The organism is Cupriavidus sp. H18C2, from assembly GCF_049393795.1.
In the GTDB taxonomy this organism is placed as follows: Bacteria; Pseudomonadota; Gammaproteobacteria; order Burkholderiales; family Burkholderiaceae; genus Cupriavidus; species Cupriavidus pauculus_C.
The window spans coordinates 1805605-2728350 of sequence record NZ_CP186010.1 but is presented as its reverse complement, the minus strand read 5'-3'; the positions used below and the strand labels follow the sequence as shown (position 1 = coordinate 2728350).

General features: G+C 67.9%; 797 protein-coding genes, 18 tRNA genes, 1 other RNA gene, 14 pseudogenes and 1 riboswitch (2 of these 831 cut by a window edge). Of the genes and pseudogenes, 496 read left to right on the top strand and 334 right to left on the bottom strand.

Annotation, left to right across the window (positions count from 1 at the left end):
- From EPAKOI_RS12340 to EPAKOI_RS12230, 23 genes are all read left to right on the top strand, one after another.
- A protein-coding gene (locus EPAKOI_RS12340) for a DNA topoisomerase III (RefSeq protein WP_004265528.1) crosses the window boundary here: on the top strand, positions 1-297 show its end. It extends 1719 nt beyond the left edge of the window; only the last 297 of its 2016 coding nucleotides appear in the window; its start codon lies beyond the left edge, outside the window; its stop codon occupies positions 295-297.
- An 805-nt stretch (positions 298-1102) separates the two neighbouring features.
- A complete protein-coding gene (locus EPAKOI_RS12335; RefSeq protein WP_003454891.1) occupies positions 1103-1354 on the top strand; it encodes a hypothetical protein in 252 nt (83 codons plus the stop codon).
- A gap of 25 nt (positions 1355-1379) precedes the next feature.
- On the top strand, positions 1380-1772 hold the full coding sequence (locus tag EPAKOI_RS12330) for a hypothetical protein (protein ID WP_423192308.1): 393 nt from the start codon (positions 1380-1382) through the stop codon (positions 1770-1772).
- A 103-nt stretch (positions 1773-1875) separates the two neighbouring features.
- Positions 1876-2340 carry a hypothetical protein gene (locus EPAKOI_RS12325; RefSeq protein WP_004265538.1) on the top strand — a complete coding sequence of 155 codons (465 nt, stop codon included), beginning with the start codon at positions 1876-1878 and terminating at the stop codon, positions 2338-2340.
- An 80-nt stretch (positions 2341-2420) separates the two neighbouring features.
- On the top strand, positions 2421-3137 hold the full coding sequence (locus EPAKOI_RS12320) for a hypothetical protein (protein ID WP_016451644.1): 717 nt from the start codon (positions 2421-2423) through the stop codon (positions 3135-3137).
- Positions 3138-3429: 292 nt separating this feature from the next.
- Positions 3430-4227: a hypothetical protein gene (locus EPAKOI_RS12315; protein WP_003454887.1), complete on the top strand. Its 798-nt coding sequence runs from the start codon at positions 3430-3432 to the stop codon at positions 4225-4227.
- A 75-nt stretch (positions 4228-4302) separates the two neighbouring features.
- Positions 4303-4668: a DUF3085 domain-containing protein gene (locus tag EPAKOI_RS12310; RefSeq protein WP_003454886.1), complete on the top strand. Its 366-nt coding sequence runs from the start codon at positions 4303-4305 to the stop codon at positions 4666-4668.
- Positions 4669-4811: 143 nt separating this feature from the next.
- Entirely contained in the window at positions 4812-5156 is a 345-nt protein-coding gene (locus EPAKOI_RS12305) for a hypothetical protein (protein WP_003454883.1), read from the top strand.
- A 298-nt stretch (positions 5157-5454) separates the two neighbouring features.
- On the top strand, positions 5455-6018 hold the full coding sequence (locus tag EPAKOI_RS12300; protein WP_003454879.1) for an STY4534 family ICE replication protein: 564 nt from the start codon (positions 5455-5457) through the stop codon (positions 6016-6018).
- A 120-nt stretch (positions 6019-6138) separates the two neighbouring features.
- Positions 6139-6768: a DUF3275 family protein gene (locus EPAKOI_RS12295; RefSeq protein ID WP_003454876.1), complete on the top strand. Its 630-nt coding sequence runs from the start codon at positions 6139-6141 to the stop codon at positions 6766-6768.
- Positions 6769-6869: 101 nt separating this feature from the next.
- A complete protein-coding gene (locus EPAKOI_RS12290) occupies positions 6870-7262 on the top strand; it encodes a hypothetical protein (RefSeq protein WP_003454873.1) in 393 nt (130 codons plus the stop codon).
- Between the two features lie 7 nt (positions 7263-7269).
- On the top strand, positions 7270-7539 hold the full coding sequence (locus EPAKOI_RS12285) for a hypothetical protein (protein ID WP_003454871.1): 270 nt from the start codon (positions 7270-7272) through the stop codon (positions 7537-7539).
- 137 nt (positions 7540-7676) lie between these two features.
- Positions 7677-8504 (top strand): DUF932 domain-containing protein, encoded by an 828-nt coding sequence (locus EPAKOI_RS12280; RefSeq protein ID WP_004265548.1) that lies wholly within the window; start codon positions 7677-7679, stop codon positions 8502-8504.
- Between the two features lie 500 nt (positions 8505-9004).
- The gene (locus EPAKOI_RS12275) at positions 9005-9661 is read left to right on the top strand and encodes a hypothetical protein (RefSeq protein WP_004265557.1); all 657 of its coding nucleotides are present in this window, start codon (positions 9005-9007) and stop codon (positions 9659-9661) included.
- 67 nt (positions 9662-9728) lie between these two features.
- Positions 9729-10844 carry a DUF6094 domain-containing protein gene (locus EPAKOI_RS12270; RefSeq protein WP_004265560.1) on the top strand — a complete coding sequence of 372 codons (1116 nt, stop codon included), beginning with the start codon at positions 9729-9731 and terminating at the stop codon, positions 10842-10844.
- Positions 10845-10976: 132 nt separating this feature from the next.
- On the top strand, positions 10977-13259 hold the full coding sequence (locus EPAKOI_RS12265) for a helicase-related protein (RefSeq protein ID WP_016451645.1): 2283 nt from the start codon (positions 10977-10979) through the stop codon (positions 13257-13259).
- A 159-nt stretch (positions 13260-13418) separates the two neighbouring features.
- Positions 13419-14030 carry a PilL N-terminal domain-containing protein gene (locus EPAKOI_RS12260; protein ID WP_016451646.1) on the top strand — a complete coding sequence of 204 codons (612 nt, stop codon included), beginning with the start codon at positions 13419-13421 and terminating at the stop codon, positions 14028-14030.
- Positions 14027-14671 carry a hypothetical protein gene (locus EPAKOI_RS12255; protein WP_004265569.1) on the top strand — a complete coding sequence of 215 codons (645 nt, stop codon included), beginning with the start codon at positions 14027-14029 and terminating at the stop codon, positions 14669-14671. Before EPAKOI_RS12260 ends, EPAKOI_RS12255 begins: the two co-directional genes overlap by 4 nt.
- A gap of 9 nt (positions 14672-14680) precedes the next feature.
- Positions 14681-15412, top strand: a complete 732-nt coding sequence (locus EPAKOI_RS12250) for a TIGR03759 family integrating conjugative element protein (RefSeq protein WP_004265574.1) — start codon at positions 14681-14683, stop codon at positions 15410-15412.
- Positions 15397-15981 (top strand): transglycosylase SLT domain-containing protein, encoded by a 585-nt coding sequence (locus EPAKOI_RS12245; protein WP_016451647.1) that lies wholly within the window; start codon positions 15397-15399, stop codon positions 15979-15981. Before EPAKOI_RS12250 ends, EPAKOI_RS12245 begins: the two co-directional genes overlap by 16 nt.
- Entirely contained in the window at positions 15978-16532 is a 555-nt protein-coding gene (locus EPAKOI_RS12240) for an integrating conjugative element protein (RefSeq protein WP_004265578.1), read from the top strand. Before EPAKOI_RS12245 ends, EPAKOI_RS12240 begins: the two co-directional genes overlap by 4 nt.
- 20 nt (positions 16533-16552) lie before the next feature.
- Positions 16553-18712, top strand: coding sequence for a type IV conjugative transfer system coupling protein TraD (gene traD, locus EPAKOI_RS12235; protein WP_004265579.1), 2160 nt, complete (start codon positions 16553-16555; stop codon positions 18710-18712).
- Positions 18709-19458, top strand: coding sequence for a TIGR03747 family integrating conjugative element membrane protein (locus tag EPAKOI_RS12230; RefSeq protein ID WP_004265580.1), 750 nt, complete (start codon positions 18709-18711; stop codon positions 19456-19458). Before traD ends, EPAKOI_RS12230 begins: the two co-directional genes overlap by 4 nt.
- Positions 19459-19593: 135 nt before the next feature.
- On the opposite strand, the gene EPAKOI_RS12225 is transcribed toward EPAKOI_RS12230, so the two are convergent.
- Together EPAKOI_RS12225 and EPAKOI_RS12220 are read right to left on the bottom strand one after the other, a co-directional pair.
- On the bottom strand, positions 19594-20463 hold the full coding sequence (locus tag EPAKOI_RS12225; protein WP_003454806.1) for an ImmA/IrrE family metallo-endopeptidase: 870 nt from the start codon (positions 20461-20463) through the stop codon (positions 19594-19596).
- Between the two features lie 2 nt (positions 20464-20465).
- Complete coding sequence (locus tag EPAKOI_RS12220; RefSeq protein WP_003454804.1) at positions 20466-20852, bottom strand: helix-turn-helix domain-containing protein; 387 nt, start codon at positions 20850-20852, stop codon at positions 20466-20468.
- Between the two features lie 276 nt (positions 20853-21128).
- On the opposite strand from EPAKOI_RS12220, the gene EPAKOI_RS12215 reads away from it, so the two are divergent.
- From EPAKOI_RS12215 to EPAKOI_RS12115, 21 genes are all read left to right on the top strand, one after another.
- Entirely contained in the window at positions 21129-21353 is a 225-nt protein-coding gene (locus tag EPAKOI_RS12215; RefSeq protein WP_003454802.1) for a DUF2188 domain-containing protein, read from the top strand.
- A gap of 5 nt (positions 21354-21358) precedes the next feature.
- Complete coding sequence (locus EPAKOI_RS12210) at positions 21359-22360, top strand: CBASS cGAMP-activated phospholipase (RefSeq protein ID WP_003454800.1); 1002 nt, start codon at positions 21359-21361, stop codon at positions 22358-22360.
- On the top strand, positions 22354-23496 hold the full coding sequence (locus EPAKOI_RS12205; RefSeq protein WP_003454798.1) for a CBASS cGAMP synthase: 1143 nt from the start codon (positions 22354-22356) through the stop codon (positions 23494-23496). The genes EPAKOI_RS12210 and EPAKOI_RS12205 overlap by 7 nt, the downstream gene beginning before the upstream one ends.
- Positions 23493-25121, top strand: a complete 1629-nt coding sequence (locus EPAKOI_RS12200; RefSeq protein WP_003454796.1) for a ThiF family adenylyltransferase — start codon at positions 23493-23495, stop codon at positions 25119-25121. The genes EPAKOI_RS12205 and EPAKOI_RS12200 overlap by 4 nt, the downstream gene beginning before the upstream one ends.
- Complete coding sequence (locus EPAKOI_RS12195) at positions 25109-25585, top strand: Mov34/MPN/PAD-1 family protein (protein ID WP_003454794.1); 477 nt, start codon at positions 25109-25111, stop codon at positions 25583-25585. Before EPAKOI_RS12200 ends, EPAKOI_RS12195 begins: the two co-directional genes overlap by 13 nt.
- Before the next feature lie 205 nt (positions 25586-25790).
- Entirely contained in the window at positions 25791-26198 is a 408-nt protein-coding gene (locus EPAKOI_RS12190) for an RAQPRD family integrative conjugative element protein (protein WP_004265602.1), read from the top strand.
- Complete coding sequence (locus EPAKOI_RS12185; protein WP_003454790.1) at positions 26195-26434, top strand: TIGR03758 family integrating conjugative element protein; 240 nt, start codon at positions 26195-26197, stop codon at positions 26432-26434. The genes EPAKOI_RS12190 and EPAKOI_RS12185 overlap by 4 nt, the downstream gene beginning before the upstream one ends.
- A gap of 21 nt (positions 26435-26455) precedes the next feature.
- Complete coding sequence (locus EPAKOI_RS12180) at positions 26456-26833, top strand: TIGR03745 family integrating conjugative element membrane protein (RefSeq protein ID WP_003454787.1); 378 nt, start codon at positions 26456-26458, stop codon at positions 26831-26833.
- A gap of 12 nt (positions 26834-26845) precedes the next feature.
- Positions 26846-27274 carry a TIGR03750 family conjugal transfer protein gene (locus tag EPAKOI_RS12175; RefSeq protein WP_423192307.1) on the top strand — a complete coding sequence of 143 codons (429 nt, stop codon included), beginning with the start codon at positions 26846-26848 and terminating at the stop codon, positions 27272-27274.
- Complete coding sequence (locus EPAKOI_RS12170; protein ID WP_003454780.1) at positions 27271-27963, top strand: PFL_4703 family integrating conjugative element protein; 693 nt, start codon at positions 27271-27273, stop codon at positions 27961-27963. Before EPAKOI_RS12175 ends, EPAKOI_RS12170 begins: the two co-directional genes overlap by 4 nt.
- Positions 27960-28880, top strand: a complete 921-nt coding sequence (locus tag EPAKOI_RS12165) for a TIGR03749 family integrating conjugative element protein (protein ID WP_016451648.1) — start codon at positions 27960-27962, stop codon at positions 28878-28880. Before EPAKOI_RS12170 ends, EPAKOI_RS12165 begins: the two co-directional genes overlap by 4 nt.
- Positions 28870-30339: a TIGR03752 family integrating conjugative element protein gene (locus EPAKOI_RS12160; protein ID WP_016451649.1), complete on the top strand. Its 1470-nt coding sequence runs from the start codon at positions 28870-28872 to the stop codon at positions 30337-30339. The genes EPAKOI_RS12165 and EPAKOI_RS12160 overlap by 11 nt, the downstream gene beginning before the upstream one ends.
- Complete coding sequence (locus tag EPAKOI_RS12155; protein WP_004265606.1) at positions 30320-30754, top strand: TIGR03751 family conjugal transfer lipoprotein; 435 nt, start codon at positions 30320-30322, stop codon at positions 30752-30754. The genes EPAKOI_RS12160 and EPAKOI_RS12155 overlap by 20 nt, the downstream gene beginning before the upstream one ends.
- Positions 30754-33636, top strand: coding sequence for a conjugative transfer ATPase (locus EPAKOI_RS12150; protein WP_016451650.1), 2883 nt, complete (start codon positions 30754-30756; stop codon positions 33634-33636). Before EPAKOI_RS12155 ends, EPAKOI_RS12150 begins: the two co-directional genes overlap by 1 nt.
- Before the next feature lie 13 nt (positions 33637-33649).
- Positions 33650-34396, top strand: a complete 747-nt coding sequence (locus EPAKOI_RS12145) for a DsbA family protein (RefSeq protein WP_003454752.1) — start codon at positions 33650-33652, stop codon at positions 34394-34396.
- Between the two features lie 193 nt (positions 34397-34589).
- The gene (locus tag EPAKOI_RS12140; protein ID WP_004265610.1) at positions 34590-35084 is read left to right on the top strand and encodes a JAB domain-containing protein; all 495 of its coding nucleotides are present in this window, start codon (positions 34590-34592) and stop codon (positions 35082-35084) included.
- Positions 35085-35240: 156 nt separating this feature from the next.
- Positions 35241-35687 carry a TIGR03757 family integrating conjugative element protein gene (locus EPAKOI_RS12135; RefSeq protein WP_003454745.1) on the top strand — a complete coding sequence of 149 codons (447 nt, stop codon included), beginning with the start codon at positions 35241-35243 and terminating at the stop codon, positions 35685-35687.
- The gene (locus EPAKOI_RS12130; protein WP_003454742.1) at positions 35684-36634 is read left to right on the top strand and encodes a TIGR03756 family integrating conjugative element protein; all 951 of its coding nucleotides are present in this window, start codon (positions 35684-35686) and stop codon (positions 36632-36634) included. The genes EPAKOI_RS12135 and EPAKOI_RS12130 overlap by 4 nt, the downstream gene beginning before the upstream one ends.
- 9 nt (positions 36635-36643) lie before the next feature.
- The gene (locus EPAKOI_RS12125; protein WP_003454739.1) at positions 36644-38047 is read left to right on the top strand and encodes an integrating conjugative element protein; all 1404 of its coding nucleotides are present in this window, start codon (positions 36644-36646) and stop codon (positions 38045-38047) included.
- Complete coding sequence (locus tag EPAKOI_RS12120; RefSeq protein WP_004265620.1) at positions 38044-38397, top strand: hypothetical protein; 354 nt, start codon at positions 38044-38046, stop codon at positions 38395-38397. Before EPAKOI_RS12125 ends, EPAKOI_RS12120 begins: the two co-directional genes overlap by 4 nt.
- Positions 38398-38412: 15 nt before the next feature.
- Entirely contained in the window at positions 38413-39930 is a 1518-nt protein-coding gene (locus tag EPAKOI_RS12115) for a conjugal transfer protein TraG N-terminal domain-containing protein (RefSeq protein WP_003454733.1), read from the top strand.
- Between the two features lie 5 nt (positions 39931-39935).
- Here the strand turns inward: EPAKOI_RS12115 and EPAKOI_RS12110 are convergent, their stop codons facing one another.
- The 3 genes from EPAKOI_RS12110 to EPAKOI_RS12100 all read right to left on the bottom strand — a co-directional run bounded on the left by EPAKOI_RS12110 (position 39936) and on the right by EPAKOI_RS12100 (position 41175).
- Positions 39936-40307: a DUF3742 family protein gene (locus EPAKOI_RS12110; protein WP_003454730.1), complete on the bottom strand. Its 372-nt coding sequence runs from the start codon at positions 40305-40307 to the stop codon at positions 39936-39938.
- A gap of 86 nt (positions 40308-40393) precedes the next feature.
- Positions 40394-40858, bottom strand: a complete 465-nt coding sequence (locus EPAKOI_RS12105; protein WP_003454727.1) for a type II toxin-antitoxin system YhaV family toxin — start codon at positions 40856-40858, stop codon at positions 40394-40396.
- On the bottom strand, positions 40858-41175 hold the full coding sequence (locus tag EPAKOI_RS12100) for a type II toxin-antitoxin system PrlF family antitoxin (protein WP_003454724.1): 318 nt from the start codon (positions 41173-41175) through the stop codon (positions 40858-40860). Before EPAKOI_RS12100 ends, EPAKOI_RS12105 begins: the two co-directional genes overlap by 1 nt.
- A gap of 313 nt (positions 41176-41488) precedes the next feature.
- Between EPAKOI_RS12100 and mobH the strand changes: the two genes are divergently transcribed.
- Entirely contained in the window at positions 41489-43336 is a 1848-nt protein-coding gene (gene mobH / locus EPAKOI_RS12095) for a MobH family relaxase (protein WP_016451652.1), read from the top strand.
- A gap of 26 nt (positions 43337-43362) precedes the next feature.
- Here the strand turns inward: mobH and EPAKOI_RS12090 are convergent, their stop codons facing one another.
- On the bottom strand, positions 43363-43668 hold the full coding sequence (locus EPAKOI_RS12090; protein WP_003454714.1) for a helix-turn-helix domain-containing protein: 306 nt from the start codon (positions 43666-43668) through the stop codon (positions 43363-43365).
- 104 nt (positions 43669-43772) lie between these two features.
- Here EPAKOI_RS12090 and EPAKOI_RS12085 point away from each other — a divergent pair, with 104 nt between their 5' ends.
- Positions 43773-44399, top strand: coding sequence for a LysR substrate-binding domain-containing protein (locus EPAKOI_RS12085; protein WP_003454711.1), 627 nt, complete (start codon positions 43773-43775; stop codon positions 44397-44399).
- Positions 44400-44431: 32 nt separating this feature from the next.
- Here the strand turns inward: EPAKOI_RS12085 and EPAKOI_RS12080 are convergent, their stop codons facing one another.
- The 4 genes from EPAKOI_RS12080 to EPAKOI_RS12065 all read right to left on the bottom strand — a co-directional run bounded on the left by EPAKOI_RS12080 (position 44432) and on the right by EPAKOI_RS12065 (position 48038).
- The gene (locus tag EPAKOI_RS12080) at positions 44432-46288 is read right to left on the bottom strand and encodes a tyrosine-type recombinase/integrase (RefSeq protein WP_004265627.1); all 1857 of its coding nucleotides are present in this window, start codon (positions 46286-46288) and stop codon (positions 44432-44434) included.
- A gap of 238 nt (positions 46289-46526) precedes the next feature.
- Positions 46527-46601: transfer RNA gene (locus EPAKOI_RS12075), tRNA-Gly, on the bottom strand.
- An 82-nt stretch (positions 46602-46683) separates the two neighbouring features.
- Entirely contained in the window at positions 46684-47001 is a 318-nt protein-coding gene (locus EPAKOI_RS12070; RefSeq protein WP_423192306.1) for a hypothetical protein, read from the bottom strand.
- 143 nt (positions 47002-47144) lie between these two features.
- Complete coding sequence (locus tag EPAKOI_RS12065; protein WP_423192305.1) at positions 47145-48038, bottom strand: aldose epimerase; 894 nt, start codon at positions 48036-48038, stop codon at positions 47145-47147.
- A 257-nt stretch (positions 48039-48295) separates the two neighbouring features.
- On the opposite strand from EPAKOI_RS12065, the gene EPAKOI_RS12060 reads away from it, so the two are divergent.
- The gene (locus EPAKOI_RS12060; RefSeq protein ID WP_423192304.1) at positions 48296-48952 is read left to right on the top strand and encodes a glutathione S-transferase family protein; all 657 of its coding nucleotides are present in this window, start codon (positions 48296-48298) and stop codon (positions 48950-48952) included.
- A gap of 34 nt (positions 48953-48986) precedes the next feature.
- On the opposite strand, the gene EPAKOI_RS12055 is transcribed toward EPAKOI_RS12060, so the two are convergent.
- Both EPAKOI_RS12055 and ubiD read right to left on the bottom strand, forming a co-directional pair.
- Positions 48987-50987 carry an acetoacetate--CoA ligase gene (locus tag EPAKOI_RS12055; protein ID WP_423192303.1) on the bottom strand — a complete coding sequence of 667 codons (2001 nt, stop codon included), beginning with the start codon at positions 50985-50987 and terminating at the stop codon, positions 48987-48989.
- Between the two features lie 87 nt (positions 50988-51074).
- Positions 51075-52592, bottom strand: coding sequence for a 4-hydroxy-3-polyprenylbenzoate decarboxylase (ubiD, locus tag EPAKOI_RS12050; protein WP_423192302.1), 1518 nt, complete (start codon positions 52590-52592; stop codon positions 51075-51077).
- Between the two features lie 645 nt (positions 52593-53237).
- Here ubiD and EPAKOI_RS12045 point away from each other — a divergent pair.
- A pseudogene (locus EPAKOI_RS12045) lies at positions 53238-54336 on the top strand (transglycosylase SLT domain-containing protein).
- Positions 54337-54470: 134 nt separating this feature from the next.
- Here the strand turns inward: EPAKOI_RS12045 and EPAKOI_RS12040 are convergent.
- The 4 genes from EPAKOI_RS12040 to ribBA all read right to left on the bottom strand — a co-directional run bounded on the left by EPAKOI_RS12040 (position 54471) and on the right by ribBA (position 58062).
- The gene (locus EPAKOI_RS12040; protein ID WP_124683507.1) at positions 54471-55652 is read right to left on the bottom strand and encodes a pyridoxal phosphate-dependent aminotransferase; all 1182 of its coding nucleotides are present in this window, start codon (positions 55650-55652) and stop codon (positions 54471-54473) included.
- A gap of 171 nt (positions 55653-55823) precedes the next feature.
- Positions 55824-56339: a transcription antitermination factor NusB gene (gene nusB / locus EPAKOI_RS12035; RefSeq protein WP_124685053.1), complete on the bottom strand. Its 516-nt coding sequence runs from the start codon at positions 56337-56339 to the stop codon at positions 55824-55826.
- A complete protein-coding gene (gene ribH / locus EPAKOI_RS12030) occupies positions 56332-56841 on the bottom strand; it encodes a 6,7-dimethyl-8-ribityllumazine synthase (protein ID WP_124685052.1) in 510 nt (169 codons plus the stop codon). The genes nusB and ribH overlap by 8 nt, the downstream gene beginning before the upstream one ends.
- A gap of 105 nt (positions 56842-56946) precedes the next feature.
- A complete protein-coding gene (gene ribBA / locus EPAKOI_RS12025) occupies positions 56947-58062 on the bottom strand; it encodes a bifunctional 3,4-dihydroxy-2-butanone-4-phosphate synthase/GTP cyclohydrolase II (protein WP_423192301.1) in 1116 nt (371 codons plus the stop codon).
- A gap of 266 nt (positions 58063-58328) precedes the next feature.
- Between ribBA and EPAKOI_RS12020 the strand changes: the two genes are divergently transcribed.
- Positions 58329-59369: a CaiB/BaiF CoA transferase family protein gene (locus EPAKOI_RS12020; protein WP_423192300.1), complete on the top strand. Its 1041-nt coding sequence runs from the start codon at positions 58329-58331 to the stop codon at positions 59367-59369.
- Here the strand turns inward: EPAKOI_RS12020 and EPAKOI_RS12015 are convergent, their stop codons facing one another.
- The 18 genes and pseudogenes from EPAKOI_RS12015 to glyA all read right to left on the bottom strand — a co-directional run bounded on the left by EPAKOI_RS12015 (position 59370) and on the right by glyA (position 75244).
- The gene (locus tag EPAKOI_RS12015) at positions 59370-59996 is read right to left on the bottom strand and encodes a riboflavin synthase (RefSeq protein WP_124683510.1); all 627 of its coding nucleotides are present in this window, start codon (positions 59994-59996) and stop codon (positions 59370-59372) included.
- 66 nt (positions 59997-60062) lie between these two features.
- Positions 60063-61184, bottom strand: a complete 1122-nt coding sequence (gene ribD / locus EPAKOI_RS12010; RefSeq protein ID WP_124683511.1) for a bifunctional diaminohydroxyphosphoribosylaminopyrimidine deaminase/5-amino-6-(5-phosphoribosylamino)uracil reductase RibD — start codon at positions 61182-61184, stop codon at positions 60063-60065.
- Between the two features lie 103 nt (positions 61185-61287).
- Positions 61288-61797: a GspH/FimT family protein gene (locus EPAKOI_RS12005; RefSeq protein WP_423192299.1), complete on the bottom strand. Its 510-nt coding sequence runs from the start codon at positions 61795-61797 to the stop codon at positions 61288-61290.
- A 37-nt stretch (positions 61798-61834) separates the two neighbouring features.
- The gene (locus tag EPAKOI_RS12000; protein ID WP_423192298.1) at positions 61835-62296 is read right to left on the bottom strand and encodes a type IV pilin protein; all 462 of its coding nucleotides are present in this window, start codon (positions 62294-62296) and stop codon (positions 61835-61837) included.
- Entirely contained in the window at positions 62293-64110 is a 1818-nt protein-coding gene (locus tag EPAKOI_RS11995; RefSeq protein ID WP_423192297.1) for a pilus assembly protein PilY, read from the bottom strand. The genes EPAKOI_RS12000 and EPAKOI_RS11995 overlap by 4 nt, the downstream gene beginning before the upstream one ends.
- Positions 64111-64127: 17 nt before the next feature.
- The gene (locus EPAKOI_RS11990) at positions 64128-64238 is read right to left on the bottom strand and encodes a hypothetical protein (protein ID WP_423192296.1); all 111 of its coding nucleotides are present in this window, start codon (positions 64236-64238) and stop codon (positions 64128-64130) included.
- A 216-nt stretch (positions 64239-64454) separates the two neighbouring features.
- Positions 64455-65384 (bottom strand): PilW family protein, encoded by a 930-nt coding sequence (locus EPAKOI_RS11985; protein WP_423192295.1) that lies wholly within the window; start codon positions 65382-65384, stop codon positions 64455-64457.
- Positions 65381-65716: a hypothetical protein gene (locus tag EPAKOI_RS11980; protein WP_423192294.1), complete on the bottom strand. Its 336-nt coding sequence runs from the start codon at positions 65714-65716 to the stop codon at positions 65381-65383. Before EPAKOI_RS11980 ends, EPAKOI_RS11985 begins: the two co-directional genes overlap by 4 nt.
- A gap of 226 nt (positions 65717-65942) precedes the next feature.
- The gene (locus EPAKOI_RS11975; protein ID WP_423192293.1) at positions 65943-66500 is read right to left on the bottom strand and encodes a GspH/FimT family pseudopilin; all 558 of its coding nucleotides are present in this window, start codon (positions 66498-66500) and stop codon (positions 65943-65945) included.
- A gap of 5 nt (positions 66501-66505) precedes the next feature.
- The gene (locus EPAKOI_RS11970) at positions 66506-66970 is read right to left on the bottom strand and encodes a type IV pilin protein (RefSeq protein ID WP_423192292.1); all 465 of its coding nucleotides are present in this window, start codon (positions 66968-66970) and stop codon (positions 66506-66508) included.
- Between the two features lie 11 nt (positions 66971-66981).
- Complete coding sequence (locus EPAKOI_RS11965; protein ID WP_423192291.1) at positions 66982-68526, bottom strand: pilus assembly protein; 1545 nt, start codon at positions 68524-68526, stop codon at positions 66982-66984.
- Entirely contained in the window at positions 68429-70861 is a 2433-nt protein-coding gene (locus tag EPAKOI_RS11960) for a hypothetical protein (protein WP_423192290.1), read from the bottom strand. The genes EPAKOI_RS11965 and EPAKOI_RS11960 overlap by 98 nt, the downstream gene beginning before the upstream one ends.
- Positions 70862-70925: 64 nt before the next feature.
- Positions 70926-71567, bottom strand: a complete 642-nt coding sequence (locus tag EPAKOI_RS11955) for a pilus assembly PilX family protein (RefSeq protein WP_124683520.1) — start codon at positions 71565-71567, stop codon at positions 70926-70928.
- On the bottom strand, positions 71558-72511 hold the full coding sequence (locus EPAKOI_RS11950) for a PilW family protein (protein ID WP_423193516.1): 954 nt from the start codon (positions 72509-72511) through the stop codon (positions 71558-71560). Before EPAKOI_RS11950 ends, EPAKOI_RS11955 begins: the two co-directional genes overlap by 10 nt.
- Complete coding sequence (locus EPAKOI_RS11945; protein WP_423193534.1) at positions 72511-72783, bottom strand: hypothetical protein; 273 nt, start codon at positions 72781-72783, stop codon at positions 72511-72513. The genes EPAKOI_RS11950 and EPAKOI_RS11945 overlap by 1 nt, the downstream gene beginning before the upstream one ends.
- A 100-nt stretch (positions 72784-72883) precedes the next feature.
- A pseudogene (pilV, locus tag EPAKOI_RS11940) lies at positions 72884-73099 on the bottom strand (type IV pilus modification protein PilV); the annotation flags it as partial.
- Positions 73100-73376: 277 nt separating this feature from the next.
- Positions 73377-73844: a transcriptional regulator NrdR gene (nrdR, locus tag EPAKOI_RS11935; RefSeq protein WP_124683523.1), complete on the bottom strand. Its 468-nt coding sequence runs from the start codon at positions 73842-73844 to the stop codon at positions 73377-73379.
- A 152-nt stretch (positions 73845-73996) separates the two neighbouring features.
- Positions 73997-75244, bottom strand: coding sequence for a serine hydroxymethyltransferase (gene glyA, locus EPAKOI_RS11930; protein WP_124683524.1), 1248 nt, complete (start codon positions 75242-75244; stop codon positions 73997-73999).
- Positions 75245-75424: 180 nt separating this feature from the next.
- Positions 75425-75527, bottom strand: a riboswitch (ZMP/ZTP riboswitch).
- Positions 75528-75695: 168 nt separating this feature from the next.
- On the opposite strand from glyA, the gene ybgC reads away from it, so the two are divergent.
- From ybgC to EPAKOI_RS11870, 12 genes are all read left to right on the top strand, one after another.
- Positions 75696-76100 (top strand): tol-pal system-associated acyl-CoA thioesterase, encoded by a 405-nt coding sequence (gene ybgC, locus EPAKOI_RS11925; protein ID WP_124683525.1) that lies wholly within the window; start codon positions 75696-75698, stop codon positions 76098-76100.
- Positions 76097-76780: a protein TolQ gene (gene tolQ / locus EPAKOI_RS11920; RefSeq protein WP_061956800.1), complete on the top strand. Its 684-nt coding sequence runs from the start codon at positions 76097-76099 to the stop codon at positions 76778-76780. Before ybgC ends, tolQ begins: the two co-directional genes overlap by 4 nt.
- 20 nt (positions 76781-76800) lie before the next feature.
- Positions 76801-77238 carry a protein TolR gene (gene tolR / locus EPAKOI_RS11915; protein WP_124683526.1) on the top strand — a complete coding sequence of 146 codons (438 nt, stop codon included), beginning with the start codon at positions 76801-76803 and terminating at the stop codon, positions 77236-77238.
- 18 nt (positions 77239-77256) lie between these two features.
- Positions 77257-78324 (top strand): cell envelope integrity protein TolA, encoded by a 1068-nt coding sequence (tolA, locus tag EPAKOI_RS11910; RefSeq protein ID WP_124685055.1) that lies wholly within the window; start codon positions 77257-77259, stop codon positions 78322-78324.
- Between the two features lie 212 nt (positions 78325-78536).
- Positions 78537-79877: a Tol-Pal system beta propeller repeat protein TolB gene (gene tolB / locus EPAKOI_RS11905; RefSeq protein ID WP_124683527.1), complete on the top strand. Its 1341-nt coding sequence runs from the start codon at positions 78537-78539 to the stop codon at positions 79875-79877.
- A 20-nt stretch (positions 79878-79897) separates the two neighbouring features.
- Positions 79898-80407, top strand: coding sequence for a peptidoglycan-associated lipoprotein Pal (gene pal, locus EPAKOI_RS11900; RefSeq protein ID WP_172966031.1), 510 nt, complete (start codon positions 79898-79900; stop codon positions 80405-80407).
- 18 nt (positions 80408-80425) lie between these two features.
- Positions 80426-81181 carry a tol-pal system protein YbgF gene (gene ybgF, locus EPAKOI_RS11895; RefSeq protein ID WP_124683528.1) on the top strand — a complete coding sequence of 252 codons (756 nt, stop codon included), beginning with the start codon at positions 80426-80428 and terminating at the stop codon, positions 81179-81181.
- Positions 81182-81407: 226 nt separating this feature from the next.
- The gene (gene queC / locus EPAKOI_RS11890) at positions 81408-82091 is read left to right on the top strand and encodes a 7-cyano-7-deazaguanine synthase QueC (protein ID WP_423192289.1); all 684 of its coding nucleotides are present in this window, start codon (positions 81408-81410) and stop codon (positions 82089-82091) included.
- Positions 82092-82188: 97 nt separating this feature from the next.
- Positions 82189-83304: a YeeE/YedE family protein gene (locus tag EPAKOI_RS11885; RefSeq protein WP_423192288.1), complete on the top strand. Its 1116-nt coding sequence runs from the start codon at positions 82189-82191 to the stop codon at positions 83302-83304.
- A 60-nt stretch (positions 83305-83364) separates the two neighbouring features.
- Positions 83365-83440: transfer RNA gene (locus EPAKOI_RS11880), tRNA-Lys, on the top strand.
- Between the two features lie 180 nt (positions 83441-83620).
- Positions 83621-84508: a hypothetical protein gene (locus EPAKOI_RS11875; RefSeq protein WP_423192287.1), complete on the top strand. Its 888-nt coding sequence runs from the start codon at positions 83621-83623 to the stop codon at positions 84506-84508.
- Positions 84509-84629: 121 nt separating this feature from the next.
- Positions 84630-86642 carry a diguanylate cyclase domain-containing protein gene (locus tag EPAKOI_RS11870; protein ID WP_423192286.1) on the top strand — a complete coding sequence of 671 codons (2013 nt, stop codon included), beginning with the start codon at positions 84630-84632 and terminating at the stop codon, positions 86640-86642.
- Here EPAKOI_RS11870 and EPAKOI_RS11865 read toward each other — a convergent pair.
- From EPAKOI_RS11865 to EPAKOI_RS11855, 3 genes are all read right to left on the bottom strand, one after another.
- Positions 86639-87178 (bottom strand): DUF3318 domain-containing protein, encoded by a 540-nt coding sequence (locus tag EPAKOI_RS11865; protein WP_124683533.1) that lies wholly within the window; start codon positions 87176-87178, stop codon positions 86639-86641. The two genes, EPAKOI_RS11870 and EPAKOI_RS11865, sit on opposite strands and share 4 nt — an antisense overlap.
- Positions 87175-87552, bottom strand: coding sequence for a phage holin family protein (locus EPAKOI_RS11860; RefSeq protein WP_313835165.1), 378 nt, complete (start codon positions 87550-87552; stop codon positions 87175-87177). The genes EPAKOI_RS11865 and EPAKOI_RS11860 overlap by 4 nt, the downstream gene beginning before the upstream one ends.
- A 195-nt stretch (positions 87553-87747) precedes the next feature.
- Entirely contained in the window at positions 87748-88095 is a 348-nt protein-coding gene (locus EPAKOI_RS11855) for a DUF883 family protein (protein WP_313835164.1), read from the bottom strand.
- 268 nt (positions 88096-88363) lie between these two features.
- On the opposite strand from EPAKOI_RS11855, the gene EPAKOI_RS11850 reads away from it, so the two are divergent.
- Positions 88364-89002, top strand: a complete 639-nt coding sequence (locus EPAKOI_RS11850) for a peroxiredoxin (protein ID WP_124683535.1) — start codon at positions 88364-88366, stop codon at positions 89000-89002.
- A gap of 159 nt (positions 89003-89161) precedes the next feature.
- On the opposite strand, the gene EPAKOI_RS11845 is transcribed toward EPAKOI_RS11850, so the two are convergent.
- Positions 89162-90355 carry an acyl-CoA dehydrogenase gene (locus EPAKOI_RS11845; protein ID WP_124683536.1) on the bottom strand — a complete coding sequence of 398 codons (1194 nt, stop codon included), beginning with the start codon at positions 90353-90355 and terminating at the stop codon, positions 89162-89164.
- A 154-nt stretch (positions 90356-90509) separates the two neighbouring features.
- Between EPAKOI_RS11845 and EPAKOI_RS11840 the strand changes: the two genes are divergently transcribed.
- Positions 90510-91358 carry an IclR family transcriptional regulator gene (locus tag EPAKOI_RS11840; RefSeq protein ID WP_423192285.1) on the top strand — a complete coding sequence of 283 codons (849 nt, stop codon included), beginning with the start codon at positions 90510-90512 and terminating at the stop codon, positions 91356-91358.
- Between the two features lie 198 nt (positions 91359-91556).
- On the opposite strand, the gene kynA is transcribed toward EPAKOI_RS11840, so the two are convergent.
- From kynA to kynB, 3 genes are read right to left on the bottom strand one after another with little or no spacing between them, the layout of a single operon-like run.
- On the bottom strand, positions 91557-92423 hold the full coding sequence (gene kynA / locus EPAKOI_RS11835) for a tryptophan 2,3-dioxygenase (protein ID WP_124683538.1): 867 nt from the start codon (positions 92421-92423) through the stop codon (positions 91557-91559).
- Between the two features lie 12 nt (positions 92424-92435).
- On the bottom strand, positions 92436-93692 hold the full coding sequence (kynU, locus tag EPAKOI_RS11830) for a kynureninase (protein WP_423192284.1): 1257 nt from the start codon (positions 93690-93692) through the stop codon (positions 92436-92438).
- A 31-nt stretch (positions 93693-93723) separates the two neighbouring features.
- Positions 93724-94371 (bottom strand): arylformamidase, encoded by a 648-nt coding sequence (kynB, locus tag EPAKOI_RS11825; protein ID WP_423192283.1) that lies wholly within the window; start codon positions 94369-94371, stop codon positions 93724-93726.
- A 158-nt stretch (positions 94372-94529) separates the two neighbouring features.
- On the opposite strand from kynB, the gene EPAKOI_RS11820 reads away from it, so the two are divergent.
- Positions 94530-95018, top strand: a complete 489-nt coding sequence (locus EPAKOI_RS11820; RefSeq protein ID WP_313835159.1) for an Lrp/AsnC family transcriptional regulator — start codon at positions 94530-94532, stop codon at positions 95016-95018.
- A 2-nt stretch (positions 95019-95020) separates the two neighbouring features.
- On the opposite strand, the gene EPAKOI_RS11815 is transcribed toward EPAKOI_RS11820, so the two are convergent.
- The 6 genes from EPAKOI_RS11815 to EPAKOI_RS11790 all read right to left on the bottom strand — a co-directional run bounded on the left by EPAKOI_RS11815 (position 95021) and on the right by EPAKOI_RS11790 (position 102992).
- Positions 95021-95584 (bottom strand): flavin reductase family protein, encoded by a 564-nt coding sequence (locus EPAKOI_RS11815; protein ID WP_423192282.1) that lies wholly within the window; start codon positions 95582-95584, stop codon positions 95021-95023.
- Between the two features lie 196 nt (positions 95585-95780).
- Positions 95781-96887: a DUF72 domain-containing protein gene (locus tag EPAKOI_RS11810; protein ID WP_423192281.1), complete on the bottom strand. Its 1107-nt coding sequence runs from the start codon at positions 96885-96887 to the stop codon at positions 95781-95783.
- 10 nt (positions 96888-96897) lie between these two features.
- Positions 96898-98139 carry a class I SAM-dependent methyltransferase gene (locus tag EPAKOI_RS11805; RefSeq protein ID WP_423192280.1) on the bottom strand — a complete coding sequence of 414 codons (1242 nt, stop codon included), beginning with the start codon at positions 98137-98139 and terminating at the stop codon, positions 96898-96900.
- A 247-nt stretch (positions 98140-98386) separates the two neighbouring features.
- Complete coding sequence (pdxH, locus tag EPAKOI_RS11800; protein ID WP_313835157.1) at positions 98387-99025, bottom strand: pyridoxamine 5'-phosphate oxidase; 639 nt, start codon at positions 99023-99025, stop codon at positions 98387-98389.
- Positions 99026-99156: 131 nt separating this feature from the next.
- A complete protein-coding gene (locus tag EPAKOI_RS11795) occupies positions 99157-100359 on the bottom strand; it encodes an MFS transporter (RefSeq protein WP_124683546.1) in 1203 nt (400 codons plus the stop codon).
- A gap of 314 nt (positions 100360-100673) precedes the next feature.
- Positions 100674-102992, bottom strand: coding sequence for an AsmA family protein (locus EPAKOI_RS11790; RefSeq protein WP_423192279.1), 2319 nt, complete (start codon positions 102990-102992; stop codon positions 100674-100676).
- Positions 102993-103185: 193 nt separating this feature from the next.
- On the opposite strand from EPAKOI_RS11790, the gene tcdA reads away from it, so the two are divergent.
- Positions 103186-104037, top strand: coding sequence for a tRNA cyclic N6-threonylcarbamoyladenosine(37) synthase TcdA (gene tcdA / locus EPAKOI_RS11785; RefSeq protein WP_423192278.1), 852 nt, complete (start codon positions 103186-103188; stop codon positions 104035-104037).
- 3 nt (positions 104038-104040) lie between these two features.
- Here the strand turns inward: tcdA and EPAKOI_RS11780 are convergent, their stop codons facing one another.
- On the bottom strand, positions 104041-104619 hold the full coding sequence (locus EPAKOI_RS11780) for an AAA family ATPase (protein ID WP_423192277.1): 579 nt from the start codon (positions 104617-104619) through the stop codon (positions 104041-104043).
- Positions 104620-104748: 129 nt separating this feature from the next.
- Between EPAKOI_RS11780 and EPAKOI_RS11775 the strand changes: the two genes are divergently transcribed.
- A complete protein-coding gene (locus tag EPAKOI_RS11775; RefSeq protein ID WP_124683549.1) occupies positions 104749-105222 on the top strand; it encodes a bacteriohemerythrin in 474 nt (157 codons plus the stop codon).
- Between the two features lie 28 nt (positions 105223-105250).
- On the opposite strand, the gene trxA (EPAKOI_RS11770) is transcribed toward EPAKOI_RS11775, so the two are convergent.
- A complete protein-coding gene (gene trxA / locus EPAKOI_RS11770) occupies positions 105251-106090 on the bottom strand; it encodes a thioredoxin (protein WP_423192276.1) in 840 nt (279 codons plus the stop codon).
- A gap of 236 nt (positions 106091-106326) precedes the next feature.
- Here trxA (EPAKOI_RS11770) and EPAKOI_RS11765 point away from each other — a divergent pair, with 236 nt between their 5' ends.
- Positions 106327-108033 (top strand): long-chain fatty acid--CoA ligase, encoded by a 1707-nt coding sequence (locus EPAKOI_RS11765; RefSeq protein ID WP_423192275.1) that lies wholly within the window; start codon positions 106327-106329, stop codon positions 108031-108033.
- 146 nt (positions 108034-108179) lie between these two features.
- On the opposite strand, the gene EPAKOI_RS11760 is transcribed toward EPAKOI_RS11765, so the two are convergent.
- Positions 108180-108980: an ankyrin repeat domain-containing protein gene (locus EPAKOI_RS11760; RefSeq protein ID WP_216643973.1), complete on the bottom strand. Its 801-nt coding sequence runs from the start codon at positions 108978-108980 to the stop codon at positions 108180-108182.
- Positions 108981-109002: 22 nt separating this feature from the next.
- A complete protein-coding gene (locus EPAKOI_RS11755; RefSeq protein WP_423192274.1) occupies positions 109003-109800 on the bottom strand; it encodes a gamma-glutamylcyclotransferase in 798 nt (265 codons plus the stop codon).
- A gap of 232 nt (positions 109801-110032) precedes the next feature.
- Between EPAKOI_RS11755 and EPAKOI_RS11750 the strand changes: the two genes are divergently transcribed.
- Positions 110033-110353 (top strand): hypothetical protein, encoded by a 321-nt coding sequence (locus EPAKOI_RS11750; RefSeq protein ID WP_124683553.1) that lies wholly within the window; start codon positions 110033-110035, stop codon positions 110351-110353.
- 89 nt (positions 110354-110442) lie between these two features.
- Here EPAKOI_RS11750 and EPAKOI_RS11745 read toward each other — a convergent pair whose 3' ends face one another.
- The 7 genes from EPAKOI_RS11745 to EPAKOI_RS11715 all read right to left on the bottom strand — a co-directional run bounded on the left by EPAKOI_RS11745 (position 110443) and on the right by EPAKOI_RS11715 (position 115059).
- Positions 110443-110790, bottom strand: coding sequence for an FKBP-type peptidyl-prolyl cis-trans isomerase (locus tag EPAKOI_RS11745; protein ID WP_124683554.1), 348 nt, complete (start codon positions 110788-110790; stop codon positions 110443-110445).
- A 46-nt stretch (positions 110791-110836) separates the two neighbouring features.
- Positions 110837-111385: a YaeQ family protein gene (locus EPAKOI_RS11740; protein WP_124683555.1), complete on the bottom strand. Its 549-nt coding sequence runs from the start codon at positions 111383-111385 to the stop codon at positions 110837-110839.
- Positions 111386-111509: 124 nt separating this feature from the next.
- Entirely contained in the window at positions 111510-111830 is a 321-nt protein-coding gene (locus EPAKOI_RS11735; RefSeq protein WP_423192273.1) for a hypothetical protein, read from the bottom strand.
- A gap of 154 nt (positions 111831-111984) precedes the next feature.
- Positions 111985-112584: a YceI family protein gene (locus EPAKOI_RS11730; protein WP_423192272.1), complete on the bottom strand. Its 600-nt coding sequence runs from the start codon at positions 112582-112584 to the stop codon at positions 111985-111987.
- A gap of 11 nt (positions 112585-112595) precedes the next feature.
- Complete coding sequence (locus tag EPAKOI_RS11725) at positions 112596-112982, bottom strand: MAPEG family protein (protein ID WP_313835149.1); 387 nt, start codon at positions 112980-112982, stop codon at positions 112596-112598.
- 98 nt (positions 112983-113080) lie between these two features.
- Positions 113081-113311: an RNA-binding S4 domain-containing protein gene (locus EPAKOI_RS11720; protein ID WP_124683559.1), complete on the bottom strand. Its 231-nt coding sequence runs from the start codon at positions 113309-113311 to the stop codon at positions 113081-113083.
- A complete protein-coding gene (locus EPAKOI_RS11715; protein WP_124683560.1) occupies positions 113311-115059 on the bottom strand; it encodes a glutamine--tRNA ligase/YqeY domain fusion protein in 1749 nt (582 codons plus the stop codon). Before EPAKOI_RS11715 ends, EPAKOI_RS11720 begins: the two co-directional genes overlap by 1 nt.
- A gap of 294 nt (positions 115060-115353) precedes the next feature.
- Between EPAKOI_RS11715 and EPAKOI_RS11710 the strand changes: the two genes are divergently transcribed.
- Positions 115354-116823 carry a CoA transferase gene (locus EPAKOI_RS11710; protein ID WP_124683561.1) on the top strand — a complete coding sequence of 490 codons (1470 nt, stop codon included), beginning with the start codon at positions 115354-115356 and terminating at the stop codon, positions 116821-116823.
- A 31-nt stretch (positions 116824-116854) separates the two neighbouring features.
- On the opposite strand, the gene EPAKOI_RS11705 is transcribed toward EPAKOI_RS11710, so the two are convergent.
- Entirely contained in the window at positions 116855-117496 is a 642-nt protein-coding gene (locus EPAKOI_RS11705; RefSeq protein WP_423192271.1) for a pyridoxamine 5'-phosphate oxidase family protein, read from the bottom strand.
- A gap of 230 nt (positions 117497-117726) precedes the next feature.
- Entirely contained in the window at positions 117727-118587 is an 861-nt protein-coding gene (locus EPAKOI_RS11700; RefSeq protein WP_423192270.1) for a PhzF family phenazine biosynthesis protein, read from the bottom strand.
- 209 nt (positions 118588-118796) lie between these two features.
- Here EPAKOI_RS11700 and gltS point away from each other — a divergent pair, with 209 nt between their 5' ends.
- Positions 118797-119990: a sodium/glutamate symporter gene (gltS, locus tag EPAKOI_RS11695; protein ID WP_124683564.1), complete on the top strand. Its 1194-nt coding sequence runs from the start codon at positions 118797-118799 to the stop codon at positions 119988-119990.
- A gap of 129 nt (positions 119991-120119) precedes the next feature.
- Here the strand turns inward: gltS and ggt are convergent, their stop codons facing one another.
- Entirely contained in the window at positions 120120-121745 is a 1626-nt protein-coding gene (gene ggt / locus EPAKOI_RS11690; protein WP_423192269.1) for a gamma-glutamyltransferase, read from the bottom strand.
- 50 nt (positions 121746-121795) lie between these two features.
- Positions 121796-122773, bottom strand: coding sequence for a Bug family tripartite tricarboxylate transporter substrate binding protein (locus EPAKOI_RS11685; protein ID WP_423192268.1), 978 nt, complete (start codon positions 122771-122773; stop codon positions 121796-121798).
- 162 nt (positions 122774-122935) lie between these two features.
- On the opposite strand from EPAKOI_RS11685, the gene EPAKOI_RS11680 reads away from it, so the two are divergent.
- A complete protein-coding gene (locus tag EPAKOI_RS11680) occupies positions 122936-123820 on the top strand; it encodes a LysR substrate-binding domain-containing protein (RefSeq protein ID WP_124683567.1) in 885 nt (294 codons plus the stop codon).
- Positions 123821-123901: 81 nt separating this feature from the next.
- On the opposite strand, the gene EPAKOI_RS11675 is transcribed toward EPAKOI_RS11680, so the two are convergent.
- On the bottom strand, positions 123902-125404 hold the full coding sequence (locus tag EPAKOI_RS11675) for a tripartite tricarboxylate transporter permease (protein ID WP_124683568.1): 1503 nt from the start codon (positions 125402-125404) through the stop codon (positions 123902-123904).
- A 13-nt stretch (positions 125405-125417) separates the two neighbouring features.
- Positions 125418-125879 (bottom strand): tripartite tricarboxylate transporter TctB family protein, encoded by a 462-nt coding sequence (locus EPAKOI_RS11670; protein ID WP_124683569.1) that lies wholly within the window; start codon positions 125877-125879, stop codon positions 125418-125420.
- Positions 125880-126244: 365 nt separating this feature from the next.
- Here EPAKOI_RS11670 and EPAKOI_RS11665 point away from each other — a divergent pair, with 365 nt between their 5' ends.
- Complete coding sequence (locus tag EPAKOI_RS11665) at positions 126245-128050, top strand: potassium/proton antiporter (RefSeq protein WP_313835142.1); 1806 nt, start codon at positions 126245-126247, stop codon at positions 128048-128050.
- Here EPAKOI_RS11665 and EPAKOI_RS11660 read toward each other — a convergent pair.
- The 3 genes from EPAKOI_RS11660 to EPAKOI_RS11650 all read right to left on the bottom strand — a co-directional run bounded on the left by EPAKOI_RS11660 (position 128022) and on the right by EPAKOI_RS11650 (position 130886).
- Positions 128022-129026, bottom strand: coding sequence for a Bug family tripartite tricarboxylate transporter substrate binding protein (locus tag EPAKOI_RS11660; RefSeq protein ID WP_423192267.1), 1005 nt, complete (start codon positions 129024-129026; stop codon positions 128022-128024). The two genes, EPAKOI_RS11665 and EPAKOI_RS11660, sit on opposite strands and share 29 nt — an antisense overlap.
- 82 nt (positions 129027-129108) lie before the next feature.
- Positions 129109-129564 carry a DUF2214 family protein gene (locus EPAKOI_RS11655; protein ID WP_423192266.1) on the bottom strand — a complete coding sequence of 152 codons (456 nt, stop codon included), beginning with the start codon at positions 129562-129564 and terminating at the stop codon, positions 129109-129111.
- A 101-nt stretch (positions 129565-129665) separates the two neighbouring features.
- Positions 129666-130886, bottom strand: coding sequence for a CaiB/BaiF CoA-transferase family protein (locus tag EPAKOI_RS11650; RefSeq protein WP_313835384.1), 1221 nt, complete (start codon positions 130884-130886; stop codon positions 129666-129668).
- Between the two features lie 239 nt (positions 130887-131125).
- Here EPAKOI_RS11650 and alaS point away from each other — a divergent pair, with 239 nt between their 5' ends.
- Positions 131126-133750 (top strand): alanine--tRNA ligase, encoded by a 2625-nt coding sequence (gene alaS, locus EPAKOI_RS11645; RefSeq protein ID WP_124683574.1) that lies wholly within the window; start codon positions 131126-131128, stop codon positions 133748-133750.
- A gap of 72 nt (positions 133751-133822) precedes the next feature.
- Here alaS and EPAKOI_RS11640 read toward each other — a convergent pair whose 3' ends face one another.
- Together EPAKOI_RS11640 and EPAKOI_RS11635 are read right to left on the bottom strand one after the other, a co-directional pair.
- Complete coding sequence (locus EPAKOI_RS11640; RefSeq protein ID WP_423192265.1) at positions 133823-134575, bottom strand: slipin family protein; 753 nt, start codon at positions 134573-134575, stop codon at positions 133823-133825.
- An 18-nt stretch (positions 134576-134593) separates the two neighbouring features.
- Positions 134594-136021, bottom strand: a complete 1428-nt coding sequence (locus EPAKOI_RS11635) for an NfeD family protein (RefSeq protein WP_423192264.1) — start codon at positions 136019-136021, stop codon at positions 134594-134596.
- Positions 136022-136234: 213 nt separating this feature from the next.
- On the opposite strand from EPAKOI_RS11635, the gene EPAKOI_RS11630 reads away from it, so the two are divergent.
- The 6 genes from EPAKOI_RS11630 to EPAKOI_RS11605 all read left to right on the top strand — a co-directional run bounded on the left by EPAKOI_RS11630 (position 136235) and on the right by EPAKOI_RS11605 (position 140515).
- On the top strand, positions 136235-137464 hold the full coding sequence (locus EPAKOI_RS11630) for a YbfB/YjiJ family MFS transporter (RefSeq protein ID WP_423192263.1): 1230 nt from the start codon (positions 136235-136237) through the stop codon (positions 137462-137464).
- 87 nt (positions 137465-137551) lie between these two features.
- A complete protein-coding gene (locus tag EPAKOI_RS11625) occupies positions 137552-138325 on the top strand; it encodes a class II aldolase/adducin family protein (protein WP_313835138.1) in 774 nt (257 codons plus the stop codon).
- Positions 138326-138384: 59 nt separating this feature from the next.
- The gene (locus tag EPAKOI_RS11620) at positions 138385-138573 is read left to right on the top strand and encodes a 4-oxalocrotonate tautomerase (RefSeq protein ID WP_124683579.1); all 189 of its coding nucleotides are present in this window, start codon (positions 138385-138387) and stop codon (positions 138571-138573) included.
- A 55-nt stretch (positions 138574-138628) separates the two neighbouring features.
- Positions 138629-139657 carry a low specificity L-threonine aldolase gene (locus EPAKOI_RS11615; RefSeq protein ID WP_313835383.1) on the top strand — a complete coding sequence of 343 codons (1029 nt, stop codon included), beginning with the start codon at positions 138629-138631 and terminating at the stop codon, positions 139655-139657.
- Between the two features lie 21 nt (positions 139658-139678).
- Positions 139679-140275, top strand: coding sequence for an NUDIX domain-containing protein (locus tag EPAKOI_RS11610; protein WP_313835137.1), 597 nt, complete (start codon positions 139679-139681; stop codon positions 140273-140275).
- A 12-nt stretch (positions 140276-140287) separates the two neighbouring features.
- Positions 140288-140515: a sulfurtransferase TusA family protein gene (locus tag EPAKOI_RS11605; RefSeq protein WP_092134760.1), complete on the top strand. Its 228-nt coding sequence runs from the start codon at positions 140288-140290 to the stop codon at positions 140513-140515.
- 81 nt (positions 140516-140596) lie between these two features.
- Here EPAKOI_RS11605 and galU read toward each other — a convergent pair whose 3' ends face one another.
- Both galU and EPAKOI_RS11595 read right to left on the bottom strand, forming a co-directional pair.
- Positions 140597-141472: a UTP--glucose-1-phosphate uridylyltransferase GalU gene (gene galU, locus EPAKOI_RS11600; protein WP_124683581.1), complete on the bottom strand. Its 876-nt coding sequence runs from the start codon at positions 141470-141472 to the stop codon at positions 140597-140599.
- Positions 141473-141578: 106 nt separating this feature from the next.
- Positions 141579-144446 (bottom strand): valine--tRNA ligase, encoded by a 2868-nt coding sequence (locus EPAKOI_RS11595; RefSeq protein WP_423192262.1) that lies wholly within the window; start codon positions 144444-144446, stop codon positions 141579-141581.
- A gap of 210 nt (positions 144447-144656) precedes the next feature.
- Between EPAKOI_RS11595 and EPAKOI_RS11590 the strand changes: the two genes are divergently transcribed.
- A complete protein-coding gene (locus EPAKOI_RS11590) occupies positions 144657-147011 on the top strand; it encodes a UvrD-helicase domain-containing protein (protein WP_124683583.1) in 2355 nt (784 codons plus the stop codon).
- A gap of 81 nt (positions 147012-147092) precedes the next feature.
- On the opposite strand, the pseudogene EPAKOI_RS11585 reads toward EPAKOI_RS11590, so the two are convergent.
- From EPAKOI_RS11585 to EPAKOI_RS11570, 4 genes and pseudogenes are all read right to left on the bottom strand, one after another.
- Positions 147093-147875, bottom strand: a pseudogene (locus tag EPAKOI_RS11585) (BPSS1780 family membrane protein); the annotation flags it as partial.
- Between the two features lie 6 nt (positions 147876-147881).
- Complete coding sequence (locus tag EPAKOI_RS11580; protein WP_124683585.1) at positions 147882-148865, bottom strand: homoserine kinase; 984 nt, start codon at positions 148863-148865, stop codon at positions 147882-147884.
- A 172-nt stretch (positions 148866-149037) separates the two neighbouring features.
- Entirely contained in the window at positions 149038-149451 is a 414-nt protein-coding gene (locus EPAKOI_RS11575) for a DUF2782 domain-containing protein (protein WP_423192261.1), read from the bottom strand.
- Positions 149452-149634: 183 nt separating this feature from the next.
- Positions 149635-150582: a TIGR00730 family Rossman fold protein gene (locus EPAKOI_RS11570; RefSeq protein WP_172966032.1), complete on the bottom strand. Its 948-nt coding sequence runs from the start codon at positions 150580-150582 to the stop codon at positions 149635-149637.
- Positions 150583-150586: 4 nt separating this feature from the next.
- On the opposite strand from EPAKOI_RS11570, the gene polA reads away from it, so the two are divergent.
- From polA to EPAKOI_RS11550, 4 genes are all read left to right on the top strand, one after another.
- Positions 150587-153397, top strand: a complete 2811-nt coding sequence (gene polA / locus EPAKOI_RS11565; RefSeq protein WP_423192260.1) for a DNA polymerase I — start codon at positions 150587-150589, stop codon at positions 153395-153397.
- Positions 153398-153678: 281 nt separating this feature from the next.
- Positions 153679-155085: an NAD(P)/FAD-dependent oxidoreductase gene (locus EPAKOI_RS11560; protein WP_423192259.1), complete on the top strand. Its 1407-nt coding sequence runs from the start codon at positions 153679-153681 to the stop codon at positions 155083-155085.
- Positions 155086-155191: 106 nt separating this feature from the next.
- Positions 155192-156067 carry a dienelactone hydrolase family protein gene (locus EPAKOI_RS11555; RefSeq protein ID WP_124683589.1) on the top strand — a complete coding sequence of 292 codons (876 nt, stop codon included), beginning with the start codon at positions 155192-155194 and terminating at the stop codon, positions 156065-156067.
- A gap of 138 nt (positions 156068-156205) precedes the next feature.
- Positions 156206-157066, top strand: coding sequence for a ZIP family metal transporter (locus EPAKOI_RS11550; protein ID WP_124683590.1), 861 nt, complete (start codon positions 156206-156208; stop codon positions 157064-157066).
- A 39-nt stretch (positions 157067-157105) separates the two neighbouring features.
- Here the strand turns inward: EPAKOI_RS11550 and EPAKOI_RS11545 are convergent, their stop codons facing one another.
- From EPAKOI_RS11545 to EPAKOI_RS11535, 3 genes are all read right to left on the bottom strand, one after another.
- Positions 157106-157966: a sulfurtransferase gene (locus tag EPAKOI_RS11545; protein ID WP_423192258.1), complete on the bottom strand. Its 861-nt coding sequence runs from the start codon at positions 157964-157966 to the stop codon at positions 157106-157108.
- Between the two features lie 84 nt (positions 157967-158050).
- Positions 158051-158971: a DMT family transporter gene (locus EPAKOI_RS11540; RefSeq protein ID WP_124683592.1), complete on the bottom strand. Its 921-nt coding sequence runs from the start codon at positions 158969-158971 to the stop codon at positions 158051-158053.
- A gap of 193 nt (positions 158972-159164) precedes the next feature.
- Positions 159165-160271 (bottom strand): aromatic ring-hydroxylating oxygenase subunit alpha, encoded by a 1107-nt coding sequence (locus EPAKOI_RS11535; RefSeq protein ID WP_423192257.1) that lies wholly within the window; start codon positions 160269-160271, stop codon positions 159165-159167.
- A 422-nt stretch (positions 160272-160693) separates the two neighbouring features.
- Between EPAKOI_RS11535 and EPAKOI_RS11530 the strand changes: the two genes are divergently transcribed.
- From EPAKOI_RS11530 to folE2, 4 genes are all read left to right on the top strand, one after another.
- Entirely contained in the window at positions 160694-160993 is a 300-nt protein-coding gene (locus EPAKOI_RS11530; protein ID WP_124683594.1) for an exodeoxyribonuclease VII small subunit, read from the top strand.
- A complete protein-coding gene (locus EPAKOI_RS11525; protein ID WP_124683595.1) occupies positions 160990-161874 on the top strand; it encodes a polyprenyl synthetase family protein in 885 nt (294 codons plus the stop codon). Before EPAKOI_RS11530 ends, EPAKOI_RS11525 begins: the two co-directional genes overlap by 4 nt.
- A gap of 44 nt (positions 161875-161918) precedes the next feature.
- Positions 161919-163835: a 1-deoxy-D-xylulose-5-phosphate synthase gene (gene dxs, locus EPAKOI_RS11520; protein WP_423192256.1), complete on the top strand. Its 1917-nt coding sequence runs from the start codon at positions 161919-161921 to the stop codon at positions 163833-163835.
- Between the two features lie 329 nt (positions 163836-164164).
- A complete protein-coding gene (folE2, locus tag EPAKOI_RS11515) occupies positions 164165-164968 on the top strand; it encodes a GTP cyclohydrolase FolE2 (RefSeq protein WP_313835127.1) in 804 nt (267 codons plus the stop codon).
- 75 nt (positions 164969-165043) lie between these two features.
- Here folE2 and EPAKOI_RS11510 read toward each other — a convergent pair whose 3' ends face one another.
- Positions 165044-167074: an alkaline phosphatase D family protein gene (locus tag EPAKOI_RS11510; protein ID WP_423192255.1), complete on the bottom strand. Its 2031-nt coding sequence runs from the start codon at positions 167072-167074 to the stop codon at positions 165044-165046.
- A 97-nt stretch (positions 167075-167171) separates the two neighbouring features.
- Positions 167172-168221 carry a tRNA (adenosine(37)-N6)-threonylcarbamoyltransferase complex transferase subunit TsaD gene (gene tsaD / locus EPAKOI_RS11505; protein ID WP_423192254.1) on the bottom strand — a complete coding sequence of 350 codons (1050 nt, stop codon included), beginning with the start codon at positions 168219-168221 and terminating at the stop codon, positions 167172-167174.
- Positions 168222-168367: 146 nt separating this feature from the next.
- Here tsaD and EPAKOI_RS11500 point away from each other — a divergent pair, with 146 nt between their 5' ends.
- The 3 genes from EPAKOI_RS11500 to dnaG all read left to right on the top strand — a co-directional run bounded on the left by EPAKOI_RS11500 (position 168368) and on the right by dnaG (position 172336).
- On the top strand, positions 168368-169603 hold the full coding sequence (locus EPAKOI_RS11500; protein ID WP_423192253.1) for an NAD(P)/FAD-dependent oxidoreductase: 1236 nt from the start codon (positions 168368-168370) through the stop codon (positions 169601-169603).
- A gap of 220 nt (positions 169604-169823) precedes the next feature.
- On the top strand, positions 169824-170273 hold the full coding sequence (locus EPAKOI_RS11495; RefSeq protein WP_124683601.1) for a GatB/YqeY domain-containing protein: 450 nt from the start codon (positions 169824-169826) through the stop codon (positions 170271-170273).
- Positions 170274-170491: 218 nt separating this feature from the next.
- Complete coding sequence (gene dnaG, locus EPAKOI_RS11490; RefSeq protein ID WP_124683602.1) at positions 170492-172336, top strand: DNA primase; 1845 nt, start codon at positions 170492-170494, stop codon at positions 172334-172336.
- A gap of 163 nt (positions 172337-172499) precedes the next feature.
- Here the strand turns inward: dnaG and EPAKOI_RS11485 are convergent, their stop codons facing one another.
- The gene (locus EPAKOI_RS11485; RefSeq protein ID WP_409558964.1) at positions 172500-172859 is read right to left on the bottom strand and encodes a hypothetical protein; all 360 of its coding nucleotides are present in this window, start codon (positions 172857-172859) and stop codon (positions 172500-172502) included.
- Between EPAKOI_RS11485 and rpoD the strand changes: the two genes are divergently transcribed.
- Both rpoD and EPAKOI_RS11475 read left to right on the top strand, forming a co-directional pair.
- On the top strand, positions 172849-175131 hold the full coding sequence (gene rpoD / locus EPAKOI_RS11480; protein ID WP_172966033.1) for an RNA polymerase sigma factor RpoD: 2283 nt from the start codon (positions 172849-172851) through the stop codon (positions 175129-175131). The two genes, EPAKOI_RS11485 and rpoD, sit on opposite strands and share 11 nt — an antisense overlap.
- A 15-nt stretch (positions 175132-175146) precedes the next feature.
- Positions 175147-175225, top strand: a tRNA-Ile gene (locus EPAKOI_RS11475).
- Positions 175226-175330: 105 nt separating this feature from the next.
- Here the strand turns inward: EPAKOI_RS11475 and EPAKOI_RS11470 are convergent.
- From EPAKOI_RS11470 to nosZ, 6 genes and pseudogenes are all read right to left on the bottom strand, one after another.
- Positions 175331-175867 carry a nitrous oxide reductase accessory protein NosL gene (locus EPAKOI_RS11470; protein ID WP_423192252.1) on the bottom strand — a complete coding sequence of 179 codons (537 nt, stop codon included), beginning with the start codon at positions 175865-175867 and terminating at the stop codon, positions 175331-175333.
- Entirely contained in the window at positions 175864-176688 is an 825-nt protein-coding gene (locus EPAKOI_RS11465) for an ABC transporter permease (protein WP_423192251.1), read from the bottom strand. Before EPAKOI_RS11465 ends, EPAKOI_RS11470 begins: the two co-directional genes overlap by 4 nt.
- On the bottom strand, positions 176675-177598 hold the full coding sequence (locus tag EPAKOI_RS11460) for an ABC transporter ATP-binding protein (RefSeq protein ID WP_423192250.1): 924 nt from the start codon (positions 177596-177598) through the stop codon (positions 176675-176677). The genes EPAKOI_RS11465 and EPAKOI_RS11460 overlap by 14 nt, the downstream gene beginning before the upstream one ends.
- Positions 177585-178814 carry a nitrous oxide reductase family maturation protein NosD gene (locus EPAKOI_RS11455; protein ID WP_423193515.1) on the bottom strand — a complete coding sequence of 410 codons (1230 nt, stop codon included), beginning with the start codon at positions 178812-178814 and terminating at the stop codon, positions 177585-177587. The genes EPAKOI_RS11460 and EPAKOI_RS11455 overlap by 14 nt, the downstream gene beginning before the upstream one ends.
- 50 nt (positions 178815-178864) lie before the next feature.
- A pseudogene (locus tag EPAKOI_RS11450) lies at positions 178865-181012 on the bottom strand (4Fe-4S binding protein); the annotation flags it as partial.
- On the bottom strand, positions 181012-182934 hold the full coding sequence (nosZ, locus tag EPAKOI_RS11445; protein WP_423192249.1) for a TAT-dependent nitrous-oxide reductase: 1923 nt from the start codon (positions 182932-182934) through the stop codon (positions 181012-181014). The pseudogene EPAKOI_RS11450 and the gene nosZ, both read right to left, overlap by 1 nt.
- Positions 182935-183175: 241 nt before the next feature.
- Here nosZ and EPAKOI_RS11440 point away from each other — a divergent pair, with 241 nt between their 5' ends.
- Positions 183176-184168, top strand: coding sequence for an FAD:protein FMN transferase (locus EPAKOI_RS11440; protein ID WP_423192248.1), 993 nt, complete (start codon positions 183176-183178; stop codon positions 184166-184168).
- Here EPAKOI_RS11440 and EPAKOI_RS11435 read toward each other — a convergent pair.
- The 4 genes from EPAKOI_RS11435 to EPAKOI_RS11420 form a co-directional block, all read right to left on the bottom strand.
- The gene (locus tag EPAKOI_RS11435; protein WP_124683609.1) at positions 184165-184941 is read right to left on the bottom strand and encodes a DeoR/GlpR family DNA-binding transcription regulator; all 777 of its coding nucleotides are present in this window, start codon (positions 184939-184941) and stop codon (positions 184165-184167) included. The two genes, EPAKOI_RS11440 and EPAKOI_RS11435, sit on opposite strands and share 4 nt — an antisense overlap.
- Positions 184942-185031: 90 nt before the next feature.
- On the bottom strand, positions 185032-186033 hold the full coding sequence (gene pdxA, locus EPAKOI_RS11430; protein WP_124683610.1) for a 4-hydroxythreonine-4-phosphate dehydrogenase PdxA: 1002 nt from the start codon (positions 186031-186033) through the stop codon (positions 185032-185034).
- Between the two features lie 27 nt (positions 186034-186060).
- Positions 186061-187284 (bottom strand): four-carbon acid sugar kinase family protein, encoded by a 1224-nt coding sequence (locus tag EPAKOI_RS11425; RefSeq protein WP_423192247.1) that lies wholly within the window; start codon positions 187282-187284, stop codon positions 186061-186063.
- The gene (locus tag EPAKOI_RS11420) at positions 187281-188264 is read right to left on the bottom strand and encodes a 2-keto-3-deoxygluconate permease (protein ID WP_124683612.1); all 984 of its coding nucleotides are present in this window, start codon (positions 188262-188264) and stop codon (positions 187281-187283) included. The genes EPAKOI_RS11425 and EPAKOI_RS11420 overlap by 4 nt, the downstream gene beginning before the upstream one ends.
- Positions 188265-188485: 221 nt before the next feature.
- Here EPAKOI_RS11420 and EPAKOI_RS11415 point away from each other — a divergent pair, with 221 nt between their 5' ends.
- Positions 188486-189094 (top strand): glutathione S-transferase family protein, encoded by a 609-nt coding sequence (locus tag EPAKOI_RS11415; protein WP_423192246.1) that lies wholly within the window; start codon positions 188486-188488, stop codon positions 189092-189094.
- A 394-nt stretch (positions 189095-189488) separates the two neighbouring features.
- On the opposite strand, the gene EPAKOI_RS11410 is transcribed toward EPAKOI_RS11415, so the two are convergent.
- Entirely contained in the window at positions 189489-190307 is an 819-nt protein-coding gene (locus EPAKOI_RS11410; protein ID WP_423192245.1) for an IclR family transcriptional regulator domain-containing protein, read from the bottom strand.
- A gap of 141 nt (positions 190308-190448) precedes the next feature.
- On the opposite strand from EPAKOI_RS11410, the gene EPAKOI_RS11405 reads away from it, so the two are divergent.
- Positions 190449-192092 carry an acyl CoA:acetate/3-ketoacid CoA transferase gene (locus tag EPAKOI_RS11405; RefSeq protein WP_313835113.1) on the top strand — a complete coding sequence of 548 codons (1644 nt, stop codon included), beginning with the start codon at positions 190449-190451 and terminating at the stop codon, positions 192090-192092.
- A gap of 64 nt (positions 192093-192156) precedes the next feature.
- Positions 192157-193155 (top strand): tripartite tricarboxylate transporter substrate binding protein, encoded by a 999-nt coding sequence (locus EPAKOI_RS11400; RefSeq protein ID WP_423192244.1) that lies wholly within the window; start codon positions 192157-192159, stop codon positions 193153-193155.
- Positions 193156-193201: 46 nt separating this feature from the next.
- On the opposite strand, the gene EPAKOI_RS11395 is transcribed toward EPAKOI_RS11400, so the two are convergent.
- On the bottom strand, positions 193202-194797 hold the full coding sequence (locus EPAKOI_RS11395; protein ID WP_423192243.1) for an alkaline phosphatase D family protein: 1596 nt from the start codon (positions 194795-194797) through the stop codon (positions 193202-193204).
- A gap of 280 nt (positions 194798-195077) precedes the next feature.
- Here EPAKOI_RS11395 and EPAKOI_RS11390 point away from each other — a divergent pair, with 280 nt between their 5' ends.
- Positions 195078-196595 (top strand): DEAD/DEAH box helicase, encoded by a 1518-nt coding sequence (locus EPAKOI_RS11390; protein ID WP_124683618.1) that lies wholly within the window; start codon positions 195078-195080, stop codon positions 196593-196595.
- Between the two features lie 36 nt (positions 196596-196631).
- Here EPAKOI_RS11390 and gluQRS read toward each other — a convergent pair whose 3' ends face one another.
- Positions 196632-197513 carry a tRNA glutamyl-Q(34) synthetase GluQRS gene (gluQRS, locus tag EPAKOI_RS11385; protein WP_423192242.1) on the bottom strand — a complete coding sequence of 294 codons (882 nt, stop codon included), beginning with the start codon at positions 197511-197513 and terminating at the stop codon, positions 196632-196634.
- A 12-nt stretch (positions 197514-197525) separates the two neighbouring features.
- A complete protein-coding gene (locus tag EPAKOI_RS11380; protein ID WP_124683620.1) occupies positions 197526-198458 on the bottom strand; it encodes a LysR family transcriptional regulator in 933 nt (310 codons plus the stop codon).
- 145 nt (positions 198459-198603) lie between these two features.
- Between EPAKOI_RS11380 and EPAKOI_RS11375 the strand changes: the two genes are divergently transcribed.
- Together EPAKOI_RS11375 and EPAKOI_RS11370 are read left to right on the top strand one after the other, a co-directional pair.
- Positions 198604-199305, top strand: a complete 702-nt coding sequence (locus EPAKOI_RS11375; protein ID WP_313835108.1) for a pirin family protein — start codon at positions 198604-198606, stop codon at positions 199303-199305.
- Between the two features lie 186 nt (positions 199306-199491).
- A complete protein-coding gene (locus EPAKOI_RS11370; RefSeq protein WP_313835107.1) occupies positions 199492-200469 on the top strand; it encodes a CobD/CbiB family protein in 978 nt (325 codons plus the stop codon).
- 41 nt (positions 200470-200510) lie between these two features.
- Here the strand turns inward: EPAKOI_RS11370 and EPAKOI_RS11365 are convergent, their stop codons facing one another.
- Genes EPAKOI_RS11365 through EPAKOI_RS11355 form a run of 3 tightly spaced genes read right to left on the bottom strand, consistent with a single transcriptional unit; the run spans position 200511 to position 203074 of the window.
- A complete protein-coding gene (locus tag EPAKOI_RS11365; RefSeq protein ID WP_423192241.1) occupies positions 200511-200816 on the bottom strand; it encodes a putative signal transducing protein in 306 nt (101 codons plus the stop codon).
- A 33-nt stretch (positions 200817-200849) separates the two neighbouring features.
- Positions 200850-201827 carry a ribosome small subunit-dependent GTPase A gene (rsgA, locus tag EPAKOI_RS11360; RefSeq protein WP_423192240.1) on the bottom strand — a complete coding sequence of 326 codons (978 nt, stop codon included), beginning with the start codon at positions 201825-201827 and terminating at the stop codon, positions 200850-200852.
- Positions 201824-203074: a M48 family metallopeptidase gene (locus tag EPAKOI_RS11355; protein ID WP_423192239.1), complete on the bottom strand. Its 1251-nt coding sequence runs from the start codon at positions 203072-203074 to the stop codon at positions 201824-201826. Before EPAKOI_RS11355 ends, rsgA begins: the two co-directional genes overlap by 4 nt.
- A gap of 162 nt (positions 203075-203236) precedes the next feature.
- Here EPAKOI_RS11355 and orn point away from each other — a divergent pair, with 162 nt between their 5' ends.
- Both orn and EPAKOI_RS11345 read left to right on the top strand, forming a co-directional pair.
- Entirely contained in the window at positions 203237-203863 is a 627-nt protein-coding gene (orn, locus tag EPAKOI_RS11350) for an oligoribonuclease (RefSeq protein ID WP_124683626.1), read from the top strand.
- A 77-nt stretch (positions 203864-203940) separates the two neighbouring features.
- Positions 203941-204822 carry an AEC family transporter gene (locus EPAKOI_RS11345; protein ID WP_124683627.1) on the top strand — a complete coding sequence of 294 codons (882 nt, stop codon included), beginning with the start codon at positions 203941-203943 and terminating at the stop codon, positions 204820-204822.
- A gap of 31 nt (positions 204823-204853) precedes the next feature.
- Here EPAKOI_RS11345 and mog read toward each other — a convergent pair whose 3' ends face one another.
- Positions 204854-205501 (bottom strand): molybdopterin adenylyltransferase, encoded by a 648-nt coding sequence (gene mog, locus EPAKOI_RS11340; protein ID WP_423192238.1) that lies wholly within the window; start codon positions 205499-205501, stop codon positions 204854-204856.
- Positions 205498-206124, bottom strand: coding sequence for a ribosome biogenesis factor YjgA (yjgA, locus tag EPAKOI_RS11335; protein WP_124683629.1), 627 nt, complete (start codon positions 206122-206124; stop codon positions 205498-205500). The genes mog and yjgA overlap by 4 nt, the downstream gene beginning before the upstream one ends.
- A gap of 48 nt (positions 206125-206172) precedes the next feature.
- Here yjgA and pmbA point away from each other — a divergent pair, with 48 nt between their 5' ends.
- Entirely contained in the window at positions 206173-207540 is a 1368-nt protein-coding gene (pmbA, locus tag EPAKOI_RS11330; protein WP_124683630.1) for a metalloprotease PmbA, read from the top strand.
- 59 nt (positions 207541-207599) lie between these two features.
- Here the strand turns inward: pmbA and EPAKOI_RS11325 are convergent, their stop codons facing one another.
- The 3 genes from EPAKOI_RS11325 to EPAKOI_RS11315 all read right to left on the bottom strand — a co-directional run bounded on the left by EPAKOI_RS11325 (position 207600) and on the right by EPAKOI_RS11315 (position 209718).
- A complete protein-coding gene (locus EPAKOI_RS11325) occupies positions 207600-208100 on the bottom strand; it encodes a dihydrofolate reductase (RefSeq protein ID WP_423192237.1) in 501 nt (166 codons plus the stop codon).
- Positions 208097-208891 carry a thymidylate synthase gene (locus tag EPAKOI_RS11320; RefSeq protein WP_423192236.1) on the bottom strand — a complete coding sequence of 265 codons (795 nt, stop codon included), beginning with the start codon at positions 208889-208891 and terminating at the stop codon, positions 208097-208099. Before EPAKOI_RS11320 ends, EPAKOI_RS11325 begins: the two co-directional genes overlap by 4 nt.
- Positions 208892-209001: 110 nt before the next feature.
- Positions 209002-209718 carry a TerC family protein gene (locus tag EPAKOI_RS11315; RefSeq protein WP_124683657.1) on the bottom strand — a complete coding sequence of 239 codons (717 nt, stop codon included), beginning with the start codon at positions 209716-209718 and terminating at the stop codon, positions 209002-209004.
- Positions 209719-210300: 582 nt separating this feature from the next.
- On the opposite strand from EPAKOI_RS11315, the gene egtD reads away from it, so the two are divergent.
- The gene (gene egtD, locus EPAKOI_RS11310) at positions 210301-211404 is read left to right on the top strand and encodes an L-histidine N(alpha)-methyltransferase (protein ID WP_423192235.1); all 1104 of its coding nucleotides are present in this window, start codon (positions 210301-210303) and stop codon (positions 211402-211404) included.
- A gap of 141 nt (positions 211405-211545) precedes the next feature.
- Positions 211546-212802 (top strand): SUMF1/EgtB/PvdO family nonheme iron enzyme, encoded by a 1257-nt coding sequence (locus EPAKOI_RS11305; protein WP_124683659.1) that lies wholly within the window; start codon positions 211546-211548, stop codon positions 212800-212802.
- Between the two features lie 64 nt (positions 212803-212866).
- Here EPAKOI_RS11305 and EPAKOI_RS11300 read toward each other — a convergent pair whose 3' ends face one another.
- From EPAKOI_RS11300 to EPAKOI_RS11280, 5 genes are all read right to left on the bottom strand, one after another.
- Entirely contained in the window at positions 212867-214777 is a 1911-nt protein-coding gene (locus tag EPAKOI_RS11300; protein ID WP_313835103.1) for a DEAD/DEAH box helicase, read from the bottom strand.
- Between the two features lie 851 nt (positions 214778-215628).
- Complete coding sequence (locus EPAKOI_RS11295; RefSeq protein WP_313835102.1) at positions 215629-215844, bottom strand: hypothetical protein; 216 nt, start codon at positions 215842-215844, stop codon at positions 215629-215631.
- A gap of 148 nt (positions 215845-215992) precedes the next feature.
- Positions 215993-216259 carry a hypothetical protein gene (locus EPAKOI_RS11290; protein WP_124683662.1) on the bottom strand — a complete coding sequence of 89 codons (267 nt, stop codon included), beginning with the start codon at positions 216257-216259 and terminating at the stop codon, positions 215993-215995.
- An 82-nt stretch (positions 216260-216341) separates the two neighbouring features.
- On the bottom strand, positions 216342-216608 hold the full coding sequence (locus tag EPAKOI_RS11285) for a hypothetical protein (protein WP_124683663.1): 267 nt from the start codon (positions 216606-216608) through the stop codon (positions 216342-216344).
- A 69-nt stretch (positions 216609-216677) separates the two neighbouring features.
- Positions 216678-216953, bottom strand: a complete 276-nt coding sequence (locus EPAKOI_RS11280; protein WP_124683664.1) for a hypothetical protein — start codon at positions 216951-216953, stop codon at positions 216678-216680.
- Positions 216954-217358: 405 nt separating this feature from the next.
- Between EPAKOI_RS11280 and EPAKOI_RS11275 the strand changes: the two are divergent.
- Positions 217359-219494, top strand: a pseudogene (locus tag EPAKOI_RS11275) (protein kinase domain-containing protein); the annotation flags it as partial.
- An 18-nt stretch (positions 219495-219512) separates the two neighbouring features.
- On the opposite strand, the gene EPAKOI_RS11270 reads toward EPAKOI_RS11275, so the two are convergent.
- Positions 219513-220163 (bottom strand): formylglycine-generating enzyme family protein, encoded by a 651-nt coding sequence (locus EPAKOI_RS11270; RefSeq protein WP_423193514.1) that lies wholly within the window; start codon positions 220161-220163, stop codon positions 219513-219515.
- An 817-nt stretch (positions 220164-220980) separates the two neighbouring features.
- Between EPAKOI_RS11270 and EPAKOI_RS11265 the strand changes: the two genes are divergently transcribed.
- The 9 genes from EPAKOI_RS11265 (at position 220981) to EPAKOI_RS11225 (ending at position 233779) form a co-directional block, all read left to right on the top strand.
- A complete protein-coding gene (locus tag EPAKOI_RS11265; protein WP_124683667.1) occupies positions 220981-221409 on the top strand; it encodes a DUF4399 domain-containing protein in 429 nt (142 codons plus the stop codon).
- Positions 221410-221436: 27 nt separating this feature from the next.
- Positions 221437-221943, top strand: a complete 507-nt coding sequence (locus tag EPAKOI_RS11260; protein WP_313835098.1) for a DUF4399 domain-containing protein — start codon at positions 221437-221439, stop codon at positions 221941-221943.
- A gap of 467 nt (positions 221944-222410) precedes the next feature.
- On the top strand, positions 222411-222674 hold the full coding sequence (locus EPAKOI_RS11255) for a hypothetical protein (RefSeq protein ID WP_313835097.1): 264 nt from the start codon (positions 222411-222413) through the stop codon (positions 222672-222674).
- 160 nt (positions 222675-222834) lie between these two features.
- The gene (locus EPAKOI_RS11250; protein WP_423192234.1) at positions 222835-224415 is read left to right on the top strand and encodes an efflux transporter outer membrane subunit; all 1581 of its coding nucleotides are present in this window, start codon (positions 222835-222837) and stop codon (positions 224413-224415) included.
- A gap of 210 nt (positions 224416-224625) precedes the next feature.
- Positions 224626-227223, top strand: a complete 2598-nt coding sequence (locus EPAKOI_RS11245) for an FHA domain-containing protein (RefSeq protein WP_423192233.1) — start codon at positions 224626-224628, stop codon at positions 227221-227223.
- Positions 227220-228602: an HlyD family efflux transporter periplasmic adaptor subunit gene (locus EPAKOI_RS11240; protein WP_423192232.1), complete on the top strand. Its 1383-nt coding sequence runs from the start codon at positions 227220-227222 to the stop codon at positions 228600-228602. Before EPAKOI_RS11245 ends, EPAKOI_RS11240 begins: the two co-directional genes overlap by 4 nt.
- 23 nt (positions 228603-228625) lie before the next feature.
- Positions 228626-229378 carry a peptidylprolyl isomerase gene (locus EPAKOI_RS11235; protein WP_423192231.1) on the top strand — a complete coding sequence of 251 codons (753 nt, stop codon included), beginning with the start codon at positions 228626-228628 and terminating at the stop codon, positions 229376-229378.
- A complete protein-coding gene (locus tag EPAKOI_RS11230; protein ID WP_313835094.1) occupies positions 229359-232460 on the top strand; it encodes a peptidase domain-containing ABC transporter in 3102 nt (1033 codons plus the stop codon). Before EPAKOI_RS11235 ends, EPAKOI_RS11230 begins: the two co-directional genes overlap by 20 nt.
- Positions 232457-233779, top strand: a complete 1323-nt coding sequence (locus EPAKOI_RS11225; RefSeq protein WP_423192230.1) for a sigma-54 interaction domain-containing protein — start codon at positions 232457-232459, stop codon at positions 233777-233779. The genes EPAKOI_RS11230 and EPAKOI_RS11225 overlap by 4 nt, the downstream gene beginning before the upstream one ends.
- Before the next feature lie 81 nt (positions 233780-233860).
- On the opposite strand, the gene EPAKOI_RS11220 is transcribed toward EPAKOI_RS11225, so the two are convergent.
- Together EPAKOI_RS11220 and EPAKOI_RS11215 are read right to left on the bottom strand one after the other, a co-directional pair.
- Positions 233861-234637, bottom strand: coding sequence for a PP2C family protein-serine/threonine phosphatase (locus EPAKOI_RS11220; RefSeq protein ID WP_124683674.1), 777 nt, complete (start codon positions 234635-234637; stop codon positions 233861-233863).
- A gap of 104 nt (positions 234638-234741) precedes the next feature.
- Complete coding sequence (locus tag EPAKOI_RS11215) at positions 234742-235032, bottom strand: hypothetical protein (protein WP_423192229.1); 291 nt, start codon at positions 235030-235032, stop codon at positions 234742-234744.
- A 415-nt stretch (positions 235033-235447) separates the two neighbouring features.
- Here EPAKOI_RS11215 and EPAKOI_RS11210 point away from each other — a divergent pair, with 415 nt between their 5' ends.
- The 10 genes from EPAKOI_RS11210 to EPAKOI_RS11165 all read left to right on the top strand — a co-directional run bounded on the left by EPAKOI_RS11210 (position 235448) and on the right by EPAKOI_RS11165 (position 246139).
- Positions 235448-235915, top strand: a complete 468-nt coding sequence (locus tag EPAKOI_RS11210) for a lecithin retinol acyltransferase family protein (RefSeq protein WP_423192228.1) — start codon at positions 235448-235450, stop codon at positions 235913-235915.
- 243 nt (positions 235916-236158) lie between these two features.
- Positions 236159-236233 (top strand) — tRNA-Arg (locus EPAKOI_RS11205).
- A gap of 338 nt (positions 236234-236571) precedes the next feature.
- Complete coding sequence (locus EPAKOI_RS11200; protein ID WP_423192227.1) at positions 236572-239052, top strand: type VI secretion system Vgr family protein; 2481 nt, start codon at positions 236572-236574, stop codon at positions 239050-239052.
- 23 nt (positions 239053-239075) lie between these two features.
- The gene (locus tag EPAKOI_RS11195; RefSeq protein WP_423192226.1) at positions 239076-240854 is read left to right on the top strand and encodes a hypothetical protein; all 1779 of its coding nucleotides are present in this window, start codon (positions 239076-239078) and stop codon (positions 240852-240854) included.
- The gene (locus EPAKOI_RS11190) at positions 240851-241759 is read left to right on the top strand and encodes a T6SS immunity protein Tli4 family protein (protein ID WP_423192225.1); all 909 of its coding nucleotides are present in this window, start codon (positions 240851-240853) and stop codon (positions 241757-241759) included. Before EPAKOI_RS11195 ends, EPAKOI_RS11190 begins: the two co-directional genes overlap by 4 nt.
- Before the next feature lie 80 nt (positions 241760-241839).
- Positions 241840-242739, top strand: coding sequence for a T6SS immunity protein Tli4 family protein (locus EPAKOI_RS11185; RefSeq protein WP_423192224.1), 900 nt, complete (start codon positions 241840-241842; stop codon positions 242737-242739).
- 212 nt (positions 242740-242951) lie between these two features.
- Complete coding sequence (locus EPAKOI_RS11180) at positions 242952-243752, top strand: T6SS immunity protein Tli4 family protein (RefSeq protein ID WP_423192223.1); 801 nt, start codon at positions 242952-242954, stop codon at positions 243750-243752.
- On the top strand, positions 243718-244764 hold the full coding sequence (locus EPAKOI_RS11175) for a T6SS immunity protein Tli4 family protein (RefSeq protein WP_423192222.1): 1047 nt from the start codon (positions 243718-243720) through the stop codon (positions 244762-244764). The genes EPAKOI_RS11180 and EPAKOI_RS11175 overlap by 35 nt, the downstream gene beginning before the upstream one ends.
- Positions 244730-245776 carry a T6SS immunity protein Tli4 family protein gene (locus EPAKOI_RS11170; RefSeq protein WP_423192221.1) on the top strand — a complete coding sequence of 349 codons (1047 nt, stop codon included), beginning with the start codon at positions 244730-244732 and terminating at the stop codon, positions 245774-245776. The genes EPAKOI_RS11175 and EPAKOI_RS11170 overlap by 35 nt, the downstream gene beginning before the upstream one ends.
- Before the next feature lie 72 nt (positions 245777-245848).
- Entirely contained in the window at positions 245849-246139 is a 291-nt protein-coding gene (locus EPAKOI_RS11165) for a PAAR domain-containing protein (RefSeq protein WP_423192220.1), read from the top strand.
- A gap of 58 nt (positions 246140-246197) precedes the next feature.
- Here EPAKOI_RS11165 and EPAKOI_RS11160 read toward each other — a convergent pair whose 3' ends face one another.
- The 5 genes from EPAKOI_RS11160 to EPAKOI_RS11140 all read right to left on the bottom strand — a co-directional run bounded on the left by EPAKOI_RS11160 (position 246198) and on the right by EPAKOI_RS11140 (position 249575).
- The gene (locus EPAKOI_RS11160) at positions 246198-246716 is read right to left on the bottom strand and encodes a hypothetical protein (RefSeq protein ID WP_423192219.1); all 519 of its coding nucleotides are present in this window, start codon (positions 246714-246716) and stop codon (positions 246198-246200) included.
- 10 nt (positions 246717-246726) lie between these two features.
- Complete coding sequence (locus EPAKOI_RS11155; RefSeq protein ID WP_423192218.1) at positions 246727-247539, bottom strand: DUF2092 domain-containing protein; 813 nt, start codon at positions 247537-247539, stop codon at positions 246727-246729.
- 247 nt (positions 247540-247786) lie between these two features.
- On the bottom strand, positions 247787-248230 hold the full coding sequence (locus tag EPAKOI_RS11150; RefSeq protein ID WP_423192217.1) for a DUF1214 domain-containing protein: 444 nt from the start codon (positions 248228-248230) through the stop codon (positions 247787-247789).
- Complete coding sequence (locus EPAKOI_RS11145) at positions 248190-248852, bottom strand: DUF1254 domain-containing protein (RefSeq protein WP_423192216.1); 663 nt, start codon at positions 248850-248852, stop codon at positions 248190-248192. Before EPAKOI_RS11145 ends, EPAKOI_RS11150 begins: the two co-directional genes overlap by 41 nt.
- 45 nt (positions 248853-248897) lie before the next feature.
- On the bottom strand, positions 248898-249575 hold the full coding sequence (locus EPAKOI_RS11140; protein WP_423192215.1) for a transporter: 678 nt from the start codon (positions 249573-249575) through the stop codon (positions 248898-248900).
- A 469-nt stretch (positions 249576-250044) separates the two neighbouring features.
- On the opposite strand from EPAKOI_RS11140, the gene EPAKOI_RS11135 reads away from it, so the two are divergent.
- The 3 genes from EPAKOI_RS11135 (at position 250045) to EPAKOI_RS11125 (ending at position 254045) form a co-directional block, all read left to right on the top strand.
- Positions 250045-251532 carry an MBOAT family O-acyltransferase gene (locus tag EPAKOI_RS11135; protein ID WP_423192214.1) on the top strand — a complete coding sequence of 496 codons (1488 nt, stop codon included), beginning with the start codon at positions 250045-250047 and terminating at the stop codon, positions 251530-251532.
- Between the two features lies 1 nt (position 251533).
- Complete coding sequence (locus EPAKOI_RS11130; protein ID WP_423192213.1) at positions 251534-252589, top strand: hypothetical protein; 1056 nt, start codon at positions 251534-251536, stop codon at positions 252587-252589.
- Between the two features lie 202 nt (positions 252590-252791).
- Positions 252792-254045, top strand: coding sequence for an EpsG family protein (locus EPAKOI_RS11125; RefSeq protein ID WP_423192212.1), 1254 nt, complete (start codon positions 252792-252794; stop codon positions 254043-254045).
- On the opposite strand, the gene EPAKOI_RS11120 is transcribed toward EPAKOI_RS11125, so the two are convergent.
- Positions 254025-254822 (bottom strand): hypothetical protein, encoded by a 798-nt coding sequence (locus EPAKOI_RS11120; RefSeq protein ID WP_124683737.1) that lies wholly within the window; start codon positions 254820-254822, stop codon positions 254025-254027. The two genes, EPAKOI_RS11125 and EPAKOI_RS11120, sit on opposite strands and share 21 nt — an antisense overlap.
- 205 nt (positions 254823-255027) lie before the next feature.
- On the opposite strand from EPAKOI_RS11120, the gene EPAKOI_RS11115 reads away from it, so the two are divergent.
- Entirely contained in the window at positions 255028-255309 is a 282-nt protein-coding gene (locus EPAKOI_RS11115) for a hypothetical protein (RefSeq protein ID WP_253699803.1), read from the top strand.
- Between the two features lie 11 nt (positions 255310-255320).
- Here EPAKOI_RS11115 and EPAKOI_RS11110 read toward each other — a convergent pair whose 3' ends face one another.
- Together EPAKOI_RS11110 and EPAKOI_RS11105 are read right to left on the bottom strand one after the other, a co-directional pair.
- Entirely contained in the window at positions 255321-255650 is a 330-nt protein-coding gene (locus tag EPAKOI_RS11110) for a DMT family transporter (protein WP_124683738.1), read from the bottom strand.
- 161 nt (positions 255651-255811) lie between these two features.
- Positions 255812-256705 carry an amino acid ABC transporter substrate-binding protein gene (locus EPAKOI_RS11105; RefSeq protein ID WP_423192211.1) on the bottom strand — a complete coding sequence of 298 codons (894 nt, stop codon included), beginning with the start codon at positions 256703-256705 and terminating at the stop codon, positions 255812-255814.
- Between the two features lie 519 nt (positions 256706-257224).
- On the opposite strand from EPAKOI_RS11105, the gene EPAKOI_RS11100 reads away from it, so the two are divergent.
- The gene (locus tag EPAKOI_RS11100; protein ID WP_423192210.1) at positions 257225-259141 is read left to right on the top strand and encodes an ATP-binding cassette domain-containing protein; all 1917 of its coding nucleotides are present in this window, start codon (positions 257225-257227) and stop codon (positions 259139-259141) included.
- Positions 259142-259162: 21 nt separating this feature from the next.
- Here the strand turns inward: EPAKOI_RS11100 and EPAKOI_RS11095 are convergent, their stop codons facing one another.
- Both EPAKOI_RS11095 and EPAKOI_RS11090 read right to left on the bottom strand, forming a co-directional pair.
- Positions 259163-259288 carry a hypothetical protein gene (locus tag EPAKOI_RS11095; RefSeq protein WP_258096258.1) on the bottom strand — a complete coding sequence of 42 codons (126 nt, stop codon included), beginning with the start codon at positions 259286-259288 and terminating at the stop codon, positions 259163-259165.
- A 1-nt stretch (position 259289) separates the two neighbouring features.
- Positions 259290-260501: an MFS transporter gene (locus tag EPAKOI_RS11090; protein WP_124683741.1), complete on the bottom strand. Its 1212-nt coding sequence runs from the start codon at positions 260499-260501 to the stop codon at positions 259290-259292.
- Between the two features lie 236 nt (positions 260502-260737).
- Between EPAKOI_RS11090 and EPAKOI_RS11085 the strand changes: the two genes are divergently transcribed.
- The 5 genes from EPAKOI_RS11085 (at position 260738) to EPAKOI_RS11065 (ending at position 267344) form a co-directional block, all read left to right on the top strand.
- Positions 260738-262732 (top strand): DNA topoisomerase IV subunit B, encoded by a 1995-nt coding sequence (locus EPAKOI_RS11085; RefSeq protein ID WP_313835045.1) that lies wholly within the window; start codon positions 260738-260740, stop codon positions 262730-262732.
- A gap of 25 nt (positions 262733-262757) precedes the next feature.
- Positions 262758-263567 (top strand): lytic transglycosylase domain-containing protein, encoded by an 810-nt coding sequence (locus tag EPAKOI_RS11080; RefSeq protein ID WP_423192209.1) that lies wholly within the window; start codon positions 262758-262760, stop codon positions 263565-263567.
- Positions 263568-263698: 131 nt separating this feature from the next.
- The gene (gene parC, locus EPAKOI_RS11075; protein ID WP_423192208.1) at positions 263699-266029 is read left to right on the top strand and encodes a DNA topoisomerase IV subunit A; all 2331 of its coding nucleotides are present in this window, start codon (positions 263699-263701) and stop codon (positions 266027-266029) included.
- Between the two features lie 206 nt (positions 266030-266235).
- Positions 266236-266814, top strand: coding sequence for a chromate transporter (locus tag EPAKOI_RS11070; RefSeq protein ID WP_423193513.1), 579 nt, complete (start codon positions 266236-266238; stop codon positions 266812-266814).
- Entirely contained in the window at positions 266814-267344 is a 531-nt protein-coding gene (locus EPAKOI_RS11065; RefSeq protein WP_124685074.1) for a chromate transporter, read from the top strand. The genes EPAKOI_RS11070 and EPAKOI_RS11065 overlap by 1 nt, the downstream gene beginning before the upstream one ends.
- A 72-nt stretch (positions 267345-267416) precedes the next feature.
- On the opposite strand, the gene EPAKOI_RS11060 is transcribed toward EPAKOI_RS11065, so the two are convergent.
- From EPAKOI_RS11060 to EPAKOI_RS11030, 7 genes are all read right to left on the bottom strand, one after another.
- On the bottom strand, positions 267417-268061 hold the full coding sequence (locus tag EPAKOI_RS11060) for a glutathione S-transferase family protein (protein ID WP_423193512.1): 645 nt from the start codon (positions 268059-268061) through the stop codon (positions 267417-267419).
- Between the two features lie 38 nt (positions 268062-268099).
- Complete coding sequence (locus EPAKOI_RS11055; protein ID WP_423192207.1) at positions 268100-269287, bottom strand: PLP-dependent aminotransferase family protein; 1188 nt, start codon at positions 269285-269287, stop codon at positions 268100-268102.
- A gap of 76 nt (positions 269288-269363) precedes the next feature.
- Positions 269364-269816, bottom strand: a complete 453-nt coding sequence (locus EPAKOI_RS11050) for a RidA family protein (RefSeq protein WP_423192206.1) — start codon at positions 269814-269816, stop codon at positions 269364-269366.
- 13 nt (positions 269817-269829) lie between these two features.
- Complete coding sequence (locus EPAKOI_RS11045) at positions 269830-270798, bottom strand: DMT family transporter (protein ID WP_423192205.1); 969 nt, start codon at positions 270796-270798, stop codon at positions 269830-269832.
- A gap of 15 nt (positions 270799-270813) precedes the next feature.
- The gene (locus EPAKOI_RS11040; protein ID WP_313835043.1) at positions 270814-271446 is read right to left on the bottom strand and encodes a LysE family translocator; all 633 of its coding nucleotides are present in this window, start codon (positions 271444-271446) and stop codon (positions 270814-270816) included.
- Between the two features lie 5 nt (positions 271447-271451).
- On the bottom strand, positions 271452-272168 hold the full coding sequence (locus EPAKOI_RS11035) for an alanyl-tRNA editing protein (protein WP_423192204.1): 717 nt from the start codon (positions 272166-272168) through the stop codon (positions 271452-271454).
- Positions 272169-272198: 30 nt separating this feature from the next.
- Positions 272199-272876 carry a VOC family protein gene (locus EPAKOI_RS11030; RefSeq protein WP_423192203.1) on the bottom strand — a complete coding sequence of 226 codons (678 nt, stop codon included), beginning with the start codon at positions 272874-272876 and terminating at the stop codon, positions 272199-272201.
- A gap of 84 nt (positions 272877-272960) precedes the next feature.
- Between EPAKOI_RS11030 and EPAKOI_RS11025 the strand changes: the two genes are divergently transcribed.
- From EPAKOI_RS11025 to EPAKOI_RS11015, 3 genes are all read left to right on the top strand, one after another.
- Positions 272961-274484: a PLP-dependent aminotransferase family protein gene (locus tag EPAKOI_RS11025; protein ID WP_423192202.1), complete on the top strand. Its 1524-nt coding sequence runs from the start codon at positions 272961-272963 to the stop codon at positions 274482-274484.
- A gap of 128 nt (positions 274485-274612) precedes the next feature.
- Positions 274613-276514, top strand: coding sequence for a molecular chaperone HtpG (gene htpG, locus EPAKOI_RS11020; RefSeq protein ID WP_423192201.1), 1902 nt, complete (start codon positions 274613-274615; stop codon positions 276512-276514).
- A 137-nt stretch (positions 276515-276651) separates the two neighbouring features.
- The gene (locus tag EPAKOI_RS11015; protein WP_423192200.1) at positions 276652-277146 is read left to right on the top strand and encodes a DNA-deoxyinosine glycosylase; all 495 of its coding nucleotides are present in this window, start codon (positions 276652-276654) and stop codon (positions 277144-277146) included.
- A gap of 54 nt (positions 277147-277200) precedes the next feature.
- Here EPAKOI_RS11015 and EPAKOI_RS11010 read toward each other — a convergent pair whose 3' ends face one another.
- Positions 277201-277704, bottom strand: a complete 504-nt coding sequence (locus EPAKOI_RS11010; RefSeq protein WP_423192199.1) for a hypothetical protein — start codon at positions 277702-277704, stop codon at positions 277201-277203.
- Positions 277705-277862: 158 nt separating this feature from the next.
- On the opposite strand from EPAKOI_RS11010, the gene EPAKOI_RS11005 reads away from it, so the two are divergent.
- Entirely contained in the window at positions 277863-278630 is a 768-nt protein-coding gene (locus EPAKOI_RS11005) for a tetratricopeptide repeat protein (protein ID WP_124683755.1), read from the top strand.
- A 29-nt stretch (positions 278631-278659) separates the two neighbouring features.
- A complete protein-coding gene (locus EPAKOI_RS11000) occupies positions 278660-279541 on the top strand; it encodes a spermidine synthase (protein ID WP_313835037.1) in 882 nt (293 codons plus the stop codon).
- Between the two features lie 195 nt (positions 279542-279736).
- Here the strand turns inward: EPAKOI_RS11000 and EPAKOI_RS10995 are convergent, their stop codons facing one another.
- Positions 279737-281323 (bottom strand): ABC transporter substrate-binding protein, encoded by a 1587-nt coding sequence (locus tag EPAKOI_RS10995; RefSeq protein WP_423192198.1) that lies wholly within the window; start codon positions 281321-281323, stop codon positions 279737-279739.
- 123 nt (positions 281324-281446) lie between these two features.
- Here EPAKOI_RS10995 and trmB point away from each other — a divergent pair, with 123 nt between their 5' ends.
- Complete coding sequence (gene trmB, locus EPAKOI_RS10990) at positions 281447-282118, top strand: tRNA (guanine(46)-N(7))-methyltransferase TrmB (RefSeq protein ID WP_423192197.1); 672 nt, start codon at positions 281447-281449, stop codon at positions 282116-282118.
- A gap of 49 nt (positions 282119-282167) precedes the next feature.
- On the opposite strand, the gene EPAKOI_RS10985 is transcribed toward trmB, so the two are convergent.
- The 6 genes from EPAKOI_RS10985 to EPAKOI_RS10960 all read right to left on the bottom strand — a co-directional run bounded on the left by EPAKOI_RS10985 (position 282168) and on the right by EPAKOI_RS10960 (position 289614).
- Entirely contained in the window at positions 282168-283370 is a 1203-nt protein-coding gene (locus tag EPAKOI_RS10985; RefSeq protein WP_124683758.1) for a DUF2863 family protein, read from the bottom strand.
- 102 nt (positions 283371-283472) lie between these two features.
- A complete protein-coding gene (locus tag EPAKOI_RS10980; RefSeq protein ID WP_301337463.1) occupies positions 283473-283607 on the bottom strand; it encodes a hypothetical protein in 135 nt (44 codons plus the stop codon).
- A 182-nt stretch (positions 283608-283789) separates the two neighbouring features.
- Positions 283790-286495, bottom strand: a complete 2706-nt coding sequence (acnA, locus tag EPAKOI_RS10975; protein ID WP_124683759.1) for an aconitate hydratase AcnA — start codon at positions 286493-286495, stop codon at positions 283790-283792.
- A 206-nt stretch (positions 286496-286701) separates the two neighbouring features.
- The gene (locus EPAKOI_RS10970; protein WP_124683760.1) at positions 286702-287256 is read right to left on the bottom strand and encodes a hypothetical protein; all 555 of its coding nucleotides are present in this window, start codon (positions 287254-287256) and stop codon (positions 286702-286704) included.
- Between the two features lie 267 nt (positions 287257-287523).
- Entirely contained in the window at positions 287524-288504 is a 981-nt protein-coding gene (locus EPAKOI_RS10965; RefSeq protein ID WP_423192196.1) for an HpcH/HpaI aldolase/citrate lyase family protein, read from the bottom strand.
- A 126-nt stretch (positions 288505-288630) separates the two neighbouring features.
- Positions 288631-289614, bottom strand: a complete 984-nt coding sequence (locus EPAKOI_RS10960) for a malate dehydrogenase (protein WP_423192195.1) — start codon at positions 289612-289614, stop codon at positions 288631-288633.
- A 414-nt stretch (positions 289615-290028) separates the two neighbouring features.
- On the opposite strand from EPAKOI_RS10960, the gene EPAKOI_RS10955 reads away from it, so the two are divergent.
- From EPAKOI_RS10955 to EPAKOI_RS10815, 29 genes are all read left to right on the top strand, one after another.
- Entirely contained in the window at positions 290029-290868 is an 840-nt protein-coding gene (locus EPAKOI_RS10955; protein WP_124683763.1) for a GntR family transcriptional regulator, read from the top strand.
- A gap of 373 nt (positions 290869-291241) precedes the next feature.
- A complete protein-coding gene (gene sdhC, locus EPAKOI_RS10950) occupies positions 291242-291652 on the top strand; it encodes a succinate dehydrogenase, cytochrome b556 subunit (RefSeq protein WP_124683764.1) in 411 nt (136 codons plus the stop codon).
- Between the two features lie 12 nt (positions 291653-291664).
- Complete coding sequence (gene sdhD / locus EPAKOI_RS10945) at positions 291665-292030, top strand: succinate dehydrogenase, hydrophobic membrane anchor protein (RefSeq protein WP_124683765.1); 366 nt, start codon at positions 291665-291667, stop codon at positions 292028-292030.
- A 3-nt stretch (positions 292031-292033) separates the two neighbouring features.
- Positions 292034-293812: a succinate dehydrogenase flavoprotein subunit gene (gene sdhA / locus EPAKOI_RS10940; protein WP_124683766.1), complete on the top strand. Its 1779-nt coding sequence runs from the start codon at positions 292034-292036 to the stop codon at positions 293810-293812.
- A gap of 30 nt (positions 293813-293842) precedes the next feature.
- A complete protein-coding gene (locus EPAKOI_RS10935) occupies positions 293843-294544 on the top strand; it encodes a succinate dehydrogenase iron-sulfur subunit (RefSeq protein ID WP_019449065.1) in 702 nt (233 codons plus the stop codon).
- 131 nt (positions 294545-294675) lie between these two features.
- Positions 294676-294957: a succinate dehydrogenase assembly factor 2 gene (locus EPAKOI_RS10930; protein WP_124683767.1), complete on the top strand. Its 282-nt coding sequence runs from the start codon at positions 294676-294678 to the stop codon at positions 294955-294957.
- A gap of 42 nt (positions 294958-294999) precedes the next feature.
- The gene (gene gltA / locus EPAKOI_RS10925) at positions 295000-296301 is read left to right on the top strand and encodes a citrate synthase (RefSeq protein WP_124683768.1); all 1302 of its coding nucleotides are present in this window, start codon (positions 295000-295002) and stop codon (positions 296299-296301) included.
- 575 nt (positions 296302-296876) lie between these two features.
- Positions 296877-298004, top strand: coding sequence for a branched-chain amino acid ABC transporter substrate-binding protein (locus EPAKOI_RS10920; protein ID WP_124683769.1), 1128 nt, complete (start codon positions 296877-296879; stop codon positions 298002-298004).
- Positions 298005-298142: 138 nt separating this feature from the next.
- Positions 298143-299069 carry a high-affinity branched-chain amino acid ABC transporter permease LivH gene (livH, locus tag EPAKOI_RS10915; RefSeq protein WP_124683770.1) on the top strand — a complete coding sequence of 309 codons (927 nt, stop codon included), beginning with the start codon at positions 298143-298145 and terminating at the stop codon, positions 299067-299069.
- 15 nt (positions 299070-299084) lie between these two features.
- Entirely contained in the window at positions 299085-300359 is a 1275-nt protein-coding gene (locus tag EPAKOI_RS10910; RefSeq protein WP_313835033.1) for a high-affinity branched-chain amino acid ABC transporter permease LivM, read from the top strand.
- Positions 300356-301123 (top strand): high-affinity branched-chain amino acid ABC transporter ATP-binding protein LivG, encoded by a 768-nt coding sequence (livG, locus tag EPAKOI_RS10905; protein ID WP_313835032.1) that lies wholly within the window; start codon positions 300356-300358, stop codon positions 301121-301123. Before EPAKOI_RS10910 ends, livG begins: the two co-directional genes overlap by 4 nt.
- A complete protein-coding gene (locus EPAKOI_RS10900) occupies positions 301123-301824 on the top strand; it encodes an ABC transporter ATP-binding protein (RefSeq protein WP_124683773.1) in 702 nt (233 codons plus the stop codon). Before livG ends, EPAKOI_RS10900 begins: the two co-directional genes overlap by 1 nt.
- A 358-nt stretch (positions 301825-302182) precedes the next feature.
- Positions 302183-303592 (top strand): 3-isopropylmalate dehydratase large subunit, encoded by a 1410-nt coding sequence (leuC, locus tag EPAKOI_RS10895; RefSeq protein WP_423192194.1) that lies wholly within the window; start codon positions 302183-302185, stop codon positions 303590-303592.
- 49 nt (positions 303593-303641) lie between these two features.
- Positions 303642-303773, top strand: a complete 132-nt coding sequence (locus EPAKOI_RS10890; RefSeq protein WP_066733342.1) for an entericidin A/B family lipoprotein — start codon at positions 303642-303644, stop codon at positions 303771-303773.
- Positions 303774-303783: 10 nt separating this feature from the next.
- Positions 303784-304434 carry a 3-isopropylmalate dehydratase small subunit gene (leuD, locus tag EPAKOI_RS10885; protein ID WP_124683775.1) on the top strand — a complete coding sequence of 217 codons (651 nt, stop codon included), beginning with the start codon at positions 303784-303786 and terminating at the stop codon, positions 304432-304434.
- A gap of 25 nt (positions 304435-304459) precedes the next feature.
- Complete coding sequence (leuB, locus tag EPAKOI_RS10880) at positions 304460-305527, top strand: 3-isopropylmalate dehydrogenase (protein WP_124683776.1); 1068 nt, start codon at positions 304460-304462, stop codon at positions 305525-305527.
- A 417-nt stretch (positions 305528-305944) separates the two neighbouring features.
- Positions 305945-307081 carry an aspartate-semialdehyde dehydrogenase gene (asd, locus tag EPAKOI_RS10875; protein ID WP_124683777.1) on the top strand — a complete coding sequence of 379 codons (1137 nt, stop codon included), beginning with the start codon at positions 305945-305947 and terminating at the stop codon, positions 307079-307081.
- A gap of 303 nt (positions 307082-307384) precedes the next feature.
- Complete coding sequence (locus EPAKOI_RS10870; RefSeq protein ID WP_423192193.1) at positions 307385-310213, top strand: FimV/HubP family polar landmark protein; 2829 nt, start codon at positions 307385-307387, stop codon at positions 310211-310213.
- Between the two features lie 144 nt (positions 310214-310357).
- Positions 310358-311179 (top strand): tRNA pseudouridine(38-40) synthase TruA, encoded by an 822-nt coding sequence (gene truA, locus EPAKOI_RS10865; RefSeq protein ID WP_124683779.1) that lies wholly within the window; start codon positions 310358-310360, stop codon positions 311177-311179.
- On the top strand, positions 311166-311879 hold the full coding sequence (locus EPAKOI_RS10860) for a phosphoribosylanthranilate isomerase (RefSeq protein ID WP_409558960.1): 714 nt from the start codon (positions 311166-311168) through the stop codon (positions 311877-311879). The genes truA and EPAKOI_RS10860 overlap by 14 nt, the downstream gene beginning before the upstream one ends.
- Before the next feature lie 97 nt (positions 311880-311976).
- On the top strand, positions 311977-313170 hold the full coding sequence (gene trpB, locus EPAKOI_RS10855; RefSeq protein WP_313835027.1) for a tryptophan synthase subunit beta: 1194 nt from the start codon (positions 311977-311979) through the stop codon (positions 313168-313170).
- On the top strand, positions 313170-314096 hold the full coding sequence (locus EPAKOI_RS10850; protein WP_423192192.1) for a DNA-methyltransferase: 927 nt from the start codon (positions 313170-313172) through the stop codon (positions 314094-314096). Before trpB ends, EPAKOI_RS10850 begins: the two co-directional genes overlap by 1 nt.
- 20 nt (positions 314097-314116) lie before the next feature.
- Positions 314117-314914 carry a tryptophan synthase subunit alpha gene (trpA, locus tag EPAKOI_RS10845; protein ID WP_124683782.1) on the top strand — a complete coding sequence of 266 codons (798 nt, stop codon included), beginning with the start codon at positions 314117-314119 and terminating at the stop codon, positions 314912-314914.
- 193 nt (positions 314915-315107) lie between these two features.
- On the top strand, positions 315108-315980 hold the full coding sequence (gene accD / locus EPAKOI_RS10840; RefSeq protein ID WP_124683783.1) for an acetyl-CoA carboxylase, carboxyltransferase subunit beta: 873 nt from the start codon (positions 315108-315110) through the stop codon (positions 315978-315980).
- Positions 315981-316069: 89 nt separating this feature from the next.
- A complete protein-coding gene (folC, locus tag EPAKOI_RS10835) occupies positions 316070-317380 on the top strand; it encodes a bifunctional tetrahydrofolate synthase/dihydrofolate synthase (protein ID WP_423192191.1) in 1311 nt (436 codons plus the stop codon).
- Between the two features lie 60 nt (positions 317381-317440).
- Positions 317441-318169, top strand: a complete 729-nt coding sequence (locus EPAKOI_RS10830) for an SPOR domain-containing protein (RefSeq protein ID WP_423192190.1) — start codon at positions 317441-317443, stop codon at positions 318167-318169.
- A gap of 104 nt (positions 318170-318273) precedes the next feature.
- Entirely contained in the window at positions 318274-318771 is a 498-nt protein-coding gene (locus tag EPAKOI_RS10825; RefSeq protein ID WP_124683786.1) for a CvpA family protein, read from the top strand.
- A 138-nt stretch (positions 318772-318909) separates the two neighbouring features.
- Positions 318910-320436 carry an amidophosphoribosyltransferase gene (gene purF / locus EPAKOI_RS10820; protein ID WP_124683787.1) on the top strand — a complete coding sequence of 509 codons (1527 nt, stop codon included), beginning with the start codon at positions 318910-318912 and terminating at the stop codon, positions 320434-320436.
- 29 nt (positions 320437-320465) lie between these two features.
- Positions 320466-321674, top strand: coding sequence for an O-succinylhomoserine sulfhydrylase (locus EPAKOI_RS10815; protein ID WP_124683788.1), 1209 nt, complete (start codon positions 320466-320468; stop codon positions 321672-321674).
- 192 nt (positions 321675-321866) lie between these two features.
- Here EPAKOI_RS10815 and EPAKOI_RS10810 read toward each other — a convergent pair whose 3' ends face one another.
- The 8 genes from EPAKOI_RS10810 to fdxA form a co-directional block, all read right to left on the bottom strand.
- The gene (locus tag EPAKOI_RS10810) at positions 321867-322721 is read right to left on the bottom strand and encodes an ABC transporter permease (protein ID WP_124683789.1); all 855 of its coding nucleotides are present in this window, start codon (positions 322719-322721) and stop codon (positions 321867-321869) included.
- Positions 322722-322730: 9 nt separating this feature from the next.
- On the bottom strand, positions 322731-323624 hold the full coding sequence (gene nodI, locus EPAKOI_RS10805) for a nodulation factor ABC transporter ATP-binding protein NodI (RefSeq protein ID WP_423193511.1): 894 nt from the start codon (positions 323622-323624) through the stop codon (positions 322731-322733).
- A gap of 186 nt (positions 323625-323810) precedes the next feature.
- Entirely contained in the window at positions 323811-324023 is a 213-nt protein-coding gene (gene rpsU, locus EPAKOI_RS10800) for a 30S ribosomal protein S21 (protein ID WP_008648415.1), read from the bottom strand.
- Positions 324024-324373: 350 nt separating this feature from the next.
- Positions 324374-324994: a LysE family translocator gene (locus EPAKOI_RS10795; RefSeq protein WP_423192189.1), complete on the bottom strand. Its 621-nt coding sequence runs from the start codon at positions 324992-324994 to the stop codon at positions 324374-324376.
- A 24-nt stretch (positions 324995-325018) separates the two neighbouring features.
- Positions 325019-325858 (bottom strand): AraC family ligand binding domain-containing protein, encoded by an 840-nt coding sequence (locus tag EPAKOI_RS10790; RefSeq protein ID WP_423192188.1) that lies wholly within the window; start codon positions 325856-325858, stop codon positions 325019-325021.
- A 146-nt stretch (positions 325859-326004) separates the two neighbouring features.
- Positions 326005-326080: transfer RNA gene (locus EPAKOI_RS10785), tRNA-Asn, on the bottom strand.
- A 242-nt stretch (positions 326081-326322) separates the two neighbouring features.
- Complete coding sequence (locus tag EPAKOI_RS10780; RefSeq protein WP_124683793.1) at positions 326323-327426, bottom strand: NAD(P)/FAD-dependent oxidoreductase; 1104 nt, start codon at positions 327424-327426, stop codon at positions 326323-326325.
- A 141-nt stretch (positions 327427-327567) separates the two neighbouring features.
- A complete protein-coding gene (gene fdxA, locus EPAKOI_RS10775) occupies positions 327568-327891 on the bottom strand; it encodes a ferredoxin FdxA (protein WP_061957871.1) in 324 nt (107 codons plus the stop codon).
- A 426-nt stretch (positions 327892-328317) separates the two neighbouring features.
- Between fdxA and EPAKOI_RS10770 the strand changes: the two genes are divergently transcribed.
- The 6 genes from EPAKOI_RS10770 to rmuC all read left to right on the top strand — a co-directional run bounded on the left by EPAKOI_RS10770 (position 328318) and on the right by rmuC (position 334878).
- Positions 328318-328854 (top strand): hypothetical protein, encoded by a 537-nt coding sequence (locus EPAKOI_RS10770; protein WP_423192187.1) that lies wholly within the window; start codon positions 328318-328320, stop codon positions 328852-328854.
- 102 nt (positions 328855-328956) lie between these two features.
- A complete protein-coding gene (gene pncB / locus EPAKOI_RS10765) occupies positions 328957-330132 on the top strand; it encodes a nicotinate phosphoribosyltransferase (protein WP_124683795.1) in 1176 nt (391 codons plus the stop codon).
- A gap of 51 nt (positions 330133-330183) precedes the next feature.
- Positions 330184-330870, top strand: coding sequence for a LutC/YkgG family protein (locus EPAKOI_RS10760; protein WP_423192186.1), 687 nt, complete (start codon positions 330184-330186; stop codon positions 330868-330870).
- Between the two features lie 191 nt (positions 330871-331061).
- Positions 331062-332492, top strand: a complete 1431-nt coding sequence (locus EPAKOI_RS10755; protein WP_124683797.1) for a sodium:proton antiporter — start codon at positions 331062-331064, stop codon at positions 332490-332492.
- Between the two features lie 5 nt (positions 332493-332497).
- Positions 332498-333493 (top strand): 2-hydroxyacid dehydrogenase, encoded by a 996-nt coding sequence (locus EPAKOI_RS10750; RefSeq protein ID WP_423192185.1) that lies wholly within the window; start codon positions 332498-332500, stop codon positions 333491-333493.
- 23 nt (positions 333494-333516) lie between these two features.
- On the top strand, positions 333517-334878 hold the full coding sequence (gene rmuC / locus EPAKOI_RS10745) for a DNA recombination protein RmuC (protein ID WP_423192184.1): 1362 nt from the start codon (positions 333517-333519) through the stop codon (positions 334876-334878).
- Between the two features lie 84 nt (positions 334879-334962).
- On the opposite strand, the gene EPAKOI_RS10740 is transcribed toward rmuC, so the two are convergent.
- The 5 genes from EPAKOI_RS10740 to EPAKOI_RS10720 all read right to left on the bottom strand — a co-directional run bounded on the left by EPAKOI_RS10740 (position 334963) and on the right by EPAKOI_RS10720 (position 341902).
- Positions 334963-335244, bottom strand: a complete 282-nt coding sequence (locus tag EPAKOI_RS10740) for a hypothetical protein (RefSeq protein ID WP_124685079.1) — start codon at positions 335242-335244, stop codon at positions 334963-334965.
- A gap of 264 nt (positions 335245-335508) precedes the next feature.
- Positions 335509-336795 carry a gephyrin-like molybdotransferase Glp gene (gene glp, locus EPAKOI_RS10735; protein WP_423192183.1) on the bottom strand — a complete coding sequence of 429 codons (1287 nt, stop codon included), beginning with the start codon at positions 336793-336795 and terminating at the stop codon, positions 335509-335511.
- A 24-nt stretch (positions 336796-336819) separates the two neighbouring features.
- Complete coding sequence (mobA, locus tag EPAKOI_RS10730) at positions 336820-337419, bottom strand: molybdenum cofactor guanylyltransferase MobA (RefSeq protein ID WP_423192182.1); 600 nt, start codon at positions 337417-337419, stop codon at positions 336820-336822.
- Entirely contained in the window at positions 337419-338543 is a 1125-nt protein-coding gene (gene moaA / locus EPAKOI_RS10725; protein WP_423192181.1) for a GTP 3',8-cyclase MoaA, read from the bottom strand. The genes mobA and moaA overlap by 1 nt, the downstream gene beginning before the upstream one ends.
- A 230-nt stretch (positions 338544-338773) precedes the next feature.
- Positions 338774-341902: an Rne/Rng family ribonuclease gene (locus EPAKOI_RS10720; protein ID WP_423192180.1), complete on the bottom strand. Its 3129-nt coding sequence runs from the start codon at positions 341900-341902 to the stop codon at positions 338774-338776.
- A gap of 1000 nt (positions 341903-342902) precedes the next feature.
- On the opposite strand from EPAKOI_RS10720, the pseudogene EPAKOI_RS10715 reads away from it, so the two are divergent.
- The 4 genes and pseudogenes from EPAKOI_RS10715 to EPAKOI_RS10700 all read left to right on the top strand — a co-directional run bounded on the left by EPAKOI_RS10715 (position 342903) and on the right by EPAKOI_RS10700 (position 346218).
- Positions 342903-343903: pseudogene (locus tag EPAKOI_RS10715) on the top strand (RluA family pseudouridine synthase).
- Positions 343904-343964: 61 nt separating this feature from the next.
- Positions 343965-344624: an HAD-IA family hydrolase gene (locus EPAKOI_RS10710; RefSeq protein WP_124683805.1), complete on the top strand. Its 660-nt coding sequence runs from the start codon at positions 343965-343967 to the stop codon at positions 344622-344624.
- Complete coding sequence (locus EPAKOI_RS10705) at positions 344617-345021, top strand: Rieske (2Fe-2S) protein (RefSeq protein WP_423192179.1); 405 nt, start codon at positions 344617-344619, stop codon at positions 345019-345021. Before EPAKOI_RS10710 ends, EPAKOI_RS10705 begins: the two co-directional genes overlap by 8 nt.
- A 39-nt stretch (positions 345022-345060) precedes the next feature.
- The gene (locus EPAKOI_RS10700) at positions 345061-346218 is read left to right on the top strand and encodes a S49 family peptidase (protein ID WP_124683807.1); all 1158 of its coding nucleotides are present in this window, start codon (positions 345061-345063) and stop codon (positions 346216-346218) included.
- A 48-nt stretch (positions 346219-346266) separates the two neighbouring features.
- On the opposite strand, the gene EPAKOI_RS10695 is transcribed toward EPAKOI_RS10700, so the two are convergent.
- Positions 346267-346998: an SAM-dependent methyltransferase gene (locus EPAKOI_RS10695; protein ID WP_423192178.1), complete on the bottom strand. Its 732-nt coding sequence runs from the start codon at positions 346996-346998 to the stop codon at positions 346267-346269.
- Positions 346999-347000: 2 nt separating this feature from the next.
- Complete coding sequence (locus tag EPAKOI_RS10690) at positions 347001-347600, bottom strand: Maf-like protein (protein WP_124683809.1); 600 nt, start codon at positions 347598-347600, stop codon at positions 347001-347003.
- 177 nt (positions 347601-347777) lie between these two features.
- Between EPAKOI_RS10690 and EPAKOI_RS10685 the strand changes: the two genes are divergently transcribed.
- The 21 genes from EPAKOI_RS10685 to nagZ all read left to right on the top strand — a co-directional run bounded on the left by EPAKOI_RS10685 (position 347778) and on the right by nagZ (position 367345).
- Positions 347778-348395 carry a YceD family protein gene (locus EPAKOI_RS10685; protein WP_423192177.1) on the top strand — a complete coding sequence of 206 codons (618 nt, stop codon included), beginning with the start codon at positions 347778-347780 and terminating at the stop codon, positions 348393-348395.
- Positions 348396-348517: 122 nt separating this feature from the next.
- Positions 348518-348697, top strand: coding sequence for a 50S ribosomal protein L32 (gene rpmF / locus EPAKOI_RS10680; RefSeq protein WP_008644820.1), 180 nt, complete (start codon positions 348518-348520; stop codon positions 348695-348697).
- A gap of 192 nt (positions 348698-348889) precedes the next feature.
- Positions 348890-349969, top strand: a complete 1080-nt coding sequence (plsX, locus tag EPAKOI_RS10675; protein ID WP_124683811.1) for a phosphate acyltransferase PlsX — start codon at positions 348890-348892, stop codon at positions 349967-349969.
- Between the two features lie 87 nt (positions 349970-350056).
- The gene (locus EPAKOI_RS10670) at positions 350057-351037 is read left to right on the top strand and encodes a beta-ketoacyl-ACP synthase III (protein ID WP_124683812.1); all 981 of its coding nucleotides are present in this window, start codon (positions 350057-350059) and stop codon (positions 351035-351037) included.
- Positions 351038-351109: 72 nt separating this feature from the next.
- On the top strand, positions 351110-352045 hold the full coding sequence (fabD, locus tag EPAKOI_RS10665; protein WP_124683813.1) for an ACP S-malonyltransferase: 936 nt from the start codon (positions 351110-351112) through the stop codon (positions 352043-352045).
- A 20-nt stretch (positions 352046-352065) separates the two neighbouring features.
- A complete protein-coding gene (gene fabG, locus EPAKOI_RS10660) occupies positions 352066-352815 on the top strand; it encodes a 3-oxoacyl-ACP reductase FabG (RefSeq protein ID WP_124683814.1) in 750 nt (249 codons plus the stop codon).
- A 169-nt stretch (positions 352816-352984) separates the two neighbouring features.
- The gene (acpP, locus tag EPAKOI_RS10655) at positions 352985-353224 is read left to right on the top strand and encodes an acyl carrier protein (RefSeq protein ID WP_008644813.1); all 240 of its coding nucleotides are present in this window, start codon (positions 352985-352987) and stop codon (positions 353222-353224) included.
- Between the two features lie 203 nt (positions 353225-353427).
- A complete protein-coding gene (fabF, locus tag EPAKOI_RS10650) occupies positions 353428-354660 on the top strand; it encodes a beta-ketoacyl-ACP synthase II (RefSeq protein WP_423192176.1) in 1233 nt (410 codons plus the stop codon).
- Positions 354661-354912: 252 nt separating this feature from the next.
- Positions 354913-355512, top strand: a complete 600-nt coding sequence (gene rpoE, locus EPAKOI_RS10645; RefSeq protein ID WP_092594264.1) for an RNA polymerase sigma factor RpoE — start codon at positions 354913-354915, stop codon at positions 355510-355512.
- A gap of 106 nt (positions 355513-355618) precedes the next feature.
- A complete protein-coding gene (locus EPAKOI_RS10640) occupies positions 355619-356275 on the top strand; it encodes a sigma-E factor negative regulatory protein (protein ID WP_313835375.1) in 657 nt (218 codons plus the stop codon).
- 8 nt (positions 356276-356283) lie between these two features.
- Positions 356284-357363, top strand: a complete 1080-nt coding sequence (locus tag EPAKOI_RS10635) for a MucB/RseB C-terminal domain-containing protein (RefSeq protein ID WP_124683816.1) — start codon at positions 356284-356286, stop codon at positions 357361-357363.
- 130 nt (positions 357364-357493) lie between these two features.
- Positions 357494-358984, top strand: a complete 1491-nt coding sequence (locus EPAKOI_RS10630) for a DegQ family serine endoprotease (protein WP_124683817.1) — start codon at positions 357494-357496, stop codon at positions 358982-358984.
- 271 nt (positions 358985-359255) lie between these two features.
- On the top strand, positions 359256-361049 hold the full coding sequence (gene lepA / locus EPAKOI_RS10625) for a translation elongation factor 4 (protein WP_124683818.1): 1794 nt from the start codon (positions 359256-359258) through the stop codon (positions 361047-361049).
- A gap of 63 nt (positions 361050-361112) precedes the next feature.
- Positions 361113-362012, top strand: a complete 900-nt coding sequence (lepB, locus tag EPAKOI_RS10620; protein WP_124683819.1) for a signal peptidase I — start codon at positions 361113-361115, stop codon at positions 362010-362012.
- Positions 362013-362144: 132 nt separating this feature from the next.
- The gene (locus tag EPAKOI_RS10615; RefSeq protein ID WP_253699806.1) at positions 362145-362456 is read left to right on the top strand and encodes a DUF4845 domain-containing protein; all 312 of its coding nucleotides are present in this window, start codon (positions 362145-362147) and stop codon (positions 362454-362456) included.
- A gap of 4 nt (positions 362457-362460) precedes the next feature.
- The gene (gene rnc / locus EPAKOI_RS10610; protein ID WP_124683821.1) at positions 362461-363231 is read left to right on the top strand and encodes a ribonuclease III; all 771 of its coding nucleotides are present in this window, start codon (positions 362461-362463) and stop codon (positions 363229-363231) included.
- On the top strand, positions 363228-364166 hold the full coding sequence (gene era / locus EPAKOI_RS10605; protein WP_124683822.1) for a GTPase Era: 939 nt from the start codon (positions 363228-363230) through the stop codon (positions 364164-364166). Before rnc ends, era begins: the two co-directional genes overlap by 4 nt.
- Before the next feature lie 5 nt (positions 364167-364171).
- Positions 364172-365056 carry a DNA repair protein RecO gene (gene recO / locus EPAKOI_RS10600; RefSeq protein WP_423192175.1) on the top strand — a complete coding sequence of 295 codons (885 nt, stop codon included), beginning with the start codon at positions 364172-364174 and terminating at the stop codon, positions 365054-365056.
- Positions 365057-365081: 25 nt separating this feature from the next.
- Positions 365082-365864 carry a pyridoxine 5'-phosphate synthase gene (pdxJ, locus tag EPAKOI_RS10595; protein ID WP_124683824.1) on the top strand — a complete coding sequence of 261 codons (783 nt, stop codon included), beginning with the start codon at positions 365082-365084 and terminating at the stop codon, positions 365862-365864.
- Positions 365861-366289: a holo-ACP synthase gene (acpS, locus tag EPAKOI_RS10590; protein WP_124683825.1), complete on the top strand. Its 429-nt coding sequence runs from the start codon at positions 365861-365863 to the stop codon at positions 366287-366289. Before pdxJ ends, acpS begins: the two co-directional genes overlap by 4 nt.
- Positions 366290-366295: 6 nt before the next feature.
- A complete protein-coding gene (gene nagZ / locus EPAKOI_RS10585) occupies positions 366296-367345 on the top strand; it encodes a beta-N-acetylhexosaminidase (RefSeq protein ID WP_423192174.1) in 1050 nt (349 codons plus the stop codon).
- A 95-nt stretch (positions 367346-367440) separates the two neighbouring features.
- Here the strand turns inward: nagZ and efp are convergent, their stop codons facing one another.
- Positions 367441-368001, bottom strand: coding sequence for an elongation factor P (gene efp / locus EPAKOI_RS10580; protein ID WP_124683827.1), 561 nt, complete (start codon positions 367999-368001; stop codon positions 367441-367443).
- 131 nt (positions 368002-368132) lie between these two features.
- Positions 368133-369284 (bottom strand): elongation factor P maturation arginine rhamnosyltransferase EarP, encoded by a 1152-nt coding sequence (gene earP, locus EPAKOI_RS10575; protein ID WP_423192173.1) that lies wholly within the window; start codon positions 369282-369284, stop codon positions 368133-368135.
- 133 nt (positions 369285-369417) lie between these two features.
- Between earP and uvrC the strand changes: the two genes are divergently transcribed.
- The 6 genes from uvrC to ybaL all read left to right on the top strand — a co-directional run bounded on the left by uvrC (position 369418) and on the right by ybaL (position 374533).
- Positions 369418-371538: an excinuclease ABC subunit UvrC gene (uvrC, locus tag EPAKOI_RS10570; protein ID WP_423192172.1), complete on the top strand. Its 2121-nt coding sequence runs from the start codon at positions 369418-369420 to the stop codon at positions 371536-371538.
- Positions 371539-371683: 145 nt separating this feature from the next.
- Positions 371684-372283: a CDP-diacylglycerol--glycerol-3-phosphate 3-phosphatidyltransferase gene (gene pgsA, locus EPAKOI_RS10565; RefSeq protein ID WP_124683830.1), complete on the top strand. Its 600-nt coding sequence runs from the start codon at positions 371684-371686 to the stop codon at positions 372281-372283.
- Between the two features lie 180 nt (positions 372284-372463).
- Positions 372464-372539, top strand: a tRNA-Gly gene (locus tag EPAKOI_RS10560).
- An 83-nt stretch (positions 372540-372622) separates the two neighbouring features.
- Positions 372623-372698 (top strand) — tRNA-Gly (locus tag EPAKOI_RS10555).
- A gap of 133 nt (positions 372699-372831) precedes the next feature.
- Positions 372832-372905, top strand: a tRNA-Cys gene (locus EPAKOI_RS10550).
- Between the two features lie 392 nt (positions 372906-373297).
- Entirely contained in the window at positions 373298-374533 is a 1236-nt protein-coding gene (gene ybaL, locus EPAKOI_RS10545; RefSeq protein ID WP_423192171.1) for a YbaL family putative K(+) efflux transporter, read from the top strand.
- Here ybaL and EPAKOI_RS10540 read toward each other — a convergent pair.
- Positions 374521-375438 (bottom strand): LysR family transcriptional regulator, encoded by a 918-nt coding sequence (locus EPAKOI_RS10540; RefSeq protein ID WP_124683832.1) that lies wholly within the window; start codon positions 375436-375438, stop codon positions 374521-374523. The genes ybaL and EPAKOI_RS10540 overlap by 13 nt on opposite strands.
- A 103-nt stretch (positions 375439-375541) precedes the next feature.
- Here EPAKOI_RS10540 and EPAKOI_RS10535 point away from each other — a divergent pair, with 103 nt between their 5' ends.
- Positions 375542-376633 (top strand): YeiH family protein, encoded by a 1092-nt coding sequence (locus EPAKOI_RS10535; RefSeq protein WP_124683833.1) that lies wholly within the window; start codon positions 375542-375544, stop codon positions 376631-376633.
- Between the two features lie 32 nt (positions 376634-376665).
- Here the strand turns inward: EPAKOI_RS10535 and EPAKOI_RS10530 are convergent.
- A tRNA-Leu gene (locus EPAKOI_RS10530) sits at positions 376666-376752 on the bottom strand.
- Between the two features lie 180 nt (positions 376753-376932).
- On the opposite strand from EPAKOI_RS10530, the gene EPAKOI_RS10525 reads away from it, so the two are divergent.
- The 3 genes from EPAKOI_RS10525 to EPAKOI_RS10515 all read left to right on the top strand — a co-directional run bounded on the left by EPAKOI_RS10525 (position 376933) and on the right by EPAKOI_RS10515 (position 378401).
- A complete protein-coding gene (locus EPAKOI_RS10525; protein WP_124683834.1) occupies positions 376933-377298 on the top strand; it encodes a hypothetical protein in 366 nt (121 codons plus the stop codon).
- 282 nt (positions 377299-377580) lie between these two features.
- The gene (locus EPAKOI_RS10520) at positions 377581-377811 is read left to right on the top strand and encodes a hypothetical protein (protein WP_124683835.1); all 231 of its coding nucleotides are present in this window, start codon (positions 377581-377583) and stop codon (positions 377809-377811) included.
- A gap of 182 nt (positions 377812-377993) precedes the next feature.
- Complete coding sequence (locus tag EPAKOI_RS10515; protein WP_124683836.1) at positions 377994-378401, top strand: heme-binding protein; 408 nt, start codon at positions 377994-377996, stop codon at positions 378399-378401.
- 227 nt (positions 378402-378628) lie between these two features.
- Here the strand turns inward: EPAKOI_RS10515 and EPAKOI_RS10510 are convergent, their stop codons facing one another.
- From EPAKOI_RS10510 to EPAKOI_RS10495, 4 genes are all read right to left on the bottom strand, one after another.
- Positions 378629-378976 (bottom strand): hemin uptake protein HemP, encoded by a 348-nt coding sequence (locus EPAKOI_RS10510; protein ID WP_124683837.1) that lies wholly within the window; start codon positions 378974-378976, stop codon positions 378629-378631.
- A 244-nt stretch (positions 378977-379220) separates the two neighbouring features.
- Positions 379221-379634: an ExbD/TolR family protein gene (locus EPAKOI_RS10505; protein ID WP_124683838.1), complete on the bottom strand. Its 414-nt coding sequence runs from the start codon at positions 379632-379634 to the stop codon at positions 379221-379223.
- Between the two features lie 32 nt (positions 379635-379666).
- Complete coding sequence (locus tag EPAKOI_RS10500) at positions 379667-380398, bottom strand: MotA/TolQ/ExbB proton channel family protein (protein WP_423192170.1); 732 nt, start codon at positions 380396-380398, stop codon at positions 379667-379669.
- Positions 380399-380448: 50 nt separating this feature from the next.
- Positions 380449-381105, bottom strand: coding sequence for an energy transducer TonB (locus EPAKOI_RS10495; protein WP_423192169.1), 657 nt, complete (start codon positions 381103-381105; stop codon positions 380449-380451).
- Positions 381106-381563: 458 nt separating this feature from the next.
- Between EPAKOI_RS10495 and EPAKOI_RS10490 the strand changes: the two genes are divergently transcribed.
- Positions 381564-383879: an AAA family ATPase gene (locus tag EPAKOI_RS10490; RefSeq protein WP_423192168.1), complete on the top strand. Its 2316-nt coding sequence runs from the start codon at positions 381564-381566 to the stop codon at positions 383877-383879.
- A gap of 31 nt (positions 383880-383910) precedes the next feature.
- Here EPAKOI_RS10490 and murI read toward each other — a convergent pair whose 3' ends face one another.
- The 3 genes from murI to EPAKOI_RS10475 form a co-directional block, all read right to left on the bottom strand.
- A complete protein-coding gene (murI, locus tag EPAKOI_RS10485) occupies positions 383911-384726 on the bottom strand; it encodes a glutamate racemase (RefSeq protein ID WP_423192167.1) in 816 nt (271 codons plus the stop codon).
- 73 nt (positions 384727-384799) lie between these two features.
- The gene (locus EPAKOI_RS10480) at positions 384800-386323 is read right to left on the bottom strand and encodes a fumarate hydratase (protein ID WP_423192166.1); all 1524 of its coding nucleotides are present in this window, start codon (positions 386321-386323) and stop codon (positions 384800-384802) included.
- A gap of 153 nt (positions 386324-386476) precedes the next feature.
- Complete coding sequence (locus EPAKOI_RS10475) at positions 386477-387040, bottom strand: TIGR00645 family protein (protein ID WP_124683844.1); 564 nt, start codon at positions 387038-387040, stop codon at positions 386477-386479.
- Positions 387041-387345: 305 nt separating this feature from the next.
- On the opposite strand from EPAKOI_RS10475, the gene acs reads away from it, so the two are divergent.
- Entirely contained in the window at positions 387346-389328 is a 1983-nt protein-coding gene (gene acs / locus EPAKOI_RS10470) for an acetate--CoA ligase (RefSeq protein ID WP_423192165.1), read from the top strand.
- Positions 389329-389436: 108 nt separating this feature from the next.
- Positions 389437-391488 carry a VC_2705 family sodium/solute symporter gene (locus EPAKOI_RS10465; protein WP_423192164.1) on the top strand — a complete coding sequence of 684 codons (2052 nt, stop codon included), beginning with the start codon at positions 389437-389439 and terminating at the stop codon, positions 391486-391488.
- Positions 391489-391631: 143 nt separating this feature from the next.
- Here the strand turns inward: EPAKOI_RS10465 and EPAKOI_RS10460 are convergent, their stop codons facing one another.
- The 6 genes and pseudogenes from EPAKOI_RS10460 to EPAKOI_RS10435 form a co-directional block, all read right to left on the bottom strand.
- The gene (locus EPAKOI_RS10460) at positions 391632-391787 is read right to left on the bottom strand and encodes a hypothetical protein (RefSeq protein ID WP_172966044.1); all 156 of its coding nucleotides are present in this window, start codon (positions 391785-391787) and stop codon (positions 391632-391634) included.
- Positions 391788-391823: 36 nt separating this feature from the next.
- Positions 391824-393017, bottom strand: a complete 1194-nt coding sequence (locus EPAKOI_RS10455) for a DUF4382 domain-containing protein (RefSeq protein WP_313834991.1) — start codon at positions 393015-393017, stop codon at positions 391824-391826.
- 121 nt (positions 393018-393138) lie between these two features.
- Positions 393139-393297, bottom strand: a pseudogene (locus EPAKOI_RS10450) (MFS transporter); the annotation flags it as partial.
- Positions 393298-393502: 205 nt separating this feature from the next.
- A tRNA-Ser gene (locus EPAKOI_RS10445) sits at positions 393503-393593 on the bottom strand.
- A 255-nt stretch (positions 393594-393848) separates the two neighbouring features.
- Positions 393849-394613 (bottom strand): hypothetical protein, encoded by a 765-nt coding sequence (locus EPAKOI_RS10440; RefSeq protein WP_423192163.1) that lies wholly within the window; start codon positions 394611-394613, stop codon positions 393849-393851.
- Positions 394614-395039: 426 nt separating this feature from the next.
- A complete protein-coding gene (locus tag EPAKOI_RS10435) occupies positions 395040-395459 on the bottom strand; it encodes a hypothetical protein (protein ID WP_423192162.1) in 420 nt (139 codons plus the stop codon).
- 256 nt (positions 395460-395715) lie between these two features.
- On the opposite strand from EPAKOI_RS10435, the gene EPAKOI_RS10430 reads away from it, so the two are divergent.
- Positions 395716-395850, top strand: coding sequence for a hypothetical protein (locus EPAKOI_RS10430; RefSeq protein ID WP_301337465.1), 135 nt, complete (start codon positions 395716-395718; stop codon positions 395848-395850).
- Positions 395851-395885: 35 nt separating this feature from the next.
- Here EPAKOI_RS10430 and EPAKOI_RS10425 read toward each other — a convergent pair whose 3' ends face one another.
- The 13 genes and pseudogenes from EPAKOI_RS10425 to bcsB form a co-directional block, all read right to left on the bottom strand.
- Positions 395886-396602: a GGDEF domain-containing protein gene (locus EPAKOI_RS10425; protein ID WP_124685081.1), complete on the bottom strand. Its 717-nt coding sequence runs from the start codon at positions 396600-396602 to the stop codon at positions 395886-395888.
- A gap of 32 nt (positions 396603-396634) precedes the next feature.
- Positions 396635-397024, bottom strand: coding sequence for a DUF1987 domain-containing protein (locus EPAKOI_RS10420; RefSeq protein WP_124683850.1), 390 nt, complete (start codon positions 397022-397024; stop codon positions 396635-396637).
- A 25-nt stretch (positions 397025-397049) separates the two neighbouring features.
- Positions 397050-397622 (bottom strand): SiaB family protein kinase, encoded by a 573-nt coding sequence (locus EPAKOI_RS10415; protein WP_124683851.1) that lies wholly within the window; start codon positions 397620-397622, stop codon positions 397050-397052.
- 30 nt (positions 397623-397652) lie between these two features.
- Entirely contained in the window at positions 397653-398912 is a 1260-nt protein-coding gene (locus EPAKOI_RS10410) for a SpoIIE family protein phosphatase (protein ID WP_313834987.1), read from the bottom strand.
- Between the two features lie 95 nt (positions 398913-399007).
- The gene (gene bcsR / locus EPAKOI_RS10405) at positions 399008-399208 is read right to left on the bottom strand and encodes a BcsR/BcsP family cellulose biosynthesis protein (RefSeq protein ID WP_124683853.1); all 201 of its coding nucleotides are present in this window, start codon (positions 399206-399208) and stop codon (positions 399008-399010) included.
- Positions 399209-399218: 10 nt separating this feature from the next.
- Complete coding sequence (gene bcsG, locus EPAKOI_RS10400; protein WP_423192161.1) at positions 399219-400775, bottom strand: cellulose biosynthesis protein BcsG; 1557 nt, start codon at positions 400773-400775, stop codon at positions 399219-399221.
- 21 nt (positions 400776-400796) lie between these two features.
- Positions 400797-403382, bottom strand: a pseudogene (bcsA, locus tag EPAKOI_RS10395) (UDP-forming cellulose synthase catalytic subunit).
- Positions 403379-404155 carry a cellulose biosynthesis protein BcsQ gene (gene bcsQ, locus EPAKOI_RS10390; protein ID WP_124683856.1) on the bottom strand — a complete coding sequence of 259 codons (777 nt, stop codon included), beginning with the start codon at positions 404153-404155 and terminating at the stop codon, positions 403379-403381. The pseudogene bcsA and the gene bcsQ overlap by 4 nt, the downstream one beginning before the upstream one ends.
- A complete protein-coding gene (locus EPAKOI_RS10385) occupies positions 404152-404352 on the bottom strand; it encodes a hypothetical protein (RefSeq protein WP_313834984.1) in 201 nt (66 codons plus the stop codon). The genes bcsQ and EPAKOI_RS10385 overlap by 4 nt, the downstream gene beginning before the upstream one ends.
- Positions 404353-404354: 2 nt before the next feature.
- The gene (gene bcsE, locus EPAKOI_RS10380; protein ID WP_423192160.1) at positions 404355-406154 is read right to left on the bottom strand and encodes a cellulose biosynthesis protein BcsE; all 1800 of its coding nucleotides are present in this window, start codon (positions 406152-406154) and stop codon (positions 404355-404357) included.
- Between the two features lie 20 nt (positions 406155-406174).
- A complete protein-coding gene (locus EPAKOI_RS10375) occupies positions 406175-409969 on the bottom strand; it encodes a cellulose synthase subunit BcsC-related outer membrane protein (RefSeq protein ID WP_423192159.1) in 3795 nt (1264 codons plus the stop codon).
- A pseudogene (bcsZ, locus tag EPAKOI_RS10370) lies at positions 409951-411137 on the bottom strand (cellulose synthase complex periplasmic endoglucanase BcsZ). Before bcsZ ends, EPAKOI_RS10375 begins: the two are co-directional and overlap by 19 nt.
- A gap of 1 nt (position 411138) precedes the next feature.
- Positions 411139-413400, bottom strand: a complete 2262-nt coding sequence (bcsB, locus tag EPAKOI_RS10365; protein WP_253699808.1) for a cellulose biosynthesis cyclic di-GMP-binding regulatory protein BcsB — start codon at positions 413398-413400, stop codon at positions 411139-411141.
- Positions 413401-413724: 324 nt separating this feature from the next.
- Between bcsB and EPAKOI_RS10360 the strand changes: the two genes are divergently transcribed.
- Positions 413725-414573 carry a D-amino acid aminotransferase gene (locus EPAKOI_RS10360; protein WP_423192158.1) on the top strand — a complete coding sequence of 283 codons (849 nt, stop codon included), beginning with the start codon at positions 413725-413727 and terminating at the stop codon, positions 414571-414573.
- Between the two features lie 68 nt (positions 414574-414641).
- On the top strand, positions 414642-414917 hold the full coding sequence (locus EPAKOI_RS10355; protein ID WP_124683862.1) for a hypothetical protein: 276 nt from the start codon (positions 414642-414644) through the stop codon (positions 414915-414917).
- Positions 414918-414942: 25 nt separating this feature from the next.
- On the opposite strand, the gene EPAKOI_RS10350 is transcribed toward EPAKOI_RS10355, so the two are convergent.
- From EPAKOI_RS10350 to EPAKOI_RS10340, 3 genes are all read right to left on the bottom strand, one after another.
- Positions 414943-416874 carry a putative bifunctional diguanylate cyclase/phosphodiesterase gene (locus tag EPAKOI_RS10350; protein WP_423192157.1) on the bottom strand — a complete coding sequence of 644 codons (1932 nt, stop codon included), beginning with the start codon at positions 416872-416874 and terminating at the stop codon, positions 414943-414945.
- A 286-nt stretch (positions 416875-417160) separates the two neighbouring features.
- Positions 417161-418396 carry a diguanylate cyclase gene (locus tag EPAKOI_RS10345; protein WP_423193510.1) on the bottom strand — a complete coding sequence of 412 codons (1236 nt, stop codon included), beginning with the start codon at positions 418394-418396 and terminating at the stop codon, positions 417161-417163.
- A 34-nt stretch (positions 418397-418430) separates the two neighbouring features.
- The gene (locus EPAKOI_RS10340) at positions 418431-419036 is read right to left on the bottom strand and encodes a YfiR family protein (protein WP_423193509.1); all 606 of its coding nucleotides are present in this window, start codon (positions 419034-419036) and stop codon (positions 418431-418433) included.
- 232 nt (positions 419037-419268) lie between these two features.
- On the opposite strand from EPAKOI_RS10340, the gene EPAKOI_RS10335 reads away from it, so the two are divergent.
- Both EPAKOI_RS10335 and EPAKOI_RS10330 read left to right on the top strand, forming a co-directional pair.
- The gene (locus EPAKOI_RS10335; protein ID WP_124683865.1) at positions 419269-419703 is read left to right on the top strand and encodes a YXWGXW repeat-containing protein; all 435 of its coding nucleotides are present in this window, start codon (positions 419269-419271) and stop codon (positions 419701-419703) included.
- A gap of 110 nt (positions 419704-419813) precedes the next feature.
- Positions 419814-420035, top strand: a complete 222-nt coding sequence (locus EPAKOI_RS10330; RefSeq protein ID WP_124683866.1) for a hypothetical protein — start codon at positions 419814-419816, stop codon at positions 420033-420035.
- An 89-nt stretch (positions 420036-420124) separates the two neighbouring features.
- Here EPAKOI_RS10330 and EPAKOI_RS10325 read toward each other — a convergent pair whose 3' ends face one another.
- From EPAKOI_RS10325 to glpK, 3 genes are all read right to left on the bottom strand, one after another.
- Positions 420125-420508: a hypothetical protein gene (locus tag EPAKOI_RS10325; protein ID WP_124683867.1), complete on the bottom strand. Its 384-nt coding sequence runs from the start codon at positions 420506-420508 to the stop codon at positions 420125-420127.
- 78 nt (positions 420509-420586) lie between these two features.
- Positions 420587-422191, bottom strand: coding sequence for a glycerol-3-phosphate dehydrogenase/oxidase (locus EPAKOI_RS10320; protein ID WP_423192156.1), 1605 nt, complete (start codon positions 422189-422191; stop codon positions 420587-420589).
- Positions 422192-422212: 21 nt separating this feature from the next.
- Positions 422213-423748: a glycerol kinase GlpK gene (gene glpK / locus EPAKOI_RS10315; RefSeq protein WP_423192155.1), complete on the bottom strand. Its 1536-nt coding sequence runs from the start codon at positions 423746-423748 to the stop codon at positions 422213-422215.
- A gap of 33 nt (positions 423749-423781) precedes the next feature.
- Here glpK and EPAKOI_RS10310 point away from each other — a divergent pair, with 33 nt between their 5' ends.
- Both EPAKOI_RS10310 and purU read left to right on the top strand, forming a co-directional pair.
- Positions 423782-424600, top strand: coding sequence for an NUDIX hydrolase (locus EPAKOI_RS10310; protein ID WP_313834976.1), 819 nt, complete (start codon positions 423782-423784; stop codon positions 424598-424600).
- A gap of 47 nt (positions 424601-424647) precedes the next feature.
- Positions 424648-425514, top strand: a complete 867-nt coding sequence (purU, locus tag EPAKOI_RS10305; protein ID WP_124683871.1) for a formyltetrahydrofolate deformylase — start codon at positions 424648-424650, stop codon at positions 425512-425514.
- A gap of 58 nt (positions 425515-425572) precedes the next feature.
- Here purU and EPAKOI_RS10300 read toward each other — a convergent pair whose 3' ends face one another.
- Positions 425573-426343 carry a DeoR/GlpR family DNA-binding transcription regulator gene (locus EPAKOI_RS10300; protein WP_423192154.1) on the bottom strand — a complete coding sequence of 257 codons (771 nt, stop codon included), beginning with the start codon at positions 426341-426343 and terminating at the stop codon, positions 425573-425575.
- A gap of 158 nt (positions 426344-426501) precedes the next feature.
- Between EPAKOI_RS10300 and EPAKOI_RS10295 the strand changes: the two genes are divergently transcribed.
- The 6 genes from EPAKOI_RS10295 (at position 426502) to EPAKOI_RS10270 (ending at position 432598) form a co-directional block, all read left to right on the top strand.
- A complete protein-coding gene (locus EPAKOI_RS10295) occupies positions 426502-427620 on the top strand; it encodes an ABC transporter ATP-binding protein (protein ID WP_124683873.1) in 1119 nt (372 codons plus the stop codon).
- A 1-nt stretch (position 427621) separates the two neighbouring features.
- Entirely contained in the window at positions 427622-428722 is a 1101-nt protein-coding gene (locus tag EPAKOI_RS10290; RefSeq protein WP_423192153.1) for an ABC transporter ATP-binding protein, read from the top strand.
- Complete coding sequence (locus tag EPAKOI_RS10285; protein ID WP_313834973.1) at positions 428719-429603, top strand: sugar ABC transporter permease; 885 nt, start codon at positions 428719-428721, stop codon at positions 429601-429603. Before EPAKOI_RS10290 ends, EPAKOI_RS10285 begins: the two co-directional genes overlap by 4 nt.
- The gene (locus tag EPAKOI_RS10280; RefSeq protein ID WP_423192152.1) at positions 429596-430426 is read left to right on the top strand and encodes a carbohydrate ABC transporter permease; all 831 of its coding nucleotides are present in this window, start codon (positions 429596-429598) and stop codon (positions 430424-430426) included. The genes EPAKOI_RS10285 and EPAKOI_RS10280 overlap by 8 nt, the downstream gene beginning before the upstream one ends.
- A 10-nt stretch (positions 430427-430436) precedes the next feature.
- Positions 430437-430745 carry a DUF2160 domain-containing protein gene (locus tag EPAKOI_RS10275; protein ID WP_124683877.1) on the top strand — a complete coding sequence of 103 codons (309 nt, stop codon included), beginning with the start codon at positions 430437-430439 and terminating at the stop codon, positions 430743-430745.
- A gap of 122 nt (positions 430746-430867) precedes the next feature.
- On the top strand, positions 430868-432598 hold the full coding sequence (locus EPAKOI_RS10270; RefSeq protein ID WP_124685084.1) for an ABC transporter substrate-binding protein: 1731 nt from the start codon (positions 430868-430870) through the stop codon (positions 432596-432598).
- Positions 432599-432701: 103 nt separating this feature from the next.
- Here the strand turns inward: EPAKOI_RS10270 and EPAKOI_RS10265 are convergent, their stop codons facing one another.
- Positions 432702-434690 (bottom strand): diguanylate cyclase domain-containing protein, encoded by a 1989-nt coding sequence (locus EPAKOI_RS10265; protein ID WP_423192151.1) that lies wholly within the window; start codon positions 434688-434690, stop codon positions 432702-432704.
- Positions 434691-434927: 237 nt separating this feature from the next.
- Positions 434928-435788: a LysR family transcriptional regulator gene (locus tag EPAKOI_RS10260; RefSeq protein WP_423192150.1), complete on the bottom strand. Its 861-nt coding sequence runs from the start codon at positions 435786-435788 to the stop codon at positions 434928-434930.
- Positions 435789-435893: 105 nt separating this feature from the next.
- Here EPAKOI_RS10260 and EPAKOI_RS10255 point away from each other — a divergent pair, with 105 nt between their 5' ends.
- Positions 435894-436505: a cysteine hydrolase family protein gene (locus EPAKOI_RS10255; protein WP_423192149.1), complete on the top strand. Its 612-nt coding sequence runs from the start codon at positions 435894-435896 to the stop codon at positions 436503-436505.
- Positions 436506-436653: 148 nt separating this feature from the next.
- The gene (gene waaC, locus EPAKOI_RS10250; protein WP_423192148.1) at positions 436654-437670 is read left to right on the top strand and encodes a lipopolysaccharide heptosyltransferase I; all 1017 of its coding nucleotides are present in this window, start codon (positions 436654-436656) and stop codon (positions 437668-437670) included.
- On the opposite strand, the gene EPAKOI_RS10245 is transcribed toward waaC, so the two are convergent.
- The 6 genes from EPAKOI_RS10245 to EPAKOI_RS10220 all read right to left on the bottom strand — a co-directional run bounded on the left by EPAKOI_RS10245 (position 437643) and on the right by EPAKOI_RS10220 (position 443667).
- Entirely contained in the window at positions 437643-438320 is a 678-nt protein-coding gene (locus EPAKOI_RS10245; protein WP_423192147.1) for a hypothetical protein, read from the bottom strand. The genes waaC and EPAKOI_RS10245 overlap by 28 nt on opposite strands.
- Before the next feature lie 152 nt (positions 438321-438472).
- Entirely contained in the window at positions 438473-439660 is a 1188-nt protein-coding gene (locus tag EPAKOI_RS10240) for a c-type cytochrome (protein WP_423192146.1), read from the bottom strand.
- Between the two features lie 3 nt (positions 439661-439663).
- Complete coding sequence (locus tag EPAKOI_RS10235) at positions 439664-440461, bottom strand: ABC transporter ATP-binding protein (RefSeq protein ID WP_423192145.1); 798 nt, start codon at positions 440459-440461, stop codon at positions 439664-439666.
- The gene (locus tag EPAKOI_RS10230; RefSeq protein WP_313834966.1) at positions 440455-441483 is read right to left on the bottom strand and encodes an ABC transporter permease; all 1029 of its coding nucleotides are present in this window, start codon (positions 441481-441483) and stop codon (positions 440455-440457) included. Before EPAKOI_RS10230 ends, EPAKOI_RS10235 begins: the two co-directional genes overlap by 7 nt.
- Before the next feature lie 15 nt (positions 441484-441498).
- Complete coding sequence (locus EPAKOI_RS10225) at positions 441499-442512, bottom strand: ABC transporter substrate-binding protein (RefSeq protein WP_313834965.1); 1014 nt, start codon at positions 442510-442512, stop codon at positions 441499-441501.
- Between the two features lie 66 nt (positions 442513-442578).
- Complete coding sequence (locus EPAKOI_RS10220) at positions 442579-443667, bottom strand: LLM class flavin-dependent oxidoreductase (RefSeq protein ID WP_313834964.1); 1089 nt, start codon at positions 443665-443667, stop codon at positions 442579-442581.
- A gap of 193 nt (positions 443668-443860) precedes the next feature.
- Between EPAKOI_RS10220 and EPAKOI_RS10215 the strand changes: the two genes are divergently transcribed.
- From EPAKOI_RS10215 to EPAKOI_RS10205, 3 genes are all read left to right on the top strand, one after another.
- Complete coding sequence (locus EPAKOI_RS10215; RefSeq protein ID WP_423192144.1) at positions 443861-445069, top strand: acyl-CoA dehydrogenase family protein; 1209 nt, start codon at positions 443861-443863, stop codon at positions 445067-445069.
- 89 nt (positions 445070-445158) lie between these two features.
- Complete coding sequence (locus tag EPAKOI_RS10210; protein WP_423192143.1) at positions 445159-445770, top strand: cysteine dioxygenase; 612 nt, start codon at positions 445159-445161, stop codon at positions 445768-445770.
- Positions 445771-445775: 5 nt separating this feature from the next.
- Positions 445776-447377, top strand: a complete 1602-nt coding sequence (locus tag EPAKOI_RS10205) for a rhodanese-related sulfurtransferase (RefSeq protein ID WP_423192142.1) — start codon at positions 445776-445778, stop codon at positions 447375-447377.
- Between the two features lie 24 nt (positions 447378-447401).
- On the opposite strand, the gene EPAKOI_RS10200 is transcribed toward EPAKOI_RS10205, so the two are convergent.
- From EPAKOI_RS10200 to EPAKOI_RS10175, 6 genes are all read right to left on the bottom strand, one after another.
- Positions 447402-447866: an MEKHLA domain-containing protein gene (locus EPAKOI_RS10200; protein WP_423192141.1), complete on the bottom strand. Its 465-nt coding sequence runs from the start codon at positions 447864-447866 to the stop codon at positions 447402-447404.
- A gap of 5 nt (positions 447867-447871) precedes the next feature.
- Positions 447872-448093 carry a hypothetical protein gene (locus tag EPAKOI_RS10195; RefSeq protein WP_423192140.1) on the bottom strand — a complete coding sequence of 74 codons (222 nt, stop codon included), beginning with the start codon at positions 448091-448093 and terminating at the stop codon, positions 447872-447874.
- 332 nt (positions 448094-448425) lie between these two features.
- Positions 448426-448791: a response regulator gene (locus EPAKOI_RS10190; RefSeq protein WP_423192139.1), complete on the bottom strand. Its 366-nt coding sequence runs from the start codon at positions 448789-448791 to the stop codon at positions 448426-448428.
- 20 nt (positions 448792-448811) lie between these two features.
- The gene (locus EPAKOI_RS10185) at positions 448812-449351 is read right to left on the bottom strand and encodes a hypothetical protein (protein ID WP_423192138.1); all 540 of its coding nucleotides are present in this window, start codon (positions 449349-449351) and stop codon (positions 448812-448814) included.
- The gene (locus EPAKOI_RS10180) at positions 449348-450064 is read right to left on the bottom strand and encodes a methyl-accepting chemotaxis protein (protein ID WP_423192137.1); all 717 of its coding nucleotides are present in this window, start codon (positions 450062-450064) and stop codon (positions 449348-449350) included. The genes EPAKOI_RS10185 and EPAKOI_RS10180 overlap by 4 nt, the downstream gene beginning before the upstream one ends.
- A gap of 54 nt (positions 450065-450118) precedes the next feature.
- Positions 450119-452494, bottom strand: a complete 2376-nt coding sequence (locus EPAKOI_RS10175; protein WP_423192136.1) for an ATP-binding protein — start codon at positions 452492-452494, stop codon at positions 450119-450121.
- 259 nt (positions 452495-452753) lie between these two features.
- Here EPAKOI_RS10175 and EPAKOI_RS10170 point away from each other — a divergent pair, with 259 nt between their 5' ends.
- A complete protein-coding gene (locus EPAKOI_RS10170; RefSeq protein WP_423193508.1) occupies positions 452754-453548 on the top strand; it encodes an aminoglycoside adenylyltransferase family protein in 795 nt (264 codons plus the stop codon).
- A 68-nt stretch (positions 453549-453616) separates the two neighbouring features.
- Here EPAKOI_RS10170 and EPAKOI_RS10165 read toward each other — a convergent pair.
- The 4 genes from EPAKOI_RS10165 to EPAKOI_RS10150 form a co-directional block, all read right to left on the bottom strand.
- A tRNA-Val gene (locus tag EPAKOI_RS10165) sits at positions 453617-453691 on the bottom strand.
- 127 nt (positions 453692-453818) lie between these two features.
- Positions 453819-454556 (bottom strand): DNA polymerase III subunit epsilon, encoded by a 738-nt coding sequence (gene dnaQ / locus EPAKOI_RS10160; RefSeq protein ID WP_313834958.1) that lies wholly within the window; start codon positions 454554-454556, stop codon positions 453819-453821.
- Positions 454557-454611: 55 nt separating this feature from the next.
- Entirely contained in the window at positions 454612-455049 is a 438-nt protein-coding gene (rnhA, locus tag EPAKOI_RS10155) for a ribonuclease HI (RefSeq protein WP_124683893.1), read from the bottom strand.
- A gap of 25 nt (positions 455050-455074) precedes the next feature.
- Positions 455075-455875 (bottom strand): class I SAM-dependent methyltransferase, encoded by an 801-nt coding sequence (locus EPAKOI_RS10150; protein WP_124683894.1) that lies wholly within the window; start codon positions 455873-455875, stop codon positions 455075-455077.
- Positions 455876-455885: 10 nt separating this feature from the next.
- Here EPAKOI_RS10150 and gloB point away from each other — a divergent pair, with 10 nt between their 5' ends.
- From gloB to EPAKOI_RS10075, 15 genes are all read left to right on the top strand, one after another.
- Positions 455886-456686, top strand: coding sequence for a hydroxyacylglutathione hydrolase (gloB, locus tag EPAKOI_RS10145; protein WP_423192135.1), 801 nt, complete (start codon positions 455886-455888; stop codon positions 456684-456686).
- Positions 456687-456863: 177 nt separating this feature from the next.
- The gene (locus EPAKOI_RS10140) at positions 456864-458567 is read left to right on the top strand and encodes a transglycosylase SLT domain-containing protein (protein WP_423192134.1); all 1704 of its coding nucleotides are present in this window, start codon (positions 456864-456866) and stop codon (positions 458565-458567) included.
- A gap of 186 nt (positions 458568-458753) precedes the next feature.
- Positions 458754-460643: a propionate--CoA ligase gene (locus EPAKOI_RS10135; RefSeq protein WP_423192133.1), complete on the top strand. Its 1890-nt coding sequence runs from the start codon at positions 458754-458756 to the stop codon at positions 460641-460643.
- Positions 460644-460954: 311 nt separating this feature from the next.
- The gene (locus EPAKOI_RS10130) at positions 460955-463330 is read left to right on the top strand and encodes a bifunctional salicylyl-CoA 5-hydroxylase/oxidoreductase (RefSeq protein WP_423192132.1); all 2376 of its coding nucleotides are present in this window, start codon (positions 460955-460957) and stop codon (positions 463328-463330) included.
- A 2-nt stretch (positions 463331-463332) separates the two neighbouring features.
- Positions 463333-464127: an SDR family NAD(P)-dependent oxidoreductase gene (locus EPAKOI_RS10125; protein ID WP_423192131.1), complete on the top strand. Its 795-nt coding sequence runs from the start codon at positions 463333-463335 to the stop codon at positions 464125-464127.
- 54 nt (positions 464128-464181) lie between these two features.
- Positions 464182-465033 (top strand): enoyl-CoA hydratase family protein, encoded by an 852-nt coding sequence (locus EPAKOI_RS10120; protein ID WP_313834953.1) that lies wholly within the window; start codon positions 464182-464184, stop codon positions 465031-465033.
- Positions 465034-465043: 10 nt separating this feature from the next.
- On the top strand, positions 465044-466219 hold the full coding sequence (locus EPAKOI_RS10115) for an acyl-CoA dehydrogenase family protein (RefSeq protein WP_423192130.1): 1176 nt from the start codon (positions 465044-465046) through the stop codon (positions 466217-466219).
- A 20-nt stretch (positions 466220-466239) separates the two neighbouring features.
- Positions 466240-467931 (top strand): AMP-binding protein, encoded by a 1692-nt coding sequence (locus EPAKOI_RS10110; protein WP_423192129.1) that lies wholly within the window; start codon positions 466240-466242, stop codon positions 467929-467931.
- On the top strand, positions 467928-468389 hold the full coding sequence (locus EPAKOI_RS10105; RefSeq protein WP_423192128.1) for an acyl-CoA thioesterase: 462 nt from the start codon (positions 467928-467930) through the stop codon (positions 468387-468389). Before EPAKOI_RS10110 ends, EPAKOI_RS10105 begins: the two co-directional genes overlap by 4 nt.
- Before the next feature lie 12 nt (positions 468390-468401).
- The gene (locus EPAKOI_RS10100) at positions 468402-468815 is read left to right on the top strand and encodes a RidA family protein (protein ID WP_124683904.1); all 414 of its coding nucleotides are present in this window, start codon (positions 468402-468404) and stop codon (positions 468813-468815) included.
- 305 nt (positions 468816-469120) lie between these two features.
- Entirely contained in the window at positions 469121-470269 is a 1149-nt protein-coding gene (carA, locus tag EPAKOI_RS10095; RefSeq protein WP_423192127.1) for a glutamine-hydrolyzing carbamoyl-phosphate synthase small subunit, read from the top strand.
- Positions 470270-470312: 43 nt separating this feature from the next.
- Entirely contained in the window at positions 470313-470987 is a 675-nt protein-coding gene (gene leuE, locus EPAKOI_RS10090; protein ID WP_124683906.1) for a leucine efflux protein LeuE, read from the top strand.
- A gap of 68 nt (positions 470988-471055) precedes the next feature.
- A complete protein-coding gene (gene carB / locus EPAKOI_RS10085) occupies positions 471056-474304 on the top strand; it encodes a carbamoyl-phosphate synthase large subunit (RefSeq protein ID WP_124683907.1) in 3249 nt (1082 codons plus the stop codon).
- A gap of 240 nt (positions 474305-474544) precedes the next feature.
- A complete protein-coding gene (greA, locus tag EPAKOI_RS10080) occupies positions 474545-475021 on the top strand; it encodes a transcription elongation factor GreA (protein WP_092594162.1) in 477 nt (158 codons plus the stop codon).
- A 15-nt stretch (positions 475022-475036) separates the two neighbouring features.
- Positions 475037-475540 carry a DUF4149 domain-containing protein gene (locus EPAKOI_RS10075; protein ID WP_124683908.1) on the top strand — a complete coding sequence of 168 codons (504 nt, stop codon included), beginning with the start codon at positions 475037-475039 and terminating at the stop codon, positions 475538-475540.
- Between the two features lie 92 nt (positions 475541-475632).
- On the opposite strand, the gene EPAKOI_RS10070 is transcribed toward EPAKOI_RS10075, so the two are convergent.
- A complete protein-coding gene (locus EPAKOI_RS10070) occupies positions 475633-476136 on the bottom strand; it encodes a YhbY family RNA-binding protein (RefSeq protein WP_124683909.1) in 504 nt (167 codons plus the stop codon).
- Positions 476137-476261: 125 nt separating this feature from the next.
- Here EPAKOI_RS10070 and EPAKOI_RS10065 point away from each other — a divergent pair, with 125 nt between their 5' ends.
- From EPAKOI_RS10065 to phoR, 11 genes are all read left to right on the top strand, one after another.
- Entirely contained in the window at positions 476262-476933 is a 672-nt protein-coding gene (locus tag EPAKOI_RS10065; RefSeq protein WP_124683910.1) for an RlmE family RNA methyltransferase, read from the top strand.
- A gap of 198 nt (positions 476934-477131) precedes the next feature.
- Entirely contained in the window at positions 477132-479033 is a 1902-nt protein-coding gene (gene ftsH / locus EPAKOI_RS10060) for an ATP-dependent zinc metalloprotease FtsH (protein ID WP_124683911.1), read from the top strand.
- A 127-nt stretch (positions 479034-479160) separates the two neighbouring features.
- A complete protein-coding gene (gene folP / locus EPAKOI_RS10055) occupies positions 479161-480030 on the top strand; it encodes a dihydropteroate synthase (protein WP_423192126.1) in 870 nt (289 codons plus the stop codon).
- A gap of 4 nt (positions 480031-480034) precedes the next feature.
- Complete coding sequence (glmM, locus tag EPAKOI_RS10050) at positions 480035-481381, top strand: phosphoglucosamine mutase (protein ID WP_124683913.1); 1347 nt, start codon at positions 480035-480037, stop codon at positions 481379-481381.
- Positions 481382-481730: 349 nt separating this feature from the next.
- Positions 481731-482762 carry a phosphate ABC transporter substrate-binding protein PstS gene (gene pstS, locus EPAKOI_RS10045; RefSeq protein ID WP_124683914.1) on the top strand — a complete coding sequence of 344 codons (1032 nt, stop codon included), beginning with the start codon at positions 481731-481733 and terminating at the stop codon, positions 482760-482762.
- A 130-nt stretch (positions 482763-482892) separates the two neighbouring features.
- Positions 482893-483858: a phosphate ABC transporter permease PstC gene (gene pstC, locus EPAKOI_RS10040; protein ID WP_124683915.1), complete on the top strand. Its 966-nt coding sequence runs from the start codon at positions 482893-482895 to the stop codon at positions 483856-483858.
- Entirely contained in the window at positions 483855-484757 is a 903-nt protein-coding gene (gene pstA, locus EPAKOI_RS10035; RefSeq protein ID WP_124683916.1) for a phosphate ABC transporter permease PstA, read from the top strand. Before pstC ends, pstA begins: the two co-directional genes overlap by 4 nt.
- Before the next feature lie 43 nt (positions 484758-484800).
- Positions 484801-485589: a phosphate ABC transporter ATP-binding protein PstB gene (gene pstB / locus EPAKOI_RS10030; protein WP_061959259.1), complete on the top strand. Its 789-nt coding sequence runs from the start codon at positions 484801-484803 to the stop codon at positions 485587-485589.
- Positions 485590-485646: 57 nt separating this feature from the next.
- Positions 485647-486351: a phosphate signaling complex protein PhoU gene (gene phoU / locus EPAKOI_RS10025; RefSeq protein WP_124683917.1), complete on the top strand. Its 705-nt coding sequence runs from the start codon at positions 485647-485649 to the stop codon at positions 486349-486351.
- 35 nt (positions 486352-486386) lie between these two features.
- The gene (gene phoB, locus EPAKOI_RS10020; protein WP_124683918.1) at positions 486387-487094 is read left to right on the top strand and encodes a phosphate regulon transcriptional regulator PhoB; all 708 of its coding nucleotides are present in this window, start codon (positions 486387-486389) and stop codon (positions 487092-487094) included.
- Between the two features lie 140 nt (positions 487095-487234).
- Positions 487235-488557: a phosphate regulon sensor histidine kinase PhoR gene (phoR, locus tag EPAKOI_RS10015; RefSeq protein WP_124683919.1), complete on the top strand. Its 1323-nt coding sequence runs from the start codon at positions 487235-487237 to the stop codon at positions 488555-488557.
- Positions 488558-488643: 86 nt separating this feature from the next.
- On the opposite strand, the gene ppk1 is transcribed toward phoR, so the two are convergent.
- On the bottom strand, positions 488644-490764 hold the full coding sequence (gene ppk1, locus EPAKOI_RS10010) for a polyphosphate kinase 1 (protein WP_313834944.1): 2121 nt from the start codon (positions 490762-490764) through the stop codon (positions 488644-488646).
- Positions 490765-490874: 110 nt separating this feature from the next.
- Here ppk1 and ppx point away from each other — a divergent pair, with 110 nt between their 5' ends.
- Entirely contained in the window at positions 490875-492407 is a 1533-nt protein-coding gene (gene ppx, locus EPAKOI_RS10005; protein WP_124683921.1) for an exopolyphosphatase, read from the top strand.
- Positions 492408-492518: 111 nt separating this feature from the next.
- Here the strand turns inward: ppx and EPAKOI_RS10000 are convergent, their stop codons facing one another.
- From EPAKOI_RS10000 to EPAKOI_RS09985, 4 genes are all read right to left on the bottom strand, one after another.
- Positions 492519-493370 carry a GNAT family N-acetyltransferase gene (locus tag EPAKOI_RS10000; protein ID WP_124683922.1) on the bottom strand — a complete coding sequence of 284 codons (852 nt, stop codon included), beginning with the start codon at positions 493368-493370 and terminating at the stop codon, positions 492519-492521.
- 228 nt (positions 493371-493598) lie between these two features.
- Positions 493599-494075 carry a SixA phosphatase family protein gene (locus EPAKOI_RS09995; RefSeq protein WP_423192125.1) on the bottom strand — a complete coding sequence of 159 codons (477 nt, stop codon included), beginning with the start codon at positions 494073-494075 and terminating at the stop codon, positions 493599-493601.
- Positions 494076-494261: 186 nt separating this feature from the next.
- Positions 494262-494483 (bottom strand): translation initiation factor IF-1, encoded by a 222-nt coding sequence (gene infA, locus EPAKOI_RS09990; protein ID WP_008641674.1) that lies wholly within the window; start codon positions 494481-494483, stop codon positions 494262-494264.
- A gap of 539 nt (positions 494484-495022) precedes the next feature.
- Positions 495023-495099 (bottom strand) — tRNA-Pro (locus tag EPAKOI_RS09985).
- A gap of 421 nt (positions 495100-495520) precedes the next feature.
- Here EPAKOI_RS09985 and EPAKOI_RS09980 point away from each other — a divergent pair.
- The 3 genes from EPAKOI_RS09980 (at position 495521) to EPAKOI_RS09970 (ending at position 497742) form a co-directional block, all read left to right on the top strand.
- Positions 495521-496795: a diguanylate cyclase gene (locus EPAKOI_RS09980; protein WP_423192124.1), complete on the top strand. Its 1275-nt coding sequence runs from the start codon at positions 495521-495523 to the stop codon at positions 496793-496795.
- A gap of 123 nt (positions 496796-496918) precedes the next feature.
- Positions 496919-497572, top strand: coding sequence for a class I SAM-dependent methyltransferase (locus tag EPAKOI_RS09975; protein WP_124683925.1), 654 nt, complete (start codon positions 496919-496921; stop codon positions 497570-497572).
- Between the two features lie 93 nt (positions 497573-497665).
- Positions 497666-497742 (top strand) — tRNA-Arg (locus tag EPAKOI_RS09970).
- A 77-nt stretch (positions 497743-497819) separates the two neighbouring features.
- Here EPAKOI_RS09970 and EPAKOI_RS09965 read toward each other — a convergent pair.
- A complete protein-coding gene (locus EPAKOI_RS09965; protein ID WP_423192123.1) occupies positions 497820-499466 on the bottom strand; it encodes a GMC family oxidoreductase in 1647 nt (548 codons plus the stop codon).
- 27 nt (positions 499467-499493) lie between these two features.
- Positions 499494-501467, bottom strand: a complete 1974-nt coding sequence (locus EPAKOI_RS09960) for an alkyl/aryl-sulfatase (protein WP_423192122.1) — start codon at positions 501465-501467, stop codon at positions 499494-499496.
- 101 nt (positions 501468-501568) lie between these two features.
- On the opposite strand from EPAKOI_RS09960, the gene EPAKOI_RS09955 reads away from it, so the two are divergent.
- A complete protein-coding gene (locus EPAKOI_RS09955; RefSeq protein ID WP_124683928.1) occupies positions 501569-502465 on the top strand; it encodes a LysR family transcriptional regulator in 897 nt (298 codons plus the stop codon).
- A 48-nt stretch (positions 502466-502513) separates the two neighbouring features.
- Here EPAKOI_RS09955 and fabI read toward each other — a convergent pair whose 3' ends face one another.
- Positions 502514-503296 (bottom strand): enoyl-ACP reductase FabI, encoded by a 783-nt coding sequence (gene fabI / locus EPAKOI_RS09950; protein WP_124683929.1) that lies wholly within the window; start codon positions 503294-503296, stop codon positions 502514-502516.
- 214 nt (positions 503297-503510) lie between these two features.
- Here fabI and EPAKOI_RS09945 point away from each other — a divergent pair, with 214 nt between their 5' ends.
- The 5 genes from EPAKOI_RS09945 (at position 503511) to EPAKOI_RS09925 (ending at position 510300) form a co-directional block, all read left to right on the top strand.
- Positions 503511-505397, top strand: coding sequence for an extracellular solute-binding protein (locus EPAKOI_RS09945; protein WP_423192121.1), 1887 nt, complete (start codon positions 503511-503513; stop codon positions 505395-505397).
- 31 nt (positions 505398-505428) lie between these two features.
- A complete protein-coding gene (locus EPAKOI_RS09940; RefSeq protein ID WP_124683931.1) occupies positions 505429-506478 on the top strand; it encodes a microcin C ABC transporter permease YejB in 1050 nt (349 codons plus the stop codon).
- Positions 506475-507608 carry an ABC transporter permease gene (locus EPAKOI_RS09935; RefSeq protein ID WP_423192120.1) on the top strand — a complete coding sequence of 378 codons (1134 nt, stop codon included), beginning with the start codon at positions 506475-506477 and terminating at the stop codon, positions 507606-507608. Before EPAKOI_RS09940 ends, EPAKOI_RS09935 begins: the two co-directional genes overlap by 4 nt.
- 77 nt (positions 507609-507685) lie before the next feature.
- Positions 507686-509275, top strand: a complete 1590-nt coding sequence (locus tag EPAKOI_RS09930; protein ID WP_423193507.1) for an ABC transporter ATP-binding protein — start codon at positions 507686-507688, stop codon at positions 509273-509275.
- 347 nt (positions 509276-509622) lie between these two features.
- Complete coding sequence (locus tag EPAKOI_RS09925; RefSeq protein WP_124683934.1) at positions 509623-510300, top strand: C40 family peptidase; 678 nt, start codon at positions 509623-509625, stop codon at positions 510298-510300.
- 157 nt (positions 510301-510457) lie between these two features.
- Here the strand turns inward: EPAKOI_RS09925 and EPAKOI_RS09920 are convergent, their stop codons facing one another.
- Entirely contained in the window at positions 510458-511384 is a 927-nt protein-coding gene (locus EPAKOI_RS09920; RefSeq protein WP_124683935.1) for a patatin-like phospholipase family protein, read from the bottom strand.
- A gap of 208 nt (positions 511385-511592) precedes the next feature.
- Between EPAKOI_RS09920 and gltX the strand changes: the two genes are divergently transcribed.
- The 4 genes from gltX to EPAKOI_RS09900 all read left to right on the top strand — a co-directional run bounded on the left by gltX (position 511593) and on the right by EPAKOI_RS09900 (position 513495).
- Positions 511593-512990, top strand: coding sequence for a glutamate--tRNA ligase (gene gltX, locus EPAKOI_RS09915; protein WP_423192119.1), 1398 nt, complete (start codon positions 511593-511595; stop codon positions 512988-512990).
- 205 nt (positions 512991-513195) lie between these two features.
- Positions 513196-513271 (top strand) — tRNA-Ala (locus EPAKOI_RS09910).
- A gap of 8 nt (positions 513272-513279) precedes the next feature.
- Positions 513280-513355: transfer RNA gene (locus EPAKOI_RS09905), tRNA-Glu, on the top strand.
- 63 nt (positions 513356-513418) lie between these two features.
- A tRNA-Asp gene (locus tag EPAKOI_RS09900) sits at positions 513419-513495 on the top strand.
- 141 nt (positions 513496-513636) lie between these two features.
- Here EPAKOI_RS09900 and EPAKOI_RS09895 read toward each other — a convergent pair.
- From EPAKOI_RS09895 to trxA (EPAKOI_RS09870), 6 genes are all read right to left on the bottom strand, one after another.
- The gene (locus EPAKOI_RS09895; protein ID WP_313840225.1) at positions 513637-514989 is read right to left on the bottom strand and encodes an MATE family efflux transporter; all 1353 of its coding nucleotides are present in this window, start codon (positions 514987-514989) and stop codon (positions 513637-513639) included.
- 89 nt (positions 514990-515078) lie between these two features.
- Complete coding sequence (locus EPAKOI_RS09890) at positions 515079-516863, bottom strand: ArnT family glycosyltransferase (protein ID WP_124683938.1); 1785 nt, start codon at positions 516861-516863, stop codon at positions 515079-515081.
- Positions 516864-517018: 155 nt separating this feature from the next.
- Positions 517019-517276, bottom strand: a complete 258-nt coding sequence (locus EPAKOI_RS09885) for a type B 50S ribosomal protein L31 (protein WP_061959698.1) — start codon at positions 517274-517276, stop codon at positions 517019-517021.
- 175 nt (positions 517277-517451) lie between these two features.
- Complete coding sequence (locus tag EPAKOI_RS09880) at positions 517452-518294, bottom strand: M90 family metallopeptidase (RefSeq protein WP_423192118.1); 843 nt, start codon at positions 518292-518294, stop codon at positions 517452-517454.
- 75 nt (positions 518295-518369) lie between these two features.
- Positions 518370-519632: a transcription termination factor Rho gene (gene rho, locus EPAKOI_RS09875; RefSeq protein WP_061959700.1), complete on the bottom strand. Its 1263-nt coding sequence runs from the start codon at positions 519630-519632 to the stop codon at positions 518370-518372.
- A gap of 181 nt (positions 519633-519813) precedes the next feature.
- Positions 519814-520140, bottom strand: coding sequence for a thioredoxin TrxA (trxA, locus tag EPAKOI_RS09870; protein ID WP_124683940.1), 327 nt, complete (start codon positions 520138-520140; stop codon positions 519814-519816).
- 465 nt (positions 520141-520605) lie between these two features.
- On the opposite strand from trxA (EPAKOI_RS09870), the gene EPAKOI_RS09865 reads away from it, so the two are divergent.
- From EPAKOI_RS09865 to EPAKOI_RS09855, 3 genes and pseudogenes are all read left to right on the top strand, one after another.
- Positions 520606-520869 carry a hypothetical protein gene (locus EPAKOI_RS09865; RefSeq protein ID WP_124683941.1) on the top strand — a complete coding sequence of 88 codons (264 nt, stop codon included), beginning with the start codon at positions 520606-520608 and terminating at the stop codon, positions 520867-520869.
- Positions 520870-520934: 65 nt separating this feature from the next.
- Positions 520935-523845 (top strand): annotated as a pseudogene (locus EPAKOI_RS09860) (PD-(D/E)XK nuclease family protein).
- Positions 523842-527453, top strand: coding sequence for a UvrD-helicase domain-containing protein (locus EPAKOI_RS09855; protein ID WP_423192117.1), 3612 nt, complete (start codon positions 523842-523844; stop codon positions 527451-527453). Before EPAKOI_RS09860 ends, EPAKOI_RS09855 begins: the two are co-directional and overlap by 4 nt.
- A 107-nt stretch (positions 527454-527560) precedes the next feature.
- Here EPAKOI_RS09855 and ffs read toward each other — a convergent pair.
- Positions 527561-527659, bottom strand: an RNA gene (gene ffs / locus EPAKOI_RS09850) — signal recognition particle sRNA small type.
- A gap of 179 nt (positions 527660-527838) precedes the next feature.
- On the opposite strand from ffs, the gene EPAKOI_RS09845 reads away from it, so the two are divergent.
- From EPAKOI_RS09845 to EPAKOI_RS09820, 6 genes are all read left to right on the top strand, one after another.
- Complete coding sequence (locus EPAKOI_RS09845) at positions 527839-530331, top strand: adenosylcobalamin-dependent ribonucleoside-diphosphate reductase (protein WP_423192116.1); 2493 nt, start codon at positions 527839-527841, stop codon at positions 530329-530331.
- 672 nt (positions 530332-531003) lie between these two features.
- The gene (locus tag EPAKOI_RS09840) at positions 531004-532680 is read left to right on the top strand and encodes an L-lactate permease (RefSeq protein WP_124683945.1); all 1677 of its coding nucleotides are present in this window, start codon (positions 531004-531006) and stop codon (positions 532678-532680) included.
- 133 nt (positions 532681-532813) lie between these two features.
- On the top strand, positions 532814-535261 hold the full coding sequence (locus EPAKOI_RS09835; RefSeq protein ID WP_423192115.1) for a DNA polymerase III subunit gamma/tau: 2448 nt from the start codon (positions 532814-532816) through the stop codon (positions 535259-535261).
- An 82-nt stretch (positions 535262-535343) separates the two neighbouring features.
- The gene (locus EPAKOI_RS09830; protein WP_124683947.1) at positions 535344-535670 is read left to right on the top strand and encodes a YbaB/EbfC family nucleoid-associated protein; all 327 of its coding nucleotides are present in this window, start codon (positions 535344-535346) and stop codon (positions 535668-535670) included.
- Between the two features lie 49 nt (positions 535671-535719).
- Entirely contained in the window at positions 535720-536334 is a 615-nt protein-coding gene (gene recR / locus EPAKOI_RS09825) for a recombination mediator RecR (RefSeq protein ID WP_124683948.1), read from the top strand.
- A 2-nt stretch (positions 536335-536336) separates the two neighbouring features.
- A complete protein-coding gene (locus tag EPAKOI_RS09820; protein ID WP_124683949.1) occupies positions 536337-537242 on the top strand; it encodes a LysR family transcriptional regulator in 906 nt (301 codons plus the stop codon).
- Positions 537243-537687: 445 nt separating this feature from the next.
- Here the strand turns inward: EPAKOI_RS09820 and EPAKOI_RS09815 are convergent, their stop codons facing one another.
- On the bottom strand, positions 537688-539022 hold the full coding sequence (locus tag EPAKOI_RS09815) for a GGDEF domain-containing protein (RefSeq protein ID WP_423192114.1): 1335 nt from the start codon (positions 539020-539022) through the stop codon (positions 537688-537690).
- Between the two features lie 34 nt (positions 539023-539056).
- Complete coding sequence (locus EPAKOI_RS09810; RefSeq protein WP_172966047.1) at positions 539057-539815, bottom strand: substrate-binding periplasmic protein; 759 nt, start codon at positions 539813-539815, stop codon at positions 539057-539059.
- 239 nt (positions 539816-540054) lie between these two features.
- Here EPAKOI_RS09810 and EPAKOI_RS09805 point away from each other — a divergent pair, with 239 nt between their 5' ends.
- From EPAKOI_RS09805 to EPAKOI_RS09780, 6 genes and pseudogenes are all read left to right on the top strand, one after another.
- Positions 540055-541251, top strand: coding sequence for a CaiB/BaiF CoA transferase family protein (locus EPAKOI_RS09805; RefSeq protein WP_423192113.1), 1197 nt, complete (start codon positions 540055-540057; stop codon positions 541249-541251).
- Positions 541248-542228 carry a hydroxymethylglutaryl-CoA lyase gene (locus EPAKOI_RS09800; protein WP_423192112.1) on the top strand — a complete coding sequence of 327 codons (981 nt, stop codon included), beginning with the start codon at positions 541248-541250 and terminating at the stop codon, positions 542226-542228. Before EPAKOI_RS09805 ends, EPAKOI_RS09800 begins: the two co-directional genes overlap by 4 nt.
- 57 nt (positions 542229-542285) lie before the next feature.
- Positions 542286-543260 (top strand): tripartite tricarboxylate transporter substrate binding protein, encoded by a 975-nt coding sequence (locus EPAKOI_RS09795; protein WP_313840080.1) that lies wholly within the window; start codon positions 542286-542288, stop codon positions 543258-543260.
- Between the two features lie 193 nt (positions 543261-543453).
- Positions 543454-544497 (top strand): ABC transporter substrate-binding protein, encoded by a 1044-nt coding sequence (locus EPAKOI_RS09790; RefSeq protein ID WP_423192111.1) that lies wholly within the window; start codon positions 543454-543456, stop codon positions 544495-544497.
- An 83-nt stretch (positions 544498-544580) separates the two neighbouring features.
- The gene (locus EPAKOI_RS09785; RefSeq protein WP_124683957.1) at positions 544581-545393 is read left to right on the top strand and encodes an ABC transporter ATP-binding protein; all 813 of its coding nucleotides are present in this window, start codon (positions 544581-544583) and stop codon (positions 545391-545393) included.
- 27 nt (positions 545394-545420) lie between these two features.
- Positions 545421-546213, top strand: a pseudogene (locus tag EPAKOI_RS09780) (ABC transporter permease).
- A gap of 113 nt (positions 546214-546326) precedes the next feature.
- On the opposite strand, the gene EPAKOI_RS09775 reads toward EPAKOI_RS09780, so the two are convergent.
- Positions 546327-547301, bottom strand: coding sequence for an NADPH:quinone oxidoreductase family protein (locus EPAKOI_RS09775; protein WP_423192110.1), 975 nt, complete (start codon positions 547299-547301; stop codon positions 546327-546329).
- A 241-nt stretch (positions 547302-547542) separates the two neighbouring features.
- Between EPAKOI_RS09775 and surE the strand changes: the two genes are divergently transcribed.
- From surE to EPAKOI_RS09750, 5 genes are all read left to right on the top strand, one after another.
- Positions 547543-548295 (top strand): 5'/3'-nucleotidase SurE, encoded by a 753-nt coding sequence (gene surE, locus EPAKOI_RS09770; RefSeq protein ID WP_124683960.1) that lies wholly within the window; start codon positions 547543-547545, stop codon positions 548293-548295.
- A gap of 106 nt (positions 548296-548401) precedes the next feature.
- Positions 548402-549307, top strand: a complete 906-nt coding sequence (locus EPAKOI_RS09765) for a protein-L-isoaspartate(D-aspartate) O-methyltransferase (RefSeq protein WP_423192109.1) — start codon at positions 548402-548404, stop codon at positions 549305-549307.
- A gap of 8 nt (positions 549308-549315) precedes the next feature.
- The gene (locus EPAKOI_RS09760) at positions 549316-550200 is read left to right on the top strand and encodes a peptidoglycan DD-metalloendopeptidase family protein (RefSeq protein WP_313840081.1); all 885 of its coding nucleotides are present in this window, start codon (positions 549316-549318) and stop codon (positions 550198-550200) included.
- Between the two features lie 6 nt (positions 550201-550206).
- Entirely contained in the window at positions 550207-551367 is a 1161-nt protein-coding gene (gene rpoS, locus EPAKOI_RS09755; protein ID WP_124683963.1) for an RNA polymerase sigma factor RpoS, read from the top strand.
- Positions 551364-552200, top strand: coding sequence for a 3'-5' exonuclease (locus tag EPAKOI_RS09750; RefSeq protein ID WP_313840082.1), 837 nt, complete (start codon positions 551364-551366; stop codon positions 552198-552200). Before rpoS ends, EPAKOI_RS09750 begins: the two co-directional genes overlap by 4 nt.
- A 35-nt stretch (positions 552201-552235) precedes the next feature.
- On the opposite strand, the gene EPAKOI_RS09745 is transcribed toward EPAKOI_RS09750, so the two are convergent.
- Positions 552236-553090, bottom strand: a complete 855-nt coding sequence (locus tag EPAKOI_RS09745) for an endonuclease/exonuclease/phosphatase family protein (RefSeq protein WP_423192108.1) — start codon at positions 553088-553090, stop codon at positions 552236-552238.
- A 90-nt stretch (positions 553091-553180) separates the two neighbouring features.
- Here EPAKOI_RS09745 and rlmD point away from each other — a divergent pair, with 90 nt between their 5' ends.
- Complete coding sequence (rlmD, locus tag EPAKOI_RS09740; protein ID WP_423192107.1) at positions 553181-554602, top strand: 23S rRNA (uracil(1939)-C(5))-methyltransferase RlmD; 1422 nt, start codon at positions 553181-553183, stop codon at positions 554600-554602.
- A 71-nt stretch (positions 554603-554673) separates the two neighbouring features.
- On the opposite strand, the gene EPAKOI_RS09735 is transcribed toward rlmD, so the two are convergent.
- Positions 554674-555378 (bottom strand): Bax inhibitor-1/YccA family protein, encoded by a 705-nt coding sequence (locus tag EPAKOI_RS09735; protein ID WP_423193506.1) that lies wholly within the window; start codon positions 555376-555378, stop codon positions 554674-554676.
- Positions 555379-555717: 339 nt separating this feature from the next.
- On the opposite strand from EPAKOI_RS09735, the gene ndk reads away from it, so the two are divergent.
- From ndk to EPAKOI_RS09655, 16 genes are all read left to right on the top strand, one after another.
- On the top strand, positions 555718-556143 hold the full coding sequence (gene ndk / locus EPAKOI_RS09730; RefSeq protein ID WP_124683966.1) for a nucleoside-diphosphate kinase: 426 nt from the start codon (positions 555718-555720) through the stop codon (positions 556141-556143).
- A gap of 50 nt (positions 556144-556193) precedes the next feature.
- Complete coding sequence (gene rlmN, locus EPAKOI_RS09725) at positions 556194-557345, top strand: 23S rRNA (adenine(2503)-C(2))-methyltransferase RlmN (protein WP_124683967.1); 1152 nt, start codon at positions 556194-556196, stop codon at positions 557343-557345.
- Complete coding sequence (gene pilW / locus EPAKOI_RS09720) at positions 557342-558121, top strand: type IV pilus biogenesis/stability protein PilW (RefSeq protein ID WP_124683968.1); 780 nt, start codon at positions 557342-557344, stop codon at positions 558119-558121. The genes rlmN and pilW overlap by 4 nt, the downstream gene beginning before the upstream one ends.
- A complete protein-coding gene (locus EPAKOI_RS09715; RefSeq protein ID WP_313840085.1) occupies positions 558114-559205 on the top strand; it encodes a RodZ domain-containing protein in 1092 nt (363 codons plus the stop codon). The genes pilW and EPAKOI_RS09715 overlap by 8 nt, the downstream gene beginning before the upstream one ends.
- A 48-nt stretch (positions 559206-559253) precedes the next feature.
- The gene (ispG, locus tag EPAKOI_RS09710; RefSeq protein WP_423192106.1) at positions 559254-560549 is read left to right on the top strand and encodes a flavodoxin-dependent (E)-4-hydroxy-3-methylbut-2-enyl-diphosphate synthase; all 1296 of its coding nucleotides are present in this window, start codon (positions 559254-559256) and stop codon (positions 560547-560549) included.
- Between the two features lie 41 nt (positions 560550-560590).
- Positions 560591-561946 carry a histidine--tRNA ligase gene (gene hisS / locus EPAKOI_RS09705; protein ID WP_313840087.1) on the top strand — a complete coding sequence of 452 codons (1356 nt, stop codon included), beginning with the start codon at positions 560591-560593 and terminating at the stop codon, positions 561944-561946.
- A 102-nt stretch (positions 561947-562048) separates the two neighbouring features.
- On the top strand, positions 562049-562678 hold the full coding sequence (locus tag EPAKOI_RS09700) for a YfgM family protein (RefSeq protein WP_124683972.1): 630 nt from the start codon (positions 562049-562051) through the stop codon (positions 562676-562678).
- 41 nt (positions 562679-562719) lie between these two features.
- Positions 562720-563871, top strand: a complete 1152-nt coding sequence (bamB, locus tag EPAKOI_RS09695; protein ID WP_124683973.1) for an outer membrane protein assembly factor BamB — start codon at positions 562720-562722, stop codon at positions 563869-563871.
- A 270-nt stretch (positions 563872-564141) separates the two neighbouring features.
- Positions 564142-565485 (top strand): ribosome biogenesis GTPase Der, encoded by a 1344-nt coding sequence (gene der / locus EPAKOI_RS09690; protein WP_124683974.1) that lies wholly within the window; start codon positions 564142-564144, stop codon positions 565483-565485.
- A 209-nt stretch (positions 565486-565694) separates the two neighbouring features.
- Positions 565695-565934 (top strand): RNA chaperone Hfq, encoded by a 240-nt coding sequence (hfq, locus tag EPAKOI_RS09685; RefSeq protein ID WP_423192105.1) that lies wholly within the window; start codon positions 565695-565697, stop codon positions 565932-565934.
- Between the two features lie 271 nt (positions 565935-566205).
- A complete protein-coding gene (gene hflX / locus EPAKOI_RS09680; protein ID WP_423192104.1) occupies positions 566206-567474 on the top strand; it encodes a GTPase HflX in 1269 nt (422 codons plus the stop codon).
- A gap of 107 nt (positions 567475-567581) precedes the next feature.
- Positions 567582-568919, top strand: a complete 1338-nt coding sequence (gene hflK, locus EPAKOI_RS09675) for an FtsH protease activity modulator HflK (RefSeq protein ID WP_124683976.1) — start codon at positions 567582-567584, stop codon at positions 568917-568919.
- 10 nt (positions 568920-568929) lie between these two features.
- On the top strand, positions 568930-569832 hold the full coding sequence (hflC, locus tag EPAKOI_RS09670) for a protease modulator HflC (RefSeq protein WP_124683977.1): 903 nt from the start codon (positions 568930-568932) through the stop codon (positions 569830-569832).
- A gap of 140 nt (positions 569833-569972) precedes the next feature.
- Positions 569973-571124 carry an ATP phosphoribosyltransferase regulatory subunit gene (locus EPAKOI_RS09665; RefSeq protein WP_124683978.1) on the top strand — a complete coding sequence of 384 codons (1152 nt, stop codon included), beginning with the start codon at positions 569973-569975 and terminating at the stop codon, positions 571122-571124.
- Positions 571125-571311: 187 nt separating this feature from the next.
- The gene (locus EPAKOI_RS09660; protein ID WP_124683979.1) at positions 571312-572655 is read left to right on the top strand and encodes an adenylosuccinate synthase; all 1344 of its coding nucleotides are present in this window, start codon (positions 571312-571314) and stop codon (positions 572653-572655) included.
- A 134-nt stretch (positions 572656-572789) separates the two neighbouring features.
- A complete protein-coding gene (locus tag EPAKOI_RS09655; protein WP_124683980.1) occupies positions 572790-573359 on the top strand; it encodes a phosphoribosyltransferase in 570 nt (189 codons plus the stop codon).
- A gap of 54 nt (positions 573360-573413) precedes the next feature.
- On the opposite strand, the gene EPAKOI_RS09650 is transcribed toward EPAKOI_RS09655, so the two are convergent.
- The 3 genes from EPAKOI_RS09650 to EPAKOI_RS09640 all read right to left on the bottom strand — a co-directional run bounded on the left by EPAKOI_RS09650 (position 573414) and on the right by EPAKOI_RS09640 (position 575033).
- A complete protein-coding gene (locus EPAKOI_RS09650; RefSeq protein ID WP_423192103.1) occupies positions 573414-574025 on the bottom strand; it encodes an NAD(P)-dependent oxidoreductase in 612 nt (203 codons plus the stop codon).
- Between the two features lie 64 nt (positions 574026-574089).
- On the bottom strand, positions 574090-574524 hold the full coding sequence (locus EPAKOI_RS09645; protein ID WP_423192102.1) for an Rrf2 family transcriptional regulator: 435 nt from the start codon (positions 574522-574524) through the stop codon (positions 574090-574092).
- A 422-nt stretch (positions 574525-574946) separates the two neighbouring features.
- A tRNA-Leu gene (locus EPAKOI_RS09640) sits at positions 574947-575033 on the bottom strand.
- Positions 575034-575102: 69 nt separating this feature from the next.
- Between EPAKOI_RS09640 and rnr the strand changes: the two genes are divergently transcribed.
- The 3 genes from rnr to EPAKOI_RS09625 are packed head-to-tail and all read left to right on the top strand — an operon-like array spanning position 575103 to position 579251.
- Positions 575103-577724 carry a ribonuclease R gene (rnr, locus tag EPAKOI_RS09635; RefSeq protein WP_423192101.1) on the top strand — a complete coding sequence of 874 codons (2622 nt, stop codon included), beginning with the start codon at positions 575103-575105 and terminating at the stop codon, positions 577722-577724.
- A 45-nt stretch (positions 577725-577769) separates the two neighbouring features.
- On the top strand, positions 577770-578507 hold the full coding sequence (gene rlmB, locus EPAKOI_RS09630) for a 23S rRNA (guanosine(2251)-2'-O)-methyltransferase RlmB (RefSeq protein ID WP_313840094.1): 738 nt from the start codon (positions 577770-577772) through the stop codon (positions 578505-578507).
- Between the two features lie 3 nt (positions 578508-578510).
- The gene (locus tag EPAKOI_RS09625; RefSeq protein WP_423192100.1) at positions 578511-579251 is read left to right on the top strand and encodes an SIR2 family NAD-dependent protein deacylase; all 741 of its coding nucleotides are present in this window, start codon (positions 578511-578513) and stop codon (positions 579249-579251) included.
- 23 nt (positions 579252-579274) lie between these two features.
- Here the strand turns inward: EPAKOI_RS09625 and tal are convergent, their stop codons facing one another.
- On the bottom strand, positions 579275-580231 hold the full coding sequence (gene tal / locus EPAKOI_RS09620; RefSeq protein WP_423192099.1) for a transaldolase: 957 nt from the start codon (positions 580229-580231) through the stop codon (positions 579275-579277).
- A gap of 180 nt (positions 580232-580411) precedes the next feature.
- Here tal and rpiA point away from each other — a divergent pair, with 180 nt between their 5' ends.
- Positions 580412-581098 (top strand): ribose-5-phosphate isomerase RpiA, encoded by a 687-nt coding sequence (gene rpiA / locus EPAKOI_RS09615; RefSeq protein ID WP_124683987.1) that lies wholly within the window; start codon positions 580412-580414, stop codon positions 581096-581098.
- Positions 581099-581119: 21 nt separating this feature from the next.
- Here rpiA and EPAKOI_RS09610 read toward each other — a convergent pair whose 3' ends face one another.
- Together EPAKOI_RS09610 and EPAKOI_RS09605 are read right to left on the bottom strand one after the other, a co-directional pair.
- The gene (locus EPAKOI_RS09610; protein ID WP_124683988.1) at positions 581120-581773 is read right to left on the bottom strand and encodes a response regulator; all 654 of its coding nucleotides are present in this window, start codon (positions 581771-581773) and stop codon (positions 581120-581122) included.
- On the bottom strand, positions 581770-583773 hold the full coding sequence (locus tag EPAKOI_RS09605) for a type IV pili methyl-accepting chemotaxis transducer N-terminal domain-containing protein (protein WP_423192098.1): 2004 nt from the start codon (positions 583771-583773) through the stop codon (positions 581770-581772). The genes EPAKOI_RS09610 and EPAKOI_RS09605 overlap by 4 nt, the downstream gene beginning before the upstream one ends.
- 306 nt (positions 583774-584079) lie before the next feature.
- On the opposite strand from EPAKOI_RS09605, the gene EPAKOI_RS09600 reads away from it, so the two are divergent.
- The gene (locus EPAKOI_RS09600) at positions 584080-585363 is read left to right on the top strand and encodes a hypothetical protein (protein ID WP_423192097.1); all 1284 of its coding nucleotides are present in this window, start codon (positions 584080-584082) and stop codon (positions 585361-585363) included.
- 595 nt (positions 585364-585958) lie between these two features.
- Here the strand turns inward: EPAKOI_RS09600 and EPAKOI_RS09595 are convergent.
- From EPAKOI_RS09595 to EPAKOI_RS09560, 8 genes are read right to left on the bottom strand one after another with little or no spacing between them, the layout of a single operon-like run.
- Positions 585959-587140, bottom strand: a complete 1182-nt coding sequence (locus tag EPAKOI_RS09595) for an NAD(P)H-dependent flavin oxidoreductase (RefSeq protein ID WP_423192096.1) — start codon at positions 587138-587140, stop codon at positions 585959-585961.
- Positions 587137-587934, bottom strand: a complete 798-nt coding sequence (locus EPAKOI_RS09590; RefSeq protein WP_124683992.1) for a carbonic anhydrase — start codon at positions 587932-587934, stop codon at positions 587137-587139. Before EPAKOI_RS09590 ends, EPAKOI_RS09595 begins: the two co-directional genes overlap by 4 nt.
- A 9-nt stretch (positions 587935-587943) precedes the next feature.
- Complete coding sequence (gene narI, locus EPAKOI_RS09585) at positions 587944-588627, bottom strand: respiratory nitrate reductase subunit gamma (RefSeq protein ID WP_313840031.1); 684 nt, start codon at positions 588625-588627, stop codon at positions 587944-587946.
- An 18-nt stretch (positions 588628-588645) separates the two neighbouring features.
- Positions 588646-589314, bottom strand: coding sequence for a nitrate reductase molybdenum cofactor assembly chaperone (gene narJ / locus EPAKOI_RS09580; RefSeq protein WP_124683994.1), 669 nt, complete (start codon positions 589312-589314; stop codon positions 588646-588648).
- A gap of 19 nt (positions 589315-589333) precedes the next feature.
- Positions 589334-590887 (bottom strand): nitrate reductase subunit beta, encoded by a 1554-nt coding sequence (gene narH / locus EPAKOI_RS09575; protein WP_313840036.1) that lies wholly within the window; start codon positions 590885-590887, stop codon positions 589334-589336.
- The gene (locus EPAKOI_RS09570) at positions 590884-594645 is read right to left on the bottom strand and encodes a nitrate reductase subunit alpha (RefSeq protein WP_423192095.1); all 3762 of its coding nucleotides are present in this window, start codon (positions 594643-594645) and stop codon (positions 590884-590886) included. Before EPAKOI_RS09570 ends, narH begins: the two co-directional genes overlap by 4 nt.
- 43 nt (positions 594646-594688) lie before the next feature.
- Complete coding sequence (locus EPAKOI_RS09565; RefSeq protein WP_124683997.1) at positions 594689-596074, bottom strand: NarK family nitrate/nitrite MFS transporter; 1386 nt, start codon at positions 596072-596074, stop codon at positions 594689-594691.
- 39 nt (positions 596075-596113) lie between these two features.
- Positions 596114-597421: an MFS transporter gene (locus tag EPAKOI_RS09560; protein WP_124683998.1), complete on the bottom strand. Its 1308-nt coding sequence runs from the start codon at positions 597419-597421 to the stop codon at positions 596114-596116.
- Between the two features lie 270 nt (positions 597422-597691).
- On the opposite strand from EPAKOI_RS09560, the gene EPAKOI_RS09555 reads away from it, so the two are divergent.
- Positions 597692-598438 carry a 4'-phosphopantetheinyl transferase family protein gene (locus EPAKOI_RS09555; protein ID WP_423192094.1) on the top strand — a complete coding sequence of 249 codons (747 nt, stop codon included), beginning with the start codon at positions 597692-597694 and terminating at the stop codon, positions 598436-598438.
- On the opposite strand, the gene EPAKOI_RS09550 is transcribed toward EPAKOI_RS09555, so the two are convergent.
- Genes EPAKOI_RS09550 through EPAKOI_RS09515 form a run of 8 tightly spaced genes read right to left on the bottom strand, consistent with a single transcriptional unit; the run spans position 598414 to position 625813 of the window.
- Positions 598414-601419, bottom strand: coding sequence for a salicylate synthase (locus EPAKOI_RS09550; protein ID WP_423192093.1), 3006 nt, complete (start codon positions 601417-601419; stop codon positions 598414-598416). The genes EPAKOI_RS09555 and EPAKOI_RS09550 overlap by 25 nt on opposite strands.
- A 7-nt stretch (positions 601420-601426) precedes the next feature.
- Positions 601427-602197: a thioesterase II family protein gene (locus EPAKOI_RS09545; RefSeq protein WP_423192092.1), complete on the bottom strand. Its 771-nt coding sequence runs from the start codon at positions 602195-602197 to the stop codon at positions 601427-601429.
- Positions 602194-603318 carry a Gfo/Idh/MocA family oxidoreductase gene (locus EPAKOI_RS09540; protein WP_313840024.1) on the bottom strand — a complete coding sequence of 375 codons (1125 nt, stop codon included), beginning with the start codon at positions 603316-603318 and terminating at the stop codon, positions 602194-602196. The genes EPAKOI_RS09545 and EPAKOI_RS09540 overlap by 4 nt, the downstream gene beginning before the upstream one ends.
- Complete coding sequence (locus EPAKOI_RS09535) at positions 603315-612689, bottom strand: beta-ketoacyl synthase N-terminal-like domain-containing protein (protein ID WP_423192091.1); 9375 nt, start codon at positions 612687-612689, stop codon at positions 603315-603317. The genes EPAKOI_RS09540 and EPAKOI_RS09535 overlap by 4 nt, the downstream gene beginning before the upstream one ends.
- Entirely contained in the window at positions 612686-613966 is a 1281-nt protein-coding gene (locus tag EPAKOI_RS09530) for an MFS transporter (protein ID WP_423192090.1), read from the bottom strand. Before EPAKOI_RS09530 ends, EPAKOI_RS09535 begins: the two co-directional genes overlap by 4 nt.
- Complete coding sequence (locus tag EPAKOI_RS09525; protein WP_423192089.1) at positions 613963-620250, bottom strand: amino acid adenylation domain-containing protein; 6288 nt, start codon at positions 620248-620250, stop codon at positions 613963-613965. Before EPAKOI_RS09525 ends, EPAKOI_RS09530 begins: the two co-directional genes overlap by 4 nt.
- A gap of 23 nt (positions 620251-620273) precedes the next feature.
- Entirely contained in the window at positions 620274-622064 is a 1791-nt protein-coding gene (locus EPAKOI_RS09520; protein ID WP_423192088.1) for an ABC transporter ATP-binding protein, read from the bottom strand.
- A complete protein-coding gene (locus tag EPAKOI_RS09515) occupies positions 622061-625813 on the bottom strand; it encodes a TonB-dependent receptor domain-containing protein (RefSeq protein WP_423192087.1) in 3753 nt (1250 codons plus the stop codon). Before EPAKOI_RS09515 ends, EPAKOI_RS09520 begins: the two co-directional genes overlap by 4 nt.
- Positions 625814-626068: 255 nt before the next feature.
- Between EPAKOI_RS09515 and EPAKOI_RS09510 the strand changes: the two genes are divergently transcribed.
- Positions 626069-627007: a helix-turn-helix transcriptional regulator gene (locus EPAKOI_RS09510; protein ID WP_423192086.1), complete on the top strand. Its 939-nt coding sequence runs from the start codon at positions 626069-626071 to the stop codon at positions 627005-627007.
- A gap of 39 nt (positions 627008-627046) precedes the next feature.
- Here the strand turns inward: EPAKOI_RS09510 and EPAKOI_RS09505 are convergent, their stop codons facing one another.
- The 4 genes from EPAKOI_RS09505 to argA form a co-directional block, all read right to left on the bottom strand.
- Complete coding sequence (locus EPAKOI_RS09505) at positions 627047-627889, bottom strand: class I SAM-dependent methyltransferase (protein WP_423192085.1); 843 nt, start codon at positions 627887-627889, stop codon at positions 627047-627049.
- A gap of 187 nt (positions 627890-628076) precedes the next feature.
- Positions 628077-630650, bottom strand: coding sequence for a hypothetical protein (locus EPAKOI_RS09500; protein ID WP_423192084.1), 2574 nt, complete (start codon positions 630648-630650; stop codon positions 628077-628079).
- A 177-nt stretch (positions 630651-630827) separates the two neighbouring features.
- A complete protein-coding gene (locus EPAKOI_RS09495; RefSeq protein ID WP_066733742.1) occupies positions 630828-631103 on the bottom strand; it encodes an oxidative damage protection protein in 276 nt (91 codons plus the stop codon).
- Between the two features lie 102 nt (positions 631104-631205).
- The gene (gene argA / locus EPAKOI_RS09490; RefSeq protein WP_124684009.1) at positions 631206-632678 is read right to left on the bottom strand and encodes an amino-acid N-acetyltransferase; all 1473 of its coding nucleotides are present in this window, start codon (positions 632676-632678) and stop codon (positions 631206-631208) included.
- A gap of 23 nt (positions 632679-632701) precedes the next feature.
- Here argA and hrpA point away from each other — a divergent pair, with 23 nt between their 5' ends.
- The 6 genes from hrpA (at position 632702) to EPAKOI_RS09460 (ending at position 641669) form a co-directional block, all read left to right on the top strand.
- A complete protein-coding gene (gene hrpA, locus EPAKOI_RS09485) occupies positions 632702-636796 on the top strand; it encodes an ATP-dependent RNA helicase HrpA (protein ID WP_423192083.1) in 4095 nt (1364 codons plus the stop codon).
- Between the two features lie 311 nt (positions 636797-637107).
- Complete coding sequence (locus tag EPAKOI_RS09480; RefSeq protein ID WP_423192082.1) at positions 637108-638088, top strand: beta-propeller fold lactonase family protein; 981 nt, start codon at positions 637108-637110, stop codon at positions 638086-638088.
- Between the two features lie 7 nt (positions 638089-638095).
- The gene (locus EPAKOI_RS09475) at positions 638096-638908 is read left to right on the top strand and encodes a polysaccharide deacetylase family protein (RefSeq protein ID WP_423192081.1); all 813 of its coding nucleotides are present in this window, start codon (positions 638096-638098) and stop codon (positions 638906-638908) included.
- Positions 638908-639903, top strand: coding sequence for a sterol desaturase family protein (locus EPAKOI_RS09470; RefSeq protein WP_313840035.1), 996 nt, complete (start codon positions 638908-638910; stop codon positions 639901-639903). The genes EPAKOI_RS09475 and EPAKOI_RS09470 overlap by 1 nt, the downstream gene beginning before the upstream one ends.
- 63 nt (positions 639904-639966) lie before the next feature.
- The gene (locus tag EPAKOI_RS09465) at positions 639967-640842 is read left to right on the top strand and encodes an EI24 domain-containing protein (RefSeq protein WP_124684013.1); all 876 of its coding nucleotides are present in this window, start codon (positions 639967-639969) and stop codon (positions 640840-640842) included.
- 26 nt (positions 640843-640868) lie between these two features.
- Positions 640869-641669, top strand: a complete 801-nt coding sequence (locus tag EPAKOI_RS09460; RefSeq protein ID WP_423192080.1) for a competence/damage-inducible protein A — start codon at positions 640869-640871, stop codon at positions 641667-641669.
- Positions 641670-641706: 37 nt separating this feature from the next.
- On the opposite strand, the gene EPAKOI_RS09455 is transcribed toward EPAKOI_RS09460, so the two are convergent.
- Complete coding sequence (locus tag EPAKOI_RS09455) at positions 641707-642171, bottom strand: rhodanese-like domain-containing protein (protein WP_423192079.1); 465 nt, start codon at positions 642169-642171, stop codon at positions 641707-641709.
- Between the two features lie 508 nt (positions 642172-642679).
- On the opposite strand from EPAKOI_RS09455, the gene EPAKOI_RS09450 reads away from it, so the two are divergent.
- The 4 genes from EPAKOI_RS09450 (at position 642680) to ntrC (ending at position 647621) form a co-directional block, all read left to right on the top strand.
- Complete coding sequence (locus EPAKOI_RS09450; RefSeq protein WP_313840012.1) at positions 642680-644095, top strand: 3-hydroxylaminophenol mutase; 1416 nt, start codon at positions 642680-642682, stop codon at positions 644093-644095.
- Between the two features lie 136 nt (positions 644096-644231).
- Entirely contained in the window at positions 644232-644804 is a 573-nt protein-coding gene (locus EPAKOI_RS09445; protein WP_423192078.1) for a DUF4124 domain-containing protein, read from the top strand.
- A 5-nt stretch (positions 644805-644809) separates the two neighbouring features.
- The gene (gene glnL / locus EPAKOI_RS09440; protein WP_124684018.1) at positions 644810-645964 is read left to right on the top strand and encodes a nitrogen regulation protein NR(II); all 1155 of its coding nucleotides are present in this window, start codon (positions 644810-644812) and stop codon (positions 645962-645964) included.
- 88 nt (positions 645965-646052) lie between these two features.
- On the top strand, positions 646053-647621 hold the full coding sequence (gene ntrC / locus EPAKOI_RS09435; protein WP_313840011.1) for a nitrogen regulation protein NR(I): 1569 nt from the start codon (positions 646053-646055) through the stop codon (positions 647619-647621).
- Between the two features lie 68 nt (positions 647622-647689).
- Here the strand turns inward: ntrC and EPAKOI_RS09430 are convergent, their stop codons facing one another.
- Positions 647690-648514 carry an HAD-IIB family hydrolase gene (locus tag EPAKOI_RS09430; RefSeq protein WP_423192077.1) on the bottom strand — a complete coding sequence of 275 codons (825 nt, stop codon included), beginning with the start codon at positions 648512-648514 and terminating at the stop codon, positions 647690-647692.
- A gap of 205 nt (positions 648515-648719) precedes the next feature.
- On the opposite strand from EPAKOI_RS09430, the gene ugpB reads away from it, so the two are divergent.
- The 18 genes from ugpB to EPAKOI_RS09340 all read left to right on the top strand — a co-directional run bounded on the left by ugpB (position 648720) and on the right by EPAKOI_RS09340 (position 669350).
- On the top strand, positions 648720-650030 hold the full coding sequence (gene ugpB, locus EPAKOI_RS09425; RefSeq protein WP_124684020.1) for a sn-glycerol-3-phosphate ABC transporter substrate-binding protein UgpB: 1311 nt from the start codon (positions 648720-648722) through the stop codon (positions 650028-650030).
- Positions 650031-650132: 102 nt separating this feature from the next.
- A complete protein-coding gene (ugpA, locus tag EPAKOI_RS09420) occupies positions 650133-651014 on the top strand; it encodes a sn-glycerol-3-phosphate ABC transporter permease UgpA (RefSeq protein ID WP_124684021.1) in 882 nt (293 codons plus the stop codon).
- 14 nt (positions 651015-651028) lie between these two features.
- Positions 651029-651877 carry a sn-glycerol-3-phosphate ABC transporter permease UgpE gene (gene ugpE / locus EPAKOI_RS09415; protein WP_124684022.1) on the top strand — a complete coding sequence of 283 codons (849 nt, stop codon included), beginning with the start codon at positions 651029-651031 and terminating at the stop codon, positions 651875-651877.
- 9 nt (positions 651878-651886) lie between these two features.
- Positions 651887-652993 (top strand): sn-glycerol-3-phosphate import ATP-binding protein UgpC, encoded by a 1107-nt coding sequence (locus tag EPAKOI_RS09410; RefSeq protein ID WP_423192076.1) that lies wholly within the window; start codon positions 651887-651889, stop codon positions 652991-652993.
- Complete coding sequence (ugpQ, locus tag EPAKOI_RS09405; RefSeq protein ID WP_423192075.1) at positions 652990-653739, top strand: glycerophosphodiester phosphodiesterase; 750 nt, start codon at positions 652990-652992, stop codon at positions 653737-653739. Before EPAKOI_RS09410 ends, ugpQ begins: the two co-directional genes overlap by 4 nt.
- A gap of 296 nt (positions 653740-654035) precedes the next feature.
- Positions 654036-656888 carry a 2-oxoglutarate dehydrogenase E1 component gene (locus tag EPAKOI_RS09400; RefSeq protein WP_423192074.1) on the top strand — a complete coding sequence of 951 codons (2853 nt, stop codon included), beginning with the start codon at positions 654036-654038 and terminating at the stop codon, positions 656886-656888.
- 96 nt (positions 656889-656984) lie between these two features.
- Complete coding sequence (gene odhB, locus EPAKOI_RS09395) at positions 656985-658250, top strand: 2-oxoglutarate dehydrogenase complex dihydrolipoyllysine-residue succinyltransferase (protein ID WP_313840007.1); 1266 nt, start codon at positions 656985-656987, stop codon at positions 658248-658250.
- A gap of 147 nt (positions 658251-658397) precedes the next feature.
- Entirely contained in the window at positions 658398-659822 is a 1425-nt protein-coding gene (gene lpdA / locus EPAKOI_RS09390) for a dihydrolipoyl dehydrogenase (RefSeq protein ID WP_423192073.1), read from the top strand.
- 96 nt (positions 659823-659918) lie between these two features.
- The gene (gene zapE, locus EPAKOI_RS09385) at positions 659919-661016 is read left to right on the top strand and encodes a cell division protein ZapE (RefSeq protein WP_423192072.1); all 1098 of its coding nucleotides are present in this window, start codon (positions 659919-659921) and stop codon (positions 661014-661016) included.
- 150 nt (positions 661017-661166) lie between these two features.
- Positions 661167-663725, top strand: coding sequence for a heavy metal translocating P-type ATPase (locus EPAKOI_RS09380; protein ID WP_423192071.1), 2559 nt, complete (start codon positions 661167-661169; stop codon positions 663723-663725).
- Positions 663726-663893 (top strand): cbb3-type cytochrome oxidase assembly protein CcoS, encoded by a 168-nt coding sequence (ccoS, locus tag EPAKOI_RS09375; RefSeq protein WP_124684030.1) that lies wholly within the window; start codon positions 663726-663728, stop codon positions 663891-663893.
- A 160-nt stretch (positions 663894-664053) separates the two neighbouring features.
- Positions 664054-665502, top strand: coding sequence for a cytochrome-c oxidase, cbb3-type subunit I (ccoN, locus tag EPAKOI_RS09370; protein WP_423192070.1), 1449 nt, complete (start codon positions 664054-664056; stop codon positions 665500-665502).
- A gap of 19 nt (positions 665503-665521) precedes the next feature.
- Positions 665522-666217: a cytochrome-c oxidase, cbb3-type subunit II gene (gene ccoO, locus EPAKOI_RS09365; protein WP_423192069.1), complete on the top strand. Its 696-nt coding sequence runs from the start codon at positions 665522-665524 to the stop codon at positions 666215-666217.
- Positions 666218-666221: 4 nt separating this feature from the next.
- Complete coding sequence (locus EPAKOI_RS09360) at positions 666222-666380, top strand: cbb3-type cytochrome oxidase subunit 3 (protein ID WP_124684033.1); 159 nt, start codon at positions 666222-666224, stop codon at positions 666378-666380.
- 5 nt (positions 666381-666385) lie between these two features.
- A complete protein-coding gene (ccoP, locus tag EPAKOI_RS09355) occupies positions 666386-667303 on the top strand; it encodes a cytochrome-c oxidase, cbb3-type subunit III (protein WP_124684034.1) in 918 nt (305 codons plus the stop codon).
- 59 nt (positions 667304-667362) lie between these two features.
- Entirely contained in the window at positions 667363-668853 is a 1491-nt protein-coding gene (gene ccoG, locus EPAKOI_RS09350; RefSeq protein WP_423192068.1) for a cytochrome c oxidase accessory protein CcoG, read from the top strand.
- 45 nt (positions 668854-668898) lie between these two features.
- A complete protein-coding gene (locus EPAKOI_RS09345) occupies positions 668899-669108 on the top strand; it encodes a hypothetical protein (RefSeq protein ID WP_124684036.1) in 210 nt (69 codons plus the stop codon).
- Positions 669105-669350, top strand: coding sequence for a hypothetical protein (locus tag EPAKOI_RS09340; protein WP_124684037.1), 246 nt, complete (start codon positions 669105-669107; stop codon positions 669348-669350). The genes EPAKOI_RS09345 and EPAKOI_RS09340 overlap by 4 nt, the downstream gene beginning before the upstream one ends.
- An 84-nt stretch (positions 669351-669434) precedes the next feature.
- On the opposite strand, the gene fnr is transcribed toward EPAKOI_RS09340, so the two are convergent.
- Positions 669435-670160 (bottom strand): fumarate/nitrate reduction transcriptional regulator Fnr, encoded by a 726-nt coding sequence (gene fnr, locus EPAKOI_RS09335; protein WP_124684038.1) that lies wholly within the window; start codon positions 670158-670160, stop codon positions 669435-669437.
- 83 nt (positions 670161-670243) lie between these two features.
- Between fnr and EPAKOI_RS09330 the strand changes: the two genes are divergently transcribed.
- The 8 genes from EPAKOI_RS09330 (at position 670244) to truB (ending at position 681139) form a co-directional block, all read left to right on the top strand.
- Positions 670244-671011 (top strand): sulfite exporter TauE/SafE family protein, encoded by a 768-nt coding sequence (locus tag EPAKOI_RS09330; RefSeq protein ID WP_423192067.1) that lies wholly within the window; start codon positions 670244-670246, stop codon positions 671009-671011.
- Between the two features lie 546 nt (positions 671012-671557).
- Positions 671558-672463 carry an SMC-Scp complex subunit ScpB gene (gene scpB / locus EPAKOI_RS09325; RefSeq protein WP_423192066.1) on the top strand — a complete coding sequence of 302 codons (906 nt, stop codon included), beginning with the start codon at positions 671558-671560 and terminating at the stop codon, positions 672461-672463.
- Positions 672464-672491: 28 nt separating this feature from the next.
- On the top strand, positions 672492-674387 hold the full coding sequence (gene rluB, locus EPAKOI_RS09320) for a 23S rRNA pseudouridine(2605) synthase RluB (RefSeq protein WP_423192065.1): 1896 nt from the start codon (positions 672492-672494) through the stop codon (positions 674385-674387).
- Between the two features lie 327 nt (positions 674388-674714).
- Complete coding sequence (rimP, locus tag EPAKOI_RS09315) at positions 674715-675203, top strand: ribosome maturation factor RimP (protein WP_423192064.1); 489 nt, start codon at positions 674715-674717, stop codon at positions 675201-675203.
- Entirely contained in the window at positions 675200-676675 is a 1476-nt protein-coding gene (nusA, locus tag EPAKOI_RS09310; protein WP_124684043.1) for a transcription termination factor NusA, read from the top strand. The genes rimP and nusA overlap by 4 nt, the downstream gene beginning before the upstream one ends.
- An 86-nt stretch (positions 676676-676761) precedes the next feature.
- Positions 676762-679704: a translation initiation factor IF-2 gene (gene infB / locus EPAKOI_RS09305; protein ID WP_124684044.1), complete on the top strand. Its 2943-nt coding sequence runs from the start codon at positions 676762-676764 to the stop codon at positions 679702-679704.
- Positions 679705-679767: 63 nt separating this feature from the next.
- Complete coding sequence (gene rbfA / locus EPAKOI_RS09300) at positions 679768-680139, top strand: 30S ribosome-binding factor RbfA (RefSeq protein WP_423192063.1); 372 nt, start codon at positions 679768-679770, stop codon at positions 680137-680139.
- A gap of 61 nt (positions 680140-680200) precedes the next feature.
- Complete coding sequence (gene truB / locus EPAKOI_RS09295; RefSeq protein ID WP_423192062.1) at positions 680201-681139, top strand: tRNA pseudouridine(55) synthase TruB; 939 nt, start codon at positions 680201-680203, stop codon at positions 681137-681139.
- A 193-nt stretch (positions 681140-681332) separates the two neighbouring features.
- On the opposite strand, the gene EPAKOI_RS09290 is transcribed toward truB, so the two are convergent.
- The 4 genes from EPAKOI_RS09290 to EPAKOI_RS09275 all read right to left on the bottom strand — a co-directional run bounded on the left by EPAKOI_RS09290 (position 681333) and on the right by EPAKOI_RS09275 (position 686406).
- Positions 681333-682940, bottom strand: a complete 1608-nt coding sequence (locus EPAKOI_RS09290) for a DHA2 family efflux MFS transporter permease subunit (RefSeq protein ID WP_423192061.1) — start codon at positions 682938-682940, stop codon at positions 681333-681335.
- A gap of 26 nt (positions 682941-682966) precedes the next feature.
- Positions 682967-684208, bottom strand: coding sequence for an HlyD family efflux transporter periplasmic adaptor subunit (locus EPAKOI_RS09285; protein ID WP_124684048.1), 1242 nt, complete (start codon positions 684206-684208; stop codon positions 682967-682969).
- 62 nt (positions 684209-684270) lie between these two features.
- Positions 684271-685800 carry an efflux transporter outer membrane subunit gene (locus EPAKOI_RS09280; RefSeq protein ID WP_423192060.1) on the bottom strand — a complete coding sequence of 510 codons (1530 nt, stop codon included), beginning with the start codon at positions 685798-685800 and terminating at the stop codon, positions 684271-684273.
- Between the two features lie 90 nt (positions 685801-685890).
- Complete coding sequence (locus EPAKOI_RS09275; protein WP_313836407.1) at positions 685891-686406, bottom strand: MarR family winged helix-turn-helix transcriptional regulator; 516 nt, start codon at positions 686404-686406, stop codon at positions 685891-685893.
- Positions 686407-686600: 194 nt separating this feature from the next.
- Here EPAKOI_RS09275 and typA point away from each other — a divergent pair, with 194 nt between their 5' ends.
- On the top strand, positions 686601-688421 hold the full coding sequence (typA, locus tag EPAKOI_RS09270) for a translational GTPase TypA (RefSeq protein ID WP_423192059.1): 1821 nt from the start codon (positions 686601-686603) through the stop codon (positions 688419-688421).
- A 54-nt stretch (positions 688422-688475) separates the two neighbouring features.
- On the opposite strand, the gene EPAKOI_RS09265 is transcribed toward typA, so the two are convergent.
- Positions 688476-689384, bottom strand: coding sequence for a sterol desaturase family protein (locus EPAKOI_RS09265; protein WP_423192058.1), 909 nt, complete (start codon positions 689382-689384; stop codon positions 688476-688478).
- Positions 689385-689596: 212 nt separating this feature from the next.
- On the opposite strand from EPAKOI_RS09265, the gene EPAKOI_RS09260 reads away from it, so the two are divergent.
- From EPAKOI_RS09260 to EPAKOI_RS09225, 8 genes are all read left to right on the top strand, one after another.
- Positions 689597-691165, top strand: a complete 1569-nt coding sequence (locus tag EPAKOI_RS09260) for a methyl-accepting chemotaxis protein (protein WP_423192057.1) — start codon at positions 689597-689599, stop codon at positions 691163-691165.
- 124 nt (positions 691166-691289) lie between these two features.
- Positions 691290-692372 (top strand): enoyl-CoA hydratase/isomerase family protein, encoded by a 1083-nt coding sequence (locus tag EPAKOI_RS09255; protein ID WP_423192056.1) that lies wholly within the window; start codon positions 691290-691292, stop codon positions 692370-692372.
- Positions 692373-692515: 143 nt separating this feature from the next.
- On the top strand, positions 692516-693076 hold the full coding sequence (locus EPAKOI_RS09250) for an NAD(P)H-dependent oxidoreductase (protein ID WP_313836421.1): 561 nt from the start codon (positions 692516-692518) through the stop codon (positions 693074-693076).
- Positions 693077-693505: 429 nt separating this feature from the next.
- On the top strand, positions 693506-694510 hold the full coding sequence (gene dusA, locus EPAKOI_RS09245) for a tRNA dihydrouridine(20/20a) synthase DusA (protein ID WP_423192055.1): 1005 nt from the start codon (positions 693506-693508) through the stop codon (positions 694508-694510).
- A 745-nt stretch (positions 694511-695255) separates the two neighbouring features.
- Complete coding sequence (locus EPAKOI_RS09240; RefSeq protein WP_423192054.1) at positions 695256-695516, top strand: hypothetical protein; 261 nt, start codon at positions 695256-695258, stop codon at positions 695514-695516.
- A 121-nt stretch (positions 695517-695637) separates the two neighbouring features.
- Positions 695638-695713, top strand: a tRNA-His gene (locus EPAKOI_RS09235).
- Positions 695714-695835: 122 nt separating this feature from the next.
- The gene (locus tag EPAKOI_RS09230; RefSeq protein WP_423192053.1) at positions 695836-696663 is read left to right on the top strand and encodes an AraC family transcriptional regulator; all 828 of its coding nucleotides are present in this window, start codon (positions 695836-695838) and stop codon (positions 696661-696663) included.
- 79 nt (positions 696664-696742) lie between these two features.
- Positions 696743-697168 carry a cupin domain-containing protein gene (locus EPAKOI_RS09225; RefSeq protein ID WP_423192052.1) on the top strand — a complete coding sequence of 142 codons (426 nt, stop codon included), beginning with the start codon at positions 696743-696745 and terminating at the stop codon, positions 697166-697168.
- Between the two features lie 135 nt (positions 697169-697303).
- On the opposite strand, the gene EPAKOI_RS09220 is transcribed toward EPAKOI_RS09225, so the two are convergent.
- Together EPAKOI_RS09220 and lexA are read right to left on the bottom strand one after the other, a co-directional pair.
- Complete coding sequence (locus tag EPAKOI_RS09220) at positions 697304-697477, bottom strand: hypothetical protein (protein WP_172966054.1); 174 nt, start codon at positions 697475-697477, stop codon at positions 697304-697306.
- Between the two features lie 157 nt (positions 697478-697634).
- On the bottom strand, positions 697635-698291 hold the full coding sequence (gene lexA, locus EPAKOI_RS09215) for a transcriptional repressor LexA (protein ID WP_124684060.1): 657 nt from the start codon (positions 698289-698291) through the stop codon (positions 697635-697637).
- A 221-nt stretch (positions 698292-698512) separates the two neighbouring features.
- Here lexA and EPAKOI_RS09210 point away from each other — a divergent pair, with 221 nt between their 5' ends.
- From EPAKOI_RS09210 to EPAKOI_RS09170, 9 genes are all read left to right on the top strand, one after another.
- Entirely contained in the window at positions 698513-699526 is a 1014-nt protein-coding gene (locus EPAKOI_RS09210; protein ID WP_423192051.1) for an asparaginase, read from the top strand.
- Positions 699527-699640: 114 nt separating this feature from the next.
- Positions 699641-700015, top strand: a complete 375-nt coding sequence (gene rpsF / locus EPAKOI_RS09205; RefSeq protein ID WP_124684062.1) for a 30S ribosomal protein S6 — start codon at positions 699641-699643, stop codon at positions 700013-700015.
- 20 nt (positions 700016-700035) lie between these two features.
- Positions 700036-700335: a primosomal replication protein N gene (priB, locus tag EPAKOI_RS09200; protein ID WP_124684063.1), complete on the top strand. Its 300-nt coding sequence runs from the start codon at positions 700036-700038 to the stop codon at positions 700333-700335.
- A 3-nt stretch (positions 700336-700338) separates the two neighbouring features.
- Positions 700339-700617, top strand: coding sequence for a 30S ribosomal protein S18 (gene rpsR / locus EPAKOI_RS09195; protein WP_006575387.1), 279 nt, complete (start codon positions 700339-700341; stop codon positions 700615-700617).
- A 30-nt stretch (positions 700618-700647) separates the two neighbouring features.
- A complete protein-coding gene (gene rplI, locus EPAKOI_RS09190; protein WP_124684064.1) occupies positions 700648-701100 on the top strand; it encodes a 50S ribosomal protein L9 in 453 nt (150 codons plus the stop codon).
- Between the two features lie 130 nt (positions 701101-701230).
- The gene (locus EPAKOI_RS09185) at positions 701231-702622 is read left to right on the top strand and encodes a replicative DNA helicase (protein ID WP_124684065.1); all 1392 of its coding nucleotides are present in this window, start codon (positions 701231-701233) and stop codon (positions 702620-702622) included.
- Between the two features lie 152 nt (positions 702623-702774).
- Positions 702775-703401: a DUF47 domain-containing protein gene (locus tag EPAKOI_RS09180; RefSeq protein ID WP_029051063.1), complete on the top strand. Its 627-nt coding sequence runs from the start codon at positions 702775-702777 to the stop codon at positions 703399-703401.
- Positions 703402-703414: 13 nt separating this feature from the next.
- On the top strand, positions 703415-704425 hold the full coding sequence (locus tag EPAKOI_RS09175) for an inorganic phosphate transporter (protein ID WP_423192050.1): 1011 nt from the start codon (positions 703415-703417) through the stop codon (positions 704423-704425).
- A gap of 300 nt (positions 704426-704725) precedes the next feature.
- Positions 704726-706540 (top strand): hypothetical protein, encoded by a 1815-nt coding sequence (locus EPAKOI_RS09170; RefSeq protein ID WP_423192049.1) that lies wholly within the window; start codon positions 704726-704728, stop codon positions 706538-706540.
- Between the two features lie 18 nt (positions 706541-706558).
- On the opposite strand, the gene EPAKOI_RS09165 is transcribed toward EPAKOI_RS09170, so the two are convergent.
- The 5 genes from EPAKOI_RS09165 to EPAKOI_RS09145 all read right to left on the bottom strand — a co-directional run bounded on the left by EPAKOI_RS09165 (position 706559) and on the right by EPAKOI_RS09145 (position 711081).
- The gene (locus EPAKOI_RS09165; RefSeq protein WP_423192048.1) at positions 706559-707230 is read right to left on the bottom strand and encodes a C40 family peptidase; all 672 of its coding nucleotides are present in this window, start codon (positions 707228-707230) and stop codon (positions 706559-706561) included.
- A gap of 112 nt (positions 707231-707342) precedes the next feature.
- Positions 707343-707825 (bottom strand): hypothetical protein, encoded by a 483-nt coding sequence (locus EPAKOI_RS09160; protein WP_253699828.1) that lies wholly within the window; start codon positions 707823-707825, stop codon positions 707343-707345.
- 186 nt (positions 707826-708011) lie between these two features.
- Positions 708012-709706: a PhoH family protein gene (locus EPAKOI_RS09155; protein ID WP_124684069.1), complete on the bottom strand. Its 1695-nt coding sequence runs from the start codon at positions 709704-709706 to the stop codon at positions 708012-708014.
- Between the two features lie 368 nt (positions 709707-710074).
- Positions 710075-710536 (bottom strand): peroxiredoxin, encoded by a 462-nt coding sequence (locus tag EPAKOI_RS09150; RefSeq protein WP_124684070.1) that lies wholly within the window; start codon positions 710534-710536, stop codon positions 710075-710077.
- Positions 710537-710694: 158 nt separating this feature from the next.
- Positions 710695-711081 (bottom strand): Mth938-like domain-containing protein, encoded by a 387-nt coding sequence (locus EPAKOI_RS09145; RefSeq protein WP_124684071.1) that lies wholly within the window; start codon positions 711079-711081, stop codon positions 710695-710697.
- A 1361-nt stretch (positions 711082-712442) separates the two neighbouring features.
- Here EPAKOI_RS09145 and ltrA point away from each other — a divergent pair.
- From ltrA to aceA, 25 genes and pseudogenes are all read left to right on the top strand, one after another.
- The gene (gene ltrA / locus EPAKOI_RS09140; RefSeq protein WP_124684072.1) at positions 712443-714167 is read left to right on the top strand and encodes a group II intron reverse transcriptase/maturase; all 1725 of its coding nucleotides are present in this window, start codon (positions 712443-712445) and stop codon (positions 714165-714167) included.
- A 199-nt stretch (positions 714168-714366) separates the two neighbouring features.
- Positions 714367-715596: a pyridoxal phosphate-dependent aminotransferase gene (locus EPAKOI_RS09135; protein ID WP_124684073.1), complete on the top strand. Its 1230-nt coding sequence runs from the start codon at positions 714367-714369 to the stop codon at positions 715594-715596.
- Between the two features lie 52 nt (positions 715597-715648).
- The gene (locus EPAKOI_RS09130) at positions 715649-716959 is read left to right on the top strand and encodes a homoserine dehydrogenase (RefSeq protein WP_124684074.1); all 1311 of its coding nucleotides are present in this window, start codon (positions 715649-715651) and stop codon (positions 716957-716959) included.
- A 10-nt stretch (positions 716960-716969) separates the two neighbouring features.
- Positions 716970-718415, top strand: a complete 1446-nt coding sequence (gene thrC, locus EPAKOI_RS09125) for a threonine synthase (protein WP_423192047.1) — start codon at positions 716970-716972, stop codon at positions 718413-718415.
- A gap of 148 nt (positions 718416-718563) precedes the next feature.
- Positions 718564-719799, top strand: a complete 1236-nt coding sequence (gene glp, locus EPAKOI_RS09120) for a gephyrin-like molybdotransferase Glp (protein WP_423192046.1) — start codon at positions 718564-718566, stop codon at positions 719797-719799.
- 10 nt (positions 719800-719809) lie between these two features.
- Positions 719810-720067 (top strand): molybdopterin converting factor subunit 1, encoded by a 258-nt coding sequence (gene moaD / locus EPAKOI_RS09115; protein ID WP_124684077.1) that lies wholly within the window; start codon positions 719810-719812, stop codon positions 720065-720067.
- A 1-nt stretch (position 720068) separates the two neighbouring features.
- Positions 720069-720593 (top strand): molybdopterin synthase catalytic subunit MoaE, encoded by a 525-nt coding sequence (gene moaE, locus EPAKOI_RS09110; RefSeq protein WP_423192045.1) that lies wholly within the window; start codon positions 720069-720071, stop codon positions 720591-720593.
- Positions 720593-720973: a fluoride efflux transporter CrcB gene (gene crcB, locus EPAKOI_RS09105; protein WP_423192044.1), complete on the top strand. Its 381-nt coding sequence runs from the start codon at positions 720593-720595 to the stop codon at positions 720971-720973. The genes moaE and crcB overlap by 1 nt, the downstream gene beginning before the upstream one ends.
- A gap of 382 nt (positions 720974-721355) precedes the next feature.
- Positions 721356-723440, top strand: coding sequence for a D-(-)-3-hydroxybutyrate oligomer hydrolase (locus EPAKOI_RS09100; RefSeq protein ID WP_423193505.1), 2085 nt, complete (start codon positions 721356-721358; stop codon positions 723438-723440).
- Between the two features lie 195 nt (positions 723441-723635).
- The gene (clpB, locus tag EPAKOI_RS09095; protein ID WP_124684081.1) at positions 723636-726224 is read left to right on the top strand and encodes an ATP-dependent chaperone ClpB; all 2589 of its coding nucleotides are present in this window, start codon (positions 723636-723638) and stop codon (positions 726222-726224) included.
- 97 nt (positions 726225-726321) lie between these two features.
- A pseudogene (locus EPAKOI_RS09090) lies at positions 726322-726450 on the top strand (OsmC family peroxiredoxin); the annotation flags it as partial.
- 354 nt (positions 726451-726804) lie between these two features.
- Positions 726805-727812: a sulfate ABC transporter substrate-binding protein gene (locus tag EPAKOI_RS09085; protein ID WP_124684082.1), complete on the top strand. Its 1008-nt coding sequence runs from the start codon at positions 726805-726807 to the stop codon at positions 727810-727812.
- Positions 727813-728047: 235 nt separating this feature from the next.
- A complete protein-coding gene (locus tag EPAKOI_RS09080) occupies positions 728048-729088 on the top strand; it encodes a sulfonate ABC transporter substrate-binding protein (protein ID WP_423192043.1) in 1041 nt (346 codons plus the stop codon).
- A gap of 29 nt (positions 729089-729117) precedes the next feature.
- Complete coding sequence (gene ssuD / locus EPAKOI_RS09075) at positions 729118-730281, top strand: FMNH2-dependent alkanesulfonate monooxygenase (protein WP_423192042.1); 1164 nt, start codon at positions 729118-729120, stop codon at positions 730279-730281.
- A gap of 12 nt (positions 730282-730293) precedes the next feature.
- Positions 730294-731085: an aliphatic sulfonate ABC transporter permease SsuC gene (gene ssuC, locus EPAKOI_RS09070; protein ID WP_124684085.1), complete on the top strand. Its 792-nt coding sequence runs from the start codon at positions 730294-730296 to the stop codon at positions 731083-731085.
- Positions 731086-731094: 9 nt separating this feature from the next.
- A complete protein-coding gene (locus tag EPAKOI_RS09065) occupies positions 731095-731997 on the top strand; it encodes an ATP-binding cassette domain-containing protein (RefSeq protein WP_423192041.1) in 903 nt (300 codons plus the stop codon).
- 39 nt (positions 731998-732036) lie between these two features.
- Positions 732037-732852 carry an EAL domain-containing protein gene (locus EPAKOI_RS09060; RefSeq protein WP_423192040.1) on the top strand — a complete coding sequence of 272 codons (816 nt, stop codon included), beginning with the start codon at positions 732037-732039 and terminating at the stop codon, positions 732850-732852.
- A 49-nt stretch (positions 732853-732901) separates the two neighbouring features.
- Positions 732902-733567 carry an RBBP9/YdeN family alpha/beta hydrolase gene (locus tag EPAKOI_RS09055; RefSeq protein WP_423192039.1) on the top strand — a complete coding sequence of 222 codons (666 nt, stop codon included), beginning with the start codon at positions 732902-732904 and terminating at the stop codon, positions 733565-733567.
- Between the two features lie 107 nt (positions 733568-733674).
- Positions 733675-734610, top strand: coding sequence for a sulfate ABC transporter permease subunit CysT (cysT, locus tag EPAKOI_RS09050; RefSeq protein ID WP_124684089.1), 936 nt, complete (start codon positions 733675-733677; stop codon positions 734608-734610).
- A gap of 1 nt (position 734611) precedes the next feature.
- On the top strand, positions 734612-735499 hold the full coding sequence (cysW, locus tag EPAKOI_RS09045) for a sulfate ABC transporter permease subunit CysW (protein ID WP_423192038.1): 888 nt from the start codon (positions 734612-734614) through the stop codon (positions 735497-735499).
- Positions 735496-736593, top strand: coding sequence for a sulfate/molybdate ABC transporter ATP-binding protein (locus EPAKOI_RS09040; protein WP_124684091.1), 1098 nt, complete (start codon positions 735496-735498; stop codon positions 736591-736593). Before cysW ends, EPAKOI_RS09040 begins: the two co-directional genes overlap by 4 nt.
- On the top strand, positions 736590-737537 hold the full coding sequence (locus tag EPAKOI_RS09035; RefSeq protein ID WP_124684092.1) for a CysB family HTH-type transcriptional regulator: 948 nt from the start codon (positions 736590-736592) through the stop codon (positions 737535-737537). The genes EPAKOI_RS09040 and EPAKOI_RS09035 overlap by 4 nt, the downstream gene beginning before the upstream one ends.
- A 236-nt stretch (positions 737538-737773) precedes the next feature.
- The gene (locus EPAKOI_RS09030) at positions 737774-738931 is read left to right on the top strand and encodes a sensor histidine kinase (protein WP_124684093.1); all 1158 of its coding nucleotides are present in this window, start codon (positions 737774-737776) and stop codon (positions 738929-738931) included.
- Between the two features lie 7 nt (positions 738932-738938).
- Entirely contained in the window at positions 738939-739778 is an 840-nt protein-coding gene (locus EPAKOI_RS09025) for a LytTR family DNA-binding domain-containing protein (RefSeq protein WP_313836468.1), read from the top strand.
- A 257-nt stretch (positions 739779-740035) separates the two neighbouring features.
- Positions 740036-741331 carry an isocitrate lyase gene (aceA, locus tag EPAKOI_RS09020; protein WP_124684095.1) on the top strand — a complete coding sequence of 432 codons (1296 nt, stop codon included), beginning with the start codon at positions 740036-740038 and terminating at the stop codon, positions 741329-741331.
- 138 nt (positions 741332-741469) lie between these two features.
- Here aceA and EPAKOI_RS09015 read toward each other — a convergent pair whose 3' ends face one another.
- On the bottom strand, positions 741470-741904 hold the full coding sequence (locus EPAKOI_RS09015; RefSeq protein ID WP_124684096.1) for a universal stress protein: 435 nt from the start codon (positions 741902-741904) through the stop codon (positions 741470-741472).
- A gap of 141 nt (positions 741905-742045) precedes the next feature.
- Complete coding sequence (locus tag EPAKOI_RS09010) at positions 742046-743074, bottom strand: LysR family transcriptional regulator (protein ID WP_409558992.1); 1029 nt, start codon at positions 743072-743074, stop codon at positions 742046-742048.
- Positions 743075-743169: 95 nt separating this feature from the next.
- Between EPAKOI_RS09010 and EPAKOI_RS09005 the strand changes: the two genes are divergently transcribed.
- From EPAKOI_RS09005 to EPAKOI_RS08990, 4 genes are all read left to right on the top strand, one after another.
- Entirely contained in the window at positions 743170-743871 is a 702-nt protein-coding gene (locus EPAKOI_RS09005) for a haloacid dehalogenase type II (RefSeq protein ID WP_124684098.1), read from the top strand.
- Positions 743872-743916: 45 nt separating this feature from the next.
- Positions 743917-745500, top strand: coding sequence for a malate synthase A (aceB, locus tag EPAKOI_RS09000; RefSeq protein WP_124684099.1), 1584 nt, complete (start codon positions 743917-743919; stop codon positions 745498-745500).
- A gap of 162 nt (positions 745501-745662) precedes the next feature.
- On the top strand, positions 745663-746133 hold the full coding sequence (locus EPAKOI_RS08995) for an SRPBCC family protein (RefSeq protein ID WP_124684100.1): 471 nt from the start codon (positions 745663-745665) through the stop codon (positions 746131-746133).
- A gap of 148 nt (positions 746134-746281) precedes the next feature.
- A complete protein-coding gene (locus EPAKOI_RS08990) occupies positions 746282-747655 on the top strand; it encodes a DHA2 family efflux MFS transporter permease subunit (RefSeq protein ID WP_423192037.1) in 1374 nt (457 codons plus the stop codon).
- A gap of 16 nt (positions 747656-747671) precedes the next feature.
- Here EPAKOI_RS08990 and EPAKOI_RS08985 read toward each other — a convergent pair whose 3' ends face one another.
- Positions 747672-748064 (bottom strand): hypothetical protein, encoded by a 393-nt coding sequence (locus tag EPAKOI_RS08985; protein WP_124684102.1) that lies wholly within the window; start codon positions 748062-748064, stop codon positions 747672-747674.
- Positions 748065-748199: 135 nt separating this feature from the next.
- Complete coding sequence (locus EPAKOI_RS08980; RefSeq protein WP_124684103.1) at positions 748200-748469, bottom strand: acyl-CoA-binding protein; 270 nt, start codon at positions 748467-748469, stop codon at positions 748200-748202.
- A gap of 167 nt (positions 748470-748636) precedes the next feature.
- Between EPAKOI_RS08980 and tsaB the strand changes: the two genes are divergently transcribed.
- Genes tsaB through EPAKOI_RS08960 form a run of 4 tightly spaced genes read left to right on the top strand, consistent with a single transcriptional unit; the run spans position 748637 to position 751914 of the window.
- A complete protein-coding gene (tsaB, locus tag EPAKOI_RS08975) occupies positions 748637-749395 on the top strand; it encodes a tRNA (adenosine(37)-N6)-threonylcarbamoyltransferase complex dimerization subunit type 1 TsaB (RefSeq protein ID WP_423192036.1) in 759 nt (252 codons plus the stop codon).
- Positions 749392-749937: a ribosomal protein S18-alanine N-acetyltransferase gene (gene rimI / locus EPAKOI_RS08970; RefSeq protein ID WP_124684105.1), complete on the top strand. Its 546-nt coding sequence runs from the start codon at positions 749392-749394 to the stop codon at positions 749935-749937. The genes tsaB and rimI overlap by 4 nt, the downstream gene beginning before the upstream one ends.
- Positions 749934-750848, top strand: coding sequence for a uracil-DNA glycosylase (locus tag EPAKOI_RS08965; RefSeq protein WP_423192035.1), 915 nt, complete (start codon positions 749934-749936; stop codon positions 750846-750848). The genes rimI and EPAKOI_RS08965 overlap by 4 nt, the downstream gene beginning before the upstream one ends.
- Positions 750823-751914: a DUF1853 family protein gene (locus tag EPAKOI_RS08960; protein ID WP_423192034.1), complete on the top strand. Its 1092-nt coding sequence runs from the start codon at positions 750823-750825 to the stop codon at positions 751912-751914. Before EPAKOI_RS08965 ends, EPAKOI_RS08960 begins: the two co-directional genes overlap by 26 nt.
- A 17-nt stretch (positions 751915-751931) precedes the next feature.
- Here the strand turns inward: EPAKOI_RS08960 and lplT are convergent, their stop codons facing one another.
- On the bottom strand, positions 751932-753251 hold the full coding sequence (lplT, locus tag EPAKOI_RS08955) for a lysophospholipid transporter LplT (RefSeq protein WP_124684108.1): 1320 nt from the start codon (positions 753249-753251) through the stop codon (positions 751932-751934).
- A gap of 471 nt (positions 753252-753722) precedes the next feature.
- Between lplT and alr the strand changes: the two genes are divergently transcribed.
- From alr to EPAKOI_RS08940, 3 genes are all read left to right on the top strand, one after another.
- Complete coding sequence (gene alr, locus EPAKOI_RS08950; RefSeq protein WP_124684109.1) at positions 753723-754844, top strand: alanine racemase; 1122 nt, start codon at positions 753723-753725, stop codon at positions 754842-754844.
- A 40-nt stretch (positions 754845-754884) separates the two neighbouring features.
- Positions 754885-756252, top strand: coding sequence for a DNA repair protein RadA (radA, locus tag EPAKOI_RS08945; protein WP_124684110.1), 1368 nt, complete (start codon positions 754885-754887; stop codon positions 756250-756252).
- Between the two features lie 123 nt (positions 756253-756375).
- Complete coding sequence (locus EPAKOI_RS08940) at positions 756376-756861, top strand: disulfide bond formation protein B (protein ID WP_124684111.1); 486 nt, start codon at positions 756376-756378, stop codon at positions 756859-756861.
- Between the two features lie 142 nt (positions 756862-757003).
- Here EPAKOI_RS08940 and EPAKOI_RS08935 read toward each other — a convergent pair whose 3' ends face one another.
- On the bottom strand, positions 757004-758929 hold the full coding sequence (locus EPAKOI_RS08935; protein ID WP_423192033.1) for an ATP-binding cassette domain-containing protein: 1926 nt from the start codon (positions 758927-758929) through the stop codon (positions 757004-757006).
- A gap of 288 nt (positions 758930-759217) precedes the next feature.
- On the opposite strand from EPAKOI_RS08935, the gene EPAKOI_RS08930 reads away from it, so the two are divergent.
- The 9 genes from EPAKOI_RS08930 to EPAKOI_RS08890 all read left to right on the top strand — a co-directional run bounded on the left by EPAKOI_RS08930 (position 759218) and on the right by EPAKOI_RS08890 (position 769600).
- Positions 759218-760120 (top strand): MurR/RpiR family transcriptional regulator, encoded by a 903-nt coding sequence (locus EPAKOI_RS08930; protein WP_124684113.1) that lies wholly within the window; start codon positions 759218-759220, stop codon positions 760118-760120.
- A 26-nt stretch (positions 760121-760146) separates the two neighbouring features.
- On the top strand, positions 760147-761115 hold the full coding sequence (locus tag EPAKOI_RS08925; RefSeq protein ID WP_423192032.1) for an isoaspartyl peptidase/L-asparaginase family protein: 969 nt from the start codon (positions 760147-760149) through the stop codon (positions 761113-761115).
- Between the two features lies 1 nt (position 761116).
- The gene (locus tag EPAKOI_RS08920) at positions 761117-763009 is read left to right on the top strand and encodes a dipeptide ABC transporter ATP-binding protein (protein WP_124684115.1); all 1893 of its coding nucleotides are present in this window, start codon (positions 761117-761119) and stop codon (positions 763007-763009) included.
- 81 nt (positions 763010-763090) lie between these two features.
- Entirely contained in the window at positions 763091-764641 is a 1551-nt protein-coding gene (gsiB, locus tag EPAKOI_RS08915) for a glutathione ABC transporter substrate-binding protein GsiB (RefSeq protein WP_423192031.1), read from the top strand.
- 295 nt (positions 764642-764936) lie between these two features.
- Positions 764937-765857, top strand: coding sequence for a glutathione ABC transporter permease GsiC (gsiC, locus tag EPAKOI_RS08910; protein WP_124684117.1), 921 nt, complete (start codon positions 764937-764939; stop codon positions 765855-765857).
- Between the two features lie 10 nt (positions 765858-765867).
- Positions 765868-766770, top strand: coding sequence for a glutathione ABC transporter permease GsiD (gene gsiD / locus EPAKOI_RS08905; RefSeq protein WP_124684118.1), 903 nt, complete (start codon positions 765868-765870; stop codon positions 766768-766770).
- Positions 766771-766774: 4 nt separating this feature from the next.
- A complete protein-coding gene (locus tag EPAKOI_RS08900; protein ID WP_423192030.1) occupies positions 766775-767806 on the top strand; it encodes a P1 family peptidase in 1032 nt (343 codons plus the stop codon).
- Positions 767803-768630 (top strand): M55 family metallopeptidase, encoded by an 828-nt coding sequence (locus tag EPAKOI_RS08895; RefSeq protein WP_313836488.1) that lies wholly within the window; start codon positions 767803-767805, stop codon positions 768628-768630. The genes EPAKOI_RS08900 and EPAKOI_RS08895 overlap by 4 nt, the downstream gene beginning before the upstream one ends.
- A gap of 223 nt (positions 768631-768853) precedes the next feature.
- Positions 768854-769600, top strand: a complete 747-nt coding sequence (locus EPAKOI_RS08890) for a hypothetical protein (protein ID WP_423192029.1) — start codon at positions 768854-768856, stop codon at positions 769598-769600.
- Positions 769601-769621: 21 nt separating this feature from the next.
- On the opposite strand, the gene EPAKOI_RS08885 is transcribed toward EPAKOI_RS08890, so the two are convergent.
- The 12 genes from EPAKOI_RS08885 to EPAKOI_RS08830 form a co-directional block, all read right to left on the bottom strand.
- The gene (locus EPAKOI_RS08885; RefSeq protein WP_124684122.1) at positions 769622-770518 is read right to left on the bottom strand and encodes a LysR substrate-binding domain-containing protein; all 897 of its coding nucleotides are present in this window, start codon (positions 770516-770518) and stop codon (positions 769622-769624) included.
- Positions 770519-770776: 258 nt separating this feature from the next.
- A complete protein-coding gene (locus tag EPAKOI_RS08880) occupies positions 770777-772006 on the bottom strand; it encodes an amidohydrolase family protein (protein WP_423192028.1) in 1230 nt (409 codons plus the stop codon).
- 13 nt (positions 772007-772019) lie between these two features.
- Positions 772020-773324, bottom strand: a complete 1305-nt coding sequence (locus EPAKOI_RS08875; protein ID WP_124684124.1) for an MFS transporter — start codon at positions 773322-773324, stop codon at positions 772020-772022.
- A 153-nt stretch (positions 773325-773477) separates the two neighbouring features.
- On the bottom strand, positions 773478-775013 hold the full coding sequence (locus tag EPAKOI_RS08870; protein WP_423192027.1) for a mannitol dehydrogenase family protein: 1536 nt from the start codon (positions 775011-775013) through the stop codon (positions 773478-773480).
- 65 nt (positions 775014-775078) lie between these two features.
- Positions 775079-776290: a D-mannonate dehydratase ManD gene (gene manD, locus EPAKOI_RS08865; protein ID WP_124684126.1), complete on the bottom strand. Its 1212-nt coding sequence runs from the start codon at positions 776288-776290 to the stop codon at positions 775079-775081.
- Positions 776291-776318: 28 nt separating this feature from the next.
- Positions 776319-777857, bottom strand: a complete 1539-nt coding sequence (locus EPAKOI_RS08860; RefSeq protein WP_423192026.1) for a UxaA family hydrolase — start codon at positions 777855-777857, stop codon at positions 776319-776321.
- 17 nt (positions 777858-777874) lie between these two features.
- Positions 777875-778630 carry an SDR family oxidoreductase gene (locus EPAKOI_RS08855; RefSeq protein ID WP_423192025.1) on the bottom strand — a complete coding sequence of 252 codons (756 nt, stop codon included), beginning with the start codon at positions 778628-778630 and terminating at the stop codon, positions 777875-777877.
- 64 nt (positions 778631-778694) lie between these two features.
- Positions 778695-780098 carry a TRAP transporter large permease gene (locus tag EPAKOI_RS08850; protein WP_423192024.1) on the bottom strand — a complete coding sequence of 468 codons (1404 nt, stop codon included), beginning with the start codon at positions 780096-780098 and terminating at the stop codon, positions 778695-778697.
- Positions 780099-780108: 10 nt separating this feature from the next.
- Positions 780109-780732: a TRAP transporter small permease gene (locus tag EPAKOI_RS08845; protein WP_124684130.1), complete on the bottom strand. Its 624-nt coding sequence runs from the start codon at positions 780730-780732 to the stop codon at positions 780109-780111.
- Positions 780733-780906: 174 nt separating this feature from the next.
- Positions 780907-781902 carry a sialic acid TRAP transporter substrate-binding protein SiaP gene (locus EPAKOI_RS08840; protein ID WP_124685097.1) on the bottom strand — a complete coding sequence of 332 codons (996 nt, stop codon included), beginning with the start codon at positions 781900-781902 and terminating at the stop codon, positions 780907-780909.
- 74 nt (positions 781903-781976) lie between these two features.
- Positions 781977-783002, bottom strand: a complete 1026-nt coding sequence (locus EPAKOI_RS08835) for an L-idonate 5-dehydrogenase (protein ID WP_423192023.1) — start codon at positions 783000-783002, stop codon at positions 781977-781979.
- Positions 783002-783727 carry a FadR/GntR family transcriptional regulator gene (locus EPAKOI_RS08830; protein ID WP_124684132.1) on the bottom strand — a complete coding sequence of 242 codons (726 nt, stop codon included), beginning with the start codon at positions 783725-783727 and terminating at the stop codon, positions 783002-783004. Before EPAKOI_RS08830 ends, EPAKOI_RS08835 begins: the two co-directional genes overlap by 1 nt.
- Positions 783728-784079: 352 nt before the next feature.
- Here EPAKOI_RS08830 and EPAKOI_RS08825 point away from each other — a divergent pair, with 352 nt between their 5' ends.
- Positions 784080-784661, top strand: coding sequence for an RcnB family protein (locus EPAKOI_RS08825; protein WP_253699830.1), 582 nt, complete (start codon positions 784080-784082; stop codon positions 784659-784661).
- Positions 784662-784718: 57 nt separating this feature from the next.
- Here the strand turns inward: EPAKOI_RS08825 and prmB are convergent, their stop codons facing one another.
- From prmB to EPAKOI_RS08790, 7 genes are all read right to left on the bottom strand, one after another.
- The gene (prmB, locus tag EPAKOI_RS08820; RefSeq protein WP_423192022.1) at positions 784719-785612 is read right to left on the bottom strand and encodes a 50S ribosomal protein L3 N(5)-glutamine methyltransferase; all 894 of its coding nucleotides are present in this window, start codon (positions 785610-785612) and stop codon (positions 784719-784721) included.
- Between the two features lie 16 nt (positions 785613-785628).
- Entirely contained in the window at positions 785629-786780 is a 1152-nt protein-coding gene (gene dapE, locus EPAKOI_RS08815) for a succinyl-diaminopimelate desuccinylase (protein WP_423192021.1), read from the bottom strand.
- A 22-nt stretch (positions 786781-786802) separates the two neighbouring features.
- A complete protein-coding gene (locus EPAKOI_RS08810) occupies positions 786803-787150 on the bottom strand; it encodes an arsenate reductase (protein WP_124684135.1) in 348 nt (115 codons plus the stop codon).
- A gap of 54 nt (positions 787151-787204) precedes the next feature.
- Entirely contained in the window at positions 787205-787564 is a 360-nt protein-coding gene (locus tag EPAKOI_RS08805; protein ID WP_253699832.1) for a hypothetical protein, read from the bottom strand.
- A 73-nt stretch (positions 787565-787637) separates the two neighbouring features.
- Positions 787638-788462: a 2,3,4,5-tetrahydropyridine-2,6-dicarboxylate N-succinyltransferase gene (gene dapD / locus EPAKOI_RS08800; RefSeq protein WP_124684137.1), complete on the bottom strand. Its 825-nt coding sequence runs from the start codon at positions 788460-788462 to the stop codon at positions 787638-787640.
- A 106-nt stretch (positions 788463-788568) separates the two neighbouring features.
- Entirely contained in the window at positions 788569-789768 is a 1200-nt protein-coding gene (gene dapC, locus EPAKOI_RS08795; protein WP_423192020.1) for a succinyldiaminopimelate transaminase, read from the bottom strand.
- A gap of 111 nt (positions 789769-789879) precedes the next feature.
- Positions 789880-790719, bottom strand: coding sequence for a ferritin-like domain-containing protein (locus EPAKOI_RS08790; RefSeq protein ID WP_423192019.1), 840 nt, complete (start codon positions 790717-790719; stop codon positions 789880-789882).
- 395 nt (positions 790720-791114) lie between these two features.
- Here EPAKOI_RS08790 and smc point away from each other — a divergent pair, with 395 nt between their 5' ends.
- From smc to def, 4 genes are read left to right on the top strand one after another with little or no spacing between them, the layout of a single operon-like run.
- Complete coding sequence (gene smc / locus EPAKOI_RS08785) at positions 791115-794630, top strand: chromosome segregation protein SMC (protein ID WP_313836513.1); 3516 nt, start codon at positions 791115-791117, stop codon at positions 794628-794630.
- Position 794631: 1 nt separating this feature from the next.
- Positions 794632-796005, top strand: a complete 1374-nt coding sequence (locus EPAKOI_RS08780; RefSeq protein ID WP_423192018.1) for a cell division protein ZipA C-terminal FtsZ-binding domain-containing protein — start codon at positions 794632-794634, stop codon at positions 796003-796005.
- Positions 796006-796018: 13 nt separating this feature from the next.
- Positions 796019-798160 carry an NAD-dependent DNA ligase LigA gene (gene ligA, locus EPAKOI_RS08775; protein ID WP_423192017.1) on the top strand — a complete coding sequence of 714 codons (2142 nt, stop codon included), beginning with the start codon at positions 796019-796021 and terminating at the stop codon, positions 798158-798160.
- Positions 798157-798690, top strand: coding sequence for a peptide deformylase (def, locus tag EPAKOI_RS08770; protein ID WP_423192016.1), 534 nt, complete (start codon positions 798157-798159; stop codon positions 798688-798690). Before ligA ends, def begins: the two co-directional genes overlap by 4 nt.
- A 209-nt stretch (positions 798691-798899) precedes the next feature.
- On the opposite strand, the gene EPAKOI_RS08765 is transcribed toward def, so the two are convergent.
- The gene (locus tag EPAKOI_RS08765) at positions 798900-799661 is read right to left on the bottom strand and encodes a pseudouridine synthase (RefSeq protein ID WP_409558997.1); all 762 of its coding nucleotides are present in this window, start codon (positions 799659-799661) and stop codon (positions 798900-798902) included.
- Here EPAKOI_RS08765 and EPAKOI_RS08760 point away from each other — a divergent pair.
- Positions 799642-800262, top strand: a complete 621-nt coding sequence (locus EPAKOI_RS08760; protein ID WP_423193504.1) for a hypothetical protein — start codon at positions 799642-799644, stop codon at positions 800260-800262. The two genes, EPAKOI_RS08765 and EPAKOI_RS08760, sit on opposite strands and share 20 nt — an antisense overlap.
- A 524-nt stretch (positions 800263-800786) precedes the next feature.
- Here the strand turns inward: EPAKOI_RS08760 and EPAKOI_RS08755 are convergent.
- A complete protein-coding gene (locus EPAKOI_RS08755; protein WP_124684145.1) occupies positions 800787-803360 on the bottom strand; it encodes a [protein-PII] uridylyltransferase in 2574 nt (857 codons plus the stop codon).
- A gap of 79 nt (positions 803361-803439) precedes the next feature.
- Positions 803440-804258, bottom strand: coding sequence for a type I methionyl aminopeptidase (gene map, locus EPAKOI_RS08750; protein ID WP_313836518.1), 819 nt, complete (start codon positions 804256-804258; stop codon positions 803440-803442).
- Positions 804259-804595: 337 nt separating this feature from the next.
- Between map and rpsB the strand changes: the two genes are divergently transcribed.
- From rpsB to EPAKOI_RS08670, 16 genes are all read left to right on the top strand, one after another.
- A complete protein-coding gene (rpsB, locus tag EPAKOI_RS08745) occupies positions 804596-805339 on the top strand; it encodes a 30S ribosomal protein S2 (protein WP_124684147.1) in 744 nt (247 codons plus the stop codon).
- Positions 805340-805506: 167 nt separating this feature from the next.
- On the top strand, positions 805507-806385 hold the full coding sequence (gene tsf / locus EPAKOI_RS08740) for a translation elongation factor Ts (protein ID WP_423192015.1): 879 nt from the start codon (positions 805507-805509) through the stop codon (positions 806383-806385).
- 306 nt (positions 806386-806691) lie between these two features.
- Positions 806692-807402 carry a UMP kinase gene (gene pyrH, locus EPAKOI_RS08735; protein ID WP_124684149.1) on the top strand — a complete coding sequence of 237 codons (711 nt, stop codon included), beginning with the start codon at positions 806692-806694 and terminating at the stop codon, positions 807400-807402.
- 108 nt (positions 807403-807510) lie between these two features.
- On the top strand, positions 807511-808071 hold the full coding sequence (gene frr / locus EPAKOI_RS08730) for a ribosome recycling factor (RefSeq protein WP_124684150.1): 561 nt from the start codon (positions 807511-807513) through the stop codon (positions 808069-808071).
- 51 nt (positions 808072-808122) lie between these two features.
- Positions 808123-808893 carry an isoprenyl transferase gene (locus EPAKOI_RS08725; RefSeq protein ID WP_124684151.1) on the top strand — a complete coding sequence of 257 codons (771 nt, stop codon included), beginning with the start codon at positions 808123-808125 and terminating at the stop codon, positions 808891-808893.
- Positions 808894-808929: 36 nt separating this feature from the next.
- Positions 808930-809751, top strand: a complete 822-nt coding sequence (locus tag EPAKOI_RS08720) for a phosphatidate cytidylyltransferase (RefSeq protein ID WP_423192014.1) — start codon at positions 808930-808932, stop codon at positions 809749-809751.
- Between the two features lie 21 nt (positions 809752-809772).
- Positions 809773-810951 (top strand): 1-deoxy-D-xylulose-5-phosphate reductoisomerase, encoded by a 1179-nt coding sequence (gene ispC, locus EPAKOI_RS08715; protein WP_124684153.1) that lies wholly within the window; start codon positions 809773-809775, stop codon positions 810949-810951.
- Positions 810952-810994: 43 nt separating this feature from the next.
- Complete coding sequence (gene rseP, locus EPAKOI_RS08710) at positions 810995-812392, top strand: RIP metalloprotease RseP (RefSeq protein WP_423192013.1); 1398 nt, start codon at positions 810995-810997, stop codon at positions 812390-812392.
- 160 nt (positions 812393-812552) lie between these two features.
- Positions 812553-814862 (top strand): outer membrane protein assembly factor BamA, encoded by a 2310-nt coding sequence (gene bamA, locus EPAKOI_RS08705; protein WP_423192012.1) that lies wholly within the window; start codon positions 812553-812555, stop codon positions 814860-814862.
- 22 nt (positions 814863-814884) lie between these two features.
- A complete protein-coding gene (locus EPAKOI_RS08700) occupies positions 814885-815415 on the top strand; it encodes an OmpH family outer membrane protein (protein ID WP_423192011.1) in 531 nt (176 codons plus the stop codon).
- Positions 815416-815464: 49 nt separating this feature from the next.
- A complete protein-coding gene (gene lpxD / locus EPAKOI_RS08695) occupies positions 815465-816574 on the top strand; it encodes a UDP-3-O-(3-hydroxymyristoyl)glucosamine N-acyltransferase (protein WP_423192010.1) in 1110 nt (369 codons plus the stop codon).
- Positions 816571-817023, top strand: coding sequence for a 3-hydroxyacyl-ACP dehydratase FabZ (fabZ, locus tag EPAKOI_RS08690; RefSeq protein ID WP_019447440.1), 453 nt, complete (start codon positions 816571-816573; stop codon positions 817021-817023). Before lpxD ends, fabZ begins: the two co-directional genes overlap by 4 nt.
- A 42-nt stretch (positions 817024-817065) precedes the next feature.
- Positions 817066-817869 (top strand): acyl-ACP--UDP-N-acetylglucosamine O-acyltransferase, encoded by an 804-nt coding sequence (gene lpxA / locus EPAKOI_RS08685; RefSeq protein ID WP_124684158.1) that lies wholly within the window; start codon positions 817066-817068, stop codon positions 817867-817869.
- A 12-nt stretch (positions 817870-817881) separates the two neighbouring features.
- Positions 817882-819090, top strand: coding sequence for a lipid-A-disaccharide synthase (lpxB, locus tag EPAKOI_RS08680; protein ID WP_423192009.1), 1209 nt, complete (start codon positions 817882-817884; stop codon positions 819088-819090).
- Positions 819090-819773, top strand: coding sequence for a ribonuclease HII (gene rnhB / locus EPAKOI_RS08675; protein WP_423192008.1), 684 nt, complete (start codon positions 819090-819092; stop codon positions 819771-819773). Before lpxB ends, rnhB begins: the two co-directional genes overlap by 1 nt.
- A 45-nt stretch (positions 819774-819818) precedes the next feature.
- Positions 819819-820604 carry a TrmH family RNA methyltransferase gene (locus EPAKOI_RS08670; protein WP_423192007.1) on the top strand — a complete coding sequence of 262 codons (786 nt, stop codon included), beginning with the start codon at positions 819819-819821 and terminating at the stop codon, positions 820602-820604.
- Here EPAKOI_RS08670 and ppsR read toward each other — a convergent pair.
- On the bottom strand, positions 820598-821515 hold the full coding sequence (gene ppsR / locus EPAKOI_RS08665) for a posphoenolpyruvate synthetase regulatory kinase/phosphorylase PpsR (protein WP_313836537.1): 918 nt from the start codon (positions 821513-821515) through the stop codon (positions 820598-820600). The genes EPAKOI_RS08670 and ppsR overlap by 7 nt on opposite strands.
- Before the next feature lie 258 nt (positions 821516-821773).
- Here ppsR and ppsA point away from each other — a divergent pair, with 258 nt between their 5' ends.
- The 3 genes from ppsA to EPAKOI_RS08650 all read left to right on the top strand — a co-directional run bounded on the left by ppsA (position 821774) and on the right by EPAKOI_RS08650 (position 825727).
- On the top strand, positions 821774-824158 hold the full coding sequence (ppsA, locus tag EPAKOI_RS08660) for a phosphoenolpyruvate synthase (protein WP_423192006.1): 2385 nt from the start codon (positions 821774-821776) through the stop codon (positions 824156-824158).
- 152 nt (positions 824159-824310) lie between these two features.
- Positions 824311-824736, top strand: a complete 426-nt coding sequence (locus EPAKOI_RS08655) for an NfeD family protein (protein WP_124684164.1) — start codon at positions 824311-824313, stop codon at positions 824734-824736.
- Between the two features lie 52 nt (positions 824737-824788).
- A complete protein-coding gene (locus EPAKOI_RS08650; RefSeq protein ID WP_124684165.1) occupies positions 824789-825727 on the top strand; it encodes an SPFH domain-containing protein in 939 nt (312 codons plus the stop codon).
- 54 nt (positions 825728-825781) lie between these two features.
- Here the strand turns inward: EPAKOI_RS08650 and smpB are convergent, their stop codons facing one another.
- A complete protein-coding gene (gene smpB, locus EPAKOI_RS08645) occupies positions 825782-826234 on the bottom strand; it encodes an SsrA-binding protein SmpB (RefSeq protein WP_124684166.1) in 453 nt (150 codons plus the stop codon).
- A 184-nt stretch (positions 826235-826418) separates the two neighbouring features.
- On the opposite strand from smpB, the gene EPAKOI_RS08640 reads away from it, so the two are divergent.
- Together EPAKOI_RS08640 and EPAKOI_RS08635 are read left to right on the top strand one after the other, a co-directional pair.
- On the top strand, positions 826419-826859 hold the full coding sequence (locus EPAKOI_RS08640; protein ID WP_124684167.1) for a type II toxin-antitoxin system RatA family toxin: 441 nt from the start codon (positions 826419-826421) through the stop codon (positions 826857-826859).
- Positions 826843-827205, top strand: a complete 363-nt coding sequence (locus tag EPAKOI_RS08635; RefSeq protein ID WP_423192005.1) for an RnfH family protein — start codon at positions 826843-826845, stop codon at positions 827203-827205. Before EPAKOI_RS08640 ends, EPAKOI_RS08635 begins: the two co-directional genes overlap by 17 nt.
- Positions 827206-827234: 29 nt before the next feature.
- Here EPAKOI_RS08635 and EPAKOI_RS08630 read toward each other — a convergent pair whose 3' ends face one another.
- Positions 827235-827783: a DUF4124 domain-containing protein gene (locus tag EPAKOI_RS08630; protein WP_423192004.1), complete on the bottom strand. Its 549-nt coding sequence runs from the start codon at positions 827781-827783 to the stop codon at positions 827235-827237.
- A gap of 106 nt (positions 827784-827889) precedes the next feature.
- Positions 827890-828852 (bottom strand): DMT family transporter, encoded by a 963-nt coding sequence (locus EPAKOI_RS08625; protein ID WP_423192003.1) that lies wholly within the window; start codon positions 828850-828852, stop codon positions 827890-827892.
- A 113-nt stretch (positions 828853-828965) separates the two neighbouring features.
- Between EPAKOI_RS08625 and guaB the strand changes: the two genes are divergently transcribed.
- The 19 genes from guaB to EPAKOI_RS08530 all read left to right on the top strand — a co-directional run bounded on the left by guaB (position 828966) and on the right by EPAKOI_RS08530 (position 842316).
- Entirely contained in the window at positions 828966-830429 is a 1464-nt protein-coding gene (guaB, locus tag EPAKOI_RS08620) for an IMP dehydrogenase (protein ID WP_124684171.1), read from the top strand.
- Positions 830430-830510: 81 nt separating this feature from the next.
- Positions 830511-831188 carry a hypothetical protein gene (locus EPAKOI_RS08615; protein ID WP_124684172.1) on the top strand — a complete coding sequence of 226 codons (678 nt, stop codon included), beginning with the start codon at positions 830511-830513 and terminating at the stop codon, positions 831186-831188.
- The gene (gene guaA / locus EPAKOI_RS08610; protein ID WP_124684173.1) at positions 831163-832782 is read left to right on the top strand and encodes a glutamine-hydrolyzing GMP synthase; all 1620 of its coding nucleotides are present in this window, start codon (positions 831163-831165) and stop codon (positions 832780-832782) included. The genes EPAKOI_RS08615 and guaA overlap by 26 nt, the downstream gene beginning before the upstream one ends.
- A gap of 223 nt (positions 832783-833005) precedes the next feature.
- Positions 833006-834349 (top strand): tyrosine-type recombinase/integrase, encoded by a 1344-nt coding sequence (locus tag EPAKOI_RS08605; protein WP_423192002.1) that lies wholly within the window; start codon positions 833006-833008, stop codon positions 834347-834349.
- Between the two features lie 143 nt (positions 834350-834492).
- Positions 834493-834756 carry a helix-turn-helix transcriptional regulator gene (locus EPAKOI_RS08600; protein ID WP_423192001.1) on the top strand — a complete coding sequence of 88 codons (264 nt, stop codon included), beginning with the start codon at positions 834493-834495 and terminating at the stop codon, positions 834754-834756.
- A 14-nt stretch (positions 834757-834770) separates the two neighbouring features.
- Positions 834771-835094 carry a hypothetical protein gene (locus tag EPAKOI_RS08595; RefSeq protein WP_423192000.1) on the top strand — a complete coding sequence of 108 codons (324 nt, stop codon included), beginning with the start codon at positions 834771-834773 and terminating at the stop codon, positions 835092-835094.
- Positions 835091-836653 carry a primase-helicase family protein gene (locus EPAKOI_RS08590; RefSeq protein WP_423191999.1) on the top strand — a complete coding sequence of 521 codons (1563 nt, stop codon included), beginning with the start codon at positions 835091-835093 and terminating at the stop codon, positions 836651-836653. Before EPAKOI_RS08595 ends, EPAKOI_RS08590 begins: the two co-directional genes overlap by 4 nt.
- Before the next feature lie 243 nt (positions 836654-836896).
- On the top strand, positions 836897-837214 hold the full coding sequence (locus tag EPAKOI_RS08585) for a helix-turn-helix domain-containing protein (protein WP_423191998.1): 318 nt from the start codon (positions 836897-836899) through the stop codon (positions 837212-837214).
- Between the two features lie 263 nt (positions 837215-837477).
- Positions 837478-838392, top strand: coding sequence for a hypothetical protein (locus tag EPAKOI_RS08580; protein ID WP_423191997.1), 915 nt, complete (start codon positions 837478-837480; stop codon positions 838390-838392).
- 2 nt (positions 838393-838394) lie between these two features.
- Complete coding sequence (locus EPAKOI_RS08575) at positions 838395-838748, top strand: hypothetical protein (protein ID WP_423191996.1); 354 nt, start codon at positions 838395-838397, stop codon at positions 838746-838748.
- 11 nt (positions 838749-838759) lie between these two features.
- Positions 838760-838942, top strand: a complete 183-nt coding sequence (locus EPAKOI_RS08570) for a hypothetical protein (RefSeq protein ID WP_423191995.1) — start codon at positions 838760-838762, stop codon at positions 838940-838942.
- A gap of 153 nt (positions 838943-839095) precedes the next feature.
- A complete protein-coding gene (locus EPAKOI_RS08565; protein ID WP_423191994.1) occupies positions 839096-839302 on the top strand; it encodes a hypothetical protein in 207 nt (68 codons plus the stop codon).
- Positions 839292-839498: a hypothetical protein gene (locus tag EPAKOI_RS08560; RefSeq protein WP_423191993.1), complete on the top strand. Its 207-nt coding sequence runs from the start codon at positions 839292-839294 to the stop codon at positions 839496-839498. The genes EPAKOI_RS08565 and EPAKOI_RS08560 overlap by 11 nt, the downstream gene beginning before the upstream one ends.
- Positions 839495-839989, top strand: a complete 495-nt coding sequence (locus tag EPAKOI_RS08555) for a hypothetical protein (protein WP_423191992.1) — start codon at positions 839495-839497, stop codon at positions 839987-839989. Before EPAKOI_RS08560 ends, EPAKOI_RS08555 begins: the two co-directional genes overlap by 4 nt.
- The gene (locus tag EPAKOI_RS08550; protein ID WP_423191991.1) at positions 839970-840173 is read left to right on the top strand and encodes a hypothetical protein; all 204 of its coding nucleotides are present in this window, start codon (positions 839970-839972) and stop codon (positions 840171-840173) included. Before EPAKOI_RS08555 ends, EPAKOI_RS08550 begins: the two co-directional genes overlap by 20 nt.
- Positions 840170-840361 (top strand): hypothetical protein, encoded by a 192-nt coding sequence (locus EPAKOI_RS08545; RefSeq protein ID WP_423191990.1) that lies wholly within the window; start codon positions 840170-840172, stop codon positions 840359-840361. The genes EPAKOI_RS08550 and EPAKOI_RS08545 overlap by 4 nt, the downstream gene beginning before the upstream one ends.
- Positions 840362-840400: 39 nt before the next feature.
- On the top strand, positions 840401-840628 hold the full coding sequence (locus tag EPAKOI_RS08540) for a hypothetical protein (protein WP_423191989.1): 228 nt from the start codon (positions 840401-840403) through the stop codon (positions 840626-840628).
- 201 nt (positions 840629-840829) lie between these two features.
- The gene (locus EPAKOI_RS08535; protein WP_423191988.1) at positions 840830-841657 is read left to right on the top strand and encodes a ComEC/Rec2 family competence protein; all 828 of its coding nucleotides are present in this window, start codon (positions 840830-840832) and stop codon (positions 841655-841657) included.
- Positions 841654-842316, top strand: a complete 663-nt coding sequence (locus EPAKOI_RS08530) for a hypothetical protein (RefSeq protein ID WP_423191987.1) — start codon at positions 841654-841656, stop codon at positions 842314-842316. The genes EPAKOI_RS08535 and EPAKOI_RS08530 overlap by 4 nt, the downstream gene beginning before the upstream one ends.
- Before the next feature lie 224 nt (positions 842317-842540).
- On the opposite strand, the gene EPAKOI_RS08525 is transcribed toward EPAKOI_RS08530, so the two are convergent.
- On the bottom strand, positions 842541-843716 hold the full coding sequence (locus tag EPAKOI_RS08525; RefSeq protein ID WP_423191986.1) for a diguanylate cyclase: 1176 nt from the start codon (positions 843714-843716) through the stop codon (positions 842541-842543).
- Positions 843717-843881: 165 nt separating this feature from the next.
- Positions 843882-845405: an MFS transporter gene (locus EPAKOI_RS08520; protein WP_124684175.1), complete on the bottom strand. Its 1524-nt coding sequence runs from the start codon at positions 845403-845405 to the stop codon at positions 843882-843884.
- 209 nt (positions 845406-845614) lie between these two features.
- On the opposite strand from EPAKOI_RS08520, the gene EPAKOI_RS08515 reads away from it, so the two are divergent.
- From EPAKOI_RS08515 to creD, 10 genes and pseudogenes are all read left to right on the top strand, one after another.
- A complete protein-coding gene (locus EPAKOI_RS08515) occupies positions 845615-846658 on the top strand; it encodes an endonuclease/exonuclease/phosphatase family protein (protein WP_313836547.1) in 1044 nt (347 codons plus the stop codon).
- A 114-nt stretch (positions 846659-846772) separates the two neighbouring features.
- Positions 846773-847282, top strand: coding sequence for a DUF1993 domain-containing protein (locus tag EPAKOI_RS08510; RefSeq protein ID WP_423191985.1), 510 nt, complete (start codon positions 846773-846775; stop codon positions 847280-847282).
- A gap of 147 nt (positions 847283-847429) precedes the next feature.
- Positions 847430-848065, top strand: a complete 636-nt coding sequence (queE, locus tag EPAKOI_RS08505; RefSeq protein ID WP_423191984.1) for a 7-carboxy-7-deazaguanine synthase — start codon at positions 847430-847432, stop codon at positions 848063-848065.
- Positions 848066-848068: 3 nt separating this feature from the next.
- The gene (gene queD / locus EPAKOI_RS08500) at positions 848069-848545 is read left to right on the top strand and encodes a 6-carboxytetrahydropterin synthase QueD (protein ID WP_423191983.1); all 477 of its coding nucleotides are present in this window, start codon (positions 848069-848071) and stop codon (positions 848543-848545) included.
- Between the two features lie 6 nt (positions 848546-848551).
- A complete protein-coding gene (gene tadA / locus EPAKOI_RS08495; protein WP_124684180.1) occupies positions 848552-849103 on the top strand; it encodes a tRNA adenosine(34) deaminase TadA in 552 nt (183 codons plus the stop codon).
- A 57-nt stretch (positions 849104-849160) separates the two neighbouring features.
- Positions 849161-850084, top strand: a complete 924-nt coding sequence (gene ldcA / locus EPAKOI_RS08490; protein WP_423191982.1) for a muramoyltetrapeptide carboxypeptidase — start codon at positions 849161-849163, stop codon at positions 850082-850084.
- A 161-nt stretch (positions 850085-850245) separates the two neighbouring features.
- The gene (locus EPAKOI_RS08485) at positions 850246-851868 is read left to right on the top strand and encodes an ABC-F family ATPase (protein ID WP_124684182.1); all 1623 of its coding nucleotides are present in this window, start codon (positions 850246-850248) and stop codon (positions 851866-851868) included.
- Between the two features lie 430 nt (positions 851869-852298).
- Positions 852299-853001 (top strand): annotated as a pseudogene (gene creB / locus EPAKOI_RS08480) (two-component system response regulator CreB).
- 6 nt (positions 853002-853007) lie between these two features.
- Positions 853008-854450 carry a two-component system sensor histidine kinase CreC gene (creC, locus tag EPAKOI_RS08475; RefSeq protein ID WP_423191981.1) on the top strand — a complete coding sequence of 481 codons (1443 nt, stop codon included), beginning with the start codon at positions 853008-853010 and terminating at the stop codon, positions 854448-854450.
- Positions 854451-854538: 88 nt separating this feature from the next.
- Complete coding sequence (creD, locus tag EPAKOI_RS08470) at positions 854539-855963, top strand: cell envelope integrity protein CreD (protein WP_423191980.1); 1425 nt, start codon at positions 854539-854541, stop codon at positions 855961-855963.
- Positions 855964-856111: 148 nt separating this feature from the next.
- On the opposite strand, the gene EPAKOI_RS08465 is transcribed toward creD, so the two are convergent.
- On the bottom strand, positions 856112-856771 hold the full coding sequence (locus EPAKOI_RS08465; protein ID WP_423191979.1) for a hypothetical protein: 660 nt from the start codon (positions 856769-856771) through the stop codon (positions 856112-856114).
- 199 nt (positions 856772-856970) lie between these two features.
- Between EPAKOI_RS08465 and EPAKOI_RS08460 the strand changes: the two genes are divergently transcribed.
- The 4 genes from EPAKOI_RS08460 to EPAKOI_RS08445 all read left to right on the top strand — a co-directional run bounded on the left by EPAKOI_RS08460 (position 856971) and on the right by EPAKOI_RS08445 (position 862476).
- Positions 856971-858401 carry an aldehyde dehydrogenase family protein gene (locus EPAKOI_RS08460; RefSeq protein WP_423191978.1) on the top strand — a complete coding sequence of 477 codons (1431 nt, stop codon included), beginning with the start codon at positions 856971-856973 and terminating at the stop codon, positions 858399-858401.
- A gap of 112 nt (positions 858402-858513) precedes the next feature.
- On the top strand, positions 858514-860979 hold the full coding sequence (locus tag EPAKOI_RS08455; RefSeq protein ID WP_423193503.1) for a penicillin acylase family protein: 2466 nt from the start codon (positions 858514-858516) through the stop codon (positions 860977-860979).
- Between the two features lie 70 nt (positions 860980-861049).
- On the top strand, positions 861050-861769 hold the full coding sequence (locus EPAKOI_RS08450; RefSeq protein WP_423191977.1) for a glutamine amidotransferase: 720 nt from the start codon (positions 861050-861052) through the stop codon (positions 861767-861769).
- Entirely contained in the window at positions 861766-862476 is a 711-nt protein-coding gene (locus EPAKOI_RS08445) for an MOSC domain-containing protein (RefSeq protein ID WP_423191976.1), read from the top strand. Before EPAKOI_RS08450 ends, EPAKOI_RS08445 begins: the two co-directional genes overlap by 4 nt.
- A 30-nt stretch (positions 862477-862506) precedes the next feature.
- On the opposite strand, the gene EPAKOI_RS08440 is transcribed toward EPAKOI_RS08445, so the two are convergent.
- The 6 genes from EPAKOI_RS08440 to prpB all read right to left on the bottom strand — a co-directional run bounded on the left by EPAKOI_RS08440 (position 862507) and on the right by prpB (position 870339).
- A complete protein-coding gene (locus EPAKOI_RS08440) occupies positions 862507-862743 on the bottom strand; it encodes a DUF1289 domain-containing protein (RefSeq protein WP_124684191.1) in 237 nt (78 codons plus the stop codon).
- 120 nt (positions 862744-862863) lie between these two features.
- A complete protein-coding gene (locus EPAKOI_RS08435; RefSeq protein ID WP_124684192.1) occupies positions 862864-863991 on the bottom strand; it encodes an asparaginase in 1128 nt (375 codons plus the stop codon).
- A 272-nt stretch (positions 863992-864263) separates the two neighbouring features.
- Complete coding sequence (gene prpF, locus EPAKOI_RS08430; RefSeq protein ID WP_124684193.1) at positions 864264-865457, bottom strand: 2-methylaconitate cis-trans isomerase PrpF; 1194 nt, start codon at positions 865455-865457, stop codon at positions 864264-864266.
- A gap of 33 nt (positions 865458-865490) precedes the next feature.
- Complete coding sequence (gene acnD / locus EPAKOI_RS08425) at positions 865491-868088, bottom strand: Fe/S-dependent 2-methylisocitrate dehydratase AcnD (RefSeq protein WP_423191975.1); 2598 nt, start codon at positions 868086-868088, stop codon at positions 865491-865493.
- An 87-nt stretch (positions 868089-868175) separates the two neighbouring features.
- Entirely contained in the window at positions 868176-869333 is a 1158-nt protein-coding gene (gene prpC, locus EPAKOI_RS08420; protein WP_124684195.1) for a bifunctional 2-methylcitrate synthase/citrate synthase, read from the bottom strand.
- 97 nt (positions 869334-869430) lie between these two features.
- Complete coding sequence (prpB, locus tag EPAKOI_RS08415) at positions 869431-870339, bottom strand: methylisocitrate lyase (RefSeq protein ID WP_313836572.1); 909 nt, start codon at positions 870337-870339, stop codon at positions 869431-869433.
- A 293-nt stretch (positions 870340-870632) separates the two neighbouring features.
- Here prpB and prpR point away from each other — a divergent pair, with 293 nt between their 5' ends.
- Positions 870633-872606 (top strand): propionate catabolism operon regulatory protein PrpR, encoded by a 1974-nt coding sequence (gene prpR / locus EPAKOI_RS08410; protein ID WP_423191974.1) that lies wholly within the window; start codon positions 870633-870635, stop codon positions 872604-872606.
- A 217-nt stretch (positions 872607-872823) separates the two neighbouring features.
- Here prpR and egtB read toward each other — a convergent pair whose 3' ends face one another.
- Positions 872824-874119, bottom strand: coding sequence for an ergothioneine biosynthesis protein EgtB (gene egtB, locus EPAKOI_RS08405; RefSeq protein WP_124684198.1), 1296 nt, complete (start codon positions 874117-874119; stop codon positions 872824-872826).
- A gap of 179 nt (positions 874120-874298) precedes the next feature.
- Positions 874299-874919, bottom strand: a complete 621-nt coding sequence (locus EPAKOI_RS08400; RefSeq protein ID WP_313836576.1) for an FMN-dependent NADH-azoreductase — start codon at positions 874917-874919, stop codon at positions 874299-874301.
- Between the two features lie 114 nt (positions 874920-875033).
- Here EPAKOI_RS08400 and EPAKOI_RS08395 point away from each other — a divergent pair, with 114 nt between their 5' ends.
- The 8 genes from EPAKOI_RS08395 (at position 875034) to EPAKOI_RS08360 (ending at position 885860) form a co-directional block, all read left to right on the top strand.
- Positions 875034-876032 carry a LysR substrate-binding domain-containing protein gene (locus tag EPAKOI_RS08395; RefSeq protein WP_423191973.1) on the top strand — a complete coding sequence of 333 codons (999 nt, stop codon included), beginning with the start codon at positions 875034-875036 and terminating at the stop codon, positions 876030-876032.
- 112 nt (positions 876033-876144) lie between these two features.
- Positions 876145-876558, top strand: coding sequence for a DoxX family protein (locus EPAKOI_RS08390; RefSeq protein WP_124684201.1), 414 nt, complete (start codon positions 876145-876147; stop codon positions 876556-876558).
- A gap of 10 nt (positions 876559-876568) precedes the next feature.
- Entirely contained in the window at positions 876569-877186 is a 618-nt protein-coding gene (locus EPAKOI_RS08385; RefSeq protein WP_423191972.1) for a DUF4136 domain-containing protein, read from the top strand.
- A 99-nt stretch (positions 877187-877285) separates the two neighbouring features.
- Entirely contained in the window at positions 877286-880369 is a 3084-nt protein-coding gene (locus tag EPAKOI_RS08380; RefSeq protein ID WP_423191971.1) for a DNA translocase FtsK, read from the top strand.
- 22 nt (positions 880370-880391) lie between these two features.
- Positions 880392-880748, top strand: a complete 357-nt coding sequence (locus EPAKOI_RS08375; protein WP_313836582.1) for a cupin domain-containing protein — start codon at positions 880392-880394, stop codon at positions 880746-880748.
- 477 nt (positions 880749-881225) lie between these two features.
- Positions 881226-882713, top strand: coding sequence for a glycine betaine ABC transporter substrate-binding protein (locus EPAKOI_RS08370; RefSeq protein WP_172966114.1), 1488 nt, complete (start codon positions 881226-881228; stop codon positions 882711-882713).
- Positions 882713-884017 carry a c-type cytochrome gene (locus EPAKOI_RS08365; RefSeq protein WP_423191970.1) on the top strand — a complete coding sequence of 435 codons (1305 nt, stop codon included), beginning with the start codon at positions 882713-882715 and terminating at the stop codon, positions 884015-884017. Before EPAKOI_RS08370 ends, EPAKOI_RS08365 begins: the two co-directional genes overlap by 1 nt.
- Before the next feature lie 4 nt (positions 884018-884021).
- Positions 884022-885860, top strand: coding sequence for an FAD-dependent oxidoreductase (locus EPAKOI_RS08360; protein ID WP_423191969.1), 1839 nt, complete (start codon positions 884022-884024; stop codon positions 885858-885860).
- A gap of 80 nt (positions 885861-885940) precedes the next feature.
- Here the strand turns inward: EPAKOI_RS08360 and EPAKOI_RS08355 are convergent, their stop codons facing one another.
- Entirely contained in the window at positions 885941-886381 is a 441-nt protein-coding gene (locus EPAKOI_RS08355) for a MarR family winged helix-turn-helix transcriptional regulator (protein WP_124685099.1), read from the bottom strand.
- A 434-nt stretch (positions 886382-886815) separates the two neighbouring features.
- Here EPAKOI_RS08355 and EPAKOI_RS08350 point away from each other — a divergent pair, with 434 nt between their 5' ends.
- From EPAKOI_RS08350 to EPAKOI_RS08325, 6 genes are all read left to right on the top strand, one after another.
- Positions 886816-887613: a hypothetical protein gene (locus EPAKOI_RS08350; protein WP_423191968.1), complete on the top strand. Its 798-nt coding sequence runs from the start codon at positions 886816-886818 to the stop codon at positions 887611-887613.
- The gene (locus EPAKOI_RS08345) at positions 887610-888794 is read left to right on the top strand and encodes a BamA/TamA family outer membrane protein (RefSeq protein ID WP_423191967.1); all 1185 of its coding nucleotides are present in this window, start codon (positions 887610-887612) and stop codon (positions 888792-888794) included. The genes EPAKOI_RS08350 and EPAKOI_RS08345 overlap by 4 nt, the downstream gene beginning before the upstream one ends.
- A 129-nt stretch (positions 888795-888923) precedes the next feature.
- Complete coding sequence (locus EPAKOI_RS08340) at positions 888924-889883, top strand: AraC family transcriptional regulator (RefSeq protein WP_313836589.1); 960 nt, start codon at positions 888924-888926, stop codon at positions 889881-889883.
- Positions 889884-889987: 104 nt separating this feature from the next.
- Positions 889988-890914 carry a Ku protein gene (locus EPAKOI_RS08335; protein ID WP_423191966.1) on the top strand — a complete coding sequence of 309 codons (927 nt, stop codon included), beginning with the start codon at positions 889988-889990 and terminating at the stop codon, positions 890912-890914.
- 3 nt (positions 890915-890917) lie between these two features.
- On the top strand, positions 890918-891754 hold the full coding sequence (locus EPAKOI_RS08330) for a tetratricopeptide repeat protein (RefSeq protein WP_423191965.1): 837 nt from the start codon (positions 890918-890920) through the stop codon (positions 891752-891754).
- A 125-nt stretch (positions 891755-891879) separates the two neighbouring features.
- Positions 891880-893493 carry an EAL domain-containing protein gene (locus tag EPAKOI_RS08325; RefSeq protein WP_423191964.1) on the top strand — a complete coding sequence of 538 codons (1614 nt, stop codon included), beginning with the start codon at positions 891880-891882 and terminating at the stop codon, positions 893491-893493.
- Positions 893494-893514: 21 nt separating this feature from the next.
- Here EPAKOI_RS08325 and EPAKOI_RS08320 read toward each other — a convergent pair whose 3' ends face one another.
- Together EPAKOI_RS08320 and EPAKOI_RS08315 are read right to left on the bottom strand one after the other, a co-directional pair.
- Positions 893515-894810 (bottom strand): Nramp family divalent metal transporter, encoded by a 1296-nt coding sequence (locus EPAKOI_RS08320; RefSeq protein WP_423193467.1) that lies wholly within the window; start codon positions 894808-894810, stop codon positions 893515-893517.
- Positions 894811-894965: 155 nt separating this feature from the next.
- Complete coding sequence (locus EPAKOI_RS08315; protein WP_124684215.1) at positions 894966-895211, bottom strand: FmdB family zinc ribbon protein; 246 nt, start codon at positions 895209-895211, stop codon at positions 894966-894968.
- Positions 895212-895356: 145 nt separating this feature from the next.
- On the opposite strand from EPAKOI_RS08315, the gene EPAKOI_RS08310 reads away from it, so the two are divergent.
- Positions 895357-895791 carry a MarR family winged helix-turn-helix transcriptional regulator gene (locus tag EPAKOI_RS08310; protein WP_124684216.1) on the top strand — a complete coding sequence of 145 codons (435 nt, stop codon included), beginning with the start codon at positions 895357-895359 and terminating at the stop codon, positions 895789-895791.
- A 225-nt stretch (positions 895792-896016) separates the two neighbouring features.
- On the opposite strand, the gene EPAKOI_RS08305 is transcribed toward EPAKOI_RS08310, so the two are convergent.
- From EPAKOI_RS08305 to EPAKOI_RS08275, 7 genes and pseudogenes are all read right to left on the bottom strand, one after another.
- Positions 896017-897345: a PQQ-dependent sugar dehydrogenase gene (locus EPAKOI_RS08305; protein ID WP_124684217.1), complete on the bottom strand. Its 1329-nt coding sequence runs from the start codon at positions 897343-897345 to the stop codon at positions 896017-896019.
- A 102-nt stretch (positions 897346-897447) separates the two neighbouring features.
- Complete coding sequence (locus EPAKOI_RS08300) at positions 897448-897960, bottom strand: GFA family protein (RefSeq protein WP_124684218.1); 513 nt, start codon at positions 897958-897960, stop codon at positions 897448-897450.
- Positions 897961-897991: 31 nt separating this feature from the next.
- A complete protein-coding gene (locus EPAKOI_RS08295; protein WP_423193466.1) occupies positions 897992-899731 on the bottom strand; it encodes a LysR substrate-binding domain-containing protein in 1740 nt (579 codons plus the stop codon).
- Between the two features lie 7 nt (positions 899732-899738).
- Positions 899739-900632: a 2-hydroxy-3-oxopropionate reductase gene (locus EPAKOI_RS08290; RefSeq protein WP_124684220.1), complete on the bottom strand. Its 894-nt coding sequence runs from the start codon at positions 900630-900632 to the stop codon at positions 899739-899741.
- 26 nt (positions 900633-900658) lie between these two features.
- Positions 900659-901450, bottom strand: a complete 792-nt coding sequence (garL, locus tag EPAKOI_RS08285; protein ID WP_423193465.1) for a 2-dehydro-3-deoxyglucarate aldolase — start codon at positions 901448-901450, stop codon at positions 900659-900661.
- Between the two features lie 15 nt (positions 901451-901465).
- Positions 901466-902560 carry a malate/lactate/ureidoglycolate dehydrogenase gene (locus EPAKOI_RS08280; protein ID WP_313836603.1) on the bottom strand — a complete coding sequence of 365 codons (1095 nt, stop codon included), beginning with the start codon at positions 902558-902560 and terminating at the stop codon, positions 901466-901468.
- 2 nt (positions 902561-902562) lie between these two features.
- Positions 902563-903557: pseudogene (locus tag EPAKOI_RS08275) on the bottom strand (Bug family tripartite tricarboxylate transporter substrate binding protein).
- Positions 903558-903832: 275 nt separating this feature from the next.
- Here EPAKOI_RS08275 and EPAKOI_RS08270 point away from each other — a divergent pair.
- Complete coding sequence (locus tag EPAKOI_RS08270) at positions 903833-905509, top strand: thiamine pyrophosphate-binding protein (protein ID WP_423193464.1); 1677 nt, start codon at positions 903833-903835, stop codon at positions 905507-905509.
- A gap of 604 nt (positions 905510-906113) precedes the next feature.
- Here the strand turns inward: EPAKOI_RS08270 and EPAKOI_RS08265 are convergent.
- On the bottom strand, positions 906114-906431 hold the full coding sequence (locus EPAKOI_RS08265; RefSeq protein WP_423193463.1) for a hypothetical protein: 318 nt from the start codon (positions 906429-906431) through the stop codon (positions 906114-906116).
- A gap of 145 nt (positions 906432-906576) precedes the next feature.
- Here EPAKOI_RS08265 and EPAKOI_RS08260 point away from each other — a divergent pair, with 145 nt between their 5' ends.
- Positions 906577-907470, top strand: a complete 894-nt coding sequence (locus EPAKOI_RS08260; RefSeq protein ID WP_423193462.1) for a LysR substrate-binding domain-containing protein — start codon at positions 906577-906579, stop codon at positions 907468-907470.
- A gap of 103 nt (positions 907471-907573) precedes the next feature.
- Positions 907574-908926, top strand: a complete 1353-nt coding sequence (gene hglS, locus EPAKOI_RS08255) for a 2-oxoadipate dioxygenase/decarboxylase HglS (protein WP_423193461.1) — start codon at positions 907574-907576, stop codon at positions 908924-908926.
- A gap of 954 nt (positions 908927-909880) precedes the next feature.
- Here hglS and EPAKOI_RS08250 read toward each other — a convergent pair.
- From EPAKOI_RS08250 to EPAKOI_RS08225, 6 genes are all read right to left on the bottom strand, one after another.
- On the bottom strand, positions 909881-912016 hold the full coding sequence (locus EPAKOI_RS08250; RefSeq protein ID WP_423193460.1) for an acetate--CoA ligase family protein: 2136 nt from the start codon (positions 912014-912016) through the stop codon (positions 909881-909883).
- A gap of 39 nt (positions 912017-912055) precedes the next feature.
- Complete coding sequence (locus EPAKOI_RS08245; protein WP_423193459.1) at positions 912056-912409, bottom strand: Zn-ribbon domain-containing OB-fold protein; 354 nt, start codon at positions 912407-912409, stop codon at positions 912056-912058.
- Positions 912406-913551 carry a thiolase family protein gene (locus tag EPAKOI_RS08240; protein WP_423193458.1) on the bottom strand — a complete coding sequence of 382 codons (1146 nt, stop codon included), beginning with the start codon at positions 913549-913551 and terminating at the stop codon, positions 912406-912408. The genes EPAKOI_RS08245 and EPAKOI_RS08240 overlap by 4 nt, the downstream gene beginning before the upstream one ends.
- Entirely contained in the window at positions 913548-914768 is a 1221-nt protein-coding gene (locus EPAKOI_RS08235) for an ABC transporter substrate-binding protein (protein WP_423193457.1), read from the bottom strand. Before EPAKOI_RS08235 ends, EPAKOI_RS08240 begins: the two co-directional genes overlap by 4 nt.
- Positions 914769-914986: 218 nt before the next feature.
- Positions 914987-916045 (bottom strand): cyclase family protein, encoded by a 1059-nt coding sequence (locus tag EPAKOI_RS08230; RefSeq protein ID WP_423193456.1) that lies wholly within the window; start codon positions 916043-916045, stop codon positions 914987-914989.
- Positions 916046-916048: 3 nt separating this feature from the next.
- Entirely contained in the window at positions 916049-916822 is a 774-nt protein-coding gene (locus EPAKOI_RS08225) for an IclR family transcriptional regulator (RefSeq protein WP_423193455.1), read from the bottom strand.
- 302 nt (positions 916823-917124) lie between these two features.
- Here EPAKOI_RS08225 and EPAKOI_RS08220 point away from each other — a divergent pair, with 302 nt between their 5' ends.
- Entirely contained in the window at positions 917125-917655 is a 531-nt protein-coding gene (locus EPAKOI_RS08220; protein WP_423193454.1) for a riboflavin biosynthesis protein RibA, read from the top strand.
- Positions 917656-917674: 19 nt separating this feature from the next.
- Here EPAKOI_RS08220 and EPAKOI_RS08215 read toward each other — a convergent pair whose 3' ends face one another.
- The 5 genes from EPAKOI_RS08215 to EPAKOI_RS08195 all read right to left on the bottom strand — a co-directional run.
- On the bottom strand, positions 917675-918904 hold the full coding sequence (locus EPAKOI_RS08215; protein WP_124685101.1) for an AI-2E family transporter: 1230 nt from the start codon (positions 918902-918904) through the stop codon (positions 917675-917677).
- Positions 918905-919267: 363 nt separating this feature from the next.
- Entirely contained in the window at positions 919268-919417 is a 150-nt protein-coding gene (locus EPAKOI_RS08210; RefSeq protein ID WP_172966057.1) for a hypothetical protein, read from the bottom strand.
- A 194-nt stretch (positions 919418-919611) separates the two neighbouring features.
- Complete coding sequence (locus EPAKOI_RS08205) at positions 919612-920058, bottom strand: hypothetical protein (RefSeq protein ID WP_423193453.1); 447 nt, start codon at positions 920056-920058, stop codon at positions 919612-919614.
- Positions 920059-920229: 171 nt separating this feature from the next.
- Entirely contained in the window at positions 920230-921915 is a 1686-nt protein-coding gene (locus EPAKOI_RS08200; protein ID WP_423193452.1) for an MBL fold metallo-hydrolase, read from the bottom strand.
- A 122-nt stretch (positions 921916-922037) separates the two neighbouring features.
- Positions 922038-922746, bottom strand: partial view of a DNA polymerase II gene (locus tag EPAKOI_RS08195; RefSeq protein WP_423193451.1) — the 3' portion only. It continues 1661 nt past the right edge of the window; the window shows 709 of its 2370 coding nt (coding positions 1662-2370); its start codon lies off the right edge, out of view — the gene reads right to left on this strand; it ends in the stop codon at positions 922038-922040.

Sequence of the window (922746 nt, the reverse complement as noted above, 5' to 3'; positions counted from 1 at the left end):
CAGGCGCTGGACATGATCGAGGCCGGCCAGATGACGCTGGACACCTTCATCGCCAAGCAATCGGCCTGGGTCGCCCAGCTCGTGCAGCAGTACCGCGGCGCAACGCTCCCCCTCAAGCTGCCGCCCGCGCCGAGCTGCCCGCAGTGCGGCGCCCCGATGCGCCAGCGCACTGGCAAGAACGGCGCGTTCTGGTCGTGCAGCCGCTACCCGGACTGCAAGGGCACGGAGCCGGTCGAAACCGCGACAGGCAAGCCCGCAGCGCCAAGCCCGCGGCGTCGGTCTCCGAAGGCGAGCTGACGCCCACGTTTCCCTCTGCCACGCCGGCTGCTGCCGACGGCGGGGCAAACCTCCCGCACCCCGCGGGACTCCCCAGCGCGCGTTCCCTTCTGCAACGGTGTGCGCGTCCTGCAGGCCCATCACGGCCTGCTGGGCGAGAAGGTCATTTCTCCCCGGATCGCGTTCGCCGCGGTTCCCCTGATCGAGGTGCTTCCGCCGATACGCGAGCGGTCTCCTGACGCCTTGGTGTGCAAAACTGCGAGGCGCCAGGAGACCGCTTGCGGTCGACGGTATTCGGTGCCGGTGCCCGCCGGCGGAACAACGGGCTCCCTTTGTGTGTGGATGCACGCCAGAGGATTCCGGCCCCCAGCCACGAAACGGGCCGGGTGAGATTGCTGACGCAGCGAATGGCTTTGACGATGGCCTGGCCTGCTTGCAGCCCACAGGTGGATTGATTTCTCTCCAGCCGAAGCCTTGCGAGGCTTCGGCGCCTTTGTCGTGGGCGAACGGAATCGTGCATCGCTGCTCTTGCCAGCGCTCGGCCCAAACTGGACGGCGTTCGGTTCCGTTTGATCAGCGACGGAGTGCCGCCGCGCTTTCATTCTTCCCGCATGTGTCGCTGACGGTCGTCAGCACCATGCCCTGGCAGCCCCGGTCCTCAAGGCTGCAACGCGGTTCGCCGCGTTGACCGATCCAGTCCGCTTCGCACCGACCACCGCGGACGCGCGTCGCCACGACGCGGGTGCTTTTCATGTTCAACCCTTCGGGAGGTATCCGCTCCCGTCAGGGCGTGGTGCTCCCGGTCTTCAACCAACAGGAGAAAACCATGTCCCTTGCGCTCGCATCGGCACCTTTGAGTGCTGAACAGGCCCGAGCCGAATCCATCGGCTACCAGGCCCTGGCCTGCGTCGGCAAGCGCCTGCCCCTGCAAGTGCTGTGCAGCGCAGCCGGCCACTACATCGGCACCGCCGATGCGGACGGCCCGGTCTCGCGGGAGTCGGTCAGCTACTTCCGCTCGCACCACGCCGCCGAGCACGCCCTGCAAACGGGCCGCTGGCAGCAGCGCCTCCACCCGTGATGTCCAACCACCAGGAGCCCATGTCATGAACCGTGCCCTGCCTCAAGAGGTACTTGATCAGATCGAGCTGGAACACCAGCACTTCGCCGCCGCGCCCCAAGCCTTCTTCGAGGCGTGGAAACGCGGCGTCGACATCGCCGGAGCCGAATGGTTCGGCGACGGCACCCGCGAAGGCCTGCAGCGTGCCACCACCAAGTGGGATCTGCGGCCGAAGCTGCTGATGCTCAACGATGCCCTCGGCGTCCTGAGCAGCGACCAGCGGATGTTCCTGTCCGCGATGGTGAGCTTCTACAACGCCCGCGAGGGCGGTGCGATGCTCAAGCGTTGCGGCTTCGAGGGTCTGTCCGACCTGGGCGGCCTCGACCTGGAACGGCGCAAGGTCGTCGCCGACCTGACGCTGAACTACAACGGCTGGTGAGCCGCGCTGCGGCCTGCCGACGTTCTTCTTTTCTTCCCACCCCACGAGGGACATGCGTCCCTGCATGGGGCCATGTCCCTCCTTTTCTTGAAAGGAGTGATTCATGTCCCCTGACTTTTCCATCGGTCTGCTCGTGACCGACGACGACATCGATGCGGTCATCCTTGAAGGCTGGCCGGCCGACGTGCGCAAGCCGCGCATCGTGGTGTTCGACTACGCCGGCAATGATGTGCCCGACGAGTATGTGCTGCATGTCAGCAGCGGAACCCCGAATACCGGATTGACCGGGCGCGAGGTGTTCCCGGTCGAGTACGGACCCGACTGCCGCTACCCATCGCCCGCTGAAGTCCTTTCGGTGCTCGATGCACCTAAGCCGGCCGGAAAACCTTCCGCGCTGAGCATCGCCCGCAACGTGCACCAGAGCATCCTCAACCTGGATGCGCGGCTGGATCGCCTGGAGCAGGCGCCGACCGGCGACGACTACAACCGCCTGTACCAGCTTGCGAATGGCGGCCTGCTCGACCTGTTGAAGGCGCTGGGCGACCCGTCCTCTACCGCTGCCGGCTGACCGGCTGCCACTTCATCCACCCGCTGGGGTTCAATCCCCAGCAGGGGATTGCCTCGGCCATCCCCTGCTGGAGAAATCCCATGTCCTACTCGAACAACAATCCCTTTGTCCGCGGCTACGACGGCCTGTCCGTCCAGCGGCTGCTCGCCATCTCCTACGACGACGACTGCCCGCTGACCTACCTGCCGCTGCATCCTTCGCAGTCGAATCTGCCGGACAGCCAGGTCGAACGGCGGGCCTGCATCTTCTCGGACGACTTCGTGCTGATCACCGAGGACCAGGTGGTCCCCAACGAGTTGCAGGCGCAATGCCGCAGCCACGGGCTCGCCCGCAACGTGGTCTATGCCGTGATGGCCGAGGAAGACGGCAAGCCACTGCACGTGGGCGACACTTACTCCGAAGAAGCGGCGCGGGAAGTCGTGCGGCGCCTGCGCTATGAAACCGGCTACTACAGCCGGTGCTGGGAAATCAGCAGCGCGCACCTCGACGCCGACGCACACCGCTTCCTCGCCGAACTGGCGGACATCGCCACGCCGACGCTGTTCCTGTTCGTCGCCTTCCGCATCCCGTACGGCCCGGCCATCGGGTTGAAGCTGATCGCCACGCCCTGGACCGACGAGAACCTGCGCGCGGTCGAAGGCATCACGGCCAAGCGGCTGATGCAGGAGCATCGCAAGAAGGGCATGCCGGAATCCCTCATGCACGTGCTGCACCTGGCCGCGCTCGCCGACGTGCGCATGCTGGTCTTCGATGCCGATGCGCAGGTGCTGGACGGCCTGCCGATCTACGACGACTGACACCACCTTTCGAGCCCCCACGCGGGGCTCGTATTCTTTCTGGACGAAGCCGGTGGACGCGCAGTGCCGATTCCCCCGCGTCGCTGGCCCACGCCTGACGCACGCTGCTCGCATGTTCGCTGGCGTTGCCGGCAAGCATGCCCAGGCAGTCGAGACCTTCGAGGCTGCGGCACGGTTCGCCGTGCTGGTTGCTATTCCTTCTCCGGGCGCATGTCGCGTCCATCCACCTCACCCCCAAGGGACACACCTCCCTTGCGGGCGGAAGTCCCTTGGTTGCCACAAGGAGTCTTCCATGGATACCCAAGCCATCCGCGCACAGATGCCGACGCTGGTTCGCGGCCACGTGCCTTCCAACGTCCGCAGCTTCAAGTTCAACATCTTCGACGGCCAGCCCAAGGTTTCGACGCTGGGCTTCCACGTTGATCCCAAGCCCTTCGAGGGCAAGGTCATCGCCACCACCGACGAGGCCATCGTCGTCAAGACGGGGCGGGCCGAGTTCGCGGTGCTCGACAAGGCCCTCGTCACCGACGTGCCCGACGAAGGCGCCAAGGTGCAGGTCGAACCGTATGCGCGGCGCCGCTTCGACGGCTTGCGCGCGGATACGCCCGAGGAGAGCACTGAGTTCACCGCCGACGGCCAGCCGTACACGGTGAAGCGGCTCATCCTGGGTTCCGCGCCGGCCAAGCTGCCGATCCCCGAGCCGCAGTGCCCCGAGCTGCAGGAGCTGATCCACCAACTGGAGCAGTTGCCCGCGCCCGATGGATTCCGCCGCATCACGCACCTGCTGGTGGATGCCGGCGCGCGGGACTTCACGGTGGTCGATCCGAGCCCCAGCAACATCATCGCCACGCCGCCGGCCATCGGCTTCACCGTCGCTTCGGCGAAGTTCCAGGGGCGCGTCACCGTGCTCTACGAACGCGGCCTCGACACCTACGCGGTGGAGCTGCATCGCGAAGGCGAGCTGGTCGAGCGGGTCGATGAAGTGTTCTTCGACACCTTGGGCCAGGTGCTGGAGCGGCTGATCGACGACGGGAGCTGGCGCCTCATCCGCGTACAGCGCCTGTCCGGTCGCAAGCCCGTCCAGCACTGATCCCCTCACGTCCCCAAGCGGCTTCCCGTCCTCGCGGCGGGAAACCTTCTTCCTTCACCGTTGGAGACCACTTCCATGACTGTTCGATTCAAAGGCACCGAGCTTCGGCCCGTGCTTGCCGAGGCGGCGGCCAACCAGTGCCGCGTCATCCTGGTCAAGGACCAGGGCGTGTATTTCATGGCCGAGCACGGCGAGAGCCGGCCCGATGGGCGGCGCAAGACCATCGCCTACGCCGTGGGCTGCAACCCCGATGTCGATGCGTTCGACGACTGGTGGGAACTGGCGCGCGCCGAATTCGGCGGCGACGACTTCGGCGAGTTCTTCGCCCTGCAGGAACGGGTCCTCACCCGTATCCTGCACAGCGAGGACGACCTCGAAGTGTCGGCCACGGTCACGCACCTGTCGATGCAGGCGGTATCCGCTGCACCGGCCGGCCACTGACCGTACTGCTTCCCAGCCCCCTTCACGGGGGCTTCTCTTTATCTCGTGCCGCGGCCCATGGCCGCATCGCACGCGCTCGTCTCCAGTCCGGCTCGGGCCGCTCACGCCGGCATCTGCCGGTGCCACCGCCTGGTGACGCCTGCATGCGAGACCCGTTCAAGATCGAGCAACCGACCTGCATCAGCTTCAGCGGCGGCCGCACCAGCGCGTACATGCTCTGGCGCGTGCTGCAAGCCAACGGCGGCCTGCCCGCAGATGCCGTCGTCTGCTTCGCCAACACCGGAAAAGAAGTGGAAGCCACCTTGCGCTTCGTGCGCGACTGCGCCGAGCACTGGCAAGTGCCGATCCACTGGCTGGAGTACCGGCCCATCGAACCGGGCTTCGTGGTGGTGGACTTCGATACCGCCAGCCGCGCGGGCGAGCCCTTCGAGATGCTGGTCCGCAAGCGGCAGTACCTGCCCAACCCGGTGGCGAGAGGGTGCCACTAATGCGGACAGCCGCCGGTGCCGATTGCCGCTCGCGCGGGCGCGCGCCTGGCGCCACGCTGCCGCCATGTTCCGCTGACGCCCGTCAGCAGCATGCCCAGGCAGTCTCGATCTTCAAGACTGCGACGCGGTTCCGACCGCGTTGATCAACCAGTTCGCTCCGGCATCCCAGCGCGAACAGCCATCGGTTCTCCCGATGGTGATGCCACCCAAGCTGTTCCTTCAACCCACGCGGGGGTTCCACACCTTCCCCGCCTTGGGTCGGGTGTGTCTCCGCCTCATTGTTCTCAGGAGATTCACCATGACCACTTCCACCGACAAGTCCTACTTCGACCTGCACATCACCGGACTCGGGTATCTCAATCGCATCCGCGAAGTGAAGCCCAAGAAAGGCGATGCGTTCCTGGCCTGCGACATCGCGGCGCTCAACGGCCCCAGCGATGACGTGGCCTACGTGCGTTTCGACACGCGCGTCTCGGGCTCCGAAGCGCAGCACCTCGTGCGCCGCTGCATCCAAGCGGTCGATGCCGAGAAGAAAGTGATGATCGGCTTCCGTCTGGGCGACCTGTGGGCCGACACCTTCACCTACTCCAAGGGCAAGCGTGCCGGCGAGCAGGGGGTGAGCTTCAAGGCCCGCCTGCTGTTCGTCAGTTGGATCAAGGTCGACGGCAAGCTCGTCTACAAGGCCGAGCCCAAGCCGACCGATGCCGACCAGCGCGACGAACGCGACGTGCGTAACACGGATGTCCCCGCGACGTTCGCTGAGCCGCAAGCCGCTGCGTTCGAGCCCGCCAGGCCCGCCGCCGAAGCTGCCGACGAAGCCACTGCCGATGCGCCTGCATTGGAAGTTGCCGAGTCGTTCTGATCCGCAAGGCCCCGACTCTGAATTGAGTCCGGGGCTTTGTCTTCTCCCACTCGCGTGCGCATGCGACCGTCGCCATGACGGCCGTGTGCGTGATCGCAGCTTCGTCCGCAGGAGTTCTTCATGATCACCATTCCCGGCCAATTGGCCATCAAGACCATCCACGGCCGTAACGGCGACTTCAACGTCGGGCGCCTTGCGACCTCCATCGGCGAGTTCGTCGTGAAGAACGCCGAACTCGACCAGTACGCCGAAGGCAAGTACGAGGGCGATTTCGCCATCGCGGAGATTCGCCCGTCCACGTACACCGCCAACGGCCGCATGGTCATTGAGATCCGCGCCCTCCTGGGTGGGATGACTTTGTCCAACATCGACGCCCTGAGCCGTGACGACGCCCGCCGGCTGAGTCCGCAGGAAGTCGATCCGATCGACGAGGAAGCGCAGACCGCCACGCCGACGCCGACGACCGCCCCCAAGGCGGCCGGCCGGAAGAAGGCGCGCAGCTCGCGCGACCCGCTGGTCGATACCACGCCGTTCGGCAGCGAGCCGGCTGCTGCGTCTGCCGAGGCTACGGCCCATGCGGACGACGACGGCGACGCGGCGCTGTTCGGCACACTCTGGCCGCTGGGCGATGTCGTCAAGCTCGATGCCACCGTGGATCGGCGCGTGCTGCGTCAGCAGCGCGACCGCCTCGGCGACCTGGGCTACGAGTTCGCTCCGCTGTCCCAGGACTGGCACCTCACCAGGGTCTGATCCCATCGCCATTTCACGCCGCATGCCTGCGGCTTTCCACCACCCGCCGGGGCTCCTTCCCCGGCGGGAGGACTCCGGCCCTTTCTCACAGGAGTCATTCCATGGGCTGGACATTCGTTCGATTGACGCGCGATCAGTTGATCCGCGAGCTGACCGCAACCGAGGAAACCGAGCGGTCGCGCAGTGAGGTCATCGACCACACGCTGGTCGGCAACGTGCTGTGGACGGTGGCGCGCGTCACCGCCAAGCAGGCCGGCGTCCTGGGTCTCGCACCCGGCGAGTCGGCCACCTTGATCGGCTGCCATCTGCTGGAAAGCGAGGGCCGCGAATGGGGCTACAAGTTCCTGGTCGAGGCCGAGCACCCGTACTACTACTCGTGCCCGCTGCGCTATCTCGACATGGCGCCGCAGCGCTGCGCCACCTGGCGCGCAAGGGTGCATGCCTTCCACCAGCAGCCGACGCGCAAAGCGGCCGGCGATGCAGCCACCGACTGAGGCGAACATGGACACCCTCATGTCGTCCTTGCCGCCCGAGCTGCTTCGCTTCGTCGAAGACCAGTTGGCCAACAACGAGGTTTCCGACGACGACGAACTGCGCGAGCACTTCATCGCCAACGGCCTGAGCGAAGAACAGGCGTGGCAGGCACTGACCTACCGCGCGCTGTACCTGCGACACGTCTTTCTCGACGGCTTCACGCCGATCCTCAAAGGCCAGGAAGCGCTTTGCTTCAACCCGCACAGCCGCGGCTGGGAGCCGGTTCCGAACCCATAGGCCGGCCTTCACGCGGCGCACTTCTTCATCCCTTTCATCAGGCCCTGTTCAGCAGGGCTTTTCTTCGTCCTACGCAATCGCACGCATCCGGCCTCGGCCGCTGGATGCCGATTGCTCCATTCCGCAAGGAGATCATCATGCAACTCGCATCTCGCTTCGCCCCTCGTTCCCCGGTGCTGCGCGCCGACCATCCGTTGTCGGACGATCAGATTCGCACCGTGGCCCCATCCATCTTCGCGGACACCCCGCACGAAAGCCGCTCCGAACGGTACAGTTACATCCCCACGGCGGCTGTGCTGACCGAACTGCGCAGAGAAGGTTTCCAGCCGTTCATGGTGTGCCAGACCCGCGTGCGACACGAGGATCGCCGCGACTACACCAAGCACATGCTGCGCCTTCGCCACGCCAGCCAGATCAACGGCGCCGAGGCGAACGAGATCATCCTGCTCAACTCGCACGACGGCACCAGCAGCTACCAGATGCTCGCGGGCATGTTCAGATTCGTCTGCCACAACGGCCTGGTGTGCGGCGACACCTTCGCCGACGTGCGCGTGCCCCACAAGGGCAACGTCACCGATCACGTGATCGAAGGCGCCTACGAGGTGCTGCACGGCTTCGAGCGCGTGCAGGACTCGCGCGACGCCATGCGCGTCATCACCCTCGACGACGGCGAGGCCGAAGTCTTCGCCAGGTCGGCGCTGACCTTGAAGTACGACGAGTCGGGCAAGGCCTTGCCCATCACGGAGACGCAGATCCTGCGGCCTCGTCGTTTCGACGACAACCGTGCCGATCTTTGGTCGGTCTTCAACCGGGTTCAGGAGAACCTGGTCAAGGGCGGCCTGACTGGCCGTGCCGCCAACGGGCGCCAGCAGCGCACGCGACCCGTTCAGGGCATCGACCAGAACGTCCGGCTCAACCGGGCGCTTTGGCTGCTCGCGGATGGCCTGCGTCAGCTCAAAGCCTGACCCACAAGCGGATCGTGCCTCGCGGCATGGTCCGCTTTTTCTTTGGCGGCGCTGTGCTGCCAGCGCACCACGTTCAGTTTGGTTCGGTGTAACCCTAATGCGGCAATTCGCTGCCGCCGCGAAAATTGCGGTTCGACTGCATACCTCCCTGGCTTTTCCTCCCTGAGCCAAGCAGTCATCTTTGCCGCCTCGGTGTTCCCGGGGCGGTTTTCTTTTATGGCCGTCCTTCCAGGCCGCGGGCGATGCGCCAGCGCAAACAGGGTTGGACGCTGGGTCGGTTTTCCGCTCCCGCTGTAGGCGCACCTTGGCGCAGGCTATGTCCCATGTCCGTCGGCGTTGCCGACAACATGCCCAGGTAGTCCAGACCTTCAAGGCTACGGTGCGTTGCGACGCACGGTCTGATTCTTCACCACGACGCTCACCGCGTCTTCTTCCATCCCCCTGGGGCAGTGACTGCCCTCGCGGTTGGTGCTGTCTCCGCTCACTTCGAGGACATCACCATGCCTGCACCTTCTTCCCCCAAGACGCTCTATCGCATCGACGAATGCCCCGACCTGATGGCCGATGGCGTCGTCGGTGACGAGAACGGCAACCTGGTCTTCATCTCCCTCTGGGCGCGCGACACCGCCGTCCAGGAATTCCTGGCCCGCCTCACCCTGGGCCGGGACGAACAGGGACTGGATCAGTTCCACGTCATCACCGAGCAGGGCGCCAGCATCCCGGTCTTCGTCGGCAACGTCGAGAACCTGGAGAAACGCAGCGCACGCGCCTACCGGCGCACGCTGTTCGGCTCGCTGACCAACATCTGGCTGTTCGATCGGCGCTGCGTCAAACCCGACAAGGCCAACGCCAGCGCACTGGCGCTCCTGCCTCGCGATTCCACGCACCGGCTCGACCGGCTGTGGACGCTGGTGCGGGACACGTGCCCGCTGCCGCTTCTCGATCCCTGGCGCGACAGCGTACTGGAACTGCTGCAGGCGAAGTCGATGCTGACGCGCCTGCCGTTCGCCCTCGGGCCTCTGGAAGGCCATCGGCTCGCCATCGACGTGCCGACGCTGACCGAGGTGCTGGGCGGCCTGATCCGCAGCGGCGCGCTCGTCGGCGGCGCACCCGCCAGCCGCACCCCCTCGGCGCAACCGCTCGAAGCGGTGGCTTGAGGTTCCTTCACCGGACATGCACGCGCGCATGTCCGCATCCCTTCATCTTCAATGCCAGGAGATTCCCATGGCCCTCATGTTCCCGCGGCTCGCCCGCAACTTCGTCAAGAACGGGTACTTCCCCACGGATGAACCCACGCTCGAAAGAGCACTCACCGCACTGGCGCCCGCCGAGGCCTCGGCCGGGCCGCTGTGCATCCTCGATCCCTGCGCCGGCGAAGGCGTGGCGATCGCCGAAGCCGCGCACGCCCTCGGGCGCGAGCAGGTCCAGGCCTTCGCCGTCGAGTACGAGGCCGAGCGCGCACGCCATGCCCGGCAACTGGTCGATCGCTGCATCCACGGCGACCTGATGGACACACTGATCAGCCGGCAGAGCTTCGGCCTGCTGTGGCTCAACCCGCCGTATGGCGACCTGTCCAAGGACACCAACGGCAACGTCGGCTACCAGGGCCAGGGCCGCGCTCGGCTGGAAAAGCTGTTCTATCAGAAGGCGCTGCCGCTGTTGCAGTACGGCGGCGTGCTGATCTACATCGTCCCGCACTACGTGCTCGACGCCGAGCTGGTCGGATGGCTGACCCGGCACTTCGCCGAGTTGCGCATCTACCGCGCGGTGGACACGCAGTTCAAGCAGGTCGTGATCTTCGGTCGCAAGGTTCGCCAGCGCGACCAGGCATCGGAGTCTGTCAAGGCCACGCGCGCGCTGCTGCTGCAGATAGGTCTTGGCGACGCCGAAGCGGAAGAGCTGCCAGTCGAATGGCCGTTCCTGCCCTACACGGTGCCTGCCACGGCCGAGCCGGAGCACTTCTACCGCGTGACGATGGAGCCCGAGCAGTTCGCCGAGGAAGTCGGCCGACTGCAAGGGCTCTGGCCGACGCTCGACACGCACCTGGGCGCCGCGCAGCAGTCGCTGCGGTCCCCGGCGCGAGGTTTATCGCATTGGCATCTCGCCTTGGCACTCGCCGCAGGTGCGATCTCCGGAGTGGTGAAGTCCAAGACGGGCCGCGTGCTCGTCGTCAAAGGCGACACCCACAAGGAGAAGACCTTGCACACGGAGTACACCGAGCGCGACGACGGTTCCGTGGCCGAGACGCGCATCCTGACCGACAAGTTCGTGCCGGTCATCCGTGCCTGGGACATGACACCAGGCTCGCCGACCTGCGGCGAGGTGTTGACCATCCGCTGATCGCTGTTCCCTGACGGTCGCCGTCGATCTGTTCTTCCACTGCGGCTTCGCGCCGTTCTTCTCTTCCCACCCCGGGGCATGCCATCGCCCCGCAGGGGGAGGTGCATGCCCCATCTTCTTTGGAGCATCACCATGTCCCTCGATACCGAAGTCGTTCCCGCCGCTGATGGCACGCCCGTCCAGAGCGACGTGCTCGAAGCGACTGCTTCTCCCCTGGCGATGAGCCTTCAGGATTTCGTTGCCGAATTCGGCGACGAGCTGCTGGACTCGCTCAACCGCGCCAACCCTCCCGTCTACACCGGCCAGGCCCGGCCGCATCGCCAGCTCGTGCTGGCCAGTCTCAAGCGCAAGCTGTTCGGCGCGCAGGCCGAGGTGGTGCATGCCGTTACCGAGCTGCTGGCCGACCGCGGCGAACGCGCCGCGATCGTCAATGGCGAGATGGGCTGCGGCAAGACCACGGTCGGCATCGCCACGGCGGCCGTGCTGCACGCCGAAGGCTATCGCCGCACGCTGATCCTCTCGCCGCCTCACCTGGTCTACAAATGGCGCCGGGAAATCCAGGAGACGGTGGCCGGCGCCAAGGTCTGGGTGCTCAATGGCCCGGACACGCTGGTCAAGCTCATCAAACTGCGCGAGCAATTGGGCGTGCCGGTACGCGGCCAGGAGTTCTACGTTCTCGGTCGCGTGCGGATGCGCATGGGTTTCCACTGGAAGCCCGTCTTCAACGTGCGGCGCACGCGGCACGGCGAAGTGGGCGCATGCCCGGACTGCGGCCAGGTCATCACCAATCTCGACGGCGAGCCGATCAACCCGGTCGAACTCGAAGCCGAGGACTACCGCCGCCGGTGCAGCCATTGCGCCGCACCGCTGTGGACGCTGATGCGACCGCGGAGCCTGTCCGCCAGCGACCAGTCCACGGCCGTCTTCAAAGCCTTGCAGCGCATCCCGACCATCGGAGAGGTCACGGCGCATAAGCTGATGAAGAAGTTCGGCGACGGCTTCCTGGCCTCAATGCTGGGCGACAACATCCACGAGTTCATCAACCTCATGGATGCCAACGGTGAGCTGGTGTTCTCGGATCGTCAGGCGCACCGCATGGAGCGGGCGATGGCGAACATGGAGTTCGGCTTCGGCGAGGGCGGGTATCAGCCCAGCGAATTCATCAAAAGGTACTTGCCGCAAGGCACGTTCGACCTGCTCATCGCCGACGAGGCGCATGAGTACAAGAACGGCGGTAGCGCCCAAGGCCAGGCCATGGGCGTGCTCGCAGCGAAGGCGCGCAAGGCCTTGCTGCTCACTGGCACGCTGATGGGCGGCTACGGCGACGACCTGTTCCACCTGCTGTTCCGAGCCCTGCCTGGGCGAATGATCGAAGACGGCTACCGCCCGACCAAGAGCGGCAGCATGACCTCGGCCGCGATGGCGTTCATGAGGGATCACGGCATCCTCAAGGACATCTATTCCGAGAGCACGGGCACGGCGCACAAGACGGCCAAGGGCAGCAAGGTCTCGGTGCGCACGGTCAAGGCGCCGGGCTTCGGCCCGAAGGGCGTGCTGCGTTGCGTCCTGCCGTTCACGGTATTCCTCAAGTTGAAGGACATCGGCGGCAACGTGCTGCCGTCCTACGACGAGGAGTTCCGCGAGGTGGCGATGGACACGGCGCAAGCCGCGGCTTATCGCGATCTGTCGTTTCGTCTGACCTCGGCGCTGAAACAGGCGCTGGCCAAGCGCGACACGACGCTGCTCGGTGTGGTCCTCAACGTGCTGCTGGCCTGGCCGGATTGCTGCTTCCGGTCGGAGACGGTGGTGCACCCGCGCACACGCCAGACCTTGGCCTTCGTTCCGGCTCAGTTCAACGAGCTGGAGGTGATGCCCAAGGAGCGCGAGCTGATCGAGATCTGCAAGCAGGAGAAGGCTGCGGGTCGCAAGACGCTGGTCTATTCGGTCTACACCGGCACGCGCGACACCACGTCGCGCTTGAAGGTGCTGCTGGAGCAGGAAGGCTTCAAGGTGGCGGTGCTGCGCGCAAGCGTGGATGCCTCCCGCCGCGAGGACTGGATCGCCGAGCAGTTGGACCGCGGCATCGACGTGCTGATCACGAACCCCGAGCTGGTGAAAACCGGCCTGGACCTGTTGGAGTTTCCGACGATCGTGTTCATGCAGTCGGGCTACAACGTCTACAGCCTGCAGCAGGCGGCCCGGCGCTCATGGCGCATCGGCCAGAAGCTGCCGGTTCGCGTGATCTACCTCGGCTACGCGGCTTCCTCGCAGATGACCTGCCTGGGGCTGATGGCGCGAAAGATCATGGTCTCGCAGAGCACGTCGGGAGACGTGCCCGAGTCGGGATTGGACGTGCTGAACCAGGACGGTGATTCCGTCGAGGTGGCACTGGCCCGGCAACTCGTCGCGGCCTGATCCACCCACCCACGCCGGCTGCCCTTCGGGGCGCCGGCTTCTTTTTTCCGTGCATCGATGGCGCGCGATGAAGTCGGGCGCCTGCCAGTTCCCTTTGTTTGCTGCCCGAACGCTTCGCGGCGGCGATGGTGAGGGCTCCGTGTTCCAGGGAATTGCCCCATGCAACCACTCACCTGCGTCGCTCACCGCTTGGCTGTGCCTGCCTTGCTGGCCGGCTGCGTGCTCATCACCGGCTGCGCCGCCACGGGCACGACGAGCCCTCCCACTGTCCATGACTCGCTCCCCGAGCCTGCGGTGTTGGTCAGAACCATCGCCCCGGAGCCCGAGCCGGGCCTGATCCCGGTGGCCCGCTACGGGCGCTACACGCTGGTCGAGATGGTGCCGGAACCGGCACAGCGCGACCTGCTGCGACAGGTGATCGAGATTTCGATTCCGCCGATCTTGGACGCGAGCGTCGGCGATGCCCTTCGGCACGTGCTGCTGCGCACCGGCTACCGGCTCTGCGACGCGACGGAGGCGACCGCGCTGTACGCGTTGCCGCTGCCGGCGGCGCACCTGCGGCTCGGGCCGCTGCCGCTGCGCGATGCCTTGCTGGCACTCGCCGGCCCGGCCTGGGAGTTGTCCGTCGATGACGCTTCGCGCGCGGTGTGCTTCACGCGCGTGACGACTGCGCGTGCGCCGAGCGCAAGCCCGATTCCCGCGGCTCCGGCACCGAGCGCGCCGGCCGCCGAACCCGCCGATTCCCACGTGCCCCAGGAGGCCCAGCCATGACCATCCCGCAGCTTCCCGACGAGAACGCCGGCCGCGCGCGCTGGTTGAAGATCACAGCGGCCGCATGGCTGCTGCTCGTGAGCATCCTGGCCGTGGTCAACAGCGTGGGCCTGTCGCGCCTGAGCGAGCAAAGCCAGGCCAGCGCCCAGGATGCCCACGTGCAGGCGCTCAACACGCGCGTCGCCGAACTCGAACAGCAGGCGGCGGCCTCGAAGAACCAGCCCAAGCCCGTCACCCAACCCGACTTCGAGGCCGCCCGCAAGTTGCTGGACGAACGCCTGGCACAGGTGGAGCACACCCAGGGCGCAGACGCCCATGCCGGCGACTTGCAGGCGCTGCAGGCGCGCATGGGCGACCTCGAAGCTCGCATGAAGCGAACCGCCGCGCCTGCCGCGGCACCCCGGCGCACCGCCGAGCCGGCCAAGCCCAAGGTGCCCGAACCGCCGTTCAACGTCGTGGGCGTGGAGCTGCGCGGCGGCGAGCGCTTCCTGTCGGTGGCGGCACCCAAGGCGTCGTCGGTGCTGGACGTGTGGCTGCTGCGCGAAGGCGATGCCGTGGGCGCGTGGCATCTGCTGGCGATCGAGGCGCGCGCCGCCGTGTTCCGCGTGGATGGACAGACCCAGCGCCTCGCGCTGCCGTAGGAGCCGGCCATGAAGCACGCCGCGATCTGCTTCGCCGCCATCCTCGCCGCTGTCGCAGGAACGGCAGGCACGGCCTCGGCACAGTCGGCGCCGGTCGCGTCCTCGCGCACGGTGCCCGCCCAGATTCAGAACAGCAGCGACGCCGCGCTGGACGAACGGCTGGCGCGCGATTGGGGCCTGCGCTCCGATGAGTGGGCGCGCTACCGCCAACTGATGCAGGGGCCGCTGGGCATCTATTCCCCGAACCTCGATCCGCTCACGGCGCTGGGCATCGAGGCGCGCAGCGACGAGGAACGCAACCGCTATGCGGAGCTGCAGGTGCAGGCGGAATCGAAGCGCGTGGGCAAGACGCTGGCCTACCAGCGGGCCTACGACGCGGCGTGGAAGCGGCTCTATCCGGGACAGCAGCGCGTGAACATGCCGGGTGCGAAGGCGCCGGGCGCCGGCAACCGGGGCTCGGGCCGGCTGGCGGTTTTCGTGAAGGCCGAGTGCCCGTCGTGCGAGCAGCGCGTGCGCCAGCTGCAGGTGGCCGGCACCGCCTTCGACCTCTACATGGTCGGCAGCCGCCAGGAGGACGCCCGCATCCGCCAGTGGGCGACGCAGGCCGGCATCGACGCCGGCCGCGTGCGCTCCCGCACCATCACGCTCAACCATGACGCCGGGCGCTGGCTGTCGCTCGGCCTGCCCGGCGATCTGCCCGCCGTGGTGCGCGAGGTCAACGGCCAATGGCAGCGGCAGTAACCCGCCGTGCAGGCTGCGCGGCCTTGGTCCTCGGCCTCAGCGCCCATGCCGCCATCGTCTTCGGCCAGGAGGTGCCACCACCCGCCTACCAGCTCGCCGCCCAGCAGGCGGGCGTGCCGTCGCCGGTGCTGTATGCGGTGGCGCTGCAGGAGAGCGGCGCCCGGCTGCGCGGCCGGCTGATCCCGTGGCCGTGGACGCTCAACGTCGCCGGCCGCGCCGAACGCTATGCCACGCGGGCCGAGGCCTGCGCCGGCATCCGCCGGGCGCTCGCCCGCACGCCGGTCAACCGCATCGACGCCGGCCTCGGCCAGGTCAACCTCGGCTACCACGCGCACCGCTACGCGCATCCCTGCGAGCTGCTCGACCCATACCGCAACCTCGCCATCGCCGCGGAAATCCTGCAGGAGCAGCACACGCCGGGCGAGGACTGGCTGGTCGCCATCGGCCGCTACCACCGCCCCGCGGGCGGGGCGCCCGCCGCCCGTTACCGCCGCAGCGTCCACCAGCACCTGACCCGCGTGCTCGGGCCGGGAGCCTCACTTCCCTCTGCCCGGAGTCCCATGCCATGAACCGCATCCTCGTCGCCGCGACTGCGGCGCTGCTGGCCACCACCGCAGACGCGCAGGACCGCGGCCCCGTTACCAAGAACAGTTCCCCGCCGCTGATCGTGGTCGAGGACAAAGGCGGCACCTCGGCGCTGCCGTACTACCGGGCCTTGAATCCGCAGGATGCGCAGCCCGGTCAGCCAGCCACGCCGCAAACCAAGCCGCGCATTGGCGGCCCGGCCGAAGCCGAGGCGGCCATGCTGCCGGTGCGCTCGATGCGGCTGACACCCGGCGACGAGCCGCGCCGCGTGATCCGCGCGCCGGGCCTGACGCCGCTGTTCCTGATCGGCGACGACGACCGCTCACGAGCCTGGCTCCAACGACGGGGCAAGGACTTGCAGGCGCTACGCGCCGTGGGCTTGGTGGTCAACGTGGCGACGCCCGAAGCCCTGGCCGCGTTGCGTCGCCTCGCACCGGGCTTGATGCTGTCGCCGGCCTCGGGCGACGAGCTGGCGCAGCGCTTGGGGCTCAAGCACTACCCGGTGCTGATCACCGCCACCGGCATCGAGCCCTGACGTGACGTGAAGCACCCGCCATGCCCCAGTCCCAAGCCGTCGAAGTCTTGCTGCGGCCAGCGGTGGAGCTATACACCGTCGCGGTCTGTGCGGGCGCCGCGTTTCTGTGCCTGGTGGCCCCGTGGTCGCTCGCGCTGAGTCCCTTGCTGGGCCTGGGCAGCGCGCTCGCTTTCCTCACCTTCGGCGCGCTGCGCTTTCGCGACGCCTGGGCCATCCTGCGCTACCGGCGCAACATCCGGCGCCTGCCGCGCTACGTGATGACCAGCCGCGACGTGCCGGTCAGCCAGCAGCGGCTGTTCGTCGGCCGGGGCTTCCACTGGGACCAGCGTCACACGCACCGACTGATGCAGACGTATCGGTCGGAGTTCCGTCGCTACGTGGAGCCGACGGCAATCTATCGGATGGCACGGCGCATGGAAGAGCGCCTGGAGTTCGCGCCGTACCCGTTGTCCAAGATGGCGAAGGCCCTGGCCTGGGACAGCCCGCTGAACCCGGCGCGGCCGCTGCCGCCGGTGGGCGGCCTGCCGCGGCTGCACGGCATCGAGCCGCACGAGGTCGACGTCACCCTGCCGTTGGCCGAGCGCGTCGGCCACAGCTTGGTGTTAGGCACCACGCGCGTCGGCAAGACCCGCCTGGCCGAGCTGTTCATCACGCAGGACATCCGGCGCAAGGTCAATGGACAGCACGAGGTCGTGATCGTCTTCGATCCCAAGGGCGATGCGGATCTGTTGAAGCGCATGTACGTGGAGGCCAAGCGCGCCGGACGCGAAGGCGAGTTCTACGTTTTCCACCTGGGCTGGCCGGACATCAGCGCCCGCTACAACGCGGTGGGCCGCTTCGGACGCATCTCGGAAGTTGCCACGCGCATCGCCGGCCAGCTTTCCGGTGAAGGCAACAGCGCGGCGTTCCGCGAGTTCGCCTGGCGCTTCGTCAACATCATCGCGCGGGCGTTGGTCGAGCTGGGGCAGCGGCCCGACTACCTGCTGATCCAGCGCCATGTCATCAACATCGATGCGCTGTTCATCGAGTACGCCCAGCACTACTTCGCCCGGAACGAGCCCAAGGCCTGGGAGGTCATCGTCCAGCTCGAAGCCAAGCTGAACGACAAGAACATCCCGCGCAACATGATCGGCCGCGAGAAGCGCGTCGTCGCGCTGGAGCAGTACCTGTCGCAGGTGCGCATCTACGACCCTGTGCTCGACGGCCTGCGCAGCGCGGTGCGCTACGACAGGACGTACTTCGACAAGATCGTCGCATCGCTCCTACCGCTGCTGGAGAAGCTGACCACCGGCAAGATCGCGCAGTTGCTGGCGCCGAACTATTCGGACCTCGCCGACCCACGCCCGATCTTCGACTGGATGCAGATCATCAGGAAGCGGGCCGTGGTCTATGTCGGCCTCGATGCACTGTCGGACGCGGAAGTCGCGGCGGCGGTCGGCAATTCGATGTTCTCCGACCTCGTATCCGTCGCGGGTCACATCTACAAGTTCGGCATCGACGACGGCCTGCCGGGTGCCGCGACGGGCATCAAGGTGCCCATCAACGTCCATGCCGACGAGTTCAACGAACTCATGGGCGACGAGTTCATACCCATGGTCAACAAGGGCGGCGGCGCGGGCGTCCAGGTCACGGCCTACACGCAGACCCTCTCGGACATCGAGGCACGCATCGGCAACCGCGCGAAGGCGGGCCAGGTGGTGGGCAACTTCAACAACCTGTTCATGCTGCGCGTGCGCGAGACCGCCACGGCCGAACTGCTGACGCGGCAACTGCCCAAGGTCGAGGTCTACACGACGACGGTGATGAGCGGCGCCACCGACAGCTCGGACCCGACCGGCAACACCGCCTTCACCTCCAACACGCAGGACCGCATCAGCAGCAACAGCGTGCCGCTGATTGAACCGGCGCACGTGGTCGGGCTGCCCAAGGGCCAGTGCTTTGCACTGATCGAGGGCGGGCACCTCTGGAAGGTGCGCATGCCCTTGCCGGCGCCCGACCCCGACGAGGCCATGCCCAAGGATTTGCAGGAGCTGGCCGGCTACATGCGCCAGCACTACGTCGAGGCCGGCGATTGGTGGGACAACAATGGGCTTCCCGGACTGCAGGACCAAGCACTGCCCGACGACTTGCTCGCCGACTTCAAGCAGATGGCCAGCGCGGATGAAGGGGCCACGGCATGAGCGACCCCGCCGTCGCCGTCCAGCGCCAGCAGGTTCGCCAGCAGGGCCTGATCGCAGGCCTCATCACGCTGCCGTTCCGGCTGTTCGGGGTGTTGGCCGGTTCGCTGGTGCTGTGCATCGCGATCGAGTGCATCGGCATGCACTTCTTCTGGCCCGAGCAGGGCTGGCGCCATGCGCAGGGCATGCTGAACTACGAGCTGTCGCAGGTCTCGGAGCATTTCACGCAAAGCGTGCTGGTGCAGGAGCCGGGGCGCAGCGCCCTCCAGCTCGTCGAGTGGGCCTACCAAGGACTGTTCGTGAAAACGGGCCTGCTGGACTGGATACGCGACGCGGCGGCGCAATCGCGTGCCGGCGCGCGCAGCCAGGCGCAGGACTTCCGCTACTACATCGGTCAGCTCTACGTGCATGTCGAGAGCTACCTGATCGCCTCGGCGTACACAGTGCTGGTGTTCCTCGTGCGGCTGCTGGTGCTGGTCCTGACCTTGCCGCTGTTCCTGATGGCGGCCTTCACCGGCCTGGTGGACGGGCTCGTGCGCCGCGACGTGCGCGGCTTCGGCGCCGGCCGCGAATCGGGCTTCGTCTACCACCGGGCGAGAGCCAGCCTGATGCCGCTGGCGGTGCTGCCCTGGGTCACTTACCTCGCGCTGCCGGTCAGCGTGCATCCGCTGCTGATCCTGCTGCCCAGCGCGGCGCTGCTCGGCGTCGCGGTGTGCATCGCGTCGGCGACGTTCAAGAAGTATCTGTGAAAGCGGTTCAAGATAATCTCCGTCTCACTCTTCATGGCGACTCATCGACACCAAACATCTTTTGACCTTTGACACTGCATCCACCCTACATCTTCGAGGCCATGTGGCCACTCAGACACACGAACGCAAATGGCCTCAGCGGCGCCTGCTGCGTCCCGGCCACGGTAGCTGCCCAGTGAGTTCAGCCAAGCCACCGTCGTCCTCGACGCGTACACCGAAGCGGTTCACTTCGACCTCAGGTAAATCGTCGCTGTCGAACCAGAGCAGCGAGGTCGTGGTGTCAGTACGTGCGTAGTGCCTGGAGAGTTCCCAGAGATCGAGGCCCTTTTCCCAGTTGTCGAACCAGATGTCTTGTGCAACCTCATCTGTGTCGGCAGCACTGCTGCCTGAAGAACGGAGACGGTGAGCCACAGAGCCGACAGGAATGGCAGACCTGGGAGATATCCAAGCCCCAGCCTGTCGCAAACTGGTGGAGCGTGCCGCGTAGCGCACTGCACCGCGCTCCATGGTGACGAAGGCGCAAGGGATGTCGCTGAGGGAGGCGAACCGCGACGCAGCGGCGGGAAATGATGTGCTGAAAAGCGCCGCCATGCCCTGGATCAGCTCCAGCGAAGGTTCTTCCTTGGGCACAAGCGATAGCCATTGCTGATACGGCATCAGCAACTCGGCGGCGAAAGTGTCGCATGCGATTTCGTTCGGATGCCGCTTCGCATAGGACCAGGACGGCACCTCTTCGTGGCTCGATTCCAGCGCAAGGACGATATGCGCAATTTCGTGGCAGATGGTGAAGCGTTGGCGTTCTTCTGTCTCCAGCGAATTCACCGTGATCACGTGCTTGCCATTCGGCTTGGTGATCGTGTAGCCGGACTCCCCCTCACTAAGCTCCTCTTTCTTGACTTTGGCGTTGGCCGCGACCACATAGGGCGTCAGGTCTTCTCGGATGCCGGACACATCAACCTTCGCAACAAAGGCCCGTGCTTTCTGTGTGACATCCGCTTCATCCATATTCAGTCATCCTCGTCCTCGAATGCTCGCTGTATCCGGGCGATCAGTGTCGCGGGATCGGGCCTTGTATTTCCACGATGCCTCACGCCTGCTGCAGCCGAAAAGATGTCGATGCTGATGGAAGGATCGTTCAGCACGAATTCAACAAGGCGGGGATCGGCCTCCGCATGGTCGACAAGCCACATCACCAGCGCAGCATCTCTTTCACCTGGTTTGAGAACCTTCAGCAGCTTCTCGACTAAGTCCACTGACGGATTTGTCTTTTCGCCGGACTCCAGCCGGTGGACATAGGCATGGTCCACCGAAGACAGTTGACCGATTTCGCGCAATGAGAGGGTTCTGCGCTCGCGTAGCGTCTTGAGGGCGACGCCCAGGCCTGTTTGTGACATCCGTTCCGTTCCTTGTGGCTGCGGCGGACAACGGTGTGTGTCCGGTCCGAAGCAGTTGCGTTCTGCGGCACCAATCCCACCATTTGCAGCTTGGCACCAAGTCTGATACATTGTTGTCCAGCCAGACAACAGAAGTGAGTTCTACGACTGCAGCAAGTTGATTTGGCTTGACTCGCCCGTTGTCTGCAAGAGCAACGAATTTTGCTTCAACCGGTGGTCATTGGCAACCCGGCCGGCTGGCCGGGGTCTCGATGGTTCAACTTTAGGAAATTCGCCATGACAGGCAAAAATCAGCATGTAGTTCCTCACCAGGACGGTTGGGCCGTCAAGGGTGCCGGCAATCAACGGGCAACCTCCGTGCACGATACGCAGCAGCAGGCCATTGACGCGGCGCGGGACATCGCACGCAACCAGCAGTCCGAACTGGTCATCCACCGTCCGGACGGTCGCATCCGTGACAAGGACAGCCACGGTAACGACTCCTTCCCGCCGAAGGGCTGAGTGCCATGATGGGCGTGCCCACCTACCATGTGCTCGCCCTGTCTGGGGGCGGCTATCGCGGCTTGTACACAGCGACGGTTCTTGCCGAGCTTGAAGCCGTGCTAGGCCGCCCCATCGCTTCTCACTTCGACCTGATCTGCGGCACCTCTGCAGGCGGGATGCTGGCCTTGGGGCTGGCCGCGGAAATCCCCGCCATTGAACTCAAAGCCTTGTTCGAACGACAGGGCTCCCGCATCTTTGGTTGCCGAAGTCTCGCTCGGCGCCTTCTGGGCTTCTGGTTGACCGCCAAGCACGACTCCGCAGGGTTGCGGGGCGTGCTGACCGAGCGCTTTCAAGACGCCACGATCGGCAACTTGAAGCACCGCGTTCTCGTGCCAGCCGTCAACTACTCGACGGGGCGCGGCCAGTTCTTCAAAACGCCTCACCATCCCTCATTTGAGATGGACCACCGCATGAGGATCGTGGATGTGGCGTTGGCGACCGCCGCTGCGCCCGTTTACTTTCCGCTAGCGCGCAACGATCGTGGCGTCTTTGCGGATGGAGGACTGGTCGGCAATGCGCCAGGACTGTTCGGGCTGCACGAAGTCAATACGTTCCTCGCGCCGAAACAGAATGCACTGGTCCGGGTGCTGTCCATCGGCACGATGACGATCGGTGCAACCGTCCGTGGCGGCGCCAGCCTCGACCGCGGATTCGGCAAGTGGCGCGGAGGGCTGTTCGATCTGGTGATCTCTGCCCAGGAGTCGTCGGTGGACTACATGCTGCGCCAGTCGTTGGGTAGCAACTACTTCCAGATCGACGACAAGGCCACGCCCGATCAAAGCAAGGACGTAAAGGCGCTGGACCGGGTTTCCATCGGCGCCACGAATACGCTGAAGGACCGCGGCAATCATGCAGCGCAGCGCGCGCTTGGCGACCCTCTTTTCCAACCGTTTCGAGCGCACCAGGCCGGCGCACCCACCTTCTATCACGGCCCCAACAAGAATGTGCCGGAGGCCGAATGCTGAACCTGAGCCCGCTTTTCTTTACCACCGTCGATGACGAATCCTGCATGCATGACGAGCTGGATCTGTCGCCCGAGCAACGAGCCTGGATCGCCAGCGCCCGAAATGATGTCAGGAACTGCCTTCGCACCGGAATTCCGCGCGTGCTGCGCGAACGCGGGTACACGGACGACGTGCCGCAGCCACGCTTCTTCACGCAAGGATCGTGGGCGTACAAGACCTTGAACGGCCCGGCACAACGGCCCCAGCAGGCGGATGTCGATGATGGTTGCTATCTGCCGTTGAGTTTTGTCTCGCAGACGAAGCGTCCCAGCAGGGCCACAACGGTGTTCTTTGCAGCTGCTGAAGAAGCCTTGAGGCTGTTGGTCGAGGAGAAGCACTGGAAGCTTGTCACCGACAAGCCGACATGCATCCGGATTGTCATTGCGGCCTATGCCCACATCGACATTCCGTTGTACGCCATCCCCGACGAAGAATTCGTCACGCTCGCGAAAGCCTCGATGGAGCGATACGGCTATGACTCGCTGACGGAGGCGGTGAACATGGCAGAGCGGGATGCCTGGACGGCATTGCCCGCTGATAAAGTGCTCCTGGCTCACCGCGAGTGCAACTGGATGCCCTCCGACCCCAGGCCTGTGAAGGAATGGTTTTTGGGCGAGGTGGAGGCCAAGGGCGAACAGTTCCGTCGCGTGATTCGCTACTTGAAGGCGTTTCGCGATTGGCGGTGGTCGAGCGGTGGACCGGCTTCGATTCTGTTGATGGCCGCTGCGGCTCCGCTATTCGAGAAGCGGGATCGGCGCGACGACCTGGCGTTGCTGGATGTCGTCGCGGCATTGCCGGCCCGGCTGCGCGCGGGGGTGAACAACCCCGTTGATGAGTCGGAGTCGCTTACTGCACGCCTTGGTAAAGAGGGCGTCGAAGAGGCTGCGAAAGCGTTCGAAGCATTCGAAAAAGTGCTGCGCGGAGCCACCAACGCCGGCAGCCCTTCACAGGCCTGCGTCTGGATGCAAGGCGAATTCGGTCCGCGTTTTCCGAACGAGCCGGACCGGGTCAAGGTGGTATCCGTTGTCGCCACCATTGCCGCAGCGCCGGCTACGGCTGGTCCGAGCGAATTGGTCGGGCGCACGAAGGCCGGATGAGCAGCGTCGCCGTGGTCTCCGATGTGGTCGAAGCCTTCAGGCTGCAAGGCTTCGAGTTTGTCGGCAAGACGGACGACGGCTGGTTCAAGCTGAGGGGGCCGTTGATCCCGTGCGGCGCGGACGATGGCATTCCATGTGAGGTTCAGCTCGACCCTACCTTCTTCGACCTGCCTCGCATTCGGCTGCTCGAAATTCCGCCTGAACTGCCCAATGCAGTTCCTCATCTTGGCGCGGAGGGCGGCCTTTGCTATCTGGCCAAGGGAACTGTCGTGCTGGACATCTACGATCCTGTAGGGCAGTCCTTGGCGTGCCTGCAACGGGCGGCAGCGGTGCTCGGGCAGATCTTGAAGGGCGAGATGATCGAAGATCTCGCCGAAGAGTTCTTTGCCTACTGGAACGGCTGGCTTTGTTTTGTGGACATGCAAGGCGAAGATCTGGGGCGACAAAACTGTATCGTTGCGCAAGCCAATGGGAATCCACTCTGGTTCATCACCGACAACGAAGATCGAACAACAAGAAAGTTGCATTCACTCGGCTACCAGGTCACTGATAAAACGGTGCTGACATACCGGGTCAAGACCACCGCGCAACCCCGCCCACTAACCAGCCACTGGCCCCCCGAAACGGTGGGGGACGTCTTGGCTTGGCAAAGCACCCTGGACCCACGGTGTCGGCGCAAGATTCACGAACGAATCAAGGAAGGGCAAAGCAAAAAAGCAAATGGCGTCCTGATCATCATCGAATCGCCACTGATGACCTACGGCTTTGCCGTGCTCTTTGACCACCAAGTGAGTCAAAAGACCAAGCTTGCTGATCGCAGGGATTCGAGTTTTGGGCTGAAGGTAATGCCCGTCTCAGTGATCAGGATCGATGACCGGTATCTGGCCCAGCGCAACATCCCCAAGTCGAAAACGTTGGCGGGGAAACGAATCGCACTTGTGGGTTGCGGCACGATCGGCGGATACCTCTCGGACATGCTGGTCAAGGCCGGGGCAGGATCATGCGGAGGGAAACTCACGCTGGTGGATTTTGATGGCCTCCTTCCACAGAACATCGGACGGCATCGGCTCGGCTTCCCGGACCTGTTGTCGAACAAGGCTGAGGCGATGGCGAAGGAACTCAAGCGCTTGTCGCCAGGCGTCGAGGTTCATGCGCTCCCCGTGGACGTGAGACAGGCCCAACTGGGAAAGCTGGACCTACTCATCGATGCCACCGGCGAAGAATCCCTCGGGCATTGGCTGTGCGGCCGCTACAGGGCTCCCACGCCCATGCTTTCTGTTTGGATCGAAGGGCCGGGAACGGCTGTGCGTGCGCTCCTGAGAACGAACGCATCGGGTGCGTGCTACCGATGCCTATGGCAGAGCCACAGAAGAGGCGAACTTCGCTCGACCATTGATGCTCTGCCTAACATCTTGGCAGGCCACGGGTGCGAGGGCTTGTATGTGCCATTTCCGGCTTCGGTGTCGGTGCAGGCAGCCAGCTTGGGTGCTGAGATGGCCCTTGATTGGGTCAAGGGCGTCCACTCTCCTGCATTGCGGACCCGGCTGATCGACCAGACCCATCATCTGGCCACGCCTGACTGCGATCCTCTGCGAGATCATGATTGCCCTCTATGCAATTCCTAGGGTCCTGGGCAACTGGCGACAAGAGCAGGTTGCTGCATTTTTCGACCCAGACGCTGGAGACATTCAGTCAGCATATCCAGGCTAGTGATGCCGACTGCGAAGCGGGCGGACTCTTGCTTGGTTCTGTACATGGAGCCCATTTGCTCATTGAGCAGGCGACGGTTCCTACCGCGTGGGACAAGCGGTTTCGCTATCTGTTCGAGCGGATGCCGTTTGGTCATGAGGCTATTGCGTTGTCGCGATGGACGGCGAGTCAGGGAACTGTCCGCTATTTAGGCGAATGGCATACCCACCCGGAAGACCATCCCCAGCCTTCTAGCCTTGACAGATCTGAATGGACTTTGTTGGCAGCGCAGCGTCGGGACAAGCGGCCAGTGCTCGCTGTCATCATCGGGCGTAGATCTCTGTATGCAGAGTTGGTGCCGAGATCAGGCGAAGGGTCGATATTCTTCCCCGTGGAGTAGAGCACTAGCGCAACAACCATCATCGTCTTGACTTGCACCTCCACTCAGACGGTAGTGCATTAAAGACGACGTCATCGGGGAAATTCCTTCCTCTGCAGCGGAGTTTGCCGCGGAAAGCGGTGGCTGGCCGGTTCCGATTGATTGCGGCGCCGGAAGACCGGCCGTTTGAGCATCGAGCCATCCGCATCCCTCGGAGAACGGCTCGATGGAAACCACTCGCAATCCCGCGCAGGTTCGGCGCTTCGCCGTCGAGGCACCCTGGGCCGTGCGTGTTGCCGCGCTGCTGCTTGCCGCTGCCGGATTGCAGCCCGCCATCGCCGCTGACGCCTCCGACAACGCTGCGGAGCGCGAGATGCTCGCCGCGGTAACGCGCCAGCTCGAACTGCTGGACCGCCTCGCCGAGCACGCCGCCACCACCGCGCCGCAGGAGCGCGCCCGCTACCACTTCGACTACGCGCGGCTGCGCGCCGACCTGGAGCGCGTGCGCACCGGCGTGCGCGACTACCTCGTTCCGCAACGCGCCCAGCCGCGTGATCCCGTGCCGCTGGCCGGTGACTACACGCGCAGTAACGCGGCGCCTGCGACGTCGCCCAAGGAGGCGCCGTCGTCATGACGCCTTCCGCCGATCAGGTCGCCGCCTTCACGGCCAACGGCGGCTTCGCGCCCGGGGCCGTCTCCACCGTCGTGCTCGGCTTCGTCTTCGCCATCCTGCTGCTGTGGGGCGTGTGGGCGATGCGCACTGCCTATGTCGGCTGGGCCGAGCACCACCTGACCCAACGCCAGTTCCTCGGCGTCATCGTGCGCTTCGTCGCGATGTACCTGGTGCTGGGCTTTTTCCTCCTGTCCTGACCCCATGAAAGGTACTTCGCCATGAACGCTCCCGCTACTTCTCGCCGTCCCACGTCGCGGCCCGCCGCGCGCATCGCCGCGCTGCTGATCCCGCTGGGCATCGCCGCCACGCCGCTGCCGTCGTTCGCCGACCTTCCCACGCTGGAAGACCCGTCGCGCGGCACCGGCAGCGGCATCATGCAGACGCTGCAAAACTACGGCTACGACATCGTGCTGCTGATCGCGCTGCTCGTCGTCGCCTCGATGTTCGTCGGCGTCTGCTACCACGCCTACACGCGCTACGCCGAGATCCACACCGGCCGCGCAACGTGGGGGCAGTTCGGGTTGACCGTCGCGGTGGGCGCGATCCTGCTGGTCGTCGGCATCTGGCTGCTGACCAAGGCTACCGGCGTCCTGTAAGGCCCGGCAACGATGGCCGGCGCCCTGGAGAGTCCGTCGCGCGACGGGCTCGTGACCTTCCTGCCGCACCGCCTCAACCGCCACCCGGTGGTCGTGCGCGGGCTCACGGCCGACGAGCTGTGGGTCTGCGCCGGGCTGTCCGGCGCGGCCGGTCTCGTGGCCGGCGTACCGCTGGCCTGGCTGACGCACAGCATCGCGATGGTGCCCACGCTGATCGTCGCCGGCATCGGTGTCGGTGTCTTCGTGGGCGGCGGCCTGCTGCGGCGGTGGAAGCGCGGCCGGCCCGACACCTGGCTGTACCGCCAGCTCCAGTGGCGCCTCGCGCTGCGCTACCCCGCGCTGGCTGCGCATGCGGGCGGGGGCCGGCTCATCACCCGGTCGGGCTGGTGGTCCACGCGGCGCCTGCGGCCCGATCCGTCCCTGCGTCGAGGTAGACCATGAGCCGATTCAAGAACGAGGTCGCGCACCTGCAGGCGCATGTGAAGACCTTGCGCCTGGCTGGCGCCGCACTGTTCGTCGTGGCGCTGCTGCTCGGCTTCGGCTGGTGGAGCGCACCCAAGAGCCTGACCATCCACGTGCCACCCGACCTGCGCTCGGGCAGCACGCGCAAGTGGTGGGACGTGCCGCCGGAGAGCGTCTACGCCTTCACCTTCTACATTTGGCAGCAGGCCCAGCGCTGGCCGACCAATGGCGAGCAGGACTACCCGCGCAACCTGCATGCACTGTCTGCGTACTTCACGCCGAGCTGCCGTGCCTTCCTGCAGCAGGACTACGAATTCCGGCGCAGCAACGGCGAGCTACGCCAGCGCGTGCGCGGCATCTACGAGATTCCCGGCCGCGGCTACGGCGACGAGCCGGCCATGCGCGTGCGCACCGTGTCGGCCAACAACTGGATCGTCACGCTGGACGTGAGCGCCGACGAGTACCTGGGCGCCGAGCAGGTCAAGCGCGCGCTCGTGCGCTATGCACTCAAGGTTGTGCGCATGGACGTGGACCCCGAGCGCAACCCCTTCGGCCTGGCGCTGGACTGCCATGCACGCGCGCCGGAGCGCATCGAGACCCCGCCGCCTGCGGCGCCGCCCGGCCGGGCCGCAAGCGCCGGCTCCAACTTGCAGGGAGACACCCCATGAAGTCCCTCGGGAAGCGTTCATCTGCGGCGGCCCTGGCTGGCCTGCTGCTGTGCCTGGCCTTCGTGCCTGCGGCCCATGCCGTCGAAATCCTGCGCTGGGAGCGCCTGCCGCTGGCGGTGCCGCTGGTGGTCGGCCAGGAGCGCGTGGTGTTCATCGAGCGCAACGTGCGCATCGGTGTGCCGCCCACGGTTGGCGAGCAGTTGCGCGTGCAGAGCGCTGGTGGCGCGATCTACCTGCGCGCGAGCGCGCCGATCCCGCCCACACGGCTGCAACTGCAGGACGTGGAGTCGGGCGCGCTGATCCTGCTGGACATCGCGGCCGAGCCGGCGAAGGCGGGCCAGCCTGCACTCGAACCCGTGCGCATCGTCGAAGGCGACGTGCCGGCGACGCGCTACGGCGAGCCGGCCAAGCCGGCGGACGACGATGCGGAGCGCACCGTACCCGCAGCGAAGCGCGCCACGCCGGTGGCGGTTGTGCTCACGCGCTATGCGGCGCAGAACCTCTACGCGCCGCTGCGCACCGTGGAGCCCGTTCCCGGCCTCGGCCGCGTCAATCTGCGCCGTGGGCTGGAGCTTTCCACCTTGCTGCCCACACTGCCGGTGCGTGCGCAGGCGCTGGCCGCTTGGCGGCTCGAAGACCAGTGGGTGACGGCGGTGAAGCTCACCAACGCCTCCGGGCGCTGGCTCGACCTCGATCCCCGCGCGCTGCAGGGCGACTTTCTCGCCGCGACCTTCCAGCACCCGAATCTGGCGCCGGCCGGCCGCGCCGCCGACACCACGGTGGTCTACCTCGTGACCCGTGGCCACGGCCTGGCCGAGTCGCTGCTGCCCAAGCTCTCACCGATCGACGCGACGGTGAACCTGCCGCCGGCCGCGGCGGCCGGCCAGGCCGAAGGAGGTGCCCGCCATGAAAAGTAACCCCCTCCTGAAGTGGCTGCTGATCCCGATGGCGCTGGTGCTGCTGTTCGTCGGCATCAAGATGTTCTCCGGGGATCGCGGCGCCAAGCCCGTTCCGGCCGGCAGCGCCAACTCGCTCACGCCCGAAGAGATGAAGGCGCTGGGCATCGAGGGCGACACGCCGCGCGATACCGTTGCCACACTGGTGGCCCAGGTCAAGCAGTTGCGCAACGAGCTGCAGACGGCGCTCAACGACAACAAGAACCAGAAGAGCGAGAACGAGCGTATGCGCGCGCGGGAAAGCGCGATCGACCAGCGCATCCAGTCCGCGCTGGATGGTGAACGCGGCCGCCTGCAGCAGTACCGCGAGCAGTTGGCCGGCGACCGCCAGCAGACCCAGGGCCTGCTGCAAGACCTGCAGCGGCGCCTGGATGGGCTTTCCGGCAAGGGCGGCCAGGCCGATCTGCCGGTCGGGCTCGGCCTGGAGGACGGCGACGGCAAGGGCTTCAGCGGCAGCCAGGGCGGCGCCGCGCGCAGCACCAGCGGCACGCGCTGGGTGGAACCGGACGATGCGAAGCCTTCGGCGAAGAACGGCAGCAGCGGCGGCCTGAACTTTCCGACCAGCTTCGGGCCGGCGCAGAAGACGCTTTCCGACACGGCCGACAACGTGGCCAGCACCGTCGCGGATGCAGGCAGCCGCGCCGTGGGCACGTCGTCCAAGCCGGTCTACACGGTGCCGTCGAACTCGACGCTGATGGGCTCCATCGCGATGACCGCGCTGATCGGCCGCGTGCCGATCGACGGCACGGTCAACGACCCGTACCCCTTCAAGGTGCTGATCGGCCCGGACAACCTCACCGCCAACGGCATCGACATTCCCGACGTGGCGGGCGCGGTGGTCAGCGGCACGGCCTCGGGCGACTGGACGCTTTCCTGCGTGCGCGGCCAGATTCGCTCGGTGACGTTCGTCTTCAACGACGGCACGGTGCGCACGATGCCGGAGGACGGCAACCGCAACCAGAGCGGCGGCGGCCAGGGCAATGGTGCAAACAGCACGACGCAAGGCGGCCTGGGCTGGATCAGCGATCCCTACGGCATCCCCTGCGTCAGCGGCGAACGGCGCAGCAACGCGCAGCAGTACCTGGGTTCGCAAGCCCTCATCACCGCGGCCGGCGCCGGCGCCGCTTCACTGATCAAGTCGGACAACGGCAGCGTGGCCGTGGTCGCTAACAGCAACGGCTCGCTTGGCACGGTAGGCATCAGCGGCAACGAGGCGATGGGCCGCATCCTGGCCGGGGGCGTCCGCGACATGGCCGATTGGGTCAACAAGCTTTACGGCCAAGCCTTCGCCGCCGTCTACGTGCGGCCCGGCGCCAAGGTCGCGGTGCATCTGGAGCAGCCGCTCAACATCGACTACGACGCCAAGGGGCGCCGGGTCAATCAACGCATCGGAGGCAAGCATGCGTCGGATTTGGATTGAATCGGCCGCGATCCTGTGCGCGGTCCTGGTGCTGGGCGGCTGCGCCACCAGCAAGGACAAGTTGCTGCCGCACGGCGATCACACCATGCTCGACGTGTGGAATCAGGAGACGGGCGGCAGCGCCGGTGGTGGGCAGGCAGCGCGGCAACTGCTCGATGCACGCCAGGACTTGCGCCGGCCGCTGACCGAGGCCGACGTGCAGGCGGTGCCCGCCGCCGCTGCCGCCTACACGCGCACCGCGGCCAACGAGATTTACCGCCAGTTCCGACGCCTGCCGAACCCGGACCTAGTGATGTACGTGTTCCCGCACCTGGCCGGCACCGACCCGGTGCCCGTGCCCGGCTACACCACCGTGTTCCCGCTCTACCAGCGCGTGCAGTACGCGATGCCTGGCGAGCGCCTGGAGGACTACTGATGGCTTGGTCGTTGCCCTGGGCACGCAAGGCCGTCACGCCCGCCGGCCCCGACCTGGATGCCGATGACGCCTGGTCGCAGCATGTCTCGACGCTGGCCGCGCACGGCATTCCCGAGCCCGGCAGCGCGATGGGCAGCCAGCCGCGCCCGCCGACCACCGAAGCGGACCTGCAGGCGCTCTACGGCGTGGCACCGTCCTTCGCCGACCTGTTGCCGTGGATGGAGTACCTGCCCGGCTCCAAGAGCATGTTGCTGGAAGACGGCCAGTCGGTTGCGGGCTTCTTCGAACTGGCCCCGGTCGGCACCGAAGGCCGTGAGATGGCCTGGCTGTGGCAGGCACGCGATGCACTGGAGAACGCGCTGCAGGACTCGTTCGACGAACTCGACGAGAACCCGTGGGTCGTGCAGCTCTACGCCCAGGACGAATCGACCTGGGACACCTACCTGCGCGGGCTGGCCGACTATGTGCGGCCGCGCGCCCAGGGCAGCGCCTTCACGGACTTCTACCTGCGTTTCTTTGGGCACCACCTGCGCGCCATTGCCAAGCCCGGCGGGCTGTTCGAGGACACCACGGTGACGCGGCTGCCGTGGCGCGGCCAGGTCCGGCGCGTGCGAATGGTGGTCTACCGGCGCGCGAACGCTACGACCGCATCGCGGCGCGGCCAGTCCCCCGAGCAGGCGTTGACGACGATCTGCGACCGGCTCGTGGGCGGCCTCGCCAACGCGGGCGTGAAATCCCGCCGCATGGAGGCGGCCGACATCCACGACTGGCTGCTGCGCTGGTTCAACCCGCACCCGACGCTGCTCGGCCCCAGCGCCGACGACCGCGAGCGCTTCTATGCGCTCACGCGCTACCCCGAGGCAGTCGAAGACGGCGAGATCGAGCTGGCTAGCGGAGACTTCGCGCAGCGCCTGTTCTTCGGCCAGCCGCGCTCGGACGTGGCGAACGGCACGTGGCTGCTCGACGGCATGCCGCACCGGATCATCGTGATGGACCGGTTGCGCATGCCGCCTGCGACCGGCCACGTCACCGGCGAAACGCGCAAGGGCGGCGATGCCGTCAACGCGCTGTTCGACCAGATGCCCGAGGACACGGTGATGTGCCTGACCGTCGTCGCGACGCCGCAGGACGTGCTCGAAGGGCACCTGAACCACCTGAGCAAGAAGTCGGTCGGCGAGACGCTGGCTTCGGAGCAGACGCGCCGCGACGTGCAGGAAGCGCGCGGGCTGATCGGCAGCGCGCACAAGCTCTACCGCGGTGCGCTTGCCTTCTATCTGCGCGGACGCGACCTCGCGCAGCTCGACGCCCGCGGCCTGCAACTGGTCAACGTCATGCTCAACGCCGGCCTGCAGCCGGTGCGCGAGGAAGACGAGGTGGCGCCGCTCAACAGCTACCTGCGCTGGCTCCCGTGCGTGTTCGATCCGGCCACCGACAAGCGCCAGTGGTACACGCAACTGATGTTCGCGCAGCACGCGGCGAACCTCGCGCCGGTGTGGGGCCGCAGCCAGGGCACCGGCAATCCGGGCATCACGTTCTTCAACCGCGGCGGCGGGCCGATCACCTTCGACCCGCTGAACCGGCTCGACCGGCAGATGAACGCTCACCTGTTCCTGTTCGGTCCCACCGGCTCGGGCAAAAGCGCCACGCTCAACAACATCCTGAACCAGGTGACGGCGATCTACCGGCCGCGGCTGTTCATCGTCGAGGCGGGCAACAGCTTCGGCCTGTTCGGCGACTTCGCGGCGCGGCTAGGCATGAAGGTGCATCGCGTTAAGCTGGCCCCCGGTGCCGGGGTGAGCCTCGCGCCGTTCGCCGACGCCCACCGGCTGGTGGAAACGCCCAGCCAGGTGCAGACGCTGGATGCCGACGCCCTGGACGAGGACCGCGACGAAGCGGCACAGGCAGCGGATGCCGACGAGCAGCGTGACGTGCTGGGGGAACTGGAAATCACCGCGCGGCTGATGATCACCGGCGGCGAGGACAAGGAAGAGGCGCGCATGACGCGCGCCGACCGCAGCCTGATCCGCCAGTGCATCCTCGATGCGGCCCAGCGTTGCGTGGCCAACCAGCGCACCGTCCTGACGCGCGACGTGCGCGATGCGCTGCGCGAGCGCGGCCGCGATACGGCACTACCCGAGGTGCGGCGCGCGCGGCTGCTGGAAATGGCCGACGCGATGGATATGTTCTGCCAGGGCGTGGACGGCGAGATGTTCGACCGGCCCGGCACGCCCTGGCCCGAGGCCGACATCACCATCGTCGATCTGGCGACCTTCGCACGCGAGGGCTACAACGCGCAGCTTTCCATCGCCTACATCAGCCTTATCAACACGGTCAACAACATCGCCGAGCGCGACCAGTTCCTCGGCCGGCCGATCATCAACGTGACGGACGAGGGGCACATCATCACCAAGAACCCGCTGCTTGCGCCCTACGTCGTCAAGATCACGAAGATGTGGCGCAAGCTCGGCGCCTGGTACTGGCTGGCGACGCAGAACATCGACGACCTGCCCAAGGCCGCCGAGCCCATGCTCAACATGATCGAGTGGTGGATCTGCCTCTCGATGCCGCCCGACGAGGTGGAGAAGATCGCGCGCTTTCGCGAGCTGAACGCGGCGCAGAAGGCGCTGATGCTGTCGGCCCGCAAGGAGGCCGGCAAGTTCAGCGAGGGCGTGATCCTTTCCAAGAGCATGGAAGTGCTATTCCGCGCGGTGCCGCCCAGCCTGTACCTGGCGCTGGCTCAGACCGAGCCGGAAGAGAAGGCCGAGCGTTTCCAGTTGATGCAGCAGTACGGCATCGGCGAACTGGACGCCGCTTTCAAGATCGCCGAGAAGATCGACCGCGCCCGCAGCATCGAGCCGCTGGTGCTCGATGCGCTGGCGTGACGGGGAGTCCACGATGCGCATCCCTCGCTTCGCGCCGTCCCGCACCGTCCTTGTCGTCGCGCTGCTGATGGCCGCGGCCCTGACAACGGCCGCATGGCTCGGCCTGCGGCCGCAGTCGCCGCCCGCCGAACCCGATTTTCCTTCGGCAGAAGCAACGCCTGCGCCGGCAACGGCACCAGCCGGCCCGCCCTGGCGCTATGGCCGCGCCGATGCGCGCTTCACGGTGGTCGAGTACGCCGACCTCGAATGCCCGTTCTGCCGCGCCTACTTCGCAGTGCTCAAGCGCTGGATCGACGCGCACCCGGACGTGAGCTGGCAATGGCATCACCTGCCGTTGCCGTTGCACGAGCCGGCCGCGTCTGCCGGTGCGCGCCTGGTGGAGTGCGTCGGCGAGGCCGGCGGCCAGGCCGCGTTCTGGCAGGCCGCCGAGTGGGTCTACACGCACACCCGCGGCGACGGTCAGGGCCTGCCCGAGGGCCTGCGCTATCCCGACCTCACGCCGGCCGCGCAGCAGTGCCTCGACAGCGACCGCCCCGATGCGCTGATCCGCGCACAGTCGGCGAGCGCGGCGCAGGAGGGCATCAAGGTCACGCCCACGCTGCGCCTGCAGGATCGCCAGTCCGGCAAGACGCTGCTGCTGCACGGCCCGGTCGAAGGAGATGCCTTGCTGTCCGCGATCGACCTGCTGGCGGCCAGTGCAGCGGCCGAGCCCGCATCGAAGGAAATGCCTGCCGAGTCTCTCGGAGACATGCCCAGGTAGCCACGATCTTCAAGGCTACGACGCGGCTTGGCCGTGCTGATCGACCCCGTTCGCTGCGCATCCCTGGACGCGAACAGCCACTGTGCATGCGGTGGCGGATGCCCGCTCTTCTGCCGCTTGTTCTTCATCGTCCCCGGAGGGTTTGTCCCTCCCGGGACAGGCGTCCTCCGACTTCATCCCGTGGAGGTTCGCCATGTCCTATGTCGTCGCCGACTCGCGTCCCGAGTCGCTCAGCCTGATCGCCGCCCAGCACGAAGACTGGATCATCCGCCAGGCCATCGCCTTGCTGGAACAACGCATCTTCAAGGCCGGCCCGATGCTGAACAGTCCCGCCGCCGTGCGCGACTACCTGCATCTGAAGCTGGTCGCGGAGCCCAACGAGGTCTTCGCCGTCGTGTTCCTCAACTCTCAGCACCAAGTCCTCGCCTACGAGCCGATGTTCAAGGGCACGGTCGATCAAACCTCGGTGTACCCGCGGGTGCTGGTGCAGCGCGCCCTGGCCCTCAACGCCTCGGCGGTCATCCTGGCCCACCAGCATCCATCTGGCATGACCGTGCCTTCGGCCGCCGATCAGGCGCTGACCGACCGGCTCAAAGCCGCCCTGGCGATAGTCGATGTCCGGGTGGTGGATTACTTCATCGTCGGCAAGGGCACGCCGTACTCCTTCGCCGAATCCGGCCTGCTGTAGCGCCGCTGACCGCCTGGTCCCCGCGGGAGCCTCGGCTGCCGCTTTTCTTTCGCCTGTCTGCCCAAAGCGGAGCGCGCGCGGTGCGCATTCCTTGTCGCGGTTGGACTGCCTTCGGCGTTCGACTAGAGCCTTGCTCTCATTCCCAGGACGCCCGCCATGACGGCTCCCTTCTTGAAACCCATCCCGCGGCTGCGGTGTACGCGCATCGCCTGCGCGGGAGGGCTGCTGCTGTGCCTGCTCGGCCAGGACGCATCCGCAGCCGACGTGCTGGTCGTGACCGACAGCCGCCATCCCGTGCAGTCCGCATCCGGCGCGCGCGTGATCGAGCTGGATCTGCCCGAGCGCATCGAGGCCGAACTGGCCGCGGGCCTGCCTGCCGATCCGGGCCGCGCGGCCGCGCTCGTGCAGCAACGCCTGCGCGATGGCAGCCAGGCACTACAGCGCCGCATCGGCAGCGCCTACCAGGGCGTCGCCGATGCCTGGGGCTTGGGGCTGGCCAAGGTGCCTGCCGTGGTGGTCGATCGCCGCTACGTGGTCTACGGCGAGCCCGATGTCGCGCGCGCCGTGGCACGCATCGAATCACATCGGAGGGCACAGCCATGAACCGCCTGCTGTCGGCGTCGTCGCGCCGGGCCCGCCTTGCCATCGCTTCGGTGCTGCTCGGCGGCGCCGCTTCGAGCTTCGCGCTGAACACGGCTACCATCGTGTCCTCGGCCCTGTCGCCCGACTGCCTGGAATATCGCGTCGTCGGCATCTGCTACTGGCTGTTCTGCACCTGGACGGGCTGCACGGTGCGCACCTCGGTGAAGGTGCGCCACTACATTCCCGACGCGGTGGTGTCGAGCTACAGCAACACCGGCGAGAACCCGTGGATCGAGGTGCGCGCCATGAGCATGCCCAATCCCACGGCGCAGGCCGGCGGCGACGGGACGACGAACCACGACAACGAGAACAACCTGGCGAAGTTCAAGAACGCCGACGTGATCGGGCATCCCGGCGGTTCGGTGTTCAGCCAGTTCGCCAGCGCGTCCGGCTACGCCTGCCAGGGCGCAGGCACGGCCTTCATGCCGTACCTGCTGAGCACCCTCGACACGCTGGCCTGGCGCTACAACGTCCCGGAGATGGTGTACCCCGAGGCGGTGATCCCCGGCATGCGCGAGATCGGCGGCCGCACGACGCTCAACCTGTGGGGCAACGTCTATCCGCGCGGCGGCTTCCTGCATCAGACCGACGACTACAAGAGCGGCGCCGTCGTCGCGCAGCGCGCGGGCGATGTCGTCACGCGGCGCATGCAGCCGCACGTCTACCAGCCGCTGCTCGCGAGTTCGAGCGACGGCTATTGGCCGGCCGGCGCCCTGGTGGAGAGCGATGCCTCCACCGGCAAGTGGCAGGAGCTGACGCCGACCCTCTCCAACTCCTGCGCCGTGTTCCCCCACTCCAACACGCGCGTGCAGGCCCAGCAAGGCGACTACGCCTGGGCGCTGTGGCGGCCCTATGCCTGCTGCCAGCGCCGCGGGCAGGTCTTCCTCGGCAGCGTCGATTTCCTCTGAGGTATTCCGATGAAAGCGTCTCTCTCCCGTTTCGCACAGCGCGCCAGGCCCTACGCGCTCAGCATCGCGCTCGCCTGCGCCGTCACGGCCGCAGCCGGCGTCGCGTGGGCGCAGACCCGCATCAGCCCCACCGGCGTCGGCGTGAGCGGCAGCGTCATCGGCGACGACGTGCTCTACAGCATCGGCGGCGGCCGGGCCGTGTCCATGGGCGGCGCCGGGAACATGCAGAGCATCGGCGTGGGCATCGGCTGGAACAGCAACCTGATCTGCGGAAACATGAGCATCACGACGACGCTGCAGAACCAGTTGAACGGCCTCACCAATGGCTTTCAGCAGATCATGTCCTCGGTGATCCAGAGCGCCACCAGCGCCGTGGCGTCGCTGCCGGCCCTGATCATCCAGCGCGCCGATCCGGGCCTCTACAACCTGCTGACCAACGGCGTGCTGCAGGCTCGGCTCGATTTCGACCGCAGCAAGTTGACGTGCAAGGCGATGGCCAACCGGATGGCGGACATGGCCGGCGGCCAGGCCGGGTGGGATCAGCTCGCCGAAGGTTTCGCGCTGCGCGATGCGGTGAGCAGCACCGATGCGGTGTCCGCCGTCGAGCAGGCCGAATCGAACAAGGGCAACAACGGCGTGCCCTGGGTGGGCGGCGGCAACGCGGGCGGCTCGGGCCAGGGTTCCATCAAGGTGGTCGGCGACGTGACCCGTGCCGGCTACAACCTGCTCAACAGCCGCGGCGTCAGCGACACCTCATCCATCCCGCGCGCGTCCTGCGGCAACCGGCTGACCTGCCAAACTTGGTCCTCGCCGCAGGCCGCAGCGGACTTCGCAACCCGCGTGCTCGGCGAGCGCGAGCAACGCACCTGCGAGACCTGCACCAAGACGCAGACCACGCCTGGCGTCGGCCTGACGCCGGTGATCCAGGAAGAGTACGAGACCAAGCTGCAGGCACTGCAGGGCCTCGTGACGGGCTCGACGCCGATGACGGTGGCAAACCTCGAAGCCGCCGGCAGCAACTCGCTGCCGATCACGCGCGGCGTGATCGAGGCGCTGCGCGACGAGCCCGATCAAGACCTGCTCGGCAAGCGCCTGGCGTCCGAAGCCGCGCTGTCGAGCGTGCTGGAGAAGGCCCTGCTGTTGCAGCGCACGCTGCTGACCGGCAAGAAGGAGCCGAACGTCGCCGCCAACGAGCTGGCCGTGAAGGCGGTCGATCAGGAGAACAACGCGCTGGAGCAGGAGATCAACAACCTCAAGACCGAGCTGGAGCTGCGGCGCACGCTGGCCGGCAATTCGGCGATGGCGATCGTGCAGCGCCACGGCACCCGCGCCGCGGGCTCGCGCGGCATCTTCGAGGGCGACACGACGCGCGACCGGCTCAAGGAAGTGCAGAAGCCGCGGAGCGGGCCATGACCAGCCGGGCCTGGCTGCGGCCGGCACGGCTGCTCGGCCGCCGCGTTGGCATCGTGCTGCTGTGGGTGCTGCTGGTGGCGGGCATCGCGGTCGGCGTGAACGTCGTCGGCCTCCACATCGTCGGCAGCATCGACGGCTGGGAGCAGTGGCTGCGCGAGCACTCGGGCCACTTCCTCGTCTGGCGGCTGCTGCTCTACGCGGCGACGGCCTACGGCTGGTGGTGGATGCGTCGGCGCCTGCGCGAACGCGAGCCATTGGCCGAGACCCATCAGCGCCTGCTGCGCGCCGAGATCGCGGCCGTCGCCACCCTCGTGCTGCTCGAAGGCAGCCAGCTACTGCGCAATGGCTGAGCCCTGGAGAACGCCATGACGCTCAACACAACGGACTACCTGGAGTATTACCTGACCCTGGTCGGGTGGATCGTCAGCAACGGCATCTGGAACATCCTCGTGGCCAGCGGCGTATTCGCGCTGCCCTTCGTGGTCATGGTGGTGCAGGAATGGCTGCGCGCGCGGGCCGAGGGTGCGGACGAGGGCAACAAGGGGGTGCTGTCATCGATGCGCATCGAGAACCGCGTGTGGGTGGCGATCGTCGTCATCCTGTTCGCCGGCATCCCCTTCATTCCGGTCGACCTCAGCACCATCAAGTTCGACACGACGCGCTCCGCGCAATGCCAGGTCAGCGTCCCGCAGCCCACCGACACGGGCTGGTCGAACGCCTACACCACGCTCAACAACCAGAGCGCGCTGGTGCCGGTGTGGTGGTTCTTCATGCACGCCATCTCGAAGGCGGTGACGGGCGGCGCGGTGGCGGCCATCCCCTGCGGAACGGATCTGCGTCAGATGCGCATGGACGTGGATGCCACGCGCATCGATGACCCGGTGCTGGCCCAGGAGGTCGGCGACTTCGTGCATGACTGCTACGGCCCCTCGCGCGCCAAGCTGTTCATGTCTCGGCCCACGCTCTCCGACGAGCAGATGAATGACGTGACCTGGATCGGTTCGAGCTACTTCCTGAACAACGCGGGCTTCTACGACACCTACCACTCGAACACGCCACGCACGGCCTGGCCCTACGACGCGACGCGCGATGCGGGGCTGGCCCAGGTGGATAGCGGCGGGGGCTACCCCACGTGCCGGCAGTGGTGGTCGGACGGCGGCAGCGGCCTGCGCGCGCGCCTGCTGGCCCAGGTCGATCCCGACCTGCTGACGCGCATCGGCCGCTGGGCGGGCTTCCTGTCGCAGAGCGAGGTGAACGACTCGGTGATCCGCGCCGTGGTCTCGCCGCGGCAGCAGAAGATGAACCAGGGCTCGGTCTACACCGACTACGGCGGCCAGATCGAGAAGACGCTGCCCAACGTCGTGACGCGCGGCGCCGGCGACCTGGGGCTGACCATGGGCTCGCTGGGCTTCTTTCCGGCGATGGACGTGGTACGCCAGGCGCTGCCGATGGTGCTGTCGCTGCTCAAGATGGCGCTGGTGATCTGCATCCCGCTGGTGCTGGTCTTCGGCACCTACGAGCTGAAGGCGCTGGTCGCGGTGAGCTGCGTGCAGTTCGCGCTGTTCTTCGTGGACTTCTGGTTCCAGCTCGCGCGCTGGCTGGACAGCACGATCCTCGACGCGCTCTACGGCTGGGGGTTCGGCGCGAACCGGCCGCACAGCAACTTCGATCCGCTGATCGGCCTGAACAACGCCTTCGGCGACATGCTGCTGAACTTCGTCATGGCGACGATGTTCATCGTGCTGCCTACCTTCTGGGTGGCTGCGCTGGGCTGGGTAGGCGTGCGCGCGGGAACGGCAATTCAAGGGCTGGCGGCAGGAACCAGGGATGCCCAAGCTGCTGGCGGCAGGGGTGCGGGTGTCGCTATGAAAGCAGCGAAGTAACGCCTCTAGGCTTGCTCGTCTTCTGGATCGTGGGGGTCGATCCGGTAATCGTCATGGGTGTAGAGGCCGTACCCGGCAGGGCCGTATCGCCATTCCGGCTTGTGTTCCTCGTCGTAGCTCCCATCGTCGTTGCGGACTACCCAGGCGCCGACCAGCGCGAACGCAAGCAGCAGTGCCAGCCAGAACGCGGTGTAGAGCAGGACACCGATCGCAGCGAGCTTGACGGCCAGCAGCGCGGCCTTGGCAATGCCAGGCGCCCATCCCTGCGCGAGCAGCCAGCCCTGCGCCCGCCGATCCAGACGCGCGCAGCCTCTCCACGCCCGGCCCAGTGTCCGGCCGAGGCGTTCTGCGAAGGTGGTCTGTGCGGCGGTCTTCATGGTGGCTACCTCATGTTCATCCTGTCGTGTGGCTGTGATCCCTGTCCGTGTCGCGATTGAAACCTGTGCTGTTCTTCAACCGCGGTCTAGTCCTTGTCTGCTGCGCGCCAGTCGGCCTGGCTTGCGGCCACCAGCGCCGCCCAATCGTCCGGCGGGTTGCCGCGTCCCAACATCTTCTCGAACACCGCATAGGGGTCGGACTTGCTGCCCGACGACCGCAAGGTCTGCTCGTCGTTGACCCAGGCGAACACGATCGCCTTGGCCTTGGAGTCGAAGCGGAAGAACAGCCGGAACCGCCTCCCGATCTTTGCGCGCCGCCAGTGCCGGTAGGCCGGCCCCAAGGTGTTGCCCTGGCGGAATTCGTCGCGCGCAGGATCGCTCGGCACGACATCCATGATCAACTGGCTCAACGCCCGGAACAGCTTGACGTTGGCGTTGCTCTCGAACCCCTGCGGGTCGTTCTGTTCGGCCCGTTCCGCGGCCGCGTGCAGCTTGCGCAACTGCTCGATCACGCCCTCGTGGAACAGGAGCGTCCAACCGTGCCGCTGCATCAGAGCGCCACTTCGCCTTCGATGTCTTCATCGAGGTTCACCGCGTGGTGCGCGTTGGCCAGCATGGCCCGCGCCAGATCGTCCGGCAGGGACTGGACGTGCCGCCCGGCCCGGATGTCCGCTTCCAGCAGCCCCAGGAAGGCGCCGATGGCCGGGTCTTCATGGTCGGCGTCGGCGCGGGTCACGACGACTTCGCCGCCGCGCAGGTCGAACGCCACCTTGCCGCCGGTGTCCACGCCCAGCGCTTGCCGGATGGACTTGGGCAGCGTGATCTGACCCTTGGAGGTCAGCGTCGCGACTTCGTGGATTTCGGGCATGGCGGCACTCCTGATGGCAATGCCTGGATGGTAAGGAAATTTCCTTACCTTGTCAATCTGGGTGTGCATGGTGCTCCGTCCGGTCGATGAAACGGCTCCATCGTAGGGGCGGCACAGCCAGCCTTCCCGCATCAATCCGACTTGGGCCAAACCCGCATTGGTTGTGGTTCGGCAGGCGTCGTTGCCCTATATCCAAAGGTTTCCGTAAAGGCCAAAGGGCTGGGGAAGGGGCAAGGGAATGGGGCCAAGGGGAAAGGCCCTACCCGAAAAGGCCAAAAGGCTCTCCCGACCGGCCCGCCGTCTGGGGTTCGCCATGCTCTCGCTGTTCCAACGCAAACGGGTGCCACCTGCCGCCAGTGCGCCACCGCCCAAACCTCCCGCCGAGCCCGGCAAAGGGCTGATGCGGCCGGAGCCGGCCGCATCGCTGCTGGCGACGCCGCGCCGGCAGAAGCTGCTGGAACACATCTGGCAGCGCACCTCGCTGTCGCGCCGGCAGTTCGCCACGCTGTACCTCGCCCCGCTGGAACGCTACGCCGAGCTGGTCCAGCAATTCCCCGCGTCGGAGGCCCATCACCACGCCTATCCGGGCGGCATGCTGGACCACGGCCTGGAGATCGTCGCCTACGCGCTCAAGCTGCGGCAGTCGCATCTGCTGCCCGCCGGCGCCACGCCGGAGGCGCAAGCCGCCCAGGCCGAGGCCTGGACCGCAGGCACCGCCTATGCTGCGCTGCTGCACGACATCGGCAAGATCGCGGTCGACCTGCACGTCGAGTACGCGGACGGCACGGTCTGGCATCCCTGGCACGGCCCGCTGCGGCGGCCGTACCGCTTCCGCTACCGCAGGGAGCGCGAATACCGGCTGCACAGCGCCGCCACCGGGCTGCTCTACGCCCGGCTGCTCGATCCGGGCATCTTCGACTGGCTCGCCGACTACCCCGACCTGTGGGCCGCGCTGCTGTACGTCCTGGCCGGCCAGTACGAGCACGCCGGCATGCTCGGCGAACTGGTCGTGCAGGCGGACCAGGCATCCGTCGCCCAGGAACTCGGCGGCGATCCGAGCAAGGCCCTGGCAGCGCCCCGGCACGCACTGCAGCGCAAGCTGCTCGATGGCCTGCGCTACCTCCTGAAGGAAGAATTCAAGCTGAACCAGCCCCAGGCCTCGGATGGCTGGCTGACCCAGGACGCGCTCTGGCTGGTGAGCAAGACCGTCTCGGACAAGCTGCGCGCGCATCTGCTGTCGCAGGGCATCGACGGCATCCCGGCCAGCAACACGGCGGTGTTCAACGTGCTGCAGGATCACGGCATCGCCTTGGCCACACCGGACGGCAAGGCGATCTGGAAGGCCACCGTCACCAGCGATGCCGGCTGGTCGCACAGCTTCACCTTCCTGAAACTGTCTCCGGCCATGGTCTGGGATGCGGCCGACCGGCCGGCGCCGTTCGCGGGTCGCGTGCAGGCCGACGAGGAACAAGGGGCGCCGACACCGCAGGCACCGGCATCCGAAGCGCCAGGCTTGGAAAGCGCCGATACGGCGCCACCAAGCATCGCGCCGACCGTCCCTATGCCCAGCGACAACGGCGTGGCTGCGCTGCTCGATCTGCTGAGTGACACGGCCCCACCCGTAGCGCCGGAGGCCCCGAGCGAACCCGAGCCTGCCTCGCCACCGGCGCCTACGGTGCTGCCGCAGATAAGCCTCGCGCCATTTCAGGATCGGCCGGAGCCATCCGGCGAGCATTTCATGGCCTGGCTGCGTCAGGGCATCCAGACGCACAAGCTCATCATCAACGACGCCAAAGCCTTGGTGCACAGCGTCGCCGGAACGGCCTACCTGGTGAGCCCCGGCGTCTTCCAGCGCTATGCGCAGGAACATCTGCAAATCGCCGCACTGGCGAAACCGGAGAACCTGGAGGGATGGCAGTGGGTGCAGAAGCGTTTCGAGAAGCTAGGCCTGCACCGCAAGCAAGCCAGCGGGCTGAATATCTGGACCTGCGAAGTCACGGGGCCGCGCAAATCCAGGCGACTGCACGGCTACCTGCTGAGCGCTCCCGAAGCGCTGTTCCAGGAAATGCCTCCGGACAATCCATACCTGCGCCTCCTCACCGAGGCCGTAAAGCGCGAAAATTCAGCCGCCGGTAATAAGAACGACAACGAACAGGGGTAGACAAGGAGCCACGGCGCGGGCCGGCTTCAGTCCGCTGATTTAGGCGGAGCCGTCTCTGCCAGCTTGGCTTCAGTCAGCGCCATCAAGTGGGCAGAACTGCATTTCAGCGCACGGGCGATTTTGAGAATGAGGGGGAGCGTGGGGACATGCTCGCCACGCTCGATCTTTCCCATGTGCGAACGCTCGATTCCTGACAGATGAGCCAGCGTTTCCTGGGCGATGCCTTGACTGGTTCTTTCTTCGCGCACGGAGGCCCCAAACGCGATGGCTGGTTCCGCTTCGTAGGTTGTTGTCCCGGTGGGCCGGCCTCTTTGAATCGAACGCTTTTGCATTGCCAAAAGCGTCGAGGATTGACACGATATAAACCACGTTAAACTTAACTCAATAGAAGCGACTTCATCGGTCGCCGCGAGTTCACTGCCTGGAGGAACTGGACGTGAAATCGAGCGATGCCTCCACTGAAATCCGGGTGGCTGTGCTCGGCGAGTGGGTGCCTTCACCGCTTGCCGACTTGCTGGCGTTGCAGCGCGCCGAAGAGCCAGAGACCGCCACCGCCTTGATCGGATGCAGTTCCACAGCGCAGGCGCAGGAACTGCCGCACGATAACTTTGACTTGGCCCTGTCCACAGCCGCCTGGGAGTGGCCAGGCTGGGTGTGCGAGCCGTTGTGGCATGACACGCTGGCAGTCGCCGTCGCCAAGCGCTCGCACCTGCTGTCCTACCGTGAAGTGCCTCGCCAAGAGCTGCTCAAGCAGCCGTTGATCTGCGCGCAGTCAACGGCCGACGAGCCGTGGCGCGCGGTGGCGCATGGCCTGGTCGAGGATGCACCGCAGGGCCATGAGCAGACCGTCAGCACCTTCGACATGGCGATGACGCTCGTCTCCGCGGGCTACGGCATTGCCGTCGCACCCGCCGCGAGACTGACCTGCTACCTGCGTCGCGGCATCGCCGCGCGGCCATTGGCTGGCGCACCCATCATCGTGATGGCCTACCTGCTTCGCCCGTCCTCGTCCTTGACCGAGCCCCAGGAAAGATTCGCCCGCCGCGCGCGCTCCGTGTCCTGAGACAGGGGCGCGCACTGCTGGGCGCTGGCGCGCTACGCAAACGCCACCTGCTGCGGGGACCACTCGCTTTCCTTCACCGTCGTGCTCACCGCCATGATGATCTTGTCGAGATTTGTGGCACTGACGCTTTCCAGAGCCGAGCCGCCGCGCAGCTTCGCGCGCGGCTGCAGGAGCGCGTTGTAGATCTGCCAAGGGTCGGCGCCCCTGGTCAGCTTGAGGACCGCCTGGATCAGCGCGTGCTTGACCGGATCGAGATGCCAATCCGGCACGCGCTGACCACGGTTGCCCAGGTTCAGCGCCAGCAGGTTGCCGGCCTTGATCTCGTAGCTGATCCACCGGCGGGACTTGCCCGCCATCTTCGCGTACTCGGCGACTGGCAGGTTGTGTGGTGCCTCGAAGACATCGACCAGTTCCATCCGCTGGCGCTGTATGTCGGACAGCGGTTCCTCCATGACGGAACGCGGCAACGGCACTGCGGGCAGCCGATGCGTCTCGGCTGACACCAGTGGCATCGCGTCTCCCGGCCTGGTCACGATCAGGAGCGGCGCCGACGCGGCCGCTGGTTTGGGTGGCGCACTCGCGGCTTCCTCATCCGAGAGGACGGGCACGCCCTCCAAATGAATGGTGAGCGGCATGCTCGCTGCCTCGACCATGTTCTGCTCGAAGAGATCGAGCCGGTCGGCCCAATCCTGCATCATCCGCCGCCGCTGCTCGACGTACTCGGCGTGGTTGTAGGTGGCACTGACCTTGTTGGGATCGACGTGCGAGAGTTGCGCGTCCACCCACACCTTCGGGTAGCCGATCTCGTTGAGCGCGGTGGACATCGTGCCCCGGATGCCGTGCCCGGTCAGCAGGTCGCGATAGCCCATGCGCTTGAGCGCGCCGTTGAGCGTGTTCTCGCTCATGCGCTTCTTCAACTCGCTGTCGTGGCGGAACAGATAGTGCTGGGCCGGTTTGAGCTGTTCGAGCAGGTGCCGGACGATCTCGATGGCCTGCACCGACAGCGGCACGATGTAGGGTGGAATGTCCTTGGGCAACTGGCGCTTCCTGCGCATGTCCACCTGGAGCTGCTTCACGACCTCGGGCGGGATGATCCAGAGGCCCCGATCGAGGTCGAACTGATCCGGCGTCGCCAGGCGCAGCTCGCCCGTGCGCACGCCGGTGAATAGCAGCAGCCGCAGACCGAGCTGGGTCTGCAGCCGGCCACGATACTTGCGCAGGCGCTGCAACAGCTTCGGCAACTCGGCCATGCGCAGGAACGGGTTGTGGTTCACCGGGGGCAGCGGCAGCGCCACCACGTCGAGGTCGGAAGCCGGGTTCTGCTCCAGGCCCGGCACGACCACCAGCGCGTAGCGGAACATCTGGTTGAACCACGTCCTGACTTTCTCGGCGACGGAGAGCGCCTTGCGCCGCTCGATCCTGGCGATCACTTCCAGCAGGTCAGGGCGTTTGATGTCGTAGATCGAGCGCTTGCCCAGCAAGGGCAGCACATCCTTGGCGAAGACGCGAGGGAGGATCGAGAGGGTGGTCTGCCGGCCCTTCTTGAGGCCGCGTTCGCGGTGGGCAAGCCACTTCTTGTAGATCGCCTCGAAGGTGTTTTCACCGGCGAGTTTGACCGCGGCGCGCTTTTGCTTGCGGTGAAGGCGCGGGTTGATGTCCTTGGCCACCAAGGCGCGCGCCTCGTCACGCAGGGCGCGTGCCTCACGAAGGGACACCTCGGGATAGGTGCCCAGCGACATGCGCTTGGGCTCCTTCATCCAGTAGTAACGGAAGTGCCAGCTCTTGCTGCCCGTGGCCGTCACGGCCAGGGAGAGACCATCGATGTCTGGAAGTGTGTAGGCCTTGCCGGTGGCTTTGGCTTGGCGGACCACCAAGTCTGAGAGTGCCATGCTCTAGCTCCTGAACATGAGTCAGGAACCAGATGCTTAACCCATCGACCTCAGCGCCCTAGCAACAATCCGGAAGCCGTCGTGCCCGCAAAAATGGACACAAAAATGGACATAAACGTCGTGGCTTCAGGTGGATTTCCGTGGAGCCCACTGGAACATCGAGGTGTCGAAAACTCAACCAGAATCAACGACTTACGATGCCTCTTGGACTTCCTCAGAATTCCCTGGAACGATGCAGTGGAGCGGGCGATGGGAATCGAACCCACGTCTTTAGCTTGGGAAGCTAAGGTAATGGCCATTATACGACGCCCGCTATGGCTTACTGGGGGCGGATTGTAGCATGGTTGCCCAGGGGTCTCATGCCAGTTGCGGCAAAGTCGCCGGCACCCATGCCGTCAAGGGAGGGACCGCGCGATATAGAACGTCGCCGCGGTCAGCAGCGCGCCGAAGCCCGAAACGAAGGTCAGCAGCCGCCAGGTCTGCATGTTGATGGCGCGGTAGACGTCGGTCTGGCACTGCAGTACGTCCGCCTTGGTCGCGGTGAAGATCACGCGCTCCTCGATACGTTCGACCCGGTTCTCGACGCTGCGCAGCCGATCGTCCATGACTTCGAGGTTGGCGTCGATCCGGACGAGGCGCTTGTCCAGGGCGTCTAGCGCTCCAAAGACCGCGGCACTCGCGCCCGTCCGCCCACTGGTCGTACCGCCGTCCATCCACTTGCCTTCGCACCGCATGCGACCCTCCATACGCTTCATGCCAGCCACGATTGTGGCGCGGATTGGCCCGATGCGTTGTTAAATTAGGTGTCCGATCACATGCGGCTTTGTGTCGGCGGTGACTCGGCGCACTGGTGCCGCTATCCCACCATCACCCGGCAGCTCGCCGACTCCTCCGCCCCTGGCGCCACCCACCGCAGCCCCTTGCCATGGTGAATCGCATTTGGCAAACCCAGCCATGGCTCCACGCAGTAAAAATCAGAATCGTCTCGTTCCGTCCACGTGGTCACTGCGTACCATGGTGTCGAGCCTTCGATGTCGAGGTCCAGGTTGATGCGGCGGCCTGGGAGTTCGAGCCGTGTGGGTGCCGTCGCGTGCTGCAGCACGTGGAAGGTGTCCTGCAGGCGGGGGTCGTCCAGGGCGTAGCCGGGCTCGCCGCTTGCGGGCGGGGTCAGGCTGCCATCGGCTTGCTGGCGGACGCGCGTCGATGTCGGCAGCGCGAGGCGGCTCTGGCTGCGCGCCTGGTGGGGCAGGGCGAAGTAGAAGTGGTGGCCGGCGTAATAGGGGAGCGGGGTGCTGCCGGTGTTCCGGGTATGCAGCGTCACCGCCAGGCCGTCCGGTATGAGTCGGTAGGTGACCGTGAAGACGAATTTGAAGGGGTAGCCTGGCTGTGTGGCGTCGGACGCGTGTAGCGACAGGCTGACCGCTTCATCGGAGAGGGCCGATACGTCGAAGGGCAGGTCGCGGGCGAAGCCATGCTGGGGTAGGTCGTGGACGGCGCCGGCGCCGTCGCGCCATTTGCCGGCCTCGCCGTCGACAAAATGGCGGCCGATGAACGGGAACAGCAGCGGGTTGCCGCCGCGTACCTTGGCGACGCGCGACCAGTCGGCGTTGTCGGGCCAGTAGAGGATGTCCTCGCCACGGCAGACCCACCTGACCAGGCGGCCGCCGTGGGCCGGGGCCAGCAGCAGAAAGTTGTCGTCGTGGCCGACGCGGAGCAGGTCCTGGCCCTGGAAACGCTGTGTGATGGTCATCGTGGCCCTGCGCGCAAAGGGAAAGCTGGAGCGTAGCGCAATCCGGCAGCGCCCGGCGAGGTGGCATGCGGGTTGCGAACGCAGTACGACCGATGTCTGCGCGGCGCCAAGCCAAGCGCAATGTGTGAGTTTTGCGGCACTTAGGCCGTCGCCAGACCACCCGCCGCGCACAGCCACGGTGCACGCTGGCGAAACGGCGACGGGCCGCCGATACTGCAAGCGAACCATCGCGCCCAGGGCTGGGCGGAGGAGAGAGGATGGCCAAGACGACGCTGACGATCAGCAGCAAGACCTATTCATCGTGGTCGCTGCGGGGCTGGCTGCTGGCCAGGTTCGCGGGGCTGGAGTTCGAGGAGGTGCTGGTGACGCCGGACGATCCCGCGGTGCGTGCCGAGATTCTGCTGCTCTCGCCCTCGTTCCTGGTGCCGTGCCTGCGCCACGAGGGCGTGACGGTCTGGGACACGCTGGCCATCGGCGAATACCTCAACGAGATTCGGCCGGAAGCGCGGCTGCTGCCCGCCGATCTGGCCGCCCGCGCGCACTGCCGCGCCATCTGCGGCGAGATGCATTCGGGGTTTGCCGCCATGCGCGCCGCCTTGCCGATGAACCTGAAAGGGCATTTCCCCGGGCTCAAGGTGTGGTCGCGGGCGCAGGCCGATATCGACCGGATCTCGACGATCTGGACCGAATGCCTCGACCGCTACGGCGGGCCGTATCTGTTTGGCGCGCAGCGCACGATGGCCGATGCGATGTACGCGCCCGTGGTCACCCGGTTTGTCACCTACGGCGTGAAGCTGGAGCCGCCGCTGGTGGCGTTCTGCAAGACGATCCTGGCCATGCCGGAGCTGCAGGACTGGATTCGCGGCGCGCGCGACGAACCCGGCGAGATCAGCGAACTGGACGTGGACCGCTGAGCCCCGAGCCGCCACCCGCACCACCCGCGCGCCCTCATGCCACGCGCGGCTGCCGCGCCAGATAGTCGGCCGCGTAGGCGAAGTACCACGGCAGGCAGTCCGGATTGGCCATCGCGTCGGGATTGGCGATCTTGTCCGGCGCGTGGCCCAGCAGCAGCTTCTTGACCGGCACTTCCATCTTCTTGCCGGACAGTGTGCGCGGCACGCCGGGGACCTGGACGATCTCGTTCGGCACGTGGCGCGACGACAGCGCGGCCCGGATGCGCGCCCGCATCGTTTCGCGCAGCGTGTCGTCGAGAACGCGGCCCTCGCGCAGCACCACGAACAGCGGCATGTACGACTCGCGGCCCAGGTATTCCAGGTCGACCACCATGCTGTCGAGCACCTCGGGTAGTTCCTCCACCACGCGGTACAGCTCGCTGGTGCCCATGCGGATGCCGTGGCGGTTGATCGTGGCGTCGGACCGGCCGTAGATCACCGCGCCGCCGCGCGGCGTGATGCGGATCCAGTCGCCATGCCGCCACGCCTGCGGGTAGACGTCGAAATAGCTGTCGCGATAGCGCTTGCCGTCGGCGTCGCCCCAGAGGAACAGCGGCATCGATGGCATCGGCTCGGTGCAGACCAGTTCGCCGACCTCGTCGATCAGCGCGTGGCCGTGGTCGTCGAACGCTTCCACCTTGGCGCCCAGGCAGCGGCACTGCATCTCGCCCGCGTAGACCGGTAGCATCGGGCAGCCGGCCACGAACGACCCGGCGAAGTCAGTGCCGCCTGACATCGGCGCCAGCCACACGTCGTCGCGGACGTGGCCGTAGATCCAGGCGTAGGCGTCCTCGGACAGCGGCGAGCCCGTGGAGCCGATGCCGCGCAGCCGCGACACATCGGCAATCCGCGCCGGTTCCACGCCGGCCTTCATGCAGTTGGCGAAGAACGCCGCGCCGGCGCCGAACATCGTCACGCGGGCGTCGTCGACGAAGCGCCAGAGCACGCCCGCGTCGGGCCAGGCGGGGTTGCCGTCGTACAGCGCAATCGTCGTGCCGAGCAACAGGCCGGCCACCTGGGCGTTCCACATGATCCAGCCGCTGCTGCTGTACCAGTGGAACACGTCGTCGGGGCCGAGGTTGTTATGGAACGCCATCAGCTTCAACTGCTCGATCACGATGCCACCGTGGCCGTGGACGATCGGCTTCGGCATGCCCGTGGTGCCGGACGAGTAGACGATCCACAGCGGGTGGTCGAACGGTACAGGGTCCACCTGCAGCGGCACGTCGTGGGCGATGGCGTCGGCCCAGGCGTGGCGGCGCAGGCGCGGCGGCACGGCGACGTCGCTGCCGCTGGACGGGACGATCACGATATCGGTCAGCGAGGGCAGGGCGGCCACCAGGTCGGCTATTACCGGCGCGCGGTCATAGTCCTTGCCGCCGTAGCGGTAGCCGTCCACGGCGATCAGCACCTTGGGCTCGATCTGCCGGAACCGGTCGATCACGGCCACCTGGCCCATGTCCGGCGCGCAGCCGGACCAGATCGCCCCGATGCTGGCGGTGGCCAGGAACGCGATGGTCGTGGCGGGGATGTTGGGCAGATAGCCGGCCACGCGGTCGCCGCGCGCCACGCCCATCTGCCGCAGCGCATGCGCCAGCGAGGCGACCTGGCTTTCCAGCGCGGCCCAGCTGATGTCGGCCAGCGGCTGCGCCTCGCCGGCATGGCGGATGGCGGTGCGCTGGCGGTCTGCGCCCGCGCCGGTATGGCGGAACACCTGCTGCACGTAGTTCAGCGTGGCGCCTTCGAACCAGCGCGCGCCGGGCATGGTGCGCGCGGCCAGCACGGCGCGGGGCGGCGTGTCGAAGCGGACGTCGAAATAGTCGACGATGGCCTGCCAGAACGCCTCGATATCGGTCACCGACCACTGCCAGAGGCTGGCGTAGTCGGCAAAGTCCAGCGCGCGCTCGCGGCGCAGCCATGCCATGAAGGCGGCCAGCTGGCTGCCATGGGCGAACGCCGCGGACGGCGTCCACATCAGTGTCCCTGCCTGGGTCATGGGTCTCCTCCGCAGCCCGTCTGACGCGGGCCATGAGAGTGTTGGGCGGTCCGCAGATGATAGCGGACCGCCGCAGTGGCTGCCGGGCTACTTGCCGGCTTCGAACAGCGTGCCCCAGATGGCGTCGACGCGGGTCTTGACGGCCGGGTCCATCTGGATCGGCGTGCCCCATTCGCGGGTGGTCTCGCCGGGCCACTTGTCGGTGGCGTCGATGCCCATCTTCGAGCCCAGCCCGGACACCGGCGAGGCGAAGTCGAGATAGTCGATCGGCGTGTTGTCCACCATCACGGTGTCGCGGGTCGGATCCACGCGCGTGGTGATGGCCCAGATCACCTCCTTCCAGTCGCGGGCGTCGATGTCGTCGTCCACCACGATGATGAACTTGGTGTACATGAACTGCCGCAGGAAGCTCCAGACGCCGAACATCACCCGCTTGGCGTGGCCGGCGTACTGCTTTTTCATCCGCACCACGGCCATGCGATAGCTGCAGCCTTCAGGCGGCAGGTAGAAATCGGTGATTTCCGGGAATTGCTTCTGCAGCAGCGGGACGAACACCTCGTTGAGCGCCACGCCCAGCACGGCCGGCTCGTCGGGCGGCTTGCCGGTGTAGGTCGAGTGGTAGATCGGGTCGCGCCGCATGGTGATGCGGTCGATCGTGAAGACCGGGAACCAGTCCTGCTCGTTGTAGTAGCCGGTGTGGTCGCCGTAGGGACCTTCCAGCGCGTGCTGGTAGCCCGACGGATGGTTCGGATCGGGCTGGATATGGCCTTCGAGCACGAACTCGGCCGAGGCCGGCACCGACAGCTCGCCAAGCGTCGGCGTCAGGCAGCTTGCCAGCGCGGTGCGGCTGCCGCGCAACAGGCCGGCGAACTGGTATTCGGACAGCGTGTCGGGCACGGGCGTCACGGCGCCCAGGATCGTCGCCGGGTCGGCGCCCAGCGCCACGGCGATCGGAAACGGCTGACCGGGGTTGGCCAGCGCGTGCTCGCGGAAATCGAGCGCGCCGCCCCGATGCGCCAGCCAGCGCATGATCACCTGGTTGCGGCTGATCACCTGCTGGCGGTAGATGCCCAGGTTCTGGCGCTTCTTGTGCGGGCCCTTGGTCACGACCAGGCCCCAGGTGATGAGCGGGGCGGCGTCGTCGGGCCAGCAGGTCTGGATCGGCAGACGCGCCAGGTCGACGTCGTTGCCCTCCCAGACGATCTCCTGGCAGGCCGGGCTGCTGACGCGCTTGGGCGCCATGTCCCAGACGGACTTGACCAGTGTGAACAGCTTGCCGGCTTCCTTCAGGCCGCGCGGCGGCTCGGGCTCCTTGAGCGCGGACAGCACGCGGCCGATGTCGCGCAGGTCCTCCAGCGTGGACGCGCCCATGCCCAGTGCCACTCTTTGTGTCGTCCCGAACAGATTTGCCAGAACAGGTACTTTATAGATATCCCCATCGTCACGGCGCGGCGCCTCGAACAAGACCGCCGGGCCGTTGGCGCGCAGCAGGCGGTCGCAGATCTCGGTCATCTCCAGGTTCGGCGATACCGGCGCGGTCACGCGGCGCAGGTCGCCACGCTGTTCGAGCTGGCCGATGAAATCGCGTAAATCTTTGTATTGCATGGTGATTTTGGTTCGGGATGTGGCGCCGCGCCATGGCAGGACGGGCGGATGCGGTGTGTGTGACGATACACACGCGGCCTCAACGGCGCAAAAAAATCGTGTCGAAATGCGCCAGGAAATTGTAAGCAAGTTACGAGTTCGGGCCTTTGTCCAGACATTTGCGAGGCTAGGTCGGGCCTGCGATTCCGGGAAACTGACTTGTCGCGGGGTGCTGTAAAAGTCATTGTTACATATTGCTTGAAGTAGTAATTTTTCGAGTTCTTATGCTTGACGGGTTATAAAAGCGTTCCTACAATCCGGTCTGCTCTGTGGGGTGTTGCGTTGCAACATAGCCGGGCGCCTGCTGTCAAGAGGTGCCAGCGAAAAAAGCAGCGTCGACATGTCCCCATCGACCGCCAGCCAAGCGGCCCCTCCGAGGTGCCCGGCGCGCGGTCCCCCGGCGGGAGGCTGGGGTCGTATTGAGTGATTCGTGGCAGGGTGCGGCTCCCCAAGCTGTACCCTGTTTCTCGTTGGGCGCATGGGGAGCGCCCGCCAACAGATGCTTGGACACCCCTGCTAGGTGGCGCAGCATCCTTACTTGAATACGTTGAGATCGGGCACGCGCAGTTGTCGGGCGCGCGCAGCGGGCGACGGATGGAGGTAAGCATGAGCGGTTGGAAAACCCTTCATCTTCCCGGCATCGGGCGGGCATTGCAGGTCCGCTTCAGACAGCCGGTACCCGGTGTGAGCCGCGCACTGCAAGTGCGTCTGGCCCATCCGGTGGCAGGCCGCGCGTTGCTGCGCGGCGGCCGCACAACCTTGAAGTACACCCTGAACAGCCTCGGGGTGCTGTCGGTGGCCGCAGCGGTCACCCTCACCGTCAGCCAGCAATGGCGCACCTCGCTGGCCGGCGCGCTGGCGGGCAACGAAGCGCCTGCCGTGCTGGTGGACGCCGCCGTGGCTAACGCGCAGGCGGTCAGCACGATCAACGCCGTGGCAAGCACGCCCGTGCCGTCGATGTCTGCCGATGCGGCCGCCGCGCGCCTGCTGGCCACGACCCCGGTCAAGGCCAAGGGCCTGCCGACCGTGTCGGGCGTGGACGAGTGGAGCCAGACGCCGGCCGGCAAGGTACCGTCGGTGGCAGCACCTGGCTGCCCAGATTCCGGTGCAGCGCGTGGCGCTGGACGCCCGCAACACGAGCGCCCTCGGGTCCGCCCGTGAGCAGGCGGCCGTGGCCGACTACATCGCCCGCAAGTATCGCGTGGCGACGCAGGCGACCGCGCAACTGGTCAAGGCGGCCTACATGACCGGCCGCGAGGTTGGCATCGATCCGCTGCTGATCCTGGGCGTGATCGCGATCGAGTCGAGCTTCAACCCGTACGCCGAAAGCGGTGTCGGTGCGCAGGGCCTGATGCAGGTGATGACCAAGGTCCACCAGGACAAGTACGAGGCGGTGGGCGGCGTGACCGCGGCCCTGAACCCGTACGCCAACATCAAGATCGGCGCGCTGGTGCTGAAGGACTGCATCGCCCGCGCCGGTACGATCGAAGGCGGCCTGAAGTACTACGTGGGCGCCACGACCAATACCGACGGCGGCTACGGCGCCAAGGTGCTGGCCGAGCGTGCGCGGCTGCGGGCCCTGCTGGGCCTCTCGAATGCCGACACGGCCACCGCCAAGGCGGCCGGCGACGACAAGACGCAGGCCGAGCACCACCAGAACGGCGAGAAGCTCGAGGCATCGGGCAACACGGCACAGGCGGCCTGATCCCCGCTCGGGCCCGCCACGGCTGGCCCGCTAGTGCGCCAGTGCGCAGGCAAAGGAAAGGCACCCCTCGGGGTGCCTTTTTCATTTGGCGATGACGATGACGACGCCGGTGCCGCAGGGGCCGCCAACCCGCCTCATCGCAGGAAATGATGCATCCGGTCCATCGCTTCCTCGATATTGGCCATCGACGTCGCATACGAGATGCGGATGTAGTCGTTGGCCGTGTGCGGGCCGAAATCGGTGCCGGGCACCATGACCACGCCGGCGTCGTGCAGGATGGCCTGCGTCAGCTTGTCGGCGTTGCCGGCGGCGGGGTGGTTCACGTGGCGGCAGTCGGCGTAGACGTAGAACGCGCCGTCGGGCTTGACCGGCACGCGCAGGCCCAGGGCCTCCAGTGCGGGCAGGATGGCGTCGCGGCGGCGGTGGAACTCGGCCTTGCGCTCGTCGTAGATCGCCAGCGCCTCGGGCGAGAAGCAGGCCACGGCCGCGTGCTGGGCCACGGCCGACGCGCAGATAAACAGGTTCTGCGCCACTTTCTCGAAGGCCGGGACCAGCGCATCGGGCACGACCAGCCAGCCGAGCCGCCAGCCCGTCATGTTGAAGTACTTCGAGAAGCTGTTGACGGTCACCACGTTGTCGTCCAGCGACAGGGCCGAGACCGGCGGGGCGTCGTACGACAGGCCCTGGTAGATCTCGTCCAGGATCGCGAAGCCGCGCCGCTCTCGCACTTCCGCCAGAATTGCCTTCAGTTCGTCCGGCAGGATCGACGTGCCCGTGGGATTCGAGGGCGACGCCAGCAGCACGCCGCGCGTTTTCTCGCCCCAGTTGGCGGCCACCTGGGCGGCGGTGAGCTGGAAGCGTTCGGCGGGGCCGCTCGGGATCATTTTGGCGTGGCCGTCGAAGGCCGCCACGAAGTGCCGGTTGCACGGATAGCTCGGGTCGGGCATCAGCACCTCGGCGCCAATCTCGACCAGCACCGCGCACGCCAGCAGCAGCGCGCCCGACGCCCCGGCCGTCACGATCACGCGCCGCTCGGGAATGTCGATCCCGTACGCGGTCTTGTAGTAGCCGGCGATGGCCTCGCGCAGCGCGTGGATGCCCAGCGCGCCCGTGTACTGCGTGACGCCGCGCCGCATGGCCACCTCGGCCGCGTGGACGACCGGCGCCGCCGCCGTGAAATCGGGCTCGCCGATTCCCATGTGGATGATGTGCCGGCCAGCCCGCTCCAGCTCGGCCGCCTGCTTGGCCAGTTCCATCACATGGAAGGCCTCGATGTTGGCAAGGCGGGAAGCGGTGGCAATGCGGGCGTAGTCCATGACTGAAGGGCGAAAGATCAGCGGTTCAAATGAAAACACCCGCCGGGGCGGGTGTCATGCCGGCCAACGGGCGTCAACAGGCATCATCGGATGCCATCGGCCGGAAGGCAACAACTATCGGGACGGCAACCTGGCGGCCGGGCAATGCCCGGGCAGGCGCCAGGACGACGCTCAGCGCCGCGCCGCCACCTCGGCCGCGCGCACCTGGGCGGCAAGCTTGTCCAGCACGCCGTTCACGTACTTGTAGCCCTCGACGCCGCCAAAGGTCTTGGTCAGCTCCACGGCCTCGTTGATGACGACCTTGTACGGGATGTCCAGGCAGTGCACGAGTTCGTAGCTGCCCACCAGCAGCGCGGCGCGCTCCACCGGCGACAGTTCGTCGACCGTACGGTCCAGGAACGGCTCGAACGCGGCGGTCAGGCGCGATTCCTCGCGTACGGCGCCGCCCAGCAGCGCATCGAAATGCTCGCGGTCGGCCTTGTTGAAGCCTTGCGCGTCATGCAGGTGGGCCTGAATCGCACCAATATCGTTGCGATTCAGCAGCCACTGGTACAGGCCCTGCAGGGCCAGTTCCCGGGACCGGCGGCGCGCGCTCTTGGGCGGGGCCTTCGGTTCGGTGCGGGGCTTCGCGCCGGCCGGCTTGGCGCCAACGTCGTTCGCGTCGCCGTTGTCGGGCGCATTACTCATCATCTTCCTCGTCGTCTTCGTCGTCGCCATCGTTCTCGCGCAGCGAATCCAGGGCCACCACCAGGTTGGCCATTTCCACGGCGGTCCGGGCGCAGTCGCGGCCCTTCTCGCGGGTGCGGGCATGGGCCTGCGCGTCGGTGTCGACGGTCAGGATGCCGTTGGCGATGGGCACGTTGAAATCCAGCCCCACGCGCGTGATGCCGGCGCCCGATTCGTTCGAGACCAGTTCGAAGTGGTAGGTCTCGCCGCGCACCACGGCGCCCAGCGCGATCAGCGCGTCGAACTGGCCGCTCTCGGCCATCTTCTGCAGGGCCAGCGGCACTTCCAGCGCGCCCGGCACGGTCACCAGCAGCGTGTCCTCGCCCTCGACGCCCAGCTTTTCCAGCTCGGCCGTGCAGGCTTCGCGCAGTTCGTCGCAGACGGGCTCGTTGAAGCGCGCCTGCACGATACCGATGCGCAGGCCTTCACCGTCGAGGTTGCTCTCGTAGAAGCCGTGATCCATTGTCATTTCTCCGTTGTTGGGGTCAGGCACCGGCGGGTTGGGGCCGATGCCGCGTCATGCCGTGTGATGCCGTATGGCGGGCGGAGACAGAGGCCGCCCGGCCGATCAGTCGCAGGCCGGCTCGCCTTCCATGGGCTGGCAGCCGACGATTTCCAGGTCGTAACCGGTCATGCTGGGCATCTTGCCCGGCGAGCCCAGCACCCGCATCTTGCCCACGCCCACGTCGCGCAGGATCTGGGCGCCCACGCCGTAGGTGCGCAAGTCCGGCTTGCGGCGCGGACGGTCCTGCGGGGCGTCCAGCGCCGCGAATTGTTCGAACAACTGCTCCGGGGCGTCGCCGCAATTCAGCAGCACCACCACGCCGCGCTCGGCGCCGTGCAGCACTTCCAGCGCGGCCGGCACGCTCCACGAATGGGTGGTGCGGCTGGCTTCGAGCAGGTCCAGCACCGACAGCGGCTCGTGCACGCGCACCAGCGTTTCCTGCTCGGGGTGCGGCTGGCCCTTCACGAAGGCCAGGTGCGCGCGGCCCGACGCCTTGTCGCGGTACATCACGCTGCGGAACTGGCCCCACGGCGTCTGCATGTCGCGCTCGCCCATGCGTTCGATGATGCTCTCGGTGCGGCTGCGGTAGTGGATCAGGTCGGCAATCGTGCCGATCTTGAGATCGTGCTCGCGCGCGAACTCGACCAGGTCGGGCAGGCGCGCCATCGTGCCGTCGTCCTTCATGATCTCGCAGATCACGGCCGCCGGGGTCAGGCCGGCCAGCGCGCCCAGGTCGCAGCCGGCCTCGGTGTGGCCAGCGCGGATCAGCACGCCGCCGGGTTGGGCCGTCAGCGGGAAGATGTGGCCGGGCTGCACCAGGTCCGACGCCCTGGCGTCGCGCGCCACCGCCGCCTGCACCGTACGGGCGCGGTCGGCGGCCGAGATGCCGGTGGTCACGCCTTCGGCGGCCTCGATCGACACCGTGAAGTTCGTGCCATGCACCGTGCCGTTGCGCGACACCATGGGATACAGCTCCAGCTGGCGGCAGCGTTCGGCGGTCAGCGTCAGGCAGATCAGGCCGCGGCCGTACTTGGCCATGAAGTTGATCGCCTCGGGCGTGACGAAATCGGCTGCCAGCACCAGGTCGCCCTCGTTCTCGCGGTCTTCCTCGTCGACGAGGATGACCATGCGGCCGGCGCGGATGTCGGCGATGATGTCTTCAGTACGGGCGATTGTCATGGCTTGGGGCGGCGTTCAGTGGCAGGCGGGGATGCGGAATGCGAGCAATCAGGCGGGCAGGCCGGCGCGGATGCCGCGATACCGGCGAAATCAAGGCCGCTATTGTACGACATGCCGCCCCCCATCGCCCCGTTCGCAAGCCGTGCCGCCGGGCTCCGGGGGGCGGGTTGGCCCGGGTTGCGCCCAAGTGGATTCGGCGGCATATCGATAGGGTCGCGTCGCCGCACGCCAGCCATCGCCGGGACTGACCGGCCGGGAGTTTGCGCATGAAGCCGCCATTGCAGGGCATCCGCATCGTCGAATTCGAGGGCCTCGGGCCCGGACCGCTGGCCGGCCGGATGCTGGCCGACATGGGCGCCGAGGTGACAGTCGTGGCCCGGCCCCAGCGCGGCGCCGTGGCCAACCAGCTCGGCGGCGACAAGCCCAGCCCGCTGCGGCGCGGCAAGACCATCGTGCTGCTGGACCTCAAGCAGCCGGCCGACCACGCCGAGGCGATGTGCCTGGTGGCCGCCGCCGACGGCCTGATCGAAGGCAACCGGCCCGGCGTGATGGAGCGGCTGGGCCTTGGTCCGGCCGATTGCGCCGCCCGGAACCCTCGGCTGGTCTACGGCCGGATGACCGGCTGGGGCCAGGCCGGCCCGCTGGCACAGACCGCCGGGCACGATCTGAACTACGTGGCGCTGACCGGAATGTTGTCCCTGTCGGCCCGGCCCGGCCAGGCGCCAATCACCCCGCCGACGGTCCTGGGCGACGCCGGCGGCGCGCTGGGCCTGGCCTTCGGCATGGTCTGCGCGATGCTCGACGCCCGCGCCACCGGACACGGGCGCGTGGTGGACGCCGCCATCGTCGACATGGTCGGCATGCTCGGCAGCATCGCGCTGTGGGTCCGCAACAATGGCCAGCTCGACGGCCCGGCGCCGAGCCCATTCCACGCATCGCCGTTCTACGATGTCTACGCCTGCGCCGACGGTGGCTTTGTCACCATCGGCGCACTGGAACCCCAGTTCTACGCGCTGCTGCTGCAGAAGCTCGGCTTCGACGACGTCGACCCGGCCAGCCAGTACGACCACGCCGTCTGGCCGACGCTGAAGCAGCGCTTTGCGGCCCGGTTCCTGAGCCAGCCGCGCGCCCACTGGGACAGCCTGCTCGGTGGCACGGACGTCTGCTACGCGCCAGTGCTCAGCATCGCCGAAGCCGCCCGGCATCCGCACAATGTGGCGCGCGGGCTGTTCGTCGAGCAGGCGGACGGTACGCTCGACACCCTCGGGGCGCCGCGGTTCTTGCCGACCGGTCCGTCCGATGCCTGATCAGCGCTTGGCGTCGGCGTCCGCAGCCGACAGCATCCGTTCGACGTAGCGCGCGATCAGGTCGATCTCCAGGTTCACGCGCTTGCCGGCGGCCAGTTCGTTGAGCGTGGTCACTTCCACGGTATGCGGGATCAGGTTGATCGAGAACTCGCAGCCATCGGCCTCGTCGCTGACGCTGTTGACGGTCAGCGACACGCCATTGACCACCACCGACCCCTTGTACGCCAGGTAGCGACCCAGCTCGCGCGGGGCGCGGATGCGCAGTTCGTGCGATTCGCCGACCGGGGCAAAGCGGACCACTTCGCCCAGCCCGTCGACGTGACCGGACACGAGGTGCCCGCCGAGACGGTCTGCCAGGCGTAGCGCTTTCTCCAGATTGACGCGCCCGGGCTGGTCGAGCCCGACGGTCTTGTCCAGCGATTCGCGGGACACGTCCACGTCGAAGTGGCCAACCGCGAGCGTCACGACCGTCATGCAGGCGCCCTGGATGGCGATGCTGTCGCCGATGCCCACGTCGGACAGGTCCAGGTCGCCGGCGGCCACGCGCAGGCGGACGCCCGCATCGGCGTCGCCGAGCGGGGAAACGGATTCGATGCGGCCGACGGCCGCCACAATGCCTGTAAACATGCTTGCCTTTGTCTGAATGCGTTGATGGCTTGGATTCGGGGCGCGATGCGGATCGCGCGGCCGGGGTCAGTCCATGCTGTCCTCGCGGCGGGCGATCAGGCGCAGATCGTCGCCGATTTGCTGGATCTCGTGCCAGCGGAACGGCACCGCGTCGTCCAGCCGGGCCAGCGGCGGCAGGTTGAACATGCCCTGGGCATCGCCGAGCAGCCGCGGTGCCAGGTAGAGCAGCAGTTCGTCCGCACAACGTTCGCGGATTAGCGAACCGTTGAGCTTGAACCCGGCCTCCACGTGCAGTTCGTTGATGCCGCGCTGGCCCAGGACTTCCAGCATGCGGCGCAGTTCGACCTTGCCGTGGCGGTTGGGCAGCACCACGACCTCGGCCCCCCGATCCTCCAGCGCGCGCTGGCGGGCGCGGTCTTCCACGGCGCAGAACACCAGCACGGGTTTGGCGAACTCACCGGTATCGCGGTGCAGGATCTGGGCGTCCAGCGGCACTTCGAGCCGGGAATCGACGAGCACACGCTGCGGCTGGCGCGGCGTGGGAATTGCCCGCACGGTCAGCGCGGGATTGTCGTCGCGGACCGTGCCGATGCCGGTCAGGATGGCGCAGGCGCGCGCGCGCCAGAAGTGCCCGTCGTCGCGCGCGGCCTGGCCCGTGATCCACTGGCTGGTGCCATCGTGCAGCGCCGTGCCGCCGTCCAGCGATGCCGCCAGCTTGACGCGCACCCAGGGCAGGCCGCGCGTCATCCGCGAGACAAAGCCGATATTGAGATCGCGCGCTTCCTTTTCCAGCAAGCCGCAGCGGACGTCGATGCCCGCGTCGCGCAGCCGCTGCAGGCCACGCCCGGACACGCTCGGATTCGGGTCCTCCATGGCCGCCACCACGCGCGCGATGCGGGCACGGACCAGCGCGTCGGCGCACGGCGGCGTGCGCCCGAAGTGGCTGCACGGCTCCAGCGTGACGTAGGCCGTCGCGCCGGCGGGGTCGTGGCCGTGCGCGATGGCGTCCTTCATGGCCTGGATCTCGGCATGGTCCTGGCCGGCCGGCTGGGTGTAGCCCTGGCCGATGACCTGCCCATCCTTCATCAGGACACAGCCGACGCGCGGGTTGGGCGTGGTGGTGAACATGCCCCGCGCCGCGAGTGCGAGGGCCTGCTCCATGGCGGTGTGGTCGGAATCGGAGAACATGGTGTGGCGAGTCGGGCCTGAAAGTGCGTCGGGTGAAACGGCGGGCAGGGGACAGCGTGGATGGTCATGGGTCCGCGGCAATGCCGGTCGCGTCCGCTGGATCTCATTGGCAATCGGCATCGGCGCCGGGCCGGCAGATCCGGATGCGCCCCTGCGCGCCCAGCCGGACCTGGCGCTGCGCGTTGCCGCAGCGCACCTGGAATGTGGCCGCCAGAAAGCCGCCCCGCCCAGACCGTGAGTATCCCACAGGTGTCAAGCGCAGGCTTTGCCTGGCTGCAACGCCGCCGGGCGCCCGCAACGCAATGTGCAGGCATCGCTCGTGCAGCGGCACCACGAGGAATGGCGGGTCCGGCCCGGCCCCTTCGCCGCCCGCCGCGCCGGCCACGGCCAGTTGCCAGCCCCGGTCCAGCGTGTTGGCGCCGGCAATTGGCGCCAGGCTGACCTCCATGCGCCGGGCCGACGCGGTGGTCCGCGCCAGCGCCAGCGACGCCGCCAGCCGGTCCGCCGCATGGGATGCGTGGTGTTCGGCCAGGATCGCGCCGACCGATGGCCACGCCACGACGGCCAGCACCGCGGCCACCGCCAGGCATACGAGCAGTTCGATGACCGTCATGCCGCGAGGCCAAGGTTGCCTGTCAGCGCGCGCCATGTCAGCACCCGTCCGGCATTGGTACTGCCGCATCGCCGGCCGGGGGCAGTGAAAGCCACTCGCCCGTACTGCGAAGCACCAGCGTGCCGCAGCGCGGGTCGGGCTGCGTGGGCGCTGCGCGAACTTCGACGCAGCGCGACAGGTCCATGCCGGCGCAACTGGTCGCCGTCAGCCAGTGTCGCACCCGGGCCGGCGGCGGGGGGACTGGCCTGGGCCAGTCGCCAGCGGCGTGTGCGCCGCCGGGCGTGGCCGCGAAGGACAGCGTCAGCAGCGCGTGGCGTTCGAGCGCCAGCATCGCGGACAGCAGCTCGGCCCGCGCCTGCATCCGCCAGCTCCGTTCGACGTGCCGCTGCCACGCCGGTACGGCCATCACCGTCAGGATGACGACGATGCACAGCACGATCAGCAGTTCGATGACGCTGAACCCGGGCCGGCGCGATGGGTTGGCACGTGGCACGGTCATGGCGAGGTCCGGATCAGTTCGCGCCAGCCCAGCCGTCCCCGGCGCCGATGCCAGCGCGCCTGCTGCAACGGCTCGGCGACATCGCCACGGACGTTCCATTGGTCGAGCGAGAAGGTGTCGCGCACCGACGTCCCCGGCGCGGTGGCCGGGCCCGTGGCCACTGGCGACACCACGCCGATCGGCACGCCATTGCCACCGGACCACGGTAGCCCCGTGACCGCGTGGGCCGGCAAGCCATCGGTGCCGGCCACGACGACCGATTCGCCGGTCCCGGCATCGACGAGATAGCTGCGCGCTTGCCCGTGTTCGTCCAGTGTCGTAAAGCCAAGGTGCACCGGCGTGGCGCTGGATAGCGTCTCGATGCGCTCGCCGGCGTGCGGCAGCGTCAGCGTCCAGCCGTCTCCACGTGAGGCGGCGTCGGACCGTTCCGAGCGCAGCACGACGCCGTCGCCGCTCGGCAGCGCCAGGATACGTGCGGGCGTGCCAGACGCCGCCGGGTTTGCGCCATCGGCCACCGCCGTCAACTCGCTGGACGTGCCATAGACGATGAGCGCGCCCTGGCCGGTCTGCACCACGACTGGCGCTTCCACGGCCTGCCCGGCCACGCCGCGCTGCCGGTGGAGGCACGTCGCCGCCGGCCCCGGCGCAGGGCTGGCCAGATCGTCGAGCGCAAAGCGCCAGAGCCGGCCTTGCCGATCCGTCGCATACGCCGCGCGGGCCACGCCGCTGGCTGCGGATTGCACGGTGACGGCCAGCAGTTCGGCCGCGTCGGTCGGCGCGCCGCAGCCGGATGCTGGCAGCGCCATGCGACGCACGGCATGCGTGCCCGACCAGCGCTGGGGCGGCCGGTCTAGCGGCAGCAGCGCAAGGCCGGCCCGTTGTCCCGCGTCCCGGTCCGAAGCGACGAGCGCCCCCGCCGCCCAGCGTCGTATTCCGTCCTGTTTCCACATCACCGCGCCAACGGGCCCGCTGCCTGACAACGGCAACGCCGGATTGCCGCTGGCTTCCCATAGCAGGCCGATCGGTGTGTCGGCGTCCGGCGTGGTGACGTCGAGCACGAATACGGTGCCCGGGCGCGCGGGCGTCGTCGTCCTGGCTGCGGGGATGGCGCACAGTAGCAGCGTCCGCCACACGCCCGAGATATCGGCATCGATGCTGGACGGTCGCGGGCAGGGCGCGGCAGGCATGGCCCCGTTGGGGGCGGTGAAAGCGGCCGCTTCCGGCAGCATCGCCCGGGGCAGGAAGGCCGCGCGCTCGCGGCCCGTCACGGCGTCGAAGCCATGCAGCAAGCCGTCACGGGTGCCGAGCCAGACCATGGTAGGGCGTCGGTCATGGCGTTGGCGGAATTCCGCATGGCCGGGCTGCATCGGCTGCCAGGACGGCGGCGCCGCCACGTGGACGCGCGACCCCGCGGCGCTGCCCAGCCGCGTGTCGCGCCGCCTCAGGGTGCGGTCGCGCAGGTCGCCACGCAGCCACGCCAGCCGCGCCGCGCCCTGCCCGTCGGGCTCGATGCCATCGAGCACGGCCTGCGTCTCGGTGTCGAGGGCCGTCCAGTACAGCGGCGTCAGCCGGCTGCCGCCGAGATACAGCCGCCTGGCGTGAATGTCCTGTCGGTCGAGCTGGGCGCCGGCTTCCCATTGCGTCAGCACCGCCTGCGAAGACAGGTTCGCCGTGCGGAACGCCAGCGCGTGCAGTTGGCCGGTCCAGGGATAGGTGCCGGCCGCAATCCGATAGCCGAGCGGCAACTGGCCGGGCATGGCGGCGGCGCTGTCGATGGCTCCGGCCGTCAGCGCGAGGCCAACAAGCAGACGCAAGAATCGACGGCAGACGTTCATGGCTGGAACTCCGTCTGCAGCAGCACGCGGACATCCGGGTCACGCCCCAGACCCAGCGCGACGATTCGCATGCGCGGCCACATGCCCGAGGCCGGCGGGTCGTCCATGATCTCGATCAGGTAGCGTGGCGCGACAGTGGCGCCGATGACGCCGTCGGAGGGCCGCCTCGGCGGCCCGGAATGCGATCTCGCGGTCGAGCGGCTGGCTCGTGAGTTGCCGACCGGCCAGCAGGAAGTGCAGGGCGGCGACGCTGACGCCGCCCATCAGGAGCAGCAGCATGGCGACGCATGCCAGCAGCGCGGTGCCCTGACTGTGGTGGCGGGTCAACATAGTGACTCCTGGCAGGGCGACGGATTGCGCAGCCGCACGGTCGTCAGGAAGGCCCGGCGCCGCAGGCGCGGATGGGTCGTCGGGTGGAAGGTGTACGCGTCGGCGGTATCGGTACCGTCCATCGGAAACAGCCGAAGCGTCTGCACCGTACCTGGCGCGAGCGTTGGCCGGTCGCCGCGCACGACCAGCGCGATCTGGACGGCCCGCACCCGGTGCCAGCCAGCCGGGCCCTGGGCGTGCCAGGCGTCGGCCGGCACGAAGCGGTCGAGCGCGCCGTCGCCGTCGATGTCGACGCCATAGCGCAGTTGCATCGTCTCCACGCCGCGCACCAGGGTCCCGGCGGTATGCGCGTCGGACCGCACCCGGTTTCCCTGCCGGCTCGGATAGCGGCAGAGCAGTTGCGGCACGCCATCGCCGCCGGTGCCGATATAGAACAGATTGGTCGATGCGTGGTAGGGCGGCCGGCTACCCTCGGCCGCCACGGCGCGGGCCGGCAGCGGGTAGCCGCCGCAGTCGGTCATCGTGCCGTCGGGAAGGGTGGGATCGGCGGCGAGCCCGCTGCCCGATACGCGCACCAGCAACGCGTCGCTGGCATGCACGCCCGAGCGGCCGCACTGGAGCCCGGACTGGAGCCACGGCTGCGCGCAATCGTCCCGCCCTTCGACGGGCGAGGCCGGCGCGGCGTGAGCGGGCGCCAGCGCGACGTGCGCCGGGATCCATCCGGCCTGCCGGATCGCGTGCGACACGATGGCGAGCGCCCGCTGCCCGCGTTCTTCGATCAGCACGCTGTCGACCACGCTCGCGTAGGCGTCGCGCACGACCTGCAGGCAGGCCAGCACCGCCAGCATCGCCAACATGCCCAGCGCGACGCCGACCATCATCCCGGCCAGCGTGAAGCCCGCCGCGCGACGGCGCCCGATCATGGCCGCACCCACAACGCGACGTGGGTGGCCGGCGCCGCCATGTCGAACGGCGAGCCAGCGCGGGCCGACGGCAGCCGGGCGACAGCGATCCGCTCTCCCGGCGCGCAACCTTCACCGGCCGCCGGGGCCCCGCACAGCGCGACGCCGTCGGCATCGCCGCCGATCAGCGTCCAGCGGTCCGGGCCGGCTTCCGCCTGTTCGGCGACAACCCGCAGCGTGCCGTTCAGCCGTTCGAGATCGCCGCTCCAGCGTAGCCAACTGCTGCCGAGCATCGCAAGCGGCAGCGCGCCCAGGCCCACCAGCGCCAGGCAGACCAGCGATTCAACAAGCACGTCACCGCCCGCGCGAGCGCGAAGCGGCCGTAGGGCAGGGCGGTGCAGCGGGCAGGGAACAGCGGAAGACATGGCGCATCGGTTCGGTCGGAACGGATGGCCAAGATAGCGGCGAAAGCGGGGTCGAAACGTGTCGGGACGTTGCGGGGTTGCGTCAATGTGTGTCCGAGCCGGGCTCGGAACTGGCCGGGGGCGGCCGCTCCCGCCCTCGGCCGCGCCAGCCAGGCTACTGGTTGATCGTCGGCATCACGCAGTACTGCGTGTCGGCGGCGGGATTGCAGACCCGGGCCCGCCCGAGGGGACTGACTTCGACGAGTCGCCGCGCGTCGCCCAGCGTGAACATGATTGCCATCGCCATTTGCGCCTTGTTGGCCGACTGCGAATAGCCGATTGGCGAAAACGAGATGTACTTGTAGCCGTTCGTGGCGTCGTAGGCGTACTCCATGCCGTCCGGCAGCGGGTCGTACTGCGCGATGAGCGTGTCCGTGCCGTTGTACTTGCCGTCAGGCGACGCATGCTCGTTGAAGACCTGCCAGCCCTTCTTCCAGTCTTCGTCGACCGGCGCCACCGTGATGTAGCTGTTGCTGGCCGCTGCCACGGTGCGCGCCTTGGTCAATGCCGCGTTCAGGCTGTCCGCCGTGGTCAGCAGCCGCTGGTTCTTCATGAACGCGGCCATGCTGGGCACGGCGAAGCCGACGATGACCGCGGCTACCGCGATCGTGGTCATCAACTCGATCAGCGTGAAGCCGCGATGGCGCGGCAGCCTTTGCCGGGTAGCGGTCATGGCGGTCACCAGCAGTTGGGGACGGACTTGGGCGCCGTGCTGCCGATGGCGACCAGCTTCTCGTTGGTGCTGCGCAGTACCAGCGCGTCGCACGTGGGATCGTCGAAGCCGGCATTCGGCTTTGCACGCAGCTCCACGCACTGCCCGTCGTTGGGTGTCCCGGCACCGGTGCAGGGAATCGCCGAGATCGTGTACTTCGCGCCGGTGGGGTTGTCGCCCGAGTATTTCTTGTAGCCGTCCCAGGTGACGGTCGTGCCGGCGGCGTAGTAGGTATTCACCTGCGAAAAATGCCGCTCGAAAAGCTGCATGTTTTCCATCAGCGCCGCCTTGGCTTCGGTGCGCCGACCCTTGCGGATGAATTCCTGGTAGGACGGGTAGGCAATCGCGGCCAGGATGCCGATGACGGTGACCGTCACCATCAGTTCCATCAGCGTGAAGCCGGCTTGCCGGCTCCGCAGTCGAGTATGCATCGCGGGCTCCATCAGTCAATCTTGAAGTTGCGGACTTCGCGCCAGCTCTGGCGGCCCGGGCGCTTCTTCTGGCCGGGGTCGGTCGGGCCGCCGCCCGACGTGGAGATGGTGCCGTCGGCGCCAAAGCTCAGGGCCATCGTCTTGGTGGTCTGGATGTAGCCGCCGACTGAGCCGCGCGGGTCCGAACTGCGTGTCACGACGATGATCGTCGGCGCGCCGAGCAGGCCGTTGGACGACTGGATGCCCGATGTGCCGTTCACCGGCAGCCCCGTCAGCGTGTTCAGCGTGTAGCTGCGGCTGCCGCCGGCGGTGTTGCAGGCGTCGACGGCCGTGTAGATCGAGTTGAAGTACACAAGGCCGCCAGACAGCGCCGCCGAGGTGATCTGGCGCTCGGTCTTGTCCAGGAAGTCCATTACCCAGCCGGGCTTGCGCAGACCCACGAAGCCCGGCGCGATCGCCGTGCCGGTGAACTGGATCGTCGAGCCGTCGGCGCTGTACTTCAGCGTCAGCGGGTTCAGGGCGCTGCGGTTGCCGGCATACGACAGCGTGTTGTCGTCGTAGATGCCGTAGAAGGCGTTGCCCGACGTCGGGTTGGGTGCGGTGTCGGCCAGTTCGTAGTACTTGCCGGTACCGAACAACACCATGTAGCCGCCCGGCGCATAGGTCACCGAAGGCTGCATCGTGATGGGCTGGCGCGTGCCCGTGGTCTTGTCGGTGGCAATGAACATCGGCTTGCCGGGGTAGCCGCCATAGGCCGGCAGGGCGCCCTTCTCGCCGGCGTTCCACGTGTCGCTGGTGCCGGAGAGCGCGAACTTCCAGAGGTTGCCCTGCAGGTCACCCGCGTAGGCGGCCAGCGCGGTACCGTTCGCGCCGGCGACCACGGCAGGCGTGCTCAGGCCGTTGGCGGTGGAGTAGGGCGGGACCGCGGCCGGCACGGGCGTCTTGATCTTCCAGTAGTTGACGCCTTCCAGCCAGTTCTCGGAGGGCGCCTTGTCCAGCGACAGGATGAACAGCACCGCGGGGGCGTCGGCGTCGTAGGACTTGTCTTCCAGGTTCGCGTTGATGCCGTTGCCCACGATCACGTACCAGCCATACTGCGGCACGCCCTTGCTGTCCTTGCCCTTCATGAGCTTGGCGATCTGGGGCCGGCCCATGACGTTGCCCATGTCCTTGTCATGCTGGTCGGTGAACTCCCACAGCACATTGGCGGCGCCGAAGCTGTCCGGGGCGGTCACGTCCAGTGCGAACACGCCCTGGGCGCCGCCGCCAAAGCCAGCGGTCAGCACCGACTTCCACTTGTCGCCGATCTGGGCTTCGGTGATTGTCGGCGTGGCATCGACATAGGGCCGGTGGTTGTAGGTGCGTGAGGTCAGCTGGTTCAGGGTGCCGTACAGCGCGTTGGGCACGTAGGCCAGCACTTCGTCGCCGGTCTCGGCATTGAAGCCGTGCAGCATGCCGTCATTGGCGCCGACGTAGACCACCGGTGTGCGCGACTGGTAGGTCGAGTAGAACGTGCTGTAGCCGGTGCCCGGACGCAGGGGGGCGGGGGGCGCCAACGTACACGGGGCCCGAGTTGATGATGTCGCCGAGCCGGGTCTGGCGCTGGCGGAACAAGCCGCCGTTGCCGGCGCCGTCATTCTCCTGGCTGCGGTCGCCGCGCAGGTAGTCCACGCGCCTGCTGCCCAGGCCGTCGGCGCTGCCGGTTTCGGGATTCAGGTTCAGCGCCGTTTGCTGGTCCTTCGACAGGCTGTCCCACAGGAACGGCGCGCCGGTGCCGGTCTGGCTGTTCAGCGTATAGATGACGCGCGAGGCCGGAGTGCGCCCCGCGAGCTTCGCACCGGCTTCCCACTTCTGGGTGCCGGACACGCTCACCGTGCCGTCGGTGCCGCGCACCAGCGGGAAGGCCGTCAGCTTGCCGTTCCACTGGCTGTCGAAGCCCGGGGTGTAGACGGTCTGGTCGGTGAAGACGGTGTTGCTGCTCAGCGCGATGCCGGACAGTGTGCCGCCGGAGTTGGCCACCACGTCGAACACCTTGCGGATCGACCGGATCATGTCGGCCGGCTGGCTGGCCAGGAACCAGTTGGTCGGCAGTTTCGAACCGGGGGCCGTTTCCCATTCGGTATTGGTCTTGGTCAGCTTGCCGTTGACCAGTGTCTGGAACGGGTTGCCATCGTTGTTGCCGCCGTCCTTGAGGGCGTTCAGGAAGCCGCCGTACTTGGCCGCCAGGTAAATCTGGCTGCGGCGCTGCGCGTCGCCTACCGTGCCGTTGCCCGCCTCGTTCACGTCGATGCCGAAAGTGGTGACGCGGGCGTCCGGCATGTCGGGACGGAAGGCGGCCGTGTGCGCCCAGTACGCCACACCCGCCATGTAGTAGGACGAGTTCGACGAGCTCGGGTGCCCCCTCGAGAGCATGTTGGCAATGGTGGTGCTGGTATCCGCGTACGGGTTGCCTACGTCGGGACTGTTCATTTCCATGGCCTGGACGCGCTTGGTCCAGTCGACAACGTCGAAGCCGCTGTAGCTGTCCACGGCCCGCGTCGGATCGCCGCGCCCGGTGTAGGTGTTGCCGGGCACGTAGTTGTCCTGGTGGGTGTTGATGTCGCCGATCGTCAGCACATAGTTGCGCTGGCATTTGTTCAGCATCGGGTCGACGTTCCAGGACGAGTAGACCGCGAAGTTGTCGGTGTTGGCCGTGGTCAGGTTATTGACCGCTTCCGGCGTGGGACCCTTGTTGTGGAACTGCAGGTAGCGGATGGATTCGTAGAACAGTTCGCTCAGCGGGTCGTAGGTCTTGTACGAGCCGGTCGGGTTGTCGGTCGGCTTGCCAAGGCTGGTAATCGTCGTTCGGCCAAATTTGTTCAGGTAATTGACCACGCCGCTGTTGCCCGTGCTGTCGCCGAGCGGGTTGGCCGCGAAGACGCCGTAGGCATCCCATTCCTTGGCGGTGTTCGTGATGGTCTTGAGGTCGGTGTTGACGGCCGAATTGCCCAGGTACTTCATCGGCGCACGCAGCACACCGCCGTAGCGTTCGCTCTGCGCCAGGTTGCCGTTGTTGTAGTTGTCGTTCAGGTAGCCGAACGCCGCAAAGCGCACGCGCTCGGCGTTGCGCTGCATTTCGCCCACCGGCTTGTAGTTGGTGCCGTCGTAGCTGTAGCAGAGATCGGTCCGGGACGTGGCTTCGTTGCTGTCGCAGACCTGCACTTGCACCCGGTACGAGCGGCGTTCCGTCAGGTTCCCCCGTCGGTCGACCTGGTCCGCGTACTGGCCCAGGCTGCTGCAGCTCAATCCGTTGCTATCCGAGTTGGCGAAGAAGATATGGTTGCCACACGACGCCATGTACAGGGTGGAGTACGTGTATGGCGTGACTTCGCTGGGCGATACGCCATTGGCATTCTTCGACAGTGTCTTCAGCGGGAAATAGCTGCCGCTCTTGAAGAAGTCTGCCTGCAGCACGGCGCGCTGGAGCACGGTCTGGGTGCGGGTGTCGACCACGCGGTCGCCGCCGGTCATGGCCAGGCGCAGCATGTCGATGGCCGACGAGGCCGCCCAGTTCATGAAGTTGCCGCTGAACTGGCCAGAGCAGGTGCGGGTTGCCGACGCATTGCCGCTGATCGTGAAGTAGCCGTTCGTGGCATCGTACGTGTAGCACTTGCCGCTGTTGAAGTAGCCGACGTACTCGGTGTTGGCGCTGTATGCGCCGCGGTACGCCACGCCCGTGGTCGGAAACTCCACGGACAGCGCCAGCATCAGGTTCGGATGCAGGTTCTGCACCTTGCCATAGAGCGGCGTCTTGGCGATATCGACCGTCGGGACGGTCGGGGTCGTGGCGGCGCCGGCGAGCGTTGCCCAGCACAGGGCAACCAGCGGCAGCAATCGGTTCAGGATCTTCATGATGTAGGTCCCGTTGCGTGTAGGCAGAAGCGAAGCGGTTGGGAGATCGGGCCGGCGGCCCGCATCACGTGGCGGACGGCTGTAGCTGGCCCCGCCGATAGTAGGTCTGCACCACCGCGCGCGTGGTGTCGTTCGGCCCGAATCCCACGGCGGTGACGCGATAGATGAACGACGGCGGCGACTGCGTGCCGGTGGCATCCTCGCCCAGTTCGGTGTCCTGGAAGATCTCGATCAGGTAGCGGGGCTTGCGGGCCGGGGTCAGGCCCGCGCCGGTAGGGAAGGCCAGGCCGGTGAACGTGCCATATTCCACCGTCCGTTGGCCAACCTTGGTTGTCCAGTCGACCTGGTCCCAGATGTTCGTGGTGGTCCAGGTGTCCGTGGTGTCGCACAGTCCCAGCGTGGGGTCGGCCTTGCTGGTGCCCGTGCCGCAACCGACCATGAAGCCTTTGGGCGCGGTGGGGATGAACGAGTCGGCCCGGCTGCCGGATTCGATATCCTTCTCGGCGTCGCGCAGTGCTGCCTCGGCGGCCTGGAAGGCGATCTCGAAGTCGCGCTGGTTGCGCGAGCTGCGCTTGGTGTCGAGCGCGGCCCGGGCGCCGGCGATGGCGAGCATCGTGATGACCAGCAGCATGATCACGGCCGTGATCAGTGCGATGCCCTGCTCCCGGCGGGGCGCCAGCCTGTTGACGCGGGTCGTCAGAAGCATAGGACGTCTCCCTTGTAGCAGGTGAGGTAGTTGTGCAACTGCACAGTGGCCGTGTAGAGCTTGCGTGCGGCCTTCGTATCGACCTTCGGTACGTACGAGGCGTCCGGCAGGCTCGAACCCAGCGTGCCAAACAGATTGAAGGTGCCGGCGTCGGTGCCGGTGGCGTTGAGGTTGTCGGTCCTGACGACCATTGCCACCTTGGCCGTCAGGACCATGTCCCATTCGTTCGTGCCGATCTGGTCCGCGGTCACGAACTTGTCCGGGACTTCGTCGTCGTTGACAGCAATGCCGTACAGCACCTGGAACGCTTCCACGCCGGGCACCAGTTCCTGAGTGACGTAGCTGTCTGGCACCACCGCGCCGTTCTTGCGCTCGGGGTACTTGCACATCAGCGCCGGCTTGCCGTTGCTGCCCGTGTCGACGTAGAGCAGGGCCAGGCCGCGTTGCTTGGCGGCGGTGTTCTTGTTCTTCTCGTCGAGGGCGCCGACGGCCATGCCCGCGCAGTCCACGACGGAGCCGTCCGGCGTACCGTCGGGATTCGAGATGCCGAAGAAGCGGATCATCACTGCGTCGCTGTTGTTGATCGCCACGCCGCCGCCGCAGGTCACGCGCTGCAGTCCGTTTGCATCGGGCGTGATCTGAGGCGCCGCGCAATGGTCCTTGCCGTCGATCATCGGGTCGTCGACCGTCATCAGGCCCCCGCCGCCGCTGGCAGGCGGGGTGAAGGCGGTTTGCCGCAGCATCCGGGTGACCACCGAAATGGCGAAGTTGCCACGCTCTTGCAGGTTGGCGCTGTCATCGATGGTCGCGTAGCTGTTGCGACTCATCATGTAGAACGCCAGGCCGGCCGACAGCAGCAGCAGCGACAGCACCAGCGTGACCATCAGCTCGACCAGCGTGTAGCCGCCGGAGCGGCGCCGGGTGGTTGGAATCGTGCGGCGCATCACTGCTCCACCCCCGGGAGAATGGTGACCACGATCTGGGGCTTGGCATCGCCCTTGGCGTCGCGGGAATCGGCCAGTTTCGAGCCGGCTGGCACGTCTGTGCCGCCGGTGTCGGCAAAGCGTGAGACCCAGCCGATCTTGACGACCAGCGGCGTAGCCGTGGCGCCGCCGGGTCCCACGGCGCAGCCCCAGTCGTAACCGGTATCGAGGTTGAAAGCCGTGGCGTCGCGGCAGACCACTGCGCGGCCCTTGGGCAGGTTCGCGGCGATCATGCGAGCCCATTCGGCCTGGTCGAACGCCGCAGTCAGGGGGGGCGCAGGTCTTGGCGTCGCCGGTGCACGGCGTGACGTAGGGATTGGCGTTGTCGGCGATGGCGGGCGCGCCATTGCTGGTGTCGAACTTGTCGTAGGCCCCGGCCCGGGTCAGCGCGTCGTTCGCGCGCATGCGATCCGCCATGTCGTTGGCGATCTGCAGCGCCACGATGTCGTAGGAAGATTGCTGGGCGAAGCGGAAAGACTTGACGAGCAGGTTGGCCACGCCGAGCACGCCGAAGGCGAGCACGACGATAGCAACCAAAGCTTCAAGCATGGTGAAGCCGGCTGCCTCCCGGCAGCGGAATTGACCCATTTGTAACTCCCGTCCAAAAAACGACAGTTCTTTTTTGTTCTTTGCGCGGCGCGCTGGAATTCTGTGTGCGTCCGGGCCTCTGTCGGGACCGGTTCCGCTGGCGGCTGTTTGTTGCCGCGCTGCCGTTCGTGCCGGTTCGGTTTGGTCCGATCCGGTCCGACGGGAGCGCGCGCCCGCTCGCCCGCCTCCTTACCCAAAGGAGGCTAGTGCAGATTAGACAGCTTTTTTGGCCAAGTGGCTACCCCTTTCGTGGGGTAGGGGTTGAAAACTCGTCGAGTACGTCGCGGAATTCCGACACATCCTCGAAGCTGCGGTAGACCGAGGCAAAGCGGATGTAGGCAATCTTGTCCAGCTTGCGCAGTTCGCGCATGACCAGCTCGCCCACCTGGCTGCTCGAAATTTCCTTCTCGCCCAACGCCAGCAGTTTTTCCTCGATGCGCAGGATGGCTTCGTCGATGGCCTCGGCCGATACCGGCCGCTTGCGCAGCGCCAGGCGCATGGAATCCTTGAGCTTGGCGCGTGTGTAGTCCACCCGGGAGCCGTTTTTCTTGACGATGGCCGGGAAGAACAGTTCGATGCGTTCGTAGGTGGTGAAGCGGCGATCGCAGGCTTCGCAGCGGCGGCGGCGGCGTACGGTTTCGCCGTCTTCCGAGACGCGGCTATCGAGGACCTGGGTATTGGAATGACCGCAGAAGGGGCATTTCATGCCTGACCACCTGAAGAAATGTGCCAGCCCGCATTTTGCATCTTTGAATTCTGCTGCGGGATTGCGGCGGGTCAACCGGCGCCGCCGCCCGGAGGCGGCGGCGCTGTTGGTGCGTACTGACTATCGGTACGCGGAAGGACCGTCGCGGCCGATCAGCCGTACACCGGGAAGCGGCGCGTCAGCGCCGACACCTGCTCGCGCACGCGGGCGATGTTGGCGGCGTCGTGCGGGTTGTCCAGCACGTCGGCGATCAGGTTGGCCACCTGGCGTGCTTCTTCTTCCTTGAAGCCGCGCGTGGTCATGGCCGGCGAGCCCAGGCGGATGCCCGAGGTCACGAACGGCTTTTCCGGGTCGTTCGGGATGGCGTTCTTGTTGACCGTGATATGCGCGTCGCCCAGGATCTTCTCGGCTTCCTTGCCGGTGATCTGCTTGGCGCGCAGGTCCACCAGCATCACGTGGCTTTCGGTCTTGCCCGACACGATGCGCAGGCCGCGCGAGATCAGCGTCTCGGCCAGCACGGCGGCGTTCTTCACCACCTGCTGCTGGTAGGTCTTGAATTCCGGTTGCAGCGCTTCCTTGAACGCGACGGCCTTGCCGGCGATCACGTGCATCAGCGGGCCGCCCTGGATACCCGGGAAGATGGCCGAGTTGATGGCCTTCTCGTGCTCGGCCTTCATCAGGATCACGCCGCCGCGCGGGCCGCGCAGGCTCTTGTGGGTGGTGGTGGTCACGAAGTCGGCGTGCGGCACCGGGTTCGGGTAGACGCCCGCGGCGATCAGGCCGGCGTAGTGCGCCATGTCGACCATGAAGTAGGCGCCAACTGCCTTGGCAACCTTGGCGATGCGTTCGAAGTCGATGCGCAGGGCAAAGGCCGAGGCGCCGGCGATGATCATCTTCGGCTTGGTCTCGTGGGCCTGCTTTTCCAGCGCGTCGTAGTCGATGTCTTCCTGGGCGTTCAGGCCGTAGCTGACCACGTTGAACCACTTGCCGCTCATGTTCAGGGCCATGCCGTGCGTCAGGTGGCCGCCTTCGGCCAGGCTCATGCCCATGATCGTGTCGCCCGGCTTGAGCATGGCGAAGAACACGCCCTGGTTGGCCTGCGAGCCCGAATTGGGCTGCACGTTGGCGGCTTCGGCGCCGAAGAGCTGCTTCACGCGGTCGATGGCCAGTTGTTCCACCACGTCCACGTACTCGCAGCCGCCGTAGTAGCGCTTGCCCGGATACCCTTCGGCGTACTTGTTGGTCAGTTGCGAACCCTGGGCGGCCATCACGGCCGGCGAGGTGTAGTTCTCGGAAGCAATCAGTTCGATATGGTCTTCCTGGCGCTGGTTTTCTTTCTCGATGGCGGCGAAGACTTCGGGATCGATCTGTTCGATCGTGAAACGGCTGCGTTCAAACATGGCGTGACTCGTCTGTAAAAAGGAAAGCGGACGGCAATGTCGATATGAAGATCGGTTGCGGATCGGCGTTCGGATGGAAGCGGGAAAACTTCGCGGATAGGGCGCGCGGGGAAGGCACTGGCGTCCAGCATCGTGGGCCGCAACGCGCGGCGGGCCGATGCAGGGCGCACCCTGCTTCCCATTCGCTGCCCAGGCGAGCGGCAGGCGCTTGCAACTTCACGCCCAAAGATCTTGCGCTTCCTCGTGGTAGTACCCACTGACTTCGCCAGTCGCGCAAGGTGGAATGGTTGCCGCAGAGTTTATGCGAACGGGCCGCTTGCCGCAACCCGCGAGGTCAAGCCCGGGGCCGCCGTGCGGCCTGCGCGGCCAAGGGCTTGTGGCGCATGGCTCGCAACTTGCTGTTGCAAAGTCGCGTACGGGTTAACCAGTGCGCTCCGTTACAATGCGGGCCATGCCAAATTTCGTGTGGCCGCTGCGCGTGTACTGGGAAGACACCGACGCTGGCGGCGTGGTGTTCTACGCCAACTATCTCAAGTTCTTCGAGCGGGCGCGGACCGAATGGCTGCGCTCGCTCGGCATTGAACAACAGACCCTTGCCGATGCGTCCGGCGTGGTCTTCGTCGTACGCAGTACCGCGGTGGAATACAATGCGCCCGCCCGGCTGGACGACCAGCTGGAGATCCGTACGCTCGTCGAACGGGTCGGGCCGGCATCGGTCCAATTCGCCCAGGAAGCCTGGCGAGGGGACGTGATGCTGGCCAGCGGCAAAATCCGTGTGGGATGTGTCGATAAGGCCACATTCCGTCCGGCCCCGATTCCTGCTCCTGTTCTCGCCACTATTAAAAACGCTCGATGAATCCGGTGACCGTCACACAAGACCTGTCGATCATTTCGCTGGTCCTTCACGCCAGCCTGCTGGCACAGGCCGTCATGGCCCTGCTGCTGGTGATGTCCCTGTTCTCGTGGACCTACATCTTCCGCAAACATCTGGCGCTGCGCGCGGCGCGCACCCAGACCGAGGGCTTCGAACGCGATTTCTGGGCCGGCGGCGACCTGCAGGCGCTCTATAACAGCGCCGTCAACAACCGCCACAACACCGGCGCGCTGGAACGCATTTTCGAATCGGGCATGGGTGAATTCCTGAAGGCCCGCGAGCGCAGCAACGACGCCGGCGCGCTGCTCGACGCCGCCCGCCGCGCCATGCGCGCCGCGTACCAGCGCGAGATGGACGTGCTCGAATCCCACCTGCCGTTCCTGGCGTCGGTGGGCTCGGTCAGCCCGTACATCGGCCTGTTCGGCACGGTCTGGGGGATCATGAACGCGTTCCGTGGCCTGTCGAATGTGCAGCAAGCGACGCTTGCATCGGTGGCCCCCGGCATCGCCGAGGCGCTGGTCGCTACCGCGATCGGCCTGTTCGCCGCCATCCCGGCCGTGATTGCCTATAACCGCTATGCCACCGAGATCGACCGGCTGGCCATCCGGTTCGAAAGCTTCATGGAAGAATTCCTGAACATCCTGCAGCGGCAGACCCGCTGAACCGACTGGGGAGCACAGCCATGGCAGCCATCCAGCGCCGGGGCGGTTCGCGCCGCCGGGCCAGCGCCGACATCAATGTCGTGCCGTATATCGACGTGATGCTCGTGCTGCTCGTCATCTTCATGGTGGCGGCACCGATCGTGAACCCGGCCGTCGTGGACCTGCCGTCGGTGGCCAACGCCACGCCGCAGCAGCAGACGCCGCCGATCATCGTCACCGTGCACGAGGACGGCCAACTCACCGCGCGCGGCAAGGAAAGCTCGGGCGGGTCGTTCGAGCGCAAGCTCGACAAGCGCGGCCTGATTGATTTCGTGCACCAGCGCCAGAACGAGAATCCGGACCAGCCGGTGGTGATCGCCGCCGACAAGGCCGTCAAGTACGAAGCCGTGCTGGACGTCATGTCCGTGCTCAAGGCCGATGGCGTCAAGCGCGTCGGCCTGATGGTCAAGTCCAAGTAAGCGTCATTGCGTCCCAAAGTGGCCAGCATCCCGTCACGTCATCCGCAGCCAGGCCCTTCGCGCGCGAAGGCCGCCGCCTATCCGTATCAGCCGGTCAAGGAACGCGGCACGACGCGGTCGTTCCTGCTTGCGCTGCTGATGCACCTGTTGCTCGGCATCGTGCTGTACTACGGCGTGCACTGGCAGAGCAGCACGCCGGTCGGCGCCGAGGCCGAGCTGTGGGAGGAAATTCCCGACGTCACGCCGGCGCCGCCGCCGCGTCCGGTGGAGCAGCCGGTGCCCGCGCCGCCGCAGCCGGCCGTGCGCAGCAAGGTCGAGGAAGAGGCCGACATCGCGCTGGAACAGAAGAAGCGCAAGCAGGCCGAGGAGGCCGCCGCCCGCGAGGAAGCCGCGCGCCGCGAGCGCGAGCGCAAGGAACAGGAACAGAAGGAAGCGCAGCGCAAGGAAGAACAGCGCCAGCAGCAACTGGAGGCGCAGCGCAAGGAAGACGCGAAGAAGAAGGCTGACAAGGAAAAGGCTGACAAGGCCGCCCTGGCCGCGCGCGAGAAGGAAAAGGCCGAGCAGGAGCGCAAGGACGCCGAGGCCAAGGCGCGCGCCGATGCCGACAAGCAGGCCAAGGCCAAGGCCGACGCCGAGCAGAAAGCCAAGGCCAAGGCCGACGCGGACGCCAAGGCCAAGCGCGAAGCCGCGGCCAATGCGCAGCGCAAGTCGGAACTGGCGCGGCTGCAGGCGCTGGCCGGCGGCGGCAGCGCCGCGTCGAGCGGCGGCGGTGTCGGCAGTGCTACGGGCTCGGGCGCGGGTTCGGGCGGCAAGGCGTCGCCGGGCTATTCGGACCGCGTGCGCCGTCGCGTCAAGCCGAACATCATCTTCAACGGCGACGTGCAGGGCAATCCGGCCGCCGTGGTGGCGGTGCGGCTGGCGCCGGACGGGTCGATCCTGTCCAAGCGGCTGGCCAAGTCCAGCGGCGACGCCGACTGGGACAACGCCGTGCTGCGCGCCGTGGAGCGCTCTGACCCGCTGCCGCGCGACGAGGACGGCAAGGCGCCGTCGTTCGAGTTCACCATCACGTTCCGTCCGAAGGACTGACAGGGCGGAGCGTCGAGTGCCATGATTTGCAACATAATGCAACCTTCATCGTTGGCCGCGAGTCCGATCGCTACCATGAACGGTTGCCTGACGCGGCCGGCAGCGTGCAACACGCGCGCACGACGGACATGCGCCAAGCTGCATGCCGTCCGTGCCGACGTGCTTGCTGTGCCCGCCGTACCGATGAATCCTGAAATCGACTGAGGAGCAGCATGCGAAAGCTTTGGGCCCCTAACTGGCTGTCCCGACGCCAGACCACCACGATCACCCGCGACCAGGGCCGCCACGCGCTGATGGCGTGGCTGGCGGTGGCGCTGATGTCGGCCGGCGCGGCGCACGCGCAACTGAACGTGGAAATCACGGGCGTTGGCTCGAACCAGTTCCCCGTGGCCACGGCCAACTTCCAGGGCGAAGGGCAGGGCGCGCAGAACCTGACCGCCGTCATCCGCGCCGACCTGGTCAACAGCGGCCGTTTCCGCAATATCGATCCCGCCGGTGCCACCGTGCCCGAATCGGCCCAGGTGGACCTGGGTAGCTGGAAGGCCAAGGGCGCCGACGCGTTCGTGGCCGGCAGCGTCACCCCGAGCGGCAATGGCCAGTACGAGGTGCGCTTCCGCCTGTACGACACGGTCAAGGGCCAGAGCCTTGGCGGCCTGGCATTCAACGTGTCGCAGAGCCAGCTTCGCGTGACCGCGCACAAGATTGCCGACTACATCTACGAAAAGCTGCTGGGCGAGCGCGGCGTGTTTGCCACGCGGTTGTCGTACGTGTCGAAGGTGGGCAGCCGCTACCAGCTTCTGATCTCCGATTCGGACGGCCAGAACGCCCAGGTGGCACTGTCCAGCAGCGAGCCGATCATCTCGCCGTCGTGGTCGCCCGATGGCCGCCGCGTGGCCTACGTCTCGTTCGAGGCCAAGAAGCCGGTGGTGTACGTGCATGACCTGGCCACCGGCAAGCGCACGCTGGTATCGAACCAGAAGGGCAACAACAGCGCCCCGTCGTGGTCGCCCGATGGCCAGCGGCTGGCCGTGGCGCTGTCGCGCGACGGCAACACGCAGATCTACCTGGTCAACGCCGACGGCTCCGGCCTGCGCCGCATCACGCGCAGCAGCGCGATCGATACCGAGCCGCAGTTCTCGCCGGACGGCCGCAGCATCTATTTCACCAGCGATCGCGGCGGTGCGCCGCAGATCTACCGGATGCCGGCCTCTGGCGAGGAATCCGGCGCCGCGCAACGCGTGACGTTCAAGGGCAACTACAACGTCAGTCCGCGCGTGTCGCCGGACGGCAAGTACCTGGCCTACATCTCGCGTTCGGGCGGATTCCGCCTGCAACTGCAGGACCTGTCCAACGGTGATGTGACTTCTCTCACGGATACGTCCAACGACGAAGCCCCGAGCTTCGCCGCCAATGGCAAATACATCCTGTATGCCACCCGTGTGGGCGGCCGCTCGGTTCTGGCGGCGGTCTCCACGGACGGCCGAACGAAACAGGTTCTGTCGCTCCAGTCCGGCGAGGTTCGCGAGCCGTCCTGGGGTCCTTTCATGCAGTAGAAAAAGAGGAGTCTCTCGCCATGTCCCAAATGATGACCAAATCGCTCGCCCTGGCTGCCCTGCTGGCCCTGGGCGCCTGCAGCTCCGGCGTGAAGCTGGACGACGCTTCGAAGGCCGGTACCGGCACGGGCGGCGCCCAGACCGATCCGCGCGCCGTGGCGCCGGTGGTGGCCGCCGATCCGCTGAACGACCCGAACAGCCCGCTGGCCAAGCGCAGCGTGTACTTCGACTTCGACAGCTACTCGGTCAAGTCGGAATACCAGGGCGTGCTGCAGTCGCACGCGCAGTACCTGGGCACCAACAAGAGCCGCAAGATCCTGATCCAGGGCAACACCGACGAACGCGGCACCAGCGAGTACAACCTGGCCCTGGGCCAGAAGCGTGCCGAGGCCGTGCGCCGTTCGATGGCGTCGCTGGGCGTGCCCGAGTCGCAGATGGAAGCTGTGAGCCTGGGCAAGGAAAAGCCGAAGGCCACCGGCCACGACGAAGCCTCGTGGGCTGAGAACCGTCGCGCCGACATCGTCTACTGATCCACGGAATAATCCTTCATGAATGCTCGCGTTTCCACCCTGCTGTGGCTGGCCGCTGTATCTGGCGGCCTGCTGGCAGCCAGTTCCGCCCACGCCGGCGTGTTCGACGACGACGAGGCGCGCAAGGCGGTGATCCAGCTCCGGGACCAGTTCAACGGTTTCCAGGCCACGGCATCGCAGCGGATCGACCAGAACAGCCGTCAGCAGCTTGACATGCAGAACCAGCTTGAGGGTCTGCGTCAGGAAGTGGCACGGCTGCGTGGCCAGAACGAGGTGTTGCAGAACACGGTGGACACGCTGCAGAAGCAGCAGAAGGATTACTACGCCGACCTCGACGCGCGCCTCAAGAAGTTCGAGCCGCAGCAGGTGACCGTCGACGGCAAGGAAGGGCTTGCACAGCCGACCGAAAAACCCGAGTACGACGCCGCGCTGAAGCAGTTCCAGTCGGGCGATTTCAAGGGCGCGGGCAACGCCTTCTCGGCGTTTGCGAAGAAGTACCCGCAGAGCCCGTACCTGCCGCTGGCCCAGTTCTGGCTCGGCAATTCGCTCTACGCGCAGCGTGACTACAAGGGTTCGACTTTCGTGCTGCAGAACATGGTGCAGCAGTACCCGACGCATGCGAAGGTACCCGATGCCATGATCGCCATCGCCAACAACCAGCTGGAAACGGGCCAGAAGGCACAGGCCCGCAAGACGCTGGAGACGGTGGTGTCGAAGTATCCCGGCACCGAAGGCGCCCAGGCCGCCAGCAACCGGCTGAAGACGCTGAAGTAACCGGTATCCGCAGCAAGGCAGTCAGGAAAAGCCCGCGACGTTCGCGGGCTTTTTCTTTTGGGGGGGGGTGGTGGGTAGGTGGGAGACCGGCCGGCGGCTGGCTTCCCTCTCCCGCATGCGGGAGAGGGAAGCAAGGCGGCAGTCAGGCCAGGCAACCGCGCTAAAATACGCGATTCGCCCATCGAGGCGTGACTACAGCGCGCTTGTTCCGCGCGCACCGCACATCATGATCCAACGCGCAATCGTCCTGTTATCCGGCGGCCTGGACTCCGCCACCGTGCTCGCCATGGCCAATGCGGCCGGGTTTGAAACCTACGCGCTGTCGATGCGCTACGGCCAGCGCCATTCGTCCGAACTGGACGCCGCCCGCAAGGTGGCGGCCGCGCTGGGCGCGAAGCGGCACGAGATCATCGACCTGGACCTGCGCCGCTTTGGCGGCTCGGCGCTGACCGACGATGCGCTGGACGTGCCCACCGCGGGCGAAACGGGCGGCATCCCGATCACCTACGTGCCGGCCCGCAACACGATCATGCTGTCGCTGGCGCTCGGCTGGGCCGAGGCCATCGGCGGCCGCGACCTGTTCTTCGGCGCCAATGCCGTGGACTACTCAGGCTATCCCGACTGCCGCCCCGAATACGTGTCGGCCTACGAGACGCTGGCGAACCTTGCGACCAAGGCCGGCGTCGAGGGCGACCGGTTCCGCGTCCACGCGCCGATCATCGACATGACCAAGGCGGACATCATCCGCGCCGGCGTGAAGCTGGGCGTCGACTACGGCCTGACCGTGTCGTGCTACAAGGCCGACGACGAAGGCCGCGCCTGCGGCGTGTGCGATTCGTGCCGCATCCGCCGGGCCGGTTTCGAGCAGGCCGGCGTGGCCGACCCCACGCGCTACCAGACCGCCGCCTGACGGGCCGGCTGACCAGACAAGAAGGGGCGCCGCCGAGCGCCCCCCGCACACCGCGGTACCCAGAACACCAAGACGTTCCACGAGCTATCCCCGAGACATGCCCGACATCGACATCCCTGCGCTCACGCACACGGTCCTGCTGAGCACCTTCGTCCTGACCTTCCTGTTCGGCGCCGTCCTGCAGCGCACGCATTTCTGCACGATGGGCGCCATCTCGGACATCGTCAACATTGGCGACTGGAGCCGCATGCGCATGTGGATTCTGGCCATCGGCGTGGCGATGATCGGCACGGGCGTGCTGGCGTGGGCCGGCCTGATCGACCCGACCAAGACGATCTACACGTCGGCGAAGCTGGCGTGGCTGTCGGCAGCCGTGGGCGGGCTGATGTTCGGCTTCGGCATGGTGCTGGCGTCGGGCTGCGGCAGCAAGACGCTGGTGCGCGTTGGCGCCGGCAACCTGAAGTCGCTGGTCGTGTTCGTGTTCCTGGGGCTGTCGGCCTACATGACGCTGCGCGGCCTGTTCGGCGTGGTGCGCGTGAATACCGTTGACGCAGTGGCGGTGGCGCTGCCGTCGACGCAGGACCTGCCGTCGCTGGTGGCGCAGGCCAGCGGCATGGCGCGCGGCACGCTGCAACTGGTGCTGGGCGGGGCCATCGGCGCCGTGCTGGTGGTCTGGGCGCTGCTCGGCAACGGTTTCCGCACGTTCGACAACCTGCTGGGCGGGCTGGCCGTGGGGCTGATCATCGTCGGCATGTGGTACGTGTCGGGCCATCTGGGCTACGTGTCCGAAGACCCGAACACGCTGGAGGAACTGTTCGTCGGCACCAACAGCGGCCGCATGGAAAGCCTGAGCTTCGTGGCGCCGTACGCCTACACGCTGGACTGGCTGATGTTGTTCAGCGACAAGAGCAAGGTGCTGACCATCGGCATCGTCAGCGTGATCGGCGTGATCGCCGGCGCCGCGGCCTACGCGCTGGCGTCGCGCACGTTCCGCTGGGAAGGTTTCGGCAATGCCGAGGACGTGGCCAACCACATGGTCGGCGGCATCCTGATGGGCGCCGGTGGCGTCACGGCGCTGGGCTGCACCATCGGCCAGGGGCTGTCGGGCGTGTCGACGCTGGCGGTCGGCTCGTTCATCGTGTTCGCAACGATCATGGTGGGCGCCGTGCTCGCCTTCAAGTACCAGATGTGGCGCCTGGAGCGTATGGCGTGACGCCGGCGGCGTCTTGACACCCCCAGGGGGCCTCCCTATAATCGCGGATTCAGTTTTTCCGGGTCGTTAGCTCAGTCGGTAGAGCAGCGGACTTTTAATCCGTTGGTCGCGTGTTCGAGTCACGCACGACCCACCAGCATTTCCTCAAAAGGGCCTGTGGCGCAAGTCACGGGCCCTTTTGCTTTTGGCGCGCGAAATGGCGCCTTGGTGGCGTGCCGGGCGTCCATGCGCTACCGCACGTAACAGACCCGGCATCGTGCGGCGCCGCTGCCTAGAATGGATGCTCCCGTTCGAAAAAGGCCGAAGCGTTGATCCCATGAAACGGATGGCAAGCCGCCTGGCTCTCTTCGTTGCCCTGGTTCTGTGGGGCGTCAATGTGGCGTGGGCGTCTGATATCGCCTGCCCGACCACGTTCCGGGGGCGCTGCGACGTCTCGGCGCCGGCCGGCACGGCCTGCCAGGACACCGCGCGGATCCATCCGCACGGGCGGCAACTGATCTGCGAATACGCGATGCTGCACGAGAGCTACGAGGCGATCTACGCCGACCAGCAGCGCGGCCGCCATGCCGGTACGCTGAGCCGCGCCGAACTGGACGCCTGGCGCCGCAAGCGCGACGCGTGCACGACGGTGCGATGCCTGGACCAGTTGTTCGCCAGCTGGCACAGCGGCCGGCGCGGGCCGGCGCTGCGCGACGCGCCGGCCAGGCCGCCGACGCTGGCCGACACCCGCCCGGCGCCCCGGCGTGCGATGCCGGCGCCCCATCCCGCCACGGTCCACGGCGACGCGGTTGTCACGCCCGCTGTCGACACCGATGCCGACCTTGCGATGATCGACCTGGCCGCGTCGGCGTCCGACCCGGCGACGCCGAGTTTCGAGCCGGCCACGCTGTCGCTGCGCGATTCCCTGCCACCGCTGCCGCCGCGCGGGCCACGCCCCGACCGGCCGGGCCCGGCATCGGCCTTTACGTGGATGGCCTGGGTGCTGGTGCTGCTGGCGGGCGGCGGCGCGTTCTACTGGCTGGTCATCCGCAAGCAGGCGTCGCGCTATCTGGACGCCGCGTTCGCGTCGGCGGCCAGCGGCCTGTCGTGGCTCAAGACCCTGCCGATGCTGGCGTTCATCCTGACCGGCCTGGCGCTGCTCAATGGCGCGCTGCTGGTCTTCCTGCTGGGCGGATGGCGCCCTCACGTGCCCGGAATCAATTAACCAGTCTGAGTTAGAGACACCCCGCAACGCCTCATTGACAATGCAACCAGACACGGCCGCCAGCAGGCGACCGGGGTGAAATCTTCGACAGCCGGAAAGCGTCCGGCGCGGGAAGTCTCGGATGCAGCAAGCTGGTGGCGGGCGTCGCCTGCCGGCCAACGAGCACGTACTGCGTGTCGTCTGGCCGTTTGTCCCCGTGGTGGTGGCGTTGGCGCTGTTCTGCATCGCCAGCGTCGACGTGCTATCGGCGGCGCGGGGCTTCGTGGCTGGCGAGAGCCTCTGGACCAAGGGCCAGAAGGCGGCCGTGCTGCACCTGCTGCGCTATGCCGAAACGCGGCGCGAGGCCGACTACCAGGCCTACCTGGCCGCCATCGCGGTGCCGCTGGGCGATCACCGCGCCCGCCTGGAACTCGAAAAACCTGACTATGACCGCGCCGTGGCCGTGCAGGGCCTGCTGACGGGCGGCAACCATCCCGACGACATTCCGGCCATGATCCGCCTCTATCGCTATTTCCGGCAGGTGCCGGAGATCGACGAGGCGATCTCGATCTGGACCACCGCCGACGCCGAAATCGCGCGCCTCGACGCGCTGGCGCGGCGCCTGCGCGCGCGCGTGAACGAGCCCGGCTGCGACGCCGCCTGCGTGGCGCCGCTGCAGCGCGATATCGCCGACATCGACGCGCTGCTCACGCCGATGGAGGAAGCGTTCTCGAACGCGCTGGGCAAGGCGTCGCGGCGGGTGCGGGTGCTGCTGATCTGGTGCGCGGGCGCGCTGCCGGCGCTGCTGCTGGTGTGCGGCTACTGGCTGTCGACGCGGATGATGCGCCGCCAGCGGCTGCTGCAGCAGGCGCTGGCCGTCAGCGAGGAGCGGCTGCAGCTTGCCGTGGCGGGCAGTACCGACGGCCTCTGGGACTGGCATCCCCATCGCGGCGAGCTGTACTTCTCGCCGCGCTGCGCCGAAATGCTCGGCTACGCGCCCGACGAACTGCCGCACGCGCGCGAGACGCTGCTGGCGCTGATGCATCCCGACGACGTGCCGGAATTCGAGCGGCGGCTGGATGGCCATGTCCGCAAGGGCATGCCGTACGACGTGGAGATGCGTCTGCGCCGCAAGCACGGCGGCTACCTGTGGGTGCGGGCGCGGGGCCGCATGGTGCGCGGGGCCGTGGGCAAGGCCCGGCGCATGGCCGGATCGCTGAGCGACATTTCCGAGCGCAAGCGCTTCGAGGCGCAGTTGTTCGCCGAAAAGGAGCGCGCGCAGGTCACGCTGCACGCCATCGCCGACGCGGTCATCACGACCGACGTCTGGGGCCGGATCCAGTCGCTGAACCCCGTGGCCCAGACGATGACGGGCTGGACCGACGCCGAGGCCGCCGGCTGCTTCCTGCAGCAGGTCTGCCAGCTACACGACGAAGCCACGCAGGCGCCGGCCAACGACCTGGTGCCGCGCGCGCTGGCCGGCAACTGGCCCAGCCAGGTCGTCATGCTGCTGCGCCGGCGCGACGCGGCCGAGCAGGACGCGACCACGGCGGTCAAGCTGTCGGTCGCGCTGATCAGGGACAAGGCGGGGCAGGCCATCGGCATCGTCGTGGTGCTGCACGACGTCAGCCTGGAGCGGGCGCAGGCGGCGCAGCTTGCCTACCAGGCCAGCCATGATCCGCTGACCGGGCTGGTCAACCGGCTGGAATTCGAGCGGCGGCTCGATGCGGCGGTGTCGCGGGCGCAGCACGCGGGCAGCGTCCACACGCTGATGTACCTGGATCTGGACCAGTTCAAGGTGGTCAACGACACCTGCGGCCACGCGGCCGGCGACGAGCTGATCTGCCAGCTTGCCGATGTCATGCGCCAGCAACTACGGCGCAGCGACACGCTGGCGCGCCTGGGCGGCGACGAATTCGCGGTACTGCTGGAGTATTGTGGCGCGGCCGACGGCGAGCGCGTGGCCGAGACGCTGCGCGCCGCCATCGCCGACTATCGCTACCGCTGCCGCGACCAGGCGTTCGCGGTGGGCGTAAGCATCGGCCTGGTAACCATCGACGAACGGACGGCCAGCCGCGAGGCGGCGCTGGGCGCGGCCGACACGGCCTGCTACCGCGCCAAGCGGGAAGGGCGCAACCGGGTGCGGGTGGGCTAGGGGGCGACGGGCGGCGGCGTGGCCGGGGCCGGCGGCGAGGGCACCAGCGGGTCGCGGAAGCCGGTGTCGAGGGTCACGGTGGAGCCGGACGTCGTCGGCACGACCACCACGCCGGGCTTGCGCGGCTGCGACGCCTTCCAGGTCTTGTATCCCCAGTAGCCGGCGCCGGCCAGCATGCCGACCTTCGACAGCTTCCAGGCGATGCGGCCGACCGGGGTGCGGCGCAGCAGCGGCAGGGCCAGCGTGATGGCCGTGCTCAGCACCGGGTAGTCGCGCGTGATGCCGAACAGCTTGAGCCAGCCGCCGGGCCGCGTCATGCGCGGCAGCCACGTGCCAAGGTTAGCCATGCGGCGGGCGCCGCCCCGGACCTGCCGCAACGCCTGCACGGCGTCGTAGCGTTCCAGCGCGGCACGGGTGATCAGCAGCTCCTTGCGCACCGCCAGCGGCAGGCGCACCTCGCGCGTGAAGCGGACCGGGCGGGGATGCTCGCTGCGCGGACGGCTGCTGTCGATCGAATCGTCTTCGGGCGTGGTCATTGGCGCAGCATCTCCCGGTCTTTGTCTAGCTCGGCCAGCGTGGATTCAAACAGCGGCGGGGCGGAGCGCACCTTGTGGCGCGCGACGAGCAGGCAGGCGGCGGCGCAGGCGACGTAGAACACCACGATCGCGCCAATGGCCTGCCAGCGGTAGGTTTCCCAGAACAGGATGGCGATCAGCAGCGTGAAGGTCATCAGCGCCATGCCGAAGAATACGAGGCCAAAGCAGGCGAGCAACGCCACCTTCATCAGCCGGGTACGCTCCTCGGCCAGCTCCACACTGGCCAGCTCCAGCCGTGTCTGCAGCATCGACACGATGGAACCACCGAGGTTGCGGAGGGAGTCCAGGAACTTGGGGGAGTGAGATTCGCTCATGCGGCTCCGGCGAAAAAGCGATGCGCCGGCATGGGCGGCATCTGCAAGGGAATGACGGCAGCGGGGAATGGGCCGCTGCCGTCGGTCTTCAACTTCATGCACCCGGCGCAGATGCGCAGCCGGGGCTGGTACAGCCAGTACGACGGGTACTGATACAACTGATCGTGCGACGTTGGCGGGTCGCGCCGCGCTGTCTTACTTGCGGTTCAGCAGCAGGCCAACCAGCAGGCCCACGCCGGCTGCCACGCCGACGGCACGCCACGGGTGGTCGTGCACATAATCGTCGGTAGCGCGCGCGGCCGCCTTGCTCTTGGTCACGACTGCGTCTTGCAAGTCCTGTGCCTTCTCTTTGGCCTGCTTCAGCAGCCCCATGCCGCGCTCGCGCAGTTCGGCGGCTTTCTCGCCGGTGGTCGAGGCCGCTTGCTTAAGCAGTTCTTCGGCGTCGGACAGAACGGTCTTGACATCGCTCATCAGTTTCTCCTGTTTGCGGGCGGTTGATTCAAGTGGGTGACATTTTGCCTTGCCCGCTCGGGCTTGTGGCATTTCTTGTCTTCCCCGTAGCATATGTGGCGGCCGGCCATCGTTTCAAGCTCGCCGGCGCGCCACCACGACGATGTCACGCAACGGGCCATCCAAAATCCGGCGTTGATCCGCCCGGAGAGGGAACCGCGGCCCGTTCACCGAAGTCTTTATGACTTCGAGTGATTTTGTAGTGACTTTATATTCGTTTGGGTTGGATGGCAATCCAAGTAGGCTGGTTCACCGGCTCTTACCTTTCCTTACTTCCGTAAAGTTTTTGGAGACTTCTCTCATGGCACTGCGTCTTGGCGATATCGCACCGGACTTCGAGCAAGAATCGAGCGAGGGTCGCATCCGCTTCCACGAATGGCTTGGCGATAGCTGGGGCGTGCTGTTCTCCCACCCCGCCGACTACACGCCGGTCTGCACCACCGAACTTGGCCTGACCGCCAAGCTGAAGGAAGAGTTCGGCAAGCGCAACGTCAAGGCGATCGCCCTGTCCGTGGACAGCGTGGCGTCGCACCAGGGCTGGATCCGCGACATCAACGAGACCCAGTCCACCACGGTCAATTTCCCGATCCTGGCCGACGGCGACCGCAAAGTGTCGACGCTCTACGACATGATTCATCCGAATGCGAATGAGACGCTGACGGTTCGCTCGCTGTTCGTGATCGACCCGAAGAAGAAGGTCCGGCTGATCATTACCTATCCTGCAAGCACCGGTAGAAATTTCAACGAAATCTTGCGCGTCATCGATTCGCTGCAGCTCACCGACCACCACAGCGTGGCCACCCCTGGCAACTGGCAGGACGGCGACGACGTGGTCATCGTGCCGTCGCTGAAGGACGAGGAGGTGATCCGCCAGAAATTCCCGAAGGGGTACAAGGCGGTGCGTCCGTACCTGCGCCTGACGCCGCAGCCCAACAAGTAAGCGCGCACGAAAAAGCCGGGCGCGGGGTGTGTCGCCCCGGCCCGGCCCAGTACTGCGTGACCGATGTCGTAACACGGCGGGCAGCGCCCGTCGTCTCCTTGGTAGTGTGCTTTCCGCCCGGCCTTCCAGCCGGGCTTTTTCATGCGCCGGCGCGGCCGGTCAGAAGAACGCCTGCAGGCCGGTCTGGGCGCGGCCCAGGATCAGCGCGTGGATGTCGTGCGTGCCTTCGTAGGTGTTGACCACTTCCAGGTTCACCACGTGGCGGATCACGCCGAATTCGTCCGAGATGCCGTTGCCGCCCAGCATGTCGCGCGCCACGCGGGCGATGTCCAGCGACTTGCCGCACGAGTTGCGCTTCATGATCGACGTGATTTCCACCGCGGCCGTGCCTTCGTCCTTCATGCGGCCCAGGCGCAGGCAGCCCTGCAGGCCCAGCGTGATCTCGGTCTGCATGTCGGCCAGCTTCTTCTGCACGAGCTGCGTCTGTGCCAGCGGGCGGCCGAACTGCTTGCGGTCCAGCGTGTACTGGCGGGCGGTATGCCAGCAGAACTCGGCGGCGCCCAGCGCGCCCCAGGCAATGCCGTAGCGGGCCGAATTCAGGCACGTGAACGGGCCCTTCAGGCCGCTCACGCCCGGCATCAGGTTTTCCTCGGGCACGAACACCTGGTCCATCACGATCTCGCCGGTGATCGACGTGCGCAGGCCCACCTTGCCGTGGATGGCCGGCGCGCTCAGGCCCTTCCAGCCCTTTTCCAGGATGAAGCCGCGGATGGCTTCCTTGCCGTCGTCGCCGGTCAGCTTGCCCCAGACGACGAAGACGTCGGCGATGGGCGAGTTCGTGATCCACATCTTGGCGCCGGTCAGCTCGTAGCCGCCATCCACCTTCTTGGCGCGCGTGACCATCGAGCCTGGGTCCGAGCCGTGGTTGGGCTCGGTCAGGCCGAAGCAGCCGATCCATTCGCCGGTGGCCAGCTTGGGCAGGTACTTCTGCTTCTGGGCCTCGCTGCCGAATTCGTGGATGGGCACCATGACCAGCGACGACTGCACGCTCATCATCGAGCGGTAGCCCGAATCCACGCGCTCCACCTCGCGGGCGATCAGGCCGTAGCTCACGTAGTTCAGGCCCGGGCCGCCGTACTGCTCGGGGATGGTGGGGCCCAGCAGGCCCAGTTCGCCCATCTCGCGGAAGATCTCCACGTCGGTCTTCTCGTTGCGGAACGACTGCAGCACGCGCGGCATCAGCTTGTCCTGGCAATAGGCCGCGGCGGCGTCACGGATCATGCGCTCGTCGTCGGTCAGTTGCTGGTCCAGCAGCAGCGGGTCGGCCCAGTGGAATTCGGCGTTGGCAGCCATGGAGGTCTCCTTCTTTGGATGGGGCGTAGAAGGCTGCGCGCCTTCTCGGGTCCGGTGAATCAAAAGTTTTGGTTCCGCATTGCGGAACCTTGTTCCGATGAGCTAGTATAGCCGAACCGGTTTTCGCTGCAACGGGGTGAAACCGGACCGCCGCATGTTTGCGTTCGACAATCGACCATCCCTGGAGACCACCTTGGCCCCAACCGCCGCCGCTCCCGCCGCCGCCGCGCAGAAGGAGCGGGAAAGTGATCCGAACTTCGTCACCGCGCTGGCCCGGGGGCTGGAACTGCTGCGCTGCTTCCGGACCGGCGAGGCGATGCTGGGCAACCAGGACTTCGTACGCCGCACCGGCTTTCCGAAGGCGACGGTGAGCCGGCTGGCCGGCACGCTGGTGCAGCTTGGCTACCTGCGCTACGACGACAGCCTGGGCAAGTACGCGCTGGACGCCGGCGTGCTGGCGCTGGGGTTTTCGTACCTGGCGGCGTCTGACGTGGTGGCGCTGGCCCGGCCGCACATGCTGGCCTTCGCGCAGAGCTACGGCGTGTCGGTGTCGCTGGGCAAGCGCGAGCGGCTGGAAGTCATCTACATGGAATCGATCCGGAACGACGCGGGCGTGATGCTGGGCCTGGGCGTGGGCTCGCGGCTGTCGCTGGTGTCGAGTTCGATGGGGCGCGCCTACCTGGCCGCGCTGCCGGCCGCCCGGCGGGACCGCGTGCTGGCCGAGTTCGCCCAGGCGTATCCCGAGCAATGGAAGCAGCAGGAGGCGCCCACGCGCGCCGCGCTGGCGCAGGCCGAGCGGGACGGCTACGCCGCGTCGTTCCGCGACTGGCATCCGGCCATCCACGCCTGCGCGGTGGCATTCAAGCCGGTGGGGGAGAAGGACCTGCACCTGCTGAGCTGCAGTGCGTCGTACGGCGCCGTCACCGAGGAAACGTTCCGCGAAACGCTGGCGCCGGCGCTGATGGCGCTGGGGGCCAGGCTGTCGGATCCGGCGGGGCGGTAGGGGCGGTAGGGGCGGTAGGGGCGGTAGGGGCGGTAGGGGCGGTAGGGGCGGCTCTTCCGCTCTCCCGTGTGCGGGGGAGCGGCAGGGGTGCGGATTGCCGAGGGCTCGGCAAGCAGGGCCTCGACGCCCTCTCCCCAACCCCTCTCGCGCGGGCGGGACAGGGGAGCAGACAAGCGCTATCTTCGAAACGCTACGAATTCAAAGATCCGTTCGCAGCTTCCACAGCTCCGGGAACAGCACCACGTCCAGCATCCGGCGCAGGTAGCTGACGCCTTCGGTGCCGCCGGTGCCGCGCTTGAAGCCGATGACGCGCTCGACGGTGGTCACATGGCGGAAGCGCCATTGGCGGAACGCGTCCTCCAGGTCGACGAGCTTTTCGCCCAGTTCGTACAGTTCCCAGTGCGCCGACGGATTCCGATAGACCTCCAGCCACGCGGCCTCGACCGACGCGTTGTACTGCGTCGGCTGCGTCCAGTCACGCTCCACCACGTCCGGGTCGATCTGGAACCCGCGCCGCGCCATCAGCCGGATCGCCTCGTCGTACATCGACGGCGTGTGCAGCGCCGCCTCCACCAGCGCCAGGTGCTCGCCGCGATGGGCGTGCGGGCGCAGCATGGCGGCGTTCTTGTTGCCCAGAATGAACTCGATCTCGCGGTACTGGTACGACTGGAAGCCCGACGACGCGCCCAGGTACGGCCGCATCGCCGAATACTCGGGCGGCGTCATCGTCGCCAGCACGTTCCACGCCTGCACAAGCTGGTCCATGATGCGCGACACCCGGGCCAGCATCTTGAACGCGGGGCGTAGCTGGTCGTTCCGCACCCCGTCGCGCGCGGCGCGCAGTTCGTGCAGCATCAGCTTCATCCACAGCTCGGTGGTCTGGTGCTGGACGATGAACAGCATCTCGTTGTGGTCCGGCGACAGCGGATGCTGGGCCGAGAGGATCTGGTCCAGCCCCAGGTAGTCGCCGTAGCTCATGTCGCGCGAGAAATCCATCTGCGCGCCGTGCCAGCGCTCGTCGCCGCCGGCACCGTGCCCCATCGGGCATCCCTTGTTCTCGCTCATGTCGGGCTCCGCTCAGGTCACCGCCGTGCGCACGGTAAAGCGCGCGTCGCGATAGGTGCCGCTGTCCAGCACGTCGCGCAGGATCTCCACGGCGTCCCAGACCTCGGTAAAGCTCGTGTACAGCGGCGTGAAACCGAAGCGGGCGATGCCGGGCTCGCGGTAGTCGCCAATCACGCCGCGCTCGATCAGCGCCGCCACCAGCGCGTAGCCGTCCGGGTGCGAGAAGCTGACCTGGCTGCCGCGCCGGGCGTGCTCGCGCGGCGTCACCAGCGCCAGCGGGTGGGCCCCGCAGCGGGCTTCCACCAGCTCGATGAACAGGTCGGTCAGCTTGAGCGACTTCGCGCGCAGCGCGCGCATGCTGGTCTGCGCGAAGATGTCGAGCCCGCATTCCACCATCGCCAGCGACGCGATCGGCTGCGTGCCGCACAGGAAGCGGCCGATGCCGCGCGCCGGCTGGTACTGCGGCGACATCGCAAACGGGGCGCCATGGCCCCACCAGCCAGACAGCGGCTGCCAGAACTGGTCGCGCAGGGCGGGCGATACCCAGACGAACGCCGGCGAGCCGGGGCCGCCGTTCAGGTACTTGTAGGTGCAGCCGATGGCGTAGTCGGCGCGCGCGGCGGTCAGGTCCACGGGCACGGCGCCGGCCGAATGGGCCAGGTCCCAGACCGTCAGCGCGCCGCGGGCGTGGGCCAGTTCCGTCAGGCCGGCCATGTCGAGCATCTCGCCGGTCTTGTAGTTGACGTGCGTCAGCATCAGCACGGCGGTGTCCGGGCCCACGGCGGCGTCGATGGCGGCCGGGCTGTCCACGAGCCGCACCTCGTAGCCCTGTTGCAGCAGGTCAGCCAAGCCCTGGGCGATATAGAGGTCGGTCGGGAAGTTGCTGGCCTCGGACACGATCACGCGGCGCGACGGGTCGCGCTGCTGCTGCACGCGCAGCGCGGCGGCCAGCACCTTGAACAGGTTGATCGACGTCGTGTCGGTCACCACCACCTCGTCATGCCCGGCCCCGATCAGCGGCGCCAGCCGGTTGCCCAGCCGGCCCGGCAGGTCGAACCAGCCGGCCGTGTTCCAGCTTCGGATCAGGCCATCGCCCCATTCGGCGTTCACCACCTCGGCGGCGCGCGCGGCGGCGGCACGCGGGCGGGCGCCCAGCGAGTTGCCATCCAGATAGATCACGCCCTCGGGCAGGGCAAATTGTTCGCGCAGCGCGCGGAGCGGGTCGTCCCGGTCCAGCGCCTGGCAGCGTTCGCGTGTCAGGTTGGTCATGCGTGGCAAATGTCGGTGAAATCGGAAGGGGTCAGAGTTCGCGCAGGACGGCCCGCACCGGGCTCGCGTCCAGCGTGGCCAGGCGCAGCGGCAGCGCGATCAGTTCGTAGTCGCCGGCCGGCACGTCGTCCAGCACGATGCCTTCGAGGATGGCCAGCCGGTGGTCGCGCACGGCGTGGTGGGCGTCCATGGTCTTGGAGGTCTCGGGGTCCAGCGACGGCGTGTCGATGCCGATCAGCCGCACGCCATGGCGGGCCAGCAGCGCGATGGTCTCGGGCGCCACGGCGCAGAAATCCGCATCCCAGGCGCCCTGAGGCACGGCGCGATAGGTGCGCAGCAGCACGCGCGGCGGCACGCCGGCCAGCGACGCCTCCACGTGGTGCGGCGCCACCAGCGGCGCCGCGCCGATGCAATGGATCACGCGGCACGGGCCCAGGTAGGCGTCCAGCGGCACGTCGCCAATCGGCGCGCCATCGGCGGCGTAGTGGAGCGGTGCATCGGCATGGGCGCCCGTGTGCGGCGACATCGTGATGCGGCCGACGTTGACCGGGCAGTGCTCGTCAAGCTGCCAGGCGGGTTCGTGGCGGAACGGCGTGTCGCCGGGCCAGACCGGCGTGGCGTTCGAAACGGGCGGGCTGATGTCCCAGATCCGGCGGGAAGGCATGGGGGCGGTCGACATGATGGAAGCGGGTCTCCGGAGGCGCGTTTCTGCGGACTCGGTGCGTGCCGGAATCATAGTCAAATCCGCCGGAAAGAGGCTTGCGAAATGGGCCGTCCGTCGGGCTGCCTTTCGCATAAAATGCGAAGGACACAAGCTAAAACCGTGGAATCTGCGACATGACCCTCGATCCGATCGATTTGCGCATTCTCGCCGCGCTGCAGGAGAACGGCCGCATCAGCAACCAGGACCTTGCCGATAAAGTGGCGTTATCGCCATCGGCATGCCTGCGGCGGGTGCGGTTGCTGGAAGAGGGCGGGGTGATCGGCGGCTACCGGGCGTGGTTTGACGCCGAGCAACTGGGGCTGGAGATCGAGGCGATCGTGCAGGTGTCGATGCGGCACGACGTGGAGGGCTGGCACGACACGTTCAATGCCGTGGTGCAGACCTGGCCCGAGGTGCTGACCGCCTACGTGATTACCGGCGACAGCAACTACATCCTGCGGGTGCAGGCGCGCAACCTGAAGCACTACTCCGATTTCATCGTGAACCGGCTGTATCGCACGCCGGGCGTGATGGATATCCGCTCGAACATCGTGCTGCAGCGGATCAAGACGGGCGGATCGCCGCTGGCGATCCTGAAGGAGCCGGGCCAGCCGGCGGCGTGACGCTAGCGGTCGAGCGGGCAGAGCGTGGAAAACTGCGCGCCCTGGAACACCAGCGGCTGCCCGCCGGCGTCGAGGATGCCGCAGCGCTCCACCTCGCCGACGAAGATCACGTGGTCGCCTTCGTCGTACCGGCTGCGGTTGTGGCATTCGAACCAGGCCAGCGCGTTGGCCAGGATCGGCAGCCCGGTTTCGGACAACTGGTAGTCCACACCGGCAAAGCGGTCGCCCTTGAGCGTGGCAAAGCGCTGGCACAGGTCCATTTGTGATGCAGCCAGCACGTTGATGATGTAGTGCGAGCCATCGCGGAACATCGGCAGGCTGTTGGCACGATGGGCCATGCTCCACAGCACCAGCGGCGGGTCCAGCGACACCGAGTTGAACGAACTGGCGGTGATGCCGACGAACGGCGCGCCATTGGCATACGGATGGCCGGCGGCGCGCGTGGTGATAACCGTCACACCTGTGGCGAACTGCGACAGCGCGCGCTTGAAATGCTGGCTGTCAAAATCGGGGGCGGTGGCCTTGCGGCTCCCGGTGTCGGGGTCCTCGGCCTCTGGCATGCCCATCTCTCGGGCTCCACACAAATCCATGATCTTCATATCGGGACGGCCGGCGCGCGTGCAACACGTCCAACCTATTCCTCGCGGTGCGTAATTTCGGTGGCCTGCCCCACACAGGGGCACGGCCGCCGATGGGCCGATTGTAGCGGACTCAGGACATTGGCTCCGAAGTGACGTCCGCGCGACCCTGCCGCCGGTGGTGTCATGCGGGGCGCGCGGCGGCCGCCGGTATTGTGTGTGATGCCGGCGCTTCCAGCCGGTCGACGATGGCCGACGCCAGCCGGGCGATGCTGTGCGGTGCGCAGCCTTCGGCGTTGTTGCTGACGATCACGTAGGCCGGCTGGCCCGTGCACAGCGTGCGGACCACCACGTCGGCGATGGCGTCGCGCGTGGCGTCGTCGGGGTCCACGAGCTTGTCGAACGGCATGTACGCGCGCTCGGCCATCGCATACGAGCGGCCTTCGCGCAGCATCCAGCGCAGCACCAGCGGGCCCGGCGCGCCGTCGTCCATGAGCGCCTGGGCGTGGGCCTGGCGCGGCACGGCCGGCAGGCGGTCGCGCGCGGCCAGGCAGAAGCGCACGCCACGGTCGCGCAGCAGGCGGATGTAGCGCGGCGTCAGCAGCGCCGGGTCGCGCATCTCCACGGCGTAGCAGGCGTGCGGCGTGAGCGTCGGGTCCAGCGGCGGCAGCGCGGCCAGGAAGGCGTCGAGCCGCGCCAGGAACGCCGGGCCGTCGTCGGCCACGCTCTGCAACGGCGAGAACTGGAACAGCAGCGGCCCGCAGCGCTGGCCGAGCCCGCCCGTGGCTGGCACGATGAAATCGCGGATGGCGATCTCGGCGTCCAGGAACGCCGCGTTGACCAGCCGCCCGGCGCCATCGGGCCCGCGCAGCCAGGCATCGCAGACGCTGGCCGGCGCCTTGACCAGGAAGCGGAAGCCCTCGGGCACCTGGGCCGCGTAGTTCATGTAGTCGGTCAGCGGGATCGGCCCGTAGAAGCCGCGGTCGATGCCGGCCATGCGCAGCAGCGGGTGCTGGCCGCACGCGCGCAGCCCCTTGCGCGACAGCAGGCTCTCGGTGTACTGGCCGTCGTAGACCAGCCCGTGCCAGCCCGGATACGACCACGACGACGTGCCGAAGTACAGGTTCGGCGGCAGCCGCCGGGCCAGCGCGGTCAGCGCGGCGTCGGGCGTCCATGGCTGGACGGCCTTGCCGGCGGGGGCCTTCTTGTCGGAAGGGGCCGCGCGCGGCGGCCCGGGAGGCGTGTCCGGCGACGCCGGGGCATCGCCGAACAGGTCGAGGTTGTCAGTCAAGCGTCAGGCGTCAGGCGTCGTTACCGATAGGAGAGGCGTAAATATAGCGCCGCGAGACCGGGAACGTGTCGGCGGCACGGTCCGCCTTCTGGCACACCACCTGGTGCAGCGACATGATGCTGTGGAGGAACGCATGCTCGCAGCCGGCCAGGTAGATACGCCAGATGCGGTACTTCTTCTCGCCCACCATGGCGCGGATCTTGTCGGCGTTGACCTCGAAGTTGTCGGCCCAGTGGCGCAGCGTCTGCGCGTAGTGGCGGCGCATCAGCTCCACGTCGAACGCTTCCAGCCCGGCCTTCGCCATCGTATGCAGCACCATGCTGATGTGCGGCAGCTCGCCCTGCGGGAACACGTAGCGGTCCATGAAGCCCGAGCCGTCCAGCGGCACCGCGCCGCTGTCGGGGTCGGTGGCGGTGATGCCGTGGTTCATCGCCACGCCGTCGTCCTTGAGCAGGTCGCGGATCCGGCCGAAGTAGCCGACCAGGTTGGCCTTGCCCACGTGCTCGAACATGCCGACGCTCGTGATGCGGTCGAACTGGCCCTGGATGTCGCGGTAGTCCTGCAGCCGGATCTCGATGCGGTCCTGCAGCCCGGCGGCCCGTACGCGCTCGGTGGCCAGGTCGAACTGGTTCTGGGACAGCGTGATGCCCACGCACTGCGCGCCGAACTTCTGCGCGGCGCGGATCACCAGCGCGCCCCAGCCGCAGCCGATGTCCAGCAGCGTCTGGCCCGGCTGCAGGCGGATCTTGGTCAGGATGTGGTCGATCTTCTTGAGCTGCGCGGTGGCCAGGTCTTCGTTGCCGTGCTCGAAGTACGCGCACGAGTAGACCATGCGCGGGTCCAGCCAGAGCGCGTAGAACGCGTTCGAGACGTCGTAGTGGTACTGGATCGACGCCTTGTCCTCGGCCTTGCTGTGCGTGAAGTGCTGGGCCACCTTGGCCAGTGCGCCACCGGCGCTGCGCGCGGCGGCCGACGACAGCCCGTATCCCACCTTGATGATGTCCGCCAGCCGGCCGTCGAGGTCGATCTTTCCCTGGACGTAGGCCTCGCCAAGGTTATCGAGGCTCGGCGCAAGCAGCATCGGCAGCGCGGAGGCTTCACGCACCGTCAGCGTGACGTCGGGCTTGTCGAAGTTGCCGAGCTGGTATTCGGTGCCGTTCCAGAGCCGGAGCCTGACCGGCAGGTTGGCGTGCTCGCGGACATCGGAGATCCAGCTATCGAGCTGCTTGTCGATGGCTTGCTTGAAGAACATGCGGCTTTCTCCCGATTGGTTGGTGATCCCTCTCGAAAAAATGCCCCATGGTCGGCTGCGCAAGACTGCGTGGTGAACGCAGCCCGGCCTTGGGGGCGCACCGATGCATGGCCGGTGCGGCGACGCAAGAACTTTACGCCAAAAAACAGGATTGTGCAGTGCAGGCCGCCGCGGCCGCGGTACCTGTCGGCACATGCAGACATTGACCACGCAGCGCCGTCCGGCGCCGCGTCATCGCCTGTTTCAATCAGGGCGACAGCCGCACGATCTGCCAGCCGCCATCGGCCTGTTGCCGGAACGCGATGCGGTCATGCAGGCGCGACGGGCGGCCCTGCCAGAATTCGATCCAGGTCGGCCGCAGCCGGTAGCCGCCCCAGTGCGGGGGGCGCGGCGGGTTGTCGCCGAACTTGTTGCGGAAGTCGGCCTCGCGGGCTTCCAGCACGTCGCGGCCGGCCACCTCGCGGCTCTGTTCGGACGCCCACGCACCCAGGCGCGATCCGAGCGGCCGCGACGCGTAGTAGGCATCGCTCTCGGCATCGGCCACCTTCTCGACCACGCCTTCCACGCGCACCTGGCGCTCCAGCTGGACCCAGTGGAACAGCAGCGCGGCGCGCGGGTTGGCTTCCAGGTCCAGGCCCTTGCGGCTCTCGTAGTTGGTGAAGAACGTGAAGCCGTTGGCGTCCATGCCCTTGAGCAGCACGATGCGGGCGGACGGCTGCCCGTCGGCGCCGACCGTGGCCAGCGTCATCGCGTTGGGTTCGGGCAGCTTGGCCTGCAGCGCCTCGTCGAACCAGTGCTGGAACTGGCGGATGGGGTCATGGGCCACGTCGGTTTCGGAAAGCGCGCTCAGCATGTAGTTGCGGCGCAGGTCGGCGAGCTGGGTCATATCGCATGTCGAAGAGTCGGTCCGCCTGCCGGGGCACGCGGACGAGGATGCTTCGAGTATAGCCAATGCGCCGGACACCGCATTTGCGCCATGGCAAGCGGCATCGCAGTTTTACTAGATTTGCCGGACGGCTACGGCTGGGTCGGGGCCGGCGCCGGCAGCTTGCGGGTCTGGCGGCGCGAGTAGTAGTTGGCCATGCCCATGGCGCCAGCCATCGACAGGAAGATCGGCAGCATGCCCAGCGCGGTGCCGACCACGCCGAACGTGAGCGGCCACACCACCTGGCTCGTGTTGAGCACGGCCGACCGCAGCCCCAGCGCCTCGCCGGCGCGGCCGGACGGCGACGCGGTATGGAGGATGTTCATCACGTTGGGCTGGGCGCTGCCCAGCGCCAGCCCCAGCACGAACGCCAGCGCGCACATCAGCCAGAAATGCGACACGAACGGGTAGACCAGGTAGGCCAGCGCGCCCACCAGCAGGGCCAGCCGGATGATCCGCCATTCGGAGAAGCGGCGCGACACCATCGGCATGGCCACGCGAATGGCCAGCGTGGCAATGGAAAACGCGCCGAGCACCCAGCCGATCATCGACGGCGACAGCCCGATGCGCGTGCCCTGGATGGGGATCAGGAACGCGTGCAGGTCCCACGCGGCCGACAGCACCGCGCTGGCCACGAACACCGCGCGTAGCTCCGGATGCTGGAGCAGGTCCAGCGTGGAATGGCGCGAGCCGTCCTCGATGGCGAGGCGGCCCGCGTTGCCGCCCGTGGCCGGCAGGCGCGGGCGCACGTACTGCAGCCCGGCCTGGCCCAGCAGCGCCACGCCCACCAGGATGCAGAACGCCGTGCGAAAGCCCGCGTGCTCGATCGTGTAACCCATGGCCACCGGCCCCAGCGTGCCCGAGATCGACAGGCCCAGCGCGTGCCACGTGTAGTTGCGCAGCCGCGTCTCGTTGGTCGATACCTGGCCGATCAGCAACTGCATGGCCACCTGCACGAGCATGAAGCCCACGCCGATCAGCGCGCAGGCCGCGTAGAGCGACGCAATGTCGTGCCACACCGCCGGCAGCAGCGTGCCGGCCACCACCATCAGCGACCCCGCCGTCATCGGCAGCCGCGGCCCGATCTCGTCGATGCGCTTGCCCGCGCGGATCGCCAGGAACATCGGCAGCAGCGCGTAGAGCGACATCAGGATGCCCAGCGTGACGGTGGACGCCTTGAGCGAGATGGCAAATAGGGAAACGACGACGCGACTGGCGTTGAACGCCACGTGATTGCACACCGTCAACGCGATCAGCCAGCTGATCGGGGGGACGGCGGCGTGAGGCAACGTCATGGCAGGGGCAGGGCAGGAGGGTGGTTCGCGCCGCCGGCAAGGGTCTCCGATCCAGCGACAAGATGCGCGAAAAAGAAAATTAGTGCGGCCGGGGCCGCACCTGACAAGACACCGGTGGCCGGACTGGAACCCGGCAACGGTGGCGTTGCACGTCGCTGTTCATTAATTACTTGCTTAATCAACGACCCGCCGATTATGCGACTGGCCGCGGCCGCGCACAACACCGGTGAAGCCGGGCGTGCCAAATCCGCAACACCTCGCGGCGGGGGCCGGCGAAGCGTTGCGGATCAACGGGGGAGGGGACGGGCGCGCGGTCAGCCGCCCTGGTAGAGCTGGCGGTCGTTGGCCGGACGGTTCTGCTGCACGTTCGGCGCGGGGATGCGCGGCTTGGTGGGCTCCGGTGCCGGCTCGCCGCGGGCCGCGTCGGACTTGGTCGGCGACTCGGGAATCGCCGGGCCGGCCTGCTGCTGGCCCTTGCCGGCCGACGGACCCGTGTAGGTCTTGCCTGGCGGCGGCGCGGTGGGCCGCTTCTTGAGTTCCGCCAGCAGCTTGCCGCAGTTGGATTCCTCGCCGCCCGAGATGTCGAGCAGCGGCACCACCATCGCCACCGGCGCGGTCAGGGCCAGCGCCAGCGCGCCGCCGGCCCGCAGCGCCAGGATGGCGATGTTCGGGCTGACCGACGGGTCCTTGAACGTGCCGCCCACGTACAGCGGCGAGCGCAGCGAGATGATGCGCAGCCCCTTGGAGTCGGGGTGGATCGTCAGCGCCAGCCGCTCGTCCTTGAAGTCGACGGCGCCCTCGGTGTTGATCACGGCGTCCTGCGTGTCCAGCACGAAGGTCTGGGCCCGCGCGATGCCGTTCTGGAAGCCGAACGCCGCCACGCCGCAGTTGATCTGCACCGGTTTGTCGCCGAACAGCTTCGACACCACCACGCTGCCCACGTTGAGCCCGATGGCTTCGAGAATGAACTTGCTGACCGTGCCGTTTTCCACCAGCAGCCGGGCCTCGCCGTTGGACGACCCGAGGATCTGCGCCACCGAGTTGCCGGTGGCCGACAGCTTGGCGCTGCCGTTGATCTCGCCCACGCTGGCCCGGGCGCTGTCCGCCTTCGGAAACAGCTGCTTGATCTTCAGGTGCCGCGCGGTCATGTCGATCATCGCGCCCATCGGCTCGCGCTTGCCGTCCAGCCGGATCGTCGACACCAGGTTGCCGCCGGCCACGCCGAAGTTCAGCGGATCGAGCAGCAGCACGCCGTCGGTCAGCTTCAGGTGGGTGGTCAGGTCCGTGATCGGCAGGTCTTCGTCGCGCACGATGCGCTTGCCGGTGAACTTCACGTCGGCGTCGATCTCGTCCCAGCGCTCGGTGCGGAACGGCGCCACGGGCAGCGCCTTGTTGGGCGGCTGCTTGACCGGGCTGTCCTTGGCCGCCTCGCCCGGCTTGGCGCCGCCGCCGATCAGCGGCGCCAGGTCGGCGAACAGCAATTGCTTCGATACCAGCTCGCCCGACAGCAGCGGCCGGGGCGAACGCTGCGCGAACGTCAGCGTGCCGCCAATGTCGCTGCCGCCCACCTTGCCGGTGAAGTTGCGATAGGTGTACGTCGACGCGCCCTTGTTCAGCGTGGCCACCAGCCGGCCGCGCGTTTCATACGGCGGCGTGGACGGCAGCACGATGCCGGTCAGCTTGTAGAGCGACGCCATGCTGTCGCCGGACAGCGCCAGGTTTACGTCCAGCGCGCCCAGGTGGGCCGGATTGGTCACGGTGCCCTCGATGGTCGCCCGCGTGGCGCCCACGCGCACGTCGGCCTGGATGGGGTAGGGCGTGTTGGTGTCGCGCAGGCTCAGCACCGTGCCGGCCTTGCCGGTGGCGTTGATGGTCGCCTGGTTGTAATGGCCCACCGCTTTCCAGCGCAGCCCGTAGCGGTCGTCGTTGCCGGTCTTGTTGTCGCGCGCCCGGGCGTCCGGGGCGGATGCGGCGGATGCGGCCGCCGCCTGCGACGCCGCCACGGCCGAGGCGTCGGACGGCATCAGCGCGCCGTCGCGCGCCTTGTCGTAGATGCCCTTGTCGCCGATGGTGTCCAGCGTGGCCTGCAGGTCGATCTTCTCGGCGGCGTCCTTGAGCGCCAGGTTGCCGCGCTGCAGCACCACCTCGCCCACGTCCAGGTGCCACTTCGACTTGCCGGAATCGGTCTCCTTGCGCGTATCGAACGTCCAGTTGTTGCGCTTGTCGGCCAGCCGCTCCAGCCACACGGCCGGGCTGTCGACGACGATGGTCGGCACGTTGATCTCGTGCGCCAGCAGCGGCAGCGGGCGCAGGATGAAGATCAGCTCGCGGATGGTGCCCATGTTGGGCGCCTCTGCCCAGTCCGGGTTGCCGATCGTGATGTCCTTGCCCGACAGCCGCGGCCACGGCACCAGCGTGCGCCAGCCGGTCTCGCCCTGCGGGCGTTTCCAGGTGACGCTGAGGTCGCCGTTGATCGCGAACGGGCGGCCGATGGACTCCGACACCTTGTCGTTGAGCCACGGCTTGAGCCGGTTCCAGTCGAAGGTCAGGATGATGATGACGACGAGCGCGATCAGCGCCAGGGGCGTGAACACACTCCAGAAGACGATTTTCTGTCGACGCGAGGCGGGCATAAGGGGCGGGCTCCTGTGGGCGGCCATGCGGCGGATGAACCACTGCTCGTTTCATTGTAGAAACCGGCCCGGCGTGCGGTTGTCGGCCTCCCGCTGACATTGCGGTCGCCCGGAACCCTATTTTTGGCGCGGCGGGGCCAGGAAGGATGCCGGCCGCTGACATAGAATGCCGGCAGATTTTCAGAGATCGACGATGACCACCGCTTCCACGCCCCCGGCGGAGCAGGACCTGCCCGCGCCCCTGACCCACGAAAGCCCCGCCGACGACGACTACCACCGCCGCTTTGCGGGCGTGGCGCGGCTGTATGGCGCCGACGGGCTGGCCCGGCTGGAGACGGCCAGCGTGTGCGTGATCGGCATCGGCGGCGTGGGCAGCTGGGCCGCCGAGGCGCTGGCCCGCAACGCGGTGGGCCGGCTGACGCTGATCGATCTGGATCACATCGCCCCGTCGAACACGAACCGCCAGATCCACGCGCTGGGCGATGCCTATGGCCGGGCCAAGGTCGACGCCATGGCCGAGCGGATCGTGGCGATCAACCCGCGCTGCCGCGTGACGCCGGTGGACGACTTTGTCACCGAGGACAACGTGGCCGCACTGCTGGGCGGCTTCGACTACGTGATCGACGCCATCGACGCGGTCAAGGTCAAGACGGCCATCCTGGGTTGGGCGCGGCGCGAGGGCGCGCGGGTCATCACGTGCGGCGGGGCGGGCGGCCAGCTCGACCCCACCCGCGTGCGCATCGACGACCTGGCCCGCACGATCCAGGACCCGCTGTTGGCCAAGGTGCGCGGCAACCTGCGCCGCCAGTGGGGCTTTCCGCGCGATCCGAAGAAGAAGTTCGGCATCCAGGCCGTGTATTCCGACGAGCCGCTGCAGTATCCCGAGCCCGCGCAGCAGGCGTGCGAGATCGACGAGGTGCCGCCCGCGCCGGTGCGCGGCCCGCAGGGGCTGGCGTGCGCCGGGTTTGGCTCGTCGGTGGCGGTGACGGCGGTGTTCGGCTTCGTGGCGGCGTCGGCCGTCATCGGCACCCTGGCCGCGGGCTGACGCTCAGGCGGCCAGCGTGCGCAGCAGGCCGTCGATGGCGGCGGCGTCGGGCGCCAGGTTGTCGAAGAAGATCAGCTCGGGATAGTCGGCCGGGTCCGGCGCGAAGCGGCGCTGGCGGTACGCGTCCCAGTGCGCCAGCTTGTAGGCATCGTTGGGATTGCCGCGCGCGATGATCCGCGCGTGGGCGGCGTCCTCGGGCAGGTGGACCCAGACGATCCGTGTCTCGGTGCCGGGCGGCACGTGCAGCCACTGCGGGTCGGTCAGCAGGTGGGCGCGGATCTCGCGCGACAGCGGCCCGATCACGATCACGCTGATGCCGAGCGTCAGGTTCTCGCGCGCGGTATCGAGCAGGCCCTCGTACTCGGGGTCGCGCAGGTTGTCCAGGTAGGCCGGGCTGTCGCGGTCGTTGGCGTCGCCCGTGATGGCCCGCATGGCCGCCGCGCTGTAGCGGCCGTAGAGCGTGTCCTTGTCGAGCAGGCAGAACGGCTCGCCGGTGGCCTGCATCAGCGGCCCGATCAGCCGGTGTGCCAGCGTGGTCTTGCCGGTGCCGGCGTGACCGCAGAAGAAGATCAGTCGGGGCATGTCTGGGGTGGGGCGGGGTTGCATCAGCGGCGTGAACCCCGAGCATAACCGTTGTTTGCGGAAAATCAGATCGGCAGGCCGTGAAATCGGTATCCTTGCCGCTTATCTCAAAGACAAAGTCCCGATTCCATGTCTGCAGAACAGAATCCCTACGCCGGGCTTTCCGCCGAAGGCCTGCCCGAGGCGCTGCGGCTAGGCGAGCCCGTGACCGACGCCACGCACGCGGAATTCCTGCAGTTGCTCGATGCGGTCGCCAAGGCCGACGACGCCGGCTTCCTGGCCGCCTACGACGCCTGGATCGACCACACCCGGCACCATTTCGGCCAGGAAGAACAGTGGATGGAGGCGATGCAGTTCGGGCCGCGCTTCTGCCACACGAACGAGCACAACGGGGTGTTGCAGGTGGTGCAGGCCGTGCGCGACAAGATCGCGCAGGAAATGGAGGACCCGGAAGGGCCGGGCAAGGGCGGGCTGTCGCTGGGGCGCCGCCTGGTGGACGAACTGTCAGGCTGGTTCGACAACCACGTCAAGTCGATGGACGCGATGATGGTCGAGCATATGAAGGCCAACGGCTTCCTGCTGGTGGAGGCGCCGGCGGCCTAGCCGGCGACCCTCCCAACGCCGCGCCGCGTCAGTTCAGCGTCGTGCTGAGCTGGCGGCGCCACTTCGACACCACTTCTGGCGAATCGGCCATCAGGTCGAAGACCGACAGCATCGTCTTGCGGCCGATGTCGTCCTCGAAGCCGCGGTCGCGGCGCACGATTTCCATCAACTGTTCCAACGCCGGCTGATACTCGCGCCGCGCGATCAGCACTTTCGCCAGGTCCAGCCGGGCGGCCAGGTTGGCCGGATCGGCCTGGACCTGCGCCTTCAGTTCGGCGCCGTCCGGCAGGTCGTCGAGTCCCTTCATCGCATCGAGCCGGGTCTTGATCGCCGCGTAGCCATCCTCCTGCGGCGCACGCGCGGTCAGGCGGCCGAATTCGGCGTCGGCGGCGTCGATGGCGTTGTCGTCGAGCAGGAAGCTGATGTAGGCCAGCCGGTTCGCGTCGTTCTCGGGCTCGTGGGCCAGCGACGCCTGCCAGGCGGCCCTGGCGCCCTCGCGGTCGCCCGCTTCGGCCAGCGCCTGGGCGCTCTGCACGGCTAGCTCGCCGTCAGTGGGCTGGAGCGTGTCGATGAACTCGCGCAACTGCGATTCGGGCAGCACGCCGACAAACTGGTTGACCGCCTGCCCCTCGGCAAACGCCACCACATGGGGGATGCTGCGCACGCCAAAGTGCGCGGCAAGCTGCTGGTTCTCGTCGACGTTGACCTTGACGAGCTTCCAGGTGCCGCCGGCCTCGGCTTCCAGCTTTTCCAGCATCGGCCCCAGCGTGCGGCACGGGCCGCACCACGGCGCCCAGAAATCGACCAGCACGGGCAGGGGGCTGTTGATGACTTCGGCTTCGAAGTTCTGCAGGGTGACGTCGCTCATGTTCTGCACCTTGGAATGTGAGAGCCGCACCAGCGGCCGAATGTCCCTATTGTGAGGGCGGAGCCCCAAATTGCAACCGGCGGCTGTCCGGCCCCCCGGCGCGATGGGCGGGAAAACCTCCGGTTGAAAATAGAACGGTCGTTCAGTTATATTGCTTGACCACTACGCGGGGCCCACCCTGCGAACACCCGCCTTCCGAAAAAACTGGTCCTCGAAGACCGTCCGCAGGAGACATCATGACCACCACGCCCGCCCGCCCGCACTTCCAGTTCTGGCCGAAGCGCGTGCCGACCGAGATCGTGCTGCCCGAGACCTCGCTCTGGTACAACCTCGAAGTCTCGGCGCGCCGCTACGCGGACAAGGCCGCGATCCGCTATTTCGGCAACGCCATCACGTTCCGCGCGCTGCAGGACCAGGCCACCGCGCTGGCGGGCTGGCTGCAGCAGTCGGCCGGCGTGAAGAAGGGCGACCGCGTGCTGCTGTACATGCAGAACTGCCCGCAGTTCATCATCAGCTACTACGCCATCCTGCGCGCGGACGCCGTGGTCGTGCCGGTCAATCCGATGAACCGGGCCGAGGAATTCAAGCACTACGTGACCGACGCCCAGGCGCGCGTGGCGATCTGCACGGCAGACCTGGCGGCCGGCGTGATGCAGGCCGACGCCGAGATCCCGGCCGACCAGCGGCTCCAGCACCTGCTGGTCACGCAGTACGCCGACGCGCTGCCCGCCACGTACGAATTCCCCGAGGATGCCCCGCCCGCATGGCTGGCCGCCGAGCATCCGCTGCCGGCCGGCGCCTCGCCGTGGGCGCAGGCGCTGGGCGCCGGCCAGCAGCCGGGCCCGCATACGGCCGGGCCCGACGACATGGCCGTGATGCCGTACACGTCGGGTACCACGGGCTTTCCCAAGGGCTGCATCCACACGCACCGCTCGGTCATGCACAACGTGATCGGCGGCGCCACGTGGTCCGGCAGCGGCGCGGAATCGGTGATCCTGTCGGTGCTGCCGCTGTTCCACGTGACCGGCATGCAGTACGGCATGAACGGCCCGATCTACACCGGCGCCACCGTGGTCATGCTGCCGCGCTGGGACCGCGAGGTGGCCGGCCGGCTGATTTCGCGCTACCAGGTCACGCACTGGACCAACATCCCGACCATGGTGATCGACTTCCTGGGCAGCCCGAACCTGGCCAGCTTCGACGTCAGCAGCCTGCGCTACATCGGCGGCGGCGGCGCGGCCATGCCGCAGGCCGTGGCCGAGCGGCTGAAGACGCAGTTCGGCCTGAGCTACCTGGAAGGCTATGGCCTGTCCGAGACCATGGCGCCGACGCACAGCAACCCGTCGGACCGCGCCAAGCTGCAATGCCTGGGCGTGCCGACGTTCAACACCGACGCCCGCGTGGTGGACCCGGTCACGCTGCAGGAACTGCCGCCGAACGAGGTGGGCGAGATCATCGTGCGCGGCCCGCAGGTGTTCAAGGGCTACTGGGGCAAGCCCGACGCCACGCGCGAGGCGTTCATCGAGTTCGAGGGCCGGACGTACTTCCGCACCGGCGACCTGGGCCGCATGGACGAAGAAGGCTACTACTTCATCACCGACCGCCTGAAGCGGATGATCAACGCGTCGGGCTTCAAGGTCTGGCCGGCCGAGGTGGAAAACCTGCTGTACAAGCACCCGGCCGTGCAGGAAGCGTGCATCATCGGCACCCGCGACCCGTACCGCGGCGAAACGGTCAAGGCCGTGGTGGTGCTGCGCGCCGACGCCAAGGGCAAGACCACGCCCGAGGACATCATCGAATGGGCCAAGGAAAACATGGCCGCCTACAAGTACCCGCGCGTGGTGGAATTCGTCGACGCCCTGCCGAAGTCGGGCACGGGCAAGGTGATGTGGCGACAGTTGCAGGAAACCGAGAACGCGCGGCAGACGCCGGCAGCGGCGTGAGGTAGCGGGCGAGGCGTTCGCTGTTCTTGCTCCCCGCTCCAGCCGTGCGGGAGCGGGGTCGGGGATGAGGGCGTTGAGGTCCCAGATGCGACATGTCGCGGCAGAACCGCCTTGCCCCACCCCCAACAGCCAACACCCTCCCTGAATCAATGCCCCCGGGCCCGCATCAGCGCCTTCACCATCGTCTTGTAGCCGCGCTCGCGGGCGTGGCGTGAGGGGGTGATGCCTTCGCGGTCGGCCAGGTTGGCGTCGGCGCCGGCGTCCAGCAGCAGTTGCACCACTTCCTCGTAGCGCGTGCTGCCGTCGCCCAGGATGATGGCTTCCAGCAGCGCCGTCCAGCCGAGCTGGTTGACGCGGTCCACCGGTACGCCGGCCTTCAGCAGCAGCTTCACCACTTCCACGTTGCCATGCTGGCTGGCCGCGATCAGCGCGGTGCCGTCGTAGCGGTCGGTGCTGCGGACGTCGGCGCCGTGCGACAGCGACAGCCGCACGATGTCGAGCTGGTTGGTGGCCGAAGCCAGCAGAAACGCGCTGTTCGATTCCCCGTCCTTCTGATTCACGTCGGCGCCGGCCATGATCAGCGCGCGCGCCACGTCGCCGCGGCGGTTGTAGACGGCGGCCACCAGCGCCGAGCGGCCGCGTTCGTCCACGGCCGACAGCGACGCGCCGGCCCGCAGCAGCCGGTTCACGAGATCGAGGTCGCCGATGCTGGCCGCTGTCACCAGATTGCGATCCAGCGCGGTCATGCCTTCGCCGCGCGATGGCGGGCTGGCCGGCAGCGGGCGCGGCATCGGCGCGGGCGCCGAGGCATCGCGCATGCCGCCCAGCGATCGCGCCAGCGTCTGGCCGCCCTGGCCCGCCAGCAGCCCGCCCGCCATCAGCAATCCCATCAACCCGAGCATTTCGGCAAGTGCCTGGCGGCGGTGGCGGGTCTGGGAGGGCGTCATGATGATCGGCGTTGGGCTGCGGTCAGACGGTTTCGTGTGGATGGACGGCGGCGGCCACGGCGTCGTCCGGGCGCGTTGCCGCGCTGGCCGAGGTGGCCACCGGCGTGGCAGTGGTGCAGGCCGCCCGGGCCGCCTCGGCTGCGTCGCGCTCCTGGAGCTGGCGCCAGAGCCGGCCCAGGTAAGGATCGTCGACGCCGTGCGTGGCTAGCCCCAGCAGGGTTTGTTGCAGGTATTCGCGGGCGGGGCCGTACAGGCCGCAGGCATGGCGCAGGCAGTCCACCACGCGCGCATCGGGCAGGCGCCCGGCGTAGCCGGCGTGGGACCGGTTCATGACGAAGGCGAGCGCGCGCTGCTCGGGCGCGTCCGGCGCCTGGTCCAGCTTCACGCGCAGCCAGCGCGGGTGGTAGGCGCCCGTCATCATCTCGCGGCGCCACAGCACGCGGAATTCCTGCTCCACCACGTGGCTCGGGATGCGAAACACCATGCCCGTGCAGCTACCGCCCCGGTCCAGGCCCAGCACGAGGCCGGGGTTGTCCCAGGTGCCGCGATTGATCTTCGAATAGAGGTAGAAGCCCCGGTGATAGCCGTGCACCGTGGCCAGCCGGCTTTCGGTGTGGACGACCATGGGGTTCCAGATCAGCGATCCGTAGCCGAACACCCAGACGTCGCCGTTCAGGTCGGCCGTATCGGGCCGGCAGGCCAGCGCGCAGCCCAGCGAGCGCTCCACGTCGGCCTCAGGCAGCAGCGAGGACGCGACCGGCGAGCTGCACAGCTTGGTGCGCAGCCGGTCTGCCTCGAGGTCCTGTCTTGTGATGGCCATGGCTGAAAGAATAATCCAAAGCGCATTGATGCGTCGCAAGCAAACCACGGATTCGTGCCCGGGTGTGTGCAGCAGGCAACGGTCGGGGGCTTGCCCGAGGGGCCGCCGATTGGCCGGATCGGGTGCCGGGTCACTACAATAGGGGCCCTAACGCCCGGGAACTGCCGTGCAACTGACGGCGAACGGGCGTGCAACTGTCGCGCAATGTGCAGCGACCTTCGGAGAACCGGACATGGCGCATACCCTGACCGTGGTGTTTGGCAGCGGCAAGGAATTTGAATTCACGCTCGCGGACAATGATCTGGCGGCGCTGACCGACGACGCCGCCTGGCGCTGGTTCGACCGCGAGTACGCGGAACTGGACTGCCAGGCGTCCAGCCCGGTCGGCAAGGTGCTTGTGATCGACAAGATCCTCAACGTTGCCAAGTTCTCGGGCGAGAACCGGTTTGCCGCCGACGCCGCCTGGGCCCAGGACTTCGCCCGGCATGCCGGCAAGCTGCTGGACCGCGACAAGGTGCGCATCGACGTGGGCAACGCCGCGATCGGCTTCTGAGCGCCGCGCGGGCCCCAGGAATGACAAACGGACGCCGAGGCGTCCGTTTTTGCGGGTGGCGCGCCGGATCAGCCCGGCGCCGGCCGGTCTCAGACCGACAGCAGCTCCACTTCGAACAGCAGCGTGGCGTTCGGCGGGATCACGCCGCCGGCGCCGCGGGCGCCATAGCCCAGGTCCGCCGGGATCACCAGGCGGCGCGTGCCGCCCACCTTCATGCCCTGCACGCCTTCGTCCCAGCCGCGGATCACGTGGCCGGCACCCAGCGGGAAGACGAACGGGTCGTTGCGGTCCTTGCTCGAATCGAACTTGCGGCCAGCCTGGCCGTTTTCGTACAGCCAGCCGGTGTAGTGCACGGTCACGTGCTTGCCGGCCGTGGCTTCGGCGCCCGAGCCGACGACGGTGTCTTCGAACTGCAGGCCGGAGGGAGTGGTTTGCATCGCGGTCTTCCTTGTCTGTGTGGCGATAAAGGGGTGGCCGAGGCGGCTAGTCTTCGGCGCGCTGGAGCACTTCGCGCGTCAACTGCACGTTGTGGTCGTCGTCGCTGACCCAGATGTCGCCATCCTGGATCGTGACGGACAGGCGCATGGCGCGCTGGGCCATCTGCGCCAGCGCGTCGACCGCTTCGGACGGCACATTGTAGACGGTCACGTTGCGCAGCTTGCCGGCCTTGCCGGCCATGCCCTTCCACCACTCGCGCGCGCTGGCGCTCTGATAGGTATAGACCGTGACGCGGTCCGCGCGCGACGCGGCGCGCTTCAGACGCGTCTCATCGGGCTGGCCGAGGTCGATCCAGTGGGCGATGTCGCCGGTCAGCGTCTTGTCCCAGAGGTCGGGCTCGTCGGGGTCGTCCAGGCCGCGCGTGAACGCCAGCGTTTCGCTGGCCTCGCAGGCAAAGGCGAGCAGCCGGACCATCATCCGTGCATCGTTCTCGGACGGATGCTGCGCGATGGTCAGCGTGTGGCTGCCGTAGTACGGCCGGTCCATGTCCGAGACGGACAGTTCGGCCTTGAAGATCGTGGATTTGAGCGCCATGGGATCGGGATTGCGGCGCGTGCCCGGGACCGTGCCCGGCACGCGAAAGGCCGCATCATACGTGATCCGGGCGGCGGCGCGATGGAAAACCGGCGCGAAGAACGTGCGCCGCCGCGCCCAGCGGTCAGGGCTCGCGGCTCGGGTTGCGGTAGTCGCCCAGCCAGAAGCGCAGCACGGCCGACGCCAGCACCAGCGCCAGAAAGGCCGCGGCGGCCACCAGCGCCAGGCCGCCATCGGTATTGATCTGGCCGGCCATGGCCACGCGGGCCAGCAGCACGCCGACCAGGCTGGCCAGCAGCGGCAGCAGCAGGGCGCCACGGCCGTAGGTACGGAAGGCCCAGAGTGGGAACCGGCGCAGGAAATTGGCCGGAATGCTACATACGGCGCAGGCACCGGCAGCAGCCAGCGACGCCGCAACGACGTCGTTCGGGGAAATCAGGCTCATCTTGACTCGCGTCTGGCCGGTACGCATAGGCGAAACGCGGCAGGATGGGAAGAGGGAAGGCGCTGATTTTACTGAATTTTTTTCGCGCAAAGGTGACGCGCGGTCGTCATCGCCCGTCGTGGTTTTCCCTTTTTCCCCGGATGGGGCGCAAGCGTCACGGCGCCGGACCGTCCGGCGCCGCTTCGACGGAAATCCGCAACGTGACGGTATCGCCGACATCGGGCAGGAAACGCGTCATGCCGAACGCGCTACGCGCGAATGTGGCGTGAAAGTCGCCTCCGCAGACGTCGCGACGGATGCCGAACAGCACGGTCTGCCCGCAACTGAACCGGTCGGCCTCCAGCCGCAGCGGCTGCGTCACCCCGTGCAGCGTGAACGTGCCTTCGACGGCGACCAGCCGTCCCGCTTCCACGACAAAGCGGTTGGCCTGCAGCCGGGCGACCGGAAAGTTCTGCGCGTCGAGAAACTGGCCGGACCGGAGCACCCCGTCGAGGCTGCGGTTACCGCTGTCGACTGAGTCGGTGTCGACGGTGAAGTCGATCGCGCCGGCGCCGGTGGCGGGGTCATAGATCACACGGCCGTCGATCTTGCCGAACCGGCCTCGGACCGTGGTGCGGTCGAAATGGCTCGCCTCGAAGTACACGCTCGTATGCGTGGGATCGACGGCGTACTGGGTCGGTGCCGCCCAGGCCGGCGGGGCAAGCAGGGCGACCAGCGCGACCGTAGCCCTGGCGAAACGGTACGGCCCCGGCATGGCGGGACTCCTTAATGGACAAACACCGGCAGCAGGAAGATGCCGACCACCGTCAGGTAGCCGATGGTCCAGCACAGCGTGCGCAGCGTGGCGCGGTCGGTCAGGTAGCAGATCGTGTAGAGGATGCGGACGACGACGAAGAGCATCGCCAGTTCGTCCAGGCGCGCCTGCGGGGCGTCGAGGTGCGTAGCTACCAGCACGGCCGCGGCAAAGAACGGAAACGCTTCGAAGTGGTTGCGGTGGGCCATGTCCGCGCGGCGCGCCCGGCCGCTCTGCTTTTCCAGCCACGCCCGGGGGTCGTGGTTGTCGAAGCCGGTGCGGCCGCCCATCTTGGCGATCGACACCGTCAACACCGGCAGCAGGCCCGCTACCAGCACACACCAGAACGCGATCGGCATGACTCTCCTTGCGTGTTTCGGTGCGGAGGCGGCGGATGCCGCCCCCTTGTCAGTCGCGGCACCGGTCATCTGGCGCTGTGCCGATGCCCGGCGCCGGGTCAGGCCGCGACGACCTTGATGCGGATGCCGTCGGCGCCGCCGACGTTCACCACCTGGCCGGCGCGGATCTTGGCGGTCTTGCGCGATTCGGCCGCGCCATCGACAGCCACCTCGCCGGCGGCGACCAGCGCCTTGCCGGCGCCGCCGCTGTCACAGACGCCCGCCAGCTTCAGCAGGTCATTCAGCGCGATGAACTCGCGGTCGAGCGGGAACGTGATCGTCTGCGCCATCACTTGCCCCAGCTATCCTTAAGCCCGACCGTCCGGTTGAACACCGGCTTGCCCGGCTGCGAATCGATCCGGTCCGCCACAAAGTAGCCATGGCGCTCGAACTGGAAGCGGTCCTCCGGGCGCGCGTCGCGCAGGCCCGGCTCCAGGTAGGCGGTCACGACCTTCTTGGAATCGGGATGCAGCGCGTCCAGGAAGTTCTTGCCGCCCGCGTCCGGGTTCGGGTCGTTGAACAGGCGGTCGTACAGCCGCACCTCGGCCGCGCAGGCGTGGGCCGCGCTGACCCAGTGGATGTTGCCCTTGACCTTGACGCTGTCGGCGCCCGGCGTGCCGCTCTTGGTCTCGGGCAGGTAGTTCGCGTGCACGGCCACCACGTTGCCGTCCGCGTCCTTGTCCACGCCCGTGCACTCGATCACGTAGCCGTAGCGCAGGCGCACCTTGTTGCCCGGGAACAGGCGGAAATAGCCCTTCGGCGGGTTCTCGTTGAAGTCCTCGCGCTCGATCCACAGCTCGCGCGACAGCGGGAACACGCGGCGGCCCATCTCGGGCTGCTTCGGGTGCACCGGCGCCGAGCATTCCTCGCTCTGGCCCTCGGGGTAGTTGTCCAGGATCAGCTTGACCGGGTCCAGCACGGCCACGCTGCGCGGCGCGCGGGCGTCCAGGTCGTCGCGCACGGCGCCTTCCAGCGTGCTCATGTCGATCCAGCTGTCGGCCTTGGACACGCCCACGCGGTCACAGAACAGCTGGATCGATTCCGGCGTATAGCCGCGCCGGCGGATGCCGACGATAGTCGGCATGCGCGGGTCGTCCCAGCCGTCCACGCGCCGCTCGTCCACAAGCTGCTTCAGCTTGCGCTTGCTGGTGATCGCGTAGGTCAGGTTCAGGCGCGCGAACTCGTACTGGTGCGGCAGCGGGCTGGCAAAGACGCCGGCGTCGCGCAGGTGTTCCAGCACCCAGTCGTAGAGCGGGCGGTTGTTCTCGAACTCCAGCGTGCACAGCGAATGCGTGATGTGCTCGATCGCGTCCGAGATGCAGTGGGTGAAGTCGTACATCGGGTAGATGCACCACTTGTCGCCCGTGCGGTGGTGATGGGCGTGGCGGATCCGGTACAGCACCGGGTCGCGCATGACGATGTTCGGCGCGGCCATGTCGATCTTGGCCCGCAGCACGTGCTCGCCGTCGGCGTACTTGCCGGCGCGCATGTCGCGGAACAGCGCCAGGTTTTCCTCGACCGTGCGGTCGCGGAAGGGCGACGGCTTGCCCGGCTCCGAGAAGTTGCCCCGGTTCGCGGCGATCTGCTCGGCGCTCTGGCTGTCCACGTAGGCCACGCCGCGCTCGATCAGCGTCTCGGCAAACTGGTACAGGCGGTCGAAGTAATCGCTCGCGTAATACAGGTGCGGCGCGGCGCCGGGCTGGCTGGCGTCCCACGAGAAGCCCAGCCAGTGCACGGCGTCGATGATCGAGTCCACGTACTCGGTGTCTTCCTTCACCGGATTCGTGTCGTCGAAGCGCAGGTGGCAGCGGCCGCCGTAGTCGCGCGCGAGCCCGAAATTCACGCAGATGCTCTTGGCGTGGCCGATGTGCAGGTAGCCGTTCGGCTCCGGCGGGAAGCGCGTGATGACGGTCGGCAGCGGCGCGCCCTGCGTGTCCGCGCGGCCGGCGTAGGTGCCGGCGGCGAGGTCCTGGTCGATGATGGTCCGCAGGAAGTTGGAGGCGGCGGGCGTGTCGGTAGGCTTGTTGTCGTGGCTCATGTTGGCGCCGCATCACATGCGGCTCGATAGCTGGAAGGCGCGGCCCGGGTCTGGATTGACCCTGCCGCGCGTCCTGATGTTCCTGGGATCTGGTGCGCAGAGGCTGCGACGAATGGGGCGATTTTACCGTGCTTGCGGGGCGACACGGCAGTGGCTCCCCATTTTCAGAATCGTCTCAACCCCGCGGCCGGGCGAGGTGGTGCAGAATCCACGGCACGGTACTGCTGCGCCGTGTCCGTCCGTGCGACGCCATCGTCGCATGCCGCCCCATTTCTTGCCGCAGGAAAACACGCCATGAATGCCGCCAGTTCTGCCGGCCTTGCCGGATCGACCCACCAGGCGCCCGCCGACGCGCTTGCCGCGCTGTGGCGCGACGCCGCCATGCCGCCGGACGCGCTGTCCCACCTGACCCTGACCGGTGCGGACCCGATCCTGCCATCGAGCTTCGCCATCGGCACGGCGGCGCAGGCCAGCCTGGGGGCGTCCGCGCTGGCCGCCGCCGCGCTCTGGGCGCAGCGGACCGGCCGCTGGCAGTCGGTGTCGGTCGACATGCGGCACGCGCTGGCCGAATTCCGCAGCGAACGCTACCTGCGGGTCAACGGCGGCCCTGCCCCGGAGCTGTGGGAAAAGATCGCCGGCCTGTATCCGTGCGGGGATGGCGGCTGGGTGCGCCTGCATACGAACTTCCCGCACCACCGGGACGGCGTGCTGAAGATCCTCAAATGCGCGCACGACCGGGACGCCGTGCGCGCCGCGCTTGCGCACTGGAAGGCCGAGGACTTCGAGACCGTGGCGTCGGACGCCGGCATGGTCGTGGCCGCCCAGCGCTCGCTGGAGACGTGGCTGCGCCATCCGCAGGCCCAGGCGCTGGCCGGCCTGCCGCCCGTGACCATCGAGAAGATCGGCGAGGCGCCGCCCGAGCCGTTGCCGGCCTTTCCGCCGCACGCCGAGATCAATGTCGACGCCCGGCCGCTGTCCGGCGTGCGGGTGCTCGATTTCACGCGGATCATCGCCGGGCCCGTGGCCGGCCGCACGCTGGCCGCCCACGGGGCCGACGTGCTGCTGGTGACGGCGGCGCACCTGCCGTCGATGCCGTCGCTGGTCATCGACACGGGGCGCGGCAAGCGGTCGTGCCAGCTCGACCTGCGCGACCCCGACGACAAGCGCACGCTGCACAAGCTGTTTCACGGCGCAGACGTGGTGGTGCAGGGCTATCGCCCCAACGGGCTGGCGGAACTCGGCGCCGGGCCCGAGGCGGCGGCGCGGGCGCGGCCCGGCATTGTCTATGTCTCGCTGTCGGCCTACGGCCATGTGGGGCCGTGGTCGGGCAAGCGCGGCTTCGATTCGCTGGTGCAGACGGCCACCGGCATCAACGACGACGAGGCGCGGGCGGCCGGCAGCGCCGAACCCCGGCCGCTGCCGGCACAGGTGCTGGACCACGCCACCGGCTACCTGCTGGCGTTTGGCGCTATGGCCGCACTGCACCGGCGCTCGGTGGAGGGCGGCAGCTGGCTGGTGCGCGTGTCGCTGGCGCAGGTGGGGCAGTGGCTGCGCAGTCTGGGCCGTGTGCCCGACGGCGTGACCGTGCCGGACCAGCATATCGACGAGGTGTCGGACCTGCTGGAAGTGGCCGAATCGGGTTTTGGCGAACTGACCGTCGTCCGGCATGCGGCGAAGCTGTCCGAGACGCCCGCGCACTGGACGCTGCCCTCGGTGCCGCTGGGCTCGCACGCGCCGGAGTGGCTGCCGCGCCCGCCCGGCTGAGGCGCTGGTAGCGCCAGTAGCGCTACTGGCGCTAGTAGAGCGTAGTGCGGATGCGCTCGGGCAGTTCGCGGTCGTAGGCGGCGCCGTCAATCGCGTTCTGGCTCAGGTCGGCCACCATCGTGCCGGTGCTGGGCAGCGCGTCGCGCGATATCTGGGCGTCGGCGGCCCACAGGCGCGAGCGCAGCAGGGCCCGGGCGCACTGGAAGAAGGCCGAGTGGATGCGGATCACCAGCACCGTGGTGGGCGCCTTGCCCTGGACGACGCAGCGGGCGATCAGCGCGGGATCGGTGCTGATGGTGGCGGTGCCGCTGATGCGCAGCGTCTCGTTGACGCCGGGCACCAGGAACAGCAGGCCGACGCGCGGGTCCTTGAGGATGTTGCGCAGGCTGTCGATGCGGTTGTTGCCACGGCGGTCGGGCAGCAGCAGGGTGCGGTCGTCGAGCACCTGCACGAAGCCCGGCCCGTCGCCGCGCGGGGAGCAGTCGCCGCCGTGCTCGTTCTGGGTCGAGAGCAGGCAGAACGGTGAGGCGTCGACGAAGGCGCGGTAGTGGGGGTGCAGGTAGTCGACCTCCTTCGCCAGCGACGCGCCGCGCGGTTCGTCGTACAGCGCTTCGAGGTCGGCAAGCTGGGCAATGTCGTGGGAGGGAGCGGGCGAGGGGGTGTGCGGGGGCATGGGATGGCTCAACAGGGCGGACGGGACCACGGAGGCGCCAGTATGGCGCACCGCGATCCCGACATGATGAAACAGCGAAACAGGGGCACAGCGACGACGACACAGCGACAGCTTTAGCGGCACGCCAGGGATGCCGGCATCGATGCCGACTCCGGGGCCGGCATCGGCGCCGACTCCACCACACGGCGAACGCGGCGAAAGCACCCGCCGCACCGACCGCGCTGGCTGCCTCAGACCGTGACGGTGCCCCGGCCCAGTTCGATCACGCGGCCGCCGACGCGGATGGCGCCGTCGGCGGTCACGGACAGGTCCAGCCGGCAGGGCCGGTCGACGAATTCGCCCTGGTCGACCTCGAACCGTGCGGGCAGGGCATGGCCGGTGGCAATCAGCCAGCCGCCCAGGTTGGCGCAGGCGGAGCCGGTGCCGGGGTCCTCGGATACGCCGCCGCCCTGCTTGGTGAAGAAGTAGCGGGACAAGACCTTGCCCGGCTGGGCGGGATCGAACGCGAACACGTAGGCGGTCTTGCGGCCCAGGCTGCTTTGCGGCCAGCGGTCCAGGCGGCTGCTGTCGGGCTGGGCGCGGCGCACGGCGTCGGGCGTCTTGAGCGGGACGAGCAACTGGTCCGCGCCGGTGTCGACCCACATCGGCGTGCCGGCCAGGTCGTCGGGCTGCAGGCCGAGCAGCGATGCCATCTCGGCGTCCGGCAGGCCGGCCGGCGCCGTCCGGGGTGCGCCGGCATGCGGGGCGGTCAGGGTCCAGCGGTCGCCGCTGGCGGTCACGGGCACGATGCCGGCCGGGAAGGACAGCGTCAGCGCGTCGCCGGTGCGGGCGAGGTCCCGCACGACGTGGGCCGTGCCGAGCGTGGGATGGCCGGCAAAGCGCATCTCGTAGCCGGGCGTGAAGATCCGCACGGCGGCGTCGGCCTGGTCGGACGGCAGCACGAACGTCGTTTCGGACAGGTTGAACTGCAGGGCCAGCGCCTGCATGGTGGCGTCGTCCATGCCGCGCGCGTCCTCGAACACGCAGAGGGGGTTGCCGCCGAACGTGGACTCGGCGAAGACATTGACGATGCGGAAAGCGTAGGTGGCCATGGGTCGCGCCGTGGAGGGCAGATGGAGAGAAAGGAAGGGGAGCCGAAGCAGGGAACCGAACGGCCAGTGTACGGAACTGCCCACCGGAAGCCATGCACAGTTTCGTGCATGTGGGGCAGAACAGTTGCGGTGGCACGCTTTTAAGGAGACGGCGATTGGCGGGTGGCGGGCGGGCGCCAAGAATCTAGATTTTCTGCCAATCGATCGCCATGCTGGAATTGAACAACTACGAAACGCTCGTCGCGGCCTCGCTGGTGCTGCTGGTGGGCCGCAAGCTGTTGAAGGTCACCCCGCCGCTGCGGGCCTTCAACATTCCCGAACCGGTGGTGGGCGGCCTCGTCGTCGCTATCTGCCTGCTGCTGGCCCGCGTGACGGCGGACTTCCAGGTCAAGTTCGACACGTCGGCCCAGACGCCGCTGATGCTGGCGTTCTTTGCCTCGCTCGGGCTCAGTGCCAACCTGGCCAGCCTGAAGCAGGGCGGCAAGTCCATTGGCGTGTTCCTGATCGCCGTGGCCGGCCTGCTGGTGATCCAGAACACGATCGGCGTGGGGCTGGCCAGCGCGCTGGGCCTGCCGCCGGCCACGGGCCTGCTGGCCGGATCGATCGCGCTGTCCGGCGGTCACGGCACCAGCGCCGCCTGGGGCTCGACGTTTGCCGAGCAGTTCAGCATGTCCTATGCCACCGAGCTGGGGGTGGCGTGCGCCACGTTCGGGCTGGTGCTGGGCGGGCTGGTGGGCGGCCCCGTGGCGCGCTACCTGTTGCGCAACGTGGCCAAGCCGGGCGTGACGGCGGACGACCAGGTGCTGACGTTCGAGAACCCGCAGGCCGTGCGGCCGATCACCGCGTCGGCGCTGATCGAGACGTTGGCGCTGATCCTGGTCTGCCTGACCGCCGGGCAGGCGCTGGCCGGCGTGTTCAAGGGTAGCTGGCTGGAGCTGCCGACGTTCGTCTGGGTGCTGTTCGTCGGCGTGGTCCTGCGCAACGGGCTGGCGCTGCTGGGCTGGTACACGGTGTTCGATCGCGCGCTGTCGGTGCTGGGCAACGTCAGCCTGTCGATGTTCCTGGCGATGGCGCTGATGAGCCTGCGGCTCTGGGAGCTGGCGTCGCTGGCGCTGCCGATGGTGCTGATCCTGCTGATCCAGACGGCGGCCATGGCGCTCTATGCGGTCTTCGTCACGTTCCGCGTCATGGGCCGCAACTATGACGCGGCCGTGCTGGCGGCCGGTCACTGCGGGTTTGGCCTTGGCGCCACGCCCACGGCCATTGCCAACATGCAGGCGATTACCGACCGCTTCGGGGCCTCGCACCTGGCCTTCCTGATCGTGCCGATGGTGGGCGCGTTCTTCATCGACCTCGTCAACGCCGTGGTGATCAAGCTCTTCCTGAGCCTGCCGATCTACTGATACCCGGCTATTCCCCTCCTGCATCCGCAATAAAAAAGGCGCCACGGCATGACCGTGGCGCCCTGCAGGACTTCGTACTGCGTGCTGCGGTACTGCTTGAGACTCCGGTTCTACAGCGGGCCGGCGGCGTCAGAAGCCCACGGCCTGGCCGTCGCGGCGGCTGTCGCTGGCGGCCACGTAGCCGTGCTCGGCATCTTCCGACAGGCGCCAGATGAACTGGCCCGACCCGAAATCCATGTACGGATCGTCCACCGACTTGAGCTGGTGGCCGCGGTCCTTCAGCCCGGCCACGGTGTTCGGGTCCATGGTGCCTTCAACGTCCAGCGTGAAGTCGCGGTTGACCTTCCAGCGCGGGGCGCAGCACGCGGCCTGGGGCTGCTGCTTGTAGTCCAGCATGCGCACCACGGTCTGCAGGTGTCCCTGGGGCTGCATGTCGCCGCCCATCACGCCAAAGCTCATCTGCGGCTGGCCATTCTTGGTCAGGAAAGCCGGGATGATCGTGTGGAACGGGCGCTTGCCGCCTTCCACCACGTTGGCCGACTTCGGGTCCATCGAGAAGCCCACGCCACGGTTCTGCAGGCTGATGCCGGTACCCGGCACCACCACGCCCGAGCCAAAACCCATGTAGTTCGACTGGATGAACGAGATCATCATGCCGTTCTCGTCGGCGGCGGTCAGGTAGATCGTGCCGCCGGTGCGCGGCATGCCGAAGTCGAAATGCGTGGCGCGCTGCATGTCGATCAGCTTGGCGCGCGACTTCAGGTAGCCGTCGTCCAGCATCTGCTCGGGCGTGACTTCCATGCTGCGCGGGTCGGCCACGTAGCGGTACAGGTCGGCAAAGGCCAGCTTCATCGCCTCGATCTGCAGGTGCTGCGAATCGACCGAATCCACGGGCAGCGCGCCCACGTCGAACTGGTCCAGGATGCCCAGCGCCATCAGCGCGGCGATGCCCTGGCCGTTCGGCGGAATCTCGTGCACTTCGTAGCCACGGTAGGACTTGCTGATCGGCTTGACCCAGTCCGGGCGATAGTTGCGCAGGTCGTCCAGCGTCATCGCGGCGCCGCATTCCTTGCTGAACGCGGCGATCTTCTCGGCGATCTCGCCCTCGTAGTAGGCGCGGCCCCCGGTGGCGCCGATCTTGCGCAGCGTCTCGGCGGCGGCCTTGAACTGGAACTTCTCGCCCACGTGCGGCGCGCGGCCGTTGGGCATGAACGTGTCGGCAAAGCCCGGCTGGTTCCTCAGGTCCGGCACGGCGGCGGCCCACTTGTGCGCCACCACCGGCGGCACGGCGTAGCCGCGCTCGGCGATCTCGATGGCCGGCTCCATCAGGTCCGCGAACGGCAGCTTGCCAAAGCGCTCGTGCAGCGCGGCCCAGCCGGCCACCACGCCCGGCACGGTCACCGAGTCCCAGCCCCGGATCGGCCGGTTGGCCAGCCCGTTGCCGTCGGCGCCGTACTTGTTCTTGAAGTAGTCGGTGTTCCACGCGGCCGGCGCCACGCCCGACGAATTCAGGCCGTGCAGTTCCTTGCCGTCCCAGAGGATCGCGAAGGCGTCGCTGCCCAGGCCGCACGAGACCGGCTCCACGAGCGTGATCGCGGCGGCCGCCGCGATGGCGGCGTCCACGGCGTTGCCGCCCTTGAGCAGCATGCGCAGGCCCGCCTGCGCCGCCAGCGGGTGCGACGTCGAGACCACGTTGCGCGCAAACAGCGGAATGCGCACGGTGGGGTAGGGGTTGGTCCAGTTGAAGGTTTGCATGGTTGTCTCGTAGTAATGCTATGCGTTGTATGGGCTGGCCGGCGTGGGCATCAGTCCACCTGGATCTTGCGGTCCTTGATCAGCTTGCCCCAGCGGGCGCTGTCCTTCCTGACCATCGCGGCGAACTGGGCGGGCGTGCCGCCCACCGGTTCGGCGCCCAGCTTGGCCAGGCGGTCGCGCACGTCCTGGGACTGGATGGCCTTGTTGAACTCGGCGTTCAGGCGGCTGACGATCTCGGGCGGCAGGCCCTTGGGACCGTAGATGCCGAACCACGTGTCCGATTCGAAGCCCGGCAGGCCCGATTCGCTGGCCGTCGGCAGGTCGGGCGCCAGCGGCGACCGCTTCAGGCTCGTCACGGCCAGCGCCTTGAGCTTGCCGTCCTTCACGTGCGGCATGCCCGAGACGATGCTGTCGAACAGCACCTGCACCTTGTTCGAGATCAGGTCGGGCACGGCCAGCGCGGTGCCGCGGTAGGGGATATGGGTGATGAACACGCCAGCCTGGGCCTTGAACGCCTCGGCCGTCAGGTGGACGACCGTGCCGTTGCCGCTGGACGCGTAGTTCAGCTCGCCCGGATGCTTCTTGGCGTAGTCGATCAGTTCCTTGACGTTCTTGACCGGCAGCTGGTTCGGCACCACCAGCACGTTCGTGGCCGTGGCCACCTGGCCGATCGGCGTGAAGTCGGTCTCGGTGTTGTACGGCAGGCGCGTGTTGATGAACGGGCCGATCGAGTGCGTGCTGGTGGTGGCGATCAGGATCGTGTAGCCGTCCGGCGCGGCCTTGGCGGCCATGTCCGAACCGATGGCGCCGCCGGCGCCCGGCCGGTTGTCCACCACGAGTTGCTGGCCCATGTTCTGGCCCACCTTCTGCGCAATGGCGCGCGCCAGCAGGTCGGTGGCGCCGCTGGCCGGGAACGGCACGATCAGGCGGATCGGCTTGCTCGGGTAGGTATCGGCCAGCGCCGGTGCGGCGGCCAGGGTCAGGCTCGTGGCAAGGCCGATGCCAAGATGGCGTAGCCAGTGATTCATTGTGCGTCTCCGGTACGGATGGGTGCGTCGTGGAACTGCGGCAGGAAACCGAAATTATTCCGTGCCCGGCCCCATAATGAAAGTTAATATTCCTTGCTTGATTGACAAGAAAAACTTGTGATTCGCCGGCCGGGCTGCCGTGCCCGCCGCGATGCACCAACCATGAGCACGATCCGCTTCCTCCGAACCTTCGTGGCCGTGGCCGAGCACGGGTCGTTTGCGGCCGCCGCCAGCCAGGTCGCCCTGACCCAGGCTGCGGTCAGCCTGCAGATGCGTTCCCTTGAGCAAGAACTGCGCCGCGCGCTGTTCGACCGCAGCGGCCGGGTGGCCGTGCTCAATGCCGACGGCCGCGCGCTGCTGCCCCAGGCGCGCCGGCTGCTGGCGCTGTACGACGAGATGCGCGTGCCGCTGGCCGATGCCGAGGCCATGGCCGGCGCCGTGGCGGTGGGGGCGGTGGTATCGGTCATGGGCGGGTTGTCGCACGTGGTGGCGGGGCTCAAGCAGACCTACCCGGCGCTGGACGTGCGGCTGATCGGCGCCAAGTCGTTCGAGCTGGCGGCGATGGTGGAAAGCGGCGAGCTTGACGCCGCGTTCGTCGTGGAGGGCTCGGCCCGGCTGGCGGGCACGCTGCACTGGACCCCGCTCTACGACGAGCCGATCGTCGCGATTGCGTCGCGCGGCAGCCACGGCGACGACGCCCGGCAGGCGCTGGCCGCCAACCCGTTCCTGCGCTTCGACCGCAGCCAGCGCACCGGCGCGCTGGTGGAGCGGGCGCTGCGGCGCGCGCACCTGCGCACCAACGAGTACCTGGAGCTGAATTCGATCGAGGCGCTGGTGGAACTGGTGCGCCAGGAGGTGGGGGTGACCGTCGTGCCGCTGCTCAAGCGCGCCCGCTGGCGCGACGACAAGGCGCTGCGGATCCTGCCGCTGCGCGCGGGCGGCGAGCCGGTGGTGCGCACCATCGGCATGCTGGAGCGGCGCGACCACGGCCGCGTGCACGTGACCGAGGCCATCCGGGCCGCCTGCGAGGCGCTGTTCGGCACCTAGGCCATGGCGCGCCGGCAAAAGAAAAAGGGCGCCACCGGGGCGCCCTTTCCTTGCTCGCGGCCGATGGGCCGCGCGGCAGTCTTACTCTTCCTGGAACGCTTCCTCGCGCTTCGCCTTGATCGACGGCATCGCCACGATCGCCACCAGGATCGCCGCGGCGATCAGCAGGCCCAGCGACAGCGGACGCGTCACGAACACGCTGAAGTCACCACGCGACAGCAGCAGCGAACGGCGGAAGTTCTCTTCCATCATCGGCCCGAGCACGAAACCCAGCAGCAGCGGTGCCGGCTCGCACTTGAGCTTGATGAACAGGTAGCCGATCACGCCGAAGGCCGCGGTCTGGAACACGTCGAACGTGGTGTTCTGGACCGAGTACACGCCGATGCAGCAGAACGTCAGGATGGCCGGGTACAGGTAGCGGTACGGTACCTTCAGCAGCTTCACCCAGATGCCGATCATCGGCAGGTTCAGCACGATCAGGATCAGGTTGCCGAGCCACATCGAGGCGATCAGGCCCCAGAACAGCGCCGGGTTGCTGGTCATGACCTGCGGACCGGGCTGGATGTTGTGGATCGTCATCGCACCGACCATCAGCGCCATCACGGCGTTGGGCGGAATGCCCAGCGTCAGCAGCGGGATGAACGACGTCTGGGCGGCCGCGTTGTTGGCCGATTCCGGACCGGCCACGCCTTCGATGGCGCCCTTGCCGAATTCCTGCGGGTACTTCGACGTCTTCTTTTCCAGCGAGTAGGCCGCGAACGACGCCAGCGACGCACCACCGCCCGGCAGGATACCCAGCGCCGAACCCAGGGCGGTGCCGCGCAGCACGGCCGGGATCATGCGCTTGAAGTCTTCCTTGGTCGGGAACAGGTTGGTCACGTGGTCCGTGAACGTCTCACGCGCTTCCTTCTGCTCCAGGTTGGCGATGATTTCGGCAAAGCCGAACACGCCCATGGCCACGGACACGAAGTTCAGGCCGTCGGTCAGCTCCGGCACGTCGAACGAGAAGCGCGCCGCGCCCGAGTTCACGTCGGTACCGACCAAGCCCAGCAGCAGACCCAGCACGATCATCGAGATCGCCTTGACCAGCGAGCCGGACGCCAGCACCACGGCACCGATCAGGCCCAGGATCATCAGCGAGAAGTATTCGGCAGGGCCAAACTTGAACGCCAGTTCCGACAGCGGGGCAGCGAAGGCAGCCAGGATCAGCGTGGCCACGCAGCCGGCGAAGAACGAACCCAGGCCAGCGGTGGCCAGCGCCACCCCCGCCCGGCCGCGCCGCGCCATCTGGTAGCCGTCGATCGTGGTCACCACCGACGACGATTCGCCCGGCAGGTTCACCAGGATGGCCGTGGTGGAGCCGCCGTACTGGGCACCGTAGTAGATACCGGCCAGCATGATCAGCGCCGCCACCGGGGGCAGCGTGTAGGTCACGGGCAGCAGCATCGCGATGGTGGCCAGCGGGCCCAGGCCCGGCAGCACGCCGATCAGCGTCCCGAGCACGCAGCCCAGGAACGCGTAGGCGATGTTCTGGAAGGACAGGGCGGTAGAAAAGCCCAGTCCCAGGTTGGTCAACAGTTCCATGAGGGCCGTCTCCTTAGCTTGCCAGGAAAGCCGGCCACACCGGCATCTGGAGGTTGATGCCGTACACGAACGCGCCCAGGCTGATCAGCACGAGGATGATCGCGTTCAGGACTGCACCCTTCCAGCTGAATTCATGGCTGGCCATCGAGGAGACCAGTACCAGTACCACCACCGACAGCACCATGCCCAGCGGCTTGAGCAGCAGGCCGAACAGCACCACCGAGCCCAGGATCCACAGCAGGATCTTCAGGTCCCAGCGTGCAAGCTGGTCGTCTTCGCCCTTGGACGACAGCGAACCCCACAGGACGAGCGCGCCCAGGATGGCGAGCACGATGCCGAGCCAGAACGGGAAGTATCCCGGTCCCATCTTGGCGGCTGTTCCCATGGAATAGCCACGGGCGACGAAGGAAAAGCCCAGGCCGACCAGAATGAACATCAGGCCGGAGGCAAAGTCCTTTTGGCTACGTATGCGCAAAATGATTCTCCTCGATATGACTGCTAGAAATCGACGCGACGAAAGCTCCCCGGTCGCGGCAGGGTGGAAGGTAAAAGCGCATCCTTTCAGCCACCTTTCATATGTCTGCATTAAGTGGCAACCTCAGGGTATGTCCCTACGCAGACGTCTGAAAGGCAACGGTAAGTCGTTGACGATACAAGAAAAAATGCAGGGAATACGCGCAGGCGGACGTCCCCCGGGCAGGACGGAGCCGGACAGACCGGGCGCCTGCCGCCGCCTATGATCGTAAGGATCGAATCCGCCAACCCACGACAGACAGCGGCGGGCCGGGCCCCCCGCGTGGCCGGGCCGGCTACCCGACAAGACCCCTCACAGGAGCCTGCTTGGAAGCGATCGACCATGCCATCCTGATCGGCGCGCTGGTGATGACGGTGGGCATCCTGCTCGGCGTGTTCTCGGCGCGCTTCGGGGTGCCGTTCCTGCTCGTGTTCCTGGGGGTGGGCATGGCCGCCGGCGTCGATGGCCCGGGCGGCATCCGCTTTTCCAATACCTGGCTCAGCTTCCTGGTGGGCAACGTGGCGCTGGCCGTGATCCTGCTGGACGGCGGGCTGCGCACGCGGCTGGCCACGTTCCGGGTGGCGCTGCGGCCGTCGTTGTCGCTGGCCACGGTCGGGGTGTTCGTGACGGCCGTGATGGTTGGCGTGTTTGCCACATGGATGCTTGGCATCGACTGGAAGCTGGGCCTGCTGCTGGGCGCCATCGTCGGCTCCACCGACGCCGCGGCGGTCTTCTCGCTGCTCAACAGCAGCGGCATCCGGCTCAAGGAGCGCGTGGCCAGCGTGCTGGAGATCGAATCGGGGTTGAACGACCCGATGGCGATCTTCCTGACCCTGACGCTGATCGAATGGATCACGGCGCCGCAGGGGCTGTCGCCCGGGGCGCTGGCCTGGCGGCTGGTGGTCCAGTTCGGCGTGGGCGGCGTGCTGGGCATCGGCCTGGGCTATTGCATGGCCAACGTGATGGAGCGCGTCAATGTCGCCGAAGGGTTGCAGGCCATCCTGATCTGCTCGGCCGGCTGCATGATCTGGGCGATCGTCCAGTCGTTCGGCGGCAGCGGGTTCCTGGCGGTCTACCTGGTGGGCGTGATCGTCGGCAACCGCGACCATGCCGTGGGCGAGGCCGTGCTGCGGGCGATGGACGGCATGGCGTGGCTGGCGCAGTCGGCGATGTTCCTGCTGCTGGGCCTGCTGGTCACGCCGCACCGGATCTGGGACATCGCGCTGCCGGCCGTGGCCCTGGCGCTGTTCCTAATGTGCGTGGCCCGGCCCGTGGCCGTGTTCCTGGCGCTGCTGCCGTTCCGCTTCAACGTGCGCGAGAAAGGCTTCGTGGCCTGGATGGGGCTGCGCGGCGCGGTGCCGATCGTGCTGTCGCTGTTCCCGCTGCTGCAGGGCATGGAGGATTCCGGGCTGCTGTTCCGGCTGGCGTTTGCCGTGGTGCTGGCCAGCCTGCTGTGCCAGGGCACGACCGTGGCGCTGGCCGCCCGGCTGGCGCGGGTGCTGCGCCCGCGCTACGACGAGCCGATCTCGCGCGAGCGCCTGCGCGGCGTGCATCCGCCCGGGCTGGAGCTGATGCAGTTCATGGTGGCGCCCAATGCGTCGATGCAGGACCTGCGCGCGGACCAGGTGGAACTGCCGCCGCGCAGCGCGCTGGTATCGGTGGCGCGCGACGGCGAGCTGGTGCCGCTGGACCAGGTGGTGCTGCGCGCCGGGGACATCGTGTCCGTGCTGGCGCCCACGCCGGCGCTGCCGCGGCTGTCGCGGATGTTCCTGACCGAGACCACGCCGCCCGCCTGGGACCAGGTGGCCCACGACTTCCTGCTCGATGCCGAGGCGCGGCTCGCGGACGTTGCCGCGCTCTACGGCGCCGGCCCGCTGCCGGCCGGCCAGCAGGACAGCACGCTGGCCGAGGCAATGCTGGCCGCCTTCCCGTCGCCGCCCGTGGAGGGCGACACCGTGGAGATTGCCGGCCTGCGGCTGTCGGTCACGCGGATGGAAGGGCCCCGGATCGTCCAGGTGGGGCTGCTGCTGCCGCGCAACGCGGCCGAGGAGGCCCGGGACGACAAGGCGCGGCTGTGGCGCCTGCGGGACCGGGCCCGGCCGCTCAGTCCACCTTCGCGCCGGAAACCTTGACCACCTGACCGTACTTCTTCAGCTCGCGCTGGATCAGCGCGCCGAACTGCTCGGGCGTGGTCGGCGCCGGCTGGGCGCCGATGCGGGCCAGGCGGGCCTTCATGTCGTCGGTCTTCAGGATGGCGACGATGTCGTGGTTCAGGCGGTCGACGATCTCGCGCGGCGTGCCGGCCGGCGCCAGCACCCCGAACCAGGTGGAGATATCGAAGCCTTCCAGCCCCAGGCCCTTGCCGGCCTCGGCAATCGTCGGCAGTTCCGGGAACATGGCGGCGCGGCCGGCCGTGGTCACGGCGAACGCCTTGAGCTTGCCGGCCTTGATGTTGGCCGATGCCGACGCCAGGTTGTCGAAGATCAGGTCGGTCTGGCCCGACAGCACCGACAACTGGGCCGGCGAGGCGCCGTTGTACGGGATATGGACCATGCTGATGCGCGCCATGCTCTTGAACAGCTCGCCGGACAGGTGGCCCGCGCTGCCGTTGCCGCCCGACGCATAGTCGAGCTTGCCCGGATGCTTGCGCGCGTATTCCACCAGGTCGCGCACGTTGTTGATCTGCAGCTCGGCGGCCTTGCCCGGGTGCATCACCAGCACGTTCGGCACGTCGGCCACCAGCGTGATCGGCGCGAAGTCCTTGACCGGGTCGTACGGCATCTTCGTGAACAGCGTGGGGTTGATCGCGTGCGTGGCCACCGCGCCCATCACGATCGTGTAGCCGTCGGCCGGTTGCTTGGCGACGTAGTCGGCGCCCAGGTTGCCGCCCGCGCCGGGCTTGTTTTCCACCACCACCGGCTGGCCCAGGCTGTCGCGCAGCTTCTCGCCGATGGCGCGCGCCACGGTGTCCAGGGGGCCGCCGGCCGGGTAGGGCACGACAAAGCGCAGCGGTTTGGTAGGCCAGTTGCCGGCGGCGGCATGGGCCGGGGCGGTCAGGGACAAGGCGGTCAGGGACAGCGCGGCGGCCGTGAGCAGGGTCTTCAGCATGTCAGCGTGGTACGGATCGGGAATCTTGGAAGGGCCGGCGCGTACGTTGCGCGCCAGCCTCACGGGAGCAAAGTCGGCCGGGTCAGCGGATGCCGATGCCGCGCGCCATCATCACGGCGCACAGCGGCAGCAGGATCACCAGGTGGGCCTCGATCATGACCCAGCGGCGGGCCTTGCGGATCTCGGCCGGCGTCGGCACGAAGTCGGGCAGGTGCCGCGCCTGCTTGCGCCACCGGGCGAACATGAACGTGGGCGGCAGCGAGCACAGCGCGATCACGACGAATACCGTCATCTTGGCGTGGAACCAGGGGTTGTGGACGTAGAAATCCGCGCCCTTGGCGCCGTAGAACAGCCGCAGCAGGCCGGTGGCCAGCGTGGCCAGCGCCGACAGGAAATAGACCAGGTCGTAGATCGACAGGCGGCGGACGGCCGCGGGCGTCATGTCCGGGCGCAGCACCACGGCTTCGGCGGCCATCAGCGTGATCAGCACGAAGATGGCCGTGTAGTGCAGGAACGCGAGCAGGGCGTCGGCCAGCATGCATTCTCCTAGGGATGGAAAAACGTCATGATCACCGGCCCGGCCGCCCGCCAGGGGCGGGCGCGGTCAAGTCCGGGCCGGTCTGGCCGGGCGCGCCGGGCTCAGACCACACCCTTGGCGCGCAGGGCGGCGATGTGTTCGGCACTGTAGCCGAGTGTCTCGTCCAGCACCATATCGGTGTGCTCGCCCAGCAACGGCGGGTGGCGCAGCGCCTCGGGCGGGGTGGCGCTCATCTTCATCGGGCTGCCGACCAGCTTGACCGTGCCGCCGGTGGGGTGGGGCAGGTCCACGCGCAGGCCGCGCGCCAGCACCTGCTCGTTCTCGAAGACTTCGTCCAGCGTGTTGATCGGGCCGCACGGCACGCCGGCGCGTTCCAGGTCCAGGATCCACTGCTCGCGCGTGCGCGGCAGCACCATCTCGGCCAGGATGGGCACCAGCACGTCGCGGTGCGCCACGCGCTGCGGGTTGGTGGCAAAACGCGGGTCGTCGGCCAGTTCCGGCCGGCCGCCGGCGGTCACGAACTTGCGGAACTGCCCGTCGTTGCCCACCGCGACGATGATCCAGCCGTCGGCGGCGTGGAAGGTCTGGTAGGGCACGATGTTCGGGTGGGCGTTGCCCCAGCGCCGGGGCGCCACGCCGCTGGCCAGGTAGTTGGTGTTCATGTTGGCCAGCATCGACACCTGCACGTCGAGCAGCGCCATGTCGATGTACTGGCCGCAGCCGGTGCGGTCGCGGTGCGCCAGCGCGGCCAGCACGGCGATCGTCGCGTACTGGCCGGTCATCAGGTCGGAAATCGCCACGCCGGCCTTCTGCGGCCCGCCGCCGGGCAGGTCGTCGCGCTCGCCGGTCAGGCTCATGAAGCCGCCCATGCCCTGGATGATGAAGTCGTAGCCGGGGCGCTGCGCGTACGGGCCGGTCTGGCCGAAGCCGGTGACCGAGCAGTAGATGATGTCCGGCTTGACCGCCTTCAGCGATTCGTAGTCCAGCCCATACTTCTTAAGTTGCCCGACCTTGTAGTTTTCCAGCACCACGTCGCTGCGGGCGGCCAGGTCGCGCACGATCTGCTGGCCCTCGGGCGTGCTGATGTCGCAGGTCACCGAGCGCTTGTTGCGGTTGGCGGCCAGGTAGTAGGCGGCCTCGGCGGTGTCCTGGCCGTCGGGGGTCTTGAGCCAGGGCGGGCCCCAGATGCGGGTGTCGTCGCCGGCGCCGGGGCGCTCGATCTTGATCACGTCGGCGCCAAAGTCGGCAAGGTTCTGGGCGCACCAGGGGCCCGCGAGCACGCGGGTCAGGTCCAGGACGCGGAGATGGCTTAAGGCTCCCATGGCGGTACGGGCGGGCAGGTCTTGAGGAGCCAGCACTCTATCACCGGCCCCGGCGCCCACGCGCCCGGCCGGGGCGCCGCCGGCGGTTCCGTGGGCGATAACCGGACAGCCGGGCGGCGGGCCGGCTACGCGCCGCCCGGCCAGTGCCTGCGGGCAGGGCTTGCCCGTATAATCAACGGTTTGCAAATCCACCCTGACTGACTGCGCCCTGCCACGACGCGGGAGGCGCCCGATACAACATGAAAGTCTCCGACATCCGCAGCAAGTTCCTGCAGTTCTACGAGTCGAAGGACCATACCGTGGTCCGCTCGTCCAGCCTGGTGCCGGCGAACGACCCGACGCTGCTGTTCACCAATTCGGGCATGGTGCAGTTCAAGGACGTGTTCCTGGGCACCGACAAGCGTCCCTACTCGCGCGCCACGTCGTCCCAGCGTTCGGTGCGGGCCGGCGGCAAGCACAACGATCTCGAAAATGTCGGCTATACGGCACGTCACCACACGTTCTTCGAGATGCTGGGCAATTTCTCGTTCGGCGACTACTTCAAGCGTGACGCCATCCAGTACGCCTGGGAGCTGCTGACCAAGGTCTACCAGCTGCCGGCGGACAAGCTTTGGGTCACGGTCTACGCCGAGGACGACGAAGCCTACGACATCTGGGCCAAGGAAGTGGGCGTGCCGGTCGAGCGCATCGTGCGCATCGGCGACAACAAGGGCGCGCGCTACGCGTCGGACAACTTCTGGCAGATGGCCGATACCGGCCCGTGCGGCCCGTGCTCGGAAATCTTCTACGACCACGGCCCCGAGGTCTGGGGCGGCCCGCCGGGATCGCCCGAGGAAGACGGCGACCGCTACATCGAGATCTGGAACCTCGTGTTCATGCAGTTCAACCGCGACGAGCAGGGCAACATGACGCGCCTGCCCAAGCCGTGCGTGGACACCGGCATGGGCCTGGAGCGCATTGCCGCCGTGCTCCAGCACGTGCACAGCAACTACGAGATCGACCTGTTCCAGGCGCTGATCCGTGCCGCCGGCCGCGAGACCCGCACCGCCGACCTGGGCCACAACTCGCTCAAGGTCATTGCCGACCATATCCGCGCCTGCTCGTTCCTGATCGTCGACGGCGTGATCCCCGGCAACGAAGGCCGTGGCTACGTGCTGCGCCGCATCGTGCGCCGCGCCATCCGCCATGGCTACAAGCTGGGCCAGAAGACCCCGTTCTTCCACAAGCTCGTGGCGGACCTGGTGGCGCAGATGGGCGAGGCCTACCCGGAACTGGCCGACGCCGAGTCGCGCGTGGTCGAGGTGCTCAAGGCCGAGGAAGAGCGCTTCTTCGAGACCATCGAGAACGGCATGTCGATCCTGGACACCGCCGTGGCCGACCTCAAGGCCAAGGGCGGCAACGTGCTGGACGGCGAACTGGCGTTCAAGCTGCACGACACGTTCGGCTTCCCGCTGGACCTGACGCAGGACGTGGCGCGCGAGCAGGAGATCACCGTCGACGAGGCCGCCTTCGACGCGGCCATGACGCGCCAGCGCGAGCAGGCGCGCGCGGCCGGCAAGTTCAAGATGGCCGCCGGCCTGGAGTACACGGGCGACAAGACCGTGTTCCACGGCTACGACGCGCTGAGCAAGGAAGGCGTGCGCGTGACCGCGCTGTACGTGGACGGCGCCTCGGTCGACACGATGCAGCCGGGCCAGACCGGCGTGGTCGTGCTGGACAACACGCCGTTCTACGCCGAATCGGGCGGCCAGGTGGGCGACCAGGGCACGCTCGTGTCCGGCCCCGCCGTCTTCACCGTGGCGGACACCACCAAGATCCAGGCCGACGTGTACGGCCACCAGGGCACGTTGGCCAACGGCCCGCTCAAGGTGGGCGACACGGTGGCGGCCCAGGTCGACGCCGTCCGCCGCGCGCGCACCGTCCGCAACCACTCGGCCACGCACCTGATGCACAAGGCGCTGCGCGAGGTGCTGGGCAGCCACGTGCAGCAGAAGGGCTCGCTGGTCGACCCGGACAAGACGCGCTTCGACTTCTCGCACAACGCCCCGCTGACCGACGCGCAGATCCGCCAGATCGAGGAGATCGTCAACGCCGAGATCCTGGCCAACGCGCCCACCGTGGCCGCCGTCATGCCGTTCGACGACGCCGTCAAGAGCGGCGCGATGGCGCTGTTCGGCGAGAAGTACGGCGACGACGTGCGCGTGCTGTCGATCGGCACCTCCAAGGAACTGTGCGGCGGCACCCACGTGACGCGCACCGGCGACATCGGCCTGTTCAAGATCGTCGTGGAAGCCGGCGTCGCGGCCGGCATCCGCCGCGTGGAGGCCATCACCGGCGACAACGCGCTGCACTACCTGCAGTCGCTCGACGCCCGCCTGAACGAGGCCGCCGCCGCGCTGCGCGCCCAGCCGTCCGAACTGGTGCCGCGTATCGGCCAGGTGCAGGAGCAGGTGCGCGCGCTGGAAAAGGAGCTGGAAAAGCTCAAGAGCAAGCTGGCGTCGTCGCAGGGCGATGAACTCGTGTCGCAGGCCGTCGACGTCAAGGGCCTGAAGGTGCTGGCCGCCCAGCTTGAAGGCGCCGACGTGAAGACGCTGCGCGAGACGATGGACAAGCTCAAGGACAAGCTCCAGAGCGCCGCCATCGTGCTGGCCGCCGTGGCCGACGGCAAGGTCAGCCTGATCGCGGGCGTGACCGCCGACGCCACGTCGAAGGTCAAGGCCGGCGAACTCGTCAACTTCGTCGCCCAGCAGGTTGGCGGCAAGGGCGGCGGCCGCCCCGACATGGCCCAGGCCGGCGGCACCGACCCGGCCGGCCTGCCCAAGGCCCTGGCCGGCGTCACGGAGTGGGTCTCGGCCAAGGTCTGACGCGGCTGATTCCTGCCAGGAAGTCTCGGAAAGCGCCTGCGATGCAGGCGCTTTTTTTGCGCCCGCCGCCCGCTACTTCGCCCCGCCCGTCATCGTCGACACGATGTCGATGGGCAGCGGGAAGACAATGGTCGAGCTCTTGTCGCCGGCGATCTGGGTCAGCGTCTGCAGGTAGCGCAGCTGCATGGCCTGGGGCTGGCGGGCGAGCATCTGGGCGGCCTCCAGCAGCTTCTCGGACGCCTGCAGCTCGCCCTCCGCGTGGATCACCTTGGCCCGGCGTTCGCGCTCGGCCTCAGCCTGGCGGGCAATGGCGCGCACCATCGACTCGTTCAGGTCCACGTGCTTGATCTCGACGTTGGACACCTTGATGCCCCAGGCGTCGGTCTGGGCGTCCAGCACCTTCTGGATGTCGAGGTTGAGCTTCTCGCGCTCGGCCAGCATTTCGTCGAGTTCGTGCTTGCCCAGCACCGAGCGCAGCGTGGTCTGGGCGAGCTGGCTGGTGGCCTCCAGGAAGTTGGCGACCTGGATGATGGCCCGTTCGGGGTCCACCACGCGGAAATAGATCACGGCGTTGACCTTGACCGACACGTTGTCGTGGGAGATCACGTCCTGCGGCGGCACGTCGAGCACCACCGTGCGCAGGTCCACGCGCACCATCTGCTGCACCGCCGGGATGACCAGCACCAGCCCCGGGCCCTTGACGCGCCAGAACCGGCCCAGCATGAACACCACGCCGCGCTCGTACTCGCGCAGCACGCGGAACGCGGCCACCACCAGCAGGACGAGCAGGAAGACCACACCACCGAAGCTGAATCCGAATGCCATGTCGGGCTCCTTGTCGAGTCAGGCGTCGTGAATGGGCGCCACGTCCAGCACCAGCCCGTGGCGGCCGGTCACGCGCACCGCCTGGCCGCGCGCCAGCGGGCCGGGTGCGTGGATGCGCCAGGATTCGCCGCGCACCATCGCCCAGCCGTCGGCCGGCGCGCCGGGCACCTGTCCGGCATCGTCGACCATCACGCCCACGCTGCCGACCAGCGTGTCCGCGCCGCTGACCACGGGCCGCCGCCGCGCGCGCAGCAGCAGCGCCGACATGCCGAACACGAAGATGGCCGACACGCCGCACAGGCCGGCGATCAGCGCCAGCGGCACGCCAAGGCCGGGCACGTCGGTATCGATCAGCATCAGCGCGCCGAATCCGAACGCGATGATGCCGCCGATGCCCACGGCGCCGAACGTCGGCAGGAACAGCTCGGCCACCATGCAGGCCACGCCGAACGCGATCAGCGCCAGCCCGGCGTAGTTGATGGGCAGCATCTGCAGCGCGAACAGGCCCAGCAGCAGGCAGATGGCGCCGGCAATGCCGGGCACCACCATGCCAGGCGTGGAGAATTCGAAGATCAGCCCGTAGATGCCGATCATCATCAGGATCAGCGCCACGCTGGGGTCCGTGATGACGGCCAGCAGGCGGCTGCGCCAGTCGGGTTCCAGCGTGACCACGGGCGCGCCGGCCGTGCGCAGCGTGCGGGTGGCGCCGGCGACCTCGTAGCGCTTGCCATCGACCCTGGCCAGCAAGGCCGGCAAGTCGGGCGCGACGAAATCGGCCACCTTCTGGGTCACGGCCTCGTCGGCGGACAGGCTCACGGCCTCGCGCACGGCCCGCTCGCCCCATTCGGCGTTGCGGTGCCGAAGCTGCGCCAGCCCGCGGATATAGGCGCTGGCGTCGTGCATCTGCTTGCGCGTCATGGTGTCCTCGCCGGCCGGCGCGCTGGCCGGCGCCGAGGCCGGGCCGGGCTGCGCTTCCGGCCGCGGCCCGCCGATGCCGATGGCCACCGGGCTGGCCGCGCCCAGGTTGGTGCCGGGCGCCATGGCCGCGATATGGCTGGCGTAGAGGATGTAGGTGCCGGCGCTGGCGGCGCGGGCGCCACCGGGCGCCACGTAGGTGGCCACCGGCATCGGCGACGCCAGGATGGCCTGGATGATGTCGCGCATCGACTTGTCGAGCCCGCCCGGCGTGTCCATCCGCAGCACGATCAACTGGGCGCCGTCCTGGCGGGCGCGGTCCATGCCCCGCACGGCAAAACTGGCGCTGGCCGGGCCGATGGCGCCCTGCAGCGGGATCACGAAGACCGGCGCCGGGGCGGCCGGGGACGGCGCTGCCTGGGCCAGCGCACGGGGCAGGCACGCCAGCGCCAGGGCCAGGCAGGCCAGCGCCAGCCAGTGCACCCAGGGTGGCGCGCGATGATGCCGATGGGGCGCGAATGCGTGTGTCATGGCGGGGCGCGGCCCGCCAGGGATGCCGTGGCCGCGCCACTTTCAGTGTAGGCGACCGGCCACATCGTGCCGGGTCGAAAGCGGGCCCGGCGGCCAGCCAATGCCCCCGGCGGCACATCGGGTTTCGTACGGGTTTCGTACGCCATTTCGCCAACCGTGCTTGAATCTGCCTGGTCCCCCTCCCATCGCCCCACGGCTCAGAAGACAACCCCCATGCCTCTTGCCAACGCCGACGTTTCCGCCGCCCAGGCCGGCCCGCGTACCGCCCGGCCCATCGCCGTGGCCCTGGCCGGGCTGGTGTCGCTGGCGCTGGCCATGGGCATCGGCCGCTTTGCCTTCACGCCGCTGCTGCCGATGATGCTGCACGACGGCGCCGTGACGCTGGCGCAGGGCGGGGCGCTGGCGACGATGAACTACATCGGCTACCTGGCCGGCGCCGTGCTGTGCCTGTTCATTCGCCCGGACCCGGTGCGGATGGTGCGCGGCGCGCTGGCGCTGACCGTGGTGCTGACGCTGGCGATGGCGCTGCCGGGCGGCATGCCGGCGTGGCTGGCGTGGCGCACGCTGGCCGGCATCGCCAGCGCGCTGGTCATGGTCTACGGCACCGCGTGGTGCATGCAGCGGCTGGCCGAGCTGGGGCACCCCACGCTGGGCGGGCTGATGTTCTGCGGGCCGGGCCTGGGCATCGTCGTGACCGGGCTGTCGGCATTCGGCATGGTGGCGGCGCAATGGCACGCCAGCTGGGGCTGGATCGCATTCGCCGGGCTGGGGCTGGCGATGCTGCTGCCGGTATGGCGCGTGTTCGGCTCGCCGGCCCCGGCGCCGGGCCCGTCCGCCGGGCTGGCGGGCGACGTGGCGCCGGCGCATCCCCGGCTCGACGCCGAGACCTGGGCGCTGACGCTGGCCTACGGGCTGGCCGGCTTCGGCTACATCATCACGGCCACGTTCCTGCCGGTGATCGCCCGTCACGCTATGCCCGGCACCGTCTGGGCCGACCTGTTCTGGCCGATCCTGGGCGCCGGCGTGGCGGTGGGGGCGTGGCTGGTGACGCGCGTAGGGATGCATTACGACAACCGCCGCATGATGACGTGGCTGTACACGCTGCAGGCGGCCGGCGTGGGCGTGGCGGCGCTGTGGCCCACCGTGCCCGGGTTTGCGTTAAGCAGCCTGCTGGTGGGGCTGCCGTTCACCGCGCTGGTGTCGTTCGCGATGCGCGAGGCGCGGCGGCTGTGGGGCGCGCGGGCGTCGAAGCTGATCGGGCTGATGACCGCCGCCTACGCCATCGGCCAGATCGCCGGGCCGCCGCTGGCCACGGCGCTGGTGGCGCGCACGGGCGGCTTTGGTGCGTCGCTGGGCGTGGCGGCGCTGGCGCTGCTGGCCGGCGCGGCGCTCTATGTGTGGATGGAGCGCCGGTGGCCGGCGGGCGGCCACACGTCCCCGTAGCGTCTGCGCTACAGTATCGGCTTCGCCGCTCACTCGACCTGGCCGCCCCCGCGCCGGCGCTGCAGGGCGGCGCGAGAGCCCATCCCCATGTCCTTTGCCTTGCAGCCCGGGCGCGCCGCCGGCCCGGCCTGGCCGACCGGCCCCGAAGAAGCGCGTGTCCGCGTGGACCTGGCCGCCGCCTACCGGCTGGCCGCCCGCGAGCGCTGGGACGACCTGATCTACACCCATATCTCCGCCACCGTGCCGGGAGAACCCGGCCACTTCCTGATCAACCCGTTCGGCTTTGCATTCGACGAGATCCGCGCGTCGGACCTGGTCAAGATCAACGGCCGGGGCGAGGTGGTCGGCGAGACCGTGCACCCGGTCAACGTCACCGGCTTTGCGCTGCACGCGGCCGTGCACGCCGCCCGCCCGGACGCCCATTGCGTGATGCACCTGCACAACACGGCCGGCATCGCGGTCTCGGCCCAGGCCGAGGGGCTGCTGCCGCTGTCGCAGCACGCCATGCGATTCCACGGCCGCCTGGCCTGTCACGACTACGAGGGCCTGGCGTTCACGCCGGAAGAGGGCGCGCGGCTGACCGCGTCGCTGGGCGACCATCCGGCCATGCTGCTGCGCAACCATGGCACGCTGACCGTGGGCCGCACCGTGGCCGAAGCCTACGTGCTGATGGCCACGCTGATCAAGGCGTGCGAGATCCAGCTGGGTGCCCAGCTTGGCAGCGCGACGGTGCAGCCGCCGCCGGCCATCGCCGACCGCACCTCGCTGCAGTTGTACGACGGCGGCGCCGTCGAGGGCGAGCTGGAATGGCCGGCGCTGCTGCGCCGGCTCGACCGCATCGATCCGGGCTACCGGGACTGACCCGCCGAAACCGGAACCCACACCCACCAAGACCCACCAGAACACCAAAGGAGCCAGCCATGCCCACGTTTCACGTAGAGATGTTTGAAGGCCGTACCGTCGAGCAGAAGCGCAAGTTCGTCGAGGAAATCACGCGCGTCACCTGCGAGACGCTGGGCTGCTCGGCCGGCGCCGTCGACATCATCATCACCGACATCAAGCGCGAGAACTGGGCCACGGGCGGCGAGCTCTGGCTCGACAAGCAATAAGCCCCCAACGACAAGACAGGCAAGGTTCGACCCGATGACCTCCGCAGTCCCCGCCATGCAGCAGTTTGCTTCCGACAACTACGCCGGCTTCTGCCCGGAATCGCTGAAATATTTCCTGGAAGCCAATGCCACGGGCCACGAGAAGGCGTACGGCGACGACAGCTGGACCCAGAAGGTCTGCGACCGCATCCGCGACCTGTTCCAGACCGATTGCGAGGTCTTTTTCGTGTTCAACGGCACGGCCGCCAATTCGCTGGCGCTGTCGTCGCTGTGCCAGTCGTACCACTCGGTGATCTGCCACGAACTGGCCCATATCGAGACCGACGAATGCGGCGCGCCGCAGTTTTTCTCGAACGGGTCGAAGCTGCTGACGGCCGCCGGCGAGCACGGCAAGCTGACGCCCGACGCGGTGGAGGCGCTGGTCACGCAGCGGTCGGACATCCACTATCCCAAGCCGCGCGTGGTGTCGCTGACGCAGGCCACGGAGGTCGGCACGGTCTACACCGTGGACGAAGTGCGCGCCATCGCCGCCATCGCCAAGCGCCGGCAGCTACGCGTGCACATGGACGGGGCGCGGTTCGCCAACGCGGTGGCGTCGCTGGGCGTGCATCCGTCCGAAATCACCTGGCGTGCCGGCGTGGACGTGCTCTGCTTCGGCGGCACCAAGAACGGCCTGCCCGTGGGCGAGGCCGTGGTGTTCTTCGACCGCCGGCTGGCCGAGGATTTTGCCTATCGCGTCAAGCAGGCCGGGCATCTGGCGTCGAAGATGCGGTTCATTTCGGCGCCGTGGCTCGGCATGCTCGAACACGACGTGTGGCTCAAGAACGGCCGCCACGCCAATGCCATGGCGACGCTGCTGGCGCAGCGCATCGCCGACGTGCCGGGCGTGCGGATCATGTTCCCGACCCAGGCCAACGCGGTGTTCGCCGAACTGCCGCTGCCGGCCATCGAGAAGCTGCGCGCCCGGGGCTGGCTGTTCTACACGTTCATCGGCGCCGGCGGATGCCGGCTGATGTGCGCGTGGGACCTGCAGCCCGAGACGGTGGAGGCGTTCGCCGCCGATATCCGCGCCGCCTGCGCCTGACCAAAGCCCCTGGAGATGTCGATGGAACCCTACCGCTTCTGCCCCCGATGCGGCGCGGCGCTGGAACACCTGCCCATGTCGGGCCGTCTTCGCCATGCCTGCGCGCAGGACGGCTGCGGCTTCGTGCATTGGGACAACCCGCTGCCGGTGCTGGCGGCCGTCGTCGAGTACGAGGGCAAGCTGCTGCTGGCGCGCAATGCCGCGTGGCCGGAAAAGATGTTCGCGCTGGTCACCGGCTTCATGGAGCGCGACGAGACGCCGGAGCTGGGCGTGGCGCGCGAGCTGAAGGAGGAGACGAATCTCGACACGGTTTCTGCGTCGCTGATCGGCGTCTACGAGTTCATGCGCAAGAACGAGCTGATCATCGCCTATCACGTGCGGGCCGAGGGCGAGATCCGGCTGTCCGAGGAACTGGCCGAATACCGGCTGGTGGCACCCGAGAACATGCGGATCTGGAATGCCGGCACCGGGTTTGCCGTGGCCGATTTCCTGGAGCGGCGCGGCCTGCCGGTGCGATTTTTCGACCGCGCCACGGGCCTGGACATCCCCGATCCGCGCCGGCCGACGGACTTCAGCCTCGTCGCCGCTTCGCTACAATACGGCATCGATCAGAAATAGTAGGGGAGAGGAATGGATTTCCAGAAAGAAGTGGACGCGCGCGGCCTGAACTGCCCGCTGCCGATCCTGCGGACCAAGAAGGCGCTGGCTGACATGGCCAGCGGCGACGTGCTCAAGGTGCTGGCCACCGACCCCGGCGCCACGCGCGATTTCCAGGCATTCGCCAAGCAGACCGGCAACGAACTGCTGTCGCACGCCGAAGTGGACAAGGTGTTCGTGTTCTACATGAAGCGCCGCTGAGCGGGCCCATGGCCGGAGCCGCCGCGCCAAAAGGAAAACCGCCTCGCAAGGAGGCGGTTTTTCATTGGGGCGTCAGCCGTATCAGCCGCGCTGGGCCAGGTAGCTGCTGAATTCGTCGCGCACCTCCGGGTGCTTGAGCGCGAATTCCACGGTGGCCTTCAGGTAGCCGAGCTTGCTGCCGCAGTCGAAGCGCACGCCCTTGTAGCGGTAGGCCAGCACCTGTTCCTGGTCCAGCATCGCCTGGATGGCGTCGGTCAGCTGGAATTCGCCACCGGCGCCGGGCTTGAGCTGGCGGATGTGGTCAAAAATGCGCGGGGTCAGAATGTAGCGGCCCACCACGCCAAGGTTCGACGGGGCATTCTCGGGCGCCGGCTTCTCGACGATGCCCGACATCTTGATCACGCGCTCGTCCCACTCGCGGCCATCCACCACGCCGTAGGACCGGCTCTGCTCGGGCGAAATCTCTTCCACACCCAGCACGGAGCAGTTGAAGTGGTTGTAGACGTCGACCATCTGCTTCATGACCGGCTCGTCGTTGCCACCGTCCAGCAGGTCGTCGGCCAGCATCACCGCGAACGGGGCGTCGCCCACCAGGCGCGCCGCGCACAGCACGGCGTGGCCCAGGCCCAGGGCCTCGGGCTGGCGCACGTAGAAGCATTCCACATTCTTGGGCTTGATCGACCGCACGACGTCCAGCAGGGCCTGCTTGTTCTTGGCTTCAAGCTCCATTTCCAGCTCGTACGCCTTGTCGAAATGGTCCTCGATGGCGCGCTTGGAGCGGCCGGTGACGAAGATCATCTCGTTGATGCCCGCGGCAATGGCTTCTTCCACGGCGTACTGGATCAGCGGCTTGTCCACCACGGGCAGCATTTCCTTGGGGCTCGCCTTGGTGGCGGGCAAGAATCGGGTGCCTAGCCCGGCAACGGGAAAGACGGCCTTGGTGACGCGGTTTTCCATTTCAGCTTCCTTTTCAATCCGGTGTAATACCGTGCCGCAGGAGGAGGGGTGCCGTCTGTCGGTCGCCGTCCGACGCGCAGGCGCCGAACGGACCGAAACCGTCACTTCATGACGGCAGACGCTGTAGTTGATCCCGAAGCTTGGCCAGCGTCTGTTCGAAATCCGACAAACGCTGGTTTTCCTGCGCCACCACGGCCGGCGGCGCCTTCGCGACAAAACTTTCGTTCGAAAGCTTGCCACGGCACTTGCCGATCTCGCCCGCGATTCGCTCAATTTCTTTCGACAGGCGCGCACGTTCCGCCACCACATCGATCTCGATCTTCAGCAGCAGGTGGTTGGCGCCGACGATGGCCACGGGCGCCCCGGCCCCCTCCTGCTGGAGCGCGGTCTCGTCTTCGAACACCTTGACCTCGGAAAGTTTCGCCAGCGCCTGCACGTGAGCGGCCGCTTCGCGCAGGAAGGCGCTGTCGCCATGCGCATACAGCGGGATGCGCTGGGCCGGCGAGATGTTCATTTCGCCGCGCAGGTTGCGGCAGGCGTCCACCAGCGCCTTGAGCTGCGCCACCCAGGCTTCGGCGGCCTCGTCGATCTTGGCCACGGCGGGCAGCGGGTAGGGCTGGGTGGCGATCGATTCGCTGCCGTCGCCCTTGGCGCGGCCGGCCAGCGGGGCCACCTTCTGCCACAGTTCCTCGGTGATGAACGGGATGATCGGGTGCGCCAGGCGCAGCACCGTCTCCAGCACGCGCAGCAGCGTGCGGCGCGTGGCGCGCTGCTGGGCTGCCGAGCCGGTCTGGATCTGCACCTTGGCCAGTTCCAGGTACCAGTCGCAGTATTCGTCCCAGACGAATTTGTAGATGGCGCTGGCGATGTTGTCGAAGCGGTACTCGTCGAAGCCCTTCTGGACCTCGGTCTCCACGCGCTGCAGCAGCGACACGATCCAGCGGTCGGCCTGCGAGAAGTGCAGGTAGCCGTCCGGGCCGCAGTCGTTGTTGCACGGGCCCATGCCGCAGTCATGGCCCTCGGTGTTCATCAGCACGAAGCGCGTGGCGTTCCAGAGCTTGTTGCAGAAGTTGCGGTAGCCCTCGCAGCGGCCCGTGTCGAAGTTGATGTTGCGTCCCAGCGTGGCCAGCGACGCGAACGTGAAGCGCAGCGCATCGGCGCCGAAGGCCGGGATGCCGTCCGGGAATTCCTTCTTCGTCTTGGCCTCGATCTTGGGCGCGTCCTTGGGGCGGCGCAGGCCCGTGGTGCGCTTCCTGAGCAGCGGCGCCAGGTCGATGCCGTCGATCAGGTCCACCGGGTCCAGCGTGTTGCCCTCGGACTTGCTCATCTTCTTGCCTTCGGAGTCGCGCACCAGGCCGTGCACGTACACGGTGTGGAACGGCACCTGGCCGGTGAAGTGCTTGGTCATCATGACCATGCGCGCCACCCAGAAGAAGATGATGTCGTAGCCGGTGACCAGCACCGACGACGGCAGGAAGTGCTTCAGCTCCGGCGTCTGCTCGGGCCAGCCCAGCGACGAGAACGGCACCAGCGCGGACGAGAACCACGTGTCCAGCACGTCTTCCTCGCGGCGCAGCGGGCCCGTGCTGCCGGCCGCCTGGGCCTGGGCGCGGGCGTCTTCCTCGGTGCGGGCCACGAAGACCTTGCCCGATTCGTCGTACCAGGCCGGGATCTGGTGGCCCCACCAGAGCTGGCGGCTGATGCACCAGTCCTGGATGTTGGCCAGCCACTGGTTGTAGGTGCTGTTCCAGTTCTCGGGCACCAGCTTGATCTCGCCGCTCTGCACGGCGTCCAGCGCCACCTCGGCGATCGAGCGGCCCGGATAGTACGTGCCCTCGGGTGCCGGTTTGCTCATGGCGACGAACCACTGGTCGGTCAGCATCGGCTCGATCACGGAACCGGTGCGCTCGCTGCGCGGCACCATCAGCTTGTGCGGCTTGATCTCGCCCAGCAGGCCCTGGTCCTTGAGGTCGGCGACGATCTTCTCGCGGGCCGCGAAGCGGTCCAGGCCGGCGTAGGCCGCCGGCGCGTCGGCCACGACCTTGGCGTCGAGCGTCAGGATCGACAGTTGCGGCAGGTTGTGGCGCTGGCCCACGGCATAGTCGTTGAAGTCGTGGCCCGGGGTCACCTTGACCACGCCGGTGCCGAACTCGCGGTCGACATATTCGTCGGCAATCACCGGGATCTGGCGGCCGGTCAGCGGCAGGTGCACGGACTTGCCGATCAGGTGCGCGTAGCGCTCGTCCTCGGGGTGCACCATCACGGCCGTATCGCCGAGCATGGTCTCGGGGCGCGTGGTGGCGACGGTCAGGTGCGTCAGGCCGCGCACGGTGTCCGGCTCGACCAGCGGGTAGTGGATCTCCCAGAGCGAGCCGTTTTCCTCGACGCTGTCCACCTCCAGGTCGGACACGGCCGTGCCCAGCACCGGATCCCAGTTCACCAGGCGCTTGCCGCGGTAGATCAGGCCCTGCTCGTACAGCCGCACGAAGACCTCGGTCACGGCCTTCGACATCTCGGGCGACATCGTGAAGTATTCGCGCGTCCAGTCGATCGACGCGCCCATGCGGCGCACCTGGCGCGTGATGGTCGATCCCGACTCTTCCTTCCACGCCCAGACCTTCTCGGTGAATGCCTCGCGGCCCAGGTCGTGGCGCGACACCCCCTGCGCCTCCAGCTGGCGCTCCACCACGATCTGCGTGGCGATGCCGGCGTGGTCGGTGCCCGGCACCCACAGCGTGTTGGCGCCGCGCATGCGGGCGTGGCGAGCCAGGCCATCCATGATCGTCTGGTTGAACGCATGGCCCATGTGCAGCGTGCCGGTCACATTGGGTGGCGGCAGCTGGATGGCGAAGTCGGCACGGTTATCGTCGAAAGTGGGCTGGGCAATGCCGCGGCGCTCCCATTCTGGGCCCCATTTCGCCTCGATGGCGGCGGGTTCGAAGCTCTTGGCAAGGGACTGGTCTTCTGCGGTCATGCTCGGATGTCTTGGGATGCTTGGAATGCGGGACGGGGCTCGGGCCCGGCAGGCGGCATGGCGTGCCACGGCATTCGGCCGGGAGAAAACGTCAAATTATAGGGGAGCCGGCGCGCCGATGCCCATTTCCGGGCCGGGCGCGCGGCCTGCCGACAATCGGGGCAGGGGCCCGCCGGTATAATTGCCGCCTACTTTACCGGCCCCGATCCGATGTCCAGCCTGCTCGCCAACCTCAACGCCGAACAACTCGCCGCCGTCACTTTGCCGGACGAACCGGCCCTGATCCTGGCCGGCGCGGGCAGCGGCAAGACCCGCGTGCTGACCACGCGCATTGCCTGGCTGATCCAGAACGGGCGCGTGTCGCCGGCCGGCATCCTGGCCGTGACGTTCACGAACAAGGCCGCCAAGGAGATGCAGACGCGGCTGTCGTCGCTGCTGCCGATCAATACGCGCGGCATGTGGATCGGCACGTTCCACGGGCTGTGCAACCGCATGCTGCGGGCCCACTTCCGCGACGCCGGGCTGCCCCAGACGTTCGCCATCCTGGACACCCAGGACCAGTTGTCCGCGCTCAAGCGGCTGCTCAAGCAGCTGAACGTCGACGACGAGAAGTATCCGGCCAAGAACCTCCAGTACTTCATCAACAACGCCAAGGAACAGGGCCTGCGCCCGGCCGACGTGGAGGCCAACGACGACTTCAACCGCCGCTTCGTCGACCTCTACGCCGCCTACGACGCGCAGTGCCAGCGCGAGGGCGTGGTCGATTTCGCCGAGCTGCTGCTGCGCTGCTACGAACTGCTGCGCTACAACGACGCCATCCGCCAGCACTACCAGCACCGCTTTCGCCACGTGCTGGTGGACGAGTTCCAGGACACCAACGTGCTGCAGTACCAGTGGCTGAAGCTGCTGGCCGGCTATGGCACGGGCCAGGCCGCGGCCGTGTTCGCGGTGGGCGACGACGACCAGAGCATCTACGCGTTCCGCGGCGCCAACGTCGGCAACATGCGCGATTTCGAGCAGGAGTTCCGCGTGCGGCACCTGATCAAGCTGGAGCAGAACTACCGCTCGCACGGGCATATCCTGGACAGCGCCAACCATCTGATCTCGCACAACGCGCGCCGGCTGGGCAAGAACCTGCGGACCGACGCCGGGCACGGCGAGCCGGTGCGGGTGTTCCAGGCGGGCTCGGACGGGCAGGAGGCGTCGTGGATCGTCGAGGAGATCCGCGACCAGATCGCCCAGGGCATGTCGCGCTCGGAAATCGCCATCCTGTACCGCAGCAACGCCCAGTCGCGCGTGATCGAGCATGCGCTGTTCTCGTCGGGCATCCCCTACCGGGTGTACGGCGGCCTGCGCTTCTTCGAGCGGGCCGAGGTCAAGCATGCGCTGGCCTACCTGCAACTGATCGAGAACCCGCGCAACGACGCCGCGTTTGGCCGTGTGGTCAACTTTCCGACGCGCGGCATTGGCGCAAAGACGCTGGAGAACCTGCAGGACGCCGCGCGACAGTACAACTGCTCGCTGGCCGAGGCGGTGGCCTACGTGCCGGGCAAGGGCGGTACGTCGCTGGCGGCGTTCCTGCGGCTGATCGAGCAGATGCGCGCCGAAACCAGCCGCCTGACGCTGGCCCAGACCGTGGAGCACGTGACCAACGCCAGCGGGCTGATCACGCACTACCAGACCGAGAAGGAAGGCCAGGACCGCATCGAGAACCTGCAGGAACTGGTGACGGCCGCCCAGGCGTTCGTGGTGGAAGAGGGCTACGGCCTGGACGCGCTGGCACGGGTGCTGCCGGTCGGCCGTGACGTGCCGCCGGCGCTGGCGCAGGGCGACCAGGACCAGCAGGTGCTGGACCCCGAGCAGCTGCCGGTGGTCATGACGCCGCTGGTGGCGTTCCTGACGCACGCGTCGCTGGAGGCCGGCGACAACCAGGCGCAGGCCGGCCAGGACGCCGTGCAGATGATGACCGTACACGCCGCCAAGGGGCTCGAATTCAACGCCGTGTTCATCACCGGCCTGGAGGAAGGGCTGTTCCCGCACGAGAACAGCGCCATGGAGGCCGACGGGCTGGAGGAAGAGCGCCGGCTGATGTACGTGGCGATCACGCGCGCGCGCCAGCGGCTCTACCTGTCGTTCGCGCAAAGCCGCGTGCTGCACGGCCAGATGCGCTACCACGTGCGCTCGCGCTTTTTCGAGGAGCTACCCGAGCCGGCGCTGAAGTGGATCACCCCGCAGGGCCAGTCGTCGTACGGCAACTACGGCATCAGCCGCCAGGAACGCGACAACGCCTGGGGCCGCGACTGGTTCAAGCGTGCCGAGGACGTGCCCTACACGGGCACCAAGGCCACCGGCGGCATGGACACCGGCAAGAACTACGCCGAGGAAAAGCGCGCCGCCGCCACCGGTTTCCGCGTGGGCCAGAACGTGTTCCACACGAAGTTCGGCGAAGGGAAGATCAAGGCGCTGGAGGGCGAAGGCGCCGACGCGCGTGCCCAGATCGATTTCAAGCGCCACGGCGCCAAGTGGCTGGCCCTGGCGGTGGCGAAGCTGGATCCGATCGATTGATCGATTGATCGATTGTGTTTGCCCCTCTCCCGCGCGCGGGAGAGGGGCGCGGACAAGCTCAGGGTTGTCCGCCGCCGCCCCATTCCCCGTCTCGCCCGGCGGGACGACGTTGAAGCAGCCCCGGTACGTGGCGTAGAACGAGCAGTACAGCACCGCGAGCATCAGCAGCGAATACGGCGTCACCAGGAACGACAGCACCGCCTGCGCGCCCAGCGCCGCGAAGACCGTTTCCAGGAACAGGGGCACGGCCACCAGCAGCACGGCGAACAGCAGCGCATAGGTGAAGAACGCGCCGCGGTTGCGCCAGCAGGCCGTCCAGCTGAAGAACAGCGCCTTGATCGGCGGCACTTGGTGCCAGGCGGCCAGCAGCGGCGCGAACCAGAACATCATCGCCACCGGCGTGTACAGCACCGCGCCGATCAGCAGCGCGAAGTAGAGCTGCCGGATCGCGTCGGCCGTCGGCTCCTCGCCGCGCAGCACGATCGGGGCCACGGCACCAATGTCGACCACGGCCGTCGCGGCCAGGCTCAGCGCGAACACCAGCACCGCGTAGATGCCGCCCAGGATCAGCAGATGCCGGGTGGCCTGCTTGCCGTTGGTGCGGAACCCCGCCAGCAGGATCGTGGGCAGGACGCGCTTGTTCTGGATCACCTCGCGGCAGGCGGTCATCACCCCCACGTACAGCCCTGGCGTGAACACCAGCAGCGCGATGATGCCGAACAGCGGCACGAAGATCGCCAGTTGCGCGGCAATCAGGTAGATGAACAGCAGCATCAGGAACGCAAGCGGGTTCTTGCGGAACAGCCAGATGCCCTGGCGCAGCCAGACGTAGCCTTCCTTGGCGGAAACTTCCAGTAGTTGCATGGCGAATCAGATCCAGGGGAGCGCCGGCCCGTCGTCCAGGCGGCGGCGCAGGATGCGTTCGAAATGGGTCGGATCGTGCGGCTGGAGCATGTCGGCCTCGCGCGGGAGATAGAAGTCCCACAGGCGCGACACCCAGAACCGCAGCGCGCCGGCCCGCAGCATGTCCTGCCAGTGGGCTGCCTCGGTCTTCGTCAGCGGCCGCACCGCGTGGTAGGCCGCCAGCAGCGCCTGGGCGCGCACGGGGTCGAGCGCGCCGGTGGGCAGGTCGATGCACCAGTCGTTGACCGTCACGGCCAGGTCGAACAGCCACTTGTCGTGGCCGGCGAAATAGAAATCGAAGAAACCGCCCAGCTTGTGCTGGCCGTCGACGGTGTCGAACAGCACGTTGTCGCGGAACAGGTCGCAATGGCACGGGCCGGCCTGCAGCGCCGCATAGTCGGCACTGCCGAAGAACGCGGTCTGGTGCGCGATCTCGTCGGCCAGCAACTGGCGCTGGGCGGCGTCCAGGAACGGCGTGATCTCGGGCGCGGTCTGCTGCCACCAGGCCAGGCTGCGCAGGTTGGGCTGCTGGCGCGGGTAGTCCTGGCCGGCCAGGTGCATGCGTGCCAGCATGGCGCCCACTTCGGCGCAGTGGTCGGCGGCCGGCGCAAGCTGCGACGCGCCGGGCAGCCGCGTGACGATCGTCGCCGGCTTGCCCTTCAGTTCGCGCAGGATCTCGCCGTCGCGCGCGGGCATGGGCGCCGGCACGCTGATGCCGTGGCGCGCCAGGTGATCCATCAGGTGCAGGTAGTAAGGCAACTGGTCGAAGCGCAGCCGCTCGAAGATCGTCAGCACGAACTCGCGCGTGACGCCGTCCTGCTCCATGGTCAGAAAGAAGTTGCTGTTCTCGATGCCCGAGGCAATGCCGCGCAGCGCGCGCACTTCGCCTAGGTCGTAATCAAGCAGCCAGCGGGCGATCTCGTCCTGCGAGACCGTGGTAAAGACGGCCATACTCTCAAATTGGTGCGAATCGGGGGACGGCGGGGCGGCAACACGGGGTTGCCCGGCTCCGTCGCCGTGGCATTGCTGCCGGAAGGCCGGCGCGATCCGTGCCCGGTCATCGGCCAGGCGCGGATCGTGGGTCAGAAAGGCGTAAGACTAACAGGTCAGGCGACGGCGCCGGTCAGAACTTGAGGTTGACCGACGGTACGCGGTTCACGTCATGGTCCCGGATCCGGGGCGAGCTGTCCTCGGGCTTGCTCATCTCGTACTTCGTGCCAAAGCCCGATTGCACCTGGATCTCGGTGGCGCGGCCCTTGTCGCGGTATTCGGTCACCTGGGTGCCGTCGCGCTCACGAAGCTGGAAGCTCGGCTCGCGGGGCTGGTTCAACTGGCTCTTGGCCGCCGGGGCGATCGGCTGATTGTTGATCTTGTTGAGTTCCTGCTGGGTCAGCGCGTTGGTGGTTTCCTCGGCCAGCGCCACGTTGGCACCGGACAGGGCCGCCACGGCGGCGACGAGCGCGAGCAGATAGCCGGGGCGGCCGATCCTGGTGGACCGACCGGCCAACCTGGCACCCGGTTGCGAAGGGGAAGTCATCTGAGGCTCCTGTGCGCGCGGGCGGGGGGCCCGCGACGCGGATTTTGCCTGTGCAGCCGGCGGCGCCGGGTGTGGCAGGCGGACAGGCTTCCATTCTAGCAATTCCTGTCGTTTTCGGGCCGCCGTCGTGGCCTTCCGTCCACCCGGCGCGTGACGCCCCGGGTGGCTTGCGCGACGCTTGCCTTACAGATAGAACATTTCTTCCTTCGGCGGGATCGGATGGTCGCCGCCGCGCTTCTCGTAGTACTCGTAGACGGCCTCCAGCACTTCCTGCGGCTCGTCGACGATCTTCATCAGGTCCAGGTCGTGCTCGGCGATCAGGCCCATCGGCAGCAGCGTGAAGCGGAACCAGTCCAGCAGGCCCTTCCAGAACCGGCTGCCGTACATCACCACCGGCACCGACCGGGACTTGCCGGTCTGCACCAGCGTCAGCACCTCGGCCAGCTCGTCCAGCGTGCCAAAACCGCCCGGCATGACGATGAAGGCGTCAGAGTTCTTCACGAACGTGACCTTGCGCGTGAAGAAATGGCGGAAGCGCATGGCGATGTCCTGGTACGGATTGCCCTGCTGTTCGTGCGGCAGCTCGATGTTCAGGCCCACGCTGGCCGACTTGCCGGCGTGCGCGCCCTTGTTGGCCGCTTCCATGATGCCGGGGCCGCCGCCGGAGATCACGGCGAAGCCCGCGTCCGAGAACAGCCGCGCGATTTCGATGGTCTTCTGGTAGTACGGCGAGTCCTCGCGCAGCCGTGCGCTGCCGTAGATCGAGACGGCCGGACGGATCTCCGACAGGTACTCGGTCGCCTCGATGAACTCTGCCATAATCGTGAACATTTGCCACGAGGCGCGCGCCTTCTTGGCCGTGGCCCGGTCCTCATCGGCCAGCGCACGCAGGCTCGGAATCATCTTGCGCGGATTCGCGCGCGCCGCTGCAGCCCGTGCGGCGGCATCCTGCTCTTCAACGCTCTTGCCGGCAGCCGCGGCATCGGCTTTTGCGGCGATGGCGGCGGCATGCGCCGACGCCTTTTCGGGAGGGGGATTCACCGAATTACCGGAAATGTCGGAAACGTCCGTATCGGCGAGGGGAGCGGCATCTGCACCGCCAATGGGGGCACCAGTCAATTTTGAGTCCATGGGAATGTCGGATAGTCCAAAAACACTCTTGCTCGTCGATGGATCGAGCTATCTGTACCGCGCATACCACGCGCTGCCGGACCTGAGGAATGGCGAAGGTCTGCCCACAGGGGCAATCTACGGCATGATCAACATGTTGCGCAAGCTGCGCAACGATTACCCGGCACAGTATATCGCCTGCGTATTCGACGCCAAGGGCAAGACGTTCCGGGATGCGATGTACCCCGCATACAAGGAACACCGGCCGTCGATGCCCGAGGATCTGGCGCGCCAGATCGAGCCGATCCACGAGGCCGTGCGCGCGCTGGGCTGGCCCATCGTGGTGGTCGAGGGCGTGGAGGCCGACGACGTGATCGGCACGCTGGCCTGCCAGGCCACGCAGCAGGGCGTGAAGACCGTGGTATCCACCGGCGACAAGGACCTTGCGCAGCTTGTGAACGACAGCGTCACGCTGGTCAACACGATGAGCGGCGAGGTGCTGGACCCGCCGGGCGTGGTCAACAAGTTCGGCGTGCCGCCCGAGCGCATCGTCGACTACCTGTCCCTGATCGGCGACGCCGTGGACAACGTGCCTGGCGTGCCGAAGGTGGGCCCCAAGACGGCCGTCAAGTGGCTGACCGAATACGGCACGCTCGACGCGATCATGGCCGGCGCCGACGGCATCAAGGGCGTGGTGGGCGAGAACCTGCGCAACACGCTGGACTGGCTGCCGCGCGCCCGCGAACTGGTGACGGTCAAGACCGACTGCGACCTGAGCGGCGCCGTGGCCGACTTCCACGCGCTGCACGACCTGGGCGAGGACAAGGACAAGCTCGTCGACTTCTTCCGCAAGTACGGCTTCAAGACCTGGCTGCGCGAGGCCACCGGCGAATCGCTGCCGAACGCGCGCGCCGCCGCGGCCCGAGGCACGGCCGGGGCGGCCCAGGGCGGGCTGTTCGACGCCGCGCCGGCGTCCGACGACGACGGCCAGCCGGCCGAGGACCTTGCGCCGGCCGAGATCCGCTACGAGACCGTGACCACCGAGGCCGCGCTCGATGCCTGGCTGCAGAAGCTGGTGGACGCGCCGATCGTCGCCATCGACACGGAGACCACGTCGCTGGACCCGATGATGGCGGAACTGGTGGGCGTGTCGGTATCGGTGGAGCCGGGCGAGGCGGCCTACATTCCCGTGGCCCATCGCGGCCCCGACGTGGCCGGCCTGGACAACCACGGCCAGCTCCCGCGCGACTTCGTGCTCGACAAGCTGCGCGCCTGGCTGGAAGACCCGTCGCGGCCCAAGCTCGGCCAGCATCTGAAGTACGACGCGCACGTGTTCATGAACTACGGCATCACGCTGCGCGGCATCGCCCATGACACGATGCTGGAAAGCTACGTGCTGGCGTCGTACCGCAACCACGGCATGGACAGCCTGGCCGAGCGGCTGCTGAGCGTGAAGACGCTGACCTACGAGGAAGTGTGCGGCAAGGGCGCCAGCCAGATCGGCTTCGACCAGATCGACCTGCAGCGCGCCACCGACTACGCGGCCGAGGACGCCGACGTGACGCTGCGCCTGCACCGCAAGATGCTGCCGCAGCTTGAGCGGGCCGACGGGCTGCGGTACGTCTACGAGCAGATCGAGATTCCGGTCTCGGTGGTGCTGCAGAAGATCGAACGCAACGGCGTGCTGATCGATGCCGACAAGCTGGCCGCGCAGAGCGCCGACCTGGGCCAGCGCATGATGGAGGCCGAGCGCGCTGCGCACGAGGCCGCCGGCCAGCCGTTCAACCTGGGCTCGCCGAAGCAGATCGGCGAGATCCTGTTCAACCAGATGCAGCTCCCGGTGGTGAAGAAGACCGCCAGCGGGGCGCCGTCCACCGACGAGGAAGTGCTGCAGAAGCTGGCCGAGGACTATCCGCTGCCCAAGCTGCTGCTGGACTACCGCGGCCTGTCCAAGCTCAAGTCGACCTACACGGACAAGCTGCCGAAGATGGTCAACCCGCGCACCGGCCGCGTGCACACCAGCTACGGCCAGGCCACGGCGGTGACGGGGCGGCTGGCGTCGACCGATCCGAACCTGCAGAACATCCCGGTGCGCACCGAGGAAGGCCGCCGCATCCGCGAGGCGTTCATCGCCGGGCCGGGCAACGTGATCGTGTCGGCCGACTACTCGCAGATCGAGCTGCGGATCATGGCCCACATCTCGGGCGACGACAACCTGCTGCGCGCCTTCGCCAACGGCGAGGACATCCACCGCGCCACGGCCAGCGAGATCTTTGCCGTCGAGCGCGAGGCCGTGACCAGCGAGCAGCGCCGCTACGCCAAGGTGATCAACTTCGGGCTGATCTATGGCATGAGCGCGTTCGGGCTGGCCAGCAACCTCGGCATCGAGCGCGACGCGGCCAAGCACTATATCGACCGCTACTTCATGCGCTACCCGGGCGTGGCCAACTATATGGAAGAGACGCGCCAGAAGGCGCGCGAGCAGGGCTACGTCGAGACCGTGTTCGGCCGCCGCCTGTGGCTGCCGGACATCCGCGGCGGCAACGGCCCGCGCCGCCAGGCCGCCGAGCGCGCCGCCATCAACGCGCCGATGCAGGGCACGGCCGCCGACCTGATCAAGCTGTCGATGATCGCCGTGCAGGACTGGCTGGAAGCGGACGGCCTGGGCGCGCGCCAGATCATGCAGGTGCACGATGAACTGGTGCTGGAAGTGCCGCAGGCCGAGTTCGAGCTGGTCAAGGTGCGGCTGCCCGAGCTGATGTGCGGCGTGGCGCAACTCAACGTGCCGCTGGTGGCCGAGGTGGGCAGCGGCGCGAACTGGGAAGAGGCGCACTAGTCCGCCACACGGCGCGCGGTTGGACGGGGCGGCTGGGGCCGCCGCGCCCCGTTATTCCGCTGTCTCCCGTGCGATGCCGATGTATGCAAAGAAGTACTGTCTGAATCGACGGCTGACCGCTTGCCAGCCAGTGCTGCTCTGCAGCACACTGGTAGCCATCCCGTCGGATTGGCCGCACCCGCCAGCCGCACGCAGAACATCGGCCTCGCGGTGCGAGACCACAACAGAAAGACGCCGCAGGGGCCTGCACCGGTTTTCAAATTGAAAACATCGGGTAGACCATGAGCAACGCAACAGGCAGAGAGGAAAGCGCCCCCACTCCCATCGACCAACCTTCCGGCGGCCCGCAGATCGCGGCGCCGCGTCCTGCGGGGCAAGCGCACCGGATCATCGTGGTGGGCGGCGGCGCCGGCGGACTCGAACTTGTCACGCGGCTTGGCGACAAGCTGGGCAAGTCGCGCCGCGCGCAGGTGACGCTGGTCGACCGCATGCCGACGCACATCTGGAAGCCGCTGCTGCACGAGGTGGCCGCCGGCAGCATGGACCCCAACACCCACCAGCTCGAATACGCGGCGCAGGCACGCTGGCACCATTTCGACTTCCAGCAGGGCGAGCTGACCGGCATCGACCGCGCCGGCAAGCGCATCCACGTGGCCGCCTGCCTGGACCAGGACGGCACCGAACTGCTGCCCGCGCGCGACCTGCCGTACGACACGCTGGTGCTGGCCATCGGCTGCATCACCCATTTCTTCAACGTGCCGGGCGCGGCCGAGCATGCGATCGCGCTCGATACGGTCGACCAGGCCGAGCGCTTCCGGCGCCGGCTGATCGCGGCCTGCGTGCGGGCCCAGAACGGCAAGGGCCGCGTGGGCCAGGACGGCCGGCCGCGCGTGGACGTGGCGATCATCGGCGCGGGTGCGACGGGCGTGGAACTGTCGGCCGAGTTGCGCAACACCGCGCACGTGCTGAACGCCTACGGGCTGCACCAGCTTGACCCACGCCGCGACGTGCGCATCCATGTGATCGAGGCCGGGCCGCGCATCCTGCCCGCGCTGTCCGAGCGCGTGTCGGCCGAGACGACCAAGCTGCTGCGCAAGCTGGATGTGGACGTCTTCACGTCCGAGCGCGTGACCGAGGTGACGCACGACGCGGTGCTGACGGCCAGCGGCAAGCATATCGACGCCGACCTGACGGTCTGGGCGGCCGGCATCACGGCCCCGGGCGTCCTGCGCACGCTGGGCCTGCCCGTCAGCAAGATGGGCCAGCTCGTGGTGGGCCCGACGCTGCAGACCGAGACCGATCCCGACATCTTCGCGTTCGGCGACTGCGCCGCCGCGCCGTGGCCCGAAAAGCAGACCACGGTGCCGCCGCGCGCCCAGGCCGCGCACCAGCAGGCCACGTTCCTGTACGACGCGCTGCGGGCCCGGCTGGACGGCAAGCCGCTGCCGAAGTTCGGCTTCAAGGATTTCGGCTCGCTGGTGTCGCTGGGCCATTTCAGCGCCGTGGGCAGCCTGATGGGTGGCCTGATCGGCGGGTCGATGTTCATCGAGGGGCTGATGGCGCGCTTCATGTACACGTCGCTGTACCGGATGCACGTGCTGGCGCTGCATGGCGCGATCGGCATGGGGCTGGACACCATGACGCACTGGCTGCGCAGCAAGACCAGCCCGCGCGTGAAGCTGCACTGAGCCGCTGGCCGGCGGCGCGTGCGTTGCCGGCCAAGTTTGCTTAGAATCGACGCCGCCGCGCGGACGTCACTTGGGCGCGGCGCCCCCGATGCCCAGGAGACCCCCCATGCTGAAGCCCGAAGTCGAAAGCCTCGTTCCCGGTCAGACGTTCGACCGCCGCAGTTTCGTCAAGACCGCGCTGGGCTCGGCCTTCGCGGCCGCCGCGCTGCCGGTGACCGCCCAGACCATCAAGACCGACTTCCAGGGGCTGACCGCCGGCGAGGTCACCGTGCCGTCGGGCGGCTTCAGCATGCCCGTGTACCGCGCCCAGCCCGAGGGCAAGAAAAACCTGCCCGTGGTGCTGGTCATCAGCGAGATCTTTGGCGTCCACGAACATATTGCCGATGTCTGCCGCCGCTTTGCCAAGCTCGGCTACCTGGCCATCGCGCCGGAGCTGTTCGCGCGGCAGGGCGATCCGACCAGCTACGGGACGATCCAGGAACTGCAGGCCAACATCATCCAGAAGGTGCCAGACGCCCAGGTCATGGGCGACCTGGACGCCTGCGTGACCTGGGCGGCGGCCAACGGCGGCGACGTGAACCGGCTGGGCATCACCGGTTTCTGCTGGGGCGGGCGCATCACGTGGCTCTACTCGGCCCACAGCCGGCGCGTGAAGGCCGGCGTGGCGTGGTACGGCCAGCTTGTCGGCCAGCCCAACGCGCTCAAGCCGAAGAACCCGGTGGACATCGTCGGCGACCTGCACGCGCCGGTGCTGGGCCTCTACGGCGGCAAGGACACCGGCATTACGCAGGAACACGTGGCCCAGATGAAGGCGGCGCTGGCCGAATCGTCGAACCCGAACGCGAAGGCGTCGACGTTCGTGGTCTATCCCGACGCCGGCCACGCGTTCCATGCCGACTACCGGCCCAGCTACGTCGAGGCGGCCGCCAAGGATGGCTGGCAGCGCTGCCTGGCGTGGTTCCGCCAGCATCACGTGGCCTGACCGGGCGGGCCGCATTGGCCCTGCCGGCGCGCGGGTGATTGCAAAGAGGGTGGAGAGGTACGTACAATGCCGACTCTCGCGTTTTTGCAACCATGTTGCGTTAAAGCGCTGGCGTAGTCAGTCGGCGACGACTGCCCGGTGGTCGGGCAGGGGCCGGTCCGGGAGTTCATCATCCATTCCACGCTTTTGTACATCCTGCTGGCGGCGACGATTTCGGGCGTCGGCAGCATCCTCGGGGCCGCGCTGCTGTCGCTGACCGTGGCCTCGCGCGTGGTGGAGCGCATGGTGAGCTTCTCGGTGGGCGTGCTGCTGGCAACGGCGCTGCTGCATTCGCTGCCCGAGGCGTTCGAGTCCGGCGCCGACCCGCGCGCGCTGTTCGGCACGCTGCTGGCCGGGCTGCTGGGGTTCTTCCTGCTGGAAAAGATCTCGCTGCTGCGCCACTCGCACCACCACGAGGGCGACGGGCACCACCACCACCACGGCCACGACCGCGAGGAAGCCGGCCGCAGCGGCCTGACCATCCTGGTGGGCGACACCTTCCACAACTTTGCCGATGGCATCGTGATCGCGGCGGCGTTCCTGGCCGATCCGCATATCGGCATCGTGACCGCGCTGGCCATTGCCGCGCACGAGATTCCGCAGGAGGTGGGCGACTTCATCGTGCTGCTGAACGCCGGTTTCTCGAAGGCGCGGGCGTTTGCGTTCAACCTGCTGTCGAGCCTGGCGGCCATCCTGGGCGGCATCGTCGGCTATTTCCTGCTGGACCAGCTGACGGCCTGGATTCCGTACGTGCTGGTGATTGCGTCCAGCAGCTTCGTCTACATCGCCGTCAGCGACCTGATGCCGCAGATGCAGCGCCGGCCGCGCCTGAAGGAATCGGCCGTGCAGGTGGTGCTGGTGGCGGCCGGCATCGCGGCCATCGTCTTCATCACCAATGGCGTGCACGAGCAGCACGCCCATCGCCACTCGCAGACCGGCACCGAAGCGGCGTCGAACTGACGCCGCCGTGCCGGCTCAGGTGCCGGCTCAGGTGCCGGCTCAGGTGCCGGTACCGGTGGCCACCGGCCGCTGCGGGTCGGCGCACCATTCGCTCCACGACCCCGGGTACAGCGCCGCATCGGTCAGGCCGGCCACTTCCATCGCCAGGAGGTTGTGGCAGGCCGTGACGCCCGAGCCGCACTGCATGACCGTCTGCGCCGGCGCCTTGCCGCCGAAGACCCGGCCGAACTCGGCGCGGAGCTGGTCGGCGGGCTTGAAGCGGCCGTCCGGGCCCAGGTTGTCCTTGAAGAAGCGGTTGGCGGCGCCGGGGATATGGCCGCCGACCGGGTCGAGCGTCTCGTTCTCGCCGCGGAAGCGGTCGGCCGCGCGGGCATCGACGACCAGCAGCGACGGCTGCGCGAGGTTGTCGACCAGCGTGGCGGCATCGACGGTACGCACCAGCGACGTCCGGCGCGTCAGGTTGCCGCCGGCGTCCGGATCGGGCGTCGTGCCCGGTTCCAGTGGCAGTCCGGCGGCCAGCCAGGCAGCCTTGCCGCCATCGAGCACGGCCACGGCGCCGTGGCCCACCCAGCGCATCAGCCACCAGAGCCGGGCCGCGTACATGCTGCCCTGCGCGTCGTAGGCCACGACCAGCGCATCGTCATCGACGCCCAGCGCGCGCATCCGCGCCACGAACATCTCGGCATCGGGCAGCGGGTGCCGGCCGTTGAAGCCCGTCCTGGGGCCCGACAGTTCGTTGTCCAGGTGCAGGTAGAAGGCGCCCGGAAGATGTTCCTGCTGGTACATCTCGCGGCCGGCGGCCGGGTTGGTCAGGTCGAACGAGCAGTCGACGACGACAACCGGCCGGCCCTGTTGCCGCAGGTCATGGAGTTCGGTGGCGGAGATCAGCGGAGATGGCATGGAGAACCCGTGTCGGTAAGGAAAAGTGCGCCGACAATGCTACACCGCAACGGCCCGGACAGCCCGGACGGCCCGCGCAGCCGGTCACACCTCGGGATGCACTTCCGCCTCGGGCGACTTGACCGGCGTGGCCGGGGTGGGGTGCTTGTCGGTGTCGCGGGCGCGCGTGAGCGTGGTGGCGATGCCGCTGGCCACGATCAGCGCCATGCCAAGCCAGGACACCCAGTTCAACTGGTCGTTCCAGACCAGGATGCCCCACAGGCTGGAGAACACGATGCCCGCGTACTGCAGGTTGGCGGTCAGCAGCGTATTGCCGCGTTTGTAGGCGCGCGTCATCGACGTCTGGCCCAGCGTGGCCAGGATGCCGATGGCCAGCAGCAGGCCCACGCCGTGCCAGGTATGGGTGCTCAGGCCCGTGAACAGCATCCAGACCAGCCCGCAGACCAGCCCGACCCCCGAGAAATAGAACACGATGCGGCCTTCGGGCTCGCCGAGCTGCCCCAGTTGCCGGACTTCGACATAGGCCAGCGCCGTGAACACGCCCGACACCAGCCCGATCATGCCGCCGGCCAGCTGGTCCTTGCCCACCGACGGCTGCAGCAGGCAGATGACCCCGGCAAACGACAGCAGGATGGCGCCGATCAGCTTCTTGTCGGCCGCCCCGGCGGTACCGGCCAGCGCGGCGCCGGCGCCCAGGATCAGCGCGATCCAGACCGGCGACATATAGTTCAGCGTCATCGCCGTGGCCAGCGGCAGCAGCGTGATCGACGTGAACCAGAGCAGCAGGGCGGTCACCCCGAAAAGGCTGCGCTTGATGTGCGTGACCATGTGCGGCGTACGCACCGACACACCCTGCGAGCGCAGCAGCACCCACATGATCGTCACGCCAATCAGGCTGCGGTAGAACACGATCTCGCCGGTGGTGTATTGCTCGGACGCCAGCTTGACCCCCACCCCCATCAACGAAAAGGCGAAGGCAGCGAACAACATCCAGAGCGATTGCATGGCGGAAACCGGGGCGAGAAGGGTGTAAAGGGGCGAAGGGAGGGTAGAACCGAAAATCGTTGTATCGGCAACGATTAAGTGGCGATTCTATCAGTGCTTTGCCGGCCGCTCCAATGCAAAACGGACCGTTTTCACGGTCCGTTTCTCGTCGTCCACAGCGGCGGCGGGCGCTGGTGCCCGTCATTTCGGCGGCTCAGCGCTTGTTGTAGTCCATCGCGCGCCGGTACCACTCGTGGAAGTGCTGCATGCCGTCTTCCATCGGCGACTGGTACGGGCCGGTCTCGCTGATGCCGCGCTTCATCAGCGCCAGGCGGCCGGCGTCCATGCGCTCGGCGATCTCGTCGTCCTCGATGCACGTCTCCATATAGGCGGCGCGCTCGGCCTCGACGAACTCGCGCTCGAACAGCACGATTTCCTCGGGGTAGTAGAACTCCACGACGTTGCGCGTCTTGCGCGGGCCCAGCGGGTGCAGCGTGGAGATGCAGAGCGCGTTCGGGTACCACTCCACCATGATGTTGGGGTAGTAAGTCAGCCAGATCGCGCCGTGCTTGGGCAGCTTGCCGTTGTTGAAGCGCAACACTTCGTCGTGCCACTTCTGGTACGTCTGGCTGCCCGGGCGCTGCAGGCCCTTGTGCAGGCCCACGGTCTGCACGCTGTACTGCTCGCCGAACTCCCACTTCAGGTCGTCGCACGACACGAAGCTGCCCAGCCCCGGGTGGAACGGCACGACGTGGTAGTCCTCCAGATAGACCTCGATGAAGGTCTTCCAGTTGTAGTTGCATTCATGGACTTCCACGTGGTCGAGCATGTACCCGTCGAAATTCAGGTCCTCGGCCACGCCCATGCGCGCCAGGTCGGCGCGGACGTCGCGCTGGCCCTCGAACAGCATGCCGTTCCAGTTCTGCAGCGGCGACCGGTTCAGGCGCACGCAGGGCTGCTCGGCAAAATGCGGCGCGCCCAGCAGTTCGCCCTGCAGGTCGTAGGTCCAGCGGTGCAGCGGGCAGACGATGTTCTTGGCGTTGCCGCGGCCGTTCATCATGATGGCCTGGCGGTGGCGGCAGACGTTGGAGAGCAGTTCGATGCCGTCCGGGTTGCGCACCAGCATGCGGCCCTCGTCCTCGGCGGCCAGCGTCTGGAAGTCGCCGGTCTCCGGCACCATCAGCGCGTGGCCGACGTAGCCCGGGCCCTTGCGGAACAGCAGTTCGAGTTCTTGTTGATGCAGCGCCTCATCGAAATAGACGTCGACGGGCAACTGCGAATCAGCCGGCGCGAGCTTGAGCGCGGTGCTGAGATTGGACATTATCCCCACTCCCTATGACAGGCGAAAGCAGTGAACAACCCAACCATCGAAATAGGAATCGATTTGGGAAACCGTGTCAGACGAGCGAAACCGGAGCCGGTTCCCCACCCTGAGGCAGGGAAAAATGCGTCCTGGACGCAACGGATCTGAACTCGCCGACGAGCCGGGGATTGTACCCGAGCCCAAAAATTAAGGGACTGATTTTTTTGACTTTTTAGCGAAAAAGTCGACCCGGGTCGTCACGGAGGTGCCCCTTCGGGCGCATTCGGAAAGACGACCCGGGCGCACACGTCACTTCCCTGTCACGGGCACCGGTTATGTGGCGTGTCCGCACGCCGGCCATCCGCCCTGTGGATAACACTGTTCTGCGGCCCGGCCCTGGTTTGGCGTAAAATCCCGAATTCCCCTGAACAAGGCCCGACATGCCAAGAACGACGACCGCCCCGGTCCAGCCCGACGATACGCCGTCCGCCAGCGTGCCGCCGGCTTCCTACGAGGCCGCGATGGCCGAGCTGGAAACGCTGGTGGCGAGCATGGAAAGCGGCGAGCTGCCGCTGGAGGCGTCGCTGGCCGCTTACCGCCGGGGCGCCGAACTCGTCCGCTTCTGCCAGCAGAGCCTGGAGCGCGTGGCCCAGCAGGTCAAGGTACTGGAAGGCGACGCCCTGAAGCCGCTGGCCGGCGAATCCCGTCCCGACAACAATAACGGCGCAGACTTCGAATGAGTGATTTCGCTACCTGGATGCGGGCGCAGGGCGCCCGGACCGAGGCTGCCCTGGACGCGGCCCTCCCGTCCACGGACACAATTCCCCACACCTTGCATGAAGCCATGCGCTATGCTGTCCTCGGCGGTGGCAAGCGGGTGCGCCCGCTGCTGGTCCACGCCGCGGGCGAGGTGGCGGATGCGCCATCCGAGGCTTGCGACGCGGCCGCCTGCGCCGTCGAGATGATCCACGCCTACTCGCTGGTCCACGACGACATGCCGTGCATGGACGACGACGACCTGCGCCGCGGCCGGCCGACGGTCCACAAGGCCTACGACGAAGCCACGGCACTGCTGGTGGGCGATGCGCTGCAGACGCAGGCGTTCATCGTGCTGGCGCAGACGCCCGCGCTGGGCGCCGAGGCGCGCCTGAAGCTGGTGGCCGAGCTGGCCACGGCGTCCGGGTCGGTGGGCATGTGCGGCGGGCAGGCGATCGACCTGCAGAACGTGGGCCAGTCCATGACCCGCGACGCGCTGGAAGGCATGCACCGCATGAAGACCGGTGCGCTGCTGCGCGCCAGCGTGCGCATGGGCGCCCTGTGCGGCAGCATCGACGCGGCCGGGCTGGCCGCGCTGGACCGGTATGCGGCGGCCGTGGGATTGGCGTTCCAGGTCGTGGACGATATTCTCGACGTGACCGCCGATACGGCGACGCTCGGCAAGACCGCCGGGAAGGATGCCGCCAACGACAAGCCGACCTACGTGTCGCTGCTTGGTCTGGATGCCGCACGCGAGCTGGCCGCCCAGCTTCGCACCGACGCCCACGAGGCGCTGGCGGGATTTGGCGCACGCGCCGGCCGGCTGGCCGAACTGGCCGACCTGATCGTGCTGCGCTCGAACTGAACTGACAAGCCGGACACCGAGAATCCGGCGGCCGAACGGACACCATGACCTACACGCTGCTCAACAACATCGACGACCCCGCGGACCTGCGCAAGCTGGACCGCCGCCAGCTCGGCACGCTTGCCGACGAACTTCGCGCCTACGTGCTCGAATCGGTCTCGCAGACCGGCGGCCACCTGTCGTCCAACCTCGGCACGGTGGAGCTGACCATCGCGCTGCACTACGTGTTCGACACCCCCAGCGACCGCATCGTCTGGGACGTGGGCCACCAGAGCTACCCCCACAAGATCCTGACCGGCCGCCGCGACCGCATGTCGACGCTGCGCCAGTACGGCGGCATCTCGGGCTTCCCGCGCCGCTCGGAAAGCGAGTACGACACGTTCGGCACCGCGCACTCGTCCACGTCGATCTCGGCCGCGCTGGGCATGGCGCTGGGCGCGCGCACGATGGGCCAGAAGCGCGTGGGCATCGCCGTGATCGGCGACGGCGCGATGACGGCCGGCATGGCGTTCGAGGCCATGAACAACGCCGGCGTCTACAAGGACCTGCCGCTGCTGGTGGTGCTCAACGACAACGACATGTCGATCTCGCCGCCGGTGGGCATGCTGAACAAGCACCTGGCGCGCCTGCTGTCGGGCCAGTTCTACGCGGCGACCAAGAAGGGCATCGAGAAGGTGCTGTCCGTGGCGCCGCCGGTGCTGGAGTTCGCCAAGCGCCTGGAAGAACATGCCAAGGGCATGGTCGTGCCGGCCACGCTGTTCGAGGAATTCGGCTTCGACTACATCGGCCCGATCGACGGCCACGACCTGCAATCGCTGGTCCCGACGCTGCAGAACATCCGCCAGCGCGCGCTGGAAGGCCACGGCCCGCAGTTCCTGCATGTGGTGACCAAGAAGGGCCAGGGTTACAAGCTGGCCGAGGCCGACCCGATCCTCTACCACGGCCCGGGCAAGTTCAACCCGGCCGAGGGCATCCGCCCGGCGGCCAAGCCGTCGCGCAAGACGTACACGCAGGTGTTCGGCGACTGGCTGTGCGACATGGCCGCCGCCGACCCGCGCCTGATCGGCGTCACGCCGGCCATGCGCGAGGGCTCGGGCATGGTCGAGTTCGAGAAGCGCTTTCCGGACCGCTACTACGACGTCGGCATCGCCGAGCAGCACGCGGTGACGTTTGCCGGCGGCCTGGCCTGCGAGGGCCTGAAGCCCGTGGTGGCGATCTACTCGACGTTCCTGCAGCGCGGCTATGACCAGCTCATCCACGACGTGGCGCTGCAGAACCTGCCCGTGGTCTTCGCGCTGGACCGTGCCGGCCTGGTCGGCGCCGACGGCGCCACGCACGCCGGCGCCTACGACATCCCGTACCTGCGCTGCATCCCGAACATGATGGTCATGACGCCGTCTGACGAGAACGAGTGCCGCCAGCTGCTGACCACCGCGTTCCAGCAGGATTGCCCGACCGCCGTGCGCTACCCGCGCGGCGCCGGCGTGGGCGTGGCCACCGAGGCCGCGCTGACCGCGCTGCCGGTGGGCAAGGGCGAGATCCGCCGCACCGGCCAGGCGCGTGCCGGCCAGCGCGTGGCGATCCTGGCGTTCGGGCCGATGCTGCACCCGTCGCTGGCCGCGGCCGACGCGCTGGACGCCACGGTGGCCAACATGCGCTTCGTCAAGCCGCTGGACGTGGACCTGGTGCGCCAGCTTGCCGCCGACCACGACTACCTGGTGACCGTGGAAGAGGGCGCGACGATGGGCGGCGCCGGCAGCGCCGTGCTGGAAGCACTGGCAGAGGCCGGCATCGAGATGCCGACGCTGGTGCTGGGCCTGCCCGACCGGTTCATCGACCATGGCGATCCGGCGTTCCTGCTGTCGCAGTGCGGGCTGGACGCGGCGGGCATCGAACGCTCGGTGCGCGAGCGCTTTGGCCTGGCCGACCAGCCGGTGAAGGTGGCCACGCGCGTCGCCTGACGCCCGGCACCCGGCACTGGCACGGCCCCGGCGGCGCGGATCTTCCGCGCCGCTTTGCTTTTGGGCACCGGCACATGGCAGGACGCTGCATTGCCCGCCCATTCGCTGCACGAAATACGCGGAATGGGGCGGCGCATCGGCAGCGGCTTCCAATCTTGCGTAAAATCGCGATTCCCATTTTCGTGTTCGCAACTGCGGGCAGGCGCCGACAGCATGACGCCTGGACCCGCCGTTTCACACTCGTTGCGCGGCGTGGAGAAATCCTGCGAAAACGCCGCGACCGTAAGGATGGCCGCCACCCCCTGGCGGCGTCCTGGAGGAAACCGTAGATGAATGACATCCATCCCGCCTTTGTCATGCCCGACGTGCAGTCGAGCGTCGATACCCGCCAGATCGTGATCCAGCGCGTGGGGGTGAAGGGCGTGCGATATCCGCTGACACTGAAGACGCCCGCCGGCCAGGTCGGCACCGTCGGCACGTTCAACCTGGACGTGCGGCTGCCGGCCGACCAGAAGGGCACCCACATGTCGCGCTTCGTGGCGCTGCTGGAGGACAACCGCGCGCCGCTGGACTTGGCCGGCTTCCGCGCGCTGCTCGACGACATGCTGGTGCGGCTGGAGGCCGATGCCGGCCGCATCGAGGTCACCTTCCCGTACTTCATCAGCAAGATCGCGCCGGTATCGGGCGTGCAGTCGCTGCTGGACTACGAGGTGACGCTGGCCGGCGAGCGCCGCGACGGCCAGACGCGGCTGTTCCTGACCGCGCTGGTGCCGGTGACGAGTCTGTGCCCGTGCTCGAAGAAGATCTCGCAGTACGGCGCGCACAACCAGCGATCGCACATCACGATGCAGGTGGAACTGGCCGGCGACCTGGACGTGGAAACGCTGGTCCGCATGGCCGAGGAAGAAGCGTCGTGCGAGCTGTGGGGCCTGCTCAAGCGCCCCGACGAGAAGTTCGTCACCGAGCGCGCCTACGAGAACCCGAAGTTCGTCGAGGACCTGGTGCGCGACATCGCCATGCGGCTGAACGCCGACGACCGGATCGTGGCCTACACGCTCGAAGCCGAGAACTTCGAGTCGATCCACAACCACAGCGCGTACGCCGTGATCGAACGGGACAAGCGGGTGGGGTGATCGTCACCACCGCCAGTCGGCGCCCCTGTCTCGCGGTGCGGGAGAGGGGCGCCCATCCACAGTCCGACAGCTTCCTCAGACCACCGTCACCGCCGGCACCCCGGCGGCCACTTCCACCACCTTCACGCTTTCCGTCACCGGCTGCGCGGGGGCGGCGCCGTCGACCAGCGGCTTGAGCTTGTGGAAGCTGCAGCTCAGCTTGGTGGCGGTCAGCGTGACCACCGCGTAGCCCTGGGCGTCCGTGTTCACGTACTTGAGCCACGGGTTGAACGTCGTCAGCGTGGTGTTGAACGTGTTGGTGACCGTGCCGGCGCCGTCGGTCGTGTAGATCAGCGGCGCGGCGGCCTGGAAGGCCGGGTCGCTGTCCACCACGCTCCTGAAATAGCTCTGGAACGAATTGCTCGACAGGCCGGCCGTGACCAGGTCCACCATCACCGGCACGGGCGTGGCCGCGTCGTAGTCGTCCATGACCGGGCCGGCGAAGAACGCGTGGATGTCGCCGGTCAGTGCCACCACGTTGGCAATGTTCTGGCTCTTCAGGAATGCCATCAGCGCCTTGCGTTCAGCGTTGTAGCCGTCCCACTGGTCGGCATTGAGGATGTACTTGTCCAGCAGCGCCACGGAAGGCAGCGCCGCGTTGAGCACCGGCTGGATGGCCGCGTCGAAGGTGGCGCCGGGAATGCCGGCGTTGGCCTGCAGCAGCGCCTTGAGCGCGGCATAGGCCGGCGTCGGGTAGGTGCCGTCGCCCTTGGCCGTGGTCAGGTCGGTCACCAGCGCCGCCGTCATGGCCGGCTGCAGCGGCGCCAGCGCGCCGTTCGCCTTGACCAGGCCGGCGGCCAGCAGCGCGGCGATAGCCTGCGTGCCATCGATCTGCATGCGCAGCAGCGACACCTCGTTGCCCCACAGCTTCCACGTCGTGGCCGCGCCAGCCATCTGCTGCTGCCACCAGGCGCGCTGCGTGTCGCCAAGGATCGACACCGGCGTCAGGGCGCCGCCCGCCGCCGTCACCTTGCTGGCCTCCAGCCCGGCCAGCGTGGCCTTGGGCACGAAGTAGCGGCTGCCGATGCTGCTGCCGGCGGCCTGCTCGGGGATCACGTGGTCCGCGCGGTACAGCCGCTCGTCGGTCATCACCAGCGTGGCCAGGTTGCCGAACGTGAACGCGCGGTAGATCTGGATGTTGCGGAACGACGGGTCGGCGCGGTCGAAGCTTACGTCGGCCGGCATGAATTCGAACCACGCCTGGCTGGCGGCGCGGCGGCGCGCGGTGCGCGGGTCCAGGTCGTCGCTGGACGTGTAGGTCTGGTGGTCCTGCCAGCAGTCGTCGGAAAACTCGTGGTCGTCCCAGATGCCGATGACCGGAAAGCGCGCGTGCAGCGCCTGCAGCCGTGGGTCGCTGCGGTATGCCTTGTACAGGTAGCGGTAGTCGTCGATGGTCGTCGCGTAGGTGCCGTCGGCCGACGCCGTGCCGTTCGGCAGCGTCAGCTTGGCGTGGCGGCCCTCGACCTTGCCGGTCTGGAACGCGGCGCCGACCGTCTCGTAGATGTAGTCGCCCATGTGGACCACGAAGTCGAAATCCTGGCCGAGCAGTTCCTCCATGCCGGCCCAGTGGTTCACGCTCCAGTCCTGGCACGTGATGAACGCGAACCTGAGCTGCGACAACGGCGTGCCGGCCGCCGGCGCGGTGCGGGTGCGGCCAACCGGGCTGGTCTGGCTGCCCGCGACGAAGCGGTAGTAGTAGGTGGTGCCGGCGGCAAGGCCGGTCACCTTGTTGCGGATCGTATAGTCCCAGTCCGGCAGCGCCGACAGCGTGCTGTTGACGACCATCGTGCCGAAGTCGGCCTGCGTGGAGACCTGCAACTGCACGTCGACGGGCTGGCTGCCGTTGCCGCCCGTGACGCGCGTCCAGAGCATGACGCTGTCGGGCCGGGGGTCGCCGGAGGCCACGCCCTGCTGGAACGTGAAGGTGTTGCCGGGGTCGGTGGCAGGCGGGGTGGCCGGGGTGGTGGGCGGCGTGGTGGGGTCATCGCCACCGCAGCCGGCCAGGCCCGTGGTGGCCACCGTCACGGTGACGAAACTTCCCCATTTCAGAAACTGGCGGCGATCCATCTGGCGTCCCTCTATCGTTATGTGATGTGGAGAACGCAAATTGTTCGGCGGCCTTGTGACCGCCTTGTGTCGGGATGCCGCCCCGATTAGAGGTTTCCTACGACGCCTGGACGCCCGCGCCGTCGGGCAGGCGGATATCGGACAGGTCCCAGCGCGGCGTCACGCCATAGTCGTAGCCGTGGCGCGCCAGTTGCGGCGCGGCCTGCAGCCGCATGGCGCCGGCAAAGGCGATCATGGCGCCGTTGTCGGTGCAGAAGGCCAGGTCGGGATAGAAGACTTCCACCTTGCGGCGCCGGCCCATCTCGTTGAGCCGCTCGCGCAACTGGCGGTTGGCGCCCACGCCGCCGGCAACCACCAGCCGCTTGTGGCCGGTCTGCTTGAGCGCGTTGAACGACTTGGCGGTCAGCACGTCGACGATGGCATCGACGAACGACCGCGCCAGGTTGGCCCGGTCCTGTTCGCAGGCGTTGCCGAGCTTGCGGGTTTGCGTCAGCACGGCCGTCTTGAGCCCCGCGAACGAGAAATCGAGATTGCCCGAATGGAGCATCGGCCGGGGCAGTTCGAACGCGCCCGGGTTGCCGAATTCGGCCAGCCGCGACACTTCGGGCCCGCCCGGATAGCCAAGCCCGAGCAGTTTGGCGGTCTTGTCGAATGCCTCGCCGGCCGCGTCATCGAGCGTCTCGCCAAGCAGCGTGTAGTCGCCCACGCCCTTGACCTCCATGAGCTGCGTGTGGCCGCCCGACACCAGCAGCGCCACGAACGGGAAGGGCGGCGGGGCGTCGGTCAGCAGCGGCGACAGCAGGTGGCCTTCCAGGTGGTGCACGCCGACCATCGGCACGTCCAGCGCAAAGCCCAGCGCGTTGGCGACCGACGCCCCCACCAGCAGCGCGCCGGCCAGCCCTGGGCCCTGCGTATAGGCGATGGCGTCGATGTCCTGGCGCTGGCGCCCGGCGTCGGCCAGCACCTGCCGCAGCAGCGGCAGCACGCGGCGGATATGGTCGCGCGACGCCAGTTCCGGCACCACGCCGCCATATTCGCGGTGCATGGCGATCTGCGAATGCAGCGCATGCGCCAGCAGGCCGGCCCCGGTGTCATAGAGGGCCAGCCCGGTTTCGTCGCAGGAGGATTCGATACCGAGGACAAGCATGGCTGTGTGGTGCGGCCGGCTGGGTTCGGGCTGCAACTGCAGCGATCGTGCCGGCAAAAACGGAAGGCCAGCAGGGTAGCACACCCGCGCAGCGCGCGCTCGGGCGCCCGCCTTTCGCTACAATCGCGGCTTCTTGAAGGGGCGACATGACACAAGGCAGGAACGACCGGTTCGACGTGGCGGTGCTGGGCGCGGGCGCGGCAGGCATGATGTGCGCCGCCGTGGCGGGTCAGCGCGGCGCGCGCGTGGCGCTGATCGACCATGCCACGCGGCTGGCCGAGAAGATCCGCATCTCGGGCGGCGGCCGCTGCAATTTCACGAACCTGCAGGCCGGGCCGGCCAACTACCTGTCGTCGAACCCGCACTACTGCCGCTCGGCGCTGGCGCGCTATACGCCGCAGGACTTCCTGGGCCTGCTGCGCCGCTACGACGTGGGCTGGCATGAGAAACATCGCGGCCAGCTCTTCTGCAACGACAGCGCCGAGGACATCATTGCGCTGCTGCGGGCCGAATGTGACGCCGGAGGCGTGCACTGGCGCACCGGCTGCACTATCGACGAGATCCGCAAGGAAGGTGACGACTACCTGCTGCTGACCACGCAGGGCACGGTGCGCGCCGGGGCGGTGGTGGTGGCAACGGGCGGCCTGTCGATCCCGAAGATTGGCGCCACCGATTTCGGCTACCGCATCGCGCGCCAGTTCGGACTCAAGGTCGTGGAAACGCGCCCGGCGCTGGTGCCGCTGACGTTCGACGGGCAGGCGTGGCAGCCGTTCGTGCCGCTGGCGGGGGTGTCGATGGAGGTCGATATCGCCACGGGCAGCGGCAAGACGGCCGGCGCCTTTAAGGAAGACCTGCTCTGGACGCACCGCGGCCTGTCGGGTCCGGCCGTGCTGCAGATTTCGAGCTACTGGCATCCCGGCACGCCGATCGAGATCGATCTGTTCGACGGCGAGGATGCCGTCGCGTGGCTGATCGGTCACAAGAAGGGTACGCGCAAGCACCTGAACAACCTGCTGGGAGAGCGTCTGCCCTCGCGGCTGGCTGATGCCTGGTGCGCGGCGGCCGGGCTGTCCGGCGGCCAGCCAGTGGCCGACATGCCGGACAAGCCACTGCGGCAGCTTGGGGAGGCGCTGAACCGGTGGCGGCTGGTGCCGTCCGGGACCGAGGGCTACAAGAAGGCCGAGGTCACGCTGGGCGGGGTGGATACGCGCGGCCTGTCGTCGGCGACGATGATGGCGCGCGACGTGCCCGGGCTCTATTTCATCGGCGAGGTGGTCGACGTGACCGGCTGGCTGGGCGGGTACAACTTCCAGTGGGCCTGGGCGTCGGCCGTCGCGGCCGGCGAGGCGGTTTCCGAGGCCGCGCGCGGCGCCGCGGCCTAGGCGGGACAGCCGCCGGCGTGGCGTGCCATCCATATGCAGTGCGATGGCCCATGCGCTACAATCGGCGCTCTCGCAAAAGGCTGGCGGCGCGCCGGCACGTTCGCTTTTCCTCGTTTTCGGCCAGAGCGCGGCTTCGCCTCTGCACGTACCCGCTGCGGGCCATGGCTCCGGCGGGTTTTTGCGTTATGGTCCCAGTAGCCTCAATTTTTGGAAGATTGCCATGTCCCTCAAAGCCCGCATCAACGACGACATGAAGGCCGCCATGCGCGCCCGCGAAGCCGAGCGCCTCGGCACGATCCGCCTGCTGCTGGCCGCCATCAAGCAGCGCGAGGTGGACGAGCGCGTGGAGCTGGACGATGCCGCCGTCACGGCCGTCATCGACAAGATGATCAAGCAGCGCAAGGACTCGATCTCCCAGTTCGAACAGGCCGGCCGTGACGACCTGGTGGCCAAGGAGAAGGCCGAGCTGGACGTGCTGGCCGCCTACATGCCGGCGCAGCTGTCCGAGGCCGAGGTGGCCGCCGAGGTGCAGAAGGCCGTCGAAGAGGCCGGCGCCACCGGTCCGCAGGACATGGGCAAGGTCATGGGCCTGGTCAAGGCCCGCCTGGCGGGCCGCGCCGACATGACCGCCGTGTCCGGCCTGGTCAAGGCGGCGCTGGCGCCGAAGTAATTGACGGCGGCATCAGAGATAAGCACGATTAGCAGTCGCAATAGACGAAGTTGCTGCCAGGTTGACGGGGCTTGGCGGCCGATGTCGGCAAAGGCCGGCAGGGCGTTGCGGCTGCACTACAATGGTTCGATAGCTGCCGGGCGACGTTCCGGTCACGCATTCCAGAAAAGCGGCCGCCGGCGTGTCCGGCAGGCCATGGCATCAGGACGGTCAGTCGGGTGATTCCGCAATCCTTCATTCAGGACCTGCTCAACCGCGTGGACATTGTCGACGTGGTGGGCAAGTACGTGCAGTTGAAGAAGGGCGGGGCCAATTTCATGGGCCTGTGCCCGTTCCATAACGAGAAATCGCCGTCGTTCACGGTGTCGCCGACCAAGCAGTTCTACCACTGCTTCGGCTGCGGCGCGCATGGCTCGGCCATCGGCTTTCTGATGGAGTATTCCGGCCAGTCCTACCCCGATGCGGTGCGCGAGCTGGCGCAGTCGGTGGGCCTGTCCGTGCCCGAGGAGCGCAACAGCCTGCCGCCGGCCCAGCGCGCGGAGCAGCAGGCGCGGTCCGTGGCGCTAAGCGACGCCATGTCGCGGGCGTCCGATTTCTACAAGAAGCAGCTCCGCGGGGCGCCCCAGGCCATCCAGTACCTGAAGGGCCGCGGCCTGACCGGCGAGATCGCCGCGCATTTCGGGCTCGGCTACGCGCCGGACGACTGGCAGGGCCTGGAGGCCGTGTTCGGCAGTTACCGCGACGACGCGGTGGCCGGGCCGCTGATCGAGAACGGGCTGCTGATCGAATCGCAGGACAAGCGCGACGCCGACGGCAAGCCGCGCCGCTACGACCGGTTCCGCGACCGGATCATGTTCCCGATCCGCAACACCAAGGGCAATGTGATCGGCTTTGGCGGCCGGGTCATGGGCCAGGGCGAGCCGAAGTACCTGAATTCCCCCGAAACCCCGCTGTTCAGCAAGGGCACGGAGCTGTACGGGCTGTTCGAGGCCCGCCACGCCATCCGCGAGAACGGCTACGTGCTGGTGGTGGAAGGCTATATGGACGTGGTGGCGCTGGCCCAGCTTGGCTTTGCCAACGCCGTGGCCACGCTGGGCACGGCCTGCACGGCGGTGCACGTCCAGAAGCTGCTGCGCCAGACCGACGCCGTGGTGTTCTCGTTCGACGGCGACGCCGCGGGCCGGCGCGCCGCCCGGCGGGCGCTGGAAGCCTGCCTGCCCCACGTGGCCGACAACAAGACCATCCGCTTCCTGTTCCTGCCGGCCGAGCACGACCCGGACAGCTACGTGCGCGAGGAAGGGACCGATGCCTTCGCGCGCCAGGTGCAGAACGCGATGCCGCTGTCGCGCTTCCTGCTTCAGATCGTCACCGAAGAACAGGACCTGCGCCAGCCGGAAGGCCGGGCCCGCGCCCAGTTCGAGGCCAAGCCGCTGCTCCAGGCCATGCCGGCCGGCGGGCTGCGGCTACAGATCGTGCGCGAACTTGCCGATGCTACCGGTACGACGCCGGCGGAGATCGAGGCGGTGTGCGGGCTGGGCAGCGATTCGTCGCGCGTCGGCCGGTTCTCGCAGCCGCGCCCGCGCGCCCGGCGCCAGGCGCCGACCGGGCTGGAGCAGCAGGTGATCCAGTTACTGATGAGCTACCCGGCGCTGGCCGCCCGGCTGGACGACGATGCCCGCGCGCTGCTGCTGGACCCCCAGCGGCCCGAAACCGAGGTGCTGGCGCACCTGGTGGCGGCCTGCGACGGCATCCAGGGCACGATGAACTTCGCGGCCTTCAACGAACAGCTGGCGCAGACGCCGTTTGCCGACGTCTATGCCAACGCCCGGGCCGCCGTGCTGCGGGAAGACATGGAAGAGGCGTCGGCGACACTTGAATTCGACGGGGCCATCCACAAGCTGCTGGCAGACCCGCTGCAGCGCGAGCTGGAAACGCTGCTGGCGGCGATATCGGCCGGCACCGCCAGCGAGGACGACAAGGCGCGATACCGCTGGCTGATGCCGGAGGTGCAGCGCCGGCGGCAGATGGGCTGGCGCCCCGTGACGTCGGACGATCCGACGTAGGCGCCACAGGATCAGCACACAAGAAGCACAACAGATACGTTTTTCGGCTTGAGCCGTTGCACAAGTGATCCCAACTGACGGACGAATCCGGGGTCTAATCGCTTAAGCCTTGATTTTTCAGGTGAAAACCTCACCTGACAGGAAGCCGGGGATTGGTGACGTGCTACAATGCCCGGTTTGGATTGCGAAATCTCTCTCCAGTACTGGCGAAAGTGAGCGTGCCAATGGCAAAGGCCAAAGCAACCGAAAGGGCAGCCGAGAAGGCGCCCTCCAAAGCTCCCCAATCAGGGAGCGGCAAGGCGTCCGTGAAAACAACGGCGGCGAAGACTTCGACCGCGTCAGTCAGGACGACATCAGCCCGGTCTGCGCCAGCAAAGTCCGTGCGAAGCGCTCCCGCGCCCGCCGGAACCACTTCCGCCAGGAATCGCACATCCGAAAATACCAGGCCCTCGACTTCGGCACGCGAGAGCGGCAGCAGCGCCAATACAAGCGGCAGCAATGCCGCTGCACCAGTGAAAGGCAAGAGTATCACCGTGGCGAAACAGCAGAATACCGAAGTCGAGAGCAAGCGTGCGGCAACGACGGCCGGCACCCGCAGCAGCAGCGCCCGCGCAGGCGCTACTGCCGCCGCGCCGAAGGCCCGTGCCGCGACTCCCGCATCCGTTGCATCCGAGCGAACCGCCGCTCCGGCCGTCAAGCCTGAGCCGAAGAAGCGCGGTCGCAAGCCCAAGGCCGAGATGCAGCAAGAAGACAGCACCATCGAAGACGTGACCGAAGAGTTTTACGAAAACGACGCGCCCGCGACCCCGGCGGCGGCCCCGAAGACCGAGAAGCAGAAGGCCAAGGACCGCAAGGCCAAGGAGAAGGCGCTGCTCAAGGAATTCGCCTCGTCCAACCAGGCCGGCAGCGAGGAAGAACTCGAACTCCGCCGCCAGAAGCTCAAGGCGCTGATCAAGCTGGGCAAGTCGCGCGGCTACCTGACCTACGCGGAAATCAACGATCACCTGCCGGACGACATGGTCGATTCGGAAACGATCGACACGCTGGTCGCCACGCTGAACGACATCGGCATCGCCGTCTACGAACAGGCGCCGGACGCCGAGACGCTGCTGCTCAACGACAACGCCCCGTCCGCCACCAGCGAGGAAGAGGCCGAGGAGGAAGCCGAGGCCGCGCTGTCGACCGTCGATTCCGAGTTCGGCCGCACCACGGACCCCGTGCGCATGTACATGCGCGAGATGGGTACCGTGGAACTGCTGACGCGCGAGGGCGAGATCGAGATCGCCAAGCGGATCGAAGCCGGGCTGAAGGACATGGTCATGGCCATCTCGGCCTGCCCGGTCACGATCTCGGAGATCCTGGCCAGCGCCGAGCGCGTGGCCAACGAGGAGATCAAGATCGACGAGTTCGTCGACGGCCTGATCGACCCGAACGCCGAGGAAGTGCAGGACAACTCGCCGGCCCAGGCCGCGGCTTCCGATGAGGAAGACGAGGAATCGGACGAGGACGGCGACGAGGAAGGCGACGAGGACGAGGACGACGAGAGCGGCGGCGGTGCCGGCGCGTCGGCCCGTCAGCTCGAAGAGCTGAAGGTGGCCGCGCTGGAGAAATTCCGCATCATCGCCGAGCAGTTCGACAAGATGCGCCGCGCGTTCGAGAAGGAAGGCTACAAGTCCAAGCCGTACGTGAAGGCGCAGGAAGCCATCCAGGCCGAGCTGATGGGCATCCGCTTCACCGCCCGCAACGTCGAGCGCCTGTGCGACACGCTGCGTGGCCAGGTGGACGAAGTCCGCAAGCTGGAGCGCGCCATCCTGAACATCGTGGTCGACAAGTGCGGCATGCCGCGCGCCGACTTCGTGGCCCGCTTCCCGGGCAACGAGACGAACCTGGACTGGATCCAGACCATCGTGGCTGACCACAAGCCGTACAGCACGATCGTCGAGCGCAACGTGCCGGCCGTGCACGAGCTGCAGCAGAAGCTGATCGACCTGCAGGCCCGCGTGGTGCTGCCGCTCAAGGAGCTGAAGGACGTCAACCGCAAGATGTCCGAAGGCGAGAAGCGCGCCCGCGAAGCCAAGCGTGAAATGACCGAGGCCAACCTGCGCCTGGTGATCTCGATCGCGAAGAAGTACACGAACCGTGGCCTGCAGTTCCTGGACCTGATCCAGGAAGGCAACATCGGCCTGATGAAGGCGGTGGACAAGTTCGAATACCGCCGCGGCTACAAGTTCTCGACGTACGCCACGTGGTGGATCCGCCAGGCCATCACGCGCTCGATCGCCGATCAGGCCCGCACCATCCGTATTCCGGTGCACATGATCGAGACGATCAACAAGATGAACCGGATCTCGCGCCAGATCCTGCAGGAAACCGGCAACGAGCCGGATCCGGCAACGCTGGCCGAGAAGATGGAGATGCCGGAGGACAAGATCCGCAAGATCATGAAGATCGCCAAGGAGCCGATCTCCATGGAAACGCCGATCGGGGACGACGACGACTCGCATCTGGGCGACTTCATCGAGGACACGAACACGCTGGCCCCGGCCGAGGCGGCGCTGCATGGTTCCATGCGCGACGTGGTCAAGGACGTGCTCGACAGCCTGACGCCGCGCGAAGCCAAGGTGCTGCGCATGCGTTTCGGCATCGAGATGAGCACCGACCACACGCTGGAGGAAGTGGGCAAGCAGTTCGACGTCACGCGCGAGCGTATCCGTCAGATCGAGGCCAAGGCGCTGCGCAAGCTGCGCCACCCGAGCCGCTCCGACAAGCTGAAGAGCTTCCTGGAAGGCAGCTAGCATCACGCCTTCTAAGGGCCTCTAGCTCATGCCTGGTTAGAGCAGCGGACTCATAATCCGTTGGTGCCGTGTTCGACTCACGGGAGGCCCACCAACTCATGCAGTAAGAAGAAGGGGCTACGGTTTTCGCCGTAGCCCCTTTTTTCGTTGCGGTGCGATTTTCTCGGCCTTCATTCATGTCTGCGGCCGTGCGCTCGCCCTACATCCGCCCGTCACCTCCCGCTCCCCCGCTCAGATCCACCATATCGGCCGTGATGCCGGCGTACGGCAGCACCTTGCCGCCGTGCTGGTGGGCAAACGCCTGGGCGGCTGACTCGTTGCGGAACCCCGGGATGGTCGGGCCCATGGCGCCGTGGCGGCGGCTGCCGGTGACGTAGAAGCCGGTGCGGGCGTCGAACCAGTGGCCGCGCGGGGTATTCCAGTCGGCCAGTTCCATGTCCTGCGTGAAGACGGCGGTGACCGGGCGAACCTGCTCGGGGCGTAGCAGGGTGCTGAACAGTTCCACGGTGTCGCAGTACCAGACCGGAGCCGCCTGGCCGGCGAAGAAGATTTGCGCCTTGGGGCCGGGATGGTCGGCCAGCAGCATGCCGTCGAGGTCGCAGGCGGTGGCGGGGTCGAAATCGGCCGGGGTCAGGGCGGCCGGGGCCGGGCGGGAGCATGCCGCGAGCAGGCTCTGCAGCGGCAGGGCGCTGATGGCGGCCAGCAGGACGCGGCGGGTGGGGTGCGGGTGGGTCATGTCCGGAATCTCCAGATGGCGAGAAGCAAGGGCGCGGCGATCCACGCCAGCAGGGGGGCGGCCAGTGCGGCGGGGCTGGCGAGTGCGGTGGGGACGATGCTGGCCAGGCCGTACAGTTCGCGCACGGCGGCCAGCGAGAACACGTTGAGGATACGGAACAGGCCGGCGGGATTCAGCAGCAGCGCGGTGGCGATCGCGGTGTCGCTCACCTGTCCGCCGGTTGCCACGAGCGCGCCGACCAGCAGCAGGTCGTAGACCAGCACGAAGAACAGCCAGACGGCGATGGCAAGTCCCGACGCCTGCGCGCGGTCGCGGGCGAGTACGGAGAGCAGCACGGCGATGCTCAGGAAGGTCATCCCCAGCAGCACGGCGCTGCCACAGAAGCGCAGGAATGGCCCGAGCATCGCGGCACCGAACTTCAGGAACAGCGGTACGCCGACCGTGGCGAAGCCCGCCAATGTCGCCAGCCCCAGCGCGGCCGCCAGGCCCAGGTACTTGCCGAGCAGCAGTTCCACGCGCGTCAGGGGGTACGACAGCAGAAGCCCCAGCGAGCCGCGCTCGCGCTCGCCGACGATGGCGTCGAAACCGAGCAGCAGGGCAATCATCGGAATCAGGTAGATCGCCAGGCTGACCAGGCTGGCAATCACGAACGCGGCCGAGCGCAGCCCGACCTCGCCCTGCTGCGCCCCGCCGAAGTAGCCAATGGCCAGCGAGAACGCCGCGAAGCCCACCGCGATGACCAGCACCCAGCGGTTGCGCAGGCGGTCGCGCAGCTCCTTGTGCGCCACCGTGCCGATCTGGCGCCATTCAATCCATGCCATGGGCGGCCTCCGTGCCGAAGAAGACATCTTCGAGCGTGGGCTCGTCGATGCGCAGGTCATCGAGGCAGTCGGCCAGCAGCCCCACCAGCGTCATGCAGGTGTCGGGCGGGCAGACCAGGCAGAGCGTCGGGCCGGCGCCGTACATCGCCACCTCGGGAAGTGCTTCGAGCCGCCGCTGGATCAGGTGCAGCGTACCCGGCACGATGCGCACGCGCAGCCGCAGCGGCAGTTGGTGCCGCCCGCGCAGCGCCGCCACCGTGCCGAGCGCCTGCACCTTGCCATGGCGGAGCAGCGCCAGCCGGTCCACGCGTTCCTGAAGCTCGCTGAGAATGTGCGAGGTGATGACGATGGTCACGCCGGCCTGCTGCCGCTCGCGCAGCAGCGCGTGCATATCGTGCAGCGCCACGGGGTCAAGGCCGTTGCCCGGCTCGTCGAGAAACAGCATGCGCGGGTTGCCAAGCAGCGCCTGGGCCAGGCCGAGCCGCTGGCGCATGCCCTTCGAGTACTCGCGCACCGGACGCCGCGCCGCGTGGGCGAGGCCGAGGCGGTCGAGCAGGGCAGGGCCGTCGTCCTGGCTGGAGCCTTTCAGGCGGGCGAAGAAGCGCAGGGTTTCCAGTCCGCTGAGGTTGTCGTAGAGCGCCAGGTTCTCCGGCAGGTAGCCGATGCGGCGGCGCGTGGCGCGGAAAGCCGAGGTGCCGACGGCGGCGCCGCCGATCTCGATCGTCCCGCGCGAGGGTGGCACCAGCCCGAGCATCATCTTGAACAGCGTGCTCTTGCCGGCGCCGTTGTGGCCGATCAGGCCGAACATCTCGCCCGCATGCAGTTGCAGGCTGATGCCGTCCACGGCGCGGATCGGGCCGTAGTACCGGGCCACGTCCTGCAGCACGACGGTCACGTCAGGTGCCTTCACGCCATCGTCTCCAGTCAGGATGCGCGGGTGCCATGCGCGGCGCTGCATCCACCACACTGGGCGCGCGCATGACCGGAAACTGCCGCGCCACCAAGCGCAGCGCCTGCACGGCCGGGCTGGCGAACAGCAGTTTCACGGAAGGGTGCCGCCATGTCAGGCGATCGACCACGTCGTTGGCGGCATGCGGGATGTCGCCGATGCCGTCGCCATTGCGGTCCCAGCCAAGGTAGTTGCTCCAGTAGTTGCCGCCGGGCTCGCCGGCTGGGGCGCCCCACGGCTCGTCGCGCGCCCCCACGTAGCGCACCGATTCGCGGTTGCCGATGAAGTCGTTGCGCTGCACCACGTTGCGCGTGGAGCCGGCCGAAAGGTGCACGCCCACCGCGTTCCCGGTCACCAGGTTGCCGCGCAGCGTCACGTACTCGGCGTCGTAGACGAAGAAGCCCCGCGCATTGCCGGCCACCACGTTGCCCTCGACCAGGGCGTCCTGCACGGTGCGCAACATGATGCCGTGGTCGGTGTTGCCCCAGGTGCGGTTGTTGCGCACGGTCTGGTCGCGCACCTCCATCAGCGCCAGCCCGCCGCGGTTGCGGTAGCTGTCGTTGTCTTCCCAGAGGTTGTAGTAGGAGTTCATGTAGTGGCTGCCGTACCGGCTGTGGTGGAGCCGGTTGCCGCGGAACACGGCATGGTGCGAGACGTCGATGTAGAGCGCGTCGCGCACGAAACTGATCTGGTTGCCCACGATCTGCGCGCCTCGGGTGTTGTAGAGCTGGATGCCGTTGCCGCGCTGCGACGATTGGAAATCGCGCTTGCCGGTGATGACGTTGTGCGTCACGTGCACGTCGTTGGCCTTCTCGATCCACAGGCCGAACAGGTTGTAGGCGAGCGTGCAGCCGGTGACGGTGGCCCGGTGCGCGCCCGGGCGCAGGTAGATGCCCGCGTCCTGCCCTTTCAGGCTGGCGCCGGAATCGCGCACGATCAGGCCGTCGAGCGTCACGTCGGGCGCGGTCACCGTGATCGTGGTGCCCTGCAGGCCGCCGCTGATGGTGGGTCGTCCCACGCCGCGCAGCGTCAGCGGCCTGTCGATGCGCAGGTTGCCGGCATAGCGGCCCCGCGCGATGCGGATCTCGTCGCCGTCCCGCGCGGTGTCGATGGCGTGCTGGATCGACGTGCCGGGCGCCACGTCGATCACGGCGGCATGGACGCCGCTTCCACCCATCGCGCAAGCCAGCAGGAACAGCCGGACGGCGGGCATCATGAGTCGCCTCCGGGGTCCCGCGTGATCGGCGTGAAGTAGCCGTCCCGGCCGATGCGGGTCAGCGGCAGGCCCTCGCGCTCGCGGCGCTTGCGTTCGCGGGCGAGCGGCGGGCAGCCGTGGTCGTCGGTGTAAAGCACCAGGCAATCGAGGCAAAGCAGGCACTCGCGCGGATCGATGCGGCCCCGGGCGTCGATGGCCTGCGCGCCGCATCCCACCGCGCACGCGTGGCAGGTCGTGCAATCTGGTTTGCGGCGCAGCCGGAAGACCGGCCGCACGCTGGGCACCGCCAGCGCCGCGCCCAGCGGACACAGGTATTTGCAGTAGGGCCGTTCCGTGAACAGCGAGAGCCCGAGGATGGCGCAGACGAACAGGCCGAACGGCCAGGCGCGATGCTGGATGCCGACCAGGAACGTGGTCTTGAACGGCTCGATCTCGGCGAGCGTTTCCGCCAGTCCCATCGACAGTAGCGAAATCGCCAGCAGGCCGGCAAAGACACCGTATTTCAGCCATCTCAGGCGGTCATGCAGGCGGCGCGGAAGCTGAAACTGGAAGCGCCGCAGGCCCACCCGCCTGCCCACGCGGAATAGCGCCTCGGACAGCGATCCGAACGGGCAGAGCCAGCCGCAGAACAGTCCGCGCCCCCACAGCAGCACGGTGATGGCAATGAAGATCCAGAACAGGAAGAGGAACGGGTCCGACAGGAACAGCGACCAGCGCCACTGGAACAGCAGCGCATGCACCCACGTCAGCACCTGCGTGACCGACGGCTGGGCCATCACCCCGAACCCCACGAAGACGATGCTGATGGCCCAGGCGGCGTACTTGAACACGTCCACCGGCCACTTGTTGCGACGCGTGGCCCGGCGTGCAAGGCGGCCGCGGCAGGCGTGGACGACCGCAACGGCCACCAGAAAGGCCGCGAACAGGCCGATGCCGACGGGCCGCGAGCTCCAGGCGCGCAGCCATGGCGGCGCCGGCGTGTCGATCTTCGGCCGTCCCCCTTCCAGCAGGCTGGCGGGCAGCCAGTAGTCGGCGTCGAAGCTGGCGAACGTCCGGGCGCCAGTGGCACGGTCCACACGGTTGCCGAGGAACACCAGCTTCCACGGCCACGCCGGCGAGAACGCGCCCGAGCGCACGATGAAGATGGCCGATTCCGTATAGGCCGGGGCGTCGGCGGGCGCCAGTCCGTACAGGTTCAGGTAATCGAGATCGCGGAACGTCAATGTGTCGTCGCCCTGGCGCAGTTGCACGCGGTCGTACAGGCCGCCCCGGACAAAGCCCGAGCCCTTGAACGACGCGCTGCCAGCGGTCCGGATCACGAAGATCGCATGGTCGCCAGTCCCCAGGCCCTGCCGCAGGTTCTGCCAGCCTCGCTCGCCGAGCACGCTGCGCCCCACATCGGGATGGTTCAGGTCGCCAAACCATAGTTCGATGTAAGGCATCGTCGAAGGCGCCAGACCAACCTGCGTGGTCTCGACACGTAGCCGTTTTACGAGTTTCTGCTCGACCAGCGCCTGCCATGCAAGTTGCGGATGGCCCGGCGCAAAGCGTGCCGGCGTGCGCTGGGTGGGCGGCAGGATACCCACCTGCCGCGCGACCGCTGCACCCGAACGTGTCACGACCTGGTTCTGGGCGATCACCGTCACGGTGGCGCCCGAGATCGCATCCACGCCAAGCACGCCCTCGTCGGGCCGCGCGCTGCCGATTTCGAACTTGTCGGTTACCGACTTGCCGAGGTACTGGGCGTTGAAGCGCGGCAGGGCCGTTTCCGGGATGCCGAGCAGCAGGATCGGCTCAGAGTGCTTCAGCACCTTGATGCCGACGAAGCGGCCGGCGTTGTCCATGCCGATCAGCGTCACCACCGGCTTGCCCGAATAGGCGGGAATGTCGGTGATGTCGGTAGACAGCATCACGTAGCCCAGCCGTGGACGCCCGCCATCGGCCGTGGCCGGACCGTAGGCCTCGACATACGGCGGCTGCCCCATGCGCGCGGAAAACGACTCCGCGCCCGGGAATACCTCGGCGCACGGTACCCGGGCACAGAGGTCGGGCGCCGTGGCGAGATCGTCGGGCAAGTGCGCATCATAGGCCGTGTCGGCCAGCGCAGGCTGCCACGCATGGCAAAAAAGCCAGAACGCGGCGAGCAGCAGCCGGCGCATTACGCTTCCACGATCATGCGGGTACGCATTTCGAGGTGGAGCGCGTGGCAGAAGTGGGTGCAGTAGCACCAGAACACGCCGGGCTGGTCGGCGACGAAGGTCACCGAGGCGGTTTCCTGCGGGTTGACGATGAAGTTGATGTTGTACTTCGGGATGGCAAAGCCGTGCGTCAGGTCCTCGACCTTGTCGAGGTTGGTCAGGATCAGCGTGACCTCGTCGCCCCGGCGCAGCCTGAACTCGCGCGGGGTAAAGACCGGCGCCTGCGACGTCATGCGCACCGTGACCTTGCGGCCGGCGCGGGTCACGCCTGCCTGGTCGGGTGCCACCGCCAGCGGAAAATCTTCCATGGCGTAGACCTGCTTCGGTTGCAGGAGGTCGCGCCGGAAGATGATGAAATCGTGGGGCTCGCCGCGCACCGGGTGGTCGGCCAGCAGCACCATGCGGTCCCCCGAAATGTCCACCAGCTGCTCGTTCTCGGCGTGCAGCGGGCCCACCGGCAGGAAGCGGTCCTTCGAGAACTTGCAGCCCACGGCGAGGTACTTGCCATCGGCGGCGATGGTCTCGGACTGCGACGCGTTGACGTGGCCGGGCTGGTAGTGCACGTCGAGGCGGTCCAGCACGTACTTGGCATTGCGGTCGCCCGCATGGAAGCGGATGGCGGCGTCGACGTTCCATTTCACCAGCTGGCTGTCCAGGAACAGCGTGGTGTAGGCGTTGCCCCGGCCGTCGAAGGCCGTATGCAGCGGCCCGAGGCCCAGTTCGACCTCGGCCACGATGGCGTCGTCGATCTTCGCCAGCTTGCCGTCGAACCAGTCGAGCACCTTCGCCAGTTCGATCACCGTGCAGGTCGGCGACAGCTTGCCGGCGCAGATGAAGTACTTCTGATCGGGGCTGGCGTTGACGCCGTGCGGGTTCTTCGGCACCGAGACATAGGCGGTCAGCGCGGTCAGCGGGTCCTGGTTGGCGGCGAGGGTGCCGTCCACCACCGGCACCTTCGAGTCGCCGTAGGTCTTGAACTTCCCGGCTTTCACGGCGGCCTCGATGCGGGCGACGTGGAAGAACAGGCAGGCATCGCGCTCGGCCGACATCATTTCCTCGAAATGCACGCCGTTCTCGCTGTTGTACTGGTTGGTGGCGGCCAGCTTGCCGTCGTAGGACGTGGCCACGAGGTCGCAGTTGCCGTCGATCATCACCTGCCAGCGCACGGCCATGGTTTCGGCGTCCACGCACGAGAACAGGCTGCGGTACTTCGTGCCGTCATTGGTGGGCGTGTTCGGCAGCGGAATGGCGAACTCGGCGCCGCAGAACACGCGCGTGGTGTAGTTGATGGCCGGGTCCACGGGGTCGCGCTTGTCCGGGAAGATGCCGTGGAAGCCCTGCACGTTGGGCAGTTCGGTAATCTTGTCGCAGACGAAGTAGTCGAGCCGGATACGGGCCAGGCGCGCGTTGATCTTGTCGTTGATCCAGGCGTAGCGGCCGTCGTAGTTGCCATCGCGGTACGAGGCATGCGTATGGTGCGTGTCGCCAACCGTGTAGCGCAGCGTACCGTCAGGCCGGGTGCCCATGACCCGCTTCGATTCGTCGGTGATGCCCCAGCCCACGAGCGCGTCGGGCACGAAGCAGGGGATGCGCAGCAGCTCGCGCCCCGAGGGCAATCCCAGCACGCGCATGTCGCCGGTGTGCCCGCCGCTCCAGAGGCCGTAGTAGGTATCGAGCTCGCCCGGCTTCAGGTGGACGTTGCCGACGCTGCCGTCGTGCGGCGCCCCTGCTGCCGATGCCCCCGCGCCGGTGGTGCCCGGCCCGGCATCGCCTTTGTCCGAGCATGCCGCGATGCCGGCCAGGCCGGCCGCGGCGGCCGTGCCAAGGAACTGGCGGCGGCCGAAGCCGCCGTTGGCGGCGTGGTTCTTGTCCTGCTTGCTCATCGCTTGCTCCCCGGGTGTCGCACTGGAATGGGTGGAATACTCCGGGCACTTTTCGAAGAGGGGATTGATGTCGGTCAACGGTGCAAGGGAACTACGATTCCTGACCACAGTTTGATTTGCTCCATCGTGCGCCGCTTGCGAACTTCCTAGAATCGACCGTTTGCGCAGGCGACGTCGACAGGAGCGGATCATGGGCACGGCAGCAGAGGGTTCCACGCACGGTGTGTCACGGCGGAGGTGGATGCAGACGGCGCCGCTGCTGGCGCTGGCGCCATGGCTGACGCCGGCCATGGCCGTGGCCGGGGCCGAAGTCAGCCGTTCCACGCGGACGCTGATGGGAACGCGGGTCGATATCGCGGTGGACGGCCTGGCTGCGCCCCGCGCCGAGGCCGCCATGGCGGCCGCCTGGGCGGACATGACGCGGCTGGCGAACATGATGAGCCGCTACCGGCCCGGCAATCTGGTCCACGCGATGCACCTGCTGGCGGGCCTGCAGGCTGTGCCGGTACCGCCCGCGATGGTGCGCGTGCTGACGGCGGGGCAGGCGCTGGCCGCGCGCAGCGACGGCGCCTTCGACATGACCGTGGGTGGACTGACCGGCTGGCGCTTCGACCGTGCCGAGGCCGTGGTGCCTGCCGCCGGCGAGATCGCACGCGAGCTACCCCTGGTCGACTACCGTGACCTGATCGTCGATCCTGTGCGCCGGACCGCTTTCCTGCGTCGGCGCGGCATGCGGCTCGATCTCGGCGGCATCGCCAAGCTGCCCGTGCTCGAAGCCGGCATGGCGGCCCTCGCGCAGCACGGCGCGGCGTCGGCGCTGATCAACGGCGGGGGCGACGTACTGGTCCGCGGGCGGCCGCGTGGGGCGGGCTGGCGGGTGGCCGTGCGCGACCCGCTGGCGCCGTCCGATCTGCTGGGGGTGCTAAGGCTGCACGGCGATGCCGTGGTGGCGGCTTCCGGCGACTATGAGCGCGCCTTCACGCTGAACGGCAGGCGCTACCACCATATCCTCGATCCCCGCACCGGCATGCCCGGCACGCGGATGCGCGGGGTCGTGCTGGTGGCGCGTGACGCCGGAGCGGTCAACGGGCTGGGCGCGGCCATGATGGTGGCGGGGCCGGCGGCGGCGCGCCGCTGGTTGGGTGATATGCCCGGTGTCGACGCGCTGCTGGTCGATGCGGACGGCGCGCGCTGGATGTCGCCCGGCATGCGGGCCAGGCTTGCCGCCGGCTAGTCCGCCACAGCCACCGTCACCTGCTTGAGCGCATGGAACGGTTCGAGCTGCGCCGCGCTGGCGCCGGCATCGGTCACCAATGTCCAGGCGCGTTCCAGTGGGGTCCAGTGCTGCTGGCGGGCGCGGCCGAGCTTGGTGGCATCGACGAGTACGAAGATGTCGGCGGCCTGGCGGATGATGCATTCCTTCAGGTAAGCCTGCTCGGCGGTGGCCTCGCACAGGCCCACGCCGGCCACCACGCCGTCGGCGCCCAGGAATGCCTTGTCGACGCTGATGCGCGACAGCGCCACCTGGGCCAGCGGGCCGAAGGTGCCCATGCTCGACGGGCGCACATCGCCGCCGATCAGCGTCACGCGGATCTTCGGCAGCCCGGCCAGCGCCGTCACGGCCAGCAGGTTCGTGGTGTAGACGTGCAGGTCCTCGCGCGCGGCCAGCAGGCGGGCCAGCGCGGCGGCCGTGGTGCCGCTGTCCAGCAGCACGGCGTCGCCGTCCTGCACAAAGCTCGCGGCCAGCCGGGCGATGGCGTCCTTCTGTTCGCGCTGCAGCGCCTTGCGTTCTTCCAGCGGTGCCTCGGGTTCGTGTCCGCCCACCTGCATCAGCGCGGCGGCGCCGCCGTAGGTCCGCACGATGCGGCCCTCGCGCGCCAGCGCGGTCAGGTCGCGCCGCACGGTGGCTTCCGACACGCCCAGGCTTGCGGTCAGGCGTTCGACGTTGGCCTCCTCGCCCGCAAGGACGAGTTCGAGGATGGCGCGGCGGCGGTCGGCGGCTTTCATGGGGCGGCTTGGCAACGAAAAAAGGGGATCGAAAAAACGATCCCCGATCTTACAGCAGCGGACCTGGGCGCAGGCCCACCGGGTGGACGGTCAGGCGCGGCGCGTGGCCAGCTCCGCGCCCTGGCGCAGTGCTTCCAGCAGGCTGCGCTCGTCGGCGATGCCCTTGCCGGCGATGTCGAACGCCGTGCCGTGGTCCACCGAGGTGCGGATCACCGGCAGGCCCACCGTGATGTTCACGCCCGCCTCCAGCCCCAGCACCTTGACCGGGCCGTGGCCCTGGTCGTGGTACATCGCCACCACCAGGTCGAAGTCGCCGCGGCCGGCGCGGTAGAACAGCGTATCGGCCGGCAGCGGACCTTCCACGTCCAGACCCTGCGCGCGCAGCGCTTCCACGGCCGGGATGATCTTCTGCTCTTCCTCGCCCTGGCCGAACAGGCCGTTCTCGCCCGCATGCGGGTTGATGCCGCAGACGCCGATACGCGGCCGGGCGATGCCGGCACGCTGCAGCGTGGTGTTGCCCCGCTCGATCGTGCGCTGCACCAGGCCCGGCTCGATCTTGCGGATGGCGTCCATCAGGCCGATGTGCGTGGTCACGTGGATCACGCGCAGCTTGGGCGCCACCAGCATCATCGACACTTCCGGCGTGCCGGTCAGGTGCGCCAGCATCTCGGTATGGCCGGGGAACTTGTGGCCGCCGGCGTGCAGCGCTTCCTTGTTGAGCGGGGCGGTGCAGATCGCGTCGATCTTTTCCTGCTGGGTGAGCTGCACGGCGCGCTCGATGTAGCGGAACGCGGCGTCGCCGGCCACGGCCGACAGCTTGCCGAACGGCAGGTCTTCCGGGATCAGGCCCAGGTCGATGCAGTCGATCGTGCCCGGTGCGAACTGCGCTTCCTCGGGCGTGGCAATGGCCCGCACCTTCAGCGTGGAGCCGACGAGCTTGCCGGCCTGTTCCAGCCGGCGCGCGTCGCCAATCACCAGCGGACGGCATTGGGCGTAGACGCTGTCGTGCGCCAGGCTCTTGACGATGACTTCGGGGCCGATGCCCGTGGCATCACCCATCGTGATGCCGATAACCGGAATGTAGTCGCTCATTGTCTGTAGGTCCCGTTCAGTGGGCATTCATGTCGGGCGCATGGCCTGCCAGGCAAGCCATAGCGCGGATTCGGTGCCGAACGCGCCCGCCTTGGTGACGATGCGGCGCGCCGGGGCGGTCATGGTTTCTGAAAGCGGCACGCCCGGTTCCACCTCGCGTTGCAGCCGCAGCGCGCCAATGCCGGCCGCGGCCAGCATCGCCCGCGCCGTCTCGCCGCCCGTGGCGACCAGGCCGCCGACGTGGCCGAACGAGGGCAGCACCAGCTGCGCCAGTGCGCTGGCCAGCTTGGGGCCTTCGGCCGGGTCGAACGCGTCGTCGCGGCCGATGCAGACCAGCAGGTCGCGGCCGGCCGTCAGGCATTCGGCCACGGCGGCCTGGGCGTCGGTCCAGTCGGCATGGCCCGGGCCGTCGCGCAGCGCCTGGGGCGGCACGACGAGCGAATCGATGCCGGCGCGCTCGCAGAGGTAGCGGGCCTGCTGGCCCGAGACGCCCGACATGCTGCCGACCATCGTCAGCACCGGGCCGTCATGGGCGGCGGACGGGGCGCCGGCCGGGCGGCGGCGCGGCAGCGGCGAGACCGCCGCCAGCGCGCGGGCCAGCCCACCGGAGCCGACCCAGAAGGCCGGGTAGTCGAGGTCGATGGACGCCTCGGCCAGCGTGATCAGGTCTTGCGCCACCTCGGCGTCGCAGACCACGGCGTGGTAGCCCTCGGCCTGCCAGGCGTCCAGTTGCGATCGCACGGCAGTGGCGCCGGCCTGCAGCGTGTACAGCGAAATGCGCGCGGTGCGCAGGCCCTGGGCGGTCAGCAATGCGGCCATGTCGGCCGCGCCGTCGATCCCTTCCAGGCGCCAGATGTCGGTATCTTCGAGCGGCTGGCCGTTGACGAACATGCGGCCGTCGCGAGTGGTGCGGCCCGTCGCGGGGAAGGCCGGGGCCACGATGGCCAGGCCGGCCAGCGGCTGCAGCGCGGCCGTCTCGGCGGCCCAGTTGCCGCGCAGCGTCGAATCGATCTTCTTGTAGAGCCGGCGGCCCTCGGCGTGGCCGCAGCGCCAGGCGTCCACGTTGCGCGCGGCGGCGTTGGCCGGCGGCAGGCGACGGCTGTCGGCATCGGCGGCCACCACGTCGGCACCGGTCACGTCCGTGGCGGCGGCCGCGTCCAGCGTGACCACCGTGCGCGCCCCGAGCGCGGCGAAGCCGATCGCACAATCGGCCGCGCCGGACAGGTCGTCGGCGATGATCAGCCAGCTCATGCGGGGGTCCTGGCCATCGCGGCGCCAGACTTCATGGCCACGCGGCGCGCCACGAAGGCGGTCAGCAGCGGGGTCAGCACGGCGGTCACCACCACGCAGGCGGCCACCAGGATGGTGGCGTGCTTGGCGGCTTCCGTATAGACCGGGTTGGCCGCCGCGACCAGCGTGGGCACCGCCGCGGCGTTGCCGGCCGTGCTGGCGGCCGCCACGCCCGCCACGCCGGTGCCGCCGCTCAGGCGGTCGGCGATGTACAGCGTGAAGCCGGTGACGACCACCACGGCCACGCCGAGCCCCAGGCCCAGCATGCCGGCCTGCCACACCTTGTGCAGGTCCAGCCCGGCGCCCAGCGCCAGCGCGAAGAACGGGATCATCACGGGTACGGCCTTGCTCAGGAATTCGCGCATCTCGCGGTCCAGGTTGCCCAGGATCATGCCCAGCATCAGCGGCAGGATGCTGCCGACCAGCGTCGGCCACGGAAAGGCCGACAGGCCGGCCACGCCCAGCGTCACCATGGTCAGGAACGGGCCCGATTCCAGCGACATGATCGTGTACGCGCCCACGTCCTCGGGCTTGCCGTACTGGCCCATCAGCGCCATGTACAGGCCACCGTTGGTGTCGTTCATCGCGGCCACCACGGCCAGCGTGGACAGCCCGGCAAACATGCCGGCGCTGATCGGCGCCTCGCCCAGGAAGTGGCCCAGCACCACGCCCAGCAGGATCGCCGTGCCGACCTTGGTGGCAAACAGCACGCCGCCTTTCTTGACGATGTAGGGGGTGGCCTTGACGCTGATGCTCGCGCCCATGCAGACGTAGAACACGGCCAGGATGGGCAGGGCGCCCGTGAACAGCGCGTTGGTGAACGACCCGAAGAACTTGGGCCCGTCCGGGGCAAACGTCGCGACCAGCGAACCGATCAGCAGCGGCACGATCATCATGCCGCCCGGCACGCGCTCGATGGCGCGCTTGATATGAATCTGCATCGTCGTCTCCTGCCGCGTGGGGTGCGGCAACTGTGTGTTTTGCGCAGTCGCCTGATCGAATCGATCAAACGTGGGGCGAAGTGTAGGTCAATCGCGCGGATTTGACTAGTTCGATCAAGAAAATGATTGAAATGGTCATATGGTCACTCGACGGGCGCGGCGGCACGACGTGCGCTATCGTATGGCTCCCAATCTACCTGCCTACCTTGACGGAGACTTCAATGAGACTGATCGGCATGCTCGATTCCCCGTATGTGCGTCGCGCGGCGCTGACGCTGCGCCTGCTGGGTCTGCCCTATGCGCTGGAGCAGGTGTCGGTGTTTCGCACGTTCGAGCAGTTTCGCGCGATCAACCCCGTGGTCAAGGCGCCGACGCTGGTTTGCGACAACGAGATCGTGCTGATGGATTCGACGCTGATCATCGACTACGCCGAGACGCTGGCCGGCCGCAGCCTGATGCCGGAGGACCTGCCGGCACGCCAGTGCGCGCTGCGGATCATCGGGCTGGCGCTGGCCGGCTGCGAGAAGGCGGTGCAGAACGTCTACGAGCACAACCTGCGGCCGTCGGAAAAGGTGCACGCGCCGTGGGTGGCGCGCGTGGACGGCCAGCGGGCCAGCGCGTTTGCGATGCTGGAGGCCGAGATGCGGCGGGTGCCCGTGCCTGTGGCCGAGCAGGAGATCGATCAGGCGGGCCTGACCGCCGCCGTGGTCTGGACGTTCACGCAGGCGATGCTGCCGGGGCAGGTCGATCCGGCCGCGCATCCGGCGCTGGATGCCTACACCCGGGCCGTCGAGATGTTCCCGGCCTTCCAGGCCCTGCCGCACGCATAACGTTGGTACAGGCGCGCCGCGCCGGCGCGCCACGTGCCCGGTTGATCGCACAACATGTGCGATACCCCACCAAGACCCCCACAATCGGGTGATGTGGCCGCGCCCGGCTTGCACCACGATACGCGACGGGGCAACAGGATCCTTGCCCCGCTACCACTTCCGCCCCGCGACCTCCCCGGCCAGCGGGGCTTTTTCCTTTTGGGCTTTGGCGAGGGTTTTCTCCCCTCTCCCGCGCGCGGGAGAGGGGTCGGGGGTGAGGGCAGGCCGTTCAACGGGCGACTTGACTCAATTTGAACCGCTGGCCCTCACCCCAGCCCCTCTCCCGCAAGCGGGAGAGGGGAGCACACCAACGCGATTCATCCTTGCCGCCGGGTTCGGCCTCTATCGCTATTCCTCACCGCGCCCGCAAAATTCCCTCGATCTTTTCCGCCGCCGCGCGCAGGGGCGGCAGGTAGTGCGTTTCCAGATAGCCCTGGTCGCGGCTGCCCAGCACCATGCTCAGGCCCAGGCCGGCCACGACCTTGCCGGTCTGGTCGTGCAGCGGCACTGACACGCCCGCAAAGCCGTCGGCCAGTTCGCTGACCAGCGTGCACCAGCCGTCGGCGCGCACTTGCGCCAGCTTGCGGGCCAGGGCCGGGCGAGACGTGATCGTGAACGGCGTCAGCTTGCGCAGGTCGGCGCTGGCCAGGTAGGCGGCCAGCGCGGCGTCGTCGAGCCCGGCCAGCAGCACCCGGCCCAGCGAGTGGGCATAGGCGGGCATGCGGCGGCCGATGGCCATGTCCACGCGCAGTAGCTGGCGCGGTTCCTCGCGGGCCACCAGCACCACCGAGTCGCCGTCGAGCATGCCGATCGAGCAGCTTTCGCCCACCTCGGCGCACAGCGCCTGCAGGAACGGGCGGGCGAGCTGCGGCAGGTTCATCGACGCAAAATAGGCGTAGCCCAGGTCCATCACCTTGGGCGTCAGCGTGAATTGGCGGCCTTGCTGGGCAAGGTAGCCGTTGTGCGCCAGCGTCAGCAGCAGGCGCCGCGCCGCCGCGCGCGTCACGTCTAGCTGTTCGGCCACTTCCTGCATCGTCAGGTGCTCCACGCCGCTTGCGTACAGGCGCAGCAGCGCCAGCCCCTTGGTCAGGGAATCGAGCAGTTCGTCCTTCTTCGGGATGTCGGGCGCGTCTTCGGAGTTGGCGGCGGACGGGGCTTCGGCGCGAGGCGGCATGGTGGCGTTGGCATCAGGGTATCTGCGGGTCAGCCCCGACTTGGCGTCCGGCGGGCCGATCCGTATGATAGGCGTTTCCCGAACATTTGTTCGCAAAACGTGGCTCGGTAGAAATCACGACCAGGGTTCCAGGAGACGGCAATGAAGGTGATCACCACCGCGCAGGCGGCTGCGCTCGTGCAGAGCGGCTGGACCGTGGCCAGCGCCGGGTTTGTCGGCGCCGGCCATGCCGAAGGCGTGACCGAGGCGCTGGAGCAGCGCTTTCTGCACGACGGCCTGCCGCGCGACCTGACGCTGGTCTATTCGGCCGGGCAGGGCGACCGCGGCGCGCGCGGCGTGAACCATTTCGGCAACGCGGGCATGACGCGGGCCATCGTCGGCGGGCACTGGCGCTCGGCCACGCGGCTGGCCACGCTGGCGATGCAGGAGGCGTGCGAGGGCTTCAACCTGCCGCAGGGCGTGCTGACCCACCTGTACCGCGCCATCGCCGGCGGCAAGCCCGGCGTGCTGACGAAGATCGGCCTGCACACGTTCGTGGATCCGCGCACCGCGCAGGACCCGCGCTACCACGGCGGCGCCGTGAACCAGCGTGCGCGCGACGCCATTGCGGCGGGCACGGCCAACTGGGTCGAGGCCGTCGAGTTCCGGGGCGACGAATACCTGTTCTACCCAAGCTTCCGCATCGATTGCGCGCTGATCCGCTGCACGGCGGCCGACACGCGCGGCAACCTGAGCACGCACCGCGAGGCGTTCCACCACGAGCTGCTGGCGATGGCCCAGGCCGCGCACAACTCGGGTGGCATCGTGATTGCCCAGGTCGAGTCGATCGTCGACGCCCACGAGGTGCTGCAGGCCGTTCACGTGCCCGGCATCCTCGTCGACTACGTGGTGGTCAGCGAGCAGCCCGCGCATCACCAGATGACGTTTGCCGAGGCGTACAACGACGCCTACGTGCGCCCGTGGCGCGGCGAGCGTGCCGACGCGGCCGAGCGCGCCCGGGAGGCCCAGGCGCTGCCGCCGGCCTCGGCGCCGCTTGACGCGCGCACCATCGTCCAGCGCCGCGCCGTGATGGAACTGGCCGCGCGCAAGCCGCGCGTGGTGAACCTGGGCGTGGGCATGCCGGCGGCTGTTGGTGCGCTGGCTCACCAGGCCGGGCTTGGTGGCTTCACGCTGACCGTCGAGGCGGGCCCCATCGGCGGCACCCCGGCGGACGGGCTGAGCTTCGGCGCGTCGGCCTACCCCGAGGCCGTGGTGGACCAGCCCGCGCAGTTCGATTTCTACGAAGGCGGCGGCATCGACCTTGCCATCCTGGGCCTGGCCGAGCTGGACGGGCACGGCAACGTCAACGTCAGCAAGTTCGGCGAGGGCGAAGGCGCGCTGATTGCCGGCGTGGGCGGCTTCATCAACATCACCCAGAGCGCGCGCGCCGTGGTCTTCATGGGCACGCTGACCGCCGGCGGGCTGGAGGTGCGGGCCGACGACGGCCGCTTGACCATCGTCAAGGAAGGTCGGGTCCGCAAGATCGTGCCGGAGGTGTCGCACCTGAGCTTCAACGGTCCGTACGTGGCGTCGCTGGGCATCCCGGTGCTGTACGTGACCGAGCGCGCCGTGTTCGAGATGCGGGCCGGGGCCGACGGGCAGCCGCGCCTGACGCTGGTGGAGATTGCGCCGGGCGTGGACCTGCAGCGCGACGTGCTGGACCAGTGCGCCACGCCGGTGGCCGTGGCCGACGACCTGCGCACGATGGATGCGCGGCTGTTCCGCCCCGGCCCGATGCGGCTCTGAGGCGCCGCGCGGCAACGATCAGAAAAGTGGCCGGCCCGAGCCGGCCCATATTGGAGGAAGCAACGTGCAAGACCGTCAACACCGCAGACATCGTCGTCTGGCCATTTCCGCGCTGGCACTGGCCGCCGCGCTGCCGTTCGCGCCGGCGCAGGCCCAGCAGAACTACCCGGACAAGCCGATCCGCCTGGTGGTGCCGTTCCCGGCCGGCGGCCCGACCGACACCGCCGCGCGCATCATCGGCCAGAAGATTGGCGAAACGCTCAAGCAGACCGTGGTCGTCGACAACCGCCCGGGCGCGTCGGGCACCATCGGCACCGAGACCGTGGCCAAGTCCGCGCCGGACGGCTACACGCTGGTGATGCTGGCCACCCCCACGCTGCTGGCGCCGCACCTGCTGCCGCGCAAGAGCTACGACATCTTCAAGGACTTCACGCCGGTCGGTAACGCCTACGAGCTGCCGATCGTGATGGTGGTGAACCCGACCGCGCTGCCGGACGTGACCGACCTGCCGTCGTACATCGCCAAGGCCAAGGCCGCGCCGGGCAAGATGAACTACACCAGCGCCGGCAACGGCAGCTTTGGCCACCTGTCGACCGAGCTGCTGAAGAACCTGGGCCATTTCGACGTCCAGCACGTGCCGTACAAGGGCAGTGCGCCGGCCATTTCCGACCTGCTGGCCGGACAGGTGCCGATGATGTTCTCGGACATGATCGCCGCGCTGCCGCATATCAAGGCCGGCAAGCTGCGCCCGATCGCGGTGGGGTCGGCCAGGCGGGTGTCGTTCGCGCCGGACGTGAAGACCGTGGCCGAGCAGGGCTTTCCGGGCTTCGACGCGTCGTCGTGGGGCGGCCTGCTGGTGCCGGCCGGCACGCCGAAGGACGTGGTGGCCAGGCTGTCCGACGCGCTCAAGGGCGCGCTGGCCGATCCGACCGTCCAGCAGAAGATGCTGGGCGCCGGCACCGTGGCGTCGTACCAGACGCCCGAGCAGCTTGCCGCCCGGATGCAGAACGACTACGCCCGGTGGGGCAAGGTCATCAAGGACAACGGGATCAAGAGCGACTGATCCCGGCCGGGCACGGCGCGCCGGATCCCGCTGCGGGGTGCGCGGATCAGGCTTGCGCCTGCAACACCTGCTGGAACTGCGACACGCCGTTCAAGTCACGAAGGTCCACGGTCAGCGCGCGCGACGCGGGATCGATGTTGACCTCGCCAAAGAACTGGAAGCCGGCGAATGGCGACATGTTCTGGACGGTGGGCGCCTTCTGGAAGACCACGCGCGGCCCGAACGTGTTGTCCAGCGGATTCGGGCCGAAGCTGCCCGCGTTGAGCGGCCCGGCCACGAATTCCCAGAACGGGTCGAAAGCCTGGTACTGGGCGCGCTCGGGCGCGTAGTGGTGCGCCGCGCAGTAGTGCACGTCGGCGGTGATCCAGACCACGTTGCGCAGCCCGGCCCGGCGGATGCGCGACAGCAGCCGCGCGGTTTCCAGCTCGCGGCCCAGCGCCGGGCCGTCGCCGTTGGCGATGGCTTCCCACTTCGCGCGGCCCTGCGCGTCCTTGCCGTCGGGCACGTTGAGGCCGATCGGCATGTCGGCGGCAATCACCTTCCACGTGGCCTGCGAGGCCGTCAGCTCCGCCATCAGCCAGTCCAGTTGCGCGTTGCCCAGGAACGCGGTGCCCGGGCCTTCGGCCGTCTCGCGGTTGTAGCCGTTGGGGCCGCGATAGCTGCGCATGTCCAGCACGAACACGTCGAGCAGCGGCCCGTAGGCGATCTTGCGATGCACGCGCTCGGCCAGCCCCTGGCGGTGCCAGCGCATCGGCGCGTTTTCCAGGAAGGCGCGGCTGCCGCGCGCCACCAGCAGGCGCACGTCCTTTTCGGTATAGCGTGCGTCGGCCGACAGGTCCTTGGCATCGGACCAGTTGTTGGTCACCTCGTGGTCGTCCCACTGCCAGATCTGCGGCACCTGGCTGGCAAAGCGGCGCACGTTGGCGTCGAGCATGTTGTAGCGGTGGCGGCCGCGGAATTCCTTGAGCGTCTCGGCCACCTTGCTCACTTCCTCGGTGACCACGTTGCGCCAGATGCGGCCGTCCTCGGCCTTCTGCTCGGCCGCGATCGGGCTGTCGGCGTAGATCGTGTCGCCGCTGTGGATGAAGAAGTCGGGGTCGCGCTGGCGCATGGCCTCGTAGATGCGCATGCCGCCCAGGTCCCGATTGATGCCCCAGCCCTGGCCAGCCGTGTCGCCGGACCAGACGAAGCGCACCGGGCGGTCGGCCGTCATCGCGCGGGTGCGGAAGCTGCCCGCCATCCACGCGCCCTGGCCGCGGCGCTGGCCCGGCTGCTCGAAGGCCACGCGCACGTGGTACGACTGGCCGGGTACCAGGCCGGTCAGCTGGGTGCGGGCCGTGAAATCGGTCTCGCTGGTGGCCAGCGGGCCGGAGATGCGCGTGGCGTCGCGAAAGTCGGGGCGGGTGGCGTATTCGACGACCATCCGCGCGGAGGCGTCGGCGCGGGCCCAGACCACGAGGCCGTCGTCGGACGGATCGCCAAGCTGGATGCCGTCGGGCGCGCCGGGACGGCCCGCGGCGACCACGGCCGGCGCCGCCAGCCCGGTGGCAACGCCCGCGGCCAGCCCCAGGAAGCGGCTGGAAGTGCGCAGGAAGCCGCGGCGGGCGGCGTCGGTCGGTTCGGTGGGCAGGCGGTCGGTCATTGGCGCGTCGACAGGTTGAAGTGGATGCGGAGGCACGGGGCCGGGCCGCTATGCTCGCCAGCGATTGTGACGTGTTGTTGACACGTCATTGACATCCCCGGCGCCGATACTGCCCCAGTGTGCCCGTGTCCGCTGCCCGACTCTGGTGGTAGAATCCAAGTCTTTGATTTTCCGGGCAATTCATCTTTTCGCGACTTTACCTGCCGCGACTGGCCCGTAGAACCGTTCCAGACGCGTGTCCGATTGCCCCGGCGCCACGCCGTTGCAAAGACACCAATTGATGACGATGACGAACACCCCAGACCAGACCCCGGCCGCAGAGCAGACGTTCGAAAGCTTCGGGCTGGACGCACGCATCCTGCGCGCATTGTCCGACCAGGGCTACACCAAGCCCACGCCGATCCAGGCGCAGGCCATCCCCGTGGTGCTGCTGGGCAAGGACGTCATGGGCGCCGCACAGACCGGCACCGGCAAGACCGCCGGCTTTGCGCTGCCGATCATCCAGCGCCTGCTGCCGATGTCCAACGCCAGCGCCTCGCCCGCGCGCCACCCGGTGCGCGCGCTGATGCTGACGCCCACGCGCGAGCTGGCCGACCAGGTCTACGACAACGTGGCCCGCTACGCGCAGCACACCGACCTGCGCAGCACCGTGGTGTTCGGCGGTGTCGACATGAACCCGCAGACCGACGCGCTGCGCCGTGGCGTGGAAATCCTGGTGGCCACGCCGGGCCGGCTGCTGGACCACGTGCAGCAGAAATCGGTGAACCTGTCGCAGGTGCAGATGCTGGTGCTGGACGAGGCCGACCGCATGCTCGACATGGGCTTCCTGCCAGACCTGCAGCGCATCATCAACCTGCTGCCGGCGCAGCGCCAGACGCTGCTGTTCTCGGCCACGTTCTCGCCCGAGATCAAGAAGCTGGCGTCCAGCTACCTGAAGCAGCCGGTGACGATCGAAGTGGCGCGCAGCAACTCGACCAACGAGAACGTGCGCCAGGTGGTCTTCCAGGTGCCGGACGGCCACAAGCAGGCCGCCGTGGTGCACCTGCTCAAGCAGCGCGCGTCGCAGCAGCAGTCCAAGCAGTGCATCGTGTTCGTCAACAGCAAGATCGGCTGCTCGCGCCTGGCGCGCCACCTGGAGCGCGAAGGCATCAACGCCGCCGCGATCCATGGCGACAAGACCCAGACCGAGCGCATGCAGACGCTGGACGGCTTCAAGAACGGCTCGATCGACGCGCTGGTGGCCACCGACGTGGCCGCGCGCGGGCTGGACATCCCGGCCATGCCCTGCGTGATCAACTTCGACCTGCCGTTCAGCGCCGAAGACTACGTGCACCGGATTGGCCGGACCGGCCGTGCCGGCGCCAGCGGCGATGCGCTGTCGATCTACGTGCCGGGCAACGATGACCGCCTGCTGGCCGATATCGAGAAGCTGATCAAGCGCAGCGTGCCGCGCGGCACGCTCGAAGGCTTCGACCCGACCGGCGAGCGCGCGCGCCAGGACGAATCGGACCGCCGCCGCCAGCGCACGGACGTGCGCCGGACCCGCGATGGCGGAGGCAGCAGCAGCGAAGGCGAGGCCGATGCCGCCGCGCCGCGCCGTCGTCGCACCGAGCCGAACGGCCGCCCGGCCTTCCGCCCGTCGGACGATCCGTTCTTCTCGCGTCCGTACGAGCCGTCGGGCAACTACACGCCGGCACCGAAGCCCGAAGACCAGATCGCCGCCGCGCTCACGCGGGGCCGCCAGTCGCCCAAGCGCCCCGTGGCCGCGCTGCTGGGCGGCGCGCCGCGCAAGTCGTAATTTCCTGAATCTCTTCCGCCGGCGGATGCGCGCGACTCAGTCGCCGATCCGCCAACGGCGCGCCCATTGCGCCGTGGCCGCTGCCAGCCAGGCGGCGACCGTCGCTTCCCCGTTCACGATGTCCAGATGGGCGCCTGCCTGCCGCAGCGCGTCCAGCGGCGCGGTGGCGTCCAGCGCCTGCGCGCCGCTCTGCTTGCTCAGCTTTTCGCCATCGGCGTTGACCACCACCGGCACATGCAGGTACGACGGCGTCGGCATGCCCAGCAGGTGCTGCAGGTGGATCTGGCGCGGCGTGGAATCGAGCAGGTCGGCGCCGCGCACGATGTGCGTGATGCCCTGGGCGGCATCGTCGACCACCACGGCAAGCTGATAGGCCCACAGCCCGTCGGCCCGGCGCAGCACGAAATCCCCGAGTTCCGTTTCCAGGTCCTGGCACTGGCGGCCCTGCCAGCGGTCGTCGAAGCAGAGGGTGGCCGCCGGGCCGTCCGGCACGCGCACGCGCCAGGCGCGCGGCAGCTTGCCGTGCAGCCCGTTGCGGCAGGTGCCGGGATAGCCCAGCGTCTGGTGGCGCTCGCGCACGTGCACCAGCGAATCGGCGATTTCCTTGCGCGAGCAGCCGCACGGGTAGAGCTGGCCGGCGGCGTCGAGCCGGCGCAGCGCATCGGCATAGAGCGATTCACGGCGGCTCTGCCAGACCGGCGGCTCGTCGGGATGCAGCGCCAGCGCGTGCAGCGTGCGCAGGATGCCGGTGTCAGCGTCCTTCACGCAGCGCGGATAGTCGATGTCCTCGATGCGCACCAGCCAGTCGCCGCCATGGGCGCGGGCGTCGAGCCAGCTCGCCAGGGCGGTGACCAGCGACCCCAGGTGCAGCGGGCCGGTGGGGGAGGGGGCAAAGCGCCCCCGGTAGCGTTGCGGCATGGGACGGCGCCGTTACTCGAACGACTCCATCTGCTGCGGCGCCTGCTGCAGCAACGCCTGCGCCAGGCGCGGGTCTTCGAGCTTGCTGGCCCACCACTGCAGCGCCTTGCCGCGCGTGTTGGTGCGCCAGGCGGCCTTGAACGTGCCCGGCGCGCGCACTTCCACGGTCTCGCGCACCTGCAGCACGCCGCTTTCGATATGGGGCTGCGCCATCGGGGCCGGCAGCCAGCCGCAGCCCAGGCCGCGGATCTGGGCTTCGAGCTTGTCGCGCATGGTCGGCACCACCAGCACGTCCTGTCCGGCCAGCACGCCATGGGTGCGGGCGGGCAGGTTGCGCGAGGTATCGCCCACGGCCACGATGCGGTGCTTGGCGATCTGGATCGTCGTGAGCGGGCCTTCCTCGGTGGCCAGCGGATGATGGGCGGCCACCGCGAACACGAACGGGATGGTGCCGAGCGGCCGGACCTGGAAGCCCTGGGTGCTGGGCAGCTCGTAGGCGCCGCCGATGATCATGTCGGCGCGGTTGCTGACCAGCGCGTCCCAGGTGCCGCCGAGCACTTCCTTCGAAAAACGCAGCCGGGTGGCCGTGTTCTCGGCGTAGAAGTCCTGGATCACCGGCAGCAGCGCGCGAAAGTTGATCAGGTCGTCGACGGCGATGTTCAGGCTGGCCTCCCAGCCCGTGGCCAGCCGCTTCACGCGCCGCGCCAGGTCGTCGGCCGCGTGCAGCAGGTGGCGGCCCTCGTCCAGCAGGGCGCGCCCGGCCGGCGTCAGCTCGGCCCGGTGGCGCCGGCGGTCGAACAGCAGCACGTCCAGATCTTCTTCCAGCTTGCGGACGACGTAGGTCAGGGCCGAGGGCACCTTGCCCATCTCGTGGGCGGCGGCGGCGAAACTGCCTTTACGCTCGATGGCGTCCAGGACTTCAAGGGATTCAAGTGACAGGGGCATATTCAGAATTTCTGAACAACTGCTTCTAACGCGGTGCCCGCCAATATACTCCCGCTCCCCTAAACTGCCTAGCATCGAAACGCCGCAGGGCCTGCAGCCAGACGCTGGCAGGTTCGAATGCCAGGCCACAAGGAGGGCCATCAAAATGATTGAAATCCGTAAGTCTGAAGAGCGCGGTTATGCGGACCATGGCTGGCTCAAGTCGTACCACAGCTTCTCGTTCGCCGATTACTACGACCCGCGCCACATCCAGTTTGGCCCGCTGCGTGTGATCAATGAGGACCGTGTGGCGCCCGGCATGGGCTTCGGCACGCACGGCCACCGTGACATGGAGATCATCAGCTACGTGCTGGACGGCGAACTGGCGCACAAGGACAGCATCGGCAACGGCAGCGTGATCCGCCCCGGCGACGTCCAGCGCATGAGCGCCGGCACCGGCGTCCGGCACTCGGAATACAACCACGCCGCCAACGATACGACGCACTTCCTGCAGATCTGGATCGTGCCGGATCGCCAGAACCTGGAGCCGGGCTACGAGGAAAAGCGCTTCGATGCCGAGGACAAGCGCGGCCGGCTGCGCCTGGTGGGCAGCGCCGACGGCGCCGAGGGCTCGGTGGTGATCCATCAGGACGTGCGGCTCTACGCCGGGCTGTTCGATGGCGACGAATCCGCCACGCTGGCGCTGCAGCCGGGCCGCCAGGCCTACGTCCACGTGGCCCGGGGCCGGATCTCGGTCAACGGCCAGCCGCTGGAGACCGGCGACGCGGCCAAGCTGTCCGGCGTGGATGCGATCGCGCTGGACCGGGGTGCCGACGCCGAGGTGCTGGTGTTCGACCTGCCGGCCTGACCGCCGCCGCGGGGCATTGACCGCCCCGCCCGCCACGACGCCCGCCCGCAAGGGTGGGCGTTGTCGCATCGAGGTGTCGGTAACCAGTGCTTACAGGTACTGGAAAGTGTTGCCGCTATGCTATCGTCTGGCTATCCGCCATGCGACCGCCGCGGCACATCGCCGCCCGCCGATTCACGTCACGCGATGACCTTCGTATCCATTCTTCTGGCGCTGATTGCCGAGCAGTTCCGTGCGCTCGGCCGGAACAATCCCATCTACGACATCGTGCGTGTGCTGGGTGACCGGGCCGAGCATGCCTTCGACACCGGCCGGCCGCGCGATGCCGCGCTGGCCTGGCTGACCGTGGTGCTGCCGCTCACGCTGGCCGCCGTGGTCGTCCACTACCTGCTGGCGTCGATCAGCGTCGCGCTGACGCTGGTCTGGAACGTCCTGCTGCTCTACCTGACGCTGGGCTTCCGCCAGTTCAGCCACTATTTCACCGACATCCACGAGGCGCTGAACCGCGACGACCTGCACACCGCGCGCGCGCTGCTGCACGAGTGGACCGGGCTGGACACGGTGGAGATGCCGGTCAGCGAGATCGTCCGCCATACGCTGGAAGCCGCCATCGTGGCCGTGCACCGGCACGTTTTCGGCGTGTTCTTCTGGTTCCTGGTACCGATCGGCCCCGGCGGCGTGGTGCTCTACCGGACCGCCGAATTCCTGAATCGCCAGTGGAACCTGCCGTCCAACGAGCGCAGCCCGGCGCTGGGCCGGTTTGCCGCCCGGGCGTTCTACGTGCTGGACTGGATTCCGTCGCGCCTGACCGCCATCGGGTTTGCCATCGTCGGCAACTTCGAGGATGCGGTCTACGCCTGGCGCAACCACGCGCGCAAGTGGGACGACGCCGTCAACGGCATCCTGCTCGCCAGTGGCGGCGGGGCGCTGGGCGTGCGGCTGGGCCAGCCGCTGGCCGAGGAGGATTCGAGCGTGATGCTGCGCACGAGCCTGGCCGGCGTGGACTACGCGCCCGGCATGGGCGAGGCCGAGCCGGTGCCGCCCGAATTCGGCGCGGACCCGGGCATCCGCACGCTGCAGTCGGCCGTCGGGCTGGTCTGGCGCGCGGTGATTCTCTGGATGCTGTTGCTGGCGATGATCTCGCTGGCGCTCTGGGTGGGCTGAAGGCCCGCCCCCGCATCAGGGCCGGCGCGTGCCGGCCCTTTTCATTCGGCGCTGGTGCCGCATTGCCAGCAGGCCGCGAACTGGGCCTCGTGCCATTCTCCGCAGCGGCGGCACTGCCAGCGCGGCCCCGGCGACGGATTGGCCGCCGCGTTCAGCGCGGCCCACGCCGCCGGCTCATCCCCATCGTCGACGATCCACACCTGCGGCGCGCTTTCCAGCAGCGGGATGTCGCCCGCCGCGCCCGCCAGCCAGGTGTTGCGCACCTCGGCGCGGATGCCGGCCGCGCGCAGCACGTTCTCGCAATGCGCGGCGTGGACCAGCGAAGGCGTCCTCAGCAGCAGTTTCATGTTCGGCGCGGCAAGCCAGCAGGTGCGCCCAAGTTACCACGGCTTCTGCTGCCGCGACTCGTGCAGCAACTGGGTGTAGAGCTGATGGCGGCGCGGCGAGATCGTGCCGCCGTCGATGGCCGTCAGCACGCCGCAGCCGGGCTCGTTGATGTGGTGGCAGTTATAGAAACGGCATTCGGTCAGGCGCGGCCGGAACTCCGGAAACGCGCGCTCCAGCATGCCTTCGCTCAGGTGGTGCAGGCCGAATTCCTGGAAGCCCGGCGAATCGATCAGGTAGCCGGGCCGGCCGTCGACCACCGCCCAGGTATCGGGCAGGTGGTAGAGCCGCGTGAACGTGGTGGTGTGCTTGCCCGAATCCAGCTTGGCCGAAATCTCGCGCGTCTGCGCCTCCACGCCGGGGATCAGCAGGTTCAGCAGCGACGACTTGCCCATGCCCGACTGGCCGATCAGGATGCTCGACACCCCGGCCGTGCGCGGCTGCAGCGCCGCCAGCGCCTCGTCGGGGCGGCCGTGCACGGACAGCTCCAGCGTGTCGTAGCCAAGGTCCTGGTACAGCCGCAGCCGGCGGCGCGCGTCGTCCAGGCGGTCGGTCAGGTCGGTCTTGTTCAGGATCACCAGCGGGCGGATCTCCAGCGCCTCGGCCGACACCAGCGCCCGGCCGAGCAGGTCTTCCGAGAAGCTCGGCTCGGTGGCCAGCACGATGATGACCTGGTCGATATTGGCCGCCAGCAGCTTGGACTTGAACTGGTCGGACCGGTACAGCAGGTTCTTGCGCGGGTCGATGGCGGTGATCACGCCCTGGTCCACGGCGGCCAGGTCGATGCGGACGTGGTCGCCCACGGCGGCGTCGCTCTTCTTGCCGCGCGGAAACGCATGCAGGTGCGAGCCGTCGGCGCGCTCCACCACGTAGTGGCGGCCGTGCGCGGCGACGATCAGTGCGGATTCGGCATCGGCCCCGGGGCCCTTGCCGGCACCCTTGCCGGCGTTGTGGTGGCGCGCGCTGCGGGTCATGCGTGCGCCAGCAGGCGGTCGATCCGCTGGGCGGCGGGCGGATGCGAGTAGCAGAACGCGCTGTAGAGCGGGTCGGGCGTCAGCGTGGACGCATTGTCCTTGTACAGCTTGACCAGCGCGGACACCAGGTGCCCGGCGTTGGTCTGGTGCGCGGCGAACTCGTCGGCCTCGAACTCGTGGCGGCGCGACGACTGGCTCGCCAGCGGCCCCAGGATGAACGTGAACACCGGCAACGCCAGGAAGAACAGCACCAGGGCCAGCGCGTGGTTGCTGGCGCCGAAGTTGGGCAGCACGCCCAGCCCCGTGTAGAACCACTCGCGCGTGGCCAGCCAGCCCAGCAGGGCCAGGAACACCAGCGACAGCGCAAACGTCACCGCGATCATCTTGGCCACGTGGCGGCGCTTGAAGTGGCCCAGTTCGTGGGCCAGCACCGCTTCCACCTCCTCGCCGTCCAGCCGGGCCAGCAGCGTATCGAAGAAGACGATCCGCTTGGCCGCGCCAAAGCCGGTGAAATAGGCGTTGCCGTGCGCGCTGCGGCGGCTGCCATCCATCACGAACAGGCCCTTGCTGGCAAAGCCGCACTTGCGCAGCAGCGCCTCGATGCGCTCGCGCAGGCTGTCGTCGGCCAGCGGCTCGAACTTGTTGAACAGCGGCGCGATGAACGTGGGCACGATCACCTGCAGCAGCAGGCTGAACGCCACCCAGAGCAGCCACGTGTAGAGCCACCAGTAGGTGCCCGCCCGGTCCATCAGCCACAGCACGGCCAGCAGCAGCGGCAGGCCCAGCACGCAGGCCACCAGCGCCATCTTGGCCAGGTCGGCCAGCCAGAGCCCGAACGTCATCTTGTTGAAGCCAAAGCGCTGCTCGATCACAAACTGGCCGTAGAGCGAGAACGGCAGGTCGAACAGCCCGCCGATCACGGCCACGCTGGCGATCAGCGCCACGCCGTAGAAGTAGCCGCCGCCGTCGAACACGTGCAGCCAGAACTGGTTCAGCGCGTGCAGGCCGCCGAGCATCGTGAAGCCGATCAGCACGGCCGCGCCGGTCAGCACCTCGATCATCGACAGGCGGGTGCGGGCGATGGTGTAGTCGGCCGCCTTCTGGTGGGCGGACAGCGCGATGGTGTCGGCAAAGCGCGCCGGCACGGCGTTGCGATGGCGCGCCACATGGCGGATCTGGCGCGAGGCGAGCCAGAGTTTGGTCACAACCATGATGACCAGGGCGGCAAGAAAGATCAGCGTGAACATCGGTGGCCTTGGTGGCGATGGCGCGGTGCACCATCGGAAAAACCGGAAGTGCGGGGCGGGCCATCTGGGGCAGATATGCGAGAATTATAAATTGTTCGCCCCCGGCCACCCGCGTTGCCGGGGCGTTTTCCTTCCGAATCCCATATCAAGCCGTACCGCCAGATGACAAGTCCCGCCGCCGCCTCCGTCAAAAGTGAAAACAACCTTGTCTGGCTGGACATGGAAATGACCGGCCTGCAGCCGGACAGCGACCGGATCATCGAAGTGGCGGTGGTGGTCACGGATTCCGAGCTGAACATCCTGGCCGAGGGCCCGGTGCTGGTGATCCACCAGCCCGACGCCGTGCTGGACGCGATGGACAACTGGAACAAGGGCACGCACGGCCGCTCGGGCCTGATCGACAAGGTCAAGGCGTCCACGCTGACCGAGGCCCAGGCCGAGGCCGAGCTGATTGCCTTCCTGAAGCGCTGGGTGCCGGCCGGCAAGTCGCCGATGTGCGGCAATTCGATCTGCCAGGACCGCCGCTTCATGGCCCGCTACATGCCGAAGCTGGAGGCGTTCTTCCACTATCGCAACCTCGACGTGTCCACGCTCAAGGAACTGTGCAAGCGCTGGGAGCCGGCCATCCACAAGGGGTTCCACAAGCGCCAGCTTCACACGGCGCTGGCCGACATCCTGGAATCGGTGGAAGAGCTGCGCTACTACCGCCAGCACTTCATCAAGACGCCGGCCGAGGCCGCCGCGTCGGTCCCGCCGGCACCGGCCGCCCCTGCCGCCCCCGCGGCATAACGCCCGATCCTGCCAAGCCGGCGGGCGGTTCCAGGACGGGACGGCCACGCCGATCCGTCCGTCCAGCCGCCCCCGCCATGTTCACGCGCATCGTCTCGATCATCACGCCGGTCATCCTGATCATCCTGATCGGGTGGATCTACGGGCGGCGCGCCCATCCGGACATGACCGGCATCAACCGCGCCATGCTGGAAGTGATCGCGCCGCTACTTGTGGTGTCGGCCTTCATCAGCAAGGACTTCGTGCTGGCCGACCACCTGGTGCTGCTGGCCAGCGCCGTGGCGGTGGTGATCGGCTCGGGCATCCTGGCCTGGATCGTGGCGCGCATGAGCGGCGCCAACCCGCGTACCTTCGTGCCGCCGATGATGTTCAACAACAGCGGCAACATGGGCCTGCCGCTGTCGGTCTTCGCGTTCGGGCAAGTGGGGCTGGCGCCGGCCGTGGCGCTGTTCGCGGCGTCCAACCTGATGCATTTCACCATCGGGCTGAAGATCGTGAACCGGCAGGCGTCGATGGCCCAGATCGCCCGGAATCCGATGGTGCTGGCGACGGTGGCCGGCGTGGCGCTGTCGCTGGCCCGGCCCGTGTTCGCGCTGCCGCAGCCGGTCTACGAGTCGATCAAGCTGCTGGGCGATGCCACCGTGCCGCTGATGCTGTTTGCGCTGGGCGTGCGGATGAAGGACGTCAGCCTGCGCAACTGGGGCATGGGCGTGCTGGGCGCCGTGGTCTGCCCGCTGGCGGGCATCGCCGTGGCGCTGCTGATCGTCTGGTGGGTGCCGATGACCGAGCTGCAGCGCGGCCTGCTGTTCGTCTTCGCGGCGCTGCCGCCGGCCGTGCTGAACTTCCTGGTGGCCGACCACTACCGGCAGGAACCGGACCAGGTGGCCTCGATCGTGCTGCTCGGCAATATCGCGGCGGTGGTGTTCGTGCCGGTCGGGCTGTATCTGGGCCTGAAGTAGGGCCGGGCGGCTGCGCCCGGACCCGCCCGCGTCAGACCGTCGGCCCGGGGGTCTTCCGGACCGCGCTCTTGGGCCGGAACGCCTTCACGATGGTCGCGTCGGTCTCGATGTACGGGCCGCCGATCAGGTCGATGCAGTACGGCACGGCGGCGAACACGCCCTGGACGGCCACGCGGCCTTCCACGTCGCGCAGGCCCTCCAGCGTCTCGCGGATCGCCTTCGGCTGGCCGGGCAGGTTGACGATCAGCGCGGCGCGGCTGGGTGTCTCGCGGATCACCGCCACCTGGCGCGACAGGATCGCCGTCGGCACGAACTGCAGGCTGACCTGCCGCATCTGCTCGCCAAATCCCGGCATTTCCTTGGTACCCACGGCCAGCGTGGCTTCGGGCGTGACGTCGCGGCGCGCCGGGCCGGTACCGCCCGTGGTCAGCACGAGATCGCAGCCGGCCACGTCGACCAGTTCGATCAGCGTGCGCGAGATCAGCGGCGCTTCGTCCGGGATCAGCCGCTCCACGGCCTGCCAGGGCGACGTCAGCACCTTGCCGAACCAGTCGCGCAGCGCCGGGATGCCCCCGTCCTGGTAGGTGCCGGACGAGGCGCGATCCGAAATGGAAACGAAGCCGACCACCAGCTCGTCGGGGTGATTGCGGGGCACGGGGGCGGTCAGCGTCGGGGTCATGCCTGGGGCTCCTCGGGGTTGGCGGGCGCGCCGTCTTCGTCGCCGTCATCGCCGCCTTCCAGCGCGGCCTTGATGACCTGGAACAGCTCGCGGTAGTACTTCGGCGGCTTGCCGAGTTCCTTTTCCCTGCGGGCGCCGCGGATGATGTTGCGCACGGACTGGACGTCCACCTCGGGGTGCTCGCCCAGGAATTTCGTGAGCTGGGCGTCGTCGGCCAGCAGCAGGTCGCGCCAGCGCTCGATCAGGTGCAGCCGGGCCGTCTCGGCCTTGCTGGTGCCCTTGAAGCCTTCCAGCGCGGCGCGAATGGCGGCCACCTCGTCGTCGTCCAGCCCGCGCATGACCTTGCCGACGAACTGCATCTGGCGGCGCTTGCCTTCGTGGCTGGTGATCTTGCGGGCGGCCAGGACGGCGTCGGCCAGCGCCTCGGGCATCGGCACGCGCGCCAGGCGGTCCTTGGGCAGCGCCTCCAGCTCGGCGCCCAGGTCCTGCAGCGCCGTCATGTCGCGCTTGCGCTGCGACTTGCTCTTGGGCTGGTCGTCGTCCTCTTCCGGCGCAAAGGCGCCGGGAAAGCGGCCGTGGGGGCCTTGGGAGTTGTTACGGGTATTTCGCGTCATGGCCGGCATTTTATCTTGCTATGATTCCCGTTTGGACTTTTGATCACGCCCGCCCATATGAGCCAGACCGCCGAGAAGACCGCGCATTTCACCTATACCCAGGACCAGCTCAAGGCCATGGCGGCCGATGTGCTGCGCGTGGCACGCGAGCTGGGCGCGACGGACGCCGCCACCGAGATCTCCGAGGGCAGCGGCCTGTCGGTGACCGTGCGCAAGGGCGAGGTGGAGACCATCGAGCAGAACCGCGACAAGGTGGTGGGCGTGACGGTGATGATCGGCCAGCGCCGCGGCAACGCCAGCACGTCGGATTTCTCGCCGGCCGCGCTGCGCGCCACGGCCGAGGCGGCGTACAACATCGCCCGCTTCACGGCCGAGGACGATTGCGCCGGGCTGGCCGAGGAAGCGCTGCTCGAACGTGATCCGCAGGACCTGGACCTGTTCCACCCGTGGACCATCGACGCCGAGGGCGCCATCGACATCGCGCGCCGCGCCGAGGCCGCGTCGTTCGCGGTGTCGCCGAAGATCCGGAACAGCGATGGCGCCAGCGTGTCGGCCCAGCATTCGCAGTTCGTGCTGGCCACGTCGCGCGGCTTCGTGGGCGGCTATCCGTACTCGCGCCACTTCATCTCGGCCGCGCCGATCGCCGGTTCGGGCAGCGGCATGCAGCGCGACGACTGGTACTCGTCCAAGCGCTCGCCGCTGGCGCTGGCCGAGCCGGAGGCCATCGGCCGCTACGCCGCCGAGCGCGCGCTGGCCCGGCTGAATGCCCGCAAGCTGTCCACGCGCAAGTGCCCGGTGCTGTTCGAGGCGCCGCTGGCGGCCGGCCTGCTCGGCGCCTTCGTCCAGGCGGTGTCGGGCGGCGCGCTGTACCGCAAGTCGACGTTCCTGTACGACACGCTGGGCAAGGCCGTCTTTGCGCCGCACATCCAGATCAACGAGCAGCCGCACGTGCCGGGCGCCATGGGCAGCGCCCCGTTCGACGAGGAAGGCGTGCGCACCCAGGCCCGCGACGTGGTGCGCGACGGCGTGGTGCAGGGCTATTTCCTGTCGACCTACTCGGCGCGCAAGCTGGGCATGCAGACCACCGGCAACGCGGGCGGGTCGCACAACCTGACGCTGACGTCGACCCTGACGCAGCCCGAGGATGATTTTGCCGGCATGCTGCGCAAGCTGGGCACCGGCCTGCTGGTGACGGAACTGATGGGGCAGGGCGTGAACTACGTGACCGGCGACTACTCACGCGGCGCGTCGGGCTACTGGGTCGAGAACGGCCAGATCCAGTACCCGGTGGAGGAAATCACCATCGCCGGCAACATGGTCGAAATGTTCCGCCAGATCGTCGGCATCGGCGCCGATGCACTCGTGCGCGGCACCAAGGAAACCGGCTCGATCCTGATCGAGCAGATGACGATCGCGGGGAACTGAGGGCCCGGGCGGGCCGTCCGGGCCTGCGGCCCTCTCCCGGTAGGGGAGGGCAAGAAACGCTACTCTTCCCCCGACGCCGGCCGTTCGTACGTCACGAACGCGTAGTCGAAGCCGTTGGCGGCCGAATGGTGCGTCTCCCGCGCGACCTCGATCCATCGGGACCGGTCGACGGCCGGGAAGAAGGCGTCGCCTTCGATGTCGGCATCGATCTCGGTGACGATCAGGCGGTCCGCGCTCGGCAGCGCCTCGGCGTAGAGCTGGGCGCCGCCGATCAGGAAGACCTGCTCCACGCCCACGCACAGCCGTTGCGCGTCTTCCAGCGACGCCGCCACTTCGGCACCTTCCAGCTTCAGATCCCGGTTGCGGCTCACCACGATGTTGCGGCGGCCGGGCAGCGGGCGGCCAATCGAATCCCAGGTCTTGCGTCCCATGATGATCGGCGCGCCCAGCGTGGTGCGCTTGAAGTGCTGCAGGTCTTCCGGCAGGCGCCACGGCAGCGTGTTGTCGCGGCCGATCACGCCGTTGCGGGCGCGGGCGACGATCAGCGTCAGCAGCGTCATACGGCCACCGGGGCCTTGATGGCCGGGTGCGATTCGTAGCCGACCAGCTCGAAATCCTCGTACCGATAGTCGAAGATGCTGTCAGGCTTGCGGCGAATGTGCAGCGTCGGCAACTTCATCGGCGTGCGCGCCAGTTGCGTCTGCACCTGCTCGAAGTGGTTGCTATAGATATGGCAGTCGCCGCCGGTCCAGACGAAGTCGCCCACGCCCAGGTCGCATTGCTGCGCGATCATGTGCGTCAGCAGCGCGTAGCTGGCGATGTTGAACGGCACGCCCAGGAAGATGTCGGCGCTGCGCTGGTAGAGCTGGCAGCTCAGCTTGCCGTCGGCCACGTAGAACTGGAAGAACGCGTGGCACGGCGGCAGCTTCATCTGCGGGATCTCGCCCACGTTCCAGGCCGAGACGATCAGCCGGCGCGAGTCCGGATTGCTGCGGATCTGCTGCACTACCTCGCTGATCTGGTCGATGTGCCGGCCGTCCGGGGTCGGCCACGCGCGCCACTGGTAGCCGTAGATCGGCCCGAGTTCGCCGTTGGCGTCGGCCCACTCGTCCCAGATCGTGACGCCGTGTTCCTTCAGGTACTGGATGTTGGTCGAACCCTGCAGGAACCAGAGCAGTTCGTGGATGATCGACTTCAGGTGCAGTTTCTTGGTGGTGACGACCGGGAAGCCCTCGTTCAGGTCGAAGCGCATCTGGTAGCCAAACACCGAGCGCGTGCCGGTGCCGGTGCGGTCGGACTTTTCGGTGCCGTGTTCGAAAACATGGCGCATGAAGTCGAGGTACTGTTTCATCGGCGCGGGGAAGGGAATGTGACGTGCGCCACCGGGGCGCAAAGCGGGAATTCTAGCCTGAAAGCAGAAAGCCGCCCGAAGGCGGCTTTCCGGTCAGGCGACCAGGCCGGTCAGTGGCTTTCCACCGGCTTCTGCGCGGCCTCGCGCTCGCCGCGACGCTTCTGCGTCAGGTAGCCGGCACCCAGCACGCCGCCGATGATCACCACGTACAGGCCCCAGTAGACCACGGGCTGGCTTTCGAACCAGGCCTTGGTCAGCGGCTCGTGCAGCACCATCTTGACGGCGGTGAAGGCCAGCACGCCAGCGCCGATGAAGATCACGGCCGGGAAGCGGGCCATCAGCTTGAGCACCAGGCTGGAACCCCAGACCACGATGGGGATGCTGATCAGCAGGCCCAGCACCACGAGCAGGAAGCTGCCGTGCGCGGCGCCGGCCACGGCCAGCACGTTGTCCACGCCCATCACGGCGTCGGCGATGATGATCGTCTTCATGGCACCGACCAGCGTATTGGCACCGGAGCCGTGCTCGTCGCCGTCTTCCTCGGCGGCCAGCAGCTTGTAGGCGATCCAGACCAGCGCCAGGCCGCCCACGAGCAGCAGGCCGGGGATCTTCAGCAGCCAGACCACGCCGATGGTCATCGCCGAACGCACCACCACGGCACCGACGGTGCCCCAGACGATGGCCTTCTTCTGCAGGTGGGGCGGCAGGTTACGCGCCGCCAGCGCGATCACGATGGCGTTGTCGCCCGCCAGGACCAGGTCGATGACGACGATCGACAGCAACGCTGTCAGGAACTGCATCGTGAACAGATCGGTAAACCACTCCATGTACGCTCCTAAGGTGCCAAAAATGCTGGCCAATGGCCGGCAAGGTTTCTTGTTGCACCTGGGATCTGCGGAAGCGCGCCGAAGCGGGATGGGGCCGCCTTTGCAAACCGTAGAAACCAGGTGTGCAAAGGTCTTGCTCGACTGGCTGGCGCGGAATGCGCGCCAGGGTCAGCACAACCGGAGACGTGCGGACGTCTCGGAATGACGATTGTGCTAAGGGCATTCGATGCCCCCAAGCTACTCCCCTTTAACTTCCCTTTCTGGAAGGGATGCGTGATGACCGGATGCTTCCGGCCAGCACGTTGGACGCGATTATAAGGGAACTCCGATGAAAAATGTTGCGCTGCCGGGGTGGGGTTTGTATGTATTCAGGATCAGACATGAATGCCGTGCGGCAGTTTGTAAAGTGATGCAACGTGTCACGCAGGTATAAGCATATGCACCTATGCTATGAAGATTGGCCCGGAAGATGTGCGCCAGACCGGACAGGCGCGCATCCCGGCCCAGCCGCACCGACCTGACGCGTCCGTGCGGGTTTGCAGAGAGGGATTCACCGTAGTGCCCAGACAACAAGGAAACGTCATGCCGGCCTCCACTACGCTCCAGACGCCCGACACCCAGACCTCCCGCCCCACCTCCCGCAACAACGCCCCCCACCGCCAGAACGGCCACGCCACGCCCGAGATTGCGCCCGAGCCGCGCATCGTCGTCGGCAACGGCCATGCCCGTGCCGGCCTGCAGCCCGAATTCGTGCAGCAGTACCGCGAGGACAGCGGCGCGCTGCGCACCGAGATTGCCGAGGGCCTGAGCGGCAGCCCCGCCCGCATCAGCCCCAAGTTCTTCTACGACGTGCTGGGCTCCCGGCTGTTCGAAGCCATCACGGACCTGCCCGAGTACTATCCCACGCGCACCGAGGCGTCGATCTTCGCCACGGCCGCCCCGGCCATCGCGGCCCGCGCCGGCAGCGGCTGCGTGCTGATCGACCTGGGCGCCGGCAACTGCCAGAAGGCCGCGCGGCTGTTCCCGAGCCTGCAGCCGGCCCAGTACGTGGCCGTCGACATTTCCGTCGATTTCCTGCGCGGCACGCTGAACGGGCTGCAGCAGCAGCACCCGCATATCCCGATGCTGGGCCTGGGCGCCGACCTGTGCGCGCCGCTGGACCTGCCGCCGAGCGTCCGGCGCGGCCGGCGGCTGTTCTTCTATCCCGGTTCCAGCATCGGCAATTTCACGCCGATCGAGGCGCTGGCGCTGCTGCAGCGGCTGCGCGCCGCCACCAGCGCCGGCGACGGCGTGCTGATCGGCGTGGACCTGTTCAAGCCGGCCGACACGCTGGTGGCCGCCTATGACGATGCGCTGGGCGTGACCGCCGCGTTCAACCGCAACGTGCTGCGCAACGTGAACCGCATCGTCGGCAGCGACTTTGCGATTGACGACTGGCGGCACGCGGCCACGTTCGACACGCAGGCGTCGCGCATCCAGATGCACCTGGAAGCCCTGCGCGACGTGACCGTGCGCTGGCCCGGCGGCGAGCGGCGCTTTGCGGCCGGCGAGCGCATCCACACCGAGGATTCGCACAAGTACCGGCCCGAGGATTTTGCGATCCTGCTGGAGGCCGCCGGCTTTACCGACCCCGTGAGCTGGACCGATCCGCGCGGCTGGTTCGCCGTATTCCACGCACGCGGCTGACGGTGGCGCGGCCGGCGGGGTAGCCGCGCCGCCGGCAGGGTGAAACGGCGCGCGCCGGAACGGTGCGGCGCGCGGTGTCATAATGCGCGCAGCCGGCCTGGCGCCGGCGACTTCGTTCACCCCTCTGACACGGACGTCCCGATGAGCGGCTTCTCCATGCTTCCCGATCTCCATTTCAACGGCGGCACTGCGGCGTGGCCCGACGCGCGCCGGCTGCCGCGCGAGGGATTGGCGCAGGCGCTGGTGGAATCGCGCAACCGCACGCTGGCGTGGCTGGGTGCCTTCGGCCAGACCCGCAAGGGCTGGGCCGTGCCGCGCCAGTACGATGGCAACCCGCCGTTGTGGACGCTCGGCAATATCGCCTGGCACGCCGAATGGTGGTGTCTGCGCGGCGTGCGGCACCTGGAGCAGGGCGGCATCCGCCTGCCGGTGGCCAGCGAGCCGTCGCTGCTGGACGGCGCCGACGAATGGTTCGACCCCGAGCGCATTGGCCCGGACGAGCGCTGGGAGATCGCGCTGCCCGACGTGGCCGTGGTCAAGCAGTACGCCACGCGCGTGCTGGACGGCCTGCTGCGCCGCATCGCGCTGCTGCCCGACGATAACGACGACACGCTGTACGCGTTCCGCCGCGCGCTGCACTACGAGGACGTGCAGGGCGAAACTGTCGCCACGCTGCTGCAGGCGCTGGAAATGGCGCCCGTGGAGCCGGCGGCAATCGTGCCGGGGGTGTCGGTGTCGTCGGCCGGCACGCTGCATTTCCCGGGCGGCAACTTCACGCAGGGCTGGCCCGATGCCGACGGCTTTGCCTGGCCCGACGAGCGTCCCGCGCAGAAGGTCTACGTGCCGGCGTTCGAGATCGACGCGGCGCTGGTGACCAACGCCCAGTTCCTGGAATTCGTGGAAGACCGTGGCTACGAGCATCCGTCGTACTGGTCGGCCGCCGGCCGCCAGTGGCTGATGACACAGGAGCGCTCGGCGCCGCGCTACTGGCTGCGCCACGCGGTCAGCCGTAGCTGGGTCAACACGCGCTTTGGCACCGAACGCACGCTCAATCCCGATGAACCGGTGCGCCACGTGACGCTGTTCGAGGCGCAGGCGTGGTGCGTCTGGGCCGGCCGCCGCCTGCCGCAGGAGGTGGAGTGGGAACTGGCCGCCACGCAGAACCGCGGCCTGCAATGGGGCGCGCTGCGCGAATGGACCGCCACCCCGTACGAGCCCTACCTGGGCTTTGCCGCCGAACCCACCGACGGCGAGATCATCGGCCGCTTCGGCACCCACCAGGCCGTGCGCGGCGTCTCGTTCGCCAGCCCCGCCCGCCTGCGCCACGTCCGCGCCCGCACCGCACTGCTGCCCGAGGACGACGTGTCGTTCGTTGGATTCAGGACTTGCGCGGTGTGAGGATGCAAGCGCAGCCACAAAAAAAGGCACCCGAAGGTGCCTTTTTCATTTCCAGCCTGATCGATCAGCGCTCGTAGCGCGAGCGGCTGTTGCCGTTGCGCTGGCCGCCAAAGCCGCCGCGGTCGCCGAACTTGCGGTCGCCGAAGCTGCGCTCGCCGCCGAAGCTGCCGCGATTGCCGTCGCGCTGGCCGCCTTCGCGGTTGCCGAAGCCACCACGGTTGCCGTCGCGCTGGCCAAAGCTGCGTTCGCCACCAAAGCTGCGCTCGCCGCCGAAGCTGCGTTGCTGCTGGCCTTGACCCTGGCCTTGACCCTGACCTTGGCCCTGGCCGCGATAGCCGCCGGTGCCACGGTCGCCGAAGCCGCGTTGCTCGCCGCGATCGCCGAAGCCACGGTTCTCGCCGCCAAAGCCGCGTTGCTCGCCACGATCGCCGAAGCCGCGGTTTTCGCCGCCGAACTTGCGCTCGCCGCCGCCGAAGCTGCGGTCGCCAAAGCTGCGCTCGCCGCCTTCGCGGTTGCCACGATAGCCGCCACCGCTGTTGCCGCCACGGTAGCCACCGCCGCCGTTGCCGCGGAAGCCGTCACGGCCGCCGCCCGGCTTGCCGCCGAAGTTCGAACGCGGCTTGGGCGTGCGGCGCGGTTCCAGACCTTCGATCACCGACGCGTCGATGCGATGGTTGGTGAAGCGCTCGATGCGGCGCCACTGGAACATGTCGCCGTGGTTCACCAGGTTGATGGCGATGCCCGAGCGGCCGGCACGGCCGGTACGGCCGATGCGGTGCACGTAGTCCTCGGCCTGCTTGGGCAGGTCGAAGTTCACCACGTGGGTGATGTCGGGCACGTCGATGCCGCGCGCGGCCACGTCGGTGGCCACCAGCACGCGCAGGTTGCCGCGGCGCAGGGCCGTCAGCGTGCGGTTGCGCGCGCCCTGGGTCATGTCGCCGTGCAGGGCGCCGGCGGCAAAGCCGGTGTCGGACAGGCGCTCGGCCAGCGAGTCGGCATCGCGCTTGGTGGCCGTGAAGACGATGGCCTGCTTGAGCGACGAGTCGCGCAGCAGGTGGTCGAGCAGGCGTTCCTTGTGCGACATGTCGTCGGTGAAGTGCAGGCGCTGTTCGATGTTGCTGTGGTCGGCGCGCGCGGCGGCGATCTCGATGCGCTGCGGGTCCTTCAGCTGGCGCGACGCAAGCTGGGCGATGCGGGCGTCCAGCGTGGCCGAGAACATCAGCGTCTGGCGCGACGCCGGCGTGGCGGCCACGATGGCGTCGATGTCATCGGCAAAGCCCATGTCCAGCATGCGGTCGGCTTCGTCGAACACCAGCATGTCCAGCGCGGACAGGTCGATGCGGCCGGCTTCGATATGGTCGAGCAGGCGGCCCGGCGTGGCCACGAGGATGTCCGGCATGCGCGACAGCATGGCGAGCTGCTTCGGGTAGGGCATGCCGCCCAGGATGCTGGCGCAGACAATACGGCGCAGGTGGCGGCCGTACTTGGCGGCGGCCTCGGTCACCTGCAGGGCCAGTTCGCGCGTCGGCGTCAGCACCAGCAGCGACGGCTGGGCCGCGGCCGGACGGGGGCGCTTGCCCTTCATGCGCTTGGCGGGCTCGCTGGGACGATTCGGCGCCGGCTTTTCGCTGATGCGCTGGATCGCCGGCAGCATGAACGCGGCGGTCTTGCCCGAACCGGTCTGGCTGGACACCAGCAGGTCGCGGCCGGCCAGGAAGGCGGGAATCGCCTGGGCCTGCACCGGGGTGGGGTTGTTGTAGTTGGCTTCGGCCAGGGCGCGCAGGATGGCGGCGTCAAGGCCGAGATTTGCGAAACCGCTTTCCGGAGCCGGCGACGCCGGCGCGGCCGGTGCTGCATCGGCGTTGAGCAGGGCGTCGAGCTTGTCGAGCGGGCTCACGGCAGCGGCGGGCGTGGCAGTGGCGTCGGCGGCGGAAGCAAAAGGCTGCTCCGCACGGAAATCTTCGTGCTGGGTCATGTCGTACGTAATAAAAATGCATGGCACCCCCGGGCAGTGTGCGCAAAGGGGTGGGCGCAAGTGCAAAGTCTTAAAAAGGCTTCGGCGCCAATCGGTAGGCCGTTCGACAGACTCAGCTGGCAATACGGCGGCAGGCAGGGGGCGGCTGGAAAATGCTAACCGGCCGAAAATCCCTGGCAGGCAAACAGCTCAACAATGACAGGCTGTTATCAGGATCGGAGACGAGGCGACGTCAGGTGAGCGGTGCGTTCTGGCCAGGCACCTGTCGGAACATCGTGTGATGACAGAGGCAGGGAGCAGATCTTGGGAGGTAGCGGATACGCCACGGCAGGGTGCCGGGGGCGCGGTGCGGAACTCACAGTGCGAAACTCACGGCGCGGAGTATAGCAGAACCCCGAGTTTTTTGTTGCGGTGCGCAAGCGCGCGGCCGTTGAAAACGTAATCAAACGTAAATGGCAGCCCGCAGCCCCCGGCCGGCCGAAGCCGCTTGCATGTGGGGGACCGCTGCCTATACTCCAGAGCGCGGGCTTGCCTGCCCGCACGGGGCGGACGTTCCACAGTCCCGCTGATCCTGCCTTTGGCAAGGTTCGCTTGCCACTCGGCGCCGGCATTGCGGTCATGCATGCCATGGCCAGGTTTCCTTCGACTGTCCGGGTGGTCCGGATGGGCGTCCGCGTCATGGGCGGAACCATGGGGCAACCTGCGTGGCACCGGAATGACCGGAAGCCGCCGGCGACGCAGACCCAGGAGGTCCGGGCCCGTCCGCAGCCAAAGCCCGCCAATTGCTTGGCGGGCTTCTTCTTTTTTGCGACCTGGCGTCGCGCGCAGCCGATGGGGCCCGGATTGCGGCCCTACTTGCGCGTGCGCCCGGTCTCCCGTTCCTGCCCTGCAACCTGCGATGTGCCGGGAAAACCTTCCGGATACTGGATCAACCGCGCCAGCGGCTGGCGCCGGTGTGCCTGCCAGCGATAGCTGCCGGCCAGCCGCGCGCCGCCGATGATGGCGGTCATGGCCTCGCGGTCGAGGTCCATGTTCTCCGACAAATCCTTGATGACGATGACTGCCATGGCGTTCTCCAGCGAGCGGGCCTTGCCACGGCCGGCCGCAACGGCGCCGGTCGGGCGGCGCCGGGGCAGGCGCGGGCCCGATTCAGTATAGGCGAGGGGTGCTGCCGCATGCGCCGGGCACGTGGCGGGCCCCTGCCTGGCGCGGCGTTCAGGCCACGGCCAGGTTGCCGCCCCATTGCGTCGGCTTGACGTTGAGCGCAAGGTTGCCCAGGTCGACGCCGACGATCTTGTTGTTGTTGAAGGCGGCAACGTTCACCTGCTGCAACTGCTGCACGCTCTGGTTGATGTTGATGTTCACCAGCGGGCCGGCTGCGGCAATCTTGCCGAACCAGTCGGCGCCGCCACGGATGGCGCACAGCGACTGCTGGTCGAGGTCCTTGCTGACGGCAAGGTCGCGGACGATGATCGATGACATGGTGGACTCCTGATGCAAGTGCGGTGGGTGCGGGCCGCCGGGCGGGCGCCTGCGGGCGGCGCCCGCCCGGCCGGCGGCGGACTCAGGCGTTGTTCTGCGCGTACTGGTTCGTGCGCACGGTGTTCGACAGGTGGTCCTGGAACGCCGAGCCGTTGCCGAAGTAGTTGCCTACCTCCTGCATCTGCTGGTTCTGCTGGTCGATCTTCACGTGCGAGTCGAACGACAGCTTCACGGGGGCGTAGACGCTGGTCCACGGGGCGATCAGGCCCAGGCCGCCGCGCACGGACTTCATGCGGGTGGCTTCGAGGGTGGCGGTGCTGGACAGGTCGAGGATGGTCAGGGTGCTCATGGCAGTCTCCTAGCGGGTGGTGTGGTGCGTGGGTCTGGGTAAAAGCTGTACGGGGCCGTGGCCAGGGGCTCAGGCCGGGTGGTACACGTTGTTCTGCGCGTACTGGTTCGTCGTCACCGTGTTGTGCATGTTTTCCTGGAAGGCCGAGCCGTTGCCGAAGTAGTTGCCCACCTGCTGCATCTGCTGGTTCGACTGGTTGACCGTGAACACCTTGTCGATCGACAGCTTGAACGGGCTGTAGACCGTGGTGACGGGCAGGATGGCGATGCCGCCGCGCACGGCACGGCAGGCGCGGGCGTCGAGGGTTTCGGTGGAGGACAGGTCCTTGATGGTCAGCGTGGTCATGATGGTCTCCTTGAGAGGAAGGGGTGCTTCGGGTCAGGTGATGAGCATCGGGTTGGTGTCGCGCTCGGACCAGATATCGCAGCAAGCGTGCCAGCGCGGCCCCGGCGCGGCGTGAAAAGCCGGGGAGCCTTGTGCCGCAACGGTTTGCGGGCTGCGGGGCGGGTCGTGCGATGGGGTGCGGGCTACGCGCGGGCCGGGCCGGTGGTGGGGCCGCGCCAACAGAATGGTGTCGGGTGTCGGCGCGGGGGCAACGCCGGGGTGTGCGCGGCCGGGCAGGGCGGCATTGCGGATGGCCGGAGTGCGCACTAGTATCCATCGAAGGCAACGTGCCGTGATGCAACGGTTGCGCCCCTGAGGGCGCGGCCAGTTGGCCACCCTCGGCCACCACTCGTCGGGATGCACCGGATGTCCAGCCTGACCGAACTCATACGGGATTTCCAGCGCGGCAGCATGAGCCGCGACGAATTCCTTGCATCGGTGGATCTGGCCCTCAAGGACGATCAGACCGACTCGACCCAGTTCGCGCGCGTGCTCGCCGAGGAACACACGCGCTTTCCGTTGCCCCCGGCCGTCTATGCCGAGGTGCTGCATCGCATCGACTCGCACCTGTCCACGCAGTTCGACCCGATGGGCGACGTGCGGCACGCGCCGCCCGCCCCCGGCGAGGAAACCCGCATCGAGCCCGACCTGGCCGGCTACGGCGCGGCGGCGCCGGGCGGCGTGGCCACGGGCAGCACGGGCACTGGCGGCACCACGGGCACCACGGGCACCACCGGTGGCACGGGCGGCAGCCACGGCGCGCTGTTCACGGGCGGCCATGTGCCGTCCGGGCCAACCAAGGGCGTGGGCGACACGCTGAACGGCCGCTTCGTGCTGGAGGAATGCCTGGGCGTGGGCGGCATGGGCACGGTCTACAAGGCGCTGGACCTGCGCAAGCTGGAGGCGTCGGACCGCAAGCCGTACATCGCCATCAAGGTGCTGAACATGCAGTTCAGCGGCCATCCGAAATCGCTGATCGCGCTCCAGCGCGAGGCGCGCAAGGCCCAGCAGCTCGCCCACCGCAACATCGTCACCGTCTACGACTTCGACCGCGATGGCCCGACGGTCTTCCTGACCATGGAATACCTGCAGGGCAAGTCGCTGAACCGCGTGCTGCGCTCGCCGGAATTCCAGGGCCTGCCGTACATCAAGGCGATGCCGATCATCGTCGGCATGGGCAGCGCGCTGGCCTACGCGCACGAGCGCGGCTTCGTCCATTGCGATTTCAAGCCCGCCAACGTGTTCCTGACCGATCGCGGCGAGGTCAAGGTGATCGACTTCGGCATCGCGCGCGGCTTCCAGCAGCCAGCCGACGACGCCGACCAGACCGTGTTCGATCCCGGCTCGCTCGGCGGCATGACGCCGGCCTACGCCAGCCCCGAGATGTTCGAGCACCGCGAGCCCGACCCGCGTGACGACATCTACGCGCTGGCCTGCGTCAGCTACGAACTGCTGACGGGCAAGCATCCGTACAACCGCGTGTCGGCCACCGAGGCCCGCGCGAAGAACCTGAAGCCCGTGCAGCCGCGCACGCTGTCGCGCGGGCAGTGGAAGGTGTTGCGCCAGGCGCTTTCGCTCGATCGCGCCACGCGCACGCCGACGGTCAAGCAGTTCCTGGCCGGGCTGGGCGCCGAGCCGCAGAGCGTGGGCACGGGGCTGCCCGTGATTGCCGGCAGCGTCATTGCCGGCGTGGCGCTGGCCACGGGGGTGCTGGTCTACTTCTGGCGCAGCCACCAGCCGTCGCCCGATGCCGCGCGCCCGCCGCCCCAGGCTGCGGCGCCCGCTGTGCGCGAACCGGCCGTGCCCGAGGCCGTGCCGCTCAAGCCCGAGGCCGTGGCGCAGGTCATCGCCGCCACGCCCTGCGCGCTGCTGCACGCGAACATCGAAGGCAACACGCTGGCGGTGGACGGCTACGTGGCCGATTCGGCGCTGGCGGGCCTGCGCGACAAGCTCGGCAAGCTGCCCGGCGTGAAGACGCTGAAGCTGGACGCCGCGCCGCTGACCGCCGACAAGTGCGATGTGGTGCGGCTGGTCGCGCCGTACTGGTCGGGCGGCCAGCGGGCGGGAGCGGGGGACAAGGCCGCCGACAAGTCCGGCGCGCTGCTGCGCACGCGTGGCGGCACGCAACTGACCGAGGGCACGCCGCTGGTGCTCGATGTCAACACGCCGCCGCACGAATCGTATGTCTACGTCGACTATTTCGCGGCCGACGGCAAGGTGGCGCACCTGGTGCCCAGCGGACGCGTCCAGGGCAACCAGGCGCCCGCCAGCTACAGCGCCACGGTGGGCGACAGCGGCGACTGGGTCATCTCGAAGCCATTCGGCACGGAACTGGTGGTGCTGTTGACCACGCCGGCGCCGCTGTTCCCGGCGCGCCGGCCCGAGGTGGAGACGCGGCAGGACTACCTGCGCGCGCTGGAAAAGCCGCTGGCGCAGATGGCCAGCAAGCACGGGCGCGAGAAGATCAGCGCCGACATCGTGCAGATCTCGACGCGCGCCAACCAAATAGGGCCGGGCCGGCTACCGGGCGTCGCGCACCACGCGGAACCCGTTCTGGGACTGCCGCACGCTGGTGCTGTACTTGAACCGCGTGGACGACACCATGTAGCTGGCGCCCTCGCGCCACGACCCGCCGCGGATCACGCGCGCCGTGCAGGCCGGTTCGTCCCAGGCGCGGCCATCGGTGGGCGCGTTCTTGTACGAGCTGTGCCAGCAGTCGGCCACCCATTCCCAGACGCTGCCGTTCATGTCGTGCAGGCCGTACGGGTTGGCCGCGAACGATCCCACGTTGGCCGGCGCGGCATCGCTCCACGGGTCGCCGCAATCCTTGCAGTTGGCGTTGCCCTTGCTCATCTTGTCGCCCCACCAGAACGCGGTACTTGTACCGCCGCGCGCCGCGTATTCCCATTCGGCCTCGGTGGGCAACCGGTAGGGCTTGCCGGTGGTCTTCGACAGCCACGCGACGTACTGCTGCGCGTCGTCCCAGCTGATGTCGCGCACCGGCGCGTTGCGCGCGTCGGCGGGGTTGGTGGCGATGCGCGGGCAGGCGTTGGCGTCGGCGCAGGCATTCCATTGCTCGACGGTGACCTCGTACTTGCCGATGGCGAACGGGCGGCCCACGTTCACCTGGTGCGGCGGGCGCTCGGCGGGGTCGCTGGTGCTGCTGCCCATCGTGAACGCGCCCGGGTTCAGGCTGACCATCACGGGACACTGCGGACAGTCGCGCGACTCGCCGCCCTTGGCCTCGGCCGGACGCGCCGCGCCGGCGGCGGGCGCTTCCTTGCCCTCGGCGGGATAGGTGATGGTGCCCTGCGAGATCGCGCCGCCCGCGCGTGTGCGCGGCTGGCCGCTGGCGGACGGAGGTGGGGTGGGGGCGGGCTTGGCGGCTGGCGGCGGCTTGGTGGTTTCCGCCCTGGCCTCGGGTTTCGGTTCCGCCTTGGCGGCCGGCGCTGGCGCAGGTGCCGGTGCGGGCTGTGCCGGCGTGGTCGCGCGGATCCGTTCGAGCCGCGTCTTGGCCAGCGCCGCGAAGCGGCCGTTCGGGTACTGCTTCAGGTACGCCTCGTAGTCGGCGGCGTAGGTGCTGTTCTTGATCGAATCCCAGAACGACAGCTCGTACTGCTCGTCGCTGTTCTTGGGCAGGATGCCCGCACGGGCCGGGGGTACCAGCGCATCCGTGGCCACGGTGGCCCAGTGCCGGCCGTCGCCATCGCCATCCACTCCCGCGCCCAACGCCAGCAGCGCCACGACAAATGCTTTCCGCCACATATTCACCCCCTTCAGGATCGCCGCGGCGTGCGGTGTGGAGTTGCCGTGACGCGGTACCGGCCGTTTCAAGATAGCACAGCGCTTGTGGCGTGAAAGTTCGCTTTTTGGGGCCTTCCGACCTACGCTGTAGGACACATCGCCGAGCGCATCAAGAACATCCACCAAGAATCCGCTCCCGCGCGGGGGACCGTGTGCAGCGGACAGATCTCCGGGAGGAGCCGCCATGTCCAGACGATCCCTGCAGCGCGCGCTCGCCGCTGCGTTCCTGGCCAGCTGGACCACGCTCGCCATACCGCTGACGGCGGCCCCGAAAGGCGCCGAGACCTACATCATCTGGCCGGGCGACGGCGCGGTCATCGACGGCGGCCGGCTCTGGGTCCGCATGGGCCTCAAGGGCATGGGCATCTGCCCCAAGGGCATCGAGCGGCCCAACTGCGGCCACCACCACCTGCTCATCGACGCCGAACTGCCGCCGCTGGACAAGGAAATCCCGAACGACCGCAATCACCTGCACTTCGGCGCGGGCGAGACGGACGCGCGCATCGAACTGCCACCGGGCAAGCACACGCTGCAGCTTCTGCTTGGCGACAGCAAGCACGTCCCGTTCGATCCGCCGATTTACTCCAGGAAGATCACGATCACCGTGCGCTAGCGCACACAGGTGCGAACGGGGAGAGCCATGACCCATCTCAGACCGATGCTCATCGCGGGACTGGCGGCGCTGGCCGTCGCCGTGCCGTCATCGCGCGTGCAGGCCGCCGACGCCTCGGCGCCAGCGGCGCACGCCGACCACGCCTCGGCCCCCGCGGCCGCCAAGGGCACGGGACCCACGCCGGCGCCCCGGAACGCCTACCTCTACATCGGCTACCCGAACAACAACCAGACCATGCCGGCCGGCAAGCCGATCAAGGTCTGGTTCGGCCTGCGCAACATGGGCGTGGCGCCCAAGGACGTCAAGTTCCCGAACACGGGCCACCACCACCTGCTGATCGACGTGGACCTGCCGCCGCTGGACAAGGAGATTCCCAACGACCGCAACCACCTGCACTTCGGCGCCGGCGAGACAGAGACCACCATCGAGCTGCCGCCGGGCAAGCACACGCTGCAACTGCTGATGGGCGACGAGAAGCACATCCCGACCAACCCGCCGGTCTATTCGAAGAAGATCACGATCTATGTGAGATGACCGGCCCAGAGCTAGGCGCGCCAGGACGGGGCGGTCCGGCCTGGCGCCACGCGGCGCACAGCGATGTGCGCCGTTTTTTTTTAATGAGCTTGCCGGTGGTTTGCTCCCCTCTCCCGCCTGCGGGAGAGGGGTTGGGGGAGAGGGCCAGCGGCTCAAGTTACGACGTTGATCGGCAAGCAGACACGCCACGCCCTCTCCCCCGGCCCCCTCTCCCGCGTTGCGGGAGAGGGGAGCGAACCGACAGTGCGGCAGAGACTAGTTGGACCGGATCCAACACTCGACGGCCCACGAACAGCGCCCGCAAACCGCCCCGCCACCCCCAATCCCTTGCCCCACAAGCCTTCCCAGCTTTTTATCCCGCCCCGCCCACCCCCCTGGCACGCTTGCTGCGATATCCAGTCCGAGCGCGACACCAACCCGATGCTCACCACCTGAAACGCAGTGACCTTCCTTTCCAGGAGACCATCATGACCAAGCTGATCATCCGTGACCTGTCCTCGACCGAAACCCTCGACGCCAAGGCGCTGCACGCCGTGCGTGGCGGCACCGTGTTTGCGCCGCGTACGTCGATCTTCACGCCCGTGAGCCTGTCGTTCGAATCGCACAAGACGGTCACGCAGCAGAACCAGCAGATGCAGGAGGTAGGCAACTACTTCGGCAACGGCTCGGCCTTCCAGGACCATATGCGCAACAGCGTGACGACGAACCAGTACGCCCAGAACAACGCCTGATATTCGTACCGGTTCAGGCGGCAGCGGCGTCGCAGGCCAGTTCATCGGCTTCGACGCCGGCCGCCCGGGGAGCTTGCGCCGGGGACACCTCCGCCCCGGCGCTTTTTTTGCCCGCGTGTTCCGCGCGCCGGGCACGCAAGCCGAGGTTGGCGTCTGCCGCATGCCGACCCACAATACAGATCGAACGCCAGGACGTCCTGCCACGGTCCGCTGGCGCTCCCAGCAGGAAGCCATCGTGAATGCCCTAGCCTTTGCGCCGCGCCGCCTTCTCCGGGTCTCCGGCATCGCCATCGTTATCGCCACGCTGGCCGGCTGCGCCGATTTCCGGCCCCCCACGTACCAGCGGCCCGAGACGCCGGCCAAGGCCGCGTGGACAGGCGACCGCGCCGGCAATGCAGCGGTCACCGTGTCGCCGACGGAAACCATCGTGCCGAACTGGTGGCAGGCGTTTGGCGACCCCTACCTGGACCAGCTCGTGGCCCGCGCGCTGTCCGGCAACTACGACATCAAGGTGCTGGCCGCGCGCATCCGCGTGGCAGGCGCCCAGATCGCCGAGGCGCGGGCCGGCGCGCTGCCGGTGTTCGACATCGGCGCCGGCGTCGATGTGACGAAGACGACCGGGCAGGCCGTGTCGAAGACCTACAACCTGGGCGGCACCGTGAACTGGGACATCGACGTCTGGGGCAAGGTCGAAAAAGGCGTGCAGGCCCAGACCGCCGAGTTCCGCGCCACCGAAGCCGACTGGCGTGCCGGCTACCTGTCGCTGGCCTCTGACGTGTCGATCACGTACTTCACGATCCTCCTGCTCGACGAACAGCTTGCGCAGCAGCGCCAGACGCTCGCGCGCAACAACGACATCCTGGCGACCTACAAGGCAATGCTGGCCAACGGCCTGCTGCCGCAGATCCGCGTGATGCAGCAGCAGGCGGAGATCAACCGGCTGACCAAGGACCTGCTGGAGTTGCGCCGCTCGCGCGACGTGGCCGAGAACGCGCTGGCCACGCTGGTCGGCGTGCCGGCCGGCGAGCTGCGGGTGCCGCCGGGCAAGCTGCAGGAGCGCGTGAACCTGCCCGCGGTGCCGGCCGGGCTGCCGTCGCAATTGCTGGCGCGCCGGCCCGACATCGTCGCCGCCGAATACCGCGTGCTGGCCGCCTACAACCTGGTGGGCCAGGCGCGGCTGGCGCAGCTACCCAGCATCAGCCTGACCGCGCGCGGCGGCACGGCCAGCTTTGCGCTGTCCGACCTGATGAAATCGTTCACGTTCGGCTTCATGCCCAGCATCAACCTGCCGATGCTGGACCCCAACGTGCGCGCCCGCGTGAAGACGACCGAGGCCAACGTCGGCGTGGTCGAGAACGAGTACGGCCGCACCGTGATGACCGCGTTCGAGGAAGTGGAAAGCGCGCTGGTCAACGTCGACGCCCACAAGCAGCAGCGCATCGAGCTGCAGCAGCAGGTGAACCAGCTGCGCGTGGTGGGCAGGCAGATCGAGGCCCAGGCGCGCGAGGGCATCGCGTCCCAGCTCGACGTGTTCGAGTCCGAGCGCTCGCTGCTGGCCGCCGAGCAGTCGTTGTTGGCCGCCCACCAACAAATCCTGGCTGATACCGTCACGCTGTACAAGGCACTCGGCGGCGGCTGGCCCGACGTAGCGGTGCGCAACGCGGCGGCCGATGCCGGGGCCGATGGCGCGCCCAGCGCGCCCGCGCCGGCGGGCGTGGCGGCACCCAAGGCGGCGCGTTAGCCGCAGCGGCGTCCAAGGCGTTTCAACCCTGAAACCCGCACCGCGCGTGCGTGCGCGCAACGCTGCGGCGCAGCGCATTGACTCCCCCCGAGCGTGGCCTACTATGTTCTTACCCGTGACCTGTCGCCCCTTTGCCGACGCATGCGGCGCCCGTCGCTGCGCCGGCTCGCGGTTGCGCGCCACAGGCCCCACTGTTGGCTCAGTTGAAACATGACGCGCGACGAAGCTCCCTTCATGGATGTGCCGGTCATGGCGCCACAGGCGGGCCAGGTGTTCGACGTCCTGCTGATGCCGGTGTCCCGCCCCGAGCTGGGCGAGATCCGTATCGACGAGGACCTGTTCGCCATCGGCCGCGGCGAGGCGCCGTTCGCCGCGTATCCGACGGAAGCCGTCTCGGTGCTGTCGCGGCGCCACGCGCGCATCTTCTCGGAGGACGGCGCGGTCTACGTGGCCGACCTGGGCAGCAAGAACGGCACGCGCGTCAACGGCGACGCCGTGGCCCAGCAGCCGGCCCGGCTGCGCGATGGCGACGAACTCAGCTTCGGCGCGGGCCTGGCGTACCGCGTGCGGCTCTATGCGCGGCAGGCCGATGCCGAGCCGCCGCGCGTGGCCGTCACGCTCACGCCGATGCGCGACGAGCTGGGCCTGCAGCCCGTGGTCATCGCCGGCTTTCCGTTCCTGGTCAGCAAGGCCGACGAGACGTTTGCCCGCTACCGCGACGCCTATCCGCACCAGGTCAACTACCTGTCGCGCCGCCACGCGCATGTGTACCTGAAGCATGGCGTGCCGTGGATCGAGGACCTGGGCAGCACCAACGGCACGTTCGTCAACGGGGTGCGGCTGCGCGACCAGTCGATCCGGCTGGAGCCGGAAGACGTGCTGGCGTTCGGCGGCAGCCATTTCGTCTATCGCGTGGGCATCGAGCGCGAGGCCGACGCCGATGCCACGGCCACGCGGACGTCAATCGTGCCGCCGCCGTCCACGGCCCCCGCCGACGCGGCGCTGCCCATCGATGCCGATCCCGACAAGACCACGTTCGTCGGCGCGGCCGATTCCTTCCTCGACATCTTCTGCATGGACTATCCGGCCGCGCAGGAGGACGAGGTCAACCCGGAGGCGCTGCCCGACAGCGGCGACGTGCCCCATGCCCCGCCCAGGCGCGGCCGCGTGACGATGATGCTGGTTGAGGCGATGCGCAGCTTTGGCATCCGCGACCGCGCCCAGCTGGAGCGTGCGGCGCGCGTGGCCATCCTGCTGATTGCGGCGCTGGCCATCGGCGGCGGCTACCTCTGGTGGCGCGGCGCGCCGGACCGCTCGCTGCAGGCGCTGGTCGACGCGGGCAAGTACGTGCGCGCGGCCGAGGTGGCCGACCAGGTGCTGTCCCGCCATGGCGACGACACCCACTACCAGACGCTGGGCGCCCAGGCGCTGATGCGCGCCTACGTGCCGCAGTGGGTGGCCCGGCTGCAGGCCGCCGACTTCGACGGCGCGGCGGCCGTGCTGGACGAGATGCGCGCGCGCAGCCGCCACAACGCCGACGGCCGCGCGCTGGTGGGCGAACTGGCGTGGGTGGGCGACGTGGAGCAGTACGTGGCGCGGCGCGGCGGCATCGAGGGGCCGATCCGCATGTTCGGCGACGAGGGCCGTATCCGCGACCTGCTGCGGCGCTGGGCGGCCGACACCGCGTCGCACCAGCGGCTGCTGAACCGCATCGCCAACGACGTGCCGCCGTTCCGCGACACCTATGCACGGGCGATGAGCGATTTGCGGCGGCTGCAGAACGACGACTCGGTGTTCCTGGCCGCCATCGACCGGCTCAACGCGGCCATCGCCCGCGAGCTGTCGCGCGAGCGGCCCGAGGCGCTGCAGCCGATGCTGGCCGAGTACAAGGAGAAGTATCCGCGGCTGGCCGGGCTGGATCGCGTGGAGCGCGACCTGGGCCAGTACACCGCGATGATCGTGGCGCTGCGCGACCGCGCGCCCGGCCCGCTGGTGGCGCAGATGCAGCAGGCGCGCTTCCAGACGCCGCCGTTCGAGGCCGCCTACCAAAAGCTCAAGGCGACGCAGTTGCCCGGCGACGACGTGCAGAAGCAGTACGTCACGGCCAGCAAGGCGTGGGAGCAGGGCAACGGCGAGGCCGCCATCGCGGCGCTCAAGGCGGTGTCCGCGGGCCCCTGGGCGGCCGACGTGGCGCGCGATGCCGCGCACAAGGAACAGGTGCTGGCCCAGTACGCCGCCGTGCGGGCTGCGCGCGGGACGCCGGGCTACGACAGCCAGCTCCTGGCGTTCTATGCGTCGCTGGACCCCCGGAGCGATGCGTTCTTCGCCAAGGCCATCGATGCCGACGTCAACGGCATCCGCGAGGCCGCGCTGCGGCGCGCCAACCAGTTGCTGAACCGCGCGGCCACCGGCTGGCGCCAGTACCGCAACAACGGCCTGATCGCCGGCGAGCAGCGGCTGGAAGCGGGGGTATCGGCCAGGTTCCGCGCGCAGGCGAAGCTGCTGGCCGACGCGCAGGAAGACGCGCGGCAGGGGCTGCGGATCTACGCGCAGCTGCGGATCGACGACACCGCGCAGTGGAGCAAGGTGCGCGACGACATCCAGGCCGAGATCGACGCCCAGCGCCGCGCGCTGAACGACCTGCGCATGGTGCTGGACCCGGCCGTGCTGAAGACCAAGCTCGCGCTGGTGGGCGAGGGCAGCCCGCCCGAGGCGCGCCCGGACACCCGTCCCGACGACCGGCCCGGCGACGGCACCACCACCGCGGCCAAGCCGGGCGCCCAGGCCGCGCCGGGGAGCACGCCATGAAGGACGACAACCGCGACACCCGGCTGCGGCCGCTGAACGAGGCGCTGGAAGACCACAGCGCCGAGGGCATCGCGCTGCTCAGCGCCGAACCCCGCCGGCTGACGCTGCTGACCGTGGTCGTCACCGGCGTGCTGGTGCTGTGCGCGCTGCTGTGGTCGTTCTTCGGGCATGCGGACGTGATCGTCACCGCGCAGGGCACGCTGGCGCCGGAGTCAGAGGTGCGGCGCTTCTACGCGCCGGTCGATGGCGAGCTGGTGGACCTGTACGTGGCCGAGGGCCAGCCCGTGTCGAAGGACGACGTGGTGGCGCGGCTCAACGCGCGCGGCGCGATCGAGGCCGCCGCCAACGCGCTGCAGGCCCAGCTCAAGCTGGAGGACGCCGAGCGCGAATGGAAGCAGTTTCCGGAGCGCAAGGCGCTGCTGGAACGGCGGGCGCTGGCGCTGAAGCAGCAGATCGAGCTGGGCACGCGCCAGCACGAGAACCGGCTGGCCGAAGGCACGACGCGGCTGGCCGAGCAGCAGCGCGCGCAACTGGCCGAGGCGCGCAGCAACCTGGAGAACGCCCGCCGCGCGCGCGATTTCGCGCGGCAGGAGCAGGACCGCTATGCCCGGCTGTTCGCGCTGCCGGCCGGCGGCGGCGTGTCGCAATCGCAGGTCGAGGCCAAGCGCGCCGCCACGCTGGACGCCGAGAACACGCTGCGCGTGGCGCAGTCGCGGCTGACGGAGCTCGACGCCCGGCTGGCGCAGCAGTACACGCAGGCCAGCGCGCTGCTGGAAGGCAGCGGGCAGGAGCTGGCGAGCCTGCGCGTGCAGTACGATGCGGCGGTGCGCGAGATCGCCAGTACCGAGGACAAGCTGCGGCTGCAGGTGCAGACGGCCCGGCTGGTGGCCGATGCCGCCGCGCGCATCCGCTTCGAGAACATCGACAAGGACAACTTCCTGATGATCCTGGCGCCGGTGGCCGGGGTGGTGACCGACGTCACGTCGACGCAGCGCGGCGACAAGGTGCAGGCCAACACACCGCTGGGCGGCATCGCGCCCAAGGACGCGCGGCCGATGCTGCGCATCGAGATTGCCGAGCGCGACCGCGCGTTCCTGCGCGAGGGGCTGCCTGTGAAGCTCAAGTTCAGCGCGTTTCCGTACCAGCGCTACGGGCTGATCGCGGGCACGCTCGAATACATCTCGCCGGCCACCAAGCCGTCCGGGCCGGACAAGCAGCCCGTGTACGAGGGCCGCGTGCGGCTGGCGCAGGACTACTACAGCGTGGCGAGCAACAAGTACCCGCTGCGCTACGGCATGACTGCCACGGCCGAGATCGTGGTGCGGGAGCGGCGCCTGATCGACCTGGGGCTCGACCCCTTCCGGCAGGTGGCGGGCTGAACGGACAACCAAGGGAGAGGGCGATGACAGCCATCGTGCGCATCGACGACGAAGTGATCGGCGTCGACGAATTCGTGAGGGTGCTGAAGCTGACCGGCCAGTTCGAGGGGCTGGTCGAGCAGCTTGTGCGGGACAAGCTGACCGCCCACGCCGCGCGGCGCCATGGCGTGACGCTGAGCCAGGACGAGGTGCAGGCGCGCGCCGACCAGTTCCGGCGCGTGCACGGCCTGCATCGCGCGGCGGACATGAACCACTACCTGGACGCGCTGCACATCACGCTGGACGAGTTCGAGACCTTTATCACCGACAGCCTGTACCAGGAAAAGATGCTGGCGAAGGTGGGCACCGACGAGGCCGTGGAGGCGTACTTCCAGCTCAATTCGCCGAAGTTCGACAGCATCGAGGTCAGCCACATCGTGGTGGATACCGAGGGCAAGGCGCGCGAGCTGGTGTCGTACCTGCAGGACGACCCGGACAGCTTTGCCGAGATGGCGCGCGAGCATTCGATCGCGGACACGCGCGAGCAGGGCGGGGACATCGGCAAGGTGCTGCGCGGATCGCTGAAGGGCGACATCGAGGCCAAGGTGTTCAACGCGCAGCCTGGCGACCTGCTGGGGCCGTTTCCGGCGCCGGACAAGTCGTTCTTCGAGGTCTTCCTGGTGCGGGCCAAGCATCCGGCCCGGCTGGACCCGGACGTCACCGTCGAGATCCGCCGGCGGCTGCGCGAGGACTGGCTGATGGCAAGGGCGCAGGAACATGTCATCGAAGCCCGCTAGCGAGCCCGCCGCCGGCGCCGCGGCCCAGCCGCCGGGCGCCGGCCAGTCGCTGGCCGACTTTCTGGCGACCGTGGAGATCCTGTCGCCGCTGACGCGCGACGAGATCGAGCGGCTGGCCGCCAGCGCGCGGCCGCTGGCGTTTGGCTTTGGCGACACGGTCTGCAACGCCGGCGAGCCGGCCGAGGGCATCTTCATCGTGCGCAGTGGGTCGGTGCGCGTGTTCAACGAGGAACACGGCAAGGAAATCAGCATGGGCGTGCGCAAGGCCGGCGAGGTGTTTGCCGACATCGCGCTGCTGCGCGAATACCGGCACGAGTCGTCGGTGCGGGCGTCGGGCAAGACCGAGTTGCTGATGATTCCGCGCGCGGTGTCCGAGCCGGTGGTGGGCGGCAACCCGGCCGCGCTGGCGTTCATCACGAGCTACGTGGCGATCAGTTCGGCCGGCGGCTTCGTGGCACGGCTGTTCGACCTGCGCGGCAAGCTGGACAAGCTGGAGCTGGAAGACGCCGTGCGCAGCGTGGGCGTGAAGCGCGTGGCGGCCGGCAAGACCATCCTGCAGCAGGACGGGCGCGACGACCGCCGGCTGTACGTGGTGCGCCAGGGGACGGTGCGCATCGTGCGCGAGGAAGACGGCGATACGTTCCCGCTGGCCACGCTGGGCCAGGGCGAGATCTTTGGCGAGCGCGCCTGCGTGATGCGGCAGGAGCAGGTGGCGTCGGCCATCGCCGAGACGGACGTGCGGCTGCTGGTGATTCCCGAGAAGACCGTGCAGTTGATCCTGGAACGCAATGCGCGGCTGCGCGAGGTGCTGGAGGAGCGGATCCGTGCGGTGGACCGCGAGCTGCACCGGCAGCAGAAGCTGGCCGAGCGCCGCAAGCGGCCCGTGCTGCTGGACCTGCATTCGAAGCCCGAGATGGGCGAACGGCTGATCCGCCGTTTCGCGCTGGTGGAGCAGGCCGAGGAGATGGACTGCGGCGCGGCCTGCCTGGCGATGGTGTGCCGGCACCACGGCATTCCGATGACGCTGGGCAAGCTGCGTGAGCTGGCCAACGTGACCACGTCGGGCGCCACGCTGGACAGCCTGGCGCGGGCGGGGGAGTCGCTGGGCTTCACCACGCGCGGGGTGCAGTGCACGCGCGACGCGCTGATGGGCTTCGAGCTGCCGTTCATCATCCACTGGGAGGGCTACCACTACGTGGTGGTCTATGGCGTGTCGGCGCGCCACGTCTGGGTGGCCGACCCGGCCATTGGTTTCCGCAAGATGGGCACCGAGGAGTTCGAGCGCGGCTGGAGCGGCACCTGCCTGCTGTTCTCGCCCGGTACGCAGATGAACGAGCTGGCGGTGTCGCGCTCGCCGTGGCTGCGCTTCATTGGCTACCTGTCGCCGTACCGCAGGATCCTGGCGCACCTGTTCCTGGCGACGTTCGTGATCCAGGTGCTGGGCGTGGTGCCGCCGCTGATCATCCAGAACATCCTGGACGGGGTGGTGGTGCACCAGAACATCGGGCTGCTGCACCTGCTGATCCTGGGCCTGGTGATCTCGAACGTGTTCACGCAGTTGATGGTGACCATCCGCGCGTACCTGGCGAACTTCATGGTGCGCAACATGGACTTCGCGATGATGTCGCACTTCTTCAAGCACACGCTGTCGCTGCCGCTGTCGTTCTTCGCCAAGCGCAAGACCGGCGACATCTTCGCGCGGTTCCAGGAGAACCAGACGATCCGGGCGTTCCTGACCGAGTCCACCGTGACCACGGCGCTGAACCTGCTGATGGTGTTCATCTACTTCAGCATCATGTTCCTCTACAACGTCAAGCTGACGCTGCTGCTGATTGCGTTCGTGATACCGATCGCCGCGCTGACCGTGGTGGTGACCCCGAAGGTGAAGACCTACGCGCGCGAGGTGTTCGCGGCATCGACCGACGCCAAGGCGTACCTGATGGAGACGCTGGGCGGCGCCGAGACGGTCAAGGGCATGGGCATCGAGCGGCCCGTGCGGCTGCGCTGGGAGCGCAAGTACGCCAAGGCGCTGGACAAGCAGTACCAGGCGCAGTCGTTCCACATCCTCGTGGGGCTGGTGAGCCAGGTGCTGAACGCGGCCACGACCATCACGATCCTCTGGGTGGGCGCCACGCTGGTGCTGGAGCGGGAGCTGACGATTGGCCAGTTGATCGCGTTCAACGCGTTCATGGGCAGCGTGCTGGCGCCGCTGATGGGGCTGGTGGCGCTCTGGGGCCAGCTCAACGACGCCGGCGTGGCAATGGAGCGGCTGGGCGACGTGCTGGACCTGGAGCCCGAGCAGAAGCCGCAGGACGTGATGTCGCGCGTGTCGCTCCCCGACCTGCAGGGCGAGATCCAGTTCGACGGGGTGTACTTCCGCTATGGCGGCGACGACACGCCGTACGTGCTGGAGAACATCAGCTTCCACATGCGGCCGGGCGAGATGGTGGCGATCGTCGGGCGCAGCGGATCGGGCAAGACCACGCTGGCCAAGCTGCTGGTGGGCTTCTACAAGCCCACCGACGGCACGATGAAGGTGGACGGCTACGACATGAACGTGATCGACACCGAGTTCTTCCGGGCGCAGGTGGGGTATGTGATGCAGACCAACCTGCTGTTCTCGGGCACGGTGGCGGAGAACATCGCCTGCGGCGACGACAGCCCGGACCGCCGCCGCATCGAGGAAGTGGCCAAGATGGCCGATGCCCACGCGTTCATCTCGAAGCTGCCGCTCGGCTACGAGCAGGTGGTGGGCGAGCGCGGCATTGGGCTGTCGGGCGGGCAGATCCAGCGGCTGTGCATCGCCCGGGCGCTGTACCACGACCCGCGGCTGCTGGTGTTCGACGAGGCGACGTCGGCGCTGGATACGCAGTCCGAGAGCAACATCCTGGCGAACATGCAGGAGATCCTGCGGGGACGCACGGCCGTGATCATCGCGCACCGGCTCAGCACGATCATGCAGGCCGACAAGATCCTGGTGCTGTACGAGGGCGGCATCGTCGAGCAGGGGCGGCACGAGGAGCTGCTGGAGCGCCGCGGCATGTACTACCAGCTGGTCCAGAAGCAGTTGAGCGCGGCATGAAGCTATACAACCCCACCCCTGCCAGGTCCGCGGTGTCGTTTGCGGGCCTGATCGAACGGATCGAGATCCTGCGCTCGACGCTGCGCTGGTCATCGCGGCTGGAGCGGCCCGACATCGAGAAGCTGCTCAAGCAGGCCACCACGCTGCGCGACGAGGTGATGGGCCTGTCGCACAAGGAGCGCTTTGTGGCGGCCGCCACGGCCACCGGCGAGCCGCAGGAGGCCGAGGTGGAGCCCGTGGAGATGTCGGCGCGGGAGCGGCGCCAGGCGCTGATGGAGCGCAGCTTCATCTTCGAGGGCACGTTCGGCGACAACCCCAAGCTGCTGGAGGCGCTGGAGATTGCCGAGAAGGCGGCGCCCACGGACCTGCCGGTGCTGATCGACGGCGAGAGCGGCACCGGCAAGGAGCTGATGGCCAAGGTGATCCACGCCAACGGGGTGCGCAACGACAAGCCGTTCATCTCGGTCAACTGCGGCGCCATTCCGGACAGCCTGCTGGAATCGGAGCTGTTCGGCCACAAGAAGGGCGCCTTCACCGGCGCGGCCAACGACCGCCGGGGCAAGTTCGAGAGCGCCCACACTGGCACGATCTTCCTGGACGAGATTGGCGAGCTGCCGCTGACCGGGCAGGTCAAGCTGCTGCGGGTGCTGGAGGCGCACGAGATCCAGCGCGTGGGGTCGGACGAGGTGATTGCCGTCGACACGCGCATCGTGGCGGCCACGAACAAGGACCTGCGCCGGATGAGCCAGGAAGGCACGTTCCGCGAGGACCTGTTCTACCGGCTCAGCGTGATCCACGTGACGCTGCCGGCGCTGCGCGAGCGGCGCGACGAGATTCCGCTGCTGGTGGCGTACTTCGGCGACGAGGCGGCCGGGCAGCTCAAGCGGCGGCCCATCAAGCTGACGCCGCGGCTGCGCGACTTCCTGCTGCACTACGGCTATCCGGGCAACATCCGCGAACTGCGCAACCTGATGTACCGGCTGTCGTGTCTGGCCGGCGATACGGCGGACTTTGCCCACCTGCCGCAGGACATCCGCCCGAAACCGGCCGGCCTGCAGGCCGTGGCGGCGGCCCCGGGCGGCAAGGCGACGATCACCGATCTGAGCACGGCCACATCGCTCAGCGAAGCCAAGCGCGCGGCCAGCGACGAAGCCGAGCGGGCATTCCTGGAACGCGGGCTGCAGGAAGTGGGCGGCACCGTGGCCGAACTGGCGCGCCGCTTCGACATGAACCGGTCGCACATCCAGATGCTGCTGAAGAAGCACGGCATCCACTCGAAGGACTTCCGGAACAGCAACCGGCAAGCGGAGGGGAAGTAAGGGGGACTGTTTCTCGACACCATGTGTGTGCTTTTTACTCCCGGCCGCGGGAGAGGCGCCGGGGGAGAGGACCAGACCCGCTCAAACCTCCGGATTCAGCAGCGTCATGTCAGACCCGCCGCCGATGTCCTCGGCGCGGATCACCACCACCGACACGTTGTCGCGGCCGCCGTTGTCCAGCGCCTGCTTCAGCAGCGCGTCGGCGGCGCGGGCGGGGTGGGGGTCGGCGGCCAGCACGGCTGCGATCTGGTCGTCCTCCACCTCGTTGCTGAGGCCGTCGCTGCAGAGCAGGAACAGGTCGCCATCGCCGATTTCCAGCGTCAGCCGCTCCAGGTCCAGCGTGGTGGACGCGCCCACCGCCCGCGTGATCGTGTTGTGGGCGGGATGGTGGCGCGCTTCCTCGGCCGTGATCAGCCCCCGCGCCTTCAGGCGTTCTACCTGGCTGTGGTCGCGCGACAGCTGCTTCAGGTGGCCGTCGCGGAACAGGTAGAGCCGGCTGTCGCCGGCCCAGAGGCAACTGCACTGGCGCTCGCACGCCAGCAGGATGACCACCGTGCTGCCGATCACGCGCACCTTGAGCCGCGCAGCTTCGTCGATCAGCAGCTGGTTGACGGTCTGCATGGCGATGCGCGCGTGGTCGACGGCGGCGTCCAGGCTATCGGCCCGGGGCAGCGCGGCCAGGGCCTGGACGATGGCGCGGCTGGCGAAATCGCCCACCGCGTGGCCGCCCATGCCGTCGGCCACGACCCAGATGCCGTGCTCGGGCATCGCCAGGCAGGCATCCTCGTTGCGCTCACGCACCCGGCCCACGTCTGTGCACGCGGCCGAGCTCCAGCGGAATTGCGATACGCAGGTCACGGCATGCTCCGGCGCGGGGCGACACCGTCCCGCGCGTAAGGCGCCCCCGGGGCGCCGGATGTCTGGAAGTCACCGCGAAAGTCCTGCCGACAGGCGGGCAGGGCTCAGACCAGTCGTCCCTTGTTGCGGGCGTCCATGCCGGTGTCGACCGTGATGGTGGAATTCGGCGCCGTGTTCTGGACGTTCACGTTCTGGAACTGATTGTTCATCTGATCAGCATAGAAGCTGTAGTTGATCTCGTAAAAGCTCACGACAGGCAACGCGCCGGGCCGGGCAGCCACGTAGGGCTGGATCCAGCCGAACACCCACGGCGCGCCACCGCCCCGGACGGCCGACATGGCGCGGAAATCGAGCTCGCGATGGGTGTTCAGGTCGCGGATGGTCAGGGTCGCCATGATGGTCTCCTTGGGCTGGCTTGCGGGGGGATGCCTCTGTTCAGCAAGCGGTGTGCCACGGTGGGGGCGTGACGTCGGCGGGGTTCTTCGGGCCAAATGTGATGCCGGATGCTCGTTCGGCGTTGGTTGGGCGCCAACACCCTTGCTGGAGTGGTGGGGCAGGGCCGTCAGGGGCGCGCCGAGCGGAGCCATATCGGCGAAGAGCGACCGGCCGATGGCGGTTGCCGGTGGCGGACCAACACAATCGGTTTGTAGCTGTTGGTCGATGCCCGACGAAACCGGGTCCCCGGAAACCTCTGATTCCCCGCCAGCCCTTGTCGGACCGTGGTTCGGCCCCACTGGCACGCTTGATGCGGTTGGGTAGGCACCAACGCCGCACTGCCTGCCCGCCACCGACACCAGAATCGAGACCGCCATGACCACCCAAGACCAACAACAAGCCAGCCGCCCGGACGAGGCCTACCAGCCCGGCGCCCATCTGGTGACGGAACGCAATGGCTACGCCCACCACGGCATCTACGTCGGCCAGGGCCGCGTGATCCACTACGCCGGCTTCTGCCAGGCGCTGCATGCAGGCCCAGTCGAGGAAACCTCGCTCGAACAATTCGCCCAGGGCCACGGCGTGACCGTGCGCAACCAGCCCTGCGCGCGCTACCTCGGGCAGGAAGCCGTCGCCCGCGCCCGCAGCCGCCTGGGCGAGAACCGCTATCACCTGCTGACCAACAACTGCGAACACTTCTGCACGTGGTGCCTGCTCGGCCAGGCCCGCAGCGAACAGGTGGAAACCTGCCTGCGCAACCCGGCAGCGGCAGTGGTTACCGTGCTGCACCTGGCACTGGCCATGCTGTCGGGCATCCACCCCGCCAGCCTGACGGCCGCCTGATCCCCCATCCATCGCCACCAAAGGAGCCCGCCATGTCCGGATTGATCGACTGGGAAAGCTGCGACACCCGCACCGGCCGCGCCTGCCACCGCCGCTGCACCCCGGGCCGCGCCAGCGCCCGGCCCGCCCCCCGCCCACGCCGGGCCGACCGCCATGGCAGGGCGCCGGCGGAGTTTGCTATACTCCGCCCCGTCTTCCGACCCGCCCGCGCCACCGCGGCGCCAGGCCGGTGCAGACGGTCCGCTCGCCGTAGTTCAATGGATAGAACGAGCGCCTCCTAAGCGCTAGATACAGGTTCGATTCCTGTCGGCGGGACCATCATTGCGGCTGTCGTGGGTCTTTGAGATTTTCCTCCTCTGGCTTCCCGCCCCTCCCAGCGCCCGCAGGGACACGTTGACCCATGCCGCGCTCCGCGGTTTTCGATTTTCTTCTCCAGCTGCCTCTATTCGACCCGATCGCCGGCCAGTCCTGCCGCATCCCGTCCATAGCGAAAAATCGATTTTCACTCCTGTTTGATCTCCGTTCTATGTGCGTTGCGTTGACCGTTCTCACTCGGAAGAAAACGGCGTAACGTCCGGCCCGCAGGCGTTGGGCCTCGCGTTGTTGGCGATGGCCTATCGGGAAGGTTCGGTCACGCTGGGAACGGAGGCAGAACAATGGCTGGTGCGGGGAATGAACTGCAGGCAACGGGGAGCGGGCTGCTCGCAGCCGTGACGGGACGTCAGGCCTATCACCTGGAGGTGCTTGGCGCGCGCAGTGCCACTGGCCTCTCCGTGGTGTCATTCACGGCCACCGAGCGCCTTGGGGAGCCCTACAGCGTGAAGGTCCGGTTGACCCATCCGATGGATCTGGACCGGATGGAGTACTTGCGCCGGGACGCCACCTTCACGATCGATGCGGGCGACGGCGCCACGACTCGCCAGTTTTCGGGCTGCATCTTCCGCTTTTCCAAGACTGGGCAGACCCGCGATTTCTGCGCCTACGAGATGGAGGTGCGGCCCAAGGTGGCGTTGCTGACGCTGACTCAGGCGAGCCGCGTCTACCAGAAGAAGACCGCGCCGCAGATCATCGAAGCCATCCTGCGCCAGCACGGCCTGGAGGGCCACCAGTTCTCCTTCAAGACTCGCCGCGAGTATCCGGAGCATGCGTTCCGGCTCCAGTACCAGATGTCCGACTGGGACTACATCCGGCTGCTGATGGAACAGGAGGGGATGTACAGCTACTTCCTGCCCGGCCGGCACGGGACGGTCTTTGGCGATGTCTTTCAGATCGCCGACGACATCGATCACTATATCTACGAGCCGGAATTGCTGGCGCCTTACCGGGAGACGGCGGGCCTCGAGTCGGGTGTCGAGACCGTGTCCGCCATCCAGACGCACGTGCAGACCGTGCCCGAATCGTTTCGCACGGCCGACTACAACCCGGCGGATTCGTACGAGCGCAAGGAAGGGGAGGCCAATGTCGCCCGCAAGGAAAAGGGCAATTACGGGCAGTCCTACGTCTACGGTACACATCACCTGGACCCGGCCGGGGCGAAATGGGAAGCGCAACTACGCCATGAAGCGGCGCTTGCGGGGCAACTGATCTACGAAGGCGAGAGCAACATCCTCGGTCTGCGTCCGGCACGCATTCTGCGCATGGATCTCGCACTGCCGGACGCGCCCAACGGGCAGGTGGTTACCGAAGTCACGCATACCGGCGGGCGCGATCGGGCCTACCGCAACACCTACAAGGCGATTCCCTCGGACCGCCGCTTCCGCCTGCCGATCGACGAGAGCAAGTGGCCCCGTATCGCGGGCACGCTGAGCGGGCGCGTGACGTCGCCCGGCGACTACAAATATGCCTACCTGACGCAGCAAGGCTTGTACGTCGTGCGCCTGGACCTCGATTACGACGAATGGCCCAAGGGTAGTGAAAGTGTGCCCATGCGGCTGGCTAAACCGTTCGCGGGGGCGGGGCAGACAGGCATGCATTTCCCGTTGATCGACGGCACGGAAGTCGGGATTGCATTCCGGGACGGCGATCCCAACAAGCCATACATCGCCCATGCGCATCACCACAGCCAGCATGAAGACCTGATCACGAACCAGGATCGGTGGCTGTCGCGCAATGTCATCCGCACGCAAGCGAATAACAAGCTGCGCTTCGAGGATTGGGAGGGCCAGGAAGGTGTCAAGCTGTCCACCGAGTACGGCGGCAAGACGCAGCTCAATATGGGCTACCTGGTCGACAGGGAGAGAAAGAAGCGCGGTGATGGCTTTGAGTTGCGGACGTCGGGGTGGGGAGCCTTGCGAGGTGGCAAGGGAATCTTCATTTCGGCGGACGATCAGCCGACCGCCAATGGCCAGCAGCTCGACATGGAGTCTGCCCAGGGGCTTCTCCAGCAAGCACTGCAGCAGACTGAAGCCCTGGCGGCCGCAGCCAAAGCGGCCGAGGCAGTGGCCGCTGACTACGACCGTCAGAAGACGCTGCTGAATGAATCCCTGGCGCAATTGAAGAAGGCGGGCATCCTGATCAGCGCGCCCGCAGGCGTGGCCCTGGCTTCGAGAGCCGATATCCAGTGTTCAGCCGCGCAGAATCTCATTGCCACAGCGGGCGGCCACGCGGATTTCAGCATCGCAAGACGCTTTACGCTGGCCGCGGGGGAATTGGTCTCTGTCTTCGCCCACAAGCTGGGCATCAAGTTATTCGCTGCGAGGGGCCGGGTAGAGATTCAGGCCCAGAGCGATGAAATGCGACTTCTCGCGGACAAGCACGTGACGATCAGCAGCGCAAATGGTCGCGTCGTCATCGAGGCCAAGGACGAGTTGCTGCTCAAGTGTGGCGGCTCCTACTTGCGAATGTCGTCCACGGGGATCGAAGACGGGACGCGTGGCGACCGGACCATAAAGTCGGCGGCGTTCAGCCGTCAGGGACCCAGTTCGCTCGCGCAATCGATGAACACCTGGCAGCACGCGACATTCAACGACGCCTATGTCCTTCGGAATCCGTCGACAGGGGAACCACTCTCCGACTCGGTCATTGAAATGGTCCGAGGCGACGGCACGAGACTCAAGATGCAAACGGACGCGTCCGGCAAGACGCCAATCCAGAAGAGCCTCTTCGTGGAACCCGTACAGATTCGTCCGCTTGACTGATTTCTTTATCCGTTGCGAAGACCATGATCGAACCCAATGCCTTCATCATCCCCAGCACCGTCGATAAAGATGGCGATCAGTACAGTACCGCGGTACTGACGCCTGAGGAGGATCAGCGCGAGAAAATCGTTCTGGCAAAGCCGTATGTGATTCCGATTCTCTTCATACCGGGAATCATGGGCACCAACTTGCGCAAGAAGGAAGGGAAATCAAGCGTCTGGAAACCCCCAAACGTCGATCTGCGTGGCGGGGCAGACTTGATCGTGCAACTGTTCAGCTATTTCTTCAAGAACACCGATGAGCGGGCCGATGATCTGGTGACTGAAACGGTTGAGATAGACCCCAGTGGGCCTATCGATGCGGGCGAAAGCGGCCTTCCGAAAAATGTGCTCGTAGCACGCGGTTGGGGCGCATTGATGCGCTCCAGCTACCACCCATTCATGGGGCAGTTGCAGAAGCTGCTCAATGATTTGGCCCGGTACGATTTCGATCGTTGCGAAGCGGACCTCAAGGGTTGGGCGGCAGAATCCGGTCTGGATTCGCCAAACGATTGGGGCGCCAACGAAGGCGATGCGCTGACCCGAGAAGAGATTCTGCACGCGGCCAACTATCAATTCGATATATGGGCAGGCGGCTACAACTGGCTGCAGAGCAACAAGGATTCGGGCACTGCCATCAAAGACCTGATCGAGAACACGATTCTGCCCTACTACAACGAAGGCAAACGCGTGACCGTCAAGGACACCCCAGACGGTGAGGGAAGCGACCAATGCAGTATCCAGCGCAGAAAGCCGAACAGGCCGATGGCGGAAAAAGTCATTGTCGTCACCCATTCGATGGGCGGGCTGGTCAGTCGTGCGCTGACCGAGATACATCAATGCGACAAGGTTTTGGGCGTGTCGCATGGGGTACAGCCAGCCACGGGGGCGCCTGCTACATACAAGCGCATGCGTGCGGGATTCGAGGGCGCTGAGAAGCTGTTCCTGGGCCGCCACGCCGCCGACGTGGTGGCAATCCTCTCGCAAGCTCCCGGTGGGCTCGAACTGTTGCCAACGGCTGATTACAACGACGGCAAGCCTTGGCTTTATGTACGGGATAAAAAGGGAAATGAATTGATGCCGCCTTTGCCGGCCAACGGAGATCCCTATTCGGAGATCTATTTGTCGTCGGCGTGGTACGGGCTTGTGCCTGAGCACAATTTGGCGTTGATGAATACGCCGAGCACGGCGCTGCAGAACCATGAAGTGCAAGAGGATGATTCCCCTCACCGGAGATTAAGGACGCTGATCACCAGCGTTAAGCTATTCCACAGTGAGATTGAGAAAAAATATAAATCACCGACCTATGCCCACTATGGAGCGCAGGCTGGGCGTGACAAAAGCAAGGACGCTGGCGGGCTGTTCGGCACCGGACTGATGGCTGCCACTGATCGCATGACATGGGGCGAAGTGTCATGGGAAAGCAACGAGATACTGGATCTCGATACGGTAGCAATGACTGTGTTGCAGGACGACGGCAAAGGGACCCTTAGAACGAGCAAAGGTACCGTCCTAAAAATAGCCGATCCTGATTGCCCCGGCGATGGCACTGTACCACTGTACTCGGGGGAGGCTCCTGGCAAAGCCGGGATTGCAATGAACTTTGCGCATGGACAGGGTAGTCCAGGGCAGAGCAATGAATACTTTTGCTATGACCATCAGGGAAGTTACGGTGACAAACACAGGCGATCGCTTTTTGCAACCATGTATGCAGTGATCAAGATCGCTCAACAGGCCAATTGGCATAAGAAGGGGAACCAATGAAAGAGGCATGGAGAACGCGAGCAATCGGCCGGCACTTGGTGGACATTCCCGGGAACGCCAAGACGGTTGAAACCTATGCGTTCAACAAGAGAAAGATTAAGCCTTTGTTGGATATCCATAGTCAGGAGGAGTACGAGAAATTTCTCGCTCAGAAAGAAATATCACTGCGTGAGGCAAAGCACAGAAAGTTCGGCACCTTGTTCCTTGAGAGCGTGCATCATTCGAACAAGGCTGTGACATTCATATCCTGGGATAACACTGATGTCGAGGAGAGGTACAAAGCTTTCGTATTTGATACTTATTTTTGTGCTGATAACCGTTTCCTTGGCTACTCAGGGGAGATATCACAAGACCGCAAATCGGCAGCTTTGGTGACCATTGAGGAGCTGTCTGGGAAATGGCGCCAGATTTTGGATGGGGAAGTGCCGGAAGGCATCGGTTTCGTAGTCGATGATGCGGTCCTCGCTGAAGATCGATTCAATTCGGAAAGTTGGCGTATGACCATCCAGTTGCATGCCAAGCCAGATGTCTTTTTCGAGCTCACATCGTATGCGCGACGTCGCGTAGCGCCTGGATTGCGCGAACGTGCCGGTGGCATCGTAGCCGGCCTGCTTGGCACAGTGGCAGGATTTGCGCGCCTGCGCGACCGCGCGCGACCGGTTGGGCCGATACAGGCCGACGAGATCTTGCTGGCAAGTACGCAGGACGGAAAGCGCGGCTATGGTTTCAAATGGGAAGCTCCCGGGAAGGAGTACTCGCTGGCAGAACCCAATCTCAATGCCTCGTTGAGGGTCGGAGAAAGTGCCTACGCCACCAACAGGGAGTCCTTTGCCACCGATGAAGAAGCGCTGGAATTGTGGGATGCCGTGATTGATTCCATTCGTCTACGTCCGGGTGCCGTATGAGGTTCGCTTCTAATCGTCCTGAAGCCCCATCGCAAGGCGAGCATTGGGGTACGCGGCAGCTTCATGGGTCTCATCAAGGAATGAAGCGGGGATGGAAGACGCGAGCAATCGGTCGGCATTTGGTGGATATCCCCGAGAGTGCTAAGACAATCGAGAGCTATACGTTCTATCAGGACAAGATCAAGCCGCTGTCCGAAATCCGAGGCCAAGAAGAGTACAAGCAATTGATTTCTGAGCGGGAAAGGATACTGCGAGCGGCCGAACATGAACAATTCGGTAGCATGTTTGTGGAGCGTGTGGAGTATGCGAACGGCTCCGTTACGCTCATTTCATGGAATAAGCCGACCGGCGAAATCTGCTACGAATTTGAGACTTACTTTCGGGCCGGGAATCGCTATCTGAGCTCCATCGGAGAAGTGTCGCGAAACTTCAAGGCTGCGGCGTTGCAGACTTACGCGGAGTTGGCTCGAGAGTGGCGCCAAACTCCAAATGGGGAAATACCGGAAGGCATCGGTTTCGTTGTCGATGATGCGATTCTTGCGGAGAAACGATTCAATCCGGAAAGCTGGCGTATGGTCATCCAGTTGCATGGCAAGCCAGATGTCTCTTTCGAGCTCACATCGTATGCGCGACGTCGCGTAGCGCCTCGCTTGCGGGAACGTGCCGGTGGCATCGTAGCCGGCATGCTTGGCATAGTGGCGGGATTTGCGCGCCTGCGCGATCGCGCACGACCAGTTGGGCCGATCCAGGCCGACGAGATCCTGCTGGCAAGTACCCAGGACGGAAAGCGTGGCTATGGTTTCAAATGGGAAGCTCCCGGGAAGGAATACTCGTTGGCAGAGCCCAATCTCAACGCCTCGCTCAGAGTCGGAGAAAGTGCCTACGCCACCAACAGGGAATCCTTTGCCACTGACGAAGAAGCGCTGGAATTGTGGGATGCCGTGATTGGTTCCATTCGTCTACGTCCGGGTGCCGCATGACACCTTCAACTATGCCGCCAACAATTTTCGGGTTGCCTCTTAGAGTTTAGTGCACGTAGGTGCAGAGGACTCAGCACTCAAGATGGCACGAGAAGGCGAGACCATGAAACGAGGATGGAGAACGCGAGCGATCGGCCGGCACTTGGTGGATATTCCCCGGGAACGCCAAGACGGTTGAGACTTATGTATTCAACGAGGTAAAGATCCAACCGTTGTTGGATATCCATAGTCAGCAGGAATACGAGAGATTTCTCGCTCAGAAGGAGATGTCGCTGCGTGCGGCAAAGCATCAAGAATTTGGTGCTTTGTTTATCGAACGCGTGCATCACTCGAACAAGGCTGTGACTTTCATATCCTGGGATAATTCTGACTCCGAGGGGAAGTACAAAGCTTTCGTGTTTGATACCTATTTTTGCGCTGATAACCGTTTCCTTGGTTACTCAGGGGAAGTAGCGCAAGAACTCAAATCGGCGGCTTTGGTTACCATTGAAGAGCTGTCTGGAAAATGGCACCAGCTCTCGGATGGGGAAATGCCGGAAGGCATTGGTTTCGTAGTCGATGATGCGATTCTCGCTGAAGAAAGATTCAACGCGGAAAGTTGGCGTATGACTATCCAACTGCATGGCAAGCCAGATGTGTCCTTCGAGCTCACATCGTTTGCGCAAGATCGGGTGGGACCGGGCCTGCGCGAACGCGCCGGCGGCGTAGTTGCCGGCCTGCTTGGCACGGTGGCGGGATTTGCGCGCCTGCGCGACCGCGCACGACCGGTCGGGCCAATCCAGGCCGACGAGATCCTGCTGGCGAGTAATCAGGACGGAAAACGCGGCTATGGTTTCAAATGGGAGGCGCCCGGCAAGGAGGAATCCCTGGCAGAGCCCAATCTCAACGCCTCGCTCAGAGTCGGAGAAAGTGCCTACGCCACCAACAGGGAATCCTTTGCCACTGACGAGGAAGCGTTGGAATTATGGGATGCCGTGATTGATTCCATTCGTCTACGTCCGGGTGCCGTATGAAGCGTCCGACCAAACCACCGATAGTCGTGGGATCGCCTCTCAGAATGCGGCCCACATGGTTGCAGCCGGGGCAACAGGGAAACTGGCACGAGAGGGCAAATCCATGAAGCGGGGATGGAGGACACGAGCGATTGGCCGGCACTTGGTGGACGTCCCCGGAGACGCCAAGACGGTTGAGACTTATGCCTTCAACAAGGTGAAGATCCAACCGTTGTTGGATATCCATAGTCAGGAAGACTACGAGAACCTTATCGCCCAGAAGGAAGTATCGCTGCGCAATTTAAAGACGAGGGAGCTAAATAGTTTATTCATTGAAAGTGTGCAGCATGCTAACGACGCTGTGACACTGATATCTTGGGACAAAACGGATGCTGAGGAGCAGTATAAGTTTTTTGTGTTTGACACGTATTTTCGCGCTAATAATCGATTTATTAGTTATTCCGGAGAGGTTTCGCAGGATAAAAAATCGATAGCTTTGGCCACACGTGAGGAACTGTCTCGCGAGTGGCAGCAGATACCAAATGGGACAATCCCAAGGGGTATCGGCTACGTAGTCGATGACGCAATTCTAGTAGATAACGATTTCAATCCGGAAAGCTGGCGCATGGTCATCCAGCTGCATGGCAAGCCAGATGTCTCTTTCGAGCTCACATCATATGCGCGACGTCGCGTAGGGCCTGGCTTGCGCGAACGTGCCGGTGGCATCGTAGCCGGCCTGCTTGGCACGGTGGCGGGATTTGCGCGCCTGCGCGACCGCGCGCGACCGGTTGGGCCGATCCAGGCCGACGAGATACTGCTGGCAAGCACGCAGGAAGGAAAGCGCGGCTATGGTTTCAAATGGGAAGCGCCCGGGAAGGAGTACTCGCTGGCAGAACCCAATCTCAACGCCTCGTTGAGGGTCGGAGAAAGTGCCTACGCCACCAACAGGGAATCCTTTGCCACCGACGAAGAAGCGTTGGAATTATGGGATGCGGTGATTGATTCCATTCGTCTACGTCCGGGTGCCGTATGACGCCGTCGACCATGCCGCCAACAATTCTCGGGCTGAATCTTTGGGTTTCGTGCACATGGGTGCGGAGGACTCAGCACGCAAGATGGCACGAGAAGGCGAAATCATGAAACGAGGATGGAGAACGCGAGCGATCGGGCGGCACTTGGTGGACATCCCCGAGAACGCCAAGATGATCGAGACTTACTCCTATAACAAAGTCAAGGTTAGGCCGTTACTTGAGATCCGACATCAAGAGGAATACGAGGCCCTTATTGCCGGGAGGGAGCAGTCGTTACGTGAAACGACGTCGACCATACACCACAGTCTACTCATCGAACGCGTATCGCATTCGAACGGTGGAGTGACGTTGATTTCCTGGCCGGAATCCGGCTCGGAGGAGCGGTATCAGCCTTACGTTTTTGACACTTATTTTCGAGCAGATGCCCGATACCTTAGCTACTCTGGAAAAGTCTCGAAGAGTCGGAAGTCCACTGCTTTGGCTACGCGTGAGGAAATGTCTCGTGGGTGGCATAAAATTCCCAGCGGGGACATTCCAAAAGGTATCGGCTACGTGGTCGATGACGCAATTCTCGTAGATAACGATCTCAACCCCGAAAGCTGGCGTATGGTCATCCAGTTGCATGGCAAACCAGACGTTTTCTTCGAACTCACGTCGTATGTGCAATATCGCGTGGGACCGGGCTTGCGCGAACGTGCCGGTGGCATCGTAGCCGGCCTGCTCGGCGTGGTGGCGGGATTTGCACGTCTGCGCGACCGCGCGCGACCGGTCGGGCCCATCCAGGCAGACGAGATTCTGCTGGCAAGCACGACGGACGGGAAACGCGGCTACGGGTTCAAATGGGAGGCCCCCGGCAAAGAAGAATCCCTGGCAGAACCCAATCTCAACGCCTCGCTCAGGGTTGGAGAAAGTGCTTACGCCACCAACAGGGAATCCTTTGCCACCGATGAAGAGGCGCTGGAATTGTGGGATGCCGTGATTGATTCGATTCGTCTACGTCCAGGTGCCGTATGAGGCTTACCTCTCGCCGTCTGCCACCGACTTGGGGTGTCGGCCAATACCACCGACTTCTCCGAGCAAAACGCTATGACAACACGCTATGACATTGTGAGAGGCGACCCGACGACTGCTGGTGGCAAGGTCGAAGGTGGCACGGCCGACGACATCGTTGGAAACCGGGAACAAGCCTACGAGGGTGATCCCGTCTGGTGCCCGGTGTGCAAGACCATGGGCGTCATTGTCTGCAGTGACCCCAGATTGCCTACGACAGGCCCCGATGGCCGCGAGGCTGCCTTGAGCGACGATCTGTGCGTCTGCAAATGTCAGCCCAGTCCCCTCCTGATTCCCACGCAGTACACCTCCGGCATGGACATATAGCCGGCCGGGGAGACACCATCATCGCTTCCTCCGCACGTCCCCCGGGCCATCCGCACCCTCAATACGGCGGATTCACGACCACGTACTGCGACCCCTGCGACTGGTACCACGTTCCGCCGCATTGCTGGTACACCATGCCGCCGTAGTTGACCGGCATGCAGTTTGGCGGCACGGAGCGCACCATCGATCCGACCACGGCCGAGGTCACGGCGACGGTGGCGGTGACGGCTGCCGCCGTGGCTACCGGGTGATAGTCGTTGTCCCAGCCGCAGCAGCCGCCGTGATTGTCGACGTTGACGTTCACGTTGCGGTTCGAGTTGATGTTGACGTTGCGACTGGCGTTGACACTGTTGACGCTGTTGCTGCGGACGTTGTTGGTCCGCACGTCGGCGCGGCTGTTGTTGACCTGGCGGGCGCCGCCGCCGGCATGGGCGCCCACATTGCCGCCGCCGCGTCCGCCTGCCATATGGCCGCCTCCGCCCCCGGGACGCGCTTCAGCGCTGGGCACCCACCCCGACGCGGCCAGTACCAGGCCCGTCACGCCAACCATCCATAGCTTGCCGATTGCGTATGTCATCGCGGGCTCCTCAGCGGTTCTTCAGGGGAACGAACTCCGCGGGCCTGGCGCCCGGCGGCGGCGTGAACGCGAACGTGGCGTTGCCAAACTTCGGATTCAGGTTCCACTTGTAGTACGTGATCGATTGCGGGCGAGCCTCGTCCGCGCGATTCGTGATGACGAGCTTGCGCGGCAGCGGGCGCGGGCCGGTGGAGATCCAGATCTGCCAGTCGAACTGGCCTTGCCGGAAGGCGTAGTGGTCGCACAGATCGCCGGCAATGAAGTCCTGCCCGGCGTTCATCGCCGACTGAATGTTGTCGGTCGGCGCCGCCGGCGTGCCCCACAGGAACAGGTCCGCGGACGGCACCTCGATGCCATAGCGCTCGCTCAGCCGGTCGATCAGCGTGTTCAGGTTGTCGCTGAACTGTGCCTGTGAGTAGAACTTCTGCTCGGGCTGGTAGAGCGTCACGGTCTTGCCGTCGTAGATCAGGTCGCGTTGCAGCCGGGCGCTGCGCATCTGCGCCCGCAGCTTGTTCGGACGCACGACATCGAGATCGGCGATGGCCGTGTGCTGCAGCTTCTGGCCGTCCTGCAGTACCCGCTCGCCGGTCAGGCTGATGCCCACTTCGAACTGTTTCAGTGACTGCAGGCTGGCGCCCATGTCCTGCAACGCCTTGATGACGGCCGGGTCCACCGCATTGGCATCGGGCTGCGCCGGCGTGTACTGTGCCGGCGACGGTCTCGCGGCCGGCGCGCTGGCTGGCGCGGCGGTGGGGGCGGGCGGGGTGTTGCTGCAGGCCGTCAGCATGACAGCCAGGAAACCGAGTACCGGTAGGCGTTTCATGGGCTAACTCCAGTCGATAGACAGCAATGGGTGGCGAACCAGGGGGCGGGCATGCCGGCCGCCGTCATGCATCCAGCGGGGCAGTCCGTTCGGGCAGCGCCCCAGCAACAGTCGCCTGAATCGCTCACGGCGCGCGGATCACGGCCACGATATGGAGTGCCCGAAAAAGAAGATGGTCGGCGGCAACATCTTCATGAATTCGTGCTTCCGGGTTGCCGTAACGTGGCTCATGGCGCGTTTCCGCGGATTATTGGGCCTGGCTCAGCTTCGGCATCTTGTATTTGCCGTTGACCACGGACGCGCCGGGCATGTAGACGCGGAAACAGGTCCAGAACGGCGCCGTGGGCATAATCAGTTCATTGGCATGCTTGCCCTTGCCGAACTCACTTTCGGGGACGTAGTAGATGTCGAAGGTCTTGCCGTCCGGATTAAGCTTGATTTCCGAATTGCTGATGGTCGACCCCTTGTCGGTCTTCAGATACTGGTCGTCGCCGTAGACCGTCATCGAGTAAAAGCCAAGCTTGGGGTCCACCTGGTCTGGCACGCGATAGGTGGCCTTGTACGTCTTGCTCTTGTCGACTTCGTGTTTTTCGGTCAGGTAGACGGCGTCCTTGTCGGGCAGCAGTCCCGTGGCGATCGATACTCCACGATTACGCGCTTCCAGCGACACCGGGTGGGCGGAGGTGCCCATCGTCCCCTTCACGCCCTGTTTCTGCGCCTGCGCGACATATTTGTCCCGGACTTTCTCGAACGACTTCATGTCCCAGTTGGTGACCTTGAATTCTTTGGGCTTGTAGCCATTCCAGATATTCGATCTTCAGTTCGTCCTGAAACTGGTTGACCTTCTGGACGTCGGCCGGATCCTTGTCGTTGATCTGCATGCGCACGTTGGCATAGAAGAAATCGCTCGATTTCGACTTGGGAATCACGTAGCGCCCCGGCCCGTAGAACACCTTGTACGTGGTGTGGTCGTGATTGACGATGTGCAGCGACATATACCGCCCGTCATTTTTCGGCAGGGTAATGGCGACGTCTCCGCCCCCGTCCAGCACGGCGAACGAATACACGGTGTCACGGTTCATCAGCGGCGCGGGCTGCTCGGACAACGCCATGGTCTTGCGATGGTGATGCCAGGTATTGGTCGCCCCCTGCTCGACTTCCTTCTGCATGGCGAAATCGGTCATCGCACGGGCGAAGTTCTTGTCGGTCACGATAACCGGCTTGTCCTTGTCCTGCGCGGTCGCGGACCCAATGGCCCCGGCGGCCAGCAGGAATGCCAGGACAACCTTCGAGAGACGGCTTGCGGTTTTCATTCATTCACTCCTTCGGAGGACGATATGTCTTGGAATCGGATCAGGCTATTTGGGAAACAGCAGCGTGATGACCGCGCGTCCGCCCCAGCCATGCGGGCCCGTCGTGGGCGAATCGGCCCAGTAGGTGGCAAAAACGCCCAGGCTGACGGGCCGGCCTTCGATCTTGACGAGTTTGCTGACGCCAGCGTGGATCGGCACGCTCCACTGCGCCTGCTTCCAGTCGTAGCTCGATTCGGTGTTCAACGTGTAGGTCCAGGCCGTGGGCGTGGTGTACGACAGGAACGGCTGCAGGAACGTACTGCTGATAGCCGGCCGGCCGTTGTCGCCCGCCACGGACCAGATATGGTTGCCCAGGGCGCCGTAGGTCCAGGGCCCGTGCTGGATCAGCCCGACCGCCGTCGGCCCCAGGCCCCACTTGCGGCCGCTCAACTGGTTCTCGGTGCCCGTGGGCAGCAGGATGGCCGGCCCGACGCCCCAGATCAGCCCGCCGGCCGTCGGCGTCTTCGGCGAGAAGAACGCGCTCTGCAACGTGTCGCCAAGCCCGGTCTGCGTCCCCGATCCGGGCGTAACCGACGACTGGTGCGTCACGGGAAGAATTGTCCGGGAAATCAGGTTCCAGTCCGCATTGAGCGAAATCGGCACCACCGGCTGGAAGTTCATCGTCAGCCGGTCGCCGTCATGCGCCGGCCCGATCCCGCGGTCGTAATTGAACTGAAACGGCACGCTGATCAGGGCCGCGACGGGATTGCTGAGCTTCTTGGCCAGATCGGCGGAGTCTTCGGCAAAGGTGGGGGCGGCGGCCGAGAGGAGTGGCAGCGCGGTGCTACAGACAGTGATGTGACGAATAAGGCGGCCAGAAGACCGGCGCAGCGGCGGTGAACTCAGAAATCCCGACATACATTTTCCAGGCGGCGGATCGCCACGTCGGCAGATCCGAACTCGTATCCTTTCGCTTGTGGGGAAGGGGCGGAAGTGAATTGTTTCGGTGGGCGGATCTAAATTACTTCGGACTTCTCAGCAAAAACGGCCTTGGCACGCCTGGTCGAACCGACTGTCCGCAATCAATGCCGTAACATTCCGTCAGGCAGAATCGGCCGCTCCGCACAATGAATCCAGCCCGTAACAGGTTTGTAATAGTACGGATGCAGATACAATCCTGCCCTGCCAAAAATATCCAAAAACAAGGGTTGGAGTGCTATTCACCTCGTTCGCGTTCGTTTTCGCGTATCTGCCAATTGTCCTGGCGGGCTTCTTTCTGCTGGGCCGGATTCACCGCGGCCTGGCCGCCGGCTGGCTGGCGGCAGCTTCCGTGTTCTTCTACGGGTACTGGAGCCTGAAGCACGTTCCATTGCTTCTGGGCTCTATCGCTTTCAACTACGCCGTCGGCTACGCCATCACGCGCCTGGGGTCGCCGTGGGCGAAGCGGGCCCTGGTCTTCGGGATCGTCGCGGACCTCGGGCTGCTGGCTTATTACAAGTACGCCAACTTCTTCCTGTTGCAGGTGATCAACCCGCTGGGCGGCCATGCCCATGCGCTCAACATCATCCTTCCGATTGGCATTTCATTCTTCACCTTCACGCAGATTGCGTTCCTGGTGGATGCCTGGAAGGGCAAGGCGCGCGAATTCAACTTCGTCCGCTACCTGCTGTTTGTCACCTGGTTCCCGCACCTCATTGCCGGTCCCGTGCTGCACCACGGGCAGATGATGCCGCAGTTCGCCGACCCCGCTGTCTACCGGATACGGTCGCGCGATCTTGCGGTCGGCGTCTTGCTATTCACGATCGGCATGAGCAAGAAGCTGCTGATTGCCGACCCGATCAGCCACTACGCAGATGCGGCTTTTGCGACTGCCGCGCACGGCAATCCGGTCGGGATGGTGGGCGCCTGGGCCGGCGCGCTGGCCTACACGTTCCAGATCTACTTCGATTTTTCGGGCTATTCGGACATGGCGGTGGGCTTGTCGATGCTGTTCGGCATCCGGTTGCCCATCAACTTCAACTCGCCATACAAGGCCCACAACATCATCGAGTTCTGGCGCCGCTGGCATATGACGCTGTCGCAGTTCCTGCGCGACTATCTCTATATCCCGCTTGGCGGCAACCAGCACGGTCAGGTTCGCCGGTACTTCAACCTGCTGGCCACCATGGTGCTCGGCGGCCTGTGGCACGGGGCGGCGTGGACTTTCATTGCCTGGGGCGCCATTCATGGCGGGCTGCTCTGCGTGAACCACGGGTTCCGGTGGGTGGTCGGTCGGCTAGGCATGGAGGGTCGGGTGCCACAGACGCTGGCGCGTGCCGCCGGCGTGGCGCTCACTTTCGTGAGCGTCGTCGTGGCGTGGGTCTATTTCCGTGCTCCGGGCATGGAGACGGCGAACTCCTTGCTGGCGGCAATGGCGGGGCTGGCGGCGGAGGCGCAATGGGGCGATGTGTTCAAGACCAGCCCCGTCGCTTTCGCGGGCTATCTCTTTGTCTCGTGCGCCATCGTGTGGCTGTTCCCGAATGCCTATGAGTTCATTGACTTGCTTGAGACCCGCGCAAGCGTGAAAGACGCCGAGGGCGCGCGCGTCGTCCGCATGTTGTTCGTCGGCGGGGCCGCCGTGGTGGCGGTTGTGCTGTCCGCCAGCCTGCTGACTCAGTTCGGCACCAATGTCATAAGCCCGTTCCTCTATTTCCAGTTCTGACATGAAAAGCACGCGATTGTTTGTCCTGTCGTTCGCGCTGGCCATGGCAGTGCTGGCGGTCGCCTATTACGCCCTGTTCCGGTATCAATTCGGGGCGCCGATTCTGGCGTCCTACGACGTGGAGAACTGGGCCCGCCTGAAAAGCAGAATCTCGGACCGGACACCGGGACACCGGGTGCTCGTGGCGGGTGACTCGAACGTGCTGTTCGGTTTCGATAGCGAACTGGCCGAGAAGAGCCTGGGTCGTCCCGTCATCAACATGGGGCTGCATGCCGGCCTGCCGCTCGACTGGATCCTCAGCATGGCTGTCCGCAATGCGCGGGCCGGTGACGTAGTCGTATTGCCGCTGTGGTGGGGGTACTACGCCTTCGACTACCGGGAGCCCAATGACTGGTTCGTTGACCAGATGGTGGCATGGGATGGCCGTTACTACGACGCGCTACCGCCGCTGCGCAAGCTGCAGTATGTCTCCGCGGTGTCGGTGCCTGCGCTCTATCGCAACATCGTCGCAAAGGAGGACAGCGCGAGGCTGCTGAAGGAGCATCCCTGGCGCAAGCTCGATGACGAGGCTACCGCGATGAAGAAGTGGGACGAGGTGGCAGCGCAGACGAAGGAGTTCTCGTACTCGTACCTCAACATGACCGGTCATGGGGATATGAGAAACACCTGCGAAAGCAATGTCGCGCCCATCACGAGCCAGTATGACGTTCCCGCCGACGGCAAGATCCATCCAGCAAGCCTGCGCTTTGTCCTGGATTTCGTGGCGACGATGCGCGCGCGCGGCGTGGCCGTCTACGTGTTCCCGCCCGTGATGCTGGACGACGATTACACCCGGAACCCGGTCTTCCAGCGTGCCATCCATACCCTCTGGTCCGGCCTGCAGAAGGCGGGGCTGGAAACCGTCGGCGCACCGTTCGACTACACCTTTCCCAAGTCGGCTTTCTTCAATACCGGCCTGCATCTCAATTGCGGCAGTGCCCCCGAGCGGACCAACCGCATGGTCCGGGCATTGCGCCAGCGTCTTGGTGCACCTGCCGGGGCGCAGAACGACGGCTAGATACCAGGCCGACCATCCCTAACCGCACAGATTCATATCGTAAAACTACTGCAATGTAAGCGAACCGGTACAATTCAGGCATACACATCCGGAGATACGTTTTGTCCGTCATTGTTGCCTGCTCGGCTGGCGCCGTGGCGCTGGCCGCGGTCAGCCTGTGCGCGTTAGTCGACTTTGTGATCGCGGCACGAAAGAGATAACCATGCTGCCGTACATTGCCGCGCTGACCCTGTTCTGGGGCGGTGCAACCATCGCGTTGTTCCGGAAACGCACCGATTTTCTGCTGCTTTGCGTCGTCTTCGTCGCCTTCGTATTACTGGCCGGCACCCGTTACGAAACGGGTTTCGACTGGCCCGTATATGAACTTGCGCTCAGCGAGGCGCCCACGCTTGTCGACCTCTTCAACGGCGCGGTCTTGCAGGACACCGTCCGGCTGATGGAGCCGCTGTTCCTGCTTCTGCTTTCGACGCTGAAATCGTTCGACGCCGACATCCAGACGCTGTTTTTCGTGGTGGCGCTGTTCAATGGCGCGGTACTGATCCGGTTCTTCCAGTACACCCGCACCAATATAGCGGTCGGTCTCGCCATTTACTTCAGCTGGGCCTATCTGGTAGTCCAGATGGTCGTGATCCGGCAGTCGCTGGCCGTCTCCTTCCTGATGCTGGCCATCATGGCCTTCGACCGGCGCCGGCTGGCAAGGGCCGCGCTCTGGCTGGCCATGGGCACGTTCATCCAGTACTCGCTGCTGCTGTTCCTGCCCATCTTCTTCACGGCGATCTGGCGCCGCCTGCTGGCGTGGCGTTACTGGATCGTCGGCGGGCTGACACTGGTGCTGCTGTCGGGCATCAGCATGTTCTGGATGCTGCAGGCCATCGCGGGCCTGATTCCCAATGCGTTCATCGCCGGCAAACTCGCCGGCTATGCCGCGCTGGCCCCGTCACCCGGATTCAGTGTGACGGCCGCGGCGTACTTCGTGCTGCACACGGCGATCTTCCTGTTCCTGAGCCGGACCTACGACCCCTCATCGCGCATCGAGACGGTCCTGATCGGTTCCATGATGATGATGGTGATCGCCCAGGCACTGATCCCGGAATGGCCGCTGCTGTGGAACCGCTTGCACTATTTCGTGATCGTGGCGCAGATCGTCATGCTGGCACGGCGCTGGCACACGCTGCCGCAGGTCCGCATGCGGGTGGAGTACCTCGCCGTGTATGGCCTGAGCCTGGCGGTATTCGCCAAGCTCATCCTCTGGCCGGGGATGGAGCCCTATCTGCCGTACCAGTCCTACCTGGAGCAAGCCTGGACCGGCTATGCCGGCGATGGCCGGCAGCGGGCGGAAGACTACTACCTGCATTTCAACGAGGCGCTGCGCATGGAGCGGATCGAAAGCGGCAGCCTGGTGCCGGAGGAAGGGTCAACCGGGCAACTGTTCGCTTCACCTGACCTGGCACGATAGGTCGCCATCCTCTGTCGCAGCCTCCCGCTTGCGGAACAGCATCAGGGCGCCCCACAGCAACGTTGCCGCGGCGGCCCCGATGAACGCGCATATCGGCATCGATTCCTTCAGGGGATGCGCGGCCACGCTGACCGGCGCAATGGCCCGCGTGTTGAACGTGCGCATCGGAGAAAGCTGATCGCGCAACTCGTCGCGCCGCTTGCGTAGCAGTTCGACCTCGCGGCCATTGGCGGACAGCAAAATGGCCAGCCTGACGTCCGGCGTGGAGCGGGCGGAATCCATGATCTTCTGGCGCGCCGCCTGTGCGGCCGCCAGCTCGGCTTCGGCGCCAGCAAGCGCCTTCTCCCGGAACGCCCGGGCCTTGGCCAGGTCTTCGGCATGCTCCCGCTGCAGGACGCCGACCACTGTCTCGGCCAGCACACGGGCGTCCTGGGCCGAGTGGCCCTGAACCCTCACCGTGATGATGTCCGACCCCCGCGCCTTTTCGGCGCGCAGCGTCTTGCGGAACAGCCTGGCGTCGACGTGGGTTTGTGCCGGGACGGCGCGCAGGACGTCGTCGGCAAAGTCGGGAATATTGATGCGATGCGTGACCGTGTCCGGATCCATCAGCGCCATGCCCGTGCCGACCTGCGGCAACTGGATGGCCAGCGAGGCGGGCCATCGTTCCGGCGACATGGCGCCATACAGCGCACCTGCCAGTCCTCCAGCCGCTGCCATCGCCGCCAGCAGGCGAACTGCGCTACGGTACCTATGCGGGGGCGCCCCGGCCTGCGTCATATGCGAATACGGTTCTGAACTTGCGAGCAACAGAATCTACCACAGGGGTGGTCGGCAACCGCCTTTGCCCCCCATTTCCCCCAATCCGAATCCCACAACCCGCTATGATGTAGCCCGCACGCCGCAGCCGCGGCGGGCGAGTCTTCTTTCCTGCCCATCCATGCGATTGTTCCGGACGCCCGCGCGCTGGTTGCCAGCGCCTGCCATGTTCGCCGCAGCCTTTGCGCTGGCGGCGCAGCCGGCGTCCGATCCGGCCTTGAACGATACCTCCGGCTGCACCGCGCTGATCGATATCGTCCAGGAGAGCCTGCGCGGCGAGATCGACGTGGTTTGTCCCAAGGACACCCGGGAAGCCTGCGAGGCCAAGAATGGCCAGGTGCGGGCGTTGCTGGACATCATCGACCAGCGCCGCAAGCGCAAGGCCGACGAGTGCGAGACGCTGGTCCAGGTGAACCGGCTGCTGCGGACGCTGCCGCCCAAGAGCTGACCCGCCCTGGGTCAGTGGCTCATCTTCGAGAAAAGCTGGATCACGGCCACGCCGGCGATGATCAGCGCGATGCCGACCACCGCCGCCAGGTCGGGCACCTGGCGGTACAGCACCACGGCGATCAGCGTGACCAGCACGATGCCCGCGCCCGACCAGATCGCATAGGCCACGCCCACCGGCACGGTCTTCATCACCTGCATCAGCAGCCAGAACGCGGCGGCGTAGCCGGCCACCACCAGCACGCTGGGCCAGAGCCGCGTGAAATTCTCGGCGGCCTTGAGGCTGCTGGTGGCGATGACTTCGGCGACGATGGCCAGGGCGAGGAGGACGTATCCGTTCATGGCTGGGGCGAGGGAAGGGCGGCGAAACAGGGAAGGGCGAAGCCGGCGGGCGGCAGTCATCGCCAAAAGCGATCGATACGCCGCCCGGAACGCCTATTATGCAAGACGCTCCGGCCCGGGCCCCTTCGCACGGCCGCCCCGCCGGCCGGCAGGCCAGCCGGTCAGTCCGCCACCTTGTCGCTCGGGAACTTGAACGAATCGCGCAGCAGGTAGCTCATCGGAATGTCCAGCGTGATGCCGTTGGGCGGGATGGGCTGCTGGAACCATTTGCGGTACAGCTTCTGCGTCTCCTGGTCGTAGATCGACGCAATCAGCGCGCGGTCGACGATCTTCTTGAACTCGGCGTCGTGCTTCGACAGCATGATCGCGTACGGCTCGATCGTCAGCAGGTCGCCGGTCACGGCCAGCCCGGCGGGGTTGCGGGCGTTGGCGCGCAGGCCGAACAGCAGCACGTCGTCCATCACGAACGCGTCGGCCTTGCCCGATTCCACCATCGAGAATGCCTCGGCGTGGTCCTTGGCTTCCACCACCTTCCAGCCCATCGCGCCGGACTCGTCCATCTTGCGCAGCATTTCCAGCGGCGTGGTCTTGGTGGTCGACACCACGGTCTTGCCGCGCAGGTCGCCCCACTTGCGGATGCCCGAGTCGGCCTTCACCAGCATGCGGCTGCCGGCGATGTAGTGCGGGATGGTGAACGCCACCAGGTCGCGCCGTTCGCGGTTGTTGGTCGTCGATCCGCACTCCAGGTCGGCCTTGCCGTCGACGATGGCGGGGATGCGCGATGCCGGCGTGACCGGCACCCATTCCACGCGCAACTGCGGCAGCTTCAGCTGGGTGCGCACGGCGTCGGCCACCTTCAGGCACAGGTCCACGGCGTAGCCCATCGGCTTGCCGTCGACCACGAACGAGAACGGCACCGAACTCTCGCGGTGCGCAATGCGGATGGCGCCGGTCTGCTGGATGCGCAGCACCACCGAGTTCGGCGTGGCGGCCTGCGCGCCCGGCAGGGCCGGCGTGCAGAGCAGGGTGGCTAGGGAAAATACGACAGACGCCATGCCCCGGAGCGAGGCACGGCACGGCAGGCCCGAATTGGTCATGAGTGACACCCGTCGAAAATGGTTCTGGAAACAACCCTGGCGGCGCGTTGGCCACCGCTGGCCGGATGGTTCCGGCTCTAAGACTGCCCGGTACTGCGGTGCTGCTGAGGCGTTGTGCGTTCGGAGAATTCTGATGGCGGATTGTTCCACGGGCGCCCGGCACGGCACAACTGCGCGGTCTAGTGGCAGCGTTCGGACGTCCCCGCCGCGCAACGCCCGGGCGCGGCGCCGGTTGACGGGGACTTTCCCTTACGGATTTGTCCGACTTCTGCCTTGCAGCGCCGCTGGCTATCCTTCAGACGTGCCTTGCGAGCAGGGCACCGAGGAGAGACTCTTGGGGCCCGTTCAGGCGAACGGGCCTTTTCTTTTGCGCGGCTCGCCGCCGGCCCGCGCGCGCGGCTCGTCTACAATTCGGGCCTGCCCGTTGCGCGGCGCCCGTCTCTGGGCGCCCGGCGGCTCATCCGTCCTCGCACCACCATGGCCCTGTTTTCCATTACCGATGCCCAACTGGCCTTTGGCCACGTGGCATTGCTCGACCATACCGATTTCTCGCTCGAAGCCGGCGAACGCGTTGGCCTGATCGGCCGCAACGGCAGCGGCAAGTCGTCGCTGCTGCGGATCGTGGCCGGCATGTCCGCGCCCGACGACGGCCTGATCGCCCGGCAGAGCGGCGTGACCTCCGCCTATGTTGCGCAGGAGCCACAATTCGCGCCGGGGCTGACCGTGTTCGACGCCGTCAGCCAGGGCATGGGTCAGGCGCACGACCTGCTGCAGCGCTACGACGCTGCGCTGGCCAAGCTCGACACCCATCACGACGAGGCCACGCTGGCCGAGTTGCACCGCGTGCAGGCCGAACTGGACGCCGCCGACGCCTGGACGCTGCGCACCCGCGTGGAGACCACGCTGGCCCGGCTGGACCTGGACCCGCACGTGCGCGTGGACGCGCTGTCCGGCGGGCTGCAGAAGCGCGTGGCGCTGGCGCAGGGGCTGGTGGCCGAGCCCGACATCCTGCTGCTCGATGAACCGACCAACCACCTCGACGTGGCCGCCATCCGCTGGCTGGAGGACCTGCTGCTGGGCTTTCGCGGCAGCGTGCTGCTGATTACCCACGACCGCGCGTTCCTGGACCGCGTGGCCACGCGCATCGTCGAACTGGATCGCGGCAAGCTGCTGTCGTTCCCCGGCAATTTCGCGGCATACCAGGCCCGCAAGGCCGAACTGCTGGCCAACGAGGCCGTGGAGCAGGCCAAGTTCGACAAGCTGCTGGCGCAGGAGGAAGTCTGGATCCGCAAGGGCGTGGAAGCCCGCCGCACGCGCAGCGTGGCCCGGGTGCAGCGGCTGCACGCCATGCGCGACGAGCGCGCGCAGCGCCGCGAGGTGCAGGGCAACGTCAAGCTGGAAGTGTCGCAGGCCGACCGCTCCGGCAAGATCGTCGCCGAACTGATCGACGTGTCGAAAGCCTATGCCGACAAGGCCGTGGTGCGCGATTTCACCGCCACGATCATGCGCGGCGACAAGGTCGGCCTGATCGGCCCGAACGGCGCGGGCAAGACCACGCTGCTGCGGCTGATCCTGGGCGACCTGGCGCCCGACGCCGGCACCGTGCGCAACGGCAGCAACCTGCAGGTGGCCTATTTCGACCAGATGCGTACCGCGCTGGACCTGGAAAAGTCGCTGGCCGACACGATCAGCCCCGGCAGCGACTGGGTGGAGGTCAACGGCCAGCGCAAGCACGTGATGAGCTACCTGGGCGACTTCCTGTTCGCGCCGGAACGCGCGCGCTCGCCGGTCAAGTCGCTGTCCGGCGGCGAGCGCAACCGGCTGCTGCTGGCGCGGCTGTTCGCCCGCCCGGCCAACGTGCTGGTGCTGGACGAACCGACCAACGACCTCGACATCGACACGCTCGAACTGCTTGAGGAACTGCTGCAGGACTACAGCGGCACGGTGTTCCTGGTATCGCACGACCGCGCGTTCCTGGACAACGTGGTGACGTCGACCATCGCCGCCGAAGGCGACGGCCAGTGGCGCGAGTCCGTGGGCGGCTACTCGGACTGGGAACAGCAGTCCGCGCGGGCCCAGACACTGCAGCCGAAGGCCGAGCCCAAGCCGGCCGAGGCGCCGAAGGCCAGCACGCGCGACGCCCGCGGCGCCAACCGGACGGTCAAGCTGTCATACAAGGAACAGCGCGAACTGGACGGCCTGCCCGAGCGCATCGCGGCGCTGGAAGCCGAACAGAAGATGCTGGCCGACCAGCTCGCCGACGGCACGCTCTACGCCACCGACCCCGCCCGCGCCGCCGAACTGGCCACGCGCCACGACGAGATCGAGATGGAACTGCTGGAAGCGCTGGAGCGCTGGGAAGTGCTGGAGAAGAAGACGAAGGGCGAGGGCTGAGGGATTTGCCGTCTGAGAAAGCTAGCCACACCAGGCCAGCACCATGTTCGTCAGGTCCACCATGAACGCCGGGCGCAGGTAGGCCAGGAAGCCCAGCGTCAGCACCGCCGCCAGCGCCACGAAGCCGAGGCCCTTTGCCCAGGCCATGTCAGGCTCCGGCCGGCTGCGGGCGCACCAGCGCCTGCTCGCGGATCGGCAGGTTGACCAGCGCCGCCACCACGCCCAGGGCAATGGCCAGCATCCAGACGATGTTGTAGCTGCCGGTGCGGTCGTACAGGTAGCCGCCCAGCCAGGCGCCCAGGAAGCTGCCGATCTGGTGCGAGAAGAACACCACGCCGGACAGCATCGACAGGTATTTCACGCCGAACACCTGCGCGATGATGCCGTTGGTCAGCGGCACCGTGGACAGCCACAGCAAGCCCATCAGCGCGGCAAAGATCCACGTGCTCCAGGCGCTCAGCGGCAGCAGCAGGTAGCCGGCGATGACGACGGACCGCGCGATGTAGATCGACGACAGCAGGTAGCGCTTGGGCATCCGCTGGCCCATCGCGCCGGCCGTGTAGGTGCCGAACACGTTGAACAGCCCGATCAGCGCTAGCGCCACGGTGGCGATCTTGATGTCGACCAGCCCCCGATCCTTCAGGTACGGCGTCAGGTGCACGCCGATGAACACCACCTGGAACCCGCAGACAAAGTAGCCCAGCGTCAGCAACTGGAAGTTGCGGTTGCCAAACGCCTCGCGCGTGGCCTCGCCGATGCTCTGCTGGTGGCCGGTCGTGCTGGCCACCATCTTCGGCTCGCGCAGCGTCAGCGCCAGCGGCAGCATGAAGCACGCCAGGAAGGCCAGGATGAACAGCGCGTTCTGCCAGCCGGCCGTGGAAATCAGCGTCTGCTCGACCGGGATCATCAGGAACTGCCCGAACGAGCCGGCCGCCGCCGCGATGCCCATCGCCCAGACGCGCTTCTCGGCGCTGGCCACGCGGCCAATCACGCCATAGACCACGCTGTAGGTCGTGCCCGACTGGGCGATGCCGATCAGCACCCCGGCGCCGGTGGCAAACGCGGTGCCGCTGGTGGCCAGCGCCATCACGACCAGCCCGGCCACGTACAGCGCCACGCCGACGATCATGATCCGCACCGCGCCGAACTTGTCGGCCAGCGCCCCGGCAATGGGCTGGCTGGCGCCCCACATCAGGTTCTGCAGCGCCAGCGCGAACGCAAACGTCTCGCGGTTCCAGCCGTGGGTCTGGGTGATCGGCAGGTTGAACAGGCCAAAGCCATGCCGGATGCCCATGGACAGGGTGACGAGCAGGCCACCGCACACGAGCACGGTGGTCAGGGAGAGTTTGCGGTCGGTCATGTCGGGCTCGGTATTGTCTCTATTGTTTTCGATGCGGTCCGGCGGGGGCGTGGGGGCGCCGTGCCCGGATGGCGGGGGATGACATTAAATGGCCGCTTAGTTTAAGCCCGGCGCAAATTTCGTGTTGGGGCCGATGCAGGTGGCCGGCGGCCCGCCACGGGGCTGCCGCGCCCATCCATTACAATGCAGCGCAACGTGGCCGCGCACGGCCACCCCCTACTATCCGTATCGACTCCATGGCGAGCAAAACCAGTCAGTACAGCGAATCTTCCATCCGGGTCCTGAAGGGCCTGGAGCCGGTCAAGCAACGGCCCGGCATGTACACCCGGACCGACAACCCGCTGCATATCGTGCAGGAGGTGATCGACAATGCCTCGGACGAGGCGCTGGGCGGCCACGGCTCCGAGATCCTGGTCACGCTGCACAAGGACGGCAGCATCAGCGTGGAAGACGACGGCCGCGGCATCCCGGTGGGCATCCACCCCGAGGAAGGCGTGCCCGTGGTGGAAATCGTCTTCACCCGCCTGCACGCGGGCGGCAAGTTCGACAAGGGCAAGGGCGGCGCCTACGCGTTCTCGGGCGGCCTGCATGGCGTGGGCGTGTCGGTGACCAATGCGCTGGCCACGCGGCTGGACGTCACGGTCTGGCGCGATGGCGCGCAGTCCACGCTGACCTTCGAGCACGGCGGCGAGGTGACCCGCCCGCTGGCATCGCGCAAGCTGGAGCGCGGCGAGAAGAAGAACGGCACGCGCGTGCAGGTCTGGCCGGACGCCAGATATTTCGATTCCGCCGCGATTCCCATGGCCGAGCTGCAGCGCCTGCTGCGCTCCAAGGCTGTGCTGCTGCCGGGCGTCAAGGTCACGCTGGTGCTGGAAAAGACCGGCGAGCAGACCGTCTGGCAGTACGAGCAGGGCCTGAAGGGCTACCTGGTGGAAGCGCTGGCCCAGGGCAGCGGCGCCGAGCTGGTGATTCCGATGTTCGAGGGCGAGCACTTTGCCGATCCCGACAGGAACGCCGGCGAGGAAGGGTTTGCCGAGGGCGAGGGCGCGTCGTGGGTCGTCGCCTGGACCGAGGACGGCGCCCCGGTGCGCGAGTCGTACGTGAACCTGATTCCCACGCCGGCCGGCGGCACCCATGAGTCGGGCCTGCGCGAGGGCCTGTTCCTGGCCGTCAAGAGCTTCATCGAGATGCACTCGCTGCAGCCCAAGGGCGTGAAGCTGATGAGCGAGGACGTCTTCGCGCGCGCCTCGTTCGTGCTGTCGGCCAAGGTGCTGGACCCGCAGTTCCAGGGCCAGATCAAGGAACGCCTGAACAGCCGCGACGCGGTGCGCCTGGTGTCCACGTTCAGCCGCCCGGCGCTGGAGCTCTGGCTCAACCACCACGTCGACTTCGGCAAGAAGCTGGCCGAGCTGGTGATCCGCCAGGCCCAGGCCCGCACGCGCGCCGCGCAGAAGGTGGAAAAGAAGAAGGGCTCCGGCGTGGCCGTGCTGCCCGGCAAGCTGACCGACTGCGAATCGACCGACATCGCCCGCAACGAGATCTTCCTGGTGGAAGGCGACTCGGCCGGCGGCTCGGCCAAGATGGGCCGCGACAAGGAATTCCAGGCCATCCTGCCGCTGCGCGGCAAGGTGCTCAATACCTGGGAAACCGAGCGCGACCGCCTGTTCGCCAACAACGAGGTGCACGACATTGCCGTGGCCATCGGCGTGGACCCGCACGGCCCCGACGACGAGCCCGACCTGTCGAACCTGCGCTACGGCAAGATCTGCATCCTGTCCGACGCGGACGTGGACGGCGCGCATATCCAGGTGCTGCTGCTGACGCTGTTCTTCCGCCATTTCCCGAAGCTGATCGACCTGGGCCACGTCTGCGTGGCGCGGCCGCCGCTGTTCCGCGTGGACGCGCCGGCGCGCGGCAAGAAGCCGGCGCAGAAGCTCTACGCGCTGGACGAAGGCGAGCTCGAAGCCATCCAGGACAAGCTGCTCAAGGACGGCGTCAAGGACGGCGCGTGGCAGATCTCGCGCTTCAAGGGCCTGGGCGAGATGAGCGCCGAGCAGCTCTGGGAGACCACGATGAACCCCGACACGCGCCGGCTGCTGCCGGTGGCGCTGGGCGAGTTCGACCTGCCCCAGACCGTCACCATGATGAACATGCTGATGGGCAAGGGCGAGGCGTCGCAGCGCCGGACCTGGCTGGAAGAGAAGGGCAACGAGGTGGAAGCCGACATCTGACGGCCGACACCCGGGAGAGACGACGATGCAGGCACGCACAGCACGACAGCATGGCACGGCAAGGCCCTGGCGCCTGGCCCGGGTGCTGGCCGTGCTCGGCCTGCTCTGCGCCGCCGTGCCGGCCCAGGCCGCGCTGTGGGGCTATATCGACGCCGACGGCGTGGCGCACTTCGCCGATGCCAGGCTCGACGACCGCTACAAGCTGTTCATGAAGGACGGCGGGCAGTTCGATTCGGGCGACCTGGGGCACCGCGGCGTGATCGCGCTTGGCGACAAGCCCAGCCCGGAGCGCGACAAGCTGTTCCGCTATCTGCTGAACCATCCGAACATGCGCACGGTCGAGCCGATCATCGAGAAGGTGGCCGGCGCCCAGAACGTCGACCCGGCGCTGGTCAAGGCCGTGATGGCGGTGGAAAGCGGCTTCAATGCGTCGGCGGTGTCGCCCAAGGGCGCCATCGGGCTGATGCAGGTCATCCCGGACACCGGCGCGCGCTTTGGCGTGGCGGCGGACAAGCGCCGCACCGTCGAGCAGAAGCTGGCGGACCCGAAGCTGAACATCGCCGCCGGCGTGCGCTACCTGCGCTTCCTGATGGCGCTGTTCCCGGACAACCTGGAGCTGGTGCTGGCGGCCTACAACGCCGGCGAGGGCGCCGTGCAGCGCTACAACAACCAGATCCCGCCGTATCCGGAGACGCGCCAGTACGTGACCACCGTGCTGGAGTTCTACCGCCTGTACCAGCGCGGCCAGCCGGGCGCGGGCGGCGTGATCCGCACCGGCGTGGCGGCCGACCGCGTGCGCATGGTGATCGGCGGCGGCCGCCGGCCGATGCCCTGACGCCACGCCCCGAACCGGGGCCGGCCGCTTTTTCCGGCGGCCTTGTGACCCACTTCCTTTAGAATCCCACGCTGATTGCAACTGCCGGAAGCCTGGCGCCCCGCGCCCGGCACGCCGAAACCTTGCCCACCATGGATCAAGCAGATACTACGTTCCAGCCCGAAGAGCCGGCCGATTCGCTGACGCTGGCGCGGTACGCCGAGCGTGCCTACCTGGACTACGCCGTGAGCGTGGTCAAGGGCCGCGCGCTGCCCGAAGTGGCCGACGGCCAGAAGCCCGTGCAGCGCCGCATCCTCTACGCCATGCAGGCGATGGGGCTGCGCGCCGATGCCAAGCCCGTCAAGTCGGCCCGCGTGGTCGGCGAGGTGCTGGGTAAATTCCATCCCCACGGCGACCAGTCGGCCTATGACGCGCTGGTGCGCCTGGCGCAGGACTTCTCGCTGCGCTACCCGCTGATCGACGGCCAGGGCAACTTTGGCTCGCGCGACGGCGACGGCGCGGCGGCCATGCGCTACACCGAGGCACGCCTGACGCCCATCTCGCGGCTGCTGCTCGACGAGATCGACATGGGCACGGTGGATTTCCTGCCCAACTACGACGGGTCCGAGGAAGAACCGAAGCTGCTGCCCGCCCGGCTGCCATTCGTGCTGCTCAACGGCGCGTCCGGCATCGCCGTGGGCATGGCCACCGAGATTCCGCCGCACAACCTGCGCGAGGTGGCGGGCGCCGCGGTGGCCATGATCCGCAACCCGAACATCTCGCTGGCCGAACTGCTGGCGATCCTGCCCGGCCCGGACTACCCCGGCGGCGGCCAGATCATCTCGCCGGCATCGGAAATTGCCCAGATCTACGAGAACGGCCGCGGCAGCCTGAAGGTGCGCGCGCGCTGGACCATCGAGGAAATGGCGCGCGGCCAGTGGCAGATGGTGGTGACCGAGCTGCCGCCGAACACGTCGGCGCAGAAGGTGCTGGAGGAAATCGAGGAAATCACCAATCCGAAGATCCGCGCCGGCAAGAAGGCGCTGACGCCCGAGCAGACCCAGCTCAAGACCGCGCTGCTGGGCGTGCTGGACGCCGTGCGCGACGAATCCGGCAAGGACGCGCCGGTGCGGCTGGTGTTCGAGCCCAAGAGCAAGAACACCGACCAGCAGGAGTTCATCCAGACGCTGCTGGCGCATACCAGCCTGGAATCAGGCGCGCCGATCAACCTGGTGATGATCGGCACCGACGGCCGGCCGCGCCAGAAGGGCCTGCAGGAAATCCTGCGCGAGTGGATCCAGTTCCGCTTCGAGACGGTGACCCGGCGCTCGCGCTTCCAGCTCAACAAGGTGGAAGACCGCATCCACATCCTGGAAGGCCGGATGCTGGTGCTGCTGAACATCGACGAGGTGATCCGCATCATCCGCGAGAGCGACGAGCCCAAGCCGGCGCTGATCGAGGCGTTCCGCCTGAGCGACCGCCAGGCCGAGGACATCCTGGAAATCCGGCTGCGCCAGCTGGCCCGGCTGGAGGCGATCAAGATCGAGCAGGAACTGGCGAAACTGCGAGATGAGCAAGCCGAGCTGGACGTGCTGCTGAAGTCCGAGACGATGATGCGCCGCAAGATCATCAAGGAGATCGAGCAGGACGCCAAGCAGTTCAGCCCCGAGGACAAGGACCCGCGCCGCACGCTGATCCAGGAAGCCAGCCGCGCCGCGGCCGAGGTGAAGGTAATCGACGAGCCGGTGACGGTAATCATGTCGGGCAAGGGCTGGGTGCGCACGCGCCAGGGCCACGGCCACGACCCGTCGCAGTTCACGTTCAAGGCCGGCGACAGCCTTTATGCCACGTTCGAATGCCGCACCGTGGACACGATGCTGGCCTTCGGCAGCAACGGCCGGGTCTATTCGGTGGCCGTGTCGGGCCTGCCGGGCGGGCGCGGCGACGGCGTGCCGGTGACCACGCTGATCGACCTGGCCGCCGGCACGCAGATCGCCCACGCGTTCGCGGGTGGCGGCGAGCAGCGCATGCTGATCGCCACGGCGGGCGGCAACGGCTTCGTGACCAAGGTGGGCGACATGATCGGCCGCCAGAAGGCCGGCAAGGCGTTCGTCACGCTGGACGACGGCGACCGGATTCTGCAGCCGTCCCCGATTGGCGACGACGCCACGCACGTGGCGTGCTTCTCGGCCAACGGCCGCCTGCTGCTGGTGGGGCTGGACGAGGTCAAGGTCCTGTCGGCCGGCGGCCGCGGCGTGATCCTGATGGAACTGGAGCCGAAGGAAACGCTGGAACAGGCCGTGGCCGTGGGCGCCCCGGGCCTGCTGATCTCCGGCACCGGCATGCGCGGCGGCAAGGTGCCGCCGCAGAAGCTGGCCGGCAAGACGCTGCTGCCGTACGTCGGCAAGCGCGCCCGCAAGGGCAAGGCCATCGAGCCCCGTCTGAAGGACGTGAAGCTGGAGGCGGTGAAGGCGGCGGGATAATCGCCCCACGCTTGCCCGTCAGCGTCCTGGCTCCCCTCTGCCACTCGTCGGCGAGGGGAGCCAGCCAGCGGTTCACCTTTCCCCCATCGCCCCGCGCGATCCCCTCTTGCCGTTTCGTGATGGCCCGTGCGCGGCGGCGGGGCGGCATCTGCCGTACCATGTCGGGACCCTGCGCATTCCGCATGGCAGGCGCCCCCATCACGATCATGTCCGCCACGCCTCTCGCCGCCGAGACCGAGCTTGCCCCGCCGCCCACGGCGCGCACCCTGTTCTTCGAATTCGCCCGCATGGGGCTGTCCGGTTTCGGCGGCGTGCTGCCGTTCGTGCGGCGGTCCGTGGTCGAGCGCAACCGCTGGCTCGGTGACCGCGATTTCGTGGAAATCCTGAGCATGGGGCAGGTGCTGCCGGGCCCCAATGTGATCAACCTCGCGCTGATGCTGGGCCTGCGCTTTGCCGGGCTGCGCGGCGCCGTGGCCGCGTTCAGCGGGCTGGTGTTCGTGCCGATGGTGGTGGTGCTCTGCGTGATGGGCGTCTACCTGCGCTACCAGGACGTGCCGCAGGTGCGGCAGATGCTGGCCGGCATGACGGCCGTGGCGGCCGGGCTGGTGCTGTCCACCGGGGTCAAGCTGGCCCAGAGCCAGCCGCGCTCGGTGCGGGCCGTGGTGGTCGGGGTGGCGGCGCTCGTCGCCATCGGCTGGCTGCGCTGGCCGCTGCTGCCGGTGATGGCGGTGCTGGTGCCGGTGGCGCTGGTGCTCGAATACCGCGCGATCCGGCGGGGCGCATGATGGCGGCGCCCGAGATCCTGCGCGACCTGCTGGGTCATTTCGGCATGCTCTCGCTGCTGGCCGTGGGCGGTGGCGGTACCGTGATTCCGGACATGCACCGCTACCTCGTGGAATCGCGCCAGTGGATGACCGACGAGCAGTTCGCGGCGCTCTACGCCATCTCGCAGGCGTCGCCGGGGCCGAACATCCTGTTCGTGGCGCTGTTCGGCTGGCAGGTGGCCGGGGCGGCCGGCGCGTTTGCGTCGATGGTCGGCATCTGCGGGCCGTCCAGCGTGATCGCGCTCGGCTTCGAATACTTCGCGGGCCGCGCGCCCCACGCGCTGTGGCCGGTGCTGATCCGGCGCGGCCTGTCCGCGCTGACGATCGGCCTGCTGATGTCGACCGGCTGGGTGCTGGCCAGCAGCGTCGACCACCGCTGGACCGCCGCCGCGGTCACGCTGCTGACGGTCGGCCTGATGCTGAAGACGAAGACCCACCCGCTGCTGCTGGTGGCGCTGGGGGGCGGGGCGGGACTGCTGGGGTTGATGTAGGACGGTGGTTGGCTGCCATGCGCTTTCCTCGCGTGCGGGAGAGGGGAGCAACCCTGGGCGGGCGCTCGCCCGTTACTTCAGTGGCAGTACCAGGATGCTCATCGCGGCGGGCCGGGCGCGCATGGCCTCCAGCCAGCGTTCCAGGTTCGGGCGGGGGGCGTGGGGTACCGGCGTGCCCAGCCAGCGGTGGGCGGCGCAGGCCAGCGAGATGTCGGCCATCGTGAAGCGGTCGCCGCCGATGAACTCGCGGTCGGCCAGCGCCTCGTCCAGCATCTGCGCCAGCGGCTCGGTGCGCTGGCACGATCTGGCGATGACGTCGGCGTCGCGCTGCTCGGCCGGCATCCGCACTGTCTGCAGGAACGCCTGGACCATCGCCGGGCTGAACGTGGTGGTCTGCCAGTCCATCCAGCGGTCGGCCGATGCACGCGCCTTGACGTCGGCCGGCCACAGCGTGTCCTCGCCGTAGCGCGCGCACAGGTAGCGCACGATCGCATTCGATTCCCACAGCACGAATGGCTCGCCGGCCACGTCGGTGTCCCGGAAATCCTCGATCACCGGGATCAGCCGGTTCGGATTCAGGCGCACATACGCCTGCGTGTCCAGCTCGCCCTTGTGGTGGCCGATGTCGATGCGTTCGTGGTCCAGGTGCAGCTCGCGCGCGCACCAGACCACCTTCTGCACGTTGATCGACGACAGGCGGCCCCAGATGCGCAGCAGGCCGTGCGGTTCGTCGCGGTCCATGGCGCCCGGCGTCCTCAGGCGGCGCGCGGCTGCGGCGCGGCCTTGGCGATGGCTTCGCGGAACAGCGCGCCCAGGATCGACACGCCCTGCTCGATGCGCTCCTGCGGCACGGTCACGAAGGCCAGGCGCAGCGTGTTCATGCGCGGGTTGCCCGCGTAGAACGGCGCGCCGGGCACGTAGGCCACGTTGCGGCGCACGGCTTCCTCCAGGATCTTCATGCTGTCCAGTCCCTCGGGCAGCTCCACCCAGATGAACATGCCGCCTTCGGGCACGTTCCAGGTCACGCCCTCGGGCATGTGGCGCTTCAGCGCGTCGAGCATGTAGGCGCACTGCTTGCCGTAGAGCTCGCGGATGGTCGGGATGTGGGTGTCGAGCAGGCCGTCCTTGACCGTCTCGTAGGCAATGCGCTGCGTGAAGGTCGGCGTGTGCAGGTCCGACGCCTGCTTGGCCTGGCACAGCTTGAAATGCAGCTCGGGCGGGGCGATCACGAAGCCCAGTCGCATGCCGGGCGCCAGGATCTTCGAGAACGAGCCCATGTAGATCACGCCGTCCGGGTTCATCGACAGCAGCGTCGGCAGCGTGTTGCCGGTGTAGCTCAGCTCGCCGTACGGATCGTCTTCCACCAGCAGGATGCCCAGGTCCTGCGCGCGCTTGACCAGCGCCTGGCGGCGCTCCAGCGGCAGGCGGCGGCCCGTGGGGTTCTGGAAGTTCGGCAGCGCGTACAGGAAGCGGGCGTTGGCGGTCAGCTCGGGCGTCAGCGCCTCGGGCACCAGGCCTTGCTCGTCGGTCGGCACCGACACGAATTCCGGTTCGAACAGCGAGAACGCCTGCAGCGCGCCCAGGTAACTCGGCGTTTCCACCAGCACCGGGCTGCCCGGGTCGATCATCACCTTGGCGATCAGGTCCAGCGCCTGCTGCGAGCCGGTGGTGATCAGCACGCGCTCCACGCCCACGTTGTAGCGGCGGGCCACGAACTCGCGCAGCGGCAGGTAGCCCTCGGTGGCGGCGTACTGCAGCGCGCCCTGCGGGTTATCGGCAAAGACCCGGGCCACCGCCGCTTCCATGGCCGCTACCGGGAACGACGCCGGCGAGGGCAGGCCGCCGGCGAACGAAATGACTTCCGGACGCTCGGTGACTTTCAGGATTTCGCGGATGGCCGAGCTGGTCAGTTGCTGCGCCCGGCGGGAGATGGCCCATTTCATGATTGGTCTCTTGGTGGGGAAATTCAGCGGCCGGGGGTGCAAGCCCGGCCATGTCTCTAATACGTGAGGCGGGGCTTCAGATCTCGACGATCATCTCGATTTCCACGCAGGCGCCCAGCGGAATCTGGGCCACGCCAAACGCGCTGCGGGCGTGCCGGCCTTTCTCGCCGAACACTTCGGCCAGGAATTCGGAGCAGCCGTTGGTCACCAGGTGCTGCTCGGTGAATTCCTGCGTGGAGTTCACCAGGCTCATCACCTTGACGATGCGCTTGACCTTGTTCAGGTCCCCGATGTGGCCGTGCAGCGTGGCCAGCAGGTCGATGGCGATGCTGCGCGCGGCCTGCTGGCCGGTGGCGGTGTCGATGTCCTTGCCGAGCTTGCCGGCCCAGGGTTTGCCGTCCTTGCGGGCGATGTGCCCGGACAGGAAGACGGTGCTGCCGGTGGTGGCGGCCATCACGTAGGCCGCGGCGGGGGCGCCCGCGGTGGGCAGTTCCACGCCGAGTTTGGCAAGGGTATCGTAGACGGACATGCGGTGACTCCTGTCAGTGAATGCGTCCTGGGAGGATAGGGGGCGTTTCTCCGGCCGGGACCGGTGCGGGGGCAGGTGCGGTGTTGCGCACGGCGGCGCGCCGGCCGAGGGCCACTACGGCAATCACCGCCACCGCAAAAGCGACGGTGGCGGCATCGAGTGGCTCGGCCAGGATCACGGCGCCGCCCGCCAGCGTGAGGAACGGCTGGAGCAATTGTATCTGTCCTACGCGGGCCACGCCGCCTTTTGCGAGCCCGGCGTACCAGAACAGGAAGCCGACGAACATCGAGAAGACCGACACGTAGGCCATGCCGATCCAGGCGCGCGGCGACGCGGCGGCAATCTGGCCGGCGTGGGCCAGCGCCAGCCACGCCACGACCGGCACCAGCACCGGCAGCGACACCACCAGCGCCCAGCTTATCGTTTCCAGCCCGCCCAGCTCGCGCGACAGCTTACCGCCTTCGGCATAGCCAAGTGCGCCCAGCACCACGGCCAGGAACAGGAACCAGTCGGCGTGCTGCAGCCCGCCGGCTCCCTGCCACAAGGCAAAGCCCACCACCAGCGCGCTGCCGGCCAGCGCCGACAGCCAGAACCCCAGCGACGGCCGCTCATTGCCGAACCAGGCCGCGAACACGGCCGTGGCCAGCGGCAGCAGGCCGATGACGATGGCGCCGTGCGCGGCGGGCACCTCGCGCATGGCCAGCGACGAGAACATCGGAAAGCCGACCACCACGCCCAGCGCGGTCACGGCCAGCCGCAGCCACTGGCGCCCGCGCGGCCGGCGGGCCGGTGCCAGCGCGCCGCGCGCGGCCAGCAGCGCCAGCGCCAGCATGGCCGCGATCACGGCGCGCGCCAGCGCCACGAACGACGGGTCCAGTTCGGCCACGGCCATGCGCGTGAACGGCAGCGTCTGGCTGAAGATCGCCACGCCGACGAATCCCAGCAGCATGCCGCCGGACGGAGGAGAGGAGTGCGATGTCATGGCGATTGGGGCCGGTCAGTGATGGGGTTGCGCCGCGACGGCGATCCAGACGGCGGTCAGCGCCAGCGCCAGCCCCATCGTGCCGTTGAACCAGCGCACGCGGTTGCCCTGCATCAGCCAGTGGCGCAGCGACGCGCCCAGCGCGCCATAGGCGCCGTTGCTGAAGAAGCCGAACGTGGCAAACAGCGCGCTGACCAGCACTACGCGCTGGCCCAGCGACGGCGCGCCTTCCATATACGACGCGGCCACGGCCAGCGCCATCATCCACGCCTTGATGTTGGCAAACTGCATGGCGATGGACTGCCAGACATTCATCGGCTTGAGCACGCGTTTTTCGGCCAGCGCCGTGCTGCGGGCGATGCGCCATGCCAGCCACAGCAGGTACAGCACGCCGGCCACGCGGATCAGCACGCCCAGCGTGGGGCTGGCCAGCACCAGCGCGCCCACGCCCGTGGCGCACAGCGCGATGATGCTGGCAAAGCCCACGGACACGCCGATGCAGTGTGGCAGCGTGGCGCGCAGGCCGAAGTTGGCGCCGGTCACGGCCGCCACGGTGGTATTCGGCCCCGGCGTGAAGGCGCCTACCGCCAGCAGCGTGACCAGCGCCAGGAACTGGGCCGTCGACAGGCCCGTCAGCCAGCTTTCCATGCCGCTCATGCGAAGTTGACGACCACGCGCCGGTTGGTGCGGCTCTTTTTCTCGATCTTGGTCACCACCATCGCGCCAATCTCGCCCGTGTTGGCCACGTGCGTGCCGCCGCAGGGCTGGCGGTCCACGCCCGGGATGTCGACGATGCGGATGTGGGCCGTGCCGGCCGGCGGCGCGGCGCCGATGGTGCGCACGAGGTCTGGCTGCGCGGCCAGTTGCTCGGGCGTGATGCGGTCGATGCCGACCGGCGTCCGGGCGTCGATCAGCGCATTGAGCCGCGCGGTCAGGTCGGCCTTGTCCAGCGTCGATTCGGGCAGGTCGAAGTCGATGCGCGCCGCATCGGGCGAGATGCCGCAGCCCGTGACCGGCACCGGGATCAGCGACCCCAGCAGGTGCAGGCAGGTGTGCAGCCGCATCAGCCGGTGCCGGCGCGCCCAGTCGATCCGTACTTCCACGCGGTCGCCGGGCTGCAGCGCGGGCATGCCGGGCGCCGGCACGTGCAGGATGCGGGTGCGGTCGTCGGCGTAGACGGTTTCGCCCAGCGTCACCACGCGGCCGTCGGCCGTGGCCAGCGTGCCGGTGTCGCCGGCCTGGCCGCCGCTGCGCGCGTAGCAGACGGTCTGGTCCAGCTCGATCCCCGCCTCGCTCACCGCCACCACGGTGGCCTGGCAGTGGTCGAGGTAGGCGTCGTCGTCGAAACGCTTCAGCGTGGTCGGGGGCATCGGGGGGCTCCTTTGGGGATGTCTTCGGGGTCAGCGCAGGGTCTTGATGCCCGCTGGGGTTTCGATCTCGGCGGTCAGGCCGGGCGGCCCGTCGGCCTGTTCGATCTCGATCAGGTGCGCGGCACCGATCCAGGCCAGCCCCTGCCGCAGCAGTTCAGCGTGCGGATGCCGGCCGCGCAGCGCGCGCAGGGCCAGATCCTGACGGGGCAGGGCGACGCCGGGGTGGTTCGGCACGTCCCACTGGATCAGCGTCGGAAACAGGCCCTCGCCGGCGCTGGCCGCCTCGCCGTGCCATGCGGGCAGGCTGCCGTCGTCGGGCACGGTCAGGCGCCAGTGCAGCGCGCCGCGATCCATCGGGATGGCCGGGGCGATGCGGTCCGGGTACTGCGCCTGCCAGCGCGACAGGTCGGCGGGCCGTTCCACGCGGGCGGCCCAGTGCGCCAGGAACGGGCCGTCGCGCAGCCGCTGTTGCACGGCGTCGCTGTCCAGCCCGAACCAGCGCGGGCGCTGCGGCACGTCGGCGGCCGGGTCGATGGCGATCACTTCGAGGTACATCCCGCCGAACAGGCTTAGCACGCGGTTGTGGGTGCCCATGCGGGGGTGGGCGCCGCCGGGCTGCGGGGCGATGCCGAGCAGGTCGGCCACATGCTGGGCGCCCGATTCCAGGTCGGGCGCGGCAACGACGAGATGGTCCAGAGCAAGTTTCATTGTGGGTTGATGGTAGTCAAGCTAGTCGGTACAGTACCGATACAGTTGAGCAAGTCGTCTTCAGTACAGTTGCGGGAGCGCCACATGGAAGGCAGCCAGAAGAATCCTCGGGACGGTAGCGACGGCGCGCCGGGCGGCACGCGGCCGCTGCGGCTGGTGATGCCGTCGGCGGCCCAGCCACGCCTGCCGGACCCGATTCCGTCGGCCCAGATGACGCTGGTCGAGCAGTTGACCGAGTGGGCCCGGCTGCGCATCGACGAGCGGGTGTTCCGGGCGGGCATGCGGATGCCGTCGATCCGGCAGCTTGCGGCCGAGAAGGGTATCTCGCGCTTCACAGTCGTGGAAGCCTACGAGCGGCTGGTGGCGCTGGGCTACCTGGAATCGCGCCGGGGCTCGGGCTTCTACGTGCGTGACCGTGTGCCGCCTGCGTCGGTGGCCGCGCCGCCGGCGTCGCCGGCCATCCGCAATGTCGACGTCACGTGGCTGCTGCGCAGCATGTTCCACTCGGCGGAAAGCCACAAGGCGCCGGGCTGGGGCTTTCTGCCCAACGAATGGCTGGACGGCGAACTGCTGTCTGGCGCGATGCGCAGCCTCGGGCGCCAGCCGGGCGGCCATTTCCTGTCCAGCGGCACGCCGATGGGCTTCCTGCCGCTGCGCCAGCAGCTTCGCACCCGGCTGGAGGAGCTGGAGATCGGCGTGACGCCGGACCAGATCGTCATGACGTCGGGCATCACCCAGGCGTTCGACCTGATCGCCCGCCAGTTCCTGCACCCGGGCGACACGGTCGTGGTGGGCGATCCGGCGTGGTTCGTGATGTTCGCGCGGTTCGCCACGCAGGGCGCCAACGTGATTGGCGTGCCCTATACCGCCGACGGCCCCGACCTGGAGGCGCTGGAGCGGATCGCCCAGGCCCACCGGCCCAAGCTCGTGGTGGTCAATTCCGTGCTGCACAACCCCACCGGCACGTCGCTGTCGGCCGCTAGGGCGTTCCGGCTGCTGCAACTGGCCGAGCAGTACGGCTTCACCATCGTCGAGGACGATATCTACTGCGATCTCTGCCCGCCCGGCCACGCGGCCACCCGGCTGGCCAGCCTGGACCAGCTCAAGCGGGTGATCTACCTGGGAAGTTTCTCGAAGACGCTGGCCGCCAACCTGCGTGTGGGCTATATCGCCGCCAGCCCGGAGCTGGCCGTGAATTTGACCGACAGCAAGCTGGTCACCGGCATGGCCACGCCGGAAATCAACGAGCGGGTGGTCTACAAGGTGCTGACCGAGGGCCACTACCGCAAGCACACCGAGCGCGTGCGGGTGCGGCTGGACCGGGCCCGCGACGCCACGCGCGAGCAGTTGGAGCGGCTGGGCATCCGCATCTTCCCGGGGCAGGTGGCCGGCATGTACCTGTGGGCCGATACCGGCGTGGATACCAACGTGATTGCCACGGCCGGGCACGAGGAAGGCTGCCTGTTCGCGCCGGGCAGCCTGTTCTCGCCGTCGCAGATGCCGTCCACGTGGACCCGCTTCAACGTGGCCAGCAGCGGCGACCCCGGCATGCTGCGCTTCCTGGCCGGGCAGATGGAGCGGCTGTCCGGCCTGCCGGCGGCGTCCTGAGCCCGCAAAAGCCGCGGCCGGGGCCCTTGAAAAAGCGCCGGGCCGTCCCGATTTCCAGCGCCATCGATCCCGTCCCGGATACACGGGGCGGGGCACCGTTGCGCTGACCCGTTTTCAAGAGGAGAACCATGACCGCACCGCACGAGACGATGAGCTTCCAGGCAGAAGTGAAGCAGCTTCTGCATCTGATGATCCACTCGCTGTACAGCAACAAGGAAATCTTCCTGCGCGAGCTGGTATCGAACGCCTCGGACGCCACCGACAAGCTGCGCTTCGAGGCCATCGCCAATCCGTCGCTGCTGGAAAACGACGCCGACCTGGCGATCCAGATCGAGGCCGACCCGGCCGCCCGCACGCTGAAGATCACCGACAACGGCATCGGCATGAGCCGCGACGAGGCGATCCGCAACCTGGGCACCATCGCCCGGTCGGGCACCAAGGAATTCTTCCAGCAACTGTCGGGCGACCAGCAGAAGGACGCCGCGCTGATCGGCCAGTTCGGCGTGGGCTTCTATTCGGCGTTTATCGTCGCGGACAAGGTCACCGTGGAAACGCGTCGCGCCGGGCTGCCGGCCAGCGAGGCGGTGCGCTGGGAAAGCGCCGGCGATGGCGAGTTCAGCGTCGACGCGATCGACCGCGCCGAGCGCGGCACCACCATCACGCTGCACCTGCGCGAGGGCGAGGACGACTTCCTGTCGTCGTACCGGCTGCAACACATCATCCGCAAGTACTCGGACCACATCTCGCTGCCGATCCGCATGCCCAAGGAGGAATGGGATGCCGAGACGCAGACGCAGAAGCGCTCGGACGAGTGGGAAAGCGTGAACCAGGCCAGCGCGCTCTGGACGCGCGGCAAGTCGGACATCACCGACGAGCAGTACCAGGCGTTCTACCAGCACATCGCCCATGACCACGAGCCGCCGCTGGCCTGGACCCACAACCGCGTGGAAGGCCGCAGCGAGTACACCCAGTTGCTGTACATCCCGGCCCGCGCGCCGTTCGACCTTTGGGACCGCAACCACAAGGGCGGGCTGAAGCTATACGTCAAGCGCGTGTTCATCATGGACGAGGCCGAGCAGCTGCTGCCGTCGTACCTGCGCTGGGTCAAGGGCGTGGTCGATTCGGCCGACCTGCCGCTGAACGTGTCGCGCGAGCTGCTGCAGGAAAGCCGCGACGTCAAGGCGATCCGCGAGGGCTGCACCAAGCGCGTGCTGTCGATGCTGGAATCGCTGGCCGACAGCGAGGACGACGCCGAGCGCGCCAAGTACAAGACGTTCTGGGAACAGTTCGGCCAGGTGCTCAAGGAAGGCATGGGCGAGGACCACGCCAATGCCGAGCGCATCGCCCGGCTGCTGCGCTTTGCCACGACGCACGGCGACACGGCCGAGCAGGCGGTGTCGCTGGCGGACTACGTGGGCCGGATGAAGGAAGGCCAGGACAAGATCTACTACGTCACGGCCGACACCTGGACGGCGGCCAAGTCGAGCCCGCACCTGGAGGTGTTCCGCAAGAAGGGCATCGAGGTGGTGCTGCTGACCGACCGCGTCGACGAGTGGATGCTGTCGTACCTGCGCGAATTCGACGGCAAGGAGCTGGTGTCCGTGGCACGCGGCGACCTGGACCTGGGCGCGCTGGCCGACGAGGCCGAGAAGGCCGAGCAGGAGAAGGCGACCACCGAGTGGAAGGACGTGGTGGAACGCGCCAAGGCCGTGCTGGAAGGCAAGGCCAAGGACGTGCGCGTGACGCTGCGCCTGACCGATTCGGCCTCGTGCCTGGTGTCCGACGAGGGCGACATGAGCGGCTACCTGCAGCGGCTGCTCAAGCAGGCCGGCCAGAAGGCGCCCGACGCCCAGCCGATCCTGGAACTGAACCCCGAGCACGCGCTGGTCCGCAAGCTGCGCGACCTGCCCGAGGACGACGCCTTTGGCGACCGCGTGCGCGTGCTGTTCGACCAGGCGCTGCTGGCCGAGGGCGGCATGCTGGAAGACCCGGCGGCCTATGTGCAACGCGTGAACCGGTTGCTGGCCTGACTGGCGCCCGCGCCGGTCGACATGCTGACCCTCTCCCCCGGCCCCTCTTCCGCAAGCGGGAGCGGGGCGCCACCCGATGGCATTGGCTATGCCGGGCAGGGGAGAGGGTCGGCGGCTGAACCCCTGACCCCATCCCGATGACCACCAAACGCTGCTTCCCCCCGGTCGTCGACGCCCACACCCGCGTGCTGGTGCTGGGCAGCCTGCCGGGCGAGGTCTCGCTCGCCCAGTCCCAGTATTACGCGCACAAGCAGAACCGCTTCTGGCACCTGATGGGCGACGTGCTGAGTGTGGACCTGGCGGGGCTGGACTACGACAGCCGGCTGGCGACGCTGCGCCGGCACCGGGTGGGGCTCTGGGACGTGGTGGCCGAGGCGCGCCGCGACGGCAGCCTCGACAGCAGTATCCGCGATCACCAGGGCAACGACCTGTTGGGCTTGATCGGCACCCTGCCGGCGCTGCGGGCTATCGCCTTCAACGGCGGCACGGCGGCAAGGATCGGGGAAAAGGCGCTGGGCGAACACGGCGACCGGCACGCCATCCTGAAACTGCCGTCGAGCAGTCCGGCCTATACGCTGGCGTACGCGCAGAAGCTGATCGCGTGGCAGGCCATCCGGGCGTGGCTGGATTGAAGGCCGCCGCGCCCGCCGCAAGCCGGGCGGGGGCGCGGGGCGGACGATGGCCGGTCAGGCCGTCGTATTGACGATATTCCCGGTGCTGGTCCCGGTGGCTTCCTGATAGGCGGCCGACAGGCGGGCCATGGCTTCCGACAGGGCGGCCTGGGTGGCTGAGACGCCGGCCTGGAGCGTGCCGACCGTGGCGGCCTTGGTCTGGTCGTCGGTCGGCGCGGCCTGGGCGGCCTGGAGCTGGGCCATCTGGGCGGCCAGTTGCTTCTGCAGCGATTCGATCTGCTGCTTGAGCGCCTTGATGACGTCCGATTCGCTGGCGTCGCTGCTGGTGCTGCCGCCTGCGGCCGCGCCGCCGCCCATCTTGCCGGCGCCGGACGGGCCCTCGATGCGGCCGCTGCCGGCGCTGGCACTGCTGGACGACGCCTCGGTCGTGCTGGCGCCGGTGGCGGCGGCCTGGGCGTCGGCGGATTCGGCTGCCGGCTGGGTATAGCGATGCGCGCCGGTGACGGCGGCGTCACTGGCGACCCATACCTGCGGGGTTACGCTGCTGATGGATGTCATGGTCATTGTTTCCAGTCGAAGTGCGGGCGAGGAGAGCGCCCACATCTACATCGGCCCGCCATCGGAAAACTTTAGCCGGGGCGCCGGGGTCTCACCGGCTTCTGTCACAATCGCGGCCATGCCTCGCTTGGACCAAAACCTGGAAGGGTCTTACTGATATGTCGTTCGGGAATCTCGGAATCGGCGGTATCGGCCTGCACGTGATCGTCGCGATCTTCTTTGCCGTGCACGCCGTCCGCACCCACCAGAACATGTACTGGCTGCTGCTGCTGTTCCTGTTCCCGGGGCTGGGCAGCGTGGTCTATTTCTTTGCCGTCTACCTGCCCGGGCTGCGCCAGACGCGCGGCGCGCAGGTGGCCAAGCGGGCGATCCACCAGATCGTCGATCCGGGCCGGGCCGTGCGCGAGGCGCGCGACGCGTTCGACCGGGCGCCGACCGTGGAGCACCGGATGCGGCTGGGTGCCGCGCTGCTCGATACCGGCAACGCGCCCGAGGCGCTGCAGCACTACGAGGCGGCGGCCAACGGCCCGTTCGCGTCCGATCCGGCGCTGCTCGAAGGGCTGGCGCGGGCGCAACTGGCCACGGGCCGCCATGCCGAGGCCCAGGTCACGCTGGAAAAGCTGTTCGCGGCCAACCCACGGGCGCGCGAGCAATCCGACCCGTCGCTGCTTTACGCCCGGGCGCTGGCCGCGCTGGGCGCCCCCGGCACGCGCGACGCGTTCGAGCGTGCGCTGACCCATGCCAGCGACGTGGCGGCGCGCTGCCTCTACGCCGACTGGCTGGCCGCGCAGGCCGACCCGGCAGACCGCGAGCGCGCCAAGTCGCTCTACACCGAAATCGTTCACGACGCGCGCCACTGGCCGCGTCATGCCCGCGAGCACAATCGCGAATGGCTGCAGCGCGCGCAAGCCGCGCTGGGCCAATGATCCGCGCCCTGGGCGCTTTCCTTTCCTCCATGACGCTTCTGAAACGCAAATCGATCGAGGCGGTGGCCTCGCGCCGCCCCGCACGCGGCAGCCGTGAGTCCTCCCGCCACCCCGCCGGCCGCGATGCCGGCGAAAAACGCATGACGCCGCGCTTTGCGCCGGTGACGTTCTCCGAGATGGACGGCGTGCGCTACCTGCACTTCGGTACCGAATGGGTGCAGGGCGCCATGCGCCTGCGCAAGCCGGATGCCATCGAGCTGGAATACGCCCAGCAGATGATGGCGTGGCTGCTGTTCCTGTCGCCGGCTTCGGCCGGCTTCCACGTGGCGCAGCTCGGGCTCGGCGCCGCGGCGCTGACCAAGTTCTGCCATCGGCATTTCGCGCGGGCCAAGGTCACCGCCGTCGAGCTGAACCCGGCCGTGATAGTGGCCGGCCGCAGCATGTTCGGCCTGCGCGAGGACGATGCCCGGCTGACCGTGCGCGAGCAGGACGCGTGGGACTACGTGATGGATGGCGCGCAGACCGCCGCGATCGACGCGCTGCAGGTGGACCTGTACGACGCCACCGCGCGCGGCCCGGTGCTGGACACGACGGCGTTCTACCGCGCCTGCCGCCGCGTGCTCAAGGCGCCCGGCGTGATGACGATCAACCTGTTCGGCGACCACGACAGCTTTCCGAAGAACATCGAGCGCATCTGCGACGCGTTCGACAACCGCGTGCTGGTGTTTCCCGAAGTCCACGACGGCAACATCATCGCGCTGGCCTTCAACGGGCCGGCCATCGACGTGTCATGGGAAACGCTGGAGGCCAGGGCAGCCGTGATCGAGGCGTCGACCACGCTGCCGGCGAGGGACTGGGTCAGGAAGCTGCGCGCGGCGAATGCCCGGCAGGAGGGGCGGCTGGTGATTTAGGGTCGCGCGCTGGTTGGCTCCGCAGTCCTGCAGCCGGTCGGCAAGCAGAGCCTCGACGCCCTCACCCCCAGCCCCTCTCCCGCCTTGCGGGAGAGGGGAGCAAACCGGCGGCGGGCGGGACAGGGGAGCGAACCAGCGGCAGGCGGGAGGCATTGCGCCATGCAGCGACCATGACGCGCGTGCCGGGCTGCACCCTCACTCCTTCCTGAAGAACTGCGCCAGCGACCATTCGTCGGTCCGGGCTTCGTACCGGATGCCCTTGCGCATGGCCCACATGGCGAGCTGGCTGTGCGACGGGATGATGGCGTGGTCGTCCAGCGCGAACCTGGCGGCCGTGCGGGCGTTCTGCTCGCGGTCCTTGTCGCTGGAGACCGTGGTCAGCGAGGTCTCGATCAACTGGTCCAGCCGGGGGTTGGTGTACTTGCCCCAGTTCCACGTGCCGTAGCCGGTCTTCGGGTTTGGCGTGCCGGTGATGGAGCGCAGCGCCACGTCGGCGGCGGCCGATCCCCATCCCAGCATCTGGAACGCGAAGTCGCCCTGGCGGGCGCGCGTGAAGTAGGCGGCCACCGGCATCGTCTCGACCTTGGTCTGGATGCCGATGCGCGTGAGCATGCCCGCCGTGGCCTGGGCCACCTGGGCGTCGTTCAGGTAGCGGTTGTTGGTGGCGTGCAGCGTCATCGCGAAGCCGTTGGGGTAGCCGGCCTGGGCCAGCAGCTTCTTCGCGCCCTCGACGTCGTAGGCGTCGGGCTTGGTGCCGGGATGGCCGAAGATCTGCGGCGACACGATCGACGACGCCGGCACGGCCAGCCCCTCCATGATCCGGCTGACGATGGCGTCGCGGTTCAGCGCCTTGCTGATCGCGGCGCGCACGCGGGCGTCCTTGAACGGGTTCTTGCCCAGCGGCTTGCCGGCCTTGTCGGTGACGAACGGGGGGTTGTCGCGCGACTGGTCCATCTGCCAGAAGATCGTGCGCCACGACGTGGTCTGCTCGATCTTGAACTTCGGGTCCTGCTTGATCTTGGCCACGTCGGCGGCCGGGATGCTCTCGATCACGTCCACGTCGCCGGCCAGCAGCGCGGCGGTGCGCGCGCCGTTGTCGGTCAGGATGCGGAAGACGGCGCGCTCGAAATCTGGCTTCGGGCCCCAGTAGTCGGGGTTGCGCTGCATCACGATCTCCTGGCCGCGCGCGAACCGGACGAACTTGTACGGGCCCGTGCCGATCATCGCCTTGCCCGAATCGAAGTCGGCCTGGTTCAGGTCGGCGGCCACCTTTTTCGGCATGATCGGCACGCTGTTCAGGTCGTTGGCCAGGTTGGCGTAGTTCGGCACGTTCATGGTCAGCCGCACGGTCAGCGCGTCGGGCGTGTCGATGCGGGCGATGGGCTTGGTGTAGCTGGTGAACGATCCCGGCGCGTTGGTCAGCTTCTCGGGCCGTTCGAGCGACGCCTTGACGTCCTCGCTCGTGAACGGCGCGCCGTCGTGCCACTTCACGTTCGGGCGCAGCTTGATCTCCCAGGTGGTGGCGTTGACCGGCTTCCACGACAGCGCCAGGCCAGGCATGTAGCGCGCGTTCTTGTCCATGAACACCAGCGACTCGAAGACGTGCAGCGCGATGGCGTTGTTGGGCCCGGCGTTGTTCCAGTGCGGGTCCATCGACGTCACGTCGGCGGCCAGGCCGATGCGCAGGTCCTCGGCCTGGGCGGCGTGGGCGGGCAGCAGGGTCAGCGCGGCGGTGGCGAGCGTCATCGAAAGCGAGGCTTGCAGCAGCGTGCGGCGGATCATGGGCGGGCTCCTGGTACGGTCCGTGGGATAGGCATGGGCGCTATTGTGCCGTCAAATGTACATCCATGTCTGGTCGGGCGGGCGGCGCCGGGCCGCAGCGCGCGGGCCGGTACAATCGCGGCCATGTTTGCCAATTCCCGCACCATTTCGTCGGCGCAGACCGACATCCACGAGCATCTGGCCGCGCGCGTGCGGCGCCATCTGGACGAGCCGTTTCGCAAGCCGATCGGCGCGCCGAGCCAGCAGGCGTTCGACCGGGCCATCGACGCCTGGCAGCGGGCCGGTGGTCAGCCGCTGATTGTCGACGCGGGATGCGGCATCGGCGAGAGCACGCTGCGGCTGGCCACGGCGTTCCCCGACCATTATGTGATCGGCATCGACCAGTCGGAAAAGCGCCTGACCGCCGGCAAGGACTGGTGGGACGCCGACATGCCGGCCAACTTCCACTGGGCACGGGCGGACCTCGTTGACGTCTGGCGCCTGCTCCAGCAGGGCGGCGTGCCCGTGGCGCGGCATTACGTGCTGTATCCGAATCCGTGGCCCAAGATCGGCCATCTGGGGCGGCGCTGGCAGGGCCATGCGGTGTTCCCGGCGCTGGCCGCGTGCGGCGACTATCTCGAATGTCGCAGTAACTGGAAGGTCTATATCGACGAATTCGCCGCCGCACTGACGCTGGTCGGCCGGCCAGCCAGCACCGAGCCGTGGCAGCCGCAGGCGCCCATGACGCCGTTCGAGCGCAAGTACGGCGCGTCCGGGCACGGGCTCTGGCGCTGCGTGACCGTGCGGCAGCCATGAAAAAACCCGCCGGTCTGGCGGGTTTTTCGTGGTCCACGCGGGGCTGGTGTCAGTGGAACAGCGGCTGCTGCGTCGGGGCGTCCTCGGGCAGTTCGGCGTGGACGATCTCGCCGGAACGGTCCGCATAGAGCGGCGTGCCGCAATCCTCGCAGTATTCCGGGTCGAACAGCGCTGCGTGGCGGAAGATGTCCTCGACGCCGGCGTTGCGCAGTTCCTCGCAGATCTGCTCCACCGGGTTGCCCTTTTCCTCGGCGTCCACCTCGCCCGACTCGCGGCCGTAGACCGGCCAGACGATGCCGTAGATCACGTCCTTCTCGCCGCGCATGGTGAAGCCGACGCGGTACTCCTCGACCACTTCCTCGCCAAAGCCGGCCACCACGGCGGCCAGCTGGCCGGCCGGGATGTCCAGCGTGCCGCACAGGTAGTTCACGGCCGCGCGCACGGTCAGCGGGCGGATGCTCTTGTCCGATTCGCGGCAGGACAGGAAGAAGGCGTCCGGCAGCAGCAGTTCGAACTCGCAGCCGGGCAGCAGCACGGCCACGGTAGGCTGCACCTGGTTGCGCCATTGCTCCAGGCAGACCGAGCGCTCGGCGTGGTGTTCCTTGGCGTCCTCCTGCCAGCGGAACAGCGCGCCCTCGTGCGGCGCCACCACCACGGCCAGCAGGTAGCGCGGATCGGCCAGGATCGGCGCGGTCTCGGGCAGGTCGCGCAGGTCCACCTTGGGCATCGTGCCGGCCAGCGCGGCCGACGCCAGCTTGTGCGTCAGCGCGAACGTGTCGCTGTGGCTGCGCGGCAACTGGTCGATGCTGTAGAGATAGGGCGAAAGGGCAACCTGGGTGCCGGTGGCCAGCACGTGCGCCTGCAGGTGCACGGCCAGCGTCTGGGCCAGTTCGGGCTTGAGCGCGCCGGACGGGATGGCGTAGCGGGTGTGCGCCAGGATCGGCGCGGCGATCAGCAGGGCGTCGTGGCGAACCCCGTCGATCTCGATCGTGGCCGATTCGGCCAGCGTTTCGGCCTGTTCGGCCAGCACGTCGGACGCATCGGCATTGTGCTTGAACAGGTGTTCGAGCGCCGCGTCGAGGGCGGTCTGGCTGCCGTTCTTCAGCAGCCGGTACAGCCGCTGGGACAGCCGACGCTCCCAGTATCCGTCCTCCATGCGGCTGCCCGAGGCGTCCAGGGCCAGTGCATCGGCCACCAGGCGCTCGGCGTCAGGCGAGAGTCGGGGAGAAGACTTGGGGCGAAAACCTGCCATAGATAAAGCGTCCGTTTTTCAGTAAAACGGTATTCTAACCGCTGCGTTGACACGCGCAGTCCTCGCAAACCCCTTGTGGGCCGATGAGGGCCGTTTTCCGGGTTACTTCTGCGTGGCCGGGGCGTGGGATTCGGTGCTGTGCGTCTCGCCGCCCATCGACACGTCGCCGCCGCCCTTGGTGAGCAGGTACAGCGCCGCGCCGGCAATCACGACGAATGCGATCAGGATCTTGACCATCGTTTTGTCTCCAGTCTTGTAGGTATCGGGCGGCGGACGACGCCGCGCCAGTGTGGAGACCAGTCTGGCAGCGCAGGCTTGCGCGGAACTTACGCGCGGGGGTGGGGATTACCCGCAAGGCCGGCCGCCGCCCGGCGCCGCGCTCCCCGTGGCAGGGGAGGGGCGCCGGGCCGGCCGCGCGGTCAGGCCACCAGAAGCTGGCGCAGCACGAACGGCAGGATGCCGCCGTGGTTGTAGTAGTCCACCTCGATCGGCGTGTCGATGCGCAGCAGCACCGGCACCCGCTGGGTGTCGCCGTTGGCGCGGTGGATGACCAGCACCACGTCCTGCTGCGGCTTCAGTTCGCCTTCGATGCCTTCCACGTCGAACGTCTCGTTGCCGATGATGCCCAGCGACTGGGCGCTGTCGCTACCCTTGAACTGCAGCGGCAGCACGCCCATGCCCACCAGGTTGGACCGGTGGATGCGCTCGAAGCTGCGCGCGATCACGGCCTTCACGCCCAGCAGCTGCGTGCCCTTGGCGGCCCAGTCGCGCGACGACCCCGTGCCGTACTCCTCGCCGCCGAACACCACGGTCGGGGTGCCCTCGGCGATGTACTTCATCGCCGCGTCGTAGATCGACATCTCGTCGCCGGTGGGCTGGTGCAGCGTGATGCCGCCTTCCACGCGCGAGCCGTCGCCCTTGGGCGGGATCATCAGGTTCTTGATGCGGACGTTGGCAAACGTGCCGCGCATCATCACCTCGTGGTTGCCGCGGCGCGAGCCGTAGCTGTTGAAGTCGGCCTTGAGCACGCCGTGCGACAGCAGGTACTTGCCCGCCGGCGAGGTGTCCTTGATCGAACCGGCCGGCGAGATGTGGTCGGTCGTCACCGAATCGCCAAAAATGCCCAGCGCGCGGGCGCCGCGGATCGTCACGGCCTCGTCGCTCGGCTCGATCGTGAAATCCTGGAAGAAGGGCGGTTCGGCGATGTAGGTCGACGTCGGCCAGTCGTACACCTGGCCCGACGTGCCCTTGATGTTGGCCCACAGCTTGCTGGGCTTCTTGACCTGCTCGTAGTTGCCCTTGAACGTCTTGGCGTCCAGCGCGAACTTGAGCAGCGCGTGGATTTCTTCCGACGTCGGCCAGATATCGCCCAGCCAGATGTCGCGGCCGTTCTTGCCCTTGCCCACCGGCTCGGTCATCAGGTCGCGCGTGACCGTGCCGGCGATGGCGTAGGCCACCACCAGCGGCGGCGACGCCAGGAAGTTGGCGCGGATGTTCGGGTGGATGCGGGCCTCGAAGTTGCGGTTGCCCGACAGCACGGCGGCGGCCACGATGTCGTTCTCGACGATCGTCTCGTTGAGCGCCTGGGTCAGGTCGCCGGCGTTGCCGATGCAGGTCGTGCAGCCATAGGCCGTGACGCCGAAGCCGAGCTTTTCCAGGTAGGGCAGCAGGCCGGTGGCGGTCAGGTACTCGGTCACCACGCGGCTGCCCGGGGCCAGCGACGTCTTGATGTGCGGCGCCACGTTCAGGCCCGCTTCCACGGCCTTCTTGGCCAGCAGGCCGGCGGCCAGCAGCACGCTCGGGTTCGACGTGTTCGTGCACGACGTGATGGCCGCGATCAGCACGTCGCCGTTGTGTACCTTCACGCCGTCGGCGTTGACGTATTCCCTGGCCAGGTCGGCCGGGTCCTTGTTGAAGCCGTTCTCGGCCACCGGCTTCGAGAACAGCGACGCGAACGTGCTCTTGACGTGGCCGATCTCGATGCGGTCCTGCGGACGCTTGGGGCCGGCCAGCGACGGCGCCACCGTGCCCAGGTCCAGCGTCAGCGTCTTGGTGTAGTCGATCTCGCCGGCCTGCGGCACGCCGAACATCTGCTGGGCGCGGAAGTAGCCCTCAAATGCGGCGATTTCCTCGTCCGTGCGGCCCGTGCCGCGGAAATAGTCGATGGTCTTCTCGTCGACCGGGAAGAAGCCCATCGTCGCGCCGTACTCGGGCGCCATGTTGCCGATGGTGGCGCGGTCCGGCGTGGTCAGGCTGGCCGTGCCTTCGCCGAAGAATTCGACGAACTTGCCCACGACCTTCTCGCGGCGCAGCATCTCGGTGATCGTCAGCACCAGGTCGGTGGCCGTCACGCCCTCACGCAGGCGGCCCTTCAACTCCACGCCGACCACGTCGGGGGTCAGGAAGTACACGGGCTGGCCCAGCATGCCGGCCTCGGCCTCGATGCCGCCCACGCCCCAGCCCACCACGCCGATGCCGTTGATCATCGTCGTGTGCGAATCGGTGCCGACGAGCGTGTCCGGATAGTAGACGCCGTCCTTCCGGTGCACGCCGCGCGCCAGGTATTCCAGGTTCACCTGGTGGACGATGCCGAAGCCGGGCTGCACCACGCCGAACGTGTCGAACGCCTGCATGCCCCACTTCATGAACTGGTAGCGCTCGTTGTTGCGCTGGAATTCGAGCTGCATGTTCAGGTCCAGCGCCTTCTTCTCGCGGAAGTGGTCGATCTGCACCGAGTGGTCGACCACCAGGTCCACCGGCACCAGCGGCTCGATCTTCTTGGGGTTCTTGCCCATCTTCTCGGCCACGTTGCGCATGGCGGCCAGGTCGGCCAGCAGCGGCACGCCCGTGAAGTCCTGCAGCACCACGCGCGCCACCACGAACGGAATCTCGTCGACACGGTCGGCATTGGGCTGCCAGTGCGCCAGCTGGCGGACGTGTTCCTCGGTGACCTTCTTGCCGTCGCAGTTGCGCAGCACCGATTCCAGCACCAGGCGGATCGACACCGGCAGGCGTTCGACCTTCACGCCCAGCGCCTTGCCCAGCTGGGGCAGGGAGTAGTACTGGCCGCTGCCGCCGGTGGCGAGCTTGAATTGCTGGAGGGTGTTATTGAGGTTGTGGGGCATTGCCTGACTCCAATCGAGGGATGACGCGGACTCTGTTTCTGGATACTTGTTCTTCAGACCCCGGTGCGCGAAAGGGTTCCGCCGCCTGTGCCTGGCGGCGCGGCCGGCAGACCCCGGGCGCGCACCGTAACAACGATTCGGTGCAGCCAGTTTCCGCGCGGCGAGCGACCCATCATGCCGCGCGGATGTTTAGGCAAGGTGAAACTTTACTGCTTCGGCGCGGCTTGTGCAGCAGGCTGGGCGGCCTCGGCCGGGGCTGCGGGCTGGGCCGGGGCCATCAGCAGCGGGGCGGATACCGGGGCGCGCAGCGCGCCGGCCTGCGTGGGGGCCGAGCCGCCGGCCTGCATGTCGGCGTTCTGGCATTCGTCGGCCAGGCGCTGGCCCATGTTCTTGTTGAACAGCATGGCCTTGCTCGGGATCACGACGAGGTCCAGGCCCGAGCTCTGGTCGAAGTAGCGGTCGGCGCCGGTGACGGTGCTCTGGCGCGGCAGGCGGTAGTTCTTGCCGTCCCAGTGCACGGTGATGACTTCATCGCGCAGCATGTTGCCGCTGATCCAGATGGCATGGCCCAGTTCGCACTGCCACTTCTCGCCCGACGGCTCGACGGGGGCGGGCGCGGCGGCGGCGGTCTTCTTGGTGGACTTCTTGGCGGGCGCCTTCTTGGTGGCAGCCGGCTTCTTGGCGGGTTCCTGGGCCTGGGCGGCACCGGCGGTGGTCAGGGTCAGGGCGCCAATGCAGGCTGCCAGCACGAGTTGTTTCATGTGGGTTTCCTTCCGGATTGCTTGGGTAGTCAAAGGGGGCTCGTTGTAGTGAACAGTCCGGGGCGGGCGTTCCGCGAGGGTGCCACGGGACGCCCCGGCAACTTTCCGCCGCTATTCTCTACGATTTGCCTGGGCGGGCGAAGCACGTCTGATATTGGTTACACAATCCCGCGCGGCTGGTTTGTCATCGGCCACTTGGCGGCAAAAGTGAACCGCCGATGTGCGCGATGACGGGCCGTTGCGCGGGATCAAGGCCATTCCGGGGCTTCAGCCGAAGAACAGGTCGGCCGCCGGCGCGGGCAGCCGGGTGCCCGTGGCGTGGGCGCGCTGCAGCAGCGACCAGTAATAGCGATAGCTGGCGCGGTCATGCAACTGGCCGTCGTGGCGGATCGGCGCCCAGTTGTTCTCGTGGGCGGCCAGCAGGATCTGGCTGGCGGCGCCGATCTCGCCGTCGGTGGGGCGGAACGCCGCCACGATCGGTTCGATCTGGCCCGGATGGATGCTCCACTTGCGCAGGTAGCCGAACTCCGCGCGGGCCCGGCGTGCGTCGTCGCCAGCCCGCTCGGGCGTTTGTACGTCGGTACTCACATTGTGGGAAGGCACCTTGCCGTGGCGGTGACAGGCGGCAGAGATCTCCAGCATCGCGCGGCGCACCAGCGGGTGCTCGAACTGCGCCGGCGAGCGCATGGCCTCGCCCGGGATGGCGCCGTGGTGGGCCGAGACGAAGTCCATCAGCCCGAAACTCAAGCATTCCACCTGCACCAGCGAGGCGATGTCGAACACCTGTTCCAGTGCCGAATGTGTCTCAATCAGCACATGGATCGGAATATGGCGGGCGATGCCGGCCGCCCGGGCCACCTGGTTCACGTGATCGGTCACGCGCGCCACCTCGACCACGTCGGTGACCTTCGGCACGACCACGTAGGCCAGCCGCGCGCCGGCGGCGGACACCAGGATGTCCACGTCCTCGCGCCACGACGGGTGCGCCGGGTCGTGGATGCGCACGCCCACGCGGTTGTGCGCGTTGTCGGCGCTGTTGATCAGTTGCGCGCAGAGGCTGGCGTGCTCGCGCTCCAGCCCGACGGCGGCGCCGTCCTCGCAGTCGAACGTGATGTCGAACACGGGGCCCGACGCCTGCTGCAGCGCCAGCGACTTGCGCATGAGCTTTTCGCTGCCCGCATAGTGGTCGCAGACGGGGAGCTGCACCGGTACGGCTTCGCCCTGGAACAAGACCTCGGATGGATGCACGGTGGTTGACGTATGGAGCGGGGGGAAGTTGTCAAGACAAAGCGGCCGCCCAATGAAAAACCGGGGTCCGCGCCGACTGTTAGATCGATGCGGACCCCGGTTTCACTGAGCGCCAGGCGCTACAGGTCAGCCCAGCAGATGCTGCACGCCGGCACGCTCTTCTTCCAGTTCCTTGAGCGTGATGTTGATCTTTTCCTGGCTGTAGGCGTCGATCTCCAGACCCTGGACGATCTCGTACTTGCCGTTGGCAGTGGTGACCGGGTAACCGAACATCACGTCCTTCGGAATGCCGTACTCGCCGTTCGACGGGATGCCCATCGTCACGACCTTGCCGTTCGAGCCCAGCACCCAGTCACGGACGTGGTCGATGGCGGCGTTGGCAGCCGAGGCGGCCGACGACAGGCCACGGGCCTCGATGATGGCGGCGCCGCGCTTGCCCACGGTCGGCAGGAACACGTCGTTGTTCCAGACCGGATCGTTGATCATGTCCTTGACGCTCTTGCCGTCGACGGTCGCGTAGCGGTAGTCGGCGTACATCGTCGGGCTGTGGTTGCCCCAGACGAACAGCTTCTCGATCGACGACACCGGCCTGCCGGTCTTGGCGGCGATCTGCGACAGCGCGCGGTTGTGGTCCAGGCGCAGCATGGCGGTGAAGTTCTCGCGCTTCAGGTTCGGCGCGCTCTTCATGGCGATGTAGGCGTTGGTGTTGGCCGGGTTGCCCACCACCAGCACCTTCACGTCGCGGCTGGCCACTTCGTCCAGCGCCTTGCCCTGCACCGTGAAGATCTGGGCGTTGGCTTCGAGCAGGTCCTTGCGCTCCATGCCCTTGCTGCGCGGACGGGCACCCACCAGCAGGGCCACGTCGGCGTCCTTGAAGGCGACCTTGGGGTCGTCGGTGATGACCACGCCGGCCAGCAGCGGGAACGCGCAGTCTTCCAGTTCCATCACCACGCCCTTGACGGCGGCCTGGGCTTGCGGGAGGTCGAGCAGTTGGAGGATGACCGGCTGGTCTTTGCCGAGCATGTCGCCGTTGGCGATGCGGAACAGCAGGGAATAGCCGATCTGGCCAGCGGCGCCGGTCACTGCGACGCGCATTGGGGCTTTAGCCATGAGTAAGTCTCCAAACGAAAAGAGGGGGTAACCGGTCGGTGGCGCCCGGCCATCCAGCGTCTGGAGCGGGCCGGCGCAGCACCGGGTGCTGGTTCGCGTGTCGCCACGGGGCAGGCGGGCATCCGCCACAGCCCACGCTGCCCGCATCCGGCCGGCAACGAGGAGCGCGCGGGCCATGGGCAGGCGTCGAGGGCGACAAGGCGTAATACTACTACTGCTGTGTGGTGCGCCGCATCCCGAAGGTTTCACCCCGCGGCGGGGTAGCCCGGGAGGAACCTGGCGGGGGCGGCGGCGCGGACTTGCGCGAGTGTAGGGTGCGTCCCGACCGCTGTCAATTCATATGTCTTATATAAGACATAAGACATTTCATAGTGCGCTGGACGCGATTCTCGCTTTTGTGGTTGAATCCGGCCTATGTCATCCCTGCCTACGTCCCCGTCCGCCGCAGCCGCCAATGGCGCGCCGGAATCTGGCGCCCCACAGAGCGGTGCCGGGACGCAGCCGCCCGCGCCCGCCGCGGGCGCCGCCGCCGCGCCATCGCCCACGTTCAGCCCGCTCTACCAGCAGATCAAGGCCCTGATCATGCAGAGCCTGCAGACCGGCGAGTGGAAGCCCGGCGAGATGATCCCGAGCGAGATGGACCTCGCCGCCCGCTACAAGGTAAGCCAGGGCACGGTGCGCAAGGCCATCGACGAACTGGCGGCCGACAACCTCGTGGCGCGCCGGCAGGGCAAGGGCACCTTCGTGACCACCCATTACGAGGACGTGGTCAAGTTCCGCTTCCTGCGCCTGGTACCCGACGAGGGTGAACCCCACTATGGCGCCAGCCGCGTGCTTGAATGCAAGCGGCTGCGGGCGCCGGCCGAGATCGCCCGGCTGCTGGACATCCGCACCGGCGACAGCGTGGTGCAGATCCGCCGGGTGCTGACGTTTTCCAACGAAGCCACGGTGCTGGACGAGATCTGGCTGCTGGGCGCCAACTTCAAGGGCCTGACGGCCGAGAAGCTCAACGAGTGGAAGGGCCCGATGTACGCGCTCTTCGAAACCGAATTCGGCACGCGGATGATCCGCGCGACGGAAAAGATCCGGGCCGTCGCTGCCGATAACACGGCAGCGGAGCTGCTGTCGGTGGCGCCCGCATCGCCGCTGCTGTCGGTGGAGCGGGTGTCGTTCACCTATGGCGACCGCCCCGTGGAAGTCCGCCGTGGCCTGTATGTCACCACGCGCCACTACTACCAGAACGACCTGAGCTGACCTGTCATGACGGTGGAATGTCTGTCCCGTACGCCGACTATTGCGTCGCGTATATGGGACGCGTGCCGACCATTGCAGGTCGTGAATGGAATGGCGGAATATCCGGGCGCCAGGACGGTGCGCGGGTTGTTGCGTGCGATTGTCGGGCACGCCGCGCTGGTGCGCGATAGGCGAAAATTATTGGTGCGGCGCGCAACAAAGGCGCTAAAATCACGTGGATTTGCTCCCCTGCATCCATTTGCATCCAGTGCACCCACACCACTTGATGCAGTACGGTGCATTCACGGTACCCGCTGTGCCGCGCCAATGCAATCGGGAGTAATGGCAGTGTCGTTCTTTTGCTGTTTTCTTTTCACCGCAAATGGGGTCTCGCATGGCTGAAGCCGCCAAACAAGCCAGGCCGGAGTTCCGGAACATCGGTATCGCGCAAATCTCGCGCTACCGGTTGCCCTGGGCCGGCAAGGTATCCATCCTGCATCGCGTAAGCGGTGCGTTGATGTTCCTCCTCCTTCCCTTCGTTCTATACCTGTTCGAGCAGAGCGTCACGTCCGAACTGAGCTTTGCCAAGTTCTCGGCCCTGCTGTCCAACGGCTTCGTCAAGCTGGTGATCCTGGCGCTGATCTGGGGTTACCTGCATCACTTCTGCGCCGGTATCCGCTTCCTGCTGCTCGACGTGCACGTCGGCGTGTCGAAGCCCGCCTCGGCCTCGTCGGCCAAGGCCGTGCTGGTGGTAAGCCTGCTGCTCACCCTGGTGTTCGGGCTCAAGCTGTTCGGCCTGTTCTGAGGAGAGAGTCAAGTGGCAAACAATAATATCGGTCCCAAGCGTCTTGTCGTCGGTGCGCACTACGGTCTCAAGGACTGGCTTGCGCAGCGCGTTACCGCCGTCATCATGGTGGTGTTCACCGTGGTGCTCGCCGGGGTGTACCTCGCCTTCGGCAATCCTTCGTACGAAGGCTGGTCGGGTCTCTTCGCCAACCAATGGATGAAGCTCCTGACGTTCCTGACCGTGCTGTCGCTGCTGTTCCATGCCTGGATCGGCATCCGCGACATCTGGATGGACTACGTGAAGCCCATGGCCGTGCGCCTGGTGCTGCAAGTTCTTACGATTCTGTGGCTCGTGGGTTGCGCGGGCTACGCTGCTCAGATTCTCTGGAGGGTGTAATAAATGGTCGCAGTCAAGACTGGATTGCCGCGTCGCAAATTTGACGTGGTCATCGTCGGGGCGGGCGGCGCCGGGATGCGCGCATCCCTCCAGCTCGCGGAAGCCGGCCTGAACGTGGCCGTGCTCTCGAAGGTATTCCCGACCCGCTCGCACACGGTGGCGGCGCAGGGAGGCATCGGTGCCTCGCTCGGCAACATGAGCGAGGACAACTGGCACTATCACTTCTACGACACTATCAAGGGCTCCGACTGGCTGGGCGACCAGGACGCCATCGAGTTCATGTGCCGGGAAGCCCCGAAGGTCGTGTACGAGCTCGAACACTTCGGCATGCCGTTCGACCGTAACGCCGACGGCACGATCTACCAGCGTCCGTTTGGCGGCCACACCGCCAACTACGGCGAGAAGCCGGTGCAGCGTGCCTGCGCCGCGGCCGACCGTACCGGCCACGCGCTGCTGCACACGCTGTACCAGCGCAACGTGCGCGCCAAGACCCACTTCTTCGTCGAATGGATGGCACTGGACCTGATCCGCGACGAGGAAGGCGACGTGCTGGGCGTGACCGCGCTGGAAATGGAAACCGGCGAGGTCTACATCCTCGAAGCCAAGACCACGCTGTTCGCCACGGGCGGCGCGGGCCGGATCTACGCGGCTTCCACCAACGCCTTCATCAATACCGGTGACGGCCTGGGCATGGCGGCGCGCGCCGGCATTCCGCTGGAAGACATGGAATTCTGGCAGTTCCACCCGACCGGCGTGGCCGGCGCGGGCGTGCTGATCACGGAAGGCGTGCGCGGCGAGGGCGGCATCCTGCGTAACAAGGATGGCGAGCGCTTCATGGAGCGCTACGCCCCGACGCTGAAGGATCTGGCGCCGCGCGACTTCGTGTCGCGCTCGATGGACCAGGAAATCAAGGAAGGCCGTGGCTGCGGCCCGAACGGCGACTACGTGCTGCTCGACCTGACCCACGTCGGTGCCGAGACCATCATGAAGCGCCTGCCGTCGATCCGCGAGATCGGCATGAAGTTCGCCAACGTCGACGCGATCAAGGAACCGATCCCCGTCGTGCCGACCATCCACTACCAGATGGGCGGTATCCCGACGAACTTCCACGGCCAGGTCGTGGTGCCGAAGAACGGCAACCCGAACGAAGTGGTCAACGGCTTCTACGCGATCGGCGAATGCTCCTGCGTGTCGGTGCACGGCGCCAACCGCCTGGGCACGAACTCGCTGCTGGACCTGGTGGTGTTCGGCCGCGCGGCCGGCAACCACATCGTGGCCAACGCGACCAAGCAGAAGGAACACAAGCCGCTGCCGGCCGACGCCGCCGACCGCGCGATGGCCCGCCTGGCCAAGCTGCAGGCGACGACATCGGGCGAGTACACCCAGGACGTGGCCAACGACATCCGCCGCAACATGCAGTCGCATGCCGGCGTGTTCCGTACGCAGAAGCTGATGGACGAAGGTGTCGAGCGCATCCTGGAAGTGGCCGAGCGTGCCGACAACATCCACCTGAAGGACAAGTCCAAGGTCTTCAACACCGCGCTGGTGGAAGCCCTGGAAGTGGCCAACCTGGTGGAAGTGGCCAAGGCGACGATGATCTCGGCCGCTGCCCGCAAGGAATCGCGCGGTGCCCACGCCCACAGCGACTTCCCGAACCGCGACGACGACAACTGGCTCAAGCACACGCTGTTCTACAGCGAAGGCAACCGCCTGGACTACAAGCCGGTCAAGATGCAACCGCTGACGGTGGAATCGGTGCCGCCGAAGGCCCGTACTTTCTAAGCGGCGCCAGAGAAAACAGGACCCACAGAAATGAAGCGTATTTTTGAAGTCTACCGCTACGATCCGGACAAGGACGCAGCCCCCCGCATGCAGACCTACGAGGTCGAGCTCGACGGTCACGAGCGCATGCTGCTGGACGCGCTGGTCAAGCTGAAGAAGCTGGACGAGACGATCTCGTTCCGCCGGTCGTGCCGCGAAGGCGTGTGCGGCTCGGACGCGATGAACATCAACGGCAAGAACGGCCTGGCCTGCCTGACGAACATGCGCGAGCTGCCGGACCGCATCGTGCTGCGTCCGCTGCCCGGCCTGCCGGTGGTGCGCGACCTGATCGTCGACATGACGAACTTCTTCAAGCAGTACCACTCGATCAAGCCGTTCCTGATCAACGACGAGCCGCCGCCCGAGAAGGAACGCCTGCAGTCGCCTCAGGAACGTGACGAGCTGGACGGCCTGTACGAGTGCATTCTCTGCGCAAGCTGCTCCACGTCGTGCCCGTCGTTCTGGTGGAACCCGGACAAGTTCGTCGGCCCGGCCGGCCTGCTGCAAGCCTACCGCTTCATCGCGGACAGCCGCGACCAGGCCACCGGCGAGCGCCTGGACAACCTGAACGACCCGTACCGCCTGTTCCGCTGCCACAGCATCATGAACTGCGTCGACGTGTGCCCGAAGGGCCTCAATCCGACCAAGGCGATTGGCAAGATCAAGGAACTGATGGTTCGCCGCGCTGTTTAATCGGCCGGTATAAACTGCCTGATGCGTCCGTGCAGCATGCGGACAGTCAGGCAGTCTGCAGTTGATGTAAGCGGCGCGTCAGCCCGATGCGGTATCAAGTCGGGCGGGCCGCCGGTCAAAGAAGGCTGACCATGAGTCTTTCCACCACATTCTCCCATCAGGCCGACCCGCACAAGCGTGCCCGTCTTCGCTGGCGCGCCCGCCGCGGCCTCCTGGAGAACGACATCATCGTCGAACGTTTCTTCAACCGTTACGAGGAGAGCCTGTCCGATGAGGACGTGGCATCGCTGAGCGAGCTGTTCGAACTCAGCGACAACGAGTTGATGGACCTGCTGCTTGCCCGCAAGGAGCTGGACGGTGAGCTCGACACGCCCCCGATGCAACGGGTACTCAGCCTGCTGCGTTCGGTCTGAGTTTGGTCAACACTATTATTCACAGTATTTGAAGGAACCGACATGACGCCGTCCGATGTGAAAGCCACGCTATCGTTTTCCGATGGTTCCCCCAGCGTTGAGCTGCCGATCTACCAGGGCACCGTTGGCCCGGATGTGATCGACATTCGCAAGCTGTACGGTCAAACCGGCAAGTTCACCTATGACCCGGGGTTCATGTCGACCGCTTCGTGCAACTCCAAGATCACCTACATCGACGGTGACAAGGGCGAGCTGCTGTACCGCGGCTACCCGATCGAGCAACTGGCGCAGAAGTGCGACCACCTGGAGACCTGCTACCTGCTGCTGAAGGGCGAGCTGCCGAACGCCAAGCAGAAGGAAGAGTTTGTGGGCTCGGTGATGAACCACACGATGGTGCACGAGCAGCTGCAGTTCTTCATGCGCGGTTTCCGCCGCGACGCCCACCCGATGGCCGTGCTGACGGGCCTGGTTGGCGCGATGAGCGCGTTCTACCACGACGCGATGGACATCGACGATCCGCACCAGCGCGAGATCTCGGCCATCCGCCTGATCGCCAAGATGCCGACCCTGGTCGCCATGGCGTACAAGTACAACATCGGCCAGCCGTACATCTACCCGCAGAACGACCTGTCGTACTCGGGCAACTTCATGCGCATGATGTTCGGCACGCCGTGCGCGCCGTACACCGTGAACCCGGTGCTGGAGCGTGCGCTGGACCGCATCTTCATCCTGCACGCCGACCACGAGCAGAACGCGTCGACGTCGACCGTGCGCCTGGCCGGTTCGTCGGGCACGAACCCGTTTGCCGCCATCGCCGCCGGCGTGGCCTGCCTGTGGGGTCCGGCCCACGGCGGCGCCAACGAGGCCGCGCTGAAGATGCTGGAGGAAATCGGTAGCGTCGACAACATCAACGAGTTCATCAAGCAGGTCAAGGACAAGAACTCGGGCGTGCGCCTGATGGGCTTTGGCCACCGCGTGTACAAGAACTACGACCCGCGCGCCAAGCTGATGCGCGAGACGTGCCATGAAGTGCTGAACGAGCTGGGCCTGCACAACGACCCGCTGTTCAAGCTGGCCATGGAGCTGGAAAAGATCGCCCTGGAAGACGAATACTTCGTCAGCCGCAAGCTGTACCCGAACGTGGACTTCTACTCGGGTATCGTGCAGCGCGCGCTGGGCATCCCGACCTCGCTGTTCACCTGCATCTTCGCCCTGGCACGTACGCCGGGCTGGATCTCGCAGTGGGAAGAGATGATCACCGATCCGGAATACAAGATCGGCCGTCCGCGCCAGCTCTTCAACGGCGCCGCCGCCCGCGACGTGCCGGACATGGCCAAGCGCTAAGCCGCCTGGCGGTCCGCCGTCCCCGAAACGCCCCGGTTCACCGGGGCGTTTTTTTGCCTCGGCGGCGGGTGCGGCCCGTGCCGGACGAGCGCAACCCGGCCCGCCGCCGGGTCATGCACCAGCGCTGGGAAACCCGGTTTTGTCGATGGTTCATGCCGCCGGACGGTTGCAACCCGCCGCAAAAATTGTCGGATTTTCGCCAAAGCCGAATAACTTGGCTTCATCGGGGTGCAACTTTCCCCCTATAATGCGGGCTGCTTTGCCGACCGGCAGCCGGGCCACCCTTCCGGCCAGCCGCGTTGGGGAAGCGGGGCAGGCGAAGCGCTTGCGCAATAGAGAACGCATCAACGTTGTCTTTCCGAACTCAGGCGTACGCCACACCGGGCCATCCGGTGACGCGCACGCCAGCACGCGCCGGGCCCCGCATCCGCTTCACCGTCTTCATCGCAGGCCCGGCTTCCGCTTTGGGCCGTACCGTCCGCCACGTCAGGCGACGCTTCCTCCTCGCGGGTGTTGTTCGATTGCGCCGGTCATGCCGACTCTGCCCGGAATGACCCCTAATAATCGAGGAGCTCCTGATGACGTCCCGTCTCACGTCCACTGCCATTGCCGCCGCCGTAGCCACGGCCGGCCTCGCTGCCTTCACCTCGGCCCAGGCCGAAACCGTCAAGATCGCCATCGCCGGCCCCATGAGCGGCTCGGTGGCCCAGTACGGCGACATGGTCAAGGCCGGCGCCCTGACCGCCATCGAACAGATCAACGCTGCCGGCGGCGCCAATGGCAACAAGCTCGAAGCGGTGCTGATGGACGACGCCTGCGAACCCAAGCAGGCCGTGGCCGTGGCCAACAAGGTCGTCAGCCAGGGCATCCACTACGTGATCGGCCACGTGTGCTCGGGTTCGACGATCCCGGCATCGGACATCTACGAGAACGAAGGCGTCGTGATGGTCACGCCGTCGGCCACCGCGCCGCAGCTGACCGAGACGAAGAAGCGCAACTTCATCTTCCGCACGATCGGCCGCGACGACCAGCAGGGCCCGGCAGCCGCGCAGTACATCATCGGCAAGGTCAAGCCCAAGAAGGTGGCCGTGCTGCACGACAAGCAGTCGTACGGCCAGGGCATCGCCAGCTCGGTCAAGAAGGATCTGGAAGCGGCCAAGATTCCCGTGGCGGTGTTCGAAGGCATCAACGCCGGCGATTCCGACTACTCGGCCGTGATCACCAAGCTGAAGTCGCAGGGCGTGGACTTTGTCTACTTCGGCGGCTACCACCCCGAAATGGGTCTGCTGCTACGCCAGGCGCGCGAGCAGGGCGTGAAGGCCACGTTCATGGGCCCCGAAGGCGTGGGCAACAAGGACGTGACCGCCATCGCCGGCCCGGCATCGGAAGGCATGCTCGTGACGCTGCCGGCCGACTTCTCGGCCGATCCGGCCAACGCCGGCCTGGTCAAGGCATTCGCCGACAAGAAGCGCGACGCCAACGGCCCGTTCCAGATGCCCGCCTACGCCGCCGTGAAGATCATCGGCGACGCCATTGCCGGCGCCAAGAGCACGGACCCGACCAAGGTTGCCGCGTACATGCACAAGAACGCGTTCACCACGCCGATCGGCAAGGTCGAATACGACGCCAAGGGCGACCTGAAGTCGTTCAAGTTCGTCGTCTACACGTGGCACAAGGACGCCACCAAGACGGCCGCCAACTAAACCCGGCGCCATCCTGGCGAAACGCCCCGCGGCCAACCGGCCTGCGGGGCGTTTTGGTATCGGTCCGATGTCGATTATCCGCCACATGACGGCGGCCCGCCTCGCACGTCGGACTCACCCGATCCACAAGGTCCCCGCATGAACGAATTCCTACCGCAGTTCACCCAGCAACTGGTCAACGGCCTGACGCTGGGTGCGATCTATGCGTTGATCGCCATCGGCTACACGATGGTCTACGGCATCATCGGCATGATCAACTTTGCCCACGGCGAGATCTACATGATCGGCGCCTACGTGGGCCTGGTGACGCTGACCGCCATCGGCGCGCAGGCCGGCTATCCGCTGCCGCTGGTGCTGGGCGCGGCGCTGATCGTCGCCGTGGCCGTCACCGGCGTCTATGGCTACGCCGTCGAGCGCGTGGCGTACCGCCCGCTGCGCGGCGGGCCCCGGCTGGTGCCGCTGATCTCGGCCATCGGCATGTCCATCTTCCTGCAGAACTATGTCCAGATCGGGCAGGGCGCGCGCGACGTGTCGGTGCCGCTGCTGATCTCGGGCGCCATCGAATTCCAGATGGGCGGCGACTTCACGGTCACGGTGCCGTACTCGCGCCTGCTGATCGTCGGCGTGACGCTGGTGCTGATGATTGCGCTGACGCTGTTCATCGGCCACTCGCGCATGGGCCGCGCCTGCCGCGCCTGCGCCGAGGACATGCGCATGGCCAACCTGCTCGGCATCGACACCAACCGCGTGATCTCGTTCACGTTCGTGCTGGGCGCGATGCTGGCCGCCGTGGGCGGCGTGCTGATCGGGCTGACGATCGGCAAGCTCAATCCGTTCATCGGCTTCATCGCCGGCATCAAGGCCTTCACGGCCGCGGTGCTGGGCGGCATCGGCAGCATTCCGGGCGCGATGCTCGGCGGCGTGCTGCTGGGCCTGGCCGAGACGTTCGCCTCTGGCTACATGCCCGCCGAATACAAGGACGTGGTGGCGTTTGGCCTGCTGGTGCTGGTGCTGCTGTTCCGCCCCACGGGGCTGCTCGGCAAGCCCGACGTGGAAAAGGTCTGAGGGGGAGGGACTTTCATGACTCAAGCAACTTCGATCGCGCGGGCCTCGGCGCCGCGGGCGTCGGCCTCCGACACGCTCAAGAACGCCGTCACGGCGGCCGTGCTGACGGCCATCCTGACGATTCCGGTGCTGGGCCTGCAGCTCAAGCTCGACGGCTACAAGGTGGTGCTGGAGCCGCACTGGCGGCCGGTCTGGATCGCCGTGGCGCTGGTCTTCCTGTTCCAGCTCTGCAAGCCGATGCTGCTGCGCGCGCGCGGCGCCGTGAAGCTGCCGGCCGCGCCCGCCATGGGCGCCAGGCAGCAGCGCGCGGCCGTGTGGGTGCTGCTGGCCGTGGGCTTGATATTCCCGTTCTTCGGGTCGCGCGGCGCCGTGGACGTGGCCACGCTGGCGCTGATCTACGTGATCCTGGGCCTGGGCCTGAACATCGTGGTGGGCTTTGCCGGCCTGCTCGACCTGGGCTACGTGGGCTTCTACGCCGTGGGCGGCTACACCTACGCGCTGCTGAACCAGTATTTCGGGCTGACGTTCTGGGAATGCCTGCCGCTGTCGGCCGGACTGGCCGCGCTGTTCGGCTTCATCCTGGGATTCCCGGTGCTGCGCCTGCGCGGCGACTACCTGGCCATCGTGACGCTGGGCTTCGGCGAGATCATCCGCCTGCTGCTGAACAACCTGACCAGCCTGACGGGCGGCCCGGACGGCGTGTCGGGCATTCCCAAGCCCACCGTGTTCGGCATCGAGATGGCGCGCAGCGCGAGCGTGGAGGGCGCGAAGACCTTCCATGACCTGATCGGCATCCCGTACACCGGCCAGCACATGGTGATCTTCCTGTACCTGCTGGCGCTGCTGCTGGTGGGGTTCACGCTGTTCGTGACCAGCAGGCTGATCCGCATGCCGATGGGCCGCGCCTGGGAGGCGCTGCGCGAGGATGAAATCGCCTGCCGCTCGCTGGGCCTGAACCCCACGCGCATCAAGCTGTCCGCGTTCACGCTGGGCGCGTCGTTCGCCGGCCTGGCCGGGGCGTTCTTCGCCGCGCGCCAGGGGCTGGTCAATCCGGAATCGTTCACGTTCATCGAGTCGGCGCTGATCCTGGCGGTGGTGGTGCTGGGCGGCATGGGGTCGCAGCTTGGCGTGATGCTGGCGGCCATCCTGCTGACGATCCTGCCCGAGGTGGCGCGTGACTTCGCCGAGTACCGGATGCTGATCTTCGGTCTGGTGATGGTGCTGATGATGATGTGGCGTCCGCAGGGCCTGCTGCCCGCGAGCCGTCCCCACGTGGAGTTGCCGCGATGAGCGCTGAAATGCTGAAAGTATCGGGCCTGCAGATGCGCTTTGGCGGGCTGCTGGCCGTGGACGGCATCGAGTTCGATGTCCGCCGCGACGAGGTCTTTGCGATCATCGGCCCCAACGGCGCCGGCAAGACCACCGTGTTCAACTGCGTGGGCGGCTTCTACAAGCCCACCGCCGGCGAGGTGATGCTCGACGGCCACTCCATCGCCCGCCAGCCGAGCCACGTGGTGGCCCGCCACGGGCTGGTCCGCACGTTCCAGAACATCCGGCTGTTCCGCCAGTTGACCGTCGTGGAAAACCTGATGGTCGCCCAGCATCGGCAGGTCAAGGCCGGCCTGCTGCACGGGCTGCTGGCCACGCCGGCCTACCGCCGCGCCGAGCGCGAGGCGCTGGCGCGCGCCGGGGAATGGCTGGAGCGCATGGGGCTGACCGCCGTGGCCAACCGCGAGGCGGGCACGCTGTCGTACGGCCACCAGCGGCGCCTGGAGATCGCGCGCTGCATGATTACCCAGCCGCGCCTGCTGATGCTGGACGAGCCGGCCGCCGGCCTGAACCCGCAGGAAAAGATCGAGCTGCAGCAGCTGATCGACCGCCTGCGCCGCGAGTTCAACATCTCGGTGCTGCTGATCGAGCACGACATGAGCCTGGTGATGGGCGTGTCGGACCGCATCCTCGTGATGGAGCACGGCAAGCCGATCATGATCGGCACGCCCGAAGCGGTGCGCAACGACCCGCGCGTGATCAAGGCCTACCTGGGAGAGGACTGATGCTGAAGCTGGAAAACGTCCACACCCACTATGGCGCCGTGGAGGCGCTGTCGGGCGTGTCGATCGAGGTCAACCAGGGCGAGATCGTCACCCTGATCGGCAGCAACGGCGCCGGCAAGACCACGCTGATGATGACCGTCTGCGGCACGCCGCGCGCGTCCAGCGGCCGCGTGCTGTTCGAGGGCCAGGACATCACGGGCCGCAACACGCACGAGATCATGCGCATGGGCATGGCCATTTCGCCAGAAGGCCGGCGCGTGTTCCCGAGCCTGACTGTGCTGGAAAACCTCAAGATGGGTGGCTTCTTTGCCAGCCGCCATGAGATCGAGGCCGGCATCGAGCACGTGTTCAAGCTGTTCCCGCGCCTGAACCAGCGCGCCAGCCAGCGGGCCGGCACGATGAGCGGCGGCGAGCAGCAGATGCTGGCCATCGGCCGCGCGCTGATGAGCCGCCCGCGCCTGCTGCTGCTGGACGAGCCGACGCTGGGCCTGGCGCCGCTGATCATCGCCCAGATCTTCGACATCATCCGCACCATCCGCGAGGAAGGCGTGACCGTCTTCCTGGTGGAGCAGAACGCCAACAAGGCCCTGCAGGTGGCCGACCGCGGCTACGTGCTGGAAACCGGCAAGGTGGTGCTGGCGGATACCGGCGCCAACCTGCTGGCCAACGACCGGATCCGGGCGGCCTACCTGGGCGGTTGATTCAGTCCCCGGTTTGCTCCGCTCTCCGCCACGGCGGGAGAGCGGAGCCGCCTCCGGCCACCGGCCACCCCGGCCACCCCGGCCGCACCGACCACTTCCCGCCCCCTTCGCCATCCACGAAATCCCCCTTTCGCCAATGACCGTCGCCCCGGCGGGCCGGGCGGTCCGCTGGCGGCGGGCAGCGGTGGCATAATCGCTTGCGATGTCAAGCAATCCCCGGCGCCGCCGGAAACGCAGCAGAATGGCTCCTGCCTGCCCGCGATGGCATCCGGAAAAACAACTCCCCTGCAAACCAACGCGCGGATTCGCGCCGGTCGTCCCCTCCGGGGGTGCGGTCGGACGGTCTGCCCCCCGCATCATGGCAAAGACGCTCTACGACAAACTCTGGGATGACCACACCGTCCACGTCGAGGAAGACGGCACCACGCTGCTCTACATCGACCGCCACTTGCTGCATGAAGTGACCAGCCCGCAGGCGTTCGAGGGCCTGAAGCTGGCGGAGCGTCCGGTGTGGCGCATCAGCGCGAACCTGGCCGTGTCGGACCACAACGTGCCGACCACGGACCGCACGCAAGGCATCGCCGACCCGGTCTCGAAGCTCCAGGTCGATACGCTGGACGCCAACTGCGACGCCTACGGCATCACGCAGTTCAAGATGAACGACCACCGCCAGGGCATCGTCCACGTGATCGGGCCGGAGCAGGGCGCCACGCTGCCCGGCATGACCGTGGTCTGCGGCGACTCGCACACCAGCACGCACGGCGCGTTCGGCGCGCTGGCCCACGGCATCGGCACGTCCGAGGTGGAGCACGTGCTGGCCACCCAGACGCTGCTGGGCAAGAAGGCCAAGAACATGCTGATCCGCGTGGAAGGCAAGCTGCCGCGCGGCTGCACCGCCAAGGACATCGTGCTGGCCATCATCGGCAAGATCGGCACGGCCGGCGGCACGGGCTACACGATGGAATTCGCCGGCTCGGCCATCCGCGAGCTGTCGATGGAAGGCCGCATGACGGTCTGCAACATGGCCATCGAGGCCGGTGCGCGCGCCGGCCTGGTGGCCGTGGACGACATCACGCTGGAATACGTGAAGAACCGCCCGTACGCGCCGCAGGGCGTGGAATGGGACCAGGCCGTGGCCTACTGGCGCACGCTGCATTCCGACGCTGGCGCCCACTTCGACAAGGTCGTGGAGCTGCGCGGCGAGGAGATCCGTCCGCAGGTCACCTGGGGCACGTCGCCCGAGATGGTGGTCAGCATCGAGGACCGCGTGCCGGACCCCGAGAAGGAAAAGGATTCGAACAAGCGCAACGCCATGGAGCGCGCGCTGGAGTACATGAACCTGCAGCCGAACACGCCGATGGAGTCCATCCGCATCGACAAGGTGTTCATCGGGTCCTGCACCAACAGCCGCATCGAGGACATGCGCGCCGCCGCGTGGGTCGTGCAGAAGCTGGGCCGCAAGGTGGCCGGCAACGTGAAGCTGGCGATGGTGGTGCCGGGTTCGGGCCTGGTCAAGGAACAGGCCGAGCGCGAGGGGCTGGACAAGGTGTTCAAGGCCGCCGGCTTCGAATGGCGCGAGCCGGGCTGCTCGATGTGCCTGGCGATGAACGCCGACCGGCTGGAGCCGGGCGAGCGCTGCGCGTCCACGTCGAACCGCAACTTCGAAGGCCGCCAGGGCGCCGGTGGCCGTACCCACCTGGTAAGCCCTGCTATGGCCGCCGCGGCCGCCATCGAGGGGCATTTCGTCGACATCCGCAAGCTCGGCTGACCGCCGGGACGGGTCATCGGGTCAACCACGACTTTCGAACAGAGAGAACATGAAAAAGATCGTGATCACGCTGCTGGCATGCCTGGGCATGCTGCAACTGGCTGGCTGCAACACGATTGCCGGCTTTGGCAAGGACACGCAGGCTGCCGGGCAGGCCCTTGAGAACGCCGCCCGGAAGTAAGGACATCACCATGGAAAAGTTCACCGTACACAGCGGCATCGCGGCACCGCTCGACCGCGAAAACGTCGACACCGACGCCATCATCCCGAAGCAGTTCCTGAAGTCGATCCAGCGCACGGGCTTCGGCCCGAACCTGTTCGACGAATGGCGCTACAAGGACGTCGGCCAGCCCGGACAGGACAACAGCAAGCGTCCGCTGAACCCGGACTTCGTGCTGAACCAGCCGCGCTACCAGGGCGCGTCGATCCTGCTGGCGCGCAACAACTTCGGCTGCGGCAGCTCGCGCGAACACGCGCCGTGGGCGCTCACGCAATACGGCTTCCGCGCCGTGATCGCGCCCAGCTTTGCCGATATCTTCTTCAACAACTGCTACAAGAACGGGCTGCTGCCGGTGGTGCTGACCGAGCAGCAGGTGGACCACCTGTTCAACGAGACCAACGCGTTCCAGGGCTACCAGCTCACCATCGACCTGGACCGCCAGGTGGTGACCACGCCGGGCGGCACCAGCTACCCGTTCGACATCGCCCCGTTCCGCAAGTACTGCATGCTGAACGGCTTCGACGATATCGGCCTGACGCTGCGCCACAAGGACAAGATCAAGGCGTTCGAGTCCGAGCGGCTGACCCGCATGCCGTGGCTGGGCAACCGGCTGGTGGGCTGATCCCGAAAACTAAAGGAAATACGACATGAAGATTGCAGTCCTGCCGGGCGACGGCATCGGTCCCGAGATCGTTGCCGAAGCCGTCAAGGTGCTCAACGCGCTGGGCGAGAATTTCGAGATGGAAACCGCCCCGGTGGGCGGCGCCGGCTACGAGGCCGAAGGCCATCCGCTGCCCGAGAACACGCTGAAGCTGGCCAAGGAGGCCGACGCCATCCTGTTCGGCGCCGTGGGCGACTGGAAGTACGACAGCCTGGAGCGCCCGCTGCGCCCCGAGCAGGCCATCCTGGGCCTGCGCAAGCACTTGCAGCTGTTTGCCAACTTCCGCCCGGCAATCTGCTATCCGGAACTGACCGGCGCGTCGAGCCTGAAGCCCGAGCTGGTGGCCGGGCTGGACATCCTGATCGTGCGCGAACTGAACGGCGACATCTACTTCGGACAGCCGCGCGGCGTGCGCGAGGCGCCGGACGGCCTGTTCCAGGGCGCCCGCGAAGGCTTCGACACGATGCGCTACAGCGAGCCCGAGATCCGCCGCATCGCCCATGTGGCGTTCCAGGCGGCCGCCAAGCGCGGCAAGAAGCTGTGCAGCGTGGACAAGGCCAACGTGCTCGAAACCTTCCAGTTCTGGAAGGACATCGTGATCGACGTCAGCAAGGAGTACCCGGACGTCGAGCTGTCGCACATGTACGTGGACAACGCCGCGATGCAGCTGGTGAAGGCGCCCAAGAGCTTCGACGTGATCGTCACCGGCAACATGTTCGGCGACATCCTGTCGGACGAGGCGGCCATGCTGACCGGCTCGATCGGCATGCTGCCGTCGGCGTCGCTGGACGCGAACAACAAGGGCCTGTACGAGCCGTCGCACGGCTCGGCGCCGGACATCGCCGGCAAGGGCGTGGCCAATCCGCTGGCCACGATCCTGTCCGCCGCGATGATGCTGCGCTACTCGCTGAACCGCGCCGAACAGGCCGACCGCATCGAGAACGCCGTCAAGAAGGTGCTGGCGCAGGGCTACCGCACCGGCGACATCCTGACGCCAGGCTGCAAGCAGGTTGGTACCCGGGAAATGGGCGAGGCGGTGCTGGCGGCGCTGTAAGCACCCGCCGCAGCCGGCGGGGCGGGCGGCACCGGCGCGCAATCGGCATCCGATGCCGGTTGCGCAATGTTTTGCCGTCCGCCGGCTCCCCCGGCCCCGTCCGGTGCGCCGCAGGGGCCGGAAAGCCACCCCGCAAGCACGAAAACACCCGTCATTTCCCCTGCGGCATCGCCGCAAATTCGTGTAGACTCTCCCGTCATGGCCCGAAACCCCCAGTCCCTCCTGACTGCTTTTGCTGCCCGCACCGCCCCCCGCGGCGCGATTGGCATGGGTTCGACCGGCCTGACCGCAACGACGATTAAAACCATTACCAAAACGATCCGCTAGATCGTTCGTCGTGCCTGCCCGTCTTCCCCGCGCAGCCACGCCGGGCGAAGCAAAATGGCGGGGAAGTTCACATCACATCCGAGGTAAGTCATGATTGTAGGTCTCGTCGGTTGGCGAGGAATGGTCGGCAGCGTCCTGATGCAGCGCATGCAGGAAGAGGGCGATTTCGACCATATCGAGCCCGTTTTCTTCAGCACGTCCAACGCCGGCGGCAAGGCCCCGGCCATGGCGAAGAATGAAACCACGCTGAAAGACGCGAACGACATCGACGCACTGAAGCAGTGCGACGTGGTGCTCACCGCCCAGGGCGGCGACTACACGAACGACGTCTTCCCGCGCCTGCGCGCCGCCGGCTGGAACGGCTACTGGATCGACGCCGCCTCGTCGCTGCGCATGAAGGACGACGCGATCATCGTGCTCGACCCGGTCAATCTGGGCGTGATCAAGGACGCGCTGTCCAAGGGCGTCAAGAACTTCATCGGCGGCAACTGCACGGTCAGCTGCATGATGATGGGCCTGGGCGGCCTGTTCCAGGCCGACCTGATCGAGTGGATGACCTCGATGACCTACCAGGCCGCCTCGGGCGGCGGTGCCCAGCACATGCGCGAGCTGCTGACCCAGTTCGGCACGCTGAACGCCGCGGTCAAGCCGCTGCTGGACAACCCGGCGTCGGCCATCCTGGAGATCGACCGCCAGATCCTGTCGACCCAGCACGGCCTGTCCGCCGACGAGACCAAGCAGTTTGGCGTGCCGCTGGCCGGCAACCTGATTCCGTGGATCGACAAGGACCTCGGCAACGGCGTGTCCAAGGAAGAGTGGAAGGGCGCCGCCGAGACCAACAAGATCCTGGGCCGGGGCGAGGGCTTTGTCGGGGCCACCGGCGCCGCGCCGATCGCCGTGGACGGCCTGTGCGTGCGGATCGGCGCCATGCGCTGCCATTCGCAGGCGCTGACGATCAAGCTGCGCCGCGATGTGCCGCTGGACGAGATCGAAGGCATGCTGGCCGCCAACAACCAGTGGGCCAAGGTCGTGCCGAACACCCGCGAGGCCAGCATGAAGGACCTGACGCCGGCCGCCGTGACCGGCACGCTGACGATTCCGGTGGGCCGCCTGCGCAAGATGCAGATGGGCGGCGAGTACCTGTCGGCCTTCACCGTGGGCGACCAGCTCCTGTGGGGCGCGGCCGAGCCGCTGCGGCGTATGCTGCGCATTCTGATCGAGGACTGACCCCCTCTTTGGCCTTGCCGCTTCGTTGCAGCAAGGCAACAGAATGACCTGCTTTCTCATCGACGCCGCGCCCCGAGCGCGGCGTTGTCGCATCCGGAACCCTTTTTTTCACAGGCTTGGGTCACAATACAGCCGGCATGCGCTTGGCCACGGGGTCATCGCCGCCGCGCATCTGGCATGCACGGCAGCGACATGGGCGCGCACCAGGACGGGCAGCAAGCCCGGCCGGTTCAGCGCCCGCCAGCCAGCCATTTGTTGGGATCGGGTTAACTTTTGCTACTAAAACCATAAACGGAGCACGAGGTGAGTGTGAGCCTACATCGCCGGAAAGATGCGCCTACTGTCCGTCAGCGCTGGTCAACGCTGGCCGTCACGGCATTCGGTCTGCTGCTAGCGCAGCCAGCCGCCTATGCCGCGGGGTTCGGACAATTAAGGGTCCAATCCAACCTGGGGCAGCCGCTCCAGGCTGAAATCGATATCACCGGCGTGACGCCCGAGGAAGCCGACAGCCTGGCTGTCAAGCTGGCCCCGGCGTCCGCCTATTCCCGTGCCGGGCTGACCTATCTGTCGGCCATCTCCAGCGTCCGGCTGGACGTGCAGAAGCGTCCGAACGGCAGCTACGTGGCCACCGTGCGGTCCAACCAGCCGCTCAGCGAGCCGTTTGTCGACATCCTCGTCGACATGACGTGGTCCAGCGGCAAGATCACCCGCGCCTATACGTTCCTGCTGGATCCGGCCGGCGCCAAGCCGTCGAACCAGGCGTTCTCGCCGACCACCGTGGTGCAGGCCGCGACCCCCGATGCGTCGCCCGCCGCCGCGCCGGTGCCGGCGCCCATGGCCGCCGCGCCTGCCGCACCGTCCGCCGCCCCCACGCCGGCGCCCGCGCGCCAGCCGCGCCGCGCCGCCCCGCCCGCTGCCGTGGGCGATGGCGTGGCCGCCAACGGCAACTACACGGTCCAGCGCGGCGACACGCTCTATGCCATTGCCGGCGAAGCCGCGCAGGGCCAGGACGCCGTGTCGCTGGAGCAGATGCTGCTGGCGCTGTATCGGAACAATCCCAACGCCTTCATCGGCGGCAACATCAACCGGATCAAGTCTGGCGCCGTGCTCAAGGTGCCGAGCGCCCAGCAGGCCCAGTCCGTCAGCCCGCGTGAGGCCCGCCGCGAGGTGGTGGCCCGCACTCAGGGCTTCGACAGCTACCGCAGCCGCCTGGCGGCTGCCGCCGCGGCGAAGTCCGTGGAAGCCGGGTCGGGCCGCGAGCAGTCGGGCAATGTGACCGCCCGCGTGCAGGACACCACGGTGCCGAACGCCGGCCCGCGCGACGAACTGAAGCTGTCGAAGGGCGACAAGGCCGACAAGGGCGCGCAGGCCAAGGCCGAAGCCGAGGTGGCGAACCAGCGCAAGCTCAAGGAAGCCGAGTCGCGCGTGACGGACCTGGAGAAGAACATCTCCGACATGCAGCGCCTGATGGAGCTGAAGAACGCGGAGATCGCCAAGCTCAACCAGGGCAACCAGGCCGCCAAGGCCGCGGCTGCGCCGGCCACCGCTGCGGCAGGCACCAAGCCGGCGGACGCCGCCGCGCCCGCGCCGACCGTGGTCCCGGCCGAGCCGGCCAAGGCCGCCGCCCCGAGCACGGCCACGCCGGAACCGGCCCCGGCCGCCACGGCCGATGCGTCGGCGGCGACCGCTGCCACCGCTGCGGCCGCAGCCACCGCCGCAGCCGCTTCGGCCCCCGCTGCCACCACCCCGGCCGCCGCCGCATCCGCGCCGCAGGGTGCCGCTTCGGCCACTGCCGCCGCGCCGGCTTCGGCACCGGCTGCCGCCAGGAAGGCGCCGCCCGTTGTCCAGCCGATCGCCGAGCCGTCGTTCGCCGACGAACTGCTGGCCAATCCGATGCTGCTGCCCGGCGTCGGTGTGCTGGTTGCGTTGCTTGGCGGTTATGCGTACTATCGCCGCCGCCAGAAGCAGAAGGCCGGCGAGAACACCGGCTTCGGTGACAGCATCCTGTCCCAGGAAAGCACGGTCATGGCCGGCGGACACTCGTTGTTCGGTACCGCCGGCGGCCAGAGCGTCGACACGTCGCAGCACAGCGTGTTCGGTGCCGACTTCCGCATCGGCAACAACTCGCCCGAAGCGACGGAAGTGGATCCGATTGCCGAGGCCGAGGTGTACATCGCGTACGGACGCGACGTGCAGGCCGAGGAAATCCTGCGCGAAGCGTTGCAACAGAATCCGGAGCGCCAGGCCATCCGCCTGAAGTTGCTGGAGATTTACAACACTCGTCAGGATGTGGAAGGTTTCCGGGTGATTGCAGAAGAAATGTTCGCCCAGGTAGGCGGACAAAGCGCGGACTGGCAGCAGGTCGCGGAAATGGGTCGCAAGCTGGATCCGGGCAACGCGCTGTACCTGTCGGTGGCCCCCGAGGTGATGGCGGAAGCCGATACGACCACTCCGGTGGCCGACCAATGGCGTACGCAGGACCCCGCGCAGTCGCTGCAGGCCGCGCCGCAGGCGTCGGCCATGCCGGACCTGGCGCTGCCGCTCGACGCCTTCCCGGCGCCGGCCCCCGGCGAGCCCATCGTGGCACCGGCGTCGGCATCGATGGCCTTCGGCAACGAGCGCGCCGAGCCGGTGGCCCGCCTGGACGACATCCTCGACGAGGGTCACGACGCCGCTCACGCGCCCGCGCTGGACACCCCCACGCGCTCGCGCCCGCTGGAATTCGACATGTCCGCGCTGTCGCTCGACCTGAATCCGGCCACGCCGGACGCGGGCGGGCTGCAGCCGGCGCCGCTGGCCACGGCCACGTACGACGCGCCGTCGCTGGCCGAATCGACCGTGCCGCTGCCGGCCCCGACGATGCTCCAGAACGGCAAGCTGGTCGAGCCGATCGACCTGAGCCGCGTCACGTCCGAAGGGCTGGGCGACGCCACGCATGGCGTTTCCGCCAGCACCCTGTCCGCCACGGGCATGGACGGCAGCCGCGACATGCAGATCAAGCTGGACCTGGCGCGCGCCTATATCGAGATCGGCGACAAGGAAGGGGCGCGCGAACTGCTGCAGGAAGTGGTCGAGCAGTCGGACGACCCGCTGCAGACCGAGGCCCGCACGCTGCTGCGCGACGTGGCCTGACCTTCGCCGGCCCGCGGGTTCCGCCCCAAAGGCCGGTATGATGCAGGGTTTGCGGCACGCCGGAGATCGGGCGCGCCGCGGCCCGAAGCGATGCGCCGGAAGCGTCCCTTCCGGCGCATTTTGTTTTTGCGCATCGTCCCCTCCATGAATCGCATCGCCATCGGACTCCACTACGACGGGTCGGCCTTCTCGGGCTGGCAGTCGCAGCCCCACCGCAATACCGTGCAGGACCACCTGGAAGACGCCATCGAGCGCTTTGCCGGGACGCGCCTGCTGACCACGGTGGCGGGGCGGACCGACACCGGCGTGCATGCGCTGGGGCAGGTGATCCATCTCGATACGGTGCTCGATCGCGACAAGTTCTCGTGGGTGCGCGGCGTCAACGCATTCCTGCCGCCGTCCATCGCGCTGCAATGGGCCGAGCCGGTCGACGCGGGCTTCCACGCGCGCTTTCTGGCCTATGAGCGGATGTACTACTACGCGCTCTACACCGGGCCGCACCGGGTGCCGATGATCCACGGCCGGGCCGGCTACCAGATGCTGCCGCCGGGCCAGCGGCTCGATGTCGACGCGATGCGCGCGGCGGCCGCCTGCCTGATCGGCGAGCACGACTTCTCGGCCTTCCGCGCCGCCGAATGCCAGGCCAGGTCGCCGGTCAAGACACTCTACGACGTGACGATCCAGGCCGACGGGCCGTGGGTGTTTCTGCGATTCCGCGCCAGCGCCTTCCTGCACCACATGGTCCGCAACCTGATGGGCTGCCTGGTGGCGGTGGGGCGCGGGCGCTACCCGCCCGAGTGGCTGGCCGAGGTGCTGGCCGGCCGCAGCCGGCAGAAGGCCGCGCCGACGTTCATGCCCGACGGCCTGTACCTGGTCGGCGTGAAGTATCCTGAGCCGTACCGGCTCCCCCGGGCGGATGCGTCCGCCAGCCTCTTTCACGGAGTGTTTGCCGATGATGGCGCCTGATTCCGGCCCCGTGCCCCCGCGCACACGCATCAAGATCTGCGGCCTGACGCGGCCGGAGGACGTCCGCGCGGCCGTGGACGCCGGCGCCGACGCCATCGGCCTGGTGTTCTACGACAAGAGCCCGCGCTACGTCGACGTCGCCCACGCCGCCGCGCTGGCCGAGCAGGTGCCGCCGTTCGTGACCGTGACCGGGCTGTTCGTCAATGCCGATGCCGAGGAAGTGGCCCACGTGGCCGAGCGGGTGCCGTTGACGCTACTTCAGTTTCATGGGGACGAATCGCCGCAGCAATGCACCGAGACGGCGCGGCGCTGCCGGCTGCCATTCATGCGCGCGGCCCGTGTCCAGCAGGGCCTTGATTTGGTAGAATTCGCCGATCAATACCGTGACGCCGCCGGCCTGTTGCTCGACGCCTTTGTCGAGGGCTACGGCGGTGGCGGCCACGTCTTCGACTGGACCCTGATTCCTGCCCCATGGCTTCCGCCCAATCCTGCCAACCCGTCCGCAAACGACGCACCTCGCATCGTTTTGAGTGGTGGGTTGAACGCGCAAAACGTCGCTGGTGCGATTGAGCGCGTGCGCCCCTACGCCGTCGATGTCAGCAGCGGCGTGGAGGCGAGCAAGGGTGTGAAAGACCACGCCCGCATTGCCGCATTCGTGCGCGCAGTGCGGATGGCGGACGCAGCCCTGGCCGGCCGGTAGCCCCGGACCGGCCCTGCGCCACCCCCGCCCGCTGCCCGATTCCAAATTTGATGCGCTCCGCCGCCCGCTGCGCGGAGCGCCACCTGAGAGCCTGGACATGTACGACTTGCCCGATTCCCGAGGCCATTTCGGCCCCTACGGCGGTAGCTTCGTTTCCGAAACGCTGGTCCATGCGCTGGACGAGCTGCGCGAAGCCTATGCGCACTACCAGCAGGACGCCGATTTCAACGCCGAATTCCAGCGCGAGCTGAAGCACTTCGTCGGCCGCCCGTCTCCGATCTACCACGCCCAGCGCTGGAGCGAGACGCTTGGCGGCGCGCAGATCTACTTCAAGCGCGAGGACCTGAACCACACCGGCGCGCACAAGATCAACAACGTCATCGGCCAGGCGCTGCTGGCCCGTCGCATGGGCAAGAAGCGCGTGATCGCCGAGACCGGCGCCGGCCAGCACGGCGTGGCCACGGCCACCATCGCCGCGCGCTTCGGCATGGAATGCGTGGTCTACATGGGCTCCGAGGACGTGCGCCGCCAGGCGGCCAACGTCTACCGCATGAAGCTGCTGGGCGCCACGGTGGTGCCGGTGGAAAGCGGCTCCAAGACGCTCAAGGACGCGCTGAACGAGGCGATGCGCGACTGGGTGACCAACGTCGAGACCACGTTCTACATCATCGGCACGGTGGCCGGCCCGCATCCGTACCCGATGATGGTCCGCGACTTCCAGTGCGTGATCGGCGAGGAATCGAAGGTGCAGATGCCCGAGATGACCGGCCGCCAGCCGGACGCCGTGATCGCCTGCGTGGGCGGCGGTTCGAACGCGATGGGAATCTTCTACCCGTACATCGGCCACGAGGACGTGCAGTTGATCGGCGTGGAGGCGGCCGGCGACGGCCTGGAGACGGGCCGCCACGCGGCGTCGCTGACCGGCGGCTCGCCCGGCGTGCTGCACGGCAACCGCACCTACCTGCTGCAGGACGACAACGGCCAGATCATCGAGACCCATTCGGTGTCGGCCGGCCTGGACTACCCCGGCGTGGGCCCGGAGCACGCGTGGCTCAAGGACATCGGCCGCGCGCAGTACGTGCCGATTACCGACGACGAGGCGCTCAAGGCGTTCCATGACTGCTGCCGGATCGAAGGCATCATCCCGGCGCTGGAGTCCAGCCACGCCATCGCCTACGCCTGCAAGCTGGCGCCGACGCTGCCGAAGGACAAGCTGCTGCTCGTGAACCTGTCCGGCCGCGGCGACAAGGACATGCATACGGTGGCCGAACGTGCGGGGCTGAAGCTGTAATGCGCGCGCTGCCCCCTGAAACTGCATCGTCACAAGTGGAAGAGGGCGGCGCCGCGGCGCCGTTCGACATCCTGGACACCGACGTGGTCCGCCTGTACCAGGAAGACGCGCTCGAAGGCATCCGGCGCATCCCGGACCAGTCGATCGACCTGATCGTCGCCGATCCGCCCTACGGCCTGGGCAAGGACTACGGCAACGACTCCGACCTGCTGTCCGGCGACGCCTACCTGGAATGGTCCGAGCGCTGGATGGACGCCATCATCCCCAAGCTGGCGCCCAAGGGCACGCTGTACCTGTTCTGCACGTGGCAGTACTCGCCCGAGCTGTTCGTCATGCTCAAGAAGCGGCTGACGATGATCAACGAGATCATCTGGGACCGCCGCGTGCCCAGCATGGGCGGCACCACGCGCAAGTTCTCGTCGGTGCATGACAACATCGGCTTCTTTGCCCGCCAGCGCGACTACTACTTCGACCTGGACCCGGTGCGCATCCCGTATGACGCCGAGACCAAGAAGGCGCGCAGCCGGCCGCGTTTCGAAGGCAAGAAGTGGCTGGAAGTGGGCTACAACCCCAAGGACCTGTGGAGCGTGCCGCGCATCCACCGCCAGGACCCCGAGCGCGCCGACCATCCGACGCAGAAGCCGCTGGAGATTGTCGAACGCATGGTGCTGTCGAGCTGCCCGCCCGGCGGCATCGTGCTGGACCCATTCACGGGCAGCGGCACCACGGCGGTGGCCTGCGTGCGCCACGGCCGGCGCTTTGTCGGCTTTGAGATGAATCCGCAGTATGCCGCGCTGGTGCGCGAGCGCGTGACGGCAGCCCAGCCGGTGTACGCGCAGATCCAGCCCGATACTCCCGCAACGACCCCGGACGCCGCGAACGACGATGCCAATGACGACGCATCGGCCGTGCAGCGCCTGATCTGAGACTCCCGGCAAGGCCAACCATGTCCCGTATCCAGAAGACTTTCGCGGCGCTGGCCGCGCAGAACAAGAAGGGCCTGATTCCGTTCATCACCGCCGGCGACCCGGCGCCCGCGCTGACCGTGCCGCTGATGCACGCGCTGGTGGCCGGTGGCGCCGACGTCATCGAGCTCGGCGTGCCGTTCTCGGACCCGATGGCCGACGGCCCGGTGATCCAGCGCGCCTCCGAGCGGGCGCTGGCGCAAGGCGTGTCGCTGGCGCAGGTGCTGGCCTGGGTGGCCGAGTTCCGCCAGACCGACGACGCCACGCCCGTGGTGCTGATGGGCTACGCCAACCCGATCGAGCGGATGGGCGAGGCGGCCTTCGCCAAGGCTGCCGCGGCGGCTGGCGTGGACGGCGTGCTCGTGGTCGACTATCCGCCCGAGGAATGCGAGTCGTTTGCCGGGCTGATGCGCGACAACGGCATGGACCCGATCTTCCTGCTCGCGCCCACCTCGACCGATGCCCGCATCGCGGCCGTGGCCCGCGTGGCCAGCGGCTATCTCTATTACGTGTCGCTCAAGGGCGTGACCGGATCGGCCACGCTGGACCTGGACAGCGTGGCCGCCCGCCTGCCGCTGATCAAGCAGCATGCCAACCTGCCGGTGGGTGTCGGCTTCGGCATCCGCGACGCCGAGACGGCGCGCGCCATCGGCAGCGTGGCCGATGCCGTGGTCATCGGCAGCCGGCTGGTGCAGTTGCTGGAGGATGCGCCGCGCGACCAGGCCGTCGAGGCGCTGCGTACCTTCATCGCCGGCATCCGCCAGGCGCTGGACGCGTAAGCCTTGACAGCCGTGTGACGCCTGCTGAAAAAATACGCGCCGATTGTGCTGTTCGATGCACAATTGGCGCGTTTTGCTTAGCCGCGTGACGGCCCGGCGTGGTAAATTCGCGGCCTGATTCCCTGCCGTCCCGGTGTCCGACCTCTCAGAGAGGGGCGTCGACGCGCGCGGCAGCTATCCGAAAGGAGCTTTCATGAGCTGGTTGGATAAACTCCTGCCTCCCAAGATTCAACAGACCGATCCTTCCACCCGCAAGGGCATTCCGGAAGGGCTGTGGGTCAAGTGCCCGTCGTGCGAGTCCACCCTGTACCGCACCGACGTGGAAGCCAATCTGCATGTCTGCCCGAAGTGCGACCACCACATGCGGATCCGGTCGCGCGAGCGCCTGGACAAGCTGCTGGACGCCGAGGGCCGCTTCGAGATCGGCCAGGAAATCGTGCCGGTGGACGCGCTGAAGTTCAAGGACACCAAGAAGTACCCGGACCGCATCAAGGCCGCCATGGAAGACACGGGCGAGACCGACGCGATGGTGGTGATGGGCGGCGCGATCCACACGATCCCCGTGGTCGTGGCCTGCTTCGAATTCGAGTTCATGGGCGGGTCGATGGGCTCCGTCGTCGGCGAGCGTTTTGCCCGTGGCGCGCAGGCCGCGCTGGAGCAGAAGGTGCCGTTCATCTGCGTGACGGCCACCGGCGGCGCGCGGATGCAGGAAAGCCTGCTGTCGCTGATGCAGATGGCCAAGACCACGGCCATGCTGAACCAGTTGTCCAACGCCAGGCTGCCGTTCATCAGCGTGCTGACCGACCCGACGATGGGCGGCGTGTCGGCATCGTTCGCCTTCCTGGGCGACGTGGTGATTGCCGAGCCCAAGGCGCTGATCGGCTTTGCCGGCCCGCGCGTGATCGAGCAGACCGTGCGCGAGAAGCTGCCGGAAGGCTTCCAGCGCGCCGAGTTCCTGCTGCAGAAGGGCGCCATCGACATGATCGTCGACCGCCGCCGCCTGCGCGGGGAAATCGCCCAGGTGCTGGCGCTGCTGCAGAAGCAGCCGGCCGATGCGGTGGCCTGACGCGGTAGCGTGATTTGCAGGACAATGGCGCGGGTGCCACCACCCGCGCCATTTTGCTTTTTGTAGTGTCGAAAGTGTCGTCAACGAGCATGCCCATCTTCCACAATCTCCCCGACTGGCTTCACCACCTGGAAACCGCCCATCCCGTGGGCATCGACATGGGTCTGACGCGCATCACGCGCGTCAAGGAAGCACTGGGTCTGCGCATCGACGCCGTGGTGTTCACGGTGGGCGGCACCAACGGCAAGGGGTCGACCTGCGCGATGCTCGAACGCATCCTGCTGGAGGCCGGCTACAAGGTGGGGCTGCATACGTCGCCGCACCTGATCTCGTTCAACGAGCGCGCCCGCCTGAACGGCGAGCAGGCCACCGACGCGCAGCTGCTGCCGCACTTCGAGGCCGTCGAGCGCGCCCGCACCAGCTTTGCCGATCCGGTCAGCCTGACCTACTTCGAGTTCACGACGCTGGCCATCATCCACATGTTCGCGGCAGCCGGGCTGGACGCCATGATCCTGGAAGTGGGGCTGGGCGGCCGGCTGGACGCGGTCAATGTGATCGATACGGACTGCGCGGTGATTACCAGCGTCGATATCGACCACACCCAGTACCTGGGTGACACGCGCGAGAAGATCGGCTACGAGAAGGCCGGCATCTTCCGCCCGCACGTGCCGGCGATCTGCGGCGACCCGATGCCGCCGCAATCGGTCATCGACCATGCCGAGGCCGTCGGGGCCGACCTGTGGCTCGTGGGCCGCGACTTCCGCCACCAGGCCGCGCCGGGGCAGGAGCGCCAGCAATGGGACTGGACCGGCCGCGACCGCAAGCTCAACGGGCTTGGCTATCCGGCCCTGCGCGGCGCCAACCAGTTGCTGAACGCGTCGGCGGCGCTGGCCGCGCTGCAGGCCATGCGCCCGCGGCTGCCGGTCAGCGCGCAGGAAGTGCGCAACGGGCTGGCGTTCGTCGAGCTGCCGGGCCGCTTCCAGGTGATGCCGGGCCGCCCGGCGGTGATCCTCGATGTGGCGCATAACCCGCACGCGGCGGCCACGCTGGGTCAGAACCTGGAGAACATGGGGTTCTTCCGCTACACCTACGCCGTGTTTGGCGCAATGGCGGACAAGGACATCGCCGGCGTGCTGCAGCATGTGGCCGACAAGGTCGACCACTGGTGCCTGTGCGACCTGCCGACCGAGCGGGCCGCCACGGCCGCCCAGGTGCGCGAGGCACTGGACGCCACCGGCTTCCACGAGGGCCCGGACAATACGGCGGCATGCTTCGCAAGTCCGGAACTGGCGTATCGCGACGCCATCGGCAGGGCAACCGAGAATGATAGAATCCTGGTCTTCGGATCGTTCTACACGGTGGCCGGCGTGATGGCATACCGCGCCACGCAGGCCAACTGATACCAGGCTGAACTCCCGGGCCGGAACGACATCACACCGGACACCACTCTTTGGGCATCTATGGGCCTGCTTTCGCTGTTCTCGTCCCGCAAGGGCACTGACCCGGCACCCGAACGGGGTCGCCGTACCCGCGCGGAACCCGGCGCCGGCATCGGCGCATCGCGCCGGCCTGTCGATGAGTACGCCGACGACAGCCTCGACCCCGACTTTCCCCAGAAACAACGCGCCCGCCGCCGCCTGATCGGCGCCGTGGTGCTGCTTGCCGTGGCCGTCATCGTCCTGCCGATCGTGTTCGAGCACAAGCCGCGCCCGGTGTCCGACGACGTGGCCGTCAGCGTGGCCAACGGGCAGGGCGCACAGAAGCCGAAGGTCGAGGCCCGCAAGGCGCAGGCGCTGCCGCCCTCGGCCGGCACGGCCCGCAACGACGCCGCGCTGGACGCCGGCGAGGAAATCGTCAGCACGCCGGCCGCCGACAAGCCGAAGGCCGCCGATACGAAGGTGGCGGACAAGCCCGCGGACAAGCCGGCCGACAAGCCCGCCGACGCCAAGCCGGCCGCCAATACCAAGTACCTGATCCTGATCGGCGCGTTCTCGTCGGAAGAGCGCGCAAGGAACTGGCTGGCCAAGCTCAAGGAGAGCAAGGTGCCGGCGTATGTGGAAAAGAAGACGCTGGCCGACGGCGAGCGGATCCTGCTGCGTGCCGGCCCGTTTCCGAGCCGCGACGCGGCCGATGCGGCGGACCGGAAGGTGAAGTCGATCGGCCTGACCTCGAAGATCGTCGAGCAATAGGGCATCAAACGACGCATCGGACGCATTGGCAACCCGGACCGGCCGCGCCAGGCATTGCGCGGCGGCAGTCCGGCCCCATCTGAACAGGAACCGGCGCCGCACGCATGGCTTTTACCTTCTTTGACTACGCCGTCGCCTTCATCCTGGTGGCGTCGGCGCTGATCGGCGTGCTGCGCGGACTCGTGCGCGAGGTGCTGGCGCTGGTGGGCTGGGTGGTGGCGTTCGTGCTGGCCTATCACTTTGGCGGCATGGCCGCCGGATGGATGCCCGAGACGCTGCCCGGCGGCGCGCTGACGCGCAGCGCGCTGGGCTTCCTGGCAGTGTTCTTCGGCACGTGGATCGTTTCGGCGCTGGCCGGGGCGATCCTGGGCCAGTTGCTGGAAACCACGGGCCTGAAGCCGGCCGATCGCGGGCTGGGCCTGGTGTTCGGGCTGGCGCGCGGCGTGCTGATCGTGATGCTGGTGGTCGTGGTGGCCGGGCTCACGAAGCTGCCCGAGGAACCGTTCTGGCGCGACGCGGTGTCGCGCCCGTATGTGATGCAGGCCATGGACGAACTGCGGCAGTGGCTGCCGCCCGACCTGGCGAAGTATGTGAAGGCCTGACCCCGTAGCGGGCCTGACCGGATCGAAAGACGCGGCTGCTGGACGAACCCACGGCCGCGGCGCAGTATCAACGCAGTTCCGTCGCGTACATGACGGAATGGCGCCCCCTGAATCATTTGCCTTTCCTGGGAGTTCGGCATGTGCGGTATCGTCGGCGTGGTTTCCACCAGCCCTGTCAACCAACTGATCTATGACAGCCTGCTGCTGTTGCAACACCGCGGACAGGATGCAGCCGGCATCGCCACGGCCAACGGCAGCACCTTCCACATGCACAAGGCCAACGGCCTGGTGCGCGATGTCTTCCGCACGCGCAACATGCGTGGCCTGCCCGGCACGTCGGGCATCGGCCAGGTGCGCTACCCGACCGCCGGCTCGTCGAGCGAGGAAGAGGCCCAGCCGTTCTACGTGAACGCGCCGTACGGCATCATGCTGGCCCACAACGGCAACCTGACCAATTCCGAGCAGCTTCGCGAGGAAATGTTCCGCCGCGACCGCCGCCACATCAACACGCACTCGGACTCCGAGGTGCTGCTGAACGTGCTGGCCGACGAGCTGCAGCGCGCCAGCGGCGGCAAGACGCTGGACCCGGCCACGATCTTCCAGGCGGTGAGCGGCATGCATCGCCGCGTGAAGGGCGCCTACGCCATCACCGCGCAGATCTCGGGCTACGGCCTGCTGGCCGTGCGCGACCCGTTCGGCATCCGCCCGCTGTGCATCGGCAGCATCGACACGCCGACCGGCAAGGAATACCTGATCGCATCGGAATCGGTGGCGCTGGAAGGCATGGGCTACACGATGGACCGCGACGTGGCGCCGGGCGAGGCGATCTTCGTCGACCTGGACGGCAAGCTCCACAGCCAGCAGTGCGCTGAAAACCCGCAGCTCACGCCGTGCATCTTCGAGTACGTCTACCTGGCCCGTCCGGACTCGTGCATCGACGGCGTGCCCGTCTATGACGCCCGGCTGCGCATGGGCGACTACCTGGCCGAGAAGATCCGCCGCGAAGTGCCGGCCGGCGAGATCGACGTGGTCATGCCGATTCCCGATTCCAGCCGTCCGGCCGCCATGCAGGTGGCCAACGCGCTGGGCGTGCCGTACCGCGAGGGCTTCTTCAAGAACCGCTACGTGGGCCGCACCTTCATCATGCCGGGCCAGGCCGTGCGCAAGAAGTCGGTGCGCCAGAAGCTGAACGCCATGGGCGTGGAGTTCCAGGGCAAGAACGTGCTGATCGTCGACGACTCGATCGTGCGCGGCACCACGTCGTTCGAGATCGTGCAGATGGCGCGCGACGCCGGCGCCAAGAAGGTGATCTTCGCCTCGGCCGCGCCGCCGGTGAAGTTCCCGAACGTGTACGGCATCGACATGCCCACGCGCAGCGAACTGGTGGCCCACGGCCGCACCGACGAGGAAGTGGCGCGCATGATCGGCGCGGACCAGCTGGTCTACCAGGACGTGGAGGCGATGAAGCAGGCCGTGCGCGACATCAACCCGAATCTGCGCGACTTCGATGCGTCGTGCTTCGACGGCAAGTACGTGACCGGCGACATCGACGAAGCCTACCTGGACCGCCTGGAAACGGCGCGCAGCCAGGCCGACCGCGAAGGCCCGAGCGGCGATACCGAGCGTTCGCAACTGCACCTGCAGCGTTCGGGCGGCAACGAATAACAACGACACCTACTGGGCAGCACTGCAGCATGAGCGATCCGAACCAAGACGAGTCCTACGGCATCGATACCCTCGGCGTGCGCGCCGGCACCCTGCGCTCGGCCGAGTTCATGGAGCATTCCGAGGCGATGTACCTGACCTCGAGCTTCTGCTTCAACTCGGCCGCCGAGGCCGCCGAGCGCTTTGCCAATTCGGAAGAGGGCTACACCTACTCGCGCTTCACGAACCCGACCGTGTCGATGTTCCAGGCGCGGCTGGCGGCGCTGGAGGGTGCCGAGGCGTGCATGGCCACGGCATCGGGCATGAGCGCGATCCTGTCGGTTGCGCTGGCGTCGCTGCAGGCCGGCGACCACCTGGTCAGCTCGCGCTCGATCTTCGGGTCGACCATGACGCTGTTCAACACGATCCTGGCCAAGTTTGGCGTGGAGACGACGTACGTGGACAGCGGCGACCTGGGCGCGTGGCGCGCGGCCGTCCGCCCGAACACGAAGCTGTTCTTCCTGGAAACGCCGTCGAACCCGCTGACCGAGGTGTCGGACATCGCCGCCGTGGCGGACATCGCCCACAACGCGGGCGCGCTGTTCGTGGTCGACAACTGCTTCTGCTCGCCCGCGCTGCAGCAGCCCATCAAGTTCGGCGCCGACGTGGTGGTGCATTCGGCCACCAAGCACATCGACGGCCAGGGCCGCGTGCTGGGCGGCGCCGTGGTGGGCAAGCGCGACTACATCATGGGCAAGGTCTTCCCGCTGGTGCGGACGGCGGGCCCGACGATGTCGGCGTTCAACGCGTGGGTCATGCTCAAGGGCATGGAGACGCTGGCGATCCGCATGGAGCGCCACTCGCAGAGCGCGCTGCAACTGGCCCAGTTCCTGGAGTCGCACCCGGCCGTGAACCGCGTGTTCCATCCGGCGCTGCCGTCGCATCCGCAGTACGAGATCGCCCGGCGCCAGCAGAGCGGCGGCGGGGCGATTGTCTCGTTCGAGCTGAAGGGCGACACGCCGGAGCAGATGCGCGCCAACGCCTGGCGCGTGATCGACAGCACGAAGCTGTGCTCGATCACCGGCAACCTGGGCGATACCCGCACCACGATTACCCACCCGTACACCACCACCCACGGCCGCGTCGCGCCCGAAGCCAAGGCCGCGGCCGGCATCAGCGAAGGGCTGATCCGGCTGGCAGTGGGCCTGGAATCGGTCGAAGACCTCAAGGCCGATCTGCTGCGGGGGCTGGGGCAGTAGTCCTAACGCCCGCTGCGGGTTGTCTCTCCGCTCCCGCGCGCGGGAGCGGGGCCGGGGAGAGGGGGCGGCGCCTCAAGACGCGATGGTCTCAGCTTGCACCACTGGCCCTCTCCCCCAACCCCTCTCCCGCGTGCGGGAGAGGGGAGTCACCCCCCCTGCATACCCTCACCGCGTACCCCTACCGCATACCCCTTACCGCAGCATCCGTCGCCGCAGCAGCACCAGCGCCACCACTAGCGCCACGGCTGCGTAGGCTGCCAGCACGATCACGTGCAGCGCGGCGTGTTCCACGGGCCGGCCCAGCATCAGCGGACGGATCAGCGCCACCGCGTGCGCCAGCGGCAGAAGCTGCGTGGCTTTCTGCGCGCCTTCCGGTAGCTGTTCGAGCGGGAAGAAGACGCCGGACAGCAGCAGCATCGGCGTCATGATCAGCGTCTGGTAGAACATGAAGAAGTCGTAGCTCGGCGCCAGCGCCGTCACGATCATCGCCAGGCTGGCGAAGGCAATGCCGGCCAGCACGATCACGGGCAGCGCCGCCAGCGCGCCGGGGAACTGCGCGTAGCCGAGCAGCCCGGCCACGATCATGATCGCGGCGCCCGACAGCACCGCCTTGCTGGCGGCCCATAAGACTTCTCCCAGCACGACATCGCCCAGTGTCAGCGGCGCGTGCATGATCGCCTCCCACGTGCGCTGGACGTGCATGCGCGAGAACGCCGAGTACATCGACTCGAAGCTCGCCGACATCATCACGCTCGACGCCGTGGTCCCGGCCGCCAGGAACGCGATGTACGACACGCCGTGTACCTGCCCGACCAGCAGGCCCAGCCCCAGGCCCAGGCCGAACAGGTAGATCATCGGGTCGGCCAGGTTGCCGATCATCGACGGGATGGCCAGCTTCTTCCAGACCATGTAGTTGCGGTACCAGACCATCATCCAGTTGCGCGCGTTGCGCGGCAGCAGCGGCTGGGGATAGTGCTGGCGCGGCGGGGCCGCCGCCAGGGCAGGGGACGCGGCCACGTCGGGGTTGCGGGGGTCCTGTTCGCTCATGTCGATGTCTCAGTCTCTCATCTCGCGGCCGGTCAGCTTCAGGAACACGTCCTCAAGGTTGGCCGGGCGGTGCAGGTAGCGGACGCCGCCCTTGCCGTGCAGCGCGGCGAGCAGCGGGTCGGGGTCGCGGACGTAGCAGAACAGCGTCTCGCCGCGCATTTCGGTGCGTTCGGCCAGCGGCGTCAGCGTGTGGCGAAGCGGTTCGAGTTCGTCGCCATAGACTTCCACGACGTCGCAGCCGATCTCGCGGTCGATCAGCTCGTGCGGCTTGCCCTCGGCGATCTTGCGGCCGGCGTCGATCACGCACAGGTGATTGCAGAGCCGCTCGGCTTCTTCCATGAAGTGGGTGGTCAGCAGGATCGTCTTGCCGGCGGCCAGCAGCGACTTCAGGCGCTCCCAGATCAGATGGCGCGCCTGGGGGTCCAGGCCGGTGGTCGGCTCGTCCATGACCAGCAGGTCTGGATCGTTGATCAGCGCGCGGGCCACGGTCAGGCGCCGCCGCATGCCGCCGGACAGCTCGCGCACCTGGGCGTCGGCCTTGTTTTCCAGCCGGGCGAATTCCAGCAGCTTCGGCACGCGCGCGTGGATCTCGGCCGACGAGAGCCCGAAATAGCGGCCGAAGATCCGCAGGTTCTCGATCACCGAGAAATCGGGGTCGAGGTTGTCGAATTGCGGCACCACGCCCACGCGCATGCGCGCCTGCGGCGCCCGCTCGGGAATCGGCTCGCCGCACAGCGTCAGCGTGCCCGACGCCGGCGTGGTCAGCCCCAGCAGCATGCGCAGCGTGGTGGTCTTGCCGGCGCCATTGGGGCCGAGCAGGCCGTAGCACTGGCCGGGCTGGACTTCGAGGTCGAGGTTGTCGACGACCACCTGGTCGCCGTAGAGCTTGCGCACGTTGCGCATCTGGAGGATGGCAGTCAAGGCTGGGTCCCGGAAGGCGGATGCCAACATTATGCCGGCCATCGCCGGGCCCATTGTTGGTGCGTCGCGGTTTCTCCATTCCAGCAGCGCCGACGACGGCCGCGGCGCCGTGGCACGGGCGAAAAAAAACCGCCAGCGAACTGGCGGTTTCTTTGGGCAATGCGCGAATCAGTAGAGCTTCTTCGGCAGCATTTGCATGCGCAGACGCTTGCGCAGGCGAGCCTCGGCAGCCTTCTTCTTGCGCTTGCGCTCGGTCGTCGGCTTTTCGTAGGCGGTGCGGCTCTTCAGTTCCACGATCAGGCCAGTCTGCAGAATGGCGCGACGGAAACGACGCATTGCAACTTCAACGGGCTCGCCCGGTTTCAGAACGATCTTAGTCAATTCAGTCCTTCAGGAATAACCGCCAGGGGCGGTGGGTTCATAGGAGGGAAACGTGTCACGTCGGGCTCCGGAGCCTTCGGCAACGGTGGTATCGCACGCTGCGGCCAATGCCGCGGTGCGCCCCCTAGAACCTGCTGCGGATCGAGATCCGTACTGCCAGTATCAGGGGTGACTGGCCAAATTTTCCTAGCTAGGTAAAAACTTGGCGACTACCTGTTTCCGTGGATATTGCGCAAGAAATACGCCGGTAAGCTTTTACAGGTATACCGGACGGGAGTCAAGCCATTCAGGGCAATCCAAGATCATACACCAGATTGCGGCCCAGGCCTCAGGTTCTCGACTGGTTTGCATCAAGGCAACAGCGTGGCCCAGGCAGAGGCGGCCAGCACCACCGCCATGAGACGCTCGAAGCGCTTCATGTGCCGGGGCGAGCGGATCAGCCGCGCGGCACCGGCGCCCAGCAGCGCCCAGGTGGTCATGCACGGCAGTGAGACGACGAAGAACACCAGCGACAGCAGCGCCACGCGGTGTGACGAATCGGCCCCGTCACCCGCGAACACGCTGACGACGGCCAGCGCCATCATCCACGTCTTGGGATTGATCACCTGCAGCCCGGCCGCGCCGGCCAGGCCCAGCGGACGGCGCGCGTCAGCGGGCGTCGCGTCACCGGCATCGATCCCGGCCGCCGGGCCGCGCCAGATCTGCCACGCCAGCCACGAGAGCCAGGCGACGCCAATCCACGCCATCGCGTGCTGGATCTGCGGATGCGCCGCCAGCGCGCCGCCCAGGCCGATGCCGACCGCCAGCACCAGCAGCGCCGCGCCGCCGCAGGCGCCGAGGATGATCGGCACCGTGGCCAGCACGCCGCGCCGGGCGCTGTGGCTCAGCACGATGACGTTGGTCGGCCCGGGCGTGATCGAGGCGACGACCGCAAACATCAGGAAGGGGAGGAGGGGCAGGGTATCGGGCATGCGGCCATTGTTGCGGCCGCGCGCCTAGGCGTCTGGAAGATTTGAGCAGCGCCGGCGGTAGTGGGCCGGGGTCAGGCCGTAGGCGCGGCGGAACCAGCGTCCGAGATGGCTCTGATCGGCAAAGCCCAGTGCCACGGCCACGTCGGCCGGCGTCGCGCCACGCGCCAGCATATGGCGGGCCCGGGAGAGCCGCAGTTGCACCAGGTAGGCATGCGGCGCCAGTCCGAACGCGGCCTTGAAGGCGCGGGTGAGGCGGTAGCGGTCGACGCCACTGGTGGCTGCCAGCGTGTCGAGTCCGATGTCTTCGTCGAGGTGATCGTGCAGGTAGTCGCGGGCCCGCTGGGCGACAAGCGGCAGCCTGGGATCGATGTCCCGCTGCGCGCGCCACTGGAACTTGGCCGTCAGCCGGGCCAGCAGGGCGTCGAGCGCCGACTGTCGCACGATGCGCAGCTCGGGCTGCTGGAGCACCGCGAAGGCGTGGCGGATGGCGTCGATCAGCAGCGGGTCTTCGCCGAGCGTTTGCGGAAAGCCGGGCTGGCCGTGCGCGGGCGCGTGGTCGAACAGCGCGCCCAGTTCGCGCGTCATCCACTGGGCATCGACGTAGAGCATCGAATAGGTGAAGCCCTCGGGCGCCACGGCGTCGCCGTCGTGGATCTCGCCGGGCTCCAGCGTGAACACCTTGCCGGGCATGCTGTGCTGGACTTGTCCGCGGCAACGGAACTGCTGGATCCCCGCTTCGGTGTAGCCGACGAGATAGCTGTCGTGCCAGTGCGGGTCGTAGGCGTGGCCTTCGAAATGGGCGCGAATCGTCTCGATGCCGGTTTCGGCATCCTGTTTCAGTTCGATCCAGCTTTTGGGGCTCACTGCGGCGTCCTGATCCGGGGTCTGCGGCGATCCATCATAGCGGGATCGCGCCGGTCGTTCTGGAACGTTTGTGCGGGGGAGGGTGAAACGGGCGCGGGAAAAGAAAAAGGCCGATGCTTTCGCATCGGCCTTCCTCTTCTATCGGTTGGCTCCCCGACCTGGGCTCGAACCAGGGACCTACGGATTAACAGTCCGGCGCTCTACCGACTGAGCTATCGGGGAACAGCTGAGAAAGAAATTATAACCAGCTTCTCTTCGTTTCGTCAACAACTTTTTAACGTTTTGTTTGCGTCAGAAGCTGTTTCTAAAACTCTGGTTCGCCTCGAAACCGGCCTGCAGTGGGCGTTTCCGCCGGATGCTGCGTTGCCGTGTTCAACAGCGAGGCCGCATTATAGCCAGCTTTTTCTTTTGTGCAAACAAAAAAATCGCCCGGAGGCGATTTTCCTGCGACCCAGGCCGTTGGCTCAGTCGAACACCGGCGTCTCCACGCCCAGCACCTTGTGCAGCTTCGGCGAGGTCGTGGTGTATTGCATGTGGATTTTCTTGTCCGGGAAGATGTACGGCGCGGCGCCGAACGCGGCCAGCGCGGCCTCGTGGAAGCCCGACAGGATCAGCTTCTTCTTGCCCGGGTAGGTGTTGATGTCGCCCACCGCGAAGATGCCCGGGATGTTCGTCTCGAACTTCTCGGTATCCACCTTGATCTGCTTGCGCTCCAGTTCCAGGCCCCATTCGGCGATCGGGCCCAGCTTCGGCGACAGGCCGAAGAACACCAGCAGGTCGTCCAGCGGCATGCGGCGCGTCACGCCGTCGCCGCCGGTGACCTTGATCTCGGTCAGCACGCCGTCCTTCTCTTCATAGCCGCCGATCTGGCCGACCATGAACTGCATTTCCATCTGGTCGCACAGCTCGCGCATCTTGGCCACCGACGCCGGCGCGGCGCGGAAGCCGTCGCGGCGGTGGATCAGTACGATCGACTCGGCCTTGCCGTGCAGGTCCAGCGCCCAGTCCAGCGCCGAATCGCCACCGCCGACGATCACGAGGTTGCGGCCGTGGAAGCGGGCCGGCTCCTTCACGCGGTAGAAGAGTTGCTTGCCCTCGAACTTGTCGATGCCTTCCACCTTGACCGTGCGCGGCTGGAACGAGCCCACGCCGGCGGCGATGAAGATCGTCTTGGTGATGAAGCGGGTGCCGAGCGACGTCTCGACGTAGAAGCGGCCATCCTCGCGGCGCTCCACGACGCTGACTTCCTGGCCCAGGTGGAACGTGGGCGAGAACGGCTCGATCTGCTTGAGCAGGTTGTCGGTCAGTTCCTGGCCCGTGCAGATGGGCACGGCCGGGATGTCGTAGATGGGCTTGTCCGGATACAGTTCCACGCACTGGCCGCCCACCACCTTGAGCGAGTCGATCACGTGCGCCTTGATTTCGAGCAGACCCAGTTCGAACACCTGGAACAGGCCAACGGGGCCCGCGCCCACGATCAGCGCGTCGATTTCCAGCGGCTGGCCGCCGGTGTTGCCGCCCGCCTGCTGGGTCGCGTCGGCCACGGGATTTGGAATGCTCAAGTCCATATTCGTCCTGATACGTTGTGGGCACGTCCGGTGCCCGGTATTACGGGAAAGCGCGCGTGGGGACGGCTTTCTGTGACGCGTTGCCGGCGCGTCCCGGCAGCGGCTGCCGGGGCAATGGCCGCCTGTCGCGTCAGTCTTTTCTTAGCGCTGCAGGTATTGCAGCTTGTCGGTGGCGTCCTTCCATTCCTCGGCCTCGGCCAGCGGGGCCTTGGTCTTGGTGATGGAGGGCCAGTTACGGGCCAGCTCGGCGTTCAGTTCGATGAACTGCTGCTGGTCGCCCGGCACGTCTTCCTCGGCGTAAATCGCGTTCACCGGGCATTCGGCCACGCACACGGCGCAGTCGATGCATTCGTCGGGATCGATGGCCAGGAAGTTCGGGCCTTCGCGGAAACAATCGACCGGACACACATCAACGCAGTCGGTGTAACGGCAACGGATGCAGGATTCGGTGACAACGTGAGTCATTTCGGTTCCAGAAAAACGGATCGGTCTTCGATGGGGATATTGTCCAGGGCCGGATTCTTGCCAGCCGCTCTGCGAGCTGTCCGTTACACGTCGATGGCCGCGCGTGTCAATCGGGATAACTTGGGGCGAGCGAGGGCCGAGGCCTTTCAAAGACCGATATTGTAGCTGAGCCTTCTCGCAAGGATAGCCAGTCTATATAGCCGGGTCAGATAGTTTTCTTATTTCTTTATGTACTTTCGGTGCGAAACCGGCCCCGGCGCGGCTTGCGGGGCCGGTTTGGCGCCAGATTCGGGCGGAACGGGCGCGCAGGCGGCGGGCGCACGGACTACTATGTCCCTGTGCCACACGTGGCTTTTTCGCCAGTTGGCGGCCGACCCAACCCCGGCGTTCCGAATGATTGGAGGCAAACTTGCGCGAGTCATCCCCATGCCAGCCCGCTTGACCGTGACCCTGACCGGCCTCGTTGCCGGCGCCATGCTCCTGGGCGCTGTGGTGCCGGCCGGCGCCCAGGCCGACAGGGTCGCCGACATGAAGGCCGACAAGATGGCCGACAGCGTCGTGTCGCGCCTGGTGGCGTGGCGCGCCCGGACCGACCAGCCGGTGGCGCTGCCCGCGCTGACCGCGTTCGACTGGGACAGCTTCAGCGTCGTCCGCACCCCGGCGGGCATGGCCATGGCCAACTGCAACCGCGACGGCTTCCTGCCGTGCGACAAGGACCTGCAGCCGTCGCCCGACACGCTGGTCCAGGTCCTGCGTTTCGACCGCGCCGGGCAGCCGGTCTACCAGGAGCGCATCATGGTCGCCTCCGCCCAGTTCTCCGATCCGCTGCCGCACGCCGTGCCGCACACCCGGGCCACGCTGGTGACCTGTGCCGACGAAGCCGGCCAGCGGCGCTGGTGCCTGCAGCCGCAATCGCCGGCACACGGCGCCCCGCCCGCGCTGCGCAGCCTCGACGGCGGCTGAGCGGGCAAGACCCTTGCCGCGCCCGGGCTGCCGCGCATGCGGCACGTGACTTTCGGTTAGCATGGTGGCCTGACTCTGCCACGCCCCCGCCCTGGCTTCGCTATGATCATCCGCTCCCTGCTCGACACCGACCTGTACAAGTTCACGATGATGCAGGTGGTCCTGCACCATTTCCCGCAGGCCCAGGTCGAGTACCGCTTCAAGTGCCGCAACGCCGGCGTGGACCTGACCCCCTATGTCGACGAGATCCGCGACGAACTGCGCCAGCTCTGCGAGCTGCGCTTTACCGACGACGAACTCGAATACCTGCGCGGCATGCGCTTCATCAAGAGCGATTTCGTCGATTTCCTCGCGCTGTTCCACCTGAACGAGAAGTACGTGGTGGTCCAGCCGTCGGCCGGCGGCAACGGCGAGATCGACATCACGATCCGCGGGCCGTGGCTGCACACGATCCTGTTCGAGATTCCGCTGCTGGCCATCGTCAACGAGGTCTACTTCCGCCGCACGCAGCCGCAGCCGGACCTGACCGAGGGCCGCCGCCGGCTGGAGGCCAAGCTGGCGCTGCTCAAGGCGTCGCCGTACGCCGACTGCGTGATCGCCGACTACGGCACGCGCCGCCGCTTTTCCGGCGACTGGCAGGAAGAGGTGCTGCTGTCGATGCGCGCCGTGCTGGGCCCGCAGCTTGCCGGCACCAGCAACGTCCACTTTGCCCGGCTGCACAACATGACGCCGCTGGGCACCATGGCCCACGAATACCTGCAGGCGTGCCAGGCCCTGGGGCCGCGCCTGCGCGACTCGCAGGTCTACGCGCTGGAGAACTGGGCGCGCGAGTACCGCGGCGACCTGGGCATCGCGCTGTCCGATACCTACGGCTTTGACGCCTTCCTGCGCGATTTCGACCTGTACTTCTGCAAGCTGTTCGACGGCGTGCGGCACGATTCGGGCGACCCGTTCGAGTGGGGCGAGCGCATGATCGCGCACTACGCCGCCAATCGCGTCGACCCGCGCGGCAAGACGCTGATCTTCAGCGACGCGCTGCACATCCCGAAGGTCATCGAGCTGTACGAACGCTTCCGGGGCCGCTGCAAGCTCGCGTTCGGCGTGGGCACCAACCTGACCAACGACCTGGGCTACACGCCGCTGCAGATCGTGATCAAGATGGTCCGCTGCAACGGGCAGCCGGTGGCCAAGCTGTCGGACACGCCCGAGAAGACCATGTGCGACGACCCCGGCTACCTGGCCTACCTGCGTCAGGTGTTCGAAGTGAAGACGGCCTGACCGGCCCGCGACCAACGTATCCGATCCACCGACCGCCATCCGCCCCCGACCATGGAAACCAACGCCGCCCGTGACCGCATCTTCGCCCGCATCCGCGCCGCCCAGGGCAGGGGGCCGGCCGTGACCCAGGGCGAGCGCGACGCCGTGGCCGACTACCTGGCCCGCCACCCGCAGGGCCCGCAGCCGCCGGTGCCCGACGACCGCGCCGAAGCGTTCGCCATGCAGGCGCGCAGGATGGCGTCGACGGTGGACCGCGTGGCGACGATGGCCGATGTGCCCGGCGCGGTAGCGCGCTATCTCGACGGCCTGCAGCTCGCCCGCCGCGCGGTGGCGTGGACCGCGCTGGGCAGCCTGCCGTGGGCCGAACAGGGGCTGGACGTGGCGTGCCGCCCGCCGCTGCGCGACGCCGAGGCCGATCGCGACCATGGTGACCTCGTCGGCATCACGGGCTGCTTCGTGGCCATCGCCGAGACCGGGTCGCTGATGCTGTTGTCCGGGCCGGACACCTACGCGTCGGCCGCGCTGCTGCCCGAAACCCATATCGCCGTGGTGCCGGTGGGCCGCATCGTCGCCAACCTGGAGGAAGCGTTCGCCCGGATGCGCGCCGAGCACGGGCAATTGCCGCGCGCCACCAACATCATCAGCGGGCCGTCGCGCACGGGCGACATCGAGCAGACCATCGTGCTGGGCGCGCACGGCCCGTACCGCGTGCACGTGATTCTGGTCGACCAGGACTGACGCGTACGGGTTTGCGCCAGTCGCGCTCCGGCTGGTGCACTTTCAGACCTTTCTCCAGGGGCTTTGCTTTACACTGGCCCCTTTCCCGCGTGCCGACGTCCCGAACGCCCTGGGCCCTGCCCGGACGCGCGCGCCTTGCCGCCGGTCCTGCGGCCCATGCCCAGCATTGCGATGAAGGAGAAACCTGCCCGATGCGACGTGTCGTCACGCTGCTACCTCAAATGCTGTTCGCCACGATGCTGCTGTGCCCCGCATGGGCCCACGCGGCCGATCTCGATGGCGCCACGCTGTCGCCGATCTGGGGCGTGCCGTTCGCCGGCGTCCTGCTCTCCATCGCGCTGTTCCCGCTGTTCGCGCCGAAGTTCTGGCACCACCACTACGGCAAGGTGGCGGCGGCCTGGGGGCTGCTGTTCCTGGTGCCGTTCGCGGCCCAGTTCGGCCTGCACGCGGCGGCGGCCAACGTCATCCATGCGCTGCTGGGCGAGTACGTGCCGTTCATCGTCCTGCTGACGTCGCTCTATGTGGTGGCCGGCGGCATCTGCGTGCGCGGCAACCTGCACGGCACGCCCCGGCTCAACACCGGCATCCTGGCGCTGGGCACGGTCCTGGCCAGCCTGATGGGCACCACGGGCGCGGCCATGCTGCTGATCCGCCCGCTGCTGCGCGCCAACGACAACCGGCGCCACGTGGCGCACGTGGTGGTCTTCTTCATCTTCCTGGTGGCCAACGCCGGCGGCTCGCTGACGCCGCTGGGCGACCCGCCGCTGTTCCTGGGCTTCCTGAAGGGCGTGGAGTTCTCGTGGACGCTGCGCAACATCTTTCCGGAGACGCTGTTTATCTGCGTGGCGCTGCTGATCATCTTCTACGTGATCGACCGGCACTACTACCTGAACCGCGAGGAGGAACTGCCGCCGGCGCACGACCCGACGCCCGACTCCACCCGCCTGCGGATCGACGGCAAGATCAACTTCCTGCTGCTGCTGGCCGTGGTGGGGCTGGTGCTGATGAGCGGGCTGTGGAAGCCCGGCATCTCGTTCGACGTGATGGGTACCGACGTGACGCTGCCGGCGCTGGTGCGCGACGTGCTGCTGGTGGGGGTGACGCTGGTGTCGCTGCTGGCCACGCCGCGCACCGCGCGCAGCGGCAACGAGTTCAACTGGGAGCCGATGCTGGAGGTGGCCAAGCTGTTCGCGGGCATCTTCCTGACGATCATCCCGGTCATCGCCATGCTCAAGGCCGGCACCGACGGCGCGTTCGCCGGCGTGATCCGGGCGGTCAGCGACAGCAACGGCCAGCCGATCGACAGCATGTACTTCTGGGCCACCGGCCTGCTGTCGTCGTTCCTGGACAACGCGCCGACCTACCTGGTGTTCTTCAACACGGCCGGCGGCGACGCCGCCACGCTGATGACGCGCGACGCGTCCACGCTGGCCGCGATCTCGGCCGGCGCCGTGTTCATGGGCGCCAACACCTACATCGGCAACGCGCCCAACCTGATGGTCAAGGCGATTGCGGAAAGCCGCGGCGTGCGCATGCCGAGCTTCTTCGGCTACATGGCGTGGTCCTGCGGCGTGCTGGTGCCGCTGTTCCTGGTGATGACCTTCCTTTTCTTCCACGTATGACTGCCATGAAGCCCTCCATCCTTGTCACGCGCGCGATCTTCCCCGACGTGATCGCCAAGCTGGCGCAGTACTTCGACGTCGACGCCAACCAGGAAGACCTGGTGCTGGACGCGGCGGCGCTGCGTGCGCGGCTGGCGGGCAAGGCCGGTGTGCTGGCCAATGCCGCCGACCGGATCGACGGCGACCTCGTGGCCGCGCTGCCGCAGTTGCGGGCGGTCTGCAACATGGCGGTGGGCTACAACAACCTGGACGTGCCGGCGCTGACGGCGGCCGGCGTGGTGGCGACCAATACGCCCGACGTCCTGACCGAGACCACCGCGGACTTTGGCTGGGCGCTGCTGATGGCCACGGCCCGCCGGGTCACCGAATCGGAGCACTACCTGCGCGCCGGCAAGTGGGAGCGCTGGAGCTATGACATGCTCGTCGGCATGGACGTCCACGGCAGCACGCTGGGCATCCTGGGCATGGGGCGGATCGGGCAGGGCCTGGCGCGCCGTGCGGCCGGGTTCGGCATGCAGGTGCTCTATCACAATCGCAGCCAGTTGCCGGCCGACGTCGAGCAGTCGCTGAACGCGCGCTACGTCAGCAAGGACGAACTGCTGGCGCAGTCGGACCACCTGATCCTGGTGCTGCCGTACAGCCCCGCGAGCCACCATGCCATCGGTGCCGCCGAACTGGCGCGGATGAAGCCGACGGCCACGCTGATCAACCTGGCGCGCGGCGGCATCGTCGACGACGCGGCGCTGGCCGCCGCGCTGCGCGACCGCAAGATCTTCGCGGCCGGCCTCGACGTGTTCGAGGGCGAGCCGAGCGTCCACCCGGACCTGCTGACGGTGCCGAACGTCGTGCTGACCCCGCACATTGCCAGCGCGTCGGAGAAGACGCGCCGCGCCATGGCCAACCTGGCGGCCGACAACCTGATCGCCGCGCTCGATGCCGGGCCGCAGGCCGGCCATCCGCCCACCGTGATCAACCCCGAGGTCATGTCGCGCCGCCGCTGACGGCACCCGGATCGCCAGTTTTCATGACGTTGATACCCTTGCTGACCCTGGTCGCCGCCGTGGCGGCCGTGATACTGCTGGCCGTGCTGCTGGTGCGGCTGCCGCGCCACGCGCCGGGCGACTTGCAGCCGATGCTGAGCGACCTGCGCGACGACGTGCGCGAGGACACCGCGCGCGGGCTGGAGCGGCTGGAGCGCGAGCTGCGCGCGGAACTGGCCGATAACGCGCGCGGCAGCCGCAGCGAGGCCGGCCAGCAGATGCTGCGCTTCCAGCAACAGCTTTCGGCGCAGTTGACCAGCATCGCCACGGTGCAGCAGCAACAGCTTGCGCAGATGTCCGAGGCCAACGAGCGGCGGCTGGCCGACGTGCGGGCCACGCTGGAGCAGAAGCTGCGCGACATCGAGGCCAACAACGCGGCCAAGCTGGAGGAAATGCGCCGGACCGTCGACGAGAAGCTGCACGCCACGCTGGAGCAGCGGCTGGGCGAGTCGTTCAAGCTTGTGTCGGAGCGCCTGGAGCAGGTGCACCGCGGGCTGGGCGAGATGCAGGTGCTGGCGCAGGGCGTGGGCGACCTCAAGCGCGTGCTGACCAACGTCAAGACGCGCGGCACCTGGGGCGAGGTGCAACTGGCGATGCTGCTGGAACAGATCCTGACGCCGGACCAGTACAGCAAGAACGTCGAGACCGTCCAGAGCTCGGGCGCGCGCGTGGAGTTCGCGATCCGGCTGCCGGGGCGCGAGATCGGCGGCAGCCCGGTCTGGCTGCCCATCGACGCGAAGTTTCCGAAAGACCAGTACGAGCGGCTGGTCGACGCGCAGGAGCGGGGCGACGTCGACGGCGTCCAGCTGGCCAGCCGCGAGCTCGAAGTGGCCGTGCGCCGCGAGGCGCAGACGATTGCCGAGAAGTACCTGGCGCCGCCGGCCACCACCGACTTTGCCATCCTGTTCCTGCCGACCGAAGGGCTCTACGCCGAGGTCCTGCGCCGGCCGGGCCTGACCGACCTGCTGCAGCGCGATTTCCGCGTGACCGTGGCCGGGCCGACGACGCTGACGGCGTTGCTCAACAGCCTGCAGATGGGGTTCCGCACGCTCGCGCTGGAAAAGCGTTCGAGCGAGGTGTGGGAGGTGTTGGGCGCGGTCAAGACCGAATTCGGCAAGTTCGGCGAGGTCCTGGCCAAGACGCGCGACACGCTGGTGCGCGCGGCGCGCAACATCGAACAGGCCGAGGTCCGGACACGCCAGATGGAGCGCAAGCTGCGCACCGTGGAAGCCCTGCCAGGCGAAATGGCGGAACAGCTATTGGGAACGGCGGCGTCGGGAACGCTGGGGATCGGCACGCCGGCCGGCGACGCGGCGGCGCCGGAAGACGATACGGGGCGGGAATAGATCGCGACACAGCCGGCACGGCGCCGGCGGGTCAAGACCGGGCCGGCAGGCCCGGGGCAGGGCGCTCCGGCGCGGACCGGTCGCTCAGGCGCGGTCTTCGGGGCTCAGTTCGCGGACGTGGACCTCGATGCCGCCAAAGCGGGCGGCCACCCAGTTGTAGGCCAGGCAGCCCAGCCACAGCAGGCCGAAGCCGATCAGCGCATTGAGGATCAGGGCCGTGAAGACGGCAATGCCGGGCAGGTCGCCGTAACGCACGAAGGCGACGAACAGGCCCATGGCGACGATCGGCACCGAGAAACAAAGGTACACGAGCACGAGCGCGCGGGCAGTCTTGACGGGATGGAGGTACGCGATCTCCTGGTGCATGACGACGGACAAGATATTGGGGGGTTCGGATTTTCGTGCTGCAAGTGTAGCGATTGGGGCTTGCGACGCCTAGACCGCCCCCCAAACGGATGAGGCAAATCCCGCTGCACGCGGTGCTTTCGCGCAAAGAGTGCGGCACAAAAACGACACCGTGCGCCGGGGCCGCGATGGCGCCCCGTGCAGGCCCATCGCGCGCCGGTATGAATCCTTCTCATTCATGCCGATGTGGCGGATCGGGGCCGGTCGCGCCGGCACCTGCGGCGGTCAGATCAGGCCGTCGAACAGCACGATCTGCACCGTGTCGCCGGCGGCCACCGGGCCCTGGTCGTGGTCGAGCACGACGAAGCAGTTGGCCTCGCTCATCGACCGCAGCACGCCGGAGCCTTGCTCACCGGTCAGCCGCACCTGCAGGTCGCCGTCGGGCCCGGCGGCGACGATGCCGCGCTGGAACTCGGTGCGGCCCGGCTTCTTGCGGATCGGCGTGGTCGTCCGCACGCGGATGCGGGGCAGCGGGGCGACATCGGCGCCCATCAGGCGGTGCAGCGCGCCCCGGACGAAGTGGTAGAACGTCACCATCACGGCCACGGGGTTGCCAGGCAGGCCGAACAGCACCGCGTCATGGCCGTTCGACGAGATCCGGCCGAAGGCCATCGGGCGGCCCGGGCGCATGGCGATCTTCCAGAACGTGACCTCGCCGAGCTTGTCCATGATCTGCTTCGTATAGTCGGCATCGCCCACCGAGACGCCGCCCGACGTGATGATGGCGTCGGCGGTCTCGCACGCGCTGCGGAACGCGGCTTCCATGGCGGCCGGATCGTCGCGCACCACGCCCATGTCGATCAGGTCCACATTGAGCCGGCGCAGCATGCCGTGCAGCGTGTAGCGGTTCGAGTCGTAGACGCAGCCCGGGTCCAGCGGCTCGCCGATGGAGCGCAATTCGTCGCCGGTGGAGAAAAATGCCACGCGCAGCCGGCGGCGCACCTTGACCTCGGCCACGCCCAGCGACGCCAGCATGCCCAGGTCGGCTGGCGTCAGGATGCGCCCGGCGCGCAACGCGGCCTGGCCGCGCGACAGGTCCTCGCCACGCTGGCGGCGGTTGTCGCCAGCCCGCACGGCGTCGGCGGCAAAGCGCACCAGGTTGCCGCCGGCCTGGACCTCGACCAGTTCCTGCGGAATCACGGTATCGCAGCCGGGGGGCAGGGTGGCGCCGGTCATGATCCGCACGGCCTGGCCGGCCTGCGCCTCGCCGTGGAAGGCGGTGCCCGCATAGGCCGTGCCGATGACTTCCAGCGCGATGTTGCCGCCGGCGCCCGCCAGCGCCTGGCCGGCGAACGCGTAGCCGTCCATGGCCGAGTTGTCGTGCGGCGGGACGTCGATCGGCGAGATCACGTCGTAGGCCAGCACGCGGTCCAGCGCGGCGCGGATGGCCAATTGCTCCACGCCCTGCACCGGCTCCAGCACGCCGGCGATGATCGCGTTGGCCTGGTCCACCGGCAACGCGGTGGGGTCATAGTCGGACTGGCAGGAAATCACGGATTGCAACGAAGGCATGGCGGGAGGACCGGGGATGAAGTGTCAGGGCGCCTCGTGCTGGCGCAGCTCGTCGAGCGTGTTGAAGTTGGCGAATGCCATGGCATCGTCGAACGGCACCTGCGCCAGCCGCTGGCGCGTGACCCAGTGCTCGATCTTGCGGTCGCCCGCATCAAGGTAGGCGCGCAGGCTGGCCGCGGCCGCGGCCGGCATCAGGCAGAACACGGGCTGCAGGCGGCGCTGGCCGTCGGGCTCGGTCGTCACCGGCACGGCCAGCTCGGCCCCTTCGGCGTCGATGGCGCGCGCCAGCCGCTGCACCAGGTCGTCGGGCAGGAACGGCGTATCGCAGGGCACCGTGACCAGCCACCCGGTGCAGCAGTGGGCCAGCCCGGCCAGCATACCGGCCAGCGGACCGGCAAAGTCGGGCATGGTATCGGCGATGACCGGCACGCCAAACGCAGCGTAGCGGTCGGGATGACGGTTGGCATTGATCAGCAGCGGGCCGGCCTGCGGCGCCAGGCGGTCCAGCACGTGGCGCACCAGCGGCACGCCCCGGAACGGCTGCAGGCCCTTGTCGGTGCCGCCCATCCGGCTGCCTCGGCCGCCGGCCAGGATCAGGCCCGTGATGTCGTCGCGCGCAATCATCAGCCGCCGATGTACGACATCTCGATCTTGCGTTCGGCCCGCGCCGCGCGAATGGCCGGGTCGCTGCGCTGCTCGGAATAGTTGTCGGTGCGGGCCTGCCAGACCTGCGCGATGGCGTTGCCAATGGCCAGGTCGCTGTGGCCGCCGCGCAGCAGCGCGCGCAGGTCGTAGCCTTCAGTGGCGAACAGGCACAGGTAGAGCCGGCCCTCGGTGGACAGGCGGATGCGGCTGCAATCGCCGCAGAAGGCGTGCGTGACGCTGGAGATCACGCCGATCTCGCCGCCGCCGTCGCGGTAGCGCCAGCGCTCGGCGGTCTCGCCCGAATAGTTGGCCTGGACGGCTTCCAGCGGGAAGACCTGGTCGATGCGGCGCACCACGTCGGCGGACGGCAGCACCTCGTCCATCTGCCAGTGGTTGCTGGCGCCCACGTCCATGAACTCGATGAACCGGACGATGATGCCGCTGTGCCGGAAATGCCGCGCCATCGGCACGATTTCCTGGTCGTTGGTGCCGCGCTTGACCACCATGTTGACCTTGATCGGCGCCAGGCCGACGGCCTGCGCCACCTCGATGCCGTGCAGCACGTCGCGCACGGCAAAGTCCACGTCGTTCATCTTGCGGAACGTGGTGTCGTCGATGGCGTCCAGGCTGACCGTCACGCGCGTCAGCCCGGCGTCGCGCAGCGACTGCGCCTTGCGGGCCAGCAGCGATGCGTTGGTCGTCAGCGTCAGGTCCAACGGCTTGCCGGACGCGGTCTCGATGCGCGCCAGCATTTCCACGAGCCGTTCGATGTTCTTGCGCAGCAGCGGCTCGCCGCCGGTCAGCCGGATCTTTTCCACGCCCTGCGCCACGAACAGCCGGGCCACCCGCTCGATTTCCTCGAAGCTGAGCAGTTCGGAGTGCGGCAGGAACGTGTAGTCCTTGTCGAACACTTCCTTCGGCATGCAATAGACGCAGCGGAAGTTGCAGCGGTCGGTGACGGAGATGCGCAGGTCGTGCAGCGGCCGGCCCCGCGTGTCGGCAACGAGCCCGGTCGGCGCGATCAGGCGCGACGGAATGCTCGGCACCATCGAACGGTATCGATGGTCACGCAGGTCGAAGATCGGGATGACAGTGTCGGTCATGGCAGAGTGGGGCCGCGGCCGTCCGGCGCTTGGGCGCGCCGGGGACCGTTCTGCCTGCCATTCTAGCCGAGGGCGGCGCGTCGCCGCGCGCAACACTGTCATGACAGATGTACACATGGTCGCGGGGCGCGGCAGTACAGTTGGGCGGGCTGTGCCAAGTCAGGTCGGCGGCACAAACGAAAAAAGGGACGGCGCCTGCCGTCCCTTCTGGTGACCCGCCCGGAGGTGGGTTATTGCTGCTGCTGTTGCTGCGCCATCTCGCGCTGGTTGCCACCGGTTTCCACCAGGACCATCGGACCCTGGGGCAGCGGGGGCAGCGGCTTGCGCTCGCGCGGCACGCGCGGGGCCGGCGCGATGCGGGCGGCGGCTTCCTGCGCGGCGGCGTGCTTGGCGCTGTCCGTGCGGACCCACTCCAGGCCAGCCGTTGCCAGCATCGACTCCAGCGCCGGGGCGCTGGTGCCCGCCGGTGCCGGCGCGGCCGGGGCCATCGCGGCCGGAGCCGGCGTTTCCACGGTAGGCACCGGGGCGGGCGCCACTTCGGCCGTCGCGATCACGGGCTCGGGCAGGGCCGGAGCCGTGGCGACGGGCGCCGGTTCGGCGTGAACCTCGTCGGCACCGTGCGTCGGCGCCGGCGTCACCACCGGAGCCGGTTGCGGCTGGGCCACGGCGGCGAACACGGGTTCGGCGGCCGGTGCCGGTGCGGCGGGCTCGGACTGCGCCGGGGTGGCCTGGACGACCGGCTCGGTGGCGACCAGCGCGCTGGCTGCGGCCACTTGCAGGGCCGGCGTCTCGGCCACGGCAGGTTCGGCAACCGGTGCGGCCTGCGCCACCGGGGCGGCTGCCGATGCCGATTCGTCTTCCGACTCGGTCACGCCGGCGCTGACTTCGGCCAGGTTGCCTTCGTTGCCTTCGTTGCCTTCCACGCCTGCGCCTTCCTCGCGCTCGCGGCGATAGCGGTTGCGGCCACGACGGTTGCGGCGGCGGCGCTCTTCGCCTTCAGCCGTTTCCGCGCCGGCTTCGGCGCCCGTGGCGCCTGCCGGCAGGTCCAGCGCGGCCATCACGGCCGGTGCGGCCTCGGCGGCTTCCAGTGCCGACTGCGGTGCGACGCCCTCGACGTTCAGCGCTTCCTCGGACTCGCGGGACTCGCTGCGCTCGCGCTGGCGGTCACGTTGACGCTCGCGGCGTTCCTGGTTGCGCTCGCGGCGCGCCTCGGTACGCTCGCCCGCGACGACTGCCGGGGCAGCCGCCTGCTGGCCTTCGCGCGGGGCGCGGGGCTGGCGGTCGCCACGCGGCTCGCGCGGTTCACGGGCTTCGCGCGGCTCGCGCGCTTCACGTGCCTCGCCGCGCTGGGCGTCGGCGCGATCGGTGCGTTCCGTACGCTCGCCGCGTTCGCCACGCTCGCCGCGCTGGCCACGGCCCTGGCGCTCGCCGCGTTCGCCGCGGGATTCGCCACCACGCTCGCCACGGCCCTGGCGGCCTTCGCCACGCTCGCCGCGCTCACCACGTTCGGCGCGCTGGCCACGTTCGCCACGGCCCGGACGGCCTTCGCCGCGTGCCTGGCCCTCGGCCGCCGGCTTGGCGGCTTCGGCCACCGGCGCGGGGGCCGGTTTGGCGCCGAACAGGCCCTTCAGCCAGGCGACGAAACCGCCACTTGCCACCGGCTGGGTGGCGGGCGTCGGACGGGCAGCCGGGGCTTCCGGCTTCGGCGCGCGCTCGGGGCGCGGCACCGACACGGGCGCCGGCGCGTCGGGCGTGATGCCCTTGACGGCGGCTTCCTGGCGCGGACGCGCATCTTCCTTCTTGCGGCTGCTGTAGCTGGTGTCGGCTTCCAGTTCCTTCGCGGCGGCCTCGGCCATGCGGTAGCTGGCGGTCGAGTCCTCCAGGCGCGGATCGTCGTGGCGCAGGCGCTCCAGCTTGTAGTGCGGCGTCTCCAGATGCTTGTTCGGGATCAGCAGCACGTTCACCTTGAAGCGCAGTTCGATCAGGTTGATGTCCTGGCGCTTCTCGTTCAGCAGGAAAGCGGCCACTTCCACCGGCACCTGGCAGTGGATGGCGGCCGTGTTTTCCTTCATCGCCTCTTCCTGGATGATGCGCAGCACCTGCAGGGCGGACGATTCGGTATCGCGGATGTGGCCTGTTCCATTGCAGCGCGGGCAGGTGATGTGCGAGCCTTCCGACAGCGAAGGACGCAGGCGCTGGCGCGACAGCTCCATCAGGCCGAAGCGGCTGATCTTGCCCATCTGCACGCGGGCGCGGTCGTGGCGCAGGGCGTCCTTCAGGCGCGTTTCCACGTCCTTCTGGGCCTTGCCGGACTCCATGTCGATGAAGTCGATCACGATCAGGCCGCCCAGGTCGCGCAGGCGAAGCTGGCGGGCGATCTCGTCGGCCGCTTCCAGGTTCGTGCGCAGCGCGGTTTCCTCGATGTCCGCACCCTTGGTGGCGCGGGCCGAGTTCACGTCAACCGACACGAGGGCTTCGGTATGGTCAATCACGATGGCACCGCCGGACGGCAGCATTACCATGCGCGAGTATGCCGATTCGATCTGGTGCTCGATCTGGAAACGCGAGAAGAGCGGCACGTCGTCGCGGTACTTCTTCACGCGGTTCATGTTGTCGGGCATGACCACGCTCATGAAGGCGCGCGCCTGCTCGTAGATCTCGTCCGTGTCGATCAGGATTTCGCCAATGTCCGGCTGGAAATAGTCGCGGATGGCGCGGATGACCAGGCTCGATTCCAGGTAGATCAGCAGCGGGGCCTTGTTGTCGCCGGCGGCGCCGTCGATGGCCTTCCAGAGCTGGAGCAGGTAGTTCAGGTCCCACTGCAGTTCCTCGGCGGCGCGGCCGATGCCGGCCGTGCGCGCGATGATGCTCATGCCTTCCGGCACCTGCAGCTGCGCCATGGTCTCGCGCAGTTCCTGGCGGTCCTCGCCCTCGATGCGGCGCGACACGCCACCGCCGCGCGGGTTGTTGGGCATCAGCACCAGGTAGCGGCCGGCCAGCGAGATGAACGTGGTCAGGGCGGCGCCCTTGTTGCCGCGTTCTTCCTTCTCGACCTGGACGATCAGTTCCTGGCCTTCGTGCAGCGCGTCCTGGATGCGCGCGTTGCGCACGTCCACGCCGTCCTTGAAGAACGCGCGTGCCACTTCCTTGAACGGCAGGAAGCCGTGGCGCTCTTCGCCGTAGTTGACAAAGCAGGCTTCCAGCGACGGCTCGATGCGGGTGATGACGCCCTTGTAGATGTTGCCCTTGCGCTGCTCGCGCCCGGCAGTTTCGATGTCGATGTCGATCAGTTTCTGACCATCGACGATCGCGACGCGCAACTCCTCCTGTTGCGTCGCGTTGAACAGCATGCGTTTCATCGCAATACCTCACTCCAGTGTCACAGGCACGCTTCTGTCATGAATGGATCATGCCTGCGACGGTCCAGGGAGCACGCGAGGAAAGCTGAGCGAGGGCGGGAGAATTGCCGGAGTTGCCGGGCACGCCAGGGTGGCGCGCGCCGGCTGGGCGCGGGTGAAAGGAGAGGCTGTCGGCGTCCCGGTCATCCGCGATGAAGGCTGCGGCGGGTCCGCTGCTGGGTGGGAGAGGGCAAATGGGCCTTGCTCCTGGTGCAGCGATGTCTGGCGGATGCCGGCGGGTCCGGGGCGATGGCGGCACGTGGGCCGTGCCAGCGGCACGGCGGCGCTACCGATCGCAGCCGGAGCCGGGATGGCCAGGACGCGTCAAAGAGCAAGTCATCCGGACGCAGCAGTTGCATGCCGTTGCCAAGCCGACCTGTCCGCGGGCGGGCGCGCCGCTGCTTCTTCGCGTTCTGCGCTCGGGGCGCCTCGCGCCGGCTCGTCGAACAACGACGGGCGGCGACGGATCGCGGCCGATACTGCAGGTCGGTTGGCAGGGTGTCTCCTGCCGGGCCGGCACCGGTTCCCGGTGCGGGCGGTCTTCTCTCACCGATGCGGATGCCTGTTTCGATGCCGGCATCCGCATTGAATTCTTTTCTACCTGAACACTCAGTTTCCACGTGTCGGCCGGCTGGTTGCCGAAGCCGCCTATGGGCGGCTTCCTGCGCGCCGGCGCGGCGCGTGCGTGCTGCTGTTTGCCACCATTTGCCCATCTGGCGCCTTGCGGGGTACGCAACAGGCGGGAGACAGGCCGGGCTGGCGGCAACCCGAAGTGTAAAATGCGGAATCTCGCGCGGGTACTGGTGGGACTACCCAGAATAATTGCCGGGTGGCCCTGCATGTTCCGTTCCGGTCCGCCGCAATGGGCTGGCTTTCCAGGCCGGGTCCGCGCCAAACATCGCTTACACAGGTCGCACACTCCCGGTCCTTGGCCGGGAATGGCCGGGAAATTATATTGAAAATGAATGAGTTACGCCATCAAATTGAAACGGAGCCGCGCTCCCGCGCGAATGGCCTCCAGGTGGCGTATGTCACGATCGACGAGAGTTCGGAAGGCCAGCGCATCGACAACTTCCTGCTCAAGGTGGCCAAGGGCGTGCCCAAGAGCCACATCTACCGGGTGCTGCGTTCCGGCGAGGTGCGCGTCAACAAGGGCCGGATCGATGCAACTTACCGGCTGAAGCTGGGCGATGTCGTCCGGATTCCGCCGATGCGGGTGGCGGAAAGGCAGATGGCGAGGCCGTCTACGTGCCGGCCGGCGAGTTTCCGGTGTTGTTCGAGGATACCCACGTGCTCGTCATCGACAAGCCGGCCGGCGTGGCCGTGCATGGCGGATCGGGCGTGGCGTTCGGGGTGATCGAGCAACTGCGGCGCGCCCGTCCGGACGCCAAGTTCCTGGAACTGGTGCACCGGCTGGACCGCGAGACGTCGGGCATCCTGGTCCTGGCGAAGAAGCGCTCGGCGCTGGTCAACCTGCACGAGCAGATCCGCGGCAACGGCATGGACAAGCGCTACTTCGCCTGCGTGGCCGGCGAGTTTCCGAACGCGCGGCAGCACGTGAAGCTGCCGCTATATAAATACAACACGCCGGACGGCGAGCGCCGCGTGCGGGTGCAGGCCGACGGCCTGCCGTCGCACACGGTGTTTAACCGGATCAAGGCGTTCGAGGAATTCACGCTGCTGGAGGCCGAGCTGAAGACCGGCCGCACGCACCAGATCCGCGTCCACCTGCAATCGACGGGCTTCCCCATCGTCGGCGACGACAAGTACGGCGACTTTGCGCTGAACAAGGCACTTTCGCGCAGCGGTGCGCGGCCGGGCATCAAGCGGATGTTCCTCCACGCGCACAAACTGACCTTCACCCATCCCCAGACCGGGGCGCCGGTGACGGTTTCCGCGCCGCTGCCGGGCGAATGTGTCGAATTTTTGCAACAATTGAGTCCGCTCGGGGCCGCTGGCTGAAAGCGGGCGCCACGCGCCGCCACTTCTCACTGAAACACTTCTGCATCGACCAAGGACCGCAATGGCCAGGCAGCGCTTCGACCTGATCGTCTTCGACTGGGATGGGACCCTGATGGATTCCACCCCGACGATCACCAAATGTATACAGATGGCCAGCCGCGACCTCGGCTTGCCCGTGCCCGACGACAGCGCGGCCAGCCACGTGATCGGGCTGGGCCTGAAGGACGCGCTGTCGTATGCCGTGCCGACGCTCGATCCGGCCGACTACCCGCGCCTGGCCGAGCGCTACCGCTTTCACTTCCTGACCCGCGACGCCGAGCTGGTGCTGTTCCCGGGCGTGCGCGAGATGCTGGAGGCGCTGCACGCCGAGCACTACTTCCTGGGCGTCGCCACCGGCAAGACCCGCGTGGGCCTGGAGCGGGCGCTGGCCAGCACCGGCCTTGGCAAGCTGTTCGATGCCACGCGCTGCGCCGACGAGACATTCTCGAAGCCCCACCCGGCCATGCTGCACGAACTGACGCGCGAACTGGGCCAGGACATCGACCGGACGCTGATGATCGGCGACACCACCCACGACCTGCAGATGGCGATCAATGCCGGCGCGCACGGGCTGGGCGTCTGCTACGGCGCCCATCCGGCCGAATCGCTGCGCGCGATGGCGCCGCTGCACTGCGCCACGTCGATCGACGACCTGCAGCAGTGGCTGCTGACGCATGCGTGACGGCAGCCTGGCCCCGCGCCGGGTGTGCGCGGCGGACGAACTGGTCGATGGCGGCGCCGGCGTTCGTTTCACGGTCCGGGCGTCGGCCGGTGCGTCCGGCGCGCCGCCGCGCGAGATTGGCGCGTTCGTGATCCGCTACGACGGCGCCGTCCACGGCTATCTGAACCAGTGCGCCCATGTGCCCATGGAGCTGGACTGGCAGGAGGGCCAGTTTTTCGACAGTGCGGGCCTATACTTGATGTGTGCGACACATGGCGCAACCTATGCGCCGGACACCGGCCTCTGCGTGGGCGGCCCTTGCCGGGGCGCCGCGCTGGCCAAACTCCGCATCGAGGAACGTGACGGCGCTGTCTTCTGGCAGCCCGAAGCGCCATTTTTTGCGCCCGACGCCGGCTGACCGGCGCCCGGGCCCCGTTTGACGCTTGAGTCCATCTGCATGACAGAACAGCAAAAACCGCCATCGCCTTCCGATCAACCGGGCCAGCCCGACCGGGGCACCGAGCCGCCGCCGCGCAACGAGACGCTGGAAACCGCGCCGCGTGCCGACTATCCGCTGGAGGACGAACTGAAGGCCGGCGACGACGCGGCCCAGCGCGAGGCCGACGAACGCCGCGCCCGCCTGGCTGGCAAGCCGGCCAAGCCGGTGGGCGGGGCGGCCGGCGGCTGGGAACGCGATGTGCTGGAAAAGGTGCTGCTGGCCAGCCTGCGCGAGCAGCGCGCGGCGCGGCGCTGGAAGATTTTCTTCCGGCTGGTGGGGCTGGGCATCCTGGCGCTGATCCTGTTCGCGGTCATCGACTTCAAGGGCGACGGCCTGACCAGCACCAGCGGCCGCCATACCGCCATGGTCACGCTGGAAGGCGAGATCGCCGCCGGCACGCCGGCCAGCGCGGAGTCGATCAACGCGTCGCTGCAGGCGGCGTTCGGCGACACGTCGGCGGCCGGGGTGATCCTCAAGATCAACTCGCCGGGCGGCTCGCCGGTGCAGGCCGGCATCATCAACGACGAGATCCACCGGCTGCGCAAGATCTATCCGGACAAGCCGTTCTACGTGGTGGTGGAGGAAATCTGCGCGTCGGGCGGCTACTACGTGGCGGCCGCGGCCGACAAGATCTATGTCGACAAGGCCAGCATCGTCGGCTCGATCGGCGTGCTGATGGACGGGTTTGGCTTCACGGGCCTGATGGACAAGATCGGCGTGCAGCGGCGGCTCTACACGTCGGGCGCCAACAAGGGGATGCTCGACCCGTTCTCGCCCGAGGTGCCGCGCCAGCGCGCGTTTGCCGAATCGATGCTCAAGCAGATTCACCAACAGTTCATCGACGTGGTCAAGGAAGGCCGCGGCGACCGGCTCAAGAACGATCCGGAGCTGTTCTCGGGCCTGTTCTGGTCGGGCGAGCGCGCGGTGGAGCTGGGGCTGGCCGACGGCCTGGGCAGCGCCGACTATGTGGCGCGCGACGTGTTCAAGGCCGAGGACATCGTCGACTATACGGTCAAGGAAAACGTGGCCGAGCGCGTGGCCAAGCGGTTTGGCGCGGCGGTGGGATCGGCCGCGATGAAGGTCATGCTGAGCGTTGGCGCGCCGGTGGTGCGCTGACGCTGGCCAAGGCTGCCGGGCCGGTCCCGGCAGCCCAGGCTCTTACTCTTACTGGGCCAGCAGCGAGAAGATCGCCGGGCGCTTGTGCAGCGGCAGGCGGTCCGGCCGCCAGTCGGCGATGGGCAGCGTGACGATGGCTTCGGTCGGCAGCGTCAGGTCCACGGCGATCGACAGCAGGGTCGTGCCGGCGCAATGCTGGCGCAGCGCGTCCAGCAGGGCGCCATTCCGGTACGGCGTCTCGATCCACACCTGGGTTTGCTGCGCCTTGCGCGAACGCTGTTCCAGGTCGCGCAGCTTGCGGGCCCGTTCCTCGGCGTCCACCGGCAGGTAGCCGTTGAACGCAAAGCTCTGGCCGTTCAGGCCCGAACCCATCACCGCCAGCAGGATCGAACTGGGCCCGACCAGCGGGCGGACCGCGATGCCGCGCGCATGGGCCAGCCGCACGAGGTCCGCGCCGGGGTCGGCCACGGCCGGGACGCCGGCCTCGGACAGCAGCCCGCCGTCACGCCCGGCGGCGATGGGGTCCAGCAGCGCACCCAGCGCGTCGGCCTTCGTATTGACGTTCAGCTCGCGGATCTCGATCTGCTGGATCGCATGGGCCAGCGGCGCCGTTTCGCCCAGTTTCTTCAGGAAGGCGCGGGCGGTCTTGGCGTTCTCGGCGACGAGGTAGTCGAGCCGCGCGGCAATCTGCTGGACGCCGGCCGGAATCACGTCGCTCACCGGGTCGTGTTCGTCGCGCTTGCCGAGCGTGTTGGGAATCAGGAATAGCGTGCCGGGCATGGTCAGGCTCCCAGGATCGGGTAGCCGGCCTGGCGCAGCATGGCGGTCAGCGCCACCAGCGGCAGGCCGATCAGCGCGGTCGGATCGTCCGATTCCACGCGCGCCAGCAGGGCGATGCCCAGGCCCTCGGCCTTGGCGCTGCCAGCACAGTCGTACGGCGTCTCGATGCGCAGGTAGGCGTCGAGTTCGGCATCGGACAGGTTGCGGAACGTGACACGCGTCTGCACGTCGGCAAGCTGGGCCACGCCGTTGCGGCTGTCGAGCAGGCACAGGGCCGAGTGGAATGTGACGGTGCGTCCACGCATGAGCTGGAGCTGGGCCAGCGCCTTCTCGTGGGTGCCGGGCTTGCCGATCTGCAGGTCGTCGAGCGTGCAGACCTGGTCCGAGCCAATCACCAGTGCGCCCGGGTGGCGCTGGGCGATGGCTTCGGCCTTCAGGCGCGACAGCCGCAGCGCGGTGGCGTCGGGGCGTTCGCCGGGCAGCGGCGTTTCGTCGATGTCGGGCGTCGCCACCTCGAACGGCACCCGCAGGCGCGCCAGCAGGTCGCGGCGGTACGGGGAACTCGACCCGAGGATCAGGGCAGGGCGGGCATCGGAAGACATAGGAACAGGGTGGTCGCTAGGGCGGTGGCGAAAGATGGCCGGCATACGGGGCGCCAGCGGGCGCGGGTTCGTATACTTTGACCGATCCGGAAAAAACAACGTATAATCGCGCGTTTAGCTGCACAGGCACATCGTTGCCGCTCATGTGTGGCAAACAAGGCATTTCTGCGATTCAGTATGAGTCAGCCGACCCAGCCAGCGGCGTCCGCCGTGGCCTTCGACCTGCGTGAAACCGATCTCTTCGTCTTCTGCCGCAAAGGTGGCAGCGTGGCGGGAGAGGTGCCGGTGCGCGATTTGCCGCGCATCTTAGCCGAGACGGCTGCCGATGCGCCAGCGTCCACGCGGGACGAGGCATTTGCCTACACCCTCGCCGGGTTTGCGCGGGAGGAGGCGGCCGAGCCCGGCGCGCCGGCGGCGCAGCGGCTGTTCGTCGAGGTGACGGTCAACGGCCGTGTCTGGCTGGATTGCCAGCGATGCCTGGGCGTGTACGCCGAGCCTATCGCCACGAAGATGTGCTTCGAGGTGGTAGCCAGCGAGGCGGCCGCCGACGAGGCGCCGATGGACGACGACGAACTCGACGTGATCGTGGGGTCGAAGAAGTTCTCGGCGCTGGAACTGATTGAGGATGAAGTGCTGTTGGCGTTGCCGACGGCACCCAAGCATGTGGTCTGCCCCACGGTGCACGAGTCGCTCGTCACCGGGGCGGACGGCGAGGTGGAGCCCGAGGCTGCACCCGAGGAAGAAAAGCGGCCATCGCCCTTCGCGGCGCTGGCCGGCCTGAAGACCAGGCACTGACGCCGCGCGAGGCGCGGCCGGTGGCGGTCATCCAGGTAGCAGGTCAAGCATCCGGCCGGGCCCCGGCTACGCCTTGCGCAGGATGCGTGTGTTAATATCGCAAAATTCTCGAAGGAGTCATCATGGCTGTTCAACAGAACAAGAAGTCGCCGTCCAAGCGCGGCATGCATCGTTCGCACGACCATCTGTCGGTCGCCCCCCTGGCCGTCGAGCCGACCACGGGCGAAACCCACCTGCGCCACCACGTGAGCCCGAACGGCTACTACCGTGGTCGCAAGGTCATCAAGACCAAGAACGACTGACCAGGTCGTCTGGCGTGACCCTGTGTCTCGCTCGCGCACGTTGTCAGGTGTAAAACAGGAAAGCGGCAAGCTCGTTGCCGCTTTTTTGTTGGGCGCTCGGCGCCCGCACGGCAGCGTATTCGCGCGTCCGGCTGGTTGCGTCCCCGCGAACCGAGGCGGCGGGTGCCGGCGCGCTTTCCGTATCAGGAAACAATGACGATCAAGCTCGCTATCGACTGCATGGGCGGTGATCACGGAGTCTCCGTGACAGTGCCGGCGGCGATCAGTTTTCTTTCGCGTCACGACGACGCCGAGATGGTCCTCGTCGGCCTGCCCGACGCCATCGCCGCGCAGCTCAAGAAGCTGCACGCGACCGATCATCCGCGCGTGACCGTGGTGGCCGCGACCGAGGTCATCACCATGGACGACCCGGTGGAAGTGGCGCTGCGCAAGAAGAAGGATTCTTCGATGCGCGTGGCCGTGACGCAGGTCAAGGAAGGCAAGGCCGGGGCCTGTATTTCCGCCGGCAACACGGGCGCGCTGATGGCGGTGTCGCGCTACGTGCTCAAGACGCTCGAAGGCATCGAGCGGCCGGCCATCGCCACCACGATTCCGAACGAGCAGGGCTGGGGCACCACGGTGCTGGACCTGGGCGCCAATGCCGACTGCGAGCCGGAACACCTGCTGCAGTTCGCGCGCATGGCCGAGGCCATGGTGGCCGTGGTGGACCACAAGGACCACCCGACGGTGGGCCTGCTCAACATCGGCGAGGAAGTGATCAAGGGCAACGAGGTGGTCAAGGCCGCCGGCGAGCTGCTGCGCGCTTCCGAGCTCAACTTCTACGGCAACGTGGAAGGCAACGACATCTTCAAGGGCACGACGGACATCGTCGTCTGCGACGGCTTTGTCGGCAACGTGGCGCTCAAGAGCACCGAGGGCCTGGCCAAGATGATCGGCAGCATGATCAAGGAAGAATTCACCCGGTCGTGGTTCACCAAGCTGCTGGCGGCCGTGGCCATGCCGGTGCTGTCGCGCCTGGCGCGGCGGCTGGACCCGGCCCGCTACAACGGTGCCTCGCTGCTGGGCCTGCGCGGGCTGGTGATCAAGAGCCACGGATCCGCCGATGCCCATTCCTTTGAGTGGGCGATCAAACGCGGGTATGATGCGGCCAGAAATGGCGTCATCGAACGCATTGCCAAGGCCTTCGCCAACAAGTCCGGTGCCGCTGGCGCCGCGACGGCGGGCCCGGAGACAGACACACCGGACCCTCATTCCGATACCCGTGCCGCCTGAGGCCGCGCGCCCCAGGGCGGCTGGCCGGAGGGTTCGCCCGACGGCCTGGCCAGGGCGGACCGGCGAGCACCACGATCCGACACACTCATGACCAAGTACGCAAAAATCATCGGCACGGGGAGCTACCTGCCCCCGCGGCGCGTCACGAATCACGACCTGGCCGCGCAGCTTGCCGAGAAGGGCATCGAGACCAGCGACGAGTGGATCGTCTCGCGCAGCGGCATTTCGGCGCGCCACTGGGCGGAACCCGACGTCACGGCCAGCGATCTAGCGGTCAAGGCCGCCGAGCAGGCGATTGCCGCCGCCGGGATCGAGCGGCAGGACATCGACCTGATCATCGTGGCCACGTCCACGCCCGATTTCGTGTTCCCGAGCACCGCCTGCCTGGTGCAGCAGAAGCTCGGCATCACGAACCACTGCGCGGCGTTCGACCTGCAGGCGGTGTGCTCCGGCTTCGTGTACGCGATGTCGACGGCCGACAAGTTCATCCGCAGCGGATCGCACAAGAACGTGCTGGTGATCGGCACCGAAGTGTTTTCCCGCATCCTCGACTTCAACGACCGCACCACCTGCGTGCTGTTCGGCGACGGCGCCGGCGCCGTGGTGCTGACGGCCTCGGACGAGCCGGGCATCCTGTCGTCGGCCATGCATGCCGATGGCAACCACGTGGATATCCTGTGCGTGCCGGGCAACGTGTCCGGCGGCGCCATCACCGGCAATGCCTTCCTGCACATGGACGGCCAGGCGGTGTTCAAGCTGGCCGTCACGGTGCTGGACAAGGTGGCCCGCGAGGCCATCGCCGCGGCCGAGATGCAGGCTGACCAGATCGACTGGCTGATTCCGCACCAGGCCAACATCCGCATCATGCAGGGTACGGCCAAGAAGCTGGGCCTGCCCGGCGAGCGCATGGTGGCGACGGTCCACGAGCATGGCAACACCTCGGCCGCGTCGATCCCGCTGGCGCTGGACGTGGCCGTGCGCGACGGTCGCATCCAGCCGGGCCAGACCGTGCTGATGGAAGGCGTGGGCGGCGGCTTCACCTGGGGCGCGGTGCTGCTGCGCATGTAATATGCGGCCGGTGCGCGCCGCCAGCCGGCGCCGCACCGCTCGACACGATGAATAGCTAGGACTGGATTGCCGATGAAATTCGCATTCGTTTTCCCCGGACAGGGTTCGCAATCGGTTGGCATGCTCAACGCGTTCGCCGACCACCCGGTGGTGCGCGCCACGCTCGACGAAGCTTCGGCGGCGCTGGGCCAGGACATCGGCAAGCTGATTGCCGAAGGCCCGGCGGAAGAACTGAACCTGACGACCAACACCCAGCCCGTGATGCTGACCGCGGCCGTGGCCGTGTACCGCGCCTGGCTGGATGCTGGCGGTCCTGCGCCGGCGCTGGTGGCCGGCCACAGCCTCGGCGAGTATTCGGCCCTGGTGGCCGCGGGCGTGATCCCGTTTGCCGACGCGGTGCCGCTGGTGCGCTTCCGCGCCCAGGCCATGCAGGAAGCGGTGCCGGTGGGCGAGGGCGGCATGGCCGCGATCCTCGGCCTGTCCGACGATGACGTGCGCGCGGCCTGCGCCGAGGCGGCCGCGGCCGGTGTGGGCGTGGTGGAAGCCGTCAACTTCAATGCCCCGGCCCAGGTGGTGATCGCCGGCAACAAGGCCGCCGTGGAAAAGGCGTGCGAGATCGCCAAGGGCAAGGGCGCCAAGCGCGCGCTGCCGCTGCCGGTGTCGGCCCCGTTCCACTCGTCGCTGCTGAAGCCGGCATCGGACCGCCTGCGCGAGCGCATGGCCGGCCTGGCGTTCTCGGCGCCGTCGATCCCGCTGGTCAACAACGTCGACGTGGCCATCGTCAACGACCCGGACCAGATCAAGGACGCGCTGGTCCGCCAGGCCGCCGCGCCGGTGCGCTGGGTCGAGTGCGTGCAGAAGATGGCCGCCGAGGGCGTGACCCATGTCATCGAGTGCGGCCCGGGCAAGGTACTGGCCGGCATGACCAAGCGCATCGACAGCAACCTGGTGGGTGGTGCAATCTTCGATCCGGCATCGCTGCAGGAAACGCTGGCGCTGCTGAAATAAGACCAAGGAACGAACGCAACATGAGCAAGACGCTGGAAAATCAGGTCGCGCTGGTGACGGGCGCCTCGCGCGGCATCGGCCGGGCGATCGCGCTGGAACTGGCCCGCCAGGGTGCCATGGTGATCGGCACCGCCACGAGCGAGGCCGGCGCCGCGGGCATCGGCGAATACCTGTCGGCCGAAGGGCTGAAGGGGCATGGCGTGGTGCTGAACGTGAACGACGCCGCGCGCTGCGACGCCGTGATCGACGAGATCGTGAAGACGCATGGCGGCCTGGCCGTGCTGGTGAACAACGCCGGCATCACGCAGGACCAACTGGCCATGCGCATGAAGGACGACGACTGGACGGCCGTGATCGACACGAACCTGACGGCCGTGTTCCGGCTGTCGCGCGCCGTGCTGCGCCCGATGATGAAGGCCCGCGGCGGGCGCATCATCAACATCACGTCGGTGGTGGGGTCGGTCGGCAATGCGGGCCAGATGAACTACTCGGCGGCCAAGGCCGGCGTGGAGGGCATGACGCGCGCGCTGGCGGCCGAGATCGGCAGCCGTAACGTGACCGTGAACTGCGTGGCGCCGGGCTTCATCGACACGGACATGACCAAGGTCCTGTCGGAAGAGCAGCAGGCCAGCCTGAAATCGCGCATTCCGCTGGGCCGCCTCGGCCAGCCCGAGGACATCGCCAACGCGGTGGCTTTCCTGGCTGGTCCGCAGGCCGCGTACATCACGGGCACCACGCTGCACGTGAATGGCGGCATGTACATGAACTGAGGATTCTGGCCGGCTTCGGTTTCGAGGGAGAAGCCGCAAGAAGCCGGTTGAAGTGGCTGTTTTTGAAACCAATCGGGCGCGATTCTTGCAAAGATTGGCAGGCGGATTTTTTGTGGTCCAAACCTGCTAAAATGCGCCCACTTTTTGTCGAACTTCCCTGGAGGGTTACATGGACAATATCGAACAACGCGTCAAGAAAATCGTGGCTGAACAGCTTGGCGTGGCCGAGGCAGACATCAAGAACGAATCGTCGTTCGTGAATGACCTCGGTGCGGACTCGCTGGACACGGTTGAACTCGTGATGGCGTTGGAAGATGAATTCGGCATGGAAATTCCGGATGAGGAAGCCGAGAAGATCACGACCGTGCAACAAGCCATCGACTACGCCACCGCGCACGTCAAGGCTTAAGCCGTCGTCATCATATTCCGAGCCACAGAAGGCGCATGGACGGGGCCGTCACGGTCCTGTCATGCCGTTTTCTGTGGCTTTCGTCTGTTCGAAGAAGCTGTATCGGAAAGGTTTCTGGCCAACTGCCCTATGACATATGTCGGCAGCCCGCGCCGGGTCCTGAAGCATTCCGGTTCCACTTCACGCACTCGTAGGAAAGAATAGTGAGCCGTCGTCGCGTCGTCGTCACTGGGCTCGGCCTTGTGTCTCCGGTCGGAAACACGGTTGCCGAAGGCTGGGCCAATCTGGTTGCCGGCAAGTCCGGCATCGCCACCGTCACCAAATTCGATCACTCCGCCCTGGCAGTTCATTTTGCCGGCGAGGTGAAGGGCTTCAACGCCGAGGAATACATCCCGGCCAAGGAAGCCCGCAATATGGATACCTTCATCCATTTCGGCATTGCGGCTGGTTCGCAGGCGCTGAAGGACAGCGGTCTGGAAGTGACCGACGCCAACGCCGACCGCGTGGGCGTGCTGGTGGGCTCGGGCATCGGCGGCCTGCCGATGATCGAGGACACGCAGATGACGCTGGCCAACCGCGGCCCGCGCCGGATTTCGCCGTTCTTCGTGCCGGGGTCGATCATCAACATGATCTCGGGCCACCTGTCGATCATCCACGGCCTGAAGGGTCCGAACCTGGCGGCCGTGACGGCCTGCACGACCGGCCTGCACAGCATCGGCCTGGCCGCCCGCCTGATCCAGGCCGGCGACGCCGACGTGATGCTGGCCGGCGGCGCCGAGTCGACGGTCTCGCCGCTGGGTATCGGCGGCTTTGCCGCGGCGCGCGCGCTGTCCACCCGCAACGAGGACCCGGCTACCGCGTCGCGTCCGTGGGACAAGGACCGCGACGGCTTCGTGCTGGGCGAGGGCGCCGGCGTGATGGTGCTGGAAGAGTACGAATCGGCCAAGGCCCGGGACGCCCGGATCTACGCCGAGTTGGTCGGCTTCGGCATGAGCGGCGACGCGTTCCACATGACCGCCCCCAATACCGACGGCCCGCGCCGTTGCATGGTGGCGGCCCTGAAGGACGCCGGCGTGAATCCGGACGAGGTGAACTACCTGAACGCGCATGGCACGTCGACGCCGCTGGGCGACAAGAACGAGTCCGACGCGATCAAGCTGGCGCTGGGCAACGCCGCCTACAAGGTGGCCGTCAACTCGACCAAGTCGATGACCGGCCACCTGCTGGGTGGCGCGGGCGGCCTGGAATCGGTCTTCACGGTGCTGGCGCTGCACAATCAGGTGTCGCCGCCGACGATCAACATCTTCAACCAGGATCCCGAGTGCGACCTGGACTACGTGGCCAACACCGCGCGTGACATGAAGATCGACGTGGCCGTGAAGAACAACTTCGGCTTCGGCGGTACCAACGGCACGCTCGTTTTCCGCCGTATCTGAACGCGCGGCAGCCGTCGCGCGGGACCGGGCCCTTCGACCGGAGGGCCCGGTCTCCATTCCGCATGTTCCCGGTTCGTTCCCTGCCGCGGTTGCACACCGGTGCAACCGCGCAACCCGGCAAGTGAACCAATTTGCGTCTCCGCGGTCACAGAATGCGCTTTGCGACACCCAGCGGCGCCCCGATCGTAGGTAAAATACAACGCTTGTCGTGACGACGAAACCAAGAGATACACTGCAGCAGGTGAACCATTCGTGAGCGAACGCGAAGCCGATCAGCTTCTAGTTGAACGCGTCCAGCAGGGCGACAAGAAGGCCTTTGAACTGCTGGTGGTCAAGTACCACCGGAAGATCATCCGCCTGATCTCGCGCCTTGTCCGGGACCCCGCAGAAGTGGAGGATGTGGCGCAGGATGCCTTTATCAAGGCCTACCGTGCCCTGCCCCAGTTCCGGGGGGAGTCCGCCTTCTACACGTGGCTGTACCGGATCGCTGTCAACACTGCCAAGAACTACCTGGCGACCCAGGGGCGCCGTCCCGAAGCCTCCAGCGATATCGATGCCGAAGAGGCTGAAACTTTTGCGGACGGTGAGCAACTAAGGGATATCAATACGCCGGAGTCCATGCTGCACACGCGCCAGGTTGCCGATACGGTAAACCGCGCGATGGAAGCATTGCCCGAGGAATTACGTACCGCCATCACGCTGCGCGAGATCGAAGGCCTCAGCTACGAGGAGATCGCGGAGGCGATGGGGTGTCCGATCGGCACGGTGCGCTCGCGGATCTTCCGGGCGCGCGAGGCGATTGCGGAAAAATTGCGGCCCCTGCTGGGAACGGCAGAGGGCAAGCGGTGGTAAGTAAGAATGTCGTGCAGCCAGCGTTGCAGCCTATTCCTGCATCGATAAACGACAAGCGGTAGTGACGGGATTTATCGGTGTTTCATGGAATTTCTTGGGGTTGGAAATGGGTCAGGCTCATAAGCAGTCGGTTCATGTAATGGAAGCAGCGGAGCAGGTCTCCATCCTGATGGATGGTGAGCTGACGGCGCACGAAGTCGACGCGGCGCTCGATATCGCGAAAGACGATAGCGGGATGGCCGACTGGTCGATGTATCAACTGATCGGTGACACGCTGCGCTCGGAAGAGCTGTCGCACGCGGGGTCCACCGCCGATTTTCTTTCCCGGTTTTCTGCCCGGCTCGAGGCCGAACCGCACGTGCTGGTGCCGGCGGTAGCCGCCGCACGCCGCCACCGCCTGCTGGTGCGCCCGTCGTGGGTGCGCCGCGTGGTGCCCGGTACGGCAATCGCCGCCGCCGTGGCCGCCGTGAGCTGGGTGGTCGTGCCGCAGATGCGCGGCACGGGTGACGTAGGAGCGCCGGACGCCATCGTGGCGCGCGCCGACCAGCAGCCTGGCAGCGCGATGAAGGCCGGTGCGCCGGTCGCGGCCGCGCCGGGCGGCATCGTTACCGTCTCCGCCGACAGCGCGCAGATGATCCGCGATCCGCGGCTCGACGAATACCTGCGTGCGCACCGCACGTCGGTGGCGACCGACGCCTTTGTGCCGACCATGCGCACAGTGGCCAACGGTGCCAACTTCTCCCAGGATAATTCGCAGGAATAATGCCGGACATGCATAAAGGACGGTCGCCCGTAAATGTAGCGGGCGTACATGGAAGGAAGGGCCTGCGCAGGTCCTTTTTTCTGGCCTTGTGTCTGACTGCTGCCGCGGCCACCGCGCAGCCGTCGGACAGCACGCTGAACCGACGCGATGCCACCGCGTGGCTCAACAAGATTCATCGCGCCGCCCAGCGCGAGAACTACGTCGGCACGCTGATCTACCAGCGCGGCAGCGTCATGCATGCCTCGCGTATCCAGCATTACAGCGACCTCGCGCACAACGAGTACGAACGCCTGGAGACCCTGGACGGCAAGCCGCGCGAGGTGCTGCGCCAGAACGACGTCGTGCATAGCCTGATTCCCGAGGCGAAGCTCGTCGTGGTCGAGAAGCAGGAGGCGAAGGACCGCTTCCCGGCGCTGCTGGCCACGAACAAGAGCGACGTGCTCGATCTGTACGACATGCGCAAGCTGCCGGCGGAGCGCGTTGCCGGTGTCGAGTGCGAGGTATTCGCGCTGGAGCCGCATGATTCGGCCCGGTACGCCGTGCGCCTCTGGGCGGACCGCAACTCCGGCCTGCTGATGCGCGCCCAGACCATCGGCGAAGGCGGCAAGGTGCTGGAGCAGGTGGCGTTCTCGCAGGTCGACATCGGCGTGCCGTCGGACAAGCAACGCATCCTGAACGCCATCAAGGCTGCGGCGTCGTGGAACCACTACGAGGTCAGCTACCAGTCGGCCAATATCGCCGACGAGGGCTGGACCATCAACACCCCGATCAAGGGGTTCCAGAAGATTCGCGAAGTCCGCCGCCCGCTGGGCGAATTGCGGACCCCGCCGCAGGGCAGCAAGCCCGCCGGCGTGTTCGAGGTGCTGCAGGTGGTGTACAGCGATGGGCTGACCGGCCTGTCGGTGTTCATCGAGCCGGTCTCGGAACAACGTGCCCGCCGCGAAGGCGTGGCCTCGCTCGGGGCGACCCAGGTGGTGGTGCGACGGGTGTCCGACTACTGGATCACCGTGGTCGGTGAAGTGCCGGCCGCCACCGTCAAGCAGTTCGCAGCCGGCGTGGAGTACCGCCCGCCCAAGGCGTTACACTGAGCCAGTTCCTGGTGTGTCGGCGGGGCAGCGAATCCCGCGCCGGACCACCAGGCCGTGCGCTTCGCAGGCGCCCCCGGCCAAGCCTGCCGCGAAGCAACCGTTTCTCGCTGATTCTCCCGGGAGTTCGTCGATGATTTCCAGATCCCCAGCCCTGGCGCGGGCCATGGTCATGGTGGCCATGCTTGTGCTTGGTCCGGCCGTATCCGAACTGGGCCACGCCCAGGCCGCGGCCTCGAATTACAACCTGCCCGATTTCACCGATCTGGTCGAAAAGGCGAGTCCCGCCGTGGTCAATATCCGCACCACGGAGCGCGTGCGCTCGCGCGGCAATTCTCCCGAGGACGACGAGATGGCGGAGTTCTTCCGCCGCTTCTTCGGCGTCCCGATGCCCGGCACGCCCACGCCGCCGCGCCGCGGCCAGCCGCAGACGCCGCCCCAGGGCGAAGAGCAGAGCCGGGGCGTGGGGTCGGGGTTCATCATCAGCGCCGACGGCTACGTGATGACCAACGCCCACGTCGTGGCGGACGCCGAGACCATCTACGTCACGCTGCCCGACAAGCGCGAGTTCAAGGCCAAGCTGATCGGTTCCGACAAGCGCACGGACGTGGCGCTGCTCAAGATCGAGGCGAGCAACCTGCCGCGCCTGGCGCTTGGCGATTCGGACAAGATCCGGCCGGGCGAGTGGGTGCTGGCCATTGGCTCGCCGTTCGGACTCGACAACAGCGTGACCGCCGGCATCGTGTCGGCCAAGGGCCGCGATACGGGCGACTACCTGCCGTTCATCCAGACCGACGTGGCCGTGAACCCCGGCAACTCGGGCGGGCCGCTGATCAACCTGCGCGGCGAAGTCATCGGGATCAACTCGCAGATCTATAGCCGCAGCGGTGGCTACATGGGCATTTCATTCGCGATTCCGATCGACGAGGCGATGCGCGTGACCGAGCAGCTCAAGACGAGCGGCCGGGTGACGCGCGGCCGGATCGCCGTGGCGATCAGCGATGTGTCGAAGGAAGCCGCCGACTCGCTAGGGCTGGGCCGGGCGCGGGGCGCGCTGGTCGGCAGCGTCGAACCGGGTGGTCCGGCGGAAAAGGCCGGCATCGAGGCCGGCGACATCATCCTGAAGTTCAACGGCCGCGACATCGAGAAGGCGTCCGACCTGCCGCGCATGGTCGGCGATACCAAGCCGGGCACCCGCGTGCCGCTGCAGGTGTGGCGCAAGGGCCAGACGCGCGACGTGCAGATCACCGTGGCCGAGCTGGAGCCGGATGGCGCCAAGTCCGCCGCCCGCAAGGGGGATCGCCGTGGCAACAGCGGCGGCGAGGAGCAGCAGGCCGCCAAGCCGAACGCGCTGGGGCTGGTGGTCAGCGACATTGCCGAGACCAAGCTGCGCGAGCTGAAGATCAAGTCTGGCGTGGAGGTCGAGACGGCCGACGGCCCGGCGGCCCGCGCCGGCATCCGGCCCGGCGACGTGATCCTGCGCGTCGGCGACACCGATATCACGGGCGCGCGCCAGTTCAACGAGCTGGTCAAGGGGCTCGATCGCAACCGGATGGCCGCAGTGTTCGTGCGACGCGGCGACGCCACGCAGGTGCTGACGCTGCGTCCGAGCCAGAGCCGTTAAGGCGCTGGGGCACGGAAATGGCCCGTTTCGGGCCGTTCGTCGGCCAGGAAATCGCGCCGGAGGGCATCTCCGGCGCGTTTTTTCTTGGCGCGTGCGCGGGGCGCCATGCCGGACGGCGGCCGGCGCGCCACGCGCCACCCATTTCCCGCGACGGAAGTCCTTGAAACTACTGTAAAATCGCGGATTGGCGCAAAATCCTGCGCCCCTCCTTTCTTGCCGCGCCCGCGCCATCTGACTTGCCGGGCCGCGCTGGCGCTTTCCAGATCATTAGATGGACCATATTCGTAATTTTTCGATCATTGCCCACATCGACCACGGTAAATCGACCCTGGCCGATCGGATCATTCAGCGCTGTGGCGGGCTGTCGGATCGGGAAATGGAAGCGCAGGTGCTCGACTCGATGGACATCGAGAAAGAGCGCGGCATCACGATCAAGGCCCAGACCGCCGCGTTGAGCTACAAGGCGCGCGACGGCCAGGTCTACAACCTCAACCTGATCGACACGCCGGGCCACGTCGACTTCAGCTACGAAGTCAGCCGCTCGCTGTCGGCGTGCGAAGGCGCGCTGCTGGTCGTCGATGCGTCGCAGGGCGTGGAAGCGCAGACTGTGGCCAACTGCTACACCGCCATCGAGCTGGGCGTGGAAGTGGTGCCGGTGCTGAACAAGATTGACTTGCCGCAGGCCGATCCGGACAACGCCAAGCAGGAAATCGAGGACGTCATCGGCATCGACGCGAGCGACGCCACGCCGTGCTCGGCCAAGACCGGCCAGGGCGTGGAAGACGTGATCGAGGCGCTGATCGCCAAGGTGCCGCCGCCCAAGGGCAACGCGGACGCGCCGCTGCAGGCGCTGATCATCGACTCGTGGTTCGACAACTACGTCGGCGTGGTGATGCTGGTGCGCGTGGTCAACGGCACGCTGCGTCCCAAGGACAAGATCCTGCTGATGGCCACCGGGGCGCAGCACCTGACCGAGCAAGTGGGCGTATTTTCGCCAAAATCGATCCAGCGCGACGCGCTGACGGCCGGGCAGGTGGGCTTCGTCATCGCCGGCATCAAGGAACTGAAGGCGGCCAAGGTCGGCGACACGATCACCACGATCCAGCGCCGGGCGGAAGCACCGCTGCCCGGCTTCAAGGAAGTCAAGCCGCAGGTGTTTGCCGGCCTGTATCCGGTGGAAGCCAACCAGTACGAAGCGCTGCGCGAATCGCTGGAAAAGCTGCGCCTGAACGACGCGTCGCTGCAGTTCGAGCCGGAAGTCTCGCAGGCGCTTGGCTTCGGCTTCCGCTGCGGCTTCCTGGGCCTGCTGCACATGGAAATCGTGCAGGAACGGCTGGAGCGCGAATTCGACATGGACCTGATCACGACCGCGCCGACCGTGGTCTACCAGGTCCAGTTGCGCGACGGCACGATGGTGACGGTGGAAAACCCGGCCAAAATGCCCGATCCGAGCCGGATCGAGGCAATTCTGGAACCGATCGTGACCGTCAACCTGTATATGCCGCAGGATTATGTCGGCTCGGTGATCACGCTGTGCACGCAGAAACGCGGCTCGCAGATCAACATGAGCTACCACGGCAAGCAGGTGCAACTGACATACGAGATTCCCATGGCGGAAATCGTCATGGATTTCTTTGACCGGCTGAAATCCGTGTCGCGCGGTTATGCGTCGATGGATTACGAATTCAAGGAGTATCGTCCGTCCGACGTGGTCAAGGTCGACATCCTGATCAACAGCGACAAGGTCGACGCGCTGTCCGTCATCGTGCACCGCTCGAACTCGCAATACCGCGGGCGCGAGGTGGCGGCCAAGATGCGGGAAATCATTCCGCGCCAGATGTACGACGTGGCCATCCAGGCCGCCATCGGGTCGAACATCATCGCGCGCGAGAACGTCAAGGCGCTGCGCAAAAACGTGCTGGCCAAATGCTATGGCGGCGATATTTCGCGGAAAAAGAAACTGCTGGAAAAGCAGAAAGCCGGCAAGAAGCGGATGAAGCAGGTGGGCACGGTGGAAATCCCGCAGGAAGCCTTCCTGGCCATCCTGCAGGTGGACGACAAATAAGCGTCGCCAGCCGGCCGGAAACTCCGGGCGATACCAACAAAATAGACATCACTCCAAGCCGTCATGAATTTTGCACTGATCCTTTTCGTGCTGGTCGTCATTACGGGCATTGCCTGGGTTGCTGACAAGCTGGTCTTCGAACGCCAGCGCCGCAGCGTCACACAACTGGCGCTGGCCGAGTTCGACTCGCAGCGCCAGTACATGCAGGCCGGGCAGGGCACCGCCGATCTGGATCGCTCGCGCGCCAGGCTGGCCGAGGAAAAAATGCGCCAGCCGTGGTGGCTGGAATATTCGGCGAGCTTCTTCCCGGTCATCCTGGCCGTATTCGTGCTGCGCTCGTTCGTGGTCGAACCGTTCAAGATTCCTTCCGGATCGATGATCCCGACGCTGCTGATCGGCGATTTCATCCTGGTGAACAAGTATGAATACGGCATCCGGCTGCCGGTCGTGAACAAGAAGGTCGTCGATATCGGCGAGCCGCAGCGTGGCGACGTGATGGTGTTCCGTTACCCGAAGGACGAATCGCTCGACTACATCAAGCGCGTGATTGGCGTGCCGGGCGACGTGGTGCGCTACGAGAACAAGAAGCTGACGATCAATGGCAAGCCCGCCGAATACAGCCAGTTGCCGGAATACCTTGATGAGGAACGGCTGGCCTACTCGAAGCATTTCACCGAAAAGCTGCCGGGCGGCCCCGAACATGGCATCCTGAACGACGCGGACCGGCCGGCATTCGTGGCGGGCGCCGATCCGGATTTTCCGTTCCGCGATAACTGCACTTACAATCAGCAGGGCCTGACGTGCAAGGTGCCGGAAGGTCACTATTTCGTCATGGGAGATAACCGTGACAACAGCCTCGATTCCCGTTACTGGGGGTTCGTGCCGGACAAGAATATCGTCGGCAAGGCCTTCATGATCTGGATGAATCTGGGCAATTTCGGGCGCGTGGGGTCGTTCAAATAAGCAGTTGGCGGCTCCAGGCGGCGCAAAACACTCACTAAAGAGGGCAGCGCGATGGGTCAGCAGTTTGGGGTTAATCGGGGGAAAGTCCGTGCTTTGGTGATCGATAGATCACTTGGATTTTCGTTGGGGTCGATGCTGGTCGTCGTCATTCTGATTGCGGCGGTCGCATTGCCGGCACTGAAATCGTTACCCAGTGCCATGGAATATTTCTCGGTCAAGCGCGCGATCAATTACGCCCGTGACCGGGCCATGAACCGCAAGGATGTGGCCGCCAATTTCGACAGGCAGGCCCAGATCGACAACATCACCTCGATCCGGGGTGAGGATCTGGACGTGAACGAGGACGAAACCGGCCGAATCCGGTCCATCGGCTTCGAATACCGGACCGAAGTGAAGGTCTACGGACCGTTGAGCTTTTTGATTACCTATTCGGGAACGCAGTAAAGACATGACCCTCGACGCCTTGCAGCAACGTCTCGGCTACCGATTCAGCAAGCCCGAATTGCTGCAGCAGGCGCTCACGCATCGCAGTCATAATGCGCAGCACAACGAACGGCTGGAATTCCTGGGCGATTCGGTGCTCAACTGCGCGGTGGCGGACATGCTCTACGGCATGTTCGGCAAGCTGGACGAGGGCGACCTGTCGCGCGTGCGCGCCAACCTGGTCAAGCAGCAGGCGCTGTACGAGATTGCGCAGATGCTGCAACTGTCCGACGCGCTGCGCCTGGGCGAGGGCGAACTGAAGAGCGGCGGTTTCCGCCGCCCCTCGATCCTTGCCGATGCGCTGGAGGCCATCGTCGGCGCGGTCTTTCTCGATAGCGGATTCGACGCCGCCCGGGCGCTGATCCGCAAGCTGTATATCCCCATTCTGGAGCAGGTCGATCCGCGCACGCTGGGCAAGGATGCCAAGACGCTGCTCCAGGAGTACCTGCAGGGCCACAAGATTGCCCTGCCGCAGTACAACGTCATAGCCACGCACGGCGCGGCGCACAGCCAGCAATTTGAAGTCGAGTGCATCGTGCCTAAACTGGAGGTGCGCGTGTTCGGCACCGGCGCGTCGCGCCGGGCGGCCGAGCAGGCGGCGGCCAAGCTGGCGCTGGACGAAGTCCAGAAGCTGGTGCCGCAGTTGCTCAAGCGCAGCCGTGCCGAACGCACGGGCAAGACGCGCAAGCAGCCGGTGCCGCCGGATCCCCAGTTGTCTCTCAGGTTGAAGGAATGACCGATTCTCTCCCTCCGCAGCAGGATGCTGCGGACCCGTCCGGTGCCCCGGCTTTCCGCTGCGGCACCGTGGCCATCGTTGGCCGCCCCAATGTCGGCAAATCCACGCTGATGAACGCGCTGGTCGGCCAGAAGGTCAGCATCACGTCGCGCAAGGCGCAGACCACGCGCCACCGCATCGTCGGGATCCAGACCACGGACGACGCCCAATACGTGTTCGCGGACACGCCGGGCTTCCAGACGCGGCACGCCAGCGCGCTGAACCGGTCGCTGAACCGCGCCGTCACGTCGACGCTGTCGTCGGTGGATGTGGTGCTGTTCGTCGTGGAAGCCGGCTATTTCGGCCCCGATGACGAAAAGGTGCTGACGCTGCTGCCGAAGAACGTGCCGGTGCTGCTGGTCTGCAACAAGCTCGACCGCATCGGCGAAGGCCGCTATGAAGTGATGATGCCGTTCCTGGAGCAGATGGGGCAGCGCTTTCCGTTCACGGAAGTGGTGCCGATGTCGGCCAAGACACGCGACCACATCCAGCGGCTGCTGGCCATCATCCGCCCGTTCCTGCCCGAAGGCGAGCCGATGTACGATGTCGACGCCATGACGGACCGCAGCGAGCGCTTTCTGGCGTCGGAAATCATCCGCGAGAAGGTGTTCCGCTGGACCGGTGACGAACTGCCGTACACGAGCACCGTCGTCATCGACAAGTTCGAGACCGAAGGCCGGCTGCGTCGGGTGTTCGCCACGATCCTGGTCGAGCGCGACGCCCACAAGGCCATGATCATCGGCAACAAGGGCAGCAAGCTCAAGCAGATCTCCACCGAGGCGCGCCTGGACATGGAGAAGCTGTTCGACGGCAAGGTCTACCTGGAGATGTGGATCAAGGTCAAGAGCGGCTGGGCCGACAACGAAGCCGGACTGCGCGCCTACGGCTACGAGTGAGCAAGATGCCCGACGTGCGCCGCGCCGCCGCGCCGCGTGCGCGCAGTGCCGATCCGATTGCCGAGGAAGCGGCCGAGGTGCTGGAGTCGGGTGGCATTCCCGCGCTGAACCCGGCCGTGGCCGCCGGCCGCGAGATGATGGACCGCGCCATGCGGATCGTGCCGGCGCGCTCCGAACTGCGCGTCAGCAACGAGGCCGGCTTTGTGCTGCACGCCTACCCGTACCGCGAAACGAGCCTGATCCTGGACGTGTTCACACGCGACCACGGCCGCATGGCGATGGTCGCCAAGGGCGCCAAGCGCCCGCATTCGGCGCTGCGGCCGGTGCTCCAGCATTTCCACCCGATCGCGCTGTCCTGGACGGGGCGGGGCGAGGTCAAGACGCTGACCAAGGCCGAGTACGTCGGCGGCATGCTGCCGCTGGCCGGCGATGCGCTGCTCTCGGGCTTCTATCTCAACGAACTGCTATTGCGTTTCTGCCCGCGCGAAGACGCGCATCCGGCGTTGTTCAAGCACTACATGATCACGCTGACGCGGCTGGCGCATGGCGAATCGGCCAGCCTGGTGCTGCGCAGCTTCGAGCGGGTGCTGCTGCAGGAAACCGGCTTTGCGGTGGCGTTCGACCAGTGCACCAAGACCGGCGAGCGCGTGCAGGCGGGGCTGGACTACGTCTATCAGCCCGAGCGCGGCGTGCGGCGCGCGCAGGCGAGCGATCCGTCGAGCTGGCCGGTGGTATCGGGCCAGACGCTGCTGGACATGGCGCAGGACGACTACGGCCGCGCACAAACGGTTACGCAAAGCCGCGCGCTGATGCGGTTCCTGCTGCATTATTATCTGCAGGGCGAGCCGCTGAAGACGCGCCAGATCCTGATCGACCTGCAGTACCTTTGATTTCCCTTATCCCGAGCAAGCCGGCATGATTTTCCACGCGCATCCCGGGGTCATCGACCTCGGCATCAATATCGATCACGTTGCCACGCTGCGCAATGCGCGCGGCACGGTCTATCCCGATCCGATCCAGGCCGCGCTGCAGGCCGAGGAAGCCGGCGCGGACCTGATCACGCTGCACCTGCGCGAGGATCGCCGCCACATCCGCGACGCCGACGTGCGCGCGCTCCGGCCCCGGCTGGCCACGCGCATGAACCTGGAATGCGCGATCACCGCCGAGATGCTCGACATCGCCTGCGAGATCAAGCCGCAGGACGTTTGCCTGGTGCCTGAGAAGCGCGAGGAAGTGACCACCGAAGGCGGGCTCGACGTGGCCGGCCACTTCGAGCAGGTCAGCGCCGCGTGCCGCCAACTGGCCGATGCCGGCATCCGCGTCTCGCTGTTCATCGACGCCGATGCCGACCAGATTGCCGCTGCGGCCGCCTGCAAGGCGCCCGTGATCGAGATCCATACCGGCGCCTACGCCGACGCCCACACGGCCGAGGCGCAGGAAGCCGAATTCCAGCGCGTGGCGCAGGGCGTCGCGGCGGGCCAGAAGCACGGGCTTGTCGTCAACGCCGGCCACGGCCTGCACTACACGAACGTGCAGCGCATTGCGGCGCTGCCCGGCATCCAGGAACTGAACATCGGCCACGCGGTGGTGGCCCACGCGGTCTTCGTCGGCTGGCAGAACGCCGTGCGCGAGATGAAGGCGATCATGGTCGCCGCCCGGCTGGGCACCCGCTATCCGGTGCCGGGGCAGGCCGCGTGATCTACGGCGTCGGCACCGACATCATCCAGATCGACCGCGTCCAGGGCGTGATGGACCGCACGCGCGGCCGCTTTGCCGAGAAGGTGCTCGGCCCCCGCGAACTGAAGGTCTACCACGCGCGCAAGGCCCGCTCGGAAAAGCGCGGCCTGGCGTTCCTGGCCACGCGCTTCGCCGCCAAGGAGGCGTTCTCCAAGGCCATCGGCCTGGGCATGCGCTGGCCGATGACGTGGCGGGCCATGGAGTTGCTGAACCTGCCGTCGGGCGAGCCCACGCCGCAATGCACGGGCGAGCTGGCCGACTGGGTGAGGGAACGCGGCCTGACCATCCGGGTCAGTGTCAGCGATGAACACGACTACGCGGTCGCCTTCGCGATCGCCGAGCGGACTGGCCAGCCCGGCCCGCTGCCTGAAACAGCCTCGAACTGAACGAACATGAACAAGAAATTGACCGGCAAGCACCCCGGCCCGGTGGTGCTCGACGTGGTAGGCAAGCAGCTCAACGCGGAAGATGAACGGCGCATCGCCCATCCGCTGACGGGCGGGGTGATCCTGTTCGCGCGCAACTTCGAATCGCGCGCCCAGCTGGTGGCCCTGACCCGCGCGATCCGCAACGTCCGCGACGACGTGCTGATCTGCATCGACCACGAAGGCGGCCGCGTGCAGCGCGCCAAAACCGACGGCTTCACGCACCTGCCGGCCATGGCCAAGCTGGGCCAGCTCTGGGACCGCGACGTGCTGCTGGCCACCAAGGCGGCCATCGCCTGCGGCTACGTGCTGGCCGCCGAACTGCGCGCCTGCGACATCGACCTGAGCTTCACGCCGGTGCTGGACCTGGATTTCGGGCGCAGCGGCGTGATTGGCGACCGCGCGTTCCATGCCGATCCGCGCGTGGTGACGATGCTGGCCAACCACCTGACGCACGGCCTGCTGCTGGCTGGCATGGCCAACTGCGGCAAGCACTTTCCGGGGCACGGCTACGTCGAGGCCGACTCGCACGTGGCCGTGCCGGTCGACGAGCGGACGCTCGACGAGATCCTGGCCCACGATGCCCGGCCGTACGACTGGATGGGCCAGGCGCTGGCATCGGTCATGCCGGCGCACGTGATCTACCCGAAGGTGGATCCAAATCCGGCCGGCTTTTCGCGGTTCTGGCTGCAGGACGTGCTGCGCACCCAGCTCGGCTTCGAGGGCGTGATCTTCAGCGACGACCTGAGCATGGAAGGGGCCAGCGTGGCCGGCAGCGTCACGCAGGGCGCCCGCGCCGCGCTGGATGCCGGCTGCGACATGGTCCTGATCTGCAACAACCCGGACAAGGCCGACCAGTTGCTGACGGAACTGGAGGCGTCGATGACCAAGACGTCGCAGCGGCGCATCCGCAAGCTGTTCGGCCGCCGCAAGCCGCTGGACTGGAACAAGCTCGTGCAGGAAGGCGAGTACCGCGCGGCGCTGCGCCTGCTGAAGGACCTGGACCTGATCGCCTGATCGCCTGACCAGCCGATCGGTTGGTGCCCCCGGGGCGCCGGAACGCAAAAAGGGCAGCCGAAGCTGCCCTTTTTCATCGCGTGGCGCCAGACTGCTTAGTTGGCGCGGCTGCGGTATTCGCCGGTACGCGTGTCGATTTCGATCTTGTCGCCGATGTTGCAGAACAGCGGCACTTGCAGTTCGAAGCCGGTGTTGATCTTGGCGCCCTTGAGCACCTTGCCCGACGACGTGTCGCCCTTGACGGCCGGTTCCGTGTAGATGATTTCGCGGACCAGCGTGGTCGGCATTTCCACCGAGATCGCCTTGTCGTTGTAGAACACCACTTCCACGGCCATGCCGTCTTCGAGGTAGTTCAGCGCGTCACCCATGCTGTCCTTCTCGACTTCGTACTGGTTGTATTCAGTGTCCATGAACACGTACATCGGGTCGGCGAAGTACGAGTAGGTGCATTCGCGGCGATCCAGCACCACCACTTCGAACTTGTCGTCGGCCTTGAAGACGGACTCGCCCGGGGCATCCGTCAGCAGGTTCTTGTACTTCATCTTCACCACGGCGGCGTTGCGGCCCGACTTGTTGTATTCGGCCTTCTGCACCACCATCGGGTCGGAACCGATCATGAACACGTTGCCGACGCGGAGTTCCTGTGCGATTTTCATCTGAACTGTCTTCCTGAAAAAAATGGTCCGGGGATCGATGGATGCCCCGGCAACCGGTATGGCGATGGCGCGCAGCCGGCAGCTTGTCTGGCCTGAAAACCTGGCCCGCCATTAGCTCTGAAATCAACCGGCTATTTTACCCGATTTTCACTGAAGTCCACGAGATTCGCCGCCAGGTCGCCCAAGTGCTGCAATTGCCGCTGCCAGCGCTCCACGCCGGCCGCCAGGGCCGGCAACTGCGCCTCGAAGCCTGCCCAGTCGGGCCGCGTGCCATACCCGTTCCATGCGTGGGAGAGGGCGGTGAGCGCCGCGGATGCCTCCGGCGCCACGCCGGCGCGGGCAAAGCGCGTCAGCCAGGCGTCGAGCTTGACGTGGTGCGCGTGGTCGTCCTGCGGGTAGATGTGCCAGACCATCGGCCGGCCGGCCCAGTGGGCGCGCACGCACGAGTCCTCGCCGCGCACGAAATTGACGTCGCAGGCCCAGAGCAGTTCGTCGTAGTGTTCCTGCCGCACGAACGGGATGCCGTGGATGGTCAGGCTGCCGCGGTGGTGCGTGGTGCCCGGCGTCAGCGGGGCGCCCAGCCATTCGGCCACCTGCGTGGCGGCCAGCCCCTGCGGGACGAAGCATTCGATCGGGGTCGGCCCGTCGCGCCATTGGTCCAGCAGCGCCGGCGCGGCCGGGTTGGCATAGGCGAAGAAGCTGATCCTGAGCGTGCCCGGCGTGGGCCGGACGCCCAGGCGGTGCCAGAGCGTGGCCTGCGCGGCCGGGCTGGTGCGGAACGCATCGCGCGACGCGCCGATCATCGATTCGCGCAGCAGGCCGCCCGTGCCACGCGCAAAGCCCGGGAAGAAGAAGTACTTTGTCAGCGGCAGCCGGGGGTGCGGCGACGCCATCGCATGGTGCTCGCTGACCCAGTCCTCGGCGCTCAGGTATTCCAGGTTGAGCCAGACGGGTTTGCGCGGCGCCGCCGCCATGGCGGCCAGGAACGGCTCGGGCAGGTGGCACGCAAAGGCTTCGATCACGGCATCGTGCGGCGCGGGTGCCGCAAACGGGGCGTCGGGCCGGGCGTCCCAGCGATGCACGTCGACGCCGGCCAGCCGCTGCTGCACGGCCTTCGGGTCGATCTCGGGCGCCAGCTTGGCGAAACTGCCAAGATCGTCGACCCAGAGCCGCACCGCGTGGCCGTGCTCCTGCGCCAGCTGGCGCGCGAGCCGCCAGCAGACGCCGATGTCGCCGAAGTTGTCGATGACGGTGCAGAAGATGTCCCAGGAACGAATTGGCATGGCGAAAATTGGCCTACGGCTCGGATGGCGGCCGCCCGCGCCAGAAAAGTCTCGCGGACGAATTGCTCTAAACTTGCGATTCTAGGCCAGCGCCCCGTGCCGGCGCACCGATATCCGTCCAATCGTCCCCCCGATGCCCGAGCAGGAACCCGTCTCCCCCGTCGATCCCGCGTTGCCCGCACCCGAAGCGCCGCCCGCGCCGGCCCCCGAGCCGCCGGACGTGCCCGACTTCGATCCACGCCCGATCCTGGCCCGCATGCCGGGGTTGCCCGGCGTCTACCGCTATTTCGATGCCGACGGCAACGTGCTCTACGTGGGCAAGGCGCGGGACCTGAAGAAGCGGGTGTCGAGCTATTTCACCAAGACGCAGCTGTCGCCGCGCATCGCGATGATGGTGGGCAAGATCGCGCGGATCGAGACCACGGTCGTGCGGACCGAGGCCGAGGCGCTGCTGCTTGAGAACAATCTGATCAAGGCGCTGGCGCCGCGCTACAACATCCTGTTCCGCGACGACAAGTCGTACCCGTTCCTGAAGCTGACCGGCCACAAGTTCCCGCGCATGGCCTACTACCGGGGCGCGACCGATCGCAAGCACCAGTACTTCGGCCCGTTTCCGAGCGCCCACGCGGTGCGCGAAAGCATGCAGATCCTGCAGAAGGTGTTCCAGCTGCGGACCTGCGAGGACACCGTGTTCAACAACCGCACGCGGCCGTGCCTGCTGCACCAGATCCACCGCTGCACGGCGCCATGCGTGGACGCGATTTCGGCGGACGACTACGCGCGCGACGTCGGCAACGCCGCCCGCTTTTTGCAGGGACGCGAGACCGAGGTACTGGAAGGGCTGCAGCAGAAGATGGAAGCCCACGCGGTGCAGTTACAGTTCGAGCAGGCGGCCGCCGTGCGCGACCAGATCTCGGCGCTGTCCACGGTGCTCAAGCGGCAGGCCGTGGAAGAAGTGGGCCAGGCGCGCGACATCGACGTGCTGGCCGTGGCGGTGCAGGGCGGCCGCGCGTGCGTGAACCTGGCGATGGTGCGCGGCGGCCGGCATCTGGGCGACAAGGCGTACTTCCCGGCCCATGCCGACGAGACGGCGATGATCGTCGAGGAAAGCGACGATACGGCGGAGGCTGCCGCCGAGCCCGTGGTCGACGCCGCCGGGGAGCCGCTTGCCGGATCGATGGCCGAGCCGGCTGCGGATCAGGTTGCCAATCTTGCGCCCGACGCAGCCCTGGCCGAAACCGGCCCGCTGTCCGTCGACCGGATCGCCATGCGCGTGCTGTCGGCCTTCATGATCCAGCACTACCTGGACCAGGCGCCGCCGCCGATCATCGTCGTCAGCCACTTGCCCGCCGATGGCGCCGTGGTGGAGGCGCTGTCGATGCAGGCCGGCCGCAAGGTGTCGCTGGTGCGCCAGCCGCAGGGCCAGCGCCGCGTGTGGCTGGAGATGGCCACGCAGGGCGCGGGCCTGGCTCTGGCGCGGCGGTTGTCCGAGCAGGGCAGCCAGGAGGCGCGCACCCGCGCGCTGGCCGAGACCATCGGCCTGGACATGGAAGACCTGGCGATGCTGCGCATCGAGTGCTTCGACATCAGCCATACGGCGGGCGAGGCGACCCAGGCGTCGTGCGTGGTGTTCCACCATCACGCGATGCAGAACAGCGAGTACCGCCGCTTCAATATCACCGACATCACGCCCGGCGACGACTACGCGGCCATGCGCCAGGTGCTGACGCGCCGCTACCAGAAGCTGGTGGAGCAGATCCAGGAGGACGGCGGCGACCCGAACGCCGAGGGCGCCGACGGCGTGCCGCGCATGCCGCGCGTGGTGCTGATCGACGGCGGCAAGGGGCAGGTGGAGGTGGCGCGGCAGGTGTTCGAGGAACTGGGGCTCGACATCGGCCTGCTGGTTGGCGTGGCCAAGGGCGAGGGCCGCAAGGTGGGCCTGGAGACGCTGATCTTTGCCGATGGCCGGCCGTCGCTGGAGCTGGGGCAGGGCAGCGCGGCGCTGATGCTGGTGGCGCAGATCCGCGACGAGGCGCACCGCTTTGCAATCACGGGCATGCGCGCCAAGCGGGCCAAGGCGCGCACGACGTCGCGGCTGGAGGAAATCGAGGGCGTGGGCGCGCGCCGCCGGCAGAAGCTGCTGACCCGCTTTGGCGGCCTGCGCGGTGTGATGGCGGCGAGCATCGACGAACTGGCCAGCGTCGAGGGCATCTCGCGCACACTGGCCGAGGAAATCTACCGCCAGCTCCACTGAGACGGGCGGCGCTGGCGGCCGACCCGCTGCCGGACGCCTTCCCACCCGAAATCTTCGGCTTCAGGCCGAAATCGGCGACAATCGCGCAATCTGCCCAGGCAACCACAACGAAGACGCCGCCGTCCGGCGCAAGACCGCTCCGCCCATGCCACTGAATATTCCCATCCTGCTGACCTGGCTTCGCGTGGCCATGATCCCGCTTGTCGTCGGGGTCTACTACCTGCCCGAGGCGTGGTTGCCGACGCATACCAAGAACGTGACCGCGGCGTCGTTCTTCATCATCGCCGCGGTGACGGACTGGCTCGATGGCTTTCTGGCGCGGCGCTGGAACCAGACCTCCGCCTTCGGCGCGTTCCTGGACCCGGTGGCCGACAAGCTCATGGTGACGGCCGCGCTGCTGTCGCTGCTGGCCCTGGGGCGCGTGGCGGACCTGATCGCGCTGGTCATCATCGGCCGGGAGATCACGATCTCGGCGCTGCGCGAATGGATGGCGCAGATCGGCGCGTCCCGGAGCGTGGCGGTCAACTTCCTGGGCAAGCTCAAGACCACGGTGCAGATGATCGCGATCCCGCTGCTGCTGTTCAACGATGCGCTGTTCGGGCTGGATGCGTCGGTGCTGGGCACCGTGATGATCTACGTGGCGGCCGTGCTCACGCTGTGGTCGATGTTCTATTACATGAAGCTCGCCTGGCCGCAGATCCGCGAGCGCAGCGACGCGCTGAGCGGAGCCCGCACGCAAAAGTGAAAATCGCTGCAAAAAGTTGTTGACGAGCCGGTTCGTCCTTTGCAATAATCTCGTTCTCGCTGCTGACGACGCAATCGAAAGCAGCAAGATAAGCGGTACTTAGCGCGAATTGCCAGCACGAAGCTGCGTAGTTAAAAGAAGTTGCGCGATAGTCTGCTTTTCGGTATGATGCAGGGCCCTGCGGGAGTAGCTCAGTTGGTAGAGCGCAACCTTGCCAAGGTTGAGGTCGCGAGTTCGAGACTCGTCTCCCGCTCCAGGTTAATGGCATCCGGTGACACGGCGATGTAGGTCGGGTCGGCGGATAGGCAGCGCAAGCTGCCGTAGCAGTAAAAGTTGTACGCGGGAGTAGCTCAGTTGGTAGAGCGCAACCTTGCCAAGGTTGAGGTCGCGAGTTCGAGACTCGTCTCCCGCTCCAATCCCAAAGGGAAGCGTCGCTTCCCTTTTTCATTAGCAGATTGGCAGGAAAATCCGGATCGGATGCCTGCTGCGGTGTCGGCAACCCCGACGACGCATGCGGCGAATCCGGATACAATCCAGCATCGTCACCTGGCGGGGTGGCAGAGTGGTTATGCAGCGGCCTGCAAAGCCGTGTACGCCGGTTCGATTCCGACCTCCGCCTCCAGTTGCAAGCAAACGGCGCCCGATGGGCGCCGTTTTGTTTTCCCGCACGCCGTTTCCTCTCGTCGTTCTACGAATTTGACGCCTGCTTTTCGGACTGTTCTCATCCGGGGCCGTGTGGGTCGCGTGTTACATTAACGCCATGCCGTACGCATCCGGGACGGCGCCTGGCGTGGCCATCGGCCACCTCGCGCAGTCGTATTCCGGTGCATTCCCTTGCCGTGGCGCATGACCGACCGTCGTGCGCCGATGGACTGCGGCGCCGCTTCCCGAATCACCCGAACCCATGCGCGACATGCGCCTGCCAGACCGTTGCCGGCCGCCGGCGGCGTGCAGCGCTGTGGAGCGACGGTGATGCCATCGTTCACCCATTCGCCAGAAAGGAACCCCAGACGCATGCAGCACGCCACCCCGCTCATCAGCACCATCGTCGGCGGCATTGTGCTGGCGTTCATCCTGGGAGCCATCGCCAACCGGTTTCGGCTGCCGCCGCTGATCGGCTACCTGTGCGCGGGCATCGCCGTGGGGCCGCATACGCCCGGCTATACGGCCGATCAGACGCTGGCGCCGGAACTGGCCGAACTGGGGGTGATCCTGCTGATGTTCGGCGTGGGCTTGCATTTCTCGGTCAAGGACCTGATGGCCGTGAAGAAGATCGCCATTCCGGGCGCCATCGTCCAGATCGGCATCGCCACGGTGCTCGGCATGCTGGTGGCGTGGGGCTTCGACTGGCACTGGGGGCAGGGGCTGGTCTACGGCCTGGCCCTGTCGGTAGCCAGTACCGTGGTGCTGCTGCGCGCGCTGCAGGAACGCGACCTGCTGGAGTCGCCGCAGGGCCGCATCGCCGTGGGCTGGCTGATCGTGGAAGACCTGGCGATGGTGCTGACGCTCGTGCTGCTGCCGGCGATGGCCAGCCTGCTGGGCGGCGCCGACGGCCAGGGCGCATCGGCGCCGACCACCAGCGAGGTGCTGATCGAGATCGTCGCCACGCTGGGCAAGGTCGTGGCGTTCGTCGCCGTGATGATGGTGATCGGCCGGCGGTTCATCCCGTGGATGCTCGAACGCATCGTCTGGACCGGCAGCCGCGAGCTGTTCCGGCTGGGCGTGCTGGCCACGGCGCTGGGCGTGGCGTTTGGCGCGTATTCGCTGTTCGGGGTCTCGTTCGCGCTCGGTGCGTTCTTCGCGGGCATGGTGCTGGCGGAATCGGAATTCAGCCATCGCGCCGCCGAGGAATCGCTGCCGCTGCGCGACGCGTTCGCGGTGCTGTTCTTCGTCTCGGTCGGAATGCTGTTCGATCCGATGGTGCTGGTCAACGACCCGTGGGGCGTGCTGGCGACGCTGCTGATCATCGTGGTTGGCAAATCGGTGGCGGCGCTCGGCATCGTCCGCATGTTCGGCCACAGCCCCCGCGTGGGACTGACGATTGCCGCGAGCCTGGCGCAGATCGGTGAGTTCTCGTTCATCCTGGCCAGCCTCGGCGTGTACCTGAACATCCTGCCCGAGCGCGGACAGGCGCTGATCCTGGCCGGCGCGCTGCTGTCGATCCTGCTCAACCCCGTGCTGTTCCATCTGCTCGACCGCTACTGCGCGCGGCACGATGGCAAGGCGCAGCGCGACGCTCAGCCGGCCTGAACCGGGGCGGCGCCGCGCAGGTATTCGGTGAACGCGAGCAGGCCCTGGGTGGGAAACTTGTCCTGATGGACGACCAGTTGCAGCGGGCGGATCACGCGCGGCAGGCCGGTGCGCAGCGCCACCAGCAGGCCCCGCTCGATCTCGTCGCGCACCACGTGTAGCGACAGGCAGCTCACCCCGAAGCCGCTCATCACGGCGCGCTTGATCGCCTCGGCATTGCCCAGCTCCAGCGCGAAGCGCAGGGCGCCGAGCGCCGGCACCAGCCGGGCCTCGATGATCTCGCGCGTGCCCGAACCCGGCTCCCGGACGATCCAGTCGGCATCGCGCAGCATGGTGTGCAGCGCGTCCGCCTGATCGGCCACGGCAGCCAGCGGATGGGACGGGCCGACGATGACCACCATCTCGTCGTCGCACCAGTGGACGCTTCGCAGGTCGCGCTCATGGCTGGTGCCCTCGATCAGCCCGATATCGACCTCGAATTTCATCAGGCTGTGCAGCACGTCCTGCGTATTGCCGATGCGCAGGTCCAGCGTGCACGGGCCGCTCTGGGCGTTGCGGAAGCCCGCCAGCAGCGCCGGCAGGATGTAGCTGCCGATCGTATTGCTGGCCGCGATCCGCAGTTGCACGCCACCTTCCGACGCAAACCGCTCCAGTTCATGCGCCTGGTCCAGCAGCGACAGCGCGCGCGGGAAGAACTGGCGGCCGGCCTCGTTGATGGCGAGGCGGCGGGCGACGCGGTCGAACAGGGCACCGTTCAGGGCACGTTCCAGTTCGGCCAGCGACGCGCTGACCGCGGACTGGGACATCGCCAGCGCTTCCGCGGCGGCCGTGGTGCTGCCGTGCTGGGCAACGGCGACGAATACCTGTAGCTGACGCAGGGTCAGGCGGAGCGGGCGTTGTTCCATGGGTCTATCGCTAAAACAGATAAGGCATAACGATATTACCCGTTTTACGGGTCATGTCCGGGTGCGTACGCTGCAAGGCATCGAACAATAACGCTGTCCTGCCATGTCCACGGCTCCTGCCCCGCACTCGATTCCCGTCGTCATCGCCCCTTCTACGCTTGTTTTGTGGCGTAAGCGGCTTCTGACCCTGCTGCCCCTGGGCGCGATTGCCTGGCTGGCGCAGGCGCTGGCCGATCATCCGGCCATCTCGCAGTACGGCCTGTCGGCGCTGACGCTGGCGATGGGGGCGGGCATGGTTGCCGCCAACACGATGCCCAGGCACTGGCTGACGCCGCTGGCGCCCGGCATGCAGGTGGCGCGCCATCATCTGCTGCGGCTTGGCGTGGCGTTGTACGGGCTGCGCCTGACGTTCGGCGCGATTGCGGCGCTGGGCGTAGGGGGTGTCGTGGTGCCGCTGCTGATGCTGGTGGCCACGCTGCTGTTCGGCATGTGGGTCGGGTCGTCGTTCTTCGGCCTGAGCCGGCGCGAAGCGATCCTCGTCAGCGCGGGCAGCGCGGTGTGCGGCGCGGCGGCGGCCATCGCCGTGTCGTCGGTCGTGCGGACCGATGATCGCCAGACTGCCGTGGCGGTGGCGACGGTCGTGCTGTTCGGCACCGTCGGCATGCTGCTGTACCCGTGGATCTACGAACTGGCGACGCAGCACTGGCACCTGCAGATCAGCCAGCGCGCGTTCGGCATCTTCACCGGCGCCACGCTGCACGAGGTGGCCCAGGTCATCGCGTCCGGCAAGATGGTTGGCGATGGCGCGGCCGATGCCGCCGTGGTGGCCAAGATGGTGCGCGTGCTGGCGCTCGGGCCGCTGCTGCTGGTGATGGCGCTGTGGCCGCGCACGAGCTGGTCGCAAGAGTCGGGTGGCACGCGCAACCTCAAGGCGCTGCTGCGCTCGGTACCGTGGTTCGCGGTGGGCTTTGTCGCGGTGATGGCGCTCAATTCGGCGGCGCTGGTGCCGGGTAGCTGGAAGCCGACGCTGATCGCCTTCGACAACTGGCTGCTGGCCTGCGCGATGCTCGCCATCGGCCTGCACACCCGCATCGGCGACCTGCTGCGCGCCGGCCGCAAGCCGCTGGCGCTGGCCGGGCTGCTGTTCGTGTTCCTGATGGGGGTGGGGGCGGCGCTGTGCGCGGTGCTCGTCTGACGCGTTGCCCGCGTTGTCGCTAGGGAGAGCGTTGGTGCGGCCGACGGGACTCGAACCCGTAAGCCCGTAAGAGCGGCAGATTTTAAGTCTGCTGAGTCTACCAATTTCTCCACGGCCGCACGGCAAGCCCGGTATTGTGGTGGCTTAGGCGGCAGGAAGCAAGCCGGATACATCGCCCAGCGTATGTGATCCCGCTGTTACCGGCGGTAACAATGTCGCGCCCTCCGTTTCACCTCGGAATTCATGACCTCGTACAATTACGAGTAACAGGAATCCTCCTAACTCAAAGAGGCACGATCATGAAACGTTGGTTGTTCGCAGCATTTGGTGTGGCCGCCGCGCTGGCGTCTGGCGCCGCCATGGCGCGTGTGAACGTCGACGTGGCGATCGGTGTTCCGGGCGTCGTGGTGGGGGGTCCCGCCTACTATCCGCCGGCACCCGCTTACTACGCACCGCCCCCGCCGGTGGTCGTGGCGCCGGCCCCGGTCTACTACGGCCCGCCGCCGGTGGTGGTTCGCCCGGCTCCGGTCTATTACGGCGCGCCCCGCTACTACGGTGGTGGCCCCCGCTACTACTACGGTCCGGGCTGGCGCGGCCGCGGTGGCTACTACGGTCCTCCGGGACACGGTCATGGTTACGGCCACGGCCACGGTCATCGCCACTGAGCCTCTCGCAGATCATCGAAAAGCCCCGGCAACGGGGCTTTTTCTTTGGCAGGCGTTGGGGCAGTCGGGCGCCCATCTGACTCGCCGTGGGCGGTGCTTGTGCGATTAGGTTCCCGCCTAGCACGGAGGCTCAAAGTTTTTGATGCGTCCGCTCAAGCCATCTGGATTTTCCCCTAGGGGTTTCCCCCTAAACTCCCTGATGTGACGTCGCTCCCACAGCCACCGCATGCAACGACGGCTGATGGCGCGGCGCCCGTCGTCCAATCGAACAAGGGGATTTTCATGGCCATCCAACAACGTCTGGCAATTGCCGCCGCCATCGGCGCGCTTGCCGCGCTCTCGACCTCCGCCTTTGCCGCGCCGGTCAAATATGACATCTACAGCGGCGGTCAGCGCGCCGTCGACAGCCGCGACGTCTACACGGACGGTGCCCGCGTCACCGGATCGCGCGACGTGTATTCGGATGGCGCGCGCGTGACCGACCGCCGCGACGCCTTCTCGGACGGCGCCTGATCCCACGCGCGTCGCCGCCATCGGCATACCAAGGCCCGCGTGCACGCGGGCCTTGTCGTTCGTGGCGCCGGTGCAGGCCGCGCCCCGAGCGTCAAGCCATCGCAAGGTGAAGCAGTTTCAACTCCGGCGGGCCGGCATCGGGCGATATACTGCAGCCTCAACCCTGAACGATGGAGAGAGGTATGCAGCAAAAGACCGTACTGACGGCTGACGACGTGAAGAAGGTGCTGGTCGCCGCCGAGGCAGAGGCCAAGGCCAACAACTGGGCTGTCACGATTGTCGTCGTCGACGACGGTGGTCATCCGCTCGGCATGCTGCGCCTGGATGGCGTGGCCACGATCTCGGCCTATATCGCCACGGAGAAGGCGCGTACGGCGTCGCTGGGCCGCCGCGAGTCCAAGATCTACGAGGACATGATCAACAACGGCCGCTACTCGTTCATGACGGCCCCGCTGCTGCAAGGCATGCTCGAAGGTGGCGTGCCCATCGTCGTGAACAACCAGGTGGTGGGTGCCGTGGGCGTTTCGGGCGTCAAGTCGACCGAAGACGCGCAGATCGCCCGCGCCGGTATCGCCGCCCTGGGTATCTGATAACGCCGCGGCCCCGTGCCGCGAGCGGGCAGTAAAAAGCCCCGCAGGCGCAACGCCTGCGGGGCGGAATAAAAAGATGGCATGGCTGGCATCGGCCAGTCAGGCAAGGGGTCTGGAATGCTTGCCTGACTGGGGTATCCGATCGTCTGGCTACTGCCCAACACCCGTTGTCGACGGGTGGTCCCCACAAAAGTCTGTACAGGTCCTGCGCGTGGCCCGGACGGCGATCACTTGGTCAGGATCAGCTTGCCGTAGCGCGTGACGCGCAGCGTGTAGACCTCGCCGTTATGCAGGATCGGCAGCGTCGTGGCGCCTTGCATGATGGCTTCCAGCGGCACGGCTTGCGGATCGACCGGATTGTTCGGCGTCTGGCGCATCAGCGCTTCCAGGCGCGCGGGCAGGGCGGCGACCGCCGACTTGACCGATTCCAGCGCCGACGACGCCGTGGACGATGCCGTCGGCATCGCGGCCGCCGACTCGCGGCGCGCCTGCGGGGCAACCTCCACGCGGCGCAGGGACAGGCGGCGGCGCGTGACTTCACGCGGTTGCGACATCGGCAGGCTCAGGGTGCTCATGGTCTTCTCCGTTCGAAGTGTGCCGTCAGGACGGGACACGGGATAGCGGGTCGGGGTTCGCCGTGGCGAACCAGCAGTGAAAGAATCTTAAATGAGAACCGTTATCATTACAAGCGACTTCGCGCGAAGTTACATCTGTGACGCGGCTGTGGCATGACGCGCGTGAATCGGACAACTGCGCTACCCGCGAATCCAACAAAAAAGGCACCCGAGGGTGCCTTTTCCGATTGTGGAGCCTGCCAGCTCAGCGCTTGGGCTCGGTGATGAAGCCGATCTTGCCTAGGCCGCCATGCTGCGCCGCGGCCATGACTTCGGCCACGCGCTCGTAGCGGACGTCACGATCGGCGCGCAGGTGCAGCTCGGGCTGCGGCTGCTGCTGTGCCGCTGCCGCGATGCGCTGCTCCAGCTGGGCCGGATCCACTTCTTCCTGGTTCCAGAACACCTTGCCCTGCGCATCGACGGAGACGTTGATGTTCTGCGGCTTGGTGTCGTTGGGCTGGTTCGTTGCACGTGGCAGGTCGATCTTGACCGCGTGGTTGATGACGGGAATCGTGATGATGAAGATGATCAGCAGCACCAGCATGACGTCGACCAGCGGCGTCATGTTGATTTCGCTCATCACCTCGTCATCGTCTCCGTCCAGGGTGCCGAATGCCATGATGCTTTCCTTTGGGCGCTACGAATCCGCGCTCAGTTCTTGACGGCCAGGCGCATCGACGCATCGTCGGTGGCGCGGGCCGCGGAGGTCGGACGCACGCGGGCGCCGGTGACAAAGTAGGCGTGCAGGTCGTGCGCAAAGCGGTTCAGCTTGCTGATCACGCCCTTGTTGCCGCGGCTCAGGGCGTTGTAGCCCAGCACGGCGGGGATGGCGACGGCCAGGCCGAAGGCGGTCATGATCAGCGCCTCGCCCACCGGGCCGGCCACCTTGTTGATCGTCGGCACGCCCGAGGCGCCAATGCCGATCAGCGCGTGGTAGATGCCCCACACGGTGCCGAACAGGCCCACGAACGGCGCGGTGGAACCCACCGACGCCAGGATGGCCAGGCCCGACTGCATGCGCGCCACGGCCTCGTCGATCGAGCTCTTGAGCGAGCGGGTCAGCCAGTCAGAGATGTCCAGCGCGTCATGCAGCTGCGGCTGGCTGGCGCGGTGGTGCTGGGCGGCTTCCTTGCCGGTCACGGCCAGCGTGCGGAACGGGTTGGCTTCGCTGGCGCCCAGCGTGTCCAGCGCGTGATCGAAGTCGTCCGAGTGCCAGAAGCGCTTCTCGGCGCCGTGCGCCATCTTCTTGAGGCGGACCAGATCCCACGCCTTGGTGAGAATCACGATCCACGACAGCAGCGACATGATCAGCAGAATGATGGCGGTCGCGCGCATGACGAAATCGCCTTGCGACCAGAGGTGGGAGAGTCCGAGGTCCTGCATGGTGGTTCCTGAAAGGGTCAGTGTTTAGGGTATCGGAAAAATCCGGGGAATCAGTTCAACTCGAATTTGATCGGCTGCTGCGCGGTGGCGGCCACGGCGCGCCCGTTCTCGACGTACGGCTTGCAGCGGATGGCCTTGGCGGCGATCAGCGCGGCGTCGTCAAGGCGGTCCGAGCCGCTGGACTTCGACACGACGGCCTTGATGACCTGGCCCTTGTCGTCGAAATTCAGGCGGATGATCGCGGTGCCGGTCTCGCCCATGCGCTGCGACTGCCGGGGATAGACCGGCGCCGGCTGCGAGCAGGCCATCTCGCCGATGCCCACGGCGCGCGGTGCCGAGTTCATCGCCACGGGCGGCGGGGCGGGCGGCTCCGGTGCCGGCGGGGCAGGCGGAGCGGGCGGCGCCTCGATGGCCGTCGGGGTCGGCGGCAGCGTGGCCACCGGGGCCGGCGTGGGCTGCGGCTTCGGCGGCGTCGGGCGCGGCGTCACGACCTTGACCTGCTTGGGCGGCGTGGGCTGTGGCTTGGGTGGTTCCGGAGCAGGCGGCTCGGGCTTGGGCTGTTCCATGGGAATGATGCGGGCCATGATCTCGGGAGCGATGACGGCCTCTGTCAGCTTGCGGGCCAGCCCGCTCTGGATCAGGTACAGCAGTCCGGCATGGAACAGCAGGACGGCGATGGTGATCTTGAAAAATCGTTGATCGAACATGAGAGGAACAACAGGTGCTCGCCTTGCGGCGCAATCACTTGCGGTAGAAGAGGATCAGCGAGATGCCACATCCGACCAGCAGGCTCAATAGCAATTCCATGATGATAACGCTCCAGAGAAACACAGCCGTTGGGTAACCGGTTACAGGGGGAGCGCCACTCTTGGGCAGCGTATCAGCGCGATAGTATAAACGATAATGATTCTTATTTGTTGCGCATTGTGCAATGCGTGACGGTATTCTGCGCCCGCTTCATTGCGCGTCGCGCAGCAATTCGGGGGCCGATGTCGGGCCTGCGCTACGTGTCCGATGCCGCGCCGCGGCGTGCCGCCGATGCCCCACTTCCGGAAAACCGCGCTACGATTAACAGGAATCCCCAGTTAGCGGCAGACACGGCACAGGCCAGGCGCTTCCCCGCGGTCCGGACGCGCACCATGGCCCTGTGCGAAGGGAACCAGCCATGGATTTCACCCGTTTTGCTGAAGACGACCGCACGATGGACGACCGCAGCACGCTGCTGCGCGCGTCGCCCGGGGCGGTGGGCACCTCGGCGCTCGACTGGATGTGCGCCCAGTTCGCCCTGCGCGTGGTGTGCGCGCTCGGGCCGCGCTTCAACCTGCGCAGCAACATCAACGATGTGCTGACCGTCAGCGCGCAGGAGATGGTGTGGCCGTACGGCGTGGTGCTGCGCGTGCAGCGCTTCCTGTCCGCGCGGTGCGCCGACATGCCGGCGTGGAAGGGCGCGTCCCGCCTGTCGCCCGAGGAATTCCTGGAGCGCCACGGCCAGTGGAACAGTGCCTTCGACGAAAGCGCGCTGTTTTACTACCTCGACGAGTACGTGAAGCACCACGCGAAGGACATGTTCGCGGTGTTCGCCGCGTCGTCGGCCGCCATCGCGGCGCGGCTCGATGGCGAGCGCGTGCTGCTGGTGCGCAACATCGACATGCTGAGCCACGTGCTGAACCTGCCCGAGCACGAGCGCAAGCTGCTGCTCTATGCGGCGCTGGCCAAGTACAAGCGCGACCTGCGCGCGGTGATGGTCGACTGCAAGGTCGCGCACAGCCAGGAGGCGTTCCAGATCCTGTCCGGGCTGACCGGGGCATCGCCGGCCGACATTGCCGCGTCGCTGCGGCCAGGCTCGCGGCTGGAAACGCTGAACCTGATCGAGCAGCCGCTGCCCGAGAACAGCGTCACCGACCTGGGCGACCTGATGCGCCTGTCCGACCGCCTGCTGCACGTGCTGCTGGGCAACTACGCGAGCGAAGCCGAGATGATGGCCGTCTTCACCCGGCCGGCCGCGCCGCCCACGCTGGGCACCAGCGACTATCCCCATGTGGAAACCGACGCGCGCTACCTCACCGCGCTGCTTGGCAACGCCACGCGGCAGAATGCGTCGGGCGTGAACGTGCTGATCTACGGCCCGCCGGGCACCGGCAAGACCGAATTCGCGCGGCTGGTGGCGCGCGAGGCCGGCTGCGAGCTGTACGAGGTGGACTGCTTCGACCGTGACGGCAACAGCCTGTCCGGCAAGGATCGATACCGTTCGTTGCAGGTGTCGCAGGCATTCCTGCGCGGGCGTCCGCGCACGGCGCTGCTGTTCGACGAGGTGGAGGACGTCTTTCCGGGCAGCGCGCGCGAGCTGATGAGCCTGTTCGGCCAGGAAGACACGCGCGCGTCGGTCAATGGCAAGGCGTGGGTCAATCAGACGCTGGAGCAGAACCCGGTGCCGGTGATCTGGATCTCGAACTCGATCAGGCAGATCGACCCGGCCTACCTGCGGCGCTTCCAGTTCCACCTGGAACTGAAGATCCCGCCGCCGCAGGTGCGCGAGAACATCATCCGCAAGCACCTTGGCAGCCTGGCGGTCAGCGATGCGTTCATCGCCACGCTGGCGGCGCGCAAGACGCTGACGCCGGCGCAGGTCCAGTCGGCGGCGCGCTTTGTGGAACTGGCGCGGCCCGACGTCGACGAGCCCGTGGAGGCGCTGATCGTGCGCCAGCTGGAGCATGCCGACCGGGCGATGGGGCTGCGGCCCGAGGCCGAGGCGCGGCCGGTGGTCACACGCTACCGGCTGGACAACCTGCACCTGGAGACGCGCTACGCGGTGGAAAAGATCGTGCAGGCGCTGGGCGCCCGGCAGCGCGGCACGCTGTGTTTCTACGGGCCGCCCGGCACGGGCAAGACGGCGCTGGCCGAGCATATCGCCGCCGCGCTGGACCTGCCGCTGATGATCCGCCGCGCGTCGGACCTGATGAGCAAGTACGTCGGCGAGACCGAGCAACAGATTGCGACGATGTTCGCGCGCGCGGAGGAAGACGGCGCCGTGCTGCTGCTCGACGAGGCCGACAGCTTCATGCAGAGCCGCCAGCAGGCCGTGCGCAACTACGAGGTATCGGAAGTCAACGAGATGCTGCAGGGCATGGAGCGCTTCAACGGCATCTTCATCTGCACGACGAACCTGTTCGACCGGCTCGACGAAGCCGCACTACGTCGCTTTTCCTTCAAGATCCGCTTCCTGGCGCTCAAGCCGTCGCAGCGCGTGGCGATGTTTGTCGACGAGGCGCTCGGTGGCGACGCCGGGCGGATGACCGACGCAATCCGCCGCGACCTGGACGCCATGGACTGCCTCACGCCTGGCGATTTTGCGACGGTCAAGCGCCAGTCCGTCGTGCTGGGCGAGGCGCTGACGCCGGACGAATTCCTGGCTCAGCTCCGTCAGGAGCACGCGGTCAAGCCCGAGGTGCGGCAGCACCGCACGGTCGGCTTCACGCAGTAGCCGTTTCCTTATATTTGCGGGGTGACGCCGGTCAGGCGCCGATGGCTGGCGCCGGTTCGATCGCGACGGTTTCCGCGCGCGCATCCACCTGCAGCAGCGCGGCGGCCATGTCGTGCAGGTGCCGGGCGTCCTTGGTCGACAGATAGCGGATCTCGGGCGCTCCATCGGGACTGGCCGCCAGGCCGAATTCGTCGAGCTTGCGCGCCAGCTGGCGGGCGATGGCCAGCCCGGTGTCGATCAGCGCCAGGCGGTCGCCGACCATGTCGCGGATCGTCCCGGACAGGAACGGGTAGTGGGTGCAGCCCAGCACGAGCGTGTCGGCGCCCGCGTCGAGCATCGGTGTCAGGTAGGCGTCGAGCTTCTCGCGGATGGCCGGGCCCGAGACGTTGCCCTGTTCGATCAGCGCCACCAGGCCATGGCCGGCCGTGCAGAGGTAGCGGCTTTCCGGCGCCAGCGTGGCCAGCAGCCGGTTGAACTTGGCGCTCTTGAGCGTGTTGGCCGTGGCCAGGACGCCCACCACCTTGCTGCGGCTCGACGCCGCCGCCGGCTTGAGCCCCGGTTCCACGCCGATGATCGGCACCGGCAGCCGCTCGCGCAGCGTCTGCACCGCGTGCATCGTGGCCGTGTTGCAGGCGATCACCAGCGCCTTGCAGCCCTGCGCCACCAGCCATTCGCAGACCTGGAGCGTGCGGGCCTCGACAAACGCTTCGGGTTTGTCGCCGTACGGCGCGTAGCGGGAATCGGCCAGATAGACCAGCGGCTCGTGTGGCAGCATGGCGCGCACTTCGCGCAGCACGGACAGGCCGCCAAGGCCGGAGTCGAAGACGCCGATGGGGGAGGGATTCACAGGCAGGCGTGCCAAGAGGAAGGAAGCCCCTCCCGCCGGGCGGAAGGGGCCAGTACCGCAAAATACGTCAGGCTCAGGCGGCGGCGACCGGAATCTTGCCGATCTTGGCCTGCCATTCCGCCGGGCCGGTCTTGTGGACCGAGGTACCCGAACTGTCCACGGCCACCGTCACCGGCATGTCCTTGACGTCGAACTCGTAGATTGCTTCCATGCCCAGGTCTTCGAAGGCCAGCACCTTGGCGCCACGGATGGCCTTGGAGACCAGGTAGGCGGCGCCGCCCACGGCCATCAGGTAGGCCGACTTGTGCTTCTGGATCGATTCGATCGCCACCGGGCCGCGCTCGGCCTTGCCGATCATCGCGATCAGGCCGGTCTGCGACAGCATGGTCTCGGTGAACTTGTCCATGCGGGTCGCCGTGGTGGGGCCGGCCGGGCCGACCACCTCGTCGCGCACCGGATCGACCGGGCCGACGTAGTAGATCACGCGGTTCGTGAAGTCGATCGGCAACTGCTCGCCCTTGGCCAGCATGTCGGCGATGCGCTTGTGCGCGGCGTCGCGGCCGGTCAGCATCTTGCCGTTCAGCAGCAGCGTCTGGCCCGGCTTCCACGAAGCCACTTCCTCGGGCGTCAGCGTGTTCAGGTCCACGCGCTTCGACGTCTCGGTGTTCGGCGCCCACTCCACCTTCGGCCAGGCGTTCAGGTCCGGCGCTTCCAGCTTGGCCGGGCCGCTGCCGTCCAGCGTGAAGTGGACGTGGCGCGTGGCGGCGCAGTTCGGGATCATCGCCACGGGCTTGGACGCGGCGTGCGTCGGCGCGGCCATGATCTTGACGTCCAGCACGGTGGCCAGGCCGCCCAGGCCCTGGGCGCCGATGCCGAGCGCGTTGACCTTCTCGAACAGCTCGACGCGCATTTCCTCGATCCAGTCGCGCGGGCCGCGCGCGATGATGTCCTGGATGTCGATGTGTTCCATCAGCGATTCCTTGGCCATCACCATCGCCTTCTCGGCGGTGCCGCCAATGCCGATGCCGAGCATGCCCGGCGGGCACCAGCCAGCGCCCATCGTCGGCACGGTCTTGAGCACCCAGTCGACGATCGAGTCCGACGGGTTCAGCATCACGAACTTCGACTTGTTCTCGGAGCCGCCGCCCTTGGCCGCCACCTGGATGTCCACGGTGTTGCCCGGCACCACCTCGTAGTGGATCACGGCCGGCGTGTTGTCCTTGGCGTTCTTGCGGGCGCCTTCGGGCGGGTTGACGATCGACGCGCGCAGCACGTTGTCCGGATGCGTGTAGCCGCGGCGCACCCCCTCGTTGATCATGTCCGACAGGCCCATCGTGGCGCCGTCCCAGCGCACGTCCATGCCCACCTTGACGAAGATCGTGACGATGCCGGTGTCCTGGCACAGCGGGCGCTTGCCTTCGGCGCACATGCGGCTGTTCGTCAGGATCTGGGCAATCGCATCCTTGGCGGCCGGACTCTGCTCCAGCTCATAGGCACGGCCCAGGCTGGTGATGTAGTCCATCGGGTGGTAATAGCTGATGTACTGCAGCGAGTCGGCGACGCTCTGGATGAGGTCTTCTTGCTTGATGACTGTCATTTTGTGGGGGAGGGCAGCGGTGAAACACAGCCCGGGATGATACACCGTGGCGGGGGCGGCCGTACGCGGTGCATACAGCCGTCGACAGCTTTGGTCGGGTATTCGGAAGGGTGCCGGGTGTGGCGTGAGCATCACCCGGCGCAGGCGGCAAGGTCAGTGTGCCTGCTGCGTCGCACCATCGGTGCCGGGCGCGCCATGTCCGGGGGCCGGATGGGGATGGGTCACCATCCGGTCCACCCAGGCCATGGCCAGCGCCGATGCCAGGAATGCCACGTGGATGATGACCTGCCACATGATCGTGTGCGAGCTGCGCTGCTCGGCGTCGATGAAGGTCTTGAGCAGGTGGATCGACGAGATGCCGATCAGCGCCATCGACAGCTTGACCTTGAGCACGCCGGCATTGACGTGGTCCAGCCACTCGGGCTCGTCCGGGTGGTTGTCGATGCCCAGCCGCGACACAAAGGTCTCGTAGCCGCCGACGATCACCATGATGAGCAGGTTCGAGATCATCACCACGTCGATCAGCCCCAGCACCACCAGCATGATCTTGGTCTCGTCGTAGGTGGTGACGTGCGACAGCAGGTGCCAGACCTCGACCAGGAAGTGGTAGACGTAGACGCCCTGCGCGACGATCAGGCCGAGGTACAGCGGCAGCTGCAGCCAGCGCGAGGCAAAGATGATGCGGGGAATCGGACGTAGCGGAGTGTATTGGGCCATGGGCGGTGCCAGAAACGGATGTAAATGTCGCCAGACAATCGAAACGGGGCTCGATTGTACCGTGCGTACGTTCAGGTATTTGCGTCCGCCGCATGTGGCTGTGCTAACTTAGTAGAGCCGACTGCACTTGTGCCCCCAGTCTCCCGCGCCCCCACCGAAGCCGTTGCATTGCAGCATGCGCGCCGTCGATACGCGGCCGTGACGCCGGACCCCCGGCTGCGCGGCCCCGTCCGACCGTCAGGTCCTCGTAAGGCGCCGGGCGTACCTTGCACGCAAAGCAGTCAAAGCCAAACAGGAGACAACCCATGTCCGCCATCGAGTCGGTGATGCAGGAGCATCGCGTTTTCAATCCCCCCGAGGCGTTCGCGAAGAACGCCGCGATCCCGAGCATGGAGGCGTACAACGCCCTGTGCGCCGAGGCCGAGAAAGACTACGAGGGGTTCTGGGCGCGCCACGCCCGCGAGCTGCTGCACTGGCACAAGCCGTTCACGAAGGTGCTCGACGAGAGCAACGCGCCGTTCTACAAGTGGTTCGAGGACGGCCAGCTCAATGCCTCGTACAACTGTCTCGAACGCAACATCGAGAAGGGGAATGGCGACAAGACCGCCATCGTCTTCGAAGCCGACGACGGCACGGTCTCGCGCGTGAGCTACAAGGACCTGCTGGCCAGGGTCAGCCGCTTTGCCAACGGGCTGAAGGCGCTGGGAATCAGGAAAGGCGACCGCGTGGTCATCTACATGCCGATGTCCGTCGAGGGCGTGGTGGCGATGCAGGCCTGCGCCCGGATCGGCGCCACCCACTCGGTGGTGTTCGGCGGGTTTTCGGCCAAGTCGCTGCAGGAGCGGCTGGTGGACGTGGGCGCCGTGGCGCTGATCACGGCCGACGAACAGATGCGCGGCGGCAAGGCGCTGCCGCTCAAGGCCATTGCCGACGAGGCGCTGGCGCTGGGCGGCTGCGAGGCCGTCAAGCACGTGGTGGTCTATCGCCGCACCGGCGGCAAGGTCGGCTGGACCGAAGGCCGCGACCGCTACATGGAGGACGTCTCGGCCGGCCAGCCCGACCAGTGCGACGCCGAACCGGTGGACGCCGAGCATCCGCTGTTCGTGCTCTACACGTCCGGCTCCACGGGCAAGCCCAAGGGCGTGCAGCACAGCACCGGCGGCTACCTGCTGTGGGCGCTGATGACCATGCGCTGGACCTTCGACCTGAAGCCCGAGGACATGTTCTGGTGCACGGCCGACATCGGCTGGGTCACCGGCCACACCTACATCGCCTATGGCCCGCTGGCCGCCGGCGCCACGCAGGTGGTGTTCGAGGGCGTGCCCACCTACCCGAACGCGGGACGCTTCTGGGAGATGATCCAGCGCCACAAGGTCAGCATCTTCTACACGGCGCCCACCGCCATCCGCTCGCTGATCAAGGCCGCCGAGGCCGACGAGAAGATCCACCCGAAGCAGTACGACCTGTCGAGCCTGCGCCTGCTGGGCACCGTGGGCGAGCCGATCAACCCCGAGGCGTGGATGTGGTACTACCGGAACATCGGCAACGAGCGCTGCCCGATCGTCGACACGTTCTGGCAGACCGAAACCGGCGGCCACGTGATCACGCCGCTGCCGGGCGCCACGCCGCTGGTGCCGGGGTCGTGCACGCTGCCGCTGCCGGGCATCATGGCGGCCATCGTCGATGAAACCGGCCAGGACGTGCCCAATGGCAGCGGCGGCATCCTGGTGATCAAGCGCCCGTGGCCGTCGATGATCCGCACCATCTGGGGCGACCCGGAGCGCTTCAAGAAGAGCTACTTTCCCGACGAACTGGGCGGCCGGCTGTACCTGGCCGGCGACGGCTCGATCCGCGACAAGGACACGGGCTACTTCACGATCATGGGCCGCATCGACGACGTGCTGAACGTGTCGGGCCACCGCATGGGCACGATGGAGATCGAGTCGGCGCTGGTGTCGAACCCGATCGTGGCCGAGGCCGCCGTGGTGGGCCGCCCCGACGACACCACGGGCGAGGCGATCTGCGCGTTCGTGGTGCTCAAGCGCTCGCGCCCGACCGGCGACGAGGCCGCCAGGATTGCCACCGAGCTGCGCAACTGGGTGGGCAAGGAGATCGGCCCGATCGCCAAGCCCAAGGACATCCGCTTTGGCGACAACCTGCCCAAGACGCGCTCGGGCAAGATCATGCGCCGCCTGCTGCGGTCGCTGGCCAAGGGCGAGGAAATCACGCAGGACACCTCGACGCTGGAGAACCCGGCCATCCTGGACCAGTTGAAGCAGGGCCTGTAATCGCCATTTCATGCCCGCTACCGGCTGGCGTGATCCCCGTTGTGCCCGCCCCGGCGCCCGCCGGCGCGGGCACAATGCATTGATCGACCCCCTCTGCCTCTGTCCCTGATGCCAGACACCCAGTCGCGCTTCCGCCGCAGGCTGATGCTGTACTACGGCCTGTTCACGCTCGGCCTGTTCGGCTTCGTCGGCATGATGGGGCTGCTTGAACATTCCAACGCCGACGCGCTGTGGCTCGGCTACGTCTTCCTGTTCGTCACGATCGCGATCTACGCCTGCATCGGGCTGATCTGCCGCACGTCGGACCTCAACGAGTACTACGTGGCCGGCCGCCGCGTGCCGGCCATGTTCAACGGCATGGCCATCGCGGCGGACTGGATGAGCGCGGCGTCGTTCATCGGCCTGGCCGGCATCATCTTTGCCTCGGGCTACGAGGGGCTGGCCTACGTGATGGGATGGACCGGCGGCTACTGCCTGGTGGCCTTCCTGCTGGCGCCGTACCTGCGCAAGTACGGCGGCTACACGATTCCAGATTTCCTGGCCGCCCGCTATGGCAACGGCAAGCCGGGCGGCAACCTGCCCGTGCGGGCCATCGCCGTGCTGGCCGCGTCGCTGTGTTCGTTCGTCTACCTGGTGGCGCAGATCCAGGGCGTGGGGCTGATCGTCACGCGCTTCATCGGCGTGGAGTTTGCGGTCGGCGTGTTCTTCGGGCTGGCCGGCATCCTGGTCTGCTCGTTCCTGGGCGGCATGCGCGCGGTCACGTGGACCCAGGTGGCGCAGTACATCATGCTGATCGTCGCCTTCCTGCTGGCGGTGTCGCTGATTGCCTGGAAGCACCATCAGCAGGTGGTGCCGCAGGTGGGTTATGGCGGCCTGCTGCAGCGGATCGACGCCGAGGAGAAGCGGCTGGACCGCGACCCGGCCGAGCAGCAGGTGCGGGCGCTGTTCCGGCAGCAGGCCATCGACCTGCAGGACCGCATCGCGCGGCTGCCGGCGTCGTTCAACGAGGAACGGCAGGTGCTGGATGCCCGGCTGATCGAACTGCGCGCCCGCAACGCGCCGCTGCGCGAGATCAAGGCCGTGGAGCGCGAGCGGCAGGCCTTTCCGGCGGACGCCGCCGACGCGCTGCAGCAGTGGAGCCAGCAGCGGGCCGAGGCCCTGGCGCGCAGCCAGCCGGCCACGCCGTCGACCGAACCGTACCCGGCCGCGTCCGAGCAGGAACGCAAGACCCGCCGGCTCAACTTCGTGCTGCTGGTGTTCTGCCTGATGGTCGGCACGGCGAGCCTGCCGCACATCCTGACGCGGCTGTACACGACGCCGTCGGTCAAGGAGACCCGCAACTCGGTGGCCTGGGCCGTGTTCTGCATCGCGCTGCTCTACGTGTCGGCGCCCACGCTGGCGGCGCTGGTCAAGGTCGAGTTCTTCCAGCACCTGGTGGGCACGCCGTACGCGGAACTGCCGCAGTGGGTGGTGCAGTGGCGCAAGGTCGATCCGCCGGTGTTCGGCATCCGCGACGTCAACGGCGACGGTATCGTCCAGTGGGCCGAGATCCTGATCCAGCCCGACATGATCGTGCTGGCCGCGCCCGAGATTGCCGGGTTGCCGTACGTGATATCGGGGCTGGTGGCCGCCGGCGCGCTGGCCGCCGCGCTGTCCACGGCGGACGGGCTGCTGCTGACGATCGCCAACGCGTTGTCGCACGACGTCTACTACCACATGATCGACCGGCAGGCGTCGCACCAGCGGCGCGTGACGACGGCCAAGGTGGTGCTGCTGGGCGTGGCGCTGTTTGCGTCGTACGTCACGTCGCTGCGGCCGGGCAACATCCTGTTCCTGGTGGGCGCGGCGTTCTCGCTGGCCGCGTCCAGCTTCTTCCCGGTGCTGGTGCTGGCGATCTTCTGGCGCCGCACCACGGCGGCGGGCGCCGTCGCGGGCATGGCGACGGGGCTGGGGGTGGCGGTCTATTACATCTTTGTTAATTACCCGTTCTTCACCCGCATGACCGGCATCTTCGGCGACCGATGGTTCGGCGTGGACCCGATTGCATCGGGCGCCTTCGGCGTGCCGGCCGGGTTTGCGGCGGCCATCCTGGTCAGCCTGGTCACGCCGCGCAACGCGCCGGTCATCGACCGGCTGGTCAACTACCTGCGCAAGGGGTAGGGCGCCGCGCGCATCCATACGGACGTTTGGCGCAGGTGACGGTTACGACTGGTTGCAATGAAGTGGCCGTTTCTCATTTGCACTGACGCGGCCATAAAAAAAGGCCGGTCATCGAGACCGGCCTTGTACCCTTGCGGCGGCAATCAGCAGTTGCCCTTCTTCGCCTGTCCCGGCGGGCAGTAGTTGTTGCCCGGGCCGCCTTGCGGGCGGGCGCCCGGGCCGGGACCGTAGTCGGGATAGTAGGCGCAGCCGCCAAGCAGCGTGGCGCCGAGGGTGAGGATGGCAATCAGCGATTTCATGGTGCGACAGGGGCCGCAGCCCCTTCTCCTGGTGGTTTAGAAGCCGAAATTGACGCCGGTCTGGCTGCCGCCGAACACGTTCACGCTCGTGGTCTGCGTGGCGCCCGCCGCGCTGGTGGCCTGGACCGAGTACAGGCCGGCGGCCGAGCCCACCGCGCTCAGCGCGATCGGCAGCGTCGGGGTGTACGTGCCGACCAGCGGCGCCGCGGCCGGCAGCGCCAGCGAATAAGCGCCCGTGTCGAGGTTGGCGTTGGTCGAGGCGATCTCGTACGACACCGAGCTGATCGACTGCAACGCGCGGACCGTCGCCTGCGCCGATGCCGTGGCCGTGCCCGACACCGTGTTGGTGGTCGACGTCGGCAGCGTGATCGGCGCGGCGGCCGTCGACACCGTGGTGGTCGCGCTGGCCGTGACCGGCACGGCGCGGATGATACCGGTGGCGCGGCCGGTCGGCAGCCTGTTGTCGACCACGACGACGTCATAGGTGCCATTGGTGCTGGTCTGCACCAGCGGCGTCAGCACGAACTGCCCGTTGGCATCGGCCACCGTGCCGCGGATGATCTGGCCGTTCTGCTCGGCATAGACCGTCGCGCCGGCCTGGGCCGGGGGCACGTAGCCCGAGATCGTGCCGCTGACCGTCAGCGGCGTGGCCGTGATCACCGGCTTCAGGCCGTAGGTGCCATTGCCGCGCTGGACGATGGACTTGCAGGCGTTGAAGTCGAGGATCAGGTCGACCAGCGTGTTGGCCGGCACCGTGAACGGCTGGATGATCTTGTACCCGCTTTGCGCGGCGCTCGGGGTATCGAGCGGCAGTTCGTTCGTCGTGCCGGACACCACCACCGAGTTCGCCAGCGTATTGCCCTGGTTGGCGTTCAGCACGAGCCGCACCTGCTGGTACTGGCCGGCCGGCAGCGGGGCGCGGCCGATGTCGAACAGCACGCCGTTGGTCAGCGACAGCAGGTCCACCTTCTGCGGCGACGGCAGCGTGATGTCGGTCCAGCCCGCATCGTTCTCGCCGGCCGTGCTGCTGGCGTTCACGCGCACCTTGTTGACCGTGACGTAGACGTGGTCGAAGCCGCAGGACGGCGCGTCCGTCATCGCCACATGCAGCGTGCCGCTGGCCGGCGCGGGGTCCCCGCCGCCGTCTCCACCGCCGCATGCAACAACCAGCAACGGCACCGGCAACGCGACGAATATTTTCCTCAGATTAAGTGCGGTTCTTGTTTTCATGGCTTCTCTCTCCTTCGGGTGTGTGAGGCTGCCCGAAGGATAGGCCCGGCTGTTTCACTTCTCATCGGTGCCATTGCAACCATTAGTAACAGGAATGAAACAGAACTGCCGGGGTCGGGCTGTAGGTAGCGGAGTTGTTCAGCGCCAGCACCAGCGGCGCGCCCTGCGGCGACAGTTGCACGAGCCGCTGCTGCTGCGGGACGATCAGCCCCCATCCGCACAGCCCCCAGACGATCAGCGCGGCGGCGGCGCCGGCGGGATGCAGGGCCGTCCACGCCAAACTGTTGGCTTGCTTCTCTCCGGAAACGACAATGCCCGCTGGCGCGGGCATTGAAATCTGGCGGAGAGAGGGGGATTCGCCTACACAAGCGCAGGCCGCGGATATTCGCTTGCAAGCGAATCCCTTCGCATCCCCCGCGCAGGCCAAACTGTTGGCTTGCTTCTCTCCGGAAACGACAATGCCCGCTAGCGCGGGCATTGAATTCTGGCGGAGAGAGGGGGATTCGAACCCCCGATAGGCTGTTAACCTATACACGCTTTCCAGGCGTGCGACTTAAACCACTCATCCATCTCTCCGGGAAGTCCGCGATTATAGCAGAGCAGCGGCGCCTGTCCAGCGGGGGATCTGCAGCACGGCGCTGCAGGCGCAAGATGAGGTGCTGGGCTGGACGACGAGGCGCGGTGGTGCGCCGTCCGAGAGGGCGCTGAGCATTCCGTCCGTCACCGGGGGCTTGCGCCCGGACGCCTTCATCACTGTGGAGGCGCTGGAGGGGAAGCCTGGATCGCCGCGCATCGAAACCCATATTCGACGTCGCATGCGCTGTTCGAGTGTTATTGACCTAAGTGTCGGCAGAGAATCCACATATTATCGGCAGTGCTATGCGAAGGATGGCTTAAACGGCACCAGCTTTCTCTAACTTCAGTGACAGTGGCCCGGTCCCCTCTCGTCAGGTATTTCTGTGTTTGCTTGCCGGGCATGGGGTAGTGGAATAGAAAGCTCTTCTGTTTTGGCCTGGCGGGAATGTTGACTTTATGGATCATGAGAGGCGCAAAGGGGGAATCCAACGCGCGCAACACATCGTTTCGTGAAAGGTACGGAAATTTGTAGCGTCCTTCCCCTGGCTCGCTAATGCAGCTATACCCTGCACCGAACCAGTTCGAAGCACGCTCATCGCGCAATAGCGCTGCGTCGGTCGGCTCGAAAACGTCCACAGAATAAAAATTGCCCGACGAATTCGGCTCCGCAAGGGAGCTTCTGACTTCGAGGGCATGAATGACAAATATTCGCTTGTGCGAGTCCACGGCCGCGACAAAAGCGTCGACGATTCTCCCAGGACTACTGTCGTACATCATTCCCGAGCCTTGAGATTTCGTGAAAGCGTGCGCTCCGTGGGGCAAGTAGTACAAAGTGATCCGGCTCATCCCGTCCGACGAGTCTGGCTCTACAGGCTCGATAGCAAAGCAAACCGTCCCCCGATCGGTAATCAACGATCGGAAGGCCTGCGGGTGCGGAATGCTCTCGCACTCCTTTGCCGAGGCGGCCCAACTGCCGCCAGACGCCAGCAAGAAGATCAGGCACGTCCAGAGTCTAGTCATCTATACATTTCGGGGAGAAGTGTGCTGTCTGGTCGATCGGCAAGGATCCAGTTCGTCGGACGAGCCAGAAGTTGCGCGCCGGACGTTACGCCGTTTCTGAAGCGATGAGAACGCCGAATCGTTGACGAAGCGACCTGCGTCAAATCTCCACTAGATTGCCAATGACACACACGGCTGGTTGATTCCAGCAGGCGGCGATCGGCGAAGGGGAGGCGGCAGAACGGGGCAGCCTGCCGGCTCGAACGACAAACAGAGGACAAAAAAATGCCCGCTGCGCGGGGTGCGAGCGGGCCGGGATAAATGTCATGGGGTCAATCATGACTGGGGTTGATTGTCTGCTAATGTATCTTCCCTGTCTTCCCTACGGTGGAGGGGCGTGGATGGCGCACGGCGACCCCTGATTGACCTGATCCCGGATCGGTCGCGCTACGGTGGGCGCTCACGTTCCCGCGCGTCGTGGTGTTCGGCGGCGTGGCGGGCTTCGGCGATGGCGGCGGCGGTGTTGCGGCCGGATTCGAAGGCGTCGAGCACTGCCGAGGTGGTTGCCGAGTTAAAGCTGGCGATGCCGATGACCGTGGCGCAGGCCGCCACCCAGATGTTCCATCGCAGCAGCCGCGACTCCTTGCGCATCTCGCCCATTTCTTCTCGGATGCGGTCGACGTCCGCGCTGGTCTGTGCCTTGAAATCGTCCATCCGCTGGTTCAAGTCCCCCAGCCGCCGGTCGAACATGACGCGGAAGCTCTCCAGCAGCGCCGCGTGCCGCTTGTCCATTTCCGCCAGCAGCCGTTCGTTGGACCTGACGTTTTCCTGGTGCCGTTCGTCGCTGCGGGCGAACAGGCGTTGCATCCGTTCGTCGAAGCGGTGCAGGTTGGCGTCGAATTCTCCCTGCGTCACGGCGGACCGGCGCAATCGTCTTGAACCTGACCGGGGGGATGGCTGTCTGCGCATGGAGAGGCCTTCTGGATGAGCGATGGATGGCTTCCAGTGTCAGGGTGTTTGGCGGGCAAGGCTATGAGACGGTTCGCAAAATGCGGCGTCGAGGGCTACCATGCAAGGGCAACCCGTACCATCCACCCACCCCCAACTCACTAAGGAGATCCGCATGTCGAAGGAAAATGGAGGATTCACGGCGTCCACGTTGATCGCGTTCGCCGTGGCAGGCATGGCGTTCACGGCGTCGCTGGTGCTGGCCTACTACGTCACGCATCCGGACAAGGTCCGGCAGATCGGCCAGTAGCGGCGGGCGCCGGCGCGCCGGCCGTGGCCCGGGCCCTATGCCGACAAGGCGCGGGTCACGCGGTTGCGGCCGGTGCGCTTGGCTTCGTACAGCGCCTCGTCGGCGCGGCCGTAGGCGTGTTCGAACGTGCGGCCCTGGGCCGACCAGCTCACGCCAAAGCTCGCCGTCACCGAGCGGTTCACGGGCGGCGGGAAGCGGTAGTCCTCGATGGCCTGGCGCATGCGCTCGGCCAGGTCCATCGCCGCGTCGATTGAAAAGCCCGGCAGCAGCGCGGCAAACTCTTCCCCTCCCACGCGGCCGATGGCGCCTTCGGCCTGGATCGTGTCCTTTAGGCAGGCCGTGACGCCGCAGATCACGGCGTCTCCGGCCGGATGGCCGAAATCGTCGTTGAGCCGCTTGAAATAGTCGATGTCCAGCACGATCAGCGCCAGGCTGCCGCGCGCCAGCGCCGCCGTGGCGCGGTCGATCACGGCGCCGCGGTTCAGCGCGCCGGTCAGCGTGTCGTGCGTGGCGCGGTACTCCAGTTCCTGGGCCAGTTCCTGCAGCCGGTGGTTCAGCCGGTTCATCTCCAGCTCTTCGCGGTCGCTGCGGCGGATCAGCCGGCGCGTCTCGCGCATGAGCCGCTCGTAGTAGCTGATCAGCTGGCCGAGCGTATGCCGATAGGCTTCCTCGCCCGCGTCGACGTCGCAGAACACGGCCTTGGCATGCGCCAGGGCGCTGTTCTCGGAATCGAACAGGTCAGGCTCCGACATGGCTGCGGCGGGGGGCATGTCGCGGGGTGCGTTCAACTGCTGGTCGTGACCTGGTCGATGAAGTCGATGGCGGGAAAGTCGTCGTGCAGTTCCTGGCCGAACTCCAGGATCGTGTCGTCGTCCTCGTCGTGGAACCAGTGCAGCGTCACGTGGTTGCCGCGTTCGGCCGCCTCGTTGAGCGCGTCGAACATGCTGAACAGCATCTTGGTGCTGGAGCTGTTGAAGTAGGTCAGTGCGACGTTGACGGTGATGTCCATGTCGTCGCAGTCGGCCAGGTACGCGCGCAGGCGGGCCAGGGCCTCGCCGTAGAACACGGCGGCGTTCTCGGGGTAGGACTCGCCCTTGAGCGAGAGCGTGTGCCGCGCGAAATCGAAGCTCACTTCGGGCGAGCTTGGCGTGGCGGCGATGAACAGGTTTTCCATGGCGGTTCGGTGCGATCGGGCAGGGTCAGATGGTGGCGACGAGCTGGAACATCGTCGAGACCGGGTCCGTGTCGATCGGCTGAAAGTTGTACTCCAGGGGCGCGCTGGCATCGCGCGCCATCGTCAGGAAGCCAAGTCCGGCCCCCTTGCTGCCTTCCGGGGCGTCCGAGCGCAGCGTCTCCTTGTACGCGCGCTTGATCTCTTCCAGCGTCATCGTCCGCACCTTCTCCAGCGTGCCGCGCAGTTGTTCCACGCGGGCCGACGACACCGGGTTCGAGCACATCAGCCGGTAGTGCTCGTCCACCATGCTGATGCAGACCGACCCGTGCCGCAGCTGGCCGTCGGGCTGCGACGGCGACGTGAGCGAGTCGGAGGAATAGTGCACGATGTTCTGCGCCATCTCCACGAACGACGAGAACAGCTTGCGCCGCGTGGTGCCGTCCACGCCGCTGACGGTAAGCTGCAGCCGCACCGCATCGGACATGGCGGCGATGATGTTCTGCGAAAAATAGCCGACGTAGTAGAAAATCACGTTGCGTTCCCGAGCCATTTCGAAGAACGGCTCATATTCCTTGTCAATCGATTGTGCGGCGGTCATGGTCAAGCGGATAGGTGTGCAATGGCAGGGTCATTGCGCACGGAAACAGAAGAAGGTCAGGTCGTCGCGGCGGCGCTGCGCGCCTTGCCAGGCGCGATGGGCCGCCAGTACCGCGTCGCCGATCTCGGCGGCCGAGCCGTCGCGCCGCGCGCAGATCGCCTCGCGCATGCGGCGCTTGCCGAACGCGATTTCCTTCGGCCCGCCGATCTGGTCGATCAACCCGTCGGTGGTCACGAACACCAGCGTGCCGGGCTGCGTGGGCACCGTGGCGTTCTGCCACGTGTAGTCCATGCCGGTGTCGACGTAGCCCACGCCCATGCGCGCGCCGTTGACCATGGCGCCGTCGGCGTCGCCGGGCTGCAGCACGAACAGCGACGACTTGGCGCCCGCGAAGGTCAGCGCGCGCGTGGCGTTGTCGAACCAGAAGAACGCGGCGTCAAGCCCGTCGTCGGACGCGGTGGCGCCGGGCAGCCGGCGCGCTTCCTGGTCGGCCTCGCGGTCGGTCTGGCCCAGCATCTGCTTGATGCCGCGGTTCACGGCCATCAGCAGTGCGCCGGGGTCGCGCGGGCCCTGCTGCTCCAGCGCCTGGGTCAGCAGCGACGATGCAATCAGCGTCATGAACGCGCCCGGCACGCCGTGGCCCGTGCAGTCGGCCAGCGCGGCGAACCAGCCGTCGGCGAACGCGGCAAAGTGGTAGAAGTCGCCGCCCACCACGTCGCGCGGCTCCCAGACCAGCGCGGCGTCGGGCAGCGTGGCGGCCAGCGTGTCGCGCGACGTGCGCAGCATCGCCCGCTGGATCGTGCTGGCGTAGTCGATGCTCTGCATGATCTGGCGGTTGCGCTCGGCCTGCATGTCGGCCACCACGCGCATCAGCTGCAGCCCCTGGCCCAGGCCGATGTACTGCCCGCCGCGCGCCACGATAAAGCCGTCGGCCAGCGCCTTCTCGCCATATTCCACGGTCCGGAACGTCAGTGCGTCGATGCCCATCTCGGCGTCCACCACCAGCGGCTCCTTGTCCATGAACGCGATGCAGCTCTTGCGGTTGTACAGCTCGCGGTGGTACGGCTTGCTCATCTGCGACAGGAAGATCGACCGGTTGATCAGGCCGATGGGCCGGCCCTGCTCGGTCACGGGCAGGCAGGCCAGGTCCCGGTGCAGCGCAAACACTTCCAGCACGTCCTGGTTGGTGTGGTCGGTCGTGACCGATGGCGTCGCCACGGCCAGATCCTCTGCGCAGGGCTGCCGGAACCGCGGACGGGCAGCGGGAGAATCCACCAGAATGCCGGACATGACGAAAGGAGCACGAATTGGAAAATGGCCCCGAGTCTAGGCTGCCTATATGTCGAATCCGTGACCAAAGTCCTTGTAAATCAAGGCTTAAGGCCCTACTCGCGTGGGGTGGCGGCATTAGGGTCAAGCCCCATCGCGCGGGCCAGCAGCGGCCAGCGCCGGGCCGCCTCGGCTGTTTCCACCTCGCCCTGCTGGTCGAAGTAGTGGCGGCCGTCAAAGCCGTCCACCTTCTGGCTCAGCGCGTCGATGTCGTTGTAGGCGATGGCCGCCTTGCGCGACGTGACCGGCTTGCTCATGGCCGGCCGCCTATTTCTGTTCGACCCACACGCCGTCGGGCGTATGGACCACGTAGCCGTCGGTGCGCTTCATCGTGATCGTCCCCTCGTTCTCGCCCACCATCTGCGTCTGCGGCAGGTCTTCGGCATAGTGCGCCAGCGCCGGCGCGCCCTGGCGGAACGGGCTGTCGGCGATCAGGTTGAACACCAGCTGCGACAGGCCCAGGAAGCTCATCGGCGCGTCGATGACCACCGGCTGGGGCGCCTCGGCGGCGGGCAGGCCCACCAGCTTGACCCCCACCGGCACGTGGATGATGTTCGGCGTCGGAATCTCGCGCAGGCCCGAGATCTGGTTCTTGTCGCCACGCAGCGCCGCGCCGTGCTCGGGCACGAACACCACCACGGCCTTGCGGCCGGACTTGGCGATGGTGTCCAGGATCCGGTCCACGTCGTCCAGCAGCGCCTTGAGCCGCAGCGGGTAAGACTCCAGGCTCGTCAGCCGCTTGCCCGGCAGCCGGTTGCCGTCGTGCAGCGTCACCGTGTTGTAGTACAGCGCCACGGGGCGGGCGTCCTGCGCCAGCCGCTTGCGGTACCAGTTGTCGAACGTGGCGAAGTCGCCCAGCACCGGGGAATCGTCGAACGCGCGCATGGCCACCGGCACGCCGTCGGTGGAAGCCGGCTGGATGCCGGGCACGCCGATTTCCTTGTCCACGAAGCCGCGGAAATTGTCGAAGCGGCCGTCGTGGTTCATCAGCACCTGCGGCGTGAAGCCGGCCTGGGCCAGGTCGGCGAAGACGTGGCATTCGGCCGGCGCCGGGTCGTACAGGTTCTTGTGCGGCTCCTGCCCGCAGGCGCCGCGCAGCACGCGGATCGCGGCCGGGCCGCTGTAGCTGGCCGCCGAGCTGAAGTTCTTGAACAGGTAGTCGAAGCGCGACAGCAGCGGGTGGTTCAGGCTCTTGGCGGCGTCCAGGTCGTCCCACGACAGCGAGCAGATGTGCAGGAAGATCACGTCGAACTGGGCGTCGGGCGTGGCCGTCAGCGGCGCCACGGTGGCGCTGCGCTGCGCCTCCTGCTGGCGGAACGCGGTCAGGATGGCGTCGTAGTTGCCGGTTGCGTTGATGTCGGCGCGCGGACTGTCGGCGGCGCGCGCCACGGCCGTGGTCCGGCCCGGCAGCGCCACGCCCGGGCCGTACCAGAACGGCATCGCGATCAGCGCCACCAGCACGAACGTGGTGGTCCGCACCCAGCGGTTGACCAGCAGGAACACCACCAGCACCAGCAGCACCGCCACCACGAGCTGGATCGACACCAGCCGCTGCAGCAGCTCAAGCAGGTAAGCCGGCGTGAACGCGCGGATGTTCGAGAACTGCGAGATCACGCGCTCGAACGGCGGCAGCGTCGATTCCCGCCAGGCCAGCGCCGCGCCCACGCCAATCGCCAGCACTTGCCGGATGACCCGCAGCGGGCGCGACTCCATCGGCACCACCAGCAGCAGCGCGAACGCCAGGTTCAGCAGCCAGATCGGCTTCATCTGCCCGGTGTGGAACAGGTACAGCTTGGCCAGGAAATAGAGGTTCCAGAGTCCCATGTCGTCTCGTCCGGCTGGCGGTCAGGGCGCGCGCGAGCGGCGCCGCGCGAGCACCACGTCCACCGCGTCCACCAGGGCATCGTAGAGCCGCAGCAGCCCCTGGTAGCCCATCTCCATGACTTCCTTGAGGCTGCGCAGCGGCGCGTCCACGCGCTCGTCGTCGAGCCAGTCGATCCACGCGTCGGCGCGTCCGAACGTGCACTGGATCAACTGCGTCTCGCGTTCCATCGTCAGGTCTTCCATGCGCACCCCCAGGTGCCGGTTCACGTTGCGCGTGACCACGGCCGGGAAGTGGTAGGTGCGCGGCCCGCGCGACAGGCACACGCCCACCCGCGCGCCTTCCTGCAGCGGCACGTCGATGGGCAGCACCACGCCGAGCCCGCCCATCGAGTAGTTCTCGGTCTTGCAGGCCACCGTGCGGCCGTCCGGCAGCAGCAGCGTGGCCGGCACGCGCATCGGAATGCGGTGCGACACGCGCACCTGCCGCGCCTCGCGCGCCACGCCCACCGCCGCGCCCAGCATCATCAGGTTGAACAGCGCCCACGCCATGTTCATCAGCACGGTGGCCGGCTCTTCGGTGCCCCAGAACAGCAGCCGGGCGATGCCGGCCCCGAGCCCGATCACGTTCAGCCCCAGCAGCACCAGGTACGGCTTGGAGATGGTCCAGTCCAGGTAGTCCTCGGCAATCTGCCCGCCCTTGGCCGTCACGTTGAACTTGCCCGCGCGCGGGTTGATGAACGCCACCGTGGTCGGCAGCACGATGTACCACGCCAGCACGGACTCGTAGACCTCGGCCCAGAACGAATGGCGGAACCGCCCCTGCAGCCGCGAGTTGGTGATGTTGGCGATCAGCAGGTACGGCACCACGTACGCGGTAATCAGCAGCGCCGACGTGTTGATCACATGCAGCCCGAAGTACAGGTACGCGATCGGCATCGTCAGGAAGATCAGCCGCGGGATGCCGTAGAAGAAATGCAGCATCGCGTTGCTGTAGCACAGCCGCTGGAAGAACTTGAGCCCCCGGCCCAGCATCGGGTTGTCCAGCCGGAAGATCTGCGCCATGCCGCGCGCCCAGCGAATGCGCTGGCCGATATGGCCAGACAGGCTCTCGGTGGCCAGCCCGGCCGCCTGCACCGTGCGCAGGTAGGCGCTGTTGTAGCCCCGGCGGTGCAGTTTCAGCGCGGTGTGGGCGTCCTCGGTGACGGTCTCCACGGCGATGCCGCCAATCTCCAGCAGCGGGCCGCGCTTGATTACCGCGCACGATCCGCAGAAGAACGTGGCGTTCCAGAAGTCGTTGCCGTCCTGGATCAGCCCGTAGAACAGGCTGCCCTCGTTGGGCACGCGGCGGAACGTGTCGAAGTTGCGCTCGAACGGGTCGGGCGAGAAGAAGTGGTGCGGCGTCTGCACCAGCGCGCAGTCCGGATCGGCCAGGAACTCGCCCATCGTCATCTGCAGGAACGAGCGCGTGGGGATGTGGTCGCAGTCGAAGATGGCGATGAACTCGCCGTCGGTCTTGGGCAGCGCGGCGTTGATGTTGCCGGCCTTGGCGTGGCGGTTGTCGGTGCGGGTCAGGTAGCCCACGCCGGCGGACTCGGCAAACGCCTGGATATGCGGCCGGCGGCCATCGTCCAGGATGTAGACGCGCAGCTTGTCGGCCGGTCAGTCCATGCTGCGCGCGGCGAACACGGTGGGCTGGATCACGTTCAGCGATTCGTTGTACGTCGGGATGAAGACGTCGACGGTTGGCCAGCGCTCGGGGTCGGCCGGCAGCGGCTTGGGCCGCCGGTGCAGCGGCCACGCGGTCTGCAGGTAGCCCAGCGCCAGCACCAGCCACGTGTAGACCTCGGCCGCGTAGAGCACGTAGCCCACGGCCGCCTCGATGGCGCTGGCGAACTGCAGCGTCTGCGTTGACCGCCACCAGATGTAGCGGCCGGCCATCAGCGTCGAGATGGCGATCATCGTGATCGTCGCCAGCCGGCCCGGCACGCGGCGCACCACGCTCAGCACCATCCACACCACGGCGAACAGCAGCAACTGGCCCGCCAGCGGCAGCGGCGTGGTGCTGACGGCCAGCGCGGCGATGGCGGCCAGCACCAGCGACACCGGCAGCACGAAAGGAATGCGGCCCACGCGCGCGGACACGGCCTCGGTGACGTAGGCCACGCGGTTCCAGTCCGGCCGGGGCAGCCGTTGCAGGATCTTGTGGCGCAGCCGGGACGACGCGTGCCAGACCGGCTCCAGCACGCGGTCGAGCCAGCGGCGCAGCCAGCGCTTGCGCGCGGGTTCCGCGCCGCCGCGCTGCTTGCGCGGGTCGGCGGCCAGCCGCACGCGCGGCCGGGGCGGGCGGATGATCAGCCGCCATAGCCACGCGGCCGGCGTCCGCCGCTTGCCCAGACCCAGCCGTGCCACTGCGCGGCGGTAGATCAGCGCGGCCCATTCGGCCGGGATGTCGGGCTTGCCGGGCCGGGGCGGGCGGAAGAACAGCCGCAGCAGCCAGTCCCACGCACGCGGCACGGCGCCGCCGCTGGCCCCCACGCCCAGCTCGCGCGCCACGCGGTCGCTGGCCCATGCCATCCACAGCCGCAGCCGTCCGGTGCCGTGGGTCATGGCGTGCCTCCGCCCTGGGCGCGCGTCTCGATCCATGCCGACAGCCACGACGCCAGCCCGTTCAGGTCGTGCGCGGCCTGCGAGTGCGGCGTGCTGCGGCTGAAGCACTCGCTGCGCGCCAGCGCCTCGGGCACGCTGCTGTCCTCGTGCACGTGATACGGCAGCATGGCCGTCCCCAGCATCGCCTGGAGCATCGCCACGATGTCGACGTGCAGCGGCCGCGCCGGATGCAGCCGCGTGGCCACGTAGCGCACGGTCTTGCCGCGCGTGGCCAGATCGTCGGCCAGCCGCTTCAGCGTCAGGCACGTCTCGGGCTGCGCCGGCACCAGCACCAGTACCAGGTCGGCCGCGTCGATGGCCTGGCTGGCGTAACCGGACGGCCACGGCGCCGTGTCGATCAGCACCGCGCCGGTGGCCGGCAGGTCCACCTGGCCGATCCGCCGCGCCAGCCAGTTCGCCGGCAGCCGCTCGATCGCGCCCGATTCCGCGCTGTCGCCCCATGGCACGAACAGCACGCCGTCATCGCTGCGCAGGCCCGCGCCGGCCCAGGCCGTGGCCGAGCCGTCGTGCAGCGACCCGCCCAGCCCGTCGGCCGGAATGTCGCGCAGGCCGAAGTGAAAGCCGAGCACGTTGCGCGGATCGCATTCCACGGCCAGCACGTCGTGCTTGCGCCAGGCCAGCAGCGACGCCAGTTCGGCGGTCAGCGTGCTGCGGCCCGCGCCGCCCGTGGTCGATACCAGGGCGATGGTGGCGGCTGGCGTGCCCGTGCTCATCGCCGGCCCCCCGTGCCGCCCTGGCGCTTGCCGCGTATCACCAGCGCGTCAAGCTGCGGCGGCAGCCGCACGGCCCGGCGCGGGCGCGGCGCGCTCCAGCGCGGCAGCCAGCGCAGCAGGTCCAAGCGCCACGCCAGCCAGGCCAGCGGCGCGGCCAGGATCAGCCCCCAGATGAAATAGCCGAGAAAGATCGCCATGGTCAGTCCTGACGTTTGAGGGGCACCGGATGCGGCGCCGGCAGGGTGCGCGGCGCGGCGCCGGGGCCGGGGCGGCGGGGCGGCACCAGCGGCAGCGACACGGCGGCCGGCTCGGGTTCGGGTTGGGGTTCGGGTTCGGGCGCCCCTTCAGGCATGGGCGGCATGGGCGGCAGGTCGGCGGCAGCGGCGTCGGCGGTGGCCGGAGAGGTTGGACCCGCCGGCTGCGCCGGCAGCCAGTTGCCGTAGTCGGGCGGCGGATACGCGGCGATCTCCGCTTCCAGCCGCGCCAGTTCGGCCGTGATCGATTCGTTGTCGCCGCTGCGCAGGTCGCCCTGGAACAGGTCGGCCATGGGCCGCTGGAACACGCGCTGGCAGACCGCATCCACGTCGTCCAGCCGGCAGGCGAAGAAGAACGCATACAGGCTGTCGCTGCCGGCGGTGCACAGGTCGCCCGCGCGGCTCATGCGGCAGGCGCGCAGCGCGTCGACGTGGGCCACCTCGGGCAGCAGCGGCAGTTGCAGCAGCACGTGCGGCAGGCGGATCATGCGGCTGCGCTCCACCGCGTCGCGCACCAGCGCCACGAACGTGGGCGCCGCCACGTAGCCGCTGGCCGTGGTGGTCAGCACCGCCGACAGCGCGTTGTGGTAGTCGGCCAGGATCGGCCGCGAGAACACCTGGCCCTGCAGCCCGTCGATCATCGCCTGCATCCGCGCGAATGGCGTGCGCTGCGCGATCACGGCGTTGGCGCCCAGGTTCAGCATCAGCAGCTCATAGTGCTGGCGCATGGCCTCGCGGTCCTCGCGGATCACGATCTTCAGCGCGCGGCCCGCGCTGCGGCGCAGCCGGTGCACCTGCCCGGCCAGCATTTCCAGGTCGCGCGTGCCGGCGTAGTGCAGGATCACGGTGGCCGCCACCGCCTTGCTGGCCGTGGCCACGGCGGCCTCGTTGCTGTCCACCACGCGCCACGCTTCGGGGATGAAGCGCTCGCGCAGCACCGCGTCGCGGCTGGCAATCACGCGCTGCTCGTCGGGCGCCAGCATGCCGGCCTGCTCGATCGTGTCGCTGTACGTGTCGGCCGCCACCATCAGCCGGTGCTCGCCCGGCGCAAAGCGCAGCCGCACGATCTCGCCGGCCACCACGGCCTGGTTGTCGCGCCAGAACGCCACCTCCCACGTGTACTGGCCCTGTTGCTGCGATAGCTGCACGGCGCCCGCAAAGCGCCCGTGAAAGCCGTGCAGGTCTGGCCCCGGCTGGCCGTCGGCCGACTCGGGCGGCGCCATCGCCAGCAGCAGCGCGCAGCGCTCGTCGGCGCACCAATCGCAGAGCCGCACGCCCTCGGCCGCCAGCGCCGCGGCGTCGTGCCAGCTGAAGAATGCTTCCGCGCCTTCCAGCAGGAACGTGGTGCCGCGCGCGCCGCACTGGTCGACCAGCGCGTCGAGCGCTTCCATCAATGTGTCGATGCCGGCGCGCCCCGGCTGCGGCCGCAGCGCGCACAGGTTGGCGCGCGCGTGGAGTGCGCGGTTGACCTCGATGTCGAGCCCGTGCTCGCGCAGCGCGGCGGCAATGCCGTCGGCCTCGCGCGTCGACAGCACGCAGGCCGGGCCGCGCAGCGCGCTGGCGGCGGTCTGCCAGAACAGCGCGTCCCGGGCCGGCGACGGCGGCGCGTAGACCACGTGCGCGCGGCCCGGCGCCAGCGTGGCCAGCGCCGGGGCCAGGCCCTCGATCGCCAGCGTGGCGCGGGCCTGCAGCCGGGCCAGCAGCGGGGCGGGGCGGGGGGCGGAGGCGTGGGCGGCGTCGTTCATCGAAGGTCCTGTGGGGCCGCTCAATAGGCCGAGTATGGCCGCACGGGCGTCGGCGGGAACGGCACCGGCAGCTCGCGCTTGTCGAACAGGTAGCGCAGCCAGGCCATGGCGCGATTCGGCGCGTAGTCGCGCGAGCGGTCGATCGAGAACCCGGCGCCCACCACCCAGTGCGGCGCCAGCGTGTATTCGACGGTCGCGCCCAGCGTATAGCTGAAGCCGCCGCCCGACCCGCCGCCATAGGTGGCGTTGCCGCTGGCCGCCTGCAGGTCCGGCCGCGTGGGAAAGAACGGCGCGGCGTCCTCGTAGGTCCACGACCAGCCGGCCGATCCCAGCAGCCGCCACGACCACCTGGCATGGCGGCCGGTCCAGTCCAGCGGAATGCCGACCGAAAGGTAGCGCTGCGGGCTGTAGTAGCCGCCGTGCCCGAAGGTGTAGAAGCGCTGGTTTTCCGAGTAATGCCACCAGTTGAACACCAGCCCGCTGGTCACGCGGTGATCGCGCTGGGCGTAGACGGGCACGTCGAAGCCGGTGCGCAGCGTGACCTCGCGGTTGGTCTTGACGTTGTCGCCCGTGTAGACGCCGGCGCCCACGTCGGCAAACAGGCCCAGCCGGCCCACGTCCCGCGCGTAGCGCAGGTGCACGCCGTTGCGGACGATGCCGCCCCAGTGCTCGCCGGTCACCGGGTCGCGCGCGCCGGCGTACGAGATCAGCGAACTGGTTTGCGCCCGGCGCGACACGTCCACGGTCACCGACTGCACGCCCAGGTCCGCCCGGTAGCGCAGCCCGCCCACCACCGTGGTTTCCAGAAAGCCGAGCGGCGTGGTGCCGATATCGGCGCGCCAGCTGTTGTAGGCCCCGTCGTACTCGTAGCCGGCCGCCAGCGCCACGCCCTTGTCGGTCTGGCCGATGTTGCCCAGCCCGGCATTGCCCAGCGCCGGGATCTTGCCGAATTCCAGGTTGCGCAGCGGCGCGGTGCCGCGCAGCGTGCCGGCATCGAGCAGTACCGTGTCGGCATGGAAGAACATGTGCCCCGTGTAGCCGTGCGGCACGCGCACGTACAGCGGGATCTCGGTGGCGTGCAGCCGCGAGATGCCGTCGTCGCCGGACTTGTTCGACTGCATGACCGCCGTCGCCACCTCGCCCTGCCGCCGCGCGTCCAGCCCGGCCAGCGCGCGCTGGGCCGGCGTGCCGTCGGCGCCCGGCAGCACGCTCTCGCGTTGCTCCAGCGGCAGCGCCGCGCGGTACAGGCCGGCAGCCTCGTCGAAATCGCCGCGCGACTGCGCGATGCGGCCGCGCTGCACCGTGATGTCGGCGCGGCCCGGAAAGCGTGCGTCCAGCGCGTCCACCACCTCGGCGGCCTCGTCCTCGCGCCGCAGCGCGGTGAAGCGGCGCGCCACCGACAGCCGCGTGTCGATATCGTCCTCGGGCGCCTCGGCCAGCACCGTGCGGACGATGTCCAGCGCCTGCGCGGTCTGGCCCATCCGCTCGTACTGGCGTGCCAGCGTCAGTCGCGCGCCGGCGTCGTGCGGCTGCGTGGCCAGCACCCGGCGGGCCGCGTCGGCCGCGCCGCGGTAGTCACCGCCTGCCTCGCGCAGGTCGGCCAGTTCCAGCAGCCAGCGTCGGTCGGCCTGCTGCGCGGCCGGCACCGCGTCCAGCACCTGCTGCGCGCGCCGCAGGTCGCCGGCGGCGATCTGGCGGTCGGTTTCGCGCAGCGCCAGCCGTAGCGACTGGTCGGCCAGGTCGGCCTGTTCCTCGGCGGTGGCGCCGGGCAGCGCGCCGGTATCGGCGATCCACTGGCGCAGCGCATCGTCGCGGTCGGCGGCGGCCAGCAGTTCGCCGTAGCGCAGCCGGATGTCGACGTGCGGCGCGTCGGGGTGCGCGGCCAGCCAGTCGCTGACCAGCCGCAGGCCCTTGTCGGTCTCGCCCAGCGCAATCCATTCGCGGCCGATCGACGCCAGCATGTGCGGATCGTCGGCGGCCTCCGCGGCGGCCTGGTCGAGAAGGCGGCGGGCGTCCGCGTCGCGGCCCTCGGCCACGCGCTGGCGTGCCTCGCGCAGTTGCTGCTGCGCGGCCAGGTTGCGGGCCAGCCCGCGCATGCTGTCCGAGCGCTCGGCCTGCGGCACGCCGGCCAGCATCGCGGCGGCGCCGTCGATGTCGTCCACGCTGTTCAGGTACAGCGCGCTGGCGTAGCGCATGTCGTTGCCCGGCGCCGCGCGCATGCCGTCGTCCATCACGCTGCGGCCCAGCGCGGGCAGGCTCAGGTCACGATAGATGCGGGCCAGCGTGAAGCGCGTCCACGGGTCGTCGGGCCGCAGGCGGATGGCGTCTTCCAGATCGCGGATGGCCGGGCTGCGCTGTTGCCGGGCCAGCGACTGGTCGGCGCGTACCGACAGCAGGTCGGCCCGCATCGCGCGCAGCTCGGCGGCGGACCCCTGCATGCGCGCGGCCTGGCTGGCGATCAGCGGCTCCACCTCGGCATCGCGGCCTTCCTTCTGCAGGATGCCGATCAGCGTGCGCAGCGTGCCGACGTCGGGCCTGGGGCGGGCCAGCATCTGGCGCAGCAGCGTTTCGGCCTCGCGGTTCTTGTCCTGCGCCACCAGTGCGTCGGCCAGGATGCCTTGCGCGTCGGCGTTGGCCGGCTGCTGCGCCAGCGCCTGCCGGGCCAGCCGCTCGGCCTCGGCCGGCTTGCCCTGGCGATTGGCCTCGCGCGCCTTTGCCACGGTGCCCCAGAACGTGGCCGTGCCGATCAGGCTGCGCCACTTGTCGCTCGGGTCGAGCTGGTTGGCGCGCGTGAACAGCTCGCGCGCCTCGTCGTGGCGGCCCTCGCGCAGCCGCACGAGCCCCAGCCCGCCCACCACCTCGGCATCGTCGCGCCGCTTGCGGTACGCCTGCTGCAGCGCGATGTCGGCGTCCTTGAGCTGCCCGCGCTCCAGTTGCGCCAGCCCGCGCTGCCGCGCCTGCCAGGCCGGATCGGCCTCGCGCTGCTTCTGCGCGGCCACGCGCTTGCCCAGTTCGGCCAGCGTGTCCTGCGCGCCCTTGTCGTCGGGCACGGCCTTCACGTAGCGCTCGAACCAGACGTAGTAGGCCGGGTCGTCGTTGACGCGGTACAGCGTGCGCCGCCAGATGTCGAGCGCGGTGGCCCGGTCGCCCTCGGGCTGCTGCGTGACTTCGTAGAGCAGCGCAAAGCCTTCCTGCCGGGTGCCGGCGCGGTCGGTCAGCAGGTCGCCCAGCGTCAGCTTGAGCTGCATGTCCGACGGGTTCGCGCGAATCCGCTGGCGCAGTTCGGCGATGGCCCGCGTGCGGCCGTCCGGCGTGCCCGAGAGAATGCGGTAGTAGTCGCGCGTCAGGCTGCCGGCCGGCGCGCCGCGCGGAAACAGCTTCTGCAGCCGCTGCACCGCTTCTTCGTCCTGGCCGCTGCGCGACAGCAGGCGGATGTTGGCCATCTCGCGCTTGTCGCGCGTGGCGATGCGGTAGGCGTCGTCCAGCTCCTGCGTGGCGGCGCTGCCGGGCGCCACGGCCTGCAGCCTCCTGAGCAGCTTGTCGGCCTCGGCCGGGCGGTTCGAGCGGATCTCGATCAGCCCGAGCAGCTTCAGCGCCTCGGGCTCGTTCGGGTTGATCAGCAGCGCCTTGTCCAGAATGCCGCGTGCCATGTCGGCGCGGTTGCGCGCCTCCCACATCCGCGCGGCGGCCAGCAACTGCGCCATCTGGGGCGACGGCGCGGCGCGCGAGGCGGGGGCGGGATCTGCGGCAAGGGCAGGCATGGCGGAAGTGGCCAGCAACACGGCCAGCGTGGGGGCTAGCGCGCTGCGGGGCATGTGGATGTCCAGGCCGGCACCAGCGTGCCGTCCGCCTCGAAGCGGAAGTGTCCGTCCAGATGGCCCAGCCCGAACAGCGCCAGCACCTGGCTGTAGTGCCCAGCGGCGCCTGCGCGGCCATCGTGCGGGTGCGCTGGGCCTGCCCGCGCGCCGCATCGGCCAGCCCCAGCGCCGCCAGATACGGGGCCACGGCGGCCGAGAACCCCGCGTTGCCGGCGTTCGCACCGAACGTGCCGGCCTGCGTGTCCACGCGCTCGGGCGGATGGCCGTGCGCCACCACGTAGTCGGCCATCGGGCGGAACCGCTGCAGCACCGTGGTGCGCAGCGGGTCGCGCGGGGCGGTCATGCCGGCCCACAGGTAGACGCGGATGGCGTTGTACGACCCGCCGGCCTGCGTCTGCGCGTCGGGCTGGAACCCGCGGCCCTTCTGGTACACCGCCCAGTCGGGCGAAAAGCCCTTGGGCGCCGTATCGACGATCAGCCGCGCCGATGTGTCGACGAGCGTCTTCCAGCCGGCATCCTCGGCGCCCAGCACGGCGGCCAGCCGCCGCATCACGGGCAGCGGGACGTAGCTCGGGTTCAGGCGCCACGTGTCCGGCGTGGGATGGAAGCCGGCCGGCCCCGGCAGCAGCGTGCGGCCCAGCCCGGGCAGCACGGCCGATTCCTCGCGCAGCGCGCGGCGCGCCAGCACGGTGCCCAGCGCCGTGTAGCGCCGCACCTGCCAGAGCCGGCCCGCTTCCAGCAGCGCGTAGGCGATCCACAGGTCGGCGTCGGACGCCGGGTTGCTGTCGATCACGCCCCAGGTGCCGGCCTGCTCGCCCTCGGTGCGCTTGCCCCAGATCCACGCGGGCAGGTGGGCGGTCAGGTCGCCCTGGGCCAGGTTGTTCTCCGTCCACGCCAGCAGCCGCTCGAACGTGGCGCGGTCGTTGGCGGCCAGCGCGAAGAACAGCCCGTACGACTGGCCTTCGGATACCGTCACCTGCTGGTCGCTGCTGTCGTCGATGACGCGGCCGTCCTGGCTGATCGTGGCGCGGCGGAAGGCGTCCCAGTCGGGCCAGGGGCAAGACGCGGCGGGGGCGGCCAGCGCGGGCAGGGTGGCGCCGGCCAGCGTGCACGCCACGGCGCAGCGGATCGACACGCGCTTCAGCCAGGCCCGTGCCCGCCGCATGTCACCCTCCGTTGCGCCGCGCGGCCAGCCGGCCCAGCGCCCAGAACAGCGTCAGCGCCACCAGCAGCCCGGCCAGGATGCCGCCCAGCGCCAGCAGCGCCGGGTGCGCCGACATCGTCATCCACAGCCGCGCATACCAGGGCAGGTTGCCGACGTAGTAGGTCTCGCCCAGCCGCAGGCCCTCCAGGTCGCGCTGGCGGATGACGGTCAGGTCGCCGCGGATCTGCGCCACCTTGCCGGGGTCTTCCAGAACGTCCAGCACGTCGCGCACGCGGTCGTCGCTGGACGCGGTCAGCGCCACCACGCTGCGCCGCTCGGCAAACGGGGATTCGAAGCCGATCAGCGCGGCCAGCGGGCCATCGGCGGACAGGATCGCGCGGCCGGCCGGCGAGATGTTCTCGCTGTCGGTGCCGCCAATCCAGTTCGACCACGCATGCGCGCGCTGGTCGCGCAGCGCGATCTCGGTCTTGCCACGCTCCACCAGCAGCGGCAGCGACTTGCCCCACCGCTGCAGCACCTGCGCGGCGCTGCCGGTGCCGATGATGACGAGGTCGCGGTGCTTGACCGATTCGATGGCGCGGGACGGCGCCACGGTCACGCGCAGCGACGGCAGCCCTGTCCACTTGCCCATGTGGCCCAGCACGGTCAGCAGCGCCTCCTGGTCGATCGTGGTCGGCGCGTCGGGGATCACGATCGCCGTGTCGGCCAGGTCGGCCATGCGCGTGAACGGGTAGCCGCTGTTGGCAAAGAACGCCAGGTTGGGCAGCGCCGCGTAGTGCAGGAAGCCGCTGAAGTCGATCGACGAGTCGGGGTCCACGGCGGCGCGCGCCACGTTGGCCGCCGTCGACGCGCAGAGCCCGGTCTTCTGCGAATCGATGTGGAAGCGGAACTGCATCTGGTTGTTGCTGCCCACGCGGAACGCCGGGATCAGGATCTCGTTGCTGACGCTGGCGCTGCCGCCCGACAGCAGCGGCACGCTGACCAGGTTCTCGTCGTTCTGCACCGTCAGCGGCTTGAGCCGGTACGAGCGCACGAGCTGGTCGTTCACGTCGATGCTGAGCACCGAGTCGTTGTACGTGGACGGCGCCGTGTAGCGGTACTTCATGTTCATCGGCACCGCGCGGTCGTTCCAGCCGAACAGGTCGGCCGGCACCTTCAGGTTCACGCGGATGGCGTCGGGGCTGGCGCCCGAGACCTGCAACTGCTGCGGATCGGTGACCAGTTCCTTGAACATCACCGGGCGGTCCACCGGCGCCCAGGCGGGCGCGTCGTAGGGGCGGCGCGGCTGGCCCAGGTCCACCGACTTGACCAGCGTGCTGGCGCCGGCCATGCCGGCCTTGCCCAGCACCACCGCGTTGGCGGCCACTTCCAGCTCCTGCGGCGTGCGCCCGGCCAGCACTAGCAGCTTGCGCGCGGGGTTGGCCGGGTTTGGCATCACGCTGACGGTCGGCCCGTCGATCTTGTCCAGCCGGATGCCGTCGGGCTGCGCGTTCGGCAGCACCAGCGCAATGGCGTGGGCGTCGCCCGGTGCCGTGCGCGTGACCGGAAAGCGCAGCTCGCGGTAGCTGGCCAGCGCGCCCAGCCACGACGCCACCACGCCGGCGGCGCGCAGCGTGACCGGATCGGCATTGGCGGGCAGCACGAACGGCACGGTCACGCGGCGGTTGTCGCGGCGGTCGAAGAACGGGGCCGGCAGCAGGGCCAGGTTGTCGGGCAGCGTGACGGTGGACTTGGTCAGCGTGAGCGTGCTGGTGGGGCTGATGTCGGTCCAGAGGCTGGAGTGGTACGGGTCCTCGCAGTGATCGAGCGTGTAGTGCGCGATCATCTGCACGTTGATGCGGTTGAAGTCGGTGAAAAAGCGCGGGTCCAGGTCGACCTCGCGCGACACCTGCTGGCCGGCGTGCTCCTTGTCCAGCGGCAGCGTGGCCACCACCTCGTCGTTGAGGCGGATCTTCAGGTGCGACAACGGGTAGACCAGCGACGGCGAATACGTGAAGACGAGCTTGAGCCGGGCCGCCGTGACCACCTCGTCCAGCCGCACGCCCACGTTGACCGTGCGGTCAGGGTCCACGCCGCGCAGCGGGATCGTGTAGTTGGCGCCCATCTGGGCGAAGGTCAGGGACTGGGTGCGCCCCGGCGGCAGCGCCGCGGCGTCGGAAGCCGGGGCCGTGGCGGCCGGCGCGCTGGCCGGGGACTGGGCTGCGGCCGGCCCGGGGGCCAGCCCCGCGCACCATGCCATCGTCATCGCGACAGCCATCGGCATGCAGCCACGTAGCAGGCCTGACACGAGTTCCGTCATATCGGGGCGCCCTGTGAGTGTCGCGCGGCGCGAACCGCGCTTCGGAAGGTTACTGCGTGGCGAATATAGCACGCCACTTTCGGCCAGCAGCAACGGTTTGCGGGCAGGCAACGGTGAATTAAGAAAGATTCAATTCATACGCGTGAAGGTCCCAAAAATTTTCAGTTGCATCCGCCGGAGAGGCTGTTCCCCGCGTGTAGGACATGCCGAATTTGCATGAGCTGGCGGGCGGCCGTGTGAAAGAATGCCAGCCATCGTCTTCCACCTTCCAAGAGGAAACCACCCGCCATGTCCGAAGCCGTCGTCCTGCTGAACGGGGAACTGCTCCCGTTGTCCGAAGCCCGCATCCCTGTCCTGGACCGGGGGTTCATCTTCGGCGACGGCATCTACGAGGTGATCCCGCTCTACAACGGCAAGCCGTTCCGCGGCGCCCAGCACCTGGCGCGGCTGGCGCGCAGCCTGGCGGCCATCGGCATCCCGAATCCCCATACCGAATCGGAATGGCTGGCCCAGATCGACCGCGTGGTGCAGGCCAACGGCATGGCCGACCAGATGGTCTACATGCAGGTCACGCGCGGCGTGGCCAGGCGCGCCCATGCCTTTCCGAAGGAAGTCACGCCCACAGTACTGATCATGACCAACCCGATGGCGCTGCCGCCAGCCGCCGCCGTGGAGCAGGGCGTGGCCTGCGTGACGATGGAAGACCGCCGCTGGCTGAACTGCCAGATCAAGTCGACGTCGCTGCTGGGCAACGTGTTGGCGGCGCAGGCCGCGGCCGAGGCCGGCGTGACCGAGGCCATCCAGTTCCGCGACGGCTACCTGACCGAGGCGTCGGCGTCGAACGTGTGGGTGGTCAGCCAGGGCCGCGTGTCGGCCCCGCCCAAGGACAACCTGATTCTGGAAGGCATCCGCTACGGCCTGATGGAAGAGCTGTGCGCGGCCATGGAGATTCCGTTCGAGGCGCGCCGCCTGACGCGCGACGAGGTGTTCGGCGCCGACGAGGTCATGATCTCGTCGGCCAGCAAGGAGCTGCTGCCCGTGGTGAAGATCGATGGCCAGGCCGTGGGCGGCGGCGAGCCGGGGCCCGTGTTCCAGCGGCTCTACGCGGCCTACCAGGCGGCCAAGGCGGCGCTGTAGTCACACTGGCGCCGGCGCGCCGGTGCTAGGATGGCCGCTGCGGTAATCCATCGATAGGAGGCTGTCTCATGGCCAAGCGCGAGCGCAGCGGGCGCGTCATCAAGGAAGAGGTGAGCCGGCGCATTCAAGGCATCGACGAGATTGCGGACGAGGGGATGCGGGTTCGCGTGCCGGACCCCACGCCCCATGCGCGCGACGCGCGCGGCCGCAACTGGGACATGGCCCGCTTTGGCAACGCCCGCGGCTACGAGGCCGCGATCCGGGCCGTGGTGGACGAGGTGCGCGACGAGTTCGACCTCGTCGACGACCCGGCCAGCCACGTGCCGAACCCGTTCGGCGACTGACCGGCCGCCCGCCCGCGGCAGGCGTTCAGCAAGCCAGCCCCGGCCACGCCGGCTGCGGCCGCCATCCCGCGATGGCGCGCGCCGGCAGCGGCTGGGCGAACAGGAATCCCTGGCCCACGTGGCAGCCCTGTTCCAGCAGGAACTGGCGCTGGTAGGCGCTGGTCACGCCCTCGGCCACCACATTCAGCTGGCGTGCCCGGCCGATGCGGATCACGGCCTCCACCAGCGTGCGCGTGGCCTCGCTGGTCTCCAGGTCCAGCAGGAAGCTGCGGTCCAGCTTGATTTCCTCCACCGGCAGCCGCGTGAGCTGGCTCAGGCTCGAAAACCCCGTGCCGAAATCGTCGATCGACAGCCGCACCCCGAGCGCGCGCAACGCGCCGATGGTGGCCTCGGCCTCGGCCGTCTGCTCCAGGAAGACTCCCTCGGTAATCTCGATGGTCAGCGAGCCCGCCGGCAGCTGGTTGGCCTCCAGCGCCTGCGCCACCACGCCGGGCAGCCCCGGATCGCGGATGCACAGCGGCGACAGGTTGACCGATACCCCCGGCACCGCCGCGCCGGCCTGGCGCCACAGGCCCTGCTGCGCGCAGGCTTCGCGCACGGCCCAGTAGCCGAGCGCCACGATCAGGCCCGATTCCTCGGCCAGCGGCACGAAGACCGACGGCGACACGTCGCCACGGCGTGGATGCGGCCAGCGCGCCAGCGCCTCCACGGCCCAGAGTTCGCCCGTGGCCAGATGCACCTGCGGCTGGTAGTGCATGCGCAGGCCGACGCTGGCGATGGCTTCGCGCAGGTCGGCTTCCAGCGCACGGCGGTCGCCCAGCCGGCGGGCCAGCGCGGCGTCGTACACGCAGACCTGGTTGCCGGGCTCGCCGCCGTGCTGGCGCTTGGCCAGCTTGGCCTGGTAGACCGCCAGGTCGGCGTGGTGCAGCAACGTGGCGCGGTCGGGCGCCGGTTCGGTCGACAGGCTGATGCCGATGCTGGCCGACGTGGACAGCCGCCGCCCGTGCCCGATGTCGATCGGCGCGGCCAGCGCCTGCAGCAGCGTCTGCGCGGCGGCCAGCGCGGCGTCGCGGTCGTGCCCGGGCAGCAGCACCGCGAATTCGTCGCCCGACAGGCGGCCGACCACGGCCTCGGCGTGGCGCGCGTGCGCGACGTGCTGGAGCCGCGCCGCCACCTCGGTCAGGAAGCGGTCGCCGGCCACGTGGCCCTGCACGTCGTTCACGCGCTTGAAGTCGTTGAGGTCCAGGAACAGCGCCGCCAGCGGCGTGCCGTCGGCGCGGGCGCGGGCCACGGCGGCATCGGCGCGCGCCAGCAGCAACTGGCGGTTGGGCAGGCCGGTCAGCGCGTCGTAGCTGGACAGCCGGTGGATATGCTCCTGGGTCTGGTCGCGCGTCAGCGCCAGCGCGCAGAGGTCGGCGGCCACGGCCACCAGGTGCTCGTGGAACGGTTCGGGCAGGCGCGGCGTGGTGAAGCACAGGCCGAAGGTGCCAAGCACGCGGCCATCGGCGGCGCGCACGGGCGTCGACCAGCTCGCGGCCAGGCCGGCAGCCTGCGCGGCGTCGCGCAGCGTTTCCCAGCGGGGGTCTTGCGAAATGTCGCCCACGGCCACGGGCTGGCCCAGGAACGCGGCGGCGCCGCACGAGCCCGATTGCAGGCCGATCGGCAGGTTGTCGAAGCCGGCCACGGCGGCCGGGTCGGCCGACGGCATCGCCACCAGCCGCAGCCGGCCGTCGGCCACGCGCATGACGGCCGCCATCGCGCCCGGCGCCAGCCGCTCCACGCGGCGGCACAGGTCGGCCATGATCCCGGCGGTCGGCAGGTCGCGCGCGAGCGCTTCCACGGCAGACCGCTGGACGTCCCACAACGCCTCGGCGGCGCCGTCGAACCGGGGAACCTGGGGGTGCGCCTTGACCGCGACCACGGCATCGATCGCCTGCTCCAGCGCCTGGGTACGCATGCTTTGTGACTTTCTCGTTATTTTGGAATTCGGTGCGTGCGCCCGGCCATCTCCCTCGATGGCCGTCCAGCCGCACGCCCCCGCGAGTGTAAGCCGGTTCCTTACCGCCGACGGACAGGGTTTGCCCGGTTTCGCAACATGCGCTGCCGCGCCGTCAACCCCTCGTTGGGGGACCGGCGGCCCGCCGGCGCTTGTGCCGCGCGGGACGTGACACGGGCATGACGGACGTCAAGAGGATGTCAGCGGGCGGTTAGAGGGTTTCTTCGGATTCGGGCGGCCGGGCGCCCTAGGCGTGCGATGGCGGCGCAGCCGCCTCGGCGCTGCGCCACGTGGCGCCGGACTGGCGCTTGGCGCCGTACATCGCGGCGTCGGCCGCGCGCAGCAGCGCGGTGGCGTTGCGCGCGTGGATCGGGTAGATGGCCAGCCCGATGCTGAGCGGCGCCGTGATGGCGGTGCCGTCGGGCAGCAGCAGCGGGGCGGCCATGGCGTCGAGGATGTCCTCGGCGATGTGCACGGCGTCCTCGGGATGGCGCAGCGCGCCGACCAGCACCGCGAACTCGTCGCCGCCCAGCCGCGCCACGCTGTCGGACTCGCGCAGCCGCGCACGGATGCGCTGGCCGATGCCGACCAGCACCGCGTCGCCGGCGGCGTGGCCGTGGCGGTCGTTGATGCCCTTGAAGTCGTCGCTGTCCAGGTAGAGCACGGCCGCGTGGCAGTGGGTGGCCGCCGCCGCGCGCACGGCCACGTCCAGCGCCTCGGTGAAGGCGGCGCGGTTCAGCAGGCCGGTCAGGCTGTCGTGCGTGGCGCGGTGGGCCAGCGAGCGGTTTTCGTGCTGCAACTGCTTCTGCCACGCTTCCAGCTCGTCCAGCAGCACGTTGAAGTCCTCGGACAGCGCGTTCAGTTCCGCGATCCTGGCCGGCGGCATGCGCTGGCCGAACGCGCGTTCAGACCGCACCGCGTGGGCCACCCGCATCAGGCTGCGCAGCGGATCGACGATATGCGCCAGCATGCGGCGCGACATGTAGTGCGCGCCGATGGCCGTCAGCAGCAGGCACGCCACCAGCCCCAGCGCGCCCTGAAGCAGGAAATGGAGCAGCGCGATGGGGTCGCCGGCCACGCGCACGCTGCCCACCTGCTGGGATTCGTGGATGACCGGCAGCTCGACCGGCCCGGACGTCAGCAACTCGCCAGCCAGCGCGCGCAGCGCCGGCAGGTGGTCCTGCTCCGGCCGCCGCCACGCCGCCAGCGGCTGGTGGTCGCGGTCGAACACGGTGACGGCGGCCACGTCCTCGGCGCCGGCGATGGCGGCCAGCGTGTCGGCGGTGGCGGCATCGTCGCGGAACACGACCGGCGCCTCCACCGTGTAGGCGATGGACCGCGCCACGAGCTTCAGGTTGTGGTCGGCATAGGCGCGCAGCGCGGTCAGGCCCAGGAACGTCAGCGAGATGCCGGCCGTGAGCACGGCGATCAGCGCCACGCCCAGGTGGATGCGGCGCAGCGCGCTGTAGAGCGTGGGCCGCAGCGGGGGGGGCGCGGGCGGGGCCGGGCGGGCGCGGTCATGGCGCGGGCGCCTTGCGGCGTCCTAGTTGCAGCACGCCCGGATGCACGTGGATGCCGCTCCGTGCGATGGCTTCCAGATGGATGCGGAACGACACCTGCTGGTCGCGGATGTTCAGGCAGAACATGCTGCTGCCTTCGCACTCGAAATCTTCCTCGGCCACCACCAGCACCGGCTTGCCGACGAACGCGGCGGCCAGCGGGCGGCGGCGCGCCTCGGTGACGGCGCCCAGGTACAGCGCGTCGCACTGCGGCACGAGCGCGTCGGACGCGGTGTCCACCCGGCGCGCGTCGACCAGCCGGCCCGTGGACAGCGTGCCGCCTTCCATCAGCTTGCCGGCGTAGCGGGCGCCGCCATCGACGCACAGCCGCAGCGTCTCGCGCTCGGTGGGCCACCGGGCGTAGCTGAGCAGGCTCAGCACCACGCGGGCCACGGCTTCGGGGCGCGATGGCGGGGCCGACGCGCCGGAAGCCGGCAGCGGCGTGGCGGGCGGTGCGGTGGCCCCGGCCAGCCCGGCCAGCAGCAGCCACGCGGCCAGCGCCAGCCGGAGCGGGCGGCGCTGGGGGCCAGGGCGGGAGGCAGGGCGGGGCAGGTGGGCGGCGATCGGCAAGGCGGCGGGCGTGGAGATGGGGTCGGATGGATCGTGGACGCTCTCCAGAGTGTCGGCGCGAACCGGCAAAACTGTAGGGACGGGCCGCCGCGGCGCCCGGAATCGGCGGTAACGCCCCGAAACCGTTTCTTACATCACAGGGTCCGGCCCGTGGGTACACTGCTGCCTGTCGGTCCGAGGGTGCCGGGGCACGGCGCCCGCCGAACAACACAAGAAAGGGTCCATCATGCAACGCCAAACCTTGCTGCGTGCCGCCGCCGGCGCCGCGCTGATCTGGTCCGCCGCCGTCTTCGCGCCCACCGCGATGGCGCAGGTCAATATCAACATCGGCATCGGCACCCCGCCGCCGGCCCCGATCTACGAAGTCGTTCCCGCGCCGCGCGCCGGCTACGTCTGGGCGCCCGGCTACTGGTCCTGGGACGACCACTACCGCAAGCATGCGTGGAAGAAGGGCCACTGGGTGGCCGAGCGCCCCGGCTACGTCTACGAGGCGCCGCGCTGGGTGCAGGCCAGCAACGGCTGGGTGATGCAGCCCGAACGCTGGAACCGCGGCCCGGACTACGACCGCTACCACGGCCCGCGCCATGACGACCATCGCGGCGGGCCCGGCCCCAAGGGCTACCACTGCCCGCCGGGCCACGCCAAGAAGGGCGAGTGCTGAGGCCCATGTCGCGGCGCCGGGCCCGCGCCGCCGCCATCGCCATGCGGTGACGGCGCGCGGCGGGGCCATGCTAGGATGCCCGGGCACAGCCGACTACCCGGAGCCCCGACATGCCCAAGCAGGTGTTCTCCCGCTCGCAGTATCTCGACATCCTCAATGACAGCCTGCGCCGCCATCCCGGCTTCCAGCCCGGCATGGCGTTCGTGTTTCTGCCGCCGGGCGCCAGTGCCGAGCAGGCGTCGGGCGTGGGCTGCACCGGCCCGCTGGACGCGCTGGCGGTCTACTGCGAGATCGAGCGCGTGGCCGCCGGGCTGATCGAGGTGCGCGACTAGGCCGTATGGCCGTGACGGCCGTAACGGCCGTGACGTGGCCGGTCCCAGGCATCAAAAAACGCACCCGAGGGTGCGTTTTTCGTTGGGGCTCAGCCTTCGTCTTCCTCGTCGTCGAGGAATTCGCGCCGGAGCATCCAGTTGGCGATGGCTTCGTCGCAGACCTTCTTGAGCTTGCCCTTGTCGGGCAGCTTGTCGAACATCTGGAAGTTGACCAGCGCCATGCCGGCGTCGGTGATGTAGAACAGGCGTTCGGGCTCGTCGTAGTGGACGATGCGGCCGTCGATGCCTGCTTCCTCGCTGTCGGCGGGCATGTCTTCCAGTTCCACCACGCGGCAGGTGAAGCGCGGGCTGCGCGTGTGGGTGAGGTACTCGAACTCGTCGTGCGTGACCTCGCCGCCCTTGCCGGCGGTGATGGCGAAGCCCCAGATGAACCGGGGCATCGGCAGATCGGACAGATCGTCAATCTCGTCCATGGTGTTCTCCCTGATGCGTCAGCCGGCATTATCGCCGAAGTCCCGCGCCACGGGCAGCACCCGCCGCGCCGCGCCGCGTCATTCCAGCAGGTAGCCGCGCGCCAGCGCGCCAAAGTCCTCCAGTTCGCGCGCCTGCCAGGCGGCGTCGTGGCCCAGTTCCTCGGCCAGGATCTCCGCCACGCGCGGCGCGCCGGCCAGCGCGGCCCGGGCGTCCAGGAACAGCGCGCGGTTGCGCCGGCCGAGCACGTCCTCCACCCGGCGCGCCAGTTCGTGGCGGGCCGCAAAGCGGACGTGGGCCTCGGTCAGGCCGGAGGCCGCCACGACCGTCGCGTCGGCGCCGGGCAGCGCGCGCACCAGCGGCAGGTCGGCGCCGTAGTAGCGGTCGGGCGAGCCCGAGTTGGGCGGCGGCAGGTCGTCGGGCATGCCGGTGGCGCCGTGCAGCGGCAGGCTGGCCGTGCGGCACGGCGCGGCGGGCAGCATCTGGCGCTGGATCGCGGTCTCGATCACGTCCTCGGCCATCTTGCGATAGGTGGTCCACTTGCCGCCGGTGACGGTGATCAGCCCCGCGCGCGACACGAGGATCGTGTGCTCGCGCGACAGCGACGCGGTGGACGACTCGCCCGTGGCCTTGACCAGCGGCCGCAGCCCGGCCCAGACGCTGGTCACGTCGGCGCGGGACGGGTCGCGCGCCAGGTACCGCGCGGCCGTTTCCAGGATGAAGTCGATGTCGTCGCCCGTGGCGCGCGGCTCCAGCGGCAGGTCCTTGCGCGGCGTATCGGTGGTGCCGACGATGACGTGGCCGTTCCAGGGCACCAGGAACAGCACGCGGCCGTCGTCGGTCTTCGGGATCAGGATCGCGCGGTCGCCGGGCAGGAAGCTGCGCGGGATGGTCAGGTGCACGCCCTGGCTGGGCGCCACCATCGTGCGCGCCTGGCCGTCCTCCATCTGCCGCACCGCGTCGACCCACACGCCGGTGGCGTTGATCACGCAGTCGGCGCGCAGTTCGAACGTGGCATCGCCCAGCGCGTCCTGGGCCGTGACGCCGGTGACCACGCCGTTGCGCTGGGCCAGGCCGGTCACGCGCAGGTAGTTGACGGCCGTGCCGCCCACGTCGAACAGCGTGCGCATCAGCGCCATGGCCAGCCGCGCGTCGTCGAACTGGCCGTCGAAATAGAGGTTGCCGCCGCGCAGCGGCCGGCCGCCGACGTGCTCGGCCAGCGTGGGTACCGCTTCCAGCGTCTCGCGGTGGTTGAGCCAGCGGCTGCCGGACAGGTTCTGCCCGCCGGCCAGCATGTCGTAGACCTTGAGCCCGATGCCGTAGAACGGCTGGTCGAACATCTGGTAGGCCGGCACCACGAAGCCCAGCGGCCACACCACGTGCGGCGCGTTGCGGGCCAGCAGGCCGCGTTCGTGCAGCGCCTCGCGCACGAGGCTGATGTTGCCCTGGGCCAGGTAGCGCACGCCGCCGTGCACGAGCTTGGTGGCCTTGCTGGACGTGCCCTTGGCAAAGTCGGCCGCTTCGAGCAGCAGGGTGCGATAGCCGCGCGCGGCGGCGTCGAGCGCCGTGCCCAGGCCGGTGGCGCCGCCGCCGATGACGATCACGTCCCAGCGCGGCGTGCGCGCCAGCGTATCGAGCAACTGGGCCCGCGAGGGAGGCTGGACCGGAGGTACGGAGGTAGACATGGTGGTTCGGGCCTTCGATGTTCAGGTTGCGCTGTCGTTGCCGTCCCGGGCCCAGTCGCGGGCGCGGTCGACGGCGCGGTGCCAGCGGGCGATGCGGTGCGCGCGGGCGTCGGCCGACAGCTTCGGCTCGAACCGCTGCTCCACCTGCCACTGGCGCGCGATCTCGCCGGGGTCGGTCCAGTAGCCGGTGGCCAGGCCGGCCAGGTAGGCCGCGCCCAGCGCCGTGGTCTCGGTCACGCGCGGCCGCACCACGGGCGTGCCCAGCAGGTCGGCCTGCATCTGCATCAGCAGGTCGCTGCGCGACGCGCCGCCGTCCACGCGCAGCTCGGCCAGCGAGATGCCGGCGTCCTTCTGCATCGCGTCCAGCACGTCCACGCTCTGCAGCGCGATCGATTCCAGCGCGGCCCGGGCGATATGGGGCCCGCCGGTGCCGCGCGTGATGCCGACCAGCGTGCCGCGCGCGAACGGGTCCCAGTGCGGCGCGCCCAGCCCGGCAAAGGCGGGCACCAGCACCACGCCGCCGGTGTCGTCGCACTGGCGCGCCAGCGGGTCTACCTCGGGCGCGCTGTGGATCAGCTTCAGGCCGTCGCGCAGCCACTGGATCGTGGCGCCGCCCATGAACACGCCGCCTTCCAGGCAGTACTGGGTGTCCTGGCCGATCTGCCAGCCAATCGTCGTGATCAGCCGGTTGCGCGACGTCACCGGCTGGTTGCCCGTGTTCATCAGGATGAAGCAGCCGGTGCCGTAGGTGTTCTTGGCCATGCCCGGCTTCAGGCACGCCTGGCCGAACGTGGCGGCCTGCTGGTCTCCGGCGATGCCGGCGATGGGCACCTCCACGCCGAACAGCCGCGCCGACGTGCGCGCCACGTGGCCGCTGGACGGCACCACCTCGGGCAGCAGGCTGCGCGGGATGTCCAGGATGCCAAGCAGCTCGTCGTCCCAGCGGAAGTCGTGGATGTTGAACAGCAGCGTGCGCGAGGCGTTGGAGACGTCGGTCACGTGGTGCGCGCCGTCGGTGAGCTGCCAGATCAGCCAGCTGTCGACGGTGCCGAAGGCCAGCTCGCCGCGCTCGGCCCGCGCCCGGGCGCCGTCGTAGTGGTCCAGCATCCAGCGCAGCTTGGTGCCCGAGAAGTAGGCGTCGATGATCAGCCCGGTCTTGCGCTGGAACGTGTCGCCGTGGCCGGCGGCCTGCAGGTCCTCGCACATCGGCGCGGTGCGGCGGTCCTGCCAGACCAGCGCGCGACCCACCGGCTCGCCGGTCTTGCGGTCCCACAGCACCGTGGTCTCGCGCTGGTTGGTGATGCCGATGGCGCGAAGCTGCGAGCCGCTGACGTTGGCGTCGCCCAGCACCTCGTGGGCCACGGCAAGCTGCGACTGCCAGATTTCGTACGGGTCGTGCTCGACGTGGCCGGGGTGCGGATAATATTGCCGGAATTCGCGCTGGGCGATCCGTACCACATTGCCGGCGTGATCGAACAGGATGGCGCGCGAGCTGCTGGTGCCCTGGTCCAGGGCCAGCACGTACTGCGGCGATTGCGTGGAAGGCGTGGATGTCATGCGGTCCATCCGTAACGGTGAAATGGCTTCTCTATGTCCGATATTGTCAGCGTGGTGGCTGCCGGCGTGGCCGCGCGCAGCCCCTTTGATCCGTCCGCCCACCTGCGGCTGCTGGCCGACGGCCGGCACGTGGGCTGGCTGCCGCGCACCCATGCCGACGTGCTGCGCGGCTGGCCCGGCACGCTGGGGCCGGAGCAGGGCGGGGCGGTGGCGCTGCTGCCCGGCCGCGATGACCGGGCCGGGCGCGACGCGGCGCTGGCCGCGCTGGCGCGTGACCTGGCTGACGCGGGCCATGTGCGCGGCTGGCGCAACGAGCTGTTCGCGGTGACGCCGGCGCCGGACGCGGTGCCGTTCGCGGTCATCGAGCGGGCGGCGGCGCGGTTCCTGGGGCTGCTGACGTTTGCGTCCCACATGAACGGCATCGTGGCCGGCCAGCGGGCGTTCTGGATCTCGCGGCGCAGCCCGTCCAAGGCGGTGGACCCGGGCATGTGGGACAACCTCGTGGCCGGCGGCGTGCCGGCCGGCAGCGATCCGCTGGAGACGCTGGTGCGCGAATGCGACGAGGAATCGGGTATCCCGCCGGCGCTGGCCGGGCAGGCCCAGGCCCACGGCGCGCTGGACGTGCTGCGCGAAATCCCCGAAGGCGTGCAGTGGGAGCGCGTGTATATATATGACCTGCTGCTGCCGCCGGACTTCGTGCCGCACAACCGCGACGGCGAGGTGGCCGAGCATCGGCATATCGACCCGGAGGCATTGCTTGCTATCATGGCGGGCCGCGCCATGACCGTCGATGCCACGCTGGTGACGCTGGATGCCCTCCGCAGGCGCGGCTGGGCGTCCGTCCAGCCCTGAATGTCCCGCATCGCGGCCCGGCCTTGCCCAACCCCGATTTGCCCCAAATGAGCACCACTGGTTTTATCCTGACGCTTTCCTGCCCGGACCAGCCGGGCATCGTGCACGCCGTGTCCGGCCTGCTGTTCCAGCATGGCTGCAACATCGTAGATTCTGACCAGTACGGCGACGCCTTTACCGGCCGCTTCTTCATGCGCGTGCATTTCAGCGCCGCGCCGGGCGGCCCCGGCCTGGCCGAGTTGCGCCAGGCGTTCGCGCCCGTGGGCGACCAGTTCGGCATGCAGTGGAACGTGTTCGACGCGACGGTCAAGCCGCGCGTGATGATCATGGTGTCCAAGATCGGCCACTGCCTGAACGACCTGCTGTTCCGCGCCAAGGTGGGCGGGCTGCCGGTGGAGATTGCCGCGATCGTCTCGAACCATCGTGATTTCTACCAGCTCGCCGCGTCGTACGACGTGCCGTTCTTCCACCTGCCGCTGATGAACGCGTCGGCCGAGCAGAAGGCCGCGCAGGAAGCCCGCGTGTTCGAGGTGGTGCGCGACCAGAACATCGACCTCGTGGTGCTGGCCCGCTACATGCAGGTGCTGTCCGACGACCTGTGCCGCAAGCTCGAAGGCCGGGCCATCAACATCCACCACTCGTTCCTGCCCAGCTTCAAGGGCGCCAAGCCGTACTACCAGGCCCACGACCGCGGCGTGAAGCTGATTGGCGCCACGGCCCACTACGTGACGGCCGACCTGGACGAGGGCCCGATCATCGAGCAGGAGATCGAGCGCGTGGACCACAGCATGGACCCCGAGCAGTTGACCGCCGTGGGCCGCGACGTGGAATGCGTGGCGCTGGCCCGTGCGGTCAAGTGGCACGCCGAGCACCGCATCCTGCTGAACGGTCACAAGACCGTGGTCTTCAAGTAAAGGCCGCAGCCCCTCTCCCGCCAGCGGAGAGGGGTGTCCCCCCGGCGATGGGCGGCAGTCATGCCGCATCCGCCACCACACATTTCACTCCGCTGTCGGCCAGCATCGCGTCATAGGGCGCGTGCAGCGGCTCGTCCGTGAACAGCCTGTCGATGCTCGACAGGGGCGCCAGTTCCACCATGGCGCGGCGGTTGAACTTGCTGGCGTCGGCCGTCAGCCAGATCTCGCGCGAGTGTTCCATGATCGTGCGGGCCACCTTGACCTCCCGGAAGTCGTAGTCGCGCAGCGTGCCGTCGGTCTCGATGCCCGAGATGCCGATCAGCCCGATGTCGACCTTGAACTGGCGGATGAACTCCACCGTGGCCTCGCCGATGATGCCCCGGTCGCGCGAGCGCAGCACGCCGCCCGCCACGATCACCTCGCAGTCCGGGTTGTCGGCCAGGATATTGGCCACGTGCAGGTTGTTGGTGATGACCCGCAGCCCCCGGTGATGCACCAGCGCGCGCGCCACCTCTTCCACCGTGGTGCCGATGTTCAGGATCAGCGAACAGCCCTCGGGCACCGCCGCCGCCACCGCGCGCGCAATGCGCTGCTTGCCTTCGGCGTTGAGCACCTGCCGCTGCCGGTAGGCAATGTTCTCGGTGGTCGATCCCTCCATCCGCACCCCGCCATGAAACCGGGCCAGCATGCCGTTCTCGGCCAGCAGGTTCACGTCGCGCCGCACGGTCTGCAGCGTCACGCCGAACTTGCGCGCGAGTTCGTCGATCGAGGCGAAGCCCTGGGTGCGCACTTCCTCTAGCAGGGCGGTCTGGCGGGGATTAAGCGTCATGCCGGGCATTCTAGATCAAACAGAAACGAAAACAAATGACGCACCGCAGTATTGTTTTATGTTCGTTTTTGCGCTAAAACGCACCCGACGACTGGAAAAGTGCGCCTCGGCCGCGGTTTTCGAAGTGGCTGATCAAGCACAGGAACATTGGAGACTGGATGCAGCTCAGCCTGGAAGGCATTGCGCAGCAAGTGGGATCGCAAGCCTATCTTTACCCGATGTCGCTGGCCCCGGTGCCGGGCGCCGTCACCATCCTGCTGGGGGCCACCCAGGCCGGCAAGACGTCGCTGATGCGCGTGATGGCCGGGCTCGACAAGCCCACCGCCGGCCGCGTGCGGGTGGATGGCGTGGACGTGACCGGCGTGCCGGTGCGCGAGCGCAACGTGTCGATGGTGTACCAGCAGTTCATCAACTACCCGTCGCTGACCGTCTTCGACAACATCGCCTCGCCGCTGCGGCTGCGGCGCGACAGCCGCGACGACATTGCCGCGCGCGTGCGCAGCCTGGCCGGGCGCCTGCATATCGAGCACCTGCTGGCGCGCTACCCGGCCGAGCTGTCCGGCGGCCAGCAGCAGCGCGTGGCGCTGGCCCGGGCGCTGGCCAAGAACGCGCCGCTGATGCTGCTGGACGAGCCGCTGGTCAACCTGGACTACAAGCTGCGCGAGGAATTGCGCGAGGAACTGACCCACCTGTTCGCGCAGGGCGATGCCACGGTGGTCTACGCGACCACCGAGCCGGCCGAGGCGCTGCTGCTGGGCGGCCACACCGCCGTGCTCGACGCCGGCGAGCTGCTGCAATACGGCCCGACACCCGAAGTCTTCCACTATCCCGCCTCGCTGCGCGTGGCGCGCGCGTTCAGCGATCCGCCGATGAACCTGGTGGAAGGGGTGCTCGATGGCGGCCACGTGACGCTGCCGGGCCAGATCCGCATCCCGATGCCCGACGTGGCCGCGCCCGGCGGGCCGGTCACGGTGGGTATCCGCGCCGGGGCGCTGCGGCTGCAGCCGGTGCCGGGCGCCGTGGCCGTGCCGGGCAAGGTGGCGCTGGCCGAGCTGTCCGGCTCCGACACGTTCGTCCATATCGACACGGCCGCCGGCAACCTCGTGGCCCAGTTTGCCGGGGTGCTCGACCTGCGGCTCGGCGCGCCGCTGGCCATCCACGTGGAGCCGGGCCAGATCTACCTGTTCGACGCCGCCGGCCAGCGCATCCACGCACCGCGCCGGCCCGGCGCCCTGGCCGACGCGGCCAGCACGCCGCTCAACGAGACGGGAGCCTGACATGGCACGCATCGACCTCGATCTCGCCCATTCCTACGTGCCCCATCCCCAGAAGGACGACGACTACGCGCTGCTGCCGCTGAACTTCACGTTCGAGGACGGCGGCGCCTATGCCTTGCTGGGGCCGTCCGGCTGCGGCAAGACCACGCTGCTGAACTGCATCTCGGGGCTGCTGCGGCCGTCGCAGGGCACCATCCGCTTCGACGGGCAGGACGTCACCGACGCCTCGCCGCAGGCGCGCAACATCGCCCAGGTGTTCCAGTTTCCGGTGATCTACGACACGATGACCGTCGGCGAGAACCTGGCGTTCCCGCTGCGCAACCGGGGCGTGCCGGCCGCGCAGGTCAGGGAGCGGGTGGGCCGGGTGGCCGAGATGCTCGACCTGTCGGGCTGGCTGGACCGCCGCGCCAGCGGGCTGGCCGCCGACGCCAAGCAGAAGATCTCGCTGGGGCGGGGGCTGGTGCGCCAGGACGTGTCGGCCATCCTGTTCGACGAGCCGCTGACCGTGATCGATCCGCACCTGAAATGGCAGTTGCGGCGCAAGCTCAAGGAAATCCACCACGAATTCCGGCTCACGCTGATCTACGTGACGCACGACCAGACCGAGGCGCTGACGTTTGCCGACCAGGTGGTGGTGATGTCGCGCGGCAAGGCCGTGCAGGTGGGCGCCGCCGATGCGCTGTTCGAGCGGCCGGCGCACACGTTCGTCGGCCATTTCATCGGGTCGCCGGGCATGAACTTCCTGCCCGGCCAGTGGCGCGACGGCGCCATCGAGGTGGCGGGGCGGCGCTACATGCCAGACCTGCCGCCCGCCACGCAGGCCACGCTGCAGGCGGCCGGCAGCTTCCGCATCGGCGTGCGGCCCGAATACCTGCAACTGGCCCCGGCCGACGACCCCCAGGCCATGCCGGTGCGCGTGGCCCGCGCGCAGGACATCGGCACGTACTGGCTGATGACGGCCACGGTGGACCATGGTCAGGACGCCACGCTGCGTGCCCGGCTGGGTACCGAGGCCGCCGCGCTGCGGCCCGGCGATACCGCGTGGCTGACCGTGTTCAACCGCCACACCTGCTTCTATATCAACGAGGAACTGGTCTCATGAAGCCCGTCAACCAGAAAGCCTGGCTGCTGGTCCTGCCGGTGGTGATCTGCGTGGCGTTTTCGGCGATCCTGCCGCTGATGACGATCGTCAACTATTCGGTGCAGGACATCATCTCGCCGGAACGCCGCGTCTTCGTTGGCACCGAGTGGTTTGCCACGGTGCTGCGCGACGGCGAGCTGCACGACGCGCTGCTGCGCCAGCTCGGCTTCTCGCTGGCGGTGCTGTGCGTGGAGATACCGCTGGGCATCCTGCTGGCGCTGGCCATGCCGGCGCGGGGCTGGCAGGCGTCGGCCGCGCTGGTCATCATCGCGCTGTCGCTGCTGATTCCGTGGAACGTGGTGGGCACGATCTGGCAGATCTTTGGCCGCACCGACATCGGCCTGCTGGGCGCCGCGCTGGACGGCATGGGCTTCGACTACAACTACACCGGCAGCGCGGTGGATGCCTGGGTCACGGTGCTGGTGATGGACGTCTGGCACTGGACGCCGCTGGTGGCGCTGCTCTGCTACGCCGGGCTGCGCGCGATTCCGGACGCCTACTACCAGGCCGCCCAGATCGACGGGGCGTCGCGCTTCGCCGTGTTCCGCTTCATCCAGCTTCCCAAGCTGCGCGGCGTGCTGATGATTGCCGTGCTGCTGCGCTTCATGGACAGCTTCATGATCTACACCGAGCCATTCGTGCTGACCGGCGGCGGGCCGGGCAACGCCACCACGTTCCTGTCGCAGTATCTGACGCAGAAGGCCGTGGGCCAGTTCGACCTGGGGCCGGCCGCCGCGTTCTCGATCGTGTACTTCCTGATCATCCTGCTGACCTGCTTCGTGCTCTATAACTGGATGCAGCGCGCCGGCACGTCCGGCACCGAGGAGATGCCCCATGGCTGAGCGCACCCTTCCCGGCCAGCGCCCCGGCTGGTGGCGGCCGGTGTTCCTGACCGTGTACCTGCTGTTTGCCATCGTGCCGATTTACTGGATGGTGAACATGTCGTTCAAGACCAACGAGGAGATCGTCTCGTCGCTGTCGCTCTGGCCCGCGTCGTTCACGCTGGAGCACTACGTGACGATCTTCACCGATGCGTCGTGGTACTCGGGCTACATCAACTCGCTGATCTACGTGCTGCTGAACACGGTCATCTCGATCGGGGTGGCGCTGCCGGCCGCCTACGCGTTCTCGCGCTACCAGTTCATTGGCGACAAGCACGTGTTCTTCTGGCTGCTGACCAACCGGATGACGCCGCCGGCCGTGTTCCTGCTGCCGTTTTTTCAGCTTTATACGACGATGGGGCTCATGGACACCCACCTCGGCGTGGCGCTGGCGCACCTGGTGTTCAACGTGCCGCTGGCGGTCTGGATACTGGAAGGTTTCATGTCCGGCGTGCCGCGTGAGATCGACGAGACCGCCTATGTGGACGGCTACTCGTTCCCGCGCTTCTTCCTGACGATCTTCCTGCCGCTGATCAAGGCCGGCGTGGGCGTGGCGGCGTTCTTCTGCTTCATGTTCAGCTGGGTGGAACTGCTGCTGGCGCGCACGCTGACATCGGTCAACGCCAAGCCGATCGTGGCGACGATGACGCGCACGGTGTCGGCCTCGGGCATGGACTGGGGCGTGCTGGCGGCGGCCGGCGTGCTGACCATCGTGCCGGGCGCCATCGTGATCTGGTTCGTGCGGCACTACATCGCGAAGGGCTTTGCGATGGGCCGCGTTTAAGGAAACTACGATGCTGAGCTGGATGGTATGGACCACCCCGGTGGCCGTCTTCTTCTCGCTGGTGGTGCTGATGCTGGTGGGCATGACGATCTGGGAGGTGCGCGCGCCCACGGTGGAGCGCAAGGGCTTCCTGCCGATCGCCACCACGCGCGGCGACCGCCTGTTTATCGGCCTGATGTGCGCGGCCTGGATCAACCTGGCCTGGGTGGGCCTGGGCGAGAAGATGCAGGGCTGGTTCCAGTTGCAGGCCGAGCCGTCGGTGTGGATCAGCGCGGCGGTGTCCGCCGTGGTGCTGCTGGTGATCATGCGCCACGGCTGAGCCGGGGAGCGTCTTTGGGGTTTGGCGTTCATGGGCTGCGAGATCTTTGTCCCTTCCCCGGGGCCGCAACCCAGGTACAGAGCCGGGGAAGGGTAGCTGAGGAGACACGAATGAAAGAGCACGTGAAGTTGGGGATGTCGGCCCTGGCCTTTGCGGCCGCGCTGACATGCGGGCATGCCGCGTGGGCCGACGAGGCCGCGGCGAAAAAGTGGATCGACAACGAATTCCAGCCGTCGTCGTTGTCCAAGGACAAGCAGCAGGCCGAGCTGAAGTGGTTCATCGACGCCGCCGCCAAGCTCAAGGCCAAGGGCGTGACGCAGATCAACGTGGTGTCGGAGACGATTACCACGCACGAGTACGAATCCAAGACGCTGGCCAAGGCGTTCGAGGAAATCACCGGCATCAAGGTCAACCACGACCTGATCCAGGAAGGCGACGTCGTGGAAAAGCTCCAGACGTCGATGCAGTCGGGCAAGTCGATCTACGACGGCTGGATCTCTGACTCGGACCTGATCGGCACGCACTACCGCTACGGCGCCATCCTGCCGCTGACCGACTACATGAACGGCGCCGGCAAGGAATTCACCAACCCCGGCATCGACGTCAAGGACTTCATCGGCACCAAGTTCACGACCGCGCCGGATGGCAAGCTGTACCAGTTGCCCGACCAGCAGTTCGCTAACCTGTACTGGTTCCGCGCCGACTGGTTCGCGCGCAAGGACCTGCAGGACAAGTTCAAGGCCAAGTACGGCTATGACCTGGGCGTGCCGACCAACTGGTCGGCCTACGAGGACATCGCCAACTTCTTCACCAACGACGTGAAGGAACTGGACGGCAAGAAGGTCTACGGCCACATGGACTACGGCAAGAAGGACCCGTCGCTGGGCTGGCGCTTCACCGACGCCTGGCTGTCGATGGCCGGATCGGCCGACAAGGGCCTGCCCAACGGCATGCCGGTGGACGAGTGGGGCATCCGCGTGGCCGACGACAAGTGCACGCCGGTGGGCGCGTCGGTGTCGCGCGGCGGCGCCACCAACAGCCCGGCGGCCGTCTACGCGCTGACCAAGTACATCGACTGGATGAAGAAGTACGCCCCGCCGCAGGCCATGGGCATGACGTTCTCCGAAGCCGGCCCGGTGCCCGCGCAGGGCCAGGTGGCGCAGCAGATCTTCTGGTACACGGCATTCACGGCCGACATGACCAAGAAGGGCCTGCCGGTGGTCAACGCCGACGGCTCGCCCAAGTGGCGCATGGCCCCGTCGCCGTACGGCCCGTACTGGAAGCAGGGCATGCAGAACGGCTACCAGGACGTGGGCTCGTGGACGTTCTTCAAGAACACCGACCCGAACCGCCTGGCCGGCGCCTGGCTGTACGCGCAGTTCGTCACGTCCAAGACGGTGTCGCTGAAGAAGTCGCTGACCGGCCTGACGTTCATCCGCGACAGCGACATCAACCACGACTACCTGACCAAGAACGCGGCCAAGTACGGCGGGCTGGTGGAGTTCTACCGCAGCCCGGCCCGCGTGGCCTGGACGCCCACCGGCAACAACGTGCCCGACTACCCCAAGCTGGCCCAGCTCTGGTGGAAGAACGTGGCCACGGCCGTGACCGGCGAGAAGACGCCGCAGGCCGCCATGGACAACCTGGCCGAGGAAATGGACCAGGTCATGGCCCGCCTGCAGCGCGCCGGCATGGCGCAGTGCGCGCCGAAGCTCAACCCGAAGAGCGACCCGTCGAAGTGGCTGTCGGCGGACCATGCGCCGTGGAAGAAGCTCGACAACGAGAAGCCGAAGGGCGAGACCATCGCCTACGACAAACTGCTGCAGGCGTGGAAGGAAGGGCGGGTGCGCTGACCCCGCCAGTCCTTCGCCGGACGAGGTGTTCGGCCTGCGGTGCGAAGCGGTGGCGCGTCATGCGCCGCCGCTTTTTTTTACGTCTGGCGCCGGCGCGCGGGGTTCAGGCCCGGGCCGGGCTGTCGAGCGGGCGGGTGGCCGGCGTCGACGCATGGCACGCCTTGCCGTGCCGCTTGGCGTCGTAGAGCGCCATGTCGGCGCGCATGAACAGCTCGCTGACCGACGTGCCCTGGTCGGGCCGGTGCAGCGCGCTGCCCACGCTGGCGGTGGCCACCAGCCGGTGCCCGTCGATCTCGAACGGCCGCATGGCCGCGTGGACCACCGTGTGGGCAATGCGCTCGACCGTGTTGGGGTTGCCCACGTCCTCCAGCACGATGGCGAACTCGTCGCCGCCAATCCGCGCCACGGCGTCGCCGCCGCGCACGCAGCCGCGCAGCCGTTCGGCAAACGCGACCAGCAACTGGTCGCCCACCGGGTGGCCGTGGGTGTCGTTGACGGCCTTGAAATCGTCCAGGTCCACCAGCAGCAGCGCGGTGCGATGGCCGTCGGCGTCGGCGCGGGCAATGGTTTCCTGCAGCCGGCGGTCGAAGCCCTTGCGGTTGAGCAGGCCGGTCAGGTGGTCGGACAGCGTCTGCGCCTCCAGGCTGCGCAGCTTCTGGCGCTCGCCGGTGATGTCGCGCGCGAACATGTGCAGGCCCGTCAGTGCGTCCATCGCGTCGTTCCACGCGGGCTGGAACGTCATCTCCCAGGCCACGCCCTCGGCCGTCTCGCGCGTGCAGGTCACCGATTCGCCCAGCCAGGCCCGTTCCAGGTACGGCTTGTTGGCCATGTAGTCGGGCGTGCCCCATAGCTCGCGCAGCGTCAGCCCGGCGATCTGCGCCGTCGGCAGCCCGAAATGGCGCGCATAGGCGCGGTTGACGAAGACAAAGCGCTCGTCGGCATCGATAAAGGCCACCAGGTCCGGCACATGGTTGGCGATGGCCGCCAGCCGCTTCTCGCTGGCGGCGGCGCTGTCCGTGGCGGCCTTGAGTGCCGCCTCTCGCTCGGTAAGCTGGGTCATCACGTCGGCAAACGCGCCGGCCAGCTCGCCGATCTCGTCGTCGCGGCGCACCGGCAGCTCGGCCACGGCGTTGGGCTGCTCGCAGAGCTTGCGCACCGAGCGGTGCAGGTGTTCCAGCGGCGCCAGCAGGTGGCGGATGGCCATCCACATCAGCCCGGCCGCGGCCAGCAGCGTCAGCAGGCCCAGCACGATGGCCCGGTGGCGCACCTCCACCAGCGGCGCGTACGCCTCGGCGGCGGGCAGCACGGAGACCACCTCCCAGCCATTCGATTCCAGCAGGTAGCGGGCCACCACCGGCTGCTCTGGCGCCAGCGCCTCCCAGCGCGATGCCGGCACCTCGGCGCCGCACGTCTCGCCCACGGGCCGCGCCGCCGCCAGCACCCTGGTGGCGTCGGGGTGCATCGCGTAGCGCGGATTCGGCCCGGCCGACACCAGGCAGTAGTAGCCGGTCACGCCCACGCGGTGGTGCGCCAGTTCGCGCAGGAAGTTGTCGGCCGACAGGTTCAGCACGCCGCCGACCACGCCGCGCAGCCGCCCCTGCGCATCGCGCAGCGGCACGGCCAGGATCACGCCGGGTGCGCTGCTGTGCTTGCCCTGCAGCAGGTCGGAGACGGCAAAGTCGGCCCCGTTGACGATGGATTTGAAGTATTCGCGATCGCCGACGGTCATCTTGACCCCGTCGGGCACGGCGGTGCTGAAGGCGAGGGTGCCGTCGGGCCAGGCCAGGAACGTGGCGTTGAAGTGCTCGGGCATGTCCACCGTGTCGGTGGCCAGCTGGCGCAGTTGCGCGCTGGGCCGATCCAGCACGGGCGCCAGCGTGCGCGCCAGGCGGCGCAGCACCACCGCGCGCGATTCGAGCTTGTCGTCCAACTGGTCCGCCACCAGCTTGACCAGGGTGTCCTGCTGGGCCTGGATGACTTGCTGCAGGCGCGTGTACGCGTAGAGCTGGGAAAACCCGACCCGCACCGCGAACACCAGCGTGACAACCGTCGCCGCCGCGATGGCCATCCGGTACTTCAGTGAGTGCCGCATGAATCTCTTCTTGTTTTTTATGCTGACCCGTTCCGCCTGCCTGGGCTTGACCGCCACGACCCTGCCCATCTTCGGGATGCACCGCTGCGATGCCTCCTCGGCAGACGGTTCAAAGCGTAGCAGAAACGCCATGGATTTTCGGCGCCGGGGGCCGGCCGGCACGTGTGACAGCCCACATGGCGGGCCGCTGGCGCACGCGCCGTGGCGGCGGCGCGACATGACGCGGACGCCGCCCGGTCAGGGGCAGTCGGCCAGCGTGGCGGCCAGCCAGTCGATCACCGGCCGGAAGCGCGACGCGCCGCGGAATTCGGCCGGATAGGCCAGCCAGACCTCGCGCACCACCTCGGGCACGTTGCGCACCAGCGCCAGCCCGGCCTCGCCGGCGCCCAAGTAGTGCGGCAGCAGCGCCACGCCCAGCCCGGCGCGCACGCCTTCGCGCACGGCCAGGAAGCTGTTGGACTGGAACGAGAAATGCCGCGCCTGCGCCTGCGGCCATTGCACCTCGGGCAGCGTGAAGCCTTCGTCCAGCAGCCCGCACAGTGGCGTCTCGCGTGCGTTGGCCTCGGCGGCCGACATCGCGGCCGGCGCGTAGAGCCCGAAATGGATCGTGCCCACGCGCTGCGCGACCAGCGAATCCTCCTGCGGACGCGCCAGCCGCACCGCGATATGGGCGCGGCGCCGCGCCAGGCTGGTGACGCGGTTGTCCACCTCCAGCCGCAATTCGACGTCGGGATGGCGCGCGTAGAACGCCGGCAGCCGGGGCGTCAGGAAATGGCTGCCCAGCGACGCCGTGGCCGCCACGCGCACCACGCCCGAGACGCCGGTGCCGGCCCCCTCGATCTCGCGCAGCAGCCGGTCGGCCGACTGTTCCATCTGGCGGGCGGCGGTCAGCGCGTTGCGGCCGGCCGCCGTCAGCACGAAGCTGCCGTCCGTGCGCGTGGCAACCGGCTTGCCCAGCGCGGCTTCGAGCCGGCGAATGCGGCGGATGGCCGTGGCGTGCGTGATATCGAGTTCGCGCGCGCAGGCCGAATAGCTGCCCGCGCGCATCAGCGTGGACAGCGTGAGCAGGTCATCCCAGGCGATTGTGCTTTTTTGCACAGCTTGTGTGATTTGGTGGCGAATTGGCGTACAGCTTACCGCGCTCTACGATGCGTGCACACCACCCCGCCAACCCAGACACCCCCGCCGCCCCCGGGAGACGCCATGACCGCCCCTGCCAAGCCCTTCACCCTGCTCGACGCCGCCGGCGCCAGTCGCCTGCCTTCCGCGTGGACCGACGCCGTGCTCGTGCTGGTGGACCACCAGCGCGAATACATCGACGGCAAGCTGCCGCTGACCGGCATGCCGGCCGCCGTGGCCGAGTGCGCGGCGCTGCTGGCCCAGGCGCGCCGCTACGGCACGCCGGTCATCCACGTGATCCACGAAGGCAAGGCCGGTGGCGCGTTCGACCCCGCCAGCCCCCATGCCGCGATCATCGAGGGCCTGACGCCGGCCGCCGGCGAGCAGACGGTGGCCAAGCACCTGCCGAACAGCTTCGCCGGCACCGACCTCGCCGCCCGGCTGGCCGCCACCGGCCGCAAGGAGCTGATCGTGGCCGGCTTCCAGACCCATATGTGCATCAGCGCCACGGTGCGCTCGGCGTTGGACCACGGCTACCGCGTCACGCTGGTGGCCGCCGCCTGCGCCACGCGCGACCTGCCGGACCCGCTGGGCGGCCAGCCGCTGCCCGCCGCCGAACTGCACCGCGTGACGCTGGCGGCGCTGAACGACCGCTTTGCCACCGTGGTGGCCGACACGTCGGCATGGGCGGCGTGATCCGCTGAGCCGCTAAGCCGCCGCCGGGCGGCGCGGCCGTGGACTCCCTTACATAAAACCCGCCAGACCGCCGGCCGGGCTAGGGCATACTAGCGCCTTCGCTGCGCCGCCGTTCCCGGCCGCGCGCCCGTTTTCTCGCCGCCCCCGCATGAAGCGCATCCTCCTTATCAAGATCACGTCGCTGGGCGACATGGTCCACACGCTGCCCCTGCTGTACGACCTGCGTCGCGCCTATCCCGGTGCCAGGATTGACTGGATCGCGGACGCCTCCTGCGCCGACATCCCGCGCTGGGCCGTCGGCGTCGATCGCGTCATCGCGCCGCCGCTGCGCCAGTTCAAGAAGAACGGCCGCAAGTGGCGCGACCTGCGCGGCATCCTCGGCGCGCTGCGCGACCTGCGGCGCGAGCGCTACGACGTGGCCATCGACGTCCACGGCGTGTTCAAGAGCGCCATCGCGGCCCGGCTGGCGCGCACGAAGCGCCGGCTCGGCTATGCCGCCGAGTTCCTGGGCGAGGAAAAGGCGGTCTTTGCCTACACCGAGATCTTCGGCCCCCATGGCGACGCCAACTGCCGCCAGAAGATGCGGCTGGTCGTGGCCAATGCGCTTGGCTACGAGATCGAACCTCATGAATCGGCCGAACTGCGCGTGCCGCCCCCGGCCACGCCGCTGAACGCCGACGGCGTGCCGCGCGCGCTGCTGTTCCACGCCACCTCGCTCGATATCAAGAAATGGCCGCAGGCCAACTGGATCGAGGTCGGGCACCAGCTCGCGCGGCAGGGCTATCGCGTGCAACTGCCGTGGGGCTCGCAGAAGGAACACGACGAGGCCCAGGCGCTGGCCGCGGCCATGCCCAACGCAGAAGTGCTGCCGCGCATGTCGATCACCGAGGTCGCGCAGCGCGTGGACGCCGCGTCCCTGGTCGTCGGCATGGACACCGGCTTCGTCCATCTGGCCGACGCGCTCGGCAAGCCCACCGTCATGCTGTTCACGGCCACGCGCCGCCATCACTTTGGCGTGGACAAGCCCGGCCAGTCGGTGTCGGTCGGCGACGACGGCGTGCAGCCAACCGTGGCCGAGGTGCTGCAGGCGATCGATCATGTCACGCACCGGTTTGCCGTTCCCGAGACCCGGCCGCTTCAGGCGGCCGGCACCCCGTCGGCGTAACGCCAGTACTCGAAGTCGACCACCGTCGAATTGCCGTTGGCGGTGACGAGGTCGAGCATGAACGCCTGGCGCCGGATCAGCATGCGCGCCAGGTAGCGCGCCCCGCGCCGCACGCCCGGCGGCGCGCCGGTCGGTTCGCCATGGCGCATCGCCAGCCGCAGGATGTGCACCGGCACGAACAGCTGCGGCGCGTTCATGCGCGCCAGCGCCGCTTCCGCATACAGCAGTGACGACTGGGCCAGCCCCGCAAAGCGGTTGCGGAGCTGCGCCAGCACCGGCGGCGGCAGCGTGGTGCCGGTGCCGGTCAGCCCCAGCGGCGTGACGCCGCGCACGTTGTCGGTCCACAGGCCGCCCACCACCACCAGCGGGTCGCGTTTCTGCGGCGGTGGCAGCGGCGACAGGTCCTCCCGGACGTAGAACATCTCGCCATTGAGGTCGTACAGGTGGCTGCGCAGCCCGAAGCGGCGCGCGTAGCCGATGATGCAGTCCATGTCCTCGTCGAACACCGGGCGCGCGTCGCGCGGCAGGTAGCGGGGCCGGATCTCGAACAGGCCCGGCGATGCGGCGTAGCGGCCGGTCCAGGTCCGCAGGCTGCTGGCGTCGGACGGATTTCCGGTGGTCGGGCGGGTGGTAGACAGTTCCAGCGACATCGGTGCGGGTGCGTGGCAGTGGGCAACCCACACACGCTACGCGCCGCACCGGCCCACGTCGTTAGGACGATTCTGCAAATCGGTGCTGAAATTTCTCTTCTGGCGGCCGGTTTGATGCCGGACAAACGAGACGCGGCCGCCGGGGGCGGGAATCAGTGGACAAAGCCGCCCTGCACAAAGCGCACCGGTTCCGCGTCCATCCGCAGCAGCAGCGCGGTCAGCCCGTCGGCCGGCGCGGCGCCCGTCCTTGCCGCCTGTGCCGCCTGTCCCGACGTGCAGAGCAGGCTTGCCTCGCTCCAGCCATCGCCGCCCGGCCCGGCCTGCGCGCGCAGCCAGCCATCGCGGTCGGCCAGCCAGACCGTGCCCGCCAGCCGTGCCGGATCGATGCCGGCCAGCCGCGCGAACACGGGCCACGCATCGGCCGAGGCCGCCACGCAACCGGCGCGGAACGCCGGCAGGTCCGGCAGCGGCTGGCCGTCGCGCGTGACCAGCAGCGTCAGGAAGCGCGGATCGTCGACCGGCCAGGCGCCCGGCTGGCCGTCGAATGCCACCACGCGCACGCGCTGGCGGCCGCGCCAGTCGGCCAGCGTCCGCACGGGCGCCTGCGGACAGCGCACAGCCACCTCGGGCAGCCGCAGCGGGATCGGCCAGCTACCCTGCGCGGCGGCACCGGTGCCGGCGGCCAGCGCCTTCATGTAGTCGATCACGGCCCAGGTCTGCGCGTCGTCGATTTGCCGCCCGAAACCGGGCATCGTCGCGCGCCCGGCGCCGTCGCGCATCCCTGCGGCGATATGCCAGAACAGTTCGCCCTCGGCGCGCCGGCCCAGCAGCGGGCTGGCGAACGTGGGCGGCCAGCGCGTCAGCGTGGCGGCCAGCGGACCTTCGCCCCGGCCATCGGCGCCGTGGCAGGCCGCGCAGTGGCGGGCGTAGACGCGCCCGCCCTCGGCGATGGCGTCGACGGTGAACGGTGCGGGATGGCGATGGAAGCTCGTCGGCGCGGCCGGCGTGAGCAGCAGCGCCGGCGATGGCCAGGGCGCGGCCACCAGCGCCAGCGCGCCCAGCCCAAGCCAGACGGCGCGGCGCCGCCGCCAGCCCAGCGCCACGGCCAGGCAGGCCAGCGCCACGGCAACGGCCACCAGCGTCAGCGCCAGTTGCCGCGCCAGGCCCAGGTCGATCAGCAGCGTCTCGCCGGCGATGCGGTGCGTCCACGGCCACGCGGGCTGGCCGTGCCGGTCGCCGATCCAGCCCAGCGCGTGCCACAGGCGCAGCAGGCCAAGCTGGGCCGCCTGCACCGCCTCCAGCAGCGCGTTGAGCCACGCCTGCGGGGGCGGGGCGGTCATGGCTTACCAGCTTGCATCGAGACCCAGGTGGCGCAGCGCCTCGTGGCGCAGTTCGGCCAGCCGCGGATCGCCGCGATGGCGCGGGTAGGGCAGGTCGACGCGGATCTCGGCGGTGATACGCGCGGGCCGCTGGCTGAAGACGATCACGCGCTGGGCCAGGAACAGCGCCTCCTCCACATCGTGCGTGACCAGCAGCGCCGAGAAGCCGGCGCGCTGCCAGAGTTCCACCAGGTCGCCCTGCATCGCCAGCCGGGTCAGCGAATCGAGCTTGCCCAGCGGTTCGTCCAGCACCAGCAGGCGCGGATCGTTGACCAGCGCGCGCGCCAGGGCCACGCGCTGGGCCATGCCGCCCGACAACTGGTGCGGAAATGCCCGCGCAAACGCCTCCAGCCCCACGCGCTTCAACGCCGCATCCACGCGATGGCCCTCGCGGCGCAGCAGGCCGCGCGCCTGCAGGCCCAGCGCCACGTTGTCGCGCACGCGGCGCCACGGGTACAGCGTCGGGTCCTGGAACACGACGATGCGCGACGGGTCGGGCCGGTCGATCGGCGCGTCGTCCTGCAGGATCTGGCCCTGCGACGGCTGATCGAGCCCGGCCACCAGCCGCAGCAGCGTGGATTTGCCGCAGCCGCTGGGGCCCAGCAGCGCGACGAATTCGCCCGGCGCCACGGCCAGGTTCACGCCGTCGAGCACGGGCAGCGCCCGGTCGCCGTCGCCAAACGCGTGGCTGACGGCGCGGATGTCGATGCGGGCGCCGCGCGCGGCGCGGTCGGCGGTGGGTTGCACAGTGCCGGCTACCATTTGACGGTTCCTTTCTGCCAGGACAGCGCGCGGTCGCGCACCGCGAACAGCAGCGTGATGACGCCCGAGAACAGCAGCGCCATCACGATCAGCGCCGCATACATGTTGACGTACGACGCCCAGCCCTGGGCCCAGGTCAGGTACCAGCCGAGCCCGGACTTCACGCCCATCATCTCGGCCGTGACCAGCACCGAGAACGATGCGCCCAGCCCCATGAACAGGCCGACGAACACCTGCGGCAGCGCGGCCGGAATGGCCACGCGCAGCACCAGGAACCATTCGGACGCGCCCATCGTGCGCGCCACGTCGTAGTAGCTCTTGTTCACGCCGGCCACGCCGGACCACGTCAGCACGGCCACCGGAAAGGCCGTGGCCAGCGCGATCAGGAACACCGCCGCCGCGTAGCTGGACGGGAAGAAGTAGAACGTCAGCGGCAGCAGCGCCGTCGACGGCAGCGGGCCAAGCACCCGCAGCACCGGATGCACCCAGTAGCCGATGCGCCGCGACCAGCCGATCGACACCCCGATCAGAAAGCCGGCCACGCCGCCGTAGGCCACGCCGAAGCCCAGCAGCTTCACCGTGTTCAGCACGCTGTCGCCCAGCCGCCGCCAGTCGTCGACGTAGACCTCGATCAGCGCCTGCGGCGGCGCAAAGAACGGCGTGGGCAGCGTGGCGGTCTTGGCGGTCAGGATTTCCCAGGCGGCCAGCCCCAGCGGCAGCGCCACCAGCCACGGGCCGGCCTGGCGCAGCGCCGGGTCCGCGCGCCGCAGCGGGCGCAGGTAGCCGCCGGCCAGCGCCACGGCCAGCAGCGCGGCGGCGGCCACCAGCACCGCGATGCCCAGTTCCTCGGTATAGGCCCAGTCGCTGAAGCCGGCCACCTTGTTGGGCCAGCGCAGCGTGACCAGGCCAAAGGCGCCCCAGGCCAGCGCGGCGACGATGCCGGCCGGCCAGACCCTGGCGGCCGGGCGCGTGGCCCCGCCGTGCAGCAGCGGGGCGTCGAGCGTTTGCGACGACGTTGCCATGTTCGGTCTCCGGTGTCAGCCCAGCACGTTGGCGTAGACGTGCTGCGCCAGCTTCTTCGTGTCGGTGGATTTCTTGAGCACGCCGATGCGCTGGAAATCGCCCGCGTAGAACGCGATTTCCTCCTGCAGGTCCACGCCGGTCGGGTGGTGCGTGTAGGTCAGCGTGGCGTAGAGCTTGCGCAGGTCGTCCGGGCTGATCTTCGGCGAATACTTGGCGAAGACCTTGGCCGCCTCGTTCGGGTTCTCGTTGACGTAGTCGGTGGCCTGGACGATCGAGCGCGCCAGCGCGGCGGCGGCCGGGCGGTCGTTGCGCACCAGTTCGCCGCGCGCGCCCACCACGCAGCAGACCTTGCGCGCGTACTCGCCGGTCAGGTTGGTCGCCAGTTCCACGTAGGCGCCGTTGGTGCGTTTTTCCAGCAGGTAGAGGTTGGGGTCGCCGTCGGCGATGGCCTGGATCTCGCCCTTGTCCACGGCCACGCCCAGCAGGTCGGCCGGGTACTGGCGCCACGTGATGTCGCGGTCGGGGTCGATGCCGTGCTTGGCCAGCAGGATCGTGAAGAAGTGCTTGCCCGGCGCGGCCAGGTCGCTTACGCCGACGGTCTTGCCCTTGAGCGACTGCAGCGTCGTCACGCCGGCCGCCTTCGATCCCACCAGCCGCACGCAGCCGCCGTGGGAGCTGCCGATGATCTTGACGTCGAAGCCTGCTTCCAGCGGCTTGAGCCAGCGGTGGATCATGCCCACGGCGGCGTCGGCCTTGCCCGTGGCAATCGATTCCAGCAACTGGTCGGTGGACCCGCTGTAGTTGATCAGGTCCACCTGCAGGCCGTTCTTCTCGAAGAAGCCCCGCTCCTGCGCCACGACCACCGGCGTCAGGCAGAACGAGTTCTGGTTCCACGCGAACGTCAGCTTGCGTGGCGCGGACCACGCCTGGCGGCCCAGGATCAGCGCCGGGGCGGCAATGGCCGCCGTGCCGGCAAGCCGCAGCACCTGGCGGCGGCGCGCGTCGGGTTGGAGTGTGTTCTGGCTCATGGTTGGGATTTCCCGCTCCCCGTCTTGTTGTGGATTGGATGGTGGATGTGGTGGACGGCTGGCGCCTCAGGCGGCGCGGCGCTGGCCGGCATCGCGCGCGGCCACCAGCTCGCGCACGCGCGGGATCAGCTCGCGCCCGTAGTCGACGGCGTCTTCCAGCGGATCGAAGCCGCGGATCAGGAACGTGGTTACGCCAAGCTCGTAGTAGGCCAGCAGCGCGTCGGCCACCTGCTCGGGCGTGCCCACCAGTCCGGTCGAGTTCGAGCGGCCGCCCGTCTCGCGCGCGATGGCCGTCCACAGCCGCTGGTCGACGCGGTCGCCTTGCTCGGCCGCCGCCAGCAGCCGGCGCGCGCCTTCGCTCTGCTGCGGGCCGCCCCGGCTGTAGCCGGCCTGCACGCGCAGCGCGCGGGTGCGGGCCAGGATGTCGTCGGCGCGCTGCCATGCCTTGGCCTCGGTATCGGCCAGCACGGGCCGGAACGACACCGAGAAGTTGACCGTGCGCCCGTGCCGGGCCGCTTCGGCGCGCACGCGCGTGGTCAGCTCGCGCACCTGGTCCAGCGATTCGCCCCACAGCGCGTAGACGTCGGCATGCTTGCCGGCCACCGCGATGGCCGCGTCAGAGGCACCGCCGAAGTAGATCGGCACGTGCGGCTGCTGGGCCGGCTTGACCTCCGAGAAGCCGCGCTCGAAACGGTAGAACGTGCCGGCGTGGTCGAATGGCTGCGGGGCCGTCCAGATGCGGCGCAGGATGTCCAGGTACTCGTCGGTGCGCGCGTAGCGCTGGTCGTGGTCCAGGTAGTCGCCATCGCGCTTCTGCTCGTCGTCGGAGCCACCCGAGATGAAGTGCACGCCCAGCCGCCCGCCGCTGAACTGGTCGAGCGTGGCGATCTGCCGCGCGGCCAGCGTCGGCGACGTGAAGCCGGGCCGGTGCGCCAGCATGAAGTGGATGCGCTCGGTCACGGCCGCCGCGTAGGCGATGGTCAGCGTGGCCGACGGCCCGGTGGAATGGTGCGGCACCAGGATGCGGTCGAAGCCGGCCTGCTCGTGGGCCTGGGCAAAGGCGCGCACGTAGTCGCGGTCGACCACGGGGCCGGCGGGCGGATGGATCTCGGACTGCTTCTGGCTCTGGATCATGCCGATGAAATTGACGCTCATGCGCGACGCTCCTGGTTGGCTGGGGTACGGACGAGAACCGTACGCCCGGCCCGGTGCGCGCCAAACGAATAAAAACGCCGCTCCATATGCGCGCCGGACGCGGGTCGATATGCGATATGGGTCGTTACGCGCGGCGGGGCGCCGGGGGTACGCTTGTCGGCCACGTTGCCATCCCCCATCAGGAAGACCCTTCATGTCCGCGTCATCGCTGCATCGCCTGCCCACCCCCGCCGCCCGCCTGGACGACGTGCTGGCCGACCTGTCCGCGCGCTTTGCCGCCCGCGCTGCCCATCACGACGAGACCGGCGCCTTTCCGCACGAGCACTTCGCCCAGTTGCACGCCAGCGGGCTGGTGTCGCACGTGGTGCCGGCCGCGCACGGTGGCGGCGGGGCCGGGCTGGCCGAGGCGCGGCGGGTGATTGCGGCGGTGGCCGGCGGCGATGCCGCAACCGCGCTGGTGCTGACGATGACCTACCTGCAGCATCGCGCCATCGGCCGGGCCGATTCGCGCTGGCCAGACGCCGTGCGCGAGCAGGTGTTCCGCAGCGCGGTGGCGTCGGGCGCGCTGATCAATTCGCTGCGCGTGGAGCCGGAACTGGGCTCGCCGTCGCGCGGCGGGCTGCCGGCCACGGTGGCGATGCGCGTGGGCGACCGCTGGCGGCTCAGCGGCCACAAGCTCTACACCACCGGCATCCCGGCGCTGCAATGGCTGGCCGTCTGGGCCCGCACGCACGAGCCGGAGCCGCGCGTCGGCTTCTTCCTCGTGCCGAAGCCGGCTGCCGACACGCCCGGCATCCGCGTGATCGAAAGCTGGCACCACATGGGCTTGCGCGCGTCGGGCAGCCACGAGGTGGTGTTCGAGGACGTCTGGATCCCGCTGGAAAACGCGGTCGATATCCGGCCGCCCGCGGCCTGGGCGCCCACGTCTGGCAGCCAGGCCGATTTCGATGCCAGCGCGGACCAGCAGGCGTGGATGGTGACGCTGCTGGGCAGCCTGTACGACGCCGTGGCGCGCGCCGGCGTGGACTGGGTGCGGCAGTTCGTCAGCGAGCGCGTGCCGAGCGGGCTGGGCCAGCCGCTGGCCACGCTGGCGCGCGTGCAGGAAGCGGTGGGCGAGATGGCCGCGCTGCTGCGCACCAACCGCGTGCTGCTGGACGACCTGGCGGCGCAGGCCGACGCGGGCACGCCGCCGTCGCCGGCCGACAGCGGGCTGGTCAAGTACACGGTCACGTCCAACGCGATCCGCGCGGTGGAACTGGCGCTGCAGCTATCGGGCAACCACGGCCTGAGCCGGCACAACCCGCTGGAACGCCACTATCGCGACGTGCTCTGCAGCCGCATCCACACGCCGCAGAACGACGCCATCCTGACCGCCGCCGGCCGCGCCGCGCTGGGCCGCTGAGCCCGCGCCGCGCGTCCGCCATCGTGCTATGGTTGGGGTCGATTCGCCGCAACCGCAGACGGTGAACGTCCTTTTCCGGAGACACGCCCATGGCTGAGACGCTTCCTGCCGCGCAACGGCTGGCGCCGCTACGTGACTTCATCACGGCATTTTCCGCGCTGCTCGACACGCACCCGGACGAGCCGCGCATCCTCGACGCCGGCGGCAAGCTGCTGGCGAAGCTGGTGGCGCGCGGCGACTGGCTGCCCGACGCCTACGCGCAGCCGCATCCCGAGTTCTACCAGCAGATGCTGCTGCACTGCGATTCGGCCGAGCGGTTCTCGATCGTCAGCTTTGTCTGGGGGGCGGGCCAGCGCACGCCGATCCACGACCACACGGTGTGGGGCCTGATCGGCATGCTGCGCGGCGCCGAGTACGCGCAGCCGTATGCGGTGGACGCCGACGGCGTGCCGCGCCCGCAGGGCGAGGCGGTGCGGCTGGCGCCGGGGCAGGTGGAGGCGGTGTCGCCGGCGGTGGGCGACATCCACCGCGTGCACAACGCGTTCGACGACCGCGTGTCGATCAGCATCCACGTCTACGGCGCCAACATCGGCGCGGTGCGGCGCCACGTCTACCCCGATGCCGGCGGCACCAAGACCTTCATTTCCGGCTATTCCAACGCCACCCTGCCCAATCCCTGGGACCGCTCCAAGGACGCTTGACCCTCATGACCGATCACCACCCGCCATTCCCCGTCACCCCCAGCCTGGCCGTGCGCCAGGCGCTGCTCGACCGCGCCGAGATCGCGCTGATCGACGTGCGCGAGGAAGACCCGTTCGCGCAGCAGCACCCGCTCTGGGCGGCCAACTTTCCGCTGTCGCGGATCGAGCTCGATGCCTGGACGCGCATCCCGCGCCGCGACACGCGCATCGTCGTCTACGGCACCCACGATGGCGAGGACCTGGCCCCGCGCGCGGCGGCGCGGCTGCGTGCGCTGGGCTACACCGACGTGTCGCTGCTCGATGGCGGGCTCGATGCCTGGATCGCGGCCGGCGGCGAGGTGTTCCGCGACGTCAACGTGCCGAGCAAGTCGTTCGGCGAACTGGTGGAGGCGCGGCGGCACACGCCGTCGCTGAGCGCGCCCGAGGTGCAGGCGCTGATCGACAGCCAGGCCGACGTGGTGATCGTCGATGCGCGCCGCTTCGACGAATACCAGACCATGAACATTCCGACGTCGACCAGCCTGCCGGGCGCGGAACTGGTGCTGCGCATCCGCGAGCTGGCGCCGGACCCGCGCACGCAGGTCATCGTCAACTGCGCGGGGCGCACGCGCAGCATCATCGGCACGCAGTCGCTGGTCAACGCCGGCATTCCGAACCCGGTGGCCGCGCTGCGCAACGGCACGATCGGCTGGACGCTGGCCGGCCAGACGCTCGCCCACGGCGCCAGCCGCCGCGCGCCGGCCCAGGTGGAGGCGGCCAATCTGGCGCAGGCGCGCGAGGGCGCGTGGGCGATTGCCGAGCGCGCCGGCGTGCGGCGCATCGCGCTGGATGGGCTGGCGTCGCTGACGGCGCCGGGCCGAACGGTCTACCGCTTCGACGTGCGCACGCCCGAGGAATACGCCGACGGCCATCTGCCCGGCTTTGCCAGCGCGCCGGGCGGCCAGCTGGTGCAGGAAACCGATCACCAGGCGCCGGTGCGAGGCGCGCGGCTCGTGCTGGCCGACGACGACGGCGTGCGGGCCAACATGACCGGATCGTGGCTCGCGCAGATGGGGTGGGAGGTCTACGTGGTGGACGGCGCGACGGCGGCCGACCGGGCCGAACGCGGCACCCCGGCGCCGCAGCATCCGGCGCCGCCCGAGGTGGCCACCGTGGCACCGGCCACGCTGGCCGGCTGGCTCGACGCCGGCGATGCGGCCGTGATCGACGTGACGACCAGCGCGAACTACGTCAAGCGGCACATCCCGGGCGCGTGGTTTGCCATCCGCGCCCAGCTGAAGCAGGCGCTGGCGGTCATCCCGCCGGCCCGCCGGCTGGTGCTGACCTGCGGATCGAGCCTGCTGGCGTGTTTTGCGGCGGCGGACCTGCGCGGGCTGACCGATGCCGAGGTCTTCGTGCTGGAAGGCGGCACCGCGGCGTGGGCCGCGGCCGGGCTGCCGGTGGAAGCCGGCGAGACGCGGCTGGCCGTGCCGCGCACGGACCGCTATCGCCGGCCGTACGAGGGCACCGACAATGCGGCGGCCGCCATGCAGGCGTACCTGGACTGGGAATTCGGCCTCATCGCGCAGCTGGAGCGCGACGGCACCCACTTCTTCGACGTGGCCTGAGCGCCGGGCCCCGAGCGCGGCCGGTCAGAGGTCGCGCGTGCGGGGGATGACCACCGCCTGGCCGTGCAGCACGCCGTCGGCGTCGATCATCTGCCACAGCGTGGCTTCCTCGATCATGAAACGCCGGCCAGCCTTGGTGATCCGCACGCCCTTGTAGCCGGACTCGTAGCCCTGCCGCTGCACACGCTCCAGAAAGCGCTGGCGCTCCTCGCGGTTCGGCGCCTCGGCCGACAGCCGCGACGGCAGGCGGGTAACCTCGTCCCAGTCATAGCCGAAGCGCCGCTGCGCGGCCTTGTTGCCGTAGACGAAGACCGGGTCGGCGGCGGTGTTGTGGGCCAGCACGGCAAACGGGGCGTCTTCGTAGAGCCAGCGCATCGCGTCGGCCGGTGACATCGGCTGGGGCACCAGCGGCTTGCCGAGGATGCGCGCGTGGCTGTCGGCCAGCAGCGCGTAGAAGTCTGGATCGCTGTGGCGGGGCAGCATCGCCATCGGGATCAGGCGGCGCCGCCGAAGTCTGCAAACACGCGCGCCTGCACGGCTTCCATCACACCCAGCACCCGCGCATCTGCAGCCGGGCTGGCGGTCACGCCGGTGGCGTCTTTCGGCTTGGCGCCGACCGGGTAGAACACGAAGCTCGCCCCGAAATCCTTGCCCGCTTCCCGCGCAAGCTGACGGTTCAATGCCTTGAGGTACTTCTTCTTGTCTGCCTTTGTCATTGTTTGGGTCCTGGGTGAGAGGGGTGATGTTTTCGGCGCTTTTTTTGAACGATGGACGGGGCGGATAGCCGTTTGACGAGTGGCTATGGTAGTGGGCAATGCGGGGGTGGGCAATTAGCTGTTGGTTTATGGGGGTGGTTGCTGGGGCGGTGGGTGTTGTGCGGCTGGCCCTCTCCCCCGGCCCCTCTCCCGCGCGCGGGAGAGGGGAGAAAACCATGGGCTACGGCGCGGGTGATGCCGGGGGGTTGCTCCCCTCTCCCGCCTGCGGGAGAGGGGTCGGGGGAGAGGGCCGGCGCTTCAACCTGCCGCCATCCCTCGCCACATCCAACCCATCACCCCGCCAGCTTCCGCAACCCCTCCAGCACGGCCGTGCCCTTGAACGGCTTGACGATCCAGCCCTTGACGCCGGCGGCCTTGCCGCGGTCCTTCATGGCCTGGCTGCTCTCGGTGGTCAGCATCACCACGTTCACCGTGGGGTTGGCCAGTTCGCTGCGGATTTTCTCGACCATGGTCAGGCCGTCCATGTTGGGCATGTTGACGTCGCTGATGACGAGCCGGATGCCGGGGTCGGCCTTGAGCCGGGACAGGCCGTCCTTGCCGTCGACGGCGGTCTGCACGTCCAGGCCGTTGCCGCGCAGGAAGCCGGCTACGTCGTCGCGCACGGCGCTTGAATCGTCCACTACCAGAATCCTTGCCAAGATCGTTTCTCCAAAGGGGGTCAGAACAGTTCCAGTTCGCCGTCGGTGGTCGCTTCCTCGGCGTCGGGCGCCACGTGGAAGTCGACCGGCACGCGCGTGAACAGGCACATCGTCACGGCCACGTGGACGGCCGGGCCGATCACGACGTCGAAGTCGGCGCGGTGGTCGGGGTGCAGGCTGTCCACGTGCCGCAGGCAGGCGGCGTCCAGCACGTAGGGCGTGGACATGCCCAGGTCCGGGAAATGCCGGCCGAGGTCCTGGTTGATCGCGCCGCAGCAGAGGTTGCCGCGTTCCAGCAGCGCGTCGCGCAGGTCGCCGTTGGCCGCGTAGTAGCCAGCGGTGGCCGGGTCGTCGCCAAAGCGCAGGAACAGCATGTAGCGGAAGCCCATCGACGCGATCGTGAGCACCACCACGCTACCGGCCGCGTCGCCGGTTGCCGGGGGCGTGTCGGTGATCGTGCATGGGTCGCCGGCGTCGAGCGCCAGCCGGGACCGTACCGCGCGGTGCAGCACGCGCGCCAGGCTGTGCCGCGCCTGGGCGCTGATCAGGTCCGCGCTCACGGGCAGGCCGCCTCGAACTGATCGGCCAGCAGCGCCACGCTGGCCAGCGCGGCGGTCACCATCTTGCCGCCGGCCTGGATGTCCTGGAACGTGGCCGTGGTGGTCAGGTCGCTCTGGTGCAGGCTGTCGCCATAGCTCTTCGACAGCGCCTCGGAGCGCGCCGCCAGCGCGCGGACCTCGCTGGCCACCACGCCAAAGCCGCGCCCGGCCGCGCCCGCGCGGGCCGCCTCGATCGACGCGTTCAGCGACACGATGACCACGTGCCGGACGATGGCCGACAGCTCCAGGTTCTGCGCGTGCATGGCCCGGTTGCTGGCCATCAGCGCGATCATGTGCGCGTGCCAGCGTTCGAACGTCGTGGCCAGCCCGCGCAGCCGCGTGGTTTCCTCGGCGATGCGGCGCGCCTGCCGCTGCGCGTCGGCCTGGCGCTGGCGGCTGGTGGCCAGGTCGGCGTCGCGTTGCGCCAGCGTTGCCGCGTGGCCGGCGGCCTGGGCCTGCAGGCGATCGATCTCGTCCTGCAGGGCCTGCCGCGCCTGCTCGGCGGCGTCCAGGCGGGCGCCCAGGTCGGCATGATCCTGTTGCAGCCGTGCCAACGCCGCCTCGCACCCGGCCTGCGCCAGCGCCGCCGTCCGCGCGCCGTGCCGCCACGCCAGCCACGCCGGCACCGCCACGATTGCCGCGCCCAGCAGCGCCCCTATCAAATACTCACCCATGCTGCGTGTTCCTTGTCCTGATCCTGAATGCTGATGCCGGCCAGCGCGGCCGGGCTACAGCGGCATCGGCGCCGGCGTCTCGGCCAGCACGGCGACGCTGTCGACGGCAAAGCGTTCCGGCAGGCTGACCACGGTCTGGAACTGCCGGAACGGCGCGCCGGCGTGGGCGTCCGTGAAGCGCAGCGCGATGCTGCCGCCCGAGCGGGCCAGGAACTCGCGCACGGCGTCCATGCCGACGCCGCGGCCCGAGATCGTCGTGACCGTATCGGCCGTCGAGAAACCCGGGCGGAAGATGAGCTGCGCGAGCGCGTCGTCGCCGGGCGTGGCGTCCGGGGCAATCCAGCCGCGTGCCACGGCCGTGGCGCGGATCTTGTCGAGTGCCAGCCCGCGGCCATCGTCGGCCACGGTGATCTGCAGCGCCTGCTGGTCCACGCCGGCCTCGATGACAATGCGGCCCGCCGCCGGCTTGCCGGCCGCCAGCCGCGCCGGGGCGGGTTCGATGCCGTGGTCGATGGCGTTGCGCAGCAGGTGCGTCAGCACGTTTTCCAGCATGCCGGTGACCTCGGCGCGCAGCCGGTAGCCGTTGTCCTGGATGCTGACCTCCGGCGCGGCCTTGCCCAGTTCGGCCGCCAGCGAGGGCAGGGCGTCGACCACGGGCGCCACTACTTCGGCCAGGCTCGTGGCGTCCAGCACGCGCAGGATGCGGTGCACGGCCGCCCGCATCGACAGCAGCTCGGCCAGGCTGTCCGTGGGCGTGGTTTCCAGCAGGTGCAGGCTCTGGCGGATGCGCTGCAGCTCGGCGTCGGCCAGCCGTGCGGCCTCCTGTGCCGGCGTGGCGCGGCCGCGGCCCTTGCGGCCGAGCTTGTCCTCGCTGATGGTGGCGTAGCGGCTCAGTGTGTCGCGCACGCGCGCCACGTCGCTCAGCAGCGCGTCGGGGTTCCACTCGCCGGCCTCGCGCTCCAGGTTGCGCAGCAGTTCCAGCCGCTGTTCGGCCTCGTGCACCACGTCGGTCAGGTGCTGGAGCTTGTAGGTGCGCGCGTTGCCCTTGATCGTGTGCATGTTGCGGAACAGCGCGGCAATGGCGGCGTTGTCGGCTTCGGTGGCCTGCCGGATGATGTGCTCGTTCTCGTGCACGAAGTCGTGGGCCGTGTCCATGAACTGGTGGAATTTCTCTTCGCTGACGGCCAGGATCTCGCCGATGATCTCTAGGCTGCGGCGCTGCTCGCTGGCCTCGGCGGCCAGTTCGCGGAGCTGCGTGACGTCGCGCACGCACAGCATCAGCCGGATGATCGTGTCGGCATCGTCGGTGATCGCGGACCAGCTCAGGTCCAGCACCTTGGCCGTGCCGTCGGGCAGGCGTTTTTCGATCTCGGTGGGCAGCAGGTGCTCGTTGAAGACGAAGTTGATGCCGTCCTGGCCCAGGCAGGCGTCGATGGCGGCGTCCACCTGCGCCAGGGCGTCGGCGCCCAGCGGGGTATCGGTGAACACCAGGTCCATGAAGCGGCGGCCCGCGATGTCGCCTGTGCCGAAGATCTGCTCCAGGTAGGCCGAGTACTCGGGGTGCACCACGCCGCCTTCGACCACGGTCAGGATGCCCTGCTGCATGTTCTGCAGGATGGCCTGGATGTCGGTGGTCTTCTGGCGCAGCAGCGAGGCGTTTTCCTGAATCCGCTCGATCATCTGGTTGAACGCGGCGATCGAGTGGCCGATCTCGTCCATGCGGCCCACCTCGATGCGGCGCGTGAAGTCCTGGCTGGTGGCAATCTCGCTCATGGTGGCCTGCATGCGCGTGAGCGGGCGGGCGATCTGGCGGTGCAGCAGCCAGCCGATCAGCGTCAGCAGCACCACGGCCGCGCCGCTGACCAGCCCGATGGTGCCGGCCGCGCTGGCCAGCTTGCCGTTCAGCGTGGCGATGGCGTCGTCCTTCTCGCGGTTCTTTTCCACGCGCAGGGTGTCGACGATCTTCTCCATCTCGTCGCGGTAGCGCGCCACGTTGGCGAACAGGAACGCCTGGGCGATCTCGTCGCGGCCGGCGGCCTTCATCTCGGCCGTCTCGCGGATTGCGTCGAAGTAGTTGGTCAGGCTTTCGTCGGCCTGGGCCAGCAGGCCCTTCTGCGCGTGCGTGGCGGCGTTGCCGGCCTGCCTTGCCAGCGCGTCGTGCAGGGCTGCCTGGCGGGCCTTGAGGTCGTCCTGCGCCTGCGCCAGCAACTGGGCGTCGGGCGCGTAGACCAGGGTCATGGTGGCCAGCTGGATGTCCTTGACCAGCGATACGACGTCGGCGGATGCCAGCGCGCTGGGCACCACGCCTTCGGTCACCTGTTTGACTTCAGAAGCGCTGGAACGGGTCTGTAGCACCGCGTAGCCGCCAATCGCGGCCAACGCCAGGCACATCAGGACGATCAGCAGCACGATGCGCTGACGAATGGTCATGGCAAAGCTCCCCGGCATTACGAATGTCAAGCCCTTCGGCGAAGGGATTCGGCCTCGTTCTGTGCAAGGCCATCCAACGAATAATGGGCGTGATTATGGGGAGCGCTGTATGACCCCGGCATGACCGGACGGGGCCGGCCGGGCCCCCCGGAGGGAGGGTAGGGGCTGGATATAACGGCCACTCTGGGCTATGGATGATGCTCAGGGTTTGCCGCTTGGCAAGTGACAACAGCTTGAGGAGTCAATGCGAATGATCGGGATGGCGCACGAGTCGATTCCCCCCGAAATTGCCGGGCAGGTACTGCTGGCTTGCGCCGTGATCGCCCGGCACCTTGGCGATACGCTGCGGAGCATCCACCTGCTCGGATCGGCCGTGGAAGGCGGGCTGAAGCCGGGCAGCGATATCGACCTGCTGGTCAGCGTGTCCACCCCGCCGGCCGACGCGGCGCGCCAGGGGCTGCTGCAAGAACTGCTGACGGTCTCCGCGCGTCCCGGCGTGGACGGCGCGTGGCGGCCGCTGGAGGTCACCGTGGTCACGCAAGACGCCGTGGCGCCGTGGCGGCATCCCGCGCGGCGCGAGTTGCAGTTCGGCGAATGGCTGCGCGCCGACCTGCTGGCCGACCGCTTCGAGCCGCCCATGACCGATCCCGACCTGACCCTCCTGCTGACCCAGGCGCGACGGCACAGCGTGGCCGTGGTGGGGCGTCCGGCCAGGGAATGCTTCGACCCCGTACCGGCCGCCGACTTTGCCGCGGCGTTGCGCGACACGCTGGCCCAGTGGAACGGCCCGGCTGACTGGCAGGGTGACGAACGAAACGTGGTGCTGGCGCTGGCGCGGATCTGGTACAGCGCGGAGACCGGCGACATCGCCGCCAAGGACACGGCCGCCGCATGGCTGCTCGAACGGCTGCCGGCGGACCATCGCCCCGTCCTGGCCGAAGCCCGCGCGGGCTACCTGGGCACATCGTCCGGCCTGCCGCTGGACCAAGCCGCGGTTGCGGCTTTCGTCGGCCATGCGCGGCCGGCGATCGAGAAATTGCTGGGGGAGGGGTGAGGCGCGCGCGCCCGTGGGGCGCGGCAAAACAAAAAGCCCAGCATCGCTGCTGGGCTTTTTGATGAAACTGGTGGGTGGTACAGGGATTGAACCTGTGACCCCTGCCGTGTGAAGGCAGTGCTCTACCGCTGAGCTAACCACCCCTGTCTGCTTCGTCACCGTTGTTGCTGGTGTCGTGCAGCGGAGAAACGAGATTATGCCGATGGGGCAGTACCTTGTAAAGCCCTTTTTTCAACTTTCTGCGAAAAAGTTGCGGGCGCGGCTGGCGGGCTACTGGACCGTGGTGCCGGCCGGCACTTCGGACGGGACCTCGATCTTCCAGACCGTCTTGCCGCCGCTGGCCTTGTCCAGTTCCTTGAGCACGCCCATGTGGGCCGACAGCTCCGTCTCGGTGGCCAGCAGCACGGGCAGGGTCAGCGCGGACAGGTCGGCCGCGCGGCGGTCTTCGCCGCCGGCGCTGGTGCCGTCGAGCATGTCGATGACCAGCGAGTTCTGGCCGCGCGTCATCGCCAGGTAGACCTCGGCCAGCAGTTCGGCGTCCAGCAGTGCGCCGTGCAGCGTCCGGTGGGCGTTGCTGATGCCCAGGCGGTCGCACAGCGCGTCGAGCGAGTTGCGCTTGCCCGGAAACATCTGGCGCGCCTCGCGCAGGGTGTCGATCACGTTTGCCACGTGGTCGCGGAACGGGGGCAGGTTGTGGAGCTTGAACTCCATCTCCAGGAAGCCCATGTCGAACGCGGCGTTGTGGATGATCAGCTCGGCGTCGCGCACGAACGCCTGGATCTCGTGCATGACCTCGGCAAACTTCGGCTTGTCGGCCAGGAATTCGGCGGTCAGGCCGTGGATGGCCACGGCGTCCTCGGGCACGTCGCGCTCGGGGTTGATGTAGAAGTGCAGGTTGCGCCCGGTCAGGCGCCGGTTGACCAGTTCCACGCAGCCAATTTCGATCAGGCGATCGCCGGTGGCGTGGTTCAGGCCGGTGGTTTCGGTATCGAGAACGATCTGTCGCATGGGGCAGGATTGTAATCGCTGGCGCCGGGGCGCCGGGTGAGGATCTGAGCGGACGTCAGGCGTTGAGCGATTCCACGCCGCGGTTGGCCAGCCGGTCCGCGCGTTCGTTGCCGGGGTGCCCCGCGTGCCCGCGCACCCAGTGCCATTCGATCACGTGCGGCTGGCGCGCTTCGTCCAGCATCTGCCAGAGGTCGGCGTTCTTGACCGGCTTCTTGTCGGCCGTCAGCCAGCCGCGCTTCTTCCAGCCCGAGATCCACTCGCTGATGCCTTTCTGCACGTACTGCGAGTCGGTGTAGATGTTGATGACGCAGGGCCGCTTGAGCGCGCGCAGCGCCTCGATCACGGCCATCAGCTCCATGCGGTTGTTGGTGGTCGGGTTCTCGCCGCCGAACAGTTCTTTCTCGTGGTCGCCGGCGACCAGCACGGCGCCCCAGCCGCCAGGGCCGGGATTGCCCTTGCAGGCGCCGTCGGAATAAATCGTGACTTCTTGCATCGGAAAAAAGTGAGATGGCCCGGCGCTACTGGCCGGGCGGGGTCTTGTGGTGCTTGCCGTGGGTGCCCGTGGGCGTGGCCACCGGGGCCGCCACGGGCGCCAGGGCCGGCTTGGCCGTCTTCCAGGCCGGGCCGACCAGGCGGATGTTCTTGACGCGCTTGACGGCCGAGATCATGTAGACCGAGCCGAAGATGGGCCACCAGCGGTCGCCCGCCTTCTCCATGAACGCGGCGCGCTGCAGCCAGCGCTCGGTGCGGTAGGGTGGGCAGTAGCAGCCAAACCGGCCGCGGATGATCTCGAAGCCCAGCAGCTTGAGCCAGTCCTTGATCCGCACGAAGCCGATGGTCTGGGCGTCGCTGGGCAGGAACGGCGTGGCGCCCAGGCGGTTCAGGCCCTGCCGGGCGCCCCACAGGCTCATGGGGTTGAAGCAGGTCACGACCACGCGCCCTTCCGGCATCAGCACGCGCGACACCTCGCGCAGCACTTCGTGCGGGTCCTCGGAAAATTCCAGGATATGGGGCAGGGTGACCAGGTCGATACTCTGCGTCTCGAACGGCAGTTCGTCGAAGCGGCACAGCAGCTGGCGGGCGTCGGGGTGCGTCTCGCGCGGGCCGTGCGGGCCGGCGCGGCCGTCCAGCGCCAGCGCCGAGAACGGCATGCGGTTCTCGCGCAGCGTGTCGACGTGGGGCAGACCCAGTTGCACCGCGTGATAGCCGAAGATGTCCGTCACCGTCCGGTCGTACTGGCGCGATTCCCACTCGAGCATGTACTGCCCGGGCGGCGAGGCGAGCCATTCTTCCCAATCTATAATCGGTCGGTTGGACATAGGAGCACACATGTTGAAAGTGGAGCCGATCCCCGCCTTCCAGGACAACTATATCTGGGCGATCCACGACGGCCAATGCGCCGCCGTGGTGGACCCAGGCGAAGCCGGGCCCGTGGAGCGCTTTCTGGCGCAACGCGGGCTGGCATTGGGCGCTATTGTAATCACCCATCACCACGGCGATCACCAGGGCGGCGTTTCGGACCTGCTGGCGAGCCATCCCGACGGCCCCGACGGCGCCCCGGTGCCGGTCATCGGCCCGGCCGGCGAGCGGATCGGCCACCGCACCCAGGCCGTGCGCGAGGGCGACACCGTGTCGCTGGCCCACCCGGCCGCCACGTTCCGGGTCATCGACGTGCCGGGCCACACGGCCGGCCACGTGGCCTATGCGGGGGACCTGCCCGGCGTGGGCCCGGTGGTGTTCTGCGGCGATACGCTGTTCGCCAGCGGCTGCGGGCGGCTGTTCGAGGGCACGCCGGCGCAGATGCTGGCGTCGCTGGACAAGCTGGCCGCGCTGCCCGGCGACACCCGCGTCTATTGCGCCCACGAGTACACGCGCAGCAACGTCCGCTTTGCGCGGGCCGTGGAGCCGGACAACGCCGCGCTGGGCGCCTGGTCAGACCGGGTAGACGCGCTGCGCCAGGCCGATACCCCCACCCTGCCCACCACGCTGGCCCACGAGCGGGCCGTCAACCCGTTCCTGCGCTCGCGCGAGCCGGCCGTGCGCGCGGCGGTCCAGGCGCAGGGCGGCGACGTCAGCAGCGACGCCGCGGCGTTCGGCGCGCTGCGCGGCTGGAAGGACAATTTCCGCTGAGCCGGGCGGCCGGCAGTCGATACATTTCAGACGTTTCTCATCCGTCCGGACGGGCTTGGCCGGCCGTCCAGGTATCGGAAGATGTCCAATTTGCATCTTCGGGAAAATCTCATTGACGTGCCCCGGCCTTTTCCATAGGATCAGGCCAAATTTTTGGCGTCACTTTCAGAGAACTTAATGCGATTTGGTCGATTTCTGGCGGTAGTTGCGTGTGCCGCGCTGCTTGCAGCCTGCGCCGGCACACCCACTCCGCCCGCCGGCGAGATGGCCGGCACGCCGACCGCCCTGGAATCCGGTCCGCCCAAGGACCCGCTCAACACCCTGAACAGCACCGGCCGCGCCGGCTCGCTGGCCGGCGCGCCGGTGGTCAACGTCGACCAGGCCAGCGTGGACTGGCTGCGCGGCCCCTCCGCCGATATCTGGGCCCGCATCCGCAAGGGCTTCACGATGCCGGACCTGGAAGGCACGCTGGTCGACGACCGCACGCAGTGGTATGCCGCGCGCCCCGACTACATGGAACGGATGGTCGGCCGGTCGAGCCGCTACCTGTACCACATCGTGGAAGAGCTGGAGCGCCGCAACATGCCCACCGAGCTGGCGCTGCTGCCGTTCGTGGAGAGCGCGTTCAACCCCCAGGCGGAATCGACGGCCAAGGCGGCCGGCATGTGGCAGTTCATCCCGAGCGCGGGCAAGTCCTACAACCTCAAGCAGAACATGTTCCGCGACGAGCGGCGCGACGTGCTGGCGTCCACCGACGCCGCGCTGGACTACCTGTCGCGGCTGCACGATATGTTCGGCGACTGGCACCTGGCGCTGGCGGCCTACAACTGGGGCGAGGGCGCCGTGTCGCGCGCCATCGCACGCAACCAGGCGCGCGGGCTGCCCACCGACTACGCCAGCCTGACCATGCCGAACGAGACGCGCTACTACGTGCCGAAGCTCCAGGCGGTCAAGAACATCATCGCCAACCCGGCCGCGTACGGCGTGAAGCTGCCCGACATTCCCGACCATCCGTACTTCGTCACGGTCACCACGTCGCGCGACATCGACGTGGCGCTGGCGGCCAAGCTGGCCAACATGCCGCTGGACGAGTTCAAGGCGCTGAACCCGTCGTTCAACCGGCCCGTGATCCTGGGCGCCGCCAATCCGCAGATCCTGCTGCCGTTCGACAACGCCGAGCGCTTCCAGTACAACCTCAACACCTACCGGGGCGGCCTGTCGACGTGGACGGCGATCTCGGTGGATAGCCGCGAGCGGGTGGAGGCACTGGCGGCGCGGCTCAATGTCGATGCCGATACGCTGCGCGAGATCAACCGCATCCCCAAGGGCATGCGCCTGAAGGCCGGGTCGACGGTGATGATCCCGCGCACCGAACGCCATGACCAGGACATCAGCGCGTCGCTGGTGGATACCGCGATGCTGGCCGTGGAGCCCGACGTGCCCGACGCCAAGCGCGTGGTCGTCAAGGCGGGCCGGCGCGATACCGTGGTGTCCGTGGCGCGCCGCTACGGCGTGTCGCCCCGGCAGGTGCAGTCGTGGAACAAGCTGTCGGGCAGCAAGCTCGTGGCCGGGCAGAGCCTGGTACTGATGCTGCGGCCCAATTCGGCTGCGGCGGCGCGGGCCGAGCGCGGCGACGATGGCGACGATGCGCCCGCGCGCAGTGCCGCGCGGGGCAAATCGACCGGCAAGCCGGCGGGCAAGGCGGTTGCGGCCCGGTCGTCGAAAGCCGACAAGGCGGAAAAGGCCGAGCCGCGCAAGCGCGTGGTGGTGGAGGCCACGCCGCGCAAGGCGGCGGCGACCAAGTCCGCCGCCAAGCCGGCGCCGGCCAAGTCGACGTCATCGGCCACGTCGGCCAAGTCCACCAAGGGCCACGCGCGCTAGTTCGCGGCAACCCTGACCCCTGGCTCCAGACGCCCCGGCCCCGCGCCGGGGCGTTTTTTTTGGGGCGCACGGCGGCGCCGACAAACCGCTTGGCCGCGATGCGGTCATGGTAGATTCTCCAGAAAACAAGGCCGGGCCGAACGCCATCGGCACCGCCTTCCGACCATGACAAGCGGAGGAGACACCATGACGGCAAGCCGTGCCCTGCACGCGCGATCCCTGGCCGACAAGGCCGGATTCTGGGCCGAACAGGCCGCGCGGATCGACTGGGAAACCCCGTTCGAACGCGTGCTCGACGACAGCCGCCCGCCGTTCGCGCGCTGGTTCGTCGGCGGGCGCACCAACCTGTGCCACAACGCCGTGGACCGCCACCTGGCCGCGCGCGGCGACCAGCGCGCGCTGGTCTACGTGTCGACCGAAACCGACACCGAGCGCGTCTACACCTACCTGCAACTGCACGACGAAGTAAACCGCATGGCCGCCACGCTGCAGGCGCTGGGCGTGCAGCGCGGCGACCGCGTGCTGGTCTACATGCCGATGATCCCCGAGGCGATGTTCGCGATGCTGGCCTGCGCGCGGATCGGGGCCGTGCACTCGGTGGTGTTCGGCGGGTTTGCGTCGGTCAGCCTGGCCGCGCGCATCGACGATGCCCGGCCGAAGGTGATCGTCAGCGCCGACGCCGGGTCGCGCGCGGGCAAGGTCGTGCCGTACAAGCCGCTGCTGGACGAGGCGATCCGCCTGGCCGGCCATCATCCGGACAAGGTGCTGCTCGTCGACCGCAATCTGGCGGAAATGCCACGTACCGAAGGCCGCGACGAGGACTACGCCGCGTGGCGCGACAAGGTGGCCGGGCAGGTGGTGCCGTGCGTGTGGCTGGAGTCCAGCGAGCCGTCGTACGTGCTCTACACGTCGGGCACCACGGGCAAGCCCAAGGGCGTGCAGCGCGACACCGGCGGCTACGCGGTGGCGCTGGCCACGTCCATGGCGTACATCTTCTGCGGCAAGCCGGGCGACACGATGTTCACGGCGTCCGACGTGGGCTGGGTGGTCGGCCACAGCTATATCGTCTACGCGCCGCTGCTGGCCGGCATGACCTCGGTGATGTACGAAGGCACGCCGATCCGGCCCGACGGCGGCATTCTCTGGCGCATCGTGGAGACACATCGCGTCAACATCCTGTTCAGCGCGCCGACGGCCATCCGCGTGCTCAAGAAGCAGGACCCGGCGCTGCTGACCCGCCACGACCTGTCCAGCCTGCGGCTGCTGTTCCTGGCCGGCGAGCCGCTGGACGAGCCCACGGCGCGCTGGATCCAGGACGGCATCGGCAAGCCCGTGGTCGACAACTACTGGCAGACCGAATCGGGCTGGCCAATCATCGCCATCCAGCGCGGCGTGGAGCCGCTGCCGGCCAAGCTGGGCTCGCCGGGCGTGCCGGCCTACGGCTATGACCTGCGCATCGTCGACGAGGTGACCGGCCAGGAATGCCCGCCGAACCAGAAGGGCGTGGTGGCCATCGACTACCCGCTGCCACCGGGCTGCATGACCACTCTCTGGGGCGACGACGACCGGTTCATCCGCACGTACTGGTCGGCGGTGCCGAACCGCCAGTGCTACTCGACGTTCGACTGGGGCGTGCGCGACGACGACGGCTACGTCTTCATCCTGGGCCGCACCGACGACGTGATCAACGTGGCCGGGCACCGGCTGGGCACGCGCGAGATCGAGGAAAGCCTGTCGTCGCATCCGGGCGTGGCCGAGGTGGCCGTGGTGGGCGTGCAGGACGCGCTGAAAGGGCAGGTGGCGCTGGGCTTCTGCATCGCCCGCGACGCCAGCCGCACTGGCTCCGACGCCGACCGCCTGGCCTTCGAAGGCGAACTGATGAAGACCGTCGAGCAGCAACTGGGCGCCGTGGCGCGCCCGGCCCGCGTGTTCTTTGTCAATGCGCTGCCCAAGACCCGCTCCGGCAAGCTGCTGCGCCGCGCCATCCAGGCCGTGGCCGAAGGCCGCGACCCGGGCGACCTGACGACGATCGAGGACCCGACCGCGCTGGAGCAGGTGAAGACGGCGCTGGGGTAGGTGAGGACGGCTGGGGTAGGGCGGTAGTCTGTTTCCAGCTCCCCTCTCCCGCCTGCGGGAGAGGGGTTGGGGGTGAGGGCAAGCGGTGCAAACTGCCACCCGTCGGCAAGCAGAACCTCAACGCCCTCACCCCCGGCCCCTCTCCCGCGATGCGGGAGAGGGGAGAAAACCCATCGCTATAGCGGGGTGAAGCCCAAAAATTCCCTTGCCATCCCGCCCCATTGCCGCCTAATATTTTAAGCATCAAATATTTAACCCTGATGTAGAACGGCGTCCCGGTGTGACGGGCGGGGCGTGCGGGAGATCGACGGATGCGTGTGCTTTGTATTGGTGGCGGCCCGGCGGGCCTGTATTTCGGGCTGCTGATGAAGCTGCAGGACCCGGCCAACGAGGTGGTGGTGGTGGAGCGCAACCGGCCCTACGACACGTTCGGCTGGGGCGTGGTGTTTTCCGATGCCACGCTCGAAAACCTGAAGTCGGCCGACCCCGTCAGCGCGGCCGAGATCAACGCCGCGTTCAACCATTGGGACGACATCGACATCCACATCGGCGGCCGGACCATCCGCTCGGGCGGCCATGGCTTCATCGGCATCGGCCGCAAGCGGCTGCTGAACATCCTGCAGGCGCGCTGCGAGGCACTTGGCGTGAAGCTCGTGTTCGAGACCGACGTGTCCGACGACCAGGCGCTGGCCGCGCAGTACCAGGCCGACCTGGTCATCGCGTCCGACGGCATCAACAGCCGCATCCGCACCCGCTACGCCGAGACCTTCCAGCCCGATATCGACACGCGGCAGTGCCGCTTTGTCTGGCTGGGCACCCACAAGCTGTTCGACGCCTTCACGTTCGCGTTCGAGAAGACCGAGCACGGCTGGTTCCAGGCCCACGCCTACCGGTTCGACGACGACACGTCGACGTTCATCGTCGAGGCGCCCGAGGCCGTCTGGCGTGCCGCCGGCATCGAGAAGATGAGTCAGGAAGACGGCGTGGCCTACTGCGAGAAGCTGTTCGCGCGCTACCTGGACGGCCACCGGCTGATCAGCAACGCCACGCACCTGCGCGGCTCGGCCAACTGGATCCGCTTTCCGCGCGTGATCTGTCACCGCTGGGTGCACTGGAACACGCTGGCCGACGGCCGGCGCGTGCCCGTGGTGCTGATGGGCGATGCGGCGCATACGGCGCATTTCTCGATCGGATCGGGGACCAAGCTGGCGCTGGAGGATGCCATCGACCTGGCAAGCGAGATCGGCGCGCACCGCGCGGCCGGGCTGGACGCGTTGCCCGACGCCCTGGCGCGCTACGAGGCCACGCGCAGCGTGGAGGTGCTGAAGATCCAGAACGCCGCGCGCAATTCGACCGAATGGTTCGAGAATGTCGAGCGCTACGCCGGGCTGGCGCCCGAGCAGTTCGCCTATTCGCTGCTGACGCGCTCGCAGCGCATTTCCCACGAAAACCTGCGCGTGCGCGACGCCGGCTACGTCGACGGCTTCGAGCAATGGCTGGCCGCCCAGGCCGGCGTGCCGCCGGAGACGCTGAACCTGCGCGCCGCCGCCGGCGAGGCCGGGCTGCCGCCGATGTTCACGCCGTTCACGGTGCGCGGCGTGACGCTGAAAAACCGCGTGGTGGTGAGCCCGATGGCGATGTATTCGGCGGTCGACGGCGTGCCCGGCGACTTCCACCTGGTCCACCTGGGCGCCCGCGCGATGGGCGGGGCGGCGATGGTGGTGGCCGAGATGACCTGCGTGTCGCCGGACGCGCGCATCACGCCGGGCTGCCCCGGCCTGTGGAACGACGCCCAGCGCGACGCCTGGCGGCGCATCGTCGATTTCGTCCACGCCAACAGCGACGCCAGGATCGCCATCCAGCTTGGCCATGCCGGGCGCAAGGGCTCCACGCAGGTGGGCTGGGAGCGGATGGACCATCCGCTGCCCGACGGCAACTGGCCGCTCGAATCGGCGTCGGCCTTGCCTTACCTGCCGGGCATCTCGCAGGTGCCGCGCGAGATGACGCGCGCCGACATGGACCGCGTGCGCGACGACTTCGTGGCCAACGCGCGCCGCGCGGCGCAGGCCGGCTTCGACTGGCTGGAACTGCACTGCGCGCACGGCTACCTGCTGTCCAGCTTTATCTCGCCGCTGACCAACGTGCGGACCGACGACTACGGTGGGTTGCTGGCCAACCGGCTGCGCTTTCCGCTGGAGGTCTTTGCCGCGGTGCGGGCCGTCTGGCCGCAGGACAAGCCGATGTCGGTGCGCATCTCGGCGCACGACTGGGTCGACGGCGGCATCACGGCCGACGACGCGGTGGCCATCGCCCGCGCGTTCAAGGCGGCCGGCGCGGACATGATCGACTGCTCGTCGGGCCAGGTCAGCCCGGACCAGACGCCGGTCTACGGCCGGATGTACCAGACGCCGTTCGCGGACCGCATCCGCAACGAGGCCGGCATCCCGACCATTGCGGTGGGCGCCATCTTCGAGGCTGACCACGTCGACAGCATCGTGGCCGCCGGCCGTGCCGACCTGTGCGCGATTGCCCGCCCGCATCTGGCCGACCCGGCGTGGACGCTGCACGAGGCCGCGCGGCTGGGCTACCGCGATGTGGCCTGGCCCCGGCAGTACGTGGCCGGCAAGAAGCAGCTCGAAACCAATCTGGCGCGTGCGGCGGCGTACGCGCAGCAGCCGGGGAAGTGACGATGACACGGGCCTTGCAGGGGCGGCACGCGCTGGTCACCGGCGGCGCGCGCGGCATTGGCGCCGCGATTGCGCGCCGCTTGCTCGAAGACGGCGCCAGCGTGACGCTGGTGGGCCGCGACATGACCGCGCTGGACGCGACGATGCAGGCGCTGGCCGCGTCGGTGGCCGACGGCGCCGCGCTGGGTGCCGCGCCGGCCGACATCACCGACGCCGACGCCGTGTCGGCGGCGTTCACCCGGGCCAGCGCGGAACGCGGCCCGGTCACGCTGCTGGTTAACAACGCCGGCCAGGCGCACAGCGCGCCGTTCGGCAAGACCGATCTGGCGCTCTGGCAACGCATGCTCGACGTGAACCTGACCGGCACGTTCCTGTGCACGCAGGCCGCGCTGCCGATGATGCTGGCGCAGGGCTGGGGCCGGATCGTCAACGTGGCCAGCACGGCCGGGCTGATCGGCTACGGCTACGTCAGCGCGTACTGCGCGGCCAAGCACGGCGTGATCGGCCTGACCCGGGCGCTGGCGCTGGAACTGGCCGCCAAGGGCATCACGGTCAACGCCGTCTGCCCCGGCTACACCGAAACGGACATCGTGCGCGACGCCGTGGCCAACATCGTCGGCAAGACCGGCCGCACCGAAGCCCAGGCCCGCGCCGAACTGGCCGCCCGCAACCCCCAGAAGCGCCTGGTGCAACCCGAGGAAGTGGCTGACGCCGTGGCCTGGCTGTGCCAGCCCGCCGCATCCGCCATCAACGGGCAGGCCATCCCGGTGGCGGGCGGGGAGGTGATGGCGGGGTGATGCGCGCGCGCACCCGCCCTTCGCAATGACTGGATTCCCAACCCGAGACCTTCCATGACTGACATCGCACTCGACATGCGTCACCACAAGCGGGCCTTTGCCGACTACCAGCCCAGGCATTTCCTGTGGTCGGTGTCGGCCGACGGCAAGGTGGCGACCATCACGCTGAACCGGCCCGAGCGCAAGAACCCGCTGACGTTCGATTCGTACGCCGAGCTGCGCGACCTGTTCCGCGGGCTGGCCTATGCCACCGACATCAAGGCCGTGGTCATCACCGGCGCGGGCGGCAACTACTGCTCGGGCGGCGACGTGCACGAGATCATCGGCCCGCTCACGCAGATGACGATGCCCGAGCTGCTGGATTTCACGCGCATGACCGGCGATCTGGTCAAGGCGATGCGGGCGTGCCCGCAGCCGATTGTCAGCGCCGTCGACGGCATCTGCGCCGGGGCGGGCGCGATGATGGCGCTGGCGTCCGACCTGCGGCTCGGTACCGCGCAGGCAAAGACCGCGTTCCTGTTCGTGCGCGTGGGGCTGGCCGGGGCCGACATGGGCGCCTGCACGCTGCTGCCGCGCATGATCGGGCAGGGCCGCGCCAGCGAATTGCTGTACACGGGCCGGGCGATGAGCGGCGAGGAAGGGCTGCAGTGGGGCTTCTTCAACGCGCTGCACCCGAGCGACGCGGTGCTGGCGCAGGCCCAGGCGCTGGCCGCACAGATCGCGGCCGGGCCGACGTTCGCGCACGGCGTGACCAAGAAGCTGCTGCACCAGGAATGGAACATGGGCGTGGACGAGGCCATCGAGGCCGAGGCCGAGGCGCAGGCCATCTGCATGCAGACGCGCGACTTCCGGCGCGCCTATGACGCGTTCGTCGCCCGGCAGAAACCCGTCTTCGAAGGCGACTGAGGAGCGCCGCATGAGCGACAAGAGCTATCTCGACCTGCCGTTCTTCGATCCGGCGCACCGCCAGCTCGAAACCGAACTGGACGCCTGGTGCGGCAGCCACCTGCGCGACATCGACCATCACGACGCCGACGCGGCCTGCCGGGCGCTGGTGCGCCAGCTAGGCGAGGCCGGCTGGCTGCGCTACTGCGTGCCGGCGGCGCACGGCGGGGCGCTGCCGGGGCTCGATTCGCGGGCGCTGTGCCTGCTGCGCGAGACGCTGGCCCGGCACGACGGCCTGGCCGACTTTGCGTTCGCGATGCAGGGGCTGGGGTCTGGCGCGATCACGCTGGCCGGCAGCGACGCCGTGCGCGCGCGCTACCTGCCGCGTGTGGCGCAGGGCCAGGCCATCGCCGCGTTCGCGCTGTCCGAGCCCGAGGCCGGATCGGACGTGGCGGCGATGCAGTGCAGTGCGCGGCTGTCGGACGACGGCAGCCACTACGTGCTGGACGGCGCCAAGACGTGGATCTCGAACGGCGGCATCGCCGATTTCTACTGCGTGTTCGCGCGCACGGGCGAGGCGCCGGGCGCGCGCGGCATCACCGCCTTCGTCGTCGATGCCGATACGCCGGGCCTGTCGATCGCCGAGCGCATCGACGTGATCGCGCCGCACCCGCTGGCCACGCTGCGCTTCGACCAGTGCCGGGTGCCCGTGGGCAACCGGCTGGGCGAGCCCGGGCAGGGCTTCAAGGTGGCGATGATGACGCTGGACATCTTCCGCGCGTCGGTGGCGGCGGCCGCGCTGGGCTTTGGCCGGGCCGCACTGGACGATGCGCTGGTGCGCGCCACGTCGCGGCCGATGTTCGGCGGCGTGCTGGCCGACCTGCAGCTCACGCAGGCCGCCATCGGCGACATGGCGACGGCCATCGACGCCGCCGCGCTGCTGACCTACCGCGCCGCGTGGCTGCGCGACGTGCGGCAGCAGCGCACCACGCGCGAGGCGGCCATGGCCAAGATGGTGGCCACCGAGAACGCGCAGCAGGTGATCGACCGCGCGGTGCAGATCTTTGGCGGCCTGGGCGTCAAGGTGGGCACGCGCGTGGAGAGCCTGTACCGCGAAATCCGGTCGCTGCGCATCTACGAAGGCGCCACCGAAGTGCAGAAGCTGATCATCGCCCGCGAGACGCTGGCCGCGCGCCAGGCTCGCTGAACCGGTAACAGGAGACAAGCATGGCCGCCCCCGCAACCGCCGCAAGCGCAGCCCCCGCCACGCCCACCGCCCACGTCGACACGTTCGCGCGGGACCGCCTGCCGCCGCCCGAAAGCTGGCCGGTGTTCCAGTTCAACGCCGACACGCAGTATCCGGCGCGTTTCAACGCGGCTGTGGAACTGGTGGACCGGCATGTGGCGGCCGGCCACGGCGAGCGCGTGGCCGTGCGCCACGCCCCCGACGGCCGCATCGAGACCGTGACCTACGCGCGGCTGGCGGCGCTGGTGAACCGGATCGCGCACGTGCTGGTGGCGGACATGGGGCTCGTGCCGGGCAACCGCGTGCTGCTGCGCGGGCCGAACAACCTGATGATGGCGGCAAGCTGGCTGGCGACGGTCAAGGCCGGGCTGATCGCGGTGCCGACCATGCCGCTGCTGCGCGCCAAGGAGCTGCGGCAGATCATCGACAAGGCGCAGGTGTCGGCCGCGCTGTGCGACGCGCGGCTGCGCGACGAACTGGAGGCCAACCAGCGCGCCGGCGGCGAGCACCACTGCCCGACGCTGACCACGGTGCGCTATTTCAATGGATCGGGCGCCGATGCACTGGAAACGGCCATGGCGGGCAAGCCGGATACGTTCGACGCCTGCGACACGGCTGCCGACGACATCTGCCTGATCGCGTTCACCAGCGGCACCACGGGCCAGCCCAAGGGCACGATGCACTTTCACCGCGACGTGCTGGCGATGTGCGACCTGTTTCCGCGCCACGTGCTCAAGCCGACGCCGGACGACATCTTCTGCGGCACGCCGCCGCTGGCGTTCACGTTCGGGCTGGGCGGCATGCTCTGCTTTCCGCTGCGGATCGGCGCCAGCACGGCGTTGGCCGAGAAGCTGACGCCCGAGACGCTGCTCGGGCTGATCCAGGACCATCGCGCCACCGTGGTGTTCACCGCGCCCACGTTCTACCGGCAGATGGCGACGCTGGCGGGCCAGTACGACATCGGCAGCCTCAGGAAGAGCGTGTCGGCCGGCGAGGCGCTGCCCGATGCCACGCGCCAGGCTTGGAAGGCCGCCACCGGCATCGAGATGACCGACGGGCTGGGCGGCACCGAGATGATGCACATCTTCATTTCCAGCGCCGGCGCCGACGTGCGGCCGGGCGCCGTGGGCCGGGTGGTGCCCGGCTACGAGGCGCGCATCGTCGACGACGCCATGCAGCCGGTGCCGCAGGGCACCGTGGGCAAGCTGGCCGTGCGCGGGCCCACGGGCTGCCGCTATCTCGACGATCCGCGCCAGGCTGCGTACGTGCGCGACGGCTGGAACCTGCCCGGCGACACCTTCATGGCCGACGCGGACGGCTATTATTTTTACCAGGCGCGGTCCGACGACATGATCATCTCGGCCGGCTACAACATCGCCGGGCCCGAGGTGGAAGGCACGCTGCTGAAGCACGCGTCCGTGGCCGAATGCGGCGTGGTGGGCGCGGCCGATGCCGAGCGCGGGCAGGTGGTGACGGCCTACGTGGTGCTGCGGCCCGGCGTGGCGCCGGACGATGCCACGCGTACGGCGCTGCAGGAATACTGCAAGCGCGAGATCGCGCCGTACAAGTACCCGCGGCGCATCGAGTTCGTGGCCGCGCTGCCGCGCACGGAGACCGGCAAGCTGCAGCGCTTTCGGCTGCGCCAGCTGGCGAACGAAGGGTTGCAGCCATGAGCGAGGTGTTCCGCAATCACGTGCGCGTGCGCTTCAAGCACTGCGACGCGGCCGGCATCGTGTTCTACCCGCGCTACTTCGAGATGCTGAACGATTTCATCGAGGACTGGTTCGCCGACGCGCTGGACTGGCCGTTCGATGCGATGCACGGCGCCGGCCACGCGGGCGTGCCGACCGCCACGCTGGACTGCCGCTTTGCCGCGCCGAGCCGGCTGGGCGAGCAGCTTACGCGCGAGCTGCGCGTGACGCACGTCGGCCGCACCAGCTTTGCCGTGGACATCCGCTTTGCCGGGCCCGATGGCGGCACGCGCCTGACCGTCGCCCAGCGGCTGGTCTGCGTCGATACGCGCGCGATGACCCCGCAGCCGATGCCCGAGGCCGTACGCACCGCGATGGCGCGCTACCTGGCCCCATCCGCGTCCCCGTCCCCCCATGCCGCTGCACCCAACGAATCCTGAGAGACGACCATCATGCTGAAAACGTTGCAACCGCCCGGCTGGGCGCCTCCGAAAGGCTACGCCAACGGCATCCAGGCCGAGATGCAGGTGGGTAGCCGCCTGATCTTCGTCGGCGGGCAGATTGGCTGGAACGGCCAGTGCGAGTTCGAGACCGACGACTTCGCGCTGCAGGTGGCGCAGGCGCTGCGCAACATCGTGGCGGTGCTGGAGCAGGGCGGGGCGCGCCCGGAGCACATTGCGCGGATGACGTGGTACGTCAAGGACAAGGCCGAGTACGTGGGCGCCTACAAGGCCATCGGCCAGCATTACCGCGACATCATCGGCCGGCATTTTCCGGCGATGACGGCGGTGGAGGTGGCCGACCTCGTGGAGCCGCGCGCCAAGGTGGAGATCGAGGTCACGGCCGTGGTGCCGCCGGCTGCGTGAATCGTTGCGGAATGGTAAAGGCGGCGCAGGGGTGCGGCGAGCGGCGCGCCGCCTGTCCATCGTAAGTTCTTGAATACTTGAGAAATTGGGTGCGGCGGGATATAATTCGAAAGTTTCGCTTTCAGAACCCTTCACCCTAGCGCCTACCGTATTCCACCTTCCGCCGCCCTGTCTGCGCGGGCCTTTCATGCACTGCACAAATGTGATGAAAGCGTCATGCCGCAAAAGCCAGCCCGCCATGGGCTGCGCGGGGCACGAGGCGTTGAGCAGGTCGGTCACGGGGTGAGTCCAGCAGGAGCCTACCCGTGTTACCGTCTTTTCCGTCCGCCATCCTCGCGCTTGCAGACGGCACGGTCTTTCGTGGCTATTCCATCGGCGCTTCCGGCCATACGATCGGCGAAGTGGTGTTCAACACCGCCATCACCGGTTATCAGGAAATCCTCACCGACCCGAGCTATTCCCGGCAGATCGTCACGCTGACGTATCCGCATATCGGCAATTACGGCGTCAATCCTGAGGATGTCGAAGCCACGAAAGTCCATGCCGCCGGCCTGATCATCAAGGATCTGCCGCTTCTGGCCTCCAATTTCCGCAAGGAACACACGCTCGCCCACTACCTGAAGCAGGAAAAGGTGGTGGCGATCGCCGGTATCGACACCCGCAAGCTGACCCGCATCCTGCGCGAGAAGGGCGCCCAGAACGGCTGCATCCTGGCCGGCGAGGACAACGTCCAGAAGGCCATCGACCTGGCGCGCTCGTTCCCGGGCCTGGCCGGCATGGACCTGGCCAAGGTGGTGTCGGTCAAGGATCCGTACGAGTGGACCCAGACCGAGTGGAAGCTCGGCGAGGGCTACGGCAAGCAGGACAAGCCGCAGTTCCACGTGGTGGCCTATGACTACGGTGTCAAGTTCAACATCCTGCGCATGCTGGCCGAGCGCGGCTGCAAGGTCACGGTGCTGCCGGCCCAGGCCAGCGCCGCCGACGCGCTGGCGCTGAATCCGGACGGCGTGTTCCTGTCCAACGGCCCCGGCGACCCCGAGCCGTGCGACTACGCCATCGCGGCCACGCGCGAGTTCATCGCGCGCGGCATCCCCACGTTCGGCATCTGCCTGGGTCACCAGATCATGGCGCTGGCCGTGGGTGCCAAGACGCTGAAGATGAGCACGGGCCACCATGGCGCCAACCATCCGGTCAAGGACCATGACGATGGCCGCGTGGTGATCACGTCGCAGAACCACGGCTTCGCGGTGGACGCGTCGACGCTGCCGGCCAACGCGCGCGTCACGCACACGTCGCTGTTCGACGGCACGCTGCAGGGCTTTGCGCTGACCGACAAGCCGGCGTTCTGCTTCCAGGGCCACCCAGAAGCGTCGCCCGGTCCGCACGACATCGCGTACCTGTTCGACCGCTTCACGAAGCTGATGCAGGACGCCCGCGCCAAGAAGGCGGCGTAAGCGGCGGTCCGGACGACAACGAGAACCTGAACGGGATGCGACCATGACGGAATTCATGCACGCCAGCTTCGGCATCACGGATTTCTGGACCTACGTGCTCGGTACGATCTTCATCGTGCTGCTGCCGGGGCCGAATTCGATGTACGTGCTGTCGGTGGCGGCCCAGCGCGGCGTGCGCGCCGGGTACAAGGGCGCGTGCGGGGTGTTCCTGGGCGACGCGATCCTGATGGTGCTGTCGGCGGCGGGCGTGGCCTCGCTGCTCAAGGCGAGCCCGGCGCTGTTCCACGTGGTCAAGTACGTGGGTGCGGCCTACCTGGCCTGGATCGGCTTCCAGATGCTGCGCGGCGCGCTGCGCAACTGGTCGAAGCCGGCCGGGGCGGACGGGCAGGGCGCCGCCGTGGCCGTGGACCGCGCGGCCAACCCGTTCACCAAGGCGCTGGTCATCAGCCTGCTGAACCCGAAGGCCATCCTGTTCTTCATCTCGTTCTTCATCCAGTTCGTCGACCCGCAGTTCGCGTATCCGGCGCTGTCGTTCGTGGCGCTGGGCCTGGTCTGCCAGATCTGCAGCTTCGCCTACCTGACCACGATCATCTTCGTGGGCGCGAAGCTGGCCGATGCGTTCCGCCGCCGCCGACGCCTGTCCGCGGGCATGTCGAGCGGGGTCGGAGCCATGTTCATTGGCTTCGGCGCCAAGCTGGCGACCGCCACCCTGGGCTGACAGTTCAAACCTGATATCCGGCACGGCCCGCGCGGCACCGCGCGGCCGGCCAACAAAGAGAGCGTGCAATGCCAAAGCGCACAGACATCAAGAGCATCCTAATCATCGGCGCCGGCCCGATCATCATCGGCCAGGCGTGCGAATTCGACTATTCCGGCGCACAGGCCTGCAAGGCGCTGCGCGAGGAAGGCTTCAAGGTCATCCTGGTCAACTCGAACCCGGCGACCATCATGACGGACCCGAACACGGCGGACGTCACCTACATCGAGCCCATCACCTGGGAAGTGGTCGAGCGCATCATCGAGAAGGAGCGCCCGGACGCCATCCTGCCGACCATGGGCGGCCAGACCGCGCTGAACTGCGCGCTGGACCTGCACCGCCATGGCGTGCTGGACAAGTACAAGGTGGAGCTGATCGGCGCGTCGCCCGAGGCCATCGACAAGGCCGAGGACCGCCAGAAGTTCAAGGACGCGATGACCAAGATCGGCCTGGGCTCGGCCAAGTCCGGCATCGCCCACTCGATGGACGAGGCCGTGGCCGTGCAGTCGCGCATCGCCCAGGAAACCGGCTCGGCCGGCTACCCGATCGTGATCCGCCCGTCGTTCACGCTGGGCGGCACCGGCGGCGGCATTGCGTACAACCGCGAGGAATTCGAGGAAATCTGCAAGCGCGGGCTGGACCTGTCGCCCACGCGCGAGCTGCTGATCGAGGAATCGCTGCTCGGCTGGAAGGAATACGAGATGGAAGTGGTCCGCGACAAGGCGGACAACTGCATCATCATCTGCTCGATCGAGAACCTGGACCCGATGGGCATCCACACCGGCGACTCGATCACCGTGGCGCCGGCCCAGACGCTGACCGACAAGGAATACCAGATCCTGCGCAACGCCTCGCTGGCAGTGCTGCGCGAGATTGGCGTGGACACCGGCGGCTCGAACGTGCAGTTCTCGATCAACCCGGTGGACGGCCGGATGATCGTGATCGAGATGAACCCGCGCGTGTCGCGGTCGTCGGCGCTGGCCTCGAAGGCCACCGGCTTCCCGATCGCCAAGGTGGCGGCCAAGCTGGCCGTGGGCTACACGCTGGACGAGCTGAAGAACGAGATCACCGGCGGCCAGACCCCGGCGTCGTTCGAGCCGTCGATCGACTACGTGGTCACCAAGGTGCCGCGTTTCGCGTTCGAGAAATTCCCGGCGGCCGACAGCCACCTGACCACGCAGATGAAGTCCGTGGGCGAGGTGATGGCCATGGGCCGCACGTTCCAGGAATCGTTCCAGAAGGCGCTGCGCGGCCTGGAAGTGGGCGTGGACGGCCTGGACGAGAAGTCGACCGACCGCGACGAGGTGGTCGAGGAAATCGGCGAACCGGGCCCGGACCGCATCTGGTACGTGGGCGACGCGTTCCGCCTGGGCATGTCGCTGGAAGAGGTGTACGCCGAGACGGCCATCGACCCGTGGTTCCTGGCCCAGATCGAGGACATCGTCAAGACCGAGGGCGTGGTGCGCGGCCGGACGCTGGAAAGCCTGTCGGCCGCCGAGCTGCGCTTCCTGAAGCAGAAGGGCTTCTCTGACCGCCGCCTGGGCAAGCTGCTGAAGACCGACGCCAAGGCCGTGCGCCAGGCGCGCCTGGCGCAGAACGTGCGCCCGGTGTACAAGCGCGTGGACACCTGCGCGGCCGAGTTCGCCACCAACACGGCGTACATGTACGGCACGTACGAGGCCGAGCATGGCGAGTGCGAGGCCGACCCCACGGCCAACAAGAAGATCATGGTGCTGGGCGGTGGCCCGAACCGGATCGGCCAGGGCATCGAGTTCGACTACTGCTGCGTGCACGCCGCGCTGGCGCTGCGCGAGGACGGGTACGAGACCATCATGGTCAACTGCAACCCGGAAACGGTGTCGACCGACTACGACACGTCGGACCGCCTGTACTTCGAGCCGCTGACGCTGGAAGACGTGCTGGAAATCGTCGACAAGGAAAAGCCGGTGGGCGTGATCGTCCAGTACGGCGGCCAGACCCCGCTGAAGCTGGCGCTGGACCTGGAAGCCAACGGCGTGCCCATCATCGGCACGAGCCCGGACATGATCGACGCCGCGGAAGATCGCGAGCGCTTCCAGAAGCTGCTGCAGGAGCTGGGCCTGCGCCAGCCGCCGAACCGCACGGCCCGCGCCGAAGACGAAGCGCTGCGCCTGGCCGAGGAAATCGGCTACCCGCTGGTGGTGCGCCCGTCGTACGTTCTGGGCGGCCGCGCGATGGAAATCGTGCACGAGCCGCGCGACCTGGAGCGCTACATGCGCGAGGCCGTGAAGGTGTCGAACGATTCGCCGGTGCTGCTGGACCGCTTCCTGAACGACGCGATCGAATGTGACGTGGACGCCCTGTGCGACGGCCAGCGCGTGTTCATCGGCGGCGTGATGGAGCACATCGAGCAGGCTGGCGTGCACTCGGGCGATTCGGCGTGCTCGCTGCCGCCGTACTCGCTGTCGCAGGCCACCGTCGACGAACTGAAGCGCCAGACCGCTGCCATGGCCCGCGCGCTGAACGTGGTGGGCCTGATGAACGTGCAGTTCGCCATTCAGCAGAAGGGCGGCGAGGACGTGGTCTACGTGCTGGAAGTGAACCCGCGCGCGTCGCGGACCGTGCCGTACGTGTCGAAGGCCACCGGCCTGTCGCTGGCCAAGATCGCCGCGCGCTGCATGGCCGGCCAGTCGCTCGATTCGCAGGGGATCGGCGAGGAAGTCGTGCCGCCGTACTTCAGCGTCAAGGAAGCGGTGTTCCCGTTCAACAAGTTCCCGGGCGTGGATCCGGTGCTCGGACCCGAAATGCGTTCGACGGGCGAGGTGATGGGCGTGGGCAAGGTGTTCGGCGAGGCGCTGTTCAAGAGCCAGCTGGCCGCCGGTTCGCGCCTGCCCGAGAAGGGCACGGTACTGATCACGGTCAAGGACAGCGACAAGCCGCGCGCCGTGACCGTGGCCCGCATGCTGCACGACCTGGGCTACCCGATCGTCGCCACTCGCGGTACGGCGTCGGCCATCGAGGCGGCCGGCATTCCGGTGCGCGTGGTGAACAAGGTCAAGGACGGCCGTCCGCATATCGTGGACATGATCAAGAACGGCGAACTGGCCCTGGTCTTCACGACGGTGGACGAGACGCGCACGGCGATTGCCGATTCGCGCTCGATCCGTATCGCCGCGCTGGCCAACCGCGTGCCGTACTACACGACCATCGCCGGCGCCAACGCCGCGGTGGAGGGCCTGAAGCACATGCAGAGCCTGGAGGTCTACGACCTGCAGGGCCTGCACAAGCAGCTGGCCTGACGGTCCGCCGGGTCATGGCCCGATGCTGCGCCGCGGGAGACGCCCGGCGCGGCGCAGTCCGGCCGCCGGGTTGAAACTGGCGGCGGTTCTGGCCTACACTACGTCGAATTCGTCGATCGACCCGGCACCGTGCCGGGTCGATTCCATCTGAAAGCCGCGGTCGAGCGGAAGTGTCCCAGGAAGCTGTTGCCGGGACATGGTTCCAGCTCCGCTGCGGCTCATTTTTTTGTTGAACAAGACATGAGCACCATTCCGATTACAAAGCGTGGCGCCGAACTGCTCAAGGAAGAGCTGCAGCGCCTGAAGGCCGTCGAGCGTCCCGCGGTGATCAATGCCATCTCCGAGGCGCGTGCCCAGGGCGACCTGTCGGAAAACGCCGAATACGACGCGGCCAAGGAAAAGCAGGCGTTCATCGAGGGCCGGATCCAGGAAGTGGAGGCCAAGCTGTCTGCCGCGCAGGTCATCGACCCGACCCAGCTGGACACGGACGGCCGCATCGTCTTCGGGGCCACCGTGGACCTGGAAGACCTGGAGTCCGGCAAGGCCGTGAGCTACCAGATCGTCGGCGACGACGAGGCCGACCTGGATAGCGGCAAGATCTCCGTCAGCTCGCCGATCGCCCGTGCGCTGATCGGCAAGTTCGAGGGCGACGTAGCCACCGTGCTGGCCCCGGGCGGCGAGCGCGAATACGAAGTCATCACCGTCCGTTACATCTGACGCGGGCGGGACAGCGTGTTCTCGTCGTCGTATTCGAACCTGCCGCCGCTGCCGCACCGGATCTTCCTGCTGCTGACCGTGGTCTGGGCCGGCAGCCTGTGGACCACGGGCTACATGGTGGCGCCGACGCTGTTCGCCGTGCTGCCCAGCCGCGAGACGGCGGGCATGGTGGCCGGCCACCTGTTCCGCTACCAGGCCATCCTGGGCGTGACGGTCGGCGTGCTGCAACTGGTGCTGTGCAACGTGCTGATCCGCCGTGGCGCGGCCCGCTACCGGGCCCTGCGCTGGATCGTGCTGGCGATGCTGGTATGCGTGCTGGCCGGGTACTTCGGGGTGCAGCCGTTCATGGAAGGGCTCAAGGTCAAGGCGCAGGCGATGAACCTGGGCGTGTCCGAATCGCCCTATCGCGGCCAGTTCGGCATGCTGCACGGCGTGTCGAGCGTGTTCTACCTGCTGCAGAGCCTGCTGGCCCTGGTGCTGGTGTGGCGCGCCAGCGCGCCGCGCGCCGCCGGCGAGTAAGCCGGAACCGGGGCATGAAAAAAGGCGGCCGAGGCCGCCTTTCTTTCAGGGTCGGGGAACCGACCGGCGCGTGGCCGATCTGAACCTGCCGGTCAGCCCAGCGCCTTCTTCTTCTGGCTGGACGGCCGGGCCCGGGCGCGCTTGACGTTGCCGGCCTGGGTGACGCGCTCGTTGCCAAGCACCTTGACCGCCGTGCGCGGCGCGCGGCGCTGGCCGGAGCCGGCGGCCTTGCGGACCATCACCGTGCGCGGGGCGGCACCGGTGCCCAGCCGGCGGCGGGCGGCGCCCAGGTCGTCGGGCTGGTTTTCCTGCAGGCGGGCGGGGCCCGGGCGCCAGATCACCAGCAGCTTGCCGATGTGCTGGATCGGGGCGGCGTCCAGTTCGTCGCAGATCGCCTCGTAGATGGCGATGCGGGTGTCGCGCTCGTCGCCGAACACCCGGATCTTGATCAGGTCGTGGGCTGCCAGGCTGCGGTCGATTTCGGCCAGCACGGCGCGCGTCAGCCCTTCGGCCCCGATCATGACCACGGGGTTGAGGCCGTGGGCGCGCGAGCGCAGGTCGGAACGTTGGGCGGGGATCAGGTGTAGGGCGGGCATCAGGGCAGCAAATTTCGGATTGGCGCGTATTATCCGCCAAAAATACGCCAGAATGTCGCCGCTGGACGGTAAATATCATCAAATCGGGGAAAAAAGCGCTCCCCGCAATCAGGCAAGTCTCAGGAATGGCCAAGGGCAAGAACAAGTTCAACCAGTCGTGGCTGCACGACCACATCAACGACCCCTACGTGAAGATGGCCCAGCGCGAGGGCTATCGTGCCCGCGCGGCCTACAAGCTCAAGGAAATCGACGACCAGGACAAGCTGATCCAGCCGGGGCAGGTCATTGTCGACCTGGGCGCCGCGCCGGGGAGCTGGAGCCAGTACGCGCGCAACAAGCTGGCGGCGTCCCCGCACGCCCGGGACGGCAAGCCGGACGGCGCCGTGATCGCCATCGACATCCTGCCGATGGAGCCCGTGGCCGACGTGACGTTCATCCAGGGCGACTTCCGGGAAGAAGACGTGTTCCGGGCGCTGGAAAAGGTTGTGCTGGAGGCGTCCGGCGGGTCCAGAATCGACCTTGTTATCTCGGACATGGCCCCCAATTTGTCCGGTGTGGCGTCCGCGGATGCGGCGCGGATCGAGTACCTGTGCGATCTGGCGCTGGAGTTCGCCCAGGCCCACCTGAAGCCGGAAGGGTCGTTGCTGGTCAAGTGTTTCCACGGTTCCGGCTACAGCCAGATCGTGGAGAAGTTCAAACGCCAGTTCAAGGTCGTCGCCAAGCGCAAGCCCAAGGCGTCGCGCGACAAGTCTTCAGAAACCTTCATTCTTGGGCGTTACCTGAAATCGGTGGACTGACATGACGACTGGCAGTGCAGGGCAGACCCCACGGAAGCAGGGGGCTCCGGGTTTGTGCCGGGGGCGCACCGGCTTGCCCGGCGCAGTCCGCTCGGGCACTATCAGGCCCATAGAATCAGATTTCCCTGTGGGGACGGACGCTGCATTACAATGCAATGCAGCTACCCGTTGGCAAGGCAATTGCAAAGGAGTTCGGCCTTGAATAACAACCTGTTTCAAAAGGCGGCAATCTGGCTCGTGATCGCGCTGGTATTGTTCACCGTCTTCAAGCAGTTCGACAAACCGCGCGCGCAGGACGGCGTTACCTATTCGCAGTTCATGGATGACGCCAAGAACGGCAAGGTGTCGCGCGTGGACGTGCAAGGCCGCAACCTCGTGGTGTCGCCCAAGGAAGGGGCGAAGTACACCATCATCTCGCCGGGCGACATCTGGATGGTCGGCGACCTGATGAAGTACGGCGTCCAGGTGACCGGCAAGGCGGACGACGAGCCCAACGTGCTGGTCCAGGCGTTGTACTACCTCGGACCGACGCTGCTGATCATCGTCTTCTGGTTCTACATGATGCGGCAGATGCAGGGCGGCGGGAAAGGCGGTGCCTTCTCGTTCGGCAAGTCCCGCGCACGCCTGATCGACGAAAACCAGAACGCCGTGACCTTTGCCGACGTGGCCGGTTGCGACGAATCGAAGGAGGAAGTGGTCGAGCTGGTCGATTTCCTCAAGGATCCTCAGAAATTCCAGAAGCTGGGCGGGCGCATCCCGCGCGGCGTACTGCTGGTGGGCCCCCCGGGTACCGGCAAGACGCTGCTCGCGCGTGCCATCGCCGGCGAGGCCAAGGTGCCGTTCTTCAGCATCTCGGGCTCGGACTTCGTTGAAATGTTCGTCGGCGTGGGCGCGGCCCGCGTGCGCGACATGTTCGAGAATGCCAAGAAGCAGGCGCCCTGCATCGTGTTCATCGACGAAATCGACGCGGTCGGCCGCCATCGCGGCGCCGGCATGGGCGGCGGCAACGACGAGCGCGAGCAGACTCTGAACCAGATGCTGGTGGAGATGGACGGCTTCGAGGCCAACTCGGGCGTCATCGTGATCGCCGCGACCAACCGTGCCGATGTGCTGGACAAGGCACTCCTGCGTCCGGGCCGCTTCGACCGCCAGGTCTACGTCGGCCTGCCGGACATCCGCGGCCGCGAGCAGATCCTGAAGGTCCACATGCGCAAGGTGCCGATCGGCAACGACGTCGACGCCTCGGTCATCGCACGCGGTACGCCGGGCTTCTCGGGTGCCGACCTGGCCAACCTGGTCAACGAGGCCGCGCTGTTCGCCGCCCGCCGCAACAAGCGCGTGGTGGACATGCAGGACTTCGAGGACGCGAAGGACAAGATCTACATGGGTCCGGAGCGCAAGTCGACCGTCATGCGCGAGGAAGAGCGCAAGGCGACGGCTTACCACGAGTCCGGCCACGCCGTGGTGGCCAAGCTGCTGCCGAAGGCGGACCCGGTGCACAAGGTCACGATCATGCCGCGTGGCTGGGCGCTGGGCGTGACGTGGCAACTGCCCGAGCATGACAAGTACTCGAAGTACAAGGACAACATGCTTGAGGAAATTGCGATCCTGTTCGGCGGTCGGGCCGCGGAAGAGGTCTTCCTCAACGCCATGAGCACCGGCGCTTCGAACGACTTCGAGCGGGCCACGAAGATTGCCCGCGACATGGTCACCCGCTTCGGCATGAGCGATTCGCTGGGCGCGATGGTCTACGTCGACACCGAGCAGGACGGCATGTTCGGCAAGCTGTCGTCGAAGACCGTGTCGGAAGCCACGCAGCAGAAGGTGGACGCCGAGATCCGCACCATCATCGACACCCAGTACGCGCTGGCCAAGCGCCTGCTGGAAGAGAACCGCGACAAGGTCGAAGCCATGACCAACGCGCTGATGGAGTGGGAAACGATCGACGCCGACCAGGTGAACGACATCATGGCCGGCAAGCCGCCGCGCCCGCCGCGCAACCTGCAGGGCCCGAGCGGTGGCGGCAGCACGCCTCCGGGCGGCTCGCCGGTGGCGCCGAGCAACGCGCCGGCGACGGCGCGCGTCGACGACATGGCGTAAGCGCGTTTTTCCCTGGCGGAGACCGCCGCGTAACAGACCGTTTGCGACGGTTTCAAATGTGGCGGAATCTGATAGCCTGCAAAGCCGGTGCCTGGTGCGCCGGCTTTTTGCTTTCAGGACGTACAACTTGTCGACCGAGTTCTTCCAGTGCGGGCGTTACCGCTTTGCCCGCAACCGCCGCCCGCTGGTGATGGGCATCCTCAACGTGACACCGGATTCCTTCTCGGACGGCGGCCAGCATGCCAGCCGCGACGCGGCGCTGCGCCATGCCGAGCAAATGATTGCCGAGGGTGTGGACATCATTGATATCGGCGGGGAGTCGAGCCGGCCGGGGTCGGCCGCGCTGCCGCTGGACCAGGAGCTCGACCGCGTGATGCCGATCGTCGAGGCGCTGGCAGGATGCGGCAAACCGTTGTCGATCGACACCTACAAGCCTGAGGTGATGCGTGCAGCACTGGCGGGCGGAGCCGATTTGATCAACGATATCTGGGGTTTCCGCATGCCGGGCGCCGTCGAGGCCGTGGCGGCCGGCCAGGCGGGCCTGTGCGTCATGCACATGCAGCGCGACCCCCAGACGATGCAGGAAGACCCCCAATACACCGACGTGGTGGCCGAAGTGGCCGACTTCCTGCGCGAACGGGTGTCAACCCTGCGCGCGGCGGGTGTCGACGATGCACGCATTTCGCTCGATCCGGGCTTTGGCTTTGGCAAGACGCCGGATCATAATCTGCGCCTGCTCGGAAAACTGCCACGCCTGGCTGTCGACGGACTGCCGGTGCTGGCGGGCCTGTCGCGCAAGTCGACGCTCGGCGCCATCGTCGGCGGCAAGCCGCCGCAGGCCCGGGTGGCGGCCAGCATCGCCGCGGCGGTCTGCGCCGCCGAGCAGGGTGCTTTCATCGTGCGCGTGCACGACGTAGAACAAACCGTGGACGCCCTCAAGGTCTGGTGGGCGATCCGCCATGAATCAGTTGCCCCGCAAGGGCAGCAAGGAGAATGAGCAGATGACACGCAAGTATTTCGGGACGGACGGTGTGCGCGGCAGGGTGGGCGAGTCGCCGATCACGCCGGACTTTGTGATGCGGCTTGGCTACGCGGCCGGCAAGGTGCTGGCGCTGGGGCAGAAGACGTCGCAAGGGCGGCCCACCGTGCTGATCGGCAAGGACACGCGGATTTCAGGCTACATGCTCGAAGCCGCGCTGGAAGCCGGCTTCACGGCCGCGGGCGTCAACGTCCGCCTGACCGGCCCGCTGCCGACGCCGGCCATCGCCTACCTGACCCGGGCGCTGCGCCTGGCCGCTGGCGTGGTGATTTCCGCGAGCCACAACCCGTACTACGACAACGGCATCAAGTTCTTCTCGGCCGCCGGCGACAAGCTGCCCGACGAGGTGGAATCCCAGATCGAGGCGCTGGTCGAGCAGCCGATGACCTGCGTGCGCTCCGAAGACCTGGGCCGCGCCAAGCGCATCGACGATGCCGCCGGCCGCTACATCGAGTTCTGCAAGAGCACGTTCCCGTACGAGCAGGACCTGCATGGGCTGCGGATCGTGGTGGACTGCGCGCATGGCGCGGCGTACCACATCGCGCCGCACGTGTTCCATGAACTGGGCGCCGAGGTGATTCCGATCGGTAACCAGCCCGACGGCCGCAACATCAACGCCGGCTACGGCGCGACGGCCCCGGAAAAGCTCGTGGAAGCGGTGCGCGCCCATCGCGCCGACCTGGGCCTGGCGTTCGACGGCGACGCGGACCGGCTGCAGGTGGTGGATGCCAACGGCCGGCTGTTCAACGGCGACGAACTGCTGTACCTGATCGTGCGCGACCGCCAGGCGGCCGGGCACAAGGTGGAAGGCGCGGTCGGCACGCTGATGACGAACATGGCTGTGGAACTGGCGCTGCAGCGGCAGGGCGTGGAATTTGTCCGCGCCAAGGTTGGCGACCGCTACGTGCTCGAAGAACTGAACAAGCGCGGCTGGCAGCTGGGCGGCGAAGGCTCGGGCCACCTTTTGTGCCTGGATCGTCACACTACCGGCGATGGCATCGTGTCCGCGCTGCAGGTGCTGGCGGCGCTGCGCCGCAGCGGCAAGACGCTGGCGCAACTGCTGGAAGGCGTGAACCTGTTCCCGCAGACGCTCATCAACGTCCGCGTGGAAAAAGGCTTCGACTGGCAGAGCCATGCCGGCCTGAAGGCCGCCCGCGAGCAGGTGGAGCCGGAACTGGAAGGGCGCGGCCGCGTGCTGATCCGCGCCTCGGGCACCGAGCCCGTGGTGCGTGTGATGGTGGAGGCCGAACAGGTCGAAACCGCCGAGCGCGCCGCGCAGCGCCTGGCCGACGCCTTGCGTACCGCCTGACGCCACCTTGCTGCCCGGACGCCTGCCGCCTGCATGCGGCGCGTCGGGACGAGCCCCGAAAGCCACGGCAACCTGCCGTGGCTTTTTTCTTCCTGTTTGGCAATTAACTGCCAGAGGTTTCCCGACACCGTCCAGGCGTGGCAGGCAAGGCGGGGCTGAGGCGTTGACGCAGAGGGAGTGATGAGTAAAGCACGAAAGTGCGACGTTTTCGTGACGCGGCCGGCAAAATCGGCCATTTGGGGGAGGGCTTGAAGAAGATTTCGGGATGTCACGGAACTGTCATACAAGCGGCATACAGTTCGCCTTGTCAAAAATTTGTCATTCCCAACCAATGTTCTCTGGAGGACATATGAAGCTGGTCAAGACTGCCGTAGCAGGCATCGTGTCGATTGTGGTGGCGGGTACTGCGTTCGCGGCGGAAATTACCGGTGCTGGCGCTTCCTTCCCGGCGCCCGTGTATTCCAAATGGGCGGACGCCTATCAAAAAGCAACGGGTAACAAGGTCAACTATCAATCCATCGGTTCGTCGGGCGGGATCAAGCAGATCAACGCCAAGACGGTCGATTTCGGCGCGTCGGACGCCCCGCTGAAGGACGAGGAACTGGCCAAGGGCAACCTCGTGCAATTCCCGACCGTGATCGGCGGCGTGGTGCCGGTGATCAACCTGCAAGGCGTGAAGCCGGGCGAGCTGACCATCACGGGCGACGTGCTGGCCAACATCTACCTGGGCAAGATCAAGAAGTGGGACGACCCCGCGATCAAGGCCCTGAACCCGAAGGCCAAGCTGCCGAGCCAGGACATCCTGCCGGTGCGCCGCGCCGACGGCTCGGGCACGACGTTCATCTTCACGAACTACCTGTCGAAGGTCAGCAATGACTGGAAGAGCTCGGTGGGCGAGGGCACGACCGTGAACTGGCCGGGTGGCGGCACGGGCGGCAAGGGCAACGAGGGCGTGGCCGCCTTCGTGCAGCGCCTGAACGGCGCCATCGGCTACGTCGAGTACGCCTACGCCAAGCAGAACAAGATGACGTACCTGACGATGAAGAACTCGGCGGGCGAAGTGGTGCAGCCCAGCGACGACGCCTTCAAGGCCGCCGCCGCCGGTGCCGACTGGAACAAGACGTTCTACCAGATCCTGACGAACCAGCCGGGCAAGGGCGCCTGGCCGATCGCCGGCGCCACGTTCATCCTGGTGCACAAGAACCAGGAAAAGCCGGCCCAGGGCCAGGAAGTGCTGAAGTTCTTCGACTGGGCCTACAAGAGCGGTGCCGCCATGGCCACGGAGCTGGACTACGTGCCGCTGCCGGAAGCCGTGGTGAACCAGATCCGCACGACGTGGAAGCAGAGCGTCAAGGACGGTTCGGGCAAGGCCCTGTACTAAGCTGGTGCTGTACTGAAGCCCGACCCGTCGCGCAGCGCCCCGCCGGCCCTTGGCCGGCCCCGGGCCGCGTGACGGTGCCACGGTGGCCGGACGGCTGCCGTGGCGCATGTTCCACCTACCGATTTCCATCATGGCGACTACGTCCGATCTCCCCGCCGTCCGGCCTCCCAGCCGCCTTGGCGACATCCTGTTCGGCGGCCTGACCCGCGGCGCCGCCATCGTCACGCTGTTGCTGCTGGGCGGCATCATCGTGTCGCTCGCCATCAGCGCCTGGCCGTCGATCAAGCAGTTCGGCCTGCCGTTCCTGTGGTCGGCCGAATGGGACCCGCCCGCCGACGTCTACGGCGCGCTCGTGCCGATCTACGGCACCCTGGTGACCTCCCTGATCGCGCTCATCATCGCCGTGCCGGTCAGCTTCGGCATCGCCCTGTTCCTGACCGAGCTTTCGCCCGTCTGGCTGCGCCGGCCGCTGGGCACCGCCATCGAGCTGCTCGCCGCCGTGCCGTCGATCGTCTACGGCATGTGGGGCCTGCTCGTGTTCGCGCCGATCTTCGGCGAATACTTCCAGAAGCCGCTCGCCAACACGGTGGGGCAGGTGCCGGTGATCGGCAAGCTGTTCCAGGGCGCGCCGCTGGGCATCGGCCTGCTGTGCGCGGGCGTGATCCTGGCGATCATGATCATTCCGTACATCGCCTCGGTGATGCGCGACGTGTTCGAGGTGACGCCGGTCCTGCTCAAGGAATCGGCCTACGGCATCGGCTGCACCACGTGGGAAGTGATGTGGAAGGTCGTGCTGCCCTACACGCGCGCCGGCGTCATCGGCGGCATCATGCTGGGCCTGGGCCGCGCGCTGGGGGAAACGATGGCCGTCACGTTCGTGATCGGCAACACCAACCTGCTCGACAACGTCTCGCTGTTCTCGCCCGGCAACAGCATCACCTCGGCACTGGCGAACGAGTTCGCCGAAGCCGGTGCCGGCCTGCATACCGCGGCACTGATGGAACTGGGCCTGATCCTGTTCTTCATCACGTTCGTCGTGCTGGCCCTGTCCAAGATCCTGCTGTTGCGCCTTGCCAAGAATGAGGGTGGCAAATGAACCAAGCCAGTCAAGCCGTATCGACCTCGTCCATTCCCGCCGTTCGTCCGGATTCCGACGCCATCCGCGGCCGGCTCCAGGGCTCGCGCCGCCGCACCAACGCCTTTGCGCTGACCGCGTCGCTCGCGGCCATGGCCTTCGGGCTGTTCTGGCTGGCGTGGATCCTCTGGACCACGATCTCGCTGGGCGTGGGCGGCCTGTCGATCGACCTGTTCACGCAGATGACGCCGGCCCCGAACACCGCCGGCGGCGGCCTGGCCAACGCCATCTTCGGCAGCTTCGTGCTGGTGGGCGTGGCCACGCTGGTCGGCACGCCGCTGGGCATCCTGGCGGGCATCTACCTGGCCGAGTATGGCCAGAAGTCGCCGCTGGCGAGCCTGATCCGCTTCATCAACGACATCCTGCTGTCGGCGCCGTCCATCGTGATCGGCCTGTTCGTCTACGCGCTGGTGGTGACCCGCATGGGCCACTTCTCGGGCTGGGCCGGCGTGTGCGCGCTGGCGCTGCTGCAGATTCCCATCGTGGTCCGCACCACCGAGAACATGCTGAACCTGGTGCCGAACGCGCTGCGCGAGGCCGCGGTGGCCCTGGGCACGCCGAAGTGGAAGATGGTGATGTCGATCACGGTCAAGTCGTCGTACGCGGGCATCGTGACCGGCGTGCTGCTGGCCGTGGCCCGGATCGCCGGCGAAACCGCGCCGCTGCTGTTCACCGCGCTGTCCAACCAGTTCTGGAGCGCGGACCTGAACAAGCCGATGGCCAACCTGCCGGTGACGATCTTCCGCTTTGCCATGAGCCCGTTCACGGAATGGCAGCAACTGGCCTGGGCCGGCGTGTTCCTGATTACTGTCGGCGTGCTTGCGTTGAACATCGTCGCGCGCATGCTGTTCAAGAAATAACCGGCGCCTCCAGCCAACTACCGAATTCAAGCGAGACATCAGCATGACCTCTACCGTCATCGATATTCCCGATACCGTGCGCGCCAAGATCGACGTCCGGAACCTGAACTTCTACTACAACCAGTTCCACGCGCTGAAGAACATCAACATGTCGATCCCGGACCGCAAGGTCACGGCGTTCATCGGCCCGTCGGGCTGCGGCAAGTCCACGCTGCTGCGCACGTTCAACAAGATGTTCGCGCTCTACCCGGAGCAGCGCGCCGAGGGCGAGATCAACATGGACGGCGAGAACCTGCTGACCAGCAAGCAGGACATCTCGCTGCTGCGCGCCAAGGTGGGCATGGTCTTCCAGAAGCCCACCCCGTTCCCGATGTCGATCTACGACAACATCGCGTTCGGCGTGCGCCTGTTCGAGAAGCTGTCGCGCTCGGAAATGGACGACCGCGTGGAATGGGCGCTCTCCAAGGCCGCGCTGTGGAACGAGGCCAAGGACAAGCTGCACCAGTCGGGCTACGGCCTGTCGGGCGGCCAGCAGCAGCGGCTGTGCATCGCCCGCGGCATCGCCATCCGCCCCGAGGTGCTGCTGCTGGACGAGCCGTGCTCGGCGCTGGACCCGATCTCCACGGGCCGCATCGAGGAACTGATCGCCGAGCTGAAGGACGAGTACACGGTCGTGATCGTGACGCACAATATGCAGCAGGCCGCGCGCTGCTCGGACTACACGGCGTACATGTACCTGGGCGAGCTGATCGAGTTCGGCGAGACCGAGAAAATCTTCATCAAGCCGCACCGCAAGGAAACCGAGGACTACATTACCGGCCGCTTCGGTTGATCCGGGGCGGGCAGCGCAGGACCCATCCAGCATTCGGCAAGCGGCCAGGAGCACACCATGACTGACAAACACCTGTCGACCCAGTTCGACGCCGACCTCAACGCGATCAACACCAAGCTGCTGCAGATGGGCGGGCTGGTGGAGTCGCAGATCGAAATGGCCATGCGCGCGCTGGCCGACTTCGACGCCGACCTGGCCGACCAGGTCATGGTGCGCGAACAGCAGCTCAACTCGCTCGAAGTCGAGATCGACGCGGACTGCGGCAACATCATCGCCCGCCGCCAGCCCACCGCCCGCGACCTGCGCCTGGTGATGGCGATCTCCAAGACGATCACGAACCTGGAGCGCGCCGGCGACGAGGCCGAGAAGATCGCCAAGCGCACCAAGCACATCATGGAAGATGCGGCCGCGCACAACATCAACTATGCCGAGGTGAAGCTGTCCGGCGAGATGGCCATCAACCTGCTGCGCCAGGCGCTGGACGCCTTTGCGCGGCTCGACACCGTGGCTGCCGCGCGGATCGTCAAGGACGACAAGGCCATCGACGAGGAATTCCGCGCCTTCGTGCGCAAGCTGATCACCTACATGATGGAAGACCCGCGCACGATCTCGGTGGCGCTGGACTTCCTGTTCATCGCCAAGGCCGTCGAGCGCATTGGCGACCACGCGAAGAACATCGCGGAATTCATCATCTATATCGTGAAGGGCACGGACGTGCGCCATGCCTCGCGCGAAGACATGGAGCGCGAAGCATTAAGCTGACGACGCGCCAGGACTGATAAGCGGAGAAAAAATACATGCCAAGCAGTATTCTCGTTGTCGAGGACGAACCGGCCATCGCCGAGCTGATTGCCGTCAATCTCCAGCACGCGGGACACTATCCCATTCGCGCCTACAACGCCGAGCAGGCCCTGTCGCTGATGAGCGACGTGCTGCCCGACCTGGTGTTGCTGGACTGGATGCTCCCGGGCAAGTCCGGGGCCACCTTCGCCAAGGAGCTGCGGACCAACGACCGCACCAAGCAGATCCCGATCATCATGCTCACCGCCCGCAGCGAGGAGCAGGACAAGGTCATGGGCCTGGAAGCCGGTGCGGACGACTACGTCACCAAGCCGTTCTCGCCCAAGGAACTGCTGGCGCGCATCAAGGCGGTGCTGCGCCGCCGCGCGCCGCAGCTGACCGACGACGTGGTGGCCATCAACGGCCTGCGGCTGGACCCGGCCACGCACCGCGTGACCGGCCAGGACGAGACCGGCCCGATCAAGCTGGACCTGGGCCCCACCGAGTTCCGCCTGCTGCACTTCCTGATGACTCATCCGGAACGTGTGCACAGCCGGTCACAGTTGCTGGACCAGGTCTGGGGCGACCATGTGTTCGTCGAGGAGCGGACCGTCGACGTCCACATCAAGCGCCTGCGTGCGGCGCTGACGCCGGGCGGCTACAGCAACATGATCGAGACCGTGCGGGGCAGCGGCTACCGCCTGGCGCGATCGCCGAACCACTGACGCCGGCCGGGCCGGCGGCGGTGCAGCGGGGGCCGCGCCGGCCGATAGCGGATAATGCCGGGCGGACGCAACGCCGCGGCGCTTGTTGTGGCAGACTGTGCCGCAATGCGAACGCAGTCTGAACCTCATCTACTCCTCGCATGAATGTCATCTGGGCCCGCTCCGTGGCCATCCTCGTCGGCCTGGCAGCCGTGGCCGGCGGTCTGTACGCCGTGGCCGGCGCCGTGCCCGGCCTGCTGTTCCTTTGCCTTTCCCTGCTCGGCCTGCTGGCCTACTACCTGTTCCAGATCAACCGCCTGTGGCGGGTGCTCGACGCCCCGGCATATGGCGAAATCCCCAGCGCGCTGGGCCTGTGGGGCGAGGTCTACTACCGGCTCCACCGGCTGGTCAAGCGCTGGCGCACGCAGGTGCTGCAGGTGGAACAGCAGCACACGCGCTTCATCCAGGCCATCCAGGCGTCGCCGTACGGCGTGCTGATGCTCGACGACGCGGACCAGATCGAATGGTGCAACGACGTGGCCGAGCAGCATTTCGGGCTCAACGCGCGGCGCGACGTGCGCCAGCGCATCACGCACCTGATCCGCCGGCCGGAATTCGTCCATTACCTGACCCGCGAGCGCTACGACGAGCCGCTGGTCATGCGCGACATGGGCGAGCACAAGCGCAGCATCACGTCGGTGCAGATCCTGCCCTATGGCGAAAACCGCAAGCTGGTGCTGACGCAGGACATCACCAAGGTCGAGAACACCGAGGCCATGCGGCGCGACTTCGTGGCCAACGTCTCGCACGAGCTGAAGACCCCGCTGACGGTGCTCACCGGCTTCCTGGAGACCGTGCGCGACCTGCCGGTGTCCGAGGAAGACCGCAACCGCTACGTCGACATGATGCTGGTGCAGTCCATGCGGATGCAGCATATCGTCGAGGACCTGCTGGCGCTGGCCAAGCTGGAGTCCGACGCCCAGCCACCCGGGCACGACCGCGTCAACGTTGCCGCGCTGGCCGCCCATCTGGTGCACGATGCCGAGGCGCTGTCGCAGGGCCGGCACGAGATCGAGACCGAGATTGACCCGGCCGTGGTGCTGCGCGGCGCCGAGGGCGAGCTGCTGTCGGCGCTGGGCAACCTGGTGTCCAACGCGGTGCGCTACACGCCCGACGGCGGCCGCATCGCCATCCGCATGACCTTTACCGATGGCCACTCGGTGTTCTCGGTCAGCGACACCGGGCTGGGTATCGCGCCCGAGCACATTCCGCGGCTGACCGAGCGTTTCTACCGGGTCGACCGCAGCCGGTCGCGCGATACCGGCGGCACTGGCCTGGGGCTGGCCATCGTCAAGCACGTGCTGTCGCGCCACCATGCCGACCTGCGCGTGACCAGCGAGGTGGGCCGCGGCAGCACGTTCCGCATCGTATTTCCCGTAGATCGGAGCGGCTACGACGCCGACACGTCGCGCCACGCGGCGTAGCCCGGCGGAAGCGGGCAGGGCCGGCAAACAGAAAGGCGGACCGTGGTCCGCCTTTTTTGTCGCCCACCGCGCCCGGCCAGCCAGGGTCAGGTGCCGAACCTCAGCAGCAGCTCCTGCTGGCTCACGCGCTGCAGCTTGGCGCGCGACGCCTTGCGCACGTACTCGCCATCGGGCTCCATGATCCAGGCCGACGCATTGTCGTGCAGGTGGACCTGCAACCCTTCCTTGATCACGCGCGCCTTGAGCGAGCGGTCCAGGATCGGGAACGCCACCTCGACGCGGCGGAACAGGTTGCGGTCCATCCAGTCGGCGCTGGACAGGTACAGCACGTCCTCGCCGGCCGCGTGGAAGTAGTAGACGCGGTGGTGCTCCAGGAACCGGCCGACGATGGACCGCACCGAGATGTTCTCGGACAGCCCCGGCACGCCGGGCCGCAGCGCGCAGACACCCCGCACGATCAGGTCGATCTTCACGCCCGCGCGCGACGCCTTGTACAGCTCGTCGATGATCGTCGGCTCCAGCAGCGCGTTCATTTTGGCGATGATCCGCGCACGCTTGCCGGCGCGCGCATTGCGGGCCTCGGCGCGGATGTGCTCGACGAGGTTGCTGTGCATCGTGAACGGCGACTGCCACAGGTGATTGAGCCGGATGGTGCCGGCCGTGCCAGTCAGCAGCTGGAACACGTGGTGGGCGTCCTCGCAGACCTGCTCGTTGGCGGTCAGCAGCCCGAAATCTGTATACAGCCGTGCCGTGCGCGGGTGGTAGTTGCCGGTACCCAGGTGGACGTAGCGCCGCAGCACCGCGTGCTTGACCTTGGCGCTGGCCGGCTCGCGCCGCACCACCAGCAGCATCTTGGCGTGGCACTTGTGGCCCACCACGCCATACACCACGTGGGCGCCGGCCGATTCCAGCCGCTCGGCCCAGTTGATATTGGTTTCCTCGTCGAAGCGTGCCAGCAGCTCCACCACCACGGTCACTTCCTTGCCGTTGCGGGCCGCCGTCATCAGCGCCTCCATGACGGCCGACTCGTTGCCGGTGCGATAGACGGTCTGCTTGATCGCCACGACGTTCGGGTCGTTGGCGGCGGCCTGGAGCAGGTCCAGCACCGAGGCAAAGCTTTCGTACGGATGATGGAGCAGCACGTCGCGCTGGCGGATCACGTCGAACATGTTCGCGCCCGGCGGGAACGCCTTGACCGGCGCCGGCACGTGCGGCGGGTACTTCAGGGCAGGGCGGTCCACGAGGTCCGGGATCTGCATCAGCCTGACCAGGTTCACCGGCCCGCTGACGCGGTACAGGTCCTGCTCGGTCAGCCCCGATTCCAGCAGCAGCCGGCGCGCCAGCGCGGGCGGGGTGTCGGACGAGACTTCCAGCCGGACCATGTCGCCAAAGTGACGGGTAGGCAACTCGCCCTGCAGCGCCTCGCGCAGGTCCGTGATGTCGTCCTCGGACACGAACAGGTCGGAGTTGCGGGTGACGCGAAACTGGTAGCAGCCCTCGACCTCGATGGCCGGGAACAGCTCGTGCACGAACGCCTGCATGAACGACGACAGCATCACGAACCCGAACGGGTAGCCCGACAGCGCCTCCGGCATCCGCACCACGCGCGGCAGCGCGCGCGGGGCCTGCACGATGGCCAGGTCGGCGTCGCGGCCAAAGGCGTCCTTGCCGGACAGCTCGATCACGAAGTTCAGGCTCTTGTTGAGCACGCGCGGGAACGGGTGCGCCGGGTCAAGCGCAATCGGCGTCAGCACCGGGCCCAGTTCGCGGACGAAGAAGTCGCGCGCCCATTCGCGCTGGGCGTCGGTCCAGGTGCTGGTCAGGTGAAAAAACACCCCCTCTTTTTCAAGCGCGGGGAAAATCACGTTCTGCAGCATGTCATACTGCGAGGCCACGAGCCGCTGCGTGCGCTCGGTGACAAGCTGGTAGGCCTGCTGGAAGGAAAGGCCGTCGGGCGTCAGGCCCGATGCGTTGTCCCGCATCTGTTCCTTCAGCCCGGCCATGCGGATCTCGAAGAACTCGTCCAGATTGCTGGAGACGATGCAGATGAATTTCAGCCGTTCCAGGAGCGGAACATTGGGGTCGGCGGCTTGCGCGAGCACTCGCGCATTGAATTCCAGAATGCCCAGCTCGCGGTTCAGCAGCGTGCCGGGCGGCGTCGTCGACATGTCTAAGACCTTGTTTTGGCGATGTGGCGACTTTTTCATAGAATCGTGTCAATTTGATGACACTTTGATTTTGTCATGCTGCGGACATGACACAGACATAATCTTACGGGCTTGGCCATCGTCGGCCTATCCCGCGTAATACTGACGCAATGACACAGAATCCCCGCTTGCTGGCCGCCGTCGACATGGGCTCCAACAGCTTCCGCCTGATGATCGGGCGGGTGGATGAGACGCCCACCGCCTCGGGCCCGGCCAGCCAGATCTTCCAGGTCGATGCGCTGCGCGAGCCCGTGCGGCTGGCGGCCGGCCTGACGCCGGACAAGTACCTGGACCAGCCCGCGCGCCGCCGCGGCGTGGACGCGCTGCGCCGCTTTGGCGACCGCCTACGCGACTTCGCTCCCGAGCAGGTGCGGGCCGTGGCCACCAATACCCTGCGCGTGGCCAAGAATGCCTCGGACTTCCTGATCGAGGCGGAAGCCGCGCTCGGCTTCCCGATCGAAGTCATCGCCGGCCGCGAAGAGGCGCGCCTGATCTACCTGGGCGCGTCGCACGATGCGCCGGCCTGCCAGGGCAACCGCCTGGTCGTCGACATCGGCGGCGGCTCCACCGAATTCATCATTGGCAGCGGCTATCAGTCCAAGCTGATGGAAAGCCTGTACATCGGCTGCGTCTCGCACAGCCGCCAGTTCTTTCCCAGCGGCAACGTCGACGAATACGCGTTCAAGCAGGCCGAGCTGGCCGCGCGCCGCGAGATCCAGGTGCTGGTGCGCCAGTACAAGGCGGCGGGATGGCAGCAGGCCGTGGGCTCGTCGGGCACGGCACGCGCGCTGGCCGAACTGATCGAGCTCAATGGCATGAACGACAGCGCGTCCGAGCACGGCATCACGCGCGAAGGGCTGGAGCGCCTGAAGCGCGCGCTGATCAAGGCCGAGAACACGAACCGGGTCAAGCTGACCGGCCTGAAGGCGGACCGGATTCCGGTGCTGCCGGGCGGCCTGTCGATCATGCTCGGCGTGTTTGCCGAACTCGATGTCGACCGCATGGACGTGACCGACGGCGCGCTGCGCCTGGGCGTGCTGTACGACCTGCTCGGCCGCAGCCATCACGAGGACATGCGGACCGTGACCGTGGACCAGTTCATGCGCCGCTACGCCGTGGACCGCGCCCAGGCCACCCGCGTCGGCCAGGCCGCGCGCGACCTGCTGGCGCAGTTTCCCGAGCCGCGCAACGAGCGCCGCGACGACAACCTGGCGCTGCTGGGCTGGGCCGCCAGCCTGCACGAGATCGGCATGACGATCTCGCACAGCGGCTATCACAAGCACTCGGCCTACATCGCCACGCACGCCGACATGCCGGGCTTCTCGAAGACCGACCAGGCGCGGCTGGCCACGCTGCTGCTGGGCCATGCGGGCAAGCTCGGCAAGCTGTCCGGCAGCGGCAAGTTTGTCGACTGGCGGATGCTGTTCAGCCTGCGTCTGGCGTTTGTACTATGCCGGCGCCGTGGCGACATGAAGCTGCCGGACATCCAGGTCAGGCAGCGTGCCGACGAACTGGACGAAGGGTTCGAAGTGCGCCTGCCGAAGACGTGGATCGACGCCAATCCGCTGGTCGAATACAGCCTGGCGCAGGAAGCCGACGAGTGGGAACGCGTGGGCAAGCGCTACAAGGTTGTCTACGTCTGATACTGGCAAGCCAATGAAAAACGGCGACTCGCATTGAGTCGCCGTTTTTCTTTTGCCTTCCGTACGATCAGCCGTTTCGTCCGGTGGCAGGGGCCGTGGTCGCCGGAGCGGTCAGGCCGATTGGATGCCCAGGAAGTGCCGGGCGTAGCGCGGGTTCATGTCGCGCACGCGCAGCAGCGTCAGGAAATCGGCAACGTTGAAATCGGGGTCCCAGGCGGGCAGGCCGCAGATCTTGGCGCCCAGGCGCAGATAGCCCTTGATCAGCGCCGGCGGTTCCACGTCCAGTGCCTGGTTCAGGTCGTCCACGGGCAGCGGCACGCGCGGGAAGGCGTGGTACTCGATCGGCGCCAGCGACTTCTCGGCGAACTGGCGATAGAGGCTGGCCGCGTAGTGGCCGCCGTCGCTCATCGGCACGCTCGCGCAGCCCAGCATCGATTCGAGGTTGTAGCGCTGCAGGTATTCGCCCAGGCCGCCCCAGAGCGCCATGATGACGCTGCCCGAGCGGTAGTCGCGGTGCACGCACGAGCGGCCCAGTTCCAGCATCTTCGGGCGCAGGTGCGCGAGCCGCACGAGATCGAATTCCGATTCCGCGTACAGGCAGCCGATGCGCTTGGCCTGGTGCGGCGGCAGCACGCGGTAGGTGCCCACCACCTTCAGCGTCTCCTGGTCGCGCACGATCAGGTGGTCGCAGTAGGCGTCGAACATGTCGACGTCGGTTTCGGTGGCCGAGGACTGCAGGCGCGCGCCCATTTCCTCGGCAAAGACCTTGTAGCGCAGGCGCTGGGCCTCGGCTACTTCGTCCTGGTGACGTGCCCACGCCACGCTGAAAGCAGGCGCCGGAGCTTGAATCTGGGTTTGGTGCTGTGCTGGCTGACGAGGAAGACGCCTCCGCGCCGACTGGCCAGACAGGCCAGTGGGCAAGGAGTCGAAAAGCGGCTGGGTAGGCGTCGGGAGGTCTCGCATCAGTGTGTCCTTTCGGTGACGAAACGGCTTCGAAACAATGTAGAGAGGCCGGGTGACAGCGCCGTGAATCGATCGTGACCGTTCCGTGACTGACACATCGTTGTCGCGACGCAAGCCTTAACCATAGAACAGGCTTACGATTGCGCACATCGTTGTTCGCCGAAATGCGACAGGCTGATGACAAATATGTGACTTTCGGGGCGCTTAACTTCCAACGCCGCCGTGCATTTAGAGAAAATCTGGTTGGACGACCGCTCGCAGGACCACCTGGGCTTCCTGCTCGCGCGTGCGTCCCGCCAGCCACCAGATGCCGCTCTTCTTGACGCTCCAGGGCATCTCGTGGCCCGCCAGCAACAGGCTGGCAAGCTGGCCAATCCACGGCTGGTGGCCGACCACGACGGTGTGGTCATGGCCCTGCGGCCAGTCGATGGCGGCGAGCACGGCGCCCACGTCGGCGCCCGGCGCCAGGTCGTCGAGGATCTCGGCCTTGCCTGACAGCGCCGCAGCGGTCTCGCGCGTGCGCAGGGCGGGGCTGCAGACCACGCGGTAGTCGGCCGGCAGATGGGCGCGCAGCCAGTCGGCGGAGGCCTCGGCCTGCTTGCGGCCACGGCGCGTCAGCGGACGCTGCAGGTCGGCGCTGCGCGAGATGCTCAGCGCGTCGGGCAGGTCCTCGGCCTCGGCGTGGCGCCACAGAATCAGATTCATGTTCGGCAGGGGCTTCGTCGAGCCTTGAGTATGGTGAGTCGCGGCGGCCCCGGCAAGGTCGTCGCGCCGCGGTCGCCCAAAAACAAAACGGGCCATCCGGTGGGCAAGGCCCACGGATAGCCCGTCAGTGTCGGCAGCGCCGGTGTCACCCGCATGACAGCGGGGCACCGGCCGGATGCAGCGAACTCAGGACTTGTGGCGGAAATTGATGCGGCCCTTGGTCAGGTCGTAGGGCGACATTTCCAGGGTCACGCGGTCGCCGGCCAGGATGCGGATGCGGTGCTTCTGCATCTTGCCCGATGCGTATGCCCAGATTTCCACGCCGTTTTCCAGCGTCACGCGATAACGGTTGTCGGGCAGGGCTTCCGACACCACGCCGCCAAATTCAATGAGTTCTTCCTTAGCCAATCTGTTTTCCTTTGTGGCAGCCCGCAACGGCTGCGTTGAGTTGGTGAGTATTCTGTGGACGCCCGGTGGTCTGTGCGCGGCCACGCATCGCCACCCGAGGGCGGCAGCCGCGCGTAACGTTCCGGGAAGCAATCCGGCGGGCCGGGCTTGCAGGCCAGGCGGGCCGGAGAATCGAGAAGGGAGCGCGGATGACCCTGACGATTACCTTGCCATGCCGGCCGCGCGCGCAATGGGCGCAGCCGTGTACATCACGGGGACAGCGGGCAAGGTGTTTCCGGGCCAGGTGACGCATCCGGCCATCCACATACAGCAGAAGGTGGGGGCGGGGCGATGGGTTTTCCAGTGCGCCAGGCGGCGCGATCCCGGTTACAGGGCATGCACAGATACCCCGAACTGACGCGCGATTGTAGCACGTTCCCGCGTTTTCGCAGGCGCGGCATCGCCGTGGCCGCCGGCCCGCGGCGGCGGCGCCAGGAAAAAAGGGCTCACGCCTTGCGGCGTAAGCCCTTGATCCCTCTACCTAAAACAGCTTGCAAATATGGTCGGAGCGATAGGATTCGAACCTACGACCCTCTGATCCCAAATCAGATGCGCTACCAGGCTGCGCTACGCTCCGGAACCGGCGATTCTATCCCGACACGTCACCCCCGGTCAAATGGAGCCTGCAGGCGCCGCAAGTGGCGTGCGCGGCGCCGCCCGGTACCCCGCTTCAGGCGGGATCGCATTTGGCTTGACTTGAGACGGCGCGCTGACATAATCCGCACACCGCAACGGTCCGACCCGGCGATTCGCGCCTGGCATTGCTGTGCCCACCCGGACCAGGTCCCACTATCACAACTATGGCGTGCCACCCCCGCTTGCGACGCGGGCGGCCGGACATTGCCTGAGCCATCCCCTCGCCATCGATGCCTGCGCGTCGGGGGCCGATGGGCTGCCGGACCCGCGGAAACCATAAGGACGGCTGTTCGCAGGCCGCAATAGAAAGGCTGGCAGGTGCGTGCGGAGCACCGGAAGTGCCTTTGTGAACGGGAATAAAGATGTTTCAGTCGCAGGTGGTAGTGCTGATCGCAGCGTTGTTCGCGCTGCAGATGGCGATCGTCTGTGCCGTGTTGCGGCGCTCGGCCGGTATGGAGCGCAGCGGGCTCACGTCGTGGGCGCTCGGCGATCTGGTCGTGACCGTGGCCGCAGGGCTGCTGGCCGTCCATGCCTACCGGCCCGGCTGGCCGCTGGCCGCCGCGCCGGAGCTGGCGCTGACGCTCGGCCTGTCGATGATGGTCCACGGTACGCGCCATTTTGTTGGCAAGCCCGGGCGGGCCGCGGTGCTCATGGTGCTGAACCTGCCGGGCCTGGTCGGGCTGGGGCTGCATGCCGGCCTGGGCATGGCTGGCGTCGCGCCGCAGGCGCTGCCGCCCATCCTGGCCGACGTGGCGTCGCCCGGCGCCGTGGCCGGGCTGATGCTGGCCGCGTCGGTCATCCAGATGCTGCTGTTGCTGGAGATGATCCGCGTCACGCTGCCGCGCCTGCCGCTCAAGCGGGGCACCGGGCGGCTGGCCGTGCTGTCGCTGACGCTGGTGGCGCTGGCCTGCACGGTCATCGCCGCCGCGCAGGCCTGGGCGCCGCTTTCGACGCTGGTCGACGGCCACCCGCTGCTGGCGCCGGACGAGCGGGACAGCATCACGCTCTGCTTCGTGTTCGGCGTGGTGGGCCTGTCGGTCAGCTTTGCGCTGATGGCGCACGACCGGCTGCGCCGCATCATCGAACGCCGGGCCCGGCACGACGACCTGACCGACGTGCTGTCGCGCGGCGCCTTCTGGGAAGAACTGGAGGACGCCTGCAAGCAGGCCGAGCGCCAGCGCGCGCCGTTCACCGTGGCGTTCATCGACCTGGACCACTTCAAGGCCATCAACGACCTGTACGGGCACCTGGCCGGCGATAGCGTGCTGCGCCACTTTGCCGGCCTGCTGCGCAAGGCAGCGCCGGCGCGGGCCGTGATCGGCCGGCTGGGCGGCGAGGAATTCGCGATCGCCATGCCCGACACGACGCTGGAAACCGGCCGCGCCATCAGCGTGCGGCTGAGCGCGATGGTCCGGTCCACGCCGTGCCCATCGGAGCCGGACGCCATCGCGTACACGGTCAGCATCGGCATGGCCGAGCGCCAGCCCGGCGAGAACGCCGACGCGATGATGCGCCGCGCCGACCGCGCACTCTACGACGCCAAGCAGATGGGCCGTAACTGCGTGTCGTCGCACGACGCCGCCGAGGCCGTCGGCATGCCGCGCCGGCCGCGCGTGCGCGAGCGCGAGCCGTCCTGAGCCCGGCCCCAGGGGCGCACCCTGGGGCGGCTGATGCCAATTTCGTGGATTTCCGATTCAAGCCCGCGTCCGGCGGTGCTAAAGATGGCGCGGGTCAACTACACGCGCCACGCGCGAATATCCATGGACATCATCCGACCGGAACACGCCGCCGACCAGCCGCGGCGGATTCAGCAGAACATTCCTGGGGCGACCTCGATCTCGATCCTGCGGCGCGTGCATGATTCGCGCTACGCCACGCGCTATTTCGTCGGCGACGGGCTCGACGTGGGCGGCGGCATCGACTCCATCGCGCTCTTTGCCGAAATGTTTCCCGCCATGCGCCATGTCTTCGTCTTCGACAGGCAGCATGGCGACGCCCAGTACCTGGAACGGGTGCCCGACGCCTCGTTCGATTTCGTCTACTCGTCGCACTGCCTGGAGCATGTGGTGGACCCGTCCGTGGCCATCCGCCACTGGATTCGCGTGGTCAAGCCGGGCGGCTACCTGGTGATCCAGGTGCCCGACGAGGACCTGTACGAGCAGGGCCACTGGCCATCGCGCTTCAACTCCGACCACAAGCACACGTTCACGATGTTCAAGATGCGGTCGTGGTCGCCGGTGTCGATCAACGTGCTCGACTTCGTCCGCGCGATCTCCGACGCGGTCACGCCGCTGTCGATCTTCCGCGTCGACATCGGCGTGCGGCCGAGCCTGCTGGACGGCAGCTTCGACCAGACGCGCACGCCGTCGGCCGAGTGTGCCATCGAGTTCATCCTGCAGAAACACCCGGCATAGCGGCGCCGCCGGCGTTCCCCTGGCGCAGGCGCTGCGGTAGAATGCCTGCCTTGCCGCCATGGCAAGGCAGGCCCCGCCCGTGGGCATGGTTATCCGCCCTTAGCTCAGTTGGATAGAGCACTCGCCTTCTAAGCGAGCGGTCAGAGGTTCGAATCCTCTAGGGCGGGCCAGCTTTCTTTCCTTTCTTCCTTTTTTCCCCTCTTTCCCCTCTTTCCCGGCTTGCCCGCCGCCCTTGGTGCCGCCCTTGTCAGGCCGCCGCCAGCAGGTCCGCCGCGCGCTCGGCGATCATGATCGTCGGCGCGTTGGTGTTGCCGCCGATCAACGTCGGCATGACCGACGCATCGACCACGCGCAGCGCTTGCACGCCCCGCACGCGCAGTTGCGGATCGACCACCGCCATCGCGTCGACGCCCATCTTGCAGGTGCCCACGGGGTGGTAGATGGTGTCGGCGTGGTTGCGGATGAAGTCGCGGATGGCTGCGTCATCGCCATCGCCGTCGCCCAGCAGGTCCCGCAGCGGATCGGTGCCGCCGGCGTCGGCCAGCGGCGCCTGCGCGAAGATTCGGCGCATCAGCCGCACGCCGGCCACCATGCCGTCCAGGTCCGCCGGTGCCGACAAAAAGCGCGGGTCGATCAGCGGCGCCTCGCGCATGTCCGCCGACCGCAGTTGCACCGTGCCCCGGCTCTCGGGACGCAGCACGCATGCGTGGCACGAATAGCCATGCCCCGGCCGGCCGTTGCGCAACACGTTGGAGTTGCCCAGCAGCGCGGGCGCGAAGTGGAGCTGCAGGTCAGGCGCGTCCAGCCCGGGCCGGGTCTTGACGAACGCGCCGGCCTCGGCCACCGGCGAGGCCAGCATGCCCGTGCGGCGCCAGCGATAGCGCATGACCTCGCCGGCCATCCGCGCCACGCCGCGCAGCGAGTAGCCGTAGAGGTGCCATGACGCCACCGGCTTGCCGATGATGATGTCCAGGTGGTCCTGCAGGTTCTGGCCGACGCCCGGCAGGTCGTGCACCACGTCCACCCCAACGCTGCGCAGATGATCGGCCGGGCCGATGCCCGAGGCCATCAGCAACTGCGGCGAATGGAACGCGCCGCTGCTGACGATGACCTCCCGCCGCGCGTAGAGCGTCCGCGTCTGGCCGCCTTGCGATACCGCCACGCCCACCGCCCGCTTGCCCTCGAAGACGATGCGCAGCGCCTGGGTGCCGGTCATCACGCAGAGGTTCTGGCGGCCGCCGTTGTGGCCTGCGTCGCCCCGGTTGCCGCGATGCAGGTAGGCGCGCGCCGCGTTCCAGCGTTCGCCGTTGAACTGCGTGGCCTGATAGAGGCCCACGCCTTCCTGCTCCGGCCCGTTGAAGTCGTCGTTGACCGACAGCCCGGCCTGGGCGGCGGCCTGCACAAAGCGCCGCGAGAACGGGTTGGGCGTGCGCAGGTCGCTCACGTGCAGCGGGCCGCTGCCGCCGTGCCAGGCGTCGTCGCGGCCGGCGTTGCGCTGGTTGCATTCGCTGCGGCGGAAGTAGGGCAGCACGTCGTCGTAGCCCCAGCCCTCGCAGCCAAGCGCGGCCCAGCGGTCGTAGTCGGAGCGATGGCCGCGCACGTAGAGCATCGCGTTGATCGACGAACTGCCGCCCAGCCCCCGGCCGCGCGGCTGGTACGACTCGCGGCCGTTGAGGCCGGCCTGCGGCACCGTGCGCAGGCCGTAGTTGCGCGGGCCGGGGTTGGGCACGGTCCGGGCGATGGCAAGCGGCGTCCAGACGCTCGGGTGGTGGTCGTCGGGCCCGGTTTCGAGCAGGGCCACCGAGAGGTCCGGCCGGTCCGCCAGCCGTCCGGCCAGCGCGCAGCCGGCCGAGCCGGCGCCAACGATGATGTAGTCGAAATGGGTGGGGCCCATGGTGTCTGTCTCCGTCCGCGAGGGGTCTTATTGTTGTGGGACGCTGCGCGGCGTCACGATGGCGAAGTTGCTGTCAAACGTGTCCAGCATGCCGAACAAGCCTGACACGGCCTGCGGATTGCCGTCTATCCGGATGGCTCCCGACTGCGTCGCCTGCGGCAGCGTGAGCTGCTTGAGGCTGATCTGGTCCAGCGTCGCCTTGGTCAGCGTGACCGTGGCGGTGGGCTGGGCGTGCTGGGCCTCGGCCACGTAGGTCAGCGCGCTGTTGCGCAGCGTCATCGCGTAGCGCTGCTTCAGGTCGGTGAACTGCCAGTTCAGCGTCAGCGTCTTGCCGGCGGCCTTGTCGGCGTTCAGGCGCACGGCCAGGAAATCGAAGAAGTTCGGTACGGTCAGCGCCCGCACCATGTCCGACGAACTGGTGGCGCCCTTGCTGGGCCGGGCCACGCCGTCGCGCAGTTCCTGGGCGCCGGTCAGGTAGATGTTGCGCCAGGTGGCGTTCTCGCTCTGGTAGCCAAGCTGCTCCAGCGCGTCGGCCTGCAGCGCCCGCGCGGCCGCGTTCGACGGGTCCGCGAAGACCAGCTCGTTGCCGATCTGGCTGACCCAGCGGTATTCGCCGCGCGCGTAGGCGTCGCGCAGCCGGGCCAGCACGGCGTCGGGGCCGCCCATCCATTCGATCGTCTTGCGGGCGGCCTGCACCGGCGGCAGCGGATTCAGGTGGGCCGGGTTGCCGTCGTAGAAGCCCAGGTAGCGCTGGTAGACGGCGCGCACGTTGTGGCTGACCGAGCCGTAGTAGTCGCGCGCATACCATTTGCTGGCCAGCGGCTGGGGCAGCGTCCTGAGCTGGTCGGCAATCTCCAGCGGCGTGTAGCCCTGGTTCATCAGGCGCAGCGTCTGGTCGTTCAGGTAGGCGTACATGTCGCGCTGGTCGGACAGCAGTTCGACGATGCGGGCGCGGCCCCAGGTGGGCCAGTGGTGCTGGCCGATCAGCACGTCGGTGCGCTCGCCGTAGCGCAGCAGCGCCTGCGCCAGGAAGTACGACCATCCCTTGGCATCGCGCACCTGCGCGCCGCGCAGCGTCAGCACGTTGTGCTGGGTGCGCACCGCGTTCTCGGCGATGCAGAGCGTGCGGAACTGCGGCAGGTAGACGTTCATCTCCGCCGGGGCCTCGGTGCCGGGCGTGAGCTGGAACTCGACGTCGACGCCATCGATGCGGCGCACCTCCACCGGCCGGGTGACCAGCGAGGTGGGCGCCAGCAGCGTCATCGTGCCGCGCGCGGTGCCCTTGCCCAGGCCGGTATCCACCTGGCCCGTGGCGCTGCGCGGCAGCTGCGTGCCGTACATGTACTGCGCCCGCCGGCTCATGGCGCTGCCGGCCAGCACGTTCTCGCTGACCGCCTCCTCCATGAAGCCATGGGGCGCGATGATGTCCACCTTGCCGGACTTGACGTCGGCCTCGTCGACAATGCCGCGCACGCCGCCGAAATGGTCGATGTGGCTGTGGGTGTAGATCACGGTCACGATCGGCTTGCGCGGGCGGTGCGCGTAGTAGAGATCCAGCGACGCGCGGGCGGTCTCGGCGGTGAGCAGGGTGTCGATGACGATCAGCCCGGTGTCGCCTTCGATGATGTTCATGTTCGCCAGGTCGGCGCCGCGGATCTGGTACACGCGGTCCGTCACCTTGAACAGGCCGGCCTCGTTGTTGAGTTGCGCCAGCCGCCACAGGCTGGGGTTGACCGTGGGCGGGGCGTCGCCCGACTCGAACGCGTAGGCGTCGAAGTCCCAGGCCGGGGTGCCGTCGGCGGCCGGGATCGACCGCTGCGGAAAGCGCGCCACCAGCCCGCGCTGGGCATCGGCGTAGTCGGCGCGGTCCGAGAACGGCGGGCGCTGCAGCCATTCGGCATTCGACTGGGCCGTGAGCGGCGTGGCCGGCCCGGGCGCGGCCAGCGCGGCGGACATCGTCAGGGTGGTGGCAACCAGCATGGCAGTGCGGGCAAGGCGCATGGCGAATTGGCTCATCTAAGGAGGGAAGCGTCTATTGGATGCGCGCCGCACCTATAATTCAATTGCAAATTATCTATCGCAGACATGCGCAAGGTGCATATATGAATCTGAGGCGGCTGGAGCATCTGGTGGCGGTGGTGGAAGAGGGCTCGCTGGCGGCCGCCGCGCGGCGCGTGCACCTGAGCCAGCCCGCGCTGACGCGCAGCATCCAGGCGCTGGAGGAAGAAGCCGGCGCGGTACTGTTCGACCGTGGCGCGCGCGGCGTGACGCTGACGGCCGTGGGCCGGATGGTGGCCGAGCGGGCGCGCCGCATCCTGTTCGAGTCGAAATGCCTGGCACGCGATCTGGCGCTGGTGCGGCAGCACGAGATCGGCAGCGTGCAGATCGGGCTCGGCGCGTTTCCGGCGGCCATCCTGCTGCCTGAACTGCTGTGCCAGTTGCACCGCCAGTGGCCCAAGCTGCGGATCGCCACCGAGGTCAGCCATCCGGTGGCGTTGCTGGACGCGCTGCACGCGGAGCAGGTCGATTTCGTCGTGATCGAGCACGGCACGGTGCCGACGGCCGCCGAGCTGGAGGTGGAACGGCTGCCGCCCGGGCCGGGCGGGGTGTTCGTCCGCACCGGGCATCCGCTGGCGGCCGGGCCGGTGGATCTGGCCACGCTGCGCGCGTCGGCGCTGGTTTCGGTCGTATTTCCGCCAGAAACGCACGAACGGCTGCGCAAGCTGCTGCGCTGCAAGCCTGGCGAGGACATGCCGTTCCAGGTCGAAAGCAACGATTTCCGCGCGCTGACCCACCTGGTGCGGCACGCCGACGCACTGCTGCTGGCGCCCGCCCGGGCCGTGCGCGACGAGGTGGAGGCGGGGCGGCTGGTGGCGCTGGATATCCCCGAACTGCCGGCCGTGACGATGCAGTTCGCCATCGTCCGGCTGGCCCAGCGCACGCTGTCGCCGGCCGCGGCGCGTGCCGTGGCGGTGCTCCAGGCCGTGGCGCAGGCATGAAAAAAGGCGTCCCGCTGGGGACGCCTTGGCAAACCAGGCCGGTAAGGCTTACTCGTCGACCGCCGTGCCGACGATGTTGTAGCCGCCGTCGACGTAGGTGATCTCGCCGGTCACGCCGCTGGACAGGTCCGACAGCAGGAAGGCGGCCACGTTGCCCACTTCCTCGATCGTCACGTTGCGGCGCATCGGGGCCACGTCCTCGAAATGCTTGAGCAGGCGGCCGAAGTCCTTGATGCCCGAGGCGGCCAGCGTCTTGATCGGGCCGGCCGAGATGCCGTTGGCGCGGATGCCGCGCGGGCCCACCGCCGACGCCAGGTAGCGCACGCTGGCTTCCAGCGACGCCTTGGCCAGGCCCATCGTGTTGTAGTTCGGCACCACGCGCTCGGCGCCCAGGTAGGTCAGCGTCAGCAGCGATGCCTTGTCGTTGAGCAACGGCAGGGCGGCCTTGGCCAGCGCGGGAAAGCTGTAGGCGGAGATGTCGTGGGCGATGCGGAAGCCCTCGCGCGACAGCCCTTCCAGGAAGTCGCCGGCAATGGCTTCACGCGGGGCAAAGCCGATCGAATGCACCAGACCGTCGAATTTTTCCCAGCGCTGCCCCAATGCGGCGAACGTGGCGGCGATCTGCTCGTCGCTGCCGACGTCGCATTCGTAGATCATGTCGGAGCCGAATTCCTTGGCGAAGTCCGTGATGCGGTCCTTGAATCGCTCGCCGACGTAGGTAAAGGCCAGCTCGGCGCCTTCGCGCTTGCAGGCCGAGGCGATGCCGTAGGCGATGGAACGGTTCGAAAGCAAGCCCGTGATCAGGATCCGCTTACCTGCCAGAAATCCCATAGTTTCTCCAAGATCGTTTTGTGAGGACGGGCATGCTTCGTGCACAGGCCCGTGTCCGGTGCACGGCGGGCACATTGGCCCGCAGTTTGTTGCGCCGCGTAAAGGGAATGTCCGGATGGCTGGGCGCCACCCGAACGCATGTAAAATTGTCGCACAACTTCGCCCGGCCACAAGCCGCCGGGCTGTCTCGGGCATTGTGGAGGTCTGCAACCGGATGCTGATTCACGCACGTTGGCCGCGTCTGGCGGCAGGGCAGTGCTTCCGTCGACGCGCGGTAGTGCAATGGGCGCTGGCACTGTCATTCGTGCTGGCTTGGGGTTTTCCCGCAGCGGGGCATGCCGCGCACGGCTTTGCGCTGCACGGCGACCTGAAGTATCCGGCGGACTTTGCCAATTTCGACTACGTCAACCCGAACGCCCCGATGGGCGGCACGCTGACGCTGGCCAACCCCGACCGCCGCACCAGCTTCGACAAGTTCAACCCGTTCACGCTCAAGGGCACGTCCGCGCCGGGCCTGACCTCGCTGATGTTCGAGACGCTGCTGATCAGCAGCGCCGACGAGTCGGCCAGCGCCTACGGCCTGCTGGCCAACGACGTGACCGTGGCGCCGGACAGGCTGTCGGTTACCTTCCACATCCGCCCGGAGGCGCGCTTCGTCAACGGCGACCCGGTGCTGGCGTCCGACGTCAAGTATTCGTACGACATGCTGATGAGCAAGGCCGCCAGCCCCGGCTACCGCAGCATGTGTACCGACGTGAAGGGCGTGGTGGTGACCGGCGAACGCTCGATCCGGTTTGACTTCAAGCAACGCAACGCCGAATTGCCGCTGATCGTCGGCCAACTGCCCGTGTTCTCGAAAAAATGGACCGCCAAGGTGCCGTTCGAGAAGCTGACCTTCGAGGCGCCGATCACCAGCGGCCCGTACAAGATCGAGCGCTACGACGCCGGCCGCGGCATCGTGTTCCAGCGCGACCCCAACTACTGGGGCAAGAACCTCAACGTCCGGCGCGGCACGTTCAACTTCGGGCGGGTGGTCTACCGGCTCTACAAGGACGAGACGGCCAAGCTGGAGGCGTACAAGGCGGGCGAGTTCGACGCCATCGTCGAGTACCGGTCGAAGAACTGGGCCAAGAGCTACGTCGGCACGCGCTTCCGCGACGGGGCGCTGATCAAGACCGAATTCCCGCACCGCAATGGCGCCGGCATGCAGGGCTTCGTGATGAACATGCGCAAGCCGATGTTCCAGGACGTGCGCGTGCGCCGGGCGCTGATCCTGGCGCTCGACTTCGAATGGCTGAATCGTCAGTTGTTCTACGGCGCCTACAAACGGCTCGATAGCTGGTTCTCGAACAGCGACCTGGCCGCCAGCGCCACGTTCGACGGCAAGCCGGGCGCCGGCGAGCTGAAGCTGCTGGACCCGCTGCGCAGCCAGCTGCCGCCCGAGGTATTCGGCGCCGAGGTGGTGCAGCCCAGCACCAATCCGCCGCGCTCGCTGCGCGACAACCTGCGCGAGGCCCGCCGCCTGCTGGCCCAGGCCGGCTGGACCTACGACGACGGCGCGCTGCGCAACGCCAAGGGCGAGGCGATGGTGTTCGAGTTCCTGGACGACGGCGGCGCCATGAGCCGCGTGATCACGGCCTACGTGCGCAACCTGGAAAAGCTCGGCATCCAGGTGCACCAGCGCACCACCGACTTCGCGCTGTACCAGAAGCGGCTGGAAGACTTCGATTTCGACATGGTGTCGATCCGCTTCCCGGACTCGCAGAGCCCGGGCAACGAACTGCGCGACCGGTTCTCGTCCGAGGCGGCCACCACGCCGGGGTCCGACAACCTGTTCGGCGTGAAGTCGCCGGCCATCGACAAGCTCGTGGACGCCGTGCTGCACGCCGAAAGCCGCGAGGAACTGGTGACCGCCGGCCGGGCGCTGGACCGCGTGCTGATGCATGGCTACTACATCGTGCCGAACTGGTACAGTGCCTTCCACCGTGTGTCGTACCGCAAGGAGCTCGGCTATCCGACGCGCCTGCCGTACTACTACACCGCCGAGGGCTGGATCCTGTCGAGCTGGTGGCGCCGCGACCTGGCGCCGAAGACTCAGTAATCCAGTCACCCGCACCCCTTACGGACGGCCAATGCTCGCCTATCTGCTCAAGCGCATCCTGCTGATGATCCCGACGCTGGTCGGGGTGGTGACGCTGACCTTCGTCGTGATCCAGTTCGTGCCCGGCGGCCCGGTCGAGCAGATGATGCTCGAAATGAAAGGCCGCGGCGGCGCCGGCGAGGCCAGCGGCGGCGGGGCGGAATACCGCGGCCGGCGCGGCGTGGACCCCGAGAAGATCAAGGAGATCCAGGCGCTCTACGGCTTCGACAAGCCGCCGCTGGAGCGCTACCTGATGATGCTCAAGCGGTTTGCCCAGTTCGACCTGGGCCAGAGCTACTTCCAGCACCGCAGCGTCTGGGAGCTGGTCAAGTCGAAGCTGCCGGTGTCGGTCAGCCTGGGGCTCTGGACGTTCTTCCTGACCTACCTGATATCGGTGCCGCTGGGCATTTCCAAGGCGATCCGGGCAGGCAGCCGGTTCGACGTCATCAGCAGCATGATCGTGCTGGTGGGCTACGCCATTCCCGGCTTCGTGCTGGGCGTGCTGCTGCTGGTGCTGTTCGGCGGGGGCACGTTCGTCCAGTGGTTCCCGCTGCGCGGGCTGACGTCCGACGACTGGGAGCAGCTTTCGCTGATGGGCAAGGTGATGGATTACCTGTGGCATCTGGTGCTGCCGATCACCGCGTCGGTCGTCGGCAGCTTCGCGGTGGTGACGATGCTGACCAAGAACGCGTTCCTGGAGGAAATCCGCAAGCAGTACGTGCTGACCGCCCGCGCCAAGGGGCTGTCCGAGCGGCGGGTGCTCTGGAAGCACGTGTTCCGCAACGCGCTGATCCCGCTGGTCACCGGCTTTCCGGCCGCGTTCATCGGCGCGTTCTTCACCGGGTCGCTGCTGATCGAGACGCTGTTCTCGCTCGACGGCCTGGGCCTGCTGTCCTATGAAGCCGTGCTGCGCCGCGACTACCCGGTGGTGCTGGGCACGCTGTACCTGTTTACGCTGATCGGGCTGGTCACGCGCCTGATCTCGGACGTTTGCTACGTGATGGTCGATCCGCGCATTCATTTCGAGGGGATGCACCGATGAGATTCGGCCCCAAGCACGCCGTGGCGGGCAACGGCCTGCCGCATTCCCTGTCGCCGCGCCAGCGCGCGTGGCAGCGCTTCCGGCGCAACCGGCTGGGCTACTGGAGCCTGGTGCTGTTCGTGATCCTGTTCGTGCTCAGCATGGGCGCCGAGTTGCTGTCCAGCGACCGCCCGCTGGTGGTGCGCTACAAGGGCGAGTACTACTTCCCGATCGTCAAGATCTACCCGGAGACGACGTTCGACGGCGACTTTCCCACGCGCACGGACTATCTGGACCCGTTCATCCGCGACCGCATCACGTCGAATGGCAATTTCGCCATTTTCCCGCCCAACCGGTACTCGTACGATTCCATCAACTACTTCGCCAAGGAGCCGAACCCGGCGCCGCCATCGGCCGACAACTGGCTTGGCACCGACGACCGGGGCCGCGACGTGCTGGCGCGCCTGCTGTACGGCTTTCGGGTGTCGGTGCTGTTCGGGCTGGCGCTGACCGTGATCGGGGTGCTGATCGGCACGCTGACCGGCGCGCTGATGGGCTTCTTTGGCGGGCGCTTCGACCTGGTGTCGCAGCGGGCCATCGAGATCTGGAGCTCGATGCCCGAGCTGTACCTGCTGATCATCTTCGCATCGATCTTCGAGCCGAGCCTGGCGCTGCTGATCATCCTGCTGTCGCTGTTCGGCTGGATGGGGCTGTCGGACTACGTGCGGGCCGAGTTCTACCGCAACCGGTCGCTGGACTACGTCAAGGCGGCGCGGGCACTGGGTTTGTCGAACGTCCAGATCATGTGGCGCCACATCCTGCCCAACAGCCTGACGCCGGTCATCACGTTCCTGCCGTTCCGCATGAGCGCGGCCATCCTGGCGCTGACCAGCCTCGATTTCCTGGGGCTGGGCGTGCCGCCGACGACCCCGAGCCTGGGCGAGCTGCTGGCCCAGGGCAAGGGCAACCTGGACGCGTGGTGGATCTCGCTGTCCACGTTCGCCGTGCTGGTGGTGACGCTGCTGCTGCTGACCTTCATGGGCGACGCGCTGCGCGACGCCTTCGACACGCGCCTGGGGCTGGCCCAGTTGCGCGGCCGCGTGGAGCCGAAGGTACCGGCCGGCGGCACCGCCGCGGAGGCCACGCCATGAGCACTGCCACCCCGATGACGCCGCCCACGCCCGTCTTCCCGGACCCGGTGGAGGCTCCCGCGCCCGGCACCCAGCTCATGTGCGTGGATCACCTGTCGGTCACGTTCGGCGAGGGCGAGCACGCCACGCGCGCCGTGCGCGACGTCAGCTTCGACCTGCGTGCCGGCGAGCGCTACGCGCTGGTGGGCGAATCCGGCTCCGGCAAGACCGTGACGGCGCTGGCCATGCTGCGGCTGGTCGAGGACGCGCACTACCACGGCGCCATCCGCTTCGAGGGCAAGGACCTGCTGGAGGTGTCCGACCGCGAGATGCGTCGCATCCGCGGGTCGGAAATCGCCATGATCTTCCAGGAGCCGATGACGGCGCTGAACCCGCTCTACACGATTGGCAACCAGATCGTGGAGACGCTGGCGCTGCACGAGGACCTGGACCGCCGCGCCGCGCGCGACCGGGCCATCGCGCTGCTGGAGCGCACCGGCATCAGCGACGCGGCCAACCGGTTCAACAGCTTTCCGCACCAGTTGTCGGGCGGGCAGCGGCAGCGGGCGATGATCGCCATGGCGCTGGCCTGCCGGCCCAAGCTGCTGCTGGCCGACGAGCCGACCACGGCGCTGGACGTCACCATCCGCGCCCAGATCCTGGACCTGCTGCGCAGCCTGCAGGCCGAGTTCGGCATGGCCGTGATGCTGATCACGCACGACCTGAACATGGTGCGCGCCTTTGCGCAGCGGGTGGGCGTGATGGAAAAGGGCGTGCTGGTCGAGACCGGCGATACGGCCGAGGTCTTTGCCAATCCGCGCCATCCGTACACGCGCAAGCTGATCGACAGCCGGCCGCGGCGCGAGGTGCTGCCTCTGGTGCCCCTGGCGCCGGTGCTGCTGGAAACCGATGGGCTGTCGGTCAACTACCAGAAGAAGCGGCCGGGCATCGCCGGCTGGTTCGGCAAGGAAGCGTTCGCGGCGGTCAAGGACGTCACGCTGCAACTGCGCGAGGGTGAGACGCTGGGCATCGTTGGCGAGTCGGGGTCGGGCAAGACCACGCTGGCCCATACAGTGCTGGCGCTCCAGCGCAAGAGCGCCGGGGCGATCCAGTTCCTGGGCCGCAGCTTCGACACCTGTTCGCAAAAGGAGCGCAGCGCGCTGCGCAAGCGCATGCAGGTGGTGTTCCAGGACCCGTTCGGCTCGCTGTCGCCGCGCATGACGATCGAGCAGATCGTTGGCGAAGGGCTGGCGCTGCATCAGCCGGGGCTGTCGCGCGAGGCCATGCGCGAGCGCGTGATCGAGGCGCTCCGGGAGGTGGGGCTGGACCGCACCGCGCTGGGGCGGTATCCGCACGAGTTCTCGGGCGGGCAGCGGCAGCGCATCGCCATCGCCCGGGTGCTGATCCTGAAGCCGCAGGTGCTGGTGCTCGATGAGCCGACTTCGGCACTTGACGTGTCGATCCAGCAGCAGGTGCTGGCGCTCCTGTCCCAACTCCAGCACAAGTACAACCTCAGCTACTTGTTCATCAGCCACGATCTGGCCGTGATCCGTGCGATGGCGCACCGCGTGATCGTGATGAAAAACGGTGAAGTGGTGGAATCCGGCGAGACCGAAACCGTGCTCGGCGCACCGCAGCATCCGTATACGCGCAAGCTGATGGCGGCGGCCCAGTTGGGCGCGGCCTGAATGATGTGCGCCGCAGCACGCTTTGTCACGCGGCGGTAACACGGAATCCTTATAAGGATTCCGAGAAACAGAATACGTTTTGGGTCGTAGTTCGTTGATTTACTAGCGAAATGCGGGAAAGTTGTAACCAACTTTGACACGTCAAGGTTCGGTACTTTACTATCCCGCGATAAGTTTTCACGGGGGTGGTTCGTCCGCCGCATGCTGGCCTTGGGGAAGGCCGTTGTTGCACGCGGCTGGTGCAGTCCTGCTGGCGTACTTCTTGCGTACGATCCGCCCTGATGTTTTCGCGCTGTCCGGCTTTGTCTGATTTGCCGGTCAGCCTTGTCCGATCATCAGGAGAGCCAATGCAAACGGTACTTCATTCCCTGGCGCGCGCCGCTATCGGAATTGCCATTGCCTGCGGTGCGACTGTGTCGAATGGAGTGCTGGCGGATACGGTGTTCAAGGACCCCGACGCCCGGATCGAAGCCCGTGTCGATGGCACGGACGCGCATCCGGAAGGCAAGCGTGGCTTGCTGTCGTCGGTGATGAACTCCACCAGCAACGTTGCCAGCAAGGCTGGCGACCTGGTCATGAACGCGCTGGGCCTGATTGGCGTGCGTTACCGCTTTGGCGGTAACAGCCCCGAATCGGGCCTGGACTGCAGCGGCTTTGTCCGCTACGTGTTCAACGACACCTTCGGCTTCATGTTGCCGCGCCGGTCCGTCGAAATGAGCCAGGTGGGCACCACCGTGGCGGTCAACGAACTGCGCCCGGGGGACCTCGTGTTCTTCAACACGATGCGCCACACGTTCTCGCACGTCGGCATCTACATTGGCGACAACAAGTTCGTGCACGCGCCGTCCACCGGCAGCAAGATCCGCGTCGACGACATGCGCGCGTCGTACTGGGTCACGCGCTACAACGGCGCCCGCCGGATCGACGACTCGGCCAAGGGTTCGGTCGAGAACACGGGCAGCATGATCGAGACGCTCAAGCGCTTCGATCCGAACGCCCAGGGCCGCACGATGCTGGGCGGCTGACGGCCACCGCACCGCTGCGCCCAAAAGAAAAGGACTGCCCCGGCAGTCCTTTTTTGTTGCCCGCGCCGCACCGCCACCGGTGACACCGTCTGTCATGCCGCTGACGTTTTCTGTCATCGGCGATGACAACGGCTGGCGCGCAGGGCCGGCCGGACGGCTACTGGGTGGCGACGGCGGCGGCAGGGCGCTGGCGGGCCGCCGCCAGTTTGTCGCGCAGGGTGCCCAGCACGGCCGAGGTGGCCTGCTCGCCGGCCAGGATTGCCCGGTTGCGCGACGCAAAGTCGCTGCCGCCCATGTCGGGCAGGTCGGGGCGGATCACCACGTCGGCACGCGCCAGTGCCATCCGGTTGATCGACTGGCCCATGATGGCCGTGGTCTGCAGCAGCACGCCGCTCTGCCCGTTGTTCTTCTGGCTGGACGGGTCGGCCGAGATGTTCACGGCGATCACGAAATCGGCGCCCATCTCGCGCGCGGCATCCACGGGCACGGGCTCCACCAGCCCGCCGTCCACGTAGTCGTGCCCGGCGATCGAGACCGGCTGGAACACGCCCGGCACGCTGCTGGACGCCCGCACGGCCTGCCCGGTATTGCCGCGCCGGAACACGATCCGCTCGCCGGTCTTCAGGTCCGTGGCGACGATGCCCAGCGGCAGCTTCATCGCCTCGATCGGCCGGTTCTTGACCAGCCGGTTCACGTAGTTCTGCAATGCCTCGCCCTTGAGCCAGCCCCCGAACCTGGTGCCGAACGGCAGCGCCCAGTCGGCGATGGCTGCTTCGTCCATCGTCAGCGCCAGCTTGTTGAGCTGGAAGCCGTCCATGCCCGTGGCGTAGAGGGCGGCCACCACCGAGCCGGCGCTGGTGCCCGTGACGATGTCGGCGTGGATGCCCTGGGCCTCCAGCGCCTTGATCACGCCGATATGGGCAAAGCCGCGCGCGGCCCCGCCGCCCAGCGCCAGCCCGATGCGCAGCGGGCGCGGCGGCGGCGCGGTGGCCACGGGCGGCAGGGTAGGGGCCGGCTTCGGGCCGAACGAGCAGGCGGCCAGCAGCATCGCGGCGGAGGCGCCCAGGAAATGTCGTCGTTGCATCGAGATGGAAGAAAACAGGCCGGAAAGTGATGCGCGGGGTATCGCGACGGTCGCGGCGGGTGACGGAAGGCATGCGCCCGGTGTCAGACCGGTGGCAGCATAAATGATTCCGCGCGCCGATGGCGAGAGAGGCAGCGCGTATAATGCAGCGTTCAACGAAATCCGGCCTGCGCGCATCCGTGCGCGGGCTTTTTTGTTTCTTCCGACCATGACACAACGCGTCCGCACCCGCTTCGCGCCGAGCCCGACCGGCTTCATCCACCTTGGCAACATCCGCTCCGCGCTCTATCCGTGGGCCTTTGCCCGCCGCATGCAGGGCGATTTCATCCTGCGGATCGAGGATACCGACGTCGAGCGCTCGTCCCAGGAGGCGGTCGACGTGATCCTGGAAAGCATGGCCTGGCTGGAACTCGACATCGACGAGGGCCCGTTCTACCAGATGCAGCGCATGGACCGCTATCGCGAGGTCGTGCGCCAGATGCTGGACAGCGGCCTGGCCTACCCGTGCTACATGAGCACCGAGGAACTGGACGCGCTGCGCGAGGCCCAGCGCGCTGCCGGCGAAAAGCCCCGCTACAACGGCTTCTGGCGTCCGGAGCCGGGCAAGGTGCTGCCCGAGCCGCCGGCCGGCGTGCAGCCCGTGGTGCGGTTCCGCAACCCCATCGGCGGCAGCGTGGTGTGGGATGACGCGGTCAAGGGCCGCATCGAGATCTCGAACGACGAACTGGACGACCTGGTGATCGCGCGCCCGGACGGCACGCCGACGTACAACTTCTGCGTCGTGATCGACGACCTCGACATGAAGATCACGCACGTGATCCGGGGCGACGACCACGTCAACAACACGCCGCGCCAGATCAACATCATCCGCGCGCTGGGCGGCGACGTGCCGGTCTACGCCCACCTGCCCACGGTGCTGAACGAGCAGGGCGAGAAGATGAGCAAACGCCACGGCGCGATGGCCGTGACCGGCTACCGCGACGAGGGCTACCTGCCGGAGGCCGTGCTGAACTACCTGGCGCGGCTGGGCTGGTCGCACGGCGACGCCGAAATCTTCACGCGCGAGCAGTTCGTGGCCTGGTTCGACCTCGACCACCTGGGCAAGTCGCCAGCGCAGTACAACCCCGAGAAGCTCGCTTGGCTTAACAACCACTACATCAAGACCGGCGACAACGCGCGCCTGGCCGAGCTGACGCGCCCGTTCATCGAGGCGCTGGGCGGCAAGGTGGAGGGCGCCAGCCTGGCCGACGTGGTGGCGCTGGTCAAGGACCGCGCGAACACGCTGAAGGACGTGGCGCAAACCGCGCTGCTGTTCTACCGCGGCGAGCCCCAGGCCGATGCCGCGCTGCGCGCCGAGCACCTGACCGACGAGATCCGTCCGGCGCTCCAGGCGCTGGCCGCGCAACTGGCCGCGTTGCCGGAATGGAAGCGCGAGGCCATCAACGCCACGTTCAAGGCCGTGCTGGCCGAGTTCGGGCTGAAGATGCCGAAACTGGCCATGCCGGTGCGCCTGCTGGTGGCGGGGCAGCTGCAGACGCCGAGCATCGACGCGGTGCTGGAACTGTTCGGCCGCGACACGGTGCTGCGCCGGCTGGCCGCCGCGTAAAAATGTGCAGAAATGTCTCGGCGGGGGCTTGCGCTCCGGCCGGGACTTCAGCATAATCTCGTTCTCCCTGCTGCACGACGCAAGTCAAGCAGATCGGTTGAAAAGCTGAAAAAGGGACTTGCAAAACGCAGCGATTGATTTATAATCGCCGCTTCGCCGGAAAGCAGTAAATCTGGCGGCAAGCGTAGTAAATGGCAGTTACTATGGGGCTATAGCTCAGCTGGGAGAGCGCTTGCATGGCATGCAAGAGGTCAGCGGTTCGATCCCGCTTAGCTCCACCAAAGTTTCTGTCCCCTTCGTCTAGAGGCCTAGGACATCACCCTTTCACGGTGAGTACAGGGGTTCGAATCCCCTAGGGGACGCCAAAACAGCCGGGCGTAATCAGACGCCCAGCGGTTAGCCGGAATATCCGGGTAACAGCCGAAAACGGAGCGGTAGTTCAGTTGGTTAGAATACCGGCCTGTCACGCCGGGGGTCGCGGGTTCGAGCCCCGTCCGCTCCGCCAAATTTAAAAAAGCCTGCGCAAGCAGGCTTTTTTTTCGCCCATACGGAGCGGAGGGCGCTGCTTGCGCAGCGCCCGGCGGGCGAGAAGGGATTCGCTGCAAGCGAATCCGCGGCCTGCAGGATGTGGGCGAGCCCCGTCCGCTCAGACTCCCTCCCGACTCACCTTCCTGAAATACCGCACGAGCAGCGTCCCGGCGATCGCCAGGCTCACGCTGTTGGCCAGCCAGAAGCCCGAAGCGCCGCGCGTGAAAGCGGGCAATGTGTCGATCAGGCCGAAGCCGAGCACATAGCCGCCGCCCAGCCCCACACCCCATAGCGACACCGCATAGATCAGCGTCGGGATCAGCGCGATCTTGTATGCGCGCAGGATGAACGCGCTCATCACCTGGATGGCGTCGAACGCCTGGTAGAAGGCCACGAACAGCATCAGTGGCAACGCCTTGGCCACCACGGCCGGGTCCTTGGCGTATGCCTGCAGCAGCGGCTCGCGCAGGCACCAGAGCAGGGTGCCGATCAGCAGCGCCAGGCCGGCGCCAAAGCGGATGCCGCGCCAGCCGATGCGCCGCGCCGCCGCCATGTCGCGCGCGCCGATGGACTGGGCGACGAGCGTCGACGTCGCGATCGACAGCGACAACGGCATCATGTACGCCACGGCGCTCAGGTTGGCGATGATCTGGTGCCCGGCCAGCGTCTCGGTGCCCATCCGCGTGATGAAGATCGACATCAGCGTGAACGACGTAATCTCGATCAGGTACGTCAGCCCCATCGGTACACCCAGCCGCAGCAGCGGCGCGATGCGGTCCCAGCGCGGCCATTCCCAGTGCGTGAAAATGCCCAGCGGCCGATAGGCGCCGCCGAATCGCAGGATCGCCAGGCCGGACAGGCACCAGACCCACGTGATCAGCGTCGACGCCAGCGCGCAACCGGGGCCGCCCATCGCCGCCACACCCAGGCCGCCGTGGATGAACCAGGCGTTGAGCGGCACCTTGAGCGCCAGCCCGGCGATCTGCAGCACCGTGACCATGATCGGCCGTGACAGCGCGTTGTTCAGCGCCATGTAGATCCGGAACGCCAGCGCCGCCGGCAGGCCGAGCGCGACGATATGGAGATAGCGCGATGCCTTGTCGACCAGCTCCGGCGGCGCCTTGGCGAACGCCAGCACCGGCCCTGGAAACAGCAGCAGCAACATGCCCGGCACGGCCAGCGCCAGCCCCAGCCACGCGGCCTGCCGCACCTCCGCGCCGATTTCCGCGCTGCGGCCGGCGCCGTATAGCTGCCCGGCGATGGGCGCCAGTGCCTGCAGCACGCCCATCAGGCTGATGTAGACCGTCACGTAGATCGATCCGCCCAGGCCAACCGCGGCCAGGTCGGCGGCCGACGCGCGGCCGGCCATGATCGTGTCGATCACGCCAAAGGCAATCACGGCCAACTGGCCGACCAGCACCGGGGCGGCCAGGTGGACGATGCGACGGATATCCTGCAGCGCGCTGCTCATCGTTGGGTAGGGGAGTTTGGGGGGCGCCCCGGCGCCACGGCCGGGGAGAGATCGGCGAGCCCAGGGCCTGCCGACATCGGGAAGGGGCCTTACTGGCGCGGCAGCCGGCGGCGGGTCGGGGCCGGCGCGGGCTTGATCTGGGACATATCGACCAGCCGGTACATGCGGAAGCGCTCGTCACGGTCGGCGGGGCGGCGGCCTTCCCAGATCAGGCGCCATTCGAAATGCGAGATATTGCCCGGCGCGCCATAGTCCACGGCGTCGTGGCGCAGCAGCACATCGCAGCCGTCGGCGGGCCCGCCAAAGCGGATATGGCCGAAGTACGCGAACGACGCCAGTTGCGCATCGCCCATGCGGATCGGCTGCACGCACTGGTACGTCGACGGCAGCGCCATGGCGGCGGCGCGTGCCACGTCGCGATAGGTCTTGCCATAGTTGATCGACGGCAGCCACAGCGTCATGGCCATGACCCACATCAGCGTCGTGCCGGCCGCCGAGATCACCACCGGCCGCCAGATCTGCTTGGGCGCCCGCGACAGGCGCCAGCGCACCACCAGTACCCATGCCACGGTCGCGGCCAGCGCGATGACCACCGCGCTGATCGTGAACGTGTGCTCGAAGCCGGGAATCTGGCGGAACACGTTGTTGGCGATCCTGGGCGGCCAGCCCGTGGTCTTGGCGATCCACATGAACCAGACCGTGCCGCCGAAGATCGTGAAGAACAGCAGCGCGAACCAGTCCACCGCGTTGATGGCCGCGCGGGGCAGCGTGGGCAGCGCGAACGCGGCCAGGATGGCCATCGGCGGAAGCAGCAGGATGAACTGCACGTCGCCCGGGCTGCGCTGCAGCACCAGCAGCAGAAACAGCATCGCCAGGATGGCCAGCGGCAGCGCCACATGGGGCGCGCGCCGCATGCCGCGCCACGACAGCCACGCGAAGGCCGCAATCGGCCACACGGGCCAGGCGAACAGTAGGAAGTTGCGGGCGATGAAGCCGGCTGTCGGCAGCGACGGCGGGCCATAGGTGCGGCGGTCGTAGCGCGCCCATTCGCGGATGTAGGTCACGCCGTCGTCGGTCACGGCCGCGCCCAGGTAGACGGCGGCCATCCAGATGGCGACGATGGCCAGCGCCACGGGCACGCCAATCTGCAGCAACCGCTTGAGCGGCACAGGCTGCGAGACGGCGCCCGCGATCAGCGCCGCCCCCAGCAGCGCCGCCGCCAGGATCGGCCCGCTGGCCAGGCACAGCGCCGCCAGTCCCACGCCGAACCAGAGGCTGCCCTGCACGGGCTTGTCCAGGCTGCGCACCATGCCGTAGAGCATGAACGCGATGAAGCAGACCTGCCCGACCTGCGCCGTGGTCTCGTGGCCGCGCATCGCCAGGCCCACGCAGGCCAGGAAGATCAGCAGCGCGCCATCGGCCAGCGCGCGGCCGTACGACCGCGCGTCGGGCTGCCCGCCGAAGGCGAACGCAAACGGCTGCACCTCGTCGCGGCGGCCCAGCAGATAGGTGGAATACCAGATGAAGGCGCAGGTGCCGAAGTAGAACAGCGCCGTGGCCAGCCGCGACGCATCCGGCGCGCCGAGCCAGCCGCCGAACAGCCGGATCATCAGCCCGCCCACCCAGTACACCAGCGGCCCTTCCTGGCTGAACGGCCGCCCGACGATGTTGGGCATCAGCCAGTCCTGCACGCCGCCGATGCCGAGCTGCCACATCACGCCGAAGCCCGCGGCATCCTCGTTCTTCCACGGGTCGCGGCCGAACAGGCCGGTCAGTCCGTAGATGATGCAGATCGCCAGCAGCAGGTAGCGGGGCAGGGCGCCCGTGGCCGCGGCGGTCAGGTGGACAGGAGAGGTCTTGGTGGCTTGGGACATCGGCAGTGAATCCAGGCGGGCCGGCAGGGCGGGGGCAAGCCGCTATTGTCGGCCACAAATGCAAAGAGGCAGCCGATGCTGCCTCTTTGTCAGGTCGCGCGCCGCGGGAGCATCCGTCCTGCCGCGCGCCGCGGTTGCCCGGTAGTGCTGGGCGATTACTTCTTGGCTGCCAGCTTGCTGCCGAACTTCTGGCGGAACTTCTCGACGCGGCCAGCCGTATCCATGATCTTCTGTTGGCCGGTGTAGAACGGGTGCGATTCCGACGACACTTCGATCTTGGCCAGCGGGTAGGTCTTGCCTTCGTGTTCGATCGTGTCCTTGGTCTGGATCGTCGAGCGGGTCACGAACTTGAAGTCGTTCGACACGTCGTGGAACAGGACTTCGCGATAATTCGGGTGAATGCCTTCTTTCATGGTGCTTCCTTTCAGGTTGGGTAGCCAGTCCGCTCTCATGGCGCCGCAGCTTGCTTGCGGCGAGCGAACCACTTGCCGGTAACGGGCAAACCGGGATTATGGCAGAAAAACAAGAGGCTGGGCAAGATTCGTGGCCGCCTCGGGCCTGCCTGCCACACCTTCCGGATATGCCGGATCAGGCACCTGTGGCCGGGTCTTGCCGATAGAACGTGGCGAGCGTCGCGTAGAGCGTGGGCCAATGGGTCCGAAGCCCGCCCGGATCGACGAAAAATGACTCCGACGCCACCGCGAAAAACTCGCTCGGGGCCTCGCAGCCGTACGGGTCGATCACTCGCAGGCGCGGCGGCAGCCGGTCGGGCGTATCCCAGGCCGAGTCGGGCAGGGCGTCGCAGGCATCGGCAAAGGCGTCGTACTCGGTCAGCAGCGTTTCGGCCCACTGCTCGGCATCGACGCCCGGATGCAGCACGCGCGAGAACGGCGGCACGCCGTCGGGCTCGCCATCGAGCATGTCCAGCTTGTGCGCGAACTCGTGGATGACCACGTTGTACGAATCCGAGACATTGTCGAGCCCCGACCCGGGCAGGTTCACGTCCTGCCAGGACAGGATCACCGGGCCATGCTCCCACGCCTCGCCGCTGGCTTCCTCCTCCACGCCGTGCACCAGGCCGATCTCGTCCTCGACGGTCTTGCGGATCAGGAACTCGCCCGGGTACAGCACGATGCCGTGCCAGCCGCGATACCACTCGATGCCAAGCTTCAGGATCGGCACGCACGCCTGCACGGCCACGCCGACCACCATCTCGTCGGTCAGCTCCAGCTCGTGCGCGGTGGAGTATTCCTTGCCCGCGATGAACAGCGTGGCCAGTTCGCGGAGCGCCGCCAGGTCGTCGGCGCCGTACCGCTGCACGAAGGGCAGGGTGGCGACGGTGCGTTGCCACAGGTCGTCGGGGATGGCGTAGTGCGCGAGCTGGCGTTCGCGCGAGCGGGCACGCAGGTAGCTGGACAGTTTGCCGAACATGGTCAGGAGCGTCGGAAAGGAAAAAAGGCGCACCCGAAGGGTACGCCTTTTCGTACGACTGGCAACTGCCGGCGGTCAGCCGCCGCGTCGCATCATGTCGAAGAACTCCGCGTTGTTCTTGGTCGGCTTCATCTTGTCGAGGATGAATTCCATGGCCTGGACCTCGTCCATGTCCGAGATGAACTTGCGCAGGATCCAGATCTTCTGGAGGATTTCCGGCTTGATCAGCAGTTCCTCGCGGCGCGTGCCCGACTTGTTCAGGTTGATGGCCGGGTAGACACGCTTTTCCGCCAGGCGGCGTTCCAGGTGCACTTCCATGTTGCCGGTGCCCTTGAACTCTTCGTAGATCACGTCGTCCATGCGGCTGCCCGTTTCGATCAGCGCCGTGGCGATGATGGTCAGCGAGCCGCCTTCTTCCAGATTGCGCGCGGCGCCGAAGAAGCGCTTCGGGCGCTGCAGCGCGTTGGCGTCCACACCGCCGGTCAGCACCTTGCCCGATGCCGGCACCACGGTGTTGTAGGCGCGCGCCAGGCGGGTGATCGAGTCCAGCAGGATCACCACGTCGCGCTTCAGTTCCACCAGGCGCTTGGCCTTCTCGATGACCATTTCGGCCACCTGCACGTGGCGGATGGCCGGTTCGTCGAACGTCGACGCCACCACCTCGCCGCGCACCGAGCGCTGCATTTCGGTCACTTCTTCCGGCCGTTCGTCGATCAGCAGCACGAACAGGTCGGCTTCCGGATGGTTGTTGGCAATCGCGTGGGCGATGTGCTGCAGCATCACGGTCTTGCCGGACTTCGGCGATGCCACCAGCAGCGCGCGCTGGCCGCGGCCGATCGGGGCGATCATGTCGACGATGCGGCCGGTGATGTTTTCCTCGGCGCGGATATCGCGTTCGAGCGTGAGCGGCCGGTTCGGATGTAGCGGCGTCAGGTTCTCGAACATGATGCGGTTCTTCACCGCCTCGGGCGGCTGCCCGTTGACCTTGTCCACCTTCACCAGCGCAAAGTAGCGCTCGCCGTCCTTGGGCGTGCGGACCTCGCCTTCGATCGAATCACCGGTATGCAGGTTGAAGCGGCGGATCTGCGACGGGCTGATGTAGATGTCGTCCGTGCTCGCCAGGTACGACGTTTCCGGCGAGCGCAGGAAACCGAAGCCATCGGGCAGAACTTCCAGCGTGCCGTCTCCGTAGATGGTTTCGCCCATCTTGGCGCGCTTCTTCAGGATCGCAAACATGAGTTCCTGTTTGCGCATCCGTTGTGCGTTGTCGATCTCGAGCGTTGCCGCCATTTCGAGAAGCGCAGACACGTGAAGCGATTTGAGTTCTGTCAGGTGCATAGACAAGGGGTACAGAAGGGGCCCGGACGGGCGAGACCTAGGAGGGGGAAAGAATGAGCGAACGCTCGGGGAAGTTGTTGGGTCGCATCTTAGCACAATCCGGCCGGCGCGCCAGGGCTGGCGCGCGCAGGGCCGGATCGTGCCGGGCCGGAGCGTCGGACTCCGGCAAACGGGTGCTGGCTTAGACCTGGCCGTCCAGGAACGAGGTGAGCTGCGACTTGGACAGCGCGCCAACCTTCTGGGCCACGACTTCGCCGTTCTTGAACAGGATCAGCGTCGGGATGCCGCGGATGCCGAACTTGGCCGGCACCTGCTGGTTCTCGTCCACGTTGATCTTGGCGATCTGCACGCGGTCGCCGTAGTCCTTGGCCACCTCGTCCAGGATCGGGGCAATCATCTTGCAAGGGCCGCACCATTCGGCCCAGAAGTCCAGCAGCACGGGCTTGTCGGACTTGAGCACGTCGGTGTCGAACGATGCGTCGCTCACATACTTGATTTGGTCGCTCATGGCGGGGAACCTCAGGTTTCGCTCAGTTTATGTTGAAGGCGGGCCGATGCCGTGGGGCTGAACCGCAACCTTACACGACAATCGTGCGGGGCCGCCGGCCGGCAGTGCGTGGCGACACGCGCCGCCATTGACGCCGATATGTTACCAGCTTGCCGGAATTCAAGCCCCGGGCCCGCCCGTCGCGCGCCGCGTGCCACCGGGGCGGGCGCGGCGGCTTGGGGGGCATTGTGCCGCGCCCCGGCCGCTGTTGCCGATGATAGTTTCAATCGGCGCGAAAGGCTGGCTCAATCGGCATCCCTCAAAGGTGGTATTTTGGCGGCGCGGCGGGGGGCGGCGTGGGGTTTTCCCGTAGCGGCGGGCGCCGGGCATGATCTAGAATCCACTTGAACGGATCGCATCCGTGATGCGCGTAGAATGGCAGGCCGGATGCGCCAACCCTGCATCTTCCGACAGAGGCCACCGATCATGACGTCCGATCCCCGCAAGCCTGATTCCGACACGCCCGACCCCGACCAGCTCAGCGACGCCCTGGCGCACCTGAGCAGCGCCGTCGAGTCCGACAGCATCGCCACCGGCGCGGCCAAGGGCCTCGTCTACAGCGTGATGGAAACGCTCGGCACGCTGATCGGCGACCCCGACCTGCCCGAACATGCGCGTTCGGGCTACGAGGGCCTGCTGGAAACCGCGCGCGAACTGCGCGCCCGCCTGGAGGGCGGCGGCGACCGCTGACACCCCCCGGCACGCATCGGGGGCGCCCCGGGCAGCCCCCGCATCCGCATCGGTCCCACGCATCCATGACCCGGCTTTCGTTCCCTCCCGGCCCGTCGTTCCTCGACCAGGCCGCCACGGCGACGTGGTATTTCCTTGATCACTGCGGCCCGGCCGCGTCGGCGGCCCACGTGGTCGTGCCGACGGCCGCGCAGATTCCCGGCGTGCGCCAGGCGCTCGATGCCGCCGCGCGCGCGGCCGGCCAGCCGCGCCTGCTGCCGCGCGTGCTGACGCTGGGCCACTGGCTGCTGGATTTGCCGCCCGACCTCGATGCCGAACCCCGGCCCGCGCGCAGCCACGCCCGCGCGGCTGCTGGCCGTGCAGCAGGCCATCCGCGCGCAGGACTGGCTGCGCGGGGCCTTTGGCGCGCAGACCGAGGGCGCGGCGTGGGGCCTGGCGCAGACGCTGCTGTCGATCAGCGACGAACTGAGCGCCCGCTGGCTGGAAGACGCGGCGGTCCGCGACGATGACGACATCGACGGCGACGACCGCGCCGCGCTGCTGCAGGGCGCGCTGCAGCGCACCTACGCGCACCTGTCCGAGCGCTTCCTGGGCCAGGAGGCCCAGATCGTGCTGGCGTTCTGGCAGATGCTGTCCGGCCCCGACGATCCGCTCCCCACGCGGCGCCGCGCGCTGCAACGGCTGGCGCAGCAGGTGGCGGGCCCGGTGGTCTGGATCGGGCCGACGCCGCCGGAGCCGATCGAGGCCAGCTTTCTGCGCCAGGCCGGCGAGATGGTGCCGACGATGGAAGTCGGCTACGACTGGACCGGCGGCGCCGATCCTCCCGCCTTCGATACCCCCGCCGACACCCCCGCCGACTGGTACCGCACGCTGCTGGCCCTGTGGCCCGAGGCGCGCCGCGGCGAAGGCGTCGATGCCGCGCCCATGCCCGCGCTGCCCCGGACGCTGCCGGCCAGCCGCCCCAGCGTGCGCGTGATCGGCAGCGCCCGGTTCGAGGACGAGGCGGCCGCCGCCGCCAGCCAGCTCGTGCAATGGCTCAACGAAGGCCGCAAGCACGTGGCGCTGGTGGCCCACGACCGCGTGGTGGCGCGCCGCACGCGCGCGCTGCTGACACGCGCCGGGGCCCCGGTCCGCGATGAAACGGGCTGGAAGCTGTCGACCACGCGCGCCGCCGCCGCGCTGATGCGCTGGTTCGACGTGCTGGTCGGCGACGGCGACACCGCCGCGCTGCTCGACCTGCTGAAGTCCCCGTTCTGCCTGCCCGCCGCCGACCGTCGCGGCGCGGCCATCGCGCTGCTGGAGCGCCAGATCCGCCGTGACGCGCTCACGGGTGGCTGGTCGCGCCTGCGCCATCTGTTCCCCGAGCGCGCCGGGACCACGGTCGTCGACGCCGAGGCGATGGCGGCCAGCGACACGGCGCTGCACGTGCGCGCCGCCGCGCGCACGCTGATCGCCACGCTGGCCGACGAAGCCGCGCAATGGCCGCGCGGCCACGCGCAGCAGCCGCTATCGGTCTGGCTGGCCCGGCTCGACGCCACGCTCGATACGCTCGGCATGCGCGCCGCGCTGGCCGACGACGACGCGGGCCGCCAGTTGCTGGACGCCCTGGCGCGCCTGGCCGAGCTGCCCGACGACGAGACCGGCAGCCATGCCTCGCTGAACCAGCAGGAATTCCGCGCGATGCTGGCCGCGCTGCTGGAGACCGTCGCCTACAAGGAGCCGTCCGCGCCGGGCCCGTCGCGCATCACGATCCTGCCGCTCAATGGCGCGCGGATGCGCCGCTTCGACGGCGTGGTGGTGGTGGGCTGCGACGACGCCCAGTTGCCGTCCAGCGCGGCCGAGCTGATGTTCTTCTCGAACCAGATGCGCCGCGAGCTGGGGCTGGAAGACCGCGAGGCGCGCTTCGCCCAGCAGGCGCGCGACCTGGCCGAGGTGCTGCTCAACAATGACGATGTCGTGCTGACTTGGCAGCGCTACGGCAGCCGGGGCGAGCCGCACCACGTCTCGGGCTGGATCGAGCGGCTGTCGGCCTGTTGCGCGCGCGCCGGCGCGCCGATCGAGGCCAACGCGCCCCAGCCGCCGCTGGAAACCGTCGCGCGGCCGTCGTTCATGCCCGCGCCGTCGGCGCCCGCGCACGTGCCCACGCGCTGGAGCGCGGCGGCCTACAACATGCTGCGGCGCTGCCCGTACCAGTTCTTCGCCGGCCGCATGCTCGGCCTGGCCGGACTCGAAGTGCTGAACGACGACCTGGAAAAGCGCGACATCGGCAACCTGCTGCACCGCGTGCTGCTGCAATACCACCAGGAAATCCACGATGCCGGCGAGCGCGACGACGCGCGGCGGCTGGCGCGCCTGCGCGAGATCACGGACACGGTCTTCGGCAAGCAGATGGCCGACGACGGCAACGCCATCAGCTACTACCGCCGCTGGTGCGAGGTGCTGCCGTCGTATGTCGCCTGGCAGGCCGCGCGCGAGGAAATGGGCTGGCACTGGCGCGGCGGCGAGCTCGACGCCGGCGTCGACGTGGCCATGCCCGACGGCGTGCCGCTGCGGCTGGCCGGCCGCATCGACCGGCTCGACAAGGGCCCGGACGGCGCCCACGCGGTGCTCGACTACAAGACCCAGCCCGCCAGCCGCCTGCGCCGCAAGGCCGGCGATGCCGAGGAAGATTGCCAGCTCGCGTTCTACGGCCTGCTGCGGGCCGATGCGGTGGCCGGTAGCTGGGTGGCGCTGGAAGGCGTGAAGCAGGGCGGCCGCGACAGCGCGCCGGGCGCGCAGCGCGAAGTCGACCTGCCAGAGTTCCAGGCCGCCGTGACGTGGCTGGAGCGCCAGCTTCGGCACGATGTGGGCCGCCTGCGCCAGGGTGCGAAGCTGCCCGCGTTCGGCGACGCCGCGGCCTGCACCTATTGCGAAGCGCGCGGCCTGTGCCGCAAGGGCTTCTGGGAATCCACCGCCTTGCCCGACCTGAAGACATGAACCAGAGCCACGACATCCACGCCTATCTGCGCGACGGCCAGCCCGTCGGCGAGGCCGATTTCACGCGCGCGGCCTGCGATCCGGCCCGCTCGGTGGTGGTGGAAGCCTGCGCGGGCAGCGGCAAGACCTGGCTGCTGGTGGCCCGGCTGGTGCGACTGCTGCTGGCCGGCGCCGCGCCGCACGAAATCCTGGCCATCACGTTCACGCGCAAGGCCGCCGAGGAAATGCGCGAGCGCCTGCTGGAGGTGCTGGCGCAACTGGCCAGCGGCCCCGACGACGCCGTGCTGGCCCAGCTTGAGATGCGCGGGCTGGACCCGCAGGCCGCGCGCGCCGCGCTGCCGCGGGCGCGCGTGCTGCACGCGCAGGTGCTGGCGTCGCCGGGCCGGATGGCCATTGACACGTTCCACGGCTGGTTCGGCACGCTGCTGCGCGGTGCGCCGCTGGCGTCGGGCATCGTCCCCGGTGCGTCGCTGCGCGAGGACGCGCTGCGCATGAAGCGCGAGGCGTGGGCGCCGTTCTGGCGCGCGCTGGCGCAGCCCAGGCATGCCGAGCTGCGCCAGGCCTACGAGCAACTGGTCGATGCGATTGGCGATTTCCAGACGCGCAGCCTGCTGGACCGCATGTTCCACGCGCGCAACGAGTGGTGGGCGTTCCGCGAGGCCGGCGACCCGGCCAGCCGGCTGGCCGCCGACCTGGGCGACGACGCCACCACCGACGTGCTGGTCGAGGCGCTGGCCGACGACGACTGGCTCGAAGCCTGCGCCCAGCACGCGGTGACGCTGGGCCGCGCCGGCAAGACCGAGCAGACGCACGCCACGCGGCTGATGGACGGCCTGCGCGCCATCCGCGCCTGGCGCGACGCGGGCGCGGCGCCCGGCGATGCCGCCACGCAGGCGTTCCACGCGCTGCGCGCCGCGTTCTTCACCGATGCCGGCAAGCCGCGTGCGATGAAGGCCACGTCGGCACTGGTCAAGGTCTGCGGCGGCGAAGGCGCGGCCGAAGACCTGCTCGCCTGCATGGCCGCGCATTGCGCCCGGCTCGACGAGATCGCCGCGCACCGCTGCGAGGCCGCGGTGCTGGCCATCAACCTGGCGCTGTACCGGCTGGGCGACGCGCTGCTGGACCGCTACCAGCGCCACAAGGGCGAGCAGCGCGCGATGGACTTCGCCGATCTCGAATGGCTGGCCGCGCGGCTGATGGCCGACGAGGAAACCGCCACCTACCTGCAGGTGCGGCTCGACGCGCGCTACCGCCATCTGCTGCTCGACGAATTCCAGGACACCAACCCGCTGCAGTGGCGCATCCTGCAGGGCTGGCTGGCCGGCTACCAGGGGCTGGGCGACAAGCCGACCGTGTTCCTGGTGGGCGATCCCAAGCAGTCGATCTACCGCTTCCGCCGCGCCGACGCCCGCCTGTTCGACGCCGCGCGCGAGATGCTGCAGGCCGATTTCCGCGCCACCGTGCTGCGGACCAACCGCACGCGCCGCAACCGGCCCGAGGTGCTGCACTGGGTCAACGCCGTGTTCGACCACGCGCGCGCCGAGGGCCGCTATCCGCTGTACGAGACGCAGACCACGGCGCTGCACGACCCCGGCGGCCCGGTCTGGCTGCTGCCGCTGGTGCAGGCCGACGAGGCCGCCGAGGCCACCGGGGGCAAGGATGACGATGGCGGGGCGGACGACACTGGCGACGGCCATCGCGACACGCTGACGCAGCCGCGCGTCCAGCAGGGCGATTCGCTGCGCTTCGAGGAAGGCCGGCGCGTGGCCGCGTGGCTGCACTACCTGCGCGACCACGTGCCGGTGCGCGAGGGCGAGGGTCCGAAGCAGGTATCGCGCCGCGCCACGTGGCGCGACATGCACCTGCTGGTGCGGCGCAAGACTCATCTGCCCGACTACGAGCGCGCGCTGCGCGAGGCCGGCATCCCGTGCCTGAGCCCGCGCCGGGGCGGGCTGCTGACGACGCTGGAGGCGCTGGACCTGTCGGCCCTGCTGGCGTTCCTGATGACGCCCGAGTCGGACCTGGACCTGGCCCATGTGCTCAAGAGCCCGATCGTCGGCGCCACCGATGACGACCTGCTGCGGCTGGCGTCGATGGAAGGCGAGGGCGGCTGGTGGGCGCGCATCGGCGAGCAGGGCTTGCCGCCGGACACGTCCGACGCGCTGCGCGGGGGCATCGCGCGGCTGGCGGCGTGGCTGGCGCTGGCGCCGCACAGGCCCGTGCACGACCTGATCGACCATATCTACCACCATGGCGAGGTGCGCCGCCGCTACGCGGAGGCCGCGCCGTCGGCCATCCGCGAGCAGGTGCTGGCCAACCTCGACGCGTTTCTGAAGCTGTCGCTCGACCTTGATGGCGGGCGCTATCCGAGCTTGCCCAAGTTCATCGACGAGTTGCACGAGATCCGGCGCGGTGACGAGGACGAAAGCCCCGACGAGGGCGGCATGGGCGAGGGGATGGAAGAGGCCGAGGCTGGCCCGGACGACGAGGTCGACAGCCAGCTAGATGCCGTCCATATCCTGACCGTGCACGCGGCCAAAGGGCTGGAGGCGCCGTTCGTGGTGCTGCTGGACGCCAACCACAGCGACCCGGCGGCGGACCGGGGCGGCATCCTGGTCGACTGGCCGCCCGCTTCGCCCGCGCCCCGGCATTTTTCCGCCTACGGCAAGCGCAGCGAGCGCGGGCTGGCGCGCGCGCCGATGTTCGAGGCCGAGGCGGCGCTGGCCGAACGCGAGAACTGGAACCTGCTCTACGTCGCCATGACGCGCGCGCAGCAGGGGCTGCTGGTCAGCGGGGTGATGGGGCGCGCCAGCAAGCGCGAGGAGTCGCCCGGCGCCGAGATCGCTGGAAGCTGGTATGTGCGGCTGGCCGCGGCCGGCGTGGGCGACGCGGTCACGCCGTATCCCGAGGACGTGCAGGCCGGCGCCAGTGCCCATGCGGCGGCCAGCGAGCGCGTGCGCTACACCGACTTCCGGCTGCGCTACCGCGATGCGGCCGAACTGCAGGTGGCCGATGGCGCGGAGGCGTTCGAGGACGACGCCGAATCGACGGTATTCGACGCCCAGGCCGCCGCCCACGGCGAACTGGTGCACGCGCTGCTGGAACGGCTGACGCGCTATCCCGACGCATACGCCGGCGTGCCCGACGCGGCCACGGTGATGCGGTGGTTCCCGCTGGCGGGCGCGGGCGCCCCGCAGGCCCGCGAACAGTGGCAGCGGCAGGCCGAAGCGGCCGTGGCGGACCTGCACGCGATGCTGGCGGCGCCCGCGCTGCGCCCGCTGCTGTTCGCGCAGGACGCCGTGGCGGCGCGCAACGAGGTCGAGCTTTATGACGACCGGGGCCGGCTGCTGCGGATCGACCGGCTGGTGGAATTCGATGACCGCGTGGTCATCATCGACTACAAGCAGCGGCTGCTGCCGCAGGAGCACGCGGCCTACGGCGCCCAGTTGCGCCGCTACGTGGCAGCCGTGCAGCCAATGTTCCCGGGCAAGCGCGTGGAGGCAGGCGTGGCCACGGCTGCCGGCGAATGGATCGACGTGCAGGCGCTGCAGGCCGCCCCCCGGCCGCCGACGCCAATTGCCACGACGCAGCAAGGGTCGTTGTTCTGATGCCGGAAATGGGCGCAGAATAGCCGCTGGCCCTTCTTTTCGGACGCAACGTCGCGAAAACAAGACCGGAAAGCGGAAGGGAACAGATAGGGGAAAAAGAAGGGAAGGGGGACGAGCCTGACCCTCGGCACTGGTGGAAAACGGCTGTGGCTGCTTCGTTCCCGACCTGACCAGGTTGACCGCGCCACCATGCGAGGAGGCCCGTCCGACCGGCATTGTAACCTAACTGGCGCCATGGTCGCGAAATCGTATTTTTACGAGGGTTGTTCGACCGGACATTGATCTGACACCGGGGTGCCGCGCGGCCATGCTGGCAGCATGGCGGACGGCATTTTTCAGCCGGATTTTCAGCCAGTCCGGTTCTTACCTAGACGACAGGTTGGGCATGAACGCAAACGACCAGATCCTCCGCGGCGCACTCGTGCCGCAAGACATTTCCATCGAAGTCCTGCAGGAAAAGTACGCCAAGGGCGAAGAGCGCAGCATCGACGACGTGCGCCGCCGCGTGGCGCGCGCGCTGGCCGAGGTAGAGCCCGCGGCGCAGCGCGAAAGCTGGGCGGCGCGCTTTCTGTGGGCGCTTGAACACGGCTTCGTGCCGGCCGGGCGCATCAATTCGGCGGCGGGCACCGGCATCCAGGCCACGCTGATCAACTGCTTCGTGCAGCCCGTGGGAGATTCGGTGTCCGAATCGCGCGACGGCAAGCCGAGCATCTATACCGCCGTGGCGCAGGCCGCCGAGACCATGCGCCGGGGCGGCGGCGTGGGCTACGACTTCTCGTCGATCCGGCCCGGCGGGGCGCTGGTGCGCGCCACGCATTCGCGGGCGTCGGGCCCGGTATCGTTCATGAAGGTGTTCGACGCGTCGTGCGCCACGGTGGAATCGGCCGGCGCGCGGCGCGGCGCCCAGATGGGCGTGCTGCGCTGCGACCACCCGGACATCGAAAGCTTCATCCACGCCAAGGACCGGGGCGACCTGACCAACTTCAATATCTCGATCGGCGTGACCGATGCGTTCATGCGCGCGGTGGAGGCCGACGAGGAAGTGGAGCTGGTGCACGAGGCCGAGCCGGGCATGGACGCCATCGAGGCCGGCGCCTACCGGCGCGACGACGGCCTGTGGGTGTACCGGCGCGTGCCGGCGCGGCGGCTGTGGGACCAGGTCATGCAGGCCACCTACGACCACGCCGAGCCCGGCATCCTGTTCCTGTCCCGGATCAACGCGGACAACAACCTCTATTACTGCGAGACCATCGAGGCGACCAACCCGTGCGCGGAGCAGCCGCTGCCATCGTATGGCTGCTGCTGCCTGGGGTCGATCAACCTCACGCGCTTCGTGCGCCAGCCGTTCTCGGACGAGGCCAGCTTCGATTTCGCCGCGTTCGCGGAGGTAGTGCGGGTGTCGACGCGGATGCTGGACAACGTGCTGGACGTCACGTTCTGGCCGCTGCCCGAGCAGCAGGCCGAAGCCCAGGCCAAGCGCCGCATCGGGCTGGGCTTCCTGGGGCTGGGCAGCGCGCTGGTGATGCTGGGCCTGCGCTACGACAGCGACGCGGCGCGCGAGTTGGCGGGGCGGATTTCCGAGGCGATGCGCGACCATGCCTACCTGGCGTCCGTGGAACTGGCCGACGAGAAGGGCGCCTTCCCGCTGTTCGATGCCGACGCCTACCTGCGCGGCGGCTTTGTCAGCCGCCTGCCCGAGACCGTGCGCGACGCCATCCGCAGCCACGGCCTGCGCAATTCGCACCTGCTGTCGATCGCGCCGACGGGCACGATCACGCTGGCGTTTGCAGACAATGCGTCGAATGGCATCGAGCCAGCGTTCTCGTGGACGTACAACCGCCGCAAGCGCATGCCCGACGACAGCTACCGCATGTTCGAGGTGGCCGACCACGCGTGGCGGCTGTATCGCCATATGGGCGGCGACATGGAGCGGCTGCCGGACAGCTTCGTGACGGCGCTGCAAATGTCGGCACTGGATCACATGCGGATGCTGGAGGCCGTGCAGCCCTATATCGACACCAGCATCAGCAAGACGGTCAACGTGCCGGAGGACTATCCGTACGAGGCGTTCCGCAATCTGTACCTGGAAGCGTGGAAAGCCGGGCTCAAGGGGCTGGCAACGTACCGGCCGAACCAGGTGCTGGGCGCGGTGCTGTCGGTGACGCCGGCCGAAACCCCGGCCGCACCGGCGGCGCAGAACGACGACGACCCGCTGACGCGCCCGTTCGGCAGCCGGCCGCTGGGCGACCTGGAGGGCGTGACGTCGAAGGTGGAATACCTGACCTACGAGGGCCACAAGACCGTCTACCTGACCGTGAACTTCATGCGCGTGTCGGGCACCGCGGACGGCAAGCCGGTGACCATCGAACGGCCCATAGAGTTCTTCATGCCGGCCGGGCAGCGCTCCGAGGGCCAACAGTGGATCACGTCGACCATGCGGCTGCTGTCGATGGTGGCCCGGTCGGGCGGGCCCATCGCCAAGGCGCTGGCCGACATGCGCAACGTGGTCTGGGACAAGGGCACGGTGCGCTATGGATCACTCGTGCGGCAGGACGGCACCGAGGTGCCGCGCTTCCATGATTCGGAGGTGGCCGCGCTGAGCTACGCGTTGCAGCGGATCCTGATCAAGCGCGGATTCCTGGACGAGGAGGGCGGCCAGGTGCCGGCCCAGGCGCTGTCCGCCCGGCTGGCCCAGCGCGACGGCGGCGCTCCGGCCGTGACCCTGGCCCACCCGGCCCATGCGTCGGCAGCCAGCGCCACCTCGGTGACCGGCATCGGCACCGGCAAACCATGCCCGGAATGCGGCGCCCACGCACTGCACAAGGTAGACGGCTGCGCGAAATGCGCGAATTGCGGGTATGTGGGGGAGTGCGGATGAGGGGGGGAGTGTTTGAGCGGCTGACGGTTCGGAGGGCTGAGCGGCTGGGCGGCTGACGCATCATCGTCGCCGCGGAGGGTTTGCTCCCCTCTCCCGCACGCGGGAGAGGGGCCGGGGGTGAGGGCGTTGAGGTCCAAATTGCGACTTGTCGCGCTGAGAACCGCCGGCCCTCACCCCCAACCCCTCTCCCGCAGGCGGGAGAGGGGAGCTGCACCGCCGGTCATCCAGCCCGGCCACGACCCGCACACCCCGACACCCCGACACCCCGACACCCCGACACCCCGACACCCCGACACCCCGACACCCCGACACCCCGACACCCCGCACACCCCGACACCCCGACACCCCGCACACCCCGCACACCCCGCACACCCCGCACACCCCGCACACCCCGCACACCCCGCACACCCCACCCCAGCCTCCCAAACGCCCGTTTTAGGAGTAGGCTGCCCCGATTGTCAGGTGCGCCAGCCTGCCCCCGCATAAACCCTGATCCCTGAATCCGGTTCATCGCCGCGTTGACGGATTTTTGGGTCGGCGGGCGGGGGTGCGTCCTTACAATCCCCTTTCTGCGCCGTTCGGGCGGCGTTTGCGCCGCGTGGGCGGTGCGCAGCCGGTCGACAGCTTGCCCGTCAGAGGCAGGGGCCGTATCAACCAGAGGAGGATGTGATCGTGTGGAGTCAAGTCTATGACCCGCTAGGCAGCATGGCGCTTTCGACCATTGCCGCGGGTGTCCCGGTGGCCGTGCTGCTTGCGGCGCTGGCGTTCTTTCACATGCAGGCGCACCTGGCGGCCGGGCTGGCGCTGGTGGTTGGCGTCGTGGTGGCGTCGTTCGTGTTCGGCATGCCGGCCGCGATGGCGGGCAAGGCGGCCGGGCTGGGCATTGTCTCGGGCCTGTTCCCGATTGGCTGGATCGTCCTCAACATCATCTTCCTGCACCGGCTGACCACGTTGAACGGGTCATTCAAGGTGTTGCAGAACTCGATCTCGGGCGTGACCGAGGATCGCCGCCTGCAACTGCTGCTGGTGGCGTTCAGCTTTGGCGCGTTCTTCGAGGGCGCGGCCGGCTTTGGCACGCCGGTGGCCGTGACGGGCGCCATCCTGATCGGGCTGGGCTTCTCGCCGCTGGCCGCGTCGGGCCTGGCGCTGATCGCCAATACGGCGCCGGTGGCGTTCGGCGCGCTGGGTGCGCCGATCATCGGGCTGTCGTCGGTAACCGGCATCGACCAGGTGCAGCTCTCGGCGATGATCGGCCGCCAGTTGCCGTTCTTCTCGGTGCTGGTGCCGTTCTGGCTGATCTGGGCGTTCGCGGGCTTCCGCGGCATGCTGGCGATCTGGCCGGCCATCCTGGTGGCGGGCGTCAGCTTTGCGGTGCCGCAGTTCCTGGTGTCCAACTTCCACGGCCCGTGGCTGGTGGACGTGATCTCGGCGCTGATCTCGATGGGCTGCCTGACGCTGTTCCTGAAGGTCTGGCATCCGAAGGAGATCTGGACGTCCACGCGCATCCTGGGCCGCCACGACGACTCCAAGGTCGACCATCCCGAGGCCCTGGAGGCCGACGCCCGCGCCACGGCCGCCTCGGCCGGCATCTCGGTCGTCAAGGCGTGGATGCCGTGGGTGATCCTGACCATCTTCGTGTTCGTCTGGGGCATCCCCGAGTTCAAGAAGCTGATGGACGGCGTGTGGGCCTGGAAATACCCGATCCCGGGCCTGGACAAGGCCATCATCAAGGGCCCGCCCGTGGTGCCGAAGGAAATCGCCGAAGGCGCGGTGTTCAATTTCAACGTGCTGTCGATGGCGGGCACCGGCATCCTGGTGTCGGCCGTCGTGGGTGGCCTGCTGATGGGCTACTCGGTGCCGCGCCTGCTCAAGGAGTACTGGGAAACCATCAAGCTCGTGCGCTATTCGCTGCTGACGATCTGCGCGATGTTCGGCATCGGCTACCTGACCCGCTACTCGGGCCTGGATGCCACGCTGGGCCTGGCGTTTGCCCAGACCGGCGTGCTCTACCCGCTGTTCGGCACGATGCTGGGCTGGCTGGGCGTGGCGCTGACGGGCTCGGACACGGCGTCGAACGTGCTGTTCGGCGGCCTGCAGAAGACCACGGCCGAGCAGCTTGGCCTGTCGCCGACGCTGATGGCGGCGGCCAACAGCTCGGGCGGCGTGATGGGCAAGATGATCGACGCGCAATCGATCGTGGTGGCGTCCACGGCGACCAAGTGGTACGGCCACGAGGGCGAGATCCTGCGCTACGTGTTCTTCCACTCGGTCGTGCTGGCCGTGCTGGTGGGCCTGTTCGTGACGCTGCAGGCGTACGTGCACCCGTTCACGCTGATGGTGATCCACTGACGGGCCGCCGCCAGACCGGCAGCCGTCCCCGACAGCCCCGCCCCTGGCGGGGCTTTTTCATGGGCGCCGGCCGCGCCCGAATCGCCGTCCGGTTTGCCGATTCCCAGGTCTGCCTTTTGCTACAATCGCCGCCATGAGTTATCAAGTTCTAGCGCGCAAATGGCGCCCACGGGATTTCACCACGCTGGTCGGCCAGGAGCACGTGGTGCGCGCGCTCACGCATGCGCTGGAACAGCAGCGGCTGCATCACGCCTACCTGTTCACCGGCACGCGGGGCGTTGGCAAGACCACGCTGTCCCGGATCCTGGCCAAGGCCCTGAACTGCACCGGCCCCGATGGCAACGGCGGCATCACCGCCCAGCCGTGCGGCCAGTGCAAGGCGTGCCAGGAAATCGACAGCGGGCGGTTTGTCGACTACATCGAGATGGACGCGGCGTCCAACCGCGGCGTCGACGAGATGGCGCAACTGCTGGACAAGGCCGTCTACGCCCCCGGCACCGGCCGCTTCAAGGTCTACATGATCGATGAAGTGCACATGCTGACCAACCACGCCTTCAACGCCATGCTGAAGACGCTGGAGGAGCCGCCCGGGCACGTCAAGTTCATCCTGGCCACGACCGATCCGCAGAAAATCCCCGTGACCGTGCTGTCGCGCTGCCTGCAGTTCAACCTGAAGCAGATGCCGCCGGGCCATATCGTCTCGCACCTGGACCATATCCTGGCCCAGGAAGGCATCGGCCACGACGGCAGCGCGCTGCGGCTGCTGGCGCAGGCGGCCCATGGGTCGATGCGCGACGCGCTGTCGCTGACCGACCAGGCCATCGCCTACAGCGCGGGCCAGGTGTCCGAGGAAGCGGTGCGCGGCATGCTGGGCGCGATCGACCAGAGCTACCTGGTGCAGCTGCTGGACGCGCTGGCTGCCGAGGACGCCGCCGCGATGCTCGGGATTGCCGATGCGATGGCCGACCGCAGCCTGTCGTTCGCCGGCGCGCTGCAGGACCTGGGGTCGCTGCTGCACAAGGTGGCGCTGGCGCAGGCCGTGCCGGCGTCGGTGCAGGACGAGTGGCCCGAGGCCGAGGACGTCCGCCGCCTGGCCGGGCTGTTCGACGCGCAGGAGATCCAGCTTTTCTACCAGATTGCCAACCTGGGCCGCAGCGAACTGGCGCTGGCGCCGGACGAGTACGCCGGCTTCACGATGACGCTGCTGCGCATGCTGGCGTTCCGTCCGTCGTCCACGCCGTTGGCCCCGGCCGGCGGGCAGGGCGGCGGACAGCCGGTGGCGCGCCCGCGCCCGGCCAGTCCCGCAGCCCCGGCCACGCCGCGCGCGATGGCGCCGGCAGCCGTGGCGGCGCCGGCGAAAGCCGAGCCCCGCGTCGAACCCGCCCAGCGCGTGGCGCCGCCGGTGGCCGAGCCGCTGGCCGCCCCCGTGGCTGCCGGCGCCCCGGTCGCCCCGGCCGAACCTTCCGAACCGGCCGCCCGCGTCGCCGCTGCCGCCCCTGCCGCCCCCATCGTACCTGCTACCCCCGCCGTGACCCCGGCCCCGACCGCTCCGGCCCCCGCGCCGGCCGCCGGCCGTACGGCGATGTCGCCCGCGCGGGCCGCGCTGGAGGCTGCCCGCCAGGCTTCGGCCGGCAAGGGCGCCAGCCGTCCGGCAGGGGCCAGCGCGCCGCCGATGGCCGGTGCCGCCGCCGCGGCAGCCAGCAGCCAGCGTCCGCCGGCCCAGCCGCTGCGCCCGCCCGCGGCCGCACGTCCGGCAACGGCCGCCGCGCCCGCCCCGGTGCCAGCCGCTGCCGCCGAGACTGCTCCTGATACGCCCGCGCCCGCCGAGCCGGTCCGCCCGCAGCCCGCGCCCGCAGCCAAGGCCGCACCGGCTGCCAAGCCTGCCGCGCCGGCCGAGGTGCCGCCCTGGGAGGCCGCCGGCGGCAGCGACGTGCCGCCGTGGGAGGCCATGCCGCCCGACATGCCAGTGATCGGCCCGTACGACAGCGATCCCGGCTTCGATGCCAGCTTTGGCGGTTTCGACAGCGCTCCCGACAACGGTTTCGAATCCGAAAGCTCCGCGCGCCCGTCCCGTGGCGCCGGCCGCGCGGCCCCGACACCGGTGCAGGCCCGCAAGCCCGAGCCACCGCCCGAACCGGCGGTGCCGCTGGCACCGGCCGTACCGCCGATGGCGCCCAGCGCCGCCGACGATGGCACGCCGCCCGTGTTCACTGGCGACTGGCCGGCGCTGGCCGCCACGCTGCCGCTCAAGGGGCTGGCGCAGCAACTGGCGCACCAGAGCGAGCTGCACCGCGTGGTCGGCCGCACGCTGCACCTGCGCGTGCCGGTGGCGGCCATCGCCGAAGCCAACGTGGCCGAGCGCCTGCAGGCGGCGCTATGCGAGCAGTTCCAGGTCGACGTGCGCGTGCAGTGCGAGATTGGCGCGGTCACGCATACGGCGGCCGCCGTGGATGCCGCGGCGCGCGCCGAGCGCCAGCGCGAGGCCGAGGCCGAGATTGACCGGGACCCCTTCGTGCAGGGGCTGCTGCGCGAGTTTGGCGGGCAGATCGTGCCCGGGTCCGTGCAGCCGCGCGCGGCCTGAACCTGAATTCGAGAGGCGGCCATTGGCGTGCCAGCCACGCAGCGCCGCCCGTTTCCCATACACACATCCAAGGAGTAACGCCATGATGAAAGGTCAACTGGCCGGGCTGATGAAGCAGGCCCAGCAGATGCAGGAAAACATGAAGAAGATGCAGGACCAGCTTGCCCAGATCGAGGTCGAGGGCCAGTCCGGCGCCGGCCTGGTGAAGGTGGTCATGACCTGCAAGAACGACGTGAAGCGCGTGACCATCGATCCGAGCCTGCTGGCCGACGACAAGGACCTGCTGGAAGACCTGGTGGCCGCCGCGTTCAACGACGCCGTGCGCAAGGCCGAGGCCACCACGCAGGAGAAGATGGGCTCGATGACGTCGGGCCTGCCGCTGCCGCCGGGCTTCAAGCTGCCGTTCTGAGCGCCACCCTTATCGCCATTCCCATGCGCGTATCGTTCCAGGCGGTGCCATGAAAGCGGCACCGCCCACCTCGCTGCAGGCGCTGATCGACGCGCTGAAGGTCCTGCCCGGCGTGGGGCCGAAATCGGCCCAGCGCATGGCCTACCACCTGCTGCAGCATGACCGCGACGGCGCGCGCAAGCTCGGCGACGCGCTGCGCGGCGCCGCCGACGGCATCCGCCATTGCCAGCGCTGCAACACCTTCACCGAGCAGGACATCTGCGAGACCTGCCGCGACCCCGACCGGGACCCGGCGCTGCTCTGCGTGGTGGAAACGCCCGCGGACCAGGTCATGATCGAGCAGACGCTGACCTACCGCGGCCAGTACTTCGTGCTGATGGGGCGGCTGTCGCCGCTCGACGGCATCGGCCCGAAGGAGATTCACCTGGAGCGCCTGCTGGCGCGTGCCACGGACCCCGAGTACGGCGGCCCGGCCACCGAGGTGATCGTGGCCACCAATTTCACGAGCGAGGGCGAGGCCACCGCGCACTACATCGGCGAGATGCTGAAGGCGCGCGGGCTGAAGGTGTCGCGGCTGGCGCGCGGCGTGCCGGTGGGCGGGGAACTCGAATACGTCGACGCGGGCACCATCGCCCGTGCCGTGATGGACCGCCGCACGCTCTGACCATGAACCTCGCGCGCTTCGACCTCGTCACGCTCGGCCTGTTCGTCGCCGTGGCCCGCCAGGGCAGCATCTCGGCCGGGGCGCGGCAGTCGCACCTGGCCGTGGCGGCCGCCAGCAAGCGGATTTCCGACCTGGAGGCGTCCGTGGGCGCGCCGCTGTTCTTCCGCCACGCGGCCGGCGTGCAGCTCACCGAGGCGGGGCAGGCGTGCTTCCACCATGCGCTGACCATCCTGCAGGACGTGGAGCGGATGGCGGGCGTGATGTCCGACTACGCGTCGGGCGTGCGCGGGCAGGTGCGCGTCTGCGCGAACACGTCGGCGATCACCCAGTTCCTGCCCGACGACCTGGCGCAGTTCATGCGCCAGCATCCCACCATCCGCATCGAGCTGGAAGAACACAACAGCAGCGACATCGTGGCCGCGCTGATGGAAAACCGCGCCGACGTCGGCATCTTTGCCGACCGCACGCCGTGCACCGGGCTGGTCACGGTGGAGTACCGGCAGGACGAGCTGGTCATCATCACGCCCCCGGGCCATCCGCTGGCGCAGGATGGGCCGGTTCACTACGCTGATGCGCTCGAATACGACTTTGTCAGCCTGCCGCAGGTGACGTCGCTGGCCGCGCGGCTGCTGGAGGAAAGCAGCCGGCTGGAACGCCAGTTCCGGCTGCGCATCCAGGTACGCAGCTTCGACGCGATGTGCCGCATGGTGATGGCCGGCCTGGGCGTCGGCGTGCTGCCGCGCATCGCCGCCGAGCCGCACGTCAAGTCGATGGGCCTGGCACTGGTCGGCCTGCGCGACCCCTGGGCCCGCCGCTCGCTGCTGATCGGCATGCGCGACCCGGCCGGGCTCACGGTATCGGCGCGGCTGCTGATCACGCATCTGTGCGGGGATCGGGCGCCGTTCTAGGGCTTGCCTGGCGCGTCGCCAGTTGAACGGCTGGCCCTCTCCCCCGGCCCCTCTCCCGCCGTGCGGGAGAGGGGAGAAAACAAGCGGGGACGTTTGAGCTACCGCACGGTTCTGGCTCCCCTCTCCCACAACGTGGGAGAGGGGCTGGGGGTGAGGGCGTTGAGGCTCTGCTTGCCGACAGGTCGCGGTTTGCACCGCTGGCTCTCTCCCCCGGCCCCTCTCCCGCCTTGCGGGAGAGGGGAGAAAACAAGCGGGGACGCCTGAGTTACCGCACGGTTCTGGCTCCCCTCTCCCACAACGTGGGAGAGGGGCTGGGGGTGAGGGCGTTGAGGCTCCGCTTGCCGACCTGTCTCAGTTTGAGCCGCTGGCCCTCTCCCCCGGCCCCTCTCCCGCCGTGCGGGAGAGGGGAGAAACAAGCGGGACGCCTGAGCCATTCCCCATACCCCTACCGCGCCACCACCGCCTCGTCTGCGAATTCCACGCGGTCGCGGCCCTTGTGCTTGCTGCGGTAGAGCGCCTGGTCGGCGCGCGAGATCATGCCGTGGATGGTGTCGCCGGGCTGGACGCTGGCCACGCCCAGGCTGGCCGTCATCGGGCCGGTCAGCGGGAAATGGCGTTCGGACACGGTGCGGCGCAGCCCTTCGGCCAGGGCCACGGCGGCCGGTGCGTCGGTGTCGGGGCAGATGATCAGGAATTCCTCGCCACCCCAGCGGCCCACGGTGTCCACGTCGCGCATCGCGTCCAGGATGCGGCCGGCCAGTTCCACCAGCACGCGGTCGCCCACCTGGTGGCCGTGGTTGTCGTTGATGGCCTTGAAGCGGTCGACGTCGATCAGGATGATCGAGAACGGGTGGCCGTCGCGGCGGTGGCGCTCCAGTTCGCTGATCAGCACCGCGTCCAGGTGGCGGCGGTTGAAGACGCCGGTCAGCTGGTCGGTCTTCGACAGCGCCTCCAGCTGCAGGTTTTTCTCGACCAGTTCGGTCTGGGTGGCCTGGATCTGCGCGAACGCCTCATGGCTGCGCTGGATGGCGGCGCGCACGGTCAGTTCCGCCTCGGTGCGCTCGGCGATGATCCGCTTGAGCTTGCGCAGCACCTGATTGAAGCCGTCGATCACGCTGTCGAACTCGGTGCGGCCGATGCGCGACAGCTCGTCCAGCTCGTCGCCATGGCCCGATGCCAGCTGGAACAGCGCCCGCTGCAGGCGTTCCAGCGGGCGAAAGACCATGCGCAGCCCGAACGTCAGCAGCAGCACCAGCACCACGTCGATGGCCGCCACCTCGGTCACGCCGTGCATCATCGCGTTGCGCAGCGCCCGCTCCATCGGCTCGTGCGAAAAGCGGATGACGGCGGTGCCGATCGGCTGCTCGCGCCGGGCGGCGTCGATGCTGGCCGGCGGGTAGATCTGCACCTCGCTCAGCGCGTCGTGCGGGCCGATGGCGGAGCAGGGCGGGCGGCCCGGCGCGGCCGGATGGCCGGCCGTGGCATAGGTTTCGCGGCCGTCGGGCGAGAACACGCACGCCTCGTAGACTTCCGGATGCACCAGCATGGCTTCCAGCCGGCTGCGCAGGATGCCGACGTTGAGCGCCCAGGCCGGCTCGGCCAGGCTCTGCCCCAGGCTATCGACGATCTCCGCGCGCGCCCGCTCGAAGCGCTGCGTCAGTTCCTGGCGCAACTGCCACTGCCGGTGCGCGGCGAATGCCCCCAGCGTTGTCGTGGTGACAACGATGAACAGCACGATCATCCTGTTCCGGATCGAATGGACCGGGGGAAGCTGTGGCATGAAGGGCTCGACCTGAAGGCATCAGGGACGGATTCTATTGATCCACCGCCTTGTTGAATAGCTGGCGGAAACGCGCCAGTTCCGGGTGCGATGCCTCGTATTTGCGGCTGAAGCCCACATGGACCGATTCGGCGCGGATATTCAGCACGCGCCTGGACTTGTAGCGCATCCGTTCGGGCAGTCCGCGCGCCTCCAGCGCGACCAGCGCCTCGTTGATGACGGCGCTGGGGTTGACCACGCAATCGATCTCGCCAACCAGCATCTTCTTGACCAGGTCGTGGAACTCGTGGCCCTCGACGATCTCGATCCGGCCCTCGCGCGCCATCTCGAAAAAGCGCGGCCCCGGCGCCAGGTACGCGCGCTGGTTGCCGAACCGCAGGCCGGCAAAGTCGTCCGGATAGGTGTGGAACGTGCGGCCGGCAATGGCGTCGCGGTTGCAGTGGACGGCCACCTCCTCGATATAGAACGGTCGGGAGTGGTTCAGGAACGGCCGTTCCTTCGGCCGGTAGTAGACGCCCAGGATGCCGGCGCTGTTGCCGTTGCGGGCTTCCTCGACCACGCGGGCCCACGAGGCGAAGCGGATCTCGACCTTGAACTCGGGCGGCATCCGCTTGAGCACGCGCTGCAGGTGGTCGATGTAGGCGCCCTTGGGCACACCGTTTTCCTCGTATGACTGCGGCCGCTGGCCGGCCTCGGAGTACAGCACGATGGGGGTGGTCTGCGCCAGCGCGAGCGTCGATGTCCAGCAGGCGCAGGCGGCGCAGAGGATGCGGCAAAGGCGGGTCAGTCGCATGGCATCGGGGCCGCTGAGGTAGGTGCGGGGCAGGGTGTGCCCGGGCGTGTGCCCCGGATAACGGCAGGTCGCGGGGCGAAGTTGACCCAACCCGCCGTCAGGGTTAGCCCCAATCCTTCGCATTCCGAGAAAACCCGCTTTCCGGAATGCCGATTCCGCGTCACCCCGCGCTGTAGCACACTCCGTCGAAACAAAGCCAATCCCCCCATACGGGTCAGTTTCACGGAGACATTTCCAACATGGCGCAACAGATTCTCAACGGCATCAAGGTCCTGGAACTGGGCCAGTTGATCGCCGGCCCCTTTGCCGCCAAGACCCTGGCCGATTTCGGCGCCCATGTGGTCAAGGTGGAGCCGCCCGGCCAGGGCGACCCGCTGCGCAAATGGCGCATGCTGCACGACGACACCTCGGTCTGGTGGGAGGCACAGTCCCGCAACAAGCAGTCGATCGCCATCGACCTGCGCCAGCCGGACGGCCAGGCGCTGGTGCGCAAGCTGGCCGCCGAAGCCGACGTGCTGATCGAAAACTTCCGTCCCGGCACCATGGAAAAGTGGGGCATGGGCTGGGACGTGCTGCATCAGGCCAACCCGAAGCTGATCATGCTGCGCGTGTCGGGCTACGGGCAGACCGGCCCCAAGCGCGATGAACCGGGCTTTGCGGCCGTGGCCGAGGCCATGAGCGGTTTGCGTCACCTGACGGGCGAGCCGGGCCGGCCGCCGGTGCGCGCGGGGCTGTCGCTGGGCGACACCATCGCCGGCCTGCACGGCGCGCTGGGCGTGCTGCTGGCGCTGTACGAGCGCGACGCGCGCGGCGGCGTGGGGCAGGTCATCGACGTGGCGCTCTACGAATCGCTGTTCAACCTCAGCGAAAGCCTGCTGCCCGAGTACTCGGCGTTTGGCGCGGTGCGCCAGCCGGCCGGCGGCGCGCTGCCGGGCATCGCACCGTCCAACGCCTACCCGTGCGGCTGCGGCGACTACGTGCTGATTGCCGCCAACGGCGACGCCATCTTCAAGCGGCTGATGACGGCCATGGGCCGGGAAGACCTGGGCGAGGACCCGGGCCTGGCCCGCAACGACGGCCGGGTGAAGCGCGTGGACGAGATCGACGCCGCGATTGCCGCCTGGACCCGCACCCAGACCGTGGCGTCCGCGCTGGCGCTGCTGCGCGCCGCCGACGTGCCGTCCGGGCGCATCTACACGGTCAAGGACATCGCCGAGGACCCGCACTACCGGGCCCGCGAGGTCATCGAGACCGTGACGTCCGCCAAGGGGCTGGCCGTCGAGGTGCCGGGGATCATCCCGAAGCTGTCCGGCAACCCGGGCGCCATCCATGACCGCGCGCCCACGCTGGGCGAGCATACCGACAACGTGCTGGCGCAGGCCGGCTTTGACGCGGCGGCCATTGCCGACCTGCGTGCCAAGGGGGTGATTGCATGAGTGCCCAGACCTATCCGCTGGCCGGGCCGGCCAGGATCGAGATCAACGAGGTGGCGCCGCGCGACGGCCTGCAGATCGAACCGTTCGTGGTGCCCACCGAGGGCAAGGTCGCCTTTGTCAACGCGCTGGCCCACTGCGGGTTTGCGCGCATCGAGGCCACGTCGTTCACGTCGGCCCGGGCCATCCCCGCGCTGGCCGACGCCGAGGCCGTGATGCACCAGGTCGAGCGCGTGCCGGGCGTGCGCTACACGGTGCTGGTGCCCAACCTGCGCGGGCTGGAGCGCGCGCTGTCGTGCCGTCCGGACGAGGTCAACCTGGTGATGTCGGCCAGCGAGACGCACAACCGCGCCAACCTGCGCATGACGCGCGAGCAGTCGAAGGCCCAGTTGCTGGCGATGACCGAGGCGGCCAACGCGGCCGGCGTGCCGGTCAATATCTCGCTGTCGACCGTGTTCGGCTGCCCGTTCGAGGGCGATGTGGCCGAAGTCGACGTGATGGCGCTGGCCCGGACGTTCGCGGACGCCGGCGCGGCCGGCATCACGCTGTGCGACACCACGGGCATGGCCTATCCGAGCCAGGTGGCCGCGCTGTGCCAGACGTTCCAGCGCACGCTGCCGGGCGTCGGCCTGACGATCCACCTGCACAACACGCGCGGCATGGGCCTGGCCAATGCCATCGCGGCCTGGCAGACCGGCGTGACGCGCTTTGACGCGGCCGCCGGCGGGCTGGGCGGCTGCCCGTACGCGCCCGGCGCCAGCGGCAACGTCAGCACCGAGGAACTGGTGCACATGTTCGCGTCGATGGGCGTGGATACCGGCGTGGACCTGGCGGCGCTGCTGGCGGTGGTCGGCGGCGTGTCCGAGCTGGTCCAGCGCGACGTGCCCAGCCAGTTGCTGCGCGCCGGCCCGCGCCTGCGCACGCACCAGCCGCCGGCCTGGATGGCGGAGTTCTTCGCCGGGCAGGCTCGGCAGGCTTGAGACGGGTTAATTACCCACGGATTTCCAAAGTCCCCCATAAAACATACGGAGACAATCATGCAACGCAATTCCTACGGCGCCGCGGCGCTGCTGGCCGCCGGCCTGATGGCGTCGGGCGCCCAGGCCCAGGACGGTGCCTACCCGAACCGCCCGGTCATGCTCGTGGTGTCGGCCGCCGCCGGCGGCACGACCGACCTCGCGGCGCGCCTGATCGCCGAGCCGCTGGCCAAGGCGCTGGGCCAGTCGGTGGTGGTCGACAACAAGCCGGGCGGCAACGGCACCATCGCCGCGCAGAACGTGCAGCGCGCCAAGCCGGACGGCTACACGCTGCTGGTGCAGTACTCGGGCTACCACGTGATCACGCCGCTGCTGACCAAGACGTCGTGGGACCCGGTCAAGGACTTCATGCCGGTGGCCAACCTGCTGTCGGCGCCGCAGGTGTTGGTGGTGCGGCCCAGCCTGCCGGTCAAGTCGCTCAAGGAGCTGGTGGCGTACGCCAAGGCCAATCCGAACAAGCTCAACTATGCGTCGTCGGGCAATGGGTCGCTGCAGCACGTGTCGACCGAGCTGCTCAACCAGATGGCCGGCATCAAGATCACCCACGTGCCGTACAAGGGCACCGGCCCGGCCATGACCGACCTGCTGGGCGGCAACGTCGACATGACGATGACCACGCCGCCGCCGCTGATGGGCCATATCGCCGCCGGCAAGCTGCGCCCGCTGGTGGTGACCAGCAAGGCCCGGCTGGACAGCCTGAAGGACGTGCCGTCCGCGCCCGAGGCCGGCTACCCCGACCTGGACGTGTCGTCGTGGTTCGCCATGTACGCGCCGGCCGGCACGCCCAAGGCCGTGGTGGACAAGCTGACCACCGAGATCGAGAAGATCATGAAGACCGACGCCTTCCGCAAGAAGGCCGAGGAACTGGGCGCCGAGGCGAAGTACATGAACCCGCAGCAACTTGACCAGTACCAGAAGGCCGAGCTCCAGCGCTGGGGCAAGGTGATCAAGTCCGCCAACATCCAGGCCGAATGAGGCCGGGACCAGCCGATTGAAAGGGCCGCGGCGTAGCATGAGCGCCGCCGCGTTTTCTGTCCGGCCTCCGGTCAACTCCCGATGCGGGAGCCACCGGGGTCGGGTAGCATCGCCGGGAGCCGCTGTGCGGCGGCCCGGCTTTTGCGCGTCGCGCCCCCATTCAAAACAGAAGCAGAAAAGGCAGGAGATCGATATGTACAACAAACGGTTCTGGAAGCAGTTGCTGATTGCGCTGGCGCTGTTCCTGGCAGGCTGGTTCACGTTCGGCAGCGCGTTTGCGCAGGGCAAGCCCGAGAAGCAGAAGGTGACGATCGCCGTGGGCGGCAAGAACCTGTTCTACTACCTGCCGCTGACGATTGCCGAGCGCCTGGGCTACTTCAAGGAAGAGGGCCTGGACGTGGAGATCGTGGACTTTGCCGGCGGCGCCAAGGCGCTGCAGGCCGTGGTGGGCGGCAGCGCCGACGTGGTGTCGGGCGCCTACGAGCACACGATCAACCTGCAGGCCAAGGGCCAGCGCTACCAGGAATTCGTGCTGCAGGGCCGCGCGCCGCAGATCGTGCTGGTGGTGTCGAACAAGACCATGCCGGACTTCAAGTCGATCGCCGACCTGAAGGGCAAGAAGATCGGCGTGACCGCGCCGGGGTCGTCGACCAACATGATGGCCAACTTCGTGCTGGCCAAGGCCGGGCTGAAGCCGTCCGACGTGTCGTTCATCGGCGTGGGTGCCAGCGCCGGCGCCGTGGCCGCCATGCGCTCGGGCCAGATCGACGCGATGGCCAACCTGGACCCGGTGATCTCGATGCTGACGCAGAAGAACGAGGTCAAGATTGCCTCGGACACGCGCACGCTCAAGGAAACGCAGTCGGTGTTCGGCGGCAACATGCCGTCGGGCTGCCTGTACGCGTCGACCAAGTTTATCGAGCAGAACCCGAACACCACGCAGGCGCTGACCAACGCGATGGTGCGGGCGCTGAAGTGGCTGCAGAAGGCCGGCCCGTCCGACATCGTCAAGACCGTGCCGGAAAGCTACCTGCTGGGCGACCGTGCGCTGTACCTGGCCGCCTGGGACAAGGTCAAGGAGGCAATCTCGCCGGACGGCGTGATGCCGGCCGACGGCCCCAAGACCGCGCTGACCACGCTGCAGCAGTTCGACTCAGACCTCAAGGGCAAGTCGATCCAGCTGGACAACACGTTCACGAACACGTTCGTGCAGAAGGCCAACGCCAAGTACAAGTAAGCCTCCCGTCCCCCCGGGACGCCCCGTCGCCCGCCGCGCGCCAGCCGCCCGGCGGGCGAAACGTTTCTCAGAGTCATGCCGTCATGAGCACGCCTGCACTTTCCCTTGAAAACGTGACCTGCACGTTTGTCTCGCGCGAGGACCGCGCGCAGCGCTACACCGCCGTGCGCGATGTCACGATGTCCATCCAGCCCGGCGAATTCCTGTCCGTGGTGGGTCCCACTGGCTGCGGCAAGAGCACGCTGCTCAACGTATCGGCCGGCCTGCTGGAGCCGTCGTCGGGCGAGGTGCGCATCTTCGGCGAGCCGCTGCGCGGCATCAACCGGCGCGCCGGCTACATGTTCCAGACCGAGGCGCTGATGCCCTGGCGCAGCGCGCTGGACAACGTCATCGCCGGCCTGGAGTTCCGCGGCGTGCCGCGCGCCGACGCCGTGGCGCAGGGCGAGGAATGGCTGCGCCGTGTGGGCCTGGGCGGCTTTGGCGACCGGTATCCGCACCAGCTGTCGGGCGGCATGCGCAAGCGCGTGAGCCTGGCGCAGACGCTGGTGATGGACCCGGACATCATCCTGATGGACGAGCCGTTCTCGGCGCTGGACATCCAGACGCGCCAGCTCATGGAAAACGAGGTGCTGGAGCTCTGGGCCGCCAAGCGCAAGGCCGTGCTGTTCATCACGCACGACCTGGACGAGGCCATCGCCATGAGCGACCGCGTGGTGGTGCTGTCAGCCGGCCCGGGCACCCATCCGATCGGCGAGTTCACGATCGACCTGCCGCGCCCGCGCGACGTGGCCGAGATCCGCAACCATCCGCGCTTCGTGGAGCTGCACGCCGCCATCTGGGACGTGCTGCGCGAGGAAGTGCTCAAGGGCTACGCGCAGCAGCGCAAGGTGGCCTGAATCTCCCGACCGGACAACAACAAGATCATGGCTTTTCGTGCTGATTCCCAAGGCATGCTGCGCGTGTGGCAGCTGTTGCTTCTCGTCGTCATCCTGGTCGTGTGGCATCTGGCCACGCGCTCCGAGCAGGTGGCGTTCTTCTTTGGCGAGCCGCTGATGGTGGCGCAGCGCATCTGGAACTGGTTCATCGTCGAGCGCGACATCTACATCCACCTGGGCGTGACGCTGCTGGAAACGGTGCTGGCGTTCGGCATTGGCACCGTGGCCGGGCTGGGCGTGGGGCTGTGGCTGGCGCTGAGCCCGTTCACGTCGGCCGTGCTCGACCCCTACGTCAAGGCGGCCAACTCGATGCCACGCGTGATCCTGGCGCCGATCTTCGCGGTCTGGTTCGGCCTGGGCATCTGGTCGAAGGTGGCGCTGGCCGTGACGCTGGTGTTCTTCATCGTCTTCTTCAACGTCTACCAGGGCGTGAAGGAAGTGAGCCCCGTGGTGCTGGCCAACGCGCGCATGCTGGGCGCCAATCGGCAGCAGTTGCTGCGCCACGTTGTACCTGCCCAGTGCCACGAGCTGGGTGTTCTCGTCGCTCCACACCTCGGTGGGCCTGGCGTTCGTGGGCGCGGTGGTCGGGGAATACCTGGGCTCGGCGCGCGGCGTGGGCTACCTGATCCTGCAGGCGGAAGGCACGTTCGACATCAACACCGTGTTCGCGGGCATCGTGGTGCTGACCGCGTTTGCGCTGGTGCTGGACTGGATGGTGACGGCCGGGGAAAAGCGGCTGATGAAGTGGCAGCCGAAGAGCGGGGAGACGGAGAAGCTCTGAGCGGTGGGCGCTGAGCCTGAGCGCTGAGCGTTGGGCGTTGGGCGTTGGGGGTTGGGCGGGACCTGCGGTCCCCTCGCCCGCCGGGCGGGGAGGGGAGCGGACCGCCGGGGTGGCTACGGCTGGATGACGATCTTGCCCGTCACCTTGCGTGCCTCCATGTCCTTGAGCGCCTGGGGCGCCTGGTCCAGCGGATACCGGGCCGAGATATGCGGCCGGATCTTGCCTTCCCGCATCCAGCCCAGCATCTGCGCCATGTTGGCCTGGTTGGCCTTGGGCTCGCGGCGCGCAAAGTCGCCCCAGAACACGCCTACCAGCGAGGCGCCCTTGAGCAGCGCCAGGTTCAGCGGGATCTTCGGAATCTCGCCGTTGGCAAAGCCCACCACTAGGTAGCGGCCGCGCCAGGCGATGGACCGGAACGCCGGCTCGGCGTAGATGCCGCCCACCGGATCGTAGATCACGTCGGGGCCCTTGCCGTCGGTCAGCGCCTTGATGCGCTCGCGCAGGTCCTCGGTGCTGTAGTTGATTACCGCGTCGGCGCCGTGCGCCTTGCAGACCGCCAGCTTCTCGTCGGTGGACGCCGCCGCGATCACGCGCGCGCCAATCGCCTTGCCGATCTCGATAGCCGCCAGCCCCACGCCGCCGGCGGCGCCCAGCACCAGCATGGTCTCGCCGGCCTTCAGTTCGCCACGGTCCACCACCGCGTGGTGCGACGTGCCGTAGGTCAGCGTGAACGCGGCGGCCACGTCGAAGTCGATGCCGGGCGGCATCGGCACCACGGCCTTGGCCGGCGCCTTGGCCTGCGTGGCAAACGCGCCGTTGCCCAGGTAGGCGATGACCTTGTCACCCGGTTTCACATGTGTAACACCGGCGCCAACGGCGTTGACCACGCCCGCCAGCTCCGAACCCGGCGAGAACGGCAGTTCCGGCTTGGCCTGGTATTTGTTCTGGATGATGAGCACGTCCGGGAAATTCACGCCGGCGGCCTTGACGTCGATGACGACTTCGCCATCGCCCGGCACGAGGTCCGGCAGCGTTTCCAGCGACAGGGAATCGGGCGGACCCCAGGCTTTGCACAGTACGGCTTTCATCTTGTCTCCCATGTGTGATGTCGTGCGGATCGGGCCGGCCGGGCCGGCGTCCGCGCGGGGCGGGCGAGGGCGGCCCCGGACGGTGTCGGGCAAGTGTAGCGCAAGAAAAGCACGATCGTTCTGCACGAGCAAATCGTTGCATGGCGCCCATTCGGGCGACGCATGGCCGGGGCCGGATTGTCCCGTTTCCGGTGCATCCGCGGTGGCGCCGACGGCCCCTTGCTCAGGTACAATCGCGGCCATGCATATCCTTCTTGCCAACGATGACGGTTACCTCGCGCCGGGCCTTGCCGTCCTGCACGCAGCGCTCGCGCCCCTGGCGCGCGTGACCGTGATCGCCCCGGAACAGAACCACAGCGGCGCCTCGAATTCGCTGACGCTGCAGCGCCCGTTGTCGGTCTACGAAGCGCGCGAGGGCGTGCAGAAGGGCTTCCGCTACATCAATGGCACGCCGACCGATTGCGTGCACGTGGCGCTCACCGGCCTGCTGCAGGACCGGCCCGACCTGGTGGTGTCCGGCATCAACCAGGGCCAGAACATGGGCGAGGACGTGCTGTACTCGGGCACCGTGGCCGCCGCCATCGAGGGCTACCTGTTCGGCATCCCGTCGATTGCGTTCTCGCAGGTGCACCATGGCTGGGAGCACGTGGACGCCGCCGCGCGCGTGGCGCGCGAGATCGTCGAGCGGGTGATTGCCCGGCCGCCGAGCGAGCCGTTCCTGCTGAACGTGAACATCCCGAACCTGCCGTACGAACACATCCGCGGCCAGCGCGCCACGCGGCTGGGCAAGCGGCACCCGTCGCAGCCCGTGATCCAGCAGGCCAATCCGCGCGGCGATCCCATCTACTGGATCGGCCCCGCCGGCGATGCGCGCGATGCGAGCGAAGGCACGGATTTCCATGCCACCGCCAACGGCTACGTCTCGCTCACGCCGTTGCAGCTCGACCTGACGCACCGCGGCCAGCTCGAACAGATCGGACAGTGGCTGGGGTGAGCGTGTCAGCGCCGCGCGCCGCCCGGCCGTTTCCTGGCGATGGCCGTGCCCGTGGCGCGGCCGCCGCCATCGTCGTCATCCCATCCTTGCCTGCCTTGCCCCTGAAATGAGTTCCACGCCGCGCCGATCCCGCTTTCCGCTGCCGCTCGATGCGGTGGTCGAGCGCAAGCCCGCGCCCGCGCGCACCGCCGGGTTGCCCGCGGTGGGCAAGCGCACGGTTGCCGCGCCGGCGCCCCCCACGGTGAAGCCGCGCAAGCCGGCCGCCCCGCCGGCGCCGCCGCCCGCGCCGGGCAGCGCGGTGGAGGCGCGCGCGTCGGCCGCCACGGCCGGCGGCGGGGGCATGGCGTCGGATCGCGCCCGCGCGGCGCTGGCGGCACGGCTGCGGGCCGGCGGCATCCGCGACGAGCGCGTGCTTGGCGCCATCGCCACGGTGCCGCGCCACCTGTTCATGGAGCCGGGGCTGGCGTCGCAGGCGTACGAGGACGCCGCGCTGCCCATCGGCCATCAGCAGACCATCTCCAAGCCGTCGGTGGTGTCGCGGATGATCGAGCTGCTGCGCGAAGGGCTGACGCCCGACCAGCCGCTGGCGCGCGTGCTGGAGATCGGCACCGGCTGCGGCTACCAGGCGGCCGTGCTGAGCCTGTGCGCGCAGGAAGTGTTCTCCATCGAGCGGATCCGTCCGCTACACGAACAAGCCAAGGCGAACCTGCGCCCGCTGCGGGTGCCGAACATCCGCCTGCACTACGGCGACGGCATGCTGGGCCTGCCGCAGGCCGCGCCGTTCTCGTCGATCATCCTCGCCGCGGCCGGCATGGAAGTGCCGCAGGCCCTGCTGGAGCAGCTCGCCATCGGCGGCCGGCTGATCGCGCCTGTCGTGACCCCCGGCACCGGCGCCGCGGGCCAGACGGTGACCCAGCAACTGCTACTGATCGAGCGCCTCAATCGGCATCGTTTTCACCGGACCGCGCTTGAAGCTGTCTTCTTTGTGCCTTTAAAATCGGGCACCATCTGAGTCGAACTATGCACAACATCGTGAATCAGAAGAATTTCACACGAGTCGGACAACACCTGGGCGTCCTGGCCGCGGCAGCCGTGCTGGCCGCCTGCGCCAATTCCCCGATGCCCGCGCCGGTGGTGGACCGCACCTCGGGCGTGGCCACCCAGCCGGCGGCGGTGTCCAACGAGCCGGCGCCGCCCGGATACTATCGGGTCAAGCGCGGCGATACGCTTTACCGTATCGCGCTGGAGAACGGCCAGTCCTACCGCGACGTGGCGGCCTGGAACAACATGGCCAACGCCAACCAGATCGAAGTGGGACAACTGCTGCGCGTGGTGCCGCCGAGCGCCGACGTGAATGCCGCGCCGGGCGTGGCCACCGTGCCCGTGGCACCGGGCACCGTGCAGGCGCAGCCGATCGACGCGACCCGCCCGGTCGGCACGCCGATGAGCGCGTCGTCCGCACCTGCGGCATCTGCCGTGCCGGCCGCCCCGGCGCCGGCCGCCGTGGCCGCCGCATCCGGTGCCGCATCGGCCCCGGCGGGCGACATCCGGCTGGTCTGGCCGGCCAGCGGCCAACTGGTTGGTAAATTTGACGACAAGGGCAACAAGGGCATCGATATCGCAGGTAAGAAAGGCGATGCGGTGCTGGCCGCCGACGAGGGTAGGGTGATTCACGTAGGCCCCTTGCGCGGCTACGGGAATCTTGTCATCATCAAACACAACGACACGTATCTCACCGCCTACGGTTACAACGACAAGGTGCTGGTGGCAGAGCAGTCAACGGTCCGCAAGGGCCAGAAGATTGCCGAAATGGGTAACAGTGATACTGACAGGGTCAAGCTGCATTTCGAGGTTCGCAAGAACGGAAAACCGGTCGATCCGATGCGGTATCTACCGCCACAGTGAGGTTTCATGCCACGCCAGAAAACTGTCTCATCCGGAGTTGTCAGCAGGACCCGTCGTCCCAAGCAGCCGGAAGGCAAGGCTGGCGTGGCAACGCAATCCGATGACGAGGTCGTCGGAGTGTACGAGGCGGAAGCCGACCCGGCATCGGACATGGTGCCGGTGGCTGACGAACCCATCGCTCCCGTGTCGCGCGCCAGCCGGCGCAATGCCGAAATAAGCGCCGAAGAATCGGACCAGGACGAGGAAGAGGAGTCCGAGGACGAGGAGGAGGAAAGCACGACCGAGGCTGCCGCCGAGCCCGACGACTTCCGCACCGTCCTGCATACCGAACTGGCCGCCGATACGGTCCAGCACTATCTCAATCGCATCAGCATCAAGCCGCTGCTGTCAGCCCCGGAGGAACTGCATTTCTCCACGCTGGCCAAGGGCGGCGACTTCTCGGCCCGGCAGGTCATGATCGAGCGCAACCTGCGCCTCGTGGTCAGCATCGCCAAGGGCTACCTGAACCGCGGCGTGCCGCTGCTCGACCTGATCGAGGAAGGCAACCTGGGCCTGATGCACGCGATCGAGAAATTCGACCCGACGCGCGGCTTCCGTTTCTCGACCTACGCCACGTGGTGGATCCGCCAGAGCATCGAGCGGGCCATCATGAACCAGGCGCGCACCGTGCGGTTGCCGGTGCACGTCATCCGCGAATTGAACCAGGTCCTGCGCGCCAAGCGTCATCTGGAGAAGGGCGGCACCGACGGCCGCGACGCCAGCCTGGAAGACATCGCTCATCTCCTCGGCAAGACGCCGGACGAGGTGCAGGACGTCCTGGCGCTCAACGAACACACCACCTCGCTCGATACGCCGTTCGATCTCGACCCGGGATCGAGCCTGCTTGATTTCCTGTCCGACGAGCACAATGCCGCCCCCGACCAGGAGGTGGCCCACCGCGAACTCGAAAACCTGATGAAGCTCTGGCTGGCGCGCCTGTCGGAGAAGCATCGCTATGTGGTGGAGCGCCGCTTCGGCCTGAACCACATCGAGCCGGCCACGCTGGAAGAGCTGGCCGAGGAAATGGGCCTGACGCGCGAACGCGTGCGCCAGATCCAGCAGGAAGCGCTGGTCAAGCTCAAGCGGCATTTCGCTTCGCAAGGTGTAAGGAAGGACGCCGTTTTATGACCCCTGTGCTGGTATTCGACATCGAGACGATTCCCGATGTCGACGGCCTGCGCCGTTTGCACGACCATCCCGCAGCAATGAGCGACGCCGAAGTGGCCGAGCATGCGTTTGCTGCGCGCCGCGATAAAACCGGTTCCGATTTCCTGCCCCATTACCTGCAGCGCGTGGCCGCCATTTCGTGCGTGCTGCGCCGTACGCAGCGCGACGGCTCCGCGGTGTTCCACGTCGGATCGCTGGGGACGCCCGAGGACGGAGAAGCCACGCTGATCCAGAAGTTCTACGAGCTGATTGCCCGCTACAGCCCGCAACTGGTGTCGTGGAACGGCGGCGGCTTTGACCTGCCCGTGCTGCACTACCGTGGTCTCGTGCACGGCGTGGCCGCGCCGCGCTACTGGGAAATGGGCGAGGGCCGCGACGACGACAGCCGCGACTTCAAGTGGAACAACTACATCAGCCGCTACCACATGCGGCACCTGGACCTGATGGACCTGCTGGCGATGTACCAGCCGCGGGCCAGCGCGCCGCTCGATGACCTGGCAAAGCTGTGCGGCTTTCCCGGCAAGATGGGCATGGACGGCAGCATGGTCTGGCAGGCGTTCCAGCAGGGCCGGCTTGCCGAGATCCGCGACTACTGCGAGACCGACGTCGTCAACACGTACCTGATGTACTGCCGCTTCCAGTTGATGCGCGGCGGGCTGTCGCCGCGCGAGTTCGACATGGAAGTGTCGCTGGTGCAGGAGACGCTGGCCGAGCTGCCGGGCGAGCAGTGGATGCAGTACCTGCGCGCGTTCCGGCTCCAGCCGATGGCCCCCGAGGCCGAGGACGAGGACTGAGGCGCCCAGCCTCGCAATTCCGGCCTTCCCGGCCTTTAGCGCGCCAGGCTCAGGTGGATCGGCTGATGGTCCGATGCATCGGTGCCGGCATCGACCTCGCAGCGCCTGACGTCGCCTAGCAGGTCTTCGGTCACGAAGACGAAATCACATGCGAATGCCGGCTCGGGCCACTGTTCCTTGTCGTACAGCCCGCAGGTTGGCGCATGGTCCTGGCCCGGGTGCATCTGGCACCAGGCATCCTTCCAGTTCACCGTGCCGTCGCTGTACGGCTCCAGCACGCGCCGGTAGGCCACGTCATCGGGCTTGCTGTTGAAGTCGCCGCACAGCACCGCAGCGGTGGGGCGCGGCTCGGGCGTGAACGGGCCCGGCTTCTTCTCGGACTTGCCCGGCCGGCGCGCGTGGTCGCACGCCTCGGTGTGCCACTGGCGTAGCGCGTCGGCCTGGGCCTCGCGCTGGGGCTTCGAGTAGTACTCCAGATGCGTGCAGATGACGCGCAGCGGGCTGGTGTCTGCCAGCACGGTGACTTCCAGCGCCACGCGCGGCATCGACGCGACATCGGGATCGGCCGGCCAGGGCAGGGCATGGCGAAAGATCTCGCGCACGGGCAGGCGCGTGGCGATGACGTTGCCGAACTGGCGCGGCGTGCCGTCGCCATGCGTCCGGTCAACGCCGGGCGCAAAGATCACGCGATAGCCCGGCAGCAGCGCGGTCAGCGCCGCCACCTGGTCACGCTGCGGATTCCCGTCGATGTCGGAAAAGCCGCGCGTCACTTCCTGCAGGCAGATGACATCGGCGTCCGCCATGCCGCGGATCGTGCGAACGGTGCGCGCAAGGTCGACCTTGCCGTCCGCGCCGCGTCCCCACTGGATATTCCAGGAAACGAGTTCCATCGCCGTCTCTCCTGTGACGTGCTGCTTCGTGACGGCGCGATGACTGGACTACAATCGCGCTTTCGCAAAACAATACGTCAGGTCCCTCTGGTGTCTCAAGCCGTCGTTACTCCCCAGCCCCAGCAAGCGGGCCAGCCGGGTGCCGCACCCGCCGCATCCGCCACGCCCGTGCCCGCTGATCCCGTGGTCTCGATCCACAGCCTCGGCATGGAGGCGCGTGGCGTCGGCCGCCTGGAAAACGAGGACGGCACGCCCGGCAAGGTGATCTTCGTCGAAGGCGCGCTGCCCGGCGAGACCGTGGCGTACCGGAGCTACCGGCGCAAGCCGAGCTACGAGCAGGCCCATCTGGTCGAGATCAGGGAGTCGTCGGTGATGCGCGTGACGCCCGGTTGCCAGCACTTTGGCGTCTGTGGCGGCTGCTCGATGCAGCATCTGGACGCGCGCGCGCAGCTAGCCATCAAGCAGCGCGTGCTGGAAGACGACCTCTGGCACCTGTCCAAGGTCAAGCCCGATGTGGTGTTTCGTCCCATCGCCGGCCCGGACTGGGGCTATCGCTATCGGGCGCGGCTGACGGTCCGCTACGTGGCCAAGAAGGGCGGGGTGCTGGTGGGATTCCACGAGCGCAAGAGCAGCTACGTGGCCGACATGACGCGCTGCGAGATCCTGCCGCCGCACGTGTCGGCGATGCTGGTGCCGCTGCGGGAGTTGGTGACGGGTTTGTCGATCCGCGACCGCATGCCGCAGATCGAACTGGCCGTCGGCAACGAGGTGACGGCGCTGGTCCTGCGGATTCTGGAACCGCTGACCGATGCCGACAAGGACCTGCTGCGCGCCTTCGCCGACCAGCACGGCGTACAGTTCTGGCTCCAGCCCAAGGGCCCCGACACGGTCTACCCGTTCTACCCGGCCGAGCAGGAACTGGCCTACACGCTGCCCGAGTTCGGCATCCGCATGCCGTTCAAGCCGACCGATTTCACCCAGGTCAACCATCAGATCAACCGCGTGCTGATCGGCCGGGCGCTGCGCCTGCTGGACGCCCAGCCGTCTGACCGCCTGCTGGACCTGTTCTGCGGCATCGGCAACTTCACGCTGCCGCTGGCCACGCAGGGCGCGTCGGTGATGGGCATCGAGGGCAGCGAGGCGCTGACCACGCGCGCGCTGGCCAATGCCGAGTACAACGGGCTGGCCGGCAAGACGTCGTTCGCGTGCCGGAATCTGTTCGAGGTGACCGCCGAGGACATCGCGGCGCTGGGCCGGTTCGACCGCTGGCTGGTCGATCCGCCGCGCGAGGGCGCGCTGGCCGTCTGCAAGGCGCTTGGCGAATTGAACCAGGCCGGCAGCGACCTGCTGCCGAAGCGGATCGTCTACGTGTCGTGCAGCCCGGCCACGCTGGCGCGCGACGCCGGCCTGCTGGTGCACGAGGCCGGATACCGGCTCAGCGGTGCGGGCGTGGTCAACATGTTCCCGCACACGTCGCACGTCGAATCGATCGCCGTGTTCGACCGCGACTGAGCCCTGGCGCGACGGGACCGGACAAAAAAACAGCCGCCCGAGGGCGGCTGTTTCATTGGGTGCGGCGCCGCTCAGTCGCGGTTGCCGCCGAAGATGCCCAGCAGGGCCAGCAGGTTCACGAAGACGTTGTAGACGTCCAGGTAGATCGCCAGCGTGGCGGTGACGTAGTTGGTCTCGCCGCCGTTCACCACGCGTTGCACGTCGATCAGGATGAAGATCGAGAAGATCGCGATGGCGATGACCGACAGCGTGATCATCAGCGCCGGCAGCTGCAGCCAGATGTTGGCGATGCTGGCCAGGATCAGCAGGATCACGCCGACGAACAGGAACTTGGCCAGGCCCGAGAAATCGCGCTTGCTGACCGTGGCGATCGTCGCCATCACGCCGAACACGGCCGCGGTGCCGCCGAACGCGTACATGATCAGCGCCGGGCCGTTCGAGTACGACAGCGTCAGGCTCAGGATCCGCGCCAGCATCAGACCCATGAAGAACGTGAAGGCCAGCAGCAGGACCACGCCCATGCTGCTGTTCTTGGTCTTCTCGATGGCGAACATGAAGCCGAACGCGACGGCCAGGAACAGGATGGCGGACAGCCCCGGGCTGCCGGCGACCAGGCCCGCAAAGCCGGCGGCCACGCCGATCCACGCGCCGAGCACGGTCGGGATCATCGAGATGGCCAGCAGCCAGTAGGTATTGCGTAGGACCCGGTTGCGGACGGCCACATCGGTCACGCCCGCGCTGTTGCCGAATCCATAGGTATTCAGCTTGTTGTTCATCATGACTCCTGTCATCTGAGATACGTGAGGCGCCGGGGTAACCCGGCCGCACAGCGCCAATGTGGCATCGCGCCCGCGGATTTGCAAGGGCCCTTGTCTTGACAATTACCCTTGTCAGTAGTTGTTTTCCGAAAACGCAGACATTTTGACGCAAGTGCCGGGTATCTGTTCCCGCATTTCAACAATGTAATGTGCTTTCCGGCGCATAATCTGGGGCACGGTGCCGGTGCGTCCGGGCGTCTTTCAAGTCATGCCGGCACGCGCTCGAATCCGCCATGCGGTCGTGCTAGAATTGCACGTTTAATCCATTTGTAACCCCTTCATTTTTCGGAGTTTTTCATGGCGATCGAACGCACCCTGTCGATTATCAAGCCGGATGCCGTGGCCAAGAACGTTATCGGCCAGATCTACGCCCGTTTCGAGGCCGCCGGCCTGAAAGTCGTTGCTGCCAAGATGGTGCACCTGTCGCGCGGCGAAGCCGAGCAGTTCTACGCAGTGCACAAGGAGCGTCCGTTCTTCAAGGACCTGGTGGACTTCATGGTCTCGGGCCCGGTCATGATCCAGGCGCTGGAAGGCGAGAACGCCATTGCCAAGAACCGTGAGCTGATGGGCGCCACCGACCCGAAGAAGGCCGAGAAGGGCACCATCCGCGCCGACTTCGCCGACAGCATCGACGCGAACGCCGTGCACGGCTCGGACGCCGCCGAGACGGCTGCCGTGGAAGTGTCGTTCTTCTTCCCGGGCATGAACGTTTACAGCCGCTGATTGTCTCTGACATCACGACTGAACCTGTAGCAACGCTGGAAACTGCCGTCATGAACTCTCTCGTCAACCTGCTCGATCTCGACGCGGACGCGCTCACCGCCTATTGCGGCGAGCTCGGCGAGAAGCCGTTCCGTGCACGGCAGCTGCAACGCTGGATCCACCAGTTCGGCGCCAGCCGCTTCGACGCCATGTCGGATCTCGCCAAGTCGCTGCGCGAAAAGCTCGCGACGCGGGCCGAGATCCGGGCGCCTGCCATCATCACGGACAACCTGTCCGCCGACGGCACGCGCAAGTGGCTGCTCGACGTGGGCGCCGGCAACGCGGTGGAGACGGTGTACATCCCCGAGGACACGCGCGGCACGCTGTGCGTGTCGTCCCAGGCCGGATGCGCCGTCAACTGCCGGTTCTGTTCCACCGGCAAGCAGGGCTTCTCGCGCAACCTCAGCACGGGCGAGATCATCGGCCAGCTCTGGATGGCCGAGTTCGCCATGCGCGAGCAACTGGGCCGCGGCCCCAAGGACGACCGTGTCATCTCCAACGTGGTGATGATGGGCATGGGCGAGCCGCTGCTGAACTACGATGCCGTCGTGCCGGCCATGCGCCTGATGCTCGACGACAACGCCTACGGGCTGTCGCGCCGCCGCGTGACGCTGTCCACGTCCGGCGTGGTGCCGATGATGGACCGCCTGGCAAAGGACCTGCCCGTGGCGCTGGCCGTGTCGCTGCACGCCTCGAACGATGCGCTGCGCGACGTGCTGGTGCCGCTGAACCGCAAGTATCCGCTGGCCGAACTGATGGCGGCATGCCGCCGCTACCTTGAGTTCGCGCCGCGCGATTTCATCACCTTCGAATACTGCATGCTCGACAACGTCAACGACACGGTCGAGCACGCCCGGGAACTGCTGAAGCTCGTGGCCGACGTGCCATGCAAGTTCAACCTGATCCCGTTCAATCCGTTCCCCGAGTCGGGGCTGAAGCGCTCGAACAACGAGCAGATCCGCCGCTTCGCCCAGGTGCTGATGGACGCGGGGATCGTCACGACGATCCGCAAGACCCGTGGCGACGACATCGACGCCGCGTGCGGCCAGCTGGCCGGCGAGGTCATGGATCGCACCCGCCTGGCCGAGCGCGGCAAGTTCGGCAAGATCACGCCACTGGTGCCGGTGGTTGCCGGCAGCGCTCGGGAGGCCCGTCCTGCATGATCCGTCTGCTTGTCGCTGCCCTGTCAGGGCTGTTGATGCTATCCGCCTGCACGCTGCCCGCCGGGCCCACGCAGGACATCAAGACCGCTTCCGACCAGACCGCCGCGAACAAGCGCGCCGCGCTCCGGCTGCGCCTGGCGACGCAGTACCTGGAGGCGCGCCAGTACCCGGTGGCGCTTGACGAGGTCAAGCAGGCCATCGCGATCGATCCGGCCAACGTCGACGCCTATCACGTGCGCGCCCTGATCTACATGGGCATGAACGAGAACGCGCTGGCCGAGGACAGCTTCCGTACCGCGCTGGGCATGCGCGCGGGCGACCCGGACATCCTGAACAACTATGGCTGGTTCCAGTGCCAGACCAACCGCTACGCCGAGGGCAAGGCGACGCTGGAACGCGCCGTGCAGGCCCCGTCGGCCAATGGGCCGATCAAGCCGCTGACCAACCTGGGCGTCTGCGAATTGCGCCACGGCAACTTTGCCGGGGCAGAAAAATATCTGCAGACGGCCTACGGATATGACCGGAATGATCCGTCAGTGCTCATGAATCTCGCGCAACTGTATTTCCAGCGCGGGGACATGGGACAAGCCCGGCAGTTCGCTGGCCGCATCAACGGCAGCCGTTTTGCCACCGCGCAATCCCTCTGGCTGGGTGCGCGCATTGCCCATCGGCAGGGCGATACCCAGACGCAGGGCGCGATGATCGCGGAACTGCGTAACCGTTTCCCCGATTCGCGCGAGCTGACCGCATACGAGAGAGGAGCTTGGGATGAATGAAGAAGAGCGCGCCGGCAGCCAGGCCGCAACGCAAGTTGCAGGCGGCGCGACAGACTCCGACCGCGAGGCAGTGGCCCGCGAGATCGGGGCGCAACTGAAAGAGGGTCGCGAGGCGCAGCGCCTGTCGCTGGAGGATGTCGGCGCACGGCTGAAGGTGGCGCCGAGCAAGCTGGTGGCGATCGAGGCGGGCAATGTGTCGAGCCTGGCGGACGTGACGTTCGCCAAGGGCGTGATGCGGGCCTATGCGCGCACGCTGCAGATCAATATCGATGGCCTGCTGGGCCAATACCATGCCCAGGCGCAGGCCATGCCGGTAACCGGCATCACCCGTCGGCATGAAGGCGCGCTGAACCAGGCGTTCGACGACCGCAAGCGCTTTGGCGGCAAGGCCAAGGGCACGGGCGGCGCCGGTGGCCGCTGGCTGTGGCTGGTCTGCGTGCTGGCGCTGGCTGGCGCCGGCGTGTACTTCGGCTACGACCATGCCAAGGCATGGCTGGAATCGCACAATCAGGCCGCCGCCGATGCGCCGGCCGGCGACCGCGCGGCCGACAAGCCGGCGGAAGAGGGCGGGACGCAGAGCAACGGTGACGGCACGGTATCGGCCGCGCTGCCGCCGGTGATGGCCGGCAACGATTCGCCCGCGCCGTCCGAGGCGTCGCCCGCATCGGCTACGACGACGACCACGACCACGACCACGCCGACCACCGCCACCGGCATGCCGCTGGCCACTGGCGGCGCGGTGGGCCTGCCGCAGGACAAGCCTGTGGCCCAGCCGGTGCAGGTGCCCGCGACGGCCACGGCCGCCACGCCTGGTGCGCCTGCCGCACCGGCCGCCACCGGCGACGGCGCGGTCCAGATCCGCTTTGCCGCCGATACCTGGTACGAAGTGCGCGACCGCACCGGCAAGGTCATCATGGGCGGCACCGGCAAGGCCGGCGACGCCGTGGCCGGCAGCGGCGCGGGTGGTCCCTACAAAGTCGTGCTCGGCAACGTGAAGGGCGTGGAGTCGATGGCGCACAATGGCGCGCCGGTCAACTTCAAGGCCGCCGACCGGAACAACGTGGCGCGCCTGACCCTGCAGTAATGCGGCCGGGCCGCGCAATCAGCCATGCCATTTGAAGGTGGTAACGCAATGCACCAGAAAGCTTCCCAACCGGTGATCCCGGGTCCGCTGCCACGCCGCGTGTCGCGCCAGGCCAGCGTCGTGTGGGGCGACAACATCGTGACGATCGGCGGCGGCGCACCGGTGCGCGTGCAATCGATGACAAACACGGACACGGTCGACGCCATCGGCACGGCCATCCAGATCAAGGAACTGGCGCGCGCCGGGTCGGAGATCGTCCGGATCACCGTGAACACGCCCGAGGCCGCCGCCGCCGTGCCGGCCATCCGCGAACAGCTGGACCGGATGGGCGTGAACGTGCCGCTGGTGGGCGACTTCCACTACAACGGCCACACGCTGCTGCACGACTATCCCGAGTGCGCGCAGGCGCTGTCGAAGTACCGCATCAACCCCGGCAACGTGGGCAAGGGTGCCAAGCGCGACAAGCAGTTCGCCGAGATGATCGAGATGGCGTGCCGCTATAACAAGCCGGTGCGCATCGGCGTGAACTGGGGCAGCCTGGATCAGGACCTGCTCGCGCGCATCATGGACGAGAACGCCCAGCGCGCCGAGCCGTGGCCCGCGCAGAGCGTGATGGTCGAGGCGCTGATCACGTCGGCGATCGAATCGGCGCAGAAGGCCGAGGAAATCGGCCTGCCGGGCAACCAGATCATCCTGTCGTGCAAGGTGTCGCAGGTGCAGGAACTGGTGGCGGTCTACCGCGAGCTGTCGCGCCGCTGCGAATACGCGCTGCACCTGGGGCTGACCGAGGCCGGCATGGGCAGCAAGGGCATCGTGGCCTCGACGGCCGCGCTGTCGGTGCTGCTGCAGGAAGGCATCGGCGACACGATCCGCATCTCGCTGACGCCGGAACCGGGCGCGCCGCGCGAGAAGGAGGTCTACGTCGGCCAGGAAATCCTGCAGACCATGGGCCTGCGCAATTTCACGCCGATGGTGATTGCCTGCCCGGGCTGCGGCCGCACCACGAGCACGACGTTCCAGGAGCTGGCCGCCAGCATCCAGTCGTACCTGCGCGAGCAGATGCCGGTCTGGAAGGACCAGTACCCCGGCGTGGAGGAAATGGATGTGGCCGTGATGGGCTGCATCGTCAACGGCCCGGGCGAAAGCAAGCACGCCAACATCGGCATCTCGCTGCCGGGGTCGGGCGAATCGCCGGCCGCGCCGGTGTTCGTCGATGGCGTCAAGGTCAAGACGCTGCGCGGTGACAATATTGCCCAGGACTTCCAGGCGATCGTGGACGAATACGTCCGCACGCACTACGGTCCCGGCGCGAAGCAGGCCAAGCAACAGGAAGCGGTGGCCTGAGCGCAGGGGCGCCAGGACACCACCGGTATCACGAAGAGAACATGAGCGAAGACAAGACGAAGGCCGACAAGGCACTGCAGGGCGTGAAGGGCATGAACGACATGCTGCCCGCCGATGCCCCGCTGTGGGAACTGTTCGACAACGCCGCGCGCAGCATGCTGCGCGCCTATGGCTACCAGCAGATCCGCACGCCGATCGTCGAGCATACGCAGCTCTTCGTGCGGGGCATTGGCGAGGTGACCGACATCGTCGAGAAAGAGATGTATTCCTTCACCGACGCGCTCAATGGCGAGAATCTGACGCTGCGCCCGGAAGGCACCGCCGCGGCCGTGCGCGCGACCATCGAGCACAACCTGCTGTACGACGGCCCCAAGCGCCTCTGGTACACGGGCCCGATGTTCCGCCACGAAAGGCCGCAGCGCGGCCGCTATCGCCAGTTCCACCAGCTTGGCGCCGAGGCGCTGGGCTTTGCCGGCCCGGACGTGGATGCCGAGATCATCCTGATGTGCCAGCGCCTGTGGGATGACCTGGGCCTGACCGGCGTGCGGCTGGAGCTGAATTCGCTGGGCCAGGCGCACGAGCGCGCCGCGCACCGCGAGGAACTGGTCAAGTACCTGGAAGGCTTCAAGGACATCCTCGACGAGGATGGCAAGCGCCGCCTGTACACCAATCCGCTGCGCGTGCTGGACACCAAGAACCCGGCGCTGCAGGAGATGGCCGCCAACGCGCCCAAACTGATCGACTTCCTGGGTGCCGAGTCGCTGGCGCACTTCGAGGGCGTCCAGCGCATCCTGAAGGCCAACAATATCCCGTTCAAGATCAACCCGCGCCTGGTGCGCGGCCTGGACTACTACAACCTGACGGTGTTCGAGTGGATCACCGACAAGCTGGGCGCCCAGGGCACGATCGCGGGCGGCGGCCGGTACGATCCGCTGATCCAGCAGATGGGCGGCAAGCCCGCGCCGGCGTGCGGCTGGGCGATGGGCATCGAGCGCATCATCGAACTGCTGCGCGAGGAAAAGCTGGCCCCGGAGGCCCAGGGCTGCGACGTGTACATGGTCCACCAAGGCCAGGCCGCCAGCGAGCAGGCGATGATCGCGGCCGAACGGCTGCGTGACGCCGGCCTGGACGTGCTGTTCCACGCCACGCCCGACGGCAAGAGCGGCAGCTTCAAGTCGCAGATGAAGCGCGCCGACGCGAGCGGCGCCTCCTTTGCCGTTATCATTGGCGACGACGAAATCGCCGGCGGCACGGTGGCGGTCAAGCAACTGCGCAGCGGCAACGCCGCCGAGGGCGGTCCGCAGACCAGCATCCCGGCCGAGACCGTGGTCGAGTTCATCATCGAACGGATGGTGGACGCGCTGGAAGCGGACGACGACGAGGACGACGAGCAATAGGACGACGGGCAACAGGCGCGTCGTCAGACAAGTGCCGCACGGCCGCTGTCCTGGAAGGAAGCGGCCGTGTCAATTTCAACCAACGCAGGTAACTGCCTCGACATGGCTTACGATCTAGAAGAACAGGAACAGCTTGAGAGCCTCAAGGCCTGGTGGGCACAGTACGGCAACGCCGTCACGTGGGCGGTCATTGTGCTCTTGCTGGCCTTTGCGGGCTGGTCCGGCTGGAAGTACTGGCAGCGCTCGCAGGCCGGTGATGCCGCGCAGCTCTACGAGCAGGTGACGAAGGCCGCCGAAGCGCGCGACGCCGACCGCGTCAAGCGCGCCGCCACGGACCTCGAAGACAAGTTCGGCCGCACCGCCTACGGCCCGATGAGCGCGCTGACCGCCGCCAAGGTGCTGTACGAGGCCGGCGACCTGGCAGGCGCCAAGACCCAGCTCCAGTGGGCCATCGACCACGGCGGCGAAGACTATGCCCCGGTGGCGCGCGTGCGCCTGGCCGGCATCCTGCTCGACGAGAAGGCGTACGACCAGGGCCTGGCGCTGCTCAAGGACGCGCCGGCGCAGTACGAAGCGCTGTTCGCGGACCGCCGCGGCGACCTGCTGGCCGCCCAGGACAAGCGTGACGAGGCCCGCACCGCCTACCGCCGTGCGCTGGAAAAGCTGGGCACCGGCGAAGCCGGCATGCGCCAGATCATCCAGTTCAAGCTCGACGCGCTGGGCACCGCGTGAGCGGACCGCGGACCCTCTCAAAAAATATCGGAACGCATCCTATGACGTCATTGCTTCGCACAGCCGCAACCCGCACGCTCGTGGCCGGCACCTGCCTGGGCCTGCTGGCGGGCTGCTCGCTGTTCAGCAAGGAAAACAAGCATCCGCCCACCGAGCTGAAACCGGTGTCGGCCACGCTGTCGGTCAAGCAGGCCTGGAAGGCCGACGTGGGCAAGAGTGGCCCGTATGTGATGGCGCCCGTGGCGGCTGGCGATGCGGTGTACGTGTCCGGCAAGAGCGGTACGGTGATGGCGATCAGCGCGGCCAGCGGCCAGACGCTGTGGAAGGCCAAGACCGACCGCGACCTGACGTCGGGCCCCGGTTCGGACGGCGAGACCACCGCCGTCGCGGGCGAGAAGGGCGCGATCTACGCGTTCGACAAGTCCGGCAAGCAGATCTGGAAGAAGCAGGTCAATGGCGAAGTCCTGTCGGCGCCGCTGGTCGGCAACGGCCTGGTGGTGGTGCGTACGACCGATACGCGCGTCATCGGCCTGGACGCCGGCACCGGCGACCGCCGCTGGATCTACCAGCGCTCCCAGGCCGCGCTGAACCTGCGCGCCGCGATGGGGATGGTCTATGCCGGCGACGGCATTGTGACCGGCTTCCCGGGCGGCAAGCTGGGCGTGCTGGCCCCGGGCAACGGCGTGCTGCGCTGGGAAAGCACCGTGTCTTATCCGAAGGGCGTGTCGGAAATCGAGCGCCTGAACGACGTGACCGGCGTGCCGGCCGTGCTGGGCCGCCAGGTCTGCGCCACGACGTTCCAGGGCCGGATTGCCTGCCTGGAACTGGCCAACGGCCAGCCGCAGTGGGGCAAGGATTTCTCGTCGCCGATGGGCCTGGCCCAGGATGAGAATTCGCTGTTCTCCAGCGACGAGACGTCGGCGGTGTTCGCATTCGATCGTCAGAACGGCAACGAACGCTGGAAGAATACGGACCTGCGCTATCGCCAGCTTGGTGCGCCGGCCACGATCGGCCGCTCGGTGGTGGTGGGCGACTATGAAGGTTTCGTGCACTTCCTGTCGCGGGAAGACGGCACGATCGTCGCGCGCATGAAGACCGACGGCAGCGCCATCAGCGCGGCGCCGGTCATCGCCGGGCAGACCCTGGTGGTCCAGACCCGCGACGGCGACGTGTACGGCTTCGTGCCGAACTGATTGCCAGCGGCGGCCCGTGCCGGGGCCGCCATCGTACCGCGTGCTGGCGCACGCGGCCCGGCCGTGCCCCTGTCGCACGGCCGGCGCCAATCCGGTAGCATGATCCCTGGTCGTGCAACACGGCGGGACGGAGCGTCTGGCTCCGCCTTGCCCCCCGACAGGACGCCCGACAGACGTGGCCAGCCGTGATGCCCACGGCGGTTGTCGGCTCAACATGACTCCGGAGTTGCTGGGGGACGGCGCAGGCCGCCCCCTGTTCCCATTTATTGCATGAAACCAGTTATCGCACTCGTCGGCCGCCCTAATGTGGGCAAGTCGACGCTATTCAACCGGATGACCCGCTCGCGCGACGCACTCGTCGCCGACCTGCCGGGCCTGACGCGGGACCGCCACTATGGCGAGGGCCGCATCGGCGATCGTCCGTTCATCGTGATCGACACGGGCGGCTTCGAGCCCGTGGCCAAGGACGGCATCGTCGCCGAAATGGCCAAGCAGACCCGCCAGGCCGTGGTGGAGGCCGACGTCGTCATCTTCCTGGTGGACGGCCGCCTGGGCCTGGCGCCACAGGACCGCGTGATCGCGGACTACCTGCGCAAGACTGGCCGGCGCATCATGCTGGCGGTCAACAAGGCCGAAGGCATGAAGTACACCTCGGTGGCCGCGGACTTCTACGAACTGGGCATGGGCGATCCGTACGCGATCTCGTCCACGCACGGCGACGGCGTGCGCGAGCTGGTGGACGAGGCGCTGGAACTGGCCGTGCAGGAGCGGCCCGAGCTGGCCGAGGAAGCCGAGGCCAACCAGCGTGGCACCAAGATCGCCATCGTCGGGCGGCCCAACGTGGGCAAGTCCACGCTGGTCAACACGCTGATCGGCGAGGAGCGCGTGATCGCGTTCGACATGCCGGGCACCACGCGCGACGCCATCTACGTGGAGTTCGAGCGCGGCGGCAAGCCGTACACGCTGATCGACACGGCCGGCCTGCGCAAGCGCGGCAAGGTGTTCGAGGCCATCGAGAAGTTTTCGGTGGTCAAGACGCTGCAGTCGATTGCCGATGCCAACGTGGTGGTGCTGCTGCTGGACGCCCAGCAGGACATCTCCGAGCAGGACGCCCATATCGCCGGCTTCATCGTCGAATCGGGCCGCGCGCTCGTTGTGGGCGTGAACAAGTGGGACGGCCTGGACGGCCACCAGCGCGACCGCGTGAAGCACGACCTGGAGCGCAAGCTGCAGTTCCTGGGCTTTGCGAACTTCCACTTCGTCTCGGCGAAGGAGCGCACCGGAATCGGCGCGCTGCTGCGTTCGGTCGACGATGCCTACGCTGCCGCGATGGTGAAGCTGCCCACGCCGCAGCTCACGCGCGTGCTGCACGAGGCAGTGGAATTCCAGCAGCCCAAGCGCGCCGGCGTGTCGCGGCCCAAGCTGCGCTACGCGCACCAGGGTGGTTCCAACCCGCCCATCGTGGTCATCCACGGCAACGGCCTGCAGAACGTGACCGATGCCTACAAGCGCTACCTGGAGAACCGCTTCCGCGAGGCGTTCAAGCTCAAGGGCACGCCATTGCGCATCGAATTCCGTACGAACAAAAACCCGTACGCGGACTCGAAGGATTGAGCCAGAAAGGTGCCCATCCTTGTCCGAAGTTTCGTTTGCGTTCGTTTGGAACTGCGGCTAAATTCACGGTAGCAGGGGGAGCCCTGCGCGTTGATGCCAGCTTGGTACCGTTTTGATCTTTTTTCTGGCGCGTTTTTGCGCCAACTGACTTGAACCGGGGACTTTCGTCCCCATGATCCATCACTAAATCTATAATTTTGGAGTGTGCCATGAGCAACAAAGGGCGATTGCTACAAGACCCGTTCCTTAACGCGCTGCGCAAAGAGCACGTGCCGGTTTCCATCTACCTCGTCAATGGCATCAAGCTGCAAGGCAATATCGAGTCGTTCGACCAGTATGTCGTCCTGCTGCGCAACACCGTGACCCAAATGGTGTACAAGCATGCGATTTCCACCGTCGTGCCGGCGCGCGCGGTCAATTTCCGTGTGGATGATTCCTCCGAGGGCTGATTTTCCCTCATTCGTGGGTGGCCGCATTGCCATGCGGCCGTCCACGCTGCACGTTCCTGTCCCGCCGTCCTCCGGCGCGAGCCGCCAGCGTTGCCCCGAACGGGCCGCCTCTTCAAATTCCGGTTTCCGATCGATTCCGTACCTGTCCCGCTGCCTGACGGCCGCCCGATGCGGCAGGTTGCCGCGCCGCGGCCCGTGGTCGCGATCATTGTCTTGACAATCGGATTTCCCACCGTTTCCAACATTTATCCGGCGCCCCGCGTCCACCCGCTTGCAACCCAGAGCTACTTCCCAGACCGATCCCTCGCGCGCAATCCTCGTCGGCGTGGATTTCGGCAAGCATGATTTCCAGGAAAGCCTTTCCGAACTGGCGCTGCTGACCACCACGGCCGGCTCGGTGCCGGTGCACACGCTGACCGGCAAGCGTTCGCGCCCCGACCCGGCGCTGTTCATCGGCTCCGGCAAGGCCGAGGAGCTCAAGGAGGCGGCTGACGCGCTGGATGCCGACGTGGTGGTGTTCAACCACGCGCTGAGCCCGGCCCAGCAGCGGAACCTCGAACGATTCCTGCGCCGCCACGTGATCGACCGGACCGGCCTGATCCTCGATATCTTCGGCCAGCGCGCGCAGAGCCACGTCGGCAAGGTGCAGGTGGAACTGGCGCAGGTGCAATACCAGGCGTCGCGCCTGGTGCGGGCGTGGAGCCACCTGGAGCGGCAGAAGGGCGGGATCGGCATGCGCGGCGGCCCCGGCGAGCGGCAGCTCGAACTGGACCGCCGGATGCTGGACGACCGCGCCAAGCGGCTCAAGACCGATCTGGCGCGGCTGCAGCGCCAGCACCATACCCAGCGCCGCGCCCGTGCCCGCAACGATACGCTCAGCATTTCGCTGGTCGGCTATACCAACGCCGGCAAGTCGACGCTGTTCAACGCGCTGACGAAGGCCCGGGCCTACGCCGCGGACCAGCTTTTTGCGACGCTCGATACGACGTCCCGGCGCCTGTTCCTGGACGGGCTGGGCAACGTCGTGCTGTCGGATACGGTCGGCTTCATCCGCGACCTGCCGACCCAGCTTGTGGCGGCGTTCCGCGCCACGCTGGACGAAACCGTGCACGCCGACCTGCTGCTGCACGTGGTGGACGCGTCCAGCGCCGTGCGCCACGAGCAGATCGAGCAGGTGAACCGGGTGCTGGCGGAAATCGACGCGCTGGACATCCCGCAGATCGTGGTCATGAACAAGATCGACGCGGCGCCCGAACTGCTGGAACTGGGCCCGCGCGTGGAGCGGAACGAGGACGGCGTGCCGACGCGGGTATTCCTGTCGGCGCGCGACGGCCTGGGCCTGGACGCGCTGCGCGAGGCCATCGTCGAAGTGGCCCAGTGGCTGGCCACCCGGCCGGGCGAGCCGGCCCCGTATGATCCCCGGCTGGACGGTGGCGGGCTGGCGGGCGGAAGCGACGGCCAGGACCTGCCCGAGCCCGAAGACGAGGCGGAAAACGGACCCGGGAATCGCCCGGTTGCCGGCGACAACTACCCCGACTGAGCAAGCATTGCCGCCAATGGCGGCCCGATTGGGGGATTTTGAGCAAAAGTGATCAAGATGGCTGCTAGAATCCCCCTGTTCCAAACTTTCCCGGACCCGTGCCCTTCATGCCCCTGTTCCCTCGGAATCCTGACTCGCACTTCGTGCCAGGCAGCCGCGCCGCGCGGCTTGCTCGCTGGCCGCGCCTGCGCGCCATCTTCTCCTTGAACGACCCCCGCTGGGGCCGTAACGGTCAGGACGATGAAGACAAGGACAAGAGCCGCCAGCAGAACCAGCGGCCGCAGGATGGCCCGCCCGACCTGGACGAGCTCTGGCGCGACTTCAACCGCCGCCTGAACGGCCTGCTGGGCCGCAAGGACAACGGCGGCGGCGGGCAGGGCAACGGCTTCGGCTCGCGCCCGTCGGGCAGGGGCTCGAACATTGGCGCCGGCGTGATCGTGGCGGCCGTGATCGGCATCTGGCTGGCCAGCGGCTTCTTCATGGTGCAGGAAGGGCAGACCGCCGTGATCCTGCAGTTCGGCAAGTTCAAGTACACCACGGGCCCCGGTATCAACTGGCGCGCGCCGTGGCCGATCCAGTCGGCCGAGGTGGTCAACCTGTCGGCCGTGCGCTCGGTGGAAGTAGGCCGCGCGACGTCGATCAAGGACAGCAACCTCAAGGACTCGTCGATGCTGACGCAGGACGAGAACATCATCGACGTCCGCTTCACGGTGCAGTACGACATCCAGGACGCCAGCGAATTCCTGTTCTTCAACAAGACCGACCGCGGTGGCGACGAGGAACTGGTGACGCAGGCCGCCGAGACCTCGGTGCGCGAGATCGTCGGCCGCAACAAGATGGACGCGGTGCTGTACGAGAACCGCGAGCAGATTGCGCAGGGCCTGGCCAAGTCGATCCAGTCGATCCTGTCGGCATACAAGACCGGCATCCGCGTGATCTCGGTCAACGTCCAGAGCGTGCAGCCGCCCGAGCAGGTGCAGGCCGCGTTTGACGACGTGAACAAGGCCAGCCAGGATCGCGAGCGTGCGATCAGCGAAGGCCAGGCGTACGCCAACGACATCCTGCCGCGCGCACGCGGCACGGCGGCGCGCCTGAAGGAAGAATCCGAGGCCTACCGGGCCCGCGTGGTGGCGCAGGCCGAAGGTGACGCATCGCGCTTCCGCTCGGTGCAGACCGAGTACGCGAAGGCGCCGCAGGTCACCCGCGACCGCATCTACCTGGAGACCATGCAGCAGATCTACAGCAACTCGAACAAGATCCTCGTCGATGCCAAGGCCGGCAACAACCTGCTGTACCTGCCGCTCGACAAGCTGATGTCGCAGGTGCAGGGCGCCACGCCGCCGGCCGCCGCGCCGGGCACGACTGCGCCGCCGACGACGGATGCACCGTCGCCGGACATCCGCTCGCGCGAATCGATGCGCAACCGCGATCGCGACGTACGCTAAGGAGACCGTCATGAATCGACTGATTTCCTTTGCCATTGGCCTGTTCATCCTGCTGGCCGTCGTGTCGTCGATGCTGTTCGTGGTCGACCAGCGCCAGTACGCCGTGGTGTTCGCCTTCGGCGAGATCAAGCAGGTCGTGCGCGAGCCGGGCCTGCATTTCAAGCTGCCGCCGCCGCTGCAGAATGTGGTCTTCATGGACCGCCGCCTGCAGACGATCGACGTGGCCGCCAACGAGCGCTTCCTGACCGCCGAGAAGAAGTCGATGGTCGTGGACTGGTTCGTCAAATGGCGGATCACCGATCCGCGCAAGTTCTTCGTCGCCTTTGGCGGCAACGTGCGCGGCGCCCAGGACCGCATGACGCAGCGGATCGACGCCGTGGCGCGCGAGGAATTCGGCAAGCGCACGGTGACCGACGTGGTGGCCGGCGAGCGTGAAAAGGTCATGCAGAACATCCGCGTCGGCATGGCCGAGTACGCGCAGTCCGTGGGCGTCGAGATCCTGGACGTGCGCCTCAAGCGCGTGGACCTGCTGCCCGCGATCAGCGAGTCGGTCTATCGCCGCATGGAGGCCGAGCGCAAGCGCGTGGCCAACGAACTGCGTTCGACCGGCGCCGCGGAAGGTGAGAAAATCCGTGCCGACGCTGATCGCCAGCGTGAAGTGGTGCTGGCCGAGGCGTACCGTGATGCCCAGATGGTCAAGGGCGAGGGCGATGCCAAGGCGTCGCAGATCTATGCCGATGCCTTCGGCCGGGATCCGAACTTCGCGCAGTTCTGGCGCAGCATGGAAGCCTACCGCAGCACGTTCCGCGACAAGGGTAACGTGATGGTGCTGGAGCCGAACTCCGACTTCTTCCGCTACATGCGGTCGTCGGGCGGCAACACGGCGCCGGCCGCGTCAGGCGGCAAGAAGTAGCGCGCACGGCGCGCACCGGGCATCGCGTCTGACGACAGGTGCCCCGAAACGCAACATTCGACAGAACCCCGGTCCGCCGGGGTTTTGTCCGGCTGGAGGGGTGCATCCCGCCGGCCAGGTTTTTGATAGAAGAGACCCCCATGTCCAACCGCTGGCTCCTGCCTGAAAACATTGCCGACGTCCTGCCGTCGGAAGCGCGCAAGATCGAAGAACTGCGCCGCCGCATGCTGGACCTGTTCCGCACCTATGGCTACGAGCTGGTCATGCCCCCGATGCTGGAGTACCTGGAGTCGCTGCTGACCGGTACCGGGCATGACCTGGACCTGCGCACGCTGAAGCTGGTGGACCAGCTTTCGGGCCGTACGATGGGCCTGCGTGCCGATATCACGCCGCAGGTGGCGCGGATAGACGCGCACCTGCTGAACCGTCCCGGCGTGACGCGCCTGTGCTATGCCGGCAACGTGCTGCACGCGCGCCCGGCCGGGTTCCACGCCACGCGCGAGCCGATCCAGATCGGCGCGGAAATCTATGGCCATGCCGGCCTGGAAGCAGACGTCGAGATCCAGGAGCTGATGCTGGCCGCGCTGCAGGTGGCGGGGCTGCGCGACGTTCGCCTGGACCTGTGCCACGCTGGCATCCTGGAAGCGCTGCTGGCGGCGCTGCCGTCGGTGCGCCAGATCGAGGACGCGCTGTTCGCCGCGCTGGAAACCAAGGACGTGCCGGCGCTGCGCGAACTGACGCAGGGCATGCCGGAGACCGAGCGCAATGCGCTGCTGGCGCTGCCGACGTTGTACGGTGGTGTGGAAGTGATCGAAAAGGCCCGCCAGACGCTGCCGGCAAGCCCGGCGATTGGCCGAGCGCTCGATGAACTGGCCGCACTGACCGCCCAGGTGCGCGGCGCGAGCGTGAATATCGACCTGTCCGATTTGCGCGGTTACCACTATCACAGCGGCGTGATGTTCACGGCCTATGTGGCGGGCCTGCCGAACTACGTGGCCCGCGGCGGCCGCTACGACAAGGTGGGCGAGGCGTTCGGCCGTGCGCGGCCGGCCACCGGTTTTTCGCTCGACCTGCGCGAGGTGGCGGCGCTGTCGCCCGTGGAAGTGCGCGCCCAGGCGGTGTACGCGCCGTGGGACGCCGATCCGGCCTTGCGCACGACGATTGCCGCGCTGCGCGCCGCAGGCGAGATCGTGATCCAGTCGCTGCCCGGTCATACGCATGAACTCGACGAGTTCAACTGCGACCGCCAGTTGCAGCGCCAGGGCGACACCTGGGTGGTCGTGCCGCGCTGACCTGTTTGTTTCCGAGCCGGCCATATCGTGCCGGCGTCTCCAGTTGCTCTCGCATGACGTTTGCTGCCCGTGGCGTCCCATGATCGCCCGGAATGGATCCCAAACGTCTGTGACACGGACGTGTGAAAAGCCGGAACCGTAGAACAACGAGAGTAGAATACGTTTTTAACCTTCTGACCAATTCAACATGTCCGCATCCGCAGTAGGCCAGGGACGCAATGTCGTCGTGATCGGAACCCAGTGGGGTGACGAAGGCAAGGGAAAAATCGTCGATTGGCTTACCGATCATGCAAAAGGCGTGGTGCGGTTCCAGGGCGGCCACAACGCTGGCCACACGCTCATCATCGGCGGCAAGAAGACCATCCTGCGACTGATCCCGTCGGGAATCATGCGCGAGAGCACCGTCTGCTACATCGGCAACGGCGTCGTGCTGTCGCCCGAGGCGCTGTTCCGTGAGATCGAGGAACTGGAGGGCGCGGGCCTGCAGGTGCAGAACCGCCTGCGCATTTCCGAAGCCACCACGCTGATCCTGCCGTACCACGTGGCCATCGACAAGGCGCGCGAAGCCCGCCGTGGCGCCGCCAAGATCGGTACCACGGGCCGCGGCATCGGCCCGGCCTACGAGGACAAGGTTGCCCGCCGCGCGCTGCGCGTGCAGGACCTGTTCGATCCGCAGCATTTTGCCGAGCGCCTGCGCGAGAACGTGGACTTCCACAACTTCATGCTGACCCAGTACCTGGGCGCCGAAGCGGTGGACTACCAGCAGATCCTGGACGAAATGCTGGCCTACGCGCCGCGCCTGAAGCCGATGGTGGCCGATGTGTCGGCCGAGCTGTACGCCGTGAACGCGGCCGGCGGCAACCTGATGTTCGAAGGCGCCCAGGGCACGCTGCTGGACGTGGACCATGGCACGTACCCGTTCGTCACGTCGAGCAACTGCGTGGCCGGTGCGGCCGCCGCGGGTGCCGGGGTCGGCCCGGGCCGCCTGAACTACATCCTCGGCATCACCAAGGCCTACTGCACGCGCGTTGGCGCCGGTCCGTTCCCGAGCGAGCTGTACGACAACGACAACCCGGCCCGCCAGGACGCCGTGGGCGTGCGCCTGGCCAACGTCGGCAAGGAATTCGGCTCGGTTACCGGCCGTCCGCGCCGCACGGGCTGGCTCGATGCCGCCGCGCTCAAGCGCTCGGTGCAGATCAACGGCGTGTCGGGCCTGTGCATGACCAAGCTGGACGTGCTGGACGGCCTGGAGGCGATCAACCTCTGCGTCGGCTATGAACTGGACGGCAAGCAGGTGGACATCCTGCCGCGCGGCTCGGACGCCGTGGCGAACTGCAAGCCGATCTACGAGGAATTCCCGGGCTGGAACGAGTCGACGTTCGGCGTGAAGACCTGGGACGCGCTGCCGGAAGCGGCCCGCGTGTACCTGAAGCGGATCGAGGAAGTGGTCGGCATTCCGATCGACATGATCTCGACCGGCCCGGACCGCGACGAGACGATCCTGCTGCGCCATCCGTACCAGGTCGCCTGACGCGACGGAAGTCTCCGTGAGCATGACCGTGGCGCCATGAGCGTCGCGGCCTCACAAAAGCCATTCGGCCCGCGACCAGCGGGCCGATGCTTTATCAAACGGGGCCCGACGCGGCCCATAGCAGAAAAGACGCCATGAACCTGCCAACCAATGACGAAGAGAACCTGTGGGTCTCCTGGGATGAATACCACCGCCTGATCGCGCGTCTGGCGCTGAACGTGCACGAGTCGGGCTGGAAGTTCGACAAGATCCTGTGCCTGGCCCGTGGCGGCCTGCGCGTGGGCGACCAGATGTCGCGGATCTTCGACGTGCCGCTGGCCATCCTGGCCACCAGCTCGTACCGCGAGGCAGCCGGCACCCAGCAGGGCGACCTGGACATCGCGCAGTACATCACGATGACCCGTGGCGAACTGTCCGGCAAGATCCTGCTGGTCGATGACCTGGTCGATTCCGGCGTGACGCTGGAACGCGTGGGCCGTCACCTGAAGGAGCGCTATCCGGCCGTGACCGACGTGCGCTCGGCCGTGCTCTGGTACAAGGCGTGCTCGAAGGTCGAGCCGGACTACCACGTGACGTTCCTGCCGTCGAACCCCTGGATCCACCAGCCGTTCGAGGAATACGACACGCTGCGCCCGCACAACCTGGCTGCCTGGCTCAAGCGCGGCAAGCGCGCCAGCCTGCTGGAAGACGACAGCGCCGCCTGACGCGCGGCGCCGCGCCGGCCCACGCTCCCGCACGGGGAGGGTGGGCCCGGGGCATCAGTACCCCACCGTAAAACGCGCCCGCACATGCCTGGGCTGCTCGATTTCGTCGAGCATGGCGATGGCATAGTCTTCCATGGAGATCCAGCTCTTGCCGTCTGCGGCGGTGAGCAGATCGTCCTTCCCCAGGCGGAACCGGCCCGTCCGTTCGCCCGGCGTGAACAGGGCGGACGGCGACAGGAACGTCCAGTCCAGCGACGTCTCGCCCCGCAACGCATTCAGGAAATCGCGACCTGCCGACGCCTCGGCCTTGTAGGCATCGGGAAAGCTCGGCGTATCGACCAGTTGCACGCCCGGCGCCACGTACAGGCTGCCCGCGCCGCCCACCACGAGCAGGCGCTGCACGCCCGCCGCCTTGACCGCCGCGGTGATCTGGGCCGCGCTGGTCTGCAGGAACCGCACGGTGCTGATGACGACGTCGTGGCCGGCCAGGGCCTGCGTCAGGGCCGGGGCGTCGGCGATGTCGACGTCGCGGGTCGTGACGCCGTCGCGGGCGGGTAGTGCCGATGCCTTGCGGGCGAGGGAGGTCACTGCATGGCCGCGCCGCACGGCCTCCTCGGTCAGGCGGCTGCCGACGTTGCCGGTGGCACCGATGATGGCGATCTTCATGTTCGACTCCTTTCGGATCAGGGTTGATGTGAAACCATATCGGTTACACATTGGGGTAAAAAAATCAGCGCTTGCGGCGCCGGGCGGCATGTTCGACCTCGTCGAGCATGCTGGCAATCGTGATGGCCTGGAGCGAGGCATCCATGGCCGCCTGGGCGCGATCGGCCACCGTCTGCAGCGCGCCCGTGATCTCACGGCCGACCATGCACGCAGGATTAGGCGCGCTCTGGTGCAGCGTGATCAGCGCGGTGGTCTTGGTGGCGCGGAACACGTCGAGCAGCGTAATGGCGGATGCCGGCCGCGCCAGCATCGCGCCGCCGGTGCTGCCCATCGTCGTCGTCACGAACCCCGCCTCGGTCAGCGCGCCGATCATGCGCCGGATCAGCGCCGGGTTGGTACCGACGCTGCCGGCGATCATCGACGACGGCATAGGGCCTTCGGCCTGTGCCAGCAGGGTAAGGATATGGACGGCAACGGCGAACCGGCTACTGGTGCTCATGCGGAAATCTCAATGTGAAACCATGATAGTTACAGATGCCCTGGCCGTCAACCGGTGATTTGGCGGCACAGGCCGATGTATTTTTGGCGATGGAATGGGGGAAAATGGCGAGATAATGCCGGAATCGACACTGAAACTGATACACTCATCCACGGCTCGCTGTAAGAAACGAGCGATGGACAAGGCAACGAGAGGAGAGGGTTTGAACGATTCGGCGACGCAAAAACAAAAAACCCGCAACGTGCGTTGCGGGTTTCTCGCTGAATCTCTGGTGCCCAGGAGAGGACTCGGTCACCCGGGCGCGACCCCGGGGTTGCGCTGGCAGGCGCAACCCATTCGAGTCCCCGCGGGACGTCCTCAAGGACGTCCCTTCCTGGGCATACAAATGAAAAGACCCTGCTCGTGGAGCAGGGTCTCGAAGATGGTGCCCAGGAGAGGACTCGAACCTCCACAGTGTTGCCACCGCTAGGACCTGAACCTAGTGCGTCTACCAATTCCGCCACCTGGGCAGGTGTCGAAACAACCGAAGCGGCCATTATAGCGACCGTCAAACGTTTGTCAAATAGTTTCGAGAAAAATTGAATCAGAACAACTATCCGATCCCCAGCCGGGAAGAAATCCTCGGCGTACTGAGAACTTCGGGGTCGCCCCTGTCGGCCGGCGATATCGCCAAGGCCCTGGCCGTCACGCGCAAGGAGCATGACGGCTTTCAGAAACGGCTCGCCGCCATGGAGCGCGACGGCCAGATCGAACTGAATCGCAAGGGCCGCTACGAGCTGGCCCATCAACCGAACTTCGTGGTCGGGCGCGTGCAGGGCCATCGCGATGGCTTTGGCTTCCTGATCCGCGACGACGGCGAGGACGACATCTTCCTGCCCGAGCGCGAACTGCAGAAGGCCATGCACAACGATCGCGCGCAGGTGCGCGTGGTGGGGTACGACCGTCGCGGCCGGCCCGAGGGGCAGATCGTCGAGATCGTCGAGCGGGCCAACCGCTTCGTGATCGGCCGCCTGCTGTCCGAAAACGGCGTGTTGGTGGTGGCGCCCGAGGACAAGCGCATCGGGCAGGACATCCTGATCCCGCCCAAGGCGCAGGGCAAGGCCCGCGTCGGCCAGGTGGTCAGCGTCGAGCTGGTCGAATGGCCGGACCGCTACGTGCAGCCCGTGGGCCGCGTGGTGGAGGTGCTGGGCGAGATCGACGACCCCGGCATGGAGATCGAGATCGCGGTGCGCAAGTACGGCGTGCCGCACGAGTTCTCGGCCGCCGCCGCCAAGGAAGCCCAGGCACTGCCCGACGAGGTGCGCGACGCCGATCTGGACCACCGGATCGACCTGCGCGACGTGCCACTGGTGACGATCGACGGCGAGGATGCGCGCGATTTCGACGATGCGGTCTACTGCGAGCCGGTCAAGATCGGCCGCACCAAGGGCTGGCGCCTGATCGTGGCGATTGCCGACGTGTCGCACTACGTGCGGCCCGGCACGCCGCTGGACGCCGACGCGCTGGACCGCGCCACGTCGGTGTACTTCCCGCGGCGCGTGATCCCGATGCTGCCCGAGAAGCTGTCGAACGGCCTCTGCTCGCTGAACCCGAACGTCGACCGCCTCTGCATGGTCTGCGACGCCGTGATCACGGCCAAGGGCGAGCTGAAGGGGTACCAGTTCTACCCGGCCGTCATGCACTCGGCCGCGCGGCTGACCTACAACGAGGTCTGGGCCGTCCTGTCGAACACCAAGGGCCCGGAGGCGCACAAGCGCGCCGAACTGGTGCCGCACCTGCAGAACCTGTACGAACTGTTCCAGGTCCTGCTCAAGGCCCGGCGTGAGCGCGGCGCGATCGACTTCGACACCACCGAGACCTACATCGTCTGCAACGCGCAGGGCAAGATCGAGCAGATCCTGCCGCGCACCCGCAACGACGCCCACCGGCTGATCGAGGAATGCATGCTGACGGCCAACGTCTGCGCGGCCGACTTCCTTGAGCGCTTCAAGCATCCGGCGCTGTTCCGCATCCACGCGGGCCCGAGCGAGGAAAAGCTCAAGAACCTGCGCGAATTCCTGCGCACGGCCGGGCTGTCGCTGGGCGGTGGCGACAAGCCGCAGGCATCGGATTACGCCGAGGTGATGGACAAGATCAAGTCCCGCCCCGACGCGCCGATGCTGCAGACGATGCTGCTGCGCTCGATGCAGCAGGCCGTCTACAGCCCGGACAACATCGGTCACTTTGGTCTGGCGTACGAGGCCTACGCCCACTTCACCAGCCCGATCCGCCGCTATCCGGACTTGCTGGTGCACCGCTCGATCAAGGCGATCCTGGCGCATACGAAGTACCGGCCGGCCTTTGTGACGGGCACCGAGCTGAACACGCAGATTTCGCCGAAGGCGCGCCGCATGCAGGCGGCCGACGCCGAGAAGCGCGCCGAGAACGCCGCCGCCCGCGCCCGCCGCGACGAGGGCATCTGGGACGAGCTGGGGCTGCACTGCTCGGCCAACGAACGCCGCGCGGACGAAGCCTCGCGCGACGTCGAAGCCTGGCTGAAGTGCTACTTCATGCGCGACAAGCTCGGCAGCGACTTCGCCGGCACGATCAGCGCGGTTACCTCGTTCGGCATCTTCGTGCAGCTTGACGAGCTGTACGTGGAGGGCCTGGTGCACGTGACCGAACTGGGCAGCGACTACTTCCAGTACGACGAGGCGCGCAACGAACTGCGCGGCGAGCGCACCGGTATCCGCTACCGGCTGACCGATCGGGTGCGCGTGCAGGTGTCCCGCGTGGACCTGGACGCGCGCAAGATCGACTTCCGCCTGGTGCAGGAGCCGTCGGCCAAGACGCTGCGCGCCCGCGCCGGCGTGCCCGAACAGCCGCGCGTACCGGCCGCCCACGCGGTGCCGGCGCGCAAGAAGGGCCGCCAACTGGCGGCGCTGCTGGGCGGAACGTCGAAGCCGGAGGAATCGTTCGACGAAACGCTCGACCGCGTGATCGAAGAGCAACCCGTGTTCGAAGCGGTGATTACGCCGGTCAAGCCGCGTGAAGCCAATGTCGGACATTCGGCACATTCGGGCCGCAAGGCGCCGGCTGGCAAGCCGGAAAAGCGTGCGGCCAAGCCGAAGCCCGCGCACCTGAAGACGCCGCGCAAGGCGGCGGCCAAGCGGCCGGCCAAGCCGGCTGGCAAGACGGGACGCCCGGCCCGCAAGCGGTAAGCAAATCGGCGTTGTGGAAAGGCCATGGCGGGTACAATGCGCGCCATGGCCAAACACAAACTTCTGATCGGCTTTCACGCCGTCAACGCCCGCCTGCGCCAGAACGCGCAGAGCGTCTCCGACATCTACATCGAAGCGAACCGCAAGGACCGCCGCATGCAGGACTTCATCCGCCTGGCGGAGAGTCTTGGCGTGACGCTGCATCCCGTCGACGCCGACCGCCTGCGCGGCATGGCCGGCACCGACCGCCACCAGGGCGTGGTGGCACGCGCGGACGATATCTCGCTGGCGCTGAACCTGGACGAACTGCTGGACGGCATCGAAGGCACGCCGCTGCTGCTGGTGCTCGATGGCGTCACCGATCCGCATAACCTCGGCGCGTGCCTGCGCGTGGCCGACGGCGCCGGCGCCCATGCCGTGATCGCGCCGAAAGACCGCAGCGTCGGCCTGAACGCCACCGTGGCGAAGGTTGCCAGCGGCGCGGCCGAAACCGTTCCCTATATCACCGTGACCAACCTGGCCCGCACGCTGCGCGAGCTGCAGGAGCGCGGCGTCTGGGTCATCGGCACGGCCGACGGCACCGAGAAGGCGCTCTACGACGTGGACCTGAAGGGCCCGACGGCAATCGTCATGGGTGCGGAAGGCGAGGGCATGCGTCGCCTGACGCGCGAGACGTGCGACGACCTGGTCGCCATCCCGATGGCGGGCGGCGTGGAAAGCCTGAACGTGTCGGTGGCCAGCGGCGTGTGCCTGTACGAGGCGGTCCGCCAGCGCCGGGGCTGACGCATGGCCGGGGATGCCGCCACGCTGGAGCAGGCCCGCACGTGGATCGCCGCGGCGCAGAACATCTTCGTGCTGACCGGCGCGGGGATTTCCGCCGAATCGGGCGTACCGACGTTCCGCGATGCGCTGACCGGCCTCTGGGCCCGCTTCGATCCCGAGGAACTGGCCACGGAGGTCGCCTACCGGCGCCAGCCGGCGCTGGTGTGGCAGTGGTACCAGCACCGGCGCGAGCTGGTGGCGGCGGCCCGGCCGAATCCCGCGCACTATGCGCTGGCGGCGCTGGCCCGGCAGAAATCGGTAACGCTGATTACGCAGAATATCGACGGGCTGCACCAGCAGGCCGGCAGCGAGCACGTGGTGGAGCTGCACGGCAACCTGTTCGCCAACAAGTGGCTCGATAGCTGCGGCCGGTGCGACACCGTGCCGCCCGTGCCCGGCGATCCGCCGCACTGTGCGCTATGCGGCGCGATGATGCGCCCCGGTGTGGTCTGGTTTGGCGAGGACCTGCCGCGCGTGGCCCGCTTCCGGGCCGACCACGCGGCGCAGACGTGCGATCTCTGTCTGGTGGTGGGGACTTCGGGACTGGTCTATCCGGCCGCGGCACTGCCGGGCCTGGCGAAGGAGCACGGCGCCCGGGTCATCGTCGTGAACCCGCAGCCGTCGGCGCTGGACCAGACGGCCGACCTGGTGGTGTCGGCCGCGGCCGGTGACGCGCTGCCAAAGCTCTGGCCGCCAACCACCTGACCCTCGGCCCTTCGCCTCCCGCCTCAGCCCGCCAGTTCGGCGACGAGCTTTTCCAGCTTGACCGCGTCCGCCGCAAACAGGCGGATGCCTTCCGACAGCTTCTCGGTCGCCATCGCATCCTCGTTCAGTTGCCAGCGGAAAGCCGCCTCGTCGGCGGCGATGCGCGCGATGTTGGCCGCCTGCGCCTGCTCGACCGACAGCTTGCGGTCGACCTTGGCGTCGCTGGCCGCCAGTTGCTCCAGCAGCTCGGGGCTGATCGTCAGCAGGTCCGATCCGGCCAGCGACAGGATCTGACCCGTGCTGCGGAAGCTGGCGCCCATGACCTCGGTCGCGTAGCCGAACTTCTTGTAGTAGTCGTAGATCTGGCGCACCGAGCGCACGCCGGGGTCGTTGTCGCCGGCATTGGCGTCGGCGTCCCACTTGTCGCCGGCCTGTTTCTTGTACCAGTCCAGAATCCGGCCGACGAACGGCGAGATCAGTTGCGCGCCGGCTTCCGCGCACGCCACGGCCTGGGCCAGCGAGAACAGCAGTGTCATGTTGCAACGGATGCCGTCACGCTGCAGGATCTCGGCGGCCTTGATGCCTTCCCAGGTCGACGCAATCTTGATCAGCACGCGCTCGCGCGCCACGCCGCGCTGCTCGTACAGGCCGATCAGGTGGCGCGCCTTGGCGACGGTGGCCTGCGTGTCGAAGGACAGCCGCGCATCCACCTCGGTCGACACGCGGCCGGGCACGATCGCCAGGATCTCGCAGCCGAAGGCGATCAGAAGCTGATCCATCACCGCTTCCACGCCGGCGGCACCGTGATGGTCGCGCGTGGCCTGTTCCAGCAGGGGCCGGTACTCGGGCTTCTGGACGGCCTTGAGGATCAGCGACGGATTGGTGGTCGCGTCCTGCGGGGTGTACTGCTTCATGAGCTGGAAGTCGCCGGTGTCGGCGACCACCGTGGTGAACTGCTTCAGTTGTTCGAGCGCGTTCATGGTCTGGGTTCCGTCTGGAAGAAGTCGGCTGGAAGGGCGCCGGGAATGGGCCATTGTAACGGCGTCGCGCCAGGCGGCAACCGGTTCGGCAACGCCGGCGCGGTATTCCCGGCCGGGGCGGGGCCGCCGGCCGCGATCCGCTACACTACGCGCTTTCCCAACGCTTTTCTGGCTGTTGTCATGACTCAGGATGAACTCAAGGCGCTGGTCGCGCAAGCTGCCGCGGACTATGTGAAGCAGGAAGTGCCCGAAGGGGCCGTGCTCGGCGTGGGCACGGGCTCGACCGCCAACCTCTTCATCGACGCCGTGGCGGCGTTCAAGGAGCGCTTCAGCGGCGCCGTGTCCAGCTCCGAGGCGTCCACCCGCCGCCTGCAGCAGCACGGCTTCAAGGTGCTGGACCTCAACGAGGTGGACAGCATCCCCGTCTACGTCGATGGCGCCGACGAGATCGACGCCTCGGGCGCCATGATCAAGGGCGGCGGCGGTGCGCTGACGCGCGAGAAGATCGTCGCGGCCGTGGCCGACCGCTTTGTCTGCATCGCCGATGGCAGCAAGCTGGTGCCGGTCATGGGCACGTTCCCGCTGCCGGTGGAGGTGATCCCGATGGCACGCGCGGCCGTGGCGCGCCAGCTGGCCGCGCTGGGCGGCCAGCCGCGCCTGCGCATGACCAAGGAAGGCGGCATCTACAAGACCGACAACGGCAATGTGATCCTCGATGTCGCCGGGCTGAAGATCGACGATCCGAAGGGTCTCGAATCGCGCATCAACCAGCTGCCCGGCGTGGTGACGGTGGGCCTGTTCGCGCTGCGTGGCGCCAACGTGCTGCTGCTGGGCACCGAGCAGGGCGTGCAGCGCACCGACTACTGAGCGGATGCCCCCCCCGCGCGGTCAGCCGGCCAGCCCGTGCTCGACCGCGTAGACCGCCACCTGCACGCGGCTGGCGAGGTTGAGCTTCTTCAGGATGTTCTGCACGTGGATCTTCACCGTGCTCTCGGCCACGCCCAGTTCCCGCGCAATCTCCTTGTTGCTTTCGCCCCGCACCAGCCCGTTGACGATGTCGCGCTCGCGTGCGGTCAGCGGCGCGCTGTCCTGGCCGCGCCCGGGCGGGACCGGCACCGGCGGCGCCCGGAACTGCTGCACCAGCTTGGCGGTCATGGCCTCGGAAATCACCGGTTCTCCGGCCGCCGCACGGCGGATGGCGCTGGTCAGCGCCTCGGTCTCGATGTTCTTGAGCAGGTAGCCGCGCGCGCCGCTGCGTAGCGCCGTGGCCAGTTCCTCGGCTTCCTCCGATACGGTCAGCACAATCACGGCGCTGTCCGGCAGGTCTTCCACGAGCAGTTGCAGCGCTTCCAGCCCCGACAGCCCCGGCATGTTCAGGTCCAGCAGGATCACGTCGGGCCGGTGCTGCTTGGCGCGCTTGATGCCCTCCACGCCGTCGGCCGCCTCGTCGACGATCTCGAAGTCCGTCTGCCGCTGCAGCAGCGCCCGGATGCCCGACCGGAACAGCGTGTGGTCGTCGATCAGCAGGATGCGGATGGTCATGATGCGGGTTCCTCCTGTGGCGCCTGGCGCCGTTGCCCGGCGGGCGGGGCGCCGCGCGACGGGGGCATGTCGTCGCGCGGCAGGGTCAGTTCGATGCGGACGCCCAGCCCCGGCCGGGCGTCGATGGCCAGCCGGGCGCCCAGCCGCGCCGCGCGTTCGCGCATGATGTGCAGGCCGATATGGCTGGCGTCGCGCTGCGCCAGCCGGCTCGCGTCGAAGCCGTCGCCATCGTCCTGCACCACGAGCTGGAACAGGCGGCCGTGGCGGATCGTGATCGTCACGTGCTCGGCCATGGCGTGCTTGCGGACGTTCGACAACGCCTCCTGCAGGATGAACAGCACCTGCAACTGGTGCTCCGGCTGCAGCGGCAGCCCCTTGTCATCCATCGTGAGCTTGGCCTCGGTGCGGCACTGGCGCCGGAATCGCGCTACCGTTTCCTCCACGGCCGGCCGCAGGTCGCCCGTGGTCAGCCGCGAGCGGAAGTTGTGCAGCAGCTCGCGCACATCCTGGTAGCTTTCCTCCACGCCATGCCGCAGCAGCGGGATGATGTCGTGCACCTCGGCATCGGCACCACGCTCCACGGCGTCTTCCAGCAACTGCACTTGCAGATTCAGAAAATTCAGGCCCTGCGCGATGCTGTCGTGCAGCCCCTGCGCCACGAGATTGCGCTCTTCCACGACGGCCAGTTGCCGCGCGCTGGCCGACAGTCGAACGTGTTCGAGCGCGGTTGCCAGGTGTTGGGCCATCGTTTCCAGCAACTGGCGGTCCGACGGCGGCAGTTCGCGCGCCACGCGGAAGTGCAGCGTCAGCGTGCCGGCCGGGCCGTGCAGCGTGTCCAGCCGGAAGGCGGCCATCGACAGGAACCCTTCGCTGCGGCAGGGCGAGAGCGCGCCGTTCGAAGGGGCATGGACGGGCATCGCTTCGGCAAACATATCGGGCAGCACGGCCCGCCGCAGATCCGCCACGGTGACGATGCCGGTGTGCGTGGCGCGGCCGCAATGGCAGGCGTCGATGTCCGCGCAGTGGTCGTTGTCGGCCAGCGTGGCCGACAGCCCGACGGCCGCCAGCCGATGCAGCCGCCCCTGCCGCGCGTCGTAGATCCGGACCGTGGCGCCATCGGCGCCAAACTGCTGCAGTACGCGTTCCAGAAAGCCGCGCGCCAGCGTTTCCGCGTCGCCGGCCTGGTTCAGGAACGCGGCCATGTCGTACAGCGATTCGAGGTCGCGGTTCTGGCGCGCCAGTTCGGCGGTCTTGCTGGTCACGCGCGCGGCGAGGTCGTGGTAGAGGTCCTGCAACTCGGCGGCCATCCGGTTGAAGCCGGCGTTCAGCGTGCCGAATTCGTCGCGCGTTTCCACCGGCAGCCGCAGCGAGAACTCGCGGCTGGCCATGCGGCGCAGGCCGTCCTGCAGCCGCAGCACGGGCAGGATGATCCAGAGATAGAGCAGGTAGATCACGGCCACCGTGCCCACGCACGCCATCGCCGCCAGGCCCACCTGGGATAGCCGCAGCATGTCGGTCTTGCGCGCGCTGTTCTGTTCGATCTGGCCGACCAGCCGGTCCGCCTGGTCGACGAAGCCGGGCAGCGCCTGCACGTAGGCGGCGGCCTGCCCGGCCAGCGCCATCGGCTTGAGCCGCTCGGACCAGTCGGCCAGCACGGCTTCCAGTTGCGCATGGATCGCCGGATCGTCGGGCACGAACAGCGGCCGCGCCGGATTGCCCTTGCGCAGTTGCGCCAGGGTGCGGTCCAGCGCGGCAATCTGGCTGGTCAGGGTATGGGGTTTGCCGGCTGCCGACAGCGACAGTTCGATGGCGACGCGATTGGCGCGCATCCGCAGGCTGCCGGCATCGTTGATGGCGGCGCCGGCACCTTCGAGCTTCCACGACAGGTAGAGCGTGCCGGCGATCATCGCCAGCACGGCAAGCAGCGACACGAGCGACAGCAGGATGATCCGCGTCGACAGCCGGTAGCGCAGCGGCGTGAGCTGCACGGTTTCGGACACGTGACCCGTGTCCGGGAAGGCTGCCGAGGGAGGATCGGATGGGCTGTCGGGTGTCCGGGATGCCTGGGGCGGGGATTCGGTCGAGGGGTGGGAGGCGAAAGCTGACATGGATGCAGGCTGGCGCAAGGGGGCGGGCACAACCTCGCGCTGATTTTCGGCCCGTCGGGGCCTGCCGTTTCTGCGCCAGATCAATAAGTCGGCGATCGACGGCCGACTGTGGCGTAGATGACCCGCCGCTATTGGAGCGGCCCGCCACGACGGCGGACAATCGGCGTTTTTCAACGCCGACTGGCGCGGGCGATCCCCATGAAGGCCGTCAATCTCGATTACGCGCGCACCCCGCGGCCTGCCGTGGTGTTCGGTTGCCTGATGCCCGCCCCGTGGCTGGGCGCGGCCGCCGGGCTGTTGCTGGCGCTCGGGCCCGCCGACGGCTTGCCGCACCGCTTTGCGCCGCTGGCGCTGGCGTCGGTCCATATGGTGGCGTTGGCGATGCTGCTGCCGGTGATGCTTGGCGCACTATTCCAGATGATGCCGGTGATTGCCCATGTGCCGGTGCCGCGCGTGCGATGGATCGCACCGTTCGTCGCCCTGGCCGGAGTTGGCATGGCGACCGCCTTGTCGGCCGGCTTCCTCGGCGCTGGCGGCGCGGCGTTCCGCTGGGCCGCCGCGATGGCGCTGTTTCCGCTCGCGGTGGCGATGGTCCTGCTGACGGCGGGGCGGCGCGTGGTGCGCGTCGATGCCACGACGCGCACGCTGGCATGGATCGGCGCGCCGTTGCTGGCGACAGTCGCCGCAGGCATCGCATTGGCGGGCACGCTCGGCGGCTGGTGGCAGTTGCCGGTATCGACAGTGCTGCCCCTGCACGTGGCGTGGGGGCTCAGCGGCTGGCTGGGCGCCCTGGTGACCGGCGTGGCCACGACCGTGCTGCCAATGTTCTGGCAGGCGCGACGCCTGCCGGCCCCGCTACAGCGCTGCCTGCCGATGGCGCATTGGCTGTTGCTGCTGGCTTTCAGCCTCGCCGTCGTGACGGCAGGCGAGGGCGCCATCGCCCGCTACGCGCTGCTGCCGTACCTCGCTTTCATCGTCATCCTCGGCATGGCGATGCTGACCACACTGCTGCGCGCCCGCCGCCGGCACGACCCGCATTGGCTGCTCTGGCTCATCGCATCGGCCAGCATGTCCACCGCCGCGACGCTGGCCGCCGTCGCCCAGTTCCATCCCGCGCCGGCATTGCCATGGGTAATCGGCGTCCTGGCCCTGATCGGCTGCGGCGCGCTGCCGGTCACGGCCATGCTCGGCAAGATCGTCCCGTTCCTGGTGTGGCTCCATCTGCGCCGCATGCTACCGCCGCGCGCAAAGGTCCCCGTCATGCAGGCCATCATCCAGCCGCACCGCCAACGCCAGCAAGCGATGGTGTTGCTGGCAGCCTTCGCAGCACTGCTCGCACTGCCCATGGCACCGGAAGCGCTGGCGAGGGTGGGGGGATGCTTGTTCGCGGCTGCTAACGCGATGCTGGGTGTCCAGTTGCTAGGCGCGCTGCGGCGCATGTGGGTTGTGCGTCGGCAGGGTGGGGTGTGGGGGGGTGGGTAGCAGTTTTTTTGCTGAGCCCAACGAAAGAATCTTCGCGCCCCACATTGCCGGTGAACGCGCGGCTAATTGTCAATATCTTCGTATGCTTCCGTTTCCATGTTGGAGTATGCATTCTGATGTATTGAGGCATCATTGGTGCAATGTAAGGAAGACACTCTTTTACGGGCCTTGTATATCACCATCCCCGCGCTTGTTCGCGGCCCGTCATCGTGTCTGACGACCCGGTCATACAAGTAGTAATCGTATTTGCCTCTTGAAAATCTGATGTGCGCCTCGCCGCCGCCAGCATAAGGGGTGTTGCTGAAATAGAATCGTGTCTTCGGCTCCGCGCCGGCATCAGATACTTCGAGATCAATCCCTGATTTCCTGGCGTGGCGATATATAAACGATCGGCTGTCCTTCGTCTGGCATATCGCGGCGGTTCTATTCGCCAGTTCGCAATGGAAGATGACGGTCTCGCTTGACGAGCACAGGCCGCTATCAGCTGAACTTGCTCCTGACCACGAGACGCATACGAAAGCTGCGGCGATGCGTAGTCTTCGCATTACTCAGTGCACAGCCCTGGGTCCTCAGGTGAACCGATCATGTTCACCCCTCAAACACCCACCACCGCCATCCCATTACCCCCTGCCACCGCCGCTGGCTTCTCGCCCGTCAGCAGGTAGTGCATCAGCTCGGCCACCGGGCGGATGGCTTCGCCGAACGGTAGCTTGCCTTTGCCGCGGAAGAACAGGCCGCGCTCGACGTCGCCGCGGACGGCCTGGGCGAGTTTCAGGTCGATGCAGAACTGGCCGATCTTTGCCACGCCGTCGCGCAGGCCGCATGCTTGCAGGCAGTCGAAGCCTTCCAGGCAGTCGCGCGGCTTGGCGCGGCGCTGCAGGCGGGTTTCGCTGGCCAGGTAGCGGGACAGCCACGGTGTCAGCACGGCCCGGGCGGGCAGGCCGGCGACGCTGGTGAACTCGCGGATTTCGTCGGGGGATGCCGTCGCCAGGACCTGCTTGAATGCGGGATGGGCGTCCGATTCCTCGGTGACGGCGAACGCGGTGCCCAGCTGCACGGCGGCGGCGCCTTCGCCCAGCCAGTGGCGCACCTTTTCGTGCGTGTTGATGCCGCCGGCCAGGATCAGCGGGATGCTGTCCCATGCCAGGCCGAGCGAATGGAACAGTTCGCGGCACTCGTTCAGTACGCGGCCGAACGAGAAGCGCTCGTGGCCGAGGTCCTCGATCGTCGCCGCGCCAAGGTGGCCGCCGGCATGTGCCGGGTGCTCGATGACGATGGCGTCGGGCAGCCGGCCTTTCTTCATCCACCGGCGCAGTACCAGTCCGATGCCGCGCGTCTCGGACAGGATCGGAATCAGCGCCACCTTGGGATGGCCGGCGGCCAGTTCGGGCAGGTCCAGCGGCAGCCCGGCGCCCATGACGATCGCGTCGGCGCCGCTCTCGCAGGCTTGCCGCACCATCTGCGCGTGGGAGCCGACAGCCTTCATCACGTTGACCGCGATCAGGCCGCGGCCGGCCGACAGCGCGCGCGCCGCCTGGATCTCGCGGTCCAGCGCCACGCGGTTGGCGGCCTCGATCTTCTCCTTGTCCCGCGTGCCGCGTGTCCGGGCCATCAGGTCGGGATGATGGTGGCGCAGATCGATGCTGGCGATTGTGCCGACGCCGTTGTGCGCGGCCACGGTGCCCGCCAGCCGATGGGCGGAGATGCCGATGCCCATGCCGCCCTGGACGAGCGGCAGCAGGCGTCGGCCGGCAAGTTTCAGCCAGAGATCTTTCATGTGTCCATTCCGGAAAGTGTTGGGTCGACGTTGGACCGTGCCGCCTTGCCGTCCGCCTCGCCGTCCGTGCGGGCGCCGTCGCGGCGCCGGGTGGGGCGCAGCCGGTTCCTGATGCCGCCCGGATGGGCGGCGGGCAGCGGGCAGACCAGCGGCAGGAAGCTGTCGGCGCGGTCCGAGTAGGCCAGCAGCGCCCCGGCGGCGATGTCGAAGTACCAGCCGTGCAGCGTCAGCGCGCCGCGCTCGCGGGCATCGCGCACGAAGGGGAACGATTCGAGGTTGCGTAGCGATACCAGGATCGATGCCTGCTCGCACGCGTGCTGGCGCTGGTCGGCGCTGGCGTCGGGCATGGTCTGGTCCACGAGGTGCCGGGCCGGTGCGGCAATCCGCACCCACGGGCCGATAAAGTCCTGCCGCGGCGCCGGCGTGTCGCCGTCCGCCGCGGGCCGGGCCAACAATGCGCGAATTCCGCCGCAGCCGCTATGACCCATGACAATGATCCGGGCCACGCGCAACTGCTCCACCGCGAACTGGATGGCGGCGGACACACCGTGCAGCCGCCCGCTCTCGGTTTCGTGGCACGGCGGCACCAGGTTGGCCACGTTGCGCACCGTGAACAGGTCGCCCGGGTCGCTGCCCAGCAGCAGCCCCGGGTCGACGCGGGAATCGCTGCAGCCGATCAGCAGGGTCTGGGGATGCTGGCCGGCCCGCAGCGCGTCGTACAGGGCCGGCGCCTCCTCGAAATAGTGCTGCTGGAAGCGCTCGAACCCTTTCAGCAGGCGCTCGATCGCGTGCATCCGGGCCCCTCAGCGGCTGCGCACAAGCTGCCAGGCCCGCCCCAGGTACGTCACCGAGGCAAAGCCGCTCCACACGTGCACGAGCCGCGTGAACGGGAAGATCGCGAACAGCGAGATGCCCATGAACAGGTGCGCTTTGAAGACCAGCGGCGCATCGGCGACGTAGCTGGCGGCATCGGCGCGCAGTGTGACGATGTGCTGGGCCCAGGTCATCAGCTGCAGCATCATGTGGCCGTCCATGTGGCTGGCCGACGCGAAGATGGTCGACAGCCCCAGCAGCAGCGTCACCAGCAGCCACAGCAGCAGCACCTTGTCGCCGGTGCGGGTCACGGCGGAAACCCGCGCGTTGGTCAGCCGGCGATGCAGCAGGATCAGCAGCCCGGCCAGGCACATCGTGCCCATCACGCCGCCGGCCACCATCGCCACGCCCTGCTTGAAGCCGTGGGAGACGCCCAGCGCGTCCCACACCGCCACCGGCGTCAGCAGCCCGACCATGTGGCCGAAGAACAGGCCCAGGATGCCCACGTGGAACAGGATGTTGCCCATGCGCAGGTTGCCGCGATAGAGCACCTGCGAGCTGTCGGACTTCCAGGTGTACTGCTCGCGCTCGAAGCGCGCCAGGCTGCCGAACAGGAAGATGGCCGCCGCGATGTACGGGTAGATGCCGAACAGGAACTGGTGGACCAGGTTCATGGTGAGGGTCCTCGGATGTCAGGGGTTGATCGGGGTCGGCGTGGCGCGGTCGCGCGGGTAGAAGCGCACGGGCTCCACCTCCGGCTTGCGCGCCAGCAGCGGTTCCACGCCGTCGGCGCCGGGGCCGAAGGTTTCCAGCGCCTCGTCCATGTCGCGCACCGGTGGGTCTTCCTGGGGCTGCGGCTGGGTGTCGGTCAGCGTGCGCAGCACGTGGAACACCGCCGCGTACGGGCTTTCGTTGCGCGCCAGGCGGTCGCCGATGGCGGCCAGCACGTGGATCGCGTCGCCCAGCAGCTGCTCGGCGCGTTCGTCCTTGCCGTCCATGACCAGCGCGCCCAGGTATTCCAGGAACAGCGGCACGTAGTCGGGCAGTTCGGCCGATGTCATGTCGAAGCCGTCGCGCCGGTATTCCTCCAGCAGGTCCACCATCGCCTGGCCGCGGTCGCGGCTCTCGCCGTGCACGTGCTCGAACAGGTGCAGCGAATGCGCCGGGTTGCGGTCGAAGGTGGCCACGTAGTTTTCCTGCAGGCGGATCAGCGGCTCGTGGCGCAGCACGTCCAGCAGCGGCGCCAGCATGCCGCGGGCCTGCGGCCACTCGGCCAGGGCCCAGTCGATGTCCCCCAGGCCGTCCAGCAGTGGCTGCTCGGGGTAGCTCAGCACGGCGCTCAATACGCGATGAATCGTCATGGTCGTTCTCCGGTGGGCCTCAGGTGGCCAGCGCCTTGCGGCGCGAGCGGGGCAGGTCGGCGTAGGCCACGGCGGGCTGCGGCTTCTTCTTGCCGAACAGCGTGCCGTCCGACGTGCCGCCCGAGCAGCCGTTGCCGAAGCTGAAGCCGCAACTGCCTTTCTCGTCGAAGCTGTCCTCGGTCAGTTCCTTGTGCGATGCCGGCACCACGAAGCGGTCCTCGTAGTTGGCGATGGCCATGGTCTGGTACATGTCCTCGACCTGCGCGGGCGTCAGGCCCACCTGTTCGAGCACGGCCAGGTCCTGCACGCCGTCTACCGACTGGCTGCGCTTGAACGCCCGCATCGCCAGCATCTTCTCCAGCGCGCCCAGCACCGGCATCACGTCGCCGGCGGTCAGCAGGTTGGCCAGGTACTTCACCGGGATGCGCAGGCTGGCCACGTCCGGGATCACGCCGTTCATGCCCATGAAGCCGGCCTCGGCGGCCGACTGGATCGGCGACAGCGGCGGGATGTACCAGACCATCGGCAGCGTCCGGTATTCGGGGTGCAGCGGGAAGGCAACCTTCCATTCCACGGCCATCCGGTAGACCGGCGACTTGCGCGCGGCGTCCAGCCAGTTCTGGGGGATGCCCTGGCGCAGCGCCTCGGCCTGGATGGCCGGGTCGTGCGGGTCCAGGAACACGTCGAGCTGCGACTGGTAGAGGTCGCGCTCGTCGGCCACGGCCGCGGCCTGCTCGATGCGGTCGGCGTCGTACAGCATCACGCCCAGGTAGCGGATGCGGCCGACGCAGGTTTCCGAGCAGACGGTGGGCTGGCCGGCCTCGATGCGCGGATAGCAGAACACGCATTTCTCGGCCTTGCCGCTCTGCCAGTTGAAGTAGATCTTCTTGTACGGGCAGCCGGAGATGCACATGCGCCATCCGCGGCACTTGTCCTGGTCCACCAGCACGATGCCGTCTTCCTCGCGCTTGTAGACCGACCCGGACGGGCACGACGCCACGCAGGTCGGGTTCAGGCAGTGCTCGCACAGCCGGGGCAGGTACATCATGAAGGTGTTCTCGAACGTCGAGTACATGTCCTTCTGGATGTTGTCGAACAGCTTGTCGCGGCTGCGCGCGTCAAACTCGCCGCCCAGGTCGTCTTCCCAGTTCGGGCCCCAGTGGATCTTGTCCATCTTCTTGCCCGTGATGGCCGACACCGGCCGCGCGGTGGGCGGCGTTTGCACCAGCGGGGCCTTCTGCAGGTGCTCGTAGTCGTAGGTGAACGGCTCGTAGTACTCGTCGATCTGGGGCAGGTTCGGGTTGGCGAACATGTTGGACAGGATCTTGCCCTTGCCACCCTGGCGCGGGGTCAGGCTGCCGTCGGCCTGGCGCTTCCAGCCGCCGTTCCACTTGTCCTGGTTCTCCCATTCCTTCGGAAAGCCCACACCCGGCTTGGTTTCGACGTTGTTGAACCAGGCGTACTCCACGCCCTCGCGGCTGGTCCAGACGTTCTTGCAGGTCACGGAGCAGGTATGGCAGCCAATGCACTTGTCGAGGTTCAGCACCATGGCCACTTGCGCGCGGATCTTCATTGCCATGCTCCTTCAGTCTTGTCTGCCTGGGTTTGGGGGGCGGGTTCCGCCGGGCGCGGCCCTTCGAGCCAGTCCACCTTGTTCATCTTGCGGAGGATCACAAATTCGTCACGATTGCTACCAACCGTGCCGTAGTAGTTGAAGCCGTAGGCCAGCTGGGCGTAGCCGCCGATCATGTGGGTGGGCTTGGTCACGGCCCGCGTGACCGAGTTGTGGATGCCGCCGCGCATGCCGCTGGTCTCGGCACCGGGCACGTTCACGATCTTTTCCTGCGCGTGATACATCAGGCACATGCCCTGCGGCACGCGCTGCGACACCACCACGCGGGCGGTCAGCGTGCCGTTCACGTTGAAGACTTCCACCCAGTCGTTGTCACGGATGCCGTTGGCCTTGGCCTCGACTTCCGAGATCCAGACGTGCGGGCCGCCGCGCGACAGCGTCAGCATGCGCAGGTTGTCCGAGTACGTGGAGTGGATGCCCCATTTCTGGTGCGGCGTGATCCAGTTCAGAACCAGCTCCGGGTTGCCGTTGGGCTTGCGGCCCAGCATCGGGCTTACCGTCTTGGTGTCGATGGCCGGCTTGTAGACGCACGCGCCCTCGCCAAAGTCGAGCATCCAGCGGTGGTCCTGGTAGAACTGCTGGCGGCCGGTCAGCGTGCGCCAGGGAATCAGCTCGTGGACGTTGGTGTAGCCGGCGTTGTAGCTGACTTCCTCGGATTCCAGCCCCGACCACGTCGGTGCCGAGATGATCTTGCGCGGCTGCGCCTGCACGTCGCGGAAGCGGATCTTGTCGTGCTCGCGGCCCGTGGCCAGGTGGGTGTGGTCGCGGCCGGTGATCCTGGACAGCGCGTCCCACGCCTTGACGGCCACGTGGCCGTTGGTCTCGGGCGCGAAGGTCAGGATCATCTCGGCGGCGTCGATGGCCGTCTCCAGCCGCGGCCGGCCCTGGCTCACGCCGGGCTCGGTCACGGTCTTGCTCAGCTGGCCAATCTCGTGCACCTCGTGTTTGGTGTCCCAGTTGATGCCCTTGCCACCGTTGCCCAGCTTGTCCAGCAGCGGGCCGATCGACGTGAACTTGCGATAGATGTCGGCGTAGTTGCGCTCCACCACGGTCATCGACGGCGCCGTCTTGCCCGGGATCAGGTCGCACTCGCCGTGCTTCCAGTCCTTCGGCTCGAACGGCTGGCCCAGTTCGCCCGGCGTGTCGTGCAGCAGCGGGGTGCAGACCAGGTCCTCGCGGGTGCCCAGGTACGGGCCCGCCAGTTCGGTGAACTTGCTGGCGATGGCCTTGTAGATTTCCCAGTCGGTCTTGCTTTCCCACAGCGGCTGCACGGCCTCGGACAGCGGGTGGATGAACGGGTGCATGTCCGACGTGTTCAGGTCGTCCTTCTCGTACCAGGTGGCCGTCGGCAGCACGATGTCGCCGTACAGGCACGTGGTGCTCATGCGGAAGTCCAGCACGGTCAGCAGGTCCAGCTTGCCTTCGGCGGCCGGGCGGACGGTCACCTCGCTGGGCTTGATCGCGTCGTTCTCGTCGCCGAACACGGCGTTCTGCGTGCCGAGCAGGTACTTCAGGAAGTATTCGTGCCCCTTGCCCGAGCTGCCGAGGATGTTCGAGCGCCACACAAACATGTTGCGCGGGAAGTTGGCCGGGTTGTCGGGGTCGTCGCAGGCAAACTGCAGCGCGCCGGACTTGAGCTGCTCGACGGTGTGGGCCACCGGGTCCTTGCCGGCGGCGCGGGCGTCGGCCACCACATCCAGCGGGTTGCGGCCGAGCTGCGGGGCCGACGGCAGCCAGCCCATCCGCTCGGACTTGGCGTTCAGGTCCAGCAGCGACAGGTTGTCGTAGCGCCGGCGGTCGGCCGTGGGCGCCAGGATCTCGTCGACGCCCAGCTTTTCATGGCGCCACTGGCTCGTATGGTTGTAGAAGAACGACGTGCCGTTCATCTGGCGCGGCGGGCGCGACCAGTCGGTGCCGAACGCCAGCGGCGCCCAGCCGAACTGCGGCCGCAGCTTTTCCTGGCCGACGTAGTGCGCCCAGCCGCCCCCGCTCTTGCCCACGCAGCCGCACATCATCAGCAGGTTGATGATGCCGCGGTAGATCATGTCGTTGTGGTACCAGTGGTTCAGCGCCGCGCCCACGATCACCATGCTCTTGCCTTCGGTGCGGTCGGCGTTGTCGGCAAACTCGCGCGCCACCTGGATCACCAGCTTGCGCGGCACGGACGTGTGCTTTTCCTGCCAGGCCGGGGTGTACGGCACGTCGTCGTCGAACGATGCGGCCACGTTGGGGCCGCCCAGCCCCTGGTCCACGCCGTAGTTGGCCATCTGCAGGTCGTAGACCGTGGCCACGCGGGCCACCGATCCGTCGGCCAGCGTCACGCGGCGCACCGGCACGCGGCGGGCCAGCAGGGCGTCGTGCTCGCCGCCGAAGTAGGGGAAGCCTACCTCGGCCACCTCGTCCTCATGGCCGATCAGCGACAGCCGCGGATCGATTGCCCGCCCGCTGCCGCCGTCCTTCATTTCCAGGTTCCAGCGGCCCACCCGGGCGCCGTCGTCGTGCGCGGCCTCGCCCCAGCGGAAGCCGATCGAGCCGTTCGGGGCCACGATCTCGCCGCTGGCATCGTCGATCAGCAGCGTCTTCCATTCGGGATGGTTGGACTGGTCCAGGCTGCCGTCCAGGTGCGACGCGCGCAGGAAGTGGTCGGGCACCAGCGTGCCGTCCTGCTCGCGCAGCAGCACCAGCATCGGCATGTCGGTGTACTGCTTGATGTATTGGCGGAAATACGACGACTTGCCGGTCGCGTGGAATTCCTTCAGCACCACGTGGCCCATCGCCATGGCCAGCGCGGCGTCGGTGCCTTGCTTCGGCGCCAGCCAGATGTCGCCGAACTTGACCATTTCGCCGAAATCCGACGACACCGCCACGGTCTTGGTGCCCTTGTAGCGCACTTCGGTATAGAAGTGGGCGTCCGGGGTGCGCGTCTGCGGCACGTTGGAGCCCCAGACCATCAGGTAGGTGCTGTTGTACCAGTCGGCCGATTCCGGCACGTCGGTCTGCTCGCCCCAGATCTGCGGGCTGGCCGGCGGCAGGTCGCAGTACCAGTCGTAGAACGACAGGCACGCGCCGCCGATCAGGCTCAGGTAGCGCGCGCCGGCGGCGTACGACACCATCGACATGGCCGGAATTGGCGAAAATCCGATCACGCGGTCCGGCCCGAAGCGCTTGACCGTGAATGCGTTGGCCGCTGCGATCATCTCGGTGGCGGTGTTCCAGTCGGCGCGCACAAAGCCGCCCTGGCCGCGCACGCTCTTGTAGTAGCGGGCCTTCTCGGGGTCCTGGCTGATCGATTCCCAGGCGGCGATCGGGTCCATGGTCTTGCGGGCCTCGCGCCACATCTCCATCAAACGGCCGCGGATCAGCGGGTACTTCACGCGCTGGGCCGAATAGACGTACCAGCTGTACGACGCCCCGCGCGGGCAGCCGCGCGGCTCATGGTTGGGCAGGTCGGGCCGGGTGCGCGGGTAGTCGGTCTGCTGCGTCTCCCAGGTAATCAGCCCGTTCTTGACGTAGACCTTCCACGAGCACGATCCGGTGCAGTTCACGCCGTGCGTGGAGCGCACGACCTTGTCGTGCTGCCAGCGGCTGCGGTAGCCGTTTTCCCAGGTGCGGTCCTCGCTGACCACCGCACCATGCCCGTCCGCGTACGTGGACTTCACGCGCGACAGGAACTTCAATCGATCCAGAAAATGAGACATTTCTTATGTTCTCCGCTTGGGCTTTTGTGAGGGGCCGCCAGTGTCAGCAGGGCATGGGGGCGTTGCGGCGTGCGTAGTACCACCAGGTCACCAGCACGCAGCTCAGGTAGAAGGCGATGAAGCAGTAGAGCGCCGCGTCGGCCGAGCCGGTCATCTCCAGCGAGGTACCGAAGCTCTTGGGGATGAAGAAGCCGCCGTAGGCACCGATCGCGCCCGAGAAGCCGAGCACGGCCGCCGATTCCTTGCCGGCGTCCTGCAGCGCCTGCTTCTGCGCGGCGTCGCCCTTGCCGGCGGCGGCGCGCTGGCGCTCGGTCAGGAAGATCACGGGGATCATCCGGAACGTCGAGCCATTGCCGATGCCCGTCAGCGCGAACAGGACGATGAACGCCGCCAGGAACGCCTGGAAGCTGCCGCCCTGGCCGTCCTGGGGCAGGGCCGCCAGCACGGCGCAGACCGCACCGATCATGCCGATGAACGTCCACAGCGTGACGCGGGCGCCGCCCAGCTTGTCCGAGATCCAGCCGCCCACCGGCCGCGTCAGCGCGCCCACCAGCGGTCCCAGGAACGCGTAGGCCGTGGGGTTGATGCCCGGGAACTGCGACTTGGTCAGCAGCGCCAGCCCGGCCGAGAAGCCGATGAACGAGCCGAACGTGCCGATATAGAGCCAGCACATCAGCCAGTTGTGCTTGCGCTGGAAGATCACGGCCTGCTCGGCGAACGACGCGCGGGCATCGGCGATGTCATTCATGCCGAACCACGCCGCCAGCGCCGACACCACGATGAACGGCACCCAGATGAAGCCCGCGTTCTGCAGCCACAGGTTCTGCGCCGCGCCGTTGGCCTGGTAGGTCTGCGGCTCGCCGCCCAGCGCGCCGAACACGGCCACTGACACCACCAGCGGCGTGACGAACTGCACCACCGACACGCCCAGGTTGCCGATGCCGGCGTTCAGGCCCGTCGCCAGCCCTTTCTTGGCCTTCGGGAAGAAGAAGCTGATGTTGGCCATCGACGAGCTGAAGTTGGCGCCGCCCAGCCCGCACAGCAGCGCTAGCACCAGCAGCGTCGGGTAGCTGGTGGACGGGTCGCGCAGCGCCACGCCCATGCCCAGCGCCGGGATCAGCAGCAGCGCCGTGGAGATGGCCGTGAAGCGCCGGCCGCCGAACACCGGCACCAGGAACGAGTAGAAGATGCGCAGCGTGGCGCCGGACAGCGCGGGCAGGGCGGTCAGCCAGAACAGCTGGTTCTTGGTGAACTGGAAGCCGGCGCGGTCCAGGTTCACGGCCACCACGCTCCAGAGCATCCAGATCACGAACGCCAGCATCAGCGCGGGTATCGAGATCCAGAGGTTGCGGTAGGCAATGCGCTCGCCTTGCGCGCGCCAGAACGCCGCGTTCTCGGGCTCCCAGCGGGTCAGTACGGTACTGGTCATGATGTGTCGGGGGGTGAGGGGGTTGCCGGCCAGGCCGGGTCAGGCCGTCCGCGCCGCGTCGGGTAGCGGGGCGGATTCGGGCCGGGATTGCCCGCGCTGTTGCTCGGCGCGGTGGCTGTAGTGCATCCAGACCAGGCTCACGCAGACCGTGCCGTACATCAGCATGAAGCAGCTGCTGCGGATGCCGGTGAGGTCGGCCAGCGCGCCGAACATGATCGGCAGGACAAAGCCGCCCAGGCCGCCGGCCAGGCCCACCACGCCGGAGACGGCGCCGATGTTGTGCGTGAAATCGTTGGAGATGAACTTGAAGACCGACGCCTTGCCGATGGCGAACGCGATGCCCACCACGAACATCAGCACGGTGAACAGCGTCGGCGTCAGCGCGATGTGAAAGCTCTGCGGCCCGGTCACGGTGTGGATCACGAAGTCGGTCTTGGGGTAGCTCAGCAGGAAGAACGCCACCCAGCTGATCCACATCACCCACCACGTGGTGCGATGGGCGCCGTAGCGGTCCGAGATCCAGCCGCCGATGGCCCGCAGCACGCCGCCCGGCAGCGAGAAGCACGCCGCCAGGAACGCCGCCGTCTTGATGTCGAAGCCGTACTCGCCGATGTAGTACTTGGTCATCCACAGCGCCAGCGCCACGTAGCCGCCGAACACCACCGAGTAGTACTGCGAGTAGCGCCAGACGCGCGGGTCGCGCATCACGGCCAGCTGGGCGCGGAAGCTGGTGGCCGACGTGACGCGGTGCGACGGGTCGCTGCGCGAGAACAGCCAGAACAGGACGGCCGTGACCAGCATCGCCACCGAGTACACCTTGGGCACGATCTCCCAGGTGCCGGCGGCCAGGATCAGCACCGGCGCCACGAACTTGGTCAGCGCCGCGCCCGAGTTGCCGGCGCCGAAGATGCCCATCGCCAGTCCCTGGCGGCTGCGCGGGAACCAGCGCGCCACGTACGGCGTGCCCACCGAGAACGATCCGCCGGCCAGCCCCACGAACAGGCCCAGCACCAGCAGTTGCCAGAACGTGTGGACATAGGAAATCAGCCAGATCGGGATGACCGTGAGCAGCATCAGCACGAAGAACACCACGCGGCCGCCGTAGCGGTCGGTCCAGATGCCCAGCGGCACGCGGATCAGGGACCCGCTCAGCACCGGCGTGGCGGCCAGCAGGCCGAACTCGGTGTCGTTCAGGCCCAGTTCGTTCTTGAGCGGGATGCCGAGCACGGCGAACATCATCCAGACCGCAAAGCAGATGGTGAACGCGAATGTGCTGGACCAGAGCGTGGTCCACGCGCCGGCAGGCACCGGCGCGGGCGCGGAGCGGGACAGCTGGGAAGTAGTCATGACCGCCTTCGATGTCGTAGGGAAAACGATGGGACCAAGGGTAGGCGCGCTGTGGCGTACTGACCATTCGCCGGCCGACGGGCGGCGGCTGCCCCGCCTAGGTGGATCGGCATAGTTCGATCGGCGTAGTCCGGGGGGTAGCCGGGGCGATGGCCGGGCGGGCTGGCGGGGCGGCGCGCCCGGCGTGGCAAGGGCTGCCGGGCGGCGGGCAACCGTGCCAGAATCGCGGGGTCCGGGCCTGAGCCGCCCGCCGCTTCCCATGAAATTTCAATGAACGACGATGCGTCCTGGCCGCGACTGGCCGCCGCGCTGGGCCTGCCGCCGACGGTGGCGCTCGATGGCATGCGCTGGACCGGCGACGACCTGCCGGGCGTTGCCATGGAATCGGCCGGGCCGCTGCCGGCCGCGCTGGCAGCCGCGTCGGCCCGCCGGCGCAGCCAGTACCTGGCCGGCCGCCACTGCGCGCGCCGCGCCTTGCGGCAGGCCGGCGCCGCCGATCAGCCGGTGGGGCGGGGCGACGACGGTCTGCCCGTCGTGCCGCCCGGCTGGCACCTGAGCATCAGCCATGCGGAAGGGGTGGCGCTGGCGCTGGCGGCCCGCACGCGCGACGTCGCCATGCTTGGCGTCGACATCGAACGCTGGCTGACCGATGCCACCGCCGCCGAGGTGGGGCCGATGGTGGCGTCATCCGCCGACGTGGCGACGCTGCGCGCGGCCACCGGCCTGGACGCCGCGCAGGCGGTCACGCTGCTGTTCTCGGCCAAGGAATCGCTCTACAAGGCGCTGTACCCCACCGTGCGCCAGTTTGTCGACTTCGATGGCGCGTGCCTGGCCTCGGCCGCCCCCGGCACGCTGACGCTGCGCCTGGCGCGCGACTGGCACCCGGCGTGGCCGGCCGGTGCTTGCACCGCCGTCGGCTGGGCCGGTCAGGCGGACGGCGTGGTCACTGCGGTCTGGCAGCGCGCGCCGTTGCCCCCGCATGGCGCGATGGCTTACGGCGCGGCCGACCGCAGGTAACGGGCCACGCAGGCAAGCTTCTCGCAGGTTTCCTCCCATTCCCGGTTCGGCGTGGAATCGCGCACGATGCCGGCGCCGGCCTGCATCCAGCAGGCGTCGTCCTGCCGGAACACCGAGCGCAGCACCAGTGCGGCGTCCAGCCGGCCATCGGCGTCGGCGGTCAGCACGCAGCCGCTGTACAGCCCACGCGGCGCCGGTTCATGGCGCATGATGCTGGCCACGGCGGCGCGCTTGGGAATCCCCGAAGCCGTGACCGCCGGAAACAGCGCCGCGAACGCGGCCCACGGCGACTTGCCGGCGGCAAGCTGTCCGTGCAGCCGCGACGCCAGATGCTGCACGCTGCCGCGCGCGCGCACGACCATGAATTCGTCGATGCGCAGCGCGGTCTCGTCGCAAGCCGTGCGCAGTTCGTCCAGTGCCAGCGCCACCGACACCGCGTGCTCGGCAATCTCCTTCGGATCGGTCAGCAACGCCTGGCGCAGCCGCGCATCGGTCACCGGCTCGCCGGTCAGCGCGCGCGTGCCGGCCAGCGGCTGCGTGCTGACGCGGCCGTCGGGATCGACCTCCACCACCGTTTCCGGACTGAATCCATAGGCCTCGCACGCCGGGTCGCGCCACAGGAAGGACCGCGCGGGCGTGTTGGCCAGCCGGCCCGCCAGGTAGCTGAGCGGAAAGTCGGTGGCGGCCGGCACGGGCACCCGGCGTGACAGGATGACCTTCTCATACCGCCCGGCGCGGATTTCCGCCAGTACGCTGGCCACGGCGGCACGGTAGGTGTTGCCGTCGGCGGCGTCGGCGGGCACCAGCAACGGGGCGCCCTCCGCCATCGGGCCGGCAGCCGCGATTCGGTCAAGGTCCCGCAGCCACGCCTGCAGCCGTGGCAGGTCGGCCGGATCGAGGCAGCGCAGCTGCGCACGTCCCTGCAGCAGGCGGATTTCGCGCGCGGGCACGAACAGCCACGCCAGCGGCCGGCGGGCGGCCTGCGGCATGCCTTGCAGCACGCGAGCGAGCGCGAAATCCACCCGGCCATACGCCCGCCAGTCCGCCAGCGGCAGGGCCCCCAGCGCGGCGGCGATGCCCGCGCAGGTGTCCGGGCCCGGTACGGGGCGTCCATCGTGGCCCGTCACGGCGCCATCGCCGGCAACCGTCACCGTCATCGCCGCGCCCATCCCGATGCTCCATTCGCCGTTGCGCTCGTAGATGGCCAGCGTGTCGTCCGGGGCGTCGCGCGCCATGCGTGCGGCCAGGTGCAGGGGGGCGGCGTGCAGGGGCAACTCGCAGGTGTGATAGCGCAGCGGTTCGCCATCGTCGCCATCTTCGCCATCTTCGCCACCGTCGCCACCGTCGCCACCGTCGCCATCGGTGCAGTCGGCGTCCAGCACCGACTGCACCAGCCGCCGCTTGTCGATCTTGCCCGCTGCCGTGAGCGGCCAATGGTCGGTCCAGAGCACCTGGTCGGGCAGTTGATGCGCTGGCAGACCCGCCGCCAGCAGCGTGGCGCGTAGCGCCTTGGCGTCCGGGCAGGCGCTGCCGGGGGCGCCCGGTTCGCCCTGGAGCCAGGCCGTGATGCGCTCGCCCAGCACCGCGTCCGGCACGGCCGCCACGGCCGCATCGCGCACGCCGGGGCAGGCGCATAGCGCGGCTTCCACCACGGCCGCCGAAACCTTCTTGCCAGCGCGCTGGATCTGCTCCTTGACGCGGCCCGTCACGACCACGTTGCCGTCGGCGCGCCTGCGGACCAGGTCGCCGGTGCGGAAGAAGCCGTCCGGCGTGAAGGCCCGCGCGCTGTCGGCCGAGGCGCGGTAGTACGCGCGGATCGTATAGGGGCCGCGCACCAGCAGTTCGCCCGGCGCACCGTCGGGCACGGGCTGACCCTCGGCATCGACGACGCGCAGTTCGTCATCGGACGATAGCGGCCGGCCCTGGCAGGCGAACACGATCTCGTCGGCGTCGTCGGGACGCGTGTAGCACAGCAGGCCCTCGGCCATCCCGTACACCTGCTGCAGCGGACAGCCCAGCCGGTCCGGCAGCGTGCGCGCCAGCGCGGGATCGAGCCGGGCGCCGCCCACCTGCAGCCGCCGCAGCGACGACAGGTCGCTGTCCTCCCAGTCCCGCGCCTCGGCCCAGAGCCGCGCCAGCGGCGGCACCAGTGCCAGGTCCGTGACCCGCTCGCGGGCGATCAGCGGCATGGCTTCATCGCAGCCGGCCTGCTGGGTCATGACCACGGTGCCGCCCACGGCGAACGTGCCGAGCACGCCGGGACAGCCGAGCACGAAGTTGTGGGCGGCCGGCAGCACGGCCAGGTACACCGTGCTTTCGTCGAATCCGCACAGCCGCGCCGAGGCGTCGAAGTTGTAGACGTAATCGCCATGCGTGCGCGGAATCAGCTTCGGCGCGCCCGTGGTGCCGCCAGACAGCAGCAGCAACGCGATATCGCCGGGCTGTGCCGCTGGCGGGGGCAGCGTGTCGGCATCGGCCGGTGGCAGCGCCAGCGCATCGAGCGTCGGCACCTCGCCCGCGTCGGTGGCCGGCCCGATCCCGTCGGCCACGATGCGGCATGGCCCAGGGTGGCGGGCCGCGATGGCCTGTGCCTGGATGACGCCTGCCGGCCCGTGTGCCAGCCATCCCACCGGGCAGGCGGCGCGGAAGACCGCATCGAGGTCGCCGCTGCGCTGCCCGGGGAGCGTCATCACCGGCAATGCGCCAATACGGATCAGCGCCAGCAGGCCGGTCACGAACCCGGCCGTGTTGGGTAGCTGCACGATCACGTGGTCGCCGCGCCGCCATCCCAGGCGATGGAACCCGGCGGCAAGCGCCTGTACGCGCTGTTGCAGGTCGATGTAGGTCAGGCGCGTGGCGCCGGCCACCAGTGCCGTGCGTGCGCCATGGCGAGTGGCCCAGGCGTCCGGCAGCACGTCCATGCGTCCGGCAAGGTGCGAATCGCCCGGCGGGGCGAAGGGAACATCCGAAGGTTTTGTCATGGCTCGTTCAAGGGCAGAACGCCGTTGCGGCAAACGTCTGGCGCAGCAGCGCCAGCAGCGCACGGGGGCGTTGCGGGATGTAGAAATGGCCGCCCGCCAGTGCGGCGTGCGCGGGCGCCACGGCCAGCCAGTGGTGCCACGCCTCTACCTCGGCACGGCTGGCTTCGGGATCGTCGGTGCCGTGGATCAGCAGCGTGGCCGTGCGGACGGTATGGCAGGGGGCGCGTTCCCGCGCCACGTGATACCGCTCGGTGGCGGCAAAGTCGGCGCGCAGCATCGGCAGGAAGGCGCCCAGCAGCGCCGTGTCATGACGCAGGGCCGCGTTGCAGCCGCCGATGTCGATCAGGGCATCGACGAACGCGGCGTCGCCCAGATGGGCCAGCCGGCGCCGGCCGTGCAGATGCGGGGCGTGGCAGCCCGACAGCACCAGACCGGCGGGCGGCACGCCGTCCGCCTCCAGCCGCCGGCAGGTTTCGAACGCCACCTGCGCGCCCATGCTGTGGCCGGCCAGCAGCAGCGGCGCGCTGCACCTGTCGCTTGCGCGGACGATCTCGCGCGCCAGCGCGTCGGCCAGCGCCTCGACGGAGGTGGCCGGCGGCTCGCGCATGCGATGGTCGTGGCCCGGATAGACCGCCAGCGAGATCGCGATGCCGGCGTCGTCGAGCGACTGCCATGGGCGAAACGCGCCGGCGCTGGCGCCGGCAAACGGGCACATCACCAGCCACGGCGATGGCGCCGCGCCGCTGGGGCGCAACCACGGCGTCAGCATCGCGCTCATGGCGCATCCCGCTCGGCGGGCGTCCGCAGGACGCAGGGGTCGACGCGCGGCGGCGCGGGCAGCGACACCTCCCGTACCGGGCCGGCCGCCCGCTGGACCTGTTGCCAGAGCCGCGCCAACGCCAGCTGGCGCGCCGGGTGCAGGCTGTCGGGCACCTCGGCGCCATCAATGGCCGCGGCAGCCAGGCGCAGCAGCCGTGCCACGCCCTGCGGCGCCTCGTGGGCCATGGCGGACAGCCATGTGGGGGGCGGCCGGTGCAGCGTGGCCGACACCGGCAACGACAGCCCCGGATCGGCATCGCCATGGCCAAACCAGCCGCCCTGTGCCTGGCGATGGCCCGCCAGTGCCAGCGCTGGCGTCCAGGAGACGGGGCCGTGCGTCGATTCCAGCGACAGGTAGCCCGATGGCCAGCCCAGGCACAGCCTGTGCATCGCCACGCTGTGCATGTCGGGATCGGCCGGGTCCAGATAGTGCTGCAACTGCAGCAGCACGTCGGTGTCTGGCGTCCGCAGCCACAGGGCCCGAAACGCGGCGTCCGTGCGCTCGCCGCCATCGGCGGCCAGCGTCACGGCAACCGCATCCGGCATGACATCCGCCGCCTGTGTCAGCAAGTCCAGCCCCGAGTAGAGCAACTGCCGGCTCATCGTGGCCTGGGCCACGCAGGGCGGCACGCCGCCCACGGCATGGCGCACGCGGCGGGCCAGGTTGATCCACGCGCGCCCGGCCGCCGTGTGCGGGTAAAGCGTGTTGACCCAGTAGAGCCGTCCCGCCCGCGCGGCGGCGTCCTGCAGGCGCTGCACTTCGCCCGGATGGAGCGGATGCTCCTGGATGACATGGAGACCGCGTTCGAGCAGCGTCTGGGCCAGCACGGTGCCGTCGCCCCCCATGGCGCCGCCGCGCACGACCACGCACGCCAGATCCAGGTCGCGCGGCAACTGGGCCACGTCCGTGTACAGCGGCACGCCGTGGGCGTGTGCCAGGTGCCGCGCCCGCTGGCTGCCATGCGCGAGCAGTCCCGCCAGCACCAGCGGGCGCGCCGCGACGATTCCTTCCAGGAAGGCGTTCAGGTACACCTCGCCGAAGCGCGCGCCGGCCACGAGAACCCGTATCGCCTGCGTCATGGCCGACCTCCCGCGTCGCCGTGGGATGCGGCGTGCCACGCCCACCAGCGGTCCGCCACGGCGCCGGCCGCATCGCCCGCCAGCAATGCCCAGTGCCCGGCATCCAGCGTGGCCTGTTCCACCTGCGGATGTGCCCCGGCGCTCCACGCCCCCCAGTCATCGTCCGCGGGCCGCCAGTGTGGCGGCCGCTGCGCCGCGTCGATGCGCAGGCAGGGAATGGGCAGCGGCGCGGGCAGCGGCGCGCGCGCCAGCAGGTCGAGCAGGTGGGCCACCTGCTCCAGTTGCGTGGCGTCCATGCCGCCCGTCGTCGGCTGCCGTGCCAGGAACCAGCCGGTCTGGGCCGATGGGTCCCAGCCGTCGAATCCTTCGGGCGGCGCCAGCGTTGCCGGGCCGCCTTCGCACAGCAGGCGGATCAATGCGCCACGGTCGGCGCACGCGAAATCGGCGCGGCAGACCGGGTCCAGCAGGACCAGTCGCACCGGCTCGCCCGACTCGAACAGGCAACGCGCCGCCTCGGCAGCCAGGAAACACCCGTAGGACCAGCCGAGCAAGCAGTAGGGGCCGTGTGGCCGCACCCGGCGCAGCGTGTCGGCGTGCCGCCGGGCCAGAGCGCCGAGTGTGGCGACGGCCAGCGCGCCGTCGGCCGGCAGGCCATGGACGGCGCAGTCCATCGCGCGTGCCAGCGGCAGGTACGCCGCGACACCGCCGTCGGACGCATGGATCGCAAACACCTCGGCCGGGCGGGTGCCCCGCGCCAGCGGGACGGTACCCGCGCATGCGGGGTCCTGGCAGGGCCGGTCTCCGTCGATGACCGCGGCCTCAAGCGCCGCGCAGAAGGCGGCCAGCTGCGGATGCGCGAAGATCGCCTGCAAGCTGGCCTCGCCCATGCCGAGCTGGTGCAGTTGCGCGATCATCCGCGTGGCGATCAGGCTGTCGCCGCCGGCCCGGAAGAAGTCGGTATCCGCTTCGACCGGCCGGCCCAGCAGGTTCTGCCATACCGCGCCAATCGCCGCGCGCCGCTGCGGATCGCACGCGGGCTGCGCCAGCCCCCCGGCGTCCGGGGCCGTGACCGTGGCCTCGGCGCCTGTCACTTGCGGCAGGCGTTCGCACTGGCGCCAGCACAGCGGGGGGGCATCGGGCCAGCGGGCCTTCAGGTACCGGTCCAGCGCGGCGGCGTCGAGCCGGCCCGTTTCGCCGGCCTGGGCGACGATCAGGTGCTGGCGCCAGTCGTCGCCGGGCGGCCATGTCAGCACCGTGCTGAAGCCGGCGGCGTCAAGCACGCTGCGCCATGTGGGCAGCGCCAGCATCGGCTGGCCATCGTCGGCCCGCGCGTCGTCGAAGCCGGCCAGCGCTTCCATGAAGCCGACGCTGGCCAGTTGCAGGTAGCTGTGGCGCGCGGTGGCTTCGATCAACACCAGGTGGCCGCCCGCCCGCAGCAACCGGCGCAGGCGCGCCAGGCTGCGCGGGATGTCGCAGGCATCGTGCAGGGCTTGCGCGACGACGATCACGTCGTATCCGTCGGCCGGGTGCGCGTCGAAGTCGACCGGCCGGTTCAGGTCGAACAGGCCGTACTCCATGGGCGCGCCATGGCCGAAGCGGTCTCGCGCCGCATCGAGGAACCACGGCGAGACGTCCGTGAACCGGTAGAGCGCAAGGCCCCGGGGCAGCCCTTGCAGCGCGGTCAGCACGGCCTCGGTGGTGGCGCCGGTGCCGGCACCCGCCTCCAGCACGCGCAGGCCCGTGTGCGACGCCTGGGCCAACTGCGCGATGACGGCACCGGCCGAGGCGTTGAGCGCGGCCGCCACGGGATTGTCGCGATAGAACGCGCGCGCCACGTCCAGGCCGTCGTCATGGCCGAACATCAGCGCCAGCGCCGACTGGCGGCCCTGGATCAGCGCGTCGTGCTGCGCCACGCAGTCCTCGACGTAGCGGGCGAGCGTGCCAAGCCACGGTGCCGGGGCGCCGGGCAGCGGGTCGGCCCCCGGCGCCGGCAGGTCCGTCGCGCGGTATTGCGCGCCATCCCGGTCCAGGCAGCCATCCGCATGCAGCCGCGCCAGCCATTGGCACAGCAGTTGGCTGGTGCGCGGCGTGGCCGCCAGCGCATGCGCCACCTCCGTGGCGCTGTGGCCGTCGCCGGTTCGCGCAAACAGGCCGTGCCGCCGCAGCGTGGCGACGATGCCATCGCGCGCGCGCTGCTCCAGCCACTGCCAGGCATTGTCGAAAGCGGCCTGCGTGGTGTCGTCCAGTTGCGGCAGGCCGGCCGAGGCCAGCAGCGTCGGCGCGGCGCTGGCTGCAACGCCGCATGCCGGCTCGTGGGTGACGATCCATGCTTCCATGCCCTGGCCGTCGGGCGCCGGCCGCAAGGCCGCGTGGCGAACGGCGGGATGCCGCCGCAGCCAGGCTTCCAGCGTCCCGGCATCGACGTCGGCGGGCCAGTGCGGCGGCGCCGCCACGGCCGGATGCGGGTCCAGCCGTGGCGCCGGCAGGTCGGGCGCGGCGCGCATGCGGGCCGGCCTGTCGGCGATGGCTTCCAGCGTATCGCGGAACGCGCCGAACAGCTCGGCCGCCACGCCGGGCGCCAGCACATCGTCCATGCAGTACCAGTGGCAGACCAGTTCCCCGTTCACTTCCATGACCTGATGGTCGATCCATACCTGCGGGGTTTGCGTGAACACATGAACGGGCTCGCCAAGCAGCCGTGTCAGCGCCCGTTCGATCGGCTGGCCGTCCAGCGTCATGCCCAGCATGCTCGTGAACACCACCGGCATGGCGGGGCCGCGGTGCGCGCCGTCGTCGGCGCCATGCTCGCGCGTATAGAGGCGCAGCACCTCGACGCCGTTGACGCGCGCGTGCGCCAGGCGGTCCCAGAGCGTTGCCTGGACTGCGTGCAGCACCTCGCGCAGCGGCGTGTCGGCCTCGATGTCGAAGTCGACCAGCATGACGGAGGTGAAATCCCCGATCAGGCGGTTGACGTCCGGATGCAACGGCTGCCGGTTGAAGAACGTCAGGTTCAGCGTGAATGCCGGCTGGCGGCACGCGCGGGCCAGCACCTGGGCGAACACGGCCAGGATGCCGGCAGAAGGCGTGATGCCCCACGTACGCCAGAGCGTGCGCAGCCGGGCCCAGCGTGTGGCGTCGAGCGTCATCTGGCGCGTGGTCACATGGGGCGCCGCAGCCGGTGCGGTGGCGGCAAGCGGCAAGGGCGGCGCCGGCGGCAGGTGCTGGACGACGCCGCGCCAGTACCGCCATGCGGTGCGCCATTCGGCGGTGCCGCGCTGGGCCTGTTCGGCCATCACGTAGTCGCGGAACGTGATGGCGGGCGCGGGCCGCGCCGCGCCGGCGTAGGCGGCGGCCAGATCGTCCATCATGACCTTCAGGCTCTGCACGTCGAACTGCAGCAGGTCGAGGTTCATGTGCAGGCGCAGCCGTCCCCCATTCAGGCGCGACGCGCAGACTTCGAACAGCGGCCACCTGTGCGCGGGCGGGACGGCGGCGGCCAGCCGCGCGCGCGTTTCCAGCAGGCGTCGCGCCACATCGTCGGGAGGCAGGCCCCGCAGCGACGCCACCGCGATGCGGTAGCGCGGCACGTCGGGCAGCACGCGTTGCATGCCGTCGTCGCCGATCACCATGCGCAGCATGTCGTGCTGCGCGACCAGCGCGTTCCAGGCGTCTTCGAAACGCGTCAGGTCGAAGCCGCCCGCGTCCGCGTCGGTGGTGGCCAGATCCCATTCGAACAGCACGTGACAGGCCACGCCGCCGTGCGCGATCAGGTGCGTGCGGCCCAGCCAGTAGGCATGCTGGATCGGCGTGAGGGGGAACGGGTCGTGCCGGCCGGCAAGGTCGCTGACGATCTGGGCCGGCGCGGTGTCCGCTGCCGTGTGCGCCGCCGGGGGCTGCGCGCCGTCCGCCCGGCCGGGCGCCAGCGCCTGCGCGAGCAGGCCGGCCAGTCCGCGCAGCGTCATGTCGCGGTAAGCCTGCGCGGCGTCGAGGCGCGCCCCGGTGGCACGCTGGACGGCACTGTTCAGTTCAAGAAACTGCAGCGAATCCAGCCCGAGCTGAAGCAGGTCCTGCCTGGCGTCCATGCGGGCGGGATCGTCCATGCGCAGCTGCATGGCGATGCGGTGCCGCAGCCAGTCCTCGATGGCCGCCTGGTCGTCCGCCGGCACGCCGCCAAGCCGTAATGGTGCGTCGGCCGGGGCGGACGCCGCCGTCGGCCTGCCGCCGTCATCGGCAACTGCCTGTGCAACGCCGCCCGCCAGCCGCATGGCAAGGTGCAGCGGCGCGCCGCGCGTGACCGCCTGGTCGAGATGCCAGAGCCCCTCGGCAGTGGACAGGCTGCCCATGCCTGCTGCTTTCAGTCGCGCCAGCATGGCAGGGTCCGCCGCGCGTCCCGCGCCGGCCCACGCGCCCCAGGCGATCGACACGACCACCATGCCGCCCGCCCTGGCGCGCAGGGCCAGCCCGTCCAGATAGCCGCTGGCCAGCGCGTGCGCGCCCTGGCCGGGCGAACCCAGCGTGGCCGCGGCCGACGAGTACAGCAGCACGTAGCGCGCCCCGGCATCGGCCAGTGCGGCCAGCAGCGCTTCGGCACCGCCCGCCTTGACGTCGACGACATCGGCAAGGCGTTCGGCCGTCAGGTTGGCCAGCGGGGTGTCGTCGAGCTTGCCGGCCGCATGGATCGCGCCGGCCACGCCGCCGTCCGCCGCCAGCAAGGCGATCTGGCGCGCCACCTGCGCCGCGTCGGCCATGTCGCACGGCACCCAGCGCACGTGGCAGCGATGGTCGGTGGCCATCAATGCGCGCCATGTGGCGCCATCGTCGGGTTCGCGTGGCGCCAGGACGGCAATGCGGCGGGCGCCATGCGCGGCCAGCCATGCGCAGGCGACGCGGCCCAGCCCGCCGAATCCGCCGGTGACGACGTGCCAGCCCGTGGCGTGCAGCCAGCCCGGGGCCGGCGGCGCGGCAAATTTCGTGGCCGGTGCCAGCGCCGGGCGATACGCGGCGGCACCGCGCACGGCAATCCAGCGTTCGCCGGCCGCGATGGCGGCAACGGCCACGTCATCGGCATCGGGCTGCGCGGATGGGGTGTCGCCATGCAGGTCGATCGCCGCCAGCATGCGGGCCGGCTGCTCCGCTGCCGCGACGCGCAGCAGTGCCCAGATGGCCTGATGCGCGGGCCACGGCGGCACAGGGCCGCCGACATCGTCGATGGTCCAGGCGTTGTGCGTGACGACGGCCAGCGGCCCTTGCGCCGGATCGGCCAGCGCGGCCAGCAGCGGCGCGGCCAGCGCGGGCAATTCGCTGGCCGGCACGTCGGCTGGCGCAATATGCAGCACCCGCCAGTCCGCCGGCCAGCCGGTGGACCCGCGCGCGTCGGCCCCGCCTTCGGGTGCCGGGGCTGCCGGAACGATCGCATGCCATGTGCGCGCGAACACCGTGTCGGGGGCCGGCATGGCCGCCGTGGCGGCAGCGACCGCGCCGGATCGCGCCAGCAGGACGTGCTCGCTCATCGTCGCATTGGGCATGTCGTCCGACGGCAGCCAGCGTGTCTGCGCAAAGCCGGCGTCCTGGCAGTGCGCCGCCCAGCGCGCCGTGTCCAGGAACAGTTCGCCGCCACGCGCCGCCTCGTCGTGCAGCGGCGCCACGAGAGGGCCGAACACGAAGTCGAACAGCCGCATCGGCTGCGTGATCTCGCGCATCAGCAGGTGGCCGCCCGGCGCCAGCAGGCCGTGCAGCATCGCCAGCGTTTGGCCCACGTGCTGCGTGGCGTGGATGACGTTCGCGGCGACGATCACGTCGAACTGGCCAGCCGCGAATCCCTGGGCGGCGGCATCCCGCTGGAGGTCGAACTCCCGGTAGTCGACGAAATCATGCTGCGCGAACCGCGCCTGGGCGCGCCGCGTAAAGACGGCCGAGATATCGGTGAAGGTGTAGCGCACGCCGGTGTGGCCGGCCAGCGCCTGGAGCAGCAGGGTCGTGGTGCCGCCGGTGCCGGCCCCCACCTCCAGCACGCGCAGCGGCTGGCCCGGTGGCCGGGCCCGCGCCAGGCCATCGAGCGTGGCGGCGGCGATCTCGTTGAAATAGCGGCCAAAGCTGAAATCCCGGTACAGGACTTCCACGCCTTCCTCCGCGCCCTCGGGGAAGATGACCGCCACCGGGTCGACATCGCCCCGCATCATCGCGCAGAGCTGGCTGCCGCCCCGGGCGATGGTGTCGGCGATGACGTCCAGACCTTCGCAACAGCCGCGCAGCGTCGCCAGCAGCGCCGGCAATTCGCCATGGCGCGCGCCAGCGGCCGTGCGGTAGCGGCCCTCGGCATCGCACTGGTAGACGCCGTCTTCCACGCAGCCGCGCAGCAGGCGCGCCAGCAGTTGCCGGTGGCGGGGCAGCAGTCCGCCGCGTTGCAGTACCTCAAGCATGGTGACGCCCGCATCAATGGCGTCGCCGACGCACTGCCGCACCATCGTGTCGACGTAGATGCCATGCAGCGCCGTCGCGCACCGGTTCAGCCGGGACAGCCGGTCGAGGTCCAGTGCCGCGGCGCCCGACACCGCCGCGCGCAACCCGGCGGCCAGCGCGGCGTCGGTGGCGGCGTGGGTTGCGGCTTGGGTAGCGGCGTTACCGGCATCACCGGCGGCGGAAGGCGCGGCGGCGGCCGGCCCGGTGCTCATGGCCGAGGCAGCGCCCTCCGGCCAGTAGCGTGCGGTATCGAACGGGTAGAGCGGGGCGGCCACCCGGGGCGCGTCACACGGCAGGCAGCGCTGCCAGGGCAACGCCGCGCCAGCCGCGTAGAGCCGGCACAGCGCCTCGCGCAGCGTAGCCGTGCCGGGCTGGTTCCGCCGCGCACTGGCAATCCAGTGTCGCGCGTTGCGCGGGCCGGCGCCACGCGACGCGCCGCCATCGGCCGTCATGGCCGCCTGGCTCATGCCGGTCAGCGGCGCATCGGGACTCAGTTCCAGGCAGATGGCCACATCGTCGTCCAGCGCCCCGGCCAGTGCCTGGCGGTAGTGCACCGGCTCGCGCACATGGCGGCGCCAGTAGTCGGACTGGTTCAGCATGGCGGCATCGATGGGAAGCGCCAGCAGCGTGGACCACAGGACGATGCCGTTGCCCGGTCCCGCGTGGACGCCCGCCGCGGCCTGGGCAAAGCGGTCGAGCATCGGATCGAGCCGCCGGGAATGGGCCGCGCCCGGCACGGCCAGGCGCGCATGGGCAACAGCGGCCCGCCGCAGCACCAGCGCCACGCGGTCGATGTCGTCGGCGTGGCCGCTCAGGACCACATGACGCGGGCCGTTCCAGGCCGCCACCTCGACGCCGCAGGCATCGGCCAGCGGCAACACGTCGGCGTCGGCGGCAAAGGCGGCCAGCATCGCGCCATCCCGCGCGTGATGCTGCATCAGGCGGCCGCGCGTCACCACCAGCGGCAGCAGGTCCTCAGGCTCGTAGTGGCCGGCCACGATGGCCGCCGCATACTCGCCGACAGAGTGCCCGAGCACGGCATCGGGCCGCAGCCCCAGCGACTGCCAATGCGCCGCCATGGCCAGCTCGAAGGCGACGATCGCAGGCTGGACGTAGGCCATGTCGCGCAGCGCCTCGGGATGCTCGCCGTCCATCACCGCGCGCAGCGGCAGCGCAAGCTGGGCATCGCAGGCGGCGCAGCAGCGGTCAAGCATCTGCGCGAATGCCGCGCTGTGCCGCGCCATCGCTACGCTCATGCCCGGCCACTGGGTGCCCTGGCCGCCGAACAGCCAGAGCTGGCGCCCGCGGCCGTGGCCCGTGTGTACTGCCACGTCGGTGCCGCCGCTGGCAAAGACCTCCAGGGCGGGCAGCGCCTCGGCGTCCATCGCCAGCGCCAGCCGGTGGTCAAGGTCGAGCGCGCGGCCGTGCAGGGCCGTGGCCGCCAGCCCGCTGGCGGGCGCACCCGATCGCCACGCCTGCGCGTAGGCGCCAGCCAGCCCGCGCAACGCCGCCGCGCTGGCCGCGCTGAGCAGCAGCACAGGGGCGGCGGCGTCATCCACCGCTCCGGCGCTGGCCGGGGCCGAATTTGAATCTGAATCCGGGGCCGATTGCACGATGACATGGCAGTTGGTCCCCCCCAGGCCGAACGCCGACACGCCGGCGGTGCGTACCGCGCGGGGCCACGGCATGGCGGCGGTGGCTGCGGCCAGCGGCGAATCGTCCGCGTCCAGTGCCGGGATCGGCTGCTCGCAGTGCAGCGTCGGGGGGATGGTGCCGTGATGCACGGCGAGCACGGTCTTGATCAGGCCGGCAATGCCGGCGGCGGTATCCAGGTGCCCGATGTTGCCCTTGACGGCGCCTACCAGGCAGCGCGGTGCGCCGGGGCTGCGGCCGGCCAGCGCCGCGCGCAGCCCTTCGATCTCGATAGGGTCGCCGAGCGGGGTGCCGGTGCCGTGGGCCTCGATCAGGTCCAGATCGTCGGGGCCGATGGCGGCCATCGCCATGGCGTCGCGCACGACGTCTTGTTGCCCGGCCACCGACGGCGCCGTGAATCCCGCCTTCCGGTGGCCGTCGTTGTTGACCGCGCTGCCCCGGACGATGGCCAGTACCCGGTCGCCATCGGCCATCGCGTCGGCCAGCCGCCGCAGCACCACCACGCCCACGCCGTGGCCGGCGAAGGTGCCTTGCGCGCGGGTGTCGAACGGGCGGCAGCGGCCGTCCGGCGAGAAGATCATGCCCGGCTGGTAGAGGTAGCCCTGCTGTTGGGGGAATGACACCGCCACGCCGCCGGCCAGCGCCATGTCGCATTCGCCGACCCGCAGGCTCTCGCAGGCCACGTGTACCGCCACCAGTGAACTGGAGCAGGCGGTCTGGATCGTCAGCGCCGGCCCGGTCAGCCCCAGCTTGTAGGCGGCCCGCGTGGCAAGGTAGTCCTTGTCGTTGCCCAGCAGCGCCTGCATGCCGCGCACTTGCGAGGGACCGAGCGTTCGGAACGCATCGAGTCCCGGATACGTGCTGAGGCGGCAGGCCGCGAACACGCCGGTGCGCGGCACGGCGTGGCGCGGCGCATGCCCCGCGTGCTCCAGCGCATGCCAGCCGGCCTGCAGGAACAGGCGCTGCTGCGGGTCCAGCGCCTCGGCATCGGCCCGTGCATAGCCGAACAGCGCGGCGTCGAACTGGTCCGCATCGTCAATCGGCGCCGCCACGGGCACGTACAGCGGATCGCCCGCCACGGCGTCCGGCACGCCGGCGGCGCGCAGCGTTGCGCGGTCGAACCTGCGGCTGCAGTCGATGCCGTCGCACAGGTTGCGCCAGAACGCGTCGGCGTCGGGGGCGGCCGGGAACCGGCAGGACAGGCCGATGATGGCGATGGCGTCGTCGGGGGCGGGTGGGGCGGGGTGAGCAAGGCTCATGATCGGGTCTCCAGATCGGCGGGTGCGGCGCGGGACGGGCGCGCGGGGATCGGCCCAGCGGCCAGGGCCAGGGCAGGCGCCTGCAGGCGCGCGCCGAGCCGCAGCACCATCAGCAGGCTGGCCGTGGCCAGTGCCGCCAGCAGGGCCAGCGTGGTGCGGTAGCCGGTGACGCCGGCCAGTTGCAGCGTGCCCAGCGACACGCCGATGGCCACGGCCGCGTCGATGGACTGGAACAGCGCGTAGTCGGCGGCCGGACGCGCGGGGCGCACGTAATCCATCAGCATCCGGTAGACCTGCACGAACGCGGCAGCGGCCGCAAGGCTCGTGGCGCCGATCAGGCGCTGCCAGCCGCCAGCGTCCAGCACGGGCTGCAGCAGGCAGGCCAGCGCCAGTAGCACGGCATGGCTGGACAGGATGGCCAGCAGCGCCGGCACCGGCCGCACGTGCCGCGCGATCCAGCCGCCCGCCACCACGCCGAGCGCGCTGCCGCCGGTGCCGTACACGGCCAGCGCCGCACCGGCTTCGGCCAGCGACAGGCCCGCGTCCATCAGCAGCGGCGCCTCCAGCGCCATCATTCCGCGCATGGCGGGGTAGGCCACGGCAGCCAGGCACAGCCCCGGCCAGAGCGTTCCCGAGGGGCCGGCGACGGCCGGCCGCGCGGCGTCGCGCGCGGGCGTGGCGGGCAGTGGCCGGCTGAAGCGCCACGGCAACCAGAGCAGCAGCAGCGACACCACGGCCAGCGCCGACATCGCCCATGCCCAGCCGCCGGCCTGCGCCACGGCCAGGAACAGCGGCGGACAGCAAGCCAGTCCGACATAACTGCCGCCCACCTGTGCCATGTTGGCCGCGGGGCGCGTCCTGGCGTCGGTCGTGCCGATGACGATGCCGTCGGCAAAGATGTCGTGCGTGGCCGACAGCAGCGCCAGCCACAGCAGTGCCGCCACGATCAGCCATGGCGCATCGGTCGGCAGCAGCCAGCCCGTGGCCAGCAGCACCAGCGCCATCGCCAGCTGGGTCACCGCCAGGCTGCCCAGGTAGCGATTGCCGCGCGCGGCCAACGCATGGCGCTCCGCCCACGGGGCCCACATGGCCTTGAACACCCACGGCAGCATGGCAAGCGACAGGTAGCTCAGCGCGGCCAGGCTCCAGCCCTGCTCGCGGAACCATGCGCCCACCCCGCGCGCGATCAGGGCCGTGACCATGCCCTGGTGGATGTAGAAACACCAGAACGGCAGGCAGTGACGCGGCGCGGGCGCCATATGCGCGCGGCCCGTCATGGCGTGTCTCCGTCGCTGCCCGCCCGGCGCGCGCGCTGCGCGTGCCGCAGCCGGCGCCGGGCGTCCGCATCGGGCGATGGCGTGGCGCTGGCCGCGCCCCCGGCCAGATGGATGCCCAGTGCGCGCGGCGTGGGGTACGCGAACAGGTCGGTCACGGCCAGCGCGTGGCCGGCCTGTACCAGCCGCGCGTGTATCTGCACCAGTTGCAGCGAACTGGCGCCGGCATCGAAGAAATTCTCGTCGGGGTCCACGGGCTGGCCCACCACATCCTGGAAGACCGACTGCACCCGTCTGAGCAGGACCGGCGCCTGGGCATCGTCGGCGGGCGCTGCGGCGGCAGGCGGCGGCCCGGACGCCGGCGGCGCGTCCGGCGCAAGTGGCACGGCGCGCGGCGCCAGCGCGTCCAGCGGCAGCAACCAGGCTGCGCCATGGTCGTCCGGGTCGGCAAGGCGGCGCAGCAGCGCGCAGTACTGGTCGAACATCGCATCGAGGTCGTCCGGCGCAAAGAGCGCCTGCACGGCGTCCCAGTTGAAGCAGAGGTCGCCGTCCGATTCGTAGACCTGGTGATCGAGCCAGACCTGTGGCGTCTGCGAGAGACCCCAGACCGGCCGTAGCCACGTGTCGTGATGCAGGAAGCGCCCGTTGTCGAACCCCAGCGCGCTCGTGAACACCACCGGCATCGCCGTGCTGGCGGCGCCGTCGCGGCGCGCCATGTCGCGCATCACGCGGATGGCCGGATAGTCGCGGTGCGTGAGGTCATGCCACAGCCGTTGCTGCAGGTGCTGTGCGGTGTCGCGCAAGGTGTCGTGCGGCGTCCACGCCAGCAGCAGCAGCGACGTGAAATCGCCCAGTACCCGCTCGACGTGCGGGTGAACCGGCGGGCGGTCGAACAGCGTCAGGTTCAGCGTCAGCGCCGCGCGCGTGCTCCAGGCCGACAGCACCGTGCCGAACGCGGTCAGCAGCAGCGCGGACGGCGTCACGCGCAGCGGTGCGGCACGCGCGCGCAGCCGTTGCCAGTCCGGTGCCGCCAGCCGCCCTGACCGGCGCACGAAGCGGGGCCGGCCAATTTGCGCCGGATCGGCCGCGAGCTTCAGCGCAGGCGGCGCGGGCAGCGTGGCGATGCGATCTCGCCAGTATCGGACGGCCGCCTCGCCGGGCGCGGCGCGCATGGCGCGGCGGCAGGCGCCGTAGTGGGTGTCGATGGTGGGCAGCGTGAGGCCGGGGTCCGCATACAGGTCCTCCAGCTCGGCCAGCAGGATCTGCATGCTGAGTCCGTCCAGCATCAGGTTGTCCAGGAGCAGGTACAGGCGAGCGGGGCCGTGGCCGTCGATCCTGCCGAGCTGGAGGTCGAAGACCGGCCACCTGCTCGGGTCCAGCACCTGCTGCGACAGGCGCGAGCGCAGGACCAGGCCGTCGCCATCGTCGAAGCTGGACAGGCGGTGCGTGGGGATGTCGAAACGGGGCACCACCGGCAACACGTGCAGTTGGCCGTCGCGCACCACGGCGCGCAGCATGTCGTGCCGGACGACCAGCGTGTTCCAGGCCGTCTGCAGCCGCGCGATGTCGGGCGCATCGATCTCGAACTCGACAAAGAAATGCGCGCCGACGCCGCCGAGCGCGAAGCCCGGCTGGCGGCCCGCCAGATAAGCCTGCTGGACGTCTGTGAGCGGCAGGAGGCCGGCGGCATCGGGTGCGCAGGAAGGGGTGTCACCTGCCCCGTCACCGGGGTGGCGTGTGTCGCGCGTCAGGGTGGCGGCGAATCCGGCCAGCGTCGGCGCGGCGAACAGGTCGCCAAGCTCGGCATGGTAGCCGCGCCGTGCCAGCTCGCCGATCAGCCGGGTGGCCAGCAGGCTGTCGCCGCCGGCTTCGAAGAAATGACTGTCGCGGCGCGGGGTGGCAAGACGCAGCGACTGCTGCCACAACGCGGCGAGCACGCACTCGGCATCGCCGCTGGGCGGCTCGCCCGCCACCGGTCCGTCGGCGGCGGCTGGCTCCGGTGCCGCAAGCGCGGCCAGCGCGGCGTGATCGACCTTGCCGTTGGCCGTCAGCGGCAGCGCATCGAGCCAGAGCACACGGTGCGGCACCATGTAGGCGGGCAGCACGTCGATCAGCCGCTCGCGCAGTCCGTCGGCATGGGGACGGTGCGCCACGCCGGGCAGGGGCAACGCGAAGCTTGCCAGTCCACCGAAGCTGTTGGCGTGCGCGCACGGCATGGACATCGCGGCAAAGGTCTCCCGCCATGCCGAAGCCGGCCGGACAGCGCCCTCGCGGAACAACGCCGCGGTCACCAGCCCGACGGCTGGCATGGCCTCCAGCTCCAGTACCTGTAGCCAGCCGCCCGGCGCGCCAAGCCGCGACGCCAGCCGCAGCGTGCCGGACCACGCATCGTCGGGCAGGCGGTGCAGGACGTTGTTCAGCAGCACCACATCGGCATGATGCCAATGCTCGGGCGCCTGCGTGAGGGTGGCGAACGCCAAGGGCGTGGCGTGCGCGGCGCCCGCCAGCCGCTCGCGCTGGCGCGCCACCATGGCGGGCGACGGATCGGACAGCCGGTACGTTACCTGCCCGGGTGTCAGCCGGGCCAGCAGGGCTTCGGCAAACCGGCCGCTGCGGGCGTAGGGCTCCGCCACGCGCAGTGGCCGGCCCAGCCGTTGCGCCAGCCGCGCGATGACACTGGCGAGTGCGTCAAGCGCCGGCCCGGCCCCGGCGTGCGCCAGTTGCATGGCATCGGGGGCCAGCGTCGGGTGATCGAGCAGCGCCAGGGGCGACTGCCGGCCCGCCAGGATGGCGTCGAGCCATGGATGGTGGTCGGCCGGCAGGGCTGGCGTAGCACCGGGATCGCGGGTCGGCAACGCGGGCCGGTGCGGGGCCGGCAGATATCGGCCGCCGGCATCGCGCTGCAATTGGCCCGCTTCGCACAGCCAGTCCAGCCAGCGTGCCACCACGGGGCCGAATGCGGGCTGCGCGCCGCATGCCGCAATGCAGGCGTCGACGTCGATGCCCGCGGCATCGGCGGCTCCGGGCGTCGCGAAGTCGATGCCGTGTCGCGCCAGGTGGGCGAGCAGGAACGCGGCCACTGCGCCGTCGTCGTCGGCAGGGCGGGCGGGTGCCGTGGCCGGCGCCGCAGCCGTGTCGAACAGTGCGGCGATGTCGTCGGGCATGGCCGGATCGGGCGCCACGGTCTGGCCGAGCGTGGCGACATCGGCCACCACGCACGCGACAAGACGGTGGTCGCGCGTGCCGGTGGCCAGGGTGACGGCCTGCCGCACGCCCGGGATCGCCAGCAGCGCCGCGTCGATCTCGCCCAGCTCCACGCGATGGCCGCCCAGCTTGACCTGCCGGTCGCGCCGGCCCAGGAACTCCAGCGTGCCGTCGGGCCAATGGCAGCCCAGGTCGCCGGTCCGGTACCAGCGGGTGCCGTCGGCCTCGACGAATTTTTCCGCGGTGCGCGCGGGGTCGTCCAGGTAACCGAGCGCCACGCCCGCGCCGCCGATCCACAGTTCCCCCGGCACCCAGTCCGGGCAGTCGCGTCCATCGGCACCGACCACGCGGTACATCTGGTTGGCCAGCGGCCGGCCGTACGGGATGGAGCGCCATTGGGCGGGCAGCGGCCCGGCCACCTCGTGGACGTTGGACCAGATCGACGCCTCGGTGGCGCCGCCCATGGCCACCAGCAGCGCGCCGGGGCGCAGGCGCTGGAACCGGCCGGGCAGGTCCAGCCCGATCCAGTCGCCGGACAGCATCGCCAGGCGCAGCGCGGCCGGTGCGCGGCTGCCGGTGCCCTCGGCGTAGGTCAGCAGCATGTCGAACAGCGCCGGCACCGAATTCCACAGCGTGATGCGATGCTGCGCGATGGCATCGCACCAGGCGGCCGGGTCGCGCCGGTGGCGCTCGTCCACCAGCACCAGCGTGCCACCCGCGCCGAGCACGCCGAAGATGTCGTACACGGACAGGTCGAAGTGGAGCGCGGAAAGCCCCAGCACGCGGTCCGCCGGGCCGACGCCGTAGCGGCGGTTCAGGTCCGCGCAGGTATTGGCGGCGCCCGCATGGGAGATCACGACGCCCTTGGGCGTGCCGGTGGACCCGCTGGTGAAGACGATGTAGGCCGGATCGGCCGGACTGCGCGGTTCGGCAGGCGTGTACGGCACGCCGCGCACGACCGCCTGCCATGTCAGCATCTCCGGCGCCCGTCCGGCATCGCTGGCGGCGCCGTCCGTGCCTTCCGTGCCGGTAGCGGTTGCCGTTGCCGTCGCACACGTGAGCACGAGCCTGGCCCGGGCCTGGCGGCAGATTGCGTCGCGCCGGGCGCGCGGCTGGTCGGCGGCCACGGGCACGTAGACGGCGCCCGCTTGCAGGATGCCGAGCGCGGCCACCACCTGGCCCACGCCCTTTTCCATGCAGATGGCGACGGGGTCGCCCGCGCGCACGCCGCGCGCGTGCAGCGTGCCGGCCAGCCGCCTGGCCAGCAGCGCCAGATCGCCGTAGCGCAGGACATCGGCGCCGTGGATCAGGGCGATGGCATCCGGCTCCTGGTCAGCGCGGGCAAAGACCGCGTCATGCAGGCAGCCCGTGGGCATGGGCGCCGCCGTGTCGTTCACCGTGCGGCGTACCTCGAATTGATGCGCGGGCATGGGGTCGGGCAGCGGTCGCTGCCACGCGCTGGCGTCATCGCCGGCCAGTTGGCGCACCAGCCCGACGTAGGCGCCGAACAGCGTGTCGACCAGCCCCGGCGGAAACAGCGCGTCGTTGGCGTCCCACTGCAGCCGTGTCTGGCCGCCGTACTCGTATGCCAGGTGATCGATCCAGACCTGCGGGGTTTGCGAAATGCCCCACGCCGGCTCGCCGAGCAGGCGGTCCGGATCGTGCCCGAACAGCGGGTGGCCAAGGTTGCTCGTGAAGACGATGGGCGCGCCGTGCGGATGCCGGCCAGCCTTGCGCAGTTCGCGCTGCACCTCCACGCCCGACCAGTGCCTATGCTCCCAGGCCTCGGCAAAGGCGGCCTGGTTGGCGCGGGCCATCTGGTCGAACGGCGCGGTGCCGCCGTCCAGGTCGAGCAGCAGGATGTTGGTGAAGTCCGCCACCATGGCATCGACGGCCGGATGCAACGGCTCGCGGTCGAACAGCGTGAGATTGACCAGCGCGCGCGTCGCGCTGCTCCAGCGTGCCAGCACCGCGGCGAACAGCGTTGCCAGGGCCATGGTCGGCGTGACGCCGCGCGCCGCCGCGTGCGTGCGAAAACGTTGCCAGTCAACGGCATCGAGCGCCACGTGCCGCCGCGTCATCCGCACTGGCGCGCCGGGGCGCAGCGCGGCGCCGTCGGCCGCCAGCGGCAGGGCAGGCGCCGGCGGCAGCGCGGGCAGCCGCGCCAGCCACCATTCGCGTGCGCGCGCCCGGCTTTCCGCATGCACCACGTCGGCGTGATGCAGATAGCTGCGGAAGTCGTAACCATCCGCCAGCGGTGGCAGTGTCTGCCCGGCAACCAGCGTGGCCAGTTCCGTGAACAGCTGCGTGAAACTGGCCGCGTCCGCCACCAGCAGATCCAGGTTGACGTGGAGCCGATGGCGGCCTCCCGGCAACAACGTGAGCTGGAAGTCGAGAGTCTGGCCGCGCTCTACCGCCAGCACACGGTGCCCCAGCGCGTCGCGCAGCGCGCAGAGCCGCTGGGTGATGGTGTTGGCATCGGCGTCGCGCAGGTCGTGCACGGTCAGGTCGCGCCACGCCGGCTGCGGCAGCCGGCATTGCAGCCCTTCGCGCAGAAAGCGCACGCCGAGCATCGGATGCCGGGCCAGCAGCGTGCGGATGGCCGCCTCCAGTACCGCCGGCGCCAGGCCGTCGCCATCGAACTCCTGATACAGGTGGCAACCGACGCCGCCCAGCGGCTGCGATGGGTCCCGTCCGACCAGGTAGGCGTGCTGCACCGGCGTGAGCGCGAAGGGCGCCAGATCGTGCATCGTGGGCAGGGAATGGGTTTCAGGCAGGCGGGGGCCCGCCCGGGCTGGCGGGTCGCTCAGCAGCGCCCGCCAGCCGGCCAGCGTCGGCCGGCCGTAGAGGTCGCGCAGGCGCACGCTGTGGCCCCGGGCGCGCAGGCGGTTCAGCCAGGCCAACATCCGCATGGAATCCATGCCGAGTTCCAGCAGGCTGTCGTGCGCGCCGATCGCTGTCACGGGCAGGCGCAGGTCCGCGGCAAGCGCCTCAGGCAGCCAGTCCGGGCCGTCGGGCGCGGACGGGTCGGTCGGGGAAGTAGGGCCCGTGGGCGGCGTGGGCGGGAGTGCGGGCTGGGTCATGGCTGGCGATGGGAGGGGAACGGTTAAGGCGTGCTGGCGGCGAGTGGCGCGGCCGGTACGGTTTGGCCTTGCCAGAAGCGCGCGTAGCGGCCGTCGGCAGCGAGCAGGGCGTCGTGTGTGCCGGCTTCCACGAGTCGGCCGGCGTCGAGCACCAGGATGCGGTCGGCATGGCGCAGGTGCTGCAGCCGGTGCGTCACCATCACGACGGCCCGGTGGCGTTGGGTGGCCAGGCCGCTGGCGATGGCGGCATCCGTGGCGGCGTCCACGCTGGCGGTGGCCTCGTCCAGCAGCAGGATGGGTACGTCGCGCACCAGCGCGCGGGCCAGAGACAGGCGCTGGCGTTCGCCGCCGGACAGGTCGATGCCCGTGGCGTCGAGGTCGGTGTCGTAGCCGTCCGGCAGGCGTTCGATGAAGTCGTGTGCCTGCGCCAGCCGGGCCGCCCGCTTCACGGCATCGCGCGTGGCATGGGGGTTGCCGAGCCGCAGGTTGTCCAGCACCGTGCCGGGCAGCAGCACGACGTCCTGCGAGACAAGCGCCATGTGCCGGTGCAGCGCGTCGCTGCCCATGGCGCGCAGGTCGACGCCACCGATGCGGATGGCGCCTGCGTCCACGTCCCAGAGGCGGCAAAGCAGATGCAGCAGCGTGCTCTTGCCGGCGCCGCTGGCCCCGACGATGGCCGTCAGCCCATGGGCGGGAATCGCGCACGACAGGCCGTGCAGTCCGGCTACGGGCTTGCCCCTGTCAGCGCGCGCATGACCGGGTTGCTGCGCGTGAGCGTCGTCGTGGGCAAATGCGACGCCGTCCAGCGCGATATCGAAACGCGTGGGCAGGGTTGGCGCTGCCGGTTCGGGCAGGGGGGGCGTATCGCGCAGCGTCTCGACGCGCGCGAGCGCCCGCTGGCCGAAGCGCAGCATCACGGCGGCCACGCCCAGATCCTGGAGCAGCCGGTACAACGGCAGGGCGATGACCACGAACAGCACCCATGTGGCCGCTGGCAGCGCCCCCTGAGTCACGCGCCAGGCGGCCAGTACGGCCACCAGCACGAAGCTGCCCTCGGCGGCGGCGCCAAGCGCGGCCACCCAGGCCGCGGGGCGTCGTTCCAGTGCGAGCATGTGGCGCAGATGGACCGCCATGGTGCCCTCCAGGCGCCGCCAGCCGCTGCCCAGCCGGCCGTGGTAGCGATGCACGCGCAATGTCGACAGGTAGCCGTGCAGTTCCGCCTGCATTGCGCTGGCGCTGTGCAGCGCGCGGCTGCCGGCCCGCACGGCGGCGCGCTGGCCCTGCGCAAGCGCCAGGCCGGCAAGCGGCAGCGTGGCGGCGACGGCAAGGGCCAGTGTGCCGTCCACCCAGGCCAGACCGGCCAGCAGGCACAGCAGCGTTGCCAGCGTGCTTGCGAACAGGCCAAGGCAATGGGCCCACAAGTGCTCGATCAGTTCGAGGTCGCCGGTCAGCCGCGCCGCAAGGTCGCCATCGCGCGCGGTGCGGAACCACCCCAGCGGCAGCCGGAGCAGATGGTCGGCCAGCAGCAGCCTGGCGGCGGCCATCGTGGCGTAGGTGCCGGCAAACAGCCGCTGTGTGGCCAGGGCGCCCACGGCCATGCGCAGGACGAGCAGCATGGCCAGCGCGGCGCCCGTTGCCAGCATCATCGGGCCGTCTGCGCGGCCGGCAACGGCCGATTGCAGCAACAGGCCGGCAAGCAGGCAAGGTGCGGCGGCCAGCATGCCTTCGAGCGCGGCCAGGCGCAGGCCGCTGGCCAGACGGGGGTCGCGCACGGGGGCCAGCCATTGGCCGGCGCGCAGCAGCGGGCCGATCATGGCGCGGGGGCCGGGGCGTGCGCGGCCGTGTAGTGGTTCCAGAGCGTGCGGTAGTGCGCGCAGCGGGCCAGCAGTTCGGCATGGCGGCCGCGGTCGACCAGCCGTCCGGCATCGAGCACGAGGATCAGGTCGGCGTGGACGATCGTGTGCAGACGGTGCGCCACGGCCAGAACGGTGCGGCCGCGGCACGCGTGCGCCAGCGCGCGACCAATCAGCGCCTCGCTGCAGGGATCGGCGTGGGAGGTGGCTTCGTCGAGGATCAGGACCGGGGCGTCCTTGAGCAGTGCCCGTGCTAGCGAGAGCCGCTGGCGTTCGCCGCCGGACAGGCGCGCGCCGCGTTCGCCCACCGGCGTCTGGTAGCGCTGCGGCAGCGCCATGATGAAGTCGTGCGCCTGTGCGGCGCGCATGGCGGCCTGCACCTCGCTGATCGTGGCCCCCGGCCGTGCCAGCAGCAGGTTGTCCAGGACGGTGCCGTGCAGCAACTGCACCTCCTGGCCGACGATGGCAAACCGTTGCAGCAGCGCATCCAGCGGCCAGTCGCGGACGTCGCGCCCGCCCAGCAGCACCCGGCCGGCATCGGGATCGAACTCGCGCGCGGCAAGCCGGACCAGCGTCGTCTTGCCCGCGCCGCTGGCACCCACGATCGCCGTGAGTTTCCCGGCTGGCAGCACGACATCGATATCCCGTACCGCCTGTCGCGTGCCGAACGCATGGCTGACGTGCCGGAACGCGATGTCCAGCGGCGCGGTGGGCAGGGCGCCGCCGGCTGTCTCCGGTGACGGTTCCGGCAGCACCGGCTCGGCCAGCACGGCGTTGATGCGCGCCAGTGCGTCGCGGCGCTGCCGCTGTTCGCCGACGATATGGGTCAGCCGCAGCAGCGGCAGCAGCACCGCCGGTGCCACGAGCAGGCACAGCACGTACGTGGCGGCATCGAGCGACCCCTGCCGGTAGCGCCATGCGCCGGCCACGGCCACGGCCGGCAATCCCGCGGACAGCGTCGCGCCGAACGCCGCCCACGCCCAGCCGCTGCGCCGCGCGATGGCGCCCACCCACGCGGCGGCCGTTTCCACCGTGGCGCGCAGCGTGCCGAACGTCCGGGCGGACAGGCCGAAGCTGCGTACGATATGGATGCCGCGGATGAACTGCGCCGTCTGCGCCGCGATGCGCTGCTGCATGCCCGACCATTGCCGCAGCCGCTCGTCCGATCCGCGCAGCAACGCGACCTGCGCCAGCAGGGCGAACGGCAGCGGCGCCAGCGCGGCCAGCGCCAGTGGCCAGTCCGCCAGGCATAGCCAGACGAAGGCGGTGACGGGCAGCACGACGGCCGCCGTCGCATCGGGCAGCAGGTGGGCCACGAAGCTTTCCAGCGCGGCGACGTCGTCGGCAATCACCCGGCGCAGCCGGCCTGGGGGGCGGCGGTCCACCACCGTCAGCGGCACCTGCGCGAGATGGCGTGTCAGCCGCAGCCGCAACGTGTGCGACGCCCGCAGCGCGCCCGTGTGCGCCGCCGCGTGGCTGAACGCCATCAGCGCCCAGCGCAGCATCACGGCAGCCAGGGCCGATGCCAGCAGCGGCCGCAGGGCGGCGTCGCCGTAGGGCCCGTCCAGCAGGTGCGCCGCGATGACGGACAGGCACCAGAGCGGCACCAGGCATAGCGTGGCCGAGACTGCCGCGGCCGCCATGGCGCCCGCGAGCGGCCATGGCGCCATGCGCGCGATATCGGCAAAGCCGACCGGCGGGGACGCGGCGCTCACAGCATGTCCCAGCGCATGTCCAGCCCGACGATGCGGCCCGGGCCCACGGACGCCAGCGCGCCCCCCCATCGACGGCCCCGCCTGGAATGCCTGCGTACGGTACACGCGGTCGAAGAGGTTCAGCGCGTAGGCGCCCAGCTCCAGGCGCTTGTGGGGCCGCCATGCCAGGCGCAGGTCCACCAGCGCGTAGGTGGGCTGGCGCAGCGTGTTGGCGGCGTCGAAGTATTGCGGTCCGTTCAGCCGCACGGCGATGCCGGGCAGGACGCGGCCGATGCGCGTGGCGATGTCGCCGGCCAGGTCCAGGGTCAGGCCGTAGCGCGGCACGTAGGGGACGAGGTTGCCGCTCAGGTCGGTGCCCGCCTGCGGGTTGCCGTAGGCGGTGAACGTGGCGCGGTTCAGGTAGCCGGCCAGGCCGACTTTCCATTGCGGGCTGACCTGCGCGCGGACATCGAACTCCGCGCCGTAGGCGTTGCTGCGCCCGGCGTTGCGGATGGTCTGCATGCCGACCGGGCCGGCATAGAGCTGCATGTCGCGCGTGACGGTGTCGAACAGCGCGCCACTGGCGGCCAGTCGTCCCGCGTGGTAGCGCGTGCCCAGTTCGTAGCTGACCGACCGCTCGGCCTCGAAGGGCTGCGTGTCGGCGGTGCCGGCTGGTGCCAGGTTGAAGCCGCCGGGCTTGTAGCCCTGCGCGATGCGGGCGTAGACCCGCCAGGCAGGGGCCAGCTGGTACCCGGCCGACAACTCGCCGAGCGCGCTGGTCTGGCTGGTCCGGTTGCCGCGCGCGGCGGTGGCGGACGGCGACTGTCCGACCTGCGTGCGCGCGCTGTCGTGCGACAGGCGCAGGCCGGCGCCAAGATCGATCGTGGGCGTGACGTGCCAGGTGCCGTTGGCATAGGCGGCCAGCGCCTCCTGGCGGTTGTCGGAGACCGTGGCGGCCGGCATCACGTCGATCGCGCTCGTGCGCGACTGGCGCATGTTGTGGCGGTACAGGCCCGCAACGCCGTCCCAGGCACGCTTGCTGCCCTGGGTCGTCAGGCGGATCTCCTGCACGTCCTGGCGCCAGCGTTCGGGCTGGTTCACGATCATCGGCCCGTAGGCGAACATCCGCGAGAAATGGACGTTCTGCCAGGCCGCGATGGCCGACAACGCCCAGCCAGCACCCCGGTACGTGGCGCCGATCGACTCGCTGTTGCCGCAGCGCCGCAGCTTGGGATCGGGCGTGCCCGGCGCGGCCACGATGGTGCGTGCACCCGTGGCGTCGAATGGCACGTAGACGTCCTGCCAGCCGCTCGTGCATTCGCCCGACAGGGCGAGATTGACTTCCCACGGCGAGCCTTCGGGCGCCAGGCGCAGGCGTGCGGCGCCGGCGTCGCTGCGGCTGCCGCCAAGGTTGTCGCTGCCGGTGGACGGGCTGCGTAGCTGGCCGGGCTGGTTCTGCGTCAGCGCGGTCAGGCTGCCGTACAGGCCGCTGGCGATGGCGCCGCTGGCCGACACCTTGCCGTTGTATCCGCCGTAGCTGGAAATGCCGCCGCTCGCGTAGGCGGTGGCCACCGGCCCCGGCCGATGGCTGGTGATGCCCAGCACACCCCCCTGCGCGCTACGGCCGTAGACGGTTCCCTGCGGGCCCTTGAGCAGCTCGGCCTGTTCGATGTCGGTGAGCGCCTGGTACGTGAACACCGGCATCTGCGGGACGCCATCGACGTACACGGTGACCGCGGGGTTGTAGAGATCCTGCGCCGACGTCACGCCGCGCAGCGTGACGATGGGGTAGAGCAGGCTGCCGCCCTGCGACGTATAGAGGCCGGGCAGGACCCGGTCGAGGTCGGCCGTATCGCGGACTTGATGCGAATCAAGTTCGGTGGCGCTCACGATCGCGGCGGCCCCGTTCAGCGCGTCGAGCGACGTCGGCTGCTTGGCCGCGCTCACGACCACGGGCGGCAACGCGGTGTGCGGTGTGCCGGCCGCAAAGACGGCGCCGGCTGCCACGTGATGCATCAACAGGGCGGACCCAATACGCCCCAGCCTTCTGACAGGCGATGTTTCTGGTTTTTGTGCTTTCATTGCTTTCTGGCTTGCTATGACGAGCCTTCACCATACGGCTGGGTCTTGTGCGGACAGAGCACCATCTGGCAAGATGCAGCACGAATTGGTTAATGAGAAGCACTCTCATCCATCATGCGCGCCAATCCCCTCCCGTTCCCACCGGCCTCCCGCGCCGGCGACGGCCCCAGCGAGGTCGCGTGGTCCGCCTTGGGCGCTGACCTGCGGGTGGCCGTGGTGGACGGCACGCTGGCGGGGCACGAGCGCCGCGAATCGGCGTTCGGCAGCCATGTGGCGCTGGCGTTGATGGTGGAAGGGGCGGGACATTTCCAGATGGAAGGCCATGCGCAGACCTGCCCGTACCGGGACGGCTGCTGCTACCTGAGCTGCGCATGGGAGGGCGGGCGCGGCGTGGACCTGTTCACCGGTCACAGCCCCCGCCGCGTGGTGCTGCTGCAATACCGCACGGACTGGCTCAGCCTGTTCGACCGCACCGGTCCGGCGGCGCCACCTGGCGGGCTGGTGCATAGCCATCCCTGGCGCCAGGCGTGGGTGCTGCGCATGCCAATGCCGCCCGCGCTGCGCAACCTCGCGCACGACCTGCTGGCCAACGGCGCGCCGCGGCATCCGCTGGATCGCCTGCGGACCAAGAGCAGGGCCTTGGGCGCGCTGGCGACACTGGCCGAATGGGCCGAAGGCGGCGCCGATGCTGAACCGCCCGCGCTGCTCCAGCCGGGCGTGGAAAGCGAAGCGTGCGGCGCGGACTGCGTGCCCGGACAGGTTTGCGAAGGAGACGAACGCCGGGGAAGCAGCGACCGCCCGCTCACGGGCCGGCAGCGGCGGCAGCTGTGTGCCGCGCGCCATCATATCCACGCCAATTGCCTGGAACCGCTGACGGTTGGCGGCGTGGCCCGCGCGGTGGGGCTCGGCGAAGCCGCCTTGCGCAATGGCTTTCGGGCGCTGTTCGGCTGCACCGTCTACGACTACGTGCTGGAACGCCGCCTGGCGGAGGCCGCGCGGCTGCTGCGGGAGAACGGGCTGTCGGTGGCGGAGGTGGCGTGGCGCAGCGGCTTCTCGCATGCGAGCCACCTTTCGCGGCACTTCAGGCGTCGCTACGGGATGTCGCCGGGCGACTACCGGTCGCGCTAGCTTGGCCCGGCTGTCGCGGGCAAGCCGTTGGCGCGGCGGTCAGTCGGCCGTGCGCAGCGCGTAGAGCGCGTAGAACGGCACGCGGAGCAGGGCCTGCGACAGCGGACCGAGCACCGAATACGGCAAGCCGTAGCCGTCCATCACGCGATAGATGCCATGTGGGCGCAGCCGCGCGTGCGGCGCCAGCAGTTCGGCAGGGCGGCGCGGCCCCCACTGGAACTGCGCGCCGGTCTGGCCCACGGACGGATGGTGGCGCGCCCGGCCCGCGGCCAGCCAGCACATCACGTCGAAGGCCAGCACCGACCCTGCCGGCGCCCGCTCGCCGAAGGTTGCCAGGATCTGCCGCACCGTATCGGGATGCAGATACATGAAGACCCCCTCGCTGAACAGGAATACCGGTGGCGCGTCACGGGTGGCCGGCAGCGACAGCGTGTCCCACCAGCGCGCGTCGCCCAGGTCCAGCGGCAGCGTGGCATGGCGCGTGCCGGCAGCGGGAAGCAGCGCGCGGCGCAGGGGCAGGACTTCGGGGAGATCGGCGTCGGTCATGCGCACCCGGCCGTTGTTGAGCCATTGGAAGTAGTGGCTCAGGCCGGCGCCCAGGTTGATGACGTGGCCGTCGGGGTGCCTGGCCAGGTAGTCCTGTGCCAGCGCGCGGAATTGCCGCGTGCGCGCCAGCACGCCATAGACCGAGTGCCGGTCGTGGAGCCAGCGCGCGCCGTCGTCGCCCAGCGCCGCCATCATGCGGGCCGCGTGACGGTCGTCGACTGCCACCTTCGGAAACAGGCGGTCGCCCCACGCACGGGCGGCCAGCGGAATACGCAATGTGGACGGCACCGCCGAGAGCGCCGCGCCTGCAAGCATTTCTGGATTCGATGAGGTCATGCCAGCTCCGGTGGGCGGGCAGCCGCGCGGCTGCCCATCGCAGCGGGCATGGTAGCGGGAATCGTCATCGATGCGCGGCCCTGCGCGCCGGGCCTCTGATCCAGTGCAAACTGGCTCCGGTACGCAAGCCAACGGGGCGCCCCTCGCAGGGCGCCCCGTCGCATGCTTCGGATGTTTCCGACCGGTCTTAGCGGCGGCGGCGCGGCCGGCGCAGTACCTTGCACTGGCCGACGGTTGCGGCGTCAGGCGCGAACGGGATCGGGCTGCGCATGTAGTCGCGCAGCTTGTCGCGCACGAACGAGGTGTCGTCGCCTACCGACGAGATGATGCCGGTGGTGGCGCCGCCGCCCAGCAGCAGCGTGAAGATGCCGCGGTACGGGAAGTCGCCGTACGCGGGCAGGCTCACGTCGAACGGTTCCGAGCGCCGGAACATGTCCTCGGCGGTGCGGCCCATGGCCCAGTGGAACGCCTCGGGGAAGCGCAGCGCGACGATCTTCGGGTTGACGTTGTGGTAGTCCGAGCCGATGACCGGGTCGCCAAGGATGTAGGTGCCGCCCGTGCCCCAGTTCTGCGTGTCGAAGTTGTCGTTGACCGGGTCCGAGACCGACGGCGCGTGGCTGGCCGGAATCTGCCACGGCATGATCGGGAAGCGGAGCGCGCGGCTCAGTTCGGCGCAGAAGTCGAAGAAGCGGCTCCACTCGTGCGTCCAGTAACAGTAGCCGTTGGCGTAGCTGCGGATCGTGAAGTCGTCGGCCTCGTAGCGGTCCACGGCCAGGAAGTCCGGCGCGTACGGGCCGTCGTGCACGCCCATGGCGTCGATGAACGCGGCCGTGGCGCGCGCGTTCTGCACCGGCTCGTCGCCCGAGGCGTAGATCCATTCCGATGCACCCACGCCCCACAGGTTGACCTGCCAGCCGAAGCTGACGGCCGGCGCCACCGTGCGGATCAGCCAGTTCACGGCCGCCACGTAGCCGCGCACGTTCTCGGTGATCGACGCCGGGATCGCGGCCTGCACGTTCCAGTGGTCCAGCGCCATGCGCAACGGCTCGCGCACCGGCATTGCGTACTCGGGCCCGAAGCCGCCCTGCTGGCAGGCGCCCAGGAAGTCGGGGTTGACCACGTAGCCGGCCGGCACCGGGTGGTCGGCGTCGATGTGCTGGTTGGACAGGTTCAGCGACAGGATCAGGTTGGCAAAGCTGTGCGCCAGCCCCTGCTTGTTGGCGAGCTGCGTGGGCGTGTCGCCCAGCGACAGGTTGCACGTGTACGACACGATCACCGGCAGCACGCGATGGTTGCCGCCGATCTGCTGCTCGACGTCGCGCGCCAGCAGGATCGTCGCCGTGGTCTGGTTGTCCGATTCCAGGTAGACGTTGGCGTCGCCCGCGCCGTCAAAGCCGGCGTACTTGAAGACCGACGACGCCCGCGCCGCCACGAAGTCGGCCGCGTTGCCCGGCGTCAGGTCGGCGCAGCCGCCGAAGCTCAGGAAGTCCGGGAAGCCGCGCACCTTGAGGTTGGCGCCGCGCGACACCGATACCGCCAGCCGCGTGGTGCCGTTGGCGGCCACGTGCACGGAGTCCTCGGCCCGCACGTTGTAGACCACGCCGTCCATGATGAAGTCCGGAATCTGCACGTCATAGCGGCCCGGGCCCACCGGCACGGCGAACTGGTGGTCGTGGCTGCCGGCCATGATCGGGAACGACTGGTGGTAGGTCATGCCGTCGGCCACGAGCCGCACGTCGAGCGGGGTGCCCACGGTGACGTCCGACGTGACCAGGATCGGCAGCGTGACGTAGCCGGTGGTGTCCACGGCCGCCGACTGCATCTCGGACGCGGAGAACAGCACGTTCTCGATCGAATCGCCGAGGTTGCGGACCTTGGTCGGGAACGTGTAGCGGACGTTGTTCAGCGCGATTGGCGCGATGCCGATGTCGACGGGCCCCGCCTGCGGCAGGCCGCCCAGCGGCATGATGCCCGGCACCGGCATCGGGAAGGCCAGGATGGTCTCGCCCGTGTGGCGCGCCACGATCGACACGTTTGCCTGCTCGTCGGCCAGCACCGGAATCTCGTCGATGGCGATGTTCAGGCGCGAGTAGTACTGGGCGTCGGCATAGGTCACCACCACGGCCGTGGTGCCGCCCGGCGAGACCGTCACGGTCTGGGGATGGACGGTGGCCTGGGCGATGACGGTGGAGATGTCGTTGTGCAGCGGGTCGGCGGTCACGGTGTAGGTGCCGGCCGGCAGCGCCAGCGGCGTGACGGTGCCCGGCGAGACCGTTTCCACGTGGACCTGCGAGCCCTGCGTGAACGTCAGCGTCTGCGCGGCCGAATAGAGCGCGGTGTCCGGCGCCGTGGCGGCCTGCACGCGCACCGTGCCGCTGGTGTCGGGCAGCGCGTCGGCGGCCAGCGCGAACGACGCCAGGTACGCCTGCCCGGCCTGGCCGGTGATGTCGCCGTTGATGCCGATCTTGATCGTGTCCTGCGGCGCAAACGTGTGCGCCGACGCAAAGTTGACCTTGGCCTCCACGTCCCACGTCTGGGCGTCGATCCGGCTGTTCGCGGTCTCGGCCTCGGTGGCCATCCAGCTCTGCAACTGGACGTTGAAGTCGGTGGGCTGCACGGCCACCGGCGCGTGGAATTTCAGTCCGAGGAAACGGTCGATGCTGACCGGGGCGCCACTGGTGTGGCGGATGTTGGTGATGGCGATCACGCCGTACCACTGCGACGCGCCGCTCTCGATGCCGATATCAAAAATAATTGCCATGATTCCTCCCTCCGCATGATGTGAACGCGGCGCGCACCGCGCCGGCGTCAGCGCAGGTTAGGGGGCGAGTCAGGCGGTGGGAATGGATTGGCCGGGTGGCCGGCAGGGGCGGGAGGGGTGCCGATGGCCTCCCCCGAACGCGGGAGAGGCCGGTGCATCAGGAAGCTGGCGCGGGGATCAGGCGCTGGGCGGCGGCACGTAGCCGGCGGCCTGGTCGGCGCCTTCGCCGAAGAAATACTTCTCGGTCTGCTTGAGCAGGTACTGGCGCGCGCGGACGTCGGCCATGTTCAGGCGGTTCTCGTTGATCAGCATCGTCTGGTGCTTGAGCCAGCCGGCCCAGGCCTCCTTCGACACGCTCTGCCAGATCTTCTTGCCGAGGTCGCCCGGCAGCGGGGGGAAGTCGAGACCTTCGGCTTCCTTGTTCAGCTTGACGCAATGGACCATGCGGGCCATGAGGGACTCCTTCTTTCGTGTGGGCGCTATTGTAGCCAAGCTCGCGGGGCGGGGCAGCGGCCGCCGCCCATGCCCCTGCGGTGCATGGTGTTATCGGCGGGCTTACAGCTTCTTCATCAGCACCATCGACTTGCGCTGCCAGTTGTAGAGTTTGCGCTTGTCCTCGGGCAGGTCGTCGACGGTGGCATGGACAAAGCCGCGCTTCAGGAACCAGTGCTCCGTGCGCGTGGTGAGCACGAACAGCCGCTCCAGCCCCAGCGCGCGGGCGCGGCGCTCGATGCGCTTGAGCAGCCGCTCGCCGTCGCCGGTGCCCTGGGCCTCGGCGGACACGGTCAGGCAGGCCATCTCGCCCATGTTCTCGCGCGGGAATTCGTAAAGCGCGGCGCAGCCGAACAGCACGTTGTCGTGCTCGATCACCGAGAACTTGTCGATGTCGCGCTCGATCAGGTGGCGTCCGCGCGGCACCAGCGTGCCGTCGGCCTCCAGCGGGGCGATCAGTTGCAGGATGCCGCCCACGTCGTCCAGCGTGGCCTCGCGCAGGCTTTCCAGGTCGGTATCGGACACCATGGTGCCCACGCCGTCGTGCAGGAACAGTTCCAGCAGCACCGACCCGTCCATGTCGAACGGGATCAGGTGGGCGCGCGGCACGCCGCCCTTGAGCGCCTTGACCAGGTGTTCCAGGTAATAGGCCACGTCGGGCGGCAGGTGGTTGTTCTGCAGCCGCTCCACGGCCGTGCGCAGCGACATTTCCTTCATCAGCTTGCCCACGGCGTCCGGCACGCCGGGTACCTCGGTGATGAAGATCAGCTTGTCGGCCTTGAGCGCGCTGGCGGCGGCGCTGGCCACGTCTTCCATCGACAGGTTGAACGCCTGCCCGGTCGGCGAGAAGCCGAGTGGCGAAAGCAGCACCACCTTGCCGTGCGACAGCGACATGCGCATGGAATCGCCGTCCACCTTGCGCACCAGCCCCGTGTGCTGGTAGTCCACGCCATTGACGATGCCCACCGGGCGCGCCGTGATGAAGTTGCCCGAGATGACCGACAGCTGCGCGCCGGCCATCGGCGTATTGGGCAGGCCCTGGCTGAACGCGGCCTCGATGTCCAGCCGCAGCTCGCCGGCGGCTTCCTTGGCGCATTCCAGCGCGGCGTTGTCGGTAATGCGCACGCCATCGGCAAACTGCGACTGCACGTTGCGCAGCGCGAGCTGTTCTTCCACCTGCGGGCGCGAGCCGAACACCAGCACCACGTGCATGCCCATGGCGTGCAGCAGTGCCACGTCGTTGACCAGCGCGTTGAGCACGCCGGCCTTGACCAGTTCGCCGCTGAAGGCGATCACGAAGGTCTTGCCGCGGAACGTGTGGATGTACGGCGCCACCGCGCGCAGCCAGTCGACGAACTGCTGCTGGTCCGGGCCGCCGTTCTCGACGGATTCGGTGCCGGCAACGGACGACGGGATCGGCGTGGCGGGGGCGGCGGAGGGCATCGGGACGGCGTTCTGATCGGCCGTCGGATCGACGGAAGGGGGCGTGGCGGCAGGATCGGGGTCCTGCGGCGGGGAGTCGGTTCTGGCGTTCATGCGGCGGATTATAATCCCGGCCAATGTCAGCACAACGCCCCGCCAAGTCCGTTCCGGCCCAGCCCGCCGAGGCTGCCTCTCCGAAGCCCAGTCAGCATCCCGCCCCCCGCGAGGCGGGCGCCGGCGTGCGGCCGCAGCAGCCGCCCGCGGCGGGCCAGCCACCCCGTCCGCCCCGGCCGCCGCGCACCCCCCGGCCGCCCCGGCCCGAGGGCGCCCCGCGCCCGGCCCGCCCGGAAGGCGAGGGTAGCGGTGCCGGCGCCGCCGGGTCCGACCGGCCGGGCCGGCCACCCCGGCCGCCGCGCGCGCCGCAGCCGGTGCGGCTGGCCAATCCGCTGCCCGAGATCACGTTTCCCGAAGCACTGCCGGTGTCGGCGCGGCGCGACGAGATCGCGCAGGCGCTGCTGGCCAACCAGGTGGTGATCGTCTCGGGCGAGACCGGCTCTGGCAAGACCACGCAGCTACCCAAGATCGCGCTGTCGATCGGCCGTGGCCCGGCGCGCGCCGACAAGCCCGGCGGCGGCCTGATCGGCCACACCCAGCCGCGCCGCATCGCCGCCACGTCGACGGCCAAGCGCATCGCGCAGGAACTGGGCACCCCGATGGGCGAGCACGTGGGCTACCAGGTGCGGTTCAACGACACGATGTCGGCCGGGGCGTCGGTCAAGCTGATGACCGACGGCATCCTGCTGGCCGAGACGCAGAACGACCCGCTGCTGCGCGCGTACGACACGCTGATCATCGACGAGGCGCACGAGCGCAGCCTGAACATCGACTTTCTGATTGGCTACCTGCGGCAGATCCTGCCCCGGCGGCCCGACCTGAAGGTCATCATCACGTCGGCGACGATCGATGCGAAGCGCTTTGCCGAGCATTTCGCGCGCGACGGCAAGCCCGCGCCGGTGATCGAGGTCAGCGGCCGGCTGTATCCGGTGGAAATCCGCTACCGGCCGATCCAGGAAGACCAGCCGCCCGCCGGCCAGGGCGCCGCGCCGCGCACCGAGCGCGCCCGCGAGCGCGACCTGTACGACGGCATCGTCGACGCCGTGGACGAACTGTGCCGGCTGGGGCCGGGCGACGTGCTCGTGTTCCTGCCCGGCGAGCGCGAGATCCGCGAGGCGGCCGAGGCGCTGCGCAAGCATCATCCGCCCCACACCGAGATCCTGCCGCTGTTCGCGCGGCTGTCCGTGCAGGAGCAGGAGCGCGTGTTCCGGCCGTCGAACGCGCGCCGCATCGTGCTGGCCACCAACGTGGCCGAGACGTCGCTGACGGTGCCCGGCATCCGCTATGTCGTCGATACCGGGCTGGCGCGCGTCAAGCGCTACTCGTACCGCAACAAGGTGGAACAGCTTCAGGTGGAGTCGATCTCGCAGGCGGCCGCCAACCAGCGCGCCGGCCGCTGCGGCCGGGTGGCCGACGGCGTCTGTATCCGCCTGTACGAGGAAAGCGATTTCCTGGGCCGCCCGCGCTTCACCGACCCCGAGATCCTGCGCTCGTCGCTGGCGGCGGTGATCCTGCGCATGAAGGCGCTGCGGCTGACCGACATCGAGGCATTCCCGTTCATCGAGCCGCCGCTGGGCCGGGCCGTGGCCGATGGCTACCAGCTGCTGCAGGAACTGGGCGCGCTGGACGACGACAACCGGCTGACCGCCATCGGCCGCCAGCTCGCCAAGCTGCCGCTGGACCCGCGCGTGGCCCGCATGATCCTGGCCGCGCGCGACCAGCATTGCCTGCGCGAGGTGCTGGTCATCGCCAGCGCGCTGTCGGTGCAGGACCCGCGCGAGCGCCCGCAGGAGGCGCAGGAGGCGGCCGACCAGGCCCATCGCAAGTTCATGGACGAAAAGTCCGAGTTCCTGGGCTGGGTCAGGCTCTGGAAGTGGTTCGAGGAGGCGGTGGCGCACAAGAAGACCAACCGCCAGTTGCAGGACCAGTGCCGCGCGCACTTCCTGTCCCACGTGCGGCTGCGCGAATGGCGCGACGTCCATTCGCAACTGCTGACCACGGTCAGCGAGCAGGGCTGGCGGCTCAACGAGACCGAGCCGACGTTCGAGCAGGTGCACAAGGCGCTGCTGACCGGGCTGCTGGGCAACGTCGGGCTCAAGCTGGACGAGGCCGACGGCAAGGGCCGCGAGTACCTGGGCGCGCGCGGCATCAAGTTCCACCTGTGGCCGGGCTCGCTGATCGCCCGCAAGGTGGGCCGCTGGATCATTGCCGCCGAACTGGTGGAAACCAGCCGCCTTTACGCCCGCACGCTGGCGCGCGTGGAGCCCGAGTGGGTGGAGCAGGTGGGCCGCCACCTGCTCAAGGTGAGCTGGAGCGAGCCGCACTGGGAGAAGAAGGCCGGACAGGTGCTGGCGCTGGAGCGCGGCACGCTGTACGGGCTGCCGGTCTACCAGAACCGGCGCGTGGACTTCGGGCCGATGAACCCGCAGGAGGCGCGCGAGATATTCCTGCGCAGCGCGCTGGTGGAGGGCGAATTCGACACGCGGCTGCCGTTCTTTGCCCATAACCAGCGGCTGGTGCGCGAGATCGAGAACCTGGAGCACAAGTCGCGCCGGCAGGACGTGCTGGTGGACGACGCGCTGATCTACGCGTTCTACGACCGCGCCATCCCGGCCGACATCCACAACCAGGTGGCGTTCGAGCAGTGGTACCAGGCCGAATCCGCCCGGGACCGCAAGCTGCTGTACCTGAACCGCGACGAACTGATGCGGCACGAGGCGGCCGGCATCACGACCGACCTGTTCCCCAAGGTACTGCCGATTGCCGGCATCGACATGGGACTGACGTACCACTTCGAGCCGGGCAGCCACCGCGACGGCGTGACGCTGACCGTGCCGCTGTACGCGCTGAACCAGGTGCGGCCCGAGCGCACCGAGTGGCTGGTGCCGGGCATGATCAAGGAAAAGGTGCACCTGCTGCTGAAGTCCCTGCCGCAGAAGCTGCGCCGCCACTGCGTGCCGCTGCCGGACTACGCGGCCGGGTTTGTCGACCGGCAGCCGTTTGGCGAGGGCGACCTGATCGACGTGCTGATCGCCGATGTCCGCGAGCAGACCGGCACGATGATCCGCCGCGCCGACTTCAAGCTCGAAACGCTGCCGGTGCACCACGCCATGAACTTCAAGGTGATCGACGAGCACGGTCGCCAACTGGACATGGGCCGCAACCTGGCCCAGTTGCGCGCCGAACTGGGCGGGCAGGCGCAACAGTCGTTCCAGACCATCGCCGCGCGCGACGTGCCGGCCGCCGAGGCCGGGCAGTACGAGAACCTGACGTCGTGGTCGTTCGGCGAACTGCCGGAGCTGCTGGAAATCCGCAAGGGCAGCCAGACGCTGTTCGGCTACCCGGCGCTGGTGGACCGCGGCGACCACTGCGACGTGGAGGTCTTTGACGACCCGCAGGAGGCGGCGCGCGTGCACCACGCCGGGCTGCGGCGGCTGTTCGCGCTGCAATTGCGCGAACAGGTGAAGTTCATCGAGAAGAACATCCCGAACCTGCAGCAGATGGCGATGCAGTACATGACGCTGGGCACGCAGGAGGAATTGCGCAACCAGATTGTGCTGATGGCGCTGGAGCGCGCGTGCCTGCAGCCGCCGCTGCCGCGCAACGAGGCCGAGTTCAACGCGCGCAAGGAAGAGGGGCGGGCGCGGCTGTCGCTGCTGGCGCAGGAAATCGCCCGGCTGGTCGGGTCGATCCTGGCCGAGTTCGCGTCGCTACCGCGCAAGCTGCTGCAGGCCAAGCCGTTCGGCTCGGCCTACCAGGACTTGGAAGGCCAGTTGAGCCGGCTGATGACCAAGTCATTCGTGATCGACACGCCATACACCCAGCTTGTGCACTTTCCGCGCTACCTGAAGGGCATGGCGATGCGCGTGGACAAGCTCAAGGGCGACCCGGCCCGCGACGCCCAGCGCATCCAGGAAATGGCGCCGCTGGTGCAGCAATGGCAACGCGCCGAGAAACAACTCCGCACCCAGGGCCGCGGCGCCGTGGACGAACGCATGGACGAATTCCGATGGATGCTGGAAGAACTACGCATCGCGCTGTTCGCCCAGGAACTCAGGACGCCGCAGCCGATGTCGGTGAAGCGGCTGCAGAAGGTGTGGGAGTCGATGCAGCGGTAGGGGGGGCGACGGTGTTCCGCCATGCCGACTTTTTGCTCCCCTCTCCCGCGTTCGCGGGAGAGGGGCCGGGGGTGAGGGCGTTGAGGTCCAAATTGCGACTTGTCGCGCTGAGAACCGCCGGCCCTCTCCCCCAACCCCTCTCCCGCAGGCGGGAGAGGGGAGAAGACAGCGGCAAGTGGACGGGTAACCCACCGCCCACATGTATCCAAATGTAAGTAACCCTTAAGATTCCCTCCATATCGTCATCGAAACGCATGGCCGAAACGTTAGAATGCGCGATTCGCCTTGTTTCCCACGGATTTTTCGGTCTTATGCTCGCGTTGCGTCGTGTCGTAACAGTTGCGGTTGGCGTGTTGGCGCTGGCCTTGGTGTCCGCGCCGGCTCACGCGGAAGTGGTCACGATCCTCAATTCGGGTGACGCAAGCGTCACGCTGATCGACAAGGATACGCAGAAGGTGATCGAAACCTTCCCGGTGGGCAAGGAGCCGCACCACCTGATTGCCACGCCGGACGAGAAGTCGCTGATCGTGGCCAACGCGGTTGGCAACGACCTCGTGTTTCTGGACCCGGTGACCGGCAAGGTGCAGCAGCGCGTGCCGAACGTCGACGACCCGTACCAGATCGGATTTTCGCCAGACAACAAGTGGTTCGTGGCCACCGGCAACCGGCTGGACCGCGTGGACGTGTACCGCTGGGACGGTCATCAGCTCAAGATGGCCAAGCAGTTCTCGCTGCCCAAGACGCCCAGCCATATCGCGTTCACGGCCGACAGCAAGATCGCCTTCATCACGCTGCAGGATTCCAACCAGATCGCCGCCATCGACCTCGTCACGATGAACGTGATGTGGGTCATGGAAGCGGGCTCGGCGCCGGCCGGCATCTGGGTCACGCCGGACCAGAAATATCTGCTCGTCGGCATGACCGGCGCGGACTACGTGGCCGTGATCGACTGGCGCACGCGCACCGTGGTCAAGCAGATCCAGACCGGCAAGGGCGCCCACAACTTCCGGGCCGTGGGCGACAGGCGCCATCTGTTCCTGACCAACCGCGTGTCCGGGTCGATCAGCATCATCGACCAGCAGACGCTGTCGAAGGTGGGCGACATCACGGGCCTGCTGCCCGGCCCCGACGACATGGAACTGACCGCCGACGGCAAGACGCTCTGGGTGACGTTCCGCTGGGCGCGCTCGGTGGGGCTGATCGACGTGGCGAGCCGCAAGCTGGTGAAGACGATCCGCGTGGGCAAGTCGCCGCACGGCATCTATTTCAAGACCCGGGCTCCGCTCTACTGAGGACACCATGCGCAGGCTGATTTCGCGCGTTGCGGCGCTGGCGCTGGCCCTGTCCACCGGGATGGCCGGGGCGGCCGGCGCCGGGCAGCCCGCGGGCGCCTGCCGCGCGGGCACGCTGTACCTGACCTTCGACACCGGCAGCATGAGCCAGGCGGAACTGATCGCCCGGACGCTGCGCCGGCATCACATTCGCGCCACGTTCTTCCTGGCCAACGAGCCCACCATCAACAAGGACAGCTCGCTGGACCCGGCCTGGGCGCCGTACTGGAAGGCGCTGGCGGCCGACGGCCACGCGTTTGGCACCCATACCTTCGACCACGTCTACCTGCGCGGCGTCCGCGACGGCAAGGTGACCATGCGCCCGCAGTTCGGCGCGCACGCCGGCCGGGACACGGTCATGGACCAGGCGTCGTTCTGCGCCGAGCTGCGCCGCAGCGCCACGGCGTTCCAGTCGATGACCGGCCAGCCGATGGTGCCGCTGTGGCGCGCGCCCGGCGGCCGCACCGCGCCGCAGACGCTGGCATGGGCCGAGCAATGCGGTTTCCGCCACGTGGGCTGGGCGCCGGCGGGCTTTCTGGGCGACGAGCTGTCTTCCGAGAAATTTCCTAACCAGGCGCTGCTGGACCGCGCGCTGCGCGACCTGCGCGATGGCGATATCACGATGGCGCACCTTGGCATCTGGTCGCGCAAGGACGCCTGGGCGCCGGCTGTGCTGGAGCCGCTGATTACCGGGCTGGCGCAGAAGGGCTTCTGCTTTGCCACGCTGCGCGACCATCCGCAGTACAAGGCGTGGATCGCGCAGCAGGGGGCGGCGCGGTGATGTGGGACGCCTTCACCAACTGGCTCAACCTCTGGGTCGGCCAGATCGAGGCCACGGTGTTCCAGGACGCCATCCTGCCCGTGGTCTACAACCTCGGCTTCGGCGGCTACGCCGAGGACGCCTTCACGGGCACGGAATGGCTGCTGGTGGGCCTGGTCCAGATCGCGGTGATGGTGCTGATCCTCGGGCCGCTGGAAAAGCTGCGCCCCGTGGAGCCGGTGACCGACCGCAGGGCCATCCGCACCGACATGCTCTACACGGTGATCCACCGGCTGGGGCTGTTCCGGCTGGCGATGTTCTTCGTGCTGGCGCCGCTGATGGACGGCATCGAGGGCCACCTGCGACTGCTGGGCTGGCAGCGGATCAACGTCGAGGACTGGTGGCCGGGCGTGACGTCGGTGCCGCTGGTCAGCTTCTTCGTCTACCTGCTGCTGTTCGACCTGCTCGACTACTGGTACCACCGGTTGTCCCACACCTACCGCTGGTGGTGGAGCCTGCACGCGCTGCACCACAGCCAGCGCCAGATGACGCTCTGGAGCGACAACCGCAACCACCTGCTGGACGATATCCTGCGCGATGCCGTGTTCGCCACGGTGGCGCTGGGCGTGGGCGTGGAGCCGTCGCAGTACGTGCTGCTGGTGGCGCTGTCCCAACTGCTGCAAAGCCTGCAGCACGCCAACCTGAAGCTGCACTTCGGCTGGCTGGGCGAGCGGCTGCTGGTGTCGCCGCGCTTTCATCGTACGCACCATGCCGTGGGCCTGGGTCACGAGCAGGCGGCTGCCGACGGCCGGCCCGTGCGGCTGGGCGGCTGCAACTACGGCGTGATCTTTCCGTGGTGGGACATGCTGTTCCGCACGGCCGTGTTCACAGACGCCTATTACCCCACCGGCATCCGCGACCAGCTGCCGCCGCCCACGGGCCGCGGCCGCGACTACGGCGCCGGCTTCCTGGCCCAGCAGTGGCTGGGCATCAAGCGCCTGCTGCGGCTGGGCTGAGCGGGGCGCCGCGAGGCTGTGCTAGGCTCTCGTGGCTTTCCTGAACTCCTTCGCGCAAGCTGCATGAACGATATCCTCCGCTCGTTTGGGCGTGCCGTGGCCGGCCAGTTTCATCCGCGCATGCTGATGCTGACGGTCATCCCCTTTGTCCTGGCCACCGTGCTCTGGGGCGGCCTGATCTGGTGGGGCTGGGACCCCATCATGGGCGGCGCCCGCACGCTGCTGGAAGGCTCGGTCTTCACGAGCTGGATCTATTCGATGCTCGACTGGCTGGGCCTGCAGTCGCTGCGCACCGTGGTGGCGCCGCTGTTCGTGCTGACGCTGGCGATTCCGCTGGTGATCGCGTCGATGCTGGTCTTCATCAGTTTGTTCTCGGTGCCGGCGGTGGTGCGGCACCTGGAGCGCAGCTATCCGGACCTGCACAAGGCGCACGGCGGCAGCATCGCCGGCAGCGTGTTCCAGGCGCTGGGCAATACGGTGGTGTTCCTGCTGCTGATCGTGGTGACCATGCCGCTGTGGCTGATTCCGCCATTCTTCGCGCTGATCCCGCCGGTGCTGTGGGGCTGGCTGACCTATCGCGTGATGACGTACGACGCGCTGTCGGAGCACGCCACGGCCGAGGAGCGCAAGACGCTGATGAAGCGCCACCGCATGCCGCTGCTGATGATCGGCGTGGCCGTGGGGCTGCTGGGATCGGCGCCGACCTTGCTGTGGGTCTGGTCGGCGGTCATCATCTTCCTGTTTCCGGTGGTGCTGGCCGGCACGCTGTGGCTCTACGTGCTGATCTTCATCTTCTCGGCGCTCTGGTTCGGCCATTTCTGCCTGCGGGCGCTGGCGGACCTGCGCGCCGAACGGGCGGCCGCGGCACCGCCACCGCCGCCCGCGGGCGACGTGATCGACCTGGCGCCGTCGGACGTGCGCCGCATCGGACAACCCTGAACATCAAGACAAGCGGAAGGGGCATCATGGGTTTCGGATTGATTGTCATCGGCGACGAGATCCTGTCGGGACGCCGCGAGGACAAGCACATGCGCCGCACCATCGAACTGCTGGGCGCGCGCGGGCTGGCGCTGGACTGGGCCGAGTACGTGGGCGACGAGCGCGGGCGCATTACCGCCACGCTGCGGCGCACGTTTGCCGGCCCGGACGTGGTGTTTTGCACGGGCGGCATCGGCGCCACGCCGGACGACCATACGCGCCAGTGCGCGGCCGCCGCGCTGGGCGTGGAACTGGCGCTGCACCCCGAGGCGCGCGAGCAGATCGCGCTGCGCATCGCGGAATCGGCCAACGGCGATCCGGTCAAGGCCGACCTGAACACGCCCGAGAACCAGCACCGCTTCAAGATGGGCGAATTCCCGGTGGGCTCGCGGATCATCCCGAACAGTTACAACCGTATTCCGGGCTTCTCGGTGGCCGACCACCATTTCATGCCGGGCTTCCCGGTGATGGCGTGGCCGATGATGGAATGGGTGCTCGACCACTACTACACCGACCTGTTCCACCTGGACGCCGAGCAGTCGCGGGCGTTCTACGTGTTCGAGGCGCCGGAGTCGACGCTGACGCCGCTGATGGAGCAGGTGGAAGCCACGTTCCCGGGCATCCGCGTGTTCAGCCTGCCGTCGGTGGGCGATGTCAGCCGCGGCGACCGCTTTGCGCGGCGCCATATCGACCTGGGCGTGAAGGGGCCGGCGGACCTGGTTCTGCCGGCGTACGCGATGCTGCTGGACGGCGTGCGCGGCATGGGCTTCGAGATCGTCGGGCAGTAGGGCGCACAGCGCCCGAGCAAGAACCTTCAGGAACCCATCAGGCCCCGTGCCACGGCAGGCCGCGGAAGCACCAGCCTTCCACGGTCTTGCGATGGTGGGCGTCGTCGCGGGCGCCTTCGAACCCTTCCAGTACATCCATCGCCAGCGTGTAGCCGGCCTCGGTGGCCACGCGCGCCGCATGCTTGGAGCGGGCGGCGCTGCGGCACAGGAACAGCACCGGGGCGTCCTGCGGCACGCGGGCCTTCAGCTCGGCCACGAAATTCGGGTTCTGGGTGCCGCCGGGGTACGTCGACCACTCCACATGGGCAAACTGCTCGTCCGGCACGGCCACGCTGCCCACCCAGTCCAGCTCCGCCTGCGTGCGCACGTCGACCAGGACGGCGCGCGGGTCGGCCTGCAGCAGGGCGTATGCTTCCTGCGGGGTGAGGGCGCCGTAGTAGGCAAGCTGGCCCTGTTGCTGGCGGTCGTGGGCGGCCTGGAGGAGCGTGTCTCGGGTAGTCATTGTGTGCGGCGGAGTCAATAGAAAGCGGGCAAGTCCGGCGTCGGCCCGATGTCATGGCAACAAAGCCCAAATCTTCGCTGGGAACCGGCCGGAATCGGCGCTATTCTAGCGCCCGGCCGTTGCGAGCGGCCCGAAAAATGACCTGCGTGAAATGCCTCGTTCTGGTGCGGGTAGGCGGCGAAGGCACCGATACGGTGCGGTAGCTTGAATCATGCACCAGATTGGTGTTTCATGGATGGCGGACAGGCCCTCCGGCCGCGCCAGCGCGTGGCCGGATCGCGCGGCAGAGAGGATTGCATGCAATCCGGAATCGCCTCCACGGTGCCGACTTGGCCGCAGATGCACGTTTTTCGGGAAGTCTGTGCGATTGGCGGCCCCGTCGGGGCGGGCGTTGGCATGCTTTCTGCTAACATCCCTCGTCCCTTTTGGGGCGGCCAGATCGGCGGGTCCGGAGGTCGCACCAACAATGGCTTTCTCAGACACAGCCTCGAATTTCCAGGAGATAGGCATGGCGCAGAGCGTTGCAGATGTGATGAAGCTCGTGAAGGAAAACGACGTCAAGTTCGTCGACTTCCGCTTCACGGATACCAAGGGCAAGGAACAGCACGTCTCGGTTCCGACGTCGCACTTCGACGAAGACAAGTTCGAAAGCGGCCACGCCTTTGACGGTTCGTCCATCGCCGGCTGGAAGGGTATCGAAGCGTCGGACATGCTGCTGATGCCGGATTCGGGTACCGCCTACATCGACCCGTTCTATGAAGAACCGACCCTGGTCCTGACCTGCGACGTGATCGAACCGTCGGACGGCAAGGGCTACGACCGCGACCCGCGCTCGATCGCCAAGCGCGCCGAGGCCTACCTGAAGAGCACTGGCCTGGGCGACACCGCCTTCTTCGGTCCGGAACCCGAGTTCTTCATCTTCGACGGCGTGACCTGGAACATCGACATGCAGGGCTGCTCGGTGAAGATCCAGTCGGAAGAAGCACCGTGGTCGTCGGCCAAGGAATTCGAGCACGGCAACAGCGGCCACCGTCCGGGCAAGAAGGGCGGCTACTTCCCGGTCGCCCCGATCGACACGTTCCAGGACATGCGTTCGGAAATGTGCCTGATCCTGGAATCGCTGGGCATTCCGGTTGAAGTGCACCACCACGAAGTGGCTGGCCAGGGCCAGAACGAAATCGGCACGAAGTTCAGCACGCTGGTGCAGCGCGCCGACTGGACGCAACTGCAGAAGTACGTGATCCAGAACGTTGCGCACACCTACGGCAAGACCGCCACGTTCATGCCGAAGCCGGTGGTGGGCGACAACGGTTCGGGCATGCACGTCCACCAGTCGGTGTGGAAGGACGGCCAGAACCTGTTCGCGGGCAACGGCTACGCCGGCCTGTCGGAATTCGCGCTGTACTACATCGGCGGCATCATCAAGCACGCCCGCGCGCTGAACGCCATCACCAACCCGGGCACGAACTCGTACAAGCGCCTGGTGCCGGGCTTCGAAGCCCCGGTGAAGCTGGCCTACTCGGCCCGCAACCGCTCGGCCTCGATCCGCATCCCGTACGTGGCCAACCCGAAGGGCCGCCGCATCGAGACGCGCTTCCCGGATCCGCTGATGAACCCGTACCTGGGCTTCTCGGCGCTGCTGATGGCCGGCCTGGACGGCGTGATGAACAAGATCCATCCGGGCGAAGCCGCCGACAAGAACCTGTACGACCTGCCGCCCGAAGAAGACGCGAAGATCCCGACCGTCTGCTCGAGCCTGGACCAGTCGCTGGAGTACCTGGACAACGACCGCGAGTTCCTGACCCGTGGCGGCGTGTTCTCGAACTCGATGATCGACGCCTACATCGAACTCAAGATGGAAGAAGTCACGCGTTTCCGCATGACGACGCACCCGATCGAGTTCGACATGTACTACTCGCTGTAAAGCGAGAACGGGTTGCCAGGTTGTGACCGGGCAACAGTTGCACCAGGAAGGGGCGGCTTCGGCTGTCCCTTTTTGTTTTATCGGCGACGTTGATCGCTAGAATGGGGCTCCTTCCCTAACCGTCATGGCGACGTTCATGAAAGCGATTTCGAACAAGGGTTTCCGCATGGCCGGCAGCGTGCTGCCGCACCAGATGCGGGTGCGTTTCCCCATTCTGGTGACGATGGCTGCCATCGCGCTGGGCGCCTGGATGGCGCCGGCGGCCGCGCAGTCGTCGGACGTGTACCTGTGCAAGGGCGCCAGCGGCGTGCCCGAGTACCGCAACGGCAATCCCGGCAACAGCAAGGACTGCAAGAAGCTGAACCTGCCGGACGTGGTGACCGTGCCGGGCGGCCGCACCAGCGGCGCGGTGACGTCGGGGACGAAGGCTGCCGCCACGTCGCCGGCCGCGTTCCCGCGCGTGGACAGCGCCACGCAGAAGAACCGCGACAGCGAGCGCCGGTCGGTGCTGGAGCAGGAGCTGCAGGCCGAGGAATTACGCCTGGCCGGGCTGCGCGCCGAGTACAACAACGGCGAGCCCGAGCGCCAGGGCAACGAGCGCAACTATCAGAAATATCTCGATCGCACGGCACGGCTGCGCGATGACGTGGCGCGCAGCGAGGCCAACGTGGCGTCGCTGCGGCGCGAACTGTCGAACCTGAAGGACTGAAGCCCATGCGTCGCCTGATTCGCGGAGTCTCCCGCAAGGTCACCGGAGCCGACCGCAAGCCGGAGGCGCCGGACCTGGACGCCGACATCCTGCCGCTGGGCGACGTGGCGTTCCATCCCGGCCTGGACGTGGTGGCCAACCCGGTGCTGCTGGTGCGCCAGCCCGGGCTGCACGTGGTCTATGCCAACCCGGCCGCCGAGGCCAGCTTTGCGATGTCGCGCAAGGCCATGGTCGAGCTGACGCTGCCCGACCTGTTCGGCGCCTCGGAAGAGCTGGACACGATGATCGAGACCGTGATCGCCCGCCAGGTCGACGTGCGCCGGCAGGACCTGGTGCTGCGCCCGCCGCTGCAGGAGCCGATGCACGCGCACGTGGTGGTCGGCGGCATCGAGAGCCATGCCAGCACGGTGCTGGTGGAGATCCTGCTGAACGAGCAGAAGGTGCGCAGCGACCGCGAGGAGCGCATCCTGGACCTGACGTCGGCCAACAAGGAACTGATCCGCAACCTGGCCCACGAGATCAAGAACCCGCTGGGCGGCATCCGCGGCGCGGCGCAGCTGCTGGAGTTCGAACTGCCCGAGCGGGCGCTGCGCGAGTACACGCAGGTCATCATCAAGGAGTCCGACCGGCTGCAGACGCTGGTGGACCGCCTGCTGGAGCCGCACCGGCATCCGCACATCGTGTCCGAGCTGAACATCCACGAGGTGCTGGAACGCGTGCGATCGGTCGTGCTGGCCGAATTCCCGAACGGGCTCGACATCGTGCGCGACTACGACGCCAGCCTGCCCGAACTGCGCGGCGACATGGAGCAACTGATCCAGGCCGTGCTGAACATCGTCCACAACGCGGCCCAGGCGCTGCACGAGCGCATTGCGCAGGGCGATGCCCAGATCGTGCTGCGCACGCGGGTGGCGCGCCAGGTCACGATTGCCAAGCGTTTGTACAAGCTGGCATTGGACTTGCATGTGATAGACAACGGCCCGGGCATCCCCGAGGACATTCGCGAACGCATCTTCTATCCGCTGGTGTCGGGGAGGGATGGCGGTAGCGGTCTCGGTCTCACACTCGCTCAAACCTTCGTGCAGCAGCACGAGGGCTTGATCGAATGCGAGAGCCGGCCGGGCTGTACCGACTTCCGTATCCTGCTGCCGCTGCACTGACCGTCGATCGGCGTATCGACGCTTCGGGCGGGGCGACCCAGTGGGCCACACGGGAGACCACATGACACCGAGCAGACAAGCGACGCACATGAAGCCGATCTGGATAGTCGACGACGATCAATCAATCCGCTGGGTCCTCGAAAAGGCCCTTGCCCGTGAAAGCCTGCTCTCCCGCAGTTTTACCAACGTCCGCGACGTGCTCGCGGCGCTGGAGGAAGACGAGCCGCAGGTCCTGATTTCCGATATCCGCATGCCCGGTGGCTCGGGGCTGGACCTGCTCCAGGCCATCAAGGCCCGCCATCCGGGGCTGCCGGTCATCGTGATGACGGCCTACTCGGACCTGGACAGCGCCGTGGCGGCGTTCCAGGGCGGCGCCTTCGAATACCTGGCCAAGCCGTTCGATGTCGACAAGGCCGTCGAGCTGATCCGCCGCGCGCTGGAAGAAAGCCTGCGCGAGGAGGAAATGGACGACCGGCTCGTCGATGCGCCCGAGATACTGGGCCAGGCGCCGGCCATGCAGGACGTATTCCGCGCCATCGGCCGGCTGTCGCAGTCGAACGTGACCGTGATGATCACCGGCGAGTCCGGCACCGGCAAGGAACTGGTGGCCCGGGCGCTGCACAAGCACAGCCCGCGCGCCAACGGGCCGTTCATCGCGCTGAACACGGCGGCCATCCCCAAGGACCTGCTGGAATCGGAACTGTTCGGCCATGAGCGCGGCGCGTTCACGGGCGCGCAGACCATGCGCCGGGGCCGCTTCGAGCAGGCCGAGGGCGGCACGCTGTTCCTGGACGAAATTGGCGACATGCCATTCGACCTGCAGACACGGCTGCTGCGCGTGCTGTCGGACGGCAACTTCTATCGCGTGGGCGGCCACAACCCGCTGCGCGCCAACGTGCGCGTCATCGCGGCCACCCACCAGAACCTGGAGACGCGGGTCAAGGAAGGGCTGTTCCGCGAGGACTTGTTCCACCGCCTGAACGTGATCCGGCTGCGCCTGCCGCCGCTGCGCGAGCGGCCCGAGGACATCACGCTGCTGGCGCGCCATTTCCTGCAGAAGAGCGCCAAGGAACTGGGCGTCGAGCCCAAGCGGATGTCCGACGACGCGCTGGCCTACGTCAGCACGCTGCCGTTCCCGGGCAACGTGCGGCAGCTGGAAAACCTGTGCAACTGGCTGACCGTGATGGCGCCCGCGCAGACGATCGAGGTCAAGGACTTGCCGCGCGAGATGATCGACGCCGGCCATGGCGAGCACGACGGCCTGGCCGCATCGCGCCCGCTGGCGGCCGATCCGCGCCCGTCCGGCGACTACGACGCGGTGGAAACGTCCGACTACAGCATGGGCATGCCCGGCGCCGACGGCGACACGATGGTCGCCACCCGGCCGCCGGTGCTGGGCGCCCCGCAGGCGCTGGCCCCGGCCTATGCCGCCGCCGCCGTCACGCAGAGCTGGGAGAGTCTGCTGGCTGGCGAAGCCAAGACGATGCTTGAGGCCGGCCAGCCCGAAGTGATGGACCTGCTGACGCGCCGTTTCGAAAAGGCCGTGCTGGAGGCCGCGCTCGGCGTCACCCGTGGCCGTCGCGTGGAAGCCGCCACGCGGCTGGGAATTGGCCGGAATACGATTACCCGGAAGCTGCAGGAACTGGGATTCGACTGAAGTCCGGCGACGCCGAGCAGAAGGGAGAAAGGGAAGGGAGGCTGCGGCCTCCCTTTTCCATTGCGGCGTCAGGCGCCCTGGCGCAGTTGCAGCACCCGGTCGGCCATCTCGGTGAACCCCTCGCCGCCGGCCGCTTCGGTGATGAACGCCGGCTTGACTGGCAGTTTGTCCAGGATGTCGCGCACGTTGGCAACGCCGACCGACAGCGGGAAATGGCCGAACATCGCCACGTCGTTGGCCGAATCGCCAATGAACAGCCATTCGTCGCGCGCGGCGTCCAGGTCGTCGCCTAGCAATTCGGCCACGCAGAGCCGGCTCATCGACAGCTTGTCGTGCCGGCCAAACCAGCCGTTGACGTGGATCGAGCTGACCGTGGCCGTCATGCCGGCGTTGCGCATGATGGCGACGATGCGGTCCACGGCCGGCTGGGGCAGCGGCGCGACGTCCTCGGCATGGTCGATGGCCAGGTCTGCGGCGTGCCATGCCTGGTCCGATGCCAGCGCGCAGCCGGGCACCTCGCGCAGGATCTGCTGGCCCAGCGCGTGGATGCGGAACAGGTTGGACTCGCGCGTGGCGGCATCGTCCAGGAAGCGGGTGACCAGCTTATTGTCGACCAGATGCGAGTAGAACGCGCCGTTTTCGCCGATGATGGCGTCCACCGGCCACAGCCGGGTCAGAATCTCGGCCCAGGCGATGCAGCGGCCCGTCACCGGAATCACATGCAGGCCGGCGCGCTTGAGCCGGTCCATCGCCACGTAGGTGGACGCGGGCAGCCGGCCGTCGGTGGTCAGCGTGCCGTCGATGTCGGTCAGGATGCCGCGCACGCGGCGCAGCGCGGCGGCGGGCAGCGCGGAGAAGGGCGTCGGGGGCGCCGGGGGAGTCGGTACGGTCATGGCCGGGCATTGTAGCCCCGCGGGCCGGCGCCGGACCGCCGCAAATTGCCGGTCGTCAATATGCTGCAACAACCGCTTGGCAAGGCCGGGTTTGCCCGCTGTTCGATGACAGCGGAGCGGCGTAACATGCCTGTCACAAAAAATGCATACAGTCGGTCGCTTTTTCAAAAAAATTGGTCGACCGATCCAGCCTCAGGAGAAACACATGTCCTTTCCGCGTTTTGCGATGAAGTTCGCCGCCGTGGCCAGCCTGGCCCTGGCCGGCACGGCCCATGCAGCCGTCGAGATCCAGTGGTGGCACGCCATGCAGGGCGCGCTGAACGACAAGGTCAACGAGATCGCCAACAAGTTCAACGCCAGCCAGTCCGAGTACAAGATCGTGCCCGTCAACAAGGGCAACTACGACGAGACGATGGCGGCCGGCATCGCGGCGTTCCGCGCCGGCGGCGCCCCGGCCATCCTGCAGGTGTTCGAGGTTGGCACGGCCACGATGATGAGCGCCAAGGGCGCCATCAAGCCCGTGTCCGCGGTCATGAAGGACGCCGGCGAGAAGTTCGACCAGAAGGCGTACATCCCGGCCGTGGCTGGCTACTACACGTCGTCCAAGGGCGAGATGCTGTCGTTCCCGTTCAACAGCTCGACGACGGTGTTCTATTACAACAAGGACGCCTTCAAGAAGGCCGGCCTGAACGACGCCCCTAAGACCTGGCCCGAGGTGATGCAGTACTCGGCCAAGCTCAAGGCGGCCGGCGTGAACTGCGCGTACACCACCGACTGGCAGAGCTGGGTGCACCTGGAAAGCTTCTCGGCCTGGCACAACACGCTGTTCGCGAGCAAGAACAACGGCTTTGGCGGCACCGACGCGCGCCTGGTCTTCAACAGCCCGTTGCACGTGAAGCACGTGACGAACCTGCAGGACATGGTCAAGAAGGGCTACTTCAGCTATGGCGGCCGCAAGGCCGAGTCGCAGGCCAAGTTCTACAACGGCGAGTGCGCGATGTTCACGGGCTCGTCGGCGTCGCTGGCGAATATTCGCAAGAACGCCAAATTCCAGTTTGGCGTGTCGCAGCTTCCGTACTACCCGGACGTGCAGGGCGCCCCGCAGAACACGATCATCGGCGGCGCGTCGCTGTGGGTGATGGGCGGCAAGAAGGCCGAGGAATACAAGGGCGTGGCCAAGTTCTTCACGTTCCTGTCGCAGCCGGAAATCCAGTCTGACTGGCACCAGGCCACCGGCTACCTGCCGGTGACCACGGCCGCCTACGAGCTGACCAAGAAGTCGGGCTACTACGACAAGAACCCCGGCGCTGACGTGTCGGTCCAGCAGATGGTCGTGAAGACCACCGAGAAGTCGCGCGGCGTGCGCCTGGGCAACCTGGTTCAGATCCGTACCATCGTCGACGAGGAACTGGAAGCGGTGTGGGCCGGCAAGAAGGAGCCCAAGGCGGCGCTGGACGCCGCCGTGGCCCGCGGCAACGAACAGCTCGAGCGCTTCCAGAAGACCGCGCGCGAGTAACCCCCCGCGCCGCACCCCGCGGCGCCAGGTCTCCAGCGGGCGGCGGCCACCACCGTCGCCCGTTTGCATTGTGTTTCTCGGTGTCGAATCGGAATCCAAACGATGGAAAAACGCGTCGTCTTCCGGTCGCCGTGGCTGCCGTACCTGCTGGTGTTGCCGCAGATCGTCATCACGCTGATCTTCTTTTTCCTGCCCGCCGGGCAGGCGCTGTGGCAGTCGATGCTGCAGCAGGATGCCTTCGGCATCAACCTTGATTTCGTCGGGCTCGACAACTTCGTCGCGCTCTGGAAGGACCCCCAGTACGTCGAGGCATTTCAGGTAACGGCCGTGTTCGCGATCGGCGTGACCGTGGTGGGTCTGTCGGTGGCGCTGCTGCTGGCCTACTTTGCCGACCGCGTGGTGCGCGCCGCCACGGGCTACAAGACGCTGCTGATCTGGCCGTACGCCGTGGCGCCGGCCGTGGCGGGCGTGCTCTGGATGTTCATGTTCAACCCGACGCTGGGCGTGGTGTCGTACGCGCTGCGCCAGATGGGCGTGGACTGGAACTTCCTGCTCAATGGCAACCAGGCGCTGCTGCTGGTGGTGCTGGCGGCGGCCTGGAAGCAGATCAGCTACAACTTCCTGTTCTTCCTGGCCGGGCTGCAGAGCATTCCGAAATCGCTGATCGAGGCGGCCGCCATCGACGGCGCCGGGCCCTGGAAGCGGTTCTGGTCCATCGTATTTCCTTTACTTTCGCCGACCACGTTCTTCCTGCTCGTGATCAACGTGGTCTATGCGTTCTTCGACACCTTCGCAATCATCGACGCCGTGACGCACGGCGGCCCGTTCAACTCGACCAACACGCTCGTCTACAAGGTGTTCCACGACGGCTTCCGCGGCATGGACATCGGCGGGTCGGCGGCGCAGTCGGTGGTGCTGATGGTGATCGTGATCGCGCTGACCGTGGTGCAGTTCCGCTACGTGGAACGCAAGGTCCAGTACTGACAGGAGAAACGAGAATGGTAGAACGTCGTCCTGTACTGGACTTCATCACCCACGTGGTGCTGATACTGGGCATCATCGTGGTGGCTTTCCCGGTGTACCTGACCTTCGTGGCGTCCACGCTGACCGCCGAGCAGGTGCTGGATGCGCCGATGACGCTGCTGCCGGGCAGCCACCTGATCGAGAACTATCGCACCGTGCTGTTCCAGGGCGTGGGCGAGGCCGCGTCGCCGGTGTCGACGATGATGAAGAACAGCCTGATCATGGCCCTGGGCATCGCGCTGGGGAAGATCGCCATTTCGATCATCTCGGCTTTCGCCATCGTCTATTTCCGATTTCCGCTGCGGAAAACGTTCTTCTGGATGATCTTCATCACGCTGATGCTGCCGGTGGAGGTGCGGATCCTGCCGACGTACAAGGTGGTGTCCGACCTGGGCCTGCTGGACAGCTACTTCGGCCTGACGATCCCGATCATCGCGTCGGCCACGGCCACGTTCCTGTTCCGGCAGTTCTTCCTGACCATCCCGGACGAACTGGCCGAGGCGGCGCGCATCGACGGCGCCGGCCCGTTGCGCTTTTTCTGGGACGTGGTGCTGCCGCTGTCGCGCACCAGCATCGCAGCGCTGTTCGTGATCCAGTTCATCTATGGCTGGAACCAGTATCTGTGGCCGCTGCTGATCACCACGCAGAAGTCGATGACGCCCGTGGTGGTGGGCGTGACGCAGATGATCTCCCGTTCCGGCGACGCCGCCACCGACTGGAACCTCGTGATGGCCACGGTGATGCTGGCGATGATTCCGCCGGCCGTGGTCGTGGTGCTGATGCAACGCTGGTTCGTCAAGGGCCTCGTGGAAACGGAAAAATAAGGGCAAGGCATGGCTAAGCTGTCTCTACGCAACGTACAGAAAACCTATCCCGGCGGCACGCAGGTCGTCCACGGCATCGACATGGAAATCGCCGACGGCGAGTTCATCGTGATCGTGGGCCCGTCGGGCTGCGGCAAATCCACGCTGCTGCGCATGGTGGCCGGGCTGGAAACGATCACGGGCGGCGAGGTGTGGATTGGCGACAACGTCGTCAACGACCTGGAGCCGGCCGCGCGCGACATCGCGATGGTGTTCCAGAACTACGCGCTCTATCCGCACATGAGCGTGTACGACAACATGGCCTACGGGCTCAAGATCCGCGGCATGGCCAAGGCCGAGATTGAGCAGCGCGTGAAGCACGCGGCCGGCATCCTGGAACTGGCCCCGCTGCTGGAGCGCAAGCCGCGCGAGCTGTCCGGCGGCCAGCGCCAGCGCGTGGCCATGGGTCGGGCGATCGTCCGCGAGCCGGCGGTGTTCCTGTTCGACGAGCCGCTGTCGAACCTGGACGCCAAGCTGCGCGTGCAGATGCGGCTGGAGTTGAAGGACCTGCATCGGCGCCTGAAGACGACCAGCCTCTACGTCACGCACGACCAGGTGGAGGCCATGACGCTGGCCGACCGCATGATGGTGCTCAACGGCGGCCGCGTCGAACAGATCGGCACGCCGCTGGAAGTCTATGCGCGCCCGGCCAGCACGTTCGTGGCCAGTTTCATCGGCTCGCCGCCGATGAACCTGGTGCCGGTGGTGCGCAATGGGGCGGGGCAGGGCGGGGCGCAGATGCGCGTGGTGCCCCGGGAAGGCCAGGCCGAGTCGGCCACGCTGGGCCACCTGCCGATGGGCCTGCACCTGCCGGAGCAGGCGCTGATGGGCCTGCGGCCCGAACACATCGAGCCGTGCGCCACGCACGAGGCCATCGCCGAAGTGGACGTGCGCGTGGTGGAGGCGCTGGGCGCCGATTCGTTTGCCTATGGATCGCTGGGCGGCCAGCCCGTGGTCGTCCGGCTGGACAGCCACATGCCGGTGCGCGCCGGCGACCGGCTGCCGATCACTGCGTCGGCCGATCACCTGCATTTCTTCGACATGCAGCACGGCAGGCGGATCGAGGCGCTGGCATGAGCGATATCGGCACGCACTGGCCGTATCCGCGCCACATTGCCCATCGCGGCGCGGGCAAGCTGGCGCCCGAGAACACGCTGGCGGCGTTCCGGCACGGGGCGTCGTTCGGCTACCGGATGTTCGAGTTCGACGTGAAGCTGTCTGGCGACGGCAAGACGGTGCTGATGCACGACGCGACGCTGGACCGCACCAGTTCTGGCCGCGGGCGGGTCGATGCGCTGACGCTCGGCGAACTGGCGCAGCTCGATGCCGGCAGCTGGCACGGGGCCGCGTTTGCGGGCGAGCCGATCCCGACGCTGGCGGCCGTCGCCCGCTACACGCAGGCCAACGGCTTCCTGGTCAATATCGAGATCAAGCCCGTGCCGGGCGCCGAGACGCACACCGGCGCGGCCGTGGCGCTGGACGCACTTTCGCTGTGGCAGAACGCCACGGTGCCGCCGCTGCTGTCGTCGTTTTCCGAAGCTGCATTGGAAGCGGCGCGGCTGGCCGCGCCTGGCCTGCCGCGCGCCTTGCTGCTCGACAAGCTGCCGGCCGACTGGCTGGACCGGCTGCGCCGCCTGGACTGCGTGGCGCTGGACGCCAACCATCGCGAACTCGATGCCCGCGTCATCGCCGACGCCCACGCGGCCGGCTTCAAGGTACTCAGCTACACCGTCAACGACCCGGCCCGCGCGCAAGACCTGCTGGCGTGGGGCCTAGACGGCCTGATTACCGATGCCGTCGACGTAATTGCACCAGACGCGTAACGTTCCTGGACAGTCTGTCCACAGTGTCTCGATTTTGCATCACGAAAAGTCCCCACTGTCCAGTGGATTACGTGCTATGCTCCGCGAGTGAAGACTTAGGTCCTTCCCGCACAACTTGCCCTTTCGGGTCTGGCGGCGAGACCGAAGACAGACGGCACCCCCGGGTGCCGTTCGTTCAAGGTGGTAACCGCAGGACCCCCAAGAGTTGTTTGCAATCCGCTAACCGGTCAGGCCGTGTCGCGGAAGGTTGATGAACCCGCTTAACTCCGGCAGACCCGGAGAATAGTGAGCGCCCCATGATGCAGCAGTACCAAAGCAATTCGTACCTCTTCGGCGGCAACGCCCCCTATGTGGAAGAGCTGTACGAGGCCTATCTCCAGAATCCCAGCTCGGTTCCCGACAACTGGCGCGCGTACTTCGACGCGATGCAGAATGTCCCCGCTGTGGATGGTTCCAACGCCCGCGACATCCCCCACGCACCGATCGTTGCCTCGTTCGCCGAGCGCGCCAAGCAGGGCCCCATCAAGACCATTGTTGCCTCGGCCGATTCCGACATGGGCCGCAAGCGCGTCGCTGCCACGCAGCTGATCGCCGCCTACCGCAACATCGGTTCGCACTGGGCCGACCTCGATCCGCTCAAGCGCCAGGAGCGTCCGCCCCTGCCTGACCTGGATCCGGCGTTCTACGGTTTCTCCGAGGCCGACCTCGACATCGTCTTCAATGCCAGCAACACGTACTTCGGCAAGGAGTCGATGAGCCTGCGCGAGCTGCTCAACAACCTCCGCGAGACGTACTGCGGCACCATCGGCGCCGAGTTCATGTACGTGAGCGACCAGGCGCAGAAGCGCTGGTGGCAGGAGCGCCTGGAAACCACGCGCTCCAAGCCCGTGTTCACGCTGGAGAAGAAGAAGCACATCCTGGACCGCCTGACCGCGGCCGAGGGACTGGAGCGCTTCCTCCACACCAAGTATGTCGGCCAGAAGCGCTTCTCGCTGGAAGGCGGCGAAAGCTTCATCGCCGCCATGGACGAACTGATCCAGCACGCCGGCAGCAAGGGCGTGCAGGAAATCGTGATCGGCATGGCCCACCGCGGCCGCCTGAACGTGCTGGTCAACACGCTGGGCAAGATGCCGGCGGACCTGTTCGCCGAGTTCGAAGGCAAGCACGTCGACGACCTGCCGGCCGGTGACGTGAAGTACCACAAGGGCTTCTCGAGCGATGTCTCGACCGAGGGCGGCCCGGTCCACCTGTCGCTCGCGTTCAACCCGTCGCACCTGGAAATCGTCAACCCGGTGGTGGAAGGCTCGTCGAAGGCGCGCCAGGAACGCCGTGGCGACGCCGGCCACAAGGAAGTGCTGCCGGTGCAGGTGCACGGCGACGCCGCCTTTGCCGGCCAGGGCGTGGTGATGGAAACGCTGAACCTCGCGCAGACCCGTGGCTACGGCACGGGCGGCACGATGCACATCGTCATCAACAACCAGATCGGCTTCACCACGTCGGACCCGCGCGACGCCCGCTCGACGCTGTATTGCACGGACGTGGTCAAGATGATCGAGGCCCCGGTGCTGCACGTGAACGGCGACGACCCCGAAGCCGTGGTGTACGCCATGCAGCTGGCCGTTGACTTCCGCATGGAATTCAACAAGGACGTCGTGGTCGACATCATCTGCTTCCGCAAGCTGGGCCACAACGAGCAGGACACGCCTGCCGTGACGCAGCCGCTGATGTACAAGAAGATCGGCCAGCATCCGGGCACCCGCAAGCTGTACGCGGACAAGCTGGTGGCGCAGAGCCTGACCCCCGCCGAGTTCGGCGACGAGCTGGTCAAGGGCTACCGTGCCGCCATGGACGCCGGCAAGCACACCGTGGACCCCGTCCTGTCGAACTTCAAGAACAAGTTCGCGGTGGACTGGATGCCGTTCCTGAACCGCAAGTGGACCGATGCCGCCGACACCGCCGTGCTCGTCACGGAGCTGAAGCGCCTGGCCGAGCGGATCACGACGATCCCGGAACACGTCAAGCTGCACCCGCTGGTCGAGAAGGTCATCAAGGACCGCGCCAACATGGGCCGTGGCGAGCAGATGCTCGACTGGGGCATGGGCGAGCACCTGGCCTTCGCGTCGCTGGTGGCCTCGGGCTACCCGGTGCGCATCACCGGCCAGGACGCCGGCCGCGGCACGTTCACGCACCGCCACGCCGTGCTGCACGACCAGGCCCGCGAGCGCTGGGATGCCGGCTCGTATGTGCCGCTGCAGAACGTGTCGGACAACCAGGCTCCGTTCACGGTGATCGACTCGGTGCTGTCCGAAGAAGCCGTGCTCGGCTTCGAATACGGCTACTCGACCGCCGAACCGAACGCGCTTGTGATCTGGGAAGCCCAGTTCGGCGACTTCGTCAACGGCGCCCAGGTGGTGATCGACCAGTTCATCTCGTCGGGTGAAGTCAAGTGGGGCCGCGCCTCGGGCCTGACGATGATGCTGCCGCACGGCTACGAAGGCCAGGGTCCGGAACACAGCTCGGCCCGTATCGAGCGGTTCCTGCAGCTCTGCGCCGACCACAACATGCAAGTGGTGCAGCCGACCACGCCGGCCCAGATCTTCCACCTGCTGCGCCGCCAGATGATCCGTCTGTTCCGCAAGCCGCTGGTCATCATGACGCCGAAGTCGCTGCTGCGTAACAAGGACGCCGTGTCGCCGCTGTCCGACCTGGCCAAGGGCCATTTCGAGACCGTGATCCCCGACCACGAGGAACTGAACGCCAGCAAGGTCAAGCGCGTGATCATGTGCTCGGGCAAGGTCTACTACGACCTGGTCAACACCCGCAAGGAACGCGAGGCGAACGACACCGCGATCATCCGCCTGGAACAGCTCTACCCGTTCCCGCACAAGGCCGTGGCCGCCGAACTCAAGAAGTACCCGGCCGCGACCGAAATCGTATGGTGCCAGGACGAGCCGCAGAACCAGGGCGCCTGGTTCTTCGTCCAGCACTACATCATGGAAAACATGACGGAAGGCCAGAAGCTCGGTTATGCCGGTCGTCCCGCCTCGGCTTCGCCGGCGGTGGGCTACTACGCAAAGCACAACGAGCAACAGAAGGCGCTGCTGGAAGCCGCGTTCTCCAAGCTCAAGGGCTTTGTTCTGACCAAGTAATTCGTTGGCCCCCCACGGCAGCGCACAGGGATGCGCGCCGTGGGATGGCCTGCCTGCAACGAAACACATACGCATACATCGAGGATCTTACAAACCATGGCTATTGTTGACGTCAAGGTTCCGCAACTGTCTGAGTCGGTCGCCGAAGCGACCATGCTGAACTGGAAGAAGAAGCCGGGCGAAGCCGTCGCTCAGGACGAAATCCTGATCGAGATCGAAACGGACAAGGTTGTGCTGGAAGTGCCGGCTCCGTCGGCTGGCGTGCTGTCGCAAATCATCAAGAACGACGGCGACACCGTCGTGGCCGATGAAGTCATCGCCAAGATCGACACGGAAGCCACCGCTGGCGCCGCCGCCCCGGCTGCTGCCGCCCCGGCACCCGCTGCCGCCGCGCCCGCTCCGGCCGCCGCTGCACCGGCTCCGGCCGCCGCACCCGCTGCTGGCGCCGTTGCCATGCCGTCGGCTGCCAAGCTGATGGCCGAAGGCGGGCTGTCGGCATCGCAAGTGACCGGCACCGGCAAGGACGGCCGCATCACCAAGGGTGACGTGCTGGCCGCCGGTTCGGCGCCGGCCCCGGCTGCCAAGGCTGCCCCGGCTCCGGCCGCCGCCAAGGCCGCGCTGCCGCAGGTGTCGGCCCAGGTGGACTTCGCCGCGCTGGGCGACCGCCCGGAAGAGCGCGTGCCGATGAGCCGCCTGCGCGCCCGTATCGCCGAGCGCCTGGTGCAATCGCAGTCGACCAACGCCATCCTGACCACGTTCAACGAAGTGAACATGAAGCCGGTGATGGATCTGCGCAACAAGTACAAGGACCGCTTCGAGAAGGAACACGGCGTGAAGCTGGGCTTCATGTCGTTCTTCGTCAAGGCGGCCGTGCACGCGCTGAAGAAGTACCCGATCATCAACGCTTCGGTCGACGGCAACGACATCGTCTACCACGGCTACTTCGACATCGGTATCGCGGTGGGCTCGCCGCGTGGCCTGGTGGTGCCGATCCTGCGCAACGCCGACCAGATGAGCCTGGCCGACATCGAGAAGAAGATTGCCGAGTTCGGTGCCAAGGCCCGTGACGGCAAGCTGTCGCTGGACGACCTGACCGGCGGCACGTTCTCGATCTCGAACGGCGGTACGTTCGGTTCGATGCTGTCGACGCCGATCATCAACCCGCCGCAGTCGGCCATCCTGGGCGTGCACGCCACGAAGGACCGCGCCGTGGTGGAAGACGGCCAGATCGTGATCCGTCCGATGAACTACCTGGCCATGTCCTACGACCACCGGATCATCGACGGCCGCGAAGCCGTGCTGGGCCTGGTGGCGATGAAGGAAGCGCTGGAAGATCCGGCCCGCCTGCTGCTGGACCTGTAATCGGTCCGCGTTCCCAGACAGACACTCCGTCTTCCGTTTGTCGTCGCCCCCGCGTCCCGGCGCGGGGACCCGGCGAGCGCATCGCCTGCCGATGCCGCCGGATGCCCCGCCACGTGGCGGGCATGACGTGCCAAAGAGAAATTTCCCATGAGCAAACAATTCGACGTGCTGGTGATCGGCGCCGGCCCCGGCGGCTACATCGCCGCCATCCGTGCAGCCCAGCTTGGCCTGAACGTGGCCTGCCTGGAAGGCAACGCCTATGACGACCCGAAGGGCGAGGCCCGCCTGGGCGGCACCTGCCTGAACGTGGGCTGCATCCCGTCCAAGGCACTGCTGGCTTCCTCGGAAGAGTTCGAGAACGCCACGCACCATCTGGCCGACCACGGCATCACCGTGGGCGACGTCAAGGTCGACGTGGCCAAGATGCTGAAGCGCAAGGACGACATCGTCGGCAAGATGACCAAGGGCATCGAGTTCCTGTTCCGCAAGAACAAGATCACGCTGTTCAAGGGCTACGGCAAGTTCGCCGGCAAGGCGGCCGAGGGCTTCCAGGTGGAAGTCAACGGCGAGACGCTGACCGCCAAGCAGGTCATCATCGCCACCGGCTCGAAGGCCCGCCACCTGCCGGGCATCCCGGTCGACAACAAGCTGATCAGCGACAACGAAGGCGCGCTGAAGTACGACACCGTGCCCAAGAAGCTGGGCGTGATCGGTGCTGGCGTGATCGGCCTGGAGCTGGGTTCGGTGTGGCGCCGCCTGGGTGCCGACGTGACCGTGCTGGAAGCGCTGCCCGCCTTCCTGGGCGCCGCCGACGAGGGCGTGGCCAAGGAAGCCCAGAAGCTGCTGACCAAGCAGGGCCTGAAGTTCAACCTGGGCGTGAAGGTCAACGAAGTCAAGACCGGCAAGGACAGCGTCACCGTGGCCTACACGGACAAGGACGGCAAGGACCAGACGCTGGAAGTCGATCGCCTGATCGTGTCGGTGGGCCGCGTGCCGAACACCGACAACCTGAACCTGGAAGCCGTGGGCCTGGGCGTGGACCAGCGCGGTTTCATCGAGGTGGACGACCACTGCCAGACCAAGGTGCCGGGCATCTGGGCCATCGGCGACGTGGTGCGTGGCCCGATGCTGGCGCACAAGGCCGAGGACGAAGGCGTGGCCGTGGCCGAGCGCATCGTCGGCCAGAAGCCGCACATCGACTTCAACACGGTGCCGTGGGTCATCTACACGTTCCCGGAAATCGCCTGGGTCGGCAAGACCGAGCAGCAGCTCAAGGCCGAAGGCCGCGCGTACAAGTCGGGCCAGTTCCCGTTCATGGCCAACGGCCGTGCGCTGGGCATGGGCGCCGCCGACGGCTTCGTGAAGATGCTGGCCGACGCCAAGACCGACGAGATCCTGGGCGTGCACATCGTGGCCGCCAACGCGTCGGACCTGATCGCCGAAGCCGTGGTGGCGATGGAGTTCAAGGCCGCCAGCGAGGATATCGGCCGGGTCTGCCACCCGCACCCGTCGATGTCGGAAGTCATGCGCGAAGCGGCGCTGGCCGTCGACAAGCGCCAGTTGAACATGTAATGCCCCTGTTCACCCTCGGGTGAGCACCGGCGCGCCGCGAATATCCGCGGCGCGCCGTTTTCGCTTGCAGCACCGTATTTCCGCCAGGCCCCCAAGATGAACGTCAACGAGTTTTACGAGCACGAACTCAAGCAGCGCGGCTATCAGTCAGACGAGGCGCAACTGCGCGCCGTGGCGCGGCTGCAGCAATGCTATGACGAGTGGGTGGCGTACAAGAGCCGCCGCAACAACGCGCTGAAGAAGCTGCTGGTGCATCCCGACGTGCCCAAGGGTGTGTACATGTGGGGCGGGGTAGGGCGCGGCAAGTCGTTCCTGATGGACAGCTTCTACTCGTGCGTGCCCGTGGTGCGCAAGACGCGGCTCCATTTCCACGAATTCATGCGTGAGGTGCACCGCGAGCTCGAAGAGCTGCGCGGCCGTCCCGACCCGCTCGACGAGCTGGCCAGGCGCATCGCGCGGCGGTTCCGGCTGATCTGCTTCGACGAATTCCACGTCAGCGACGTGGCCGACGCGATGATCCTGCACCGCCTGCTGCAGCAGTTGTTCGACAACGGCGTGCAGTTCGTGATGACGTCCAACTATCGTCCCGACCTGCTGTACCCGGACGGCCTGCACCGCGACCGCGTGCTGCCGGCCATCGCGCTGCTGCAGACCAAGCTCGACGTGCTGAACGTGGACGCGGGCATCGACTACCGCAAGCGCGCGCTGGAGCAGGTGCAGGCGTACCACACGCCGCTGGGCCGCGAGGCCAGCGCGGCACTGCGCGACGCGTTTACGTCGATTGCCGGCACCGCGGACGAATCGCCGATCCTCCATATCGAACACCGCGAGATCAAGGCGCTGCGCAAGGCCAACGGCGTGGTCTGGTTCGACTTCGCCACGCTGTGCGGCGGTCCGCGCTCGCAGAACGACTATCTGGAGATCGCCTCGCAGTTCCACACGGTGATCCTGTCGGATGTGCCCAGGATGACCCCGCGCATGTCGTCGGAAGCGCGGCGCTTCACGTGGCTGATCGACGTGTTCTACGACCACAAGGTCAAGCTGCTGATATCGGCCGAGGTGCCGGCCGACGAGCTGTACACCGAAGGCCAGATGGCCAACGAATTCCACCGGACCGTGTCGCGGATCATCGAGATGCAGTCGCGCGAGTACCTGGAGTCCGAGCGGCGCGTGATGGACACGTCGCTGACCTGAACGGCGGGCGGGCCGGGGGCGGGCCCGGTCGACTGTTGTTTCCGGAAGACCTGCGCGGGACGTATCTGACTTCGTTCCCCGGGGTTTGATTTGCATCAAGGCGGAGGGTGCGCGAGATACCTAGTATCCACTGGGTAATAAAAGCGCGCCATGTCGTCCCTACCTGCCGCCCCCCTCGCGCCACCCCTGGCTTCCGCCGTACCCCCCGCCGCCCGCATCCCTGGGCAGGCATCGTCGTCTCCATCCGAATCCACCACCGATTGCTTCCATTGCGGCCAGCCGCTAGACCGCGCGCAGCCGCTCGTCGCCGAGATTGACGGCCAGTCGCGCCAGTTCTGCTGCGGTGGCTGCCAGACGCTGGCCCGGACGCTGCACGCGGCCGGTTTTGGCCACCTGTACGGCGATGTCACGCGGTTTGCGCGCCCGATCGACGCCGAGGCGCGGCGCGAAGCCGAGCCGGTCTGGGCCGCCTACGACACCCCCGAGCTGCGCCGCCAGTTCGTGCGAGAGCTGGCCGACGGCCGGGCCGAGGTGACGCTGGCGCCCGAAAACATCCGCTGCGCAGCCTGCGCATGGCTGATCGAGCAGCATCTGGCACAGCTGGACGGCGTGGAATCGGTCGTGGCGAACGTGGCGACGCGGCGGGTGGTGGTGCGCTGGCGCGCCGCCGCGCAGGGCGTGGCGGACCTGCTGGCGAGCCTGGCCGACATCGGCTACGCGGCCTGGCCGTTCGAGGTGTCGCGGACCGACCGGCAGGACCGCCGCGAACGGCGCAGCCTGCTCATGCGCATGGCGGTGGCCATGCTCGGCATGATGCAGGTGATGATGTACGCGTGGCCGCTCTACACCCATGAGGCCACGATCGATCCCGGGCAGCTCCAGCTCATGCGCTGGGCCAGCCTGGCGCTGACCTTCCCGGTGGTGCTCTATTCGGCGTGGCCGATCTTCGCCGGCGCGTGGCGGTCCATCCGCCAGCGCCACATGGGCATGGACGTGCCGGTGGCCATCGGCGTCGCGGCGGGCTTCGTGGCCAGCGCCGTGGCGACGGTGCGCGGCATTGGCGAGGTCTATTTCGATTCGGTGACGATGTTCGTCGCATTCCTGCTGCTGGCGCGCTACCTCGAATTGCGCGTCCGCCAGGCGTCGCGCAGCGGCGCCGAAATGCTGGCGCGGCAGCTGCCGGCCACCTGCGAGCGGCTGGCCCGAGCGGGCGCCGCGGGCGAGCGCATCCCGGTGGCGCGGCTCCAGCCGGGCGACCGGATCCGCGTCAAGGCCGGCGACATCGTACCCGCCGACGGGGTGGTGCTGGCCGGCGCGAGCGAACTCGACGAATCGATGCTGACCGGCGAGGCGCTGCCGGTGAAGCGCGCCATGGGCGATATCGTGCTGGCCGGCTGCTTCAATACGGCCAGCCCGCTGGAAGTACGGGTGGACCGCGTCGGCGCGCAGACGCGGCTGGCGGAAATCGTGGCCGTGCTCGACCGCGCGCTGGCCGAGAAGCCCCGGCTGGCCCAATTGGCCGATCGCGTGGCCGGGTGGTTTGTCGGCACGCTGCTCGTGATGGCGGTCGTGACCGGGGTGGTGTGGGCGCTCTGGATCGACCCGTCGCGCGCGCTGCTCGTGACGGTGGCGGTGCTGGTGGTGAGCTGTCCGTGCGCGTTGTCGCTGGCGACGCCGGCGGCGCTGGCCGCGGCCGGCGCCGCGCTGTCGCGCCGAGGCGTGCTGCTGACGCGCGCGCACGCGCTGGAAACGTTGTCGCGCGTCACGGACGTGGTGCTCGACAAGACCGGCACGCTGACCGAGGGGCGCTTTGCGCTGGTCGACACGCAAATCCTGGGCACGGCGGACGCCAATACCTGCCGCCGCATTGCCGCGGCCATGGAGCGGGGCGGCGAGCATCCCATCGCCAGGGCGTTTGTCGAAGCGGCGGGCGAGACGGAGGTACTACCGCATGTCGCCGACCTCCGCAACGTGCCCGGCCAGGGCCTGGAGGCACGGGTCGACGGGCGCCACGTACGACTTGGCCGCCGTGAATTCGTCGCGGCGCTGGCCACGCAGACGCCGCCCGACGCCACCGTTCATGACCGTCATCCCGGCGCCACGGAAGTCTGGCTCGGCGATGCCGACGCCTTCCTCGCGGTCTTCCAGCTGGCCGATGTCGAACGGACACAGACGCGCGCCTTGCTGCAGCGCCTGTCGCATCTTGGCGTGCGTACCCATCTGGTTTCCGGCGACGGCGTTGCGGCCGTGCGCTGGTGGGCCGACCGGCTCGGCATGGCGACCGCGGCGGGCGCGGTGACGCCCGAAGGCAAGCGGGAATACGTGGCTGTGCTGCAGCAGGGCGGTGCGGTCGTGCTGGCCGTCGGCGACGGCATCAATGACGCCCCCGTGCTGGCCCAGGCCCAGGTATCGATTGCCATCGGCAGCGGGGCGCCCCTGGCGCAGGCCGGCGCCGATGCGGTGCTGACCCATGGCGGCGTGGCGGAAGTCGCCACCGCCATCGTCGCGGCACGCCGGACCCGCCGGGTGGTGCGGCAGAACCTGGGCTGGGCGTTCGCCTACAACGTCATCGCCATCCCGCTGGCGGCCACGGGCCACGTCACGGCGTGGATGGCCGGCATCGGCATGTCGGTGTCGTCGCTGCTCGTGGTGGCCAATGCATGGCGGCTGCTGCGCGTCAAGGGCGTGCCGGCCGGGGAGGGGCGCTGAATGGAAACCCTGTATCTGCTGGTGCCGATGAGCCTGATTCTCGTCGTGCTGATCGCCGGGGCGCTCTGGTGGGCGCTGCATGCCGGCCAGTACGACGACCTGGACCGGCCCGGCGAAGCCATTCTGCTCGACAACGACAAGCCGCAGGAGCCGGAGCGCAGGCATTGACGGACGCGGCCCTGTTGCAGTCGTGGCACGACTGACATGACGTCACGCAAACAGTTCGCATCCGGTACAGGTGACTTGATTGAGATCAACGCGGCAGCGGTCGCGTTTTTCTAAAGTCACACAGTCAATAGGTTTATTCTTACTTAGCTTGGGGGTCTGAATGGCTGTCACCACCGCGTCTCCACGCGCCGACACCTTCAATTACGGCGTCGTGCGGCAGTTTGCCGTCATGACCGTTGTCTGGGGTATCGTCGGCATGGCCGTAGGCGTTCTGCTTGCGGCGCAACTGATCTGGCCGGAACTGAATTTCAATACGCCGTGGCTGTCGTTCGGCCGCCTGCGACCGCTGCATACCAACGCGGTGATCTTCGCCTTTGGCGGCAGCGCGCTGTTTGCCACGTCGTACTACGTGGTGCAGCGCACCTGCCAGGCGCGCCTGTTCTGCGGGCCACTGGCCGCCTTCACGTTCTGGGGCTGGCAGATCGTCATCGTGGCCGCCGCGATCACGCTGCCGCTCGGCATCACCACCTCCAAGGAGTATGCGGAGCTGGAATGGCCGATCGACATCCTGATCACGCTGGTCTGGGTGGCCTACGCCATCGTCTTTTTCGGGACGATTGTCAAGCGCAAGACCCGCCACATCTACGTGGCCAACTGGTTCTTCGGCGCGTACATCCTCACCATCGCCATCCTGCATATCGTCAACAACATCGAGATGCCGGCGTCGCTGTGGAAGTCCTACTCGGCCTACGCGGGCGTGCAGGACGCGATGATCCAGTGGTGGTATGGCCATAACGCGGTGGGCTTCTTCCTGACCACGAGCTTCCTGGGGATGATGTACTACTTCATCCCGAAGCAGGCCGAGCGCCCGATCTACTCCTACCGCCTGTCGATCGTCCACTTCTGGGCGCTGAACTTCACCTACATGTGGGCGGGTCCGCACCACCTGCAGTACACAGCGCTGCCCGACTGGGCACAGTCGCTCGGCATGGTGTTCTCGCTGATCCTGCTCGCGCCGTCGTGGGGCGGGATGATCAACGGGATCATGACGATGTCCGGCGCCTGGCACAAGCTGCGCACCGATCCGATTCTCAAGTTCCTGGTGGTGGCGCTGTCGTTCTACGGCATGGCGACATTCGAAGGCTCGATGATGTCGATCAAGACCGTGAATGCGCTGTCGCACTACACGGACTGGACGATCGGCCACGTCCACTCGGGCGCGCTGGGCTGGGTCGCGATGATCTCGATCGGCTCGCTGTACTACCTGATCCCGCGCCTGTTCGGCGAAAAGCAGATGTACAGCACCCGCCTGATCGAGCTGCACTTCTGGGTGGCGACGATCGGCGTGGTGCTCTACATCGCGTCGATGTGGATTGCCGGCGTGATGGAAGGGCTGATGTGGCGCGCTACGCAGCCGGACGGCACGCTGACCTATGCGTTCGTGGAAGCCGTGAAGGCCAAGTATCCGTTCTACCTGATCCGACTGCTGGGCGGCCTGTGCTTCCTGGGTGGCATGTTCATCATGGCCTACAACGTGTTCCGCACCATCGCCGGCAAGCCGTCCGTGGATGCGCCGATCCCGGCCAGCCTGCCGGCTTCCGCCCACTGACACGCCGAGGACGCAAACAATGTCTCAGAATCAAGGTTTCTTCAGGCACGAGACGCTGGAGAAGAACGTCGGCTGGCTGATCGTCGCCACGATCATCGTGGTCAGCATTGCCGGCCTGGTGCAGATCGTGCCGCTGTTCTTCCAGCACTCCACGACCCAGCCCGACCAGGGCATTACGCCATACTCGCCGCTGCGACTGATGGGGCGCGACATCTATATCCGCGAAGGCTGCGTGGGCTGCCACTCGCAGCAGGTGCGCACGCTGCAGGCCGAAACGGAGCGGTACGGCCACTTCTCGACGGCCGGCGAATCGGTGTACGACCACCCGTTCCTGTGGGGCTCCAAGCGGACCGGCCCCGACCTGGCACGGGTGGGCGGGCGCTATTCGGACGACTGGCAGCGCATCCACCTGCGCAGCCCGCGTGACGTGGTGCCGGAATCGGTCATGCCGTCCTACCCGTGGCTGGAAAAGACGCCGCTGGCAACCGATTCGATCCAGGCGCGCATGAAGGCGCTGCAGCGCCTGGGCGTGCCCTATACCGATGCCGAGATTGCCGGCGCTCCGGAGGAGCTTGCCGGCAAGACCGAGGAGGACGCCATGGTCGCGTACCTGCAGGGCCTCGGCCTGAATCGCCGCAATGTCCGGCTGGACACGGCGCCCGCGCCCGCCACGGCTGAGCCGGCGGCCGAAGCCGCCGCGCCAGCCAAGGAGTAATGCCATGGTGATCGTTACCGCAATTGCCACCGTGCTGTCGATGCTGACGTTCCTGGGCATCTGCTGGTGGGCGTGGTCGGCTGGCCGCCGGGCGGCCAACGACGAATCGGCGATGCTGCCGTTCGCCTTGCCCGATGAGAACAACCCTACAAGCCGGACCTAGTCACCATGAGCGATTTCATTTCCGATTTCTGGAGTTACTACATCGCGGCCATTGCGCTGATCGGTATCGCCTGGTGCGTGTGGCTGCTGTTCTCGCAGCGCAAGATGCCCAAGGGCGTTAGCACGACCGACGATACCGGCCACGTCTGGGACAACGACCTGCGCGAGCTGAACAACCCGCTGCCGCGCTGGTGGATGTGGATGTTCCTGCTGGCCTGCATCTTCAGCCTGGGCTACCTGATCCTGTATCCGGGGCTCGGCTCGTACGCGGGCGTACTCAAGTTCTCGTCGCAGGACGAGCTTGCCGCGCACCGGCAGGCCGCCGAGAAGATGCAGAACGAGATCTACGCCAAGTACCTGAAGATGGACGTCAAGCAGGTGGCGGCGGACCCCGATGCGCGGGAAATCGGCCAGCGGCTGTTCCTGAACTATTGCGCGCAGTGCCATGGCTCGGACGCGCGCGGCAGCCGGGGCTTTCCGAACCTGACCGATGACGACTGGCTCTATGGCGGCGAGCCCGAGACGATCCAGCAGACGATCGCCAAGGGCCGCAATGGCGTGATGCCGCCGTTTGCCGGCGCCATCGATGGCAAGCAGGCCGGCGATACCGCGCAGTACGTGCGGTCGCTGTCGGGGCTGACGTACGACCCGATCCGGGCCTCGCGCGGCGAGAGCACGTTCAAGTCGACCTGCGTGGCCTGCCATGGCGGGAGCGGCAAGGGCAACCAGGCCCTGGGCGCACCCAATCTGTCGGACAAGGTGTGGCTGTACGGCAGTTCGGAAGGCGCGATCGTCGATGCCATTCTCAAGGGCCACAACGGCCATATGCCGGCCCACGAGGAAATCCTGACGCCCGAACGCATCCGCATGCTGACGGCCTATGTCTGGGGCCTGTCGAATTCGGCAGCACCGGCAGGACAATGACAAACCGCTCCCCGGAGGCCCGCCGGCGAGGCAGGCCCCGGGGGCACGAGGGCTGAACAATGAACGCGCCCCTGGAATCTCCCCCCACACGCGAGGCTGGCGAGACGGCCACCTGGCGACCCGCGCCGCCATCCAGGACGGCGGCCGATGCCACCGAGGAAGCGCTCTACGAAGTCCGGCGCAAGATCTACCCGCGCTCGATTAAGGGTGCCTTCTCAAGCTGGCGTGTCTGGCTGGTCATCCTGACCCAACTGGTCTACTACGGCACGCCCTGGCTGCAATGGAACGACCGTCAGGCCGTGTTGTTCGACCTCGGCGCCCGCAAGTTCTACATCTTCGGCCTCGTGCTATGGCCACAGGACGTGATCTACCTGGCCGTGCTGCTGGTGATCTCGGCACTGTCGCTGTTTCTGTTCACGGCGATAGCGGGGCGATTGTTCTGCGGTTACGCCTGCCCGCAAACGGTCTACACCGAAATCTTCATGTGGATCGAGCGCCGGGTGGAAGGCGACCGGATCGCGCGCATCCGGCTGGACGGCGATCCATGGAGCCTCCGCAAGCTGCGGATCAAGGCCACCAAGCACGCGTTGTGGATCGTCATCGCGCTGTGGACCGGCTTCACGTTCATCGGCTATTTCGCGCCGATCCGCGAGTTGGGCGGAGAAGTCCTGCACTGGACGCTCGGGCCCTGGCAGGCGTTCTGGATGCTGTTCTACGCCTTTGCCACGTGGGGCAACGCGGGCTTCATGCGCGAACAGGTCTGCAAGTACATGTGTCCGTACGCGCGGTTCCAGAGCGTGATGGTCGACCGCGATACCTACGTGGTCACGTACGACGTCGGGCGCGGCGAGCCGCGCGGCAGCCGTTCGCGCAAGGCCGACCACCATGCGGCGGGACTTGGCGACTGCGTCAACTGCAGCATCTGCGTGCAGGTGTGCCCAACCGGCATCGACATCCGCGATGGCCTGCAGTACGAGTGCATCGGCTGCGGGGCCTGCATCGACGCGTGCGACCAGGTCATGGACAAGATGGATTACCCGCACGGGCTTATCCGGTACACGTCCGAGAACGCCATGCGCCAGAAGCTGTCGCCGACGGCGGCGCGCAAGCGGCTGCTGCGTCCGCGCACCATCGTCTATACGCTGATCTGGCTGGCGCTGAGCGCCGGTTTCATCGCCTCGCTAGCGATGCGGACGCCGCTGAAGGTCGACATCATCCGTGACCGCGGCGCGCTGGGGCGCGAAGTGGAAGGCCGCTGGATCGAGAACGTGTACCGGCTGCAGCTCATCAATGCGACCGAAGCGCCGATGAAGATCCGCGTGCAGGCCAACAGCGCGGAAATGCAGGACCTGACTGTCGAGTACGACCAGGGCGCGGAAGGGCTGGCACCGACGTCGAACCGCCTGCTGCCGATCCGGATCCGCGTGCCGATCGAGGATGCGAAGGAGGGCACGCACAAGATCGAGGTGACCGTCACGGCCGAGACCGGCACCGATCGCGACGTACGAATTCGGCAAAGTACGAGTTTCATCGTCCCGCGCAATCTGTGACGCTGTGGCGGAAGCGCCGGGCGAATGGCCAAACTGGAGAGCGAAATGAACCCGAACCCCGCAAAACCCTGGTACAGGGAACCCTGGCCATGGATTCTGATGAGTGGCCCGCTGCTGGCAATGATCGGTTGCGGCGTCACGATCTGGCTGGCCAATGGCCATGCCGACATCCCCGTCGCCGACGCCGCCCGTCACGGACTGGTGGTCGAGAAAGTCGGGTCCGCGCCAACCGAACCGCCGGCGAGGCGCCCATGAGACTCCGCTGGCTGATGTGGGTGCTGTGGCCGGCGTTTCTGATGGGCGGCGCGGCCACGGCAGTCGTGTTCTCGGTTGTGGATCCTGGTGACCTGAGCTTCTTCGGCCACCCGGTGGAGGCGTCGCGGCAAGCGGTCTACACAGTGGGCTTCCTGGTGGCGTGGCTGTTCTGCGCGCTCTCCAGCGGACTTACGCTGTACACGATGCCGGTAAAGCTGAGCGATACCGATGAACTCGAATAGCGCAGTCGAACAAAAAGGCCGCTCCGGATCTGCTCTGACGCGGCCTTTGTCGTGATACGGGGCGGGCGGCAGGTGCCACGGGCCTCAGCAGGATCGGCTGTACACCTGCTTGATGGCGGCCATGTCGATCAGCTTGACGTGCCGTTGGCGGATCTGGATCAGACCGGCCTCGGCGAATCGCGAGAACAGCCGGCTGACCGTTTCCAGTTTCAGGCCAAGGTAGCTGCCGATTTCCTCGCGGCTCATGCGCAGCACGAACTCGGTGGAGGAGTAGCCGCGCGCGGAGAGTCGCTCGGACATGTTGACGAGGAACGCGGCCAGCCGCTCTTCGGCACGCATCGAGCCGAGCGTGATCAGCATGACCTGGTCCTGCGAGATTTCCTTGCTCATCAGCCGCAGGAACTGGCCTTGCAGCGAGGGCAGGTGGCCCGACAGCGCTTGCAGTTCGTCATACCGGACGACGCAGACTTCGGTGTCCTCGAGCGCCGTTGCATCGGAAGCGTGCTGCATCTCGCCGAGACCGTCGAGGCCGATGACTTCGCCGGGCAGATGAAAACCGGTGATCTGCGTGCGGCCGTCTTCCATCGTGACGTGCGTCTTCAGCGTGCCGAAGCGGATGGCATACACGGCGCTGAGTGGTTCGCCCATGCGGTACAACGTTTCGCCCTTGTGAACTCGCACACGTTCCTGCACGAGCGTGTCCATCTTCACGAGGTCCTGTTGCGACATGCCCACCGGCAGGCAAAGTTGACCCATTGCACACGTGGAACAACGGGGCGACATCTCGGTGACGGGGATGGAAGTCAACAATTGAGTGCTCGTATGAATGCGCTTGCAGCGAGGGCGCGATGCAGGCATTTTACAGCGTCGAGTGACGCAGAAGCGAGGAACAGTTGCCATTTGGTGTGCTTTTAAGCGTTTTTCTGATGGCCTTGCTCGGTGGCATGCATTGCGCCGCAATGTGTGGAGGAATTGCTATTGCTGCGGAGCAAAAACGGCCGAGCAGTGCAACGATTTTCGTACACCGTTCACGAAATCAATGGTGGGCCGAACTCTGCGTCATGCACGCCGGGCGCATCACGACCTACATGCTGCTGGGCGCGGCGTTAGGCGCCGTCGGTGCGACGGTGTGGCGGCAGGACTATCTGCCTTTGCAGCGATGGCTCTATGCGCTGGGCAGCCTGATGCTGGTGCTGACGGGCGTCTGGCTGCTGCGCGGTCGCGTGATCGGGATGGAATGGATCGAGCGAACGGCTGCGAAGGCAGCGGCACCGGTAGGGCGGCTTGCGGGCTGGTTGTCGGTCGGTCTGCCCGCCGGCTTGCGTCCATCGCAGCGGGCCACGCCGATGCTGCGCCGCTACGGCATGGGTCTCGCCTGGGGATTGGTCCCATGCGGCATGGTCTATGGCGCACTCGCGCTGGCGCTGCTGGCCGGTAACGCTGCGTCCGGAGCACTGGTGATGGGGGCCTTCGGGCTAGGCACGCTGCCGAATCTGCTGGTCATGTCGGGTATGTCCGGATACCTGCGGCAGTGGTCGCGCAAACGGGGGGTGAGGGTCGCCTCTGCCGCGCTGGTCATCGGTTTCGGTGTGCTGGGCGTGGCCCGGGCGGTATGGCTGCCTGAGACGCTGGCGCAACATGGTTTTTGCGTGGTGTTCTGAATCGGCCACAAGGCCGGGTTGCGGGCGGGACCGGGAATGCCATACAATCGCCAGAACCACGGTATCGCGCCGCACCATGTTTCTGGCGTCGCCGGACCGCTGTCCCGATCTGGGGCGCGTGTCCAGGTTTCCGGCCACTCCGGTGCACCGGCAACGTCTCTACAGTCCATCCGGTTCAAAAGATCTGGTTAAAAGACCGGCGACGGTTGGGAAGGTGGCGCCGGCCAGGGCGATGTTGCCCGAGCCGATATCGGTATTTTCTTGCCGTCTTGGCCATCCGGTGGCCCAGGCGAATGTCCGCCCCGAAGGGAGAAGGCGCGACGCAAGAGGTCCGTCGACTGGAGAAGCTGGCCAGCCCCGGACGATCTCCTGCCGGACCGACCCGGCAATTCGATGCAAGGAATGATGTGCACGGCTGCGCTGCATTAGGCGGGCGAGCTGGCTGCGCGATGAGATGGCGATGGCTCTGGCCTCGCTGTATCTGCAATCTCCAGTGCCCCGGGACTCGTCCGGGGGCAGGTGCAAAGACAGGCTGCACGCAATCACATGAATACCCAAGAGGCGAAGATCGTCCTCGAGACCGCGCTGATCTGCGCGCAGGAGCCGCTGCGCGTTGGCGATCTGCGGCGGCTGTTTGCCGACGACGTCGGCGCCGACACCATCCGGGTGTTGCTGGAACAGCTCCGGCAGGACTGGCAGCAGCGCGGGGTCGAGCTCGTTGCGCTGGCCAGTGGATGGCGGTTCCAGAGCCGTCCGGAGATGCGCGAATTCCTGGACCGGCTGAACCCGGAAAAACCGCCCAAGTACTCCCGCGCGGTGATGGAGACCTTGGCCATCATCGCGTACCGCCAGCCGGTGACGCGGGGCGACATCGAGGAAATCCGCGGCGTCACGGTCAGCACCGACGTGGTCAAGAAGCTTGAGGACCGCGGCTGGATCGAGGTCATCGGCCATCGCGACGTGCCGGGCCGCCCGGCGCTCTATGCGACGACCAAGGCGTTCCTGGACGACCTGGGGCTGCGCTCGCTGGACGAGTTGCCGCCGCTGGAGGACGCCCAGGCTCAGGCCCAGGCCAACCTGCTGGACCAGCAGGCGATCGATTTCGAGGAAATCGCCACGGCCAACCCGCCGGCCGGCGATGAAGAAGCATTCGCCGCGCCCGTCGCCGATCCGGCGGCTGCCGCAGCGGCCGGGCCGGAGCCCGTGACCGAAGTCGGGGCCGAAGCCGAAGCCGAGGCCGGACCGGTGGCAGGCGCCGCCGACGAGGCGGATAGCGATACCAGCGTCGCCCTGCAGCCCGAGGAGGATGGGCAGGACGATGCGCCGGTGGCACATGCCAACGGCTACCACGTGGACACCGGGGCCGCCGTAGCGCAGACCCCCGAGCGTTCGGAACCGGCTGGCGAGGACTCGCCATTCCCGGCCGAAGACGACGAGCGTGTGTCCAACTGAACAACATGCAACATCGATAGTGAATACTTTGTCTGATTCCGCTGAGCAAGACGTCCGCCGCCCGGACGTGCCGGGCGATACCGGCGCAGCCCCCGATACGGGCAACGACGCCGACGGCGCGCCGCGCCGCAAGGGGCTGCGTCGCGGTCTGCGCAACCTGGTGGCCTCGCGCCGCCAGGCCGGGCAGGACCGGGACGCAGGCCGTTCGGAGGCTGACGCCGCCGCGCCGGCCGATGCCAACGCCGCCCAGCCCGCCGCACCGCGCGGCCGTGGTCGCCGCAAGCCCGCGGCGACGGCCGAAGCCGGTGCGCCGGACGCCGCCCAGGGCGATGCTGGCGAAAGCCAGCCGGCCCAGCCGGCGGGTCAGGGCCAGCGCAAGCGCCGCCAGCAGCCGCAACGCAAGGCCGCCCTGGTCGATGGCGACAGCAAGCCGGCCGCCGAGCAGCCCGGCAAGCGCAATCGCAACGGCCAGCGCAAGAACCAGGCTGGCGCAGGCCGCCAGGGTGCGGCAGGCGGTGGCGCGCGGGGCGAACCGCGCCAGGGCGACAAGCCTGCCAGGCCGGCCGGCAAGGGCGCCTCGGCCAAGCCCGCGGCGGGCGGCGAGGACGTGTTCCGCTTCGTGATTTCCGAGCAGTACGACGAGGAAGAGACGATCGTGCCGCGCACCAAGGCCAAGCCGGTGCGCGAGCTGACGTCCGACGACGACGCGCCCAAGCTGCACAAGGTGCTGGCCGAAGGCGGCCTGGGATCGCGCCGGGAGATGGAAGAGCTGATCCTGCAGGGCCGCGTGTCGGTGAACGGGCTGCCGGCCCACATCGGCCAGCGCATCCTGCCGACCGACCAGGTCCGCGTGAATGGCAAGCTGATCCACCGCAAGGTGTCGACCAAGCCGCCGCGCGTGCTGCTGTACCACAAGCCGTCCGGCGAAATCGTCAGCCAGTCGGACCCGGAAGGCCGTCCGACCGTGTTCGACAACCTGCCGCGCATCAAGAACGGCAAGTGGGTGGCCGTGGGCAGGCTGGACTTCAACACCGAAGGGCTGCTGATTTTCACGACGTCGGGCGATATCGCCAACCGCTTCATGCATCCGCGCTACGGCGTCGAGCGTGAATATGCGGTGCGGACGCTGGGCGAACTGGCCGAGGCCGACCGCCAGCGCCTGCTGCACGGCATCCAGCTCGACGACGGCGAGGCCAACTTCCTGCGGATCGCCGACGGCGGCGGGGAGGGCGTGAACCAGTGGTACCACGTCGCCCTGACCGAGGGCCGGAACCGCGAAGTGCGCCGGATGTTCGAGGCGGTCGGTCTGACCGTGTCGCGCCTGATCCGCACGCGCTACGGCCAGTTTCTGCTGCCGCGCGGCCTGAAGCGTGGCCGCTGGCAGGAGCTGGAAGGCACGGAAGTGCGCACGCTGATGGCCAATATCGGCCTCAAGGCGCCGGCCAAGGCCGAGCAGTCCGGTGGCAAGGGCGCCACCAAGGTGGGCGGGCGCAAGCAGCGCACGGAAGCGGCCATCGCCGGCATGCCGATGCACACGGGCATGGACGGCCTGCCGCGCTTCGAGAAGGCCGGGGGCAACCGTGGCGGCAATAGCGCCGGACGCGGCCAGCCCGACCCGATGCAGACGTCGATGGGCTACATTCCGTCGGGGCCGGCGCCGCTGACGTCGCATACGACCAAGTTCGGCGGCGGCATGGGCGGCGGTGGCGGCATGCGTGGCGCTGGCGGCGGCAAGGCCGGCGGTGCCGGTGGCGGACGCGGCGGTCGCAACGGCAACCTGGGCAATCCTGGCGCCGGCGGCAACCGTCCGCGCCGGGGTGGTGGCGAGGTCAACGGCAATGTGATGCCCAAGGCCGCCAAGGCTGGTGGCGGCAATCGCCGGCCGCGCGGCGGCGGCGGTGGTGGCCGCGGCGGTCACCGCTGACAGATCGCGGGCCGGTTCGGATACCCCGTCCCGGCCCGAATCTGGCGCGAATGCCATTCGCTTTTGCCTTTTAGCCGGCATCCGCGTATAATCAAAGTCTATTCAAAAGTATCATCCTCGGCGAGGATGGGCGAATGATGGGCATTGCGCCCATTTTTTTTGGTTCGCCCGTTTGTGCTTGCGACTGGACAACGTCACCCGGTGTGGCGCGTCCGGGCCGCGGATGATGGGGCAGGCAGGGCTTACAGGTCGTTTCGGAACCTCGATTTCAGAACGTTGTGTTGTCCGAAGTCTGCCAAGTATTGAAAGCCACTATTCGGGATTACAGTGCATCTGGCAGATTTGATCGAAACCACCCTTACCGGCATGGGCTACGAGCTGGTTGATCTTGAGCGAGCCCCAGCCGGACTTCTGCGTGTCTACATCGATCAGCCTGAAACCGGCATCGTCATCGAGGATTGCGAAAAAGTCAGCCGACAGCTCACGCACGTGCTGATGGTCGAGAACGTCGACTACGAGCGCCTCGAGGTTTCGTCGCCCGGCCTGGACCGTCCGCTCAAGAAGCTGGCCGACTTTGCGCGTTACGCAGGCGAGGAAGCCCGCGTCACGCTGCGTCTGCCGGTCAATGGCCAGAAGAATTTCGTCGGCATCCTGCGCGAACCCGCGGGCGAGGCCGGGGCCGAGAAGATCGGCCTGGAATTCGAGGGCAAGGATGGGCCGGCACTGCTGGAATTCGCCATATCCGATGTCGACAAGGCACGCCTCGTGCCGGTAATCGACTTCAAGGGAAATCAAAGAAAAGGGAACAAGCAATGAGCCGCGAAGTTCTGTTGCTCGTCGATGCGCTAGCGCGCGAGAAGAACGTCGACAAGGATGTGGTGTTCGGTGCGCTGGAGGCAGCTCTGGCCTCGGCCACCAAGAAGCGCTTCGAGGAGGACGTGGATATCCGCGTCCATATCGACCGTGAATCCGGTGAGCACGAAACGTTCCGCCGCTGGCTTGTGGTCCCCGACGAACAGGGCCTGCAGGAGCCGGACAAGCAGATCCTGCTGTTCGAAGCCCGCGAGCAGAGTGCCGACATCCAGCTCGACGACTTTATCGAAGAGCAGATCGAATCGGTCGAATTCGGCCGGATCGGCGCCCAGGCCGCCAAGCAGGTGATTTTGCAGCGCATCCGCGACGCCGAGCGCGAGCAGATCCTGAACGACTACCTGGACCGCGGCGAGAAGATCATGACCGGCACGGTCAAGCGCGCCGACAAGAAGGGTCTGATCGTCGAATCGGGCCGGGTCGAGGCGCTGCTGGCCCGTGACCAGATCATCCCGAAGGAAAACCTGCGCACGGGCGACCGCGTGCGGGCGTATATCCTCAACGTGGACCGCGCCGCGCGCGGCCCGCAGATCGAACTGTCGCGCACCGCGCCGGACTTCCTGATCAAGCTCTTCGAGAACGAAGTGCCGGAGATGGAACAGGGCCTGCTGGAGATCAAGGCGGCCGCCCGCGACCCGGGCGTGCGGGCCAAGATCGCCGTGGTGGCGCATGACAAGCGTATCGACCCGATTGGCACCTGCGTGGGCGTGCGTGGCACGCGCGTCACCGCCGTGCGCAACGAGATTGGCGGCGAGGCCGTGGACATCGTGCTGTGGTCGGAAGACCCGGCGCAGTTCGTGATCGGCGCGCTGGCCCCGGCGCAGGTCCAGTCGATCGTGGTCGACGAAGAGAAGCACAGCATGGATGTGGTGGTCGACGAGGAAAACCTCGCCGTCGCCATCGGTCGCAGCGGTCAGAACGTACGCCTGGCGTCGGAGCTGACCGGCTGGCAGATCAACATCATGACGCAGGAAGAGTCCGCGCAGAAGCAGGCCGAGGAAAGCGAGCAGGTACGCAAGCTGTTCATGGCCAAGCTGGACGTGGACGAGGAAGTGGCGGACATCCTGATCGAGGAAGGCTTCTCCACGCTGGAAGAAGTGGCCTACGTGCCCATCAGTGAAATGATGGAAATCGAGGCGTTCGACGAGGACACCGTCAACGAGCTGCGCAACCGCGCCCGCGATGCGCTGCTGACGATGGAACTGGCCCGGGAAGAAAAGGTGGAAGAGGTGTCGCAGGACCTGCGATCCCTGGACGGCCTGAACCCGGAGCTGATCGGCAAGCTGGCCGAAGGCAATATCCACACGCGCGACGACCTGGCCGAACTGGCCGTGGACGAACTGGTCGAGATGGCCGGTGTGAGCGAGGATGACGCCCGCACGCTGATCATGAAGGCACGGGAACATTGGTTTAACTGAGGGACACGTCCGGGCCCCCGCGGCCCGGACGCGCTTTCCGCATACGAATTGTCCCGACGTAGAAACCGAGCATTGAAAGGGTTTGAATGGCAAGCACAACAGTTGCCCAACTGGCCGCAGAACTGAGCCGCAGCCCTGCTGCACTGCTGGAACAATTGCAGGCAGCTGGGGTGGGCAAGGCAAAGCCTGAAGACATCATTACCGAATCGGACAAGACCCGGCTGCTGGAGCATCTCAAGCGGTCGCACGGTCAGTCCGATGACAGCGCACGCAAGAAGATCACGTTGACCAAGCGCGAAACGTCCGAGATCCGCCAGTCGGATTCCACGGGCAAGACCCGCACGGTGCAGGTCGAGGTGCGCAAGAAGCGCGTGCTGATCAAGCGCGACGAAGTCGAATCGCACGATGACGGCGCCGACGCCCACGCCGCTGCCGACGCCGAGGCCGCCGAACAGGCGCGCCGCGACGACGAACAGCGCCGCCAGCAGGCCGAGGCCCTGGCCCGCCAGGAAGCCGAGGCCCAGGCCGCCCGCGAGGCCGCCGAGCGCGAGGAAGCCGAGCGCCGCGCCAGGCAGGAAGCCCTGGAGGCCGAACAGCGCCGCCAGGCCGAACTGCTGGCCGAGAAGGCCGCCGAGGAAGCCGCCGCCGAGCGCGCAGCCACCGAGGCCGCCGAGGAAACCGCGCGCCAGAAGGCCGAGGAAGACAAGGCCCGTCTGGCCGCCGAGCGCCAGCAGGCGCAGAAGAACGCCGACGACGCCAAGGCTGCCGCCGACAAGGCCCGCGCCGAGCAGGACAGCGCCAAGGCCGCCGCCGACAAGGCGCGCGCCGAACAGGACGCTGCCGCCCGCCGCCGCCGCGAGGCTGCCGAAGCCGAAGCCCGTGCGATCCAGCAGATGCTGAACGCCCCGGCCCGCGTGCTGAAGGCGCCGTCGGAGCGCAAGGCCGAGGAAAAGAAGGCCGAGCAGACCGGCACGCTGCACAAGCCGGTGAAGCCGGCCGGCGCGACCACGGAAGCCAAGAAGGACGAGAAGAAGACCACCACGGCGCCTGCCGCGACCACCACTACCACCACGGCCGACAAGAAGGGCGGCAAGGGTGCGAAGGGCGGCTGGCAGGACGACAACCGCGGCGGCAAGAAGGGCGGCGGTCTGAAGACGCGCGGCGATTCGTCGGGCGGTACCGGCGGCTGGCGCAGTGGCCCGCGTGGCCGCGGCGGCAAGCAGCACGCCGACGACGGCCGCAGCAACTTCCAGGCGCCGACCGAGCCGGTGGTGCGCGAAGTGCACGTGCCGGAAACCGTCTCCGTGGCCGACCTGGCGCACAAGATGGCCGTCAAGGCGTCCGAGGTCATCAAGCAGATGATGAAGCTCGGCCAGATGGTCACGATCAACCAGGTGCTGGACCAGGAAACCGCCATGATCGTGGTGGAGGAAATGGGCCACAAGGCGTTCGCCGCCAAGCTGGACGATCCGGAAGCGCTGCTGGTGGTGGACGGCGAGGACCATGCCGACGCCGAGCTGCTGCCGCGTCCGCCGGTGGTGACCGTGATGGGTCACGTCGACCACGGCAAGACGTCGCTGCTGGATTACATTCGCCGCACCAAGGTTGCAGCGGGCGAAGCCGGTGGCATTACGCAGCACATTGGCGCGTATCACGTGGAAACGGACCGTGGCGTGATCACGTTCCTGGACACCCCGGGTCACGAGGCCTTCACGGCCATGCGTGCCCGCGGCGCCAAGGCCACCGACATCGTCATCCTGGTGGTGGCGGCCGACGACGGCGTGATGCCGCAGACCAAGGAAGCCATCGCGCACGCCAAGGCTGCCGGTGTGCCGATCGTCGTGGCCATCACCAAGGTCGACAAGCCCGAAGCCAACCCGGACCGCGTCAAGCAGGAACTGGTGGCCGAGCAGGTGGTGCCGGAAGAATACGGCGGCGATTCGCCGTTCGTGCCGGTGTCCGCCAAGACCGGTGCCGGCATCGATGACCTGCTGGAGCAGGTGTCGCTGCAGGCCGAAGTGCTGGAACTGAAGGCGCCGGTCGACGCGCCGGCCAAGGGTCTCGTCGTGGAAGCCCAGCTCGACAAGGGCAAGGGCCCGATCGCGACGATCCTGGTCAGCAGCGGCACGCTCAAGCGTGGCGACGTCGTGCTGGCAGGCAGTGCCTACGGCCGCGTGCGCGCCATGCTGGACGAGAACGGCAAGCCGGCGAAGGAAGCCGGCCCGTCGATCCCGGTGGAAATCCAGGGTCTGTCGGAAGTGCCCGCCGCCGGCGAGGAAGTGCTGGTGCTGCCGGACGAGCGCAAGGCGCGCGAAATCGCGCTGTTCCGCCAGGGCAAGTTCCGCGACGTGAAGCTGGCCAAGCAGCAGGCGGCCAAGCTGGAAACGATGCTGGAGCAGATGGCCGAAGGCGAAGTGCAGTCGCTGCCGCTGATCGTCAAGGCCGACGTGCAGGGTTCGCAGGAAGCGCTGGTGCAGTCGCTGCAGAAGCTGTCGACCGCCGAAGTGCGCGTGCAGATCGTGCATGGCGGCGTGGGTGGCATCTCGGAATCGGACGTCAACCTGGCGACCGCTTCGAAGGCTGTCATCATCGGCTTCAACGTGCGTGCCGACGCCGGCGCGCGCAAGCTGGCCGAGCACAACGGCATCGACATCCGCTACTACAACATCATCTACGACGCCGTGGACGAGGTGAAGGCGGCGATGTCGGGCATGCTGGCGCCCGAGAAGCGCGAGACGACGATCGGCCAGGTGGAAGTCCGCCAGGTCTTCCGCGTGCCGAAGGTTGGCGCCGTGGCCGGCTGTATGGTCACCGACGGCCTGGTCAAGCGGACGTCGCTGGTCCGCGTGCTGCGCAACAACGTGGTGATCCACGACGGCGAACTGGACTCGCTCAAGCGGTTCAAGGACGACGTCAAGGAAGTCAAGCAGGGCTTCGAGTGCGGTCTGTCGATCAAGAACTTCAACGACGTTCAGGAAGGCGACCAGCTCGAGGTGTACGAAATCACCGAGGTGGCGCGTACGCTGTAAGGCGATACGCAAAGACGGCAGGCTCCGGCCTGCCGTTTTCACATCGGCAAAGCAAAAGTTTGCATGGCCAAGAAAGGCAATATCTCTTCCCGTAACCTGCGCCTGTCTGACCAGATCCAGAAGGAACTGGCCGGCATGATCCAGCGCGAGATCCGCGATCCGCGACTGGGGCTGGTGACGCTGCAGTCGGTGGCGCTGACGCCCGACTACGCGCACGCCAAGGTCTATTTCACGGTGCTGGGCGCCGAGCCCGAGGTGGCGGCCGCCATCCTCAAGGAAATGGCCGGCTACCTGCACTCGCTGCTGTTCAAGCGGCTGCATATCCATACCGTGCCGACGCTGCATTTCCACCACGACACGTCGGTGGAGCATGCCATCGAGATGTCGAAGCTGATCAACGAAGCGAATTCGACGCGCGCCAAGGACGACGAGTAAGTCCGGCGTTCCCCTGCGAGCCGGCCCGGTGCCGGCGCCGCAACCCTCTTTTCCCTCCGCAATGACCGATTCCCAAGCCAACCGTCCGCCCCGGCTGCCGCGCCGGGACGTGCATGGGGTGCTGCTGCTGGACAAGCCGCTGGGCCTGTCGTCCAACGACGCGCTGGTGCGCGCCAAGCGCCTGCTGCGCGCCAACAAGGCGGGGCATACCGGCACGCTCGATCCGCTGGCCACGGGCCTGCTGCCGCTCTGCTTTGGCGAGGCGACGAAGTTCTCGCAGGACCTGCTCGACGCCGACAAGACCTACGAAGCCCAAGTACGCCTGGGCGCCACCACGACCACCGGCGACGCCGAGGGCGAGATCGTGGCCGAGCGTCCGGTGACCTGCGACCGCGCGGCGCTGGACGCCGCCGTGGCGCGCTTTACCGGCGAGATCGAACAGGTGCCGCCGATGTACTCGGCGCTGAAGAAGGACGGCCGGCCGCTCTACGAATACGCGCGCGCCGGCCAGACCGTCGAACGCGCCGCGCGGCGGGTGACGATCCATGCGATCACGCTGCTCGACGTCGATCTGGCGAATTTACGATTCACGATGCGCGTGACGTGCAGCAAGGGCACGTATATCCGGACGCTGGCCGAGGACATCGGCGAGGCGCTGGGCTGCGGCGCGCACTTGACGGCGCTGCGCCGGACCGGCGTGGGCGACCTGACGCTCGATGGCGCCGTGACGCTGGAGCAGATCGACGCCCAGCCCGACGAGGCCCGGCCCGCGCTGCTGGCGCCCGCGGACGCGCTGCTGCAACGCTGCCCGCCCGTGCACCTGGACGCCGCCGCGACGGCGCGCTTCCTGCAAGGCCAGCGCATCGCGCGCCGCGACCTGCCGGAGGCCGAAGTGCCCGAAGACGGCACGCTGGCGCGCGTCTATGCGGAAGGCAAGCTGCTGGGCGTGGCGCGCATGCGCGAAGGAGCCCTGCGGCCCGAACGGCTGGTGAAGATCTGAGTGTTCTCTCTGGGTTTCCCCTCTCCCGCTTGCGGGAGAGGGGCAGGGGAGAGGGCGGGCCGTTCAATTTGCGGCGTGTCGGCAATGGCACCGCTGGCCCTCACCCCCAACCCCCCTCCCGCGAGCGGGAGAGGGGAGCTACACCCCCCCCGCCGTCCAAATCCCTCGCAGCTAAATCCCCCGTCTCCAACCTTCAATGCGCCCCCGCCGCATCGGCACCGCCGCCGCCTTGCGCCCGCTTGGTCAGCCAGACGAACACGATCAGCACGAAGAACAGCACGCCCGAGATCCAGAAGATGTCGTTGGCGCCCAGCATCGACGCCTGCTGCGACAGGTTGCGCTCGATGACGCCGATGGCCTGCATCTTCGACATGCCCATCTGCATCAGGTGGTCGAGCTGCGCCTGGTAGGCCGGGTTGTACGGGTTGATCTGCTCCACCAGCTGGGCGTGATGCAGCGCCGAGCGGTTCTCCCAGACCGTGGTCGAGATCGACGCGCCAATCGCGCCGAACGTGATCCGCACGAAGTTCGACAGCCCGGAAGCCGCGGGAATCTTCTCGGGCGGCTGCCCGGACAGGATGATCGACGTCAGCGGGATGAAGAACATCGCCATGGCCGCGCCCTGGATCAGCGTCGGGATCACCAGCGCGCGCGTGTCCACGCCGGTCGTGAAGCCGGCGCGCATGAAGCTGACCGCGCCGAACGTGATGAACGCCATGGTCGCCACCCAGCGCGCGTCCACCTTCGGCAGGATCCGGCCGATGATCGGCGACAGGATGATGGCGAAGATGCCCACCGGCGCCGTGACCAGCCCGGCGTCGGTCGCCGTGTAGCCGATGATGGTCTGCAGCCACAGCGGCAGGATCACGAGGTTGCCGAAGAACAGCCCGTACGCCACCGAAATGGCCACCACGCCCGCCGCGAAGTTGCGGCCCTTGAACAGGTGGATGTCGACGATCGGGTGCTTTTCGTAGAGTTCCCAGGCCAGGAAGAACAGGAATCCCACCACGGCGATCACGGTCAGCGCCACGATCAGGCCCGAGTGGAACCAGTCCAGCTCCTTGCCCTTGTCGAGCATCAGTTGCATGGACCCGACCCAGATCACCAGCAGCGCCAGGCCGATGCGGTCGATGGGCAGCGTGCGGGTGGGCGTCTCGCGGTCGCGGTAGATGGCCCAGGTGACATAGGCCGTCAGGATGCCGATCGGCACATTGATATAGAAGATCCACGGCCACGTCATGTTGTCCGAGATCCAGCCGCCCAGCAGCGGCCCCATGATCGGCGCCACAAGGGTGGTCATGCCCCATAGCGCCAGCGCCATCGAACTTTTGGCCGGCGGATAGCTGGCCAGCAGCAGCGCCTGCGACAGCGGGATCATCGGCCCGGCCACGGCGCCCTGCAGCACGCGGGCCGCCAGCAGCGTCTCCAGGTTGGGCGCCACGCCGCAGAGCCAGGACGACACCACGAACAGCAGGATCGACAGCACGAACAGCCGCACCGCGCCAAAGCGCGTGGTCAGCCAGCCCGTGAGCGGCACCGAGATGGCGTTGGCCACCGCGAACGACGTGATGACCCAGGTGCCCTGGTTCGGCGAAACGCCGAGGTCGCCGGAAATGGCCGGGATCGATACGTTGGCGATCGACGAGTCGAGCACGTTCATGAACGTGGCCAGCGACAGCGCGATGGTGCCCAGTATCAGCTTGCCGCCCGTGAGCGGCGGATGCGCGGCGGGGCGCGCGGGGGCCGGCGACGGGGCCGGAGCCGCGCCGTCGCCCGGCGTTGCGATGGTGGAATTCGCCATGGGCAGTCAGCCAGTCGTGCGGGGGATCAGGTATGGGCCGGCTTGGCCGCCGGGGCGCGCGCCGCGCTGGCGGGGCCCGCCATGCCGCCCGGGGCCTGCGGGCGGCCGCCGTTGTTCACCGCGATGATGCGGGCGATCAGCGCGTCGGCGTCCTGCGCCACCTTGTCGTAGACGTCGGTCTGCAGCGGCTTGGCGGCATTGGCCGACACCAGCGAGGCGCCTTCCTCCTTGCGGACGTCGACCGTGACGTTCATCGACAGCCCCACGCGCAGCGGATGGTCCTTCAGTTGCTGCGGATCCAGCGCGATCCGCACCGGCAGGCGCTGCACCACCTTGATCCAGTTGCCGGTGGCGTTCTGCGCCGGCAGCAGCGAGAACGCCGCGCCGGTGCCGGCCGAGAAGCCCACCACGTGGCCCGTGTACTTGACCTTGGAGCCGTAGACATCGGCTTCCAGCTCCACCGGCTGGCCGATCCGCATGTGCGTGATCTGCACTTCCTTAAAATTGGCGTCCACCCAGACCTGGTCCAGCGGCACCACGGCCATCAGTGGCGTGCCGGCGGCCACGCGCTGGCCCACCTGCACCGAGCGCTTGGCGACGTAGCCGGTCACCGGGGCCGGCATGGTCGACCGCGCGAAGGCCAGGTAGGCCGAGCGCAGGTTGGCGGCGGCGCGCTGCACGTTCGGATGCTTCTCGACCGTGGTCTGGTCGGTCAGCACCTGGTTCGAGGCCAGTTGCTCCCGGGCGGCCACCAGCGCCGATTCGGCGGCCTTCAGCGCGGTCTGGGCGTGGGCGATTTCCTCGCTCGACACGGCGCCCGAGCCGGCGATGGCCTGGCGGCGGCGCAGGTCGTCGCGCGCCTTGGCCACGTCGGCATCGCGCAGCGCCACCTGGGCCGACAGCGAGCCATTGTTGACGTACAGCGTGCGCACCTCGCGCACGGCCTGCGCCAGCTGGGCCTCGGCCTGCTCCATCGCCACCTGGGTATCGGCGCGGTCGAGCTGGATCAGCGGCTGGCCGGCCGTCACCAGTTGCGTGTCGTCGGCGGCAATGGACACCACGGTGCCGCCAACCAGCGGCGTCACCTGCACCACGTTGCCGGCCACGTAGGCGTCGTCGGTGTTCTCGAAATGGCGGGCGTACAGGCCCCAGTACAGGCCATAGCCGATGCCGGCCACCACCACGGCGGCGGTCAGCGAAACAAGCAGGCGGCGGCGCTTGCCGTTGTTGTCAGCCGCGGGTGCGGCGGCTTGCGGGTTGGTGCTCATGATGGAATCTCTCTGGATCTCGTGCGGTATGTCGTCTTGTTGTCTTGTCAGGTGCTGGCGGATCAGCCCTGCGCGCTGGCGGGCGCGGCCGGTGCGTCCGGCTTGCCGGGGGTGCCGCCGTGCTGCTCGGCCGGGGCCTCGTAGCCGCCGCCCAGGGCCTTCATCAGGCCCATCTGCAGGTCCAGCCGGCGCGCCTGCAGGTCGGTGGCCTGCCGGCGCTGCTGCAGCACGTTGCTCTCGGCGTTCAGCACTGTGAGCTGGGTGCCCAGGCCGGCCTTGTAGCGCGTGGTGGCCAGCGCGTAGGCGTGCTCGGCCAGGTCCAGCGCCTCGCGCTGGGTCTGGATCTGCTGGTCGACGCTGCGGATGCTGGTGATCGTGTCGGCCGTCTCGCGCAGCGCATCGACCAGTGCCTGGTTGTAGCTGGCTGCGGCGATGTCGTACTGCGCGTACTTGCCGCGCAGGTTGGCGCGCAGGCGCCCGCCCGCGAAGATCGGCAGCCGCAGCGAGGGGCCAAAGCCGAACGTGCGGCTGGCGCCGGTCAGCAGGTCGGCCGTATCCAGCGACGCCAGGCCGGCAAACGCGGTCAGCGTCAGGTCGGGCAGGAATTCCTTCTTCGCCACGGTGACGTCCTGCGACGCCGCCTCCACGCGCCAGCGGGCGGCCACGAGGTCCGGGCGCCGGCCGAGCAGGCCGATGGTCAGGTCGTCGGGCAACTGCGGCGTGGCGTTGGCCAGCAGCGTCGGCCGGGCGATCTGGCGCCCGCGGTCCGGGCCCTTGCCCAGCAGTGCGGCGATCTGGTTGCGGGCCAGCGCGATTTCCTCGTCCACGCGCTGCAGGTCGGTCTGGGCGGCGGCCACGGTGCCGCGCGCCTGCGTGGTTTCCACCTGCGTGTCCAGACCGGCGGCCAGCCGCTGGCGCGACAGGTCGGTCAGGTCGCGGCGCTGGGCGATGGCGCGCTCTGCCACGTCGCGCTGGGCGTAGAGCGCGGCCAGCCGGTTGTAGCCGCGCGCCACCGATGTGGTCAGCATCAGCCGCGCAGCCTGGCTTTCGGCTTCCAGCGCGCGGTCTTCGGACAGCGCCGCTTCCAGCGCGTCGCGGTTCTTGCCCCAGAAGTCGAGGTCCCACGACAGGCCAAGCTGCAGCCGCGACTGGTTCTGCCACGAGCCAGCCAGCGGCGTGCCTTCGAACAGGTCGTTCTGCGAGAAGCGCTGGCGCACGATGCTGCCTTCGAAGTCGACGGCCGGGTACAGCGCGGCGCGCGCGGCGTCGGCCATCGCCCGCGACGCGGCCAGCCGCGCAAAGGCAACCTGGAGATTCGGATTGCCCTGGATGGCCTCGTCGACCAGCGCGCGCAACTGCGGATCATGGAACTGGTCGACCCAGTCCTGCGACGGCCACTGGCCGTGGTCGTTGGTAAACGTCTGCGGCGACGCCAGCGTGGCCGGGTCCGTCACGGTCTGGGTGCTGTGGGAATCGCCCAGCGCGGCGCAGCCGGCCAGCACGGCGGCGGCCAGCAGCGTCAGGGCCAGGCCGCCTGCGCGATGCAGCGGGCCGGGCGCGGCGCGGGGGGTGTCAAGGAGAGCGGTTGTCATAGGGTGTGAACTGTGGCGCGGTCGGGCGGTTTCCGGAATGGCGCTGCCGACGATTGGAATACTTGTTCGGTGTCGGGGAGGTGCCGGCGCCTATCCGGAATTGCGATCGAGCAGGCAGCCGGGGTCGGCGCCGGGGCAGCCGCTGTTAGCGATGACGCGCACCAGCATGTCGCGCAGCACCGCGATCTCGGCGTGCGTGAAGCCGTCGAAATGGCGCCGCATCACGTTGCAGAACGCGGCCGGTAGCTGCTCGACCATCGCGTGGCCCTCGGCCGTGATCGAGAGGTCCACCACGCGGCGGTCGTCGTCGCGGCGCGTGCGGGCGATCAGGCCGCGCTTTTCCATCCGGCTCAGCAGGCGCGTGACCGAGCCCGCATCGGTATAGAGGTTGCGCGCCAGGTCGGTGACCGTGGTGGCCTCGCCCTTGGCCAGCATCATCAGGCAGATGGCCTGGGCGTGCGTCATGTCCAGGCCGCTGACTTCCTGCTCCACGCCAAGCGACAGCATGTTCTTGGCGCGCCCGAGCAGGTAGCCGATGCTCTTGCCGATTTCGTAGTCGGCCGGATCGAACAGGTCTTCGGAAGGTTGGGGTGCTGTGGACGTCATCTCTTGTCACTGCAATCTTTGCTTGGGCAAATATAAGCAGGCGAGAAGTGATGCACAAGGTCCGAAACTGGTTATTGCGTAAACCGCAATGAGATTCCTCGACTATGCTGAACAGCGACAGAGTGTTCTGCGCTGCAACATGCTAGAATGTCGGGTTAATTTTTTCCGATAGCTCCGCCTTCAGGGGACGCCGAATGACCCGCGCCATCCGTAATATCGCCATCATCGCCCACGTCGATCATGGCAAGACCACCCTGGTCGACCAACTCCTGCGCCAGGCAGGCACCTTCCGCGACAACCAGCAGATTGCTGAACGCGTGATGGACTCGAACGACCTGGAAAAGGAACGCGGGATCACGATCCTCGCGAAGAACTGTGCCGTCGAATACAACGGTACCCACATCAACATCGTCGATACCCCGGGCCACGCCGACTTCGGCGGCGAGGTGGAGCGCGTGCTGTCGATGGTCGACGGCGTGCTGCTGCTGGTGGACGCCGTGGAAGGTCCGATGCCGCAGACGCGTTTTGTGACGCGCAAGGCACTGGCGCTGGGCCTGAAGCCGATCGTCGTGATCAACAAGATCGACCGCCCGGGCGCGCGTCCGGACTGGGTGATCAATCAGACCTTCGACCTGTTTGACAAGCTGGGCGCCAATGACGAGCAGCTGGACTTCCCGGTCATCTACGCATCGGGCCTGAACGGCTACGCCGGCCTGACCGAGGACGTGCGCGATGGCGACATGAAGCCGCTGTTCGAGACCGTGCTGGCCAAGGTGCCGGTCCGTAACGACGATCCGGACGGCCCGCTGCAGATGCAGATCATCTCGCTGGACTACTCCAGCTACGTCGGCAAGATCGGCGTGGGCCGCATCTCGCGTGGCCGTGCCAAGCCGCTGCAGGACGTGGTGGTCAAGTTCGGTCCGGAAGGCAACCCGATCAAGGGCTGTATCAACCAGGTGCTGAAGTTCAGCGGCCTGGAGCGCGAGATCGTGCCGCAGGCGGAAGCCGGCGACATCGTGCTGATCAACGGCATTGAGGAACTGGGCATCGGCTGCACCGTGTGCGCGCCGGAAGCCCCGGACGCGCTGCCGATGCTGAAGGTGGACGAGCCGACGCTGACGATGAACTTCTGCGTCAACACGTCGCCGCTGGCCGGCCGCGAAGGCAAGTTCGTGACGAGCCGCCAGCTTCGCGAGCGCCTGGACCGCGAGCTGAAGTCGAACGTGGCGCTGCGCGTGGCCGATACCGGCGACGACACCATCTTCGAAGTCTCGGGCCGTGGCGAACTGCACCTGACCATCCTGCTGGAAAACATGCGCCGCGAGGGCTACGAGCTGGCCGTGTCGCGTCCGCGCGTGGTGTTCAAGGAAATCGACGGCGTCAAGCACGAGCCGTACGAGCTGCTGACCGTGGACGTGGAAGACGGCCACCAGGGTTCGGTGATGGAAGAGCTGGGCCGCCGCAAGGGCGAACTGCTGGACATGGCATCGGACGGCAAGGGCCGCACCCGCCTGGAGTACCGCATTCCGGCGCGTGGCCTGATCGGCTTCCAGGGCGAATTCCTGACGCTGACGCGCGGCACGGGCCTGATCAGCCACATCTTCGACGACTACGCGCCGGTGCGCGAAGGCGGCCTGGGCGAGCGCCACAACGGCGTGCTGATCTCGCAGGACGACGGCGATGCCGTGGCCTATGCGCTGTGGAAGCTGCAGGACCGCGGCCGCATGTTCGTGAAGCCGGGCGACGCGCTGTACGAGGGCATGATCATCGGCATCCACAGCCGCGACAACGACCTCGTCGTGAACCCGATCAAGGGCAAGCAGCTTACCAACGTGCGCGCGTCGGGTACCGACGAAGCCGTGCGCCTGGTGCCGCCGATCCAGATGTCGCTCGAATACGCGGTGGAATTCATCGCCGATGACGAACTGGTGGAAATCACACCGAAGAGCATCCGCCTGCGCAAGCGCCACCTGAAGGAGCACGAGCGCAAGCGTGCGTCGCGCGAATCGGTGTAATCGCCGCATCGCCGAATCGCCAAAAAAAACCGCGCCCTGGGTGGCGCGGTTTTTTTATTCCGCCGCCACCTCGCGTGGCGCGGCGCTACCGGCTGTCCGGCACCGCGGGCTGCGCCACTCGGGCGGTTTCCAGAGATAGCGGAGATCGCGGTCGCGCCACACATCGGCAAACATCTCGCGCCACTCGTGGAAGGTCAGCGTCAGCGGGTTGTGCGTGCGGATCTGGCGCGTGATGCCGTACTCGGGTGCCGCCTGCTCGGGCACGAAGGTGCCGAACAGCCGGTCCCAGACCGTCAGTACGCCGGCGTAGTTGCGGTCGATGTAATGCGGATTCTTCGCATGGTGTACCCGGTGGACGCTAGGCGTGTTGACCAGCCGCTCGACGCGCGGCCAGCGCTGCCCGAGCCGCGTGTGGACGAAGAACTGGAACGCGAGGTTCAGCCCGACGGCCAGGATCACCCAATCTGGCGAAAATCCGATCCACGCCAGCGGAATCCAGAACAGCCACATGCCTGACAGCGGATAGGTCAGGCTCTGCCGGAATGCGGTCGAGAAATTCATCCCTTCCGACGAGTGATGCGCCACGTGCGACGCCCACATCCATCGCACGCGATGGCTGGCGCGGTGGAACCAGTAGTACAGAAAATCCTGCAGCAGCAACAGCAGCGCGAACGACCACCACGTCTCCGGCACGGCGCGCAGCCCGTGGGCGTAGCACCACGTGTAGACCGTGCGGATCATCAGCCAGAGGAAGAACGCGTCCGACGCCTGGTGCATCAGCGCGAGCGTGGCGTTGGACAGCGTGTCGCGCCAGCTGTAGACGGACGGGTCGCGCCGGCGCCAGTACCAGGCCTCCCAGCCGATGGTCAGCAGGAACACGGGGCCGAAGGCCAGCAGGATCAGGCCGGGGTCGAATCCGGCGGCATCGGTGGCGGGGGCGGGCGAGGGCGCGGCGGGCGTCATGGCGCCAGTGTGCACATTTCCAGCCGATTCGCACTGAGGATTTCCTCCATACGGCGCCATGTGGCGCCGGCGTAACGCCGCGCCAAACCATCACGAAAACGCACGACAGACCATCACGGCAAGTGCATCAAGTCCGCGGCGGCGATGCCGTTCTTTGGGGGCGACGGCCATGGAGGAGTGGCCGTTTTTCACGTCACGGAGAGACTGCCCCCATGTTTCGCAACACTACGATTGGAGCCCGGTTGTGGCTCCTGACGATTGTCACAAACTTGTTGCTGCTGATTGTCGGCGGCGTTGGCTGGTTCGGCATGTCGCGCTGCAACGATGCCACGCACCAGATCTACGAGCAGCAGCTGTCGGCGGCCACGCATCTGGCCGAGGCGCGATCGAACCAGTTGCTGGTGCGCGTGCTGCTGGACCAGGCGGCGTTTGCCACCGATGCGGCCGACGCGAAGGCGCGCGCGGCCACGGCCGAGGACTTCATGCGCCAGTCGAATGCCGCGTGGCAGGCGTACCTGGCCATCCCGCGCAGCCCGGAGCAGGCGCGCGCCACCGAGGACGTGTCCGACAAGCGCCAGGCGCTGTTCGAGCAGGGCGTGAAGCCGATGATCGCCGCGCTGCACGCCGGCAACCGCGACGCGATGATGCGGGCCGTGATGGAGACGATTCCCAGGCTCGACATCGCCTTCACGGCCGTGAACACCGAACTGGGCCGCCTGCAGGTGGCCAGCGCCAGGTCGGTGTACCAGGCGTCGCAGCAGCGCTATGACCGGCTGCTGGCGGTATCGGTGGCCGTGCTGGCGCTGGGGCTGGTGTTCAGCACGGTGGTGGCGTGGCGCCTGCGGCTGTCGATCGTCCGCCCGCTCGACGTTGCCATCGCCCGGTTCGCGCGCATGGCCGATGGCGACCTGGGCACGTCGTCGGCCCGCGACGCCGATGTCGTGGCCGACGAACACGCCCGCAACGAGACCAGCCGCATGCTCGGCATGCTGGACCGCATGCAGGCGCGGCTGGCCGGCATGGTGGGCGAGGTGCGCAGCGGCGCCGATTCGATCGCCGCCGCGAGCCAGCAGATCGCCAGCGGCAACACGGACCTGTCCCAGCGCACGGAGCAGCAGGCCGCGTCGCTGGAAGAGACCGCGTCGAGCATGGAGCAACTGACGAGCACCGTCCGCCACAACGCCGACAGCGCCCGCGAGGCCAGCACGCTGGCCGTCGACGCGCGCAAGCTGGCCGAGACCGGCAGCGACGCCGTGGCGCGCGTGCAGAGCACGATGCAGCAGATCGACACCGGTGCCAACAAGGTGGTCGACATCATCGAGGTCATCGAGAAGATCGCGTTCCAGACCAACATCCTGGCGCTGAACGCCGCCGTGGAGGCGGCCCGCGCAGGCGAGCATGGCCGCGGGTTCGCGGTGGTGGCGGGCGATGTGCGCGACCTGTCGCAGCGCTGCGCGGCGGCGTCGAAGGAAATCCGCGCGCTGATCGGCGCCTCGGTGTCGAACGTGCGCGAGGGCACGGCGCTGGTGGACAACGCGGAGCGGGCCATGCAGGACATCGTGGACGCGGTGCGGCGGGTCAGCGACATCGTTGGCGGCATCAGCGCGGCGTCCGACGAGCAGTCGCGCGGCATCGAGCAGGTCAACGTGGCGGTGTCCCACATGGACGGCATGACGCAGCAGAACGCGGCGCTGGTGGAGCAGGCCGCCGCCGCGGCCGGATCGCTGGAGGACCAGGCGCAACGTCTGACCGGGCTGATGGCGGCGTTCCGGCTTGCGTAAGCGGGCGCCAGCCCCGGCCCGCAGCCGGTTGAGACGATTCTGAAAAGCGGCCGTCATCGAATCCTGGCAAGTTGGCTGGCGTAAAATTGCCGCCTACCTGAACGAAGATGGAACGGAGACGGACATGACGGAGTTTGTATCGACGGCAGTGCAGGGCGGGGTGGCCTATCTGACGCTGAACCGGCCGCAGGCGCTCAATGCACTGTCGCTCGACATGATTCGCGCGATGACCGACGCGCTGCGCGACTGGGAAAGCGACCCGGCCGTGCACGCGGTGGTGGTGGCCGGCGCGGGCGGCAAGGCGTTCTGTGCCGGCGGCGACATCCGCTGGTTCCACCAGGCCCATCATGCCGGCGATCCGCTGCTCGACCAGTTCTTCGTCGAGGAATACGCGCTCAACCACCGGATCCATCGCTACACCAAGCCCTACATCGCGCTGATGGACGGCGTGGTCATGGGCGGCGGCATGGGCATTTCGCAGGGCGCCCGGCTGCGCATCGTCACGGACCGGACCAAGATGGCCATGCCGGAGACCAACATCGGCCTGTTCCCCGACGTGGGTGGCGGCTGGTTCCTGGCGCGCACGCCGGGGCGGCTTGGCGAGTACCTGGGCCTGACGGGCGTGGTCATCCACGCGGCCGACGCGCTCCACGCGAAGCTGGCCGACGCCTACCTGCCGGCGAACGCGCTGGCGGAACTGGTGGCGTCGCTGCAGACCCGGTCATTCGAGAGCGGCGACGCGGTGCTGGCCCACATCGCCACGTTCACGGACGGGCACGCGCAGGGCTGTGCGCCGGCGGAGAGTGCGCTGGCGCGCCATGCGGACCAGATCGACCGGCTGTTCGCCGCGCCGACCGTCGAGCAGATCGTGCAGGCGGTCAGCGACGCGGAAGGCGACTGGGCCGCCCAGACCGCCGCCACGCTGCGCAGCCGATCGCCGCTGATGCTCTGCGTCACGCTGGAGCAGATTCGCCGGGCGCGCACGATGTCGCTCGAAGACGAACTGCGGATGGAGCTGGACATGATGTATGACGTGTTCCGCCATGGCGACGGCATCGAGGGCATCCGCGCGCTCGCGATCGACAAGGACCACCAGCCCAGATGGAACCCGGGCCGGCTGGACGCTGTGACGCCGGCCCGGGTGCGGGCCTTCTTCGACAGCAAGTGGCGCAAGGAGGAACACCCGCTGGCCGGGCTGCAAGGCTAGCCGTCTGCGGCGGTCATCCAAGTCGAGTAGAGTGGCGGCTGGGCTGGCGGGCCGCCTGGCCGGCCTGCGCTGCCCTGCGAACGTGTGAAGCCGTCTGAACCGTCTGAACCGTCTGAACCGTGTGAACAGCGAAAGGAACCGTAATGAGCAATCCTCGTGATGTCGCCGTACTGGTGGGAAGCCTGCGCAAGGATTCCCTGAACCTGAAACTGGCCAAGGCCCTGGCCGAGCTGGCCCCGCCGCAGTTGAAGCTCGAAGTGGTTGGGATCGGCCAGTTGTCGCACTACAACCAGGACGACGACGCCAACCCGCCCGCCGAGTGGGTGGCGTTCCGCGACCGCATCCGCCGCGCCGATGCCGTGCTGTTCGTCACGCCCGAGTACAACCGCTCGGTGCCTGGGGTGCTGAAGAACGCCATCGACATCGGCTCGCGCCCGTACGGCCAGAGCGCGTGGGATGGCAAGCCGGGTGGCGTGATCAGCGCATCGCCGGGCAACATCGGCGGCTTTGGCGCCAACCATCACCTACGCCAGTCGCTGGTGTTCCTGAACATCCCGGTGCTGCAGCAGCCGGAAGCCTATATCAGCGGCGTCGACAAGCTGTTCGACGAGAAGGGCGGCATCGCCAACGACTCGACACGCGGCTTTTTGAGCAAGTACATGGCCACGTTCGCCACCTGGATCGAGCGCAACGCCGCCAAGTAGCGGCAAGAAATGGCCAGGCCCGGCGCTCCTGATTCATCAGTGGTCAGCCCCGTCCTACAAAGCGAAGCGGGGCGGACCTGACACCGCTGCGGGGCGCTCATTTCTATATTGAACGCATGAACGCGACATATAGAAAGGAGGAAACATCATGCCTTACATCCTAGCCTGGCTGCTTGGCGTACCGGCCTTTGTACTGATCCTGATCTGGCTGTTCATGCACTGATGTGCGTGTGGCCAACGCCACGGAAAGGCGCCTTCGGGCGCCTTTCTTCATGCCGCGAACCGTAGCGGGGGTGGCGCATCGGTGGCGCCGGGCCCAACGCTGAAAATGGGTAACTCGCGTATACTTGCGGGTTGCCCTAGTTTCGCGGCGTCCCGGCTGTCTGGCATTTTTTGCTGCCCCGGCGGGGCGCCCTCGTCACCGTACTCATGACTGTGAATCCGCGCCGCATTTCCGTGGCACCCATGATGGACTGGACTGACCGGCATTGCCGCACGTTCCACCGCTCCCTGAGCCAGCACACTTGGCTCTATACCGAGATGGTGACGACGGGCGCGCTGCTGCATGGCGATGTCGCGCGGCACCTCGATTTCGACGCTGCGGAGCAGCCGGTCGCCCTGCAACTGGGCGGCAGCGAGCCCGAAGACCTCGCCCGTGCCGCCAAGCTTGGGGAGCAGTGGGGCTATCAGGAGATCAATCTCAACTGTGGCTGTCCGTCGGAGCGCGTCCAGCGCGGCGCGTTCGGCGCGTGCCTGATGGCGGAGCCGCAACTGGTGGCCGACTGCGTCAAGGCGATGCGCGACGCCGTGGCGGTGCCGGTGACGGTCAAGCACCGGATCGGCATCGACACGGTCGAGCATTACGATTTTGTCCGCGATTTTGTCGGGACGGTGGCCGAGGCAGGTTGCGGCACGTTTATCGTACACGCGCGCAACGCGATTCTGAAAGGATTAAGCCCGAAGGAAAATCGGGAAATCCCGCCGCTGCGTTATGAAGTGGCATATCGCCTGAAACAGGAATTCCCGGATCTGGAAATCCTGATTAATGGCGGAATCGTGTCGTACGACGAAATGGAAACGCATTTGCGTCATGTGGATGGCGTGATGATCGGCCGTCAGGCATATCACGATCCCTATATCCTGTCCGAAATGGACCAGCGATTTTATGGCTCGACGGCGCCGGTGCCGACACGGGAAGACGCCGAACTGGCCATGCAAGCCTACATTGGCAATCTGGTGGAGCAGGGCGGTTCTATGGGCGCCGCGACGCGCCATATGCTGGGCCTGCATCGCGGCGTCTATGGCGGCCGCGGATGGCGCCGGGTCCTGTCGGATGCCCGCCGCATGCATGGCGCCCGCACGCGCGCGGCGGTCGAGGCGCTTTTCGGCGAAGCCCGCTCGCACCTGCGTCCCGAGATGCAGGACGCGGCGTAAGCGAGCGACGATTCCCGTGCTGGAGGAAAAGCTCTAAATTCGAACGATCGTGCTGTGCCGAAGCCGCAAATGTATGCCCCAGCAGCGTTTGCGGGTAGGCATGTGGCCGGAAACCCGCACCAGCAAAGGGATTCCCCTAATTCGCCCAAAGCGGGCCATGTTCTTACACTGTGCCTGCCCTCGAATACAGGGCTTTCTTCAACTGATTTTTGAGCCCGCCGTGCGCGGGCTTTTTTTCGGCTGTCGCACGGGTGACACACCCACCCGTGGGTTTGCCCGGATGGTGATCGGCCGATTCGGGCATTACATTGAATGGGCCTTCAGGGCATTGAGATCGCTAATTTAAGAGTCCGCCTCGGCGGGCTCTTTTTTTATGTGCGTCCCCAAAAAAAAGCAGGCGAACTCGTCGGGAGATCGCCTGTCGGGAATGTTCGAGGGGGTCAATGTCCCTCGCGAACGAGTATCCGATAGTCGTCTCCGCGACAAAACCCCGCGTTGGTGGGGCGGCCTCTGCGCTTTTGACCAACATTCAGATCGCGCCAGCTACTGTGCCGAGGTGCCATGATTTTAAGTCGAGCGACGCCGAGGTCATGTTAGGATGCGCTCGAAAATGCCGCGACAGTCGGCATACGCATAGGCAGGCCGTTCCGAAAGGAACGGCGCCAAGCAGGGGTTAAGCAGGAGGGTTTGTCGATGCCGAGGCCTGAGTCGGGGCCAAGACCGAAACAAGCCCGAAGGAAACAAAATGGAAGCGGAAGAACCGTTCGGTGAAGTCTTCGAAGACTACCGGGTCATCTGGGTAGCGGAGCAGTTGCAGGACGGCAAGTGGACAGCCCGGTATTGCTGGCATCCCGGCACGACCATCGAGGCCGGCAAGGCATTGCAGCGGGAGGTCCTGAACGGAAAATCGAAACGCCTGCTCGGACTGTTCCCGACCGAGGCCGACACGATCGCCGCCATCAAGGAAGCAGTCCTGCTGGAAGCGAAGTGGGTAGGCCCCCGTTGAAGCGATCCCACGCACCGGGCAGTACGAAATTTTTTGTGCGGAATACTAGCCATCTGCCGAGAATCCTTGTATAGTCTTGGTCTTCGCTGATCGACACATCGCTCAGCAAGCAATCTCTACGGTGGCTGTAGCTCAGTTGGTAGAGTCCAGGATTGTGATTCCTGTTGTCGCGGGTTCGAGTCCCGTCAGCCACCCCAAAGAATTTTCCGAAGCAGCCGCTCATTCGAGCGGCTGTTTTGCTTTCTGCGTCGGACGCAGCCATCGACGGACTCCCGCGACCTGTGGTTCACTGGCCGCTGTTCGCGGTGGAGCCCGGCAGATGATCCGACAAGCACGACCCTTGACGACTGACTGGGTGCAACGCGCCGTGCCGATGGAAGGCGTGGAGCGCATCGAGGCGTGGTTTCGGGGCAAGGCGTATGCGATGCATCGCCATGACACCTATGCCATCGGGCGCACGCTTGCTGGCGTGCAGAGTTTCAGCTACCGACGCGCGCGGCGGGACAGCCTGCCCGGCAATACCATCGTGCTGCATCCCGACGAGATCCACGATGGCCAGGCCGGCACAGAAGAAGGTTTCCGATACCGGATGATCTACGTCGAGCCCGCGCTTTTTCAAGAGGTGCTCGGCGGCCAGGCGCTGCCGTTCCTTGAGGGCGGGGTAACGACCGACCCGCGGCTGGCGACCGCGACCGCCACGTTGCTCCAGCATGTCGGCTGCACCCTCGAACCGCTGGAACAAAGCGACGCGCTCGCCGAACTGGCGCATGCCTTGGCGGCCGTTGCCGGCACGCCCGCGCGTCGTTCAGGGGGCAACTTCCACGCGGCAAGCCTGGCGCGCGACTATCTGCAGGCAAATCAGACGCGCGTGGTGACGCTGGACGAACTCGAAACCGCGACGGGCCGCGACCGCTGGAGCCTGTCGCACGACTTCCGCACCTTCTACGGCACCAGCCCCTATCGCTACCTGACCATGCGCCGGCTCGACACGGTGCGCCGGCTGCTGCTGGCAGGCACCTCGCTGGCCGATGCGGCGGCCGGGGCCGGTTTTGCCGACCAGAGCCATATGACGCGCCATTTCTCGAAGACGTTCGGCCTGACGCCGGCGCGCTGGCTGCAGGTCGCCGGCGCCGGCGCCCGGCGCTGACAAGCACCCACGATCGTTCAAGACGGTGGCCAGTGCCCCGCGTAAGCTGGGGCACGTCAACCTTTGAACGGAGAAAACGATGTCCACGCCCTCGACGCCCCATGTCGCGCCTGCCGGCCGCGGTCAGTGCGAGACGATTGACCTTCTCGACAAGATTGCCCTGATCGACGGGCACTGGCAGCCGCGCGTCGTTGCGGAAATGAACGACTACCAGTTCAAGGTGGTGAAGGTCAAAGGCGACTTCGACTGGCATCGGCATGCCGATACGGACGAAACCTTCATCGTGCTCGATGGCGAGCTACGCATCCAGCTGCGGTCGGCTCCCGGAGGCGAGCAGGTTATCGTCCTGCGTGCCGGACAGATGGGTGTGGTGCCGAAGGGTGTCGAGCACAAGCCTTGCGCGGCGGAGGAAGTCCGGATGCTTCTGATCGAGCCGCGTGGCGTGGTGAACACCGGCGACGGCGCGACGAGCGAGCGTACGGTTCAAAACGACCAGTGGATCTGAAACCCTCCAAAGAAAAAACCGGCCGCCGACGGGGTTCGACAAGGCCGGGGGTGCGCATCACGCCAATGCGACAGGAGTACGGGGACGTGTAGAGTTCGGTCGAACGATTCAGTCGAACGGGTCAGTCGAACCGGTTCACTCGAACGATTTGGCGCTTGGCTCGGCCAGTTCCAGCATGCGGCAGATGGCGGCCATATTGCCGACCATCGTGCGGCGCTGGGCGCCCTGGTAGACGCGCACGCCCTTGATCTGGCGGAACGGTACCGGTTTGACCGGGCGGCGGGAAGCGATGGGATTCGATTGCAGCATGGCAGCACCTCGTAATTTGCGGTCAGCAGTGGTCCGCACCCGTCGTCCAGCAAGGACGGGGCGGCATGGGCAAGGCAAAGCGGGTGACCCGGGCAGACGGCCGTGCTGCCGAAGTCTCGGAGACACGGAGGCGCCGTTCTGGCGTCTCCGCTTGTTGCTAGAAACCTGACGATCGAATCAGGCCGACAGCAATACCTTCCAGTGAGAATTCGTCGCGCCCCGAATGGAGCACGATGTTTTCGAAATCGGGGTTCTCGGCGATCAGTTCGACGGTGTCGCCGCGTTTCTTGAGTCGCTTGACCGTAACGTCCTCGCCGATGCGGGCCACGACGATCTTGCCGTTGGCCGCCTCGCTGGCCTTCTTCACGGCCAGCAGATCGCCATCGAAGATGCCGGCGTCGCGCATGCTCAGGCCGCGTACGCGCAGCAGGTAGTCGGGCCGTTCGTCGAAGACCGAGGCATCCACCTGGTACTGGCGGTCGATGTGCTCGGCGGCCAGGATCGGGCTACCCGCCGCGACGCGGCCCACCAGCGGCAGCGTCAGTTGCAGCACCCCCGCCATCGGCAGCGAGAACTGGTCCGAGCGTTCCGAATCGCTGCGCGCCACCTTGAGCCGGATGCCGCGCGACGCGCCCGGCGTCAGCTCGATCACGCCCTTGCGCGCCAGGGCCCGCAAGTGTTCCTCTGCCGAATTGGGCGAGGAAAATCCGAACTCGGCCGCGATTTCCGCGCGGGTCGGCGGGAAGCCGGTGTTCCGGATCGTGTCGCGGATCAGGTCGAAGATCTGCTGCTGCCGGGGTGTCAGGGTCGCCATGGTTCGCCGGTCTCGTGCCGAAGCACTGTATGTTTAAACAGTATGCTGTGATTTTATACAGTATCGTGTGAAGTGCAAGCACAATTTGCGATCCCGGGCAGACACGCGCGACACCCGTTGCGACGCACGGGTTTTTCACGGGCGCGCGGCGGCGGGCAGGGCAGTTACAATCGGCGCCCACGGCCGCTTGCCTGGCGGCCGCCAATGATCAAGCGTCGCCCATGCCAGATTCCTCGCACCCACGTCTTCCGCGTATCGTCGTGCTCGCCACCGGCGGCACCATTGCCGGTTCGTCCGGCAGTCCCGCCAGCAGCGCCCATTACCAGGCCGCCACCGTGCCGGTGTCCCAACTGGTGCTGGCGGTGCCGCCGCTGGCCGACGTGGCGCGTGTGGAAGCGGAGCAGGTGGCGCAGGTCGATAGCAAGGACATGATGTTCGGCCTGTGGCAGCAACTGGCCGAGCGCGTGGCGCACTGGTCGGCGCAGCCTGACGTCGCGGGCATCGTCATCACGCATGGCACCGATACGCTTGAAGAAACGGCGATGTTCCTGCAGCTCACACAGGCGTGCCCCGTACCGGTGGTGGTCACGGCGGCAATGCGGCCGTCGACCTCGCTGTCCGCCGATGGCCCGCTGAACCTGCTCGACGCCGTGCGCGTGGCAGCCAGCGCCGACGCGCGAGGGCAGGGCGTGCTGGTGGTGCTGAACCAGCAGATCCATGCCGCGCGGGACGTGACCAAGGCGCATACGTCGGCCGTGGACGCGTTTGTCTCGCCGATGACCGGACCGGTCGGCTTTGTCCAGGACGCCTATGTCCGCTTCACGCGACAGTCGGCCCGGCCGGACGTGGTGCGGTTGCCGGTGCCGACGGCGTGGCCGATGGTCGAGGTCGTCGCCAGCTATGCCCAGCCCGGTCGGGTGGCGGTGGACGCGCTGGTGGCGGCGGGCGTGAAAGGGCTGGTCGTGGCGGCGGCCGGCAACGGGTCGGTCCACGAGACGCTGGCAGCGGCGCTGGTCGATGCCGCGGCTGCCGGCGTGGCCGTCGTGCGCAGCTCGCGGACCGGCGCGGGGCATGTGGCGATCCCGGCACGGGCGGCGCCCGACGCCGGCATCTTTGTCTCGGCCGGCGACCTTAATGCCTACAAGGCCAGGGTGCTGTTGCTGCTGGCCCTGGCCGCCGACCCCGGCCTGGCCCGCGACGCCGCGCGCCTGCAGGTGCTGTTTGCGGCGTATTGAGCCCCCGGCCCGGCAACCTTGCGAAGCAGCGGGGTTCCGGGCTATACTCGCGGGCTATTCAACCTTGCCGCACCGGACGTGACGCCCGGGTGGCTCATCCCAAAAGGAGCGTCAATGCGTCATTACGAAATCGTATTTATCGTCCATCCGGACCAGAGCGAACAAGTGCCCGCGATGATCGAGCGTTACAAGCAGCTCGTCACGTCGCAAAACGGCCAGGTTCACCGCGTGGAAGACTGGGGCCGCCGTCAGATGGCCTACATGATCCAGAAGCTGGCCAAGGCTCACTACGTTTGCCTGAACATCGAATGCGGCAAGGACACGCTGGCTGAACTCGAGCACGCGTTCAAGTTCAACGACGCCGTGCTGCGTCACCTGATCGTCCAGACCAAGAAGGCCGAGACGGCGCCGTCGCCGATGATGAAGGAAGTGCAGCGCGAAGAAGCCCGCAAGGCCGCGCAAACGACCACGGAAGGCCAGCCCGCCTGAGCGCGGACTGCGGTGCCGCGGTGAACCAGCTCCGGCTGACCGCCACGCTGGCCGAGCGCGATACGTTGCGCTACACGCCGGCCGGCATCCCCGTCGTCAACTGCATCCTGCAGCATGCCGGCGAGGTGATGGAGGCGGAAACGCCCCGGCAGGTGGAATTCGCGATCGTGGCCATGGGCATTGGCCCCATTGGCCAGCGGCTCGAGCGCATGCCGCTCGGCACGCTGATCGATTGCGAGGGTTTCCTGGCCCGCAAGCACCGCAACAGCAAGACGCTGGTCTTTCACATCACTCGATGTAAAGCATTCGAAAAGGATTGAATCATGGCATTCGTCAAACGTGACAACAAGAACAAGAAGCGCTTCCAGCAACAGAACCCGCTGTTCAAGCGCAAGCGCTTCTGCCGCTTCACCGTGGCTGGCGTCGAACAGATCGACTACAAGGATCTGGACACGCTGAAGGACTTCATCGGCGACAACGGCAAGATCACGCCGGCACGCCTGACCGGTACCAAGGCTCACTATCAGCGCCAGCTCGATACGGCCATCAAGCGCGCCCGCTTCCTGGCGCTGCTGCCGTACACCGACCTGCACAAGAACTGATAGGCCCAGGACCGCAAGGAGAAATACACGATGCAAGTCATTCTGCTGGAAAAAGTCATCAACCTGGGCAACCTGGGTGACATCGTTCGCGTGAAGGACGGTTACGCACGTAACTTCCTGATCCCGACCAAGCGCGCCCGCCGTGCGACGCAAACCGCCATCGCCGAGTTCGAGGTGAAGCGCGCCGAGCTGGAAAAGGCCGCTGCCGAGAAGCTGGCCGCCGCGCAAGCCGAAGGCGAGAAGCTGAACGGCCTGACCGTCCAGATCACCCAGAAGTCGGGTGTGGACGGCCGCCTGTTCGGTTCGGTGACCAACGCCGATATCGCCGAAGCCCTGGAAGGCCAAGGCTTCAAGGTGGAAAAGTCGCAAGTGCGTCTGCCGAACGGCCCGCTGAAGGTTGTTGGCGACTACGCCGTCGGCGTGTCGCTGCACACGGACGTGCTGGTCGACATCACCGTGTCGGTGCTGGGCGACCACGCCTGAAGCCGTACCCGCGACGAGGCGCCGGCCCTGGCCGGTGTCTCCGACGCACCCCGAAAGGCAGGAGCCACGCTCCTGCCTTTTTTGTTGGCACGCCGTCCCGCTTCGGTCCGCGCCGCTATAATTGCCCCCCATGAACGCGCCCGCCGCAGATCCCCAACTAGACAGTCTCAAGGTACCTCCGCACTCGATCGAGGCCGAACAATCGGTGCTCGGCGGGCTGCTGCTGGACAACGCCGCCTGGGACCGCATTGCCGATTTCCTGTCCGAAGCCGATTTCTACCGCTTCGACCACCGGATGATCTTCCAGAGCATCGCCCGGCTGATCTCCGCCACCAAGCCGGCGGACGTGATCACCGTGTTCGAGATGCTGCAGGTGGCCGGCAAGGCCGAGGAAGTGGGCGGGCTCGCGTACCTGAACTCGCTGGCGCAGAACACCCCGAGCGCGGCCAATATCCGCCGCTACGCCGAGATCGTCCGGGAACGGTCGGTGCTGCGCAAGCTCGTGACCGTGGCCGACGACATCGCCTCGGCCGCGTTCGCGCCGAAGGGCCGCGAGGTGCGCGAACTGCTGGACGAAGCAGAATCCAAGGTTTTTGCGATTGCCGAGGAAGGCTCGCGCGGCCAGAAGGGCTTCCAGGAAATCCAGCCGCTGCTGACGCAGGTGGTGGAGCGGATCGACGAGCTGTACCACCGGGATACCACCACCGACGTGACCGGCGTCCCCACCGGCTTTATCGACCTGGACCGGATGACCAGCGGCATGCAGCCGGGCGACCTGATCATCGTGGCGGGGCGCCCCTCGATGGGCAAGACCGCGTTCTCGCTGAACATCGGCGAGCACGTGGCCGTGGAGCAGGGCCTGCCCGTGGCCGTGTTCTCGATGGAAATGGCCGGCGTTCAGCTTGCCATGCGGATGCTGGGCTCGGTCGGCCGGCTCGACCAGCACCGGCTGCGTACCGGCCGCCTGCTGGACGAGGACTGGCCGCGCCTCACCCATTCGATCCAGCGCATGAACGACGCCCAGTTGTTCATCGACGAGACACCGGCGCTGAACCCGATGGAACTGCGCGCGCGCTCGCGCCGGCTGGCCCGGCAGTGCGGGCAGCTTGGCCTGATCATCATCGATTACCTGCAACTGATGTCCGGTTCGGGCAGCGGCGAGAACCGGGCCACCGAGATTTCGGAAATCTCGCGGTCGCTGAAAGGGCTGGCCAAGGAGCTGAATTGCCCGGTGATCGCGCTGTCGCAGTTGAACCGCAGCCTGGAACAGCGCCCCAACAAGCGGCCCGTGATGTCCGACCTGCGCGAATCGGGCGCCATCGAACAGGATGCCGACGTCATCCTGTTCATTTATCGCGACGAAGTGTACAACCCCGACTCCCAGGACAAGGGCACCGCCGAAATCATCATCGGCAAGCAGCGTAACGGCCCGATCGGTACCGTTCGGCTCACGTTCCTGGGTCAATTCACGAAGTTCGACAACTTCAGCGGTGGCCCGGCGTTCTTCGACAACGATACCTGATCGTTCGTCCGGTACCCCGCAGGACGGTGCAACCCTGTAAAATATTGCGTTTTGATGACAGCTGCCCACGAGGCGGCTGTCATGCCATTTGACCGTCTCCCCCTTTGCAACACAACCGAGCGCTGCCGTGAGGCGCGCCACAAGGACAGTTCATGTTCGGCCGTTTCATGCCCACCGAGGGCAAGTTCTTCGAGTATTTCAACCAGCACGCCGACTGCGCGGTCACCGCCGCGCACGAGCTGGAAGCGTTGGTCAATGACCTGCCCAACGCCGAAGGCCATGCCCGCCGCGTGCAGGCCACGGAAAAGAAGGCAGACCGTATCACCCACGACACGATCGACCTGCTGCACAAGACGTTCATCACGCCGCTGGACCGCGACGAGATCCACAAGCTCATCACGACCATGGATGACATCCTGGACCTGATGGAGGACGTGGCCGAGACCATCTCGCTGTACGACGTCACGCACCTGACCGACGAGGCGCGCCGCCTGGCGACGATCTGCGTGCAGTGCTGCGAGGCGGTCAAGATTGCCGTGGGCCTGCTGGAGGACATGGGCAACGCCAGCACGATCCTGAAGACGGCGCAGCAGATCGACCAGCTGGAGTCCGAGGCGGACCGCGTCATGCGCTCGGCCATGTCGAAGCTGTTCCGCGACGAGACCGACGTCAAGCGCCTGATCAAGCTGAAGGCCATCTACGAGCAGCTGGAGTCCATCACCGACAAGTGCGAGGACGTGGCAAACATCATCGAAGGCATCGTCCTGGAAAACGCCTGAGGCCCGCACTGGCATGCAGACAATACAAATGAGTTTGTGGGTCATCGGCCTGCTGGTCGTGCTGGCCTTGCTGTTCGATTTCATGAACGGCTTTCACGACGCCGCCAACTCCATCGCCACCGTGGTTTCCACGGGCGTGCTCAAGCCGCACCATGCGGTGGCCATGGCGGCCATGTGCAACGTGGTGGCGATCTTCATCTTCCACCTGAAGGTGGCGGCGACGGTGGGCACGGGCACGGTCGACGTCAATATCGTCGATCATTATGTGATTTTTGGGGCGCTTGTAGGCGCCATCGTCTGGAACGTGATCACGTGGTTCTACGGCATCCCGTCGTCATCGTCGCACGCGCTGATCGGTGGCCTGGTGGGCGCCGCGGTGGCCAAGGCGGGCACGGGCGCGCTGGTCGGCCACGGCCTGCTGAAGACCGTGGCGTTCATCCTGATCTCGCCGCTGCTTGGTTTCGTGCTGGGCTCGATCATGATGGTGATCGTGGGCTGGACGTTCTTCCGCACGCCGCCGTCGCGCGTGGACCGCTGGTTCCGCCGCATGCAGCTCGTGTCGGCGTCGCTGTACAGCCTGGGTCACGGGGGTAATGACGCGCAGAAGACCATCGGCATCATCTGGATGCTGCTGATCGCCAGCGGCCACTTGTCCGCTGGTAGCGCCGAGCCGCCGATGTGGGTGATCGTCAGCTGCTACGTGGCCATCGGCCTTGGCACGCTGTTCGGCGGCTGGCGGATCGTGCGGACCATGGGCCAGAAGATCACCAAGCTGAAGCCCGTGGGCGGCTTCTGCGCGGAGACGGGCGGGGCGATGACGCTGTTCATTGCGTCGGCGATGGGCGTGCCCGTGTCGACCACGCACACGATTACCGGCGCCATCGTCGGGGTCGGCTCGGCGCAGAAGATGTCGGCCGTGCGCTGGGGCGTGGCGGGCAACATCGTCTGGGCCTGGGTGCTGACGATTCCGGCTTCGGCGTTCATGGCGGCCATCGCCTGGTGGATCGGCAAGCAGATCCTCTGAAATCACGGGATCGGCCAGATCCCGGCAGCCAGTCGAGCAAGCAAGACACCCGCGCAAGCGGGTGTTTTTTTATGTGGCCGGCATCCGCAGAATCCGTGCGCGACGGTTTTGGCAATCCGTATGACGGACTGAACCCGAATCAAACAATTGATAATACGCGCCAGCAGTATCGGAGTTATCGCATGTAATCCAAGAATTTAAGCGCTATAACCGTCTCTATTCATGTCGTGCTTATTAGTCCGGTTGAAATTGGTCCTTCCTCTGTTGGCGACATTTCTGCGAAAACAAAAAGGTGAACCCATGATTTTGGAGACTCTGTTTGTCCGCGTGCCGTCGTTGATCGGCATTCGATATTTGTTTCTCGGATTGGTGACGGTCTTGGTGGTCGGCTTGGCGGGATGCGGCGGCGGCGACAGCAATAGTGCGAGCAATGGCGGTCAGCCCGCGCCAGCCGCCGTGATTTTCACGCTGAGCAGCGATTTGACGACAATTAAAACGGGGTCCAGCAATAATGCGGCCACCATTACCGTGTCGGTACGCGATACGAATAATGTGCCGCTGGAAGATGTGGTGGTGGAAATCTCTGCCGATTCCGGCGAATTTATGAGTTCGCCGACCGTGACCACGGATCGGCGGGGCATGGCCTCGGCAGCGCTGTGGGCCGGTAACGACAAAAGCAACCGGACGATTAATGTTTCGGCCATTGCCTATCCGGGTGACGATAAGGCGGTCTCGGCCACACCAATCACGGTGGAAACTACGGGCACAACGGTCACGCTGATCGCCCCCAACGAGACAGTGGAAATGTTCGATACCGAGGAACTGATCGCGACCGTGACGGATGCGGACGGCTTTCCGGTCACGGACGTCCCGGTGACGCTGACTTCCGCGCTGGCGGCCCAGATATTCCCGGCCACGTCCAACAGTCTCGATGACGGCACCGCGGGCTTTGGTTACACCGCGATGGTGGCCGGGACAGATACCCTGACCGCCAGTATTGCCGGCGCGTCGTCAAGCCTGCCGTTGACCATAACCGAGCTGGATCCGGCTCTCGTCGTCTATTCCATTACGGCGTCCCGCAGCGAGATTCTGTCGGGCGCGCGGGATAACACCGCATTGTTCACCGTGACCTCGCGCAAGGCGAACGGCGCGATCGTGCCGGCTCAGGCGGTCAATGTCTCCGTCGACAACGGCGGGGTTTCCAGCATCACGCAGGGCGTGACCGACGCCAGTGGCAACCTGCAGTTCGAGGTGGGCTATGGCGCGGACAGGAGCGACCGGCGGCTGACTGTCACCGTCCAGGGCGGGACAACGACGGCAGATATCCCGATCAACGTTGCCGGAACCACGCTGACCCTGACGCGCGGCGATAGCCTTGAGGCGGGCGGGCCAGGCGTGCCGTGGACTGTTGCCTTGCTGGACGCCGACGGCGTGCCCATCCAGGACAGCGTGCAGATGGATATTCGAAGCGGCACTGCGATGCTGAACTATCAGTTGGACACCATTCTGGAGCCATTGCCCCCGTTGATGCTGGGCGGCGGGGAAGACAATGTCTTCGAACTGGGGCCCACCACGAGGCTGACGGGTTATGGGTTCACGATCAAGGCCATCTATGGCTTGGGGCAACAGCAGTCGAATGCGGTGACGACCCGTGTGGTGGCGCCATACCAGACAGACGACAAGGCGACGGTGACGGCCGATCACGGTACGAACTTCGATAACGTCATCGGCTACGACAGCAGCATCGGGTGGATCGTGCCGGTGCAGGAGAATGCTGTCGGGCCAAGCACACTGGCGACGCAACCAGGGGGTACCTATGACGCGATCCAGGTGACCGCCTCCGATCTGACCGGGCAGCCCGCAACGATTGCGCTACGCGGCAGCCGAGCGAATGGATGCAGTACCCGCCCGATGCACGGAACCGTTGCCTGCCAGGGATCGAAAAACACCAAATTGCGTATTTGGTACGATCCGGCCGACAACCCGTCGCTACCGGACGGCATCTATACAGCGGAGTTTCGCGTCGCCGGTTATCGGCAGACGGACACGGTCACGCCAATCCAGCAATTGACGATCCGGGTCAATATCGCGGTCGCCAGGGCGGTCGTGAACTGACGCCCGGCCCGGCGGCGGTCATTTGTTCGCGAAGGCAGCGATGGGATCGTCGTCGACCGGCGGCGGTGCAACCTCCGGAGCCGGAGCCGGGGTTGGAGCAGGCGCCGGCGCCGGCGCCGGCTGCACCGGGGCCGGCGTCATCGGCAGGTTGCTGGCCGCCACCACGCGCCGGGCGCCGTTGTAGCGCGATGCCCAGTACGACTTGCCCATGTCCTCCAGCCGCACCGTGCCGCCCGTGGCCGGGGCGTGGACAAAGCGGTTCTGGCCCACGTAGATGCCGACATGCGAGTTGGCCCGGCCCGTCGTGTTGAAGAACACCAGGTCGCCCGACGCCACCTCGCTGCGGTCCAGCGACGTGCCGCGCTGGCCCATCTGCTCGGTGGTGCGCGGCAGGTTCACGTTGGCGGCGCGCGAGACGACATAGCGGACAAGGCCGCTGCAATCGAATCCGGAATCGGGCGTGTTGCCGCCGTAGCGGTAAGGCGTGCCGACCAGCGACATGGCCTGGATCGAGATTTCCTCCAGGCCGGCGCTTGGGTCGATCATGGGCTTGCCCGGCTGGCGGGGCGGCGCGCCGCTGTGGCGGGCAGGCGGTCCGCCGGCGCAGGCGGCCAGCAGCATGACGCTGGCGCAGACTGCCGCAAGGGCAGGGCGGGACGACTGGAACGGTACGGGCGGGCGCTGCGGCATCCTTGCTGGGATCGTGGCTGGAACCTGGTGGCCGGGTCGATTGCCGGGTCAGGCGTCCACCTCGCGCTGGTATCCCGGCGGCTTGCCAGGAGAAACCAGCGACCGCGCAAACTTACCAGCGCAACTGTGCGTTGCGCGTGCCGGTGCTGATCTTGATGGACTTGGGCTGACCCTTGTAACTGGCCTCGATATTGTAGCTGCCTTCGGGCGCACGTATCAGGCAGCGCGGGCCGCCAGCGCGGAAATCGGCCACCTTCTGGCCGTCGCGTGTCAATTTCACGTCAACGTCGGCCAGGTACTCGCCCTCGGCACCCCGCGTGAACAGGATGCCCATGTTGAAATCCTTCTCCTGGGCCGCCAGCCGGGCACGCTCGTCCTCGGCCACGCCGCCGCAGACGTAGCTTACTGGCCCCATGGTGCGGATCACCATCTCGTCGGCCGCCGCCTTGGCGGGTTGCAGCGCGGCGGCGACGATCACCGTCGCGCCGATCAGCGCGGCCACGGCAATGCGTTTGCGCCGGGCCACGCGCGCGTTATGGGAAAACAGGGTCCTGCTGGTCGACAGATATCTGCTGAATGACTGCTGCCGGTTCATCGACGCCTCCGTATCGACATGAACACCCGGCAATCATAGCCGGGTCGTGCGGCCCTGGCTGTCGGCCAAACGCCGACGCGCGGGGGGGTGTTGCGCCACACTAAGCGATGCGGAACCGCCCGGCCATGGAACAGGCCGGGGGGATACCAGGAAGACGGCCGCCCGACGCCGGGCGGCCGCCGTGGGCTACAGCACGTCAGCCGCGTGGTCGGCCAGCCGCGAGCGCTCGCCGCGGGCCAGCGTCACGTGGCCGCTGTGGCTCCAGCCCTTGAAGCGATCCACCACGTAGGTCAGGCCAGACGACCCCTCGGTCAGGTACGGCGTGTCGATCTGGGCGATGTTGCCCAGGCAGACGATCTTGGTGCCCGGGCCGGCCCGCGTGACCAGCGTCTTCATCTGCTTGGGCGTCAGGTTCTGCGCCTCGTCGATGATGACGAACTTGTTCACGAAGGTGCGGCCGCGCATGAAGTTCATGCTCTTGACCTTGATCCGCGAACGGATCAGCTCCTGCGTGGCCGCGCGGCCCCATTCGCCAGCGCTGTCGTCGCTCTTCTGCAGCACTTCCAGGTTGTCGTCGAATGCGCCCATCCAGGGCTGCATCTTCTCTTCCTCGGTGCCGGGCAGGAAGCCGATGTCCTCGCCCACCGGCACCGTGGCCCGGGTGACGATGATCTCGTTGTAGAGCTTTTGGTCCAGCACCTGCTCCAGGCCCGACGCCAGCGCCAGCAGCGTCTTGCCGGTACCGGCCTGGCCCAGCAGCGTGACGAAGTCCACGTCCGGGCTCATCAGCAGGTTCAGCGCGAAGTTCTGCTCGCGGTTGCGCGCCACCACGCTCCAGACGTTGTTCTTGTTGTGGGTGTAGTCCTTCAGCGTCTGCAGCAGGGCGGTCTTGCCGTTGATCTCCTTGACCTGCGCGTACAGCGGCAGGCTGCCGTCCATCGGCTCCAGGTAGACGAACTGGTTGACCAGGAACGACGGCACCAGCGGGCCGGTCAGGCGGTAGAACATGGCGCCCGACTTGGGGTCCTGCCAGCTTTCCACGCCCTTGCCGTGCTTGGCCCAGAAGTCGTTGGGCAACTGCATCACGCCCGAGTAGAGCAGGTCCTTGTCTTCCAGGACCTGGTCGTTGAAGTAGTCCTCGGCCGGCAGGCCCAGCGCCCGCGCCTTGATCCGCATGTTGATGTCTTTCGACACCAGCACGACCTGGCGCTCCGGATACTGCTGCTGCAGCGCGCTGACCACGCCCAGGATCTGGTTGTCGGCCTTGCCCTGCGGCAGGCCCTCGGGCAGCTTGATGTCGTTCAGGCGGGTCTGGAAGAACAGCTTGCCGGCGGCGTCGCGGTTGCCCAGCTTGGCCAGCGGCAGGCCCTCGTCGAGCACGCCGTCGGTGCCACCCACAAGCTGGTCCAGCGTGCGGCTGACCATGCGCGCGTTGCGCGCCACCTCGCTCATGCCCTTCTTGTGGTTGTCCAGCTCCTCCAGCGTCATCATCGGCAGATAGATGTCGTGCTCCTCGAAGCGGAACAGCGAGCTCGGGTCGTGCATCAGCACGTTCGTGTCCAGCACGAACAGCTTGCTCGGCCCGGCCGACTTGCGCGTGCGGCGAGTGGGGCCGGCGGCGGGCTTGACCAGGCTGACGGCCGGCGCGGCCGGCGTGGTGGTGGCCGGCGGGGCGTCGGCGGTCTTGGCCCGGGTCGTGCTGCCGGCGCGTGCGCGGGTGGCGGGCGCCTGGGTGTCGCCGGTCTCGAGCAGTGCCACCCGCTCCAGGACCGGCACAGGTTTCTTACCCTGCGCGGCTTTGGCCTTGGAGCTTGCGACCGGCGCGAATTCGCTCGGATCCAGCAGTTGGGCAGGCTTGGCGGGCATGGTAGGCAGCGGCATGCTTGGCTTTCCTTTCAGGGGCTAAAGGGGGCGAAAAGACTGGCGTACAACCAGGGAACGGCAGAAAGCGGGAAAACCGAAGGGCGCGGAGACGCGGGATTGCGGGTTGGAGAATCGAACGCCGATGCGCAAAACAAAAAAGCCGCCAGTCCTGGGGTACAGGTGTGGCGGCTTTGTTGCGGTCCGGCGGCACGGCAGGTCCGCTACCAGCCCTTGGACTGTGCCTGGTGGGCCGGGACGTTACTGCAGCGTGGCAACTGGGATCTGAACGCATTGAGGGCCAATCTACCCGAAGGTTTTGGCTTTTGCAATCGGTCAAATTCTCGTCGCGGCGGCGCAACTGCGATGGGCCGGGAGGATGCTCCCGTTCACATCGCCTTGATGATTTCGAGTACCTCGTCCACGTGGTTCGGCACCTTGATGCCGCGCATCTCGTGGCGCAGCACGCCCTTGCCGTCGACGACGAAGGTGCTGCGCTCGATGCCGCGCACTTCCTTGCCATACATCTTTTTCATCTTGATGACGTCGAACAGGCTGCAGATGGCTTCGTCGGCGTCCGAGATCAGCTCGAACGGCAGCTCCAGCTTGGCCTTGAAGTTCTCGTGCGACTTCAGGCTGTCGCGCGAGATGCCGTACACCGCCGCGCCGGCGCGCTCGAACGCGTCGTACTGGTCGCGGAAATTCATGGCCTCGGTGGTGCAACCCGGCGTGTTGTCCTTCGGGTAGAAGTACAGCACCAGGGTCTTGCCGCGCTGGTCGGCGAGGCGGAAGTCCGCGCCGGTCGCGGGGGCCCGGAAGTCGGGAACGGCCTTGTTGAGACTGACGGTCATGCTGGTGGCTCTCCTGGCTGGCGAAGCATCATCGGTGATGGCGGCGGCCCATTCCTGTCTGACAGCCCGGACCTGCGCCATGGCGGGTGCAGATTGGGGCAGTTGGACGGACTTCAAGCGTGGCGCCGGCTCAACCCGGCAAAAAGACGCCGGGCGCGCTAGCCCTCGGCGGCGGGCTCCACCAGCAGCACGGCCGCCACCTTGCGGCCCTCGGCCATGAGGATATTGTAGGTGCGGCATGCGGCCTGCAAGTCCATCGCGTCCACGCCGATATGCCGGCGCGCCAGCGCCGCGGTCAGCCGCGGGTGCGGAAAGCGCAGCCGGTTGCCGGTGCCCAGCAGCACCACCTCGGGCTTGCGGTCCAGCAGCGCCTCGAAGTGCGCCGGTTCCAGGTCCTCGAAGCGGCCGGCCGGCCAGGGCACGACCTCGCCCTCGGGCATGACCAGCACGGACTGGTCGTGGCGGACCGCGTTGATCTCGATGTATCCGGGCCCGTAGCCGGTCACGGTATTGAGGTTCTGGGGCTTGTCGGCGTGGAGTTTCAAGTGGGGTGCCTCATGCCGCCCGGGGCTGCCTGGGCGCCGGCCCGGCGGCGCGGGGCGTGGCGGGACGCCTCGGCGGTGGGGGCGGGCGGCGGGTTGGTGGCAGGATCGTGCGCGCAGGCGCCCGGAAGGCGTGCCGCGATGCAGGAATCCATGCCGAAGTCTGTCATAATCCGATATCTTATAGCTTTTGGTGCGACACGCACTTTTCGTGTCCGGTAGCTCATCGTTAAGAGCACGCTCAATAGAGCATCGACCTTTGCGGAGACAAGGGGAAGGCCTCGGCCTGAACCGTCCAATCTCAGCCATTTCTTGCTTTGACAGGCCCAGCCGCAAGGTTGGAGCGAGTCCATGTGTTGTGGGAAGGCCAGCGTATCGGCTAACTCGCAGCTTGCTATTTGCTGGATGGATTTCCAGCCATTGCCCAAAGGCGGGGACGCTTGCCTTTGGGCAGGTGTCTTTGCAGTACGCGCTCTCCCCCGGAGGGTGCGGGTGGATATGCCGCAGCAGTTTCGCTGCGTGTTCGCTACATAGCATTTAAACCGGCCCAATAGGGTCGGCGCTACGTTCTTTGGGACACAGGCCATGCGCTCGTAAGAGCCCGTCTGTTGTCAAGCGCCTGCCAGCACGGAGGCACTGAAGTAATGAAGTGAGGTTTCCCGGAGCGTATAGCTCTGCGCGTTATGGTTCGGTCGAATACACCCGCGAGGGTGCCTCGATAGAGAACCTGCTATGCGACTAGCAGTAGCCTAGGGAGACATGCGTCACCGGTAACGGTGGGGTGTGAAGCTCTCCTGACAACGTAGCCCCTGTAAGGGTGCGTCCCTGTCGTGAGATAGGGGCGCAGAGACTCCGAGCAGCAATGGGGTCAAGGAGCCAGGCTGACTGGTATGGGTAATGTAAGTGAACTGCTGATAAACGTCGTAAATAAGGCGGTGCCAAAGCTGCTGATAGGCACTAACCAAACGGTACGTGATCGGATGCTCCGCTCGAAAGTCGGAGTACGTCGCTAGATAGATCACCGGCGAAGAGGCAGGCCCTAACCCAGTCGTGTAATGCGCAGGGAACGTGGTAAGCCCGTATGGCTGCCGGAGCGCCATATGGCTCCGGCAGGCGAACCGCAAGGGACGCTGTTGGCTGTGCGGGTATGGGAGGTTGGAGAAAGCGAACGCCGGGTTGTAATGATCCGGATAGGGGTTGAAAAATTACCTCACGCGAAAGCGGGCAGACTTCCAACTGGTCTTTCGTCGCAAGACGGCTGACTGAACTCGCTTGTTTAATTTTCTTCCCTTGGGGGGTGACATGCCCCTCAAGGGGCATGTTGTCTCTGTTGCTTGGGGAAGTCCTCAAGATAGGAGAGCAGCATGGAAGCATTGATCCGCGAGGATGAATCTGCGCCCTCCGGCATCCCGCAGCGATGGGGCGACATCAATTGGCGCCGCGTCGACCGGAATGTTCGGGCAATGCAGATTCGAATTGCGAAGGCAACACAGGATGGGGATTGGCGCCGGGTGAAAGCCCTGCAACGATCCCTGACCCGCTCGTTTTCCGCTAAAGCATCGGCGGTACGACGAGTGGCGATGAACCAAGGAGCGCGGACGGCGGGAGTCGACCGCGTAGAGTGGGACTCACCTGAAGCCCGATGGGCAGCCATTGGGAGGTTGAAGCGCCGGGGGTATCGCCCGCTGCCATTAAGGCGGGTGTATATACCCAAGGCAAATGGGAAAGAACGCCCTCTGGGCATTCCGACCATGCACGACCGGGCCATGCAGGCGCTGTATCTGCTGGCGCTGGAACCGGTGTCCGAAGGAACGAGCGACCCGAACTCTTACGGGTTTCGGATCAATCGCTCTACCGCGGATGCCATGTCCCAGCTGTTTGTTTCCCTATCCAAGAAAGCCTCGGCTCAATGGGTGCTGGAAGCAGACATCAAAGGGTGCTTTGACCATATCAGTCACGACTGGCTGGAGCGCAATGTCCCAATGGATAAAGCAATCCTACGGAAGTGGTTGAAAGCTGGCGTCGTATTTCAAGGCCAGTTTCAGGCGACCGATGCTGGAACACCACAGGGGGGCATCATTTCCCCGACCTTGGCAAATGTGGCACTGAACGGGTTGGAACAACAACTGATCGAGTCCTTGCGGGCCAGACTGGGCGTTGCCAACACGAAGAAGCTGAAAGTGAACGTCGTACGGTACGCGGATGACTTTGTGATCACCGGCAACACGCCGGAAGTGCTGGAGCACGAAGTGAAGCCGTGGGTAGAACAGTTCCTAGCAACACGAGGACTGACGCTCTCCACGGAGAAAACACGAATCGTCAATATCGCTGACGGCTTTGACTTTCTAGGGTGGAATTTCCGGAAATACTCGGGAACGCTGCTCATCAAACCGAGCAAGAAAAACGCGCAAGCGTTCTATCGCAAGGTAAAGGAGGTCATCGGGGCACATAGGGGGAAACGGACGGCAGATCTAATCCAGAAGTTGAACCCGATGCTGAGGGGCTGGGCGCAGTATCACAGCCCAGTGGTTGCGAAAGCGATGTTCGCCCGCATGGAGCATCTGATCTTTAGGTCTCTATGGAGGTGGGCAAAGCGGCGACACCGAAGGAAGGGTACCGAGTGGGTGCGAAGGACATACTTCGCCTCAGTTGGAAACCGGAACTGGGTGTTCGGTTCCACGATGTGGAATAGGGCGGGTGAGCGCTACTGGATGGAACTGTATTCGATGCCGAGTACGCCTATCCGGAGGCACAAGAAAGTTCGCGGGGACTACCATCCCTTCGACCCAGCGCAGGAAATGTATGGCGAAACGCTGCGGCAGGAACGTATGGCAGAAAGCATGTCGTACCGAAGGCAGTGGGCAAAGCTGTTCATGTCCCAGCGGGGCTTGTGTGCGGTATGCCAGAGCAAGATTACCAAAGAGACAGGATGGGATGACCATCACATCGAACCTCGGGTATCCGGGGGTTCCGATGCTCTAGGAAACCGCGTTCTGGTGCACCCCGATTGCCATGTTCAAGTCCATTTCCACGGCCAAGTTGCGGTGAAGCCGGTGTATGATTCGTCCATATACTTTGTAGAGGCTTGAGCCGTATGCGGGGAAACTCGCACGTACGGTTCTTAGGGGGGGGGTCAGTAATGACCTTTCTCCTACCCTACCCTCCCGGTCTGCCACGCTCGACTGCTGCCCAGCGACGCGCGCCGCCAGACGTCCAGGACAATCCAGAAGATTCCCAAGACCGCTGCCATCGAGACACGCAGCTTGCCCTGACCTCGCCAACACCGCCGTGAAACCCATCCAGAAATCCAACAAGCTCCAGAACGTTTGCTATGACATCCGCGGCCCGGTGCTGGAAAAGGCCAAGCAGATGGAAGAGGAAGGGCACAAGATCATCAAGCTCAACATCGGCAACCTGGCCGTGTTCGGCTTCGATGCGCCGGAGGAAATCCAGCAGGACATGATGCGCAACCTGCCCAATTCGGCCGGTTACTCCGATTCCAAGGGCATCTTCGCGGCGCGCAAGGCGATCATGCACTACACCCAGGAAAAGCAGATCCAGGGCGTGGGGCTGGACGACATCTACGTGGGCAACGGCGCCTCCGAGCTGATCGTGATGTCGATGAACGCGCTGCTCAACAGCGGCGACGAAGTGCTGGTGCCGGCGCCCGACTACCCGCTCTGGACGGCCGCGGTGAGCCTGTCCGGCGGCACGCCCGTCCACTACATCTGCGACGAGGCCAACGAGTGGATGCCGGACCTGGACGACATCCGCCGCAAGATCACGCCGAACACCCGCGCGATCGTCGTCATCAACCCGAACAACCCGACCGGCGCGCTGTATTCCGACGAACTGCTGCAGGCCATCGTCGGCATCGCCCGCGAGCACGGCCTGATCATCTTTGCCGACGAGATCTACGACAAGGTGCTCTACGACGGCCACACCCACACGTCGATCGGCTCGCTGTCGACCGACGTGCTGACGGTGACCTTCAACGGCCTGTCCAAGAACTACCGCTCGTGCGGCTACCGCGCCGGCTGGATGGTCGTCTCCGGCGACAAGCGCCCGGCGCACGACTACATCGAGGGCCTGAACATGCTCTCGTCGATGCGGCTGTGCGCCAACGTGCCCGGCCAGTGGGCCATCCAGACCGCGCTGGGCGGCTACCAGAGCATCAACGACCTCGTGGCCGAGGGCGGCCGGCTACGCCGCCAGCGAGACCTGGCGCACGAGCTGATCACCCAGATCCCCGGCATCACCTGCGTGAAGCCCAAGGCGGCGCTGTACCTGTTCCCGAAGCTCGACCTGTCGATGTACCCGATCCAGGACGACCAGGAGTTCATCTACGAACTGCTGCAGGAGTCGAAGGTGCTGCTAGTGCAGGGCACCGGCTTCAACTGGGACGCGCCGGACCATTTCCGGATCGTGTTCCTGCCGCACGAGGAAGACCTGCGCGAGGCCATCACCCGGGTGGCGCGCTTCCTTGAGAACTATCGCAAACGTCACGGCACTGCCTGAGCAAGCCGGGGCGCCCCCATTTCCGTATCAAGCAACCCAGAGTCAGACGTCCATGAATCCCATCAAAGTCGGCCTTCTCGGCATCGGTACCGTCGGTAGCGGCACGTTCAACGTGCTCCAGCGCAATCAGGAGGAAATCCGCCGCCGCGCGGGCCGCGGCATCGAGATTGCCGTGGTGGCCGACCTCAACACCGAGCGCGCCCGCGAGCTGACCGGTGGCGCCGTGGACGTGGTGGCCGACGCCAACGACGTGGTGACGCGCCCGGACATCGACATCGTGGTGGAGCTGATTGGCGGCTACGGCGTGGCCCGCGAGCTGGTGCTCAAGGCCATCGAGAACGGCAAGCACGTGGTCACCGCCAACAAGGCGCTGCTGGCCGTGCACGGCAACGAGATCTTCGAGGCCGCGCGCCGCAAGGGCGTGATCGTGGCGTTCGAGGCGGCCGTCGCCGGCGGCATCCCCATCATCAAGGCGCTGCGCGAGGGCCTGACCGCGAACCGCATCCAGTGGATCGCCGGCATCATCAACGGCACGACGAACTTCATCCTGTCCGAAATGCGCGACAAGGGCCTGGACTTCGACACGGTACTGAAGGAAGCGCAGCAGCTTGGCTACGCCGAAGCCGACCCGACGTTTGACATCGAGGGCATCGACGCCGCGCACAAGGTCACGCTGATGAGCGCCATCGCGTTCGGCATGCCGGTGCAGTTCGACCGCGCGCACGTGGAAGGCATCACGCGCCTGTCGGCCATCGACATCAAGTACGCCGAGGAACTGGGCTACCGGATCAAGCTGCTGGGTATCACGCGCCGCCGCGAGGAGGGTGTGGAGCTGCGCGTGCACCCGACGCTGGTGCCGGCATCGCGCCTGATCGCCAACGTCGAGGGCGCCATGAACGCCGTGCTGGTGCAGGCCGACGCCGTGGGCGCCACGCTGTACTACGGCAAGGGCGCCGGTGCCGAGCCGACCGCATCGGCCGTGATCGCCGACCTGGTGGACGTGACCCGCCTGCACACGGCCGACCCGAACCACCGCGTGCCGCACCTGGCGTTCCAGCCCGACGAGCTGTCGAGCGTGCCCGTGCTGCCGATCGACGAGGTCACCACGTCGTACTACCTGCGCATGCGCGTGGCGGACCAGACCGGCGTGCTGGCCGAGATCACCCGCATCCTGGCCGAAGGCGGCATCAGCATCGACGCGATGCTGCAGAAGGAATCGCGCGAAGGCGAGCCGCAGACCGACATCATCATCCTGACGCACCTGACCCGCGAGAAGCAGATCAACGTAGCCATCCGCAGCATCGAGGCGCTGCAGACCGTGTTGTCGCCGGTCACCCGCCTGCGCATGGAAGAACTGAATTAAAGAATCTGCTATGAAATACCAGTCGACGCGCGGCCACGACATGCCGCAATCGTTCTCGGAAATCCTGCTCGGCGGCCTGGCCCCGGACGGCGGCCTGTACCTGCCGAAGCAGTATCCGCAAGTCACCGCCGACGAGCTCGAAGCCTGGCGCAAGCTGCCGTACGCCGACCTGGCGTTCGAGGTGCTGTCGCGCTTCTGTGACGACATCCCGGCCGACGACCTGCGCGCGCTGACGCGCAAGACCTACACGGCCGAGGTGTACTGCAACGCCCGCCCCGGCGACAACACGGCCGACATCACGCCGCTGCGCACGCTGGGCGAGGAAGGCGGCACCCGGCTGCAGTTGCTGGGCCTGTCGAACGGCCCGACGCTCGCGTTCAAGGACATGGCGATGCAGTTGCTCGGCAACCTGTTCGAGTACGCGCTGAAGCGGGCCGGGCTGAAGCTGAACATCCTGGGCGCCACGTCGGGCGACACCGGCAGCGCGGCCGAGTACGCGATGCGCGGCAAGGAAGGCATCCGCGTCTTCATGCTGAGCCCGCACCGCAAGATGAGCGCGTTCCAGACCGCGCAGATGTTCAGCCTGCAGGACCCGAACATCTTCAACATCGCCATCGAAGGCGTGTTCGACGACGCCCAGGACATCGTCAAGGCCGTGTCGAACGACCACGCGTTCAAGGCGCGCCAGCGCATCGGCACCGTGAACTCGATCAACTGGGCCCGCGTGGTGGCGCAGGTGGTCTACTACTTCAAGGGCTGGCTGCTGGCCACCGACGGCCCGGGCCAGAAGGTGTCGTTCTGCGTGCCGTCGGGCAACTTCGGCAACGTCTGCGCCGGCCACATCGCCCGCATGATGGGCCTGCCGATCGACAAGCTCGTGGTGGCCACGAACGAGAACGACGTGCTCGACGAGTTCTTCCGCACCGGCACGTACCGCGTGCGCACGGCGGCGCAGACGTACCACACGTCGAGCCCGAGCATGGACATCTCGAAGGCGTCGAACTTCGAGCGTTTCGTCTTCGACCTGCTGGGCCAGGACGCCGGCAAGCTGGCCGAGCTGTTCCGCGACGTGGACACCAAGGGCGGCTTCAGCTTCGCGGGCAAGCCCGAGTTCGACCGCATCCGCCAGTTCGGCTTTGTCTCGGGCCGCAGCACCCACGACGACCGCCTGGCGACGATCCGCGACGTGCACCAGCGCTACGGCGTGACGATCGACACGCATACCGCCGACGGCGTGAAGGTGGCGCGCGAGCACCTGGCCGCCGGCGTGCCGATGGTGGTGCTGGAAACGGCGCTGCCGGCCAAGTTCGCCGACACGATCCGCGAGGCGCTGGGCCGCGAGCCCGAGCGTCCGGCGGCCTTCGACGGCATCGAGCAGTTGCCGCAGCGCTTCGAGGTCATGCCGGCCGACGCCGATCAGGTCAAGGCGTACATCGCACGGCACACGGGCCTGTAGGCCGTTATAGCGGCCATTCACGCCGCCCCGGACGGCCCCGGCGCCAACTCGCTACAATCGGGTTTGCCGGGTCCCGCTGCCACGGCCCCCAGGCGTCCGACGCCGGGGGCTGTTTGCTTTGGGGGCCAACCCTGACTCCGATATCCCCATGACCCAATCCGCAGCGCGCCCGCCGATGCTGACGATGGCCCAGGCCCTGGAAGCCCTGCTGGCCGGCGCCCGCCCCATCACCGAGACCGAAACCGTCGATACGCTGCAGGCCAACGGCCGCGTGCTGGCCACGCCGGTCACCAGCGCGCTGCGCGTGCCGCCTGCCGATAACACGTCGATGGACGGCTACGCCATGCGCGCCGCCGACGTGCCGGCCCCGGGCACCCGGCTGCCCGTCTCGCAACGGATTCCGGCCGGCCACGTCGGCACCGAACTGGCGCCCGGCACGGCCGCGCGGATCTTCACCGGCGGGCTGATCCCGCCCGGCGCCGATGCCGTCGTGATGCAGGAGCAATGCCAGGGCGATGGCGATGCGGTCATCGTCAACCACGTGCCGGCCAGCGGCGAATGGATCCGCCGCGCCGGCGAGGACATCGAGGCCGGCAGCCAGATCCTGCCGGCCGGCGCGCGGCTGTCGCCGCAGGCGCTGGGGCTGGCCGCGTCGGTCGGGCAGGCCCGGCTCGACGTGATCCGCCGCGTGCGCGTGGCCGTGTTCTTCACCGGCGACGAACTGGCGATGCCGGGCGAGCCGCTGAAGCCGGGCGCGATCTACAACTCCAACCGCTTCACGCTGCGCGGGCTGCTGGAAAACCTGGGCTGCGAAGCGTCCGATTTCGGCATCGTCCCCGACACGCTGGCCGCCACGCGCGACACGCTGCGCCGCGCCGCCGCGGGCCACGACCTGATCATCACGTCGGGCGGCGTCTCGGTGGGCGAGGAAGACCACATCCGCCCGGCCGTGACCGCCGAGGGGCGGCTGGACCTGTGGCAGATCGCGATCAAGCCCGGCAAGCCGCTGGCGTTTGGGCAGGTCGACAACGGCACGGCGGCGCCGACGTTCTTCCTGGGCCTGCCCGGCAACCCGGTGTCGAGCTTTGTCACGTTCCTGCTGTTCGTGCGGCCGTTCCTGCTGCGCCTGCAGGGCGTGGCCGACGTCACGCCGCGCCGCCTGCCGCTGCGCGCCGATTTCGACCTGCCGAAGGGCGACCGCCGCAATGAATTCCTGCGCGCGCGGCTTAACGATGCCGGCGGGCTCGACCTGTTCCCGAACCAGAGCTCGGGCGTGCTGACGTCCACGGTCTGGGGCGACGGCCTGATCGACAACCCGCCCAACCACCCGATCGCCCGCGGCGACACGGTGTCATTCATTCCATTTGCCAGCCTGCTGGCCTAGGTTTATCGCCATGCAACTCGAACTTCGATACTTCGCCAGCGTGCGCGAACAGGTGGGGCAGGGCGCCGAGCGCGCCGAGGTGCCGGCGGATGTCCGCACCGTCGGCGACCTGCGCGGCTGGCTGCGCGGCCGGGGCGGCGCGTGGGCCGAGGCACTGGCCGAAGGCCGCGCGCTGCGGATGGCCGTCGACCACAACGTGGCGCGTGCCGACACCCCGCTGGCCGACGGCTGCGAGGTGGCGTTCTTCCCGCCCGTGACCGGAGGCTGAGATGACGGTGCGCGTGCAGCACGACGATTTCGACCTGGGCGCCGAGGTGGCCGCGCTGCGGGCCGGCAACCGCGGCGTGGGCGCGGTGGCGAGCTTCATCGGCACCGTGCGCGACGTCAGCGATGGCGCCCGCGTCAGCACGATGGAGCTGGAGCACTACCCGGGCATGACCGAGAAGGCGCTGGCCCGCATCGAGGCGGCGGCGCGCGAGCGCTGGCCGCTGCTGGGCGTGACGATCGTGCATCGGGTGGGACTGTTGCAGCCGCTGGACCAGATCGTGCTGGTCGCCGTGGCGTCGGCCCATCGCGGCGCGGCGTTCCAGGCGTGCGAATTCATCATGGACTACCTGAAGTCCGAGGCGCCGTTCTGGAAGAAGGAAGCCACGCCCGACGGCGCGCGCTGGGTGGACGCCCGCGTGTCCGACGATGCAGCGCTGCAGCGCTGGGGCATTCCGTCGCTCAATGCAGACCCGGCGGCGGACCCGGCTGCCGATCCCGCCTCCGATTCTTCCGACAAGGCACGCTGATGGGTCCGCTCGGTTTTGTGGCGGTCGGCGTGGGTGCCGCCGTTGGCGCGTGGCTGCGCTGGGGCTTCTCGGTGCTCTGGAATGCGGCGAATCCGGCACTTCCATATGGCACGCTGGCGGCCAACCTGATCGGCGGCTACCTGATCGGGATCGCGGTGGCGTTCTTCCAGACCCATACCGGCCTGCCGCCCGAATGGCGGCTGCTGGCGGTCACCGGCTTCCTGGGCGGGCTGACCACGTTCTCGACGTTTTCGAGCGAAGTCATCGCCAACCTGGTGTCGGGCGACTACCGCTGGGCGCTGGCCCACCTGGTGCTGCACCTGGGCGGCTCGGTGCTGCTGACCGCGGCCGGCATCTGGTCGTACCGCGCGCTGGCCTGACGCCTTACCTTTCGCCGGCGTTCGGAGACATAGGTAACACTCCTGATGCACCGGCGCCCCTCCGGGTGCTGTTCAGCGCCTATATTCATTGTCACGGATGCACTTTGCCGGCAGCCTGCGGCGCATGAGCCACATCCGTCCCTGCCCAAGCCACGCGCGCTAGCCGGCCCGCCGTGGCAGTTCCAGAATCCGGTCGCCATACCTGCTGTCTCGCCTGATCCGCGCCCATTGCCGGCGCGTTGTGACGTTTGTGCCACACGTTCGATCCAGAAAACGAGGAGACCTCCCCATGCAGCCCAGCCATGCCCGCGTTTCCCGCCGCAAGGCGCCGTCCCGCCTGCGCCTGACAGCCATTTCCGGCGCGGTGGTCGCGCTGTCCGCCATGACCCTGGCGGCCTGCGGCGGCGACGACGATCCGCCCGGCAACGGCGGCACCCCGCCCAGCCAGACCCAGAACCCGAACAACCGCCCGACCTTCGTGGTCGGCACGATCAGCGTCAAGAGCTACGACGGCACGTCGGACGACCTTGCCACGGGCGGCCTTGGCAAGGACGGCATCGGCGCCGCCGCCGCGCCGCCGTTCGCCGATCCGAACAATCCCACGGCCGCCGAACTGCGCCGCAACGCGATCTTCACGAACTACCGCGCCATCGTCGACATCAACCCGGCCGGCGGCTACGGCACGCTGTACGGGCCCAACGTCGACCCGCAGGGCAACGCGACGGCCGGGCAGGGCAAGGTGCCGGGGACTGAATACATCGCCTATGCCGACGACGGCAGCGGCCGGCAGAACGTGACGCTGATGGCCCAGATCCCGGACAGCTTCGACCGCAACAACCCGTGCATCATCACGGCCACGTCGTCGGGCTCGCGCGGCATCTACGGCGGCATCGCGGTGGGCGAATGGGGGCTCAAGCGCGGCTGTGCCGTGGCCTACACCGACAAGGGCACCGGCGCCGCGCCGCACGACCTGGACACCGATACCGTGCCGCTGATCGACGGCACCCGGCAGGCGCGCGCCGGCGCCGGCAAGCTGGCCCAGTTCGCGGCCCAGCCCGGCAGCCAGACGCTGGCCGACTTCACGGCCGCCAACCCGCACCGGCTGGCATTCAAACACGCCCACTCGCAGCAGAATCCCGAGGCCAACTGGGGCAAGAACACGCTGCAGGCCATCGAGTTCACGCTGTTCGCGATCAACGACAAGTTCGGCACGATGGGGTCCGACGGCGTGCGGCAGGCCACCTTCAAGCCATCGAACACGCTCGTGATCGCCTCGGCGGTGTCCAACGGCGGCGGCGCGGCCGTCGCGGCGGCGGAGCAGGACACGGCCGGGCTGATCGATGGGGTGGCGGTGGGCGAGCCGATGCTCGAAATCCCGCCCACGCCGGCCATCACGGTCCGCCGCGCCGGCGCCCCGGTGCTGGCGTCGGGCCGGCACCTGTACGACTACACGACCACCGCGAACCTGTTCCAGCTCTGCGCGCGGCAGGACGTCGGGCTGGTCAACGCCCCGTCGGCCGGCGCGCTGCTGCAGGCCACCAACCGCTGCCAGTCGCTGGCCGACAAGGGGCTGGTGAGCGGCGGGACGACCGACGCCCAGTCCGCCGCCGCGCTGACCGCGCTGCGCAACGCCGGCTGGGAACCGGAATCGGACGAACTGCACGCGTCGCTGTCGGCGCTGGAGGTGGCCAGCTCGATCTCGGTCACGTACGCCAACGCCTACACGCGGTCGAGCGTGACCGACCGTTTCTGCAACTACAGCTTCGCGGCCACGGGCGCCGACTTCAAGCCGATCACCATCCCGGCCGCGTCGCTGGCGGCGTTCTTCTCGACCGGCAACGGCGTGCCGCCCAGCGGCGTGGTCACGCTCGTCAACGACGCCAACCCGGCGCCGACCGGCCCGATCAAGGACTTCGTGTCGCTGTCGCCCAGCACGGGCCGCCAGGACGCCAACCTTGACGGCGCGCTGTGCCTGCGCAACGCGTGGACGTCCAGCGCGGCGCTGCAGGCCGGCGTGGCGCAGACGTACCGCAACGGCAACCTGCAGGGCAAGCCGGCCGTGATCGTCCATGGCCGGTCCGACGCGCTGCTGCCGACCAACCACACGTCGCGGCCGTACCTGGGGCTGAACCGTACCGTCGAAGGCAGCGCCAGCAAGCTGTCGTACATCGAGGTGACGAATGCGCAACACTTCGACGGCTTCATCGACGTGCTGCCCGGCTACGCGTCGCGCTACGTGCCGCTGCACCTGTACCTGAACCGGGCGCTGGACGCGGTCTACGCCAACCTGCGCAACGGCACCGCGCTGCCGCCGTCGCAGGTGGTGCGCACGACGCCGCGCGGCGGCACGGGCAACCCGGTGGTCGGCCCGCAGATCCTCCCGTCCAACGTGCCCGGCTTTGCCGCCACGCCGGCCGCCGCCGACGTGATCGCGGTCAGCGGGTCGACCGTCGACATCCCCAACTAGCCAGTCGGCGCCGGGGGCCGCCCGCCATGCAGGAATGTGCCAAAACTGCATGGCGGGCGGCTTGAAATGTCACCCTGAAGCCCTATCTTTCGGAAGTACCGTGTCCGGCAGGGTCTGCCGCGCAACGGCAGCCGTCGCGCTGCCCGGCCGCGCCCTCGCAGCAGGACACACTTTCATCGAGAGAGAGGGCACCTGATGCGTATCGACAAACTCACCACCCGGTTCCAGGAGGCGCTGGCCGAAGCGCAGAGCCTGGCGCTGGGCAACGACAACCAGTACATCGAACCCCAGCACCTGCTGCGCGCGCTGCTGAGCCAGGACGACGGCTCGGCGCGCACGCTGCTGTCGCGCGCCGGCGTCAACGTGGCCGGCCTGCAGACGGCGCTGGACGCGGCGATCAAGCGCCTGCCGCAGGTGCAGGGCACCAACGAGATCCAGGTCGGCCGCGACCTGAACAACCTGCTCAACGCCACCGAGAAAGAGGCCATCAAGCGCGGCGACCAGTTCATCGCCAGCGAGCTGTTCCTGCTGGCCGTGTCCGACGACAAGGGCGACACGGGCCGCATCGCGCGCGAGAACGGCCTGTCGCGCAAGGCGCTGGAAGCGGCCATCACGGCCGTGCGCGGCGGCGACAGCGTGAACAGCGCCGACGCCGAATCGCAGCGCGAGGCGCTCAAGAAGTACACGATCGACCTGACCGAGCGGGCGCGGGCCGGCAAGCTTGACCCCGTGATCGGCCGCGACGACGAGATCCGCCGCGCGATCCAGATCCTGCAGCGCCGCACCAAGAACAACCCGGTGCTGATCGGCGAGCCGGGCGTGGGCAAGACGGCCATCGTCGAGGGGCTGGCGCAGCGCATCGTCAACGGCGAGGTGCCGGAGACGCTCAAGAACAAGCGCGTGCTGGTGCTGGACATGGCCGGCCTGCTGGCCGGCGCCAAGTACCGCGGCGAGTTCGAGGAGCGGCTCAAGGCCGTGCTGAGCGACGTGGCCAAGGACGAGGGCCAGACCATCGTCTTCATCGACGAGATCCACACGATGGTGGGCGCCGGCAAGGCCGAGGGCGCCATCGACGCGGGCAATATGCTCAAGCCGGCGCTGGCGCGCGGCGAGCTGCACTGCATCGGCGCCACCACGCTGAACGAGTACCGCAAGTACATCGAGAAGGACGCCGCGCTGGAGCGCCGCTTCCAGAAGGTGCTGGTCGACGAGCCGAGCGTGGAGTCGACCATCGCCATCCTGCGCGGCCTGCAGGAAAAGTACGAGCTGCACCACGGCGTGGAGATCACCGACCCGGCCATCGTGGCGGCGGCCGAGCTGTCGCACCGCTACATCACGGACCGCTTCCTGCCGGACAAGGCCATCGACCTGATCGACGAGGCCGCCGCGCGCATCAAGATGGAAATCGACTCGAAGCCCGAGGCGATGGACAAGCTGGAGCGCCGCACGATCCAGCTCAAGATCGAGCGCGAGGCGGTGAAGAAGGAAACCGACGAGGCGTCGCGCAAGCGGCTGGAGCTGATCGAGCAGGAAATCACGCGGCTGGAGAAGGAGTACGCGGACCTGGACGAGATCTGGCGCGCCGAGAAGGGCGCCGCCCAGGGCGCGGCCGCGCTGAAGGAGGAGATCGAGAAGATCAAGCTCGACATCTCGCGCCTGCAGCGCGAAGGCAAGCTGGACAAGGTGGCCGAGCTGCAGTACGGCAAGCTGCCGGCGCTGGAGGGCAAGCTCCAGGCCGCCAACAAGGCCGAGGCCGACGAGCAGAAGCAGCCCAACAAGCTGCTGCGCACGCAGGTGGGCGCCGAGGAAATCGCCGAGGTGGTCAGCCGGGCGACGGGCATCCCCGTGGCCAAGATGATGCAGGGCGAGCGCGAGAAGCTGCTGAAGATGGAAGACCGGCTGCACCAGCGCGTGGTGGGGCAGGACGAGGCCGTGCGGCTGGTGTCCGACGCGATCCGCCGCTCGCGCGCCGGGCTGTCGGACGAGAACCGGCCGTACGGATCGTTCCTGTTCCTGGGCCCGACCGGCGTGGGCAAGACGGAGCTGTGCAAGGCGCTGGCCGAGTTCATGTTCGATTCGGAAGAGCACCTGATCCGCATCGACATGAGCGAGTTCATGGAAAAGCACAGCGTCAGCCGCCTGATCGGCGCGCCGCCGGGCTACGTCGGCTATGACGAGGGCGGCTATCTGACCGAGGCGGTGCGCCGCAAGCCGTACGCGGTGATCCTGCTCGACGAGGTCGAGAAGGCCCACCCGGACGTGTTCAACGTGCTGCTGCAGGTGCTGGACGATGGCCGGCTGACCGACGGCCAGGGCCGTACCGTGGACTTCAAGAACACGGTGATCGTGATGACGTCGAACCTGGGGTCGCACATCATCCAGTCGATGTCCGGCGAGCCGCAGGAGGCGGTCAAGGGCGCGGTCTGGCAGGAGGTGCGCACGCATTTCCGGCCCGAGTTCCTGAACCGGATCGACGAGGTGGTGGTGTTCCACGCACTGGACCAGAAGAACATCGAGTCCATCGCGCGCATCCAGCTCCAGCGCCTGCAGGCCCGCCTGGCCCGCATGGACATGACGCTGGACGTGAGCGAACAGGCGCTGGAGAAGATCGCCAGCGCGGGCTACGACCCGGTGTTCGGCGCCCGGCCGCTCAAGCGCGCGATCCAGCAGCAGATCGAGAACCCGGTGGCCCGCGCCATCCTCGAAGGCCGGTTCGCCGCCAAGGACGTGGTGCCGGTGGACTACGTGGACGGCGCCTTCACGTTCGGCCGGCTGGTCCACTGACCGGCGCGGCAGGCCGCAGCATCGCAAGGACCTTTTCGGAGGTCCTTTTTTTTGCGCGACAATGCCGGCTTCGGGTGAATGTCATCGATCAGGAGCCATCCGCGCCGGCGACGACGCCGGACGGGCCGCCCAGCTCCACCACGTGGCCTACGAAAAGTGCTACATCGCCAACCCGGTCGACTTCCCGATCCGTTGCGAGCCCGTCATCGACGCTGCCGCCGCCTGACTTTTGGCGTCATTGCCAGCAGCTTGACCTGCATCAATCCGTGAACGGGAACGGGTCGCTACTATCGACTCCGTCATGGAGATGCGGGGGCGCTCTTCATGACTTGTCTACCCGTTTCCGGAATGGAAACTTGACCCGCAGCGCAACTCCGGCGCTGCGGGTTTTTCTTTTTGGGGCGCCGGCGATGTTCGGCATGCCCATATTCCCGCCCGATCTTATGCAGAAAACGTGCTTGGATCGGCGAAACCATTCGTTCCGTTCAGATAGCCCCGCCGGTAGCCTGTCTCCCTGACAGAAGCCCCGCCGCACCAAGGCGGGGACATTTCACGACAACTCTGACGGGAGCAACCGAAGATGATCCGCAAGCTGGCCCTGGGCCTCGCCGTACTGTCCGCCGTGGGCGCCGCCCCCGCGGCCCTGGCCAATACCAACCTGCTGAACGTGTCCTACGACCCCACGCGCGAGCTCTATGTCGACGTGAACGCGGCGTTTGCCAAGGCGTACAAGGCGCAGGGCGGCGATACGGTGCAGATTCGCCAGTCGCATGGCGGCTCGGGCAAGCAGGCGCGGTCGGTGATCGACGGGCTCGATGCCGACGTGGTCACGCTGGCGCTGGGCTACGACATCGACGCGATTGCCGAGAAGGGGCTGATCAAGCCGGACTGGCAGAAGCGCCTGCCGCACAACGCGTCGCCGTACACGTCGACGATCGTGTTCCTGGTGCGCAAGGGCAATCCCAAGCAGATCAAGGACTGGAACGACCTGGTGAAGCCGGGCGTGCAGGTCATCACGCCGAATCCCAAGACCTCGGGCGGCGCGCGCTGGAACTACCTGGCCGCGTGGGGCTATGCGCTGCGCCAGCCGGGCGGCAACGATGCCAAGGCGCGCGAGTTCGTCGGCCAGTTGCTCAAGAACGTGCCGGTGCTGGATTCGGGCGCGCGCGGCGCCACGACGACCTTCGTCGAGCGCGGCCTGGGCGACGTGCTGATCGCCTGGGAGAACGAGGCCATCCTGGCCATCAAGGAGCTGGGTCCGGACAAGTTCGACATCGTCGCGCCGTCCGTGTCGATCCTGGCCGAGCCGCCGGTGGCCGTGGTCGACAAGGTGGTCGACAAGAAGGGCACCCGCAAGGCCGCCGAGGCGTACCTGCAGTTCCTGTACACCGACGAGGGCCAGGAGATCGCGGCCAAGAACTACTACCGGCCGATCTCGGAGAAGGTGGCGGCCAAGTACGCGGCCAACTTTCCGAAGGTGAAGCTGTTCACGATCGACGAGGTGTTCGGCGGCTGGGCCAAGGCCCAGAAGACCCACTTTGCCGATGGCGGCTCGTTTGACCAGGTGTACCAGCCCGGCAAGCGGTAATCACGATGGCGCGGCGGCGCGGCCAGTCACGGCCCGCCGCGCCGCGTCCGACGAAGGAGCCCCAGATGTCCGCTGTCCGCACAGTCGTATCCCCTCGCATCGCCCTGGCGCGATGTCCCGCCTGACCTGAAGCCTTTCCCACGCATGACGTACCCGCATGCCGCGCACCGCGCCGGCAGGGCGTCGTGCGGCCGCGTCACCGTCCCTGCCACATCGTCCGACTCCGAGGAAACCCATGACATCGTCCGCTCCTGCCGCCTTTCATCCCCATTCCCTGCGCCGACGCCTGCTGCTCGGCGCGCTCGTGATCGCCACCGGCGTGGCCTACGGGCTGCTGGCGTCGCCGGCCCAGGCCCAGTCGTCCGCGGTCAATGGCCGCGAACTCCGCATCGGCTATCAGAAGTACGGCACGCTGACGCTGCTCAAGGCGCGCGGCACGCTGGAAAAGCGGCTGGCGCCGCAGGGCATCACGGTCAAGTGGACCGAGTTCCCGGCCGGCCCGCAGTTGCTGGAAGGGCTCAACGTCGGCGCGATCGACTTCGGCACCGTTGGCGAGGCGCCGCCGATCTTCGCGCAGGCCGCCGGCGCGCAGCTTGCCTACATCGGCAACGAGCCGCCGGCGCCCACCTCGGAAGCCATCGTCGTGCCGAAGGCATCGGCGCTGAAGTCGGTGGCCGACCTGCGCGGCAAGCGCGTGGCGCTGAACAAGGGCTCCAACGTCCACTACCTGCTGGTGCGGCAGCTTGAACGCGCCGGCATTCGCTGGAACGAGATCCAGCCGGTCTACCTGCCGCCGGCCGATGCTCGCGCGGCGTTCGAGCGCGGCGCGGTGGACGCCTGGGTGATCTGGGACCCGTTCCTGGCCGCCGCCGAAAAGCAGCTCGGCGCCCGCGTGCTGGCCGATGGCCGCGACGCGGCAGGCCGCAACGTCGTCAGCAATCACCAGTTCTACCTGGCGTCGCGGCCGTACGCGAACGTGCGGCCCGACGTCGTGAACGCGATCCTCGACGAACTGGCGCAGCTTGGCCAATGGGCCGAGAAGCATCCGAAGGACGCCACCCAGTTCCTGGCCCGCGAAACCGGGCTGGATGCCGGCGTGCTGGCGCTGGCCGTCTCGCGCTTTGCCTATGGCGCGCGGCCCGTGACGGCCGAGGTGCTGGCCGAGCAGCAGCGCATTGCCGACGCCTTCGTGACGCTGAAGCTGATCCCCAAGCCGATCAAGGTGGCCGATGCCGCCTGGCAGCCGCCCGCAGCCGCCGCCACTGCGCAGCGCTGATCCATCCCCCCATCGACGAGAGGCCCGACATGCAAGTTTTCTGGTTCATCCCGACCCATGGCGACAGCCGCTACCTGGGCACGTCCGAAGGCGCGCGCGAGGTCAGCTTCGACTACCTGAAGCAGATTGCCGTCGCCGCCGACACGCTTGGCTACGAAGGGGTGCTGATTCCCACCGGCCGGTCCTGCGAGGACCCGTGGGTGGCCGCGTCGGCGCTGGCCGCCGTCACGCGCCGGCTCAAGTTCCTGGTGGCCGTGCGGCCCGGCCTGATGACGCCGACGCTGGCCGCGCGCATGGCCGCCACGTTCGACCGCATCTCGGGCGGCCGGCTGCTCGTGAACCTGGTGACCGGCGGCGACACGGCCGAGCTGGAAGGCGACGGCCTGTTCCTCGACCACGCGGCGCGCTACGAGGCGTCGTCCGAATTCATCCGCATCTGGCGCGACGTGCTGGCCGCCAGCCACGACGCCGGCGAGGTGTCGTTCGCAGGCCGCCACCTGACCGTCAAGGGCGCCCGCGTGCTGTACCCGCCCGTGCAGCGGCCGCATCCGCCCGTGTACTTCGGCGGCTCGTCGGCCGCCGCGCACGACCTGGCGGCCGAGCAGGTCGATGCCTATCTGACCTGGGGCGAACCGCCGGCCGAAGTGGCGAGGAAGATCGCCGACGTACGCGCCCGCGCGGCCCGCCATGGCCGTACCGTGCGCTTTGGCATCCGGCTGCACGTGATCGTGCGCGAGACCGAGGCCGCCGCCTGGGCCGCCGCCGAGGACCTGATCAGCCGGCTCGATGACGACACCGTGGCGCGCGCCCAGGCCGTCTTCGCCAAGATGGATTCCGAGGGCCAGCGCCGCATGGCCGCGTTGCACGGCGGCGGGGCCAGCCGCACGCGCGCCGCGCTGGAAGTCAGCCCGAACCTGTGGGCCGGGGTGGGACTGGTGCGCGGCGGGGCCGGCACGGCGCTGGTCGGCGATCCGCGCACCGTGGCGGCCCGCATGGAGGAATACGCCGCGCTGGGTATCGACACGTTCATCCTGTCTGGCTATCCGCACCTGGAAGAGGCGTACCGGTTTGCCGAACTGGTGTTCCCGCTGCTGCCGCGCACGGTGCGCGACAAGCTGCCCGGCCAGGTGCTGTCCGGCCCGTTTGGCGAAGTCATGGCGACGGGCCTCGTCCCGCGCGCCTCGCAAAGCTGAAAGGGGCCGATCATGACCGATTCCCGACCGAACAAGCGGCCCGGACTGGGCCAGGCCGTGGCGCCGTGGGTGGTGCCCGTGCTGCTGATCGTGGCGTGGCAGGCCGCGTCGCAACTGGGCTGGCTGTCGAGCCGCGTGCTGCCCGCGCCGCTGGCCGTGGTGGAGGCCGGCTGGTCGCTGGCGAAGTCCGGCGAGCTCTGGCGCCATGTCTGGGTCAGCACGTGGCGCGCGCTGATCGGGCTGGCCGTGGGCGGCGGGCTGGGGCTGGTGCTCGGGCTGCTGACCGGCACGTTCCGCACGGCGGCCACGCTGCTCGACAGCACGCTGCAGATGGTGCGCAACATCCCCACGCTGGCGCTGATCCCGCTGGTGATCCTGTGGTTCGGCATCGACGAGACGGCCAAGCTGTTCCTGGTGGCGCTGGGCGTGTTCTTCCCGGTGTACCTGAATACCTACCACGGCATCCGCGCGGTGGACCCGGCGCTGGTCGAGATGGCGCGCAGCTACGGCCTGTCCGGCTTCCGGCTGTACCGCGAGGTGATCCTGCCCGGCGCGCTGCCGAACATCCTCGTGGGCGTGCGGTTCTCGCTGGGCCTGATGTGGGTGATCCTGATCGTGGCGGAAACCATCTCGGCGCAGTCGGGCATCGGCTACATGACGATGAACGCGCGCGAATTCCTGCAGACCGACGTCGTGCTGGTCGGCATCCTGCTCTACGCGCTGCTGGGCAAGCTGGCCGACGTGCTGTCGCGCGGGCTTGAACGGTTCTGGCTGCGCTGGCACCCCGGCTACCAGGCCAACTAGGAGGATTCCATGCAAACGCTATTTCCCGTGGAACAGGCCGCGCTCGCGTGGGCCGAACGCGACCTGGCCCGCCGTGCGGCCGCGCGCGCCGAGGAGCGCCAGGCGCCGGTGGCGGGCGGCATCGCGCTGCGCGTGCAGCAGGTGGTCAAGCGGTACGACGGCCGGGCGGTGCTGCACGGCATCGACCTCGACGTCACGCCGGGCGAGTTCGTCGCCATCGTCGGACGCAGCGGCTGCGGCAAGAGCACGCTGCTGCGGCTGGTGGCCGGGCTGGAAGCGGCCGATGCGGGCGCGGTGCGCCTGGACGGAGCCGGTGCCGCGGACGCGCCCGCCGACGTGCAGGACAGCATCCGCGTGATGTTCCAGGACGCCCGGCTGCTGCCCTGGAAGCGCGTGCTGGACAACGTGGCGCTGGGCCTGCCGCGCGCGCGCCGGGCCGATGCCGAAGCGGTGCTGGCGCAGGTGGGCCTGGCCGACCGGGCCGGCAAGTGGCCCGCGCGGCTGTCCGGCGGGCAGCGCCAGCGCGTGGCCCTGGCGCGTGCGCTGGTCCACCATCCGCGGCTGCTGCTGCTGGACGAACCGCTTGGCGCGCTGGACGCGCTGACGCGCATCGACATGCAGGCGCTGATCGAATCGCTCTGGCGCCGGCTCGGTTTCACGGCGCTACTCGTCACACACGATGTGTCCGAGGCCGTGGCGCTGGCCGACCGCGTGGTGCTGATCGAGGACGGCCACATCGCGCTGGACCAGCGCGTGCCGCTGGCCCGCCCGCGCCAGCGCGGATCGGCGGCGTTCGCGCAACTCGAAGACGCCGTGCTGCGCCGCGTGATGCGCCAGCCGCCGGCTACCCCGTCAGTCTCCGAACCATCAACGAATCTTCACGCCCGGCCCGCCGAGGAGCTTCTATCATGAGCAATCAGGCGAACCGCGCGTCCCCCTCTGGACGTCACCATGACCACCGCTTCCGCACTCGAACGCTACCTTGAAACGCTGCCGCGCCAGCCCGAGCCGGGCCGCGAACTGTGGCGCGACGCGCGCGGGCAGGTGCAGGGCCAGTATTTCAACTGCTCGCTGACCAGCGCGTTCGAACCGCTCGTGACGCTGGCCGGGCGCGACGTGGTGGCGCACGAGGGCGCCATCCGCACCTACGCCGACGACGGCATGGGCCTGGCCGCGTGGAAGCTGTTCGCGATGGCCGCCGACGACGCTTCGCTGGTGTCGCTGGACCGCCTGTCCCGGCTGGTGCACGCGATGAACTACTTTGCGACGCATGGCGAGCACAAGCTCGTGCTCAACGTGCACAACCGCCTGCTGGCGGCCGTGGCCGACGACCACGGCGCGGCGTTCCGGCGGGCGCTGGAATCGCTGGGCCTGCCGATCGACCGCTTCGTGATTCAGGTGCCCGCCAGCGCCAACGACGACCTGCCGCTGCTGCTGCACGTGGTGGGCAACTACCGCCGCAACGGGTTTGCGGTGAGCCTGCAGGCATCGGACCCGGCCGAGGCCGGCGCGCTGATGGCCCACGCGCTGCCCGACTGGCTCAAGCTCGACATGCGCCGGCTGTGGACCGACCGCCAGCTGGCCGGCCTGCGCGCCAGCGCCGACGGCGCGGGCGTCACGCTGATCGGGCGGCGGCTGCAGGACGACGAGGCGGTGGCGCGGCTGCAGAACGCCGGCATCGCGCTCGGGCAGGGCCAGGCCGTGGCGGGCGCGCCGGTGCCGGCACGGCACTTGCGAGACCCGCTGGCGGCGGGCAGTACCCCATAAGGTGGAACAACAAGGCGCGGGACGCGCCGGGCGAAGAGAAGGAGAGCGTATGGCAGCATCGACTCTATCGGGCGGTGTGGCGCGGGTGGAAGTGCCGCGCGGGCTGCAGATCCTGACGGTTCCGGGCCTGCACGGCAGCGGGCCGGCGCACTGGCAGAGCCGCTGGGAAGGGCTGTACCCGGACTGGCAGCGCATCGAGCAGCACGACTGGGGCCGGCCGAGCCTGCCGCTCTGGGCGGAGCGGGTGTCGGAAGGCGTGTCCCGCGCGCTGCGGGTGGCGCCGCGCGGCGCGGTGCTGGTCGCGCACAGCTTTGGCTGCCTGGCCACGCTGCGCCAGGCGTCGCTCGACCCGGTCGGCATCGCCGGCGCGCTGCTGGTGGCGCCGGCCGATCCGGACAAGTTCGGCGTCAGTGCGCTGCTGCCCACCTGGCGGCTGCCGTTCCCGACCGTGCTGGTCGCCAGCACCAACGATCCGTGGATGTCGCAGCGCACCGCGTTCAGCTGGGGCACGCTGTGGGGCAGCGAACTGGTCGACGCCGGCGCGCTGGGCCACATCAACGCCGATTCCCAGCTCGATAGCTGGCCGGCCGGGCAGGCGCTGCTGGCCACATTGCTGCAGAGGATGGATTCCGAGGGGCGGATTCTCCACATGGGTGATGGATCGGACACCTGGAAGGCATCCGCAGAAGTCGCCCAGCCCACGCCTTATATCTAAACCGTCTAAGAAAATTCGGAAAGATTCGTTCTGTTTATAAGGACGCATCTGCAAAATTTGTCTCGTACACCGACGCGTTATGCGCCGGCTTCATAAGACGAGACCACATGCCACCCTCGATTTCGCTGGCGGAAGCGCCGCCCCCCACGGCGCCCGCCGCGCGGCTACCGGCCCCCGCCAGCCAGCGCTTTACCGTGTTGCCGGGCTTCGGGCTGTCGCTGGGCTTCACGATCTTCTACCTGACCCTGATCGTCCTGATCCCGCTGTCGTCGGTCTTCCTGAAGACGTTCACGATGACGTGGGACGGCTTCTGGGCCACGATCAGCAACCCGCGCGTGGTGGCGTCGCTGGAACTGAGCTTCGGCGCGTCGCTGGTGGCCGCCATCGTCAACACGGTGTTCGGGCTGATCGTGGCGTGGGTGCTGGTGCGCTACCGCTTCTTTGGCAAGCGGTTCATCGACGCGCTGGTGGACCTGCCGTTCGCGCTGCCGACGGCCGTGGCCGGTATCGCGCTGACCGCGCTGTTCGCCGGAAATGGCTGGATCGGCCGCTGGCTGGAGCCGCACGGCATCAAGGTGGCTTTCACGCCGCTGGGCGTGGTGGTGGCGCTGACGTTCATCGGGCTGCCATTCGTGGTGCGCACGGTGCAGCCGGTGCTGGAAGACGTGGAGCGCGAACTGGAGGAAGCGGCGGCCAGCCTGGGCGCGTCGCGGCTGCAGACGTTCCGCCGCGTGATCCTGCCCGCCATCCTGCCGGCGCTGCTGACCGGCTTCGCGCTGTCCTTCGCGCGTGCCACCGGCGAGTACGGGTCGGTGGTCTTCATCTCGGGCAACATGCCGATGGTCTCGGAAATCGCCCCGCTGATGATCTATTCCAAGCTCGAACAGTACGACTACGCGGGCGCCACGGCGGTGGCCGTGGTGATGCTGCTGATCTCGTTCGTGCTGCTGCTGCTGATCAACCTGCTGCAGGCCTGGACGCGCCGCCACCAGACCGGCGCCCGCGCCGCGGCGCTGCCCGACGGCAACCCGGAGGTGAACTGACATGGCCGGAGCCGTTTCCCGCCTGGGCGCCTCGGGGGCCCACCCGCCGCACGCGGCCACCGGCGAATCGCCGTGGGTGCGCTACACGCTGATCACGGTGGCCGTGCTGTTCCTGGCGCTGTTCCTGTTCGTGCCGCTGGCGTCGGTGTTCTACGAGGCGCTGCGCAAGGGCGCCGATACCTACCTGTCCGCGCTGACCGAGCCCGACGCCGTGGAGGCCATCGAGCTGACGCTGACCGTGGCGGCCATCGCGGTGCCGCTGAACGTGGTGTTCGGCGTGGCGGCCGCGTGGGCCATCGCCAAGTTCGATTTCCGCGGCAAGAACCTGCTGATCACGCTGATCGACCTGCCGTTCTCGGTCTCGCCGGTGATCTCGGGCCTGATCTACGTGCTGATGTTCGGCGCGCAGGGCTGGTTCGGCCCGTGGCTGGCGGCGCACGACATCAAGATCATGTTCGCGGTGCCCGGCATCGTGCTGGCCACGATCTTCGTGACGTTCCCGTTCGTGGCGCGCGAGCTGATTCCGCTGATGCAGTCGCAGGGCAGCGAGGAAGAAGAGGCGGCCATCGTGCTGGGCGCGTCTGGCTGGCAGACGTTCTGGCACGTGACGCTGCCGAACATCCGCTGGGGCCTGCTGTACGGCGTGATCCTCTGCAACGCGCGGGCGATGGGCGAATTCGGCGCCGTGTCGGTGGTATCGGGCCATATCCGCGGCCTGACCAACACCATGCCGCTGCACGTGGAAATTCTTTACAACGAATACAACTTTGCGGCCGCGTTTGCGGTGGCGTCGCTGCTGACGCTGCTGGCGCTGGTCACGCTGGGCATCAAGACGCTGGTGGAAATCCGTGCCAGCCGCGAACTGCAACCGGAAGGGCAGCCATCATGAGCATTCAGGTCAGGAACGTACAGAAGCGCTTTGGCGACTTTGTCGCGCTGGACGACGTCACGCTGGACTTTGCCGAAGGGGAACTGACGGCGCTGCTGGGGCCGTCGGGCTGCGGCAAGACCACGCTGCTGCGGATCATCGCCGGGCTGGAACGCGCCGATGCGGGCCAGGTGGTGCTGGCCGGGCAGGATGCCTCCACGCAGCACGTGCGCCAGCGCAACGTCGGCTTCGTGTTCCAGCACTACGCGCTGTTCAAGCACATGACCGTGTTCGAGAACGTCGCCTTCGGCCTGCGCGTGAAGCCGCGCGCCGAGCGGCCGTCGGAGGCGAAGATCCGCGAGAAGGTGCAGTCGCTGCTGGAACTGGTGCAGCTCGACTGGCTGGGCGACCGCTATCCGTCGCAGTTGTCGGGCGGGCAGCGCCAGCGCATCGCGCTGGCCCGCGCGCTGGCCGTGGAGCCGCGCGTGCTGCTGCTGGACGAGCCGTTCGGCGCGCTGGACGCCAAGGTCCGCAAGGAACTGCGCCGCTGGCTGCGCCGGCTGCACGACGAACTGCACGTGACCAGCGTGTTCGTCACGCATGACCAGGAAGAGGCGCTGGAAGTGGCCGACCAGGTGGTGCTGATGAACCGGGGCCGCGTGGAGCAGTACGGCACGCCCGAGGCGGTCTACAACCATCCGGCCACGCCGTTCGTGTTCGGCTTCCTGGGCAACGTGAACCTGTTCCACGGCCGGCTGGAAGTGGGCGATACCGGCGGCCTGCTGCACACCGGCGAGGCCGTGCTGCCCGTGGTGGGCAGCGGCTTCGAGACGGCCGGCGACGCGGTGGCCTACGTCCGCCCGCACGACCTGGAACTGGAACGCTACGCGCCGGGCACCGACGGCATCGCCGTGACGCTGCGCCGCGCGCTGACGCTGGGCCCGGTGGCCCAGCTCGAACTCGAACGCGAGGACAACCAGGATGTGATCGAGGTGGCACTTCCGCTTGAACGCTTCCGCCATCAGGGCTTCCGCGAAGGCGAGCTGCTGGCCGTGCGGCCGCGCCAGCTCCGCGTGTTCAACCGCGCAACGACGACAGAAGGGGTGGCACGATGAACTTCCAGCAACTGCGGTCGATCCGCGAGGCGGTGCGCCGCCAGTTCAACCTGACCGAGGTGGCCAACGCGCTGTACACGTCGCAGCCGGGCGTCTCGCGCCAGATCCGCGAGCTGGAAGAGGAACTGGGCGTCGAGATCTTCGAGCGCTATGGCAAGCGCCTGACCGGGCTGACCGAGCCGGGCCGCGAGATCGTGCGGATCGTCGAGCGCCTGCTGCTCGAAGCCGAGAACCTGCGCCAGGCCGGCGACGAGTTCGCGGGCCGCCATACCGGCCGGCTGACCGTGGCCACCACGCACACCCAGGCCCGCTATGCGCTGCCCAAGGTCGTGCAGAGCTTCCGCCGCGAATACCCGCACGTCACGCTGGCGCTGCAGGAGGCGTCGCCGTCGCATATTGTCGAACTGCTCCTGACGGGGCAGGCCGACATCGGCATCGCCACCGAGGCCGTGGCCAGCGAGGCCGGGCTGACGTCGTTCGAGGCGTATAGCTGGCAGCACGTGATCGTGGTCTCGCCGGACCACCCGCTGACGCGGCTGCCCGAGCCGACGCTGGAAGACCTGTCGAATTTCCCGATCATCACCTACGACGCCGGCTTCACGGGCCGCCGCAAGATCGACGGGGCCTTTGCCGATGCCGGGCTGCAGCCCGAGATCGTGCTGACGGCCATGGACGCCGACGTGATCAAGACCTACGCCGAGCTGGACCTGGGCGTGGGCATCATCGCGTCGATGGCCTACGACGACCGCAAGGACGCCGGGCTGGTGCGCATTTCGGCCGACCACCTGTTCTCGCCCAACACGACCAGCGTGGCCGTGCGGCGCGGGGCGTACCTGCGCGGCTACGCCCACGCGTTCATCAACATGTTCGCGCCGCACCTGTCGCGCGACACGGTGTCCACGGCGCTGGCCGAGGCATCCAGCCGGCTGGCCGTGGCGGCCTGAGGCCGTCTGCCCCGGCGCGGCTGAAACGCGCGTTCCACGCGCGCCGGTCGCGGCACCACACCGCTCGCGCCGTCCGGCACCTGTTCGTCGCACGGCGCTTTTCTCTCGTCCCGCTCCGGCGTAAAGTGCCGATCATCGCGGTACCCGGTCGTCACCGAAGCCCCGGGTGCGCGCTTTGCCGCAGTGCATCAACAGAACTGCACGCGGCGGTGAGACGCGAAAGGAGGGAGAGAGATATGCGCATGTCGTGCGCGGTGCCGTCACGGCTCAACATTCTGGCGCGTGACCTGCTGTTCGTGCTCTGCATGAACACGGTGATCGCGGTCAGCCTCAACTACGGCTTCCAGACCGGCGGCACGCTGGTCCAGAACTTCGTCTACAGCCAGTTGATCGGCCTGTCCATCTGGACGCTGATCGACATTCCGCGCGTGCTGATCTGGTGGAACGACCGCCCGCGCCGCTGGCCGTTCATGTGCCTGGCCGTGGTGGCCGTGCCGCTGGGCGTGGTGCTGGGTAGCTGGTGCACGCGCGAACTGCTGGACCTGCCCGAGAAATCGCCCGCCGCCACGGGCGACATGCTGCGCATGTGCCTGATCGTCGGCATGCTGGCGTCGGCCAGCATGATCTATTTCTACTGGTCGCGCGAGAAGCTGGCCTACCTGGAGCGCCAGGCCGCGCTGGACGCGCTGCAGCGCGAGGAAGCTGAAAAGCAGCTTGTGCGCGCCCAGTTGATGGCGCTGCAGGCGCAGATCGAGCCCCACTTCCTGTTCAACTCGCTGGCCAACCTGGACGGCCTGATCGCCACCGACCCGCGCGCCGCGCGCCAGTTGCTGCAGCGGCTGATCGGCTTCCTGCGGATGTCGCTGTCGCACACCCGCGCCGAGCACTGCACGCTGGCGCAGGAATTCGAACTGCTGCGCAGCTACCTGGAAATCCAGGGCATGCGCTTTGGCGCGCGGCTGGACTACGAGATCGACCTGCCGCCGGCGCTGGCCGATGCCGAGATCCCGCCGATGCTGATCCAGCCGCTGGTCGAGAACGCCGTGACGCATGGCATCGAGCCCTGCATGCGCGGCGGCAAGATCGTGCTGTCGGCCCGCGAAGGCGAGGGCGGCAGCCTGCAGGTGCTGATCGCGGACACCGGCGTGGGCTTCTGCCAGAGCGGCAAGAGCGGGTCCGGCCTGGGCCTGACCCACGTGCGCGAGCGGCTGGCGCGAATCTTTGGCGCCGCCGCCACGATGCAGATGGAGGAAAACGCGCCGCGCGGCGTGGTGGTGCGGCTGACGCTGCCGCTCACGCGCAGCACCGAGCCTACCATCGCCCCGATGCGCCCCGCGCCCGAAGCGCGGCCCGCGCCCCATGCCCCCGTGACCCCGGCGGTTTCCCGCACCTGACGCCCCCATGTCTCCCACCCTGTTGATCGCCGACGACGAGGCGCTGCTCGCGCGCGTGCTGGAATCCGAACTGAAGACGCTGTGGCCCGAGGCCACGATCGCCGCCGTCGTGCACGACGGCATGGCCGCGCTGGACGCGGCGCGCGAACACCAGCCCGACGTCGCGTTCCTGGATATCCGCATGCCCGGCATGAGCGGCATGGACGTGGCGCGCGAGCTGATCGAATTCGACCGGCCGCCGCTGGTGGTCTTTGTCACCGCCTACGACCAGTTCGCGCTGGAGGCGTTCGAGCGCGCCGCCGTCGACTACGTGCTCAAGCCCGTGCAGCACGAGCGGCTGGAAGCCACCGTGGAACGGCTGCGCGCGCGCCTGAGCGCCAAGGCGGCCGAGGACATCGACGACGACGCGCAGGACGACGCCGCGGCGACCGATATCGGCACCATGGTCGACACGGACCGGCTGGCGCAGTTGCTGGCGCGGCTGGAGTCGCTGGACAAGCCCCAGGCCGCCGCGCGCGGCCAGTACCTGCGCTTCATCAAGGCGCTGGTGGGGCAGGAGGTGCGCATCATCCCCGTGGACGAGGTGGTTTACCTGGAAGCCACCGACAAGTACGTGAACGTGGTGTCCACCGGCGGCGAGGCGCTGATCCGTACCAGCCTGCGCGAACTGACCCAGCAGCTCGACCCCGACCGCTTCTGGCAGATCCACCGTGGCACCGTCGTGAACATCGACTGCGTGGCCAGCGCGGTGAACCAGTCGCTGGGCCGGCTATCGCTGAAACTGCGCGACCGGCCCGAATCGCTGCCCGTGGCAAGGCAGTACGCGCACCTGTTCAAGCAGATGTGAGCGCGGGAACGTCAAAGCCGCACAGATTTCATCATGCGGAACGATGTTTTGATGCGCAAAAATCCGCCCGCGCGGGGTGGGGGTCCCATTTCTCACTGTGAAAAATTCCGTGCCGCATCGTGAAAAGTTGACGATAACTCGTTGATTTACGATGAATAAATAGTTGGTTGTGCACGCCGCACATCGCTTGTTGCATCGCGGGAAGGCTCTCTACACTCTTATATAAGACATATGTCTTGAGACGCAGGAGAGTGAACATGACGACCCGCCAACAACAGATCGACGCCCTGAAGCAGGACTGGGAGACCAACCCGCGCTGGAAGGGCGTGCAGCGCCACTTCAGTGCCGAGGACGTGGTACGCCTGCGCGGTTCCGTCCAGATCGAGCACACGCTGGCCCGCCGCGGCGCCGAGAAGCTCTGGCATCTGCTGAACACCGAGCCGTTCGTCAACACGCTGGGCGCGCTGACCGGCAACCAGGCGCTGCAGCAGGTCAAGGCCGGGCTGAAGGCCATCTACCTGTCGGGCTGGCAGGTGGCGGGCGACGCCAACCTGGCCGGCGAGATGTATCCCGACCAGTCGCTGTACCCGGCCAACTCGGTGCCGATGGTCGTCAAGCGCATCAACAACACGTTCCAGCGCGCCGACCAGATCCAGTGGAGCGAAGGCAAGGGCGATACCGACTTCTTCGCGCCGATCGTGGCCGATGCCGAGGCCGGCTTTGGCGGCGTGCTGAACGCGTTCGAGCTGATGAAGTCGATGATCGAGGCCGGTGCGGCCGGCGTGCACTTCGAGGACCAGCTGGCGTCGGTCAAGAAGTGTGGCCACATGGGCGGCAAGGTGCTGGTGCCCACCCGCGAAGCGGTGGCTAAGCTGACCGCCGCGCGGCTGGCTGCCGATGTGTCGGGCACCCCGACGCTGGTAATCGCCCGGACCGACGCCGAGGCGGCCGACCTGCTGACGTCCGACGTCGACGAGCGCGACCAGCCCTTCCTGACCGGCGAACGCACCGTGGAGGGCTTCTTCCGGACCCGCCCCGGCATCGCGCAATCCATCGCCCGCGCGCTGGCGTACGCCGAAGTGGCTGACCTGGTCTGGTGCGAAACCGGCAAGCCGGACCTGGAATTCGCGAAGAAGTTTGCCGAGGCCGTGCACGCCAGGTTCCCCGGCAAGCTGCTGGCGTACAACTGCTCGCCGTCGTTCAACTGGAAGAAGAACCTGGACGACGCCACCATCGCCCGGTTCCAGCGCGAGCTGGGCGCCATGGGCTACAAGTTCCAGTTCATCACGCTGGCCGGCTTCCACTCGCTGAACTATTCGATGTTCAACCTGGCGTACGGCTACGCCCGCAACCAGATGTCGGCGTTCGTGGAGCTGCAGGAAGCGGAATTCGCCGCGGCCGAGAAGGGCTTCACCGCGGTCAAGCACCAGCGCGAGGTGGGCACCGGCTACTTCGACGCCGTGACGCAGGCCATCGAGGGCGGCCAGTCGTCGACGACCGCGCTCAAGGGATCGACCGAGGACGAACAGTTCTTCGACAAGAAGGTGGCGTAGCGCGCCGGCGACGGCACAACGATTCGGGGACGGCGCGCGACCATCGCGCCGTCAGTTTGGCCCCGCGCCGCACAACCTGCGGCGCGGTTTTTTCCAGAGGCGCCGGCCCGACCGGCGCCTGCGGAAAGAAGGGTGGGATCAGCGGTAGACGATGACCGGGATATCGGTATGGGTCAGCACCTTCTGCGTCTCGCTGCCGAGCAGCAGGCCCGACAGGCCGCGCCGGCCGTGCGACGCCATGAAGATCACGTCGCAGCCGTGGCGCTCCGCCGCATCGATGATGCCGAGGTAGGGCACGGCAAAGGTGGTCATGTCGGCATCGAACGGCAGGCCCTGCGCGACGGCCGCGGTTTCGATTTCCTGCAGATAGAGCCGGGCCTGGTTTTCGATGCGTTCCTTGAACGCCTGGGGCGCCTCGACCACGATCTCGCTGAAAGGCGTGTACGGATATTCCTCCAGACAGACGTAGGCGGTGACCCGCGCGCCGATGACCTTGGCCAGTTCCAGGCCGCCATCGATGGCCTTCTTGGACAACTCCGAACCGTCGGTGGGCAACAGGATGTGCTTGAACATACCGGACCTCCTTTCACGAGTGGGACGGGGGCAGGCCAGCATGGCGCCTGTCTTTTTGATTGTAGTCAGTGTGGAGTCTGCGCCATTGCGAAATATCAAGATAGTGCGATGGACAACCAATCGGAAAGGATGCCTGCCGTGCTAGGCCACGACCGCATGGACCTCGGCCACCGCGCTGCTGGGCGCCTGTTCGGCGCGGCGCCAGTAGACCGGGTTGCCGTAGGTGTTCTTGAGATGGTCGATGAACAGCCGCACGCGCAGCGGCAGGTGCTTGCGCTGGGGAAAGACCGCGTGGATGCCGATGGGCGGCGCCTGGAACTCGTCCAGCACGGTCACGAGCCGGCCGCTGACGATCTCCTGGCCGACTTCCCACCAGGACCGCCACGCCAGGCCATGGCCCTGCAGGCACCAGGCGTGCAGCACGGCGCCGTCGGTGCATTCCATGGTGCCGCCCACCTTGACCGTGACGGCGCGGCCGTCCTGCTGGAACACCCAGCCGCGCTGCACGTTGGCGCTGGCGCCGAAGGCCAGGCAGTTGTGGCGCGACAGGTCCTCGGGCAACTGCGGCGTGCCGGCGCGGGCCAGGTATTCGGGCGAGGCCACCACGACGCGGCGGTTTTCGGCCAGGCGGATCGACACCAGGCTCGAATCGGGCAGGTCGCCCAGCCGGATCGCGCAGTCGAAGCCCTCGTTGACGAGGTCGACCACGCGGTCCGAAAGATCGAGCGTGAGCGTGACGTCGGGATGGGATTCGATGAACAGCGGCACCAGCGGCGCCACGTGCTTGCGGCCAAAGCCGGCCGGGGCGGTCACGCGCAGGTGGCCGCTGGCCTTGACGCCGCCGGCCGACACGCTGGCCTCGGCGTTGTGGAGGTCGTTCAGGATGCGCTGGCAGTCTTCCAGGAAGGCCGAGCCTTCGAACGTCAGCGTGATCTTGCGCGTGGTGCGCACCAGCAGTTTCACGCCCAGGCGTTCTTCCAGGGCGTCGATGCGGCGGCCGATGATCGCCGGCGCCACGCCTTCGGCGGCTGCGGCGGCAGACAGGCTGCCGCGTGACGCCACCGACACAAAAGTCTCAAGTTGCTTGAAGTGGTCCACGAAAGATCGCTCGGCTGTACACAAGTCCGGAGGAGGATGGCCAAGATTAGTAGTGCAAAAGTAAAAGATCAAGTGACAGCGTGCCTCTTTGCCGCACTGCAGCGCGTCACTAGAATTCCATGCATTCAATCGTGTACAGGTCCATTCAGTCCCTGGCGTTTTGACAGATGAACAAAATCCGCGCGGTCGTTTTCGATGCCTACGGCACGCTGTTCGACGTGTATTCGGTCACGGCGCGGGCGGAGCAATTGTTCCCGGGCAAGGGCGAGGCGCTGGCGCTGCTGTGGCGCGAGCGCCAGATCGACTACACCCGGCTGCGCTCGCTGGCCGCCCCGGACGGCGCCCGCTACAAGCCGTTCTGGGACATCACGATCGACGCGCTGCGCTACGCGGCGGAGCGCCTGGCGCTGCGGCTCGACGACGCCGCGCAGGCCCAGTTGCTCAAGGAATACGCGTGCCTGTCGGCGTTCCCGGAAAACCTGGCGGCGCTCAAGCGGCTGCGCCGCGCCAACCTGCCGCTGGGCATCCTGTCCAACGGCAACCCCGAGATGCTCGACATCGCGGTCAAGAGCGCCGGCATGCAGGGGCTGTTCGACCATGTGCTGTCGGTCGATGCGGTGCGGCAGTACAAGACCGCGCCGGCCGCCTACGCGCTGGGGCCCAAGGCGTTCGGCGTGCCGGCGGCCGAGATGCTGTTCGTGTCGTCGAATGGCTGGGACGCCTGCGGCGCCACGTGGTTTGGCTACACCACCTACTGGATCAACCGTGCCGGCCATCCGGCGGAGCGCCTGGACGTGGCGCCCACCGGCACCGGGCACGACATGAACGACCTGCTTGCCTTCGTCGCCGCCTCGGGCGCGACGCTCTGACAGGCGGGCCCCCCTTAATACACCATCGCATACAGGAGAAGACTGATGGCTATCACGCTGCCCGCGGGCATGAAGATTACCGGCGAGATCCTGCCGGCCTACGAAGACATCCTCACGCCGGAAGCCCTGGCCCTGGTCGACAAGCTGCACCGCGCGTTCGAGCCGCGCCGCCAGGAATTGCTGGCCGCCCGCGTGGAACGCGCCAGGCGGCTGGACGCCGGCGAGATCCCCGACTTCCTGCCGGAAACGCGCAGCATCCGCGAGGGCGACTGGAAGGTAGCCCCGGTGCCCAAGGCGCTGGAATGCCGCCGCGTGGAAATCACGGGCCCGGTCGAGGCCAAGATGGTGATCAACGCCTTCAACTCGGGCGCTGACAGCTACATGACGGACTTCGAGGACTCGAACACCCCGAACTGGCACAACCAGATGCAGGGCCAGGTCAACCTGAAGGCCGCCGTGCGCCGCACGCTGACGCTGGACAGCAACGGCAAGCACTACAAGCTCAACGACAAGATCGCCACGCTGCAGGTGCGTCCGCGCGGCTGGCACCTGGACGAGAAGCACGTCACCATCGACGGCAAGCGCGTCTCGGGCGGCATCTTCGACTTCGCGCTGTTCCTGTTCCACAACGCCAAGGAACAGATCGCGCGCGGCGACGGCCCGTTCTTCTACCTGCCCAAGATGGAAAGCCATCTGGAAGCCCGCCTCTGGAACGACATCTTCGTGATGGCCCAGAACGAAGTGGGCCTGCCGCAGGGCACCATCAAGGCCACGGTGCTGATCGAGACGATCCTGGCCGCCTTCGAGATGGAAGAAATCCTGTACGAACTGCGCGACCACAGCGCGGGCCTGAACGCCGGCCGCTGGGACTACATCTTCTCGTGCATCAAGAAGTTCAAGGTCGACAAGAACTTCTGCCTGGCCGACCGCGCCAAGGTGACGATGACCGCGCCGTTCATGCGCTCGTACGCGCTGCTGCTGCTGAAGACGTGCCACAAGCGCGGCGCGCCGGCCATCGGCGGCATGAGCGCCCTGATCCCGATCAAGAACGATCCGGAGAAGAACGCCGTGGCCATGGAAGGCATCATCAGCGACAAGCGCCGCGATGCCACCGACGGCTACGACGGCGGCTGGGTGGCCCACCCGGGCCTGGTCGAGCCGGCGATGAAGGAATTCGTCGCGGTGCTGGGCGACAAGCCGAACCAGTTCGACAAGCAGCGTCCGGACGTGGACGTGAAGGGCGCCGACCTGCTGAACTTCCAGCCGGAAACGCCGATCACCGAGCACGGCCTGCGCATGAACATCAACGTCGGCATCCACTACCTGGGCGCCTGGCTGGCGGGCAACGGCTGCGTGCCGATCCACAACCTGATGGAAGACGCCGCCACGGCCGAGATCTCGCGCTCGCAGGTGTGGCAATGGATCCGCTCGCCCAAGGGCAAGCTTGAGGACGGCCGCAAGGTCACCGCCGAACTGGTCCGCGCGCTGATCCCCGAGGAACTGGCCAAGGTCAAGGAAGTGGCCGGCGGCGGCGCCACCTACGACCGCGCCGCGCAGATCTTCGAGCAGATGTCGACGTCGGAAGACTTCGCCGAATTCCTGACGCTGCCGCTGTACGAGGAAGTGTGAGGCCGAGGTAGTTGCCTGGCCGAGAACCCCGCGCGTTGTCGCGGGGTTTTTTGTTTTTGGGGGTGGCGGCGTGGTCGGCCGACGGTTTGCTCGACACCCCCAACACACCACCGTTTCTCCAGAACCCCCATAATACGGACCATCACGAACGGGAGAAAAAAGTTGCGTTTCGAACACCTGGTGGAAATCAATGACCCAGGCAACCCGACGCTGGAGCCGTTGACGGCCGACCAGCTCTGGCAGGGCCTGGTGTTGCGGGCGGAGTCGCCCGAGCTGTTCGTGCTGGGGCTGGACCGCGCGGAGATCGTCGCGCGGGGCGATGGCTGGCTCGAACGGGTGCTCCATTTCGGCCAGGCCCATATCAGCGACCGCGTGGTCTACGTGCCGCGCCGCGCCGTGCGCTATGAAACGGCCGCCACGGCCGAGCATGCCGGGGGCACGCTGACGATGACCATCGAGACGCCGGCGGCCGGGGCGCTGCTGGTGCGTTTTGTCTACGAGACCACGATGCCCAACGTGGACGCCAGCGGCGACGACCGCTACGCGGAGATCGTCAAGTCCGCCTATCACGAGGCGGACCTCGATACCGTGCGCAAGATCCGCGAGATCGCGTCGACCGGGCGGCTCGGGTGAGCCGCGAATCCACTGCGCCGGCAAGTACCGGCAGCGGGGACGATCCGGGAGGAGACAAGCCCGAGCCCAAGGCCGGCGGCCCCACGCGCGCGCCGCGCTGCGCGACCGCTACGGCGACCGCCTGCGCTGGCTGATCCTGCTCACGCTGATGCTGGGCGCGATGTCGTCGATCGTCTCCTCGACCATCGTCAACGTGGCCATTCCCGACCTGAGCCGCCATTTCGTGCTGGGCCAGGAGCGCGCCCAGTGGGTGGCGGCCAGCTTCATGATCGCCATGACGATGTCGATGCTGCTGACGCCGTGGCTGCTCAACCGCTACGGGCTGCGGCGCACGTTCATCGGCACGCTGCTGCTGCTGGGCACCGGCGGGCTGGTCGGCGGGTTCTCGCCAACGTTCGGCGTGATGCTGGCCATGCGCGTGGCCGAGGGCATCGCCGCCGGCATCATGCAGCCGCTGCCCAACATCTTCATCCTGCGCGCGTTCGACGAGCGCGAGCAGGGCCGCGCGATGTCGCTGTTCGGCTTTGGCGTGGTGCTGGCGCCGGCCATCGGCCCCAGCCTGGGCGGTTTCCTGGTCGAACTGTTCGGCTGGCGCTCGATCTTCTTTGTCGTGGTGCCGCTGACGCTGGCCGGCTGGTGGATGGCGCGCCGCTACATGGCCGTGGATTCGGCGATGATTGGCGAGCGCAAGCCGCTGGACTGGCGCGGGCTGGCGCTGGTGGGCGTGGCTACCGTCAGCCTGCTCAACGGGCTGGTGGCGATGCGTGCCAACGCCGGCGAGGGCATCGGCCTGGCGCTGTTCGGCGTGGTCATGCTGGCCGTGTTCGTGGCCTGGCAACTGCGCGCGCCCGATCCGCTCATGAACATGCGGCTCTACAGCTACCGCCAGTTCGCGGCCGGCGCCATCGTCGCGTTCATCTACGGCGCCGGGCTGTTCGGCTCCACGTACCTGCTGCCGGTCTACATGCAGACGGCGCTGGCCTATACGCCGTCGGCGGCCGGGCTGGTGCTGATGCCGGCCGGCATCGCGCTGGCCGTGACCATCGCCGTGGCTGGCCGGCTGACCAGCCGCATCCTGCCGCACAAGCAGGTGTCGTTCGGGCTGGCGCTGCTGGCGGGGTCGTTCCTGTTGATGGCCACTGGCTCGATGGCCACGCCGTACCTGCTGATCGTGCTGTATGCCGTGATCGGGCGGATCGGGCTTGGCTGCATCCTGCCGTCGCTGACCCTCGGATCGATGCGCGGCGTCGATTTCTCGCTGATTGCGCAAGGGTCGAGCTGCATCAACTTCCTGCGCCAGCTGGGCGGGGCGATTGGGGTGAGCCTGGCCGGCGTGGGGCTGGAATGGCGGCTGGCCGAGCACGGCGTGATGCTGGGCGCCGGCGGCCAGATGGCCGCGCAGGCGGTGCAGGCGGCCCAGATCCGGGCGTTCGACGAGACGTTCCTGGCCGTGGGAGTGGTGATCGCCACGGCGATGCTGGCCGCGTGGCGCATCCGGCCGCGTCCGGCGCCGCCGGGCTAGGGCGCCTGGCGCGGCGTTACTGCAGTGTCGGCAGTTCGTTGCGCTGGTAGCAGACGCCAGCCAGGAAGCCGCTGAGCGTGGAGGCGGCGTCGCGGCCGCCGGCCGGGCGGGCCTGGATGGCCGACGCGGCGAATTCGGTCAGCGCCACCATCGGCGCGGAGGGCGGGTTGCCGCCTTCGAACAGTGCCCGCTTGGCGCTGTAGCCATGCGTGCGCATGTCCACGGCCGCCGACAGCGCCGTGGCCGCGTAGACCGTGCACGACCGGTAGCGCACCGGATCATAGGCCGGCGCGGCCGGTGCGGCTGTCCTGGCCGATGGCTGCGCGGGGTGGGCGGCGTGCGGTGCGGCCGTCAGCGCCGCGGGCAGCGCCAGCGCGCCGGCGGTGAACAGCACTCGGAATGTCTTCATGTCTGCCTGGGGTACGACACCATTGCGGATAGTCTGGTTATCGGCAGGAAAGACCGCGGGCTGAGCGCCGCGTGGGCGGCGCCCGCCGCGCCGGGCCCGGAGTGGGCGCCGGCAGCAGAGAGCAGGGGAGCCGGATCAGCTGGCGCGGCCGGCCAGCAGGTCGGCCACCAGTTCCACGTACTTCTGCTTGGCGTCGTCCTGGCTGGTGCCCTTGAGCGCCTCCCAGGCCTCGAACTTGTAGCGGCCGACGAAATCGGTCATGCCGGGCTTGTCGCCGTGCGCGTCGCCCTCGGCACCCTGCTTGTAAAGCGCGTACAGGCGCAGCAGCGTCATGTTGTTGGGGCGCTCGGCCAGCGTCTTGACGTCGATTTGGGCCTGGTCGAATTGGGCCTGCAGGTCGCTCATGGGGTCTCCGGGTGGGATGGCAATGACAAGGGCCGATGATAAGCGCCCGCGCCGTCCGTTCGGCGGCAAAAAAATCGAGGAAGCCTTCGGTCGGGCCGCGCGGCCCGGTGCGCGCCGCGTGCCGGCGCCAATACTGCTTTGCCCCGGCAGCGGATACAATCGCTGCCATGTCCTGGATTCTTGCTGTCGAAACCTCCACAGAGTGGTGTTCCGTCGCACTCGGGCGCGCCGCCCCCGACGGTGCCATCGAGTGTTTCTCCCGTCATGAGCACACCGGCGCGCGGTCGTCGTCGCGCGTGCTGCCCGCCGTGGGCGAGGTGCTGGCCGAAGCCGGCTTCCGCCTGGCCGACTGCGCCGCCATCGCCTTCGGCGCCGGCCCCGGATCGTTCACGGGCCTGCGCACCGCCTGCGGCGTGGCCCAGGGCCTGGCCTTTGGCGCCGACCTGCCCGTCATCCCCGTCAACGTCCTGATGGCCTGTGCCGAAAGTGTACGCACCGGCACGCCGCCGCTGCCCGCCGGCGCCGCCGTGCTGGTGGCGCTGGACGCCCGCATGGACGAAGCCTACGCCGCCACGTTCCGCTGGGACGCCGCCGCCGGGGAATGGTCGATGGCCGGCGCCATGCACGTGGGCGCGCCCGAGGCGGTAGCCGCCCCGGACGGCGATTACTGGCTGGCCGGCAACGCCGCCACGGTGTTCGGCGAGCGGCTGGCCGTGGCCGCCGGCGCGGCCCGCACCGTGCCGGACGCCATGCCCGATGCCCGCGCGATGGTCGCCATCGGCCTGCGGGCGCTGGCGCGCGGCGAGACCATCGACGCCGCCGACGCCATGCCGATCTACGTGCGCGACAAGGTTGCCCAGACCATCGCCGAGCGCGAAGCCGTTGCCGCGGCCAAGGCCGCCGCGCTGGCCGGAGGTGCCGCATGAGCGCCGCGCTGCTGCCCGCCGAACGGCCCGACTGGCCGCTGGTGCCGGTGATGCCGGCGCTGGCGCCGGGCTGGGCGCTCGACCACATGAGCGCGCGAGATTTGGCCGAAGTCGCCGCGATCGAGCAGCGCGCCTACAGCCATCCGTGGACGCGCGGCAACTTTGAGAATTCTCTGAAGGCCGGCCATTTCGGCCTGACGATGCGCGACCCGTCGCGGGCGCTGATCGGCTACGCGATGCTGATGCCGGTGGTCGACGAGATGCACCTGCTCAACATCACGATCGACCCGACCTACCAGCGGCAGGGCTACGGCCGGCTGCTGCTGGCCATTGCGCTGGCCACGTCGCACGCGCACCAGTTGCGGACCATGCTGCTGGAAGTGCGGCCGTCGAACCTGGGCGCGCTGGCGCTGTACCTGGAGGCCGGGTTTGTCGAGATCGGCCGCCGCAAGGGCTACTACCCGGCCACGGCGCTCGGGCGCGAGGACGCGCTGGTGCTGCGCCGCGTGTGGACGGCCGATGACGCGGGAGCCGCCACATGAACCGCCGCGCGATGTTCCTGGAAGTGCTGGGCATTCCCGCCGAGTGGGTGCCGCGCCAGCCGGCGGGCGATGAGGTGGGCGAAGAGGCTGGCGTGCCGCTGGCCGTGGAGCCGGCGGAGTCGGTCGTGGCGGAGGCGGCGGCGGAAGTTCGTGCCGAAGCTCTGACCGAAGCGTCGGCCATCCCGCGCGCCGCCCCCGTCATCGACCCGGCCGACGCCGCGCTGGAACTGGCCGAGACCGTCGAGGCATTCGACGTCCCGCCGCCGTCCCCGCCGCCTGCGCCGCGCGCCGCCGCGCCCGTGTCGCGCCTGCCGGACCCTTCGGGCCGCGCGGCGGCCATCGCCGCCATGGCGTGGCCGGACCTGGCCGACAGCGTGGCCGGCTGCACCGCCTGCGGGCTGTGCGAATCGCGCACGCAGACCGTGTTCGGCGTGGGCGACACACAGGCCGACTGGATGCTCGTGGGCGAGGCGCCCGGCGAGAACGAGGACCTGCAGGGCGAGCCGTTCGTCGGCCAGGCCGGCAAGCTGCTCGACAACATGCTTGGCGCGCTGGGCCTGGCGCGCGGGCAGAACGTCTACATCGCCAACGTGCTCAAGTGCCGGCCGCCCGGCAACCGCAATCCGGAGCCGGACGAGGTGGCGGCCTGCGAGCCGTACTTGCGGCGCCAGATCGCGCTGATCCAGCCGAAGGTGATTGTCGTGCTGGGCCGGTTCGCCGCGCAGTCGCTGCTGCGCGCGACCACGCCGATCGGCAAGCTGCGCGGCACGGTGCACCAGTACGAAGGCATTCCCGTCGTGGTGACCTACCACCCGGCCTACCTGTTGCGCACGCTGACTGACAAGGCGCGCGCCTGGGAGGACCTGTGCCTGGCCCGCGAGGTACATGACCGTGCGGGAGCTGAAGCCTGATCTCGCGCAACTGAACCTGCCGGGCGGCTGCGCGCCGTCCGGGGTGGACACGCCGCTGCCGCTCTGGTGCGGCGCGCCGTCGCAGCGCACGCGCGACCTGGCGTGGTGCTCGCTGTCGCCCGCGCTGCTTTCCCATCTTCCCGCCGTCTATGGCGATGCGCCGGCCCGGCTGGCGCAGTGGCCGGCCGGTGCCCGCGCCGCCTGGCGCACGTGGCTGGGGCAGGCCGATGCCGCGGGCCTGCCCGAGACCATCGCCGAACTGAGCCAGCATCCCGACCCCACCGGCAGCCGCAGCCTGCGGCTGGGCCGCCATGCCGAGCGGCTGCTGCACTTCGCGCTGCAACACGCGCCGGGCGTCGACCTGCTGGCCGCCAACGTGCCGATCCGCCGCGCCAACGGCCACGGCGTGCAGACGCTGGGCGAACTGGACGTGCTCTGGCGCGATCCGGCCGCCGAGGCGACCGTGCATTGGGAGATGGCCGCCAAGTTCTACCTGCACGTCGGCGGCCACGCCAGCGACCGTGCGTTCGTCGGCCCGAACCTCGTGGACCGGCTGGGCGACAAGCTCGACCATATCGTCCGGCGCCAGTTGCCGCTGGGCCGCACCGCCGAGGCGCAGGCCGTGGTCGGGCGGCCCGTGGACCGCAGCGAGGTCTACCTGCTGGGCTGGCTGTTCTATCGCGATGGGGCGATGCCGGCCGGTCTCGATGCGCTGGGCATCGCGCCCGATCACCTGAACGGGTGGTGGCGCACGCTCGATAGCTGGCACGGCTGGGCAACCGAGCCGGCGCGGCAGGACGTGCGGTGGTGCCGGCTGTCGCGCACCGACTGGCTGTCGGGCGCCCGCGTGCCGGCCGCCGGCACCGAATCGGCCGAGGCGCTGCGCGACGGGCTGGCCGAGCGGTTCTCGGATGCCGTCCACGCCTGGCGCCGCGAGGCGCCGGTCATGGTCTGCGAACTGGTGGAAGCGGAGGGCGCGCCCGGCACCTGGCGCGAGCGGTCGCGCGGGTTCGTGGTGCCGGACGGGTGGGAGGCCAGGGCGGCGCAGCGGGCCGCCGCGCCGTAAGGGGAGGGCTGGCGGGCCTAGTGGTGCTTGTCCTCGCCGATCATCGCCAGCGAGTTGTACACCCGCACATTGTGCTTGTGCAGCCGCATGACCAGCGCCATCGTCGCCACGATGAACAGGCCCAGCGCGACGATCACGAAGCCGATCGGCACGTTCAGCTTGATCAGCAGCGCGTACAGGCACAGCATCAGCAGCACCGACACGTTCTCGTTGAAGTTCTGCACCGCGATGGAGTGGCCGGCCGACAGCAGCACGTGGCCCCGGTGCTGCAGCAGCGCGTTCATCGGCACCACGAAATAGCCCGACATGGCGCCCACGATCATCAGGAACACGTACGCGATGGCCATGTACAGCGGCATGGCCATGCCGAACACGTCCAGCGTCACGTCCGGCATGGTGTCCTTGGTGTAGAACGCCATCAGCACCACGGTGGCGCCCATGGCCACGCCGAACGGCAGCACCGACAGCGAGCGGCGCAGCGGGATGCGCGCGGCGGCCATGATGGCGCCCACGGCCACGCCCACGGCCACCACGGCCTGGAGCAGCGCGCCCTGCGACAGGTTCAGCCCCAGCGACTTCTCGGCCCACTTGAGCACGATGAACTGCAGCGTGGCGCCCACGCCCCAGAACAGCGTGGTCACGGCCAGCGAGATCTGGCCGAGCTTGTCGCGCCACAGCGCGATGAAGCAGTCGCCGAATTCGGCAATCAGCTTGACCGGGTTCTTTTCCTGCTGGGGATAGCGCGCGCCCGTGTCCGGGATGAACAGGTTGAAGACGGCGGCGACGAAGTAGAACAGCATGATCACCACCATGGCCGCCTCGGCCGGGGTGTTGATGCCGGTGTCGACGTAGGGCAGGTCCAGCCGCAGCAGGATGGTCGACAGGTGCACCGATATCAGCGCGCCGCCCACCACGGTGCCCAGGATGATCGACCCGACCGTCAGGCCCTCGATCCAGCCGTTGGCCATGACCAGCTTCTCGGGCGGCAGCAGCTCGGTCAGGATGCCGTACTTGGCCGGCGAATAGGCCGCCGCGCCGAACCCGACCACGCCGTAGGCCAGCAGCGGGTGCAGCCCGAACATCATGATGGCGCAGCCGACGATCTTGATCGCGTTGGTGATCAGCATCACCTTGCCCTTGGGCATCGAGTCGGCAAAGGCGCCCACGAAGGCGGCCAGCACCACGTAGGACAGCACGAAGAACAGCTTGAGCAGCGGCGTCATCCACTGCGGGGAATGCAACTCGGTCAGAAGGGCAATGGCCGCGATGAGCAGGGCATTGTCGGCCAGCGACGAGAAAAACTGCGCGGCCATGATCGTGTAGAAACCCTTCTTCATACCTTGGACTTTGTCTCCATCGCGGGCATCCGTTTGGACGGGCAAAAGTGCACCGGCGGGCAGCGCGGTGGCTTGCAGGGAACCTGTCGCGCCTGCCTTGTCAAAGTGGGGCGGCGACGCTACCTTCGCGCGCCTTGCGGCTTGCCTTACCGTCATTGACATATTGCTTCTCTTTTAAAACATGGCCGGAGCGTCCGGCTTTATATCACGAATCCGCGACATTTCAGCACACCGGCGGACGCGCATTGGACAGTACATGCCCGGATGGATTCCCAGACCCGGCTCGTGAATGTGGTCAAATACCGCCTGCGCGAGGTGGGCCCCAGCGTCCGCACCGGCCAGCCATGCCAGATGCCTTCCGATGCACAGTGTGTGCCACCTCAACGCCCGAATCCAGCGGGCTGCCGACCGGGTCTACCCGAACCCGGACCGCGCACCAGCGTGCGGCAGTCCACCCAAGTTGTCATTCCCATGCCAAGACCCATTCACGCCGTCATCCACCAGCCCGCGCTGGCCAACAACCTTGAGGTGGTCCGCCGCCACGCGCCGGACGCCCGCGTCTGGGCCGTGGTCAAGGCCAACGCCTACGGCCACGGCATCCGCCGGGCGTTTGCCGGCCTGAAAGCCACCGACGGCTTCGGGCTGCTGGACCTTGACGAGGCCGTGCTGCTGCGCGAACTGGGCTGGCAGGGACCGATACTGCTCCTGGAGGGATTCTTCCAGCCGCAGGATGTTCCCCTGATCGAACAATATCGCCTCACCACGGCCATTCATTGCGAGGAACAGCTCCGCATGCTGGAGCTGGCCCGGCCCAAGGGTCCGCTGCCCATCCAGCTCAAGCTCAATACCGGGATGAACCGGCTGGGCTTCCGCCCGGCGCAGTACCGGGCGGCTTGGGAGCGGGCGCGCACGCTGTCGTGCGTGGGGAGCATCGTCCACATGACGCATTTTTCCGATGCCGACAGCCCGCGCGGCATCGCGCACCAGATCCAGGCATTCGAGACCGCCACGGCCAACCTGCCGGGCGAGGCCAGCCTGTCGAACTCGGCGGCCGTGCTCTGGCACCCGTCCGCGCACCGCAACTGGGTGCGGCCGGGCGTGATCCTGTACGGCGGCTCGCCCACCGGGCTGTCGGCCGACATCGCGGAGACCGGCCTCCAGCCGGCCATGTCGCTGCATAGCGAACTGATCGGGGTACAGGACCTGCAGCCCGGCGACACGGTCGGCTACGGGTCGATGTACACGGCTGACCGCCCGATGCGGATTGGCGTGGTGGCCTGCGGCTATGCCGACGGCTACCCGCGCCACGCGGCGGGCTGGGGCGAGCGGCGCGCGCCGGTGCTGGTGGACGGCGTGCGCACCGAACTGGTGGGCCGCGTGTCGATGGACATGCTCTGCGTGGACCTGACCCCGTGCCCGAAGGCCCGCGTCGGCACGCCGGTCACGCTCTGGGGCCATGGGCTGCCGATCGACGACGTGGCCGCGGCCAGCGGCACGGTGGGCTACGAGCTGATGTGCGCGCTGGCGCCGCGCGTGCCGACGACCGTTGCCACGCTGACCACCGCCGACAGCGCCGCCGTCCACGGCGCCTGAGCCCGGCCGCCGTCCGACCCCGACTTCCACTTTCTCGCCGATGGCCAAGACCAAGACCGTCTACACCTGTACCGAATGCGGCGGCACCGCGCCGCGCTGGGCGGGCCAGTGCCCGCAATGCAACGCCTGGAACACACTTGTCGAAACCGTGGCCGACTCGGGCTCGTCGGCCGCGCGGCGCTTCCAGCCGCTGGCGGCGTCGGCCGTGGTCCGCAAGCTGAGCGATATCGAAGCGGCCGACGTGCCGCGCTTCACCACGGGCATCGACGAGTTCGACCGCGTGCTGGGCGGCGGGCTGGTGTCCGGCGGGGTGGTGCTGATTGGCGGCGACCCCGGCATCGGCAAGTCCACGCTGCTGTTGCAGACGCTGGCCAACCTGTCGGCCAGCCGGCGCGTGCTGTACGTGAGCGGCGAGGAATCGGGCGCCCAGATCGCGCTGCGCGCCCACCGGCTGGGCGTGGAGGCGGCCTCGCTGGGCCTGCTGGCCGAGATCCAGCTGGAGAAGATCCAGGCCGCGCTGGAGGCGGACAAGCCCGAGGTGGCCGTGATCGACTCGATCCAGACGCTGTACTCGGACGCGCTGACGTCGGCGCCGGGCTCTGTGGCCCAGGTGCGCGAATGCGCGGCGCAACTGACGCGCATTGCCAAGAGCAGCGGCACGACCATCATCCTCGTCGGCCACGTGACCAAGGAAGGCAGCCTGGCCGGGCCGCGCGTGCTCGAACATATCGTCGATACGGTGCTGTACTTCGAGGGCGACACCCATTCGTCGCACCGGCTGATCCGCGCGTTCAAGAACCGCTTTGGCGCGGTCAACGAGCTTGGCGTTTTTGCGATGACCGAGCGCGGGCTGCGCGGCATCAGCAATCCGTCGGCGCTGTTCCTGTCGCAGCATGCCGAGCAGGTGGCCGGCTCGTGCGTGCTGGTGACGCAGGAGGGCACGCGGCCGCTGCTGGTGGAGGTGCAGGCGCTGGTGGACACGGCCAACGTGCCGAACCCGCGCCGGCTGGCCGTGGGGCTGGAGCAGAACCGGCTGGCGATGCTGCTGGCGGTGCTGCACCGGCACGCGGGCATCGCGTGCTTCGACCAGGACGTGTTTCTGAACGCGGTGGGCGGGGTCAAGATCAGCGAACCGGCGGCGGACCTGGCCGTGCTGCTGTCGATCCATTCGTCGATGCGCAACAAGCCGCTGCCGCGCGGCCTGGTGGTGTTCGGCGAGGTGGGGCTGGCCGGCGAGATCCGGCCCAGCCCGCGCGGGCAGGAGCGGCTGCGCGAGGCGGCCAAGCTGGGCTTCACGACGGCCGTGATTCCGAAGGCCAACGCACCCAAGCAGGCCATCGACGGGCTGGAAGTGATTGCCGTGGACCGCCTGGAGCAGGCCATCGACCGCGTGCGGCAACTGGACTGAGCGGGTGCGTCAATCGACCACAGCGGCCGGGCCGCCCAATTACGCGGCGGGCCGGCTGTGGGTCATCAAAATCGGTAATAATTCGCGTCGACGCCGTTCCTGGCATTCGACGCATCCGTTCCCATGCAAGCCAATTCCCGACCCTATTTCCTGCTGATCGCCATCGTCTCGTTCGCCCTGCTGGGCGCCGCGCTGTACATGCAGTTCGTGGAAGGCTACCAGCCGTGTCCGCTCTGCATCATGCAGCGGTTCGCGTTCGTCGGCATCGGCGTGTTCTCGCTGCTGGCGGCCATCGCGCAGAACACGCGCACGCTGTGGCAGGGGCTGGGCATGCTGTCGGGCGTGGCCGGGATTGCGGTGGCCGGCTACCACGTGTCGCTGCTGCTGAACCCGAAGTCGTCGTGCGGCATCGACCCGCTGGAGAACTGGGTCAACGCGCTGCCCACGGCCAAGCTGCTGCCGCAGTTGTTCTATTCCGACGGCCTCTGCACCGCGCCGCTGCCGCCGCTGTTCGGCCTGTCGATCCCGGCCTGGTCGCTGATCTGGCTGGTCATCCTGACGCTGACGCTGGCAGTGGGCCTGATCCGGCGGGAGAAGAATTTTCGGTAGGGAGCTGGGGGTGAGGGCAGGCGGTTCCACCGGCGACAAGTCGTAATTTGAATCTCAACGCCCTCTCCCCCAAACCCCCTCTCCCGCTAGCGGGAGAGGGGAGTGCCCCCCCCAGCCGCCCTCAAGCAATCTCAAGCACCCTTCAAGCAATCTGCTCGATCTGTTCCTGCAGTGCCAGCCAGCGTTCCTCCAATTGGTCCAGTTCGCCGGTGACGTCGGCCTGGCGCTTGAGCATTTCCATCAGCCTGGCCTTGTTGGCGTCCTCGTAGCTTGAGGATTCGGCCATGAAGGCGTCAATGGCGGTCTTGTCGGCCTGCAGCGTCGACATGCGCTTTTCCACCTTTTCCAGTTCCTTGGTCAGCGGCTTGCGCAGCGCGGACAGCCGCTGGCGTTCGTCGGCTTCGGCGCGGCGCTGGTCGCGGCGGTTGACGGCGGGCGCGCCGGCGTCGGCCGCGTGGCTGGCCACGGCGGCGTTGCGCTTGGCGGCGGCCTGCTGCAGCAGCCAGTCGCGGTAGTCGTCCAGGTCGCCGTCGAACGGCTGGATCGTGCCGTCGGCCACCAGCATGAACTGGTCCGACGTGGCGCGCAGCAGGTGGCGGTCGTGCGAGACCAGGATCAGCGTGCCTTCGAACTGGGCCAGCGCCATGGTCAGCGCCTCGCGGGTGTCCAGGTCCAGGTGGTTGGTCGGCTCGTCCAGCAGCAGCAGGTTCGGCTTCTGCCAGACGATCAGCGACAGCGCCAGCCGGGCCTTTTCGCCGCCCGAGAACGGTTCGATGGGCGACGTGGCCATGTCGCCCCGGAAGTTGAAGCTGCCCAGGAAGTCGCGCAGTTCCTGCTCGCGCACGTCCGGGGCCAGCCGCGCCAGGTGCTGCAGCGGCGAATCGTGGTCGCGCAGCGTTTCGAGCTGGTGCTGCGCAAAGTAGCCGATGACCAGCCCCTTGCCCAGCCGCAGCGTGCCGTTCAGCGGCGGCTGCGTGCCGGCCAGCGTCTTGACCAGCGTCGACTTGCCCTGGCCGTTGGCGCCCAGCAGGCCGATGCGCTGGCCGTTCTGGATCGACAGCATGAGCCGGTGCAGGATGGTGACGGGCGGGTCGGCCTCGGCGTAGCCGCAGTCCACGTTGTCCAGCACCATCATCGGATTGGGCGCCGAATCGGGCTCGCGGAATTCGAACGCGAAGCCGGCCGCCACGTGCACGGGCGCCAGCCGCTCCATCTTCTCCAGCGCCTTGACCCGGCTCTGCGCCTGCCGCGCCTTGGTGGCCTTGGCCTTGAAGCGCGTGATGAACGATTCCAGGTGCGCGATTTCCTTCTGCTGGCGCGTGTAGGCGGCCTGCTGCTGGGCCATCTGCTGCAGCCGCATGGTCTCGAACTGGGTGTAGTTGCCGCCGTAGCGCTTGAGCTGCTGGTTCTCGATGTGGACCGTGACCGTGCAGATCGCGTCCAGGAACTCGCGGTCGTGCGAGATCATCACCAGCGTGCCCGGGTAGCGCGCCAGCCAGTCTTCCAGCCAGACAATGGCGTCGAGGTCCAGGTGGTTGGTCGGTTCGTCGAGCAGCAGCAGGTCGGACGGGCACATCAGCGCCTGGGCCAGGTTCAGCCGCATGCGCCAGCCGCCCGAGAACGACGCCACCGGCTGCGACACCTGCGGCAGCGTGAAGCCCAGCCCCAGCAGCAGCGCCTCGGCGCGGGCGGCGGCCGTGTAGCCGTCGGCATCGGCGTAGGCGGCGTGCGCCTCGGCCTCGGCCGATCCGTCGCCGCTGGCCTGCGCGCCGGCAATGCGAGATTCGATGGCGCGCAGCCGCGTGTCGCCGTCGATGACATAGTCCACGGCCGTGCGGTCCACGGCCGGGGTTTCCTGCGCCACGTGCGCGATGCGCCACTGGGCAGGAACGATCACATCGCCGCCATCGGCATGCAGTTCGCCGCGCAGCATGGAAAACAGCGTGGACTTGCCGCTCCCGTTGGCGCCGACAAGGCCCACGCGCTCGCCCGGGTTGAGCGTCACGCTGGTGTGGTCGAACAGCACCTTGGTGCCGCGCTGGAGGACAAGCTGGTCGATTCGTATCACAAGACTCACCGTGGTTTCGGCAGGCCGGCATTGTAGCGCCGTGGCGGGCCGCCCGGCCCGTGCCGCGCGCGGCGGCTTTCAGCGAGCTTGCATGTCCGCCCCCATGTATTGAGGGATTTCCCCTAGACCGTCACTTTCGGTCGCGCGGGCACAGCATTTGCGTGTAAATTTATTTACATTGGTTGCTGCACTGCGAAAGTGCCTTTTCATTGTCGATTGCCCGCGTGACCCGCAATCGGCGCCGAAATGGTGCGCCGCCTGCCCATTTCCCACCGTCACGCTCCTGCCATGTCCAACGGCCAGACGATTTCCGAACGCATCGCCCGCGCGCTGCCCACACTGACGCCCGCGCACCAGCGCATGGCGAACTATGTGCTGGACAACCTGTTTCGCGCGGCCACGATGCGGATCGACGAGTTCGCGGCGGCCGTGGAAGTGTCCGTGGCCACCGCCAACCGCTTTGCCAAGGCGCTGGGCTTCGACGGCTATCCGCAGTTCCGGGCCGAGCTGGTGCGCGGTTTCGAGGCCACGCTGGCGCCGGTGGAGCGCCTGCGCGACGAACTGGCGCGGCCGTCAACCGTGGCCGACGTGTTCGCGGCCTCGCTGGAAGACGGCGCCCGCAACCTCGAATCGACGCGGCGCAACCTGGACCCCGAGTCCATCGAGCGCGCCGTCGACGCGATCCTGCAGGCCGAGCGCGTCTACGTGATGGGCTTTGGCGCCAGCGGCTACCTGGCCGGGCTGATGCAGCACGGGCTGGAGATGCACTGCCGCATGGTGACGTCGGTATCGACGGTGGGCGGCGCGTCGCACGCAGCGCGGCAACTGTTCAAGCTCACGCCGCGCGACCTGGTGGTCTGCATCGCGTTTCCGCGCTACGTCACCGACTCGATCAAGCTGGCCCAGCGCGTGAAGATGCACGGCGGCCGGCTGCTGGCGCTGACCGACGGCCCCACGTCGCCGCTGGCGCCGCTGGCCGACATCGCGCTCTACGCCAACGCCGGCAACCGGCTGTCGGCCAATTCCGAGGCCACCGTGCTGGCGCTGATCGAGGCGCTGTGCGGGGCCGTGTCGTACCGCTCGGTGCGGGCCGTCAAGGCCGCCGCCGAAATGACCGAATTCCTGCTGCCGTGGCTGTATGGCGCGCCCGGTGCGCGCGACGACCGCGCCGCACCGAAATCCTCCGACTGAAGCAAAGAAGGGAAGTAGAAGGACCTATGCCTCAAGCTGTTATCGCCATCCACGGCGGCGCCGGCACGATTACCCGTGCGGCCATGGACGCCCAGCGCGAACGCGACTACACCGCCGCGCTGGAACAGGTGCTGCTGGGCGGCCAGCGCGTGCTGGCCGACGGCGGCAGCGCCCTCGATGCCGTCACCGAAGCGGTGCGCCTGCTCGAAGAGTGCCCGCTGTTCAACGCCGGCCGTGGCGCCGTGCTGACGCACGCCGGCACCTACGAACTGGACGCCTCGGTCATGGACGGCCGCACGCTGGCCGCCGGCGCCGTGGCCTGCGTCAAGCGGCTGCGCAACCCGGTGCTGGCCGCGCGCGCCGTGCTGGAGCAGAGCGAACACGTGTTGTTCGCGGGCGAAGGTGCCGAGGCATTTGCCGAAGCGCAAGGCCTGGAACTGGTGGCACCGGAATACTTCTTCACACAGGCCCGCTACGACCAGTGGCAGCGCGCGCGCGGCACGGCCGGCATGGCGCTGCTGGACCACGACGCCGCCGCGCTGGCCGCCAGGGCGGCCCAGGCCGATCCGCTGGACGCCGACAAGAAGTTCGGCACGGTGGGTGCGGTGGCCTGCGATGCGCAGGGCAACCTGGCCGCGGCCACGTCCACGGGCGGCGTCACGAACAAGCAGGTGGGCCGGGTGGGCGATACGCCGCTGCTGGGCGCCGGCTGCTACGCCGACGACATGGCGGCCGTGTCCGCCACGGGCACAGGCGAGATGTTTATCCGCACCGCCGCGGCGTTCGATGTCTCGGCGCAGATGCGCTACGCCGGGCTGTCGCTGGAGGAATCGGCGCGGCGCGTGGTCATGGAAAAGCTGCCTGCCATCCACGGGCGCGGCGGCCTGATCGCGGTGGACCGCGCCGGCAACGTGACGCTGCCGTTCAACACCGAAGGCATGTACCGCGGCGTGGCCCGCGTGGGCGAGCCGGTCAACGTCTGGATCTACGGCTGATATGGCGAATACTGTTTCCAAGCAAGGCATTGTGCTGCCGCCCGAGCGCGTGGTGGCCGTCGACAACCTGACCGTGCGCTTTGCCACGTCCGAGCGGACCGTGGAGGCCGTGCGCAACCTGTCGTTCCACGTCGACCGGGGCGAGACGCTGGCCGTGGTGGGCGAATCGGGATCGGGCAAGTCCGTGACGTCGCTGGCGCTGATGCGGCTGGTCGAGCACGGCGGCGGCAAGATCGCCCAGGGCAGCATGCTGCTGCGCCGGCGGGCCGGCGAGGTGCTGGACCTGGCCCGGGCGCCCGAGTCCACGCTGCGCACCGTGCGCGGCGCCGACGTGGCGATGATCTTCCAGGAGCCGATGACGTCGCTGAACCCGGTGTTCCCGGTGGGCGAGCAGATTGCCGAGTCCATCCGCCTGCACCAGGGCAAGAGCAACGCGGCCGCGCGCGCCGAGGCGCTGCGCATGCTGGAACTGGTTCGCATTCCCGAGGCGCGCCGCGTGCTGGACCGCTATCCGCACCAGCTCTCGGGCGGCATGCGCCAGCGCGTGATGATCGCCATGGCGCTGTCGTGCAAGCCGGCGCTGCTGATTGCCGACGAGCCGACCACGGCGCTGGACGTGACGATCCAGGCCGAAATCCTGCAGCTCATCCGCAACCTGCAGGCCGAGATGGACATGGGCGTGGTCTTCATCACGCACGACATGGGCGTGGTGGCCGAGGTGGCCGACCGCGTGCTGGTGATGTACCGCGGCGAGAAGGTGGAAGAGGGCACGTCGGACGACGTGTTCCACGCCCCGGCGCACCCGTACACGCGCGCGCTGCTGTCGGCGGTGCCCAAGCTGGGCGCCATGGCGGGCACGGACCTGCCCGCGCGCTTCCCGCTGGTGCAGATGACCGACGGCGCGGCCGCCGTGGCGGAACTGCCGCAGGACACCGTGCCGGCCGGCGCCGCGCCGATCCTGCGCGTGCGCGACCTGGTGACGCGCTTCGACGTGCCGGGCGGGCTGTTCGGCAAGGTCACGCGCCGCGTGCACGCCGTGGAGCAGGTCAGCTTCGACCTGTACCCGGGCGAGACGCTGGCGCTGGTGGGCGAATCGGGCTGCGGCAAGTCCACCACGGGCCGCTCGCTGCTGCGGCTGGTGGACGCGCAGAGCGGCACCATCGAGTTCGCCGGCCAGAACATCAGCAAGATGCAGGGCCCGGCGCTGCAGGCGCTGCGCCGGAACATCCAGTTCATCTTCCAGGACCCGTTTGCGTCGCTGGACCCGCGCGTGCCGGTGGGCTACTCGATCATGGAGCCGCTGCTGGTGCACAAGGTGGCCAGCGGCAAGGAAGCCGAGGCCCGTGTGGCGTGGCTGCTGGAGAAGGTGGGTTTGACGGCCGCGCATGCGTCGCGCTACCCGCACGAGTTCTCGGGCGGCCAGCGGCAGCGCATCTGCATTGCGCGGGCGCTGGCGCTGAACCCGAAGGTGGTGGTGGCTGACGAGTCGGTGTCCGCGCTGGACGTGTCGATCCAGGCCCAGATCGTCAACCTGATGCTGGACCTGCAGCGCGAGCTGGGCGTGGCCTTCCTGTTCATCTCGCACGACATGGCCGTGGTGGAGCGCGTGAGCCACCGCGTGGCGGTGATGTACCTGGGCCAGATCGTCGAGATCGGCCCGCGCCGCGCCATCTTCGAGAACCCGCAGCACCCGTACACGAAGAAGCTGATGTCGGCGGTGCCGATTGCCGACCCGGCCCGCCGCCATCTGAAGCGCGAGCCGCTGAACGACGAAATCCCGAGCCCGATCCGCGCGGTCGGCGACGAGCCGGTGGTGCAGCCGCTGGTGGCCGTGGCCGGCAGCGGTGCGCAAGGCCACTTCGTGGCCCGCCACGCGGTGGGCGGCGCGTACTGACCGGCCCGGAACCCGTAGTCCCAAAGTCCTGTAGTCCCGTAGTTGCTTTTGCGTTTTCGCTATCCCGAAAGAGGAGAAGAGATGTCCAAGAACACGTTCCGGCTGATGGCCGGTGCCGCCACGGTTGGCGCCATGGGCCTGCTGGCCGCCGCGCCGGCGTTTGCCGCCAAGGATGCGGTGATGGCCGTGTATTCCACGTTCACCACGCTGGACCCGTATGACGCCAACGACACGCTGTCGCAGGCCGCCACCAAGTCGTTCTACCAGGGCCTGTTCGGCTTCGACAAGGACATGAAGCCGGTGAACGTGCTGGCCGAGAGCTACGACGTCAGCAAGGACGGCCTGGTCTACACGTTCAAGCTCAAGAAGAACATCAAGTTCCACGACGGCACCACGTTCGACGCCACCGCCGTCAAGGCCAACCTGGACCGCGTGACCGATCCGGCCAACAAGCTCAAGCGCTACACGCTGTTCAACCGCGTGGCCAAGACCGAGGTGGTGGACCCGTACACCGCCCGCGTCACGCTCAAGGAACAGTTCTCGCCGTTCATCAACGTGCTGGCCCACCCGTCGGCCGTGATGATCAGCCCCACGGCGCTCAAGAAGTACGGCAAGGAAATCGCCTTCCACCCGGTGGGCACGGGCCCGTTCGAATTCGTCGAGTGGAAGCAGACCGATTACCTGAAGGGCAAGAAGTTTGCCGGCTACTGGAAGACCGGCTACCCGAAGATCGACACGATCACCTGGAAGCCGGTGGTGGACAACAACACCCGCTCGGCCGTGATGCAGACCGGCGAGGCTGACTTCGCGTTCAGCATCCCGTTCGAGCAGGCCGCCGTGCTGAAGGCCAGCCCGAAGGTGGACCTGGTGGACGCGCCGTCGATCATCCAGCGCTACCTGTCGCTGAACACGATGGTCAAGCCGTTCAACGACCCGAAGGTGCGCCAGGCCATCAACTACGCGATCAACAAGGAAGCGCTGGTCAAGGTGGCGTTTGCCGGCCATGCCGTGCCGGCCGAAGGCGTGGTGCCGCCCGGCGTGGACTACGCCGAGAAGCTGGGCCCGTGGCCGTACAACCCGGCCAAGGCGCGCGAGCTGCTGAAGGAAGCCGGCTACCCGAACGGCTTCGAGACCACGCTGTGGTCGGCCTACAACCACACGACGGCCCAGAAGCTCATCCAGTTCGTGCAGCAGCAACTGCAGCAGGTGGGCATCAAGGCCCAGGTGCAGGCCCTGGAAGCCGGCCAGCGCGTGGAGCGCGTGGAATCGGTGCAGAAGCCCGAGGAAGCCGGCGTGCGCATGTACTACGTGGGCTGGTCGTCGTCGACCGGTGAGTCGGACTGGGCGCTGCGTCCGCTGCTGGCATCGGAATCGATGCCGCCGAAGCTGCTGAACACGGCGTACTACAAGAACGACCAGGTCGACGCCGACATCGCCGGGGCCCTGCGCACCACCGACCGCGCCGAGAAGGCCCGCCTGTACAAGGACGCCCAGGAACGCATCTGGAAGGACGCCCCGTGGGCCTTCCTGGTGACCGAAAAGGTCCTGTACGCCCGCGCCAAGCGCCTGACCGGCGCCTACGTGATGCCCGACGGCTCGTTCAACTTCGACGAGATCGACATCAAGCAGTAAGCAGTTGGTTTTCCCCTCTGCCGCCTGGCGGAAGCGGGGCCTGGGGACGGGCGGGCGGTGCGGCTTGCGACTTGTCGCGGCTGGCGCGGCCGGCCCTCACCCCCAACCCTTCCCCCGCTGGCGGGGGAGGGGCGCAGCAAAGGCAGTGGCCTTGAAACGAAGTGGTAGCAGTCGCGGTACGCAGTACGCATAACAAGCTGTTCATAAAGCGGTAAGCCGTGAGCCGCCTGCCCGTGTAGGCGGGGTGAAAGGGCGGGCGGCCTTCGGTCTCAATTTCTGGTTTTCTGGTGTCAGGATGCTGAATTACTTCCTCAAACGATTTCTGGGCGTCATACCGACAATGCTGATCGTGGCAGTGTTGGTGTTTCTGTTCGTCCACCTGCTGCCCGGCGATCCGGCGCGGCTGGCCGCGGGCCCGGAAGCCGATCAGGCGACCGTCGAGCTGGTGCGCAAGGACCTGGGGCTCGACAAGCCGATGCACGAGCAGTTCGTGCGCTTTTTCACGAACGCGCTGCGCGGGGAGTTCGGCACGTCGCTGCGCACCAAGCGTCCGGTGGCCGACGAGATCGGCGAGCGCTTCCTGCCCACGCTGTACCTGACGCTGACGTCCATGGTCTGGGCCGTGGTTTTCGGCATGGCCATCGGCATCAGCTCGGCCGTCTGGCGCAACCGCTGGCCGGACCGCCTGGGCATGACGCTGGCCGTCTCGGGCATCTCGTTCCCGGCCTTCGCGCTCGGCATGCTGCTGATGGAGATCTTCTCGGTGCAGCTCGGCTGGCTGCCGTCGATTGGCGCCGATAGCTGGAAGCACTACATCCTGCCCTCGCTGACGCTGGGCGCCGCCGTGGCCGCCGTGATGGCGCGGTTCACGCGGGCGTCGTTCATCGAGGTGCTGCAGGAGGATTTCGTGCGTACCGCCCGCGCCAAGGGCGTGCGCGAGACCGTGGTGGTCATCAAGCACACGCTGCGCAACGCGATGATTCCCGTGGTCACCATGATGGGCCTGCAGTTCGGCTTCCTGCTGGGCGGGTCGATCCTGGTGGAGATGGTCTTCAACTGGCCCGGCCTGGGCCGGCTGCTGGTGGACGCCGTGGAGATGCGCGACTACCCGGTGATCCAGGCCGAGGTGCTGCTGTTCTCGCTCGAATTCATCCTGATCAACCTGGTGGTGGACCTGCTGTACACCGTGATCAACCCCACCATCCGCTACAAGTAAGGAGGCCGACATGACCGAGCTTTCCACGTCCGCCCCCGCCGCCCAGGCCGCCGCGCCCGAGGCCGTCCGCACGCCCTGGACCGAGTTCTGGCGCAAGTTCCGCAAGCAGCACCTGGCGCTGGCCGCCGGCGTGTTCGTGCTGCTGCTGGTGGTGATCGCCATCCTGTCGCCGCACATCGTGCCGTACGACCCCGAGAACTTTTTCGACTACGACGCGCTGAACGCGGGTCCGTCGGCCGCCCACTGGATGGGGGTCGATTCGCTGGGCCGCGACATCTTCAGCCGCATCCTGGCCGGCACGCGCATCTCGCTGGCCGCCGGCGTGTTCTCCGTGATCATCGGCGCCATCATCGGCACGCTGCTGGGCCTGCTGGCCGGCTACTACGAAGGCTGGTGGGACCGCATCGTCACGCGCATCTGCGACGTGCTGTTCGCGTTCCCGGGCATCCTGCTGGCCATCGCCATCGTGGCAATCCTGGGCAACGGCATGTTCAACGTCGTCTGCGCCGTGGCCGTGTTCAGCGTGCCCGCGTTTGCCCGGCTGGTGCGCGGCAACACGCTGATGCTCAAGCGCCTGACCTACGTGGAGGCCGCGCGCAGCATTGGCGCGTCGGACTGGACCATCCTGATGCGGCACATCCTGCCGGGCACGGTATCGTCGATCGTGGTCTATTTCTCGATGCGGATCGGCACGTCGATCATCACCGCCGCCGGCCTGTCGTTCATCGGCCTGGGCGCCCAGCCGCCCACGCCCGAGTGGGGCGCGATGCTGAGCCAGGCGCGCGCCGACATGGTCACCGCGCCGCACGTGGCAATCTTCCCGAGCCTGGCGATCTTCCTGACCGTGCTGGCGTTCAACCTGCTTGGCGACGGCCTGCGCGACGCGCTGGACCCGAAGATCGACCGCCGCTGATCGCATGGCCAACGCTCCCATCGTCGGCAGGCTGCCGGCGGGCCCGCGCAACGCCATCACCGACGTGGCCGGCGTGACCGTCGGCCACTGCACGCTGGCCGACGGCGCCTGCCAGACTGGCGTGACCGTGATCCGGCCGCATCCGGGCAACGTCTACGTGGACAAGGTGCCGGCCGCCGCCACCGTGTTCAACGGCTTCGGCAAGAGCATCGGGTTGGTGCAGGTGGACGAACTCGGCGTGATCGAGACGCCCATCGCGCTGGGCAACACGTTCGCGGTTGGCGCGCTGGCGCAGGCCCAGATCCGCGCCGCGATTGCCGACAACCCCGAGATCGGCCGCGGCTGGCCGACCGTCAATCCGCTGGTGTTCGAGTGCAACGACGGCTACCTGAACGACATCCAGGCGATGGCGGTGCAGGGCGCCCACTACGACGCGGCGCTGGCGGCCGCCGGCCCGGACGTGCCGCAGGGTGCGGTGGGGGCCGGGCGCGGCATGTCGTCGTTCGGTGCCAAGGGCGGCATCGGCACGGCGTCGCGCGTGGCTGGCGGATATACGGTCGGCGCGCTGGTGCTGTCGAACTTCGGCACGCCCGATTCGCTGATCCTGGCCGGCCGTGCGCTTGGCGCCGCGCTCGACGCCCGGCTGAAGCAGCCGCCCGAGCCCGAGAAGGGCTCGATCATCCTGATCGTCGCCACCGACGCGCCGCTCGACGCACGGCAGTTGCGCCGGCTGTCGATGCGCGCGGGCACCGGGCTGGCGCGTACCGGGTCGGTTTACGGGCACGGCTCCGGCGACATCGCGCTGGCATTCTCCACGGCCTACACCGTTCCGCACCTGGCCAGCGCGCCAATGCCGGCCGTGCCGATGGTCCACGAATCGGCGCTCGACCCGTTGTTCCGGGCGGCCGCCGACAGCGTCGAACAGGCCATCGTGCACGCGCTGTGGCACGCCGAGACCGTCCACGGCCGTGACGGCCATACCCGCCGCGCGCTGCGCGAGCTGCTGCCAGACCTGCTGCAAGGCTTTACCGCATGAAGATCCTGATTTCCGTCGATATCGAAGGCGTGGCCGGTGTGTTCCACGCCGAGCAGACGCGCGCCGGCAACGGCGAATACGAACGCGCCCGCGCGTGGATGACCGGCGAGGCCAACGCGGCCGTGCAGGGCGCCTTTGCCGGCGGCGCCACCGAGGTGCTGGTCAACGACTCGCACGGCGGCTTCCGCAACCTGCTGCCGGACCAGATCGACCCGCGCGCCCAGCTGGTGCTGGGCAAGCCGCGCTACCTGAGCATGGTGGCCGGCGTGGAGCAGGACTGCGACGGCCTGTTCATGATCGGCTACCACGGCCGGGCCCAGAGCCGCGGCGTGCTGGCGCATACGATCAACAGCGGCGCGTTTGCGCGGGTCTGGTTCAACGGACTGGAACTGGGCGAGGCCGGCATCTACGCCGCGCTGGCCGGCGAGTTCGACGTGCCCGTGCTGATGGCCAGCGGCGACGACGTCTTTGTCGCCGAAACCCGCCCGCTGATGCCGTGGGTGCGCTACGTGCAGACCAAGACGGCCGGCGGGCAGGGCAGCGGCACGTCGCTGTCGCCCCAGGCCGCCCGCGACGCCATCGCCCACGCGGCCGAAGCGGTCACCCGGCAGGCTATCTCGCGGCCCGAGGCGCGCTGCTTCGAGTTGTCCGGCCCGGTCACCTGCCGCCTCCAGACGCAGACCACGGCCCACGCCGACCTGTTCTGCCAGTGGCCAACGTTCGAGCGCGTCGACGGCGTCACGCTGACCTTCACCGCGCCCACCGTCCAGGCCGCCGTCCGCATGCTGAACTGCTGCTCGGCGATGTCGTTCATGCTGAAGTAGTCCGCCCAGCGTTCTGATGGTTTGCTCCCCTCTCCCGCCCGGCGGGAGAGGGGCCGGGAGAGGGCAGGCGGTGCAAACTGCCACACGTCGGCAAGCAGAGCCTCGACACCCTCACCCCCAACCCCTCTCCCGCGCGCGGGAGAGGGAGTCCCGACAGCGGCAACTTGCAGGCCGCCAGCCGATCAGTGGGACAATGGCGTCCGTTTTCCCACTGGTATCGCTCATGACCGTACCGCCGCCCGGGCGCTGGATGCCTGTTCGCAAGGATTTTGTCGATCCGACGGCTACGCGCTGCCATGCGCGCAGTGCCCCGGGCGGGCGCCATCACGGCTTTCCGGAAGGGCAGGCGTGGATCCTGCGCGGGCCTGACGGCCACGAGTATCCGTTCGGCGACGCATGCGCCCGGGCCGTGCTGGCCGTGCCGGGCGAGCTGGACACGGTGCCCGACTACACCGAGCGCGACGCGGTCAAGCGGGTCGATGCCGTCATCGACGCCGCGTTCGCCAGCCAGCCGCGCCGCAAGCCGACGCCCGCCGAACTGGCGCTGGAGCGCCGCAACGCCGCCACGCGCTACGTCGTGTTGCGCATGGAGAAGGTGGCGGGCGTGCCGCGCGTGCAGCCGACGGTGCGGTTTCCGGCGCTGGAAGACCTGTACCAGCAGATCGTGGCCGGCCGGCCGCTGGCGCCGGCGCAGGTGCAGCGCGTGCTGGCAATCGAGCGCAGCCCGGCCACGCCGCCCAAGCTCAAGGCGCTGAACCTGCTCGATGTCTACACGGCCCACGTGAAGCTGGAATGGCTGATTGCCGCCGCCAGCCGCGAGGACCGTATCCGCTTCCTGCGCAGCCTGCACGACTGGCTGGCGCGGCACCTGGTGCTGTCCGCCGCGCAGATCGAGGCGGCCGGCATCGTCATGCATCCCCACGCGTTCCGCTCGGCCTGGCCGGCCGATGGCGCCGGCGAACTGTTCTGAGGCGCTGGCGCTCGCGCCGTCCTACGTGCCGCTTTCCTCGATCAGCCACTGCCGGAACGCCCGCGCGGCCGCCGGCTCGGCGCGGTCGCGTGGCCACGCCACGTAGTAGCCGCCGCCCAGCGACGCACTGGCGTCGCACGCGCGCACCAGCAGGCCGGCCGCCAGGCAGCGGTCGATCATGTAGCGCCATCCCAGCACGATGCCCTGGCCCTCGATGGCCATCTGCACCAGCACCGGATAGGTATTGGCCACCAGCTCGCGCTCGAAACGCGTCTCGCGCAGGCCGTTGCGCGCGAACCAGGCCGGCCACGACATCCAGATGCGCTGGGCGTCTTCCAGCACCAGCAGCGACTCGCGCGGCAGGTCGGCCACCGACAGCGTTCGGCCATTGAGGTACGACGGCGCGCAGACCGGGAACACTTCCTCGTCATAGAGCCGCTGCGCGGCGATGCCGCTGGGCGCGCCCTCGCGCAGGTAGTAGATGCCGACGTCGAAATCGGTACCCGACAGCGACGCCAGGCTGTCGTTGACCAGCAGCCGCACGTGGAAGTCCGGATGCCGCGCGCGGAACGCGGCCAGGCGCGGCGTCAGCCACAGCACGGCCACGCCCGACGAACAGGCCACGGTCAGCTCGACCTGGCCCTTGCGCTTCATCACGTCCTCGGTGGCTTCGGCACAGCGCACCAGCAGCCGCTGCACCTGCTCGGCGTATTGCTGGCCGCTCACGGTCAGCCGCAACGCGCGCGGCTCGCGGATAAACAGCTTCTTGCCAAGGAATCGTTCGAGCTGCGCCACCTGCCGGCTGATGGCGCTCTGCGTCAGATGCAGCTCGGCCGCGGCCTTGGTGAAACTGCCGTGCCGCATCGCCGATTCGAACGCGACAAGACAGGGCAACGGGGGCAGGGGGGTGATGCGCATGGGGGCGTCAGGCAGTGGCAGCGGTAGTGCCATGATAGACGCAAGGGGTGTGCCAGAGGGGGGTGATGGTGCGGGCCGCGGCCTGGCGTGGTTTGCTCCCCTCTCCCGCTCGCGGGAGAGGGGTCGGGGGAGAGGGCCAGCGGTCCAAACCGGGACAAGCCGCATCGGAACTGCATTGCCCTCTCCCCCAGCCCCTCTCCCACTTCGCGGGAGAGGGGAGCAAAACCGGCGGTGTTGCGGGAAGAAGCCGCTACCGGCTCACCGCTCCCCGTAAACCTTCCCCGCCTGCATCACCATCGTGATGCGGGCGTCGGGGCCGGCCAGTACGCCGATGTCGGTCAGCGGGTTGCCGTCGACGAGCAGCACGTCGGCCATGGCGCCGGCCTGGACCACGCCCAGTTCGCCTTCGCGCTGCAGGATCTCGGCGGCGATCGAGGTGGCGGAGCGCAGCGCTTCGGCGTTGCCCAGCAGTTCGGCGCGGATCAGGAATTCCTCGGACTGGTACTGGTGCATCTCGCCCAGCAGGTCGGAGCCGAAGCCCATCGGCACGCCGGCCTCGGCGTAGATGGCCAGCGAGTCGCGGCCGGCCTGGCGCACGGTCTCGATCTTGGCTACCGAGTCGGCCGGCAGGCCCAGGCGGGCGCCGTCGCGGGCCAGCGCGTCGTAGGTGATCAGCGTGGGCACCACGTAGGCGCCGTGCTCGCGCATCACGCGCGCGGCTTCTGCATCGACGAGGTTGCCGTGCTCGATCGTCCGCACGCCGCAGCGCACGGCGCGGGCGATGGCGCGGCCCGTGTAGGCGTGGGCCATCACGTAGGTCTGCGCGGCCTCGGCCTCGGCCACGATGGCGCGCATCTCGTCCTCGCTGTACTGGGTGTGGCCGATCGGGTCGGTCGGCGACGCCACGCCGCCAGACGCCATGATCTTGATCTGCGTGGCGCCTTTCTGGATCTCCTCGCGCACGGCCAGCCGCACGGCGTCCACGCCGTCCACCACGCGGGCGATGGCGCCGGCGCGGAACGCGCACGAGCACGGCTCCAGCGTGTCCGAACGGGGCCGGAAGTCGCCGTGGCCGCCGGTCTGGGACAGCGCCTTGCCCGACGGGAAGATGCGCGGCCCGGGAATCAGCCCCGTGGCCACGGCCTGGGACAGGCCCCAGTCGGCGCCGCCGGCGTCACGCACGGTAGTGAAGCCGCGCTCCAGCATGCCGCGCATGATCGGCATGGCGCGGAAGGCCACCAGCACGTTCGGCTGCACCGCGTTCAGGCCAAGGTTGGCCAGCGACGCCAGCACGTGCACGTGCAGGTCGATCAGCCCCGGCATCACGGTCTTGCCGGTCGCGTCGATGGTGCGGGCCTGCGGCGCGTGGATCGGCGTGGCGCTGACGTCGACGATGCGGTCGCCGTCGATCAGCACGTCATGGCGCGGCAGCAGCGTGCCGCGCACGGGGTCTAGGACGTTGCCGCCCTGGAGCAGGATCTGGGTCATCTGGACTTCGCGGTTACTTCGATTGCAGGTAGGCCGGCTCGCGCACCAGGCGCGTGCCGCAGAAGCTGATGGCGGCCGCGATCATCACGTAGATGGCCGGCGCCATGGTGCTGCCGGTGCTGGCGATCAGCCACGTGATGAAGAACGAGGCAAAGCCGCCGAAGATCGTCACGGCCAGGTTGTAGGCCACGGACAGGCCGGTGGACAGCACCTTGGCCGGGAACAGCTCGGCAAACGCGGCCAGGATGGGGCCCGTGTAGGCGGCAATCAGCACGCCGAACACGATCTGGAACACCAGCAGCGACGCCAGGCCCGGCGCGTGGTTGATGTACGCGAACATCGGCCATGCCAGCACGAAGATCAGCGCGGCGGCGCCCGACAGCAGCCCGCGGCGGCCGATGCGGTCGGCCATCATGCCCACGATGGGCGCGAACACCATGATCGCCAGGCCGCCGGCCATGCCGGCCACGAAGCCGGTGGACTGCGGCACCTTGAGCACCTTCACGGCGTAGGTCGGCATGTAGAACAGCAGCACGTAGGTGCAGACCGTCCACAGGATCACCATCGAGAAGCTGGCGGCGGTCTGGCGCGGGTAGTCGCGCAGCACCTCGGTCAGCGGCGAATCGGTCTTGTCGGTGGTGGCCTGGAACGTCGGCGTCTCGTCGAGGTTGTTGCGGATGTAGAACCCCACCGGGCCGATGATCATGCCGATCAGGAACGGCAGGCGCCAGCCCCAGCTATTGAGCGCCTCGGGGCTCAGCGTCGAGGTGACGAACGTGCCCACGGCGGCACCCAGCAGCACGGCCACGCCGATGCTGGCCTGGATCCAGCTCGAATAGTAGGCGCGCTGCGTCTCCGGGGCGTACTCGGTCAGGAAGGCGGTGGCGCCGCCCATCTCGCCGCCGGCGGAGAAGCCCTGCATCAGCCGGGCCACCACGATCAGCAGCGGCGCGAACAGGCCGATCTGGTCATACGTGGGCGCGATGCCGATCAGCGTGGTGCCGGCCGCCATCAGCAGGATGGTCAGCGACAGCGCGGCCTTGCGGCCCACGCGGTCGGCGTAGACGCCCAGGATGATGCCGCCCACGGGGCGCATGAAGAAGCCCACGCCGAACGTGGCCACGGCCAGCAGCAGCGATGACAGGTCGTTCCCTGTGGGGAAGAAAAGTTTGGCGATGATCACGGCAAAGAAGCTGTACACCGTGAAGTCGAACCATTCGAGGCCGTTGCCGATCACCGTGGCGATGATGGCGCGGCGGCGTTGACTGGCCCCGATGGGGGGCACCGTCTCCGCATAGGCGGGGGCGCTGGCTTGCATGTCTCTCTCTCTCCCTGTTTGGCAGAACGCTGGGAAGCCTGTTCTTGTTTCAGGCTCTGGCCGATGGTAGGGGTGCCGTGCCGGGCGCGAGAAACGATATCTGCGCATGGTCGCATGACGCCAGCGCATGGCTGGCCCGCGCCGCCGCTGGAACTAGGCCGCGCCGTTGATGCGCCCCAGCGCGCCCGTCACGCCGTACGCGCACAGCATTTCCAGCTGCGCGGCCACGGTGTCGACAAAGACCGGCGACTGCGCAAGGTCGCCAAACACCGGCGCAAAGCCGGCGATGATCCGCACGCGCGCCTGTTCGCGTGTGCGGGGATCGAACAGTTTTTCGGTCTCGCGCGCGGCGCGGGCCATCGCGTCGGCCAGCGCCGGGGCCAGCGGGTCTTCGATCGGGAAGGCGTTGCCGGCTTCGTCGTAGCCGCGCAGGAAGTGCAGCCACGCGGCCACGCCCAGCGCCAGGCGCGGAAACGGCTGGCCGGCGGCCAGGCGGTCGCGGATCGGCGCCAGCAGCCGCTGCGGAATCTTCTGCGAGCCATCCATGGCGATCTGGCGCGTGCGATGACCCAGCGCCGGGTTGGTAAAGCGTGGCAGCAGGCTGGCGCGGTAGGCGTCCACGTCGAGCCCGGGCAGCGGCGGCAGCGTGGGCTGGGTCTCGCGCGCCATGGTGTCGGCGATGAACGTGTGCACGGCCGGCTGGGCGATCACGCGGTCGGTGGTGGGCCAGCCGGCCAGCACGCCCATGTAGGCCATCATCGACTGGCTGCCGTTGACCAGCCGGTGCTTGAGCACCTCGAACGGCCGCGCCTCGGCCACGAACTGCGCGCCGCCGGCTTCCCACTGCGGACGGCCAGCCGCAAAGCGGTCCTCGATCACCCACTGGAAGAACGGCTCGCCGACCACGGGCCAGGCGTCGTACAGGCCCAGCGCGCCGGACACCTGCGCGACGTCGTCGGGGGTGGTGCGCGGCACGATGCGATCCACCATCGTGTTCGGAAACGGGCAGCGCGCGGCCACCCAGTCGTGCAGCGCCGGGTCCATCTGCGCGCAGAAGGCCAGCAGCACGCGGCGCAGCGTGTCGCCATTGGCGGCCAGGTTGTCGCACGACAGCAGCGTCACGGGCCCCAGCCCGCGCTCCATCCGCCGTGCCAGCCCACGCGCCAGGTAGCCGATGGCGGTGACCGGATGGGTGGCGCCGGACAGGTCCTCGACGATGCCACGGTCCTGGCGGTTCAGCTCGCCGGTGGCCGGGTCGTGGCAGTAGCCTTTCTCGGTGACGGTCAGGCTGACGATGTGGGTGTCGCGGTGCGCGATACGGTCCAGCACGACCTCGGGGTCTTCCTCGGCCACCAGCACGTCCAGCACGGCGCCCACCACCTGCAGCGTCTGCGCCGTGGCGCTGCGCAGCGCCAGCGTATACAGGCTGTCCTGCGGCTTGAGCGCGTCGCGCGTGTCGGGCCGGCGCAGCGACACGCCCACGATGCCCCAGCGCAGACCGTCCTCGCCGGCCGCCTCGATGGCTGCCTCGGTGATCTCGGCCTGGTGGCCGCGATGGAACGCGCCGATGCCCAGGTGGACGATGCCGGCGCGCAGCCGGTCACGCGGATAGCCGGGGCGGCGCACGGCGGCCGGCAGGGCCGCGAGCCGGCCCGGGTGCAGGCGGGGCAACTGTTCGATATCGCTCATCACGGTCTCCGTTGTTTGTCGGCCTGCCCGTTTGTCCGCCTGTCCGCCTGCGCCGGTGCCCCGCGCTACCAGTGCCACAGCGTGCCGTCGTGGGCCAGCCGGTTCACGGGCAGGTAGGCGCGCTGGTACGGGTAGCGGGCCGCCAGCGCCTCGTCGATGTCGACGCCATGGCCCGGCGCATCGCCGGGGTACATCATGCCGTCCGCGAACGTGTACGCGTGCGGGAACACGGCGTCGGTCTCCTCGGTGTGGCGCATGTACTCCTGGATGCCGAAGTTGGGCACCCAGATGTCGAAGTGCAGCGCCGCGCCCATGCAGGCCGGCGACAGGTCCGTGGCGCCGTGGCAGCCGGTGCGCACCTGGTACATCGCCGCAAAGTCGGCAATCCGGCGCAAATGGGTGATGCCGCCGGCGTGCACCACCGTCGCACGAATATAGTCGATCAACTGTTCCTCGATCAGCGTGCGGCAGTCCCAGATGCTGTTGAAGACCTCGCCCACGGCCAGCGGCGTGACCGTGTGCTGGCGGATCAGCCGGAACGCGCGCTGGTCCTCGGCCGGCGTGGCGTCCTCGATCCAGAACAGCCGGAACGGCTCCAGCGACTTGCCCAGCCGGCCCGCCTCGATCGGCGTCAGCCGGTGGTGGACGTCGTGCAGCAGGTGGATGTCCGGGCCCACGGCGTCGCGCACCTTGTCGAACAGCTTCGGCGTGTGATCGAGGTAGCGCTCGGTGCTCCAGTCGTGCTCGGACGGCAGGCTCGCGTCGGCCGGCTCGTAGAACAGCCGGTCGCCGGACACGCCATAGACCTTGTTGAGCCCCGGCACGCCCGACTGCGCACGGATGGCCTTGTAGCCCATCTCCTTGTAGCGCAGCACTTCTTCCACCGTGTGGCCGATGTCGCTGCCGTTGGCATGGCCGTAGACCATCACGCCGGTGCGGCTCTTGCCGCCCAGCAACTGGTACAGCGGCAGGTTGGCGGCCTTGGCCTTGATGTCCCAGAGCGCGGTGTCCACGGCGGCGATGGCGCTCATCGTCACCGGGCCGCGCCGCCAGTAGGCACCGCGGTACAGGTACTGCCAGATGTCCTCGGTCTGGTGCGGGTCGCGGCCGATCAGGCACGGGATGACGTGGTCCTCCAGGTAGCTGACGACGGCCAGTTCGCGGCCGTTGAGCGTGGCGTCGCCGATGCCGGTCAGCCCTTCGTCGGTCTCGATCTTGAGCGTGACAAAGTTGCGCCCCGGGCAGCAGACGATGACGCGCGCGTTGGTGATCTTCATGCAGGGTCTCCGGAAGTCCAGCGGGTTGTCACATCACGGCGCCCAGCGCCCACGGCACGAACTCGTTCTGCCCGTAGCCGTGCTGCTCGCTGCGCGTCTGGCGGCCCGACGCGGTGTCCAGCATCAGCCGGAAAATGGCGGCGCCCTTGTCGGCAATCGTCGCGTCGCCGTCCAGGATGTCGCCGCAGTTGATGTCGATGTCTTCGGCCTGCCGCTGCCACAGCGCGGTATTGGTCGACAGCTTCAGCGACGGCGCCGGCGCGCAGCCGTAGGCGGACCCGCGCCCGGTCGTGAAGCAGATCAGGTTGGCGCCGCCGGCCACCTGGCCCGTGGCCGAGACCGGGTCGTAGCCGGGCGTGTCCATGAAGACCAGTCCGCGCGCCTGCACGGGCTGCGCGAATTCGTAGACCTCCACGAGGTTGGTGGTGCCGCTCTTGGTCACGGCGCCGAGCGACTTTTCCAGGATCGTGGTCAGCCCGCCGGCCTTGTTGCCGGCCGACGGGTTGTTGTCCATGTTGCCCGCGTGGCGGGCCGTATAGGCTTCCCACCAGCGGATGCGGGCCAGCAGGCGCTCGGCCACGGCCGGCGACACGGCGCGCCGTGTCAGCAGGTGCTCGGCGCCGTAGATCTCGGGCGTCTCGGACAGGATGGCGGTGCCGCCCTGCGCCACCAGCAGGTCGACGGCGGCGCCCAGCGCCGGGTTGGCCGTGATGCCCGAGTAGCCATCCGACCCGCCGCACTGCAGCCCCACGACGATGTGGCTGGCCGGCACCGGCTGGCGCGCCACGCGGTTGGCATCGGCCAGCAGCCCGCGCACCACGTCCACGCCACGCGCCACGGTGCGCGCGGTGCCGCCCGTGTCCTGGATGTTGAAGCTGTGCAGCCGCGCGCCGTTGGCCAGCGCCGCCAGGCCGGGCTCGGCCAGCAGCCCGTCGATCTGGTTCGTCTCGCAGCCCAGGCCCACCACCAGCACCGCCGCAAAGTTCGGATGGCGTGCGTAGCCGGCCAGCGTGCGGCGCAGCACGCGCAGGTTCTCGCCCTCGCTGTCGGTGGCGCAGCCGGCGCCGTGGGTCAGCGCCACCACGCCATCGACGTTGGGGTAGGGCGCCAGCGCCTCGGGGTGGATGTCGCGCCGGAAATGGTCGGCGATGGCGCGCGCCACGGTGGCCGAGCAGTTCACCGACGTCAGGATGCCGATGTAGTTGCGCGTGGCCACGCGGCCGTCGGCCCGCACGATGCCGTCGAAGGTCAGCGCCTCGGTGGCCAGCGGGGTGTCGCGCACGTCGCTGCCGGACGCCGGGTCGCGCGAGACATCGCCCATCGCCAGGTTGTGGGTGTGCACGTGCTGGCCCGGCGCGATGGCCTGCCGCGCAAAGCCGATCACCTGGTTGTAGCGCCGCACGGGCGCGCCCTCGGCAATGGCGCGCACGGCCACCTTGTGGCCCGGGGGGACGAGGCTCGCCACGGTCACGCCTTCGTCGCGCAGCACCGTGCCGGGCAGCAGCTGGCGGCATGCAATAACGATGTCGTCGGCGGGATGGATGCGGATGACTGCCGGTGCGGACATGCGGCGCTCCGTCGGGGTCAGTTGGACCAGCCGCCGTCGATGACCTGCGCGGTGCCGGTGGTGAACGCCGATTCGTCGGACGCCAGGTAGACGGCCAGCGCGGCGACCTCGGCGGCGGTGCCGATGCGGCCCATCGGCTGGCGCGCGATGAAGTCGGCCTCTACCTGGGCCAGCGTCTTGCCGGCGGCGGCGGCCTGCTGGCTGATGCGCTGGCGCAGCGACGGCGATTCCACGGTGCCGGGGCAGATGGCGTTGCAGCGGATGCCGCGCGTGATGAAATCGGCCGCCACGGCCTTGGTCATGCCGATCACGGCCGCCTTGGACGCACCGTAGACGAACCGGTTCGGCGCGCCCTTGATGCTGCTGGCCACCGACGCCATGTTGATGATCGACCCGCCGCCCGCGTCGAGCATCGCCGGCAGGAACGCCCGCATCATCCGGTACATCGCGCGCACGTTCAGGTTCATCGAGAAGTCGAAGGCGGCGTCGTCGCAGTCCAGGATCGAGCCGTGATGGACAAAGCCGGCGCCGTTGAACAGCACGTCGATGCGGCCGATCTCGCGCGCGGCGGCCTCGACGGCGCCGCCATCGGTCACGTCCAGCCGGCGGGCCTGGCAGCCCGGCAGCGCGGCCAGCGCCGCCAGCGTCTCGGGGTTGATGTCGGCGGCGTGCACCTGCGCGCCTTCGCGCAGGAACGCCTCGGCCGTGGCGCGGCCGATGCCCTGGCCGGCGGCGGTGACCAGCGCGATCTTGCCGGCGAGTCGTTGCGACATGGATGGCTCCTTGGGTGCGGGTCGTTATCGGACAAACGAACAAAGGCGGGGGCGGCGCGTGCCGTCACTTGCCGCCGACGAGGTTGGGCAGCCACATCACGATCTGCGGCACGTAGGTGATGGCGATCAGTGTCAGGAACAGCGGCGCCAGCCACGGCAGGATGGCCACCGTGGTGCGCTCCACCGACAGCCTGGCCACGCGCGCCAGCACGAACAGCACCATGCCCAGCGGCGGGTGCAGCAGGCCGATCATCAGGTTCAGCGTCATGATCAGGCCGAAGTGGATGGGGTCGACGCCAAGCTTGAGCACGATGGGCAGCAGGATCGGCACCAGGATCGTGATGGCGGCCGTGGTGTCGATGAAGCAGCCGACGATCAGGATCAGCACGTTGGCCAGCAGCAGGAACACCCACTTGTTCTGGGTGAAGGACAGGATGGCGTCGGCCAGCGCCTGGGCGGCCTGGCTGGTGGTCAGCAGCCAGGCGAAGATCGACGCCGCCGTGACGATGAACAGCACCGACGCGGTGGTCTCGATCGTGTCGAGCGTGGCCTTGGCCAGCGCCCGCAGCGTCATCGACCGGTAGCGCACCAGGCCCAGGAACAGCGCCCAGATCACGGCGGCCACGGCGGCCTCGGTGGGCGTGAACCAGCCCAGCGTCATGCCGCCGATCAGGATCACGGGCGCCATCAGCGCCATCACGGCCGAGAAGTCGAAGTACCAGTCCAGCGCCAGCAGCACCACCAGCGCGATCATCGCGGCCATGTTGGTCGACATGCCGGCCGACACGGCCAGCCAGATCGCCATCGGGAACGCCAGCACCACCACGATCTCCACGGTGGCCGCGCCCAGCAGCTTCCACGAGAATGCGGTGTCGCCGCCCCAGCCGCGCCGGTGCGCGATCCACGCCACGGTGGCCATCATGAACAGCGTCAGCACCAGCCCCGGCACGATGCCGGCCAGGAACAGCGAGCCGATCGACACGTTGGCCATCATCCCGTAGATCACGAACGGCAGCGACGGCGGGATGATGGGCCCCAGCGTGGCCGACGCGGCGGTCACGCCCACGGCGAACTCGGTCTCGTAGCCGTGGTCCTTCATCGCCTTGATCTCGATGGTGCCCAGCCCGGCCGCGTCGGCAATGGCCGTGCCGCTCATGCCCGAGAAGATCACCGAGCCGATGATGTTGACGTGGCCCAGCCCGCCGCGCATCCAGCCCACCAGCGCCACGGCGAAGTTGTAGATGCGGCCGGTGATGCCGGCCACGTTCATCAGGTTGCCGGCCAGGATGAAGAACGGCACGGCCAGCAGCGGAAAGCTCTCGACGCCGGCGATCATCCGCTGCGCCAGGATCACGTCGGGCACGGTGCCGCTGGCCCAGATGTAGAACAGCGACGCCAGCGCCATCGACACGGCCACGGGCATGCCCACCAGCATCAGCAGCAGGAACGATGCAATCAGGATCCACATGCGGCGCTCCTCAGTTGTCCGGCGCCTCGAACGCCGCCGGGCGCTCCAGGATCGAATAGCCGCGCCGCCAGTTCTGCACGGTCACCTGCAGCGACCGCCCGAACATCAGCACGAAACCCGCCAGCGCAATCCAGTACACGTGGCCCTTGTTCCATTCGATGGTGGTCATGGGCTCGTCGCCGACGATGCCGATGAACTTCCAGACCAGCCAGCACGCGTAGCCCAGGAACGCGGTGCGCAGCACGTCGACCAGCGTCGACAGCACGCGCGCCGGGCCGTGCGGCAGGTAGCGGTAGATCAGGTCCACCTGGATGTGGCGGCTCTTGCGCACGCACATCGACGCGCCGATGAAGACCACGCCGATCAGGCAGTAAGTGGCCAGCTCCTCCGTCCACGCCAGCGAGTCGTTCATCACGTAGCGCGTGAAGAACTGCAGGAAGACCAGGATCGTCATGACCCAGAACAGGCCCACCGTGAACCAGTCCTCAGTGGCGTAGCCGGACAGGTCCACCGGCTGCGCGTCGGCCTCCTCGAAGCTCTGGACGATTTCCTCGACCGAGGTCATGTGCGGGGCGCCCGCGGGCGGACTCGGGGCATCCCGGTCCGGCGGCAGGGCCTGGGAACGCATTTCCATTGGATGTCTCCGTTCCGTTGGTGGGACTGTGCGGGAGTGTTTTCTCCCCTCTCCCGCGCGCGGGAGAGGGGCCGGGGGAGAGGGCGTCGAGGTGCAAGTTGCGACGGGTCCGACGTGGAACCACCGGCCCTCACCCCCAGCCCTCTCCCGCCAGGGCGGGAGCCGGATAGCGCGCTACTTCACCGCCTGGATCTTCTCCCAGTCGGCTTTGCGGTAGCCCTGGGATTCCACGCTGACGTTCTTGAGCACCGCGTCGCGGTATTCCGGGATGCTGACCTCGGTCACCGTGATGCCTTTCTGCTTGAACACGGCCACCAGCTCCTTCTCGCGCGCCACCACGTCGGCCGTGGCCTTGGCGGCGGCTTCCTGCGCCACCTCGGCAAACATCTTGCGCTCGGGCTCGGACAGCTTCTTCCAGAGCGCGCCGGAGATGATCGTGTTCAGGTGGTCGACGATATGGCCCGTCAGCACGATGTACTTCTGCACCTCGTAGAACTTCTTCGCCTCGATCGTCGTCAGCGGGTTTTCCTGCGCCTCGACGGTGCCGTTCTGCAGCGCCAGGTAGACCTCGGCGAACGCGATGGGCGATGTGTTCACGCCGCACGCGCGCGGCATGGCCAGGTAGGCCGGCACGTCGGGCACGCGCATCTTCAGGCCCTTCATCTCGGCGCAGTGCGAGAACGGCTTGTTCGACGTGGACTGCCGCGTGCCGTAGTACGTGGTGGCCACGATGTGGTTGCCCGTCTTCTGCTCGTAGCCGGCCGTCAGTTCCTTGTAGATGTCGCTCCGGGTGTAGGCCAGCAGGTGGTCGGGATTGCGGAAGATGTACGGGTAGTAGGTCACGCCGATGCGCGGGAACGACTTGGCCGCGAAGCTGGAGCCCGAGATGATCATGTCCACGGTGCCCATCGCCAGGCCCTGGTTGATGTCGTTCTCCTTGCCAAGCTGCGACGCCGGGAAGACGTCGATCTGGTACTTGCCGTTGCTGCGCTTCCTGATCTCTTCGGCTGCCCACACGGACCACTTGTGGAATGGCTCGGACGTCTCGTAGACGTGGGCCCACTTGAGCTTGGTCGGCGCGGCCTGCTGGGCCTGGGCGGGGGTGGTCAGGGCGGCGGCCAGCAGCAGGCCGGCACCGAGCATGGACGACAACAGACGGCGGCGATGCATCATGAATGTCTCCTATCCGTGAAGATACCGCCGGCCTTTATCGGATGGCCGGTCGGCGGCGAGGGGGCGGAACGTCACCCGGTCAACTGAACCTTGGTACTGCGCGACTTGTCCGCGGCCAGCCGGAACGCCTCTGCCGCCTGCGCCAGCGGTAGCTGCGCGGACAGCAGCGGGCGCACGTCGAGCCGCCGGCTGGTCAGGTATTGCACGGCCCAGTCGAACTCGCGGCCGAAGCGGAACGCGCCCACGTAGTCGAGTTCGCGCGCCATGATGTTGTTGGCGGGGAAGTGCAGCCCCTCGGCCGGCAGCGTGCCGACCTGGACGATGCGCCCGCCGCGCCGCGTGGCGGCCAGGCAGGTGTCCAGCGCCGCCGGGCTGCCGGCCGCTTCCAGGCTGACATCGGCAATGTCCTGCCACGCGCTGGCTGGCGCCTCGGTTGTCAGGATCGCCTCGTCGGCACCCACGGACAGCGCCACGTCCAGCGGCCGCCGCGCGATGTCGCAGACGACGATCTTTGCCGCGCCGGCCAGCCGGGCCGCCATCACGGCCAGGCTGCCGATGGTGCCGCCGCCCGTGACCAGCACGGTCTTGCCCAGCAGGTCGCCCGCGCGGTGCACGCCGTGCAGCGCCACCGACAGCGGCTCGGCAAACGCGAGCTCGCCCAGCGAGATATCGGCGGTCACCGGCGTCAGTTGCGCCTCGTGCATCAGAAAGTGCTGCCGGAACATGCCCTGCACGTGCGGATACACGCTGGCGCTGCCCAGGAATCGCATCTGGCGGCATAGGTTGTCGCGGCCGGCGCGGCAGTAGTCGCACTGGCCGCACGCGTGCGACGGGTTGATCGCCACCTTCATGCCCGGCGCCAGGCGCGTGACGGCGCTGCCCACGGCCTCGACGATGCCGGACGCCTCGTGGCCCGGCGTCAGCGACTCGCGGATCACGAACGCGCCGACCTTGCCGTGGAAGTAGTAGTGCAGGTCCGACCCGCAGATGCCGGCGGCGCCCAGCCGCACCAGCACCTCGTGCGGGCCCGGCGCGGCCGGTTCGACGTCGGAGAAGCGCAGGTCCTCGCTGGCGTGGATATGGCAGGTCAGGGACATCACGACTCCTCCGTCGACAGTCTCGCGTCCTTGGCGTGGCCCGGCCACGCCGCGTAGAAGCGGCTGTGCGACCGCTCCAGGTGCTCGCACATCGCGCTGCGGGCCTGGTCGGGGGCGCCCAGCGCGATGGCGTCGATCACGGCGCGGTGCTCGGCAATGGCGGCGGCCCAGCTCTCCGCGTTCTCGAAGTGGTTGCCGAACTGCGCGAACAGCGGGTTGTGGCGCTCGTCGAACAGCTCGGCCACCAGCCGCAGCAGCACGGCGTTCTCGGCTACCTCGGCAATGCGCAGGTGGAACATCCGGTCGCCGCGCACGGGAATGTTGCCGCCGCCGGCTTCTTCCTCCATCAGCGCGACCGATTCGGCCAGCGCGTCCAGCAGCGGCGGGGTGCAGTGGCGCGCGGCGCCGGCCGCCAGTTCGCCCTCGATGATCTGCCGGGCGCGAATCACGTCCAGCGGCGGGGCGGCCACCACGCCGGCCGGCCGGCCCGCGTCGGCGGCGCAGGCATAGATGCCCGATCCCATCCGCACCTCGACCAGTCCTTCCACTTCCAGCGCGATCAGCGCCTCGCGCACCGACGGGCGCGACACGCCAAGCTGCACCGCCAGATCGCGCTCGGGCGGCAGCCGCGAACCGACGGGAAACTCGCCCGACTCGATCAGCCGGCGCAACTGGTCGGCAATCTGGCGGTAAAGGCGACGCGGTTCGATCTGCTGAAGCGGCATGGGGATTCCCGGCAGAGCAGCGGACAAATGGTCAAGCGGTCAGACCAATTTCTAGGCGACTTCGGTCCCCCCTTCAAGGAAAAGTTGTGGCGCGCCGCAGCATGGCCGTCACTTCAATTTACGCAGGCCGTGCCGCCCAAAACTACCGGCCGGGCCATTCGGCGGCAGGATTGTCCATGCCGGCCGCTACCGGGCGGCGTTCGCTATGTCGTTGAAAACGTTGAGGAATTTTCGATGAAACGCGCGTGCGGCGGCTGGCGTGCTTATGCGGGCCCCGCATTTGCTACTAAGCTTGGTTGGGACTGTCCGGTTCGCGGGCAGTCTGACGTGTTCCATCTGTGAGGAGATCACGATGAAAACGAAGACGTTAATACCCGCCGTCCTGGTCGCCGCCGGCATGCTCGCCGTGCCGTTCGCACAGGCCCAGCAACAGCAACAGGTGCCCGGTCAGACGCAACCCGCCGGTCCCCGGCCGATGCCCTCTCCCGGCCAGGCTGGCGCCATGCCGCCTACCGCCACGCCGATGCCACCCGCCACGGGCGGCCGCCAGCCGAGCGGGATGTCGCAGGGGCAAGGCATGTCGCAGGGGCAGGGCATGTCCCAAGGCCAGGGCATGCAGGGGCAGGGTCAGGGCATGCAGGGGCAGGGGCAGGGCATGTCCCAGCCAGGCAGCCGCCCGTCGGGCGCAATGTCGTCCAGCCCTTCCATGGGCTCGCAGCCGATGGGCGCCCAGTCGCCGTACGCGCCCAAGAAGTGGAGCAAGGGGGACAAGCTGCCCGCCGAATTCCGTGACCGCCAGTACGTGATCGACAAGTACAAGGACTACAACCTGCCGGCCCCGCGCAAGGGCCACCACTGGGTCGGCGTCGGCGCCGACTACTACCAGGTATCGTCCAACGGGACGATCTACTCGGTGGGGCCGGGAGGAAGCTGATCCCCCGGTGGATGGGCAAGACAAAACGCGCCGGAGGTCCGGCGCGTTTTTTACTGGTCAGCCCGGCAGTGCATCATAAGTCACCAGGAACACCTGGTCGTCGCCGGCGCTGACCGACAGCCAGACGATGTCCAGGTCCGGGAACGCCGCTTCCACGTTGGCGCGTTCGTTGCCGATTTCGACGACCAGCACGCCGCCCGGGTTCAGGCGCTTGCGGGCGCCCGCGACGATCCGGCGCACGATGTCCATGCCGTCGTCGCCGCCGGCCAGCGCCAGGCGCGGCTCGGCCAGGTACTCGGCCGGCAGTTCGCGCATCGACTGTTCGTTGACGTAGGGCGGGTTGGTCAGGATCACGTCGTAGGTGGCCCCCGACGGCAGCGGCGCGTAGAGGTCGCCCTCGTACAGCGCGATGCGGTCTTCCATCTTGTAGTCGGCCACGTTGCGGCGGGCCACGGCCAGCGCGTCGGGCGAGATGTCTACCGCGTCGATGCGGGCGGCGGGCCAGACGTGGGCCGCGATGATCGGCAGGCAGCCCGAGCCGGTGCAAAGCTCCAGCACCGGGCCGATCTGCGCCGTATCGCCCAGCCACGGCTCCAGGCCGTCCTGCAGCAGTTCGCCGATGAAGCTGCGCGGCACGATCACGCGCGAATCCACGTAGAAGCGCAGGCCGTGCATGAACGCCTCGTGCGTGATGTACGCGGCGGGCACGCGCTCGGTCACGCGGCGGTCGATGACCTTGAGCACCGCGTCCACTTCCTCGGGCAGCAGGCGGGCGTCCAGGAACGGGTCCAGCGTGTCCAGCGGCAGGTTCAGCGTGTGCAGCACCAGGTAGGCGGCTTCGTCGTAGGCGTTGGCGCTGCCGTGCCCGAACGACAGCCGGGCGGCCGTGAAGCGGGAGACGGCCAGGCGCAGCAGGTCGCGGACGGTCTGGAGAGGGGAGGTATTGGCCATGTGCGGACCCCGGAAATCAGGCGATCAGGCGTTCGAGCACGCCACGGTAGACATTCTTGAGCGGCTCGATGAAGCGCACTTCCACGTGTTCGTCGATCTTGTGGATGCTGGCGTTCGGCGGGCCGAATTCGATGACCTGCGGGCAGATCCGGGCGATGAAGCGGCCGTCGGACGTGCCGCCGGTGGTCGACAGCTCGGTGGTCACGCCCGTCTCGGCGGCGATGGCGGCCGACAGCGCGTCCGACAACTCGCCGCGCGGCGTCAGGAACGGCTCGCCGCCGAGCGTCCAGTCCAGCGTGTAGTCGAGCCCGTGCTGGTCCAGGATCGCGTGCACGCGCTGCTTCAGGCCGTCCGGCGTGCTGGCCGTCGAGAAGCGGAAGTTGAAGTCGATCGTCACATGGCCCGGAATCACGTTCGTGGCGCCGGTGCCGGCGTGGATATTCGACATCTGCCACGTTGTCGGCGGGAAGTATTCGTTGCCGGCGTCCCACGTCTGGGCCACTAGCGCGGTCAGCGCCGGCGCGACCAGGTGGATCGGGTTGCGCGCCAGGTGCGGGTAGGCGATATGGCCCTGCACGCCCCTGACCGTCAGCTTGCCCGACAGCGACCCGCGGCGGCCGTTCTTGACCATGTCGCCCAGCGTGTCGACCGAGGTCGGCTCGCCGACCACGCAGTAGTCCAGCCGCTCGCCGCGCGCGGCCAGGGCCTCCACGACCTTGACCGTGCCGTCGTGCGCCGGGCCTTCCTCGTCGCTCGTGATCAGGAACGCGATGGAGCCGGCGTGGTCCGGATGGGCGGCGACGAATTCCTCGCAGGCCACCACGAAGCCGGCGATCGACGTCTTCATGTCGGCCGCGCCGCGCCCGTAGAGCTTGCCGTCGCGGTGGGTGGGCTCGAACGGGTCCGACGACCACTGCTCCAGCGGGCCGGTGGGCACCACGTCGGTATGGCCGGCAAAGGCCAGCAGCTTGCCCGCCGTGCCCTGCGTGCCACGCCGCACCGCCCAGAGGTTGGTCACGCGGAAGGTGTCAGGGCCGCTGACGATGTTCTCGCAGGTAAAGCCAAGCGCGCGCAGGCGTGCTTCGAGCACGGCCTGGCAGCCTTCGTCGGCAGGGGTGACCGAGCGGCGGCGCATCAGGTCTTCGGTCAGGGCAAGGGTCGGATTCATGGGGCAGGTGGAGCGGAAAACGTCAGAACAGCGAGGCGTAGGTGTCGGCGGAAAAACCGACGCTGACCTGGCCATCGCGGTCGAGGACCGGGCGCTTGATCAGCGACGGGCTGGCCTGCATCAGGGCCACGGCGCCAGCTTCGCTCTCCGCGCGGGCCTTGTCCGCATCGGACAGCGCGCGGTAGGTGGTGCCTTTCTTGTTCAGCAGCACAGCCAGCGGCACGTGCTTGAGCCAGGCGTTGAGCATGGCGGCGTCGACGCCCTGTTTCTTGAAATCGTGGAACGTGTAGGCGACGCCGTTCGTGTCCAGCCACGTGCGGGCTTTCTTGACGGTGTCGCAGTTGGGAATGCCGTAGAGCAGGACGGTCATGGTGCCGGGTGCGGAATAGGGGTAGCGGGAAAGCCGCGGGATGGGCTGGCGCGGTCAGCGGAACAGCAGGTTGATCGCGATGACCAGCCCGCCCAGGCCGAATGCCACGCCGGCCATGGCCACGGCGGTCATCAGGCGCAGCCGGCGGTCCAGCCGGCCGGCCTCCTTGCGCAGCGCCTCGATGGTGATGGCGTGCTGCTCGGCCAGCATCTTGACCGCCTCGGCCTGCTGCACGGCCGCGGCCTCCAGTTCCGCGATGCGCGCGGCCGGGTCGCGCGGCTCGGCGCTGTCGGCGGGCGCGGCATCGTCCTTGCGCTTGCCTTTCTTGAGCTTCTCGATGGTCTTGTTGGCCTGTTCGAGGATGGTGGGCAGCAGGGAGAGCACGGTACTGACGGTAGCGGGGTCGAGGGCCATGAGTCGCTTGCGGAGGGATGGCATCGGCGGGGTGTCCGGCCGCCGGGGCGGGCCCGGCGGCAGGCGCGACGGATCAGTCGCGCAGCAGGTCGTTCAGGCTGGTCTTGGCGCGGGTCTGGGCGTCCACCTTCTTGACGATCACGGCGCAGTACAGGCTGTACTTGCCGTCCTTCGACGGCAGGTTGCCGGCCACCACGACCGACCCGGCCGGCACGCGGCCGTAGTGGATCTCGCCGGTCTCGCGGTCGTAGATCTTGGTCGACTGGCCCAGGTACACGCCCATCGAGATGACCGAGTTCTCTTCCACGATCACGCCTTCCACCACTTCCGAACGGGCGCCGATGAAGCAGTTGTCCTCGATGATGACCGGGTTGGCCTGCAGCGGCTCCAGCACGCCGCCGATGCCCACGCCGCCCGACAGGTGAACGTTCTTGCCGATCTGCGCGCACGAGCCCACGGTGGCCCAGGTGTCGACCATCGTGCCTTCGTCCACGTAGGCGCCGATGTTCGTGTACGACGGCATCAGCACGGCGTTCTTGGCAATGTACGAGCCACGGCGGGCCACGGCCGGCGGCACCACGCGGAAGCCGGCGCGGGCAAAGTCTTCCTGGCTCCAGTTGGCGAACTTGGTGGGCACCTTGTCGTAGAACTGGGCAAAGCCGCCGGCGCTCATCGGCGCGTTGTCTTCCAGGCGGAACGACAGCAGCACGGCCTTCTTGACCCACTGGTTGACGATCCATTCCTTGCCTTGCTTCTCGGCCACGCGCAGCGAGCCGTTGTCGAGCTGCGAAATCACGTTGGCCACGGCTTCGCGGATATCGTTCGGCGCGGACTTCGGGCTCAGGCTGGTGCGGTCTTCCCAGGCCTGGTCGATCAGGGCTTGCAGAGCTTGCGTCATGATGGTGTTCTCGGTAGTGATTGTGTTCAGGGGAAGGCGCCGGAAGCTTTGCGCCCCGGCGCCAGGGCATTCGATCGGTGAAGCAGGAAAAAGCGTGCGCGCCGCGTCAGCCCAGCGACTTGCAGAACTCGACGATCCGGCGCGCGCCCTCCAGGCATTCGTCGGGCGTGGCCACCAGGGCCATGCGCACGCGGTTGCGGCCGGGGTTCACGCCGTGGGCATCGCGCGCCAGGTAGCTGCCGGGCAGCACGGCCACGTTCTGTTCGGCCAGCAGGCGCACCGCGAATTCGGTATCGGTCAGGCCCGTGCGCGAGACGTCGGCCCAGAGGTAGAACGCCGCGTCGGGCAGGGCCACGTCCAGCACCTCGGCCAGCAGCGGCGTGACCTCGGCAAACTTGCGCACGTAGGCGGCTCGGTTGTCGCGCACGTGCGACTCGTCGCGCCACGCGGCCACGCTGGCGGCCTGCACGGCCGGGTTCAGCGCCGCGCCGTGGTAGGTGCGGTACAGCAGGAACTTGCGCAGGATGGCCGCGTCGCCGGCCACGAAGCCCGAGCGCAGGCCCGGCACGTTGGACCGCTTGGACAGGCTGGAGAACATCACCAGCCGCTCGAAGCCCCGGCCCAGCTTGTGGGCGGCTTCCAGCGCGCCCAACGGCGGCGTGGCCTCGTCGAAATAGATCTCGGAATAGCACTCGTCCGACGCGATCACGAAGCCGTAGCGGTCGGACAGGTCGAACAACTGCTTCCAGTCGTCCAGCGACAGCACGGCACCCGTGGGGTTGCCCGGCGAGCAGACGTAGAGCAGCTGCACGCGGGGCCAGACGTCGGCGCCGATCTGGTCGAACGCGGGCGCGAAGTTGCGGGCCGGGTCGCTGTTGGCAAAGACCGGCCGGGCGCCGGCCAGCAGGGCCGCGCCTTCGTAGATCTGGTAGAACGGGTTCGGGCACAGCACCAGCGGGTCGGGCTGGCTGGCGTCGATGACGGTCTGCGCGAACGCGAACAGCGCCTCGCGGGATCCGCTGACCGGCAGCACCTCGGTGGCGGCATCGACCTTCGGCAGCCCGTAGCGGCGCTCCAGCCAGCCGGCGATGGTCTCGCGCAGTTCGCTGGTGCCAGCCGTGGCCGGGTAGACGGCCAGCCCGGACAGCGACGCGGTCATCGCGTCCTTGATGAACTGCGGCGTGGGATGCTTGGGTTCGCCGATGCCGAAGCTGATGGCCGGCTTGTCGGCCGGTTTCACATCGGCCACCAGCCCGCGCAGTTTCTCGAAAGGATAGGTCTGGAGCAGGTCGAGGCGCGGATTCACGGTGGCAGGCGGGGCGGCGGTTGAAACGCAGCATTATAAAGGAATGCCGCGCGCCGCCACAGGCGCCGTGCCGGCCGTGCGGCGCCGGCGCCGCGGGCCTGTGGCAAGGCCTCAGTACAGCATCACGCGGGACACCATGGCGACGATCGGCCGCCTGACCAGGCTCTCCAGCCGCGCGTGCAGGTGCAGGGGCCGCAACAGCATCTTGACCGTCATCTCGATCGGCAGATGGCGCCGCACCACTGCGCTGCAGCGCGAGTTCAGCGCCCGGACTTCGCGCTCGGGCACGTCCTCGCGGCCCTGTTCCACGCGCAGCACGTTGCGCAGCGCGATCTCGGTATCCTCGTTCTTGATTTCGAGCAGCCGGCGCGCCAGCGCCGACAGCACCTTGCCGCGCCCAAGCCGCTCGCGGTCGCTCAACTCGTTGAAATAGCGGAAGAAATGCTTGTAGTGGCGCACCTCGTCGCTGGCGATGCGCCGGGAGAGGTCGCGCAGCACCGGCTCGTCGCTGGCCTGCTCCAGCGCCCGGTAGTAGGACGCCGTGCCGGTCTCCACCACGCAGCGGGCCGCCATTTCCAGCGCCAGGGTCGGCTCGAAGTTGTCGATCGAACAGGTGGCGCTGTACTCCTCGAAGAACCGGCGATAGCCCAGTTCCCAGTCGAAATCGGGCCAGACGTGCTCGACGTAGCGGCGCAGGGCCAGGCCGTGCTGCAGTTCCTCGGCCTCCCAGTGGCGCGACAGCCATTCGGCGGCCTCGGGCACGGCGGCGTAGTAGCTGGCCAGGTTGCCGGCGTAGGTGTCGGACCCGCTCTCGACGAACGAGGCCCCGACGAGCAGGTAGAACAGGGTGCGGTTGTCGCGGACGCGTGCGACGTCGATGGCAGCGTAGTCGATGTCGGCAATCGACCAGGGCAGGTCGGCCGGCGCCTGGGCCGGCGGTGTTGCAGTCATGCTCGATCCTCCTGCGGCGGTGCGGCGGGGACAGCGCTTGCCAGAGGGGTCTCCGGCGTCACGCCAACCATTGCAAAGACTAGCACTAACCCTGATTAGTTTCAGTCCGGCCGGGCGGTGTGACGTTTTCATGAAACAACGAGCCGGTGTGGAAAACGCTTGCAGAATCGCGCGCAACCCTCGGAAAGTTATGGCTTTTCGGTTTGAGCGGAACGTCGCGGAGCGGCGGGCGTCGCGGGCGATAAAGCGGCCGACCCATGGATTGGCGATGGTATGATTAGCGCCAATCTATCGGGCCCCGGGGGCATTTTGCGGCGCAGGCGTCACGCCATGCCGTGTTCTCCGGCATGGGCCCGGCATTTCCCAATTCGTATCGCCCAAACCACACGACAACCGTGCGACTGTCCTCGATCAAGCTGGCGGGCTTCAAGTCCTTCGTCGATCCCACCAATTTTCAAGTGCCGGGCCAACTGGTCGGCATCGTAGGTCCCAACGGCTGCGGCAAGTCCAACATCATCGACGCGGTGCGCTGGGTGCTGGGTGAGTCACGTGCGTCGGAGCTGCGCGGCGAATCCATGCAGGACGTGATCTTCAACGGCTCCACGGCGCGCAAGCAGGCCGGCCGGGCCAGCGTGGAACTGGTCTTCGACAACGCCGAAGGCCGCGCCGCCGGGCAATGGAGCCAGTACGCCGAAGTGGCGGTCAAGCGCGTGCTGACGCGCGATGGCACCTCGTCCTACTACATCAACAACCAGCCGGTGCGCCGCAAGGACATCCAGGACATCTTCCTGGGCACCGGCCTGGGCCCGCGCGCCTACGCGATCATCGGGCAGGGCATGATCTCGCGGATCATCGAGGCCAAGCCTGACGACATGCGGATCTTCCTGGAAGAAGCGGCCGGCGTGTCGAAGTACAAGGAACGCCGCCGCGAGACCGAGAACCGGCTGTCGGACACCCGCGAGAACCTGACCCGCGTGGAAGACATCCTGCGCGAACTGGGCAACAACCTGGAAAAGCTGGAAGGCCAGGCCGAGGTGGCGCAGCGCTTCCGCCAGTTGCAGTCCGAAGGCGAGGAAAAGCAGCACCTGCTGTGGCTGCTGCGCAAGCGCGAGGCGCAGGCCGAGCAGGAGCGGCACGCCCGGGCCATCGAGCAGGCGCAGATCGACCTGGAAGCCCAGACCGCCCAGTTGCGCCACGTCGAGGCCGAGCTGGAGACGATGCGCGCGGCCCACTACGCGGCGTCGGACGGCATGCACGCCGCCCAGGGCGCGCTCTACGAAGCCAATGCCGAAGTCAGCAAGCTCGAAGCCGAGATCCGCTACGTGGTGGAATCGCGCAACCGGCTGCAGGCGCAGATCGCCGCGCTGACCGCCCAGCGCGAGCAGTGGCAGGGCAAGGCCGACCAGGCCAACGACGACATCGCGCAGGCCGAGGAAGACCTGGCGCTGGCCGAGGCCCGCACGCTCGAAGCCCAGGACACCGTGGCCCAGAAGAGCGAGGAACTGCCGACGCTGGAAGCGCAATGGCGCGACGCCCAGCAGAAGCTCAACGACCAGCGCAGCGGCATCATGCAGGCCGAGCAGGCGCTGAAGCTCGAAGCGGCGCACCAGCGCAACGCCAACCAGATGCTGCAGCAGCTTGAGCAGCGCAAGGAACGCCTGAAGGGCGAGGAACAGGGGCTGGACCGGCCCGACGAGGTGCGTCTGGAAGAACTCCGGATGGACCTGGCCGAGCAGGAAGCCATGCAGGAGGAAGCGCAGGCCGCGCTGACCGAGGCCGAGGAAGCGCTGCCGCGCCTGGATGCTGAGCGCCGCGCCGCGCAGGAGCGCGTGACCAGCGAGGCCGCCGCCATCGCCTCGCTCGACGCCCGCCTGGCGGCCCTGCGCCAGTTGCAGGAAAGCGTGCAGGCCGACGGCAAGGTCCAGCCGTGGCTGGAGCGCCACGGGCTGGCCGAGCTGCCGCGCCTGTGGAAGAAAGTCCATATTGAGCCGGGCTGGGAAAACGCGCTGGAATCGGTGCTGCGCGAGAAGCTCGCGGCGCTGGAAGTGTCCGACCTGGACGGGATCAAGGGTTTCCTGTCCGATGCCCCGCCCGCCAAGCTGGCGTTCTACACGCCGCCGGCCGCCGCGCGGCCCGTCGAGGCCCCGGCCGGGCTGCGGCCGCTGATGTCGCTGGTGCAGATCACCGAGCCGGGCATCCGCGCCGTGATGCAGGAATGGCTGGCCGATGTCTACACGGCCACCGACCTGCCGCAGGCGCTGGCCGCCCGCCACACGCTGCCCGAAGGCGCCCAGTTCGTGGTGGCCGACGGCCATCTGGTGGGCCGCAACGGCATCCAGATCTACGCCGCCGATTCCGAGCAGGCCGGCATGCTGGCCCGCGAGCAGGAAATCGAGAACCTGCAGAAGCAGTCGCGCGCGCAACTGCTGCTGGCCGACGAGGCCAAGTCGCAGGCCGTGCGCGCCGAGACGGCCTACACGCACGCCAGCACCACGCTGATCGAGGCCCGCGCCCGGGCCGAGCAGGCCACGCGCCGCGTGCACGCGCTGCAGATGGACGTGCTCAAGCTGTCGCAGGCCATGGAGCGCTTTTCGGCCCGCAGCAACCAGATCCGCGAGGAACTGGCCGAGATCGACGCCCAGATCGACGAACAGCGCGCGATCCGCGCCGAATCCGAGGCGAGCTTCGAACAGCACGATACGCAGCTGGCCGAGCTGCAGGCGTCGCACGAGGACCAGCAGATGGCCTTCGACGCGCTGGATACCCGGCTCACGAACGCGCGCCAGCAGTTGCGCGACCTCGAACGCGCCGCCCAGGAGGCCGTGTTCGCCGAGCGCAACCTGTCCGGCCGCATCGACGAGCTGCGCCGCAACATCCAGATGGCCGCCGACCAGAGCGAGCGCGTGGCCGAATCACTGGAAAACGCCCGCGCCGAGCTGGAAACGATCAACGAGCAGACCGCCAACACCGGCCTGCAGGAAGCGCTGGAAGTGCGCGCCGAGAAGGAACAGAAGCTGGCCGCCGCGCGCATCGAGCTGGACGCGCTGTCGGCCCAGCTACGCCAGTTCGACGAACAGCGGCTGGCCGCCGAGCGCAGCCTGCAGCCGCTGCGCGACCGCATCACCGAATACCAGCTCAAGGAGCAGGCCGCGCGCCTGAACCAGGAGCAGTTCACCGAGCAACTGGCCACGGCCGAGGTGGACGAGGCCGCGCTGGCCCAGAAGCTGACCGGCGACCTGAAGCCGTCGTACCTGCAGGGCGAGGTGACGCGCCTGAACAACGCGATCAACGCGCTGGGCCCCGTCAACATGGCGGCGCTGGACGAACTGGCCGCCGCGCGCGAGCGCAAGACGTTCCTCGATGCCCAGTCGGCCGACCTGACCGACGCGATCAACACGCTGGAAGACGCCATCGCCAAGATCGACCAGGAAACCCGCGCGCTGCTGCAAGGCACGTTCGACCAGGTCAACCACCACTTCGGCGAGCTGTTCCCGTCGCTGTTCGGCGGCGGACAGGCGCGGCTGATCATGACCGGCGAGGAAATCCTCGACGCCGGCGTGCAGGTGATGGCCCAGCCGCCCGGCAAGAAGAACTCGACGATCCACCTGCTCTCGGGTGGCGAGAAGGCGCTGACGGCCATCGCGCTGGTGTTTGCGATGTTCCAGCTCAACCCGGCGCCGTTCTGCCTGCTGGACGAGGTGGACGCCCCGCTGGACGACGCCAACACCGAGCGCTACGCCAACATGGTGGCGCGTATGTCGGACAAGACACAGTTCGTTTTTATTTCCCACAACAAGATTGCGATGGAGATGGCCCACCAGTTGATTGGCGTGACGATGCAGGAGCAGGGGGTCTCGCGGATCGTGGCGGTGGACATGGATGCAGCCGTATCGATGGCGGAGGCCGCTTAAGATGGAACTGCAGAACGCACTGATCATCGCGGGTGTTGTATTGCTCCTGTTGCTGGTGGCCTATAACCGCTGGCAGATCCACAAGGCGCGCCGCGTGCGGCCGCTGATGCCCGAGGACGACCTGCCGCCGATGCGCGAGCCGGTGGTGGGCAAGACCATCCAGCCGGAAACGGAAGCCAAGCTGCGCGAGGCCCCGCCGCCCGAGCACGTCTCGCGCCGCGAGCCGACGCTGGGCGAGGCCGGCAAGGGCCTGCGCCATGACACGGACGCCGACGCCGCAGCCGTGGCGACGGCCTCGGCCGCCGCGCACGCCGCGGCAAGCACGGCCGATGCCGACGAGATCGTGACCGACGAAGTGGCCGTCGCCGCAGCCCCGGCTGCCCACGCTGGCGCCCACGCGGCGCCGGCCGACGCCCAGGCGGAGGCCGAAGCACTGGCGCCGGTCCATCCGGCCCCTCCGCCCCAATCCGCTGAACCCGCGAAAGCCGCCGAGGCGAAGCCTCGCCCGGACGTCGAGCCCGCCCCGCTGGACGGCCAGCCCGCGCCGGCGACGATCGACCCGCTGATCGACTGCATCGTGCCGATGCACCTGGAGCGCAAGGCGTCGGGCGACCGCATCCTGCCGCTGACCGGCCGGCTGCGCCGCGCCGGCACCAAGCAGGTCCACATCGAGGGCCTGCGCGTGGAATCGAACGCCTGGGAGCCGGTGACCGCCGGCCACCAGTACGAAGACCTGCAGGTGGCGGTGCAGCTGGCCAACCGCAGCGGCCCGCTCAACGCGCTGGAGTTCTCGGAATTCGTCAACGCCGTGGAGGCGCTGGCGGAGGCGCTGGACGCGTCGGCCGAACTGCCCGACATGACAGAAACCGTGGCCAACGCGCGCGAACTGGACGGGTTTGCCGCCAGCGCGGACGTGCAGCTTGGCGTGAACGTGATTTCCGATGGCGCGCCGTGGTCGGCCGCCTACGTGCAGACCGTGGCCACGCAGGACGGCCTGGTGCTGTCCCGCGACGGCACGCGCTTCATCCGCTATGAACCGGGCGCCGACGGCGTGCAGAAGCCGCTGTTCACGCTGCAGTTCGGCGACACGAACTTCCTGCGCGACGACCTGACGCTGAACGCGGGCCGCCAGATCACGCTGCTGCTGGACGTGCCGCAGGCCGCGCAGGCCATCAAGCCGTTCAAGACGGTCTGCGAGTACGGCTACAGCCTGGCCCAGCGGATGGGCGCGCAACTGGTGGACGACAACATGCGCCCACTCAGCGAGGCGTCGTTCGTGGCCATCTTCACCCAGCTCGAAAAACTCTACGAAAAGCTGGAAGCGCGCGGCATGCCGGCCGGATCGCCGGTGGCCCAGCGGCTGTTCAGCGTCTGACGACAAGCCCCCTATGACCGCCAAGAACGAAGGCGCGCGGGCTCCGGCCCCCGCGCCCGCCGGCGCATTGCCGGCCGACGCCTCTCCCGCCGAGCGCGTGCAATGGCTGCGCGCCGAACTGGATCGCCATAGCTACCAGTACTACGTGCTCGATGCGCCGACCATCCCCGACGCCGACTACGACGCGCTGTTCAGCGAGCTCCAGGCGCTGGAAACCGAGCATCCCGACCTGCTGACCGACGACTCGCCCACCCAGCGCGTGGGCGGGGCGCCGCTGGCCGCGTTCGACACGGTGCGCCACCGCGTGCCGATGCTGTCGCTGAACAACGGGTTCGAGGACGAGGACGTGGTCAGCTTCGACCGCCGCTGCGCGCAGGGGCTGGGCCGGACCGCCGTGGCCGCGCCGGCCGACGACCTGTTCAGCGCCGCCGAGGCGGACGACAACGGCGTGGAATATAGCTGCGAACTGAAGTTCGACGGCCTGGCGATGTCGCTACGCTACGAGGACGGCCGGCTCGTGCAGGCCGCCACGCGCGGCGACGGCGAGACCGGCGAGGACGTGACTGCGAACGTGCGGACGATCAAGGACATCCCGCTGAAGCTGCGCGGCAAGGCGCCGGCCGTGCTGGAAGTGCGCGGCGAGGTGTTCATGTACCGCGCCGATTTCGACAAGCTCAACGCGCGCCAGGCCGAGGCCGGCGAGAAGACCTTCGTCAACCCGCGCAACGCCGCCGCCGGCAGCCTGCGCCAGCTGGACCCGCGCATTACGGCCAGGCGGCCGCTGTCGTTCTTTGCCTACGGGCTGGGCGAGCTGGAGGGCGCCGAGCGCCCGCCCACGCACGCGGTGATGCTGGACGGGTTTGCCGCGCTGGGCCTGCCCGTCTGCGACGAGCGCCGGGTGGTGAAGGGTGCCCAGGGGCTGCTGTCGTTCCATCGTGACATCGGCGCCCGGCGCGACCAGTTGCCGTACGACATCGACGGCGTGGTGTACAAGGTCAACGCGATTCCCGAGCAGGAGCAACTGGGCTTTGTCTCGCGCGCGCCGCGCTTTGCGCTGGCGCACAAGTTCCCGGCCCAGGAGATGACCACGACGGTCGAGGACATCGAGGTGCAGGTCGGCCGCACCGGCGCGATTACCCCGGTGGCGCGGCTGGCGCCCGTGTTCGTGGGCGGCGTGACGGTGACCAACGCCACGCTGCACAACGAGGACGAGATCCGCCGCAAGGACGTGCACGTGGGCGATACGGTGATCGTGCGGCGCGCCGGCGACGTCATCCCCGAGGTGGTGGCCGTGGTGCTGGAACGCCGCCCGGCCGACGCCCGCGCGTTCGTGATGCCCACCGCGTGCCCGGTGTGCGGGTCGCACGTCGAGAAGCTGGAAGGCGAGGCCGTGGCACGCTGCACGGGCGGGCTGATCTGCGCGGCGCAGCGCAAGCAGGCGCTGATCCACTTCGCGCAGCGGCGCGCGATGGACATCGACGGGCTGGGCGACAAGATCGTCGAGCAGCTGGTGGACATGGGCATCGTCCGCACGCCGGCCGACCTCTACAAGCTCGGCGTGGCCAAGCTGGCCGCGCTGGACCGCATGGCCGACAAGTCGGCGACGAACCTCGTGGCCGCCATCGACAAGTCGCGGTCCACCACACTGAACCGGTTCATCTTCGCGCTGGGCATCCGCCATGTCGGCGAGGCCACGGCCAAGGACCTGGCCAAGCACTTCGGCAAGCTCGACAACCTGCTGGCGGCCGACGAGGCCGCGCTGCTGGAAGTCAACGACGTGGGGCCGGTCGTGGCCCAGTCGATCGCGGGCTTTCTGGCCGAATCGCACAACGTCGAGGTGATCGAACAGCTTCGCGCGGCGGGCGTACACTGGCCGGAATCGGAGCCCACGGCCCGCGCGCCGCTGCCGCTGGCCGGCAAGACCATCGTGCTGACCGGCACGCTGCCGACGCTGTCGCGCGAGGACGCCAAGGAAAAGCTGGAGGCCGCCGGCGCCAAGGTGGCGGGCTCCGTGTCAAAGAAGACCGACTACGTGGTGGCCGGCGCCGAGGCGGGCAGCAAGCTGGAGAAGGCCCAGGCCCTGGGCGTGCCCGTGCTGGACGAGGACGGGATGCTGAAGCTGCTGGCCGACGCCGGCGAAGGAGAGCCACAATGATCCGCGAAATCCTGAAGATGGGCGATTCCCGGCTGCTGCAGCAGGCGCGGCCCGTGACGCAGTTCAACACGCCAGAGCTGCGGCTGCTGATCGACGACATGTTCGACACGATGGAACACGCCAACGGCGCCGGCCTGGCCGCGCCGCAGATCGGCGTCGACCTGCAGGTGGTGATCTTCGGCTTCGACCGGAATCCGCGCTACCCGGACGCGCCCACCGTGCCCAAGACCGTGCTGATCAATCCGGTGCTGGAGCCGCTGTCCGACGAGATGGAGGAGGGCTGGGAAGGCTGCCTGTCGGTGCCGGGGCTGCGCGGCGTGGTGCCACGCCACCTGCGGCTCAGGTACTCGGGCTTCGACATGCTCGGCAACCCGATCGAGCGCGTGGCCGAAGGCTTCCACGCCCGTGTGGTCCAGCACGAATGCGACCACCTGATCGGCGTGCTGTACCCGATGCGGATCAAGGATTTCACGCGGTTCGGGTTCACGGAGATCCTGTTTCCGGAACTGCCGGCGAATTACGACGATTGAGGTTGGGGGTGATGGCTGGGTTGTCGCGGCTTGCGGCGCTGGCCCTCTCCCCCGGCCCCTCTCCCGCAGGCGGGAGAGGGGAGCAAACCATTGGCCAGTTCAGGCTTGATCTCCCGACGGTGTTCTCCCCTCTCCCGCGCGCGGGAGAGGGGCCGGGGGAGAGGGCGCCGAGCTTCTGCTTGCCGACTCGTCCCCCGCAAGCCCTGAACTCAGAACTTTTCGAACTGCCCCAGGAAGCGCCACTTGCCCGGCGGCAGGTCGCCCAGGGCGATGCGGCCCATGCGGACGCGCTTCAGGCCCACCACCTTCAGCCCCACCTGTTCGCACATGCGGCGGATCTGGCGCTTGCGGCCTTCGCGCAGCACGAAGCGTAGCTGCTCCTCGTTCTGCCAGCTCACCTTGGCCGGCTTCAGCGCCACGCCGTCGAGCGACAGGCCGAAGCGCAGCCGCTCCAGCAGGTCTTCCGGGAAGACCGCGCTGATATTGCGTTCCACCGGCCCCTGCGGCGATTCCCAGACCACGCGCACCAGGTATTCCTTCTCGACGGTGGAGTCGTCGCCGATCAGCGCGCGCGCCACGCGGCCGTCCTGCGTCAGCACCAGCAGGCCCGTGGAATCGATGTCGAGCCGGCCGGCGGGGGCCAGGTTCTTGCGCTGCCAGGGCGCAAAGCGCTTGCGCGTGGGGTCCTCTTCCCACTGGTTCTCGGGCGCGAACAGCACCGCGGCGGGCTCGTAGCCGTCCTCGGCCTGGCCGGACACGTAGCCGACCGGCTTGTTCAGCAGCACGGTCACGCGCTCGCCCTGCTCGGAGCGGGCTTCCTGCCGGATCTCGATCTCGGCGTCGGGGCGCACGCGGGTGCCCAGTTCGGTGATCGGCTCGCCGTCCACCAGCACCCAGCCGCGCGGGATCCACTCGTCGGCCTCGCGGCGCGAGCACAGGCCCAGCTCGGACATGCGCTTGGACAGCCGCACCAGCCCGTCCTCGCGCGGCTCGGCAGCCGGCTGCGGGGCGGGGCGGTCGGCCCGGTCGGTCCGCTCGCCGCGCTCGGGGCGCGCCGGACGGGCGCGGTCGGCGGTATCGCTGAAACGACGCGCCGGCGCAGTGCCACGGCGCGGCGCGGCATCATCCCGCCGCGGCCGCTCGGTCCGCGCGTCATCGCCAAAGCGACGCGGGCGCTCGTCACGCTCGCCTTCGAAGCGGCGGGGACGGTCGGTGCGCTCGCCTTCAAAGCGTCGGGGACGGTCGGTGCGCTCGCCTTCGAAGCGGCGGGGGCGCTCGGTGCGCTCGCCTTCGAAGCGGCGCGGGCGCTCGGTGCGTTCGCCATCGAAGCGTCGGGGCTGCTCGGTGCGTTCGCCTTCGAAGCGGCGTGGACGCTCGGTGCGCTCGCCTTCGAAGCGACGAGGGCGCTCGGTGCGCTCGCCTTCGAAGCGGCGGGGCTGCTCGGTGCGCTCGCCTTCAAAGCGGCGTGGGCGCTCGGTGCGTTCGCCTTCAAAGCGGCGTGGACGCTCGGTGCGCTCGCCTTCGAAGCGTCGGGGGCGCTCGGTGCGCTCGCCTTCGAAGCGGCGGAGTTGATCGGTACGCTCGCCTTCGAAACGACGGGGGCGCTCGGTGCGTTCGCCCTCAAAGCGGCGGGGGCGCTCCGTGCGTTCACCCTCGAAGCGGCGCGGACGCTCTGTGCGCTCGCCTTCAAAACGGCGGGGTTGATCGGCGCGTTCACCCTCGAAGCGACGCGGACGCTCGTCGCGCTCGCCTTCGAAGCGGCGCGGGCGCTGATCCCGCTCGCCTTCGAACCGGCGCGGGGCCCGCTCGCCGTCGGCCGGGCGGGGACGCGCCGGGCGGGCCTGGCGATCCTGGCGCGGTGCCGTGTCGGCCGGCGCGGGCTTGCGCTTGTCCTTGTCGGCCGCGCGTTCCTTGGCCTGCTTGATGCCGGAGACCACGTCCTGCACGCGCTTGCGGTTCAGGTCCGACACGCGCACCGGGCGGGTGGCCTTGCGGGGCGCGCCCGAGGTGGAGGCCTTGACGCCCAGTGTCTTGCGGCCGGAGGTATTGCTGTCTGTCATATCTTTCCAAGCGCTCGCGCGCCGGCCATCGGGGGATCAGATGGCCAGCGCGTCGAGCAAATCCTGTTCCACTTGAATCTGCAATCGGTTGTCGGCGGTCAGGCGCGAGCCATCGACCAGGAACACGTCTTCCACGCGTTCGCCGAGGGTGTTGATGCGCGCCGAATGGACGGACACGCGGTATTTGGCCAGCACGCGGGCTATGGCGTACAGCAGGCCGGTGCGGTCGTTGGCCGACACCGACAGCAGGTAGTACTGGCCGCGCTCGTCGGGGCGCAGGTCCACGCGCGGCTTGATCGGGAAGCTGCGCGACTGGCGCGACAGCCGGCCCTGCGTCGGCTCGGGCAGCGGGCACTCCAGGCGCACGCGCTCGGCCAGTTCATGCTCGACCAGCGCCAGGATGTCGCGGTAGTCGCCGGCCAGGCCGGGGTCGGTGATCTGGAACGTGTCCAGCGCGTAGCCGTCGCGCGTGGTCTCGATCTTGGCATCCTGGATCGAGAACGCCTTGCGCTCGAAATAGCCGCAGATGCGCGCGAACAGGTCCGGCTGGTCCTTGATGTAGACCACCACCTGCAGCCCCTCGCCGGCGGGCGACACGCGGGCCTTGACCACCGGGTTGGCGCTGTTGACCTGGTTGAACAGGTGTCGCGTGACCCACGCGATGTCGCGCGCATCGTGCCGCATGAAGAACGACATGTCGAGCTTGTCCCACAACGGCTTGGCCAGCTCGGGGTCGAACGCCTTCAGGCGCAGCTGGGCGATGGTGTCGTCGCGCTTCTGGGCCCACAGCGAGTGCTGGTCCAGCCGGGCGCCGCCCAACACTCGCAGCGTGATGCGGTACAGGTCTTCCAGCAGCTTGCCCTTCCAGGCGTTCCACACCTTCGGGCTGGTGCCGCGGATGTCGGCCACGGTCAGCAGGTAGAGCGCGGTCAGGTAGCGCTCGTTGCCGACCACGTCGGCAAACGCCTTCACCACGTCCGGGTCCGTCAGGTCCTGCTTCTGGGCAACGTGGCTCATGGTCAGGTGGTGCTCGACGAGCCAGGCGATCAGGTCGGTGTCCTCGCGGGAGATGCCGTGCTGCCTGCAGAAGCGCCGCGCATCGACGGTGCCGAGCTTCGAATGGTCGCCGCCGCGGCCCTTGGCGATGTCGTGGAACAGCGCCGCCACCCAGAGCACCCACGGACGGTCGAACCCGGCCATCAGCTGGCTGCAGAACGGGAATTCGTGGGTGTGCTCGACGATGGCGAAGCGGCGCATGTTGCGCACGACCATCAGGATGTGCTGGTCCACGGTGTAGACGTGGAACAGGTCGTGCTGCATCTGGCCGACGATGCGCCGGAAATTGATCAGGTAGCGGCCCAGCACGCTGGTCTGGTTCATCAGCCGCAGCGCGTGGGTGATGCCCTGCGGCTCCTGCACGATGGCCAGGAACAGCTTGCGGTTGACCGGATCGTTGCGCCAGCTTGCGTCCATCACCGTACGCGCGTTGTACAGGCCGCGCAGCGTGCGGGGCGACAGGCCCTTCACGCCCGGGGTGCGCTCGTAGAGCAGGAACGTTTCCAGGATGGCGTGCGGCTCGCGCTCGTAGAGGTCGTCGCTGGTGATCTCCAGCATGCCCTGGCGCTCGACGAACCGTTCGTTGATCTCGCGCGTGACCATCGACTCGCTCGGAAAGAGCATGGCCTCGATGTTCAGCAGCAGCACGCTGTTGAGCTGCGTGACCGCCTTGGCCGCCCAGTAATAGCGGCGCATGAGCTGCTCGCTGGCGCGCTTGTGCGTGGTCTGGCGGTAGCCGAACGATTCGGCCAGCGCGGTCTGCATGTCGAAGACCAGCACGTCCTGGCGGCGGCCGGCCAGCAGGTGCAGCCGGGCGCGGATGGTGCGCAGCAGCCGCTCGTTGCGGGCCAGTTCCTGCGACTCGCGCTCGGTCAGCAGGCCGCGCTCGAACAGTTGCTTCCAGCTATCGCCCAGGCCGGCCGCCTTGGTCATCCACAGGATCACCTGAAGGTCGCGCAGGCCGCCGGGGCTTTCCTTGCAGTTCGGCTCCAGCGCGTACGGCGTGTCCTGGTACTTGGCGTGGCGCTGGCGCAGTTCCAGCAGCTTGGCCTGGAAGAAGTCGGCCGCGTCCATGTCGGCCTGGTAGCGCTGCTGCAGCTCGCCGAACAGCGGCCTGCTGCCGGTCAGCAGCCGGGCTTCCAGCAGCGACGTACGGATGGTGATGTCGGCGGCGGATTCGCGGATGCAATCGTCCACGGTGCGCACCGACGAGCCGATCTCAAGGCCCAGGTCCCAGCACAGCCCGATGAAGCGCTCCAGGCGGCTGGCCGTGTCGGCGTCGGGCTCGTCGCGCAGCAACAGCAGCACGTCGACGTCGGAATGCGGGAACAGCTCGCCGCGGCCGTAGCCGCCGACGGCCACCAGCGCGGCCGAATCGGGCAGTTCCAGCCCCGTCCAGGCGTCGATCAGCGCGGCATCGACGGCGCGGCGCAGCCGGGTGACCAGCGGCATCACCTGGTTGCTGGCGTCGAATTCGGCAAACAGGGCCTGCTTGGCGGCCTTGAGCGCGTCGCGTATGCGCTGGCAGAGCAGCAGTTCCGGCGTGGTGTCCATGGGCGGTTCGAAGGTGGGCGCGGGCACGGCTGGAAGAAGAAAGGGCGCCTTGGTGGGCGCCCTGGCTATCGGTGCGGGATCAGGCCGCTACGGTGTCGGTGATGAAGGCCGGCGGCACGGGCGAGCCTTCGGACAGCGTCAGCACCTCGTAGCCGGTCTCCGTCACCAGCACCGTGTGCTCCCACTGGGCCGACAGGCTGCGGTCGCGCGTCTTGACCGTCCACTGGTCGGGCATCGTGCGGATGTCGCGCTTGCCGGCGTTGATCATCGGCTCCACGGTGAAGATCATGCCGGTCTTGATCTCCATGCCGGTGTTCGGGCGGCCGTAATGGAGGATCTGCGGGTCCGAGTGGAATACCTTGCCGATGCCGTGGCCGCAGTACTCGCGCACCACGCTGTAGCCGGCGCCTTCCGCGTGCTGCTGGATGGCGTGGCCGATATCGCCAAGCCGGGCGCCGTTGCGCACCTGCTGGATACCCTTCCACATGCATTCATAGGTCACCTGCGCCAGGCGCTTGGCCAGGATCGATGCCTCGCCCACCACGAACATGCGGCTGGTATCGCCGTAGTAGCCGTCCTTGGTGATGACCGTGATGTCGAGGTTGACCACGTCGCCGCCCTTGAGCACGCGGTCGCCGGGAATGCCGTGGCAGATCACGTCGTTGACCGACGTGCAGATGGCGCCGGGGAAGGGCGGGTAGCCCGGCGGCGCGTAGTTCAGCGGGGCCGGCACGGTGCCTTGCACGTCACGCATGTAGGCGTGGCAAAGGCGGTCGAGTTCGCCGGTCGTCACGCCGGCCTTGACGAACGGGGTGATGTAGTCGAGGACTTCGGAGGCAAGGCGGCAAGCCACGCGCATGTGGGCGATGTCTTCGGCGGTATTGATATGGATGCTCATGCTGCTTCGCCTGAAATGTGATGGCCCAGCCACTGACTGCGCCTGAAACTGTTCGCAAAGCGGGATTATCTCACCTTCGTGACGAGAAAGCAGGGATTTGCGGGGCGGCCCTGGGCCGCCGAACCGCGGCGGGGCCGTCCTTGTGCATCGCAATAAGGGCTTGAGCGACCGGCCGCTTTGTTGTTACAATCGCGGGCTGACTTGCCGTGGGTCCGGAACCGGGCTGCGGGGGTCGGTAAATCGAACTGTTTGTAAATCGCTGGTCCGCCCATCCGGGGTGTTCCTTTTCAGGAATGTCGGGGCGGACTTCAGACTAAACCCTTTTGGAGTCCCTCACATGTCCGTGACCATGCGCGAAATGCTGGAAGCCGGTTGCCACTTTGGCCACCAGACCCGCTTCTGGAACCCGAAGATGGCCCCCTTCATCTTCGGTCATCGCAACAAGATCCACATCATCAACCTCGAAAAGACCCTGCCGATGTTCCAGGACGCGCTGAAGTACGTGCGTCAACTGGCAGCAAACCGCGGTACCGTGCTTTTCGTGGGTACCAAGCGTCAGTCGCGCGAGATCCTGGCCGAGGAAGCCGGCCGCGCCGGCATGCCCTACGTCGATGCCCGCTGGCTCGGCGGCATGCTGACCAACTTCAAGACCGTCAAGATCTCGATCAAGCGCCTGAAGGACATGGAAGCCGCCAAGGAAGCCGGCGCGCTGGAAACCATGAGCAAGAAGGAAGCGCTGATGTTCGAGCGCGAGATGGAAAAGCTGGAAAAGTCCATCGGCGGCATCAAGGACATGGGCGGCGTGCCTGACGCCATCTTCGTGGTGGACGTCGGCTACCACAAGATCGCCGTGACCGAAGCCAACAAGCTGGGCATCCCCGTGATCGGCGTGGTCGACACGAACCACACGCCGGAAGGCATCGACTACGTGATCCCGGGTAACGACGATTCGAGCAAGGCCGTGGCCCTGTACGTGCGCGGCGTGGCCGACGCCATCCTGGAAGGCCGCGCCAATGCGGTCCAGGAAGTGGTGGAAGCCGCTCGCGGCGACGACGAATTCGTCGAAGTCCAGGAAGGCTGATTGCCCGCTGGCGCCTGAGGCCGGGACACACCGGCCGCCGGCGCCCGCCCTGCGGCAACCAAGAAAGGGGGCACTTCTGGCGCCCCCTTTTTGCAAACAGATTCAGTTGTCATCCGCCGCGGATAGCATCTGCCCCGGATGAAGCCAACCAAATCAAGGAGTGACAAATGGCGGCAATTACCGCAAGCATGGTTGCAGAACTGCGCGCAAAGACCGACGCGCCGATGATGGAATGCAAGAAGGCCCTGACGGAGGCCGACGGCGACCTGGACAAGGCTGAAGAGCTGCTGCGCGTGAAGCTGGGCAACAAGGCCAGCAAGGCCGCGTCGCGCGTGACCGCCGAAGGCATCGTGTCGACGTACATCGACGGCACGACCGGCGCGCTGGTCGAACTGAACTGCGAAACCGACTTCGTGTCGAAGAACGACGACTTCCTGGGCTTCGGCGCCAAGGTTGCCGAGCTGGTGGCCAAGCAGGCCCCGGCCGACGTGGCAGCCCTGTCGGCCCTGGAACTGGACGGCTCGACGGTCGACGCCGTGCGCGCCGCCCTGATCGGCAAGATCGGCGAGAACATGACGATCCGCCGCTTCGTGCGCTACGCCAACGGCGGCAAGCTGGCTTCGTACCTGCACGGCACCCGCATCGGCGTGATGGTCGAGTTCGACGGCGACGAAGTGGCCGCCAAGGACGTGGCCATGCACGTGGCCGCCATGAAGCCGGTGTCGCTGTCGTCGGAACAGGTGCCGGCCGAGCTGATCGCCAAGGAGCGCAGCATCGCCGAGCAGAAGGCTGCCGAGTCGGGCAAGCCGGCCGAGATCGCCGCCAAGATGGTGGAAGGTTCGGTCCAGAAGTACCTGAAGGAAGTGTCGCTGCTGAACCAGCCGTTCGTGAAGAACGACAAGCAGACCGTCGAGCAGATGCTGAAGGCCGCCAACACGACCGTGAAGGGCTTTACGCTGTTCGTGGTGGGCGAAGGCATCGAGAAGAAGCAGGACGACTTTGCCGCTGAAGTGGCTGCCCAGGTGGCCGCCGCCCAGAAGGCCTGATGTCCGGGTGGCGGGGCGGGTTTCCCTGGCGGGATGCCCGGCCTGCCACCGTATAATGCCGAGGGGCGCCGAAAGGTGCCCCTCTGCACAAGTGCGGGCGCCACGGCGCCGGTACCAGTCAGTTTTCGCAGTCACCGGCGATCTACGCGTTTTTTAGCGGCGCGTTGCACGCAGATGACGGCGAAAACCGGCTTTCGAGCTGTCTAGCAGTCCATATTCATGCGCGGCCGGTGCGCAGTTGCGTTGTGCCGCCCGCGTCCATCCATCCGTTCAAACGAGCGATCTAGAACCTGCCCGAGGGTGAACATGCCAGCCTACAAGCGCGTCCTTCTGAAACTGTCCGGTGAGGCCCTGATGGGCGACGATGCCTTCGGCATCAACCGGGCGACCATCGAAGGCATGGTCAACGACATTGCCGAAATCGTGAAGCTGGGCGTCCAGGTGGCCGTGGTCATCGGCGGCGGCAACATCTTCCGCGGCGTCGCCGGCGGCGCGGCCGGCATGGACCGTGCCACGGCCGACTACATGGGCATGCTGGCCACCATGATGAACGCACTGGCCCTGCAGGACGCCATGCGCCACGCCAACATCGAGGGCCGCGTGCAGTCGGCCCTGCGCATGGACCAGGTGGTCGAGCCTTACATCCGCCCCCGCGCCATCCGCCAGCTCGAAGAGGGTAAGGTGGTGATCTTTGCCGCCGGCACCGGCAACCCGTTCTTCACGACCGACACGGCCGCCGCGCTGCGCGGGTCGGAAATCGGCGCCGAGATCGTGCTGAAGGCCACCAAGGTGGACGGCGTCTACACGGCCGACCCCAAGAAGGACCCGAGCGCCACCCGCTACGCAACCATTTCGTTCGACGAAGCCATTTCCCGCAACCTCCAGGTCATGGACGCCACCGCCTTTGCGCTGTGCCGCGACCAGAAGCTGCCGATCAAGGTGTTCTCGATCGTGAAGCCGGGTGCCCTGAAGCGCGTGATCCTGGGTGAGGACGAAGGTACGCTAGTGCACGTTTAATCGGCGGGGACCGCATCAGAATGCGGATTCGGTCCGGCCTGAGAGTAGAATGTTTCATTTTCGATCCCGCCGTGCGGGGTCCTGTCTGGCAGTTTCCCGGAGGTAAACATGACCGTCGCCGACACCAAGAAGAGCGCCGAGCAGAAAATGCAGAAGTCGATCGAAGCCTTCAGGGCCGATCTGGCGAAAATCCGTACCGGCCGTGCGCATACCGGCCTGCTCGATCACGTCCAGGTGGATTACTACGGCTCGCTGGTGCCGATCAGCCAGGTGGCCAACGTCGGCCTGGGCGACGCCCGCACGATTACCGTGCAGCCGTGGGAAAAGAAGATGGTGCAGGCCGTGGAAAAGGCGATCCGCGACGCCGACCTGGGCCTGAACCCCGCCACGATGGGTGATGTCATCCGCGTGCCGATGCCCCCGCTGACCGAAGAGCGCCGCAAGGAGCTGATCAAGGTGGTCAAGAGCGAGGCCGAGGGTGCCAAGGTGGCCGTGCGCAACCTGCGTCGCGACGCCAACGAGCAGTTCAAGAAGCTCGTCAAGGACAAGACCATCTCGGAAGACGACGAGCGCCGCGGCGCCGACGACGTCCAGAAGCTGACCGACAAGTACGTCGGCGAAATCGACAAGCTGGTCGCCGAGAAAGAGAAGGAGATCATGACGGTGTAAGGCCGTCCCGGCGGCACGTCCGCCGGGGTAGCTCCCACTGTCGGCCAATCCATGCAGCATATCAGTTCGACGCTCGGCGTTCCCGATACCACCTATGTGCCACGACACGTTGCCATCATCATGGATGGCAACGGCCGCTGGGCGACGCAGCGTCATCTGCCGCGCGTGGCAGGCCACACCCGGGGCCTGGATACGGTGCGCGACATCGTCCAGGCGTGCGCTGCGCGCGGCGTGCAGTACCTGACGCTGTTCGCGTTCAGTTCCGAGAACTGGCGGCGCCCGGCCGACGAGGTGTCGTTCCTGATGCGCCTGTTCATGACCGCGCTGCGCCGCGAGGTGGTGCGGATGCACGCCAACAACATCCGGCTGCGCGTGGTGGGCGACCTGGTGCGCTTCAGCCCCCGCATCCAGCAGATGATCAAGGACGCGGAGGCCCGCACGGCCGCCAATACCGGCCTGACCGTGACCATCGCCGCCAACTACGGCGGGCGCTGGGATCTGCTGCAGGCCATGCGCAAGATGCTGGCCCGTTCGCCGATGCTGGACAGCGAATCGGTCGACGAATCGATGCTGGCGCCGCACCTGGCCATGGCCTATGCGCCCGAGCCGGACCTGTTCATCCGCACCGGCGGCGAGCAGCGCATCAGCAATTTCCTGCTCTGGCAGCTTGCCTACACCGAGCTGTATTTCACCGATACGTTCTGGCCCGATTTCGACGCCGCCGAACTCGACAAGGCCTTTGCTTCCTACCGCCAGCGCGAGCGCCGCTTTGGCCGGACCAGCGCCCAAGTGGTGGCGCCGGGCCTGTCGGGAACGGCCTGAGCGCGGCCATCCAACCTCCACGGGAACCGCAGCCGCATGCTTCTGACCCGCGTTATCACCGCCGTATGCCTGTTGCTGTTGATCCTGCCGATCCTGTTCCTGGCGCCGCCCACGGCGCTGGCGGTGCTGGTGGCGGTCATCGTCCTGCTGGGCGGATGGGAATTTGCCCGCCTGATCGGCCTGCGCCGGCCTTGGACCTATGTCTACGCCGCGGCCTGCCTGCTGGCGTTGCTGGCGTGGCACCTGGCGCCGTCGGGCTACGCGATCGACTGGCTGCTTGAAGCGTCGCTGGTGGCGTGGGGCGTGGCGGTGGTGCTGCTGGCCCGGGGCGTCCGCAAGGCCACGCCGGGTTTCACGGCGCTGGGCGCCGTGCTGGGGCTGATCATGCTGCCGGCCTTCGGCCACGCGGTGATGGTGCTGCGCGCCGCCGGCGTGGGCGTGCTGCTGAGCGCCGCCGTGCTGGTCTGGGCGGCCGACGTGGGCGCCTATTTTGTCGGCAAGGCCATCGGCCGACGCAAGCTGGCGCCGACCATCAGCCCCGGCAAGTCGTGGGAAGGTGCCATCGGCGGCTGGCTGCTGGCGATGATCGTCGCGCTGGGCCTGGCGGCCACCCATACGTTTGCCCCGACCTGGTATTCGCTGGTGGCGGACAAGGGCGGCCTCGGCCTGCTGGCCGTGCTGACGACGCTGCTCGTGGCGGCCAGCGTGGTGGGCGACCTCTTCGAATCCCTGCTCAAGCGGCAGGTCGGCATCAAGGACAGCAGCCGGCTGCTGCCCGGCCACGGCGGCGTGCTCGACCGCATCGACGCGCTGATCCCGGTGCTGCCGCTGGCGGCGCTGCTGCTGGCCTGGGTCTGATCAACTGAATTCCTCCGTCATATGCAACGCATTACGATTCTGGGCGCCACGGGTTCCATCGGCGAAAGCACACTCGACGTGGTGCGCCGCCATCCGGACCGCTATACCGTGCACGCGCTCAGCGCTCATCGGCAAGTGGACAAGCTGGCCGCCGCCTGTGCCGAATTCCGGCCCGCGCGGGCGGTGGTGGGGTCTGCCGAGGCCGCGGGCGAGCTGGAAGCCAGGCTGCGCGCGGCCGGTGTGCCTACCGAGGTCAGCCACGGCCCGGAAGCGCTGGAGTCGATCGCCTCGGACGCCGGCACCGATGCCGTGATGGCCGCCATCGTCGGCGCGGCCGGCCTGCGTTCGTCGCTGGCCGCCGCCCGGGCGGGCAAGCGCGTGCTCCTTGCCAACAAGGAATCGCTGGTCATGTCCGGCGGCATTTTCATGGATGCGGTGCAGCATCACGGCGCCACGCTGCTGCCAATCGACAGCGAACACAACGCGATCTTCCAGTGCCTGCCGACCAGCGACCCGCGCTATGGCGCCGGGGTATCGAAGGTGCTGCTGACGGCCTCGGGCGGGCCGTTCCGGACGCGCGATCCGTCCACGCTGCACGACATCACGCCCGACCAGGCATGCGCCCATCCCAAGTGGGTCATGGGCCGCAAGATCTCGGTGGATTCGGCCACGATGATGAACAAGGGGCTCGAAGTCATCGAGGCCCACTGGCTCTTTGGCGCGCCGGCGGACAAGATCGAGGTGCTGATCCACCCGCAGAGCATCGTCCATTCGATGGTGGCCTATGCCGACGGATCGGTGCTGGCCCAGCTCGGCAATCCGGACATGCGCACGCCGATCGCCTACGGCATGGCCTATCCGGAGCGGATCGACTCGGGCGTCACGCCGCTGGATTTGACGGTAGCCGGCGGACTGCATTTTGAGACTCCGGACCTTGAGCGATTCCCGTGCCTCGGGCTAGCCTTCGATGCATTGCGTGCGGGCGGCGTGGCGCCGGCCGTGCTGAACGCGGCCAACGAGGTCGCCGTGGAGGCGTTCCTGGCCGGTAGTATCCGGTTCACGGACATCGCCCGGCTGGTGGCCGGGGTGCTGGAGCAGCCCGCCGACGGCGACGCCGGATCGCTGGAAGGCGTGCTGGCGGCCGACGCCGCCGCACGGGACGCCGCCCAGGCGCTGCTGAAATCATTGGCCAGCCGTTGACCACCGTCGCGGCCCGGCCCGGATCTGGAAAGGGGGATTTGCCATGCAAACCGTGATCGCGTTTATCGTCGCCCTCTGCGTCCTGATCTTCGTGCACGAGATGGGCCACTACCTGGCCGCCCGCGCCTGCGGGGTCAAGGTGCTGCGGTTCTCCATCGGCTTTGGCCGCCCGCTGGCGCGCTGGGTCAGCAAGGGCCGGGACCGGACCGAATGGACGCTCGCGGCCATTCCGCTCGGCGGCTACGTCAAGATGCTGGACGAGCGGGAGCGGGATCCGGAGACCGATCCGCCCATCGATGCCGCCGAACTGCCGCGCGCGTTCAACCGGCAGCCGGTCGGCAAGCGGTTCGTGATCGTCGCGGCCGGTCCGCTGGCCAACTTTGCGCTGGCCATCGCGCTGTACCTGGTGCTGTTTGCCGGCGGCATGCGCGAGCCAGTGCCGGTGCTGTCGACGCCCGCGGCCGGCACGGTGGCGGCCGAGGCCGGGGTGCGGGACGGCGACCGCGTGCTGTCGCTGGCGGCGAATGGCCAGACCGAGCCGGTCCGTTCCTGGAACGACCTGCGCATGGCTGTGTTCGCCCAGGGTTTTGGCGATGCCCGCGCGGTGCTGCGGGTGCGGGGCGCCGACGGCGCCGAACGCGACGTCACGCTGGGCCGGCTGCCCGATACGGGCGGCAATCCGGAACAGGATCCGCTGGCCACGCTGGGGCTGGCGCTCAAGGGCGGCCCCGTCACCATCACCGAGATCGTCGCCGATTCGGCCGCCCAGCGGGCTGGGCTACGCGCCGGTGACAAGGTACTGGCCTGGCAGGGCCAGCCGCTGACGCAGGCCGGGGAACTGATCCGGGGCGTGCGCGCACGGCCGGGGCAAGACGTTACGCTCGGCATCGAACGCGGCGGACAGCGGCTGGACGTGGCCGTGAAGCTGGACGCCGCGCCCGGCGGCAAGTCCGACGCGGACGGCACGCCGGCGGCCACGGTCGGCAAGCTGGGCGCCGCGCTGAACCAGGCGGTCCAGACCGAGGTCGTGCGCTACCCGTTCACCCAGGCGCTGGCCCGGGCGGCGGATCAGGTCTGGGACACCAGCACGCTGTCGCTGAAGCTGCTTGGGAAAATGCTGGTGGGGCAGGCGTCGCTGCAGAACCTGAGCGGTCCGCTGACCGTGGCGGACTACGCCGGACGCGCCGCCAACATGGGCTGGCAGCCGTTCGTGAGCTTCCTGGCGCTGGTCAGCGTGAGCCTCGGTGTACTGAATTTGTTACCCATTCCGGTGCTGGATGGGGGGCATTTGCTGTATTATTGCGTGGAATTTTTGACTGGCAGGCCTGTACCAGACCACTGGCAAGCGATGCTGCAGAAGGTCGGCATCGCGTGCATCTTGCTCCTGACCTCACTCGCTTTGTTCAATGACGTCAGCCGACTGTTTCTTGCGCGCGGCTAGTTTCGCGCAGCCGGAAACGTCTGTCGGCCGGGGGCGGTCGCATCCTGAGGGGATGTCCCCCGTCGGGCGGGAACGGTCGTGCCGGTATTGTCAGGCGTAGCTGCAATCGGCGTTGGAGCCAACACCCTGCATGAAATCGATGAGGAAGAGGGGATCGACTTTGATCAGAAATAAGCGCATCTCGCTGAGCTTGCTGACGAGTGCCATTATTGCGGCCTGGAGCCCGGTGGGCTGGGCCGCCGATCCGTTTGTGGTCAGGGATATCCGCGTGGAGGGCCTGCAGCGCGTGGAGCCGGGCACGGTCTTCGGCTACCTCCCCGTGCGCGTCGGCGAAACCTTCACCGACGACAAGGGCGCCGATGCCATCCGTGCGCTCTACAATACCGGCTTTTTCAAGGACGTGCAGATCCGCGCCGAGGACGGCGTGCTGGTCGTGCAGGTCGAGGAACGTCCGGCCATCTCGCAGCTCGAATTCGTCGGCATCAAGGAATTCGACAAGGACACGCTGCGCCGCTCCCTGCGGGCCGTGGGCGTGGCCGAGGCGCGCTACTACGACAAGGCGCTGATCGACAAGGCCGAGCAGGAACTCAAGCGCCAGTACGTGGCGCGCGGCTACTATGCCGCCGAGGTCCAGACCACAGTGACGCCCGTGGACCGCAACCGCGTGTCCGTGGTGTTCAACGTGGAAGAAGGCCCGGTCGCCAAGATCCGCCAGATCAATATCGTCGGCAACAAGGCGTTCAAGGAAAGCACGCTGCGCGACGAAATGCAGCTTTCCACGCCGAACTGGCTGTCCTGGTACACCAAGAACGACCTGTACTCGAAGCAGAAGCTGACGGCCGACCTGGAAGCGCTGCGCTCGTATTACCTGAACCGCGGCTACCTGGAATTCCAGATCGAGTCGACGCAGGTGTCGATCACGCCGGACAAGAAGGATATCTACCTGACCCTCAACATCAACGAGGGCGAGCAGTTCAAGGTGTCCGACGTGCGCCTGGCCGGCGAGCTGCTGGGCAAGCAGGACGAGATGCAGAAGCTGCTGCAGCTCAAGAAGGGCGACATCTTCTCGTCCGAGAAGCTGACGGCCAGCACCAAGGCCATCACCGACTTGCTGGGCACCTACGGCTACGCATTCACGACCATCAACCCGCAGCCGCAGATCGACAAGGAAAAGCGCGAAGTGGCGCTGACCCTGATGGTCGACCCGGGCCGCCGCGTCTACGTGCGCCGCGTGAACGTGGTGGGCAACAGCAAGACGCGCGACGAAGTGGTGCGCCGCGAAATGCGCCAGATGGAAAGCTCGTGGTTCGACAGCGAGAAGCTCCAGCAGTCGCAGGCCCGTATCAACCGTACCGGCTACTTCACCGACACCAACATCACGACCGAGGACGTGGCCGGCGCGCCCGACCAGGTGGACGTGAACGTCAACGTGACCGAGAAGCCGACCGGCCAGATCAGCCTGGGCCTGGGTTTCTCGTCGACCGACAAGCTCGTGCTGCAGGCCGGCCTGCGCCAGGACAACGTGTTCGGCTCCGGTACCAGCCTGGGCCTCGACGTGAACACGGCCAAGTCGTTCCGGACGATCGCGCTGACGCAGTACGACCCATACTTCACGGTGGACGGCATCAGCCGCTCGACCGACATCTACTACCGCACGTCGCGCCCGCTGTACTACACCGATGACCAGGACTACAAGATCGTCTCGGCCGGCGGTGGCTTCAAGTTCGGCGTGCCGTTCTCGGAAAACGATACCGTGTTCTTCGGCATCGGCTACGAGCGCACGCAGGTGCACACGTCGGTCAACACGCCCAGCCAGTACACGGCCTGGCTGCAGAAGATCGGCAAGAACAGCGGCGACCCGATCAACAACTTCCCGTTCACGATCGGCTGGGCGCGGGACCGCCGCGACAGCGCGCTGATCCCGACCAAGGGCCCGTACACCCAGGCCAACCTGGAAGTGGGCGTGCCGGGCGGCGACACCCAGTACTACCGCGCCAGCTTCCAGCAGCAGTACTTCTACCCGCTGTCCAAGGCGTTTACGCTGGCCTTCAACGGCGAGGTGGCGTACGGTCACGGCTACGGCGACACGCCGTTCCCGGTGTTCAAGTACTTCTACGCCGGTGGTATCGGCTCGGTCCGTGGCTACCAGACCAGCACGCTGGGTCCGAAGGACCAGAACGGCAACCCGGTGGGTGGTGCCTCGAAGCTGATCGGTAACGTGGAATTCGTGTTCCCGCTGCCGGGCTCGGGCGTCGACCGCACGCTGCGCCTGTTCACGTTCTTCGACTTCGGTAACGTGTACCAGGAAGGCGCGCCGATCACGTTCAGCGACCTCAAGTATTCGACCGGTTTCGGTATGTCGTGGCTGTCGCCGATCGGCCCGCTGAAGGTCAGCATGGGCTTCCCGCTGAAGAAGGACGATACCGATCGTGTGCAGCGATTCCAGTTCCAGATCGGTACTGCATTCTGATCCCCACGAAGGATTCTGTTTTATGAAACGCCACACCCCACTGATCAAATCCCTGAGCGCGGCCGCGCTGGCCTCGGCGGCCCTTTGCGCGGCAGCCCCGGCGATGGCTCAGGAGGCGCGCATCGCCGCGGTGAATTCGGAACGTATCCTGCGCGACTCGCAGCCCGCCAAGGCCGCCCAGGTCAAGCTCGAGCAGGAGTTCTCCAAGCGCGACCGCGAACTGCAGGACATGGCCCAGAAGATCAAGGGCATGGCCGACAAGCTCGACAAGGACACGGCCGTGCTGGCCGACGCCGACCGCCAGCGCCGCCAGCGCGAGGTGGCCGACCTGGACCGCGAATTCCAGCGCAAGCAGCGCGAGTTCCGCGAAGACCTGAACCAGCGCCGCAACGAGGAACTGGCCCAGGTGCTGGAGCGCGCCAACCGCGTGATCCGCCAGCTGGCCGAGCAGCGCAAGTACGACCTGATCGTGCAGGAAGCGGTCTACGTCAATCCGCGTATCGACATCACCGACGACGTGATGAAGGCGCTGAACGCCGGTTCGGGCAAGTAAGCGGCGGCCGTCTGACGACCGTCTACGCTTTTCTCAAGGAAGTACCGCCATGCAGACACCCACACTGGGTCAGCTCGCCACCGAGAACGGCGCGCAGGTTGTGGGTGATCCCGACCTGCCCGTGGGCGGCCTGGCGCCGCTAGACCAGGCTGGCCCCGGCGACCTGTCGTTTCTCTCCAATCCGCTCTACCTGGCCCAGGCCGTGGCGTCGAAGGCCGGCGCGATCATCGTGTCGCAGGCCGACCTGGAGCGCATCCGCGCCGACGGGCAGGCCGATGGCCGCAACTGGCTGGTCGCGCGCAATCCTTACGTCTGCTTTGCTCGCGTGGCGCAGCGCTTCGACCGCGCCGCCAATGCCGATCCGCGTGTCGGCATCGACGCACGTGCGACGGTGTCGCCCGATGCCACGGTCCCGGCCTCGTGCTATATCGGCCCGAACGTCGTGATCGAGCCCGGTGCGCGGCTGGGCGAGCGGGTGCGCGTGCTGGCAAATGCCTTTATCGGCGCAGGCGCGGAGATTGGCGAAGATACGCTCATTTACGCGAACGTTTCTGTCTATCATCGTTGCGTGGTGGGTGCGCGCAACATCCTGCACAGCGGGGCGGTGATTGGCGCCGACGGCTTTGGCTTTGCGCCCGACATCGGGCCGGCCGGCGTGGCGTACGTCAAGATCCCGCAGGTGGGACGCGCGGTGCTGGGCGACGACGTGGAAATCGGCGCCAATACCTGCGTGGATCGCGGGGCGATGGCCGATACCGTGATCGAGGAAGGCTGCAAGATCGACAACCAGGTACAGATCGCCCACAACGTGCACGTGGGCGCCCATACCGTGATCGCCGGCACGGCGGCCGTGTCGGGCAGCACCAGGATCGGACGGTTCTGCGTGATCGGCGGCGCGGCGAACTTTTCAGGGCATCTGACGATTGCCGACCGGACCACGGTGTCCGGCGGCACGTCGATTACCAAATCGATTACAAAACCCGGTGGCCATTTCACCAGCGTGTTCCCGTTCACGTCGCATGGCGAGTGGGAGCGCAATGCGGCAATCGTGCGCGGGCTGTCGAAGCTGCGCGAGCGCGTCGTGCAGCTCGAGCGCCGGCTGCGCGGCGACGCCAGCGGGTCCCATGGCAACAAACAAGACGAAGAGAAATCATCATGACAGCCTCCGATATCGACATCCGCAAGATCCTGAAGCTGCTGCCGCATCGGTACCCGATCCTGCTGGTCGACCGCGTGCTGGAGTTCGAGCCGCAGAAGCGGATCAAGACCCTGAAGAACGTGACGATCAACGAGCCGTACTTCATGGGCCATTTCCCGGAACAACCGGTGATGCCGGGTGTCATGATCCTGGAGGCGCTGGCGCAGTCGGCCGGCCTGCTGACCTTTGGCGCCGACATGGAGCGCAAGGAAGGCGCGCTGTACTACTTCGTCGGCATCGACGGCGCCCGCTTCAAGCGCGTGGTGTACCCCGGTGACCAGTTGCACCTGAATGTGACCGTGGAACGCTATATCCGCGGTATCTGGAAGTTCAAGGCCAGCGCCACCGTGGACGGCGAGGTGGCTTGCGAGGCCGAGCTGATGTGCACGGTCAAGCAGGCCGAAGGCTGAGCTTCCGATACCGAGCAGAACTGAACGCACAGGACAGGACGAATGACGCAAATCCATCCCACCGCACTGGTCGATCCGAAGGCCGAGCTTGCCGCCGACGTGGAAGTCGGCCCGTTCTCGATCGTCGGCCCGAACGTCCGGATCGGCAGCGGCACGCGGATCGGCTCGCACACGACCGTCGAAGGTTACACCACGATCGGCGCGGGTAACCGTATCGGCCCCTATGCCTCCGTGGGTGGCGTGCCGCAGGACATGAAGTACGCCAACGAGCCCACCCGGCTGGAGATTGGCGACCGCAACACGATTCGCGAATTCACGACGATCCACACCGGCACGGTGCAGGACCGCGGCGTGACGAGCCTGGGCAACGACAACTGGATCATGGCGTACGTGCACATCGCGCACGACTGCCAGGTGGGCAACCACACGGTGTTCTCCAGCAACGCGCAGATCGCCGGCCACGTCGAGGTCGGTGACTGGGCGATCCTGGGCGGCATGAGCGGCGTGCACCAGTTCGTGCGCATCGGCGCGCATGCCATGCTGGGCGGCGCGTCGGCGCTGGTGCAGGACGTGCCGCCGTTCGTGATCGCGGCCAGCGACAAGAGCGGCAACAAGGCCACGCCGCACGGCATCAACGTGGAAGGGCTGCGCCGCCGTGGTTTTGACGCGGGCCAGATCGCCGCGCTGCGCCAGGCGTACAAGCTGCTGTACAAGTCGGACCTGAGCTTCGACGATGCCCAGCGCGAGATTGCCGCGCTGCTGGGCCAGTCGGACGCCACGACCGCGGCGCCGCTGCAGTCGTTCGTCGATTTTCTTGCCGCCACCCAGCGCGGCATCGTGCGCTAAAGCCGGCCGCAGATGGTCGAGGCAGCCATGCCGGCCGCGCTTCCCGCCGAAGCGCCGGCCCACGTGAACAAGCGCGGCACGATCGCCATGGTTGCCGGCGAGGCATCGGGCGACCTGCTGGCGTCTTTGTTGCTGGAGGGCCTGCACGCGCGGCTGGGCGATTCGGTGGACTACGCCGGCATCGGCGGCCGTCGCATGATGGCCCAGGGATTCGTCTCGCACTGGCCGATGGAGACGCTGTCGGTCAACGGCTATGTCGAGGTGCTCGGCTCGCTGCGGGAAATCCTGGCGACGCGCCGCGCCATCCGCGACCGACTGCTGGCGCATCCGCCGCTCTGTTTCATCGGCGTGGACGCGCCCGATTTCAATTTCGGGCTGGAGGTGCCGCTGCGGCGCGCCGGGATTCCGGTCGTGCACTTTGTCAGCCCGTCGATCTGGGCGTGGCGCGGCGGCCGGATCCGCACGATTGCCCGCGCCGTCGACCACATCCTCTGCCTGTTTCCGTTCGAGCCCGAGATCTACGCCAGGGCGGGCATTCCCGCCACGTACGTCGGCCACCCGCTGGCCGACGTGATTCCGATGGTGCCCGACGTGGCTGGCGCCCGCCGGGCGCTGGGGCTGCCCGACGGCAAGCGGATCGTCGCGGTGCTGCCGGGGAGCCGCCAGTCCGAGGTGCGCAATCTCGGCGCCACGTTCTTCGAGGCCATGGCGCGCATGCAGCGCATGGACGGCAACCTGGCCTTCGTGCTGCCGGCCGCCAACGCGGCGCTGCATGCCATCGTCGAGGCGCTGCACGCCCAGCATCCCGAGATCGACCTGACGATTGTGGACGGTCAATCGCATCTGGCGATGGAGTCGGCCGACGTCGTGCTGCTGGCCAGCGGCACGGCCACGCTGGAGGCGGCGCTGTACAAGAAGCCGATGGTGATTTCGTACAAGGTGCCCTGGCTGACCGCGCAGATCATGAAGCGGCAGGGCTACCTGCCGTACGTGGGGCTGCCTAATATTCTGTCAGGGCGCTTTGTCGTGCCCGAGTTGCTGCAGGACGATGCCACGCCCGAGGCGCTGGCGCGCGAAACGCTGCTGCAACTGAACGACGAAGGCAATATCGCCTTCCTGCGCGAACACTTCACGACCATGCACGAGACGTTGAAGCGCGACACGGCCCGGCTGGCGTCGGGCGTGGTGGCGGACCTGATGCACAGCCGGGGAGTTGCCTGATGCCGCGCGCCAAGGCCGCCCAGGCCGCCGACGCCGGCCAGCTCGGGCTCGAACTGACCCAGACCGTCGCCGTCGTCCGCTACCTCTGCGGCGTGGACGAGGCCGGGCGCGGTCCGCTGGCCGGCCCCGTGTACGCGGCGGCCGTCGTGCTGAACCCGGAACGGCAGATTCGCGGCCTGGCCGATTCGAAGATCCTGTCGGCGGACAAGCGCGAGGTGCTGTTCGACCGCATCTGCGAGCGGGCGCTGGGCTGGCACATCGCCTTTGCCACGGTCCAGGAAATCGACCAGATCAACATCCTCCATGCCTCGATGCTGGCGATGCAGCGCGCCGTGCAGGGGCTGGCGGCCAGCGGCGTGATACCGGACCTCGTGCAGGTCGACGGCAACCGTTGTCCGCAGGTGTCGTATCCGGTGGAAGCCATCGTCAAGGGCGATGCCAAGGTGCGCGCCATCTCGGCGGCGTCGATCCTGGCCAAGGTCGCGCGCGACCGCAACCTCGTGGAACTGCACGCGGAATACCCTGAGTACGGCTTCGATTCGCATTTCGGCTATCCCACGCCGCAGCATTTCGCCGCGCTGGAGCGCCACGGCCCCACGCCGCATCACCGCCGGTCGTTCGCGCCCGTGCGCGTGGCGCTGGAGCGGCTGAGCGGCCTGGCGCCGGAAGCGCCGCCTTTCTGAGCTTTTTTTCGACGTTCCTAAGACGTCTCCTACGACGACCACGCCTTGAAGCACGTCACTTCGCGCGACAACGCGCTGTTCAAGCATTTGAAGGCCCTGACGGGCTCGACCCATCAGCGCCGCAAGGCGGGCCAGTCCGTGCTCGATGGCGTGCACCTGGCGCAAGCCTATCTTGCCGCGCTGGGCCAGCCCGTGTCGTGCGTGGTGGGCGAGCGCCATTACGACCATCCCGAAGTCCTGGCGCTGCGCGACCAGGTGGAGTCCGAGCGCGTGGTCGTGCTGGCGGACGCGCTGTTCAGCCAGATCAGCAACGTGGCCAATGGCGTGGACCTGCTGTTCGTCATCGACACCCCCGGCGGCCACCTGCCGGCCAGGATCGACACCGACTGCGTGATCCTGGACGGCGTGCAAGACGCCGGCAACGTCGGCTCGATCCTGCGCAGCGCGGCAGCGGCCGGCATTCCGCATGCGTTCCTGACCACGGGCTGCGCGTTCGCGTGGTCGGTCAAGACGCTGCGGGCGGGCATGGGCGCGAACTTCCACCTGAACATCGTTGAACACTGCACGATGGACATGCTGGCGCCGCGCCTGGCGGTGCCGCTGCTGGCAACGTCCTCGCATGCCGATGCGGCCGTGTTCGATACCGATCTGCGGCAGCCGGTGGGCTGGGTGGTGGGGAACGAAGGGGCGGGCGTCGGGCCCGAGTGGATGGCGCGCGTGGCGCGCACGGTCGGTATCCCGCAGCCGGGCGGCCTGGAATCGCTGAACGTGGCCGCCGCCACCGCCGTCTGCATGTTCGAGGCGGTGCGGCAGCGGCGGTCGGGTCAGTAGTTGTCCCGGTCGACCTTGATTTCCTGAAGGATCGTCGTCGCGATCTCCTCGATCGACTTGTGGGTCGAAGACAGCCACTTGATGCCCTCGCGGCGCATCATCGCCTCGGCTTCGTTGACCTCGTAGCGGCAGTTCTCGATGGCGGCATACTTGCTGCCCGGCCGCCGCTCGTTGCGGATCTCGGTCAGCCGCTGCGGGTCGATCGACAGCCCGAAAATCTTCTGCTTGAACGCATAGAGCGCCGTGGGCAGCCGGCCCCGCTCGAAATCGTCCGGAATCAGCGGATAGTTGGCCGCCTTGAGCCCGTACTGCATGGCCAGATAGAGGCTGGTTGGCGTCTTGCCGCTGCGCGACACACCCACCAGGATCACATCGGCTTCTTCCAAGTTCTTATGTGACTGACCGTCATCATGGGCCAGCGAGAAATTGATCGCCTCGATCCGGTTCTTGTACGCTTCGGTGTCGGCGTTCTGGTGGAAGCGGCCAATCGCATGCGTAGATTTCAGGCCAAGTTCTTTCTCCAGCGGCTCGATGAAAGTCTGAAACATATCCAGAATCATCGCCTTGGCGCGGCGAATCGCCTTGTTCGACTCCGGATTGACCAACGTGGTGAACACGATGGGCGGCACGCCCTCGTTGTAGAACGCTTCATTGATCTTGCTGACGGCCACGTGCGCCTTGTCCGGCGTATCGACAAACGGCATCCGCACCTTACGGAAGCGCATCTCGAACTGGGCCAGGATCGAATGGCTGAACGTCTCGGCCGTGATGCCGGTGCCGTCCGAGACGATAAAGACCGTGCGGACGGCGGGGCGATCCGCGGCCACCGGGCTGGCGGCGGGTGACGGAGCAGGCTGGGAAGGCGTGGCCGGCGCCGGTTGCGAGGCGTCTGGCGCGTCGGGCAGGGACATATCTGAACGATAAAATGGAGCAGCCGCTGAGCGAAAGTGCGGTGCGGCACGGTAGAATAGCGGCGATCTTTTGGCTAAGCAATTCCGCCAACGCCGGCCAGACAACGATTCGGGGCCGGATTGTCGACAATGTGCGATGCAGCATCGGCAAATGCCGAATCGCAGTCGGAATTGCTCAGCCAAGCGATCCGCCGGGGCCAGAACACCAAGAAGATACCGGTCGGTGCAAAAGATTTCTTACTTTGTTTTGAGGCTTTTATGACCAACCAGGTAGATAACGGCGCCTACGTGCTGCCGTTCGAAGAACTGCGCATGCAGGACGTGGAGACCGTCGGCGGCAAGAATTCGTCGCTTGGCGAGATGATCTCGCAACTGGCCGGCGCCGGCGTGCGCGTGCCGGGCGGCTTTGCCACCACGGCCCTTGCGTTCCGCGACTTCCTCGAACACAACAACCTGACCGCCCGGATCTCCGAGCGCCTGAAGACGCTCAACGTCGACGACGTCAAGGCCCTGGCCGAAGCTGGCGCCGAGATCCGCAACTGGGTGGCCACCGCCCCGTTCCAGCCCCGCCTGGAAGCCGAAATCCGCGACCACTACGCCCGTGTCTCCGCCCGCGAAGGCGCCGAGGCATCGTTCGCGGTGCGCTCGTCGGCTACGGCCGAAGACCTGCCCGACGCCTCGTTCGCCGGCCAGCAGGAGTCGTACCTCAACGTCAGCGGCATCGACGACATCCTCGACAAGATCAAGCACGTCTTCGCGTCGCTCTACAACGACCGCGCGATCTCGTACCGCGTGCACAAGGGCTTTGCGCACGACGTGGTGGCGCTGTCGGCCGGCGTGCAGCGCATGGTCCGTTCGGACCTGGCCGCGTCGGGCGTGATGTTCACGATCGATACGGAATCGGGCTTCCCGGACGTGGTCTTCATCACGTCGAGCTACGGCCTGGGCGAGACGGTGGTGCAGGGCGCCGTGAACCCGGACGAGTTCTACGTCTTCAAGCCGACGCTGGAAGCGGGCAAGTACCCGGTCATCCGCCGTTCGATCGGCTCGAAGCTGATCAAGATGGAATTCACGAAGCCGGGCGAAGCCGGCCGCGTCAAGACCGTGGACGTGCCGCCCGAGCTGCGCAACCGCTACTCGATCACCGACGAGGACGTCAGCGAGCTGGCGCGCTACGCGATGATCATCGAGAAGCACTATGGCCGCCCGATGGACATCGAGTGGGGCAAGGACGGCAAGGACGGCAAGATCTACATCCTCCAGGCTCGCCCGGAGACCGTGAAGAGCCAGTCGGCCGGCAAGGCCGAGCAGCGCTTCAAGCTCAAGGGTACCTCGGCCGTGCTGACCAGCGGCCGCGCCATTGGCCAGAAGATCGGCACGGGCCCGGTCCGCGTGATCAACGATCCGTCGGAAATGGAACGCGTGCAGCCGGGCGACGTGCTGGTGGCCGACATGACCGACCCGAACTGGGAACCGGTGATGAAGCGCGCCGCGGCCATCGTCACCAACCGTGGTGGCCGTACCTGCCACGCGGCGATCATCGCGCGTGAACTGGGCGTGCCGGCCGTAGTCGGCTGCGGCGACGCCACCGACTTGCTGAAGGACGGCACGCTGGTGACGGTGTCGTGCGCCGAGGGCGACGAGGGCCGCATCTACGACGGCCTGCTGGAGACGGAAGTCACCGAGGTCACGCGCGGCGAGATGCCCGAGATCGAGACCAAGATCATGATGAACGTGGGCAATCCGCAGCTCGCGTTCGACTTCGCGCAGATCCCGAACCACGGCGTCGGCCTGGCCCGCCTGGAATTCATCATCAACAACAACATCGGCGTCCACCCGAAGGCGATCCTGGACTACCCGCAGGTCGATTCCGACCTGAAGAAGGCCGTGGAATCGGTGGCCCGTGGCCACGCCAGCCCGCGCGCGTTCTACGTCGACAAGCTGGCCGAGGGCATCGCCACGATTGGCGCGGCGTTCTACCCGAAGCCCGTGATCGTGCGCCTGTCGGACTTCAAGTCGAACGAGTACAAGAAGCTGATCGGCGGTTCGCGCTACGAGCCGGACGAGGAAAACCCGATGCTGGGCTTCCGCGGCGCGTCGCGCTACATCGCCGACGACTTTGCCGAGGCGTTCGAGATGGAATGCAAGGCCATGAAGCGCGTGCGCGACGAAATGGGCCTGACCAACGTCGAGATCATGGTGCCGTTCGTGCGCACGCTGGGCCAGGCCGAGCGTGTGATCGAACTGCTGGCCAAGCACGGCCTGAAGCGCGGCGAGAACGGCCTGCGCATCATCATGATGTGCGAAGTGCCGTCCAACGCCATCCTGGCCGAGGAATTCCTGCAGTTCTTCGACGGTTTCTCGATCGGCTCGAACGACCTGACGCAGCTCACGCTGGGCCTGGACCGCGACTCGGGCATGGAACTGCTGGCCAAGGACTTCGACGAGCGCGACCCGGCCGTGCGCTTCATGCTGCAGCGTGCCATCTCCACGGCGCTGCGCCTGGACAAGTACGTCGGCATTTGCGGCCAGGGTCCCTCGGATCATCCGGATTTCGCGGCATGGCTGGCGAAGGAAGGCATCAAGTCGATCTCGCTGAATCCTGATTCTGTCGTGGAAACCTGGCAACAACTGGCTTCCTAAGGCATTTCGCGTCACAATAGCGACGTCCATACAAGCGGTGCCCGGCCTCAATGGCTGGCGCGCCGTGTGACACCGGCCCTGCGGCCAGGTGTTCCAACTGCCCCCGCAGGCGCCTCAGGCGTTTGGCGGGGGTTTTGTTTTTGGGGATCGGGATGACGTCGTACTTTTTTTGGTTTGCCGCGGCCGTGGTGCTGGTGATTGCCGAGATGGCCACCGGCACGTTCTACCTGCTGATGGTGGCCTGTGGCGTGGTGGCCGGCGGCCTGGCCGCCCTGTTTGGCGCGGAAGTGCCCATGCAGACCGTGACGGCCGCGCTGGTGGCGATCGTCGCCATCGCGGCGCTCCGGCGCACGCGCTACGGCAGGCTGCGCCGCAAGGACGCCGCGACCGACCCCGACGTGATCCTCGATATCGGGCAGGAGCTGGAAGTGCCTGCCTGGGATGCCTCGCGGCGCGCCCGCGTGCCGTACCGGGGCGCGGACTGGACGGTCGAGCTGGCGCCGGGCAACGAACCCGCGCCCGGCCGCTACCGGATCGTCGAGGTCCGGGGCGCCACGCTGATTGTGTCGCCGCGCTAGTTCGGCCCACGTTTTCCCTTTGCTTTTCCATGACCTTTGACGGGAGTCGTACATGCTCGCCTATCAGCTTGGTTTGTTTCCGCTGATCCTGCTCATCGCCGCGATCGTTCTGATCGCGAAGGCCATCAAGATCGTGCCGCAGCAGCACGCCTGGGTGCTCGAACGGCTGGGCCGCTACCACGCCACGCTGACGCCCGGCCTGTCGATCGTCGTGCCGTTCATCGACCGCGTGGCCTACAAGCACGTGCTCAAGGAAATCCCGCTCGACGTGCCGAGCCAGGTCTGTATCACCAAGGACAACACGCAGCTTCAGGTGGACGGCGTGCTGTACTTCCAGGTGACCGATCCGATGAAGGCGTCGTACGGGTCGAGCAACTTCGTGGTGGCCATCACGCAGTTGTCGCAGACCACGCTGCGGTCGGTGATCGGCAAGCTGGAGCTGGACAAGACGTTCGAGGAGCGCGAGTACATCAACCATAGCGTGGTCAACGCGCTGGACGAGGCCGCGGCCAACTGGGGCGTCAAGGTGCTGCGCTACGAGATCAAGGACCTGACGCCGCCGAAGGAAATCCTGCACGCGATGCAGGCGCAGATCACGGCCGAGCGCGAGAAGCGGGCGCTGATCGCGGCGTCCGAAGGCAAGCGGCAGGAGCAGATCAACCTGGCGTCGGGCGCCCGGGAGGCCGCCATCCAGAAGTCCGAGGGCGAGAAGCAGGCGGCCATCAACACCGCCCAGGGCGAGGCGGCCGCCATCCTGGCCGTGGCCGACGCGAACGCGCAGGCAATCGAGAAGATCGGCCATGCGATTCGCGGCGAGGGCGGGGCGGAAGCGGTCAACCTCAAGGTGGCCGAGGAATACGTGGCGGCGTTTGCCAACCTGGCCAAGCAGGGCAACACGCTGATCGTGCCGGGCAACCTGGGCGACATGAGTTCGATGATCGCCACCGCGCTGCAGATCGTGAAGGGTCAGAAGGTGGACCGCGTGCTCTGAGCGGGGCCTTGCAGGAGTGCCCAAGAAAAAACGGAGGCCGAAGCCTCCGTTTTGTCATTCCTTGCCGTCGCTTTTCATCAGACGGGCTTTTTCGCGCTGCCAGTCGCGATTCTTCTCGGTCTCGCGCTTGTCGAACTGCTTCTTGCCCTTGGCCAGGCCGATCTCGCATTTGACGCGGCCGCGCGTGTAATGCAGGTTCAGCGGCACCAGCGTGTAGCCGCGCTGTTCGACCTTGCCAATCAGCTTCTTGATCTCGTCGGCCTTGAGCAGCAGCTTGCGCGTGCGCACGGGGTCTGGCTTGACGTGGGTGGACGCGCTCTGCAGCGGGCTGATATGGGCGCCGATCAGGAACATCTCGGCGTCGCGCACCACCACGTAGCCTTCCTTGATCTGCACGCGGTTGGCCCGGATGGCCTTGACCTCCCAGCCTTCCAGCACGATCCCGGCCTCGTAGCGCTCTTCGATGAAGTAGTCGAAAAAGGCCTTCTTGTTGTCAGCGATCGTCATGCGGGAGGTGGTTTCCTAGCGTAGGGTTAGGCGCGGCCGGGCAGGGCGGCGGTTGCGCTGCGGCGCGGCAAGTGGCGGCGCCGGGGTGCGGCAGCGTGCCGGGTTGGCGGCTGTCGGCTAAAATCACGATTTTAGCAAACCGCTCCGGCCCGGCCCAGCCCCGGGGCCACCGCAACCCGACTACATGGCAGACGTCCATAAATCCGTACTGCTCGGTTTTTCGGCCGAACAGATGTACGACCTGGTCACGCGCGTGGAGGACTATCCCAAGTTCCTGCCATGGTGCGGCGGCGTGGAGGTCTTCGAGCAGACCGAAACCCTGCTCGATGCCAAGATCCATATCCATTTCAGCGGCATCAAGCAGTATTTCCGCACCCGCAACACCCAGGAACGCCCCACACGCATCGATATGACGTTTGCGGACGGACCTTTCAAGACCTTCAACGGGTCCTGGCGGTTCACCCCGCTGCGCGCCGATGCCTGCAAGATCGAATTCCACCTGCACTACGAGTTTTCCAGCGTCCTGCTGGAAAAGATCATCGGCCCGGCGTTCAGCGTGATTGCCAACACGTTCGTCGATGCCTTCGTGAAACGGGCCGAGGTGGTCTATGCCAGCAAGCCCTGACGCGCCCGGCACGGTGCATGTGGCCGTCTGCTACGCGCGGCCCGACGCCGTGTTCCTGAAGTCGCTGGACGTGCCGGCCGGCACCACGCTCCTGGGCGCCATCCAGGCCAGCGGACTGACCGAGGCGCACCGCGAGGTCGATCCGACCACGCTGCGCGTGGGCATCTACGGCAAGCTCAAGACGCTCGATACGGTGGTGCGGGACGGCGACCGGGTGGAGGTGTACCGCGCCCTGACTGCCGACCCGAAGACGGCGCGCCGCAAGCGCGTGCAGAAGACCCGGGCCTCCGGCGAGCGCGAGGGCCAGAAATGGCTGCGCGGCGGCGGGGGGGGGCAGGGCGCCTGACGGCCCCGCCCGGGCATCGGATGAGCGGGTCAGCTCGTGCAGTGCTGGTTGATCGAATCGTTGGTCCGGGCCAGTTCGGCGGCGCGTTCGTCGTCATTGAGCCGCACCGGCGCGCCATCGGCGCCCGACCGCGACACGCGCACGCCGGCGCTCAGGCCCGTGGCGTAGTTGCGCATCTGCTGGCACCGCTCGTCGCGGGCCAGTTGCTCCCGTTCCTTCGTGGCGGCCTCCACATCGGCCTTCAGCCGTGCATCGCGCCGCTCGCGGAACGCCTCGTCGGCGTCGGCGGGCTTGTCGGTCTTGGCCTTGGCGCTCACCGTCTGTATGCGCGGCCCGCCGGCCTTGGCCTCGCCCTTGGCATCGGCAACCCGGGCCGGCTCGGCTTCCACCGGCCGATAGGTGCCCACCGCGCGGCCCGGCGCGGCCAGGATGGCGCGTTCCGGCACAGAAGGCGGCGGGGCGACATCGCTGTAGACCGTGCGCCCGTTGGCGTCCTTCCATTGCCATTGCGAGAAGGCGGTGCCGGGAAGGGCCAGGCTGGCGGCCAGCAGCAGGTACGGCGCGGACGATCGTTTCATGGCGATGGCGTGGGCAGAGTCGGGCAGGTCGGAGCGCGGGGACATCCAGCATCAGACGCCAGTGGGGTTGACTTTCGGAGTGACCCCTGCGGCATTGCCCGCTAGTCTACTGAGACTTGTCCGCCGCGTGCAAGCGGACGGACCATGCCACGCCGGCCATCAGCAACACAATGGCGGCGATTTCGAGCGGCCGGGGCCATCGGTGGTCGAACACAAAGCCATACGCCAGCGCGAACAGCGTCTCGAAAACGATCATCTGGCCCGACAGCGTCAGTGGCAGCCGGCGGCTGGAAATGTTCCAGAGGTTGTTGCCAATAAGCGACGCGCCGAGCGCCACGGCCGCGTTGACCGTCCAGAACCAATGCCAGTCGCGGCCGCTGCCGGGCGCCGACAGCGCGTCGCCGACGGCCAGCCAGCCGGCCCCCGCCAGCACCAGCGACACCAGCCCGGTCGACAGCCCGTACAGGGCCGACCACTCGTTGCCGCTGAAGTGCGGATGGCGCTGCAGGTAGCGCGCGTTGTCCACCGCGTAGAGCGTCCAGCTCACCAGCGCGCCGGCCGCGCAGAGCACGCCGACGATCTTCTGCCAGACCGTGCGCATGGCGCCGTCCGCCGCGGCGGCGCCATGCGCGGCACCCCCGCCGCCGAACAGGTCGACGTTGATGCACGCAATGCCGGCCGCCACCACCAGCAACGGCAGCGCCAGCCGGGCCAGCGGCACGGCGCCGTGGTCGCGACGCCCCATCAGCGTGACCGAGATCGGCAGGATGCCGATGATCAGCGACGTCGGCCCCACGCCGGCCAGTTGCACGCCGAACGCCAGGAACACGTAGTAGAGCAGGTTGCCCGTGAACGCCTGGCGCAGCAGCGCCACGCAATCGCCGCGCGTGAGCTTGCGCGCGATCCGCCGCATCAGCGGCACCGACGCGACCAGCGCCACCAGCCCGTACGCCAGGTAGCGCCCGAGCGCCAGTTCCCACGGCGAAAACGCCGGCAGCAGCTTGGGTGCGATGAAGACCATGCCCCAGAATGCGCCCGCCAGCAGGCCGCACAACACGCCGATTCCCATGGTCTCCAGAGCCTTGCCCGAAAAGGAGGCCGAGAATAGCAAACCGGATGCAAGAAGGCATCAGCAAATCCTGCATTCCTGTATAATCTGCTTTTGCGCCTAGAGGATTCGCTATGCGTCTTGTCCAGAAAGCACTCACATTCGATGACGTGCTGCTCGTCCCGGCCTATTCGGCCGTCCTGCCCCGGGATGTTTCCCTCCGCACCAAGCTGACCCGTTCGATCGACCTGAATATCCCGCTGCTGTCCGCCGCCATGGACACGGTGACGGAAGCCCGCCTGGCCATCGCCATGGCACAGGCCGGCGGTATCGGTATCGTCCACAAGAACCTGAAGCCTGCCGACCAGGCCCGCGAAGTGGCGCGCGTGAAGCGCTACGAGTCGGGCGTGCTGCGTGATCCGATCACCATTTCGCCGGACATGAAGGTCCGCGATGTGATCGCGCTGTCGCAGCAGCATGGCATTTCGGGTTTTCCGGTGCTGGAAGGCAAGACCGTAGTCGGCATCATCACCAACCGCGACCTGCGTTTCGAGGAAGAACTCGACGCCCCGGTGCGCGCCAAGATGACCCCGCGCGACAAGCTGGTGACCGTGGCCGAAGGCGCGCCGCTGGACGAAGCCAAGCGCCTGATGAACCGTCACCGCCTGGAGCGCGTGCTGGTGGTCAACAGCGCGTTCGAGCTGCGCGGCCTGATCACCGTCAAGGACATCCAGAAGGCCGTGGACAACCCGCTGGCCAGCAAGGACGCCCACGGCCAACTGCGCGTAGGCGCCGCAGTCGGTGTGGGTCCGGACAATGACGAGCGCGTGGAACTGCTGGTCAAGGCCGGCGTGGACGTGATCGTCGTCGACACGGCGCACGGCCACAGCCAGGGCGTGCTGGACCGCGTGCGCTGGGTCAAGCAGAACTTCCCGCAGGTGGACGTGATCGGCGGCAACATCGCCACCGGCGCGGCCGCGCTGGCGCTGGTCGAGCACGGCGCCGACGGCGTCAAGGTGGGCATCGGCCCCGGTTCGATCTGCACCACGCGGATCGTGGCCGGCGTGGGCGTGCCGCAGATCACCGCCGTGTCGAACGTGGCCGAGGCGCTGAACGGCACCGGCGTGCCGCTGATCGCCGATGGCGGCATCCGCTACTCGGGCGACGTGGCCAAGGCCCTGGCGGCCGGCGCGCACACCGTAATGATGGGCGGCATGTTCTCGGGCACCGAGGAAGCGCCGGGCGAGGTGTTCCTGTTCCAGGGCCGCTCGTTCAAGAGCTACCGCGGCATGGGTTCGGTCGGAGCGATGAAGGACGGCGCGGCCGACCGCTACTTCCAGGAAGACAACACCGCCAACGTCGACAAGCTCGTGCCGGAAGGCATCGAGGGCCGCGTGGCTTACAAGGGCCCGGTGCAGGCGATCATCCACCAGTTGACCGGTGGCATCCGCGCGTCGATGGGCTACTGCGGCGCGAGCTCGATCCCGCAATGGCACGAGACCGCCGAGTTCGTCCAGATCACCGCCGCGGGCATGCGCGAATCGCATGTCCACGACGTGCAGATCACCAAGGAAGCCCCGAACTACCATATCGACTGATTGCGACATGGTCGGTACCACGGCCGCGCCGGTTCCGTTTCGTGACGGGGCGGCGCGGCCGCGTCGTAACAAGGAGCGCCCATGAAGGTTTTGCTGCGAGCCGTGCTGTTCTTCGATGCCTTGCTCGATCTGCTGCTTGGCCTGCTGCTCGTGATGTCGCCGTTCACCACGCTGTACGCCGCGCTGCAGCTGCCGGTGCCCGAGCCGGCCCTGTTCGGCCAGTTGCTGGGCGTGGTCACGCTCGGCATGTCCTGGCTGCTGTTCTCCGCCACGTTCAATGGCCAGATGACGGTGCCCGTGGCGCGCGTCGCCGGCCTCGTCAACCTGGCCAGCGCCTTGCTGGTCGCCGCCTGGACGCTGTTCCTGGACATGCCCGTGCAGCCGGCCGGCAAGGTCTGGCTGCTGACGCTGGCGGCCATGCTGATGTTCTTCGCGATTGTCCAGTTGCCGTCGGCCAAGAAGGTGCGGCTGCGCGAACGCGCGCTTGCTGACCAGGCAAAGGCTGACCGCGCCGGGCGCGAGACCGGTGTCTACTATCCGAATCCCGTAACTGACGTAAGCGACGTGACCGACGTTGCCGACAGCGGCGTCGGCCGCCCGGTACACCCGGCCACGAAGTCCCCCGCATCCCCCGAATACCGGCGCGAGCCGGTCATCACGCCGCCCCCGGGCTATGGCCCGGGCACCGAGGTGATGCCCGAACCCGATCCGGACGCACTGCCCAATGCCCATCATGCACGACAAAATCCTCATTCTTGATTTCGGTTCGCAAGTCACGCAGCTCATCGCCCGCCGCGTGCGCGAAGCGCACGTCTACTGCGAGATCCATCCGAACGACGTCACCGACGAGTTCGTCCGCGACTTCGCGCCGAAGGGCATCATCCTGTCCGGCAGCCACGCCAGCACCTACGAGGACCACCAGTTGCGCGCGCCGCAGGCCGTGTGGGACCTGGGCGTGCCCGTGCTGGGCATCTGCTACGGCATGCAGACCATGGCCGTGCAACTGGGCGGCAAGGTGGAGTGGAGCGATTCGCGCGAATTTGGCTACGCCGAGGTGCGCGCCCACGGCCACACGAACCTGCTCAAGGACATCGAGGACTTCGCCACGCCGGAAGGCCACGGCATGCTCAAGGTCTGGATGAGCCACGGCGACAAGGTGACCGCGCTGCCGGACGGCTTCAAGCTGATGGCGTCCACCCCGAGCTGCCCGATCGCCGGCATGGCCGACGAGGCGCGCGGCTACTACGGCGTGCAGTTCCACCCCGAAGTCACGCACACGGCCAAGGGCCGCGAGATGCTGGAGCGCTTTGTCCTGCAGATCTGCGGCACCCGCGCGGACTGGGTGATGCGCGACCACATCGCCGAAGCAGTGCAGAAGATCCGCGAGCAGGTGGGCGACGAGGAGGTGATTCTGGGCCTGTCCGGCGGCGTCGATTCGTCGGTGGCGGCCGCGCTGATCCACCGCGCCATCGGCGACCAGCTCACCTGCGTGTTTGTCGACCACGGCCTGCTGCGCCAGGACGAAGGCAAGATGGTGATGGAGATGTTCGCGGGCCGCCTGCACGCGAAGGTCGTCCACATCGACGCGTCCGAGCAGTTTCTGGGCCACCTGGCCGGCGTGACCGACCCCGAGCAGAAGCGCAAGATCATCGGCCGCGAGTTCGTCGAAGTGTTCCAGGCCGAGGCCCGAAAGCTCAGCAATGCCAAGTGGCTGGCGCAGGGCACGATCTACCCGGACGTGGTGGAATCGGGCGGCACCAAGACCAAGAAGGCGACCACGATCAAGAGCCACCACAACGTGGGCGGCCTGCCGGAGACGCTGGGCCTGAAGCTGCTGGAGCCGCTGCGCGACTTGTTCAAGGACGAAGTGCGCGAACTGGGCGTGGCACTGGGCCTGCCGCCCGAAATGGTCTATCGCCACCCGTTCCCGGGCCCCGGCCTGGGCGTGCGGATCCTGGGCGAGGTCAAGCGCGACTACGCCGACCTGCTGCGCCGTGCGGACGCCATCTTCATCGAGGAACTGCGCAAGACCGTGGCCACCGAGCAGGACGCCGCCGCGGGCCTGTGCGAGCCGCACCACGTCGGCAAAAGCTGGTACGACCTGACCAGCCAGGCGTTCGCGGTGTTCCTGCCGGTCAAGTCGGTCGGCGTGATGGGCGATGGCCGCACGTACGACTACGTGGTGGCGCTGCGCGCGGTGCAGACCACGGACTTCATGACCGCCCACTGGGCGCACCTGCCGTACGCGCTGCTGGGCCGTTGCTCGAACCGCATCATCAATGAAGTGCGCGGCCTGAACCGCGTGGTCTACGACGTCTCGGGCAAGCCGCCGGCGACGATCGAGTGGGAGTGATCTAAGATCACTTCATGCCGTCTCAGGCAGTATCGAAAATCCCCGGAAAGCCTTGCGGTACAAGGGGTTGAGGCAAACATACAGTCTCACCCCGTATCGCTCAATCTCGCCCATTTTGGCGGTACGGATGACGGTACAATTCGGGGCGGTATGAAACGCCGCCCACTGTACCGTCAGACCCTCTGACGGTATCAAGCGGCAAACCAGACCCCTGGAGGCTGATTTGCTGACCAATCAAGAACTGAAGAAACTGGAGCCCAAAGAAAAGGCGTTCAAGGTGAGCGACCGTGACGGCATGTATGTCGCGGTGCTGCCCACGGGGACGATTTCATTCCGCTACGACTACCGTTTAAACGGACGGCGCGAGACACTGGCCATTGGGCGGTACGACGCCAGTCTGAATGGCAAGCCGACGCGCGAACCCGACGCGCTGGAATACGGCATGGGCGTGTCGCTAGTCGAAGCGCGCACGCTGCTGGATCGCGCCAGGCGTGACGTGGAACGCGGCGTTTCGCCGAGCAGGGCCAAGGTGGAGAAGCGCACGGCAGCCGCAGAGGCGCTGACGTTCGGTGGCTGGGCCGAAAGCTACTTCGCGCACAAGGCGGACCCAAAGAGCGGCGCCGAACAACTTGCGGAAAGCACACTGGCGTTCCGCCGGTCCACTTACCGCCGCGTTATCGAACCCGAGCTTGGCAAGCTGCGCCTGGAGGAAGTGACCCCGCAGCGGTTGAAACGGCTGTGCGACGAAGCGAAAGAAAAGCGCGGACCTGCCGTAGCTATCCACGTTCGCGAAGTCGTCCAGGCAGTGTTCCGGCACGCGCAAGGCAGCGGCCAGGCCGTGAGCAATCCGGCAGAGGCGATACGGGCAAGCACCATCGCCACGTTTGAAGCGCGTGACCGCGCACTGGCGCCTGGTGAGATTCGCACATTCCTTACCGCGCTGGAGCAGGTAGCGACTACTCCCACGCTGCGCCTAGCACTGAAATTCGTTTTGCTGACTGGCGTACGTAAGGGCGAGTTTATCGACGCTACCTGGGCCGAAGTGGATTTTGACGCCGAGCGGTGGACGATCCCTGCCGAACGTATGAAGGCGGGAAAGGCCCACGTCATCCCACTGAGCGAACAGGCGCTGGATATCCTGGTGGCGCTGCGGTCTTGCTTTGGCGCGAGCAAATACCTGCATCCAGGCCGCTACGACCACGATTTACCAATCAGCAACGCGACGCTAAATCGCGTGATCGATGCGGCGGTGGAACGCATTCGCAAGAATGAGCCAGATTTTCAGACGTTCGGCGTGCACGACCTCCGGCGCACGTTCTCCACCGGCCTGAACCGCGCGAAATTTGATGAGCGATGGATTGAAATGTCGCTGGCGCATGTACCGCGCAACCGCATTGCGGCGATCTACAACGTGAACAAATACTTGTCGGAACGAAAGATCATGCTGCAGTGCTGGGCGGACATGATTGACACCTGGATGCGCGGTGAGTCTGCGCGCGATCTGATAGCTGACGCTAAGCGGCGTGCGGCCGAAGTGCACGAAGATGATTTAGACGACGACCTCTAATTTCCGCGCGCGCACCAGAACCCGGCTTCGGCCGGGTTTTTTGTTGACCGCGTGACGCAGCGTTACGCGCAGTGACTTTGTGGGTGCAGTACAGCGGAAATCCCACAAGAGGAAACGAAGAACCCAAGAGGAAACTGCGCGCAATGACGCCGAAACTGGCGCCATGCAATCTCACATGGAGTCATACCGAAATGCGCAACACGCAAACACTCGGCCTGGAAACGTACCTTCGCATCACGCAACTTATCAATGAACGCTTCGTCCCGTTTAGCAAGCCGACGCTCTGGCGGCGCGTGCAGGACGGCAGCTTTCCGAAGCCGATCCGGATTCAGGGCGTCACGGCCTGGCGCCTGTCAGATATCCAGGAATGGCAGCGCGCGCAGTTGGAAGCTGCGAGCGCGCAATAAAAAAGGGGCGCTCAATGAAGAACACCCCTCAAGAAAAAACTCTGCATAACCTCAATAATAGCACCGACCAAATGAAAACAGCCGCCGAGTTCAAAGCGTGGTACGTCGCCAACAATGCGGCCATCAAGGCCGAGCAAACCAGGATGCGAACCCTGGCGGAAGAAAAGGCGTTGAACTACCTGCAATCTCGCGTCCGGTTCGGTGCCAGCATCCAGGATGCATGTGACGGATATTTCCGCGATTGCATGCGCCCCAAATATTGGCCGGCTGTCTACACCGAAGCGGCGCGCGAACTGTTCCGTGAACTTGGCTGGGTTGACCGCAAGGGGTCGAAATGAGTTTTGCGGAAAGCACCAATCTGGATGCTGAATTCAAGCGCCTGGCTGGCGTTGATACGCCGCCAGTAGCAGCCGCACCGAAGCTGAAGAAGAAGCCGGCGCCGCCGCGTACTCCGAAGCCCGAAGGGCTCCTGGAGTGGGAGAGGCAGCAGCGTGAAGCGCGCGACGAGGAACGGCGCCGCCGGCAACGAGAGGAAAACGCTCGCATCCAGGACGACCCCGCTAGCGTTTTGCCGCCTGTCATGAGCCTGGAAGACATGCTGGCAGACTGCGTATGGATTGCAGCGGGCAGCCAGGTAGGCCGCCTGAGCGCGCCGAAGACGATTTTGTCGTTCGGGGAATTTTGCGATTGGATGGCGTGTAACACCACCGAAGTGAGCGACCCGGACAGCAAGGCGAAACCGCGTCAGGTTCTAAACGCGGTGCTGTGGAAGAAGGACGCTGCCCGCAAGACGGTGCACGCTCGCACGTTCCACGCTGGCGCTGGCGAAATCTGCCGCGACCCTGATGGCGAACAGGCACTCAATTCCTGGCGGCCTATCGAGCGTCGGCCGGCGGCGTCTGATATCGGTCTATTCCTGGAGCAGATTGAATATCTGGTCGAGGACCCGGCTGAGCGCGCGGCGTTCCTGGATTGGCTGGCCCACATCGAGCAGCGCCCCGGCGTGCTGCCGCACTATGGCTGGCTGCACATCGCCAAGAACACCGGCACTGGCCGCAACTGGCTGGCTTCCGTCCTGGCGCGTGTGTGGCGCGGCTATGTTGCGCCTAACGTAGACCTGCCGGCACTGCTGGAAAGCCAGTTCAACGGCGCGCTGGCTGGCCGCGTGCTGGCGATGGTTGACGAAGTGCAGGAAGGCGGCGGCGAAAACCAATTCCGCCACGCAAACCGGCTGAAGTCGCTGGTCAACGCCGAAGAACGGATCATCAATCCGAAATTCGGCCGCCAGTTTAAGGAACACAATTCTTGCCGCTGGCTGGTGTTCAGCAACCACGACAACGCGCTGCCGCTGAACGACACTGACCGCCGCTGGCGCGTGGTTCGCCACAACGCCGCGCCGCGCTCGCCAGAGACGTATGCGAAGCTTTACGCCATGCTGGACGATGACGGGTTCATCAACGCGGTGGGCGTGTATCTGCGTGAGCGTGATATCAGCGCGTTCAATCCTGGCGAACGGCCGCCTATGAGCGAGGCGAAGCGCGCTGCCCTGGATGCGTCGAAATCCATCATCCAGCGCAACGCGGAAGAACTGATTGCGCATTGGCCCGCTGACGTGGTGATGAACGACGACATTGTGGCCGTGCTGGGCGACGGTGCGGAAAAGAGCGTGACGGCCGCAATGCGGCGTGTACTTGATGAACTGAGCGCAGTAGCAGTCGGCCGCACCATCAAAACCCGATACAAGCCGACGAAATGCTGGATTCTCAGGAATGCGGACAAATGGGTTGACGCGAAGTCGTTTGAACTGGCCGCAGAGATTGCGCGTGCCAGGCCGGATGGATGGGAATCCGCAATGGATGTGCTGTCTGCACCGGACCGCGAAGAACGGCCATTCTGAATGCCTCCAGGCAACGACGACACAACCCGCCACGGCGGGTTTTTTGTTGGGAGCGCAGATTACGTGGAATTGAAGCAAGTTACGCCGCGTGACATTCCGTCATCGTGCGTTGAGGTAACGGTAACGGTAGGTAACGCTCTTTCCAGTTAGACCAGAAAACAGGTGTATTCACGAATGTGAACATGTTGTTTTTGGGAAGGCTATAGAGAGCCCCGTTATCAACCGTTACCCGTTACCTCGCGAATGTCCAAACGAACAGCACTGCACCGCGTCCTGGATGACATGCGCCACCTGTCATTCGCTCTGCTGAGAGAGCGCCGGTTTGCGTCGAACGCGGGTGATGTGCTGCTGCTGGTTGGCGTGGCCATTGGCGACCTGGAGGCCAGGCCAATGACTGCGTACAAGCTGGCGGCCTATGTGGGGATGCCACGCGGGACCGTGCTGCGCAGGCTTGCGATGCTGGGGCGTGCTGGGCTGGTGGCGAAGGATGGTAGGCGTAGGTACAGCCTGACCGATGAGGGGCGCAGGCGCGCTGCCAGGGCTGCCGGCAAGCTGATGTGATCTAGGGTCCTCCTGAGGCCGGTGCGTAGGGCGGGAGCACGGGTCCGGCAACACCGCACCCCTGCGACACAAAAAATCGTCGTTCCAGTTCCAATCGTGGACGCGCGTGAGGGCTTGACGTTGCAACGTGCGGAAATCCCACAAGAGGAAATCTGTCGCGCGAAAGCGGAGACTGCAGCAAGCGTATCGCGAAGAACCCACAAGAGGAATTCGGAGCGTGAACGCCGCAGAATCCACTGAAACAACTGCAACCGAGCAAACACATGGACCGATTCGACCTTTCCGACCTGCTGGAACGTGCCCGCATGGAGCACGGCATTGTGCCGCGCATCGCTGCCGGTATGACCGAGCCGCATGCTTTCATCCAGAAGCCCGCCGTGGCGACCAGCTTTTTCGACATGCGCGCACTGTCGCTGCCGTCGCTCCCGAACGCAGAGGGCATCGCGTCGTTCGCACCGACCGGCGAGTCTGCAGGCAAGACTACCAAGGTTTCCGCAGCGTTGATCGCCAACAGCCTGGTGGCAAAGGCCGGCGCCCACGTCATCGTGGCGGCCGAGCGTCCGGCGCCCAGCACGAACGAACTGGCGTTGTATCGCGACGCAGGCGCGCTGGTGATCGTTGACCCGGCTACCTTCGGCGCCGTTGCCGATGGTGCAAACGCGACCACTAGCCCGCTGCCTGTGAAGTCCGCTGACATCTCCTGGCCCACGGCGCCGTCCATCGCGTTCAGCACGGCCATCACCCGCCGCCAGGGCAAGGATGCGGGCTACGACCTGGAAGCCGCTGTGGCCCATGCAATCGTGTTGGGCCTGGCTCGCGCAGCAGATAGCACGCTGCTGGACGCCATCGTTGCCGCGTCGCCGTCAGCCTTCACCCTGGGCGCTGCTGCGACGCGCGGTCTTGAATTCGCTGAACTGCGCGCGCTGATCGGCACCGCTGCCACCGGCGCCGCTGTTGGCCAAGACGGCACCCTGCGCGCCGCTGGCGTGCTGGGTGAACTGACGCCGACCATTGCCGAAACCATCGTGGGATCGTTCACCCGCGCAGGCGTCGCGGTGCACCCGGAAATCTCGGTCCACGCCAAGCGTACCAGCCTGTACGGCGACATGGAAATTACCGTGTTCGCCAACATGCTGCCGCTCGTGCCGGACGCCAGCGCATTCTGGAAGGCAGCCTAATCATGCGGCGCGGCTGGTTTGAACGTCTGGTGAAGCAGCCCGAGCCGCTCACCACCGAACCGCCGGCCGATGTGCTGGCGGCCATTGAGGCAGCCCACATCGTCCCGCGTTACAAAGCGGACGAAGATGGTGCGCGCGCTTTCGTGATGTTGCCTGGCCGCCGTGGCTTCATTCTCACTGAGGAACGCGCAGAGGCGGCCATTCAGGCGACGTTCCAGGACTTGAACCCGGAGCAGGCCAAGCGCGCCACGCAGTTTCTGCTGACCCGCGCCAGGATGGCCCTGCGCCAATCCACGCAGACAGCAGAGCACGACGACCGGCCGCGCTGGCGCGACTGGAAGCCCCTAAGTCTCTGAGGAACAGCCACATGGAAACGAAACGCCAAAAAATCAACGTCACGCTGCCAACACCGATGGTCGAGCGCCTGGAAGCCGAGCGCCGAAACATGAGCCAACGTGCCGGCTGCGGGATGACTGCCAGCCAGACCATTGAAGCGCTGTTGCAGCGCGCGCTGACGACGCAAACGGATATGTCCCCGGCCGCTGGGTAAGCGGACAAGGCTACTCGCGCTGCCTTGGTTGAGAAAGCGCGCGAGCCTGGGAGTTTGCCGCACCAGGACGTTTGATGCCACGCGGCTGTTTCACACGCGCGGTCCCGACGCCGGAAATATCGGGCACCCCCTCAACTCGCTGACACAAACAACATGCTACGAAAGATCATTTCGGCCCTGTTGGGCAGAGCAACTGACAAGAATGAAGCGGAATCGCCGCAGGTGCCGGCGCAAAAGGCGCCACGTCAGGACAAACGCAAGCTGAAACGCGCCAAGCGTCGCGCTTCGCCTGGTGCCCGCAAGATCGATCCGAACGGCCCCTGGTTGGAACAGGCGCGTGGAGCAAAAAATGGTCGATGAAACGAACCTGCTGGTGTTGATTACGACTGCTGCGAGTACGGCAGCCGAGATTGCCAAAGACACGCGCCTGCCCGCTAAGGATCGTGAGAAGGCCAGGCTAATCAGCGAGGCGATGAAGACGTGGCGCGGCCCATCGTTTGCCTTCCGCGACTGGAAGCCGGCACCGACCACGCCGGACAAGGAAGCCACGGCATGAGCGCAATTCTCAGCCTGGAAGTAACTGACGCTGACCTGGCTGCGCTGTTCGACATGACAACGCGCTGGGTCCGCAAGTGCGCTGAGGATGGCGTTATCGAGCGCACCGGCCGCAACAAGTACCGCCTGGGTGATGCAGTTCCCGCGCTGATCGCGCACCAGACTGGCGGCGACGTTGGCGAGGAAATCAACAAGGCGCGGCTACGCAAGATTACCGCCGATGCCACGCTCGCCGAACTGGAACTGGCGAAAGCACGCGGCGACGTGGCGATGGTAAGCGAGTTTGAGCGCGTACAGGCCGCCAAGTACGCAATCATCAAATACAACGTCTTGCGTGTACCGCAGCGCGCCGTGCTGCAGCTTCTCGGTGAGACCAATGAAACGGCCTTCAAACAGAAACTGCGCGAAGAATTGATTACGGCACTGAGAACGGCTGCCGAAACCGAACCAGACCTGAACGAGACTGACGACCATGCAGACGCCGACGAATGAAATCCTGAAGTCCGCCAAACGCGCCATGCTGTTCCTGACGGCGCCGCACGAAGCCGAAGCCGAGCGCGCCGCCGCGATGGAACGCGCCGCCACGCTGATGCTGGAAGTCACGGTGGCATTCCTGCGCGCCGGCCGCGATGACCTGGCGCATCGGGCCAGCGAACTGGCGAGGGATGCGCGATGACCAGCGCAGCAGCGAAGCAAGAGAGCGCATTGTGGGACGGCCTGGTGGCGCGGGTACTCGGCCCCGTTGTGACGCCGGCCGACCGCGAGCGACGGCGCACCGATGCGTTGGCGCTGTCCGCCGCTGCCTTGCGTGCCGCTGGCGTTGATGATCTGGCCGCCGAGGCGCAGCAACGCAGCACCGTTTAAACAAGCTTTTCAACCCTGCAATATCGAGCCGTAGCAACAATGGAAGTTCTGAGCCACACCGAAAACGCCCGTATCAATCTCCTTCAAGGACTCGCTGGAAAGCTGGCCGACATGGCAGCCGACGCGCTGGAACCCTACGCTGGACTGCCCATCGAAAACGATTTGCGCGCAAAGCTTGCCGCAGACGTGCACCAGGCGCTCCGCAACCACATGCCGACACTGGCGAACGTGCAGCACGCGCTAGACGTGTTCCCGGCCACTGCCTGATTTCCCCATCGAGCCCGCCTAGCGCGGGCTTTTTGCGGACGCTAACGGCGCCTATCTGTTAGTAAGTTGAAGGTGCAGTCCGCCAAAACTAGCGGCTGCAGGCATCTGGCATTACATTAGCTCCTGTCTTGGGACTTGGGGGCTACTATGCCTGGGGTTATGCGGCTCCGCGTTTGGGACGTGGAGCACGGCGCTTGCGCCATGATTCAGCATGTCACGCCAACGCCGACCGGTGATGTTGGTGGAAGGCTGGCGATGATCGACAGCGGCGACACGCACGACTGGACACCGGCGGATTACATCACGCGAACGCTGGGCAGATACCAGTTGGATTATCTGTTCATCACGAATGCCGATCAGGACCACATGAGCGGGCTTCAGAGCCTGTGGGACGCCGGAATCAATGTGACCGTCATGCATCACAATCCGACGTTTGGGCCTCAGGCGTTCGAAGCAGTAAAGCGCCAGAGTGGTCCGCTGACGAGCGACGCGAAGCGATATCTGCAAAACCTGGGTACCTTTACCGCGCCGATCCAGAACCCGTTCAACACCAGCATGGGCGGCATCACGGCCACCATGTTCTACAACACGTGGCCGCAGTTCCAGAAGACGAATGACCTTAGCCTTGTCGTATTCATCAAGTTTGGCCCCTTCGGTATTCTTTTCCCGGGGGATCTAGAGGGGCCCGGCTGGAGGAATCATCTGCTTAACCCCTCATTTCGCGCGATGCTCTCTGGTGTGGACATCCTTGTGGCTTCGCACCACGGTCGCGACAACGGGTACTGCGAGGATGTCTTTGCCTACTGCCACCCGCAGGCCGTGGTGATTTCAGACAAATCTGTCGTGCACGATACTCAGGGTACGGTCCAGATGTACCGCAATCAGGTGATGAGGCACCACCCTGGTGGCGTGTTCGTGCGTACCTCGGGACGCAATAGGCACGTGCTCACTACACGGCGCGACGGTTGGATTCAGTTCGAAGTGGACGGCCACGGCAATTTCCAGATCGACACCGAGTATCAAGGATGAAAGCTCGCTCACATGTCCTGAAGGACGCGAACATCAAATGGCTGGTTATGCTGGCCATCCTGGACGCGGCTGTGGTGCTTCTTTTCATTGCGCCTGAGTTGGTGGACGCCAGCAAGATGGCGATGCTCCGCGCCAGTGCAGCGCCGCTGTTACCCGTGGTGATTCTGTTGCTGACAGGTCTTCTGTCGCACGATGCTAAGGCGAGGCTCGTCTACTGGAGGATCAAGAATCCGCTGCCAGGTAGCCAGGCGTTCACGAAGTACGCACCGGCAGATGCCCGTATCGACATGAAGGCGCTGGCAAAGAATGTCGGTGCCTTGCCGACCGATCCAGGCGAACAGAATGCGAAGTGGTACAAGCTCTATCGGCTGGTGGGCGATGACCCGGCCGTGTCGCACGCTCACAAGCTGTACCTGATGTACCGGGACATGGCGGCCATGTCGCTGCTGTTGATCCCGCTAGTGCCTGCCGCGCTTTGGTACGCGGGGGCACCGCCCGCAAGCCGATGGATCGCTGGCGGCCTATTCGCCCTGCAGTACGTGGTTTGCGCCCTTGGCGCGCGTAACAGCGGCACGCGGTTCGTTTGCAACGTGTTGGCGGTCCACTCGACCGCGAAGGTGAAGGCAGCGCCTGCTGCGCGGGGCACGGCAACTCAGTAGCTTCAAGTATTCAAGAAGGGCGCTCCAGCTTGACGGTATCCGTGACGGTATGGCGAAAGCGCAACGCCAGAAAGCCCAATATCCATGCGGGTTTCGCCGTCCTGTTGATTATTGAGTGGGAGTGATCTCCCCGATGACCCCTCCGGGCGCGGCCATCCGCGCCTGAACCGGGCGGTGGCGCCGCGTCCGCGTCGCCCCGTCCGCGTCGCCCCGTCCGTCTTCCCTCAGACAGCCGCCGGGTGTGCCTCGCGCGGCGCCACTTCCAGCCGGTTGCCACCCAGCGCCTTGGCGCGATAGAGCGCCCGGTCCGCCTGCGCCAGCGCGTCGCCCAGGGCCGGGGCCGGGCCATCGAACTGCGCCAGCCCGATGCTGACCGTGGCCGGGATGCCGACATTGCCGGTCCGGGCCGAGACGTTCTCGGCGAACCGTTTCGCCACGGCCTCGCCCAGCGCCTGCGCGCGGCGCGCGTCGTCGCCCGACAGCAGGGCGGCGAATTCCTCCCCGCCGATGCGCGCCAGCAGCGTGTCCGCGCCCACCACCTCGCGCGCGATGGCCGCGAACGACTTCAGCACCTCGTCGCCCGCGTGATGGCCGTAGCGGTCGTTGATCGCCTTGAACTGGTCGAGGTCGAAGGCCAGCACGGCCACGGGCCCCCGGGCGCCGGCGCCGCCGAGAATGCGGTGGCCCTGCTCGAAGAACCAGCGGCGGTTGCCCAGGCGCGTCAGGTAGTCGGTCAGCGATTCCTGCAGCAGCTGGCCGTGATTTTCCTCGCGGATCATTTTCAGGATGGTCATCGGCAGGATCACCGAATACAGCACGCCTTCGTACATCGTCACCTTGCTGGCGGCGGCCTGCAGCGCCGGCCCGTAGGCCGACACCAGCCACGGCAGCAGGAAGGCGCGACCCAGGTACAGCACGGCGTGGATGCCGGTCACGGCCACGACGATATGCCGCGCGAAGAACGGCTTCATGGCGTCGCAGCGCAGCATCTCGCGCGCGGTCATCGCACTGACGGCGGCGATGGGGAAGGCGCTGATGTGGTTCCAGACCAGATCCATCCACCGGGCGCCGGATACGACCCATATGCCCGCCATGCCGACGAGCACCACCGCCGCGCTGACGCGATAGCGCCGCCCGCTCAAGGCGGCAATGCCGTTGAGGACCAGCAGGTAACCAGACAGGATGACGAGATTGCAAAGTGCCGAACCGAGCGCACCGGGCAGGGTGCGGCGGAACAGCACGCCGGCGCAGCCGATGGCGATCGTCGCAAACCCGGCGGCGAGCACGCGCAGCGCCCGGCTGTGGCGGGGATTGGCGCGATGCTCCCAGAACATCATGCCCGCGCTGGCCAGCAGGGTGCCTATCGCCAGAAGATAAAGGGTGAGGAGATCGACGTACATCCAGATGTAAAGACATTGCGCCAGCGCGTTGCGCCGGCAGCCGGAATTCTACGTTGGAATTACGGCTGTCCGTGGATGGTTCCGAAGTTCTCCGTGGCTTGCCTGTTGCGGGAAAACGCCGCGCGGCCGGCCCTCGCGGGCCGACGTGCCGCCGGCATTACACGGTTACGGGCGGGGCAGGCGCGCCGGGGCGCGCGGAATCGTCAGCATGATCGAGATGGCAGCCACCACGACCATCGACAGGTTGAACAGCAGCGCCAGGATCGCGGCGGCCCGTACGGCCACCTGTTCCTGCGAGCCCTGGAAGTCGATCAGGCCGCTCAGCACCGACGCCCCCTCGGGGTGAACGCGCACCGCCGTGAAGATGGCCGCCGAGATCGCCACGCCAAACGCGCCGCCCAGCGACGACGCCATCTTGTAGATGCCGGCCCCGGCGCCCGCCTGCTGCTCGGGCAGGGCGGACAGCGCCGCATCGGTCGACGGCGTCGCGTAGAACGCCAGCCCGATGCCCTGCAGCGCAAAACCGATCATCGCGGCGATCTTGTAGTCCTCAAGCGTCAGGTGCGTCATCCCCAGGCAGATCACCGACGCCCCGGTCAGCACGCAGCCCCACAGCATCGGCTTGCGCGCGCCAAACCGCTGCAGCAGCTTCTCGCCCACGCGGATGAACGCGATGATGGTCACCGCGAACCCGATCGTCAGCATGCCGGCCTGCCGGGCGGTCAGGCTGCCGCCCAGTTGCACGAGCTGCATGACCACGATCAGCGTGCCGGCCACGCCGTTGAGCATGAAGTTGGAGATCGTGGCGCCGGTGTAGATGCGGCTGCGGAACAGACGGAAGTCGATGAACGGGTCGGCCGTGCGGCGCTCGTGGCGCAGGAAGACCGCGCCGAATACCACCGCCAGCGCCGCCAGCAGCAGCGTGTTGAGGCTGGACCAGCCAAACCGGGCGCCCTGCGTGACCACCACCTGCAGCGCGATCATCGCCACCATGAAGGTCAGGATGCCCAGCCGGTCGATCCCGGCGTCGCGCCGGCTCTCGGCGCGCGTCTCGGGCGTGCCGCGGATCATCATCAGCCCGGCCACGGCCGCCGCCACCGAGATGAAGAAAATGGCGCGCCAGCCGAACTGGGCCGAAACCACCCCGCCGAAGATCGAGCACAGCCCCGATCCGCCCCAGGAGCCGATCGACCAGATGCTGATCGCGCGCTGGCGTGCCGCGCCTTGCCAGTACGTCTTGATCAGCGCCAGGCTCGACGGCATGATGCACGCCGCCGACAGCCCCTGCAGCGCGCGGCCGGCCAGCAGCGCGGGTGCGGCCAGCGTGCCGGCCGGGGCCAGCGCCACCAGCAGCGATCCCGCGATGCTCAGGCAGAAGCCGAGTTGCAGGATCCGGTAGCGGCCGATGCGGTCGGCAATGCCGCCCATGAACACGATGAAGATGCCCGAGAACAGTGCCGTGATGGCCACGGCGATGTTCATCGTCGTGGGCGCCAGGCCCAGCTCCTCGCCCATGTCGGGCGCGATGTTGAGCGTGGTCTGGGCGAACAGCCAGAACGTCAGCACCCCCAGGACGATGCCAAACAGCACCCGGTCGTTGCCGGCGAAGTGTGGCGGTTGCGCTTGCGCTGGCCTGGGCGGTGTGTCGATGCCGCGACCGCCCGCGGTATTACCCGTGACGTGGTTCATGACTGTCCTCTGGTTGTGATGGGTGCGATGCTCGGTCCATCGTATTTCCGGGGATAAGTGACAGTCTTGACGCGGATCACGGGGTGCGGTGCGGCATCGTCGTCTGCTGGAAAAGGGGGCCGGCGGCGCGGAGTCTTGACGCAGGCCATGGCAGACCGGCGCGGGCGTGGCCACGATGGCCGCTTTTTTACAAGCGGCCACGCTCTCCCATGACCCATTACGATTGCCTCGAACAGATCACAGACGCCGCCGCGCGCGCGCGCGCCATCGGCGGCCTGACCCGCCTGCGGCAGGCGCTGGCGCAGGAAATTCCCGCCCGCACCGCCACCGACACGCTGCTGCTGGCGACGTGGAACATCCGCGAGTTCGATTCAGGCAAGTACGGCTACCGGTCCGACGAGGCGTACCTGTACATCGCCGAAGTGCTGAGCCGCTTCGACCTGATCGCGGTCCAGGAGGTGCGCGACGGCCTGTACCCGCTGCAGCGCCTGCAGCGGATGCTCGGCCCGTGGTGGGGCCATCTGGTGACGGACGTCACGCTGGGCGCCTCCGGCAACGCCGAGCGCATGGCCTATCTCTACGACCGCCGCAAGGTCCGCTTCACGGGGCTGGCGGCCGAACTGGTGCTGCCCCCGCCGGGCCGGTCCGCGCCGGCGCCGGTGCAGCTGGCGCGCTCGCCGTACCTGGCCGGGTTCCAGGCGGGATGGGCCTACCTGACGCTGGCCACCGTCCACATCTATTACGGCACCAGCCGGCCCGACGACGCGCGCCGGCTGGCCGAGATCACGGCGTTCAGCCAGACCGTCGCCCAGGCAGCCGGCAAGCTGTCCGCCGCGCCGCAGCCGGCGCCCGGCGCCAAGCCCGATCCGGGCAACCTGATCCTGCTCGGCGACTTCAATATCTTCAATCGCCGCGACGTGACGATGCAGGCCATCACCAAGGCGGGCTTCATCGTGCCGCCCGAGCTGCAATCGGTGCCAGGATCGAACGTGGGCAAGGACCGCCACTACGACCAGATCGCCTATTTCCGGCAGTTGTCGAGCATGGCGCCCACCGGCCGCGCGGGCGTGTTCGACGTGTTCGAGCACGTGTACCGGCTGGCCGATGCCGACGCCTACGCCGCCGAGCGCCAGTCGCGCCCGGGCCGCAGCTTCAAGGACTGGCGGACCTACCGCATGAGCGACCACCTGCCGATGTGGATCGAGTTCGGCATCGACGACGCAGACGCCTGGCTGGAGGGCCTGGCGCGCTAGCCAGCACGGGGCGCGGTTCCGGTCTATGCTTGCGCCTGCGGCGCCGGCAGGCGGGGCCCACCACCGCCGGACACCGCGCAGGCATCGTCCCCATCCCACGACCAAGGAGCCCCCATGGCCCTCTCGATGTACGACGTTTCGATCCCGGTGTTCATCCGGGCCCTGACGAACCTGTCCGCGATCCTGGACAAGGGCGCCGCCCACGCCAAGGCGCAGGGCATGGACGCCGCCGAGCTGATCCAGACCCGCCTGGTGGCGGACATGGACGCGCTGCCGGCCCAGATCCAGCGGGCCAGCGATTCGGCCAAGGGCTGCGCGGCGCGGCTGGCCGGCCTCGAGATCCCGTCGTACCCCGACGACGAGACCACGTTCCCGGACCTGCAGGCGCGGATTGCCAAGACCATCGGCTTCCTGAAGACCATCCGCCCCGAACAGCTGGAAGGCAGCGAGACGCGCGTGGTGGAGTTGAAGCTGCGCAACGGCCCGGTGACGTTCGACGGCAAGAGCTACCTGCTCGGGTTTGCGCTGCCGAACTTCTACTTCCACGTGACCACGGCCTACGACATCCTGCGCCACAAGGGCGTGCAGATCGGCAAGATGGACTACCTGGGCGCCCCGCGCTGAGCCGGCAGGGCGACGGGAGCGGTGTGGCGGCATCGGCCACTTAGCAAAAACCCTAGGTTCTTGATACAATCGCCGGTTGCTCGCCTGCCGGCGATTGCCTAGTTTTTAAGCAGAAAGGCCCCCGCGCCCTATTACCGTTCCCATCGCATGACTTACGCCGTCAAGGAAATCTTCTATACGCTGCAAGGCGAAGGCGCCAACGCCGGCCGTGCGGCGGTGTTCTGCCGGTTTTCGGGGTGCAACCTCTGGACCGGCCGCGAGGAAGATCGCGCCCGCGCGGTGTGCCAGTTCTGCGACACCGACTTCGTCGGCACCGACGGCACGCGCGGCGGCAAGTACCGCACCGCAGAGGAACTGGCGGCCGTGGTGGCGTCGGAATGGCCGCAGGGCGCCGGCGGCCAGCCGCTGGTGGTCTGCACGGGCGGCGAGCCGCTGCTGCAGCTCGATGCGCCGCTGATCAACGCGCTGCACGCGCACGGCTTCGAGATCGCCATCGAGACCAATGGCACGATTCCGGTGCCCGAGGGCATCGACTGGGTCTGCGTCAGCCCGAAGATGGGCTCGGAACTGGTGGTCACCAAGGGCGACGAGCTGAAGGTGGTGATGCCGCAGGCCGGCCAGGACTTCGCCGCATACGAGCAACTGGATTTCCGCTATTTCCTGGTGCAGGCCATGGACGGCCCGCTGGCCCGTCAGAATACGGCTGCGGCGGTGGATTTCTGCCAGCGCCATCCGCGCTGGCGCCTGTCGCTCCAGACCCACAAGCTGCTGGGCATTCGCTGACACATGAGCAAACAAGTTTCGATCACGCGCCGCCTTGAATTCGACGCCGGCCACCGTATCCCGAGCCACGGCGGCCAGTGCCGCAACATCCACGGCCACCGCTACCGGCTGGACCTGACGCTGGCCGGCGAGGTGCTGCGCCAGGAAGGCGCGTCCGACGACGGCATGATCCTGGACTTCGGCGACATCAAGGCGCTGGCCAACGAGCACCTGGTGTCGAAATGGGACCATGCGTTCCTGATCGACCGCGGCGACACCGCGCTGCTGAACTTCCTCCAGTCGATGGACAACCACAAGACCGTGGTCATCGACAGCATCCCGACCGTCGAGAACCTGGCCCAGGCCGCGTTCGACATCCTGGCGCCTGTGTTCAAGGACTGCTTCGGCCATCACCTGCAGCTCACCCGGCTGGTGCTGTTCGAAACGCCGAACTGCTGGGCCGAGGTGAGCGCGCCGCTGTCGCTGCCGGCGCAGGACTGACCGGCCATGTCCGGCGCGCCGCAGTTCGAAGACGCCGCCGCGCGCGACCGCTTCTACATGGCGGCCGCGCTGGAAGAGGCGCGCCTGGCCGAGGCCGCCGGCGAAGTGCCGGTGGGCGCCGTGGTGGTCTGGAACGACGCCATCATCGCGCGCGGCCACAATCTGCCGATCCGCTCCGTCGACCCGTCCGCGCACGCCGAAATGCAGGCCCTGCGCGCCGCCGCCAAGGTGCTGGGCAACTATCGCATGCCCGAATGCGAGCTGTATGTGACGCTGGAGCCATGCGCGATGTGCAGCGGCGCCATCCTGCACGCCCGGCTGAAGCACGTCGTGTTCGGCGCAACCGATCCCAAGACCGGCGCAGCCGGCAGCGTTGTCGACCTGTTCGCACAGGCCACGCTGAACCACCAGACCACGCTCGCGCGTGGCGTGATGGCCGACGAATGCGGGCAGTTGCTGCGCGATTTCTTTGGCGCCCGCCGCCGCGCGCAGAAAGCCGCACAACAGGCCGCACGGGACGGGCAGGGCGTGCCGCCCTCGCCACCGGCGGCCGATTAGGCGAGAATCGGTGCTTCCGATCCCGTGCACCGATCGCCGCATCGACCCCTGCCCAGCATGACCCACCCCATCGACGTCCGCCTGATTGCCGCCTCCGGCTACCCGCATGACCTGAATGTGGCCGAGCGCGGCTGCGCCTGGCTGGCCGGGCACGGCTACCGCGTCGCCAATCCGGACATCCTCGCCCGGCGCCACCTGCGCTTTGGCGGCACCGACGCCGAGCGGCTGGCCGACCTGCACGCCATCGGCACCGGCACCGCGCCGGAACTGACGCTGGCGGTGCGCGGCGGCTACGGGCTGGCGCGGCTGCTGGGCCAGATCGACTTTGCGCGGATTGCCGACCAGGCGCGCGCCAGCGGCACGCCCATCGTCGGCCATAGCGATTTCACGGCGTTCCAGCTTGCCTACCTGGCCGCCACGGGCGGCGTGACGTTCGCGGGGCCGATGCTGCTGGCCGATTTCGGCCCGGAACTGGTGGACCCGTACATGTGGCAGCACTTCGACGCCATCCTGCGCCAGCCCGCGTACCGGGTCGAGGTGCCCGCGCCCCAGGCCGCGCCCGGCACCAGGACCGTCGAAGGCACGCTCTGGGGCGGCAACCTGGCCATGCTCTGCAGCCTGCTGGGCACGCCGTACCTGCCGACGGTGGACGGCGGCATCCTGTTCCTGGAAGACATCAACGAGCCGCCGTACCGCGTGGAGCGGATGCTGCTGCAACTGCTGCAGGCCGGCGTGCTGGACCGCCAGCAGGCCATCGTGCTGGGCGATTTCTCGAACTACCGCACCACCGACTACGACAACGGCTACGACATGGACGCCGTGTTCGACTACCTGCGCGCCCGGCTGCGCGTGCCGGTGCTGACCGGCCTGCCGTTCGGCCACTGCCCGCGCAAGCTGACGCTGCCCGTGGGCGGGCAGGCCCGGCTCGAAGCCAGTGCCGAAGGCTTCACCCTGGCGCTGTCGGGCTATCCCACGCTGTAGGCCGGCACGGCTGACGGCGCCTGCCGCGAGTGGTAAAATCGCGGGTTATTTCCTCATTTCGCTGCGCCGGGCACGCCAATCGGGTGCGTGCCGTCCACAATCCGGCCGCCAGCGGGGCGGGGCCCATCGGGGCACCCCCACATTCCAGACAAGGTCCAGACGTGCTTTCTACCGCAAACATCACCATGCAGTTCGGCCCCAAGCCGTTGTTCGAGAACATCTCGGTCAAGTTCGGCGAGGGCAACCGCTACGGCCTGATCGGCGCGAACGGCTGCGGCAAGTCCACGTTCATGAAGATCCTGGGCGGCGACCTGGAGCCGTCGGCCGGCACCGTGATGCTGGAGCCGGGCATCCGCCTGGGCAAGCTGCGCCAGGACCAGTTCGCCTATGAAGACAACCGCGTGCTCGACGTGGTGATGATGGGCCACGTGGAGATGTGGGCCGCCGCCAGCGAGCGCGACGCCATCTACGCGAACCCCGAAGCCACCGACGAGGACTACATGAAGGCCGCCGAGCTGGAGGCCCGCTACGCCGAGTACGACGGCTACACCGCCGAGGCGCGCGCCGGCGAGCTGCTGCTGGGCGTGGGCATCCCGACCGACCAGCACCAGGGCCCGATGAGCGACATCGCGCCGGGCTGGAAGCTGCGCGTGCTGCTGGCGCAGGCGCTGTTCTCGAACCCGGACGTCCTGCTGCTGGATGAACCGACCAACAACCTGGACATCAACACGATCCGCTGGCTGGAAGACGTGCTCAACGAGCGCAACTCCACCATGATCATCATTTCCCACGACCGCCACTTCCTGAACTCCGTGTGCACGCACATGGCCGACATGGACTACGGCACGCTGAAGGTCTACCCGGGCAACTACGACGACTACATGCAGGCGTCGATGCAGGCCCGCGAGCGCCAGATGGCCGCCAACGCGCGCGCCAAGGAGCGCATCACCGAGCTGCAGGACTTCGTGCGCCGCTTCTCGGCCAACAAGTCCAAGGCCCGCCAGGCCACGTCGCGCGCCAAGCAGATCGAGAAGATCAAGGTCGAGGACATCAAGCCGTCGTCGCGCCAGAACCCGTTCATCCGCTTCGAGTTCGAGAAGAAGCTGCACAACCTGGCCGTGGAAGTCGAGGGCATCACCAAGACGTACGAGCGCAAGATCATCGACAACCTGTCGATGGCCGTGCAGGCGGGCGAGCGCGTGGCAATCGTCGGCGAGAACGGCGCCGGCAAGACCACGCTGCTGCGCAGCCTGCTGAGCAACATCGTGCAGACGGGCGTGCAGCGCGGCGTGGAAGTGGACCGCGGCACGGTCAAGTGGGCCGAGAACGCCAACGTGGGCTACATGCCGCAGGACACGTACGAGGAATTCCCGAACGACGCCACCGTGATGGACTGGATGAGCCAGTGGACCCAGGCCGGCGACGACGACCAGTCGCTGCGCGGCACGCTGGGCCGCCTGCTGTTCTCGGCCGACGACATCAAGAAGAACGTCAAGGTGCTGTCCGGCGGTGAAAAGGGCCGCATGATCTGGGGCAAGCTGATGCTGGGCCGCCACAACGTGCTGGCCATGGACGAGCCGACCAACCACATGGACATGGAGTCCATCGAGTCGCTCCAGATCGCGCTGGACAAGTTCCCGGGCACGCTGATCTTCGTCTCCCACGACCGCGAACTGATCAACGGCCTGGCCACGCGCGTGATCGAAGTGCGCACCGACGGCACGATCACCGACTACCTGGGCACGTACGACGAGTACCTGGCCTCGCAAGGCATCGAGGCGTAATTCCCGCTTCGGGTTGTCTCCGCGAGCGGGAGAGGGGAGACGACAAGCGCAAGATTCAAGCTCGATATCCCGCTGGTTTGCTCCCCTCTCCCGCGCTGCGGGAGAGGGGCAGGGGGAGAGGGCAGGCGGTTCAAATTGCCACATGTCGGCAAGCAGCGCCGCAACGCCCTCGCCCCCAACCCCTCTCCCGCGCGGCGGGAGAGGGGAGCCCACCAGCCGGCAGTGCCAGACGCCGTCGCCGCAGGCCGGCACCCCAGCCTTCACCCCCGCCACACCCTCCCTTCACACACCGCGCCCAGACTGGCCTCCCACCCATCGGAGCCCAGCCATGAGACGCCGCCGCATTCCCGACATCGAAGGTTTCCTGCGGCGCGTGCGCCAGTTGCTGCGCGTGCCCGAACCGGCGCGCGATGGCGGATAATACGCGGCGATGAAACCGCCAGCCATCCTCGTCGTCGAAGACGAATCCGCGATTGCCGACACGATCGTCTATGCCCTGCGCACCGACGGCATGCAGGCCACCCATTGCCTGCTGGGCAGCGACGCGCTGGCGCGGCTGCGCGCCGGCACCGACGCGCCGGACCTGGTGATCCTGGACGTCGGGCTGCCCGACATCAGCGGTTTCGAGGTCTGCCGCACGCTGCGCACGTTTTCCGACGTGCCGGTGATCTTCCTGACCGCCCGGCACGAGGAAATCGACCGCATCGTCGGGCTGGAGATCGGCGCCGACGACTACGTGGTCAAGCCGTTCTCGCCGCGCGAACTGGCCGCCCGGGTGCGCGTGATCCTGCGGCGCGCCCGGCCGGCGCCGGCCCAGCCCGCCGCCGCGCCCCCAGCCGCTGCGGCCCGAAGGTTTCCATCATGACGAAGCCGGCGCCCGGCTGGCCTGGCGCGGCCGCTGGCTGGACCTGACGCGCTACGAATACCGGCTGCTCGCGCTGCTGGTGGCCCATCCGGGCCGCATCTATGCGCGCGCCCAGCTGATGGACCTGGTCTGGCACGACGCGCTCGACACGGTCGACCGCACCGTCGATACCCACGTCAAGACGCTGCGCGCCAAGCTGCGCGAGGTGGACTCGTCGGCCGACCCGATCCGCACCCATCGCGGCATGGGCTACTCGCTCGACGCCTAGGCGGCCATGCACATCGGCCTGCGCATCTTCTTCGGCTTTTTCCTCGTGGTCGGGCTGGCCGCGTTCCTGACGCTGCGCGTGTTCGTGCAGGAGGTAAAGCCCGGCGTGCGCCAGGCGATGGAAGACACGCTGGTCGACACCGCCAACGTGCTGGCCGTGCTGGCCGCCGACGACCTGCGCAACGGTCAGCTCGCCGATGGCAATTTCGCCCGCAAGCTGGCGCGGCTGCAGGAAAGCCCGGTCGACGCCAGCGTCTGGGGCATGCACAAGGACGCCATCGGCTACCGCATCTACATCACCGACGACCGCGGCATCGTCCGCTTCGATTCCACGGGCCAGGCGCTGGGCGCCGACTATTCGCGCTGGAACGACGTCTACCTGACGCTGCAGGGCAAATACGGCGCCCGCAGCACCCGCACCGATCCCGACGACGAGGCCAGCACGGTCATGTACGTGGCCGCGCCAATCCGCGACGGCGCGCGCATCATCGGCGTGCTGACCGTGGCCAAGCCGAACCGGTCGGTGGCGCCGTTCATCGCGCGCAGCCAGGGCAAGATCCTGACCTACGGGCTGCTGCTGATTGGCGGCGCGGCGGTGATCGGCGTGGTCTGCACGCTGTGGCTGGTCATCGGCCTGCGCAAGCTGCAGCGCTACGCGCGGTCCGTGGCGGCCGGCGAACGCGCCGAAATGCCGCTGCGCGGCGCCAGCGAACTGGCCGAGCTGGGCCGCGCCGTGGAAACTATGCGGCTGCGGCTGGAAGACAAGCAGTACGTCGAGCACTACATCCACACGCTGACCCACGAGATGAAAAGCCCGCTGGCGGCCATCGGCGGTGCGGCGGAGTTGTTGCAGGAAGACATGCCGCCGGCCGACCGCGCGCGCTTTGTCGGCAATATCCGCAGCCAGACGCAGCGGCTGGACGAACTGATCCGCAAGCTGCTGACGCTGGCCGAAGTGGAGCAGCGCCAGCGGCTGGAGAACGCGGCGCGCGTGCCGCTGGCGCCCGAGATCGGCCAGATCGTGGCCGCGCTGGAACCACGCGCACGCCAGCGCGATGTCCGGCTGCACTGGCAGGCGCCGGCCGGCCCGGGCCCGGCCACGACCGGCGACCCGTTCCTGCTGCGCCAGGCCATCGTCAACCTGCTGGAGAACGCGCTCGACTTTGCGCCGGCCGGTACCACCATCGACATCGCGCTGGACCCGCTGCCCGCGCAGGACGCGGTGGCCGTGACAATCGACGACCGCGGCCCCGGCATCCCGGACTTCGCCCAGGGGCGGCTGTTCGAGCGGTTCTATTCGCTGCCCCGGCCCGGCGGGCGCAACCGCAGCACCGGGCTCGGGCTCTGCCTGGTGCGCGAGGTGGCCCAGCTCCATCGCGGCACCATCGAGGTGGCCAACCGCGACGGCGGCGGCACCCGGGCACGGCTGACCGTGCCGCTGGCGGCCTGACTTCACACCGGGCCCACATCGCCCCCACATCGCGCCCACAGCGGCTCGCTAGTCTTGCGGCACGTCAACCCGACTGTCACAGGACACCATGAACAAGCCTCTGATTTTTCGCATCGTCACGATCGGCGCGGTCGTCGTACTGCTCTGGATCGCGCTCCAGATGGTGCTCGGCATCGTCCACGAGCGCGGCGTATACCGCGACCAGGCCGAGCGCAGCATCTGGCAGAGCTACGCCGGCCCGCAGACGCTGACCGGGCCGGTCATCGTCGTGCCGTACAAGGAAATCATCGCCGTGCCGCCGCCGGCGGACCGCCCGCTGACGCAGAACGCGGTGCCGGCGCCGCTGGCCCCGTACCGCGAGGAAATGCGCCAGTTGCTGGTGTTCCCGAAGTCGCTGCGGGTGCAGACCGCCATCACGCCGAGCGAGCGCTACCGGGGCATCCACAAGACCATCGTCTACGAAACGGCCAGCGAGCTGTCCGGCACGATCGAACTGCCCGATCCCAAGGCGCGGCCCGAGCTGCCGGAATCGACCCACCACGTTCGCTTCGAGATGGGCCAGCCGTACGTGGTGGTGGGCGTGGCCGACATGCGCGGGCTGGTCTCGGAGCCGGTCATCGCGCTGGACGGTACGGCGGTGCAGCTTTCGCAGGGCACGCGGCTGCCGAGTCTGCCGCAGGGACTGCACGGGCGCGTCGACGTGTCCGGCGCGGCCGGCAAGCCTGCCGAGGCGCGCGTGGTGCCGTTCTCGATGAAGCTGGCGGTGCTGGGCGCTTGCGCGATGGCGGTCACGCCGGTGGCCGGCCTGAACCAGTTCAGCATGCAGTCCCCGTGGCCACACCCGAGCTTCGACGGCGACTTCCTGCCGCGCCAGCGCACGGTCACGGCCGACGGCTTCCGCGCCGACTGGTCGATCACGTCGTTCAACACCCGCGTGCGCGAGCAGCTGGCCACCCAGCAGGGCGTGCACGACCTGCAGGCCGCGTCCGTCACGCTGATGGAGCCGGTCAACATCTACGTGCAGGCCGAGCGGGCGGTCAAGTACGGCCTGCTGTTCGTCGTGCTGACGTTTGCCGGGCTCTACCTGTTCGAACTGGTCAAGTCGCTGCGCATCCACCCGATCCAGTACCTGCTGGCCGGCCTGGCGCTGGCGATCTTCTTCCTGCTGCTGGTCAGCCTGTCCGAGCACGTGGCATTCGTGCTGGCCTATCTGACGGCCAGTGCGGCCTGCATCGGCCTGCTGGGCTTCTACCTGTCGTTCGTGCTGCGAAGCTGGCAACGCGGCCTGGGCTTTGCCGCGCTGCTGACGGCGCTGTACGGCGCGCTCTACGGGCTGCTCGTGTCCGAGGACAACGCGCTGGTCCTGGGCACCGCGCTGCTGTTCGTGACGCTGGCCATCATCATGGCGGTCACGCGGAAGGTGGACTGGTATGCGGTGGGGGGCGGGCAGGGCGCTGTGGCAGCGGGGATGCAGCCTGCCGACGAGGTCAGCAAGCAGACCGCGGCGGACTAGTGTTTGCTCCCCTCTCCCGCATCGCGGGGAGAGGGGCCGGGGGAGAGGGCGTTGAGGTTCTGCTTGCCGACTGGTCGCGATTTGAACCGCTGGCCCTCTCCCCCAACCCCTCTCCCGCAGGCGGGAGAGGGGAGCTAAAACCGCGCCCCTACCGCGCTGGTGCCACGCCCATTTCGGCCAGCAAATCGTCGAGCTGGTCGATGATGGCGTGGGCGGTGATGTCGCCCTTGGCTTTCTGCAAGGCGGCGCCCAGCGTGTCGCGCAGGGCGGCCAGTTCGACGACGGTGGCGGCTTTTTCCACCTTGACCTGCAGTACGTAGCCGCGCAGCCCCAGGTGGTTGCCGATCACGTCGGTGTAGAAGTGGTAGAGCCGCTGGTAGCCGTCGGCGCCGACGGTGGCCGGGGCGCGCGCCGGGGTCAGTGCCGGGGCGATGGTGGTGTCGGCCAGCACGTCGCGATCGTCGACGCGGTCGTCGATGCCCTTGCCGCCGGCCGAGTTGAAGCCCGAATAGGCCGCGAACAGGTTGGTGTCGGCCGGGCGGGCCGGCGCGGCGGGGCGGCCGGACCGGGCGGCCGCTGGTGCTGCCCGCGCCGGCGCGGCGGCCGGTGCGATCAGGCCCAGCGCCAGCAGCGTATCGAACGCCTCCTCGGCCACGCCCATGCCGGCGACTTGCGCCAACAGCGCCGATCTGGCGCGTTCTCCGTTCACGATCAGCAGCAGCGCGCGCAGCTTGTGGTCCAGCTTGCGCGCGCGGGTGCGGATTTCCTCCTGACCTGCTTCCGTCTTGTGATAGACCGGGTCGACCATGTCTCGCTCCTTTGTTATCGATCGGCCGCCCGCGGCGAGGCCCTCGGGTGAGCTGTTGCGCGGCCGATTATCGCCATCTTGTTGTCCGGGCCGGCGGCGGATGGACGAAAAGCGAATCCGCAAACCGGCCTACAATGTGGTGCACCATAAAAGTAACAAAATTTGCACTCCGCCGATTCACCTCTTGAGGGCTGTGGCCATGCAACAACGAGACAAACTTTTCATCAACGGCAAATGGGTGGCGCCCCACGGTACGGGCAGTATCGACGTCATCCACTCCGCCACCGAGGCCGTCATGGGCAAGATCCCCGAGGGACATGCCCGTGACGCCGAGGACGCCATTTCCGCCGCCCGCGCGGCGTTCGACGGCTGGGCCGCGACGCCGCCCGCCGAGCGCGTGCAGTACATCCGCAAGATCGCCGAGGGACTCAAGGACCGCACCGAGGAACTGGCGCAACTGATCGCCGGCGAGGTGGGCATGCCGATCAAGCTGGCGCGCGCCATCCAGGTGGGCGGGCCGGTCTACAACTGGGGCCAGGCCGCCGCGCTGCTCGACAGCTTCACGTTCGAGGAACAGGTGGGCAACTCGCTGGTCGTGCGCGAGCCGGTGGGCGTGGTGGCGGCCATCACGCCGTGGAACTACCCGCTGAACCAGATCACGCTGAAGGTGGCACCGGCGCTGGCCGCCGGTTGCACCGTGGTGCTCAAGCCGTCGGAAGTGGCGCCGCTCAACGCCTTTGTGCTGGCCGAGGTGATCGAGGCCGCCGGCCTGCCGCCGGGCGTGTTCAACCTGGTGACCGGCTACGGCCCGGTGGTGGGCGAGGTGCTGGCCAGCCATCCGGAGGTCGACATGGTGTCGTTCACGGGCTCCACGCGGGCCGGCAAGCGCGTGTCGGAGCTGGCCGCGCAGTCGGTCAAGCGCGTGGCGCTGGAACTGGGCGGCAAGTCGGCTTCCGTGATCCTGGACGACGCGGACCTGCCGGCGGCCGTCAAGGGCACGCTGAGCGCCTGCTTTCTCAATTCCGGCCAGACCTGCTCGGCGCACACCCGCATGCTGGTGCCGCGCAGCCGCTACGACGAGGTCAAGGCGATTGCCGCCAAGATCGTGGAAGGCTTTGCCGTGGGCGATCCGATGTCGGACACCACGCGCCTGGGCCCGCTGATCTCGGACGTCCAGAAGCAGCGCGTGACCGGCTACATCCGGCGCGGGCTGGAAGAGGGCGCCGAACTGGTCGCTGGCGGCCCGGAGACCCCGGAAGGCTTCGAGCGCGGCTTTTTCGTCAAGCCCACCGTGCTGGGCAACGTCGATCCCCGGGCCACCGTGGCGCAGGAAGAAATCTTCGGCCCGGTGCTGTCGGTAATCTGCTACGACACCGAGGAAGACGCGATCCGCATCGCCAATGACAGCATCTACGGGCTGGGCGGCGGCGTCTGGTCCGGCGACGAGGCGCGCGCGATCCGCGTGGCGCGGCGCATCCGCACGGGCCAGGTGGACATCAACGGCGGCCCGTTCAACATGAATGCCCCGTTCGGGGGATTCAAGCAGTCCGGCAACGGCCGCGAGGGCGGCAAGTTCGGGCTGGAGGAATTCCTCGAATACAAGTCGCTGCAGCTCAAGAAGCCGGCCTGAGCGGCTCCGGCCGCTGCCCGCACCCCGTAGTACCGATGCCCGGCCCGTCCGGGCATTCTTGTCTGCGCGGAAATCTGCCATGCTTGCGTCTTTCCTTGGGGGGAGCGTGTCGATGCGCTGGTTCAAACGGCTGGGCTGGGTCATCCTGGGTGCGATGGTGCTGACGCTGACGGCGGCAATTGGCGCCTATGTCTGGTACCGTCAGGCGTCGCAGCCCGATACGGCCGGCACGCAGCAGCTATCCGGGCTGCGCGAGCGGGTGGTGGTGGTGCGTGACCGCAACGCCGTGCCGCACATCCAGGCCAGCCATCCGCTGGACGCCTACTACGCGCTGGGCTACGTCCACGCGCAGGACCGGCTCTGGCAGATGCAGATGAACAAGCGCATCGTGGCCGGGCGGCTGGCCGAGATCCTGGGCCCCAAGGCCGTGGACAACGACCGCTTCCTGCGTACGCTGGGGGTGCGCCGCAACGCCGAGGCCATCGTCGCCCGCACGTCGCCGGAGGTCCGCGCGGTGCTGCAGGCCTATGCCGACGGCGTCAACGCCTTTATCGACACCCGCAAGTCGGCGCTGCCGCCCGAATTCCTGATGCTCGGCATCCGCCCCGAACGCTGGGAGCCGGCCGATACCGTCGGCTGGCAGACGATGATGGCCTGGGACCTGGGCGGCAACTGGACGCAGGAAGTGCTGCGGATGGGCCTGGCCCAGCAGCTCCCGACCGCGCGCATCGCCGAGATCCTGGCGCCGTACCCCGGCGACAAGCCGCTGCGCACGATGGATTACGCCAGCTTCTACCGCCAGCTCGCCCCGGTGGCCACGGCCATGGCCCAGGTGGCCGACCGCGCGCCGTCCAGCCATATCGAAGGGATGGGCTCGAACAACTGGGTGGTGTCCGGCGCGCACACCCGCAGCGGCAAGCCGTTGCTGGCCAACGACCCCCACCTGGGGCTGCAGGCGCCCGCGCTGTGGTATTTCGCGCACCTGCAGGCGCCGGGGCTGGACCTGACCGGCGCCACGCTGCCCGGCGCGCCGCTGGTGGTGCTGGGCCACAACCAGCGTATCGCCTGGGGCTTCACCAATACGGCGCCCGACGTGCAAGACCTGTTCATCGAGCGGATCGACCCGTCGAATCCGGCCCGCTACCAGACCCCCGACGGCTGGGCGCCGTTCGAGACCTATACCGAGACCATCCACGTGAAAGGCGAGCCCGACGTGACGCTGCGCGTGCGCGCCACGCGCCACGGGCCGGTGATGTCCGACGTGGCCGAGCCGATTGGCGCGGCGGCCAAGCCGCTGGGCGCCCAGTACGTGGTGGCGTTCCAGTGGACGGCGCTGCGGCCCGACGACAAGACGTTCCAGGCCAGCCTGAACATGGGTCTGGCAAAGGACTGGAAGAGCTTCGTGGCCGCGCTGCGCGACTTCCACGCGCCGCAGCAGAACATGGTCTACGCCGATGTCGATGGCAACATCGGCTTCATCGCGCCGGGCCGCGTGCCGGTGCGCCGCGCCGACAACGACCTGATGGGCCTGGCGCCGGCGCCGGGCTGGGACGCGCGCTACGACTGGCAGGGCTTTATCCCGTTCGAGCAGTTGCCGCAGCGGTTCAACCCGCCGTCGGGCATGATCGTGACGGCCAACCAGAAGATCGTCGACGACCAGTACCCGTTCTTTCTGACCAGCGAATGGAGCGTACCGTACCGCGCGCAGCGCATCCAGACGCTGCTGGACGCCACGCCGCGCCATACGCCGGACACCTTCGCCGCGATCCAGAAAGACGTGGTGTCGCTGGCCGTGCGCGACGCCTTGCCGCTGCTGCTGGCCGCCCTAGTGGCCAGCGATGCATCGCGCCCGGCCCGCGAGCGCGCGCTGTTCGACGGGCTGCGCCAGTGGGACGGCACCATGGCAGCCGACCGCGCCGAGCCGCTGGTGGTGACGGCATGGCTGCGCGAGCTGTCGCGGCTGCTGTTCGCGGACAAGGTGGGCGACGCGCAGTTCGTCCGGCTCTGGGACCAGCGCAACGTCCAGTTGCCGATGCTCAACGCCATGCGCGACCCGGCCGGGCAGGGCGCCTTCTGGTGCGACAACTCGCGCACCACCGCCCGCGAGACCTGCGCCGACACGATCGGACTGGCCTGGCAGCGCGCGCTGGCCGACCTCGATACCCGCTACGGTGCGGACCCGGACAAATGGCGCTGGGGCAAGGCCCACACGGCGCGCTCGGAGCACAAGCCGTTCGGCAAGGTGCCGTATCTGGCCGGGCTGTTCAACGTCCGCGTGCCGACCGGCGGCGATACCTATACGGTCGACGTGGGCCGCCACAGCCTGCGCGATGAGAAGGCCCCGTTCGAGAACACCCACGCGGCCAGCCTGCGCGCGATCTACGACCTGGCGGACCTGTCCGCGTCGCGCTTCATGTCGTCGACCGGGCAGTCCGGCAACGCGCTGTCGCCGCACTACCGCGACTGGACCGACAAGTGGGCCGCCGTCCAGTTCATCCAGATCGGCGCGCAGCGGCGCAACCCCGGGGGCGACAGCTTCGAGACGCTGGTGCTGCAACCGGCACGCGACAGGCATTGATGCGGTGCGGTATCGTATCGCCCTGCGTCCCCTATCCGATGCCCACCATTTCTAGCAGGAGCGTTACGCAATGAGCGAAACCAGGCGCCAGTTGAGGACCGATGTCATCCAGCACGTTGCATTCGAACATGCAGGCGTGATTGCCGACGTGGCGCGCGATCGCGGCCATGACATTCGCCTGTTCCAGGCCGGCGTGGACGACCTGACGCTGGTGCAGACCGACCCGGCCGACCTGCTGGTCGTGCTGGGCGGCCCCATCGGCGTCTACGAGACCGAGGCGTACCCGTGGCTCGAAGCGGAGGTCAGCGTGATCCGCCAGCGGCTGCAGGACGAACTGCCGATCATCGGCGCCTGCCTGGGCGCGCAGTTGATTGCGGCGGCGTGCGGCGCCCGCGTCTATCCGGGCACGCGCGAGATTGGCTGGGCGCCGATTTCGCCGACCGAGGCCGGCCGCCGCTCGCCGCTCGCGCTGCTGGCCAACGCCGACTGGGAGGTGCTGCACTGGCACGGCGACACGTTCGACCTGCCCGAGGGCGCCGAGCGGCTGGCATCGACCGCCGCGACACCGAACCAGGCGTATGCCATCGGCAAGCACGTGCTGGCGCTGCAATTCCACCCCGAGGTCAAGCCGGGCGATATCGAGACCTGGCTGATCGGCCATACGGTCGAGCTGGCCAAGGCCGGTGTGGACCCGCGCACGATCCGCCGCCGCACGGCCGAGATCGGCGCCACCGTGGCCAGCGCCGGCGAACTGATGTTCGCGCGCTGGATGGAGGAGGCGGGGCTGTGAGCGGCGCGGCTGTGGACGTCAGGATCGACGTGCTGCTGGCGGGCCGCGTGCAGCCGTTCGGCCCGAAAGGCGTGCCGAGCGGCATCGGCAAGACGCCCGTGGACGGTCCGGTGCGCATCACGCCGGTCGGGCTGGCCATCGACGAGCAGGGCGATCCGAAGCACCACGGCGGCCCCGAGAAGGCGCTGCACCACTATCCGCGCGACCACTACGCGGGCTGGCGCGGCGAACTGGCCGGGCAGGGCGGCAACACGGCCGTGCTCGACCATGCGGGTGCGTTTGGCGAAAACCTGAGTACCACGGGGCTGACCGAGGCCGATGTCTGCGTCGGCGACCGCTACCGGCTGGGCACGGCGCTGGTGGAGGTGTCCCAGGCACGCCAGCCGTGCTGGAAACTGAATCACCGCTTCGGGTTTGCCGGCATGTCGCGCGCGGTGCAGGGCAGCGGACGCACCGGCTGGTATTACCGCGTGATCGAGGAAGGCGAGGTGGCCGCCGGCGACCGGCTGGTGCTGGTGGCGCGCCCGTATCCGCAATGGAGCCTGCAGCGGCTGCTGCACGTGCTCTATGTCGACCGGCTCAATCTAACGGCGCTCGCTGAGATGGCCGAATTGCCATGCCTGGCCGAAAGCTGGCGCAAGCTGGCCCGGCAGCGCGTGGCCAGCCACGCGGTCGAGGACATGGAGAAGCGGCTGGCGGGGGGCTGAATGGGGGGAAGGGGGCGGCGAAGGCGCTGCTCAGTCCTGGCGAAACCGCCACGCCGTGCCTTCGCGCGTGATCCGCTCCCAGATCGCCTGCTTTTCTGCCTCGCTGTAGAACACCCAGTTGCTGACCTCGGCGGCCGTCCGGCCGCAACCCTGGCAAACCTCGTCGAACAGCGTCGAACAGATGCCGATGCACGGGCTGTCTGGGCGGTCGCTCAGGCGGGTGTCGTCGGGCGTGGAAGCGGTGGGGTCGGCGGGGCGGTCGGACATGGAAGGCGGGCGGGAAACTGAGCGCGCATTATAAACGCCCGCTGCGGGGGCGCCCCGCCACCCGCCTTCCGATGACATCCAGTGGCAAGGCGCCGGGGCGAGCCCGGCGCCTCGGGTGCATCAGTACTTCCAGAAGATCTGCTGAAGCTGCTTCGGATCGTTGGTCTTGGTCAGCGCCAGCGCCATCAGGATGCGCGCCTTCTGCGGCAACTGGTCGTCGGTGACGATCCAGTTGTACTTGTCGTCAGGCTGCTCGGCGTTGCGCACGACGATGCCACTGCCCGTGCGCGACGCGCGCACGACCTGCACGCCCTTGGCCTGCGCGGCCTTCAGCGGCTCCACCATGTAGTCGCCCACGCTGCCGTTGCCGGTGGCCGCATAGACGATGGCCTTGGCGCCGCTCTTGACGGCCGCGTCGACCATGGCCGGGTTCACGTTGCCGTAGGCGTAGAGCACGGCCACTTCGGGCAGGCGGTCGATCTTGTCGATGTCGAACTCGGTCTGCACCGTGTGCGGCCGGGCCAGCGTGCGGTAGTACAGCGTGCGGCCTTCCACCACGTAGCCCAGCGGGCCGAACGGCGAGCGGAACGTCTCGGTCTTGAACGTGTTGCTCTTGGTCACGTCGCGGCCCGTGTGGACCTCGTCGTTGAGCACGACCAGCGTGCCCTTGCCCCTGGACGCCGGGCTGGACGCCACCAGCACCGCGTCATAGAGATTCAGTGCGCCGTCGGCGCCCAGCGCCGTGCCCGGACGCATGGAACCCACCACCACCACGGGCTTGTCGCTCTTGAGCGTGAGGTTCAGGAAGTAGGCGGTTTCCTCGATCGTGTCGGTGCCGTGCGTGATCACGATGCCGTCCACGTCGGGCTGCTTGAGCAGTTCGGACACGCGCTTGCCCAGCTTCAGCAGCCGCTCGTTGTTGAAGCTCTCGGACCCGATCTGGAAGATCTGCTCGCCCTTGACGTTGGCGACCTTCGAGACTTCCGGCACCGAGGCAATGATCTTGTCGACCGGCACCACGGCCGACTGGTAGGCCGCCGTGTTGGTGGCCGAGGCACCGGCCCCGGCAATGGTGCCGCCCGTGCCGATGATGACGATGTTGGCCTTGCGGGCCTCGGCGGTCGTACCGGCCGGGGCCGCGCCGGGGGTGCCGGGCGCCGGGGCCAGTTGCGCACAGGCCGTGCCGGTCAGCAGGGTGGCGGACAGCAGCAGCGCGGCGATGGGTTTCAGGGTGGCAGTACGTTGCATGATTCTCCTCTTGGCGGCGGGCTGCTGGTTTCTCGTGGAAAGCGCGGGGCCGCCGCGTATGGTTGGTTCATGAGACCGTGGTGCCAGGTAGGCGGGTCAGGCACCACGGACCGAGCACTATAACCACCCATCCCCGTTGCGTCGACAACCACAACAGAATCTGCACAGCGCCCGGCCATCGCCCGGAAACGTATGCCAGATAAGACAAAGCGGCATTCTCCACGCTGGGAGAATGCCGCCCGGTGACGACAACGGCCGCGTTGTGCGACGGGTCAGAAACTGTCGCCTGGCACGCGGACCCAGCCCTCCATCAGCACGCGCGCGCTGCGGCTCATGATGGCCTTGCGCACGGTCCACTGGCCGTTGGCCTGCTCGGCCTGGGCGCCCACGCGCAGCGTGCCCGACGGATGGCCGAAGCGCACGGCCTCGCGTGCGCCGCCGCCGGCGGCCAGGTTGACCAGCGTGCCGGGAATGGCTGCCGCCGTGCCGATGGCCACCGCCGCCGTGCCCATCATCGCGTGGTGCAGCTTGCCCATCGACAGCGCGCGCACCAGCAGGTCCACGTCCTCGGCGCGCACGGTCTTGCCGCTCGATGCCGTGTACGTGGCCGGGCCGGCGACGAACGCCACCTTCGGCGTGTGCTGGCGCGTGCGGGCTTCGTCCAGGTCCTGGATCAGGCCCATGCGTTTTGCGCCGTGCGCGCGGATCGTCTCGAACATCGCCAGCGCCTTCGGGTCGCCGTTGATGGCGTCCTGCAGCTCGGTGCCGGTGTAGCCGATGGCCGCCGCCTCGACGAAGATCGTCGGGATGCCGGCGTTGATCATCGTCGCCTTGAGCGTGCCCACGCCGGGCACCTCCAGGTCATCGACGAGGTTGCCGGTCGGGAACATCGCGCCGCCGCCGTCGTCGCCTTCCTCGGCGGCCGGGTCCATGAACTCCAGTTGCACCTCGGCGGCCGGAAAGGTCACGCCATCCAGCTCGAAGTCGCCGGTTTCCTGCACCGCGCCGTTGGTGACCGGCACGTGGGCGACGATCGTCTTGCCGATGTTGGCCTGCCAGATGCGGACCGTGACGGTGCCGTTCTGCGGAATCCGGGCGGCCTCGATAAAGCCGTTGCTGACCGCGAACGGGCCCACCGCCGCCGACAGGTTGCCGCAGTTGCCGCTCCAGTCGACGAACGGCTGGTCGATCGACACCTGGCCGAACAGGTAGTCCACGTCATGGTCCGGCCGCGTGCTGCGGGCGATGATCACCGTCTTGCTGGTGCTCGACGTGGCCGCGCCCATGCCGTCGATCTGCTTGCCGTACGGGTCCGGGCTGCCAATCACGCGCAGCAGCAGGCGGTCGCGCGCCGGGCCCGGCTGCTGGGCGGCCTCGGGCAGGTCCTGCAGCCGGAAGAAGACGCCCTTGCTCGTGCCGCCGCGCAGGTACGTCGCCGGGATCTTGATTTGGGGAACGTGAGCCATCGTGGTTTCCTTGAAAGTCTGCGCCGGGGATCGTCAGGCGGCTGCCCGCGACGATTCCAGGAAGTCCTGCGCAAACCGTTGCAGCACGCCGCCGGCCTCGTAGATCGACACTTCCTCGTCGCTGTCCAGCCGGCAGCGCACCGGCACCCGCACGGTCTCGCCGTTGCGGCGGTGGATCAGCAGCGTCAGCTCGGCGCGCGGCTGGCGGTCGCCCACCACGTCGAACGTCTCGGTGCCGTCGATGCCCAGCGTCAGCCGGTTGGTGCCCGGGAAGAATTCCACGGGCAGCACGCCCATGCCGATCAGGTTAGTGCGGTGGATGCGCTCGAAGCCCTCGGCCACGATGGCTTCCACGCCGGCCAGCCGCACGCCCTTGGCGGCCCAGTCGCGCGACGAGCCCTGGCCGTAGTCGGCCCCGGCAATCACGATCAGCGGCTGCTTGCGGTCCATGTACGTCTCGATGGCTTCCCACATCCGCACGACCTTGCCCTCGGGCTCGATGCGCGCCAGCGAACCCTTCTTCACGGCGCCGTCCACCACGGCCATCTCGTTGACCAGCGTCGGGTTGGCGAACGTGGCGCGCTGGGCGGTCAGGTGGTCGCCGCGGTGCGTGGCGTACGAGTTGAAGTCTTCCTCGGGCAGGCCCATCTTCGCCAGGTACTCGCCAGCCGCGCTGTTCGGCAGGATGGCGTTCGACGGCGACAGGTGGTCGGTCGTGATGTTGTCGCCCAGCACGGCCAGCGCGCGCATGCCGCGCAGCGTGCGCTCGCCGGCCAGCGCGCCTTCCCAGTACGGCGGGCGGCGGATGTAGGTGCTCTGCGGGCGCCAGTCGTAGAGCGGATCGATCGCGGCGTCGTTCTCGGCACGCACGGCGAACATCGGCTCGTAGACCTTGCGGAAGTGCTCGGGCTTGACGCTCTGGCGCACGATGGCGTCGATCTCGTCGTCGCTGGGCCAGATGTCGCGCAGGTAGACCGGCTGGCCGCTGGCGTCGGTGCCCAGCGCGTCCTGCTCGATGTCGAAGCGGATCGTCCCGGCGATGGCATAGGCCACCACCAGCGGCGGCGACGCCAGGAACGCCTGCTTGGCATACGGGTGGATGCGGCCGTCGAAGTTGCGGTTGCCGGACAGCACGGCCGTGGCGTACAGGTCCCGGTCGATGATTTCCTGCTGGATCTTCGGGTCCAGCGCGCCGGACATGCCGTTGCAGGTGGTGCATGCAAACGCGACGATGCCGAAGCCTAGCTTTTCCAGGTCGGGCAGCAGGTTGGCTTCCTGCAGGTACAGCTCTACGGCCTTGGACCCCGGCGCCAGCGACGACTTGACCCACGGCTTGCGCGCGAGCCCGCGCTGGTTGGCGTTGCGGGCCAGCAGCGCGGCGGCAATCACGTTGCGCGGGTTGCTGGTGTTCGTGCAGCTCGTGATGGCGGCGATGATCACGGCGCCGTCGGGCATCTGGCCCGGCGTGTCTTCCCACTGGCCGGCAATGCCGCGCGCGGCCAGGTCGGACGTCGGCAGGCGCTTGTGCGGATTCGACGGGCCGGCCATGTTGCGGACCACGGTGGACAGGTCGAAGTGCAGCACGCGTTCGTACTCGGCGTCGGCCAGCGCGTCGGCCCACAGCCCGGCGGTGCGGGCGTAGGTTTCCACAAGCTGCACCTGGGCCTCGTCGCGGCCGGTCAGGCGCAGGTATTCGGTGGTCTGGCCATCGATGAAGAACATCGCGGCCGTGGCGCCGTACTCGGGCGCCATGTTCGAGATGGTGGCGCGGTCGCCCAGCGTCAGGCTGGCCGCCCCTTCGCCGCGGAATTCCAGGTAGGCGCCGACAACCTTTTCCTTGCGCAGGAATTCGGTCAGTGCCAGCACGATGTCGGTGGCGGTGATGCCGGGCTGGCGGCGCCCGGTCAGTTCCACGCCGACGATGTCGGGCAGCCGCATCCACGACGCGCGGCCCAGCATCACGTTCTCGGCCTCCAGGCCGCCCACGCCGATGGCGATCACGCCCAGCGCGTCCACGTGGGGCGTGTGGCTGTCGGTGCCGACGCAGGTGTCCGGATAGGCCACGCCGTCCGCGGCATGGATCACCGGCGACATCTTCTCCAGGTTGATCTGGTGCATGATGCCGTTGCCCGGCGGGATCACGTCGACGTTGCGGAACGCCTTCTTGGTCCAGTTGATGAAGTCGAAGCGGTCCTCGTTGCGGCGGTCCTCGATGGCGCGGTTCTTGGCGAACGCATCGGGGTCGAAGCCGCCGCATTCCACGGCCAGCGAGTGGTCGACGATCAGCTGCACCGGCACCACCGGGTTGACCTTGGCGGGGTCGCCGCCCTGGTCGGCAATGGCGTCGCGCAGGCCGGCCAGGTCCACCAGCGCGGTCTGGCCCAGGATGTCGTGGCAGACCACGCGGGCCGGGAACCACGGGAAGTCCAGGTCGCGGCGGCGCTCGACGAGCTGCTTGAGCGAATCGGTCAGCGTGGCCGGGTCGCAGCGGCGCACAAGGTTCTCGGCGAGCACGCGCGAGGTGTACGGCAGCTTGTCCCAGGCGCCCGGGGAAATGTCATTGACGGCTGCGCGGGCATCGAAGTAGTCGAGCCGGGTGCCGGGCAGCGGCTTGCGGTAGGCGGTATTCATGGCGGCGTGAGGACTGGCGGGCCGGCTGGCCGCCCGCCCGGAGGCACGGGCGGCGCAGCGGCACATCTCTAATGGTGTGGCGGACGTTCAGGCGCGCTTGTCGAGCGGCACGAACTTCAGGTTCTCCGGGCCGGTGTAGTTGGCCGTCGGGCGGATGATCTTGTTGTCGATCCGCTGCTCGATCACGTGCGCGGCCCAGCCCGACGTGCGGGCGATGACAAACAGCGGCGTGAACATGGCCGTCGGCACGCCCATCATGTGGTAGCTCACGGCGCTGAACCAGTCGAGGTTCGGGAACATCTTCTTGGCGTCGGCCATGACCGTTTCCAGGCGCTCTGCGATGTCGAACATCTTCATCGAGCCGGCGTCCTTCGACAGCTTGCGCGCCACTTCCTTGATCACCACGTTGCGCGGGTCGCTGATGGTGTAGACCGGGTGGCCGAAGCCGATCACGACTTCCTTGTTCTCCACGCGGCGGCGGATGTCGGCCTCGGCCTCGTCCGGGGTGTCGTAGCGCTTCTGGATCTCGAACGCCACCTCGTTGGCGCCGCCGTGCTTCGGGCCGCGCAGCGCGCCGATGCCGCCGCAGATGGCCGAGTACATGTCGGACCCCGTGCCGGCCACGACGCGGCAGGCAAACGTCGACGCATTGAACTCGTGCTCCGCGTACAGGATCAGCGACGTCTGCATCGCGCGTTCCCAGAGCTTGGACGGCGCCTCGCCGTGCAGCAGGTGCAGGAAGTGGGCGGCAATCGAGTCGTCGTCGGTTTCCACCTCGATGCGGCGGCCGTTGTGGCTGTAGTGGTACCAGTACAGCAGCATCGAGCCCAGGCTGGCCATCAGGCGGTCGGCGATGTCGCGCGCGCCCGGGGTGTTGTGGTCGTCCTTTTCCGGGAGCACGGTGCCCAGCACCGACACGCCCGTGCGCATCACGTCCATCGGGTGCGCGCTGGCCGGCACCCATTCCAGCGCGGCCTTGACGTTGGCGGGCAGGCCGCGCAGCGCCTTGAGCTTGGTCTTGTAGGCGGCCAGTTCGGCCTTGTTCGGCAGCTTGCCGTGCACGAGCAGGTGGGCGATTTCCTCGAACTCGCAGGTGTCGGCGATGTCGAGGATGTCGTAGCCGCGATAGTGGAGATCGTTGCCGCTACGGCCGACGGTGCACAGCGCGGTGTTGCCGGCGGCAACGCCCGACAGGGCAACGGATTTCTTGGGTTTCGGCGTGGCCAGCGGTTGGGCTTCGGACATCTGGGTCTCCTTGGGGGGTGTTTCGCGTTGGGCCATGGGAGTGGCGTCTCGCTATCAGCTTGTTCTGGATCGGTTCTCGATGGGCGGCCGGGCGGCGTTACTTGCCCTTGCCCTGGGCGAACAGCGCGTCGAGCTTCTGCTCGTAGGCATGGTAGTCGATCCGCTCGTACAGTTCGGCACGGGTCTGCATCGTATCCACCACGTTCTTCTGGGTGCCGTCGCGGCGGATGGCGGCAAACACGTTCTCGGCGGCCTTGTTGGCGGCCCGGAACGCCGACAGCGGGTACAGCGCCATTGCCACACCCACGCCGCGCAGGTCGTCCAGCGTGAAGTACGGCGTGGCGCCGAATTCGGTCAGGTTGGCCAGCACGGGCACCTTCACGGCATCGACGAACCTGGCGTACATGTCGAGATCGGTCATGGCCTCGGGGAAGATGGCGTCGGCGCCGGCTTCGGCGCAGGCCACGGCGCGCTCGATGGCGGCGTCCAGGCCCTCCACGGCCAGCGCGTCGGTGCGGGCCATGATGACGAAGTTCTGGTCGGTGCGGGCGTCGACGGCGGCCTTGATGCGGTCGACCATCTCCTGCTTGCCGACGATTTCCTTGTTCGGGCGGTGGCCGCAGCGCTTGGCGCCCACCTGGTCCTCGATGTGCATGGCGGCGGCGCCGAACTTGATCAGCGAGCGCGTGGTGCGGGCGACGTTGAACGCCGAGGCGCCAAAGCCGGTGTCGACGTCGACCAGCAGTGGCGTGTCGCAGACATCGGTGATGCGGCGGATGTCGGTCAGCACGTCGTCAAGGTTGGAAATGCCCAGGTCAGGCAGCCCCAGCGAGCCCGCGGCCACGCCGCCGCCGGACAGGTAGATCGCGCGATAGCCGGCCCGCTTGGCCAGCAGCGCGTGGTTGGCGTTGATCGTGCCCGGAATCTGCAGCGGGCTTTCGTCGGCCAGGGCTTGGCGGAAGCGGGCACCCGCGGAGCGGGCGAGTTCGTTGGCGGAAAAAGTCATGGCGTGGTCTCTTGTCTGGATCGTTCCTGCTCGGGGGCAGGGCCGGCTATAGGCGCAAGGGGTGTGCCAGCAGGGCGAGCGCCATGCCCGCGATGGCGGCGGCGTCATGCGGGTACGCGAAAACCCTTACGGTTCAGGGGCTTAGGTGATGTTTTCGGCAGGTACTGCCGGGAGATAAGCGGCGGATGCTTCGCCCCTTTTCCCCATCGTTGCATTTCATGGATTTCAAAGTTGAAATGCAACGGACGTCCGCGCACAATGCAGGCATTCCGTCGCCGTCCGCCGTTGCCGCCATGTCCTCGCTCCCCGCGCCCATCCCGCATCACGCCTCCCAGCCAGCCGCCGCCGGCGCCCGGCCGCGCATCTGGGCGATGGGCATCAGCCGCCTGTCGCGCGCGTTTGCCGACCTGATTCCGGCCTACGCCGCCCGCGCGGAATTCCGCATCGTCGGCCGTGCCTTCGAGGCGGCGGCCAGCGCCATCAACCGCGAGGCCCGCGACGGGCGCGTCGACGTGGTCGTGGCCGGCGGCTCGAACGGGGCGTACCTGCGCCAGCATGTGGATATCCCGGTGGTGCTGGTCAAGGTGACCGGTTTCGATGTCATGAGCGCGCTGGCCACGGCGCGGCGCATCTCGCCGAAGGTGGCGCTGGTGACCCATGCATCGACCTATGCCGAAGTGGACGAGTTCGTCGGCGCCTTCGGGCTGGACATCCCGCGCTACACCTACCTGACCGAGGACGACGCCACGGCGCGCGTGCGGGCGCTCAAGGAAGAGGGCATCCGCGTGGTGGTGGGGCCGGGCATGGTCACCGACCTGGCCGACAAGTACGGGCTGGTCGGCGTGTTCCTGTACTCGGGCAATGCGGTGCGGCTGGCGCTGGAGGATGCCATCGAGGCCGCGCGGCTGCGTCGCATCGAGGCTACCCGGCGCGACTACGTCAACGCGATCCTGGCCCACCTGAACGAAGGCGTGGCCGCCGTGGACGCGGAAGGGCGGGTGCAGGCGTTCAACCCGGCGATGGAGCGTTTCCTGGGTACGCCGGCCGGCGTGGCGGTGGGACGCAAGCTGGCCACGCTGGCGCCGGGGCTGTCGCTCGATGGCGTGATGCAGAGCGGCGCGCGCGAGCTGGAGGCCATCCACCGGCTGGGCGACCGCATGGTGGTGGTCAACCGTATCCCGATTGTCGGCGAGGCCGGCACGTCGGGCGCCGTGCTGACGATCCAGGACGCCAACGCCATCCATCGCGCCGACCGCAACCTGCGCTCGCGCACCCGGGCCCGTGCGGCCGGCGTGCGCTACAGCCTGGAAGACCTGGCCGGCGATTCCCCGGCGATGAGCGACCTGCGCGCGCTGGCGCGACGCTACGCGGTGGTCGATTCGACGGTACTGGTCAGCGGCGAGAGCGGCACCGGCAAGGAGGTACTGGCGCAAGGCATGCACGACGCCAGCCCGCGCCGCGCGTTTCCGTTTGTCGCGGTCAACTGCGCGGCCTTTCCCGAGACGCTGCTGGAATCGGAACTGTTCGGCTACGAGGAAGGCGCGTTCACGGGCGCCCGGCGCGGTGGCAAGGCCGGCCTGTTCGAATCGGCGCACAACGGCACGCTGTTCCTGGACGAGGTGGGCGACATGCCGCCGGCGCTGCAGACCCGGCTGCTGCGCGTGCTGCAGGAAAAGCAGGTGCTGCCGATTGGCGGGCTGGAGGCGGTGCCGGTCAACGTGCGGGTCATCGCCGCCACGCACCGCGACCTGGCCGCGCTGGTGCGCGAGGGCACCTTCCGGCAAGACCTGTACTACCGGCTCAATATCCTGCGCATCGAAATGCCGCCGTTGCGCGACCGCGCCGGCGACCTGCCCGCGCTGGCCGCGCTGCTGTACCGCCGCGCGCAGGAACGGCTGGGCATCGACACGCCGCAGCCGCTGCCCGACGCCGTGCGCCACCGGCTGTCGCGCTACACCTGGCCCGGCAATATCCGCGAACTCGAAAACGTGACCGAACGCATCGCCGTGCTGGTCGCAGGCGCCGAACTGGCCCCCGCCGCGCTGCAACGCGAACTCCAGGCGGCCGTGCCCGAGCTGTTCTCGGCGATGCCGGCCCTGGAACACGCCGTGCCGGCCGACGCGCCGTCGCTGGCCAACGTCGCCCGCACCAGCCAGACCGAACACATCCGTCGGGTACTGGACGAATGCGGCGGCAACCGCGCCGCCGCCTGCGCCAAGCTGGGCATCAGCGCCACGACCCTGTGGCGCCGCCTTCGGGAGGGGTAGGGCGGGTTTGCATCGGGTTTGCCCCAGAACGGATCTTGTGAGTTCCCCGATCCCGCCTGCGTGGGAGGAGCCCATCAATTACCCAACGATGCCTCGACCTCAATTCAGCAATTAACCGCCATATTCAACCCCCGCCATCGAAAATGGCCGCTCCCGTCACCGGAAGCGGCCATCTCAAATCTGGCTGGCAGGGCGGCCCCTGCCTTGGCTCAACCCCTCACACATCATCCGCCAGCCGTACCCCGGTGAACTGCCACCGCTGGTGCGGATAGAAGAAGTTCCGATACGTGGCCCGGATATGCGATTCCGGCGTGACGCACGACCCGCCGCGCAGCACCATCTGGCTGCTCATGAACTTGCCGTTGTACTCGCCGACGGCGCCCGCGCTGGGGCGGAAGCCGGGATAGGGCAGGTAGGCGCTGGCCGTCCATTCCCAGACGTCGCCGAACATCTGGCGCAGCACGCCTGACGTGTTCTGGCGATCCGGCAGCGGCCGCAGCGAGCGGCCTTCGACGAAATTGCCGGTGGCGGGCAGGTTGCGCGCCGCGTGTTCCCACTCGGCTTCGGTCGGCAGCCGGCGTTCGGCCCAGCGCGCGAAGGCGTCGGCCTCGAAGAAGCTCACATGCGTGACCGGGCTTTCCGGGTCCACCGGCTGCATGCCGCGCAGCGTCATGTGCCACCACGTGCCGTCGCGGTCTTCCCAATAGAGCGGCGCCTCGATGCGGTGGTCGCACACCCAGCGCCAGCCGTCGGACAGCCACAGGCCCGCGGTCTGGTAGCCGCCGTCCTCGATGAACTCGAACCACTGGCGGTTGCTCACCGGGTGCGAGCACAGCGTGTACGGTTGCAGCAGCACCTGGTGGCGCGGCCCTTCGCAGTCGAACGCAAAGCCGTCGCCGTCATGGCCGATCGTGACGATACCGCCGGGCAGCGTGATCCAGTCCGGCGCCGGGCGCGGGTCGGCCACCACGGGCACCGTCAGCGCCGGGGCAAACGCCGGGCGCAGCGGATTCTGGGCAAACAGGTGCAGGATGTCGGTCAGCAGCAGTTCCTGGTGCTGCTGTTCGTGATGCAGGCCCAGCGTGATCAGCGCGGCTTCGTCGTCGGTCTGGGCGCTCATCAGCAGCGACAGCATCGCGTCGTCCACGGCCTCGCGGTAGGCCAGCACTTCGTCCAGCGTCGGGCGGGTCAGCAGGCCGCGCCTGGGCCGCGGATGCCGCGCGCCAACCGCTTCGTAATAGGAGTTGAACAGGTAGCGGTACTGGGGATCCACCGGCTCGTAGTCCGGCACGCGGGGGGCCAGCACGAATTCCTCGAAGAACCACGTGGTATGGGCCAGGTGCCATTTGGCCGGGCTGGCGTCATCCATCGACTGCACGGTTGCGTCGGCGTCCGACAAGTCCGCCACCAGCGCCTCGGACGCGGCACGGACATGGCGATACTGGCTGAGCAGGGCGGGTTCGTGCGGCGGATGACTGGCGGTGGCAGGCAGCAGGGCTGAAACGGCGGTCATGCAGGCTCCCGGTGGGGTTGGCTGGCGGACGGTCGAACCATCATAGACCCATCTGCGCCGGGGAGCGAGCGGGCAGGTTTCCGCGATCGACGTAGGTCAATGCCTACAATCCGGCCCTGCAAGAAAAACAGGCACCCCGGGGATGGGATGCCTGTCTGAGGCAGCGGGAGGAAGACCGATCAGGCGGCGGCGCGCAGCGCGTCGTTCAGGGCCGCGATCTCGGTCTTGGCCGTCGTCAGGCCGGCCTCGCGGGCTTCCGGGCCCATCGCCAGGCCGTGGGCGCGGACGAACGAGATGTCGGTGATGCCCAGGAAGCGCAGCACCACGTCAACCGTCACTTCATGCAGGTCCAGCGCGGCGCCGTCCTGGCGCACACCGCCCCGCGACGATACGATGACGGCCTTCTTGCCCTTGGCCAGCCCTTCCGGACCGTTTTCGGTGTAGCGGAACGTGCGGCCGGCCTGGGCGATGCGGTCGATCCACGCCTTGAGCTGGCTGGGGATGCCGAAGTTGTATTGCGGCACGCCGATCACGAGCACGTCGGCGGCCAGGAATTCGGCCAGATAGGCTTCGGTCACGTCCAGTTCGGCCTGCTGCGCGGCGGTCAGGCCGTCCTTCGGGCCACCCAGCACGGGCAGCAGCTGGTTGCCCAGGTGGGCCGGCGCTTCACGGTCCAGGTCGCGCACGGTGACCTTGGCGGCCGGGTTCTGGGCCACGAGGTCGGCCACGATGCTGGCGGTGAGGTTGCGCGAGACGGAGTTGTCGCCCAGCACGCTCGAATCGATCTGCAGGATGTTCATTGTCTGGCTCCACTAAGTTCGGTTGGGATGGCTGAAAGATATAGACTCGCCATTGATGCCGGTAGTGATGCAGAATGCAAATGATTGTTCTACCGATGCAACGGAGCCCCGACCATGCAGGACCTTAACGATTTGTCGCTGTTTGCCCAGGTGGTGCAGCACGGCAGCTTCTCGGCCGCCAGCCGGGCCACCGGGGTGCCAAAGTCGCGCCTGTCGCGGCGGATCGCCCAATTGGAGCGCGACCTGGGCGTGCTGCTGCTGCGCCGGACCACGCGCCAGGTGCGCGTCACGCCACTGGGCGAGGCGTACTACGCGCGCTGCCGCGAAATGCTTCAGGCCGCCGAGGCCGCCCGGGAAGTGATCGAACAGTCGCGCGAGCAGCCGGGCGGGCTGCTGCGCATCAGTTGCCCGGTGGCCATCGTCCAGATCCTGCTGGCGCCCAACATCGGCCATTTCATGCGGGCCAACCCCGGCATCCAGCTGGAAGTGGAAGCGACCAACCGGCGCGTGGACGTCATCGCCGAGGGCTACGACCTGGCCCTGCGAGTGCGCAACGTGCTCGACGATTCCAGCCTGGCCGTGCGCACGTTTGGCAAGAGCGACCTGAAGCTGGTGGCCAGCCCGGCGCTGCTGGACAGCATCGGCCGCCCGCGCACGCCGCAGGCGCTGGAAGGCATGCCCGGCGTGGGCCAGAAGCCGCACGAGGGCCGCCACGTCTGGACGCTGTTCGACAAGGCCGGCGATCCGGTCCACATCGGCTACGACCCCCGGCTGGTCTCGGACGAATTCGCCATCCTGCGCGAGGCGGCCATCGCCGGCGTTGGCCTGGCCATGCTGCCGCGCATGTATTGCCGCGACGAGATCGAAAGCGGCGCGCTGGAAGTGGTGCTGCCGCAGTGGGACCTGCCGATGGGCGTGCTGCACGCGGTGTTCCCGTCCCGCCAGGGCGTCACGCCGGCGCTGCGCCGCTTGCTGGATTTCCTGGCCGAAGTGCTGCCCGAGCACGGCCGCAAGGTCGGGATGATGTCGATGACGGGGGTGCCGATGCATGTCGCGCCGCCCACCGAAGTGCCGGCCGACGGGCATGCCGCCCCCGCGCCGGACGCCGACTGACCGCCCGGCGCGGCGCGCGCGCCACGCTGCGCCTTTACCTTCACGCCGGCACGATCTAAGGTAGTTGTGCAGGTCACATAGCGCCTGCAACCAACCGCAAGGAGCCAACGCGATGAGTCGCACGCAAGGAACGCAGGACCTGGGCAAGGCCATTCTTCGTATCGTGCTGGGCGTGCTGATCCTGCTGCATGGCATTGCCAAGCTGATGGCGGGCCCCGGCTTTGTCATCCAGACCGTGACGCAGGCCGGCCTGCCGTCGTTCGTGGCCTACGGCGTCTACATCGGCGAGGTGCTGGCGCCGATCCTGCTGATCATCGGCCTGTGGACGCGGCCCGCCGCGCTGATCGTCGCCATCAACATGGTGTTCGCGCTGGTGCTGGTGCACGCCAAGCAGTTCGGCGACATGGCCCCCACGGGTGGCTGGGCGCTGGAGCTGCAGGGGATGTACCTGGGCGCCGCGCTGGCCGTGGCCTTCCTGGGCGCGGGGCGCCTGAGCGTCGGCGGCATCGACGGCAAGTGGAACTAGGGAGCCTGCCATGGCAAGCCTGATCCGTCACCGCACCGCGGCGCCGTCCGGTGCGGCGATGCTGGCCGCGCTGGCGGCCGCGATGCTAGCCGGCTGCGCGACCGGCCCCGACATCCGCACCGACTACAACCGCGCCACCGATTTCTCGCAGTACCGGACCTTTGCGTTCGTGCCGCGTCCCGGCACGGACCGGCAGGGCTACGAAAGCCTGACCACCCAGTATCTGAAAGACGCCGTGGAGCGCGAGATGACCGCGCGCGGCTACCAGTACGTGCCGCGCCAGCCTGACCTGCTGGTCAACTTCAACATGCAGTTCCAGCAGAAGATCGCCACCAGCCCGGCGCCGATGCCGCCGCTCGGCTACATGGGCTACTACGCCTACCGGGGCGGCCTCTACGCGCCGTGGCCCGGCTACGGCTTCTACAGCGACACCTATACCTACACCGAGGGCACGCTGAACATCGACCTGGTCGACGCCCGGCGCAACCAGCTGGTCTGGGAAGGCGTGGCGCAGGGCGACGCGAGCCAGCCGGAGCGCCAGACCAGCCAGCTCGTGATCGAGCAGGTCGTCGGCCAGATCTTCGCCAGGTACCCGTTCCGCGCGGGCATTGGCACGCCAAGTCAATAAACCCGCGGCAAAAGCGTAAGTTTTTACGCCACGCGTCCGTGGCGCGCAGCCAGACCCGCTACAATCGCTGCCCGTGGTTTTGAATGTGTCATATCTAAAATGGGTCTGGGCTGGTTCGGATTGTCCACCTTCTGGCTGTTGCCGCTGGTCTGGCGAACGGTGGGCCGCGTGCTCGCCGGTGATCGCCGGCTGTTCGGCCGCGGTTCGCTGCGTGTTTGGATGGGTACGGTGCTGGTGCTGGGTGCCAGTGCCACGCTGGAAGCCCTGACCGGCGGCGAAGCTGACACGGCCGGCGGTGCCGTGGGCCATGCGCTGGCCGGCACCGCGAGCGGCATGCTCGGATGGACCGGCGCGCTGCTGATGATGCTGGCCGTGCTGGGCCTGGCCGCGCCGATGGTATTCGGCGAGACGTGGCGCAGCCTGTTCCTGCTGCGCCGGCCCCGCACCGACGCCGACGAGGCGCCCGCCGCCACCCGGCACGAGTCGCGTGCCGATTCCCGTGCTGACCTGCGTGCCGATCTGCGCGCGGATGCCCGTGCCGACAGCCGTCCCGATTTCCGCCACGATGGCGCGCCGTCGCAGCCAGCCGCCCGCGACGCGGGCCAGCGCTGGGAGACGACGTCGCTGCCGTCCCAGTCCACGCCCGCATGGCAGTCGCCGCGCCACAAGGGCATCGAGGCCGTGTCCGCGCGCCGCCAGCCAGCATGGCAGCCGCCGCCGCGCACGCGCCAGTCGCCGCCCCAGCCGGGCGAGATCTGGCTCCATCACGCCGAGGCCCCGGGCGCCGTGAACCGCGAGCCGGCGGGTGTTGCGCCGGTGCGGCCGGCTTCGCGTCATGAATCGCGTCATGAATCGCGTCATGAATCGCGTCCTGTCCCCGCACCGCAGAAGCCGTCGCCCCGTCCGGCTGCGCCCGCGGCAGCCCGTCCCGCGCCGCCGCCGCAGGCCACCGTGGTCAGCAGCCCGTTCCGCAATCCCCAGCTCGGCCTGCGCTCGGCCGTCACGACGCTGCCCGAGGCGATGGCCAAGCCGGCCGTGGCAGCGGTGCAAGCCGATGCCGATGTCGCCGTGGTCGACGCCCCGCCCGTACCGGCGCCGCCGGTAGTGGTGCAGGCCGAACAGCCGGCGCCGGTCGCCAATGTCGCGCCGGTTACGGCAGCGGACGACGCCCCCGTCACGCTGGAATCGATCCGCGAAGAAGCGCTCGCGCTGCTGGCCGAACTGCGCCAGTTGGCCGGGCAGCCGGTGGAAACACCGGCTTTGACCGAAGCCGCGTTAGCACCATCGGTGGTCGAGCCTGCTGCCATCGAACTGGGTGCCGAAGAGGCGGTCGAGGCGGCTATCGAATCGGAATCGCCGGCCGAAGTCCTCACCGCCTCCCCGCCATCCCCATCGACGTCGGCAGCCATCGACGCCGCCGTGGCTGCGTCGATTTCCGACGCCGAGACGGTCGAAGCCAGCGCGCCCGAGCCGGACGTCGCCCAGGCCGTCGACGCCCCGCCGCCCGTCGCCGAGGACCCGTCCCCGGTCGAGGACGCCAACGCCTTCGTCCAGCCCACGCCCAAGCCGCGCATCGTGCTGCCAGCCGTGGTCGGCCGTACCGTCCCGCTGACCCCGGCCACGCCGCCGGCAGCCGTGGCCCCGGCCCCGGCCGTAGTGCCGCCGCCGCCAGCGCCGCGCCCGCCGGTCGACTACCGCCTGCCGGGCACCGACCTGCTCGAACCGGCGCCCGATGACGTCGGCGGCAACGCCGAGCAGATTTCCGAGGAACGGCTGCAACAGACCGGCGACCTGATCGCCCAGCGGCTGGCCGAGTTCAAGGTGCCGGTGTCCGTGGTGGGCGCCAGCGCCGGGCCGGTGATCACGCGCTTCGAGGTCGATCCGGCCGTCGGCGTGCGGGGCGCGCAGGTGGTGGGACTGGTGAAGGACCTGGCGCGCGCGCTGGGCGTGACGTCGATCCGCGTGGTTGAGACGATTCCCGGCAAGACCTGCATGGGCCTGGAACTGCCGAACGCCAGGCGGCAGATGATCCGGCTGTCCGAGATCGTCAGCGGCAGCGCGTTCGATCACCATGCGTCCAAGCTGGTGCTGGCGATGGGCAAGGACATCACCGGCAACCCGGTGGTCACCGATCTGGCCCGCGCGCCGCACCTGCTGGTGGCCGGCACCACGGGCTCGGGCAAGTCCGTCGCGGTCAACGCGATGATCCTGTCGATGCTGTACAAGGCCACGCCCGAGGACGTGCGCCTGATCATGATCGACCCGAAGATGCTGGAGCTGTCGGTCTACGAGGGCATTCCGCACCTGCTGGCGCCGGTGGTCACCGACATGAAGCAGGCCGCCCACGCGCTGAACTGGTGCGTCGGCGAGATGGAGAAGCGCTACCGGCTGATGTCGGCGCTGGGCGTGCGCAACCTGGCCGGCTACAACCAGAAGATCCGCGCGGCCGAGGCGGCGGAGCAGAAGGTGCCGAACCCGTTCTCGCTGACGCCCGACGCGCCCGAGCCGCTGTCGACGCTGCCGCTGATCGTGGTGGTCATCGACGAACTGGCCGACCTGATGATGGTGGCCGGCAAGAAGATCGAGGAACTGATCGCGCGGCTGGCGCAGAAGGCGCGGGCGGCCGGCATCCACCTGATCCTGGCCACGCAGCGGCCGTCGGTGGACGTCATCACGGGCCTGATCAAGGCCAATATCCCGACGCGCGTGGCGTTCCAGGTGTCGTCGAAGATCGATTCGCGGACCATCCTGGACCAGATGGGCGCCGAGAGCCTGCTGGGGCAGGGCGACATGCTGTTCCTGCCGCCGGGCACCGGCTACCCGCAACGCGTGCACGGCGCGTTCGTGGCCGACGAGGAAGTGCACCGCGTGGTGGAGCACTGGAAGCAGTTTGGCGAGCCCGACTACGAGGAAGCCATCCTGGCCGGCGACGCACCCGAGGGCGCGGCCGACCTGTTCGGCGAAGGCGGCAGCGATGGCGAGGCCGATCCGCTGTACGACGAGGCCGCCCAGTTCGTGCTGACGTCGCGCCGGGCGTCGATATCCGCCGTCCAGCGGCAACTGCGCATCGGCTACAACCGCGCGGCGCGGCTGATCGAGCAGATGGAAGTGGCGGGGCTGGTCTCGCCCATGGGCCGCAACGGGACGCGCGAGGTCATCGCCCCCGGCGGGCCCGCCGACTGACGCACCCGGGAGACCACCCGCCATGCACGCAACCCAGGGCAACCTGCTAGGCGACGTCCCGGTCCACGCCGACGGCGAGGTCTTCACCGAACTGCTGCGCTGGGCCGGCACAGGCCAGGTCCGCATCGAGCGGATCGTCTCGAACGGCCAGGCCAGCCCGCCCGGCTTCTGGTACGACGAAGCCGACGACGAATGGGTGCTGCTCATCAGCGGCACCGCCGCCGTCGAGATCGAAGACGGCCCCACCCACACCCTGGGCGCCGGCGACTGGCTCCACCTGCCCGCCCACTGCCGCCACCGCGTAGCCTGGACCGACGCCGCCCAGCCGACAATCTGGCTGGCCGTGCACGTGGCGCCGGCAATCGGGCGGTCAACGTAGCCCCGCATTTGCTTTTCCCCTCTCCCGCCGGGAGAGGGGCAGGGGAGAGGGCGTTGAGGCTCTGCTTGCCGACGGGTCGCTGTTTGAACCGCTGAGCCCTCTCCCCCGGCCCCTCTCCCGCGTTGCGGGAGAGGGGAGCAAACCATCGGGCGGTCACAAACGTAGTCCCGCATTTGCTTTTCCCCTCTCCCTTTGGGAGAGGGGAGCAAACCGTCGGGCGGTCACGAACATCGCCCCGCATTTGCTTTTCCCCTCTCCCTTTGGGAGAGGGGCAGGGGAGAGGGCGTTGAGGCTCTGCTTGCCGACGGGTCGCTGTTTGAACCGCTGAGCCCTCTCCCCCGGCCCCTCTCCCGCGTTGCGGGAGAGCGGACCAAACCATCGGCCCACCGGCGATCCTGGCTGCTCCGACCCTTGTATGGCCCTCGTATGGCTTTATGATGTCGGCAGAACTCACCCGGAGACTCCGGCTTGCCCCACATCCCCCGGCTGCTCGTTGTCTGGATTGCCCTGGCGGGCCTGCTCGCCGGCGTGGCCCGTGCGGATACGTTGCGCATCGGGTCCAAGCGCTTCACGGAGTCATACATCCTGGGCGAAATCCTCGCGCAGACGGCGGCGCCGCATGCGGACGTGCGCCATGTGCCGGGGCTGGGCAACACGGCCATCGTGTTCGAGGCGCTCAAGGCCGGGTCGATCGATGCCTATCCCGATTACACCGGCACGCTCGCCAGCGAGATCCTGAAGCTGCCGGGCGCCGCTGCCACGCTTGAGCAGATCAACGCCGCGCTGGCGCCGATGGGGCTGGGCGCGGCGATTCCGCTGGGGTTCGACAACACCTATGCCATTGCCGTGGCCGACGCCCGGGCGGGTGCGCTGCGCACGCTGGCGGATCTGGCCAGCCAGCCGGGGCTGCGCGTGGGCCTGTCGCACGAATTCCTGGGCCGTGCCGATGGCTGGCCGGCGCTCGTGCAGCGCTACGGGCTGCCGCAGAAGCCCGTCGGCATCGACCACGGCATTGCCTACGAGGCCGTCGCCAACGGTCAGATCGATGCGACCGACATCTACGCCACCGACGCCAAGATCCGCAAGTTCCACCTGCGCGTGCTGGCCGACAACCTGCACGTCTTTCCGCGCTACGACGCCGTGATCGTCTACCGGCTCGACGTTGCCCGACGCTTCCCGACCGCGTGGCAGGCCGTGCGGCAGCTCCACGGCCGCATCTCGGTGGCGGACATGATCGACATGAACGCAGCGGCCGAGATCGATGGCGAATCGTTCGCGGCCGTGGCGCGGCGCTTTCTGGCAGGCCACGCCGGCCCGGCCGCGGCCGCGCGCCCGCAGGGTCTGCTGGCGGTACTGACCGGTGCCGATACCTGGCGTCTGACCGTGCGGCATCTGGCGCTGGTGGGCGGCGCGGTGGGGGCGGCCACGCTGGTCGGGGTGCCGCTTGGCATCGTCGCGGCGCGCCGGCGGCGGCTGGGGCAGGCGCTGCTGGTGCTGGTGGGGGTGTTGCAGACCGTGCCGTCGCTGGCGCTGCTGGCGATGCTGATCCCGCTGCTGGGGCGCATCGGCGTCTGGCCGGCGCTGATCGCGCTGTTCCTCTACGCGCTGCTGCCGATCGTCCGCAATGCCTGCACCGGCCTGCAGGAGATACCGCCCGGCATGCGCGACGCGGCGCGCGCGCTCGGTTTCCGGCCGTTGCAGGTGCTGCGCTACGTTGAGGTGCCGCTGGCAATGCCGGTGGTGCTGGCCGGGGTCAAGACGGCGGCGACGATCAGCGTGGGCACGGCGACGATTGCCGCGTTTGTTGGCGCGGGCGGCTATGGCGAGCGCATCGTCACCGGGTTGGCGCTCAACGATTCGACGCTGCTGCTGGCGGGTGCCATCCCGGCCGCGCTGCTGGCCATGCTGTTGCAGGGCGCGTTCGGCGGCGTGGAATGGTGGACGCGCCGGAGGCGGGCAGTCTGATGAGGCGGGACACGATACAGACGACGATGCGCGGGCTGCTGGCGCTGCTGGCCATGCCGCTGGCCGCGCACGCCGCGCCGGCCGACCCCGCCGCCCAGGTCGCCCAGGTCGCGCAGGGCCGCTATCTGGCCCGTATCGCCAACTGCGTGGCCTGCCACACGGCGCCCGGCGGCGCGCCGATGGCTGGGGGACTGGCGCTGCAGACCGACGCCGGCACGATCTACTCGACCAACATCACGCCCGACCCGGAGACCGGCCTGGGCCGCTACACGCTCGACGACTTCGACCGCGCCGTCCGCCACGGCCAGGCGCGCGACGGCAAGCGGCTCTATCCGGCGATGCCGTACCCGTCCTACGCCCGCATGACGCGCGATGACGTGGCGGCGCTCTACACGTGGCTGCGCAGCGAGGTGCAGCCGGTACGCCAAGCCAACCGCGACACGTCGCTGCGCTGGCCCTACGGCATGCGCTGGCTGCTGGTGCCGTGGAACTGGCTGCATCTGCGCGACGATCCGGTCCGGGCCGACGCGGGGCAGGGCGAGACCTGGCGGCGCGGCGCCTATCTGGTGCAGGCCGTGGCCCATTGCGGCGCGTGCCACACGCCGCGCGGTGCGCTGTATGGCGAGAAGGGCCGCGACGCGGGCAGTCGGCAGTTCCTGTCGGGTGCCATGGTCGAGGGCTGGTCGGCCACCAACCTGACCGGCGACATGCTGACCGGCCTGGGCGCGTGGTCGAAGGCCGATGTCGTCGAATACCTGCACACGGGCCGCAACGCGCACGCCACGTCGTTCGGGCCGATGTCGACGGTGATCGCCACGTCCACACAGTTCATGAACGCCGCGGATCTGGACGCCGTCGCGACCTACCTGAAATCGATCCCGCCCGCGCGCGGCGAGACGCAGCCGTATCGCTACGACCCCGCCGCGGCCGCGCGGCTCGAACAGGGCCGCTTCGACACGCCCGGCGCCCGGCAGTACGCCACCTACTGCATGCCGTGCCACCAGGCCAGCGGCAAGGGCTTTGCGCGGGTGTTTCCGCCGCTGGCCGGCAATCCGACCGTGGTCGACCCCAATCCCGCCTCGCTGGTCAACCTGCTGCTCGAAGGCGCCGTGACGGCCCGCGTGCAGACCGCGCCCACCGACTACCACATGCCCGGCTACGGCTGGACGATGGAAGACCAGGAGCTGGCCAACCTGCTGACGTTCATCCGGCGTAGCTGGGGCAACCAGGCCGCGCCGGTCACCGAGGAAGCGGTGGCCGCCCGGCGCCGCGCGCTGGGCCTGCGCGCGCCCGAGACCCCGTGATCCCATGACCATCACCCGCAGAGACTTTCTCAACGGCACGGCCCTGACGATTGCGGCCGGCATGGCGCCGGCCCGGCTGCTGGCCGCGAACCCGCCGGCCGGGCCGTATCCGCCGGCGCTGACCGGGCTGCGCGGCAACCATGCGGGCACCTTCACGCTGGCCCACAGCCTGGCGCGCGAGGGGGCGTCCTATCCGGGCGTGCTGGCGAAAGAGGCGTATGACCTGGTGGTGGTGGGCGGCGGGATCAGCGGGCTGGCGGCGGCATGGTTCTACCAGCGGCGTTTCGGGGCCGGCCGGCGCATCCTGATCCTCGACAATCACGACGATTTCGGCGGCCATGCCAAGCGCAACGAGTTCACGGTCCGTGGCCGGCGGCTCGTCACGTACGGCGGCAGCGCGGGGATGCCGCCGTCAGCCAGCGACAACGCGGCCGTGCAGGCGCTGCTGGCCGGGCTGGGCATCGCACCCGGCGCACCGGCCCGGGCGGTACCGGGTGAAGTCTACGGGCGGCGCGGGCTGGGGCGGGCGGTGTTCTTCGATGCCGAGCACTTCGGGCGCGACCAGTGGCTGGCGGCCGACCCGTTCGGCACGCTGATCGACGCCCGGCTGCGGGGCGGGCCGCCGTCGCTGGACGGATTGGGAGATTTCCTGGCGCGGGCGCCATTGCCGGCCGCGGACCGGCAGGCGCTGCTGCGGCTGGCGCAGGGGCAGGTCGACTATCTGGCGGGGATGCCGGCCGAAGCGCGCCGCGGCTACCTGTCGACCACGCGCTACGCCGCGTTCCTGCGCGACAAGGCCGGGCTGGGGCTGGCCGGGTTGCGCTTCCTGCGCGCCCGCAGCCAGGACGCCTACGCGCTCGATGCCGACGGCATCAGCGTCGCCCAGGCCATCGCCATCGGACTGCCGGCGGGCGCGGGCATGCCGGCCCCGGTGCTCGACACCCGGCTAGGCCAGTCGGCCGCGTCGCGGCTGTGGTTTGCCGATGGCAACGCCACGCTGGCCCGCGCGCTGGTGGCCCGGCTTGTGCCGGGGGCCATGCCGGGTGGCGCCGGCGCGCCGCTGCAGGACGCCCGGTTCGACTACGGCAAGCTCGATGTGGAAGGCAAGCCGGTGCGGATCCGGCTTAACAGCACGGCCATCGCCATCGAGCCCGACGTGCGCATCACGCGCGTCACCTATGGCTGGCAGGGCAACCTGCAGCGCGTGGAGGCGCAGCACGTGGTCGTGGCCGGCTACGGCATGATGGTGCCGTTCATCCTGCCCACCCTGCCGGTGGCGGCCCGCACGGCTTTGCGCGCGGCGGTCAAGGCACCTTTGATCTACACCAAGGTGGCACTCGATAACTGGCGGGCGTTCGACGCGCTGAAGGCGTGGCGCATCCACGCGCCGACCATGGCGTATTCGGATATCTGGCTGGAATCCCCGTCAGGTCAGCGCGACGACCCCGTGGTGCTGCACATGGCCTATGTGCCGACGGTGCCGGACAGCGGGATGCCCGCGCGCGACCGCTTCCGCGCGGGCCGCGCCCTGCTGCTGGGCACGCCTTTCGATGTGCTGGAGCGGGATATCCGGCGGCAACTGGACCGCATGCTGGGCCCCGGCGGCTTCCAGTCCGCCCGCGACATCCGCGGCCTGACCGTCAATCGCTGGGCGCACGGCTACAGCTACATGCCGTCGACGCTGGCGCCCGACGATGCCGGGCTTCAGGCGGCGCTGGCGCAGGCAGGGCAGGGCGTGGGCAACATCCGTATCGCGGGTGCCGACGTGGCCGGCAGCCCGTCGGTAACCGCCGCGATCGAGCAGGCCCAGCGCGCGGTGCTGGCCTTGCCGGAGGGAAGCTGAAACCCGGTCAGAATCCCGTCGTGCGATTTTGCCGTCGTCGTCTGTTTTGTCACTTCTGATGCGTGTGCGCGATAAATGCCTCAATTGCCAGTCACGAACTTCTGCAGCAGCCGGTGGAACTCCTCGAATTCCTCAACGGTAAATCCCTGTAGCCGGTGATTGAGCACCTCCGGTGCAATAGTGGGGATTTCCGACGCGATGGTCCGACCTTTCGGGGTGAGCGTGAGATTCACGACGCGCCGGTCGTCGATACTGCGGCTGCGTTCCAGCAGACCCTTTTCCTCAAGCTTGTCCAGCATCCGTGTCATCAGCCCGCTGTCGATGCCGAGCAGTTTGCTGATTTCGAATGGCGTACTGGCCATGCCGCGCGTCAGTGATAGGAGAATTCCCATCTGTTGGCCGTTGATGTCGAGCGGACGCAGCGCCGAATCCATTTCCACGAGCAGGCTGTTGCGTGCCTTGTTCAGATGAAAGCCGATGCTCTGGGTGAGCTGGAAATTGTCTGGTGTGTAGTGCTTCACCGTGGTTTCCTTTTGCATGACGCCTGTCAAAAAGTGGGCCGGCGGGTTATCCGGCCCACACCCTGATCGAATGCAGACTCTCCAAAACATTCGTCGGACGATAGTCTGGCAAATCCATTGCCGAAGGGGAATTCAATTTTATTGTCTTTTGATTTAGATGAAGTGGAATACGCGAAAACTGTATCGCTTCATTACCATTGACTCAAATGGGTGGATTTTCGAATAATCCCCCGTACGGGTTATCGAATGACTCGACATTATGTCAATGTGTGATACGGCGCCAGCGGGGGCGGTCCGCCGGCAAAACTTCTTAACGCGCCCCACGAGAAAGTTCATGACGACGCGGCACGCCACCGCGCGGAGCGTCCGGTACATTGGCCCGAAGATTTGCATTGCCGCCCGGCGGCATCCGCCTTTGTCTTGGAGTCCGAACAATGCGTGCGCGATTTGCACTGAAGATCGCCGGGGGATGCCTGGCACTGGCCGCCTTCTGTCCCGCCGCCCAGGCCCAGTCCAGCGCCGAGCTGGCCAACAAGAGCAACAACCCGCTCAACCTGGCGCCCGCCTTCAACCTGCACAACTACTACACGCCGCGCCTGTACGACAGCGGCGCCCACACCAACGACTTCCTGCTGCGGCCGACCGTGCCCATCGCGCCGGGCCGCCTGGTGGGCGTGCCGCAGATCCTGCGCGGCACCGTGCCCATCAGCACGCGGCCCCAGGCCGACGGCTCGTACGAGACCGGGCTGGGCGACATCAACCTGTTCGACATCTTCCTGCTGCGCAGCCAGGGCGTGCAGATCGGCGTCGGCCCGCTGCTGACGATTCCCACCGCCACCGACCCCAGCCTGGGTACCGGCAAATGGCAGGCCGGGCTGGCCGCCGTGGTGGTCGATCCCACGCCCGCGCGGCTGCTGGGCATGCTGGTGCAGTGGCAGCATTCGTTCGCGGGGCAGAGCAGCCGGCCCGACGTGCAATCGCTGACCGCGCAGCCGTTTGCGATCTTCAACCTGCCCAACGGCTGGTACCTGCGGTCGACGGGCATCTGGACCTTCGACCTCCAGCGCGGCACCTACTACGTGCCGGTCGGCCTGGGCGCGGGCAAGGCATGGAAGGAGGGCAACACCGTGTTCAACCTGTTCGTCGAGCCGCAGTACACCGTGCTGCACGAGGGGTCGGGCCTGCCGCAGTGGACGGTCTTCGCCGGCCTCAACATGACGTTCGGAAAATGACAGCGCGCCGGGCCGTTCCGCTCGCACTGGCCACGACGCTGGCGCTGTCGGCAGGGCCGGCCTTGGCCGTGCCGGAGACGGCCGAATCGACCGCCCCGGCGCCGGCTCCAGCGCCGGCTCCCAAGCTGTCGTTCTTCGATCCGGAAGACGGCATGCTCGACCTGAGCGATTTCCTGCTCCATCACAAGGGCGCCTTGCCGGTGCCGGCCATCATCACCGAGCCGGCGATCGGTTATGGCCTGGGCCTGGGGCTGGCATTCTTCTCGGAATCGATGGCCGAGGCCGCCCAGCATGCCCGCGAATCGGGCAAGGGGCCGGCGCCGCCCAACATCACGGCCATCGGCGGCGCCTATACCGAAAACGGCACCTGGGCCGCCGGCGCCGCGCACTTCCACACCTGGGGCGGCGACCGGATCCGCTACCTGGGCGCGGTCGGCAAGGTCAACGCCAACCTCGAATACTTCGGGCTGCAGAACCAGCCGCGCGCCTACGCGCTGGACGGCTTTGCGCTGGTCCAGCAACTGCTGTTCCGCCTGGGCGATTCGCACTGGTACGTCGGCCCGCGCTACGTCTATGCCGATACGTCGGCGACGTTCAAGTTCGGCGCCAGCACCGGCGAGCTGGGGCCGCTGGAAAAGGACCAGCGCATCGGCAAGGGCGGGCTGGTCATCGACTACGACTCGCGCGACAACATCTTCTTTCCGAACAAGGGCAGCTACGCCGAGATCGAGGCGCAGTTCGCGCGCGGCGGGCTGGGCAGCACGCAGAGCTTCAACATGTACAACGCGCGCGGCTTCACGTGGCTGCCGCTGGCGCGTGCGTGGATCCTGGGGCTGCGCGCGGACACGAAGTTCTCCACCGGCGAGGTGCCGTTCTATGCCCAGCCGTACGTCGACTTGCGCGGCGTGCAGAAGGGCCGCTACCAGGACCGCAACGCGCTGGCCGCCGAGGTGGAGCTGCGCTGGGACGTCACGCCGCGCTGGTCGGTGCTGGCGTTCACCGGTACCGGCAAGGCGTACGGCCGCTGGCACGACTTTGCCGATGCCAGCACGGTCGTCAGCGTCGGCGGCGGCTTCCGGTACATGATTGCGCGCAAGCTGGGCCTGTCGATGGGCGTCGACGTGGCCCACAGCCGCGACCAGAACGCGTTCTACATCCAGGTCGGCAGCGCCTGGAAATAGGCGCCGCCGGCCCGGCGTCAGGCCACGGCCGGGAAGTCCAGCGTGGTGTCGCAGTACATACGGTACCGATCCGTCTGGATTAGAATCCGCGCAACTTCTTGCCGATTCGTCTCACGTTCCCGAAACCCCATGGATAGCCTTAGCGAACTGGTGCGCCTGCTGGCGCCGTCCGGCACGGTGGACCTGCATTGCCGCGTGGCCGGCGCGTGGTCGGCCCACAATGCGCAGGCCGCGCCGGGGCATGTGCCGTACCACGCCATCCTGGACGGGCAGGCCGACGTGGCGATGGGCGCCGAGACGCTGCGCGTGGCCGCCGGCGACGTGCTGCTGTTCCCGCACGGCGCGGCCCATACGCTGTCGGGCCTGCACGGCGGCAAGTCGCGCCCGGCCGAATCGCGCCATTTCAACGGCGTGGTGACCGAGGTGACCGTGCCCGGCGCCGCCGCGCCGCTGGACATCCTCTGCGGCACCTTTGTGCTCGGCAGCGCGGCCGACGTGCTGCTGCGCACGCTGCCGGAGATGCTGTGCGTGCAGACCGCGCGCGGCGGCGAGGCTGGCCTGGGCTGGCTGCGCGGGCTGATCGGCATGATGCATGTGGAAGCGGACGCGCCGGGGCCGGGCAGCGCGGCGATCATCGCGGACCTGTCCACCGCGCTGTTCACGGTGCTGCTGCGCACGCTGATCGCCCGCGGCGCGGTCTCGCGCGGCGTGCTGGCGCTGATGGCCGATGCGCGGCTGGCCCGGGCCGTGGACGCCGTGGTGCGGCATCCCGAGCAGCCGTGGACGGTGGACAGCCTGGCCGAGGTCTGCAACGTGTCGCGCGCCACGCTGGCCCGCCGCTTTGCGCAAGTCGGCATTACGCCGCTCGAACTGGTGACCACGCTGCGCATGGAGCGCGCCGCCCGGCTGCTGCGCAAGGACGGAATGTCGGCGGCGGCCGTGGCCGAGCAGTGCGGCTACGCCTCGCAGGCCGCGTTCGGGCGCGTGTTCGCGCAGCATTTCGGCGTCGGCCCCGGTGCCTACCGCCGCCAGCAGCGCGCGCTGCGCAGCGCGGCGGCCGACGGCGACGCCCCGGCCCAGGCCGCGTAGGACGTCTCTGACGCGAGACATCGGCCGGGCCGACTGGCGCCGCGCGTCGCGCGGACTACACTGGGTGGACGTTTGCCCCGTTCCTTTGCCCGGGAGATGTCGCCATGGCCGCACGTTCCATTGCCTCGCTATCCATCAGCTTCGGGCTGGTTTCCATCCCGGTGAAGGTCTATTCGGCCACCGAGAGCAAGGCCGCCGTCGGCTTCAACCTGCTGCACAAGGGCTGCGGCTCGCGGCTGCGCCAGCAGTACATCTGCCTCAAGGAAGACGTGGTGGTCGAGCGCGCCGACATGGTCAAGGGCTACGAATTCGAGAAAGACCGCTATGTGACCTTCACGCCCGATGAACTCAAGGCGCTGGAAGATGCCGCCGAGCAGACCATCGACATCGTGTCGTTCATGCACGTGGGCGCCATCGACCCGATCTACTACGACAAGGCGTACTACCTGGGCCCCGACAAGCGCGGCGCCAAGCCCTACAACCTGCTGGCCGAGGCCATGCGGGAGACCGGCACCTGCGCGCTGGCCAAGTGGGCGTGGAAGGGCAAGCAATACATGGTGCAGATCCGCGTGGGCAATGACGGGTTGATCCTGCAGCAGCTGCTGTACGCCGACGAGGTACGCGACATGGCCGACCTGCATGTCGAGCGAACCGAAGTGGCGCCGGCAGAACTCAAGCTCGCGCAGCAGTTGATCGAGCAGAACGCCGTGGATGGCTACGATGCCAGCGCCTATGTGGATGAGGAAAAGGCGCGCATCCTGGAGCAGATCGACAAGAAGATCGCCGGCAAGAAGATTACCGTGGCGGCCGAGACGCCCGCGCCGTCCGGCGGCGAGGTGATCGACCTGATGGAGGCGCTGCGCAAGAGCATCGGCGCCAACAAGCGCCAACCGGCCGCGCAGGCGCCGGCCAAATCCACCGGCAAGGCCGCCGCCAAGGCTGCGGCGCCGGCCGAGGCCCCGGCCCGCAAGACCGCCCGCCGCGCGGCCGCCGCCCCCGCCGAGACCCCCAAGCGGGCGGCGCGCAAGTAGCCCATGCAAGCGTATTCGATGCGGGATGTCCAGGCGTTGCTGGGCATCTCGCGCACCGTCATCACCGCGCTGATTGCCGCCGGCGTGATCGCGCCCCGGCGCGGCGCGCGGCGCGAGTATCGATTCAGCTTCCAGGACGTGGTGCTGCTGCGCACCGCGCAGTCGCTGCGCGAGGCGGGCATCCCCACGCGCCACGTCACGCGGTCCCTGCGCCGCCTGCAGGGCCTGGGCGAGGGCCGCCCGCCCACCGGCCTGCGCGTGACGGCCGTGGGCGGCGACGTGGCCGTGCAGGACCGGCGCGGGCGCTGGCATGTCGATTCGGGCCAGTTCGTGCTCGATTTCGATGACGCGCCCGGCCACGACGCCGCCGAGGTGGTGGACCTGCGCCGCCGGCCCGCGCCCAACCCCATCGCTGCCAGCCACCCCGACGATCCGGTCGCGTGGTTCGATCGCGGCGTCGCGCTGGAGCCCGTCTCGCCGGGTGAAGCCGAAGCCGCGTACCGCACGGCCGTGGCCCAGGCGCCCGATTTCCTCGATGCGTGGCTCAATCTCGGCTGCCTGCTGTGCGACCAGGGGCGGCTGGCCGAGGCCATCGCGCAGTACCGGCAAGCCCTTAGTTATCTGTCTCGCCAGCCGTTAATTCATTTCAACCTGGGCGTGGCACTGGAGGATGCCGGTTCGATGCGCGAGGCGTTGCAGAGCTACCACGCCTGCATCGCGCTGGCGCCCGACTTTGCCGATGCCCACTACAACGCCGCGCGGCTGCACGAAGCGCTCGGCGACCCGCATCGTGCCATCCGGCACTACAACCAGTATCGCAAGCTCGAACCCGTGTTGTAGGCCGGTGCCGTCACCGACACTTTGCCGCGGTCTCCACTTCCGTGTAGGCGTGCCACCGACAGTATTCATACGTCCATCCGCCCCACAATCTGCGGAAACGGGCATCGACAACGACGAGGGGACTTTTGGCTTCGAATTTCTGGAGCGAGCGTTTTGGCGGCTGGCATGTGTCGCCGATGACGCTGCTGGTGTGGATCTTCACGTGCCTGTGCTTCGTCGCGGTGGCCGTGGCGCTGGGCAGGCGGCAGGTGGACCGCATCGTCACGCAGCGCGAGGTGGGCATCGGCACCGAGATCGTGGCGGCGCTGGACCGCATGGTCGAGACCGCCGGCACGCAGGGCCGCCAGCACGCCGCCAAGCTGGCGGGCCAGCCGTGCGGCCAGATCGAGCAGCCGCTGGGCACCGCGCAGAGCTTCATCCCGTACATCCGCGCGGTCGGCATCGCCGAGCGCGGGGTCATCTATTGCTCGTCCACGCGCGGCGCGGTCAGCGTGCCGCTGGACTACTACTTCCGCGACCTCGATACCGGCACGCCCCAGCGGCTGATGCTGGTGCAGGGCACCCCGTTTCGCACGTACGCGCCGGCGTTGGCAATGTTCCTGCAGCAGCCCGGGCAGCCCGGCAGCGGCACCTTCCTGCTGATCGACGGGCGCTACGTGACCGATACGCTGTCGCACGGCCTGGCCTTCGGGGCGTCGGAAGTCGTGCTCAGCGTGGGGCAGGCGTCGATCTATCACGATGGGACATTTCTGGCGGCGCCGGTCAAGGTGGCCGGCGGCGGCGTGACGTCGCGCTCCACGGCGTGGCCGATGCAGGTGCACGTGGCCGCGTCGGCCGACTACGTGACCACGGTGCGCCGCAAGTACGACCTGCTGTACGGCGCCATCGGCCTGCTGGGCGGGCTGCTGGCGGTGGCGCTGTTCCTGCTGGTGGCCGCGCCGCGCCGGCTGCTGATGCAGGCGGTGCGCCAGTCGCTGCGGCGCGGGGATTTCCATGTGGCGTACCAGCCCATCGTCGCGGTGGGTTCCCGGCGCTGGATCGGCGCCGAGGCGCTGCTGCGCTGGCAGCATCCGCGCTGGGGCAGCATCCCGCCGGGGTCGTACATCGAGACCATCGAGTCCACGCCACTGATCGACGACATCACGCATTTCGTGCTGCGCCGCGTGGTGGAAGACATGAACCGCTACGGCCCGCTGGCGCCGCTGCACATGGCCGTCAACGCCGCGCCGCTGAACCTGCGCCGCCGCACCTTCCTGCACGACCTGGACGCGCTGCAGCGCGCCATGCCGGACGGCTCCGGGCTGGTGCTGGAGATTACCGAGCGCCACCTGCTGGGTGACAGCGGCGCCACGCGCGAGGCATTCGACCGGTTGCACGAATCGGGCATCCGGCTGGCCGTGGACGACTTCGGCACGCGCAACAGCAACCTGGACCTGATCCGCAGCCTGCCGTTCGACTACCTGAAGATCGACCGCCAGTTCACACAGGACGTGGACGCCAACGCCCGCGCGCTGCTGCGCAGCATCGTCAGCATGGCGCACCATTTCCATCTGGTGGTGATTGCGGAGGGGATTGAGACCGAGGCCCAGCACGCACTGATTGCCGAGGCCGGCGTGGACTGGGCGCAGGGCTACCTGTACCAGCGCCCGGCGCCGCCGGCCAGCATCCTGGCGCGGCGTGGCATCTGGGTCAACGAACAGTCCGGTGCCGAAGCGGCCGAGGCGCCCGCGGCGGTCTAGGCGGAAGGTACGGCGCCGGGCTCAGGCCAAGGCGGTCTGCCAGAGCAGCGCGCCATTGAGCAGGATGATCAGCAGCGCCGACGCGGCGGCCAGCACCAGCGGTACGCCGCGCACGCGCCAGGCGCCCATCAGGCGGCGGTCGGCGCCGAACAGGATCAGCGGCACCACGGCCAGCGGCAGCGTCAGGCTCAGCACCACCTGGCTGGCCACGAGCAGGCTGGCCGAGCCGTGCTCGCCGAACACCCACACCGCCGCCAGCGCCGGCACGATGGCCACGGCCCGCGTCAGCAGCGCGCGGCGCATGCGCGACATCTTCAGGTCCAGGAAGCCTTCCGTCACGGCCTGCCCGGCCAGCGTGCCGGTCAGCGTGGAATTGAGCCCGCAGGCCAGCAGCGCCACGGCGAACAGCAGGCTGGCCAGGTCCGAATGCAGCAGCGGAGCCAGCAGGCGGTGCGCGTCGGCCAGGTCTTCCACGTCGGTCAGGCCGTTGGCGTGGAACACCGAGGCGGCCAGGATCAGCAGCGCGGCGTTGATCAGGAACGCGAAACCGAGCGATCCGAAGGTGTCGAGGTTCATGCCGCCGAGCACTTCGACGAACGTGCGGCGGCGCGCGGTGCGGGTGCCGGGCGGCGGCGTGAAGCGGCGCACCAGCGACGAATGCAGATAGAGGTTGTGCGGCATGACCGTGGCGCCGACGATGCCGGCGGCCAGCCAGAGCATGCCGGCGTCGCGCACCAGATCGGCCGACGGCGCCATGCCGCCCAGCACGGCGGCCCATTCGGGCTGCGCCATGGCCAGCTGGGCGACGAAGCACAGGGCCACCATCAGGATCAGCCCGGCCACCATGGCCTCCATGGTGCGCTGGCCGTAGCGCTGCACCGCCAGCATGACGATGGTGACGATGGCGGCAATCAGCACGCCGACCCAGAGCTTGACGTGGAACAGCAACTGGAGCGCCACGGCGCTGCCGACCACCTCGGCCACGTCGCAGGCGATGATCGCGATCTCGCTGGCCACCCAGAGCCCCAGCGTCACGCGGCGCGGAAACCGTTCGCGGCACAGTTGCGCCAGATCGCGCCCCGTAACCACGCCGACGCGCGCGGCAATCCATTGCAGCAGCATCGCCACGAGACTGGACAGCGCGACGACGGTCAGCAGGCTGTAGCCGTACTTGGCGCCCCCGGCGATGGCCGTGGCCCAGTTGCCGGGGTCCATGTAGCCGACGGCCACCAGCGCGCCCGCCCCCAAGAAGGCAACACGCGACCGCCGCGCGGGTGGCGCGGCGGGCAGGGCGGCGGAATCGGTGGGCGGGGGCATGGTGGCGTCCAGGTGATCCAGAGGAGGGCAAGGGATCGCACGACCCCGATACTGCATTCTAGGGGGTTGTTGAGAATTATTCCCAATTGGCTTTGGCTAACAAGGGGATTGCCAAAGCCGGGGATGCGCCGGCTGACGCCAGTGGAACGGTAAGACTAGCGGCTCCATCCGCCGCCGCCCGCGCGTCCTGCGAGCTTGACCGGCCCGCAGCACGCGCACGCCGCGCCGTGGCTGGCCGCGCCGGCGTCGGCCGAGCCACCAGCCAGCCCCGGCGCCGCCACCAGCGCCCGCGCCGCCACGCCGCCGCAGCCGGGGCAGACGGCCGGCTCGTCGCGGCGGGCCATCGGCCGCAATTCGGAGAAATCTCCGCAGGTACCGCATCGGTAGTCGTAGGTCGGCATCGCCGCTCCGGAACAGGGCCAGGTTGGCGCCCAGCTTAGCGCAATCCCATGGCGCGTGCGCACGCGCCACGCGCGCCGGGCGATGTCGAAAGGATCAGGGTTTTCGTCAGCAAACCGAATCACGCAACTCCCTATAATCGCGCGCATGGAAAAGAACCTTGAAAAGCGCTTCGGCTTTCTGGTGGCGGACGTGGGCCGGCTGTCGGGCAAGCGCTTCGACGACCTGTCGCGCGCGTCGCTGGACCTGACGCGGGCCCAGTATCGCGCCATGGCCTACCTGTCGTTCCACGGCGAGATGAACCAGGCCGCGCTGGCCGACCTGATGGAAGTGGCGCCGATTTCCGCCGGCCGCCTGCTGGACCGCATGGAAGAGGGCGGCTGGATCGCCCGCCGCCCGAACCCCGACGACCGCCGCGAACGCATGGTCCGCCTGACGGAGAAAGCCGACCTGGCCCTGGACGCCGCGAGGGACGTGGGCGACGTGGTCACGGCGCAGGCGCTGGGCGGATTCTCCGAGACGGAGATCGAGCAGTTCCTGGAGTTCCTGCAGCGCGCGCGGGGGAATTTGCTGAAGGGATAGGGGTGGTGGGCGGCGATGGTTGCGTCGGTTTGCTTCGCTCTCCCGCGAGCGGTTTGCGCTTCCACGCCTGTGGCTTTGCTCCCCTCTCCCGCGCGCGGGAGAGGGGTTGGGGGAGAGGGCGTTGCGGTGCAAATTGCGACCTGTCTCAATGTGAACGGCTGGCCCTCACCCCCGGCCCCTCTCCGGGCAGGCGGGAGAGGGGAGCAAACAACGCCGAGCGATACATCAACTCCCCCCGCTCACCCGCCACACCCGGTTCCCCACGTCATCCGCCACCAGCAGCCCGCCGCGCTTGTCGATGGCTACGCCGACGGGGCGGCCCTGGGCGTTGCCTTCGTTGTCGAGGAAGCCGCCGAGCACGTCCAACGGGGCGCCGACCGGCTTGCCCTGGTCGAACTGGACGAAGATCACCTTATAGCCGGCGCGCGGCTTGCGGTTCCACGAGCCATGCTGGCTGACGAACATGCCGTTCTGGAACTGTGCCGGCAGGCTGTTGCCGGTGGCCCCGGTCAGGCCCAGCGCGGCCGTATGGGCACCGACTGCGTAGTCCGGGATGATGGCCTTGGCCACCATGTCCGGCGCGGGCGGCTTGACGCGTTCGTCGACGTGCTGGCCGTAGTAGCTGTACGGCCAGCCGTAGAACCCGCCGTCACGGACCGACGTGATGTAGTCGGGCACGAGGTCGCTGCCAATCTCGTCGCGCTCGTTGACCGACGTCCAGAGCGCCTTGGTGGTCGGCTCCCACGCCATGCCGTTCGGATTGCGCAGCCCGCTGGCGAAAATACGATGCTGGCCGCTCTGCCGGTCGACTTCCCAGATGGCCGCGCGGCCCGCTTCCTTGTCGATGCCGTTCTCGGCGACGTTGCTGTTGGAGCCTACCGTCACGTACAGCTTGCTGCCGTCGGGGCTGGCGATGATGTTCTTGGTCCAGTGGTGGTTCAGCGGGCCGGCCGGCAGGTCCACCACCTTCTGGCCCGGCTCGGTGATGCTGGTCTGCCCGGCCGTATAGCGGAAGCGCACCACGGCGTCGGTGTTGGCGACATAGAAGTCCTCGCCGACCAGCGCCATGCCGAACGGCGAGTTCAGGTTCTGCAGGAAGACCGACCGCTGGTCGGCCACGCCGTCGCCGTCGGTGTCGCGCAGCAGCGTGATGCGGTTGGCGCTGGGCGTGTTCGAGCCGGCCCGCTTCATCAGCATCTTCATGACCCAGCCCTTGATGCCCTTGCCGTCGTCGGGCTTGGGCGGGGCGTCGGTCTCGGCCACCAGCACGTCGCCGTTGGGCAGCACGTAGAGCCAGCGCGGATGTTCGAGCTGGTCGGCAAACGCGGCCACGCGCATGCCCTGCGCGGCCGTGGGCGCCTTGCCGTTGTCCCAGCCCTTGGCCGGGGCCACGTGGACGGTGGGCACCATGGTCTTGTGCGGCGCCGGCAGCTTGGGGGCCGGGCCATAGCCGGCGGCGTCGGGCAGCTTGGCCGATTCGCCACATCCGACCAGCAGCGTCACCGCCGCGATCGCGAATAGCGAGGCCATCGGGTAGATCAAATATTCGCGCATCGCAGGCTCCTGGGTTGCGGCGTCGTTGCTGCCTGGAGCATAGGATCGCGCGGGCGCGAAGTATGTCAGCGCGGCGGCCAGGGCCTGTCGGAAACCGTCCGATTAGCCGTCGGATTCTGCAGCGCCCACGGACGACAGCAGCCCGTGCCGCGCATGCCATTCGCGCAGCGATTCCTCCGGCCATGTGCCCACATGGCGATGGCCCTTGCCGCGCGGCACCTCAACCCACGGCGCCACGTAGTCCAGCCCGGCCTCGACCACATCGGGCGGCCGGGGCAGCGGCGTGTCGATGGCGCCGGCGTAGGGGTGGACCAGATCGGGCCAGCGCGGGTCCCACATCCAGAGCGGGCTGCCGCACTGCCTGCAGAAGTGCCGGTATCCCTTCGATCGCTTCGGCCGCTTGCCCGGCTCGCGGATCACGGCGTGAAAGTGCGCCACGTGTTCCTGGCCGCTCACGCGCAGCGAGTGGGCATCGCCGCCCAGGTTGATGCCAAAGCCGCCGCTGCCGCCGGTCTTGCGGCAGATCGAGCAGTGGCAACGCATGTAGGGGTAGGGCGAATCGGACTCCAGGCTGAACTGCACGGCACCGCACTGGCATGAACCTTCGAGATGCATGGCGACTCCTGACGGGCATGGTCGATGCGGTTCAGTTTGGGCGACATGCCAGCAGGGAGCAAGGCACGAAATTCGCAAAATTCGACAAAAACTGTGGTGTTGTCAGTCGATGTCTGTCAGCGCAGGCGAGTTTTTGTAAGGAGTTGTGTGAATGCGGCACGCGGACCACGGCACCGCTTCTAAACTGGGCACGCGGCAGGCAACACGGGCCGCGTTTTTTCGATAACAACCACCTGAGAGGTCTCACATGTCTAAGCAACGAACCATCCGCACCGCTTCGCTGATTGGCGCCCTGGCAGCCGGCATGATCTCCGCCTCGGCCTTTGCCCAGACCACGACCGCTCCGGCCGGCACCACCACCGCGGTGCCCCCGGGCACCGTCCAGCTCCAGCCGCCGAAGGACCCGCTGGTGGAGCGCCGCGAGGCCCGCAAGGCCGCCAATGACCAGTACAAGGCCGAGAAGTCGGCCGCCAAGGGCGAATACAAGCAGGAAGTCGGCGCCGCCAAGGCCGAACGCAAGGACGCCAAGAAGGCCGCCGACGAGGCCGCCAAGGCCGAACTGCAGAGCGGGACGACGAAGCAGTAAGGCGGTTGGGAAGCCACGGCTGACGGGCACGTACCGGGCTGATGGCGTTTCCCGGTCTCGCGGTTGGCTCCCCTCTCCCGCATCGCGGGAGAGGGGTCGGGGGTGAGGGCGTTGCGGTGCAATCAGCGACTTGTCCCAATTTGAACCGCCGGCCCTCACCCCCAGCCCCTCTCCCGCAGGCGGGAGAGGGGAGCAACCCAGCAGCGTCTCCTCCCCCCCACACAGCCTTTCCCCTACACCAGCCGCGCTCCCGGCCACGCCCCCCGACATCACGATATTCCGCACGGACTGCCGCACCGTCTGCATGATGTCCCACAGCTCGGGCACCACCGGGCGATTGCGGGCCGTGGTCATGGCGACCTGCCGCGTCACCACCGGATCGATGATCCGCGCGGAATGCAGGCGGCCCTGTGCCACGCGGTCGGCCACGGCGGCAAACGGCAGCAGCGTGGCGCCGCAGCCGTCTTCCACGAGCCGCATCGCCACCGTATTGGACGCATCGCACTCCATCGCCATGTTCAGCGTGGTGCCGACGCGCGTGGCCAGCGATTCGGCCAGCACGCGCAGGCCGTTGGCCGTGCTGGGCAGGATCAGCGGCACCTCGCCCAAACGCCGCGCCGGAAACGTCGGGCCCAGATGGCTCCATGACGTCGGCGCGACCAGCGTCAGGTCTTCTTCCAGCAGCACATCCACCTTCAGCGCGCCCTGCTGCTCGGGCAGGTAGAGCAGGGCGACGTCGATCTCGCCGGCCGCCAGCCACGCCAGCACCGGATTGGCCAGCCCCTCCACGAACCGCAGCCTGGTTGCCGGAAACCGCTGCTTGAGCGCGGTGCCGATGGCCGCGAACGCCGTGTTGGCGATGGTCGGCTGCGCGGCGATGACCAGTTGCGACGGGCCCTGCGCGGTCGACGCCCGCACGGCCGCGCGTGCCTCGGTCAGCGTGGCGGCCACCTGCCGCGCGTAGCCCAGCAGCGTGGAGCCGGCTTCGGTCAGCACCACGCCGCGTCCGCTGCGATGAAACAGGCGCGTGTCCAGCGCCGTCTCCAGCCGCGCGATCTGGCGGCTCACGGTCGACTGGTCCGCGCCCAGTTCCAGCGCCGCGCGCGAGATGCTCTGCGTGTTGGCCACGCAGACAAAGCACGCCAGGTCGTCGGAATTGAGCGCCGGACCCATGGGTGATGTCATGCCGGTCTCAGCCCGCCTTGTCGCCGATGGCGAACGACGACAAATGCTCGATGGCCTTGACCAGCCCCGAATGGTCCCAGCCCGCGCCGCCCTGCGCCACGCAGACGTTGAACAGTTGCTGCGTCGATGCCGTGTTCGGCAGCCCTAGCCCCAGTTCCTTGGCCGTGGACAGCGCCAGGTTCAGGTCCTTCTGGTGCAGTTCGATGCGGAAGCCTGGGTTGAACGTGCGCTGGATCATCCGCTCGCCATGGACCTCCAGAATCTTGGAACTGGCAAAGCCGCCCATCAGCGCCTGCCGCACGCGCGCCGGGTCGGCACCAGCCTTGGCGGCCAGCACCAGCGCCTCGCTGACGGCCTCGATGGTCAGCGCCACGATCACCTGGTTGGCCACCTTGGCCACCTGGCCGTCCCCGACGTTGCCCACCAGCGTGATGTTCTTGCCCATCCGTTGCAGGAGCGGCAGCACCTTGTCGAAGACGTCCTGCTTGCCGCCGGCCATGATAGACAGCGTGGCGGCCTTGGCGCCCACCTCGCCGCCCGAGACCGGCGCGTCGACGTAATCGCAGCCCAGCGCCTCGATCTTCTTCGCAAACGCGCGCGTCTCGATGGGCGAGATCGAGCTCATGTCCACCACGATCTTGCCGGCGCTCAGCCCCTCGGCCACGCCGCCCTCGCCGAACAGCACGCGCGCCACGTCGGGCGTATCGGGCAGCATCAGGAAGATCACGTCGGCCTGCCGGGCCACCTCGGTGGCGCTGGCGCACGCCTGCACGCCCTTGTCCAGCAGGTCCTGCGGCACGCCGCTGCGCGTGTGCGCGTGCACGGTGTGGCCGCCGGCCTGCAAATGTTCCGCCATGGGCTTGCCCATGACGCCCAGTCCGATGAATCCGAGCTTGCTCATGTTCCTATCCGTATCGAAATGAAGTTTCAGGACGCAAAGCGTTCGCGCAGCGCGCGTGCCGCATCGCGCAGCAGCACGTGGTCCAGGCCCACGGCCACGAAATGCGCGCCCATGTCCAGGTAGCGCCGCGCATCGGCGTCCGCCGGGGCCAGCGTGCCGATGGCCTTGCCGGCGCGGTTGGCCGCGTCGTAGATCTGCTGCACGGCCGCCTGCACGTCCGGGTGGTTCGGGTTGCCCAGGTGGCCGTAGGCCGCCGCCAGGTCGTTCGGGCCGATGAAGATGCCGTCGACGCCCGGCTCCGCGCAGATCTCGTCGATATTGTCCACGCCCTTTCGGCTTTCCACCTGCACCAGCACGCAGATGTTGTCGTTGATGGTCTGGAAGAAGTCGGGCAGGGTGCCGAAGCGGTTCTGCCGCTGCACGCCCGACACGCCGCGGATGCCATCGGGCGGATAGCGCGTGGCCCGCACCGCGCGGCGCGCCTCGTCGGCCGATTCCACGAACGGGATCAGGAAGTTGTAGAAGCCGATGTCGAGCAGGCGCTTGATCATGACCGGGTCGTTCCACGGCGGGCGCACGACCGGGGCGCTGGTGCTGTCCTTGAGCGCCATCAGCTGCGGCGCGAACGTCAGCACGTCGTTGGGCGAATGCTCGCCATCGAGCAGCAGCCAGTCGAAGCCGGCCAGCCCGACGATCTCGCTGGTCACGGGCTGGCCCAGCGAACTCCACAGGCCGATCAGCCGCTTGCGCGCCAGCACGTCGGCCCGGAAGCGGTTGGGCAGCGGGTGGATCTGCGGCAGGTGAGGGGTGTTGGTCATGCGGGGGTCTCCTGTTCAGTCTGCGGCCAGCGCGGACAGCGGGCCGGGCGACTTGCCACGCGCCTGCAGCACGCGCGCGGCCGCATCGTCAAGCTGGGCCAGCGTGCTGCTGTCCACGGGAATGGCTTCGGCGCGGGCACGGCGCCACGCGCGCTCGGGGTCGCCGGGCAGGCGGATGGCGTCGTTGCCGGGCTGCAGCCGTGACGCCTTCATCCATTCGACGAACGCTTCCACCTCGTGGCCGAACGTCGTGCTGCTGCCCAGCCGCGCGGGGTCGAAGATGATCGCCAGCATGTTGTTCCAGACCGCGTGCTCGTGCGTGAGCGTCTCCGGGCGGATCGTGTGCCCGCCGGTCACGGCCGCGCCCAGCAGCTCGCACATCACCGCCAGCACGTAGCCCTTGTGCTCGCCGAACGTGCGCAGCGCGCCCTGCGGCGTGCCCGGGTGCGGGAACATCACGGCCGGGTCGTCGGTGGGATGGCCGTGCGGGTCCATCAGGCAGCCGGGCGGCACGGGCACGCCCTTGTTGTTGGCCACGCGCACCTTGCCCAGCGCGATGGCGCTGGTGGCAAAGTCCAGCACCAGCGGCGGCTGCCCGGCCACCGGCACGCCGATCGTGAACGGGTTGGTGCCAAAGCGCGCGTCGTAGCCGCCGTGCGGCGCCACGATGGGCTTGGACAGCACGTTGACGAAGTGGATCGAGATCATGCCGGCGGCCGTGGCCTGCTCGGCCCAGTGGCCAACGCGCCCCAGATGGTGCGAGCGGCGCAGCCCCAGCACGCACACGCCGTGTTCCTGCGCGCGGGCGATGCCCAGCCGCATCGCCTGCTCGGTCACGGCCTGGCCCATGCCGCGGTTGCCGTCAAGGCTCAGGATGCCGCCCGATTCGTGCACCACGCTGACCTGCTGGTTCAGCTGAAGCTGGTCGGCCTGCCACGACATCACGTACTTCGGGATCATGCCCACGCCGTGCGAATCGTGGCCGGCCAGGTTGGCGCCGACCAGGTGATCGGCGGTCAGCGCGGCCTCGCGGGCGTCGGACCCGGCGGCCAGCCACAGGTCGACAACCCACTGGTGCAGTCCGGCGGTGGGAATGCGGTGATCGCTCATGCTTACTCCAGGTGGATGTTGGCCACCTTGATCAGGTTGGCCCATTTGGCGACTTCGCTTTTCTGGAAACTGCCGAGTTCGGCGGGGCGGCGCCGGACGGCTCCACGCCCATCGACGCCAGCTTGGCCCGCACGTCTGGCTGGCGGATGATCTTGCCGATCTCGGTCGACAGCTTGTCGACAACAGGCCTGGGCGTGCCAGCCGGCGCGAAGATCGCCTGCCACGACACGATCTCGTAGCCCTTGAGCCCGGCTTCGTCCATGGTCGGCACGTCGGGCAGCTCGCCGGCGCGCTTGGGGCCCGTGGTGGCCAGCGCGCGGAACTTGCCGGACTGGATCATCGGGATGGCCGCCAGGCTGTTCTCGAACACCAGGTCCACCTGGTTGCCCAGCAGCGCCTGCACCGCCTGGCTGCTGCCCTTGTACGGCACGTGGGTCATGCGCAGCCCGGCCATGTTGGCGAACAGTTCGGCCGCCAGATGCTGCGACGTGCCGTTGCCCGACGAGCCGAAATTGACCGCGCCCGGCTTGGCCTTGGCGGCGGCAATCACGTCCTGCACGCTCTTCCACGGGCTGCTGCTGTTGACCACCAGCACGTTCGGCAGCGTGCCGATCAGCGTGATGGGCTGGAAGTTGCGGATGGGGTCGTACGGCATCTTCGGATACAGGCTCACGTTGATCGCGTGCGAGCTGATGGTGCCGCCCAGCAGCGTGTAGCCGTCCGGCGCGGCCTTGGCCACGTAGTCCGAGCCGATGTTGCCGCCGGCGCCGGCGCGGTTTTCCACGACCACCGACTGGCCCAGCGCCGCCGACAGCTTCTGGCCGATCAGCCGGCCCAGCAGGTCAGTGGTGCCGCCGGCGGCGAACGGCACGACGTAGGTAATCGGCTTGCTGGGGTAGGGATCTGCGGCCTGCGCGCCGGCCTGCTGGGCGGCGGCCATGCAGCCGGTACAAAGCACGGCCAGCACGGGCCGCATGAATCGGGTGGAAAAACGCATGCTGTGTCTCCTGTTTGCGCGAACGTCGGGGTACGGCATTCCAGTGTGCTTGCGGTGCTGCCAGGCGGTTTCCGGGGAGAAACCGCGCCGGGCGGCCCGGGGCGTCTTGTCGTGCGCCCGCCAGCAAATCTACACGGTCGGCCGCCGGGCCGACTTGCAGAATCTGCATAACAGAAATGCACGATAGGCCCCGCGGCGCCGCGCGTCAAACGGAACAATCGCAGACATTCAGTTGCCAGCGTGCCGACTGCCCACCCGCCGACCCCGACCTCGCCATGACTTCCACCCCTGCCCAAGCGGCCCGCACTGGCGGCCGCGTACTCGTCGACCAGCTCCGCCTGCACGGCACCGAGCGCATCTTCTGCGTGCCCGGCGAAAGCTTTCTGGACGTGCTGGACGCGCTGCACGACCAGCCCGCCATCGACCTCGTGGTCTGCAAGCACGAGGGCGCCGCGGCCAACATGGCCGAGGCCGACGGCAAGCTGACCGGCCGGCCCGGCATCTGCTTCGTCACGCGCGGGCCGGGCGCCACGCATGGCAGCATCGGCGTCCATATCGCCCAGCAGGACTCCACGCCGATGATCCTGTTCGTCGGCCAGATCGCCCGCGAGCACAAGGGCCGCGAGGCATTCCAGGAGGTGGACTACGCCGCCGTGTTCGGATCGATGGCCAAGTGGGCCGCCGAGATCGACGACCCGGCGCGGATTCCGGAGATGGTGGCGCGCGCGTTCCAGGTGGCCACGTCGGGCCGCCCCGGCCCGGTGGTGCTGGCGCTGCCCGAGGACGTGCTGGACGGCATGGTCGAGGTGGCCGACGCCGCGCCATACCGCAGCGTGGCCGCCGCGCCGCGCGCCGAGGATGCCCGGGCGCTGGCGGAGGCGCTGCAGACGGCCCGGCGCCCGCTCGTGATTGCCGGTGGCGCCAACTGGACCGACCAGGCCGTGCGCGATTTCGCCGCGTTCGTGACGGCGTGGGACTTGCCCGTGGCCTGCGCATTCCGTCGCCAGGACGTGATCGACAACCGCGATCCGCACTATGTCGGCCACCTGAGCCTGGGCGTCAGCCCGAAGCTGGCCGAGCGCGTGCGGACGGCCGACCTGATCGTGGCATTCGGCACCCGGCTGGGCGATATCGCCACCGACGCCTATACGCTGCTCACGCCGCCACTGCCGGCGCAGAAGCTAGTGCATATCCACGCCGACAGTGCCGAACTGGGCCGGGTCTACCAGGCTGCGCTGCCGATCCACGCCGGCGTGGCGCCGGGCGCCGCGATGCTGGCGTCGCTGCCCGCGCCGGCCACCGTCCCCTGGAAAGACTGGACCGCTGGCGCCCGCGCCGACCACCAGGCATTCGTCACGCCGCCCAAGCCGCACGCGGAACTGACCGGCGTCGACATGGCCGCCGCCATGGCCCATCTGAACGATGTGCTGCCCGATGACGCGATGCTGTCGAACGGCGCCGGCAACTACACGGTCTGGCTGCACCGGTTCTACGCGTACAAGCGCCCGCGCACGGAACTGGCGCCTACCTGCGGCGCGATGGGCTACGGCCTGCCGGCCGCCATCGCCGCCAAGCTGCGGTTTCCGGAAAAGACCGTGGTCTGCTTTGCCGGCGACGGCTGCTTCCTGATGTACCCGCAGGAAATCGCCACCGCCGCCGCCCACGGCGCCAACCTGATCACGATCGTGGTGAACAACCGCATGTACGGCACGATCCGGATGCACCAGGAACGCCGCTACCCCGGCCGCCAGAGCGGCACGGCCATCGTCAACCCCGATTTCGTCGAAATGGCCCGCGCCTGCGGCGCCTGGGCCGAACGCGTCGAACGCACAGAAGACTTTGCCGCCGCCTTCGCCCGCGCCACCCAGGCCGGCAAGCCGGCCGTGCTGGAACTGGTGACCGACCCGCTGCAAATCACACCGGCCATGCGGGTAACGGAACTGCCGAAGTAAGGGAGGAGGGCGGGGTAGTCCATCGACCATCGCCCGAAGCGTGAAATCCACCGCCGGGGTCGCTCCCCTCTCCCGCGTTGCGGGAGAGGGGCCGGGGGAGAGGGCCAGCGGCTCAAATCGCGATGTTGGTCGGCAAGCAGAGCCTCAACGCCCTCACTCAGCCCCTCTCCCGCGCTTGCGGGAGAGGGGAGACCACCATCGCTGGAATTCGGCGGCGAGCTCGACATCCCGATGTCTTGCTCCCCTCTCCCGCCTGCGGGAGAGGGGTTGGGGTGAGGGTCAGCGGCTCAAATCGCGATGTTGGTCGGCAAGCAGAGCCTCAACGCCCTCACCCCCAGCCCCTCTCCCGCGTTGCGGGAGAGGGGAGACCACCATCGCTGGAATTCGGCTGCGAGCTCGACATCCCGATGTCTTGCTCCCCTCTCCCGCCCGCGGGAGAGGGGCCGGGGGTGAGGGCCAGCGGCTCAAATCGAGACAAATCCCAAACTACCCCACCATACCCCAAGCCACGAAGCGCCTCATCCAGCACCCCACCGACTTTTACCCCAAATTATTCAAAACCAATAATTTCCACTAAACGCAGGAAACTGCCTAGCGCACCGGCCTAGAACAGCGACCCCTGCGGCCGCTCCTCTCCATGGCCGGCATCCCGCTGCCGGGCCGGCTCAGCCAGAATCCGCCGGATCTGCGCCAGATACCGTTCGCCCACCGCCCGATGCGTCTTCCGCGCCTCTTCCGCAAAGCTGCGCCGCGACGGCGGCCGGATGTTCAGCATGCGGCAAAGCGTCGACAGGTAAGGCTTTTTTCCATCCGTGGTGGCGCGGCGGGCGGCCGTCAGCAGGGCGGCGTCGCCAATGCGGCTACGCAGCCAGATCAACACCTGACGGTCATATTCGTTCTGTACACGGATCAAGTTTTCCATTTCCCAGGGCTCCGAAGGTTCCGATACTGTTCATGCATACAGTACCTGTAAATATATACAGTGAATCGGAAATTTCAAGGCCGTGGGTGGGACGTCGGTGCCACAATGGCAACCCCCCGCGTCCCCGCCCGAATACCGCCTGACCATGCGCCTGCCCAGCCTGATCGCGCTCCAGATGCTCGAAAGCGCTGCCCGCCTCGGCAGCTTCACGCGCGCCGCCGCCGAACTGAACGTGACCGAAAGCGCGATCTCGCGCCAGATCCAGGCGCTGGAAGCGCGCCTGGGCGTGCGGTTTTTCGAACGGGTCAAGCAGCGCGTGGTGCTGACCGCCGACGGCGACCGCTACGTGCGCGAGATCCGCGCTGAACTGAAGGCCATCGAGCGCGCCACGCGCGACCTGGCCTCGCGCGTCGGCGGCATGGAAGTGGTGGAACTGGCCGTGGTGCCCACCTTCGCCACGCAATGGCTGATCCCGCGCCTGGCCGGTTTCCGCGGCGACCACCCGCGCATCGTCGTCAACGTCCACGCCCGGCCCGAGCCGTTCCACTTTGCCGATTCCGTGTTCGATGCCGCCATCTACTTCGGCGAACGGCCATGGGAGGGCCACGCCTCGGCCCGGCTGCTCGACGAGGGGCGCTCGATCGCGGTGTGCAGCCCGCAGCTACTGGCCGGGCAGCCGGTGCGCCGCCGCGAAGACCTGCTCAAGCTGCCGCGCCTGCATCTGCAAAGCCGGCCCGAAGCGTGGCCCGACTGGTTCGGCGACGACGACGAGGCCATCCGGCGCCAGGCCCGCCTAGGCCCGCGCTACGACCTGTTCTCGATGATTACCCGCGCGGCGGCCAGCGGCCTGGGCGTGGCCGTGCTGCCCGAGATGATGGTGCGCGCGGAAATCGACGCCGGCCAACTCGTGGCGCTGCCCTTTGCCGACGCGGCCCCGGCGCGGCCGTCGGGCGCGTACTTCGTGACATGGCGGGCGGGCAACGAGCGGGCCGAGCGCTTTGCCGACTGGCTGCGCCACCAGTGCGCGGCATCAACTTGATGCGCAAAGTGCAATAAGTCCGTCACAAATATCGCTTGTCGCGCCATGCGGCGACGCCCAGACTTGGCGGCTTTCCGATCCGCCCCACAGCCATAGCCTGACGATGTCCGCTTTCACGTCCCCGAGCCAGATCCGCGCCCAGTTCTCGCGCGCCATGTCCGATATGTACCGCGCCGAGGTGCCGCAATACGGCACGCTGATGACGCTGGTGTCCGATGTCAACGCCGACGTGCTGGCCGGCATTGGCGCGGCCGCCGCCGGCGCCGCCGGGCAGGAGGCCCGGATCGAGGTGGAGCGGCACGGCGCCATCCGCGTGGGTACGCCCGCCGAACTGGCCACCATCCGCCGCCTGTTCGCCGTGATGGGCATGTTCCCGGTGGGCTATTACGACCTGTCCGTGGCCGGCGTGCCGGTCCATTCCACCGCGTTCCGGCCCAGGGACGTGGCCGGCCTGGCCGAGAACCCGTTCCGCGTGTTCACGTCTCTGCTGCGGCTGGACCTGATCCAGGACGCCGCGCTGCGCGACGCCGCGGCCGGCGTGCTGGCCACGCGGTCGATCTTCACGCCGGGCTGCCTGGCGCTGATCGAGCGCGCCGAGGAGCAGGGCGGGCTCGATGACGCCGACGCGGCGCAGTTCGTCGCCGAGGCGCTGGAGACGTTCCGCTGGCACGGCCGCGCCACCGTGGACGCCGAGCTGTACTGGAAGCTGCGCAAGACCCATCCGCTGATCGCGGACATCGTGTGCTTTCCGGGGCCGCACATCAACCACCTGACACCGCGCACGCTCGACATCGACGTGGTGCAGGCGCTGATGCCCGAGCGCGGCATCCAGCCGAAGGCCGTGGTGGAAGGCCCGCCCACGCGCCAGTGCCCGATCCTGCTGCGCCAGACCAGCTTCCTGGCGCTGAGCGAGCCGGTGACCTTCCGCGACGGCGGCGAGGCCGGCACCCATTCCGCGCGCTTTGGCGAGATCGAGCAACGCGGCGTGGCGCTGACGCCCAAGGGCCGCCAGCGCTACGACGCGCTGCTGAACGAGGTGCGCCAGATCATCACGCCGGCCGGCGACGGGTCCAACGCGGCGGCCTACCGCCAGACGCTGGAGTCGGCGTTCCGCGCGTTCCCGGACGACCATGACCAGATGCGGCGCGAAGGGCTGGCGTACTACCGCTACAAGGTGGGCAACACCGCGGCCGATGGCGCCGACGTCGAAGCCTTGATCGCCGCCGGCGCGCTCGTGGCCGAACCCATCACGTACGAGGATTTCCTGCCCGTCAGCGCCGCCGGCATCTTCCAGTCGAACCTCGGCGACGAAAACCGCGACGCGCTGGAAGCCTCGCCCAACCGCGTCGCCTTCGAAGCCGCCCTGGGCGCCGCCGTCAGCGACGAACTGGCGCTGTACGCGGCCGAGCAGGACGCATCGCTGAAAGCCGCACTGAAGGCGCTGGGGGTGGGTTGAGCCCCAGTGAAGACCTGGACTTGACCCAATGTTTTCTCCCCTCTCCCGCGTTGCGGGAGAGGGGTTGGGGGTGAGGGCAGGCAGTTCAAATTGCGACCTGTCGGCAAGCAGCACCTCAACGCCCTCTCCCCCAGCCCCTCTCCCACGTTGTGGGAGAGGGGAGAAAACCGGCGGCATGACATTCGCCGGCGGCGTTTTTGCTCCCCTCTCCCGCACGCGGGAGAGGGGTTGAGGGAGAGGGCAGGCAGTTCAAATTGCGACCTGTCGGCAAGCAGAACCTCAACACCCCTCACCCCAGCCCCTCTCCCACGTTGTGGGAGAGGAGAAAACCGGCGGCATGACATTCGCCGGCGACGTTTGCTCCCCTCTCCCGCACGCGGGAGAGCGGCCGGGGAGAGGGCCGGCGGTTCAAACTGCGACCTGTCGGCAAGCAGCACCTCAACACCCTCTCCCCCAGCCCCTCTCCCACGTTGTGGGAGAGGGAGAAAACCAGTGGCATGACATCCGCCGGCGGCGTTTTTTTGCTCCCCCTCTCCCGCACGCGGGAGAGGGGTTGGGGGAGAGGGCAGGCAGTTCAAATTGCGACCTGTCGGCAAGCAGCACCTCAACACCCTCTCCCCGGCCCCTCTCCCACGTTGTGGGAGAGGGGAGAAAACCAGTGGCATGACATTCGCCGGCAGCGTTTTGCTCCCCTCTCCCGCACGCGGGAGAGGGGTTGGGGGGAGGGCCAGCGGTCAAAATTGCGACCTGTCGGCAAGCAGAACCTCAACACCCTCTCCCCCAGCCCCTCTCCCACGTTGTGGGAGAGGGGAGAAAACCAGTGGCATGACATTCGCCGGCGGCGTTTTTTGCTCCCCTCTCCCGCACGCGGGAGAGGGGTTGGGGTGAGGGCAGGCGGTTCAAACTGCGACCTGTCGGCAAGCAGCACCTCAACACCCTCTCCCCCAGCCGCTCTCACAACGTTGTGGGAGAGGGGCGCAAACCAACGCCGTGGCATTCGCCGAGAAAGTCGGTCTCCGCAACCTCCATCAACCCATCCACCACCACCGCCCCCGACACCCCCAGCATGACCGGATTCAGGTCGACCGACCGGATGCCGCCTTGTGCCGCGTACACCAGTTGGCCGACCTGCGCGGCCAGGGTGCAGAGGGCGGCGATGTCGAGCGGGGGATCGCCGCGCACGCCGTCGAGGATGGGGGCGATGCGCAGGCGGCGGACGGCGCGTTCGATGGTGGCGGGGCTGGCGGGGGCCAGCAGCACGGCCGTGTCGCGCAGGGTTTCGACGTACTTGCCGCCGTCGCCGATCAGCAGGACGGCGCCGAAGGTGGGGTCCCAGTGCGCGCCGACCATGCACTCGCGCTGGCCGCGCGTCATGCGGGCGACGATCACGCCTTCGCAGGGCGCGTGCAGCGTGTCGAGCGTCTGGGTCTGCTGGGTGAAGGCGGCGACGATGGCGTCGCGGCTGTTGCAGTTCAGCGCGACCAGCCCGTGTTCGCTCTTGTGTGGCACGGCTGGCGAACTGGCCTTGACCGCGACCGGGGCGCCGATCCGTTGCCAGGCGGCCACGGCCTCTTCGGCGGTCTGGCACAGGTAGTGTTCGACCAGGGGCACGCCGGCGTTGGCCAGCCGGGCCAGGCTGGCGGCCTCGCTGAGCGTCCGGGCGGGCGCCGTGGCTGCCGGTGCCGATGTCGGCATGGCCGTTTCGCCAGCGATATCGCGCAGCAACTGCTGGTGGGCGGTGAGCTGGTGGAAGGCGGCCAGCGCGTCGGCGGCGTGGAAGAACGTTGGCACGCCGGCCGCGCGGAACACGCCGGCCACCGATTCCTGCCAGGCGGCGACGGCAATCGGCTTGCCGGCCGTGTCGGCAAACTGCGCGGCGTCGCGGGCAAAGCGCGGCACGTCGTAGCCCATGCCGGCCACCGGGATATCGAGCAGCACGAAATCCGCAGCCGGATCGGCGCCGACGATGGGCAGCACGTCGCCGAACAGGCCGCTGTTGGTCAGCAGCGCGGCCGTGACGTCGACCGGGTTGGCCGTCGCGGCGAAGCCGGGCAGCTTGCCGGCCAGCGCGGATTGGGTGGGCGCGGCCAGCGGCGCCATGCCGATGCCGAGCGCGTCGGCGCTGTCGGTGGCCATCACGCAGCTCGCGCCCGAGTTGCTGACGACGACGAGCCGGCGGCCCTCGGGCTGCCAGCCGCGCAGGTAGAGCGGCGCGCAGCGGGCCAGCGCGTGGGCGTCGTCGACGCGCCAGATGCCGTGGCGGGCCAGGAAGGCGTCGACCGCGCGGTCCTCGTTGGCCATGGCGCCCGTGTGCGACGCCGCGGCGCGCGCGCCGGCCTGCGAGCGGCCCGATTTCACCGCCACCACCGGCACGCCGCGCGCCCGCGCCACGGCGGCGGCCTCGGCCAGCACGGCCGGGTCGGTCAGCGTTTCCAGATAAAGCAGCAGCAGCCGGACGTCGGGGTCATGCGCCACGGCCAGCGCCAGTTCGCTGACGGTCACGTCGGCCTGGTTGCCCGTGGCGTGCACATGGCGCACGCCGATGCCCTGGTGCCGCAGCAGCCCGTAGACCAGCGCCGCCGTGCCGCCGCTCTGGCTGACCACCGCGACCGGCCCATCCTTTGGCGGAATTTCGATGAACATGGTCGAAAAACTGGCGATGGCGCCATTGCCGAAGTTCGCCAGCCCCTGGCTGTTCGGCCCGACGATGCGTAGCCCGGCGCCGCGCGCGATGCGCACCATGTCGTCCTGCTGGCGCCGGCCGTCCTCGCCGGCCTCGCCGAACCCGGAGGCAATGACGATGGCCGCACCCACGCCCAGCCGCGCGCAGTCGGCCACGGCCTGCACCGCCGCATCGCCGCCCACCACGATCACGGCCAGCTCAGGCGCCTGGGGCAGCGCGTCGAGCGACGGGTAGGCGCGCAGCCCCTGCAGCGTCTCGCGCTGCGGGTTGACCGGGTAGATCGTGCCGGCGTAGTCCATCGCTTTCATATAGTGGATCGGCCGGCCGCCGATCTTGTGGATGTTGTCGGACGCGCCGACGATGGCAACGGAACGCGGGGCGAGCAGGGCGGAGAGGGTGTCGGACATCGGTGTGGTCTCGGTGTTGTTCTGGGTGTGGCGGGCCGGTCAGGCGGGGACGAAGCGCAGCAGCGGCTGGCCGTCGACGTCGAAGCGGCTGGCGCGTACGCGATCGCCGATGGCGGTGCCCGGCGCGGCGTGGCCCATCACGCGCGGGCCTTCGTCGAGCGTGGCGATGACCAGCGTGTACGGCGCCAGTGCCTGGAAGGCTTCGGTCGGCCCGCGGAATACCTCGGTAACGGCGTGCACCGTCGCCAGCCCGCAGCTGTCGCGCCAGGCCAGCGCGCGGCTGCCGCATTGGCGGCAGGCATGGCGTTGCAGGGGCTGCCAGGCGCCGCAGGCGTCGCAGTGCTGGTAGCGGACCACGCCGGCGGCCACGCCTTCGGAAAATGGCGATGTCATGAGGCCTCCAGGACCAGGCTGACATGGGACGACAGCACGCCGCCGTCGGCATGGAACAGGGCGCGCCGGTGCGGCGGCACCTGCCGCGCGCCGGCCGTGCCGGCCAGTTGCCGCGCGGCCTCGGCCAGGTGCATCAGCCCGCCGGCCACGCCGGAATGGCCGAACGCCAGCAGCCCGCCGTGGGTGTTCAGCGGCAGCGGCCCATCGGCGCGGAAATCGCCCGCGCGCAGCCGCGCGACCGCCTGTCCGCGTGGCGCGATGCCGATCTCTTCCAGCAGCATGACCAGCGTGATCGTGAACGAGTCGTAGATGGCGAGCGTGTCGATGTCGGCCACGGTGCAGCCGGCCTCGGCCAACGCCCGCCCGGCGGCGTCGGCGGCGCCGGTGGCCATCACGTCGTCGATGGCGCACAGGTGCTGGTGGCGATGCGCCTGCCCGGCGCCGGCAATCCGCACCGGGCGGCCGGGGCCCGGTTCGGGCGACACGACGATGGCCACCGCGCCGTCCGAGATCGGGCAGCAGTCGGACAGCCGCAGCGGCGACGCGATGGGCCGCGCCTGACGCGCGGCGTCCAGCGTCAGCGGCTCGCGCAGGTGGGCGTCGGGGTGCCCGGCGGCGTGCTCGCGCATCAGCACGGCAAAGTCGGACAGCGCGTCGGCGTCCAGGCCGGTCTCGAACAGGTAGCGCGATGCCAGCAGCGCGTAGTAGGCGGGCACCGAGGCGCCGTTCGGCACCTCGATCTCGGGCTCGCCGACCTGCGCCAGCGTCTGCACCGACTGGTCGCGGCTCTGGCCGCTAAGACGATTCTCACCGGCGACGGCCAGCACGTTGCGGCATCGCCCGCTGCGTACCAGGTCATGCGCCAGCATCGCCATCAGCCCGCCCGTGGCGCCGCCGCCGGCCATGCCATGCGCGTAGGCCGGCCGCAGCGACGCGAACTCGCAGAAGCGGTCGGCCAGCATCAGGTGTGGCAGCGTGGTGGCGTAGCCGCAGAGCACGCCGTCGATCTGGTCGCGCGGCAGGCCGGCGTGCGCCAGCGCGGCATCGGCAGCCTGCGCCATCAGCGTCAGCGGCGTACTGTCGGGCAGCCGGCCGAAGCGCGTGTTGCCGACGCCGCGCACATACGTCTCGGCCATCGTCATTTCTTCAAAAGCGGGCACTGGGACTTGGCCGGCGGCATGAACGCCTGGTCGCCGGGCACGGTGGCCAGCAGCTTGTAGTAGTCCCACGGGTACTTGGATTCCTCGGGCTTCTTGACCTCGAACAGGTACATGTCGTGGATCATCCGGCCGTCCTCGCGGATCCGCGCGTTCCTGGCAAAGAAGTCGTTGATCGGCAGCGACTTCATCTGCTTCATCACGGGCGCCGTCTCGTCGGTGCCGGCCGCCTGCACGGATTTCAGGTAGTGCGTGACCGACGAATAGACGCCGGCCTGGCTCATGTTCGGCATTTTCTTGACCTTGTCGAAGTACTTGCGCGACCACGTCCGCGTGGCGTCGTTCATGTCCCAGTAGAACGCCTCGGTCAGCACCAGCCCCTGCGCCGTCTTCAGGCCGATGGCGTGGATGTCGTTGATGTAGAGCAACAGCCCGGCCATCTTCTGGGTACCGTTGCGCGTCAGGCCGAACTCGGAGGCGGCCTTGATGGCATTGACCGTGTCGCCGCCCGCGTTGGCCAGCCCCACCACCTGGGCCTTGCTGGCCTGGGCCTGGAGCAGGAACGAGGCGAAGTCGCTGGTATTGATCGGATGCCGGGCCGCGCCCAGCACCTGCTCGCCGGCCTCGGTGACCACCGTGGTGGCCGATTGCTGGAGCGTGTGGCCGAACGCGTAGTCGGCGGTCAGGAAGAACCACGTCTTGCCGCCGCGCTGGACCATCGCCCGGGCCGTGGTATTGGCCAGCGCGTAGGTGTCGTAGGCGTAGTGGACCGAGACCGGCGTGCAAAGGTCGTTCGTGATCCGCTCGCTGCCGGGTCCGGAGAACACCACCACCTTGTTCTTCTGCTTGGCGACGTCGAGCACGGCCAGCGCCGGCGCGGACGCGGCCACGTCCAGGATGGCGTCGACCTTGTCGGTATCGAACCATTCGCGCGCCTTGTTGGCGGCGATGTCGGCCTTGTTCTGGTGGTCGACCACCACCAGCTCCACCTTCTTGCCCAGCACCTTGCCGCCAAAGTCGTCGATCGCCATCTGCGCGGCGGTGGCACTGCCCCGGCCGGTCACGTCCGCGTACAGCCCGCTCATGTCGAGCAGCAGGCCGATCTTGACCACATCATCGGAAATGCCCGGCTTGGGCTGGGCGTGCGCAGCCACGGCGGCCAGGGCCAGCGCGGCGGCGGTAAGCAGGCGATTGGGGTGCATGGTCTCCTCCGGGGGTTTTGGTTTGGGTGGTGCGGTGTTGTGATGCGCCTGGATTGCCTTTCGGTTTGCTCCCCTCTGCGAACGGCGGGAGAGGGGCCGGGGGAGCGGCTCGGCATTTCAAGATGCCGATGTCGCGGTTTGGGCCGGCTTGCCCTCTCCCCCAACCCCTCTCCCGCCGCGCGGGAGAGGAGAGCTGAAACCGTGGCGGTCTGAAACGTCTACACCGTGGCCACCGGCGTGGTTGGCGATCCCACGGCGCCCGGCAGTCTCAGCGGTGGCGCGGTCAGCATGAAGCGGGTGCGGCCGTGGGCGCGCAGCCAGTCCGCCAGGTCGCGCAGGTACCAGAGTTCGCCCAGCGGCAGGCCGAGCTTGAACAGGCAGTGGTGGTGCAGCGGCAGCAGCGGGTGCGTCCGGGCGTCGTCGGGAGGCGGCAGGGCCGGGTAGCGCTCGACCGCGTTGTTGTCGGCGATCAGTGCGGCGATGCCGGAATCGGTGATCCAGTTCAGCAGCCGGTCGTCGCGGCCGTTCAGCGCGCAGCAGCTATGGTGCAGCACGGTCTCGTCGGGGTCGCGCTGCATCGACAGCACCACCTCGGCAAAGCCGGTGCGCAGCAGCAGCATGTCGCCGCGCTCCACCTCCACGCGCCGGGCTTCCATCGCGTGCATCAGGTCGTCGTAGCCGACGTTGCGGAAATCGGTGCCGAAGGCGTCGGCCAGGTCCACCAGCACGCCGCGGCCCTGCATGCCCTTGACGGCGAAGTTCTCGATGCCGAGCGCGTCGGCGTGGCTGGCGTGGCCGTGGCCGCAGTCGTGGGCCGCGAAGTCGTCGTCCTCGGCGTAGTCCACCGGCCCGACGATGTCGTCGTTGGCCCGGAAGCCGTTGTAGTAGACGCGCTCGGGCCGGCCGTCGCCATCGGCATCGAACAGCGCGCCCACGTGGGCCAGCGAATCCCACTGCGTGGAGTACTGCAGGCACAGCAGCACCTGGTCGTCGCTGATGACGTCGGTGGCGGCCGGGTTGACCTTGGCCAGCGGGAAGTTCAGGTACGGGATGTCGTCGCGGAACGTTGGCCGCAACTGGGGCGGATGCCGGCGCGGGTTGAGCTTGTTGCCGCCGGGGTAGTCCAGCGGCATCGACAGGCAGAAGCTGAGCCCGGCCTGGATCTCGCGCGCGCCCCTGACCACCTGTTCGGGGCCGATCAGGTTGACGCGGCCCAGTTCATCGTCGGGACCGAAGTCGCCCCAGTTCGAGCCTTCCGGCCGTTGCTTCCAGCGCATGCTTCATGCCTCCTGTTGTCGTGGGATGGGGTGCCGCCACAGCGCGGCGATGGTGTCGGCCTCGCGCCGCAGCGCGCGGGCCAGCGCCGCCTCGCGGTCGACGATGCGCTCGTTGAGCGCGGCGATGCTGATGGCGCCCAGCGGGTAGCCGTCCGGGCCGGGTAGGGCGATGCCGATGCCGCCCATGCGCTCCACCACCACGTCCAGCAGCACCGCGTAGCCGCGCGCGCGCGTGGTGGCCACGTGGCGGCGCAGCACGTCGGCGTCGATCTGGGGATAGCGTTTCAGCGACGGGGCGATGCAGTCGAGCACCGTGTCGACCTCGTCGTCAGGCAGCGCGGCCAGCAGCGCCAGGCTGCCGGCGCCCACGCCCAGCGGGCGCCGGCTGCCGACGTCGAGATAGTTGGCGCGGATCGGAAAGGTGCCGAGCCGCAGTTCCAGGCAGACCGATTCCCAGCCGCTGGGCACGGACAGGATCGCGGTGTCCTCGAACGTGTTCGCCAGCCGGATCAACGCCGGGCGCACCAGCGGGCGCATGTCCAGCCGCTGCTGCGCCGCAGCCTGCAGCGTCAGCCACTCGCGCCCCGGCGAGAACGCCTTGGTGGCGGGATCGCGCTCGACCATGCCCTCGGCCACCAGCGTCTCCAGCAGCCGCAGCGCCGACGCCTTGTCCACGTTGGCGGCGGCGGCCAGGTCGGTCAGCCGGGCATTGCGGGTGTCGGACAGCGCACGCAGCAGGCGGCAAGCCTTCTGCAGCGAGGTGCTGGGCACGGTCACGTATGCGTCTCCTCCGGGCGGGGTTTTGTGTAATGAAACCGTGGTGCATGCGGCAACCGTTGGTTTATAGGAGACGGACGGGCCGCCGTCATTCTGCGGCGCATCAAAGTTTTGCCAGATGAAACCGCGCCGCTGGCCAATGCGGCGTCTTCCTACAGCGCCGCGCGGCCGGATGCCGACGCGGTGCGGCCCGGCCGATGGCTAGCATGGGATCGGAGGCATCCGCGCAGATCGCCGAAGATCGCATCAAAACGGCGCAAGGATGCCCGTACCGGGAGGGCGACACGACAAGGAGCCCAGACATGACAGGCAACATGATTTCCGGCGAGGCCGCCAACACGCGCATCGCTGCGCTCTACGACACCGAGGCGGATGCCGCGCAGGCCGTCGACCTGGTCTGCACCAGTGCCCGGCTCAGCGCCGGGCAGGTCAAGCTGATCCACCCGCACGAGGCCCACTTTGGCCGCAAGCTGGAGCCCGACGAGGCCGGCATCGCGCGCACGGCCGTCCGCTCGCACCTGACGCTCGGGGCGTGCGGGATGATCCTGGGGCTGCTGGTGATGGCCGTGCTGTACCTGCAGGACGTGGCGTGGGTGACGCAGAACCCGGTGCCAGCCGGTCTGGTCGGCGCGTTCATCGGCGCGATGCTGGGGATGATGGGCGGCGGGCTGATAACGGCGCGGCCCGATCACCAGGCGGTGATCACGCCCGTGCGCGAGGCGGTGCGCGGGGGCCGCTGGGCCGTGCTGGTCAATCCCGAGTCGCCGCAGCAGTGCGACGACGCCATGCGCACGCTACGCGGCACCCATGCCGAAGTGATGCGGACGGTCTGAGCCGTCTGAGCCGGGCCGCTTATTCGCCAAGAAACTCGGCCAGCACCTCCAGGCCGTCGACGTGGTCCGCCACGACCTTGGCGATGACCGCCAGCGGAATCGCCAGCAGCATGCCCCAGGTGCCCCACAGCCACGTGAACAACAGCAGCGACACGAACACGGCCACGGCGTTCATGCGGGCCATGCGGCCGGTCATCCACGTGGTCATGCCGTTGCCGATCAGCGTGGCGATGACCAGTGACCCGCCGGCCGCCGCGCCGGCCACCGCCAGCGTGCCGAACTGCATGAAGCCGGCCACGCCCAGGCACACGGCCACCACCAGCGAGCCGAAGTAGGGCACCAGGTGCAGCACGCTGGCCACCAGCGCCCAGGTGCCGGCGTTGTCGATCGACAGGTAGCGCAGCAGGATGTACGTGCAGATGCCCAGCGACGCATTGGTGACCAGCAGCATCAGCATGTAGCGCTGGATCTGCCGGTTGATCTCGTCCAGCATATGCACGCTGATTTTCTTCTGGCTGATGGTCTTGCCGGCCATCTTGATGAACTTGCGCTTGAACATGTCGCCGGCCAGCAGCAGGAACCACGTCAGGAACAGCACCACCACGACCTGCGCGATCAGCGCGAAGGCGCCCATCCAGCCGGCCCAGATCATGTTGTTGATGCCGTCGCCGCCGCGTTCCACCACGATGGGCGCGCCGCGCGGCGCCGGCGGCTGCCCGGTGCCGCCCAGGATGGTGGCGGCCCGGCGCACCTTCTGCAGCACCGAATCGTCGCCGCTCATCAGCGCCCCGACCGATCGCGACAGCTTGCTGGCGATCTCGGGCAGCCGGTCGACGATCGACGACACCTGGCCCTCCAGCAAGTAGGCGCCGCACAGCACCATGCCCAGCAGCCCCAGCAGCACGACGGTGGCGCCCACGGCGCGTGGCACGCGCTGGCGCTGCAGCAAGGCCACCATCGGGTCGAGCAGGTAGGCCATGACGATGGCCAGCACCACGGGCACCACGAACGCGCGGGCGACGTGCAGCGCGTAGAGCGATGCCAGCGTGGCCAGCACGATCAGCGCCAGGCTGCCGCTGCGCACGGAGCGCGTCCAGGGTGGCGGGGTGAAATCGGGAATCGTGACCGGGGCGGCGGCAGCGGCGGCCAGAGCTGGGCTGCCGGCGTCGGCGCGGTCATCCTCAATGGGATCGGCAATCGGGTCGGACGGCTCGCTGGCGGCCTGGGCAGTATCGGACGTGTCCGACATGCCGGCGCGCGCCGCCGCGTCACCCGTCTGGGTGGGCGGGGCCGGGTCGGCCGCGCGCGCAGCCGGGTCCGGCGCGGGACGGGGACCGCAGGGCGGGGGTGGGCGGGACGGTCGACATGGCTCGCTGGCTCTGTTATGGGTGCCTGCTCAGAGCATAGTGGCGGCCAGCGGGATGGAATGTCGGCGTGCAACGGGTCGGGCTGTAGGACGGATGCACGTGACGGCCGCGTTACCGGGCGGCGAGCGGGGGCCGGCGGGCCGCAAAAAGGTCATCCACAAAAAGCAAAACGCCGGTCGGGTGGACCGGCGTTCCGTAGGGGGCAGGGCGATCGGCCGGTTGGCGTGCCGATGGCCGCTGGTGCGTCAGCGTGACGTGTCGTCAGGGCCTGAGGACGTATCCAGAAACTGGGGCTGTTTGAGCAGCGGATCGTTCTTGATCATCCAGCGAACACCGAAAGCCAGTGCAACGATGCAGGCCAGCATATACGCAACGATCGCAGTGAGAGTCAGCATGTTTCTTCACAGGAGTGGGTTGCGACCGCAGTTGCCACGAAGGTCCTGGACGAAGCGACGTGGCGGGCCGGATGGGAACGGATTGTATGTGACTGCAGACGTGATTCCGACCCGATTTCGCCTGAAATTTTCTGTATGGCGATCTAAGCGTGGCTAATATCGGCAGGAACTACGATGCCCCGACGCGCACGCCGTCAGAAATAGCAGCCCATGCCGTACTGCTCCGCGCGCAGCGCGTGCACGGCGTCGCGATAGCGGTCGGCGTGGCTCCAGTACTCGGTCTGATGCATGGCCCGCTCCGCCGCGCGCACCTGGAACTCCAGCGCCCGGCACTGGTTCCAGAACGCGGTCTGCGCGCGCCAGTCCTGGTCCTGCTCGCGGGCGTCCCAGTTCTCGATCTGCGTGGCCATCTGGGCGCGGTTCTTCAGGTACGCCTGCTCGTCGCTGCGGACCTTGGCGGACTTGGTCACCGTGGTCACGTTGCCGCGCATCGACGGCGTGACATTGCGGTAGCCGGCCGGGCAGGCCCCGGACGTATAGAGCGTGTCACCGGCGCCTTCGCACTTGGTGACGGCCTGGGCGGCGCCGGCGGCCATCGACGTGGCCAGTGTCAGCAGCAGCGGAGCAAGGAGTCTGGGCATGGCAAGGCTCTCGGGCAGTCAGCGATGCAAGTCACTGTAGGCAGCCGGCCCAAGCGCCGCCAGTGCGTCAAGGTATCCAGATATTTCACGGCCCGGCGGACGGCCGCCTGTCAGCTTTCGGGCGTGTACCCCCACGGAGGAGAGGGCAGGCGCCTGAACAACCCACGCCGCCTACCGCAACCCCCACACCCCATCCACCTCGCTGGCCACGCCCTCGGCTTCCAGCTTGCGCAGGTGCGCCAGCATCGACCGCAGCGCGATGGGGTGCTTGCTGACCGGCACGTCGTCGTAGACGCTGGTGACCAGCGTGGGGGCGTCGGCCGGTGACAGCGTGCGCAGCGCGTTCAGCACCTTGGCCTCGCGTTGCAGGCGGTGGCGGATCAGCAGGCGGATGGCGTCGTGCGGGCGCGGCATCAGAAAGCCGTGCCCCGGGGCGATCCATTCGAGGTCCTCGTCCAGCAGCATGCGCAGCGACGCCAGGTAGGCGCCCATGTCGCCGTCGGGCGGGTTGATGACCACGGTCGAGCCCTGCATCACGTGGTCGCCCGTGAACAGCATCTTTTCCTCTTCCAGCAGGAAGCACAGGTGGTTCGACGCATGGCCGGGCGTGTGGATCACGCGCAGCGTGGTGTCGGGGCCCAGCGCGATGCGGTCGCCGTGCACGGGCATGTGGTCGGGCCGGAAGGTCTGGTCCTGGCGGTCCTTGACGTCGGTGGTGCGGCCCCAGACCGGCGCCGACGTGGCCGCGCGCAGCCGCACCGTGCCCGGCGAGTGGTCCAGATGGGTATGCGTGACCAGGATCCATTTCACGGGGCCCGGCGCGGCGGCCATGACCGCGTCGAAGTGGGCCGCGTCTTCCGGGCCCGGATCAATCACGGCCCAGCAGTTGTCGGCGCCGGCCACGAAGTAGGTGTTGGTGCCGGGCCCGGTCATCACGTTGCCGTTGTTGGCCGTCACGCGCCAGACGCGCTCGGACAGCCGCACCGGCAGCCCCGGCTCCAGCACGTAGCGGCCATGGGCGGCGCCGTCCGGGTCGATGCGGGCAATCTCGGCATAGCACGGCTCGTCGGGCATCACCGGCCGCTGGCCCTTGGGCCCATGCGCCAGCCGCGGCATCACCAGCGCGATGCTGCGCTGCTGCCTGGCGAAATCGACGCACGCCTGCGCCGTCTCGAAATGGGCGATCGATTGCAGGATGCGCCGCGTGGCGTTGACGAGCGTGAGGTTGTTGACGGGATCGATCACGTCGGCCGGGCGCATCCAGCGGTGCTCCACGGCCTCCACGCCATCGTGGATCGCGGTCTGGCCCGGCGGCACCACGGCCATGAAGAAACGCGTGTCGAAGCGCTTGGGCAGCCCCGGCGGCGTCAGCCAGTAGGCGCAGTAGGCCAGCTGGTCGACGGCCAGCCGCAGGCCCAGCATCTCGCAGACGTGTGCCAGACCCTTGCCGCCATAGGCGGCCGCCTCGCGCAACTGCTGGCGCACGCCGGCGTCCAGGTCGTCGAGCCCCACGATCTGGCCGGTGGCGTCGTAGGCGTAGAGCAGGCCGGCTTCCTCGAACGCCTCGCGCACCGCGCACAGGAAGTAGTCGAGCCCGTTGGCCGCCACGCCCAGCCGGGCACTGGCGCCGGCGTCGTCCAGCCCGGCGCAGAGCCGATGCAGCGCGGCGTCCTGCGGGTCGAGCACGCCGCCCGGGAACACGAACGCGCCCGCGCTGCGGTCGTCGTCGCGCTGGGGGCGGCGCATCATCAGGATTTCCATGCCCTGCGGGCCGTCGCGCAGCACGAGCATGCTGGCGGCGTGGCGCATGGCCTTGGACGGGGAGGGAACAGCAGGATTCGGGGCGACGGCGGACATGAACGGGAGTCTCTTCGGATGCTCTTGCGGCGGCGTCAGGCGACGCCGGCAGGCCATTCTAGCGGGTTGCGCCGTTGTCGCACCGCAGCGAAAACCCTGCGTGCCGCCCGCCCGCCGGCGGTTCAGGACGGAAACAGCGCCATCTGGCCGGTCAGCAGCGTCTGGAAATCGTCGTCCAGGAACGGCAGGATCGCGTCGGCGATGGGCTGGAGCTGGCGCGTGACGTAGTGGTCATAGTCGATGGGCGCCGAGCGCGTTTCCAGCGGCTCCGGGCCGGCCATCGTCATCAGGTAGCTGATCCAGCCGCCGTTCTGGTACTGGCGCGGGCGGCCGTGGCGCTCGTTGTAGGCATCGGCGATGCGGGCGGCGCGCACGTGCGGCGGCACGTTGCGCTGGTAGTCGTCGAGCTGGCGGCGCAGCCGCTTGCGGTAGACCAGCAGGTCGTCCAGCTCGCCGGCCAGCGTGCGGCGCACCGTGTCGCGCACGTATTCCTGGTACGGCTCGCGGTTGAAGATCCGGGCGTAGAGCGTCTGCTGGAACTGCTGCGCCAGCGGCGACCAGTCCGTACGTACCGTTTCCAGCCCCTTGTAGACCATCTCCAGGCGGCCGTCGGGGCGCATCACCTGGCCGGCGTAGCGCTTCTTGCTGCCCAGGTCGGTGCCGCGGATGGTCGGCATCAGAAAGCGGCGGAAGTGCGTCTCGAACTGGAGTTCCAGCGCGCTTTCCAGGCCGTAGGTCTGCCACAGGTGGTCGCGCCACCAGTCGTTGACGTAGGCCACGAGGCTGCGGCCGATCTGGCCGGCGTCGTCCTCGGTCCGCGCGCGGCGCAGC

Bases quoted from the DNA above. Each gene is read 5' to 3' on its own strand.
- EPAKOI_RS12335 (WP_003454891.1), top strand. From the start codon at position 1,103: ATGTCCCTTGCGCTCGCATCGGCACCTTTGAGTGCTGAACAGGCCCGA.
- EPAKOI_RS12330 (WP_423192308.1), top strand. From the start codon at position 1,380: ATGAACCGTGCCCTGCCTCAAGAGGTACTTGATCAGATCGAGCTGGAA.
- EPAKOI_RS12325 (WP_004265538.1), top strand. From the start codon at position 1,876: ATGTCCCCTGACTTTTCCATCGGTCTGCTCGTGACCGACGACGACATC.
- EPAKOI_RS12320 (WP_016451644.1), top strand. From the start codon at position 2,421: ATGTCCTACTCGAACAACAATCCCTTTGTCCGCGGCTACGACGGCCTG.
- EPAKOI_RS12315 (WP_003454887.1), top strand. From the start codon at position 3,430: ATGGATACCCAAGCCATCCGCGCACAGATGCCGACGCTGGTTCGCGGC.
- EPAKOI_RS12310 (WP_003454886.1), top strand. From the start codon at position 4,303: ATGACTGTTCGATTCAAAGGCACCGAGCTTCGGCCCGTGCTTGCCGAG.
- EPAKOI_RS12305 (WP_003454883.1), top strand. From the start codon at position 4,812: ATGCGAGACCCGTTCAAGATCGAGCAACCGACCTGCATCAGCTTCAGC.
- EPAKOI_RS12300 (WP_003454879.1), top strand. From the start codon at position 5,455: ATGACCACTTCCACCGACAAGTCCTACTTCGACCTGCACATCACCGGA.
- EPAKOI_RS12295 (WP_003454876.1), top strand. From the start codon at position 6,139: ATGATCACCATTCCCGGCCAATTGGCCATCAAGACCATCCACGGCCGT.
- EPAKOI_RS12290 (WP_003454873.1), top strand. From the start codon at position 6,870: ATGGGCTGGACATTCGTTCGATTGACGCGCGATCAGTTGATCCGCGAG.
- EPAKOI_RS12285 (WP_003454871.1), top strand. From the start codon at position 7,270: ATGGACACCCTCATGTCGTCCTTGCCGCCCGAGCTGCTTCGCTTCGTC.
- EPAKOI_RS12280 (WP_004265548.1), top strand. From the start codon at position 7,677: ATGCAACTCGCATCTCGCTTCGCCCCTCGTTCCCCGGTGCTGCGCGCC.
- EPAKOI_RS12275 (WP_004265557.1), top strand. From the start codon at position 9,005: ATGCCTGCACCTTCTTCCCCCAAGACGCTCTATCGCATCGACGAATGC.
- EPAKOI_RS12270 (WP_004265560.1), top strand. From the start codon at position 9,729: ATGGCCCTCATGTTCCCGCGGCTCGCCCGCAACTTCGTCAAGAACGGG.
- EPAKOI_RS12265 (WP_016451645.1), top strand. From the start codon at position 10,977: ATGTCCCTCGATACCGAAGTCGTTCCCGCCGCTGATGGCACGCCCGTC.
- EPAKOI_RS12260 (WP_016451646.1), top strand. From the start codon at position 13,419: ATGCAACCACTCACCTGCGTCGCTCACCGCTTGGCTGTGCCTGCCTTG.
- EPAKOI_RS12255 (WP_004265569.1), top strand. From the start codon at position 14,027: ATGACCATCCCGCAGCTTCCCGACGAGAACGCCGGCCGCGCGCGCTGG.
- EPAKOI_RS12250 (WP_004265574.1), top strand. From the start codon at position 14,681: ATGAAGCACGCCGCGATCTGCTTCGCCGCCATCCTCGCCGCTGTCGCA.
- EPAKOI_RS12245 (WP_016451647.1), top strand. From the start codon at position 15,397: ATGGCAGCGGCAGTAACCCGCCGTGCAGGCTGCGCGGCCTTGGTCCTC.
- EPAKOI_RS12240 (WP_004265578.1), top strand. From the start codon at position 15,978: ATGAACCGCATCCTCGTCGCCGCGACTGCGGCGCTGCTGGCCACCACC.
- traD (WP_004265579.1), top strand. From the start codon at position 16,553: ATGCCCCAGTCCCAAGCCGTCGAAGTCTTGCTGCGGCCAGCGGTGGAG.
- EPAKOI_RS12230 (WP_004265580.1), top strand. From the start codon at position 18,709: ATGAGCGACCCCGCCGTCGCCGTCCAGCGCCAGCAGGTTCGCCAGCAG.
- EPAKOI_RS12225 (WP_003454806.1), bottom strand. From the start codon at position 20,463: ATGGATGAAGCGGATGTCACACAGAAAGCACGGGCCTTTGTTGCGAAG.
- EPAKOI_RS12220 (WP_003454804.1), bottom strand. From the start codon at position 20,852: ATGTCACAAACAGGCCTGGGCGTCGCCCTCAAGACGCTACGCGAGCGC.
- EPAKOI_RS12215 (WP_003454802.1), top strand. From the start codon at position 21,129: ATGACAGGCAAAAATCAGCATGTAGTTCCTCACCAGGACGGTTGGGCC.
- EPAKOI_RS12210 (WP_003454800.1), top strand. From the start codon at position 21,359: ATGATGGGCGTGCCCACCTACCATGTGCTCGCCCTGTCTGGGGGCGGC.
- EPAKOI_RS12205 (WP_003454798.1), top strand. From the start codon at position 22,354: ATGCTGAACCTGAGCCCGCTTTTCTTTACCACCGTCGATGACGAATCC.
- EPAKOI_RS12200 (WP_003454796.1), top strand. From the start codon at position 23,493: ATGAGCAGCGTCGCCGTGGTCTCCGATGTGGTCGAAGCCTTCAGGCTG.
- EPAKOI_RS12195 (WP_003454794.1), top strand. From the start codon at position 25,109: ATGCAATTCCTAGGGTCCTGGGCAACTGGCGACAAGAGCAGGTTGCTG.
- EPAKOI_RS12190 (WP_004265602.1), top strand. From the start codon at position 25,791: ATGGAAACCACTCGCAATCCCGCGCAGGTTCGGCGCTTCGCCGTCGAG.
- EPAKOI_RS12185 (WP_003454790.1), top strand. From the start codon at position 26,195: ATGACGCCTTCCGCCGATCAGGTCGCCGCCTTCACGGCCAACGGCGGC.
- EPAKOI_RS12180 (WP_003454787.1), top strand. From the start codon at position 26,456: ATGAACGCTCCCGCTACTTCTCGCCGTCCCACGTCGCGGCCCGCCGCG.
- EPAKOI_RS12175 (WP_423192307.1), top strand. From the start codon at position 26,846: ATGGCCGGCGCCCTGGAGAGTCCGTCGCGCGACGGGCTCGTGACCTTC.
- EPAKOI_RS12170 (WP_003454780.1), top strand. From the start codon at position 27,271: ATGAGCCGATTCAAGAACGAGGTCGCGCACCTGCAGGCGCATGTGAAG.
- EPAKOI_RS12165 (WP_016451648.1), top strand. From the start codon at position 27,960: ATGAAGTCCCTCGGGAAGCGTTCATCTGCGGCGGCCCTGGCTGGCCTG.
- EPAKOI_RS12160 (WP_016451649.1), top strand. From the start codon at position 28,870: ATGAAAAGTAACCCCCTCCTGAAGTGGCTGCTGATCCCGATGGCGCTG.
- EPAKOI_RS12155 (WP_004265606.1), top strand. From the start codon at position 30,320: ATGCGTCGGATTTGGATTGAATCGGCCGCGATCCTGTGCGCGGTCCTG.
- EPAKOI_RS12150 (WP_016451650.1), top strand. From the start codon at position 30,754: ATGGCTTGGTCGTTGCCCTGGGCACGCAAGGCCGTCACGCCCGCCGGC.
- EPAKOI_RS12145 (WP_003454752.1), top strand. From the start codon at position 33,650: ATGCGCATCCCTCGCTTCGCGCCGTCCCGCACCGTCCTTGTCGTCGCG.
- EPAKOI_RS12140 (WP_004265610.1), top strand. From the start codon at position 34,590: ATGTCCTATGTCGTCGCCGACTCGCGTCCCGAGTCGCTCAGCCTGATC.
- EPAKOI_RS12135 (WP_003454745.1), top strand. From the start codon at position 35,241: ATGACGGCTCCCTTCTTGAAACCCATCCCGCGGCTGCGGTGTACGCGC.
- EPAKOI_RS12130 (WP_003454742.1), top strand. From the start codon at position 35,684: ATGAACCGCCTGCTGTCGGCGTCGTCGCGCCGGGCCCGCCTTGCCATC.
- EPAKOI_RS12125 (WP_003454739.1), top strand. From the start codon at position 36,644: ATGAAAGCGTCTCTCTCCCGTTTCGCACAGCGCGCCAGGCCCTACGCG.
- EPAKOI_RS12120 (WP_004265620.1), top strand. From the start codon at position 38,044: ATGACCAGCCGGGCCTGGCTGCGGCCGGCACGGCTGCTCGGCCGCCGC.
- EPAKOI_RS12115 (WP_003454733.1), top strand. From the start codon at position 38,413: ATGACGCTCAACACAACGGACTACCTGGAGTATTACCTGACCCTGGTC.
- EPAKOI_RS12110 (WP_003454730.1), bottom strand. From the start codon at position 40,307: ATGAAGACCGCCGCACAGACCACCTTCGCAGAACGCCTCGGCCGGACA.
- EPAKOI_RS12105 (WP_003454727.1), bottom strand. From the start codon at position 40,858: ATGCAGCGGCACGGTTGGACGCTCCTGTTCCACGAGGGCGTGATCGAG.
- EPAKOI_RS12100 (WP_003454724.1), bottom strand. From the start codon at position 41,175: ATGCCCGAAATCCACGAAGTCGCGACGCTGACCTCCAAGGGTCAGATC.
- mobH (WP_016451652.1), top strand. From the start codon at position 41,489: ATGCTCTCGCTGTTCCAACGCAAACGGGTGCCACCTGCCGCCAGTGCG.
- EPAKOI_RS12090 (WP_003454714.1), bottom strand. From the start codon at position 43,668: ATGCAAAAGCGTTCGATTCAAAGAGGCCGGCCCACCGGGACAACAACC.
- EPAKOI_RS12080 (WP_004265627.1), bottom strand. From the start codon at position 46,288: ATGGCACTCTCAGACTTGGTGGTCCGCCAAGCCAAAGCCACCGGCAAG.
- EPAKOI_RS12070 (WP_423192306.1), bottom strand. From the start codon at position 47,001: ATGGACGGCGGTACGACCAGTGGGCGGACGGGCGCGAGTGCCGCGGTC.
- EPAKOI_RS12065 (WP_423192305.1), bottom strand. From the start codon at position 48,038: ATGACCATCACACAGCGTTTCCAGGGCCAGGACCTGCTCCGCGTCGGC.
- EPAKOI_RS12060 (WP_423192304.1), top strand. From the start codon at position 48,296: ATGGCCAAGACGACGCTGACGATCAGCAGCAAGACCTATTCATCGTGG.
- EPAKOI_RS12055 (WP_423192303.1), bottom strand. From the start codon at position 50,987: ATGACCCAGGCAGGGACACTGATGTGGACGCCGTCCGCGGCGTTCGCC.
- ubiD (WP_423192302.1), bottom strand. From the start codon at position 52,592: ATGCAATACAAAGATTTACGCGATTTCATCGGCCAGCTCGAACAGCGT.
- EPAKOI_RS12040 (WP_124683507.1), bottom strand. From the start codon at position 55,652: ATGGACTACGCCCGCATTGCCACCGCTTCCCGCCTTGCCAACATCGAG.
- nusB (WP_124685053.1), bottom strand. From the start codon at position 56,339: ATGAGTAATGCGCCCGACAACGGCGACGCGAACGACGTTGGCGCCAAG.
- ribH (WP_124685052.1), bottom strand. From the start codon at position 56,841: ATGGATCACGGCTTCTACGAGAGCAACCTCGACGGTGAAGGCCTGCGC.
- ribBA (WP_423192301.1), bottom strand. From the start codon at position 58,062: ATGACAATCGCCCGTACTGAAGACATCATCGCCGACATCCGCGCCGGC.
- EPAKOI_RS12020 (WP_423192300.1), top strand. From the start codon at position 58,329: ATGAAGCCGCCATTGCAGGGCATCCGCATCGTCGAATTCGAGGGCCTC.
- EPAKOI_RS12015 (WP_124683510.1), bottom strand. From the start codon at position 59,996: ATGTTTACAGGCATTGTGGCGGCCGTCGGCCGCATCGAATCCGTTTCC.
- ribD (WP_124683511.1), bottom strand. From the start codon at position 61,184: ATGTTCTCCGATTCCGACCACACCGCCATGGAGCAGGCCCTCGCACTC.
- EPAKOI_RS12005 (WP_423192299.1), bottom strand. From the start codon at position 61,797: ATGACGGTCATCGAACTGCTCGTATGCCTGGCGGTGGCCGCGGTGCTG.
- EPAKOI_RS12000 (WP_423192298.1), bottom strand. From the start codon at position 62,296: ATGACCGTGCCACGTGCCAACCCATCGCGCCGGCCCGGGTTCAGCGTC.
- EPAKOI_RS11990 (WP_423192296.1), bottom strand. From the start codon at position 64,238: ATGGACGACCCGCCGGCCTCGGGCATGTGGCCGCGCATGCGAATCGTC.
- EPAKOI_RS11985 (WP_423192295.1), bottom strand. From the start codon at position 65,384: ATGATCGGGCGCCGTCGCGCGGCGGGCTTCACGCTGGCCGGGATGATG.
- EPAKOI_RS11975 (WP_423192293.1), bottom strand. From the start codon at position 66,500: ATGACCGCTACCCGGCAAAGGCTGCCGCGCCATCGCGGCTTCACGCTG.
- EPAKOI_RS11970 (WP_423192292.1), bottom strand. From the start codon at position 66,970: ATGCATACTCGACTGCGGAGCCGGCAAGCCGGCTTCACGCTGATGGAA.
- EPAKOI_RS11960 (WP_423192290.1), bottom strand. From the start codon at position 70,861: ATGAAGATCCTGAACCGATTGCTGCCGCTGGTTGCCCTGTGCTGGGCA.
- EPAKOI_RS11955 (WP_124683520.1), bottom strand. From the start codon at position 71,567: ATGCTTCTGACGACCCGCGTCAACAGGCTGGCGCCCCGCCGGGAGCAG.
- EPAKOI_RS11950 (WP_423193516.1), bottom strand. From the start codon at position 72,511: ATGCGCCGCACGATTCCAACCACCCGGCGCCGCTCCGGCGGCTACACG.
- EPAKOI_RS11945 (WP_423193534.1), bottom strand. From the start codon at position 72,783: ATGATCGCCGCGAACCTGCCCAAGGGCCGCGCAGTGGTCTGCCGCGAC.
- nrdR (WP_124683523.1), bottom strand. From the start codon at position 73,844: ATGAAATGCCCCTTCTGCGGTCATTCCAATACCCAGGTCCTCGATAGC.
- glyA (WP_124683524.1), bottom strand. From the start codon at position 75,244: ATGTTTGAACGCAGCCGTTTCACGATCGAACAGATCGATCCCGAAGTC.
- ybgC (WP_124683525.1), top strand. From the start codon at position 75,696: ATGCCAAATTTCGTGTGGCCGCTGCGCGTGTACTGGGAAGACACCGAC.
- tolQ (WP_061956800.1), top strand. From the start codon at position 76,097: ATGAATCCGGTGACCGTCACACAAGACCTGTCGATCATTTCGCTGGTC.
- tolR (WP_124683526.1), top strand. From the start codon at position 76,801: ATGGCAGCCATCCAGCGCCGGGGCGGTTCGCGCCGCCGGGCCAGCGCC.
- tolB (WP_124683527.1), top strand. From the start codon at position 78,537: ATGCGAAAGCTTTGGGCCCCTAACTGGCTGTCCCGACGCCAGACCACC.
- pal (WP_172966031.1), top strand. From the start codon at position 79,898: ATGTCCCAAATGATGACCAAATCGCTCGCCCTGGCTGCCCTGCTGGCC.
- ybgF (WP_124683528.1), top strand. From the start codon at position 80,426: ATGAATGCTCGCGTTTCCACCCTGCTGTGGCTGGCCGCTGTATCTGGC.
- queC (WP_423192289.1), top strand. From the start codon at position 81,408: ATGATCCAACGCGCAATCGTCCTGTTATCCGGCGGCCTGGACTCCGCC.
- EPAKOI_RS11885 (WP_423192288.1), top strand. From the start codon at position 82,189: ATGCCCGACATCGACATCCCTGCGCTCACGCACACGGTCCTGCTGAGC.
- EPAKOI_RS11875 (WP_423192287.1), top strand. From the start codon at position 83,621: ATGAAACGGATGGCAAGCCGCCTGGCTCTCTTCGTTGCCCTGGTTCTG.
- EPAKOI_RS11870 (WP_423192286.1), top strand. From the start codon at position 84,630: ATGCAGCAAGCTGGTGGCGGGCGTCGCCTGCCGGCCAACGAGCACGTA.
- EPAKOI_RS11865 (WP_124683533.1), bottom strand. From the start codon at position 87,178: ATGACCACGCCCGAAGACGATTCGATCGACAGCAGCCGTCCGCGCAGC.
- EPAKOI_RS11860 (WP_313835165.1), bottom strand. From the start codon at position 87,552: ATGAGCGAATCTCACTCCCCCAAGTTCCTGGACTCCCTCCGCAACCTC.
- EPAKOI_RS11855 (WP_313835164.1), bottom strand. From the start codon at position 88,095: ATGCCACAAGCCCGAGCGGGCAAGGCAAAATGTCACCCACTTGAATCA.
- EPAKOI_RS11850 (WP_124683535.1), top strand. From the start codon at position 88,364: ATGGCACTGCGTCTTGGCGATATCGCACCGGACTTCGAGCAAGAATCG.
- EPAKOI_RS11845 (WP_124683536.1), bottom strand. From the start codon at position 90,355: ATGGCTGCCAACGCCGAATTCCACTGGGCCGACCCGCTGCTGCTGGAC.
- EPAKOI_RS11840 (WP_423192285.1), top strand. From the start codon at position 90,510: ATGTTTGCGTTCGACAATCGACCATCCCTGGAGACCACCTTGGCCCCA.
- kynA (WP_124683538.1), bottom strand. From the start codon at position 92,423: ATGAGCGAGAACAAGGGATGCCCGATGGGGCACGGTGCCGGCGGCGAC.
- kynU (WP_423192284.1), bottom strand. From the start codon at position 93,692: ATGACCAACCTGACACGCGAACGCTGCCAGGCGCTGGACCGGGACGAC.
- kynB (WP_423192283.1), bottom strand. From the start codon at position 94,371: ATGTCGACCGCCCCCATGCCTTCCCGCCGGATCTGGGACATCAGCCCG.
- EPAKOI_RS11820 (WP_313835159.1), top strand. From the start codon at position 94,530: ATGACCCTCGATCCGATCGATTTGCGCATTCTCGCCGCGCTGCAGGAG.
- EPAKOI_RS11815 (WP_423192282.1), bottom strand. From the start codon at position 95,584: ATGGGCATGCCAGAGGCCGAGGACCCCGACACCGGGAGCCGCAAGGCC.
- EPAKOI_RS11805 (WP_423192280.1), bottom strand. From the start codon at position 98,139: ATGTTCTTCAAGCAAGCCATCGACAAGCAGCTCGATAGCTGGATCTCC.
- pdxH (WP_313835157.1), bottom strand. From the start codon at position 99,025: ATGACCCAGCTCGCCGACCTGCGCCGCAACTACATGCTGAGCGCGCTT.
- EPAKOI_RS11795 (WP_124683546.1), bottom strand. From the start codon at position 100,359: ATGACGTTGCCTCACGCCGCCGTCCCCCCGATCAGCTGGCTGATCGCG.
- EPAKOI_RS11790 (WP_423192279.1), bottom strand. From the start codon at position 102,992: ATGCCCGCCTCGCGTCGACAGAAAATCGTCTTCTGGAGTGTGTTCACG.
- tcdA (WP_423192278.1), top strand. From the start codon at position 103,186: ATGACCACCGCTTCCACGCCCCCGGCGGAGCAGGACCTGCCCGCGCCC.
- EPAKOI_RS11780 (WP_423192277.1), bottom strand. From the start codon at position 104,619: ATGCCCCGACTGATCTTCTTCTGCGGTCACGCCGGCACCGGCAAGACC.
- EPAKOI_RS11775 (WP_124683549.1), top strand. From the start codon at position 104,749: ATGTCTGCAGAACAGAATCCCTACGCCGGGCTTTCCGCCGAAGGCCTG.
- trxA (WP_423192276.1), bottom strand. From the start codon at position 106,090: ATGAGCGACGTCACCCTGCAGAACTTCGAAGCCGAAGTCATCAACAGC.
- EPAKOI_RS11765 (WP_423192275.1), top strand. From the start codon at position 106,327: ATGACCACCACGCCCGCCCGCCCGCACTTCCAGTTCTGGCCGAAGCGC.
- EPAKOI_RS11760 (WP_216643973.1), bottom strand. From the start codon at position 108,980: ATGACGCCCTCCCAGACCCGCCACCGCCGCCAGGCACTTGCCGAAATG.
- EPAKOI_RS11755 (WP_423192274.1), bottom strand. From the start codon at position 109,800: ATGGCCATCACAAGACAGGACCTCGAGGCAGACCGGCTGCGCACCAAG.
- EPAKOI_RS11750 (WP_124683553.1), top strand. From the start codon at position 110,033: ATGGCGCATACCCTGACCGTGGTGTTTGGCAGCGGCAAGGAATTTGAA.
- EPAKOI_RS11745 (WP_124683554.1), bottom strand. From the start codon at position 110,790: ATGCAAACCACTCCCTCCGGCCTGCAGTTCGAAGACACCGTCGTCGGC.
- EPAKOI_RS11740 (WP_124683555.1), bottom strand. From the start codon at position 111,385: ATGGCGCTCAAATCCACGATCTTCAAGGCCGAACTGTCCGTCTCGGAC.
- EPAKOI_RS11735 (WP_423192273.1), bottom strand. From the start codon at position 111,830: ATGAGCCTGATTTCCCCGAACGACGTCGTTGCGGCGTCGCTGGCTGCT.
- EPAKOI_RS11730 (WP_423192272.1), bottom strand. From the start codon at position 112,584: ATGCCGGGGCCGTACCGTTTCGCCAGGGCTACGGTCGCGCTGGTCGCC.
- EPAKOI_RS11725 (WP_313835149.1), bottom strand. From the start codon at position 112,982: ATGCCGATCGCGTTCTGGTGTGTGCTGGTAGCGGGCCTGCTGCCGGTG.
- EPAKOI_RS11720 (WP_124683559.1), bottom strand. From the start codon at position 113,311: ATGGCGCAGACGATCACGTTCCCGCTCGACCGCGAGTTCATCGCGCTG.
- EPAKOI_RS11715 (WP_124683560.1), bottom strand. From the start codon at position 115,059: ATGAGCCACGACAACAAGCCTACCGACACGCCCGCCGCCTCCAACTTC.
- EPAKOI_RS11710 (WP_124683561.1), top strand. From the start codon at position 115,354: ATGAATGCCGCCAGTTCTGCCGGCCTTGCCGGATCGACCCACCAGGCG.
- EPAKOI_RS11705 (WP_423192271.1), bottom strand. From the start codon at position 117,496: ATGCCCCCGCACACCCCCTCGCCCGCTCCCTCCCACGACATTGCCCAG.
- EPAKOI_RS11700 (WP_423192270.1), bottom strand. From the start codon at position 118,587: ATGGCCACCTACGCTTTCCGCATCGTCAATGTCTTCGCCGAGTCCACG.
- gltS (WP_124683564.1), top strand. From the start codon at position 118,797: ATGCTGGAATTGAACAACTACGAAACGCTCGTCGCGGCCTCGCTGGTG.
- ggt (WP_423192269.1), bottom strand. From the start codon at position 121,745: ATGCAAACCTTCAACTGGACCAACCCCTACCCCACCGTGCGCATTCCG.
- EPAKOI_RS11685 (WP_423192268.1), bottom strand. From the start codon at position 122,773: ATGAATCACTGGCTACGCCATCTTGGCATCGGCCTTGCCACGAGCCTG.
- EPAKOI_RS11680 (WP_124683567.1), top strand. From the start codon at position 122,936: ATGAGCACGATCCGCTTCCTCCGAACCTTCGTGGCCGTGGCCGAGCAC.
- EPAKOI_RS11675 (WP_124683568.1), bottom strand. From the start codon at position 125,404: ATGGAACTGTTGACCAACCTGGGACTGGGCTTTTCTACCGCCCTGTCC.
- EPAKOI_RS11660 (WP_423192267.1), bottom strand. From the start codon at position 129,026: ATGCTGAAGACCCTGCTCACGGCCGCCGCGCTGTCCCTGACCGCCTTG.
- EPAKOI_RS11655 (WP_423192266.1), bottom strand. From the start codon at position 129,564: ATGCTGGCCGACGCCCTGCTCGCGTTCCTGCACTACACGGCCATCTTC.
- EPAKOI_RS11650 (WP_313835384.1), bottom strand. From the start codon at position 130,886: ATGGGAGCCTTAAGCCATCTCCGCGTCCTGGACCTGACCCGCGTGCTC.
- alaS (WP_124683574.1), top strand. From the start codon at position 131,126: ATGAAAGTCTCCGACATCCGCAGCAAGTTCCTGCAGTTCTACGAGTCG.
- EPAKOI_RS11640 (WP_423192265.1), bottom strand. From the start codon at position 134,575: ATGGCATTCGGATTCAGCTTCGGTGGTGTGGTCTTCCTGCTCGTCCTG.
- EPAKOI_RS11635 (WP_423192264.1), bottom strand. From the start codon at position 136,021: ATGACACACGCATTCGCGCCCCATCGGCATCATCGCGCGCCACCCTGG.
- EPAKOI_RS11630 (WP_423192263.1), top strand. From the start codon at position 136,235: ATGCCTCTTGCCAACGCCGACGTTTCCGCCGCCCAGGCCGGCCCGCGT.
- EPAKOI_RS11625 (WP_313835138.1), top strand. From the start codon at position 137,552: ATGTCCTTTGCCTTGCAGCCCGGGCGCGCCGCCGGCCCGGCCTGGCCG.
- EPAKOI_RS11620 (WP_124683579.1), top strand. From the start codon at position 138,385: ATGCCCACGTTTCACGTAGAGATGTTTGAAGGCCGTACCGTCGAGCAG.
- EPAKOI_RS11615 (WP_313835383.1), top strand. From the start codon at position 138,629: ATGCAGCAGTTTGCTTCCGACAACTACGCCGGCTTCTGCCCGGAATCG.
- EPAKOI_RS11610 (WP_313835137.1), top strand. From the start codon at position 139,679: ATGGAACCCTACCGCTTCTGCCCCCGATGCGGCGCGGCGCTGGAACAC.
- EPAKOI_RS11605 (WP_092134760.1), top strand. From the start codon at position 140,288: ATGGATTTCCAGAAAGAAGTGGACGCGCGCGGCCTGAACTGCCCGCTG.
- galU (WP_124683581.1), bottom strand. From the start codon at position 141,472: ATGGAAAACCGCGTCACCAAGGCCGTCTTTCCCGTTGCCGGGCTAGGC.
- EPAKOI_RS11595 (WP_423192262.1), bottom strand. From the start codon at position 144,446: ATGACCGCAGAAGACCAGTCCCTTGCCAAGAGCTTCGAACCCGCCGCC.
- EPAKOI_RS11590 (WP_124683583.1), top strand. From the start codon at position 144,657: ATGTCCAGCCTGCTCGCCAACCTCAACGCCGAACAACTCGCCGCCGTC.
- EPAKOI_RS11580 (WP_124683585.1), bottom strand. From the start codon at position 148,865: ATGGCCGTCTTTACCACGGTCTCGCAGGACGAGATCGCCCGCTGGCTG.
- EPAKOI_RS11575 (WP_423192261.1), bottom strand. From the start codon at position 149,451: ATGACTTCCCCTTCGCAACCGGGTGCCAGGTTGGCCGGTCGGTCCACC.
- EPAKOI_RS11570 (WP_172966032.1), bottom strand. From the start codon at position 150,582: ATGGACTCAAAATTGACTGGTGCCCCCATTGGCGGTGCAGATGCCGCT.
- polA (WP_423192260.1), top strand. From the start codon at position 150,587: ATGTCGGATAGTCCAAAAACACTCTTGCTCGTCGATGGATCGAGCTAT.
- EPAKOI_RS11560 (WP_423192259.1), top strand. From the start codon at position 153,679: ATGAGCAACGCAACAGGCAGAGAGGAAAGCGCCCCCACTCCCATCGAC.
- EPAKOI_RS11555 (WP_124683589.1), top strand. From the start codon at position 155,192: ATGCTGAAGCCCGAAGTCGAAAGCCTCGTTCCCGGTCAGACGTTCGAC.
- EPAKOI_RS11545 (WP_423192258.1), bottom strand. From the start codon at position 157,966: ATGCCATCTCCGCTGATCTCCGCCACCGAACTCCATGACCTGCGGCAA.
- EPAKOI_RS11540 (WP_124683592.1), bottom strand. From the start codon at position 158,971: ATGCAATCGCTCTGGATGTTGTTCGCTGCCTTCGCCTTTTCGTTGATG.
- EPAKOI_RS11535 (WP_423192257.1), bottom strand. From the start codon at position 160,271: ATGTCCAATCTCAGCACCGCGCTCAAGCTCGCGCCGGCTGATTCGCAG.
- EPAKOI_RS11530 (WP_124683594.1), top strand. From the start codon at position 160,694: ATGCCAAGAACGACGACCGCCCCGGTCCAGCCCGACGATACGCCGTCC.
- EPAKOI_RS11525 (WP_124683595.1), top strand. From the start codon at position 160,990: ATGAGTGATTTCGCTACCTGGATGCGGGCGCAGGGCGCCCGGACCGAG.
- dxs (WP_423192256.1), top strand. From the start codon at position 161,919: ATGACCTACACGCTGCTCAACAACATCGACGACCCCGCGGACCTGCGC.
- folE2 (WP_313835127.1), top strand. From the start codon at position 164,165: ATGAATGACATCCATCCCGCCTTTGTCATGCCCGACGTGCAGTCGAGC.
- EPAKOI_RS11510 (WP_423192255.1), bottom strand. From the start codon at position 167,074: ATGGATCGCCGCCAGTTTCTGAAATGGGGAAGTTTCGTCACCGTGACG.
- tsaD (WP_423192254.1), bottom strand. From the start codon at position 168,221: ATGCTTGTCCTCGGTATCGAATCCTCCTGCGACGAAACCGGGCTGGCC.
- EPAKOI_RS11500 (WP_423192253.1), top strand. From the start codon at position 168,368: ATGACACAAGGCAGGAACGACCGGTTCGACGTGGCGGTGCTGGGCGCG.
- EPAKOI_RS11495 (WP_124683601.1), top strand. From the start codon at position 169,824: ATGTCCCTCAAAGCCCGCATCAACGACGACATGAAGGCCGCCATGCGC.
- EPAKOI_RS11470 (WP_423192252.1), bottom strand. From the start codon at position 175,867: ATGACCCACCCGCACCCCACCCGCCGCGTCCTGCTGGCCGCCATCAGC.
- EPAKOI_RS11465 (WP_423192251.1), bottom strand. From the start codon at position 176,688: ATGGCATGGATTGAATGGCGCCAGATCGGCACGGTGGCGCACAAGGAG.
- EPAKOI_RS11455 (WP_423193515.1), bottom strand. From the start codon at position 178,814: ATGGGTGGAAGCGGCGTCCATGCCGCCGTGATCGACGTGGCGCCCGGC.
- nosZ (WP_423192249.1), bottom strand. From the start codon at position 182,934: ATGAGCAAGCAGGACAAGAACCACGCCGCCAACGGCGGCTTCGGCCGC.
- EPAKOI_RS11440 (WP_423192248.1), top strand. From the start codon at position 183,176: ATGCAGACGGCGCCGCTGCTGGCGCTGGCGCCATGGCTGACGCCGGCC.
- EPAKOI_RS11435 (WP_124683609.1), bottom strand. From the start codon at position 184,941: ATGAAAGCCGCCGACCGCCGCCGCGCCATCCTCGAACTCGTCCTTGCG.
- pdxA (WP_124683610.1), bottom strand. From the start codon at position 186,033: ATGAGCGACTACATTCCGGTTATCGGCATCACGATGGGTGATGCCACG.
- EPAKOI_RS11425 (WP_423192247.1), bottom strand. From the start codon at position 187,284: ATGAGCTGGCTGATCATCGCCGACGACCTGTCCGGCGCGGCCGATTGT.
- EPAKOI_RS11420 (WP_124683612.1), bottom strand. From the start codon at position 188,264: ATGCAGATTCATATCAAGCGCGCCATCGAGCGCGTGCCGGGCGGCATG.
- EPAKOI_RS11415 (WP_423192246.1), top strand. From the start codon at position 188,486: ATGAGACTGATCGGCATGCTCGATTCCCCGTATGTGCGTCGCGCGGCG.
- EPAKOI_RS11410 (WP_423192245.1), bottom strand. From the start codon at position 190,307: ATGCCGCCTCGCGCCGAAGCCCCGTCCGCCGCCAACTCCGAAGACGCG.
- EPAKOI_RS11405 (WP_313835113.1), top strand. From the start codon at position 190,449: ATGAAGGTGATCACCACCGCGCAGGCGGCTGCGCTCGTGCAGAGCGGC.
- EPAKOI_RS11395 (WP_423192243.1), bottom strand. From the start codon at position 194,797: ATGACCGACCGCCTGCCCACCGAACCGACCGACGCCGCCCGCCGCGGC.
- EPAKOI_RS11390 (WP_124683618.1), top strand. From the start codon at position 195,078: ATGACGATGACGAACACCCCAGACCAGACCCCGGCCGCAGAGCAGACG.
- gluQRS (WP_423192242.1), bottom strand. From the start codon at position 197,513: ATGCCGCAACGCTACCGGGGGCGCTTTGCCCCCTCCCCCACCGGCCCG.
- EPAKOI_RS11380 (WP_124683620.1), bottom strand. From the start codon at position 198,458: ATGCCCCTGTCACTTGAATCCCTTGAAGTCCTGGACGCCATCGAGCGT.
- EPAKOI_RS11375 (WP_313835108.1), top strand. From the start codon at position 198,604: ATGATTGAAATCCGTAAGTCTGAAGAGCGCGGTTATGCGGACCATGGC.
- EPAKOI_RS11370 (WP_313835107.1), top strand. From the start codon at position 199,492: ATGACCTTCGTATCCATTCTTCTGGCGCTGATTGCCGAGCAGTTCCGT.
- EPAKOI_RS11365 (WP_423192241.1), bottom strand. From the start codon at position 200,816: ATGAAACTGCTGCTGAGGACGCCTTCGCTGGTCCACGCCGCGCATTGC.
- rsgA (WP_423192240.1), bottom strand. From the start codon at position 201,827: ATGACCCGCAGCGCGCGCCACCACAACGCCGGCAAGGGTGCCGGCAAG.
- EPAKOI_RS11355 (WP_423192239.1), bottom strand. From the start codon at position 203,074: ATGTTCACGCTGATCTTTCTTGCCGCCCTGGTCATCATGGTTGTGACC.
- orn (WP_124683626.1), top strand. From the start codon at position 203,237: ATGACAAGTCCCGCCGCCGCCTCCGTCAAAAGTGAAAACAACCTTGTC.
- EPAKOI_RS11345 (WP_124683627.1), top strand. From the start codon at position 203,941: ATGTTCACGCGCATCGTCTCGATCATCACGCCGGTCATCCTGATCATC.
- mog (WP_423192238.1), bottom strand. From the start codon at position 205,501: ATGACCCCGACGCTGACCGCCCCCGTGCCCCGCAATCACCCCGACGAG.
- yjgA (WP_124683629.1), bottom strand. From the start codon at position 206,124: ATGCCGGCCATGACGCGAAATACCCGTAACAACTCCCAAGGCCCCCAC.
- pmbA (WP_124683630.1), top strand. From the start codon at position 206,173: ATGAGCCAGACCGCCGAGAAGACCGCGCATTTCACCTATACCCAGGAC.
- EPAKOI_RS11325 (WP_423192237.1), bottom strand. From the start codon at position 208,100: ATGACGCTGCTGACGCTGATCGTCGCCCGCGCCCGCAACGGCGTGATC.
- EPAKOI_RS11320 (WP_423192236.1), bottom strand. From the start codon at position 208,891: ATGAAACAGTACCTCGACTTCATGCGCCATGTTTTCGAACACGGCACC.
- EPAKOI_RS11315 (WP_124683657.1), bottom strand. From the start codon at position 209,718: ATGGAGTGGTTTACCGATCTGTTCACGATGCAGTTCCTGACAGCGTTG.
- egtD (WP_423192235.1), top strand. From the start codon at position 210,301: ATGCCGGCCTCCACTACGCTCCAGACGCCCGACACCCAGACCTCCCGC.
- EPAKOI_RS11305 (WP_124683659.1), top strand. From the start codon at position 211,546: ATGAGCGGCTTCTCCATGCTTCCCGATCTCCATTTCAACGGCGGCACT.
- EPAKOI_RS11300 (WP_313835103.1), bottom strand. From the start codon at position 214,777: ATGACCCAGCACGAAGATTTCCGTGCGGAGCAGCCTTTTGCTTCCGCC.
- EPAKOI_RS11295 (WP_313835102.1), bottom strand. From the start codon at position 215,844: ATGGCAGTCATCGTCATCAAGGATTTGTCGGAGAACATGGACCTCGAC.
- EPAKOI_RS11290 (WP_124683662.1), bottom strand. From the start codon at position 216,259: ATGTCATCGATCATCGTCCGCGACCTTGCCGTCAGCAAGGACCTCGAC.
- EPAKOI_RS11285 (WP_124683663.1), bottom strand. From the start codon at position 216,608: ATGAGCACCCTGACCATCCTCGACCTGTCCAGCACCGCCACCCTCGAA.
- EPAKOI_RS11280 (WP_124683664.1), bottom strand. From the start codon at position 216,953: ATGACCACGCTGACCATCAAGGACCTGTCCTCCACCGAAACCCTCGAC.
- EPAKOI_RS11270 (WP_423193514.1), bottom strand. From the start codon at position 220,163: ATGGGCAGCAGCACCAGCGACCCCGCCGAGCGCCCGCCGCACCAGGTG.
- EPAKOI_RS11265 (WP_124683667.1), top strand. From the start codon at position 220,981: ATGTCCAGACGATCCCTGCAGCGCGCGCTCGCCGCTGCGTTCCTGGCC.
- EPAKOI_RS11260 (WP_313835098.1), top strand. From the start codon at position 221,437: ATGACCCATCTCAGACCGATGCTCATCGCGGGACTGGCGGCGCTGGCC.
- EPAKOI_RS11255 (WP_313835097.1), top strand. From the start codon at position 222,411: ATGACCAAGCTGATCATCCGTGACCTGTCCTCGACCGAAACCCTCGAC.
- EPAKOI_RS11250 (WP_423192234.1), top strand. From the start codon at position 222,835: ATGCCGACCCACAATACAGATCGAACGCCAGGACGTCCTGCCACGGTC.
- EPAKOI_RS11245 (WP_423192233.1), top strand. From the start codon at position 224,626: ATGACGCGCGACGAAGCTCCCTTCATGGATGTGCCGGTCATGGCGCCA.
- EPAKOI_RS11240 (WP_423192232.1), top strand. From the start codon at position 227,220: ATGAAGGACGACAACCGCGACACCCGGCTGCGGCCGCTGAACGAGGCG.
- EPAKOI_RS11235 (WP_423192231.1), top strand. From the start codon at position 228,626: ATGACAGCCATCGTGCGCATCGACGACGAAGTGATCGGCGTCGACGAA.
- EPAKOI_RS11230 (WP_313835094.1), top strand. From the start codon at position 229,359: ATGTCATCGAAGCCCGCTAGCGAGCCCGCCGCCGGCGCCGCGGCCCAG.
- EPAKOI_RS11225 (WP_423192230.1), top strand. From the start codon at position 232,457: ATGAAGCTATACAACCCCACCCCTGCCAGGTCCGCGGTGTCGTTTGCG.
- EPAKOI_RS11215 (WP_423192229.1), bottom strand. From the start codon at position 235,032: ATGGCGACCCTGACCATCCGCGACCTGAACACCCATCGCGAGCTCGAT.
- EPAKOI_RS11210 (WP_423192228.1), top strand. From the start codon at position 235,448: ATGACCACCCAAGACCAACAACAAGCCAGCCGCCCGGACGAGGCCTAC.
- EPAKOI_RS11200 (WP_423192227.1), top strand. From the start codon at position 236,572: ATGGCTGGTGCGGGGAATGAACTGCAGGCAACGGGGAGCGGGCTGCTC.
- EPAKOI_RS11195 (WP_423192226.1), top strand. From the start codon at position 239,076: ATGATCGAACCCAATGCCTTCATCATCCCCAGCACCGTCGATAAAGAT.
- EPAKOI_RS11190 (WP_423192225.1), top strand. From the start codon at position 240,851: ATGAAAGAGGCATGGAGAACGCGAGCAATCGGCCGGCACTTGGTGGAC.
- EPAKOI_RS11185 (WP_423192224.1), top strand. From the start codon at position 241,840: ATGAAGCGGGGATGGAAGACGCGAGCAATCGGTCGGCATTTGGTGGAT.
- EPAKOI_RS11165 (WP_423192220.1), top strand. From the start codon at position 245,849: ATGACAACACGCTATGACATTGTGAGAGGCGACCCGACGACTGCTGGT.
- EPAKOI_RS11160 (WP_423192219.1), bottom strand. From the start codon at position 246,716: ATGACATACGCAATCGGCAAGCTATGGATGGTTGGCGTGACGGGCCTG.
- EPAKOI_RS11155 (WP_423192218.1), bottom strand. From the start codon at position 247,539: ATGAAACGCCTACCGGTACTCGGTTTCCTGGCTGTCATGCTGACGGCC.
- EPAKOI_RS11150 (WP_423192217.1), bottom strand. From the start codon at position 248,230: ATGGGCACCTCCGCCCACCCGGTGTCGCTGGAAGCGCGTAATCGTGGA.
- EPAKOI_RS11145 (WP_423192216.1), bottom strand. From the start codon at position 248,852: ATGAAAACCGCAAGCCGTCTCTCGAAGGTTGTCCTGGCATTCCTGCTG.
- EPAKOI_RS11130 (WP_423192213.1), top strand. From the start codon at position 251,534: ATGAAAAGCACGCGATTGTTTGTCCTGTCGTTCGCGCTGGCCATGGCA.
- EPAKOI_RS11125 (WP_423192212.1), top strand. From the start codon at position 252,792: ATGCTGCCGTACATTGCCGCGCTGACCCTGTTCTGGGGCGGTGCAACC.
- EPAKOI_RS11120 (WP_124683737.1), bottom strand. From the start codon at position 254,822: ATGACGCAGGCCGGGGCGCCCCCGCATAGGTACCGTAGCGCAGTTCGC.
- EPAKOI_RS11115 (WP_253699803.1), top strand. From the start codon at position 255,028: ATGTTCGCCGCAGCCTTTGCGCTGGCGGCGCAGCCGGCGTCCGATCCG.
- EPAKOI_RS11110 (WP_124683738.1), bottom strand. From the start codon at position 255,650: ATGAACGGATACGTCCTCCTCGCCCTGGCCATCGTCGCCGAAGTCATC.
- EPAKOI_RS11105 (WP_423192211.1), bottom strand. From the start codon at position 256,705: ATGGCGTCTGTCGTATTTTCCCTAGCCACCCTGCTCTGCACGCCGGCC.
- EPAKOI_RS11100 (WP_423192210.1), top strand. From the start codon at position 257,225: ATGGCCCTGTTTTCCATTACCGATGCCCAACTGGCCTTTGGCCACGTG.
- EPAKOI_RS11095 (WP_258096258.1), bottom strand. From the start codon at position 259,288: ATGGCCTGGGCAAAGGGCCTCGGCTTCGTGGCGCTGGCGGCGGTGCTG.
- EPAKOI_RS11090 (WP_124683741.1), bottom strand. From the start codon at position 260,501: ATGACCGACCGCAAACTCTCCCTGACCACCGTGCTCGTGTGCGGTGGC.
- EPAKOI_RS11085 (WP_313835045.1), top strand. From the start codon at position 260,738: ATGGCGAGCAAAACCAGTCAGTACAGCGAATCTTCCATCCGGGTCCTG.
- EPAKOI_RS11080 (WP_423192209.1), top strand. From the start codon at position 262,758: ATGCAGGCACGCACAGCACGACAGCATGGCACGGCAAGGCCCTGGCGC.
- parC (WP_423192208.1), top strand. From the start codon at position 263,699: ATGGATCAAGCAGATACTACGTTCCAGCCCGAAGAGCCGGCCGATTCG.
- EPAKOI_RS11070 (WP_423193513.1), top strand. From the start codon at position 266,236: ATGTCCGCCACGCCTCTCGCCGCCGAGACCGAGCTTGCCCCGCCGCCC.
- EPAKOI_RS11065 (WP_124685074.1), top strand. From the start codon at position 266,814: ATGGCGGCGCCCGAGATCCTGCGCGACCTGCTGGGTCATTTCGGCATG.
- EPAKOI_RS11055 (WP_423192207.1), bottom strand. From the start codon at position 269,287: ATGAAATGGGCCATCTCCCGCCGGGCGCAGCAACTGACCAGCTCGGCC.
- EPAKOI_RS11050 (WP_423192206.1), bottom strand. From the start codon at position 269,816: ATGTCCGTCTACGATACCCTTGCCAAACTCGGCGTGGAACTGCCCACC.
- EPAKOI_RS11045 (WP_423192205.1), bottom strand. From the start codon at position 270,798: ATGACATCGCACTCCTCTCCTCCGTCCGGCGGCATGCTGCTGGGATTC.
- EPAKOI_RS11040 (WP_313835043.1), bottom strand. From the start codon at position 271,446: ATGGAAAGCTGGCTGACGGGCCTGTCGACGGCCCAGTTCCTGGCGCTG.
- EPAKOI_RS11035 (WP_423192204.1), bottom strand. From the start codon at position 272,168: ATGCCCCCGACCACGCTGAAGCGTTTCGACGACGACGCCTACCTCGAC.
- EPAKOI_RS11030 (WP_423192203.1), bottom strand. From the start codon at position 272,876: ATGAAACTTGCTCTGGACCATCTCGTCGTTGCCGCGCCCGACCTGGAA.
- EPAKOI_RS11025 (WP_423192202.1), top strand. From the start codon at position 272,961: ATGGAAGGCAGCCAGAAGAATCCTCGGGACGGTAGCGACGGCGCGCCG.
- htpG (WP_423192201.1), top strand. From the start codon at position 274,613: ATGACCGCACCGCACGAGACGATGAGCTTCCAGGCAGAAGTGAAGCAG.
- EPAKOI_RS11015 (WP_423192200.1), top strand. From the start codon at position 276,652: ATGACCACCAAACGCTGCTTCCCCCCGGTCGTCGACGCCCACACCCGC.
- EPAKOI_RS11010 (WP_423192199.1), bottom strand. From the start codon at position 277,704: ATGACATCCATCAGCAGCGTAACCCCGCAGGTATGGGTCGCCAGTGAC.
- EPAKOI_RS11005 (WP_124683755.1), top strand. From the start codon at position 277,863: ATGTCGTTCGGGAATCTCGGAATCGGCGGTATCGGCCTGCACGTGATC.
- EPAKOI_RS11000 (WP_313835037.1), top strand. From the start codon at position 278,660: ATGACGCTTCTGAAACGCAAATCGATCGAGGCGGTGGCCTCGCGCCGC.
- EPAKOI_RS10995 (WP_423192198.1), bottom strand. From the start codon at position 281,323: ATGATCCGCCGCACGCTGCTGCAAGCCTCGCTTTCGATGACGCTCGCC.
- trmB (WP_423192197.1), top strand. From the start codon at position 281,447: ATGTTTGCCAATTCCCGCACCATTTCGTCGGCGCAGACCGACATCCAC.
- EPAKOI_RS10985 (WP_124683758.1), bottom strand. From the start codon at position 283,370: ATGGCAGGTTTTCGCCCCAAGTCTTCTCCCCGACTCTCGCCTGACGCC.
- EPAKOI_RS10980 (WP_301337463.1), bottom strand. From the start codon at position 283,607: ATGGTCAAGATCCTGATCGCATTCGTCGTGATTGCCGGCGCGGCGCTG.
- acnA (WP_124683759.1), bottom strand. From the start codon at position 286,495: ATGCCCCACAACCTCAATAACACCCTCCAGCAATTCAAGCTCGCCACC.
- EPAKOI_RS10970 (WP_124683760.1), bottom strand. From the start codon at position 287,256: ATGAAACAACTCGTGCTGGCAGCCTGCATTGGCGCCCTGACCCTGACC.
- EPAKOI_RS10960 (WP_423192195.1), bottom strand. From the start codon at position 289,614: ATGGCTAAAGCCCCAATGCGCGTCGCAGTGACCGGCGCCGCTGGCCAG.
- EPAKOI_RS10955 (WP_124683763.1), top strand. From the start codon at position 290,029: ATGTCATCCCTGCCTACGTCCCCGTCCGCCGCAGCCGCCAATGGCGCG.
- sdhC (WP_124683764.1), top strand. From the start codon at position 291,242: ATGGCTGAAGCCGCCAAACAAGCCAGGCCGGAGTTCCGGAACATCGGT.
- sdhA (WP_124683766.1), top strand. From the start codon at position 292,034: ATGGTCGCAGTCAAGACTGGATTGCCGCGTCGCAAATTTGACGTGGTC.
- EPAKOI_RS10935 (WP_019449065.1), top strand. From the start codon at position 293,843: ATGAAGCGTATTTTTGAAGTCTACCGCTACGATCCGGACAAGGACGCA.
- EPAKOI_RS10930 (WP_124683767.1), top strand. From the start codon at position 294,676: ATGAGTCTTTCCACCACATTCTCCCATCAGGCCGACCCGCACAAGCGT.
- gltA (WP_124683768.1), top strand. From the start codon at position 295,000: ATGACGCCGTCCGATGTGAAAGCCACGCTATCGTTTTCCGATGGTTCC.
- livH (WP_124683770.1), top strand. From the start codon at position 298,143: ATGAACGAATTCCTACCGCAGTTCACCCAGCAACTGGTCAACGGCCTG.
- EPAKOI_RS10910 (WP_313835033.1), top strand. From the start codon at position 299,085: ATGACTCAAGCAACTTCGATCGCGCGGGCCTCGGCGCCGCGGGCGTCG.
- livG (WP_313835032.1), top strand. From the start codon at position 300,356: ATGAGCGCTGAAATGCTGAAAGTATCGGGCCTGCAGATGCGCTTTGGC.
- EPAKOI_RS10900 (WP_124683773.1), top strand. From the start codon at position 301,123: ATGCTGAAGCTGGAAAACGTCCACACCCACTATGGCGCCGTGGAGGCG.
- leuC (WP_423192194.1), top strand. From the start codon at position 302,183: ATGGCAAAGACGCTCTACGACAAACTCTGGGATGACCACACCGTCCAC.
- EPAKOI_RS10890 (WP_066733342.1), top strand. From the start codon at position 303,642: ATGAAAAAGATCGTGATCACGCTGCTGGCATGCCTGGGCATGCTGCAA.
- leuD (WP_124683775.1), top strand. From the start codon at position 303,784: ATGGAAAAGTTCACCGTACACAGCGGCATCGCGGCACCGCTCGACCGC.
- leuB (WP_124683776.1), top strand. From the start codon at position 304,460: ATGAAGATTGCAGTCCTGCCGGGCGACGGCATCGGTCCCGAGATCGTT.
- asd (WP_124683777.1), top strand. From the start codon at position 305,945: ATGATTGTAGGTCTCGTCGGTTGGCGAGGAATGGTCGGCAGCGTCCTG.
- truA (WP_124683779.1), top strand. From the start codon at position 310,358: ATGAATCGCATCGCCATCGGACTCCACTACGACGGGTCGGCCTTCTCG.
- EPAKOI_RS10860 (WP_409558960.1), top strand. From the start codon at position 311,166: ATGATGGCGCCTGATTCCGGCCCCGTGCCCCCGCGCACACGCATCAAG.
- trpB (WP_313835027.1), top strand. From the start codon at position 311,977: ATGTACGACTTGCCCGATTCCCGAGGCCATTTCGGCCCCTACGGCGGT.
- EPAKOI_RS10850 (WP_423192192.1), top strand. From the start codon at position 313,170: ATGCGCGCGCTGCCCCCTGAAACTGCATCGTCACAAGTGGAAGAGGGC.
- trpA (WP_124683782.1), top strand. From the start codon at position 314,117: ATGTCCCGTATCCAGAAGACTTTCGCGGCGCTGGCCGCGCAGAACAAG.
- accD (WP_124683783.1), top strand. From the start codon at position 315,108: ATGAGCTGGTTGGATAAACTCCTGCCTCCCAAGATTCAACAGACCGAT.
- folC (WP_423192191.1), top strand. From the start codon at position 316,070: ATGCCCATCTTCCACAATCTCCCCGACTGGCTTCACCACCTGGAAACC.
- EPAKOI_RS10830 (WP_423192190.1), top strand. From the start codon at position 317,441: ATGGGCCTGCTTTCGCTGTTCTCGTCCCGCAAGGGCACTGACCCGGCA.
- EPAKOI_RS10825 (WP_124683786.1), top strand. From the start codon at position 318,274: ATGGCTTTTACCTTCTTTGACTACGCCGTCGCCTTCATCCTGGTGGCG.
- purF (WP_124683787.1), top strand. From the start codon at position 318,910: ATGTGCGGTATCGTCGGCGTGGTTTCCACCAGCCCTGTCAACCAACTG.
- EPAKOI_RS10815 (WP_124683788.1), top strand. From the start codon at position 320,466: ATGAGCGATCCGAACCAAGACGAGTCCTACGGCATCGATACCCTCGGC.
- EPAKOI_RS10810 (WP_124683789.1), bottom strand. From the start codon at position 322,721: ATGAGCGAACAGGACCCCCGCAACCCCGACGTGGCCGCGTCCCCTGCC.
- nodI (WP_423193511.1), bottom strand. From the start codon at position 323,624: ATGCGCAACGTGCGCAAGCTCTACGGCGACCAGGTGGTCGTCGACAAC.
- EPAKOI_RS10795 (WP_423192189.1), bottom strand. From the start codon at position 324,994: ATGCCCGATACCCTGCCCCTCCTCCCCTTCCTGATGTTTGCGGTCGTC.
- EPAKOI_RS10780 (WP_124683793.1), bottom strand. From the start codon at position 327,426: ATGGACTTGAGCATTCCAAATCCCGTGGCCGACGCGACCCAGCAGGCG.
- fdxA (WP_061957871.1), bottom strand. From the start codon at position 327,891: ATGACTCACGTTGTCACCGAATCCTGCATCCGTTGCCGTTACACCGAC.
- EPAKOI_RS10770 (WP_423192187.1), top strand. From the start codon at position 328,318: ATGCCAGCCCGCTTGACCGTGACCCTGACCGGCCTCGTTGCCGGCGCC.
- pncB (WP_124683795.1), top strand. From the start codon at position 328,957: ATGATCATCCGCTCCCTGCTCGACACCGACCTGTACAAGTTCACGATG.
- EPAKOI_RS10760 (WP_423192186.1), top strand. From the start codon at position 330,184: ATGGAAACCAACGCCGCCCGTGACCGCATCTTCGCCCGCATCCGCGCC.
- EPAKOI_RS10755 (WP_124683797.1), top strand. From the start codon at position 331,062: ATGCGACGTGTCGTCACGCTGCTACCTCAAATGCTGTTCGCCACGATG.
- EPAKOI_RS10750 (WP_423192185.1), top strand. From the start codon at position 332,498: ATGAAGCCCTCCATCCTTGTCACGCGCGCGATCTTCCCCGACGTGATC.
- rmuC (WP_423192184.1), top strand. From the start codon at position 333,517: ATGACGTTGATACCCTTGCTGACCCTGGTCGCCGCCGTGGCGGCCGTG.
- EPAKOI_RS10740 (WP_124685079.1), bottom strand. From the start codon at position 335,244: ATGCACCAGGAGATCGCGTACCTCCATCCCGTCAAGACTGCCCGCGCG.
- glp (WP_423192183.1), bottom strand. From the start codon at position 336,795: ATGCCTTCGTTGCAATCCGTGATTTCCTGCCAGTCCGACTATGACCCC.
- mobA (WP_423192182.1), bottom strand. From the start codon at position 337,419: ATGATTGCGCGCGACGACATCACGGGCCTGATCCTGGCCGGCGGCCGA.
- moaA (WP_423192181.1), bottom strand. From the start codon at position 338,543: ATGACCGACACTGTCATCCCGATCTTCGACCTGCGTGACCATCGATAC.
- EPAKOI_RS10720 (WP_423192180.1), bottom strand. From the start codon at position 341,902: ATGAAACGCATGCTGTTCAACGCGACGCAACAGGAGGAGTTGCGCGTC.
- EPAKOI_RS10710 (WP_124683805.1), top strand. From the start codon at position 343,965: ATGGCCAGGCAGCGCTTCGACCTGATCGTCTTCGACTGGGATGGGACC.
- EPAKOI_RS10705 (WP_423192179.1), top strand. From the start codon at position 344,617: ATGCGTGACGGCAGCCTGGCCCCGCGCCGGGTGTGCGCGGCGGACGAA.
- EPAKOI_RS10700 (WP_124683807.1), top strand. From the start codon at position 345,061: ATGACAGAACAGCAAAAACCGCCATCGCCTTCCGATCAACCGGGCCAG.
- EPAKOI_RS10695 (WP_423192178.1), bottom strand. From the start codon at position 346,998: ATGCCCGGCACGCTATTCCTGATTCCCAACACGCTCGGCAAGCGCGAC.
- EPAKOI_RS10690 (WP_124683809.1), bottom strand. From the start codon at position 347,600: ATGTCTTCCGATGCCCGCCCTGCCCTGATCCTCGGGTCGAGTTCCCCG.
- EPAKOI_RS10685 (WP_423192177.1), top strand. From the start codon at position 347,778: ATGAGTCAGCCGACCCAGCCAGCGGCGTCCGCCGTGGCCTTCGACCTG.
- rpmF (WP_008644820.1), top strand. From the start codon at position 348,518: ATGGCTGTTCAACAGAACAAGAAGTCGCCGTCCAAGCGCGGCATGCAT.
- plsX (WP_124683811.1), top strand. From the start codon at position 348,890: ATGACGATCAAGCTCGCTATCGACTGCATGGGCGGTGATCACGGAGTC.
- EPAKOI_RS10670 (WP_124683812.1), top strand. From the start codon at position 350,057: ATGACCAAGTACGCAAAAATCATCGGCACGGGGAGCTACCTGCCCCCG.
- fabD (WP_124683813.1), top strand. From the start codon at position 351,110: ATGAAATTCGCATTCGTTTTCCCCGGACAGGGTTCGCAATCGGTTGGC.
- fabG (WP_124683814.1), top strand. From the start codon at position 352,066: ATGAGCAAGACGCTGGAAAATCAGGTCGCGCTGGTGACGGGCGCCTCG.
- acpP (WP_008644813.1), top strand. From the start codon at position 352,985: ATGGACAATATCGAACAACGCGTCAAGAAAATCGTGGCTGAACAGCTT.
- EPAKOI_RS10640 (WP_313835375.1), top strand. From the start codon at position 355,619: ATGGGTCAGGCTCATAAGCAGTCGGTTCATGTAATGGAAGCAGCGGAG.
- EPAKOI_RS10635 (WP_124683816.1), top strand. From the start codon at position 356,284: ATGCATAAAGGACGGTCGCCCGTAAATGTAGCGGGCGTACATGGAAGG.
- EPAKOI_RS10630 (WP_124683817.1), top strand. From the start codon at position 357,494: ATGATTTCCAGATCCCCAGCCCTGGCGCGGGCCATGGTCATGGTGGCC.
- lepA (WP_124683818.1), top strand. From the start codon at position 359,256: ATGGACCATATTCGTAATTTTTCGATCATTGCCCACATCGACCACGGT.
- lepB (WP_124683819.1), top strand. From the start codon at position 361,113: ATGAATTTTGCACTGATCCTTTTCGTGCTGGTCGTCATTACGGGCATT.
- EPAKOI_RS10615 (WP_253699806.1), top strand. From the start codon at position 362,145: ATGCTGGTCGTCGTCATTCTGATTGCGGCGGTCGCATTGCCGGCACTG.
- rnc (WP_124683821.1), top strand. From the start codon at position 362,461: ATGACCCTCGACGCCTTGCAGCAACGTCTCGGCTACCGATTCAGCAAG.
- era (WP_124683822.1), top strand. From the start codon at position 363,228: ATGACCGATTCTCTCCCTCCGCAGCAGGATGCTGCGGACCCGTCCGGT.
- recO (WP_423192175.1), top strand. From the start codon at position 364,172: ATGCCCGACGTGCGCCGCGCCGCCGCGCCGCGTGCGCGCAGTGCCGAT.
- pdxJ (WP_124683824.1), top strand. From the start codon at position 365,082: ATGATTTTCCACGCGCATCCCGGGGTCATCGACCTCGGCATCAATATC.
- nagZ (WP_423192174.1), top strand. From the start codon at position 366,296: ATGAACAAGAAATTGACCGGCAAGCACCCCGGCCCGGTGGTGCTCGAC.
- efp (WP_124683827.1), bottom strand. From the start codon at position 368,001: ATGAAAATCGCACAGGAACTCCGCGTCGGCAACGTGTTCATGATCGGT.
- earP (WP_423192173.1), bottom strand. From the start codon at position 369,284: ATGCCAATTCGTTCCTGGGACATCTTCTGCACCGTCATCGACAACTTC.
- uvrC (WP_423192172.1), top strand. From the start codon at position 369,418: ATGCCCGAGCAGGAACCCGTCTCCCCCGTCGATCCCGCGTTGCCCGCA.
- pgsA (WP_124683830.1), top strand. From the start codon at position 371,684: ATGCCACTGAATATTCCCATCCTGCTGACCTGGCTTCGCGTGGCCATG.
- ybaL (WP_423192171.1), top strand. From the start codon at position 373,298: ATGCAGCACGCCACCCCGCTCATCAGCACCATCGTCGGCGGCATTGTG.
- EPAKOI_RS10540 (WP_124683832.1), bottom strand. From the start codon at position 375,438: ATGGAACAACGCCCGCTCCGCCTGACCCTGCGTCAGCTACAGGTATTC.
- EPAKOI_RS10535 (WP_124683833.1), top strand. From the start codon at position 375,542: ATGTCCACGGCTCCTGCCCCGCACTCGATTCCCGTCGTCATCGCCCCT.
- EPAKOI_RS10525 (WP_124683834.1), top strand. From the start codon at position 376,933: ATGAAACGTTGGTTGTTCGCAGCATTTGGTGTGGCCGCCGCGCTGGCG.
- EPAKOI_RS10520 (WP_124683835.1), top strand. From the start codon at position 377,581: ATGGCCATCCAACAACGTCTGGCAATTGCCGCCGCCATCGGCGCGCTT.
- EPAKOI_RS10515 (WP_124683836.1), top strand. From the start codon at position 377,994: ATGCAGCAAAAGACCGTACTGACGGCTGACGACGTGAAGAAGGTGCTG.
- EPAKOI_RS10510 (WP_124683837.1), bottom strand. From the start codon at position 378,976: ATGAGCACCCTGAGCCTGCCGATGTCGCAACCGCGTGAAGTCACGCGC.
- EPAKOI_RS10505 (WP_124683838.1), bottom strand. From the start codon at position 379,634: ATGGCATTCGGCACCCTGGACGGAGACGATGACGAGGTGATGAGCGAA.
- EPAKOI_RS10500 (WP_423192170.1), bottom strand. From the start codon at position 380,398: ATGCAGGACCTCGGACTCTCCCACCTCTGGTCGCAAGGCGATTTCGTC.
- EPAKOI_RS10495 (WP_423192169.1), bottom strand. From the start codon at position 381,105: ATGTTCGATCAACGATTTTTCAAGATCACCATCGCCGTCCTGCTGTTC.
- EPAKOI_RS10490 (WP_423192168.1), top strand. From the start codon at position 381,564: ATGGATTTCACCCGTTTTGCTGAAGACGACCGCACGATGGACGACCGC.
- EPAKOI_RS10480 (WP_423192166.1), bottom strand. From the start codon at position 386,323: ATGACAGTCATCAAGCAAGAAGACCTCATCCAGAGCGTCGCCGACTCG.
- EPAKOI_RS10475 (WP_124683844.1), bottom strand. From the start codon at position 387,040: ATGGCCCAATACACTCCGCTACGTCCGATTCCCCGCATCATCTTTGCC.
- acs (WP_423192165.1), top strand. From the start codon at position 387,346: ATGTCCGCCATCGAGTCGGTGATGCAGGAGCATCGCGTTTTCAATCCC.
- EPAKOI_RS10465 (WP_423192164.1), top strand. From the start codon at position 389,437: ATGCCAGACACCCAGTCGCGCTTCCGCCGCAGGCTGATGCTGTACTAC.
- EPAKOI_RS10460 (WP_172966044.1), bottom strand. From the start codon at position 391,787: ATGAAATCGCTGATTGCCATCCTCACCCTCGGCGCCACGCTGCTTGGC.
- EPAKOI_RS10455 (WP_313834991.1), bottom strand. From the start codon at position 393,017: ATGAAAACAAGAACCGCACTTAATCTGAGGAAAATATTCGTCGCGTTG.
- EPAKOI_RS10440 (WP_423192163.1), bottom strand. From the start codon at position 394,613: ATGACTAGACTCTGGACGTGCCTGATCTTCTTGCTGGCGTCTGGCGGC.
- EPAKOI_RS10435 (WP_423192162.1), bottom strand. From the start codon at position 395,459: ATGCAACGCCTGTTCGCCCGCAGCGACGAACGGCACCAGGAAAACGTC.
- EPAKOI_RS10430 (WP_301337465.1), top strand. From the start codon at position 395,716: ATGTCGAAGGAAAATGGAGGATTCACGGCGTCCACGTTGATCGCGTTC.
- EPAKOI_RS10425 (WP_124685081.1), bottom strand. From the start codon at position 396,602: ATGTCGGAGCCTGACCTGTTCGATTCCGAGAACAGCGCCCTGGCGCAT.
- EPAKOI_RS10420 (WP_124683850.1), bottom strand. From the start codon at position 397,024: ATGGAAAACCTGTTCATCGCCGCCACGCCAAGCTCGCCCGAAGTGAGC.
- EPAKOI_RS10415 (WP_124683851.1), bottom strand. From the start codon at position 397,622: ATGACCGCCGCACAATCGATTGACAAGGAATATGAGCCGTTCTTCGAA.
- EPAKOI_RS10410 (WP_313834987.1), bottom strand. From the start codon at position 398,912: ATGTCCGGCATTCTGGTGGATTCTCCCGCTGCCCGTCCGCGGTTCCGG.
- bcsR (WP_124683853.1), bottom strand. From the start codon at position 399,208: ATGAGCAAGCCGGTCACGTCGCGCAAGGCGGCCATCGCCTACAACGAC.
- bcsG (WP_423192161.1), bottom strand. From the start codon at position 400,775: ATGGGACTCTGGAACCTCTATTTCCTGGCCAAGCTGTACCTGTTCCAC.
- bcsQ (WP_124683856.1), bottom strand. From the start codon at position 404,155: ATGAGCACGGGCACGCCAGCCGCCACCATCGCCCTGGTATCGACCACG.
- EPAKOI_RS10385 (WP_313834984.1), bottom strand. From the start codon at position 404,352: ATGGCGATCTTTCTCGGCTATTTCATCTGGGGGCTGATCCTGGCCGCG.
- bcsE (WP_423192160.1), bottom strand. From the start codon at position 406,154: ATGAACGACGCCGCCCACGCCTCCGCCCCCCGCCCCGCCCCGCTGCTG.
- EPAKOI_RS10375 (WP_423192159.1), bottom strand. From the start codon at position 409,969: ATGCCCCGCAGCGCGCTAGCCCCCACGCTGGCCGTGTTGCTGGCCACT.
- bcsB (WP_253699808.1), bottom strand. From the start codon at position 413,400: ATGCCGATGGCTGTCGCGATGACGATGGCATGGTGCGCGGGGCTGGCC.
- EPAKOI_RS10360 (WP_423192158.1), top strand. From the start codon at position 413,725: ATGTCCGAAGCCGTCGTCCTGCTGAACGGGGAACTGCTCCCGTTGTCC.
- EPAKOI_RS10355 (WP_124683862.1), top strand. From the start codon at position 414,642: ATGGCCAAGCGCGAGCGCAGCGGGCGCGTCATCAAGGAAGAGGTGAGC.
- EPAKOI_RS10350 (WP_423192157.1), bottom strand. From the start codon at position 416,874: ATGCGTACCCAGGCGCTGGAGCAGGCGATCGATGCCGTGGTCGCGGTC.
- EPAKOI_RS10335 (WP_124683865.1), top strand. From the start codon at position 419,269: ATGCAACGCCAAACCTTGCTGCGTGCCGCCGCCGGCGCCGCGCTGATC.
- EPAKOI_RS10330 (WP_124683866.1), top strand. From the start codon at position 419,814: ATGCCCAAGCAGGTGTTCTCCCGCTCGCAGTATCTCGACATCCTCAAT.
- EPAKOI_RS10325 (WP_124683867.1), bottom strand. From the start codon at position 420,508: ATGGACGAGATTGACGATCTGTCCGATCTGCCGATGCCCCGGTTCATC.
- EPAKOI_RS10320 (WP_423192156.1), bottom strand. From the start codon at position 422,191: ATGTCTACCTCCGTACCTCCGGTCCAGCCTCCCTCGCGGGCCCAGTTG.
- glpK (WP_423192155.1), bottom strand. From the start codon at position 423,748: ATGACATCCACGCCTTCCACGCAATCGCCGCAGTACGTGCTGGCCCTG.
- EPAKOI_RS10310 (WP_313834976.1), top strand. From the start codon at position 423,782: ATGTCCGATATTGTCAGCGTGGTGGCTGCCGGCGTGGCCGCGCGCAGC.
- purU (WP_124683871.1), top strand. From the start codon at position 424,648: ATGAGCACCACTGGTTTTATCCTGACGCTTTCCTGCCCGGACCAGCCG.
- EPAKOI_RS10300 (WP_423192154.1), bottom strand. From the start codon at position 426,343: ATGACGCTTAATCCCCGCCAGACCGCCCTGCTAGAGGAAGTGCGCACC.
- EPAKOI_RS10295 (WP_124683873.1), top strand. From the start codon at position 426,502: ATGCAGCTCAGCCTGGAAGGCATTGCGCAGCAAGTGGGATCGCAAGCC.
- EPAKOI_RS10290 (WP_423192153.1), top strand. From the start codon at position 427,622: ATGGCACGCATCGACCTCGATCTCGCCCATTCCTACGTGCCCCATCCC.
- EPAKOI_RS10285 (WP_313834973.1), top strand. From the start codon at position 428,719: ATGAAGCCCGTCAACCAGAAAGCCTGGCTGCTGGTCCTGCCGGTGGTG.
- EPAKOI_RS10280 (WP_423192152.1), top strand. From the start codon at position 429,596: ATGGCTGAGCGCACCCTTCCCGGCCAGCGCCCCGGCTGGTGGCGGCCG.
- EPAKOI_RS10275 (WP_124683877.1), top strand. From the start codon at position 430,437: ATGCTGAGCTGGATGGTATGGACCACCCCGGTGGCCGTCTTCTTCTCG.
- EPAKOI_RS10265 (WP_423192151.1), bottom strand. From the start codon at position 434,690: ATGCGGCACTCACTGAAGTACCGGATGGCCATCGCGGCGGCGACGGTT.
- EPAKOI_RS10255 (WP_423192149.1), top strand. From the start codon at position 435,894: ATGACCGCCCCTGCCAAGCCCTTCACCCTGCTCGACGCCGCCGGCGCC.
- waaC (WP_423192148.1), top strand. From the start codon at position 436,654: ATGAAGCGCATCCTCCTTATCAAGATCACGTCGCTGGGCGACATGGTC.
- EPAKOI_RS10245 (WP_423192147.1), bottom strand. From the start codon at position 438,320: ATGTCGCTGGAACTGTCTACCACCCGCCCGACCACCGGAAATCCGTCC.
- EPAKOI_RS10240 (WP_423192146.1), bottom strand. From the start codon at position 439,660: ATGACCGCCCCGCCCCCGCAGGCGTGGCTCAACGCGCTGCTGGAGGCG.
- EPAKOI_RS10235 (WP_423192145.1), bottom strand. From the start codon at position 440,461: ATGGTAGCCGGCACTGTGCAACCCACCGCCGACCGCGCCGCGCGCGGC.
- EPAKOI_RS10230 (WP_313834966.1), bottom strand. From the start codon at position 441,483: ATGGCAACGTCGTCGCAAACGCTCGACGCCCCGCTGCTGCACGGCGGG.
- EPAKOI_RS10225 (WP_313834965.1), bottom strand. From the start codon at position 442,512: ATGAGCCAGAACACACTCCAACCCGACGCGCGCCGCCGCCAGGTGCTG.
- EPAKOI_RS10220 (WP_313834964.1), bottom strand. From the start codon at position 443,667: ATGAGCGTCAATTTCATCGGCATGATCCAGAGCCAGAAGCAGTCCGAG.
- EPAKOI_RS10215 (WP_423192144.1), top strand. From the start codon at position 443,861: ATGTCCGCGTCATCGCTGCATCGCCTGCCCACCCCCGCCGCCCGCCTG.
- EPAKOI_RS10210 (WP_423192143.1), top strand. From the start codon at position 445,159: ATGGCTGAGACGCTTCCTGCCGCGCAACGGCTGGCGCCGCTACGTGAC.
- EPAKOI_RS10205 (WP_423192142.1), top strand. From the start codon at position 445,776: ATGACCGATCACCACCCGCCATTCCCCGTCACCCCCAGCCTGGCCGTG.
- EPAKOI_RS10200 (WP_423192141.1), bottom strand. From the start codon at position 447,866: ATGGCGATGCTGCCCCGCCACAGCGATCCAGACTTCTACGCGCTGCTG.
- EPAKOI_RS10195 (WP_423192140.1), bottom strand. From the start codon at position 448,093: ATGACAAAGGCAGACAAGAAGAAGTACCTCAAGGCATTGAACCGTCAG.
- EPAKOI_RS10180 (WP_423192137.1), bottom strand. From the start codon at position 450,064: ATGGGTGAGTATTTGATAGGGGCGCTGCTGGGCGCGGCAATCGTGGCG.
- EPAKOI_RS10175 (WP_423192136.1), bottom strand. From the start codon at position 452,494: ATGACCATTCGTCAGCGCATCGTGCTGCTGATCGTCCTGATGTGCCTG.
- EPAKOI_RS10170 (WP_423193508.1), top strand. From the start codon at position 452,754: ATGGCGCACGAGTCGATTCCCCCCGAAATTGCCGGGCAGGTACTGCTG.
- dnaQ (WP_313834958.1), bottom strand. From the start codon at position 454,556: ATGCGACAGATCGTTCTCGATACCGAAACCACCGGCCTGAACCACGCC.
- rnhA (WP_124683893.1), bottom strand. From the start codon at position 455,049: ATGCAAGAAGTCACGATTTATTCCGACGGCGCCTGCAAGGGCAATCCC.
- EPAKOI_RS10150 (WP_124683894.1), bottom strand. From the start codon at position 455,875: ATGTCCAACCGACCGATTATAGATTGGGAAGAATGGCTCGCCTCGCCG.
- gloB (WP_423192135.1), top strand. From the start codon at position 455,886: ATGTTGAAAGTGGAGCCGATCCCCGCCTTCCAGGACAACTATATCTGG.
- EPAKOI_RS10140 (WP_423192134.1), top strand. From the start codon at position 456,864: ATGCGATTTGGTCGATTTCTGGCGGTAGTTGCGTGTGCCGCGCTGCTT.
- EPAKOI_RS10135 (WP_423192133.1), top strand. From the start codon at position 458,754: ATGACGGCAAGCCGTGCCCTGCACGCGCGATCCCTGGCCGACAAGGCC.
- EPAKOI_RS10130 (WP_423192132.1), top strand. From the start codon at position 460,955: ATGCGTGTGCTTTGTATTGGTGGCGGCCCGGCGGGCCTGTATTTCGGG.
- EPAKOI_RS10125 (WP_423192131.1), top strand. From the start codon at position 463,333: ATGACACGGGCCTTGCAGGGGCGGCACGCGCTGGTCACCGGCGGCGCG.
- EPAKOI_RS10120 (WP_313834953.1), top strand. From the start codon at position 464,182: ATGACTGACATCGCACTCGACATGCGTCACCACAAGCGGGCCTTTGCC.
- EPAKOI_RS10115 (WP_423192130.1), top strand. From the start codon at position 465,044: ATGAGCGACAAGAGCTATCTCGACCTGCCGTTCTTCGATCCGGCGCAC.
- EPAKOI_RS10110 (WP_423192129.1), top strand. From the start codon at position 466,240: ATGGCCGCCCCCGCAACCGCCGCAAGCGCAGCCCCCGCCACGCCCACC.
- EPAKOI_RS10105 (WP_423192128.1), top strand. From the start codon at position 467,928: ATGAGCGAGGTGTTCCGCAATCACGTGCGCGTGCGCTTCAAGCACTGC.
- EPAKOI_RS10100 (WP_124683904.1), top strand. From the start codon at position 468,402: ATGCTGAAAACGTTGCAACCGCCCGGCTGGGCGCCTCCGAAAGGCTAC.
- leuE (WP_124683906.1), top strand. From the start codon at position 470,313: ATGACGGAATTCATGCACGCCAGCTTCGGCATCACGGATTTCTGGACC.
- carB (WP_124683907.1), top strand. From the start codon at position 471,056: ATGCCAAAGCGCACAGACATCAAGAGCATCCTAATCATCGGCGCCGGC.
- greA (WP_092594162.1), top strand. From the start codon at position 474,545: ATGAGCACCATTCCGATTACAAAGCGTGGCGCCGAACTGCTCAAGGAA.
- EPAKOI_RS10070 (WP_124683909.1), bottom strand. From the start codon at position 476,136: ATGCCCGCCCTACACCTGATCCCCGCCCAACGTTCCGACCTGCGCTCG.
- EPAKOI_RS10065 (WP_124683910.1), top strand. From the start codon at position 476,262: ATGGCCAAGGGCAAGAACAAGTTCAACCAGTCGTGGCTGCACGACCAC.
- glmM (WP_124683913.1), top strand. From the start codon at position 480,035: ATGACACGCAAGTATTTCGGGACGGACGGTGTGCGCGGCAGGGTGGGC.
- pstS (WP_124683914.1), top strand. From the start codon at position 481,731: ATGAAGCTGGTCAAGACTGCCGTAGCAGGCATCGTGTCGATTGTGGTG.
- pstC (WP_124683915.1), top strand. From the start codon at position 482,893: ATGGCGACTACGTCCGATCTCCCCGCCGTCCGGCCTCCCAGCCGCCTT.
- pstA (WP_124683916.1), top strand. From the start codon at position 483,855: ATGAACCAAGCCAGTCAAGCCGTATCGACCTCGTCCATTCCCGCCGTT.
- pstB (WP_061959259.1), top strand. From the start codon at position 484,801: ATGACCTCTACCGTCATCGATATTCCCGATACCGTGCGCGCCAAGATC.
- phoU (WP_124683917.1), top strand. From the start codon at position 485,647: ATGACTGACAAACACCTGTCGACCCAGTTCGACGCCGACCTCAACGCG.
- phoB (WP_124683918.1), top strand. From the start codon at position 486,387: ATGCCAAGCAGTATTCTCGTTGTCGAGGACGAACCGGCCATCGCCGAG.
- phoR (WP_124683919.1), top strand. From the start codon at position 487,235: ATGAATGTCATCTGGGCCCGCTCCGTGGCCATCCTCGTCGGCCTGGCA.
- ppk1 (WP_313834944.1), bottom strand. From the start codon at position 490,764: ATGAAAAAGTCGCCACATCGCCAAAACAAGGTCTTAGACATGTCGACG.
- ppx (WP_124683921.1), top strand. From the start codon at position 490,875: ATGACACAGAATCCCCGCTTGCTGGCCGCCGTCGACATGGGCTCCAAC.
- EPAKOI_RS10000 (WP_124683922.1), bottom strand. From the start codon at position 493,370: ATGCGAGACCTCCCGACGCCTACCCAGCCGCTTTTCGACTCCTTGCCC.
- EPAKOI_RS09995 (WP_423192125.1), bottom strand. From the start codon at position 494,075: ATGAATCTGATTCTGTGGCGCCACGCCGAGGCCGAGGACCTGCCCGAC.
- EPAKOI_RS09980 (WP_423192124.1), top strand. From the start codon at position 495,521: ATGTTTCAGTCGCAGGTGGTAGTGCTGATCGCAGCGTTGTTCGCGCTG.
- EPAKOI_RS09975 (WP_124683925.1), top strand. From the start codon at position 496,919: ATGGACATCATCCGACCGGAACACGCCGCCGACCAGCCGCGGCGGATT.
- EPAKOI_RS09965 (WP_423192123.1), bottom strand. From the start codon at position 499,466: ATGGGCCCCACCCATTTCGACTACATCATCGTTGGCGCCGGCTCGGCC.
- EPAKOI_RS09960 (WP_423192122.1), bottom strand. From the start codon at position 501,467: ATGCGCCTTGCCCGCACTGCCATGCTGGTTGCCACCACCCTGACGATG.
- EPAKOI_RS09955 (WP_124683928.1), top strand. From the start codon at position 501,569: ATGAATCTGAGGCGGCTGGAGCATCTGGTGGCGGTGGTGGAAGAGGGC.
- fabI (WP_124683929.1), bottom strand. From the start codon at position 503,296: ATGGGATTTCTGGCAGGTAAGCGGATCCTGATCACGGGCTTGCTTTCG.
- EPAKOI_RS09945 (WP_423192121.1), top strand. From the start codon at position 503,511: ATGCTGATTCACGCACGTTGGCCGCGTCTGGCGGCAGGGCAGTGCTTC.
- EPAKOI_RS09940 (WP_124683931.1), top strand. From the start codon at position 505,429: ATGCTCGCCTATCTGCTCAAGCGCATCCTGCTGATGATCCCGACGCTG.
- EPAKOI_RS09935 (WP_423192120.1), top strand. From the start codon at position 506,475: ATGAGATTCGGCCCCAAGCACGCCGTGGCGGGCAACGGCCTGCCGCAT.
- EPAKOI_RS09930 (WP_423193507.1), top strand. From the start codon at position 507,686: ATGTGCGTGGATCACCTGTCGGTCACGTTCGGCGAGGGCGAGCACGCC.
- EPAKOI_RS09925 (WP_124683934.1), top strand. From the start codon at position 509,623: ATGCAAACGGTACTTCATTCCCTGGCGCGCGCCGCTATCGGAATTGCC.
- EPAKOI_RS09920 (WP_124683935.1), bottom strand. From the start codon at position 511,384: ATGCAACGACGACATTTCCTGGGCGCCTCCGCCGCGATGCTGCTGGCC.
- gltX (WP_423192119.1), top strand. From the start codon at position 511,593: ATGACACAACGCGTCCGCACCCGCTTCGCGCCGAGCCCGACCGGCTTC.
- EPAKOI_RS09895 (WP_313840225.1), bottom strand. From the start codon at position 514,989: ATGAGCAGCGCGCTGCAGGATATCCGTCGCATCGTCCACCTGGCCGCC.
- EPAKOI_RS09890 (WP_124683938.1), bottom strand. From the start codon at position 516,863: ATGTCCCAAGCCACCAAGACCTCTCCTGTCCACCTGACCGCCGCGGCC.
- EPAKOI_RS09885 (WP_061959698.1), bottom strand. From the start codon at position 517,276: ATGAAAGAAGGCATTCACCCGAATTATCGCGAAGTCCTGTTCCACGAC.
- EPAKOI_RS09880 (WP_423192118.1), bottom strand. From the start codon at position 518,294: ATGTTCGGCAAACTGTCCAGCTACCTGCGTGCCCGCTCGCGCGAACGC.
- rho (WP_061959700.1), bottom strand. From the start codon at position 519,632: ATGCACCTGACAGAACTCAAATCGCTTCACGTGTCTGCGCTTCTCGAA.
- trxA (WP_124683940.1), bottom strand. From the start codon at position 520,140: ATGAGCGACCAAATCAAGTATGTGAGCGACGCATCGTTCGACACCGAC.
- EPAKOI_RS09865 (WP_124683941.1), top strand. From the start codon at position 520,606: ATGACGTCCGATCCCCGCAAGCCTGATTCCGACACGCCCGACCCCGAC.
- EPAKOI_RS09855 (WP_423192117.1), top strand. From the start codon at position 523,842: ATGAACCAGAGCCACGACATCCACGCCTATCTGCGCGACGGCCAGCCC.
- EPAKOI_RS09845 (WP_423192116.1), top strand. From the start codon at position 527,839: ATGAACGCAAACGACCAGATCCTCCGCGGCGCACTCGTGCCGCAAGAC.
- EPAKOI_RS09835 (WP_423192115.1), top strand. From the start codon at position 532,814: ATGAGTTATCAAGTTCTAGCGCGCAAATGGCGCCCACGGGATTTCACC.
- EPAKOI_RS09830 (WP_124683947.1), top strand. From the start codon at position 535,344: ATGATGAAAGGTCAACTGGCCGGGCTGATGAAGCAGGCCCAGCAGATG.
- recR (WP_124683948.1), top strand. From the start codon at position 535,720: ATGAAAGCGGCACCGCCCACCTCGCTGCAGGCGCTGATCGACGCGCTG.
- EPAKOI_RS09820 (WP_124683949.1), top strand. From the start codon at position 536,337: ATGAACCTCGCGCGCTTCGACCTCGTCACGCTCGGCCTGTTCGTCGCC.
- EPAKOI_RS09815 (WP_423192114.1), bottom strand. From the start codon at position 539,022: ATGCCACAGCTTCCCCCGGTCCATTCGATCCGGAACAGGATGATCGTG.
- EPAKOI_RS09810 (WP_172966047.1), bottom strand. From the start codon at position 539,815: ATGCGACTGACCCGCCTTTGCCGCATCCTCTGCGCCGCCTGCGCCTGC.
- EPAKOI_RS09805 (WP_423192113.1), top strand. From the start codon at position 540,055: ATGGCGCAACAGATTCTCAACGGCATCAAGGTCCTGGAACTGGGCCAG.
- EPAKOI_RS09800 (WP_423192112.1), top strand. From the start codon at position 541,248: ATGAGTGCCCAGACCTATCCGCTGGCCGGGCCGGCCAGGATCGAGATC.
- EPAKOI_RS09795 (WP_313840080.1), top strand. From the start codon at position 542,286: ATGCAACGCAATTCCTACGGCGCCGCGGCGCTGCTGGCCGCCGGCCTG.
- EPAKOI_RS09790 (WP_423192111.1), top strand. From the start codon at position 543,454: ATGTACAACAAACGGTTCTGGAAGCAGTTGCTGATTGCGCTGGCGCTG.
- EPAKOI_RS09785 (WP_124683957.1), top strand. From the start codon at position 544,581: ATGAGCACGCCTGCACTTTCCCTTGAAAACGTGACCTGCACGTTTGTC.
- EPAKOI_RS09775 (WP_423192110.1), bottom strand. From the start codon at position 547,301: ATGAAAGCCGTACTGTGCAAAGCCTGGGGTCCGCCCGATTCCCTGTCG.
- surE (WP_124683960.1), top strand. From the start codon at position 547,543: ATGCATATCCTTCTTGCCAACGATGACGGTTACCTCGCGCCGGGCCTT.
- EPAKOI_RS09765 (WP_423192109.1), top strand. From the start codon at position 548,402: ATGAGTTCCACGCCGCGCCGATCCCGCTTTCCGCTGCCGCTCGATGCG.
- EPAKOI_RS09760 (WP_313840081.1), top strand. From the start codon at position 549,316: ATGCACAACATCGTGAATCAGAAGAATTTCACACGAGTCGGACAACAC.
- rpoS (WP_124683963.1), top strand. From the start codon at position 550,207: ATGCCACGCCAGAAAACTGTCTCATCCGGAGTTGTCAGCAGGACCCGT.
- EPAKOI_RS09750 (WP_313840082.1), top strand. From the start codon at position 551,364: ATGACCCCTGTGCTGGTATTCGACATCGAGACGATTCCCGATGTCGAC.
- EPAKOI_RS09745 (WP_423192108.1), bottom strand. From the start codon at position 553,090: ATGGAACTCGTTTCCTGGAATATCCAGTGGGGACGCGGCGCGGACGGC.
- EPAKOI_RS09735 (WP_423193506.1), bottom strand. From the start codon at position 555,378: ATGAACAACAAGCTGAATACCTATGGATTCGGCAACAGCGCGGGCGTG.
- ndk (WP_124683966.1), top strand. From the start codon at position 555,718: ATGGCGATCGAACGCACCCTGTCGATTATCAAGCCGGATGCCGTGGCC.
- rlmN (WP_124683967.1), top strand. From the start codon at position 556,194: ATGAACTCTCTCGTCAACCTGCTCGATCTCGACGCGGACGCGCTCACC.
- pilW (WP_124683968.1), top strand. From the start codon at position 557,342: ATGATCCGTCTGCTTGTCGCTGCCCTGTCAGGGCTGTTGATGCTATCC.
- EPAKOI_RS09715 (WP_313840085.1), top strand. From the start codon at position 558,114: ATGAATGAAGAAGAGCGCGCCGGCAGCCAGGCCGCAACGCAAGTTGCA.
- ispG (WP_423192106.1), top strand. From the start codon at position 559,254: ATGCACCAGAAAGCTTCCCAACCGGTGATCCCGGGTCCGCTGCCACGC.
- hisS (WP_313840087.1), top strand. From the start codon at position 560,591: ATGAGCGAAGACAAGACGAAGGCCGACAAGGCACTGCAGGGCGTGAAG.
- EPAKOI_RS09700 (WP_124683972.1), top strand. From the start codon at position 562,049: ATGGCTTACGATCTAGAAGAACAGGAACAGCTTGAGAGCCTCAAGGCC.
- bamB (WP_124683973.1), top strand. From the start codon at position 562,720: ATGACGTCATTGCTTCGCACAGCCGCAACCCGCACGCTCGTGGCCGGC.
- der (WP_124683974.1), top strand. From the start codon at position 564,142: ATGAAACCAGTTATCGCACTCGTCGGCCGCCCTAATGTGGGCAAGTCG.
- hfq (WP_423192105.1), top strand. From the start codon at position 565,695: ATGAGCAACAAAGGGCGATTGCTACAAGACCCGTTCCTTAACGCGCTG.
- hflK (WP_124683976.1), top strand. From the start codon at position 567,582: ATGCCCCTGTTCCCTCGGAATCCTGACTCGCACTTCGTGCCAGGCAGC.
- hflC (WP_124683977.1), top strand. From the start codon at position 568,930: ATGAATCGACTGATTTCCTTTGCCATTGGCCTGTTCATCCTGCTGGCC.
- EPAKOI_RS09665 (WP_124683978.1), top strand. From the start codon at position 569,973: ATGTCCAACCGCTGGCTCCTGCCTGAAAACATTGCCGACGTCCTGCCG.
- EPAKOI_RS09660 (WP_124683979.1), top strand. From the start codon at position 571,312: ATGTCCGCATCCGCAGTAGGCCAGGGACGCAATGTCGTCGTGATCGGA.
- EPAKOI_RS09655 (WP_124683980.1), top strand. From the start codon at position 572,790: ATGAACCTGCCAACCAATGACGAAGAGAACCTGTGGGTCTCCTGGGAT.
- EPAKOI_RS09650 (WP_423192103.1), bottom strand. From the start codon at position 574,025: ATGAAGATCGCCATCATCGGTGCCACCGGCAACGTCGGCAGCCGCCTG.
- EPAKOI_RS09645 (WP_423192102.1), bottom strand. From the start codon at position 574,524: ATGAGCACCAGTAGCCGGTTCGCCGTTGCCGTCCATATCCTTACCCTG.
- rlmB (WP_313840094.1), top strand. From the start codon at position 577,770: ATGGCCAAACACAAACTTCTGATCGGCTTTCACGCCGTCAACGCCCGC.
- EPAKOI_RS09625 (WP_423192100.1), top strand. From the start codon at position 578,511: ATGGCCGGGGATGCCGCCACGCTGGAGCAGGCCCGCACGTGGATCGCC.
- tal (WP_423192099.1), bottom strand. From the start codon at position 580,231: ATGAACGCGCTCGAACAACTGAAGCAGTTCACCACGGTGGTCGCCGAC.
- rpiA (WP_124683987.1), top strand. From the start codon at position 580,412: ATGACTCAGGATGAACTCAAGGCGCTGGTCGCGCAAGCTGCCGCGGAC.
- EPAKOI_RS09610 (WP_124683988.1), bottom strand. From the start codon at position 581,773: ATGACCATCCGCATCCTGCTGATCGACGACCACACGCTGTTCCGGTCG.
- EPAKOI_RS09600 (WP_423192097.1), top strand. From the start codon at position 584,080: ATGAAGGCCGTCAATCTCGATTACGCGCGCACCCCGCGGCCTGCCGTG.
- EPAKOI_RS09595 (WP_423192096.1), bottom strand. From the start codon at position 587,140: ATGAAAGATCTCTGGCTGAAACTTGCCGGCCGACGCCTGCTGCCGCTC.
- EPAKOI_RS09590 (WP_124683992.1), bottom strand. From the start codon at position 587,934: ATGCACGCGATCGAGCGCCTGCTGAAAGGGTTCGAGCGCTTCCAGCAG.
- narI (WP_313840031.1), bottom strand. From the start codon at position 588,627: ATGAACCTGGTCCACCAGTTCCTGTTCGGCATCTACCCGTACATCGCG.
- narJ (WP_124683994.1), bottom strand. From the start codon at position 589,314: ATGACGATTCATCGCGTATTGAGCGCCGTGCTGAGCTACCCCGAGCAG.
- narH (WP_313840036.1), bottom strand. From the start codon at position 590,887: ATGAAGATCCGCGCGCAAGTGGCCATGGTGCTGAACCTCGACAAGTGC.
- EPAKOI_RS09570 (WP_423192095.1), bottom strand. From the start codon at position 594,645: ATGTCTCATTTTCTGGATCGATTGAAGTTCCTGTCGCGCGTGAAGTCC.
- EPAKOI_RS09565 (WP_124683997.1), bottom strand. From the start codon at position 596,074: ATGACCAGTACCGTACTGACCCGCTGGGAGCCCGAGAACGCGGCGTTC.
- EPAKOI_RS09560 (WP_124683998.1), bottom strand. From the start codon at position 597,421: ATGACTACTTCCCAGCTGTCCCGCTCCGCGCCCGCGCCGGTGCCTGCC.
- EPAKOI_RS09555 (WP_423192094.1), top strand. From the start codon at position 597,692: ATGAACGACGATGCGTCCTGGCCGCGACTGGCCGCCGCGCTGGGCCTG.
- EPAKOI_RS09550 (WP_423192093.1), bottom strand. From the start codon at position 601,419: ATGACAAAACCTTCGGATGTTCCCTTCGCCCCGCCGGGCGATTCGCAC.
- EPAKOI_RS09545 (WP_423192092.1), bottom strand. From the start codon at position 602,197: ATGAGCGCGATGCTGACGCCGTGGTTGCGCCCCAGCGGCGCGGCGCCA.
- EPAKOI_RS09540 (WP_313840024.1), bottom strand. From the start codon at position 603,318: ATGACGCAGGCGATACGGGTTCTCGTGGCCGGCGCGCGCTTCGGCGAG.
- EPAKOI_RS09535 (WP_423192091.1), bottom strand. From the start codon at position 612,689: ATGAGCCTTGCTCACCCCGCCCCACCCGCCCCCGACGACGCCATCGCC.
- EPAKOI_RS09530 (WP_423192090.1), bottom strand. From the start codon at position 613,966: ATGACGGGCCGCGCGCATATGGCGCCCGCGCCGCGTCACTGCCTGCCG.
- EPAKOI_RS09525 (WP_423192089.1), bottom strand. From the start codon at position 620,250: ATGACCCAGCCCGCACTCCCGCCCACGCCGCCCACGGGCCCTACTTCC.
- EPAKOI_RS09520 (WP_423192088.1), bottom strand. From the start codon at position 622,064: ATGATCGGCCCGCTGCTGCGCGCCGGCCAATGGCTGGCCCCCGTGCGC.
- EPAKOI_RS09515 (WP_423192087.1), bottom strand. From the start codon at position 625,813: ATGCATCACGTGGCAGCCGGCGCCGTCTTTGCGGCCGGCACACCGCAC.
- EPAKOI_RS09505 (WP_423192085.1), bottom strand. From the start codon at position 627,889: ATGACCTCATCGAATCCAGAAATGCTTGCAGGCGCGGCGCTCTCGGCG.
- EPAKOI_RS09500 (WP_423192084.1), bottom strand. From the start codon at position 630,650: ATGGCAATTATTTTTGATATCGGCATCGAGAGCGGCGCGTCGCAGTGG.
- EPAKOI_RS09495 (WP_066733742.1), bottom strand. From the start codon at position 631,103: ATGGCCCGCATGGTCCATTGCGTCAAGCTGAACAAGGAAGCCGAAGGT.
- argA (WP_124684009.1), bottom strand. From the start codon at position 632,678: ATGAACGCCAGAACCGACTCCCCGCCGCAGGACCCCGATCCTGCCGCC.
- hrpA (WP_423192083.1), top strand. From the start codon at position 632,702: ATGTCAGCACAACGCCCCGCCAAGTCCGTTCCGGCCCAGCCCGCCGAG.
- EPAKOI_RS09480 (WP_423192082.1), top strand. From the start codon at position 637,108: ATGCTCGCGTTGCGTCGTGTCGTAACAGTTGCGGTTGGCGTGTTGGCG.
- EPAKOI_RS09475 (WP_423192081.1), top strand. From the start codon at position 638,096: ATGCGCAGGCTGATTTCGCGCGTTGCGGCGCTGGCGCTGGCCCTGTCC.
- EPAKOI_RS09470 (WP_313840035.1), top strand. From the start codon at position 638,908: ATGTGGGACGCCTTCACCAACTGGCTCAACCTCTGGGTCGGCCAGATC.
- EPAKOI_RS09465 (WP_124684013.1), top strand. From the start codon at position 639,967: ATGAACGATATCCTCCGCTCGTTTGGGCGTGCCGTGGCCGGCCAGTTT.
- EPAKOI_RS09460 (WP_423192080.1), top strand. From the start codon at position 640,869: ATGGGTTTCGGATTGATTGTCATCGGCGACGAGATCCTGTCGGGACGC.
- EPAKOI_RS09455 (WP_423192079.1), bottom strand. From the start codon at position 642,171: ATGACTACCCGAGACACGCTCCTCCAGGCCGCCCACGACCGCCAGCAA.
- EPAKOI_RS09450 (WP_313840012.1), top strand. From the start codon at position 642,680: ATGGCGCAGAGCGTTGCAGATGTGATGAAGCTCGTGAAGGAAAACGAC.
- EPAKOI_RS09445 (WP_423192078.1), top strand. From the start codon at position 644,232: ATGAAAGCGATTTCGAACAAGGGTTTCCGCATGGCCGGCAGCGTGCTG.
- glnL (WP_124684018.1), top strand. From the start codon at position 644,810: ATGCGTCGCCTGATTCGCGGAGTCTCCCGCAAGGTCACCGGAGCCGAC.
- ntrC (WP_313840011.1), top strand. From the start codon at position 646,053: ATGAAGCCGATCTGGATAGTCGACGACGATCAATCAATCCGCTGGGTC.
- EPAKOI_RS09430 (WP_423192077.1), bottom strand. From the start codon at position 648,514: ATGACCGTACCGACTCCCCCGGCGCCCCCGACGCCCTTCTCCGCGCTG.
- ugpB (WP_124684020.1), top strand. From the start codon at position 648,720: ATGTCCTTTCCGCGTTTTGCGATGAAGTTCGCCGCCGTGGCCAGCCTG.
- ugpA (WP_124684021.1), top strand. From the start codon at position 650,133: ATGGAAAAACGCGTCGTCTTCCGGTCGCCGTGGCTGCCGTACCTGCTG.
- ugpE (WP_124684022.1), top strand. From the start codon at position 651,029: ATGGTAGAACGTCGTCCTGTACTGGACTTCATCACCCACGTGGTGCTG.
- EPAKOI_RS09410 (WP_423192076.1), top strand. From the start codon at position 651,887: ATGGCTAAGCTGTCTCTACGCAACGTACAGAAAACCTATCCCGGCGGC.
- ugpQ (WP_423192075.1), top strand. From the start codon at position 652,990: ATGAGCGATATCGGCACGCACTGGCCGTATCCGCGCCACATTGCCCAT.
- EPAKOI_RS09400 (WP_423192074.1), top strand. From the start codon at position 654,036: ATGATGCAGCAGTACCAAAGCAATTCGTACCTCTTCGGCGGCAACGCC.
- odhB (WP_313840007.1), top strand. From the start codon at position 656,985: ATGGCTATTGTTGACGTCAAGGTTCCGCAACTGTCTGAGTCGGTCGCC.
- lpdA (WP_423192073.1), top strand. From the start codon at position 658,398: ATGAGCAAACAATTCGACGTGCTGGTGATCGGCGCCGGCCCCGGCGGC.
- zapE (WP_423192072.1), top strand. From the start codon at position 659,919: ATGAACGTCAACGAGTTTTACGAGCACGAACTCAAGCAGCGCGGCTAT.
- EPAKOI_RS09380 (WP_423192071.1), top strand. From the start codon at position 661,167: ATGTCGTCCCTACCTGCCGCCCCCCTCGCGCCACCCCTGGCTTCCGCC.
- ccoS (WP_124684030.1), top strand. From the start codon at position 663,726: ATGGAAACCCTGTATCTGCTGGTGCCGATGAGCCTGATTCTCGTCGTG.
- ccoN (WP_423192070.1), top strand. From the start codon at position 664,054: ATGGCTGTCACCACCGCGTCTCCACGCGCCGACACCTTCAATTACGGC.
- ccoO (WP_423192069.1), top strand. From the start codon at position 665,522: ATGTCTCAGAATCAAGGTTTCTTCAGGCACGAGACGCTGGAGAAGAAC.
- EPAKOI_RS09360 (WP_124684033.1), top strand. From the start codon at position 666,222: ATGGTGATCGTTACCGCAATTGCCACCGTGCTGTCGATGCTGACGTTC.
- ccoP (WP_124684034.1), top strand. From the start codon at position 666,386: ATGAGCGATTTCATTTCCGATTTCTGGAGTTACTACATCGCGGCCATT.
- ccoG (WP_423192068.1), top strand. From the start codon at position 667,363: ATGAACGCGCCCCTGGAATCTCCCCCCACACGCGAGGCTGGCGAGACG.
- EPAKOI_RS09345 (WP_124684036.1), top strand. From the start codon at position 668,899: ATGAACCCGAACCCCGCAAAACCCTGGTACAGGGAACCCTGGCCATGG.
- EPAKOI_RS09340 (WP_124684037.1), top strand. From the start codon at position 669,105: ATGAGACTCCGCTGGCTGATGTGGGTGCTGTGGCCGGCGTTTCTGATG.
- scpB (WP_423192066.1), top strand. From the start codon at position 671,558: ATGAATACCCAAGAGGCGAAGATCGTCCTCGAGACCGCGCTGATCTGC.
- nusA (WP_124684043.1), top strand. From the start codon at position 675,200: ATGAGCCGCGAAGTTCTGTTGCTCGTCGATGCGCTAGCGCGCGAGAAG.
- infB (WP_124684044.1), top strand. From the start codon at position 676,762: ATGGCAAGCACAACAGTTGCCCAACTGGCCGCAGAACTGAGCCGCAGC.
- rbfA (WP_423192063.1), top strand. From the start codon at position 679,768: ATGGCCAAGAAAGGCAATATCTCTTCCCGTAACCTGCGCCTGTCTGAC.
- truB (WP_423192062.1), top strand. From the start codon at position 680,201: ATGACCGATTCCCAAGCCAACCGTCCGCCCCGGCTGCCGCGCCGGGAC.
- EPAKOI_RS09290 (WP_423192061.1), bottom strand. From the start codon at position 682,940: ATGGCGAATTCCACCATCGCAACGCCGGGCGACGGCGCGGCTCCGGCC.
- EPAKOI_RS09285 (WP_124684048.1), bottom strand. From the start codon at position 684,208: ATGAGCACCAACCCGCAAGCCGCCGCACCCGCGGCTGACAACAACGGC.
- EPAKOI_RS09280 (WP_423192060.1), bottom strand. From the start codon at position 685,800: ATGACAACCGCTCTCCTTGACACCCCCCGCGCCGCGCCCGGCCCGCTG.
- EPAKOI_RS09275 (WP_313836407.1), bottom strand. From the start codon at position 686,406: ATGACGTCCACAGCACCCCAACCTTCCGAAGACCTGTTCGATCCGGCC.
- typA (WP_423192059.1), top strand. From the start codon at position 686,601: ATGACCCGCGCCATCCGTAATATCGCCATCATCGCCCACGTCGATCAT.
- EPAKOI_RS09265 (WP_423192058.1), bottom strand. From the start codon at position 689,384: ATGACGCCCGCCGCGCCCTCGCCCGCCCCCGCCACCGATGCCGCCGGA.
- EPAKOI_RS09260 (WP_423192057.1), top strand. From the start codon at position 689,597: ATGTTTCGCAACACTACGATTGGAGCCCGGTTGTGGCTCCTGACGATT.
- EPAKOI_RS09255 (WP_423192056.1), top strand. From the start codon at position 691,290: ATGACGGAGTTTGTATCGACGGCAGTGCAGGGCGGGGTGGCCTATCTG.
- EPAKOI_RS09250 (WP_313836421.1), top strand. From the start codon at position 692,516: ATGAGCAATCCTCGTGATGTCGCCGTACTGGTGGGAAGCCTGCGCAAG.
- dusA (WP_423192055.1), top strand. From the start codon at position 693,506: ATGACTGTGAATCCGCGCCGCATTTCCGTGGCACCCATGATGGACTGG.
- EPAKOI_RS09240 (WP_423192054.1), top strand. From the start codon at position 695,256: ATGGAAGCGGAAGAACCGTTCGGTGAAGTCTTCGAAGACTACCGGGTC.
- EPAKOI_RS09230 (WP_423192053.1), top strand. From the start codon at position 695,836: ATGATCCGACAAGCACGACCCTTGACGACTGACTGGGTGCAACGCGCC.
- EPAKOI_RS09225 (WP_423192052.1), top strand. From the start codon at position 696,743: ATGTCCACGCCCTCGACGCCCCATGTCGCGCCTGCCGGCCGCGGTCAG.
- EPAKOI_RS09220 (WP_172966054.1), bottom strand. From the start codon at position 697,477: ATGCTGCAATCGAATCCCATCGCTTCCCGCCGCCCGGTCAAACCGGTA.
- lexA (WP_124684060.1), bottom strand. From the start codon at position 698,291: ATGGCGACCCTGACACCCCGGCAGCAGCAGATCTTCGACCTGATCCGC.
- EPAKOI_RS09210 (WP_423192051.1), top strand. From the start codon at position 698,513: ATGCCAGATTCCTCGCACCCACGTCTTCCGCGTATCGTCGTGCTCGCC.
- rpsF (WP_124684062.1), top strand. From the start codon at position 699,641: ATGCGTCATTACGAAATCGTATTTATCGTCCATCCGGACCAGAGCGAA.
- rpsR (WP_006575387.1), top strand. From the start codon at position 700,339: ATGGCATTCGTCAAACGTGACAACAAGAACAAGAAGCGCTTCCAGCAA.
- rplI (WP_124684064.1), top strand. From the start codon at position 700,648: ATGCAAGTCATTCTGCTGGAAAAAGTCATCAACCTGGGCAACCTGGGT.
- EPAKOI_RS09185 (WP_124684065.1), top strand. From the start codon at position 701,231: ATGAACGCGCCCGCCGCAGATCCCCAACTAGACAGTCTCAAGGTACCT.
- EPAKOI_RS09180 (WP_029051063.1), top strand. From the start codon at position 702,775: ATGTTCGGCCGTTTCATGCCCACCGAGGGCAAGTTCTTCGAGTATTTC.
- EPAKOI_RS09175 (WP_423192050.1), top strand. From the start codon at position 703,415: ATGCAGACAATACAAATGAGTTTGTGGGTCATCGGCCTGCTGGTCGTG.
- EPAKOI_RS09170 (WP_423192049.1), top strand. From the start codon at position 704,726: ATGATTTTGGAGACTCTGTTTGTCCGCGTGCCGTCGTTGATCGGCATT.
- EPAKOI_RS09165 (WP_423192048.1), bottom strand. From the start codon at position 707,230: ATGCCGCAGCGCCCGCCCGTACCGTTCCAGTCGTCCCGCCCTGCCCTT.
- EPAKOI_RS09160 (WP_253699828.1), bottom strand. From the start codon at position 707,825: ATGAACCGGCAGCAGTCATTCAGCAGATATCTGTCGACCAGCAGGACC.
- EPAKOI_RS09155 (WP_124684069.1), bottom strand. From the start codon at position 709,706: ATGCCGCTGCCTACCATGCCCGCCAAGCCTGCCCAACTGCTGGATCCG.
- EPAKOI_RS09150 (WP_124684070.1), bottom strand. From the start codon at position 710,536: ATGACCGTCAGTCTCAACAAGGCCGTTCCCGACTTCCGGGCCCCCGCG.
- ltrA (WP_124684072.1), top strand. From the start codon at position 712,443: ATGGAAGCATTGATCCGCGAGGATGAATCTGCGCCCTCCGGCATCCCG.
- EPAKOI_RS09130 (WP_124684074.1), top strand. From the start codon at position 715,649: ATGAATCCCATCAAAGTCGGCCTTCTCGGCATCGGTACCGTCGGTAGC.
- thrC (WP_423192047.1), top strand. From the start codon at position 716,970: ATGAAATACCAGTCGACGCGCGGCCACGACATGCCGCAATCGTTCTCG.
- glp (WP_423192046.1), top strand. From the start codon at position 718,564: ATGACCCAATCCGCAGCGCGCCCGCCGATGCTGACGATGGCCCAGGCC.
- moaD (WP_124684077.1), top strand. From the start codon at position 719,810: ATGCAACTCGAACTTCGATACTTCGCCAGCGTGCGCGAACAGGTGGGG.
- moaE (WP_423192045.1), top strand. From the start codon at position 720,069: ATGACGGTGCGCGTGCAGCACGACGATTTCGACCTGGGCGCCGAGGTG.
- crcB (WP_423192044.1), top strand. From the start codon at position 720,593: ATGGGTCCGCTCGGTTTTGTGGCGGTCGGCGTGGGTGCCGCCGTTGGC.
- EPAKOI_RS09100 (WP_423193505.1), top strand. From the start codon at position 721,356: ATGACCCTGGCGGCCTGCGGCGGCGACGACGATCCGCCCGGCAACGGC.
- clpB (WP_124684081.1), top strand. From the start codon at position 723,636: ATGCGTATCGACAAACTCACCACCCGGTTCCAGGAGGCGCTGGCCGAA.
- EPAKOI_RS09085 (WP_124684082.1), top strand. From the start codon at position 726,805: ATGATCCGCAAGCTGGCCCTGGGCCTCGCCGTACTGTCCGCCGTGGGC.
- EPAKOI_RS09080 (WP_423192043.1), top strand. From the start codon at position 728,048: ATGACATCGTCCGCTCCTGCCGCCTTTCATCCCCATTCCCTGCGCCGA.
- ssuD (WP_423192042.1), top strand. From the start codon at position 729,118: ATGCAAGTTTTCTGGTTCATCCCGACCCATGGCGACAGCCGCTACCTG.
- ssuC (WP_124684085.1), top strand. From the start codon at position 730,294: ATGACCGATTCCCGACCGAACAAGCGGCCCGGACTGGGCCAGGCCGTG.
- EPAKOI_RS09065 (WP_423192041.1), top strand. From the start codon at position 731,095: ATGCAAACGCTATTTCCCGTGGAACAGGCCGCGCTCGCGTGGGCCGAA.
- EPAKOI_RS09060 (WP_423192040.1), top strand. From the start codon at position 732,037: ATGACCACCGCTTCCGCACTCGAACGCTACCTTGAAACGCTGCCGCGC.
- EPAKOI_RS09055 (WP_423192039.1), top strand. From the start codon at position 732,902: ATGGCAGCATCGACTCTATCGGGCGGTGTGGCGCGGGTGGAAGTGCCG.
- cysT (WP_124684089.1), top strand. From the start codon at position 733,675: ATGCCACCCTCGATTTCGCTGGCGGAAGCGCCGCCCCCCACGGCGCCC.
- cysW (WP_423192038.1), top strand. From the start codon at position 734,612: ATGGCCGGAGCCGTTTCCCGCCTGGGCGCCTCGGGGGCCCACCCGCCG.
- EPAKOI_RS09040 (WP_124684091.1), top strand. From the start codon at position 735,496: ATGAGCATTCAGGTCAGGAACGTACAGAAGCGCTTTGGCGACTTTGTC.
- EPAKOI_RS09035 (WP_124684092.1), top strand. From the start codon at position 736,590: ATGAACTTCCAGCAACTGCGGTCGATCCGCGAGGCGGTGCGCCGCCAG.
- EPAKOI_RS09030 (WP_124684093.1), top strand. From the start codon at position 737,774: ATGCGCATGTCGTGCGCGGTGCCGTCACGGCTCAACATTCTGGCGCGT.
- EPAKOI_RS09025 (WP_313836468.1), top strand. From the start codon at position 738,939: ATGTCTCCCACCCTGTTGATCGCCGACGACGAGGCGCTGCTCGCGCGC.
- aceA (WP_124684095.1), top strand. From the start codon at position 740,036: ATGACGACCCGCCAACAACAGATCGACGCCCTGAAGCAGGACTGGGAG.
- EPAKOI_RS09015 (WP_124684096.1), bottom strand. From the start codon at position 741,904: ATGTTCAAGCACATCCTGTTGCCCACCGACGGTTCGGAGTTGTCCAAG.
- EPAKOI_RS09005 (WP_124684098.1), top strand. From the start codon at position 743,170: ATGAACAAAATCCGCGCGGTCGTTTTCGATGCCTACGGCACGCTGTTC.
- aceB (WP_124684099.1), top strand. From the start codon at position 743,917: ATGGCTATCACGCTGCCCGCGGGCATGAAGATTACCGGCGAGATCCTG.
- EPAKOI_RS08990 (WP_423192037.1), top strand. From the start codon at position 746,282: ATGCTGGGCGCGATGTCGTCGATCGTCTCCTCGACCATCGTCAACGTG.
- EPAKOI_RS08985 (WP_124684102.1), bottom strand. From the start codon at position 748,064: ATGAAGACATTCCGAGTGCTGTTCACCGCCGGCGCGCTGGCGCTGCCC.
- EPAKOI_RS08980 (WP_124684103.1), bottom strand. From the start codon at position 748,469: ATGAGCGACCTGCAGGCCCAATTCGACCAGGCCCAAATCGACGTCAAG.
- tsaB (WP_423192036.1), top strand. From the start codon at position 748,637: ATGTCCTGGATTCTTGCTGTCGAAACCTCCACAGAGTGGTGTTCCGTC.
- rimI (WP_124684105.1), top strand. From the start codon at position 749,392: ATGAGCGCCGCGCTGCTGCCCGCCGAACGGCCCGACTGGCCGCTGGTG.
- EPAKOI_RS08965 (WP_423192035.1), top strand. From the start codon at position 749,934: ATGAACCGCCGCGCGATGTTCCTGGAAGTGCTGGGCATTCCCGCCGAG.
- EPAKOI_RS08960 (WP_423192034.1), top strand. From the start codon at position 750,823: ATGACCGTGCGGGAGCTGAAGCCTGATCTCGCGCAACTGAACCTGCCG.
- lplT (WP_124684108.1), bottom strand. From the start codon at position 753,251: ATGAAGAAGGGTTTCTACACGATCATGGCCGCGCAGTTTTTCTCGTCG.
- alr (WP_124684109.1), top strand. From the start codon at position 753,723: ATGCCAAGACCCATTCACGCCGTCATCCACCAGCCCGCGCTGGCCAAC.
- radA (WP_124684110.1), top strand. From the start codon at position 754,885: ATGGCCAAGACCAAGACCGTCTACACCTGTACCGAATGCGGCGGCACC.
- EPAKOI_RS08940 (WP_124684111.1), top strand. From the start codon at position 756,376: ATGCAAGCCAATTCCCGACCCTATTTCCTGCTGATCGCCATCGTCTCG.
- EPAKOI_RS08930 (WP_124684113.1), top strand. From the start codon at position 759,218: ATGTCCAACGGCCAGACGATTTCCGAACGCATCGCCCGCGCGCTGCCC.
- EPAKOI_RS08925 (WP_423192032.1), top strand. From the start codon at position 760,147: ATGCCTCAAGCTGTTATCGCCATCCACGGCGGCGCCGGCACGATTACC.
- EPAKOI_RS08920 (WP_124684115.1), top strand. From the start codon at position 761,117: ATGGCGAATACTGTTTCCAAGCAAGGCATTGTGCTGCCGCCCGAGCGC.
- gsiB (WP_423192031.1), top strand. From the start codon at position 763,091: ATGTCCAAGAACACGTTCCGGCTGATGGCCGGTGCCGCCACGGTTGGC.
- gsiC (WP_124684117.1), top strand. From the start codon at position 764,937: ATGCTGAATTACTTCCTCAAACGATTTCTGGGCGTCATACCGACAATG.
- gsiD (WP_124684118.1), top strand. From the start codon at position 765,868: ATGACCGAGCTTTCCACGTCCGCCCCCGCCGCCCAGGCCGCCGCGCCC.
- EPAKOI_RS08900 (WP_423192030.1), top strand. From the start codon at position 766,775: ATGGCCAACGCTCCCATCGTCGGCAGGCTGCCGGCGGGCCCGCGCAAC.
- EPAKOI_RS08895 (WP_313836488.1), top strand. From the start codon at position 767,803: ATGAAGATCCTGATTTCCGTCGATATCGAAGGCGTGGCCGGTGTGTTC.
- EPAKOI_RS08890 (WP_423192029.1), top strand. From the start codon at position 768,854: ATGACCGTACCGCCGCCCGGGCGCTGGATGCCTGTTCGCAAGGATTTT.
- EPAKOI_RS08885 (WP_124684122.1), bottom strand. From the start codon at position 770,518: ATGCGCATCACCCCCCTGCCCCCGTTGCCCTGTCTTGTCGCGTTCGAA.
- EPAKOI_RS08880 (WP_423192028.1), bottom strand. From the start codon at position 772,006: ATGACCCAGATCCTGCTCCAGGGCGGCAACGTCCTAGACCCCGTGCGC.
- EPAKOI_RS08875 (WP_124684124.1), bottom strand. From the start codon at position 773,324: ATGCAAGCCAGCGCCCCCGCCTATGCGGAGACGGTGCCCCCCATCGGG.
- EPAKOI_RS08870 (WP_423192027.1), bottom strand. From the start codon at position 775,013: ATGAGCGATATCGAACAGTTGCCCCGCCTGCACCCGGGCCGGCTCGCG.
- manD (WP_124684126.1), bottom strand. From the start codon at position 776,290: ATGAAGATCACCAACGCGCGCGTCATCGTCTGCTGCCCGGGGCGCAAC.
- EPAKOI_RS08860 (WP_423192026.1), bottom strand. From the start codon at position 777,857: ATGTCCGCACCGGCAGTCATCCGCATCCATCCCGCCGACGACATCGTT.
- EPAKOI_RS08855 (WP_423192025.1), bottom strand. From the start codon at position 778,630: ATGTCGCAACGACTCGCCGGCAAGATCGCGCTGGTCACCGCCGCCGGC.
- EPAKOI_RS08850 (WP_423192024.1), bottom strand. From the start codon at position 780,098: ATGTGGATCCTGATTGCATCGTTCCTGCTGCTGATGCTGGTGGGCATG.
- EPAKOI_RS08845 (WP_124684130.1), bottom strand. From the start codon at position 780,732: ATGGAAATGCGTTCCCAGGCCCTGCCGCCGGACCGGGATGCCCCGAGT.
- EPAKOI_RS08840 (WP_124685097.1), bottom strand. From the start codon at position 781,902: ATGCATCGCCGCCGTCTGTTGTCGTCCATGCTCGGTGCCGGCCTGCTG.
- EPAKOI_RS08835 (WP_423192023.1), bottom strand. From the start codon at position 783,002: ATGTCCCTGACCTGCCATATCCACGCCAGCGAGGACCTGCGCTTCTCC.
- EPAKOI_RS08830 (WP_124684132.1), bottom strand. From the start codon at position 783,727: ATGCCGCTTCAGCAGATCGAACCGCGTCGCCTTTACCGCCAGATTGCC.
- EPAKOI_RS08825 (WP_253699830.1), top strand. From the start codon at position 784,080: ATGAAAACGAAGACGTTAATACCCGCCGTCCTGGTCGCCGCCGGCATG.
- prmB (WP_423192022.1), bottom strand. From the start codon at position 785,612: ATGGCCAATACCTCCCCTCTCCAGACCGTCCGCGACCTGCTGCGCCTG.
- dapE (WP_423192021.1), bottom strand. From the start codon at position 786,780: ATGAATCCGACCCTTGCCCTGACCGAAGACCTGATGCGCCGCCGCTCG.
- EPAKOI_RS08810 (WP_124684135.1), bottom strand. From the start codon at position 787,150: ATGACCGTCCTGCTCTACGGCATTCCCAACTGCGACACCGTCAAGAAA.
- EPAKOI_RS08805 (WP_253699832.1), bottom strand. From the start codon at position 787,564: ATGGCCCTCGACCCCGCTACCGTCAGTACCGTGCTCTCCCTGCTGCCC.
- dapD (WP_124684137.1), bottom strand. From the start codon at position 788,462: ATGACGCAAGCTCTGCAAGCCCTGATCGACCAGGCCTGGGAAGACCGC.
- EPAKOI_RS08790 (WP_423192019.1), bottom strand. From the start codon at position 790,719: ATGACTGCAACACCGCCGGCCCAGGCGCCGGCCGACCTGCCCTGGTCG.
- EPAKOI_RS08780 (WP_423192018.1), top strand. From the start codon at position 794,632: ATGGAACTGCAGAACGCACTGATCATCGCGGGTGTTGTATTGCTCCTG.
- ligA (WP_423192017.1), top strand. From the start codon at position 796,019: ATGACCGCCAAGAACGAAGGCGCGCGGGCTCCGGCCCCCGCGCCCGCC.
- def (WP_423192016.1), top strand. From the start codon at position 798,157: ATGATCCGCGAAATCCTGAAGATGGGCGATTCCCGGCTGCTGCAGCAG.
- EPAKOI_RS08760 (WP_423193504.1), top strand. From the start codon at position 799,642: ATGCGCTTGGACAGCCGCACCAGCCCGTCCTCGCGCGGCTCGGCAGCC.
- EPAKOI_RS08755 (WP_124684145.1), bottom strand. From the start codon at position 803,360: ATGGACACCACGCCGGAACTGCTGCTCTGCCAGCGCATACGCGACGCG.
- map (WP_313836518.1), bottom strand. From the start codon at position 804,258: ATGAGCATCCATATCAATACCGCCGAAGACATCGCCCACATGCGCGTG.
- rpsB (WP_124684147.1), top strand. From the start codon at position 804,596: ATGTCCGTGACCATGCGCGAAATGCTGGAAGCCGGTTGCCACTTTGGC.
- tsf (WP_423192015.1), top strand. From the start codon at position 805,507: ATGGCGGCAATTACCGCAAGCATGGTTGCAGAACTGCGCGCAAAGACC.
- pyrH (WP_124684149.1), top strand. From the start codon at position 806,692: ATGCCAGCCTACAAGCGCGTCCTTCTGAAACTGTCCGGTGAGGCCCTG.
- frr (WP_124684150.1), top strand. From the start codon at position 807,511: ATGACCGTCGCCGACACCAAGAAGAGCGCCGAGCAGAAAATGCAGAAG.
- EPAKOI_RS08725 (WP_124684151.1), top strand. From the start codon at position 808,123: ATGCAGCATATCAGTTCGACGCTCGGCGTTCCCGATACCACCTATGTG.
- EPAKOI_RS08720 (WP_423192014.1), top strand. From the start codon at position 808,930: ATGCTTCTGACCCGCGTTATCACCGCCGTATGCCTGTTGCTGTTGATC.
- ispC (WP_124684153.1), top strand. From the start codon at position 809,773: ATGCAACGCATTACGATTCTGGGCGCCACGGGTTCCATCGGCGAAAGC.
- rseP (WP_423192013.1), top strand. From the start codon at position 810,995: ATGCAAACCGTGATCGCGTTTATCGTCGCCCTCTGCGTCCTGATCTTC.
- EPAKOI_RS08700 (WP_423192011.1), top strand. From the start codon at position 814,885: ATGAAACGCCACACCCCACTGATCAAATCCCTGAGCGCGGCCGCGCTG.
- lpxD (WP_423192010.1), top strand. From the start codon at position 815,465: ATGCAGACACCCACACTGGGTCAGCTCGCCACCGAGAACGGCGCGCAG.
- fabZ (WP_019447440.1), top strand. From the start codon at position 816,571: ATGACAGCCTCCGATATCGACATCCGCAAGATCCTGAAGCTGCTGCCG.
- lpxA (WP_124684158.1), top strand. From the start codon at position 817,066: ATGACGCAAATCCATCCCACCGCACTGGTCGATCCGAAGGCCGAGCTT.
- lpxB (WP_423192009.1), top strand. From the start codon at position 817,882: ATGGTCGAGGCAGCCATGCCGGCCGCGCTTCCCGCCGAAGCGCCGGCC.
- rnhB (WP_423192008.1), top strand. From the start codon at position 819,090: ATGCCGCGCGCCAAGGCCGCCCAGGCCGCCGACGCCGGCCAGCTCGGG.
- ppsR (WP_313836537.1), bottom strand. From the start codon at position 821,515: ATGTCCCTGCCCGACGCGCCAGACGCCTCGCAACCGGCGCCGGCCACG.
- ppsA (WP_423192006.1), top strand. From the start codon at position 821,774: ATGACCAACCAGGTAGATAACGGCGCCTACGTGCTGCCGTTCGAAGAA.
- EPAKOI_RS08655 (WP_124684164.1), top strand. From the start codon at position 824,311: ATGACGTCGTACTTTTTTTGGTTTGCCGCGGCCGTGGTGCTGGTGATT.
- EPAKOI_RS08650 (WP_124684165.1), top strand. From the start codon at position 824,789: ATGCTCGCCTATCAGCTTGGTTTGTTTCCGCTGATCCTGCTCATCGCC.
- smpB (WP_124684166.1), bottom strand. From the start codon at position 826,234: ATGACGATCGCTGACAACAAGAAGGCCTTTTTCGACTACTTCATCGAA.
- EPAKOI_RS08640 (WP_124684167.1), top strand. From the start codon at position 826,419: ATGGCAGACGTCCATAAATCCGTACTGCTCGGTTTTTCGGCCGAACAG.
- EPAKOI_RS08635 (WP_423192005.1), top strand. From the start codon at position 826,843: ATGCCAGCAAGCCCTGACGCGCCCGGCACGGTGCATGTGGCCGTCTGC.
- EPAKOI_RS08630 (WP_423192004.1), bottom strand. From the start codon at position 827,783: ATGAAACGATCGTCCGCGCCGTACCTGCTGCTGGCCGCCAGCCTGGCC.
- EPAKOI_RS08625 (WP_423192003.1), bottom strand. From the start codon at position 828,852: ATGGGAATCGGCGTGTTGTGCGGCCTGCTGGCGGGCGCATTCTGGGGC.
- guaB (WP_124684171.1), top strand. From the start codon at position 828,966: ATGCGTCTTGTCCAGAAAGCACTCACATTCGATGACGTGCTGCTCGTC.
- EPAKOI_RS08615 (WP_124684172.1), top strand. From the start codon at position 830,511: ATGAAGGTTTTGCTGCGAGCCGTGCTGTTCTTCGATGCCTTGCTCGAT.
- guaA (WP_124684173.1), top strand. From the start codon at position 831,163: ATGCACGACAAAATCCTCATTCTTGATTTCGGTTCGCAAGTCACGCAG.
- EPAKOI_RS08600 (WP_423192001.1), top strand. From the start codon at position 834,493: ATGACGCCGAAACTGGCGCCATGCAATCTCACATGGAGTCATACCGAA.
- EPAKOI_RS08595 (WP_423192000.1), top strand. From the start codon at position 834,771: ATGAAGAACACCCCTCAAGAAAAAACTCTGCATAACCTCAATAATAGC.
- EPAKOI_RS08590 (WP_423191999.1), top strand. From the start codon at position 835,091: ATGAGTTTTGCGGAAAGCACCAATCTGGATGCTGAATTCAAGCGCCTG.
- EPAKOI_RS08585 (WP_423191998.1), top strand. From the start codon at position 836,897: ATGTCCAAACGAACAGCACTGCACCGCGTCCTGGATGACATGCGCCAC.
- EPAKOI_RS08580 (WP_423191997.1), top strand. From the start codon at position 837,478: ATGGACCGATTCGACCTTTCCGACCTGCTGGAACGTGCCCGCATGGAG.
- EPAKOI_RS08575 (WP_423191996.1), top strand. From the start codon at position 838,395: ATGCGGCGCGGCTGGTTTGAACGTCTGGTGAAGCAGCCCGAGCCGCTC.
- EPAKOI_RS08570 (WP_423191995.1), top strand. From the start codon at position 838,760: ATGGAAACGAAACGCCAAAAAATCAACGTCACGCTGCCAACACCGATG.
- EPAKOI_RS08565 (WP_423191994.1), top strand. From the start codon at position 839,096: ATGCTACGAAAGATCATTTCGGCCCTGTTGGGCAGAGCAACTGACAAG.
- EPAKOI_RS08560 (WP_423191993.1), top strand. From the start codon at position 839,292: ATGGTCGATGAAACGAACCTGCTGGTGTTGATTACGACTGCTGCGAGT.
- EPAKOI_RS08555 (WP_423191992.1), top strand. From the start codon at position 839,495: ATGAGCGCAATTCTCAGCCTGGAAGTAACTGACGCTGACCTGGCTGCG.
- EPAKOI_RS08550 (WP_423191991.1), top strand. From the start codon at position 839,970: ATGCAGACGCCGACGAATGAAATCCTGAAGTCCGCCAAACGCGCCATG.
- EPAKOI_RS08545 (WP_423191990.1), top strand. From the start codon at position 840,170: ATGACCAGCGCAGCAGCGAAGCAAGAGAGCGCATTGTGGGACGGCCTG.
- EPAKOI_RS08540 (WP_423191989.1), top strand. From the start codon at position 840,401: ATGGAAGTTCTGAGCCACACCGAAAACGCCCGTATCAATCTCCTTCAA.
- EPAKOI_RS08535 (WP_423191988.1), top strand. From the start codon at position 840,830: ATGATTCAGCATGTCACGCCAACGCCGACCGGTGATGTTGGTGGAAGG.
- EPAKOI_RS08530 (WP_423191987.1), top strand. From the start codon at position 841,654: ATGAAAGCTCGCTCACATGTCCTGAAGGACGCGAACATCAAATGGCTG.
- EPAKOI_RS08525 (WP_423191986.1), bottom strand. From the start codon at position 843,716: ATGTACGTCGATCTCCTCACCCTTTATCTTCTGGCGATAGGCACCCTG.
- EPAKOI_RS08520 (WP_124684175.1), bottom strand. From the start codon at position 845,405: ATGAACCACGTCACGGGTAATACCGCGGGCGGTCGCGGCATCGACACA.
- EPAKOI_RS08515 (WP_313836547.1), top strand. From the start codon at position 845,615: ATGACCCATTACGATTGCCTCGAACAGATCACAGACGCCGCCGCGCGC.
- EPAKOI_RS08510 (WP_423191985.1), top strand. From the start codon at position 846,773: ATGGCCCTCTCGATGTACGACGTTTCGATCCCGGTGTTCATCCGGGCC.
- queE (WP_423191984.1), top strand. From the start codon at position 847,430: ATGACTTACGCCGTCAAGGAAATCTTCTATACGCTGCAAGGCGAAGGC.
- queD (WP_423191983.1), top strand. From the start codon at position 848,069: ATGAGCAAACAAGTTTCGATCACGCGCCGCCTTGAATTCGACGCCGGC.
- tadA (WP_124684180.1), top strand. From the start codon at position 848,552: ATGTCCGGCGCGCCGCAGTTCGAAGACGCCGCCGCGCGCGACCGCTTC.
- ldcA (WP_423191982.1), top strand. From the start codon at position 849,161: ATGACCCACCCCATCGACGTCCGCCTGATTGCCGCCTCCGGCTACCCG.
- creC (WP_423191981.1), top strand. From the start codon at position 853,008: ATGCACATCGGCCTGCGCATCTTCTTCGGCTTTTTCCTCGTGGTCGGG.
- creD (WP_423191980.1), top strand. From the start codon at position 854,539: ATGAACAAGCCTCTGATTTTTCGCATCGTCACGATCGGCGCGGTCGTC.
- EPAKOI_RS08465 (WP_423191979.1), bottom strand. From the start codon at position 856,771: ATGGTCGACCCGGTCTATCACAAGACGGAAGCAGGTCAGGAGGAAATC.
- EPAKOI_RS08460 (WP_423191978.1), top strand. From the start codon at position 856,971: ATGCAACAACGAGACAAACTTTTCATCAACGGCAAATGGGTGGCGCCC.
- EPAKOI_RS08455 (WP_423193503.1), top strand. From the start codon at position 858,514: ATGCGCTGGTTCAAACGGCTGGGCTGGGTCATCCTGGGTGCGATGGTG.
- EPAKOI_RS08450 (WP_423191977.1), top strand. From the start codon at position 861,050: ATGAGCGAAACCAGGCGCCAGTTGAGGACCGATGTCATCCAGCACGTT.
- EPAKOI_RS08440 (WP_124684191.1), bottom strand. From the start codon at position 862,743: ATGTCCGACCGCCCCGCCGACCCCACCGCTTCCACGCCCGACGACACC.
- EPAKOI_RS08435 (WP_124684192.1), bottom strand. From the start codon at position 863,991: ATGCAACGTACTGCCACCCTGAAACCCATCGCCGCGCTGCTGCTGTCC.
- prpF (WP_124684193.1), bottom strand. From the start codon at position 865,457: ATGGCTCACGTTCCCCAAATCAAGATCCCGGCGACGTACCTGCGCGGC.
- acnD (WP_423191975.1), bottom strand. From the start codon at position 868,088: ATGAATACCGCCTACCGCAAGCCGCTGCCCGGCACCCGGCTCGACTAC.
- prpC (WP_124684195.1), bottom strand. From the start codon at position 869,333: ATGTCCGAAGCCCAACCGCTGGCCACGCCGAAACCCAAGAAATCCGTT.
- prpB (WP_313836572.1), bottom strand. From the start codon at position 870,339: ATGACTTTTTCCGCCAACGAACTCGCCCGCTCCGCGGGTGCCCGCTTC.
- prpR (WP_423191974.1), top strand. From the start codon at position 870,633: ATGTCCTCGCTCCCCGCGCCCATCCCGCATCACGCCTCCCAGCCAGCC.
- egtB (WP_124684198.1), bottom strand. From the start codon at position 874,119: ATGACCGCCGTTTCAGCCCTGCTGCCTGCCACCGCCAGTCATCCGCCG.
- EPAKOI_RS08400 (WP_313836576.1), bottom strand. From the start codon at position 874,919: ATGAACATCCTGCAGATCGATTCGAGCGTGCTGGGCGACAACTCCGTC.
- EPAKOI_RS08395 (WP_423191973.1), top strand. From the start codon at position 875,034: ATGCAGGACCTTAACGATTTGTCGCTGTTTGCCCAGGTGGTGCAGCAC.
- EPAKOI_RS08390 (WP_124684201.1), top strand. From the start codon at position 876,145: ATGAGTCGCACGCAAGGAACGCAGGACCTGGGCAAGGCCATTCTTCGT.
- EPAKOI_RS08385 (WP_423191972.1), top strand. From the start codon at position 876,569: ATGGCAAGCCTGATCCGTCACCGCACCGCGGCGCCGTCCGGTGCGGCG.
- EPAKOI_RS08380 (WP_423191971.1), top strand. From the start codon at position 877,286: ATGGGTCTGGGCTGGTTCGGATTGTCCACCTTCTGGCTGTTGCCGCTG.
- EPAKOI_RS08375 (WP_313836582.1), top strand. From the start codon at position 880,392: ATGCACGCAACCCAGGGCAACCTGCTAGGCGACGTCCCGGTCCACGCC.
- EPAKOI_RS08365 (WP_423191970.1), top strand. From the start codon at position 882,713: ATGAGGCGGGACACGATACAGACGACGATGCGCGGGCTGCTGGCGCTG.
- EPAKOI_RS08360 (WP_423191969.1), top strand. From the start codon at position 884,022: ATGACCATCACCCGCAGAGACTTTCTCAACGGCACGGCCCTGACGATT.
- EPAKOI_RS08350 (WP_423191968.1), top strand. From the start codon at position 886,816: ATGCGTGCGCGATTTGCACTGAAGATCGCCGGGGGATGCCTGGCACTG.
- EPAKOI_RS08345 (WP_423191967.1), top strand. From the start codon at position 887,610: ATGACAGCGCGCCGGGCCGTTCCGCTCGCACTGGCCACGACGCTGGCG.
- EPAKOI_RS08340 (WP_313836589.1), top strand. From the start codon at position 888,924: ATGGATAGCCTTAGCGAACTGGTGCGCCTGCTGGCGCCGTCCGGCACG.
- EPAKOI_RS08335 (WP_423191966.1), top strand. From the start codon at position 889,988: ATGGCCGCACGTTCCATTGCCTCGCTATCCATCAGCTTCGGGCTGGTT.
- EPAKOI_RS08330 (WP_423191965.1), top strand. From the start codon at position 890,918: ATGCAAGCGTATTCGATGCGGGATGTCCAGGCGTTGCTGGGCATCTCG.
- EPAKOI_RS08320 (WP_423193467.1), bottom strand. From the start codon at position 894,810: ATGCCCCCGCCCACCGATTCCGCCGCCCTGCCCGCCGCGCCACCCGCG.
- EPAKOI_RS08315 (WP_124684215.1), bottom strand. From the start codon at position 895,211: ATGCCGACCTACGACTACCGATGCGGTACCTGCGGAGATTTCTCCGAA.
- EPAKOI_RS08310 (WP_124684216.1), top strand. From the start codon at position 895,357: ATGGAAAAGAACCTTGAAAAGCGCTTCGGCTTTCTGGTGGCGGACGTG.
- EPAKOI_RS08305 (WP_124684217.1), bottom strand. From the start codon at position 897,345: ATGCGCGAATATTTGATCTACCCGATGGCCTCGCTATTCGCGATCGCG.
- EPAKOI_RS08300 (WP_124684218.1), bottom strand. From the start codon at position 897,960: ATGCATCTCGAAGGTTCATGCCAGTGCGGTGCCGTGCAGTTCAGCCTG.
- EPAKOI_RS08295 (WP_423193466.1), bottom strand. From the start codon at position 899,731: ATGACATCACCCATGGGTCCGGCGCTCAATTCCGACGACCTGGCGTGC.
- EPAKOI_RS08290 (WP_124684220.1), bottom strand. From the start codon at position 900,632: ATGAGCAAGCTCGGATTCATCGGACTGGGCGTCATGGGCAAGCCCATG.
- garL (WP_423193465.1), bottom strand. From the start codon at position 901,450: ATGACCAACACCCCTCACCTGCCGCAGATCCACCCGCTGCCCAACCGC.
- EPAKOI_RS08280 (WP_313836603.1), bottom strand. From the start codon at position 902,560: ATGAGCGATCACCGCATTCCCACCGCCGGACTGCACCAGTGGGTTGTC.
- EPAKOI_RS08270 (WP_423193464.1), top strand. From the start codon at position 903,833: ATGACTTCCACCCCTGCCCAAGCGGCCCGCACTGGCGGCCGCGTACTC.
- EPAKOI_RS08265 (WP_423193463.1), bottom strand. From the start codon at position 906,431: ATGGAAAACTTGATCCGTGTACAGAACGAATATGACCGTCAGGTGTTG.
- EPAKOI_RS08260 (WP_423193462.1), top strand. From the start codon at position 906,577: ATGCGCCTGCCCAGCCTGATCGCGCTCCAGATGCTCGAAAGCGCTGCC.
- hglS (WP_423193461.1), top strand. From the start codon at position 907,574: ATGTCCGCTTTCACGTCCCCGAGCCAGATCCGCGCCCAGTTCTCGCGC.
- EPAKOI_RS08250 (WP_423193460.1), bottom strand. From the start codon at position 912,016: ATGTCCGACACCCTCTCCGCCCTGCTCGCCCCGCGTTCCGTTGCCATC.
- EPAKOI_RS08245 (WP_423193459.1), bottom strand. From the start codon at position 912,409: ATGACATCGCCATTTTCCGAAGGCGTGGCCGCCGGCGTGGTCCGCTAC.
- EPAKOI_RS08240 (WP_423193458.1), bottom strand. From the start codon at position 913,551: ATGACGATGGCCGAGACGTATGTGCGCGGCGTCGGCAACACGCGCTTC.
- EPAKOI_RS08235 (WP_423193457.1), bottom strand. From the start codon at position 914,768: ATGCACCCCAATCGCCTGCTTACCGCCGCCGCGCTGGCCCTGGCCGCC.
- EPAKOI_RS08230 (WP_423193456.1), bottom strand. From the start codon at position 916,045: ATGCGCTGGAAGCAACGGCCGGAAGGCTCGAACTGGGGCGACTTCGGT.
- EPAKOI_RS08220 (WP_423193454.1), top strand. From the start codon at position 917,125: ATGACAGGCAACATGATTTCCGGCGAGGCCGCCAACACGCGCATCGCT.
- EPAKOI_RS08215 (WP_124685101.1), bottom strand. From the start codon at position 918,904: ATGTCGGACACGTCCGATACTGCCCAGGCCGCCAGCGAGCCGTCCGAC.
- EPAKOI_RS08210 (WP_172966057.1), bottom strand. From the start codon at position 919,417: ATGCTGACTCTCACTGCGATCGTTGCGTATATGCTGGCCTGCATCGTT.
- EPAKOI_RS08205 (WP_423193453.1), bottom strand. From the start codon at position 920,058: ATGCCCAGACTCCTTGCTCCGCTGCTGCTGACACTGGCCACGTCGATG.
- EPAKOI_RS08200 (WP_423193452.1), bottom strand. From the start codon at position 921,915: ATGTCCGCCGTCGCCCCGAATCCTGCTGTTCCCTCCCCGTCCAAGGCC.